The sequence below is a fragment of the Sphingobium sp. B11D3B genome (genome assembly GCF_025961735.1).
Lineage (GTDB): Bacteria > Pseudomonadota > Alphaproteobacteria > Sphingomonadales > Sphingomonadaceae > Sphingobium.
Genome location: NZ_JAOQOF010000001.1, coordinates 1,371,914 through 2,282,468, shown reverse-complemented (window position 1 = coordinate 2,282,468; position 910,555 = coordinate 1,371,914). Strand labels below are relative to the sequence as shown.

Here is a 910,555-nt window from a genome sequence, read left to right as displayed (position 1 = left end):
GAAGCGCTGCCGCCGCACATGCTGCCGGGCGAGGCCGTGCAGTATCTGCTCGATTCCCATTATTGCCCGGGCAGCCAGTTCATCAGCTTCGTCGGCGAGACGTTCGGCGATCTGCAGGGCGGGCAGCGCATCGCCGCGATCCGGGATTATGTCAGCGGTCATTTCCATTACCTGCCCGGCGTGAGCACGCCCGAAACGACGGCGCTGCAGACCTTCGTGCGCCGGCAGGGCGTGTGCCGCGATTTCGCCCATATGGTGATCGCGCTCGCCCGCGCCTCCTGCATCCCCGCCCGCTTCGCCAGCGTTTATGCGCCCAATGTCACCCCGCAGGACTTCCACGCGGTTGCCGAGGTCTTCCTGGATGGCAGCTGGCATCTGGTCGATGCGACCGGCATGGCCACGGAAGGGGAGATGGCCAAGATCGGCATCGGCCGCGATGCAGCGGACGTGGCCTTCCTGACTTCCTTCGGCCCGGTCATCATGAACAGTCAGACGGTCGAGGTTGAGGTCGTCGAGCAATAAAGCCGGCGTCCGGCTCAGGGCGCCGCATCGCCCTTGAAAGGATGCGCATCGGACCAGGCGCAGCCCGAGCGCAGTGCATCGCCGATCTGGAGCGTGGCCACGAACGGGTAGGTGCGGTCGGACATGCCGTCCGAACAATCGCCCGGCGTCAGCGTCATCGTGAAGGGCGTCGCGTTCAGCGTGCCGCTCCATGAGAGGCCGCCGCGCCCATCGAACCGCTCCACCGCGATCCGCTCGCCCTTGGGTGTCTCGGGCGTTTCATAGACCAGCGTCTTGCCGACGACCTGACCACCCCAGAACGGCTCAGTGCCGGTGAAGCGCACGGTCTCGTTCGCGGCAATCTCAGAATAAGGGCGGTTGTCGTCGCGATTCCCCGGCACATTGGGCTCATCGCCATGCGACTGGCAACCGGCGAGCAGCAGCGCGAGGGGCAGCGCCCGGACGATATTGAGGGTGACGGCGTCGATCATGCCTTCCCTCTGCGCCCGCTATGCTTTGCGGGCAAGCGCTTTGCGATGCGAGCGGAGGTGGGAGCGTCGCCCACGTTCAAACACCCATTAACTTCATGCTGTTAGTGACAGGTCGAGTCGGGAGCGACTTGCGCTGACCGCACTTGCCGGGTGATGCTGATGCCAGAGGAAATTCTCGCACTGATCGACAAGCCGTGGCTGCTCTTCATGCTGCTGCTTGCGGGCGCGCTGTTCGGCATGGTGATCGAGCGGTCGCTCGAGAAAGCGAGCCGTGCCAAGCGCCGCGCATGGTGGGAAAAGCGCAATGCGCGGCGGGCCTATCATACAGGCGTGGGGGTGCAGGATAGTCCCCGGGCGGGCCTGCGTGATGGACCGGACGCGGCCGACCAGCTCCGCACGGTGATGAACGCATCCTTCTTCCCCCGCGCCCTCCTCAACAAGCCGGAGCGCCGACTGCTCGCTCATATCGACCGGGCGCTGGCCGAGGATGCGCCGGGCTGGCGCGCGATGGGGCAGGTGTCGCTGGGCGAGATTCTGGGCAGCCGGGATCATGAGGCGTTCCGCGCCATCAATGCCAAGCGGGTCGATCTGCTGATTGTCGACCGGGATTGCCGGCCCCTTCACGCAGTGGAATTTCAGGGCACGGGCCACCATCAGGGCGCGGCTGCTGCGCGCGACGCGGTGAAAAAGGAAGCCCTGCGCCGCGCGGGCATCGGTTATGTGGAGGTGACGAGCGGGGACAGTCCTGCCGATGTGCGGGCGATCATCCGCAAGCTCTCTACGCGGGACGGTCAAAAGCCGCGGAAGGCCGCGGTGCCTGCGAATGGCCCGCAGCCCGAGTCTTCTAGGACGTCGCCCGCCGCCGCTGCTCAGACCCAGGAAGCGGATACGGTGCGGGTGATATTCGGGAGGAAAGGGGTGGAGCACACGCCCGATCCATCACTGTAAGCGGATCAATCGATTGGCATTTGCGAGCGGTTCTCAATAAATGATCAGCCATCCGCTGCCGTGCCCGGCGCGCGGAATGAGATTGAGGACTGCCATGCCCCGTGACCTGACCAAGACGCTGACCTATCTGGCCGTTCACCTGACCGTCGGGTTCACGGTGGCGTATCTGCTCACCGGATCGTTGGCGATGGCTGGCGGCATCGCGCTCATCGAACCGGCGGTGAATGCCGTGGCCTTCTTCTTCCATGAAAAGGCCTGGAAGGCGACCGACGCCCGTGCGGCGGCGGCTCCAGCAGCGGTTCCGGGCGAGGCGTTCGATGCGCGCATGGCGGCGGTGCGCTGGGGGTGATCGCCCGACGGAAGGGGATCCGCGAATAAACGCGCTTTTGCAGGGCGACAGGCGTAGGATGCGCGCCGCGGGCTGATGCGCTCGTGACCCCGAGAGGAACGCCAATGGCCAAGGGCCAGAAAAAGTCGAACAAGGAAGTCCGCAAGCCGAAGGCGGAAAAGCCGCCCAAGCAAAATGCGTCCCAGCCCAGCCAGAAGACCGGCGTGGTCAAGGGGCTGGAGAATATGCGGAACAGCTAAGGTCAGGCGCGCGATGCCCACCTCCTGGCGACGACGCGCGGCACGGTGGGTGCTGGCGGCGGCCTATCTGGTCGCCGGGATGGCACATCTGCGCACCCCCGCCGGTTTCATCGCTATCACGCCGGACTGGGTGCCCTGGCCGGCGCAGGTGGTGATGCTGACGGGCCTTGCCGAGATCGCCGGGGCGCTCGGCCTGATGATCCCGCCGCTGCGCCGCGCGGCGGGCATGGGCCTCGCGCTCTATGCGCTGTGCGTCTGGCCGGCGAACCTCAACCATGCGCTGGGTGACATCGCCATCGGCGGCACGCATCTGGGCTGGTGGTATCATGCGCCCCGGCTGGCGCTGCAACCGGTGATCATCTGGTGGGCGTTGTGGGCGAGCGGCGTGACCGACTGGCCCTGGCGGACCGGCGCCACGCGCCAGCCTTAGCGCGCGCTGCCCGCGCCGCCCTTCTTCGCGCCGGCAGATTTGGCGGGGGCCTTGGCACCGGCGGGCTTCCCTCCAGCCTGTTTGCCACCGGCCTGCTTGGCCTTGTGCGCGGCAATGTCCGCATCGATCGCCGCGATCCGCTCCCGCTCGGGTGTGTCGCGCGGCAGGCCTTTCAAGCGGCAGGTCGCCCACAGGGCCTTGCGCTCGGATTCCAGCGCCTTGAGATACAGATCGGCCATGCCGGCTCCTATGGGTTGCGTGGGGAAGGGAGCCATCCCCTAGCGCATGGCGGGCGAGGAGGACAGAGCCGTGCGCGGGCGGGGGCGGCTTAGGCGAGCGTGACGAAAATCTCCGCCTCGATCACCCATTGCCCGGCCACCTCGCGCCACTTGGCGGTGTAAATGCCCGAGGCCGCCAGCGCGCCACTCTCCCGCGCCACGCCCCGCCATTCTCCCTGCTCCAGCGCGATCGGCTCGACCGGCGAGACGGTGATGGCGGCGGGGATGCGCTCATACACAAGCCGGCTGGGCGATGCGAATTCGCGCTGCCACACCTTGACCTGCGCAGCCCGCCCGGCGATGACCGCGCTATCCGTGCCGGTGACCATCACGCAATCGCGAGCGAGAATGGGGCCGATGGCCTGCGCGTCGCCATCAGCAATGGCGCGGTTGAAGGCGGCCCGGCGGGCGCGGATGGGGAGGTCTGCGGGGGTGGAGGTCATGACCTGGCCATTACCTAATTGAGCTGGATTGAAATCAAGGGTTGCGCTATACACGTATAGCACGGAGGTCCACCATGTTAGCTTTACGAATTGATGCCGAGACCGAGCAGCGGCTCGACGCGCTGGCCGCCCGGACGGGCCGCACCAAAAGCTTCTATGCGCGCGAGGCCATCGCGGCACATCTGGACGATCTCGAAGACTTTTATCTCGCGGAAGAGCGGATGAAGGATTTCCGCGCCGAAGAGGCAATCCCGCTTGCAGCACTGAAGGCCGAGCTTGGCCTGGACGATTGAGTTCGTCCCCGAGGCGGCGAAGGAACTGAGAAAGCTGGGGAAGAGCGAGGCGGCGCGGATCATTCGCACGCTGGAAGAGCGCATTGCCATCCTCGATGACCCGCGCTCCCTCGGCGCGCCGCTGGCTGGCGAACATGCAGGATACTGGCGCTGGCGGATCGGCGACTACCGCGTGGTGGCAAAGATCGAGGATGCGCGGGTGCTGATCCTTGTGGTGCGGGTGGGGCATCGGCGGGAGGTTTATCGGTGAGGTGGCGGCGACCTTCTACTTTTCGATGCGAGCTACGCAAGTCAGATGGGGGGCAATGTGACAAACAGTGCGGATGATGAAGATGCGTGTGTGCACACCCACCCGATTCCTGCGGCCGAAATATCTCGTTATAGCCCGATCAGCGATCCTGACGCAGAGCAGGACATCATAAATTATGTCAATGGCCAAGCGCCTGACGAAAATATAGCCAATGTCGAAAGAATAAAAACGGAATACGTACTTGGTGATAAGTATGAAATATGGGACGTTACGACTGACGTAGGGCGGTGGTGGGTCGTAACAAATTTGACCAATCTCTACTCACAGAAGCATTTTCCGAGCTTGGATTATACCCTTTCGTTTCATATCGGGTTGATGATGCGTCTAAAGAGCCGATCGTCGCGGCCTGATAGCGAAGAACCCGATCCTTTTGATGAAGTATTTCGGCGGCGGGAGCAGGCAGACGATCGATATGAGCGAGCTGTAGAGGCCGAAGACTATCAGGCTGTCGGAATGCAGCTTCGAGAGTGCTTGATCTCACTAACGAGTGTTATGCAGCGGCGAATGGAGTTATCAGAGGCTGTCGAACGCCCAAAAGCCGCTGACTTTAAGGCCTGGGCGGACATATTTGTCGGTGAATTTTGCCGAGGGCCATCGAATAAGGAGCTAAGAAGCTATCTAAAATCCTGCGCTGACAAGACATGGGGCTTAGTAAACTGGCTAACACATGATCGTAACGCTAACGATACCGCCTGTTCGATCACTCTCCACGCGACCGACACCATAATCGGTCATCTAGTGCAACTCACAATGCGAAAATTGAGCGGGGATATTCAAATCTGCCCCCGTTGTCAGTCACGCAATATCAGATCACACTATGACATCGATATAGCTCCCGACGGCGCATATTATACCACTTGTGGCCTGTGCGGATGGAGCAGTCATCCAGGATACGATCTAGACCACAAAAAGAGCCCCGCCGATTGATCGACGGGGCTCTCAAATAGGGTGCGGGATTCGAACCCGCGGAAGAACAAAGCCTTCACGAGCTTATCAGGCCCGCGCATTAAACCACTCTGCCAACCCTCCATTGCGACCTTTCGGTCTGGCGGACTCGGTAAATGGGGGTGGCTGGATGACTTTCAAGAGAAGCTCCGCAGCTACCGCCTTCCTCAACCCCGCTCCCGTCCCCCAGCGCCCATATACAGCTCGCTTCCCGTCTCGCGGAACACCTTGCTCATCTCTTCCATCCCCTTGAGCGCCGCGGCCTTGCTCGCGGCTGCCGTCTCCGCGCCGCTCGGGCCGGTGGCGATGAAGCCTTCCACGCCCTGATTTTGCTTGCCCGCGAAGTCGCGCACCTCCTGCGTGATCTTCATCGAGCAGAATTTCGGGCCGCACATGGAGCAGAAGTGCGCGGTCTTGGCGCCTTCTGCGGGTAAGGTCTGGTCGTGATATTGCTCGGCGGTTTCGGGATCGAGGCTGAGGTTGAACTGGTCGCGCCAGCGGAACTCGAAGCGGGCGCGGCTCAGTGCATCGTCGCGGACCTTGGCGGCGGGGTGGCCCTTGGCAAGATCGGCGGCGTGAGCGGCGAGCTTGTAGGTCACCACGCCAACCTTCACATCGTCGCGGTCGGGCAGGCCGAGATGTTCCTTGGGCGTGACGTAGCAGAGCATCGCCGTGCCATACCAGCCGATCTGCGCGGCGCCGATGCCGCTGGTGATGTGGTCATAGCCCGGCGCGATGTCCGTGGTGAGGGGGCCGAGGGTGTAGAAGGGCGCCTCGCCGCAGACCTGCAGCTGCTTCTCCATATTCTCCTTGATCTTGTGCATGGGCACATGGCCCGGCCCTTCAATCATCACCTGCACATCCTGCTTCCAGGCGCGGTGCGTCAGCTCGCCCAGCGTGTACAGCTCGGAGAATTGCGCTTCGTCATTGGCATCGGCAATGGAGCCGGGGCGCAGGCCATCGCCAAGGCTGTAGGCGATGTCATAGGCCTTCATGATCTCCGTGATCTCGTCGAAATGCTCGTAGAGGAAGCTCTCCTTGTGGTGCGCGAGGCACCATTTCGCCATGATCGATCCGCCGCGCGAGACGATGCCGGTGACGCGCTTGGCGGTCATCGGAATATAGGCCAGGCGCACGCCGGCATGGATGGTGAAATAATCCACACCCTGCTCGGCCTGCTCGATGAGCGTATCGCGGAAGATCTCCCAGGTCAGGTCCTCGGCAATGCCGCCGACCTTCTCCAGCGCCTGATAGATGGGCACGGTGCCGATGGGGACGGGCGAATTGCGGATGATCCACTCGCGCGTGTCGTGGATGTTGCGGCCGGTCGAGAGGTCCATCACCGTGTCCGCGCCCCAGCGGATCGACCAGACCATCTTGTCGACCTCGCTCGCCACGTCGCTGGCGACGGCGCTGTTGCCGATGTTGGCGTTGATCTTCACCAGGAAGTTGCGGCCGATCGCCATCGGCTCGCTCTCGGGGTGGTTGATGTTGTTGGGGATGATGGCGCGGCCGCGCGCCACCTCATCGCGCACGAACTCGGGCGTCACATAATCGGGGATGCTGGCGCCGAAGCTCTCGCCATCGCGGACATATTCGGCGAGGCGGGCGCGGCCGAGATTTTCGCGCTCGGCAACATATTCCATCTCGGGCGTGATGATTCCGCGCCGGGCATAATGCATCTGGGAGACATTGGCGCCAGCCTTGGCGCGCAGCGGTCGCTTGACGACATTGGGGAAGGGGCGGACACCGCCGGAGCGATCCGGGCCGAGCTGGCCGTTGTCTTCCGGCTTCACCGCGCGGCCATCATAGGTCTCGACATCGCCGCGCCCGAGAATCCAGTCGCGGCGCAGGGCGGGAAGGCCGGCCATGATGTCGATCCGCGCGTCCGGGTCCGTATAGGGGCCGGAGGTGTCATACACGCGCACCGGCGGCTCGCCGGAGCTGGGCTCGAGGTGAATCTCGCGCATCGCCACGCGGTGCGGGCCGACATGGATCTTGCGGCTGCCACGAATGGGTCCGGTGGTCACGCCGATCTCGGCCTTTGCGGGGATGTCAGCCATGGGGATAAGCCTTTCTGTGAACGGAGGAATCAGAGGAAACCGGCACGGCCGGTGAGCCCGGCGATGCCGAGCAGGAGACCAAGGACGATCCCGGCGATCGCCCAGATGCGGGTCGCGGTCGCGGAGGAGACCGCGCGGCCGATGCGCAGCACTGGCCCCGGCACGGCGATCAGCAGCGCGCCCTTGATGAGCGCACCCCAGCCAAACAGCGTGACGAGGGTCGCGAGCGGATCGGTCAGACTGCTGTGGGCGAGCACGAGGGCCGCCCCGATGGCGAAGGTCACCGCACCGGCGAGCAGCACCAGCCCGGGCGCGCGGTCGAAATCATCCAGCAGCGCCCGCCAGCGTTGCGGCGCGGAGAGGCCGGCAAGGCCGATGAGAATGAGATAAAGCCCCAGCACCTGCGCCAGTTGCAGGGTGAGCACGCTGCCCGTCATCATCGCCGCCACCCTCCTCTCAAGGGCCGGCCCGCCTGTGGCTAAGGGAATGAGGGTGGCAAGACTGGCCACGCTCCGCTCCCTCCGCCGGTACGAGCCGGTTCAGGTTCAACGGGTCGGATGGCGCTACCCATCCCTCTCAGCCAGTCAGCAGGCTCCCCGGGGAAGGGCTATCCTTACCCTGCTTTGTCGACGGGGCCAAGCTGTAAACCGGGCTCGCCGAAGAGCAGTCGCGTCAGAGATTGCGCGTCCGGGGCCGGTTGGAAGCGGGAAACTGGCAGCAGATGCAAGCCCGGGCGTCGGGCTTTGTTCCCTTTTGCATCTGCCTTGCTGTGCTTGACGATCTTTCCATCCAAGCTAGGCATTTTTTCGCCGGGCATGCCTCCGTAGAAGCCATATCCAGTGATCATCAGCGTTCTGAGATCATGACGCATAAGAACGACGCAACCTGAAGGTTTATCCTCCAGGCGCTTTTGAACAGGAAAATGGCGAGCACGCCCGGCCGCATGGAGCGCCTTGAGCTGAATGTGCCTCACTACCCCGCGCGCTTCGATGATCACGTCATGCCCGGCATTGTCGACCTCGCTATGCGAGACAGCGAGGTCGAATTCGCCTTCCTCCCAAAGCTGACTCCCTATTGCCGCAAGAAAACGGTGTTCGAGAATAGCCTCTCGGGTCGATGAGTGCGTGAAAAGCGCTTGGGTCCAACGTTCCATGGCGCACCGGCGTACCGGCGCGCCGCCATTTCGTCAAAATGTGTAGGCCAGTCCCGCGCCGAACATCCACTGGTTGCGCGATCCGGCGAGGCGGACCACCGGGCTGTCGGCAATGTCGCCGAGCAGGCGGGTATAGGCAACGCCACCGACCAGCGAGAGGCCGCCCGACAGATCACCCGTCAGGGCGATGTTGCCGGCGGCGGCGAGCGTCCAGTCCTTCCAGCCGCTGCCGGCGGTGTAGACGGGCAGGGTGCTTGCGGCGCTCTGTGCGGGGGTGATCGAGAAATAAGTGCCGGCATAATCGCCATCGACATGGTTGGCGCTAAAGGACACGACCGCGAGGCTCTTGGTGCTCAGCGGCGTCATGTAGCTGACCGAGGGCGTGATGATCGTGCCGCCATGGGCGCCCGCGACATCCTTGCGCGCGGTGACCGTTGCAGAGAGGCGGTCATAATTGCTGGTGATGAGGCCCCAGCGGGCAATGCCGGCATAGCCGCCGAGCTCGACCGAGGTGCCGACCTTGCCGAGCGCGCGGATGCGCTCGTCGTCGATCTTGTCGACATTGGTGCGGTTGAGGCCGATGGTGGCGACCGGACCGAGCTGGAAATCCCAGCGCGAGCCGCCATCGTTGATCAGATCGATGCTGGCGCGATTGCCGACATACAGGAAGTTGAGGCCGCCCAACTTGCCGACCGCACCGGGCACGGGCGTGATGCTGGTGCCGTTGGCGCCCTCATATTCCGGGATCACTGCGGCGCCCAGGCCGATGGTCAGCCGGTCCCCCGCGCGGGCGCGTGCGGCTTCACGCTGCTCGGCGGCTTCGCTTGCCGCCGTCGTGGTCTGGCCGAGGGCGGGTGCCGACAAAGCGGGTGCGATGGCCAGAATGGCGAGAAGACAAGGGGATAGGGAGGGGAAGGGGCGCAAGTTGAAACTCCGACAAGAGGCTGATCCGTGCAACGCCGCAGGAGGCAGAAGGCTCCCGCCGCGCCGATCACGCCCGTCTCTGCATCGACAATCCTGTCCGCCTGCGTCCTTCCGGCATCACGCAGCATGCCGCGCGCGGTCAGTTGAGTCGCATCAGTCCCGCCACGGTGAGCGCCAGCCCGCAGGCTAGCGTCAGCGCCACCCAGATGCGCTGCATGTTTGACAGATTGCGCAGCCAGAAGTGGAAGTAGAGGTCCGAGAAGGCGAGCACGACCAGCGCCTCGATCATCATGATGCCGCCAATGGCCTTCATGATGCAGGTGAGGATATCCGCCGGAATCCAGGGATTGGCGAGATAGACCGCGGCACCGAGGATCAGTTCCACCAGCCCGCAGAGCAATTGCAGCGCAGGCGATTGCTCGATCTCCTTGACCATCGTCTGCCACAGGCCAGGCTTGCGCAGCGCGCCGATGGCGGCGGCCAGCGTAAAGGCCCCGAGCAGCATCGCCGCCCAGGCCGTTGCATCAATCATGTCGAACTCTGCCACTGATCTCTCCCGATGATGCCCGCCCCCGGGCAGCATGGGGCAGGCGATTGGTCCGGGGCCTTGTGGGCTCCTCGGCTGGCGCGGACTTTAACGCGGGTGCGCGGGCGGTCCAGATGGAATTTTGCGGGATTATCTAACGGCGGTGAAGGAAGGTTGCCGGTGGGCTTCATGCCCTCTCCCCTTGAGGGAGAGGGATGCGCAGACTTGGCAGCTTGCTGCCTTAGTCGAAGCTGGGAGAGGGGTGAGCGATCCCCAGGATCGCGCGGATCAGAGATCCGCCACCCCTCATCCAACTCCGCCTAGCCGCCAGAAGGCGGCAAGGCTGCGTATCCTTCTCCCACAAGGGGAGAAGGGTGAAGGGTGTTCGCGATATCCTCCTGGCTTGGCACACTTCGCCTGCGCGGGGGTGTCAATGCGGCCGCGGCGCGCTATGGCGCGGGCATGAGCGACAGCGCCCCGCATACTCCCCCGCCCTTCCGCGTGCCGGCCGATCCCCAGTCGGCGCGGTTCGCCTTCAGCATCGCCGCCACGGACGGCAAGGCCCGCACCGGCGAGATCGTCATGAAGCGCGGCGTGATCCGCACGCCGGCTTTCATGCCGGTCGGCACGGCGGCGACCGTCAAGGCGATGCGTCCGGCGGAAGTGCGCGCGGCGGGCGCGGATATCATCCTGGGCAACACCTATCATCTGATGCTGCGGCCGGGTGCTGAGCGGGTGGCCGCGCTGGGCGGGCTGCATGCGCTCTCCGGCTGGGAGCGGCCGATCCTTACCGATAGCGGCGGCTATCAGGTGATGAGCCTGTCTGCACTCACCAAGGTCACCGAGCAGGGCGTCGCCTTCGCCAGCCATATCGATGGCTCGCGCCATATGCTCAGCCCCGAGCGATCGATGGAAATCCAGCGGCTGCTCGGCAGCGACATCGTGATGTGCTTTGACGAGTTGGTGCCCACGACCGCCAGCCGCGATGCGCAGGCGCAGGCCATGGAGCGTTCGATGCGCTGGGCGGCGCGCTCGCGCACGGGCTTCGATGCGGGCGGAGACCATGCCGCGCGGGCGGCGCTGTTCGGCATCCAGCAGGGCGCGCTCGATGAGGAGCTGCGCAAGCAGTCCGCGCAGGCGCTCGTGGAGATCGGCTTTGATGGCTATGCGGTCGGCGGCCTCGCGGTGGGCGAGGGGCAGGAGGCGATGTTCGCCTGCCTCGACCATTGCGTGGGCCATCTGCCGGTGGAGAAGCCGCGCTATCTGATGGGCGTGGGCAAGCCGGACGACATCGTCGGCGCGGTGGAGCGCGGCATCGATATGTTCGATTGCGTGCTGCCGACCCGCTCCGGGCGGAACGGGCAGGCGTTCACTTGGGCCGGGCCGCTCAACATCCGCAATGCGCGCTTTGCCGAGGATCCGACACCGCTCGATGCGCGCTGCACCTGCCCGGTCTGCGGCAGCGTCAGCCGTGCCTATCTTCATCATCTGGTCAAGGCCGGCGAGATGCTGGGCGCGATGCTGATGACGCAGCACAATCTCCATTTCTATCAGGCGCTGATGGCGGGGCTGAGGGATGCGATCGCCGCCGGGCGGCTCACCGAGTTCGCGAGCCGCTTCCGCGCCGATTATGCGAGCAAGGCGTTTTGAGCGCGGCGATGACGCTCGCCGATTTCGACATCGGCCTGTTCCTGCGGGAGTATTGGCAGCGCAAGCCGCTGCTCATCCGCAATCCGTGGGCCGAGTGGGTCAATCCGCTGGAGCCCGATGATCTCGCCGGCCTGGCCTGCGAGGAGGAGGTGGAATCGCGCCTCATTACGCAGGCCGGCACCGACTGGGCCGTCGAGCACGGCCCGCTGGACGAGGCGCGCTTTGGCGAGCTGGGCGATGCGCCATGGACGCTGCTTGTGCAGGCGGTCGACCATTATGTCGCGGAGGTGGCCGCGCTCATGGCACCATTCCGCTTCATCCCCAATTGGCGGATGGACGATGTGATGGTGAGCTATGCCACGGACGGCGGGGGCGTCGGGCCGCATTTCGACCAATATGACGTGTTCCTCATCCAGGGCGCAGGTAAAAGGCGCTGGCAGATCGGCGGTCTGTGCGACGAGGCGACGCCGTTGCGCCCGCATGACGACCTGCGGCTGCTCGCGGACTTTGGGCCCACGCAGGAGTGGGTGCTGGAGCCGGGCGACATCCTCTATCTGCCACCGGGCATCGCCCATGATGGCGTGGCGGTCGGGCCGGACTGCATGACCTATTCCATCGGCTTTCGCGCGCCCTCCCAGCGCGACCTGATCGAGGACTGGAGCGCCCATGTCGCAGAAGGGCTGGCCGAGGATGATCGTTATGCCGACCCCGGCCTGCCGCTACAGACCAATCCTGGCGAGATCACAGCCGAGGCACTGGCGCGGCTGCACGATCTGGCGACGCAGGCACTGGCGGATCGCGCCGGATTCGCGCGCTGGTTCGGGCAGGCAAGCAGCACGCCCAAATATCCGCAGGCAGACTGGCGGCCTGAAGCGCCGGTGCTGGCGGAGGACGTGCAGGATGCGCTGAACGACGGCTTGCCGGTGCGACGCAATCCGGCCAGCCGCTTCGTGTTCGTCCGTGACGGGGCGGACGCGTTGACGCTGTTCGTCGATGGCGAGGCGTTTGCCTGCACGGGGGAGGCGGCGCGCTTCGCCGAGCAGCTCTGCGCAGGGGATGACGTGCCGGTGAAGACCCCGGATGCGGCGGTGCTGGCGCTGATCGCGGCGCTGGCCAGTCAGGGCAGCGTCACCCTCGATCCAGAGGATTAAGCGGACGATGGCGCGGCTCATCCTCTTCAACAAGCCCTATGGGGTACTGCCGCAGTTCACCGATGCGCGCTCGCCCTCGCCACGCCCGACTCTCTCGGCCTATATCGATGTACCGGGCGTTTATCCTGCCGGTCGGCTGGACCGGGACAGCGAGGGGCTGCTGCTGCTCACCGATGACGGCCGCTTGCAGGCGCGCATCTCCGACCCCCGCTACAAGACACCCAAAACCTATCTGGTGCAGGTGGAAGGAGAGCCGGACGAGCCGGCGCTCGAGCGCTTGCGGCGTGGCGTGATGCTCAACGACGGCATGACCCGCCCCGCGCAGGCCGACCGCATCGCCCCGCCGGACCTCTGGGAGCGCGATCCGCCGATCCGCGTGCGCAAGAGCGTGCCCGATTGCTGGCTGCGCCTCACCATCAGCGAAGGCCGTAACCGCCAGGTTCGCCGGATGACCGCAGCGGTCGGCCACCCCACCTTGCGGCTGGTGCGCTGGCAAGTGGGGGACTGGACGCTGGACGGACTGGCACCGGGAGAATGGCGCGAGGTGGCGGTTTAGCCCTCCCAATCCTCACCGCGGGATTGAAATGCGCATATGATAGGATTAAATCCTACTGGTTCGTCCCGCAGGAGCTTACCATGCGATCTACGCAGCAACTGAGCGTGACATTGCCCATCGATATGGCGGCGCAGGTCAAGGCGCGGGTCGCGTCGGGTGAATATGCCAGCGAAAGTGAAGTGATCCGGGATGGGCTGCGAGCTCTTCAGGCGCGAGAGCAGGCTGTGGAGGCCTGGCTGCGTGAAGACGTCGCGCGGACCTATGATGCGATGCAGGCTGACCCGCGCCGCGCGCGGTCTCCGGCGGACGTGAAGGCCGCGCTGGCCGCAGAACGCGCCGCCACGTCCTGATCGAATGCAAAGCGTGGTCAGTTTTGCGCCGGAAGCCGAAGCGCAACTGATCTCCTTGTTCCGCTATATTGCTCGCGAAGCGTCCGCCGATATCGCCAGTCGCTACGTCGGAGCCATTGTCGAGCATTGCGAGAAGCTCGCCGATTTCCCCCACCGCGGGACACCGCGCGACGACCTTCGCCCTGGTCTGCGCACGATCGCTTTCCGGAGGCGGGTGACGATTGCTTATTCGGCCATCGGCGTGAGCGTCACCGTTCTCGGTATTTTCTATGGCGGGCAGGATTTCGCGACCTTGCTTGCCGATGACGCTTGAGGTGTGCTCGCGTCACGCCCACCCACTCTTCCCGCCCAACCCTCCTGCCGCTAAGAGGCGGCAATGGAGAGCCTGACCACCACCCCTATTACCGATGCCCTCGCCCGCGCGCGGGCGCATTCGCCGTTTCTGGCGCGGCAGATCGATGTCTATCCCGAGCTGGTTGCACTGCTGCTTCAGGGGGATGCGGAGGCTGCATGGGCGGCCGGGCGGGCGTTGGAGCCCGATGCGGCGGTGGATCGGCGTCTGCGGGTGCGGCGCAGCGCGCTCGCGCTGGTGGCAGCGATTGCCGATCTGGCCGGACTCTGGGATCTGGATATCGTCACCCGGCGGCTCTCCGACTTTGCCGACGAAGCCATCGAAACGGCGCTGAACGCGGCCTTTGCCGAGCGCTATCCGGATGAGGCGCCGCGCGGCATCGCGGTGATTGCGCTGGGCAAGCATGGCAGCCGGGAGCTGAACTACAGCTCGGACATCGACCCGATCCTGATCTTCGATCCTGACACGATCCCGACGCGCGGCAAGGAAGAGCCACAGGAGGCAGCGGTACGGCTGGCGCGGCGGATGGTGGCGCTGCTCACCGAGCGGACCGGGGACGGCTATGTGTTCCGGGTCGATCTGCGGCTGCGCCCGTCGCCCGAGGTTTCGCCGATCATCCTGCCGGTCGAGGCAGCGATCAGCTATTATGAGAGCGCGGCAGTCGGCTGGGAGCAGGCCGCTTTCGTGCGCGCCCGCGCGGCGGCCGGCGACATCGCGCTGGGCGAGGAATTCCTCAGCACGATCCGGCCGTTCGTCTGGCGGCGCAGTCTGGATTTCGGTGCGATCCGGGCGATCAGCGATGTTTCGCGGCGTATCCGCGCGCACTACGCCAGTGGTCAGCGCTTCGGCCCCGGCTTCGACTTGAAGCGCGGGCGCGGCGGCATCCGCGAGGTGGAGTTCTTCGCGCAGGCGCACCAGCTCATTCAGGGCGGGCGCAATCCCGCGCTGCGGGCACCGGCCACGCGCGCGGCGCTGCGCGTGCTGGGCGAGGCGGGGTTGATCAAGCCTGACGAGCGCGCGCGGCTCGATGCGGCCTATGTGATGCTCCGCACGATCGAGCATCGCCTGCAGATGGTCGATGACCGGCAGACGCACATGCTCCCAGAAAGCCCGGCTGCGCTCGAGAATGTCGCGCAGCTGGCCGGCTATGCCGACGGCGCGGCGCTGCTCGCGGCATTGCGGCCGCATGTCGAGGCGACCGGCCTCACTTTCGATGGGCTGGTCGGCGAGGATGAGGAAGGCGATGATCGCCTGCCCGATGAGCCGCGCGCACTGGCGCAGCGTCTGGAAGACATCGGCATCGAGGAGACCGAGCCGTTCGTCGCGCGCATCACTCGCTGGCGGGACGGCAGCCTGCGCCCGCTGCGCAGCGCCCCGGCGCGCGAGGCGCTGGAGGAGTTGCTGCCCGGCCTGATGCGCCAGATCGCCCGTGCGCCCGCGCCGCTTACCGCGCTCAACAAGCTAGATCAGGTGATCGAAGGCCTGCCGACGGCGGTCAATCTGCTGCGCCTGCTGGTGGCCCGCCCGGCGCTGGCCGAGACGCTGGTGACGATCCTCTCGCACGCGCCCACGCTCGCCGATGCGCTGGGGCGCCGCGCGGCGCTGTTCGACGGGCTGATCGACCAGAGCGCGCTCGATCTGCCGCCCGATGTGCCGACGCTCATCGAGACGATGCGCACGCATGATGCTGGCGATGACTTCCAGCACCGGCTCGATCATGTCCGCCATGTGGTGGGCGAGCGGCGCTTTGCGCTGGGCGTGCAGATCGTCAGCCGCGAGGTCGATCCGCTCGAGGTCGGGCGGGGCTATGCGCGGGTGGCGGAAGCGGCGGTGGATGTGCTCGCCGCAGCCGCTGTGGCGGAGTTCGAGCAGACCCACGGCCGGGTGCCGGGTAGCGAGCTGGCCATTCTGGCGCTCGGGCGCTTTGGTGGCGGATTGCTCACCCATGCCTCCGACCTCGATCTGATCTTCCTGTTCAGCGGCGATTTCAACGCGGAATCGGACGGGCGCCGGCCCTTGGGCGCGACGCTCTATTATAACCGCCTCTCCCAGCGGGTGATCAACGCGCTCTCCGTGCCGACGGCCGCCGGCGCGCTTTATGAAGTCGACACGCGGTTGCGCCCCTCGGGCAATCAGGGCCCGCTGGCGGTCAGCTTCGAGAGCTTTGCGCGCTATCAGGCGGAGGCGGCGTGGACCTGGGAGCATCTGGCGCTCACCCGTGCCCGCCCGGTGTTCGGATCGCCCAGCGCCCGCGCGGCGCTGGACGAGATCGTCCGGGAGACGCTGATGGTGGAGCGCGACCCCGCGCAACTGCTCGCGCAGGCGGTGAAGATGCGGCGCGACATCGCCACCCACAAGCCGCCGGCCGGGACACTCGACGTGAAGCTGATGCCGGGCGGCCTCGTCGATCTGGAATTCCTCATCCATGTGACGCAGCTCACCCATCGCACCGGCTTCTCGCCCAGTCTCAACATGGCGCTGGAGAGACTGATCGCCGCCGGGCTGCTCGACAGCGCGCTGCGCGAGGCGGCGGACCTGCTGACCCGCTATCTGGTCGTCGCTCGCCTCGTCGCGCCGCAATCGAGCGAGCCGGTGGAGGAAAGCCGCTGGCTGGTCGCACGGGCCTGCGGGGCCCGCGACTGGGGCGAGCTGCTTGCCCGAATCGATGCCGCGCGGCAGATCATCGCCACGAGCTGGAACGCGCTGGCCGGCCAGGCGGCGCCATCGGAAGGAACGACATGATGCTGAGCGAAGGCGATACCCTGCCCGACGTCACTCTCACCGGTGCGGACGAGGCGCCGATCCGGCTCGCGGATTTTCGTGGCAAGCCGCTGGTCGTCTATTTCTACCCCAAGGCCGACACGCCGGGCTGCACCACCGAAGCGATCGACTTCACCGGGCTGATCGATGCGTTCGGCGCGCTGGGCGTGCCGGTCATCGCGGTCTCCAAGGATGCGCCTGCCAAGCTCAAGCGCTTCGCCGACAAGCACAGCCTCGCCGTCACGCTGGCATCCGATGGCGATGGCAGCGTGTGCGAAGCCTTCGGCACCTGGGTCGAGAAGAGCCTTTATGGCCGCAAATATATGGGCATCGAGCGCGCGACCTTCCTGGCCGATGCGGACGGCAAGATCGTGCGCGTGTGGCCCAAGGTGAAGGTGAAGGGCCACGCCGCCGAGGTGCTGGAGGCGGTGAAGGGGCTGGGGTGAGGACCGCGCCGACCCTGAGATGTGTATGGCACGGGGCCATCAATAGGCGATGACAAGCCGAAACTACCAAGCCGAGGTGATTGACCTCGTTGCCTGGGGGTGTGGGTTGCCTTGCGAAAAGGTGCACCTTTCGGATCGGCTCCAGGGTCTCGGCATGGACGGCAACGACGCAGTCGAGTTTTTCAATGCTGTGCATGAGCGGTTCGGAACCGACCTGACTCAACTCTGCGAGCATTGGAGGGACCATTTTGGGCCAGAGGGGCTTTCTTGCTGGTTTGGACTGATCATTATCCCGCCTGCCGCCTTGGGCGGCGCAATCGCTGGGATGGCGGGCTGGTCCACATTCGGGGGATTGGCAATTGCAACCGTGTTGATTGCCACATTTTTCTGGGGTTTTCGGCGGTGGGGACCGCCAGACAAGACGATCCCTATTACGGTTGAAGAAGTCGTCAATGCTGTAGAGTTGGGTTCCTGGTATGCACACCTTAGATAGGCGTGCCCACCAGCGCCATGTGCTTCTCCTTAGATGCCGTTCGTGCTGAGTAGGCGCTGAGTAGCGCCGGAGGCGCGTAGCGAAGGGCCGTATCGAAGCAACTGTGGCGCTGGTGGGCAGTCCTTCGATACGCCGCTTCGACAGGCTCAGCGGCTACTCAGGACGAACGGAGTCTTGGGGGCGAGCCTGCCGGAATCCGTCCCCATTGTTATCCCCAGGTTCCACAGGGCGTACACCCTCGGCTCTTGCGCCACACGTCGGAAGAGAGGACAATGCCTCCCCCATGTCAGAAACCACGATCCGTCTTGCTCCGGTGCCCGATGTGCCCGGCTCTGAAGCCCGTATGCCGCGCAATGTGGAGGCGGAGGCTGCGCTGATCGGCGCGTTGATGATCGACAACCGGATCGTCGAGGACGTGCAGATGGAGCTGCGCGCCGAGCATTTCTTCGAGCCGCTGCACGGGCGCATCTATGAGGCGATCCTCAAGCTGGTCGATCGCAACATGGTCGCCAATCCGGTCACGCTGAAGCCGCTGCTGGAAAGCGATCCCGCGCTCAAGGAACTGGGCGGCCCGGCCTATCTTGCGCAGCTCACCGGCAGCGGCGCGGCGGTGATCGGCGCGCGCGATTTTGCCCGGCAGGTCTATGATCTGGCGCTGCTGCGCGAGCTGGTCGGCGTCGGACGGGAGCTGGTGGACAAGGCGCTCGACACCTCCGATGCCATCGACCCCAAGGGGCAGATCGAGCAGGCGGAATTGGCGCTCTATGCCGTGGCCGAGCAGGGCGGTGACACCGGCAGCATGAAGACCTTCGCGCAGGCCACGCGGCTTGCGGTCGGCATGGCGGAGAAGGCGCTCAATTCCGGCGGCCATGTCTCGGGCATCACCTCGGGCCTGGATGGCCTGAACAACCGCACCGGTGGCCTTCATCCGTCGGACCTCATCATCGTTGCCGGGCGCCCCGGCATGGGCAAGAGCTCGCTGGCGACCAACATTGCTTACAATGCCGCCAGCCGCTGGATGCGCGACATGGCCGACGGCATCCCGCCGGAAAAGTCGATCGGCGCGCCGGTTGCCATCTTCAACCTGGAAATGTCCGCCGATCAGCTGGCCACGCGTATTTTGGCCGAGCAGTCGGGCATCAGCGGCGAGAAGCTGCGCATGGGGCGGATCAATCATAGCGAGTTCCAGAACCTCGTCCGCGCCTCGCGCGAGTTGCAGGATCTGCCCCTGTTCATTGACGATACCGCTGGCCTCACCATCGCGGCGATGCGCACCCGTGCCCGCCGCCTCAAGCGCCGGCACAATATCGGCATGATCGTGGTCGACTATCTCCAGCTTCTGCAAGGCTCGGGCAAGACCGGCGATAGCCGCGTCAACGAGATCTCCGAGATCAGCCGTGGTTTGAAGACGCTCGCCAAGGAGCTGATGGTGCCGGTGATCGCGCTCTCCCAGCTCAGCCGCGCGGTGGAAAGCCGCGAGGACAAGCGCCCGCAACTCTCGGACCTGCGCGAATCCGGCTCGATCGAGCAGGACGCCGACATGGTGTGGTTCCTCTACCGCGAGGACTATTATGAGATGAGCAAGGAGCCCAAGATCGAGGACGAGGGCGCTTATGCGGCCTGGCGCGAGAAGATGGACCGGATCACCGGCCATTCCGAGCTGATCGTCGCCAAGCAGCGCCACGGCGCCACCGGCAAGGTGCGGCTCTACTTCGATTCCAAGATCACGCGGTTCACCGATCTGGCGGATGACAGCTATGCCGCGGCGGATGATGGTTATGAGTGAAGGATTGAAGGAGGGCGCCTGAGCTCTTCCCGGCGGCTAGGGGCGGTTGTGGCTGACATTGTGTTCCTGCGAAGGCAGGAACCCAGGGCGCAATCGACCGGCTTCTCCGCCCTGGGCTCCTGCCTTCGCAGGAGCACGTGGGTGTGATGATGGTGCAGTGGACTTAAACCGCCTGTCCTGCCGCATGGGCACTGGCCCAGGCCCACTGGAAATTATAGCCGCCCAGCCAGCCGGTCACATCCACCGCCTCACCGATCACATACAGGCCCGGAACCGCCTTGGCCTCCATCGTCTGCGAGGAGAGGCCGGCGGTATCGACGCCGCCCGCTGTCACCTCCGCCTTGGCATAGCCTTCGCTGCCATTGGGCATGAACGTCCAGTCCGCCAGACGCGCTTGTGCGGCGGCAAGGGCGCGGTCGGGCAGGTTGCCGAGCTCCGCCTCCAGCGCAAGATCGGCCGCCAGCCGGTCCGCGAGGCGCTCCGCCAGCGCGGCGCGGAGCAGGCGGCGCAGGGTCATGCGCGGGGCCTCGCGCTTGGCGGCAAGCAGCCAGTCGCGCGGATGATCGGGCAGAAAATCGATGCCAACGCCCTCGCCATGGCGCCAGTAGGAGGAGATTTGCAGAATCGCCGGACCGGAGAGGCCGCGATGTGTGAACAGCGCCGCCTCGCGAAAGCGCGTCTTGCCGGTGCGGGCGACGACATCGGCCGAGACGCCGGACAGCTCGCGAAACAGCGCATCGTCACCGCTGAGGGTCAGCGGCACCAGCGCCGGGCGCGGCTGCACGATCTTGAGGCCGAACTGGCGGGCAAGATCATAGGCAAAGCCGGTCGCGCCCATCTTGGGAATGGACGGCCCGCCGGTGGCGATGACCAGCGCCGGCGCGGTCGCGATGCCGCGCGGCGTGTCGACGTGGTACTGGCCATCCGCATGGGTGACCTCCCGGATCGGGCAGGCGCAGGCGATGTCGACAGCGCCCTTCGCGCACTCCTCCAGGAGCATGGCGACGATCTGCCGCGCGCTACCGTCGCAGAAGAGTTGCCCCAACGTCTTCTCGTGCCAGGCGATGCCGTAGCGCTCGACCAGCGCGAGGAAATCCTGCGCGGTGTAGCGGCTGAGCGCCGATTTGGCGAAATGGCGATTGCTGGAGAGGTAGCGATCCGGCGCGGTGTGGAGATTGGTGAAGTTGCACCGCCCGCCACCGGAAATGAGGATTTTCTTGCCCGGCTCATCGGCATGATCGAGCAGCAGCACCTTGCGCCCCCGCTGCCCGGCCACCGCCGCGCACATCAGCCCCGCTGCGCCGGCGCCCAGGATGATGGCGTCATAGGGGGTGGGGGAGGTGGGCATGGGGGCTTTCGGCTGGGGCGGCGATCGGGGTGAAGGTTCCTACGGCCTAGCTGCCGGCGGCGCTAAACGGAAGGGTTGGATGAATTCCCCTCAATTCCCGCCGTCACCCCGGGCTTGACCCGGGGTCCGCTTCTCTCTGGTGTGATCGACTGTCTCTGCTTCTGCGAAGCTCTGCGGGGAGCAGGCAGTGCCGAAGGGAAAGCTGGACCCCGGGTCAAGCCCGGGGTGACGATAGATGAAGCGGCGATCCCGGACAGGCCCCGAGGCTTTCGACGCAGAGCTTCCCCTCAAAACGCGGGCTGGTTCGCCGGGTCTTCGGGGTCCGCCAGCGGCGTCGAGCTGGTGTGGATACCGCATTCCACCTTGTCCCAGCCGCGCCAGCGGCCGGCACGCGGGTCTTCGCCCGGCATCACCTTGCTGGTGCAGGGTTCGCAGCCGATCGAGAGATAGCCCTGTGCTTCCAACGGATGGCGGGGCAGGTCGTGCGCGGTGAAATAGGCTTCCAGCGCCGCCTTGTCCCAATCACCCAGCGGATTGATCTTCAGGCGCCCGTCCTCGATCTCGAAGCGCGGCAGATTCTGGCGCGTCACGGACTGGAAGGCCTTGCGTCCGCTAATCCACGCATCAAGGCCCTGCTTGGCGCGGGCCAGCGGCTCGACCTTGCGGATTTCGCAGCAGCCATCGGGGTCGTAGGACCAGCGCAGGCCCTTGTCGTCCTTCGCCGCCAGCACGTCGGCCTTCGGTTCGACCACGCGGCTATCGGTGAAGCCGAGGGTGCGGATCAGCGTATCGCGATAGTCCAGCGTTTCCGGGAACATCTTGAGGGTGTCGACGAAGATCACCGGTACGCTCTTGTCCGCCTGTGCGATGAGGTGGAGCAGCACCGCGCTTTCCGTGCCGAAGGAGGAGACGACGGCGACCGTGCCGAGCGCATCCTCGGCGAACAGCGTCTTGAGCATCGTGCCCGCATCCACGCCCGCGAAGCGCGCGTTGAGCGCGTCCGCATCCGCCTGCGTCCAGCGCGGGGCGGCGTCGATCCGGTCGATCTGGCGAGCGGCTTCAGCCATTGCTTGCTCCGTGGCGCTGCGCCCAGATCGGCGCGCGCGGATCGACGGTCTTCTGATAGACGCCGGGGAAGCGGTTGAGCGCTGCCTCGATCAGCGCAGGGTCGAGCGGCTTGTCCGGCCGGAAGCTGTCAAACCCACAGCGAACCATATGGCTGATCTGATCGACCGCGACATCACCCACCGCGCGCAACTCGCCGGCATAGCCAGCCTCACGCAGGATGCGCGCCGCCGAATAGCCGCGTCCGTCACCGAACACGGGGAAGTTCACTTCCACCAGCGCCACGCGGTCCAGATGCGGCAGCAACTCGCGGGCGTCCTCGCCCGGCTCGATGCGCACGGCGGCCGAATTGCTCTGGCCGGAAAAGGCCTCCAGCGTCACGGCGGGCAGTTCGGCTGCCTCGCCGCCTTCACGCAGGGACAGATATTCAAGCATAAAGTGCCTCCTTGAACGGGGCCATGCCGATCCGGCGGAAGGTGTCGACGAAGCGCTCGCCCTCCTGCCGGTTGGCGAGATAGACGTTGGTGGCCTTCTCGACCGCATCGACAATGCCGTTCTCGTCGAAACCAGGACCAGTAATCTGGCCAAGGCTGACATCGTCCGCGCCGGAACCGCCGAGCAGGAGCTGATAATTCTCCACACCCTTCCGGTCGACGCCGAGAATGCCGATATTGCCGGCATGGTGGTGACCGCAGGCGTTGATGCAGCCGCTGATCTTCAGCTTCAGCTCGCCCAGCTCCTTCTGCCGATCGAGATCGGAGAAACGCTGCGCGATCTTCTGCGCGACCGGGATTGAGCGCGCATTGGCAAGGCTGCAATAATCCAGGCCCGGGCAGGCGATGATGTCGCTGATGAGATCGAGATTGGCGGTGCCGAGATCGGCTTCTTCCAGCGCCTTCCACAGCGCATAGAGATCCGCCTTCTTGACATGCGCCAGCACGATGTTCTGGGCGTGAGTGACGCGCAGCTCATCGAAGCTGTACTTTTCGGCCAGGTCGGCCATCAGGTCGATCTGCGCGGAGGAGGCATCGCCCGGAATGCCGCCAATGGGCTTGAGGCTGATGTTGACGATGGCATAGCCCGGCACCTTGTGCGGCTTCACCTGCGTGCTCACCCAGGCCGCGAAATCCCGGTCGGAGAGGTCGATCTCGTCCGAAAGACCGGTCTCATAGGCCGGCGGCGCGAAGTGATCGGCAATGCGCGCCAGTTCGGCGAGCGGCGGATCGAGCCCGAGCGTCTTCATATGCGCGAACTCTTCCTCGACCTGGCGGGTATATTCCTCCCGGCCCATTTCGTGGACGAGGATCTTGATCCGCGCCTTGTACTTGTTGTCGCGCCGGCCGTGGCGATTGTAGACCCGCAGGCACGCCTCCAGATAGGAGACGATTTCGGCGAAGGGCACGAAGTCGCGGATTTCCGGCGCGACCATCGGCGTGCGGCCCATGCCGCCGCCGACGAACACGCGGGCGCCAATCTCGTCATCCTTCTTCACCAGCTCGATGCCGATGTCATGCAGGCGCATGGCCGCGCGATCCTCTGCGCTCGCGATCACCGCGATCTTGAACTTGCGCGGCAGATAGGTGAACTCCGGGTGGAAGCTCGACCATTGGCGCAGCAGCTCGGCCAGCGGGCGCGGATCGGCGACCTCATCGGCCGAGACGCCGGCATATTGGTCAGACGAAATATTGCGGATGCAGTTGCCGCTGGTTTGGATGGCGTGCATCTCCACCGATGCGAGATCGGCGAGAATGTCCGGCGCGTCCGCCAGCTTGATCCAGTTATACTGGATGTTCTGGCGGGTGGTGAAATGGCCGTAATCGCGGTCATATTTGCGCGCGATGTGGGCGAGCATGTGCATCTGCTTGCCCGAGAGCGTGCCATAGGGGATGGCGACGCGCAGCATATAGGCGTGCAGCTGGAGATACAGGCCGTTCATCAGGCGGAGCGGGCGGAACTGCGCCTCGCTCAGCTGCCCGTCGAGGCGGCGATGCGTCTGGTCGCGGAATTCGGCAACGCGGGCATCCACCATCGCCTGATCGTAAGTGTCATATTGGTACATGTCAGATCACCCAGTTGCCGGCATTGGGATCGGCGGGTTTGAGGCTCAAGTCGAGGCGCACGGTCGGGCCGAGCGCGCGGATGCGCTCCTTGATGTGGGCGGGGCGGATATTGCCCACACCATCCTGCTCGCCGTCGATCACATAGGCTTCGTTCACGCGACGCGCGGCGGCTTCGGCCTGGGCGATTTCCGCGCCCTTCTCGCCGACGTCTACGGCGTCGTTCACATGGATGGACCAGCCTTGGCCAGTCCACCAGATGACGTCGCCGGTGGCGAGATCATTGCCGGTCAGGATATTCATGTCGTCAGTGGCTCCCCGCACCTGTGCTGTGCTGAATGTGAAATGATCCAAGCGGCAGGCAATCGAGCGCATCGGCATGCCGCACGACCTCGCCCACCACGATCAGCGCCGGACTTTCGACCGCCTCGCGCGCCACGAGGTCGCCCAGATCGGCAAGCAGGCTGCGCAGCACGCGCTGATCCGGGCGCGTCGCTTTCTCGATCACCGCGACCGGCGTCGAGGGCGAGAGCCCGTCGCGCATCAGCTTCTCGGCAATATCCTGGCTGGTCGCGAGGCCCATATAGATGACGAGCGTGCGGCCCGGCCCGGCAAGGCCGACCCAATTCTGCTCGGAAAGACCCTTGCACTGCCCCGCGACGAAGCTGACGATGCTGGCATCCTCGCGATGCGTGAGTGGCAGGCCGGCACTGGCGCCGCCGCCGACCGCCGCGCTGATGCCGGGCACGACCTCGCAGCGCACACCAGCCTCGCGGCAGGCCTCCAGCTCTTCGCCGCCACGGCCGAAAATGAAGGGATCGCCGCCCTTGAGGCGCACGACGTCACGGCCCGAAAGCGCCTCGCCGACGAGCAGCGAATTGATCGCCTCCTGCTTCATCGAATGGCGCGAGCGTTGCTTGGCGACTGAGATCAGCTCCGCCTCCGGCGAAGCCAGAGCGAGGATGGCGGCATCGACCAGACCGTCATGCACGATCAGGCTCGCCCGGCCGATCAAACGGGCAGCACGCACCGTCAGCAGATCAGGATCGCCCGGACCTGCGCCAACGAGATAGACCGTGCCGGCCGTAAAGGACTCAGAGTGCGCCATGGGTGGTAGATGCGTTCGAGTACCCAAGCCCGCAACCGACGCTTGCTTTAGCAGGCCGAAGCCAAACTATTGTGGGGCTCCGGGTGGTGGCAGAGGTCGTGCCAATAGCGGGTCAGGAGAGCGCTTCGGTGGCGATCTGACTGCTGCGCGGCAGCAAAGCGTCTAAGCGAACAGGACGACATTGCTGCCAAGTCTTCAACCTTCTCCCCTTGAGGGAGAAGGATACGCAGCCTTGTCGCCAATAGGCGGCTAGGCGGAGTTGGATGAGGGGTGGCGGATCGTTGATCCGCGCGATCCAGCGGATCGCTGACCCCCTCTCCCAGCTTCGACTAGGCAGCACGCTGCCAAGTCTGCGCATCCCTCTCCCTCAGGGGGAGAGGGTAGAATACGCCCGCCCTCGATAACCTAACTGCTTCGCTAACCGCTTGGGTGGCGGACGCGGAACCAGGCAACCAACCACCGCTCCCGCCCCACCGCTTCCCACCATTGCGAATCCGCCATCACGCCCTAGATCGGCATCATGCCGCTTCATATGACCAAGATCGCCTTCCAATCGGAGAGCGCCGCCACCTTGCGGGAGTGGCTGGAAAGCCATGCACAGGCCGGAGAGGGTGGCGAGGCGCGGTTGACGACACGCTATCTGCCCAAGCGGCATGAGGAGATGGCCGGCGGGTCGCTCTATTGGGTACTGGCGCATCAGATCGTCGGGCGCAGTCCGCTTCTCGGGTTCGAGGCGCGGCCGGACGGGCGGCAGTGGATCCGCCTCGCCCCGCGTCTAATCCCCGTCGTGCCAAGGCCCAAGCGCGCCCATCAGGGCTGGCGCTATCTGGCTCACGAGGATGCGCCGCCGGACATGGGAGATGGCGAGGGCGGCGACATGCTGCCCGATCAGCTGGCGGCCGATCTCGGCCGGCTCGGGCTGATCTAGGCGCCCCGCTGCCCGCCCTCAGGGGAGCAGCAGGCTCGCATCGCCGTAGCTGTAGAAGCGATAACCCTGCGCGATCGCGTGAGCATAGGCCGCCTGCATCCGCTCACGCCCCATCAGCGCGCTGACCAGCATGAACAATGTCGAGCGCGGCAGGTGAAAATTGGTCATCAGCCCGTCAATGGCGCGGAAGCGATAGCCGGGCGTGATGAAAATGCGCGTCTCGTCCGCAAACGGCCGAATGATGCCATCTTCCCCCGTGGCACTTTCGAGGAGGCGCAGGCTGGTCGTGCCCACCGCGATCAGTCGCCCCCCTTTGGCGCGGACCGCATTCAGCCGATCCGCCGTCGCCTGATCGATCCGCCCCCATTCGGCATGCATGCGGTGTTCGTCGGTATCGTCGGCCTTGACCGGCAGGAAGGTGCCGGCACCGACATGCAAGGTAAGCGTAGCCTGCCCGATACCGGCCTGGGCGAGCGCTGCGACGAGGCCGGGCGTGAAGTGCAGGGCTGCTGTGGGCGCCGCGACGGCACCCGGCTCCTGCGCAAACATCGTCTGATAGTCCTCGCGGTCCTGCTGGTCGGTGGGCCGCTTGCTGGCGATATAGGGAGGCAGGGGCATCTGGCCGGCGCGTTCGAGCAGCAGCTCCACCGGTTCGTCGCCGAGGAAGCTGAGCGTCATGCCGCCATCCGCGTCCCGCTCGCCGGCCTGTGCCTGCACGCCTTGCGCAAAGGCGATGTTGTCGCCGGGCCGAACCCGTTTGGCATTGCGCACAAAGACCTGCCAGTCACGCGGGCCGAGGCGCTTGTGAAGCGTGACGCCCACCTTCGCTTCGCCGCGTTGCCCCTCCAACTGGGCGGGGATGACGCGCGTATCGTTGAAGACAAGGCAGTCGCCAGCGCGCAGCACGGTCGGCAGATCGCGCACGCCCATATCGTGCAGGCCCCCGTCCTGGCCTTCGAGCACCAGCATCCGGGCCGCATCGCGGGGGGCGGCCGGACGCAGGGCAATCCGCTCGGGCGGCAGGTCGAAATCGAAAAGGTCAACGCGCATGGCTGGCGCCCTTAGCGCCTGTGCCAGGCGTTGAACAAGTGCCGGTCAGCGCGATGCGGCTGGCCGGTGATTCCCTACGCGTACCGGAAGGCTCAGCTGGCCGGGTTGGTGCTGGCCGGTGCGGCGGCCTGCTGATCGCTCTGGATATATGCGCGCACGATGGTCGTCGGCTGGGCCGGCGGCTCGCCCTTGGCGATCTGGTCGACACCGGCCATGCCATCGATCACCCGGCCCACAACCGTATATTTGTGGTCGAGCTGCATACGCGGCATCAGCATGATAAAGAACTGGCTGTTGGCGCTGTCATCGCTCTGCGCGCGCGCCATGGAGACGGTGCCCCGCATGTGCGGCAGCCAGCTAAACTCCTGCTTGAGGTCCGGCAGGGGCGATCCGCCGGTGCCATCGCCCTTGGGGTCGCCGCCCTGGGCCATGAAGCCATCGATCACGCGGTGGAACTTGAGGCCATTGTAGAAGCCTTCCCGCGTCAGCGTCTTGATGCGCTCGACATGGCCGGGGGCCACGTCCGGGCGGAGCAGGATGCGCACGGTGGCGCCGTCTGAGAGGGTCAGCACCCAGGTGTTCTCCGGCGTGACCGGCGTCATCGCGACGAGCGGCTTGTCCGTGGACTTCTCCGCGTCCTCGCGCAGGGCGTCGGCATCCTTCTGCGCGCGGGCCGCCATCTCGGCCTTCGCCAGGGCATCCTCCGCACCGCCGCCCGGCTGGGCCTGAGCGGCGTTGGCGCCGGCCAGCATGAGGCCGCAGGCGGCGGCAAGCGCAATGCCGGAGCCAAACAGTCGGGTAACACGCATGTCGTCCATCCTCATTTCACGGCCGAACCGGGCCCGGCCGCCACCTAGCGTCGCATGGCTGAACCAGTGATGACCCGTCAAGTCTCGTCTGCGCTGCCGACGTCGACGCTCATGCCGAGCCGGGCCATCACATCGGTGCGAACACCGGGCGAAACGAACTTGCCGATGTCGCCGCCCAGCCCTGCGATTTCCTTGACCAGGCGCGAGGCAATGGGCTGTAGCGCAACGTCGGCCATCAGGAACACCGTCTCGATGCTGGCGTCGAGATACTGGTTCATGCCGGCCATCTGATACTCATATTCGAAGTCCGCCACCGCGCGCAGGCCGCGCAGGATGAGCGAGGCGCCGACCGAGCGGGCATAATCGATCAGCAGCGAATCGAAGGGCCGCACGTCGATATCCGCATCGATTTCCGCACATTCCCGCCGGATCATCGCCAGCCGCTCGTCCAGCGTGAACAAAGGCGACTTGCTGGGATTGGTCGTCACGCCGATCACCAGCCTATCGACCAGCTTCGATCCGCGCCGGATGATGTCCATGTGGCCGAGCGTAATAGGGTCGAAGGTTCCCGGATAAAGGCCAATGCGGTGAACCATGTGCGCGTCCTTAATAGCTGCGGCTGATCGCGAAATCGGCAATGTCGCGCAGCAGATCGGCTTCCTCGCCAAAATCGCGCAGATGGTCCTTGGCCTGCGCCACCAGCAGGGATGCCTGTTGCCTCGCCTTTTCCACGCCCATCAATGAGGCGAAGGTGGCCTTGCCGGCGGCGGCGTCCTTGCCCACGGCCTTTCCGGTCACATCCGCATCCCCCTCAATGTCCAGCAGATCGTCGGCGATCTGGAAGGCGAGGCCGACATCATGCGCATAGCCGCGCAGGCTGGTGCGTCGCTCCTCGGGAATCCGCGCGAAAATGGCGCCGGCTTCCAGACAGAAGACAATGAGCGCGCCGGTCTTGAGCAATTGCAGTCGCGTGATCGCCGGCAGATCGAACGGCGTCGTTTCAGCGACAAGGTCCATCATCTGCCCGCCGGCCATGCCCGCCGGGCCGCTGGCCTGGGCGAGGGCCGCGATCAGTTCGCAGCGTACGGTCGCATCGGCATGGGTGCGCTCGTCCGCCAGCACGGCGAAGGCGAGATCGTGCAGGCAGTCGCCGGCAAGGATCGCCGTTGCCTCATCGAAGGCGCGATGGGCCGTCGGCTTGCCGCGCCGCATATCGTCATTGTCCATCGCGGGCAGATCGTCGTGGATCAGCGAATAGACGTGGATGCACTCGACGGCGAGGCCGGCGCGTACCGCGCTTTCCCAGCCGATGTTGAAGAGGTCGCAGCTTGCCTTCACCAGCAGCGGGCGCAGGCGCTTGCCGCCGCCAATGGCGCTATAGCGCATCGCTTCATAAAGCCGCGCGCGCTGGTCCTCCGGCACCGGCAGCAGCCGGTCGAACTGCACGTCGATGGCTTGCGCAATCTCCGTCAGGGCGGTTTCGAGCCGGGTTCCGGCGTCCTCGCGCATCAGCGGATCATTCACTGGGATAAGGGGCCGTCCGGGCGGCGGACCCATCGGCGCTTGCCTTAATCTGTTGGATCTTGGCCTCGGCGGCATCGAGCCGCTTCTGGCATTGCAGCCGCAGATCCTCGCCCTCGCGATAGAGGGTGATGGACTGGTCCAGCGGCACGTCGCCGCGCTCCAGTTGCTGGACAATCGCCTCCAGGCGCTTGAGCGCGTCCTCGAAGCTGAGGGTGCCGCTATCGGTCTCGTCTGCCATGCCCATGCATTGACCCGGCTCCCCCACAGGGTCAAGCGTGCTCTCAGCGCTCCCCCGAAAAATGGCGTATTGTCACGCAAATCAAGTTGACCTCGCGGGAGCGAATCGCAATAGCCGCGGGGCTATGAAAACCCTCACATACCCCTCAATCGCGCTCTGCGCGGCCGCGCTCGCCTTGTCTGCGTGCAAGTCCGAGCCTGAAACCTTCAACACTGGCACGAATGACCCGATGGCTGCGGAACTGGCTAATGCCGGTAACGTCGCCCTGCCTCCCATGCTCCGTGCCAGCACCACCTATCGCTGCAAGGACAACAGCCTGATCTTCGTCGACTTCATGACGGACGATGTGACGGCGAACCTGCGCACCGAACGCGGCGGTCCGATCACCGGTCTCAAGGCACCGGAAGCCGGCCAGCCCTTCGTTTCCGCCGATGGCGCGACGAAGCTGGAAGGCGCCGGCGAGACGGTCACGTATAACGGCCAGGCCTGCAAGGCGGGCTGATCGGCTGATCTTGGTTCAACCGCACGGTCCGCCCTGGCGGGCCGATGCTCAAAGAATGGCCGACCCGAGAGGGTCGGCCTTTTTCGTTACGAGGGCCGATCGGGCGGTTGTGCCCGCCCGCTGGCGGCGATAAAGGCCGCTCATGTCGACCAGCACCACCCCAAGCGCCTCAGGCATCACCCCCGAAATCGTCGCCGAACACGGTTTCACTCCCGAGGAATATGAGCGCGTTGTCAACGCCATCGGCCGCGAGCCGAATATCACGGAGCTTGGCATCTTCTCGGTGATGTGGAGCGAGCACTGCTCGTACAAGTCCAGCCGCATCCACCTGAAGAAGTTGCCGACCGAGGCGCCCTGGGTGATCTGCGGCCCTGGCGAGAATGCCGGTGTCATCGACATTGGCGATGGGCAGGCGGCCATCTTCAAGATGGAGAGCCATAACCACCCGAGCTACATCGAGCCCTATCAGGGCGCGGCGACCGGCGTAGGCGGCATCCTGCGCGATGTGTTCACCATGGGCGCGCGCCCGATCGCGAACATGAACGCGCTGCGCTTCGGGCGGCCCGATCATCCGCGCATGAAGCACCTCATCTCCGGCGTGGTGCGGGGCATTGGCGGTTACGGCAATTGCGTGGGCGTGCCGACGGTCGGTGGCGAGACCAATTTCCATGCCGCTTATGATGGCAACATCCTCGTCAACGCGATGACGGTGGGCGTCGCTGAGACGGACAAGATCTTCTATTCCGCAGCCTCCGGCGTCGGCAATCCGATCGTCTATGTCGGCTCCAAGACCGGGCGCGACGGCATCCATGGCGCCACCATGGCCTCGGCCGATTTCGGCGAGGATTCAGAAGAAAAGCGGCCCACCGTTCAGGTCGGCGATCCGTTCACCGAAAAGCTGCTGATCGAGGCGTGCCTTGAACTCATGGCGTCTGACGCCATCGTCGCGATTCAGGACATGGGCGCGGCAGGCCTGACCAGCTCGTCGGTGGAAATGGCGTCCAAGGGTGGCGTCGGCATCCGGCTGGACATGGACAAGGTGCCGCAGCGCGAAACCGGCATGACCGCCTATGAGATGATGCTCTCGGAGAGCCAGGAGCGGATGCTCATGGTGCTCAAACCCGGCAAGGAGGCCTTTGCCGAGGCGATCTTCCACAAATGGGAGCTGGATTTCGCGGTCATCGGCGAAGTGACCGATACCGGGCGGATGGTGTTGGTCCACCATGGTGAGACCGTATGTGACATCCCGCTCGGCCCGCTGGCCGACGACGCCCCGCTCTATGATCGCCCGCATGTGCCGACCCCGCCGCTCGCGCCGCTCGCCAGCACGCCGGACAGCAAGGACCCGGCCGCCGATCTGCTCACGCTGATGGGCTCGCCTGATCTCGCGTCGCGCCGCTGGATCTGGGAGCAATATGACCACATGGTCGGCGCCGACACCGCGCAGGCGCCGGGTGGTGACGCGGCCGTCGTGCGCGTGCACGGCACCAAGAAGGCGCTGGCGATGAGCACCGACTGCACGCCGCGCTATTGCTATGCCGATCCGGTGCAGGGCGGTCGCCAGGCGGTGGTCGAGACGTGGCGGAACATCACGGCGGTGGGCGGACAGCCGCTCGCCATCACCAACTGCCTCAACTTCGCCAATCCGCAGCGCCCGGAGATCATGGGCCAGATCGTCGGCTGTCTCGAGGGCATGAGCGAGGCCTGCCGGGCGCTCGATTATCCCATCGTGTCGGGCAACGTCTCGCTCTACAATGAGTCGAAGGCGACGGGCGGCGGCAGCGCGATCCTGCCCACCCCGGCCATTGGCGGCGTCGGCCTGCTGCCGGATGTCGAGCGGATGTGCACCATCGCGTTCAAGGACGTGGGCGACATCATCTTCCTCGTCGGGGAGCGCACGGGATCGCTCGGCCAGTCGCTCTGGCTGCGGCAGGTGCATGGGCTGGAAGGCCGCGATGCGGGGCCGCCGCCGCCGGTCGATCTCGCCACCGAGCGCCGGACCGGCGATTTCGTCCGCGAGGCCATTCGGTGCGGCGCCATCACGGCCTGTCATGACGTGTCGGATGGCGGCGTCGCGGTCGCGGTGACGGAGATGGCGCTTGCCAGCGGCATCGGCGCGATCCTCGATCAGCCGCTGGCCGGCACGACGGCGGAAACCTATTTCGCCGAGGATCAGGGCCTGTATGTCGTGACGGTGCGCGATGCGGCGCTGGTCGAGATGCTCAGCCATGCCGAGGCACGGGGCGTCACGGTCGCGCGGCTGGGTCGCACCATTGCCAATCGCATCATCTTCGAGCTGCCGGAGAGCGATCACTCGGTCGCACTGGCCGATCTGCGCACCGCGCATGAAGGCTTCTTCCCGGCGCTGATGGACGCCTGACCGGCGCCCGTCGGCGCCGGCTCAGGGCACCATGCGGCCGGGTCAGGGCACCATGCGGAATGTGTATTCGTAGCCGCTCTGCGGGGCGCCGGTGATGCCTACAATCTTGACGGTGTAGGTCGTGTTGGCCTGCAGGCCCGTCACGCGCCACTCGATGTTGTTCGGCACCCCATATCCGTCATTGTCATACTTCACGTTGGTGACAGGCAGGCTCGTGCCACCGCTGCTGACCGTGATGATGGCGCCGCTAAACCCGACGTTTCCGTTGGCGCCATAGGCCCCGGTCTTGTTGGCGAGCACGGTGAACGAGAGAATGTCGCTCGCGCCGAAGTAGCGCTGCGGATAGTTGCCCTGCGGATAGGCGATGAAATCGGGCAGGCTGCTCGGGGCTGGTGCCGCGACGCTGGTGCTGAAACCAAAGACCTTCATCGTCGCGCCATCTGCGCGTTCGCCCGAAGGCAGCTGATACACGGACCGCCCATAAGCAATCTGACCGAGGAAGGGGTTCAGGATCCAGCGACGGTGGCCGATCGAGAGGCTATTGCGCTCCGTCATCCATCCCGCCAGCAGATCGTCTTCGGTCCGCCATGGCAATGACCCCCATCCGCCGATGAGATTGCCCGAGGCAGCGGCGTCGCGACCTGCGGTCGTGTAGCATGTCCATGTGGGTGGAGGATTGTGGTCGAGCGTCCTGTTCGCGGCCATCATGAGCGAGGAATCGTCGACGCCCTGATTGGCAGACGCCGCGTAAACGACGGCGGGAAGCCCATGCAGCGCGCGCACCGCGTTCACCTTGGCCAGCATGTCCATCCGCACGCTGGTCTTGAGCACGCCGGTGTTGCACGAGGCGACATTCGGTTGCGTATCGTAGAGCGCGGCCGCCGCCGCCGTCCAACTTGTCGGCGTTGGGGTCGGCGTCGGCGTAGGACTTGGCGTGGGTGTGGGCGCCGGGGTTGGCGCCGGCGTGGGGGTTGGTGTCGGCGCGACCGTGATCGGCGTCGATCCGCCACCGCCACCGCCGCTGTCACTGCCACCGCAGCCGGCCAGCGAGAGCGCCAGCAGGCTTGAGGCGAGCCCCATCCATATCCGCTGTCCGCGCGGCACGTCCGACCTGTTGAGGATTTCTGCAGCCCGCATCTTGTCCGTCCGTTCCAAGCTTTGCCACGGCTTTTGGCACCGTGTCGTTCTGGCGCAGGCTAGGCGCCGAACTATGGCAAAACTCTAAACGGGGCTGCGGTTCGTCGGGCGGCAGAAACGCTGCATCGCTTTCAGTCGCGGCGCAGAATATATTCCTCGTCGCGGTGGTCACCAACGTGGAACAGATAATCGCCGACCTTGTAGAAGCCGGCGGCCGCGTAGACTGCCTGCGCCCGGTCATTGCCGGACCAGACGCCCAGCCAGCTTGGCCCCGGATAGCGCTCTGCAAGCCAATCCAGCGCGCTTTTCAGCAAGGCGCCTCCCAACCCGTACCCTTGATGGCCGCGACGGACGTAGAGTTGATAGAGTTCGCCGGAGTGCGCGTTGACCTCGGGGTGCGGCAGCTTGCTCGGCCCGGCATGGGCGTAGGCGACCAGCTCTCCGCCGGGAGTGGCGCACACCCAGCTGCCGTGGGTCGGGTCCGCCAGTTCGCGGGCGACGGCCTGCGTGCCATAGGCTTCAATTTCGAACCGGGCGAGGTCATGGGGCGGATAGGGGACCGCGAAGTCCTCCAGAAAGGTCTCGCGAAAGCAGGTAAGCTTCAGCCTCGCCAGGGCTTCGGCATCCTCGGCTACTGCCCTGCGCAGGGTGGGTCGATCAGTCATGCCACAGCCTGCCATAGATTATGTGGTAGTTTGAAGCTCCGCCATCCGCATCGAACCGCGCCATCACGCGGCGGAGCGAAGTGGGCGCGAGGCGGCGATAGCCGGGCTGCGGCACCCGCGCGCCGATGGCGTGGAAATGCCGGGCCAGCGCCAGCCCGCCAGGCGCGTGCAGCGGAACCAGCTCCTCGGCAAGATCGCACTGGCCCAAAGCCTGCGCCATCGCGGCCACCTCATCGCGGCTCGGATAGTCGCGCAGACCGCAGACCAGCCCTTCGCGCGCATGGGCTGCGCGCCAGTCACTGAAGCTCTCGGCGCCCATCGTGGCGAAGCAGAGGCTGCCGCCCGGCACCAAAAGGCCGTGCAGGCGGGCGAGGGCTGCCGGCAAATCCTCGAACCACTGGAAGGCGAGGCTGGAGAGAATGAGGTCGAAGCGTTCGGCGCCCAGATCCGGGCGTTCTCCATCCATCACCAGCAGCCGCGCCGGGCTGCCGGCCTCACGCATCACCGCGATCATGCCGGGCGCGATGTCGGTGGCGGTGACGGCCGCATTCGGCCAGCGCTGCGCAATCAGCCGCGTCAGCAGGCCGGTGCCGCAGCCGATCTCCAGCACCCTCGCCGGATCGCGGGCAGCGGTGTCGGTGCCGCCCGTCGCAAAGTCGAGCAGGCGCATGGCGACATGGCGGTGCACGCCGGCATCGCCCTCGTAGCGGGGCGCCGCCGCGCCGAATGCGGCGCCGATGCGTGTCTTGCAGTCGCTGACCATCGCCGCGCGAATGCACCAGCTTGGGGTGGACGTCACGCCAAAAGGCGATAGAGCAACGACCAATCGAACAAGGCGCCGGCCCGCTCATGCGCCCGGCCCGCAACCGGGACAGCACAGCGCATGGCCGATGAGGGCTTTCGGATCGAGGGACTGGATTTTCTGAGGGGGTGCGCCGTGATGGGCATCCTGCTCGGCAATATCGTAACCTTCGGGCTGCCCTCTGCGGCGGGGTTCAACCCGTTCACGGTGGGGACGCAAGGGCCAGCGGATCTGGCGACCTGGTTCGCGACCTTCCTGCTGGTCGATGGCAAGATGCGTGCGATTTTCGCGATGCTGCTGGGTGCGTCCATCCTGCTGGTGATCGAATCGGCAGAGATGAGCGGGCGGGACGGGCTGCAGGCGCATCGCCGGCGGATGCTGTGCCTGTTGCCCATTGGCCTCGCGCATTATCTGCTGCTCTGGTCGGGCGATATCCTCGTCCAGCTGGCCCTGTGCGGCCTGATCGCCACCCTGTTCATCCGGTTCGAGACGCTCGGCCTGATCAAGCTCGCGCTGGGACTGCTGTTGCTTCAGTGGGTGATCAATCTGGTGGCGGTGTGGCCCGCCTTCTCGCTCCGCGCGGCAGCGCTGGCACCGGGAGCCGCACCGACCATCGTCGAGCATTGGCAGGCCTATGCGGACTCGGCCGGCATGGGGGCGAGCCGGGCGGTTGCCAATGAGATCGCGCTCTATACTGGTGGCTATGCTGGCATTTTTGCCGAGCGGATCGGCGCCGCGCCGCGGGCGGCGCTGAATCAGATTCTCTATTCCTGGCCCGAATGTCTGGCCTTCATCGCGCTCGGCATGGCGATGCTCAAGGGCGGTTTCATGGCGGGCCAGTGGCCGGTCCCCCAATATCGCGCGACATGGCACCGGGCGATGCTGGTCGGGCTGGTGCCGATGGCGGGCCTTGGCATCTGGGTGCTGCTGTCGGGCGATCCGCTCGCGGCGCAGGCGGCCCTGTTCGGCTGGTCGGTGCCGCTGCGTCTGCCCCTGGCCGTCGCTCTGGCCGCGCTGGCGATGGGACTGGCGGCGCAATATCCGCAGGCGCCGCTGGTTCGGGCCATTGCAACGATTGGCCGGCTGGCGCTCTCCAATTACCTGCTCACCAGCCTGCTGATGACCGGCCTGTTCTACGGCTATGGCGGAGGGCTGTTCGGGGCGCTGACACGGACGCAGCTTTTGCTGGTCGTGCTGGCGATGTGGACCGTCATGCTCGCCTGGTCGGTCCTTTGGCGGCGATCGATGGGGCAGGGGCCTGTCGAACGGCTCTGGCGGCTGGCGGCGCGTCGCGGATAGCGTTGAGATAACAAAGGCTCAAAACGCGCTGGCGTCGGCTGAACGCTTGCGGCATAGTTGTGCAATGCAGCATAAACTTGGGTCCCGTTAAACATCGATGCGCAGGCTTCCCCCTCTCACCGCCCTTGAGGCTTTTGTGCAGGTCGCGCGCACCGGCTCGGTAAAGGCCGCGGCCGAGGAACTGGCTCTGTCAGCCCCCGCGCTCAGCCGCCGCATCCAGGCGCTCGAGCGATTTCTCGGCTACAACCTCTTCGAGCGCAAACACCAGCAGCTGGAACTCAATCAGAACGGCCATGCCCTGATCAAGGAGATCGCGCCCGCCCTCGATGCGCTAGGTGCGGCTATCGAGAGTGCTACCGGCGGCGCGCGGACGATGCGGGTGCGGCTGGGCATGTTGCCCTTGTTCGCCAGCCAACGCCTGTTCCCGCGGCTGGGCGAGCTACACAAGCAGCATCCCGATCTCCATCTGGACGTGGATACCAGCCCCAATGCCATCGCGCGCCTGGGCGAAGGGCTGGACGCGGCCATCGTGCTGGCGCGGGATGTGGATCCCTCGCTATACGGTCGCGAATTGGATCGCGATCTTGTCTACCTCATCGGGTCGAAAACCTTGCTGGAAGGCCCCCGGCCGGTCACGCGCCCTGAGGACATCGCCCGCCAGACCCTGCTGGTTCACCGCGACATGTCGGCGACGTTCGACGTCTGGAAGGAGGCGGTCGGCCTGCCGAATCTAACGCCGGCGTCGATCGACTATTATGATTCGGGCGCGCTGATGCTGGAGGCGGCGGCGCAAGGACTCGGCATCGCCGCGATGCACGGGCGCCATTTCAAGGAAGCGCATGACCCCCGGATCGTGCGGCTGTTCGATTATCATGTCGAAAGCCCCTATCGCTATTTCTTCGTCTGCCGCCCGAAAGCCATGGAAAAGCGCGCGGTGCGCATGTTCCACGACTGGGTGATCAACGCAGAAATCTGACTGGGCCGGGCCGTCACCGGTCTGCGCTGTCGACGATTTGTAAACGCTGCCACCCTTATGGCGTGACTTCGCTCGAACGGGCAGAAGGTCGCACAAGCATGCCGAAGGTTCTGACAGTCGATGACAGCCGCAGCATGCGGGCGTTGCTGCGCATGACGCTGACCGGCGGCGGCTATGAGGTGGTCGAGGCCGAGGACGGCCAGGCCGCGCTCGACTGGCTGGAGGCCAATGAGGCCGATCTGGTCATCACGGACATCAACATGCCCCGGCTCGATGGCTTCGGCTTCATCGAGACGTTGCGGGCGCAGGGCAGGCGCCATGTCGACCGGCCGGTGCTGGTGCTGACCACTGAATATAGCGAGGAAAAGCGCGCCCGTGCGCGGCAAGTCGGCGCGACGGGCTGGCTGGTCAAACCGTTCGATCCGGAGCGTCTTCTCGCGGCCGTGCGGCATGTGACGCACTGACCAGCCGGTCCCTGTGCTTTTCAGGACGAGCGGCGCACAAAGCCGATCGATCACCCCCATCTTGCCTCTTCCCAGCGCCCCCATGGCGCACTAGTGAGACGGTTCCGTGACAAGCGAGCGAGGGGCGATGGCGAGCAAGAGTTCCGCACTGACCGATCGTCGGTCAAGCGCCGGGGATTATCTGAAATTCCTTCACGCCTGGCTGCGCAAACCGCGCCAGACGGCCTCCATCGTGCCGAGCAGCCCGCATCTTGGCCGGCTGATGGCCTCGCAGATCGACCCGCAAGGCGGCCTCGTCATGGAGTTCGGCGGCGGCACGGGCGCGCTCACCCGGCAGATTTTGGCGACCGGCCTGCCGCGCACGCATCTGGAAGTGGTCGAGATCAACCCCGGTTTTGCGCGCAACCTGCGGCGCGATTTTGCGGGCGTTTCGATCATCGAGGCGCCGGCTCAGGCCGTGCTCGGCCAATGCACGGGCGGCGAGGGTGCCTATCAGTGCGTGATTAGCGGCCTGCCGCTGCTGGCGATGAGCAAGACCCTGCAGAGCGCGATCGTCAGCGAGGCCTTCCGGCTGCTGCGGCCCGGCGGCGCGTTCATCCAGTTCACTTATTCGCCACGCCCGCCGCTGGCCGAGTCGGTCGCCGATGCGCTCGATCTGGGCGTGGAGCGGATCGGCACCATCGTGCGCAACGTGCCGCCGGCCACGGTGTTCCGTTACCGCCGCGCCGCGGACATTGCGGCCATGGACAGCGCGCAACTCGCCTTCTGATGTGAGCGGAGACCAGCCCGGTCTTGGTAGGCGCGGGCTTTTCTCCAATGGGCAGTCGCCTTCGCCCTCCGGGCTCGCTAGAATGGACCCATGCAACGCTATGATGTCATCATTCTGGGCGGCGGTCTTGTCGGGCTGACGCTGGCCGTCGCACTCGAACGACATGGCGTGCGCAGCGCCATTGTCGATCCGGCGGCGCCCGCGCGCGTACCGGCGCAAAGTTTCGACGGACGCACCTCCGCGATTTCCTCGGCAAGCTGGCGCCAGTTCGAGGCCATCGGCATCGCGCCGCGCCTCGCCGGCAAGACCTGCCCGATCGACCGGATCTGGGTGAGCGAGGGGTTGACCGGCGGCGCGCTCGATTTCGCGCCCGATCCCGATGATGGCGCCATGGGCTTCATGGTCGAGAATCGCGAGCTGCGGGCCGCGATCGAGGCCACGGCGGACGCGGCCAACATCGTGCGCTTCCAGCCCGACCGGGCCGTGGAGACAGTGCGGGATGCGCATGGCGTGCGCGTGCGGCTGGAAAGCGGCGCCGAGATCGGCGCGAGCCTGCTCGTCGGCGCGGAAGGCCGGGGCAGCCCGACGCGTGCGGCGGCTGGCATCACAGTGGCGAAATGGGATTATCCCCACACCGCGCTGGTCACGGCCATCGAGCATGACGATCCGCACGGCAACACCGCCTATGAAATCTTCTACCCGGGCGGGCCGTTCGCGCTGCTGCCGATGCTGCCGGGCAATCGCTCGGCCATCGTCTGGACGGTGCCGACAAAGCACGCGGCGGCCTATCTCAAGCTCGGCGAGCACGCCTGGCTGGCGGAGGCGGAAAAGCGGATGGGGAATTTCCTCGGCCGAATCCGCCTCGCGGCGCCCATGCAGAGTTACCCGCTCGGCTATCACCGCGCTGCCCGGATCATCGACGAGCGGCTGGCGCTGGTGGGTGACGCTGCCCACGGCATCCATCCGATCGCCGGCCAGGGGGTCAACCTTGGCTATCGCGATGTCGCGGCGCTCACCCAGGTGATCGTGGAAGGCATGCGCACCGGCATGGAGCCGGGCGATGCACAACTGCTCGCCCGCTACCAGCGCTGGCGGGCGCTGGACGCGCTGAGCGTGACGATCATGATGGATGGCCTCGTCCGCCTGTTCGATGTGCCCGGCCGACCGGTCTCGGCGATCCGTCGGCTGGGCTTGTCCGCCGTGCAGAAGCTCGGGCCGCTCAAGGATCGGTTCATGGCGGAAGCGCGGGGCGAAAGCGGCAGTCGGCCCAAATTGCTGCTGGGCGATCTGGTCTGACCGCCTGACAGCTTTTTGCATTTCAGTCGCAATTCAGCCCGTCACCTTCAAAGCTTTGTTTACCACAGCCGGCTAGAAGGGCGGCGTTGGAGGAGATCAGGCATGTCTGCCGCGCAAGTGCCGTCTGAGAGTTTTGGTGGGAAGCTGGCCCGGTTGGGCCGCATTCTGGGCATCACGGAAGGTGCGTCCGAAAGCGCGCACGTCGTCGAGGGGGCTCGGCGCGAGGAAGGCAATGCGCATCTTCGCCGCGAGAGCGAGCGGCGCAAGATGATCTATGAAGAAGTCGGCAGCTTTCTCTTCGCCCATGATCTCGATCTGACGCCGCTCAACTTCGGGCTGGCGCTGGATTACATCACCGGCAACGACATCGCCGTGGAAAAGGCGGTCCGCGCGATCCTGATGGAGCGCGGGAAGCTCACCAACGGCGCGGTCGAGCAGATCATCGTCGACCAGCGGGCCGAGGAACTGACCCCTGATACGCTGGCCGACATGCTCAAGAAGGTCGAGGCCAATCTTGATCAGATCACCGGCATTGTCGATCAGTCCAGCACGTCCGCCAAGGATTTCGGCGTCGCCTTGCAGAAGCAGGCGGCCTCGCTGGAGCAGTCGGATGCCGGGGAAGCGCTGGGCAATCTCATTCTGCTCACCCGCAGCATGATCGAGAAGACGCGCGAAGTCGAAAGCAAGATGCGTGAGGGGCAGACGCAGACGCGGCTGCTGCAGAAGAACCTGGAGAGCGCCCGCAAGGCGGCCGAGCAGGATCATCTGACCGGCCTCCCGAACCGCCGCGCCTTCGAAAACACGCTGCGCGAGGAAGCCGTCAAGGCGCGCGAAGATGGCGAATCCCTGTGTGTCGCCTTCTGCGATATCGATCATTTCAAGGTCATCAACGATACGCATGGCCATGATGCCGGCGACCGCGTGCTCAAGTTCGTTGCCGGCCTGCTCGCGAAGATTTCCGGCGACAAATGCCATGTCGCCCGCCACGGCGGCGAGGAATTCGTCATGCTCTTCCGGGGGTTGACCGTCGCGGAGGCCGCCAAGGTGGTGGACGATGCGCGCATCGACATGGCGCAGCGCAATCTGGTCGACCGCAAGACCGGCGAACGCATGGACCGCGTGACCTTCTCAGGGGGCGTGGCGGATGTCTTTGGCTACACCGAGCCGCGCGATGCGCTCAAGGCCGCGGATCGCGCCCTGTATCTGGCTAAGGAACATGGTCGCAACCGCGTCTATATCGCGGCTGAAACCGAGCATTGAGCGCGCTCAGAAGTCCGGCTGATCGTAATATTTAGGCGGCGTCACGATCTCCATCCGCTCCGCCAACAGCGGGCGGAAGGAGGGGCGTGACTTGATGCCGGCATACCAGCGCTTGGTCTGGCCATGGCCTTCCCAGTCGATGCCGCCGAGATAATCCGCGACGGAGATGTGCGCGGCGGCGGCGATGTCCGCCAGACTCATCGTTCCGCCGGCCAGCCAACTGCGATGGTCGAGCAGATAATCGAGATAATCCATATGCGTGTTGGCCCGCCGCATCGCCTCGCGCAGCGCCCCGGCATCGGGTGAGGTGCGGGAGACGACCCGCTTGATCATCCGCTCATTGAGCAGTGGCGCCACGACATCGCGATAGACGATCTGGTCCAGCCAGGCGACCAGCCGGCGGACTTCCGCGCGATCCAGCGCCGAGCCCGCGATCAGCGGGAACTTGTCCACCGTCTCTTCGAAATATTCGCAGATCGCCTGACTGTCCGCCAGCGTCGCATGGCCGTCATCAGCTACGATCACCGGCGTGGTGCCTGCAGGGTTCAGATCGAGGAATTCATCCCGACCTTCCCAGGGCGATTCGCGCACCGTCTCGTACACGATGCCCTTTTCCGCCATGAGAAAGCGGACCTTGCGCGAGAAGGGACAGAGCGGAAACTGATAGAGATGCCACATGCGCGGCTCTTAAATCGCCAGCGAGGCCGATCATAGCTGAAACTTGCGCCGCTGGAACCAATGGCGGCGAGGGGACTTGTTCCAAAGACAGCATCCCCCACGGCGGAGTGCCCGAGAAGGCGAGATCTGATAAGGGACAGGACCATGAACACCAGCGCACGCACATGGGGGTTTATCGGCGCCGTCTTGTTGGCCGGCGGAACCGGCGGCGTGGTGCTCGGCAATTTCGTCACGGCAAATGGGGCGGGTCGCCCTACCGGTGCAGACGAACTGGCGGCGTATTGGAGCGAGGCCGGCGCCGAGGAAACGTCATCCTTCGAGGATCGCGCCTATGCAAGCGCAGCGATGCGTGACGGGCCGTCCAGCTACCATTGTGAAGGATGCGATGCGGGGCTGAACCGCCACCGGGATTATCTGGAGCCGATGCCCGCGGACTATGCGCCGCTGCCGCCTTATGAGGCGGTCGACTTGCAGGAGCCGACGCGATCAGCCCCGGCGGACCGCGTTTCTGTCTCGCCGCCCTCAGCGCCCTTGCGCGTGCAGGAGCCGGCTCCGGCGAAGGTCGCCGCGCGTTTGGCCGCCGCGCCTGTCATCGCCGCGCCGCTTCTGCAGGAATGATTGGAACCACCGCTGAGGCGCGTCGCCGCGCTTCTCAGTCGCCCTGCGCCAAGAAAAACCCCCGGCGTCACCACCGGGGGTCTTGTCTTCATTCCGCCGCGACGACCTCTTGCTTGTCGGACAGCGGCTGCTTGAGGCGGCTGAGCATTTCCTTCGGGCAAACCTGCCAGAAGTGATCGCGATTGCGCTCCCAGCTGTGCAGGATGGACTTGGCCCAGTCGCTGTCCGTGCGCGCGACATGCTCCTCGACCAGATCCTTCAGCACGCCTTCCCAATGGGCGCTGTCCAGCCGCTGCCAGACGATGCTCTCGGCATTGGCATGGGCCGGGAAGGTGCGGCTCTCATCGTAGATGAAGGCCATGCCGCCGGTCATGCCCGCGCCGAAATTGGCGCCGACCTTGCCGAGGATCACGGCGGTGCCGCCGGTCATATATTCGCAGCCATTGGCGCCGCAGCCCTCGACAACGACCTGCGCGCCGGAGTTGCGGACCGCGAAGCGCTCGCCGGCCTGGCCGGCCGCGAACAGCTTGCCGGCGGTGGAACCGTAGAGCACCGTGTTGCCGATGATCGTGTTCTCTTGGCTCGCCAGCGGGCTGGAGACCATCGGCCGCACGGCGATGATGCCGCCCGAGAGACCCTTGCCGACATAGTCGTTGGCATCGCCGAACACTTCCAGCGTGATGCCCTTGCACAGGAAGGCGCCCAGCGACTGGCCGGCCGTGCCGCGCAGACGGACATGGACGTGCCCATCCTGCAGGGTGGACATGCCGAACTTCTTGGTGATCAGCGCCGAGAAGCGCGTGCCCACGGCGCGGTGCGTGTTGCGCACCGTGTAGGTGAGCTGCATCTTCTCGCCACGCTCGAACACCGCCTGCGCATCCGCGATCATCTGCGCATCCAGGCTGTCCGGCACTTCGTTGCGCCAAGTCGGCAGGTTGAAGCGGCGCTTGTCGTCGTCCGCATCCACCTTCGCGAGGATCGGGTTGAGGTCCAGATCGTCCAGATGCTCGGCGCCACGGCTGACCTGCTTGAGCAGTTCTGTACGGCCGATCACCTCATCCAGGCTGCGATAGCCCAGACGCGCCAGGATCTCGCGCACTTCCTCGGCGATGAAGGTCATCAGGTTGATGACCTTCTCCGGCGTGCCGGTGAACTTGGCGCGCAGGCGCTCGTCCTGCACGCACACGCCCACCGGGCAGGTGTTCGAGTGGCATTGGCGGACCATGATGCAGCCCATGGCGACGAGGCTCAGCGTCCCGATGCCGAATTCCTCGGCGCCCAGGATCGCGGCGATCACGATGTCGCGGCCGGTCTTGAGGCCGCCGTCCGTGCGCAGCTTCACCTTGTGGCGCAGGCCGTTCAGCGTGAGCACCTGATTGGTCTCAGCCAGGCCCATTTCCCACGGCAACCCGGCAAACTTGATGCTGGTCTGCGGCGAGGCACCGGTGCCGCCGACATTGCCGGACACGAGGATGACGTCGGCATGCGCCTTGGCGACACCCGCCGCGACCGTGCCGATGCCCGCCTGGCTCACCAGCTTCACGCAGACCCGCGCACGCGGGTTGATCTGCTTGAGGTCGTAGATGAGCTGCGCCAGATCCTCGATCGAGTAGATGTCGTGATGCGGCGGCGGCGAGATCAGCGTCACGCCGGGCGTCGAGTGGCGCAGCTTGGCGATGAACTCGGTGACCTTGAAGCCGGGCAACTGGCCGCCTTCGCCGGGCTTGGCGCCCTGCGCGACCTTGATCTCGATCTCTTCGCAGGCGCCCAGATATTCGGCGTGAACGCCAAAGCGACCGGAGGCGATCTGCTTGATGCTCGAATTGGCGTTGTCGCCATTCTCATAGGGCTGGAAGCGCGAGCGATCCTCGCCGCCCTCGCCGGAGACGGCCTTGGCGCCGATCCGGTTCATGGCGATGGCCAGCGTCTCATGCGCCTCGGGTGAGAGCGCGCCCAGCGACATGCCGGGGGTGACGAAGCGCTTGCGGATCTCGGTGATCGCCTCGACCTCGTCGATCGGCACGGCCTGATCGGGATAGTTGAACTCCAGCAGATCGCGCAGATAGACCGGCGGCAGCTCCGAGACGCCCCGCGAGAATTGCAGGTAGGTCGAGTAGCTGTCCGTGTTCACCGAGGTTTGCAGCAGGTGCATGAGCTGCGCCGAATAGGCATGGGCATCGCCGCCCGCCCGGTGACGGTAGAAACCGCCGATCGGCAGCGTGGCGACGGCCTTGCTGAACGCCGCCTCATGGCGGACGAGCGCGTTATACTGCAGCGAGGCATAGCCCTCGCCGGAGATCTTCGAGGGCATGTTCGGGAACAGATCGTTCACGATGGCGCGCGAAAGACCCACTGCCTCGAAGTTGTAACCGCCGCGATAGCTGGAGATCACCGCGATGCCCATCTTGCTCATGATCTTGAGCAGGCCCTCGTTGATCGCTGTGCGGAAGTTCTCGAGGCACGCCTCCAGGCTGCGGTCGCCCAGCAGGCCGCGCGCATGGCGGTCGGCGATGCAGGCTTCGGCAAGATAGGCGTTCACCGCCGTGGCGCCCACGCCGATCAGGACCGCGAAATAATGCGTGTCCAGACATTCGGCGGTGCGCACGTTGATCGACGCGTAGGAGCGCAGGCCCTTGCGGACGAGGTGGGTGTGAACCGCCGCCGCCGCGAGGATCATGGCGATGCCGACGCGGTCCGGCCCGATGGCTTCATCGGAGAGGAATAGCTCGGTCTGGCCGGCGCGTACGGCGATTTCCGCCTCGTCGCGAATGCGGTTGATGGCCGCGCGCAGGGCATCCGGCGGGCCATCGGCCGGGAAGGTGCAGTCGATTTCCGCCACCGTCTTGCCGAAATAGCGCTTCAGCCGCGACCAGTCGTCGCACAGCAGCACTGGCGATTCGAGGATCATTACCTCGCTGTTCTGGCGGTCTTCCTCCAGAATATTGGCGAGGTTCGAATAGCGCGTCTTCAGGCTCATCACATGCCGCTCACGCAGCGAATCGATGGGCGGGTTGGTCACCTGGCTGAAGTTCTGGCGGAAGAAGTGGCTGATCGTGCGCGGCTTCTCGGTGATCACCGCGAGTGGCGCATCATCGCCCATCGAGCCGACCGCTTCCTTGCCATCCTCGGCCATGGGGCTGAGGATCAGCTCCATGTCCTCCATGGTGAGGTTGGCGGCGACCTGACGGCGCGCCAGCTCGGCGCGGTCCCACTGCGGGCGCGCGTCATTGGCAGCGGCGGGGAGGTCGTCCGCCGTGCGGAAGCCCTTCACATAATCTGCATAGGGGCGCTCGCCGGCAATCCGGTCCTTGATGGCGCGGTCGTCATAGACCTGGCCGGCATCAAGATCGACGGCAATCATCTGGCCGGGGCCGAGGCGGCCCTTCTTGACGACGGTGGTTTCCGGCACCACGACCATGCCCGTCTCCGAGCCGACGATCAGCAGATTGTCGGAGGTGAGCGTGTAGCGCAGCGGACGCAGGGCGTTGCGGTCCATGCCGGCCACGGCCCAGCGGCCGTCGGTCATGGCGAGCGCGGCCGGGCCATCCCACGGCTCCATCACGGAGGCGAGATAGTTGTACATGTTCTGGTGGGCCTGCGGCACATCGTCATTGTGCTGCCATGCCTCGGGCACGAGCATGATCTTCGCGGTCGGCGCATCACGGCCGGCGCGGCACAGCGTCTCGAACACGGCGTCGAGCGCGGCGGTGTCGGACGCACCCGCCGGGATCACCGGCTTGATGTCGCCGGACTGCTCGCCAAAGGCGAGCGCCGCCATCTTGATCTCGTGGCTCTTCATCCAGTTCTTGTTGCCGCGGATCGTGTTGATCTCGCCATTATGGGCCAGCGAGCGGAAGGGCTGGGCCAGCCACCACTGCGGGAAGGTGTTGGTGGAGTAACGCTGGTGGAAGATCGCCACGCGGCTCTCGAACCGCTCGTCGGTGAGGTCCGGATAGAAGACCGAGAGCGATTCCGCGAGGAACAGGCCCTTGTAGATGATCGACTGGCAGGAGAGCGAGCAGACGTAGAAGTCGTTGATCTGCGCCTCGATCACCTTCTTCTCGATGCGGCGACGCACGAGATAGAGATCGCGCTCGAACTCGGCGACGTCCTGCTCCTCGGGCATCGGGCCGGAGATGAGGATCTGCTCGATCTCGGGGCGGGTGCGCTGCGCCTTCTCGCCGATGACGGAGACATCGACGGGCACCTGCCGCCAGCCATAGATGCGGTAGCCCGCCTGGATGATCTCGGCCTCGACCAGCGTGCGGCAGGTCTCCTGCGCCCCCAGGTCCGTGCGCGGCAGGAAGATCATGCCGACGGCAAGGCGGTTGGGCAGCGGCTTGTGGCCGGAGGCGGAAATGGCATCGTCGAAAAAGCGCACCGGCAGATCGACATGGATGCCGGCACCGTCGCCGGTCTTGCCATCGGCATCGACAGCACCGCGGTGCCACACGGCCTTGAGCGCATCGATGGCGCTTTCGACCACACGGCGCGAGGCCTTGCCATCCGTCGCCGCGACGAGGCCGACACCACAGGCGTCCCCCTCGAATTCAGGGCGATACATGCCCTCACGGGCGATCCGGTCGCGTTCGGTTTCAGGAACCATGGTGGTTGTTCTTTCAACTGCGGAGTTGCGATTGATCTCGGTCATGCGGCGACCGCCTGCTTCTTGGGCGTCCGCGCACGCAGATAGCTGTGCATATGGTCAGCCACGTCGCGCCCATCGCGGATGGCCCAGACGACGAGGCTGGCGCCGCGCACGATGTCGCCGGCGGCGAACACGCCATCGACGCTGGTCATCATGTTGCGATGGTCGACGCGCAGCGTGCCCCAGCGGGTGACGGCGAGGCCCGGCTCGCCGAACAGCACCGGCAGATCCTCGGGGTCATAGCCCAGCGCCTTGATGACGAGATCGGCGGGAATGCTGGTCTCGCTGCCCGGCTCCGGCTCCGGCGCGCGGCGGCCGGAAGCGTCCGGCTGGCCGAGGCGCATGCGCGTCATCTTCACGCCGGTGACCTTCTCCGTGCCTTCGAAGGCGACGGGGGCGGAGAGCCAGACGAACTCGACGCCTTCCTCCTCGGCATTCTGCACCTCGCGCTGCGAGCCGGGCATGTTCTCCCGGTCGCGGCGGTAGAGGCAGCGCACTGACTTGGCGCCCTGGCGGATCGAGGTGCGCACGCAGTCCATGGCGGTATCGCCGCCGCCGATCACCACGACATCCTTGCCAGTAGCGAGCAGCGAGCCATCCTCATGGGCGGGGACATGATCCCCAAAGCCGGCCTTGTTAGAGGCGGTGAGGAAATCGAGCGCCTTGACCACGCCGGTGGTCCCGACGCCGGGCGCCTTGATGTCGCGCGCCTTGTAGACGCCGGTTGCGATCAGGAGCGCGTCATGCCGCTCGCGCAGCTCGGCCAGCGAGGCGTCCTTGCCGACCTCGAAGCCCATGTGGAAGTGGATGCCGGCATCCTCCAGCCGCTTGACGCGGCGCATGACGACCTCTTTCTCCAGCTTGAAGCCGGGGATGCCATAGGTCAGCAGGCCGCCGGCGCGATCGTGACGATCGTAGACATGCACCTCATGCCCCGCCGCGCGCAGATATTCCGCCGTGGTGAGGCCACCGGGGCCAGCGCCGATGATCCCGACCGAGAAGCCGGTCGCCTTGCCGACCTGCACCGGCTCGACCCAGCCTTCTTCCCAGGCGGTATCGGTGATGAACTTCTCGACCGAGCCGATGGTGACGGCGCCATGGCCGGAAAACTCGATGACGCAGTTGCCCTCGCACAGCCGGTCCTGCGGGCAGATGCGGCCGCAGATCTCGGGCATGGTGGAGGTCATGTTGGAGAGCTCATAGGCCTCGCGCAGCCGACCTTCCGCGGTCAGGCGCAGCCAGTCCGGGATGTGGTTGTGCAGCGGGCAGTGGACCGAGCAATAGGGCACGCCGCACTGCGAGCAGCGCGCGGCCTGATCCTCGGCCTTGGGCGTTTCGAACCCGTCCGAAATCTCATGGAAGTCATGCGCGCGTTCGTTCGCGGACCGCTTCTCCGGATAGGATTGCGGGCGAATGACGAATTTGAGCATCGGATTCTCGGCCATGGGCGGGGTCCTTCCTTTCGGCGCCGCACATAGGGACGACAATCGCGGAAGTCACGCGTTTCTCAACATTAAGGTCAGTGTTGCTGACCTATAATGTGGCGCACGGCCATTTTTTAGGGTTTGGACAGGTTATCTAAACCCCTTATAGGTCCGATCCGGTCCTACCGCATCAAAAGGGCGATCAGCGCAATCGACCCGGCTATGATTCGGTACCAGGCAAAAGGCTTGAAACCGTAGCGGGTCACGACGGCGACAAAGCCCTTCACGACGAACAGCGCAGTGAGGAATGCCATGCCGAAACCGATGGCGATCATCCCCAGATCGTCGGCGTTGAGCAGCGCGCGATCTTTCCACAGCGCATAGACGGTCGCTGCAAGCATCGTGGGGACGGCGAGGAAGAAGCTGTATTCCGCTGCCGTCTTGCGGTCGACGCCCATGGTCAGCGCCCCCAAAATGGTCGCGCCGGACCGGCTTACGCCCGGTATCATCGCGATGCACTGCACCAGTCCGATGCCGAGCGCGGTGGTAAACGGCATGGTCTCCACCGACTTGACCCGCACGGTCTTCACCATCCGCTCCAGCACCAGCATCAGAATGCCGCCGATGATGAGGGCGACCGCCACGATCATCGGGGTCTGGATAGCGGCGCGCACCGCGTCATAGGCGAGGACGCCGATGACCAGCGCCGGCGCAAAGCCGAGGAACACGTTGCGCGTGAAGGCGATATCGTCCGGCCGGCCCTTCAGCAGGCCCGTGCCCACGCCCCAGAAGCGCTGCCAGTAGACAGCCATCACAGCGAGAATGGCACCGAACTGGATGGCGATCTTGAACGTCACCGACGATTCGCCGGTAAAGCCCAGCAACTCGCTCGCCAGAATGAGGTGGCCTGTCGAGGAGACGGGCAGAAACTCGGTCAGCCCTTCCAATATGCCCAGCAGAATGGCGGTGAAAACGTTGCTATCCATGCGGGCGCAATCCTTGAAACGAGGCGGGTGTCTGACGCGGGCGGGCAGGGGCGCGCCGCGAGCGCCATTGCCCCCGACGGATGGTCGTCAGGCCCGTGCCGTGACGCCGAACCGCCCTTGCTTGCGATATTGCTCCAGCCATGCCGGCGCAATCGCCGCCATCGGGGCTGGGGTGATGCCGAACCGCTCGAAGCCCGCCGCGCCCCGCGCAACGACATTGTCGCTCAGCAGCATCTCGAACTGGTCACGCGTGATCGGCGCGCCCGGTGCCCAGCCGGTCAGCATGGCCAGTGCCTTGGCCACACCGTCGGGGATGGGCAGGAAGCTGCACGGGCGACCGATCTCGGCCGCGATCCAGTTGTTGATCTGGCGCAGGGAGAGCGTGTCCGGGCCGCCCAGCTCATAGGTCTGACCAGCATGATCCTCGGGCTGAGTCGCGGCCTGCGCGATGGCGCGGGCGACATCGACCACGTGCACCGGCTGAAAGCGCGTCTCGCCACGGATCACCGGGACGATCTGGCCGGGCAGGGTCGATCCCGAGGCGATCAGGCGGGCAAAGCGGTTGGTGAACTGGTCGTCCTGCCCGAACAGGATCGAGGGCCGCACGATGGTCGCGCGCGGGAAGGCGCTGCGCACTGCCGCCTCACCCTCGGCCTTGGTCCGCCCATAGGCAGACGCACTGGCGGCGTCCGCGCCAATGGCGGAGACGTGAACCAGCGCCTCAAGGCGCGCCGCCGCCGCAGCCTCGGATATGGTCTGTGCGCCCACCACATGCGCGGCGTGCATATCGCCGGTCAGCAGGCCGACGAAGTTGACTGCGGCGGATGCGCCCGTGAGGGCCGCGGCGACCTGATCGGCGCGGGTGATGTCCACGGCCGCAAACTGGATCTGGCCCATGCCGCCCAGCGTGCGCAGCGCAAAGGCCTGGCGCGGATCGCGCTGGGCGATGCGCAGGCGATAGCCCTTCGCCAGCAGCTCCTGCGCCACGTGGCGGCCGACGAAACCACCACCCCCAAACAACACAATCGGCTTGTCAGTCGCTATCATGACTCTGTTCCGTCGTCCTTGCCCCGAGGGCCTGTCTGTCCGCGTTTGCGGTTCTCCTCTCCCTTGCATCAGGCCGTCATCCAAAACAACCGGGTGGATGCGCGACTCGACAAACGGCGGCGCAAATCGCGAGCGACGAGCGCATCATCCGGGCGAATGACGCCATATGGGGTCGAATATGGCGTGGCCCGCAAAAATAATTTCGCCGGCTTATTTCGCCCATGCAGCGTAAGAAAAAGTTGCACATAAATGCACAACGCACCGGTGATCTCGGCTGTCCGCTGTCTAGTCCGGGCCGGCATCGTCGAGACCGCCGGTGGGCACGGCTATGGTCAAGGCAACGCGACCGACTTTGCAGGGTGATCCAACTATCGGTCGATTACGGGCGTAAACTTTTGAACGTAAGCCACAATATTCCGAAATTTGACTTGATGGCGGATGATCGCACCGCGCGTGGTTGGAACGTGGCCGCGATTTTGCGCAATCCATCGAACAACGCCGCCGGCGTGACTTCCGCGAGCTGAGCGCCACGCGAAAACTTGTCTCCTGGCGTACTGCGACATTGCAAGGGGCGCATAGCTTTCCTGCCGTGCAACATCAAAAAATGGCTGAATTCTGCGGCGCAGCGACGATTTTGCCTTGTCCGTGAACGCCCGCAGACCTATCTGGACGGTAAGCGCACTCAAGAACGCTGGACAGGTTGAGGACCGCTCCTTGTGAGCGTCACGAGCCTGACTTCATCAAGAGTTACCGAAAAGAAAAATTGAGTTTGCAGGAGTAACAGACATGAAAATCGTTGCCGCCGCCCTCGTCGCGGCTGGTCTGCTCGTCGGTTCGAGCGCCGGATTCGCCAAGCCCCGTGAAAATGTCGAAGTGCGCGTCTCCACGGACGGCGTGAACTTCGCCGATGCCGAGAGCGTCGATCAGTTCCGCGGTCGCGTCGCTCGTGAAATCGCTGCTGCCTGCAACCCGGGCAACCGCGTGAACGCCGATCTGGCGCCGGACTTCAAGTGCCGCAAGTCGATGAAGCAGGTCAGCGAGACCCGCATCGCGCAGCTGTCCAACAGCAATGCGCGCATGGCGACCATGGACTGATCCATCACGATCTCTTCGTCGTTGAGCGGCGCGCCCTCGGTCATCGAGTGGCGCGCCGTTTGCGTTTGGGGTGTTGCGCAGATCGCTGGCGTGGCCGGCTAGCGGGGCCCGATCATTCCGCCGGCTGAGCGGTCCCATCAGGCTTGCCGTTCTTGCCCATCAGCGCACGCAGGCGGCGGGTGACGGTCTGGGGGGAGGATGTGCCCCGCGCGAACCGGCTGTAGAGCAAAGGCACCACGAACAGGGTGATGGCCGTCGCGATGCTGACGCCGAACACGATCACCCAGCCGATGGACGAGCGGGCATGCGCGCCGGCACCCCCGCCGATTGCCAGCGGAATGGCGCCCGCGACGGTGGCGATGGAGGTCATCAGGATCGGCCGGAGGCGGCGGACGGAGGCATCGCTGATCGCCACCAGAAAATCCCGGCCTTCGTCGCGCAATTGATTGGCATATTCCACAATCAGAATGCCGTTCTTCACGGCAAGGCCGACCAACATGATCATGCCGATCTGGCTGAACAGGTTGATGCTCGTTCCCGTCACCGCCAAGCCAATAATGCCGCCCGCGGCGCCCAGCGGCACAGCGGAAATGATCACCAGCGGGTGGACGAAGCTTTCGAACTGGGCGGAGAGCAGCAGGTAGATCACCACCACGGTAAAGCCGAAGGCGATCCAGATCGAGGTGCCGGTCTGCATGAAGCTGCGGCTCTCACCCTTATAGCCCACGGCGGTCACTTCCGGCGACTGGCGCGCCTGCTCATTGAGAAAGTCGAGTGCGCGCCCGAGAGAATAGCCTTCGGCCAGACCGCCGCTGAGCGTAATGGCGCGCATCTTGTTAAAGCGGCCCAGCTCGCGCGCCGTCGCCGCCTGCTTGACGATCAGCAAGTTGGAGAGCGGCACCAGTGCGCCGCCGGCGGCGCGGACATAGACTTTCGCCAGCGATGCCTCATCGTCGCGATTGAAGGATTCCGCCTGCAGGACGACATAATATTCCTCGCCGTCGCGCACATAAGTCGACGTGCGGCGCGACCCCATCATCGTCTGCAGCGCCTGGCTGATGTCATTGACGGAAATGCCGAGGTCACCGGCCCGCTGATGGTCGATCTCGATCAGCAGTTGCGGCTTGTTCTCGACATAATCGGCGTCGAGATTGACAATGCCGGGGTTGTCGCGCGCCGCATCCAATATGCGGTCGCGGGCGACGGCCAGATCCTCATAGCTGGTGCCGGCGATCACGAAGCTGATCGGCTGGCCGCCGCGCGAAAGGCGGTTGGTGACGGTGGCGTTGCCGCGCACGGAGGGCAGGCCTGCCAGTCGCTTGTTGACCTCCTGCGCGACGCTCTGCGAGCTTTCCTTGCGCTCGTCCCAATGCTTCATGAACACCGAGAGGCTGCTGCTGTTGAAATCGTCGGTGCCGCCACCGAAACCGCCGATGCGGGCGTTCATCCCGCGCACCGGGCCATCCTCGGCGACCATGGGCAGGACCAACGTTTCGGCCTGGTGCAGATATTTGTCGGCCTGCGCAAAGCCCGTCCCTTCCGGGCTGTTGAGGCGGACCTGGATCACGCCGGTGTCCTCCGCCGGGGCGAGTTCGGAATCCAGGCTGCGAAACAGCACCGCGCTGCCGGCAATCAGCAGTACGGACGCGACGATCACCGGCAGGGGGCGGCGGAGCACCGAGCCGAGCGCGTTGCGATAGCCGTTTTCCGTCCGCTCCATCAACCGGTCGATCTTCGCGGTCAGGCGGCCGCGCGCGCTGCCCTTGAGCAGCTTAGAGCACATCATCGGCGTCAGCGTGAGAGCGAGGAAGCCCGAGACGCCCACCGCCGCGATCATCGCCACCGCCAGTTCGCGGAACAGCGAGCCGGCCTGGCCGGAGAGGAACATCACCGGCACGAACACGGCGCACACCACCATGGTGGAAGCGACGACGGCAAAGCCGACCTGCCGCGCACCGTAAAAGGCGGCAAAGAGCGGGTCTTCGCCTTCCTCAATACGATGATACACATTCTCGAGGACGACGATGGCATCGTCGACCACAAGGCCGATAGCCAACACCAGCGCCAGCAAGGTGAGCAGGTTGATCGAATAGCCGGCCAGCCACAGCACGCCGAAGGTCGTCAGCAGGCAGATCGGCACGGTGATCATCGGCACCAATGTCGCGCGGAGGCTGCCGAGGAAGAAGAACACCACGATGGTGACGAGCAGTGCCGCCTCGAAGATGGTGTGCCACACGCCGCGAATGGCCTCGTCGATGAACATGGTGCTGTCGCCGCCCATGCGGATCTCGACGCCCTCAGGCAGGTTCTTGCTCAGATCCGCAACCGCAGCCTTGGCGGCTTGCGCCACCGCCAGCGTGTTGGCGCCTGACTGGCGAACGATCCCCAGGCCCACCCCGGTTTCGCCATTGTAGCGGAAGATCGAATAGGGATTTTCCGGCCCTTCCTCGATGCGCGCGACATCGCCCAGGCGGACCTGATAGCCATCGCTGCCCCGGCCGATGACCAACTGGGCAAAGTCCTGCGGCGTGGTGAAGTCGCGCTGGACGCGGAGCGAGAGGTTTTGCGCCTCCGCCTCGATCCGCCCGGCGGGCAGCTCGACATTCTGTCGGCGCAGCGCGGCCTCGACATCGCCCGGCGTCAGCCGAAAGGCCGCCAGGCGATCGGCATTGAGCCACACGCGCATGGCGGGCTTGGCCATGCCAAGTTCGACGATCTGCGCCACGCCATCGATGGTCGAGAGTCGGTCAACCACGACGCGCGAGACGAAATCGCCAAGCTTGGTGCGGTCCCAGCCCGGCGCCATCACGGCAAAGAAGATGATCGGCTGGGAATCGGAATCGACCTTGCGCACTTCCGGCGGCAGGGCGTCGTCCGGACGGTCAGCCGCGCCGCCGGCGACACGATCGCGCACGTCGTTGGCGGCCGCATCGACATCGCGTCCGGCGCGGAATTCGATCACGATGCTGGAGGTGCCGTCGCGCGAGGTCGAGCTGATCGTCTCGATCCCCTCGATGCCGGCAAGCCGCTGCTCCAGCGGCTGGGTGATGCGGTTCTCGATCACGCTGGCATTGGCGCCAGTGTAGCGCGTTTCGACCGAGACGATGGGCGGGTCGGTGTCCGGATATTCGCGCACGGACAGGTTCATGAAGCCGACGAAGCCGATGATCGCGAGCAGCAGGGACATCACGGCGGCGACCACTGGCCGCCGCACCGAAATATCCGAAAGGATCATGGCCGCGCTTCCGGCGTCGCGGCGCCCTTGGGCGCGATCTCTTCGGTCTGCGCGCTATTGCTGCTTTCGACCTCGGCCAGACGCACGGGCCGGCCTTCCGCCACTTTCACCACGCCTTCGGAGACGACCAGCGCATCCTGCGGCAGGCCGCTCACTTCCATCAGCCCATTGTCCCGCAGCCCGGTGCGCACGTCCATCCGCTTGGCCTTGCGGTCCTTGTCGAGCGTGTAGACATAGCGCCTGTCACCCTGGCTCAGCACCGCAGTCTCCGGCACGGCGAGCGCGGTGCGCTGCCCGGTCTCGATGCGGACGGTCAGCAACATGCCGGGCTTGATCCGCGCGCCCGGATTGGGGAGCGTCGCCCGGACCATGACGGCGCGGCTTGCCGGATCGATGACCGGATCGATGGTGCTGATCGTGCCCTGCAGCACATCATCGGGATAGGCCGAGGAGGAGGCCCGGATCGGCTGGCCGATGCGCAAGGCGCCAAGCTGCGTTTCCGGCACGGTGAAATCCAGCTTGATGCGCGACAGGTCGCTGATCGTTACCAAAGGCGTGCCGCTGTTGACGATGGCGCCCTCGGAGATGGTGCGGAGCGAGAGATAGCCCGAGAAGGGCGCGCGGATCAGGCGGTCGCCAAGCTGGGCCTTGATGCCATCCTGACTGGCCCGGGCCTCACTCAAGGCGGCGCGCTGCTGATCGAGCAGCGCGCGCGTAGCGAAGCCCTGCTCATACAGGCTGTTGACGCGGTCGAGCTGCGAGGCGGCCTCGGTGGCGCTGGCGCGGGCACCAGCCAATGCTGCCTGTTCCTGCGCGTTGGAAAGCACCGCCAGCAACTGGCCGGACCGGACGAACATGCCGTCATCGAACATCAGCCGCTCGATCCGCTCGGTCACATTGGCGGCAAGCGTCACCTGCTCATTGGCGCGCGCGGTGCCGACAGCCTGGATCTCGTCCCGGAAGACGTGGGTGGCAGGTTTTGTCGCCGATACCAGGGGCGGCTGCCGCTTCTGCTCGGTCTCGCCCTTGCCGCATGCCGCGAGAAGCGCGAGCCCGATCAGCAGGGTGCCCTGCCGCCACGAGGAGAGAGGATGCCCGGCGGCGCCCGGCAGCCGGTTTAGAAGGTCCACGGCGTCATCCATATCGATAGTAGATTTTGTCTACTTTGCCCCAGTTTCGATCAGCCAGCCACTGCTTTTTTGTGCAGTCGCTCAATGGCGTCCAGCGAGGAGAGCAGAGCGCCCTCCATCCAGCAGCCATAATAAGACGCATGCTCGCCCGCGAGGACGATGCGGCCATCCATGGCGACCAGATTCTGGTAGTGCTGCGCGCGCGCCGCCTCCGACCAGGTGGCACAGCATCCCATGATCCAGGGCGTGCGGCTCCAGGCGAGAGAGACGCCGTTCATGAACTGCTTGCGATAGTCCTCGGGGTGGAACACCGATCCCTGCGCCAGCGCCGTTTCGATGCGCTGCTGCGGCGTCATGCCGGCCAGCGCATAGCCGCCGGCGCCGCTCGCAAACGCGCCGAGCAGGACAGCCGGCTTGTCAGCAAAAAAGTCGAAGTTCGGGTAGGAAATCAGCGAAATCTGCTGGTCGGTAAAGCTGTGGCCGCCATAGATCGCGTCTTTCTCTTCCCAGAAGCGGCTGCGCATCTCCAGGCCGATCTTGACTTGGCCGCTATAAGGCACGGCGGCGATGGCGGCCTTGAGCGGCGCGCTCGCCTGCAGCTCGAGCTGATTGAGCACACCCAGCGGAATTGTGCAGACGCAATAATCCGCCTTGGCCTCGTGCATGGCGCTGGAGGTCAGGTCCTGCCAGGAGACGGTGACGCCTTTCTCGCCCTGCGCGATCTTCGTCACCTTGGCATTGTAGGTGATCAGGTCGCCGACCTGCTTGGCAAAGCCCTTGCCGATCATGTCCATGCCGCCCTTGGGCTGGAACATCGTCGTCTGCATCACATTGGTGAAGAAGAAGCTCATCTGCTGCCACACGCCGGAATCGAGCACATCGCCCAGATCGTTGATCTTGGAGGGCGTCGGCGCGCCGTTGACGCCGCCGCCGGGCGCGCGATCATAGCCGCGCTGGCCGGAGGCACGCAGGCCGCTGGTGTAATTCAGGTCGCCATCGAGCAGGCCCCATTCGCGCAAGGCCTCGACCAGCTTCTCCTTGTCCTCCTTGGTAACCTTCTGATCGAGCGCGCCGGCATTCAGCGCCTTGCCGAGCAGCTCGGAGACATGGCCCTTATAATCGACGGCCAGCTCCTTGTAGCGCTGGGGCTTGCCGCCGAACGCCTTGCTGTTGTGGACCCAGGCATTGTGATTGAGCTGGATGAACGGCTCCAGCTCGACACCGAAGGCCTTGGTGTAATGGAGCAGGGTGCGGTGATGGTGCGGGATGCGCCACGGGCCGGGGTTGAGGTAATTGCCCGGCTGGAATTCGCAGGTCTGCGTCGTGCCGCCGACCTCGACCACCTTGTCGCCGCCGCGGATCGAGTAGTTCCGCCCGCCGGGGCGGTTCTGATATTCGAGGATCTGCACGGCATAGCCGGCCTTGCGCAGCTCATAGGCGGCGAGCATGCCGGCCAGGCCCGCGCCGAGTACCAGCACCTTGGCTCCCTTGGGCGCGCCGGAGAGCTTGGGCGGGCCGGTGAACTGGGTTTCGGCGGCATGGCCAAAGGCGGTCATGGCCTGATACATGGCCATGGCGCCGCCCGCCTTGCCAATCATCGCCAGCAGGTCACGCCGTGTCGGAGCCGTAAATTCGGTCATGCTCATGTCCCCCAAAAGTACCGGGCCGTCCCCACGGCTCAGCACGTGCTGCAATCGCGCGTCGACGATCCGTTCGCGGCGATGACGCGCTTGACGTCGGCGGCCGTGACGGGATCGGGATAATTGTTGAAATGGCTGCGCGCGTAGGTCGCGACGGCGGCCATCTGCTCGGGCGTGAGCATGTCCGTGAACCAGGGCATGCCGCCGCGCCCCTTGACCAGGATCGTGGCGATGAAGTCCTTGTCGGCGAGGTTGGCGTTGCCCGCGATGGCCGGGATCGCCGCGCCGGCCCCGGCGCCGCCCTTGCCATCCGCCATGTGGCAGGCCTGGCAGATCATCTCATAGACCTCCTTGCCCTCATTGGAGATGTCCACGCTGGTCGGCCCGCCGCCTGGCGCATCCTGCGCGCGGACAGCCACCGTGGCGGCGAGGAGAGCGCCCGCCAGAGCGAGCGCGGCGGCGGTTTTGAGGGTCATGGCGTCAGGCTCCGGTGGCGCGCTGGTGGATACGGGTGATGGCGTCGAGCGCGGAGAGGAGCGAACCCTCCATCCAGCCGCCGTAATAAGAGGCATGTTCGCCCGCGAGGACGATGCGGCCATCCATCGCGACGAGGTTCTGGTAATGCGCGGCGCGCGCGTCGTCCGACCAGCGCGAGGTGCAGCCCAGAATCCAGGGCAGTCGGCTCCAGGCGACGGAGGTGCCGTTCATGAACTCCTTGCGATAGGCGGCCGGGTGGAACACCGAGCCCTGCGCCAGCGCCATCTCGATGCGCTGGGCGGGCGTCATGCCGGCAAGCTGGAACCCGCCGGCATCACGGGCGAAGGCGCCGAGCAGCACGGCCGGGCCGCTGCCGAACATCCTGTCATTGGGGTAGGAGATCAGCCCGATGGTCTGATCGGTGAAGCTGTGCCCGCCATAGATGGCGTCATCTTCTTCCCAGAAGCGGCGACGCATCTCCAGGCCGATCTTCACCTGCCCGCTATAGGGCACGGCGCGCATCGCGGCCTTGAGTGGTGCACCGACCTGCATGTCGAGCTGGCTGAGCACGGGCAGGGGGATGGTGTTCACGCACCAGTCGGCGCTGCTCTGGCCGGTCTTGCCGCTGGGGATATCCTGCCAATAAGCGGTGACGCCCTTGTCGTCCTGCGTGATGCGGGTGACCTTGGTGTTGAGCTGGACCACCGGACCGACGGCGCGGGCGAAGGCCTTGCCGATCATGTCCATGCCGCCCTTGGGCTGGAACATGGTGGTCTGCATCACATTGTTGAAGAAGAAGCTCATATGCGCCCAGATGTCGGACGAGAGTACGTCGGACAGGCTGTTGATCTTCGAGGGTGTGGGCGCGCCGTTGACGCCGCCGCCCGGCGCGCGATCATAGCCGCGCTGTCCGGAGACGCGCAGGCTGCTGGTGAAATTGAGGTCGCCGTCGAGCAGGCCAAAGTCGCGCAGGGATTCGAGCAGCTTTTCCTGATCTTCCTTGGTCACCGCGTCATTCAGCGCGCCTGCGTTGAGCGCCTTGCCGAGCAGGTCCGAGACATGGCCTTTGAAATCGACCGCCAGCTCCTTGTAGCGTTGCGGCTTGCCGTCGAAAGCCTTGCTGTTGTGGACGAACGCATTGTGATCGAGCTGGATGAACGGCTCCATCGCCACGCCCAGCGTCTTGCAATAATGCAGGAGCGAGCGGTGATGGTGCGGAATGCGCCACGGGCCGGGATTGAGGTAATTGCCGGGTTGGAAGGCGCAGGTCTGCGAGACTCCGCCGACTTCCACGACCTTGTCGCCACCACGCACCGAGTAGTTCCGGCCGCCGGGGCGATCCTGATATTCGAGTATTTCGACGGCATAGCCCGCGCGCTGCAACTCATAGGCAGCGACGAGACCCGCAAGGCCGGCGCCGAGGATCAGCACCTTCTTGCCCTTGGGCGCGCCGGTGAGCTGGGGCGGGCCGGTGAATTGCGATTCCGCCGCATGGCCCAGCGCTGTCATCGCTTGATAGAGCGCGACCGTGCCGCCGACCTTGCCGATCATCGCCAGCATATCCCGCCGGGTCGGCCGCAGTGATGTCGTCATCCTTGCTTGTCCTTTGATGCCGGTGCCCGGTGGAAAAGGGAGGCGCGATCCCCCGATGCGCCTCCCTCGACCCTCACGGCATTTTCGCCGCGATGGCCTCGATCTCCACATACATGGTCGGGCGGCCCAGCGCGGCGACCTGGATGGTCGAGCGGGTGGGCTTGTTGGGTTGTTCCGCCGTGCCGAAGAAGGTGCGGAACACCTCGTTCATCCCGGCTGAGTCCATGCGGCCGCCCGTCTCCGGGGTGCCGACGAGGAAAACCGTCATCTTGACGATGTCGCCCATGGAAAAGCCCTTGGCTTCCAGCGACGCCTTCATCTTGGTGAGGATGCTGAGCGTCTGCGCTTTGGTATCGCCCAGTTCTTCCGGCTTGGCCGGATCGACCGGCGAGGGTGTGGTGCCGGAGACGAACATGATGTTCGCGCCCGCCGGTACGAAGGCCAGCGAGGCGATGGGGGAGTTCGGCGCGCCATAGGTGCGCTCGACGGTCTGCGCGCCGGCGGCCGAGGGGAGCGCTGCAAGCAGCGCTCCTGACAACATGGCGGCGGTGATGCCGTTCTTCTTCAATGTCATTCTCCTCGTCCAGATACAGTTGGTGTAAAGTGGCTCGCCTTGTTCGATCAGAACTTGAGCGTCAGGCGGGCGTAGTAATATCCGCCGTTCGACCCGTAGGGACCGAAGGTATAGGGCGCGTTGAACGTGCCGCCGTTGTTGATGTAGGGCGAGACGCCGGTCGTCGGCCACGTCGCGGGATCGTAGTTTCCAACGAGCGCCGGTACCTCCGGCATCTTGTCGAACAGGTTGTTCGCGCCGATCGCGAGGTTGGCGAACTTGGTGATCTCGTAGCTGAACTCCAGATCGACGATCGCGGCCGGCGCCACCTCGGCATTGTAGTAACGCTGGTTGTTCGACAGCAGGATCGGCGCGGGCAGGGCAGCGATGCCACGGCTCGCATTGCCGTTGGCCGATGTGCTGTTGGGCTGCACGAACTGATTGGTCTTGCTGTAGTAATTCACGCGGGCATTGGCGGTGAACTTGCCGCTGGTGAACAGGGCGCTGAAGTTGCCCTTGAAGGCCGGGCTGGCCTTCTCGATGATCTGCTCGGAGGTTGGGCCGAACAGGGTGCCCAGCTTGTTCTTCGTGACCTTGGTGAGGTTGTAGTTGCCGCCGATCGAGAAATCGATGTTACCGAAGGGCAGATCGACCGGATAACGCGCGGCGAGTTCCAGGCCCATAGTCCGGGTATCGATGCCGTTGGTGAAGGTCTGGATCGCGAGCGAACCGTTCGTCCGCACGGTCGGGTCGAGCTGCTTGCCGCTGGCATTGATGGCGTTGATCACGAGGTCATAGGGCGTCAGGCCATTGATCAGCGCGGCCGGCGTGTCGATACCGACACGTTGCGGCGGCGACGTCAGGTTGACGAACTGCTGGCCGGTGATGCTGCCCGAGGACACGATGCGGTCCTTGATCTTGATGAGATAGCCATCCAGCGTGATCGTCAAGCGCGAGATCGGGCGGAGCACGATACCGGCAGAGAAGTTGACCGACTTTTCCGGACTGAGCGCGCCGAACCCGGCGCTGGCCGATCCCGGCGAACTGGGCGCAAGTTGCAGCGTGGCAGAGGTCGGCCCGACGTTCGTGGCCGAGTAGCCGGATTCCTGCAGCGAAGGTGCGCGGAAGCCCGTGCTGGCCGTCCCGCGGATCGCGAAGGCCGGCGAGAAGTCGTAGCGCGTCGTGATCTTGCCGATCGTCGTGTCGCCGAAGTCGCTGTAATGCTCATAGCGGCCGGCGACATCCACGGTCCAGTCGGGCACCGGGTTGACGGCGACGTCGATATAGGCCGCCTTGGCGTTGCGCGAGAGTGTGCCGGCATCGCTGAGAGCATAGCCGGGGAAGGACTGGCCACCCTCGACATAGCGCGACAGCGCGTCGCCGGCGCCAATGGCATAGGTTTCCTTGCGATATTCTGCACCGATGGCGAAATTCAGCGGATCCTCGAAGCCCACGTCGAACTCCTTGCGAAGATCGAGGGTGCCGACGAACTGGGTGAACTTGAAGCTGCCGTCATAGAAGTCGGATGGCGACTGGCCGGTCGCGACAAACAGCGACGCGTTGGCCGAATTGGTGGTGTAGACCTTCGCGACGTCTTCCGAATAGCTGCCGGCCAGATCCCAGTCCCAGCCGCTGATCTCGCCGCGCAGGCCGGTGGTGAACTGGAATTCGTCCTGCTTCACCTCGATATGCGGGACGAGGCCGGTCTGGGCGCTGGTGCCGAAGCAGTTGGTCGGGTCCGTGGTCGTCGCGGCGCCGGCGGTGGTGCGGCACAGGCGGGTCGGATGGCGATAGCCCTGCAGGGCGTCACCATGACGATAGGAGATGTTGCCGAACGAGTAGAGCTCAACGCCACCGAAATCATAGCCGAAGTTATAGAAGCCAAGGGTCAGTTGCGACGCCGGCTGGCCACCGTTAATGCCGGCGGTGCAATTTTTGGCATTGCAGGCATCGAGCAGGGGCTTGAAGGCGGTCGAAACGTTGGTGACGGTCGTTCCGTCATAGTTCCGCACCGAGAACTGACCGTCACCGACCGTTGTCCAGTCATTGCGGCGATGGAAGAGCGACAGGTCCAGGAAGCCGCTGTCGCCGATCGGCATGCCGAAATTGCCGCTCGCGCTGTAGGTCGTGCCTTCGCCGTCATAATATTGGCCGGCGTTGAACTTCACCGCGCCGCCATAGGTGTCCGACTTGAGGATGATGTTGATCACGCCGGCAATGGCGTCCGAACCATATTGCGCGGCGGCGCCGTCCTGCAGGACCTCGATGCGCTGAACGATGTCCGGCGGAATCAGGTCGATGCTCGGCGCGGCGGAACCGCCGAATGCGCCGTTGATGACCTGAAGGATAGAGTTGCCGTGGCGGCGCTTGCCGTTGACCAGCACCAGCGTGTGGTTGGGGCTGAGGCCGCGCAGGCGGGCCGACAGCGAGAAGCTCGCCATGTCGGTGCCCTGCGTCTGCGCCTGGAAGCTCGGCACGAGCTGGGTGAGGGCCTGGTTGAGGTTGGGCTGACCCACCTTTTCCAGTGCGGAGGAGCTCAGCAACTGGATCGGCGCGGCGCTCTCTGCGGCCATCATGCCAGTGGAACGGGTGCCGGTGACGATGATCTCGCCGCCATCGGCCGGCGGCTCCTGCGGCGTTTCGGCCGTTTGCGCCACGGCTGCGGCGGGAATGGCTGCGCTCGTAAGGAGCAATAGGGCAGCAATATTTCTGCGCGTGATCATGAAGACGTCCCCCTTGTTCTCGTGGTGCGCTCTCCTTTTTTGTCTGTCTTTTCGGCGGGTTATGGTTGTTGCGCCGAGCGTCCCGCGTCGCCCTGTGATATGCTCTTTTGCGCCTGACTAGCTGATCGGACTGGTCGGGATTCGGACATACGCATTTTGTCGTATGGTGGCGGAGGGGGGGGTATTCGTAGCTAACATCACTATGATTAGACGCGCTTATTCGGCTCGCCGCGACCTGGGTCGCATGTCTCTCAAGGCCATGTTGGCCAAGACTGTTCTGGCAGGTGCCGCCGCGCTGCTGATGACCGCCGCGCCCGCTCAGGCAGAGGTCACGCGGATCAAGGGCAATCCCAACGCGATCATTCTGGATGGCGTACGCGTCGGCGAGGGGATGGAGACCTTCTACCTCTCCGGCCAACTGCCGTCCCCGGTCGATCCCGCCAAGCCGATGAGCGAGGTCAAGACGCTGGAGGAGATGGGCGACACCAAGGCCCAGACGATCAGCACCCTCAACAAGATCAAGAGCCTGCTCGAGGCGCAGGGCTATAAGATGTCCGATCTGGTGAAGCTGTCGCTGTTCGTCGCGGCGGACCCGCGCACCGGCAAGATGGACTTCGCCGGCGTTAACGAGGGGTTCCGTCAGTTCTTCGGCACGCAGGCTAATCCCAACACCGTTGCGCGCTCCACTTTCCAGGTCGCCGCGCTTGTCGGCCCGCTCTACCTGATCGAGATCGAGGCGATCGCGGTGCGCAAGTCCAGCGGCGCGTCGCCGGAGGCCTCGTACATGCGGCCGCCGCGGCTTCCCCCCGCCCTGCGCAAGAAGTCGCTACTGGCCCAACATGCGGATCGCGACAGCCGCCGCGGCTGAGCGAGTCTCCACCCCCAGCTTGTCGAAGATCCGCTCCAGATGCTTGGTGACGGTACGCGGGCTGATCTCCAGCACATCGCTGATCACGCGATTGGGTTTGCCATAGCTCACCCATAGCAGCACCTCGGCCTCGCGCCGGGTGAGCGGCAGGCGCTCCTGCAGACGGTCGAGATCCTGCTCGGGATTGAGCTCGTTAAGGCGGATGAGCACTTCATCCTCCCGATAATGGGCGATGACCTGCATCTCCAGCTCGCCCTGGCCCTTGGTCTGCCGCACGCGCACGGCATTGCCGGCGACGCCCTCATCCTTGGTCAGCAGCTTCTCGATCTGGTTGCGGATTTCTTCCGGCAGCGCGGATTCACTGCGCAGCCAGCCGGGTGAGACGCGCGAGATGGCCTGTTCTGCACGTGGGGTGCACCACAAAAGGCTACCGCGGGCATCGGTGGCGAGGATCAGCCGGTCGGTCGCATCGAGACTGGCGACGCTGGCATGGACGGCACGCCCCTGGGCCATATGCACGCGCACGCGGGCCAGCAGCTCCTGCAGGTCCACCGGCTTGCGGACATAATCCACGCCGCCGACCTCGAAAGCTTCGACCACATGCTCGCTTTCCGTCAAGCCGGTCATGAAGATGATCGGGATGCTGGCGAGCTGGGGATTGGCCTTGATCTTCTGCGTGGTCTCGAACCCGTCCATGCCGGGCATCACCGCATCCATCAGGATGAGGTCGGGCATGATGTTGCCCAGCTGGGCCAGCGCCACATGGCCTGAGGTCGCGACCAGTACGGAAATCTCGGCTGTCTCCAGCGCGGCGGTCAGCATCCGCAGCGTGTCCGGCTCGTCATCGACGATCAGGACGGTGTCCGAATGTCCGGGAATGCCAATCATGTCAGTAATCCTGTAAGAGGCGCGCCATGGCGGTCAGGTCGTATCGGTCGAGGTGCTGGTAAAGCTGGCGAACGAGCGGCTCGGCGGCGGGTGAGGCGCGCTCCAGCTGCTTGATCTCGGTTTCGATCCCGCGAATGTGCCCGATCCGCAGGCATTCCTGCATCCGGGCGATGTGCTTGCGGGCGGTGTCGTCGAGCGCAACCGGCGCTGGTTGCAGGGCGGACGGCGTATCCGGCCCGGCGCTGCCGACATCCGGCGCATCGTCCTGCCAGCGCCAGGTCAGTTGCAGCAGATCACCAATCGCGCCGACGAGCGATTCAAATTCCACCGGCTTGACGAGAAAACGATCGTGCTGCGGACTGTCATGCTCCGGCCGGTGCAGTTCCTCGCTATTGGCCGAGAGCATGAGGATTTGCAGCCGGTCGCCGAACATCGCGCGCAACTCACAGCCGATCTCCCAGCCGGATAGACCGGGCAGGCTGATGTCCAGAATGGCGAGGTCCGGCGGCGTCTCGCGCGCGGCAAGCAGCGCTTGTTCCCCATCGGGCCGCGCCTCAACCTGAAAGCCGAGCCCGCGCAGCAACTGCTCGAGGAACTGGCGCTGGTCGGCATCGTCCTCCACCAGCAGGACATGGCGGAGCTTGCCCTCATAGCCGGTCAGCTTGCGCATGGGCGCCGAAGAGAGGGCCTTGCCGGCGACCTCGCTCAGCATCATCACGATGCGGAAGCAACTGCCGCCTTCCGGCGTGCTGACCAAATCTAGCTGGCCGCCGAGAATCTCCACCAGCGTGCGCGAGATGGCGAGGCCGAGGCCGGCGCCGGACTCCCGCCCCTCGCCGCGCTCGAATGGCTCGAAGATGCGCTGCAGGTCTTCCGGCGCGATGCCCGGGCCGGTGTCCTTCACCTCAAAGGTGGCGATCTGCCCGGCATAACCCACTTTGAGCGTCACGCTGCCTTGCTGGGTGAACTTGATCGCATTGGAGAGCAGGTTGATCAGCACCTGGCGCAGCCGGTTCTGGTCGAAGCGGGCGATCTCCGGCAGGCGGCCGGTCTTTTCCAGCGTGAACGTGAGGCCCTTGGCGTGAGCGGCGGGGCGCATCATCGAGACGATATGGTCGAGGAAGCTGTTGAGGCGCACCTCTTCGGTGCGCACGCGCAGCATCCCGAATTCGAGCTGCGAGATATCCAGCAAGCCCTCGACCAGATTGGTCAGATGCTCCGAGCAGCGCAGGATGACCCGCGCCGCCTCCTGCGCGTTGACCCCATCGCCCCGCTCGAACAGCTGCGCATAGCCATAGATGGCATTGAGCGGCGAGCGGATCTCGTGACTGACGCTGGCAAGGTAGCGGCTTTTGGCGAGGTTCGCGCTGATCGCACTCTGCCGTGCCGTCTCCAGTTCACTGACCAGATGCTGGGCGCGGATCGTGTAGGCCGCCGCTTCCCGCCAGCGGCGAATGCCGAGCAGCAGCAGGAAGCTCAGCGCCAGAAGATCGAGGATGGTGAGCGTTTCCAGCAGCAGCCGATCTTCGTTGTCCGACACCATGTGCAGGCCGACGAAAATCCCCCCAAAGGCCAGCCCGAGAAGCCCGAGCTTGACGAGGTGGGCGAGCCGGGGCGGTTGCGTCTCCAGCACGCCGGCGGCATCGATCTTCTCGATGGGAGCGGTGTCCCTGCGATGAAGATCCTGCCGCGTCATGGTCAGCCGATCTGCCGGTGACGCGGGCGGTGGCGACGCAGCGTCCTGAAGCCGGGACAATCCGACTCCAACGGCGATCGACCTTGGTTCACGCGCGCACGGTTCATTTGATGAATGGTGCATTGCAAAAAGGACAAACTCAAAGCCTCGCAGGCGCGCAAGGCATTTTCCTGGAATCTGTGGCAAATTTGCTGCAGTGCGTCATAAAGAAAAAGGGCTGTGCCTATTGTGTTCTGGGCACAGCCCTGGCGGTGAGCTTGAGATCTGCGGGTTGGACGGTGATCCGCGCGAGAGCGCCGGTCTCGCTGGGCAACGCAGCGCTTCCGGCCGGCAGGCCATTGGCCTGCAGCAGAAAGGCGATGATGTTCGTCGTGTCGTCCGGCGTCAGCGAGCCGGGCGCGAATTGCGGCATGGCCCGGCCGACATAATCATGCAGATTGGAGAGCGGGGCATTGCTCCAATGGGCCATGAACCGATCGCCAAGGCCGGGAATCTCGAACGTGCCTTCCAGCGCCCGGCCGTGGCACATGGCGCAGCGCGTGGCGTAGAGGCGGGCGCCAGCCTCGGCCTGCGCGGCCGTATAGACGCCGTCTCGCGTGGTGGCTGAAGGTGGCGTGGCGGCGATCGCGGCGAGGGCGGTCAGGGCAGCGGCCAGGAGCGGGGCGGTGCGCAGCAGCATCGGTCAGCCCTGTGCCTGGAAGCCGGGCGCGAAGACGGGCGCCATGATCTCCAGACCTTTCTCGATGTCGGCGAAATTGGGCAATTCCATACTGTCGCCCACGCCCAGCATCTCGCCCACATCTGGGTTATTGTTCATCACGACGATCCCGTCGCGCTTGGAGGTGAGCGAAACATTGCGATAGCGCACGCTGTAAAAGGCGTCCGGTTGCGGCACGAGCCAGCCGGTCTGGCCGCGCACCGGGATGATGGTCTTGTCCTGCCACAGGTCGCGGGCGGCATAGCCCGTGCAGTTGATCACGACCTTCTGGGGCAGTGCCGCATAGTCCGCCGGGCGAGCGAAGTCGCGCATCACGAACTGCCCGCCGCGCTCGAAGAACTCGCCGAGCATGACATGGGCATAGCTGGCGAAGTTGAAGATCATCTGCGAACTGCGCCGCACATGGGGTTGCGGGAAGGGGTTCTCCTCGGCGCTCAGCGGCTGCGCCTGCGGCACGATGTCCCGAATGCGCTCGCTATAATGGCCGAACTCGGAATTCTGCTGTGGCCGCCCACTCGTCGCGAAGCTCTGCGTGATTGCAGGGTCGGCTGGCCACTCCCGCCGGGTGATCGGCGTATCCGAAAGCTGGTAGGAATCGCCGAACTCCACCGGCTGACCCGGCAGACCGAGATAGGTGCGAAAGGCCTTCCATGAGAAGCGGGCCATGCGTTCCCACCGCTCGCCAAAGGCGGGGCCGGCGGGCTCGGCCAAGGCGATGCGGCTATCCGGGGTGAACGATCCGCTGGCGCGGAACGAGCGGGTTTGCTGGATGGATTCGCGCGCATAGAGCGTGACCTTGAGGCCGGCGCGCTGCGCCATCACGGCCGTGGTCAGGCCGATAATCCCGCACCCCACCACCACAATCTCGCGCGGCAGGACAGAGAGCGCCTTGCCGACCGCGATGTCGGCGGAGCCCCAGGAGAGCGACCAGCCGCTGCCGCCATGGCCATAATTATGGATGACGAGGGCATCGCCGACCGTCTCCACGTCCAGATTCGGCCCGGCGGCGCGCAGCGGGCGGATGCAGCATTTCACGTCGATCAATTGGTCGCGGCTGATGCGGATGGGAACGAGTGCGGTTCGGCGGCTCGGCGCCCGCAGGGTCGCGGGACGGGAACCGGAGGCTGGCGCGCAGGCCTGCAGCCCCAGCATGGCTGCGGCGCCGATCGTTCCTGTGAGCATGGCCCGGCGTTCGACGCCCACCTGCCCCTCTTGCCGAAATTCTGCCATGCGACCCCCATCTGAGACGCAGACTGTAGGGCGCGAGGGGAGGGCAGCAATTGCCCAGAATACGTATTGAGTGCTGGAAAGGCTCAGTCCGCGCCAAGGCCGAGCGCGGCCCAGTCGAGCAAGTCTACTTCTTCTCCAGCGCGCGCGGCTGGCGCGCCTTCCGGCCGGACGATCAGCGCATTGGCCTGCGCGGCGGCATGCATCGCGCCGCTATCCTGGAAAGCCAGCGGCGTGGCGATCCCCGCACCGTCGACCACCGCGCGCATGAACAGCCTGCGCTTGCCGACTGGGGGAAGGTCTGCGCCGAGCCGCACCGTGCGGCTCTTGGGCAGCACATCGGTTCCGCCGGCAAGACGCCGAATGAGCGGCAGCAGGAACAGCGCGCCGGTGACCATCGCCGAGACCGGGTTGCCGGGCAGGCCGAGCATGATCTGCTGCCCGATGCGCGCCACGATCAGCGGCTTGCCGGGCTGCATGGCGATCCGCCAGAAATCGATGCTGCCGCCCGCCGCCTCCAGCGCCGGGCGCACCAGATCGTGATCGCCCACGGACGCTCCGCCGGAGGTGACGATGACATCCGCCGCAGCCGCATCGCGCAGCGCGGCGGTGAGCGCATCCAGATCGTCCCGCACGATCCGCTCGCTGGTCACCACGCCACCCGCACCGCAAACCATGGCGCGCAACATCGCGCCGTTGGAGGCCGGGAGCTTGCCGGGCGGGCAGGGCGCGCCGGGCGGGACGAGTTCGTCGCCGGTGGAGAGGATCGCGACCCTCGGCTGGCGATGCACCGTCAGCGTTTCGTGGCCCCCGAGCGCCGCCAGGCCGATTTGCGCCGGGCCGATCCGCAGGCTGGCGGGCAGCAACGTATTGCCCTGCGCAAAATCGCTGGCACGCGGGCGGACATGCCGCCCCGCACCACCCGGTCCGTCGCCGGCCAGGCGGATGGACGGGCCATCGGCGGCGATATCTTCCTGCACCACCACGGTATCCGCGCCGGGGGGCAGCGGCGCGCCGGTGAAGATCCGCATTGCTTCGCCCGCGCCGATGTGTGCAGCCGCAGGGACGCTGCCTGCCGCACTCTCGCCCACCAGGCGCCAGGGCCCGGGCAGATCGGCGTGACGGATCGCATAGCCGTCCATGGCGGAGAGGGCCGTCCACGGCTGGTCCCGCGCTGCGGTCAGCGGCGCGGCCAGCCATCGGCCATTCGCCTCAGCCAACGCAACCGCCTCGGGCGCGAGCGGGGTGGCGAGGGCGAGCAGCCGCTGCTGTGCGTCATCGACAGAGATCATGGCCGCGCCGCCGCCATGATCTCAGGCGGTCCAGTCGCCGGACTTGCCGCCCGCCTTGGCCGTGACGCGGATGTCGCGCATGACCATGTGCTTATCCACCGCCTTGAGCATGTCGTAGAGGGTCAGCAGGGCGGCGGAGACGGCGGTCAGCGCTTCCATCTCCACGCCGGTCTTGCCGGATGTGCGCACGGTTGCGGTAGCGGTGGCGCCGCCCGCATCCAGCGCAAGGTCCAGCGTCAGGCCGGTGAGCGGTAGGGGATGACAGAGCGGAATGATGTCGCTGGTGCGTTTGGCGGCCATGATACCGGCGATGCGCGCGGCGGCGAATACGTCGCCCTTGGCGGCAGTGCCGTCCGCAATCGCGGCGCGAGCTTCCGCGTTCATGTCGATGCGGCCCGTGGCGCTCGCCGTGCGGCTGGTGTCGGCCTTGGCCGTTACATCCACCATGCGCGCGGCGCCGGCCTCGTCGGTATGGCTGAGCCCGCTCATGTGCCGATCAGCGCGCGGGTCGCCGCCTCGACATCATCCTGCCGCATGAGCGATTCGCCGACCAAGAAGCAGCGCACGCCATGCTCCGCCATGGCATCAAGGTCCGCCTTCGAGCCAAGACCGGACTCCGCGACGAAGGTGCAGCCCTCCGGCGCGCTGCCGACCAGCTCATAGGTGCGGGCGAAATCGACCGAGAAATCCTTGAGGTTGCGGTTGTTCACGCCAATCAGCCGCGAGCGCAGCGTCAGCGCCCGCTCCAGCTCGGCGGCATCATGCACCTCCACCAGCGCATCCATGCCGAGGCCGAGCGCGGCATCCTCGATCTCCTGCATCTGCGCATCGGAGAGGGCCGAGACGATGATCAGCACGGCATCGGCGCCGATCGCCCGGCTCTCCAGCACCTGCCAGGGATCGACCATGAAGTCCTTGCGGATCACCGGCAGCGAGACGGCGGCACGGGCCGCGATGAGATAATCCTCATGGCCCTGAAAATAGGGCGCGTCGGTCAGCACCGAAAGGCAGGCCGCGCCGCCCGCCTGATAGGCGCGGGCATGGGCCGGCGGATCGAAGTCGGCGCGGATCAGCCCCTTGGATGGCGAGGCCTTCTTGACCTCGGCGATGAGGCCATAGCCGCCCGCGGCCACCCTGGCGTCGAGCGCGCGACGGAAGCCGCGCGGCGGGGTCTGGGAAGCGGCCATGGCCTGCAGGTCAGGGAGTGACGTCGCCTGCTTGCGGGCGGCGACCTCGTCCCGCTTGGTGGCGCAGATTTCATCGAGCTTGTTCATGCGTAGGCGATCCAGCAGTCGAGCAGGGTGTTGGCAAGGCCGCGGTCGAGGGCTTCGGTGGCTTCCTCGACGCCTTCGGCCAGCGTTTCGGCCTTGCCGGCGACGATCAACGCCGCAGCGGCATTGAAGAGCACGGCATCGCGATACGGGCCGGCCTCGCCCAGCAGCAGCGCCCGCAGTTTCGCGGCATTATAGGCCGGGTCGCCGCCCTTGATCGCGTCGATAGGGTGTGTCGGCAGCCCGGCATCGGCGGCGCTGATCCGTCGCATCGCAACGATGCCGTCGCTTGTCACATCGGCCACGTCATTGCCGCCGGCGAGCGAGAGTTCGTCCAGCCCCTCATCGCCGGAAATCACCATCGCCCGTTTGGTGCCCAGCTCGGCCAGCGCCTGCGCATAGATCGGCACATAGGCCGGGCGCGCAATGCCGATGAGCTGGCGGGTGACGCCGGCCGGATTGGCGAGCGGCCCCATCAGGTTGAAGATGGTCCGCCGGCCCAGCGCCTTGCGGATCGGCGCGATCCGCGCGAGCGAGGGATGATGCTTTTGCGCGAACAGGAAGCAGATGCCGAGGTCCGCCAGCGTGCGCTCGGCGGTGTCTGCCGCGCGGTCGAGGTCCAGTCCCAGCGCTTCGAGCGTGTCGGCGGCGCCGGCCTTGGAAGACGCAGCGCGATTGCCATGCTTGGCCACCGGCGCGCCACAGGCGGCAACGACAAGGCTGACGGCAGTCGAGATGTTGAGCGTATGATGGCCATCGCCACCGGTGCCGCACACGTCGATAGCCCCCGCCGGCGCCTGCACGGGAATGAGGCGCGCACGCATCTCCTGCGCGGCGGCGGCAATCTCGGTCGCGGTCTCGCCGCGCTCGGCCAGTGTGACCAGAAAGGCGGCGATTGCTTCGTCCTCCACCGTGCCATCCAGAATGGCGGCGAAGGCGCGGGCGGCGCCCTCCGGCGAGAGAGGGCTGGCAGGATCGGGCAAGCTGTTCATTGCCGATCCTTTGCAATCTGTGGCGCGCAAAGTCGAGGGTCGATCAATGCTCTGCCGCCAAAGGATCGCGATGCGAAGCTGTTGACGCTGCCGTGCCTGTCGTGGCAATGGCTCCAGCGCATCGCCACTGAGCGGTCGTCCCGGCTGAGTGCCGGTGAGGATCGGCGAACGGTCGATGAGCGGGTATAGCTCAATGGTAGAGCACTAGCCTTCCAAGCTTGTGATGCGGGTTCGATCCCCGCTACCCGCTCCAGCCTTTTCCGCCATTTTTACGCTTCGTCACGGGATTGTTTTGAACCCTGCTCGCAGGCGCGCAGGTGCTTCGATTGGACGACCACCCACATTGGGGCGGCATCTCCGTGGGTCAGTTCTTCCGCCAGCGGACAGGTGCAGAGATGCCGCGCTATAAGGGTACGCCGCTGACGTGGATCGAGGCCCCTTGTGAGCCATATGCAACCGACCGCGCTTCGCCTCGTTCCCTTTCCTGAACAGAGTTCTCGCTGCATGGGGGAAGAGGTGAGCGAGCAATCGTTTGATGATGCGCCGGAAGGCACGACAAAGCGCCGGATTGAGATCAATCCTACCGTGTTCTTCGTCTCGGCCGGCCTCATTCTCGCCTTTGTGTTGTTTGGAGCAATCGTTCCTGATGTTGCCGGTCGGCTATTCGCCGCTGCGCAGGCGCTCATCGTGGCGGACTTCGGCTGGTTCTACATCGCTTCGGTGGCCGGCTTTCTCGTGTTTGCCCTGTTTTTGATGTTCAGCCGCTATGGCGACGTCAAACTTGGGGCCGACGACAGTGAACCGGACTACAGCTATCCTTCATGGTTCGCGATGCTGTTCAGCGCGGGGATGGGTATCGGGCTGATCTTCTTCGGCGTCGCCGAGCCCATCCAGCACTACGCCTTGCCGCCGGTCGGCGAAGGTCGCACGGTCGAATCCGCCCGTCAGGCGATGGTCCTTACCTTCTTTCACTGGGGGCTGCACGCCTGGGCAATCTATATCGTCGTCGGCCTAGCGCTTGCCTATTTCGCCTTTCGTCGCGGTCTGCCGCTCACCATCCGCTCGGCGCTCTATCCGCTGATCGGGGAGCGGATCTATGGTCCCATCGGCCACGCTGTCGACATCTTCGCCGTGCTGGGCACCATGTTCGGGGTCGCGACTTCGCTCGGTCTGGGCGTGCTGCAGGTGAATGCCGGCTTCAGCTATCTGTTCGGTCTGCCGAGCAACACGGTCATCCAGCTCGTCTTGATTGCCGCCATCACGGGGTTGGCGACGCTGTCGGTTGTCATGGGGCTGGACCGAGGCGTGAAGCGCCTTTCCGAACTGAACATCATCCTGGCCGCCCTTTTGCTGGTCTTCGTGCTCGTGACGGGGTCGACGGTGTTTCTGCTTCAGGCCTTCGTCCAGAATGTGGGGACTTATCTTAGCGAGGTCGTGCAGCGCACCTTCCGTCTGTACGCCTATGAGCCCAATCCGTGGTTGGGTAGCTGGACGCTGTTCTACTGGGGCTGGTGGATCGCATGGTCGCCATTTGTCGGCATGTTCATCGCGCGCATCTCGCGCGGGCGGACAATCCGCCAGTTCGTCGGCGGCGTTCTGCTCGTCCCGGCATTGTTCACCTTCCTCTGGATGACGGTATTCGGGAACACAGCGATCGCGCTCGATCTGAGCGGTGCAGCCCACATCGCCGATACGGTCGCTAACAACCTCCCGGTCGCGTTGTTCGAGACGCTTGAGCAGCTCCCGCTTTCCACCATTGTTTCAGGCATCGCGACGCTTCTTATCATCACGTTCTTCGTAACGTCAGCGGATTCCGGTGCGTTGGTCATGGATATGATCACGTCCGGCGCAGCGAAAGATCCTCCGGTCTGGCAGCGCGTCTTCTGGGCGGTCTGCGCCGGCGGTGTCGCGGCGGTTCTGCTGGTCGCCGGTGGGCTTCAGGCGCTTCAAACCGCGGCGATCGCCAGCGCGTTGCCCTTCGCTGTGGTCATGGTGTTCATTTGCTACGGCCTGTTGCGAGCGCTTCAAACCGAGAGCCAGGAAGCGATGGACCTGTCTGCTGCGGGCGCCGCCACGGGCGCTGAAACCGCCCTCACATGGCAGCAGCGCCTCGCAACCATCACCCGGTTTCACGATCGAGACGAAGTCCTTACTTTTCTAGCCGACATTGCCCAGCCGGCCCTCGCGGCCGTGGCGGCGCAGATGCGAGACAGCGGTATTTCCGTGCGCCTCATGCAGGATGCCGATCATGTGGGACTCACCATCCCGCATGGCGAGCGCGGCGATTTCGATTACACCGTCCGTGCGCGCGGGTTTCGTGTGGCGAGTTTTGTCTGGGCCGAGCCGCGAAAGATACAGGAGCGAGAGCGCCTACATTATCGCGCCGTGGCGCACTCTTCCGACGGCGGGCAGCCTCATGACGTGACCGGCTATACCGACGAGCAACTGATCAACGATCTGCTCAATCGCTATTCCCGCTTCCGTCACAGCCGGCGGATGTCGTGATGCGATGAGCGGCAGTCAGCACGAAGGCAACGGGTAGACCTCGTCTGAAATGTAGTCGTCATAAGACGCAACCGGCATTTGGCCTCAGAGAACAATTTCAGCCGATTGCAAGCTCGCGTGAGGGAGACTTCAAGGGAGCGTGGCAGTTCGTCCGCACACTTTCTCAGACGGAAATTTGTCAGCGACGTCCTGCTGAGATACGGGCCATCCTGAGCGAAAAAGCCGCTAGCTTTCCTCCATCCGAAATGCGGTGAATGGAGAATCTTTATTAACGTCTTGGTACGACCTGCGGCCCAAAGGTGCTGAAAACAGTCACATCAGCAAAGGCCTATGTCACTCATTCAACGCGTGCCTGCTCGCTATCTCTGGCCTGTGCTACTGCTTCTCGGATTGTGCTTTGGAAGCATTCTAGGGCTCATTTTAGTCACGACCTCCGCGCAGGATCGGCTTGAGGCAGTACGCGAGACGCGGACGCTGGAAGCTGCCCTCGCGACAAGCGTCTCCATGGTGGAGCATGATCTTCAGGATTACGCGAAATGGGACGACGCAGTGCGCCACATTTCGTACGACTTCAGCGCGGCGTGGATCGACGACAACATCACGGCTTACCTCGGTAAAACCCAGAATTATGACCATGTCTTCGTCATCGGTCCTGACGGGGGGACTCGCTACGCCTTCAGCAACGGGAACCGATCCTCATCTAAACTTGCCGAGATACTGGGTCCGTCAATTCAGACGGCGATGGCAAAAGTGCGTGCTATGGATGATCGTGGCACGCCAATCGTCAGCGGCTTTGCCCGCGAGAAACGTCAGGTTTTCGTCTACTCGGTTGCTGCCGTTGTTCCCTTGACCAACAAAGTGTCAGCGCCCGCGGGTGAGAGGCACTTGCTCGTCATAGCCGAGCGTTTTGATGCGAGCCATCTCGCCAATATCCGCGCCAAGCACCATCTCCCCGCCCTGGCGCTAAATCTGGCACGGCCAGCCCCGTCGAGCGCCGCGCTAGTCCTGCGAGATATGGATGGTAACCAGATCGCATCCGTTGAGATCGCGTTCGAGACCCCTGGCACACAATTTCGTCGCGAGGTCATCCCTGGGTTTGCCGCCATCATGGTCGTCGCGGTTATCGCTGCGCTTTTTATCCTGCGGCAGGGGGGGCAGTCCATTGCAGCATTGACAGCCAGCCAAGCCAAAACTCAGCATTTGGCGAACCACGATCCTTTAACGGAGCTTCCTAATCGCCGCGTCCTCCTCGGTCGGCTCAACGAGGCGATTGCGACCGGTAATCATTTCGTTCTGCTTTACATGGACCTGGATGGCTTCAAAGGCGTGAACGATCTGTATGGCCATGGCGCAGGAGACGCCCTGCTGCGGGAGGTGGCATCCCGGCTCGCGGCGGCCGCGCCGGCGCATTCGCTGATTGCTCGCACGGGCGGCGACGAGTTTGCAATATTGTGCCAGCTTGATGTCGATGGCCCGGGATGTTCTCTCGCCGAACGCATCATCGCCTCCTTTCAGACGACGGTTCCGGTCGCCGGCGCCAATATTCTCATCGGAATATCCGTTGGCGTCGTGACGTCTTCTTCAGATGCTCTCGTCGATATCGACGAACTGATGCGCCGTGCGGACGTTGCAATGTACAATGCCAAAGCCAGGGGGAAGAACCGCTGGAGTGACTTCACCCTCGAACTGGACGAAGAACATCTCGTGCGGAAGCGTCTTGAACAGGACCTGCGCATTGCAATCGCGGAAAATCGAATTGAACTGGCCTATCAGCCGATTGTTCTAGCGGAATCCGGCGCCATTGTTGGGCTTGAAGCCCTAGCGCGATGGACCCATCCCACCGAAGGTCCAATTCCCCCAGATGTCTTCATTCCGCTTGCCGAAATGACTGGCCTAATCGGCTCCTTGGGAGGGCAGGTGCTCCGCAGGGCCTGCATCGACATCAAGCCTCTCGGCATCGATCTTTCGGTCAACCTCTCGCCCGCGCAGTTTTGGGATGCACATCTTGCTGACCAGATCAGCGCAATCCTTGCCGACACAGGCTTTCCAGCTGACCGGCTTGAACTCGAGATCACTGAAAGCTATTTGCTGGGTCGGCCACAGGCCGCTGCGGCAATCATGGCCGATCTGCGGACCTTGGGTATCCGGCTCGCTTTGGACGACTTTGGAACTGGCTTCGCAAGTATTGGTTACCTCCAATCCTTCAAATTCGACCGGCTGAAAATAGATAAGCTCTTCGTGAAAGAAGCCATGGGCTGTGCATCAGGTCGCGATCTGCTGGTAGCCATTGTAGCGCTGGCCCAAGCGCTGGGTCTTAGGATCACGGCAGAAGGCGTAGAGACAGAAGATCAAGCGGTCCTCGCCCGGGCCGCAGGATGCCACTGGCTGCAAGGCTGGCTGTTCGGCCGCCCGATGCCACTCTCCCAGCTACTCCAAGAAAGCAGTCTAAGGCGCGAGACTCAAAAAAGATGATTCTCGATTGCAGCCGCTGAACGAGAATGAGGCGGGTGGCGTGGCCGCTCCTGCCGACCGAGCGATAGTGTAAACCCCAATCTTTTGGCCTTCGGAGCCGTCATTGGTTCGGCTTCAACAACCGACAGGTGTGTTGAGTGGAGCACCCAGCTTAGACAGCAAAGGGGCGCAAGCGAACAACTGGAGCGCTTTGAATCGCGGGCGCCGCCGGGGTGCTCGCTGTCCGCGCCTCACCCTCATGGGGATCGAATTAAGCGTCAGGAACGTTCCGCGATCACCAGCGGAGGCAGTATGCATTGGCCAGAACAGTTGATTATCGTGCGCCACGGGCAAAGCGCGGGGAATGTCGCCCGCGACGCTGCGCACGAGGCAGCGCATGACCGGATCGCCCTGACCTCGCGGGATGCCGACGTGCCGCTGAGCGACCTCGGTACGGCGCAGGCGCGCGCGCTGGGTCTGTGGTTCTGCGAGCAGCCGGCCGAGCATCGGCCACAGATTCTCTTATCTTCTCCCTATCTCCGTGCCTTTCAGACCGCGGAGCTTTTCCGCGAGGCGGGCGGGACCGACCGGCAGGAGCCGATCTGCTTTGACGAGCGCCTGCGCGAGAAGGAGTTCGGCATTCTCGATGGCCTCACCACGCCCGGCGTCGCGAATATCTTCCCTGATCAGGCCGAATTTCGGCGCCTGCTGGGGAAATTCTATCACCGCCCGCCCGGGGGCGAGAGCTGGTGCGATGTCATCCTGCGGTTGCGGTCGGTCCTCGATACCATCTCGCTTCATTATGCCGGAAAGCGGGTGATGATCTTCACGCATCAGGTGGTGGTCCTCTGCATGCGCTACATCATCGAGAGCCTCGATGAGCGAGGCATCTTGGCCATCGACCGGGAAGGGGACGTGGCCAATTGCGCCATCACCGACTATCTGTTCGATCCGTCGGCGGGCCGGGATGGCGGGCTCAAGCTCCACCGCTACAATGTGACAGCGCCGATGCAGAACCACGCGACCCCGGTCACCAGCGAACCTGACGCGATCACGGGGCGGCGCGGATGATGCCGACCCTCGACCGCGCCTGGCTCGAAGCCCATCCGCTGCCGCCGATCGCGGCGCTGGGCGATAAGGACGCGCGGGGCCGGGTTCTCCTGGTCGGCGGCGCGGAGTTCGTGCCGGGCGCGCTCAGGCTCACGGGCGAGGCGGCGTTGCGCGCGGGAGCCGGCAAGCTCCAGATGGCGACCGTGCGATCCGCCGCGATGGCGCTCGCCGTCTTGGTGCCCGAGGCCGCGATGATCGCCCTGCCTGCGGATGAGGATGGCGAGATCGCGCTCGAGGCGGTCGCGTTGCTGCAGGAACGCCTCGCGCGCTGTGACATGCTCATCCTCGGGCCGGGGATGTCCGCGGGGGATCGCACCGAGCAGTTTGTCGCCGCGCTGCTCGGCACGCCAAAACCGGGCCAGACGATCATCCTCGATGCCGCTGCCCTCACTTGTGCCCGGAAGCTCAAGAAGCTGGTGGCGGCGCATGAGGGGCGGGTCATCCTGACGCCGCACCATCGGGAAATGAGCTTTCTGACCGGGCAGGACATCGACGTGATCCGCAAAGACCCGCGCGGCGCGGCGCTGCGTGTGGCGCGCGCCTTCAACGCGGTCGTCGTCCTGAAGAGCGCCCAAACCCTCATTGCATCGCCAAAGGAAGATGAGCCCTTGCTGTTCGAGGGCGGCAGCATCGGTCTTGCCACGGGCGGGTCGGGCGATGTGTTGGCTGGTCTGATCGGCGGCCTTGCCGCGCGCGGCGCCGATCCTTTGCGAGCGGCGGCCTGGGGTGTCTTCGTCCATGGCGCGGCGGGCGCCGGCGTTGCCAACCAGATTGCCGAAGTCGGATTTCTCGCGCGCGATCTTCTGCCGGTCATTCCCGGGCTGATCGCTAGCCTGGAACCGGAGCGATGAACGACGGTAATCGTATTGCCAAAGGTTAATATGGGCGGCGCGGCGGGGTCCGCGGCGTCGTTCGGTGGTTGTTCTGCGAAGGGGCGCGCGCCTGCGCCCCCAGGATGGAGAAACGACATGGCCACGACCAAGACTGCCGCAAAGCCCAAAGCGAAACCCGCATCGAAGAAGCCCGCCTCGAAGACGGCGCGCAAGACCCAGCGGGCGGCGGCAAAGCCCGCCGACGCGATCAAATTGCTCAAGGACGACCACAAGGAGGTGAAGGGCTTTTTCGACCAATATGCTGATCTCGAAGACGATGCCGAGAAGCAGGCGCTGGCTGACAAGATCTGCCTCGCTCTGACGGTTCATGCGCAGATCGAAGAAGAAATCTTCTATCCCGCCGCGCGCGAGGCCATCGACGATGATGACCTGCTCGACGAGGCCGAAGTGGAACATGCCAGCGCCAAGCAACTCATCGCTGAGATCCAGGCCATGAAGGCGGGTGACCGCCTGTTCGACGCCAAAGTGACGGTGCTCGGCGAATATGTTGAGCATCATGTCGAGGAAGAGGAGCAGGAGATGTTTGCTGAAAGCCGCGAGAGCGAACTCGACCTCAAGGCCCTGGGCGCAGAGCTGGCGGCCCGCAAGGCCGAGTTGATGGCGCAGGCCAGCAAATAAGCATGGCCGTCCAGGAGCCGGCCGACCCCTCGGCCGAACGGCTGGACTGCCTGATCGTCGGCGGCGGCCCTGCGGGGCTGACCGCCGCGATCTATCTCGCGCGCTTTCATCTGGCGGTCTGCGCCATAGACGGCGGACATAGCCGGGCCGCCTTGATCCCGCTCACCCGCAATCATGCCGGGTTTCCGGAGGGCGTCTCCGGCGTTGATCTGCTTGCGCGCATGCGTCGACAGGCGACCTTCTATGGCGCGCGCCTGCAGGGCGGGACCGTCGAGAGCCTGGCGCATGATGGCAGCCAGTTCATCGCGCAGGCGGGCGGCCGAAGTCTCCCTGCGCGGACCGTCCTGCTCGCCACCGGCGTGGTCAATCGCCGCCCCACCATGATGGACGATCTATGCCATGATCGCGCGCTTGCGACCGGTCGGCTCCGCTATTGCCCGATCTGCGATGGCTATGAAGTCACGGACAAGGCGGTCGCGGTGCTCGGAACGGGCGAGCGCGGCTATAATGAAGCCACGTTCCTTCGCGGCTATTCCGCCGATATCACGCTGGTCGCGCCTGAAGGGGGACATAGTCTGGAACCGGCGCAATGCGCTGGGCTGAAAGCGGCGGGCATCGATATTGCCGGACAATGTACGTCCATCAGCTTGGTGGAAGACCAGATCGCGCTCGGCATCGAGAGCGAGACGCGCCGCTTCGACACGCTGTATCCGGCGCTGGGTTCTGACATCCGCTCGGAGCTTGCCGGGATGCTCGGCGCAAGTCGCACATCCGAGGGGTGTCTGATGGTCGACGCCCATCAGCGCACAGACATCCCCGGGCTTTATGCCGCTGGCGATGTCGTCCTCGGCCTCGACCAGATCAGCCACGCGATGGGGGAGGGCGGCGTCGCCGCGACCACGATCCGGAACGATCTGGCCAAGGTGGCGCCCCTCCGTCGCTAGTCAACGCTGCGACGACCGCCCACTCACATCATCCGCATCCGCAGATTGAACAGGATCACCAGCGTGCCGCCGACCATGAGCGCGATGATCAGGCTGGAGAAGAGGATGAGCTGGAGGTCGTCACGCGTCGAGCGCTTGAGGCCGATGTGGAGGAAGCAGCGAAACTGCACGACAATCTGGATGAGTGCCAAGGCAAGCACAAGCGCATAGGTGGCGGTGCTGGCAAGCACCGGCCAGCGCACGAGCGCAAAGGCGACGCTGGTCAGCAAGAGCGCGGCGGCGTAGCCCAGCACATAACCGCGCGCCTCGCGGCGAGGATCGTCTCGGCGTTCACTCATGGGATCAGCCCCGGTAGATAGACGGTCGAGAAGATCGCGATCCAGATGATGTCGAGGAAGTGCCAGAACAGGCCGAGCCTCAGGAGGTTGATCTTCACGCGCGCATCAAGGCCGATGATCCGCAACTGCGCCATCATCACGACAATCCACAGGCTACCGGCGAGCACATGCAGGCCGTGCAGGGGCACCAGCGCGAAAAAGGCCGAGAGGAAGCCGCTGCGCATGGGCGTGGCGCCATGGGCAATCATGCCAGCAAAATCGTGCAGTTCCAGCCCGAGGAAGAGCAGCCCCAAGGCAAGTGTCAGCCCCAGCCAGGTCTGGATGCGCGCCTGCGCTGCCCCATGCTTCATCGCGATCGAGGCCAGGCCATAGGTGAGGCTGCTGGTGAGCAGCACCAGCGTTTCGAGGAAGGTCGGGCCGATCTTATATTCGCTTGCCGGAGTTGGGCCGCCGGCGGTCGCAGGGAGCATGACGCCATAAGTGGCGAAGAGCAGCGCGAAGATCACGGCGTCGCTCATCAGGAACACCCAGAAGCCGAACAGGGCCGAGCCCGCCGCCTCATGGGCTTGCGCGTCGGTGCTGCCCAGATTGAGGCCCGGATGTTTCGTCTCACCGGCGGTCATGGGTGCGCCTCGGCCAGGCCCGCATTCGCCGGGGTCGTCTCCATCTCGCGGGGGATGGGCCGCGCCCGCGCCACCGCGTCGAGCCAGGCCCGCTCCGTCTGTTCGACCGCGCTGGCCGGGATCAGCCGGTGCGTGTCGCGGGCGAAGCTGCGCGCGATCACGGTTGCTATGACCGCAAGCACGCCAAGGATCGCCAGCCACCACATGCGCCAGACAAGGGCAAAGCCGGCTGCCGCGCTTGCCATCCCGATGATTGGCGCGACGGCGCTGTTTTTCGGCATCTCGATGTCTTCGTAGTGGGCTGGCCTGACATAAGGCGTACCCTTGCGCTTGGCGTCGAAGAACCAGTGGCGCTGGTCGACCTGTGGCAGCCGGGCAAAATTATACGCGGGCGGCGGCGCCGCGATCGACCATTCGAGCGCCCGCCCATCCCAGGGATCGCCTGCGAAGACGCGGGTGGCGGCGCGCTTGCGCAGGCTCACCCAGAGCTGGACGAGGAGCGCCACGAAGCCGCAGAACAGCACCAGCGCGCCGACTTCCGCCGCATAGAGCCAGGGCCGGTAGGCGGTCTCCATCACCGCCGGGGTGCGGCGCGCCATGCCCGCAGCGCCCAGCACGTAGAGCGGCATGAAGGCGAGATAGAAGCCGATCACCCAGCAGGCGCAGGATATCTTGCCCCAACGCTCATCGAGCCGAAAGCCGAACGCTTTGGGGAACCAGAAGGTATAAGCGGCGAGCAGGCCGTAGAGCGTGCCCGGGATCAGCATATTGTGGAAATGCGCCACGAGGAACAGCGTGTTGTGCACGATGTAATCGAGCGGCGGGAAGGCGAGGATGATGCCGGTGAGCCCTCCGAGCACGAAGGTCATCATGAAGGCGAGCGCATAGCACATGGGCGTGGTGAAGCGCACTTCGCCACGGAACATCGTCCAGATCCAGTTGTAGATCTTGACCCCCGTCGGCACGCCGATCGCCATCGTCGCGATGCCGAACACGGCGTTCAGGCTCGGGCTCTGCCCCATGGTGAAGAAATGATGCAGCCAGACGGTGAAGGAGAGCACCGCAATCGCCATCGTCGCGATCACCAGCGAGTTATAGCCGTACAGCTCCTTTGAGGAGAAAGTGGAGACCACTTCGGAATAGATGCCGAAGGCTGGCAGGATGACGATGTAGACCTCTGGATGGCCGAACATCCAGAACAGGTTGGCATAATGCATCATGTTGCCGCCAAGGGCGTTGGTGAAGAAGTGGAAGTCCAGATAGCGGTCGAGCGCCAGCAGCGCCGTCGCGACCGTCAGCGGCGGCATCGCGAAGATCATCAATATGGCGGTGCACAGGCTGGTCCAGGCGAACAGCGGCATCCGCATCAATGTCATGCCCGGACAGCGCATCTTATAGATGGTGACGGCGATGTTGATGCCGGCCAGGGTGGAGGCAACCGAGCCCAAAGTAACGGCCCAGATCCAGTAATCCGGCCCGACGCCGGGATTGAAGCCGATCTCCGTGAACGGCGGATAGCCGCTCCAGCCGCCGGTGGAGAAGCGGCCGATCACCAGCGAGGCCATCATCAGCCCCGCGCCGGCTGCAGTGAGCCAGAGGCCGATGGCGTTGAGCAGCGGATAAGCGACATCGCGCGCGCCGATCTGCAGCGGCACCAGATAGTTGATCAGCCCGGTGAGGAAGGGCATCGCCATGAAGAAGATCATGATCGAGCCATGGGTGCTGAACAGCTCGGCAAAATGCTCGGGCGCAACCAGGCCGGGATTGCCGATTGCCACCGCCTGCTGCAACCGCATCAGATTGGCCTCGATCAGCGCGCGCGCCAGCATGATCAGGGCGATCACGACGTACATGATCCCGATCTTCTTGTGATCGAGGCTGGTGAGCCATTCCGTCCAGAGCCAGCGCCAGCGGCCGAGGCGGGTGATCAGCACGACCATGAAGAGCGCGCCGGCCACCACCAAGGCTCCGGCTCCGGCGGCGATCAGTTCATTGGCGTTGGGGTTTTCCCAGGCACGCACGAAGGGCAGCGCATCCCAGCGGAACCGCCCCAGCAGCGCCGGCATAAGCGGCGCGCTCAATGGGCCTGCCCCTGTGTGCTCGCCATCATCATATGCTCGAACAGGCCTGGCGGGACGGATGAGAACAGGGCGGGTTGCGGGGCGATGGAGCGGGCGGTGATCGCCGCCAGCGCCTTGTCGTCGAGCGGCCTGCGGACGGCGCGCACCTGCCCCAGCCAGCGGCGATAGTCGGCCGGCGGCAGAGCCAGCACGTCGAACTTCTGGTTCTGAAAGCCCTTGCCATTAAACTGCGTGTTCTGGCCGCGGAAGACGCCGGCCCGACTGGCGGCCAGGTGCAACTGCGTGCGCATGCCGGCCATGGCATAGATTTGCCCGGCAAGCTGCGGGATCAGTAGCGACTGCATGACCGTCCCGCTGGTCAAGCTGAGATGGACGGGCCGGCCCACAGGGATGGCCAGCCGATTGAGAGTCGCAATGCCCTCCTTGGGATAGATGAAGAGCCATTTCCAATCGAGCGCCACCACCTGCACCTCCAGGGGCGGCTGGTTGGAGGCGAGCGGGCGGTAGGGATCGAGCCGGTGCGTCGCGTTCCACAGGAGGACGCCGAGCCCGATCACGATGGCGGTTGGCGGGACCCAGATGAGCAGCTCGAGCGGCCAGGAAAATCCCCAATTGGGCCGATAGGCGTCATCCCGGTTGGAGAGGCGATAGTGCCAGGCGAACAGCGGGACGAGGATGAAAACCGGCCCGGCCACGAAGATGAGGACGAGGGCGAGCTGAAGAAAGAGATGCCACTGATCCGCCGCCACGGGGCCGGCATGGTTGACCACGCCGAGCTTCAGCGCCTCACATCCGCCGAGCAACAGCGGCAGGCCGAGCAGCGCGGCGCCCAGGCGAACCGCCCGAGCGCCTTCGCCACCGCGCTTCATCTCGCCTGTCCCGCTCCGGTGGCCGACTGCGCCACGATCCGCACCGGCACGCCCTTGGCGGCCGGCGTCTTGGAGGCTTTGTCATGATACCAGAGCGGGATGAGCGGGTTCATCTCCGGATAATAAGCGCCGACGCAGCCCTCCGGCAGGTCGAAGGGGGTTACGGTGAGCCCACCCACCTGCCGGTCCACGCCATCGTCCGCATCGCTGGCGAGGCCCACGACCTGCCCGGCCTCAAGCCCGGCTGCCTCAATGTCGCGCGGGCTCATCAGCAGCACGTCGCGCGTGCCCTCGATCCCGCGCAGGCGATCCGAAAAGCCATAGATCGTCGTGTTGAACTGATCGTTCGAGCGCATGGTGATGAGCCGGTAGCGGCCCGGCTTGTCCGGCACGCCCATGGCGGTGAGGCTCGTCGGCGTCGTAAACTCGGCCTTGCCGCTTTCGGTCTGCCAGATGCGCTCGCGGGCCTTGTTGCCCTTGAAGAAGCCGCCCGGCGTGAACAGGCGCTGGTTGAAGTCCGCGAATTTGTCCGGATAGGTCGCCTCGATGAGGTCGCGCACCTGACCATAATGGCCGACCCAGTCATCCCATTTGACGGCTGGTCGCGCAGGCAGCGTCGCCTTGGCCATGCCGGCCACGATGGCGAGTTCGGAGAGAAGATGCTCGCTCGCCGGCTTGCGCTTGCCGACCGAGCCGTGGATCATCGAGAGCGAATCCTCCATCGTCACGGTCTGCGGTCCGCCGGCCTGCATGTCCTCCTCCGAGCGGCCGAGGCAGGGCAGGAGATAGGCGATCTCGCCGTTGATCAGATGGCTGCGGTTGAGCTTGGTGGCGATCTGGACGGTGAGCCGCATCTTGGTCCACGCGGCCTCCATCTTCTCCCGCTCCGGGATCGCGCGGACGAAATTGCCGCCCAGACCGATGAAGGCGCGAATGCTGCCATCGATGATGCCCTCGCAGGCTTCGACGGTGTTCACGCCCTTTTGGGTCGGCGGATCGAAGCCGAACAGCTCTTTCAACCGGTCCAGCGGCACGAGTTCGGGCTTCTCCGAAATGCCGACGGTCCGCTGGCCCTGCACGTTCGAATGACCGCGCACGGGCGATATGCCTGCGCCTTCGACGCCGATATGGCCGCGCAGAAGCAGCAGGTTGACCAGCATGCCGATGGTCTGGGAACCATGGACATGCTGGGTCACGCCCATGCCATAGATGCCGATGACTTTCTTGGCGTCGCAATAGATCTGCCCGGCTGTTTCGAGATGAGACCGGCTGAGGCCGGACTCCTGTTCGATCTCAGCCCAGGAGGTCGCGCGGACCTTCTCGACCATGGCTTCAAAGCCATGCGTGTGCTGGGCGATGAAGTCCGTATCCAGAAGATGCTGCTTTTGCTCGGCCCATTGGCGGTCTTCGTCCGCGAGGACATGCTTGATCATTCCCATGATCGCGGCGATGTCTCCGCCCGGCCTCACCTGATAATAGAGGCAGGAAATCTCGGTGCGCTTCTGCGTCACCATCTGGACGGGGTTCTGCGGATCGACGAACTCGATCAACCCCTTCTCGCGGACGGGATTGAAGGTCACGATCTTGCAGCCGCGCTCCACCGCAGACTTGAGCGTATGGAGAAAGCGCGGGCTGTTGGTGCCGGTATTCTGGCCGAAGAAGAAGATCGCGTCGCAATGGTCGAAATCTTTCAGCTGACAAGTGCCGACCGGCGATCCGGTCACCTTCTTCAGGCCGACCGAGGTCGTCTCGTGGCACATGTTGGAGCTGTCGGGCAGATTGTTGTGACCATAGAGCCGCGCGAACAGGGCGTAGAGATAAGAGGTTTCCAGGCTGGCGCGGCCTGAGGCGTAAAAGACGGTGGACTTGGGATCGAGCGCCTTGAGTTCAGCGCCGATGCCCGCGAAGGCCTCGTCCCAGCTGACCGGCACATAGCGATCGCTGGCCCGATCATAGCGCATAGGGTGCGTGAGCCGGCCGGTCTGCTCAAGGTCATAGTCCTGCCAAGCCTGTAATTCGGTCACCGTGTGCTTGGCGAAGAAGTCCGGTGTGCAGCTGCGCGTGGTCAGCTCCCACAGCGTCGCCTTGGCGCCATTTTCGCAGAATTCGGCAGGGTGGGGATGCTCCGGCTTGGTCCAGGCGCAGGAGACGCACATGAAGCCGCCGGGCTTGTTCTGGCGCCGCAATGTCTCCAGCGCCATGGGCGTTGCCCACTCCTTGCCGAAGATGCGCGCGACGCCGCTCAGCGAACCAAAGCCGCCGGAGGGGCCGCCGTAATGGACGGTGTCCTCGTCCTGCGTCGTGGGGTCATCTTCATGCGCCATCGTGCCCGCTCCCGTGCCATTTGCAGCATAACGCTTCGGACCGGCGAGCGATCCGATCTGTTTGGGGAAAGTCGAGAAGGGTGGCGTACTCAGCGATGGGTGGGGCACGGCTGATGCGCTGAAGGCGCACAAGCAGGTTTGCTTGCCATTATTTATAGAGTATTTTAATATAAACGTTGAGAGAGTGGCGTCTGTGCTGGAGCATGAAGCTCACCTTCCAGATGCCAATTCTTTGGAGAGGTTGATGACTCGCAATCACATGTTTCCCGGTCAGGTCGCGCGGTGCCTCCTCGTCGCGGTACTCGTCATTACGGGACCATCCGCGTCGCTCGCGAGGGACGCGGGGCCGCCGCCGCTGATGATCGAGCGACAAGGCTCCTTCGCAGCCGGAGGAACACGGGCCGGGGACCCAGCCGTCAAGTCCACTGTCTGTGATCACGGCTATGTGGAGTACCAAATCCCGGCGAATGCGGGCCCTACTGGCCTCTTCTTTTGGCATAGCTCCAGCGTCGCCGCCTGGAAAAACCGGTGGGACGGCGGTGAAGGTTTCGACAGCATCTTTCTGCGACGGCATTTCCCGGTCTATCTCTGGGATGGCCCCCGCGTCGGCCGCGCGAATCTGCCCTGTGAAACGGTGGAGTCAGCCCCGCGCTTGGGATCTGACCAGGAGACCTTCACGGCCTGGAGGTTTGGCCCAAGCTATATGAAGTGGCACCCCGGCGTGCAGTTCCCGACTGCGGATGCCCGCGCGTGGGAGCAGGCTAGCCGGGCCCGTTATGCCGAATATGACACGATGGAGAACGTAGCCTTGCAGGCGCATGCCGCAGCCGCCGCACTGGAGCGGACCGGTCCGGTGGTCATGGTCACGAATTCGGCGGGCGGCCTCCGGGCTCTCCTCACGGCGATTGAGAGCGACCGCGTGAAGGCGATTGTCGCCTACGAAAATGTCGGCTTCGTTCTACCGGAGAGCGAGAATGACGGTTCGCCCCCAGGCCCCTACGGCCCGGTCTACGTGCCGCTCGAGACATTCAAGAAACTGGCAAAGATCCCCATGCAATTTGTCTGGGGAGACAATCTGTCGCAACCGCGTGGTCCGCAACTCGCGCTGCCGCTGAACCGGCGGTTCGTGAAGCTCATCAATCAATATGGGGGCAAGGCGGAAATTCTCGAGCTTGCCAATGCGGGTCTCAAGGGCAACACGCACCTCCCCTTTGCCGATCTCAATAATGTCGCCGTGGCAGATTTGCTTCAAAATTTCCTGGCGAAGCACAAGCTCGCGACGCCAGCGGGCGAAATGCCGTACAAACGACCAAATAATTAAATTTACATAGAATATATTGCCCGTGTCGATTTGTGATGTTAGCTGATTGGCGAGCGCTCTGCGATATGTGGAGGGCCGGAGGGGATCTGCATGGCTGTTCAGTCGATTGATAGCATTCTCGAGCGCCCAACGATGGGTCGCTACCGCTGGACCATCTATCTCCTGTGCGGCATCCTCATGGCCCTGGAAGGATATGACGCCTATATCGTTGCGAACCTCGCGGCCGTCATCGCCCGCGACCTCGATATACCCATTCCGTCCATGGCCTATGTGTTCTCGGCGCAGGCAGCCGGTATGGCCTTGGGCTTCTACACCATCCCTGTCCTGGCCGATCGCATCGGCCGCCGGAATATCATCCTGGTCGGTGCCACTTTCTTCGGGCTGCTGACGCTCCTGTCGACCGCTGTCCAGACGCTTGAAATGTTCACCCTTGTGCGCTTTCTCGCCTTCGCAGCCATGGGCGGAACGATGCCGAACATTGTCGCGCTGGCGACCGAGTTCATGCCGGAGAACCGCCGCGGCAAGTTGCTCACCTGGCTTTACATCGGCCACGGCCTGGGCGCGTCTGTGGCCGGGCTTGTCGGCCCGAGTTTCGTTCATTTTCACTCGTGGCAGTCGGCCTTATGGGGCGGAGGCATCGCACTTCTCCTGCTGGTGCCTTACCTTTATGTCCGTTTGCCGGAGAGCTGCCGGTATCTGATGACGCGCAATCCCCGGGATCCGCGCATCGCCCAGATCCTCGGAAAAATCGCTCCCGACCTGCAACTCGCGCCCGACACCATCTTCGTGTCCAATGAGGAACGTAATGAGGGCTCGCCGGTGATCGGCCTGTTCAGAAGCGGTCGCGCACCCATGACGTTGCTCCTCTGGGTCGCCATGGGGAGCACGCTGTGCGTGGTGGCAACACTGACCTCTTGGCTCCCGAGCTTCCTTCATCTTCTTGGAGGCGTTGAGACAGGGGCCGCCGCGCGGATGTCGTCGGTGTCTGCGTTCGGCGCTATCGCTGGGCCGATTCTGCTGACCCTGCTCATGCAGCGCCTTGGTCTTGCTCCGTCACTGGCGCTCATGTCGCTGCTGGGATTTGCCGCAATGACCTGCTTCCACTTCGTGAGTGGCTTTCATGCGCTGGGCTGGTTCCTGGGCTTTGCTTATGGCTTCTTCGTCATCGCCGTCCAGGCGGGCCTGAATTCCCTTGTTGCCTCAAGCTATCCCACCTCTATGCGGTCGACAGGTATCGGGTGGGCCGGGGGGATCGGGCGGGTAACCTCCATGATCGGTCCCGCCGTTGGCGGCGTGATGCTCGCGGCACAGATCCCAGGCTTGTGGATCTATATGATCGTTGCCTCGCCGCTTCTGCTCACGACCATTGCCATGATCCTTTTCCACGTCATCGTGTCAGGGCCGGCGTTGTCGGCTCGTACGGCAAAGGGCGTGCGATGAGCGCCCCCGGCCGGTCAGCCGTCCTCTCGCGCAGGGCGCTGCTGGGAGCCGTTCCGCCGCTCCTCGTCGCAGGGCCGGCGCTGGCACGAACGCGGCTGCAGCCATCGCAGCCCGATGCAACGGCGGGCATGATCGATGCCCATATCCATTTCTTCTCTGCCGATTTTGCGCACTATCCGGTCGACATGCGCAACGCCCGTGAGCCGGAAGCGGTGATGCGCGCACGCGTCCTCAATGCGCCTGTCACGCCGGAGAAGATGCTACCCCTCTGGGAAAAGATGGGCATCAGGGCCGGCATCGGGGTGCAGTATAGCGGCGCCTACAAGACCGATAACACCTATCTTCTCGACGTTGCGCAGGCCCATTGGGACCGCATCCGCACGGAAATCATCCTGAATCCTGCGCAGGCGCAAAGTCGCAGCGTGCTTCAGGCGCTCCTGCCCACGAAGCACGTTTCGGCTATTCGCCTGACCGGCTTTGTCGATGGGGACGGGGATCTGCCTTGGCTGAAGTCTCCGGGCGCGCAGGCATTGTGGCAGATGGCACAGGCTGAAAAGCTCCCGCTCTGCATCACCTACCTGCGGATGGACCCACGGTCGGCGGCCCTCCGGACGGTGCGCGAGCTGGCCGACCGCTACCCGGATTGTCAGGTCGTCCTCGAACATTTGGGTTGGACTGGAGGCACAGGCAGCCAGGACGGTCTGCTTCCTGACCACATGGCCCTGAAGGATCACGAGACGATCGCCTTCAAGTGGACCAGCCTGAATGTCGACGCGCTTGCGGGCGCAGGCATCGACACGGCGAATTTCCTTCGTACCGCAGTAGACGTGTTCGGGGCGTCGCGCCTCATGTGGGGGTCCGATTACGGAAACACCACGAGGCCTTATGCCGGCATTGTTGCCGATGGGATCGATGCGACGCGCCTTCTCAGCGCGGCGGAGCGAGCAGCAGTGCTTGGCGAGACTGCGCGGCGCGTCTTCAGGATTTAGGCCTCACTGCCATTCTTATGCGCGATGCGACCCGGCGCGTGCCAGGTCAACGGGGCGGCACTTCGCCTCTTCGCGGGGAGGGGAAGCGCGCCATTACCATGGCACTGGACCACCCTCACCAAAAAGTCCGCCGGTTGGCCCGTCTGCGTCCAGGAGAGCAAGTGAGAGGGCGACTTTCGCCCCCGCCACCGGCGATTGGCCTTTGCCGCCAGAAAGTTCCGTGGCGCAAAGGCCCGGATTGGCCGCGTTGATCTTGATCGGCGTCCCGGCAAGTTCGTTCGCGAATTGCACGGTCACGGCATTGAGGGCCGTCTTGGAGCTGTTGTAGGCGAGGAGGCGACTGAACGCCATCGGCCCATCCGGCCCGCGGGTCAGCACAAGGGAGCCAAGGCCCGTCGACATGTTGACGATGCGGCCACGATCCGATTGGCGGAGGAGCGGCAGCATCGACTGGATGACCGCCACCACGCCGAAGACATTGGTTTCGTACACCCTGCGCATTTCGTCGAGATCGGCGGTGCTTGGCAGGCTGTGCTTGTCCAGGGAAATGCCGGCATTGTTGACCAGGACGTCGAGCCGCTTGAAGCGGTCGACTAGCACCGCGGCCGCAGCCTGAACCGATGCACGATCGGTCACGTCGATGATCACATAATGGGCATCCAGGCCCCGATCGCACAGGGCCTTGGCAGCCTTTTGCCCGCTCGCAGGATCGCGGGCGCCGATCACCACCCGCATGCCGTGCTCTGCCAGGCCTCTGGCAATCTCGAACCCGATGCCCCGGGTTGCCCCGGTCACAAGTGCAACCCGTCCAGCCTCAGTCATTCCTCATCCCTTTTTACGGATCGGTCCCTCAGACGTCGAAGGGCGCGGAGCGGGGATATTTCTCGAGATACTGGAGAAACTGGCCGAAATATTTGTCGGCCCTCAGGAGCGCGCTTTTGCCATAGCCCCGGAAACGGAGCTTGAAGAGGATCGGCTCATCCTCCGCATATAGCTTGTGCATATAGGCGATGCGGTTATCCAACTCTTCCTGCGCGGCCTGGTCGCCCATCTTCTCCGCATCGGACCGACGCATGGCGACGACGAAGAACGCGTCGGACCAGCCGGGCGCAACCTGCGAACTCCCGGCCATGAACAAGCGCTCGCTGCCATTGGGAAACTGCATATGCGCGGTAAGCCAGGTCGCGCCCCACAGCTGCGTATCGGCGATCCGCGTCACGGATTCCTGCCGGACGGTAATGAGATAGTCCTCGAACACCACGCTGACCGGGTTTGGGTCGGGGATGCCGTGCACGGTGGACAGATGCTGGAAGTCCACCAGATTCGAAGAGCCAATCCAGCCTTCGATCTCTCGCTGCCCTCTGTGAAACGCACGGTAGACCAGCTCGTCTTCCCTAAGGTTCGGCATCTCGGGAAGGGGATAGAGCGGCTCTTCTCCGTTGAATGCCCAGATCATGCCCCAGCGCTCGGCAGCGGGATAATTGTAGATCCTCGCGGCGCCGGGAATAATCGTCTCGCCTGGAATTTCAGCGCATCGGCCATCGGCAGCGAACTTCCAGTGATGATAGGGGCAGCGCACCTTGCCATCGACTATTTCCCCGCCGGACAGGTCGGCGCCGACATGGGGGCAGTAGGCGCTCTGCACGACAGGCTCACCCTGCTCGTTGCGGTAGACGATGATGCGCGTCCCGAGAAAATCCTTCCCGACGATCTTTCCCTGCACCAGCTCCGAGGCCAGCATGATCGGATTCCAGTTCTTGAGATAGGTGCCGTCAGGGACCCGGCCATATTCCTGGCCGGCAAAAGGGCGCTGGCGTGAGGCGTTCACTTGCTCATCGACCGTCGTAACAGACATCACAATTCTCCTGGTTTTGGGCTCCCTATCACGCGCAAAATGAGAAGAAAAGTTTTTTATAGGGTACTATAAATATGTACCGCCTCGGCTGTCGTGCGGATGTTCATGCTCAGGACGAGCGGCATCGCTCGCTCCCACTGGTGGAACGTCGTCGAACACCGATGAGTAATGCTGCCGTGAGGCTCAGCCCGTGCGGGCGGGGTCGAGCGCAATTCCACTCAGCATGAGCTGATAGACGAAGGCCTTATATTCTGCCGCCACGTCGGAATGAGGGGCGCCGCCTGCTGCCAAATTGCCTTGCTCGACGAAGCGGGATGCGTGCTGATATTGCTCGCACAGCCCCATGATCGCGAAAAATGTGAAGTAGGGATCGACCTTCCGCAACGACCCTTCCGCCACGCCCTTGTCGATAATGTCGCGATAGATATCGAGCGTCTTCCCCACCCACAAAGCGATCAGCTCAGCCGCGAGCGGATCGGTCTCGTCGGCGATAATCTCGGTCATGAGCCGGTGATAGAAAGGATTGACGAAAAAGAAGTCGACCATCGTGTCGATTCTGATCTTTATCCGCTCCACGGCCGGCAGGGATCCCGCTTCGGTCTGGGCGAGGCCGTCGCCCAAAGAGACGGCCAAGGTTCGCGCGACGTCGACCAGCAGCCGGGTGCGGTCTGTGAAATAATATTTGAAGAGGGTGAGGTGCACCCCCGCATTGCGGGCCGCCATGGACAGGGACAGCTTTTCGGGCGGCACATGGCGCAGGAGTTCGACAGTCTTGTCGATCAACAGCTTCTTACCGATACCACGCTGCCCGGATGGACGGCCGATCGAGCGCTTTTTGGCCGGTCGCGCGCCCTTCGCTTCGGCACCCTCGCTGCTGTTTTGGCTCTCCGCCTTCTTCCGGCCCATCTTAACCACCCTGGAAAGGGCATCGGATTTATCCGACACCTTGAAAACTCTGCCTGCGCATGATCCGCTTACACACCAACCAGTGAGTCCGGCAGACATCCCGCGATACGGGGCGTTCATAGCCATAGCCGGTCCCCTTGTCATTTTCTACGGACGCGCAGTTTACGCGAAAGGCCGGCAGGATGGGAACGGCGGCCTACATCACGTTCGGAATAAATTCTAATCGTATTGAAATTAATCCCAGCCCCGGTTATGAGGCGCATGCCAATTGGTCAGTGGAGAGCGAGAGGATGGGCGATTATCGGGAAAGACTGAGGCGGCCGCCCAATACACCGCAATTTCGTGGAGGGCGCCCCCGCCAGCACGAGCTTTCCTTCCGCGATCGCATCCGCATCGAGCGGGACATTGCGGTGCCGACCCGGGAAGGCAAGCCGCTCTGGATCGACCTCTTTCTGCCAGCGGACCTGACGGGCCCGATCCCTGTTCTGGTCGCCTGGACCCCCTATGGCAAGCACGACCCGGCGCCGCTTGCGACGCTCTATCCGACATCCGGCGTGAAGGCGGAGTGGCAGTCGGACCTCACCATTTTCGAGGCCCCGGATCCCGTCTACTGGACCGGCCAGGGCTATGCGGTGATTACCGCCGACATCCCCGGAACTTGGTATGCGGAAACCACAGCAAGCTATTTCTCGTGCAAGGAAGGCGAAGCTCATTATGATCTCATCGAATGGGCTGGCACGCAGCCATGGAGCAACGGGCGCGTAGGCCTGTCAGGCGTATCCTACCTCTCCTCGTCGCAGTGGAACGTGGCCGCACTTAACCCGCCCCATCTGGCGGCGATCAATCCTTGGGAGGGCTGGTCGGACACCTTCAACGAGATCGTGCGCCACGGAGGCATCCCAGAGACGCATTTCTGGCCGCACATCCAGGTGCGTTGGGGCGCCTCGGATGCCATGGTGGAGGATCTCTGGGCGTTGACCGCCGAGCATCCGTTCTTCGACGAGTACTGGAAATCGAAGGTGCCCGATTTTAGCCGGATCGACGTCCCGGCCTATGTGGTCGCGAGCTGGAGCGACCACGGCGTGCATACGCGTGGCACCCTGGAAGGCTTCAAGAAAATCGCCTCTCCGCGCAAGTGGCTCGAGGTTCATGGTAGCAAGAAATGGGGCTATTATTACGAACCCACGTCCATCGCGCGCCAGACAGCATTCTTCGATCACATCCTGAAGGGCGTATCGAACGAAATAGGCACCTGGCCGCCGGTCAGACTCCACGTGCGGGACAGGGCTGGCTCGGCAATCATGAAGCAGTCAGAGCAATGGCCCGTGGAGAACACCCAATACCGGCGGTTGTATCTTGACGCAGCGACCGGACACATGAGCGACAAGCCAGCCCCGGCCGAAGCAATTGCGAGCTATGATCCGCTCGATGGCGCGGCAGAGGCGACCTTCGACTATGGGTTCGAGGAAGACTGCGCGCTCGTCGGGCATATGAAGCTCAAGCTCATGGTCTCCACCGAAGGCGCCGATGACATGGACGTATTTGTCGCGGTCGAAAAGGTCGAAGATGGCGAGAAGGTAGGCTTCATTCACTGGGCTGTGTTTGAGGACGGCGCTGCCGCCTATGGCTGGTTGCGCCTCTCGCGGCGTGAATTGGACTCCGAATGCTCGACCGAATTTCAGCCCGTGCTCACCAACACCTCTGAGTGGAAGGTCACGCCGGGAGAGATTGTCGAAGCGCAGATTGAGATCCTGCCCTCCGGCACGCTCTTCAGGGCCGGCGACGTGCTGCGGATCAGGATCAAGGGGCGGGACATTTATCAATATCCCAAGCCGATGCTCTACATGCGGCACGAAGACACGGTCAATCGCGGCATGCACCACATCCACACCGGGGGCGAGCATGACTCCCACCTGCTGATCCCGGTCGTGGCCCTGCGCGATGCTTGAGGCAGAATATCCACGTCCGGTCGTGGACGGACCGCTGTCCCCGCTCTCGCCCATCCATGAGTTGGTTGGCGCGCTTCGTGCGGGCAGGCCTATCATCCTCGTGGATTCGGAAGATCGAGAGAATGAAGGTGATCTCGTTATTGCGGCCGAATTCGCAACGGCTGCGGAAATCAACTTCATGGCCCGTTATGGCCGCGGCTTGATTTGCCTCGCCCTCACTGCGGCTCGCGCGGAGGATCTGGCTCTGCAGCCAATGGTCGCAACAAACAACGCGCCGCACGGCACGGCTTTCACGGTGTCGATCGAAGCTGCCGAGGGTGTGACGACCGGCATCTCGGCCCATGACCGGGCGCGGACCATTGCCGTGGCCATCGACGACAAGTGCGGGCCGCCCGACCTCGTCTCGCCAGGCCATATCTTTCCGCTCGTCGCGCAGCCGGGTGGCGTCCTCACGCGACCTGGTCACACTGAGGCAGCGGTCGACATGGCAAGGCTGGCCGGGCTGAAGCCCGCAGGCGTGATCTGCGAGATCCTCAACGATGATGGCACAATGGCGCGTCTGCCCGACCTCATCCGCTTCGCCGATCGGCACGGGCTCTGCATTGGCTCAATCGAAGACCTTATCATCCACCGCCGCCAGACAGAGCGTCAGGCAGCGTGACGGAGCAAATGACATGACCGAACTCTCCCCCGTGGCCATCAGCTTGCGCGAGGGGTTGCGGCGTCTGGCCAAAGCCGTCGTCGTGATCACCTGTCGCCATAACGGCACCCGCTACGCGATGGCCGCGACCGCGGTGAGCGAGCTCAGCATGGATCCACCATCGCTGCTCATCTGCGTCAATCGCTCGGCGAGCTTGTACCTGCCGCTCTCTGAAGGCGCCGACTTCTGCGTGAATATTCTGCACAGCGACCATGCCGACATATCGGCAGCGTGCGCCGGCAAAGCGCGCGGAGAAGAAAGGTTCGCCACGGGCAAGTGGGGCACGGCTGCAGATGGCTGTCCCCGGTTGGAAGATGCGCAGGCGAGCTTTTTCTGTCGCTACGAGCAGGCTCTGGACTATGGGACGCATCACATTGTGATCGGCCGTGTCGAGGAAGTGTTCCTCACTGATGAGGTCAGCCCGCTGGTGTACGCGAACGGTTCCTACGTCAGCCTGGGCGCCCCTATCACTGCCGGATGATCGTTTTTACCGCGTGAGAGCAGGAGGTCTGGAAAGGCGGGTCCATGCACCGCTGAACCGGCCAATGGAACGGGCCGCCATGGCGGCGGCGAGCGGTTTGCCTCGTCAGGGCATTTGAAGCAGCAGAGACTTCCGTGGACGGGCCAGCGCGCTCGCCGCCCTGGCCCGCCCAATCATCAGAAGCGAACCTTCGCGCCCACCTCGAACACGCGTCCGATCTTGTCGTAGAGCTGGCCATTCACCGGCTGGCTCTGCGTTGCATAGGGACTGGATGGAGGATCCTTGTCGAGGAGATTGGAGACGCTGGCGGACAGCTCGAAATTGCCCGCTACGCGGATCGTCGAGAACAGATTGACGTAAGCGGCGGCCGGGATGTCATTCTCATTGATGGTCAAAGCAGGGATCGTGTCGAACTGGTTATCGTTCTTGCCCTTGCTGATGTACAAGAGCTGCGCTGACAGCGAGACCGCATCGGTGCTGAATGTCTGCGTGAGATTTCCCCGGAAGCGGGGCTGTGAGCCGAGGCTGCCCATCCCGTTTTCGCCCGACCGGTCGATGCCATTGATGTAGGACCGCAAGGCGTAGGTTCCGGTGAACCGCGTGCTCATGGACACGCCGCCGCCAAGACTGGCTTGGTAAGAGAGCGCCATGTCCAGTCCGCTCGTCTTGAACTGCGAAATATTCTGGACAGGCGCGACGAGGCGCGTCGGCGTTGCGCCGCTGAAGGTGATGTAGCTGCACGCCTGGGCATCGCCCGCCGAGCAGGCATTGCCGATATTGGCGGCCGTGATCGAGTCGATCGCATCCTTCAGGTCGATGAGATAATAGTCGAGCGACATGCGCAGCCCGGGCAGGCTCGAGGGCTGTACGACAACGCCCAGCGTGAGCGTGTCGGCCTTCTCAGGCCTCAGATCGGGATTCCCCACCGTGCGGTTCTGCGGAATGACGGCCGTCACCCCGTTCACCGTCAAAGGCACGTTCACGAAAGAGCCGGGCGAGAACAGTTCGTAGATCGCCGCTGCACGGATGTCCTTCGAGCGTGTCACGCGAAAACGCAGCCCCTGGATGGGCTCGTATACGCCACCCACCTTCCAGGTCGTCTGGCCCCCTGCGGTGCTGTAATCGGCATAGCGAATGGCGCCATTGAGATCGAGATTGCGCGCGAAAGGCAGATCCCTGGCGAGCGGCACGATTGCCTCGACATAGCCTTCCTTGACATTGAACTTGCCGGAGAAGGGCGCGACATTGCCGATCGCAAACCGACCGGCTGTCGCGAGCGGACCGGCCGTCAAAACCTGCGACTCCTGGCGATACTCACCACCAAAGGCGACGGCGACAGGCGCAGCCCAGGTGGAAAACGGCTCGCCGCGCATGTTGATGCTCGCGGCGTGCTGCTTGTAGATCACCTCGTGATAATCGGAGCGGTTCACATAAGCGAGCGCGGCCGGCGTTTGGGTGCTGACGGCATTCGGCCCGAAGATGTTGACTGGAACACAGCCAGCGGCGAGGGGATTGGCAGGCTGCCCGGCGAGGGTCGACCGGCAGACGATCCCACCGCCTGGAGCCGCGACAGCATCCACCGCCAGATTCCAGAAGGCGGGCGAGAAATTATTGCTGAAGTCGCTGCGGAACTGGTTTTCGCCATAGGAATAATGGGCATCATAGTGCCACGAGTTGCCGAGGTCGCCCTCGACGCCAATCGTGCCGTGCGGCGTCTTGTTCTTTACACGGAAATTGATGTTCCCGACATCGTAGACACCCTTGGCGACGGTGATGCTGGTCAGCCCCTGCGCAGCCATGGCATTCTTGACCGCTTGCGGCAGGAAGGCATTGTCGTTGCGGATCGTAAAGGACGCAAAGTTCGGGAGGCCCCCGGTGAACAGGCCCAACGTCTCAGCATAGCCTCCCGACAGGGTGATATTGAGAGCAGGCGAGACTTCGAAACTGGTGAGGGCGTGAACGACAAAGCGCTCGATGCCGGGGATCAGGCTCGACCCCTCGGACCGGCTAAGACCCTCGCCGCCAATCTGATTGGTGCCATCATCGACACTGCCGACCTGATAGGGCCGGATGGTGCCATCATCATTGAAGGTATAGTTGCGCAGGCTGAAATTGGCGGGGCCGATGATGCGGCCGCCGATGCTGTTGGAATTGCGCACGCCGTCGGCCACGATATTGGCGGGCAAGCCATTGGTCAGATAGGCTCTGTTGGTGACGATCATCTCCTCGCGGCGTCCCCAATCGCGGCGATAAATGTCCTGAATCTCGTCACTGCGGGCTTTCTCGACCGCCACGACGATGTTCCCCCGGCCGTCCCCGAACGACAAGCCTCCCACGGCGCCGAGCTTGTAGCGGAAATTGTCGCCTTGCTGCGAAATGCCGGTCTGGGCGGACAGCTCGATGCCGGTCATCTTCTTCTTGAGAAGAATGTTGACCACGCCTGCAACAGCATCCGATCCATATTGTGCGGACGCGCCGCCCGTGACGACTTCGACCCTTTCAATCATGTTCGTTGGAATGACGTTGAGGTCCGTCGCGACGGGTGATCCGGTCGTGACCGAAGATGCCTGGGGCACAACCCGTGACCCATCGACGAGCACGAGGGTCCGCTGCCCGCCAAGCCCCCGAAGATCCGCCGTCGCCTGCCCCGGGCTCGCAAAGTTGTTCGCGTTTCCGCCGACCGAGCGCGTGGCCTTGAAAGCCGGCTCCTGCTGCAGCACTTCAGCAATGCTGATCGGCGACTGCTGATCGACGATATCGGCGCCGATGACTGACACGGCCGATGGTGCAGAAAAGCCGGCCGCGGCGGCGCGAGATCCGGTTACGATGATGTCGGTGCTATTGGCGCTTTCCGGCGCGCTGGCTTGTGTGCTGGCCTGAGGAAGAGCCGCCATGCTATCGGGCTGGCCACCTTCCGACGCATTCGCAGCGCTCGGTAGGCTCAGGAAAATGCTGGTCACGAGTGCGGTGGTTGCCTTCCATGTTCCGCGCGGTGGCGTGAAAGCGGCAACTTTCCCGAGTGTCTTCATAATCCTCCCTCCAGTCAGCTTCGGCCGCATATGGCGCGCCGAGTTTTTTGGTCTCTTGACGTCGTCCAGCCCTGGTTGGGCTTGGCGAGAAACGCCATCCTCCTAACCGATCATTGGGGCCGAAACAACTTATTTATAGATATATATAAAAACCGATGTGAAGCTATGAGCGCTGGAGAAGGGTGCCGTTTTTGCGTCATCTGCCAACTTCCCTTCACTCGGGATATGACACGGAAAAGACGGTATATTAAGGCCTGTATTCCACGTGCGATGAGCCGTTTTTCCCGCGCTCGGTTCGCTCGCTGTCTGAGCGATCACCATTCGCGAGTCTCGCGAAATAATAATTTCTATTGTGTTTTAATTATTGCGTTGATAGTCGGGCCGTGACGATAAGATTTGCGGGAGAAAACCCATGTATGAGAGGCGCAACGTTCGTGCAGGCGTATTCCTGCCCCCACATCACGGCAACGATGAGGACGTAGCGCTCTGCATGCGTCGGGATTTCGAGCTTGTGGACTGGCTGGAGCATCTCGGTTTCGCCGAATTGTGGATGGGCGAGCATCATTCCGGTGGCATGCAAATATATGGCTCCCCGGAGCTGTTCATCGCGGCTGCGGCGGAACGGACCTCGAGGATCAAGCTCGGCGCCGGGGTGATCTCGGTGCCCTATCATCACCCCTACATGATTGCGGATCGCATCCTGCAGCTCGATCATCAGACACGCGGTCGGGCCATGTTCGGCTTTGGTCCCGGCATGCTGGTGTCCGATGCGCACATGTTGAACATCAAGCCGGAGCAGCAGCGCGAGAGGCTGGTCGAAGGCTTGGATGTGATCGTCCGGTTGCTGGATGGCGAAGTCGTCGATCACGATAGCGACTGGTTCTCGCTGCGGGAGGCGAGCCTCCAAATGGCGCCTTATAGCTTCCGTCGTCCCGAAATGGCGGTCGTGACCTCCAAGACGCCGATCGGATCGCGCCTGGCAGGCAAATACGGTCTGGGCATCCTCACTCATGGCGGCGGCGATGTTGCCGCGGCATGGAAGCTGGCGGAAGAAGCCGGCAGCGCCCACGGCAATCAACTCAATCGCGATAATCTGCGTGTCGTGGTTTCCTTCCACTTGGCCGAGAGCCGCGCGGATGCCGCTGCGGCCATGCGTTTCGGGCTCGAGCCGTGGCTGGCTTATCTCGAAGCGCTCAACCCGAAAAGCTATGCGGATACGCGCGCCAAAGCCGGATCCGATCCGGAGCGCATCATCGCGGCGCGCGGCGGGTTGATCGGCACACCAGACGATGCCGTCGAATATCTCGAGGCCCTGTGGGAAAAGACGGGTGGCTTCGGTTATATTACGATGACCGGGACCAACTGGATGGATTTCGAAGCGACCAAGCGGTCTTATGAGCTCATGATGCGCTACGTCATGCCACGGTTTAATCGGGCCAATGCCCAACGGGAACGGTCCTTCAACTGGGTCCACGAGAGACGCGATGAATTCAGCGGTGCCAACCAGGCCGCCATTGCCAAGGCTGTTTCAGAGGGCGGGAAAAGCTGAGCCGGCAATATGGGGCAACTCGCGGGGTGGGCCGGTCGGTGAGTGTGCGTCCCAGGTAAAGTGGGACGGCGCCGCCTAAGAGTCAGGCCATCAATGGTGGCACCTCGGGCCGATTGGCGCAGCAAGACCACCTTTTTTATCCTCCGGCCTGTATGGCAGTTATTTCTTCCACCCTTTCGCCATGGCCCGCTTTTCGGCCGCCGCATCCAGCGGATCGCCGCTGATCTGGGCGTCCACATAGGCCATGATGGCGGCATCGCCACTGGTCGCCATGCGATAGCTTCCCTCGGTCTGGCGGGGATGGCTGACCAGCGCGCGGACGGCCCAGCTGTCCTGATCCCGACAGGCGACCCCGGCGGTGCTGGCGGTATCGAAGCTGCGGCAAATGTCGCCTTTGCCGTCCTTGAAGGTGAGGCGAACCCTGACCGGCGCAGCGGCACCATCGGCATCCCCGGCGCTGGCAAGCTGGGTGTCCAGTGCCTGCGTCAGCTCTGCGCTTGCGACCAGCCCGTCCTGAGCGGTGGCGCCGCCCTTTGGCAGCATCTGCGCCCCGACGAACCCCGCCACCAGTGCCGCCGCGACGGCCGCCCATTGCGGCAGGCCAAAGCCCGCACGGCTTGTGCGCCGGGCGCGCGCATCAGCCAAGCTCTGCACGGTTCCTTCGCTCGTTGCGATTGCGGCCATGCCGGCCGGCACCGGGGCAGCGGCGACTGGATCGAACGCTGCGCGCAGGCCCGCCTGCAATTGACGCTGCGCTTCCAGCTTCTCGCCCAGCGCGGGATTGGCGGCGACGAGTGCGGCGACGCGCTTGGCCTCGTCCTCGGGCAGTTCGCCATCGAGCCAGGCATAGAGCGTTTCGTCATCGATCATGGGGCCGATCCTTGGGTCCGTCATCTGCTCATCCTTCGCCCACAAGCGCCAGCAGCGCATTGCGTCCACGCACCAGCCGGCTCGACAGCGTGCCGACGGGTATCTCCAATATCTCCGCGGCCTCCCGATAGCCGCAGCCTTCGATCAGCACGAGCGCGACAGCCTCGCGCTGGTCGTCCGGCAGCCGGGTCATGGCTGCCATCATCCGGTCGAGGTCCAGCCGGGCTTCGAGGCCGGGCCGGGGGTCTTCACCCACCTGCTCGCCGGCTTCTTCTGGCAGCAGGCGCGCGGCCTCTCGATTTCGTGCGCGCGCCGTATCGATCCAGGCGTTGCGCGTGATCCGGTAGAGCCAGGAATCGAGGCGTGTGCCGGCCTGCCACTGGCTGCGGGACCGCAAGGCGCGCTCCACCGCGATCTGCGCCAGATCGTCCGCGTCGGCGGCGCTGTGCGACAGCCCATGTGCGAACCGGCGCAGGCGCGGCAACATGGCAGTGAGGCCTTCCTCGAACCCGTCCAAGCCAATTCCTTTCAGCTCTTGTGGATGAAACGACGCGGCACGAGCGTTTCATCCAAAGCTTGAGAAAAAATGATAAGGACCGACCATGGCGCGACAATCAACCGCAATTCTCCTGATCGCCGCTCTGCTCGGCGCAAGTGCGCAGGCGCAGCTTCTGCCGGGCAATCTCGGCCAGCTCCCGGGGCAACTTCCTGGCCAGATTGCCGGCGGCGTGGTCGATCCGCTCTTGCGTGATGCGCCGGCGACCATCGGCGGCGCGGTGGACACGCTCAGCGTCCGTGCGGCCGATACGCTGGACCGGGTGTCCCTGCGTGATTTGCGCCGCGCCCGGCTCGATGCGCTGATCCGCGCCAACCGCGATGTGCTGGAGGCGGATGCCGACGGCCAGCCGGTGCGGCGGGGAGAGATCATCGCGCTTGATGCGTCCCCGGATCTGCTCGTGCGCCTCAAGGCGGCGGGTTTCGAGACATTGCGGACGGAGGCGATGGAGGAACTGGGTCTGCGGACCCATGTGCTCGGCGTGCCGCGCGGCGAGACGGCGCGCAAGGCACTGGAGCGCGCCCGCAAGCTCGCGCCGGAGGGGGTGTTCGATCTCAACCATGTATTCGAGCCAGCCGGCGGGGCGCTGGGCGGCGCGGACGGCGCAGCAGCGGCCGGCGAGAGCGGGGCCGCCAGCGATGCGCCTATCGGCATGATCGACGGTGGCGTCGCGGCCCATCCGGCGCTGGCTGGAGCATCGATCCGCCAACGCGGCTTTGCGGCGGGCGGGCCGAAGGGCAGCGGCCATGGAACGGCCATTGCCTCGTTGCTGGTCGGCCGGGACGGCGCCTTCAAGGGCGCGGCCACGGGGCGAGTATTGCTGGCGGCGGATGTCTATGGCGGCAATCCCGCTGGCGGATCGGCTGAGCTGATCGCGCAGGCGCTGGGCTGGCTGGTCAAGAGTGGCGCGCCCGTCATCACTGTTTCGCTGGTCGGCCCGCCCAATCAGTTGCTGGCCCGCGCCGTGGCGCTAGCGCAGCAGCGCGGCGTAATCGTCGTTGCGGCGGTGGGCAATGACGGGCCTGCCGCGCCGCCCATGTATCCGGCCTCCTATCCCGGCGTGATCGCCGTCACTGGGGTCGATGGCCGGGACCGTGCGCTGCTCGAGGCGGGGCGTGCCAAGCATCTGGATTTTGCCGCACCCGGCGCTGACATGGTCGCTGCGCTGCCCGGCAAGGGCTATGGCAAGGTGCGCGGCACATCCTTTGCCGCGCCGCTCGTTGCGGCACGACTGGCCGCCGCGCAGGGTGCCCCCGCGCGCCGCGTCAACGCAGTGGCCAGTGAAGCGGTGAAGGGCAAGGGCAATGTCGGGCGCGGCATCGTCTGCAAAGCTTGTCGCACGGTGTCCGCGACCGCCCGGTAAAAATTTTTCCGGCGGGTCGGGATGAAGTCCCATCCGGCCATCGTTCTCCTTCCGACGGGCCAGAAGAGAGGCCCGCATCTTGAAGGAGATGTCATATGAACCGGATTTTGATCACCACGTTCGCCGCTGCCGCCATTTTCGCGATGCCCGCGCAGGCGCAGCTCCTTGGTAATGCCGGCGGGTCGCTGGGCGGCACGCTTGGTGGTACGCTGGGCGGTGCCGGCAATCTTGGCGGTACGCTCGGCACGGTCGGCTCTGCCTCGCAGAGCGTCACTGGCACCCTGTCCGGCTCGGGCCGGGCCGGCACCAGCCGCTCGGTCGATACGCGCTCGGGTTCGGCCAGCGCCAATGCGGGTCTGGCCGGCACGGTTGCCGGCACCGTTGAGGGTGCAACGTCCGCGACTGGCCCGGCCGGCTCCGTGACCGGTGGCGGTGCGCTGGGCACCAGCCAGAGCATTGACAAGAGCGTCGGCGTCTCGGCGCAGGGCGTCGGTACCGATGCGGTTCGCAGCACGGCCGGAGAGGTCGTGGGGACCGCCCGAGGCACCGTGCAGGGCACGGCCGAGACGGCGCGGGGCACCGCTCGCGGCACAGTGGAGACCGCGCGCGGCACGGCCCGCGGTGCGGCTCAAACGGCGCGCGGTACCGTTCGTGGAACGGCCAGCGCTGCTCGCAACGCGGCCGGACAGGTGCGCGATACCGCCGGCTCGGTGGATGCCAACGGCACCGTTAGCGGATCGGTCCAAGGTTCGGGCGCGGCCGGCCAGTCTGCCAGCACCGGCGACGAGTAAGCCTCCCTCGCACCGTCGCCGTAGAACGGCGCTGTGTGGGACAGACCGTTCGGAATGCCCCGGCTTCGATGAGAGGCCGGGGCATTTCTCATGCTCAAGGGATGGCGCTCAGCGCGGTGTCCAGGCGGCGGCGGCCTTCAGGAATGCAGCCGTCTCTTCGTCCGCGCTCATATTGCCTGGCGGGAAGTAGCTGAGCTTCACCACCACCGTGCGGCTCGCCGGATCGACGAACACATATTGTCCCTGCAGGCCGATGGCGGAGTAGGAGCCGCCGCCCAGCGTCCACCACTGATAGCCATAACCCATTGGCCCTGCTTCCTTGAGGTCGGTCGGCCGCGTCGATTCCGCGACCCAGGCGGCGGAGACGATCTGCTTGCCATTGGCCTTGCCGCTGTCGAGCATCATCTGGCCGACGCGCGCCCAATCGCGCAGCGTGGCATTGTAGCCCGCGCCATTGAACTCACGGCCCACGCCCGGCGGCCCATCCATGATGAAGAAGCCGTCGCGCTCGGCGCCCAGCGGCTCCCACAGATGCTTGGTCGCATAGCCGGCAATGGTGTCGCCGCCGCTGACCCGCTCGATCAGCCAGCCGAGCACGGCGGTGTCGATGGTCTTGTACTGGAACACAGTGCCCGGCGTGTGCAGCCGCTTCACCTGCCGCGCCATGTCGGCAAAACGCGAGACATTCTTGACCAGCGCATTGATATGATTGGTCGCCGCGATGCCGGGATTGGCGAAGTCGTAGCGTTCCTCATAGTCCACGCCCGAGCGCATCTGCAGGATGTGGCGGATCGACACGCCGTCATAGCCCGAACCCTTCAGCTCAGGCAGATAGGCGGTGATGGGATCGTCGAGCGACTTGATCCGCCCTTCCGCCAGCGCGCTGCCGATGAGAATAGATGTCAGCGACTTGGTCATCGACCAGCCCATGAAGCGGGTCTGCTCATTGCTATTGTTGCGGTAGATCTCGGTGACGATCTTGCCGTCCTTCATCACCAGCAGCGCGTTGGTATAGGTGCGCTCCAGAAAGTCGTCGGCCTTGTAGGTCGTGCCCTTATAGGCATAGCTGAAATCGAGCGGCTTGTCGTTGCGCGGGAGCTGCCAGATCGGCCCGGAGCGCGGCGCCGAGCGTGTGGTGAACAGCGTGTCCATGCTGCGGAAGGTCAGGGACGCGACGTCCGCATCGTTCATGTGCCAGCGCAGGATCTGCACGGCGGGCGCGACATCGGACTTCGCGCCGCTGGCCAGCACGGGTGGCAGTTCCTGCTGGGCGAGGGCAGGGGCGGCACAGATGGCGATGGGAGCCAGGGCCAAGCCGACCCGGCGAGCAAGATTTTTCATGATTATGTCTCCTCTCCTGCGCTGTGGGTAATCCGGGTGCGGGCGGACGGCAAGAGATCGCAAAAACGAACAGGCGGCACGCCGTGAAGCCTGCCGCCTGTCTGTCTCTTGTCGCCTCGAAAGGGCGATGTTGTGGGCGCTCAGGCGGCCGGCTGGGCCTCACCCTTGAGCCGCGCGGTTTCCGCCGAAGTCGACTGCGGTCCGGTGTTGCGGCTGGAGAGGCCGTTCTTGGCATTGCCCTTCACGAACGGTTCGGGATCGCCCTCGCGCAGTTGCAGACCGAAGATGGGCGAGAGACCGGGATGACGGCCGAGGCCACCATACAGATCGAACCCACGCTCGATCCAATCGCGCAGCGGATCGTCGTCGGTCAGCACGGGCGTATCTGCCACCGAGGCGGTGAACAGGAACACGGCGAGCAGACGGTAATCGGCATAATTGGGCGTGTCGCCACCGAACCACTTATTCTCCGCCAGCACATTGCGCATGATCTGGAGGTTTGGCGGCACCTTGGGCAGACGGTCTTCACGGCCCACAATGATGTCCTCGATCTTGCGGCCGAACATCCGCTCGCGCGATTCGGTGACATATTGGTGATCCTGCGGCAGCGAGCGATCACGATATTCCTTGAGGAAGCAGGTCATCCACGGGCTGATCGCTTCTTTCCACAGCCAGGCTTCCATGCCCTGGGTGAGGGCGCGCACGCTGGGGTGCGGGATGAGCGTCGGCCGGTCGGGATAGGTCTCGTCCAGATATTCGGCGATCAGCCAGCTATCGAGCACCCATTTGCCATCGTCGACGATCGCCGGCAGGCGCTCGGTCTTGCCGCCGGTCCGCTCGAGAATGCCGGTGAAGCCGCCGGGCACCGTGTCGATCTCAAAGCCCTTGTGGGCGATCGCATATTTCGTCGCCCACACGAAGGGGCTGATCGTCGCGCCGCTCGCCAACGCCAGATCGTAAAATGTAATTTTGTTGTCTTTTGCCATTGCAGAGCCTCTTTCAGTCCTCGCCATCGTCGGGCGCTGAATAAGGCGTTGCAATCTCGAATGCCAGTATTTTTGCGGCTAAGCGCAAGGGGAATGAGCAGAGCTGCGCGGGCCGCGCGCACTCTCTCATTGACTAAGTCTGGCAGGTGTCAGCTTTGCGCGATGAGGCCCCGGGCGGGTTCGGTCACGGTGAGCGTGGCGGAATCCGTCACCAGCCAGCACTCGCCCGCTGCCCAAGGCTGTCCGTCGATCGTGCCCCGGCCGCTCAGCGGCACGAACCAGCACGGACCATTAGCGCAGTCCAGGCTGTGGCTGCCTGCGTGCCAGCGCTCCAGCGCCAGCGTGAAGGGCGCCTCGTCGCGGCGGAGAAGCTTGTCCGCATCCACCTCTGCGATGTTGACCGGCGCCCTCGTATAGGGCTCGGCCCGGCTCACGGCGACGCCATCATCCAGATGCAGTTCGCGCGGGCGGCCATAATCGTAGAGCCGATAGGTCACATCGACATTCTGCTGCACCTCGACCAGCGTGACGCCAGCGCCGATGGCGTGGACAGTCCCGGCGGGAATGTAGAAGAAGTCGCCGGCCTTTACCGGCTTCCAGTCCATCAGATGCTCGATGCTGCCATCGAGCGAGGCGGCGCGCAGGGTCTCATCATCCAGCGGGCGGAGCGTCCCCATGCCAAGCGTCGCGCCGGGCTCGGCATCGAGGATGAGCCAGCACTCGCTCTTTCCGCCCGGCAGACCGCGCGCCTGGCCCTGTGCGTCATTAGGGTGAACCTGGACGGACAGGCGCTCGCTGGTGAAGATATATTTGACGAGCAGCGGCGGATGCTGGCCGTCCGGCCCATCGAACCAGACCTCGCCAATCTGCCGGCCCTGTCCATCGGGATAGGCCGCTGGCAGATCGGTGCGGCCCCAGGGCTTCTCGACATATTTGGTGGCAAGGCGAATGGCGTTCACGATTCAGCGATCCTTCAGAGCGACGCGCTTGCCGTCCATCCACAGTTCGAGGACCTGCGTCGCGGCAAGGTCGGTGGGGCTGGCCAGCTCGATGTCGCGGTCCAGAATGAGGAAATCGGCGCGCTGGCCGGGCGCGAGATTGCCAAAGCGCTCCTCGGCAAAAGCGGCATAAGCCGCGCCGCGGCCATAAGCGCGCAGCGCCTCGGCCAGCGTCAGGCGTTGCGTCGGCAACCAGCCGCCGGCCGGCTCGTTGCGGGCATCGAGCCGCGTGGTGGCAGACTTGAGGCCGATGAAGGCATCCGCCGGCTCCACCGGGGCATCCGAGCCGAATGCCAGCGGCACCTTGTTGTCCAGCATCGTGCGCCAAGCATAAGCCCCGCCGAGCCGCTCCGGCCCGAGCCGCCGCGTCGCCATCGCCCAGTCGGAGGTGGCGTGCTGCGGCTGCATGGAAGCGATCGTGCCGCTGCGCACGAAACGGGCGAGATCGGCGGGGTCGACGATCTGTGCATGTTCGATCCGCCAGCGCCGGTCGCCCTTATAGGTCTCGCTCAGTTCCTCGATGGCATCCAGCGTCTCGGCATTGGCCTGATCGCCAATGGCGTGAACGGCAAGCTGGAAGCCGTCCATCGCTGCCCGGCTCATCTGGTTGCGCAACTGGGCTGATGTCAGCAGCGCTAAGCCGCTCTCCTTGGGCGCATCGGCATAAGGCGCCTTGAGCCAGGCACCGCGTGAACCGAGCGCGCCATCCAGCACCAGCTTGACGCCGCCCAGCCGCAGCCGGTCGTTGTACAGCCACGGGGTCGGCGCAGGCCCGGCGATCAGCGCGGCCTGCTCCATGCCGGCGGCATAGCCCAGGATGCGGATGCGTAGCGCCCCCCGGTCCCCGGCCCGGCGATAGGCCTGCCAATGCTCAATGCTGGTGCCCATGTCGGCGACGGTGGTGACACCGCGCGCCAGCAGCGCATCCTGCGCGGCGGACAGTGCCGCGTCATAATCCTTGGGCTGGGGTCGGGGGAGGGCGGGCGTCATCAGCGCCATCGCCTTGTCGACGAGGATGCCGCTGGGACGCCCTGCGACCATCTCGATCCGCCCGCCGACAGGCGCCTTGCTGGTCGGCGCGATCTTTGCGGCGGCCAGCGCGGCGGCATTGGCCCAGCCGGCATGACCATCGACGCGCTCCAGCCAGATCGGGCGCCCATCGCCCAGCCCATCGAGGTCGGCGGCAGTCGGGAAGCGGCCGAGGTTCCACTTCTCGTGATTCCAGCCAAAGCCGATGATCCACGGACGGCCGGGGTTGGCCGCAGCGAAGGCGGCGATCTTCTGCCGTGCCTCATCGAGCGAATTGGTATCGCTCAGGTCCAGATTGAGGCGCGAGAAGCCGAGATCGATGACATGGACATGCGCGTCGATGATGCCGGGCATCAGCGTGCGGCCCTTGCCGTCAAAGCGGAAGCTCGGCCGATCGGGGCGTTTCTCGCCGCGCGCCAGCCGCTTTTCCACCCGGCCATCGTCGCTGATGACAAGGCCGGTGAAATGCACGAGATCCCCGGTCGCATCCACCGTGATGCCGTTCACATTATCGATCAGGCCCTGCGCGTCGGCGCGGGTCGCGCCCATGCCCAGTCCAAGCGCGAGCGCCGCCAGAACGGCGCTTGTCCTTCGTGCAAAGTTCATGGCTTGCGCAGGCGCCTTACCAACGCGCTGGTATCCTGCCGCCCGCCGCCCATGGCGACGACCTCGGCATAATATTGATCGACCAGCGCCGTGACCGGCAATGTGGCGCCGAGCGTGCGCGCTTCATCGAGGGCGAGGCCCAGATCCTTGCGCATCCACTCCACTGCGAAGCCGAAATCGAAGCTGTCCTCGCTCATCGTCTTCCAGCGATTGTCCATCTGCCAGCTTTGCGCGGCGCCGCCGCCAATCGCTTCCTGGACCTTCCCGAGGTCGAGGCCTGCTGCCTGCGCGAACCGCAGTGCTTCGGAGAGCCCCTCCAGCACGCCGGCGATGCAGATCTGGTTGACCATCTTGGTTGTCTGACCCGCGCCGGCCTCGCCACAATGCACGATGCGGGCGGCATAGCTCTGCATGACCAGACGCGCCGCCTCGACCGCCGCCTGCGTGCCGCCGCACATCACCGAAAGCGTGCCCCCCTGCGCGCCGGACTGGCCGCCGGAAACCGGCGCATCGACGAAATGAAGCCCCCGGCTTTCCGCCTCGTCGGCAAGCTGCCGCGAGATCTTGGCGGAGACAGTGGTGTGGTCGATGAACAGCCCGCCGGGGTGCATCGTCCGGAACGCGCCGTCGCGCCCGATGGTCACCGCTTCGAGATCGGCATCATTGCCGACGCAGCTGATGACAACCTCGGCCTCCGCCGCGGCTTGCGCGGGGCTGACCGCCGCCTCGCCGCCATGCTGCTCGACCCAGGCCTGGGTCTTGCCCATCGACCGATTGAACACCGAGAGGTCGTGCCCGGCGGCGGCGAGATGCCCCGCCATTGGTCCGCCCATCACTCCCAGCCCGATAAACGCGATTTTTGCCATAAGCAGGGCATAGTGGCAGTTTGCAGGATGCGCCAGATGGGAGTAGGGGGCGGCGCCATGAACAGGATCGAACCGCTTGAGCCCCTGACGGCCAGTGCCGATGCGCTGCCCGTCTCCGTCGCCGATGTCCGCGCGGCGGCGGCGCGAATTTCGGGCTCGATCTTGCGCACGCCCACGGTGGTGAGCAAGACGCTCTCGCAGATGACCGGCGCGACCGTGTATCTCAAGTTCGAGAACCACCAGTTCACCGCCGCCTACAAGGAGCGCGGCGCGCTCAATCGCCTGTTGCTGCTGGACGATGCGTCGCGGTCCAAGGGTGTCATCGCGGCGTCGGCCGGCAACCACGCACAGGGCCTTGCCTATCACGGCGCCAAGCTCGGCGTACCCGTTACCATCGTCATGCCCATGACGACGCCGCTGGTGAAGGTGATGCAGACCGAGGGTCACGGCGCGACCGTGGTGCTGGAAGGCGAGAAATTCGAGGACGCCTATAATCACGCGCGCAAGCTGGAAGCCGAGCGTGGCCTGACCTTCGTCCACCCGTTCGACGAGCCGGACATCATCGCCGGGCAGGGCACGGTGGCGCTGGAGATGTTGGAGGACGCGCCGGAGATCGACACGCTGGTCATTCCCATCGGCGGTGGTGGGCTCTTCTCTGGCATGGGCACCGCTGCGCGCGGCATCCGCCCGGATATCGAGCTGATCGGCGTTCAGGCCGAACTCTACCCTTCCATGTACGATGTGGTGAAGAGCGCCAACCTGCCCTGCGATGGCGATACGCTGGCCGAGGGTATTGCGGTCAAGGAGCCGGGGCAGCTCACGCGCCGCTTCGTCACCGCGCTCGCGAATGATGTGGTGCTCGTGACCGAGCGCGCGCTGGAACAGGCGGTAAGCCTGCTGCTCCAGATCGAGAAGACCGTGGTCGAGGGCGCTGGCGCCGCCGGTCTCGCGGCATTGATCGAGCACAAGCCGCTGTTCGCCGGCAAGACGGTGGGCCTGGTGCTGTGCGGCGGCAATATCGATACGCGCCTGCTCGCCAATGTGCTGCTGCGCGATCTGGCACGTTCAGGCCGGCTGGCGCGCCTGCGCATCATCATGCAGGATCGTCCCGGCGCGCTGTTCCATGTCGCTCGCATCTTCGATCAGGAGGCGGTGAACATCCTGGAGCTCTCCCACCAGCGGATTTTCACCAATCTGCCCGCCAAGGGCCTGACGCTGGATGTGGAATGCGAGACGCGCGACGAAGCCCATCTCCAGCGGTTGATGCAGGCGCTGGCTGTGGCGGGCTACGATACGACGCCGGTCGAGCTGGCCTGAAAACGCCGCCGCGTGGGTGACGCCGCTTTGACCGGTCAGGTCAGCGGTGCATCGGGTTCCGGCTGGCTGGCATTTCTGAATGCCAGCGCCGTCTGCAGTGCGTCATCCAACGCGGCCACGCTGTAGGGCTTGGTCAACGTGGTGACGTGCGCGAACGCCTCGGGGTGCAGCGCGCCGCCATAGCCGGTCACGAAGATGCACGGCGTGCCCTTGTCTCGCAGCATTTGCGCCAGCGGATAGCTTTGCTGGCCATGGATGTTCACATCCAGAATGGCGAGGTCCAGCGCCTGTCGGCCGATCAGCTCTGCCGCACTGTCGAAGCTGTGCGCCAGAACGGGGTTCGCGCCGCGATCCAGCAGCTTGTCTTCGAGGACGAGCGCGATGATCGGCTCGTCCTCAACGATCAGGATGGTCAGGTCGTCCAGTCTCATGAAACAATCGATGCGTTGGTGAGCTTTGCCTTGATGGTGCACAGCAGGCCGGTCGGCCGAAAGTCTATGACGACGCCGCTGGCCCGCTCCGTCGAGAAGCCGTGCTCGATGAGGCGCGACCCGAAACCGCGACTTGCGGGTTGCTGGACGGGCGGGCCACCGCGTTCTTCCCAACGCAGGTCGATCAATCGGTAATCCTCTTCTTCGTCCTCGATCGTCCAGCTCAGGTCTATGTGACCTTCAGGCACGGACAAAGCCCCATATTTCACAGCATTGGTGCAGAGTTCGTGAATGATCATGGAGAGGGACACCGCCGTCTGCGGCGCGATGGTGAAATCCCGGCCATCGAGATGCACCCGTGCCAGATCCTCGCCGATGGAGGCTTCGGCCGCACTGCGCACCGTCTCGATGAAGCCGGCGGTTTTCCAGTTGCTGGTCGTCAGCAGGTTATGGGCCGCCGCCAGCGCCGCGAGCCGCGCATTGAAGGTCTGACGCGGAACCTCGGACCCCGGCATCTGGCGGAATGACTGCATCGCGAGGCCCTGGACGATCGCCAGCGTGTTCTTCACGCGGTGATTGAGCTCGTTCATCAGCAGGGCCTGCCGCTCTTCCGATTCCACCTGGTCGGTCACGTCATGGCCCTGGACGAACACCCCGGAAACAGTCCCGCCTTCGCCCACCGTGGGTTGATAGACGAAGTCGAGATAGCGCTCCTGCACCTCGGTTCCCTCGTCATTCTGCAGCAGCACCTTGAGGCGGCGCCCGATGAAGGGTTTGCCAGAGCGATAGACCTGGTCGAGCAGGTTCAGGAAGCGCTGCCCGCTGACCTCCGGCAGGGCGTCCTTCACCCGCTTGCCCAGCAGATCCCGGCCCCCGACCAGCTTGTGATACGCGGCGTTCGCCATGCGGAACTCATGATCCGGCCCGTGCAGAATGGCCACGAAGCCCGGCGCCTGCTCGAACAGGGATTTGAACTGCCCCGCCTCTTCGGCGAGGTCCAGATTGCGCGCCTGCACGGCATTGGCGCGCTGGATCAGGCCCATTTCATCGCGCATGGCCCGCAGCGTCTGCAGTTCGGTCACGTCGACCGTGTGCTGCAGGATGTAGGCGACCTTGCGTGCCTCGTCCGCAAAGGGCGTGTGCGTCGCACTCCAGTAGCGCACGTCCATCCCGCCATCGGGCGTGGGAATGTCGTAGCGGATGAGCGCGATCTCGTCTTGTTTGCCGGAGGCGAAAACCCGGCGGAACGAGGATTCCAGCTGCCGGTGACTCTCGGAGTCCGGGTCGCTCGGAAAGGCATCGAACATGTTCTGGCCCAGCAGCTTGTCGCGGGTGCGCATGGTCACCTGCAGATAGGCGTCGTTCATCCAGACGATCCGCAGATCGCTATCGAGCAACACATAGGGATTGGGAGAACGCGCCAGCAGGGCCTGAAAATCGATCGTCACGGAGCCCTCGGAAAAGACGGACGGCGGTAGAATCCAGCCCGACAATGCACGATCTTGCGCGTCGGTTGCACAGAGTCAATTTCATTCCACCGGCGCCGCCCAAAGCCCGACGATTTTTGGTCGCATCTGCACGGGCGGCGAAGGCCTGCTGCTCAGAACATCCCGTTCGCGTTCGGCCCGCCGAGCTTCACGTCCTGCGCGACATCCCAATGCTCCACAATGAGGCCGTTCTCGATCCGGAAGATGTCAACCACCGCCCAGCCGCTATCGTCCGGCCAACGGCGGACGTGGTAGTGAACGATGACATGATCGCCATCGGCAAACATGCGCTTCACATCATGGATGCCCTGGGGGTGCACCGACCTGATATGGTCGAGAAACGCCTTGAATGGCGCGCGCCCCGTTTCGACCGAGGGATTGTGCTGGATATAGTCGGGCGCGATGAACCGGTCCACGGCGCTCGAATCCATGGGGTTGAGCACCTCGTCGAAAAGGCCGCGCACCAGCGCCAGATTGGCTTCCTCATCGGCGGTATATCGCATCTCATCGCTCTCCATTGCGGCAGGGGTGCGTTATCGCACTTGTGCTCGTGCATATGCACCGTAAGACCAGCAGGGCAAAGGCTGCAACGGTCTGGCAGAGACAGCGTGGAGGGGAGGGCGACCGACCGGTGGATGAGGCGGACTTCGTCATCGTGGGGGCAGGCAGTGCGGGCTGCGTGCTGGCCAATCGCCTGAGCGCGCAGGCCGGAACCTCCGTCACGCTGCTGGAGGCGGGCGGCGAGTGCCGTCATCCGATCATCGACATGCCGCTCACCTGGATGCAGGCCGCCGCGACCGAGCGCTTCATCTGGGGCAATGAGAGCGAGCCTGACCCGCAAATGGGCAATGGCACCCAGCCCATCCCGCGCGGCAAGGCGCTGGGCGGCAGCTCCTCGATCAACGGCACCATGTATATTCGCGGCCACGCGGCGGACTATGATCGCTGGCGCGACATGGGCTTGCCCGGCTGGGGCTTCGATGATTTGTTGCCCTATTTCCGCCGCTCGGAGACCAATTGGCGGGGAGCGGGTGCCGACCATGGCGGGACGGGCGAACTGCACGTCACCGCGATGAAGCCGGACCCGGTGCTGTTCCCGGCCTTCATGCATACCGCGCGCAATCTGGGCTATGACGAGGAACCGGATTTCAACGTGCCGCGCCCGGAGGGGTTCGGCATTCCCGATTGCACGATCCGCGCAGGGCGGCGGCACAGCACGGTGCGGGCGTTCATCGACCCGGTGCGGGGTCGCCCCAATTTGCGGATCGAGACCCATGCGCTCGCCTCGCGCGTCATCATGGAGCATGGACGGGCGGTCGGGGTGGAGTATCGCAAGGGCGGGACCGTGCGTCAGGTGCGGGCGCGCCGCGAGGTGATCCTGTGCGGCGGCGCGATCAACTCGCCGCAACTGCTCATGCTCTCCGGCATCGGCCCGGCTGCGGATCTGGCCGATATGGGCGTGCCGGTGCTGCGCGATTTGCCGGGCGTGGGCGCCAATCTGCAGGATCATCCGATCGCGCTCAGCTTCTGGCAGGCCGCCGCGCCGGTGACCTTTGACGATCAGTTGCGGCTCGACCGGATCGCCTTGCACGCGGCGCGCTGGGCCCTGTTCGGCACGGGCAACATGGCGCAGAGCCCTATGTCGATACAGGGCTTCCTGCGCTCGGGGCCGTTGCAGGATCGGCCGGACCTGCAGTTCCAGATTGTCCACGCAAGCTACGCGGCGCGGCCCTGGTTCCCCGGCTGGCGGAAAGGCGCGGGGCATCAGTTCTCGGCCGGCACGCTGCTGCTCAACCCCGAGAGCCGGGGCAGCATCGCGCTGCGATCCGCCGATCCAGAGGCGCTGCCGAAAATCCACCTCAACTTCCTGAGCGAACAGGGCGACCTTGATCGGCTCTTATGGTCGATGCACTTCATGCGCCGTTTCTTCGCGACCGCACCGGCGCGGGATCTGGTCGCCGCGGAAGTCGCGCCCGGCCCGGATGCGGCGGATGATGCTGCGCTGGAAGGCTGGCTGCGCGCGACGGCGCGGAGCGGGGGCCATCCCGCCTGCACCTGCGCCATGGGCACCGACGATGCTGCCGTGCTGGATGCGCAGTTGCGGGTGCGCGGGGTCGAGAGCCTGCGGGTGGTGGATGCCTCCTCCATGCCGGCGCTGATCCGGGGCAATACCAACGCCCCCGTAATCATGATTGCGGAAAAGGCGGCTGACCTCATTCTGGGCAAGACGGCGCCGGCCGGGCCAGCGCAGCGATGATGGACGAGCAGGACCGGCCAGACCGGATGAACCGGCGGCGACAGGGTGAGAGGATGGGACCGAGATGAGCCAGAGCAACGCAATTCTGTCGGCCGATGCGCAAGCGGATCCGCCGGCGCCTGCCAAGGCGGCCAGCGGATTTCAGATCTACATCGTCGGCCTGCTGAGCTTCATCATCATGGTCATCGATGGCTATGACATCGGCTCGATGCCCGTCATCGTGCCGCATCTGGCGCAGCTTTGGGGGGAGTCACCGGCCCTGTTCGCGCCGGCCCTTTCCGCCGTGGTCATTGGCCTTGGTCTCGGCGCCTTTTTTCTCGGGCCGCTGGGCGACAAGGTCGGGCGGCGGACGACGACCGTTGTGGCGCTCGGCGTCATCAGCTTCGCGACGCTCGGCACGTCATGGTCGCAGACGGTCAGTCAGCTCTTCTGGTGGCGCTTGCTCACCGGCACGGCGCTGGGCGCCTGCCTGCCCAATGTGCTGGCGATCCTCGCGGAGGTGATGCCGGCCAAGCGGCGGGCGAGCGCGATGACCATCGTCGGGTGCGGCATTCCTGTAGGTGCGGCGGGCGCCGGTATCGTGGTGCCGTGGCTCACGACCGGGCGCGGGTGGGAAGCGGCGTTCACCGTTCCGGCGACCTTCATGTTTGTGATCACGATTCTTCTCGCGCTGTTTCTCACGCGTCTGCCGGCGGCGCCCGTAGCGGTCAAAGCGGCGCGCGAGCGGGCGTGGCACTGGACGGACATTCCCATCTTGGCGCCGCTGGGGCGCGGCTATCTGCTGCGCACCACGCTGTTTTCCGCGCTGTTCTGCTTCAATGCGCTGTCCATGTACATGCTGGCGAGTTGGCTGCCGACGGTGCTGCGCGGGGTCGGCTTCAGCTTCGAGACGTCGGCCCATATGGCTTCCATCGTGCAGATCGGCGGACTGGTCGGCGGCCTCATTCTGGCCACGCAGATCGACCGTCACCGCACGATCCCGGCGCTGTTGGCAGGCTATGCGCTGGTGTCGCTCGGCTTGGTGGCGCTGGCGGTGCTGGCGCCGGCATTCGCCACCTGGGGTCTGCTCATGCTGATTATCGGCATGGGCGTAGGCGGCGCCCATATCGCGCTGACGGCCGTGGCCGCGAGCATCTATCCGATCACGATGCTGTCGGCCGCCATCGGTCTGGCAGTTGCTGTCGCGCGCGTGGGTGCCATGGCGGGGCCGCTCGTGGGCGGGGCGTTGATCGCTGCCAACATGTCCGCCGGCATGTTCTTTCTGGCGCTGCTGGTGCCGGTCGGCTGCTGCATCCTGTGCGTGCTCGCCTTCTCCAAGGCGCGGATCGCGACCGCGCCCTCCGCTCAGGAGGAGGCTGCAGCCTGAGCGGCCTCTTTCGTATCTGCGCCTTCTGAACTCTCAGAGGCCTCGGCAGCGCTCCCTCGCGGCGGGTGTTCGCTCGTCAGCAGATCGAGGAAGCGCTTGAGCCACCAGCGGATGTCCTGCGTTTCTACGCTGTCCATCATCGCGCGCCACCGGTTCTTGCGCTCTTCAAGCGGCATGAGCAGTGCCTGGTGCAGCGCGTCGGCCAGTTCTTCCGGGCTGAACGGGTTGACCAGCAGGGCATCCTGCAATTGCTCGGCGGCGCCGGCATAACGGGAGAGGATGAGGACGCCGGGATTTTCCGGGTCTTGCGCCGCGACATATTCCTTCGCGACCAGGTTCATCCCATCTCGCAATGGCGTCACCAGCGCAGCGCGCGCGGAGCGGTACATGCCGGAGAGGGCAAGCCGGTCATAGCCACGGTTCACATAGCGCAACGGCACCCAATGGGCGGTGGCGAACTCGCCATTGATATGGCCCGAGAGCGCATCGAGTTCGCGGCGGATGTCTTGATAGCTGGAGACCTGCTCGCGCGATGGCGGCGCGATCTGGAGGAAGGTGACTTTTTCCTGAAATTCGGGATGGTCCTGCAGCAAGCGGCTGTACCCGTGAAACCGCTGCTCCATGCCCTTGGAATAGTCCAGCCGGTCGACCCCCATGATGAGGTCGCGGCCTTCCAGACTGCGCAGGATGCTTTCGCGCGCTTCATCGGCTTCCGGGGTGGTCGCGCTTTTGGCGAAGTCCCCCGCATCGATGCCGATCGGGCAGGCGACGACCCGCACGGTCCGGTCGCCGATGCGGATCACACCGTCCGATATTTCCGCCTCGGGGAACTGGTCGTGGACATAATAGAGGAAGGAATCGAGCCAGGCCTGGCACTGGAAGCCCAGGAGATCATAGGCGAACAGCGCATTCACCAGCTTGGCGTGGCTCGGCAGGGAGGTCAGCAGGCGCGCAACGGGCCAGGGCGTGTGGAGGAAGAAGCCGGTGCGGTTGGTGACATCGCGTTTGCGCAGTTCCGCGCCGAGCGGGATGAGGTGATAGTCGTGGACCCAGATCAGGTCTTCGGGCGTGATCAGCGGCAGCAGGGTGTCGGCGAAGCGCTCGTTCACCCGCGCATAACCGCCCGCGAAGTTGCGCTCGAATTCTGCGAGGTCGGTCCGGTCGTGAAAGAGCGGCCAGAGCGTGCGATTGGCAAAGCCGTTATAATATTCGTCGACATCCTGCGGCTCAAGGTCGACGGTGGCGGTGGTGACGCCATCACTTTTGCTGAAATTCACATGACCGGTGAACGTCTCGGTCTCGTTGCCCGACCAGCCGAACCAGATGCCATTTGTCTCGCGCAGCGCCGATGACAGCGCGACCGCAAGGCCGCCCTGATTGGCTTGTCCTTCCCCCGTCGGCGGGCTGACGCGGTTCGACACGATGACGAGGCGAGTCATCTGATGGTACTCCACGGCTTGCTGAGCAGAACGGCGCAGTTGATTAATCCAACCAACGAATAGGTTTGGGGATAGTTGCCCCACAGCTCACCCGTGGCCGGGTCGATATCCTCCGAGAGCAAGCCGGCGGCAGTGCGACGGCTGAGCATTTCCTCGAACAACATCCGCGCCTCGTCGACCCGTCCGGTGGCGTGCAACGCCTCGATCAGCCAGAAGGTGCAGACGTTGAAGGCGGTCGAGGGCAGGCCGAAATCGTCCTCGGTGGCATAACGGAGCATGTGGCTGCCGCGCCGCAACCCCTGCTCGACGGCCTCGAGCGTCGTCTTGAACCGCGGATCGCCCGGCGAGAGAAAGCGAAGGTCCAGCAACTGGATGATGCTGGCATCGAGATCGTCGCCTCCGAATGTCGCGGACATCCGGCCTGTGTCCTCCCGCCACGCCGCATCGATTATGGTCTGGCGCATGCTATCGGCCCGCCCCTGCCAGAAGGCCGCCCGTTCCGGCAGATCGAGCGCGGCGGCGGCATTGGCTAGCCGGTCGCACGCCGCCCAGCACATCGCGGCGGAGTAGGTGTGGACATGGCTGCGGGTGCGCAGCTCCCACAGGCCGGCATCGGGCTTGTCATAGACGTCCCACGCGCGCTCGCCCACGGCCTCAAGCGCATGGAAATCGTCGGTGCCGCCCATGCGCAGCAGCCGCCGGTCGAAGAAGCTTTGGGTGCTGGAGAGGACGATCTGGCCATAGGCATCGTGCTGGATCTGCTCGGCCGCCTGGTTGCCGACGCGCACCGGCCCCATGCCGCGATAGCCGGCCAACCCCGGCGCGATCCATTCGGTCAGCGTGGCTTCGCCGCCCACGCCGTACAGGGGCTGAATATGGCCACCGCGTGCATTGTCGACGAGGTTGCGCAGATATTCGAGATAGCTCTCCAGAACATCGAGGGCCCCGAGCCGGTTGAGTGCCTGCACCGTGTAATAAGCGTCGCGAATCCAGCAGTAGCGATAATCCCAGTTGCGCCCGCTATCGGCATGTTCGGGCAGCGATGTGGTCAGCGCCGCGACAATCGCGCCGGTTTCCTCATGCTGGCACAGCTTGAGCGTGATCGCGGCGCGAATGACCGCTTTTTGCCATTCCACGGGCGTGGCGAGACCCCGCACCCAGCCCTGCCACTCACGGATCGTCCGGTCGAGCATGGTGTCCAGCGTGATGCGCAGATCGTCGGCAAAGCTCTCGTCCGGCCCCAAGAAGAAGTGCAGCGGGCGTTCGACCCGGAACAGCCGCTCGTCCTCGATCCAGCCGACCGGCGCGGTTGTCGTCAGGCGCAGGGTCATGTCCGAGAGCATGTAGCGGATGTGATTGGTACCACGCGTGCGGTTCGGATCGCGCGCGCCCCAGTCGCGCGCCGGGCGCAGGCGGATGCGGATACGCGGACTACCCGCCACCGGCTTGACGATGCGGGCATAAGCGACCGGACGGAACATGCGCCCGCTGCGGTGGAAACGCGGGCAGAAGTCGATGACCTCGATGGCATTGCCATGCTTGTCCTCATGCCGCGTCACCAGCACCGGCGTGTTGCGCACATAATGCTGCGTCGTCTCCACGCAGTCTTCCAGGTCGATTTCCCAGAAGCCGCGTGCGCCCTCGGCAGCGCGCGGGGCCGGGTCAAGCAGGGAGGAGAAGGCCGGGTCGCCATCCACGCGGGGCACGCAGCCCCAGACGAAGCGGCCGGCCCGGTCGATCAGGGCGGAGACCTGGCAATTGCCGATAGGCCAGAGGTCGAGTGTTGCAGTCATCAGAGCAGGTCCTCCAGCCAGGCATGTACGGCGCGCGGATTGGCAAGCTTGTATTGGGCTGCGGTCGGCCGCCGATCGCCCACGATTACCCCGACGCCGCCAAGCGCCTGCGCGGCGAGAAACGCGGCCTCGTCTGTCTCGTCATCGCCAAGGAACCACGGCGAGGTGCCTGCCATGGGCGCCCGGCTCATCAGGGTACGCACGGCCTTGCCCTTGTCGCCGCCGGGCATCCGCAGTTCCGTCATCATCTTGCCGGGCTGGTAATGAAGGCCGAGGTCGTCAGCGAGGCGGGTGGCGAGGGCAGTGGCTTCCGCCTCGATCTGCGGCGCCATGCGGAAATGCAGCGCGACGCCATAGCTCTTGTCCTCGACGATCACGCCCTCATGCCGCCCGGCGAAGGCGCGAAAGTCCGCGGCGGCTTCGTCCAGTCCCTTGGGCCGCACCGGATGCGCCGCGACGCCGCGCCAGCGATGCTCGCTGCCATGGCTGCCGGAAACCGCCAGATCCTGCGCGATAGGGCCGAGAATGGCGTCGATCTGCGCGATGGAGCGCCCACTCACGACCGCCAGACGCCCATCGAGCCGCGTCGACAGCCGGGTGAGCAGGCTACGCAGACGCTCGTCTGCGATCACCTCTTCGGGATGGTCGATCAGCTCGAAGAGCGTGCCGTCCAGATCCAGAAACAGGCTGAGATGGTCGAGGGTGTCGATTGAGGGCGCTGGAAGATCGAATGCGGAGGGATGCGAAATGGTGATTCCCCTGTCATGCTTTGCGTCATGGTTTGCGTCATGGTTGGGTCCGCCGTGATTGGGTTCGGCGTGGCTCTCGTTGCGAACGCCCGCACATGGGGGCGGGTTCCTGTCTCGCGGCCTGGCCGAAGCGCGGTCGGGTCGCGTTCGTCGTCCGCGCATGATAGCGAGGCGCATGCTCAAGCCAACCCCATCCGCCATTTTGTTCGTCTGTCTCGGCAATATCTGCCGGTCGCCCTTGGCCGAGGCCGCGTTCCGGCACGAGGCGTCGCTGGCGGGCCTTGATGTGACGGCGGACTCGGCAGGCACAGGCGACTGGCATGTCGGGCGGCCGCCCGATCCGCGCGCCCAGGCCACCGCGCTGCGCCATGGCATCGACATCTCAACCTACCGCGCGCGGCAGATCGCCCCGGCGGATTTCCAGCGCTTCGACATGATCTTTGCGCTGGATGGGGACAATCTCGCCAACATTCGGCGCCTTGCACCCGCGGGGCATCGCGCTCATGTCGGCCTGTTGCTGGACATGGTGCCGGGGCGGGAAGGGCAGGCCGTGGCCGACCCCTATTTTGGCGATGAAGCCGGGTTCGGTGTGACCTGGCGGGACGTGCAGGCGGCGGCGCGCGCGCTGGTCAGCCGGTTTTGATCTGCGCGTAGAGGCGGTCGATGTCGGCCGGGCGGGCGAGGTCGGTGCCCGGCGTCAGCACCGCCGCAGTGCCACCGGCAATGCCATAGCGGAAGGCATCTTCCACCGGCCAGTCGCTGGCCAGCGCATAGACCATCGCGGCGACGAAGCTGTCCCCCGCGCCGACCGCGCTTTTCGCGTCGATGGGGATGGCGGGGTGATAGAGGGTGCTCTCTGCCGTCGCCAGCACCGCGCCTTCATGGCCTAGAGTGACCGCGACATAGCGGGCGCGGCCCGATCGTACGATGTCCTGCGCTGCCGCCGCAATGGCATCCGGGCCTTTCAGGTCGCGCCCGACGAGCTGCTGCAATTCGCCCTGGCTCGGCTTGACCAGCAGCACATGCTCGTCGCTCAGGCCACCGCGCAGACCGGCGCCTGAACTGTCGAGCACGAAGCCGATGCCGCGCGGCGCCAGCGCGGCGGCAAGCTGCCCGTAGAAATCCTCCGGCACCCCGGGCGGGAGCGATCCGCTGGCCACGAAATAATCGCACGTCACCTGGCTGAGTTGGTCGAGCGCCAGCCGCCATTCGGTTTCCTCCACCACCGGGCCCGGCGGCGTGAAGCGATATTCCTTGCCGCTGTCCCTCTCCAGCACCGAGGTTGCGACGCGGGTTTCGCCCTGGATCGGGATCTGCGCGCGCACCAGTTGATGCCGGTCGAGCAAGCCATCGAGCGCTACGCCCGTCGCCCCGCCGGACAGGTAATGCACCCGCGCATTGCCACCCAGCCGCACGAACACGCGGGCCACATTGATGCCGCCGCCGCCGGGATTATGATATTCGCCAGCCGTCCGCATCTTGTGCGTGGCGAAGACCTTGTCGACCTCATAGGCCACATCGATGGTGGGATTGAGGGTGAGCGTGGCGATGTTCTTCATGCGCATGGGCTAGCAGGATGCGCGCGGCGATCAAAGCCGTGCCGCGCTGTGCGGCAGCCGGTTGCATTGGCGGAGCAGGCGCGGCACGATGACGAGCAGGACGTTTACGCGCCTGGCACCGCGAATTATGACAAGATAAGTTCGATTCGAATTGTTAGTTAGGTCAACTAAAGTTAGACATTGAACCAACGGAGCGGGTGGGGCGACATTCGGCGCAAGATCGAATGAGCATCACCGGTTTGCTGGACTCCATCTGGGGTTCGGAAGGGAGAGTATGGCTGGAGATGCTGCGGACGGCCCGAAAGACCATGGCCTGGATGATGGGGGCCTGCCGCCACCTGCCGGGCCGGTGAGGCAGCGCCTCGGGGTGCTTCGGCAACTCCTGCTGGCGCTTCTCTGCCTTCCCCTGCTGCTGACGATCAGTTCCGCCAGCGTGCAGGCCGTGCCGGGCGGCAATGAGCTGATCTCCAGTCACGCCTATGCGGTGTTCGGCACCCCCAAATACGGCCCCGGCTTCAAGCATTTCGACTATGCCGATCCCAAGGCGCCCAAGGGCGGCACGCTGCGGGTGGCCTATATTGGCGGCTTCGACAGTCTCAATCTCATGGCCCTGCTCGGCACGCCGCCCATCGGCATGATGCAGGTTTACGAGCCGCTGATGCGGCGCAGTTCGGACGAGCCGGCAATGCGCTACGCGCTGGTCGCCGAGTCGATCACCTATCCCAAAGATATTTCATGGATGGATTTCCATCTCGATCCCCGCGCGCGCTGGCATGATGGCGTGCCGATCACGCCCGAGGACATCATCTTCACCATCGATCAGGCCAAGGGCCTGGTGACGCCGTCGCTCAAACGGCTGGAGCAGGCCGTGACGCGTGCGGAAAAGCGCGGGCCGCACACGGTGCGCGTCTATTTCACCCAGCCTAACAATCCCACGCTGCCGACGGTGGTGATGGATATGTGGCTGCTCCCCCGCCATTATTACGCGAAGCACCCGCTCAACGCCGCCTCGCTCGACCGCCCCTTGGGCAGCGGCCCCTATAAGGTCGGCCGCTTCAGCCAGGGGCGCTGGATCGAATATGAGCGCGTGAAGGATTATTGGGCCAAGGATCTGGCGGTCAACAAGGGCCGCTACAATTTCGACATCATCCGGCACGATTATTACCGGGACCAGACCGTGGCCTATGAGGCCTTCCTCGCCGGCAATGTCGACTTTCGGCAGGAAACGAGCGCGGTGCGCTGGGCGAGCGAGAAGCAGTTGCCGGCCTTCCGCGCGGGCCAGATCAAGCGGCAGGTCATCGATTACCGCAGCCCGTCCTTCTATCTGGGCATCGTCATGAACACACGGCGCCCCGCGCTGGCGGATCGTCAATTGCGGCGCGCGCTGATGCTGGCCTATGATTTCGAGTGGGTGCGCCGGACCCTGCTCGCCGGGCATCATGGCCGCCTGCACAGCTTCTACACCAACAGCGAGTTCGCGGCCGAGGGCCTGCCTCAGGGCCGGGAACTGGAGCTGCTCCAATCCGTGCGGGACGAGGTGCCGGGCGAGGTGTTCACCAAGGCGCCGGACCTGCCGGTTGGCGGGAACTGGCGCAATCGCCGGGCCAATCTCATCGAGGCGGTGCGGATCCTGCGGGCGGCGGGCTATCGCTATCAGGACGGCCGGCTGATCGACAAGACAACCGGTCGCCCCATGGCGCTCGAGCTGATCAGCTATTCCCCGCTGATGGACCGGCAGGTTTCGCTCTTTGTCGAGAATGCGCGGCAGCTTGGCATCGCCATCAGTTTCCGCTCGTTCGACAGCGCGCAATTCCGGCATCGGCTGCGGCATTATGATTATGATCTGCTGCTTAACATCCCGATGTTTCCCGGCCATGAGACGCCGAGCATCGGCCAGACATTGATCTGGGGCTCGCACGCCGCGGATCAGCCGCAATCGCTGAACTATCCGGGCGTCAAGAATCCGGCCGTCGACAAGATGCTCGCGCAGATGATCACCGCAACGGATCGCGAGACCGTGGTCGGCGCGATGCGGGCGCTCGATCGCATCCTGTTGTGGAATTTCTACGCCATTCCCTTCCAGCATGATTACCCGGCGCCGGTGGGGCAGATGCCGATCACCTATTGGGACCGGTTCGGCATGCCGAAAAAGCAGCCCGCCTATAATTTCCCGATCATGACGCTGGACACATGGTGGGCCGACCCCGGCAAGACGGCCGGGCACGCACAAGGACAGTCTTCATGACGGCGCTCTGGTCCTATGTCGCCCGCCGGCTCCTGCTGATGGTGCCAACGCTGATCGGTATCGTCACGATCACCTTCATCATCATCCAGTTCGTGCCGGGCGGCCCGATCGACCAGATCCAGGCGCGGTTCGCCGGCACCGCGATGGACGCGACGGCCACCATCGGCGGCACCGTGGACACCGGCGCGAGCAGCGGCATCATGCCCACCGGCGAGCTGGACCCGGCGATGGTGAAGGAGCTTGAGAAGCTCTACGGCTTCGACAAGCCGGTGCTCTATCGCTACTTCAAGATGCTCGGCGATTTCGCGCGGTTCGAGTTCGGCAACAGCTACTACAAGGACCAGCCGGTCATCGATCTGATCATCGAGAAGCTGCCGGTGTCGATCTCGCTGGGCCTCTGGACCACGCTCATCACCTATCTCGTTGCCATTCCGCTCGGCATCCGCAAGGCTGTGCGGGCGGGGACGGCGTTCGATGCCTGGTCGAGCTTCTTCGTCACCATCGGCTATGCCATTCCCGGCTTCCTGTTCGCGGTGCTGCTGGTCGTGCTCTTCGCTGGCGGCACATTCTGGAGCATCTTTCCGGCGCGGGGCCTGGTCTCGGATAATTGGGAGGAGCTCTCGCTCATCGGCAAGGTGCTCGATTATCTCTGGCACATCACCCTGCCGGTGGCCGCGATGGTCATCGGCGCCTTCGCCAACCTCACCATGCTCACCAAGAATTCGATCCTCGATGAAGTGGGCAAGCAATATGTGACCACGGCGCGGGCCAAGGGCCTCTCCGAGAACGGCGTGCTCTATGGCCATGTCTTTCGCAACGCGATGCTCATCGTCATCGCCGGCTTCCCGGCCGCCTTCGTCAGCGTGCTGTTCACCTCCTCGCTGCTGATCGAGGTGATCTTCTCGTTGGATGGCCTCGGGCTGCTGGGCTTCGAGGCAACGATCAACCGGGATTATCCGGTGATGCTTGGCTCGCTGTTCATCTTCTCGCTGCTCGGCCTGCTGACCAATCTGCTCGGCGATGTCACTTATGTGCTGGTCGATCCCCGCATCGATTTCGAAAGGCGGGACGTCTGATGAACGCCGAAACGCCCGTCGCAGCCCCGGCCGTTCATCCCCGACCTGTGCGCCCGATCAGCCGGATGAGCCCGCTCACGCGCCGGCGCTGGGCCAATTTCAAGGCCAACAAGCGCGGCTATTGGAGCCTGTGGATCTTCCTCGCGCTCTATGCGGTGACGCTGTGCGCGGAGCTGATTGCCAATGATAAGCCCATCTTGCTGAGCTATCGCGGCGAGATCTACGCGCCAGTGCTGCGCGCCTATCCCGAGACCACATTCGGCGGCGTGTTCCAGACCGAGGCCAATTATCAGGACCCCGCCGTGCGGGCGATGATCGCTGAGGGCGACGGCTGGGCGATCTGGCCGATCATCCCCTACAGCTACCGGACGATCGACTATGATATCCCCGTTACCGCGCCGTCGCCGCCCTCCGCGCGTCATTGGCTGGGCACGGACGATCAGGCGCGCGATGTATTGGCGCGCATCATCTACGGCTTCCGCCTCTCGGTGACCTTCGGCCTGCTGCTCACCTTTTTCAGCTCCATCATCGGCATCACCGCCGGCGCCATCCAGGGCTATTTCGGCGGGTGGACGGACCTGATTTTCCAACGCTGCATCGAGATCGTGCAGAGCCTGCCGATGCTCTACCTGCTCATCATCATGGCGAGCTTCCTCACGCCCAGCTTCTTCACGCTGCTCGGCGTGCTGCTGCTGGTGAGCTGGATGACGCTGGTGCACGTCGTGCGCGCCGAGTTCCTGCGCGCGCGTAATCTCGATTATGTCCGCGCCGCCCGGGCGCTTGGCCTTGGCAACCGCACGATCATGTTCCGGCACATCCTGCCCAATGCGATGGTCGCGACCATCACCTTCCTGCCATTCATTGTCTCCTCGTCCATCACCATCCTCACGGCGCTGGATTTTCTCGGCTTCGGCATGCCGCGCGGATCGCCCTCCATCGGCGAACTGCTCAACCAGGCGAAGAACAATCTCTATGCACCGTGGCTCGGCATCGCGGGGTTCGCCGTCATGGCCACCATGCTCTCGCTGCTCATCTTCATCGGCGAAGCGGCGCGGGATGCCTTCGATCCAAGGAAATCGACATGAGCGCCCCGGACAGGCCCCTGCTTGCGGTCGACAGGCTGTGCTGCTCGTTCCGCTCGGAAGGCCGCATCGTCGAGGCGGTGAAGGACGTCTCCTTCACGCTGGAGAAGGGCCAGACGCTGGCACTGGTTGGCGAGTCCGGCTCGGGCAAGTCCACCGCCGCCATGTCGATCCTGCAATTGCTGCCTTATCCGGTGGCGTTCCATCCGTCCGGCTCGATCCGGCTGGACGGGCAGGAGATCGTCGGCGCCAGCGAGCGCACGATGCAGACCCTGCGCGGCGCGCGCATCGCGCTGATCCCGCAGGAGCCGCTCACCGCGCTCAACCCGCTCCACACCATCGACCGGCAGATCATCGAGGCGATGAAGCTGCACGATCCCGCAATCAGCCGGGCGGCGGCGGTGGCCAAGACCATCGATCTGCTCAAGCTGGTCGGGCTGCGCGATGCCGAGAACCGCCTCAAATCCTATCCGCACCAGCTCTCCGGGGGGCAGCGCCAGCGCATCATGATCGCCATGGCGCTGGCCAACGAGCCGGACCTGCTGATCGCCGACGAGCCGACCACCGCGCTCGACGTGACCGTGCAGGCGCAGGTGCTCGATCTGCTCAAGGATCTCCAGCAGCGCCTCGGCATGGCGATGCTGCTCATCACCCACGATCTGGGCGTGGTGCGCAAGATGGCCGAGCGCGTCTGCGTGATGACGCAGGGCGAGGTGGTGGAGGCGGGCGACACCAGCGCGGTGTTCGACAACCCCCAGCACGCCTACACCCGCAAACTGCTGGACGCGACGCCGCGCGGCGAGCCGCTGAAGATCGAGGGAAATCCCGCGCCACTCGTCCGCACCGAGGATCTGAAGGTCCATTTCCCGATTAAGGGCTGGTTCGGCAAGCCGCGCGCCTTTGTGAAAGCCGTGGATGGCGTGACGCTCTCGATCCCGCGCGGGCATACGCTCGGCGTGGTCGGCGAGTCCGGCTCGGGCAAGAGCACGCTCGGCCTTGCGCTGCTGCGCATCAGCCGCTCGGAAGGGCCGATCTGGTTCGAGGATGAGCCGCTGCACGAACGCAACTGGAAGCAGATGCGCCCGCTGCGAAAGCGGATGCAGATCGTCTTTCAGGACCCCTTTGCCAGCCTCAGCCCCAAGATGACCATCGGCCAGATCGTCGGCGAGGGGCTGCCGATCCACCGACCCGACCTGACGCCAGCAGAGCGCTACGAGGCTGTCGCGACGATGATCGAGGAGGTCGGCCTCTCCACGGCGGTGCTGGATCGCTACCCGCACGAATTCTCCGGCGGCCAGCGCCAGCGCATCGCCATCGCCCGCGCGATCATCCTGCGGCCCGATCTCGTGATCCTCGACGAGCCCACCTCCGCGCTCGACATGTCCGTGCAGGCCCAGATCGTCGACCTGCTGCGCAACCTGCAGGCGAGCCATGGCCTGACCTATCTGTTCATCAGCCACGACCTCAAGGTCGTCCGCGCCCTCGCGCACGAGATGGTGGTGATGCGCAACGGCAGGATCGTGGAGCAGGGCTCCTCGCAGCAGATCTTCAACGCGCCGCAGACGGACTACACGCGCGACCTCATCGCAGCCGCGCTGGAGCTGCGGGCGCGGGCGGCGGCTTGATCGGACCGCGTGCGTGAACTAAGCGAACGGCCGCTTGGAGGTTTTGCGGTCGTATGCGGGGAGGGCCGATAAAGCAGATCTAGCTGTGTCAATCGCCGCGCTTTTCAGCTCGACTGTCGACGATCCGCAGCAAGAGATTGGCCAACATCACAATTTCTGCTGCTTCTGCTGGATCGGTAAGGTCCACGTCTCGGTGGGAGTGGGGGTTCTTGTATAATCCGATCGCGCCAGCAAAGAGCGCAGAGAGTGCTTCCTTCTCTGCATCTTCTGCTTTCTCATCCGTCAGCGGTCCCGTATCCTTGTGGAATGCGCGGCGGATCATAGGTACGCCATGCTCGCCCTGAGAAAAATCGGCAGCTTCCCTAACCGCGATTTCGACTCCTTTCATGGCCTGAAAGGCTGCGACGTCGAACTCGTTACGCATAAAAGCCATCCACACTTTGCTGCCTATGCGAGGATGAAGGTTTTCCCGTGGCAGGCGGCGTGCTGCCGTGTAGCTGGCGAACTGGCGCTCATCTTGAAACTTCTGAGCACGACGGCTGAGCACGCACCAACCGTTTTTGCCATTGGTGCCCTCAGCAGGAATGACCAGACCCTGCGCCAAAAGCCATGCGGCTGCTTCACGCAAAGCTAACCCAATTGCAGCCCATTGGCCGCGTGGGTATAATTCCGACCCGGATAGCACGGAGTTGCCCAGCTCCGCTTCGATGTTACTTAGCTGAAACATATTGCCGCCATTCTGGCGTAGAATAAAAAGCAGCTTCCCGGCCAGTTCCTCTGGTTCGAGTGCCAGTACGACCTCGCCGTCAGGAATGATGGCTTTCAAATGCTCGAGCATACACTTTCCTCACATCTGACAAAATTATCAGATGTTCTCTGGGTAATAGCCACTAATATCGGAGGTTGCCGAAAGATGCCGACTGTCCGCAATGGCGTCGTGTCCCGGACCGGCGGCTTTCAGCGGATATCCAGCAATTCCCCTGTGTTCCTTCAACCCCCGCCACCCCAGGCAAGGATCAATGCCGTTCCGTGCATTGTTGGCGGCGCCGCCGCTCGCTAGCCTCCGGCCGTCAAAAGCGATGTGAGGGAGAAGAGGATGTCGGCATTCAATCGGGCGATGAGCCATGGCCCTGCGCGTCGGCGTGGGCGCGGCGTCCTGTTGGCCGGTCTCTCAATTCTGGTCGCCAGCACCTCGGCCTGCACCCAGGCGGACACGCCCGTGGCGTCGGCGGCTTCCGCGACTGTCGCGCAGGCTGGCCCGATCCGCGCGTTCGGCAATCTCACCGTGTTCGAGTTCGCGCCGCTCTTTATCGCCGCTGAATCCTATTATCCGGCGCCTGTCACGGTGGGGCGCGGGAGCGTCGCCAATCTCGTGGGCGAGCCCGGCGCGACGCCGGATGACAGCAGCGCGCCGGCCGACATCGCGACCAATGCGGAGACGCAGGCGCTGCGCTACTCGCTGCGCAACCCGGACATGCGGATCGTCATGACCGTGACCGAAGGGCTGTACCGCATCGTCGCGCGCAAATCGGCCGGCATCAACTCGCTGGCGGATCTCAAGGGCAAGCGGATTGCGACGATTTCCGTCACTTCGTCCGGCTTCTTCACCCAGAAGATGCTGAAAACCGTCGGCCTGTCCAGTGACGATGTCACCATGGTCGGCATGAAGCTGCCCGACATGCCGCAGGCACTGGCGGATCGAAAGGTCGATGCCGTGGCGATCTGGGAGCCGGAAGTCGAGCGCGCCGCGCAGGCGATTGGCGATGATGCCATCGAGTTCAGCGGCAAGGGCGTCTATCGCGAGCTGTTCAATCTCAACACCACCGCGGGCGCGCTGGCCAACCCGCAGATGCGGCGGAACATCGTCGTTATGGTCCGCGCGATCATCGATGCCACGCAGGAGGTCCGCCGCGATCCGACACGGGCGCAGGAGCTCGTGGCGCAGAACAGCGGCTATCCGCTGGAGCTGGTCAAGCGGAGCTGGTCCCACCACAATTGGCTGGCGGACTGGACGGGCGACCTGCTCGACGTGCTGGAGGAAGAGGAAGCCTGGCTTGCCAAGCAGGACAAGCGCACGCCGCGCACCCGCGCGCAACTCGCGACGCTGATCGACACGAGCGTGCTGGAGGAAGCCAAGGCTCTGCCACCGCTGCCCAAGCGGAAGTGAGGGCTCGTCGTTTCATGGCGCGCTGAGATTCGCGACAAAAAGTTCTCGAGGAGGGCCACGCCGGGAAAAAACTCGGCTTCCTTGGACACTCGCCGTTCTGAAACAAGACAAAAGTGGTGGCTCCTTTCAGCTCAATCGGCTTGACCCTGCCACCTGCGAACGCCCAAACAAACATCCGAGTTCACCGGGTGGGGGTTGCATTGCAGTACCATTTTCGAGGCTGCTTCATAGCGGTCTGCACGTTGCTGACAGCGTGTGGCGGCGGCGGTGTCAACAGCACGCCTGCGCCTTCTCCAACTCCGTCGCCTTCACCGACACCCGCCCCGGCGCCGTCCGCCGCCGCCCTTGTTCGTCCTGCACCGCCAACCTCTTTGCCGGCAGCAACTAGCGGAACGCTGATGGAGGCTTTGGGGCAAACGCAAGACTTTCGGTCCGGTTCTGTCGAAGTTGATATCAATTACTACGATGAGACCCTCCGAACGCGACACAGCCCTTATCAATCTTCAAGCGCGGCTCGGCTCTATGTCGACCCTCGCGCGGGTGGTCGATATGCACTGTACAACATTCTGGCCAGTGGTCAGATTCACGCGCCCAACCTCTCGGGAGGGGACATCGGCTGGAGCGACAGCGCTGCGGATGGCACGCGTGTCCTGTGGTTCAGGCAGCCGGACTATGCAGACCCGCTGAGACCCGATCTGAGGCTTTCCTATGTGAGTTACGGCGGATGGGAGTTCATCTCTCGCGACACGAGTTTCGGAACTCCGCAGCGGCGCGTGAATGCCTATTTCTACTTCGGCGTGCCGACCACGGCTGGAGATTTGCCGATCGGTGGCAGCGGCACATACGAAGGATTTGCGGAAGGCATCCTCTACGATCGCGTGGGCGAGTATAGCCTGAGCGGCAAAGCGAGCCTGACGGCAAACTTTAGCGATCAAAGCTTCTCGACGTTCTTGCAGCTTTCCGGGCTTAGCAGCGTCTCTGGAGCTTCCGTCTCCCTCCCGTCTCTCAACGGAACTGGTCATATCGGAGCAGGCAACACGTTTCAGGGCACCTGGGACGGCGGCACTTATCAAGGGTCCATTCTCGGCGGCTTCTTCGGTCCCGACGGTGGAGAGTTCGGCTATACTTTTGCGATCAATAATGCCGACCTTAACTCGCTCGGCGGGGGTGTCGTCACGGGTGCTCTCAAGCAGTATGTCGCGCCTCCACCGCCTCCTCCGCCCCCGCCTCCGGGCAGCACCTTCCCGCTGCAAGGCGCCACGACATTTGACCTCATCAGCTCGCCCCTAAGCTATGCGAGAGAGACCAATTACAGTCCTCCGGTGTATGACGATAACGCACCCGCGGCGACTTCGATCACCGTCACGCCCGACTATCAAACTGGCACTTACACCATCACGACTGACAGCATCTCGGCGAGCTTCACCGGAGAGGATCTCGCTCAAGCCCCCGATCCTACAAAAACCTCCATCTCATTCCGAAAGGTCAGCGAAGCCGAGCGTGGAAAAAGCATTGCGTTATTCAACAACCTGACGCCGCAATTAGGTACCAACAAAGCGGAGCTACAGTTCCACTACCTCAGCTATGGCGAATGGACGCAGGTTGGGGTCGGATATAATGCGTTTCTCTACGGCTCTCCGTCAAGCTCGGATGAAATGCCGCGAACCGGCACAGCCAGCTATGCTTTGCATGTCAGGGGGCAAGGATTTGTCGGCAGAAGTACGGCGATCCTCGGAGATGGCCGTCTGGACGCTGATTTCGACTCTGGCAGGATTTATACGGAGCTGAAACTGATCGATTACTGGACGCTTGGGGCAGATACCCCCTTTGGTGATTTTACAGGTACGGCTACGATTTCCTCGGACGGTCCGACCTTCCAAGGTAGTCTTTCTTCCTACAACACCAACTTTTCAGGAGATTTTCACGGTTCATTCTATGGGCCTGATGCTGCCGAGGTCGGTTATGCGTTCTCGCTCACCAGTCCTGCGACGCCCTCCTTGCCGGAAGGCCGCATTGCTGGTGTGGCCGTCGGTAACCGCTGATCGCCCGTCACGCTGGCTGCTGCCGCTTCAGCCGCACGATCGTCTCGTCCAGCGCGGAAAGGAAGCGTGAGCGGTCCGCCTTGCTGAATGGCGCGGGGCCGCCGATGATGTCGCCGCCGGCGCGCAGATCGGCCATGATGGCGCGGGTCGCGATGGCGCTGCCGATGGACGCGGTGGTGAAGGGCTTGCCGGTCGGGGCGATCACGCTCGCGCCGGCTTTCAGGCAGCGATCGGCGAGCAGAATGTCCGCGGTGATGCAGATTGTCGTCGGGCTGGCCTGCTCGGCGATCCAGTCATCGGCCGCATCGAAGGCGTCGGACACGACCACCCGCTCGACCAGCGGATGATCGGGGATGCGGATGCGCTGGTTGCTGACGATCCTGACCGGCGTCTCATGCCGAAATGCCACCCGGTAGATTTCTTCCTTCACCGGGCAGGCATCTGCATCGACGAGGATTGCGATCATCTATCCTTGCCGGGCTTCTTGTGCGCGAAGGGCTTGGCGCCACCCTTCCACTTGTTCGGGCCCTTCTTTTTGCCGGCGCCATGGGGGCCGGGCTGGGCCTGATCCGGGCGGCCCCCATGCGGTCCGCGCGCGGCGGGTGCGCGATAGGGCTTGGGCGCATGGACGGGGCGGGCATTGTCGCGGCGATTGCGACGCGCTTCCTCGCGGGGCTTGCCGTCGGTCGGCTGGATGTCGACCTCGTCATCCTCGCTGGCGGTGCGGCGCACGGCATCGAGGAAGCGCGCAGCGACGCCGCCCGCGACCTCGAACAAGGTTTCCTGCGCCGCGATGCGGATCGCGCCGATCTCTGTGCGGCTGATGTGGCCGCGCCGGCAGAGCAGCGGCAGGATCCAGCGCGGATCGGCATTCTGATTGCGGCCGACATTCAGGCGGAACCAGGCGCTCTGCTCGAAACCGGGGCGGGGTCCGCGCGGTTCGGCGGGGGCATCGCTGCCCAGTAGATCTTCAGGCTCGGGCAGGCGCGCGCGATAGGCATGGGCCAGCATCGCGGCGACATCTTCCGGGCTGCGCTCGGCCAGCAACTGGCGGCCCAGCTCATGATCCTGCTCGCTGAGTTCGACAGGGGCGCGCAGCGTATCGAGCAGGCGCTGCGTGTCGGCGCGACGAATGTCGTCGGCCGAGGGCGGCGAAATCCAGTCCGCCTGGATGCGCGCGCCGCGCAGCATCGATTCCACCCGGCGGCGGCGCGGATAGGGCACGATGAGCACGGCGGTGCCCTTCTTGCCCGCGCGCCCGGTGCGGCCGGAGCGGTGCTGCAGCGTCTCGGCGTCGCGCGGAATCTCGACATGGACAACGAGGCTCAGCGTCGGCAGGTCGATACCGCGCGCGGCCACATCGGTCGCGACGCACACGCGCGCGCGGCGGTCGCGCAGGGACTGCAGCGCCTGATTGCGCTCATTCTGACTATGCTCGCCGGAAAGAGCGACGACCGCGAAGCCGCGCTCGACCAGCCCGGCATGGAGGTGACGCACATTGTCGCGCGTCGCGCAGAACAGCATCGCCGTCTCCGCCTCATGGAAGCGCAGCAGGTTCACCACGGCATGTTCGATGTCGGCCGGCGCCACAGCCATCGCCTGATAGCTGATGTCGCCATGGCCGCGTTCCTGCGTCACCGTCGAGATGCGCAGCGCGTCGCGCTGATAGCGCCGGGCCAGCGCCACAATGGGGGCGGGCATGGTCGCGGAGAAGAGCAGGGTGCGGCGCTCCTGCGGTGTGCCGTCGAGAATTTCTTCCAGATCCTCGCGGAATCCCATGTCGAGCATCTCGTCGGCTTCGTCCAGCACCACCGCGCGCAGGGTGGAGAGGTTGAGGGCGCCGCGTTCCAGGTGGTCGCGCAGGCGGCCGGGCGTGCCGACCACGATCTGCGCGCCATGCGAGAGCGCACGGCGCTCCTTGCTCGCATCCATGCCGCCCACGCAGGTGGCGATGCGCGCGCCGGCCTTGCCATAGAGCCAGATCAGCTCGCGGCTCACCTGCAGCGCCAGTTCACGGGTCGGCGCGATGATGAGCGCCTGCGGCAGTCCGGGCGGCGCCATGCGCTCGCCATCTTCCAGCAGGTCGGTGGCAATGGCGAGGCCGAACGCCACGGTCTTTCCCGATCCGGTCTGGGCCGAGACGATAAGGTCGCGGCCATGCGCCTGCGCCTCCAGAACTTCGGCCTGAACGGGCGTGGGGTCAGCATAGCCGCGCTCGGCAAGGGCATTGGCGAGAAGAGGGGGGAGTGTGGAAAAGGGCATGTATCTCGCTAATCAAAAAAGAGTGGAGCGGTGGACCATCCTCGCCGCAAAGCCTGTTTCAAAGGCCTCATCTGCGCGCGTCATCCTGTTTAGTGGTCCGCCTTATGCGCCCCCCATACAGATATGGAGGGCATCTGGCTTGCAAAGTTTTGCGTGGCCGGGCCGATGACCCCTGCGGGCCGGGCTGAGGGCTAGATTTCCTCGCGATCGAGCTTGCGGATGAAACCGATGATGCCGGTCTGCCGGTGGCGCTTGAGCCGTTCGGCCTGCAGGATCGTGAGCACCTTGGCGAAACAGGCTTCGGCATCGTCATTGACGAGCACATAATCATAGCCGTCCCAGTGCGCGATTTCGCTGTGCGCGCGCGCCATGCGCCGCTCGATCACGTCGTTGCTGTCCGTGCCGCGTCCGCGCAGCCGCGCTTCCAGCTCGATCATCGAGGGGGGCAGAATGAACACGCGGACGACATCGCCGCCGGCAAGCTGGTGAAGCTGCTGGGCGCCCTGCCAGTCGATATCGAACAGCACGTCGTGCCCGGCTTCCAGCATCCCTTCCACCGGCGCGCGGGGCGTGCCGTAGCGATGATCGAACACATGTGCCCATTCGAGGAACTGATTGTCCGTCACCATGGCGCGGAACCGCTCGAGATCGACGAAATGATAATCCTTGCCGTCGACTTCGCCGGGCCGCATCGGCCGGGTGGTGGCGGAGACGGACATGGTCAGGCCCGGGTCATGCGCCAGCAGCTTGCGCGAGATGGTGGATTTGCCGGCCCCGGAAGGGGAGGACAGCACGAAAAGCATTCCCCGGCGCTTGAAGGATGCGGGCTGGGCAAGTGGATCGGCGGAAACGGGATCGGTCATGTCGGCCATGCTTGCTCCTGCCGTGAGTCGGTCGCCACGTCAATTGGCGGACTGAGACTTGGGCGGAGGAATCGCCTCCGCGCGGCCAGTCTGGAGGGATTTTTGTGCAGATCGGTCGTCTTCCAGCGGCTTCGTTAAGCGCCCGTAAAGCCAGCGGTTGCTATGGGTTATGTCATTGGAGGATGACATGATTATGCGGATTCTCCGCACCGAGCGCGGAGCAAAGGCTTTGGAACTTGGGCTGGTAACCAGCCTCACCGGCATGGCGGCATTGATCGCCGTGGCTTCACTCGGTTTGGGCTGACGGACCTCCCGCCCCCTTAGCCCCACGTCATTTGGCGCCTTCTCTTTACCACCTCTCCACCATTTGCGACGACGTTGAACCGGCAAATGTGAGGAGTGCCCCATGCCGCGCCAGACATCACCTGCGGTTGACCGTGACCTGACGCCCTTTGATCGGCTGCGCGCAAATGAGCGGGGCGCGACGGCAGTGGAATATGGGCTGATCGCGGCGCTGGTGTCGCTGGCCTGCGTCATGGCGTTCCTGTCGCTCGGCATCAATCTCTCGGAGCTCTTCTTCGGCATCAGCAACAGCCTGTCGGGCCGATAAGGCGCGAGAAGCGGCAGCCTGCCAGATATTTTCCACCTTCGCGCGACGAGCAATTGCGTGGCGCGAGAATGCGCTTAGGCTGTCCCCAATCATAAGCAGGAGAGCGTGCCCATGTTCGTCAAGTTCACCAGCCCGGATCGCGCCCCCGTCGCCGTCAATGCGACGCAGATTTCGTTCATCTCCAATGTCGGCGAGGGCACGCGCATTCGCTTTGGCGAAGGCCGTAGCGTGACGGTCGTCGAGCCGCTCGATGAAGTGATCGACCGGCTGAACCGGACCAACCAGCTACCCGAAAGCTAGGGATAGCGCGCCGAGACTTCAGCTGCCCGCGTTGAGATTGATCGGGGGAGCAAGCGGATTGGTCTCATCCGGGTTGGCTTGGTTTGCACCCGCACCGCTCGCTTCGCCCGATAATGCGGCCGCGATCATCGCTTCCCAAATCTCTTCATTGCCTGCGCTGGCCATTGCCGCGTCCGGCTCGCGCATCGTGCGGAGCACCGCGCGCGCGTCCTCACGGCAGTCTTCCCATTCCAGGTCCACAGACCGGCTGGCGCTCGGCTCGGTACCATCGGCATTCTCGCTCAGCCGCAGTCCGGCGAGCACGCGCGCAATGCGCTCTATCAGGGGCGTATGGGAAATGGGCATGGGGACATCCTCCAGCATGGTCTCGCACAGGGGCAAGCGGCCGCCGCGGACTCGACATGTCCACAACAGCGATGTGCCACTTCCATCTCGCTTGGGAGCTGGCCCTGATGAGACGCTTGTGCGCGCCGAAGGTTGCCGGACGCTCACTCGGACGGGCGCCGTTTGCTGCTGGCAGGATTAGGGGCCGCGCCTTAACGCAGTTTCGCGATCGTCAGCCCGTCCGCTTTGGCGCGGTCCTTCACCGATTCCTCGCTGCGGGTCAGCGCCTTGGCGATGGCTTTCAGCGCCATGCCCTTCTTCGCCAGCGTGTGCAGCTTGTCGATCTCGGCGGCGGTCCAGGGCTGGCGATGCCGCTCGAAGCGTCCGCCGGCGTCAGTCTTGGCCATCAGGCTGCACTCCTTTGCGATGGGCGGCCCGGTGCCGCGCTCACCGCTTCTTCACGAACTCAGCGCGCAGCACCAGCCCCTTGATGCCCTCGTAGCGGCAGTCGATTTCCTGCGGGTCACCGGTCAGGCGGATCGACTTGATCAGCGTCCCGCGCTTGAGCGTCTGCCCCGCGCCCTTCACGGTCAGATCCTTGATCAGAGTGACCTGATCGCCATCGGCCAGCAAATTGCCGACTGCGTCGCGCACTTCCACCGCATCGGCCGCGCCCTGCTTGGCGGCCAGTTCGGAAGCCGGCAGCCACTCGCCGCTGGCTTCATCGAACACATAATCCTCGTCGCTAGTCTGCTCGCTCAACTGTCGTCCCCCATTTTGAGCGCGGCGATGAAGGCTTCCTGCGGAATCTGCACGGAGCCATATTCGCGCATCCGCGCCTTGCCCTTCTTCTGCTTCTCCAGCAGCTTCTTCTTGCGGGTGATGTCGCCGCCATAGCATTTGGCGGTCACGTCCTTGCGCATCGCCGCGATGGTCTCGCGCGCGATCACCTTGCCGCCGATCGCCGCCTGAATGGGGATCTTGAAGAGGTGGCGGGGGATGAGGTCCTTCAGCCGCTCGCACATGTGGCGGCCGCGCTCCTCGGCGACGCCCCGATGGACGATCATGGAGAGCGCGTCGACCGGCTCGTTGTTGACGAGGATGCTCATCTTCACCAGGTCGCCCTCGCGCAGGCCGATCTGCTCATAGTCGAAGCTGGCATAGCCCCGGCTGATTGACTTGAGGCGATCGTAGAAGTCGAACACCACTTCGTTGAGCGGCAGCTCGTAACTCACCTGCGCGCGGCCGCCCACATAAGTGAGGCCGGTCTGAATGCCGCGCCGGTCCTGACAGAGCTTGAGGATGCTGCCCAGATATTCGTCCGGCGTGTAGATCGTCGCCTTGATCCACGGCTCGTCGATCTGTTCGATGCGGCTGGGGTCGGGATAGTCCGCCGGATTGTGCAGCAGGATCTCGCGCGCATCCTCGGTCTTCGATTTGCGCAGCTGGATGCGATAGACGACCGACGGCGCGGTGGTGATGAGGTCGAGATCATATTCCCGCGTCAGCCGCTCCTGGATGATCTCCAGATGCAGCAGGCCGAGGAACCCGGCGCGGAAGCCGAAGCCCAGCGCCGCGCTGCTCTCCATCTCGAAGGAGAAGCTGGCATCATTGAGCCGTAGCTTGGCGATGCTTTCGCGCAGCTTCTCGAAGTCCGCCGCGTCGACCGGGAAGAGCCCGCAGAACACCACCGGCTGCACTTCCTTGAAGCCGGGCAGGGGCGTGGTCGCGCCGTTCTTCACTGTGGTGATGGTGTCGCCCACGCGGGTCTGGGTGATCTCCTTGATCTGCGCGGTGATGAAGCCGATTTCGCCCGGGCCAAGCTCGGGCAGCGTCTCGATCTTGGGGCGGAAGCAGCCGACGCGGTCGACCAGATGCTCCGTGCCGCCGATCATGAACTTGATGTTCTGGCCCTTCTTGAGCACGCCGTTGATGACGCGCACAAGGATGACGACGCCGAGATAGGGGTCGTACCAGCTGTCGACCAGCATCGCTTCCAGCGGCTTGTTCCGGTCGCCACTGGGCGCGGGGATTTTCTTGACGATCGCTTCGAGGATCTCGTCAATGCCGATGCCGGCCTTGGCGGAGGCGAGCACGGCCTCACTGGCGTCGATGCCGATCACATCCTCGATCTCCGCCTTAACCTTCTCCGGTTCGGCGGCGGGCAGATCGATCTTGTTGATGACCGGCACGATCTCATGGTCATGCTCGATCGACTGGTACACATTGGCCAGCGTCTGCGCTTCCACGCCCTGCGCGGCATCCACGACCAGCAATGCGCCTTCGCACGCGGCGAGGCTGCGCGAGACTTCATAGGCGAAGTCGACATGGCCCGGCGTGTCCATGAGGTTGAGCTCATAGGTCTTGCCGTCGCTCGCGGTGTAATCGAGGCGCACGGTCTGGGCCTTGATGGTGATGCCGCGTTCCTTCTCGATATCCATGTTATCGAGCACCTGCGCGGTCATCTCGCGATCCGAGAGTCCGCCGGTGCGCTGGATCAAGCGGTCGGCAAGGGTCGACTTGCCATGGTCGATATGCGCGATGATGGAAAAGTTACGGATGTGGGCGAGGTCAGTCATTGCGCGCCGATAGCAGGCGGAAGGGTTCCGGCAAAGCCTTCTGAAAGAGGGCCCGCCGCGACCATTTCATACAAGACATGAGGAGCGCCGCCTGTCATGCGCCGCCGCCGTGCAGTCGTTAACCTTGTGCCGGCATTTTGCTGTGATAAACAGCGGGCCTTGTGGTTCGGCAGGGGCGTCGACTGCATAATCCTTGTGGGTGAGGTAACACATGAAACTATCGATCAAACTGGCGCTGGCGCTGTCCGCGATCGGCCTGGTGGTGCAGCCGGCCATGGCGCAATCCTCGGGCCGCAAGGCGCAGGACAAAGGCACGCGCGACATCCCGCGTTGCACCAAGAATCTGGGCACCGTCGCCATCGTCGAGCCGGACACGCAGTGGTGGCGCGAGCTGAGCCTCGGCAGCCCCGAAGCGATCCTGCGCATCTTCATCCAGCAGTCCGGCTGCTTCACGCTCGTTAACCGCGGCCGCTCGATGCAGAACCGCGCGATGGAGCGCGCCCTGGCCGATCAGGGTGAGCTGCAGGCCGGCAGCAACATCGGGCGCGGTCAGGTGAAGGCGGCGGACTATTTCCTCCAGCCGGACATCGTGACCTCCAACAAGAATAGCGGCGGCAACGCTCTGGGCGGCATGCTGGGCGGCTTCCTGGGCCGCAGCACGTTCGGCGCGCTGGCCGGCGGCATCAACATCAAGAAGAGCGAAGCCAATGTGACGCTCTCCATCGTGAACGCGCGCACCACGGTCGAGGAAGCGATGACCGAGGGCTATTCGCGCAAGTCGGATCTGAGCTTCGGTGCCGGCGGCGGCGCGGGCTGGTGGGGCGGTTTTGCCGGCGCGGCTGGCGGCGGCTACCAGAACACGGATATCGGCCAGGTCATCGTGCTGGCCTATCTGGATGCCTATACCAAGCTGGTGACCCAGCTCGGCGGTCTGCCCGCCAATGCCTCGGCAGCAGCGCCCGCTGCACGCTGAGCGGCATCGGTACATCGATCTGAAAGGGCGGGCCGAATGGTCCGCCCTTTTCGTTTGGGCGCGCCTATCGCTCCACGGGCGTCGCTCTCATGCGCACGGCCCTTGCCTCGCGCGCAGCCTCGGCTAGGCTGCCCCCCGCAAGACACATTTTCTGGAGAGGCCGTTCCATGCGTCATATCGCCATCATCGGGTCTGGCCCTGCCGGCTATTATACCGCGGAAGCCTGCCAGAAGCAGTTCGGCGAGGATGTGGCGATCGACATCATCGACCGGTTGCCCGTCCCCTTCGGCCTTGTCCGCACCGGTGTCGCGCCGGATCACCAGTCCATCAAGGCCGTATCCCGCCGCTATGAGGCCGTGGCCTTGACCGACACGGTGCGCTTCGTCGGCAATCTCGTCATCGGGCGCGACGTGTCGATCCCGGAGCTTCAGGGTCTTTACGATGCCGTGATCCTCGCCACCGGCGCGCCGTCGGATCGCCCGCTGGGCGTGCCCGGCGACGATCTGCCCGGCGTCATCGGCAGCGCGGCTTTCGTCGGCTGGTATAATGGCCATCCCGATCATGCCGATCTCGCACCGCGCATCGACGAGCGCGATGTGGTCATCATCGGCAATGGCAATGTCGCGCTGGATTGCGCCCGCATCCTCGCCAAGACCGCGCGCGAGCTTGAGGAGAGCGATGTCGTCGCTCATGCCTATGACATTCTCAATAAAGCGCAGCCCCGCTCGATCACCATCTTGGGTCGGCGCGGCCCGGCGCAGATCGCGATGACGCCCAAGGAACTGGGCGAGCTCGGCCGGCTGGAGCGCGCCTCCGTCCATGTCGACCCCGCCGACCTGCCACCGACCTCGGTCGATGAGGCGCTGGAGCCGGGGCAGCGCAAATCGCTGGCGCTGCTCCGCCAGTTCGCCGAGCCATCGCCTGAGAAGGTGGTGGCGATCCGGTTCGATTTCTTCGTCGTCTCTGAGCGTGTAGAAGGGGAGGGACGCGTCGAGCGGCTGGTGCTGGAGCGGACCCGGCTCGATGCCCAGCAGCAGAGCATCGGCACCGGCGAGCGCGTGACCATGCCGGCCGATCTTATCATCAGCTGCATCGGCTACCGCACCCCGCCCATTCCCGACGTGCCTTATGACGAGGCACGCGGCCGCTTCGCCAATGAGGAGGGTCGCATTCGCCCGGGCCTTTATTGCGTCGGCTGGGCGCGGCGCGGGCCGAGCGGCACCATCGGCACCAACAAGCCCGATGGCTTCCTGATCGCCGAAGCCATCGCCGCCGACCAGCCCGCCGCGGCCGGCAAGCAGGGCCGGGCTGGCCTGGACGCGCTGATCGCCGAGCGCGATCTGGAGATCGTCACCTTCCGCGACTGGCAGAAGATCGACGAAGCCGAAATCGCCCAAGCCCGCCTCGGTGCCCCGCGCGAGAAGTTCGTGCGGATCGCGGACATGGTGAAGGCGGGGCGGGGGTAGGGGGGCGCTCTCCGGCCGCCGCTTCTTTGATCCCTAATTATACATGCCCGCACCGGTCTCACCGTTGCGGCGACTCGGCTGGCGCAGGCGTCGCGCTAAGACACTTCGATTTGATCCGGTGGTCGTCGCCTGCTTTGGTTCGTGATCGTTCGGATCTCGTGAAACCTCGATAAAACCGCCCTTTGAAGGTTGATCCACGCAGGCGCCGCACATTTGAGCCTCTGTCAAAAAATCGTCACGACCCTCTTTACATAAGTAAGCACGCTCTGCATACATACCAACGCCGAACGGGGAGGGCTCAACAGGATAAACATCGCTCACGCTGCGCGTGGGCTCGAGGCGGTAACCGATGTGAGCTCTGGCCTGCGGGCATGACAGGTTTATCTGGAGGAAGCCCACAATGTTGTTTGCACGCAAGCCCGAGGCATCTTTGACGATGTCCCACAAAGCGTTTCTCGCCCTTCTTCTGGCTTCGACGAGCGCGCCGCTGATGGCTGCCGATGCCGCAGACACCGCCGAAGGTGGCGACATCATCGTCACCGCCCAGCATCGCGAGCAGCGCGTCACCGAAGTGCCGATCAGCCTCAGCGTCGTGTCCGGCGCGCAGGCCGCTGAATCCGGCGCGTCGAGCACGCTCGATCTCGCCCGCTTGGTGCCCGGCCTTTCCATCGGCCAGAACTCGGGCGACGGCGACTTCCCGTTCATCTCGTTGCGCGGCGTCGCCATGCGCGACTTTGCCGACACCAATGAGAGCCCGTCCGCCGTTTATGTGAACGAGTTCTACAAGGCGAACCTGATGGGTCTCGATTCCCAGATGTTCGACATCAGCCGCATCGAGGTGCTGCGCGGTCCGCAGGGCACGCTTTATGGCCGCAACGCGACCGGCGGCCTCATCCACTTCATTGCCGCAGCGCCGACCGAGCAGCTGGAAGGCCATGTGTCCGTCACCTTCGCCGAGCGCAATCGCGTTCAGGCCGAAGCGGCGATCAGCGGCCGGCTGTTCGGCAACCTGCTGGGCCGCGTCAGCGTCTTCCGCCACCGTTATGATGGCTACATCAAGAACAATTTCCCGGGCGGGGAAGACGGCAACGCGCTCAACGCCAGCGCCATTCGCGGGCAATTGTCGAACCAGTTCGCGGACAATCTGAGCGCCGAGCTGTTCGTGCAATATTACAAGAACGACAATGAAGCGGGTAACATGTTCACCCACATTGCCGTGACGCAGGACCCGGTGACGGGCCTCTCCACCCGCAATCCGGGCGGCGTCGACTCCTTCGGCTATGGCGACAGCAAGCCGCTGGAGACGAACACCAACTTCGATGCCTATATGCGCTCGGAGCAGTTCACCGCCATCGGCAAGATCAAGGCGGACCTCGGCTTTGCCGAGCTGACCTCCATCACCGGCTTCGAGAAGGGCAAGAAGGACGCGGCGTTCGACAGCGACTCAACGCCCGGTGCACGCTCGACCGAAGTCCACCCGCGCGCCGAGCAGTTCTCGCAGGAGCTGCGCCTGGCGGGCGTGAACGGGCCGCTCACCTGGGTCACCGGCCTCTATTATTTCGACTATAATGTGAACGGCTATCAGCGCCGCACCACCTCGGCCGCCGCCGGTCCGCGCCGTCCGGTCTATTATGATCTGGACAGCGAGAGCTGGGCGATCTTCGGCAATGTCGACTATGCGCTGACCTCGACCCTCACCGCGACGGGCGGCGTGCGCTATACCGAGGAAGACAAGGAATACGACCTCAACAACACGGACACCGGACCGGTGTTCAACACCACCACGGTCGGCGATCTCGCCAAGCGCAACGATGACAGCACGAGCTTCACGGCGCGGCTGAGCTGGGCGCCGCAGCGCGGGCAGCTGTTCTATGCGGGTGTGGCGCGCTCGTTCAAGGCCGGCACCTTCAACGTCGGTTACACGTCGCTTCCGCTCTCGGCCATCTCGGTCCGCCCCGAACGGCTGACCAGTTACGAAGCCGGCGCCAAGTTCGCCACCTACGACAATCGCTACAGCATCAGCGGCGCGGTGTTCCATTACCAGTATAAGGACAGCCAAGCCTACCAGTTCGATGGCGTGTCGCTCTCCTCGACCACATTCAACCGCGATGCCGAGATCACCGGTGCCGAAGCCGAGTTCGCGGCAGAGCCGGTGCAGAATCTGCGCCTGCGTGGATCGCTGACCTATCTGGATGCCAAGCTGCTCGACGTGCAGCTGCCCGGCCTCGCCAATAACGGCCCGGTGGTCGATCGGCGGATGCCGTTGGCCCCCAAATGGTCGTGGAACCTGACGGCCAATTATCGCGTGCCGAACGTGCTTGGCGGCACGCTCGGTCTGCAGGGCGACATCGCCTATAAGGGCGTGCAGTATTTCGACGCCTTCAACAGTCCCAGCCAGCGTGAGGCAGCCTACGCCTTGTCAAACGTCCGCCTCTCCTGGACCGATGCAAGCGACTCGCTGACCCTCGCTGTCTTTGCCGAGAATGTAACGGACAAGCGCTATCGCACCGCCGCGTTCGACCTCGCATTCCTCGGCATGGCGACCGAAGTCTGGGGCCGTCCGCGCTGGATCGGCGGCAGCATTTCCTATCGCTTCGGCAGCTAGAGCCTCGGGTCGCATCCGATCGCTCAATCGCCGTGGTGTCAGTGCAAGCCGACACCACGGCGATTTACTTTTGGGGCAAGACGCCCGCACATGGGGCGGGCCAAAACAGCGGGAAGGGAGCCAAGGCATGAGGATTGTCCGAGCATCGCGCAGCCGCTGGGTCTGGATCGCGGCCGCCTGCGCGGTCCTGTCCCCGATGCCGGCCATTGCCGAGCAGGCGGCTCCCGCAAAACCCAGCGTCATCTACACCGGCAAGATGGAGGCGCGCGGCACGACGCGCGCGCAATATCAGCGCCTGATCCTCGATCTCGCCCATGTCTGGGCGGATTGTGATGCCGATCTCATGCGCCGCATTCTGACGGACGATGTCGATTTCTCCTATCCCGGCCGCCGCCTGATCGGCCGCGATGCCGCGCTCGCTGACCTCGAGGGCTTCTGCAAGGTTGCGACCGACCGCAGCATCTACTTTCCCGCCGATGCCTTCTACATCGACGTGCGCAACGGTCGCGTGGCGGCGGAAGTCCAGTTCCGCGTGACCCAGAATGGCGAAAAGCAGGTCGTCAACGACGTGTGGATCGCCACGGTGCGCAAGGGGCGCATCGCGATCATCAAGGAGTATCTGGATGGGCGCGTGCGCCTTCTCCAGGCCGAGGGGAAGCTCACTTATGGCGAGGACGCGCCGTTCCTCACGCCTTGGCCGCCCCGCGTGGAGCAGCCGGCAAAGCCTTGAAGGTTAGCCCTGACGCTCGACCCCTGATGCCAGGGCCCGAGCTTCAGGCGTTTTCCGATACCGGCGCGCAATGTGCCACGCTGGAGACAGCCACGCCGGCTGCTTCCAGCCGCGCCGCGATCTGGAAGATCTTGGCCTCGGCCCAAGGCGCGGCGATGATCTGGACGCCCACCGGCATGGGGCCGCTGGTCATCACCGGCGCGGTCAGCACGGGCAGGCCGATATAGCTGATCGGTTGGGTGTAGATGCCGACATGCGCGCGGGCGAGCATCTCCTTGCCGCCCAGATTGAGGGTCTGCTGGCCGAGCTTGAGCGCCGCGCAGGGCGTGGCAGGGGCAAGCAGCACATCATAGTGCGCGAAGGCCCGGCGCGCCGCCTCGCGAAACCGGTAGCGGAAGCGCTGGGCCTGCACGACGAGGGTAGAGGGGAGCAGGGCACCGGCGAACAGGCGATCGCGCGTCGCCGGATCGAACTGGTCCGGGCGCTGGCGCAGGGCATCGATGTGCAGATTGCCGCCCTCGGCCGCCGTGATGACGAAGGCCGCATAGCGAGCGATCTCGGCTTCATCGAGCTCGACATAGCGATCCGCATTCAGGGCGTCGGCAACCTTGTCCACGGCTTCCACCGCGACATCCTCGGCATTGCCGCGGAACCAGCCGCCCAGAACGCCGACGCGAAACCCATCGGTGTCTTCGCCAAGTCGGTCCAGAACCGGGTCGGGCGTGGCCGTTGAGCAGACGGGATCGCGTGGGTCCGGCCCTTGCAGCACGTCATAGGCCAGAGCGAGGTCGGCCACGCTGCGGGTCATCGGGCCGATATGATCGAGGCTGGACACGAACGGGAAGGTGCCCGCACGCGAGAGGCGACCATAAGTCGGCTTGAGCCCGAACAGGCCGCAGAAGGAGGCGGGCACGCGGATCGACCCGTTGGTGTCCGATCCCATGCCGACATGGGCGAGGCCCGCTGCGACAGCAGCGGCTGCCCCGCCGGACGAGCCCCCGGCGAGCCGCCCGAGATCATGCGGATTGCGGGTCGGGCCGAAGAAATCATTCTCGGTCGTGAAGCCGTAGGCGAATTCATCCATGTTGGTCGATGCGACGATGATCGCGCCGGCCTCGCGCAGCAGCCTTACGGCGGTCGCGTCTTCGCTGGCGGGCGGGGCCTCGCGGCGCATCTTGGCGCCGGCGAGCGTCACCTCGCCGGCAATGTCGAACAGGTTTTTCACGACGATCGGCACGCCCGCCATGGGGCCGCCGGGCTCGCCGCGCGCAATCGCGGCATCGAGCGCCGCTGCCGCAGCCAGGGCCGACTCGGAAAAGACAGCCGTGCAGCTGTTGATCAGCGGATCGAGCCGTTCGATGCGTGCCAGCATGTCGCGCACCACATCCGATGCGCTGAACGTCCCGGCATTCACCCCGCCGGCGATCTGCGCCGCGCCCATTGCTGCAAAATCGGTCATGGCCGGAACACCGGCGCGGCTTCCAGCGCGGGATCAAGCTCAAGGGCGAGCAACGGGGCACTCTGGACGAGGATGAGGTGAAGATTGTTAATGACGCCCTCGCGATATTCGGCCGGCACCGGCAAGCCGATGATTTCCGGCGCGGCCGCCACATAAACGGCCACTCCGTCCCGATCGCTGATCTGGTTTTGCTTTTGCGTATTCGTCATTTGATCCTTGTCCGGACGACCGGCGGGCTGAAATCTTTGGAAATCAGATGTTTCCTGGTGCCGGTCGGCGCCGGCAGAATCTTTTATGCATAATTTGCTCACTTAGGCAATTGTGCAGTTGCTGCATCGCGATTAGCCTTTGGGTTAAGACAGGCGCGGCGCTGCCCCGCGCCGGACCGGAATGCTGGATCGAAAATGATGATGGATACGCGCCCCCCTGAACTGCTCTCCATGACGACGCGTGACGGCGTTCGGCTGGATGCGGACGTGTATCGGCCCGCGCCGGCGGGAGACTATCCCGTGCTGCTGATGCGCCAGCCTTATGGGCGGCGGATCGCGACGACGGTCTGCTTCGCGCATCCGGCCTGGTATGCGGCGCAGGGCTATATCGTCGTGATTCAGGATGTGCGGGGCCGAGGGACATCTGAGGGCACCTTCGCACTGTTCGAGCAGGAGGCCGCGGACGGCGAGGATGCGATCAACTGGGCTGCGGGACTGCCTGGATCGACCGGCGCGGTCGGCATGTACGGCTTCTCCTATCAGGGCGTGACCCAGCTCCTCGCTGCGGCGACGCTGCCGCCTGCGCTCCGGGCGATCGCCCCGACGATGGTCGGCTGGGATTTGCGGCAGGACTGGGCGTATGAGAACGATGCCTTCTGCCTCGCCGCCAATATTGGCTGGGCAGTGCAGCTTGCGGCGCAGAACGCCAAGCATGCCGGGGATGCCGACGCCTTTGCCGATCTGGCGCAGGCCGCACGGGCGCTGGCCTTGGGGCACGGCAATCATGCGCGGCCCGACATTCTGCACCGCCATGCGCGCCATGTGCCATTCTATCGTGACTGGCTCGACCGGGATTTTGCGGACCCCTATTGGGCGCGGATTTCCCCGTCCGCCCATGCGGATCGCCTGACCCAGAGCGGGCCGCCGGCGCTGTTCGTGACGGGATGGTACGACACCCATCTTCCCGGCACCGTGGCGGCCTATCGGGCCTATGAGCAAGCGGGACGTGCAGATGCCGCGCTGGTCGTGGGGCCGTGGACGCATTTCCCCTGGGGCCGGCGGCTTGGCGGCAAGGACTTTGGCGAGGCGGCCATCGGAGAGATCGACCAGTTGCAACGGGCGTGGTTCGACCAGCACCTCAAGGGGGAGGGGGAGGCGATTGCGCCCTCCCGCGCCGTGCGACTGTTCGACATGGGGCGCAAAGCCTGGCGGGATTTTCCGGCATGGCCCGGCGAGCAGCAATGCTGGCAGATCGGCAGCGGCGGTCGCGCGGCGCTGGACGAGCGCGACGGCGTTCTGGCGCCGGATTGCGAGACGCAGGCGCCGGCGGATTATCTGGTGCACGATCCCTGGCGCGCCGTGCCGACCACGGGCGGGGCCTTCGGCGCGGTGCCGGGACCGGTTGACCGCACCGATGTGGATGCCCGGCCCGATGTGCTCACCTACACCAGCCCGCCGATGGCGGCGCCCGTGACGATGGCGGGCGAGACGGTCGCTGCGCTGGAGGTGACAGCGGATTGCCCGAGTTTCGACCTGAGCTGCATCCTCACCATCGTTGATGAAGCCGGGCGCAGCCATCACCTGTCGGAAGGCTATGCCCATTTCGCGGTCGCATCCGACGGCTCTGCCACTGTGCGCTTGCGCCCGACATGCGCGACAATACCCGCCGGGGCTCGCCTGCGGCTGGCGGTTTCGGCGGCGTCTTTCCCCGCCTATCCCATCAATCCCGGAACCGGCACGCGACCGGTGGATGCCGGCGTGGAGGAAGCGGGCGTGATTACGCTGCGTCTGAACCTGGCCGAAAGCCGGCTGGTGTTGCCGGTGCTGGAGGAAGTGCCATGACGCCTCAGGATTTGCTTCCGCACGATCTCGCGTCGGGCGAGCCCTTCGTCCTGCGCGGCGTGCATGTGCCCGCCACCTTCACGGCTTTTGAGGGCGGCGCGGAGATCGTCACGGCGGACATCGGCATCGAGCAGGGACGGATCGCCTTTGTCGCGCCGTCGCTCGCCGAGACGCCCAGCGCGTGGCGCGACATCCGCCTGGATCGCATGATGGTCTGGCCCTGTTTCGTGGAAGCGCACACGCATCTCGACAGCACGCAGATCTGGGCGCGCTCCCCAAATCCCGATGGGACGTTCGGCTCTGCGGCCAGCGCGATCATCGCCGACCGCGAAACCCACTGGACGCCCGATGACATGCGCCGGCGCATGGATTTCGGCCTGCGCTGTGCCTATGCCCATGGCGTGCGCGCGATGCGCACCCACCTTGCCTCCCAGAACGAGCAGATCGAGCAGCGCTGGGAGATTTTCTCGGAGGTGCGCGCAGCCTGGGCCGGGCGGATCGACCTGCAGGCCGTGCCGCTAATTTCCACCGATGTGCTGGCGGACGATGTCTGGTTCGCGCGGGTGCTCGATGTCGTGCGCCGTCATGGCGGCGTGTTGGGCGGCTTCGCGCATGTCTCGCCGCTGGTCGATGCCAGCCTTGAGCGGCTCTTCGACGCGGCAGACAAATACGGCCTCGCGTTGGACTTCCACGCCGACGAGACGGACGACGCGACCTCGGACATCGTGCGGCGGGTCGCGACGCTCGCCGACCGGCGGGGCGGGGGGATGCAGGTGATGGTCGGCCATTGCTGCAGTCTCGCCGTGCAGGACGAGACAGAGGTGGACCGCACGCTGGACCTGATGGCACGGGCCGGGCTTTCCGTGGTGAGCCTGCCGGGCTGCAACCTCTATCTGCAGGCGCGCGCGCCGGGCCGCACGCCCCGTTGGCGCGGCGTCACCCTTCTGCACGAGATGGCCGCGCGCGACATTCCCATCTGCATCGGCGGCGACAATTGCCGTGATCCCTACAATCCCTATGGCGACTTCAATCCGCTCGAATCCTTTCAGGATGCGGTGCGGATCGCGCATCTCGATCATCCGGTGGGGGACTGGCCGCGCAGCGTCACCACCACGCCCGGCGCGCTGGTCTCGCAGGCGCAGGCGATTGTCGCCGGTGCGCCCGCCGATCTCGTTCTCTACCGGGCGAAGAGCTATAATGAGCTGTTCGTACGCCACGGCGCGGGCCGGCTGGTCATGCGCGACGGCATCTTCATCGATGCCCCCCTCCCTGACTTTAGCGAGCTGGACTGATGCTGGATCACGCTCTCGAAATTCTGGAAACGCTGGTCGCGTTCGACACGACGTCCAGCAAATCCAATCGCGCCCTCATCGATTGGGTCGCCGCGCGGCTCGCCGAGCGAAACATCCCCTATTGGCTGGTAGAGGATGCGGATGGCGGGAAGGCCAATCTGCTCGCGCGGATCGGGCCGGATGTGCCGGGCGGGATTGTCCTGAGCGGACATAGCGATGTCGTGCCGGTCGATGGCCAGCCGTGGACCAGCGATCCCTGGACGGTGACCCGCAGGGAGGGCCGGCTCTACGGGCGCGGCGTGGCGGACATGAAGGGGTTCATCGCGCTGGCGCTCGCGCTGATCGACACGCCGGCGGTGCAATCCCTGCAGCGCCCGCTGATCCTCGCGATCACCTATGATGAAGAGGTCGGCTGCCTTGGCGCGCCGCATCTGCTCGATCAAATGACGGCGTTCGTCCCGGCGCCAGCGCTGGCGATCATCGGTGAGCCGACCAGCATGAAGATATTGTCGGTCCACAAGGGCATGCGGGTGTTCGACGTGACGGTGACTGGGCGGGAAGCGCACAGCAGCCAGCGCGATCAGGGGGTCTCCGCGATTGCCGCTGCTGTCGAGCTGATGAGCCTGATCGGCCAGATGAATGCGCAGGCGCAGGACGCGATCCGGGCCGACGATCCATGCAGCCCGCCGGGTACGACGCTTTCGGTCGGCATCGTCAACGGCGGCACAGCGGCGAACATCCTCGCGCGCCAGTGCACCTTCCGCTGGGATCTGCGCTCGCCCAGCGAGGCCGAAGCCGACGGCTATGAAGCGCGCTTTCGGGCCGCGGCGCAGGCGCTGGATGCCCGCATTCGCGAGCGTGCGCCGGAGGGCGGGGTTGTGATCACCCAACTGGCCAGCGCGCCGCCGCTGGAGCTGGATCGGGACAGCGCCGCTGAATCCTTCGTGCGGTCGTTGACCGGCGATAATGGGCTGAGCGGCGCGGCCTTCGTTGCGGAAGCGGGGCTTTATCAGAAGATCGGCATCCCGGCGGTGCTGTGTGGGCCGGGCTCCATCCTCCAGGCCCACCAACCGGACGAGTGGATCGAGATCGACCAGCTGCGCGCCGGTGCGGACTTCTTGATGCGTTTGGCGGACCGCTTGTCGAACGAAACCAAAGGTTAACGAAACTGGCCCGGCTTATTTGCAAAACATGCTTACTTATGTAAGGGTTCTGGCCGTGCAGAGCCCTCTGCGCGTCCGGCGGTCGCATCGATCCAGCCGGAAGAAGCCGATGATGTGCAGGTGGATCGTGAGACGCCGAACCCTTAACCGCTCCGGGCACGCGCCAAGGACCACCGCGCGATGACGCGGATTGTCGATGGCCACGCTGCCGCCCGGCGCCTGCTGGCGCAAACGGCGCAAGATTCGGCTCTTGCCCAAGCAAGCCTGGGTCGAGCCCCGCGTCTGGCGCTGCTCATGATGGGGGAGGCGGCCCCTGCCCGCGCATATGCCGCGCGCATCGAGGAGCTTGCCGGGCTGGCCGAGGTCGAAACCATGATCGTCTCCGGCCCCGCCGATGGCTCATTGGCGCAGATGCAGGCGCTGGTGCGCCAGTTGAATGCCGATCAATCGGTCGATGGCATTCTGCCGCTCACACCCTTTCCGTCCGGCGTCGCCATGGCGGACATCGCTGCAATTCTCTCGAGCCAGAAGGACGTCGATGGCTTGACCCCGCTTAACGCCGGCCAGCTAGCGGCGGGGCTGGACGGCCTGTTGCCCTGCACGCCACAAGCCGCGGTGCTGCTCGCGGAGGAGGTGCTGGGCGATCTGCGCGGGCTCAATGCCACCGTGGTCGGCGCCTCGGCCAGCGTCGGGCGGCCGCTCGCGCAGTTGCTGCTCCAGCGCGGCGTGACCGTGACGATCGCGCATATCGACACGCGCGATCTGGTGGCAGCCTGCCAGACGGCGGATGTGCTGTTCGCCGCGGCCGGCAGGGCGGGGCTGATCGGCGCGCGCCATGTGCGGGCAGGTGCCACGGTCATCGATATCGGCATCAATCTCGTGACGCAGGCAGATGGCAGCCGGCGCATTCGGGGCGATGTCGATCTTGCCGCCGTCGACGGGGTTGCAGCCGTGATCTCGGCCGTTCCCGATGGTGTCGGCCCGCTGACGACGGCATTCCTGCTGGCGAATACCGTGCTGGCAGCGCAAAGGCGGCACGCAGGGGCTTGAGGGCCGGGCCGCGATAGGGTCAACAAGGGGCCGGCGTGGGCCGGGTCATATGAAGAGGATGGGACGTGGCGAGACAACCGAGCGTAAGAGGACCGAAAGCAGCGGTGCGGAAGACTGTCGGCGCGCGTGCCGCCAGGACGCAGGTCGCTGAACCGGCCGACGATGCGAAGGGTCTGCGTCGCACGCGGGATGCGGCTGGCACGCGCAAGAAGATTCTGGAAGCCGCCATCGAGGAGTTCGCCGAGCGCGGGCTAAGCGGCGCGCGCATCGATTCAATCGCGCAGCGCTCCGGCGCCAACATGCGGATGATCTACCATTATTACGGCAACAAGGAGCAGCTTTACGTCTTCGTGCTCGATCATGTGTATGAGGACATCCGCAAGAAGGAAGCGGCGCTGAATCTCGCCAACCTCGAACCGTATGAGGCGATGATGAAGCTGTTCAACTTCACCTATTCGCACTTTGCGGCCAACCCGCATGTCATCTCATTGTGGACCGGGGAAAATCTGCAGCAGGGCGCCTATCTCTCCACCTCGATGCGCGCGCCGACGCTGAGTTCGCCGCTGATGGACGCCATCAAGGAGACGCTCGCGCGGGGCGTGGAGCAGAAGGTGTTCCGCGAGGATATCGATCCGCTGCAACTCTATGTGTCGATGGTTGCGCTGTCTTACTTCCACTTGTCCAATGTCTACACGCTCTCGGCGATCTTCAGCGCCAACCTGCACAGTGAGCGCTGGAAATCGGAGCGCCGGCGCCACGCCCAGGAGATGCTGAGCGCCTACCTCCTGTCCAGCGCCAAGCCGGACGCATGAGGACGACGCGGGAGACTCATCGGCGCTACCGGTGTATTTTCCGTCTTAGCGCTGCCGCACGTCTCGGCGGCCTTAACGGATAAGTTTTTGAAAAACAGTGCTAAAAAATAGAGGGGCGGCCAAGCGGCGGTCTTGTCTTAGTAAGCAGTTTATGTATAACTATCGGCATGAAAGTTCATGTCATATATGCCTATCCGCTGAAGACGGGCCTCGCGGTCGACATTCACAACACGGTCGTCTCCAGCCTCATCGAGGCGGGGCACGAGGTCGATGATCTGGATCTCTATGCGGAGAATTTCGATCCGATCCTCAATGAGGAAGACCGGACGATCTATCATGACGTCACGATCAACCAACGCCGCATCAAGCCCTATGTCGACCGGCTGCAGGCGGCCGATGCCGTGGTGCTCTGCCACCCGGTCTGGAATTTCGGCTGGCCTGCGATGCTCAAGGGCTATTTCGATCGGGTGTTCCTGCCCGATGTCTCGTTCAAGATGGTGGATGGCAAGCTGATGCCCGGGCTCGCCAACATCCGCAAGCTGACCAGCGTGACGACCTATGGCGTCGACCGGCTCCGGGCACTCTACTTGTTCGATCCGCCGCGCTCGAATGCCACGCGCTTCCTGCGGGTTGTGTGCAACAAGAAGGTGAAGGTGGATTACCTCGCCCTCTATGGGATCAATAACATGACGGAAGCGCGCGCGGCCAAGTTCCTGGCGAAGGTCCGCAAAGAAATGCTGGCTTTCTGACCATGGGCGATCGCCGCGTTGACCCGAACCAGGGCGCGGCCGACGCCGCCGCGCCGGTCGTCTCCTTCGAAGATGTCTCTCTCACCTTCGGGACTGGCGTGGAGGCCCTGCGGGGCATCAATCTCGATATTCGCCCCGGCGAATTCATCAGCATTTTGGGCCCCTCGGGCTGCGGGAAGTCCACCTTGCTGCGCATCGCCGCCGGGCTGATCGACTATACCGACGGGGCGCTTCATGCGGATCGCTCTCACATCGCCTTCACCTTTCAGGATGCGACGCTGCTGCCCTGGCGCACGGTGCGCCGTAATGTCGAGCTTCTGCTGGAATTGCGCGGCGTCGGGCGGGAGGAGCGGCGCCGGGTGGCGCAGGAGAAGATCGCGCTGGTCGGCCTGAGCGGCTTCGAGGAGCAATATCCCAAGCACCTTTCGGGGGGCATGAAGATGCGCGTGTCGCTGGCCCGCGCCCTGACCCTCGATCCCACGCTGTTCATGTTCGACGAGCCTTTCGGCGCGCTGGACGAGATCACGCGCGAGCGGCTCAACGATGAAGTGCAGACCCTGCAGTTGCGCCAGCAATTCGCCGCGATGTTCGTGACGCACTCCGTGTCGGAGGCGGTCTTCATGTCGTCCCGCGTCATCGTGATGTCTGCGCGACCGGGCCGCATTGTCGGCGCCTACGACATCCCGTTCCCGTTTCCGCGCGATGACGCGGTGCGCTTCTCGCCGCAATTTGCGGAATTGTGCGGCACGCTCTCGGCGGCGCTGCGGGATGCATCGGGAGGTGTGAAATGACCAAAGCGACCTATTTTCCGCCCCGCGCTGCCCGCACAAAGGCCAGTCCCGCTGCCCGCTGGGTCGCGCGACTGCTGCCCCCGCTGCTGCTCGGCCTCCTGCTCGCGGCCTGCTACGCTTATGCGCGCGCCGGTCTTGAGGAGTATCGCCAGTTCCTGATGCCCGGCCCCAGCGAGATCTGGGAAGGCGCCTTCGCTTCAGCCGCCGTGCGCGCGGAACTGCTGCGTGCCGCCGGCGTGACGGCGCAGATTGCGCTCACGGGTCTGGCCGTGTCGATTCCGGGCGGGATGCTGCTCGGCGTCCTCATGTTCCGCTCCTTCTGGATCGAGCGGGCCGTCGCGCCTTATCTGGTTGTGCTGCAGTCGATCCCGGTGCTGGCGATCATCCCGCTTATCCAGTCGCTGCTCGGCTTCGGCTTCCTGCCCAAGGTGCTGATCGTCGCCCTGTTTACCTTCTTCGCCATTCCCACGACTTTGCTGCTCGGCCTCAAGAGCCTCGACAAGGGCATTGGGGAGCTGTTCCGGCTGGAAGGAGCAGGCTGGGGCACGACGTTGCTCAAGGCGGGCATCCCGTCCGCGCTGCCATCGCTCTTTGCCGGTATTCGCATTGCGGCGAGCCTCGCGGTGATCGGCGCCATCGTCTCCGAGCTGTTCTTCGTCTCGGGCGATGGCGGGCTGGGCCAGATGCTGGTCAACTCGAAGATCGATTTCCTCTACGAGCAGATGTACGCGGCACTCATCGTCTCGGCAGTGATGTCGATCGGCGTCTATCTGTTCTTTGGCTGGCTCGGCGACCGGCTCTTCTCTCACTGGCACGATTCGGCCGGGGCGAAGGGATGATGCAGCGGGCACGTCATGCCGTGTTGGCCGCGCTGGCCTTGCTCGGCGCGGGCGCGCAGGCCGCGCCAGTGGCCCAGGGCACCTTCGCCCGGGAGCATTACCGCACACCGTTGGCCAAGGTCTGCCCCAATCCGGTCGTCGTGCAGCTCGACTGGTTGCCGCAGGCCGAGCATGGCGGGCTGTTCCAGCTGATCGGTGGCGCCGGGAAGATGAGCCAGGGGCGCTATCAAGGCCCGCTCGGCGCGACCGGGACCGACCTGCTGATTCTGGTGGGCGGCAAGGGCATCGGCCTTGGCGATGCCGAGACGCCGTTTTCCGCGCTCTACATGGGCAACAGTCGCGCTGGCCTGCGTCCGCATCTGGCGCTGGTCGATCAGGACAATGCCTTCATCTTCTCGCGCCGCTTCCCGGCTACGGGCGTGGTGGCGATGCTCGACAAATCGCCCATGGGTCTGTTCTGGGATAGAGCGACCTATCCGCGCGGTTTTAAGTCGGTAGCGGACCTGCGGGCGTTCGCACGGTCGGGGAAAGGCAAGATCTACCTCTCTACAACCCGGCGCACATTCGGGCGCTATCTCATCAATAACGGCCTGCCCAAGGATGCGGTGCAGGAAGGCTATAATGGCGATGCCGAAACCTTCGTCCTTAACCGCGGGCGCTGGCTCAATCAGGGCAGCATCACGAGCGAGGGCTATCAGTTCGCCCATGGCAAGCGCTGGAACAAGTCGGTGGATTTCCTGCTGCTCTCGGACATGGGCTATCCGCTTTATCCCGGTATGGTCTCGGTCGCGACAAACCGGCTCAACGAGCTGGCCCCGTGCCTCAAGGGTCTGGTGCCGCTGCTGCAGCGCGCGCAGGTGGATTATATCCGCGCGCCGGGCGAGGTGAACGACGTCATCTACCGGTTCAACGAGGGCGGCTTCGCGGCGCCCTGGTGGAAGACCTCGCGCGAGTTGCTGGCAGCAGCCTCTGCCGTCTCGCTCTCGCGCGGCATCGTCGGCAACGGTCCGAACAAGACTATGGGCGATTTCGACATGGCCCGCAGCGCTGTGCTCCTCTCCCGGCTCAAGCCCTATCTCGACATTCGCGCCAAGCCGAATGTGAAGCCGCAGGATGTGGTGACCAACCGCTTCATCGATCCTTCGGTCGGCCTGCGCTGATGGCTGTGATTCTCGACGGCGATGCCACTGCGGCAGCATGGCGCACACGGATCAAGGCGATGGCGGACGAGAGCGCGTTCGTGCGGGCGGGGCACAGGCCCTGCCTCGTCACGGTTCTCGTGGGCGATGATGAGGCAAGCCGGGCCTATGTCTCGCGCAAGCATCAGGATTGCGAGGCGCTTGGCTTTTCCTCCCGCCAAATCGATCTCCCCGCAAGCATCTCGGAGGCCGATCTGCTGGCGCTGATCGACATCCTCAACCGCGACGCCGCCTGTCATGGGCTGATCGTGCAACTGCCGCTCCCTGCGCACATCGATGCCGGCGCGGTGATCGAGGCGATCAGCCCGGACAAGGATGTGGACGGGCTCCACCCCCTCAATCTGGGGCGGATGCTGGCCGGTCAACCGGCGTTGCGGCCCTGCACGCCAAGCGCGATCCTCGCTCTGCTGCGTGAATATGACGTACCTCTCGCCGGGCGCCGCGTCGCGATCATCGGGCGCGGGCTGCTGGTCGGTCGGCCGCTCGCCATGATGCTGGCCGACAGGGATGTCGATGCGGTGGTCACCGTGCTTCATCGCGGCGTAGTGGATTTGACGCCCGTGCTGCGCGACAGCGACGTTATCATCGCCGCAGCCGGCCAGCCCGATCTTGTGCGTGCCGATATGGTGCGGCCCGGCGCCTGCGTCATGGGCGTCGGGATTACCTATGTCGACGGGCAGATGGTGTCGGACATTGCCGAGGATGTCGCGCAGGTGGCCGGCTGGGTGACGCCGCGCCACGGCTCGGTGGGGCCGATGACCCGCGCCATGCTGATGCGCAATCTGCTGGACGCGGCGCTCAGCTTGAACTGAGCGCCGCCTGTTTTCCGATGTTCGATTATCCCCGCGCCGGGCCGATGGCCGCGGCGAGCTGGGCCTGATATTCTTCCATCCAGTCCGCATCGGCCGGCGCATTATAGGCGCCGCCGCGTGCGCCATTGACGATCTCGGGATCGTCCACGCCGGGGGGCATTGTGCCGGCATCCTGCAGCGCGCGGGCTGCCTTGATGATGCGTTTGCGGGTCTGCATAATCATCAGATCGCTGGTGACGAGATGCTCGTTGGAGCGGTCCACGATGTCGCCCATGCTCTCGGTGATATACTGGTCCTGCAGGGTGATGCCGGTCACACCGGTGAAGCTCACCTCATTCTGCGCGGTGCGATCGACCTCATAGTCATTCTCGGCATTCTGGGCGAGCTTCCAGCGGCCGAACCAGTCGCTGCTGTTGGGCAGGAAGTTGTGGCGGAATTCGAGGCCCGCAATGGTGTTGCCATCCACCGTGGTGCGCAGCGGCTGAGTGCGTTTCACCCAGGCGAAGTTAATCACCATGGTGTGGCTGTCATCCATCGGCACCCAGGCATTGGCGGTCACATTGTCCGAGAAGGTGCCATCCGGGAAGAGTGCCCAGAAGGGGAAGATATACTGGCAGATGCGCCAGTAGAGGCCCTCGCCATCGGCAGAGGGGCGATAGGCGCCAGCCATCGTGCCCCAGTCGGTATCCGTCACCTTGAAGTCCGGCGCGCGCTTGGTCACCGCGACGCTGTGCATATTGGTCGCGTCGACGTCCTCGTCGGCCACGCTGCCGACATGCAGGAAGCCGAAGTGGCTGGTATCGATGTCGCCTTCCAGCGCCTGCAGCCAGTTGCACTCGCGCTGTGTGAGCGTCACGCGCAGTTCGGCATCCGGCAGCATCGTGGCTTCGATGCAGGGGAGGGGCGGCGGCGTTTCGCGCTCGCCCATATACACCCACACCACGCCGGCGCGCTCGGCGGTGCGATACACCTTGGCATGGACGCGCGGCTGGAACTTGGCGGCGTCGGCTTCGGAGACGTTCGGCATGTCCAGGCACTTGCCGTTCACGTCGAACTTCCAGCCATGGTACACGCAGCGAATGCCGCCCTTTTCGTTCCGCCCGAAGAAGAGCGAGGCGCAGCGGTGCGGGCAGCGATGGTCCATCACGCCGACCCGGCCCTCGCTATCGCGGAAGGCCAGCAGCTTCTCTCCGAGCAGCATCAGGCGCAGCGGCGCGCCGTCTGCGGCGATCTCTGACGAGGCGCAGGCCGGAATCCAATATTGGCGCATGACGGTGCCCATCGGCGTACCGGGGCCAACACGCGTCATCAGTTCATTATTCGCAACCGAAACCATGCAACCTTCCTTCTTTCAGATTTCCGCGAGCGCGTCTTGATTGTCCCAGGCCAGCATCTTGCCGGGGTTGAGCAGGCCCTTGGGGTCGACTTCCCGCTTGAAGGCCAACTGGACATGGTTGACCTGCTTCATGCCGCCTTCCTCGATGGTGTAGACATGCGGGTTGAACTGACGGCAGCCGCGCTGCTCATGATAGGCCATGATCTCGTTCAGTCGCTCCTCGGTGGTGAAGCGCACCATCTGGATGGCTGAGCAGCTCACGGTCGGGCCGCTGCGGGTGAACTCGAGGTGGAACATCACCTCGTCGCCGAAATGGCGCTGGAGTTCGTCGGCCAGTTCCACGCAATTTTGGGCCGGCAGCAGCGTTTGCAAATAGGTCAGCGTCGGATCGACCTTGAGCGCCTGCAGCGTCGTATGATTCCAGCACAGCTCGTAGAGCGGCACGCGCTTGCCCGTGGCAGGCGCGGTGCGGCTATCGTGCGCGATGCGTCCGCCATGAGCGGCGACGAGCGTCTCGAACCCCTCCCAGGACTGGCTGGCGACCATCACCAGCGCGCAGGCTTCATCCGCGCGGACATATTGCGCGATCGGGCGCAAATAAGTGTGAGCAATGGGCGGGGCCATCACCCCGCACTGCTTCTTCACCAGACCCGGACTTTCGGCGAACGCCTTGCCGAAGCGGGCGGCGCTCAGCAAATCGTCGAACGTGACGACCGCATCGATCCACAATTGCGCATTGGCGAGCGGCAGTTCCAGCTCGGTGATGATGCCGGTGACGCCGTAGCTGTGGTTGAACTTGGCAATGTCGGCGCCGCGCAGCTCCAGCACGCGCGGCTCGGCTTCGAGCGTCACGAGCCGGGCGCCGAGGATGTTGCCGGTCTCCCGCAACATCCCCCAGTTGATCGAGCCGACGCCGCCCGATCCGCCGGCAATGAACCCGCCCACGGTCGCGACAGTGCGGGTGGAGGGGTGCAGCCGCATTTCATAGCCATGCTCGGCAAGTTCCTGATCGAGCGTGATGAGGCGCTTGCCGGCCTGCACGCGGCACACGCCGTCCTTCACCCAGAGGAGCTGATCCATCGCGCGCATGTCGAGCAGCGCGCCGCCCCGGATCGGCATGGCCTGGCCGTAATTGCCGGTGCCGCCGCCGCGCACCGTCAACGGCACGTCATGAGCATAGCAGGCTGCTGCGATTTCCAGAATGTCGGCTTCGGAATGCGCTTCCAGCAGCACGTCGCCGGTCACGTCGGCGAGCTGGCGCTTGAGGATGGGGCTGTACCAGTAATAGTCCCTGCTCATCCGGCGCACCGCTGCGGCATCGGTGATGACCTTCGGCCCCTTCAGTGCGGCGATCAGACCATTCAAGTTCATAGGCTTCAATTCCGTTTCAATCCTGCGCGGCGCCGGGGCGGATCGCGATCATCCTTGCGCTCGGTCGAGCAGTAGTTATACATAAACTGCTTACTAAGAGAAGAGGGGAATCTCGGATTTGCGCGTGCGGGTCGTAGATTGGGTCGCCGAAATAGGGCAGAAACACAGCGGCGGGCGCGGGTGCGTCCTGCAGCGTTCCTGCGGTTTTGAGGAATAAAGGCAATGCTTGAATATTGGCAGGATATGACGACGCGCGACTTCCAGTCGGTGGATGCCACGCGCGATGTTGCCCTCATGCCGGTCGCCGCCATCGAGCAGCACGGGCCGCATCTGCCGGTCTCTGTCGATGCCGATATCAATGCGGGTGTCGTTGCGGCAGCGGCGCGTCACTTGGCGACCGGCGTGCGCGTCGTCGCGCTGCCGATGCTCGCCATCGGCAAGAGCAATGAGCATATGGCCTTCCCCGGCACGCTGACGGTGGGGACCGAGACGCTGCTGCGCTACTGGATCGATATCGCCGAGTCCGTCCTGCGCGCCGGTTTCCGCAAGATCGTCGTGCTGAACTCGCACGGCGGGCAGCCACAGCTTGTCGAGATTTTGGTCCGCGAACTGCGGGTGCGCCACGGTGCTCTGGCCGTCTCCGCGAGCACCTATGGCTTTGGCGTGCCGGAGGGCCTGTTCAGCGAGGACGAGCTGCATCATGGCATTCATGCCGGCGCGGTAGAAAGCTCGATGATGCTCCACCTGCGTCCCGATCAGGTGAAGCGCGAGCTGATGGCCGATTTCCCCTCTACCGGCCCGGCGATTGCGCGCGATTATGATGAGCTTCGGCTCGAGGGCGCGGTGGGCATTGGCTGGATGACGCAGGACATCAATCCGGACGGGGCGATCGGCAATGCCAGCCTCGCCAATGCCGATCACGGCGCCCAATGCCTCGACCATGCCGGGCGCGGCCTCGCGCGTCTGCTTGCCGATGTTAGCCGCTACCCCTTGCCGGAGTCCCGCGCATGAATCCCGCCGTCTATCTCTCCCGTGCGACCGAACTGCAGGCGTTTCGCATCGCGCCGACCGACACCAACTATTTCGTCATCCTGCATGATAAGGCCGTGCCCGGCTTCGAACATGTGTGCGTCGTCGAGATTTTCGAGCCCGGCGGCAAGACACCGCCGAACAGTCACAAGGCCGCCTTCGAGTTCTTCTATGTGCTGGAAGGGGAAGGGCGGGCGACCTGCGATGGAGCCAGCGTGTCGCTCAGCCGGGGCAGCGCCATGCTGCTGCCGCCCGGCGGCCTGCATGTCATCGAGAATACCGGGCCGGGCAAGCTCTATACGCTGACGGTCATGACGCCGGACGAGGGCTTTTCCGACCTGATTCGCTCTGGCTTTCCGGTCGATCTCGATGCCAGCGATATCGCTCTTCTCTCAGGAAACGCATGATGCCGGACCAGACAGCCCCCTATCATCGCCTCGGCAGCTCGCCGCGCCGCGCGTGGCAGGTGAATGCGCAGGAGGCCATTCTCGCGCAGCCGGAGCAGCCGCGCCGCGTCGTCGCCTGCGCTGCCGCGCCACAGAATCTGCAGATCGATCTGGCGCGCACGGCGATTGTCGTGGTGGATATGCAGAACGACTTCTGCCACCCCGATGGCTGGCTGGCCTCGATCGGCGTGGATATTTCCGCCGCGCGCTCGCCCATCACGCCGTTGCAGGCGCTGCTGCCGCGCCTGCGGGATGAGGGCGTTCCGGTGGTCTGGCTTAACTGGGGCAACCGGCCCGACCAGATGAACCTGAGCCCCTCAATTCTCCATGTCTACAAGCCGGATGGCACCGGCACCGGCCTTGGCGATCCGCTGGCGAACGGGGCGCCGGTTCTGGAGGAAGGGAGCTGGGCGGCCGCCGTGGTCGACGAACTGCCGATCGCGTCCCAGGACATATGCGTCTCCAAATATCGCATGTCCGGCTTCTGGGATACGCCGCTGGACAGCATCCTGCGCAATCTGCGGGTCGATACGGTGCTGTTCGCGGGCGTGAACAGCGACCAGTGCGTGCTGGCGACGCTGATCGACGCGAACTGCCTGGGCTATGACTGCGTGCTGCTCACCGATTGCGCGGCGACCACTTCGCCCGCCTTCTGCGCCGAGGCGACGCTCTACAATGTGAAGCAGTGCTTTGGCTTCGCGACCGATTCGTCGGCCCTGATCGCGGGTCTCGATGCCGTCGCCGGGCAGGAGCGCGCGTGATGGAGATCAACAAGGCCGCCATCCTCGCGGAAGTGACCGCGCTGGTGGATCGCTACGAACGTGCGCTGGGAGACAATGACATCGCCATGCTGGATGGCATGTTCTGGCAGTCGCCGCGCGCGGTGCGCTATGGCGTTGGCGAATGCCTGTACGGGATCGAGGAAATCCTCGCCTTCCGCAAGGCGCGGGCGGGCGGCTCGCCGCCGCGCACGATCCGGCGGATGGAGATCACCACCTTCGGCGATGATTTCGCGACCGCCAATGTCGAGTTCCAGCGGATCGGCGGCGAGGTCATCGGCCGCCAGAGCCAGAGCTGGGCGCGGCTGTCGGAGGGATGGCGCATCGTCTCCGCCCATGTCTCGCTGCAGGGAAGCGGCCACTGACGGACGCTCCCGCGCGGACTGACTTCAGAAGCCCGCCGCCTTGCCGTCGCTGCGCGGATCGCTCGCGCCTTCCAGCTGCCCATCGGCATGGCGGACGATGGCGCCGGCATGGCCCATCATCGCCGTCATCGGTGCGACCAGCTCCACCTCATGCCCCGCCGCGCGAAGCTGCGCATAAAGCGCCGGGTCGAAGCGGTCCTCCAGCTTGAGTGATGTGCTCTCTTCCCCCCATGTCCGGCCGAGCAGCCAGCGCGGTGCGGAGATCGCCTGCTGCAGCGGCACGCCGAAGCGGGCATAGCGGCTGAACAAAGCGGCCTGCGTCTGCGGCTGGCCTTCGCCACCCATGGTGCCATAGGCCATCACCCGGCCGTCATGGAAATGCGCTAGCGCGGGATTCAAGGTGTGGAACGGCTTGCGGCCGGGCTTAAGGGCATTCCAGCCCTCGTCGGCGAGGCGGAAAGAGCAGCCGCGATTCTGCCATGTGATGCCGCTCTGCGGGAGCACCAGGCCCGAGCCGAACTCGAAATAGGTGCTCTGGATGCAGCTCACCACCTGCCCGCGGGCATCGGCGGCGGCGAACCAGCAGGTATCTCCGAGGGCCGAGGGGCGCGGCCACGGCATGGCCTGCGCTGGGTCAATCGCCTGCGCCATCTGGTCCAGACCGGCCGCGTCATTGAGCAGCGCCTGCGGGTCGATCTCCATGAAGGCCGGGTCGCCGACATGCGCATCGCGGACCAGGAAGGCCTGCTTGGTCGCCTCGACCAGCCCGTGCAGATGGGCGAAGCTTTCGCCCTGTTCCGCCGGCAACCGGTCGAACAGCGCGAGGATCAGCAGTGATGCGAGGCCCTGCGTCGGCGGGGCGGTATTGTAGAGCGTGGCGTCGCGCAGTCGCACGGAGAGTGGGGCAGGCGAGGTCGCGCGGTGGGCCGCCAAATCCTGCGCCGTCACCGGACTGCCGAGCCGGGTGAGATCGTCGGCGATTCGCTCGGCCAGCGCGCCGCGATAGAAGCTGTCCAGCCCGTCCTTGGCCAGCATCCTCAGCGTTTCGGCCAGTTGCGGCTGGCGCAGCGTGTCGCCCTCGCGCAGCGGGCGGCCCTCCGGCTCAAAGATCGTGCGATAGGCGCCCGGCACGCCTGTCAGCTCGTCCGATTTGCTCGCGGCCAGTTCGGCGCCGCCAGCGGTCACCGTCACGCCCTGTTCGGCATGGGCAATGGCGTCCGCGAGCAGGCGGTTCAGCGGGAGGGAAGAGGACAGCGAGGACCGCGCCAGATCCCATCCGGAGACCGTGCCCGCCACGGTATTGGCGGCGAGCGGTCCGCGCCAGGGAATGGCCGACAGGCCGGCATAGACATCATCGCCAAGCGCCAGAGGACTGCGCCCGCAGGCATCGATGGCCCAGACCCGGCCGTCTGGCTCGTGGATCAGCCAAAAACCGTCCCCGCCGATACCCGTCATGTGCGGATAGACCGCGGCGAGGCAGGCGGCGGTGGCAATCGCCGCCTCGATGGCCGTGCCGCCATCCCGCAGGATGGACAGGCCGGCTTCGCTGGCCAGATGATGAGGTGCGGTGACCATTCCGTGGCTGCCGTGGGCACTCTCTTGCATGGTCATGGTCCTTTCCGATCAGCGCATCCCGTCCGCTGCGGGTGTACTAGTATGCATCTTCTGCATAACTTTCAACTTCACCTCGCCCAGACCCATGTCTATGCTCCGGCCCGCTTCGTGCCACCCAGCCTCCTGCTTTCCGGAGAGATGCCATGCTCAAATCCCCTCTCGCGCTGCTCCTTGCCCTGTCGGCGCTGGCCAGTCCGGCCATGGCAGCCACCGTGGATGCGCGAGCGACCGGCGCCATCGAGCAATCCATCAAGCAGAGCACGCCGGACCTGATCGCCCTCTATCGCGATCTGCACGCCAATCCCGAGCTGAGCCTGGCGGAAACCCGCACGGCCGCGCGGCTGGCGCAGGAAATGCGCAAACTGGGGCTGGAGGTCACCGAGAAGGTCGGCGGGACCGGCGTCGTCGCCGTGCTGCGCAATGGCGAGGGGCCGGTGGTGCTGATCCGTGCCGACATGGATGCCCTGCCGATGAAGGAGCTGAGCCAGTCGCCCTTCGCGAGCACCCGTGAGGCGCAGTATCAAGGCAAGACCACGTTCGTCGCGCATAGCTGCGGCCATGATCTGCACATGGCCTGGTGGGTCGGCACGGCGAAAGCCATGCTCGCCATGCGGGACCAGTGGCGCGGGACGATGCTGTTTGTCGCGCAGCCGGGCGAGGAAAGCGGGCAGGGCGCGCGCAAGATGGTCGAGGACGGCCTGTTCACGCGCTTCCCCAAGCCCGATTACGGCTTTGCGGCCCATGTCGGCAATGATCCCGTCGGGCGGATCGTGGTCAAGCAGGGTGCCTTTACCAGCAATTCGGACACCATCCGGATCACTTTCAAGGGCAAGGGCGGTCACGGCTCGATGCCGAGCCGCACCATCGATCCCATCGTGTTGGGTGCGCGCTTCGTGATGGATGTGCAAACCGTGGTCAGCCGGCAGAAGGATCCGTTTGAATTCGGGGTCGTGACGGTCGGCTCGTTCCAGGCGGGCACGGCGGCCAATATCATCCCGGACACGGCATCGCTGGCCCTGACGCTGCGCTCTTTCTCGCCGGAGGTGCGCGAGCAGCTGGTCGAGGGCGTGAAGCGCACGGCACTCTCCGTCGCGACCATGTCGCAGGCGCCCGAACCGGTGATCGATCACAGCAGGGGCGCGGCATCAGTCATCAATGACGATGATCTCGCTGCAAAAACCGCAGCTGCCCTGCGCACGGCGGGGTGGGACGACATTGCGCTGATCGCGGCCAGCGCGCCGGGCGGCTCGGCCAGCGAGGATTATTCGGAACTGGTGTCAGCCAGCGGCATGCGCTCGGTCTATCTGGGTGTCGGCGGCTATCTGCCGTCAGTCATCGCGGATTATGCCAAGCGTGGCGAGCCGCTCCCGACAAACCACTCGCCCTACTTCCTGCCGGACGCCGAAAGCGCCATCCCAACGGCCATACGCAGCCTGTCGGTCGCGGCCCTCTCGGTGCTGGGCAATCCCAAATAAGCTTGGTGCGCGGGATCAGACCCGCATCGGCATCAGCACGTAAAGCGCCGGCGCCTTCTCATTCTCGCGGATGAGCGTCGGCGCGGCGGCGTCGGCGAGGTGGACTTCAACCGAGTCGCCTTCGACCTGTCCGAGAATGTCGAGCAGATAGCGGGCGTTGAAGCCGATCTCGATGGGCGCGGCGCTGTAGTCGCCGGGCACTTCCTCGGCGGCAGTGCCGTTTTCCGGGCTGGTGACGGAGAGGGTGATCTTGTCCTTCTCCAGCGCCATCTTCACGGCGCGGGTCTTCTCGGTGGCGATAGTCGCCACGCGGTCCACGCCTTCCTCGAAGCTGCGCGGATCGATCTTGAGCAGCTTGTCGTTGCCGGTCGGGATCACGCGGCTGTAATCCGGGAAGGTGCCGTCGATCAGCTTGCTGGTCAGCACCGCATTGCCAAGGTCGAAGCGGATCTTGGTGGGCGAGAGGTCGATGCGCACGCTGCCATCCACTTCGTCGAGCAGCTTGCGCAGCTCGGCGATGCATTTGCGCGGAATGATGATGTCCGGCATGCCCTCGGCACCATCGGGGCGCACGACCGTCACGCGGGCGAGGCGGTGGCCGTCGGTCGCGGCGGCCTTCAGCACCGGGGCGGGGTCTTCCGCGACGTGCAGGAAGATGCCGTTCAGATAATAGCGCGTCTCCTCGGTGGAGATGGCAAAGCGCGTCTTGTCGATGATCTGGATGAGCGAGGCGGCCGGCAGCTCGAAGCTGGTGGGCAGCGCGCCTTCCGCGATGATCGGGAAGTCGTCGCGCGGCAGGGTCTGCAGGTTGAAGCGGGCACGCCCGGCCTGCACCAGCATCTTGCCCTCGGCAGCTTCCAGGCGGACCTGGCTGCCCTCGGGCAGCTTGCGCGCGATGTCGAACAGCGTGTGGGCGGAGACGGTGGTGGCGCCCGGCGTTTCCACCTGCGCCTGCACATTCTCGACGATTTGCAGATCGAGGTCGGTGGCCATCAGCTTGATGGCGCCGTCGCCGGTCGCGTCGATCAGCACGTTGGAGAGAATCGGGATCGTGTTGCGCCGCTCCACGACCGACTGGACATGGCCGAGGCTCTTCAGGAGCGTCGCACGTTCGATGGTGGCCTTCATCCCTCTGGTGTCCGTTTCTTATCCGGTTGATGGAGTCGGAGCGAAGGAGTCCGCTCTTGGAGCCTCATTCCTTATCGAAATTGCCGCATGGGGCAAGTCGCCCCGAGAAAAAAGCGCGTGTCCACCCGGCGCTGTCTTGTGTTCGCGGGCGCGTTACGCTTTGTCCGGCGGCATGACGCTCACTCGCCCTGTCCGCGCGCTCGCTCTGCTGCTGATCGGCGCCGCGCTTGCCGCGGCCGGGAGCGCGCGGGCGCGGGATGTGCTCGGCGTGTTCGAGGGCTGGGGCGCGTTCCGGGATCCGAACGCTCAGCGCTGCTTTGCCATGGCCCAGCCGATGGCCGGGGGCTGGGAAGCCTCGCCCTGGCGCCCGTTTGCCGCCATTGGCTACTGGCCTCGCGCCGGGCTGCGCGGGCAGGTAAATATTCGCCTCAGCCATCAACTGGCCAAGGATACGCACGCGGTTCTGTCCCTCGGCGGCAGGCAATTCGCGCTGGTTGGGTCCGAGGCGGATGTCTGGGCGGTGGACCCAGCAAGCGATGCGGCGATCATCGCCGCGATGCGCACCAATCGGACGATGAGCATCTCCGGCCGGGCGCGGGCCGGCGGGCGCTTTACCGATCGCTATGCCCTGAGCGGTGCCGCCACCGCCATCGATGCGGCGGCGCTGGGCTGCGCGCGGCGACGTTAAGCGCTGCTTTCCCGGTCCCGCCACGCGTTGACAGCGCTCTTGTTGCATTGCAGCATGCGGCGCATCGTCCGGGGAGACCATGCTTCATGTTCTATCGCCACGCCCTAGGGGCAGTCATTGGCTGCCTGATCGCCACGCCACTGGCTGCGCAATTGCCCGAACCATCGCCTGACCGGATCAATGCCTGGTGGGGCCATGTCGAGGAACTTGCCAGCGACGCCAATGAAGGGCGCGGAGCCGGCACGCCGGGCTATGATCGCGCGGCCGATTACGTCGTCGCGTCCTTTCGCAAGCTTGGGGCGCAGGCGGGGGGAACGGACGGCTATTTTCAGCGTGTCGATCTGGTCGAGCAGCGCTTCGATCAGCCGGCGAGCACGGCGGTACTCAAGCGCGCGTCGGGCGATGTGGTTCTGGCGACCCCGCAGGATCTGTTCTTCCGTGGTAACACGCCCATGCCGGCCAGCATCGACGCGCCACTGGTCTTTGCCGGCTATGGCCTCTCCATAGCCGAGGCCGGTCATGATGATTTCGCGGGGATCGACGTCAAGGGCAAGGTGGTGGTCGTGCTGTCCGGCGGCCCGGCCGACATTTCGGGCGCGCTGAAGTCCGATGCGCGCTCTGCGCGCGCGAAGCTCCTCGCTGAGCGTGGCGCCCTCGGCATGATTGCGCTCACCACCCCCAAACAGGTCGAGATCCGATGGGAGCGGCAGGTCGGCAATGCGAGCCTTTCCTCCATGTATCTGGCCGATCCGGCGCTGCGCGATGTCTCGGTGCCCTTCATGATGGCCACCCTCTCGCCGGAAAAGGCCGGTCTGCTGTTCGAGGGCACGGGGCAGAGCTTCGAGGCGCTGTCCGCCCTGTCGGACGCATCGGCGTCGCTGCCCCTCTTCGATCTGCCGGGCCGCTTTGCCGCGACGATCAAGGCGACCCAAAAGCCGCTCAGCAGCAACAACATCATCGCGGTCCTGCCCGGATCGGACCCGGCACTGGCCTCGGAATATGTCGTCCTTTCGGCGCATCTGGACGGCTATGGCATCGGAACGCCGGTCAATGGCGATGCCATCTATAACGGGGCGTTCGATAATGCCGTCGGCGTCGCCAGCATCATCGAGGCGGCCAGGGCGCTGGCGGCGGCGCCCCAAAAGACCCGCCGCTCAATCCTGTTCGCCATCATCACCGCAGAAGAGAAGGGCCTGCTCGGCTCGCGCTATTTCGCCAATCGTCCGACGGTGCCGGCCGGCTCGATCGTGGCGAACATCAATCTGGATATGCCGCTGCCGATCTTTCCGCTGACCAGCATCACGCCCATCGGCTATGAGGAGAGCACGCTCGGAGCTCATGCGCAGGCGGTGAGCGAGGCGATGGGCCTGCCCATCGTCCCGGACCCCAAGCCGGATCGCAACGTGTTCATCCGGTCGGATCAATATAGCTTCATAAAGCAGGGCATCCCGGCGCTCTTCCCCAAATATGGTTTCAAGCTCGGGACGCCGGAAGAGGCGGTGGAGGCCGCGTGGCGCGCGAATATCTACCATTCTCCCCAGGATGATCTTCTGCAGCCGGTGATGAAGGCCGAGGGCGTGAAGCTGACCGACTATGTCATCGCGCTCACCCAGCGCGTCGCCAATGCGCCGGAGCGTCCGCGCTGGCTGCACAGCAGCTATTTCAAGCGCTTTGCGAACTAGTCAGCCCGCCGTCAGTCTCGTTCGCGGCGGACGATCGCGTAGGTTTTCGGGGCGAGATGGAGATCCCACTGCTGGCCCTGCGCATCGCGCGCGTCATCGACCTCCCAGCGGTTGTCGTCGATGTCGAACTCGATCTCGTCCCAGCTTTTGAAACCCGCGTCGTGCAGTACGGCCGTGATGGCCTTCGCCTCCTCCGGGGTCGGGGCACGGTCCGCGGCGAAAGCGGGCGTCGCGCAGGCGAGCGAGGTCAGGGCGGCGAGGGAGAGCGGGAACGCGAACTTCATGGATCAATCCTCCGATAGGCGCCGAAGGATTCCACGGGAATGGCATATGTGGAATGATGTGCCTCGGGCGCGATGGGGCGTCCGACATCACGCTTGTGAGCAAGCGCCAGAGGGGCCCGGACGACCAAAGCGTAACGGCTCCTCGCTCGCCGGGTTCCCGCAACGACGGGAGATCCGGTTTCGTATGGGGATGCTCTGCCGGGATCGGCGTTGGTCAACGCCACTGGCGCAAGCTCCAACATACGATTATATGCGCCCCATGCCCCACACTGCGACGCCCCTCATGCCGATCCCCGGCCATGTCGATCCTGTGCCGGTCCCCCGCGCCATCACGCCGCGCGAGGACGGGCGGGTCGATCTCATTGGTCTCTCCCGCGCCCAGATCAAGGCTGAGCTGAGTGCGGCCGGTCTCGATGAGAAGCAGGCGAAGCTGCGCGCCAAGCAGCTCTTCCACTGGCTCTATCATCGCGGTGAGACCGACTTCGAGCGGATGACCGATCTGGCCAAGCCGATGCGTAGCTGGATGGCCGAGCGCTTCATTGTCGGGCGGCCCAATGTGGTGGAAGCGCAGATCAGCTCGGATGGCACGCGCAAATGGCTGCTGCGTTCCGACGACGCGCAGGATTATGAAATGGTCTTCATCCCCGATGCGGACCGGGGGACGCTGTGCGTGTCCAGCCAGGTCGGCTGCACGCTCAATTGTCGCTTTTGCCACACCGGCACGATGCGTCTGGTGCGCAATCTGACGCCGGGCGAGATCGTCGGGCAGGTGATGCTCGCGCGCGATGCCCTTGGCGAGTGGCCAAAGGGCAGCATGGCCGGCTTCGGCGAGGTCGAAGAGGAAGAGGACGACGATGCGCCGCAGTACAGCCCGGACGGGCGCCTGCTCACCAACATCGTGATGATGGGCATGGGCGAGCCGCTCTACAATTTCGAGCATGTGCGCGATGCGCTCAAGGTGGTGATGGATGGCGACGGGCTGGCGCTCTCCAAGCGCCGCATCACGCTCTCCACTAGCGGCGTGGTGCCGATGATGGCGCGCGCTGGCGAGGAGATCGGCGTCAATCTGGCCGTCTCGCTCCACGCCGTCACGAAGGAGGTGCGCGACGAGATCGTGCCGCTCAACCGCAAGTTCGGGCTGGAAGAGCTGCTGCAGGCCTGTGCCGACTATCCCGGTGCCAATAATGCCCGTCGCATCACGTTCGAATATGTGATGCTCAAGGACAAGAATGACAGCGATGAGGATGCGCGCGAACTGGTCCGCCTGCTCCGCCACTATCGTCTGCCGGCGAAGGTGAACCTCATTCCCTTCAACCCGTGGCCCGGCGCGCCTTATGAGTGCTCGACGCCCGAGCGCATCCGGCGCTTCTCGGACATCGTGTTCGAGGCGGGCATTTCCGCGCCGGTGCGCACGCCGCGCGGTCGCGACATCATGGCCGCCTGCGGGCAGCTCAAATCCGCCAGCGAAAAGAAGAGCCGCGCCGAGCTGGATCGGCTCGCGGCCGAGAAGCAGGCTGCGCTCGGCTAAGCCGAGGGTTCAGCCGGGGCGCTTCATCAGGAACTGTGTGTCGGGCCGGATTTCGTAATAGTCGGCCGGACCTCCGCCCCGCGCCAACGGCACCGCATCGGTGGTGCGATAGATGCCCTCATGCAGGCAGGCCGGATCGATGTGGATGTGGACCACTTCGCCAAAGACCATGACATTGCCGCTTTGCGCGCCGGAAAGGCCACGCAGCGGCAGTATGTCTGTCACCCGGCATTCGAATTGCACCGGACTGGCCGCCACGCGCGGTGCCGCGATCTCCACCGAGGCGAGCGGTTCGAGCCTCGCGAGCGCGAATTCGTCGACATCCGGCGCGACCTCTGCCGATGTGGCGTTCATCGCCTCGGCCAGGGAGCGGCCCACCAGATTCCAGGTGAAGACGCCGGTCGCGCGGGCGTTGGTCAGGCTGTCCTTCACGCCGCTTGATGAGAAGCCGATGATCGGCGGGCTGTAGGCGAAAAGATTGAAGAAGCTGTAGGGCGCGAGGTTGGGCACACCGGTCGCGCTGACCGTCCCGATCCACCCGATCGGCCTCGGCGCGACGATGGCGTTCAGCGGATTGTGCGCCAGCCCATGACCATCGGCCGGGCGGTAGCTGTGGAAGCTGGGGGTGGTCATGATCGTCTCATCTCCGATGGGCCGAGGCAGCGGAATAGCAGATGGACCGGTCAGGGAAAGCGCCCGCTTTTCGTGAAAGGGGGTGACCGAACGATCCGCCGCGCTATAAACGCGCGCCATGAGAATATTGGGTCGCCTGCTCGGCAAGATCATCAGTCAGGGCACATTGACCATCCGCTATGCGGATGGGTCGCAGGAAGTGTTGGGAACAGCCGTGAGGGGCTGGCCGGACGTCGCCATCCGCTTCACCGATGATGCCGCCGCACGCGCCATCCTGACCAATCCGGCGCTCGGCGCAGCCGAAGGGTTCATGGATGGCAAGCTCATCATCGAGCAGGGCAGCATCTGGAACCTGATCATGCTGGTCGCGGCCAATTCGCCGCTGGAAAGCGGCAAGACCCTTGATGAGCCGAGCCTGCTCGGCTGGTTGGGAGAGCGGATCAAGCACTGGCGCGACAATTACAACAAGCGCAGTCGCTCTAAGGCCAATGTCGCGCATCACTATGACCTGTCGGACAAGCTCTACGCGCTGTTTCTCGACAAGGACCGGCAATATAGCTGCGCCTACTTTACCGACCCCGATGCCGTGAGCCTGGAGCAGGCGCAGATCGACAAGAAGGCGCATATCGCCGCCAAGCTCGATCTGAAGCCCGGTCAGCAGGTGCTGGATATCGGTTGCGGCTGGGGCGGCATGGCCCTTTATCTCAACCGCGTGGCGGATGTGGACGTGCTCGGCGTCACTTTGTCCGAGGAGCAGCTCAAGGTCGCGCGGCGCAGGGCGCAGGAGGCGGGCGTCGCCGATCGCGTCCGGTTCGAGCTGATCGATTATCGCGATGTGAACGGCACGTTCGATCGCATCGTTTCGGTCGGCATGTTCGAACATGTCGGCGTGCGCCATTATCGCGAGTTCTTCCGCACCTGCCATAATCTGCTGAAGCCGGACGGGGTGATGCTGCTGCACACCATCGGCCGCCTCAATGGCCCGTCATCGACGGATGGCTTCATGCGCAAATATATCTTCCCGGGCGGCTATGCGCCGGCGCTGTCGGAGATCATGGAAGGCAGCGAGCCCAACCGCCTGCTGCTGACCGACATCGAAGTGCTGCGCATGCATTATTACTACACGCTGGAGCATTGGTATCAGCGCACGCTCGCGGCGAAGACAGAGATCGTCGCCCTGTACGACGAGCGCTTCTTCCGCATGTGGACCTTCTATCTGGCGGCGGCAGCGTCCGGCTTCCTCTATGGCAGCCAGACGATCTACCAACTCCAGTTCGTCCGCAATCGCCACACCCTGCCGATCACGCGCGACTATATGGCGCAGGCCGAGGCGCGCTATCGCGCCAAGGGCTGATCCTTGATCGAAAATCTAGCTTTCAATAACGAAGTTTAATCGCTGTTTCGGGCGGCCGCTGTTCGATAATCTCCCCTCACTGAATTTTGATCGGGAAGGATATTGAAATGGACGCGAAAACAAGTGGTTCGCCGTCGGGTTGCCCGATGAAGACGTCCGCAGCGATGCGCTCGCTGCTGGGCCGCACCAATCGGGACTGGTGGCCCAACCAGCTCTCGCTCGAAATTCTCCAGCGAAACGGTCTCTCCACTGACCCGATGGGGGACGATTTCGACTATGCCGCAGCATTCAAGACGCTGGATTATGAGGCCGTCAAACGCGACCTCCATGCGTTGATGACGGACAGCCAGCCCTGGTGGCCGGCGGATTACGGCCATTATGGCCCGTTCTTCATTCGCATGGCGTGGCACTCTGCGGGCACCTATCGCACCGGTGACGGTCGCGGTGGCGCCAATAGCGGGCAGCAGCGCTTCGCCCCGCTGAACAGCTGGCCGGACAATGCCAATCTCGACAAGGCCCGCCGGCTGCTCTGGCCGATCAAGCAGAAATATGGCGCGAAGCTGAGCTGGGCGGACCTGATGATCCTCGCCGGCAATGTCGCGATCGAATCGATGGGTGGACCGGTGTTTGGCTTCGGCGGCGGCCGGGCCGACGTGTTCGAGCCGGAGAAGGACATCTACTGGGGCACCGAGGAGCAGTGGGTGGGCCAGGAAGGCAATCTCACCCGCATTGACGAGGCCGAGGGCCGCGCGCTGGAGGATCCGCTCGCCGCGATCCAGATGGGCCTCATCTACGTCAATCCGGAAGGGCCGGGTGGCAATCCCGATCCGCTCCAGTCCGCACGGGACATTCGCGAGACGTTCAAGCGCATGGGCATGGACGATGAGGAGACAGCTGCCCTGACCGCCGGTGGCCACACCTTCGGCAAGGCGCATGGCGCGGGCGATGCCTCCAAGATCGGCGCCGAGCCGGAAGGCGCAGACATCGCGCAGCAGGGCCTAGGCTGGCAGTCGAGCCACGAGAGCGGCATCGGCGATCATACGATCACGAGCGGCATCGAAGGCGCGTGGACGCCGACGCCGATCAGCTGGGACATGAGCTATTTCGACATGTTGCTCGACCATGAGTATGAGCTGGTGCGCAGCCCTGCCGGCGCGAAACAGTGGCAGCCGGTCGGCAATCCGCCCGAGACGCTGGCCCCGGCCGCGCACAATCCTGCCAAGCATGTGCCGACGATGATGACCACGGCGGACATGGCGTTCAAGATGGACCCCGCCTATCGGGTGATCATGGAGAAATTCCGGGCGAATCCAGACTATTTCGCGGATTGCTTCGCACGGGCCTGGTTCAAGCTGTGTCACCGCGACATGGGGCCGAAGGCGCGCTATCTCGGCCCCGAGGTGCCGGCCGAAGACCTGATCTGGCAAGACCCGATCCCCAAGGCCGACCATGCGCCGATCGACGCCGCCGATGTCACCGCGCTCAAGGAGAAGATCGCGGCATCGGGCCTGTCCGTGGCCGAGCTCGTCACCACGGCCTGGGCCTCGGCCTCGACCTATCGCGGCTCGGACCATCGCGGCGGCGCCAATGGCGCGCGCATCCGCCTCGCACCGCAGAAGGACTGGGAAGTCAATCAGCCCGCGCAACTGGCCCGCGTCCTGAATGTCTATGAGGGCATCAAGGCGGACTTCGATGCGGCAGCACCGGGCGGGAAGAAGGTGAGTATTGCCGATCTGATCGTGCTGGGCGGCAGCGTCGGCATCGAGCAGGCCGCCAAGGCAGCCGGGCGCGCAGTGACCGTGCCGTTCATCCCCGGTCGTACCGATGCCGTGCAGGACTGGACCGATGCCGAGAGCTTCGCCGTGCTGGAGCCCAAGGCAGACGGCTTCCGCAATTATCTCCAGGTGCGCTTCAGCGTGCCGACCGAGGAGCTGATGATCGACCGCGCCCAGCTTCTGCGGCTGAGCGCGCCGGAGATGACGGTGCTGGTCGGCGGGTTGCGCGTGCTCGGTGCCAATCACAATGGTCGCAAGGAAGGCGTGCTGACGGATCGTCCCGGCCAGCTGACCAACGACTTCTTCGTCAACCTGCTCGACATGGGCACGGCGTGGAAGGAAGTGGATGATCGCGGTGACGAGGTGTTCGTCGGCACCTGCCGCAAGACGGACATGGAGAAATGGACCGCGACCCGCACCGATCTGGTGTTCGGATCGAACTCCCAGTTGCGGGCGCTGTCGGAGGTCTACGCGTCGTCCGACGCTGCCGACAAGTTCGTCGCCGACTTCATCGCGGCCTGGGTGAAGGTGATGAATGCCGATCGGTTCGATCTCGCGGCATAATCCCCCTTCCATGACGGATGCTTCGCCGCCCGGCTCCAGACATGGGGCCGGGCGGTTTGATTGAGGCTGGTGCGCACGGGGCAACGGTGCCGTGGTCTTGCCGGATGCTGGGGAATGTCGGGAGGCGATAGCTGCCCCGGCAGGAGGGGGGTGCCGGGGCAGCAGGTGCCCGCGCGGCCGTGGGGAACCGGCGAGCAATGGACGCAGGCTGCAGGCTGCGTTCCGATGCTGACAATAATGCCACCCGTTCAAGAACGAAAATCGATTAAAGTCGTCTCAATGATCGATCTTGCCGATGACTAGTGGCGGGCTGCCAGCGGATTGGCGCGCCCGGCGTCCCTCACAGGTTGCGCGTTTTGAGCGACGCTGATAGGCGACCGGCCTGATCCTCGACCTCCAGTTCGAAAGACCCCTGTCGCCATGTCCGACACCATCAAGCGCGTTGTTCTCGCCTATTCCGGTGGCCTCGATACCAGCGTCATCCTCAAGTGGCTGCAAATCCATTATGGCTGCGAGGTCGTGACCTTCACGGCCGATCTGGGGCAGGGTGAGGAGCTGGAGCCGGCCCGGCAGAAGGCGCTGAATGCCGGCGTGAAGCCCGAGCACATCTTCATCGACGATCTGCGCGAGGAATTCGTGCGGGATTATGTCTTCCCGATGATGCGCGCCAACGCCATGTATGAGGGGCTGTATCTGCTCGGCACCTCCATCGCGCGGCCGCTGATCGCCAAGCGGCAGATCGAGATCGCCAAGATGGTCGGGGCCGATGCCGTGTCCCACGGCGCGACCGGCAAGGGCAATGACCAGGTCCGGTTCGAGCTTGGCTATTATGCGCTCCAGCCGGATATCAAGGTCATCGCGCCGTGGCGCGAATGGGATCTGACCTCGCGCACCAAGCTCATCGAGTGGGCCGAGCAGCACCAGATCATGGTGCCCAAGGACAAGCGGGGCGAGGCGCCCTTCTCCACCGACGCCAACATGCTGCACACCTCCTCGGAGGGCAAAGTGCTGGAAGATCCGTGGGAGGAGGTGCCGGACTATGTCTATTCGCGCACCGTCAATCCCGAGGATGCGCCGGACACGCCGGAGTATATCACCGTCGATTTCGACAAGGGCGACGGCACGGCCCTCAATGGCCAGGCGATGAGCCCCGCGACGCTGCTCGAGGCGCTTAACGAACTGGGCCGCAAGCACGGCATCGGCCGGCTCGATCTGGTCGAGAACCGCTTCGTCGGCATGAAGTCACGCGGCATGTACGAGACGCCGGGCGGCACCATCTATGCGCTGGCCCATCGCGGCATCGAGCAGTTGACGCTGGATCGCGGCGCCGCCCATCTCAAGGACGAACTGGCGCCGCGCTATGCGGAACTGGTCTATAACGGCTTCTGGTTCTCACCCGAGCGCGAGATGCTGCAGGCGGCAATCGACCACAGCCAGCTGAAGGTCGCAGGCACGGTTCGCCTCAAGCTCTATAAGGGCAGTTGCATCGTCGTGGGGCGCAAGTCGCCCAATTCGCTCTACAGCGAGAAGGTCGTGACGTTCGAGGATGATGCGGGCGCCTATGATCAGCGGGATGCGGCTGGCTTCATCAAGCTCAACGCCCTGCGTCTGCGCTTGCTCGGGCGCCGCGATATTTGAGGAATGTGGGCCGGCCGCGTCCGGCCCCACTTTTCTGCGCGCAAAGCGCATTCAGGCCGGCGTCAGCTCTGGGCCGAGCCCCAGAACAGAACGACCGCCATCACGATCACCGCAAGCACGAGCGAGATGCTCAGCACATAACGGACGATGTGCGGCGTCTGGCCGGCACGGGCGTCTTCGGTGGTCTTGTGAACCTCATCTTCCATCTGAGAACTCCTTTCAATTGAGCCAACGCGCGATGTTGGAGGGTCGTTCCTGAGCATCGGTCGCGTCGGAGTTCCCAAAAGGGCAATGCGCTGGCGCTGAGCCCCTCAAAATGCGTCGCTGCGCACCCACACACTGACACTCCCGCCATTCACCTGCGCGGTCAGTCGTCCCTCGTCGTCCGACCAGATTTCTTCCTCGCAATGCCCGAGATAATCGCGGAAGCCCGCGCCGGCATGATCCGGGCCGAGATCGAAGACCTTGGTGGCATCGCCCGCATTGGTGAGCAGCACGACGCAGCCCGGCGCATCCTCCGTGCCGTGGCGGATGAAGCCGATGGCGTGGGGATCGTCGAACAGATCGGTCTGTGGCCCATGCGCGAAACGCTGCCGCGCTTCGATCAGCTTCTCGAGGCCGTCGATCGGCGGCATCTCGACCTCATGAGTCTCGCCATCGCCGCCCGTATCCTTGTACCGCGCGCCATAGAGATCGGGATAGAACACGCACGGCACCCCGGCGTCGCGCAGCAGGATCAGCGCATAAGCCAGCGGGCGGAACCAGGTCTCGACGGGTGCTTCCATCGCCTGCAGCGCCTGGGTGTCGTGGTTCGCGACGATCGTCACCGCCCGGTCCGGCGCCGTCGCCACCAGCGAACCGTCGAAGATCGTCCGCATGTCGAACGCATCGCCCGCGCAGGAGGCCTCGTGAAAGCGATGATGCAGGGCGACATCGAACAGGGCGAGTTGATGATCGACCCGGTCGAGATAGGTCTGCAGGGCGGTCATGTCCGGGTGCCAATATTCGGCGACCACGAACAGATCGTCCGCCACGCTCTCCCGCATATGTCCCACCCAGTCACGGAAGAACCAGGCCGGGATATGCTTGGCGGCATCGAGCCGGAAGCCATCGACCGGAAGCTGCTCGGCCAGCCAGCGGCCCCAATATTTCAGCTCCTCGTAGACGGCGTTGTTGCGGAACTCGATGTCCGATCCCATCAGATAATCGAAGTTGCCGAGTTCCTCGTCCACCTCGGCGTTCCACTCGCCATCCCCATAGTCGTTGACGAGCTTGAACACGCCATTCTCATTGGGCTCGTCGAGATGGTCCACGCCGCTGAAGCAGCGGGCATCCCAGATGAACTTGGAATGGGCGCCATTGCGCCCCGGGAAGGTGAAGCGCGTATAGGCGCGCGCCTCGAAAGCCTCGTCCTCGATCTCGGTGCGGTTATCCGGATTGACCCGGCGCACGCGCACCTGCTCCGTCTCGTCCCCGCCCATCTTGTGATTGAAGACAACGTCGTGGATCACCCGCAATCCGGCCTCGCGCAGGGCAGCACAGGCCCGTTCGAGCGCGGCGCGATCGCCATATTTGGTCGCCACCGTGCCCTTCTGGTCGAACTCGCCGAGGTCGAACAGGTCATAGGCGTCATAACCAACCGAATAGCCGCCCGCCGCCCCCTTGCCGGCCGGTGGCAGCCAGACATCGGTGATGCCGATGCCCGCCAGGCTGGCGCTCTTGTCAGCCACCTCATCCCAATGCCGCCCTCCATCCTGCGTGTACCAATGGAAGAACTGGATCAGGGTGCGTGGCGGCATAAAAGTCCGATCTTTGGCTAACGAGCCGAGGATCGGCTCCCCGCCGTAACGAAAACTGGGGGTGGTCGTTCCAACCGGCGTAAAAGCGCGCCCTATGGGCAGTGACGCCAACATGCGCCCGAAGGCGCGAAAACCTAACCTCGCGCCCGCTCCGCTGCATCACTGGCGAGGCGGTCGGCGCGCTCGTTCTCCGGGTGGCCGGAGTGGCCCTTCACCCATTGCCAGTCGATCCGGTGGGGGGCGACGGCGGCGAGCAGCTCCTGCCAGAGGTCGGCATTCTTGACCGGTTTCTTGTCGGCGGTGCGCCAGCCATTGCGCTGCCAGCCGTGAATCCAGCGGGTGATGCCGTCCTTCACATAGTTGCTGTCCGTGGACAGGATCACATGGCACGGCCCCTTGAGGGCGTTGAGGCCGGCGATTGCGGCCATCAGCTCCATCCGGTTGTTGGTGGTGTGCGCTTCCCCGCCGGAAAGCTCCTTCTCATGGCCGTTGAAGCGCAGCACCACGCCCCAGCCGCCCGGTCCGGGATTGCCCTTGCAGGCGCCGTCGGTGAACAGCTGGACGGTTTTCACGAGGCCGAGCCGAACAGCGCCGCTGCGTCCGTTTCGGCATAAAAGTCGAGGCGCCGCAGATAGGCCAGCGGGTCCTTGCGCGTCACCAGCGCATTGGCGGGCGTGTTGATCCAGTCATAGGCGCGGGTCAGCAGGAAGCGCAGCGCCGCGCCGCGTGCGAGGACAGGCAGCGCGGCATATTCCTCCGCGCTCAGCCCATGCGTCGCGCGATATCCCGCGATCAGCGCCAAAGCCACGGCACTGTCGAAGTCCCGCCCATCCGGGCCGAAGCACCAGGCGCCATGCATGATGGCGAGATCATAGGCGCGGATGTCCGTGCAGCTGAAGTAGAAGTCGATCAGTCCGCCGACCTCGTCGCCGCGCATCAGCACATTGTCCGGAAACAGATCGGCATGGATGACGCCACGCGCCAGCGCCTGCGGCCAATGCGCGTCGAGATAGGCGAGTTCGGTCCGTACGCGCTGTTCCAGCCCCGGCTGGATGGTATCCAGCGCGCCGCCGCAGTCATTGGCGAGGCGGTGCCATCCTTCCGGGCCAAGCGTGTTGGGGCGCTCGCCGGAGAAATCCTCGGCGGCGCGGTGAAACTGCCCCAGCGCCGCGCCGGCAGACCGGGCCTGCGGCGGGGTCGGGTGGGTCACCGAGACGCCGTTCAGAAACTCGATGAGGGCGGCGGGCCGCCCGCACAGCGTCTGCAGTGCCTTGCCCTCGCGGTCATGGATGAAGCGCGGCACCGGGCAGCCACGCGCGCCGACATGGTCGAGCAGGTCCATGAAGAAAGGCAGGTCCGCCACATCCACGCGCTTTTCGTAAAGCGTCAGGATGAAGCGGGCGCCGTTGCCGTCCGCGCCGGTCGTGTCGACCAGATAGTTGCTGTTCTCGACACCCTCGGCGATGCCCTTGGCCGCGAGCAGCGTGCCGACGTCGTAGCGTTCGAGGAAGAGCGCCAGCGTCTCGGCCGGCACCTGCGTGTAGACAGCCATGGCTCAGGCCGCTTCCAGGCCGCGCGGCAGCTTGAAGGTGATCGATTCGGTGGTGGTGAGCACTTCCTCCTCGGTCACGTCGAAGCGGGTGGCGAGCTTGTCGATCACGCTGCGCACCAGCACTTCGGGCGCGCTGGCCCCGGCGGTCACGCCCAGCGTCTCGACGCCGGCCAGCCAGTCGAAGTCGATTTCGTCGGCGGTTTCGATCAGGCGGGCGCGCGCGCCGCTGCGGTCGGCGACCTCGACCAACCGCATGGAGTTGGAGCTGTTCGGCGCCCCGATCACCATCACAGCCTGCGCACGACGGGCGATTTCCTTCGTTGCGGCCTGGCGGTTGGAGGTCGCATAGCAGATGTCCTCGCCCTTCGGCGCGGCAATGTCCGGAAAGCGCCGCTCCAGCGTCGCGACGATCTCCGCGGTATCGTCGACGGAGAGCGTGGTCTGGGTGAGGAAGGCCAGCGACACGCCGGGGGCGGGCTGGAAGGCCTCGGCATCTGCCTGCGTCTCGATCAGCGTCATCGCGCCGTCCGGCACCTGGCCGAACGTGCCGATCACCTCGGGATGGTTGGCGTGGCCGATGAACAGGATGTGGCGCCCGGCCTCCACCTGCCGCTCGGCCTGCCGGTGGACCTTGGAGACCAGCGGGCAGGTCGCATCAAGATAATCGAGGCCGCGCGCCTCGGCATTGGCGGGCACGACCTTGGGCACGCCATGGGCGGAAAAGACCACTGGCCGCCCATCGGGCACCTGATCCAGCTCGTCCACGAAGATGGCGCCCTTGGCGCGCAGCCCATCGACGACGAAGCGGTTGTGGACGATCTCGTGCCGGACATAGACCGGCGCGCCGAACTTCTCGAGCGCCCGCTCCACGATCATGATCGCGCGGTCGACGCCGGCGCAGAAGCCGCGCGGTGCGGCGACCAGAACGGTGAGGGCGGGGCGCTGGCGAGAGGCAGGCATGTCGGGCATATGTGTCGATCCATCCATCCAGTCCCATTAGGGGCATGGCCGCCCGAGGGAAAGCCGGAAGAATGGGAGAGGGCGCAACGGCCGTCCGGTTCATCCTGCGGTCATCTGGCGCGGGCGAGGTCTTTGCAGCCCGTCCGGGCGACGTGCCCTTTCGGTTGCGCGCCCGTGGGAGCGCGACTAAGAAGCGCGGACCCGATTGTGCGCGGGATATCCCGCGCGCGCCAGAATGAAGGAATTGGAGCCATCGTGCGGATCGCCGCTCTCTCGAAACCCGCCGTTCTGGCAGCTCTTGTCGCCCTGATGGCCGGCTGCGCGAAGCGCGGCGACATCGACTCCGCCGGACAGGGCATCATCCAGTTCCGTACCGCCTGCCCGACCGTGGCCGTGGCCGCGCACACCGGCGACGTCACGCTGTTCGACCCGGCCGACAGCCGCGACGCGCGCGCCATCGACGTGGTCGCGACGCTCACCGATGTGCGGCCGGCGTGCACCACGGGCGACACCGACATCTACTCGCAGGTCGGCTACAAGGTGGTCGCGGTGCGCCGCGATGTCGGTCCGGCGCGGACGGTCGATCTGCCGGTCTTCGCGGCGGTCGTGCGCGGCGCGACGGCGGTGACCGCCAAGCGCGTTACGATGGTGCGGCTGAATTTCGCCGAGGGCGCGCTGCGTGCCGAGGCGACGGGCAGCACCTCCGCCTATATCGATCGCAGTGCGGCAACGCTGCCGCCCGAGATCGAGCGCATGATTACCCGCCCGCGCAAGACGGGCGACCAGGACGCGGCGCTCGATCCGCTGGCCCGCCCGGAAGTGCGCGAGGCGATCCAGCGAAGCAGCTTCGAGCTGCTCCTGGGTTTCAACCTGACCACCGACCAGCTCCGCTATAACGTGACCCGCTGACATTTTCCGGCGGCCGGACGACCGCAGCATCCTGCAGCCGCGCCGCCGATGCTGACAGGACCGCTGACCCGATGAATATCTTCGCTCGTATCGCCGCCGCGCTGGACGGCCTTCTGGACGACATGGTGCAGGCTGGCGAATTGCCCGCCGGCCTCAATCGCGCCGCCGTGACCGTCGAACCGCCGCGCGACCCCTCGCATGGCGACATGGCGACCAATGCCGCGATGGTGCTGGCCAAGCCCGCCAGCACCAATCCCCGCGCCCTTGCCGAGCTGATCGCCGGCCGGCTGCGGACGCTCGCGGATGTCGACGGCGTGGAGATCGCCGGCCCCGGCTTCATCAACCTGCGTCTTGTCCGCACCGCCTGGGAAGACGAGCTTGCAGCCATCCATGCGGCTGGGCCCGACTATGGCCGCTCGACGATGGGCAAGGGCGTGCGCGTCAACATCGAATATGTCTCGGCCAATCCGACCGGGCCAATGCACATGGGCCATTGCCGGGGTGCGGTGGTCGGCGATGCGCTGGCGGCACTGCTCGAATATGCCGGGCACAGCGTCATCCGCGAATATTATATCAACGATGCCGGCGCGCAGGTGCAGACGCTCGGTCGTTCGGTGCATCTGCGCTACAGGGAGGCGCTGGGCGAGACGATCGCGATCCCCGACGGCTTCTATCCGGGCGAATATCTGATCCCCATCGGTCAGGCGCTGGCGGCGGAATTTGGCGACCGCTACGTCGGGGCACCGGAAGCGGACTGGCTCGACCTCTTCCGCGAGCGCGCCGTCGCTGCGATGATGGACATGATCCGCGCCGATCTGGCGCTGCTCGGCATTCATCATGATGTCTTCGCCTCCGAGGCGGCCGTGCAGCAGGCCGGCCGCGTCGATGCCGCGCTGGCCCGGCTGGAGGCGGAAGGCCTCATCTATCAGGGCGTGCTGGAGCCGCCCAAGGGTGAACTGCCTGACGACTGGGAGCCGACCGAGATGACGCTCTTCCGGGCGACGCAGTTCGGCGACGATAGCGACCGGCCGGTGCGCAAGTCCGATGGCGGTCTGACCTATTTCGGCACCGACCTCGCATATCATGCTCAGAAGGCCGAAACCGCCGACCAGCTGATCGACATCTGGGGCGCCGACCATGCCGGCACCGTCAAGCGCATCAAGGCGGCCGTGGCTGCGCTGACCGGCGGCAAGGTCCAGTTCGACGTCAAGCTGGTGCAGATGGTGCGCCTGATGCGTAATGGCGAGCTGGTCCGCATGGGCAAGCGGCTCGGCAATTTCGTCACGCTGGCCGACGTCGTCGAGGAGGTCGGCAAGGATGTCGTGCGCTTCACCATGCTGACACGCAAGGCCGATGCGCAGATGGACTTCGACTTCGCCAAGGTGGTGGAAGCCAGCAAGGACAATCCGGTCTTCTACGTGCAATATGCCCATGCGCGGATTTCCTCGCTGGCGCGCCGGGTGCAGGAGAGCTTCCCGGACGGTCTGCCCGCGGCGGACAGCGCGCTGTTCGGCCCGGAGGAGCTGGATCTGGTCAAGCAGCTGGCCACTTTCCCCCGCGTGGTGGAGGCTGCCGCCAATGCGCGTGAGCCGCATCGCATCGCCTTCTATCTCTACGATCTTGCCGCCAGCTTCCATGGCTGGTGGAACCTCGGCAACGATCAGCCCGAGCGGCGCGTGATCGTTGCGGGCGATGCGGGCCTCACGGCGGCGCGACTGCACTTGAGCGCCGGAATCGGTCAGGTTATCAAGAACGGCCTGGCCCTGATGGGCGTCAGCGCGCTTGAGGAGATGAACTGATGTCAGCCGGGGAGCCGAACAACGGTCTCAATCTTGATGACGAGGACCGGCTGCCCTGGCTGGAGCCCGCAGGAATCGAGGAAGAGACCGAAAGGGTGTCCCCGATCCGCATTGTCGGTCTGGCGGTGCTCGGGCTTGTTCTGCTCGGGGTGATTGTCGCCGGCGGCTATCTGTTCAGCAATCGTGATCGCAGCGGCAGCGATGGCTCGGCCCCGCTGATCGCGGCGGAGAACAAGGATTACAAGGTTCCGGCCAACGCGTCGGACGCGCGCACCTTCGATGGGGAAGGGGACGAAGCCTTTGCAGCCAGCGAGGGCCGGGAGGCTTCGGGCCGCATCGATGCGAGCCGCGTGCCGGAAGCGCCGCGTGACGACCTGAAGCAGACCGGCCCGACGGCGCCGGCCCTCGCCGTTCCCGCAGAACGTCCGGCGGCAAAGCCCACGGTCATCGCGCCGGTCAAGACGGCCGCCACGCCCAAGCCGGCGGCGCCGGCTCCGGCGAAGGTCGAGGATGTCGATACCTTGACCGGGCCGCGCGTTCAGCTCGGCGCCTTTGCCTCGCGCGCCATCGCCGAGGAGGTCTGGAAGAAGCAGTCCGGCCGATTCGACTATCTCTCGGCCCTCAAGCACAGCGTCGAGCCGGTCGAGACGGGCGGACGCACCCTGTATCGCCTGCGCGCCAGCGTCGCCTCCCCGGCGGATGCCACCGCCACCTGCGGGCGGCTGCGTGTGGCGGGCGAAAATTGCATCGTCGTTCGGTGATCTCCGCGCGATGAAGCCGGTCATCTTCGGCCTTGCCGGCGAGCGTGTCAGCGCGGAAGAGCGGGCGCTGTTCCAGGCCTGCGACCCCGCGGGCTACATCCTGTTCGGCCGCAACATCGCCGACCGCGCCCAGTTGCGCGCGCTGACCGATGAGCTGCGCGACATTGCGCGGCGGGACGATCTGTACATCATGATCGATCAGGAAGGCGGCCGCGTCGCGCGGATGCGCCCGCCGCACTGGCCGGACTGTCCCCCCGCCGCACGCTTCGATGCCCTTTATGATCTGGCGCCTTCGAGCGCGATGGAGGCGGCGCGCTGCAACGCCCGGCTGCTGGGCACGATGCTCTCGGAAGTCGGGATCACCGCCAATGCCGCCCCTGTGCTCGATCTGCGCTATCCCGGCGCGAGCGACATCGTTGGGGATCGGTCGTTCGGCGCTGAGCCGATGCGGGTCGCGGCGCTGGGCCGGGCGACGCTGGAGGGGCTGAGGGACGGCGGCGTCGCCGGCATCGTCAAGCATATGCCGGGACATGGCCGCGCGCTGGTCGACAGCCACCTCGCTTTGCCCACGGTCTCGGCCAGCGCCGACGAGATGGAGCGCGACCTCGCGCCATTCCGGGCGCTGCGTCACGCTCCGGCGGGGATGACCGCGCATATCGTTTACACCGCCTGGGATGCGGACCGGCCAGCCAGCCTGTCGCCTTATGTGATTCGCGAGATTATTCGCGGCGCCATTGGCTTTGATGGCCTGCTGATGTCGGACGATCTCGACATGAAGGCGCTGAACGGTCCGGCGGATGAACTGGCCGAAGCGGTGGTCGCTGCCGGTTGCGATCTTGCGCTCAATTGCTGGGGGCGGATGGACGAGATGACGGCCATCGCCGCGCGGTTGCCGGACATGTCCGATGCAGCGCGCGAGCGGCTGGACCGGGCGATGGCGAGCATCGCCGGCGGCGCAGATCCGGCCTGGCCGGGCGAAAAGGCGATGGCGACGCGCGACGCGCTCTTGGCGCTCACGCCGGCATGAGCGCCAGCTCGCCCGTCCAGCCTGCCGATAAGGCGCCGACCGGGCTGTTCGATGGCGAGTGGATGGAGCCTGTCCGCCGCCTGCCGGGCGATGCCATCCTCACCGTCTCCGTGGAAAGCTGGGAGGGGCCGCTCGATCTTCTTCTGGCGCTGGCGCGGACGCAGAAGGTGGATCTGCGCGAGATTTCCATCCTCGCCCTTGTCGAGCAATATCTGCGTTTCATCGAGGAAGCTGCGGAACTGCGACTGGAACTGGCCGCCGATTATCTGGTCATGGCGGCCTGGCTCGCCTATCTCAAATCCGGCCTGCTGCTGCCCAAGGAAGCGCAGCCCGAGCCCTCGCCCGAGGAACTGGCGCTGCGCCTCCATCTGCGGCTGCAGCGGCTGGAGGCGATGCGCGAGGCGGGCGCCCGCCTGATGGCGCGGGATCGGCTGGGCCGGGATGTCTTCCCCCGCGCGGCGCCGGAAGGATTGCACCGGCCGCGCGCAATCGTGTGGCAGGCCAGCCTGTTCGACATCATTCAGGCTTATGGGCAGGTGAAGGCGCGGACGGCGCCGCGCATCCACATTGTCCATCGCCGGCCGGTGATGACGCTGGATGAAGCCATTGAGCGGGTGTCGCGCCTGATCGGCATGGAGCTGGACTGGGCCGAGCTGGGCCGGTTCCTCCCCGAAACCGCTGATCCGCAGCTGCGCCGCTCGGCGTTGGCCAGCAGTTTCGTCGCAGCGCTGGAACTGGCGCGGCTGGGACGCGTCGAACTGCGGCAGGAAGAGACGTTCGCGCCGCTGTATCTGCGCGCGCCGGCGGTGCCGTCATGAGCGCGCCGGCGTTCCATGCTGCGAGCGAGATGGAACGTCTCGTGGAAGCCGTGCTGTTCGCGGCCGAGGCGCCGCTGACGGTCGCCGAGATCCAGCGGCATAGCGGGCTGGACGGCGATATCCGGGGCTGCCTGTCGGCTTTGGCCGCGCATTATGCCGGTCGCGGGATTGAACTGGTCGAGCGGGGCGGGCGCTGGCATTTCCAGACGGCAGCCGATCTCAGTCATATCCTGCGCCGCGAGCGGGAGGAGCCGCGCAAGCTCAGCCGGGCCGCGGTCGAGACGCTGGCGATCATCGCTTATCACGAACCGGTCAGCCGCGCGGAGATCGAGGCGATTCGCGGCGTGCAGGTCGGCAAGGGGACGCTGGACGTGCTGATGGAGGCGGGCTGGGTGCGCCCGGCGGGGCGGCGAGAGGTGCCGGGACGGCCGCTCACTTATGCGACGACCCCTGATTTTCTCAGCCACTTCGGCCTCTCCAGTCGGCGCGATCTGCCCGGGATCGACGATCTGCGCGCTGCCGGCCTGCTCGATCCGGTCGATCTGGCGATGGAATCACTGGATTTGCAGGGGAGTCTTGAAAATGACCCACAAGATGAAGAAGATGAGGACTGATCGCCTTATTCGATGAGGCAAGGGCTGATGCCGGGATGGCCATTGCGCTATGGACCCGCAGGGCTTAGTTAGGGCGCATTCACAGGAGATTTCTGATGGGTTTCGGTTCCCCGATTCACTGGGTCGTACTGGTGCTGGTGATCGTGCTGCTGTTCGGCGGCGGACGCATCTCCAGCCTGATGGGCGATGTCGCCAAGGGTATTAAGAGCTTCAAGAAGGGCCTTGCGGATGATGACGGCGATACGGCGAGCGCGGCGAAGCCTGCGCAGCGCATCGATCGCCAGTCCGCAGCCGGCGAGAGCAGCGCGACGCGCGAAGAGCAGAAGCTCGAAAGCTAATCCGGGCGGTCTGATCAGGCCAACCTGGCATGTTTGACATTGCGTCCACAGAGCTGCTGCTGATCGCGGTGGTGGCGGTCCTCGTGATCGGCCCCAAGGATCTGCCGCGCGCGCTCTATAAATTCGGTCAGATCGTCGGCAAGGCGCGCGGCATGGCGCGCCATTTCCGCAGCGGCATCGACGCCATGGTGCGCGAAGCCGAGCTTGAGGAGCTGCAAAAGCAGTGGGCCAAGCAAAACCAGAAGATCATGGACGAAACCCGCAATACGGAGTTCAGCGATCCGGCGAGCGCACCCGCCCTGCAGGATCATAGCGCGCCGGAACTGCTGGGGGATCGTGACGACAAGGTCGCGACCGATGACGCGCCGTCGCATCCCGGCGAGACGGTCGAGGATGTCGGCCCTGCGCACAAGTCCGACGCGCCCGCGAGCGAAAGCATGGCGCAGTCCAGCCTGCCGCTTGGCACCCCCGACGAGCCGAACGGACCGCGTACCGCATGAAGGACATTGACGATACCAAGGCGCCGCTGCTCGATCATCTCATCGAGCTGAGAAAGCGCCTGTTGCGCTGCGTCGCCGCGCTCTTCATCTCCGGCGCAGTCTGCTATTATTTCGCGGGCGACATTCTCGGTTTTCTCGTCGAGCCGCTCAAGCAGGGTTTCGGCAACTCCGTAGGGAAGCTCGTCTATACAAAGCTTTATGAGGCGTTCTTCGTGGAATTGAAGGTTGCCATGTTCGGCGCCTTCTTCATCTCCTTCCCGATCACCGCCAACCAGCTCTGGGCGTTCATCGCGCCGGGCCTTTATGCCAAGGAAAAGCGCGCACTGCTGCCCTTCCTGCTGGCAACGCCGATCCTGTTCGTGGGCGGCGCAGCCTTTGCTTATTATCTGGTGATGCCGACCGCATTCCACTTCTTCCTGCGCTTTCAGGGTGACGCGGGCGGGATGCAGCTGGAAGCGCTGCCCAGCGTGGACAGCTATCTCAGCCTCGTCATGCAGTTCATCCTGGCCTTCGGCATCAGCTTTCTTCTGCCGGTGCTGGTGATGCTGCTCAATCGCGCCGGCATCGTCTCGCGCGCGCAATTGGTGGGTGCGCGGCGCTATTTCATCGTCGGTGCGGTCGCGGTGGCGGCGGTTCTCACGCCACCCGATGTGGTCTCGCAGCTCATGCTCGCGATTCCGCTCATCATCCTCTACGAAATGACCCTGATCTTCATCTGGTTTACGGATCGGCGCGCGGCCCGCGAACAGGGCGAGGACGAGCAGGCACTCGCCCGGTCCGAATAAGCGCGTTCCGGCCGCCTCGGGCGACAAGCTGGGCTTGCGGCGGCCATGCAATCTCCTGCCTTGCTCAGCGCGCTTCGTCGTCCTAGTCAGTCGCTATGACCGTCCATCCCAATACGATCTCCCTCATCGGTAATACGCCTCTCGTCCGGCTGGCCGGGCCGTCCGAGGCCAGCGGCGCCGAAATCTACGGCAAATGCGAGTTCATGAACCCGGGCGCCTCGGTCAAGGACCGCGCTGCCCTGTTCATCGTGGAAGATGCCGAGGAAAAGGGCCTGCTGCAGCCCGGCGGCACCATCGTCGAAGGGACGGCCGGCAACACTGGCATCGGCCTCGCGCTGGTCGCCAATGCCAAGGGCTATCGCACGATCATCGTCATGCCCGAGACGCAGAGCCGCGAGAAGATGGACACGTTGCGCGCGCTCGGCGCCGAGCTGGTGCTCGTCCCCGCCGCGCCTTATGCCAATCCCGGTCACTTCGTGCACACCTCGCGCCGTCTCGCCGAGGAAACGCCGAACGCGATCTGGGCCAACCAGTTCGACAATATCGCCAATCGCAAGGCCCATATCGTCGGCACGTCCGAGGAAATCTGGGCGCAGATGGAAGGGCGGATCGATGGCTTCACCTGCGCGGCCGGGACAGGCGGCACGCTGGCAGGCGTCGGCCTCGGCCTCAAGCAGAAGAGCGAGGCGATCACCATCGCGCTGACCGACCCTTATGGTGCGGCGCTGTACAATTATTACGCCCATGGCGAGTTGAAGGCGGAAGGCTCTTCGGTCGCCGAGGGGATCGGGCAGGGGCGCATCACCGCCAATCTCGAAGGCGCGCCGATCGACACGCAGTTCCGCATGTCTGACGAAGAAGGCATGATGTGGGTCGAGAAGCTGATGGGCGAGGGGCTGTGCGTTGGCCTTTCCACCGGCATCAATGTCGCAGGTGCCGTTGCACTGGGCCGCAAGCTCGGCCCGGGCAGCCGGATCGTCACCATCCTGTGCGACACGGGCCTGCGCTATCTTTCCACGCTTTACAATCGGGACTGGCTGGTTTCCAAGGGATTGACGCCTTTCCCATGGTTGGCGGACTAGGGAGCGCAAAGATGGCGGACAGTCGGCCCGAACGGGAAGCAGTGAGCCGCAAGAGCGACGTTCGCGCCCATCGTGAAGAGTTGCAGCGCGTGCAGATCGGCCTGGTCGGGCTGGCCGCGGTTCTGCTGGTCGTTACGCTGGCGAACCTGATCGTCGATGCCGTCCGTCAGGATGGGACGAGCGATACGGCGACGATGTCGAGCGATGCGTCGTCCGCCGCCGCACAGACCGGCGGCGCCAATACGACCGGCACCCCGACACCGACCAACAATGAACCGCTGGCGGATCTGGGCGTCACGCCGACCACATCGGACAGCGCCGCGCCCATCCTGCCATCGCCCGTGCCCGATCTGGAGCCCGATCCGCAATTGCGTCAGCGCATGGATCAGGACCGCGATCAGGCCCAGTCGCAGCGCCCCGCCCAGCAGCAGACGCCCTGAGCCGTCGCCCGGTTGCCGCGATGCCCCGCACTGCCTTGCTGCTGGCGGCGACGCTTGCCCCTGCCATCCTGTCGCTTCTGCTCGGGCTGACCGGCACCAGCCTGCGGACCGGACGGCTCGATCCGCTCGATTGGCTGTGGCCGGGAACGGCGGGGATCATTCTGGGCGCAATTCTGCTGACACGCGCCGCCCGCGCCGGGCAGGGTGACCGCGCCGAGGCTGCTCCTGCCAGATTGCGCTGGCCGACGGTTGCGGCTCTGTGGGCCGTCGTCTTGCTGCCACCGCTGTGCCTGATCGGGTTGGCGTCCGTCCGTCTGCCCTGGGCCGGCATGATCGCGCTCGCGGCGGGATTGGCCATGGTCGGCAGTCTGTGGGCCTTGGTCGCAGGCCGCTCCCGCCGGGTAAGGCTGGGTTCGGCGCTGGCGCTGTGCATAGGGGCTGTGCTTGTCGCGAATTGGGCCGTGCCGGCCATGCGCAATGCTTCCCAATCCGCCACAGCCGGGGATCGACCCAGCGTCGCTTTGTTCTCGGCCTTGCCCTTGCATGATGTCGCCATGGGCGCCGTTCACGGATTGCCGGCGACGCAGTCGATCGGCCTGCGCTCGCCCTTGCTGCGCGCGCTGGACCTTCATGTCGCCCTGCACCCTCTGGACGCGCTCAGTGACCAGAGCCTGGCTGGGCACGCGGCGGTGCTGCTGGCGCAGCCGCGTGCGATGGCGCCCGAAGAACTGGTCGCGCTGGACCGCTGGGTGCGCGCAGGTGGACGCGCGGTGGTGCTGGCCGATCCGCTATTGCTCTGGCCGGACCCGCGCCCGCTCGTCCATCCCGGGCGGCCGCCGCTCACGAGCCTGCTCGATCCGCTGCTGGCCCATTGGGGCGTGCGGCTGGAGGCAGCGGAATTCAGCGCGCAATCCCATGGCGATGGCCATGGGGGCGAGGCGTCGGATCGGCGCACCTTGGCGTCAGGCGCATTGCTGCAGGTGGCAGGCGCCTCGCGCTTCGTGGTGCGCGAGCCGACGGCCGGCTGCACGCCCGCCGAGCAGGGATTCCTCGCGACCTGTCGATTGGGCAGGGGGCAGGCGCTGCTGGTGGCGGATGCGGACTGGATCGATGACCGCCTCTGGACGCTGGCCCCGCAAGATGGGGCCGACCGCGCGCTGCGCACCAGCGATGCGCCGGACGTTCTCGCCGCGTGGCTGCGCGACGAGCCGCTCTCGACCGGCACTTTCACGAGTTGGGTGAAGGACGAGGCCGCTCTGGTGCGGGGTCTCCGCTTCGCGCTGGGCGCTGCGCTGGTGCTTTCCCTCCTGCTGGCGCTGGTGGTGCGCAATCCCCGCTTTTCCCAGCTCATATTTCGGACAAATACGGGTCATAATGAGAACATAAGAAAAACGGAGGGCGTTTCTCCCTAATCTGCCCAAGATTTTCCCATCATTTCCCACTTTATCCAAGATTCTCCCTTTTCTCCCCGGGGGCGGACTGCTAATACCGCAGGCCTAGGGGCACTCGTATCTTCGCGAGTCTATCAACCGGTCAGCTTGGTGCTTTCCGGAGCGGGAAGGCCTGTGCCCCGCGCAGGGAGTTCGTTGGGGTGTCATCGGCTTATTTCATGGGGAACGGGGCGAGTGCCCTGGACGGCAAGGGGCGCTTCGCGCTGCCGATGTCGTTCCGCTCCGTCCTGAATGAGCACAGCACCCAGCCCGGCACCATGCTTGTTCGGGCAGACCCCACCCGCAAATATGTGTCGCTTTTCGGCAGCAAACAGCTCGATTTCTTTCAGAACAAGTTCGACGAGGCCGCCCGCATCGCCATGACCCGTGGCGAGGATTTCGACGCGGAAATGGCGGACGCGAACTTCTGGAGCACCATCAAGACCGTTACCATCGACTCCGGCGGCAGGTTCACCCTGCCGCCGGCTTTTCGGCGGTTGTACGGCATCACCGACGCGCTCTTCATTGTGGGGGGCGGTCGCCTCGTCCAACTTTGGAGTCCCGAGCGCTTCCTCGCCGAGAATTCGGCGAACCTGCTTGCCATCGAGGAATGCGAAACCTTCCTCGATGAGCTCAAGGCCAAACGGGAGGAGCGCTGATGAGCGCGGCTTCCCTTGCGAACCCGCCGGCCGAGCCGCACCGCCCCGTGCTGCTCGACGAAGTGCTGGACGCGCTTGCCATTGCCCCTGGCGAGCGTCATGTCGACGGCACATTCGGTGCCGGCGGGTACAGCCGCGCCATGGCCGCGCGCGGTGCGCGGGTCTTCGCGATCGATCAGGATCCTGATGCCATTGCCGAAGGGCAGGCGGTCGTCGCAGCCAGCGAGGGCGCGATCACGCTGCTCGCCGGCAATTTCGCGCAGATGGAACGGCTGCTGGCTGAGGCCGGTGTCGACGGCGTGGATGGCGTGACGCTGGATATCGGCGTCTCCTCGATGCAGCTCGATCGCGAGCGGCGCGGCTTCTCGTTCCGCTTTCCGGATGCCCCTCTGGATATGCGGATGAGCCAGTCCGGCGAAACGGCAGCCGAGTTCCTCAATCGCGTGGATGAGGCCGAGCTGGCCGACATCCTCTATCATTATGGCGAGGAGCGGCAGTCGCGCCGTGTCGCGCGTGCCATCGTGGCGGCGCGCCCGCTAGCGACCATCGGCGATCTCGTCGGCGCGGTCCACAAGGCGCTCGGCAAGCGGCCCGGCGACAAGACCGATCCGGCGACGCGGACTTTCCAGGCGATCCGCATTCATCTCAATGGCGAGCTGGATGCGCTGGAGCGCGGTCTGGATGCCGCCGAGGCCGTGTTGCGCCCGGGCGGCCGGCTGGCGGTGGTGACCTTCCACAGCCTGGAAGATCGCATCGTCAAGAATTTCCTCCGCACGCGCAGCGGGCAGGAGGGTGCCGGCTCGCGCCACCGGCCGGAAGTCAAATCCGCCGTGCGCCCGACCTTCCAGAAGCCCGCCCGCGCTGTTCGCCCCGGCGATGCTGAGCTCAAGTCCAACCCCCGTGCGCGCTCCGCAACGCTGCGCAGCGCCATCCGAACTGAAGCCCCTGCCATGCACCAATCTGTGGGAGCACGATCATGATCGCCATCAAGCGCTTGCAAAGCATCATGTGGATTCTCGTGGTCGCCATGGGGGCGCTCGCCGCCTATCTGATCAGCCTGCAGGTTGCGACGGAGCGGAACGCGGTGCGGCATACGATCGACCAGATTCGCTGGACCCGCGCAGACATCCGCTATCTTGAGGCGGAATTCGGCGCGCGGGCGACCATGCGTCAGCTCCATGCCTGGAACACCAGCGACCTGCGCCTGTATGTGCCGGCGCCTGCGCAATATTTGCCCAATGAGCGCGCGCTCGCCAATCTGGACCGCATGGCGCCAGTGACCGGCGGCTACAGCCCGCCGCCCGTCATGACCGCGATGGCCCAGAACACCCCGACTGCGCCGGTCGCGGCAGCGCCCGAAAAGCCTGCAGCGCGGAGCGGCGCCGATGTGGCTTCGGAGTTCGCCTTCGTTCGCACTGCCTCGGCTGCCGAGCCCCGGCCGCCCGTGGCGGAGGCTAAGGCGAAAACGACACTAGCAACGCGTGCGCCGGCAGAGGCTGCGGCGCGCCGCACTGTCGAGCCCGATCCGGCCTCCCGCAAGGCAGCGCGGTTGGCCCTGCTCGACAAGAAGCTGCTGGGTGGCCCGGCTCTAAGTGAAGCCATGGTGCCCTGATGGCCACCATTTTGGCGCGGCCGGAGCCGCGTTCCGAGACCCGGAAGCCGACAGATCTGGTCACGGTGGCCCACGGCCGGATCATGCTCCTCCTGCTTATTTTCGCCGCGATCACAATGGTGATGGCGGCGAAAATGGTCTGGATGGGCATTGACGCCGGCACCCAGGCCGAGCGCATGGCCAGCCCTATCCCGATTCCGGGGCGCGCCGATATTGTCGATCGCAACGGCGTGCCGTTGGCGCGCGATATCGACGGTTATGCCATTGCCGTGCGCCGCGACCGCCTGCTCGGCGATCCGCGCGATCTGGCCAAAAAGCTCCACGCGATCTTCCCGGACCAGTCCGAAGCCGATTTCTACGCCAAGCTGACCTCGGGCGGGCAGTGGAACTACCTCCGCACCCGCGCCGTCCCGCGCGACGTCGCCGCTGTGAATGCGCTGGGCGAGATCGGCATCGAGTTTCCGCGTGAGGCGGAGCGGCTGTATCCGCAGCGCACGCTGGCCGCGCACCTTATCGGTTTCGTCAATCGGGACGGGTTCGGTGCCATGGGCGTCGAGCGCGCGTTCGATGACCGGCTGACTGACGAAAAGACGCGCGGGCAGCCGCTGCAGCTCTCCATCGATAGCCGCGTTCAGGCCGCGCTGGAGGAAGAGCTTTCGCTCGGCATGGCGGAACAGAGCGCCAAGGGCGCCGTGGGCATCGTGCTGGATTCGCGCAATGGCGAAGTGATCGCGATGGCGTCTCTGCCCACATTCAATCCCAACCGCCTGGTGCCGGTCGAAGCGCCGATGGTGATGGGCCCGGACGGCCAAATGCGCAGGGGCCAGATCACCTGCGACATGTCGCCGCGCTGCAATCGCGTGGTTCAGGCGCGCTACGAGCTAGGCTCGACGTTCAAGCCGCTGTCCTTCGCCATCGCCATGGATGCGGGCGTCATCGTCAGCATGAGCAAGCGCTATGATGCCACGGCGCCGCTACCCGTCGGGCGCTTCACCATCAAGGATGACCACCCACTGGGCCGCTGGCTGACGGTGCCGGAGGCGCTGGTGCACTCCAGCAACATCGTCACGGCCCGCATCGCCGATGAAATGGGGCAAAAGCCGCTTGAGGCTGCCTATCGCTCGCTGGAGTTCGACCGTCCGGCCACGGTGGAGCTGCGCGAACAGGCCGGCACACTGTTCCCGTCGCGCTGGTATCGCACGACGATCATGACGACGGCCTATGGCCATGGCATCGCCGTGACGCCGATGCATCTGGCGAGCGCTTACGCCGCGTTGGTCAATGGCGGCATCTGGCACCCCACCACCGTTCTCAAGCGCAAGCCGAATGAACAAGTAGCCGCGCGCCGGGTGTTCTCCGAGCAGACCAGCGCGAAGATGCGCCAGTTGCTGCGGATGATCGTGCAGACCGGCACCGGGCGCAATGCGGATGCCGAAGGCTATCGCGTCGGCGGCAAGACAGGCACGGCCGAGAAGCCCAAGGATGGCGGCTATGCCCGTCGCTCGCTGGTCTCCACCTTCGCTGCGGCTTTCCCGATGGAAGCGCCGCGCTACGTCGTCATCGTGATGATGGACGAGCCGCAAGGCAGTGCCCGTTACCCGGGCATCCGCACGGCCGCTTATACGGCGGCCCCGGTGGTGAAGTCCTTCGTGTCGCGCGCCGCGCCGCTGCTGGGCGTCTATCCCGAGGCGTTCCGCGACGTTGACATTTCTGAGCTGACCCCGTTGGTCAAAGACGAAGAGGTGGCCGAATGATGCGCCTTTCCACTCTCGTGCCTGACTCGATCGATCCGGCCAAGGACGCCGAGGTGAGCGGCTTCGCGCTGGACCATCGCAAGGTGGCGCCCGGCGCGGTGTTCGGCGCGTTTCGCGGCGCGCGGGTGAATGGCGAGGACTTTATCGACGCCGCCATCGCTGCGGGCGCCGTGGCTGTCGTCGCGGCCCCGGACGCGCGAGTGACCGGCGTCCCCCACATCGCCGCCGAGGAACCGCGCCGCCTGTTCGCGAGCCTCGCGGCGCGCTATTATGCGCCCTATCCGCAGACGCTGGTCGCGGTCACCGGCACGAACGGTAAGACCTCGACGGTCGAGCTCACCCGGCAGCTCTGGCGCATGATGGGCCATGGCGCCGCGTCCATCGGCACGCTGGGCGTGACGACTGCCGTAGATCAGGTTTCGACCGGCCTCACGACCCCGGACGTGGTGACCTTCCTCTCCAATCTGGCCGGGCTCGCCAAGGAAGGCATCGACCATGTCGCCTATGAGGCGTCGAGCCATGGGCTGGCCCAATATCGCGCCGAGGGGCCGCGCGTCGCGGCGGGCGCCTTCACCAATCTGAGCCGCGATCATCTCGATTATCACGGCACCATGGACATGTATTTCGCGGCCAAGATGCGGCTGTTCGACGAGGTTGTCGCGGATGATGGCGTCGCTGTCATTTGGGCCGATGACGAACGCTCTGCCGAAGTGATCGAGCATGTGCGTCGCCGGGGCTTGCAGTTGATGACCGTCGGTTCGGCCGGCGAGACGCTGCGGCTGGTGAGGCAAACGCCGACGCATCTCGGGCAGACGCTTATGATCGAGGCGGAGGGCGCCACGCACAAGGTCGATCTGCCGCTCATCGGCGCCTATCAGGCCGCCAATGCGCTGGTTTCCGCCGGATTGGTGCTCGCAACCGGCGGCGCGCTGAAGACGGTGCTGGGATTGCTCTCGCGCGTGCAGCCGGTGCGCGGTCGGCTGGAACGCGCCGTCATCACCACTGCCGGTTCGCCGGTTTATGTCGATTATGCCCATACGCCCGACGGGCTGCGGGCGGCCATCGAAGCGCTGCGCCCGCATGTGCGCGGCCGGCTCATCACCGTGTTCGGCGCCGGCGGGGATCGCGATGCCGGCAAGCGCCCGCTGATGGGCGGCGTTGCCAGCGACCTCAGCGATGTCGTGATCGTCACCGATGACAATCCGCGCGGGGAAGACCCGCAGGTGATCCGCGCCGCGATCATGGCCGGCGCGCCGGGCGCGCGGGAGATTGGCGGGCGACGGGCTGCCATCGCTGCCGCCATTGCCGAGGCGGGGCCGGACGATATCGTGCTGCTGGCCGGCAAGGGGCATGAGCAGGGTCAGATCATCGGCGACCGCGTGCTGCCGTTCGACGATGTCACCGTGGCGCGGGAATGCGCTGCATGAGCTTGTGGACCTCCGACGAGATCGCCGCAGCGACTGGCGGGACAGCCTCCACGGCCTTCGCGGTGGGCGGCGTCGCGTTCGATAGCCGGGAGGTCGCGACCGGCGATCTCTTCGTCGCGCTGCATGGCGAGAGCGCGGATGGTCACGCCTATATTCCAGGGGCGCTGGCGTCCGGCGCAGCAGGGCTGCTGGTGGATCGGGCTGTCGAGGGGCCTTGCGTCCGCGTCGCCGACACGGCGAAGGGCCTCGATGATCTTGGCCGTGCCTCCCGCGAACGGACGTCGGCAAAGATCATCGGCGTCACCGGGTCGGTCGGCAAGACCGGCGTCAAGGAAGCGCTGTTCGCCGCGTTTGACCGGATGAGCCAGGGGGGCGCCCATCGTTCGCTCAAGAGCTACAATAATCATGTCGGCGTGCCGCTTTCGCTGGCGCGGATGCCGCGCGAGGCGTGCTATGGCGTGTTCGAGATGGGCATGAACCATGAGGGCGAGCTGCGCGCGCTGACCGCGCTCGTCCGCCCGCATGTCGCCATCGTCACGACGATTGCGCCCGCGCACATCGAATATTTCGGCACGGAAGAGAAGATCGCGCTGGCCAAGGCGGAGATATTCGAAGGCCTTGTCGAAGGCGGCGCGGCGGTTATCCCCGCCGACTCGCCCCATGCGCCGCTGCTGACAGACCACGCCCGTCGTCACGCCGGGCAAGTTGTCACCTTCGGGCGCGATGCCGGGGCGGATGTCCGACTGATCGACGAAATGTCCGTGGGCGCTGCCGGTACCCGCATCACCGTGCAGACCCGCGCGGCGCGCCTCAGTCTGGTGGTCGGGATGCCGGGCCGTCACTGGGTCAGCAATGCGCTGGGCGTACTGGCCGTGGTCGAGGCCGCCGGTGGCGATCTGGCGCAAGCCGGCCTTGCGCTGGCGGAAATGACCGGGCTGCCAGGCCGGGGCGCACGCCGCCCCATCGCGACCGCGGACGGTGGCGAGGCCTTGATCGTCGATGAAGCCTATAATGCCAATCCCGCCTCCATGGCCGCCACCTTGGCGCAGCTTGGCGAGGAGCGGGCGCAGCGGCGGATCGCGATATTGGGCGCGATGAAGGAACTCGGCGACCAGTCCGCGCCGCTTCACGCCGGGCTGGCGCAGGCCATTCGCGATGCGAAAGTGGATGTGGCGCTTCTGGTCGGCGAGGAAATGGCACCGCTCGCCGATGCTCTGGCCGGCGAAATTTCCGTCGAGCACGTCGCAAATGTCGATCAGGCCGTTGAATTCGCACGCTTAACGGTCAAAAGCGGCGATGTGGTGCTGGTCAAGGGGTCCAACAGTGTCGGACTTTCGCGACTTGTCGAACAGCTCGCAGCAAGCGAGGTGGCCTGATGCTTTATTGGCTCGCTGAACAACTGAATTTCCCAGGCATCTTCAACCTGGTCCGATACCTCACATTCCGGGCCGGCGCCGCGATCGTGACGGCGCTGATCATCGGGCTGGTGATCGGTCCCCGCTTCATCGGCTGGCTGCGTGTCCGCCAGGGCAAGGGCCAGCCGATCCGCGAGGATGGGCCGCAGACGCACTTCGTCAAGCGCGGCACGCCGACCATGGGCGGGTTGATGATCCTCACCGCCATGGCGAGCGCCGTGCTGCTGTGGATGAACGTCACCTCGGTCTATATCTGGGCCTGCCTCATCGTCACGCTGGGCTTTGGCGCCATCGGGTTCATGGACGATTATGACAAGGTGACCAAGGCGAGCCACAAGGGCCTCTCCGCCCGGGCGCGCCTGCTGGCGGAATTCGGCATCGCCGGTTTCGCCACCTGGCTGATTGTCAGCCAGAACGGCACCTTGCTGTATCTGCCCTTCTGGAGCGGCGGCGCGCTGGACCTTGGGCCGCTTTATTATCTGTTCGGCGCCTTCGTCATCGTCGCCTTCGGTAATGCGGTGAACCTCACGGACGGGCTGGACGGGCTGGCCTCCATGCCGGTGATCGTGGCGTCGATGGCCTTCATGCTGATCGTCTATCTTGTCGGCCGCGCCGACTATGCGTCCTATCTCGGCATTCCCCATGTGCCGGGCGCGGGCGATCTGGTGATCCTGTGCGGCGCGATTGTCGGGGCATGCCTTGCCTTCCTGTGGTTCAACGCGCCGCCGGCGGCGGTGTTCATGGGCGATACCGGCAGCCTCGCGCTGGGCGGCACCATCGGCGTGATCGCCGTGGCGGCCCATCACGAAATCGTGCTGGCGGTCATCGGCGGCATCTTCGTGGTAGAGGCGATGTCGGTGGTCATTCAGGTGTTCTTCTACAAGCGCACCGGCAAAAGGGTGTTCCGCATGGCGCCCATCCATCATCATTTCGAGCAGCTTGGCTGGCCCGAATCCACGGTGGTGATCCGCTTCTGGATCGTCTCCTTCGTGCTTGCGCTCGCCGGTCTTGCGACGTTGAAGCTGCGATGATCGTCTCCCCCGCCTTTGCCGGCAAGCGCTATGCCGTTCTGGGGCTGGCCCGCTCCGGCCTCGCCACGGTCGATGCCCTGGCCGCCAGCGGTGCCCATGTCATCGCCTGGGACCAGCGCGAGGATGCGCGGGCACTGGTGGCCGACAAGGCCGAGCTGGGCGATCCGATGGAGATGGATCTGGCCGGGCTGGACGCGCTGGTCGTATCACCCGGTGTGCCGCTCAACCGCCATCCGGTGACCTGCCGTGCACGCGCCGCCGGCGTGCAGATCATCGGGGACATCGAACTCTTCGCGCTGGCACGGTCGAGCCTGCCCGCGCATCGCGTGGTCGGCATCACCGGCACCAATGGCAAATCGACCACGACGGCGCTGATAGATCATATCGTGCGCACCGCAGGCCTGCCCTCGCGCATGGGTGGGAATATCGGCCTGCCCATTCTCGCGCAGGCCCCGCTGCCGGAGGGCGGCGTCTATGTTCTGGAGCTCTCCAGCTATCAGATCGACCTGACGTTCAGCCTCGATTGCGACGTGGCGGTGCTGCTCAACATCACGCCCGACCATCTCGACCGCTATGATGGCTTTGAGGGCTATGTCGCGTCCAAGCAGCGCCTCTTTGTCATGCAGTCGCCCGATCATCCGGCGATCATTGCGGTGGACGACGCGGTGACGCGGCGCATCGCCGATGCTCTGCCGCAGACCGTCCCCGTGACCGCCCGGTCGGTCGCGGCCGAGGATCAGTCCCGCTGGCCCGCGCTGCAGGGGCCGCACAATGCGCAGAATGTCGCGGTCGCCAAGGCCGTGGCAGAGGCGCTGGGCATTGCGCCCGAGACGACGGCGCAGGCGCTGGCCAGCTATGTCAGCCTGCCGCACCGCATGCAGCGCGTGGCCGAGATCGACGGCGTGCTGTTCGTCAACGACAGCAAGGCGACCAACGCCGCCTCGACCGCGCCGGCGCTCGCTGCCTGGCCGCCGGTCGACGGACGGCCGCGCATCCACTGGATCCTCGGCGGTCTCGCCAAGTCGGATTCGCTCGATGAGTGCGCGGCGGGCTTCCCCAACATCGCGCGCGGCTACACCATCGGCGAGGCCGGGCCGCTGTTCGCCCGTCTGCTGGGCGAGGCCTCCGTGCCCGTCACCGAATGCGAGCTGATGGTAACGGCGGTCGCCGAAGCCGCCGCGCATGCGCAGCCGGGCGATATCGTCCTGCTTTCGCCGGCCTGCGCGTCGTTCGATCAGTTCCGGGATTTCGAGGCGCGGGGCGATGCCTTTGCGGCCGCCGTGGCCGCGCTTCGCGATAAAGCAGGGGCAGAAACGGGGGCAGGGGCATGAGCGAGCGCGGGGACGAAGGCGTAGTCATGGTCGAAGGCGAGGCGGCGAAGCCGGTTACCGCGCCGCCGCTCGATGTCGCCTTGTCTCCTTTGCGCGCCCGCCCCGGCAAGCCCATGCCGCGCGAGCGGACCGCGCTGGCGATCTGGTTCTGGGAGATCGACCGAGTGCTGCTCGGCCTCATCGTGGTGCTGATCGCGATCGGGCTGGTGGCGGTCGCGGCGGCCTCGCCCGTGGCGGCGGCCAAGCTGTCGACCCATTCGGCCTCGCTCTCGCCCCTCTATTTCTTCTATCGCCAGCTCATGTGGATCGGCCTTGGTCTGCCGCTGATGATCGTGATTTCCATGCTCCCGCGCACCCAGGCGCGCCGCTTGGCGGTCGGTCTGGCGGCGCTGTTCGCGGTGATGCTGGTGCTGGTGCCGATCATCGGGACGAGCGTGAACGGTGCCTCGCGTTGGCTGGGCAGCGGCGCCTTCCGCTTCCAGCCCTCGGAGTTTCTCAAGCCCTTCTTCGTTGTCGCCATTGCCTGGCTGCTGTCGCTGCGCGCGCGTGATCCCTCGCTGCCGGTGATCCCGCTGACGGGCATGTTGACCGGCATCGTCGCCCTCCTGCTCATGCGGCAGCCGGACTTCGGCCAGACGGTCATTTTCGTGGCCTGCTGGGGGGCGCTGCTGCTGGTGGGCGGCGCGTCGATCAAGCTCCTCTCGGGCTTTGCGTGCGGCGGCCTCGGCCTGTTCGTGCTGACTTATCTCTTCTACGACAATGGTCGCGAGCGCATCGACTCCTTTCTCAACCCGGTCGTCGATCCCGCAGCGGGGCCGGATCAGGTGCAGCTGGCCTATGCGACCATCACGCGCGGCGGCCTGACCGGCGTTGGCCCCGGCGGCGGCACCGCCAAGTTCAATCTGCCCGAGGCTCATACCGACTATATCTTCTCCGTGATCGGCGAGGAGTTCGGCCTGATCGCCTGCATCGCCATCGCGCTCGTCTATCTCGCCATCATCGTGCGGGTGCTGCTGCGGCTGCTGGATGAGGAAGATCCATTCATCGTCATGGCAACCTCCGGCCTTGTCTTCGTGATGGGCGTGCAGGCGGTCATCAACATGGGCGTGAACATCCACATCTTCCCCTCCAAGGGCATGACGCTGCCATTCATCAGCTATGGCGGCTCGTCGATGATTGCCTTGTGCTCGGGCATCGGCCTGCTGCTGGCCTTCACCCGGCGGAACCCGTATATGTCGCGCTCCCCCTACGTCGTCACATGGAGCGGGCGATGAGCCTTTTTCGGCATTATGTTCTGGCTGCCGGTGGCACGGGTGGGCACATGGTCCCCGCCCACGCCATTGCGCAGGAGCTTATGGCGCGGGGCCACCGCGTCGCCCTGATCACGGACGAACGCGGCGCCAAGATTCCGGGCCTGTTCGAGGATGTGCAGACGCATGTGCTGCCAGCGGGCCGCATGTCCGGCGGCATTTCTGGTTGGATCAGGGGCTTCAAGGCCATTCTCGAAGGGCGCGCCATGGCGCGACAGCTTTATTCGACCTTCGAGCCGGCCGCTGTGGTGGGCTTCGGCGGCTATCCCGCGCTGCCGGCGATGCTTGGCGCCTTTGCGGAAGGCATACCGGCGATCGTGCATGAGCAGAACGCGGTGCTCGGCCGCGTCAACCGGCTGGTGGCCCGCAAGGTCGCTGCGATCGCGACCGCTTATCCCGATGTGAAGCGTCTGGCCAAACGCCATGCGGACAAGACCTATCTGGTCGGCAATCCGGTGCGGGAGTCCGTTCTGGCCCTGCGCGACGAGCCGTTCCCGGTCTTCTCAGATGAGAGCGTGCTGCGCCTGCTGGTCACTGGCGGCAGCCAGGGCGCGTCGATCCTATCGCAAGTCGTGCCGGCCGGGCTGGGCATGTTGCCGATCAGCCTGCGTCGGCGGCTGCAGGTCACGCAGCAATGCCGGCCCGAGGACATCGAGCAGGTCCGCGCGCTCTATGCCGAGATGGAAATTCCCGCCGATCTGGCGACCTATATCGAGGACATGCCGACCAAGCTGGCCTGGTCGCACCTCGTGATCGGGCGCGCTGGCGCCTCGACCATTGCCGAACTTACCGCAGCGGGGCGCCCCGCCATCCTCATACCTTTGCCGAGTGCCATGGATAACCACCAAGCCTATAATGTCCTCGAGATGGTGAAGGCGGGCGGCGCCCGCGCGATCGACCAGAGCAAGTTCACGCCCGCCGAGTTGGCACGCCAGATGCAGAAGCTCGCGATGGAGCCGGGCGCGCTCCAGAACGCCGCCAAGCGCGCGCATCGTTGCGGCCGCCCGGATGCGGTGAAGGACATGTGCGATCTCATCGAAAGCTTCGGCCCCGCGCCGCAGACGATCGACACCGTGCGTGCCGCCGAGGCGCCGCGCATGGCTGGCCTCGCGGGAGCGGGCGCATGAAGGGCGTCGGCACGGATATCGGCACGATTCATTTCATCGGCATCGGCGGCATCGGCATGTCCGGCATCGCCGAGGTGATGCACAATATGGGCTACAGCGTGCAGGGCAGCGACATGTCGGAAGGCTATGTCATCCAGCATCTGCGCGATCTCGGCATCAATGTGATGATCGGCCACAAGGCCGAGAATCTGGGCGACGCTGCCGTGGTGGTGACTTCCACCGCGATCAAGCGCGGCAACCCGGAAGTGGAACTGGCGCTCGAGAACCGCGTGCCGGTCATCCGCCGCGCCGAGATGCTGGCCGAGCTGATGCGCCTCAAATCCACCGTCGCGGTGGCCGGCACGCACGGCAAGACCACGACCACCTCGATGATCGCGGCGCTGCTGGATGCCGGCGGCATCGACCCCACCGTCATCAATGGTGGCATCATCAACAGCTACGGTTCCAACGCGCGCCTCGGCAACAGCGACTGGATGGTGGTCGAGGCCGATGAGAGCGATGGCAGCTTCCTGCGGCTGGACGGTACCTATGCCGTCGTCACCAACATCGATCCCGAGCATCTCGACCATTATGGCTCGTTCGATGCGGTGAAGGACGCGTTCGTCGAGTTTGTCGAGAATGTGCCCTTCTACGGCGCGGCCATGCTCTGCCTGGATCACCCGGAAGTGCAGGCGATCCTGCCGCGCGTGCAGGACCGGCGGATCGTGACCTATGGCTTTTCCGCACAGGCGGACCTGCGCGGCGAAAATGTCCGCCCGGTCCCCGGCGGCAATATGTTCGATGTGCAGGTCCGCGAGCGTGACGGCTCGACGCGACGCATTGCCGACATCACCATGCCGATGCCCGGCCGGCACAATGTGCTGAATGCAATGGCGGCCATTGGCGTCGCCCTGCAGATGGGCATTGACGATGCAACGATCCAGACCGGCTTCGCCAGCTTCGGCGGCGTCAAGCGGCGCTTCACCAAGGTGGGCGAGATCGAGACGGGCGGCGGCAAGGCCGTCGTCATCGATGATTATGGCCACCACCCGGTCGAAATCCGCGCGGTTCTCGCTGCGGCTCGCGAGGGCGCGCAGGGCCGGGTGGTCGCCGTGGTGCAGCCGCACCGCTTCACGCGGCTGCGCGATCTGATGGATGAGTTCCAGCAATCTTTCAACGATGCCGACATGGTCTATGTCTCGCCCGTCTATCCGGCCGGCGAGCAGCCGATCGAGGGCGTGGATGCCGATGCGCTGGTCGCCGGCCTCAAGCGTCGCGGCCATCGCGCGGCGCAGACCATCGGCGATGCCGATGCGCTGGCCACAGCGCTCGCCGCGGATCTGAAGGCCGATGACATGATCGTCTGCCTCGGCGCGGGCGACATCACCAAATGGGCTGCCGGCCTCGCGCCGGCCATCGCGGCATCGGGCGAGGGGCGCGGCTGATGTGGGAGCTGATGCGCATTGGCCTGGAGATGCAGGAGCGCATGATCGAGGTGCATGGCAAGAGCCTCGACATGGCGCGCGAGATGATCGACGCCGTCGAGAGCCATGCCGCCATGGGGCCGAAGGGCATGGGGCAGGCGGCGCTCGACATGGGTGAAGCCATGAACCGTGCCGGCAAGGCCCAGGCCGATCTGATCGGGCGTTGGTCCAGCTGGTGGAGCGGTCGCTCCTGATGAATCCTACCGCTTCCGTGAATGTCGATCGACACCTGAACCCCGACGGTATTGCCGTGCGGGGCAAGCTGACCCGCGGTGCGCCGCTGGCGCCCTTGGTGTGGTTCAAGGCGGGCGGTGCGGCGGACTGGCTGTTCGAGCCGGCGGATGCGGATGACCTCGCGCAGTTCCTCTCGGCGCTGGATATGTCCGTGCCGGTGATGGCGCTGGGCCTTGGGTCCAACATGATCGTTCGCGATGGCGGTGTGCCTGGCGTGGTCGTGCGGCTCGGTAAGGCCTTCGCGCGCGTCGAGCAGAGCGCGCCGCAGACGCTGCGGTGCGGCGGGGGCGCCTCCGGCATTCTGGTCTCCTCCACCGCACGCGATGCGGGTATTGGCGGACTTGAGTTCCTGCGCTCCATTCCGGGCACGGTCGGCGGCTTCGTGCGCATGAATGGCGGCGCTTATGGGCGCGAGGTGAAGGACATTCTGGTCGAGGCCGAGGTCATCCAGCGCTCGGGTGAGCGTGGTGTGCTGCCGCTGGATGCGCTCGGCTTCACCTATCGACATTCGACGCTACCCGAAGGGGCGGTGGTGATTGCCGCCACCTTCCGGGGCGTGCCGGCCGAGCCGGCAGCCATTCAGGCGGAAATGGACCGGATCGCGACCGCGCGGGAGGAATCGCAGCCCCTGCGCAGCAAGACGGGCGGATCGACCTTCAAGAACCCGCCGGGCGAAAAGGCCTGGGCGCTGGTCGACCGGGCCGGCTGCCGGGGCCTCAGCCTCGGCGGCGCGCAAGTGAGCGAGAAGCACACCAATTTCCTCATCAACATCGGCGGGGCGACCAGTGCGGACATCGAGTCCCTTGGCGAAGAGGTGCGCCGGCGCGTGCAGGCAGAAAGTGGCATAACCCTCGAATGGGAGATTCAGCGCGTGGGCCGTTCGGCGCAGGAGCAGGGACAATGAGCATCAAGCGTCTCAAGGTCGCCGTGCTCATGGGGGGCTGGGCCGCCGAGCGGCATGTCTCGTTGTCGAGCGCGAAAGGCATCATCCAGGCGCTGGAAGAGCGCGGTCATGAGGTCGTGCCTATCGATCTGGGCGCCACCCGGGCGGAGGGCCGCGATTTTCCGGCCAAGCTGATCGCGGCCAATCCCGACATCGTGTTCAATGCCCTGCATGGCGTGCCCGGCGAGGATGGCACCGTGCAGGGGCTGATGGACATCATGGGGTTCGCCTACACGCATAGCGGTCTGGCAACCTCGGTCATCGCCATCGACAAGCAGCTTACCAAGCAGCATCTCGTGCCCCATGGCATCCCGATGCCCGGCGGCCATATCGTCGAATGCGAGAGCCTGTTCGCCGGCGACCCCTTGCCGCGCCCCTATGTGCTCAAGCCGGTCAATGAAGGCTCGTCGGTCGGCGTCGCCATCGTCACGGAAGAGGGCAATTACGGCAATCCGATCGCGCGCGATGCGGTGGGGCCGTGGCAGGATTTCGACCAACTGCTGGCCGAGCCGTTCATTCGCGGCCGTGAACTGACCGTCGCGGTGCTGGGTGACCGGGCGCTGGCGGTGACGGAGCTGCGTCCCAAGAGCGGCTTCTACGATTATGACGCAAAATATACCGACGGCCTGACCGACCATATCTGCCCGGCGCCCGTGCCGCCCGAGATGGCCGCCGCGATGATGGACATCGCGCTGCGGGCGCATCGTCTGCTGGGCTGCAAGGGCACGTCGCGCTCGGACTTCCGCTGGGATGACGAGCGCGGGCTCGATGGCCTGTATCTGCTGGAAGTGAATACGCAGCCCGGCATGACGGCGTTGAGTCTGGTGCCCGAGCAAGCGAAATATTTGGGCATGAGCTATGGCGAGCTGGTAGAGAGCATCATCGCCGAGGCTCTGGCGGACCGTGGGGGGAAGCAATGAACAGCGCGACGATCAAGCGCGGCTCGGCGAGCGGCGCGCGCGGCGGCCGGGCCGGCCGCAAGCCGCGGCGGGCCCGGAGCAATCTGGACAAGCTGCTCGACTATGTTCCGCTCAGTCCGGCGCAGATCAATCGGTTGATGACCTGGGGGATCGGCCTGGTCCTCTTCATCCTTTTGTGGGTCACCGCCAGCTTCATGGGTTTGCCGGCGATGTTGCGCGCCGAGGTGAACGATCTCGCCGGGCGCGCCGGCTTTGCCGTCGCCAAGATCGAGGTGCGCGGCCTCGAGCGCATGGACGAGATGCAGGTCTCCGACATCGCGGTGAAATATGTGGAACGTTCGATGCTGGCGGTCGATCTCGACAATCTGCGCAACGAGGTCATGCGGCTGGGCTGGGTGAAGGAGGCGCGGATTTCCCGCCGCCTGCCCGATGCGCTGATCGTCGATGTGGTCGAGCGGCAACCGGCTGCGGTCTGGCAGAATGGCGGGCAATTGATGTTGGTGGACGCCGCCGGTGTCGCGCTCGGCCCGGTCGAGGCCAATGCCTTGCCCGACCTGCCCCTGGTGGTCGGGCCGGATGCCAACAAGCGGACCAAGGCACTGGCCGAACTGATGAACGCCGCGCCGGCCCTCAAGCCGATGCTCGCGGGCGCGACCTGGGTTGGCGGGCGTCGCTGGGATCTGCGCTTTCAGTCCGGCGAGCAGCTGATGCTGCCCGAGGGCGATGCGGATGCTGCGGCCGCACTGGTCAATTTCGCGCGCATGGATGGCGTGGACCGGCTGCTGGGGCGCGGGGTGCTGCGGTTCGACATGCGCGATCCCGCGCGGTTCGTGCTGCGCCTGCCGCCGGGCAAGAAAGAGGATGAAGCGCCGGCGGTAACGTCGGCGAAGGATTCGGCTGTCGTGACGTCCGGCGAGAAGGATCGATCGACGACCTCTGCATCGGGTGGGGAGGGCTAAGCATGGCAGCGCGCAATGATGGGCTGATTACCGCGATCGACATCGGCACCTGGAAGGTGTCGGCGCTGATCGCGCGCAAGCAGGAGGATGGCACGCTGGCGGTGCTGGGCACCGGTCAACGCGAGAGCCGGGGCGTGCGCCGTGGCTTCGTGGTCGACATGGAGCGCACCGAACTGGCCGTGCGCGAGACGGTCGAGCAGGCCGAGAAGGTCGCCGGCACCAACATCGAGAAGGTCATTCTGAGCTTCTCCGGCGGCAGCATCGAGAGCAAGGTCGAGCCGGTCGAGATCAATGTTGGTGGTCGGCGGATCGAGCAGGCCGATATCGAGAGCCTGTACGATCAGGCGCGCGAGCGGATCGATCCGGGCGGCCGGGTCATCCTGCAGGCGCAGCCGACGCTCTACACCATCGATGGCATGCGCGGCGTCGCGCGGCCGATGGGGCTTCATGCCGATCAGCTGGGCGTGGATATTCATGTGGTGCTGGCCGATGGCGCGCCACTGCGCAACCTCGAAACCAGCGTGCGCGGCGCGTATCTCGATGTGCAGAGCATCATCGCTGCGCCGGTCGCTACGGCTGCGGCCTGCCTGTCCGATGAAGAGCGCGATCTCGGCGTTGCGCTGGTTGAGCTCGGGGCAGGCGTCACCAATGTCTCGCTGCACATCGGCGGCATGCTGGTGGGTTTCAAATCCATTCCCATCGGCGCGGCCGATGTGACCGATGATATCGCCTCGGCCTTCGGCATTCGCCGCAGTCAGGCCGAGCGCATGAAGTGCTTTTACGGCTCGGCCATGCAGTCGCGCCGGGACTTTCGCGAGATCATCGAAATCGCGCCCGCCGCCAGCAGCGCCGAGCAGACCGAAGCGCGCCGCGTGACTCGCGCCGAGCTGGTCGGCGTCATCTGCGAGCGGCTGAACCGGCTGATGGCGGAGGTCAACAAGGCGCTGGGCGAGATGGGCTTCCACTCGCCCGTCGGGCGCCAGGTCGTGCTGACCGGCGGCGGCGCGGAGCTCAAGGGCATGGCGGACTACGCCCAGACCGCGCTGGGTCGCGCCGTTCGGATCGGCCGCCCCAAGCTGCTTGATGCCATGCCAGAGGCGCATCGTGGCCCGGCTTTCGCGACGCTCGCCGGCCTCGCGCTCTATGCGTCGAAGGAGCGACAGGATTTGCTGCAACGGCCTTTGCGCGAGCAGCGCGTCCACACGACGCGCGGCGGAGCGGTCGTCCAGCGGCTGATCGCGGCGTTGCGCGCAGGCTATTAGGGTCAGGCCGCAACATATTGTGGATGAGCGGTTAAAAAGAACGTGAATTGGCGGCTCATCTGGTGCATGAATCCCGACAAGGTGACGGTGCGGTTTGCACCCGGAGGAGATAGTTGATGAGCATTGAAATCGGTCCGCCCCATGTGGACGAGCTGAAGCCGCGGATTACCGTTATCGGCGTCGGCGGGGCGGGCGGAAATGCGATTGCCAACATGATTGGCGCGTCCGTGGATGGGGTCGACTTCATTGTCGCCAACACGGATGCTCAAGCGCTCAATGCCTCTCCTGCAGAACGCCGCATCCAGCTCGGCCCGCGCATTACCGAGGGTCTCGGCGCCGGTTCGCGCCCCGACATCGGCCGCGCCGCCGCAGAAGAAACCATTGCGGAAGTGCAGGAGGCGCTTGAGGGCGTCCACATGTGCTTCATCGCTGCCGGCATGGGCGGCGGCACCGGCACCGGCGCAGCGCCGGTCATCGCCAAGGCTGCGCGTGAAAAGGGCATTCTGACGGTCGGTGTGGTCACCAAGCCGTTTACCTTTGAAGGCTCGCGCCGGATGCGCTCGGCAGACTCGGGCATCGAGGAGCTGCAGAAGCACGTCGATACGCTGATCGTCATTCCGAACCAGAATCTGTTCCTGATCGCCAACCCGAACACGACCTTCAAGGAAGCGTTCGAGATGGCCGACGAAGTGCTGCAGCAGGGCGTACGCGGCATCACCGATCTCATGGTCATGCCCGGCCTCATCAACCTCGACTTTGCCGACGTCCGTTCCGTGATGGAAGAGATGGGTAAGGCGATGATGGGCACCGGCGAGGCCGAAGGCGACGGGCGTGCGCTCGAAGCTGCCGAGAAGGCGATCGCCAATCCGCTGCTCGATGGCGTCTCGATGCGCGGCGCCAAGGGCGTCATCGTCTCCATCGTGGGTGGCGAGGACATGCGCCTGATGGAAGTCGACGAGGCCGCCAACCACATCCGCGAGCTGGTCGATCCCGATGCGAACATCATCTGGGGTTCGGCATTCAACGAGCAGTTGAACGGCAAGATCCGCGTCTCCGTCGTCGCGACGGGTATCGACAATGAAGCGAGTGCCGCGGCGCAGGCCCGCAGCCAGCCGTTCAAGCTGGGCGATGTGGGTGTCGCCGCCGCGCCGCGTCAGGCCGCGCCTGCCGTGTCGGCGCCGGCCAATCTCGTCCGCCCGGAGGCTGCCCCCGCGCCGCGTTATGAGGAAGGGCTGGACCTTGGTGGCGTCGCACCGGCGCGCACCGAGTCGTTCACCCCGGCCCCCGCCAGCGAGGCACCTGCCAGCTTCCAGGCGCCCAAGCCGGAAGAGCCCAAGCCCGCCCCGCGCTTTGCGGCATCGACCTTCGATGACATCACCGGCGAGGATGAGCTGGTGCTCGACAACAGCGTCTCGCCGGAGCCGCCGCTTCGGGTAGAGCCGCCGCAGCCCGCCGAGGAGCCGGCCAGCAAGGGCACGAGTGGCGGCACGCTGTTCGAGCGCATGTCGCAGCTGGCCCGTGGGCAGGCGCGGCAGGGCAATGCCGAGGAGAGCGAGAGCGAGCGGGATCGCACCGAATTCGAGGTGCCGCGCTTCCTCAATCGCCAGAACAACCAGTAAAACTGTGCACGGCGGGACGCAGCCCGTCCCGCCGGACAGAAGAGGTGTATCCGTGAAGTCGACCAGCTGCATTCTGGCCCTTTCTCTGGCCATCGCAGCGCCTGTGTTCGCGCAAAGCGGCGGGATGGTTCAGGCCACGCCACCAGCCGAGGCGGTAGCCGCGCTCAACCGCCATCTCGCCTCGCTGTCCCGTAATCCTCAGGATGTGAATGCCCTGTTGGGCGCCGGCCAGGCCGCGCTCGATCTGGGGGACATTCAGGCGGCCAATGGCTTCTTCACGCGCGCCAATATGGTCGATGGGCGCAACGGCCGCGCCCGGCTGGGTCTGGCGGTCGTGCAGATTGCCCTCAAGCAGCCCGCCGATGCCGCCGCGAACTTCGATGCCGCCTCGGCCTTGGGTGTCAGCGCCCAGGCGCATCTGCCCGAGCGCGCGCTGGCTTATGATCTCACCGGGCAGCAGGCCAAGGCGCAGCAGGATTATCGCGCCGTCCTGCAGGCCAATCCCAATGATAACACCGCGCGGCTCAATTATGCGGTCTCGCTGGGCGTCTCCGGCAATCTCGCGGAAGCCGAGCAGCAGCTGAAGCCCGCCCTGACCAGCGGCGACCGTGAGGCGTGGCGTATCCGGGCCTTCGTCCTGGCGATGAACGGCCAGATGGCCGAGGCGCGCTCCATTGCGCAGACGACGCTGCCGAAGGGCCTTGCCGACGCGCTCGAACCCTATCTGCAACGCCTGCCCCTGCTGACGGCGAGCCAGAAGGTCTCCGCGGTGCATTATGGCGAGTATCCGGCGGATGTCCTCCGGCTGGCTGCACCGGAACCGGCGCGGAACCGCGATACGCAGGTTGCTGCTACCACCGAGCGGGAGCGGGGCGGCCGACGCCAGACGGCTGCAGAACGACGGGCGGCACAGCAGGCCGCGCGCCGCGCGTCGCAGGCTCAGGCTCAGCAACTAGCACCCGCTGCGGCGGCGGCCCAACCGCTTCCACCGCCGCCACCGCCTGCTCCGACAGCATCCCCACCGCCCCAACAGCCGGTGCAGACCGCCGCGCGCGCCCCCGCGCCGCAGTCGACGCGCCCGGCTCCATCATCCGCTCCCGCCACACAGCCGGCCAGTCGCGTAACCAATCCTGCGCCGACGACGGTCGCTGCCGTGGCGCCGGCGGCACCCAGCACGCCGGCCCCGGTGGCGTCTGCGCCGACACCGGCACCCGCACCTGCGCCCGTGCCGCAGCCGGTGCGATCGCTTGGCGACACGCTGCAGGCGCTCGAAGTGCCGGAAGGCGAGCGCCGACAGGTCGCCGTCGCGGATCTGAGCGCCGTCGCGCGGATTCAGGAGCAGCGCCGGGTCGCGGCAGCCGCGCAGCAGGCCAAGGCGAAGGCGGATGCCGAGGCGCGCGCCAAGGCGGAGGCCGAACGCAAGGCCGAGGCCGAGCGCAAGGCCAAGCTGGCGGCCAATCCCTCGCGCAACTGGGTGCAATTGGCGGCAGGCCGTGATCCGGCTGCGCTGGCCTTCGATCTGCGCCGTTTGCGCCGGACCTATGGCGATACGATTGCCGGGCAGGATGGCTGGACAGCCACATGGGGCGAGACGCGCCGCCTGCTGATCGGCCCCTTCCGTCGCCCTGAGGATGCGCGGGCGGTGGTCACCGAATTGCGCAAGGCGGGAGGCGATGCGTTCTTCTGGCAGAGCGAGGCCGGCGAGGAAGTCAGCAAGATCGGCACGCAGTGAGCGTGCTCGCCCCCTATGCCTGTGACCCGGCGCGCAGCCGGGGTCGTCAACATGCCGAGCCGGGTGGCGAGGCGCGCGGACCACGCGACATTTTCCAGCGCGACCGCGACCGGATCATTCACTCCATCAGCTTCCGTCGCCTGCGCCACAAGACGCAGGTGTTCGTCGCACCCGATGGCGACCATTATCGCGTCCGCCTGACGCACAGCCTTGAGGTCGCGCAGATCGGGCGGACGATCGCCCGGGTGCTGGGGCTCAATGAAGATCTGACCGAGGCACTGTGCCTCGCCCATGATATCGGCCATCCCCCGTTCGGCCATGCCGGGGAGGATGCGCTGGAAGAGGCGCTGGCCGGGCAGGGCGGCTTCGATCATAACGCCCATTGCCTGCGCACGCTGGCTTTGCTGGAAAATGCCTATCCCCGCTTCCCCGGCCTCAATCTGAGCTGGGAGATGATGGAGGGGCTGGCCAAGCATAACGGCCCGGTGCTGGCCCCCAACTGGGCAATGCAGCAGATCGATGCCGCCTTTCCGCTGGAACTCGAAAGCTGGCCGTCGCTGGAAGCGCAGGTCGCGGCCCTTGCCGACGATATCGCCTATGACAATCATGATATCGACGATGGCCTGCGCGCCGGCATTCTGACGCTTGAGCAACTTCTGGAAGCGCCGTTCGTCCGCCGCTGCTGGGAGCAGGTCACCGCGCGCTATCCCGATCTGCCGGCCGAGCAGCTCTTGCGGGAACTGATCCGCGACCAGATTGGCATCATGGTCAACGATCTCATCATGACCACGCGCGAAAACCTGCGCCTGCATGGGCTGGAGCAGGCCGACGTCTCAGCCGTGCGGGGCGCGGGACAGGCCATGGTCGCCTTCTCGGATGCGATGCGGGAGGACGAGCGCCAGCTCAAGCGCTTCATGTATGCCAATCTCTACCATCATCCCAAGCAGTTGGCGGCCGCCGGGCGGGCACGGGTGATCGTCACCGATCTTTTCCGCGCCTATCAGGCCGATCCTGCGCTGATGGGGACGGCCTGGGATGCCAGTTGCGGCGCTGCCGAGCCCGAGCGCAGCCGCCATATCGCGGACTATATCGCGGGCATGACCGATCGCTTCGCCGAGCGCGCGCATCAGGAGATTTTCGGGGTCTCCTAAGCGAGGACAGAGTTCGTGAGGGCGTTGTCCACTATCGATTTGGTCAGAGCGCGCGACCATCGGCTCATGTGGGGGGAAGCCGACTTCGCCACCCTCCACCATTCGTGCTGAGTAGGGTCTGATTAGGGCCGCAGGCGCGTAGCGAAAACCCGTATCGAAGCATCTCAGTCATGGACTGCACCTTCGATACGCCGGCTTCGACAGGCTCAGCCGCTACTCAGGACGAACGGAGGGCGGTCAGCAATGATGCCGTTTCTGAAAAGTCCGCTTGCGGGAAAAGGCGTAATAGCCGCGCTTCGCCCACGCCGCTTGATCACCCCGTGATCACCTGCCCCGCTTCCACCCGCAAATAGGTCGCCTGATCCAGCCCGTTGAACAGATCGGCCTCGGTGCCGGTCATCCACACCTGCCCGCCGCTGGCGCGCAACCGCTCGAACAGGGCGTGGCGGCGCGTCGGATCGAGATGGGCGGCCACCTCGTCGAGCAGGATGATGAGCGGTCGCCCGCTCTGTGTACCGACCAGCTGGGCGTGGGCGAGCATGATGCTGAGCAGCAGCGCCTTTTGCTCCCCCGTCGAGCACAGTGCCGCATCCTGCTGCTTGGCTTCGTGCGTGACCAGCAGATCGGCGCGATGCGGGCCGACAAGCGTCCGCCCCGCCGCCCGGTCTCCCGTCCGCGCCGAGCGCAGTCGAGCGGCAAGTGTGCCTTCCTCAAATGGCTCGCCGGTCAGCCTCAAGGTCGGCCGGGCGAAGAGATGTTGCGCGCTGCGGGCGATCTCCTCTTCCAGTTCGGCGATCAGCGCCCGCCGTGCGGCGTCGATTGCGGCGCCATGTTCCGCCATGCGGGCTTCCAGCGCGGCGAGCCAGTCCGGGTCGGCCGGCCCGTCTTCTCCCAGCAGGGCATTGCGCGCGCGCATCGCGGCCTCATAGCGCGCGCTGTGATGGGCGTGCGATGGCGCCTGGGCCAGCACCAGCCGGTCCAGGAACCGGCGCCGCCCGCCGGGGCTGTCCAGAAACAGGCGGTCCATCGCCGGCGTCAGCCAGCTCAGCGACACACGCGTCGAGAGGGCATTGGCCGGGGAGGCGCGCCCGTCGATCCGCACTTGCCGCTTGTCCGGCGCATCAGGGTCGGTACCGGTCCCCAAGGCGGCATCGCCCAATCGCGCGGCGACGGCAAAGCCACCCGGTCCGCTCTGCCGCGCCATGTCGCGCAGGGCCGCGCCGCGCAGGCCGCGCCCGGGTGCCAGCAGCGAAATCGCTTCGAGGATGTTGGTCTTCCCCGCGCCATTCTCGCCGGTCAGGACGATCATCGGCGCGTCAGGCACAATCAGGGCGTCGGCATGATTGCGGAAATTGGTGAGGGCAAGGCGGTCTATCGCCATGGCTGCTCGTAACCGGTGAGGGCTGGCACGCCAAGGGCTTCTATGGCAGATTATGCGGATCGTGAGTCAGCAGACAGGAATGGGCATATGTTCGGCAAGGCATCGAAGACAATCATGATTGCGATGCTGGGCAGTGCCCTGCTGGGCGGCGGCGCGCAGGCGGCCCTGCCGGTCGGTGCAAAGGCGCCGGATTTCGAAACGCGCGGCGCGCTGGCCGGCAAGGTGTTCAGCGTCAAATTGTCTGATGCGCTGAAGAAAGGCCCGGTCGTGCTCTACTTCTTCCCCGCGGCCTTCACCAAGGGCTGCACGGCGGAAACCAAGGAGTTTGCCGATCAGGCGGATGCGTTCAAGAAGGCCGGCGCCACGGTGATCGGCATGTCTGCCGACCCGGTCGACGTTCTGCAGCGTTTCTCCACCGAGGCATGCGGCAGCAAGTTCGCGGTCGCCTCGGCCGGGCCGCGCCTCATCACCAATTACGACGTGGCGCTCAAGGCGGACAATCCGGCCTTTGCGGGCAAGACGGACCGCACCTCCTATGTCATCAGTCCGGCGGGCCGGATCGTCTATGTGCATAGCGCGCTCGACTATCGCGACCATGTGAAGAACACGCTGGCCGCCGTGCAGTCCATGGCTGGCGACCACAAGCACTGATCATCCGCACCAGACCTGCCGGACGGCGCAGGGGTTTCCAGGGATCAGCCGGCAGGACGCGCCGACGATGGCTTGCGCGGCTTGGTTCGCTGGCTCTTCTGGCGTTTCTGCTGATCGTGCTGGCCTTGCTCCGCGCGCCGCCGGAGCGGATCGAGGCCGCCGATGGCACGCGCGTGCATGTGATGGATGGCGACAGCCTGCGGATCGGCCCGCGGATTGTGCGCATCGCCGACATTGACGCGGTCGAACTGAACCAACGCTGCCAGGATGCCACCGGCCAGCCCTGGGACTGCGGCACGCAGGCGCGCGACGCCCTGCTGGCGCTGGTGCGCGGCGGGGGCCTCATCTGCGAGTCCCGGACGACGGATCAATATGGCCGCGCCGTGGCGACCTGCGCCACCACCCGGATCGCAGACATCGGCGCTATCATGGTGGCGCAGGGCTGGGCGATCAGCGACCTCGGGCGCGGCCCCGGCGCGTATCGGCAGGAAGAGGAGGCTGCCCGTTCCGCGCAGCGCGGCATCTGGCGTGGCAGGTTCGAGACGCCCTCGGTCTGGCGCGCCGCGCATCCGCGATCCTGACTGGCCATGATCACGCGACAGCCGCTGTTGACTCTGTCCGGATTTGCTGGATGAGATTGGAGGAGCGGCCGGGCGCAGCGTCGGCCGATCATCAGTTTGAGCAAGCCGGCGAGGCGCCGGGTTTGGAGAGGAAAGTCATGGAGATTGCGGGCACGACGGCGTTCATCACGGGCGGGGCGAGCGGGATCGGCTTCGGCATTGCCCAGCAGCTGCTCGCCAATGGCGCCAGGCTGGTGCTGGCCGATATCCGCCAGGACCATCTCGATGAAGCCAAGGCATTTTTCGAGGAACGCCAGCAGGGCCGCAATGTCCACACCATGCGGCTCGACGTGTCCGACCGCGACCAGATGCGCGAGGCCGCCAAGGAATGCGAGGCCGTGATGGGCGGACCGGAAATCCTGATCAACAATGCCGGCATCGATCCGTCCGGCCCGTTCGATCAGGCCACCTATGCCGATTGGGACTATGGCATTGGCGTCAATCTGATGGGGCCGATCAACGGTATCATGGAATTCACGCCCGGCATGCGCCGGCGGGGCAAGGGTGGCCACATCGTCAACACCGCGTCGCTGGCCGGGCTGACGCCGATGCCGAGCTTCATGGCCATTTATGCGGTGGCGAAGGCGGGCGTCATCACCCTGTCTGAATCGATCCGCGACAGCATGGCGCAGGACAATATCGGCGTGACGGTGCTGATGCCCGGCCCGATCAAGAGCCGCATCCATGAGTCCGGCCAGAACCGGCCGGAGCGTTTCCGCTCGGGCAGCGGCCTTGCCCAGACGGAGGATCAGCTCGCCAAGCGCGTGGTGTCCGATACCTGGATGGAACCGACGGAAGTGGGCGACATGATCGTCGACGCAATCCGCAACAACACGCTGTACGTGGCGACGCACGGGAATTGGAAAGACAATGTGGAGGAGCGCTTCAAGGCGCTGATGGCTGCGATGCCGGAGGCCAAGCCGTTCGATTTCGGCGCGACCCTGGCCGTGCCGGACGAAGACTGAGGATTGATCCGGACCCGGAGCGCGCCTGCCTCTGATGCGGGGCGCGCTCCCGGCGAGCCGCTTAGCGCTGCGTGGTCGTCTGGCTGGTCGTCGCCTGGACGGTCTGCACTAGCCCCGGCGTGCTGTTTGCAGCCGCAGCCCGCGCGAGCGAACCGTCCGGATCGGGCAGGCTGGCGGCCTTGTTCAGCTCCCACAGCAGGAACGTCGCCTTCTCGCTGAACGCAATGGGGGTCTGGTTCGCGACTTCGGCGAGCTGCGCCTTGGCCTTGGCGCAGAACTTGTCGCGCGACTGGGTGTTGGAATAGCGGTTGTAGAGCTTGGTCATATGGTCGTCATGGGCATCCTGCCACTTGCGACCGCCCTTGGCCTTGAACAGATCGACCTGCATCTGCGCGGCTTCGGAAAGCAGGCCCTTATGGACCGAGAGCATCCGGTTATAATCGGAGACCATCGCGGCATTGTCCGGCCCCTGGCAGAGCAGCACGGCGACGTTCAGGCCTGAGCGCAGGTGCCACATGTCCTGCCCCTTATTCTCACCGATCAGGATCGGCGGTGGCGGCGGCACTTCGATCAGCGGAACATTCTGTGGAATGGGAACGGGAATGTTCTGCAGCGGCGCTTCAGCGACCTGCTTGGCGGTGCATCCGGCCAGGGCCAGCAGCGGCAGAGCGGACAGTGCGACTGCGGCCTTGATCCGCCGGCCCCCGATCATGCTCAATGCCATAACATTCTTCCTCCCGAGGGGGCGCCATGGGTGGCGACCCTGTTCCCATCAAGAGGCGCTTATCCTCCTCTGATTCCACCAAGGCAAGACCCTTATGGACTCGATTCGTCGCACCGGTGGGAACCCGCGACTCGCCGAAATTCGGAGCTTTGCGGCGATGCGGTTCATTGCCGCTGAAAGTGGAATCAGTGTCGGGTGCCGGGGTGGGTGCGGGCTGCCTGTGCGCCGACCATATGCTGCAACACGATTACGCGCTGCCGCTCACGGTGCCAGTCGCGCGAGGGGTTGGCCTGAATTTGCGCAAGCAGGCTCTGCAGCTCCTGACGGCGATGCTCGATGGTGACCGGATCCATGCGGAAATCTCCTTCGATTGTACCGCTAGGAATACGTGCGCGCTGGAGACCGGTTCCCGCTGGAAACCCCCTTTCGGCAGCAATGCATCGCACATGTGCGCCTTTTCATCCGGCCGGGGATCACCAAGCCGGGATCACCAGCAGGCGGATTGCGCCGGATCGCATTTTTTCGGATAGTCGAGGGCGTTGGAAAACATCCGATAATCGGAAAGGGATCGAGGACATGAAAACAAGAAGGTCGGCGCTGCTTCTCGCGGTCGTGAGCGTATCCCTGCTCCTGTCTGCTTGCGCAACGGTGAAGGGCCTTGGCCGGGACATCGAGTCCGTGGGGCAGGCAGGTCAGGACGCGATGAAATAAGCGCTGCTGACAAAAGCCCGGCCCGCTGGGGTCAGCGCGCCGGGCTAATGCTACAGCTCTGTGTCGGTCCGGCTTAGCGGCAGACGACATCGCCCCGGTCGATCGACCGTCCGATCATCGCCCCGGCACCCGCGCCCAGCACGGCACCCAGGATCGAGGAGCGGCCGCGATCGAGCTGATCGCCAAGCAAGCCACCCAGCGCCGCACCGACGATCAGGCCGGTGGTGCCGTCCGAGCGGCGGCAATAATAGCGATCATCATAGCCCCGATACACGCGGGTATCGCGGTAGACGCGCACCGGCGCATAGCCGCCGCGATAGTATCGGTCCGCATAATAGCCGCGATAGCGCGGGTCCGGCCGGTTATAGTCATAGGCGTAGACGACGCGCGGGGCAGGGCGGACGACAGGGCGGCGATCGATCACCACAACCCGGTCACGGCCCCGGCGGTCGTCCCGATCCCAACGGCGATTGTCATGACGATAATCGCGCCGATCATCGCGGCGGTAGTCACGTCGATCGTCGCGGTCCCGCTGCCAATCCCGGTCATGCCCGCGACCCGGGTCGGCAAAAGCGGGGGTGGCGGCAAGACCGCCCACCGTCACGGCACCCAGCGCCAGCGCCGCGATGCTGTTCTTCAGAGCCTTGTACATCTGTCTCACTCCGATCCTTATTCTGTCTCTCCCGGCAGCGGGAGATCGGATCGGACTGTATCGCGAGTCGCCTGAACGGGTGGCGACGGGCGGTTCATTTGAGGGAAAGGGGTCTTTGAGGTGAGATGCATTGTGCAAATCGACGGCTGTACCGCCGGTTGAACAATCCTAAGTGGCTAGGGCGTTAATTTTTTCTCTTAAAAATCCTGATCATTATTCAAATTTCTAAGGATATTCTCGATTGCCTCATCCGACTTTTTTGACTTGCGATGAGCCAAATGATGAATACGCTTCATTAGAAGCCAATAGTTATCATATCCATCGACTCCGGTTTCTTCGCCAGACAACTCGTTATCGTTGAATGAGTCTACGATTTGATTTGACGCGTTTAGAATATAAATTATTTCAACTGGCGTTCCGTCCGATTCTTCTCCCGTATCAATTTCGACTCTATAGTTTCCAATATTTACTGATAGCCTATTGGTCCAAGGACTATTTTTCCAATCCAAAGACTTAGATATACTCTTATTGTATAAGAGATTAACTAAATTTCTATAGCGATCAACTTCGTCGGACATTTTAAGCGCTCTCACTCAAAAATTTTCTCAGCGAAATCAGAATGGTGTAATTATTCCGAATTGCTGCATTTAGTTTTTGAGAATCGGGAAATGCTGCTTGATTCGAAATAGCTTTCTCAATTCGACCACACATATTAACGATCTGCGCCGCCATTTTCTTAAGTTCATCGACCTTGTCGAAATCCGATGCCTCTAAAAAAACTACGATCCGAACCACCGCTCTCTGAGCGTCGTCATAACTGTCGACGACATCTTTCCAAGCTGTGTTGCGAAGATGCTTTCGTGCTTGATTTAGTGCATACTCCGCTTCTGCAATATCGCGAGCTGCATCATGTCTGTCGATGCGAAACCGGAAGTCCTTTACTGCTTGAGTGGCTGCGGCGGCAGCTGAGCTAGCTTTCTTAGCTTGCAGGTATGTAATTAAAAGTCCCACAAGCGTAAGCGCTGTTCCTACAACAGATGTCGCTAATCCGATTCCGCCGACTACTGACGAGTTGGCAGGGTCAGTCAGCCAATTCATCGTCTGTAGTCCTTCAATTTACTCCGCCGCCACCCCGGCCCGCGAGAACATGTCCTCGCCGCTATCGCTTTCGGCCTCGCCGTCATTGGCGCGCATTTTCTTGCGGCGGTCGAAGCTGTCCCACACCTCGTTCCAGTTGCCGCGCGTGGCGCCCTTGGAATATTCGGTGGCGCGCGTTTCGAAGAAGTTGGCGTGCTCCACGCCGTTGAGCAGCGGGGTGAGCCAGGGGAGCGGGTGCTCCTCGATCATGTAGATCGGCTGGAAGCCGAGCTGGCCCAGCCGCCAGTCGGCGATGTAGCGGATGTAGCGCTTGATCTCCTTGGCGGTCATGCCGGGCACCGGGCCTTGCTCGAAGGCGAGGTCGATGAAGGCATCCTCCAGCCGCACGGTCTTCTGGCAGCAATCGATAATGTCTTCCTTCACCGCCTTGGTCAGGCAGTCGCGCTCCTTCACGAACTCGTGGAACAGGCGCACGATGCCCTCGCAGTGCAGGCTCTCGTCGCGCACCGACCAGGTGACGATCTGGCCCATGCCCTTCATCTTGTTGAAGCGCGGGAAGTTCATCAGCATCGCGAAGCTGGCGAAGAGCTGCATGCCCTCGGTAAAGCCGCCGAACATGGCGAGGGTGCGGGCGATGTCCTCATCGCTGTCCACGCCGAACTGCTGCATGTAATCATGCTTGGCGCGCATCTCGTCATATTCGAGGAACATCGAATATTCGCTCTCGGGCATGCCGATGGTGTCGAGCAGGTGCGAGTAGGCCGCGATGTGGATCGTCTCCATGTTGCTGAACGCGGTCAGCATCATCTTGATCTCGGTCGGCTTGAACACGCGGCCATATTTGTCGTGGTAGCAATCCTGCACTTCCACGTCCGCCTGGGTGAAGAAGCGGAAGATCTGCGTCAGCAGGTTGCGCTCATGGTCGGAGAGCTTCTGCGCCCAGTCGCGGCAATCCTCGCCCAGAGGCACTTCCTCGGGCATCCAGTGGACCTGCTGCTGGCGCTTCCAATAGTCATAGGCCCAGGGATATTCGAAGGGCTTGTAGACCTTGGAGGCTTGGAGAAGCGACATTTTTCCGGGCTCCGCAATTGGGATGGCTGTAGGGCACAAATAACTAGATGAAGGGGGATGCTAGTCCAATCCACCACAATGTCTAGCGGTGTTGTGGCGTTCATCCACAGTAAATTTTGTGTCCCCGGCCTTGACTTTCGCCAGCGCCGCAGGCCGCCGTCGGTTCAGCCGGCCATGCGCTCCAGCCCCCAGGCGAACAGGGCGAGGATGAGCGCGAAGGAGAGCGCCATGGTGCCGGCGATGCGCTTGCCATAGACCCCCTGCGGCGTCCGCGCCTTGCGCGCGAGGATGAGCGCACCGCAGAGCGCAGCAGTGCCCGAGACGCCGGCCATGATGAGCGCCGGGAGGGTCATTTCCAGAAGATGTCGCGCCGTCCCCGGCTGAGGCGGTTGCGGAACATCTGCACATACATCCACATGCCGGAAATCGCGAAGAAGACGAGCGCGAAGCCGGAGAGCAGGGAGATGATCACGCCGACGGGGCCGAAAAACTCGCCCGAATGGAGATGATGGAACAGGCCGACCAGCTTGCGGGCGGGGTTCGGCGCGGCCTGTGTGGCTGGCGATGCGGCGGGCGCACCCGCAGTCGGGCCGGCCTTCTGTACCGCGACTGGCGTCTGCGCGGCCGGCGGGGCACCGCGCTCCTCGGTCTCGAACACGCTCCCCCGCCCGACCATCGCGGCGAAATGGCTGCCGAGGCCGGTCAGGGCGATGAACAGCATGAACAAGCCGATGAAGACGGTGGTCCAGCGATGCCATTTACGCATGGGTGCATCCTTTCTTGCGGAAGGCAGGTGTAGCGTCGGGTGAACGGGGGCTCGCCATCACCGGCCGCGCCATCGATCGACATAGACGGTCACCGTCTTGGTTTTGCGCGCGCCCACGCCGAAGACGACGATGCCGAGGAAATAGCCGAAATCGTACCAGCCGCCATTATTGGGCACGGCATAGACGGCGACATCGTCCGCGATCAGCGAGAGCGCCCAGGCGAAGGGAAAGATGAAGCCGTGCCACAGGCCGAGCAGGAAGCCCGGCGTATCCGGCGCGCTGCTCACCACCGCGGCGCTCTGCCGGGCGCATCCGCCGAGGATCAGCAGCAACGCTGCCGGCAAGGCGAGCGCGGCGCCGGTGCCGGCGGAGGGGCGGGGCATGGGGTGCGTGGTCATCGCGTCGGTCATCCGCTGCTATGTGACCGCTCCGGCGGCCGGACGCATTGACCCGTATCAAAAGCGGCGCGCGCCGTCTCGCGCCGGATTGCGCTTGGTGCCGGCCGTGAACAGGCCAGTCGTGGCTGCCATGCGCTGGATGGGGCGGGGTTTTCGGAACGCTCCGCCGCCTCGGCCGTTCTCTCTTCAGTACCATCTAGTTCATTGTATCTGCAGAGAAAAGGAGCGAGCCATGTTCGAGAAGTGGCGCATCAAGGAGCATATGGAAGTCGCGGATGCGAGCGGCCGCCATGTCGGCACCGTCGACAAGGTGGACGGCGATCTGCTGGTCCTCACCCGCACGGATTCGGCGGACAGCCGCCATCACCAGATCAATCTCGATTATGTCGACAGCATCCATGACGATCGTGTCACGCTCAAGCCCGATACGCCTATGCCCGAGGGCCTGACGATTGGCGGTGGCTATGCCGATGGCACGCGCCCCGGCGTGCAGTCCGGCGGCGTGAAGACGGACAGCTATGCCGGCAGCGCGGCGACCACCAGCACGACCGGCACCAACGAGAATTCGCAGATCTTCGGCACCAGCGGCCTTGGCACCGGCATGGGCGGCTCCGGCACGCCCTCGACCTGAGGCACGTTCACCCGAACAACCCCGGTGGCCGGGCCCCTCCCGCCCGGCCACCAACACATCGCTGCGACGAAAGAGCGCCTGCATGCGTCCGTCCGATGCAGCGAGACGGCCCAACGTGCGTCAGGCGCGATTGATCGCGCGGCCCTTGTTCCCTGGCCTGTCGACCCTATCTGATAGGGAACAGGTTCAGTGAATGCTGCACCCAAAGGGGTAGAAAGTCGCTTCTGCGGTGATCTCCCACACACAGCCGAGCGGCTGAAAAGGGTCCGGTCTCCCATCCCCCCACCCCCCGGGAGGCCGGACTTCTTTTCCGCTCACATCTTCCGAAAAATTGGTCCCGAGATCAATCGCGCAGGAAGGCCTGCAGCGCCGCGAGCGTCGCCGGCGGGTCGCTCTCCTGCAGATTGTGCGTGGCATTGGGCAGCGCATGGCCGCGCACGTCCCTCGCCTCGGCCTGCCACACGCCCAATATGTCATCGAACAGGCGCGGATAGAGCCCCTTGCCGGCCCAGATTGCGAGCAGCGGGCAGGTGATCTTCTTCCCCGCCGCCAGATCGGCATGGTCCAGATCCAGATCGACCGAGGCCGAGGCGCGATAATCCTCGCACATCGCGTGGAGCATCGCCGGGTCGAGCCGGTGGCGATCATATTCCCGCTCGATCTCGCTGGTCGCCTCGCCCGCCCGCGCCTTGTAGCGCGCCAGCGTCTCCTCCTCCGGAATGGGCGCGGGGCGCAGGAAGCTGAACCAGTGATAATAGCCGCGCACGAAGCCGAGCGTGACATGGCTGTAGAGATAATGCTCCGGCAATATGTCCAGCACCGCGAGCTTGCGGACCTTCTCCGGATGATCCAGCGCCATCCGCCGCCCGACCCGCGCGCCGCGATCATGCCCGACGAGCAGGAAGCGCTCATGGCCCAGATGCGCCATCACCTCCACGCCATCCTGCGCCATCGCCCGCTTGGAATAAGCCGAATGATCCGCGCCGCCCTCCGGCTTGCTGCTATCCCCATAACCGCGCAGATCGGCCAGCACGACGGTATAATCCCGCGCCAGCGCCGGCGCGACGAGATGCCAAGTGACAAGCGATTCCGGCGCGCCATGGAGCATGAGCAACGGCGGCCCCGATCCGCCCATCACGACATTGATCTCCGCGCCGCTGGTCCTGATCCGCAGATTGCGAAAGCCGGGGTAGAGCTTCTGCCAGAGCGGCGGGGTGGTGGACTGTGCTTGCGCGGCGTCGGTGGCGAGGCTCGCGGCGCCGACGGCGGCAGTTTGCTTGATGAAGTCGCGTCGGCTGTTCATGGGGCGGGCCTCTCCGGTTTTGCTGCGGACTATGCGCGCTCTCAGAGTCAATGTAGTATTTTTTGATTTTTAATCATGAATTGCATAATGTATGTAAAAAAATGTTCTATTAAAAATGCAGTGCCCGACATTGATGTGCAGTTCTGGATGTAGTTCGGATGGGTGGATGTTAGAACATTCGTGAAAGATCTACGGCGTTTATCATTTACAGACAAATGATAATTAATACTTTTAGGAGTAAGCTGGTCAAATTTTTCCATAGACTGCTCAAATAAATTCGAAAATGTGCCTGGTTCTTCCATTAGAAATAATGATATTATTGGATCCACGCAAGAGTGAGAAATTAAGCTAACAAATGAAGATGAGTTTTCTTGATTTTCAAATATATTCTGGACTCCATCAAAAAGAATTTTTGATTGTTTGTGTATTTCATTCCAAAGTAAAAAACATATATTTGAATCGAATGTGCGGTCTAGATCAATTCTCAACATCATGATCTTTGAAAGAGTGTTTTCGAGGTGTTCGAACGTGGCGTTAACGCTGCTATTGAAATCTATCGCGTGCAAATCTGAAAGTGCCAGATCGACTCCCTGGCGGATATGATTAGCCCAGCTTTCTCGATCAATTGCCGCTAAACTAACGAAGTCATCGATCCTTTTTAACGATTTCAGAAGGCTCAGTCCGCTGAGAGGGGTTCCGGTGCCTATCTCTCTCGTTTCGGGTAATCTCATGCCTCTCTGATAACACGAAAGTCGCGCGGCCAAGGCCGGCCATTGGGCGTGAAGCAAGGTCCTTTCCTCCACGTTCTTTGCAATAAATGCCGGCGAGTACAGGTCAACGCGCTGACAAGAGAATATCTGAGTGAAGCAATCTTCCGATCTTAAAATTGCTTCGTTGATGAGTCGACCAATGTCATTTGCTGATAGGTTTGTGTTGTACGTGAGGTAAATCAGTAAAGTTTCCATAGCCCAACCCAATCTGTCTTCGGAAGATGGGTGGGTCGAGTGCTCGTCTAATTCCCGTAAATGGAAATGATTTATGGCGCGTAAGCACAAATAAATGGCGGATGCTGTGTGGAATATTAGAGTGCGATCAGAGAAAAAATAGAATGTATTTTTCGAGTGATGAACGCTCCCTATGGTGGAGTTGATTAGCCAGAATATTGCTCTCCTATCAGCATCGAGTTCAAGCATGAATGAAGATTTCTGGCCAAATTCGTCTAATATAGTATTATTGTTATTTGCAAGTTCGTTGCGAAGTTGAGAATGGCCGTTCCAAATATGAGCGAGTTCATGATGGAATAAAAATCTCAACATGGTAGAGACAAAATAATTAAATACGGTATCTTCTCCGTATCCATTTTCAAAACCATGGTAAGAATCAACTGGGTCGTTTTTTAAACAATATTCTATCAGAAATTTACTTCTACTTCCTAATTTCACTCCATCGTAAAATAATAATCCGCTACTGATCGCTCTACCAACTATTTCATGAATGCATATCGCAGCTCCGACGTTGACGCCGATTAAATCTTTTCCTTCATAGGCTTTGCTGGCAGCGTTAAAACTCATATCCTCAAATATTTTTGGTTCCAGATTTATTCCAGAAATGACGTTTTTATCAAACTGATCTAAAATAAACTCTATATCATTCTTAATTAACTGGATAGAATCTATACAAATTCTATGAATGATGTTGCCGTCTGACCGAAGATCAAAAAATGTTGCCTTGGTTCCATTGGGGGCCGCAAAGTCGCTCATTCTCGTTCTCCCCACCCGCTATTTCAAGCGGCGAAACTATAGGGCTATTCCGCAGCCTCACTCACCGCCTTCTTCCCCAGCAATGGCGCCAGATACCGCCCCGTATAACTCCGCTTCTCCTTCACCACCTGCTCGGGCGTGCCGGTCGCGACGATCTCGCCGCCTTTCACGCCGCCTTCCGGCCCCAGGTCGATGATCCAGTCGGCGGTCTTGATGACATCGAGATTATGCTCGATCACCACGACGCTGTTGCCCTGCTCTACCAGCGCGTGGAGCACTTCGAGCAGTTTGCGCACATCCTCGAAGTGGAGGCCGGTGGTGGGCTCGTCGAGGATGTAGAGCGTGTTGCCGGTGGCGCGGCGGCTCAGCTCCTTGGCGAGCTTCACGCGCTGGGCCTCGCCGCCCGAGAGGGTCGTCGCCTGCTGGCCGACCTTCACATAGCCCAGGCCCACTTCCGCCAGCATGGCCATGCGGTCGCGGATCGGTGGCACGGCCTTGAAGAACTCGACGGCGTCTTCCACCGTCATGTCCAGCACGTCGGCGATGCTGTGGCCCTTGAACTTCACCTCCAGCGTCTCGCGATTGTAGCGTTTGCCGTGGCATTCCTCGCAGGTGACGTAGACGTCCGGCAGGAAGTGCATCTCGATCTTGATGACGCCATCGCCCTGGCAGGCCTCGCAGCGGCCGCCCTTCACGTTGAAGGAGAAGCGGCCGGGCTTGTAGCCGCGCGCCTGGCTTTCCGGCAGGCCGGCGAACCAGTCGCGGATGTTGGTGAACGCACCGGTATAGGTCGCCGGGTTGGAGCGCGGGGTGCGGCCGATAGGCGACTGATCGATGTCGATCACCTTGTCGAGATGCTCAAGCCCCTCGATCTTGTCATGCGCACCGGCGATCACGCGGGCGCCATTCAGCGCGCGGGCGCTGGCGGCATAGAGCGTGTCGATGGTGAAGCTGGACTTGCCCGAGCCGGAGACGCCGGTGATGCAGGTGAAGGTGCCGAGCGGGATGGACGCGCTGACGCCCTTGAGATTGTTCGCGCGCGCATTCTTCACGGTCAGCTTCTTGCCGCTGCCCTTGCGGCGCTTGGCGGCGACGGGGATTTCGCGCGTGCCGTTGAGATAATCGGCGGTGAGCGAGCCCTGCGTCGCCAGCACATCGGCCAGCGTGCCCTGCGCAACGATCTCGCCGCCATGCACGCCGGCGCCCGGCCCCATGTCCACGATATGGTCGGCCGCGCGGATCGCGTCCTCATCATGCTCCACGACGATGACGGTGTTGCCGAGATCGCGCAGGCGCTTGAGCGTCACGAGCAGCATGTCGTTGTCGCGCTGGTGGAGGCCGATGCTCGGCTCGTCCAGCACATAGAGCACGCCGGAGAGGCCCGAGCCGATCTGGCTGGCCAAGCGGATGCGCTGGCTCTCGCCGCCCGAGAGCGTGCCGCTGGTGCGGTCCAGATTGAGATAATCGAGGCCGACATTGTTGAGGAAGCCGAGCCGCTCGATAATCTCCTTGAGGATGGCCTTGGCGATCTGGTTCTGCTGGTCGGTCAGCTGCTGGGGCAGGGCGGTGAACCAGGCGAGCGCATCCACCACGCTCATGCGGGTGGGGGTGGCGATGTCCTGCATCGCGACTTTCACGGCCAGCGCCTCGGGCTTGAGGCGCGCGCCGCCGCAGGTCTCGCAGGGCTGCGCGGTCTGGAACTTGCCCAGCTCCTCGCGCATCCAGGCGCTGTCCGTCTGCAGCATCCGGCGGTTGAGATTGCCGATCACGCCCTCGAACGGCTTGGAAACGCTGTAGCTCTTGCGCCCATCCTGGAAGGTGAGGGTGACCGGCTTGCCGCCCGTGCCGTGCAGGATGATGAGGCGCACCTCACCCGGCAGTTCGCTCCATGGCGTCTCCAGGCTGAAGCCATAGGCCTTGGCGAGGGAGGCGAGTACCTGCATGTAATAGGGGCTCGGCGGATTGGATTTGGCCCAGGGCACGATCGCGCCCTTTTTGAGGGTCAGCGCCTCATTGGGGACGACGAGCTGCTCGTCAAACTCCAGCTTCTCGCCCAGGCCATCGCAGGCCGGGCAAGCGCCCTGCGGCGCGTTGAACGAGAACAGGCGCGGCTCGATCTCCTGAATGGTGAAGCCGCTGACCGGGCATGCGAATTTTTCGGAGAAGATGATGCGGTTGGCCGGGATGCCGGCGTTTTTCATGCCGGTCTTGCCTTTGGCACTGCCTCCGTTCGCATCGAGCGAAGTCGAGATGCCAGCAGCGTTCTCCTCTTGTGTCTCGACTTCGCTCGACACGAACGGGGAGGGCGTGCTGCCCAGTTCCGCCACCGTCCCCTCAGCCAAATCCACATAAGCCAGCCCCTCGGCCAGCTTGAGCGCCGTCTCGAAGCTCTCCGCCAGCCGCTGCGCCATATCCTCGCGGACCACCACGCGGTCCACCACCACCTCGATGTCGTGCTTGTACTTCTTGTCGAGCGCGGGGGCTTCCTCGATGGGGTAGAACTCGCCATCGATGCGCACGCGGGTGAAGCCGGCGCGCTGCCACTCGGCCAGCTCCTTGCGATACTCGCCCTTGCGGCCCCGCACGACCGGGGCGAGCAGATAGACCCGCGTCCCCTCCGGAAGCGCCAGCACGCGGTCGACCATCTGGCTCACCGTCTGCGCGCTGATCGGCAAGCCGGTGGCGGGGGAATAAGGCACGCCCACGCGCGCCCACAGCAGGCGCATATAGTCGTAGATCTCGGTCACGGTCGCGACCGTGGAGCGCGGGTTGCGGCTCGTGGTCTTCTGCTCGATGGAGATGGCCGGCGAGAGGCCGTCGATATGCTCGACATCCGGCTTCTGCATCATCTCCAGGAACTGGCGCGCATAAGCGGAGAGGGACTCCACATAGCGCCGCTGGCCCTCGGCATAGATGGTGTCGAAGGCGAGGCTCGACTTGCCGCTGCCCGAGAGGCCCGTGATGACGACCAGCGCATCGCGCGGCAGATCCACGTCAATGCCCTTGAGATTGTGCTCGCGCGCGCCGCGCACCGAAATATGGGTAAGGCTCATGAGCGGTGTTCTATCTCTGTTCCTGAAGGGAATCCAGCGGCAAGGTTCAGCCAGAGGCACAGATAGGATCGCCCGAGGCCAGATGCGAGATGGCCCGACGGACATTCGCGCGATTGCGCGTGCATCGAGTCTTGATCTTAATCATTGTACCAGCAGGCCGTGGCGTGGAATGCCCGGCCCGACAGACGACGGAGAACGACATGACCCTGGCACGTTACGCACGACTGGCGACCCTTGCAGGCGCCGTGATGGTCTCAGCCACCGTCGCGCTGGCGCAGGACACCCCGCAGGAGCAGGAAGAGCGGCGTGTGCTCCATGCCGAGCAGGCAAAGCTGGCGGCGCAGCAGATGAGCGATTTCGAGGCGCAGAAGAAGGCCATTGCCGACGAGCAGGCCGCACGCGAACAGACCTATCGGGACGCGCTGGCGGCGCGGGATGCAGAAATCGCCGCAGAACAGGCGCAGGCCGCCGAGGCGCGGGCGAAGTGGGAAGCGGATGTCGCGGCCTGTCTGGCCGGCGACAAGACCAAATGCGCGCCACTTCCGCCGAAGACCAGAAAGTAGGAGGCCATCTCCTGCGCGACAGCTCCTGGCAAACGTTAGGGGCTGACGTTGTGGACCAGATGCTCAAGCTCGGCGGGGTCTGGATAGACGCCCGCCAGCACGTGATCGAAATGGGTGCGCACCATATCGTTGCATGAACAGGCGCGCTGACGCAGCCGATCCGCATCCAGCACGACGAGCGAGCCGCGCCGGGTCTGGACGAGCCCGTCGGTCTTGAAACTCTTGATCAGGCGGCTGGCATAGCTGCGCGCAATGCCGAGAAGGGACCCGAATTCCTCCTGCGTCATCATCACTTGATTGTTGCCGGTGCGATCGACAGCGGCCGTCAGCCATTTGGCCGCCCGCATCTCCAGGCTGTGGACGGCGTTACACGCGACCGACTGGAAAATCTGGGCGAGCAGACAGTCCGCATAGCGGCTGAGCAGATCGCGAATGGCGGGAGAACTCGCTTTCAGCGTCTCCAGCGTCGCAGAATCGAACCGGGCGAAATAGCCGCCATGCATTACGCAGGAGCGGGAATAGGCCGCTAGCCGCCCGCTGCTGACGATGCCACCCACAGCGCCCTCACGTCCGACCATCGCGATCTCGACCGACGAGCCGTCGTCCATCAGCACGTGGAATGTCGCGACCGCATCGCCAAGGGGGAAATAAGCGGCGACCACGGTATCGCCGGGGTCGTACAGGGTCGCGCCCGTCGGTAGCCGCACGACGCGCGCTACCTTGGCCATCAAGGCCAGATCGGCAGGGTTCAGCGCTGCCACCAGATTGTTATGATCGATGCCGGGCGAGACGATGTCGTGCATGCGATGCATAACGATCAGCCCCCGCCGCAGTTCCCGTCTATGTTCAAAAGTGAACAGACATCCATCAACTCACCGCGCATAGAGGCACCGCAGAGCCGCGTTCATGATAGTAAACGGGCCGCAAAGGGTCAGTAACAGGGGCAGGCCGGCGCCTCTCGTTGAATGTTCGAGGAACCGGGGATGCTGAATGTTCTTTTGCTTGAAGATGAAATGCTTATCGCGCTCGACCTTGAGTTGACGTTGCGCGAATTGGGGGCGGATGAAGTCTATCCCGTCTCCACAGTGAGCCAGGCGATTACAGCTCTGGAAAGCGGCAATATCACCGGTGCAATCGTCGATTATAATCTCGGCGGCGAAACCTCGGAGCCGGTTTTGATGGAACTGGAGGCCCGCAATATCCCGTTCGTGGTGATGAGCGGCTATCCGGACAGCAGCTATCTGGGCGATGGCACCAGGGATTGGCCAATGCTTCCCAAGCCGGCGGGGCTGAGCGCTCTGCGCGAGGTTCTTGCCAGCATGAAAGCCTCGAAAAGCTAGGCGGAACGCGCTATCGCCGTGACGCGAGGCTGGCGAAGCAGGGCGCATTCCGAGCGTGGCTAATACTTGACCATGCTAATGATTGTGCTACTATCGGCCTCCTCAGGAGCAGGATAGACTGATGACGATCACGGCCACCCCCATCACCCCCCGTTTCGGCGCCGAAATTTCCGGCGTGGACATCAGCAAGCCGCTCGATGCGGATACGATCGCCGAGCTGATCGCTCAGCAGGATCGCTGGGGCGTGACCGTCTACCGGAACACCGGGCTGGACGATGAGGGGCAGATCGCCTTCGCGCGCAATTTCGGCCATCTGGAGAGCCTGCCGCCCCGCGAGGGCCGCCCGCGCATCTTCCTGTTCAACGCCGGCAATCTCAATGCGCAGGGCGAGATCAACTGGGATCCGGGCGCCACGACCTATCGCAAGGGCGATCAGATTTGGCACACGGACAGCAGCTTCATGGACCTGCGCACGTCCTATTCCATGCTCCGCGCCGTGGAAGTGCCGCCGTCCGGCGGGCCGACCTGGTTTGCCGATGCACGCTCGGCCTATGACGACCTGCCGCAGGACGTGAAGGACAAGATCGAAAATCTGGAATGCGAGCATAGCCTCTGGTGGTCGCGCAAGCAGGGCGGTGCCGAGATCAGCCGCGAGGATATCGAGGCGCGTCACCGCCCGGTCCACAAGCTGGTGCATGTCCACAAGGGTTCGGGCCGCAAGATGATCTACGCCGGCGCGCACTGCTATCGCGTCGTCGGCTGGGGCTGGGAAGAGAGCCGCGAACTCATCGATTATCTCAACAACTTCGCGACGCAGGACCAATATGCCATCAGCGTCGATTACGCCGTTGGCGACATGGTGATCTGGGACAATCTCGCGGTGTTCCACAAGGGCGGCCAGTTCGACTGGAACGAGCGTCGCGACATGCGCCGCGCCACCGTGCGGGAAGCGCCGGCACCCGAGGTCGAGGACGATCCGTTCGGCGAGCTGTTCCGGACTGCGCCCCCGATTTCGCCCAAGGGCGCCGCGGCGGCTTGATCCTGACTTTGCAGGCTTTCCCGCAGCCGTGGGCATTCGTCGCATGCATCGGTCTGCTTGCCTTGTGGCGCCAAGCGGCTACTATCGGGGGAACGAGGGCAAAGAAACACAGGCCGGTGGCTGGCGGGGACCGCGACCGGACTCGGCTTTCTTCGTTTAATGTTGCGCTGCAACATCATTTGTTTGACGGATGCTTCGTCAAATAGCTACAGAATTACAACGGCTTTGCGAATTTTCCGGCAAACTGAATGCCGCTCAGGAAAATTCCTGTTGCGTCGCACAAGATAATCTGATTCCATGTGAACGTTGCACAACGGAGGCTTAAGCTGCCGGTAACCAGGCAGGGCATAGTCTCCGAAACGTAAATGATGGAGGCAGCATTGGGTCAGCATTCCAAGCCGACTGACGGGGCCGTAACCCTCGCGGAACTGCGCGAGTTCGCCTCCTTCCCGGCTGCAACGCAGCGTTACATCCGCCGCTCTCTCGATGTCGCCTTCCATCGCGGCGCGCCCATGGAAACCTGGGGACGCGACGTGGTCGAGGCGGCGAGCATCAAGGCGCAGAGCCGGCTCTATGGCAGGCTGGACGAGATCAAGGCGCGGGTGCCCGATGATAGCGGCCTGGATCAGGTCGAGCCGTTCATGGCACCACTGGTCACCGTCTCCGCCTTCGACCTTGGCCAGAACCGGCTGAACAGTTTCTCGGCCTATCGTTTCCTCTACGAGCGTCTCATCGGCGCAGGGTCGCGCCCCTGGCTGCCCGGCGCCTTCTGCGCCGCCGCCAGCCTGCCGCACCTCCACCCCGAACGCCGCCGGGCCCTGCTCCAGTCGATCAGCGAAGCCGCCGCCACGGCTGCGGGCTGGTCGAGCCGTGAGCCGAGCTTCTACCCGGAATGGGTAGAAAAGGTGGATGTGAGCAAGGAGCCGCATTGAGGGGATTGGCCAGGACCAAGTCGTTCCCAAATTGCGTGATGTGGTAATGCAGTCCATCGAACCGAGTCGATGGGGATTAAAATGGCCGAGCACGATCCACAGCAAATACCCTTGCCACCGGATTCCGAACCACCGCTAGTAATGGCAACTAGGGTGATCGACGCCCCCTTGGTATTCGTAGATGGACTTTATCACGCCCACACAGCCAATGGGGTTGTTAGGATGGCTTTCGCGCAACTGGCTGCGGAGCCATTGGGTACTCCAGAAGGAGACCGAGGCTATCAGTCACGCCATGCTGTGACGTTGGCACTACCCATTTCCCAGCTTCGCTCGATGGTCCAATACCTGAGTCAGTCCTTGGAAAATTGGGAGCAGGCCGGCCTTATTCCGCCGGAGGTCTGAGGTGGCGATAGAACCTCGGAGCGCTGGGAACCAAGGTCCTGTCAAGCCGAAACAGCCTACTTCTCTACAGACACCAAAACCGCGATCAACATCGACAAAAGTGCGCAACCATGGCGGGGTGCGAACAGTGAAGTGGTATTCTGTCAGTTCTCAAGAGCTGACTAGCTTAGCTGCTTTGCAAGGAATCGGAACATTATTCCTGTCGTTTAGCACATTTTTAGCCGGCGTTTGGCTTAGCACGAAACAAGGCTTGGCGATGGCCAAAGAAGGTGATCTGTCTGAGGCGACAAGTGCTACGTGGGCAACGATACAGTCTGTCAGCGGTTGGGGGGCCATTGTTTCATTGATCATTGGTGTTGTGTTTGTCGTCTGGAACGGGGTCACGGTCCGTCGGATTCGTGAAGAACACGAGCATAGTTGATGAGCTAACAATCATTCGACCGCTCGTTTGTTGCGCATAGCCCGCGTCCCTCTCACTCCGCCGCCAGCAAATTCTCAGCCGCCTGCAAGTCCACCGACACCAGCCGGCTCACACCCTGCTCGATCATCGTCACCCCGAACAGCCGGTGCATCCGGCTCATGGTGACAGCGTTGTGCGTGACGATCAGATAGCGGGTCGCGGTATCCTGCACCATCCGCTCCAACAGTCCGCAGAAGCGCTCGATATTGGCGTCATCCAGCGGCGCATCGACCTCGTCCAGCACGCAAATCGGTGCCGGATTGGTTAGAAAGAGCCCGAAAATAAGCGCCACTGCGGTGAGTGCCTGTTCGCCGCCCGAAAGCAGCGTCAGCGTCGTCAGCCGCTTACCTGGCGGCTGCGCGAGGATTTCAAGCCCGGCCTCCAGCGGATCATCGCTCTCGATCAGTTCCAGATGCGCGCTCCCGCCCTGGAAGAGCGTGCTGAACAGGCGCTGGAAATGACCGTTCACGGCCTCGAAGGCCGCTAGTAGCCGTTGCCGCCCCTCGCGGTTGAGATGGCCGATGGAGCCGCGCAGCTGGTTGATCGCGGTGGTCAGTTCCTCGCTTTCGGCGCGACTCCTGGTCTGCGTCTCCTCCAGCTCGGCCAGTTCCGAGGCGGCGACGAGGTTGACCGGGCCGATCCGTTCGCGGTCCAGCACCAGCTTGTCATAGCGGGCCTGCTCTTCGGAGGCGGCGACGACCTCCTCGCTCGCGAAGCCAAGCTTGCTCGGCAGCACGGGGGGCGGGCAGGAGAAGCGCTCGCCGCAGGCCTGGCCGATTTCCCGGCGGCGCGTGACGGCATGTTCGGCGCGCGCCTGCGCTCCGGCTCGCGCCTCGCGGGCGGTGGAGAGAGCCTCATTGGCATTGGCGAGCGCCTTTTCGGCGGTGGCCAATGTGGCCTCGGCTGCAGCTTCCTCGCTACGGCTGTGCTCGACGGCGGCCTGGTGGTCGCGAGCGGCCTGCGTCAGGGCATCGAGTTCCGTCGCCAGCGCTGCGGGCCGATCGCGCAGCCCGTCCAGTTCGGTCGCCTGCGCTTCGGCGCGGGTCTTCATCTCGGCGACGCGGCGCACGGCATCGCCAGCGCGCGCTTTCCAGCCCGCCACATCGCTGCGGATCGCCTTCACGCGCTCCTCATCGGCGGCCAGCGCCCGCTCGGCCATGGCCCGCTCGGCCTGCACCTGACCGATTGCGGCCCGGCACCGTTCCGCGCCGGACTTGAGCAGATCGACGCGCGCAGCGGTGTCGTCACCGGCCGGGAGCGCATCATGGGTAGCCTGCGCGCTCTCCAACTCGCGCTCGGCGGTGGTGAGATCGGCAGAGGCTTCCTGATGGCGCCGGTCGAGGTCCGCCCGCTGTCCGGCAAGGCGTTCCAGTGCGGTCGCCACTTCGCCGAGCGTGCGCTCCGCCCCGCGCAGGGCCGTGTCGGCAGCGCTCATCGCCTCGCGGGCAGCGCGCTCGTCGGTGCCGGCTTCGCGCAACGATGCCTCGGCGGCCGCCAAGGCCTGCTCGGCAGCGCTGACGGTGGCGGCGACGGCAGGCCGCTCCTGCTCGATGGCGGCGAGGCGGTTGATGCGGATCAGTCGCTCGGCTGCCGCGCCACCGCCTTCCTGCGCCACAAACCCGTCCCAGCGCCGCAATTGCCCGTCGCGCGTGACAAGGCGCTGGCCGACCGCAAGCGGCTGGCCATCATCCTGCTCGACCACGGCGATCTGCGCGAGGCGGCGGGCCAGCGCCTCGGGCGCGCGGACATGGGCAGCGAGCGGCGCGCATCCATTCGGCAAAGCAGGGTCGCGCGCATCGATAGCGGCGCCGCTCCAGCGTGCCAGACCCTGCGCCCCGAGCGCGGCTTGCAGATCATCGCCCAGCGCGGCGGCCAGCGCATGCTCATAGCCGGGGTCGACGCGCAGGGCGTCGATGGCGCGATCGCTACTGCCCTGCGTCTCCAGCCCGCGGGCCAGTGCCTTGGCTTCGCTATCCAGCGCGGCGACGGTGGCGCGGGCGGCGGCGAGCGCGCGCTGTTGCTCGCCGACAGCCTGCGTATGCGCCTCGCGCGCCTGCGCGGCGGCGGCGATGCGCGCCTCGGCATCGGTGCGGGCGGTGAGGGCATCGGCTTTGGCTTGCTCGGCCTCGGCTTGGCGGGTGGCGAGCGGCGCGGCATCGGGCAGGGCGGTGAGGGCCGAGGCGATCCGCTCGGCCTCGCTGCGGGCGCGGGCGAGCTTCTGCCGCGCGGCATTCAGGCCCGCCTCGGCGACACGCCGCTCGGCCTGCTCGCCGGCCAGTCGCGCCATGGCTTGCGCCAGCGCAACCTCGGCATCGCGGCTGGCCGTCTCGGCCTCCGCGAGACGCGTGACGAAGGCCGGCAGCGTCGTCTTCGCCGCCTTGATCCGCTCGGCGAGCGTCGCATCCTCGGCCTGCAGCGCCTCGATGGCACTGGCGGCATCGGCGGCCAGCGCGCCTTCGCGCTGCTGGTCTTCGCTCACGCGGGCGAGCTGGCCTTCCAGCTCGGCGATCCGGCGCAGCAGGGTATCGCGTTCGCCTGTCAGCCGCTCCAGCGCGAAGCGGGCCTCGGTCGCGGCCTCCCGGGCCTCGTTGGCGGCCGTGCGTGCGCGCGCCAGTGTCTCGATGGCGGCCTGCTGATGAGCGGCGGCGTCCAGCTGCGCCTCCTGCGCCACCCGCACCAGCGCCTCGGCCCTCTCCGCATCCTGCGCGGCACGGTCGGCTTCGGTCGCGGCCTCGCGATGGCGGGCGAAGAACACGCGGCCCTCGGCCAGCACGATCTTTTCGCTCAATTCCGTGTAGCGCTCGGCGGCCCGCGCTTGCCGACGGAGCGCATTGGCGCGCACGTCCATTTCGGCAAGGATTTCATCCAGCCGGGCGAGATTGGCCGCGCTCGCGCGCAATTTCTGCTCGGCATCCTTGCGGCGCACATGCAGGCCGGCGATGCCCGCCGCTTCTTCCAGCATCGCGCGGCGCTCGGCGGGCTTGGCGGCGATGACGGCGGCGATCTTGCCCTGGCTGACCAGTGCCGGGCTGTGCGGACCGGTGGCGGCATCGGCGAAGAGCAGCGCGACATCCTTGGCGCGCACGTCCCGCCCGTTGGCGCGATAGGCGCTGCCCGCGCCGCGCTCGATGCGCCGCATGACTTCCAGCTCGCCATCGCTGGCCATGTCGATCGCCGGCAACACAGTGCCAGGCGGCACGCTGGCGAACAGGCCGACTTCCGCGAAATCGCGCGCCGGGCGAGTGGCGGTGCCGGCGAAGATCACATCGTCCATGCCGCCGCCGCGCATGGATTTGGGGCTGGATTCGCCCATCACCCAGCGGATGGCCTCCAGCAGATTGGATTTGCCGCAGCCATTCGGCCCGACAATGCCGGTCAGCCCCGGCTCGATCCGCAGCTCGGTCGGCTCGACGAAGCTCTTGAAGCCGGTCAGCTTGAGGCGGCGAATCTGCATGGCTTAGCGGGCAGGGCGGCCCAGCCGGACTGACCCAGCCTGCGAGGCGGTGCGCCGTCCGACGCCCGCTCCGATGCTATGGCCCCCCAGCCTCGCCAATCAGGCGCCTGCGTTCTTCAGCTGCTCGACGAGCTGCGGCCAGGTCGACACATTGTCGAGCTTGCTGCCGTTCATGATGAAGCTCGGCGTGCCGGTGATGGAATATTGCGCCGTGTCGCGCTCCACATTCGCGGCGAGCGTTTCGGCGGTCTTGGGGTCGGCAAGGCACTGGCGGGCCTTGGCCTCGGGCACGCCGCGCTCCATGGCGAACTCGATCAGCCCGGCAGCCTCGGCCATGCGCTGGAAGCGCTGATCCGGCGCCGCCGACATCGCGTTCTTGTAAGCGTCCTCGCCGGCGGACTGGAGCTTCTCGATGATCGCCTGCTGGTTGGTGAAGAACTGGTGGGTCAGCGGGAAGAAGGCTTCCGGGCCGGTGCAGCGGGCGAGCATCGCCATGCTGATGTCCAGCGGGTTCATCACGAAGTTGCGGAACTCGAAGCTCACCTTGCCCGTGTTCACATAATCGCGCTCGAGCACATCCTTGGATTCCTCGGAGAAGTGCGCGCAGTGCGGGCAGGTGTTGGATGCGAACTCGATGATCTTGATCGGCGCATCCGGGTTGCCCATGCGGATGCCGCCCTCGGGCGTCGCGACGACCTGCTGCGCCCACGTTGTTCCCGCCGGGGCGGCCTTGCCCTCCACCTTGCCGATGGGCGCGCTCGAGTTGCTGTCCTGAGAGCCGCAGGCAGCGAGAGCCAGCAGAGCGAGGGCGAGCGGGGCGGTAGCAAGGCGTTTCATGGGACGGATGGGCCTCATCGATCGGGGGACGGAAAGTGGCTGTGCGGGCCGGTCTAGCTCACTTGCCGGACGCGGGCAATGGCGGCAGAAGGGGGCGCAGCGCGTCCCACGTATGCACGTTCTCCAGCGGTTTGCCGTTGAGCAGGAAGAAGGGCGTGCCGGTGAATTCCTTGAAGGTGCCGGCGCTGGAGGTCAGTCCGAGCACCGTCTTGAGCATCGCCTCGTCGGCCAGGCATTTGCCCTGCGCCGCTGGCGTCAGGCCGCGCTTGGCGAGGAGCGGGCCAAGGCCGGTGCCCCCGGCAATGGCGGTCAACTGCGCGGCGCGATTGGCGGCCGGCGGCTTGCCTTCCTGCGCCTGGGCAAAGCTCAGCGCGCGAGTCATCCAGGCCTGATAATCGGCGAACATCGCCTCATGATTGCCAACGAACCGCGTCGCGCCGCCGCAGCGTGCGAGCAGCGCCGCCGTCAGGTCGAAGGGATCGCGCACGAAATTGCGCAGCTCCAGCGAGACGAGGCCGCGCCGGATCCACTGGGCCTTGAGCACGGGCGTTCCGGTCGCCTGAAAATCCGCGCAATGCGAGCAGGTGTAGCTCAGATATTCGACCAGCTTGGTGGGCGCCGCCGGATTGCCGATCACGAAGGCGCCGTTCGCACCCAGCGTTACGGTCTGGCTCCAGTCGCGCGTCGCGCTGCGCTGCGCACTGGCGGGGGCTGGCAGCAGCAGGGCGAGGGCAAGCGTCAGCGCCGCAAGGCATAGGGCACCCAGTGCGGCGATCTGTCGGGAGACGGACGAAGCTGGCGAGATAACGGTCATGGGCATGGTCCCGTGGTGGAAATTTGGCTTAGCTGATCTTGGGGGGGCGCACAGGGTTGGAGAAGCTGCGCGCCATTGATTCGAGCACGGTGCGCAATTCCGGGTCGCTCACTTCGCGCAGGCCCTCGCCCAGCTCCTGAGGGATCGGGCGCAGCATCGTGGGCGGCGGGCGATGCACTGGCTCGCGCGGGATGACCTGGCCCTGCTTGATGGCGACGCGGGAGACGGCCTCATAGCCGAAGAAGCGGTTCACCCGCTCGATGATCTCCGGCACGATATGCTGGACCATCGGCGCATGGCCGCTGGCGACCGTCAGCTGCAGCGTCCCGCCCGAGCGCTTGCCGGTCGGGAAGCGGATCGAGTCGGGGCTGGTCAGTTCGGCATAGCGCTTGCCGACAATCTCGGCCCAGCGCGTGACGATGCTCGACTGGATGAAGCCGAACTTGCGGAAGGCGGCCCGGCCAATGTCCGGCATGAGATCGGAAATCGCCCGGGGCGCATTGATTCGCGGCCGTTCCTGCGGCGGCATCTCGGCCTTGCCGGCCCCATTGGCCTTGCGCGCGGCCGGGCGTTTGGCCCGGCTGGCCTTTGTGGGCGCCTGCGCATCTGGGGTGGCTTCTGTCATGGCTGCGTCCATGCCATAGGCACGCCATGGCCGTCGATGGATTAATCGCAACGCGGGGGATGGAAGAGGCGGTCGCTCCGGCGTTGCTGGCGCATTATCGCCGCCATGCCCGCTCGCTGCCCTGGCGCAGCCCGCCCGGCGCGTCCCCGCCGGCCCCGTACCGCGTCTGGCTCTCGGAAATCATGCTCCAGCAGACGACGGTGGCGGCCGTCGCGCCTTATTATGAGCGCTTTGTGGCGCGCTGGCCCACGGTCGAGGCGCTGGCGGCTGCGGAGGATGGCGATCTGATGGCCGCTTGGGCAGGTCTTGGCTATTATGCCCGCGCCCGCAATCTGCTGGCCTGCGCGCGCTATGTCGCAGGGGCGCTGGGCGGGCGTTTCCCCTCGGACGAAGCGGGATTGCGTGCGCTGCCGGGAGTCGGGGCCTATACGGCGGCGGCCGTCGCTGCCATCGCCTTCGAGCAGCGCGCCGTCGTGGTGGATGGCAATGTCGAGCGCGTGGTGAGCCGGCTGTTCGCGGTGGAGACGCCGCTGCCGGCCGCAAAGCCGATCCTGCGCGCGCTGGCCGACCGCATCACGCCGCAGGATCATGCAGGCGATTTCGCGCAGGCCATGATGGATCTGGGCGCGACGGTTTGCACCCCGCGCAATCCCGCCTGCCTCGCCTGTCCGCTCTCGGAGCTTTGTGCCGCGCGGGCGACGGGCGATCCGGCGCGCTATCCGCTCAAGGCCGCGAAGAAGGCGCGCCCGACGCGCAGCGGCACCGCCTGGTGGGTGGAGGCCGGCGATGCGGTGTGGCTGGTCCGGCGGCCGGACAAGGGCCTGCTCGGCGGGATGCTCGCGCTCCCCACCAGCGACTGGATCGAGGCGCCAGAGGCTCTGCCGCTTGCGCCGCTGGCGGGCGGGTGGCGCGTGCTCAACCAGCCGGTGCGCCATGTGTTCACGCATTTCGCGCTCGACCTGCGCGTGGCCATGCTGCGGATCGAGGATGAGACTGACCCTGCCGCGCTTGCCAGCGCCCTGGGGCCGGGCCAATTGTGGCCCCTCGACACGCTGGCCGATGCGGGGCTGCCCACCGTCTTTGCCCGGGCGGCGCAAGCGGCACTGGACGCCAGAGAGCAGGAGAATGCGCATCATGACCCGGCCTGATCTGCCCGCGCGGCAGGCAATCACCTTCACCGGCGGCACGCTCGACCGCGCCGATCAGCTGCGCGCGCACCCCGACCGGCTGGCCGGGGCCTGGGCCGATCCGCGCGCGCGCATCGTGCAACTCGATGGGCTGGACCCGGTGATCGAGGCAGACGGGACGCTCGCCAGCGAGCCGGTGACGCCCGGCGCGGTGCTGGCCGACCACGCCCTGCTCGGGCTGCGCGAGGATGGCACGCCGGTCTTTGTGTCGCTGCTTGTCGAGCACAGCGTCGAGCCCCCGAGCTTTCCCGCCAAGGTGTGGGACATCATCCCGCAGCTCACCATGGCCGAAGCCGCGCATTATGCGGCGGCGCGCAGCCTGGTGGACTGGCATGATCGCCACCGTTTCTGCGCACGCTGCGGCGGCGATACCCATCCGATCAAGGCCGGATGGGCGCGCCGGTGCAGCCGGTGCAGCGCGGAGCATTTTCCGCGCACCGATCCGGTGGTCATCATGCTGGCGGAATATCGCGGCAAGGTGCTCATCGGGCGCAATCCGCGCTTTCCTGCCGGTCGCTTTTCCGCACTGGCCGGCTTTGTCGAGCCGGGCGAGACCATCGAGGAAGCGGTGCGGCGGGAGCTGTGGGAAGAATGCGGCGTGCGCACCGGGCAGGTCGACTATCTGTTCAGTCAGCCTTGGCCGTTCCCCTCCCAGCTCATGGTCGCCTGCATCGCGCAGGCCGATGATGACGCGTTGACGCTGGATGAGGAGGAAATCGCCGAGGCCATCTGGGTGAGCACTGATGATGTCAGGGCCGCTCTGGCCGGGGAGGAGGGCGCTAGGTTCCTGCCGCCATCCGCCATCGCGGTCGCCCATCACATGCTGCGCTACTGGTTGGAGAGCAGGCAGACGGAACAGCCGCCCGCTGCCTAATCGCGGTGCCGAAGCATCCAGTCGCCGGATTGCTCGCTTTGCGCCTGTCGCAAGGCCGCGTCTCGGCCCAATCCGCCAAAGCGCGGCAAAATGATGCCGAGGCGGGTGCGCTCGGCATCATTGAGGTGCGGCGCCGGCGCGGCGGCGTCCTTATCGGAAGGTTCGAACAATGAAAACGCCGCCGACATGCCGTTTCGTCCGGGTCAGACGGCCGAAACGCTGAGCGTGCGCGGTTCTGCCGGGGGCAGGCCTTCGCTCTTCGCCTGCGCCAGCAGCTCTTTCTTGCGGGCGAGCATCCGGTCGCGCAGCTCGACCAGGTCGACGTCGGTCTTGCGGCACTGGGCGAACATGCCCTTGGAGGGCTGTTCCTCCTCCTTGACGTGATGCTCGATCTCTTCCGAGAGCACCTTCACCTTGGCATCGTAGAAATCTTCCTGCGGAGAGCCGGCCTCGATCTCGTTGATCAGCACCTTGGCGCCGTCATGCTCGACATAGGCCTCATCCATGAGATCATCTTCGATCTTGCCGCGAAAGGCCGGATAGAAGATCTCTTCTTCCAGCATGGTGTGGATCTTGAGTTCGGTGCAGATTTCCCGGGCCAGCGATTCCTTGCGGCCGGCCGCATTGGCCTTTTCGAACTTCTCGAACAGATCCTCGACCGTGCGATGATCCGCTTTGAGCAGGGCAATCGCGTCGGTGAATGTTTCAGTCGCCATGAGATGCTCCTGTGGGTTGATGTTATCAACAAAAGGATCGGCAAGGCCTGGTGGTTCCCTATAAAAAATGTTGCTGTCCTCCGTTCGTCGCAAAGCGGAGCGGCTGGTCGGAAGGCACCTGACGCAGCCGCATTGCGTCGCCTCGCCGCGGGAGCTAAAGCGCGGCCTTTCATCAGACATCATTCGGACCGCGTCTTTCATGCTCAGCCTTAACGAAGCTCTCGATCGCGCCCGGTCGCTGGTCACCGCGGCCCGCAAGGCGGGCGCGGATGCGGCCGACGCCGTCTATGGCTGCGATGCCTCGTCCGGCGTGACGGTGCGGCTGGGCGCGCTGGAGGATGTCGAGCAATCCGAGTCCGAGCATTTCGGCCTGCGCGTGTTTGTCGGCCAACGCTCGGCCAGCGTCTCTTCATCGGACCTGACGCCCCGCACGCTCGAAACCCTGGTCGAGCGCGCCGTGGCCATGGCCCGCGAGGCGCCGGAAGATGCCTATGCGGGCCTCGCGCCCGAGCAGATGCTGATGCGGCGCCGGCTGCCCTCGCTCGATATCGAGGATGATGAGGAGCCGACGCCGGCCCAACTGCGCGAGAGGGCGCTGGCGGCGGAAGATTCGGCGCGCAGCGTGCTGGGCGTCACCAACAGCGAAGGCGCCGGTGCGGGCTTCTCCCGCGCGCAGGCGGCTCTGGCCACCAGCCACGGTTTTTCGGGCGCTTATGCCGGAACCAGCCATTCGCTTTACGCCAGCGTGCTGGCGGGTGAGGGCGCCGCGATGCAGCGGGACTTTGCCAGCCACAGTGCCCGGCATCTCGATGATCTGGAAGGGCCGGACAGCATCGGCCAGCGCGCCGGCGCGCGCGCGGTGTCGCGGCTCAATGCGCGCCGGGTGCCGAGCGGTACGATGCCAGTGATCTTCGATCCGCGCGTGGGCAACAGCCTGATCGGGCATCTGCTCGGCGCCATCGCCGGGCCATCGGTCACCCGCAAGGCGACGTTCCTGCTCGACAGCCTTGGCCAGCGCATTCTGCCCGAGGGGCTCAGCGTCATTGATGATCCGCTGCGCGAGCGGGGCCTGCGCTCGCGTCCGTTCGACGGCGAAGGGCTGCCAACTGGGCGGCGGCGCCTCATTGATGACGGCGTGCTGACCGGCTGGATGCTCGACAGCGCCTCGGCCCGCCAGCTCGGGCTCGATCCCACCGGCCATGCCACGCGGGGCGGCGGCTCGCCGGGGGTCGGCGCGAGCAATGTGCATCTGGAAGGCGGCACGGCCAGCGTGCGCGATCTGTTTGCGGACGTGAAGCGCGGCGTGTTCATCACCGAACTGATCGGCCAGGGCGTCAACGGCGTCACCGGCGATTACAGTCGGGGCGCCTCCGGCTTCCTGATCGAGAATGGCACGGTGAGCCACGCCGTGTCTGAAATCACCATCGCGGGCAATCTCAAGGAGATGTTCGGGCGGATCATCGCTGCGAACGATCTCACCTTCCGCCGCGCGATCAACGTGCCCACCCTGCGCATCGACGGGATGACCGTTGCCGGGGAGTGAGCCCCCCTCTCTGGATCTTCTGGCCGATATTCTGGCCATAGCCGACGCTGCCGGCCTGCTGGCCATGCGTTTCTGGGAAGCCGGCGCGCCCATGCACGGCCATTGGGAGAAGCGGCCCGGCGAGCCGGTGAGCGAAGCCGATCTCGCCGCCGATGCGCTGCTGCGCACACAGCTTGGCGCGCTTCTGCCCGACGCCGCCTGGCTCTCGGAGGAAAGCGCGGAGACGCCCGGACGCGCTGAGGCTCGGCGCGCGTGGATCATCGATCCGATCGACGGCACGCGCGATTTCGTGCGGGGCCGGGCGGGCTGGGCGGTCTCGGTCGCATTGGTGGAGGACGGCGTCCCGACCGTCGCGGTGCTGACCGCGCCGGCACGCAACGAGCGTTGGTGGGCGGTGCGCGGCGCCGGTGCCTGGCGGGAGCGCACGGGGGCACAGCCCGAGCGGCTCGCCGTGGGTGATCACGCCACGCTCTCGGGCGCGCGCGTGCCGCTCGATCATCTGGGCGGCATCGATATCGATTATCGCATGGTCGCCAAGCCCAACAGCATCGCGCTGCGCATGGCGATGGTGGCGGCCAATGAAGCCGATCTGGTAGCCGGCCTGCGACGCGGCGCGGAATGGGATCTGGCGGCCGCGACTCTCATCGCGCAGGAAGCCGGCGCCCGCGTTACCGATGCGCTGGGCGAACCCATCATCTTCAACAAGCCCGACCCCTATGTGACGGGGATGCTCTGCGCCGTTCCCGCCTTGCACGATGCGGGCCTTGGGCGGCTGCGCGCGCGGGCGCTCAGGCTGCTCAAACAGGGATGATGGGATTGTCTGGGCGCGGCTGCGCTCAGGCCTTGAGCCGCACGACCTGCCGCAGCCGCGATTCGCGCGCGAGGCTGAGATAGGCCTCGACCAGACGATCGTGCATCAGGCGCTGTGCGGGCTCCGCGGCGACTTGCGCCAGACGGCGATGTTCGTTGGCGCGGTTGCGATAATAAGCGTGACGTGACGGAATCATGCATGTCCTCCCGCCTGCCTCTTCAGCAGATCGCGCCCATGCAGAAATTGATCGGGATCAAGCCTGCGAAATGGGCGCGCTCTGGCGTGGCCGGTTCCAGAGCGATGGATCACGCGGCGCGGGCGGGTAGAGGCTCGTGCGCCGACCAGCCTGCGTGCCGGCGCGGAGCAGCCAGCCCAGTTTCTCCGCCTTGCTGGTGAACAGGCGCCGACGCAGCGCCTCCTGCGGGTCGGCGGCGACCTTCCGGGCAATGCCGCCATAAATGCCCGCGGCTGCCAGCACCGCCCATGCCGAGCGGAATGGCAGCGCCGGGGTGCCATGACGGGCACTGTCCTCATAGCGCGCCGCCATCGCCGCCACGCGCTCCGTGACCGCCGCGAGGGCCGGGCGCTGCTCCGCCGCCATCGGGTCCGCCGGGTCGATGCCAGCCTCGATGAGCCAGTCCGCGGGCAGATAGCAGCGCCCGCCTGCCGCATCCTCGGCCACATCGCGGGAGATATTGGCGAGCTGGAAGGCCAGCCCCAGATCGCAAGCGCGGTCCAGCGTCGACTCGTCATCGGGCGCGACGCCCATCACAATGGCCATCATGCAGCCGACCGCACCCGCGACATGGTAGCAATAGCGCAGCAGATCGTCCTCGGTCTGCGGTCGCCAGCCCTGCGCATCGAGCGCGAAGCCTTCGATGAGATCGTCCATATAGCGGTGCGGAATGGCACATTCCGCTGCGACCAGCGCCCCGCCGGCGAAGGCAGGATCGTCCAGCCCGGCCTGCCCCGCCAAAGCGCGCTCGGTCCGCGCGCGGATGTCCGCCAGCCGCGCCATCGGGTCGCCGGTCGCCTGCATGGTCCCGCCATGATCCTGCCCGTCGGCAATGTCATCGCAGGCGCGGCACCAACCATAGAGCAACCACGCCCGCTCGCGCGTCTCCCGGTCGAACAGCCGCGAGGCCGTGCGAAAGCTCTTCGACCCGCGCGCAATGCTCTCCTGCGCAAGACCGACGAGGGCAGGGCGTTGCTCCAACATTCTAGCCCCTCCCCTTCAGGGGAGGGGTTGGGGTGGGGGACGGCGCTGCCCAACGGGCTGGTGCTGAATTCAAACGCGTCAGTATTGCCTCCAGAACCTCGGTCGGATTGGTGCGCACGTCTTCGTTAGTGAACCGCAGAACGCGATGACCTTCCGCGGTTAACGCAGCATCCCTGCGCGCATCTTCTTCCGGATCGTGCGTATCGCCATCCACCTCGACGATCAGCTTTTTGGCGGGGCAAAAGAAATCCACAATGAACGGCCCCAGCACATGCTGCCGACGAAATTTGTGCCCGCCAAGCTGGGACCGACTCAGATGTCGCCAGAGAATGATCTCGCATGGCGTCGCCTCGTGCCGCATCGCTTTTGCGTGGATCAGAAGGCGTGGATCTTGCGTCACGGGCGCTCCCCACCCCAACCCCTCCCCTGAAGGGGAGGGGCTCATGTTTCCCCTCAAAGCCGGTCGACCTTCATCGCGAAGATCGTCTCATGGGGCGTGTAGGCGGCCATCGCGTCGAGCAGGTCGTCCAGCGTCTCGCGGGCGATGAGGATGTTGGCGTGGGGCGGGCGGATGAAGCCGGTTTCGATCATCTGGCGATTGAAGCCGATCAGCTGATCGTAGAAGCCGCCGGCGTTCAGCAGCCCGACCGGCTTGTCATGATAACCAAGCTGCGCCCAGCTCACGGCTTCCCACAGCTCGTCCATCGTGCCGACGCCGCCCGGCAGGGTCACGAACCCATCGGAAAGCGTGGTGAACAGCGCCTTGCGGCTGTGCATGTCCGGCACGACGTGCAGTTCGGTGAGGCCGCGATGGGCGACCTCGGCATTCACCAGCGCCTCGGGGATCACGCCGATCACTTCGCCGCCGGCGGCCAGCGCGGAATCCGCAATGGCGCCCATCAGCCCCACCTTGCCGCCACCATAGACGACGCCGATGCCGCGTCGGGCCAGCCCGGTGCCGACGGCGCGCGCGGTCTCCATGTAGATCGGGTCGGGTGGGGTGGCGGAGCCGCAATAGACGGCCAGCCGATTGAACGATGTCATGCCAGATCCTCGAGCATCAGGGCCGCCGTCGCGCGGGCCGAGCCGACGACGCCGGGAATGCCAGCGCCCGGATGTGTGCCGGCGCCGACAAAATAGAGATTGTTGATCACATCATCGCGATTGTGGGTGCGGAACCAGGCGCTCTGGGTGAGCAGCGGTTCCAGGCTGAAGGCGCTGCCCAGATGCGCGTTGAGATCATGGGTGAAGTCGCTCGGCGCATAGGAGAACTGCACCTTGATGCGCGAGCGGATGTCCGGGATCAGCCGCCGCTCGATCTCGTCGAGAATGCGCCCGGTGAGGATCGGCCCCACCTCGTTCCAGTCCACCGGCAGCTTGCCCTGATGCGGCACCGGCGCCAGCGCGTAGAAGGTCGAGTGGCCCGGCGGCGCCAGATCGGGGTCGGTGACGGTCGGGTGATGCAGGTACAGCGAGAAATCCTGCGAGAGCACGCCATGGTCGAAGATGTCGGTCAGCAGTTCCTTATAGCGCGGGCCGAACAGGATCATGTGGTGCGGGATGCCCGGCCAGGTCCCCTCGATGCCGAAGTGGACGACGAACAGGCTCGGGCTCCAGCGCTTGCGGAACAGCTTGGCGCCCTGCCGCTGGCCGCGCGGATGGTCGGCCAGCAGGTCGGCATAGCTGTGCATGATGTCCGCGTTGCTCGCCACCGCATCGGCCTCGATATGCAGGCCCGAGCGGGTCACCACGCCGGTCGCGCGATCGCCCACCGTCTCGATCTTGGCGACCGGATCGCCGAGGATCAGCGTGCCGCCCAGTCGCTCGAAATGCGTGACCATGCCGCGCACCAGCGCATGGGTGCCGCCCTTGGCGAACCAGACGCCGCCCTGCTTCTCCAGCTTGTGAATCAGCGCGTAGATGGCGCTGGTCGTCATCGGGTTGCCGCCGACCAGCAGCGTGTGGAAGCTCAGCGCCTGCCGCAGCTTCTCGTTCTTCACGAAGCTCGAAACCATGGAATAGACAGACCGCCACGCCTGATGCTGGGCGAGGTCCGGCGCGGCCTTGAGCATCGACTTGAAGTCGAGGAAGGCGACATGCCCCAGCTTCTCATAGCCCTCGCGATAGACCTCGGCGCTATAGGCGAGGAAGCGCTGGTAGCCAGCGATGTCGGCGGGATCGAGCTTGGCGATCTCGCGGTTGAGCGCGGCATCGTCATTGCCATAATCGAAGGTCGTGCCGTCCTGCCAGTGCAGGCGGTAGAAGGGGCTGACCGGCAGCAGCGTCACGTCCTGCGCCATATCATGGCCGGTCAAGCGCCAGAGCTGGGCAAGGCAATCCGGGTCAGTGATGACAGTCGGCCCGGCATCGAAGGTGAAGCCCTCCTTCTGCCACATATAGGCGCGGCCGCCGGGCAGCTCGCGCCCTTCGACGATGGTGGTGGCGATGCCCGCCGATTGCAGGCGCAGGCCGAGGGCAAGGCCGGCAAAACCGGCGCCGATGACGATGGCTGTCTTCATCCGCGTGTCGCTCCAAGGGCTGAAATGGCTCGGCTGACGGGAACAGGAGGCTTCCCGGTCAGAACGCGCAGCTTGTCGAAAAGGGTGCTCTGCCCGGCATAAAAGCGGGCGATGAGGGATGGGTCAAGCCGGTAGAAGCGCGCCAGCACCTGCCAGCGCTCCTGCGGCTCGGCGGCGCGGAAGAGCAGCCGCGAGAGCATCTGGTAATAAGCCTGGCCCCGCCAGTGCGCGGCGCCGCGCGCGCGCATCGCCTGATGCAGGGCCGGGCCGGAAAGATCGTCCATCGCCGCGATGGCGAGCGCGTTGCGCACCGCGTCCGGCAGCGAATAGCCGGTGAGTGCGTGGAAAAAGCCGCCGCGCAGTCCGGCCTTGGCGACGCCGGGGGACTCGGCCTCCCACAGCCGCGCGAAATCGCCGCCCATGCACACGGGCAGCACGCCGGTCTCGCTATGGCCGCGCGCCGCGCCCTCCCAGCCCTGCGCCTGGGCATAAGCCGCAATTCTCGCCGCGAGCAGGGGCTCATCCAGCTCCGGGGCATCGGCATAATAAGTGTCTTCGATGAACAGCTCGGTGGGGGAGAGGGGCAGGGTGTAGACGAAGCGATAGCCGTCCTGCTGATCGACGGTCGCGTCCATGATGATCGGTTCGGCAAGGCCGTGGGGGGTATGACACAGCCAACTCGCCCCGACGAATTTCTGATAGCCCAGCTCCAGCGCGCTCATGTCGCCCGGCCCGCGCGCATCGATGACGCCGCGCGCCTCGATCACGCGTCCATCGGCCAAAGTGACGCTGTTCGGGGTGAGTGCGGTTGCCGCCCGGTCGAACAGCAGGTCACCCTCCGGCATGGCGCGGTGCAGGCGCATCCCCAGCCGCTCGCTGGTCAGCGTCGCATAGCTGCTCGGCAGGCGCCGCTCCTGACCCGGGAAGCGCACGTCATAGCCGCCCCAGCCATGCACGATCAGCGGCTCGATCAGCCAGCGATCGGCGGGCGCGACATCCTCGGCAAAGCAGGACCAGAGCTGATTGCCGCCGGCGCGCGCGGCTTCCTCGATCACCACGACGCGCAGCTCAGGTCGCCGCGCGCGCAGGGCCAGCGCGATCAGGCTGCCGGCAAGGCCGCCGCCGACAATGGCCAGATCGATAGGTCGTGCGCCTGTCATCCGTGCAGCCCTAGCCGAGGGGGAGGCGCTTGGCTATCGGCCAGTGATGGGTGAACGATGCCCGAAGGGGCGGGGGAACTTATCTCTGCCCTGGGCGAGCGACCGGCGCGAACGCTTTACCGATTATCGTTTCCCTCGCGGGCGGGGCTCCCTATAGCATCGCCATGCAGCCCGCGATGCTGATCCTTGCGTCCATTCTGGCGATGTCCGGCATCATCGCGGTGCGTTACCTGCTTTCCAGTGGCGGGTTCGCGCTGGCGACCCGGATGACGCGCCCCGGCCATTATGCCGGGCTGCGCCGGCAGATCGGTGCGGAGATCCGCTGGTCGCTCCTTTCGGCGCTGATCTTCGGCCTGCCCGCAGGGATCGTCGCTTGGGGATGGCAGAGCCACGGCTGGACGCTGATCTACACCGATGTCGATGCCTATCCGCTCTGGTATCTGCCGATCTCCGTGCTGCTCTATCTCGCTGCGCACGATAGCTGGTTCTACTGGACGCACCGGCTACTGCACCGTCCGGCCTGGTTTCGCGTCGCCCATGCCGTGCATCACGCCAGCCGGCCGCCCACGGCCTGGGCGGCGATGAGCTTCCATCCGTGGGAAGCGGTGACCGGCGCGGTCGTCATCCCGTTCCTCGTCTTCGTCATCCCCATTCATGTTGCGGCACTGGGGGTGGTGCTAACGGTGATGACTGTCATGGGCGTCACCAATCATATGGGCTGGGAGATGTTCCCGCGCTGGCTGGTCAACGGCCCGGCCGGGCGCTGGCTGATCACCGCGTCTCACCATGAGAAGCATCATGAGCAATATCGCTGCAATTACGGCCTCTATTTCCGCGTGTGGGACCGGCTGTGCGGCACGGATCGCGGCCTGTCTCCCCGGTTCGCGCCGACGCTGGAGGGAAGCTCCGCCGCTATGCCGCACAATGATGACCCCGCACCGGCAAGGGATAATGCTGCATGATGTTCTTTGACGGTGCCGACCATGGTCTGGCGCGTCGTGTCGCACGGCCGCTGATGCTGACCGGCCTGCTGTTCTCGCTCGGCGCGCCGACCCTGGCGCTGGGTGAAGATGGCGCGGCCACCGTGCGCACCGCCGATGCGGTCGTTCCGGCAGCGGCGGGCCTTGCACCGGCCACGGGCCAGATCGACGTGCGGTTCGAGGGCTTGCGCTCCACTCGCGGCATGTTGCGCGCCTGCCTGACCAAGGACCGCTCCCATTTCCCCAAATGCGAGAAGGATCCGCTCGCCCTAACGGCCAGCGTTGCGGCGGGCGACCATGCCGAACTTCTGTTCGCACGCGTGCCGCCCGGCGACTATGCGCTGCTCGTCTTCCACGATGAGAACAGCAACAGCCGGCTGGACACGATGCTGGGCATCCCGCGCGAGGGGGTCGGCTTTTCGCGCAACCCCCGGCTGCGCTTCGGCGCGCCGGGCTTTGAGTCCGTCGTCCTCACCGTCACCCCCGGCGCGGCGAAGCGGACGGCGGTGAAGCTGCAATATTTCCTGTAACGCCTCGCGCGATCAGGGCGTAACGGTCGGGCCCTGCTGCTGCGCCTCACGCTGCGCCTTGAGCCGCGCGGCCTCCTCATCGGCCTTGGCCTGTGCTTCGATCTGTGCGGATTCCGCATCGAGATTGCCGAGCCGCTCCTCGCGCGCCTTGGCGACGGCATCGGCCCAGGTGCCGGAACCGAGCATTTTCTGGCGCTCCTCGCGCGCCGCGCGCGCGATCTGTGTGAAGCAGCCGGTGAAGCCAGCCGAGCCGGTGGGCGAGCAACTGTCGGTCCCAGACGCGCCGACATATTCGATCGAGCGGGCGCGATTGGCCCAGCTTTGCACGGCCGGGCTGTTGGGATCGGTGCGCAGTTCCTTGGGGATGCGGTAGCGATCATTGTCGGGCATCCGCGCACAGACGACGATCTCGTCGCCCTCGCTCGCCGGGCACGGGTCTTCGCCATAGACGAACACCTGCTTCACCTTCGCGACATCCTCCGGCCCGGCGGCGGCAGCGGGAGCGGCCGGGGCGGCCTGCGCGAAGGCAGGGACCGCAAGAGCGAGGCTGAGGGGGAGTGCAAGGACGAGGGCACGCATCGACAGGTTCCTTCTTAAATCCGCTTCGAGAGGGCAATGGCAGCGCGGCAGCCAAGCCGGATTGCCCCGAAAAGCAAGGGATAGGCAGGCGCGGATTCTGCGCCATGGGCAATCGCGGCATCGCGATGCTCGACTTCTTCGGCCTGGAAGTCCGTGATCGCTTCGGTCAGCGCCGGGTCATCCTCGCCGATCTCCTTGAGCTGCTGCCCGTAATGATCGTCGATCTCGGTCTCGATGGCGGCGGTGCAGGCCATCGCCGCGCGCGGGCCGATGAGCGCGGTCGCGGCGCCGAGCGCGAAGCCGGCGACATGCCAGAAGGGCTGCATCAGCGTGGGGCGCACGCCGCGTTCCACCATCATCGCGTCGAAATGCGCGCGGTGCCGCTCTTCCTGCGCCGCCATACCGGCAATCTCGCGGCTGATCGGATGACGGTCGCCCAGCACGGCGAGCTGGCCGGCATAAATCCGCACCGCGCCATATTCGCCGGCCTGATCGACCCGCAGCATCGAGGCGCGATCAGCACGGCGCTGGCCGGGACGGGGCGAGACGCGCGCGCTGTCGGTCATGACCGGCTCCATTTGAGGACCAGAACAAGGATCAGCAGCGCCCCGCCCAGCGAGAGGATCGCATTATAGCCAGCGAGCGAGATGCCGAACATCGACCAAGGCGCGACATCGCAGCGCACCAGCGTGGCCGACATGATCGAATCCAGCATCGACTGGCCCGAGGATGTGTCCATGGTCGCCGTGCAACTGGTCAGGCCCTGCCACCAGCCATATTCGACACCGGCGTGAAATGCGCCGATGGCGCCGCTGGTCGCGATGGCCAGCGCCGCGAGCATGGTGAACATCGCGCTCATCGGCGCGGTACGGCGCAGGGCAATCGCGGCAAGGGCAGCGATGATCGCGCCCAGATGCGGCCAGCGCTGCCACATGCACATTTCGCACGGAAACAGCCCGCCGACATGCTGCGAGAGCAGCGCGCCGCCCAGCAACAGGGTCGGCAGCATCACCGCCACGAACCGGGCGAGCGACAGGGAGGCGTCACGCGACATCGGTCTGCTTACCGCCGTGCCTTCGTCGCCGGGGCTGCCGCCATTTGCGGCGTCCCGTTCAGGCGGCCGAGGGTCTGCAGCGCGTAATGGAGCTGGAAGTCCTCAACCCCCTGCTTCTTGAGATCCTCCGCCGTCGCGGTGAAGCGCGGATCGGGGTTGCTGTCCGCCTCCAGCTCCGAGCGATCCAGCTTGGCCTCGTTGATGAGGTGACGGCGCAGGTCGCTTTCGCGATATTTCGGCCGCTTGGCGTAATCCGGGTCGGAGAGCTGCGGCACCAGAATGTCCGGCTCGATGCCGCCTTCCTGCACCGAGCGGCCCGATGGCGTGTAATAGCGCGCCGTGGTGAGCCGCAGCGCGGTATCCTGCGAGAGCGGCAGCAGCGTCTGCACGCTGCCCTTGCCGAAGCTGCGCTCGCCCATGATGAGTGCGCGCTTCTGGTCCTGCAGGGCGCCGGCCACGATCTCGGAGGCGGAAGCCGACCCCGCATCGATCAGCACGACGACGGGCAGGCCCTGCGCATCATCGCCGGGCCGGGCATAATAAGGCCGGGTGTCGCCGCGCTGGCGGCCGCGCTGCGAGACGATCTCGCCGCGCTCGAGGAAGGCGTCGGAGACGCGCACCGCTTCATCCAGCAGCCCGCCGGGGTTGGAACGCAGATCCAGCACATAGCCGATCGGCTTGTGGCCGAGCGACTTGTCGATGCCGCGAATGGCGCTCTGCACGTCAGCGCCGGTGTCGGCGGAGAAGCTGACGATCTTGATGACGCCGACATCACCCTTCACCTGCCATTTGACCGGCTTGATATCGATGATCGCGCGCGTCAGTTCCACGTCGAACGGCTCGGTGCGGCCTTCGCGGGCGATGGTGAGCTTCACCTTGGTGTTCGGCGCGCCGCGCATCTTCTCGACTGCTTCATCGAGCGTGCCGCCATAAATCAGCTTGCCGTCGATATGCGTGATATAGTCGCCGGCCTTGATGCCCGCGCGCGCGGCGGGGGTATCGTCGGTCGGCGCGATCACCTTCACCACGCCTTCGTCCATCGTGACGGAGAGGCCGAGGCCGCCATAGCTGCCCTCGGTCTGGGTACGCAGATTCTCGAAGGAGCGGACATCCAGATAGGCGCTGTGCGGATCGAGACTGGAGAGCATCCCCTCGATGGCGCCCTTGATCAGCGTCGCATCATCGACCTGCTCGACATAATTGGCGCGCACCCGCTGGAACACGTCCATGAACAGATCGAGCTGTTTGTAAGTCTCACCCTCGGTCTCCGTGACGGCAGAGGTCGACGCGGGAATGAGCGCGATGGCGCATAGGATCGCGGCGGAACGGAGAAACAGGGTGCGGCGGGCATTGGCCATGGAGACGCTTTCGACAAAAATGCTGTCCTGATCTATAGCAGGAACAACGGTTCTGCCTAGGTCGCACGCCAGCGTAGCGAAGATAGCGTTACGCGCTGCTGAACGGGGCTAGCGGACAAGGGAAGCAATATCGACAGCGCGGTCCTGCTGGCGCAGCTCGATGATGAGTTGAGCCGGGTCGCTGCCGGTCGCGCCGACCGGGTCGCCCTGACGCAATGAGTCTCCCGGCGCCACGCTCAGCCGGTCGAGGCCGGCCAGCAGGCTCGTCCAGCCGCCGCGATGCTCCAGGATGACGATCTTGCCATAGCCGCGAAACGGCCCGGCAAAGGCGACTCGTCCCGCGGCCGGCGCGATGACCGCTGCCCCGGCTGCGGTCGCCATGGTGATGCCCCGCGCGCGCACGCCGCCTGCGCTCAATTCCCCGAAGCCGGTGACGATGTCGCCGATGGCAGGCAGGCGATAGGGCGGGGCCGGGGTCTGGCCTGCGGCGACGCTCGGCCGCTCGGGTGCCGGTGCGGCGCTGTTTTGCGGACGGGCCGGCCGCGGCATCGGGCCGGGCAGGCGCAGCAACGCCTCCTGCACCTGTGCCGCATCGCCGATCCGGTCCATCAGATCGCTGATATCGCGGGCCTGCTCGCCCATGGCGAGGGCGCGCTCGGTCTGCAGGCTGGCCTCTGCGCGCAACTGCCGGGAAGCGCCGCGCTGGCGCTGCTCAAGCGTGCTGAGCGCGGCCTGCTGCGTTTTCAGCCCGGCGCGGGTGCGGACGAGGGACTGCGCCGCCGCCTGCGCGCTGCGCTGCAGATCGGCACTGCGCGCAATGGCGCCCCGCAGATCCTGCGTGGAGGCGGTGATGGTCGGCAATATCTGCGCGAGCGCGATGCGGCGATGCACTGCCTCGCTGATCGTGCCGGGCGCGACCAGTGCAAGCACGGGCGAGCGCCGGGCCAGTTGCTGCAGGGCAGCGGTTAGTCGCACGATCGGCTGCTGGCGGGTGGCGAGCTGGCGCCGCTGCTCGCGCTGGCGCGTGATAATGATCGCCATGCGTGCCTCGCCCGCGCGTAGATCTGCCTCGCTCTGCTGGATGCGGGCGGCGAGCGCCGCGATTTCGTTGCGGGTTTTGTCGGCTGCGGCGGAGGAGGCGCGGGCACGGGCTTCCAGGGCTTCGCCACGCTTGCGGGCTTCCTCGCCCTGCGCGCGGGCGCGAGCCAGCGCGGCCTGCTGTCGGGCGATCTCCGCCTGAGCGGCCTGCGGCGCCGGATTGCGCTGGGCAGAGAGAGCCAGCGGTGCCGCGATGGCGGTGACGAGCAGGGCAGCGGTGGCCAGCATGACAGGCAGGGACGGCCGCGAGGCCATTGGCCGGGGCAGTCGGGTCCAGGTCGCCGCCACCACGCCTCATCCCTCCCGGTGATAGGGGTGGTTGGCGAGGATGCTGGTGGCGCGCCAGAGCTGTTCGGCCAGCATCGCCCGCGCCATCATGTGCGGCCAGGTCATCGCCCCGAACGCGATCAGCAGATCGGCGCTGGCCCGGTCTGCGGTCTCGAACCCGTCCGCCGCGCCGATCATGAAGCGGCACTCGCGCACGCCGTCGTCCCGCCAGCGGCCGATCTGCTCGGCAAAGGCCATGGAGGTCAGCTGCTTGCCGGTTTCATCGAGCATCACCATGACCGACTGGGCGGGCAGGGGCGGCGGCGCCTTGCCGCCACGATCCGGCAGTTCGGTGACCTTGGTGGGCAGCGTCACACGCTTGAGGTAGCGCTCGACCAGATCGGCCTCTGGCGAGCGGCCGATGCGTCCCCGTGCGACGATGTGCAGCAGCATTCGGCCCCCGGGGTACGCTTGAAGGAGATCAGGCCTCGCCGGCGGCCAGCGGTGCGTCCGAGAAGCCCCACATGCGCTCGAGATTGTAGAAGCTGCGGACCTCCGGGCGGAAGACATGGACGACCACGTCACCCGCGTCGATCAGCACCCAGTCGGCGACGGGCAGGCCTTCGATGCGGACATTGCGGCCCATCGTCTGCTTGATCCGCTCGGCCAGCTTCTGGGCAATGGCGGCCACCTGCCGGGACGAACGACCCGACGCGATCACGATGTGATCGGCAATGCTGCTCTTGCCGGCAAGCGGAATGCTCACGACTTCCTGCGCCTGATCATCGTCCAGCGATTCCAGAACGATCGCCAGGAGGCGATCCGAGGATGCAGCGATGCCGGGTTGGGACAGTCCTCCAGCGGGGGCAGGACGGGCGGGCATGGGTAACGGGTCGGGCAATGTCACTCCTGTGGGATGCGGCGACCGGTCACGCCGTCGATCGGCGCAACATCAGCAAAGCTACGGTGCCAAAGAGGCGCCTTCTGCCGAAGCAGCGTGGCTGATCTGGGATCGGGGCGAAAGCGCAAAAGCACGAGCGCCGGCAGTCTCCATGTCGTCCAGCTTTTGCTCTGACTGGCGGGTCGGACGAAACGCCGCAACCAGGCCATGGCCGGTGAGCCTACAGCCGCCCGACTATAGCCGGGTCGGGCGATAACAGCAATGGCCGTTGTTCGCGCAATATCGCGCCAGCCCTTCCACTGGTGGAACTGGGCCAGATTGTCCTCGCCCATCAGCCAGATGAACCGGCGGTGCGGGTAGCGGCGCGTCAGCCGGCGCAGCGTGTCGAGCGTGTAGCGAGTGTGCATCTCCCGCTCGATGGCGGTGACGCGGATGGGCGCGCGGCGGGCGGCCGCCTTGCCGCTGGCGACGCGCGCGTTCAGCGATGCCATGCCGGCGCGTGGCTTGAGCGGATTGCCCGGCGAGACCAGCCACCAGACCTCATTGAGGCCTAGCGCGGCGTGCGCGAACAACGAGATGGCACGATGGCCGCCATGGGCGGGGTTGAACGATCCGCCCAGCAAGCCGACTGGCACACGCTTGCCCCGCGTCACGCGGGCGCGCTCCCGCAAATGTGCGGCTGGTCGGGGGCGGGCGCGCAACAGCTCATGGCCTGTCGCTAGAGGCCGGGCGGGATCAGGTCAAACCGGCAATGGCCAGGATGAACCGCGGAAACGTTAACGCCGCGAAAAGCATCATTGCTCCAGGTCCCTCATTATGCTCAATAAATCGCTCGGCAGCGCAGGGGGAACGCGGTGTCGACTCGGGGGGGAAGATGGGTGGGACACTCGCTTTGAGCGAGCTGCTGTGCAGCGAGCTTCTCTTGTTTGCCGCTTTGGGGCTTATCATCGGTGGGCTGGACGATCTGGCCATCGACCTCATCTATCTGGCGCGGCGCGGCTGGCGGTCGCTGACCGTCTACAGCCGGGTGGCGCGGATGACATCCCGGGATTTGCCGCCCGCTGGCTCTGCCGGGCCGATCGCGGTGTTCATTCCCGCCTGGGACGAGTCGGACGTGATCCGTCCCATGCTCACCGGCTGCCTCGACAAATGGGCCGGCGAGGATGTGCAGATTTTCGTTGGCGCCTATCCCAATGATCCGGCGACCTTGTGGGCGGTCTGCACGCTGATCACCGAGCGGGGCGGCGGGCGCGTGACCTTGGTGGTCAATGAACGGCCCGGTCCCACCACCAAGGCCGATTGCCTGAACCAGCTGTGGGTGGCCATGCAGCGCTGGGAAGCCGAGCAGGGGCGCCGCGTGCTCACGGTGGTGCTGCACGATGCCGAGGATGTCGTGCATCCCGATGCGCTGCGGGTGATCGGCTATCTCGCGCCGCGCTTCGCGCTCGTCCAGCTCCCGGTCCTGCCGCTCAAATCGGCGCGCTCGCAATGGGTTGCGGGCCATTATCTCGATGAATTCGCGGTCGCGCATGGCGCCTCGCTGACGGTGCGGGAAGCGCTGGGCGCAGCCATGCCCTCGGCCGGCGTCGGCTGCGGGTTCAGCCGCGATGCGCTCGCCGCCGTGGCGATGGAGCGGGGCGGGCGGCCATTCGATGAGGCCAGCCTCACCGAGGATTATGAGCTCGGCCTGCGCATCGGCGATGCCGGCGGGCGCGGCATATTGGTGCGGATGCGCGACGCCAGGGGCGAGCTGATCGCCACGCGCGAATATTTCCCGGATAGCTGGGGCGCCGCCGTCCGGCAAAAGGCGCGCTGGACGGTGGGCATCGCCTTGGCCGGCTGGGATCGGCTCGGCTGGTCTGGCCCCTGGCGCGAGCGCTGGATGCGCCTGCGCGATCGACGCGCGGCGCTGGCAGCGATCGTCCTGGTCGCGGCTTATGCCGGGCTGGGGCTGGCCCTGTTCATCCACATCACGCGCAGCCTGATGGGCCTGCCACCAATGGTCTGGCCCGAGCCCTTGCCCTGGTTGATGCGCGCGACAGCAGTGCTGCTCGCCTGGCGGCTCATCATGCGCATGCTGTTCGTCTGGCGAGCCTATGGCTGGGGTCAAGCGCTCCTCTCCGTGCCCCGCACGATCACTGGCAATATCGTCGCCATTCTCGCCGCTGGGCGCGCCATTTCGATCTATGTGCGGCATCTTCGCGGACGCGCGCTGGTGTGGGACAAGACGCGGCACCGCTTCCCGGACGCGGCCACGGGAGCCCCGGCATGAGCGCCGGTGGCGGGCGGCCGCTGCGGTTCCTGGGCGCGGTCCTGGGCTGCTGGGTCTGCGTGCGCGGCGTGATGCTGGGCTGGCCCGTGATGGCGGGAGGCGAGCGCGGGGCGACGGACGTTGCGGCCTTGCCTGCGGCGGAGGCGCCGGCCGGCGGGGGCCGGGCTGACGATAGCGACGGGCAGCGCATCGCGGGATTGTCGGGCGATGCCCCCGCTGTCGCCGGCCGACCGGCAGGCAGTGCGGCGCGGCCTCACCATGCCGTGCCCTCATACCGGATGCCCGTCGCGCTTTGGGCGCAGGCTCCACAAACGGACATGCCACAGCCAAGGTCGGACGCTCCGCGCAATGCGCCGACTTCGGCAGCGACGCTTTCGCAAGGGACCGTGCTGGGCGAGCCGTCGATCGGCACCCTGCGAGAAGCGCGCAAGAGCGGCCGCTTGTCCGGCCAGGCATGGCTGTTCTGGCGCCCCGATGCCGGCGGCTTGCGCGCTTTTGCGCCGCTGCTCGGCGGCTCGCAAATGGGCGTCCGGCTCGATTATCGCGTCAGCAGCAGCGAGATGGGCGTGTTCAGCCTCTATGGACGGGCCAGCCGCGCGATCGAACGGCCGTTCGCGGAGGAGGGAGCATTCGGCCTCGCCTGGCGCCCGGCCGGACTGCCCGCTGCGTTGCCAGTCTCGCTGATGGTGGAACGCCGCCAGCGTCTGGGGACAGGCGGTCGCAACGGGTTCGCCCTGCTGGCGGCCGGCGGCCTCAACGCCACCCAGATCCTGCCGCGCGTCGAGGCGGACGGCTATGCGCAGGCCGGATTTGTCGGCTTGCCCGGCAGCGATGGCTTTGCGGACGGCAAGGCTGCCCTCTCTTACCGGCTGTTTCCGCCCGGACGGGGGCTCGCGCTGGCGGTCGGCGGCGCGCTCTCCGGCAGCGTCCAGCCCGGTGCACGGCGTCTGGACATCGGGCCGCAACTCCGTGCCCGGCTGCCATGGGCCCGGCCGGGGCTCAGCCTCTCGGCGGAATGGCGCGTCCGCATCGCCGGCAATGCACGCCCGGCAAGCGGCCCTGCGATCACCCTCGCGACCGATTTTTGAGTATCGGGCGGCAAGCCCCTTTTTGATCGGGCGCTTTGCGACTACCGAGGGCGACATGGACATCTATCTGCCGATCGCCAACCTGTCGGTGAACGCCCTGGTCATCATCGGCCTGGGCGGCCTTGTCGGCCTGCTCTCGGGCATGTTCGGCGTGGGCGGCGGATTTCTCACCACGCCCTTGCTGATCTTCTACGGCATTCCGCCGACCGTTTCCGCCGCATCCTCGGCCACGCAGGTGATGGGCGCGAGCGTCTCCAGCGTGTTCAGCCATCTCGGCCGCAAGACGGTCGATCTCAAGATGAGCGCCGTGCTCGTCGTTGGCGGTGCCATCGGCGCGGCGCTGGGCGCGGTGATCTATCGCGTGCTGGAGCGCATGGGCCAGATCGATACGACCATCGCCGTGCTCTATGTGCTGATGCTCGGCTCGATCGGCATGCTGATGGCGCGGGAATCGATCCATGCGCTGGTGATGGCGCGGCGCGGGCAGCGGCAGGCCGCGCGCAAGCGGCGGCACCACCCGCTGGTGGCGGCGCTGCCGCTGCGCTGGCGTTTCTATGCTTCGGGCCTTTACATTTCGCCGCTGGCGCCGCTGCTGCTCGGCATCTTCTCGGGCATCATGACCATGTTGATGGGCGTGGGCGGCGGCTTCATCCTCGTGCCCGCGATGCTCTACATTCTTGGCATGTCGACGCAGATCGTCATCGGCACGTCGCTGTTCCAGATCCTGTTCGTGACGATGTTCACGACGATGGTCCACGCCACCACCACCCATGCGGTGGACCTCGTCCTCGCCTTCCTGCTGCTCATCGGCAGCGTGACCGGCGCGCAGATCGGCAGCCGCATCTCGATGCGAGCGCGGCCGGAATATCTGCGCGTCGCGCTGGCTTTCATCGCTTTGGTCATCGCCATCCGCATGGCGCTGGGCCTTGGCTGGCGGCCGGACGAGATCTACTCGGTGGTTGTCCAGTGATCGCCCGCATCGCCCCCTGGGTGGTGGCGCTGGCGCTGCTGGGCGGCGCCCCGGCGAGCGCGCAGCGGGCCGCGCCGCAGCTCGTGCCAGACGTTTCGCAACGCACGGTCGAGATCCAGTTCAGTTTCACCGGCGCGGAACTGCTGCTGTTCGGCGCGATCCTCTATCCCGGTGGGCGCGTGCCGGAGGAACCGGTCGACATCATCGTCGTGCTCAAGGGCCCGAGCCAGGCGATCACCGTGCGCGAGAAGCGCAAGCTCGCCGGCATGTGGGTCAATGCCGACAGCATCGCGTTCCGCTCGGCGCCCAGCTTCTACGCCGTGGCGTCCTCGCGCCCCATCGACCAGATCGTCGATGAACGCACCGCCGCGATCTACGAGCTGGGGCTGAGCAAGCTGCAGCTCTCGCCCGCGTCCTTCAGCGATACCGAGGAGATCGGCCGGTTCGCCAGCGGTCTCAATGATCTGCGTGCGCGCAGCGGGCTGTATCTGGAAGCGCCCAAAGCGGTCGAGATCACCGATGGCGTGCTGTACCGCGCGCGCCTGCCGCTCTCCGCCCGGGTGGTCACCGGCACCTACACCGCCGAGACCTTTCTTGTGCAGAATGGCCGCGTGCTCGCCGCCGCGGTGCGCGAGATCGAGGTGCACAAGACCGGCTTCGAGCGCGACATCGGCGTCTTCGCGCAGGAACATGGCGTGGCTTATGGCCTTGTCGCCGTTTTCTCGGCGCTCGCCATGGGCATGTTCGCCGGCTTCGTCGCAGGTCGCGTGAAGATGCGCTGAGCCCAAGCCGCGCCCACGGCGCAGGCATTTGTTTACGCATATTCGATACGCCCTGCATCCTGGCCACAGGTGGGAGCGACGCGGTGAACTATTTTTCTGGCAGGGATCTGGATGGCCAGCCGGTGCCGGTCGATGCCGTGGCGCAGCCCGGCGTGCGGCCGCATTTTTCGGATATCGAGATCGGCGTCATCTCCGCGATATCCGGCGGCTCGGCCAAAATCCTGCTCGACATCGCCGCCATGGAGCAGCTGGCGGGGGAGAGCGACCCCAGCATCGCCATGGGCGGGCAGGTCGGCAGCCAGCTCAAGATGCGGGTCGGCGCCTGCTGGATCGTCGCGACGGTGCGCACGCTGGCGCTCGATTCCCGCTCCGCGACGCACATCCTCGCGGATATCGACTTTGTCGGGGAGGGCGATCAGGAGCAGTTGACCGGCCGCATCTTCCGTTTCCGCCGTGGCGTCACGCGCTTCCCGGTGCCCGGCACGCCCATCTATCCCGTCTCCAGCCCGGACATGCTGGAGATCTATTCCGCCCATGATCAGGCGCGGATCGAGATCGGCACGGTCTACCCCACCGCCAACACGCGCGCCTCGCTGCTGGTCGATGCGCTGCTCGGCAAGCATTTCGCGCTGCTCGGCTCCACCGGCACCGGCAAGTCCACATCCGCTGCGCTCATCCTGCACCGCATCTGCGACATGGCGCCGCAGGGCCATATCGTGATGATCGATCCGCACGGCGAATATGGCGCGGCCTTCGCCGGCAATGGCGCGGTTTACGATACCAGCAATCTCGAGCTGCCCTATTGGCTGATGAACTTCGAGGAGCATTGCGAAGTGCTCGTCACTTCCAAGGGCCCCGAGCGCGCGCAGGATTGCGACATTCTCGCCAAGTGCCTGCTCGCCGCGCGCGGCCGCAGCCGGCTGGCGGAGGGCATCGGGCGGCTGACGGTCGATTCGCCCGTGCCCTATCTGCTCTCCGATCTCGCCGCGATCCTCGCCAATGAGATGGGGAAGCTCGACAAGAGCACCAATTCGCTGCCCTATCTGCGCCTGCGCACCCGGCTGGACGAGATCAAGGCGGACCCGCGCTTCAGCTTCATGTTCTCAGGCATGCTGGTGGCGGATTCCATGCAGAATTTCCTCGCCAAGCTGTTCCGTCTGCCGGCGATGGGCAAGCCGATCTCCATCGTCGATACCTCGGCCATGCCGTCCGAGATCACCCATGTCGTCGTCTCGGTGCTGGCGCGGCTGATCTTCGATTTCGCCATCTGGGCGCGGGACGAGGAACAGAAGCCGATCCTGCTCGTCTGCGAGGAAGCGCATCGCTACATCCCCTCCAGCAACATCGAGGCCGGGCAGAGCGTCCGCAAGATCCTCGAGCGGATCGCCAAGGAAGGGCGCAAATATGGCGTGTCGCTGGGGCTGATCACGCAGCGCCCGTCCGATCTTGCCGAGGGCGTGCTCTCGCAATGCGGCACGCTGATCGCCATGCGCCTCAACAACGAGCGCGATCAGCATTTCGTGAAGGCAGCGATGCCGGAGGGCTCGCGCGGCTTCCTCGATTCGATCCCGGCCCTGCGCAACCGCGAGTGCATCGTCTGCGGCGAGGGCGTCACCGTGCCGATCCGCGTCGCCTTTGACGACCTCGAAGCCGCCCGCCGTCCCGCTTCGGCGGACCCGGTCTTCTCCGACCTGTGGCGCCAGACCGGCGGCGAGGAGGAAATTCTGGAACGCACGATCAACCGCTGGCGTAATCAGGGGCGCTGAGCGGGCGCGCAACTCCAACCTAAACCAGTGCTCCTGCGAAGGCAGGAGCCCAGGGCGGCGATGGCCGTCCGTTGGGCCCTGGGTTCCTGCCTTCGCAGGAACACAAAAAGGGGTGTCTTAGCTCCCCAATCCCTCCTCAATCGCGTGCATATCCTCGTCGGAAAAGCCGAAATGGTGGCCCACCTCATGGACGATGACATGGGCGATCAGCGCATCCAGCGCGACGCCGCTATCCACCCATTCCTCCAGCAGCGGGCGGCGGTAGAGGCGGATGATCGGCGGCAGATCGCCGGATGACCAGATGCTCTGCTCGGTCAAGGCATGGCCCTGATAAAGCCCGGTCAGCTCCCAGGGGTCTTCGATGCCCAGTTCATCGAGCACATCCTGCTCGGCGAATTCCTCGATCTGGATCGCAATGCCATCGAGATGCTGCCGGAACAGCGCCGGCATTGCCGCAATGGCCTGACGCGCCAGGCGCTCCAGCACGGCGGCATCCGGCGCGTGGCGCAGGGGTTCAGTCACGTGCGAGCGGGTCCAGCGCCGAGCGCCCACGACGGACGGCCGCCGGGCGCGCGCTGCTGCCCGGTCCCATGGCCTGCAGCGCGGCAATGCGCTTCTCGGTCCTGGGGTGGGTCGAAAACAGCTCGGAGACGCTGGTCGGCACGATGTAGAGCTGCGCCGCCGCCGGGTTCTGCGCCACCGCCTGTGTCGGGCGGCGCTGCGCCGCGCCGGCGATCTTGGCGAGAGCGGATGCCAGCGCATGGGGATTGCCACTGATCTCCGCACCGGCCTTGTCCGCGCCATATTCGCGGGTGCGGCTGATCGCCATCTGCACGATCATCGCCGCAAAGGGCGCGACCAGCACGGCGAGGATCGCCGCGAGCGGATTGCCGCCATTGCCATTGCCGCCCCGGAAGAACAGCGCGAAATTGGCGATCATCGAAATGGCGCCGGCAATGGTCGCGACCATGGTCATCACCAGCGTGTCGCGATTGCGGACATGGCCGAGCTCATGCGCCATTACCGCCGCGACTTCATCGCGGTCCAGCATGTGCAGCAGGCCAGTGGTGGCGGCAACGGCGGCATTCTGCGGGTTGCGGCCGGTCGCGAAGGCATTGGGGCTGGCGTCTTCCACGATGTAGACGCGGGGCATGGGCAAGCCGGCATTGCGGGCGAGATCGCGCACCATGCCGTAGAAATCCGGCGCGGAGGCCATGTCGACCTCGCGCGCATTGTGCATCCGCAGGACGATCTTGTCGGCATTCCAGTATGTGAACAGGTTCATGCCCGCCGCGACCAGCAGCGCGATCATCGCGCCGCCTGTGCCGCCGAACATATAACCCAGAGCCATGAACAGCGCGGTGAGCGCTGCCAGCAGCATGGCCGTCTTCATCATATTCAACGTCTTCAACTCCCTGAGGAAAAACCCGGAAAAGACCTCGCCAATGTAGGTGGACCGGTGTTTCCCTGCAATGGGAGCCGAGGTGGATTTGGCGCTCAGCCGTGCTGGAGATCGCAGTCGATGGGCAGCGCCGCGCCGGAGATGGAGCGCCCGGCCGGCGTCGTGAGGAACAGCGCCAGATCGGCGACATGTTCGGGCGGCACGATGCGCTTGAGCGATTGCGATGCAAGGCCGAGCGCGGTTTCCTCCGCCACGCTGCGCCCGCTGACGGTCGCACGACCCGCGATCACCCGGTCGAACCGCTCGCCGCCGACTGCGCCGGGCAGGATGGCGTTGGCCGTCACGTCGAACGGCCCGAGTTCCATCGCGAGTGTCTTGGTGAAGCCAATGAGGCCCCATTTGCTCGTCGCATAGGCGATGCGGTTGGGGTAGCCATAGCGCCCGGCGGCGGACGACAGGGTGATGATTGTTCCGGCGCTGGCCTTGAGCAACGGAATGGCCCGCTGGGTGACCTCGAACGTGCCGGTGAGGTTGATGTCGATCACCGCGCGCCAGTCAGCGCTGGGCAGCTCTTCCGCTGGTGCGGTCGGTCCGCCGATGCCGACATTGTTCACCAGCACGTCCAGCCCGCCCAGATGCGCGGAGACAGCTTCAAACAGGCTGTCGATCTCGGAGACCTGCGACACATCGCACCGTGCGCCGATCATCCCGGGGTGCGCGGCAAGGGCCTTGCCGATGCCGTCCCGGTCCACATCGCCGATCAGCACGCGATGCCCCTCGGCATGGAAGCGCCGGGCGATGGCGAGGCCGATGCCGCCTGCGCCGCCGGTGACCAGAACGCGCATCATATCGTTGCCCTCACCCTGCGCTGTGAACCGGCGCGCTGCCCGGCATCCCCAGGCTCGCCTCCCGCCAGCGCGCCCAGCGATAATAAGCCCAGCCGAGCAGCAAGGAGACGGCCGCGGAGGCGTTGAAGCTCCACCACAGCCCATCCGCGCCCAGATACGGATAGCTGGCGAAGTAGAAGCCGATCCGCACCAGAAACAGCGAGAAGGTGAGGATGAACAGGGGCGCCAGCACCACGCCATTGGCGCGCATCGTGCCGAACATGACCGTGGTCACGCTGAACAGCAGGAAGCTCCAGTTGACGATGTTCATCATGTGGCGGCCGATCTCGATGGCATCGCCGCCGCCTTCGAGGAACAGGGCGAGGATGGGCCGCGTGAACAGCATGACGAGCATGATGAGGCTGCCGGTCATCGCCAGATTGACGCCGACGGCAACCAGCGTGGTGCGCTCCACCCGGTCCCACTTGCCCGCGCCGATATTCTGGGCGGCAATGGCGGAAACCGCACCGCCGACCGCCATGGCCGGCATCTGGATGTAGTTCCACAATTGCTGGGCGGCGGCGAAGGCGGCTACCGTGGTGGTGCCCTCGCGATTGACGAAGCCGATGACGACCAGCGTGGAGAGCGAGAAGATCACCATCTGCAGCCCCATCGGCACGCCGCGCCCGGCGACGATCCGCAGCAGCGCCCAATCGGGCTTGAGATAGCCCCACTCAGCCCCGCGCAACCGCAGCGGCAGGTCGCGCCAGTAGATATAGGCGATCATCGCCGACAGGCCGCCGTAATTGGCGACGGCGGTGGCGAAGGCCGAGCCGGCGATCCCCATTTCCGGCGCCGGGCCAAGGCCGAGGATGAAGACCGGGTTGAGCAGGATATCCAGCAGGACGGTCAGGATCATGAACCACAAGGGCGTCATGGAATCGCCGCTGCCGCGCAGGCCCATCATCAGCATCACGAACATCATCGCGCCGGGCAGGCCGAGGAAAACGAAGTGCAGATAGGCGCGGGCGAGGCGGAAGACCTCCGGCGGCGTGGAGAGCAAGGCGAGGATGCGGTCCGACCACAGGAAGCCGCCGATGGCGATGACGAACGCCATGCCGAGGCAGAAGCCGATCGCCGAGCCGAAAGCGTGGCGCGCGGCCCGCAGGTCGCCGCGCCCGAAAGCCTGCCCGACGACGACATTGGCCGCCATGCCGAAGCCGAAGATCAGCGAGAACATCAGGAACATGATGATGTTCGCATTGGCGGTGGCCGCGAGCGCCGCTTCGCCCAGAAAATGCGCAACCCAGATCGAGTTGATCGAGCCGTTGAGCGTGTGGAGGATGTTGGAAGCGAGCGTCGGCAGGGTGAAGAGCACCAGCGTGCCGAAGATCGGCCCGCTCGTCAGGTCCCGCCCGCCACGGATATGGCGGGGGCCGGGCACGAGGCCACTATCCTCGACCAGCGCCTCCGCATCGGGGTCTGCGGCTGGGCGCCGCTCCCCCGAATCGTCCCATGATGGAGTCTCGCTCATCGCTTCGTGCCCACGTCCTTATCCAAGACGCGTCAGAGCAGCCTCCAGACGCTGGAATTCCGCGACTTTCTCGGCATGGTCGGCACGCGCCTTATCGACCGCTTCGGGCTTGGCCTTCTCGACAAATGCCGGGTTGGCGAGGCGCCCCTCGAGCGACTTGGCCTCCTTCTGCGCGGCATGAAGGGACTTTGTCAACCGAGCGCGTTCGGCCTCGATGTCGATGACACCCTCGAGCGGGAGGACCACAGTCGCTTCGTCCACGACCACCTGTGCCGCGCCGCCGGTCGCCTCACCGTCGAACTGCCAGGTCTCGATGCGCGCGAGACGGGAGAGGGCAGGGGTGAGCCGTTCGACCCGGCCGCGCGTCTGCGGATTGGCCTCGTTCACGATGGCGGTGAGCTTGGCGCCCGGCGGCACGCCCAGTTCGGCGCGGGCGGTGCGGATTTCGCTCACCATACGGATCAGCCAGTCGATCTCCGCGCTGGCCTGCGCATCCACCTGCGCGGCGGGCGCCGGCCATTGCGCCACGATCAGGTCATAGGGCCGCGCGCCCTGCGCATGCCACAGCTCCTCGGTGATGAACGGCATGAACGGGTGGAGCATGACGAGAATCTGGTCGATCACCCAGCCGGCGACGGCCTTCGTCTCCGCGTCGATATTGCCCTTGATCAGCTCCAGATACCAATCGCAGAACTGATCCCACACGAAATGGTAGATGGCATTGGCGGCGGCATCGAAGCGCAGGTCCGCCAGCGCCTTGTCCAGCTCGGCGACGGTGCTGACGACTTCGCCGATGATCCACTTGTTCACCGCTAGCGTGGCGGCGGGCGCGGCAACGCTCTCGCTCGCGCCGATGCCGTTCGACTGGGCGAAGCGCACGGCGTTCCATAGCTTGGTGGCGAAGTTGCGATAGCCCTCGACGCGCTTCTCATCCATCTTCACGTCGCGGCCCTGGCTCTCCATCGCCGCCATGAAGAAGCGCAGCGCATCGGCGCCATATTGGTCGATAAGCCCGAGCGGATCGACCACATTGCCCTTGGACTTGGACATTTTCTGCCCATCCGCGGCGCGCACGAGGCCATGAAGGTACAGCCGCTTCCACGGCACCTCCTTCATGAAATGAATGCCCTGCATCGCCATGCGCGCATCCCAGAAGAACAGGATGTCGAAGCCGGAGATGAGGAGATCGTTAGGGTAATGGCGCTCTACCAGTGACCGCGCACTGCCCGCACCAAACCCACCGTTCGTGTCGAGCGAAGTCGAGACACCGCCAGCGCTGTCCTTCGGGTTCTCGACTTCGCTCGAACCGAACGGAGAAGGGGATGCGTCGTCCGGCCAACCCAGCGTCGCGAACGGCCACAGCGCGGAGGAGAACCACGTGTCGAGCACGTCCTCATCGCGGGTAAGCTTGCGATTGCCCGCCTTGGTCTGCGCCTCTTCCTCGGTCTCGGCGACGAAGACATTGCCATCCTCGTCAAACCAAGCCGGAATCCGGTGCCCCCACCACAGCTGCCGGCTCACACACCAGGGCTGAATGTTCTCCATCCAGTTAAAGTAGGTCTTCTCCCAGCTCTTCGGCACGATCTCGATCGCCCCCGAGCGCACCGCCTCGATGGCGGGCTTGGCCAGCGTCGCGGCGTCGACATACCATTGGTCGGTGAGCCATGGCTCGATGACCACGCCGGAGCGGTCGCCATAGGGCGTCTGGATCGTGCGCGGTTCGGCGTCGTGCTCAGTCTCGTTGCCTTCTTTGTCGCGGGTGACGTGGGGGATGAGGAGGCCCAGCGTCTTCAGCTGCTCCACCACCAGCTTGCGCGCCTCGAAGCGCTCCAGCCCGATGAAGTCGGCGGGGACGAGGCCGTCGGCCGTCTGGACGACATTCGCGTGCGCATCGAGCATGTTCAGCATCTGCGCGGGCGCGATGCCGGCGCGCTTGCCGACCTCGAAGTCGTTGAAATCATGGCCCGGCGTGATCTTCACCGCGCCCGAGCCCAGTTCCGGATCGGCATGCTCATCAGCGACGATGGGGACGCGGCGGCCGGTGATCGGCAGGATGACATGCTTGCCGATGACGGACTGGTAGCGCGCGTCACCCGGGTTCACCGCCACGGCCATGTCAGCCAGCATCGTCTCGGGGCGGGTGGTCGCCACCTCAATAAAGTCCTGGCCCTCAACGCCCGGCCCATCGAGGCGCACGCCATCGGCCAGCGGATATTTGAAGTGCCAGAAGCCGCCCTTGACCTCGCGCGTCTCGACCTCGAGGTCGCTGATCGCGGTCTTGAGGCCCGGGTCCCAGTTCACCAGCCTTTTGTCGCGATACAGAAGCCCCTGATTGTAAAGATCGACGAACACCTTCACCACGGCGCGGGTGAAATGCGGGTCCATGGTGAACTGCTCGCGGCTCCAGTCCATTGAGCAGCCCAGCCGCCGGAGCTGGCCGGTGATCGTCCCGCCGCTCTCATGCTTCCATTCCCACACCTTCTCGACAAAGCCCTCGCGGGTGTAATCGGTGCGCTTCTCGCCCTTCGCGTTCATCTGCCGCTCGACGACCATCTGCGTGGCGATGCCAGCATGGTCCGTGCCGACCACCCACAGCGCATCCTTGCCGCGCAGCCGCTCGTAACGGATCACGATGTCCTGCAGCGTATTGTCGAGCGCGTGGCCGATGTGCAGGCTGCCGGTGACGTTCGGCGGCGGATTGACGATGGTGAAGGGCTGCGCATCCGGGCGGGCCGGGCGAAACTGGCCGGTCTGCTCCCAATGCGGATACCATTTCGCCTCGATCGCGGCCGGATCGAAGGTCTTTGCAAGCTCGGTGATGGGCGTGTTCGTCATGGCTGGGGCCTTAATCAGTCTTGCCGCGCCGCGCCAGTGGGTGCGGCAGCGGGCGAGCAGGGGAGAGCTATGGAAGGGTGCAGCGCGACCTTTCCTTCATGGTTCTCCCGCGAAAGCGGGAGTCCAGGGCGGGGAAGGACGGTGCCATGCGCCCTGGGCTCTTGCCTTCGCAGGAGCACTGGCTGTTCCATCCGAAAGGGAATGCGGTCGTCGGGTGACGCTCAGATGCTTATCTGATGTTGCGAGCCAGAACTGCCGCTCTCAAATCTGCCGAACCGCTGCGATGGAGGGCCGCGGCCCGGCCATCATACTCGGCCGGTGATCCGGTCGATCTCGCGCTTCACCATCGTCTCGACCATGCCGGGCAGGTTCTCGTCCAGCCATTCCTTGAGCATGGGGCGCAGCATCTCGCGCACCAGGCCTTCGACCGTGTTGGGCTGGCTGTCTTCCGGGCTGATGAGCAGCCGCGAGAGGTTGACGAGCGAATCGCGGGCAGCGCGGGCCTTCTCGTCCGAGACGAGCGTGGAGGCCGTCGTGGAAACAGCGGGCGCGCCATCGGCGGACGCTGCAGCGGCGCGCGGCTTGGCGGTGGCTTTGCTTTTAGACTCGGCGCTCTTCGGCTCGGCTTTCTGCTCCACAGCGGCCGGGGCGGGCTTGGCGGGGGCGCTCATCATCGGCTCCTCATGCGAGTCGTCGCTCTCGGCCCCGTCGGCATTGTCGCCGGGCAGCGCGTCCGTCAGCTCCAGAATCTGGTCATCCAGGCTGGCGCTCACGCTCGCCATGGCGGCCCGGCGCGGCACGCGCGGTGTCGCGGAAAGGCCGTCCTCCTCGGCGATGATCCGTTTGATGGAAGAGAGAATTTCCTCCATCGACGGCTCGTTCTGCATCGCCCCCATCATGGTTCCTGCGCTCAGTTGGTGTCTGAAGCGTTTACTGTCGCGTTTTGGGCGGCAGAGTCAACCGTGCGGGACGAAATGGGCGCCGGCTTGGCGTCATCGTCCCAGTCGAACCACTTGCCCTTCACGCGCTGGAAGTTGTCGGCCGGGTTGATGACCTGCTCGGGCGCGATGCCGAAGTCCGTCGGGTTGATCCGGCCCATCGCGGCCAGCAGCGAGAAGGCCGCGACATAGGCATTGCGCTCTGCCGTCACGAGCTGGACGCTGGCGATGAAGCTCTCCTGCTCTGCGTTCAGGATATCGAGGATGGTGCGGGTGCCCACGCTGTTTTCGGCGCGCACGCCGCGCAGCGAGAGGCCGCTGGCATCCACCGCCACGCGGTTGGAGGCGATCACTTCGTTGCTCGCCTGCCAGCTCGAATAGAGCGAGCGGGTCTGCGCGATCACGCTGCGCTCGACGGCGGTCTCGGTTTCCATCGCCTGCTGCTGATAGGCCTGGCTCTGGCGGACCTGCGCGCCGGGCCGGCCGCCCTGATAGAGCGGCAGGGAAAGGCGTGCGCCGACGATCACCTGGCCGCTGTCCTGCGCCTCGTTGGCGCCGCCGCGGGAGGCGAGATCGGTATAATGCTGGCCGCTGGCGAAGGCAGAGACCGTCGGCAGCCGCTGGCCCTTGGCGACGCGCACGTCATAGGCCGCGGCTTCGCGGATGTTGCGGGCCGCCAGCAGATCGGGATTCTGGGCCATGGCGACGTCGACAGCTTCGTCGGGCGTCGCGGGCAGGCCGGGCAATTGCGGCGGGGTCTGCAGGTCGACCGGCTCGTGGCCGACCAGCTGGATATAGCGCTCGCGCGCTTCGATCAGCGAGGCTTCGGCCGTCTGCATGTCCGCGCGGGCCAGCGAAAGGCGCGACTCGGACTGGGCGACGTCCGTGCGGGTGAGATCGCCGACCTGGAAGCGATTGTTGGTCGCCCGCAGATTGACCTCGAGCACCTGCACATTGTTGCGGCTGAGGCCTACGACGGACTCCGCGCGGATCACGTCCATATAGGCCGCCACCACCTGCGAGAAGATGGAGAGCTCCGTGGCGCGCAGATCATATTGCCCGGCCTCGATCCGCTCGCGCGCGCCGGCCAGCGCATTGCGCACCCGGCCACCGGAATAGACCGGCACGCTCACGCTCAGCAGCGTGGTGAGCGAGCGGGAGGGCGCCAGCCGATTGAGCGGGCGCTCATGAGCGAACTCGTTATAGGTGGAGGAGACGCCCACATCCGGCAAGCCATTGGCCTTCTGGATGTTGAAATTCTCGTCCGTCGCCCGCTGGCCGGCCCGCGCCGCGGTCAGCGTCGGATTGTCCCGATAGGCCGCGGCCAGCGCTTCCTGCAGCGTCTCGGCCTGGGCGGGGAGGGTGCTGGTGCTCAGCAGAGCGGCGAGCATCGCGAGGGGCTTGGTCCGGCGGATGAGCATAAGCGGTCGAGGCTTCCGGGTCAGAATGTGAAGGTCTTGGGCCGGGCGAAACCGGGCAGGGGCACGGCCTCCCAGTCCACGAAGGCGCGTGCGCCAAAGCCGCCGGTGGTACGCGTGCCGATGCACAGGCGCGTCACGCCGCGCTCCAGCCGTGCGAACACCGCGCGGCCACCGATGCGCAATTGCGCGACGAGCGTCTCGTCCAGCTCCTCGATGGCACCATCGACGAACAGCAGGTCATAAGGCGCGCCCTGCGCGAAGCCGGCGGCCAGCGGTCCCTGCTGCAGCGTGACGCCCGCGTGACCGGCCAGCGCAGCCTTGGCGTGGGCGAACAGCGCGTCATCGTCCTCGATCGCGACCACGGTGCAGCCAAGCCGCGCCAGCAGCGCCGCCGCATAGCCGGTCGCCGCGCCCACCAGCAGCACCTTCTCGCCCGCACGGGGGGCGGCTTCGACCAGCAGGCGCGCGGTGGCGAGCGGCGGGTTGAGCGCCCGGCCATTGGCCAGCGGCACGGCCCGATCGATATAGGCTGCGCTGCGCCGCTCCTGCGGTACATAGAGTTCGCGCGGTTCGGCGAGGATCGCTTCGAGGATCACAGGATCGTTGACGTCGCTGGTGCGCAACTGGCTTTCCACCATCGCACGGCGCATCGCCTTGAAAGTCTGCTCGGTCATAAGCTCCCTGATGACATGGCTGTATTGTATGAGCAATACAGTAATTGGCTTTGCCAGCCTCTCTAGCTTTTTTGCACCGCACAGTGAAAAGTTTTTTAATGCCCCTACGCAGTCTGCGCACCTGTCCCGTCCGTCATGGCGCAAAGCAAGTTGCGTTGCCGAATGAATTGAGCTAGCCGCGCTCCCTCGACCACCCCCGAGGCCCGATGGCGGAGTGGTGACGCAGCGGACTGCAAATCCGTATACGCCGGTTCGATTCCGGCTCGGGCCTCCAGCACTTCACACGCACATGCCCTAGACGGGCCTCAGTGGAAGTCGCGTGATTTCGGCAGAATCCTGACATTGCGGGGATGGCCATTGATGCGGGGGCGCTGTGGGTTGCGGACTTCGTCGCCGCGCGCGGTTTGCGGAGCCATGGGGGGATGATCGGCGAGGTCATCGAGCATGGCCGTGCGATCGATCACCCGCCGGACCATCAGGTGGACTACGCCTTCCTTGCTCTTCTGGATTTCGCCCTCGATCAGCATCAGGCGCGCGGCCATCACGGCGTGGCGCTGCTTGTCGAGATCCCGCGCCCAGAGCAGCGCGTTGACGATCCCCGTTTCATCCTCGATCGTGATGAACACGGCATTGCCCTTGCCGGGCCGCTGCCGGGTCAGGACCACGCCGGCGACGCGCGCCCTGCGGCCATCGGGCAGCGCATTGGCGGCCGCGCAGGATCGCACGCCTTCGCGGGTCAGCGCAGCGCGCAGAAACTGCATCGGATGCCCCTTCAGCGAGAGCCGCGCGGTCTGGTAATCGGCCACCACTTCCTCGGAGAGCGGCATGGCGGGCAGGCGCGGATCGGCTTCCCGGCCCAGTTCCGGTGCATCGGCAAAAGCGAACAGCGGTAGCTGAGTGGGCGGCGTGCGACGCACCTCCCACAAGGCATCGCGGCGCGACTCCGCCAGCGCGCCAAAAGCATCGGCATCGGCCAGCTTGCGCAAGGCCTGGAGAGGCAGGCTGGCCCGCCGGGCGAGATCTTCGATAGAAACGAACGCGCCGGCCTGCCTGGCCTGTGCGATCGTGTCGGCCCATCCCTGCCGGAAGCCGTCGATGCGTGAAAATCCCAGCCGCAGCGCCAGCGCAGCGCCGGCCGGTCCTTCCAGCGTGCTATCCCATTCGCTGGCATTCACGTCGACCGCACGGACCTCCACGCCATGCTCCTGCGCATCGCGCACCAGCTGCGCGGGCGCATAAAAGCCCATCGGCTGGCTGTTGAGCAGGGCGCAGGTGAACGCAGCCGGGTGGCGGCATTTCAGCCATGATGAGACATAAGCGAGCCATCCGAAGGCCTGGGCATGGCTTTCGGGAAAGCCATATTCGCCAAAGCCCTCGATCTGTTGATAGCAGCGTTCGGCAAAGTCCCGCTCATAGCCGCGCGCCACCATGCCTTCGACCAGCAGGCTCTGGTAATTATGCACCGTCCCGTGATGGCGAAAGGTCGCCATGGCGCGCCGCAACCCATCGGCCTGGGGCGGCGTGAACTTGGCCGCCACGATGGCCAGCTTCATGGCCTGTTCCTGGAACAGCGGCACGCCCAATGTCTTGCCCAGCACCTCGCGCAGCTCGTTTGGATCGTTCGGCGGGGCAGGGCTGGGGAAGACCACGGCCTCCTCCTTGTTACGACGGCGCAGATAGGGATGGACCATGCCGCCCTGGATCGGGCCGGGACGGACGATCGCCACTTGAATGACCAGATCGTACAGCTCCTTCGGCCTCATCCGCGGCAGCATGGCGATCTGCGCGCGACTTTCGACCTGAAAGGTGCCGATGCTGTCGCCGCGCTGGAGCATGGCGTAGGTCGCCTTGTCCTCGCGCGGCACGGTGGCCAGGGTCAGGTCGGCGAGGCCATGCGTGCGCAGCAGGTCGAAGCTCTTGCGGATGCAGGTCAGCATCCCGAGCGCCAGCACATCCACCTTCATCAGGCCCAGCGCGTCGATATCGTCCTTGTCCCATTCGATGAAGGTGCGATCGGGCATGGCGCCATTGTGAATGGGCACCAGTTCGTCGAGCCGGCTCTCGGTCAGCACGAATCCGCCGACATGCTGAGAGAGATGGCGGGGATATTCGAGCAGGCGCTCAACCAGCGTCCGCAGCCGGCCGACTTCGGGATTGTCAGGATCAAATCCTGCCTCCTCGATCCGCGGGGAGGGCACCCGACTACCGCCGGGCGAGCCCCAGATGGTCGAGGCGATCCGCGCGGTCACGTCTTCGGTGAGGCCCAGCGCCTTGCCCACTTCGCGGATCGCGCTGCGCGGACGGTAATGGATCACCGTGGCGGCAATGCCCGCCCGCTCGCGGCCATAGCGGGCATAGATATACTGCATGATTTCCTCGCGGCGCTCATGCTCGAAATCCACGTCGATATCGGGCGGTTCATGGCGCTCTTCCGAGAGGAAGCGCGAGAACAGCAGCTTCTCCCGCACCGGATCAATCGGGGTGATGCCGAGGAAATAGCAGACCAGAGAATTGGCCGCGCTGCCCCGGCCCTGGCACAGGATCGGCTGCTCGAGGCTGCGGGCATGGCGCACAATATCGTGCACGGTGAGGAAGTAATAAGCGTAGTTCCGCTTGCGGATTAGCGCATATTCCTCATCCAGCACCGCTTGGTATTTTTCGGGCAGGCCATCGGGGAAATATTCGCGGCCGCCCAGCTCCACCAGATGTTCCAGCCAGGCTTGCGGCTGCCAGCCTTCGGGCACGGGTTCATGCGGATATTCATAGCGCAGATCATCGAGCTTGAAGGCGATGCGCGAGAGGATGTCCGTGCTGGCCGTGACGGCTTGCGGACAGGTGCGGAACAGGCGGGCGATTTCAGCAGGGGGCTTGAGATGGCGTTCGGCATTGGCCAGCAGGCGTCGACCCGCCGCAGCGATGGTCGTGCCTTCGCGAATGCAGGTCAGGATATCGTGCAGCGGTCGCGCATCGGGATGATCGTAGAGCGCATCGCACGTGGCGAGCAGAGGCACGCCGCACGCCGCGCCCAGCGCCTGCGTCTGCGCAAGCCGCCGCGCATCCGCGCCGCTGCGCTGCATGGTCGCCGCCAGCCACACCGCGCCGGGACGCGCCTCCGTCAGCCGCTCCAACAGGCTCCGGTCGCGCCCTGTCGCAATCAGCAGCAGGTCGTCGGCATGATCGAGCAGATCCGGCAGATTGAGCGTGCAATCACCCTTTTCCGCGCGGCGGTTGCCCAGCGTCAACAGCCGCGTCAGCCGACCCCAGCCATGGCGGGTGGCGGGATAGGCGACGATATCCGGCGTCCCATCCGCAAAGACCAGCCGCGCGCCGACAGCAAGGCGAAAACCGGTGGCAGGCCCGCCGATCTCCCGCCAGGCCACATGCGCGCGCACGACGCCTGCCACCGTGTTGCGATCCGCAATGCCCAACCCGGCCATGCCCAGATGATGGGCCTGCGCCACCATATGCGCGGGATGCGAAGCGCCGCGCAGGAAGCTGTAATTGGTGGCCGCGACCAGCTCTGCGAAAGGGGGAGGGTCGCTCATGCGAACAGCCCGTGGAGATACCAGTTCGGATCCGGCTTTTCATCATAAAGCCCATGGCGGAAGATCCAGTAGCGTCGCCCGCGCACGTCCTCGATCCGGTAATAGTCCCGTGTCAGTCCGGCCTTGCCGGGGGCTTCGCCGCCCTTGCGCCGCCACCATTCGGAGGCGATCCGCTCGGGGCCTTCATAGAGCCGCACCTCGTGCAGCTTGCGTTTCCAGCGGAAGCGATGCGGCGGGCCGTCCGGCACTTGCGCGATCACCTCCACCGGCTGCGGCGGATCGAACAGGAACAGCGGCCGCAAGGGCGGCTCGCCCACCGGGGGCGTGGGCCATGGAAGGGGCGCACGGGCGTGGATCGCCGGCAAGGCAAGCTGCGCCTGTTCGGGAATATGGCTGTCCTGCGGCTCAAGGCGACACAGGCTGGCCGGCCCCAGGCGGGTGCTCAACCGGTCGATCAGATCGGCCAGCGCGCCGGCATCCTGCTCGCTGCCATCCAGAGCCGGCTGGCTGGTGCCGAGCGGCTCGGTGACGGGCAGGAACAAGGTGATGCGGTCATAGCCAAAGCCGGGGTCGAGCGGGTCGGCCAGCGTCCCGATGCGTTCGTCGAACAGGCGCAGCACCGGCGCCGGATCGCGCGTGGGCAGACCGGTCTCGATTGCCAGCCGATGGCGCGCCCCATCGCTGCGAAACAATGTCAGCACAAAGCGCCGGCCCCCCAGTCCGCGCTCATCGAGTGTCCGGGCCGCCTCGCGCAGCAGGTCGAGAAAACAGGCGGCGATGCTGGCCTGCAAGGCAACCGGCTCGGCAAAACGGCGCTCGAAATGGAGCGGCTGGGGCTGTGCGAGCGGATCGATCGGCGCCTGCTCCTCGCCCAGCAGGCGGCGCAAGGCAGTCACCGCGTCCGCCCCGAATCGCGCGGCGATGCTGGCGGCGGCCCGCGACGCCAGATCGCCGATGGTCTTTAGCCCGGCGCGGCGCAAGGCGAGCGTCGCCTCTTCGTCCAGCCCCAGCGCCAGCACGGGCAGCGCCCGCAGCGCCTCCCGCTCGCTGGTGACGGGCAGGCGGGCATGACGGGCCAGCGCCTGCGCGCCCTGCGCGGTGGAGGCTGTGGCCATGCGCACGCTCATGCCAATCGCGGCGAAGGCATCCTCGGCCTGCGCGGCCAGGCCTGCCTCGCCGCCGAACAGATGGTCGCTTCCCGCAATATCCAGCGTTATCCCATCGGGCGGGGCGAGGGTGACATGCGGCGACCAGGCGATGCAATGCCGGGCCAGCCGCTGCAGCCAGTGACGGTCGGCCTCTTCGTCCATGTCGGCCAAGATGAGGTCGGGCTGCAGCGCGCGGGCATCGGCCAGCGTCTGGCCCGGCAAGATGCCGAGCGCGTGGGCCTGCGCATCGACGGCGCACAGCCGCAATGCGCCCTTGATCTTGGCGACGAGAACCAGCGGCCCGTTAGGCTGCCCGCCGGTCCCCGCGCTGTCGATCCCCTGCTGAATCCGCAGCCTTTCTGTGGGCAGGAGCGGAAACCACAGCGCCAGATAGCGCCGCTTCACGGAACAAGCGTCGGTCACGGTCCCACTCCAGCCGCCAGGAAAGGCCGCAAGGGCCGGAACGTTGGCGCAGCAAGGTCACATCGAAGGTCGGCAGTCCGGGCGCATTGCCCGGCAGCGCGAGCGAAGGTGCGGCGGCCACCTGCCAGCGGGTCTGACCCGCGCTGGGCACGGGCGGCGCGTCAGGGCGCAGCAGCAGCAGCGTCACGCCGGATTTCTCTGCCGCCAGAGTCAGGCGGCGGCTGGCGGTCAGGTCCAGTGCGGGCATCGGCCCCCAGCCTTCCACCACGACCGCGCTCAGGCCAGAGCAGCGCAAGGCATCCACGGCGGCACGCAGCAGGTCCATGCCGTCCCTGACGGTGCCGATCAGCCCCAGGCCGGGGGCGCCGCCCAGTTCGGCCCAGCCATGGCCCTGCGCCACGCCGCCTTTTCGGCTCGCCTGTCGCTCGCGGAGCCACAGCACCTTGCCGTCGGCCTCGCTCAGACCTGTCGCCAGCGAGACGACGAAACCCGCCGCTGCCGCGACATCGTCCACCTCTGCCGCATAGACTTCATGTACTCGCCCGCGCGCCAGCCCGCCGCCCAGCAGCGTATCGATCGCGGCGATGCCGAACGCCTTTCGGGAGGGGGCATCCGGCATCGCGTGATCGCACAAAAGGGCAGGGGCGAGTCTCATATGTTCCTATTATGTTCCTATTCTGAGCAGGGTCAAGGGATCGTTCCGGCAGCTTGTCCCATCGCGACCCAAGCCATTGGAGTGGAACGATCATTGGCCCGCCAGCCTCCGTCAGAAGGTCACAAGGGCGGTTTCGCTCACCGGGCATTTCGCTTGACAAGGCGGCCCTGCAGGACGGAATAAACTACAACGACGTATCACGATTTATCCGCTGCATGCGGATGTGCGTCATGAGGGGGAGGTCACAGGGGATGCGGTTCAGCTCAGCCGTCGGCAAAGCGCTCATGCTTGCTCTGCTCGGATCGCTCGCCCAAACGGCTGTGGCGGCCGAGAATTGCCCGTCGCCGGGCATGACCAAGGCCGATTTCGAGCGCTATTTCCTCTGTTTCAATGCGCGCGATTATGCCTGCTTCACCAGCTATTACGACGCCGATGTCGTCCTGGTGAAAGGCGGGAAGTGGCCCGATCTCAAGGGGCGCGATGCCATCATCGCCTTTTATCGCGACGTCGATGCCCGTGGGCTGAAGGAGCATGTCACCCCGCACGCCATCGAGGTGCAGCCACAGGGCGCGACGGTCGATCTGGAAGCGCATTTTCAGGCCACCAGCGACTGGCCCGACTTTGGCTCACGGCCCTTGAAGGCGGGCGATGACTGGCGGTTGCGCGGCGTGCTGCTCTACGAGATTCCATGCGGCAAGATCACCCGCATCCGGCCCCGCCCGCGTCCCGTGCAGCCATGATCGCGCGTCCCATCCGGGGGCTGGCCGCGATGGCCGCGCTCCTGCTCGCCGCCCCGGCGATGGCTGCCGGACCTGCCGCACCGGCGGCCTGTGACCGCACCTGCCTCACCGAGATCATGGACCAGTATCTGGCCGCCATGATCGCGCGCGCGCCCGCTAGGGCGCCGATGGCGACGCGCTATCGCGCGACCGAAGATGCGCAGGAGGTCCGTCTCGGCGCGGGCCTGTGGCAGACGGCGACCGGCCTTGGCACCTATCGCATCGACCTCGCCGATCCGGTGAGCGGCACCGTCGGCTATATCGGCGAGGTGCTGGAAGGGGAGGGCAAGGTCACCATCGCGCTGCGCCTCAAGGTGGCGGATCGCAAGATCACCGAGGTGGAGACGATTCTCGGGCGCGGGCGGGTGCCCGGCACATCCATCGTGCCGGCGCCGCGCGCGTCGTTCGGCAATATCGTTCCGCCCGCCGAGCGGCTGACCCGCCAGCAGATGATCGAGACGGCCAATGCCAATTTCGACGCGCTGCTCGCGGCCGACGGCTCCCTCTATGCGGAGGATTGCCAGCGGATCGAGAACCGCATGGCGATGAGCGGCAATGCGGAACTCAACTATCCCATCGGCACGATCCCCGGCGTGCCCAAGCCGCATTTCGGCAGCATGGGCTGCGGCCAGCAGATCAGCCTGCACCTGTTCGACCAGCTCGACGCGGTCGAGCCGCGCCGCTTCCTCCTGCTCGATGAGGAGAAGCAGCTCGTCTTCGGCGTCTATGTCATGCGCTGGTACAAGAACGGCCGGTGCAACGAGGTCCCCGGCTATGGCACGATCTGCCATGACAAGCCGCGCCAGCCGGTCTCATTGCTCAATGCGGAGATCCTCGGCGTGCGCGGCGGCAAGATTCACGAGGTCGAGGCGATCTTCAAATTCGCGCCTTATGAGGCCGACAGCGGCTGGCTGGGCGATCTGCGCGACGGAAAGGACTGACGGATGATCCGCTTTGCATGGCGTGCCACCGCCCTCGCGCTGCTGCTCTCCCCCGGCTTGCCGACGCTGGCACGGGAGGTCGCGCCTGCGTGCGACCGCGCCTGCCTCTATGCGCATGTGGACCGCTATCTCGCCGCCGTTGAGCAGGGCACGCCAGCCGGTCTCGACCTCGCACCGGACTTTCGCGCCACCGAGAATGGCGTGCCGGTGGCGCCGGGCGAGGGGCTCTGGCAGACGACGGATGGCTATAGCAGCTACCAGGCGCGCGCCGCCGATGTGGCCGCAGGCCAAGTCGCGGTGCTGGGAGAAGTGAAGGAGGCCGGCAAGACCGTCGGCTATGCCACGCGCCTCAAGATCGTCGCCGGGCGGATCGCGGAAGCCGAGACGGTGATCGGCCGGTCATTCGCGCCGCAGCATCCCTCCATGCCGACCGAGGTCAGAGCAGGCCTGCGCACCATCGTGCCCAAGCGCGAGCGCCTGTCCCGCGCCGAAATGATCGCACTGGCCGACCGGAACTTCGATAATATGCTGCGCAACAAGGGCGATCATTTCGCGCCGGATTGCCAGCGGATCGAAAACCGGATGCCGATGAGCGGCAACCCGCAACTGGCCTATCCCATTACGCCCATCCCCGGCAAACCGCTGCCGCATTTCGGCAGCATGAGCTGTCAGGCGCAGGTGGAGGCGCATCTGTTCGATACGCTCGATAAGGTCGATCCGCGTCGCACTCTGGTGGTGGATGAGGAACAGCAGGTGCTGTTCGGCGTGTTTTCCCTGCGCTTTTATGGGCGGACCGAGTGCAACGACATTCCGGGCTATGGTCGCACCTGCCCCGCCAAGCCGAGGGGGCCGATGTCGCTGCTCAGCGGCGAGATGCTGGGCATGCGGGGCGGCAAGGTGCGCGAGGTCGAGCTGATCTTCACGCGCCTGCCTTATGAGGCCGGGCAGGGCTGGGCACCCTGAGCGGGCGGGGCCGCAGGACACCCGAGCCTGCCTACCCCGCCACGCCCGTCAGCGCGGCTTGACGCTGTTCTCCATCTTGGCGCCGAAGTGATCGGCCAGGTCCTTGCCGGTGAAGCCATGGGTCGATGAATCCGGGTCGAGCGGCAGCATCTGGCTGTCCCATGCGTCATAGGCCGCCTTCACCTGCGCCATTTTCTCCGGCATCCGGTCCTTGAGGTTCGCGCGCTCCATCGGATCGTCGGCGACGTTGAACAGGAAGCTGTTCTGGAGAATCTTCAGATACTTCCAATCGCCCATGCGGCAGGCCTGCTGGTCCAGATTCTTGTAGCGCCAGCACAAGGTCCGCTCGCTCTTGCTGGAGGGGTCGGCGAGATAAGGCAGCAGATTGATGCCGTCGCTCGGATAGGCCGGGTCCGGCGCCCCGCCCGCTGCCGCGAGCAGGGTCGGCAGCCAGTCCATGGACATCATCACCTGATCGCTGGTGACTCCGGCAGGCACATAGGCGGGCCAGCGCACGATCGCAGGGATGCGAAGGCCACCTTCCAGCAACTCGGTCTTGCGCCCCGTGAAAGGCCAGGTGTCGGCGAAGCGCTCGCCGCCATTGTCGCTGGTAAAGATGACGATGGTATCGTCCGCGATGCCAAGGTCGTCCAGCCGCTGCAGAATGCGCCCGACCTGCATGTCCAGCCGCGTCACCATCTGCGCATAGATGCGCTGCGAGCCGCCGTCATAATGCATCAGCGCCGTCGGCTTGCCATCGGCATCCAGCCTGATGGCCTCGGCCTCGTCGCCCGGCCCCTCCCAGGGCCAGTGCGGCGCGTTGACGTGCAGCGAGATGAAGAAGGGCTTGTCGCCCTGGGCGGCGGTGCTGATCGTCTCCAGCGCGCGCTCGGCCAGAAGATCGGTGAGATAACCCTTCTCGAACACCTCGCGGTCATCGTCCCACAGGTCGTGGCGCCCGGCATATTTATGCGTGAAATAGTCCACGCCGCCGCCCCGGAATCCCCAGAAATGGTCATAGCCGCTCTTGAGCGGGCCATATTTGGGCAGCGCGCCCAGATGCCATTTGCCGATCAGCGTCGTCCCATAACCCACCGCCCGCAGCAGCGACGGGAGAGTGGGATGCTCGGGCGGCAGGCCGACAGGGCGCTGAGCGAGCGGCTCCTCAAGGCCGATGGGCAGGCGGTTCTGATAGCGGCCGGTGATGAGGCCCGTGCGCGTCGCCGAACAGACGGCGGAATTGGCATAGCCTTGCAGGAAGCGCATCCCGTCCGCCGCGAGGCTGTCGATCGCCGGGGTTTCATAGTCCCGCCGGCCGTAGCAGGAGAGGTCGGCATAGCCCATGTCGTCGGCCATGATGAACAGGATGTTCGGCTGCTTGCGCCGATTGCCCGATGCCTTCTTAGGCCGCGCGGCCCGTGCCGTCGAACTGGCCCCCACCATGCCGGCGCCGATCAAGCCCAAAGATTGGCCGAGCACGCTGCGGCGAGTCACATCAAGGTCGGTCAACTTGGGTCTCCGTCTGACTTTCGCTCATGTGGCAGCGATTGAACGGGCGAGGCAACAGATGTACGGGCAATAGCATTTATAATGCACAGGTTATGGCTGAATGATGAGTGCCCTGCAAAGCCTGCCATTTACCCTGCGCCAGCTGGTGATCTTCGAGACGCTTGCCGAGACACGCAGTTTTGCCGGTAGCGCCGAATTGCTGGGCATTTCCCAGGCGTCGGTGAGCAGCCAGTTCAAGGCGCTGGAAGCGCAGCTCGGGGTCGCGCTGATGGCCCGCAGCGCGGGGCGGCGTCCAGAACTCACGCCCGAGGGCGAGCGCTTCCTCGCCGACTTGAGGATATTTTCCAGCGCGGCCGATCAACTGGCGGCACACCGTCTGCGCAGGCCCGGCCCCCGCGAGATGGTGCGCTTTCGCATCCTGCTGGGGCAGGGCCTCGCTGATCATTATGTGCGGCCAAGGCTGGACAGGTTTCTGGCCGCCCATCCCCACATCGTTCTGGAGTTCGACACCCGCATTCCGAGCCATGAATCCACGCTCGCGGCCAGCAGTGGCACCTATGACTTCGTGCTGATCCACCAGCCTGCCGATGAGCCCGTGGCGGAAGCGATGCGGTCGCTGGGGCGAGTATCGGGCGGCATCTTCGGCAACCGCAAACTGGCCGCAGGCCGCGAGGTGCCGCTTTCACCGAAAGAGGTGGCGGGCTTGCCCTTCGCCTTGCCGTCTGGGCGGGATGACGGGGCGGAGCAGCGCCTGCGCCGCAAGCTGGCATCCTTTGGCGTGCAGCCCACCAACATCGTGGCGCGGGTGCAGTTTTTCGATGTGATCATTGCCATGGTGGCGCGCGGTCAGGCGGTCGCCAACCTCCCTGCGCCGATGATCCCGCCGGATATGCGGGGCAGGATCGTGCGGCTCTTTCCCCTGCATGACTGGCGGCTTGTCTTCCATCGGCGGGATGCCGAGGCGCAGGCGGACAGGGATGCGGTCGAGCGGCTGTTGCTGGAGAGCGTCGTCAAGAACCGCGCCTATGGCCTGATGCCCGATTGAGGCGCGGCGTCGCGGACAAGCGAACGCCGCGCTGCCGGTGGGTTCGGCAGCGCGGCGTTCCTGCGGTCAGATCACATCCACGAGGACGATTTCGCTGTCCTCGATGGCCGTGATGCGCAGCACCTCCACATCGCTGATCGCGGCGCCGTCACGGGCATTCACCCTCACGTCCTCGATCTGCACGGCGCCGGTGGCGGGCACCAGATAGGCCTTGCGGTCCTTGCCGAGCGGATAGTCCGCCGTCTCGCCGGCACGCAGGGTCGCGCCCAGCACCCGGCCATCGGTGCGGATCGGCAGGGCGTCCTCATCCTCGGCATGGCCCGAGGCCAGGGTGACGAATTTGCCCGAGCGCTCGCCCTTGGGGAAAGGCTTGGCGCCCCATTGCGGCGGCTCGCCCTCGCGGGTGGGGATGATCCAGATCTGGAAGATCCGCGTGGTCACATCCTCGAGATTATATTCCGAGTGGCGGATGCCAGTGCCGGCGCTCATCACCTGAACGTCGCCGGCTTCCGTGCGGCCGACATTGCCGAGACTGTCCTGATGGGTGATCGCGCCCTCGCGGACATAGGTGATGATCTCCATGTCGCGGTGCGGATGGGGCGGGAAGCCCGTCTGCGGCGCGATGGCATCGTCGTTCCACACCCGCAGGCTGCCGAAGTGGACCCGCGCTGGATCATGGTAGCCGGCAAAGGAGAAGTGGTGATGGGCATCCAGCCAGCCGTGGTTGGCGGCGCCGAGGCTATCGAAGGGGCGAAGGTCGATCATCGTGTGTCTCCTTGTCAGAGGGAAGGTCGCGGGCGTTCTGTCCGGCGTTGGAGACCGATTTAGGGCTTGTGAGCTTTGCTGTTCAGTGGGATAAAATAGACCATTATGTTCGAGAAAGTTGAATAGTGAGCGCGCCCGGCACGCCAACGCTCGATCAGTTGCGCATCTTCCTTGCGGTGGTGGACAGCGGCAGCTTCGCGGCGGCAGGGCGGCGGCTCAATCGCGCCGTGTCCGTCATCAGCTATGGCATCGCCAATCTGGAGGCGCAGCTTGGCCTGACGCTGTTCGAGCGGGAAGGGACGCGCAAGCCGGAGCTGACCGTCGCTGGCCGGGCGCTGCTCGCCGATGCCCGTGCCGTCGCCCATGGCGTGGATGGGCTGCGCGCCCGCGTCAAAGGCCTGCTCGATGGGCTGGAGGCGGAAGTGGATCTGGCCGTCGACGTCATGCTGCCGGCCGAGCGGCTGGGCGCGGTGCTGCGGGCCTTCGCGCGCGAATATCCCACCGTCCAGCTCCGCCTGCATGTCGAGGCGCTGGGCGCTGTCCTCGCCATGGTGCGGGAGGGGCGGGCGATGGTCGGCATTTCCGGCCCGCTCGCGATTGGCGCCGATGGGGTGGAATGTGTCGCGGCGGGCTCGGTCCCGCTGGTGCCGGTCGCCGCGCCCGATCATCCGCTCGGGCAAATGGCGCAGATCGCGCCGGGCGCCGGGCGTGATTACACCCAGCTCGTGCTCACCGACCGCTCCCGCGCCACCGATGGGCAGGATTATTCGGTGCTGAGCCCCAAGACCTGGCGGCTGGCCGATCTCGGCGCCAAGCACGCCTTGCTGTGCGAGGGTGTCGGCTGGGGCAATATGCCGCTGCCGATGGTGGAGAGCGATCTCGTCGCCGGCACGCTGGTGCGCCTCGCCATGCCCGATCATCCGGGCGGAACCTACCGCTTCGCCGGCATCTGGCGCCGGGATACGCCGCCCGGCCCGGCGGCTGAATGGCTGATCGCACAGTTCGTCGAACAGGGCCGGGCCGATGCTGCACTCGCCGGGATGATCGATCTCTGAGCCCTGCCGCAACGGGATGCGCGCACCGGCAAGTTCCTGCGCAAACAATCGGCTAGGGGCTGCGAGCGTCACCGGACGAGCGGGATAAACCCGGCGGCGTTACAGGAGAGGATGTCTGCGCATGGACAGAGCCGCTTTGCTGGCATTGCTGGATGAGACCGTCGCGTCTCTGGGCGCCAATGATCCCCAGCGCTTGGCCCTCGCGCCCCGGTTGCGCTATACCGAGAACAGCGTCGAATTCCCCTTTGGCGATGGTGCCTGGAAGACCGTGACCGGCATCGGCGAGTATCGCTGGGATGTGGTGGACGTGCGCACCAGTAATGCCGCGCGCTTCGGCGTGCTGGAGGAGAGCGGCGACAAGGCGCTGTTCGTGCTGCGGATCGCGGCGCTGGAAACCGGCGCGCTCGCCGAGATCGAGCTGCTGGTGGCGCGCGCGACGGACAGCGGCGTTCCCTTCCTCAACACCGATCCCGCGCCGCGTCCGGGACTGACCGAGCCGGTCCCGCCAGCCTCCCGCACCGAACGGGCACGGATGCTCTCGCTGGCCGATGGCTATTTCTCCACGCTCGAGCAGAATGACGGCACGCTGCACACCCGCTTCACGGCGGATTGCGAGCGGCGCGAAAATGGCGTGCAGACCACGCACAATCCCCAGCCCGATCTGGCGCCGGTCGCCAAGATGGGCTGCGAGGAGCAGTTCCTGCTCGGCTATTACCGGTTCGACAACTGGATTCGCGCGCGGCGCTATCCGCTGGTGGATGAGGAGCAGGGCGTGGTCCTCTGCGGCGGCTTCATCGACCATGACGGGCAGACGCGCGACTACCAGCTCACCAATGGCGAGACGCGCACCGGCTTTTTCCTGCGGCCCCACAGCTTCGCCTATCTGGAAGCCTTCAAGATCCGCGACGATGCCATTTCCGCCGTCGAGGCGGTGTTCCACTTCGTGCCCTATCGGATGCGCTCGCCCTGGGCTCAGGATGAGCGCGATCCCCGGCTGGCAAAAGTTTGAGCGGATGCCGCCCCATCACACCCACCGCCGTCACCCCGGACTTGATCCGGGGTCCCGCTGCCTTCGGGCTTGCGTCAGCAGTAAAGCGGGACCCCGGATCAAGCCCGGGGTGACGACGGCGAATATCTGAATCCAGCAACCTCCAAGGAGCACCCCCATGTCCGATGATGTCTCAGCCCTGCGCGAGGAACTGGCGCGTTTGCGGTCCGATCTGACGGCGCTCGCCGCCCGTGCCGACAAGGCCGATCATTATGTCGAAATCTGCAATCTCCAGTGCGCTTATGGCTATTATGTCGACAAGGGCCGCTGGGACGATGCGGCCAAGCTGTTCGCCGAGGATGGCACGCTCGAGCTGGCCGGGCGCGGCGTCTATGTCGGGCGGGAGCGGGTGAGGGAATATCTCCACCATCTGCCGCCTTATGGTCCTGGCGTGCTGTACAATCACATGCAGCTCCAGCCGGTCGTCCACATCGATTGCGCGGCCGGCACCGCCAAGGCGCGCTGGCGCACCTTCATGATGGTCGGCGGCGTCGGGCGCGAGGCGCGCTGGGGCGAGGCGACCTATGAGAACAGCTACAAGATCGAGAACGGCAAGTGGCGGATCGCGCAGCTGCACGGCTATATGAACATCTATACCGAATATGATGAAGGCTGGCATCGCGGCGGCGTCCAGCTGCTGCGCTCGATCGACGGGCTGCAGCCCGATCTGCCGCCGACGATGCAGTATGAATCCTACCCCGAGCCGGTGATCGCGCCTTACCATTATAAGGAGGTGTAGGGCGGCCCGGGCCACCCTCGCGTTGCCGCTCGCCGCTCAGTCGGTGGGCGGCGTGCGCTTGCTGTTGGGATCGAATTTGAGCATCTCCACGCTCTTGAGCGCCGGGTCCCAATGCTCGGCAATCATGCCATTCTCGATACGGAACAGGTCGAACCAGCTCGTCACATAAGGCTGCCCATCGGCATCCTTCTCAGGGCGCTCGAACACGCACATCACCATGTCCCGCTCCGCGATGATGTTGACCAGCGGCAGCATGATCCGCTCTTCGATCTCGCGGACCGGGCGCGAGCCCTTGATGAAGTCGACCAGCGGCTGGCGGCCGGAGGCGACATTGGGATTATGCTGGATATAGCCCTCGGCGATGAATTCGGCGGCCCGGTCGGCATGGCCCGCCTGCAGCACCGTGCGGTACATGTCCCAGACGAGGCGCTTGTTGGCCGCGAGCTGGGGATCGGCGCTCTCCAGCAAGGCAAGCTGGGCGTCGCGATCGGTAATGGCCTGACTCATGCGGGTCTCCGTTGCAAAATGAGGGCGCGGTCAATGCGCCGTGGCGGTCGCCTGCGCCGCGCGGTGGTTGGTCCGCGCCGCGAGATACAGCATCAGCCCGCCGAGCAGGAAGAAGATGGCGAACAGGCCGATGGCATAGCGCAGGCCCAGGGCCGAGGCGGCCGCGCAGGCTGAGCCCTGAACCTGTCCGGCAGCCCCGGCGCACTGGGTGGCGAACTGGCTGCCGCCATAGATGAAGCTGGAGGCCATGTCGCTGACCACGCCGACCGAGGGCGGCCCCAGTCCCTGACCAAACAGATGGACCATCAGCAGGAAGACCGCCGATCCGGTCGCCCGGCTGAAGCTGTCGAGCGAGCCGTGCAGGGTCGCGATCGCCGGCCCCATCGCGGTGTAGAAGGAGAAGGAGCCAACGAGCATCAGGGGAATGGCGACGAACAGCATGTTGCTGCTCAGCCCTGCCAGAAAGATCGGTACGCCGATCACGGTGCCGAGCGCCGGGAAGCCAAGCAGCCAGCGGGCATCGCGCCGGGCCATATGCTCGCTGCCATAGCCGCCGAGCAGCGTGCCGAAAAAGGCGGCAATGCCCGAGACGACACCGAAGACCAGCCCCGCCTGCGCCGCATCCAGGCCGAAATTGCGGGAGAAGAAGGCCGGGAGGAACGTGTTTACCCCAAATGCGCCAAGGCTGATGAAGGCAAGCCCGGCGAGCACATAGCGGATGCTCTTGTTGCCCAGCAGAAGCCGTACCACCTGCCAGGTGCCGAGCTTGCCCGATCCGGCGGCGGCAGGGGGCACACTGCGCTCTGGCTCATGCAGGCAGAAGAAGCACAGCAGGGCGATCAGTCCGCCCATCACGCCGAAGAACATGAACGTGTCGCGCCAGCCGAAATGCTCGGCAATGGCGCCGCCGGCGAACGATCCGACCAGAGCCGCCACCGGCACGCCGAGCATATAGAGCGACAGGGCCGAGGCGCGTTTTTCCGGCGGCACCATGTCGGAGATCATCGAGTGCGGCGGCGCCTCGGTCGCCGCGTTGCCCGCCGCCATGCCGCAGCGGCACAGGAAGAGCTGGAAGAAGCTGACCGTCGCGCCCGCCAGTGCCGTGAACACCGAGGCGAGCATCAGGAAGCTCGCGGTCACCCGCGCGCGGTTGTAGCGTTCCGCCAGGCGCGCGATGGGCACGCTCGCAAAGGCGTTCACCACCGCGAAGGCCGTGCCCCCGAGCAGGCCGATCTGCAGATCGCTGAGCAGGAACTCGGCTTTGATCTTCTCGGCGATCAGCGCGATCATCACGCGGTCGAGGAAGCCGAAGGCGTTGATCGAGGCGAGCAGGATCAGGGCGACGGTGAGCTGTCTTCTGGTCACGTATATCTGTTCCCGGGTGGCAGGCCTGCGGTCGGCAGGCATCGAGCGGCAGGTCTATCGGGATAGACCCTCAGCGCGACATGCCGATTGGATGGGAGCGCATGGACCTGACTGGTCGTGCTCGCGATCGCGATCCCCCTTCCGGGCCGTTCAGTGCAGCGAGAAGAGATTGCGATAATCGCGCGGCGTGAGGCCGAAGCGCTGTTTGAAAGCCCGGCTGAAATGCTGGGAATCGCTAAAGCCCCAAAGGTGGGCGATCTCGGTGATCGACCGGCGGGCGAGGGCCGGGTCGACCATCTCCTCGCGGCAGCGCTCCAGCCGCCGGTCCCAGATGGCGCGGGCAATGGTATAGGCCTCACCCTCGAACAGCTTGTGGATCGAGCGGCTCGACATGCTGAAATCCCGCGCGATGCGCGCGATGCTCAGGTCCGCATCGGCCAGATGCCGGTCGACATATTCCAGGATCGCCCGCCGCCGGCTTTCGCGCGGGTCGGGCATGGTCAGCACGTCATCGGCATGGATGGTCATGTTGACCAGATGGGCGATCTGGTCGCCGAGCAGCTCGCGGTCCTGCATCCGCAGCGTGTTGCCGGTCATCACCGAGGCGCTGACGCTGGCATGAAGGATCTGAGCCGGCCCCCGCAGGAAGCTGCGCGGCTTGCGCCAGCGGTCCAGGCTCCAGCGGGGCGCGGTGAGCAGGCTGCACGGTACCGTCACCGCCAGCTGGCGGCATTGGTCCGGCGCGTCGATGGTGTAGGGCACGTCCTTGCGCAGCGCGCACCACTGGCCGGCCTGCACATCATTGTAGAGCCCGCCCTGGCTGATCCGGGCGGCGCCTTCCTCCTGGAACAGCAGCTTCATGGTCGGTGGCGATCGCCGGTCGGCCATGTCGGGCAGAACAAGCCGGTGACTGCCCAGCGAAACGATGCAGAAACGGAGCGCGCCGAAATCGCCGCCGCGCAGCGACGCCTCGCGATCATCCGCAAATTCGATGTGGGGGGCCTGCGTGACGGCGCACCATTGCCGGCTGCGCTCGACGCGGCTCGATGCCTTTGTGGTGAAGATGTGCATCCCCGTGGCTCCTCTCGCATCCTGGCCGGGGTCTTGCGCCCTCGGTCCGGCTTTTGCGCACGCTAGACCCCATATCGGGGCCTGTCCAGCAGACCGCCACACTGTTGATTTTGTCTCCAGTGCGGCGCTGGTCAGAAAGATGCGTCGCGAGACAAGTTTGCCCGCAGGCGCGCTGATAGCAGGGGCCTCAGCCGCATCATGGACATGTATTTGAGATGACGTTGAAAGTGCCATTGCCCTTTGCCGCCGAGGCGCGTCATTTCATTGGCGGCGCGTGGACGCCCCCTGCGGCCGGCGACCGGCTGCCGGTGGAAAACCCCGCGACCGGCGCGGTCTTTACCGAGGTGGGTGCGGGCACTGCGGCGGATATCGACCAGGCCGTGCAGGCGGCCGAATCGGCGATGGTCGCGGCCCGGCGCACGCGCTGGACGCCGGCCCAGCGGCAGGATGCTTTGCTGGCCTTGGCGCAGGCGGTGGAGCGCCATGCCGAGGATTTCGCGCTGCTCGAAACACTCGATACCGGCAAGCCGATCAGCAACAGCCGGCGGGTCGACGTGCCCGGCACGGCCGCGACCTTGCGCTATTTCGCCGGCTGGGCGACCAAGCTCACCGGGGAGAGCATGGAGCTTTCCCAGCCCGGCGAGACGACGGCGTACACGCTGCGCGAACCGGTCGGCGTGGTCGGCCACATCATTCCCTGGAATTATCCGCTGATGGGCGCGGCGTTCAAGCTCGGCCCCGCGATTGCGGCGGGCTGCGCGGTGGTGCTCAAGCCGGCGGAGCAATCCTCGCTCTCCGCGCTCAAGCTGGCAGAACTGGCCGTGGCCTGCGGCGTGCCGCCGGGCTTCTTCAATGTCGTGACCGGCCTGGGTCCGGTCGTGGGCGCGGCGCTGGTCGATCATCCCGGCGTCGCCAAGATCAGCTTCACCGGATCGACGGCAACCGGCACCCAGATCGCGGCCGACTGCGCGCGGCAGATGAAGCGGGTGACGGTGGAGCTGGGCGGCAAATCGCCGGTCATCGTCTTTGCCGACGCCGATCTCGATGCCGCCGCGCGTGCCATTGCCATGAACATCTTCTTCAACAGCGGGCAGACCTGTTCGGCCGGCTCGCGCCTGTTCGTGCATCGATCCGTCGCCGATGCGCTGGTGGAGAAGATCGCCCGCATCGGCGCGGCGATGACGATCGGCGATCCGCTCGATCCCGCAACCCAGCTCGGGCCGGTGATCACGCAGGCCCAGCGGGCGCGGATCATGGGCTTTGTCGAGGGCGCCCTCACACAGGGCGCCAGCCGCGCGGGCGGCGACATCGCCCTGCCGGAGCAAGGCTATTATGTCGCGCCGACGGTGCTTGGCTCCGTTCAGGCGGGCATGGCGGCGGTGGATGAGGAGATTTTCGGTCCCGTGCTGTGCGCGATCCCCTTCGACACCGACGATCTCGACGAAATCGCCGCGCTGGCCAATGCGAGCCGCTATGGCCTCTCCGCCTATGTCTGGACGGGCAGCCTCTCGCGGGCGCATGGCATGGTCAGTCGCCTCCGGGCCGGGACCGTGCGGGTGAACAGCAGCGCCGGCGACATCGCGATGCCTGCGGGCGGCGTCAGGCAATCCGGCTTCGGCCGCGAAAATGGGAGAGCCGGGGTGGAAGCCTATACCGAACTCAAATCCGTGACGATCGCGCACGATCATCAGGCCCGCGATCATGGCTGAGGCAAGCAGCGCCCCCACGCCGGGCTTCGCGCCGGCCTTCCGCATGACGCCCATGCGCGCCTTCCCGGTCACGGTCGGCGAGATCGCGACCGGTGGCCAGCGCAGCTATGTGTCCATCGGCGGCGGCACCTTCGTAGGCGAGGGGCTCGAAGGCCGGCTGGTCGGCGGCAGCGAGATGCATCTACTGCGCGCCGATGGCGTCACGGTGGTTGAAGCCTCTTATTATGTCGCCTTCAGCGATGGCAGTTTCGCCCGCTGCTTCGGCAATGGCTATCGCACCCGCGCGCCGGATTTCGAGGGACTGCGGCTCGCTTTGCTGTTCGAGGCCGCCGAGGATGGCGGCGTCGCCCATCTGGCGCGGCTGGCGTTTGTCGCCGAGCAGGCCGAGGGCAGCCCTGTCCTCAACATCGAGAGGATCGTCTGACCATGCGGCTGGAATTCGCTCTGGAAATGCGCATCGGCCTTGGTCCGCGCATGCATATCGAGGTGGCGCAGGGCTACACGCGTGGTGCGGTGCTGATCGGCGAGGGCAGCTTCTCCGGCCCCGGACTCTCGGGCCGGATCGTCAAGGGCAGCGGCGGCGACTTCCCGCTCGTGCGCCCCGATGGCGGCGGGCGGTTCGAATCGCAATATCTGCTGGAGACGGACGACGGCGCCCATATCCTCAAGCGCAGCACCGGCGTGCGCAGCGCCCCGCCGGAGGTCGTCAAGGCCCTGCTGGCGGGCGAGCAGGTCGATCCGCAAAGCTATTATATGCGCATGACGCCGCGCTTCGAGGCGCCCGCCGGCCCCTATGACTGGCTGAACCGCACGATCTTCGTCGGCGTCGGCCAGCGCAATCCGGAAGGCTCCATTTTCCGGTTCTGGAAAGTCGTCTGAGCGTGGACCGGTTCGATTACATCGTCGTGGGTGCCGGCTCGGCGGGCTGCGTGCTCGCCGCCCGCCTGTCCGAAGATCCGCGCAATCGCGTGCTGCTGCTGGAAGCCGGGGGCAGCGACCGGCGGCTGGACGTGCGCCTGCCGCTGGCGGTCTCCAAGCTGTGGCCCAATCCGGCGCTCACCTGGGGTTTCATGTCGGAGCCGGAGGCGGAGCTGGATGGCCGCCGCCTGCCGGTCGCGCGTGGGCGGATGCTCGGCGGCACCTCCTCGCTCAACGGCATGATGGCGATCCGGGGGCACAAGGCCGATTATGATGGCTGGCGCGACACCGGCCTCACCGACTGGGGCTGGGACGATGTGCTGCCCTGGTTCCGCAAGCTGGAGCGCCACTGGCGCGGCGATACGCCCGAACATGGCGGCAGCGGGCCACTGAGCGTCGAGCCGCATCCGGCGCCCAGCCCGCTGATGGCCAATGTGCTGGAGGCGGCCCGGTCGCTCGGCTACCGGATCACGGAGGATTTCAACGGCCCGCGAACCGACGGTTTCGGCATGCCGGATTTCACGACGCGCAACGGTCGCCGCGCCAACACGTCGGAGGCCTATCTGCGCCCTGCGCTGGGGAGGCCCAATCTGGAGGTGCGCACCGGCGCCGTGGCGACGCGCGTGTTGCTACGTGATGGCCGGGCAATCGGCATCGAGGTTTCACGCGATGGGCGACTCGAAGAGATCCTGGCCGAGCGCGAAGTGCTGCTGGCCGGCGGCGCGATCAACGCGCCGCAATTGCTGCTGCTCTCGGGGATCGGCCCGGGCGCCCATCTGCAGGAGATGGGCCTGGACGTCGCCGTGGAGAGCCGCGAGGTCGGCGCCAATCTGCAGGATCATCCCGGCGCCGGCATGGAGTTCGATCTCGATCCTGCGCTCGCGTTCGACCGGGAATTGCGCTTCGACCGGCTGACCGGCTCGTTCCTGCGCTGGGTGGCGGGGCGCAAGAGCATCATGGGCGCGCCGCCGCTCGCCGCCTCCGCCAATGTGGCGACCGGTGCCGACCCGGATGTGATCGACATGCACTTCCTGCTGATCCCGCTCTCCATGTTCTCGCGGGTCTGGTTCCCCGGCGTGGCAAAACCGTTCGGGCCGCGCATGGGGGCGATGTGGTCGCTCAATTACCCGAAGAGCCGGGGCTGGCTGAAGCTCGGTTCGCCCGATCCGCTGGCCCATCCGCGCATCGCCTTCAACCTGATGAGCGACCCGGAGGATCAGCGCGCCATGCTCGGCGGCTATCGCGGCCTCGAGGCGCTGATCCGCCAGCCGGCGCTCGCCAAGGTGGTGGGGCAGATGCGGCGGCCGGAGCGGCCTTTGCTGTCGGATGAGGAGGTCATGGCCTATATCCGCGAGACAGCGGCGACGGCCTATCACCCGAGCGGCACCTGCCGCATGGGCAGCGATGCGCAGGCTGTGGTCGACGGGCGCCTGCGGGTAAACGGCGTAGACGGGCTGCGGGTGGTCGACGCTTCCATCTTCCCGCGCCTGCCGGGCGGCAACACCAACCTCCCGGTCATCATGGTCGCCGAGCGCGCTGCGGACTTCATCAGACGCGGGGAATAGCCGCATCCTGCCGGATCACTCCGCCGGTTCCATCTCCAGCGGCTGCTCATCGCCAATGTAAAGCAGCGCGCCCTGATCGAGCAGGCGCTGCTGCACGGCGCGCACGTCCACCTCTCGCGGCGTAACGCCCGCGCGCACCGCAAGGCTGGCCGCCGCGCCCGCCGCCTCGCCCATGGACATGCAGGTCGCCTGATCGCGCACCGCGCCCAGCGCCGCGAAGGTGGCGGAGACGCAGCGCCCTGCCACCAGCAGGCCCTCAACGTCCTTGGGCAGCAGGATGCGATAGGGAATGTCGTACGGCGCCTTGAACGGCGAGGCCACGCCGTCGCCCCACAGGCCGGTCACCGAATGGAGATCCGGCCCGCGCGGTCCGCCCTTGGCGATCACGTCCGGAAAGCGGCGTCCTGCCAGCACATCATCCTCGGTGAGGATATAGTCGCCCACGATCCGCCGGCCCTCGCGCGCGCCGCCGGTGGGGGATTCCATGACGATATAAGCCTCCTCGAAGCCGGGGATGCGCTCGCGCAAGAAGTTGAGGTACACGCGGTTGAGTTTGCGCCGATAGATCAGCGACTTGCTCACTTCCTCCTCATTGGTGTGGTCGTACCAGACCTCGTACACGCCGGACATCATCTGCCCGTCGCGCATCTTGCCGTGGCGGAAGATGCCGATGCTGCCAAAGCGCGGCGGCGGATAGACCGGCTCGGTCGCGCCATAGAGCAACGGCACCTTGCCGGCCTTGATATACTCCACCCATTCGCGGTCCAGCCCGGCGGGAAGGGGGACATATTTGCCATCCACCTTGGGTGCCGTCGCCTTGCCCGGGATCGGGCCGCCCGCTGCGGGAGAGAGGCGCAACTTGGGGATGCCGCCGGCCGCGCGGATGCGGTCCACCTCGTCCCAGTCGGTCGGCTGGGCCATGGGCTCGGCGTAGAGCGTCTCGCCCTTGAGCGACTTGTAGGTATTCACCGGCCGCCCGCCACCCATCAGCGCGGAGCGCTCGCGGTCCAGCTCGGCGCGCTCTTCTTCGCTCAGCAGCGGCTGGTTGCGCAGATAGTCGATCAGCCGGTCGACATCGATGCCGCCGATCTGCATGTCCATCGATCCGCCATGATGGCGCCCGTCTTCCTCGCGGCCCTGGTGGAAGGGCGCGCCGGCCCAGGCGGCCACGTCGGCATCAGCCGAGGCGTCGATCACCACATCAGCCAGCACCACCTGGCCGCCGGACTTGTTGCCGATGGCGACGCCCGTCACGCGCCCGTCCTCCACCAGCGTGTCGAACACCACGGTGTTGAACAGGATTTCGACCCCGGCCTCCTCCATCATCTCGTCGAGCAGGCTGGTCATCATGACGGAGTCGGTCGGGTGCCGCGCGATCGGGCTACCCTCGGGCGCACCGCCCATGGCCTGGATGCGGTGCAGGATCTCCAGCGAGATTCCCTTAACCACCGGCGTGCCGATGCCCTTCTCGATGATATAGCCATTGATGCCGATGCCGCCGATGCCGCCCCCGGTCATCATCCCGCCCAGATAGCCGACCCGCTCGATGAGCATCACCCGCGCATCATTGCGCGCCGCGCTCAGCGCCGCGACACAGCCGGCAGGCCCGCCGCCGACGACAATGACGTCCATCGCCTTCGCGGGCGCCAGCGCGGCCATAAACCGCTCGTTCTTCCTCTGGACGGCCATGTCCTCTCCTCCGCTCTTATTGTGAGGCGCGAGTATATCCGGAGAAAGATCATATAGAAAGACAGTATTATCAATTGTGGAGGGGCGGAGGCGTCAGTAGCGCGCGCTCAGGCTGAGGAACAGCGAGCGGCCCGGTTCGGGGAAACCATCGGTCAGCACGTAATCCCGGTCGAAGAGATTGCGACCGCCAACGCTGAGCGTGGCCTGCGGCGTCAGCGCATAATCGATGCTCAGCCCGGCCAGCACATAGCCGCCCGTCTTGTAATAGATGGGCGCGAGGCCGTTGGCGGAGGCCGGGGTGACGGTCGTGCGGCGCGAAGCAAAATCGAGGTTGGGCGTGACGCGCAGGGCAGGGACGGGCCGCCAGCCCAGATAAGCAAAGCCCTTGTGGCCCGGCACATCGGTGAGCTGGAACGGGCGGATCAGGCTGCCCGCCGGCGCCATGCCGACCGTGAAGTCCCGCTGGATGTAGGAATAATTGCCGCCCAGCTCGATCTGGTCGCTCAGCCTCACATCCACTGCGATCTCGCCGCCATAATAACGCGCCGATCCGTAATTCTCGCGGCGATTGAGGTTGGCCGGCGTGCGGACCGAGACCAGCGCGTCGCTCACCCAGCTGTGGAAGAGCGCTGCGCTGACATGCAGCGGCCCCAGCTGACGCGCGCCGCCGACCTCCAGCGTGGTCGCCCGTTCCGGGTTCAGGCCGGGATTGGGCTCGGCGGTGCCGAACTGGCTGCTGAACCGCTCGAACAGGGTCGGAAAGCGGGCGCGGGACGAGAGCGAAAGATGCGCCGCGCTGCCATGCTCGCCGCGCCAGTCCAGCCGCCCTTGCGCGTTCAGCGCATCGACGTTGCGCAGCGGAAAGCTGTAGAGCCGGTTGGCGCCGGTCTGCCCCTGCGGCACGCCATATTCCTCCGCCCGGTCGAGATCGCGCCAGTCATAGGAGGCACCCAGCGTCAGCGTCAGGGCGGGCAGCAAGGCGAAGCGGTTCTCCACCGCGATGCTCCAGTTGCGCTCGGCACTGATCTGCACCGGCTCGGCGATGCTGCCGGGGAGGCCCGGCCGGCTGGTCTGGGATTCGCTGTGCTCGTCATGCCGATAATGGAAGGCGAGGGTCAGGCGGTCGACGGGCAGCAGGTTCACGCCGAGCTCTGCCGATCCGCCATAGGCCGTGTCCGCATAAGGGCTGTCGAAGGACCGACCCAGCGTCTGGCTGGTCTGGCTGCGATTGTCCCAGGAGCGCAGCAGATTGTCGAAGCGGCTGTAATAGGCCCGCGTCTTGAGCGTCGCCTGATTGCTGAGCGCGGTGGTGGAGAGGAAGGCCAGCGTGTCGATGGTCCAATAGGGCCAGCTCCAGTTGCGCAGCGAGACATTGCTCGTGTCGCTCACATGCAGCGGCGCATTCTTGCTGCCTTCCTGCCGTGTGTAGCTCAGCACATATTCGTCGGTGGCGTTGGGGGTGACGCCCAGCTTGGCATTCACGCGCCAATCTGATGTGCGGGAGAAGTCGCGGGCGCCGCCGTCCTCGTTCGCGCTGACCGGGTGGAAACCACCGGCAAGCGTCCAGTGATCGGTGAAATTGCGGGCATAGCTTGCCTGCGCGTACCAATGGTCCTGCCGCGTGCCGAGCAAGGCGAAGACGCTGTAGCCACCATAGTCCGCATCGCGATCGAGATTGAGCGTGGCGCGCGCCTCGGCCTCCACAGCCTTGGTGGGCTTGCGCGTGACGAGATTGATCGCACCGCCCATGGCACCGGGACCATCCAGCACGGAAGCATAGGCCTTCGCGACCTGCACCTCGGCAATGTCCGGCGTGAGGAAGCGGCCGAAGTCCAGCCGATTGTCGGCCGGCAGATAGACGCGGATGCCATCAATCGACAGCGGCACCTGAAAGCGGTCGAAGCCGCGCACGAACACCAGCCGTTCGTTGCGCGAGCCGCCGCTATTGCCTGCCGCGACGCCCGGCAGGAGGTTGATCGCATCGTCGAGCTGCACGCGGTTGAAGCGGACCATGGCCTGCTGGCCGAGCGTGTCCGTGCCGAGCAGCCGGTCAGGTCCGGCGGGCGCCGTCACGATGATCTGGCCGAGGCCGAAACTGCCGGCCTCGCTCTCCGGCGCCTGAGCGCGGGCCATGCCGGACGTCACCAGAATTGCGGCGCCCAGCACCAGTGTCGCTCTCATCAATGGATCCCCTTTTCTTGTTCGTGATTCGATGTATATGCGCAAATACATCGAAAGAACCGACCGTCCAGAGGAGAAGCGGACAATGCGTGTGATGATGGCTCTCGCAATGGCGCTGGCACCGGTGTCCGTCGCCGCTCAGATGCCCGCTGCGGATGCGCCCACCTGCGCGGACGATGCGGCTCTGCCGCCTGAATTTGCTGCCTGGCGCAGCGCCGAGCGGGTTGCCAGCGCGACGGAAGCAGCCGTTCAGCTCAAGGCCGGCCAGGCCGTCGATCTTACCTTGTCGCCTGCGTCGTCTGTCACGTTCACTGCCGCGCCCGAGCGCGCGGCCAAGCCCGGCACCTACGCCGGGATGCTGGCGTTCGACGCCCCGCGCGAGGGCGTCTATCGCGTCGCCTTGGGCGCAGCGGCGTGGGTGGACATGGTGACTAACGGCGCGCGCGTGACCTCCCTCGCGCACGGCCATGGGCCGGCTTGCTCGGGCATCCGCAAGATCGTCGATTTCCGCCTCAAGGCGGGGCGCCACATCCTGCAGACTAGCGGCAGCGAGGCGCCCGTCATCAGAGTGATGATCGTCCCATCACCCGAATAAGATCGCGCCAGCCCTCCGCCCAAGAGCAGATTTCCCCAATCGCCGCGCAGGCCCGGTTCTGATAAAGTCGCGCCGAACTGTGAGGGGGATCATCCGTGAGGCCGCATCGGGAACATCATCTGGTCTCGCGCATCGGCTGGCTCCGCGCGGCGGTGCTGGGCGCCAATGACGGCATCGTGTCCACGGCCAGCCTCATCCTCGGCGTGGCGGCGTCAGGGGCGGATCGGTCGGCGCTGATCGTTGCGGGTGCTGCCGGTCTGGTGGCCGGGGCGATGTCGATGGCGGCCGGCGAATATGTCTCGGTCAGCTCGCAGTCCGACACCGAGCGCTCCGACCTCGCGCGCGAAACGCAGGAGCTGGCCATCGCGCCCGAAGCCGAGCTGCAGGAACTCACCGACATCTATGTCGCGCGCGGCGTCGACCCGGCGACGGCGCGGCGCGCGGCCGAGCAGATGATGGCCCATGATGCGCTCGGCGCTCATGCGCGTGACGAGCTGCACATTACCGAGACGACAGCGGCCCGCCCGGTGGTGGCAGCCTTCACCTCCGCCGCCACCTTCACGGCCGGCGCGGCGCTGCCGCTGGTGCTGGCGGCCGTGCTGCCGATGGACCGCATGGTGGTGGGCGAGGCGGCAGGATCGATCCTGTTCCTCGGCCTGCTCGGCGCCATTGGCGCGCGCGCTGGCGGGGCCAAACCCTGGCGGCCGGTGGCGCGGGTGGTCTTCTGGGGCGCGCTTGCCATGGCCCTGACAGCCGGGATCGGGCGGCTGGTCGGGACGAGCGTCTGAGCCGACGGCGTGGACCGCCTAGCTGGCGGGCGTCGCAATCCCCGCCTGATCGCTCAGCTCCTTGAGCCGGTAGAGCATCGACTTGCGCCGATCGAGCAGATGGAGGCGCATCGCCGTGAAGGCGCCCTCACTATCGCGCGCGGCGATCCGGTCGAAAATGCCCTGCAGCGACTTGTAGCCGATGCGGCTGTTGCGCGGCGAGGCTTCCAGCGCCGTGAACAGGTTGAGCAGCGCATGCTCCAGCGCATGCATGAGCGTCACCAGCGTGCGCGCGCCCGAAGCCTCCACGATGAAGCGGTGGAAGGCGAGGATGCGATCGACCGACTCCCGCCGCGGCAGGTCCGGCTCCATGATCCGCTCCAGCAGCAGCCGCAGCGCCTCGATCTGGTCGTCGGTGATCTTCTCGGCAGCCAGCTCTGCGGCGCGGCATTCGATGCCGATGCGGGCATCGAAAATCTCCTCGGCCGTCACCTGCACGAGCATGAACTGCACCGCCAGCGCCGTCGCGAACTGGTCGGGCTTGCCCTCGGCGATAGTGGCCCCGCCGCCCGCGCCGGTCTTGATCGTGACCACCCCCAGCGCCTCCAGCCGGCCCAGCGCCTCGCGGATCGGCACGCGGCTGGTCTGGAAGGTCTCGGTCAGCTGCGCCTCGGTACCCAGGAACTGGCCGGGCTTGAACTGGCCGGCAAACAGCGCGTCGATCACCTGCGTGACGATGCGCGAGGCGAGCGACTGGCTGCGCACGGAACTGAAAACGGTGTCGGATTCGGCCAAGGGAACAGGCTTTCTCATGTTGGCATCGTCCGCGCGGGGCGGGCGATCGGTCATTCTATATGATGATTTCAATCCTGCCCCGCCCGGCATTGCTTGACAAGCCACGCCGCATCGGATGAAAAAGAATAACTATATTATAGTTTGATTCATTCAAGTGTGGGGGAGGGCGGAATGTCGCCGGAAGACAATGCCTTGCTGACCCAGACCGGCCCCGGCACCCCCATGGGCGCGTTGATGCGGGAATATTGGATCCCCGCTTTCATGCCGGACGAAGTCAAGGCTGGCGGCGCGCCGCTGCGGCTCCGCCTGCTCGGCGAGAACTTCCTTGCCTTCCGCTCGCCCGATGGCTCGCTTGGCGTGGTCGATCATCGCTGCGCCCATCGCTGCGCGTCGCTGTTCTACGGGCGCAATGAGGAGGGCGGCATCCGCTGCGTCTATCATGGCTGGAAGTTCGATCGGAATGGCCAGTGCATCGAGATGCCCAGCGAGCCGCCGGAGACCGACTATAAGGACAAGGTGAAGATCCGCGCGCTGCCCGTGGTCGAGCGCTACGGCGTCGCCTGGGTCTATATGGGTACCCGCGCCGAGCCACCCGCGCTGCCGCATTTCGACTGGGACGAGGTGGAGGCGGGGCAGCCGCTCACCGTCACCTTCATGATGCGCGAGTGCAACTGGCTGCAGGCGCTGGAGGGGGATATCGACACCTGCCATGTCGGCTTCCTGCATCTGGGCGCGGCGACGCCGGACCAGTTCGAGGAAGGCTCGATCAATTATTACAGGCAGATGCGCGAGAATCTTGCGCCCAAATATGAGGCGCTGGAGACCGATTACGGCACCATGTATTGCGCCTACCGCCCCGCCGGGGACAATCTCTATCACCGCATCGGCCAGTTCGCTTTGCCCTTCTGGACCATGGCGCCCTCCGAGCCGCTCGACCATATCCGCGCCCGCGCCTGGGTGCCGCTGGATGACCATCATGCCATGCTCGTCACCATCGGCGGTCCGCGCACCGGCGCGACGACGCTCACCAAGGCGGGCAAGCCGATCCCCGGCACCACCTCGCCGATCAATTTCCTGCCTAACACCACCGACTGGCTCGGTCGCTTCCGCATCGATGCCAATCCGCGCAACGATCATCTGATCTCGCGCGAGGCGCAGTCGACACAGAGCTACAGCGGCATCGAGGCGATCCCGGTGCAGGATCAGGCGGTCACCGAGAGCATGGGGCCGGTGGTGGACCGCACCATGGAGCATCTGGGCACCAGCGACCGGATGATCGTGCTCACTCGCCGGCGGCTCAAATGGGCCGCGACGGCGTTGCGGGACGACGGGGTGGTGCCGCCGGGCGTCGATAATCCCGCCTGCTACCATAATGTCCGCGCCGGCTACGCGCTGCTCCCACCCGAGCAGGATTGGCTCGATTTCTACAATGCGCGCCGCGCGGTCTGGAGCAGGGGGACTGCCGAGCCGGTGGACCGCAAGCGCCGCCTCGCGCCCGCGCCAGCCTGAGGACCGTTCATGTCTGCCACGTCTTCCCATCGCCCCGGCGCGCACTTCCTGCAACTGCCCGGTCCCACGACCACGCCGCAACGGGTGATGGAGGCGATTGCGCGCCCGACCATCAACCATCGCGGGCCTGACTTCCGTGATCTCACGGTCGAGGTGCTGGACGGGATAAAGGGCATCTTCAAGACCGCCGGCCCGGTCATCATCTACCCCTCGTCGGGCACCGGCGCGTGGGAAGCGGCGCTGGTCAACGCGCTCTCGCCGGGCGACGCGGTGCTGATGTACGAGACCGGCTGGTTCGCGACGCTCTGGTGCCGCCTCGCCCGCAAGATCGGCCTGGAGCCCGAGCTGATCCCCGGCGACTGGCGCACCCCGGTCGATGCCGCGGCCATCGGCGAGCGGCTGCGCGCGGACAAGGCCCATCGCATCAAGGCGGTCTGCGTGGTCCATAACGAGACCTCCACCGGTGTGACCTCAGACATCGCCGCCGTGCGCCGCGCCATCGATGAAGCGGGGCATCCGGCGCTGCTGATGGCCGATCTGGTCTCGTCGCTGGCGTCGGTGGATTATCAGCATGATGTCTGGGGCGTGGATGTGGCGGTCGGCGGCTCGCAAAAGGGGCTGATGCTGCCGCCGGGTCTCTCCTTCAATGCCCTGTCGCCAAAGGCCATCGCGGCGTCGAAATCGGCCGGGATGAGGCGCTCCTATTGGGATTGGGACGAGATGCTCGAGGCCAATGCCCGGGGCTTTTTCCCCTACACCCCGGCCATCAATCTGCTGCAGGGGCTGCGCGAGGCCATTGCCATGATGCAGGAGGAAGGGCTGGACGCCGTCTTCGCGCGGCATCAGCGGGCGGCGCAGGCGACGCGTGCGGCAGTCGCCCAATGGGGCTTCGAGACGCAATGCCGCGATGCCGCCGCCCATTCGCCGGTGCTCACCGCCGTGCCGATGCCGGACGGCCTCTCCGCCGATGCGGTGCGCGAGGCGGCGCTGGAGCGCTGCAACATGAGCCTCGGCAATGGCCTTGGCCAGCTCGATGACCGGGTGTTCCGCATCGGCCATCTCGGCGACTTCAGCGACGCGCTGGTGCTCGGCACCATCGCCGCGACGGAAGCCGCGCTGGCCTTCGCGGGCGTCCCCTATCGGGCTGGCGGAACGGAAGCGGCCATTGCCGTGCTGACCGGTCAGGCGCAGCGCGGCGCGCCCGGCCTCGCCGCCTGATCGGGCGAGGGCGGCAAGAGACAGGACGGGAGCGAGAGCATGGCAGGTCGAGCGAGCCTTACGGACAAGATCGCCATCATCCGCGCGACCTGGCGCTATCCGGGCTGGGGCGTGGTCGCCAAGGCGTTCTTCATCTTCCTCATCGCCTTCGGCGCGCCGCTGACCATGCCGTTCGTCTATCCCGAGGTCATGAAGGAGTTCGGCTGGACGCTCACCCAGGCCACGCTCATCTATACCTATAAGAGCCTCACCGGCGCGATCATGGCGATCTTCATCATCGGCCCGCTGGTCGAGCGGATCGGCCTCAAGCTGGTGCTGGTCGGCGCCATGGCGGCCGAAGCCATCGGGCTGGCGGGCTTCCTGTTCGTCCACTCGCTGTGGAGCTATTATGTCGTCGGCTTCATGATCGGCATCGGCCAGGGCGCCGTGATCATTTCGCTGCGGCTGCTGGTCTCGCGCTGGTTTATGCGCAATGTCGGGCTGGCGACGGGCGTGGCGGTGATCGGCACCAGCTTCGGCGGCGTGCTGTTCCCGCTGATGACCAGCCAGCTCATTCCGCTTTATGGTTGGCGCGTCGCCTTTGCCTGTCTGAGCATCGGCATCTTCTGCATTTCGATTCCGCTCGCGCTGTCGGTGCGGTTCAACCCCAGCGAAGCGGATGTGCTGCCCGAGGCAGTGCGGACGAGCGAGCAGGTCAGCAGCGCCCGGCTGCGCGCGGCCGATCTCGGCATCAGCTTCCGCACCATGCTGCGCCAGCACGCCTTCTGGCTGATCGCGCTGGCGACGTTCCTCTCGGCGTTGATCGATCAGGCGCTCTTCCAGCACAGCATCTATTACCTCACCAACGAGATTGGCCTTTCCCGCACCGTCGCGGCCTCGGCCTGGTCGCTCACCTTCCTCATCGGCATCGGCGCCAAGTTCGTCGCGGGCATGACGTTCGATCGCTTTTCGGTGAAGGGCGTGGCCGGCTGGAACTTGCTGCTCGGCCTCGCCATCCTGCTGGCGCTGCCGGTGCAGGGCCTGTTCACCGCGCTGGTCTTCACCGCCGTGCTGGGCGTAGCGCATGGCGGCCTGACCGTGGATGGCCCGGTGGTCGCCAAGCATGTCTATGGCCCCGGCCTCATGAACCGCCTGCTGCCTGTGCTCGCCGGCTTCAACACCATGGGCTCGGCCTTCGGGCCGGTCGTGCTGGCGAACCTGTACGATCGCACCGGCACCTATCTGGTCGGCTTTGGCGTGTTCATCGCCCTGACGATCGTCGCCGCACTGCTGATGGCGCGCGTCACCCCGGCCTATCTGCTGCGGATCAGGGCACTGCAGGATAATGCCGCTTAATCAGCAGTGTGCCCAAGCAGATCGTCAGAAAAGCATCCGTATCGCGGTTCGAGTGTTATAAGCGTTATAATTTCGATGCTTACCCGGAATGAGGGCCTCATGATCACGGCTTTTGCCACATTGCTCCTGACCGCGGCAGCGCCTGCTCCTGCTCAGCCGCGCTGCTCCTCGTTCGCAACCCTGTCAGCAGCAGACCAACAGCAATATGGCTCGCGCTATCGTTTCCGGGTGCGCACAAAAGGCAAAGCGGTGGCGGAGCAGTGGGTCCGGACGTCAGTGTGCCCGGAGGCACGGGCTGCATTACGAGAAAAGCGACGCGCGCCGCTGCTTAACAAGCACGGTCAGCCTTGCACCAAGACGCGGACTGAGATGCGCCCGATCACGAGTGACGGAAGCATGACGATGATACCGCGCCAAGTCTGCATCGATTAGGCAGGCGGAGCGACCGAGGGATGCACCTCATGCCAGCGGAATCGTGACCGCCTGCATTTCCATATAGGACTGCATCCCCGCGACGCCTTGTTCCCGCCCATAGCCCGAGTGCTTGGCGCCACCGAACGGCACGTCGCGGCCATTGCCGCCGTGTCGGTTGACCCAGACCATCCCGGCCTCAAGCTGCCGGGCAATCGCGCCGCCGCCGTCTGTGTCCGCCGTCCACACCGATGCGCCGAGGCCGAATTCGGTGGCGTTGGCGCGGCGGATGACGTCCTCGATCTCGTCGAAAGCCAGCACCGGCAACACCGGGCCGAACTGCTCTTCGCGCACCAGCGGCGCCGCGTCATCCAGTCCGGCGACCACCGTCGGCATGACGAAATAGCCCGGGCCGGGCAGGCGCTTGCCACCGGTGAGGATCTGCGCGCCCGGGGTTGCCCGCACGTCGTCGAGCAGCGCCAGCACCTTCTCGAACTGCATCCGGTTCTGGATCGGCCCCATCTGGCTCTGCGGATCGGTGCCCGGCCCCACACGGATCGCGGCCGCCCGGCGGGCCAGCGCCTCGACCATCGCCGGGTAGAGCGCGCGATGCACGAACACCCGCTTGATCGCCATGCAGACCTGCCCGCAATTGGCAAAGGCGCTGCGGGCAATGCCCTCGGCGGTGGCTTCCACATCCGCATCGGGCAGGACAATGGCGGGATCGTTGCCGCCCAGTTCCAGCGTGATGCGCTTGAAAGTGCCCGCCGCGCTCGCCATCACATGCCGGCCGGTCGCCACCGATCCGGTGAAGCTGATCTTGTCCACATCCGGATGCGTGGTCAGCCATACGCCCAGATCATTGCCGCCGCTCAGGATGTTGACCGTGCCCGGCGGCACGATGTCGGCAATCGCCTGGCCGATGGCGAGCGTGGAGAGCGGCGTGAGCGGAGAGGGCTTCAGCACGATGCAATTGCCGGTGTAGAGCGCCTGCGCGATCTTCACGGTGGCCAGCATCACCGGTACGTTCCACGGCGTGATGCCGCCCACCACGCCGAGCGGCCGATAGCGGATTTCCACCCGCTCGCGCGCATCTTCGCGCAGCACGCCGCCGGCGACATCGAAAGCACTCAACGCCTCGATATGATCGGCCGCACGGCGCACCTCGCCAATGGCGTCGCGCAACGGTTTGCCCTGTTCGGCGGTGAGCAGCGCGCCCAGCGGATCGGCGACTTCGCGCAGACGCGCCGCGATCTTGTGGATGACGGCGCGCCGCTCGGTCACATCGCGGGCGGACCAACCGGGGAAGGCACGGCGCGCGGCGGCGACGGCCCGGTCGAGATCGTCCCGCTGCGCGTCCGGTGCCTGCGCAAAGGCAGTGCCGGTCGCGGGATCGATCACCGGCATGAACGCATCTCCCGCCACGATCTCCCCGTCGATCAGCATGCCGGCGGCAAGCTCGGGCGAGTCAAGCATGGGCTTTTGCGCGGTCAGACGATCGTTCATGTTGCTTTTGGTCTCCGCTTGGCTCACATCCGGCGATACGCCATAAAGATAATATAGTAGTATAGTTTGAGCAATCGGGAAGGGGTGGAATGTTTGACGATTTCGTGACCTTGGGACGGTCCGGCCTGCGCGTGAGCCGTTACGCGCTCGGCACCTTCAACTTCGGCGGCGCGCAACCCTGGAGTCTGGACGCCACCGCCGCCGGGCGCCTCATCGCGCAATATCGCGACCTCGGCGGCAACTTCCTCGATTGCGCGAACAGCTATGGCGGCGGCGAGTCCGAGACGATCCTCGGTGATTATCTCGCTGGCGAGCCCGGCCTGCGCGACCGGTTGGTGATCGCCACCAAATTCGGCTCGAATGTCCGCGATGGCGATCCCAATGCCGGCGGGGGCGGGCGCAAGTCCATCCTGCAAAGTGTCGAAGCCTCGCTGCGCAAGCTCAAGACCGACCGGGTCGACCTGCTCTGGATGCACATTGTCGATCCGCTGACGCCGATGGACGAGACGATGCGCGCGCTCGATGATCTGGTGCGGGCGGGCAAGGTGCTGCATGTCGGCCTCTCCAACATTCCGGCGTGGAAAGTAGCCGAGGCGCACTGGCTGGCGCAGTGGCGCAATCTGGTGCCGGTGATTGGCCTGCAGCTGCAATATTCGCTGATGGAGCGGAATATCGAGGTCGAGCATGTGCCGCTCGCCCGGGCCTATGGCATGGGCATCGCGGCATGGTCGCCGCTCAAGAGCGGGGCGCTGAGCGGCCGCTATCGGCGCGGCGATGCCAGCAATCATGATGCCGAAGGGCGTGGCTCGTTCCTCGCCCGCATTCTGGACGAGAAGGCCGAGCGCGTGCTGGACGTGGTGCTGCAGGTCGCGGAGCGCCACGGCGCCAGTCCCGCGCAGATCGCGCTGGCCTGGCTGCAGGCGCAACCCTGGGTCGCGACGATCCTGCTGGGCGCCAACGATGCCGACCAGCTTGTCGAGAATGCCGCAGCGAGCCGCCTCACCCTGTCGGCCGAGGATCTGGCGGCGCTCGATGCCGCCGGGCCTCCCGCGCTGACCTATCCCGCCGACTTTGCCCGGCGTGCCACGGGCTCGATCAGTGGCGGCACCCGCATCAACGGTATCGCGCCCCCCACCGGCGGCGGCTCGCCGAGCCAGAGCCGGCGGTAAGGGTTTAAGCGAGCGCTTAAAGGGCCAGCGCCGCGTAGCGCTCGAGATGGGCGTCGCGGTCGCCATGGGAGAGCTCGAACAGCCCTAGCCGGGCGAACAGATGTGCGGCCGGATATTCCTGCACCAGTCCCATGCCGCCATGGAGTTGCACGCACTGCTCGCCGATGAAGCGGGCCGACTCGCCGACCTTCACTTTCGCCGCCGAGACGGCGCGAGCGCGTGCCGCTTGGTCGTCCGCCTCGCAGTCGGCGATGGCGGCGGCCGCAATTGGCGCGGCAAGCTCCTGCGCGATGGCCATGTCGACCAGGCGATGCTGGAGCACCTGAAAGGCATCCAGCGGGCGACCGAATTGCCGGCGGGTGTGGGTATGCTCGCGAGCGAGGGCATTCGCCGCCCGCAAGGCGCCAACGGCATCCGCGCAGGCGAGGGCGGTGGCTTCATCGAGCGCGCGGGCCAGTGCCGCCTCGGCGCCCGGCATCCGCGCGGCGGTGGGGACGATGACGTCATCCAGCAAGAGGTCGGCGGCACCGGTCCAGTCGAAGCAGCGGGTCGGGCGAACGGCCAGATCCGCCGCCGGGACGAGAAACAGCGCCACACCCCCGGCCGTGTTCGCCGAAATGATGAACAGGTCTGCGCTATCCCCGCCCGCCACGGCAACCTTGCGCCCCGAGAGGCGCCAGCCATGCGGATCGGGCGTGGCGTGGGCGGTGATCGGCCGGCCATAGCCGCCATCGGCTTCCTCATGCGCCAGCACGATGCGCACCGCGCCGGTGCAGATGGCGGGCAGCCATGCCGCCTGCTGGTCCTCGCTGCCGGCCGCCGCCAACAGCCGCGCGCCGATCATCACCGCCGCATAGGGCTCCAGCACCATCGCGCCGCCCATCGTCTCGACCACCATGGCCAGATCGCCGAGCGAACCGGGGAAGCCGCCATGACTCTCCGGCAGGGTCAGGGCGAGCAGGCCAAGCTCGGCATAAGCCGCCCAGGCCGCCCGCGATTCCCGCGCGGCGCTCTCATGCGCATCGCGGCGTTGCTCGAAGCTGTAATAGCGGGCGAGGACTGTTTCGAGTGAGTTGCGCAGCAGGTCGCGAATGTTCGTCTCTTCGGCACCGCTTGCCGGCGTGGCGTCCATTACGGTCGTGTTCATCGGGCTGCCCCCAGGCCAAGCGTTTTGGCGATGATGTTGCGCTGGATTTCGTTCGAGCCGCCATAGATGCTGACGACGCGCGTATCGAAATGGCTCTTGAACAGGCGCCCGAGCCAGGGCTTGCCCGCATCGCCAGCATCCATGGCGGCGTCGGGGGCGAATGGCGCGGCGCTGCGGCCCGCCACTTCGACCAGCAGGCGGGTCAGTCGCTGCTGAAGCTCCGATCCCTTGATCTTGAGCATATTGGCCTCGATCCCCGGGGCGACTCCGGCCCGGGCGCGGTCCAGCATGGCGGTGGCCATGGCCTCCAGCGCATCCAGCTCGATGGCCGCCTCGGCGATGCGCGCGCGGACATGCGGCACGCCGGCCAGTCCCTGGTCGGCCGCGATCTGCTTCAGCCGCGCCAGCTGGCGGCGGTTGAGGCCGATGCGCGCGATCGACAGCCGCTCATTGCCGAGTACCACGCGCGAATAGGTCCAGCCCTTGTGCGGCTCGCCCACCAGATTTTCGGCGGGCACCCGCACAGTGTCGAAGAACACCTCGTTGGTGGTGTGGGCGCCGTTGAGCAGGATGATCGGGCGGATGTCGATGCCCGGCGTCTTGAGGTCGATGAGCAGCATGGAGATGCCCATTTGCGGCTTGGGCGCATCGGGATCGGTGCGGACAAGCGCGAACATCATGGTCGATTCATGCGCCATGGTCGTCCACATCTTCTGCCCATTGACCACCCAATGGTCGCCGTCCCGCACGGCGCGAGTCTTGAGCGAGGCGAGGTCCGAGCCCGCACCCGGTTCGGAGAAGCCCTGGCACCAGATGTCTTCGCCGGAGAGGATGCGCGGCAGATAATGGGCCTTCTGCTCCGGCGTGCCATAATGCATCAGCGTCGGGCCGAGCATCTTGAGGCCGAAGGAGCCGAGGTCCGGCGCCCCTTCCTCGGCCAGCGTCTCGGAGAAAATATAGGTCTGGACCGGGCTCCAGCCGGTGCCGCCATGCTCCACCGGCCAGTGCGGCGCCGCCCAGCCGCGCGCGTGCAGCGCCTTGTGCCAGGCGAGCCGCTCCGCTGCGGTGATGCCGACCGCGTTGGTCACTTTCTCGCGCACATTCGCCGGGCATTGCGCGCGCACGAATGCGCGGACCTCTTCGGCAAAAGCCTGCTCGCTTTGCGTGTACATGCCTGTCCTCTCCTTCTCCTTCCCATCATCGCGCGCTCGCAGATAATATCAAGTAGCTTTATATAAAGCGGCTGGAGAATGTTGTTGTCATTAGCATCGATTTGCGCAACAATTGAGTCGTCACCGGATCGGGGCAGAGGGCTGCGCGGTTTGCATCGAGGGCGCCGTCGGCAAGCCTTGGTTTCCGGGGCATTGGGCCGTCATCCACGCACCTGTTAAAACCCGGCGACCTCAAAAGATAATATAGTATCATTGTTGTTGACACAGCCTTTATGACGCTTAGTCTCGGGCACAATGAAAAGCCGGCAGGCGCAAACCTGCGGCAACAAATAGGAGGGGATATGTCTCGTCGAACATGGTTGCTCGCGTCTGCTGCCGCTTGCACAGCTGTCGCCATGGGGTCTGCCCCGGCGCTCGCGCAGGATGGGCCGGCGCCCCAGGCGCAGGATAACGATGCGCAGGTGCGCGATATCATCATCACCGGCTCGCGCGTGAAGCGCGATGGCTTCCAGGCACCCACGCCGCTGGTCGTCGTCACCTCGGAGGCAATCGCCGAGCGCGGCGCGGCGAATGTGGGCGACTATCTCAATGAGGTGCCGTCCTTCCGCCCGAGCGTCAGCAACCAGACGAACACCCAGTCGTCCAACCTCTCCGGCGCGACCTTCGCCGACCTGCGCGCGCTGGGGAACATCCGTACGCTGGTGCTGGTGGATGGCCGCCGCCATGTGCCGACTGTGCCGACCGGGCAGGTTGACCTCAACCTGATGCCGACGGTGCTGATCGACCGGATCGACGTCGTCACTGGTGGCGCCTCCGCCGCTTATGGGTCGGATGCCATTTCCGGCGTCGTCAACGTTATCATGAACAACCGCCTGACCGGCCTGAAGGGCGATCTTTCCCTGGGTCTTTCCGAAGAAGGCGATAATTTCGAGCGCCGCGTGGGCCTCGCATTCGGCAGCCCCTTCGCGGACGGGCGCGGGCATTTCACCATCGGCGGCGAATATGTGAAGTCCGATGGAATCGGCAGCTTCGATGATCGCGCCTGGGGCCGTCGCTACGAGGAATCCGTCTCCTTCGCGGCCAACCGTCCGGCCGGCGTGCCTTCCCGCTCATTCGAGAGCGGCGTGCGCTTCGTCAACTCGCTCATCGGCGGCGTCATTCTCGGCAACAATGCCGATACGAACCCGGCCAATGGCGTCGATGCCCTGCGCGGCATCTGGTTCCCGGCGCCCGGTCAGGTCGGCACGTTCACTTATGGCAATGAGAGCGGCGGCTCATCCTACAACATGTCCAGCTCGCAGGGCACGCCGCCCCGTCTCGGACATACGCTGGTGCTGCCGATCGACCGTTATGTCGTGCGGGCGAACCTCAATTATGAGCTGAGCGACTCCGTCGGCATGTTCGTCGAAGGGAGCTATGGCCGGTCCGGGTCCGATTATTCCGGCCCGATGCCGCGTGACACCGCGGTCAGCGGTCCGCGTGCGGTGGTGATCCAGCGGGATAACTATTTCCTGCCGGCGCAGGTGGCGACGATCATGGACGCGAACAATATCACGTCCTTCGTCATGGGTCGGTCCAACCCCGACTTCTCGTCCACCCAGATCGTCAACTTCAACAGCACCTATCGCATCGTCGGCGGGCTGAACGGCAACATCAGCGGATGGAACTGGGACGCTTACGTCCAATATGGCCAGAACAAGCTGGAATCGCAGATCCGCAACATGCGCATCCAGCAGAACTTCATCTGGGCGCTGGATGCGATCCAGCTTCCCAATGGTCAGATTGTCTGCCGCAACACCGTCGCGCGGGCGCAGGGCTGCCAGCCACTCAACCTGTTCGGCGCCGGCGCGATGTCGCAAGAGGCGATCAACTATGTGAACGGCACGCAGTTCCAGTCGATCACGACCAGCCAGTTCGTGGGCGCCGCCAATATCAGCGGCGAGCCCTTCTCGACCTGGGCGGGGCCAGTCTCGCTCGCGGTCGGCGGTGAATATCGGCGGGACAGCGCCGAAAGCGTCGTGGATTCGCTCGCGGCCGCCGGGGCGTACAACTTCTCGAACCCCAAGCCCTATGAAGGCGCGTTCACGACCAAGGAAGCCTATGCCGAGGTCGTGGTGCCGCTGGCCCGCGATGTGCCCTTCTTCAAGTCGTTCGATCTCAACGGCGCGATCCGGCACACCAATTATGAGGTGTCGGGCGGCGTCACGACGTGGAAGATCGGCGCGACCTGGGATGTGGTCGATGGCGTCCGCCTGCGCACGACGCGCTCGCGGGATATCCGTGCACCCAATGCGGCGGAGCTGTTCTCGGTAACGTCCACCCAGTCGACCCTGCGCAATCCGTTCAATGGTGTGTCGCGGTCCTACACGGTGGTCTTCGCGCCCAGCGAGACGCTGGCGCCGGAGAAGGCGAACACCTTCACGGTCGGTGCGGTGTTCACGCCCACCTTCCTGCCCGGCTTCTCGGCCTCGGTCGATTTCTACAATATCAAGATCGACGGGGCGATCGCGAGCTTCCCGGCGCAGCAGATCATCGACAATTGCTATGCCGAGATCCAGGGCGGCACGCCGGGGGCCTTCTGCGCCACCACCTCGCTATCCGGCACCGGCACGAGCACGGAAATCAACTCCGTGACCGTCCAGTTGCTCAACCTTGCCTCGCTGGAAACGCGCGGCGTGGACTTCGAGATGGTCTATCGCTTCAATGCCGGGCCGGGCCGGGTCACGACGCGCCTGTTCGGCACCTATGTCGCTGACCTGATTTCCGACGACGGGCTGGGCGTTGCACCGACCTATAATGCCGCCGGGATCATCCAGACGCGCGGCAGCCGCATCGACCGCGCGGGGCAGTTGGGCGGGTTCACCTCCGGCCTCAACACCGGCGCGACCAGCGTGCCGCATTGGCAGCTCAATGCCAGCCTGGGCTACGAGACGGAGAAGTGGGGCACCACGCTCAACGCGCGCTGGATCGACAAGGGCATTGTGGACGCTACGCTCGTCCAGCCGGGCGACCCGGACTATAATGCGGCTTCACCGATTTCGGTGGGCAATATGAACGTCGCCTCGCGGCTGTATCTGAACTGGACCGGCAACGTCACGCTCATGCAGCGGGGCGACAAGAAGGTGCAGCTCTACGCCGTGGTCAACAATCTGCTGAACAAGGAACCGCCGTTCCCCAGCACGCAGGTGGCCGGCTTCTACGACCGCATCGGCCGCGCCTACAAGGTTGGCGTCCGCTTCGCCTTCTGACCGTTCGGTCCGTGGCCGGGAGCAGCATCCCGGCCACGGACCGGCTTTTCGATAATGGGGGCCGCGCTCGCGCGCCCTTTTTCATGGCCCCCTCAGCATGAATGGTGATCCTATGTCTGCGACCGATCTTTCCCCCCGGATCAAACCTGTGCGGGGAGCCGATGCGGTCGCCTTGTTCATGCGGCCGCGCTCGATCGCGGTCTTCGGCGTGTCGGCCAAGCCCAAGACGGCGGGGCGGACGGTGCTCGCCAATCTCCAGCTCAACGCCTTTGATGGCGATGTCCATGTCGTCGGCCGGGCGGAGGGGGAGATTGACGGCTATCCCGTGACGCAGAGCATCGACGATCTGCCCGAGGGCATCGATCTGGCGGTGTTCACGCTCCCGGCGGCGGGTGTGAAGGATGCGCTGGAGGCCTGCGTGCGGCGCGGGGTCAAAGCCGTGACGGTCTTTTCCTCGGGCTTTGCCGAGGCCGGTAATCGGGCAGGGCAGGATGAACTGGTCCGCATCGCCTATGAAGGCAATGTCGCGCTGCTCGGGCCGAACTGCCTCGGTTACACCAATCTCGTCAAGGGCTTGCCCATCGGCTTTGCCAACGCCCGCAAGGTCGCCATGCTGGCACCGGACGATCCCAATCCCGCCATTGCCATGGTCTCGCAGAGCGGCGGGCTGATGGCCTATGCCAGCACCAATCTCGCCGCGCGGCATCTGCCGATGGCCTATACCGTCTCCACCGGGAACGAGGCCGGCATCGGCATCCCCGACTTCATCGATTTCTTCGCGCAGGATGAGGCGACCAAGGTCATCGCCCTGTATCTCGAGGAAGTGCGCGATCCGCAGGCGTTCCTGGCCGCGGCCCGGCGCGCGCAAGCGGCCGGCAAGGCGCTGGTCGCCATTCATCCGGGCCGGGGCGAGAAGGGCAAGGCCGCCATCCAGTCGCACACCGGTGCGCTGGCGGGCGACTATGCCACCATGCAGCTCCATCTCGATCGCGCCGGCGTGGTGCTGGTCGAGACGCTGGAGGAGTGGGTTGATGTGATCGAGCTGCTGGCGCGCTATCCGGTCGCGCCCACCAAGGGCCCCGGTGTGCTCACCTTCTCCGGCGGCTTCTGCGCCATTGCGCATGATTATTTCGAGGCGCTGGACATGGAGATGCCCGCCCTCACCGAGCAGACCCGCAGCGAACTGGCGCCGCAACTCCCCGTCTTCATCCCGCCGCGCAACCCGCTCGATCTCGGCACGCAGGCGATTTTCCAGCCGGAGCTGATCCCGCTCGGCACCAATGCGCTGATGGCGGATGGCAATGTCGGCAGCGTGCTGATCGCCATCAACAGCGGCACGGCGGCTTCGCAGCGCGGCTATGGGCCGATGTTCATCGACAGCCTCAAGGGCAAGGATCGCCCGGCGATCATGGCCTTCCCGGCGCCGGAGATGGATGCCGACTTCGAAGCCTCGGTGCGCGCCAACCGCCTGATCCTCAGCCGCTCCATCGAGCGGTCGATGACGGCGCTGTCTCGCGTCACGCGCCATGGCCGCTCGCTGGAGCGCTCGGCGCGCTCGGTCACCCACAGCCCCTTTGCCGATCTGCCGACGCTGGGTAGCGGCCCACAGCCCGAATGGCTCGGCAAGCAACTGCTGTCCGCCATGGGCATCCGCGTGCCCGCCGGCGGCCTCGCTACATCGCTGGAGGTGGCCGAGGCGACCGCCGCCAAGGTCGGCTACCCGCTCGCCATCAAGGCGCAGGCCGGCGCGCTGGCGCACAAGACCGAGGCGGGGGGCGTCATCCTCGGCATAAGCGACGCCGACGAATTGCGCCGCGCCTGGGACGATCTCCACGCCAATGTCGCCCGCGCCCAGCCCGGTCTGGTGCTCGATGGCGTGCTGGTCGAGAAAATGGCGCCCAAGGGCCTGGAACTGATGATCGGCGCCAAGCGTGACGCCAAATGGGGGCCGGTCGTGCTGGTCGGCCTCGGCGGCATCTGGGTGGAGGCGCTGGGCGATGTGCGCCTGCTCCCGGTCGACATGGCGCAGGAGGATATCGTCGCCGAGCTGATGAAGCTGCGCAGCGCCAAGCTGCTCAAGGGCTTCCGGGGTTCGCCCCCGGTCGATGTGCAGGCCGTCGCCCACACCGCCGCGCTGATCGGCCGCCTGATGGAAACCATGCCGCAGATCGAGGAGATCGACCTCAACCCCGTCTTCGTGCATCCGCAGGGGGAAGGGCTGACGGCCGTCGATGCCCTCATCATCACCGCTGCGGAGGGGAACTGAACCATGAGCGAGACGCTGGCGACCTATGAGCTGGATGGCGAGATCGCCATCGTCGGCATCAACCGCGCGGCCAAGCGCAACGCGGTCAATACGGAGGTGATGGCAAGCCTGCACGCGGCGTTCGAGCGCGCCGCGTCGGAAGCGCGCGTCGGCATCCTCTTTGGCCATGGCGGCAATTTTTCGGCCGGGCTGGATCTGGCGGAAGCCGCCTCGCGCATGAGTGGCGCCAATCCGCCCAAGCCCTGGGAGCGCGGCCGCTGGACGGTCCCGCTCGATCTCGTCGCGCGCGGGCCGATCCCGTGGATCGCCGCGCTGGAGGGCGCCTGCATCGGCGGCGGGCTGGAGATCGCCTCGGCCTGTCAGGTCCGCGTCGCCGACGAGAGCACCTTCTTCGCCTTGCCCGAGGGCAAGCGCGGCATCTTCGTGGGCGGCGGCGGCGCCGTGCGCATTCAGGGCCTGATGGGCTATGCCCGCATGGCCGACATGATGCTCACCGGCCGCGTGCTGAGCGCCGCCGAGGGCGAGCGCGCCAATCTCTGCCAATATGTCGTGCCCAAGGGTGAGGCGATGGCCAAAGCGAAGGAACTGGCGGCCAGCATCGCCAGCAATGCGCCCAACACCAATTGGGCCGTCTGCGCCGCGCTCCCCCGCATCGGCGACATGAGCCACAGCGACGGGCTGTTCTTCGAGGGGCTGATCGGCGGGTCGGCCCGCAGCAGCGAGGGCACCGACCGCATTCGCGCCTTTGTCGAGCGCGGCGAGAACAAGGTGGCCGCGCCGCCTTCCGACCCGACGAAAGGCTGAACCATGGCGCTGCGGGACAATGCCATTGTCGGCTATGCGGAGACCAAGATCGTCCTGCGCAGCGAGGTCGACGTCTGGGAGCTGGGCGCCGAAATCCTCGACGGCATTCTGGAGCAGACCGGCTTCGAGAAGGGCGAGATTGACGGGCTGATCCTGTCCTCCTCGTCCACCGGCGCCGGCAACATCTTCTGGTCGCAGACCACGGCCGATCAACTCGCGCTGGAGCTGGATTTCTGCCAGACGGTGGACATCGGCGGTTCCTCGCCGGTCGGCGCAGTGGCGCGCGCCGCCGCCGCCATCGATGCCGGGCTCTGCACCACCGTCCTCTGCCTCTTTGCCGATACCGCGGTCGCCGAGAATAACGGCCGCCCGCGCTCCTATGGCGCGGAGTGGACCACGCCTTATGGCTATCTCGGCGCACCCGCCGCCTTCGGCATGTTGAGCCTTTATTATCATGACAGGTTCGGCCTGGACGAGCGGGCGCTGGGCAAGCTGGCCGTGGCCCAGCGCGAGCACGCCCTGCGCAACGACAAGGCCTGCGAGAAGCTGCGCAAGCCGATCACGGTCGATGATTATGTGCAGTCGCGCATGATCAACGACCCGATCCGCCTGCTCGATTGCGTCATGCCGTGCGATGGCGCCAGCGGCGTGCTGGTCACCAGCCGCAAACGCGCCGAGCAGCGTGGCCTCACGCGCTGCGCGGTGCTGCGCGGCTATGGCGAGCGCACCAATCTCGGCGCCGCTTCGGCCATCGTCGATCCCACCGTCACCGGCCATCGGCAGGCGGGCGAGCGGGCCTTTGCGCAGGCCGGGCTCACCCCGCGCGATATGGGCTCCTTCCATCCTTATGACGACTTCATCATTGCGATCATGATGCAGTTGGAAATGCTCGGCTTTTGTGCGCACGGGCAGGGCGCGGCATTCATCCACGAGACTGATTTCCTCTTCTCCGGCGATCTGCCGCTCAACACCGGCGGCGGGCAAATCTCCGCCGGGCAATGCGGTCTGGCCGGTGGCGGCACCAATCTTGTCGAGGCGGTGCGGCAGCTTTTCGGCGATGGCGGCGCGCGGCAGGTGAAGGACCGCCGCCATGCGCTCGTCACCGGCATCGGCGGCATTCCCTATGGGCGGAACTGGAACACCAGCACCGCCCTCATCCTCACGTCGGAGGGCTGAGGCGCATGGCCGATCTCAACGATCTCCTCGATATCGATCGCCCGCTGCCGCCCGAGCGCAGCTTTTCGCGCCCCTATTGGGAAGCGACGCGCGAGAAGAAGCTGCTCATCCAATATGATCACGTAGCCGGCGCCTATCAATTCTACCCGCGCCCCACGAGCATCTACACCGGCCGCCGCGACACTCTGGAATGGCGCGAGGTTTCCGGGCGCGGCACCATCTTCAGCTACACCATCGTCCGCCGCGCCCGCCCGCCGTTCCGCGACAAGGAGCCCTATGTCGTCGCCATGGTCACGCTGGAGGAAGGCGTGAATGTGATGAGCAACGTCATCCATTGCAGCGAAGCCGAGCTGAAGACTGGGCTGGCGGTGAAGCCCTATTGGCATCCGCTGCCGGATGGTCGCCACCTGTTGCTGTTCGAACCGGCCTGAGACTTCGCCGTCCAATCCTCTTTTGAATGGCCAGAGCGATGACGCCTGCTTAGGCTAGGCGGCGTAGGCAGAACGTGACGGCAATTGGCAGCCCCCCCGTCATTCCCGCGAACGCGGGAATCCAGCTTGGACCTTGCGTCTCGGCGCAGGCGTGGACCTGGATTCCCGCGTTCGCGGGAATGACGAGGGAGATGCGGGCAGGACGGTGCACTCGCCGCCCACAAGGGAGAAGGACGCATCATGAGTTACATCAAGGGCAAGGTCGCGCTTGTTACCGGCGCCAGTTCGGGTCTGGGCGCGGCCATCGCGGCCGAATTCGCCGCAGCCGGGGCCTCGCTCATCGTCGGCGCGCGCCGCAAGGCACCGCTGGATGCCTTCGTGGCCGAGGTTGAAGCGCAGGGCGGGCAGGCGCTCGCCGTGCAGTGCGATGTGTCGCAGGAGGCCGATGTGCAGGCGATGTTCGCCGCCGGCCTTGCGCGCTTCGGGCGCATCGATATCCTCATCAACAATGCCGGCATCGCCGATCATACCCCGACCGACGAACTCTCCTTCGCGCGCTGGTCGGAAGTGATCGACACCAATCTCAACGGCGCTTTCCTGTGCGCGCGGGAGGCGCTGCGGATCATGAAAGGGCAAGGAGCAGGCCGGATGATCCACATCGGCAGCCTGTCCGCGCAAGTGCCCCGGCCGAACACCATTGCCTATGCCGCGAGCAAGTTCGCGCTGGCGGGCATGAATCATTCCCTCGCCATCGATGGGCGGGACCATGGCGTCGCCTCGTCCATCTTCCACCCCGGCATTGTCGGCACCAATCTGGTGCAGAACATGCAGGCGGGCGATCCGCGCGACCGGATCAGCGCCGATGTCGCGGCGCGCGCGGTGCTGGCCATGGCCGATCTGCCCGATCATGTGAACTTCGTCGATGGCACGATCCTCCCGCTCAATATGCCCTTTCTGGGCCGCGGCTGATCGCGCCCGATATTGTTGTTTCAAGCAACGGAGTTGTTGACAGGTCGATAGGATGCATGGGAAGCTGAGCCGATAAAAAAAGCATGAATCGGCAAGGCTGGCTACGGAGAGGACAGGCGATGGCCACGACACCCGCGACAGGCAAATACTATCCCGGCTGGTGGGTGGTGGCTGCCGGATTCATCATCTTCTTCTTCTCCTTTGGCGGCCCGACCTACTCCATGTCGCTCCTCTATAATGAGGTGATCGCGGAGTTCGGCTGGACCCGGGCCGAGGCCACCGGCATCTATGCGTGGAAAGGCCTCACCGGCGCGCTGGTCGCCATTCTCGTCATCGGGCCGGCGGTGCAGCGCTTCGGGTTGAAGCCGGTATTCCTCACCGTGCTGATCATCCAGGCGCTGGGCTTCTTCACCTTCCTCAACGTCAGTTCCATCGCCACTTATTTTCTGGCCGGCTTTTTGATCGGCCTCGGTCAGGGGGCGGTGCTGCTCTGCATCAAGCTGATGGTGGCGCGCTGGTTCATGCGCAATGTCGGCTTTGCCGGCGCGCTGGCGCTGGTCGGGTCGAGTGCCGGCGGCGTGGTCTTTCCCATCGTTATCGCCGCGCTCATTCCCGAGATCGGCTGGCGCATGACCTATGCGCTGATTGGCGTGTCGATCCTCGCCGTCTCGGTGCCGCTCGTCCTGTTCGTCAAGCAGAACCCGTCGGAAGAAGATCTGCTGCCGGAGACCGCCAATGCCAAGGGTGTGCTGCCCAGTGCCGAGGTGGCGGCGGCCACGCGCGCGGCGGACATCCCGATGAGCTATGCCGAACTGGTGCGCAAGCCGATGTTCTGGGGCATCATGGTCGGCGTGCTGATCATCGCGGGCGTGGATCAGGGCCTGTTCCAGAACATGCAGCTCTATTTCGTGCAGGAAGTCGGGCTGACGCGTGAGACGGCGGCGTGGCTGCTCTCGCTCACCTCGGCCATCGGCCTTGCCTCCAAGTTCATCGCCGGCAAGTTCTTCGATGTCTATTCGGTGAAAGGCATCGCCGCCTGGTATCTGCTCATCGCCGCGATGGTGCTGCTGGCCTTCCAGGTCTCCAGCCTTTCCACCGCGATCATCTTCATCTGCGCGCTCGGTCTCGCTCATGGTGGACTGGTGTGCGAGGGGCCGGTGCTGGCCAAGCATGTCTTCGGCCCGCGCAACATGGACAAGGTTCTGCCCATCGTCACCGGCTGCTTCGCGCTCGGCTCGTCCATCGGCCCGGTGACGCTCGCCTACATCTACGATGTGAACGGCCATTATGTCTGGGGCTTCGCGCTGTTCGCCGCCATGGCGTTCTTCGCGGCGTTCCTGCTCACCTTCGTGCGGCCGCTCTATCGGGACCGGCTGCGGGCCGCGACGCAGACCGGCGTGGGCGAGGGGGCGGGGGTGGCAACGCCGCCGGCCTCCGCCAAGCCCTCCGCCGCGCTATGAGTGCGCCGGATCTGCACAGCCTCCATGCGCAGGCCGACGCGCTGGAGGAGGAGATGAGCGAGGCGCTGGACGCGATCATCATCAAGTCCACCCTCTACCAGTCCGGCGATGTCGATCCGCGCCTGCCGCGCCCACCCATCGACAATCCGCGCCGGCTGCCGTTTCTGATGGGGCCGGACCCGCGCCTCCCGCCGATGCCGGAGAAGCCGACTTTGGTCGATTTCTTCCGCTATCGCTTCGGCCCGTCCGCGCACGTCCTGCAAAGCGCCAGGCTGGCGCGCGATGCCGGGCATGACGAGAAGATCGTGCTCGCCTGCCTGCTGCACGACATCGCCGTTACCGGCTTCATCCGCGCCGATCATGGCTACTGGGCGGCGCAGTTGATCGAGCCTTATGTCGATCCCGAAGTCAGCTGGGCCGTCCGGGAACATCAGGTGGTGCGCTTCTACCCCGATGAAGCGGTCGGCTATGACTATCCCGAGGCCTATATCCGCTTCTTCGGCGCCGATTACCGGCCCGATCCCCATATCGACCGCGCCTATCAGCGCGCCCGCAACCACAAATGGTATATGAGCGCCCGGCTCGTCACGCTCAATGATTTCTACGCCTTCGACCCCAATGTCGTCGTGGATATCGAAGAGTTTACGGACATCATCGGCCGCCATTTCCGCCAGCCGGAGGAAGGGCTTGGCTTCGATGACAGCCCCTCCGCGCACATGTGGCGCACCATCATGATGCCGACGCGCTTTCTCTGATCAGCCTTGTCGAAAGCGCCCGCCATCGGTTGCTAACCGCATCGATATTGTTTACTGAGTCTACAATTATATGCCCGAGCGGCAACAATCTGGGAGCGGAGCGGAATCATGGCGGAGATCGTGCTGGGAATGTGGACATCGCACGGGCCGACCCTCTCGACCACGCCCGAGCAATGGACCCTGCGCGTCGCGGCCGATCTCAAGCGCCAGCATCCCTTCCGCGGCGCCGAATACAGCTTCGATGAGCTGGTCACGTTGCGCGCGGGCGAAAACCTCGCCGAGGCCTGCACCCTGCCGGAGCGCGAGCGCCGCTCGGCCGCCTGCCAGAGCGCGATCAGCGACATGGCCGACCGTTTCGCCGCCGCGAAGATCGATGTCGCCGTCATCATGGGCAATGACCAGCGCGAGCTGTTCCTTGAGGATGTGACGCCCGCGATCACCGTCTATCTCGGCGAGACGATCTGGGATCAGCCCGCCACCCCCGAGCAGGCCGCTCGGATGCCGCCGGGCATTCACGAGGCCGAGTGGGGCCACAGCCCGCCCGAGCGCCGGGACTATCCCTGCCAGCCCGAGCTCGGCATGCATGTCTGCAAATCGCTGGTGCCGCAGGGCTTCGATCTTGCCGTCTCGAAAAAGCTGCCCGAGCCCGCCGGCCACTGGTCGAGCGGCGCGCCGCACTCGCTCGGCTTCATCTATCGCCAGATCATGCGCGACGCGGTCGTGCCCAACCTGCCGATCCTCATCAACACCTTCTTTCCGCCCAACCAGCCCACCGCCCGCCGCTGCTTCGAGCTGGGACGCGAGGTCGGCAAGGCGATCCGCAGTTGGAAGCAGGATCTGCGCGTCGCGGTGTTCGGCTCGGGCGGCATGAGCCACTTCGTCATCGACGAGGATTTCGACCGCATGTTCTTCGAGGCGCTGCGCACCCGCGATGCCGAAACGCTCTGCGCCATCGAGGACAAGCACCTCCAGTCCGGCACCTCCGAGCTCAAGACCTGGATCGCCGCCGCCGGCGCGCTGTTCGACACCGATCTCACCGGCGACGTGGTCGGCTATGAGCCCTGCTACCGCTCGGAGGCCGGCACCGGCACCGCCAATGGCTTCGTCGCCTGGCAATAAGCCAACGCGTTTTCAAAGGACGGATGATGACAGCAACAGATCCCCATGTCGCGCGGCTGCGCCAGCTGGATGCCTGCGCGGTGTCGGACACGCTGGACAAGCTTGGCCTGGCCGGCTGCGTGACCGGGCTGCGCTCGGCCTCTCCGGGCCGCCGCATCGCCGGGCGCGTCCACACCGTGAAGCTCAAGGCTGGCAACGCGCCTGCCGATCGCCCGCCGGTGCATCTGGGTGCCGCCGCCATCGATGCCAGCGGCCCGGACGATGTGATCGTAGTCGAGCAGCGTACCGGCATTGATGCCGGCTGCTGGGGCGGCATCCTGTCGCGCGGCGCGCAGCACAAGGGCGTGGCCGGCGTGATCTGCGAAGGGCTGGCCCGCGATGTGGATGAGGCCCGCGAGATCGGCTTCCCGGTCTTCTGCCGCGGCTACACCGCCCGCACCGCCCGCAACCGCGTCTATGAGGACGCCACCGACGTGCCCGTCACCGTCGGCGACTTCACCGTCGAACCGGGCTTCTACGTCATCTGCGATTCCAGCGCGGCCGTGTTCATCGCGCCCGCCGACATCGCCCGCGTGCTCGATGCCGCCGAGGATATCGTCCGCCGCGAAGGCGAGATGACCCGCCGCCTCGCCACCGGCGAGAGCGCCAGCGCCGTGCTCGGCGCCAACTACGAATATATGCTCAAGGGCGACAGCTGATGACCGACGACCGCAATGTGGCGCGCGCCGCCGCGCTCGATACCGCAACACTCAGCGACGCGCTCGATCGGCTCGGTATCGTCGGCCAGTGCTACCAGATCGCCGGCCGCGACCCCGATTTCCGCATGGCCGGCCGCGCCTACACCATGCTCTGCGGCCCGGCTTCGACGCCGCCTGGCACCGTCGGCGATTACATCGACGATGTGCCGCCGGGCCATGTCGTGGTGATCGACAATGGCGGCCGCGAGGATGCCACCATCTGGGGCGACATCCTGACCGAGATCGCCCATCGCCGCGGCCTTGCCGGCACCGTCATCGACGGCATCAGCCGCGATGTCTCGCTCTGCCGCGCGCTCGGTTACCCCGTGTTCAGCAAGGGCCACTGGATGCGCACCGGCAAGGATCGGGTGCAGGTCGAGGTCACCAACTGCCCGGTCAACATCGGCGGCGCCCGCGTCGCCCCCGGCGACATATTGCGCGGCGACCCCGATGGCGTGATCGTCATCCCGCAAGCGCATGAGGCCGCCGTCCTCGCCGCCGCCGAGGAGATCCACGCCGCCGAGGAGAGCATCCGCGCCGCCTGCCGCACCGGCATGCGCCTCGATGAGGCCCGCGCGCAGTTCAAATATCACAGCCTTCAGACACGTCAGAAATAAGGGGATCACCCGATGATCATCGACTGCCATGGTCACGTCAGCGCTCCGGTGGAGCTTTGGGCCTATAAGGCGAGCCTGCTCGCGCATCGCGGCTCGCACGGGCGCGGGAGCGTCAAGGTGACGGACGAGCAGATCATTGCCGCCGCCCACCACAAGGAGACCTGGCCGGACGGGCACATCGAGCTGCTGCACAATCACGGCACGGACATGCAGCTCATCTCGCCGCGCCCGTTCCAGATGATGAACTCGGCCAAGCCCGCGCGCGTCGTCCACTGGTTCTGCGAGGAGGTGAACACCCTCATCCACCGCCAGTGCACGCTCATCCCGGAGATGTTCATCCCGGTCGCCGGCCTGCCGCAGGTGGCGGGCGAGCCCATCGAGAATGTCTTTGCGGAGATGGACCGCTGCGTCGCCTTGGGCTTCAAGGGCTTCCTGCTCAACCCGGACCCCTATGAGAATGGCGCCGAGGAAGCCCCGCCGCTGGGCGACCGCTACTGGTATCCGCTCTATGAGAAGCTGTGCGCGCTGGATCTGCCCGCGCACATCCACGCCACCGGCTCCCAGTCCGAGCGCTCGCCTTATTCGCTGCACTTCATCAATGAAGAGACGATCGCCACCTATAACCTCTGCACCTCATCGGTGTTCGATGATTTTCCGCAGCTCAAGGTGGTGGTGAGCCATGGCGGCGGCGCCATCCCCTATCAGCTCGGCCGCTTCGAATCCCAGTCGCGCCGCACCAAGCACCTCTTCTCCGAGCGCATGGCCAAGCTCTATTTCGATACCGTGCTCTACACCGAAGGCGCCCTGCGCCTGCTCATCGAAACCGTCGGCCCCGAGCGCTGCCTGTTCGGCTCCGAATGCCCCGGCGTCGGCTCCACCATCGATCCCGCCACCGGCAAGCAAATGGACCACATCGCCCCCTTCATCCAGAAATTCGACTTCCTCAGCGACGCCGACAAGAAGCTGATCTTTGAGGATAATGCGCGGAAGGTGTTTAATTTGGAGATTTGAGGGGAGGGGCGGCATTTAAATGGCCGCCTTTCGTCCGATATCGGCTTCCTGCGCCCAACCAGAGCTGTCATTCGATTGTTTGGGGGTTTTGGGCCTGTCGAATGGCAGGTGCATTCTTCACCCGTATACAAAGGTGCCCTTGCGCATCGTGAACCTATGAGCCCCCATCATATTCAAAAGAAATCTTGCCTGTTGGTGAACGTCGATCACCACATCATCCCGCGATAGAACACCGTGGAAGAACGTGGCCTGTGCAGCTATGTGCAGATCAACAATGTGATTGACCAGCTTGTCGGTATCTTGAGGAAGGTTCCCGCTCTTCACCCATCGAATGAAGAAGATGACCACACACATGGCGTAGCGGAATAAGAAGTAGTGTGGGGCGTCGATATACCGAGCGGGCGGATTGGCCACTTGTCCTCGACTGAACATAGTCCGAGAAATGCGATAGATTGCGTCGATGAGCTTGCCCTGAGTGGACTTGCTTTTGATGACCCTTGCTCTGATTTCTCTCAACTCGTCCGGCGTAAACTCTTTCCGCATCTGTCGGAAGGCCAAGTCAAAATGATGAGCGTCGGCAGCGAAGTTGGCGATAACCTGTTTGGCTTGCGCCTGCTTATTGAGGAGGAAGGTCATCATTCCTGATCCCTGCTCAGCGGCGACGACATCGTCGTACCAGATAGGGAAGTTGGGGCCTTGCCCTCGGTCGATCAGCATTGCCCTGATTTTCGCGCCGGTGTCTAGCCGCTGGGGATAAACGTCGATTACGTCCCGCATGAGTAGCACTTGATCGGGGTAGGCCCTAGCGCGCTCAAACGAGTTGATAAGGGTGGCTTGAGGGTTGGACTTATGAGCCTCGACGAGGACATGGTGAGAGATAGCAATCTGGTTGGACGCACTCATCCTGAAGTATTCAGTCAGTGCTGGATCGCGAAGGAAATTGCTGTCCGCTAAGAAAATTGGCATCGCTTCACCCGATCAGTCGGCAGCTTAACTCCCTCTTGAAGCCGCCGCATCGCTTCCTACATAGTAATTGCCCTTGGAATCGGCCAAAGGGTGCGATCGTTGCAACGTGCAACACCGAAGAACATGAAGACGATAATGCGAATAGCATTAGAGACTATGACTTCGGCCAGCGCGCCGCACAGGTTCATGAGCATATTGTGGACCTCCTCGATAACATAGCACTTAGCGTTTAAGACCCGCGCCAAAGGGGGAAGAAGACTTCCAGAGGTGGATATTGCGTGCGTCCGGGGGCATCCAGTTGAGTCTGGGGTCCCGGGTCAGGACTGGCCCCCGGACACTGCTACTGTTACAATACGGCATGAATGCGCCCGGATGGTTTAAGCCAAGAAGCTATATGCACTTCGATGCTCCAGTTGGGGCTTCGTATGCTTTGGCTGTAACTCCCCAATCGGTTGCTCAGCACTCGTGGTCGCCACTCATTCACTACGTGAAAGAGGACAAGCGGTATAAGCCCCTTCAGGGAAAAACGGTTAAGAAGGCGAGGCCTATCATGTATGCGTCTCACCGAGACGCATGTATTCTAAGCGCATACTCGCACACGATCTGCCGTCTGTTAGACGCGTGGTATGACAGAGAAGGATTGTCATCCTGCATTATAGCTTATCGTGCGTTAGGTAGAGCTAACTATGACTTCGCCCGGTCGGTCGAGGACTACATCCGAGCTCAGCCCAAGGTGACGGTTCTTTGCTTTGACGTAAGCGGTTTCTTCGACAACCTAGAACATGCTCGCCTAAAGGAGCGGCTGCGTTGGTTGCTTGGGGTAAATGAACTCGGTGCCGATTGGTATCGGGTATTCCGCCATGTTACGAAATACCGGTACGTCCGGCGTGACGATTTACTGGCTAATGATACGTTTGCTCAGCGATATTCCCAAGGCGGGCGGAAGCCGTTGGCTACCATGAAAGAACTGAACGCCGCCGATATAACTATTAATCCCAATCCTGCCGTCGTCGGTATTCCTCAGGGCACGCCGATTATCGCGGCTTTGTCCAATTTATACATGACTGCGTTTGATGCGGAGCTGCATGCTGCGATAAAGATCTGTGGTGGACTGTACCAACGCTACTCGGACGACATCCTGATTGCTTGCCCGCCAGAAATATCTGCTGCGCTAGAGCTGCTGGTAGCATCCAAGCTATCCGCCTGTGGCCTTCAATTACAGGCCGCAAAAACCGAACGTAGGACCTTCTCTGGCGTGGGCGCCGTCTCTATCCAGTATCTAGGGTTCAACTTAGGCCACAATCACGCTCGCATCAGACCCGGCTCGCTTGCTCGGCAGTGGCGCAAGGCCAAGCGTGCTGTCCGGGGTGCTGAGGGAGCTGGCGCGAAAGCTATGGCCGCGGGTAAAGCTAAGAAGATATATCTACGCAAATTACACAGGAAGTTCATGGATCCGAGGATGCGAAACTTCATGAACTATGCCAACCGATCGCAAGAGGCCTTGGCTTCGCCTGCGATACGCCGGCAGCTGAAACGGCTTAGGAAGTACATCGCTTCCGAGATGGTTCGCTTGAAGACTTGATTGCTCGCTTAACGGCTTTTTGTTGGTGGCCCGGAGAGGTCGGCTGATCGCGCGCGCGTCGCCTGCCGCCCTCAGGCGTCGACATAGCTCTTATTGTCCTGGCTGATGCGCATCGCCTCCTGCGGTTGGCGGTGGCGGCAGCGGGTGCCGTGGTATCAGTCACCCGCTGCTTATCACGCCGCCAATCCTGCAACGCGATCCCGCCCCTCCGCCTTGGCGTGATACAGCGCCTTGTCGGCCCGGACGACGGCAGGCTCGAAGCCTGTTTCCGCCGCCGTCACCTGCGAGAAGCCTATGCTGACACTCCATGATCCCGGTGCGGCGCCAGCGGCGCGGCATCGGTTCATCAGCGCCTCGACGATCAGGCGTTGCCCTTCGCAACTCGCCGGCAGCAGCAGGATGAATTCGTCGCCACCAATGCGTGCGAGCGCGCCGTCTTGTGCCTGTGCGATCCGCCCCGCCTCCTGAGCAATGCCGCGCAAGACGGCATCGCCCGCCTCATGGCCGTGCAGATCGTTGACGGCCTTGAAATGATCGACATCGATCGCGACGACGGCCGCGCCAGGCGCGAGCAGGCGCCGCTTCTGCACCTCCAGGCCCGCCCTGTTCCACACGCCGGTCAGCGGATCACGAAGCGCTGCGGCGTGCAGCGCGTCTTGCGCCTGATCGATTGGTAGAACCAGCAAACCAAGATTGATGATGCCGAGCAACGCCTGATCTGCGAGCAGCGGCAGGCTGCCCAGCGAGTGGTCGCCCGAGAGCACGCCCAGATGGCCCACCAGCGAAATCAGGAATATGGGGATGTAGGCGAGCAGGCCTGCGCCTGCGATCCGCTGCCCGCGTAATGGCCCGGAGATCATCGCTGTCCCGTTGATCGCCATGGCTGCGGTCAGGCCAAGAACATCGGCGATCCGTGGGATTTGGGAGTCAGTCGGGAGCCAGCCTTGGGCCATCAGCAACAGCGGCCCAAGATGGGCAACGCCGATGACCAGCGCCGGCAGCGCCATCCACGGCGCGAGAACGGGCCTGCCTTCGAACCGGCGAACGCCCATGACCGAGACCGTATTGCTGAATGCGAGCATCATCAACAGCGCCGTCGCAGCGCCCATGCCGCGCTCACCCCACAGGGCAAAGCCGATCATCACACCGCCGTAGAGAAGCGCGCTTGCCGACCAGAACAGCAGATAATCATCCGCTTTTCGACCACGCCAAAGCAGCAGAAATACGATGCCGAAGGCGCTCGTATTCACGAGGCTGCAGAGCTGTAGCGTATCGATATCCAGCAGATTCATGATTCATCCGATCTTAAAGCTCTCCTGTCCGAGATCGGGTTAACAATGCGTGATGCCTGCGGATTTCATCGCAGCGGACCACCGCGTTTTGAGATCAGCCGTTCAACGGGCGCAAGGGGCGCGGACGTGGCAGGACGGGGAGGGCGCCGTTCGGAGATCGTGCGGACGTAGCGCTCCGCTTGCTCCGCTTATCGCCGCCCTGGGCTCCTGCGCAGGCAGGAGCACGGAGGATGAGAGCCAAGCTTCACGCCCGCCCAGTACCCCCAGTGCTCCTGCGCAGGCAGGAGCACTGGGCACAGCGGACCAACCTCGCAGCCATGCGGCACCCCCCAAACCAAAGGCCCGGCCAGATCACGCCAGCCGGGCCAGTCTGATGCCGAGAGAGGTCGGCTGATCGCGTGCGTGTCGTCCGCCGCCCTCAGGCGTCGACATAGCCCTTGTTATCCTGGCTGATGCGCATCGCCTCCTGCTGCAGCTTCAGCACATGCGCGGGCTGGCCATATTGGAAGATGAAGCGCTTGAGGTGCAGCGCGCCGCCGGCTTCGATTTCCTCGGCGGTCATGCCCTCCATCACGGCGTCGCGGTGGATGGTCGGCAGCGGGATCGCCTTGTTGATCGCGGGGTCGCGGATGATCGCCTTGGGGTCTTCGCCGCGGCCGATCTTCTCCATGTCGCGCAGGAACTGGCGGCGCATCATGCCGATGCCCTTGTCGCTCAGGCCGAGATTTTCCTGCGTCCGGTCCGAGATGGTGCCCTGGCCGATCCAGGCGACGAAATCCTGGTTCATCACATGGCTGGTGATCCACTCGCCGCGCTCGTCCTTGATCGGGCCGAACCAGACCGGGATGGATTGCTGCACATAGGGCTCGGCATCGCGCGGCACGCGGGTGAAGAACCAGCCGACGCTCATCATCGTCTCATCGTCGATGGGCACGCGGAACTCGAAATGGTCGCCGGTGAACATCGCATTGGGCCACAGGCACGCGCGGCCGATGGTCCACAGCGGATTGGTCTCGTCCGTATCCTCGCGGATGCGGTTGTAGGTGAAGCCATACTCATATTCGCGGAAGTCGATCTTGAGGTGCTTGGGGCCATAGGGGCCGGTCTCGCCGCGCAGGCGCTTGCTCCAATTGGCGTGCATCCACTCGAAGTGGATCGGGTCCATCGAGTTTTCCTGCCCCTGCAGCCAGTTGCACGGCAGCTCGGAGATGACGATCTGGCGGAAGCCGTTCTTCCACGAGAAGGGTTCCCAGTCCGGCAGCTCGGGCGCGGGGAGGGGGCCCATATAGGCCCACAGCAGCCCGGCATGGGCGCGGACCGGATAGGCCTTGATCCGCACCTTGTCCTTGTAGCGCCCCTGCGGATTGGCGGTATCCTCGAAGGGCTGCTCGGTGCAGGCGCCCTGCGCATCGAACATCCAGCCATGATAGCTGCAGCGCAGCCCGTCGGGCTCGACCATGCCGCAGGCCATGTCGGCGCGGCGGTGGGGGCAGTGGCGGTCCATCAGGCCGAACTGGCCGGAGAGATCCTTGTAGAGCACCAGATTCTCGCCCATGATCCGCACCGGCTTGGTCGCGCGCGTCTCGAACTCGCTCTCGCCGGCGATGGGGTGCCAGTAGCGGCGCAGCAGCTCGCCCATCGGCGTGCCGGGGCCGACGCGGGCCAGCTTTTCATTCTGTTCTGCAGACAGCATGGCGCATCCCTCCTTGGTCATCTGCCGGGAATCCGTGGGGCGCGCCCGCGGACTCATGTCGTCTTTGCCAAATCGTTGTCATAGACAACAAAGTGCGTCAAGCCCGTGTTTGCCGCGCAGGCCTTTTTGTTGTGCGCGGGCAGCGCCATCCCTTATACCGGTCCGTTCGAAACCAAGGGGGACCTGTTCTGTGGCCAGAAAGAAGGCCGGCGCATCGGTGGATCGGCCGAGCTTCCGCAACCTGATGACCTTCCGCCTCCATATGGTGGCGCGCTTTTCCGAAGGGATTTCCGAGGAATATTATCGCCGGCACCTGGGGCTTTCGCTGCCGGAATGCCGCGTGATCGGCATCACCGCCAGTTACGGGTCGGTCTCGTTCAAGCAGGTCGCGGCGGATGCGCATCTGGAGAAGAGCTATGCCAGCCGCGTCGTCTCCTCGCTGGTCGAGCGCGGGATCATCGAGAAGCAGGCCAATCCGTCGGACAGCCGCTCGGTGCTGCTCCAGCTCACCGATCATGGCAAGACCGTGCACGAGCAGACCTATGCCCTTGCGCTGCGCCTCAACGAGGTGCTCCAGATGCCCTTCACCCGCAAGCAAAGCGATGATTTTCTGGCGTTTCTCGGCCAGCTGGATCAGCAGCTCAAGCGCGTGAGCGGGGTGGTGGAGGATGTCGATGCGCTGGGCAAGGTGCCCCGTATCGAGAGCGCCCCCGCGCCGGAGACCCGCAGCGATGGCGCCATGATGCTGGACCGCGCCTTCGCCCAGAAGCTGCACGACATGCTCGGCCGCTACCTCGCCGAAAACCCCTGAGCGCGCCCCGCACGATTTCGGCGAGCACGATTTCGGGGTTGTAGATTCAAACAACAATATCCATGCTCCTGCGCAAACGAGTCAGGAGACGATGGATGGGCGAGGGAACAGTGCTGGAGCGGCCGGCGAGCGTGGCGGGGGCGGATGCGCATCTCATCGGCGGCAAGCTCGTGCAGGGCGCTTTCGAGGACGGGGGGCGCAGCTTCGCGGTGATCGATCCCGCCACCGGCCGCCCCTTCGCGCTCTGCCCGGATGCCTCGCAGGCCGATCTCGATGCTGCCGTCGCCGCCGCCCGCGCGGCCTTCCCGGCCTGGGCCGCGCGCACCCCGGAGGATCGCCGCGCGCGCATCCACGCTCTCGCCGACAGCATCGCCGCCGCCGCCGATCGCCTCGCCCCCTTGCTCACCCGCGAGCATGGCAAGCCCATCGAGCAGGCGCGCATGGAGCTGACCGTCGCCGCGCATCACATGAAGCAGCTCGCCGCGCTGGAGATCGGCGATGAGGTGCTGCGCGATGATGCGCGCGGCAAGGTGGAGCTGCGCTACCATCCCCTGGGCGTCGTCGGCGCCATCGCGCCGTGGAACTTCCCCATCGCGCTCGCCATGCACAAGGTCGCGCAGGCGCTCTACACCGGCAACACGCTGATCCTGAAGCCCTCGCCCTACACGCCGCTCACCACGCTGGCGGTGGGCGCGCTCGCGGCGGATGTGCTGCCCGCCGGCGTGATGAACGTCCTCGCCGGCGGCAATGATCTGGGCGCCTGGATGACCGCGCATGAGGGGATCGACAAGATCAGCTTCACCGGCTCGGTCGCCACCGGCAAGAAGGTGATGGCCAGCGCTGCCGCCACGCTCAAGCGCATCACGCTGGAGCTGGGCGGCAATGATGCGACGCTGGTGCTGGCCGATGCGGATCTGGACAAGGCCGCCGCCGGCATCGCCCGCAGCGGCTTCTACAATTGCGGGCAGATCTGCATGGCCATCAAGCGCGTCTATGTGGCCGAGCCCGTGCGCGATGCCTTTCTGGAAAAGCTGGTCGAGAAAGTGCGCGCGCTCAAGGTCGGCCCCGGCAGCACCCCCGGCATGGACATGGGGCCCATCCAGAACCTGCCGCAATATGAGAAGGTGAAGGCCTATCTGGAAGACGCCGTCGCCCGTCCCGGCGCGCAGCTGTTGACGGGCGGGAGCGCTAGCAGAGGGGCGCGGGGCGGCGCGCACGGCGAGGGGGGCTATTTCATCGAGCCGACCATCATCGCCGGGCTGGATGAGAGCGTGCCCCTGGTCTGCGAGGAGCAGTTCGGCCCGGTCATGCCCGTGCTCAGCTTCACCAGCGAGGATGAAGCCGTACAACGCGCCAACGCCACCCGCTTCGGTCTCGGCGCCTCCGTCTGGAGCACGGACGAAACCCGCGCCCGCGCCGTCGCCGGGCAGCTGATGGCCGGCACCGTCTGGATCAACCGCCACGGCCTCAACGAGTCAGACGTGCCCTTCGGCGGCATGAAGGACTCCGGCTACGGCCGCGAGCATGGCGTGCTGGGGATACGGGCCTATCAGGAACTGCAGGTGGTGAGCCGGCCGGCGGGGTGAGGGGGCTAAAGCCCGCGCGCCTGAGCCCGCCCCCGTTCGTGTCGAGCGTAGTCGAGACACCTCCGGCACAGCGCCGTTCTGTCTCGACTTCAACTAAAAGCTGCGCCATTTTGCGAATGGCGGGGAGTGGTTGTCCTTCCCGTGTTGCGGTTCGCAAACGTGGCGGAGGAACTAAGATCATGAGCAAGGCATCCTACACGCTCAGGTTGCCCGCCTCAATGAAGGCCGCCGCAGCGCGCCTCGCCAAGGAAGACGGTATGTCGCTCAACCAGTGGATTTCGGTCGCCATCGTGCAGAAGATCGGCGTGGTCGAGACAGCCTCCGATTTCCTCAAGCACCGCGGCGGCAAGGCTCGCCCGAGAGACATGCTGCTCTTTCTTAACAAGGCAGAGCGCGATACGGGAGGTCCGAGGACAAGCTGACAATCAGTCAGTGAATCAATCTGTGGCGGCACACCGCAACAAGGCTCTTCAAATTCGCTACGCAACATTTAGCATGGACGACAGCCATGATCGAAATTGAGCCGATAGATTCACTCGCTCTCACCCTTCATCACTCTCCCGGAGTGCAGGCACTACTGATCGGCAGCGGCATATCTCGTTCAGCGGGCGTACCGACCGGCTGGGAAATCACACTCGACCTTATAAAGCGTTTGGCGGGCGTGCAGGGGATAGTTGACGAAGCCGACTGGGCAACTTGGTATCAGGAGCGATATGGTAAATCGCCCAGCTACTCCGAAATCTTAGACGTGGTCGCTGCTACCCCTGCCGAGCGCAGGTCAATCATTCATGGTTATGTAGAGTCTCATGTAGATGGCGAACTCCGCCAGCCCACAAGAGCTCATCAAGCGATTGCACGTTTAGTCGCGCTGGGCGCTATACGCGTCATCCTTACAACTAACTTTGACCGCCTACTAGAAAACGCCTTGCGGGACGCCGGCGTTGAACCGACTGTCATTGCTTCCGACGACGCCATTGAGGGAGCAGTGCCGCTAGTCCACTCTCGGTGCACAGTGATAAAATTACATGGCGACTATCTGGATGCTCGCATAAAAAATACCGAGGACGAGTTAGTAGCTTACTCAGCTAAGCTGGATAATCTCCTTGATCGGGTTCTGGATGAGTACGGGCTTTTGATCGCGGGTTGGTCCGGCGACTGGGACACTGCTTTAAGGTCGGCGATCACGCGTGCTCCTAGCAGGCGTTATCCATTCTATTGGTCGGCAAGAGGGGACCTATCCACTCTCGGGGGCGATCTGCTGGAACACCGTGGCGGGAAGCTTGTTCGAATAGCAGACGCAGATACTTTTTTTGGGCAGCTTCTAGGGAAGGTCGAGGCCCTGTCCGCACTGAATAGAGCTCACCCAGAATCTATTGCGCTTACCGTTGCAGAAGGAAAGCGGCTGTGTCGGGATGACAGGTTTGCTGCTGAATGGTCCGATCTTCTTGCCACCGAAGTGTATCGATTTTCAGAGTACTTAAACGGACCCGAATACTTTAACGGAAGTCCGAATGATGACAGTATAAATGAACTTATAAGAAATATTGTTGCCCGTTCGGAAGTTATTCGTAAATTGGTTCTGGTGAGTGTGCGGTGGGGGACTGATCAGTCGTTCCAATCTACATTGCGTGCCATCACGGCCATAACTTTTCCTGATATGAATGGGTCTGGGTACGCCTGGGTAATAAATCTACGAATTCTTGCCGCGTCGATGTGCTTCCATTGGGCTGTTTCGGCAGCTCTTCTTCGGGAAGACTTTGGTCGTGTTGGTCGTTTGATGCATCTTGCACTTTGGAGTAGATCAGAAAAAAAGCAGTTAGCAGTCTCGATGTTGCCCTTGTCTTCGCTGCCCGGCATTGAATGGAAAATACTTAAGGGCCTGGAGCGGCATTATACACCGCACAGCCACTTTTTTTCGGAGATATTCATAACCGAATCTAAGGATGTCGTGATAAGTAAAGATGAGGCCGAACGTGCTTGGGATGATGCAGAATTCTTAATTGCGGCCGAGGCGGGTTACCACCGCCTACCGGCCATGAAAGAAAAAGGACTTTGGTTTTGGGTTCCTTCAGGGAAGTTCATTTGGCAGCGCGAGCGCACTACTCTCGAGGATAGGATGGCGCATATGGAATCATTGACGAGTGATTCGCCGGAGTTGAAGGCCGGGCTATTTGGAGGAACAGTTTCTGGCGTCGAAGAGACCCACGGAAACCTTAAGTCATTTTTCCAAGAAGTTGGATCACGCTGGTTCTAACGCCCCACCTTCACCTCCACCAACACCTGCCGCTTCTCCTCCCGGATCACCCGCGCCGCCTCGCGCAGCGTGTCGGCCAGCGCGGCCGGATCGGCCACGCGCGCGGTCCAGGCGCGTGAGGCCTGCGCGATCTTGCAGAAGTCGGGCAGCGGCTCGAGCGATGTGATCGGCATCACATTGGCGCGCGCCGCGTGGCCCTGGGGGTAGATGCCCAGGGTCGATCCGCGCACCGCGCCCCAGATGCCGTTATTATAGACGATGGTGAGCAGCGGCAGGCCGTGCGCCTCGGCGATCTGGTGGCAGGCGACCGGATTGGCGAACATGTAGCTGCCATCGCCCACCGTCGCGACGACGAGCCGCTCGCGGTCCGCCAGCTGCACGCCCAGCGCGGCGGGGAGCCCCCAGCCGAGCCCGCCGGAAATCGGGTTCTGGAAGAACTGGTCGCCGCGTAGCCCGGTCACGAATTCCGGCTTGGCGCCCAGCTCGCTGACGATGCAACCCTCCGCGCCGATCAACTCCACGATGGCGCGGGTGACGAAGGCGGCGGACATGGGCGGCCCGGCGCGCACCGCGCTGTCCAGCTGCGCGCGCCGCGCGGCGTGGCGCTCGGCCAGCCGGGCGAAGCGGGCGGAGCGGTCCCGCGCCAATGTTGGAGGGGGCGTCATGGCCTGCATCGCCTCGTCCAGCGCGGCGATGATGTGGGCGGATTCGCCGGTCAGCGCCAGATCGGTGGCAAAGCCGCGTAGGGGCACTTCCAGCTGGTGCGGATCGGCCCCGGCCTGGATCACCGTCGCCTGCTCGGCAAAGCCGTGGCGGTGCGGCAGCCAGGGCACGATGGCATCGAGCACCAGCACCACGTCCGCCGCCGCCAGGTCCTCGCCGGGGTCGAACCCGCCATGCATGGGCGAGGCGCCGTCGATGGAGAGCTGCGAGGGCCAGAACTCGACCACGGGGATCGCGTGGCGCTCCGCAAAGGCGGTGAGCGCGTCGAACCCGCCACCCCGCGCACCCGTCCGGAAGGCGACGATCAGCGGGCGCTCCGCGGCATCGAGCAGTCGCGCGGCCTCGGCCAGATCCTCCGGATGCGGCGCGGCGCGGGCGGCGGCATTGCGCGGCTTGCTGTCGCGGTAGGTCGTCACTTCGCACAGCGCCTCGCGCGGCAGGCCCAGATACACCGGGCCGCGCGGGCTGGAGGTGGCGATGGCCACCGCCCGGTCGACCAGCGGGGCGATCTGCTCGGGGCGGGAGAGGGTGGCGTCCCACTTCACCGGCTCGCGCACCATCGCGGTCTGGTCGCGCATGTTCTGGCCCCAGTTGATCGGCGAGTTGCGGTGGCCGAGCGGCCCGTGCTCCGTATGCGGGGTGATGCCGCTGGCGAGGATCATCGGCACCTGGTCGGAGGCCGCGTTGAGGACGCCCATCACGCAATTGGCCAGGCCCACATTGGTGTGGACCATCACCGCCTGCGGGCGTCCGGTCGCCAGATAATAGCCATGCGCCATGCCGAGCGCGGCTGTCTCGTGCGGGATGAGGATGGGCGTGGGCACCTTGAAGTCCGCCACCTGCGCATGGGCAAAGCCCTCGATCACCGGCGCGAAGTCCGTGCCGCCATTGGCGAACAGATAGTCGATGCCGTTGGCCGCCAGCCGCCGCAAGAAGATCTCGCCCGCCGAAGCCTCGATCATGGGGGCGTCGATATCCGCCGTCTCCGCAGGGGCAGAAACGCTTTGCGCCGGACTGACCATGAAATCTCCTATCTGTGGCAGCTAATTTTGTTGTCATTGATAACGAAAAATGTGGCTGCTGCAAGGAATCGTGCTATTGGCGGAGGGCAGGGATTGTCTCAAATGACGATCATCAAAACCGCATTCTGTTGTTGCCCAAGGGAGAGTTTTGCATGAAGCCAGCGCCGTTCCGAGCCGACCATGTGGGCAGCCTCATCCGCCCGGACTATCTCATCGAAGCCCGGAACAAGAAGGCCGCCGGCGAGCTCAGCGCGGAGGAGCTTCTGACCGTTCAGCAGGACGCCATCCGCGAGGTCGTGGCGCTGCAGGAAGGCGTCGGCCTCAAGTCGATCACCGACGGCGAGTATAATCGCGGCAGCTGGCACACCGACTTCCTGCTCCGCTTCGCCAATGTCGAGCCATGGCAATCCAGCCACCGCACCACCTTCCGCAACGAGCAGGGCACGGTCGAGAGCAAGCCGCATACGGTGCGCATCACCGGCAAGCTCAGCCGCCCCAAGCCGATCTTCGTCGAGGACTTCAAGTTCCTCAAGACGGTGACGAAGGAAACGCCCAAGATCACCATTCCCTCGCCATCGATCATGCATTTTCGCGGCGGGCGCGATGCGATCGATACGCAGGCCTATCCGACGATGGACGCATTCTACGCGGACCTGGCGGCAGTCTATGCCGAGGAGATCGGCGATCTGATCGACGCTGGCTGCCGCTATCTGCAGATCGACGAGACCAACTTCGCTTATCTCTGCGACCCAACCCTGCGCGCGCAGGTGCCGACCAGCATCGGCGAGGACCCGGACGAGCTGCCGCACGTCTATGCCAAGCTGATCAACGCGGCGATCGCCGCCAAGCCGGATGACATGGCGGTCTGCATGCATGTCTGCCGGGGCAACTTCGCGGGCCGCTGGGTGGCCGAAGGTGGCTATGATCCGGTCGCGGACGTCATGTTCAACGAGATGAACATCGACGGCTATTTTCTGGAATATGATTCCGACCGCGCCGGCGGCTTCGAGCCGTTGCGCTTCCTGCCCAAGGGCAAGACCGTGGTGCTGGGCCTCGTCACCACCAAGCGCGGGACGATGGAAAGCCCCGACGAACTCAAGCGGCGGATCGAGGATGCCGCGAAATATGCCGATATCAGTCAGCTCGCTCTGTCCCCGCAATGCGGCTTCTCCAGCGGCATCGGCGGCAACATGATGGACATCGAGCATGAGAAGGCCAAGCTGGAGCTGGTCGTGCGCGTGGCGGAAGACGTCTGGGGCTGAGCCGCCGCGCGCCACGCATCATATGATCTTGTGCAGGGCGGCATCGGTTGGTGCCGCCCTTTTGCATGCGGTGTGGCGAAGGCGAAGCCGATTGACAGTCAGCGGGATAATTATCAAGAAGCTTTATATAAAGTAAATTGTCAATTTGAACGGCCGGAGGTCGGCGGGAGAGGGGGAGCATGAGCGGGCAGTCTCGATCCGATGAAGTCAGGCCGCAGCGGCTGCTCTATCTGCTCAAGCGCGGCTACACGGCGGGCAAGCTGGAACTTGACGATGTGGTGCGGGCGCACGGGCTGACGACGAGCGATTTCACGATCCTCTCTTTCCTCAAGCGCCTCGCGCCCTGCTCGGCGGCGGATCTTGCGCGGATTCAGCGCGTGACGCCACAGGCCGCGACCCAGCAACTCGCTCAATTGCGCGAGAAGAACCTCATCACCAGCGAGACGAGCGAACTCAATCGCCGCATCTCGCTCATCAGCCTGACGCCCGAGGGGCAGGCACGGTTTGAAGCCGTCAATGCCGATGCGCGGCGGCTGGAAGAGCAACTCACGGCCGGGCTGGCGGAGCAAGAGCGCAAGACATTGCTCGATCTGCTCAGCCGTCTGGTCGTGTCCATGGAAGCGAAAGGACAATCCATCGATGACAAGTGAACACACTTATGAGGCCGTGAAGGTCACGCTGGATGACGGCATCGCCTGGGTGTCGCTCAACCGCCCCGCCAAGCGCAATGCGATGAACCCCACGATTAACCGCGAGATGTGGCAGGTGCTCGATGAGCTGGAGGTGCGGGATGATGTGGGTGTGGTCGTGCTCACCGGCGAGGGGGAAGCGTTCTCCGCCGGCATGGACCTCAAGGAATATTTTCGCGAGACCGAGGGCGAATCCGCCATCGTGCAGTCCCGCTTCCGGCGCGCCGCGACGGACTGGATGTGGCGGCGGCTGACGCATTATCCCAAGGCGACCATCGCCATGGTCAACGGCTGGTGCTTCGGCGGAGCGTTTACGCCGCTGGTGGCGTGCGATCTGGCGATTGCGGCCGACGAAGCGACTTTTGGCCTGTCCGAGATCAACTGGGGGATCATCCCGGCCGGCAACGTCACGCGCGCTGTGGCACAGGTGATGAACCATCGCGACAGCCTCTATTACATCATGACCGGTGACCCGTTCGATGGGCGCAAGGCAGCGGAGATGGGGCTGGTCAACCGCTCGGTGCCGCTGGCCGATCTGCGGGCGGAAACCGAGGCGCTGGCGCGTAAGCTGCTCTCCAAGAACCCGACTATCCTGCGCCACGCCAAGTCCGCGTTCAAATATGTTGAGCGGCTGGATTGGGACACGTCCGAGGCGATGCTCGGCGCGATGGCGGCGACGGCGGCGGGTCAGGATACCGAGCGTGGGCGCCGCAAGGGGATGACGCAGTTTCTGGACGAAAAGTCCTTCAAACCCGGCCTGGGCGGGTATCGCCGCGAGGACTGATCGGTCCTCGGGTTGAGTGACCGAAGCTTGTCCACCCGCGTCCCCTGTCTTGGGCAGTGGACGCGGGGCACACAATTCAATCCATCAGGACGTTGAGGCCGCGACTGGCCAGGGTTTCCCGCACCTGCTGCACCCGGACCTTGCTCCGGTCCAGATTCATGCCGCCTTCGCTCAGCAGTGCGCGCACCGTATCCGTATCGACCTGACGCGGCGGAACGCCGTCTCGCACTGCCACGGCGGCGGCCACACCCGCGGCCTCACCCATGGCGATGCACTCGGGCATCAACCGCACGCGCTGATGGGCCTCATTATCGAATGAGACGGTCTTGCCCGCGACCAGCAGGTTCTCGATGCCTTGCGGGAGCAGGCAGCGGTAGGGCAGGCCGAGCACGACGACGGAGATCGGCATTTCGGTGAGGTCGTGACCCTTGCCGCCCTCGCTGCCATCGGGCTTGTGGCGCACCCAGCCTTTCACATTCGGGCCGCGATAGACCTTGAGCGCGATCTCATCGGCAAAGGTGGCGCCGTCGAAGATGTCGTCGCGGGTGAGCGTGTAATCGCCGACGATCCGGCGGCTGTCCCGCACGCCGATCTGCGGTGCCATGTCGATCAGGAAGGCATCTTCCATGCCGGGAATGCGCTTGACGAACGGCAGGAAATCCCGCGCGCGGCGGCGACCTTCCACCTCCGCGCCGGTGAGGTCGGCGGCGTCGGTGGGATCGCGATTGAGCACCTGCACGGCGTAGAGATAGCCGATGCCATGGCGCAGATTGGCCGGTGTAGCACCAAAGATCGAGATGTGATGGCCGAATGTGCCGGGTAGGGCACCTTCTTCCTTGCCCTGGGCCACCAGCGACTTCCAGCCGGTCAGGTGGACATATTGGGCACCATCGAGTGGATTGGCGGGCGTACCCCACAGCTTGGAGAAATCGTCCGGGTTCGCGCGGGCGTGAGCCTGCATCCGCTCCCAGTCGACGCCGCCCATGCGGCACAGCATCATCATGGGCTGTGGGTCTTCGCGCGGATGCATGGCGACGCCGGCGCGCGCGGCGACATCGGCATCGCCGCTGGCATCAATGATGACATCGGCGAGAATGGCCTGCCGGCCGGATTTGTTCTCGATGATGACGCCCTTGAGTGCATCCCCCTCACGGATCGCGTCGACGACATTGGTGTTGAGCAGGAGATCGACGCCGGCTTCCACCAGCATGTCGAGCACCACCAGCTTGAGCATCTCGGGATCGTAAGCGAGGTTGAAATATTCCGGCAGGAAGGTCTCTGCCGCAGCATCATGCGCGGCGAGGCGCTGCTGCATCTCGCGCAAAATGCCGCTGATATTCTCGCAACTGAGGAATTCAGTGACGAACGACATCGGCCCGGTGCCGCCGACAACGGCGTTGCGCTCGATCAGCAGCACTTCCGCGCCATTGCGTGCGGCGCGGATCGCCGCTGGGTATCCCCCCGCGCCGGCACCGACCACCAGAACCTGCGTGCGCCGTGCCACCGGGATCTCCCGTGCAGCCTCGGTGATGGTTTCCCGTGCGGTGGGAGCCCCGAATCTTTTCTCCATCTAAAAATAATATAGTTATATGGTTTGCGTCGCAAGCCGCTATCTGGTCTTGCAAAGAATATTATAGTTAGATAGTTCGCCTCAGCCGAGACCGAGGGGTATTACATGACAGCCGTGGACGAGCAGGACTGGATCGAGGAGCAGCCGCAAGGGCTGCCGGTGGTTGACCGGGCCGCAGTACTGGTCTGCGGCGGAGGCGCCGGCGGCGTCGCTGCAGCGGTCGCCGCAGCCCGCAATGGCGCCGACGTTCTGATGATCGAGCGGGATACAACCTTGGGCGGCACCGGGCCGCGCTCGTTCGTCACGGAATATCATCAAGCCTTCTTCACCGGCGGGATCATGAAAGAGGTGATCGAGCGGCTACGCGCCAATGGCGGCGCCGATCCGGACCTGGAGGACGGGCATTTCGCCGTGCCGTTCGACCCCGAAATCCTCAAATTTGTCCTCGCCGAACTGGTGGAGGAAGCCGGCGTGCGTGTGCTGCCGCAGACCTGGGTCACCGATGCGATCGTCGAGGATGGCGCTGTGCGCGGCGTTGTCATTGAGAACAAGGCCGGGCGGCAGGCCGTGCTGGCAGACGTGGTGATTGACGCGACCGGCGATGCCGACGTTGCGGCCCGGGCCGGAGCGCCGATGCAAGAGTATAATCACCCGCAGCCGATGGTCATGCTCTTCCAGATCGGCGGGGTGGATTATCGCCACAGTCAGGATCGCAAGGGCCGCACCGAGATGGTGAAGTCAGCCAAGGCTGCAGGCGTTCTGCTGGACGACGTCTATCTCGACAACTTTTCCAATTTCGGCATCGCGCCTTCCACCCGGGCCGGGCAGATGGGTTACATCTACGGCGTCCGTGTGCTGCACCGCGACCCTTATGATGCCGACGAGCTGACCGATGCCGAGGTCCGCGCCCGGCAGGGCGTGCGCGCGTTCATGCCGTTCCTGCGCACTGTGCCGGGATTCGAGGAGGCCTATCTCATCAAGGCAGCGCCGATGATCGGGGTGCGCGATTCCCGGCGTATCTTGGGCGATTACACGCTCACGCGCGACGACATATTGGAAGGCCTCTTCCACGCGGACGACATCTTCAAGCGCTATCACCGTCTGCCGGACACGCTCGGCTTCGTGCGTCACCCCTCGGATGGCAGCGAAACGACGGCGGCCTTTCGCGAGCGGCTGGCTAACGCCAAGATGGTCACGTCGGTGTTCGGCGTGCCCTTAGGCTGCCTGATGCCGCAGGGCATCGAGAATCTTCTGGTTGCCGGCAAGACCGTGTCGATGAGCTATGAGGCCCATTCGCGCTGTCGGCAGATCCCTGACTGCATGGCCTTCGGTCAGGCGGCGGGCACGGCGGCTGCGCTGGCTTGCCGGGACGGGGTGGCGCTGCGTGAGGTCGCCATCGATGAATTGCAGGCGCTGCTGATCGCGCAGGGCCAGAACCTGGCCGATGGTGCGATCGATATCAGCAAAGCCAAGATCCACAATATGGTGCGGGATTAAGCGGATGAGCACGACGATCATGGAACGCACAGCTGGCGCGACGCGCGGTGAGATCATGCTGCCGGGCCGCCGAACCCCGGTCTATCGCGCGGTCGACGTGCTGGTGTGCGGCGGCGGATTGTCCGGCGTGGCGGCGGCTGTGGCGGCGGCGAGGGATGGGGCGCGCACGCTGCTGGTGGAGCGCAACGTCGTACTGGGCGGCAATGGCCCCTTGTCCTTCGATATCGCCCTCACGCTCGCAGAACAGGGCATCGCGGCCGAGTTGGTCAGCCGGCTGGAGCGAAACGGCGATGCCGGGCCGGACCTTCTCGGCGATGGTCTGGTTCATGATGCCGAGGCGCTCAAATATGCGCTGCTCGATCTCGCGCAGGAGGCGGGGGTGCAACTGCTGCTCTCCAGCTGGGCGGCCGATCCCATTGTGGAAAAGGGAGTCGTGCGGGGCGCGATGGTCGAAAACAAGTCCGGGCGCTTCGCTGTGCCGGCCGGCGTGGTCATCGACGCCACCGGCGATGGCGAACTGGCGATGCGGGCGGGCGCTGCCATGCGCGTGCTGGACGAGCCCGCCACCATCGCCATGAATTACCGGATCGGCGGCGTCGCGTTCGATGCGGTGCTGGCCGGACAAGCGACATGGCCTGCCCGCCTCGCCGAAGCGAAGGCCTCTGGCCTGCTATCGCCCGATCAGCCGGACCGACTTGTGCTCTATGGGGTGACGTCAGCGGGGCGGGACAGGGGCGTGGCCTATGTGCGCGGGCCTTCCATGCAGGTTGATGGGGCGACCAGCGTCGCGCAACTAGGCGCGCAGGAGGCGCGGGCGCGGACATTGATCCGCGAGATTCTGCCGTTCCTGCGGACCCTGCCTGGACTGGAAGCGAGCTTTCTGATCGACGTCGCCGGTGCCATGCAGGCCGCGCGCCTTCGCCATGTCGTGGGCGGGCATGTGCTGGGCGCTGAGGATGCGCCCCTAAAGGAGGATAGCGTGCTCATCGACGCGGCACTGCGCCCCCGCGAGTTGAGCGGGCTGTTCGTCACCGGGCGGGCTGTCTCTGCCGATCCGCGCGCCTGGGCCGCGCTGGGCACGGGCGGATCGTTACAGCTCGGCGAGCGAGCAGGCGCGCTTGCGCTTGCGCATCTGGCAGCGCGGTCCGTTGCCTGATCGCCGCAGAACTCGGCAATGGCGTCAGCGCTGAAGATTTCGTAGAAGATGCTCCCCCGGCAGCGCGGGGTGTGGGGCGGAGCGTCTTCTTTTTCATGGATCCATCGACCAACACCGATCGCGGCTCTGGCGCCCGCATGATTGCCCTGCTCAAACTGATCGGCGAAAGCGACGGCGATTGTGCGCTCAAGGATCTTGCCGCGGGCACGGGAATGCCGGCGAGCAGCGTGCATCGGCTGTTGCAGATGCTGATCCGCGGCGGGTTGGTGGAGCGGGGTGACGGCACATCCTATCGGGCCGGGCGCGAACTGTTCAGGCTGTCCGCCAACATCTTGAGCCGCAGCCATTATGTCGCGGCGGTGCGCCCGTTCCTCCGCACCCTGTGGGCGGGCTGGCAGGAGACGGCGGTATTCTGCACCTATGATGCCCCCCATCACCGCGCCATCGTCTCCGAGCGAATCCTCACGCCGCACACGCTGCGTCATGTGCTGGAGCCCTATACCGATCTTTCGCTGACCTGGGGGTCGCTAGGCCGTGCCATTCTCGCCCATCTGGAGGCGGAGGATTTGGCGGCGGCGCTGGCGCAGAGCCCGGTGGGGCCTTTGACCGGCGCCCCAACGCCGCCGCCCGAGGTGCTGGTGGAGGAACTGGCCGCCATTCGGGAGCGGGGCTGCGCGATCTTCTACAGTCAGGAGGCCGATGTCGCGGGCATCGCGGCGGCGGTTTTCCGCAGTGGCAATGCGGTGATCGGGTCGATCGGCCTTACGATGCCGGCCAAGCGCTTCGGCACGATGGACCGCGAGCGCATGGCGAGCGACGTTTTGGCGGCGGCGCGCACGCTCAGCGCTACCTTCGGCCACGCATCCGCCGAGGCCTGACGTCCGCTCTGCCGGGGCCGGGGCGGGTCGTCAGGGTTAGGCGGGATCAGGCTGGCGGGAGGTGGAAGACCTGCGCGGCATTGCGATGGCAGACCGCCTCGCGTTCCTCTCCGTCCAGCGGCGCGTGGTTGATGAAGGTGACGGAGGGCTCCATCTCCTCATAGGGATAGTCGATCGCCCAGAGCACGCGGTCCACACCCAGTACGTCGATCGCGTAGCGCAAGGCCGGGCCATGCTCTACGCCGCTGGTGGTGATGTACACGTTGCGCTTCATGACTTCGGAGGGCTTGAGCTTGCTGCCATAGGCATCGCGCCGGCGCTCGAACCAATGGTCCGTGCGCCACAGGTGAAACGGGATGTTTTCACCCATATGGCCAATCACGATCTTGAGGTTGGGCAGCTTGTCGAACACACCGCTGAGGATCAGCCGCATGGCATGGGTGCCCGTTTCGGCAGCATAGCCCCAGATCGCCGATTGCAGGCGATGATCGCGGAACGGCTCAGCCATGCCGTCTGACGGGCAGCGGGGATGGATGTAAATTGGCCGGTCGAGCGCGGCGGCGGCCTCCAGGATCGGCATGAACTTGGGATCGTCCAGATACTCGTTATCGGTGTGCGAGTTCACGATGAAGCCGCTGAAACCCAGCTTATTGACGGCGCGCTCCATTTCCTTGGCAGCCCGGGCCGGGTCTTGCGGCGCGAAGGATGCAAGGCCGGCGAAGCGCTTCGGGTGGGCGCGGACCACTTCGGCTAGGCGATCATTGGCAAGCTCGGCCATGGCGACGGCCTGATCGGCGCGGAACATCTGCACGCCCGGCGAGGTGAGCGAAAGGATCTGCATGTCGACGCCGAGGCGGTCCATTTCCGCGAGCCGCTCCGTCACGTCGCGCAAGCGGCGGGTGAGGCGGTCCGGTCCGCGAGAACCAAGTGGGTTAATCAGCTGCGCGTCCAGATTGGGCCATGTTCCGGTGGCAAGGGCGGCCAGCGCGTCCTGATGCTCGGCAATCGTCCAAGCTTCCTCCACGGCAATCCGTCGCGCGGGTGCGGCGGCTGGGGGCGGCCGCATCGTGCGCGCCGCTGCGGTGCCGGTCATTGCGCTCATGGCGCCGCCGGCGGCGAGTCCGCCCGCCAAAAGCTGCCGTCGATCGAACTCTGCCATTCATCCCTCCTCGTTTTTCTGAGGCGGAAGCTACGGCGGTGTGGCAACAAGTCAAGCCGAAAATTCCAATATACGGAACAAGACTTCTGCAATATGGAATAAATTTGACATGCACGCCGAGCGTCGCCATGGTCCCGCCCGATAACAGCCCGAGGCACGGGCGTTCTGACATTGGAGGAGAGCGATGATGAATAAGGCCAATCTTTTGTTGCAGGCCGCGAGCGCACTGGCGCTAAGCGCCGCAACCCTGGCGACACCCGCCATGGCGCAGGATGCCCCCGTTCCCCAGCAAAGCGCTCCCCAGCAGGCCGATGCGGATGACATCGTGGTGACCGCACAGTTCCGTTCGCAGCGTCTGCAGGATGCGCCGCTCGCCATCACTGCCGTCTCCGGCGACATGCTGGAAGCGCGCAGCCAAACGAGCATCGCTCAGGTTGCCGCACAGGCACCCAACGTCAATCTCGCCGAAGCGCCAGCCACCTACGGCCCATCGATCCAGGCGTTCATTCGCGGCGTCGGCCAGTCGGATTCGACGTTCGCACTGGAGCCGGGCGTCGGCCTCTATGTCGATGACGTCTATTACTCGACGCTGCAGGGCTCGATGCTCGATCTGCTGGACCTCGACCGGGTGGAAATTCTGCGCGGGCCGCAGGGTACGCTTGCGGGGCAGAACTCGATCGGCGGCGCGATCAAGCTCTATTCCAAGAAGCCGGACGGCTCGGGCGGCGGCTATGTCCAGGCAACCTACGGTAGCTTCAACCGCACCGAGGTGCGCGGCGGCCTGAACCTGACCGTGGTGCCCGATCAGCTCTTCCTGCGCGTCTCCGGCGCTGGCGTGAAGAAGGACGGCTACGTCACGCGCTACGATTACCGCTGCACCCACCCGACTTCGCCGGTGCGGACCTTCGCGATTTCCGACAATTGCAAGCTCGGCACCGAGGGCGGCAAATCCTATGTCGCCGGCCGCGGTACGTTGCGCTGGACGCCTAATGACGCGGTCGACATTTCGATCATCGGCGACATCACCCGTGATGACAGCGAGTCCGCGCCCTCCACACTGCTCTATGTCGGCACGCTGACGGGGCCGGGGTCGAGCGCGACTGCCCCTTATGTCATCGACGGCGTCCGCTATGGTACGGCCACCGGCTCGCCCTTCATCAGCTATTCCCCTTACGGCAATTTCGCGCAGGATACGTTCACGACCAGCCCGTTCGTGAGCTATGAGAATTATCTCAACTATGCCCCGCGCGATGGCACGGCGCCTTATGCAGCCCCCGCCCGTAACTCGCTCGATACCTGGGGGCTTTCCGGCAACATCACCATCGATGTCGGCGATCTGAGCATCACCTCGATCACGGCTTATCGCAGCTACAATTCGGTGTTCACATCGGCCGAGTCCTCGCCGATCAACATCGCGCTGACGGCCAATGACGTGAACCACAATCAGTTCAGCCAGGAACTGCGCGCCAGCGGTGCGATCGGTACGCTGCTGAACTATACGGTGGGCGGTTATTATTTCGAGGGCACCAGCGACGGCGGCTCGCGTGTCCAGCTTCCCACGCTGGAATTCCGCCAGAACGACCATGTCGAATCCCAGACCATCGCTGCCTTCGCCAATGCCGAACTGCATCTGACCGAGAAGCTGACGCTGATCGGCGGCCTGCGCTATACGGACATTACCAAGAGCTTCCAATATGCGCGCAAGGGCAATCCGGGGAACATCTACGGCGGCAATGCGCCGCCGTCGCTTGCCCCGCTCGATGGGCTGGTGCGGACGTTCAAGGGCGATCGTCTCGATTATCGCGGTGTCATCCAGTATCGCTGGACGCCCGACTTCATGACCTATGCGCAGATCGCGACGGGCTTCAAGAGTGGCGGCGCCAACCCGCGGCCGTTCTTCCCGGCGCAGGCGCTGACGCACGATCCCGAGACGCTGACCGCCTATGAGGTCGGCTTCAAGAGCGACCTGTTCGACCGGCTGCTGCGCCTGAATGTCTCCGGCTTCCTCAACAAGTATAACGACATTCTGGTCAGCGTCTCGACCTGCCCGACGGTGCCGGCCGCGCCCTGCGCATTGCCGCTCAACGCCGGCAAGGCGGATGTGAAGGGCTTCGAGGTCGAGGCGACGCTGCGCCCGGTTCGCGGCCTGCTGATCGATGCCTCGCTCGGCTATCTGGACTTCGACTACAAGTCGATTTCCGCCATCGGCCAGAGCGCTGGCATCACGCTCGATATGGACGCGCCCTTCGTGCAGGAATGGCGCTGGAGCGTCGGCGGGCAGTACAAGATCGAGCTGGGTGATGCCGGCTCCCTAACCCCGCGCATCGACGTGAATTCGCAGAGCCCCTATTTCTCGACGGCGATCAACCGCGCGCCGTTCAACCAGGTGGAGGGGCGTACGATCGTGAATGCGCGCCTCACGTATCGCGATGTGGCCGAGGATTGGCAGCTCTCGCTGGAAGTCACCAACCTCACCGACCGGCTCTATTATGACGGCCTGTTCGACAATCGCGGATCGACCCAGTCCATCCAGGGGCGCCCGGCGCGTCCGCGGGAATGGGCTGTCACCATCAAGCGCAATTTCTGATAGATGATGACCCCGGCCGGTCTTGCGCCGGGGTCTTGGAAGAGGAGCTTCGAGATGAACATCCAGGTGTCTCACAAAGGGCAGGCCGCCGATCAAGCGGCCGGCACGATCGTGGCGGGTTTGCCCATGCCCGAGTTCAAGCGGATCACCGTCGAGCCGATCTCCGGCGCGTGCGGCTGCGAGATCAGCGGTGTAGACCTGCGTGCGCCGCTGGATGACGAGACGCTCGCTGAAGTCATGAAGGCGTTCGAGCATTTTCTGGTCATCGTGTTCCGCGATCAGGATCTCACGCCCGAGCAGCACAAGGCGTTCACCCGCTACTTCGGCCCGATCACCGAGCTGCCGCAGGCGCCGACCTATGGCGAGCATCAGGACATGCAGGAAGTGCGCCGCGAAGCGCATGAGCCGGAGAACGTGGTTCCCTCGTTCGAGCATTTCCACACGGACAGCCCGTTCCTGCTGCAGCCGCCGCTCTGCGTGGTGATGCGCGCGCTGGAAGTGCCCAAGTTCGGTGGCGATACCGCCTTCTCGAACGGCTATCTCGTCTATGAGCATCTCTCCGATGCCATGAAGGAACTGCTTGACGGGCTCGAGGTCGTTTACTCAGGCAAGGAAATCTGGGCGCGCAACGAGAAGCTGCCGCCGGAGAAGCGCCTGCGCCTGCGTGAATCGCACGGTTTCAGCGAAGATGAGCTGGAGAATATCCACCCGGCGGTGCGCGTTCACCCGGTGACTGGCCGCAAGGCCCTGTTCGCGACGACAGCCTATTTCAAGCGCTTCGTTGGCTGGACGGAGGCGGAGAGTCAGGCGCTGCTCGGCTATCTCCAGAGCCTTGCCCAGCACCTGCATTATCATTGCCGCGTGAAATGGAAGAAGGACACATTGATTGTCTGGGACAATCGTTTCTTGCTTCATCGTGGCGTCCATGATTTCAAGTACGAACGTCGGCATCTCATTCGCACGACGGTCATGGGCGAGAGGCCGATCGGCCCGAAAGGCCCCAGGAAGGATTGAAATTACCCCATGAAAGTCAGTGCTGCCATCGCCAACATCCTCAAGCGTGAGGGTGTAGACGTCATTTTCGGTTATCCGCGCAACGCCGTGCTGGAGGATGCCGCCGCAATCGGCATCCGCCCGGTCATCGTCCGCCAGGAGCGGACGGGCGTTCACATGGCCGATGCGCTGTCCCGCCTGACGCGGGGCAAGCGCATGGGCGTGTTCGCCATGCAACATGGGCCGGGGACGGAAAATGCCTATGGCGGGGTAGCACAGGCTTACTCCGAATCCGTGCCCGTGTTGGTGCTGCCGCAGGGCTATGCCCGCCGCATCGCCTTCGTGCCGGACAATTTCAATGCCAGCATCTCGATGCGGGATGTGACCAAGCATGCCGAGCCGATCACGGTTGCAGCAGAAACGCAGAACATCATGCGCCGCGCCTTCACGCAGCTGCGCAATGGCCGTCTGCGCCCTGTGCTGGTCGAGATGCCCTGGGACGTGCTGGGCGAAGAAATCGACGCGCCCGAGAGCTATCAGCCGGTTGTCACCACCCGCTATGCGCCCGAGCCAGACGCGGTGAAGCGAGCAGCCGAGGCGCTGGTCGCCGCCAAGCGCCCGGTGATCTACGCCGGGCAGGGCGTGCACTGGGCCGAGGCCTATGAGGAACTGAAGGCGCTGGCCGAGTTGTTGGCCATCCCGGTTTCCACAAGCCTTGAGGGCAAGAGCGCGTTCGACGAGACGCACCCGCTGGCGCTCGGTTCGGGCGGCGCGGCTATTTCGGGCCAATTGCGGCATTTCCTCGATGAGGCGGACCTCATCTTCGGCATCGGCTGCAGCTTCAGCGAGACGGCGTTCGGCGTGAAGATGCCGCAGGGCAAGCGGGTCATCCATTCGACGCTCGATCCGGCTGACTTCAACAAGAATGTGCCCTGCGAGATGGCGCTGGCCGGTGATGCCAAGCTGACGCTCGGGATGCTGCTCGAGGCGTGCCGCGCGCTGGTGTCAGCGCCACGCGACGCCGGGCCGGTGGCCGCGGAAATCGCCAAGGTCGAGAAGGAGTGGTTGGCGAACTGGCTGCCGCTGCTCGAGAGCGACGATGCGCCGATCAGCCCCTACCGCGTGCTCTGGGATCTTCAGAAGACGGTGGATGTCGCTAATACCATCATCACCCATGATGCCGGCAGCCCGCGCGATCAGCTGACGCCTTACTGGAAGTCGATCACGCCGCTCAGCTATATCGGCTGGGGCAAGTCCACGCAGCTTGGCTACGGCCTTGGCCTCGCCATGGGCGCCAAGCTCGCCTGCCCGGACAAGCTGTGCATCAATGTGTGGGGTGATGCCGCCATCGGCTTTACCGGCATGGACTTCGAGACGGCGGTGCGCGAGCGCCTGCCGATCCTGTCAATCCTGCTCAACAATGAGGCGATGGCCATCGAACTGCCGGTGATGCCGGTCGCGACCGAGCGCTTCCGGGCGACGGACATTTCCGGCCATTATGCCGATTTCGCCAAGGCGCTCGGCGGCCATGGCGAGCGCGTCACGCGTCCGGAAGAGATCGTCCCGGCCATTCATCGCGCGCTGGCTGCGATCGAGGCGGGGCAACCGGCGCTGATCGAATTCATAACCGCGAAGGAAACGCGCGCTTCGCGACTATAAAAGCGGGCGACCATAACCGGGTGACTATAAACTGGGAGAGATGCGATGGCCGAAACGACGGCGCCCCCGACTGGCTCTGGCCCTGAGGGGGGCGTGAAGGATTGGAACTTCAGCGCCGTCTACGGCCTCGGGTTCCTCACACTGGTTTCGGCCTTCAATTATCTCGATCGCTCCCTCCTGGGGCTGGCGTTGCCCTCCATCAAGTCGGAGATGCATGTCTCGGACACCGCTCTCGGGCTGGTGTCCGGGCTCGCCTTTCTGCTGTTCTATTCCATCCTCGGCGTGCCCATCGCCTGGGCGGCGGATCGCTACAACCGGCGCAATATCATTGCCGTCGGCTTCGCCTTCTGGAGCCTGATGACGATGGTGACCGGCTGGGTGGCGAACATCTGGCAACTGGCCATCGCGCGCTTCCTCATGGGGGCGGGCGAGGCGTGCGGCATTGCGCCGTCCAATTCGATCATATCCGACCTGTTCCGCGCGGAGCGCCGCCCGCTGGCCTTCTCGATCTTCGGCACGGCCGTCTCGATCTCATCGATCCTCTTCTTCCCTATCGTCGGCTGGGTGGGCCATGAACATGGCTGGCGCGCGATGTTCGTCGTGGCCGGTATGCCGGGCGTATTCCTGGCGTTGCTGTTCTTCCTCACCGTCAAGGAGCCCGAGCGGGGGGCGTCCGAAGCCAAGCGCATCGAGCGTGCAGCGCGGGAAAGCTTCAAGGCGAGCATGGGCTTTCTCGCCAAGCAGCGTGCCTATGTCTTTTTGGTCATCGGCGCCACGCTGATGGGGCTGAATGTCTTTGCCGCAAGCGTGTGGACGCCGACATTCCTGACGCGCGTCCATGGGCTGACATTGGTGGAAGTGGCTGCGACCATCGGTCCGATCCGGGGTGTGTTCGGGGTGGCCGGCGTGGTTCTGGGCGGTCTGCTGATCGACCGGTTGAGCCGCAAGGCCAGCCACTGGCGCATGACCTTGCCAGCGATCACCTGTCTGCTTGCCGCGCCTGCTGAGCTGATCTTCCTGCTCGCCGAGGATACGGCGGTTTGGCTCGCGGCTTATGCGGCCTCGGCTTTCCTCCTGCTGATCCATCAGGGCCCGGTGTTCGCGGCGGTCATGAGCGTGGCGAAGCTGAGGATGCGCGCTGTCGCAACCTCCATCCTGCTGTTCAGCGCGGCACTGATTGGGCAGGCGCTCGGCCCCCTGGTCGTGGGCTATCTGAATGACGTGCTGCACCCCACGCTGGGTGATGTGGCCGTGCGCTATTCGATGCTGGTCATCGTCGTGACGGCGCTGTTGGCGGGGGTGATGTTCCTGCTCGCTGGGCGGTCGCTGGAGGCAGACGCGAAGCGGGCCTTGGCGGACGCCTAAGAGGCGAGAAGGGCAGACGCTCGCTCCTCGCTAGATTAGACTGCAGATCACGGACGGGAGTTGGTGGCCGGGTCAGACCCAAGGCTGCCAACTCCCGCGTCGTTTCTGATCACAGACCAGTCGCCGCACGGCCCACTGCGGCACCAAGCGCGCGTAAGGACTGCCGATTCAGCACACGCAAGGAAAGTCGCGGTCACCCACGTTGCAGAACCGAAAAGTTGTAATTCGCAACGCTGACCGCAAATCATGTGTTGCAAATCACTCGCAATATCCTAATTGGTGCGACCGACTCGCAATAGCGATCGATCACACCAACTGGGGAACGCCGCATGAGTAAATCCGCCAATCTTACTTCCTTTCTCGCGCTTGGCTGCGTCAGCGCCGTCGCGTTTGCAGCGCCGGCTGTCGCGCAGGATGGCGAGCAGGGGCGCCGTCTGGGCGGGATGACCGTGACCGACACGGCCATCGATGAGTCCGAGGTCAAGGTCGAGCGGGCAGAGTCGCCCAAATATACGCGCCCGCTGCTGGATACGCCGCAGACGGTGACGGTGATCGGCGCCAAGACGCTGCAGCAGCAGAACCTGCTCACGCTGCGCGAAGTGCTGAGCACCGTGCCCGGCATCACCTTTGGCGCCGGCGAGGGCGGCTTCGGCTATGGCGACCGCATCAACCTGCGCGGCTATTCTGCCAACAACGACATCTCGGTCGATGGCGTACGCAGCGGCGCGATCATGAACCGCAACGAGACCTATAATATCGAGCAGGTCGAGGTCGCCAACGGCGCCAACTCGGTGTTCAGCGGCGCGGGCTCGGTTGGCGGGTCGATCAATCTGGTGACCAAGAAGCCGCTGGCGGACGACAAGATGTCGGTTCAGGCCGGCGTCGGCACGGACAATTATTATCGCGGCACCGTCGATCTCAACAAGCGCGTGAGCGACATGATCGCGGTGCGACTGAACGCGGTCTACCACAAGAACGACGTGCCCGGCCGGGACGTGGAGTTCTACGAGCGCTGGGGCGTGGCGCCGGCTGTCACCATCGGCATCGACGGGCCGACCAGCCTGACGCTGCAATATGAGCATCTCGACGACAAGGGCATGCCGCAATACGGTTTGCGCTATTATGCGGCTCAGGGCGGCTATCTGCCCGACTTCAACCAAAGCGCTTATTACGGCTTTGCCAATGTCGACACGCAGCAGTCAGTCACGGATTCGGTACAGGCGATTTTCTCGCACGAACTGAGCGACACGGTGAAGGTGCGCAATCTCACCCGCTATGAGAATGTCAGCCAGTACACCGTTACCAGCCAGCCCACGGGCACCTTCTGCCTGGCGAACGGTCTGCAGCCGGATGGCAGCGCCTGCACCGTCGCGATCGGCAGCAGCACGCTGGTCGTCCCGGCAGGCTATTATCTGCCGACTGGGGGCCGCGGCACAGCGCGCCACATCCGCAACGAAACCGCCTATAACCAGCTCGACCTGAGCGCTGAGTTCGCGACGGGCGGCATCGAGCACACGCTCGTTCTCGGCGGGTCGCTGCTGTGGGAGCGTTATACGCTGAACAATGGCAGCATCCTGCGCGCTGCCGACGGCAGCAATCCCTATGCCGCGCCGAATTATTATCCCCTCACCAACATCGCCAACCCAGGCAGCGTGGTCACGGGACCAGCGGCCCCGGCCGGAACGCTGGCGCGCGTCTATGGCAGCAACATCTACACTGGCCCCCAGAACTACATTCAGACCGGCTACAATGTCGGCGAGCAGACCAGCTATGCGGCCTATTTGTTCGATACCATGAAGCTTTCGGATATGTTCGAGATCAACGGCGGCGTGCGCTATGAGCGGTTCGAGGGATCGACCCAGACGCGCAACGTGACCACCGGCGTGGTGACCGGCCCGTTCGAGGCGAAGGACAATCTCTTCTCCTGGCGTGTCGGTGCGGTGTTCAAACCGATGCCAAACGTCAGCGCCTATGTGGCGGTCGGTAATTCGCGCACACCGTCCAAGGGTTCGGTTGATGGCAGCTGCGCTGTCAACACCTGCAACGTCGAACCGGAATCGGCGAAGAATTACGAAATTGGCGTGAAGGCCGATCTGTTCGACGCCAAGCTGCAACTCGCAGCGGCGGTGTTCCGCAATGAGCGCGACAAGTATCGCGTGGCCTCGGGCGATCCCACGATCCCCGATCAGGTGCTCGATGGCCGCTCGCGGGTGAACGGCGTGTCGCTGAGCGCCACGGGCAACATTACCGAAGCTTGGTCGATCTTCGCCAACTACATGTATCTGGATAGCAAGCTGATCCAGGGCGTGTCCGACTTCTGTCTGGCCAATCCGGTAAGCTGCGGCAACACGGTGGCCAATCCCGATCCGACGGCCGGCACGGCGCTCTCGGCAACGCCTAAGCATTCGGGCAGCCTGTTCACCACTTACAAGTTCCCGTTCGGTCTCGAAGTGGGCTATGGCCTGACCTATCAGGGTCGCCACTCGATGAACCCGACCGCGACGCCGGTCTATTATGTGCCAGCCTACACGCTGCATCGGATCATGCTGGCCTATCCGGTGACCGAGCGGTTGCTGGCGCAGGTGAACGTGCAGAACGTGACGGATGAGGACTATGTCACCACCGTGCGGACCAATGTGAACAACAGCTGGGCGCAGCCGGGGGTGGGGCGGTCCGCCGTGTTCAGCCTGACCTACAGCTACTGAGTGTGGGGGGCAGGGGCGAACCGACCCAAAGCGGTTCGCCCCTGATCCACATCAATGATCCGACGAACGTCTGGTAATATTGATTCGCATTATTGACGGAATGGGCCTGTTCGTCGATAGCGGCAGGCGAAAAGGGGTGTCCGCGGTGAACATTTCACACTCGGCAAGTCAGGGGCGCTATGGGCAGGGCAGGCGGTTCAATCCGCTGGTCGTGCTGCTCGTCATCCTGATCCATGCCGGGTTGTTCGCGCTTGTCACCCGCCTCGGGCCTAGTTTCAAGGTGGGTGAGGCGCCCAAGGTCTTTACGGTCAACCTAATCTCTTCGCCGCCGCCTCCGCCGCCCGTCGACGCGCCGCCACCGCCGCCCCGCGCGCCCGAGGTGGTGGTGCCGCGGCCACAGATCGACATTCCACGGATTGATCCGCCGATGGTGGCCGCAAGGCCGGATATTCCGGTCGTCCCGGTCATGGCGCCGGGGCCGCCGGCGCCACCCCGCCTGGCCGCCGCACCGGTCTCAGTGCCCTCGGTCACCGACGGCGGCGACCTGGGCACGCAAATGGTGGCCGGCAAGGCGCCGCGTTACCCCATTGAGAGCCGCCGCAAGCGGGAGCAGGGCGTGGTCCTGCTGGCCTTGACCGTGGGCCTCGATGGCTGCGTGGAAGATATCAGGATCGCGCGCAGCAGCGGTTTCACTCGGCTGGACAAGGCCGCGCTCGATGCCGTCAAGCGTTGGCGCTGGCGTCCGACCGTTCGGGATGGCCAGCCGGTTTTCGTGAAAGGCGTGGTGGAAATCCCGTTCGTCATTCAACCCCAAGACAACGCATAAGGCGCTTCATGCTGATCCCCATTCCAGAGGTGCTCGACGGGCCGACGCTCGCCAAGGTGCGTGATCTCATCGATTCCTCCGCGTGGGTGGATGGCAACGTCACCTCCGGCCATCAGTCGGCGCTGGCCAAGAACAACCTTCAGTTGCCAGAGGAGGCGCCGCAGGCCCAACAGGCCGGCGAGATCATCCGCGACGCGCTGGGCCGCAATCCTTTATTCATTGCCGCAGCGCTGCCGCTCAAGATCTTTCCGCCCCTGTTCAACAGCTATGCGGGTGGGCAGTCCTTTGGCGTCCATGTCGATAATGCCGTGCGGATCCAGGCCGGCACCGGCTTTCGCGTCCGCTCGGACCTGTCCATGACCATCTTCCTCGAGCGGCCCGAGGCCTATGATGGCGGTGAGCTGACAGTCGAGACGCAATTCGGCGTGCAGCAGGTCAAGCTGCCGGCCGGCCATGCCGTGCTTTACCCCTCATCCTCCCTGCATCGGGTGGAGCCGGTGACGCGCGGTCGCCGGGTGGCGAGCTTCTTCTGGCTGCAATCGATGATCCGCGACGACGGTGAGCGGCAGATCCTGTTCGATCTCGACAGCAGCATCCAGCAACTGGCCGCCACGCTGGGGCAGGGTCATGCCGAAGTGATCCGCATGACCGGGGTCTATCATAATCTGCTGCGCCGCTGGGCGGACGCTTAGGCCAGCGACCGCCCTCAGACTCGCTCAGCCTTTCGGCGTCAGCTTGAGCATCCGGCCCTTGGGGCTGTCCTCGAGCAACCAAAGCGCGCCGTCCGGCCCGACCCTCACATTGCGCAGCCGCATTCCCATGCGCCAATGGTCAGCCTTGGTCGCCGTTTCGCCATCGAGCGAAATCCGCACCAGCGCCTGACCGGACAGGCCGGTGATGAACAGCGAGTTCTTCCAGCCCGCGAACAGGTCGGCATTGTAGTAAGCCAACGAGGACGGCGCGAGCGAGGGGTTCCAGTAGAGCTTGGGCTTCTCGAACCCGTCATCGGCACTGTGGTCCGGGATGGGGCGCTTGTCATAATGGTCGCCATAGGAGCGGATCGGCCAACCATAATTGGCGCCGGCCTTGACGAGGTTCAGCTCGTCGCCGCCCAGCGGGCCCATTTCGACCTGCCATAAACGATCATTCGCATCGAAGGCGAGGCCGGTCAGATTGCGCTGGCCATAGGTCCAGATGGCGGGATGGAAGCCCTTGGCCGCCAGCGGATTGCCGGCGGCGGGTGTCCCGTCGAGATTGAGATGCAGCACCTTGCCGAGGGTGGACTTGGGGTCCTGCGCCGGGTCGAACTTGGCGCGCTCGCCATTGGTGAAGAACAGGCTGCGCTGGTCCGGCGCGATGGCGATGCGGCCGGAATAATGGGCACCGCTCGCCATATTGGGCGTGGCGCGGAAGATGACCTTGAGGTCCTTGAGCGCGCCGCCGGCTTCATCGAGCGTGGCGGTCGCCAGCGCGGTGCCGGTTTCCTTGCCTTCGCCAGGCTCGGAAAAGCTGAAATAGATCTGGCGACTGGCGGCGAAGTCCGGCGCGAGCACCACGTCCATCAATGCCGCCTGGCCCTCACTGACGACAGTCGGCGTGCCCAGCAGCACCGTCTTGACGCCCGTGCGCGGATCGAAAAGGACCATCGCGCCGCGCTTCTGGGTCACCAGCTGCTTCCCATCCGGCAGGAAGGCCATCGACCAGGGATAATCGAAGGTTCCGACCTCCGTGATCGTGAAGGGCAGTTGGGAGAGATCGACCTTGGCCGGGCCGGGGGCCGCCGGCGTCGCCGCAGGGGCGGTCTGGGCGAGCGTGGGCGACGCGACGCCCAGGGTCAAAACCGCGCTCAGGGCGATGCGGTGCGGACGGAATGACATAGGCGCTCTTCTCCAGTCGGTCTTTTGTTCCGCCGGCCCATAAGCGGTGGGCCGGCCGGGAGCAATGACCGAGGCCGCGCGCGCCTTGACCGAGCGCGAAGCGGCGCGCGGCTGGATCAGGCTGCGGGCGTCAGCTTGAGGAGGCGGCCATTTTCTCCGTCCTCCAGCAGCCAGATCGCGCCGTCCGGCCCGGCGCGTACGGCACGGATGCGTGCGCCCATGTCCCAGTGATCGGCCTTGGTCGCGGTTTCGCCATCGAGCGCGATGCGGTCGAGCGACTTGCCGGAGAGGCCGGTGATGAACAGCGAGTTCTTCCACTGCGGGAAGAGGTCGGCATTGTAGTAATCCAGTCCCCCGGGCGAGATGGCCGGCACCCAAAAGACCTTCGGCGCTTCATAGCCGTCGCCCGGCTCATGGTCCGGGATGGCCTTGCCGTCATAATGATTGCCCATGGAGGCGTTGGGCCAGCCATAATTGAGGCCGGCTTTGATCAGGTTGATCTCATCGCCGTGGCGCGGCCCCATTTCCATTTCCCACAGGCGCCCATCGGCATCGAAGGCAATGCCGAGCAGATTGCGGTGGCCGTAGGACCAGACGGCCGGGTGGAAGCCCTTGGCCGCGAGTGGATTGCCGGCTGCCGGGCTGCCATCAAGGTTGAGGCGCAGGACCTTGCCGAGCGTCGTGCCCGGCTCCTGCGCTGGCGCCATCAACTGGCGATCGCCAGCGGTGAAGAAGAGATGGGTCTTGTCCGGCGAGAAGGCGATTCGGCCGGAATAATGGCCGCCCTTCTCCGAGCGATCATCGCCCCGGAATATCACCCGCACATCGCTCAGCGCAGCCGCTGTCGGGTCCAGCTTCGCAGTCGCCAGCGCAACGCGGCTTTTCTTACCCTCGGCGGCTTCCGAGAAGCTGAAATAGATCGTCTTGCTGGTCGCATAATCCGGGGCGAGCCGCACATCCATGAGCGCCCCCTGATCGTCGCTCTTCACGCTGGGCGTGCCGCTCACCGTCTGCTTGCGGCCGCTTTGCGGATCGATCAGGATCAGCGCGCCTTCCTTCTGCGTGACCAGTATGTGCCCGTCCGGCAGGAACTCCATGGCCCATGGCGAGGCGAACTGCGCGACTTCCGTGGTCTGGAACGGTGCGCCGCTTGCGGCCTTGACCTCATCGGGCGCGGACGCGCTGCCGCAGGCGACAATGGCGAGGCTGACGGCACAGGTAAGACCAAGCTTACGGACATTCATGGGGCGGATCTCCGGCGAGGGGTTGATATCCGACCATAGCGACAAGAGTGGCCTGGCGGTAGACCGTTCCATAACAAGAGCTTGGGGCGCGCCGTGCGCCAAAACGCAGCTTGAGTGGCGGGCCTCACCCACGCCCGAGATGCTGACAAAAAGGGGAGCCGAAGCTCCCCTTTCTCATATCGACTTTTCCTGAACGATCAGGCGAAGCTGATGGTCGCGTTGGTCTTGCGACGACGCATGGCGTAGCCGGTCACGGCCAGGCCGCAGATCATCATGCCCCAGGTGGCGGGCTCAGGAACCGGAGCGGACGTCTGCGTGACGGCGTAGGTGATACCGTTGACCTTGAAGCTGTCGTTGCTGCCCGAGTTGGAGAAGGCCGCAGCCACATAGAACAGGTTGCCGGACAGATTGTTCGGGTTGATGTCACGGTTCTGGTCCTGACCGTTGCCGTTTGACAGGATCGTGGGGCCGAACAGCGAATTGAAGGTCGAATAGTTCGGGATCGTGAAGGTGCTGTTGAAGGCTACATTGGTGCTGCCGATGGCATAATTCATGTCGGTGTCGCCGAAGCTCACGAGGCCGATCTTGTCGACGGTGACGATCTTGTCGAACTGGAACACCAGAATGTCCGTGTAGCCGCTGTTGTCGACCGTGTGCGAGTCGTCATTGGGGCCGTTGAGGACGCCGAGGCCGGGCGTGTAGGCGCCAACCGCAGCCTTCGCCAGGGTCGTACCGTTGAGGCTGTAAGCGGTGACTTCCAGCTTGGTGCCGTCCGACCCGGTGTAGGTGCGCACGTTGCCGATCGAGCCGTCGCTATTGCTGCCGCTGGTCAGCAGGAAGGTGGCTGCCGAGGCAGAAGCCGGCAGCATTGCCGTCGCGGCAATGGTGGCAGCCGACAGCAGTACGGCTTTCCTGAAAGACTTGTGAAACATGATCTATAACTCCCACAGATATTAACTTTCAGGTTTTGCCCCCGGAAATGCGTGCGCCCATGACGGGAGGCCGGTAATCCGGCTCCATCTGGCGCTTTGCATCTGTCAAAGGTCACCCCACCTGAGGTCTTGGAGATATCTTTTCCGTATCAGTCCTGTCAAAGATGTTGATGATCGGTTAACCATCAATTGTGCCCCGAAATTGAACAGTGCCACCCCAGTGGAGCGGGCTGGTGGGGCCGGGCGGTCAACCTAAATCATTCGATTTGCTGGATTCTGTTGTTTACGGTCGCGAAGACCCTCTTTCTTCTAAAGACGTCGGGCGCGGATTTTTTCTGCTGAAGGCTAGAAAAGGCACGGTCTTCGATAGCGTAGACACTGATGAGGGAAAGCGTCTCATCTGAGTGCCGAGCAGATCCATGCAGCTTGCCTTCAACAGCGACTCCGCTTATATAGCCCTTGCTTTCCTGACATCGTTGCGAAGTTGGGGTCGGCGCCGAGAGGGCCGGCGGCGAAACCCTGTCGCGTGTCCATGTCCGGACGAGGCGCAGGCATAGGGAGTGCGAATGAGCGATATTGCGCGGATCGAGACGGTTGTGGCGTCGGAGGCAAAGGCTCTGGGGCTCGATCTCGTGCGCGTGCTGCTCTTCGGCCAGGGCGATGACCGGACGCTGCAGATCATGGCTGAGCGGCCCGATACGCGCCAACTCAACATCGATGATTGCGCCAGCCTTTCGCGCCGCATCTCGGACAAGTTCGATGCGCTGGAAGAAGCGGGCGACGTGCTCATCGAGGACGCCTATCGTCTGGAGGTCAGCTCGCCGGGTATCGACCGGCCGCTCACCCGCCTCAAGGACTACAGCGACTGGGCCGGGCATGAGGCACGCGTTCATTTCGTGACGCCCATGGAGGATGGCCGCAAGCAGGTGCGCGGCATTCTTGCGGGCGTCGAGGGCGAGCAGGTGCTGGTCGATGATCCCAAGGCCGGCCGCATCGTCGTGGACTTTGCCAATATCGACAGCGCCAAGCTGATGCTGACCGATGCGCTGATTTCTGCTACTGTCCCGCTCTCCACCGAGGGCGCGGACGAAATCGTCACCCAGGAACAGGAAGACTGACTCTCATGGCCAACGCCATTTCCGCCAACAAGGCCGAGCTGATTGCCATTGCCAATTCGGTGGCAAGCGAGAAGATGATCGACAAGGCCATCGTCATCGAGGCGATGGAAGACGCGATCCAACGGTCCGCGCGGGCGCGCTACGGCGCCGAGAACGACATTCGCGCCAAGCTCGATCCCGAGACTGGCGACCTGCGCCTGTGGCGCGTCGTCGAAGTGGTCGAGGTGGTCGAGGACTATTTCAAGCAGGTCGACCTCAAGGCCGCGCAGAAGCTACAAAAAGACGCCGTGATCGGCGACTTCATCGTCGATCCGCTGCCACCCGTCGACCTTGGCCGTATCGACGCACAGAGCGCCAAGCAGGTGATCTTCCAGAAGGTGCGCGATGCCGAGCGCGAGCGCCAGTTCGAGGAATTCAAGGATCGCGTGGGTGAGATTATCACCGGCGTCGTCAAGTCGGTCGAGTTTGGCCATGTGGTCGTGAACCTCGGCCGTGCCGAGGGTGTGATCCGCCGCGACCAGCAGATCCCGCGCGAAGTTGTGCGCGTCGGCGATCGCGTCCGTGCGCTGATCCTCAATGTGCGTCGCGAGAACCGTGGCCCGCAGATCTTCCTCAGCCGCGCGCACCCCGACTTCATGAAGAAGCTGTTCGCGCAGGAAGTGCCCGAAATCTACGACGGCATCATCACGATCATGGCTGCTGCCCGCGATCCGGGTTCGCGCGCCAAGATCGGCGTGATCAGTCGCGATAGCAGCATCGATCCGGTCGGCGCCTGCGTCGGCATGAAGGGCAGTCGCGTGCAGGCCGTCGTGCAGGAAATGCAGGGCGAGAAGATCGACATCATTCCCTGGAGCGAGGACACTGCGACCTTCGTCGTCAACGCCCTCCAGCCCGCTCAGGTCGCCCGCGTGGTGATCGACGAGGAAGAAGAGCGCATCGAGGTCGTGGTGCCTGACGACCAGCTCAGTCTCGCCATCGGTCGTCGCGGCCAGAACGTCCGTCTTGCCAGCCAGCTCACCGGCAAGGCCATCGACATCATGACCGAGGCGGACGCGAGCGAGAAGCGTCAGCGCGAGTTCGTGCAGCGCTCCGAGATGTTCCAGAACGAGCTGGATGTGGACGAGACCCTTTCGCAGCTGCTGGTGGCCGAAGGCTTCACCGAGCTGGAGGAAGTAGCTTATGTCGGCATCGACGAGCTGGCCTCCATCGAGGGCTTCGACGACGAACTGGCGCAGGAGCTGCAGAGCCGCGCGCAGGAAGCGCTGGACCGCCGCGAGGCCGCTGCGCGCGAAGAGCGCCGTGGTCTTGGCGTCGACGATGCGCTGGCCGAGATGCCCCACCTCACCGAGGCCATGCTGGTGACACTGGGCAAGGCGGGCATCAAGACGCTGGACGATCTCGCCGATCTCGCCACGGACGAGCTGGTGGCCAAGAAGCGCAACGACCCGCGTCGTCGCCGCGAAGTCTCCGAGGACAAGGGCGGCATTCTCGCCGAATATGGCCTGAGCGAAGAGCAGGGCAACGAGATCATCATGGCGGCCCGCGCGCACTGGTTCGAGGACGAGCCGGCTGCAGACGCCGCCGCTGAGGATGAAGTGGAAGGCAACGCCTGATGCCCTATGTGAAGATCGAGGTGATCGAAGGCGTGACGCGCGAACAGAAGGCGGCACTGGTCGCTGATGTTACGCGTTCGCTGGTCGATCGTCTCGGCAAGCGGCCCGAGCAGGTGTTCGTCGTCATCGATGAGGTGTCGGCGGACAACTGGGGTGCTGCGGGGATCGTCGTTTCCGAGCGGGAAGCCGCGCAAAGGGAGGTCGCCGATGCTGCGAATTCCTCCCAATGAGAGGCTGAGGCTTCCAATCATCGCTGCGCGCCCGGCTGCTCCTGCGGAAGCGGGGGGCTGGACTGTGCTAAACGAGAAAATGCTCATCGATCCCGTTCGTGTCGAGCGAAGTCGAGACACGCGAGCGCAGTCCTATCGTGGCTCGACTTCGCTCGACACGAACGGAAGTTTGGAGGCGATGGTCTTAGACGGGCAACTCACAGGAGGTGCCCATGTCTGAGCGTCGTTGCATTCTCTCCAGCGAGCATGGCGATCCCGCCGCGCTGGTCCGTTTGGCTATTTCGCCCGATGGCGACGTATTGCCGGATGTCCGCGCGCGGGCGCCGGGGCGCGGCGCCTGGCTGGGTGTCGATCGCGCGACGCTGGAGGAGGCCATGGTCAAGGGCCGGCTGCGCGGCGCATTGGCGCGGGCGTTTAAGGGTGAGCCGCTTACCGTGCCGGACGATCTGGCCGAGCGGATCGCGGTTGCGTTGCGCGATGATTTCATGGCGCGGCTGGGGCTGGAGGCCAAGGCTTCCAATCTCGCCACCGGTTTCGACAAGATCGATGTCGCGGCCCGGCACGGACAGGTCCGCATGCTGCTCCACGCGGCGGATGCCGGCGATGACGGGGTGCGCAAGCTGGATCAGGCGTGGCGGGTTGGCGAGGAGCGGGAAGGCGAGGAATTTGCCGGCACACGCTTGCCGGTGGACCGCGACGCCCTATCTATGGCATTGGGCAGAAACAATGTCGTCCATATCGCGGTGACAAACGCTGCTGCGGCAGGCCGCCTGTCCGGTCTGCTCGGTCGCTGGCAAAACTATCTGGGATGCGCTAACGCGGCGCCGAGCTCCGGTTCGGCAGTCGTCAGGCATATGGACGATGATCCCGCGCCTCTGGCGTGAGGACGAACGACTCGGGTCACCTCTGCGGGGGTGCGCCGGATGGAAGATGAAGGGTTAGATTGCGTCGATGAGTGACAATAGGGAAGACAAGCCGACTCTGGGCCGTAAACCGCTTGGTCTCAAGCGGACGGTCGAGGCCGGCCAGGTGCAGCAGAGCTTCAGCCACGGCCGGAAGAATACGGTCGTCGTTGAGGTGAAGCGCCGTCGCGTCATCGGCAAACCCGGTGAGGCAGAGACGGCGCGCGCCGTGCCCGAGCAGGCCGCGCCCGTCGCGCCGCCGGCACCGCCGCCGCCGCCCGCTGCCCGTCCTGCGCCGACCCCGGCGCCGGCACCGCGCGCCTCCTCGACGGATAGCCTGATGAGCCGGCAGGAGCTGCAGGCCAAGCTGCTGCGTGAGGCCGAGGAAGCCCGCATGGCCGCGCTGGAAGATGCGCGCCGCCGTGAAGAGGCCGCCCGCCTGGCCGCGACCGAGGAAGAGAAGCGCCGCGCTGAGGACAATCGCCGCGCGGAGGAAGAAGCCGAGCGCCAGCGCCAGGAAGCCGAAGCGAAAGCTGCCCAGGCGCCCGCGCAAGAGGCTGCTCCGGCGGCACCTGCGGCTGCAGAGACCGCGGCACCTGCCGAAGAGGCTCCCAAGGCCGCGACTGGCGCGACGCCCGAGCGTCCCGCGCCCCGTCGTTTCACGCCTGTGGCCGCCCCGGTCATCAAGCGTCCGGAACCAGCCAAGGTCGAGCGCAAGAAGGGTGGCGACGATCGTCGTCAGGCTGGCAAGCTCACCGTCAACCGTGCGCTGGCCGATGATGACAGCGCCCGCGCGCGCAGCCTCGCCGCGCTGCGCCGTGCCCGCGAGAAGGAGCGTCGTTCGCACTTCTCCGGCTCGTCACAGCCGCGCGAGAAGCAGTCCCGCGATGTCATCGTGCCGGAGGCGATCACCGTTCAGGAACTCGCCAACCGTATGGCCGAGAAGGGCGCGGACCTCGTCAAGTCGCTCTTCAAGCTTGGCATGGCGGTCACCGTCAACCAGACGATCGACCAGGATACGGCCGAGCTGCTGGTCGAGGAATTCGGCCACCGCATCCAGCGCGTCTCCGATTCCGATATCGAGATCGATACCGCGAGCGACGTCGATGCTGCGGAATCGCTGGTCACGCGTCCCCCCGTCGTCACGATTATGGGCCATGTCGATCACGGCAAGACCTCGCTGCTCGATGCCCTGCGCGGCACCGATGTGGTGGCGGGCGAAGCGGGCGGCATCACCCAGCATATCGGCGCCTATCAAGTGAAGACCAAGGGCGGTGAGATCATCACCTTCCTCGATACGCCGGGTCACGAAGCGTTCACCGAGATGCGCGCACGCGGCGCCAACGTCACCGACATCGTCATCCTGGTGGTCGCGGCGGACGACGGGCTGATGCCGCAGACCATCGAGGCGATCAACCACACCAAGGCCGCCGGCGTGCCGATGATCGTGGCGATCAACAAGGTCGACAAGCCGGACGCCAATCCGCAGCGCGTGCGCGAGCGTCTGCTCGAGCATGAAGTCATCGTCGAGGATATGGGCGGCGACACGCAGGACGTGGAAGTCTCCGCGCTCAAGCGCACCGGCCTTGATGACCTGATCGACAAGATCCTGCTGCAGGCCGAACTGCTGGAGTTGAAGGCCAATCCCGAACGCGCCGCTGAAGGCACGGTCGTGGAAGCGCAGCTCGACAAGGGCCGTGGTCCGGTCGCGACGATCCTCGTGGGTCGTGGCACGCTCAAGGTCGGCGATATCTTCGTCGTCGGCGAGCATTCGGGCAAGGTCCGCGCCATGGTCAACGACAAGGGCCAGCAGGTGAAGGAAGCAGGGCCTTCGGTTCCGGTCGAGGTGCTTGGCCTTGCCGGCGTGCCCATGGCGGGAGACCAGCTCAGCGTGGTCGAGAGCGAGGCGCGTGCCCGCGAGGTCGCGGCCTATCGTCAGGAGTTGGCGACGCGCAAGCGCACCACAGCGGCCCCGACGAGCTTCGAGCATATGTTCTCGGCGCTCAACACGCAGGTCATTGAATATCCGGTCGTCATCAAGGGCGACGTGCAGGGCACGGTGGAAGCGATCATCGGATCGCTCACCCGCGCCTCCACGGATGAGATCAAGGTGCGCGTGCTCCACTCCGGTGTCGGCGCGATCACCGAGAGCGACGTGACGCTGGCCGCCGCCAGCCGTGCGCCGCTGATCGGCTTCAACGTGCGTCCCAATGCCAAGGCGCGTCAGCTCGCCGAGCGCGACAAGGTCTCGCTGCGTTATTATGACGTGATTTACGACCTCATCGAGGAAGTGAAGCGCGAAATGGCCGGCCAGCTTGCGCCGGAGCGCATCGAGACGGTCATCGGTGCCGCGCAGGTCCTGCAGGTCTTCCCGGCCGGCAAGAAGGACAAGGCGGCTGGCCTGCTGGTGCAGGATGGTGTCATCCGCAAGGGCGTCAACGCACGCCTCACGCGCGACAATGTCATCGTCTCCGCCACCACCATCGCCTCGCTGCGGCGCTTCAAGGACGACGTGTCCGAAGTGCGGGCCGGCATGGAGTGCGGTGCGGTGCTCGAGAACACCAATGACATCAAGGTTGGCGATACGCTCGAGCTCTTCGAAGTCGAGGAACGCGCACGGACGCTCTGACGTCCGGCGCGCCGCGAAGGAGGTAAGTCATGAGCGGTTCGGGGGAACCTTCCGTCCGGTTGCTGCGGGTTGGGGAGCAGGTGCGCCATGTGCTGGCGGACGTGCTCCAGCGCGGCGACGTGCATGACGATGTACTCGCCAGTCACGTCGTGACGGTGACGGAAGTGCGCATGTCGCCCGATCTGCGCCATGCGACAGTGTTCGTGAAGCCGTTGCTGGGGCGGGATGAAGAGGTGGTGCTCAAGGCACTGCGCACCAACACCGCCTATCTGCAGCGCGAGGTCGCCAAGCGCGTGAAGATGAAATTCGCCGCCAAGCTTAAATTCCTCAGCGATGAGAGCTTCGAGGAAGGCAGCCACATCGACGCGATCCTCCGCTCGCCCAAGGTGGCGCAGGATTTGGACGAGGGTGAGGAATAATATCCGGGTTTAATTGACTCGCTTAATATCCGGGTATAAAGGCGGCTCCGAACAGGAGTACAGCCGATGAAAACCTATACCGCCTTTGCCGGCGATCTCTGGATCGCGAGCGGCCCCCGCGATCATATCGCTGAGACGATCCGAACGCTGGCACCGATGCCGCGCGCCTCTGATCTGTTGATCTTCGACGATGAAAGCGGGGCACAGGTGGACGTCGACATCAGCGACACAGCGCTCGCTGCTGCCCCTGACGCCACAGAGGCGCGGGGGCGCGGTCGGCCCAAGCTCGGCGTGACCGCGCGCGAAGTGACTCTGCTGCCGCGCCATTGGGATTGGCTGGCCCAGCAGCGCACGGGCGCATCGGCGGTGCTGCGGCGGCTGGTCGATCAGGCGATGAAAGCGCAGCCGCCGGTCGAAGCAGGGCGGGATGCGGCCTTTCGCTTCCTGTCGGCCATCGCCGGCGACAAGCCCGGATTCGAGGAGGCCATTCGCGCGCTCTATGCAGACGATCTACCGCGTTTCACGGCACTCGCGGCCGATTGGCCCGTGGGCATCCGGGATCACGCGATAGGGCTTGCCTGGCCGGGCTGATGATCGGGGGTGCAGTCGGCCCGAGAGGGCGGACTGCTGCACGCCGTCACTTGGTGGCGTACTGCCCCGGCTCGGCCTTGAACGTGTCACGCGCGAAGGCGCGGGCCTGGGTGGCCGTGCGGAAGATCTCGTCCTGCAAGCTGGAGGTGACGAGCGGATAGCCCTGCGAATTATAGCGCGTCTCGCGCACCGTCAGGCGGAAATTGCCGCCATCGTCCTTGGTGATGAGGAAGGGTTTGATCGTCTCGCGGCTCATTATCGGCTCCCGGCGGAAAGGGGGGTGAGTGAAGTCTACGCGGAGCGGAACCGCGCAGGCCCACATCTTATCGGTTCTTGCGCGCGAGGTAGCGCGCGTCGCGGGCGGCCTTGCGTTCGGCTTCGGTGAGTTCGGGCTTTTTCTTTGCCTCTTTGGCTGCCTTTGCAGCGGCGGCTTCCTCAGCCTTGGCCTGCTTGGCGGCCTTGCGCTCTTGCGCGGCCAGCCGGGCGAGGCGATGCTTTTCCTGCTGGGCAGCTTCCTGTGCCTGTGCGGCGGCAGCGCGGGCAGCAGCGACTTCCGGATCGACGGGCGCGCGCGTGCGCAATTTTGCCATCACTTCGTTGCGGGCATCGGCTGCGGCAGCAATGCGTGATTGAAAGTCCGGCTCTTTGTATTTTTTCATGCGTAGAATTCAGCTCCGTTTCGCCACTTCGGGCGAGGAGGCCGGGCGACGATGCCGCCCGGCCCTGTATCTTCAAACTGCCCGGTCGTCGGGCAGCCCTTTTCTTCAGACAGCCTGAAGGTTCACGGCCGAAGCCTTGCCGCGCTTGTCATTTTCCAGCTCGTAGGAAATGCGCTGATCCTTCTGCAGGGTGTGCATACCGGCGCGCTCGACAGCCGAGATGTGCACGAAGGCGTCATTGCCGCCGTCTTCCGGCGCGATGAAACCATAACCCTTGTCGGCATTGAAAAACTTGACTGTTCCGATGGTCATATTGGGTATCCTTGTTCCCAAATGGTAATCGGGCACGCGCGATGCATTCGCGCGTCCCGGCTTCGTGAGGCTAGATGGGGACAAAGGGGGACGCTGAAGCGGTCCGATATCCGTCAAAGGCGACGTTAAGCCCGCATGGTGTAGCACGATGGCGCTGGAATAGAAAGCGAAAGGGCCGTTCATGGCCGGGCAAGGCCGGCGCGGCGTCTCCCCGCTTGTCGAAAACGCGCCGCGCAGGCAAAGCTGTGGCATGGCCAAGCTCTATTTCTACTACGCCTCGATGAATGCGGGGAAGTCCACCAATCTGCTGCAGGCGGACTTCAATTATCGCGAGCGGGGCATGGCGACGATGCTCTGGACGGCGCAGGGGACAGCGCGGGAGGGTGATGATGAAGCAGTGGACAGCATCGGCAGCCGGATTGGCCTGCGCGCTGCCGCCAACAGCTTCGATGCCGTGACCGATCTGCACGGGCGCATCCAGGCGGCGCATCTTGAAGGGCCGATTGCCTGCGTGTTGGTGGATGAGGCGCAGTTCCTCTCGCCAGAACAGGTCTGGCAACTTGCGCGCGTGGCTGATGAGTTGGGCATTCCCGTACTGTGCTACGGGCTGCGCACCGATTTTCAGGGCAAGCTCTTCCGTGGCTCGGCGGTGCTGCTCGGCATTGCCGATACGTTGGTCGAGCTCAAGGCGGTCTGCCACTGCGGGCGCAAGGCAACGATGAACCTGCGGGTGGACGAGCGCGGCGAGGCGGTCCGGGAAGGCGCGCAGACGGAGATCGGCGGCAATGATCGTTATGTTGCTCTGTGTCGGCGGCATTTCAGCGATGCGATGCGGCGATTCTAAAGTTGCGATGAAGCGATATCGCGCAGCGCCGAACGGTTCATCGCCGCTTCACGCGCGTCATGCTATCGTAACGCCATGATCCGGACTCACATCATTATCGGAAGGATGCACGCCATGACCCATTTCAGAAAAGCGATGCTGGCAAGCGCGCTGCTGCTGGCTGGCGCGCCCGTCATTGCCCAGCCGGCCGCGCCGGGCGGCGCCGGCAAGGAAGCGTCGATCCCCTTTGTCGACCAGCGCGGCATTCGCGATTGGCAGGCGGTCAGTGACGATCAGATCTATGTGCAGGCCAGTGGCGGGCAATGGTATCTGGCGACGCTGATGACCGGCGCACCGGACCTGCCCTTTGCCCAATCCATCGGCTTCGAGACCAAGGGCCTCGATCGGCTCGACCGGTTCGGCGCGATTGTCGTGGCTGGTACGCGTTACCCGCTCAAATCGCTGGTCGAGAGCGGGCCGCCCCCGAAGAAGAAGTAAGCCCGCTCGCCCGTGGCGGGCGGGATGCGGGAGCGGAGAGGGGCTGCCCCTCCGCTCCGCGCCAATGTTCAGGTTGCGTTTTCAGGCAGCCGTCTGGTGAATGTACACCGCGCGCTCGTGGCTAAAGGCCTTGAAGCCGAAATAGCCATGATAGCTGCCCATGCCGCTGCCGTTGACGCCGCCGAAGGGCAGGCGGTTCTCCAGATAATGCGAGAAGACGCCGTTCACGGTCACGCCGCCTGACGAGGTGCGGTTGAGGATCTTCTGCACATTGGCTTCGTCATTGCTGTAGATATACAGCGCGAGCGGTTTGTCGCGCTCCTCGATGTAACTGATCGCCTGATCGAGATTGTCGTAGGTCATCACGGGCAGAATGGGCGCGAAAATCTCTTCTTGGAGAATTTTCATCTGCGGATTGACGTCGGTCAGCATGGTCGGGTGGATGGTGCGGTCTTCCGCCTCCAGCACGCCGCCCGCGGCAACGGTGGCGCCCTGCGCCACGGCATCATCGAACAGGCCCTTCACGCGGTTGAAATTCGCCTGATTGACGACCTGGGCGATGCCCTGCTTCTTGATCTGGCCGTTCTCGTAGAGGTTCTTCTCGACGTTCGCCTTGAAGCCCTCGACCAGCTTTGCCTTCTGGTCTTCTTTCACGAACACATAGTCCGGGCAGATGCAGGCCTGGCCGCCGTTGAACTGCTTGGCGCCGGCGAGATCGGCCGCGATCTTCTCGACGTCCGCGCCTTCATCGATGATGACCGGCGACTTGCCGCCGAGCTCCAGCGTGACGCTGGCGAGATGCTTGGCGGCGGCGGCCATCACGATCTTGCCGACCCGCGTGCTGCCGGTGAAGAAGATGTGATTGAACGGCAGGTCGAGCAGTGCGGTGGCGACGCTGACATCGCCCTCGAACACGGCAACCTCATTCTCCTCGAAGACCGACTTCACGATCTTGGCGGCGACCTTCTCGGTGGCGGGGCACAGGTCGGTGAGCTTGAGGATGCAGCAATTGCCGGCCGCGACGGCAGCGGCAAGCGGGCCGAAGACGAGGCCGAGCGGAAAGTTCCACGGGCCGAGGATCAGGCAGACGCCGCGCGCTTCATAGATGATCTGGGCGCGGTCGGTCTCCACCTTGGAAGGCGTGACTTCGGTCGGCTTCATCCAGTCATCGAGATTGTCGAGAATGAGCTGGATGTTGCCGAGGATGTTCAGCACTTCCGTCACGCGGATTTCCGGCTCCGGCTTGCGGGTATCTTCCAGCACCGCCGCGACGATCTCGTCGGCATGGGACGCGACGGCATCCTTGAGCTTGGTCAGCTTGAGGCGACGCTCGGCAGCGGTGGTGGCTTTGACATTCCACTGGTTCGCCTTTTGCAGGGCAAAAACGCGGGCAATGTCATCGGAGATCTGGGAAGCAGTCTGCTGGGTGCCGGTCATGGATCACTCGCCTATATTGGATTGTGGAAGGAATGGCGCCTTGTAGAGGCTTCACGCGCTGCAAGACAAGGCGCTGGTGGCGTCCGCAAGATTTTTTGACAGAGTCATTTCCGGTCGATCACGGCCTGCCCGCAGCACCGGCAGGACGCTGCTCGTATGAGATTCGGATGCGCACCCATTGGCCGACCAGCACCTTGCCACCGACACGGGGCGGGCGCACGCGGAACTGCCATGCGGCGGCCAGAATCGCGCGGTTGATGTCCGATCCGTTGGGATATTCTGCCACCGGCACGCAATCGGCCACCCGATAATCGGCAACCGTGCGGCAGGCAATCATGCCCCAGCCCTGGCTGCGCGCGGTCGAGAGATAGCCACGCAATTCCTCGGGATAGGGCTCGCGATACCAGCTAGCGGCGTAGAGCGGTTCGCCATTGGGGCCAGTGCCGTCGACCAGCGGTGTATCGGCTGGTTGTCCGGTGTTCGGTGGTCCCATGGGCGTTGCTGGGCGGGCGGGGGCCGGCGGGGCGGGGGCGGCCGGGCGGATCGCGCGAAGATCGACAGCCGCCATCTGGTCCGGCTTCATCTCGATGAAGGCGGGCTTGCGCGGCGCCGGCGGTGTGACGATCGGCTTTGGCTCGGGCTGCTTGGGCGGCTGCGGTGGGTCGGGGACCGGCTCGGGTTGTTGTTCTGGTTCGGGCTGGGCCTCCTCGGGAACGGGCTCGGGTTCAGCCTGCTCCGGCTCGGTCTGTTCAGGTTCGGGCGCAGGGTCGGGCGGGATCGCGACGTCGAATGTCAGGACATTTTTGTCGGGCGCTTCGCGGGCTTCGAAAGGGGAGGGAGCAAAGGTGATAAGCGCCAGCACGATCAGTCCCTCCACCACCAATGCGAGGAGAAACGCCGTCGCGCGCTCGCCAAATCGGGTCCGGGCCCGGCCGGTCAAACGCTGGAAGCCGGAGCGGATGCTGTAAATCAACGGACCTCAACTGCATTGGCACCGGACTGGGCGTGGTGGGCGGGGGCGCAACCCACCCTTGCGCCTAGAAGAAAGCCTATGGCTACAATATGAACAGATCAAGGCACGCGCGGCGGCCCTTGCGGCCAGCGGGGCCTGACAGGCGCTATATGCCTCGCTATGGGCAGCCGATGATTGTTCCTGACACTATGCCTGACACCGGGCCCAAGCCGCTGCATGGCTGGCTGATCCTCGACAAGCCGCTGGGCCTTGGCTCCACCCAGGCGGTGAGCGCTGTCAAGCGCGCGCTGCGCGAGGCTGGCCTGCCCAAGGCGAAGGTCGGCCATGGCGGCACGCTCGATCCGCTGGCGACAGGCGTGCTGCCCGTGGCGGTGGGGGAGGCGACCAAGCTGGCCGGGCGAATGCTGGACAGCGACAAGATCTACGACTTCACGATTTGCTTCGGCGCGCAGACCGACACGCTCGATCTGGAGGGCGCGGTAATCGCGACCTCCGACGTGCGGCCCACCCTCGCGCAGGTGGAAGCGGTGCTGGCCCAGTTTACCGGCCCGATCGAGCAGGCTCCGCCCGTCTACAGCGCGATCAAGGTGGACGGCCAGCGCGCTTATGATCGCGCGCGGGCGGGCGAAGAGGTGCAGATGAAACTGCGGGCGGTGATTGTTCACGCTCTCTCGGTCAACGCCGCCCCCTCCGTTCGTGTCGAGCGAAGTCGAGACACCGCTGCGTCGCTCGCGGGCATCTCGACTTCGCTCGATGCGAGCGGACGAGGAGAAATGGCGGACGAGGGCGAAACCCTTGAAGCCGTCACCCTCACTGCCCATGTTTCGAAAGGCACCTATATCCGCAGCCTGGCGCGGGACATCGCGCTGGCGCTCGGCACGGTCGGGCATGTGACGATGCTGCGCCGGGTGAAGGCCGGTCCGTTCACCCTGGATCGGGCTATTTCACTGGACATTCTGAGCGATGCTGGTAAAGGGCGCGCCATTGCGCAGCATATGCTGCCATTGACGGCAGGGCTGGACGACATCCCGGCTCTCCCCGTCACCTCGCAGCAGGCGATGGCCTTGAGACAAGGCCGGACACTGCCCGGGGACCCTCGCAAGCAAGGGCTCATGCTGGCAGCCGAGGGAGATACGCCTGTGGCGCTGGTGGAGGCTTTGGGCCCGGAAATCCGGGTCGTGCGGGGCTTCAATCTCTGATTTTGGAAAGGAATGACGATGTCGATTACGGCTGAACGCAAGGCGGAACTGATCAAGGACAATGCCCAGCAAGAGGGCGATACCGGTTCGCCGGAAGTGCAGGTTGCGATCCTCACGGAGCGCATTTCCAACCTCACCGAGCACTTCAAGGGCCACCACAAGGATAATCACAGCCGCCGCGGCCTGCTGATGATGGTCAACAAGCGTCGTTCGCTGCTCGACTATCTCAAGAAGAAGGATGCGGGGCGCTATACCGCTCTCATCGCGAAGCTCGGCCTTCGCAAGTGACCCAATCGTTCGGCCCGCTTCGGCGGGCCGTTTACGTATTGCGTCATCCCTGCGCAGGCGGGGATCCAGCACGAGACAGGCGCGGGAGCGCCGTCCAAGGCTGAGATGACAGAACTGGACTCCCGCTTTCGCGGGAGTGACGAGGAGGGGATGGCACTTCGGCCAACCTCTTTGTGGGACGCAAGACTAGTCCCGAACCGCCGCGGGCCGGCTTAGCCCGCACTGCAGCCCCGCCGCGCAATAGGGCCGGTGGGTGGAAGGAAAACCAATGTTTGATGTAAAGACAGTAGAAATCGAGCTGGGCGGAAAGACCCTCAAGCTCGAAACGGGCCGTATTGCCCGTCAGGCCGATGGCGCGGTGCTCGCGACCTATGGCGAAACGGTTGTGCTGTGCGCTGTCACCGCCGCCAAGTCGGTGAAGGAAGGGCAGGATTTCTTCCCGCTCACCGTTCATTATCAGGAGAAATTCTCGGCTGCCGGGCGTATTCCGGGCGGCTTCTTCAAGCGCGAGCGTGGCGCGACGGAAAAGGAGACCTTGGTCTCCCGCCTGATCGATCGCCCGGTGCGTCCGCTGTTCCCGGAAGGGTTCTACAACGAGATCAACGTGATCGCGCAGGTTCTCTCCTTCGATGGCGAGACCGAGCCCGATATCGTGGCGATGATCGCGGCTTCTGCTGCGCTCACCATTTCCGGCGTGCCGTTCATGGGTCCGATCGGCGCCGCGCGCGTCGGCTACAAGGATGGCGAGTATCAGCTCAACCCGAGCCTCGATGAGGTGAAGACCGGCGAGTTGGATCTCGTCGTCGCCGCGACCGACACGGCCGTGATGATGGTGGAATCGGAAGCCAAGGAGCTCTCCGAAGACGTCATGCTCGGCGCCGTCATGTTCGCGCATGATGCCTCGCGCAAGGTCGTCGATGCGATCATCCAGCTGGCCGAGAAGGCTGCCAAGTCGCCGTGGGAGATCGACCTTTCCGACAATACGGCGGACATGAAGGCCAAGCTCAAGAAGCTGATCGGCAAGGACATTGCCGCCGCCTACAAGCTGACCGACAAGTCGGCACGCTCCGGTGCCCTGAACGAAGCCCGCGCCAAGGCGAAGGAAGCGTTCGCGGCTGAGGGCGCGCAGACCCAGATGGTCGCCAACAAGCTCATGAAGAAGCTGGAAGCGGAAATCGTGCGCGGCGCCATCCTCAAGGACGGTCAGCGTATCGACGGTCGCACGACCACGCAGATCCGCCCGATCGAGGCGATGGTGGGCTTCCTGCCCCGCACGCACGGCTCGGCGCTGTTCACGCGCGGCGAGACGCAGGCCATCTGCACGACCACGCTCGGCACCAAGGATTCCGAGCAGATGATCGACGGTCTGACCGGTCTCTCCTACGAGAACTTCATGCTGCACTATAACTTCCCGCCCTATTCGGTCGGTGAAGTGGGTCGCTTCGGCGCACCAGGTCGTCGTGAAGTCGGCCATGGCAAGCTCGCCTGGCGCGCGCTGCACCCGGTGCTGCCGAGCAAGGACGAGTTCCCGTACACGATCCGCGTGCTCTCGGACATCACCGAGTCCAACGGTTCCTCCTCGATGGCGACCGTCTGCGGCGGTTCGCTCTCGATGATGGATGCCGGCGTGCCCCTGAAGCGTCCGGTCTCCGGCATCGCCATGGGCCTGATCCTGGAAGGCAAGGACTTTGCGGTCCTCAGCGACATTCTGGGTGACGAGGATCACCTCGGCGACATGGACTTCAAGGTCGCCGGTACTTCCGAAGGCATCACCACGATGCAGATGGACATCAAGGTCGCCGGTATCACGCAGGAGATCTTCGAGGTCGCGCTGCGTCAGGCCAAGGACGGCCGCGCCCACATTCTGGGCGAGATGAGCAAGGCGCTGGGCGAAGTCCGCACCGAACTCTCGGCTCATGCCCCCCGCATCGAAACGCTGCAGATCGACAAGAGCAAGATCCGTGAAGTCATCGGCACGGGCGGCAAAGTCATTCGCGAGATCGTCGCGGAGACCGGCGCCAAGGTCGACATTGACGATGAGGGCCTGATCAAGATCAGCTCGTCCGACGTGAACCAGATCGAGGCGGCCAAGGCCTGGATCCTGGGCATCGTCGAGGAAGCGGAAGTCGGCAAGGTCTATAACGGCAAGGTCGTCAATCTGGTCGACTTCGGTGCGTTCGTGAACTTCATGGGCGGCAAGGACGGCCTCGTCCACGTCTCGGAAATCCGCAACGAGCGGGTCGAGAAGGTGGCGGACGTCCTCAAGGAAGGCCAGGAAGTCAAGGTCAAGGTCCTCGAGATCGATCCGCGTGGCAAGGTGCGCCTCTCCATGCGCGTCGTCGATCAGGAAACCGGCGAGGAGCTGGAGGACACCCGTCCTGCCCGCGAACCGCGCGGTGACCGTGGCGACCGGGGTGATCGTGGCGATCGTGGTCCGCGTCGTGACGGCGGTGGCCGTGGCGACCGTGGTCCCCGCCGGGATCGCGGTGGTGACCGTGGCGGCGAGCGTGGCGAACGCGGCCCCCGCCGCGAGCGCAGCGACGATGACGGCCCGGCGCCCGAGTTCGCCCCTGCGTTCCTGAAGCGCGACGACGACTGATCGCCTTCAAAGCGAGATTGAGAGAAGCCCCGCAGCGATGCGGGGCTTTTTTCATGTTCACGGTCCGAGCGGGCGTTGCAGCTCTGCAAAGACTCCGAGCCGTTCGAGACAAGCGGCCGCCGTCGGCCTGCGCACAGTGGCTTTTTGCGCACCGGTGCAGTGGATCGAACAGGGCGGTCAGTGGAGAATTTCGTAAACTATGCGCTGGAGCGGGCCGCGCAGGGCCGGGGCCTGTTGGGAACGTGGGTCAAGCTGCCGTCGCTGGAGACGCTGGAGCTGATCGGCCATGCCGGCTTCGATGTCGTGGTGATCGACATGGAGCACGCCCCGCACACTCTGGAGCGCGCCTACACGCTGATCGCAGCTGCGCAGGCGATGGGCATGGCCGCGCTGGTGCGACTGCCCGATCACAACGGATCGCCCATCCAGCCTCTGCTCGATGCGGGCGCGGATGGCCTGCTGGTGCCGCGCATCACCGACCCTGCCCATGCCCACGCGGTGTGCCGCAAGATGGTGTTCAGCCCGGCCGGGGAGCGGGGCCTCGGCCTCACCTCGCGTGCCGGTCGCTGGGGTTTGGCGCCGATCCCGGACTATGTCGCGCGCGGTGACGGCCAGTGCTTGCGCATGATCCAGCTTGAGGACTGGGCCAGTCTGGAGCGGACCGCGGAATTCGCGGCGGTCGAGCATGTGGGCGGCATTTTCATCGGCCATGGCGACCTGTTTCTCTCCAGCGGCAAATCGGCCGCGCATCCCGATGTTGAGGCGCTCACCGCCGCCACGCTCGCCGCGACCAAGCAGGCCGGCCTGCTGTCTGGCGTGGCCGTCGGCACCGCGCAGGAAGCCGCGCCCTATCTGGCGATGGGCTTCTCACTGGTGATGGTGAGCAATGATGCGATGATGTTCGCGCACGCCGCCGCGCAGACGGTGCAGGCGGTGCGGGGAGGGCTGGATTGAGGGCAGCGTGGCGCAGCCCAGCCTGCGCTATTTGTCCTCGACGGAAGCCAGTTTTTCCTCGCGCGGCATCAACGCGCATTTGAATTGCGGCCCGCCAGCGTGCGCGCCTAGCGTGAATGAATAGGGCCGGGCCAACAGGTTGCGGTGTTGAGGAGGGATGACGGTGCGCACAATCAGGAACACTCTCGCAATGGCAGCCATGCTCGCAGCCAGCGCGCTCCTTCCCGCGAGTGCTACGGCCAAGGACGAGGGGAAGCCGGGGCCGATTGCCGTGTACGGCAATATCCAGACCTTCGAGATCGCACCCGTGCTCCTGGCGGCCAAGACTTTCTATCCCGATGCCGCCACCGTGAAGATGGGCGGCATTCCCAATCTGGTTGGAGAGCCGATCATTGCCGGCTTCGGCGAGGAAGGCGTGGCGGATGTCGCCACGCATGCCGAAACGCAGGCGCTGCGCTACTCGGTCAAGCATCCCAATCTGCGCATCATCCTGCAGGTGACCGAGGGGCAGTATCGCATTGTTGCGCGGAAATCGGCGGGGATCGCGAGCGTTGCCGACCTCAAGGGCAAGCGCGTCGCGTCGATCCCGCAGACGTCCTCGGGCTATTTCTTTCACAAGATGCTGGCGCAGGCCGGCCTGTCCTATGACGATATCGAGGTCGTCCGTACGTCCGGCCCGCTCAGCGAGATGACCAAGGCGCTCGCCGAACGGCGCGTCGATGCCGTGATCATCTGGGAGCCGGAGAGCGAGAACAGCGCGCGCGCCTTGGGTAACGACCTGATCGAGTTCAGCGGCGATGGCGTTTATGCCGAGCAGTTCAACCTCAACAGCACAGCGGAAAATCTCGCTGATCCGGTCAAGCGCAAGAAGATCGTCCGCTTCGTCCGCGCGGTGATCGATGCAGCAGCGGCGCTCCGCAAGGACCCGGCGGCGGCGCAGGCCCTCGTGGTGGAGCGGGGCGGCCATTCGGTGGAGGAAGTGCAGACGGCCTGGAAGCACCACGCCTTCAACGCTGATTATCCTGCCGACCTGCTCGATATCATGACTGAGGAAGAGCAGTGGCTGGCAGCGCGCGACAAGCGGCCGGCACGGTCGCGCGCGCAGCTTGCGACGCTGATCGACCGCAGCGTCTACGAAGAGGCGCTGGCGCTGGAGCCGACGACGTGAGCGAGCCGGGGCGCATGATCCTCTCGCGACGCGCGATCTTGCTCGGGAGCGCGGCCACGCTGCTGGCGGGCTGCGCAACGTCACGGATGGCGTCAGCGGGGGCGGGCAGTGACGCTGCGGACCTGACTGCGCACCTCGCGGATGTCCGCGCGATCCGCGAGATCAAACGCCTCCAGCATGTCTGGGCGCATTATGCGCAAGCCGGCCAGTGGCCCGACATGGCGCGTCTGTTCGCCGCTGACGGCCTATGGACCGACGGCACGCAATCCGTGACAGGCCGCACACCCATCGAGGCGCATCTGCGCAGCACGATGGGCGGCGACAGTCGTGGACTGCCGGCAGGGCATCTCAATCTGCGCCTGTTCCTCAGCCCGGTGATTACCCTCGCGCCCGATGGCCAGTCCGCGCGCGGACGCTGGCATGAGGTGGCGATGACGGGCGTGAACGGCCAGTCGGCTGGCTGGGCCGGCGGCATTCACGTGATCGATTATGTCCGGGTCTCCGGCGACGCTGGCGGCATGGGTGGCTGGGCGATTGCGCGGATGCACTATCACCCGCAATTTGCCGGCCCCTATGACAAGGGCTGGACCCATGTTGCACCCAGCGTGCCGATGGTGCCCTTTCATTACACGCCGGATCAGGCTGGTAATCCGTGGGGCGCCAAACGTCTCGCGCCGAGCCCGCTGCCGACCGGTGAGATCGCAGCGCAGGCCGATCTGCTGGTCTCACAGGGGCTGGTGCAGAATCTCCAGGCTGCGTTCGGCTTCTACCTCGACCGCAAGATGGACGACGATATCGTTGATCTGTTCACCGAGGACGCGCTGATCGACATTGCCGGTACCGGGCAGTTCGTGGGCCGGGCCGGGGTGCGCCGTGCCCTCGCGCTGTTCGGCGAGGCTGGGCTGAAGACGGGCGAATTGAACGACCGTCCGCAGCTCATGCCGGTCGTGACGATGGATGCGGGCGGACGTAGCGCCACGGTGCGCAATATCGAGATCGGGATGACCGGTCAGCATGGCGGTGAGACCTATTGGTCGGCGACGATTCAGGATTTCACCTGCGCGCGCGGTGACGATGGCCGCTGGCGTATCACGGCGCTGCGCCGCGTGCCGGTGATGCGCGCGGCTTATGCAAAAGGCTGGCAGGCACCGCTTGCGGCCGGTTTGCCCGGCGCGGCTGCGGCGCGACCGGACAGGCCCTCGCAACTGGCCGACGCCTCCTATCCCGGCCATCGACCAGCACCAGCGCGCTTCGCCGATGCGCTCGCGCCTGCGCCGTCCTTTGCCGGCACCGGAGACGCAGCGACACTGCTCTCCCGCGCGGCCGCCTTCGATGGCGCGGAAAACATCGCCGATGCCTATGGCTATTATATCGACGAGTTTCGCTGGGACGACACGGCCGATCTCTTCGCCACCGACGGCTGGAAAGAGCTCTCCTATATCGGCACCTATGTCGGGCGGGAGCGTGTGCGGGGGTCGCTGTTCGGGCGCTACGGCAATGCCGGGCGCTCGGCGGCGTTCATGGCCATCCACCAGAAGACGCAGCCTTATGTCACCGTTTCGGAAGACGGGATGCGCGCCAATATCCGTCTGCGCTTGTTCCAGTTCAACAGCGCCGCCAAGGGGCAGGGGTCGTGGATTTCGGGCATCTACGAGAATCAGGCTGTGGTCGAGAACGGCATCTGGCGCATTCACGGCATGGATCTCGATTATGTCTGGCTCGCCGATTATGCCGGCGGCTGGGCCGCGATCGTGCCGGGCGCCAGTGAACGCTATCGCCCCAAGCCCGAGGATGTCGCCAAGAACCCGCCGGATGGCCCGCTGCGCGGCGTCACCTTCGCGCCTTATCCCGCCATCGCGCCAATGGGCTTCCATTTCGCCAATCCGGTGAGCGGCCGCGCTCCCGAGACCTTCCTGCACTGGTCGGACGGCCGCCGCGCCGCCGCCACGGAGTAATTCATGTACGAATCCGACGATCCCCGTTCCCGCCTCTCGACTGCCGCAGCCGGGGGAGCCGCGCCGGCCAGCGCCTTCGGGGCCTCCACTTACGCCCGCTTCTATGAAGAGGCCCCACAGGAGACGGCGCCCGGCCTCAAGACTTGGCTGACGCGCGGGCAGAATTTCGTCGTCGCTTACTCGCAGGCGGAAGAAGGTGCGGTGTTCGAGCGAGCCGGCCAGATCGACGAATATGTCCTGCTGCTGCCGGATGCCCAGAGCGCGCTGACCATCGAGATCGACGGCGTGGCGCACGAGATTGCCGGCAACACCATCAATTTCGTGCCCCCGGGGGATAGCCGCATCACGGTCCGCTCGGGTGGTCGGATCGTCCGGCTGTTCTCGCTCGAAGCCAAGGACCTGCTTGCGCGGGTCGTCAATCCGCAGGCCTATGCCGGGCCGCATCCGCAGATTCCGCCGTTCCAGCCGTGGCCCGATCCGGTCGATGGGTTCAAGCTGCGCAGCTACAGCCTGGACGTGCCCGACGAGCCGGGGCGCTTCGGCAAGATCTGGCGATGCACCACCTTCATGGTCAACGTCTTCCCGCCGCAGGGGCCGCGCGATGTGACCAAGCTCTCGCCGCATCATCACGATGATTTCGAGCAGTGCTCCCTGGCGCTGGAGGGCGACTATATGCACCATCTGCGCTGGCCATGGACGGCCAACCAGCATGACTGGCGCGACGACGAGCATGAGCGCTGCGGCGCGCCGTCGGTGTGCGTCATTCCGCCCCGCGTCATCCACACCTCCGCGCCGTCCGCGCCCGGTCGTAACGTGCTGGTCGATATCTTCTCGCCCCCGCGTGCCGATTTCTCGGACATGCCCGGCTGGGTGCTGAACGCGGATGAGTATCCGCGCGCGCAATGATGCAGTCGAGGAGGGGGACGAGATGACATCCTTGACCGATGACGCGGTGCGCAATCCTATCATCGATTGCCATGCCCACATCTTTTCGGCGGACATGCCTGTCACCAGCGGCGCGTGGATCACGCCGGACTATGCCTTCACTGCCGACGATTTGCTGGCGCGGATGGATGCGCATGGCATCCACTTCGCCGTCATTTCGGCGCTGAGTATTTCGGGCAGCTACAATGATTATCTGATCTCCGAACTGCGCCGCCACAAGCGGCTGCGCGGCACCGCCATCGTCCCGCCGGGCACGGATTTCTACGTGCTGGAGCGGATGCGCGACGATGGCATCATCGGCATCCGGTTGCAGCTCGCCCGCGCCGAATATCATGCCGATTATCGCAGCGACGAATATCGGCTGCTGTTCCGCCGCGCCCGCGATCTTGGCTGGCATGTCCATGTCGCCATCGAGGGACAGAACCTGCCGCCGGTGCTCGATGCGCTGGTGGAGAGCGGCGTCGATATCGTGATCGACCATTTCGGCCATCCCGATCCGCAAGCGCCGCTCGATTGCGTCGGCTTCCGCGCGATGCTCGATGCCGTCGATAAGGGACATACCTGGGTCAAGCTCTCGGGCGGCTTCCGCCTGCCGGGGCCGGAAGCCTGGCGCGACGATCCCGATGGCGACCTCGAAAGCCTCGCCCAGCATGTCGCGGACCATTTGGTGTCACGCGTCGGCACCGATCGCCTGCTGTGGGGCAGTGACGCGCCCTTCGTCGGCTACGAACGCCGCATCGGCTACGAGCAGGTGCTGGCCAGCTACCGCCGCTGGGTGCCCGACCCCGCCCAGCGCGCCCAGATTTGCCGGACTGCACTCAAGCTCTATTTTTCCTGATTGGAGACCATGATGACCAACACCCAGCTTTCCCGTCGCGGTTTCATCGGTGCGAGCGGCGGCGCCATCGTCGGCGCGGCCTTGGTGCCCGCCGCCCTTCAGGCCGCCGAAGTGCCAGTGCTCCATGCCGATGGCATCCACGATGATACCGATGCGCTGGAGGCGCTGTTCGCCGGTCGGCAGGTGCGGGTCGTGCAGAAGGACGTCGTGGCGCGCTACGAAAACGGCACGGTCCGGCTGATCAATGGCCGTTACCTCATGAGCCGGCCCGTGCGCGCGCATGGCGATGCCGCGGTCTATACCGGTCACTGCACCTTCCGCATCGGAGAGGGACCGGCGCTGCCTTATCCGGAACTGCAGTAGTTCGCGTGATGAACGCGGGTTCGTAAACGGCATATGCCGGGCAAGGCGTCGTTCAGTGCCGCATCCGGCAAGATTGGATGATGGAGCCCCTCTAGTGCTCCCCCCGAGGCCAGACATGGCTGCACCAATTCGGGAGGGGATGAGATGAAGAGGACTTTCGGCAAGCTTTCAGCGTCCGCGCTGGCGCTGTGTATAGCGCAGACCGGCCATGCGCAGGTCACTGAGGCGGACGGCGCTTCCGAGCGTGGAACCGGGATCGCGGACATCGTCGTTACGGCGACCCGCCGCGCGACCAACCTGCAGGATACGCCGATTGCGATCTCGGCGCTGCCGGCAGACGCGCTGATGGAGCAGGGGCTGACCAACGTCGCCGAAATGTCGCGGGTCGTTCCCAACGTCTCCTTCGAGAAGTCGCAGGCGGCATTCGGCCCCGGCATGAGCGCCTTCATCCGTGGCATCGGCTCGAGCGAGACCAATCTGTCGGGCGAGGCGGGCGTCGCCTTCTATATCGACGATGTCTATTATCCGCTGGTCTTCGGCTCCATGTTCGATCTGCTTGATCTGGAGCGGGTAGAGGTGCTGCGCGGCCCGCAAGGCACGCTGTTCGGCCGCAACTCGCTGGCCGGCGCCGTCAACCTCACTACCCGCCGCCCGGTGCTGGGCGAAGCTTCGGGCTATGGCGAGTTCACAGTCGGCAGCTATGACCGCCGCGAGATGCGCGTCGGTATCAATCTGCCGCTCGGATCGACCATGTCGCTCTCTGTCTCCGGTCTGGTCAAGAAGATGACTGGCTACCAGCGGCAGCTCGATTTCCGCTGCGAAATGATCCGCCGGGGCACGCCTCAGCTGGCCGGTCTGTTCCCGACTGCGGATGCCGGCCTGCTCAACAATTCCGACATCAATCCGCCCAAGGATTGCACCATCGGCCATCTGGGTGGTGAAGATGTGCAGGCCATCCGTGGCCAGATCTACTGGGAGCCGACGCCGCGCCTCAAGATCACCGCCGCGCTGGATTATCTCCAGGACAATTCGGAGGCGGCCATGGATAGCGTCGTCGCCATCAATCCGGCCGTCGCAGCCGGCCGCTCCGCGGTCTCGACGCTGTTCAACCGCTGGACGGCACCGGGCGGCCCGACCTTTGCTTATGATAGCCGCTTCATCACCGGCGACCCTTATACGACCTTCGCGACTTTTGCCGATCCGATTGCCGCCGGCACCGCGATTCCTGGCAACACATTCTACAATGGCTCGCCTTTCCGCGGCGGCATTACGCACCCCAGCAACGTTCCGCAGACGAACTGGGGCGGCAATGCACGGATCGAGTATGAGATCAGCGACAATATCGATGTCGTCGGCATCGTCGGCTATCGCCGCTATGATGGCGTGTTCGGGTTCGATGTCGATGGTTCGCCCATCGCCATGGAAAACAACCGCAACGACGTGTTCCAGGACGACTGGACTGGCGAAATCCGCCTGATCGGCAAGACCGGCTGGGCCGATTGGGTCGTCGGCGCCTTCTATTATTGGGCGGATGGCGAACAGCGCTTCTCGGGCACGTCGCCGTTCAACAATACGCAGCGTTACCTGTGGAGCCGCTACACGCCGGAAAGCAAGGCAGTGTTCGCCAACGCCACGCTGCGGCCGTTCGGCGATCGCTTTGGCCTGACGCTCGGTGGGCGTTTCTCCAAGGACAAGAAGGGTGTCGACTATCGCAGCGTGCTGGATGGCACGACGGCCGCCTCGACGCAGTTCACCATTTCACCGGCCGGCCAGACCGTCTTTAACTTCGACATTAAGGATGAGCGGTTCGACTGGAAGGTCGGCGCGGATTACAAGCTGAGCGAGCGCACGATGATCTACGCGTCCGTGGCCACCGGCGCACGGCTGCCGGGCTTCAATGCCCGTCCGCTGCAGCCGAGTCAGGTTGCGCAGTATCCGGGCGATGAAACCCAGTCCTATGAACTGGGCGTGAAGACCGATCTGTTCGACAGGATGCTGCGGATCAACGCTGCGGCCTTCTACACGGACTATAAGACCCGTCCGACGGGTGTCTCCGGTCAGGAGTATCAGTTGGGTGCGAACGGGCAGCCAGCGCCAGGCGGTTTCCTTGAAATTCCCAACCCGGTGAACCCTGCCTTCACCACCTGCCGTCCGCTGACATCGGCTGAAATCGCCGCCAACACGCCCGGCTTCGCCTGCATCGGCCGCACCTTCTACCAGAACACGCCGGGCAAGGTGAAAGGCTTCGAGCTGGAGCTGGATTTCCGTCCGGTCGAGGGTTTGGCGGTCGGCGGCTCAATCGGCTACCACAAATTCTCGTCGGCCGATCTTGATGCCCGCCCGGCCGGCCAGAACCGGCGCCCGGTGGCGATCCCCGAGCTCAAGGCCAACGCCGGCATCCAGTATGAGTTCGATGCGCCGGCTCTGCAGGGCACGGTCACGCCGCGTGTCGACTGGTTCTACACCGGCAGCCAAGTCTACAGCCCGGACCGCGTAGAGTATAATCAGGATGGCTATTCGCTGGTTAACGCCCGCCTGACCTACGCAAACAAGGAGTATGATTTCTCCATCGCAGCGGGCGTCACCAACGTCTTCAAGCAGTTCTACTGGCGCAACTACTTCATCTACCAGGCCATCGGCTATCCGCAGATCAACGGCCAGCCGGGCGCCCCGCGTGAGTGGTATCTCACCCTGAACAAGCGGTTCTGACCGGAAGGCGGGCGCTGGCCCGCCACCGACCATCAAGCATAGGCGAGAGGAACAAGGTATATGCAGATCATCGACGGTCAGATCCACGAACCCCATATCGGCGGCGGTATGCGCGCCGCCAAGCCCGAAGGCGAGACGATCACGCCACAGCTTGAAGAGTTCATCAACGTCGAGCTGGCGCGCGAGGCGATCGATTGTGTCGGCGTCGACAAGGCAATTATCTATGCGGGCCGGGCCTTTAACGAAGCGGCGGTGCGCTACTATCCGGACCGGTTCGGGGCGGTCGAAGTGTTCGACCATGCGGCGCCCGATCTCGAGCAGCAGATGGCGGCTTTCAAGAAGAAGCCGGGGATGCTGGCGACCCGCGTGCTGTTCACCAATTACGGGCAGGTCTGGCGCAAGCCGGGCGCGCAGATCGCGGTCAGTCCGCTGGTCAAGCAGGGCGCGTTCGACCGCTATTTCGCTTATGGCGCCAAATATAAGATCCCGATGTTCGTCGGTGCCCATGAGTTCGGTCACGAGGCCGCGATCTATGCCGAGCGGCACCCGGACATGACGATCATCATCGATCACTACGGGGTCACCCAGTCGATGATCGCGCCGCCCAAGGATCGCTGGGCGAACCTTCCCAAGCTGCTCGACATGGCGCGCTATCCCAATGTCTATGTGAAGCTGTGCGGGATGCCGATCATCTCCAAGGAGGCCTATCCCTATCACGACATCTGGCCATACATTCACAAGATCCTGCACGCCTTCGGCCCGGAACGGTGCCTGTGGGCGAGCGACATGACCCGGCAGCGCTGGGGCACGGAAACGCCGCCGGGTCCCAATGGCTTCCCGCTCCGCAAGGACTGGAAGCCCTATGCGGACGCGCTCTACAGCCTTCTCCACACCAATGAGATTTCGCAGAGTGACAAGGAGTGGATTTTGGGCGGCACGATTAAGCGCGCGCTCAACTGGGCGTAAGAGCACCGCAGCACACCGATGACATCGGAGCCGGGCGATGCCGTCGTCCGGCTCTGTTTGTGCCGAATTCGGCATAAGCTGGATCACTTGGAGATAAGAAGCGGCCCGTTGCGCAATGCGATGGTCCGCATGAGATCGCGCCCGGCAAAGGTCGTGCGCGCAAAATATACATAATGGGGAGGCCGTACGAATGACTTTGAAAGTGAAAGGACGCGGGGGCGCGTCGCATCTGCTGTGGGCGGCACTGCCGGCGGCGGCGTTGCTGTCAATGCCGGTTCAGGCGCAGGACAGCAGCGGGGCGGAGAGCGCGAGCGAGCAATCCATCGTCGTCACGGGCACGCGGATCCGCAACAACGCCTTTAACGAGCCGACGCCCGCCACGGTGTTCGGCATCGAGCAGACTGAGAAGCTGGGCATCGTGAATGCCGGCGATATCGTCGAGCTTATCCCGCAGAACACGGCGTTCCAGTCGGACGCAACCGCCGGCATCACCGCGGGCGCGAATGTCGGCGCCTCTTATGCGAACCTGCGCGGCCTTAATCCGGATTCCGGCACGCGCACGCTCACGCTGGTCAATTCCCGGCGCTTCGTGCCGACATCGGATGGCGGTGCGGTTGATCTCAACCTCATTCCCACCGCGATGATCAAGCGCGTGGAGACGGTGACGGGCGGCGCCTCGGCGGCCTACGGGTCGGATGCCATTGCAGGTGTCGTCAACCTCATCCTCGATACCGAGCTCGAGGGGCTGCGCGGGCAGGTGGATTATGGCCAGACCTTCCGAGGCGATGGCAAGGGCCATCATGGCTCGCTCGTCTATGGCACGCGCGTCGGCAGCCGCGGCCATATCGTCATCGGCGGCGAATATGAGAAGAAGGACGGCATCGGCGATTGCTCGCTTTCGCGCGACTGGTGTGCGGAAAGCTACGACGTCTTCGTGAATGCCAATAATGTGCTGGCCAACGGCTCGCTCTCTGGCTTCGATCGTCCCGGCACGCCGGGCTATGGTCTGCCCAACTTCATCATCGGACCCAATTCCAAGCAGGCGTTTAACGACGCGCGGGGCGTCGTCCGCAACCGTGCGCCCGCTGCGCCAGCGGCGCGCAACATCCGCTTCAATGACGACGGCACCGGCATCGTGCAGTTCGATCCCGGCACATACGTCCAATCGTCGCAGACCGGTCCGCGCCAGGGGGGTGACGGCGAATCGACCTATGCGGATTCCGACATCCAGACGCCGGTCGAGCGCTTCGTCGGCTATCTCTCCGGCAAATACGACCTGTCGGACACGGTCGAAGCCTATACCGAAGTCACCTACGCGCATCGCTCTGCCTCCAACAGCGGCGTGACGGCAGGCCCGCGCTCGACCTATTTCGTGAAGCCGGACAACGCCTTCCTGCCCGCCTCGCTGAAGACGCTGCTGGCCGGCACGCAATTCAGCTTGGGCAAGGATGTCGATGCGCAGATTCCGGCACTCAACTCCGTCACCGCCGATGTATGGCGCGCCGTGTTCGGCGTCACCGGCGAGATTGGCGGCGGCTGGAACTGGGACGTCTATTACCAGTACGGCCGCAACAAGCGGCACCAGTCCGCCCGCTATTCGCGCGTGAACACTGAGTTCCAATATGGGCTGGACGCGGTGGTAAACCCCGCGAACAACCAGATCGTCTGCCGCGAATTGCTCAAGGCCAATCCCGATCCGCGCGCGCAGGGCTGCGTGCCGATGAACCTGTTTGGCCTTGATAATCTCAGCCAGGCGGCCATCGACTACGCCTACCGCCCGGTGGTGGAGGACTTCCTCTATACCCAGCATGTCGCTGCCGCCTCGATCAGCGGCTCGCTGTTCGACGGCTTTGGCGCCGGGCCGGTCGGCGCCGCCACGGGTGTGGAATATCGCAAGGAAAAGGGCGACGTGACGCACGGCGATATCCCGAACTACACCGACTATGCCTTCACCTTCGGCCTGGATTATGGCGGCACCATCGAGGTTCTCGAAACCTTCGGCGAAGTGAGCGTGCCGCTGTTGGCGAACCGGCCTTTCTTCGAGACGCTGGAACTGAACGGCGCCGTCCGCTGGACGCGCAACAAGGCGTCGGATGCGTTCACCAGCGAGGAGAAGACGACCGAAGCGGTGAGCTACAAGCTCAGCGGCATCTGGGAAATCGGCGGCGGTGTACGCCTGCGCGGCTCGCGCTCGCGCGATATCCGCGCTGGCGGCTTCCGCGAGCTTTTCCAGCGCCAGGTGGCGACGGAGGAAGGCTCCTCGCAGGGCATCGTCGACAATCCGAACATCGCGGGCGTGGGCAATGACGATCCGACCCCGATCTTGAATGGCGGCAGCTTCGCGCTGACGCCGGAAAAGGCGGATACGACGACGGCGGGCATCGTGTTTCGTCCAAGCTTCATCCCAGGCCTGCGCATGTCGGTCGACTGGTATCAGATTGCCATCGAGGATGCCGTCAGCCGGCTCGGCGGCCAGCAGATCGTCGATTTCTGCGATCAGTTCGACATCTTCTGCGACCGGATCACCTTCGTCTCGCCGACGAATATCTCGTACATCGATGCCCGCCAGGTGAACCTCGGCAACATGACTGTGCGCGGCCTCGATTTCGAGTTCGACTACACGCTGCGCATGTCCGACCTCTCGGCCGACTGGGGCGGCGCGCTCAACCTGCGGGTGTTGGCCAACCACCAATATGACTTCAAGGTGCAGGCCGACCCGACGACGCCGGTGATCGACTACGCCGGGCAGACCGGGCCGGTGAGCAGCGGCGGCAACTTCAACCCCGCGCCCTCGTGGATCGTCAACGCGTTCCTGAGCTATGACAGCGGGCCGTTCAACGCCACGGTGAGCATGCGCCGGATCAGCTCGGGCATCTACAACGTCGAGCGGGTTGGACCGGAAGATGAAGGCTACGACCCGACGCTGCGCAACAGCATCAACACCAACCGCGTGAAGGGAGCGAGCTATTTCGGCCTCGCCATGTCCTATGCGATCCCGGTCGGAAATGGTCGGAACAGCATCGAGGTGTTCGGTGCGATCGACAATATCTTCGACAAGAAGCCGCCGATTGCGCCGGGTGGCGGCGGCCTGGGTGGCTCCAACTATCCGACCAACCCGGTCTATTTCGACACCTTCGGGGCGCGTTTCCGGACCGGCGTGCGGGTCAAATTCTGATCCAGCGCCAGCGCTGCAGATGCCAGCCGGGCTTCCGAAAGGAGGCCCGGCTTTCTCTTGCAGAAATGCCCGCCCGGCCATTCAGGCCGGGCGGGCACCCAAAATCGATGGACGTTGAAAGGGAGGCGGCAGCCTCGGCTCAGAAGCCGACGGCGTCGCCGCCCTTCAGGCCCAGCAACGCGCGCGCTTCCGCGGGGGTGGCAATCTCGCGGCCCAGCGCTTCGATGACGAGGCGGATGCGCTCTACTTGCTGTGCGTTGGAGGTGGCGAGCTCGCCCTTGCCGATGAACAGGCTGTCTTCCAGCCCGACGCGGACATTGCCGCCGAGCAGCGCGCTCTGGGTGCAGAAGCCGAGCTGATGCCGGCCCGCCGCGAAGGCCGAGAACACATAGTCCTCGCCGAACAGACTATCGGCCATGGTCACCATATGGGCGAGATTGCGCGGATCGGCGCCGATGCCGCCCAGAATGCCGAACACGCCCTGGATGAGGAAGGGCGGATCGATCAGTCCCCGGTCCGCGAAATGCGCAAGCGTGTACAGATGGCCGATATCGTAACACTCAAACTCGAAGCGCGTGCCGAATTCCCGGCCGACCTCCAGCATGATGCGCTCGATATAGGCATTGTCATTGTACATGATCCGCCCGCGCGCGCCTTCGACATAGGGCTTCTCCCAGCCGTGCTGCCACTGGGTGACCCGCTTGGCCGCCCCGGAGAAATCGAAGATCAGCGGTCCCATGTTGAGCGAGCACAGCTCGGGCCGGGCCTGCTTGGCGCCTTCCAGCCGGTCATCCAGCGACATGGTGGCGCTGCCGCCAGTGGAGATGTTGACCACCGCATCCGTCGCCTCCCGGATGCGCGGCAGAAAGGCCATGAAATCGGCCGCGCGGGGGCTTGGGCTGCCGTCTGCCGGGTTACGCGCATGCAGGTGCAGGATCGCCGCGCCGGCCTGCGCTGCGCCAATGGCGGCCTCCGCAATCTCGTCCGCGCTCACCGGCAAATGCGGCGACATGGAGGGCGTGTGGATCGAGCCGGTCGGCGCGCATGTGATAATGACCTTGGCGTGTTTGCGCATAAGCGGATCTAAAGTCCTGCGTGACAGAGATATTTGAGGTTTTGATATTCGGCGAGGCCGTGGTGCGAGCCCTCGCGCCCGAGGCCCGACTGCTTGACGCCGCCAAAGGGCGCATAAGGCGTCGAGATGAGGCCGGTGTTGATGCCGACGATGCCGCTCTCCAGATCCCGCCCTACGCGGGCAATCGTCGCCGGATCGCTTGAGCAGAGATAGGCAGCGAGGCCAAAGGGCGTGTCGTTCGCCAGCCGCACGCCGTCCTCCACGCTGGCGAAGCCGATGACGCCGGCCAGCGGTCCAAAGGTCTCCTCCCGGGTCAGCAGCGCATCCGAGGCAACGTCGCCAATCAGCGTCGGCACCGCGATGCGCCCGCCCGGCGATGCGCCCCCGGCAATCAGACGTCCGCCATGGCGCAGCGCATCCTCGCGATGCTCGTCGATCTTGGCGATGGCGCGATCGTCGATCATCGGGCCGACATCGATGCCATCTTCAAAGCCGTCGCCGGCCTTCATCGCCGCAACCTTGCTACCAAACGCGTCGAGAAAACGCTCGCGGATGCCATTCTGCACATAGATGCGGTTCGCCGCGACGCAGCTCTGGCCGCCATTGCGGAACTTGGCGACCATTGCCGTTTCGACGGCGGTGTCGAGGTCCGCATCGTCGAAGATCAGCAGCGGCGCATTGCCGCCCAGTTCGAGGCCGAGCCGCTTGATCGTCGGGGCGCAGGCTTCCGCCAGCATTGCGCCCACCGGGGTCGAGCCGGTGAAGGAGAGTTTGCGGACGATCGGCGAACCGGTCATCACCGGCCCGATGGTCTTGGAATTGCCGGTGACCACGCTGAACACGCCCGCTGGCACGCCTGCTTCTTCACCCAGCTTGGCAAAGGCCAGTGCCGTGAGCGGCGTCAGCTCGGCCGGCTTGGCGACCATGGTGCAGCCGGCGGCCAGCGCCGGCCCGACCTTGCGCGTGAGCATGGCGAGCGGGAAGTTCCATGGCGTGATCGCCACGCACACGCCGATCGGCTCGCGCTCGACCATCAGGCGGCGGCCGGTCACCGGGGCGGGGATGATCTCGCCCAACGAGCGAGTCGCCTCATCGGCGTAGAACTCCAGGAAGCCCGCGCCATAGTCGACCTCGGCGCGCGATTCCTTGAGCGCCTTCCCATTCTCAAGCGTGATGAGCCGGGCGAAGTCCTCCTTGTGCTGGATGACCAGCTCATACCAGCGCCGCAGGATCGCGCCGCGCTCCTTGGCGGGCCGTCGTGCCCATTGCGGAAAGGCGCGGTTCGCGGCGTCGATGGCCTCAGACACTTGCGCTTCGCTGACGCGCGGCACCTGTCCCACGGTCTCGAGCGTATAGGGATCGTCGACAGCGATGGGGTCGCCACTGCCATCCACCCATTTGCCGGCCACATAGGCCTTGGAAAGCAGAAGATCCTTCTCGTCGAGTTCGCCGCGCTGTCTGCTCATGGGCCTGCTCACTTTGCTTCTTGATCGTCCAGGTTCGGATTTGTGATCGGGGTATCACTCTCGAACAAATGCTCGAACCGGCGATAGGTGCACAGCCAGCGCCCGCCGGCGCCGCGGACATAGCGGTCGGTCGCCAGCGAAATCGTCACTGGCGGATGGGTGGGGAGGGGGCGCACGCCATCGGCGGCGTAGAGGAACAGGTAGTTCGTCGCTTCCGCGCTGTCCGGCCCGGTGAACCATGCTCGGAAGTTGGTGAAGGCATGGACCGCGAGCCGCTCGCCGCGTTCGGCGCGCCAGTCATAGAATTGCTGGATCTTCGCGCGGCCGTTATAGGAGGCGAACTGGCCGTGGAAGACGGCATCCTCGGTATAATAATCCGAGGCCTTGCGCCCCTTGTTGGTATCGATCTCGTGCCAATATTCGGTCAGCTGCAGCGACAATATCTGGTTCAGATCAAGCACTTCCCTGGCAACCATTGCGTCTTCCGTCCTCCATGTCTCGCCTGTCGGCGTGGAGACCGGGCTGACATAGAGGTTGCGCCGCCGCTTGCCCGGGCGGGCAGGATGACTTGCTCAGGAAGGCGCCCGCGCGGCTGGTCAGTTCGAGCCAGCGCGCCGGTAATCGCGCGGCGCCATGCCGAAATGTTCGTGGAAGGTGCGGGTGAAATGCGCCGCGCTGTTAAACCCCCAGGCGAAGGCGATCTCGGTCAGCGTATGACCGGCCCAGGCCGGATTGCGCAGCTGCTTGCCGCACTCCTCCAGCCGCCGCCGCACGATGTAGCTCGATGCCTTCTCCCCGCGCGAGGCGAAGAGCGTGCGCAGGTAGCGCGGCGAGATGCGCAGCCCCTCGGCGACGCGTGCGGGCGTCAGTTCCGGGTCGCGCAGATTGTCCTCGATGTAGCGAATGACTTCGCTCTGCCGGCCGAGCATCACCGCCGAGCCCTCAGGCTGCTCGTCAAAGCCCATCGCATAGGCCGTGGAGAGCATTTCCAGCACGTGGCGAGCAAAGCGGCCATCATGATCGGAATGGAAGCCGCTCTGCACCTGCGTGTTCAGATTTTCGAGCATGGCGGACATGACCGCGGTCAGCCCCACCTCATGATCGAGCTTGAGGCCGCAGAAGCGCTCGGGCGTCGGCAGGTGCTTTTTGATCAGCCCCGCGTCCACGCGCAGCATGATAATCATCGAATTGTCGCCGAGCGTGAAGCTGTGCGGCGCCGCGCTGTCGCACAGCACGAAATCGCCCTGATCGAGCTGGGCCTGATGCCCGCAATGGTCGAGCACGCTGTTGCCGCGCGCCTGCATCAGGAAAGAATAAAGACGCGGCGCGCCGGGGCGGATGTGGTTGCGCGTCCGCTCGATATGGCTGCGATTGGCCGCGATACTGGCGAGCTGGATTGGCCCGAAATGGCTGAGGCTGAGCCGCGCGGCAAACTCATGCCGGTCCGCGGGCGTGAAGTTCACGCGATTGAGCTGCTGTGAATAGAGCTTTGTCCATGCCGCCGCGCGCGTCGATATGGGGAAGGCTTCAGTGCTGTAGGATTCCATGCTTATCCTCTCCGCGTGCCCTCTGTCCTTCTATCGAGGCGTCCCGGCCGCTTTCCTTCAGGGTCAACCATTTCAAGGCGCTTTGCAAGTTTCCCATCGTCACACGCCGCCGGAGACGGCGAGGTTCGCGCCATTCACAAAAGAGGCCTCGGACGAGAGCAGATAGCGGACCGCCTGCGCGATCTCGTCCGCCCGTGCTGCGCGCTGCATCGGCACGCGCGCGGCGCCGGCGGCCAGCCGCTCGGCGCTCAGCATGTCCGTGGCGACCGGGCCGGGGGAGACGCAGTTGACGCGAATGCCATCACCGCCGACTTCCCGCGCCAGTCCGGTCATCAGGCTATCGAGCCCGCCTTTGGATGCGGCATACCAGACATATTCCCCGGCTGACCCATAAGCGGTCGCCCGTGACGAGATGAAGACGATGCCGCCGCCCGTCCCGCCGCGCGAGAGGGCCATGCGCCGCACGGCCTCACGCGCGGCCAGCATCGCGCCGGTGAGATTGACCGCCATGACGCGCTCGAGGGTTTCCGCCGAGACCTCCGCCAGGGGAGAGGCCTGGCCGGTGATCCCGGCGGAATAGACGAGCGCGCCGATCGGCCCCAGCGCCTGCGCTTCGTCGAACAGGGCAATCAGATCGGCCTCCCGCGCGCTGTCCGCCTGCACCGCGTGGGCCTGACCGCCGGCACTGGCGACGCTCGCTGCGACGGCCTGCGCTGCCGCTGCGTCACGCGCATAGCTGAACACGACATGGTAGCCGGACGCCGCGAGCAGCTGGACGATGGCGGCGCCGATGCCGCGGCTGCCGCCGATGACGATCGCGATGGGCTGCTGGCTCATGGAGCGGTTGCCTTTGCCTCAATGGGTTGGGGGGCTTCGTCCCGACCGAAGTCATCCAGTGACTGCAGCGCGCGGCCGGCGGTCTCGGGCAGCATCAGCGTTGCGATGAGGGCGCACAGGATGCCCCCCATGCCGACGATGGCCATCGCCGCGCCCAGCGGGATGATGGCGGCCACCAAGGGTACGGTCATGATGAACAGAGCGCTCGCCGCCCGGCCGAAATTATAAGCAAAGGCCTGTCCGGTGCCGCGCAGTTCGGTCGGGAACAGTTCGGTGAAATAGGGGCCGAAGCTTGCATAGATGCCGAACTGGAAGAAGCCGTAGACGATGCCGAACGGCACGAGGAACCAGACATTCCCGCCCCATGGCCCGAACAGATAGATGGCGGCGGAGATCACGAAGCCGAGGCCGAACAGCCGGAAGGCGTTGCGGCGCCCGACAAAGTCGCTGATCGCGGCGTTGAACAGAAAACCGAAGAAGCCGCCGACGCTGTTGAACATCACGCACAGCCCGGCCATCGCGATGCCGATGCCGCGCTCATTGGCGAGGAACACCGTCAGATAGCTGCTCACGGCATAGCCCGCGCCCTGTGCGCCGACAGCCAGCAGCGATGCCAAGATGGTGATGCGGGCGACCTTGGGCCGGAAGATGCTGGTGAGGCTGGTGCGCTGCCCGGTTTCCTGGGCGCGCTGCTGGGCCTGCTTGAACAGATCGGAATCGTCGGACCCACGCCGGATGAAGAAGATCAAGGCGGCGGGAATGATGCCGACGAAGAAGGCGAGGCGCCAGCCGATCTCGGGATCGAAGGCGGAGGCGAACGGACCAGCGATCAAGGCTGCGAGACCGGAGCCGACCGCCGCGCCGCTGTGCAGCGTGCCCAGCGCCTTGCCGCGATGCTTGGGTGAGACGATTTCGCCGAGCAGCACCGCGCCCACCGCCCATTCCGCGCCGAAGCCGATGCCCTGCAACACGCGCAGGATGAGCAGTTGCTCGAAATTCTGCGCAAAGCCCGAGGCGAATGAGAAGAAGGAGAACCACAGGATAGTGAGCTGCAGGATGCGGGCGCGGCCATAGCGGTCGCACAACCAGCCGCCGATCCAGCCACCGATCGCCGCCGCGAAATAATTGGCGCTGGCGATGGTCCCGGCCTCGGTCAGCGAGATGCCAAGGCCGACGATGAGCAGCGGGATGAGATACTGATAGACCAGCCCATCCGCGCTATCCATCGCCCAGCCGGCGCTGCACGTCCAGAACACGCGGCGGGTTTTGCGGTCCGCGCCGCGATACCAGGAGAAGAGGTCGGCTTTCATGGGGTGTCGGTCCTATAGCGCAGCTTCGTAGATGGCGCGCGCATCGGATTCGGCGACCTCGCGCGGATTTCTGATGAGCAGCCGTTGCACGGTCATGGCGGCGGCGGCCATCTTGGGCACCGCGTTGGCGCCGATGCCGAAGGCGGACAAGTGCCGCTCGATGCCGATGGCAGCGGAAAGGCGCTCGATCTGCGCGATGCCGGCCAGCGCATCCGCCTCGTCATCGCCGGTCCGCGCCACGCCTAGGGCGGCAGCGACCTCAGCATAGCGAGCGGGGGCGGCGGGCAGGGTGAAGCGCAGTACATGCGGCAGCAGCAGCGAGTTGGCGACGCCGTGGGGAATGTGGAATTCGCCGCCGAGCGGATAGGCCAAAGCGTGGACCGCCGCGGTGTTGACCGGGCCGAGGCACATGCCGCCAAGATGCGCCGCGCGAAGCATGGCATCGCGCGCCTCCAGGTCTGTGCCGTCCGTGCAGGCGCGTTCGAGATGGCCGGCGATCAGGCGGATGCCTTCGAGCGCCCAGGCATCGACGACGGGATGGGCAAAGCGGTTGGCATAGGCCTCGATGCAATGCGTCAGCGCATCCAGCCCGGTCGCGGCGGTGACGGCGCGGGGCATTGAGACGGTGAGTTCAGCATCCAGATAAGCGAAATCCGGCACGAGATGATCGCTGACCACGCCCTTCTTCAGTTCCGCCGCCACGTCTTCCAGAATGGCGATGGGAGTGACTTCGCTGCCTGTGCCGGCGGTGGTCGGGATGCAGGCGAGCGGAATGGCGCGGCCTTGGAGGAGGCCTGTGCCGATGACGTCATCGATGCCCTGCGCGCCATCCATCAGCGCGGCGACCAGCTTGGCGACATCCATCGCACTGCCGCCGCCCAGTCCGATGATGAAGCCGGCTTGGCTCTCGCGCGCCGTCGCCATGGCGGCCTCGAAATCGGCGAAGGTCGGCTCGCCGGCAATGGCGTCGAAAATCGTCGCGGCGCAGCCGGCTTTGGTTAGTTCGGAGGCGAGGGCTTCGCTGAGCGCACGCAGAGGGCTGCCGGAGACGATCAGCGCGCTTGCGGCCCCGGACGCGACGACATCGGCGGCACAGGCCGGCAGAAGACCGGCACCGATGCGCACCGTGCGGACATTGCGCAGGCTCAGAAGCTGTTTCGATTGCAAGGCTCACCTCTCCATCCCATCCCGTCTCTCTCTCGGTAGCGCGCGGCGTGCTGTCTTGATCTAGGCGGCAATATGCTTTGCCGCGCTCGTATCGGCACTTGGTGGCGGAGCCAAAGGGCGAAAGGGACAAGCCGGCTGAGTTAACGAGCGCATGCGGCGACAGTGCTAACCTCGTCGCGCCTTTTCGCCTCCGAAATGGAGGCAATTTACTAAATGCCGGGGGCGGACTGGGTTAGCGTCTCCTGCTCGATCGACAGGAAGGAACCCATGCCACGCTCCGGCACCTTGCAGGGCATAAGACCGGTGCCGCACCGCGCCATTGCAAGCCGCCCAATGACGTGTCCCCGTTGACCGTGGAGGGGCGGGGTGACGGAGCCAGATCGATCCGGCCAAGCGCGCCGTCATCGTGCGGCCCGGCTGATTCAGGAAGCTGCAGACCGCATCGAGGCCGCGCGCCATCTGCTTGAGATGGAGCAGGAGGTTGCGGAAGGGGCCGGTGCGAGGCCCCTTGCCGACGGTGCGTTGCCGGTTGGGCTGCTCAGTCACGCGAACGAGCCGATGGCAGTTGCCCATCTGAATGCGGCCCTGGCACTGCGGGGCCATATCTGTGCGCGCCTGCTCCTGCGCCTGATTGCCGAGCCTGACCGGCTGATCCCGCTCGATGAACTTGCGTTGCTCCTGGATCGCGGTGCGATGTCGCGTGCGGCGATCAAGGTTCACATCTCAACGCTGCGGGCTGCGCTCAGCGAAAAAGGCCTCGCCGGATCGGCGATCGAGACAGGCCGCCGTAGCTATGCCTTTCGCGCGGCGATGCTGCCGGCGCTGTCCAACATCCTCGAAGCGTGCCGTTTTGGTGCTGATTCCGGCAGGAACGAATCAAAACGGGACAGATGAGGTGGGCCCCCATCGCATCGCTCCATCGACCCGTCCTTTAGCGGTTGACTTCCCGTGATCACGGCGCACAAAGTGAAGCTCGCATAACATAATGTTGCCTTAGAAAGCCAAAAAGGCTTCTAAAATTGCAGGGTCGCACCAGATGACAATCGACTTCAAGACATGACGGGCCGCCGCTGACTGCCACGCGTTTGAGAATGATGTTGAGGCAGGGATAGGCGAGGAGACACGGGTTCAGTGTGAACCCCGCGAATATCCCAGGGACGGATCGTGATGTTCGATACAGCCAATAAGCCGCGCCCACCGGGCGTGGACGACGATGCGCGCGCTTGTCTGCCGGATGACCCGGTGATCGAGCGGGCGCGGCGTTTGCAGGCCCTTATGGGCCAGCGCAGTGCCCTCTTTCCAGAGCCGGTGATGGCCGATGACGCCATGGCGGCCATGCTGACGCTGTTCCTTGCCCAGAGCGAGGGGCGGACGGTCTCCCGGGCATCGTTGAACGGCGCGCAGGATCTGCGCAGCGATCCGCAAGACGAGGTGGTTGCAGCGTTGATCAAGGCAGGTCTGGTCCGCGCCGGGTCGGCGGGAGCGGGCGGGCCTGCGGTCGGGGAAGACGATGGGATCACCCTGACCCCGATGGGATCGGCGCGAATGCGCAGTTATCTCGGCGACCATCGCGGTATTGGGCAATGAGCGGTCAACCCGACCACCTCACGGGTCTTATTCCCGCCGCTCGGCCCGGTCCTCCCGGTCAGTGAGCGCGGCTGGTGACGATAGGCGCCCCCTGTCTGGTGGTTACGGGACATGCGCCGGCAGAGACGGTGGTCTATCCGCCGCCTCTTCTCACAGCGGCGGCGCATCTTTCGCGCGCGGGGTGTTTCCCGCGCGGCGAGGGTAGTCCGATGCCGAATCGAAAGTTTTTTGACGTGCCCAATATCGTGCAACGCGACGCCGCAGCCCGGTCGGACGCGCCGGCTGATCCTCGCTCCGCGGAAGCTTCGAGCGTTCTGCGGGCCAAGGCCGGCCGCATGCACATGCTCGGCCGTCTGCGCAGCAAGCATTTCTACACGCCCGTCATGGCCGATCGCGCCATGGACGTGATGCTCTCTCTTTTCGTCGGTGAACTGCAGTCCAGTCCGGTGAGCGACACGGCCCTGGCCGTGGGCAACATGCTCAGCCCGGCTGAGGCCGCTGCAGTGATCGATAAACTGGTCCAAGCGGGGCTGGCCGTCGTTGCGGGTGAAGAACCCGAGCGGCGGACGGTCGGGCTAACGCCCCTCGGGTCCGCGAGGATGCGGAGTTATGTCAGCGACCACCCGGACGTCTGACAGCTTCGCAGGTCGACGACCGGCCTGAACCGTGTGCCGCCATCCCCCACGCTGGCGTGCGCATTCCCCGGTTCGGGTCGGGCGTCGACCGTTTTCTGCTCCGCAAGGTGCAGGCCGCGTCGCCGCTTCCCACCTCCCACACAGAGAGCGGCGGCGCGGTTTGCGGGCAGTGCGCTCGCATGGGAAAAGAGGGGCAGGCGCCCATTCAGCCGCTCTCGTTCAGCGCCGGTTCAACGGGCCGGTCCTTGTTTCGCGCGCCATGCATCATCTGTCTTCTGCCCGTGGCGCAAAGCGCTCATCATTCGCTTGGCGCGGTCCGGTTGCTCGGTTAAGAGGCTGCGCATGACCGTTACACCGCTGCGTCGTGGCCGGCTGATTGCCGCCAGCCTGATCTCACTCGCCTTGCTGGCCGGCTGCGCGCGCAGTTCGAACCGCGTTGATACGCGCTATGTCGCGCGCGACGTCAGCACGCTGTATCTGGCGGGCCAGCAGCGGCTCGACAATGGTCGCTTTGCCGAGGCCGCCGTGCTGTTCGACGAGGTGGAGCGCCAGCATCCTTATTCGCCCTGGGCCCGCCGCGCGCAGCTGATGAGCTCGTTCAGCTATTATGCCGCGCGCAATTATCGCCAGTCGATCCAGTCGGCCCAGCGCTTCCTTTCGATCCATCCGGGCAACCGCGACGCGGCCTATGCCTATTATCTGATCGCCTTATGCTATTATGAGCAGATCAGCGACGTGACGCGCGACCAGAAGCTGACGCTTCAGGCCCGCGATGCGTTGAACGAGCTGGTCCGCCGCTACCCCGATTCGCGCTACGCGTCGGACGCCCGGCTCAAGCTCGATCTGGTGAACGACCATCTCGCCGGCAAGGAAATGGAAGTCGGCCGCTTCTACCAGCGCCGCCGCGAGTGGATCGCCGCCGCGATGCGCTTCCGGCAGGTCGTCGACAATTACCAGCAAACCAGCCACACGGCAGAGGCGCTGCACCGTCTGGTCGAGAGCTATCTGGCGCTCGGCATGCCGGAAGAAGCCAAGCGCGCCGCTGCGGTGCTGCAGACCAACTATCCCGATTCGGACTGGTATCAGCGCTCCTACCGCCTGATGACTCAGCACGCTCCGAGCGCCTGATCTCTTTCCGGCGCGTTGCGCTGGCGAAGGCGGGTGACAGCATGAGGGCAATGGATTAGCTCTGCACCGCATATGCTGACCGGCCTCTCGATCCGTAACATCGTGCTCATCGAGGCGCTCGATCTCGTGTTCGAGCGAGGGCTGACCGTGCTCACCGGCGAAACCGGCGCGGGCAAGTCGATCCTGCTCGATGCGCTGGGCTTGGCGCTGGGGATGCGGGCCGATAGCGGCCTCGTGCGCGCCGGTGCCGATCAGGCCAGCGTGACCGCGACATTCGATCCGCCGGCGCCCGGTTCGGCCCTGGCCATCCTGCTGGCCGAAAGCGACGTTGCTCAGGAACCGGGCGAGCCGCTGCTGATCCGCCGCACGCTCAAGGCCGATGGCGGCAGCCGCGCCTTCATCAACGATCAGCCCTGCTCGGCGGCGCTGCTGCGCGATGTCGGCGCCTATCTTGTCGAGATTCACGGCCAGCATGATGAGCGTGGCCTCATCAATCCGCGCGGGCATATGGACCTGCTCGATGCCTTTGGCGGTCTGGATGCCGGAGCGGTACGCACCGCACACGGCGTCTGGCAGGCTGCGCAGGCGCGGCTCACCGAGGCCCGCGAGACGCTGGAGAGCGCCGCTCGTGAACGCGATTATCTCGCCCATGCTGTGGCCGAACTGACAGCCTTCGCGCCCGAACCGGGAGAAGAGGAGACGCTCGCCACCGAACGCGCCGACATGCAGAAAGGTGCGCGCCTCACCGAGGACATGGCCGCGCTCGACGATTTGCTCGGCGGATCGGACGGTGCGCTGGCCAAGCTGCGGCAGGCAGCGCGGCGGCTGGATCGGATCGGCGAGGAGCATGAGTTGCTCACGCAGGCGCTGGCTGCCTTCGATCGCGCCGTGATCGAGGCCAGCGAAGCGGAGGAGCATCTCGCGCGGGCCGGCGAAGCGCTGTCCGTCGATCCCGCGCGGCTCGACGCGATCGAGACGCGCCTGTTCGATCTGCGGGCACTGGCCCGCAAGCATCAGGTCGCGGCCGACGATCTGGCCGATCTCGCGGCGCGGATGAGCGATCAGCTCGCGCGGATCGATGCGGGCGAGGCGGGGTTGGCCGATCTTGAACGGGACGTCGCGGCCGCACGGCAGGCATATGAAGCCGCGGCGCAGGCGCTCAGCGATGGCCGCCGGGAGGCCGCTGCCCGACTGGACGCGGCGGTTGCCGGCGAACTGGCCCCGCTCAAGCTGGATGCCGCGCGCTTCCGCACCGATGTCGAGCTGCTGCCGGAAGGGCAGTGGCGCGCGTCCGGCAAGGATCGGGTCGAGTTCATGATTTCCACCAACCCCGGCGCGCCCTTCGCGCCGCTGACTAAGATCGCCTCGGGCGGCGAATTGTCGCGCTTCATCCTGTCCCTCAAGGTCGCGCTCGCCGCGCAGGGCAGCGCGGGCACGATGATCTTCGACGAGATCGACCGGGGCGTCGGCGGGGCCGTGGCCGGCGCGATTGGTGAGCGGCTGGCGCGGCTCTCCGGTGGCGGGCAGGTGATCGTCGTCACTCACTCCCCGCAGGTGGCCGCACGCGGCGCGGCGCATCTGCTCATCGCCAAATCCTCGCAAGGCACCATCACCCGCACCGGGGTCCATCCGCTCGACGACGCCGAACGCCGCGAAGAAATCGCCCGCATGCTCTCCGGCGCCGAGATCACCAACGAAGCGCGCGCACAGGCCGAGCGGCTGCTGGAGGGGGTGTGAGGATGGGGACGTCCAACATCACCCCTGCCCCCTCCTCCGAAGAGGAGGGGCAGGATCGAAATATGACTGACCCCACCACTCTCACCGAAGCCGAGGCGGCCAATCGCCTCATGCGGCTCGCGAAGGAAATCGCGAAGCACAACGCGCTCTATCACGCCAATGACGCGCCCGAGATCAGCGATGCCGCTTTCGACGCGCTGGTGCGCGAGAATAATGCGCTGGAGGCAGCTTTCCCGCATCTGATCCGTGCGGACAGCCCCAATCGGCAGGTGGGCGCTTCGGTGGCGACGTCTGCGCTCGCCAAGGTGCGGCACGAGAAGCGCATGATGAGCCTCGACAACGCCTTTGCGGACGAGGATGTGGCGGAATTCGTTGCGCGCGTGCGGCGGTATCTGGCGCTCGGTGAGGACGAGCCGGTCTTGATGACGGCGGAGGACAAGATCGACGGCCTGTCGCTCTCCATCCGCTATGAGGACCGCAAGCTCGTCCGTGCGGCGACGCGCGGCGATGGCGAGGTGGGGGAGGACGTGACGCCCAATGTTGCGCATATCGGCGATATTCCCCAGACCCTGCCCGTCGACGCGCCGGCCATCCTGGAGGTGCGCGGCGAGGTCTATATGGAGAAGTCCTCCTTCACCGCGCTCAATGCGCGGCTGATGGACGAGGCGCGCGCGACGGCCGAGGCGCGCGGTGAGGCATTTGATCCCGAGGGCGTCCGCCAATTCGCCAATCCGCGCAATGCCGCCGCCGGATCGCTGCGCCAGAAGGATGCGAGCGTCACCGCCAGCCGTCCGCTGCGATTTCTTGCCCATGGCTGGGGCGTGGTCAGCGATGATGGCCTGCCTGCGGATACGCAATATGGCGTGATGAAAGCGCTGGAAGGTTGGGGCATTCCAGTGTCGCGGCATCTGGTGCTGTGCGATGGCAGCGCGGCGATGCTGGCGCATTATCGCGCCATCCAGCAACAGCGCGCGGACCTGAATTACGATATTGACGGCGTGGTCTACAAGGTGGATCGGCTGGACTGGCAGGCGCGGCTCGGCTTCGTTGCCAAGGCGCCGCGCTGGGCGATTGCGCATAAATTCCCCGCCGAACAGGCCGAGACGACGCTGGAAGCCATCGACATTCAGGTCGGCCGCACCGGTAAGCTGACGCCGGTGGGCCGGCTCAAGCCGGTCACGGTGGGCGGCGTGGTGGTCCAGAACGTCACGTTGCACAATCGCGACGAGATCGCGCGGCTGGGCGTGCGGCCCGGCGACCGGATTCTGATCCAGCGCGCCGGCGACGTGATCCCGCAGGTCGTGGACAATCTGACTCGGGAGGCGGAGCGAGCGCCGTACATCTTCCCCGATCATTGCCCGGAATGCGGCAGCGAGGCGGTGGCGGAGGAAGGTGAGGTCGATGTGCGCTGCACGGCGGGCCTCATCTGCCCGGCCCAGCGCATCGAGCGGCTCAACCATTTCGTCAGTCGCGGCGCGATGGATATTGATGGCCTGGGCGATAAGACCATTCGCGAGTTCTTCGCGCTCGGCTGGCTGGAACATGGCCCGGCGGACATCTTCCGGCTCAGGCAGCATCGCGCCGATCTGCTGGGCCGCGAGGGCTGGAAGGAGAAGTCGGTCGACAATCTCCTCAAGGCCATCGAGGACCGGCGTGCGCCCGATGCCGCGCGGCTTCTGTTCGGCCTCGGCATTCGCCATGTCGGCGCGGTAACGGCGCGCGATCTGATGAAGGCGGCGGTTACGCTGGCTCGGCTGCGAACCGAGATTGAGAAATATAACGAGTATTTCCAGACTGCCGGCGGAGCAAAGTTATCTCCGCATAGTCACGACGGCACTGGCTATCTGGATTTTCACGGGATCCGAGGGATTGGCGACGCCGTGATCAATTCGCTACGCGACTTCTTCCACGAAGAGCACAATGTCGCGGTCTGGGAGGACTTGCTAAGCGAGGTCTCTCCGCCGCCCTATGAAATAGAAGTTCGGGAAAGCCCCGTCTCGGGCAAGACCATCGTCTTCACCGGCAAGCTGGAGACGATGAGCCGCGATGAAGCCAAGGCGCAGGCCGAGGCGCTGGGCGCCCGATCGGCCGGATCGGTCAGCGCGTCGACCGATCTGGTGGTGGCCGGGCCGGGCGCCGGCTCAAAGCTCAAGAAAGCCGCCGACCTCGGGATCGAGGTGATCGACGAGGCCGCCTGGGCTGAGATCGTGCGGAGCGCCGGCTAAAGCGCCTCCGCGTCAGGCCAGCGCTGTGCGATACATGGCGAGCAACGCGGCCCAGGCCTTTTCCGCCGCGTCATGGTTGTAGGCCTGGCTGCCGGGCACGCACCAGCCATGGTCGGCGGGGTAGACCTCGACCGTCGCGGTCTTACCCGCTGCATCGAAGGTCTTGCGCAGGATCGTCTTGGATTCGGGCTCCTTGGCATCGTCATTCTGCGCCACGGCGACGAGATAGGCGGCATCGGTCTTGGGGATGAGCAGATGCGGACTGCTCGGCTGGTCGGTGGTCAGGCCTCCGCCATGGAAGCTGGCCACCGCGCCGATCCGTGCCGAAGCGACAGCGGCGGTGCGGAAGGAGAGCGGCCCGCCCATGCAATAGCCCTGCACGCCCGCCTTGCGGCCCTTGTCGACCTGCGGCTGCGCGTCGAGGAAGCCGAGATAGGCCGCCGCGTCATGATCGACCGCGGCATCGCTCATCGCGGCGCGATAGCCGAACAGGATCTTGCGCGACTCAGGGTTGCTGAAGTCGAACGTCCCGTCGATCACCGGCGCGACGGCATTGCGGTAGAAGGGGTTGGGGACGAGCACGACATAGCCCTCGGCGGCCAGGCGCCGGCCCATCTCGCGGAACACCGGGCGCAGGCCCATGATGTCCGGCCACATCAGCACGGCAGGCCAGGGCCCCGTGCCGGCGGGGTGGAAGAGAGCGGCATCTGCCGAGCCGTCGGGCGTTTTGATGGTCACATTCTTCTCGGTGACGTTGGCGACGGCTTGGGCGGTCGCCGCCCCGGCCAGGCCGACGGCGGCGCCGGTGGCCATGAACATGCGCCGGGTGACGCTCCAATCCTCGACCAGGCCCTGATGGATGTCATTGTCGCACATGCCGAATCTCTCCCTCGCAGCGTCAGGCGGGGATGGTCGGTCGGCGCGGGCGCCCTGTCAATGCGCAGCCGGTCTTACCAGCTGCCGAAGCCGGGCGCGGCGCCATGATCGCCCGTGCGCCAGCGCGTCGTGCGGCGCCAGCCGAAGCGATGGCGCTTGCGCAGCACGAGCGTCGGCCAATCGCCATGGTCGAACCGCCAGATCAGCACCATGCCCTGCGCGCGATAGGCCGCCTGCACGCGGCCGGCCTGACTATCCAGCAGGCCTGCAAGCATCAGCGTGCCACCCTCGGCCACCTGAGCAGAGAGGCTTGGCGCCAACTCGATCAGCGGCCCGGCGAGAATATTGGCGATGAGCAGGTCATAAGGCGCAAGGCCCTGAATGAGCGGATGCTCGACCCCCGGCGCGGCGACCAGCCGCAACGCCCCCGCGCCGACCCCGAGCGGAACACCGTTCAAATCGGCGTTTTCGGCCGAAACGTCTACCGCGACAGGGTCGATGTCCGAGGCGAGCACATGAGCGCGGGGCCACAGACGGTTGGCGGCGAATGCGAGCAGGCCGGTGCCGGTGCCGATGTCCGCAATGTTACCATAGCGCATGCCCCGCGCCTTGAGGTCGGCCAGCGCCAGCAGGCAGCCGCGTGTGGTCTCATGCTGGCCGGTGCCGAAGGCGCGGCTGGCGGGAATGAGAAAATCGATGCGGTCGGCGCGCGGACTGTCCGCAGTGTCGTGGCGGACATGGAACGGCCCGGCGGTCATCGGCTCCAGCCCGGCCTGGCTCTGCGTCACCCAGTCGGTGTCCGGCAATTGCGCGAGCGTGTAGGGGGTGGCCGCACCATCGGGAATCAGCGCCGCAATGGCATCGATGGTGGCACGCGTCGGCTTGGTTTCGAAGATGATGTCGAGCTGCCAAGCATCGGGCTGGCTTTCGTCCGGCTCGCTGGCCATAATCGCGGGCGGCGAGGGCCAGTCGATGAACAGCGGCTCGGCCTCAAGCTCGAACCGCTCGGCGACGGCGCGCGTGCAGGAAAAGGTCATCTGCCAGGGCATCGCGGGCGCGACGCTGGCGGTGGAGGAACGCTTTGTCATGCCCTCTCTCTAGCCGATTTGGACGGCAAAGGGAGAGAGAATGGACCGTGTCACCCCCGCGGAGCGGATTTGTCAGACGGCGCGTCGGATTGGCGGATAAGCCGGCTGCGGCTCTGCCTGGGCGTCGGTCGCCGGTGCCATGGAGACCACGAAATTGGCCGAGCGCGTGCGCAAGGCGCCCAAGAGATTGCGGACTTCCGTGAAGCCGCTTTCCAGCTCGTCGATCTCGGAGGCTACGATCTCCGTATCCTGCCGGATTGCCGAGATGTTCGATGACATGGAGTCGGCGGCAAGCGCCGTCTCGTCCACGGCAGCGGTAATCATCGTTACGGTTTGCGATTGCGCGTCCATCGCGGTGCGGATGCGCATGCCCATGGTCTGCACGTTGAGCACGGTTTCGCGGATGCGTTCGTTGGTCTCGACCGTATGCCGCGTGGCGTTCTGGATGGCGGCGATCTTCTGCGCGATGTCGTCGGTGGCGTGGGCGGTCTGGCTCGCAAGCGACTTCACTTCCTGCGCGACGACGGCAAAGCCGCGTCCGGCATCGCCGGCGCGCGCGGCCTCGATGGTCGCGTTGAGGGCAAGGAGATTGGTCTGCCCGGCAATATCACGGATCAGGCCAAGGATCGATTCGATGGACTGGGCGTGATCGCTCAGCGCCGTCGAGACGTTCACGGCCTCGCCGGCCTGCTCGGAGGCCAGGGCGGCGACTTCCGCCGCCTGGTCAACTTCGGTGCGGGCTTCCTCGATGGCGCGGATCAGGCCGGAGCTGGTGTGCGCGGCTTCGCGCATGGCGATGGCCGATTGTTCGGCAGCGGCGGCGACTTCGGAAGCCTTGTCGAGCATCCCGCGCGTGGCGTTCGAGGATTCGCGGGCCTGTTCGCGCAGGCGCTCGCCCAGTTGCGCGGCCAGATCGATCTGCGTGTTCAGCAATTCGGAGAATTTGTCGCGCTGGCGCTGGCGCTCGATCCGGTCCTGCTCGCGGATCGTGTCGGCGTAAAAGGCGCAGCACACTTCCGCCTGAACCAGCGAGATGAACCGCATGGCGGCCAGCAGTTCCGAGCGCTCATCACGATCGGCCACAAGCTCCGTCAGGATATCACGGACCTTGTCGACCACGCGGTTGATGATGACGATCTGGGTACGGATGGAGACATCGCGCGCCAGCATCTTCATCACGCCGGTGCGTGCCATCTCCGTCCATTCTTCCCCGGCGAAATCGCTGAGCAATGTTCGATGGAACATTCTTGCGCCCTGTCGCGTGGCTTCCAGCTCTGCCGGGCCGACCGCCGCAAGGTCGATGCAGGGGAGGTACACCGCCATGGCAGTGTCGCCCAGTTCGTCGATGCGGTCTCCGAGATAAGCCAGGATTTGACGCGCCCGCCCCGGCAATGTCGCTTGGGGGTCGAACTCCTGCAGCCGTTCAGCCATTGAAATCGTGTCGCTTTTTCCTGCGATCATGGCCTCGGTGCCCCTTTTGTCCTGCCATTTGCCGGGTCGTATGGGGTGGCGTGATATCGGCCTTTCGTTAATCGAGGGCTAACATCCTCTGTTTTCCATGTTCACCGGGACCTCAATCTGCACATTGGTGACATGGCGCCAGCGAGCGTTTGCAGTGCAGCAGCTTTGCGCTAAAGGGGCGCATTCTTTCACGAACAGGACTGCTCGATCATGGCGCAATCCGGGCGAAGGCCGCTTTCCCCGCACCTCACCATCTGGAAGTGGGGCCCGCATATGCTTCTTTCCATCCTCCACCGCGTGACGGGGGATGGCATGGCGATTCTGGGCGGCCTCGGCCTGACCTGGTGGCTGTATGCAGCGGCGAGCGGACCGGCGGCCTATGCGAACTTCCAATATTATGTCTGGCAAGCGGATGCTGGCGATCTGGCTGGCCTGATTGCCAATGTGATCGCGCGCATCGTGCTGATCGGCCTGACCTGGGCGTTCTTCCAGCACATGCTCTCGGGCCTGCGCCATCTGGTGATGGACATGGGCGCGGGCTTTGAGCTGACGGCGAACAAGCGGTGGTCGAAGGTCATTCTCGCCGCCTCGGCGCTGGCGACTGTAGCCTTCTGGGCGTGGATCTTCGTGGGGAGGGCATTCTGATGGGCAGCGGAACCAGACTGGGCCGCGTGCGTGGCCTCGGCTCGGCACGGAGCGGCACGCATCACTGGATCGCCCAGCGCTTCACGGCGATCGGCAATCTGCTGCTGGTGAGCTGGCTGCTGGCCAGCCTGGCGCTGCTGCCGGCGCATGACCATGCGGCCATCACCGGTTGGCTGACCCAGCCCATCGTCGCGGTGCCGATGATGCTGATGATTGTCAGCGTTTTCTATCACATCCGCCTCGGTCTTCAGGTGCTTATCGAGGATTATGTGCATGATGAGGGGCTGAAGTTTGCCACGCTCATCCTGCTGCATTTCTTCGTCATCGGCTGCGCCGCGGTCAGCCTGTTCTCTGTCGCGAAAATCGCCTTGGCCGGAGGGGCGCTCTAATCATGACGCAAGCCTACAAGATCATCGATCACACCTATGACGCCGTCGTCGTCGGCGCCGGCGGCTCGGGCCTGCGCGCCACCATGGGCATTGCCGAGAGCGGCCTCAAGACGGCCTGCATCACCAAGGTGTTCCCGACCCGCAGCCACACGGTCGCGGCCCAGGGCGGCATCGCGGCGAGCCTCGGCAATATGGGGCCGGATCACTGGACCTGGCACATGTACGACACGGTCAAGGGCTCGGACTGGCTCGGCGACCAGGACGCGATCGAATATATGGTGCGTGAGGCGCCGGCGGCGGTCTACGAGCTGGAACATGCCGGCGTGCCGTTCAGCCGCACGCAGGAAGGCAAGATCTACCAGCGCCCGTTCGGCGGCATGATGCAGAATATGGGCGAAGGCCCGCCGGCCCAGCGCACCTGCGCGGCGGCGGATCGTACCGGCCATGCCATGCTGCACGCGCTGTACCAGCAGAGCCTGAAGTATGACGCGGACTTCTTCATCGAATATTTCGCGCTCGACCTCATCATGGAAGATACGCCGGACGGCCCCGTCTGCCGTGGCGTCATCGCACTCTGCATGGACGATGGCACGATCCATCGCTTCCGCGCCCATTGCGTCGTGCTCGCCACCGGCGGCTACGGTCGGGCCTATTTCTCGGCCACCAGCGCCCACACCTGCACGGGTGACGGCGGCGCCATGGTGCTGCGCGCCGGCCTGCCGCTGCAGGATCTGGAATTCGTTCAGTTCCACCCGACCGGCATCTATGGCGCGGGCGTGCTCATCACCGAGGGCGCGCGCGGCGAAGGCGGTTATCTCACCAACTCGGAAGGCGAGCGCTTCATGGAGCGCTATGCCCCCTCCGCCAAGGATCTCGCCTCGCGCGACGTCGTCTCGCGGTCCATGGCGATGGAAATCCGCGAGGGCCGCGGCGTCGGCGCGAACAAGGATCATATCCACTTGCACCTCGATCATATCGATCCCAAGGTGCTGGCCGAGCGCCTGCCCGGCATTACCGAGAGCGGCAAGATCTTCGCGGGCGTCGACCTGACCCGTCAGCCGCTGCCGGTGGTGCCGACCGTCCACTATAATATGGGCGGCATCCCGACCAATTATCATGGCGAGGTGGTCACCCGGAAGGGCGACAATCCCGATCATGTCGTGCCGGGCCTGTTCGCGGTCGGCGAGGCTGCCTGCGTCTCGGTGCACGGCGCCAATCGCCTGGGCTCGAACAGCCTGATCGATCTCGTGGTGTTCGGCCGCGCGACTGGCAAGCGCATCGCCGAGATCGTCAAGCCCGATACGCCGCACAAGCCGCTGCCCAAGAGCGGCGACGAGCTGGCGCTGGGTCGCCTCGATCACTTCCGCAATGCCAAGGGCGGCACGCCCACGGCGCAGATCCGCCTCGACATGCAGCGCACGATGCAGGCCCACGCCGCCGTGTTCCGCACCGAGGAGCTGATGGCGGAAGGTGTCGAAAAGCTGGGCAAGATCTATGCGGGCATGACGGACATCGGGGTCACCGATCGCTCGCTGATCTGGAACAGCGATCTCGTCGAGACGCTGGAGTTGGACAACCTGATCTCGCAGGCCAGCGTCACCATCCACGGCGCGATTGCGCGCAAGGAAAGCCGCGGCGCCCATGCGCGCGAGGATTATGCTGATCGCGACGATGCCAACTGGATGAAGCACACGCTCGGCTGGTTCGAGGGCTGGGGCGGCAAGGGCGGCAGCGTGAAGCTCGATAGCCGCCCGGTGCATGACTACACGCTGACCGACGACATCGACTATATCGCGCCGAAGAAGCGCGTTTACTGATCGGGCCCCATCGCGATGGGGCGCCAACGGAGCGTCCCGCGCGATGTGGCTCCGGCAGGCGTTTTCAGCTTGGTCGTTGGGGATCGTCGGTCGTCTGACGATAGCCGGGCTGGCCAGAGCAGGGGCGACCAGCGCCCCTACCTGGCTGTCATAGCCCTGGCGCTCAGGTCGCTGCGGAAGCGAGTGCCTGCTTGATGCGCAACTTCTCTTTCTTGAGGGTGGCGAGCCGGTAACTGTCCGGCGCAGGACGGGTAATCTCGTCCTTGATTCGGGCCTCCAGCCCGGCATGCTTGGCGTGCAGTGCGGAAACGTGGCTTGTGTCCATCATGTCCTCCTTGGCCATTGCTTCAATGGAGGTTCAGTAGATCACCAATCGCGTCCGCTGTCTCTGGCAATTGCGCGAAGGTGCGATAAATCGAGACCCGTCATGCGGTGTCACGTTCTTTCGTTAAACATTCTTTCTGTGAGCAGACAGAAGCTTGCGGGCACACGAAAGAAAAGTCGCTAACCACCTTCTTTTGTTGTGCAGTTGCGCATTGCCGCGCCAAGGGTGCCCTGCCATGTAGGCGTGCCGTTCAGAACTGGGGGCGAATCGGTGTTATCGATCGAGGAAATCGAGCAGCGGCTGGAAGCCTTGCGTGTCGAGCATCGCGATCTCGACTGCGCGATTGCGGCTTTGGGCCAGCTTTCCTTGCCCGACCAGCTCCAGCTCGCCCGCCTCAAGAAGCGCAAGCTGCGCCTGCGCGACGAGATCACCATGCTGGAAAACAGCCTGATTCCCGACATTATCGCCTGACCGCCCACCGGTATAAGCGGCCGCCGGATCAATGGGCACACCCATCCAGATGGTATATTGAAGGTTAATCGACCTGACGTTCCGCCCGGCTTGTGGCAGCACAGGCTCATGAACGACTCGATGCCCCCGCACGTGCTTGACCGTCAGCTTGTCGACGCCCTGTATGTCGATGCCATGGTGCTGGCTGATGAGGCGCGCTCTTATTTTGATGATCGCGCCGAGGAGCATCGTCAGTCGCTGGGCCGCATCGGCTGGGTCGATTTCTCCTGCGAATCGATCAAGGTGACGACGCGGTTGATGCACGTGATCGCGTGGCTGCTCACGCAGCGCGCGATCTTCAATGGCGAGATGCGCGAATCCGTGCGGGAGGAGGAGCGCTATCGGCTTGGCCCAGCCGCCCTCACGCCGCTCGATGTCTCGTGCCAGTTCAACGAAGAGATGCGCGCGCTCATCGCCAGCTCCGAGGAGCTGTATGCGCGAGTGGCCCGCCTCGAGCGCCAGTTCCTGGCCCGCAGGTCCCGCTTGTCGGCGATGCCGATCAATCCGGCGCATGTTCTGCTGACGCGGCTTGAACGGGCCTTCTGAGCCGTCCGGCCGGACAGCCCGCCGCAAAACGGTGCGTCACGCGCGAATGCTGCTTGCAGTCCTGCGACAAGCTCATAGACAGGCCTGATGCTGCGGCGATCGCGTTTGGGCAGGTGTTCCCGTGCAAGTGGGACTTTCATGGCGATCCTGCTGGCCGCGCAGGGCGCGCTGACGTGCGACCGCGCGCTGGCGCAAACGTCGCCCGGTCAAGCCACCCCATCGCCCGACGCCGCGCAGGACGCGCTTGATCTCGATGACATGCCCGACATCGGCCTCGACTGGCCGGACCTCGATCAGTCGGGGGAAACTCTGGCAGTGGAGGGCAGTGACGCCGGAGGAGAGGCCGAGCCCGCGCTAGCTGGCGGGCAGGGGACAGCAACGCCTGCAACGGAAGCTCCCGCCGGCACTGAGCCGGACCCCCTAGGCGGCACGGCGGGCGAAGCGGCAGCCCTTGCTGCGCTCGACCCCACCCAGCCGCTGCGTTATCAGCTCAATCTTGAAGGGCTGGATGATGCTGCCGATCCCATGTTCTACAGCCGGTTCGATGCACTATCGGCGCTGCGGACGGGGGAAGGCGACCGTGCCAGCATCGCGCAGATCCGGCGTCGGGCGCAGACCGATGAGGAACTGCTCGAAGATCTGCTGCGCACCCGGGGCTATTATGAGGGCCGGAGCCGTGCGCGCTTTGGCGTCAGTGGAGCAAGTGACCCCTATGTCCGCGTCGCGCTACGGGCCGTCCCCGGCCAGCGCTTCGCCCTGAGCGCGGTGGAGGTGTTCGGGCTGGACGGGACGATGGCGGACGGCAAGCCGTTGCGCTCGCTTTTCCCCGTGAAGGTGGGAGACCCGGCCGACACCGACACCATATTGGCCGCGACGAGCGCGCTGCGCGTCAGCCTCGAAGAGGGCGGCTATCCATTTGCGCAGGTGCGCGAGCCGGTGCTCACTGTCGACCACCAGCAGCGTCAGGCCCTGCTCAGTCTCAATGCCGATACCGGTGACTTTCTTCGCTTCGGCTCGATCCGTGTAAACGACGGCGCGCCGTTCGATGCGCGGCACGTGGCCGTCATCAGCCGCTTCTCGCCCGGCGACCCGTTCAAGCAAAGCGAGCTGACCGATCTCAACCGGGCCATTGTCGCGACCGGGTTGGTCTCCCAGCTTACCATCACACCCGAAGCGCGGCCTGACCGCGAGGCGGTGGACATCGTCGTGAACATGACCCGCGCGCCGCCACGGACGATCGCGGGGGAAATCGGTTATGGCACCGGCGAAGGCGCGCGCGTGGAAGTGCGCTGGCAGCACCGCAATCTGGTGCCGCCGGAAGGGGCGGTGACGCTGCGCGGCGTGATCGGTACGCAGGAACAGAGCGCGTCCGCGATCTTCCGGCGCAACAATCTGTGGCAGCGCGATCAGGCTCTCAATGGCGAACTCAGCATCGCCAATGTCGATCAGCCCGCTTATGACGCTCTGACCGCAGGCATCGCCGCGAGCCTGGAAAAGCACACCAACCTGATTTTCCAGAAGGAATGGACCTGGTCCGCCGGCCTTGAGCTGCGCGTCAGCGACGAGCGGCGCCTATATGAGGGGTCGCCCGATCCGGTGCGGCGCCGCTATCTCATTCTCGCCCTGCCCACCAGCCTGACTCATGATGGCAGCGACGATCTGCTCGATCCGCGCAAGGGCTTCCGCCTCGGCGGGCGCCTGTCTCCCGAACTGTCCCTGCAGGATGGCGCGTTCGGCTATGTCCGCGCGCAGATTGATGGCAGCACCTATATTCCGGTCGGCGAGCGACTGACCATCGCCGGGCGCGCGCGTCTCGGCACCATCGTCGGCGCGTCGGCCGACCGCATTGCGCCGACGCGGCGCTTTTATGCCGGCGGCGGCGCCTCCGTGCGTGGCTATGCCTATCAGGCCATCGGCCCGCGCGACCTCAATAACGATCCGGTGGGCGGGCGCAGCCTTGGCGAAATCTCGCTGGAAGCGCGCTATCGCTTCGGCAGTCTCAACCAGTTCGGCATCGTGCCGTTCATCGATGCCGGGACGATCTCGCCCGATCCCCTGCCCACGATCCGCGAGATGCGCGTCGGCGCGGGCCTTGGCTTTCGCTATTACAGCAACTTCGGGCCGATCCGGATCGATGTCGGCACTCCGCTCAATCCGCAACCGGGTGACTCGCGCATCGGCGTCTATGTGTCGCTGGGACAGGCCTTCTGATGGCCGCGCAAGACGAGCCCCTGCCGGAGGGTGCGTCGGAGCAGGCGCCGCCGCCGCCCCGCCGCAAGCGCTCGCTGCTGCGCTCGGGGTTCAGCCTCTCGGTCATCCTGCTCATCGTGGCGCTGGTGGTGGCGCTCTGGGGTGGGGTGCGCTGGCTGGATAGCGAAGGCGGCCATCGCTTCATCATCCGCAAGATCGCGCAGTGGGAGGCGACCTCCGGCCTGCGCATCACCGTGGGCGCCATTGAGGGGCGCGTCTTCAACGACGTGGTGCTGCGCGATGTGCGCTTTTTCGATACGCAAGGGCAGTTCGCCAGCGTCGATCGCGCCGATGTGAGCTGGTATCCGCTCGGCTGGCTCTCCAACCGGCTCGATCTTGATCGGCTGCATATCCACTCGGCCGACCTTTCCCGCCGGCCTGCGCTCAAGCACTCGACCTCGCCCAAGCAGCCGCTGCTGCCGGGGTTCGACATTCGGCTGGCGGACCTGCGGGTGGACAGGCTGGGCATCGGCCCGGCGGTGCTGGGTGAGGCGCACGTGGTCCGCGCAATCGGCAATGCCGACGTGCGATCCGGTCGCGCGGTCATCGACCTGCTGGCCACCGCGCCGCGCACCGGCGACGTGCTGCGTGTGGCGCTGGACAGTCGCCCGGACGATCGTCGGTTCGATCTCGATGCGATTGTCGTCGGGCCACAGGGCGGCGTGATCGCGAGTACGCTGGATGCCCAGCAACCGGTTTCGCTTCGCATCCATGGCGATGGCGACTGGCGCCGCTGGAAGGGCCGGCTGACGGCGCTGACCGCCAATCGTCTCACCGCGAACGTCGCACTGACCGCAGTTGAGGGCCGCTATCAGGCGAAGGGGCCGCTGGCGTTGCTCGGCCCGCTCGAACCGCTGACCGCGCTGGGCAGCCAGCAGGCGCAGATCGAGACGGACGTGCGGTTCGACAATCGGCTGCTCTCGGGCACCGCCTCATTGGCGATGCCGGCCGCCAAGCTGACCGCCAATGGCGGCGTGGATTTCGGCCGCAATCGATTTGATGAGCTGCGCGTTTCGGCGGTGGTCGCACGGCCCGGTCAATTGGCGAAGGGCGTCGCGGGCCAGTCCGTCAATCTGCGCGCCCGGCTGTCCGGCGCATTCGATGCGATGGAAGTGGGGTATCTGCTGACTTCTGCCGAGCTGCGGCAGGGCGGGCTGGCGCTGCGCAATATCCGGCTGGAGGGCGAGGGCCGTTTGAATGGCACGCGCGGACGCTTCCCCATCCGGCTGACGGCGCAGGCCCTGACGATCGGACAGCGCGCCGTGGATGAGCGGCTGCGCAATCTGGTGATTCAGAGCGTGCTGCTGAAGAATGGCGATGATCTGCGCATGGATCGCTCGGACGTGCGGGCGAGCGGCTGCCGGGCGCAGATCGAAGGACAAGGCAATCTCGGCTCTGGCAGCTATCTCGCGAGTTTTCGCGGCGGTCTGAATGGACTGGAGATTGCCGGCCTGGGCCGGCTCGATCTCGATGCTGTGCTGCGGCTGGCCCGGCCTCCGCAAGGGCAGAGCAGCTTTTCCGGCACTGCCCGCGCGACGATGCGGCGGCTCGACAATGGCTTCCTGCGCGGCCTTGGGGACGGGTTGCCGGTCATCACCAGTCAGGTCGGGCTGGCGCCGGGCGGCGGCATCGCGCTGCGGGATCTGCGGCTGGTTGCGCCCGCGCTCACCCTCGCCGGGCAAGGACGGATCGACGGCGCTGGCCAGCTCGATCTTCGCGGGCAGGGCGAGCATCGCGATTACGGTCCCCTGCAACTGGCGCTCGCCGGCAAGCCGGACCGTCCCAGGGTCGACCTGACCCTCGCGCGCCCTTTGCCGGCAGTCGGCCTCGCCAATGTCCACGCGCTGCTGACCCCTGACGATCAGGGCTATGCCGTGACGGTCGAGGGCGGCTCGATGTTCGGCACCTTCGCCGCGACCGGTGCCATCCTGCTGCCGCGCGGTGGCGCCGCGACCATCTCGGTGGCGGATCTGGGCGTGAGCGGCGTCACGGTGCGGGGCGATCTCGTGCCCGTCGATGGCGGCTTGCAGGGCGCCCTGTCGCTTTCCGGTCCCGCCGAGGGCGCGGTGACGCTGGGGATGGTCGATGGCGTGCAGCGCATCGGCTTCGATGTCGATCTGAGCGGGGCCAACTTCACAGGCTCGCCGGGCATCGTCATCAATCGTGGCTCGCTGGAGGGCGAAGCGCTGCTCCGTCCTGGCGCGGTGACGATCAACGCCAATGCGCAGGGTCGCGGCGTACGCGTCGGCGGCGTGCGGATCGGGCGGTTCGCCGGCGCGCTCAAGCTGGTCAATGGCGAAGGAACGGCCACCGTCTCCATGAATGCGCGGACGGGGCGCAGCTTCGATCTCCAGGCCCGGGCCGGCATCGCGCCGAACCGGATCAGCATCGATCTGGATGGCTCGTTGGATGAATCGGCGATCCGGCTCGACCGAACGGCGGTGCTCAGCCGGGAACTGGATGGCTGGCGTCTGGCGCCGGCGACCGTGCGAATGCAACGCGGCGCCCTGCGTCTCTCCGGCTTCCTCGGCGCAACGCGCACGGAGTTGGACGCCACAATGCAGGCCGTGCCGCTGCTGCTGCTCGATCTCGCCAATGACGATCTGGGATTGGGCGGCACCATGGACGGCACGGCGCATTATGTCGCGCCGGTCGACGGGCCGCCGACCGGCAAGCTCAACCTGCGCGTCAAGGGCCTCACTCGCTCTGGCCTGGCACTCAGCTCAGCGCCGATCGATATGGGCCTTAATGCCGAGCTGGATACGCGCCGGCTGGCAGCCCGCGCCGTGGTGGCGCGTGGCGGCAAGGTGGTCGGCCGCGCGCAGGCGCTGGTGACGCCGCTTGGCAGCGGGTCGCTGAGCCAGCGTCTGTTCCGGTCGCCCTTGCAGGCCCAGTTCCGCTATGCCGGCGATGCCGACACGCTCTGGCGGCTCACCAATGTCGAGATCGTTTCGCTGGGCGGCGATCTGCGCCTGTCCGCCAGTGCCGGCGGCACCTTGTCGGACCCGCGCATTGAAGGGACGCTCTCCACGCGCAATGGCCGCATCACCAGCCCGGTGACCGGCATGGTGATCCGCGATGTGCAGGCGAGCGGTCGGTTCAACGGATCGCAACTGTCGATTCCAGACCTTCAGGGCCGGGCCGGCAGCGGCAAGGTTACCGGTACGGCGGTGTTCGATCTCTCTGCCGAGCGCGGCATCGGCATGGATATCGCGCTGCAGGCAGATCGCGCAGTGCTGATGGACCGCGACGATGTCGGCGCGACAGTGACCGGCCCCGTACGCATCGTCTCCTCCGGCAGCGGGGGCACGATCTCGGGCAATCTGGAGGCCGTCTCCAGCCGGTTTACGCTCGGGCGGGCGAGTTCATCGACGGAAATCCCGCGCCTGCGTCTGGTGGAGATCAACCGTTCGGGCGATCAGGTGGAGCGGGCGCGGGCGGATGCGCCCTGGCGGCTCGACATTACCGCCAAGGCGCCGCGTGGCCTCATCGTTGAGGGGCTAGGGATGCAGAGCGAATGGTCGGCCGATCTCAAGATCGGCGGGCTGGCGACCGCGCCGGCCTTTTCCGGCGTGGCGACGCTGACGCGCGGCACCTATGATTTCGCGGGGCGCCGGTTCGACCTGCAGGAGGGCCGCCTGACCTTTACCGGCAGCACGCCGGTCAATCCGCGCCTCGATATCCGCGCGGTTGCGGACGTGCAGGATCTGAGCGCGACGATCAACGTCACTGGCACCAGCATGCGGCCGATCATCGCCTTCTCCAGCATTCCGGCGATGGCGCAGGATGAACTGCTCTCCCGCCTGCTGTTCGGCACCTCCATCGCCAATCTCTCGGCGCCTGAGGCGTTGCAACTCGCCTCGGCCGTGGCGGCATTCCAGGGCGGGGGTGGCGGTCTCGACCCGATCAACGCCGTCCGCCGCGCGACCGGTCTCTCGCGGCTGCGTGTGCTGGCGGCCGACACCACGACGGGGCGGCAAACGTCCATCGCCGCCGGCAAGAACATCGGCGATCATCTCTATGTCGAGCTGATTACGGATGGGCAGGGCTATAGCGCCACCAGCATCGAATATCAGATCACCCGCTGGCTGGCCTTGATCTCTACCGTGTCGACCATCGGCCGGCAGAGCGCGGCGGCGCGAATTTCCAAGGATTATTGAGCCGGGGTCGGCGGCGTCAGTCGGCGGCGCCAGCTTCCGTGGCGGAACCAGTAGAGGCAGAGCAAGGCAGCCGCGACATTGGCGATCGGATAGCTCCACCACACGCCCGCAATGCCCCAGGGGGTGGCATAGGCGATCAGATAGGCGGCCGGCATCTGGAACCCCCATTGCATGATGATCGAGATGATCATGGAGTGGCTCGGGCTGCCCGCGCCCCGGAACGCGCCGAGCAAGGCTTGCGGCACGGTCAACACGCCGAGGAAGGGGAAGTAGACATAGGCGAAGGTCGAGGCGAGGGCGATCACATCCGGTTCGCCCGGCGCCAGTGTCGCCATGATCGCCGGCACGAACGGCAGGTTCATGAGGCCGATGAGCGTCATCCCGCAAAAGCCGAGCCAGGCCGAGAGGCGCGCAGCCTGCTCCGCGCGGTCGGTGAGACCGGCGCCGATATTCTGGCCGACCACGGCGGCGGTCGCGATGGAGAGGCCGAGCATCGGCGTGAACCAGAAGAATAGCGGCCGCGTCCCCACGCCATAAGCAGCGAGGCCGAGCGTGCCGAAGCTGGCGGCCAGCGCCATGAGCAGCACCGAGCTGAAGGTGCGGATCGCCTGCTCGATGGAGGCAGGCAGGCCAAGGCCAAGCGCCAGGCGGATATGCGACCAGTCTGGCCGGAAATGGCGAGTTCGCACATGCAGGACGGATCGGCCCGAGAGCATGTGGTGGAGCAACACCAGCAGCGCGCCGATCTGCACGATCACCGTCGCCAGCGCGGCCCCGGCAATACCCAGCGCAGGAAACGGCCCGATGCCGAAAATCAGCAGCGGATCGATCAGTGCATTGGCGATGACGCTGCCGATCTGCACGCGCATGGCAAAGCGCACCTCGCCGGCGGCCTGCAACATCGCCTGCATGGCCATGAAGCCAAACATCGGCACCATGCCGATGAAGCGGACGTGCAGATAATCGGTTGCCCGCGCATGGATCGCCGGTTCCACACCGATCAGGGTGAGCACGGCCGACGCCGACAAGGCGCCCGCGAGGGTGAAGGCCAGCGCGACGATGCCGACCATCAGCAGGGTCTGCGCCGCGACATGATCGAGCGCCTCTATGCGCCGCGCACCCATATTCTGCGCGATCAGCACGGCGCCGGCGGTCGATAGGCCTGAGCCCAGGCCGATCAGCACGAAGAACAGCGGGCCGCTGGCGGTCACCGATGCAATCGCGGCCTCGCCGAGCCGACCAACCCAGAAGGCATTGACAATATCGAAGCTGGCCTGCGCGAGATTGGTGACGGTGATCGGCCAGGCTACGCGCAGCAGCACCGTGAGCAGCCGCCCTTCCGTCATCGAGACGCTTCTGCCGCTCATTGTCGCGCGATCCTCCCCCAGCTTCGCTCAGGGGTAGAGAGCGGCCCTGCGGATGACAAGCGACGATGATTCGCGCGCCCTATGCGTGAAGTCGGCGTGGGTCATCGGCATTCACCCACAACAAAAGGCCCGGGATCTTTCGATCCCGGGCCTTCCGTTTCGCTTAATCCTGGGGATCAGGAGCTGTAGTACATGTCGAACTCGACCGGGCTGGGCGCCATTTCCCAGCGGTACACTTCCGGCCACTTCAGCTCGATATAGGCGTCGATCTGGTCCTTGGAGAACACGTCGCCCTTGAGCAGGAAGTCATGGTCGGCTTCCAGGCTGTTCAGCGCTTCACGCAGCGAGGCGCAAACCGTCGGAACTTGGCTCAGCTCCTCGGGCGGCAGATCGTAGAGGTTCTTGTCCATCGCCTCGCCGGGGTGGATCTTGTTCTCGATGCCGTCGAGACCGGCCATCAGCAGCGCGGCGTAGCACAGATAGGGGTTGGCCATCGCGTCCGGGAAGCGGAACTCGACGCGCTTCGCCTTGGCGCCCGAACCGTAAGGAATACGGCAGGAGGCCGAGCGGTTGCGAGCCGAATAGGCCAGCAGCACGGGCGCCTCGAAACCGGGGACCAAGCGCTTGTAGCTGTTGGTCGTCGGGTTGGTGAAGGCGTTGAGGGCCTTGGCGTGCTTGATGACGCCGCCGATGAAGTACAGGCACATGTCGGACAGGCCGGCATAGCCGTTACCGGCGAACAGCGGATTGCCCTTGTCCCAGATCGAGATGTGGGTGTGCATGCCCGAGCCGTTGTCCTGCGCGATCGGCTTGGGCATGAACGTGGCGCTCTTGCCATAGGCCTGGGCGACCATCATCACGACATACTTGTAGATCTGCATGCGGTCAGCGGTGGTGACCAGCGTGCCGAAGGTGAGGCCCAGCTCGTGCTGCGCAGCGGCCACCTCATGGTGGTGCTTGTCGCAGGGGAGGCCCATTTCGAGCATGGTCGTGACCATCTCGGCGCGGATGTCCGTGCAGGGATCGACCGGCGCGACGGGGAAGTAGCCGCCCTTGGCGCGCGGACGGTGACCGAGGTTGCCGGCTTCATATTCGCGGCCGGTGTTGGTCGGCAGCTCGATGTCGTCGATTTTGTAGAAGGACTCGTTGTAGTCCGTGTTGAAGCGGACGTCGTCGAACATGAAGAACTCGGCTTCTGGCCCCACATACACGGTGTCGCCGAAACCGGCGGCCTTCACATAGGCCTCGGCGCGCACGGCGGTCGAGCGCGGATCGCGACCGTAGAGTTCGCCGCTCGAGGGCTCGACGATGTTGCAGAACAGGATCATCATCGGCGTCGCGCTGAACGGATCGACATAGACCGCGTCCAGATCGGGCTTCAGGATCATGTCGGACTCGTTGATCGCCTTCCAGCCCTCGATGGAGCTGCCGTCGAACATGAGGCCTTCCTCAAGCTCGTCCTCGCCCAGCACACCGGCGCACATGGTCAGGTGCTGCCACTTGCCCTTGGGATCGGTAAAGCGCAGATCGACCCATTCGATCTCCTTTTCCTCGATCATCTTGAGGATATCTTTGGGCGTATTGGCCATGAGGATGTTACCTTCTCTTTGGTCTGAGTTGTTGCGAGTCTTCGGTCAGCGAACGGAAACGGTCAGATGGCAGCTTCGTCGAGCTCGCCGGTGCGGATGCGCACGGCCTTTTCGACGGGGATGACGAAGATCTTGCCGTCACCGATGCGGCCCGTCTGTGCGGCGCTGGAGATGGCATCGACCACGCGATCGACGATCTCGTCCGCCACCACCACTTCGAGCTTCACCTTCGGCAGGAAGTCCACGACATATTCGGCGCCGCGATAAAGCTCGGTGTGACCCTTCTGTCGCCCGAAGCCCTTCGCCTCCGTGACGGTGATTCCGGATACGCCGACTTCGTGCAGCGCTTCCTTCACATCATCCAGCTTGAACGGCTTGATGATTGCTTCCACCTTCTTCATGTCAAACGCACCCCTTTGTTTCGCGGTTTGATTGCGGACCGCGACATGCTGCCCGGACGATTTCGACCCAGGCGACATGCGCGACCGCGCAGGAAATCGGACGCTACAGCGCCCGTTCGCGAATCACCAGCGAAGCATTGGACACTTTGCGACGACTTGTCGATATTGCCCGGATTTCGGGCATTTTGGGCAGCAGTTGCCCAAATAATAGGCACCGATCTGCGCCTATTGAAACACCAGCACCGGATAGCGACCAGCTTCAATAAGGCGGGCGGTGCAAACCCTTGGGGCTGAGCGTGAAAATCTCGCAGCCATCCTCGGTAATGCCGATCGAATGCTCGAACTGCGCCGAGAGCGAGCGGTCGCGCGTGACCGCCGTCCAGCCATCCTCGAGCATCTTCACGGTCGGCTTGCCGGCATTGATCATCGGCTCGATGGTGAAGATCATGCCCGGCCGCAATTCGGGGCCGGTGCCGGGCCGCCCGACGTGGATGACCTCGGGCGCGTCATGGAACACCCGGCCGAGGCCGTGGCCGCAGAAATCCCGCACCACGCCATAGCGATGCCGCTCGGCATAGCTCTGGATCGCATGGCCGATGTCGCCGAGATGATTGCCCGGCTTGGCCTGCTCGATGCCGAGCATCAGGCAGTCATAAGTCACGTCGACCAGGCGCCGCGCCTTCACCGGCACATCGCCGACCAGGTACATGCGGCTGGTGTCGCCATGCCAGCCATCGACCAACGGGGTCACGTCGATGTTGACGATGTCGCCGTCCTTGAGCGGCTTGTCGCCCGGCATCCCGTGGCAGATCACATTGTTGAGGCTGATGCAGCAGCTATAGGCATAGCCATGATAGCCCAGTGTCGCGGGGACGGCGCCGGCATCCAGCATCATCTGGCGGATGAAATCATCGATGTCGGAGGTCTTCGCGCCCGGCACGACCAGTGGTACGATCGCATCGAGAATCTCGGCGGCCAGCCGGCCCGCCTTGCGCATTCCGGCAAAGCCCTCCGGGCCATGCAGCTTGATGGCAGAGGTGCGGACGTTCTGGGTTTCGGCGGTCGGCGTGAGATAGGTCGTCATCCGCTCCATATAGGGGGAGGCGCGCGGAAAGGCGATAGGCTTGCCAGGGGAAGGGGGGGACGCAATGCAGGACGCTGCCGAAATAGCCGGAGGGGACCTCAGCGGAGGCTGCGCGTGCGGCGCGGCGCGCTATCGCGTTTCGCGCGCGCCGATCTTCGTGAACAATTGCCACTGCCGGCGCTGCCAGGTGCAGACGGGGTCGACGTCGGTCGTCAACATGTTCTTGGAAGCGGAATGCGTGGACCTCTTGAGCGGAACGCTCAGCGAGCATGTCGTAAAGGCAGGCAGTGGCGGCGACCACATCATCTGCCGTTGCACTGCATGCGGCACGGCGCTCTGGAGCTATTATCCCCGGCTGGGCAGGCTCGGCGCGGGGGTGCGGGTCGGCACGCTGGACGACCCTGCGCGGGTGAAGCTGGACGCAGTGATCTTCACCGCCAGCAAAATGCCATGGACGGCGCTGCCCGAGGATATCCCGTGCTTTGAGGCTACCTACAATCCGGCGGAACTCCTCCCGCCCGACCGTTTCTCGCGCCTTGAGGCGCTCATCGTCCAGCGCGCGGCTGGCGGCGGATGACAGCGCAGGGCAGAAATTTTCCGGTCTCGCTTGGCGCGATGCGGCGCCGGGTCTAAAGCCGGGCGATGAGCGAACGCATCTGGACTGCCGCCCTTCTCGTGATCGGCGACGAGATTCTTTCTGGTCGCACGCAGGACCGCAATGTGGCGCAGATCGGCACCTGGCTGAACGTGCAGGGCATCCGCCTGCGGGAAGTGCGCGTGGTGGGCGATGATGCGGCGGCGATCGGCGAGGCGGTGAATATTCTGCGCGCGCGCAACGATTATCTTTTTACCACGGGCGGCATCGGCCCCACGCACGACGATATCACGGTCGATTCCATTGCGGCTGCCTTGGGCGTGCCCGTGGTCGTCCATCCCGAAGCGCGTGCAATCCTGGAAGCCTATTACGCCTCGCGCGGCGGCATCAACGATGCGCGGCTGCGCATGGCGCGCGTGCCGGAGGGCGCCGCGCTGATCCCGAATCATTATTCCGGCGCCCCGGGCATTCAGGTCGGCAACATCTTCATCATGGCCGGTGTACCGCACATCACGGCAGGCATGCTCGCGGAACTGACGGGCAAGCTCGAGGGCGGCGCGCCGCTGCTCTCGCGGACGATCGGCTGCAATGTCGCCGAAAGCGAAATTGCCGATCAGCTCGCCCAGATCGAGCGGCAGCACGAGGGGTGCCAGATCGGCAGCTATCCCTTCTTCCGCGAAGGCAAGGTCGGGGCCAATTTCGTAGTCCGCGCCACCGATCAGGCGCGGCTCGATGCCTGCGTGGACGATCTCAACGCGGCGCTGGTCGCGGCGGGTTTTCAGCCGGTCGACGGCGGTATCTGACGCACAGAGGGCGCCTCGCGCTTGGCGGCGATGCGGGGGCGAGCTCTATCCCGCATATTCCGTCGCGCGAACGAACATCCGCACGAGGCGCCGGCGAAGCGTCTGCCTTCGGTCGAAATTGTCGACGGTAGCGGCGCGCGCGAGATCCCCGCATCGCCCCGAGAACTGGACTGCCCCGGCATCCTCGGCGCAGCGCGCGAGCCAGCCGGCCGATGTGGCGACGGCGCGGTCATGGATCGTCAGCGCGCGGGTGCAGAGCGCCGGCATGTCGTCGGTGCAGCCCATCGCGAAGGCCAGATAAGCGATATAGTCGGGCGCCCACACATCGTCGGAGACGTCCATCGCATCAGCGTCTGGAATGTTATCCGCGAGGATTTCGCAGCCATTTCCGTCGATGAACGGGCTATCATTGTGGAGGAAGCAGGCGCGGGACAGGATGTTGAAGGCCCGGTCCAACTGTGGTTGGCCGGCCAGACCCCTGCGGTAGATGATGCCCAGATATTTGCAGGCATAAGGGCCAATCCCGATGTCGGATGAATCGCAGACGCGGGCCATTTTTTCCTGCGCGGCGCCATAGTTGCGCAGCGTGGTATTCAGAAAATAGATCTTGCCGGCTTCGTAGCAGCCCCCCATCTGAATGCCCGCGGCGCAGGAGGCTTCGTAAGCGACGAGGGCGGCGCGTGCATCGCCCCGCCGTTCCTCCGTGACGCCCGCCTGCCAGCAACTGTCGACGTTCGAGTCGTTCACGCAGGCGGCGGAAGACTGCTTGCCCCCGGACTGGGCCTGCGCCGGCTGGGCAGTCGCTACGCCCGCGAGAAACATGGTGCCGATCATCATGACGAGGGCTGCCAGCACTGATCGCATTCTTTGTCTCCCGAGCCGACGAATGGGCCGCATCAGTCAGGAAGCGGTCGTCACGCGCTGCATCTGCCGAGCTCCGTAGCGTGGATCAAGCGCCGTGGAGCGGCTACCCCCAAATGCATCGGGCGAGCGGGAAAATCCAACCGGTTCGGTGGGTTAATGCTGGTGGGAGTTGGAAGCTGGAGCGGGTGAGGGGAATCGAACCCCCGTCGTCAGCTTGGGAAGCTGCTGCTCTACCATTGAGCTACACCCGCTAATCAGGCGTTTCGCGCTGATCAGGCCGCCCCTGTTGCATCGTTTTGGCAACCGCGGCGGCGGCGACGCCTATGGCATAGGCTCGTCATAGCGTCAATTTGTGAACGACGCGACTCGGCGCCTGACACTGCGGCTGGGGAAACGCATGAGCAGCCAAGTTACGGTCGCGAAAGGTCGGGCTTGAACGGTATCAACTTCGCTCAGAATCGACCGGCTGCTTGCCGGCTGCTCTGTTAGCAATACCGAAACATCCGAAGTCGACCTCAGCCAGGTTACTTTCACGTTTGATCAAGACGAGCGCTCTGTGCACCGCGACCATCTTGCGACGTCCCTCGACGAGATTTGATAGAGCGGCAGACATATCATCCAACAGCTTTTGAAAGCGCGCCGGCTCAATCACCGTGGTACGTTTGGTTTCGAGGATACTTGTCGTCAGCCGCGCCAGATCGAGCAGGGCCAGGTCCGTACTGTTGAAGGCGGTTTCGATGTCGGCCGCAATGGTGCGACCGCCGGCTTCAGAAATGTCCATAAATCCTCCGAGATGCAGATGTACCGGGTGACGCCGCCAGTGTTAGCCTGGGAACCTTTTCTCGCAAGTGTGCTGCCAGCTCCAGCGGGCGGGAACCCTCACGGATTGGCGGCGTTGGTTCAATTGGTCTGGCATGTGGCGGCGGGGATGCTGCTCAACTCCTCCTGGGACCTTTTCGGGGAAGTATAATCGTCACGAATATCCCTTATTGTGGCGCACCACCGGACCCGAGCCTGCTGCTCCTTAGCTGGAATTTCGACCCCTGGTTGTTGGCCGCCATGCTGGGCGGGACGATCCTGCTGCTCGCGACCGTCGGGCGACAGCGGCCCGGACTCGTCGCCGCCGGTTGCGGCATCATGCTGATCGCCTTCGTGTCGCCGCTCTGTGCGCTCGCAAGCGCATTGTTCTCCGCGAGAACCGTGCACCACGTTCTGCTGGTTGCCGGCGCGGCGCCGGTCTTTGCGCTTCTTCTGCCGCGCGGGCGCTCCGGCAGCGCGGCGCTGCCCTTCGCCGTATCCACGGGCACGCTCTGGCTTTGGCACATCCCCGCTTTCTACACGGCGGCGCTCAATCATCATGGTCTGTACTGGCTGATGCAGATTTCCCTGCTCGGCACCGCCATCTGGTTCTGGCACGCGATACTTTCGGCGCGCGCGGCATGGCCGGCTGCGATGGTCACGCTTGCCGCCGGGGTCGGGCAGATGGGCCTGCTGGGCGCCCTGATCACCTTCGCGCCCGGCGTGCTCTATCCCCATCATCGCATCGCGCCCCTGGCCTATGGGATCGATCCCTTGCACGATCAGCAGCTTGCCGGGTTGATCATGTGGGTGCCGGCGATGCTGCCTTATGCCGTGATCGCCGGATTGATCGCGCGGCGCGCCTGGAGCGATGGCTGGCGGTGGGCACCCGCGTGACAGCATGGATTCCGCTCATCAAGGGATTGCACATCGCCGCGATCCTGTTGTGGGCCGCCGGCCTGATCGCCTTGCCGCTGCTGTTGGCGCAGCATGAGCGCGGGCAGGGGCAGCAGGCTTATCAGCGCATCCGCCGGTTCTCCCATTATGGCTATACCCATTTGCTGACGCCGGCTGCGGTGGTCGCGGTTGCGGCCGGCACGGCGCTGCTGTTCCTGCGCGAAGTGTTCGTGCCGTGGATGTTCGCCAAGCTGCTGTTCGTGGGGCTGCTGGTCGGGCTGCACGCCTGGATCGGCAATCTCGTCGTGCGGATGGGCGAGCATGGCAATCAGCGTCAGCCCTCGCCGATCCTGCCGCTCGTGCTGCTCGCCCTCCTTCTGTGCGCGGCGATCTTTGCGATCGTGCTGAGCAAGCCTTCTATCGACCTGACCATGCCGGATTGGCTGACGACGCCGCGCGGCCGTCAATTGCCGGTCGACGAGGTGCCGATTTGATAGTCAAACACCAGCTTGCCGCCATGCCACCCGGCAAAGGCCACGAAAATGGCCGACAGCACGGAGAGCAGCAGGCCATAAGGGAGCACGGCGGATTCATAGCCGGACAGCCGATAGCCCCAATTGGCGCCGAGGACGGACAGCAAGGTGATCGCGACGATGAAGTGCGTCCAGCTTGCCGCACGAGCGCGAATACCCGGCACGCTAAGCAGCTCGACCGTTCCGGAAAGGCCGGCGAGCAGGCCCATCAGAAAGGCCATGCCGGTGCTCCACAGCGCCGCGCGCGCCCAGAAGCCGTCTCCGGTCCACCAGTAGAAGAGATCGGCGCCGAGCGCGCAGGCCGCAAGGCCGATCGGGAACGAGACCAGCATGGCGTGAACGGGGTGACCGGACACCGCGATTTTCGATTCCGCGTCATCGAACGAGGGGTTCGCGCTGATCGGGTCGGTCAGCGCATCCTCGCGCTGTTCGGTGCTGGGCATGGCCGTCCTTTACGCTGTCTGCGCTCTCGGGTCATAATGCCCGGCGCGGCGTTTTTCTCCAGCGGCTGTGCCGGCCGCTACTCGACGCTAGAGCCCGCAGGGCCGGCGGCGGATGCTATCGCGTCCTTGTGGTGGGTCATGCTGGCCGGGGCGGTGGCGATCCTTGTGCTGGTCTGCGCGCTGCTGGCGCTCGCCTTTCGACGCGGCTCACTGGAGCGCCCGACCTCGACCAAGCGGTGGATCATCGGCGGCGGGCTCATCTTCCCGTCCGTCGTTCTCGTCGCGCTGCTGGCTTATGGTCTGGTCATCGGCGAGCGGCTGGTGCCGCGCAACGATGCGCAGGCCCTGCGCGTCGTTGCCGAAGCGAGCCGGTGGCAGTGGACCTTCACGCAGCCCGGCCGCACCGGCGGTGTCGTCACGCAGGATGTGCTCAACATTCCCGCCGGCCGACCGGTGGATATCGAACTGCGGACGCTCGACGTCATTCACGCTTTCTGGGTGCCGCGCCTCGCGGGCAAGATGGACGCCATTCCCGGCCATCGCAATGTCCTGCGCATCGAGGCCAACGTGCCGGGCGTCTATCATGGCCTGTGCGCCGAGTTTTGCGGCCCGGGGCACACGGGTCACGCCTTCCGCGTCGTCGCGCATGACCCAGCGGGTTGGGCGCGCTTTGTGGCGGGGGAGGGGCAGTGAAGGCGCTCCAGCTTCATCGTGCCCTAGAGCGCATCTGGGGAACGCCGCGCGGCTGGCGGGGCACCATCTCGACGGTCAATCATAGCGTGATCGGCGTGCGGTTGATGGTGACCGCCTTCATCTTCTTCCTGATCGGCGGCCTGCTGGCGATGCTGATCCGCGCCCAGCTGGCGACGCCGGGCAGCGCCTTTGTCGGGCCGGATATCTACAACCAGCTGTTCACGATGCATGGCAGCATCATGATGTTCCTGTTCGCGATCCCGATGTTCGAAGGGTTCGCGATGTACATGCTCCCCAAGATGCTGGGCGCGCGTGATCTCGCCTTCCCGCGTATCACGGCCTATGGCTGGTGGTGCTATCTGTTCGGCGGCACGATGCTGATCGTGGCGATGCTGCTGGGCATCGCGCCCGATGCCGGCTGGTTCATGTACACGCCGCTCTCCTCCAAACCCTATTCGCCGGGGATCAATTCCGATTTCTGGCTGCTCGGCATCACCTTTGTGGAGATTTCCGCAATGGTGACGGCGGTCGACATCGTCGTCTCGATCCTCAAATTGCGGGCGCCGGGCATGTCGTTGGATCGGATGCCGCTATTCGCCTGGTACATGCTGGTGACGGCGCTGATGATGCTGATCGGCTTCCCGCCGCTCATCCTCGGCTCCATCCTGCTTGAACTGGAACGCGCGTTCGGCTGGCCGTTCTTCGATGCGGCGCGGGGCGGGGACTCCCTGCTGTGGCAGCACCTCTTCTGGCTGTTCGGCCACCCGGAGGTCTACATCATCTTCCTGCCGGCCGCCGGCGCGATCTCGACCATCCTGCCGGTCATGGCGCGGACCCGCATCCTTGGATATGGCTGGATCGTGGCGGCGATCCTCGCGCTCGGCTTCCTGAGTTTCGGGCTGTGGGTCCACCACATGTTCACCGTCGGCATCCCGCATATGGCGCTGGCTTTCTTCTCCGCCGCCTCGACGCTGGTGGCGGTGCCGACCGGGGTGCAGATCTTTGCCTGGCTGGGCACGCTATGGGCCGGCCGGCCGCAAATGAAGCTACCGATGCTGTACCTGATCGGCTTCTTTGTCACCTTCGTGATGGGCGGGTTGACCGGCGTGATGGTCGCCATGGTCCCGTTCAACTGGCAGGCGCATGACAGCGCCTTCGTCACCGCGCATCTCCATTATGTGCTGTTCGGCGGTTTCGTCTTCCCGATGCTGGCGGCGGCCTATTACTGGCTCGGGCATTTTACGGGGCGGCAGTATAGCTACACGCTCGGCAAGGCGGCCTTCTGGCTGATCTTCACTGGCTTTCACCTGACCTTTTTCCTGATGCATCTGGTCGGCCTGCTCGGCCAGCCCCGCCGCATCGACAGCTATCCCGAGGGGCTCGGCTGGACAGGCTATAATCTGCTCTCGTCGGTCGGCGGCTTTGTGATGGCGACCGGCGTGGCCCTGTTCGTCATCGACATTGCGCTGCAGATTTTCCACGCGCCGCGCACCCGCCGCAACCCGTGGAATGCGGGCACGCTGGAATGGGCGATGATGCTGCCGCCGCCATCCTACAACATCGCGAGCCTGCCACAGGTCGATGACCGCGAGCCGCTCGAAAAGGCGCCCGACCTTGCGCTTTCGCTGGCGCGCGGGGAGGGCTATCTCGCTGAGCCGCGCCATGGTTGGCGCGAGACGCTGGCCGTCGACACGGCAAGCGGGCGGGTGGAGCACATCGTCGTCCTGCCGGGCAACACGACGCTGCCTTTGTGGACGGCGATGGTCACCGGCAGCTTCTTCCTGCTGATGCTGTTCAAGCTCTACATCTTGACGCCGGTGCCGCTCATCCTGCTGGCGGCGCTTGGCTGGCGCTGGGCGTGGCTCCTTGGCGATAAGCAGGTTCGCGGCGCGCTGCCCATCGGACATGGGGTCGAGGCGCCGCCCCATGCCGAGATAGGCGGATCGCCCGGCTGGTGGGGCAGCGTGTTCCTGCTGTTCGCCAATGGCACCTTCTTCGGCGCGCTCCTTTTCGGCCATGCCTTTCTCTGGATCATCGCCCCGAACTGGCCCCCGCCGGCGCTCGTCCTGCCTTCCCTCCCGATTTTTCTGGCGGGGATCGTGGGGGCGGGGATGGCCACGCTGTTCGGCCGCCGCCTGCGCCATGTTGCCATTGCCGGGGGTGGACTGGCGACGTTGCTGGCTGCGTTGATCGTGACCGCCTGGCTGCTGGCCCCCGAGCCCACGCTGCATGCTTATGGGGCGGTGGTGGCCGTACTGCTCGGCTATGCCATGCTGCATGGGGCACTCGCTCTGCTGATCGGCCTGTTCGTCTGGCAACGGCGTCGGGCAGGATATGTGGCCGCCACCCATGGCGCCGAGCCCAGGATCGCGCGGCTCTGGGCGGATTATGCCATTGTCGTCTGCGCCGTCACGCTCATGTGCACCCATCTTCCCGGATTGCTGGCATGACCGCGTTGTTCCGAGCGATGGCAGGGCTGATCGCCTGGGCGGCGGCATTTGCGCTGCTATATGCCGTGCAGGGCCTCGCCTGCGCCTGGGGCTGGGACGATGCCCGACTCGCTAGCGTGAGCGCTGCGCGGGTGGTGCTGGTCGTCATCTACCTGGTTTCAGTCGGCGCGGCAGCATGGCTATGCTGGGTCTTTCGGCCCCGCACCGGTCGCATGGACCTGCTCGCCTGGCTTGCCTTTGCCAGCGCCGTTACCGGTCTGGTCAGCATCTTGTATACCGGCATACCGGTACTCACTGCGACCATCTGCACGTGAGAGCTCGCCTAGCCGGCAGGAAGGCCGTCGCCGGACGCGCTGTCGACGCCGGCCTCTCAGGGCGACCTTGATCGAGCCGGACATTCGCCGGGCTGATCTGGAAATCCGCGGCTTTTCCAACCTTCGGCGCGTGACAAGCGCGCGAAACGCCCCTTATGGTGGCCCCGCTCCGTAACAAGCGATCAGTGCAGGCATCGCTGGGCGGAAGGCGACAGGAGGGGAAATTTGTGAGCAACAGGGTTCACCGCTGGCACACGCGGCTGATGGCCGCGGCAGGCGCCACGCTTCTGGCAACGACGGCGACACCAGTCATGGCGCAGGCCTTTGGCGAGCGCAGTGCGGTCAATATTCCGACGTGCAACCGCGACTGTCTGATCGGCTATGCGCGCGATTACATGGCGGCGCTGGCGAAGAAGGACCCCTCGTCCCTCAAGCTCGCGGCGGACGTGCAGTTTACCGAGAACAATGTCGTCATCCCGATCGGCAAGGGCCTGTGGCGCTCGATCAGCAAGGTCGCGCCGACGGGCCTCGAAGCCGCCGATCCGCTCACCGGGCAGGTCGCCTGGTTCGGCGTCGTGTGGGAGCATGGCGAGCCGGCTTATTATGCGATGCGGATGCGCGTGCAGAATGACAAGATCGACCAGATCGAGACGGTCGTGCATCGCCGCACCGGCCTGCCGGCGCCCTTCGGCGATCCGGACAAGGTCGCGCATCACCCTGCCTTCAACGAGGTTCTGCCGCCCGATCAGCGCGTCTCGCGGGCGCGGCTGATTGCGGTGGCGCAGAGTTATTTCAACACCGTCGAGCGCAATGACGGCACCGTCTTTGCGCCGTTCACCGAGGATTGCGGGCGGCTGGAGAACGGCATCAGCACGACCGCGCCGGGCAAGGGCGTTTCCGCCGAGCCGGGTGCGAACGGCAATGCGGCTTCGCTGGCCTCGGGCTGCCTCGAACAGTTCAAGCTCGGCATCTACTACATCAACAAGCGCATCCGCGAGCGGCGCTTCCCGCTGGTCGACGAGGAGCGCGGCGTCGTCATTGCCTCCGGCTTCTTCGATCATGACAATGAGGTGGACCGCTACAAGCTGACCGACGGGCGCGAGATGAAGACCGCGCTCAAATGGCCGAACTCGATCACGCTGCTGGAAGCCTTCCGCGTGAGAGACGGTGCGATTCAGGAGATCGAGGCCGTGTTCACCTATGTGCCCTATTTCATGCACAATCCCTGGGCGACCGGCCGCGAGCATGGGGAGCAGGGCGAATGAGGCGCGCGTTTCTCACCGCAGCCGCGCTCTGCGCGCTCGTCACCGCGCCGGCCATGGCGCAGACCACGGCACAATCTTCTGCGCCTTGCGACTCCGCCTGCCTCAGCCAGCTCGCGGGCAGCTTTATGAGCGCGATGGCCAAGGCCGATCCGGTCGGCGTGGCATGGGCCGACCCGGTGCTCTACGCCGAGAACAGCGTGCCGGTGCGCATCGGCGAAAGCTCCTGGGTCACGATCAAGGCGGTCGATGATGCGCCGCTGGTGGTGACGGACAGCCAGACGGGCCGCGTGGTCTGGTTCGGCTCTGTCGAGGATCATGGCCAGCCCGGCTTCTACGCCATGGACATGGCGACGGAGGGGGGCAGGATCGCCGCCGTGCAATCCGTCATTCGTCGCAAGCAGGGGCGCCAGCCCTTCGGTGATCCGGTTACCTACGCGCCGGCCAAGAGCCTGACGAGCAGCCTCAGCCCGAAGGCACGCCTGCCGCGCGGTCAGATGACGGCGCTGGTCGATGCTTACTTCTCCGCTGTCGCTGCGAATGGGGAAAGGCCGGCAGTCAGCTTCGACAAGGGCTGCACGACCATCGAGAATGGCGTGCCGGTGACCGGGCTGCTGGCCGCCAAAAGTGCAAAGGATGCCGGCTGTGCGGCGCCTTTGACGCGCGGCCTGTTCGGCGAGGTCGAGGCGCTGCGCCATGAGGTCGTGGCCATCGACGAGGCACGCGGGCTGGTCGCCGCGATCGGCTATCGCGACCTTTCCGGGGCGCAGATGCAGTTCACCGGACGGGACGGCCAGAGCTACCCGGCTGAGGCCCATTATGCGCGCACCGTGGGTTTCGTGAGCATCTTCAAGATCGCCAATGGCCGCATCGCGCGGATCGAGACGATCTCCAACGAAGTGCCCTATCTCATGCCCGCGCCGTTCGCCAAGGCGCTGCCGAAGGACATCATCGTCGCGGACAAGGGCGTGTTCCCCGAGAATGCCGACGTCGATTCCAAGGGCAATTTCTACATCAGCAGCTTCAAGGGCAATATCTACCGTGCGGTGCCCGGCAGTACGCAGGCCGTCGCCTGGATCCGTCCGGACGAGAAGAACAAGCTGGCGGCGGTGCTGGGCGTGCTCGTCGACGAGCGGACCAACACACTTTGGGCCTGCTCGGTGCCGATGGGGCAGGCAGGGGCGGTGTCCGCGCTCGTCGCCTTCGACCTCGCATCGGGCGATCTCAAGAAGCGCTACGAGATGCCTGCGCCGGCCAGCGCGTGTAATGACATCGCGCTCGCCAAGGATGGCACGGCTTATATCGCCGAGACCACCAATGGGCGCATCTTCACGCTTGCGCCGGGTGCAGAGGCGGTGTCGCTGCTGGTCGAGGATAAGGCCCTGCTCGGCGGTGTCGATGGCATCGCCTTCAGCGAGGATGGCACGCTCTACGTCAACAACGTCCGGCAGAACATAATGCTGCGGGTCAATCTGCGAGCGGATGGCAGCTTTGCCGGCCTGACGAAGCTCAATGTCTCGCAGCCACTCAACGGGCCGGATGGCCTGCGGCCCGTCGGGGGCAATCGCTTCCTGCAGGCCGAAGGGCCGGCAGGGCGGATCAGCCTGCTCACCATCGAAGGAGATGATGTGACCGTGAAACTGCTCAAGGATGGCATGGACGGCGTGCCCGGCGTCACGCATTTCGATGGCTTCGCCTATGCGGTGGAGAGCAAGGGCCGCTTCCTCTTCGATCCCGCTCTCAAGGGGCAGGACCCGGGCGCCTTCGCCTTGCGGGCCGTGCCGATGGGAGAACTGCGATGAGCCGCGCGGCATGGCTGGCGCTGGGGTTGGGCGCGCTGCTCGTCGCGGCCGGGCCGGTACAGGCCCAGAGCGCTATCGATCGCGAGATCGACACGCTCACCACGCGCGTCGAGAAACTGGAGGGCGCGCGCGCGGTGATGAAGCTGCAGCGCGCCTTTGGCTATTATCTCGACCGGGGCCTGTGGCAGGACGCGGCCGACCTGTTTGCGGACAAGGGCAGTATCGAGATCGGCGCCGATGGCGTCTATATCGGCAAGGACCGCATCCGCGATTATCTGAAGGCCCTGCATGGCGGTCAGGATGGGCTGATCTACGGCCAGCTCAATGAGTGGGTGACGCTCCAGCCGGTCGTGGATGTCGCGCCCAATGGCCGCAGCGCCAAGGCGCGCTGGCGTGACCTCGGAATGCTCGGCCAGCACAAGCAGCACGCCGAGTGGCGCGACGGCATTTACGAGAATGAATATGTGAAGGAGGACGGCGTGTGGAAAATCGCGCGGTTGCACCTCTACATCAATTTCGTGGCGCCTTATGAAAAGGGCTGGGCTCGGCTCAAGCCCGGCGAAGGGCTGACGCGCAGCGCGGCCAGCAAGGCCATGCCGCCGGATCGCCCGTCGACCAGCCCGCGGGCCTTCCCGGATCGCACGCTTCCGCCATTCCACGCGCCCAATCCCGTGACTGGCCAGCCCGTGTCGGAGACCGTGCAATGAGCGCCCGCACCAGCATCATGGCCGCACTGATTGGCGGCCTTGTCATCACCGCGCCTGCGCCCGCCGCGGCCCAGAGTGACGCGTCCCTGCGCGGCAAGGTCGCCGCCTATCAGAAGCGGGTGCAGGCGCTGGAGGACCAACTCGCTATCGAGAACCTCACAGCGACGTTCGGCTATTATTTCGACAAGGGCCTGTGGAACCAGGCGGCGGACCTGTTCACCGCGCGCGGGCAGTTCGAATATGGGCAGCGCGGCGTCTACATCGGCCCGGCGCGCATCCGGCAGGCGATGCTGCTCTTCGGGCCGCAGGGTCTCAGCGCAGGCAGCCTCAACAATCACATGATGCTACAGCCCATTGTTGTGGTGGCGCCGGATGGCCGCACGGCGACGGGGCGCTGGCAGGGCATGGTGATGCTCGCCCGGCCCGGCGAGAACGGCCGTTGGGGCGTTGGTATCTACGAGAATAAATATGTGAAGGAAGGCGGGGTGTGGAAGTTCGACACGCTGCACTTCTACGTCACCGCCATGACCGATTATGATCTGGGCTTTGCCAAATATGCGATCCAGATGGACGGGCCGAGCGCGTTGTTCCCGCCGGACAAACCGCCGACGGAGGTCTACCGCTCGTTCCCCAACGCCTATCTCCCAGCGTTCAGCTACGATCATCCGGTCACCGGCCAGTCGCTCAAGGCGCTGCCGATGGAGGGCGATGACATCGTTGGCCGCCCGGATCGCGGCATGGAGAGCGGCAAGCGCGAAGAGAGCAGCGCAGCAAAGGGAATGAGGCAACCATGATGAACCGGACCCGCATCGTCGCGGCCCTGATCGCCGCGTCCGCTCTGCTTCCTGTGGCGCAGGCCTCGGCGCAAACCGCAGCCGAACGCCTTGCCGCCCTGGATGAGCGCATCACCCGACTGGAAGACCTCAACGCCATCGAGAAGCTGCAGCGCAGCTACGGCTATTTCGTCGACAAGAGCCAGTGGCATCCGCTGTCCGAATTGTTCACCGAGGATGCCACGCTGGAAATTGGCGGCAAGGGCATCTTCCTCGGCAAGGCACGGGTGCTCGAATATATGCAAAAGGCCTTCGGGCCGGACGGCACCAAGAAAGGCGCGCTCGCCAACCACATGCAGTTCCAGCCGATCCCGGACATTTCCGCAGACGGCAAGACCGGCTGGGTGCGGGCGCGCGCCTTCGTGATGAGCAATGGCGGCTGGGGCCTGCCGCTCTACGAGAATGAGTATCGCAAGGAGAATGGCGTCTGGAAGATCAGCCGCCTGACCGGGCCCTTCACCATGTACACCAGCTGGGAAGGCTGGGGCAAATGGGCGATGAACAACACCTGGCCGGACAAGTTCGATCCGCCGCCGGACCTGCCGCCCTCGGTCGTCTACCTGACCTATCCCGCTTATTATATCGTGCCATTCCATTATCCCAATCCGGTCTCCGGCAAGGTGTTCACACCGGATCGGGATGAAGTCGGCGCCTATCACCGCCCGCCGGGCACGAAGGCGCAGATGGATTCGCTCAAGGTCGGTCGCTGGGTCGATGGATCGCAGCCGATTGGCCAGCCGCCGAAGGACTGAACGCAATGATGGCGATGTGGAGACGGCCCGCCGGTGCGGTGGGGATAGTCCTGCTGGTTTTGGGCGCGCTGATGGTTGCGTTCATGGCGCAGTTGCAGGCCAGCGGTCGGGCCGAGGTCGACAGCGCACGGATGGCGGCACAGGCGACCGACGGCACGGACTGGCTGCATGACGGGCGCACCTACAGCGCCCAGCGCTACAGTCCGCTCGACCAGATCAATGCGCAGAATGTAAGCCAGCTCGGCATCGCCTGGTATGACGATCTCGATACCTTCCGGGGTGTCGAGGCCACGCCACTTTATGCTGATGGTGTGCTTTACAACACGCTCCCGTGGAACATCACGATTGCCTATGATGCCCGCACCGGCAAGCGCCTGTGGACCTATGATCCGCAGGTGCAGCGCGAGTTCGGGCGCTATGCGTGCTGCGAGCCGGTAGCGCGGGGCCTGGCGCTGTGGAAGGGCAAGGTCATCATCGCGACGCTGGACGGGCGGGTGATTGCGCTCAATGCGGCGGACGGCAAGCCGGTCTGGTCGGTGCAGAGCACGCCGAAGGACATGCCCTATACCATCACCGGCGCACCGCGCGTGTTCGACGGCAAGGTGGTCGTCGGCAATAGCGGCGGCGACATGGGCATTCGCGGCTTCGTCGCGGCCTATGATGCCGATACCGGCAAGGAAGCCTGGAAATTCTACCTGACCCCGGGCGATCCGGCCAAGGGACCGGATGGCGCCGCGTCCGACAATGTCATGGAGATGATCCGCAAGACATGGTCCGGCGACTATTGGAAGCTGGGCGGCGGGGCCAATGCGTGGGACAGCATCGGCTATGATCCTGCGCTCAAGCTCGTCTATATCGGCACGGGCAACGGGTCGCCGCTCTCCTGGCATTATCGCAGCAACGGCAAGGGCGATAATCTGTTTATCTGCTCCATCGTCGCGGTGAATGTCGAGACCGGCAAATATGCCTGGCACTACCAGATGGTGCCCGAGGAGGACTGGGACTACACCTGCACGCAATCCATCGTCACTGCGGACCTGAAGATCGGCGGACGGGACCGCAAGGTGCTGATGCAGGCGCCCAAGAACGGCTATTTCTACGTGCTGGACCGCGCGACGGGCGAGTTCATCTCGGCCGGCCAGATTGCGCCGGCGAACTGGACGCTCGGCATCGATCCCAAGACCGGCCGCCCGAAGATGAACCCGGATGCGCATTATGGCCAGGATCCGTTTCTGGTGAAGCCGGGGCCGGGCGGCGCGCATAACTGGTTCCCCATGGCCTATAGTCCGCGCACCAAGCTGGCTTATTTCCCGCTCTACGAATCCGGCATGGTGCTGGCGCTCGATCCCGATTTCCAGCCCAAGCCGTTCCGCTCCAATGCGGGCTGGGGTGGATATACCGGCGAGGCGGCGAAGAAGCGTGGCGAGCTGATGAAAGAGGCCGTGGCCATGGACAAGGCCTATCTCCTGGCCTGGGATCCGGTGAAGCAGAAGGAGGCCTGGAAAATCCCGTTGCCGCGCCACGGCAATGGCGGCGTGATGGTTACGGGCAGCGACCTTGTTTTCGAGGGCACGACACGCCAGACCTTCGCGGCCTTCGATGCCCGCAACGGCAAGCTGCTCTGGGAAATGCCGGTGCAGAGCGCGCCGGTCGCCGGGCCGATCACCTATACGCTGGATGGCGTGCAATATGTCGCCGTCAACGCTGGTTGGGGCGGGGGCGCCGCCATGGTCGAGCGCGGGCAGGGCATCGAGATGCCACGTGCGCCGGCCCGACTGATCGTGTTCAAGCTGGGCGGCACGGCGCAGTTGCCGGCGCTCCAGCCGGCCGCGAAGGCGCCGGAGCCGCCGCCGCTCCGCGCCAGCGAGGCGCAGGTCGCACGCGGGGCGCAGCTCTTCGCCGAGACCTGCGCGGTGTGCCACGGTCAGCAGGCCATCGGCGGCGTCAAGGATCTGCGGATGATGACCCGCGAGACGCACGCGAAGTTCAACGACATCGTGCTCAAGGGTCTTTATGCCGACAAGGGGATGGCGAGCTTTGCGGACCTCATCTCGGCCGAGGATGCCGAGGCGATCCATGGCTATCTGATCGCGCGGGCCAATGAGGATTGGGGCGGCGTGTCGGACGGGAAGGGGCCGCACTAAGCGCGCCGAACGCCCTCAGCCATAAACAGCAACGCCGGGGTTTTGCCCCGGCGTTTGCGTTTGTGCCGCTGTCGGAGAAGAGCTCAGCTCTCCTCTTGGGCCCCATCATCCTGCGAGCCGATGATGGTCGCGGCCACTAAGATGCCGGCGACGGTCAGCACCGGATTGCGGACCGCAAAGCGCAGACCGTAGTTGATGAGGCGCGGCGTCACCGCTGCGACCACCATCTTGGCGAGCGTGCGGTTATCCTCATGCTTGATCGATTTGACGATCGGTTGCGCCAGGCGCACGCTGGTCTTGCCAAGCGCGCGGCCGGTCTTGACCGCCTTGTCGGCAATCACCTGCGTCGTGCTTTTCTCATGCTCCACCACCACGGGCAGCTGACGCGGGTTCACGGCCTTGGTCCTCGCGCGGCGCGGGGTTGCCGATTTCGGCTTATCGGTTTTCGCTTGTCTCGTCATGATCTCGTCCCACGCCTGTTGTCTCTCATTGGTCTAACGTCGGCGCGGGGTGCCCGTTCCCGTGCCCTTACCAGTCTTCCTGAGCACGGGTGATGAGATAGCCGTGGATGTCTTCGGTCTGCGCCTTGGTCAGCACCCCGCTGAAATTGGGCATGCCCTTGTGGAGCAGGGTTCCGTTCAGCACAATGTCGAGAAAGCCATCATGCGCATCTTTGCTCATCCGCCGCAGATCCTTGATGCCGCCGACGGCATTGTCGCCATGGCAGCGATTGCAGGTCTCGCCATAGAGAGCCGCGCCGCGCGCGGCGACCTCGGTAGGGATGCGCTGGCGGGGCAGATAGGCGGTCTCTTCCTGCGTCTTCATCGGCGGCAGCGTCACGCCCTTGGCGTCCAGCTTGAACACCAGCAGCTTCGCGGTGGCGAAGCGGAAGGGGCCATCCTTGGCAAGATTATAGACCGGCGAGCCGCCCCAGCCGACATTGAGCGCGATATATTGCTCGCCATCGATCATATAGGTCATCGCGCCCGCGACGCCGGCCTGATCGACGTTCATTTCCCAGAGCTTCCGGCCATTGTCCGCCCGGTAGATGGCGACGGTCTTGTTGATGGTCGGCTGCACGAGGATGTTACCAGCCGTGGTCAGCACGCCGCCTGAGCCCGGATGCGGATAGGGGACGCGCCAGGCCTCGGACTGGGTTGCCGGGTTCCAGGCAAGCAGATAGCCTTTCTCGCTCGCCATGATCTCGTTCATCAGCTGCTTGCGCAGCTCCGGCTGGTTGGCATGATCAAAGCCGGTGTTGTTGCGCCCGCGCACATATTGGTACGCGCCGTCCGGCTGGTTGGCGTAGATCGACCCCTGCTCCTGCGCCGAGAGATAGACCAGCCCGGTCTTGGGGCTGTAGCTCATCGGGTGCCAGGTGTGCGCGGCCATCCAGCTCGGGCTCATGATGTGCGGCGTGGTCGTGTTATGCGCGGTGGGCAGTACTACGGGGCGCCCCGTCTTCATGTCGACATGGCTGGCCCATGTGTTGACCGACACATAGCTCTTGGCCGAGATCAGTTTGCCGGTCGCGCGATCCAGCACGTAGAAGAAGCCGTTCTTCGGCGCCTGCATGGCGACCTTGCGCAGCTTGCCGTCGATCTTGAGGTCGGCGAGCACGATGGGCTGGGTGCAGGTGTAATCCCAATCCTCCTCGGGCACCATCTGGTAGTGCCATTTGTACGCGCCCGTGGTCGCATCCACCGCCACCATCGAGCAGAGGAACAGATTGTCGCCCTTGCTGTCGCTGCGATGATGCCAGCTTTGCGGGCTGCCATTGCCGGTGCCGATGTAGACGAGATTCAGTTCGGGATCGTAGGCGAAGCTGTCCCACGCATTGCCGCCGCCGCCGGTCTCCCAGAATTTGCCGTGCCAGGTCGGCGCGGCGATCTTCATAGCGCTGTCGGAGGCTTCCCCGTCCGGGCCGCTGGCGGGGTTGCCGGGGACGATGTAGAATTTCCACAGCCGCTTGCCGGTCTCGGCATCATAGGCGACCACGAAGCCGCGCGAGCCATAGTCGGCGCCGCCATTGCCGATGATCACCTTGCCGTCATAGACGCGCGGCGCGCCGGTGATCGAATATTGCTCCTTGCGATCGAAGGTCTGCGCGGACCAGAGTTCGGCCCCGGTCTTGCGATCGATGGCAATCAGCCGCCCATCGAGCGCGCCGATGATGATCTTGTTGCCCCAGGCGGCAAGGCCGCGCGAGGAGGGGCCGCAGCAGGCGAGGCCGGCCCATTCCTTGCCGACCTTTGGGTCGTACACCCACAATTTCTCGCCGGTCTTGGCATTATAGGCCGTGACGACGTTGAAGATATTTTCGTTGTAGAGCACGCCCTCGATCACCAGCGGCGTGGCCTGCACGCCCCGATAGGTGTCGAGATCGTCGAACCAGGCGAGGCCGAGGCGATGGGCGTTGCTGTCATTGATCTGGTCGAGCGGGCTGTAGCGCTGTTCGTCCCAGGTGCGGCTGTAGGATGCCCATTGGCCGGGCTGATCGTCGGCCTTTACCATCTGCGCGTGGCCGATGCCGGCTTCCGGCGCTACCGAAGTGGTGGAGGTCGTCATCTGGCAAGCGCTGGCGCCCAGCAGCGCCGTTGCGGCCAGAATAGCAAGCCCGTGCGTCTTCATATCCTCTCCCGACGTTCGGCCGCCTGCGCGCGATGAGCAAGGCGGTACCACGCCTTCAGGCTATGCCGCACAAGGTGCGTGAATCCAACGCCGCTGGCTTGACCCGCGCGTCACACTTGTTGACCCATGTGGCTACCGGGTGCGGATGGAGATGGACGTGCTGATCAGGCGACGCGGCGGGTGATTGTCTCGACGGCCTCATATTGGGAAATTTCGCCGCCCTGTTTGCTGGTGTAGAGCGCCTTGTCGGCAAGGGCGAGCAGGTCTTCGAGCGCTTCGTCCCGGCCGCGCGACACCACGAAGCCGTGGCCGGTCGAAATCTTGAGGGTCAGCGCGCCGATGCTGAACGGCTGGGTGATCGCCTCCCGGATGCGGGCGGCGAGTTGGGCGGCGTCGTCGGCGTTCACGATGTCATATTGGATGACCGCAAATTCGTCTCCGCCGAGCCGCGCGACGATGTCGCTGTCCCTTATCGTCCGGGCGATGCGCTTGCCGGCAGCGGCGAGCAGGGCATCGCCCACCGGATGACCATGGCGATCGTTGACGGGCTTGAAGTCGTTGAGGTCGAGATAATGGACCGCGACCAGCTTGTTCTCCGCCCCGGAGGCGACCACCTGCTCCCACCACTCGCGCAGCGCGATGCGGTTGGGGAGGGCGGTCAGCGCATCTTTGCGGGCGAGGTGCGAGAAGGCGATGCGCAGCGCAATGTCGTCGGCCGAGCGGTTCTGCTTGCCGCGCAGGCTCTGGATGCCGCTGAGCAGGATCGCCGCCATCACGGCGCCGCTGAGCTTATAGAGAAAGTCGGGTTGCAGCAGCATCGCGGCGATGACTGGCCCGAGCGCCAAGATCATGCTCGGCACGGCGATCCACATCCGCGATCCCATGCCGACAGCGACGCCGGCGCAATAGCTGAGCGAAAGGGCCGCAGCCACCATATGGGTGTCCGCGGAGGGGAGCTGGAGCAGGCGAAAGCCGAACAGGCCAAGCACAAGGGAAAAGCAGAGATAGGGAATCGCAAAGAGCCGCTCGAGATATCTCGCCTGTTCGATCGTCACCCCTTCGGCATGGATGACCGGTGCGATCAGATGCGCGGACACGAGGCGGGCAACGGACGCAACCGCGCCCAGGATCAGCAGGACGAGCAGGATGCTGTCCCCGGTGCGGTTCAGGATGACCAGCCCCGCAGACAAAAAGCTGATCGTCATGACCAGCGCCGGCGCGAAGGCATGAAAGAGGCCACGAATCAGGTCAATTTCAACCGCTTCGGGGTGATGACGCAGGGGGCTGCCTCGGCCTTTGATGTTACCCACCGTCACATCTCACATCTTATTTCGGTCAACCACGGAGGGCTCGTCTCATCAAGCCGCGCCGCTCGCCGTGAGCGCTTCATCTAGAGGGTGAAACGTCTCCAAATCTTTAAAGTTGTTATTATTTCCGGCGACCCGTTGTGCCGTGCCTCATCGGCGCAGCGCTTTGCGGCGGCGCTTAACTCCCGGTCCATTCCGGCCGGCGTTTTTCCACAAAGGCTGCCATGCCCTCCGCCTTGTCTTCGGTGGATGCGAGGAGCTGGAAGATGCGCCGTTCGCTGACCAGCCCCTGGGTGAGCGTGGTTTCGAAGGCGAGGTTGACCAGCTCCTTGTTGGCCATGACGGCGAGCGGCGGCATGGCGGCGACGGCCTCCGCCGCCTTGAGCGCTTCGTCGAGCAGATCGTCGGCCGGCACGATGCGCGCGACAAGGCCAGCCCGCTCGGCTTCCTCGGCATCCATGCGGCGACCGGTGAGGCACAGGTCCATCGCCTTGGCCTTGCCGACCGCGCGGGTCAGGCGCTGGGACCCACCCATGCCGGGCGCGACGCCCAAAGTGATTTCCGGCTGGCCGAACTTCGCCGTGTCCGCCGCGATGATGAAGTCCGCCATCATCGCCAGTTCGCACCCGCCGCCGAGCGCGAAGCCGGCGACCGCCGCGATCCACGGCTTGCGCGTCGCCGCGATGCGGCTGGTCCACTGCGCGAACATCTCGGCGCGGTACATGTCCGCTCCGGTCTTGTCGGCCATCTCCTTGATGTCCGCGCCGGCGGCGAAGGCTTTCTCGCTGCCGGTGAGGACGAGGCAGCGCTGCGCGTCGTCCGCATCGTAGCCCTCGAACACCGCGATCAGATCGGCCAGCACCTGGCTGTTGAGGGCGTTGAGCGCCTGGGGGCGATTGAGCGTGACCAGCGTGACGGCGCCGCGCTGCTCGACCAGCACTGTCTCATAGCTCATGCGCAATCGCTCCCTTAACGCCTCCGGTTCAGAGGATATATTTGCTCAGGTCCGTGTTCTTGGCGATACCTGAAAGCTGGCGTTCCACATAGCCGGCATCGATGGTGATCGTCTCGCCCGCGCGGGTGTCCGCCTCGAAGCTCACATCCTCCAGCAATTTCTCCATCACCGTCTGGAGCCGGCGCGCCCCGATATTCTCGACCTGCTCGTTCACGTCGGCGGCGATCTTCGCGATCGCGCGGATACCGTCCGGCGCGAGCTGGATGGTTACGCCTTCCGTCGCCAGAAGCGCGGCATATTGCTCGGGCAGCGAGGCCTTGGTGTCGGAAAGGATCGCGACGAAATCCTCCTCAGTGAGGCCCTTCAATTCCACGCGGATCGGCAGGCGGCCCTGCAGTTCCGGCAGCAAGTCGCTCGGCTTGGCGACATGGAAGGCGCCCGAGGCGATGAACAGGATATGGTCGGTCTTGAGCGGGCCATATTTGGTGGCGACCGTCGTGCCCTCGATCAGCGGCAGCAGATCGCGCTGCACGCCCTCGCGGCTCACCGATCCGCCGCGCACATCGCTCACCGCGATCTTGTCGATCTCATCGAGGAAGACAATGCCGTTCTGCTCGGCCGAGGCGATGGCGACGCGGGCGACATCATCCTGATCGAGCCGCTTGTCCTGCTCCTCCTCGACCAGCTTGTCCCATGCATCGGCGACGCGCATCTTGCGACGCTTCTTCTGCTGCTGGCCGAGCGCCTTGGACATCATGTCCGACAGGTTGATCATGCCGATATTGCCACCCATGCCGGGGATTTCCATCGGCGCGGCGGGCGCGTCGGTCACCTCGACCTCCACCTCGACATCATTCATCTGGTCGCTCTCGATCCGCTGGCGGAAGGAGAGGCGGGTGGCCTCGCTGGCTTCCTTGCCGGTGAGCGCATCGAGCAGTCGGCCCATGGCCGCCTCGCTGGCCGCGCCGCGCACGGCCTCGCGCCGACGCTCGCGTTCGAGGCGCACGGCTTCCTCAACCAGATCGCGCACGATCTGCTCCACGTCGCGGCCGACATAGCCGACCTCGGTGAACTTGGTCGCTTCCACCTTGATGAACGGCGCATCGGCCAGCTTGGCGAGGCGCCGGCTGATCTCGGTCTTGCCGCAGCCCGTGGGGCCAATCATCAGGATGTTCTTGGGTGTCACCTCGTCGCGCAGCTCGGCGGGCAGCTTCTGCCGCCGCCAGCGATTGCGCAGGGCAACGGCGACAGCGCGCTTGGCCTCTGCCTGGCCGATGATGTGCGCATCCAGCGCGGTGACGATGGCTTTGGGGGTGAGATTGTCGTTCATAAGGGTGCTTTGAAATCCGTTCGTGTCGAGCGAAGTCGAGACACGTTGAGGCCGGTCTGTCCGTCTCTCGACTTCGCTCGAGACGAACGGGGTGAGGCGGGATGATGTGTCAGGTGGCGCTGTCCAGAGTCTCGATAGTCAGGCTGTCATTGGTGTAGACGCAGATTTCCGCCGCGATCTTCATAGCCTTGCGGGCGAGCGTCTCGGCGTCCTTCTCATAATCCTGCAGTGCCCGCGCGGCGGAGAGCGCGTAATTGCCGCCCGATCCGATCGCGGCGATGCCTTCCAGCGGCTCCAGCACATCGCCATTGCCGGTGAGGATCAGCGTCGTATCCTTGTCCGCCACGATCATCATGGCCTCAAGATTGCGCAGATATTTGTCCGTGCGCCAGTCCTTCGCCAGTTCCACGGCGGCGCGCATCAGCTGGCCGTTGTGGCGCTCCAGCTTGCTCTCCAGCCGCTCGAAGAGCGTGAAGGCATCGGCGGTGGCGCCGGCAAAGCCGCCGATCACGCTGCCATCATGCAGGCGGCGGACCTTGCGGGCATTGGGTTTCACGACCGTCTGCCCCATCGAGACCTGGCCATCGCCGATGACGACGACCTTTCCTGAAGCGCGGACGGAGAGGATGGTGGTGCCGTGCCAGACCGGCATGGCGCTGTGCTGGGTGTCTGCCATGCGCCGCGATATGGGTGAGGGGAACCAGCCATGCAAGCGGCAGCAGGTCGGTCGAGCGCGCGCAGCGTGCGATGATCACCGGGCGGCCACCAGAATCGGGGATGACAGGGCTTGGGCGGCCCATTATCTGGCGCCGCCATGACACCTGCCGATCCCAACGCTCCGCTCCGTCCGCTGCCGCTGCTGATCTTCGGGTCGCGCTGGCTTCAGCTCCCGCTGTATCTGGGCCTCATCGTCGCGCAGTGCGTCTATGTGTTCCTGTTCATCAAGGAGCTGATCCACCTCGTCCTCCACGCCTACGAGTTTACCGAGCAGCAGATCATGCTGATGGTGCTCGGGCTGATCGACGTGGTGATGATCTCCAACCTGCTGATCATGGTCATCGTTGGCGGCTATGAGACCTTCGTGTCCCGGCTCGGCCTGCAGGGCCATCGCGACCAGCCGGAGTGGCTCAGCCATGTGAATGCCGGCGTGCTCAAGGTGAAGCTGGCGATGGCGATCATCGGCATTTCCTCGATCCATCTCCTGCGCACCTTCATCGAGGTCGGGGCGATCGGCACGCCCGCCGCGCGCGTGACGAGCGAGGGCGTGATGTGGCAGGCGATCATCCACGGCCTCTTCATCATATCCGCCATCGGCATCGCCTATGTCGACCGGATGACGCAAACCAAGCACTGAAGGGCAGTGCGGTGTCGCGGCTGGCGGTCCCAAGGAATCGCATGGAAGGCCGATACAGCGGCTTGACATGCCGCCGCTCAGTCGCCAAAGCGCTCGCCTCCGCGATTGGATCGCCGGGCGCGTAGCTCAGTGGTAGAGCACACCCTTCACACGGGTGGGGTCGCAAGTTCAATCCTTGCCGCGCCCACCATCGCCTGAACAGCGATGTTAATCTCCATGTTTTATGCCTGAATAGACTGCCCAACTCAGTGGCCGCTATGGTCTTCCATGCCGGCCATCGCGCCCTCCGCGTCCGGCTGTTGCACGATGGCATCGGCGAGAATGCGCTGGCCATTGGAGAAGATGAAGGTGAACGTCATCTTCTTGTCCTCAAGCGCCTGCGGGTTGATCGACCACAGCATGAGGTGCTTGCCGCCCGGTTCGAACTTCACTGTCGCGCCGGCGGGCACGTCCACAGTCTTCACTGGGCGCATGGAGGCGACGCCGTCCTTGGTGCTGCTCTCGTGAATTTCCACACGCACGGCTTCGTCGGTCAGCACGTCGCGCAGCACGACATCATCGGCGCCGCCGTGGATCGTGAAATAGGCCGCCGAGGGGGCATTGGGATTGGGGTTGAGGCGCAGGAAGCCGCCATCGACATCCAGCGGCGGCGGGTCGCTGCAAGCGCCAAGCGTCGCCAGCATCGCGGCTGCCGTGAAGAGGGTGCGGGCCTTGAGCATTGCCGTTCTCCGGTCGTCTGTTTGGCTAACCCGATAGAGGCTGGGCCAGAGCATGCCAAGTGGGAGGGTTATTGGCCCCTGGCGATCGCGCTTTCGAGCCATCCGGCAACCAGCGTCGTAAGCGCTTCCTTGCTCAGCCGCTCGCGGGCCACGAGGGCCGCATTTGCACGATACGGCGAAGCAGTGGCTCGTCGGCCAGGGTCGCCATGACGAGGTCGGGCAGGGCGGCAGGGTCCGCATAGGTCATGAGATGCTCGCCGGGCACGAGCACACCTTCGTAGCCGCGCGCTGAATAGTCGCTTGCGATGACAGCGCAGCCATATTGGATGGCTTCTGCCAGCTTGATATTCGCGCCGTTGCCTGCTTCCGTGGAACTCAGGACAAGCGCAGCCTGAGCATATTCCTGCGCGATATCATCCACGAAACCGCCGCCGCTCAAGCCGCGCATCGGAGGGAATTCGTCCGTGCCCTGGCCGACGAGGCGCAGCGTGTAGCCCGCATCGTCCAGCCGGGCCGGAAGCCCGCTGCTTATGAGCGCCTCCATAGCCTCGCGATTGGGCTGCCAGTGGCGGGGCCCCACGAACAATATGTTGCGGCCACGCGGTTGCTCAGGATCCAGTGCGGCCTGAACCGTGCGGGATGCACCGGGAAGCAATTTGGGCTGCAGGCCCGGCGATGCGAGCACATCCCCCTCGTGCTTTGCAATGACGACGGTTTCCGCAAAGCGGCGCGCCCGGCGCCGCATGGCCATTTGCGTGAGCGGCCAGATCGCGCGTGCGAAGCTGCTGTCTGGCCAGAGCAGCGCATCCACATCAAGGATGCAGGGCGCCAGATCGAGCGGTGCGAAAGGCGCGGTTTTGAAAAAGCTGCAGATCGCCGCGTCAAAGGGAAACTCGCGATGAATGCCGTGAAGCAGGTCGTGGTAACGCCGCGCAGCCCGATAATAACCAAAGCTGCCCTGCCACCAGAGCCATTTCATGCGGTAGGCTCGATAATCGAAAGCCATGGGTGCGCTGTAGTCCGCGACGCTGGGCGCGCTGCCGGGCAACGCCATATGAAGTACGCGGCATTCGCCGATAGTCTCGATTGCCTCCTTCCACAATCTGATGCGCTGGCCCGTCCCGTAGTTGCTCGCAGGCAGGTCCTCGGTAATCAACAAAACTTTGATCATAGGCACCCGCATAGCATGGACAGAATGGCCAAATCGTGCCCGACGAGTGAGCCCCGCAGCTCACAATCGTCAGGCGCTTATTCGGAAGCAGCTATGAACGGTCAAATCACCCCTTAATTCGAGTGGCGTGTCGGTGTGCTTGCGTTTCCGTCCATAGGTAATTCACCGAGGCTCTTGTGACCCGAAAACACCCTCCTATATCGGCGCGGTCAACGGGGTGGTTTCGGCCTGAGTGCGGAGCCGCCCCGGCAGCGGCCCAATTCCGGGCGCTCAACTACACATGGGGTACAAGAGGGCAAATATGGCTAAGGTTATCGGTATTGATCTCGGCACCACGAACAGCTGCGTCGCCGTGATGGACGGCGGCAAGCCGAAAGTGATCGAGAATGCGGAAGGCGCGCGCACCACGCCCTCCATCGTGGCATTCGCCAAGGATGGCGAGCGGCTCATTGGCCAGCCGGCCAAGCGTCAGGCCGTGACCAATCCGGACAACACCGTGTATGCCGTCAAGCGCCTGATCGGTCGCCGGTTCGACGATCCGCTGACCAAGAAGGACATGGAGCTGGTCCCCTACAACATTGCCAAGGGTCCCAATGGCGACGCCTGGGTGAATGCTGGCGGGCAGGACTACAGCCCCTCGCAGATTTCCGCCTTCATCCTGCAGAAGATGAAGGAAACCGCCGAGAGCTATCTCGGTGAGACCGTGACGCAGGCCGTCATCACCGTGCCGGCCTACTTCAACGACGCGCAGCGCCAGGCGACCAAGGACGCCGGCCAGATTGCGGGCCTTGAAGTGCTGCGCATCATCAACGAGCCGACCGCGGCCGCGCTCGCCTATGGGCTTGAGAAGAGCGAAGGCAAGACCATCGCGGTCTACGACCTTGGCGGCGGTACCTTCGACATCTCGATCCTCGAGATCGGCGACGGCGTGTTCGAGGTGAAGTCGACTAACGGCGACACCTTCCTCGGCGGTGAGGACTTCGACTCCAAGATCGTCGAATATCTCGCTGATGGCTTCAAGAAGGATGAAGGCATCGACCTGCGCGGCGACAAGCTGGCGCTGCAGCGCCTGAAGGAAGCAGCCGAGAAGGCCAAGATCGAGCTCTCCAGCGCGCAGACGACGGAAGTGAACCTGCCGTTCATCACCGCCGATGCGACTGGTCCCAAGCACCTGGTCAAGACCATCACCCGTGCCGACCTTGAGCGGCTGGTCGAGGCGCTCATCAAGCGCACGCTCGAACCCTGCAAGAAGGCGATCGCGGACGCAGGCGTTTCCTCCAGCGAGATCAGCGACGTCGTGCTCGTCGGCGGCATGACCCGCATGCCCCGCGTGCGCGAAGTGGTGAAGGAGTTCTTCGGGAAGGAGCCGCACACCGGCGTCAACCCGGATGAAGTGGTCGCCATGGGCGCCGCCATTCAGGCCGGCGTGCTGCAGGGCGACGTCAAGGACGTGCTGCTGCTCGACGTGACGCCGCTGTCGCTGGGCATCGAGACGCTGGGTGGCGTGTTTACCCGCATGATCGATCGCAACACCACGATCCCGGCTAAGAAGAGCCAGGTCTACTCGACGGCTGATGACAATCAGCAGGCAGTGACCATCCGCGTCTTCCAGGGCGAGCGTGAAATGGCGGCGGACAACAAGCTGCTCGGCCAGTTCGATCTGGTCGGCATTCCGCCGGCACCGCGTGGCGTGCCGCAGATCGAGGTCACGTTCGATATCGACGCGAACGGCATCGTGAACGTGTCCGCCAAGGACAAAGGCACCGGCAAGGAGCAGCAGATCAAGATCCAGGCCTCTGGCGGTCTGAGCGATTCCGACATCGACCAGATGGTCAAGGATGCCGAGCGCTTTGCCGAGGAAGACAAGAAGCGTCGCGAGGGCGCCGAGGCGAAGAATAACGCCGAGAGCCTGATCCACACCACGGAGCGCCAGCTCGCCGAGCACGGCGACAAGGTGGACGAGGCGCTCAAGGGCGAGATCGAGGCGGCTGTCACGGCGGCCAAGAGCGCGGTCGAGGGCGGCGATGTCGAGGCCATGAAGACCAAGACCCAGGAACTGGCTCAGGTCTCCATGAAGCTCGGCCAGGCGATCTACGAGAAGGAGCAGGCTGCGGCCGCGTCTCCGGGCGCCGAAGGCACGGCCCAGAAGGCTGATGATGACGTCGTCGATGCCGAGTTTTCGGAAGTCGACGAAGACAATAAAGCCTGATTGAACGGAAATGACGCCCGGCCGGCCCATCAACTGGCCGGCCGGGCGATTGCTTGGGACTGCTGCGGGGCATGAGTAGCAAAATCGATTATTACGAGCTGCTCGAAGTCGAGCGGACGGCGGATGGCGCGACGATCAAGTCGGCCTATCGCAAGCTGGCCATGCAGTGTCATCCGGATCGCAATCCGGGCTGCAAGGAGAGCGAAGCCAAGTTCAAGGCGATCAACGAAGCCTATGACTGCCTGAAGGACGAGCAAAAGCGCGCGGCTTATGATCGCTTCGGCCACGCCGCCTTCGAGCAGGGCGGCATGGGCGGCGGACGCGGCGGACAGGCCGGCTTCTCCGATTTCTCCGATATTTTCGAGACGATCTTCGGCGATGGTTTTGGCGGCGGTGGCCGTCAACAGACGCGGCGCGGCGCGGACCTGCGCTACGACATGGAAATCTCGCTGGAAGACGCCTTCCATGGCCGCGACACGACCATCGAGATCGATGTTTCCACCCAGTGCGACGCCTGCGAGGGTAGCGGCGCTGAGCCTGGCACCAGCGTGGAAAGCTGTCCGACCTGCGGTGGCCACGGCAAGGTGCGGGCGCAGCAGGGCTTCTTCGTCATCGAGCGGACCTGCCCGAGCTGCCATGGCGCGGGCCAGCGGATCAAATCACCCTGTCGCGCCTGCCGCGGCGAGGGGCGCGTGGACAAGCGCCGTTCGCTGGACGTGAAGGTGCCGGCTGGCGTGGACGAAGGCACGCGCATTCGCCTGACCGGGCAAGGCGAGGCCGGACCGCGCGGCGCGCCGGCGGGCGATCTCTACATCTTCCTGCATGTGAAGCGGCACCAGATTTTCGAGCGGGACGGCACCAACCTGTTCTGCCGCGTGCCGATCAGCTTCACGCTCGCGGCCTTGGGCGGCACCATCGAGGTGCCCGGCCTGGACGGCGAGGATCATGAAATCCGCATTCCCGCCGGCATCCAGTCCGGCAAGCAACTGCGCCAGCGCGGCGCCGGTATGCCGGTGCTGAACGCACGCGGCCGGGGCGATCTCGTCATCCAGATCGAAGTGGAGACGCCCACCAAGCTCTCGGCCCGGCAGAAGGAACTGCTGGAGGAATTTCGCGCCACCGAGACCGGCGAGGAATGTCCGCAATCGAGCGGGTTTTTTAATAAAATTAAAAGTGTATGGAGCGATCTAACCGACTGACTTAGGGCTATCCGGGGGGATAAGTTGACTGATCAATCCCAGTTTTTAGGCAGTCGCCTAGTTCCTTCCAATATCCGGGTTAATAATTTTGATTTTTTGCGAATTTTTTTCGCAGTTGCAGTTGTTTGGTCGCACTCTTTCGCAATTTATTTTGGAACGGAAGATGGCGAGCCGATATCCATAATATTCAACGGCATATACAATGCCGGTAATATCGCGGTTAGAGCATTTTTCTGTATAAGCGGATTTCTCATCACTGCCAGTTATATTAAAAGTGATTCTAACTGGTCCTACCTTAAGAAAAGAGTGCTGAGGATATATCCTGGATATTTGGCTTGTATTTTTTTCTGTTCTTTTGTGGTTATACCGGTTTTTGCTACCCGGTATGACTTTGGGTGGCGCGAGCTACTGCAGACGTTGAGCAGCTCGCTGATCTTACGCGGTGCGTTTCCGCCGTCAGACGTGTTTAACGGTCATCCCGTGCAGGCGATCAATGGGGCGCTTTGGAGCATTCCGTTCGAGTTTTGGTGCTATATTGGAGTCGCTGGACTCGGCTTTCTAAAAGTTTTGCGGCGTCGCCAGCTCGTTCTGGCTGTCACCATACTTATAATTGGGTGCCGCGTCGTGCTCGACATAAAAGGGATGAAACCTGGTCTTGGGATCATCGGCAATGTGTTCGGGTGGCCATATCTGTGGACAGCAATGGCCCCTTGCTTCCTGTCTGGTATGCTGACGTTTCTCTATCAGGATCGCATCAGGCGAAGCCCAGTTTGGTTGATCGCCGCGATTTTCCTGCCTTTGGTGTTGGCGACGATATCAGCTGTTGCCGCTGAAGCCGTCTTTCCTTTCACCTTGGCCTATGTCGTTTTTTACGCGGCCTTCGGTTCTTTCAAGCTGCCTGATGCCAAGTTTGGCGACTGGAGTTATGGCACCTATTTGTACGGTTTCCCCATTCAGCAAATGCTATTGACCGCGGGCCTTCCCTTTTCGCTGTATGTTTGCAGCGCCATCACTGGGTCGTTGATAGCCGGCTTTTTGAGTTGGTGGCTCGTGGAACAGCACTTTATTGCCCGCCGAAAGAATAAGGCGGCAGAAAATTACGCGGCGATTCCATCGACGGTGGATTAGCCAGCCTCAACCGCCGGCCGCTACCATTACCGCGGCAGATCGACCCGCGTGCCGTCCGCCGCATCGCTGACCACCAGATCGGCAATCGCACGACCGACCACGTCCGGTGTCTTGAGCGTGGCCGGGTCTTCGCCGGGATAGGCGCGGGCGCGCATGGTGGTGCGGGTGGGGCCGGGGTTGACGATGTGGGTGCGGATCTTGGAAATCTTGGTGACTTCCTGCCCATAGGCGCTCACCAGCACGTCCTGCGCCGCCTTGGAGGCTCCATAGGCGCCCCAATAAGCGCGGGGCGCCGTCGCGACGCCAGTGGAGAGGGTTACGACGCGTGCGTCGCTGCTCTTGCGCAGCATGGGATCGAAGGCCGCGATCAACGCCTGAGTCGAGGCGATGTTGAGCGTGAGCAGCCGGGCAAATTCCTTGGTGTCGATGGCGGTCACGGCGGCAAGCGTGCCCAGCGTGGCAGCATTGAGCACTAGCACGTCGAGCGCTTCCCAGCGCCCGCTGATCGCCGTGGCCAGGCGCCCGATGCTCTCCCCGTCGGTCAGGTCCAGCGGGGCGATGGTGGCGCTGCCGCCAGCGGCGTGGATTTGCTCTTCCACCGCTTCAAGATCCGGCACGGACCGCGCGACCAGAACCACATGCGCCCCATCGCGCGCGAGTTCGATGGCGGTGGCCGCGCCGATGCCCCGGCTGGCGCCGGTGACGAGGGCAAGGCGCCCGGCCAGGGGCCGGTTGTCGGTCGTGTCGGTCATGCTGTCTCCGCTCCGGCTCAGACCACGCGTTCGCGCAGCAGTTCGAGCTGGTTCACTTCGGCCTGATCGTCGAAGTCGGTGAGGGTGGTGGGATAATCGCCGGTGAAGCAGGCATCGCAATATTGCGGCAGCTCATCGTTGCGGCGGGCCTCGCCGATCGCCCGGTAGAGGCCTTCGATCGACACGAAGGCGAGGCTGTCGGCATGAATGAACGAACACATCTGCGAGACGTCCATGCGATGCGCGAGCAACTTGGCGCGCTCGGGCGTATCGACGCCGTAGAAGCAGCTATGCCGGGTCGGCGGGCTGGCGATGCGCATGTGCACATCCTTGGCGCCGGCCTCGCGCATCATCTGCACGATCTTGAGGCTGGTGGTGCCGCGCACGATCGAATCGTCGATCAGCACGATGCGCTTGCCGGCGATCAGCGCCCGATTGGCGTTGTGCTTGAGCTTCACGCCCAGATGGCGAACCTTGTCGCCCGGCTGGATGAAGGTGCGGCCAACATAATGCGAGCGGATGATGCCCAGCTCGAACGGAATGCCCGATTGCTGCGCATAGCCGATGGCGGCAGGCACGCCGCTATCCGGCACGGGAATCACGAGATCGGCATCGACAGGGCTCTCGATGGCCAGCTGCGCGCCAATGCCCTTGCGGACCGAATAGACGCTGCTGCCGTCCACGATGGAGTCCGGCCGCGAGAAATAGACATGCTCGAAGATGCAGGGGCGGGCCTGCGCCGTCTCGCCAAAGGGGCGGTGCGAGCGGATTTCGCCGCCCTGCGTCACCACGATCAGCTCGCCGGGCTCGACCTGCCGGATATATTCCGCGCCGACCACATCGAACGCCACCGTTTCGGAGGCGAAGATGATCGCATCGCCCAGCCGGCCCATGACGAGCGGGCGGATGCCGAGCGGATCGCGGCAGGCGATCAGGCCCTCGCGCGTCAGGCAGATGAGCGAATAGGCGCCCTCGACCTGTTTGAGCGCATCGATGAAGCGATCGAGCAGGGTCCGGTAACGCGATTTGGCAACGAGGTGGATGATCACCTCGGTATCGCTGGTCGACTGGAAGATCGCGCCATCGCGCACCAGCCGCTTGCGCAGGTTCATCGCGTTGGAGATGTTGCCATTGTGAGCGATGGCGAAGCCGCCCGAGGACAGCTCGGCATAGAGCGGCTGGACGTTGCGCAGGGCGGTCTCACCGGTCGTCGAATAGCGCACATGGCCGCAGGCAACATGGCCGGCGAGTTGGCGGATCACATCGTCCTTGTCGAAGTTGCCCGCGACATGGCCCATGGCCCGGTGGGTGTGGAACTCCTCACCGTCCCAGCTGGTGATGCCGGCGGCTTCCTGCCCGCGATGCTGCAGGGCGTGAAGGCCCAGCGCCACCATGGCGGAGGCTGTGTCGGCGCCATATACGCCAAAAACGCCGCACTCTTCGCGCAGCTTGTCGTCATCAAATGGGTGCGTGGTCAGCATGGCTCTACTCATAGCCGACGGGGTGCGATTCCCGCCGCGTCGCGATCCTCGTTGCCGGCCATATAGGAGCGTCAAACTGCTTTGTCGCCCCATTGTCGCAAGAAAGGTGGTGAATGCCCCGGGTTGGGCGAAGGCAAACCCTCCATAAGCCCGTGAAGCTGCCAAAATTGGCGAAGGGCATAAAGTTCGGAACCATGCCACCCGGAGGCTGTTTCCCTTGCAAAAGGAGATCGCCATGCCGGTTGATTGGACGTCCCGCGCGCGTGCTCGCTCCCTCTTCGCAACCATCGTCGGCGCGATTATCGCGCTGGTCGGCCTTGTGCTGGCTATCGGCGGCGCATGGCTCGCGGTGCTGGGTGGCAGCCTCTATTACCTCATTGCCGGGGTGCTCCTCGGTCTGGCGGGCTTTCTCCTCATCCGACAGCGGGTGCTGGGCGTTTGGGTCTATCTCGCGGCTTATGGACTTTCGATCATCTGGGGGCTGGCGGAGGCCGGGCTCGATGGGTGGGCGCTGATTCCCTTTACCGTCGGTCCGACGGTGCTCCTGATTCTCGTGCTGCTGACCTTGCCGGCGCTTCAGCCCGAGCGTTGGCACTGGCGTTTGCCGGTCATCGCGAGCGTGGCAGCCGTGCTTGTGCTGGCCGTGGGTGGCGTGTTGATCTCCCGCCTCAACCTGCCGGACGTGGGCGCGATGCCGGCGCGGCTTGCCTCGACGGTGGCCGATCCCTCGCTATTGCGACCCGGGACGGACTGGCCGGCTTATGGCGGCAGTTACGCAGCGCAGCGTTATTCTTCGCTGGGCCAGATCACGCCGGCCAATGTCGGAAAATTGCAGCGCGCCTGGGTGTTCCACACCGGCGATCTGCCCGAGGATATGGCCGACAACAAATATGGCGCCGAAACGACGCCGCTGAAGGTCGGCAATACGCTCTATCTGTGCTCGGCCACTAATATTCTCATCGCGCTTGATCCGGCGACCGGTCAGCAGCGCTGGCGCTACGATCCCAAGGTCGACCATGCGTGGATTCCCTATACAGCGGCGTGCCGGGGCGTCGCTTATTATGCCGTGCCGCAAGCCACGGAAGGGCAGGCCTGCGCGACGCGGATCATCGAGGGTACGCTGGACGGGCGCCTGATTGCCGTGGATGCGCAGACCGGGCGGCCATGCGCCGACTTCGGCGAGAACGGCGCGGTCGATATCAAGCGCGGCATGGGCAAGGTGGTGCCGGGCATGGTCTCGATCACATCGCCGCCCACGATCGTGCAAGGCGTGATCGTGACCGGGCACCAAGTGCTGGATGGGCAAAAGCGCGATGCGCCGTCCGGCGTCATCCAGGGATATGATGCCGTCACCGGTGAGAAGCGCTGGGCTTGGGACATGCTCAATCCGGATTGGGCGGGCGATCCGCCGGCCGGGCAGGAATATGCGCGCGGCACACCCAATATGTGGACCATCGCCAGCGGCGATGAATCGCTGGGGCTGGTCTATCTGCCGATGGGCAATTCCGCGGTGGATTACTGGAGCGGGAGCCGCAGCCCGCAGGAAGACAATTTTTCTTCCTCGCTGGTTGCGCTGGACGTGACGACCGGCAAGCCGCGCTGGCGTTTCCAGACCGTGCATCGCGACGTGTGGGACTATGATCTCGGCGCGCAGGCCACGCTGGTCGATTTCCCGAATGGCTCCGGCACCGTGCCGGCGCTGATCCTGCCGAGCAAGCAGGGCGAAATTTACGTGCTGGATCGTCGCACCGGCCAGCCGATCTTCCCGGTGCAGGAGCGGGCGGTGCCGCGCACCGGTGTGGAGCCGCAGCGGCGCAGCCCTACCCAGCCTTATTCGACCTACCACACGCTTGCCTTCCCGGACCTCCAGGAAAGCGACATGTGGGGCATGTCCCCCATCGACCAGATGGTGTGTCGCATCCAATATCGGCAGGCGGAATATCGCGGGCGGTACACGCCTCCCACGGCGGACAAGCACTTCGTCGAATATCCGGGCTATAATGGCGGCACGGACTGGGGCGGCCTTGCCATCGATCCCGTGCGCGGCGTGATCCTCGCCAACTACAATAATATGCCCAACTATAATCGCCTGGTGCCGCGCGCCGAGGCGGACCGTAGGGGCTTCCCGGCGCCGCGTGGCGACGAGAAGGCGCGGGGCGGCAGCATGAGCGAGGGTGGCGGGCATGGCTCGCAAGACCCGCAGGCCGGCTCGCCTTATGCCATTTCGGTAAACGCAGGGTGGCGGCTTTCGCTGACTGGCCTGCTGTGCAAGCGCCCGCCTTATGGCGGTATCCGTGCGATCGACATGCGGACGGGCCAGACCATCTGGGATCGCCCCTTCGGCACCGCGCGGCGCAATGGCCCCTGGGGAATTCCGTCAATGCTTCCCATCAACATCGGCACGCCGAACAATGGTGGCGCAGTGGTCACGGCTGGCGGTGTGGCCTTCATCGCCGCAGCGACGGACAATCTGATCCGCGCCATCGACATCGAGACCGGCAAGACGCTCTGGCAGGATACACTGCCGGCGGGCGGTCAGGCGACGCCAAGCGTGTATGAGGTGAACGGAAAGCAGTATCTCGTCATCATGGCGGGCGGGCACCATTTCATGGAGACGCCGATTGGCGATGAAGTGATCGCCTACGCTTTGCCGGGATGAGAATGGGAGAAAACATGGCTTTGGCAGGTCGGGCGTGGCAAGCCCACTCGATCTGCCGAGCGCTTGCCTGAGGCGAAGGGGTGAAGCGCGTGCTTTCGCTGGAAGCAGAAAGGCATTAGGCGGGGAGGGCAACGTCGCCTTCCCAAACTTCGGTTCAAGATCCCGCCTCATGATGCTCGTGCATGTCCCGCCTGCGATCGCCAACCAGTCCTGGCGTGCCATCGGCATCGTGACGGCGCTCGCGGTGGTCGGCGCGCTCGCGCTTTATTCCATGGCGGGTGGTTCGATGGTGCCCTGGGCCGGCGCGCATCTGCTGCGCTTTGCGCTGTTTCTGATCCTGGCGCTGGTGATCTCCTACATCCCCTCCGAGCAGTTCAAGCCGCTGCTCGTCCCGGCCTATCTGGCGAGTCTCGCTCTGCTCATCATTGTGCTGATGATGGGCATCGTGGGGGGCGGGGCGCGCAGTTGGCTCAACCTCGGTTTCATGCAGTTGCAGCCCTCCGAGTTCGTGCGGCTGGCTGTGATCGGCATGGTGGCGCGATTCTACGAGATGTTGCCGCCCGCCGCGACGCGCTCCTTCACGGCATTATGGCCGCCGGTCGCGCTCACGGTGGTGCCCTTCGCGCTCATCCTGCTCCAGCCGGATCTCGGTACGGGCATGATGCTGGTGCTGTCCGTGGCGGTCGTGACCTTTCTCGCGGGATTGCCGCTGCGGCTCTACGCGGCAGCGGGCGCGGCGGCGATCGTGCTGATCCCGGTGATCTACAGCTTCCTGTTGCCGCACCAGCAGCGACGCGTGACGATTTTCATGAACCCGGAGGCCGATCCGCTGGGCGCGGGCTATCACATCACCCAGTCGGTTATCGCCATTGGCTCGGGCGGCTTCTTCGGCAAGGGCTATCTGCAAGGCAGTCAGAGCCATCTCCATTATCTTCCTGAGTCGCATACCGATTTCATTTTTCCGGCCATAACCGAGGAGTGGGGGCTGCTCGGCGCGACGGTCATCATCGCCTTGTTCTGGCTGCTGCTGCGCTGGGGCATGAACGTCGCGCGGGATGCTGCCAGCCGTTTCGACCAGCTGCTGGCGGCGGGGCTGACCTGCAGCCTGTTCCTCTACATCTCCATCAACATGATGATGGTCGTCGGCTTTGCGCCGGTCGTCGGCCTGCCTTTGCCGCTCGTCTCCTATGGCGGCTCCGCGATGCTCTCGATCATGATCTCGCTGGGGCTTTTGATGGGCATCGACCGCAAGACCCGCAAGCGCGCCAACCCCTATCTGCGCTGAGCGCGGCCGGGGTCACATTCGGCGTCACATTCTCTGGCCAAAGCCACTGGCGCGCCTGCCTCGCTGCCTCTAAAGGGGCGGGATGCACGTCCTTGCGAACCCGCGACGTTTCCTGGCGATTGCCGTGCCTGCGACGCCCTGGTGCTTCTGGGGCGGCATCCTCCTGATTCTCGCCGGTTGCTGGGCCGGGCTGTTCATGGCGCCGGCAGATTATCTGCAGGGGCACAGCTTCCGCATCCTCTACATCCACGTGCCGGCGGCCTGGCTGGGCATGGGCGGCTGGAGTGGCCTCACCATCGCGGCGATCATGCAGCTTGTCTGGCGCCACCCGCTGGCGAGTGTGGCAGGTCGGGCCATTGCTGTGCCGGGCGCGGTCTTCACCGCCCTGTGCCTCGCCACGGGATCGATCTGGGGCCGGCCCACCTGGGGGACCTGGTGGGAGTGGGACGGACGCCTGACCTCCATGCTGCTGCTGCTGTTCCTCTACATCGGCTATATTGCACTGGCGCGCGCCAGCGTGGAGCGGGGCGATGCCGGCGGCGTCAGCCGCGTGACGGCGATCTATGCGCTCATCGGCGCGCTCAATCTGCCGATCATCCATTATTCGGTCGTGTGGTGGAACAGTCTCCACCAGGCCAAGAGCATCAGCGTCGTGAGCATGAGCAGCAGCATCGCGCCGTCCATGCTCTGGCCGCTTGGCTTGACCGTGCTCGGCTTTACTCTTTGGTTCACGGCGATCGTGCTGCTGCGGATGCGGGCGATGCTGGCGGAAAATCGGATCGAGGCGCGGTTGCGCCGGATGTCGCGAGGCTGAGGGCATAATCATGAATCCCTGGCCTTTCGTGATTGCGGCTTATGGCCTCACCTTCGTTGCGACGGTTGCGACCAGCCTGTGGGCTTGGGCGCGCGCGCGGCAGGCGGAGCGCCGGGCGCGGGATTTGCTGGAGCGGGATTGAAATGGTTGCGGTGACGTCGAACAGAGCTGGCCCCAAGCGCAAGCATCAGCGCCTCATTCTCGTCGTGCTGGCGCTGGCGGCAATGATCGGCGGCGTGCTGCTGGCCATGTCCGCACTGCGCTCGCAGGCTGCCTATTTCTACACCCCCGCCGAAGCGCTGGCCGCCAAGGTCGAGCCGGGCCGCGCGATTCGTCTGGGTGGCATGGTCGAAGCAGGAAGCATCAAGCGCCACGCCAACGGGACGACGGTGGATTTCCGCCTGACTGACGGCAAGGCCACCGTGCCGGCTTCCTTCACCGGCATCACGCCCGACCTCTTTGCCGAGAACAGCGGCGCGGTGGCGGAAGGCGCCTTTGGGGAAGACGGCGTGTTCCGCGCGACCAACATCCTCGCCAAGCATGACGAACGCTACATGCCGCGCCAGATGGAGGGCATCAAATATGATCCGCAGACCCATCAGGTGGATGCAAGCGGCCAATGATCGCTGAAGCCGGCCTTGCCGCCCTGTGGCTCGCGGCCACGCTCGCCGGCCTGCAATTGCTGCTCGCCTGGTTGGCCGTTGCACGCGGCAATGCCGATGCGGCACGCTTCATCCGGCCGCTGGCGGTCGCGCAGGGCGTGCTGGCGGGTCTCGCCATGGCGCTGCTCATCGTCCTGTTCCTGATCTCCGACATGTCGGTCTATCTGGTCGCGGCCAACAGCCATTCGCTCAAGCCGTTCATCTACAAATTCGCCGGCGCCTGGGGCAATCACGAGGGCTCGATGCTGCTCTGGGTGGCGGTGATGAGCCTTGCCGGCGGCGCGGTGGCGCTGTTCGAGCGCAGCCTCGATCGCGCGACCCATTTCGCGACGCTCGGCGCGCAGGCGGCGATCAGCCTTGGCTTCTATGCCTTCCTGCTGTTTGCCTCCAATCCCTTCCAGCGCCTCAATCCCCCGGCGGTCGAGGGGCAGGGGCTCAATCCACTGTTGCAGGACCCCGGTCTCGCCTTCCATCCGCCGACGCTTTATTTTGGCTATGTCGGCCTGTCCGTGGCCTTCTCCTTCGCGGTGGGCGCGCTGCTCACCCGGCAGGTGGATGCCCGCTTCGCCCGTGCGATCCGGCCGTGGGTGCTGGGTGCCTGGGTCCTGCTGACCATCGGCATCGCTGCCGGCTCCTACTGGGCTTATTATGAATTGGGCTGGGGTGGCTGGTGGTTCTGGGACCCGGTCGAGAATGCCTCGCTCATGCCGTGGCTGGCGGCGACGGCGCTGCTCCATAGCGCTTCGGTCTTGGCTGCGCGCGATGCGTTGCGCGCCTGGACGGTGATGCTGGCAGTGGTCGCTTTCGCCATGTCGATGATCGGCACCTTCCTCGTGCGCTCGGGTATCCTGACCAGCGTCCACGCCTTCGCGGTCGATCCCACGCGCGGCAGCTTCATCCTCATTCTGCTCGGCCTCTATATCGGCGGCGCGCTCGCGCTGTTCGCTATGCGGGTCCACACGGTCAACGAGGGCGCCCGCTTCGATCCGCTGAGCCGCGAGGCGCTGCTCGTCGTCAACAATCTGCTGTTGTGCGTGATCCTGGGGCTGGTGCTCATTGGCACGCTCTACCCGCTGCTGACCGAGATGCTGGGCCAGAGCGTCTCTGTCGGTCCGCCCTATTTCAACGCGGTGATCGGTCCGATCACGCTGGTGCTGATGGCCGCGCTGGTCGTGGGACCACTGCTGCGTTGGCGGCGGGACGAGTCGGGCGCGGCGCTGCGGCGTTCGGCTCCCGCGATTGGCGCTGCCGTGGTTACGCTGATCGCCGTGCTGCTGTTTGCGGACCGCCCGATCGGCTGGTTGCCGCTGCTGGGCCTGGTCATGGCAGCCGCCGTTGCCGTGGCCAGCGTTGCGCCGCTCTGGAAGCGCCATCTGCGGCGCACGCCGATGTTCACTTATGGCATGGTGATCGCGCATCTGGGCTGCGCAGTCAGCCTGGCCGGCATGGCGAGCGAATCGGCCTTCTCATCCGAGCGGCTGGCGGCTGCAGCGCCGGGGGACTCTTTCGAGATCGCCGGCTACACCGTGACCATGGAAGGGGTGCGGCCCTATGCCGGGCCGAACTGGACGGCCATGGAAGCGCAGCTTGTCGTGCGGCGGGGCGACAAGGTGATCGGCACCGCGCGGCCGCAGGCCCGCTATTTTACCGATCCGCCGACGCCGACCAACGAGTCCGTCCAGCTCACCCGCTGGAACGGCCAACTCTATCTGGTGCTGGGTGAAGCGCTCGAAAATGGCCGTTGGCAGTTGCGCATCTGGTGGAAGCCGTTCGTCACGCTGATCTGGGGCGGCGCCGGCCTGATCGCGCTGGGTGGCGCGCTGGCGCTGGTCGGCCGGGTGCGGCGCGAGCGCAAGCAGGCGCGGATCGCGCGCGCATCTGGCGCCGCTGCGGAGCATCCGCAGGAGGCGCTGGCATGACGTTCGGCAAGCGCTCGCTCATCCTGTGGGTTCCGCTGATCGCCTATGTGATTTTCCTCGGCGTGGCCTCGCTCGGCCTCAACCGTGAGCAGCAGACGGTGGTGCAATCGCGGATGATCGGCAAGCCAGTGCCGCCAATGGACCTGCCGGCCGGCGCCTCCAGTCGCCCGACGCTCTCCACCAAGGCGATGGCGGACGGGCAGCCGCGGCTGCTCAACATCTTCGCCAGCTGGTGCGTGCCCTGCATCGCCGAGGCGCCGGTGCTCCTGCAACTCGCCCAGCGCGGCGTGCCGATCGATGGCGTCGCGATCCGCGATGCCCGGGCCGATGTGGACGACTTCCTCACGCGCCACGGTAATCCTTATCAGCGCATCGGGCTGGATGAGCGCAGTGCCCTGCAGTTCTATATGGGCTCTTCCGGGGTGCCGGAGACGTTCGTGGTCGATGGCAAGGGCATCATCCGCTATCAGCATATCGGCGTGATCGGCCCGCAGGATGTGGACATGATCCTCACCAAGTTGCGCGAGGCGCAATCATGAGAGGCGCGCTGATCCTGCCGGCGTTGCTCGCCATCCTACCAGCCCCTGTGTTCGCGCAGACCGCACTGCCGCCCGCACCCTATGCCAATCGCCAGCTCGACGATCCGGCGCTGGAGGCCAAGGCGACGGAGCTGATGCACACGATTCGCTGTCTGACCTGCCAGAGCCAGTCCATTGCGGACAGCGACGCGAGCATGGCGGCGGACCTGCGCTCGATCATCCGCGAGCGCATCGCCGCGGGCGAAGACCCTGAGGCCATTCGCGCCTGGCTCATCGAGCGCTATGGGGATTGGATCAGCTACAAGCCGACCGCCGACCCCATTCTCTGGCCGCTCTGGGCGGCACCGCTGATGCTGCTCGGCGCGGGCGGGGCGCTGGCATATGGGCGGATGCGCCGCCGCAAGGGAGCGAAGGCATGACCGGCCTGTTGATCGCAGCGGGCCTCGCGCTCATCGTCGGCGTCGGCATCATGCTTGGTGCACGCCTCCCGCTCCGCCATGCCGCGCCGGTTGCCACTGCGCTGCTGCTCGGCCTCGCCGGCTATGCCTGGCAGGGCAGCCCGGGGCTGGCCGACAAGCCGGTCGCGGCGAACGACTCGCGCGTGAAGTTCGATGAGGCGCTGGCCAAGAAGCGCTCGGAAATCGGCGAGCGGCTGACGGGTGCGACGAAATGGCTTGTCGTGTCCGACGCGCTCGCCCGCAAGGGCAACACCGCCGGCGCCGCCAATGTGCTGCTCTCGGGCCTGAAAGAATATCCCGATGACGCGAACATCTGGGTGGGGCTGGGCAATGCGCTGGTCGCGCATGGCAATGGCACGCTGACCCCGGCGGCGGATTATGCCTTCGCGCAGGCCCTGCATTTCCAGCCGGACGGCGTTTCTCCCAATTATTTCTATGGGCTTGCCCTAGCGGAATCGGGTCAGTTCGACCGCGCGCGTGATGTCTGGCTGAAGCTGGCAGCGCGCCTGCCGGAGGATTTCGAGCTGCGTGAGGAGCTGATCCGCAACGTGGCGTTGCTCAATGCGCTCATCGAGCGGCGCGATGCCATGGCGCAGGGTGGCCCATCTCAGGGCGATGCCCCGCAGGCTGGGGCGCCCCAAAGCGGAAATGCCGGCCCCTGATGGTGCGTTGCGTGCCTCTCGACGAAGTGCTAGGGCGCCGCCCGTTCAGGGCAGGGCCTGGGCAAGGGAAGCGCGATTGATGATTGCGAGTCAGGCGGGGAAGTGAGCCCCACCGAACAGCCACGAGACTTTGCGGCGGGGAATCCTGCGGCCGCCGGTCATGGGCATGGCCCGGACAGCCTGCGCAAGATGGCGCTGGCGGCGATGGGTATTGTCTTCGGCGATATCGGCACCAGCCCGATCTACGCCTTCCGCGAGACGTTCGCGGGGCATCACCCGCTCGCGCCTGATGCGCTGCATATCTACGGCGTGCTCAGCCTGATCTTCTGGTCGATGATGATCGTCGTGACGATCAAATATGTCTCGATCATCATGCGGGCCGACAACAAGGGGCAAGGCGGCAGCCTGGCGCTGCTCGCGCTGGTGAACCGCCGCAGCGGTCGCAAGCGCTGGACCGGGCCGATCGTGATCCTCGGCGTCTTCGCCACGGCCCTGTTCTACGGCGATTCGATGATCACCCCGGCCATGTCCGTGCTGTCGGCATCCGAAGGTCTCATCACCGTCAATGCGCATTTTGCGCCGCTGGTGCTGCCGATCTCGGTGGCAATCCTCATCGGCCTGTTTGCCATCCAGTCGCGCGGAACGGCGCGGGTCGGCCAGCTGTTCGGGCCGATCATGCTGGTCTATTTCGCGACGCTGGCGGGCCTTGGCATCATGCATATCGCCACCGATCCCGCGATCCTGCTGGCGCTCAATCCCTGGTATGCCTTCCAGTTCTTCCTGACCGACAAGTTGCTGGCCTTCCTTGCGCTCGGCTCCGTCGTGCTCGCCGTCACCGGCGCGGAAGCGCTGTATGCGGATATGGGGCATTTCGGGCGCAACCCGATCCGGGTCTCCTGGCTGTTCTTCGTGCTGCCCGGCCTCATGCTCAATTATCTGGGGCAGGGGGCGTTCATCCTTTCGCTGCCAGCCGATCAGGTGGATCACGCGATCCGCAACCCCTTCTTCCTGCTGGCGCCGGAAAACTTCCGCCTGCCGCTCGTCATCCTCGCTATTGTCGCGACGATCATTGCCAGCCAGGCCGTCATTACCGGCGCCTTTTCGCTCACCCAGCAGGCGATCCAGCTCGGCTTCATTCCGCGCCTCAAGATCAAGCACACCAGCGCCAGCGCGCAGGGGCAGATCTACATCCCGGTCATCAACTGGGGCCTGATGGTGATGGTCATCCTGCTGGTGCTCTCGTTCCGCTCCTCCAGCAATCTCGCCGCGGCCTATGGCATCGCGGTGACGGGCGCGATGTTCATCGACACCTGCCTCCTTGCGGTGTTGCTGCTCTCGCTGTGGAAGTGGAACCGCCTGCTGGCCTATGGCGCGCTTGCGATCTTCTTCATCGTGGACATCGCCTATTTCGGCGCCAATCTGACCAAAGTGCCGGATGGCGGCTGGTTCCCGCTGCTGGTCGGCCTGGTGATCTTCACCATGCTCACCACCTGGGCCAAGGGCCGTGGGCTGATGGTCGATCGCCTGAGCGAAGCGGCCATGCCGATCCCGGTCTTCGTCGCCTCAGCCGCCAACAGCGCAGTGCGGGTGCAGGGCACGGCGGTGTTCATGACCTCCACCTCGGACGGCGTGCCCCATGCGCTGCTGCATAATCTCAAGCATAACAAGGTGCTGCACGAGCGGGTGGTGCTGCTGACGGTCAAGGTGCTCGATGTGCCGACCGTCGATGCCTCCTATCGCTATCAGGTCGAGGATCTCGGGCGCGGCTTCTATCGCGTGCTGATCCATTACGGCTTCATGGAAGAGGCCGACGTGCCCGCTGCACTGGCGATGGTGGAAGGCTGCGGCCAGCCTTTCCGCATGATCGAGACGAGCTTCTTCCTCACCCGCCAGACCCTGCTGCCGGCCGCCCGACCCGGCATGCCGATCTGGCGCGAAAAGCTCTTCGCTTGGATGCTGCGCAACGCGGAAAGCCCGATGGAGTTCTTCCGCCTGCCGACCAACCGCGTGATCGAACTGGGTAGCCAGCTGGAGATTTAAGGGGGGCATCGAGAGGGCATCGCTCCGCAACTCGAGATTTCTCTCGTGCTCCTGCGAAGGCAGGAGCCCAGGGCGATAAAGCGCTTAAATCAATCAGCCGACTTGAACCCGATACGCTCGGCATTTGCGCGAACTTTCTCTATACGTCGCCGTGGTTCTCGAACGCCCTGGGCTCCTGCCTTCGCAGGAGCACGGGGAGGGTGATGCTGCCGGGATTGAGAGTGCGCTCAGTCCGGAGCTTTGCTCTCCGTGTTCGTAACCATCGCCCGCGCCCACGCGAGGTCTTCCGGCGTATCGATATCCAGCAGCAGCCGTGCGTCGGCGTTCATCAGCGCAGCCCCTGTGGCGAGGCCCCGCGCACCCCGATCTCCTTCGAGCGCTTGGAGATCAGCGAAAGCCCGCGTCGGAAACAGCGCGGGCGGTTGTGCAACGCCTTCGGGCGAACAGGAGAAGACAGCGGACGCTCGATCCGTCGCAAACTGCCCAAGCACCGCGTCCAGATGCTCGGCCGTAACGAACGGCATATCCGCGAGCAGCACCAGCAACGCTGAGGCCCTCACGTCCTGCGCCGCCCTCGCCGCCAGACCCAAAGAGTGCGCCATCCCAGCTTCTGGCCGAGAATTGACGACCAGCCGATATCCCGGCGCATGGCTTGCCCAGTCCACGCCTGCCGGCGCCACCAGCAGATGATGCGCCGCCTTCACGGTCCGCCCTGCCTCAGCCGCCCAGCCGATCAGCGCGCGTCCGCCAAGGTCCGCCACCAGCTTGTCCGCCGTGCCGAAGCGCGTCGAGCGCCCCGCCGCGAGCAGCGCGACGGCGAGGCCGGGCAGCGCCATCAGCGCGTGCCGCGAAAGGCCGCGACCATGCCGGCGGCGATGGAGAGGGCAATCTCCTGCGGACCAAGGCCGCCGATCGGCAGGCCGGCCGGCCCGTCCACCCGGCGCAGGTCATCCGCGCTCACCCCAGCCGCCGCCAGCCGCTCCAGCCGCCGCCCATGATTGGCACGTGATCCGAGCGCGCCGATATAGCCCGTCGACTGCGCCAGCGCCGCGATCAGGGCCGGGTCATCGATCTTGATGTCGTGGCTGAGCGTGACCACCGCGCAGGCGGCATTCGGCGCGAAGCTGGCGACGGCCTCGTCCGGCCAGGCGTCAGTCAGCGTCACGCCGGGGAAGCGCTCGGCGCTTAGGAAGCGTTCGCGCGGGTCGTTGACCGTCACCGCCATTCCGAGCGTCTGCGCGATGGCCGCGAGCGCCTGGCCGATCTGCACCGCGCCGACGATCAGCAGCTTGCGCGCCGGCTCATAGAGATTGACGAATTGCCCCGCCTGCGTCCCCAGCCGCGCCTTGCCGGTCGCAAGGTCGGTGGAGATCGCGACCGCCTTGCCTGCCGCGCGGCCCTGCGCGATTGCCTCGAACAGCGTTGGCGCAAAGCCCACCTCACTCACCGGCTGGACCAGCACACCGATCTGCCCGCCGCAGGGCAGGCCCGGCTCCCATATGCTGGGGTCTGTGCTGCCGAAATAGCGCAGGCCGGTCTCGCCCTTCGTGAGCGCGCGCTCGGCCATGGCGAACACGTCATATTCCACGCAGCCGCCCGAGATCGATCCGGCAAAGCGTCCATCCGCCGCGATGAGCATATGCCCGCCGCGCGGCCTTGGCGCGGAGCCGGAGGCTTCCACGACGGTGGCGAGCGCCATGGGCTGGCCGGCCCAGTCGCGCGCGGCGGCGATGATGGCATCGATATCGTTCAAGCGCTGGTCCTGTATCGGCGTGAGGGCAGGGGAGCCGCTGCCATCTCTCGCCAGCCTCATTATTGCAAGCCTACGGACATTGACAACCGGGCGAGAGCAACGGCAATGTCGCTGTTCATCGAGACATTGCGGAGGGAGAAGCGGCATGGCCACCGAACTGATGGTCAACGGGCAAAAAAGGCAGGTCGAATCCGACCCCAAGAAGCCGCTGCTCTGGGTACTTCGTGAAGATCTGGACATGGTCGGCACCAAGTTCGGCTGCGGCATGGCCCTGTGCGGCGCCTGCACGGTGATGATCGACGGGCAAGCCGTGCGCTCCTGCACCACGCCGGTCGGCACGGCAGCGGGCAAGCAGATCACTACTATCGAGCATGTCGCGACGACGCCGGTCGGCAAGGCCGTGAGCGAGGCGTGGACCCAGCTCGACGTGCCGCAATGCGGTTACTGCCAGGCCGGGCAGATCGTCTCCGCGACGGCCTTGCTCGCCAAGACGCCCAAGCCCACCGATCAGCAGATCGATGCGGCGATGAGCGGCAATATCTGCCGCTGCGCGACCTATTTGCGCATCCGCAAGGCCATCAAGCAGGCGGCCGGCCTTGAAGAGGGAGCCGCCGCATGAACGCGCCCCTCAACATGAACCGCCGCGGACTGCTCAAGGCGACGCTGGTCGGTGGCGCGGTGCTGGCCTTCGACGCCCGCTTCGCCTTCGCGCAGGCGCCGGGCGAGAAGGCGGTCATCATCAACGCCTATATCCGCGTACTGCCGGACAACCGCTTCGTCATCGGCTCCAAGAACCCGGAGATCGGCCAGGGCGTCAAGACGATGCTGCCGATGCTCATCGCCGAGGAACTGGATGTCGACTGGACGCAGGTCACGGCCGAGACGACCATCGCCGAAGAAAAGACCTACGGTATGCAGGTAGCTGGCGGCAGCTTCACCACGCCGATGAACTACATGCCCATGCGCCAGATCGGCGCGGCGGCGCGGCAGATGTTCATCAAAGCGGCGGCAGCGCGCTGGGGCGTGCCGGAAGACACGCTCACCACCGGCGGCGGGCGCGTTTCGCAGACATCCGGCTCGGCCACAGCCAAGCACAGCGTGACCTATGCCGAGCTGGCGGCGGAAGCCGCGAAGATCGCGGCGCCGGACCTCAAGACCGTGCCGCTCAAAGACCCGGCGAGCTTCAAGATCATCGGCAAGTCCAAGATCGGCGTCGATACGCCGGCCATCGTGGCGGGCAAGCCGCTGTTCGGCATCGACGTGAAGAAGCCCGGCCTGCTCCATGCCGCGATCGAGGCGTGCCCGGCTTATGGCGGCACGCTCACCAGCTTCGATGAGGCGGCGGTGAAGGCGCTTCCCGGCATCATCGCCGTGGTGCCGCTCAACAGTGGCTATAATCCCAAGGGGCCGAACGATGCGGTGGCTATCGTGGCGGAAAGCTGGTGGGTCGCCAATCAGGCACGCTCGGCGCTGAAGCCGGTGTGGAATATGGAGGCGCAGAAGCGCTTCTCCAGCGCGGCGTTCAAGGCTTCGGCCGAAGCCAAGATGGCGGCTGCGCCGGAAGGCTCGATCCACAAGGCAGGCGATGCCGCCAAGGCCATGGCCAGCGCGGCAAAGACCGTCACGGCGCGTTACGAATATCCCTACATCGCCCACGCCACGCTTGAGCCGCAGAACTGCACCGCGCTGTTCAAGGACGGCAAGATCGAGTTCTGGGCACCCACCCAGCTCCCCGCCGACGGGCGCAAGGTCGTGTCAGAGGCGCTTGGCATCGCGCCCGAGGCGATCACCATTCACATGACGCGCATTGGTGGCGGCTTCGGCCGGCGACTGATGAACGATTACATGGCGCAGGTCGCCCAGATCGCCAAGGCGCTGCCCGGTCGGCCGATAAAGATGATCTGGACGCGCACCGACGATCTGCGTCACGATTTCTTCCGGCCCGGCGGCTGGCATGATTTCAAGGCGGGCATCGATGGCTCGGGCAAGCTCGTGGCCTTCACCGACCATTTTATCACCTATGGCAAGGAGGGCAAGCCGGACACCGGCGCCGCCATGACCGCGACGGAATTTCCGGCGCCTCTGCTAGCGGATGTCGATCTCTCGGTCTCCTATGTCGAAAGCAACCTGCCGACGGGCTATCTGCGCGCGCCGAGTTCCAATGCGCTGGCCTTTGCGTTCCAGAGCTTCCTCGATGAGGTGGCGCTGGCCGGCGGTCTCGACCTGCCCGAGCTGATGCGCCGCACGCTGGGCGAGGCGCGGCTGATGAAGCATGGCAACCGCCCCGGCATGGATGGCAGCGTGCCCGAGTTCAACACGGGCCGTGCCCGCGCGGTGATCGACAAGGTCTGCCAGATGGCGGACTGGAAGGGCCGCACCGGCGGGGATGCTGGGGACGGCGTGCGCAAGGGCCGGGGCTTTGGCTTCTATTACAGCCATCGCGGCTATTTCGCCGAAGTGGTGGACGTGACCGTCGCCAAGACCGGCAAGGTGAGCGTCGACAAGGTCTGGGTCGCGGGCGATGTCGGCCGGCAGATCATCAACCCCATCAACGCGCTCCATCAGGCGCAGGGCGCGGTGATCGACGGGCTGGGCCAAGCGCTGTCCGGCCAGAAGATCGAGATCAAGGATGGCGCGGCCAACCGCACCAACTTCCATGATTACCCGCTGCCCCGCATCGTCGATGCACCGGCGGACGTGGTGGTCGAATGGGTGATCTCGGACAATGATACGACCGGCCTCGGTGAACCGGCTCTGCCGCCGGTGATCCCGGCGATCATCAACGCCATCTTCGCCGCCACGGGCAAGCGCATCCGCTCGCTTCCCGTGGTGCCGGCGGATCTGGCGGTCTGAGGAAAAGACGGAGGGAGGAGGTCTCTTCCCCCGCCGTCACCCCGGACTTGATCCGGGGTCCAGTTTTCTCGTGACCGGCTGGTCAGAGCAAGGGCGCATAAAGCAGCGGGAGCCCGGATCAAGTCCGGGGTGACGTGCGTTGGGAGGACGGGGCGGGTCGCTTATCACCCGCCGGACTTTAAGGAGACACCGCATGGTCGAAGCCCGCTGGAACGGCGCCGTCATTGCCCGCAGCGACGACACGGTCGTCGTGGAAGGCAATCACTATTTCCCCGCCGATGCCGTCGATCCCGCCGTCCTCCGCCCGAGCGGCACCACGACAGTCTGCTCGTGGAAAGGCACGGCACATTATCATAGTCTGCATGTCGATGGCGCCGACAATCCGGATGCCGCCTGGTACTATCCCGATCCCAAGGCGGAGGCCGAAGCAATCCGCGACCGCATCGCCTTCTGGAAAGGCGTTGAGGTCGGCTGAGCACTTCCAGATTGCGCTGGATAGTGTGTCCTTTGAAAGACTGCCCTAATCCATCACTCTTGGGGTAATAACAATTTCGGCTTCAATCTCTTGCCTACCATTAACGCGCTCAAGATCCCTCCCCGGTTGGACATCAAATTCGATTCGGGCTTCAGTTAGCGCGTTCATGACGCTCACCTCTTTGAGGGTGGGGTTGTGGCAATCAAGACAACGCACACCCACTCCACTTGCCGGAGGATTGGCTAATCCCATGAAGCTCGGGTTCATGGTTTCCCATCCCGCATTTCGGAAAGCTGCAGTGAGTCCAGAATTAAAAGCTGGCGCGTCAGCGCACGCCATATCTGAACCGATACTTATCGTTCCAGTGGTGCCGCGCAGAGCTTGACGGATTCGTTCACGCTGTTCAGCAGAAACCCTCCTCGGCATCAGATGCTCTAGCTTGGCTTCCAAATTGTCGATCCGAGCTTTGGCTTCATCGGGAGACGCGCCAGCTAATTTTCGCTCGTAGTCGGCTAGGCGCGCGTTGGCCAATTCCAGATTGCTAGCTGCATTTTCAAGTCTTGTGGAATATTCTCGCCGCACGAACAGCCAAATAAGCCAGCCGACGAATAGAATTGCCGCAAAGAACGGGATTGGAACAGCGATCACCGTCGTGATCTGCTCCCATGCGGTCGTAGCGATACCCCCTGAGTCCATCTGTCGCTCCATATCAGCGGTGGCGAGTTCGCAAAAGATGCGACGTGGATTCGGAGCGAGGGGGGGGGGAGGCAATGCGCTCCGACGCTTTTGAGAAGCGGGGTGCTTAAACAGCTCCGCCTATCGCGAAGTAATGTCCGACTTCAGCAGCTCGAACTCGAAATCCCGAACGTCATCAGGCATCAGCAGAGCAAATAACGACCAGCCCTACAAAATCTCCCGCACCGCCTCCGGAGGACGGCCCAGCCGCACGCCTTTTTCGGTCGCCACCAGCGGGCGTTCGATCAGGATGGGGTCGGCAGCCATGGCGTCGAGGATGGCGGCGTCGTCGGCGTCCTTGAGCGCCTTGGCGCTGTCCTCGGCTTTGCGCAGGCCCTCGCGCGGGGTCAGGCCGGCGCGCTGGTAGAGGTCAGCGAGCGTGTCGCGGCTCGGCGGGGTCTTGAGATATTCGACGATCTCCACCTCGACGCCCGGCGTCTCCTGCAGGATCGCCAGTGCCTCGCGGGATTTCGAGCAGCGGGGGTTGTGGTAGATGGTTGCCTTCATCGCCTGATCCTTTTCGTTTGCCCGTCCGTCAGGCCGTCTGGTCGTCGCCGGGCAAGGCCCGCTGCATGTAAATGGTGTCCAGCCAGCGGCCGAACTTATAGCCGACCTTCTCCATGCGCCCTGCATGGCGAAAGCCCTGGCCGGCATGGAGCGCGACCGAGGCGTCCTCGCCGCCGGCAATCACGCCGAGCATCTGGGTAAAGCCCGCCGCGCCGGCTGCGGGGATCAGCGCCGCGAGCAGCACTCTGCCGATGCCTTGGCCGGTCTTCGCGGGATGGAGATAGACGCTGTCTTCGCAGGCATGAGCGTAGGCGGGGCGGTCGCGGAATTGCGCGGCATAGGCATAGCCGATCACCGCGCCGTCCTCATCTTCCGCGACAATGAAGGGCCAGCCCCGCTCAGCCAGATACGCGATCTTCTCGCGCCATTGCTCGGCCGTGGGCGCCTGCGTATCGAAGGTCGCTGTGCCATGCTGCACATGATGGGCGTAGATCGCCGTGATGGCCTCCGCATCCGCCGGGACGACCGGACGGATGCGCAGTAGCGGTTGCCCGCTCAATCGACCTTCTGCCGCTCCAGCCATTCTTCCAGCCACTTGATGCTGTAATCGCCATTCTGCACGTCCGGGTCGGCGATGAGCTTCTGGTGCAGGGGGATGGTGGTCTTCATGCCCTCGATGACATATTCCTCGAGCGCGCGCTTGAGGCGCATCAGGCAGCCCTCGCGGGTGCGACCATAGACGATCAGCTTGCCGATCATGCTGTCATAATAAGGCGGCACGCTATAGCCCTGATAGAGCGCGCTTTCGACGCGCACATGCATGCCGCCGGGGACGTGGAGCATCTGCACCTTGCCGGGGGAGGGCATGAACGTCACCGGGTCTTCCGCATTGATGCGGCACTCGATGGCGTGGCCATGGAATTCCAGCTCGTCCTGCGTCACCGAGAGCGGCTTGCCCTCGGCAATGCGGATCTGCTCGCGCACCAGATCGAAGCCGGTGATCATCTCCGTCACCGGATGCTCCACCTGAATGCGGGTGTTCATCTCGATGAAGTAGAACTCGCCATTCTCGTACAGGAACTCGATGGTCCCCGCGCCGCGATAGCCCATGTCGGCCATCGCCTTGGCCACGAGCGTGCCCATGCGGTTGCGCTCAGCCGATGAGATGACCGGGGAGGGCGCTTCCTCCAGCACCTTCTGGTGGCGGCGCTGCAGCGAGCAGTCGCGCTCGCCCAGATGGATGGCATTGCCCTTGCCGTCACCGAAAATCTGGAACTCGATATGGCGCGGATTGCCGAGATATTTTTCCATGTAGACGGTGTCGTCGCCGAACGCCGCCTTGGCCTCGCTCTTGGCCTGGGACATCAGGCTCTCGAACTCGTCTTCGGTGGGGACAACCTTCATGCCGCGCCCGCCGCCGCCGGAGGCCGCTTTCACGAGCACCGGATAGCCGATCTCTCTCGCGCGCTGCTTGGCGTCTGCAATGTCCTCGATCGCGCCGTCGGTGCCCGGCACAAGCGGCAGGCCGAGCGCGCCGGCGGTGCGCTTGGCTTCCACCTTGTCGCCCATCACGCGGATATGCTCGGGCTTGGGGCCGACGAAGATGATGTCATGCGCTTCCACGATTTCCGCGAAACGCTCATTTTCGGAGAGGAAGCCATAGCCCGGATGGATCGCGTCCGCGCCGGAGATTTCCGCGGCGGAAATGATCGCGGGAATGTTGAGATAGCTGTCCTTCGCAGCCGGCGGCCCGATGCAGATGGCTTCGTCCGCCAGGCGCACATGCATGGCGTCCGCGTCGGCGGTCGAATGCACGGCCACCGTCTTGATGCCCATCTCATGGCAGGCTCGGTGGATGCGCAGGGCGATCTCGCCGCGATTGGCGATCAGCAGCTTCTCGATGCTCATGGCTGGCGTGTCCTCACGCGACCACGATCAGCGGCTGGTCATATTCGACCGGCTGGCCGTTTTCGACCAGCACAGCCTGGACCGTGCCGGCAGAGGGCGCAGTGATCGGGTTCATGACCTTCATGGCCTCGACGATCAGCAGGGTCTGGCCCGCCTTCACCGCGTCACCGACCTTGACGAAGGCGGGGGCGTCCGGCTCAGGCGTCAGGTAGCAGGTGCCGACCATCGGCGATTTGATCGTGCCGGCGGCGGGACCGGCCGCGGGGGCCGGTGCAGCGCTTTCCACGGGCGCAGCAGCAGCCACCGGGGCTGCCGGTGCGGGCGCAGCGGCCATCGGCGCATAGGTCGCGCTCTGGGCGGCGGGGGTGCGGGCGACGCGGATCTTGCGGTCGCCGTCTTCCACCTCGATCTCGGTGAGGTTCGTCGCGTCCAGCATTTTCGCCAGTTCGCGCACCAGCTTAACGTCCACCTGCATCGAGCCTTCGTTGGTCTTGTCGGCCATTGGTCTTCCCTTTGAGAAAGCTTTATTCTGTTCTGGAGTGGGGCTGGGGCCTATTGCCCTTCGCCCGATAAGGCAACCGTTTGCACGCCCTGTCTGGTTCAATCCATCTCAAGCGCCGCTTCCAGCGCCAGCATATAGGAGAGCGCGCCGAAGCCCGCGATGGATCCGCGCGCGGCCATGCCGACATAGCTATGATGGCGGAAGCTCTCCCGCGCGGCGGGGTTGGAGAGGTGAACCTCGATCACCGGCACGGTGATGGATTTGATCGCATCGTGCAGCGCCACAGAGGTGTGCGTGAGGCCGCCGGCGTTCAGGATGACGGCCATTGCTGCTTCCGCATTGGCCTGATGCAGCCAATCGATCAGATGGCCCTCATGATTGGACTGGCGGAAATCCAGCTCCACGCTGGCGCGCCGGGCCTCGTCTTCCATGCGGTCGGCAATGTCGTCGAGCGTATCATAGCCATAGATTTCCGGCTCGCGTGTGCCGAGCAGGTTGAGATTGGGGCCATTGAGGACATAGATTTTTCGCGCGGCAGTCATGGGGCCATCCGGTCCTTGTTGGTTGCGAGCCTTGGGCTCCACCCTATATGGCGTGGCGAACGGCTCTCAAAGCGAAAGGTGAACACACGGCATGAGCGCGGACGGAACGATCGGCATCCGGGTCAATGGCGAGCATCGCCGCGTGCGTGCCGGGCACAGCATCGCGCATCTGGCCAATGAGCTGGGGCTGGCGCCCGAGAAGGTGGCCGTCGAGCGCAATCTGGAGGTCGTGCCCCGCGCACAGCTGGCCGATGTGATCGTCGAGGATGGCGATGAGCTGGAGATCGTGCATTTCGTCGGCGGTGGCGATGGGGATGATTAAGGCTTACAATTGCAATCTCTCCGGGCCACCCGTTGATCTGGGAGAGGTCGACAAGGCGGGCGCGCTTGCATTGATTGGAGAGCGCTGGCCATTTGCAGATGTGGTTTTCGAAGACGCCGAAGAGGCTGTCGCCAGAACGATGTTCGGTTTTTCGCGGAGTGATCAGGACTTCATTGAAATCAATCTGGCGAGTGTAAACCTAGTTACGGTGCGTCACGAAATGAGATCTGCCGGTGTGCTGAGTTGGTTGTTCGGACCTCGGCCCTATCTGGTGGAATTGAACGGACGTCTGGCGCTTGAGGCGCTTGTAACTGCTTATGCGACGAGCACAGAGCAATGCATGGAAATCATGCGATCTTATCCTAATAAGGCGACAAGATGACTAAAATGACCAACATCGCCGATGATAGCTGGAGCGTGGCCGGGCGCACCTTCCGCTCGCGGCTGATCGTCGGGACTGGCAAATATCGCGATTTCGCCGAGAACGCCGCTGCCGTCGAGGCATCGGGCGCGGAGATCGTCACCGTAGCGGTGCGGCGGGTGAATGTGTCCGACCCCAAGGCACCGATGCTGACCGACTTCATCGACCCCAAGAAGATCACCTATCTGCCGAACACCGCTGGCTGCTTTACCGCTGAAGACGCGATCCGCACGCTGCGACTGGCGCGCGAGGCGGGCGGCTGGGATCTGGTGAAGCTGGAAGTGCTGGGCGAAGCCCGCACGCTTTACCCGAACATGGTCGAGACCATCCGTGCGACGGAAATCCTCGCCAAGGAGGGCTTCAAGCCGATGGTCTACTGCACCGACGACCCAATCGCCGCGCAGCAGCTGGAGAGTGCGGGCGCGGTGGCGATCATGCCGCTCGGCGCGCCCATCGGCTCGGGCCTGGGCCTCCAGAACCGGGTGACCATCCGTCTGATCGTCGAAGGCACCAAGCTCCCGGTGCTGGTCGATGCCGGCGTCGGCACGGCCTCCGATGCAGCGGTGGCGATGGAACTGGGCTGCACCGGCGTACTGATGAACACCGCCATTGCAGAAGCCAAGAACCCGGTGCTGATGGCCGCTGCCATGAAAGCGTCGGTCGAAGCTGGACGCATGGCCTATCTCGCCGGGCGCATGGGGCGACGCATGTATGCCGACCCCTCAAGTCCGCTCGCTGGCTTGATCTGAGCCAGGCGCGGCCAACCGCTGGTCGTATTTGTCGGAACCAGCCGCCTCCCAACTCGTTTGATTTTCAGACGGTCGGATCGTCCGGCCGTAGCAGAATTCAGCGATTGGAGACCTATCATGGGTGAATTGATCGACAAGGCCAAGGGTGCCGTCAACGAAGCAGTCGGCAAGGCCAAGCAGGAGATCGGCAAGCAGCGCAACGATCCCGATCAGCAGGCGGAAGGTCTCGGCCAGGAGCTCAAGGGCAAGGGCCAAGGCCTCAAGGGCTCCGTGAAGGGAGCCCTCGGCGACCGGGTCTGACCCCAAGCCGTAACGCTCAAGCGTTTGATGAAAGGTCGTACTCGCAGAAGCGAGTGCGGCCTTCATTGTTTATGTCCGAGCAGGCAGCGATCACCCGGTATGGTTCGGTTTCCCTACCGCTTCATGCAATCCGGGCATTTGACCGTCCGGTCCCGCGCTCTTATGGGCGGATCAGCTTTCGCTCCATCCGTGCCAAGGAGACACGCGTGAAGAAACTCTATCCCGATGCTGCAGCCGCTCTCGATGGCCTGCTCCACGACGGAATGCTCATTTGCGCCGGCGGGTTCGGCCTGTGCGGTATTCCCGAGCGCCTGATCGACGCGATCCGCGATTCTGGCGTGAAGGATCTCACCTTCGCCTCCAACAACGCCGGCATCGACGGCGAAGGGCTGGGCAAGCTGCTGCGCACCCGCCAGGTGAAGAAGATGATTTCGTCCTATGTGGGCGAGAACAAGGAGTTCGAGCGGCAGTATCTGGCAGGCGAGTTGGAGGTGGAGTTTTGTCCGCAGGGCACGCTGGCCGAGCGCTGCCGGGCCGGCGGTGCGGGCATTCCGGGCTTCTACACCAAGACCGGTGTGGGCACGCAGGTTGCCGAGGGCAAGGAAACCAAGATTTTCGACGGGCAGGAATATGTGCTCGAGCGCGGCATCTATGCCGATCTGTGCATCATCAAGGGCTGGAAGGCCGATGAAGCGGGCAACCTGATTTTCCGCAAGACCGCGCGCAATTTCAACCAGCCGATGGCCACCGCCGGCAAGATCTGCGTCGCGGAAGTCGAGGAAGTGGTGCCCGTCGGCAGCCTCGATCCGGACAGCATCCATCTGCCCGGCATCTATGTGAAGCGCATGATCGTCGGTGCGCCCTATGACAAGAAGATCGAATTCCGCACTGTCCGCGAAAGGGAGGCCGCATAATGGGCTGGTCACGCGATGAAATGGCCGCGCGCGCCGCGAAGGAGCTTCAGGACGGCTTCTATGTGAATCTCGGCATCGGCATCCCGACCTTGGTCGCCAATCACATCCCGCCGGGCGTGGAAGTCACGCTGCAGAGCGAGAACGGCATGCTCGGCATCGGCCCGTTCCCTTATGATGACGAGGTCGATCCCGATCTCATCAATGCCGGCAAGCAGACGATCAGCGAACTGCCGAGCAGCGTCTATTTCTCCAGCGCCGACAGCTTCGCGATGATCCGCGGCGGGCACATCGATCTCACCGTGCTGGGTGCGATGGAAGTCTCCGAAAAGGGCGACATCGCCAACTGGATGATCCCCGGCAAGATGATCAAGGGCATGGGCGGCGCGATGGACCTCGTCGCCGGCGTCAAGAAGATCATCGTGGTGATGGAGCACACCGCCAAGGACGGCAGCCCCAAGTTCATCCCGGAATGCACCCTGCCGCTCACCGGCCGGGATGTGGTGGATATGATCGTCACCGATCTGTGCGTCTTCCAGCGCGTTTCGCACGATCAGCCCTTCCGCCTCGTGGAACTGGCGCCGGGTGTTACCGCCGAGGAAGTCGCGGCCAAGACGACGGCGCATTACGTCTCGTAGGGCGTCGGGTTAACGCGCGGTAGTTACCCCCTTCTCTTCTGAGGAGGGGCGGTTCCGAGCGCTCCGCTGCCCCGCCAACACTCCGCATCCCGGACTTGATCCGGGATGACGCTTCTTGTTCAGCGATCGCGCACCAGGCAGCGGAACCCCCGGATCAAGTCCGGGGCGACGAGAGGAGGAGCGCCGCGCGCGCCATTGAAACGGACTTCGAGCGCCCGATATAGGGGCTTCCCCCCCGACCGCGACAGATGTAGGGCAGCCCCATTATGACCCAGGCCCGCACCCTTTATGAGAAGATCTGGGACGCGCACGTCGTCGAGAAGCGCGACGATGGCACGTGCCTGATCTATATCGACCGCCACCTCGTCCATGAAGTGACCAGCCCGCAGGCGTTCGAGGGGCTCCGCCTTGCCGGGCGCAAGGTGCGCCGTCCCGACCTCACGCTGGCTGTGCCTGACCACAACGTGCCGACCACGGCGCGGGTGGATGCGCAGGGCAATCGCATCCCCATCGTCAACAAGGAGAGCGCGCAGCAGCTCGCCGCGCTGGAGCGCAACGCGCCCGAGTTCGGCATCCGCTATTTCGGCGCGACCGATATCAATCAGGGCATCGTCCACGTCGTCGGTCCCGAGCAGGGCTTCACCTTGCCCGGCATGACTCTGGTCTGCGGGGATAGCCATACGGCCGCGCACGGCGCGCTGGGCGCGCTGGCGTTCGGCATCGGCACCAGCGAGGTCGAGCATGTGCTCGCCACGCAGACGCTGCTGCTCAAGCCGAGCAAGACGCTCGCCATCGAGGTCGAGGGCGAGCTGGGCTATGGCGTCACCGCCAAGGACGTGATCCTCGCCGTCATCGGCCGCATCGGCACCGCCGGTGGGACCGGCCACGTCATGGAATTCCGCGGCTCGACTTTCCGCGCCATGAGCATCGAGAGCCGGCTGACCGTCGCCAACATGGCGATCGAGGGTGGCGCGCGCTCGGGACTCTTTGCGCCGGACGAGAAGACGTTCGAATACATCAAGGGCCGCCCGATGGCGCCGCAGGGTGCCGATTGGGAGCGCGCGGTCGCCTATTGGCGCACGCTCGTGACCGACGAAGGCGCCGTGTTCGACAAGCATGTGCGGCTGGAGGCGAGCGAGATCGCGCCGACCGTCACCTGGGGCACCAGCCCCGAGGACGTAGTGCCGATCACCGGCGTCGTGCCCGATCCGGAGAGCTTCGAGGACCCCTCCAAACGGGAAGCTGCGGCCAAGTCGCTCGCCTATATGGGCCTCACCGCCGGCCAGCGCATGGAAGACGTGCCGGTCGAGCATATCTTCATCGGCAGCTGCACCAACAGCCGCATCGAAGATCTGCGCGCGGCCGCGTCAGTGCTCAAGGGCCGCAAGGTTGCCGACGGCATCAAGCAGGCGCTGATCGTGCCCGGCTCCGGTCTGGTCAAGCATCAGGCCGAGGCCGAGGGGCTGGATCGCATTTTCATCGAGGCCGGGTTCGAGTGGCGCGAGCCGGGCTGCTCCATGTGTCTGGGCATGAACCCGGATCGCGTGCCGAGCGGAGAGCGTTGCGCCTCCACCAGCAATCGCAACTTCATGGGCCGGCAGGGGCCGGGTGCGCGCACCCATCTCGTCTCGCCGGTGATGGCCGCCGCTGCTGCGATCAGGGGTCGACTTGCGGACGTTCGCGAACTAATGGTGCCCGAGCAAGCGTAAGGGGACGCAATGAAAGTCATTTTCTGGATTTTGGTCGCCGGTGCTCTCGGCAGCGCCGCCATGGCCATGGGCCTCGGCCAGTCCGCCGCTGTGCCCGCAAAGGCGGAAAAGCCAGCCGCACGCTGAATGCGCGTGTGACGTTAGACGGGCGCGGACTTCTCAATCTGCGCTGTCAGGCCATCGAAACACGCAGCTTCATGCGGCGACAAGTCTCGTCATAACCGGCCGGATCGGGCGCTTCGACCACCTCGAAGCCTTGCGCGGCCCAAAAGCTGTCTGCGCCATTGACGGCCGTCAGCCAGATTTCACCAAGACCCTCGCGGCGCGCCTGTGCGACGATCAGCCCCAGCGCAGTGCGCCCGGCGCCACTGCCGCGCGCGTCGGGCAGTAGGGCAAGATCATGCAGATAATAGCTGCCGGGGTTCTCGGGAATGGCGCCCAATGGGGCATTGAAGGCGGGCACGCTGTCCGCTTCCCAAGGGTGGGCGACGAGATAGCCGAGCACGCGCCCGGCATCCTCGAAGAGGAAACAGCCCGCCGGATGCAGGCTTAGGCGCTCGGCGTAGATCGCTTCATCCTCTGTATAGCGACCATGGACCGCATCGGAGATCGCCTTGACCGTTCCCACGTCGCTAAAGCGCATCGGCCGCCATGTGCCGCTTGTTGCCATTGCATCATCTCCTCCGCACATCGCCGTCGGCCGCCTGCATATCGGGTCGGCATCTTGACGCAAGCGCGCACATCCGCCACTTGACCGGTCAAACAGCCCGTCATCAGCAGGACCAGCATGGAACCCGTCACCACCGTTGAAGGTCGCGCCTATCCCTTCGGCCTGAAGAATGTCGACACCGACATCATCATTCCGGCCGAATGGCTCAAGACCATCAGCCGCACGGGCTTGGGCAAGGGCGCGTTCGAGGCGCTGCGCAAGGAGCCGGGCAATGTGTTCGACGATCCGCGCTATGCCGGTGCGCCGATCATCGTGGCGGGCGACAATTTCGGCTGTGGGTCGAGCCGCGAACATGCCGCCTGGGCGCTGATCGACATGGGCGTGCGGGCCGTCATCGCGCCGAGCTTCTCCGATATTTTCTCCGGCAATGCCTTCAAGAACGGCATCCTGACCGTGGTGCTGCCGCAGGAAGCGGTCGACCGGTTGCTGGAGGTCGCCAAGACCGATCCGATCAGCATCGACCTTGAGAACCAGTCGGTGACGACGCCGTTTCAGGACCGCTTCACTTTCGAGATCGACCCGTTCCGCAAAAGCTGCCTGCTGGGCGGGCTCGACGAGATCGGCCTGACGATGGCGCAGGGCGATACCATCGGCGCGTTCGAGGCGCGCGATGCGCAGACGCGGCCTTGGCTGGTGCCGGCGGCCGCCTGAAATCGTTCGCTCGCCCCGGCCCGCGCGTTGCCATTGGGGCGGCTGCTTCTTAAGTAGAGTTTGTATCGCTTACCTCCAGATGAAGGTGCTTCTTTCATGAGTTCATTCGACGATCGCGAGAAGGCGTTCGAGACCAAGTTCGCCATGGATCAGGAACTCGCGTTCCGGGTTGCTGCCCGGCGCAACCGCCTGCTGGGCGAGTGGGCGGCCGGCCTGATGGGGCTGACCAAGGAAGAGACCGATGCCTATGCCAAGGCGGTCGTGCAGGCGGACTTCGAGGAAGCCGGCGATGAGGACGTGATCCGCAAGGTGATGGGCGATCTGGTATCAGCCGGTGTGGATATGGACGAGCAGCGCGTGCGCACGGCGCTGAGCGACAAGGCCGTCGAGGCGCGTCGCCAGTTCATGCAGGAAGAGAATTGAGGGGCTTTTGACATGCCCATGGCGGCTGGCGATATCGAGGCGATGATCCTCGCGGCTTTCCCGGATGCGACGGTGGAGATCACCGATCTGGCCGGCGATGGCGACCATTATGCGGCGCGGGTCACCTCCGAGAGCTTTCGGGGGATGAATCGCATTGCCCAGCAGCGTGCGGTCTATGCCGCGCTGGGCGGGCGCATGGGCGGAGAGCTTCACGCCTTGCAACTGACCACAGCCGTTCCCAACTGATAGCGCAGCGCCGGCATCGCGCCGCACTGCTGCCCGGAGACCAGACATGACCGACCCCGTCCACGCCCGCATCGCCGATATCGTCGGCAAGAACGATGTCGTGCTCTTCATGAAAGGCACGCCCTTGTTCCCGCAGTGCGGGTTCTCCAGCCGCGCCATTGCCATTCTGGAACGGCTCGGCGCGCCCTTCGAGAGCGTGGATGTGCTGCAGGATCAGGAGATCCGCCAGGGCATCAAAAGCTTTTCCGACTGGCCGACCATCCCCCAGCTTTACGTAAAGGGCGAGTTCCTTGGCGGGTCGGACATCATGATGGAAATGTACGAGGCGGGCGAGCTCAAGCAGCTTCTCACAGAGCAGGGCGTCATCGCCGCCTGATCGGATTCCATTTGGTTCTTCAAGCGGGCGCGGGGCAAAAAGCCCGGCGCCCGTTTTGCGTTCGGGCGCCGGAGTTCGGAGGGATTGGGAGACAAAAGGATTGGGGGACAGGCAAGAAGACCGGGTGCCCGTCCCCCAAAGCGGGTGTGTCGACAAGAAAAGCAAGCGCCGTGCCAGTTTCTCCGGGTGAGGGAAGCGGGCGGCGACGCTGGTTAAGGGCGGGGCAAGAGGTTGCGAACTGTAAAGCGCTCCGACAGTTTCGCTTGCGCCTTGCAATCGGCGGCGGCCGTGACACATGGAAGAGATGATGCCTGCTGCCCCCAGTCTCGCCGCCGACACCGGCCGGGTCATGCGCCTGTCGCCGCTGGTGCAGCGCGTGCTGGCACCCAATCCCTCGCCCTTCACTTTTGAGGGGACGCAGACCTATCTGGTGGGGGACAGTGATCTCGCCATAATCGATCCCGGCCCGGATGATCCGGCCCATCTCGATGCGCTGGAGGCGGCGATCGCTGGTCGCCCCGTCATTGCTATCGCCTGCACCCACACCCATCGCGATCACAGTCCGGCGGCGCGGCCGCTGGCACAGCGCAATGGCGCGCCGATCATCGGCTGCGCGCCGCTGACGCTGGAGGATGACGGGCCGCGCGCCGATGCGGCATTCGACCCCGATTACAGTCCCGATCGGGTGCTCGCGGAGGGCGAGCAAATCGTGGGCACGGGCTGGACTCTTACCGCGCTGGCGACGCCCGGCCACACCTCCAATCATCTGTGCTACGCGCTCAAGGAAGAAGCAGCGCTGTTCACCGGCGACCATGTGATGAGCTGGTCCACCAGCGTCGTCTCGCCGCCCGATGGCGACATGAGCGATTATCTCGCCTCGCTGGAGCGCCTCGTCGCCCGCTCGGACAGCATCTATTATCCCGCCCATGGCGAACCGGTGACGCAGCCCCAGCGTTTCGCGCGCGGCATGCTGGGGCATCGGCGGATGCGGGAAGGGCAGATCCTGCGCATTCTGGAGCGGCAGGGCGCTGTCACCATCCCGGATTTCGTCGCGAGCATGTATGTGGGCCTCAATCCACGCCTGCATGGCGCCGCCGGGCGATCTGTGCTGGCCCATCTCATCGATCTGCAACGGCGGGGGCTGGTAGAGGATAGAGCGGACGGGGTCTGGGCGAGGGTACTGATTTAGGCGCTTGACGGAAGGCGCGAACAGGATCAGCTTCCCCGCCGTCCAGGCAACGGTGGGGGGACCGTCATGGCAACACTTGCTTCAGGCATCAGATCCGAGATCGAGCGCGAGCGCAGCTTCTTCCTCAAATTGGCGCTGGCGATGGCCTTTGTCATTGTGGCGGGCTTCTCGTTCAACGTCGTCGCCGGCCGCTCGACCTTCGCCGCGCCGCTGCTGCTTCATGTCCACGCACTGGTTTTCTTCGGCTGGCTGGTTCTTTTCGTCGCCCAATCTTTTCTGGCGGCTAGCGGCTCGGTGCGCCTGCACCGGCGACTTGGTGTGCTCGCGCTGCTCTGGGTGCCGGTCATGGTCGTGCTGGGTCTGGCAGTGACGCGTCATTCGGTGCGCGCAATCGGCGGGCCTCCTTTCTTCGATACTAATGAATTTCTCTTCGGCAACAGCATCGGCCTGCTGGCTTTCGCGCTCACCGTCGGGGCGGCGCTCGTCCTGCGCGCCCGTCCCGACTGGCACCGGCGGCTGATGTGCGGCGCCATGGCCGGGCTGACCGGCCCCGGCTTCGGGCGGCTGCTGCCGATGCCGTTCCTCATCCCCTGGGGCTGGTGGGTCGCGGCTGTCGTGGCGCCCATGATGTTTATCCTGGCCGGCATGGTGTGGGACTGGCGGCGCAAAGGACGGGTCCACGCAGCATGGCTGTGGGGAGCGGGCATCCTGATTGGCAGTCAGCTCATGGCCGATGCCATCGCCTACAGCCCGATGGGGCTTGCCATCACGCGCGATATAGTCGCCGGCACCCCCGGCGCGATGCGCGATATGCGGGCCTTCTTCCCCTGAGCGCGGTTAGAGGTTGATCGACGGGCGCTTCGTGGCCATCTCCCCCGCATGACAAAGGAGATTCGGTGATGGATGCACGCGGCGGGATCGGCGGGAGCCTTGCAGGGCTGGACCTGCTGGACGAGATCAACCGCCTGCGCAAGGAGCGCAACGCGGTCATCCTCGCCCATTATTACCAGAAGCCGCAGATCCAGGATCTCGCCGACTTCGTAGGCGACAGCCTGGAGCTATCCCGCAAGGCCGCCGAGACGGATGCGGACGTCATCGCATTTTGCGGCGTGCGCTTCATGGCCGAGACGGCGAAGATCCTCAGCCCCGAGAAGATCGTGATCCTGCCGGACATGGACGCAGGCTGTAGCCTGGAAGACAGTTGCCCGCCCGCCCAGTTCAAGGCTTTCCGCGAGGCGCATCCCGATCATACCGCGCTCAGCTACATCAACTGCTCGGCCGAGGTGAAGGCGCTCAGCGACATCATCGTGACCAGTTCGTCCGCCGAGAAAATCCTGAGCAAGCTCCCCAAGGACCAGAAGATCATCTTCGGGCCGGACAAGCATCTGGGCGGCTATCTTGCCCGCAAGCTGGGGCGTGAGATGCTGCTCTGGCCGGGCGTGTGCATCGTACATGAGAGCTTCAGCGAGACCGAGCTGCTCAAGCTCAAGGCTATGCACCCCGGCGCGCCGGTTGCGGCCCACCCCGAATGCCCGCCGGCTATCATCGATCATGCCGATTATGTCGGCTCGACCAGCGGCATCCTGCAATATGCCAAGGACATGCCGGGCGACACGCTGATCGTCGCGACCGAGCCGCACATCATCCACCAGATGGAAAAGGCGATCCCCGAAAAGAGCTTCGTCGGCGCGCCGGGTGCGGACGGCAACTGCAACTGCAACGTCTGCCCCTATATGGCGCTCAACACGCTGGAAAAGCTCTACATCGCGCTCCGCGATCTCCAGCCGCGCATCGAGATGGACGAGAGCCTGCGGGTGGCCGCGAAGAAGAGCCTCGATCGCATGCTGGATCTTGCCAGCGATACGGTCGGGCAGGGCGACGTGGGAGCACGGTGAGCGGGGAGCCGCCCCGGTGATCGTCCGCCTGCGCTCGCTCTGGCTGAACGTTAACGCGAGCTATTGGTTCTATCCGGCGCTGTTCACGATGCTCGCCCTCGCGCTGGCGATCGTCACCATCGCCATCGCTCGCTCGGGGCAGGCCGCCCATCTCGTCAAGTTCGTGGATGCTGCGCGGCCGGAAGGGGCGCGCAACGTCCTCAACGTCATTGCCGGATCGATGATCGGCGTGGCGTCGACCGTTTTCTCGATCACCATAGCCGCCGTGGTCTATGCCTCGGGTAATTACGGCCCGCGCCTGCTCATCAATTTCATGGAAGATCGCGGCAACCAGCTCTCGCTGGCGACGTTCATCGGCACGTTCGTCTATGCCGTCATGGTGCTGCGGGTCGTCCGGGAGGCGGCGGAATCCAGTGTCGATGTGGGGTTCGTGCCGCAACTCTCGCTGGTCATCGCCACCGGCCTGATGCTGATTTCCATCGGCGTGCTGGTCTTCTTCCTCAATCATGTGCCCGCCAGCATCCGCATCAATTCCGTACTTGAGGAGATCGGAAGGCGCCTCACCAAGGAAGTGCGCCAGCGCTTTCCGAAAGAGGGCGACGAGGTGGAGATGATGGCGTTGTCCGACGGGCAGATCGTGCCGGCGACGGGCAGCGGCTATATCCAGATCGTCGATTTCTCGGGCCTGGCTGACGTTGCCCGCGAGCACAAATGCCGCGTGGTCATGCGCCTGCGTCCCGGCGATTTTGTGCATCCCGAGATTGGCTTGATGTCCGTCCACGGCTGCCATGTGGATGATGAGATGGCCGAGCAGTTGCGGGACTGTTTTTCCCTCGCTGGATTTCGGTCTCCGGCGCAGGACATCGAATTTTTGATCGACGAGCTGGTCGAGATCGGCTTGCGGGCCTTGTCGCCTGGCATCAACGATCCCTTCACGGCGGTGACGGCGATGCACTGGCTCGGCGCTTCGATGAGCGAACTTGCCCGGCGCGATCTGCGCAGCAGACCGGGAGAGGAAGAAGAAGACTGGCAGCGTGTCATTCCGCTCAATGACGATTTCGACCATTTCCTGCGACGCGGGTTCGGCTCCCTGCGCTCGGCTGCCGCGACCAGCCCTATTGCCGCGGCGCAGTTTCTCGATTGTCTGCTGGGCATTTCCGCAGGCCTCGCCTCGCAGCCCCGACGGGAGGCGCTGCGGCTGGAAGGCGAGCGGTTGATGGCGCAGGCGCGGATCGCGCTGGCCGGTCCCTCCCTCGCCGAGCTTGAGGAACGCTCTTGCGCTTTCGAGGCGGCGATGAAAAAGCGAGCGCATCATGCCCTTCACACTTGACCGCTTCGACCTCGACGCCTTCGTCGCCGCCACCCTCGCCGAGGACCTGGATGGTCCTGTAAACGGGGGCGGGCGGGATGTGACGTCGCAGAGCGTCATCCCCGCAGACGCGGTGTTCAGCGGTGTCATGGACAGTCGTGACGCGGTGACGGTTGCGGGCCTGCCGTTGGCCGAAGCCTTCTTCCGTGCGCTCGATCCCGATGTCGAGATCACGCTGCTCGTCGCGGATGGTGATCAGGTGCCTGCCGGCACAGACCTGATGCGCCTGAGGGGCCGCGCACGCGCGATGCTCACGGCTGAGCGGTCGGCGCTCAACACCGTCCAGCACTTGACCGGCATCGCCACGATGACGCGGGCTTATGTGGACCGCATCGCCGGCACCGGAGCGACGCTGCTCGATACGCGCAAGACGATCCCCGGCCTGCGCGTGCTGGAGAAATACGCGACGCGCATGGGTGGCGCGAAAAACCACCGCATGGGCCTGTGGGATGCGGCGATGATCAAAGACAATCATGTGGCCGTCGCCGGTTCGGTGGAAGAGGCCGTCCGTCGCGCGGTTGCCGCCGGGATTGCCGAGGTAATCGTGGAGGTCGACCGGATCGACCAGATCGAGCCGGCTATCGCGGCCGGGGCGACGCATCTGCTGCTGGATAACATGTCGCCGGGCGTTCTGCGCGGCGCTGTCACGCTGGTTGGAAAGCGCGTGCCCACGGAGGCCTCTGGCGGGGTTACGCTGGAGACCATCCGCGCCATCGCCAGCACGGGCGTCGATTATGTCAGTGTCGGGCGATTGACGCAGTCGGCGCCAGCGGCGGATATCGGTCTCGATTTCAGCAACATTTAGGCTCACGGCGCCGAGGAACAGCGCCTGCTTATTTTAGCCTTCTATAATCGCTGTCTGGGGATGGTGCTTGTCGAGATGCTTGCGGATGATCCGCAGGTTGCGCATGTTCGAGCGGAACATGACGTCGAAGGCATCGCCGACCAGCGGAACCGCGCCGATTGCGGTGTCGAAGGCGACATTGCCGCTCATCCGCAGCAACTGCCAGCGCGGCATCCCGAGATTGCGGGCCTCCCAAACGATCCATGCGCCCATGGCCGCTGCGAGAAGATCGCCGACGATGGGAATGATGCCGAGCATGGCGTCTAGCCCGATGCGGATGCGCGTTCCGGGGACGACCATCGCATTTTCGAGCACCTGCTCCATCATCTCGATGCGCCGCCGCACCGCATGAGGATCGCGGCCAAGCCGCGAACCGGCGAGGCTCTCAAACTGTCTCGCCATCTCTTCAGCGGCGTTATGCGGTCTCGCCCGGGCCATTCACGTTCCTTTGCAGGCTGCCTTGCTGGCAGCGCGAAGAATTTAGTTGGGGACGGTGATCAGCGCATTCAATGGATGAACTCCGCGCGAGGACGGTTTGAAGTTGGTGAGCCGCTGCCCGACGAGCGACCAGCGGATGGGACGACCGAGCGGAATGAACCCGCTGAACGCCACCGTCGCTTCCTCGGCTTCTGCCAGCAACTGGGCGCGCTCCTCGTCATTCTGGCTCTTGCGGGCCTCGGCGAGGCGGCTGGCCACGCGCGGATCGCACAGGAGCCCGGCCGAACAATCGAGGCGGGCGAGATACCAGAACGCACTATCAAAGGGCGCGACCTCGTCAATCAGCCGCAGATCGGCGGGTTGATCGATGGCCACGCGATCGAGTTGCAATCCGGCCTGTCCAAAGTCCTGAACCAGGCGCAGGAACAGCACGGAGGCGCCTGATCCGTCCGGCAAGGCGATCCGTAGAACCGGCGGATCGCCCTTGTCCGCCCGCCAGCGGTCGATGATCCGCCGGGCGGATTCGACGCGCTCCTCGCGCGAGCGGCCGGACCAGGCCGGTGCACTCGGCAGGCGGTTCAGTTCATAAGAGGCCGGGAGCGGGTAGGTGGCGGTCCGCCAGCCCGGCAGGCCCAGAACCTCGGCGAGCTTGTCCCGGTCGACAAGGCGGGCGAGCGCGTCGCGCACCGGTGCGTCTGCCAAGAAGGACGAGGTGCTCGTAAAGGCGAGGCCGAACAGGCCCTCGACCGGGTCGACCTGCGCGTCAGCCATGTTGAGGCCGGCCGCGGCAATCAGGGGGAGGTGCTGGAAGCGCCCGCCCAGCACGAGATCGGTATGGCGGGCACGGAAGCGAACGAGAGCCAGCGACGCGCGCTCGGCGCGCACTTCCCGCCGCTCGACCGGAGGCGCGGCTTCGCTCTCGGGCTCGCCCTCGGTGGGCTCCTCGCTGGCGGCAGTCGCGGGCGCCAGCACGACCGGTCCACCCTTGGCCGCCGGCTCGCGGCGATAGGGGCCGGTGCCGTCGCCCGAGCGGGTCATTACCGCAAGGTCCGGCTGGGCGAGCAATTGCAGGAAGGCGGGGAGGCTCATGTCGAGCCTTATTTCGATGACCCGGTCGGTCATGGCGCGGACATCGGGGGTAAGGCCCGCCAGCAGCAGCGGATTGGCGCGCATCCGCTCGCGCAGCAGCCGGGCGACCTCATCGGCATGGACCGGCTTGCCGTCCGCCCAGTGCAGCCGCTTCAGGCGGAAGATGTAGCTCTGGCCGCCATCCTCGACGATCCAGCTTTCCGCCAGCGCGCCGACAATGTCGCCGCGCGCGTCGAAGCTGAGCAGCCCTTGCGCAGTCGAGGCGAGGATCAGCCGGGCTGCCGGTGCATTGCCGTGGCGCAGCGGCTGGGCGAGCGCTTCGCTCTGGCCGATCACGTCCACCCGAACGGTGCGGTTATCGCGCGGGCTGTTGCATCCCGCCGTGGCGAGCACGGCCAATGCCAGCAGGGGGCGGACCCAGGTTCGCGCGGGGCGGGTGCCCATCGCCTTTCACTCCCTGTTCTGACAAGAATCCATGGACGTTACAGGGAGGCCGTAGCCTGCCGACGCGATTCGTCCAACCATGGCTGCGCTTGAAAGGGGCGACATCGCATTCGCTATGGTGCGGACGGCGGGACTTGAACCCGCACTCTCAGATGAGAAGCAGATTTTAAGTCTGCTGCGTCTACCGATTTCGCCACGTCCGCAAGCACGTGGGGATGCGCGAACGCCCATGCCACGCACGGCAGGACGGTTCCAGCCCTTATCAAGCGCCGGGTGAACGACATGCTGTGCGCAGAACGACCGCAACCTGGCCGATGCGCTGCCGCATGGCCGGGCTGCCGGATCGTCAAAGGCTCAGGTGATGGTGCTCAGTCGCCGGCATTCAGGCGAATGCGCATTTCCTTGCCGGGCTTGAAGTGCGGCACGCGCTTGGGCGGCACCACCACCGAATCGCCGGTGCGGGGATTGCGACCCGTGCGGCCGTCCCGTGCGCGGGTGGTGAAGGCGCCGAATCCACGCAGTTCTACCCGCCCCCCTTCGGCCAGGCGCGCGGTGATCGAGTCGAAAACGATATCCACGATGCGGTCGACTTCCTGCCCGCTGAGGTCAGGATGAAGAAGCGCAAGCTTTTGAACGAGCTGAGAACGAATCATCTCTGCTACTTTCCGAAAAGGCCGAAGCCGTCCCCCATAATCCGGAAGTGCCCCGAGTCCCCCTTCGTTGCGTTTTCCGTGACTCGCGCGATGCGCCAACATCGGCGAGCAATCAAGAAAATTCCCGCAGAACCCCGGAAACGGAGCGGGCCGGCCGATTGCTCGACCGGCCCACTGCCGCAATTATTAGAGGGTGGGCAAAGCCCCGGCGATCAGTTCTTCGCCTTGAGCGCCTCACCCAGAATGTCGCCCAGCGACGCGCCGCTGTCGGACGAACCGTACTGCGCGACAGCCTGCTTCTCTTCGGCGATCTGGAGCGCCTTGACCGAGAAGTTCGGCTTCTTGGAGCGGTCGAAACCGATCACCAGTGCGTCGAACTTCTGGCCGACCTGGAAGCGCTCGGGGCGCTGCTCGTCGCGGTCGCGGCCAAGGTCGCTGCGCTTGATGAAGCCGGTGACGCCGTCGTCGCCAGCCTGAACCTCCAGGCCGCCGTCGCGGACTTCCAGAACGGTTACGGTCACGGTCTCGTTCTTGTTGAGGCCGGTGCCACGCACCGCGCCAGCTGCCGGCGCACCCTTTTCGAGCTGCTTCATGCCGAGGCTGATGCGTTCCTTCTCGACGTCCACGTCAAGCACGATGGCCTGAACGGTCTCGCCCTTGCGATGCAGGTTGAGCGCGTCCTCGCCGGAGATGCCCCACGCGATGTCGGACATGTGGACCATGCCGTCCACGTCGCCGTCCAGGCCGATGAACAGGCCGAACTCGGTGGCGTTCTTGACTTCGCCCTCGACCTGGCTGCCGACCGGGTGACGCTCGGCAAAGCTCTCCCAGGGGTTGGACTGGGCCTGCTTGAGGCCAAGGCTGATGCGACGCTTCTCGGCATCGACCTCGAGCACCAGAACTTCCACTTCCTGGCTCGTCGAAACGATCTTGCCGGGGTGGACGTTCTTCTTGGTCCAGGACATTTCCGAAACGTGGACCAGGCCCTCGATGCCGGGCTCCAGCTCGACGAACGCACCATATTCGGTGATGTTCGTGACGCGGCCGGAGAGCTTGGCGCCGATCGGGTACTTGGCCGATGCGCCTTCCCACGGATCGCTCTCGAGCTGCTTCATGCCGAGGCTGATGCGCTGCGTGTCGCGGTTGATGCGGATGATCTGCACCTTCACCGTGTCGCCGATGTTGATCATCTCGCTCGGGTGGTTGATCCGCTTGTAGCTCAGGTCCGTGACGTGCAGCAGGCCGTCAATGCCGCCCAGATCAACGAACGCGCCGTAATCGGTGATGTTCTTGACCACGCCCTCGATGATCTGACCTTCGCTCAGCGTCTGGATGAGGCCGCTGCGCTGTTCGGCGCGGGTCTCTTCCAGGATGGCGCGACGCGACACGACGATGTTGCCACGACGACGATCCATCTTGAGGATCTGGAAGGGCTGCGGAATGTCCATGAGCGGGGTGACGTCGCGCACGGGGCGGATGTCGACCTGGCTGCCGGGCAAGAAGGCCACGGCGCCGTCGAGATCGACCGTGAAGCCGCCCTTGACGCGGCCGAAGATAACACCCTCAACGCGGGCGCTCTCGGCGAATTCGGATTCCAGCTTGTCCCATGCGGCTTCGCGGCGGGCGCGGTCGCGCGAGAGCATGGCCTCGCCATTGCTGTTCTCGACGCGGTCGACATAGACCTCGACTTCGTCGCCAACCTTCAGATCGGCCTTCTGGCCGGGCATGGCGAACTCGCGCAGCGGAACGCGGCCTTCGCTCTTGAGGCCCACGTCGATGACGGCGAGGTCGTTTTCGATGCCGGTGACGGTGCCCTTGACCACGCGGCCTTCGAAGCCGCCGTCTGCACCACCAAGAGATTCATTGAGAAGCGCGGCAAAATCATCGCGCGTCGGGTTTGCCTGAGAGGCCATGTAAGAGTTCCTTCAAGTCGTTGCTGGCCAACCGGTTGTCTCCGGTGGTCTTTGGCCAAACTGCCCGAACGACCTCATGCCGGCCGGGCATTCACCAGGCGGCGCGAAGGCGATCACTCGTGCTTCGGGAAAAGCAAAAGGGCGCCTCGCAACGCGAAGCGCCTCATCCAAGCCGTCTAATGGCGACTCTTCAGGCGAGCGTCCACCAGCGCGATCGCATGCTGAACGGCGGCGTCTATACTCAAATTGCTGGTATCCAGCAAGTCCGCATCTTGGGCCTGCTTCAGGGGCGCATCGGCGCGCTGCATGTCCCGCGCGTCACGCTCGGCGAGGTCGGCGGAGAGAGCCTCCAGCGCGACGGGATGGCCATGGGCGGTGAGCTCCGCATGGCGGCGCTGCGCGCGCACCGCAAGGCTGGCGGTGACGAACAATTTGGCGTCGGCATCCGGCGCGATCACCGTGCCGATATCGCGCCCGTCGAGCACCGCGCCGCCCGGCTGTGCCGCGAAGGCGCGCTGGCGCTCCAGCAGCGCCGCGCGCACCTGCGGGTGACGCGAGACGCGGCTGGCAAGGGGGCCGGCTTCCTCCGACCGCAGTGCCGGATCGGCAAGCAGGCTATCCGGAAAAGCACAGGCTGCTGCGGCATCGGCCGGATTGTCGGCATCGCCGCCCTGCCGCGCGACTGTCACGCCGACGGCGCGATACAGCAAGCCCGTGTCGAGATGGGGCAGGCCGTAATGCCGCGCCAGCGCCCGCGCGATTGTGCCTTTGCCGGAGGCAGCGGGACCATCGACGGCAATGATCATGCCGCGCCCTTGAGCGTGGCCAGCATGTCGGTGAAGCCGGGAAAGCTCGTCGCGACCGGGCTCATATCGTCGATGATGAGGCCGCCGCGCGTGTGATGACCGGCGACCGCGAAGCTCATCGCGATGCGGTGATCGAGATCGGCACCGATCGTCGGCGGTTCATTGCCGCCGTCCAGCGGCTCACCACCGCGCCCGTGGATGATGAGGCCGTCGGGTGTCTCCTCTACCGACACGCCGAGGCGGGCGAGGCCCTGCGCCATCAGGGCGAGTCGGTCCGATTCCTTTACGCGTAGCTCGTCCAGCCCGGTGGTGCGGGTGGTGCCCTGTGCGCAGGCCGCCGCGACGAAGAAGATCGGAAATTCATCGATCATGCTCGGCGCGACGTCGGGCGGCACGTCAATGCCTGTGAGCGTGCTGTGCCGCGCGACGATATCCGCGACCGGCTCGCCACCGACTTCCCGCTGGTTGGTCAGCGTAAGGTCAGCGCCCATCGCCTGCAGCATGGCAAACAGCCCGGTGCGGGTGGGGTTCATGCCGACATTGGTGACGGTGATGTCCGACCCCGGCGTGATCAGCGCTGCGACCACGGGGAAGGCGGCCGAGGAGGGGTCGCCCGGCACCACCAGCGTCTGTGGCTTGAGCTCGGCCTCACCGGTCAGCGAGATGATCCGCGTACCATCGGCCTCGGTTTCCACGGTGAGGTCCACGCCGAAGCCGCGCAGCATCCGCTCGCTATGGTCGCGCGTGGGCACCGGCTCAATGACGCGGGTGATGCCCGGCGTGTTGAGGCCGGCGAGCAGCACCGCCGATTTGACCTGCGCCGAGGCGACCGGCAGCCGGTATTCGATCGGCACTGCCGGCGCGATGCCGCGCATGGTCAGCGGCAGGCGACCGCCCGGCGAGGTCATGAACTCGGCGCCCATCAGCCCGAGCGGTGTGGTGACGCGGCCCATCGGGCGCTTGCTCAGCGAGGCATCGCCCACGAAGGTCGCAGTGACATCATGGCTCGCCAGCAGGCCCATCAGCAGGCGCGTCGAGGTGCCGCTATTGCCCATGTCGAGCGCGGTTGCGGGCTGCGTCAGGCTGCCGACGCCGACGCCATGAATGCGCCACACGCCATCCTCGTCGCGCGTGATCTGCGCGCCGAGCGCGCGCATCGCCGCCGCCGTCGCCAGCACGTCCTCGCCCTCCAGCAGGCCGGAGACGCGGCTTTCGCCCACCGCCAGCGCGGACAACATTAGGGATCGGTGGGAAATGCTCTTGTCACCGGGCACGGTCACCGTGCCACGCAGCGGAGCGCCAGGCTCGAAGAGCATGTTGCGCGCAATGTCAGTCATGAAAATCAGGTCCGAAAAATGGCCGTCGCTGCGCGGAGCAGGAGGGCGGGCAATAAAAATGGCGAACTGCTTTTGACAGTGCCCGCCCGCTATGGCAAGGCGCCCCACACTTCGCGGCAGGCCTGCCTGTCCGCGCACTTGGCTATTACTCTCTGGAAGGATGAGGCGGCACATGGTGAAGCCTGAATGGGGATCGAAGCGGACCTGCCCCAAATGCGCAACGCGCTTCTATGATCTGGGCAAGGACGAGCCCGTGACATGCATCGAATGCGGCAATGTCTGGACGCCCGAGCCCGTGCTCAAGTCCAAGCAGCCGCTGCCCTTCGAGGAAGCGCCGCAGAAGGTCGCGGCCGGTGCGGATACGGAAAGCACGGCGGACGATGATCTGGACATCGACATCGACGTCGATGAGGCCGAAGGCTCGCCCGACAACGACGTCGATCTCGGCGGCGATGACGATCTCGGCGTCGATGCCGGCGACGATAACGACGAAGAAAACTGAGCGCGCAGGAAAGATTGCGCGCCATAAAAAATGGACTTGCAGCGAGGCAGAGCCTGACCTAAAGGCAGCGCCTCGCCGCGACGGACCCACCCGTCGCCGCTGCAATGATCGGGGCCGTAGCTCAGCTGGGAGAGCGCTACACTGGCAGTGTAGAGGTCAGGGGTTCGATCCCCCTCGGCTCCACCATTTCCCTTAATCGCAAATTTGTTGAACGCTTCAGAGCGTGCCCCGTCGTGAATGCGCGGCGTCGGGCCAGCGCCGCGTCCGGAATGCACCCCAACCTCTCTTATTGACGGCGCCGGCCAACCCGCGCAGCTTCGCGCCACCCGGTCCACCCTGCCTCTCTCGACAAAAAGTTGGTCGCCCGGCGCAAAGCCAGTGGGGGCGGCGCTTGGTACACATCTTCTCAGCCTGGGGTGCTTCGCGCTGCATGGCGGTTCTGGCCGAGGGTCGGGACTGGACGCGCGGCGCGGCATGGACGCCAATTGCGAGGATGTGACATGACTCTTCTGACCGACAAGTTCTTCGACAGCTTCGCCTCCTCGGTGAAGCCCACGGAAGAGGCGGAGACGCTGCCGCCGGAGATCTACACGAGTCAGGAGTTCTACGAGTTCGAGAAGGACGCGCTGTTTTATCGCGAATGGCTCTGCGTGGGGCGGGACGAGTGGATCGCGGAAGTCGGGGATTTCTTCACGACCAGCCACGCCAATGAGCCGATCATCATTTCGCGCGGGCGGGACGGGGATATCAAGGCGATGTCCGCCGTGTGCCAGCACCGCGCCATGCTGGTGGCGGAAGGCAAGGGCAATACGCGCGGTTTCACCTGCCCCTATCACCACTGGTCCTATGATCTGGACGGCAAGCTGGTCGGCGCGCCGGCGATGGGCCGCACCTGCAATTTCGATAAGGCGCAGTATAATCTGCCCAAACTCAAGGTGGAGCTGTGGCACGGCTTCATCTTCGTCAATTTCGATTCCGAAGCGGAATCGCTGGCCTCGCGCATGGGACCGATCGAGCCGGTGGTGGCGAATTACGAGTTTGCCAGCCTGCGCGGCCCCGAGCCGCTGTCGCATGAATATCCGTGGAACTGGAAGGTCCAGTTCGAGAATAACAATGATGGCTATCATGCCAGCCGGCTTCACCAGGGGCTGCACGATTTCGTGCCGAGTTCGCTGGCAAGCTTCCCCGAGGTGCCGCGTGAGACGGCGGGCTATTATCGCCTCAACGGCTCCACGCACCCCAATGCGAGCTTCAACCCCACCGAGAAGGCGCTGCTGCCGGTCTTTCCCAAGCTGACCGAGGAAGAGCAGAGCCGGCTGCTGTTCGTGAACCTGCCGCCGACGCTGTCGCTGGTCGTGCTCAACGATGTGGTGATCTACCTCATCATGGATGCGCGTTCGCCGACCACGCACGGGCTGACCTTCGGCAGCCTCTATCATCCCAGCGCCTTCGAGGACCCGGAGTTCGAGGAAAAGCGCCGGATCAATGACGAGCACACGGCGGATATCGTCGCGCAGGATCTGCACGTCGATCTGCTGGTGCAGCAGGGGCTCTCGTCCCGCTTCGCCCCGCGCGGGCGCTACAGCTGGCAGGAAGATGCGCAGCGCCAGCTCAATGTGTGGCTGGTCGACCGCTACCAGCAGGAGTGGGACCGTCGTCGCGGCCCCTCGGCGCCGGTCACGCGGTTGCACGCAACCTCCTGATCTCTCCGGCGGCGGGGCAGGGCCTCGCCGCGACGGGCTGAGGCCCGAAATCAAAACATTGTTCGCAGGAGACACAGCTTCGCGTCCGCCGCGCTGCCTAACTGGCGCGGCGGCCGAAAGGCTTGTGTCCAGTCAGAGGTGATGATGATCAATTCGCTTATTTTTTTCGATATTCCCGCCGACGATCCCAATGCTGCCGGTGAATTCTACGCGCAGGTGTTCGGCTGGGAGAATGATCCCCGCCCGATGGGCGTCTATCACCGCATGGTGCCGGGCGGCTTCTTCAAGAAGAAGGACGGGACGGACAGCGAGATCGGCAATCTCCACATGGGCATCGCCAAGGTCGACAATATGCGCCCGCATCCCGACCCGGCAGGCGTCGCGCCGCGCCATATCGCCAGCGATGGCCGCAAGCCGCGCATCTGGGTGTTGATCAGCGACGATGATTCGGCGGATCGAATCCTGGCGACGGCGCAGGAACTGGGCGCGACCCTGCTGTGGCGCGACCATTATTGGGCCGAGTTCAACGGCTATAACCACTGCTTCGTCGACCCCTGGGGCAATGAGATCCTGCTGTGGGGCAAGGCGGGCGAGAATCCGCAGATTCCCGAGACGTTCACCAAGGAATGAGGGGTGTGCGCGGCCCGCTTGGCGGGTTGGCGGAACAACATGTTGTGCGCCAATCTGCAAGACCGGGCCGCGACCCTTCCCATAGCCTCCAGTCATCCAATGCAACGGCCCGAGCGGCAAGCATGAGGCAAAAGCGACCATGAGCCTACAAGTTCAACCCTGTCTGTCCGCAACGCGCGCCTGCGCAACGGGAGCCGGACAATGAGCCGCCTGCCGCTGATCTTCTTCGGCCATGGCAGCCCCATGGTGGCGCTCGAGCAGAGCAGCACCACGCAGGCCTGGCAGGGCATCGCACAGAGCATCGGCAAGCCCAAGGCGATCCTGTGCATCTCGGCGCACTGGCTGACACGCGGCACGGCCGTGACGGCGATGGCGCAGCCCCGCACGATCCATGATTTCGGCGCCTTTCCGCAGGCCTTGTTCGACATGCAATATCCGGCGCCCGGTGATCCCGCCCTGGCGCGGCGCGTTGCCGAACTGCTCGATCCGGTGCCGGTCCATATGGATGCCAATTGGGGCCTGGATCATGGCACCTGGACGGTGCTCGTCCACGCCTATCCCGAGGCCGATATTCCGGTCGTGCAGCTGGGCATGGACGTGAATGCCACGCCCGAGCAGCACTGGAAGATCGGCCAGATGCTCCGCCCGCTGCGCGACGAGGGCGTGCTCATCATGGGCACCGGCAACATCGTCCACAATCTGCCGGCGATGGACTGGAACAACCCGGATGCCGAGCCCTATCCGTGGGCTGACCGGTTCAACAGCACGATGCTAGATGCCGTGGTCGCGGATCGGCCGCAGACCGTCATCGATTTCGCGGCGCTGGGCGACGATGCCCGCCTCTCGGTGCCGACGCCCGACCATTTCTGGCCGCTGCTCTATGTGCTGGGTGCGCGTCATCCGGGCGAGGAAGCGCAGCTGCACCCCAATTTCATCCATCACAAGTCGCTCGGCATGACGAGCATTCTCATCGGGGCTTCCTGAGCCTCCACAAACCCAACACTGACTGACGAGCAGGGGAATTATGGCGCTGATCTGCAATCATGGAATGCGACGGAGCGAAACGCAGCCCGGAGCGCTGCACTATTTGCGGGCGACGCCTGAAACCGTGCACTGGGGCTTCTTCTCACCAGAGCTGAAACCGGCGCTGACCGTCAAGAGCGGCGATCTCATCCAGGCGCAGGCGGTGACGCACCACGCTGGCGATGATCCCGAGCTGATGTTCGACGAGCACATCCAGCGCATCTTTACCGAGGTCGATCCCAGCACGCGCGCACCGGGCTGTCACATCATGACCGGGCCGATCTATGTCGAGGGCGCAGAGCCCGGCGACATGCTGGAAGTGCGCTATTTCCAGATGACGCCGCGCTTCAACTACGGCTCCAATCTGCAGGCGAACTGGGGGCATCTCTACAAGGAGTTTGGCGAGACCGAGCGCGTGACGATCTACGAGCTGGACCCGAACGCCAACACTGCCACCGCGCTTTACGCCTATGATGTCGAGGGGGTTTACACGACGCCTGGCCGCATCACCAACTGCCCGCATTGCGACCGGCAACCGGCGCTGCCCGGCGTGACAATCCCCGCCCGCCCGCATCTCGGCACCGCCGGCGTCGCGCCTGCGGTCGATGCGCCGGTCAGCACCATTCCGCCGGGCCTGCATGGCGGCAATATCGATAACTGGCGGATCGGCGCCAATGCCCGAATGTATTATCCGGTGCAGGTGAAGGGCGGGCTGTTCTCCATCGGCGATCCGCATGTCAGCCAGGGCGATGGCGAGATCAGCGGCACGGCCATCGAAGCCTCGCTCGACGTGCTGTTCCAGATCATCCTGCGCAAGGATTTCAAGTTCCCCTCGCCGCTGCTGGAGACGCCCAGTCACTGGATCGTCCATGGCTTTGGCGACGATCTCGATGCGGCGATGAAGAATGCCGCCATGGACATGATCGAGCTGCTCTCCGAGCATCAGGGCCTGTCGCGGACGGACGCCTATTCGCTGATGAGCGTCGGCGCCGACTTCGGTGTGACGCAGGTCGTCGATGGCACGCAGGGCATCCATGTGCGGATCGACCGTGGCATGTTCCCGAACAAGGGCAGTGTCCGCGATCCCCGCTGATCCGGCCCGGCCGGGGGAGGCAGTCTCCAGTCCGGACGCCTGGTCCTTCGACGTCGCGTCGCTGCCCGCGGCGGAGCGCGCCCCGGCCTGGGCCGCCGCCATGCAGCGCCTCCAAATGCCGTTTCCCAATACGGCAGAGGCAGGCGGGTCGGTGCTCGCCATCACCTCGCCGATGGGCTTCGAATTCGCGGTGGTGACGGGCGGCGCTCTCACCATTGCGGGTCGCACGCCGGGGGCCGCGCCCGGCCTGTGGCTGGGTCTGCTCATCGATGGCGAAGCCTCGCTGGAGACGCATGAAGGCGTGATGCCGCTCACCGGCGACTGCCTCATCTACGGCGCGACGGGCGTGGATGCTGCGTTGCGGTTCAAGACGCAGTTTCGCCAGTTCTTCGTGCGCATCCCCAGCGTTGCCATCAATGCGCGGATGCTGGCACCGCTGGCGCGCCGCATCGGCGTTATTCAGCCGGACAGTCTGGTGGCCCATGCGCTGCTGGCGCTGCTGCGCAGCGCCGCCGACTCGCTCTCGGAAGGCCGGGCGCGCGAATTCGCGCCGCTTGAGACGGCGCTCATCGAATTGCTCGTGCCAGTGATCGCCCATGCCGGCGGCGTGGAGGCCAAGGGTGGTGCCGCCGCGCACCGCGCTCGGCAGTTCGAGCGGATCTGCCGCACGATCGAAACCAATCTGACCGACGCGGACCTCTCGGTGCAGTCCGTTGCGCGCAGCGAGGGCGTATCTGTGCGCTATATCCAGCAGCTCTTTGCGCGCTCAGGGCAGACGGTGACCGGCTATGTGAAGGGGCGCCGCCTTGAGCGCGCGCGGGCCGATCTCGTCAATCCGCTTCATGCGCAATTGAGCATTTCCGAGATCGCCTTCCGCTGGGGTTTCAACCAGTCGGCGCATTTCAGCCGGGCCTATCGCGAGCGCTTCGAGGAGGCGCCCCGCCAGACCCGCGCCAATGCGCGGCAGGCGCTGCCGGACAATCGAGCTTTCGCGGGCTGACAAGACGTGTGTGCGCCGCTGGCGCATGATCGCGCAGCCCACATGCCAAGGGTTACGTTCCAGTCGAGGTTGTTCGCCATGTCATATGATGTTCTTGATATCCGCCCCGTCACCCGGCGGATCGGTGCCGAAGTGTTCGGGGTCGATCTGAACGCCCCGCTCGGCAACAAGGTCGTCAGCGAGCTGCATGATGCGCTGATGGAACATCAGGTGCTGTTCTTCCGCGACCAGAATCTGGAGCATGACAATCACAAGCGCCTCGGCCGCTATTTCGGCGAGCTGGCGCTGCACAGCGGTGTGTCCGGCCTTGCCGAGCATCCCGAAATCGTAGCGATCCATGCGGATGCGAACAGCAAGTTCATCGCCGGCGAGGACTGGCATTCGGACCTGAGCGAAGATGCCGAACCGCCGATGGGCAGCATTCTGTACATGCACACCGTGCCCCCCACGGGCGGCGATACGCTGTGGTCGAGCATGTATGCCGCCTACGACGCGCTGTCGCCGGCCATGCAGGCCTTTCTGGAACCGCTCACGGCGGTCCATGATTCCAACCACATCTATCGCGAGCTGTTCCCGGATGTGGACAAGGTTTACCCGCGCAACACGCACCCTGTCGTCCGCACCCACCCGGTGACCAAGCGCAAATGCCTGTTCATCAGCAAGTCGAAGACGATCAAGATCAACGGCCTCTCGGCGGAGGAAGGCGATGCGGTGCTGCGCTTCCTCACCGAGCATGTGAAGAACCCGAATTTCCAGGTCCGCTTCCGCTGGCAGCCGCATTCGGTCGCCTTCTGGGACAATCGCTGCACGCAGCATTTTGCGACCTGGGATTATTTCCCGGAAACGCGCTCGGGCTATCGGGTGACGATCGCAGGCGACCGGCCGTACTGATGCGGGCCGCCGCCCGACTGGCGGCTGGCGCGCTGGCCTGTCTCTGGCTGACGGCCACGCCGCTCGTGGCCAACGCCGGTGCTACAGCAGAGGCCGTCGTGCCGACCGATGCACTGGCCGCCCTGCGTGCGGGGCTGCAAGCCATGGTCGAGGCGCGAGAGCTGCCCAATGCGCAGGCCGTGATCGTCAAGGACGGCCGGGAGCGGCTTCGCGTTTCGATCGGTAAGCTGGACCTCGAAGCCGACCGCGCACTGCCCGTCGATGCGATCTTCCGGCTCTATTCGATGACCAAGCCGATCACGAGCGTCGCGGTGATGATGCTGGTGGAAGAAGGCAAGATCGCCATCGATGCGCCGCTCAGCCGCTACATGCCGGAATTCGCAAATCTGCGGGTCTACAAGAGCGGCAGCCTCGATGCGATGGTGACCGAGCCGCTGAACCGCCCGGTGACCGTCGGCGATCTGCTGACCCATAGCAGCGGGGTAACTTACAATTTCACCGGCAACGGCCCGGTGCAGCAATATTATCGCCGCCATGGGGTGATGCGCGCTGGCGGGGTCGGGCAGAATGCTGATGATGCGCCGCCAGCGAGAACGATGGACGAGCTGATCGCGCGCCTCGCCAAGGCCCCGCTGCTGCATCAGCCCGGCGCGCGCTTCTCTTATGGCAATTCCACCGGCATTCTGGGCGCGCTGATCGAGCGGGTCACGGGGCAGGGCCTCGATGCGTTCTTGCAAGCCCGCATTTTCGATCCGCTCGAGATGACGGACACGCGCTTCGTGATGGACGATGCGCGCGCCACACGGCTCGTCACCAATTATGCGGCGGTGGACGGCGGCCTGCAGGCTATCGAGCCGGCGGCGACGTCCGAATATCGCGACCCCGCCCGGCCGTTCGACGGCGGCGGGGCGCTGGCCGGCACACTGCATGATTATCTGAACTTCGCGCAGATGCTCGCCAATCGGGGGACTTGGCAGGGCAAGCGCCTGCTGCGGCCCGAGACAGTGGACCAGATGTTCCAGCCCCGGCTGGAGACTGGCGGGCAGCCGCACGAGAATGTCCTGTTCGGCTATGGCCTGGGCCTCGGCGATGCGGTCAGCGAGCAGCGCGGCGGGATGCCGGCCGGCGCCGGCGGCTGGTCGGGCTCTGCCAACAGCTATTTCTTCGTCCATCCCGGCCGAAATCTGGTCGCCATCGTCATGACCAATGTGCTGGTCGGCCCGGCCTTCGTGGATCGCACGATCAGATTGCGGGGCCTCGTCGATCAGGCAGCGCAGGCCGTGCTTGCCGAGCAGGAGCCAGCGATCAGGCGGTGAACAGTTCTTTGCGAATGATCGCGTGGACGCCCCAATTGCCGTTGGCCACCTGCGAGATGCCGAAATCCACCCCGACCGACAGAAGCGAGATGGTTTCGTCTTCCGAGAGATCCTTGGTGGTCATCAGGAACCGCCGCGCCTTGCGGAACGCGTCGCGCATGGCGGCATCGATGGACGCGCGCTTGTAGACTTCGCTCTGCGCGTCCTCGCCCAGTTCCTTCAGATAATCCGGGTGGCTGAAGCCCATGATGACCCATTCGGTCTCGGTCTCGATCATAGGATAATCGAGGTCGCGCAGCTTGCCGGTCAGCTCGCCGGCGGGGTGGCGGATCACCTGAATGAGCGCGGTCATCGAGCATTCGATGGCGGTGCCGCATAGTTCGGAATCGCCCTGCGAGGCATGTGGGTCGCCGAGCGAAAGCAGTCCGCCCGAGACCTGCACGGGCAGGAACACGCTCGATCCGGGGCCGGTCCGCCAATTGTCCATATTGCCGCCAAAGGCGCTGGGCGGAATGGTATCGACCGGCTCGGCATGGGCCGGCGCCAGCGCGATGACGCCGAAATGCGGGCGGATCGGGATTTCGACATTCTGGAGGATGTCGTAATTGCGCTCGATCGTCTCGGGATCGACCGGCACGCCCGGATAATCATAACGCTCGTGGACGGTGCCCGAGGGGTCGGTCTGCGGTGTCCAGTGATAGGAGTAGACCGCATGCGCGGTCGGTCGCCGTTCGCCGCCGGATTCAACCTCGTAGATGGTGATCACTTCGCGGTTCTTAGGCTCGGTGAGCAGATCGTTATAGTGGAAGCCCCAGAAGGTTGCGGCATTGCTGCCGAAGGACTTGCCCTGAAAGCGCGGATTGCCGCTCCGACGCGGCTCCAGGCTGAGGATGCGTACTTCGATGATGTCGCCCGGCTCCGCGCCCTGAATGGCGATCGGCCCGGTGCAGATGTGCACGCCAAAGCCCTCGCCGGGGCCGCGCCCGAACTCGCTGGCGCTCATCGGGCCAGCACCGCGCCGCTCGATAGCCCGGCCTGTCTCGTCCCAGCGATAGACGCTCTCCGCGCCATGATCGCCCTCGACCATGCGCTCGGGATCGTCATTGGCGTGGTGGGTCAGTGTCTCCACCGTCACGAAGTCGCCTGAGCGCACCATCAGCGCCGGTTTGATCGCCGAGCTGAAATAGCCCCAATGGACCGTGCGCGGGCTGACCGGCAGATGATGATGCCGCACCGTGCCTTCATCGCCAATCGCCGGGATGACATTGGCCTCGACGCCGTCTGCGTCCGCCTCGCCGATCTCCAACTCCTCGACCGGCGCGACGGCGGCTTCGTCGCTGACCGCCCGCTTGGCGGTCGAACGGCCGCGCCGCAGCGTGTCGGGGCCATGATCGGCCTCGTCCACGGCCGGCATCTTGCGATAGTCGCGCGGGGAAATGCCATATTGCTCGCGGAAGGCGCGGCTGAACGAGGCGGAATCGTTGAAACCCCATTGGAACAGGATGTCCGAGATCGATTTCTGAACATGAAGCGGGCTGCGCAGGTCGAGCCGGCAGCGCTCCAGCCGCCGCACCTTTACATAATGGCCAAAGCTGTCGTCGATGGATTCGAACAGCTTCTGCAAATAGCGCGGTGAAATGCCATGTTCGGCCGCAACCTGCTGGTAATTCAGATTGGGGTCCGAGAGGCGCATCTCGATGGTCTGGAAGATCCGCTCCAGCAGCGCGGCGCGCATGCCCGCTGCGCCACCGAGCGCGCGGGCGGGCGCGTCGTTGAGCAGGCTGGCCAGCAGAAACTCGGGGAGGGCCAGTTCGACCGGGCGCAGTTCCTCGTCCGTCACGTCATTGCCCATGTCCGCCAGCGAGCGCAGCACGGTCGAGAGCAGGCGGGCAGGGCCGCTGTCGGCGGAGAGGTGCCGGGGCTTTTCGGGCAGCAGGGCCTTGAGGCGCTGATCGAGCGCGCGCGGCGGAATCTTGAGCAACAGCACCCGGTGATCGCCGGTGAACTGCAGCGACATCGGCATTTCGCTGCGCGCGCAGACCATATGACCATCATCGAGGGTGAAGCTGGTGGTGGCATTGCGCGCGGCGCTTGGCGCATCGAGCGTTACAGCCAGCCAGAAGCAGCCCGGCTCATCGCGAAAATCAACAGTATATTCCTGAGCGGTGGCCAGCAGGCGGACGAACACGATGCCGTTGCTGCTGGTGAACTGGATGAGCTCGCCGTAGAGCGTGGCCTCGTCGGCCGCTTCCAGCGTGATCGAAACGCGCTTGAGCGCAAAGCTCCATGCGCTGAGTCGCTGCTCCTTGGGGTAGGCATTTGTAGTCGAGCGCAACGGCGGTTCTCTATGTTTTGGTGCGCCTCTCCCGGGTCTTTATGCCCGCCAAGATGCGCGCCTGAGAGAGCCCGGTCAATCCATCACGCGGCGGCTGTTTCAGAATGGGTCATCCCTGCCCCCGTAAACAGATGAAATCGCGGCAGAATTCGGTGCATGCTCGGAGCGTCCGCACACCGCCAACATGGTCAGCGCGTAGATGAGGGCGCTGGAGTGCAGATCCTCGGGCGTCGGGCGCCAGCGTGGCATGCCAGTGGTGATGGCGGGAATGCCCTGCATGTTGAACACATTATGGTCGCGCCACATACTGGAATAGACCGGATGCGCGCGCTCCACTGGCGCCTGCCGAACGAGGCGCGTAGCGGCATCCACCGCGCCGGCGAGTGGCGCGACTTCGTCCGCGTCGGCAACGAAACCGTGGCGGACGACCATTGGCTCGACATCGAAGCTGTCGAGATCAAGTGTGCGCATGGCCGCGACGATCTGATGATAAGCCTGCGCGGACTTTTGCCCGGGTGCGAGGCACACTTCCACATAGACGGCGCACACCTCGGTGCCGGCGCCATAGTCGGTCGGCGCGCCAGCACGCACGGACGCGATCTGCGTCTTGGGGAGGGAGAGGCCGCCAGCCGTCTCGAACACGCCCTGGGCTTCCCACTGCCGGCCCCACTGGTGCAGCGCGTCGATCACCGGGCCGAGCTTATAGATGGGATTGAGGTGCTGGGCGACGATCTCGGGCGTTTCCAGGATCGGCGTGAACATGCCGGTGCCGAAGATGCGCACGCGGAAGAGGGCATAGCCGCAGCCCTGCCAGGTCAGGCCGAAATCCGTGCCTTCGGCGGCAATGGCATAATCGGGCGCGACGCCGCCATGGTGGAACAGATAATGCGCACCGATATCCTTGCCGAGATAGTCGATGCCGGAGAATTCCTCGATCGGCTCGGGGCCGATCTCGCCGGGGCAGGCGGTAAGCCAGGTCTTGCCGGCCAGGCCGATGCCTGCTTTCTTGAGCGCCTTGGCTGCCATCAGGAAACAGGCCATCGGCCCGCGATCGTTGGAGATGGGGAAGCCGCGCAGGCGCCCATCCTCATCGAGCCAGCACTGGGTCCATTCCGGGTCGCGCATCGTCGTTTCGCGATAGCGGAACTTGTCCTGCGAGAGGTCGCCGCTCGGGCTTTCCGTATCGAGATGGGCGGTGAAGAGCAGGTTGGCGCCCGTACCCAAGCCGCCATATTCGCCGATGATGTTGGGTCGCTCAGGTGTGGCGCCGGCGCGGCGGGGCTGGAAGCCTTCGCGATCCATCCAGTCATAGACATATTGCGCGGCGGCCGCTTCCTCACGCGAGCGGCTCGGAATGTTGCCGAGTTCAAGGGCGAGCGCGACCAGCTCATCGGAATCGATGGCGGCGGCGAGCGCGTCCTTCTCGGCTTCGGTCACCTGATAGGGGGCCGTGGCCGGGTTGGCGAACATCGGAGCGGGTTTGGGCTGGGCGTGGGTCATGTCATGCTGCCAAGGCGGGCTCGGCATCCTCCGCTGTATCCTGTTGGGGGAGCTCCGGGGTGCGGAGCAAGAGCAGGGCTCCGACGAAGATGAAGCCGAGCAGGGCGCAGCCGAGGAAGACAAGCGAGAACCCGCCCGTTTCGTCGCGAATGACGCCGCCCAGCGCCGGACCGATGGCGGCAGCGGTGGAGATCAGGCTCATCGTGGAATAGAGCTCCAGATTGGCGCGCTTGCCGAACAGGTTGAGCATCAGCATCGCAGTGCTGACATAGCTGAAGCCGAAGCCGACACCCAGGCCGATCACCGCCAGCGAGACGACGAACAGATTGCCGCCGATCATCAGCGCCAGCACACCAAGCGAGGTGGAGGTGATGGAGAGCAAGGTGAGTTCGCGCGCGCCGATCTTTTCGCCCGCCATGCCGGCGATCATCGATCCGGCGGCGCTGACGAGGGCAATGCCGCTCATCACGGTGGCGGCCGCGCCCATGGTCAGGCCGGTCTCGGTCAGATGCTTTACCGCAAAGCCGTGGACGGTGGTGTTGATCAGCAGGAATGAGGTGTAGACGCCGACCACGATGTAATATTGCGCGGTGCGCATCGCGGCCCGTGCCGTCCAGCCGTCCGTGGCCATGGCTTTCCGGGGCTTGGGCGCAACCTCGGCATCACCGGGCCGGTCGCTGGTAACGAGGGCAGCGAACATCGAGAGCAGCACGGCAGCAATGGCGGCGGTCCACCAGTAATGGCGCCACTCGCCGGTGATCGCCTGCGTGGAAAACGCGATCAGCGGCCCGACAACGGCGCCCATGCCGCCGGCGGTGAAGTACACGCCCATGGCGGTCGAGCGCTTCTCGAAGGAGTGGGAAATGACGTTCACGCCGCCCGTGGTCCCGCACATGGAGAAGCCGACGCCAGCGAACGCCGTGCCGATGAAATAGACCATCGCCGTTTTGGTGACGGCCAGGCAGGTGAAGCCGATGAGGAGAAGCGCGCCGCCGATCATCATCGTGCGGGAAACGCCGAGGCGCCGGATCGAGATAGCGGGTGCAAGGCTGGACAAGCCGCAGGCCACGCCCAGGAAGGTGAAGCCAAGGCCGGCGACGGCCCAGGGCCAGCCCATCTCCTCGACCATATAGGGGAGCACGACGCCAAGCCCGTTGAAGGTGAAGGCGTTCAGCATGAAAAACAGCAGGCAGAACGCCGTCAGCGCCAGGTATTTTTTCCGTCCTTCATAGGTCATGCAGCGACTCGCCTATCTGGAGTAAGTGCCTGGAAGATGCCGGTTTGGGTGTGCCGGTGTCTTGACGTGGGGCGTCCTCTCGCTTGGCGAGCCGCCGTCCCGTCTCATTCGGCGGGAGCAGACGATCCGGTGCTGGCGGCGTAGGGCGGAAGCAGAAAAAGCAGCAGGCTGCCAATGGCCATCACGCCGACGGCGACGACCACCGCAGCGCGGTAATGGCCGATCATGTCGTAGCTCAGGTCCATCAGCACCGGCGTGATGCCCTGCGCGCCGATGACAGCCGAATACATGACGCCGATGATGACGCCAAAGCTGCGCAGCCCGAAATATTGGGCGATGAAGTAAGGCAGCGCGCCGAACTGGGCGCCGAGCGCAATGCCAAGGCACAGGCCGGCAACGGGCAGAAGGGCGCCGAAGGGCGAAAATTCGAGCAGCAGCAGGCCGAGAATGGCCAGCGCATACATCGGCACGACCACGCGCGGGCCACGGCTCTTGTCGAGCACGCGCCCGGTGAAGATCTGCCAGAGCGAGCCAGTGAGCGCGAAGATGCTGACGATGGCGGTGCCGGTGCCAAGGCCATAGCCGCGATCCGCCAGAATGGGCACGACATGGCTCAGCACCGCGATCATGGTGCCGCCACCGGCCGCGATGGCGATGAGCATCAACCAGAATGGTGCGGTGCTGATCGCCTGACGCAAGGTCATGCCATCCACGATGGGGGAGGCTGTCTCCGATGGGTTGCTCGGCGCTGCCGGGCGCGGTGCATCGCGCAGCAGGAAGAAAAAGATCGGAAAGCCGACGCAAAGGATCAGTGCGCCAATCCCCAGATAGCCCGCGCGCCAGCCGGCTGTGGAGACGATCAGCGCGGTCATGATCGGCACGCAGACCGAACCAATGCCGTTGCCGAGCCCCGCGCTCACGCCAAGCGCGGTGCCCCGATTGGTGTCGAACCATTCCGCCACCAGGCGCGAGAAGACAGAGGTAGCGGGCAGCGAGCCGAACAGGCTGATCGCCAGAAAGTTGAGGTAGAACAGCATGAGGTTGCCGTTCGTGAGCGCAAGGCAGGCGACCGAAGCGGCGAACAGCACATTGCCCAACAGCACCATGTTGCGGGTGCCATGCCGATCGGCATAGCGACCGGCGAGCGGATAGATGCAGGCGCTCACGACGGCGAGGATCGCCAGCACCATCGAAATGCTGGACCGCGCCCAGCCGAATTCCTGAGAGAGGGGCACGAGGAAGGTGCCGAAAACCGCATGAACCGTTGCGGTCTTGCCGAGCGCATTGCCTGCCGTGGCGGCGATCAGCACGCCGGTCCTGCTTTTGTTCAGTGCGGGCGCTTCGCTGAGAGGGCCGTTCGCGGCGTCGAGGGCGATCGCCGGCTGCGCGGTCATTGCGCCCAGGCCGTTTTGGCGGCTTGCGTGGTGACCATGAGGGCGCAGTTCTTGCTGAGCACCTTGAGCGTCGCTTCATGCAGGCCAGGCTCATAGGCGGCAGTGGCGTCCGACACGACGAATACATTGAAATTGCGGTGGAAGGCCGAGCGGGCCGCGGCGTCAACGCAGCAGTCGGTGCTCAGTCCCGTAATCAGCAACGTGTCGATGCCGCGCTCGTTGAGCTGGGCTTCAAAGTCGGTGCCGTGGAAGCAATCGTAGAGAACCTTCTCGACCTCGATATCGCCCGGCTCGGGCAAGAGCCGATAATAGTCAGCACCATAGCCCTTGCGACAGATGACCTGTCCGCCGGGTTCGCCGCGACGCGTGTAGAAGGTCTTGAGCGCCTCGGAATCGGTTTCGGGCGTCGTCACCACCCGCACGAAGGCGAGCGTGACGCCAGCGGCACGCGCCGCGGCGACCAGCTCCTCGGCCTTGTCGATGGCAGCATGGGGTGCGGAGAGATCCACCCCATGCTGCCCGAGCAGGCCCTCGGGGGCGGCCCAGTCGTTCTGGATATCCACCAGCACGAGCGCGGTGCGCTCGGGCGCGATCATCCCCGCCAGATCGCTGGCGGCGACGTGGGGAATGTCCACGAGCGCCGCGTCAGGCATGGACCGGAACCTTGCCGGGGAAGCGCTCGCGCAGCACCGGGAGGACACGCTCGCCGAAGATCGGGATGTCCTTCATGTAATCCGGGAAGATCAGCATCAGCCCGTCCGTGCCGGAAACCTCGAACAGTTCGGTGAGCTTCTCGACCACCGTCTCGGGCGTGCCGATGACATGGGGGGTCATGAAGCCGGCCCGGCTCTTGCGGGTGAAGTCGTTTTCCTTGCCGATCTCGCTGTCGAGGAAGCCATAAGCGCGCATCATGCCGTGCAACGCGCCTTCGTCGAAGCCGTCGCGGATCGATTGCGCAAAGGCTTCCGCTTCCGCATCGGTCTCGCCGAATACGGGCGTCATCATCGAATAGGTGCGGATCGGCTTGCCGATGTCGGCAGCGACAGCCTTGGCCTTCTCGCTGGCGGTCTTGAGTTCTTCCGGTGTCCCGCCGGAAAGGAAGATCGCATCCACCTCGTCAGCCGAAAAGCGCATGCCCTTGCCGGAGGTGCCGGCGCAGACGAGGAAGGGGCGGGTGGAGGGCGTCGGCAGCGAGCGGCAATCCTCCAGCGAGAAATATTTGCCTTCTTTCGTGACGGTTTCGCCGGTCCACAGCGCCTTGATCGCCTGGATCCATTCGTAAGCGAGGTCGTAGCGCTCATCATGGTTCACATCGTCGCGCCACGCGCCCATCTGCGCGAACTCATCCTTGTAGGAGCCGGTGACGATGTTGAGGCCGGCTCGTCCACCGCTGATCTGATCAAGCGTGGCAACCATCTTGGCGACGACGCCCGGATTTTGCAGCAGCGTGTGCACGGTGCCCCACACCTTCACGCGGCTGGTCGCTTCCGCCACGCCGGCAATGGTGAGGTAGGAATCGAGCTGATAGTCCCAATGCTCGGTCTCGCCGCCGAAGCCGCGATACTTGGCCATCGCCATCGCGAAATCCAGCCCGTGCTTTTCCGTCAGCACCGCCGCATCGCGGCAGTAGCTGTAGGACGCATCGATGTGCGGCTTGTTTTTCGAGAGGATCCATCCGCCGTTGGCGATGGGAAGGAACACGCCCAAATCCTTTCCTCCTGTGTCGGAGGGCAACCCGAAGGGCGTCGGCGTAATCTCGCTCATAATCTCAATCCCGTGACCTTATTGGCACGCCCACCTTATCGCGCCGACCGATCCGTTCTTGATCATTCGCGCATATTATATTGGTCGGCCCTCGTTCGGATGGGCGGCGATGAAGGCTTCCACGTCGCTCCGCAGTGGCATGGCGGGCACGGCGCCGGGCTTTTGCGTGCACAGGGCGGCCGCGGCATTGGCGAAGATCAGCAGAGCCTCGTCCGTTGGTCGAGCGTCGCCGGCGCGATCGAGCATGGCGCACAGCGCGCCGACAAAGCAGTCGCCAGCGCCCACGGCGTCGCGCGGCACGACCGGGAAGGCCGGAACATGCACAGCGCTGCCCGCTCTCACCGCCACCGCGCCGGATGCGCCGAGCGTGACGATGACGAGCTGATCGTCCCGGCTGATCAACGTTCGCGCGGCCAGCGCGGCTTGCGGCGTCGCTCGCTCTTCATGCTGGCCGAGATAGACGGCCAGCTCATGCTGGTTGACGATCAGCACGTCCGTCGAGGCGAACAGGCGTTTGGCTTCCAGAACCGCAGGGGCCGCATTGAGGACCCGCACCGCCTGCTTTCCCGGTGAGGCTGCGAAGAACGCCGCGACGGCTTCGACTGGTACTTCCAGCTGAGCCACGCGGATATCGGCGTCTGCCACGGTATCGACCATGGCGGGCGCCAAGGCGGCGTTGGCGCCGGACGCCACGATGATCTGATTCTCGCCGGACGTGTCGACGGTGATGTAGGCTGTGCCGGTCGCCGCTCCTTCGACGGCGACCACTGCGAGGGTGTCGACTCCAGCGGCGGAGAGCTGCTCAGTCATCCAGACGCCGGATTCGTCTTCGCCGACCGCACCGATCATGCGCGTCTGCGCCCCTGCGCGCGCTGCGGCGACGGCCTGATTCGCGCCCTTGCCGCCGGGCAGGCGCTCGGACTGCAAGGCAAGCACCGTTTCGCCGGGCCGGGGGAGGGCATCCACGGACTGGATCAGGTCCACATTGATCGATCCTGCTACCACCACCGCCATGCCGGCCTCCTTCTGAACTGCCTCGCTCCCAACCATGATCGGCGCCGCGTCACAATGCGCCGCGCGCCGGCGTGCGCTCCCTGACAACAATTGCGGTCTGCCTTGCAAAGCGCTGCGCCGCCACGGGCGTACACAGGGCGCAGCAACTCTCAACAAGGTAGATGACGCATGGTGAACTGGCTGATCACAGGTATTGGCGGCGGTCTCGGCGAAGCGCTGGCCCAGGCCGCGCTCGACCGGGGCGACCAGGTTTTCGGCACGTCGCGCAGTGTCGAGGCGTGCGCCCGTTTCGCGGCGCTGGCGCCGGGGCGCTCCTTTGCGCACGGCCTCGATTTCGGCGACCCGGCCGCGCCGGCCGCGCTCGTGGCGCTCGCAGAGGAGACCATGGGCAGTGTCGACCGGCTGGTGAACAATGCCGGATACGGGCTGATCGGTGCCGTCGAGGAAATCACGCTGGATGACGCGCGCGCGCTGTTCGACATCAACCTCTTCGGTGCGATTGCGATGATCCAGTCGGTGCTGCCGGCGATGCGCGCACGGAAGGCGGGGCATATCGTCAACATCACCTCCGTCAGTGGCCTGGCGCCCTGGGCGGGTACGTCCATCTACGGGGCGAGCAAATATGCGCTGGAGTGCATCGGGCAGACGCTGGCGCAGGAGGTCGCGCCGCTCGGCATCAAGGTCACCAATGTCGCCCCGGGTGGCCTGCGAACCAATTTCGCGGGCGGATCGCTGCGTCTCGCTGACCGGATGATCGCCGACTATGAAGGCTCGGCCCATTTCGCCCGCCAGTCGCTCAAGGAAGGCGTCGGCAAGGAGAAGGGCGATCCGATCCGCGCCGCTGCCGCAATCCTCGCCGCGCTGGACGCCCCACAACCGCCCATGCACCTGTTGTTGGGTGAGGATGCGCTGCATTATGCCGAAGGGCAGACCGATCTGCTGCGCGCAGAGATGGAGCGTTGGAAGGACTATTCCCTCTCCATCGCCTACCCGGCCGAGGAGATGGCAAGCGCCGATGCATGACAGCCGCCTGCCGGCATGGGCCATCGAGCGCGGGCGCTATCTGAACAGCTTTTCGGCGATCGTGCCGGGGAGGACTGCGTTGGTCGTGATCGACATGCAGACGGCGTTCCTGGCGCCAGGCGCGGTGTTCGGCAATCCGTACGGGATGGACATCATCCCGGCGGTCAACCAGCTCGCCATAGCGATGCGGGCCGCCGGCTGCCCGATCCTCTGGACCCGGCAGAGTGTCTCGGACGATCCCCCGCTCGCCATGGCGCCCTGGCAATATGATCGGGCCGATCCTCATGTGCAGGCCGCCATGGAGGCCCTGACGCCCGGGCACCCGGCGCATGGCCTGCATCCGGCTATGGCGGTGGAGACGGGCGATGTGGTGCTCGACAAATATCGCTATAGCGCTTTCGCCTGCCCGGCTGGCCAGCTTGAGGCGCAGCTGCGCGAGCGGGGCATCGAGATGCTGGTCATCGCCGGAACGCTGACCAATGTTTGCTGTGAAAGTACCGCGCGCGATGCCTATATGCGCGGCTACAAGGTCATTGCCGCGCTGGACGCGATGGCCGCGGTGACGGATGAGGAGCACAACGCAGCGCTGCTCAACCTGCGCCTCAATTTCGCGGACGTGCGCGAGAGCACGTCCATCATCAACATGCTGTAAAGCAAGGAAGACGATGACATATGGCTGAAGCAGGCGCGAGGACGACCCACCACGAGATCGATGACATCTTCACCCGCCGCTGGTCTCCGCGCGCCTTTGATGGCAGCGCGGTGGCGGAAAGCGAGTTGCTGCGGTTGTTCGAAGCCGCGCGCTGGGCGCCGTCGGCGTTCAACGCGCAGCCCTGGCGGTTCCTGTACGCCGTGCGCGACGGGGCGGACTGGACGCGGTTCCTCGATCTGCTGATTCCGTTCAACCGAAGCTGGGCGGAAAGCGCCGGCGCGCTGATCATCATCCTCTCCGACACGCAGATGCGAAATCCGGACGGCACGCCGAAATCCACCTCGCACAGCCATTCCTTCGATGCCGGCGCGGCATGGGGCATGCTCGCTGTGCAGGCTACGCTCAGCGGGCTTTACACGCACGGCATGACCGGGGTCGACTTCGACAAGGTTCGCACTGAACTGAGCGTGCCGGAAGACTTCCGCATCGAGGCGGCCATCGCGGTGGGGCGCATTGGCGATGCGTCGACTTTGCCCGAAGGCCTGCGCGAGCGCGAGCAGCCCTCTGACCGCAAGCCCGTGACCGACTTCGCCTTTGCAGGGGGCTTCCCCGCGGCTTGATCGGCTCCGTCTATCGGCAATGAAAAACCCCGGAAAGCAGCGCTTTCCGGGGTTTTTCATGTTTGCGGGAGAAGCAGGCAGGTCAGGACAGCAGCCGGGGGACGGAAATCGCGCCGACGGTGAATCGTGCGTCCGGATGCTCCTCGCCGCCGTCGCGCGGCTTCTCGCGGTGCTGCACGACGCCGTTCTTGCCGAAATTCTCGACCACAGGCCGTCCCGAATCCCGGTGCAGCCACAGGCGAAGCAGGTGGCGGCGGCGCTGCGGTTCAGGGAAATCGTTGAACGATGTGCGCGCGTGCAGCGCGGCGTAGTTGGAGAGCCACTGGATGTCGCCGGGGCGGAAATCCATCTCGATGGCCATACCCGGCTCATAGGTGATGTCGTCGAACAGCTTGAGCACTTCGATCTGCTCGGGCGTCAGGCGCGGTGCTTCGGGATAATCCTGCGCGGTAAGGATATAGAGCGACCCGGCGTACATGCTGAACACGCCCTCTTCCATGCTGATAATGGGCGAGGTGTAGGTGTTCGCCGGGGCATTATGGTCCTGCCGCCGCCAGTCCCAATGGAACGGCTCGAGCAGCAGGGGCGCCAGGTCGGGCCGGCGGGCGAGGATCTCGTTGTAGATCTGCGCGCCCGAGACGAGACAGGATGCGCCGCCTTCCTTGGCTGGGCGCAGGCACATCAGCGCCACGATATCCGAGCTGTCCGAGTGGTAGACGAGCTTGTCCCGCACCTTGGAGGAGAGGGCGGTGGGATCGTCCATGGTCTTGTCGGAGGTCGCATAGACATGGTCGATCAGGTCGCCCATTTCGTTCTGGCGGATGGGGTCGCCCATGTGCAGGCCCAGAATGTAGTAGATCGCCGCCGAGAGCGCGTCCGAATAGAGATGGGTGCGCAGGCCGCGCACCAGCACGAAGCCCCGGCCGTAATCGACATCGCGACCCCATTCCGCAGCAGCGTCGGCGCAGGCGACCAGCGGATAATCCTGCTTAGAGACGAAGCGCAGGTCAGGATTGGCCTCTACAAACCGGGTGCCCAGCGTTTCCAGTTCGGCAACCTGATCCTCCGAGAGCCGGTAGATCCAATCCTGAGACTGGGACAGCATATCGCCGCGCCAGGCGGCGTCGGTCCGTACCGGTTCCAGGGCTATGGTGGTCGTCGTGGACATGGTCAGCGCGGCTCCTCTTGCAAGGCCATTATCGTCGTCTGGGTCTGATCCTGCCTGACTAAAGCGTCCCTTTCTTCCCGTCTTGGCAGCACATGCAAAATTAGTGTCCGGTGCGCGAATCAAACGTGCGCCTGGGCGCATCGCGGTCATTCGCGCCGACCAGCCGGTGGTGATGCTTCTTATATAGGGCGCGCAGGTCGAGCGCCCGCCCGGGCTGTGTTGCAATGCAGCATGGCGCATTTGCATCAACAAGTTCTGCGCCCCGCCTCAAGATTAAGTTCCCCAAAACTGGCTCAATGCAGGCTCAGCGGCACTCAGGGAAAACCGGGGCCGGAACAATCGTCGGAGAGGAGCCGCGAGGTCAGGCCGAGAAGGGGACCGCGACAATGAGCGACAGACTGGGAAAGACATACGGATATTTCATGGCGGGTGCGGCGATGGCCGCGTTGATGACCAGCGCGGGTTTCGCGCAGGAAGCGCCTGCGGACAGCGCGAGCGCACATGATGGTGACGAGATCGTCATCACCGCCTCCAAGGTGGATGTAAGCCTGCAGCGCGCCAACCTCTCGGTGTCCGCCGTGACGGCAGAGACGCTGAGCATGGCCAACGTCACGGACGTGACCGGCCTGAACGGCTCGGTACCCGGGCTTGTGGTCGCCAAGAGCGGCGGCGCCGAGCGCATCATCACCATCCGCGGCATCGGATCGGAAACGCCAGAGAACACCAACACGCAGCCTGGCGTCTCTTACCATGTCGATGGCGTCTACATCTTCAACTCCATCGCCGCCAATGCGGCGTTTATCGACGTGGCCCAGGTCGAGGTGCTGCGCGGCCCGCAGGGCACGACCTTCGGTCAGGGCTCGACGGGCGGCACGATCAACGTCGTGTCCCGCCAGCCTGTGCTGGGCGAATCCAGCGCGAACGGCGAGATCGGTATCGGCAACTACAATATGCTGAAGATGAACGCCGGCGTGAACGTGCCGCTGGGCGATACGCTCGCCCTGCGCGTCGCCGGGCAGCACCAGAAGCATGACGGTTATGCCGTGGCGACCGATGTCGTGGGCTTCGGCCAATATGAACTGGATGACGCCAATGAGACCGGCTGGAAGGCGGCCCTGCTCTGGGAGCCGACTGACAGCATCTCCGTCAGCCTGAACACCATTCAGTACCGCAGCAATACCCATGGCACGGCGCAGAAGAACGTGTTCGATCCTGAGCCCGATCCACGGCGCCTCACGCAGGATTATCCCGGTCGGTCGGTGGTGAACACAGAGCTTTACTACGGTGTGGTTGCTTTCGATGCCGGCTTCGCGACGGTGAAGTCGATCACCAGCTACCAGAAGGTCCACAGCGAGCAGAGCTGGGATGCGGACGGCCTGACGGCCGACCTCTTCGAGGCACTGACCTACAGCCCGCTTACCTTCGGCGGCACCCGCTACGACCACGTGGCCATGTGGGAGAGCAACACCAAGAGCTGGACGCAGGAGTTCAACATCTCCTCCACGCACGAGGGGCCGTTCCAGTGGATCGCTGGTGCGGTGTATCTGCAGTCGACCAACGACCAGTATATTCTCGAATATCGCGGCAGTGACGACAATCTCGTTCCGCCCGTCCTGCCGGTTACCACACCCTATAACGACCCGCTGGTCGGCAATCTCACTTATGCGGAGCTCTCGTCGATCAAGCGTGAAGCTTGGGCGGCCTATGTGCAGGGCACATACGACTTCTCATCGCAGTTCAGCCTCACGGCAGGCATCCGTTACAACAGCGACAAATATAGCGGTCAGGGAGCCAGCAACAGCGACACCGCAAGCTACACGTCCGGCGCCTTTCTCCAGCCGACCCCCACGGACGGCCTGAGCACGACGGAATGGACAGGCAAGGTGGCGCTGGACTTCAAGATCACGCCGGAAAATCTGCTCTACGCCAGCTTCACCCGTGGCTTCAAACCGGGCGGCATCAACAGTTCGGCTGCAGGAGGCAACAGCTCCTCGTCGCTGGGCTTTGCGACCGGCATTCAACCGACCTACAAGCCCGAGACGGTGAATTCGTTCGAGATCGGTTCCAAGAACCGCTTCTTCAACAATGCGCTGACCTTCAACGCCTCCGCTTTCTATTATGACTACAGCAACATGCAGTTCCTCGACGAGGATGCGATCCTGTATGGCGAAGGCACGGCCAACGCCCCCGGCGCGCATATCTACGGCCTGGAGCTGGAAGGGGCCTGGGCGGTCACCAGCAAGCTGAAGATCGACGGCTCCGCCTCGTTCCTGCGCGGCAAGTTCGACGAGGATTATCTCGCGCTCGATCCGGTGAAGGCCGACGAAGCGCAGACGGCGGCGGGCTATCCCGACTGGCTGTTCTGGAGCAACTTCTACCCCGCCGTGCTGGCGCGTGAAGCGGCTCGCGAGAATATCAACGGCAACCGGGTGCCCAAGCTGCCCAAGTTCCAGGGCTCGATCGCGGTCACCTACACCGATCAGCTCGGGGCCGGCGAACTCACGGCGCGGGCGCAATATCTCTATCGCGGCCAGTTCTTCTATCGTGTGTTCAACGACGATTTCTACGACAAGACGCCGTCCTACGACACGGTCAACCTGTTCGTGAAATATGCGCTGGACGATGCGCCGGTTTACTTCAGCGCTTCGGTTACCAATGTGTTCGATACAACGGGCGTGAACTCGCGCTTCTCCGACCCTTATGGCAGCTCGCAAGGGTTCGAGACGTACATCGCGCCTCGGCAGGCGATCTTCTCGGTCGGCTTCAACTTCTGATCACCACTGGCACTGCCTTATAAGGGCAGGCTGACACGGCGGCGCTCTTCCTCTCGGGGAAGGGCGCCGCTCCTGTTTGGCGGTGTGTGGTCGTGCCCTCCGTTCGTCCTGAGTAGCTGCTGAGCCTGTCGAAGCAGCGTATCGAAGGCCTGCTCCGTGCGCTGCGATGCTTCGATACGGCTCTTCGATACGCGCCTGCGGCGCACCTCAGACCCTACTCAGCATGAACGGTGGGCGCTCTCTGCACCGATCATAGGAAGTTATTCGGCCAGATCATCGTGCGCCACATGTGCGCGGTGGGTGAGCGATCGAAGCCCAGGCCTTCTTCTGGCTCCCGGAAGTGCCGCCCGATGATGTCGGTAAACTCTTCGGGATCGACCGGCGGAGACTGGTCGAAGAAGTAATAATCGTAGATCGTGACCAGCCGCGAGCTCATGTACCATTTGTGGTTGCGGGCATATTCGGCATCGCGCTGGATATATTCGGGCGGAACATAGTCCGGCCCGAAGAAGCGATCATAGCTCTCCGGATATTCATATCCCACCGCCTCATCCGCGAAATAGCGGAGCGGCTGGTGATATTGCACAGCCCAGGCGATCTCTTCGGAGACATAAGGCGCAATCATCTGCGCGCCCCAATAGCCGTGGTCGGCGCGCACGAAGCAACCATTGGAGATGTCGTGCAGCAGGCAGGCAATGACGATCTTCTCTTCCTGCCCATCGTCCAGCGCGCGCTTGGCGCTGGTCAGCAGATGGCGGATGGCAATATCGTTGAAGCGATATTTGAAGAAATCCATCAGCTTGGGCTGTTTCGGCATGCGCGGCAGCGCGGGGTTGTCGCCCATCATGAAGACGTGATTCTCGTCCATCTGCCGGATGAGGTCTGGCTCCGGGTCGGGCATGCCGGTGCCGATCCTGCCCACCGGGGCAGGCACGATCATGCGGGTGCGGCCTTCCTGGGGCCAGGGATGGTCATCGCACATCTGGTCTCTCCATATTCAATCGCGGTAGCGCTCATAAGGAACGATTATCACCTTCATGCGGGCATGAATGACCTTAATGCACCGAAATTTGCAAACTACTGGGTGAATGTGGACGGCACCGGCGCCAAGCGCGGTCGATTACGCCGCATTGAGCGGCAGCTTCGTGCTGTCCTTGACGACGTCCAGAGCAAAGGTGGTGCGCATGTCGCGGACGCCCGGCAGTTTGAGGAGCACGCGCTGGGCCAGTTCGGCATAGGCCTCCATATCCGGCGCCACCACCTTCAACAGGAAATCGAACTGCCCGGCCGTAATGACGCAACTCACGATCGCCGGCTCGTTCAGCACGGCCTCCTTGAACTGTTCGATGATGGAGGAGCCAGAGGAGCCCTTGGCAGCGCCGCTGGGCGTCTGGGGCACTTTCACCTCTACATAGGCAAGGATGCCAAGGCCCACCCGCTTGCGATCGACGATCGCTGTATAGCCGGTGATGATGCCCTCTTCCTCCAGCCGCCGCACATGGCGCAGGCACGGGCTGGGCGACATGCCGACGCGCTCGGCGAGGGCCAGATTGGTGATGCGGCCGTCCTGCTGCAGTTCGTGGAGAAGCTTCAGGTCGGTGCGGGAAAGATCCGTCATGCGCTGGTGCCGTTCGCTCGCGATGATGAGTGGTCGCCCCGACCTATCATCGCTTCGCTGGCGTGAACATGGCTGGCATGAGGTGGCCGCGCTCGATTGGCAAAGTCGAATTGGCGCTCCGCGCGGTTTGAACGGAAATATGACGATAAAATAGACAAAGTTATCAAACAAAAATGCCAAAATATTGACATTTCGGGCAATCGGTACCATCTAATATCCGCTAACGTCGCACCTCGACGGATTTTGATGCCATTGCAGCGGATTCTTCCTTTGATACTTCGGCCAGCGCCACCGGGACGCGCGTTTCGGTGGGTTTCTTATGTAAAAGGAATGATCCCATGCCCATTGGCACAGTCAAATTCTTCAACGCCGACAAAGGTTATGGTTTTATCGCACCCGACGATGGCGGTGAAGACAGCTTCGTCCATATCAGCGCGGTCGAGCAGGCCGGCATGCACACGCTGGACAAGAACCAGCGCGTGAAGTTCGAGATCACGACCGACCAGCGCGGTCGGGCCTCGGCAACGCAGCTCGAAGAAGCCTGAGCAGCACGCTCGCCCCTGGCTGGCTCGTCCGGTCGGGGGTGTGCCTCGCAAGGATTTCTCGCAAGGATTTCTGGGCGGGGCAGGGGAGACGGTAAAACGCCAATCTTCCCATCAGAGTTCACGCTGGGGCCGCCGCGGCCCCCGCGCACAGCCGGCAAGGAGCGTGCAATGTCAGCGACCAGTGATTTCTATCTCGCCCGCGCGGCGGAAAGTGCCGATGCTGCCAGCAAGGCCGATCTGGCCAATGTCCGCGAGCGCTGCCTGCGCGCAGAGGCCGCCTGGCAGCAGATGGCCGACCGTCTTATCGAGATCGAGCGCAAGAAGCGTCAGGCCGCCGCTTAAGCGGATCGGACTTGTCTATCAAAACGGCGTGGCTTGCGGGTCACGCCGTTTTTCGTGCTGATTTTCGCGATGTGATTGTGTCCGCCGCCCGATTAATCTCAGGCCGACGGCGAAATTAAATGGTCGGGGAGAGAGGATTCGAACCTCCGGCCCCTGCCTCCCGAAGACAGTGCTCTACCAGGCTGAGCTACTCCCCGACCGGGCCGACGCTTGAAGCGCCGGCAAGACAGGCGCTGCCCTATAGTCAGGGGTTGGCGTGCTGGCAAGCGCTGCATCGAGAAATCGTCAAACAGCGCGGTAACCCTTGGCTGCGGGATCGTTTGGTCGCGCTTATCAGGGTGGCAGATGGCATGTGCTGGCGCTCGCGCGGCGGCGCGGTTAAGCTCGATCCATGCTTTCATCTGCCTCCCTCGCCGAGTCTGCGCCGCCAACAAGCGCTTCGCCCCATTATGAGCAGCAATATCTCGATCTGATGCGGCATATCTGGAACGCGGGCGATGAACGGGTGGACCGCACCGGCGTGGGCACGCGGTCGATTTTCGGGGCGACCATGCGATTCTCGCTCGCCGGTGACGCCGTGCCTCTGCTGACGACCAAGCGCGTCTACTGGAAGGTCGCCGCGCGGGAGATGCTGTGGTTTCTCTCGGGGGACACCAGCATCCGCCCTCTGGTGGCACAGGGCGTCCATATCTGGACCGACTGGCCGCTGGATCGCTACCGGCGCGAAACCGGCGACATGATCTCCATGGAGGATTTCGAGGCGCGCATTCTGGCAGATGATGACTTCGCGCAGGCGTGGGGCAATCTGGGCCCGGTCTACGGCCGGCAGTGGGTCAACTGGCCGCATTATGAATTGGCTCCCGAGGCCGGGGAGGGGCTTTATCGCCGGGCGGCGACGGGTCACAACCAGATCGCGACGCTTGTCGATGCCATCCGCAACAATCCCGGCTCGCGCAGGCTGCTCTTCACTGGCTGGAATGTCGATGAGTTGGGGGGCATGGCCCTGCCGCCCTGCCACATGACTTATCAGTTCCATGTCTCGAACGGGCGGCTCAACGGGCTTTTGTTCCAGCGCAGCTGCGACCTGGGGCTCGGCTTTTCCTTCAACATCTTCGGACTGGCGCTGCTGACGAGGATGCTGGCGCTGCAGTGCGATCTGGAGGCCGGCGAGATCGTCTGGCAGGGCGGGGACGTCCATCTCTATCTCAATCACGCCGATCTGGTCGAAGAGCAGCTTTCCCGGACGCCGTCCGGCTCGCCCAAGCTGAAAATCCTGCGCAGACCGGATACGATCTTCGCGCATCGTATCGAGGACTTCGTCGTCGAGGACTATGCGCCGCAACGCGGCATCGCTGCCCCGGTCGCGGTTTAAGGGGCTTGTCGGTGCCGCTGGACGAGCAAAATCTGCCTGCAGAGCAAGGCGCGGGCGATCAGCCCTCGGCCGAGCGCTTTGACCGCAGTACCTGGGAGCGCAACCGGCTCGTTGCCTCGATCGCGTTGTTCGCGGGGCTGGGCGTGTTGCTGGCCCTGCCGTTCGTGCTTCGGGCTGGTGGTGCTTTCTTTCTTCCCCTCACGGTCGCGCTGGTGATCGCGATCTGCCTCGTGCCCTTCCTCGAGTGGCTCGAGCGGCGGCGCATCCCGTCGCCGCTGGCTGCGCTGATCGCGCTCGTGTCCTTCCTGTTCGCTGTGAATGCCGCGCTGGTGCTCATCGTGGTGCCGGCGGTCGACTGGATCGCGCAGCTTCCCGAGCGGATCGGCCAGATCAAGACGACGCTGGAGCCGGTCATCCGCCTCTATACCGAGGCGCAGGGTTTCATTGACGGCCTGCTCAAGCTGGTCACGGAAACCCGCAGGGCGCCGACGGTGCCCGGCGAGGTGCCGCGCCCCGGCTCGCTACTGGACATGCTGACCACCGCCGCGCCGAGCGTCGTCATCAATGTCGTGTTCGGGCTGCTGGTGATCTTCTTCTTCCTCTCGGGCTGGACGCGCATGCGCCGGCGGACGATTCAGGGGCGGGGCAGCTTCTCGGGCGCGCTGACCATTGCCCGGGTGATCCAGAACGTCGTTGATGCCACGTCGCGCTACGTGCTCACCATCGCGCTCATCAACGTGCTGCTCGGCTTCACCGTCGCCATCGCGCTCAGCCTGTTCGGGATGCCCACGCCGTTCATGTGGGGCGGATTCGTCGCGCTGCTCAACTTCATTCCCTATTTCGGCCCCTTCGTGGCGGCGATCCTGCTGGCGATGGGCGGGCTGATGACCTTTTCCACGGTCGGCTGGGCGCTGATGCCGGCGGTCATCATGACCGGGCTGCATCTTATCGAGGCGAATGTCGTGACGCCGCTGGTGCTCGGCGAGCGCCTCAAGCTCAGTCCGCTGATGATTCTCGTCTCGCTGAGCTTCTGGACGTGGGTCTGGGGCACGGCAGGCGCCCTGCTGGCGGTGCCGCTGTTGATCATCATCCAGACGGTGCTGGCGGCAGCCGGTAAGCCGGATATCGCCGGTTTCCTATTCGAGTCCGGAACGCTCACCAGCGTGCCATCGGACCCGCAGGAAGAATATCGCAATTGATCGCGCGAAGCGTGTTGACAGGGCCGGCGCCCTCTTATACCTGCGCCCTCCTCAGCCAAGCGCGGGTGTAGCTCAGTTGGTTAGAGTGCCGGCCTGTCACGCCGGAGGTCGCGGGTTCGAGCCCCGTCACTCGCGCCATTTTCTTCAATGAAGAGAATGGCATCGCGCTGGCTTCCCCCTCCTGAACGGAGCGGGACAAGCCTCTATAAAATGGATTTGGAACTGGCGCTCAGGCGCGCCAGCGGCCTGTCTCCATCCACACCAGGATGGGCCGGGTCGGGAAGATCCAGATGATCCCCACGATCACATAGAAGACGAGTTGAAGGGCGCCGGGCCAGCGCGCGATCTGCTCCGAGAAGGAGCCGATGATGGCGGCCCAGACGGCGATGATGCCGAGGATGGCAAACATGCCCGCCGGCTTGCGCCAGCTCGGTTGCGGCGCGTCGTTCACGCGGCCTCTCCCTCGATGACGCTCTGCTCGGTGAACAGCATGTGCAGGGGTACGTCCCACGGCTGGATGGGCAGCGCATCGACCATCTGGCAGCTCCACGCCATGCCGATTCGCAACGCGTTGGGCAGCTTGGCGAAGGCGCGGTCATAATAGCCCGCACCATGGCCGATACGATTGAGCGAGGGATCGAACCCGACGAGCGGCGTCAGCACCACGTCCGGCGTGACGGTGGCGGCCTGCGGGGCGGGCTGGGGGATGCGGAGCTGACCCGGCACCAATATGTCGTCCGGCGACCAGTCGGCAAATTCCATGTCCTCGGCCGTGGTCTTGCCGAGCCGGGGCAGGCACAGCTTGAAGCCGCGCTCGTGGAGGAAATCGATCAGCGCTTCGGTCGGCGCTTCCGAGCCCATGGCCCGATAGATGGCGACCCGCGAGCCGGGAGGCATGCGGGCAAGCACGGGGGAAGGGAGAACCCGGAAGGCCAGCGTGCGCACCGAAGGCGGCAGGCCCGCAACAAAGGCGGAGCGCCGGGCGAGCAAAGAGGAGCGCAGCTTGGCGCGATCAGTATCGGTCATTCTTTGGGTCCTGTCCGAGATGCCGGCGGGGTGACGGGACCGCCGTGGCCGTTTGCCGGAAAATCCTCTGACGCCTCAACGTCAGGTGGGGACCATGTAGTTCGGACCTGGGTCCGGCCAGGGACAGCCCCCTTGGATGTGATTATCGCCTCAGGGATGTTCGCTAATGCGCGCACCGGGCAGTACCCGTCCCGCCTTACTTAGGCGTTGGACAGCTGGGCTGCAAGGCTGTCGCCCAAGGCTTCGATCCGCTGGGCCAGCGCATCGAGCGCGTCCAGCGTTGCGGATTCGTCCTCCGGCTCGGCGGGCGGTGGCGGCGCAGCCGCCGGGGCGGGGGCCTTGTCGGTGAGGGAATCGGCCAGCAGCAGGCCGGCGAACAGCAGTTGCCGCACCTCGGTCAGCCCGGGACTGCCGCTGCTGACCTGCTGGACCCGCTCGGACATCAATGCAGCCAGCTCGTGCAGGCGCGCTTCCTCGCCATCCCGGCAATGCACCGCATATTGCCGACCGCCGACCATGATTCGTACTTCTGCCATAGATCAGGCTTCGCTCCTGGCCTTTTGAAGATCGCCAATGAGCGCATCGAGCGATTTCAGCGCTGCGATCGCCTTGTCGCGCGAGAAGGGGTCGATATCCACCGGCGGGCCATCGTCCTCGATGCTGCCGGCGGCGAGCTGCGCCTCGATTTCCTGCGCACGCGCCTCGGTCAATTCCCGCGCCAGTCCCTCGGCGCGCGTCACGGCGCGTTCCAGCCGCTCGATCGCCTGCATCATCGCCTTGCTTGCCATGAGCGAACCCTTATCACGCTCCCGAGCGAATGCAAAAACTCGTTGCGCAGCTGCGGATTGAGCGTGACGGCGCCAGAATCACCGTGCCTTTGAGGCTGTGGGGCGCCCCGCAGGTTGACGCTCGGGCCGCTAGACGACATGGAGACCGCGCGGCGACTCATGGCCCGTTCTCTCGGCGCCGGCGCGGCCGTTCATCGACCATCTTCGGTCCTTGATCGTTCTGGAGCAACACGCCTGCGGGCCAGATAAAGAAGAAGGGGCGCTCGCCCATGTCAGTCACCGAAAAGCGGCTCGCCGACGCCATTCGCGTCCTTTCCATGGACGGCGTGCAGGCCGCCAATAGCGGCCACCCAGGCATGCCGATGGGCATGGCCGATGTCGCGACGGTGCTCTTCAAGGATTATCTGAAGTTCGATCCGAGCGCGCCCGGCTGGCACGACCGCGACCGCTTCGTGCTCTCGGCTGGCCATGGCTCGATGCTGATCTACGCGCTGCTGCACCTGTCCGGCTACGCCAGACCGACGATGGCGGACATCCGCAATTTCCGCCAGATGGGCAGCCCTTGCGCCGGCCACCCCGAGAATTTCGAGCTGGCGGGCGTTGAAGCCACCACCGGTCCGCTGGGGCAGGGCCTGGCCATGGCCGTCGGCATGGCAATGGCCGAGCGGCATCTCAATGCGACCTTTGGCGATCCGCTGGTCGATCACCGCACCTGGGTGATCGCGGGCGATGGCTGCCTGATGGAAGGCATCAACCATGAGGCGATCGGCCTGGCCGGTCATCTGGGCCTCGGGCGCCTGAATGTGCTGTGGGACGATAACAAGATCACCATCGACGGCGCTGTCAGCCTCTCCTCTAGCGAGGATGTCCTGGCCCGTTACGCCGCGACCGGCTGGCACGTGACGGCCTGCGACGGCCATGATTTCGGCGATATCCGCCGGGCGATGGATGAGGCCATGGCCGATCCGCGGCCCTCGCTTATCGCCTGCCGTACCCGCATCGGCCAGGGCGCGCCCAACAAGGCCGGCTCGCACAAGGTGCACGGATCGCCGCTGGGTGAGGACGAAATCACCGCGACCCGCGAGGCGCTTGGCTGGGATCTGCCACCGTTCGAGCTGCCCGATGATGTGAAGGCCGCCTGGGCAGAAACCGGCACGCGCGGCAAGAAGGCTCATGCCGATTGGCAGGGCCGCCTTGCAAGCCATTCTGACAAGGGTGAATTCGAGCGGCGCATGGCGGGCAAGCTGCCGGCCGGCTTCTCCATCCAGTCCTATCTCGATGGCCTGATCGCCGAGCCCAAGAAGGTCGCGACGCGCAAGGCCAGCGAGATGGCGCTCGACGCGATCAACGTGCAGCTGCCCGAGATGTTCGGCGGCTCGGCGGACCTGACCGGATCCAACCTGACCCAGTCCAAAGATCAGAAGGTCGCGTTCAGCCGCGACGATTACAGCGGTCGCTATGTCTATTACGGCATCCGCGAGTTCGGCATGTCGGCCGCGATGAACGGTATCGCGCTCCATGGCGGCATGGTTCCCTATGGCGGCACCTTCCTCGTCTTTTCCGATTATGCGCGCAATGCCATCCGCATGTCCGCTTTGCAGCGGCTGCGCGTGGTCTATGTCATGACGCATGACAGCATTGGCCTGGGCGAAGATGGCCCCACGCACCAGCCCATCGAGCATGTGATGTCGCTGAGGATGATCCCCAATCTGGAGGTCTTCCGTCCCGCCGACACCATTGAGACAGCCGAGTGCTGGGCGCTTGCGTTGCAGCAGGAGTCCACGCCGTCCTTGCTGGCGCTCAGCCGCCAGAACCTGCCGCAATTGCGCACCGACGCTTCGGAAAATCTCTGTGCCAAGGGGGCCTATACCCTCGTGGCCAGCGCGAGCGCGCCCAAGGTGGTGCTGATCGCCACCGGATCGGAAGTGGAGATCGCCGTGAACGCCGCCAAGCTGCTGGAAGAGCAGGGGGTCGCCACCAACGTCGTCTCCATGCCCAGCATGTCGCGCTTCCTGGCGCAGGAAGAGGCCTACCGGGCTTCCGTGCTGCGGCAAGGCGCGCTGCGGGTCTCGATCGAGGCCGGCACCACCTTCGGCTGGGCGACGATTACGGGAACCGATGGCATCAATATCGGTATCGACAGCTTCGGCCTCTCCGCGCCGGCGCAGGAAATTTACGATCATTTCGGGCTGAACGCCCAGAGTGTCGCGGCACGGGTTTCCGCCGCGCTGGTTTGACTTTGAGCTAAGGAGTGCAGGACATGGCGATCAAGGTAGCAATCAACGGGTTCGGACGGATCGGGCGCCTCGTCGCGCGCGCGCTGCTGGAGCGCACCGATCATGATTTCGAGCTGGTCGCGATCAACGACCTTGGCGATGCCAAGTCGAACGCGCTGCTGTTCAAGCGGGACAGCGTGCATGGCAATTGGAAGGGCGAGGTCTCGGTCGACGGCGACAGCCTCGTCGTGGACGGCAAGCGAATCAAGGTGACGGCGGAGCGTGACCCCGCCAATCTGCCGCACGCCGAGCTCGGCGTGGTGATCGCGCTCGAATGCACCGGCATCTTCGCGGACAAAGCCAAGGCCAGCGCCCACCTGACCGCCGGCGCCAAGCGCGTCGTCATTTCCGCGCCGGCTACGGGCGTCGACAAGACCATCGTGTTCGGCGTGAACCATGATGCGCTGACCGCCGATGACATCGTCATCTCGAACGCGAGCTGCACCACCAACTGCCTCGCGCCGCTCGCCAAGGTGCTGAACGATGCGGTCGGCATCGAGAGCGGCTTCATGACGACGATCCACAGCTACACCAACGACCAGAACACGCTGGATCAGATCCACAAGGACATGCGTCGCGCCCGTGCCGCTGCGCTCTCCATGATCCCGACCACGACGGGCGCTGCCCGCGCCGTGGGCGAGGTTCTGCCGGAGCTGAAGGGCAAGCTGGACGGCTCCTCGGTGCGCGTGCCGACGCCGAACGTGTCGGTTGTCGACCTCAAGTTCATCGCCAAGCGCGACACGACGAAGGAAGAGGTCAACAGCCTGCTCAAGGCTGCTGCCGACAACGGCCCGCTCAAGGGCGTGCTGGGCTATTCGGATGAGCCGCTAGTCTCCATCGACTATAATGGCGATCCGCGCAGCTCGACGGTCGACAGCCTCGAGACGGCGGTCATCGACGGCAAGCTCGTGCGCGTACTGAGCTGGTACGACAATGAGTGGGGCTTCTCGAACCGCATGATCGACACCAGCAAGGTTGTTGCTGGCCTGATTTGAGGATTGCGGACCACCGCTGACATTTCTTCGGGCCGGGCATGTTCACACACGCTCGGCCCGATTCACGCATGGGAGAGTGACGACGTGGCCAAACCCTTCAAGACGCTGGACGACATGGGCGATATCGCCGGCAAGGCCGTGCTGGTCCGCGAGGATCTGAACGTGCCGATGTTGGAAGGGTCGGTGAGCGACGACACCCGCCTGCGGGCTGCGGTGCCGACGCTGCTGGAACTGGCGGACCGGGGCGCGAAAGTGCTGATCCTCGCGCATTTCGGTCGCCCCAAAGGCCAGAAGTCGCCCGATCTCTCGCTCAGCCTTGTGACGCGCGGGCTGAGCCAGGTGCTGGGTCGCGACGTGCAGTTCATTCCCGACTGCCAAGGCGAAGCGGCGGCTGCCGGCATTGCGGTGATGCGCGGTGGCGACATCGCCATATTGGAAAACACCCGCTTCCATGCGGGCGAGGAAAAGAATGATCCGGCGCTCGCCGATGCTATGGCCGCGCTGGGTGACATGTACGTCAACGACGCCTTTTCAGCTGCTCATCGCGCGCACTGCTCGACCGAGGGCCTTGCGCATCGCCTGCCGTCCTTTGCCGGCCGCTCGATGGAGAAGGAGCTGGACGCGCTTGAGGCTGCGCTGGGCCAGCCGGAAAAGCCGGTTGCGGCGGTCGTGGGCGGCGCCAAGGTTTCGACCAAGCTCGCCGTGCTGGAGAACCTTGTCGCCAAGGTCGATCATCTGATCATCGGCGGTGGCATGGCCAACACCTTCCTCGCGGCGCGCGGCGTCGACGTGAAGAAGTCGCTCTGCGAGCATGATCTGGTCGATACGGCCAATGAGATTTTCGAGAAGGCCGAAGCAGCGGGCTGCACCCTACACCTGCCCTATGACGTCGCCGTCGCGACCGAATTTGCGGCCAATCCGGCCAGCTACCGCGTGTGCAACGTGAACGAGCTGGCCGATGGCGAAATGATCCTCGACGTGGGACCGGCGGCCGTCGAGGCGCTGGCGGACGTTCTCAAGACCTGCAAGACCCTGGTGTGGAACGGCCCGCTCGGCGCGTTCGAGCTGACGCCCTTCGACACGGCCACCGTTGCGCTGGCCCGCACCGCCGCGGCGCTGACGGCGGAAAGTTCGCTGGTGTCAGTTGCCGGCGGCGGCGATACGGTCGCCGCCCTCAATCATGCCGGCGTGGCTGCGGATTTCTCGTTCGTCTCGACCGCAGGCGGCGCCTTCCTGGAGTGGATGGAAGGCAAGGAACTGCCGGGCGTCGCGGCGCTTACGCGCGGTTGATCAACGCGAGCGAGCGGGAGCCGTTGGCGCCCGCTCGTTCATCAGCGGAATGATTACGCGGTTGAGTTGATCGAGGTCGAAGGCGCCGGTGGCGGCATAACGAACGCGTCCGTCGCGCCCGATCACGAAGTTTGTGGGGAGCGCGCCCAGATGGCGATAGGGGCCTTTCACCCGTCGAACCATCGGGATGGTCATCCCGGCCAGCATTTTCTTGAGCTTGGGGAGCGGCACGGAATCTTCTGTCGCCACGGCAAAAACGCGCAGCCCCTTGTCCTTCAGGATGTCGTGAAAGGCGTCCAACGTCGGCAGTTCCTTGATGCATGGTCCGCACCATGTCGCCCAGAAATTGAGGACGACGACTTGCCCTTTGAGATCGGCCAGCGAAACCGAGCTTCCATCAGCCAGCATCAGCGTGAACGCTGGCGCTAGGTCGCCCACCTTGATCTTTTGAGCGTGGGCTGGCCGGGCCACGCTCATGCCGATGATCGCAATCAGTGCGGCAACGGCCGCGAATTTTGAGCGCATCGATCGTCCCCCCTTCCAACCATCTTTCGTTCCGGGCAGTGCGCCCGTCAAGATGGTTGACCGGCTTGCAATATGCGGCGCAGGCGCGGCATAGGCGTGCCACACAGCACCGCCGATTTTGGCACCACTTCGAAAAACAGGACAGGATGATGCAGGACTCCGACATGACCGAGAAGATTGCCAAGGGGCAGGGCTTCATTGCCGCGCTCGACCAGAGCGGCGGTTCCACGCCCAAGGCGCTGAAGGGCTATGGCATCGAAGAAAACGCCTATTCGGGCGATGAAGAGATGTTCGGCCTGATCCACCAGATGCGTAGCCGCATCATCACCTCGCCCGCCTTCACCGGCGAGAAGGTGCTGGGCGCCATCCTGTTCGAGAAGACCATGGACGGCACCGTGGACGGCAAGCCGACGCCGGCCGCGCTCATCGAACGCGGCGTCGTGCCGTTCATCAAGATCGACAAGGGCCTGGAAGACGAGGCCAATGGCGTGCAGATGATGAAGCCGATGCCGGAGCTGGACGCGTTGCTTAAGCGCGCCAAGAGCCTTGGCGTGTTCGGCACCAAGGAGCGCTCGGTTGTCAATCTCGCCAACCGCGAGGGGATTGCCGCCATCGTCAAGCAGCAGTTTGAGATTGGCCAGCAGGTGCTGGCGGCGGGCCTGATGCCGATCATCGAGCCGGAAGTGAACATCAAGAGCGCCGAGCGGGCGCAGGCCGACCAGATCCTGCTGGAGGAAATCCTCAAGGCGCTCGATGCACTGCCCGAGGGTCAGCAGGTGATGCTCAAGCTCTCGATTCCCGAGAAGGCCGGTCTGTTCGGTCCGCTGGTCGATCATCCCAAGGTGCTGCGCGTCGTCGCGCTTTCGGGCGGTTACAAGCGCCCCGAGGCGTGCGCCGAACTGGCGAAGAATCGCGGCATGATCGCCAGCTTCAGCCGGGCTCTGCTGGAGGATCTGCGTCATCAGATGAGCGATGAGGCGTTCAACGCCTCGCTCGCCAGCGCGATCGACGAGATCTACGAAGCCTCGACGGACAAGGTCGCGGCCTGACGCGCACGACGGGGCGGCGCCCAATTGCGCCGCCTGCGGTCTCCACCCGATGACAGAGGAAGGGCGGCTCCCTATCTTGGGCGAGCTGCCCTTTTTCATCTGGAGGATGACCATGACCGCGACGACGACTGCATTGGACGAAATTCCGCTCAAGACCATCAAGGGCGATGATGCGTCGCTGGGCGATTACGCCGGCAAGGTGCTGCTGATCGTCAACGTGGCGTCCAAATGCGGCCTCACCCCGCAATATGAGGGGCTGGAAGCGCTCTATCGCAAATATAAGGACGATGGCCTGGTCGTGCTGGGCTTTCCCGCCAATGACTTTGCGGGGCAGGAGCCGGGCTCTAACGAGGAGATCGAGAGCTTCTGCACGACTAATTTCGGCGTGGACTTCCCCATGTTCGAGAAGGTGGTCGCCACCGGGCCGGACAAGCACCCGCTGTTCGCGGCCCTGACGCAGGCGCAGCCGGAGGCGCGCAACGATGGCGCGTTTCGCGAGCGCCTCAAAAGCGGCAACCGCACGCCGAACGATCCGCCGGAACTGCTCTGGAATTTCGAGAAATTCCTCGTCGGGCGCGACGGCACGGTGCTGGGGCGCTTCTCCCCGGATACCAAGCCGGACAATGGCGATCTCGTTGCCGCGATCGAGGCGGCGTTGTCGGGTTCCGCTGCCGCCGGTTGACCGCGCGGCCACCGGGCTTATGGGGGCGGAATGACCGAGACCACACAGGCGCTCAGCCTTCCGCCCTGCCAGCTTTACCTGATCTCCCCGCCGGTGATCGGCGAGGATTTCGCCGCCCGCCTTGCCGAGGCGCTGGACGGTGGCAGCGTCGCCGCGTTTCAGCTTCGCCTCAAGGGCGTGAGCGAGGAAGAAGTCGCGCGGCTGGCCGAACCGCTCCAGCGCCTGTGCGCAGAGCGGGATGTCGCCTTCATCGTCAATGACAGCATCGCGCTGGCCCAGCGCCTCGGCGCCGATGGCGTTCATCTGGGGCAGGGGGATGGGGATCCTCGCGAGGCCCGGCGCATGCTCGGCCCCTCGGCCCAGATTGGCGTGACCTGTCATGACAGTCGTCATATGGCGATGGAAGCCGGGGAAGCTGGGGCTGATTATGTCGCCTTCGGGGCCTTCTATCCCACCACCACCAAGGAGGTGAGCCACCATGCGGAACCGGACCTGCTGCGCTGGTGGTCGTCCATCTTTGAAATTCCCTGCGTCGCCATCGGCGGCATCACTGCCGACAATGCAGCGCCGTTGGTCGAGGCTGGCGCCGATTTTCTCGCGGTGAGTGGCGCGGTGTGGAACCACCCTGATGGGCCGCGCGCCGGTGTTGCCGCCTTTGCGAAAGTGCTTGGGTGATCCTGACACGCGGGCTTTCCGCGCTTGGCATCGCGGCCCTGTGCGTGGCGGGGCTAATCGGTGCGCCCGCCGCGGCCGGTGAACCGACCGAGACCGCCCAGATCGTCCTCCCATCCAGCCTGCCGATCGCGCGCGATGGCTGGGTGACCGACGCTGCGGCGCTGTTCACCCCCGATCAGCGTCACCAGATCGAGCGCCGGCTGGTCGCGCTGCAGGCCGCGACGGGGCGGGAGGCCATCGTCGTCACGGTGCCGTCCCTCGATGGGCAGGACATTGCCGGCTATGCAAGCGAGCTTGGCGATCGCTGGGCCGTGGGTGCGCCGGGAGCGGAAGGCATCGTGATCCTGCTCGCGCCGAGGGAACAGCTGGTCCGCATCGCGGTCGGGCAGGGCCTTGCCGCCGCCATTCCGGACGATGACTGCCAAGCGATCATAGACACGCTAATGCTGCCACAGTTTCGCAACGGGCTTTTCGAAGCCGGTCTGGTGGCTGGGATCGCCGAGCTGGAAGGCCGGCTCTAGCGACGTGGGGATCAGGCGTCGCCGACGACCATGTCCCTGGTCGGCTCGCCCGAATGCTTGAGCATGTCTGCGATGAAGATTTGCATGTTGTGCAGGGACTCATCGTAATTCTTGTCGATCACCGACATGCGGACAAGCAACCCGTCGGCGAGATAGCCGGCGATATTGGCCTTGGTCATCGCGATGCGCTGCGCGAGCCAGCTCTGCGGGAAGTCGGGGCCGATCCGCGTCCAGTACAGGATGTTCTCGTTGCGCGAGCCGAGCACCGCCGTCACCGACCGGGCCGGAATAATCATTTGGCGGCCGGCCACATCAACCGGCAAATCCAGTGACTCGCTGCGATCGATTGAGAAACCGCCAGCATAATAGCATATTTCGGGCCGGTGGAGCTGGACGTTGTTCAACTGCTTGCTGTTGTAAGCAGCCAGGAACATCACGCCCACGCCCTTGGAATTGACGTAGGTGCGCGTGAGAATGTGCTGATAGAGCTTGTCGGCCAGGTCGCTCTCTGGCGGCAGCACGAGCTCGCTGACGGGCAGCGTCTTCCAATCGCCGAATGCCTTGGGGAACAGGGCCTCAAACTGCTTGTCGGAGAGGTCGCGGTAACGCTGATGCGGCTCGCGCGCGATGGCAAGGCCGCTCACGGCCAGCATGGCGCCGCCCATGAGGAGATGGCGACGGCTGAGCGAGCGCCGCGTGGGCTCGCTCTCATCCGAAACTGAATTCACGTCGTCCGCTGCCACTGCACCCTCATTCCTTGGCTCTGTCGCGCAGAATAGCAGCTAAGAGCGGATTTCCAAACTGCAAGCGCGATAGCGGCAAATTCCTGCCAAAGCCTTTCTGACTCGGCCTCTCCGTGCGTCCAGCACAGGCCCGGATGCCTGCCTTCTTGTCTTAACCGGCGGATTTCGTTAAGGAGCCGCTGTTCCGGCGCGGTTGTCCAACTGCCCGGGCGCCCTGACAGTCCTGGATTTTCACTGTCCAAGGATAGACGCTGGTCGGCGAGGTTTCGCCCACCGGCGCTTTGTGCGTTGCGGCGTTTTGGTTGGTTTTTCAGCGGCTTCGGCCGCAATGAGGTGGTGATGTTCGATAGTCTGAGCGATCGGCTCGGTGGGGTGTTCGAGAAGCTTCGGGGGCGCGGTGCGCTGACCGAGGCGGACGTGCGCGCTGCCATGCGCGAGGTCCGAATCGCCCTGCTGGAAGCCGACGTCGCCTTGCCGGTCGTGCGCGCGTTCGTCGACAAGGCGACCGAGCGCGCGGTGGGATCGGACGTTCTGCGTTCGGTTACGCCGGGGCAGATGGTCGTCAAGATCGTCTCCGACACGCTGACCGAGACATTGGGCGCCGAGACCAGCGAGTTGTTGATCGACGTGACGCCACCGGCGGTGATCATGATGGTCGGCCTGCAGGGCTCGGGCAAAACCACCAGCACGGCCAAGCTCGCCAAGCGCCTCAAGGAAAAAGACCGCAAGAAGGTGTTGATGGCGTCGCTCGACGTCAATCGCCCGGCGGCGCAGGAGCAGTTGGCCGTTCTCGGCACGCAGACCGATGTCGCGACGCTGCCGATCGTGCCCGGCCAGCAGCCGGTGGATATTGCCCGCCGCGCGCTCCAGTCCGCGAAGCTGCAGGGCTTCGACGTGCTGATGCTGGACACGGCTGGCCGCCTGCACGTCGATCAGGCGCTGATGGACGAGATGAAGGCGGTCGCCGATGTCGCGACGCCGGCTGAAATCCTGCTGGTCGTCGACAGCCTGACCGGCCAGGACGCCGTCAACGTCGCCAAGAGCTTTACCGAGCAGGTGCCCCTGACTGGCGTCGTCCTCACCCGCATGGACGGCGATGCGCGTGGTGGTGCCGCGCTCTCCATGCGCGCCGTTACTGGCCAGCCGATCAAGTTCGCCGGCACCGGCGAAAAACTCGATGCCATCGAGCCGTTTCATCCCGCGCGGGTTGCGCAGCGCATCCTCGGCATGGGCGACGTCGTCAGCCTCGTCGAGCGCGCGGCGGAAACCATCCAGCAGGAAGATGCCGACAAGCTCGCCAAGCGCATGGCTGCCGGCAAGTTCGATCTCAACGATCTGCGCGCGCAGCTCAGCCAGATGCAGCGCATGGGCGGCCTCGGCATGCTCGCGGGCATGATCCCCGGCCTCAAAAAGGCGCAGGCGCAGATGACCAATGCCGGCGTCAACGACAAGACACTCGTTCACCTCGATGCGCTCATCGGCTCGATGACGCTCAAGGAGCGTGAGCGCCCGGAACTGCTCAACGCCAAGCGCAAAATCCGCGTGGCCAAGGGCGCGGGTCTGCAGGTGCAGGACGTCAACCGTCTCCTCAAGATGCACAAGGAGATGGAAACCGCCATGAAGAAGATCAAGAAAATGGGCGGTCTCAAGGGACTGGCCAAGATGTTCGCAGGCGGCGGTGGCGGCGGCGGGCTGGGCGGTTTGCTCGGCGGTGGTGGCGGTGCGCCGGGAGCGGGGCAGGGCGATCTCAGCGCCCTCAAGGGACTTCCGGGGATGCCGGACATGCCCAAGCTTCCGCCGGGTTTTCAGAATTTTCTCAAGAAGTAACGCAACGATTTTCAGGTTCAGAGTTCAGTAGAAAGGTAAGGTAAGTTACAGATGGCAACCAGCATTCGCCTGTCGCGCGGTGGCTCCAAGAAGCGCCCCTATTACAAGATCGTGGTGACGGACAGCCGCTCGCCGCGCGATGGCCGCTTCATCGAGCGCATCGGCAGCTACAACCCGCTGCTCGCTAAGGATGACGCCAACCGCGTTGTGCTCGACACCGAGCGCGCCAAGCACTGGGTAAGCGTCGGCGCGCAGCCGACCGATCGTGTCGCCCGCTTCCTCGATGCCGCAGGCGTCAAGGAGCGCGCCGCGCGCAACAACCCCAACAAGGCAGAGCCGGGCCAGAAGGCCAAGGACCGCGCCGAGGACAAGGCCACCAAGCTGGCCGAGGCCGAGGAAGCCCGCAAGGCTGCGGAAGAAGCCGCCAATGCTCCGGCTGAAGAGCCGGCTGCTGAAGCACCCGCCGAGGAAGCACCCGCTGCCGAGGCTGCCGCTGAAGAGCAGGCCGAGGGCTGATTTTGCCCGTGGATCGTCCCGTCACGCTCGCGGCTGTCATCGGCGCGCATGGCGTGACGGGAGAAGTGCGTCTCAAGCTCTTCGGCGATGGGCCGGAGAGCTTGAAGCGCTACCAGAGCTTCGAGGCGGGCGGTCGCACCCTCACGCTCAAGACGGTGCGCGATGGCCCGAATGGCGCCGTCGCGCGCTTTGCGGAAATTGCCGACCGCAATGCCGCCGAAGCCTTGCGCGGCGTGGAACTCACCGTTCCGCGCTCAGCGCTGCCCCCGCTCGAACCCGGCGAATATTATCATGTCGATTTGATCGGCCTGTCCTGCGTTGCCGAATCGGCTGAAGCGGTGGGGACGGTCGTGGCTGTCGAGAATTTCGGGGCCGGTGACGTCATCGAAATCGAGAAGCCCGGCGGAAAACGGTTCATGGTCCCCATGCAGCCGGAAGCGGTGCTCGACTGGAACGAGGAAAGACTTGTCCTGAGCAGTCTTTTCCTTGCAGACTGACAGGACATTCCGCTTCGGCGAATGAGGACGGGCCTCTTGCTTGCCCACATGGATCGGTCTCGATCGATCACCTCCAAGAGCGCAGGGCCGCATGAACGCGATTATTTTGGACAATGAGGGTATTGGCTGCCTGCCCGCGCCGGATTGTCCCTTGTGCGGCGAATCGGGCACTCAGCACTATCGCGATCTGCGCGATCCGATGTTCGGCGCGCCGGGACGCTGGGGGCTGAGGATCTGTCGGAACCCGCACTGCGGCTCGGGATGGATCGACCCCATGCCAACGCCACAGAGCCTGGCGACGCTCTATCAATCCTACCATACCCATGACCAGGCGCCGGTGATCGTGGCGCCGGAGGGGGCCGCCTCGCATGCGCCGTCTCTGCGCTATCGGCTTTTGGGCCTGCTGCCCTGGTGGAAGCATCATTACCAGTCGGGCCTCAATTACTTCGCGCATCGCACGCCCGGCGTCATGCTGGATGTCGGCTGCGGGTCCGGTGGTTTCCTGCGGTCCATCGTCGAGGCGGGCTGGAGCGCCGTCGGCATCGACTTCGATGAACAGGCGGTCGCCGTGGCGTCGCAGGTGCGCGGCGCACAGGTGTTCGCGACCGATATTTTCGATCCGCGATTCGATGGGAAAAGGTTCGACGGCATCCTGCTCGACAATGTCATCGAGCATGTGCCCGAGCCGGGTCGCACGATCGCGCGGTGCAGTGAATTGCTCGCACCCGGCGGGCGGCTGGTGATGATCACGCCGAACGTCGACGCGCTAGGGCACCGCCATTTTGGCGAACATTGGCGGGGGCTGGAAACGCCCCGGCATCTGCATCTGTTCACCAGGCGCGCCCTGAGAAAACTCGCGGTCAGCAATGGTCTGCGGTCTGCCAAGGTTTTTGCCAAGCCCAGCTCGCGGCAGTTCAATTTCATGGTGGGCGCGTCGGAAGAGATCATGCGGACGCGCGGGCTGCGCACGAGGCGCTGGCCGGTCGCGAAACGTCTCCTGCGGGTCAAGTCTCTTTTCTCTGCGCTTCTGGGCGGTGGGGAGGCCGAATTTCTGGTGTGTATCGCCGATCGTCCCGCACGTCCCAAATCCCGCTGATCGCTTTTGAATCATGACCTTCACCGCACAGATCCTCACTTTGTATCCGGAGATGTTTCCCGGGCCGCTCGGCATTTCGCTTGCCGGTCGGGCGCTGGGGGAGGGGGCGTGGTCCTGCGCACCCATCCAGATCCGCGACTTCGCGACGGACAAGCACAGGAGCGTGGACGATACGCCGGCAGGCGGCGGGGCAGGCATGGTGCTGCGCGCCGATGTGCTGGCACGCGCTGTCGATCATGCGCTGGATGCGCGCCCGGACCTGCCGGTGCTTGCGATGACGCCGCGCGGCACGCCGATCACGCAGGCGCGGGTTCGCACGCTGGCCGAGGGGCCGGGCGCCACGATTCTATGCGGGCGCTTCGAGGGCTTTGACGAGCGGCTGTTCGAAGGGCGGCCGATCGAGCAGGTCTCTATGGGCGACATCATACTCTCGGGCGGAGAAATCGGCGCTTTCATGCTGCTGGATGCTTGCATTCGCCTGCTTCCCGGCGTAATGGGCGCGGCTTCTAGCGGTGTCGAGGAATCGTTTGAGAACGGCCTCCTCGAATATCCGCAATATACCCGACCCCAGGAATGGGAAGGGCGTATGATCCCTGAAGTGTTGCGATCGGGGGATCATGCGAAGATCGCCGCCTGGCGGAAACAACGGGCGGAGGATGACACACGGTTACGCAGGCCGGACCTCTGGGAGCGTTACAGGAACGCTCGGGACTGACCTGCCTCTGGCGCGCGACGCAGACGAAGGAAGACAGGACAGATGAACCTGCTGCAGACCATCGAGGCGGAAAACATTGCCGCCATCTCTAAGGATATTCCGGATTTCCGTCCGGGCGACACGCTGCGCGTGGGCGTGAAGGTCGTCGAAGGCGACCGCACCCGCGTCCAGAACTTCGAGGGCGTGTGCATCGCGCGTTCGAACAAGGGCATGGGCTCCAACTTCACCGTGCGCAAGATCAGCTTCGGTGAGGGCGTTGAGCGCGTGTTCCCGCTCTACTCGCCGAACGTGGACAGCGTCACGGTCGTCCGCAAGGGCGTCGTGCGTCGTGCCAAGCTCTATTATCTGCGTGGCCGCACCGGCAAGCGTGCGCGTATCGCCGAGCGTCGCGACACTCGCGAAGAGGCATAAGCCTTATGGGTGCGGTGACGCGCCCAAAGCCATCAGGCGATGGCGAGCGATCATCCCGCGGGATGATGTGAGCGGAGGCCCAAGGGCCTCCGTTTTCGTTTGTGGGATGCTGGCATCGCGCCGCATTTGCGGCGGGCCGGGGAAAGTTCGCTTTCTATTGTCGCCTGGCGCCGCCATCATGCCCCGATGAGCCAAGCCGATGCGATCGCGCTGGAGAGCGTTGCCAAGAGTTTCGATGGCGGTCGGACCTTCGCCACCCATGATGTCGATCTGCACATTACAGCGGGCAGCTTCGTGGCGCTCGTGGGCGCCTCCGGCTCGGGCAAGACGACGCTGCTCAAGTGCATCAACCGGCTGATCGAGCCGGACCGCGGTATCGTCCGCATCCACGGCGAGCCGGTGAATGACCGGCCCGCTTATGAAGTGCGGCGGGAGATCGGCTATGTGTTTCAAGGCATCGGCCTGTTTCCGCATCTGAGCGTCGCCGAGAATATCGGCCTGACGCCGCGCCTGCTCGGCTGGCCGGCGCAGGATATCGCCCGCCGCGTAGGCGAGCTGCTGGCGCTGGTCGAACTGCCCGAGGATTATGGCGCGCGCATGCCGGATGCGCTCTCGGGCGGTCAGCGGCAGCGGGTCGGGATCGCGCGAGCGCTGGCGGCAAGGCCCGGCATCTTGCTGATGGACGAGCCGTTCGGGGCGCTCGACCCGATCACCCGCGACACGCTCGGCCGCGCCTGCCGCCGCCTGCACGAGACGCTGGGCCTCACCACCGTGCTGGTGACCCATGACGTCTTCGAGGCCGTGCTGCTCGCCGACCGGATCGTCATGCTGGAGGGCGGACGGATCATCGCCGACGATACCCCGCACCGGCTGCTGACCGATCCGCCCAATGAGGCCGTGCGCGCGCTGATGGCGATGCCGATGCGGCAGGCGGAACAGGTCCGGCGCCTGATCGCGGCCGGGCCGGACGGGACCGACTGAGCGATGGATAGCTCCCTCTCCAGCGCTTTGCGCGTGCTGCCGGAATATCTGGGCTTTCATGTGCTGCTGAGCGCGGCCGCGCTGGGGCTGGGCATCCTGCTCAGCCTGCCGCTGGCCATCGCCGCAAGCCGCAGCGCGCGACTGCGCTGGCCGGTCCTTTCCTTCGTCAGCCTCGTGCAGACCATACCGGGGCTGGCTCTGATGGCGCTGTTCTACCCCCTATTGCTGGCGCTCTCCCTGCTCTCTTTGCGGCTGACCGGGCAGGGCTTCTCGGCGCTCGGCTTCCTGCCGGCGCTGCTGGCGCTGACCCTTTACTCCATGCTGCCGATCGTGCGGAACATCGTCACCGGCATCACCACGCTCGATCCGGCGCTGATCGAGGCGGCGCATGGCGTCGGCATGACCGACCAGCAACGCCTCTGGCAGGTGGAGATGCCGCTGGTCGCCCCGGTCGCCATGGCCGGGGTGCGGACCGCCGCCGTCTGGGTGATCGGCACCGCCACGTTGGCGACGCCGGTCGGGCAGACGAGCCTTGGCAATTATATCTTCTCCGGCCTCCAGACCGAGAATTGGGTGTGGGTGCTGTTCGGCTGCGGCGTCTCTGCGGCGCTGGCGCTGGCCGTGGACCAACTGCTCGGCTTGATCGAGACGGGGATCGCCCGGCGCGCGCGCAGGCGCATCTGGGCCGGCGGGCTGATCCTGTGCCTCGGCATCGCCACGGCGGCGGCCAGCGTGTTCGCCCCGGCAACGAAGGGCGGTTACGTCATCGGCGCCAAGAACTTTACCGAGCAATATATCCTGGCCGATCTTATCGGCCAGCGGCTGGCGGATGAGGGCGGCATGGCCACCGTGCGCAGCGGGCTGGGATCGGCCGTGGTCTTCCGGGCACTCGCGCAGGGCGATGTGGACGTCTATGTCGATTATTCCGGCACGGTCTGGGCCAATGTGATGGGGCGTACCGATCAGCCGGGGCGCGCCGCGATGCTGGCGCAGATGGCGGAGTGGCTGAAGCGCGAACATGGCGTGACGCTGGTCGGCCCGCTTGGCTTTGAGAATGCCTATGCGCTGGCGATGCGGGCCGACAAGGCGCAGCAACTCGGCATCCGCTCGATTGCCGACCTCGCGCCCTACGCCCCGCGCTTTGTCATGGGCGGCGATTTCGAGTTCTTCACGCGGCCGGACTGGACGTCGCTGACCGAGGGCTACGGCCTGCGCTTCGCCCGGACGCGCGAGTATCAATCCACCTTCCTATATCGGGCGGTGAAGGACGGGGATGTCGATGTGATCTCCGCCTTTTCAAGCGACGGGCGCATCGCGGCGGATAATCTGCTGGTGCTCGCCGACCCGCTGGAGCGCATCCCGCCCTATGACGCCATCGTGATGGTGGCGCCCGGCCGCGAGACGGATGCGCGGCTGATGGCGGCGCTCAAACCGCTGATCGGCGCCATTCCGGTCGAGCGGATGCGCGCGGCCAATCTGATGGTGGATCGCCCGGATCGTCCGGTTGCCCCGGCCGTCGCTGCCCGGTGGCTGATGGAGAAAGAGGCAGAGCCGAGCGACCAATAATCGCGCCCCAATCATCGCCCGCCAATAATCGGAGGGCGGCCTACCTTTGCTCTTGGCCGGCTGCATCAAAACTGATAGCGGACCTTTCCACGCACCCGTAGCTCAGCTGGATAGAGCGTTGCCCTCCGAAGGCAAAGGCCACTGGTTCGAATCCAGTCGGGTGCACCACTTCCGTTCAGCTTTGGGCACCATCCCCCCGGGGGTTTGGGAGGCAATCAGCGCGCGCTGCAATGCCGAGTTCGGACCGGATATGCGAATGTTGCGATCTCCCACTTCCACGCGGTCAACCAACAGCCTGACATATTCGCGGCGGAGTTTGGGGTCTGGGCCGCACAGCTTGCTTCGCAGGATTTCGCCGAACTGCGTCACGATGGCGGGTGTGATTTTGTGATTTCCAGCATCAAGCTGGCGCTCCAGCACAGCAATGTCCGCCTCCGCACTGATTCGCTGGGCGCGAATATTGTTTAGTTCGACAGCAATCTGCGGATCGTCGGCGCTGCATATCCCGTTGCGCACCAGTTTAATGACACTTGCGCTTTCACCGTCGAGTTGGGTCAGGCGCGTACGAAGACGCTTAAGCTTGGCCTCACGCTCGGCGAGCGCGGTGGCGGAACGATCGAGCCATGTTTGCAGCAACGCGTGGAGCCGCTCGGGTACCGTGAGCTGTTCTGCGACGGCATCGACAACGATGTCATCGAGCATTTGCATGGGAACTCGACGCCCCTTGCAGGCAGTCGGGCCCTTCTTCACCCGGGCGGCACAGCCGTAATAGGCATATCGACCGGACTTGCCCGTGACGGCTCCCATGCCCGCGCCGCAGCCATCCCCGCCACAGCCACACACAGCGAGGTTGGTCAGCAACTTGATATTGGTTTTGACTGCGGCCTCCCCCATGCGCGGATCCCGGTCGGCCATCTGTTTGCGGACGGCGTAAAAGACCTCCTCGCTGACGACAGGCGGCACCGGGATGGGAGCCCATTCCGATTCCGGTCGCGCTTCTCCGGTTCGGGAGTCGCGCCGATTATACAGTACGTAGGCGATGTAAGCGGTGTTGGTCAGGATGCCGTGCACGTTTGATACGCTGAACAGCTTGCCCCGAATGCGCTCGCCTCGCGCGGTCAGGTGCTCCGCCAAGGTAGTGATGCCAATCGGACCGTCGGCTGTGCCATTAAGATAGGCATCGAAGATGTAGCGCACCAATTCCACCGTCTCCGGGTCGTGCTCCAACTTCTTGCGGTCTTTGCCGCGTGGCTGAGGCGCTACATAAGTGCGGAATCCAAGCGGCGGAGTCTGACCGTTCCAATACCCCGCGAGGGCGTTCGCAATCATCGTGCGACGGACGTGCTTGCCGTTCTCAGCAGAATGATATTCGTCGAAGATGGCCAACATGGCGACGGCCATGTCGGATGCTGGATCGTCGCCGAAGTTCTGTGTTATCGAGACAATGCGAACCTTCCGGCGACGCAGGCGCTCCCGGTATTGCATGAAATCGAGCGCGTTGCGGAACAGGCGCGAGAGCGAATGGACGAGGATGACGTCGACAGGGCATTCATCGGCTTCGGCGAGCGAGATCATCTCCCGGAAAGCACGTCGCTCATCATCGGTGGCGCTTCCAGCTTCGGAAAATACCCGAACGCACGCGGCGCCGTTTTCTTCTATCCAGCGCTCGGCGCTGGCAATTTGATCCGGAAGCGAAAGATCGTTTCTCTCCTGACGTACCGTCGATACCCGCGCGTAAACGAAAACGCGCTTGCCCTTGAAGTCCAACTGCATACGTCCACCTTTTGGTCCCGCTACAGTTCAATGATCGAAGAGAGCGGAAATTTCAGCGCCAAGAAGCCGGTCCAGCAAGGCGACCTCCTCGTCTAGAACGAACATAGAACAAGAAAGCGCGCTGTGCACCTCATATTGTCTCCGTCCACCCGCATTGGTGGTCTCATCCCCCTCGCTTGCGGGGGCAGGCGCGACCGGTTGCTCATGAGGGTTGGACGGGATCGGCATGAATTATTTCATGTCGATCTCCGCCTCCGAATGCTGCGCGACCCATGTGCACTTTGCGCGATGCACGCTCAAATGGTCAGCGGCTCAGGCGGACCTCTGGCAAGACATCCAGAAGGTGGAAGGTTTTACGCTCCGAATTAATGTCGCCTTCGAAATCCCCCATCTCTCTCGGTCCGAGCATGGTCAGCCACGTCATGGCTGCATCGATTTCTTCCGCCCCTTGGTTGTCAAACGGCTCCATTTGTGGCCTCCCGCCCGATTTCGCACCGTAGGCCGCGTCGTCCAGCACGAGGCGGCGATACGAATCCAGCAGCATCTTGATGTGGGTTTTGGAGCCGAGCGGCATGGCAGCGATGTCGAAGCCTGGCATGTGCCCTAGATCGAACGACAGATCGCCCCCTGCCTCAAAGGATGTGGCGGCTCGATTGAACTTGTCTCGAAGGCAAACCGCTGACTGCACGAAGCGGCATATACTCACGGCGGCACATTCTACTGGTCCCAGACCCGAGTATCGCGCGGCAGTGGCGAGCTTTGACGTGATATCGATGGAATCCCTCGACCCGTCGCTGCGGGAGATTGACGAAATGGTCGTAGGCGTATTGGGAAAGAAGTGAGCAGAGGCTTCGAGCTTTTCGCGAGCGGACTCCATGATCCGATCGAGTCGACGACGCAATTTAACGACCTGCTGGGGCGACAACTTGGCGAGCCTTTGCTCGACCAGCTGTCCAACCCTTTTTGCAACAACACCCTTGACCTTCGCATAGCTCGGCGGAGCGACAGGTTTTCCAGGCCTCCGTTCAGCGATGCGTTGGCGGCGATGCGCATCTCGCTCGGAGCGCGTCATGTAGCCCTTGAGGCAGTGTTTCGCGTCTTCCTTGACCTTCTTGAATATGGTGTTGAGTCCGCTCGCCCGGATATAGCCCTTGACCCCCTCAACCAAGCCGAAAACGGGTTCCACCATTGCCAGATGAACATCTGCGATCGTCGCTTGGACGTCCCGCGCGTTGAAGATCACTGCCTGGACGAAGATTGAGATCAAGGCACGCCCGCATCGTTAATTCACCGGGCGGGCCCGATTTTCGCAGGTGCCAGAGCGCCGTTCTGTGACGCCCAGCCATCACGCGGAGATAGAAGGAGCGCTCCCCTTCGTCGGCTGACCTCGCCAGCAATAGCAGGGTTGCGGAGTGGTCCCGAAGCGCCGGAGCGCCACAAAAGCCGGTCCAGGTCTGCTCCACGAGCGCGGTCAGACTCGCGTCCTGCCCTGCATGGATGAGTTTCTCGTTCGCAAGCGATACCGGATAGTCTTCGAGCCTGATCAGATGCTGCGGGATTGGAAGTTCGCGCGCGCGCAGTGCCGCCGGAGGAAGGCTGCGCAGATCCTTCAATGACAGATCAAAGAGCAGTTGATCGAGGTCATCAGGATCACATCCGTTAAGCTCAGCAGCCTCTGATACTTTTCGTATAAATTCATCGAAATCGGCCGGATCGGGTACTCTGGTCACGATGGAGGTGAGCCAGCGGAGGTCGATCAGATTGTAGGTCCGTTTTTTTTCGCGAACGCTTGCCTTCGGACTTCTTCATTTCCAGTTTCTCAGTTGTTCATCCAAGCTGTCGAGTTCGCGTGCAGCCTGATCGAGAATTTGCTCGTACTGGTTCACTTCCAGTTCGAGAGCGTCGATATGGCTGCCAGTGAGAGTACCTTCGGCATGGGCCTTCTCGACGCGGCGCTCGGCCTCGGCGCAACGCTGCATCTTCTCCTCAAGCGCTTGTAACAAATCATTAAGTGCCATCATTTTTTCCTTTCGACGGAATGCGCAAATCGCGGGTTGCCGCCGACTTTGCGCAGCCACTCGTAGGCTTCGCCACGAGTGCTCACAGAGGGCGGATCGAGTTCAAAGGCGCGGATGGCCTCCGAAATCAGATAGATTTGCCGGCTCGTCGGCGGCTTGCGGCGCCAGGCGGCGCGAGGATTGCGGCTCGCCTCGGACTTCGAGAACGCCTCCACCTCAGCATGATACAGGTCGCGATGCCATTGCCACCGCAGCAGCGCCCCCTGCTCGCGAAAGGGCGCGCTGATATTCGCGTCCGAAAGAATGGCGACGATCAGATCGACCAGCGATCCACCACTGCCAAGCGCAGCTTCATTCAAGAGCGGAAGGGGTACAGACGCGTCCGCGAAAAGGCCGAGGATCGCCAAGTCGTCCAGATCGCCTAGGTCGCAAACAAGCATTGCGAACACCGAACCCAGCCTGTACTTCTGCGTATCGTCTCCGCCAGGCCGACGGTCGCCGCGCCGCTTACCACTTGCAGCTGCCAACCGATTGAGCTCGGAGAGTTCGCCTTCGATTGCTGAGAGCCGCGCGCTATATGTGGCGGCGCGTTCGTGCAGTCGATCTGGGAGAGCCGATAGGGCGAGTTCAGTGTCCATGCTGCGCACGTAGCGATGGGCTGAGCGCCCTACTGCGCGACCCATGTGCACTATATTTCTAACCGCCCGCCCCGACGGGGACTCTGCGACCCATGTGACGGGCCAGGTTAAGGCGATGTGGGTGCATCAGCGACCCATGCGGCGAATTAGCAGTACATGACCGACGCGCACATGGGTCGCGCAGCCACCACTCTCAGATCCGGCTAAGTGGGAGCAAGAGAAAGGGGGTGGTGCGCGTTAAAGCGTTGTTTTCCTCGTCGGCCAACAACGCAATCGACCACCCCCTTTCAAAATGTCTGGAAGGTGGAAATGCTTCGTCCGATTGCAGATATTGTCCGTCAGTCGGATGAAATCGTCGCATTATGTGCGGCCGTACGGAGCGAACGGAACCGTGCAGCCCGTGAGCGTGAGGCTGACCGCGAGGCACAGGCTCTCTCGACGATGACAAGGCTGAAGCGGCTGCGCGAAGACCGTGAACTCGAAAAGCGGTCGCGGTTCCGCATCCGGGTCAAACAGAACGAACGTCCTCGCATATCGGAAAAGACCGCGCGTAATTTGTTTCACCGCGCGAATAAGACGTTGGATAGTTTCGGCAGCTTGCGTCCCATCCTGGCATCCGACGACGGCCTTCAGTCACTCTACGTACAGTGGAAAAGTCGCGGCCTGAAAAGCATCTCTGGTCGTGCATGGCGCCCTGGGGAGGCCGGTCGATTTGCCCGCTACATCATGCGCGAAGATGCGCTCGAAGGCGGCGAAGCGGGATGGATGAGCAATATCGGTGATGATCGCACCGAAGTCACAGCCTTTTGGAGAGCATTGGAGCAGGTAGAACGGCTTAATCGGGAGAATGCGAATGTCTATCTCTCGATCATCATCCCATTGCCGTACGGACTGACGGAAAAGCAGCGGATCGGGCTGGCGGAGGCGATCACGCGGCCTTTGGAAGCACGTGGCATCCCGTTCGTGGCCGCGCTCCACCGCCCCGACCCGGGTGGCGACAATCGGAACTATCATCTCCATCTTCAGGCCGCCAACCGGTATGTGGTGCGAAAGTCGGCTTATGATTGGGATTTTTCCGCTGCCACCTGGTCCGGACTTAACACCGCCGCAGGCATGAAGCTGATGCGCCGTCACTTCGTCGTCCAAATTAATGAAGCCCTTGCCCGAGCCGGCCGCAAGCGGCGGTACACCCATCTGACGCGTGCCGAACGCGGCGAGGAGCCCGGACAGATGAAGCGCGGCCGTGGCTCTAAGGCGCGGGAAGTGGCTCTTTTGCGCGAACGTGCCGATCTGAAGAAATTGCAGCACAGCACGGATGCCATTCTGCGCCACGCGTCGGCTTTGGCCAATTTTTCTGACCGGATCGACCTGTTCAAGCAGCGGATCAATGCGCGCACGATTGCCTCAGCAATGTGCGCACACCAGGCCAATCTCCAGCGCGTGCGCGATGTGGCCTATCGTGCGAGGCTTGCGGTCCTGCGGGCCAGTCTGCAGTACCACGTCGAGCGCCGCTCCAAGCAAATTGGCGTCTGGAAACAAGGAGTGCTGGCGGGACGCCGCCGCATCGCCGGCGACGTTCTCGCCCAACACCGGCGGAACGCAGACGCGGTCACAAGCCATCTCTTTTTGGTCAAACAGGCGCATGAAAAGAAGCGGCTTGCTTCACTCCAGGTTGCAACTGGCGTTCTCCTGAAGACCCGCGACGGTCTCATCGAACGGATTTCCACCGGGCGTTCGCAGATTTGCGATCGCGCCGCTCTTGTCGTGCGATCGAAGGGCAAGCTGGAATGGGCGAAGGCGGTCCACGCGATACCCCTTGCCAAAGCGAACATAGCAAATGGCCGCATTGCAATCTTCAAATGGCGTGCTTGGCAGGATCTTATGTCTGCGAAAAAGGTGATGGCCGCGGCGAACGCGCGCCATCGCCGAGAGTTCACCAGCCTGAAACACCGCATTCCATTTCATCGCGAGCAGTATCGCCAATTGGCCGCTGGTCGCTTCCAGCGCGTTTCGGACGCATTGAACAAAGCTGGCACCAAAATTTCGTCTCGCCTTTCCATCGCCAAGATCCGGCTTGGCGAACACGCCGCGAACCGGTCGTCATTCATGGATGCCGCCCACGTCGCTCAAAGACGTCTGATCCTCCAGGCTGCACGCCAGCAATCGTCAAGGATGGCTGGCGCTTTACGGGATTGGCGGAAGCGCTTCGTGGCGATCGGCACGAAGCGTGCCGCCGGCAAGGCCATTGCAGACCACAGAAATGAGTTGGTCCGCCTCGGCATGGTCATTCCGGCTCACCGTGACAAAATGCGCCGCGGGGCGATGGCGAAGTTAATCACGCAGCGTGACACTGATCCGGTCCGGCGTGCAGCGATCGAGGCAGCGGTCCGCGGCATAGCTGAGCGTCCCTTCCTTCCTCTCGTACGTGCGGCTGATGGCTTTTCGATCCACCCGGCTCACCTTGCCGATCCGGTCTACAAGCATGCCGACCTGTTTGAGAATGAACAGTCGGTCCAGCAGATCTATCGCGAAAAATGGCATGCGTTCCTCGATGCGCTGCGCGATCTCTCGGACGACGCCGGACCGCCGGCCATCCAGCGGGCCGGCCAGATGGCCCCGGCCCAGTTTGCTGATGAGGGTCTGAAGACGGCTTTTGCGCCCGTGGCCTTCGATCCGGACGTGCAGGCGGCTCTTCGCGGCGCGTTGGATGCGTGGCATTCTGCTCAGAAACGCGTCGCAGAGGCAAAAAGAAGGCAAGCGAAAGAAAGAGAGAAACGTTCGGCCGAACGCAGAGGTGCGATTAAATCCGCACTGGCAACGATCCGGGCCAAGGCGGAGCGCGAACCCCATTTTCGCGCCGCGATCGAAGAGCTGGTCGACAAGATCGATCCGATCGCTCGCGCGCTTGCAAGGCAAGATTTGATAGTCGTGCGGGAGGGGCACCGATTCAATTTTTATGCGGCTGACACTCAGCTACGATCATCGACAACCAAGTTGACAGAAAATGCGCCTGGCCGGTCCGTGCTGGACATCTTCGCCGAGGCGCTCGCTCCCGTTGTCGATGTTGATCTGCGATGGACGTTTTGGCGCGTCGAAATCTCGCCGCAAACCTTCAGCGCCGAGCCGGACATCGTGGCAGAAGCCCTTCGACGCGGTCGAGACGGAAAGGGAATTTGATCCAGAATTTTCCAAACCAGTTTTGGAAGGAAAAGAGAATGGAACCAACGATCTTCGACAAGAACATGATGTGGCAGGACCATCTGCCAACTGGCTGGAGCGGGCTCTACCAGCAGTTTATCGAACGCCTGACCGCGATTGATCCGACGTTGCGAGTCACGGGTGCGAAGCGGAAATTCGGCGAACTATGCATTCGGTTCGACCGCTATAACAGGGAGGCCGATGCTCTTGCTCGCGTTGCCGAGCAATCATCCAGAACGCTGTGCCAGATGTGCAGCGCGCCGGGCGAACTGCGGGCGGACATGAACAGCGTTTATGCAACCCTGTGCGATCTCCATGCTGGCGCGACACGGCCCTCCGACCGTCCGGCCATCTATTCGATCATCGTCCATCCTTCAGACGATTGATCCCGTGGGACAGCGCGCCGACGGCGCGCTGTCCCACACCCAAGATTACGACAGTCCGCGACCGGACGGTCGCTCCCCTCAGGACAATCTCTATGAAATACAAAACCGACGCCTATCGCGCCGATGAAGCCCGCGCGATCGCAGCCGTCCATATGATCGCGCGCATTGTCGGTTGGCTGTTCAAGCCGGAACCCGGGCTCATCCCGATCCGGAATGATCCCTGCTTCTACGAACCCAACTCCTATCTGCTGGTCCTGCCGGCCGTGGACGGCTGGCCGGCCGGTATCGCGACGGCACAACGCGACCTGCGGGTGTCGGCGCTCCTGATCAGCATCGGGAGCACGATGACGGGAGAGCCGACCCTCTATGCGGGGCTGCGCCTCTGCGCTGGTGGCAAGATCGTCGACCATGGCTGCCTGCGCTTCTGGCGGGGCAGCTCCGGCGGCCTCTGGCTTCTCACCGACCCCGAGGAACGAGAGCCTGAGCCGGTGTGCTTCCGTATCACATCGACCGGTCCCGTCATGGACGCGCCGCCATGGCGCAACGATGCCGACCTGCAGGCGGGATTGGCGAGCGCTGGCGCGCTCGTTTCCTGACGCTGGGCGCAGGGCTGGGCCGAAGAAGATCACAGGAGGGAAGGCTCAGATGGGTTGAGCAGTTTTAGGAAATTTCAATGGGCCTCGCGCTTCGCTCCGCCTCGCGGGCCACCAAGGAAGTCAAATGTACCAGATCAAGATTGACGGCTCACAGGTCGCCGAAACGCTGCCGCGCATGAGCAATGTCGTGAAGAGCCACGTCGCCGCGCTGGCGAATATGATCAACTGCCCCATCGATGTGAGCCTTGAGGGCGTGGCCATGTTAAATGCCGGATGCTTCCGCATGCCGCTTGCTGGCCTCGCGATCACTGGCACGAGCTGTGCCGCGCCGCTGCTGCGGACCGAGGCTGATCGGATCAGTCGACTGCTCGATTGCGACATGCTCCTTTTGCGCTGTGAGGGAGCGAAGGGGATCAGCCTCGATGTCCGTCTCTCGCATATCCCTGGGAGTTGGACCGGTCTCCACCCTCTGACGGGCGCAGCCACATCTGGGCCGCGTCGATGCACGACTACGCCACCGGCGACGGCCTCACGACTACCCTCTATGTTGCACTCGCCACCAACGAGTCCGCGTTCCGGCGGCAGCTGGCTTGCGAGTTTGATCGGGAGGTCGCCAATACCGCCCGCGTGATGATGGGGCTGGAGCAACTGGAGAAGCTTGTTCGCAGCACTTGGCAGGTTAGCATTCGGCGGGCCTGCGCGGTACTCCGGGCGGAACGATCCAGCTACCACTATCGTGGCAAGGGCACCGATCAGGCCGACCTCAAGCAGCGAATCAAGGAAATCGCTGAGACACGTGTTCGGTACGGCTATCGCCGTATCCATGTTCTGCTGCGACGTGAAGGCTGGGCTATCAACGGCAAGCGAGTTTACCGGCTTTACAAGGAGATGGGCCTTGGGCTGCGAAAGAAGGTGCCCAAGCGGCAAGTGAGGGCGAAGCTGAGGGAAGGCCGCTGCGCGGCCTTCCGCGTCAATGATGTGTGGGCCATGGACTTCGTCCATGACCAGCTCGCAACGGGACCGAAACTGCGGATCTTGACGGTGGTCGATACGTTCTCGCGGTTCTCGCCGGCAGTGGTTCCACGGTTCCGGTTCCGGGCACCTGACGTGGTCGAGGTGCTGGAACAGGTCTGCGCGCAGGTTGGCTATCCCGCATCGATCAGGGCTGACAATGGCAGCGAATTTATCTCCCGCGAGCTCGACCTGTGGGCTTACATGAAAGGGGTGACCCTCGACTTCTCGCGGCCTGGCAAGCCGACTGACAACGCGTTCATCGAGAGCTTCAACGGCAAGTTCCGGGCGGAATGCCTGAACGCTCACTGGTTCATGAGCCTAGATGACGCGGTCCGAAAATGCGAGGCTTGGCGTCGAGACTACAACGAGGTACGACCGCACAGCGCGATCGGCAACAAACCGCCGATATCGCTCATCCTGGCATCAGCGGCACATGGCCCGCCCTGATGTCAGCGCGCTGGAAAGTTGCCAGCAGAGCGGTCCAGAAACGGTGCAGCTCAGCTGAACGGCATCTTCTGGGTACTACGCTCGGGAGCCCCATGGCGCGACCTGCCCGAGCGATATGGACCGCGCACCACCTGCTACAACCGGTTCACGCGATGGCGGAAAGCAGGCGTGTGGGACCGGATGATGGACGCCATAACCGCCGCCTACGACGGCGACATCCAAATGATCGACAGCACTTCCGTTCGAGCTCATCAACAGGCTGCGACGGCAAAAAGGGGGGTCGAGATCATTGTCTCGGTCGATCACGCGGCGGCCTCACGACGAAAATCCACGCCATCGTCGATGCGCAAGGCCTTCCGATCAGGCTCGGCCTGACCGCCGGCCAAGCCCACGACGGACCTGCTGCTTATGACCTGCTTGATCGTCTTGATCCACGCACCATCGTTCTGGCCGACAAGGCTTATGACGCCGATGGCATCCGAAGTCTGATCGAGGCGCAAGGCGCGGTGCCAAACATCCCGGCCAAATCTAATCGCAAATGGAAACCGTGCTTCAGCAAGCGACTCTATCGCGAGCGCAATCTGGGCGAGCGTTTCTTCAGCAAGCTCAAGCACTTCCGCCGCATCGCAACCCGATACGACAAGCTCGCAGAAAACTTCCTCGCAATGGTCCAACTCGCCTCAATGCGCCTATGGCTCCGCTCTTATGAGTCTACGGCCTAAGCTAAGCGAATGTCGGCTATGTTGGCGCGTGCTGAATCATACCTGAGCTGCACCCGGTTCCGCGGACACCAGGTTAGGCTACGTTAGCCTGCTTCTCGAAGTCCATGGGGCTGAGATAGCCCAAGGTCGAGTGCCTGCGTGTCGGGTTATAGAAGCGCTCGATATAATCGAACACGTCCGCCCGTGCCTGATTGCGCGTGCGGTATGTTTTCCGCGCGATCCGTTCGGTCTTGAGCGAGGAGAAGAAGCTCTCCATCGCGGCATTGTCCAAGACGTTGCCCGACCGGCTCATCGAGCAAGTGACGCCGTTGTCGGCCATCAGCCGCTGGAACTGCTCACTGGTATATTGGCTGCCCTGGTCCGAGTGGTGCAGCAGGGCATCGGGCTTGCCGCGTCGCCAGATCGCCATGACCAGCGCGTCGGTGACGAGCTGCGCTGTCATCGTGTCGCTCATCGACCAGCCAACGACGCGGCGTGAGAACAGGTCGATGACGGCTGCGGCGTAGAGCCAGCCTTCGGCGGTCCAGATATAGGTGAAGTCTGCCACCCACTTCTGGTTCGGCCTGTCGGCGGTGAACTGACGATCGAGCACGTTGCCAGCGATCACCGATCGCTGGCTTTCATCCTTGGGCAGACCGCGCTGCCGGGGGCGAGCCTGGAGACCCTGCGCCCGCATCAGCCGTTCGACGCGGTGCAGGCCGCATGAAAGGCCTTCGGCCAGAAGATCGTGCCAGACGCGCCGCGCACCGTAGGTACGATAGCTGGAGATGAAGCTTGCACGCACCCGCGCGCCAACCTCTTCGTCGCTGCACGAACGCGCGCTCGGCGTACGCACCAGCCAGGCGTGAAAGCCACTGCGCGAGACCCCGAGCGCCTCGCATATCCACGATACCGGCCAGATCCCCCGGTGCTTCGCGATGAAGGCGAACCTCATATCGAGTCCTTCGCAAAGTAGGCCGCCGCTTTTTTTAGGATGTCGCGCTCCGCCTTCATCCGCGCCAGCTCGCGGCGCAGCCGCTCAATCTCAAGCTGTTCTGGCCGCAGGTTGCCGTGGCCGGGAAAGGCCGATCCAGGATCGCCTTCCGCCTCGCGGATCCACTTGCGCAGCACGTTGGCATGCACGTCGAGATCGCGCGCCGCCTGCGCCGCAGCCCCCCCCCGCTCCAATACCAGCTTCACCGCCTCGAGCTTAAACTCCCGGCTGAACTTCCGTCGTTGCATCGTCACCCTCCGGTTCCAAAAACACCTTATCTTGGTGTCCACGAAACCGGGTGCAGCTCAGACATTTGAGGCATTAGGGTTCAACGTATATCTTGAATTTGGTCGGACAGACCTTGTTCGTAGGTGCTCCATCCTGAGTTGATGCCATAAGGCGCGCGGTGGAAGATCGCTTCGATCCGGCGGATCTGTCCATTTTCTATCCGGAAAAGCTCACCCAACTGCCACGTCCAGTTGAGCCGCTCATGATCGAAAAAGGCGAATGCGAACACGATCCCGCGTTCGCGATCAACCGCAACGAAGCGACGGTCGCGGACGCGCGAAACGATGTTCTTGAGCGCGGCTTCGAACTGATATTTGCACGTCATCCGCCCGCGCTTGCCGGTCGCCGGATCAAGCGCGTTGGCAAGCACATCCATGCCGTTTTCAAACCGGATGCAGTCATCCGTGAACGGGTAATAGCCCCTGCCGTCGTTACGCTGCAGCCCCGTGAAGTAGTAATTCGCGGTCCTGACTAATTCCTCGCGCGTTTGACGTTGAGCAACGGGGATCGGCGTTGTGAACAAGGGATGGGGCCGCCCCATCTTTTCAACGCCGACGCCCGTGGGAGGGATGTCGTTCCGACTGCTATTTGTGTCATCCGGGCGGGATGCGAGTTGCTCGATCTCGGTGATCCGATCGCCACGGATTTTCAAGCGCAGTGCAATGGCGATCACATCCTCCTTGCCATCGCGATTTTCGGCGCGAACCGTTCCCAGAAACGCGACCTGCTGCGTTTCGATATCGGGGACGATGAATTTGTAAGTACCAAGCGCGCTCATCGAATGCCAAAGGCCCTCGTCGCCTAACGGCAACTGAATGCCATTCTCGGTGAATTTTGCCTCCCGCGCGAAAAGCGTTGGGTCCACCTTGGCGTCACGCATAGCGACCAGATAGCGGTCTACCCACCCCTCTAAGCAAGTCCGATCGCAGGCGGGAGACGCGGGCTGCTGTGCGAATGTTGCCGTCCCGATCATCAGAACGCAGGCCCATACTACGGCTAATTTCATGCGATTCATCCACCCTCTCCCACAAACCTATCACTGTTAGGTTTTGTTTATTCGGAGCGTGAGGAGGAGCGCAAGCAAAAGGTTTCGACAGGCAATGTCTCAGCTTTATGCGTCAGGATCCGGGAGGCCGCGAATAAGAGCTGACAGGCCGAAATGGAAAGCGTCGTCCGCCGCCGTGACTGCACGTCCGCGTTTTGCCGCGAGAGAAGCCTGCTCATCGATGGTCCAGCCAAGCGTGAAGCGATAGGCCGACATGCGAATGAATGTGGCCTGCGACGGGGTGAAGCCAACGTCAAACAGTGGTTGATATAATGTATGGATCAGTCGCTGCGAGCGTTCAGTACCGGTCGGACCTCCGCCAGCACACAGGATAGCACCATCCTGGCACGACAGCATGGCCTTCCTGGTGAGCGTGGAGATTGCCAATATCCAAGCGCGCCAACTTTCGCCTGGCAGGGGGGGCCGCCAACTGGGTGCAAGCAATTCCTCGGCGACATGGTCCAGCAGAACTCGTTTGCTCGCAAAATGATGGTAGAGCGTTGCCCCTTGGACATCGAGCCGTTTTGCGAGCGTACGCATACTCAGCCCATCCAGCCCGCTTTCGCGGAGCAGGTCGAAAGTCGCTGCGATAATTTGTTGTCTGTCGAGTGGCATCTCGCAGCTTTTCCTTACCAGTTGGGTCTTTGGCAAGCGGAGTTTCGTGGGTTGACATGCTCCCTATCACTGTTAGACTAACAGTGTTAGAATAATCAATATGCAGTATCGGGCGCTTAAGCCCTGCCAGTGGCATCGGGAGGGGTGGATGTGTCGACGAACGTGGGTCTGGCGAAGGGCGGTGGCCGCTTGGGCTTTGCAGTTGCCACTGCCACCGCAGATCTTGAGGTCCGCCAAACGGCGCGATCCCGATCATGGCAGTGAGCATGCCGATGAAGGTGTGGGGGTGAAGGTGAAGCAGGTAGTGCGCTCGGTGCCCAAACCGAAAACGCTATGTTCATTGCAATCAGGCCGTCATGCCGCGGGTGTTCTCCTGGCGAGGTCGGCACAGGCCGTCGGATTTCGCATTCCTGCTGCTCTCGCGGCTGTATGTCTGGCGGGCGCCGGTGCGGCGGCGACGGGCAATCCTGCATCTTATTCAGTTCCCGTCTCGTGCGATCGCGGTTGCCTCAAAGTGCTGCTCGATCAAACGCTCGACGCAATGGCAGCAAACGACATCAGCCAGCTCCCGCTCGCCAGCGATGTGAAGGCGACCGAGAATGGCGTGGAGCGCGCATTATGGGACGGGCTTTGGCGGACGGCCAACGCGCGCGGCCGCTATCGCATCACAGTCGTTGATGCTGAGGCCGGCCAGGCGGGCTTCGTAGGGACCATGATGGAGGACGGGCGGCCCGTTTATATCGCCCTCCGCATCGCCGTGCGCGAGCAGAAGATCGGCGAGATCGAAACAGTGGTCGCGCGCGGAGGAACGGCCGGTCCCTCTGTTGCATCGCCTGGCGCGAAAATCGAGGAGATCGGCAGGCCTCGCCCGCAGTTTCAGCGCAATGTGGCGGAGCGTGAGCGCATGTCACGCGAAGAGCTCGTGCGTGTTGCAGATGCCTATTTTGCCAATCTCCAAGGAAGCACCGGTAAGACCAGTGCTCCTTTTGCAAAGGGCTGCGAGCGCATTGAGAATGGCGGACAGACCACAAATCTGAAGACGGTCAGGCCCGGCCGTGAGCGGTTTGATGCGCTGATATTGGGTTGCGAGGGTCAGCAGCTCAGTGGTTTCTATGCTTTTGTGACGGGCATCAGAAATCGACGCTATCCGATTGTGGATCGTGAGCGCCAGTTGGTGCTGAGCTTCTCTTATTGGGATCATACGGGTGCGGTGAAGAATCTGGTGCTGACCAATGGCCTCACCGTGCCCTCGCCCTTCCGCGCTCCTCTGACGTTTCAAGTGGCAGAGCTGTTTCAGATCGATGCGGGTAAGCATGATCAGATCGAGGCTGTCATCAACACGGTCCCTTACGGCATGCGTTCTGATGTCTGGGATAAATAACTTCACATCTTCCGGAGATTGTCCGCCGCAAGCGAGTTGACATAGTCATCAAATAATCGTCTCATATGGGACGGATACTGAATCATCGTATAGTAATTTTTGTGCGGATGAACCCGCGTTGCGAGGGTGACGAAAGCCCGCCCCGCCGTGAGCCATCCTCTAATTAAATTTGCGACATAAACATGGGACGGAGCGGGATAGCTCCAAAAAGGGGAGGTCTGAATGGCCATAGAATCACAGCGTTTGTTTCGTCACTCGATGTTGAGCTCTGCCGCGCTTTTCTCGACGGCGCTGGCCTGCGCCATGCCGTGCGCGGCCATTGCACAGGAAGCCACCGATCCCGCTGTTGGGGGCGGTAGCAATCCTGCCGTCGCTGGCGCATCGATCGAGGGCGGCAGTAATGACATCGTCGTCACGGGCTCGCGCGTGATCAGCGATGGCTTTTCCGCGCCCTCGCCGGTGACGGTCGTGGCGGCGCAGCAGCTCCTTACCAGCACACCCTCGACGATTGGCGAGGCTCTTAACAAGCTGCCGCAATTCGCCAACTCGGTGCGTCCGACGACCTCGCAATTTGCGCCTGAGAGCGGCGCGGCGACCCAGCTCAACCTGCGCTCGCTGGGCGCACAGCGCAGTCTGATCCTGCTGGACGGACGCCGTGTGACGCCGAGCACGTCCGATGGCATCGTCGACGTGTCGATCTTGCCGGAAGAGCTGGTGCAGCGCGTGGACATCGTCACTGGCGGTGCCTCTGCTGCTTACGGATCGGACGCGGTGGCCGGCGTCGTCAACTTCGTGCTCGATACGAGGTTCAAGGGTGTCAAGGCTGCGGCGCAGTCGGGCATCACGCAGCGCGGGGACAATGATACGAAAAAAATCTCGCTGACGGTTGGCACCAGTGTCGGCGAGCGGCTGCATGTTGTCGCGAGCGGCAGCTACTTCACGCAATCTGGCGTGAGCGACTATCGCGATCGCGACTGGTTCCAGTCCTGCGCGCCGCTGGTGCTCGCGGGGCAGACGCCGCTGCGCGTGCGCACCTGCAACCTCAAAACACCGCTCGAGGCGGATGGCGGCCTGATCGTGTCCGGCCCCTTGCGCGGCATTCAATTCGGTCCTGGCGGCGTACCGCAGCCATTCATCTTCGGAAACCCGCTCACGTCCAGCCAAATGGTCGGCGGCAGCGGCGAAGATCAGGGGCTCGACTTTACGCCGGTCGCAGCGATTGAACGCAAGACCGCCTATGGCCATGTGCTCTACGAAGCCAGCGATTCAATCAATCTCTATGCCGACGCGCTCTACGGTAACAGCCTCGCCAAGTTCGGCGGCACGTTGATGGGCTTTTACGGCAACACGGCGCACACCATTTATCGCGACAATGCCTTCCTTCCGCCATCTGTCGCCGCGCAGATGGATGCGGCGGGCATCACCCAATTCACGCTGGGCCATACCATGCGCCAGACCGGCCTGTTGCGGAACCAGGGCGAGAGCGAAACGCTCCGCTTTTCCGCTGGCTTCAAGGCGAAGCTCGGTGGGGGCTGGAGCCTCGACGGTCATTATGGCTACGGCACCAACCTCCAGACAATCCGCGCGGAAGGCAATCTGACGATCGAACGCGTGTTTGATGCGGTCGATGCGGTTCGCGACCCGGTGACAGGCAACATCGTTTGCAATCGCTCGCTGACGGTGCCAGCCGTGCAGGGCTGCGTGCCGTTCAATGTGTTCGGCCCAGACGCTGCGTCGCAGGCCGCTATCGACTATATCCGATCCAGCCCTTATGGGGGCACCGGATCGCGGACCTTTGAGCGCACCAAACAGCATGTGGCTGAAATCGTCCTGAGCGGTGCGCCCTTTGCGACTTGGGCCGGCGACGTCGCGATCGCCGTTGGCGGCGGCTACCGAAAGGAGTCGGTCAATCGGACTGTTGACCCGGGGTCGAACGGGCTCAAATTCCCCAATGGCCAGCCGCGCGGCGTGGCGAATACGCGTTATGCCACCAGCACATTCGGCGCCTACTTTCTTTCAAACCAGCGCCCGATTGTTGGCGGATATGATTTGTGGGAAGTCTTCGGCGAAGCGCTCATCCCGCTCGCCGATGGCGTGCCTTTTGCGCGAAAGCTGGACCTAAATCTTGCCGGTCGCCACACGAGCTACAGCACCAGCGGTGGCGTCAACACCTGGAAGGTCGGACTCAACTGGCAGCCGATCGACGACATCCGCTTCCGCGCCACCCGGTCGCGCGACATCCGCGCGCCTAACTTGCGCGAGCTGTTTTCGACATCCGCTGCGGGGGCGTCCGCCGCGGTCGACCCGTTTCGCAACAATGAAACACCAGTGGTCGTCAGCCAGGCAAATGGCTCGACCGCGCTTAAGCCGGAAGTGGCCGACACGCTCACTGTCGGCGGTGTATTCACGCCTTCCTTCATTCCCGGACTCAACATATCGGCTGATTATTATACGGTGCAGATTGATGATGCGATCGGACAGCTTGGCGTCCAGAACATCATCGATCAGTGCTTCCGAGGTGCCACGGCATTGTGCCCAAGGCTCGAACGCGCGCCCAATGGCGTTCTGTTCCGGGTCGATAATGGCTTCCTCAACATCAATCGCCTGAAAACGCGTGGCCTGGATATCGAAGGCAGCTATCGCACCGAGCTGGGGAGCGGTTCGCTTGGCCTCAGGGCCATTGCATCGCGCGTGTTCGAGCTTTCGACGCTCATTCCGGGGTCGACGGTCGTGAATCGCGCAGGTCAGGTCGGTGTCGATGGCGGTGTGCCGAAGTGGACCTTCAACATCAATGCCACGCTCAAATTCGGCGGTTTCACCGCGAGTGTGGATGAGCGGATTATCGGCGCCGGCACATATGACGCGACGTTCGTGGAAGGCGTGACCATCGATGATAATCATGTTCCGGCAATTACTTACACGGACCTGAGCCTGACCCAGGATATCACAACCGAGAATGGCCGGAAGTTCCAGATATTCGCGACAGTGAACAATCTGCTCGATCAGGACCCTCCGGGCAATGCCGGGAATTTCTTCGTGTTCGCGACGCGGCCCACGAATACCTTCCTTTACGACCAGATCGGGCGCTCCTTCACCGTCGGCGTGCGGGTGCAACTGTAGGCAGTCCGATTTTCACTCTGGCGAGCGCGCAATCTACGCTCGCCAATTTCTCACAAGATGCAGCCTGCGGATCGTCAACATCATGAGCAGGATGGACATGTTCAATTACGGAAGGGATGGAATGCTGAGAAAGATAGCCGGTCTGGCGCTCGGATCTTGTATTGCTCTCACCGCCATGCCTGCGATGGCGCAGCAAAGCTGCACACGCACGGCCCTGGAGGAAGCAACCCAATCCTATGTAGCAGCTCAGCAGGCGGGAAATCCCAGCCTGATCAAGCTGGCTCCCGATGCCAAGCTTCAGGAGCAGATGGAGCCTATCACGCTTGCCGCTGCTCTGCTGAACAAACCGCAAAAAATAGATTTTCATCGCGCGATTCATGACACCCAGGGCTGTGAAAGCTTCGTGGAAGTGATCATCACCGATCCGGCGCATCCCTATGTGCTGGGCACGCGGATCAAGCTCACGGGCGATCTGGTCCGCGAAATAGAAACACTGGTTACGGATGCGGATGACTGGCTGTTCAAGGCGTCCAACACGCTGGCTTATTCACGGGCAGAGAAGTGGGACATGATCCCCATGGAGAAGCAGGGCAGCCGCGAGACAATCATCGCCGCCGCCGATGCCTATCTCAACCTCTTCAACGACCCGACGGTCAGAGTGCCGTGGGGCAGCCCATGCGCGCGACTGGAGGGAGGCATCTATACCGCCAAGGGCGCGCCCGGCGTGGTAAGCAAAGAGGATAGCTGCGCCGTTGGTGTGCCTAAGAACACGCCGCTGGTCGACCGTCGCTATCTTGTCGACCAGGATCTTGGCTCGGTCGTCGTGTTGCTGCGCTTCGGCAACAGCAGCTTGCCCGACAGCCACCTGTTCCGGGTTGAAAATGGCCTGCTTCGCTATGTGCATACCATCACGGTCTGCAAGACGCTCAACTGCGGTTTCCCGGTCAAGCCCATCCCCAATCCGCCGCGCGGCTGAAAGAGGGTGACGTCCAGATAACAGAGACTGCAAGGGAGAATTCGGATGGCGGGCACACCCTATCCCAAGGAACAATATAACCGCATTCCGTGGACCAAGCTCAGCGACGCCCAGATCCTGTCAGCACTGCGGCCAGTGGCTGAGACGGGGCCGGCGAGCCACGGCAAGAGGCCCGATCTGCTCGCGGGCAAGCAGTTGCGCATCGTGACCGACAAGGGGCTCACGCTCAATTATCGTTTTACCGGCGCAGACAGGCTGACGGTTGCGGAGAATGGCGCCAAGGCCGTGACTGCAGGCTATGGGGCACTCGCACTGGACGAGATTGTCGTGCTCACTCACCTGATCCCGAACAGTGAGCGCGGCTTTGCTGTGATCATCGACCAAGCCACCAATCTTGCGACGGTGTTTGAGGTCTGGTTCGGCGGGTTTGTCGACAAGCGCGAGGTGATGCGCGAAATCTACCACGGTTATGTCGATGTTGCAGGTAGCGGCCCGCCAGCCGCTCGCCACGCAGCGACCAATCGCGTTGAAGGGAAGGCCTATCACTGGACGCAGGACAATGGCATCGAGATGCTCGAATTTTATCCGAGCGCGGCCTATTCTCATTTCGTGGAACTCACCCGCACGGGCGGCGAACTCGGATTTTGCGGACCCTCCGATTATATCCGCCTGTCCGAAGAAGCCTATATCTACACACGCACCGAGTGCGAGTTCTCGGGGATCTTCACGCTTTACGTGATGGATGTGAACCGGATTGAGCAGATTGGATTTCGATTAGGCTTCGATCAGCGCGACAAGCTGGAATATTACATGTTCCGCGGCCAGGGCGAATGGCTTGGTCAGCTCGCCCAGTTTGAGAAATTCGGCGATACAAGGGGGAATGTCGTGCCCCCGGATGAGCCTGGTAAAGGCGCGCGCCGCGTGTATCGTCCTTTGCGCACCTGGAAGACGCTCACCAAGGCACAGGTCGATGAAGCGGCGAAGACGACGCTGGTGTTCGACAAGCCGAGCCAAATGGCAAAAAACGGCAATCCCCCCACGGACAAGCTGACGGGCAAGGCGCTGACCGTCCGTTACGACAATGGCCCCTCCATCGAATATCGCTTTGATGAGGCCGATCGTTTGCGATGGCGCTATGTGGGGGAGGTAAACTGGATCACTGCCCGCTACAATGCTTGGGAATCCGCGCCGGGCTTGTATATTTTCGGCCATCTGCTGGAAGGCGCGCCGAACCACGACTGCCATTCGACCGTGATCGATCTCGATGCGGGGCTGGCCACCTGTTTCAACGGCTACGTCAATACACCCTATATCGCCAATGAGGCTGCCGCCCGGACGCTGTTCGGCACGGTGGAAGGGGAGGGGATCCAGCCGCCCAAGTTCAGACGTCATGAGCGAACCAATGAATTGCTCGGTCGTGCATTGACGTGGAATTACGCGCCCGGCCTCACGTCGATGCACCTCTATTCAACACCGCGCACTGTCTCCTGGATCATCTTCACCGATGAAAACGCGGGGGGAATGGAGTGGAGCGGTTCGGGGGATTTCGTGAAAATTCGCGATCAGATCTATTTTGCGCATTGGCTTGAAGAAGCGTGCAACGGGTCGATGGGCACCTTCCTGATCAACATGCGCACCATGCATGACGCCGGCATCGGCTATCATTGTGACGAGAAGGGGCTGAGCCTTGGCCCCATCGGTGCGCATTCGCGCCACGCTGGCAAGTTGGACCTCGACCGGTTCTACGCGCAAAAGACGAAGAGGAGCGACGCATGACCACCGACACCACTTCATCCCGCCGCTCATTCCTGAAAAGCAGCGCGTTCATCGCGATGCCGCTCATCACCGTGCCCACTGCCGCGCTCGCCGACGACGGCGCTGCTGTGCGGCTGGCGCAATTGGAGGACGAGGCGGCCGTGCGCAAAGTGCATGAGCGCTGGCTGCGCGACACCGCAGGGGCCGTGACGCATCTCGATGGCGCGAGCGCGGTGACCCCAGACCATGATGGCCAGCCCCTCGCGATCCAGATTGCAGACGATGGCCGCAGTGCCATCGCCCGTCAGCCCTGTGTCGTCGAGTCTGCGTCGACACTGGAGGCAGATTGCACATTCGCGCAAATGGCCTTGGCGCAAGGCAATCGTTGCATACGCCAGACCGAGCGCCGTGTGCTGATTACGACATTGGCCAAACATGATGATGGATGGGTCGTCACGAAGGTCCGGTTTGCCGAGGCCTAAGATAAATGCGGGTGTGCGCGAGCCAAGCCCCTCGCGCCAAGCGACAGATCAAGGGCAGCTGCGGTTCACCAGCCCGATCTCATGCCATAAGGCACCATATTGAGCACAACTTCTATTTGCGCGATCTTGCCGCGCCGTAGTTTGAACAGTTCAAAGATCTGCCAGGAATAGGGCTGTCGCACGCTGATCGGCACGGTGCGGCCGTCGGTCAGCTTCGCTTCGTGGACGGTTCCTGCATGATCGAGGAAGGGCAGGCTGGCCACAACGCCGCGCTCTGTGTCGATAACCGGAAAGCGCCGATCACGCACCTGCGTCACGAACACGAAATAGCCAAGAGCGAACTGTTCTGCCGGGCCGAGGCCATAAAAGGGTGGCGAGCCCTCCTTGTCGAACTCTGGCGCCTGCGTGGCATAGACGCCATTGTCGAGCCGACGGCATCCCTCCTCAAATGGAGCAATGAAATGCCCGTCGTTGCGCTCGAGCGTGCGGAAGTAGGAATCGGCCAGAGCGGCGAGCGCCTCCCGCGACATGCGGTCCTGCTCCGGAGGCACTTCCTTCCAGATGGGGAGGGGCTTGCCCATGGTAGCCAACTTTTTTGGGCCATCCTTGTAGAACAGGATGTCGGTGCGCGAGATCACCATTTCCGCCTCGGCAATGCGATCGCCGCGCAATGCAAGGCGAATTCCGGCGATCACAGGTCGGTCATTTTCAAGTATCACCGCCGTCATCGCGATGCCGCCCGTTTCGCGATCGATGACAATATGCTGATAGCGGCCGGCGCCATTCGCGGTGCCCCACAGCCCATCGCCCAGCGTCAGTTCTTGCCCATTTTCTGTGAGGCGGAACTCTGGGTGAAGAGGTAAGTCGCCGGGGTCACGCGCGATCAGCCCATCAAGATATCGCATACCGAGTTGTTCAAGATCATCGCGGTTATAGTGCATCAAGCATTCTCCTCACCGCAATAGTGATGGTCCCAAACGGGACTGTCAAGTTGGGCAGTTGACCCCCGCCGTTCACATCGGCTAGCCGGGCTTCCTGAACGCGCACGAACAGACGTCTTGCGATTGGAAATTGAGGGCGGAACGGACTTGGGGCGAAAGATATCCACAGGGGCAATCGACCGCATTCCTGCAGAGCTCCGCCAGCGCGTGCTGGGGGAGGGCGGAGACTGGTTCGGGCTTCGCATGATCCTCATCGGCAATTATTATTCAGCGGAGGCCTTTGCAGCGCTTGCCCAGGACCATGGTCTGCTTCGTGACGAGTTCACCATTCTTGGCTATCTGTCCGACTATGGAGAGATGACCGCGAATGTGATCTGCGCGATGAGCGGGCGACCGAAGAATAGCATCAGTCGCGGGGTGATCAAGCTCACGGCCAACAAGCTCATTACCGCGCGACCGAGCGAAGAGGATCGCCGTTATATGGTGCTCGACGTGACCGACGAGGGTCGCGCGCTTTACATGCAGGCAATGAAGCTGTTCCGGGAGCGAGAAGAGGAGATATTCGGCTTTTTGTCGCGACGCGATTTGGCCAAGCTGGACGATCTGCTGATGAAAATCCTCGCCCACTGGCATGCACGTTGAGTTGACATGATCTCATTTGGGACTATTCCTGCCCCAGCCCGGGAGAGGAATTGTCATGTACGAAGTCGCACCGATCCGTCCGGTCCCGCCCATGGTGCGCGACATGGACCTGGGCAAGAACCGCCAGGAATCGACCACGATACTGGCCGGGCAGGACATCCAGCTCGACCATGACGATGGCGCTGCCCTAATCCTCCGGTTCGGGATCGACAGGGTGACATGGGAGATGAGCGGAGCGGCGGAGCCCGCCTCTGGAGGCGCCCCTTATGATGCGGTTGAGGTTCGTCCAGGCATCTTCTTCGTTCATATCGCCGAGGCGGAGCGCAAACTCGGCCTCACGCATGTGATTGACCGCGAGCAGGGGCGTGCAATTACGGTCTGGGACCAATTGATCGAAGGTGAAAGCGCGATGCGCCGCCTGGTCCGTCCGGCGCGGATCGCGGGCAGCACTGTCGATTATCTGCCAATAGCGGAGAGCCGCGAGCTGATCGGCAGGCGCGCTTATTGCCAATATAGTGAAGAAGCTGCGCTGGAACATGTGTACGTCAATTCGCGGGCAATCCTGTGGCAATGGCTGATCTTACCGAGCGATCCCCGCTTCGATGCGCTAAGGACGGAGGTTGGGATCGAGGCCGTGAGTATGTGCAAGGTCGGCGATGAGCTCTTTCTTCTCGCGCTGCACGATGGCGGCTCCATCGAACTGACATTGCTGATGGATTTCGCCCAAGGTCGTAATGTCGGCCAGCTATTTGGCGGGACGGAGCGCGGGATCGTCAGTCGGCCAGTTGGCGCCAAAATCATTCCGCTCGGTTACATCGATTATCCGCAAGGATTTGAGCCTGGTTGATCCTGCCGACCAACTCCCCCGGAGAGAGCGATGAACGAGCTGCCGATCACAGGATATCTTAACCGCCTCTCCGCACGTCCTGGTGAGCAGCTTGAGGCGCGGATCAGCGTTCGGCGTGGGGGACGCTATCAGGTGCGGCTGGTGCGGGTCATCTCGGCTGATCCCAACCCTGCCGGACCAGGGTTGCAGTTCGAGGATTTGTCATCCCTGTACGAGACCGAGCAGCTGGGGCATCGCCAGCCGATCCGTCTCGGCTCCTTTGCCGAAGCGCCGGGGCCCGGCATCATCACCGATGCCGCCTGCTGGACAGCGCTCGCCATGCCCTCAATGGCGCAATCTGCGCCGCGCGTCGTGCTTCATCATGCGGGTGCGGCGGCCAAGCTTACCTTGAGCATCGGGAGCGGAAAGGTTGAGGCGCGGCTGGACACGGGGCAGGGGGTCTTCGTTGCTGAGGTCGCGGGGCGGCTGCGCCATGATCGCTGGCACCGTATCTGGGCCAGTCTCGACATCGCGTCGGGCCGGCTGCTCGTTGGCTTCCATACGCCCGCTCATCTTTATGAGCCAGCCCAGAGCGGTTCCAATGAGGTGGAGGTGGTTCACGCCTCGATGCCTGGTCGAGGTCTTGTGCGGCTCGCGGCGGCCAGACCCGGCGGACAGGATGAAACTTTCAACGGGAAGATCGAGGACCCGGCCATTCTCGCCTCGTTCCGCGCAGAATGGCCCCGCCCGCTTGAATCGCTTGAGGAGCTTGGCAATCGCCTCATCTGCGGCTGGGATCTCGGGATCGGGATTGATACGCAGGAGATTGTGAGCGTCGGCGAGCAAGGCTGTGATGGGACGCTCGTCAATCTGCCCATGCGCGGCGTGGTCGGTGCACGCTGGACTGGCGCCGAGCAGAGCTGGCGGCATGCTCCTGGCCATTATGCCGCGATCAGGTTCCACGAAGATGATCTGGGTGATTGCGGCTGGGCGCAAAGCTTCGCATTCGCGGTTCCCGAGGGGCTGAAGAGCGGATCCTATGCGCTCCATCTCCGCTGCGAGGATGGTGAGGATTGGCTGCCCTTTTATGTGCTCGCCCCGCGTGACGGGCCGCGCGCGAACGTGGTTTTTCTCGCGCCCACCTTCACCTATCAGGCCTATGGCAACCATGCGATTGGCTGGACCGATGACGCGCTGCGCGCCCGGATAGCAGAATGGGGGGCTTACCCTCATACGCCTGATGACTTTCCGATCTATGGCCGCTGCACGTACAATCATCACCCGGACGGATCGGGTATCGCCTATGCCTCGAGAGCGCGGCCGATCCTGACGATGCGGCCAGGGTTCCTCACTTTCAAGGACAGGGCAGAGGGCGGGTCAGGTGTGCGCCACTACGCCTCGGATTCGCACCTGCTCGGCTGGCTGGAGGCGCGGGAGATCGAGTTTGACGTGATAACGGACGAAGATCTCCATGAGGAGGGAGTCGCGCTGCTCGGCGGATATCGGGTGGTGTTGACGGGCGGCCATCCGGAATATCATACCGCCGAAACGCTCGATGCCTTGCAAGCGCATGTGCAGAGGGGCGGGCGCCTTTGCTATCTTGGTGGCAACGGCTTTTATTGGCGGATCGGCCGAAACCCGTCGCTGCCATGGGCCCTCGAGGTTCGTCGCGCTGAAAATGGCGTACGCGCCTGGGCAGCCGAGCCCGGCGAATATTATCATGCGCTCGATGGCAAGTTCGGAGGCCTATGGAAGCGCAACCGGCGTGATCCACAGCAGCTTGTTTTGACCGGATTCTCGACGCAGGGTCGATATGAATCTGCATGGTTCCGGCGCACCGACGAGTCTCGCCACCCGGCAGTTTCGTGGATATTTGACGGCGTGCACGGCGAAGTTTTCGGGGATTGCGGCCTCAATTCCGGAGGCGCCGCAGGTTACGAACTTGACCGTGCTGACACGCGACTGGGCACACCGGACGGGGCAGTCGTCATCGCTCGGTCTGAAGGCCTACAGGCGGGCTTCCTGCCGCTCATGGAGGACATGCGCTTTCCCCCTCAAGCGCTTACCGGCGAGGATGCCGGAGCACTCGTGCGGGGTGACATGACCTATTTCGTTACCGACCGCGGCGGCGCCGTGTTTGCCGCCTCTTCCATAAGTTTCAATGGGAGCCTCTGGTGCAACGGCGCGTTCGGCGGCCCTGTGAGTCGCATTCTCGAAAATGTTGTTCGCCGCTTTGCTCGAGGTACTCACGAGCCGCTGGCGGACTGAATGCTGCTGATTGCACCTTGAATCCCGCGCGCAATGGCGCTTCTCCAAACCCGGTAAAATTTCCGCTCCCCATCGGGAAAGATTTTGCAATTCGGTCCCAAATGAGACTATAATTGCCCGTATGGTGTCGCGAAGGAACGAGGCATCAAACAAGAGGAGAGCGGGCATGTTTCGAACGGGGCGGTCGAGCAATTTCATGATCGCGTTGGCGATGCTTGGCGGTGTGGTTCTTTCCAGCGGAGCCCTTGCAAGCCCTGCGGATGATCGTGCGGCGATTGAGGATCTTCATGGCCGCTACTTGTTTGCATTCGATTGGCACGACGCGGCGAGCTATGCAGCCACCTTCGCCGAAGATGGTACTCTCGATTATGGTGCTGGCGAGATCAAAGGTCGCAAGGCGATCGCGGCATTTATTGAAGAAGGCCGTAAACGGGCTGTTGAAGCGCGCGCAAAGGTGCCTGCCGGGGAGCGTCCGAAGGGAGGACGCCACATCATTTCAAATATCGTCGTCAAACTCGACGGGAACAAGGCTCACGGACTGGCCTACTGGACCCATATGACGAGCGGACCGACAGGTTATGGCACGGTCGATTTCTGGGGCCACTACGAAGACGAACTCGTCAAGGTTGATGGCCAGTGGCTGTATGCGCGTCGCCGCATCTACAATCAGGCCATCCCAGAATGGTCGGCCCAGGACGCCAACCCGGTTGTTACACCCAGCGCCCCGCCGCGCCAGCGCGCGACTCCTGCACAGGGCACATCAGCCAATCGATAAACACCTCTATCGGACGACACGATCATGGGAAGGATGAGGATAATGCGCGCACAATCACTGAATTTGCGTGGAGGACGGGTTTGCGCCGGTCTTATTGCAGCCTTGCTCTGCACGAGTGTTGCGCCCGCAGCCACGGCCGCGCCAGCAGCAGCGCCGTGCGAGCGCGCGTGCTTGGAAGGCTTTGTCGGTCGCTATCTCGATGCCGTTGCGGCAAAACAGCCGAGCGCAGTGCCGATCTCGCCGAATGTGCGCTTCACGGAAAACGGCCAGCGCCTGTTAGTCGGCGACGGCTTGTGGAACACAATGAAAGCGCGCGGCAACTATAAGCTGTTCGTCACGGACGTCGCGGCCGGACAAGTCACATTCTTCGGGACTATCCAGGAGGATCATCGCGACGCCGCCAATTTCAACGGCTCGTTCATTGCACTGCGTCTGCTCGTCCGTAATCAGCAGATTGCGGAAGTGGAGCAGATTGTGTTCCGCTATCCAAATGAGACGGATAATGCGAGCTACAACCGGCTCGATGGCATGGCGATCCATCCCAAGCTCATAGAGGTGATCCCTAAAGCTGATCAACTGTCGCGTGCAGAGTTGATTGCGCAGGCGGACAAATATTTCATCGGGCTCCAGAAGAATGACGGCAAGGGCGACTATCCATTCACGCCCGAGTGTCTGCGTCACGAGAATGGCAAGCAAGCGACACTTGCACCTACCCCGGCTGGAGAAAAGCGCCCCGATCCGGCCACGGCGACTGGCTATTCCGGCCAGTGGAGCTGTACCGAGCAGTTCAAGTCAGGGCTGATGGCGTTCGTCAACCGCATTCGCGATCGCCGCTATGTTGCAGTCGATCAGGAACGTGGACTGGTGTTCGCCTTCGCCTTCTTCGATCACTCGGGTGGCGCGACGCGGACTTTCACCACTGCCAATGGCCGGACGGTCACCGCCGGGCCGGTCCAACCGCATACATGGCAGATCGCAGAGATTTTCAAGATCGAGAAGAATGGCATGATATCCAAGATCGACGCTCTGCTTGAACGCGCACCTTATGGATTGAATTCGGGCTGGAGCACTTGGGAGCAGGGCATGTCTGACCATGCGCGCGATGTGACTTTCGAGGCGCCGACGGGCATCTGAGAATGCCGATAGATCGAGGCGGTCACGGCATGACGCCTCGATTTCAAGGCCTCTTAAAACTCACGCCAAGTAAGAGCGGCTATAACAAAGAATTGAATTAGGGGTTATGCTGTTTAACGCCTGCAAGACGATAATGTAATGAAATTCATGGTAGACAACTGTTGCGATAATGTCATGAACAATGGTTTTAAGTTCTGGAGATGCTGACGCATTAACGCTGTTCGAGGGAGCCGAAAACCGACTTCTCAAGCTTCTTCGGGAAGCTGGTTTGAGTCGATGAACGATCGGCAGCTAATAGAGGCATCAGTTTGATCACTGAGCGCCCGCTATGTTGGCGGCTTCTGACACAGTGCCCGCCTCCACAGTTGCAGCTGCTCCCGACCAATGCCGGTCGTTCAGATTGAAAAGCGCTAATGTCTGCTCCAGACGATAGCAGTCATTGAGTTACTTTGGCCCATCCGACGGGACCCGCCCTCAAACCCGACGTGCAATCGTTCGAACCGGTTCCCGAAACCTGCCTTTCATTCATCTAATGACAGGACATTCGTTGACGGTAATCATCCACCTCAACCAGAGCTTGAGATGCGAAATGCCCCGCAATTCCTCTTCGTCAAAGCGGCCGATTGGCACTGCTGATCGAGGACATGTACAATCGATTATCCAACGTCACCCGCGCCACAGTTTCTCCCTGAGCGGTAGCGCGGGTAACGGTTCTGCTCAGGCTGCTTCGTATTCCACCGCCTTTTCCTGCCGGACGATGCGACTGGTGCGGCCATCGATGCTCACTGGCGCTTCGCCATGAATGGTGGCGCGGCGCAGGGTGCGGCGCTGCAGGCCGAAGTCGGCGACGGCGCGATGCTGCGTTGCCTGATTGTCCCAGAAGGCGACATCGCCGGGCTGCCAGCGCCACCGCACCAGATTCTCCGGCCGGGTGATATGGTCTTGGAGAATGCTGAACAACCGCTGGGAATCCGCCTGATTTAGACCGACGAAGCTCTTGACGAAATGTCCGAGCAGCAGGCTGCGCTGGCCCGAAACGGGGTGAACGCGAACCACCGGATGCTCGGTCTCGTACACCGTGGAGGCGAACACATTGCGATGCCGCTTGATCTGCTCCTGCGCGGTGGTGTTGTCCTTGGGTGCATTGCCCAGGATCGCAGCATAATCGTAGAGATTGGTGTGCACGGCCCAGAGATTGTTGACGAGCTGGCGCAGGGATTCCGGCAACGCCTCATAGGCGGTCTCGCCATTGGCCCATAGCGTATCGCCGCCCGCCTCCGGGATGGTGATGCCACGCAGGATCGAGCCCTTCGGATAGGCATCGACGAAGGTGACGTCAGTATGCCAGCTCGAGGCGGCGTATCCCTCGCGGCTGTCCAACTCCAGCAGGTAGCGCGATCCTTCTGCGACCGGCACGGTGGGATGCGCCACGGGATCGCCGAAGAGTGCCGTAAAATTCTCATGCTCTGCGTCATCGAGATGATGCTGGCCACGGAAGAAGATGACCTTGTGGCGAACCAGCGCGTCTTGGATCGCCTGGACGGTTACGGCGTCAAGATCGCCGGAGAGCACGACGCCCCGGATTTCGGCACCGATCGTGCCGGTCACTGGCTTGATGTCGAGCGGGCTATTGGGGTCTGCGGCATTGGCATAGGTGGTGATGGACATGATGAGGCTCCTTCTTGCCTTGGGCGTGCTGGGGGAATTTCAGTTGGGTGATTGGGGGCCGCGCGGGCGCTCGCCGACGATGGTCACGCGCTCCATCTCGCGATTGCCGCGATAGTCGGGCACCGCGTAGTGCTGGGTCGCGCGATTATCCCAGAAAGCGATCGAGCCGGGCTGCCAGCTCCAACGCACCTGGAATTCCGGCCGCTTCACCTGGTCGAAGAGGCGAGCGAGCAGCGCTTCACTCTCGCCTGGTGCAAGTCCGACGATCTCGCGGGTGAAAACGGAATTGACGTAGAGGACTTTCTCGCCAGTTTCGGGATGGATGCGCACCACCGGATGCTCGACCGGCGGATATTGCGCCTGCAAGGCGGCCCGCTTTTCGGGCGTCTCGACGAACTGCAGGAAGACGCGCGTGTCGTGGATGGCGCTCAGCCCGTCGATCCGGGCTTTGGTCTCCTCGTCGAGCGTTTCATAGGCTGCGACTGCGTTGGCAAAGACTGTATCGCCGCCCAGACCCGGCGAGACGCGCTGGATGAGGATGGACGCCGCAGACGGTTCAGCGCGGAAGGTCGTGTCCGCGTGCCAGTTGCTGTCCGTGGTGCTGCGATACTTGCCGGCGAACTCCTTGGAGCGCAGCGGCAGAATTTCCGGATGATCGGGGTGCGCGAAGACCGGGTGGGTCTCCAGATCACCAAACGCTGCGCCCAGGGCGATATGCTGGTCATGCGTCAGATGCTGATCGCGGAAGAACAGCACCTTGTACCGCAACAGGGCGGCGTGAAGCGCGGCGTGTAACGGCCGGGTCAACGGTTGGGAGAGATCGATCCCGCTGATCTGCGCTCCCAAACTGGGCTGAAGCGGCTTGATTTCGAACAGGTCGGTATCGGAAGCAGTGAGGGTCTTTTCGAGGACGGTCATGACGTGCATCTCCTTTCAGGGATTTCATTCAGTGCGGGTCACTCGGCCGGGGCGAGAGCGAGGGGCTGGTCGTCCAGTTGGCGGCGGATTTCGGAATGGGCGGCTTCGTCGAGCGGGAAGCGGGCGAGGAGCAGTGCGGAAAAGGCGTGGCCCAGCGCAGGACCAAGCGCGAAGACATAGGCAAGGCCAAGCAGCGCTTGCGGGCTGTTGCTGCCCCGGGGATCGAAGCCCAGCCAGGCGACGAGCGGCAGGGCCACACCGATAGCGATGGCCGAGGCGCCTTTGCCCGCGAGGCTGAACACGGAATAATAAAGCCCGGTGCGCTCCTCACCGGTTTCGAGGCGGTGCTTGTCGGCGATATCGGCGACGATGGCGCGCAGCATGAGGTTGCCGGAGCCTTGCGCGAGCCCCTGCACCAATGTCAGCGCCAGCAGCAGACCGAAGGTGTCCGGCGTGACCAGCAGCAGGCTGAGATTGACCGCGACCTGCACCAGCTCGCCCAAGACCGCCGTTCGGTGCTTGCCGAGCTTGAGGCCGATGCGCAGCCAGATGGGGCCCGCGAAGATACCGAAGATGAACTGGAAGAGGAACAGCGCCGCTGCCCAGTCCGGCCGGCCCATATAGAAGCTGACGTAGAAGACGATGAGCGCAGCGCGAATGCTCTGGGCAAGCGTCACGGCGAAGTCCGAGGCGAGCACGCGCAGAAGCAGGGTATTGGCGAACACCGCGCGCAGAGTCTGCTTGATCGACAGCGTCTCCGCTGGCCCGGCCGGAGCCGGAACTTCCGGAAATGCCGTGAGCGACAGAAAGACGCCGGGGATGACCGTGGCAAGCACCAGCGCGCCCATCAGTGACATTTGCAGGTGCCCGTCGCCCGGCCGCAGTTGATCGGCGAGCGCGGGAAGCAGCAGCGTGACGAATAGCGCCGCCGAACCCACGACCGTCTGGTAGGTCGCGATGCGGGTCCGTTCGTGATAATGCCCGGAAATCTCGCCGGACCAGGCCAGGAAGGGGATCTGGATCGCCGTCCAGCCTAGGTAAAAAACGAACAGGACGCCGCCGAGGTAGAGCGGCGTTACCGTCGCGACCGGAAAAAACAGGAAGATGGAGGACAGGGTGAACAGCACTGCCCCCGCCGCCATCCATGGCTTGCGGCGTCCGAAGCGACTGCGGGTACGGTCGCTCAGGGAGCCGATCAGCGGATCGGAAATGGCATCCCACAGGCGGCCGATCAGAAAGATGAAGCCGATCATGCCGAGCGACAGGCCGAAGTCCCGTGCAAAAATGGCGGGGAGGTAGACGCCGATGGGCATGGTCGCGGCGGCGATCGGCACGGCAACCGCCGAGAAGCGGATGAGCCGCAGGGCGCCGGAACGCTCGTCGCCCTTGCTCTGCAGCGGCGACAATGAGGACGAGGGGATTGCAGTGAGTGCGGTCATGGCGTGCCTCACAATTTTGCGCGGAGTGTGATGCCGTAGGTGCGCGGGTCGCCGATCAGCCCCGTCACCAGTCCGGTGTTTCCGGCCGACAGCGTCTGGAAATATTTCTCGTCGAGCAGGTTCTTGCCCCAGATCGAGAGGTCGTAGCGGCCGTCGTCGAACCGCAAGCCGATCCGCCCGTTGAGCAGGCCGTAGCCGTCCACGATCGCCAGCCGCGAGTTGGAGGCGGAGGTGTTGAAGCTCGATCGATGCGACCAGTCGGCATGGCCGTACATCTCGGTCGTGCTGCCCAATGCGGGAACCGGTGTCGAGACATCTGCGCCCAAAGTGTAGGTGAACTTCGGCACGCCCGGGAGCTGCTGGCCGGTGAGGTCTTGTACGGCAGAAATGTTCAGGCGCTCGACGGCCTGCGGCGCGTTCCTGTAATCGCGATAGCTGGTGTCGGCATAAGCCAGCGACGCATTGAGGCTGAAGTGCCGCAAGGGAGCGTAAACCGCGTCCAGCTCGAAGCCGCGAGAGCGCACCTTGGGAATGTTCGCGATATACTGCCGGTAGGTGACCGTGTTCGCCACCTGCTCGGTGATCGCCGTCTGATAATTGGCGGTGTCGATCCAGTAGAGCGCCCCGTTGAAGGTCAACGCGCGATCGAACAACTGCGACTTGAAGCCGACCTCATAGGCATCGACTCGCTCCGGCGCGACCTCTGGCGCGATACCCGCCGGCAAGGCAGTCAGATTGAGCCCGCCTGACTTGTTGCCGCGCGAATAGGTGCCATAAATGATCGCGTCGCGCGTCGGTTGCCAGCGAAGGGTAACGAGGCCGGAGAGGCTGTCATCCGAGAAAGCGGTCGCGAAGGTCTGCACCGGGTTGAACTGGGCGCGGATGGCGTTCGCTGTCGCCTGCTGTGCCGGCGTGAGGCCGGAGAGATCATTGCCCGCCACCCAATATTGGCGGAACGCGCCCTCCTTCTTCTCATGGGTGTAGCGCAGGCCGGCGGTCAGGGTCAGCGCATCGCTGATCGACCAGTCCGCCTGCCCGAACAGGGCGAGGCTCCTCGTCTGCGGCGTGGAGGTGGAGTTCGCCTCGAACCCGTCAAGCGCTGCGTTGCCGACCACGGGATCGACTGCCGGCAAGTTCCAGGCCGCCGCCGCCGAGCCGTAGCGGCTCGCGCCATAACCGCGAATGATCTGCCAGATATAATAGCCGCCGATCACATAATCGATTGGGCCATCATCCTTGGACGCAAGGCGGATTTCCTGACTGAACTGGCGTTGGCGGTTGGCCTGCTGCGCCTTGGTGACCACGGGCAGCGAGGTGGAATCGCCATCATTGGCCGGGTTCCAGTCCCACCAGCGATAGGCGGTGATGGAGGTGAGCTCTGCGCCGCCCAGATCCCAGTCGACCTGACCGGACACCCCATAGCCATCCATGTTGGACTGGTAATGGCTGTCGGACTCGCCCCGACGCGCGAACGGATGGATGGCCGGCAGTGACCGGCCGAACCGCGCCAGACGCGCCGCAAAATTGTTCGGGATTGTCGCGCCGTTTTCGTAGGTGCCGACATAGTTCGCAAAGACGTTAAGGGCGTAATTCTGCTTCTGGCTGGCATAGTCGCCAATCAGCCGGATTGAGAGACCGTCTGTCGGCGTAAAGAGGAGCTGGCCCCGTAAACTCGCATTTTCATAGTCCTGCGCTTCCTCTCCGGTCGTGGTGTTGAAGAGGAGGCCATCGCGCTTGGTGTAGGCACCGCTCAGGCGTACAGCGAGACGATCGGTGACGATCGGGCCGGATACCGAGACGCGAACTTGCCGATAGCCATAATTGCCGATGCTCACCTCGCTGGAAGCGTCCGGCTCGAAACTTGGCTTGCGGGTGCTGATGTTGATGACGCCCGAGGTCGTGTTTTTGCCGAACAACGTGCCCTGCGGGCCGCGCAGCACCTCGATCTGCTCGAGATCGACCAGATCGAACTGCGAAAGGCCGACGCGGCCATAGTAGACATTGTCGATATAGAAGCCGACGCCGTTCTCCAGCCCATCATTGGTCAATGCGACATTGCTGCCGAGGCCGCGAATGTTGATGTTGGTATTGCGCGGGTTGAAACTGAACACCTGCAGCGCCGGCACTTGTTGCTGGATCTGGCCGAGGGTGAAGTCGCCGCGACGATCAAGTGTCGCCGCGTCGATCACACTGATGGCGATCGGCACGTCCTGCACGGCTTCCTCGCGGCGGCGGGAGGCTGTGACGATGATCGGCGAGCCTGCGTCCTCCTCCGCTGCGGTCGGCTCGGTCTGCCATGGCTCTTCGGCCGCATGGGCGCTGATCGGCACTGCGAGCGACAGGGCTGCAGCTGTTGCCCGCAGCATCGTCCGGCGCGCGCCGATAGGCGAGAAACGCACGCCGGTAGGCGGGAAGCGCTCGCCTGTATAGAGCCCGATAATATACTGATTAAGTGTCATTATTATGGTTGCCCCTGAACGTGACTGTATTTGGTCGACCGTCGGTTTTCGCCGTCACGGTCTTCGGGGCGGACAGAGCGCAGGCTTCCCCCCGGCAGCTGAGACCAGATGGCCAGCGCCGATTGCTGAAGAAACAGGGGGTAGCGCGCCAGGTCCGCCAAATCGGAACTGGTGAGCCTGATCATGATGATCCTCGCAGAGCGAAAGGCGCGGCCACCGGATGGTGGGCGCGACATCATCACGCGCCGGTCCCGAGTGCGTCCGGAGGGCATAAGCCGTTTCGGGCGCTGGCTCGCGATAACCGGCACGCGACTGCGTGCGGACTAGGTCAACAGAGCTGGTGGGTCATGCGCATCGGATCACCTCATCGTTAGAGAGGGGAACACGACGCCTGGCGCGGTCGCCTGAGCATCGTGCGCTTTAGCGGTTGGTCACGCGGAGCAAGCTGCATCCCTATCAAAAGCCGCGGGTCAGACACTCGTGATGATGCGGGAGGGGCCTGACCAGCCATCCCGCTCGAGGTATTTCAACCTAATCGATAGAATATGATTTCGTCAAGGCAAGTTTTGCTTTTGCTACGGCAAAGTTTGGGTGCGGGCGAAGGGCTGGCTCCAATCCCTAAGATAAGTGCGGGGGGCTCAGCCATTAGGAAGATTGCCGTCTACGCCCTCAAAAACGACATTCGCTGGGCCAAAGCTGCTCGTCGAAACCCGTCCTGCTTTCATCCACCTGTCGGGGTCCGCGACCGACAATACCTGGGTCCGATGCCAACCAAACTCCGTCGTTCAGAGCGAGCGAAGCTAGCGTCTGATCCGAACAATAGCAGCCACTCGATCCTCTTCAGCCCATCCGGCGCCTCCCGCCAACAAAGCGGTCGTTGGAAGCAAGGTTTCGGTGACCCAATAGCTGCCGCTCATTCAGGTGAGCATTACTCACCAAATGTGAAACGGTCAGGTGGCAAAGAAGCCATCGTCATATTTGTTCACAAATGGGCTGCGTCTTGTTCGCCTGCGAGGTGCACGATGGCATTGGGGGCGCACATTCGCTTTAACTCTTAGACAGACGGTCCTCGCGCATTACAATTCCTTGATTGAGTAGGATTTCGAAGCGCTGTTCGTCGAGCGGCGGCGCGAAGAGGTAGCCTTGTCCCACCGAACAGCCCAGTGTCCGCATCATCACTCGATCGGCCTCAGTCTCAATGCCTTCCGCGACGACGCGCGCGTCGAGCGCCACTCCGAGCTTCACGATGCTTTCAACGATGACGTGCTTGACATGGTTGTGCGCCACTTCCCGCACGAAACTACGATCAATCTTTATCTCGCTGAGTGGAAACCGTTCGAGATAGCGTAGGTTGGAATAGCCCGTGCCGAAATCGTCGATCGAAATGCCGACCCCCAGGCGCCGCATATGTTCGAAGGATCGGCGTATATCGTCCGACTCAGGGGCCATCAGCTCTTCGGTAAGCTCCAGCGTCAGCCATTCGGCCTTGCACCCGGTTTCGTTGAGCACCTGTTCGACAAAGGCGACGACGTCCCTTCGCGTGAACTCCATCACCGACATGTTGAAAGCGAACCGGAGCGGTATCCGACGGTTTTGATTGACCCGCGCTGCATACGTCGCGAGCGTACGCAGGCCCCACGCTCCGATCTCCATCATGGCGCCGGTCTCTTCAGCAACGGCGATGAACCGGCCGGGTAGCTGGAGGCCGAATGCGCCGTGGTCCCAACGGAGCAGAGCTTCAGCGCCGATCAGGTCACCGGATTGCAGATCGACCTGGGGCTGATAATGAAACAGCAGCTCGTCATTGGAAACGGCGGATTGCAGTTCGTTCGCGAGCCGAATGCGATTACGCGCGTCTCGGTCATCTGCTTCCTCAAACGGATGGGGGCCGTGGTCGGGCGTCGCTTTGGATCGTTGCATCGCCGCACCTGCATGCCGGACCAGTAGAAGAGGATCGGTTCCGGCGAACCCGACAGCGAAGCCAGCGGCAAACTGCACTGTAAGCGATGCGCCAGGCAGGACAAATCGGGGTCTCAGCAAGTCGAGGACCTCATTGACGATCTTGCCCGCACGGCTGGCATCATCGAGCGCGAAGGCCAGGATGAAGTTATTGCTGCCGACGCGAGCGATAGCCAGGGCTGGCACAACAGCCAGACGCGCTGTCGCCGAACGAAGCAGCGCATCACCGACATCGTAACCGAAACCGTTGTTGACGTCACGGAACCGCAGGACGTCGAGCTTGATGACCAGCAAGGCGGAGTTCGCCGACATTTCGATCTGTGCCAGCCGGTCGAGCAACCCATAACGATCCCGCAGTCCGGTAAGCCGATCGACACCCGGTGCGTGCGTGACATCCCGGATCAGGCCCACGAAATGCGTGAGGCGCCCTAGGTAGTCCCGAAACGGCTCCAGACGCAAAGCATTGCGAAACATCGTTCCGTCCCGCTTGTAGTTGCGCAGTGTCACCGAGCAGGCGCGCGCCTCCGCAAGCGCAGCCCGTATTTCCGTAAGTTCCGGCTGCAACCGATCGCTTCCCTGGAGATAGCGGCAGTTCTTGCCGATGACTTCGTCAACAGAATAGCCAGTAATTTTTTCGAATGCTGGGTTTACCAGGACTATGGGCTGCCCCCGGAGGCGCATGTCCGCGACGAGCAGGCCATCGCTGACATGATCGAGCGCAAGTTTGGAAAAGAGCTCTGTTACACACTGGCCTCTGCGCCCACCGAGGAGGCGAGGCCATCGCAGCAACGGGGAACCAGTTCTACCGGGCTCCACGATCGTGCCGTCGGCCGCATCGGGAGTCATCTCGCAAACAGGCTTTCGAGTTTCATCGCGATGAGCGCGTAAAGATCAGATCTCATCCCATGCCTCCGTGCTAGAGGATGATGCCGTGGTGCCGACGTTTCAATTTCAGCGGCGCGGCGTTTCGAGACAAATCGACGCCAGTTTCGTCGGGGTACGGCAAACGTCTCGTGGCCTGGTCGAGCGGGTCACCAAGCTGCGATATCCGGTAAAGATATTTTTGGATTTACGTGTCGCTCTGAGGTGCGGGCGAAGACGCGTCGTCAGCAAGCGGAGGCATCTGACATGCAGCCTGAAGGCTACTTTCTATGAGGCGAAGATGCGCCAGGACCGTATTTTGCAGCTCGCTGCATGCCGACACGATTGCAGAGGCATATTCCTGCTGGGTTGCCCCAAGGTTTCCATCGAGCTTGAGAAGCTCAGCGAATCCCGTGATGTGGGTGAGCGGTGTCCTGAGATCATGCGACAAAGTGTGGAAGTAGGTATCGAAAAGAGAGTCCTTGCGGAGCGGAACATTTTGCCATTGCTCAACAGCGTTTTGTATCATTTGCTGAAATCTCCACGCTGGGGTGGCGAGACTGCCGCGCTTTATGTCTTTTCACTTATCGTGAGCCTGCGGGAACGAGTTGCCATCGCCTCTTGGCACCACGATGTCGTCCCGCAGCGCTGTTTTCAACTTCGCTGATGCGACCATTCAGGACGGAATAGCGGCTCTTTCGACGTTGATCGGCTCTCCGCCTCCGCTGCTGTGAAAGCGCATGCGATACTCCAGGGGCGTGACGCCCATCCTGCGCAGGAATGCCCGTCTGAGCGTAGTCGTCGAGCCGAACCCGGCAGTGTAGGCAATCGCTTTTATCGGAGCGGAACTTTCTTCCAGCAGTCGTCGCGCAATATCGATCCGGGTCAATTCGACATATGCGATTGGGTTCATGCCGAGTTCGGCGCGGAACAGCCTGGAGAGATGGCGCGAGCTTACGCCAGCAATCTTTGCAAGGGTTTCAAGGGTCAGCTTCGCGCGGGGATGTTCGAGGATGTGAAGTCTTATCTTGTCGATCGGGCTGTTGGAAACAGTTTGTGCGGTCAACAGTGCGCTGAATTGCGACTGACCGCCGGGTCGCTTCAAGAAGACGACCAGCCGCCGTGCCACCCAAAGCGCCAGTGCCCGCCCGTGATCCTCCTCGATCAACGAAAATGCGAGGTCTATCGCTGCGCTTACCCCTGCGGAGCTGAACACTGGTCCGTCGCGCACGAAGATGAGGTCGGGTTCCACCAGAATGTCCGGAAAGTCGGCGGCAAGGCGTGCAGCATACTCCCAGTGGGTTGTCGCACGACGACCCGCCAGCAATCCGGCATGAGCCAGCAGGAAGGCCCCGGTGCACGTCGATCCGTGACGCCGGGACTGCCGTGACTGCTCCCGCAACCAATCATTGACTGCTTCGCTTTGGGGCGACGGGACGCCATATGGCCCTGCTACAATCAAGGTGTCGCACGGCTCTGTCTCGTCGTGGATGCTGGCGTCAGGCAGATAAACGATGCCGGAGGCGCTTTCCTCCGGCATGCCCCGTTCTGTCACCAGCTTGACGCGATAGCGATTACTGGACCCCATTTTGCAGTTCGCTTCAAACAGCGCGTCTCGTACACCGGCTATTTCCAGCAGATGTACGTTGCTTGGGGCAAAGATTGTGACGAGCATGGCCTGAAGCGCTCCGCGGCGACGCAAGATCACCGATCAGAAACACGATACGCCTCGGGTGCTCAATTACCTACAACAATGGGGTCTGTCAGAGCAAATGCAGCTGCGGATGTCCGAGCGGCGCAGCTCGACATAGCATGTCAGCTTCTGCTGCCGTTACCCATGGCAGAGCATAGCTCTTTTAATCCCTTGAACTCAGCCAGCGCGCACAGATACGACCGACTTCGCCAACATAGCCGCCGTTCGATGGTGAAAATCGACTCCCTGAAATCTGCCTTTCGTTCATCGGACCGTTGGGAGTAGCTGGTGAACCATTTGAGCAGCTTGGGCGACTTCGCGGTAATGACCGCGGCTTCGTGTTCAGAAATGAAGTCGCTGTCGGGCATAAGCGTTCAACGGCTGAAATTGTTGGTAAATGAGCAGATCGAACCGCGCGGTGGGCAGTTAGGCTTGGCCTGCCCGCATGACGAGCAGCAGGGGCGGGGTTCAGCTCGGGCCGCGGTCGAGAAGCGCTGCGCGCCTTACCGGTATAACGCCGGCATTACGTCGACGCTGACGGCGATTGCTCGCCGTCCGAAACACCAACCAGTGCGGCTGGCGATTGCGCCTCAGAGGAATCCTTGGTCAGGAAGGCATGCAGCGCTTTCAGCTTCATCAGAAGCTCGCTGAACGTGATCACCGTCACATCCTTGAGGCCGTTGCGGAACAGTTCGAACGATTTTCGCTGATCCGGATCGTCGATATCGCGCCCCGCGATGACCAGTCCTTGAAGGGCGTATGTGAAAATGTCGAACTGCCCGGAGGCGGCCTTCTTGTTGTTGATCTCCATCTGCAACTGATAGCGCTGATCGAGAACCTGGTTCACTGCGCCGGCAATTTCCTTGTCCGGTGCAAATACGCCGCCGCGATAGGGTTTGGCGGCCATAAGCTTGCTGTCCGGTCGCTTGATCTCGATGATCGCCATGTTGCCATAGGCGCCTGCACGCAGCAGATAGTCCGCGATCTTGCCGCCGGTGCCGTTGAATTTGACGCCGCCTACAGCGACTTGCTCCCCGAAGATCGCGATCGGCAGGCCGAATGCGAGACGGACGATGAAAGGATTGTCCGACAGGAATTTCTGCCAGAAGGCCTCATTGTGCTTCTTCGCCATATGCTCCTCGATCCTGGCGATCAGCTCCTCCAATGTCAGCAGTTCGATTTCCCGGTTTAGCGCGAGCAGCTCGGCTTCCCGCGCCTTCAGCCCGGAGCGGTTCTGCCGGACAGCCCTGACGACGTCGGTTGCCGCAGCGACCGGAGGCTGTCGTCCGGCCAGACTCAGTGCAGAAAGCACCGAATCAGCGAGATCGGTGGGGTTCAGCCCAGTCGGCGACGGCCTGGCCGCCAGACTGAGTTCGGTCGCGAGCGCGGTACGCAGATAGTCGCGCTTGGCGCTGTTGCCGAACAGGACCGCACGCAAATGGCTACGATTGATCGCCCTGCGCCATTTGTCGAATGTACCGTAGACGATGTGCGCCGTGGTTTCGGAGACGCTTGAGTGCAAATATTCCGATAGCACCAGCTCGGTGAAACCGCCGGTACGTTCAAGCTCGTCGACTATGAAACGCATATCATAAGTCGCGCCGAAGCCGGCGAAGATGTCCTTCACGAAACCCGGCGGCATTGTCAGGACTTCGATGTCGAAATTTCCGAAACCATCGTCGAGATTGCCATGCCCCTCGAAACTGATGGTCTGCAGCACCTCGTATTTGGGGTGGAAAAAGTAGGGGCTGCCGACCTTCAGCGTCGTAGGATGGGTTTCGATGGTGTCCGTGGCACAATCGTAGCGTGCCAGGAGCTGGCGATGTCCGACCTGGAAGTTGGCGGTGAGGTTCGCGGCTACAGCGGCAGCGTGAGCGCGGCCACGCAGTACGATCTCCATGTCATAGCCAGTCGCAGTGCTGGTAACCTCGATGACTAGGTCATCTTCGAGACGATGGGCCGAGACCTGCAGCCCAAGCCTAGCCGGCGAAGGCATTGGCGTCATAATATTGATAGTTCCGCTGCTATAATTTCTTCCCGGCACGCTCAGCCCCCCTGTCTGCACCTGTTGCTAATTTTCGACGTCCCGTCCGTCAAAACAGGGTACGCACGGCCGCCAAGGTAGCGACCTGCCGGGTCTGGAAGTTCCTGACCAATGTCATCAGCCTCAGATTGATCCTGTCCTCCCGGCCATAGAAGCGGTGCCGGTTCCTGAACCTTTCGAACTGACCGTTCTTGCGATCCGGCATCAGCACGAATCGCTCGATCGCCTGTCCGTTCTCGATTACCTCATAGGCTTTGGGCATATCGTCCAGCAGGCCATCATGGATGAGTAGGTTGCGGACCAGCTCAATTTCGGCAACCTCGTCGCACGCCTCGAACAGCGTCCCGGGGGCATTGTTCAGTTTCAATCGCTTGCGACCCCCGAACAGGAAGTTGGACGAAGCGAGCTTCGGGTAGCTGCTGAAATTCGTCGGCATACGTTCGACTTCGCGCGCTAGCTTGGCCACGTAGTCGAGCAGGCTGTGCAGCCGGATGAAAAGGAAGCCTAGGGTGGAAAATAGCATCGTGACGGTCGGTGATGTGCTCCATCGCGTCCCGTCCTCCTGTGGAATGCCGGGCGCAAAAAAGGGTTCGAGATTGAAGATGCGATAGAATTCGCCGGTGAGTTGGGACACTTCCTTGGTGCATTCCTGGATCGCCGAGACGAGCACTCTGCTGTCATAAAGATAGAGGAGCCGATTGAGATCGGGAAAGCTGGCAAGCTTTACCAGAGCTGCCTCAAAGTCGTCGCGGCCCATAGCAGCTTCTGAGTTGAGACCCGCCTGATCGAGGAACGGCGGCGCTTTGTGGAGCAAGGTGTGATAGCGATTGATGTCGCCGAAGATCTTGGCGGCCAGATCGTTGTGCAATTCGACGCATTCCGCCTCAACGGCGTAGAGGCCGTCGTCTTGGAGGGGTTGCCAGCTTCCCTGCGGCTCCTGACAGAAGCCATCGCCCTTGGCGCCATCGCGAAATGGCGTCGGAATGCCGTTGAGATTCAGGAGCGGAGACGTGGGACCGAGCGCGGGCCCCTCCTTGCGGTCCATCACGCGCCCGCCGCCGGGTACGGCAGCAGTGCCCGCATCCAATCGCTAAGGTCCGGATCCTGCGCTCCGTTCACATATACATCGCAGAGTCTTACCAGACCGGCGGGAAGGTCGAGGGCGATATGCAGGCCCGCTGCATAGCCATAGTCACCGCGCCGGTCGGTCATGCCCTCCAGCTTCCAGATGTCGCCGTCATAGTGTTTGTTGTTCGCCTTCTTCACTTCAATAACGAGGAGGTTCTCGCGCTTGCCGACGCGGTGAACGATGATGTCGGGAACGATTAGCCCTTCGCGGACAAGATCGTCTTCGGTAACGCCATGTCGTAGGCGCTTCGCCACATCCTCCCGGCGGTTCCATTCGTTTCCAACCGACCAGCCTGGAAATCTCGACGGCAGAAGCTGTACCAGCCGTGCCACGATCGCCTGCTCTCCCGGATTTGCATAAATGAGCTCTGCATCTTGGAGCAGCTCCACAACCGCTTCGGCAAATATTTCCAGCGCGGCTTGAGGATCGTCTATCTGGTCTGGCATGAAGTTCGAACATCCCGATCAAGAGGTAGCCAAGCGTGCGCGTCGAAAAAGCAGAAGTCGAACATTACGCGGCGTATCTCAAGGACAAGTCGCGCCCGCCGAGCCGGGGCGGCAATAGCGGTGCATGGCATCAGCACGTCCTTACAATCGGCGGCGAGACATATTCCTTTCTGGCGCCCTGGTCGGGAAAGTTAGTCTACAAGGGCGAAACGGTGAGTTTCGACTGGGAATGGGATTCGAGCGGCAAGTACCGCAATGCCCACCTTGCCAGCGTGGTCGCGTTCAAGCCGAATGGTGAGCAGGTCTGGCGTGGGGATCGCGGCAACAAGAAATGGCGCACCGCGAACACCCGGCCCCCGGGCCGCCGCAGCGAGTGGGAGAATTGAACGATACCATTGCGGCGGCAACAACCAATCTCAGGAACGTTCTGCATGGAAATTAATGATCTCCCGCCAAAAGATGGTGCGCAGCGCGCATACTGCGACAACTGTGGTGGATCGCTTGATCTTGTTTTCGCGCATTTTCACGAGAGCGTGTCGGGCATTGAAATCGACATGAACGGCGTGCCGATGCTTGAATGTCCGAAATGTGGTTTCCGCACGCTCCCAGACCAGACGCGATTCTCGATTATGCGTGCGCACGAGATCGCCACCAAGGAAGGAACATCGATTTTCAAAAGCAATCGTCGCAAAATCACGGAAAGCTTCGACTACACCGATGTGCCGTTCCAGTATGATCCTGACGACTACTACTATTATCCGGGCCTCGTTCGGCCGTGGAACGACGGCTTCCTGACGCCGGTATTTTTCAATCGAACCGTGCTGGCGAAGTATGATGCTGACCCGCGTTATGTCATCCGCTTCGCCTCACCGACATATGGCGACATCCTTGCGGAAGGCTTTACGATCCCGTTTGGCATCAATCGTCATGGTCACCTGATCATGTGGCTTGGTGACATCGCAAAGCTGCCAAAATCCGAACAATATTATCTGATGAGCGAGAACCGTCCTTCGGACCATTCGCTGGGCAGCGAATTCTACGATGGACAGATCGAGTGCATCTTCACCGATCCCACCCATGAAGATCAGCTATTCGCGGCGCGCTCAGATTTCCTCGCAGCCGCCTTCACCCGTTGGGGTGCGAAACTAGCTCACCTCGACGATGAAGTTCTCAATCTTGCGGGTACGCTCAGCAGACCGGTGCACGATTCCGCAGTGCAACGGCAGGCGATTTCGGACCTCCTGAATAAGGTCCACCTTGAATCTCTCGACAATACCAAACTTGGTCAGGTCTTGGCGCAATCCGGCATCGAAGCCGCGGGGACGGGTACGCTAAAATGCCTCCAGGCGTTGCTCGAATCTGTCGATCACAACGGGCTGGTTCATGACCTGATGTCACCCTTTTACGTGCTCTATGACTTTCGCGTCGCTTACTCTCACCTAGGTTCATCGGAGGGCGCGGAAGCCCGAATGAAAACGGTCACCGACCGGTTGAGTCTTGATGGGAGCGCGGAGCTATTTGACGTCTATGATCGGCTCGTTGCCGAAATGACGGCATCGTACACAGCGCTCACTGCGCTTGTGCAACCAGTCAACGACGCCAAGTCCGCATCCCCCGTTTAGGCCGCAGGACGTTTCGGAAACGCCGTGCTATTTGCGCGCATCGGCGTTCAGGTGGCATTTCTTGTACTTCTTGCCGCTCCCGCAATGGCAAGGATCGTTACGGCCCAGCTTCACACCGTTCCGTTTTGTCGGTCGTTGAACCTTCGCCTTCCCGAGTTGCCTAGCGGCACTTTGCAACTCTGGATCGAAGGCCCAAGGGAAAGCGACCTTCTTCCCAAATCGGATCGTCCCATCGGTCGGCGACAGGCTGATGCCATACCAGCTGTCGACCTTCTGCTTGTATTTCCTGAGAGCCATGTGAGCTTCCAGGCGCGGCTCAGCCTCTACACGACGCATGAAGTTGGCATGGATCGTCACGCCAGTATCGGCGAAGCCGAGCGAAAAGTCTGACGAACCTTTTTGCCTCGCTAAATCGAGTACCCGATCGATACCGTCAGCAAGCTCTTTGAGCGCAGATCCACTCAACTGGTAGATCAGCAAAACGAGATCGATCATCGGGCCAAACGGCTCAGCCTCCAAGGCAGCGATGACCGTTTCCAAGTGGCGGCCGTTGCAAACTGTGAGAATTCCCTCCGGCGTGCGCTTCCCCGGCAATCCGAGTCGGCGCGCACCCATCGCAATTTCGAGGTCAGCTGCGAAATCGTCTTCGAGCGCGACCGTGTCGTACTCGTCGTCCAGCCACAGATTGTACTTCAGGTGGTAGGAGAGAAGCGTGATCTCATGATGGATGTGCACCTTCACACCGTATGTGGCGCGAAGCTCCAAGTAGCTGAGAAAGCGCAGCGGCCGATCGAGCATCTCCGCCATTGCGTCCAATGTGAAGATGTCGATCACGAGCGCAGACTGCACGTCCGCGACGTTGCGCTGCACAAGGAACTGGTCAGCTTGGAAGGCTAGAGCCGGGTAATGATCGGCAACGACGCAGATGGGAAAAATCTGCGTCAGCTCAGACGGGATACGGACAGTAGCGCCATCCGAGGTCACAAAGCGGAGGGCCGGGTTCCTGAGTGCTTCCGCGCAGTCCATTGCCTGATCATAGGAATCCTGAATCGCGGCTTTGAAATCGCCTTTGATCTGAAGGTCGTTCCCGCGCCTGGCTTCAAGCGTTAGCCGTTTCGACTTGGCTTGAAGAACGATGGCCCGGTTGCCGAAGAGAACGAGCACGTCGATCTCACCGACCCGATCGCCCTTTCCCCGCTCGATATTCACACCATGAAAAACACGGTCCTCGCCAAATACTTTGCGCAGCCGTTCAAGCGCGAACGCCTCTGTGAACTCACCGCGATGTTTCAGCGCCGTCGGCGCATAAGACTTGTCTGCGCCCAGCCAGTAGAATGGCGTCTCGTAAAGCGCTTCGGCGAGCGCATTCCAGTGAAACAATACGAAACGGTCATCACCGCGCGCCAAGATTGGCGTCGCATTGACGGCATTGAAGTCGTTGAGTGCTCGGAACGTCGGATTTCCATGACCGTTAGGCAGCGCGAACGCGTCGATGCACACCAGCACTCGGTCACACGGTATTCCAATGCTGGCGACGATTTCGTCAGGCTCGAATGTGAAGCTGTCGAGAAAGCGGGGGTCGCCGATTTCGCGCAGTCCGGCGTGGATCGCGGAGGTCAATTTGTCCGTCTGAATTGTGCCGATCGCATTCGCCACAGCAATCATCTCGTCTATCGACGCGCCCTTCGCCGTTTTGATCCAGCTATCATCGGCGGAATATTTCTGGCTCGCGAAATCGCAGTTCTGAAAGGAAAACGCACCTTCTCCGCCGTAGAAGATCGGCTCGCGCATCGCATCGCCTGACGTCCATGGGTTGGGCATGTCGCCGCTCAGAATCGCCTCACGCATGGATTCGACCCACGGCTGGTTCATGCTGTCATGCAGTTCTGACAGAAGCTCTTCTGCGCGCTTCGCAAACTCGCCAGAATTGGCGGGAGCGGGCACGGAAAGATCGGGATCAGATCGCATCATGAGCCCGATCATCGTGAACATTTCGGTGCGAATAAGCCGCGACCGCGAATACAGATGCGCCATGTCTTCCGCGCGCATCTCATCTCTGTACCAAGTGAAATTGTCCCGAGCACAGAGCGACGCGATCACATGGGCGAATCCTGGCGTCGCGACGAGCATAGCCAGCTCATCAAAAACCAACTGCTCTGCCCGCGGATCGCGCCTTTGCGGGGTTGCTTGACCCTGCGTGATGTCACGCTCCGTGCTCAATCATCATCTCCGTTCGCATCGACCGCATGGTTCGCGGACGTGACTTGTCAAAGATCCCAAGGTGAGGAATGACCGTGAAATCCCGAAAATTCTATGAGTATTCACACATCCGCTAACTGCTCTTGCGAGCCCTAGGGGAGTCGTGCGAAGCACCCGTAACTTATGGGGGAGGGAATGAATTGGGATTGCCGCGCGTCCGCTTGTTGCAGATCGGCGACCTTCATTTGCCGTCTGCTGCGCGCAGTCAGCGAGCGATCGATCAAAAAGATCATAGTTTCTCGGTCGAGTTGAGAAATCTCATCTCGCGCCAGCCAATTAAAGCGGTTTTCAAGCGCATCTACAAAATGTGCGAGGTCGGAGACATCGACGCTATCCTGTTGATGGGAGACATGACCGATTTCGGGAAGCTCGACGGCTACAAGGCCGGCCTCGACTATATCGCAAATGCCCTCCAGCTCGGGACAGGGCGGCCCAATCAGTCGATTTTCTGCGGCATCGTCCCCGGCAATCACGACATAGACCGCGAACTCGCCAAACAACCAAGCCTCACCGCAAAGTTTGCTCCGCTCAATGCGGCGCTCAGCGCTGCAGGCCTCGGCCAGATTCCCGTCGACAAATCGATTGTGGAACATGTTGGCCCGACCGATGCACAATGTGCGATCATCCTCATGAACAGCTGCTGGGGCTGCGGTGCCGTCGAATATATCCCGGTCGAGTTTCGCGATACGGTCGGCCCAGCGATCGAGGCGGCGATCGCTAAGGGTGATCCAAAGGTCCTCAGCGCCTATTATGACCGGCAGTTCGACACGCCGGCATTTTCGGATACCAGCATCAGTGATTTGGTCGAGGTCGCGAGCGAGCTACCGCAGGAACAGCAACTCGTTGTGGTCGCGCATCACAATCTTCTGCCGCAGCGCCTGACGCGCCTGGCACCCTACACCGAACTGGTCAATTCGGGCGCGGTGCGCGCCTCCCTAATGGAGGCGCGCAGGCCGATCTTGTACCTGCATGGCCACATCCACACAGACCCTGTGGAAGTGCTTTCGATTCCTGGCGGAGACGCGCTGGTTTGTGTTTCGGCGCCAGCCGCGGAGGCGGGGTTCAACCTGATAGAAATCGTGTTCACTCGCTCGGGCAATCCGCTTGTCGGACATATCTGGCCTTGGACGTTCGATCAGTCAGCCATTCTGCGTCAGGGCGAACGCCTGACGGTGCCCCTCATCGGCAAGCGACGTCGCTCGCTCGATAACGGGCTCGCTCAAGTCTATTCCTATCTACTCGGTGTTCGGCAATGCTATTGGTCAGACCTGCTGCGGGAATGCGGAAAGCACTTTACCACGGCTATTGAAGAGCAGCTTCAGGAATGCGTCGAACTCCTTATGGCCGACCAATCGATCGTCGTCGAAAATTACAGCGCCAAGCGAAATAGCTGGATATTGGAGGCCCGCATATGACCGCCGGCGCCATCAACCCTTTCCGGCCCACGCGCTGGGAGCACCATGCCGATGGCCGGCCGCTGATCTGGTTCACGGAAGAGGCCGAGGAGCTTTCGGCTGACAAGTCGACCTACATTCACGGCACCCGGGGCACTGGCAAGACGACACTGCTCAAAGGGATTTGCTGGGAAGATTTGTGCCTGAACGAGTCGCTCAAGATGCAGCGGCGTCTCGCCGATTTCAAAAACATCGGAATCTACGTCCGCTTCCCGGATCATATCTCGGCATCCATGTCGTTCACCGACTGGGCCGCGATCTTCCCCCAAGTGCAAAACCCCGAATACGAGTTCTATTCGTTCTTTTCCGCTGCGGTCGAGGCCATCTGCATCGAGCGCGTCGCCGATGCGTGCCATCAGCTTCGGGAGATGGACGAGATCTCGATAACTGCGGGCCAAGAACTGCAACTCGTTAGCGACTTTATCGGTGAATTCCCGGCCATCGCTGCATTCGCTTCACGCCCGCCGGTCACCTTTCTGGATCTCGGCCGCTGCTTGCGGCAGATGGTGAGCGCGATGAACCGGGCCTGTGGCCGCGGCACGGTGGGCGACCTGGTCGGAAAACTGCCCGATCGCGAACCCTACCGCATGCTCGCCTATTTTGCCGAGCGGGCGAGTGCAGCGATCCGGTTGAAGACTAGCATGGGCTCTCAAACCGTTGGCTTCAAATTCTGTCTCGACGACTGCGAAGTTCTCAGCCGATTGCAGCGCAAGAGCCTGAATAGCCTGGTCCGGCTCAGCCGCGCGCCCTGCTCCTGGGTCGTGAGTTCGGTGGGCGGCGGCAGGGACGATAGCGAAACCTTCATTGAATCTCAGCCGCTGACCGACGCGGACCGACGGGTCATTTCGCTCGACGGCCGGGACGAGCATGCTTTCAGGCAACTGTGCCAGTCGGTCGTGAGCCTGAGACTGATTTTCTCGCTACCGCACGCGGTAAGGCCGACGCTGAGCCAATCGGAAGTGTCGTCGTTTTTCGATCTGCAACAGCGTCTCGGGCGCTGGGACGTCAACGACATGATGGGAGCGCTCGTCAAACGGTCGGCGCGCCCCGCTGCCGAGCTGCTGAACAAAGGCGCCGGGCAACTGCTCGCGCTCATGCGCAAGAAGCGCAAGAAGGTTCCGGCACGCTACACCGAAGCGGAGGCGCGGTTGCCATTCTACGAGGCTTACGTCCTCATGCTGTGGCGCGGCCGCGAAGAGTCTTTCAAGACGACGCTGGAATCGACCGACGTCGAAAAGCTCACGACATTTGTCGAAAGCTTCGGTCAACCCGGTTTCGAGGCTTGGCTTCGCCGAAAACAACGCGGCGCCTTTCTCCATTTCGCGACGTCATTGGGCATCCGCCGTCTCCCCCTGGCCGGTGCCAACATCGTCGTATCGCTCGCGGATGGATCGATCCGGGACTTTCTCGAGATCATGGGGGAGGTTTACGAAGCCTATGTGGGCGCGCATAAGTGGGATCCCAAGGACCCCTCGAACCTGCATCGTTTCGCCACGAGCCGCACCCCGATTGCGAATTCCATCCAGACCAACGGCATCTATTCCGCGAGCGAGTCCTATTTCGAGGGCGTCAGCCGACGATCCGAGATCGATACCGACGTTATTTCCCGGCTGCTTGCCGGTCTCGGCGAATATACGTCGATGCTGCAGACCAATCCGGGCGATCCACGGACGCTGAGCACGACCGAAAGGGGCGTGTTCTTCATCGATTATGTTTCGGTAATGGCCAGCGGCGCGCTTCCCGACAGCGCCAAGTTCGTCAACGCGGCCATTCGGCAAGCCGAGCTTGCGGGCTATCTGCGGCCGGTGGAAATCAGGCGCCACCAGACCCAGCACGTCGATGGCCAGTTCCGCTCGATCGCCTTTCGTCTCCACCGCCGCTTCTCGCCGAAGTTCCGCTTCTCGTTTCGCGGCGCCTACGAAGGCGTCGCGCTGGATCCCCAGGAGCTTTCGATCCTCTGTCTTGGCGGGGCGACGGTTACGACCCGGGACTGGGCGGAAAACGTCGCGGCAAAGATCCCGGCAACCAGTGCGCAGCTGGAGCTCCTGAGCATAATGGCCCCGGATAATGGCTGACGAACTGGCCGTTGGGGATCTGATGTTCCGCCAGCGAAAATTGCGGAAAAATGAAGTCGCCGCCCGGGCCTATGACGCCGTTATCGCCGGTTTGAGCTGGGAATCGCGCGGTCCCGTCGCCCTGGGTCGCTTCGAGCCGATCGATACGGAATTGACGCTGTTCAAGTTCAGGTCGCGCTCGCCCGAGATGGAGGCCGCGAAGGTCGCGCAGCTCGGCAGTTTCCAAGGTTCTTGGCCTCGTGTGACGGTGAAAGATCTCGATCCTTCGACAGAGGCCGAGAAGAATTTTGCTACGATCAAAGCCTGGCTTCAAGACCTCTATGCCGCAGCTAAACGGCCGCTGTCGCTGCTCGTCGACATTACCTGTATCCCCAAGACATACATCCTCTACCTGATCGGCCTCGGATTCTCCGACGAACTCGTTGCGCGGATCGATTGCCTCTATACGCCGGGAAAATACGATCTCGTGTCGAGCGTGGCTGCGGCGCCTCCGGCTCTCACCGGCCCACGATCCCTGCTATCGGAGGGGGAGTGGCACTCGCGCCAGATCCCGTATCTCGAAGCTAGCGAATACATCGCCAACGATGCTGACTTGCTGGTGACGCTCGGCGGTGAACTCGGCCTCTCGCTGCCCTTCATCGAGCGGTTCGAACCGCGGCGGCTCGGCCTCATCTGCATCGAGGAGACGTCGCCGAGCCGCAATGAACCGATGCTGGGCAGCGAGCGCATGGCTTATGAGGAATTGCTACGCGAACCCAACGCAATCCAAACGGACGTCAAATTGTGCGACGCGCTCGGGGTGGCGCAATACGCCGTCGCCTTCATTCGAGATTCGGTCGCTCGTGGGACCACGATGATGGCCATCGGCTCGAAGCCACATGCGATCGGCATGGCGCTTGCGGGGCTCGCAGATGTGAGAGTCGAGGTAGTGTGCCGAACGCCGGCGTCCTATCGCGCGATCGACGTCCATGCTTCGGCAGATCCCATGCTCTACGAGATCGAAGATCGTTTCGATCCCTTGAGCTACATCGGCTGCTAAAAATGAGTGTTTTGCAGCAGCACAACCGGGAAGCGGCACCGCAGGGCCAATTATTGTTCCGTTAAAGCCGCAAAGCTAGCTCACGGCGGGAGCACGAGACCAATGCGAGCTCCCGCCGCGTCGCCCATCAGCTGTTCAGCTTGTCTTTTGCGACCTTTGCTGGCGCGAGCGATAGCTCCTTTGACGCAGCGATCTGCATCGCGGCGCTGATGGCGGCCTACCTGAACGGCGGGCAGCTTACCGCGATATCGTCCCTGAGTCCGGTCAGTCCCCAACGTCCAACATCATGGCCACTCAGAGCCTCACCATCGGACGTCGGCTGTTGGCCAACTCTGCCGTTCGATGATCAGCTTGGGAACGACAGCAATGTCCCAGCTCGCGTCATTAAGACGGAGATGAAAGAATGTCCCTTTCGGGGTTCTCATTCATCAGCCCGAAAGTCCGACATGGCGGCGGCTCTAGAATTACCACTTCACCGGATGGCGCTCTCTGATGTGGCGGGTCTAAAAGGATGACTTTCCCGTTCCTGGCAAGTAAAGGGCCAGCCACATGTTCCCGCTTCGTACCTTCTTTTTGCGGCATCGCCTCCTGGCCATTGTGGTGGTCATGGCGGCGTTGTGCATAAAGGCGCTTGTCCCAAGCGGCTATATGATTGGGCAAAACAGCAAAATCCTGACCATCCAGATCTGTCATGATGGGATCGGTGAAACGATCACAAAGCAGGTCGTCATTCCCATGGATGGCGAGCACGGCAATTCGAGCGGCAAGCAGGCCAAGGGCGATTGCGCCTTCTCCTCGCTGTCGATGGCGTCGATAGCCGGCGCCAGCCCCGCTCTGCTCGCGGCCGCTTTGGCCTTCCTCATCGCACTCGGCTTCACGCCGACGCGCTTCCCGGCCCTCGAGCGCATTTTCCATCTCCGCCCGCCGCTGCGCGGGCCTCCGGCTCTGATCTGACAGACTGAGTTTTTGTCGGACCGGCCGGTCTGAGCGTTTGACCACGCACATGCACCGGCCCTGCCGGAGCATATTCCTATGTATCAATTGCTGCACCGTTCTTCGGAACGGCCCTGGGACATGTCCAGTTATGCACTGGACAGCCTCCCATTCGCTGATCGCGACAGCGATCGCCATCTCATCCTGCATATGCAGGAGAACCGATCGCACCTCACGCGGGAGGCACGGCTCTGCTTCAGCGTGATCGCGCTGCTGTTCATGGTGACGAGCCTCGCCCCGGCGATGAAAGGCCAATGGCTCGTGCCGGCCTTCTCGATGCTGGCCATGGCGGCACTGACCTTTGCGCTGGAACGGCATGTCAAATCGCGCCCTGCCAGCGAGACACTGGAACTCGCCGACGGTCACGTCAGGCATCGCGACAGTGCGGGCCGCATCGTCCAATATCCCGCTTACTGGATGCGCCTCGCCACCGAAGGACGAAGCCAAGCGGACCTGCGCCTTTTTCTGCGCAGCCGTGATGGCGCGATCGAATTCGGTCGCTGCCTCAGTCTGGATGAAAAGCGGGAGGTCGCTCCGCTGATCGCCGCCGCGCTGGTCAAAGCAGGAGGGCACTAAGCGATGGCCTGGCTCACACTTTCCGATGCGCGGGCGCAGGAATTGCGTCGTTTCCGTCATCGGACATGGATGGTGATCGCGCTGTGCTTTTTCGCACGCGGCGCTGACGCCGCCTTCGGGCTGCACATCATCGAACAGGCCCCGTCCGCCGCAGCGCAGAGCGGCGGCAACTGTCCGGCGAAAGCGAACCGCGCGCCCGACCATCAGCATCTTCAATTCAAAAAAGGAATATAATCGTGAAGACATCCATCATCGCGCTCGTCGCCGCTCTGTCGGCCACTCCAGCCTGGGCGGAAGACGCCGATCAGCCCTCTCGGGCGAGCGACATTATCATCACCGCCACGCCCACCACGGAGCAGGCCATAGCGGAAATCGAACGGACGCCCGGCGGGGTCGAGGTCGTGCCGGATACCGCGTTCAAGAACACGCCGGTGCAGCACATCAAGGACATTCTGGCCTATGTGCCGGGCGTCATCACGCAGCCGCGCATGGGCGACGATGCGCGCGTTTCGGTGCGCGGATCGGGGCTGTCACGGGCCTATGGCTCACGGGGCATTTCCCTGCTGCTCGACGGCGTGCCGATGAACACGGCGGATGGGCTGGTCGATTTCTTCGAGGTCGATCCCAGCGCTTACCGTTATGTCGAGGTGTTCAAGGGCGGCAATGCCCTGCGCTATGGCGCCAATGCGCTGGGCGGCGCGATCAATCTGGTCACGCCGACCGGCCGCGATGCCTCGCCGCTTGATGCGCGCATCGACGTCGGCAGCTTCGGCTATGTGAAGGGCCAGGCCAGCACGGGCGGCGTTTCGGGCGCGCTCGACTATTTCGCAACTGTTTCCGCCCAGCGGATCGACGGCTATCGCGACCATAGCGATGGCGATGCCATTCGCGGCAACATGAATGTCGGATACTGTATTTCGCCCAATGTCGAGATGCGTTTCTACCTGACCGGCGCATCCACCAATCAGCGCATCCCCGGCGAAGTCTCGAAGGCGAGAGCGCTGAGCAATCCCCGCGCAGCGAACCCTGGCTGGGTCGATCAGGACCAGCAGCGCAATGTCGACTCCGTTCGCATATCGAACAAGACGACGATCCGGCTCGACCAGACGGTGCTGGAGTTCGGCGCTTTCTACAACTGGCGCCATGTCGATCACCCGATCTACCAGTATCTCGACTACACCGTCGACGATTATGGCGGGTTCCTGCGCGCCGTGGACGATCGCAATCTGGGCAGTCTGCGCAATCGGCTGATCGTCGGCGCCAATCTCCACAACGGCAAAATGGACACCGAGCAGTTCGTCAACCTGACCGGCGCAGTGAAGGGCGCGCTGACCCAGTCGATGGTCGACACGTCGAAGAACCTCTCCATCTACGCCGAGGACTCGCTCTACGTGCAACCCAACCTCGCACTGATCGCGGGCGTCCAGTATCTGCACGCCACTCGCGACCGCCGCGACCGGATCGGCACGGGATCAGGCCGCCAAAGCTTCGACCTCTGGAGCCCGAAGTTTGGCCTGCTGTGGGACGTTCAGCGGGACGTTCAGCTCTTCGCCAATGTCTCGCGCAGTGCAGAAGTGCCGAGCTACGATGCGGGCATTTTCTCCTCGCCGACCACGAGCATGGAGGCGCAGCGCGCGACGACCTACGAGATCGGCACGCGCGGACGCAGCGGCGTCATCGGCTGGAATGTCTCGCTCTATCGTTCCGAGATCCGCAACGAGTTGCAGTGCCTCACGCTCTTCCCATGGGCGCCGTGCACCACCACCAATGCCGATCGCACCGTGCATCAGGGGATCGAAGCAGGGCTGGATGCCACGATCCCGCTGTCACCTTCCGGGGGCAGCCTCGCGCTGACCGCCGCCTACACTTACAGCGACTTCTTCTTCGACGATGACGCCATCTACGGGAACAATCGCATCCCCGGCGTGCCGAAGCATTATCTGCGTGCCGAGATGCTCTACAAGCATCCCAGCGGCTTCTACGCTGGTCCAAATGTCGAATGGGCGCCCGGCCATTATTTTGCCGACAATGCCAACACGCTGACGGTCGATCCCTATGCGTTACTGAACCTTAAGGCCGGGTTTGATCTGGGCGAGCGCTGGTCGCTCTATGTCGAGGGCCGGAACCTCACCGACAAGCGCTACATCTCTACGGTAGCCATTGCCGGCACGGCCAGCCCGACATCGGAGATCTTCAGTCCGGGCACCGGCCGGGCCGTCTATGGCGGCGTGCGGTTCCGGTGGTGACGCCCGTCAAGCCAACCATCTCCGGCAGGCTCCGCCTATCGCACGATCTGGCGCTGCTGCTGCCACGGATCGGTTCGTGAGCCGCGCCGCCCGGCCGCTCACCTGCATCGCAAAATTGAACGCCGGGCGGCGGCGCCGCCTGCGCCGCTCGACTTCCAGCGTCGTCACGGACGCCCTCAAAAGATCGAAGGTATTATCATGAACGGACATTTTCTGAACGGCGCTGCAACCTGCGCAATCGTGGCGCTGGGTTGCCTGAACTCCGCAGCTCACGCACAAACATTAGCCGAAGCCCCGCCAAGTTGGGCGGGCGATACCATCGTCATCACGGGAAAGCGCGAGGGCTATGCCGTCCCCAAGTCGAGCGCGGTGACGCGCACCGATACGCCGCTGATCGAGGTGCCCCAATCGGTGCAGGTCATCACCCGCTCGCTCCTGCAGGAGCAGGATCGCCGCACGCTGGGGGAGGCGCTGGTCAACGTTTCTGGCGTGACACCGACGCGATCAGAGGAAAACCTGTTTATCCCGCCAATTCTGCGAGGCTTCCCGGGCGAGGTCTATATCGATGGCCTGCCGATCTTCGCGGGCAATCAGCAAGCCTATGACCCAAGCAGCCTGATCGGCGTCGAGCGGATCGAAGTGCTCAAGGGACCAAGCGCCACGCTTTACGGCGGTGGCCTCGGCACGCCGCTGGGCGGCATCATCAATGTCGTGACCGAGCGACCATCCGACATGACGGGCGGATATCTGGCGATGCGCGCGGGCAGCTTTTCGACCTGGAATCCTTTCGGTGACCTCAATGTGGCGCTGGCGTCCGGCATCTCGGCACGGGTGGCAGGTGAGTATCAGAGCACCAAAAGCTGGATCGACAATGTCGGCGGCGAGCGCTGGTCCATTCAGCCAAGCCTCTCATTCCAGATCGATGGCGATACCGACTTACTTCTGCAGGGCCAGTTCAACCGACGCCGCCAACTGGAATATTCCGGCCTGCCTGCCGATGCGGCGTTGGCCGGCATGCTCAATCGCAATGCCTTTCCCGGGTCGCCGATCGGCCAGCCCCGCACGAGGAACGACAACAATATGGGCACGGCCACCCTGCGCCATGCCTTCTCGGATCGCGTCAAACTGACTGTCACTGGCCGCTATTATGACAGTGACGTCGATGAGAGCGGGAGCTTCGTCTATCCCGGTCTGGCCGGGACAGGCACTCTGGCGCCGCTCTATGACGTCTTCCCGATCACCATGGCCAACCGCATGAAGGAGGCGACCGTCGATGCCAACCTTGCCGCGAAGGCCGATATGCTGGGCGGCGAACATACGCTGCTCGTCGGCGCCAATTACGACTGGACCAGCTTCTACAGCGCCATGGGCCTGTTTGTCAGCGACAGCCCGTCCGGCACCATCGACCTTTCCAATCCAGCTTATGAGCTGCGCTACACGCCCCAGACTCCGGTCAACAGCTATACGGACGACCGGTTCGAGACGTTCGCCGTCTATGTGCAGGATCAGGCGACTTATGGTAGCCTCCATCTGACCGGCGGCCTGCGGCTCACCCGTCTGAAGTTCATCGAGAACAGCAATTTCGGCGTCGCGAACGACAAGACCTACACCCATGTCTCGCCCCGCATCGGCGCGACCTTCGACGTGGTTTCGGGCATTGCGCTCTTCGCGGGGTACGCGACGGCGTTCCGTGCGCCGTTCGGGTTCATCGGGACACAGGCGGCGAAGCCTGAGATCTCCAGCAGTATCGAGGGTGGCGTCAAGCTGGCGCTGCCCAAGGCCGGCCTCTCCGGCACGGTCGCGGCCTTCCGGCAGACGCATGACAATGTCGTCGCCGCCGACCCGGCCAATGTGGGGTTCTACATCCAGAGCGGACGGCAGCGCGCAAGTGGCGTGGAAGTCGATCTGGTGTGGGAGCCGACCCCGGCTTTTTCGCTGCTGGCGAACTATGCTTATACCGACACCCGGGACGATGGCGTTGCTCCCGGCGATACGCTTGCCCGCGTGCCCAAGAACAGCGGGCGAGTCGCAGCGCGCTATCGGGTGCTCAATGGTCCTGCAAAGGGGCTGTCGTTCGGGGCTGGGATCACCGCCTTCACCTCGCGAGAACTGACGCTGCCCAACAGCATCGCGGCTCCCGGATACGCCGTGATCGATGCGCAGGCCACTTATGATCTCGGACGGTTCTCCCTCGGCATATCCATCGTCAATCTCGGCAACCGAAAGGCCTGGGATCCGCACAGCTATATGGGCTATCCGGTCGTCTCGCCCAATCAGCCACGATCGGCCTTCGTCACGCTCAAGGCGCGCCTCTGATGGTGGAGACCTTCAAGAAACCTCTGGGAAAAGCGGCGGGTCTCATGATGGCAGCCGCGCTGCTCGGCGCGACGACGGCTATGGCGCAGACGACCACAGGCGGGGAGATCATTCCGCTCTATGCGAAGGGAGCAGTCGCTTCGCTGGGAGTCCCGGAATCGCGGGACACCCTCGAAACCGGCGAGACGATGATCTTCAACGTCAGCGAACCCACGCTGGAGGTGTTTCGTCCCGAGGCCGGAAGCACCAACGGCACGGCGGTCATCATCGCACCGGGCGGCGGGTTCGTTGGTCTGGCCTACGAGGCTGGCGGGACGGCTATCGCCCGTCAGTTGGCGCAGCGGGGCGTCACCGCGTTCGTGCTCAAATACCGCACCATCAAAAGCGCCGATGACGCGATGCACATGCCCGAAATCCATATGAAGGAGATGGATGCCATCATGGCGCGCGCCAGAAACGGTGTTCCGGAGCAAGTGCCACCTTTCGCGGGCGAGGAGCATGCGGTGGAGGATGGTGTACGCGCCATGTCGATCGTGCGGCAACATTCCGCTGGATGGGGCATCGACGCCAAGCGGATTGGTTTCCTCGGTTTTTCATCTGGCGCATTCCTTGCAGCCAATCTCGCCATCGGGGACAAGGTCTCGCGGCCCGACTTTGTCGGCCTGATCTATGGCGGGCTTCGCACGCCGGTTCCCCCCGATGCGTCGCCCGCGTTCATTGCCGGAGCCGCGGACGACGAGTTCACACCGAATGATCCTGTCCAGCTCTATACCGCCTGGCGGAAGGCGGGCGCTGCCGCTGAGCTTCATATCTATGAGCGCGGCGGACACGGGTTCGATCTGAAGCCCAAGGGCGCTACCAGCGACCACTGGTTCGATGAACTGATCTGGTGGATGCATTCTCGTGGCTTGATGGCGCGAGCAAAGCGCTGATCGAAAGCGGCATGACCTCGGATCGCAAGTCCACCAATGACCAGTTTCGGCGAAACCCGTCATTCAGGGTCGCGCTCGGGAACGACCGTTAAGTCCCACAGTCAGACCATCGGTTGCTTCAATCGATTCAGATGGGCATAACTTAACGCGGTACAGAAATTTCCCAATGATTTGAGTGCCCATCGCTTTCATGCCGGGCGCACCAAAATCTCACAATTTTGATTGCTGCTTGTGATGCAGCCTTTCGATCACCTTCGGGTGTCCCGATCTGGTGCGGTCTCTTCCGCCGCCAGCATCATGGTTAATGAAATGTAATCATCCTGTCATTCGCGCCTCCGATAGGCGGGCGACCTCCATGGGGGAGGGCATGATTCGGAGGTTGCCATGAAGATGATGTTTCTGCGCGCGGGCATTGTGATGTTCGCCTTTTCTGCTGCGTCTTCCCACGCGGCTGGCCTGCTCGACAACTATGTCGTCGGCTTCAGCAAAGCGATCGACACCAAGGAAGCCAGCGCCGTCGCTTATAATTGGGACACGCGCACGCTGATGGTCACCAATGACGAGGAAGAGGATGACGGTACGAACATCTGGGGCGAATATGATCTGAATGGCAACAAGACCGCCACCATCATCCTCTCCGGCTGCCTCTCGCTCGGCAGTTCGCAATGCGATGCCGAGGGCCTCGCTTATGTGGGCAACGGCCAATATGTCGTCGCCGAAGAGCGCTATCAGGATATCGCGCTGCTCAGCCAGACTGGCGTGGACGGCACAACCCGCACCTACACCGCCTATCCGGATGCGCCGACGATCAGCGTCGGCCCCGATGCCGGCAATAGCGGCCTGGAGGGCATTGCCTACAACAAGGTGACTGGCGACTTTTTCGGCGTGAAGGAACGCAGCCCGGAGACGATCTGGAAGATCTCCGGCGCCAATTTCGGTACGGAGACGGCGACGGTCACCGAGCTGTTCGATATTGCGGCGCTGCCGGGCCTCGATCGGCTGTCTGACATCGCGGTGCTCTCCAATGGCATCTTCTCCGCGACGCCGTTCGGCGACAATCTGCTGATCCTCAGCGGCCGCTCATTCAACCTGCTCGAGGTGACGCAGGCCGGCCAGATCTTGAGCAGCTATGATCTCTCCGGCTTCAAGTCGCTGGTCGACCCGGCCAATCAGGGCGGCAAGTTCGAGGGCCTGACCCTCGACGATGCCGGCAACATCTACCTTGTGAGCGACGATGGTGACGGGCCGAACCAGTCCTACCTCTTGAAGCTCAGCTATGCCGGATCGGTGCCGGAGCCGGCGACTTGGGCGATGATGCTGGGTGGCTTCGCGCTGATCGGCAGCACCATGCGGCGGCGCAAGGTGGCGCTCGCTTTCAGCTGACGGCGTAGGAACGGGCGTCGCGGGCAACCGCGGCGCCTATTCGGATCAGAGGGGGACTTCCCCCTCGTCGCTGCCGTTCCAATAATGGATGCGACGGGCGCGGACCTGGATCATCACCAGATCCGGCGTGTCGATGCCCTGCTCGAACCAGCGTTCGAGATCCTTGTTCCAATGCTTGGCGAAGCGCGCCTTGTCGCGGATGAGTTCCGCGCGACCCTCGACGGCGATGAACAGCGGCGGTCCGCCCAGCAGGCCGACCGCGCCGGTGAAGGTGAGGCCGACCTCGGGGTCGCGCTCGATATCCGCGATGGTGCGCGCCGCCTCATAGGTGAAGAAGAAGCTGTCGCCGCGCCAGGCGACCTCACCATTATTGCTCATCGGCCGGCTGGCCAGCGCGCCGCCCTCCGTGCGCGTGGAGAGCATCCCGAAATCGATCTTGCCCATCTTCTCGGATAGGTCATCGAGCGTCATGTCAGCCATTAAGGGCCTCCTGGAGAAGCCGGACGAGAGCGTCCGGTCTCCTCCAACGGATCATGATGGCTTAAGGTTGCGTCGGGTCGCCTGACGCCGATCTTCAGGGCTTCTTGAACGTCCAGCGGCCGGCCGGGCTCTCGGGATCAAACTTGACCAGCGCCGGCGTGGTACCGCCGATGGCAACGAGGGCGCGTGCTTCGCCCGTGCCGGGCGTGGCCCTCGGCATGATCCGGTAAGTGCCGTCGGTGAGCTGGTCGATGCGCCAGAGCTGCTCGGGCGAGCCGGTGAAGGCCGGCACCGCTTCCACCTCGCCCGCGGCCGTCGCCGCCAGCGCCCGTTGCGTGCCTGCGATGACGATCTTGTAATAAGGCGCGCCCATCACGCCGCCGGCGCCCGGCACGGGGGCGACCGTCCAAAGCTGCTGGGGGCGGACCATATAGTCGCCCAGATCGACGGGCACGGCTCCGGCCGGCCAGCCGGGTTCGACCTGCCCCAAGGTCTGGTCGGGTACGTTGACAGGCGGTGTGCCGGGCGGGGCGAAGAAGCTGCGGCGGGCGTCGAAATCGACCCGCACGAAATCGGCGGCAAGCTGGAGGGCATAGCCGCTACGCTCGGCCTCGATCTCATAGGTGCCCTCGGCGATATTGTCGCCCGCGACGGGCCAGCCATCCTTCCACAGCAGGGGGCGGATGCCGAGCACGCTGCGGCCCCGGTTCATATCGATCTCATAGTGCATCGAGAACTTCTCGACCCCTTCGCCCAGGTCGATCAGCCCGAAGTGACCGGGGCCGATGTCCCGTCCGCGCGCGTTGACGACCATCTTGCCGCCCCCCTTGAGCAGCGGAATGCCCATATGATCCACATAAGGCCCGAGCGGATCGCGCGAGCGGCCGACGCGGATGTGGTAGGTGGAATTGGGGCCGTCACAGCAGGTCCCGTGCGTGCCAAGAAGATAATACCAGCCATCGCGGTGGAGCAGGGCGGTCGCTTCCATGTCGATGGCGATATCCACCGCCTTATTGCCGGCCTTGCGCGCGCCGGTGGCGGGGTCCAGCTCGATCATCTGGATTGCGCCGAAATAGGTGCCATAGCTCAGCCACAGCCGGCCATCGACATAGAGGAAAGCGGGATCGATGGCGTCGAGATTTTCCTTGCCGTCGCTGGAGGCGACCGTGCCCACCTCATGATAGCCAAAATCGGGGGAGGCGGGATCGAACGACTTGGTCCACATGATCTTCACGTCGCTGGCATGGCCGCCGGACATGCCGCCGCCACCGACGGCGTAGGAGACATAATAGCGATCGCCGATCTTGATGACATCGGGCGCCACGCCGCCGCCCGGCCGGTTGCCGCCGCTGCGCCACGTCCAGCCATCTTCGGACACGAGGCCGCCCTGACCGGTGCCGAAGGTGTAATATTTGCCGTCCGAGTAGGCGATGGTGGACGGATCGTGGATATAGGGCTCGCCTGCAAGCTGCGCGCTGGCGGGACTCTGGAGCAGGAGAGCAAGGGCGAGGCCAGTGGCTGCGACGGTGCGGTTCATGCGATCACCTCGGTTGGGCGAAGAGGGAGAGGGGAGGAACTGGGGTGCGGCTCGGTCAGAGCGTGGTCACCGCAAGATCGGTGACGCCGCGTCCGGCATCATCGATGAAGCGGACGCAATAGTCGCTCAGGCCCGGCCCGTTGATGACCGCGCCGCGAATGATGTTGCGCCCCTTTTTCAAAGTGATGCGGCGCGAGACCACATCGTCCATCACCATGCGGCGATCGTTGAACAGGACAGCGGTCTCGACTCCGTTCACCCACCACATGGAGGCGGAGTTGGAGCCGACGGCCATGCGCACCTCCATGTCGCGCGGGCTGTCCACGACCGTCGCGACGTGGAAGATGACGCCATATTTGGTTTTGCCGAGTGACTGGGCAAAGTTGAACAGCTTCACATCAAAGACAGTAGAATCCAGCGCGTGCCAGGCGAGCTTCTGGCCCTCCACGGTCACAGTCTCGCCCGCCCGCGGCAGACCGGCGGTCTGGGTGGGGAAAGGATAGGCGGTCAGCGTCTTGCGCACATAGCTGCCCGTAAACACCGTGTTGGTGCGGTTGGGCTTGGTGATCGGCTCAAGGATCAGCCAGCGGCGGATGAACCCGTCCCCATCCGGCTTGGCCGGGGCGCGTGCGGCAGGCGTGAAATAAGGCGCGAGTGTGCCGGCGGCCTCCGGGGCGTTGGCCATGCCGGGCGCGCCTGGCAGGGTGCCGAGCAGGACAAGCGGGGCGAGGCAGAAACGCACATGAGATAGGGCCTTGGACGCGATCATGGTCATTCCTTCAAGGGTGGGCTGCGGCGTGCGCAGCCCGGGAAGAGACCTGCGGGGCAGGTCAGGACGGTTTCAGCAGCCCGTGCATGTCCAGCCACGCTACAAAGGCATCCAGCCAGCCGGTGCTGGTCGTGCCTTCCTTGCCGAGGCCGAAACCGTGGCCGCCGCGCTCGTAGAGGTGGAATTCAACCGGTTTTCCGGCCTCCTGCCAGGCATCGAGCAGGCCGAAGCCCTTTTTGGCGAACAGGGGATCATCCGAGGCGATGACGCCGAACAGCGGCGGCGCGTTGGCGGGTACGGTCACCCGCTCCATCGAGCCGTAGATGGGCGCGATGAACGCCAGGTCGAGATCGGGACGGGCGAGGGTGGTGACCATTGTCGTCATGGCCCCGGCCGAAAAGCCCATCATGCCGACGCGCTTGGGGTCGATCCCCCACTCGGCGGAACGGGCGCGCACCAATGTGATCGCGGCGACGGCATCGGCGATCTGCTCCGGCAGGCCGGCCACGGCCTCGTCCGGGCTGGAGCGCGTCTCCGCCCGGCCTACATTGGCGAAGGCAGCGCGCAACTGGCGGTCGAAATCGGCAAGCGCGGGCGGTGTGGGCCGCAGGCGATATTTGAGCACGAAAGCCGTGATGCCCCGGTCTGCCAGCGCGCGGGCAACCCGCCAGCCTTCATTTTCCATGGAAAGCAGCAGGAAGGCCCCGCCCGGCGCGACGATGACCGCCGTGCCATTGGCCTTGCCGGGTGCTGGCAGCACAGGGGTGAGCGTGGCGGTGGAGACATTGCGCGCCATCGGCACGCCATATTGGCGGAACCAGCTTTCGGGCGCCGTGGCGCCCTTGACCGGGCCGGTGCCGAGCGGGATAGCGCCGGGTTCGGCCGGCGCGGGAATGGCGGTTACGGTCGCATCCTGCGCGGCGGCAGGAGACAGGGCGGCAGGAAACAGGACGGCCAGGGCCAGTGCAGACAGCACGGCGTGAACGGACGCATGACGAATCGAGATGCTCAAGACTTTCCTCCCCGGTTCAGCGGCGGTCGATAGGCCGACCGCCTGCCTGCTCCTCGATACGACATTGCGGCGAACCTGCGAGTCCCCCGATGCGATGGCAGCAGGATAATCGTTGATTTCTTCAAACGTCAACTTGTCAGACAAAAATAGCCCACAGTTTCAATCTCTGAGCGCCGCCGCGCAGTCCGTAAGTCAGCGTTATCGCACAATTTTGTTGCCAATCTGAAAATTGCACAGCTATGTTAGCGTTAACAAAATCAGGAGGGATGGATGCGGCGCGCGGCTTTGTTTGGATCTTTTGTCGTAGTTTTTATGGCTTCGATGATGCCCGCTGCGCATGGCGAGGAACCGGCCCTGCGACTTGGTGATTCCGGCTATTTCGAGGCGCCTGCCGCCAATGTGCTGGTGTTCAGCAACTGGTATGACGGGCTGTTCGCCGACTCGAAGATCAGCGGGGTGGAGATCATCCAGCAGGATCGGCGGATCGCGACCAATGGCGATGTCCGCCTCTCCGCCACGCCGGGCCAGTGGGATGCCATCGGGCGGATGATCGAACGCAAGGTTGATGCGCGGACCGGCACCATCGAGGCCGTTCTGGAATATCCCGAGCATGATTTCCGCTACATCATCCGCGCCGTTCCGCGCGGCGCCGACCTTCTCCTGACCGTCGAATTGCCGCGCGCCTTGCCGGCGGCGCTGGTGGGCAAGGCGGGGCTGAATTTGGAGTTCCTGCCCTCGGCTTACTACCACAATGCCTTCATGGTGGATGGCAAGGCCGGCGCCTTCCCACGTTATCCGGCCAGCGCGATGGTGCGGACGCCGGAGCGTAATCCTGCGAGCGGACGCAGCGATGGCCCCGGTGCCGAACCGCTCCCTCTGACTCAGGGCAGTGACATCGTCCTCGCGCCGTCCGATGCCGCGCGCCGGGTCCGCTTGCGCTCGCAAACGCCGATTGCGCTCTATGACGGGCGCAATCAGGCGCAGAATGGCTGGTTCGTCCTGCGGTCGCTGCTGCCGGCGGGCAAGACGGGCGTGGTGGTGGAGTGGACTCTCTCGCCGACCAGCGCGCCCGGCTGGCTGCGGCCGCCGTCAATCGGCCATTCGCAACTTGGCTACACGCCGAGGCAGGCGAAGGTCGCGACGATCGAGATCGATCGCGCCGACACCCGTCGGGCCCAAGCGACCCTTCTGCGCGTCGAGCCTTCGGGGCAGGAGGTGCCCGTTCTCAGCGGCGCGCCGGCCGAAGCGGGGGATTATCTGCGCTATCGCTACCTGCGTTTCGACTTCAGCACCGTGCGCGCGCCGGGGCTCTATCGGCTGGCCTATGGCGGCAGTAGGACCGCGCCGTTCCGCATCGCGCAGGATCTGTTTGCCGATGCCTGGCATCCGACACTGGACGTCTACTTCCCGGTGGCGATGGACCATGTGACCGTCAACGAGGCCTATCGGATCTGGCACGGCGAATCCCACAAGGACGATGCCCGGCAGGCGCCGCTCAATCATGAGCATATCGACCTGTATGCGCAGGGACCGACCACCGATACGCGGTTCAAGCCCGGCGAGCATATTCCCGGCCTCAACATCGGCGGATGGTACGATGCCGGCGACTATGACATCCGCACGCAGACCCAATATGCCGTGATCCGCTCCATGGTGCGCAGTTGGGAAAGCTTCGGGCTGGATCGCGACACGATGAGCGTGGATGATGCCACACGGCGCGTGGAAATCCATGTGCCCGATGGTCAGCCCGACCTGCTCCAGCAGATCCGCCACGGCACGCTCCAGCTCGTCGCGCAATTCGATGCGGTGGGCCATGCGATCCACGGCATCGTGGAGCCGGATGTGGGGCAGTACACGCATCTTGGCGACGCCGTGACCAAGACCGACGGCAAGATTTATGATCCGGCGCTCAAGCCTTATGAGGTCAAGGGGGATTACAGCGGCACGCCCGATGATCGCTGGGCATTCACCAGCCGGTCATCGGCGCTCAATTACGGTTCGATTGCGGCGCTGGCTGCGGCTAGTCGCGCCCTCAAGACGCTGGACCCGGCGCTCTCCGCCAAGGCATTGGCCATTGCGACGCGGGTGTGGGCCGAGGAGCAGAGCCATCCGCCTTATGTCTTCCAGCATGGCAATACGACCGGCGGGCCGCTCGAAGCCGAGCAGTTTGCGGCCGCCGTGCAATTGCTCAAGACCACGCGGGACAAGCGCTATGCGGCACAGATCGAGGCACTGTGGCCGTCCGTCTCAAAATTCTTCGGCTTTCAGGCCGCGCTGGCGACGGAAGCCCTGCCGTTCATGCCGCCTTCCTATCGCACGGCGATGGAGCCGCTCGTGCGGCAATGGGCCGCGCAGAGCGACAAGATCGCCGCCGCCAATCCCTATGGCGTGCCGATCTCGGAAGGCGGCTGGGCGGGGAACGAAGGGGTGATCGACTATGGCCTCGCCGCTTATGCGCTGCACAAGGCTTTTCCAGCGATCGTGAAGCCCGATGCGGTGTTCCGCAGTATCGACTATCTGCTCGGCAACCATCCCGGTTCCGACATCTCCTTCGTCTCGGCGGTTGGCGCGCGATCCAAGGAGGTGGCCTATGGCACCAACCGCGCGGACTTCAGCTTCATCGCCGGCGGTGTGGTGCCGGGTGCGCTGATTATCAAACCGGATTTTCCGGAGAACCATGAGGACTGGCCGTTCTTCTGGGGGCAGAATGAATATGTGATCTCGGCCGGCGCGGGATTTATCGAACTGGCGAACGCTGCGCATGAGCTGGCGAACGCGGAGCGGTAAGCAGGGGTGAGACTAACCACCCCTCCAACCGTCACCCCGGGCTTGACCCGGGGTCCAGCTAACCTGTTCCGGCGCATTTCGTCTGGCAAGATCCTGGCGAGAAGTCGGTCCGGAAGGAAGCTGGACCCCGGGTCAAGCCCGGGGTGACGGCGGGGGTGGGGCAGGGTTTTGCCGAACACGCCACCTCAGGCGCTCAGTTCTCAAGGGCGCGCCACGCCGTGACCATGGCATCGGCCCACTGGCGGACCTGCGCCGTATCCAGGCCTGGCTGATAGATCGATGATCCAATGCCGAACCCGGCAGCACCGGCGCTGCGCCATGCGGCCATATTGTCCGGCCCGATGCCGCCCACCACCAGCACAGGAATGTCGGCGGGCAGCACCGCCTTCATCGCCTTGAGCACCGCCGGGCTGTGCATCTCCGCGGGGAAGAGCTTGAGCGCATCGGCGCCAGAATCGATAGCGGCGAAGGCCTCGCTCGGGGTTGCGATGCCGGGCATGGAAAGCAGGCCGAGCGCCTTGGTGCGGCGGATCACCGGCGGGTTCATGTTGGGCGAGACGATGACGCGCCCGCCCGCCTGCGCGACCTGATCCACCGCGTCCACGCTCAGCACGGTACCGGCCCCGATGAGCGCGCCGCCGGGCAGGCGGGCGAGGGCGGCGATGCTCTCCAGCGGGCGGGGCGAATTGAGCGGCACCTCGATGCAGCGCAGGCCCGCCTCGATGAGCGCAGCCCCGATCGCGGGCGCCTCCTCGGGGGTGAGGCCGCGCAGGATCGCCACAAGCGGCATGTCGGCGATCTGATCGAACCACTGTGTCACAGGGATGCTCGCTTTCTCAACGACGGACGTCGCCGGTTTGGCCGGGGCGGAATGCGGCGAGTTCCTCCGCGCTGATCGGGCTGAAATCGCCATGAACGAAATGATTGAGCACAGACAGCGCCAGACCGCGCTCGGCTGCGGTGGCGATGCCGGCATCGATATGCGCGATCACACCGGCGGCGAATGCGTCACCGGTGCCGATTCGGTCGACGATCCCAGCAACTTCAATAACTTGCGTCTCGAAGCTGTCATCCGGTGTATCGAGGCGGGCGCAAAGGTGATGGAGCCCGGCATGCGTGACCACGCGATGGGTGGAGGCGATGTGGCGCAGATTGGGGAAGCGCGCGAAGGCTGCCTCGGCTGCGGCGCGGCGTCCGTCCGCGTCCTGCGCATCGAAGGACTGGCCGAGCAGCATCGCAATGTCCCGCGCGCTGCCGAAGAACAGATCGGCCATCTCGACATGGCGGGCGAGGATCGGCGCGGGATTGTCGCACCAGCTTTCCCAGAGCGTCGCGCGGAAATTCCCGTCGAAGGAGATCGGAATGCCGGCGGCCTTCGCCGCTTCCATCGCCGCGAGGGACAATTTGGGAGCGTCAGGCGAGAGGGCGGGGATGATGCCGGAAAGATGCAGCATGGCCACGCCCTCCAGCGCCGCGGCCCAGTCATAACGTTCGGCCGGGGTGATCGCGAAGCTGCTGCCGGCGCGATCATAGCTGATCGCAGGCGCGCGCAGGCCGCTGCCGGGCATGAGATAGAACAGCCCCATCCGCCCGGGCTGGCGCTGCACATGGCGCACGTCCACGCCGGGCCGGCGCAGGGCGTCCAGCGCCGCATCCCCGACCGCGCCCGGCGGGAGCGCGGTGAGCAACGCGCTCGGCACGCCCAGCCGCGTCAGCGCCACCGCGACATTGGCTTCCGCGCCAACGAATCGCGCATCCAGCCGCTCGCTCTGGAACAGGCTTTCGCCGGGTACGGCGGAGAGGCGGAGCAGCAGTTCGCCGAAACAGAGGATGGGGCCGGGTGTCATCGTCTCTCTTGTCAACGCGTTAGAGGCGCAGGAGTAGCCCCTCTTGACAAACAAGCGCAATAGCTCTTGATAGCGCTAACACACAGGGGCGCCCGCGGGGGGCGAGGGAGAGGAAGTGATACATCCAGAAGAGTCCGGCCCGATGCTGCCCGTCGATTGGGAAGAGGGTATGTTTCTGGGGCGAGCCGATTTTGGCGATGGCCCAAGCCCCGTGCTCGTCCGGCAGGGTGAGCTGCTCGATATGGCGCACGTCTGGCCGACCGTCTCGGCCCTTGTAGAAAGCGGCGATTTTTCAGGCGCTGGCGGCTCGTCGCTGGGCCGTTTCGATCCTGCATCCACGCGCTTGCTCAGCCCCGTCGATTTGCAATGCATCAAGGCTTGCGGCGTCACCTTCGCTTTGTCCGCCATCGAGCGGGTGATCGAGGAGCGGGCGCGGGGCGACTGGAGCCGGGCCGCCTCGATCCGCGAGCGGCTTGAGTCGCGCATTGGCGGACAAATCCGCTCCGTCCAGCCCGGTACGCCGGAAGCCGCCTCTCTCAAGGAGGCGCTGATCGAGGACGGGCTGTGGTCGCAATATCTGGAGGTCGCCATCGGCCCGGATGCGGAGGTGTTCACCAAGTCGCCGGTGCTCTCCACCGTGGGGCCGGGCGCCGCGATCGGCATTCGCTCGGATTCTGCGTGGAACAACCCCGAGCCGGAGATCGTGCTGCTGGCGGACAGCCTCGGCGCCGTCGTCGGCGCGACGCTCGGCAATGACGTCAATCTGCGCGATTTCGAGGGCCGCTCGGCGCTGCTGCTCGGTAAGGCCAAGGACAATAACGCCTCCTGTTCCATCGGCCCGCTGGTGCGATTGTTCGATGACAGCTTCAGCATCGATGATGTGCGCCGTGCCGAAGTGCGGCTGACCATCGCCGGAGAGGATGGGTTCGTGCTCGAAGGCGTGAGCAACATGGCGGAGATCAGCCGCGATCCGCTCGATCTGGTGCGCCAGACGCTGAGCGAGCATCAATATCCCGATGGCTTTGCGCTGTTCCTCGGCACGCTGTTCGCGCCCGTGCAGGACCGCGACGAGCCGGGGCGTGGCTTCACCCACAAGGTGGGCGATGTCGTGACCATCGCCTCCGACAAGCTCGGGCGCCTGGTCAACCGGGTCGTCACCTCGCGCGATGCACCACCCTGGCAGCTGGGTATTGGCGCCTTCTACGCAAATCTGCAGCGGCGCGGTCTTCTGGAATCGGCATGAACAAGTCTGAGCAAACACAATACGCCGTCTATCCCAGCCTGGCGGGCAAGAACGTGCTGGTCACCGGTGGGGCGACCGGGATCGGGGCGGCCATTGTCGCGGCGTTTGCGGGGCAGGGCGCGCATGTCGCCTTCCTCGATTTCAACGACATTGCCGGCGCCGATCTGGCGCGGGATCTCGCCGGCGCGCGCTTTCGCCATTGCGACCTGCGCAATGTCGCTGAGCTGGAGCGGACCGTCCGAGCGCTGGAGAGCGAGATGGGCGGGTTCGACGTGCTGGTCAACAATGCCGCCAATGACGACCGCCACCGCTATGACGAGGTGACCGCCGATTATTGGGACGAGCGCATGGCGACCAACCTGCGCCACCAGTTCTTCGCCGCGCAAGCCGTGGTTCCGGCGATGCGCGCGCGGGGCGGCGGTGCCGTCATCAATCTGGGCTCGGTGAGCTGGCATCTCGGCATGTCTGAACTGGTTCTTTACCAGACGGCGAAGGCCGGCGTGGAAGGCATGACTCGGGCGCTGGCCCGCGATCTGGGCGGCGACAATATCCGCGTGACCGCCATCGTGCCGGGCAATGTCGATACCCCCCGCCAGAAGCAGTGGTACACGCCGGAAGGTGAGGCGGAGATCCTGCAGGCCCAGTGCCTCCCGCGCCGCATCCAGCCGCGCGATGTCGCCGCGCTGGCGCTGTTCCTCGCCTCCGATGACGGCGCGCTGTGCAGCGGGCACGAATATTTCGTCGACGCAGGCTGGCGCTGAGATGCAGCCCGAGCCGATCCTTCCCCTGGGCATGACGCTCGGCGAAGGGCCGGTCTGGTGGGACGATGCTCTGTGGTTCGTCGACATCAAGGCGCACAGGCTCTACCGCCATGTGCCGACCACCGGCGCGCTGGCGGTATGGGATGCGCCGGACCAGATCGGCTGGGCGCTGCCTACGCGCAGCGGCGACATGATGACCGGCGTGCGCACCGGCCTGCATCGGTTCGATCCGCAAAGCGGGGCATTTTCGCTTTTCCACGATCCCGAGCCGCATCTGCCCGGCAATCGGCTGAACGACGCCGCCACCGACACTCAAGGGCGGCTGTGGTTCGGTAGCATGGACGACAGCGAAGCCGCGCAAACCGGGTACCTCTATTGCCTCGCCGGTGGGCAGTGCGCCGCCACGGCCGTGCCTGCTGTCGAGATCACCAACGGTCCTGCCATCAGCGCAGATGGGCGCACGCTTTATCACACCGACACGCTTGGCCGGAAAATCTGGAAAGTCCCCGTCGATGAGAACGGCACGGTCGGCGCGGGCGAGCTGTTCATCACCATCGAGAATGGCGCGGGCTGGCCCGACGGCTCCGTGCTGGATAGCGAGGGTTGCCTGTGGGTCGCTTTGTTCGGCGGCTGGGGCGTGCGGCGCTACGATCCGCAGGGCTCGCTGATGCAGACCATCTCCTTCCCGGTCGCCAATGTCACCAAGATCGCCTTTGGTGGGCCGGATCTGCGTACGGCTTATGCCACGACGGCGCACAAGGGTCTGGATGCTGCCGCGCGTGAGGCACAGCCGTTGGCCGGCCACGTTTTCGCATTCGATCCCAAGGTTGCAGGATTGCCGGTTACCCCGGCAGATATTTGACAGAAGAAACGCCGTCCCGGCCTCGGCTGGAGTCGGCAGAATTTTTGAGAGAGAGGAGGGGCTCGGCATGAGCGCTGAAACGCACGCCATCGGGCGAACCAACATCGGGTTCATATTCGCCATCGTGGCCATCGCCACCATTGGTGGCTTCATGTTCGGCTATGATTCCGGCGTGATCAACGGCACCCAGAAAGGGCTGGAATCCGCGTTTGACCTGGGCGCGCTGGGCATAGGCATCAATGTCGGCGCCATTCTGGTCGGCTCCGCGCTGGGCGCGTTTCTCGCCGGGCGCATGTCCGACCTCATTGGCCGTCGCGGCGTGATGATGCTGGCCGGCCTGCTCTTCCTCATCAGCGCGCTTCTGGCCGGTGCGGCCGGGTCTTCGGCGATGTTCATCATGGCGCGGATCATCGGCGGTCTCGGCGTCGGCGCGGCCAGCGTGATTTCGCCGGTCTATATTTCCGAGGTGACGCCCGCCTCGATCCGGGGGCGCCTCTCCAGCATCCAGCAGGTGATGATCATCACCGGCCTTACCGGAGCGTTCGTCGCCAACTTCGTGCTGGCGCGCTATGCCGGCGGCTCGACGGCGACCTTGTGGTTCGACCTGCCGGCCTGGCGCTGGATGTTCCTGCTGCAGGCGATCCCTGCGGCCATCTATATCCTGGCGCTGCTGATCATTCCCGAAAGCCCGCGCTATCTGGTGGTCAAGGGCAAGGAAGAGCGCGCCCACGCCGTTCTCTCGCGGCTGTTCGGGCCGGAGGAAGCGACGCGCAAGGTTGGTGAGATTCGCGACAGCCTCGCCGCCGATCACCATCGCCCCCGTCTTTCCGATCTCATCGACAAGACGACCGGGCGCATCCGGCCGATCGTGTGGACCGGCATCGGCCTTGCGATCTTCCAGCAGTTCGTCGGCATCAATGTGGTCTTCTATTATGGCGCCACCTTGTGGGAGGCTGTCGGCTTCTCGGAGGATTATGCGCTGCAGACCAACATCCTCTCGGGCGTGCTCTCCATCGGGGCCTGCATCGCCACCATGTTCCTTGTGGACAAGATCGGCCGCAAGCCGCTGCTGCTCTTCGGGTCGGCGGGTATGGCCGTCACCTTGGCGATCGTGGCCTATGCCTTCTCCACGGCGGTCACGGGCGCCGATGGCGGTGTGGTGCTGCCGGGCAGCAATGGGATCATTGCGCTGATTTCGGCCAATCTCTACGTGATCTTCTTCAACTTGAGCTGGGGCCCGATCATGTGGGTGATGCTGGGCGAGATGTTCCCCAACCAGATCCGCGGCTCGGGCCTCGCGGTGGCGGGGCTGGCGCAGTGGCTAGCCAACGCCCTGGTCTCGGTCAGCTTCCCCTCATTGGTGGTCAGCCCCGGCCTTGCGGTCGCCTATTTCGGCTACGCCTTCTTTGCCGCCGTCTCCTTCTTCTTCGTCCGCGCCATGGTGCGCGAGACCAAGGGGCGGGAACTGGAGCAGATGGAAGGCTGATCGCTCACCCAATCATACGCTCGGCCCGGTCACGCTTAGGCGTCGCCGGGCCGTTCGCTTTTCAGGGCTGGGGCGGGGGTCCGTCACTCTCACGCGCGATCAGCGTGTAGGGCGTCACGACATGGGGATGGTCCACGCCCTTCGATGAGGCGTTGCGCATCCGGATTTCCCGCGTCAGCAGCGCCACCGCCTGCTGCGCCATATCGGTGATCGGCTGGCGGATCGTGGTCAGCTCCGGCCAACTGGTCAGCGCCAGAGCGGTATCGTCGAAGCCGCAGATGGTCAGCATTTGCGGCACATCGATACCCCGCCGGTGCGCGACGGTCAGCGCAGCTGCGGCCATATCGTCGTTGGAGGCGAAGATCGCCGTTGGCGGCTCGGGCAGGTCGAGCAGGCGCGTGGCTGCCTCCAGGCCGGAGCGGAAGGTGAAGAAGCCCTGCTCGATCAGCTCGGGCTGCGGCGCAATGCCGTGCTTCTCCAGCGCGGAGCGATAGCCCTCCAGCCGTTCGGCGCTGGCTGTCTGGTTGGGGTGGCCGGTGATGAAGCCGATGCGCTGATGCCCGAGCAGGATCAGATGATCGGTCATGGCGTGAGCGGCCGCCTTGTCATCGATGCTCACCGAGAGCGCCCAGTCGGGCGCGCGCCCGGTGGCGACCGCGACGACCGGCACACCGGCGCCTTCCAGCACGGCGAGCACGGAGGGGGAATCGCTCAGCGGCGGGGGCAGGACGATCCCGTCCACCCGGCCCTTGAGCAGCGCCTCGATGGCCTTGTCCTCTGCGCCTTCCTCATTGCACTCCTTGACGATCAACTGCGCGCCTGTGCGGCTGGTCTCCGCCAATATGCCGACCAGAAACTCGCTGAGATAGGCAAAGCTCGGGTTGGAGTGAAGCAGCCCGATGCGCGTGTCCTCCCCGCCGGCAAGCGTGCGAGCGGCGATATTGGGCGCGTAGTTCAGCTCGGCAATCGCAGCCTCGACCGCCAGGCGCTTGTCCTCACGGACATTGGTGCCCTTGTTGATCACGCGGCTCACGGTCATCGGCGAAACGCCGGCCAGGCGGGCGACATCCTCGATCTTGGGGCCAGAGCTCTGCCGACGGGACGAGCGTGAACTGCGGTTGGTGACCATCGCCTGACTTGTTCGCCTTCCTATCCGGAGCTGGGCGAGACCTCTCCCAATATCGTGCGTTCATCGCAACAGATAAGATGAGGGGGCGATCTTGCTTTGGCTCCGCGCCGTTGTCGTCTCTTTGTGCCGATCTATGGGCACGGCAATTTCGGTTTCGTTAGCGCCTGGGCGAGAAGATAGCAAAAAAAGAGGTGGCCGCCGTAGCGACCACCTCATCAGTGACCTGACCCGGCGAAGAGGAAGCGCCCGGGTCCGGCATGGCTCAGATGAAGCGATTGACGAGATTTTCGATCCGCTCCTGCCTTCCGGAGGCAGGCTTGGGGTCGAGCGCGCGGGTCACGGCGAGGTCGGCGATCCCGGCGAGGTCGAGCGCAGCGATCTCCTTGCCCAGCGGACCATCCCAGCCCGCATAGCGCTGATTGCGCAGGGCATCGATGCGGCCATCCTCGATGATCGCGGCGGCATTCAACAGCCCGCGCGCCACCGTATCGATGCCGCCGATATGGCCGTAGAACAGGTCAACCGGGTCCATCGACTGGCGCCGCACCTTGGAATCGAAGTTGAACCCGCCGGTGGTGAAGCCGCCGGCGCGGATCACCTCGATCATCGCGACGGTGAGTTCTTCCACGGAATTGGGAAACTGGTCGGTATCCCAGCCATTCTGATGGTCGCCGCGATTGGCGTCGATCGATCCGAAGATACCCAATGCCGCTGCCGTGGCCAGCTCATGCTCGAAGGTATGGCCGGCGAGCGTGGCGTGGTTCGCCTCGATGTTCACCTTTACCTCATTCTCGAGGCCATAGCGCTTGAGGAAACCGTAAACGGTGGCCGTATCGAAATCATATTGATGCTTGGTCGGCTCGTGCGGCTTGGGCTCGATGAGGATCGTGCCGGAAAAGCCGATCTTGTGCTTGTGCTCGACCACCAGCGTCAGGAAGCGCCCGAAATTATCAAGCTCGCGCTTCAAATTGGTGTTGTGCAGCGTCTCATAGCCCTCACGGCCGCCCCACAGCACATAGTTGACGCCGCCCAAGCGATGCGTGGCCTCCAGCGCATCGCGCACCTGCATGGCGGCGAAGGCATAGACTTCCGGGTCCGGATTTGTCGCGGCGCCAGCAGCAAAACGGGGGTGGCCGAACAGGTTGGCGGTGCCCCACAGCAGCTTGCGCCCGCTCGAAGCCTGCAGCTCTTCCAGATGATCGACGGCCTCGGCGAGGTAGCGGCGATGCTCGGCCACGCCTTCGGCCTGCGCCATCACGTCGACATCGTGGAAGCAGTAGAAGGGGACATCGAGCTTCTTGAAGAAATCGAAGGCGATGGCGCGCTTCTGATGGGCGGCGGCGCTGTCATTGGCGCCAGCATGCCAGGGGCGGTTGAAGGTGCCGGCGCCGAACACGTCCGAGCCCGGCCAGCAGAATGTGTGCCAGAAGCATACGGCAAAGCGGAGATGATCCTCCATCCGCTTGCCGAGCACGACGCGATCCTTGTCGTACCAGCGGTAAGCCAGCTCGTCGTCGGTATCCGGGCCCTTATAGGCAATGGGGGCAATGTCTGCGAAATAGTCGGTGGCCATCAGGCGCTCCCTGTCGGTTTCAAGAATGTCAGCTCTGTGCGGCGCGAATGGCGGGGTAGGCGCGGCGGAAGGCCTCGCGCTTGGGGGCCAGTCGTTCGGCAGTCAGCGGGTCGGGCTCGATCACATGGGCGACCGGCGGCGTGGTGCAGATGTCGGTGGGCGCACCGCCGGTCACGCCGATCTGCGCCAAGCGGGCCGCGCCCATCGCCGGGCCGACTTCACCGCCCTTGAGGTAATTGAGGCGCGTGCCGAGCGCAGCGGCGATGATCTGGCCCCAATAGCGCGACCGCGCGCCCCCGCCGATTACGGCCAGTTCCTGCACATCGCTGCCGGCGTCGCGCAGCGCATCCAACCCATCGGCAAAGGCAAAGGCAACGCCCTCGAGCACCGCCTGCGCCAGCCGCTCCGGCCCGCTATCATGATCGAGATTGAGGAAGGCGCCGCGCACCTGCGGGTCGTTATGCGGCGTACGCTCGCCCGAGAGATAGGGGAGGAAGAGTTCCGGTCCGCACGCGGCGCCAACGGACTCTGCGCGGGAAAAGAGGTCGGCGGCGCCGGCTGCACCGGAGAGGTGTGCAGCAAAGTCTATGCACGACGCCGCCGACAGGTGCACGGCCATCTGATGCCAGTGTGCAGGCAGGCAGTGACAGAAGGCGTGCACGGTTCGGTCTGGATTGGGTTTGAACTGATCGTTGGCGATGAAGATCACGCCCGATGTGCCAAGGGAGAGCAGCCCGTCGCCATCGCTGACGATGCCGATGCCCGCAGCGCCGGCGGCATTGTCGCTGCCCCCCGCTGCGACCGGAACGGGGGACATGCCCCAGAGTTGCGCCACGTCCGGCCGCAACGTGCCGGTCAACGCGGTGCCCTCGTACAGTGCCGGCATGTGCGCAAGGCTGAGGCCGGTCGCGTCCAGCAGTGCTTCCGCCCAGCGCCGCGCGGCAACATCCAGCCACAAGGTGCCGGCGGCGTCGGACATGTCCGTGGCCTTGTCGCCGGTCATTTGCAGGCGGATATAGTCCTTGGGCAGCAGCACGGTGCGTGTGGCGGCGAAGATCTCCGGCTCGTGCCGGGCGACCCAGGCGAGCTTTGGTGCGGTGAAGCCGGGCATGACGATGTTGCCGCCGATCGTGCGGAAGGCGTCGGTCTTGTCTTCCAGCGCGATGCATTCCGCATGGCTGCGCCCGTCATTCCACAGGATCGCGGGACGCAGCGGCTGACCGTCCGCACCGAGCAGCGTGGCGCCATGCATCTGGCCGGCGAGCCCGACGCCCAGCACGGCGCGCCGCACGGCGGGGTCGATGGCCTGCACGGCTGCGGTGGTGGCGGCCCACCACGCCGCCGGGTCCTGTTCGGACCAGAGCGGATGCGGCCGCTGCACGGTGAGCGCTGCCGTTCCCTGGCCGACAACGGCGCCATGCTGGTCGATGACGACCGCTTTCACGCCGGAGGTGCCGATGTCGATGCCGAGGAACATGCCGGTCAGTCGCGGAACGGATTGATCGTCTGGATCGTGCCGTCGGCGTTGAAGGTCAGCTCGGTGACCTTCACGTTGCGCAGGTGGTTTTTGCCGCTCAGCTGCGTGTCATGATAGAAGAGCCAGGTCTTGCCGCCCCAGTCCACAATCGAGTGGTGGGTGGTCCAGCCCTGCACCGGCTCCATGATTTTGCCGCGATAGGTGAACGGACCATAAGGCGTCTTGCCCGTGGCGTAGACGAGGAAGTGCGTGTCGCCGGTCGAGTAGGTCAGGTAGTAAGTGTCGCCGCGCTTGTACATCCATGTGCCCTCGAAGAAGCGGCGATCATGGTCGCCACCGAGGAGCGGCTTGCCTTTCTCATCGAGGATTACGGCATCGCGGGGCGCTTCGGCATAGCTCTTCATGTCCGGAGCCATTTTGGCGACCTTGGGCATGAGCGCCGGCTGATCGTCCGCCTTCAGGTCGGTCACGCCGATCGCGGCGTCATACTTGCCCTTGGCCCAGTTCTGGAGCTGGCCGCCCCAGATGCCGCCGAAATACATGTAGCTGGTCCCATCCGTATCCGTGAACACATTGGGGTCCATGGAGAAGCTGCCGGCAATCGGCTTGGGCTCGGCCTTGAACGGACCCATGGGCGTGCTGCTGGTCGCCACGCCGATGTGGAAGATGCCGTCCTTGTCCTTGGCCGGGAAGTACAAATAGTAGGTGCCATTCTTGAACGCGGCGTCGGGTGCCCACATCTGCTTGGCGGCCCACGGCACGTCCTTCACGTCCAGCGCGACCGGGCCGATCTTCACCGGGCCGCCGATCTTGTCCATCTCCAGCACGCGATAGTCATGCATGGCATATTGGTTGCCCAGGTCATCGTCCGGGATGCCTGCGTCGACATCATGGCTGGGATAGACGTAAATCTTGCCGTTGAAGACATGGGCCGAAGGATCGGCGGTGAAAATCTCCGTCACGAGCGGCTGGGAGAGGAAGCGCTTGCCGTCAGCCGAGATGCCATCCGATTCATGGGCCGCGCCAGTCGCGCCACTGTTTGCGGCGGCCGGTTCATCCGAGGAGCAGGCGGAAAGGGCGGTGGCGAGACCAAGCACGACAAAGCTGGTCCGGAACATCGGGACTTTCGACAAGGGGGCTCTCCTTCGTTTATCTTGCGCGCCGCTTATGGAGGTGCGGCGTTGCTAAGGTAGCGCTACCATTATGGATGCGGGGCGGTCAAATGGATTCCGCTCGGGCATGAATTTGCCCTGTTTGGAGCAAGATACGCGCTCGCGCGCATAAAACAGGCTGGGCAAGGAGAAATGGGAGCGCTACCATTATGGCTCAGGGCAGCGAATCCGCACAGGATCAGCGTGGCGCCAAAAGGAGAGGGACAATGAAGATCGCGGCGGGACTGTGGGCGCGTGGATGGATGGCCGCAACGCTGGCTTTGGCGCCCGCCGCAGCATGGGCAGGGCTGGAGGCGCGCTTTGCCAACTTCGATTATGACGGGCAGTCCATCGAGCAGGTAACGGTCAAGCCCGGCGCCTACCGCAACCCCATCCTTTCAGGCTATTATCCCGATCCCTCGATCACGCGGGTGGGGGAGGATTATTATCTCGTCACCTCATCCTTCGCGCATTTTCCGGGGCTTCCGGTCTGGCATTCCAGGGATCTGGTGAACTGGACGCAGATCGGCAATGCGATCGACCGGCCAGACCAGCTCAACCTTGCCGGGCGAGGCGTGTCCGAGGCCGTGTTCGCGCCGGACATCAGCTTTCACGATGGCACCTTCTACATCGTCAACACCTGCGTGGGATGCCGGGACAATTTCGTCATCACCGCCAAGAACCCTGCCGGCCCCTGGTCCGACCCCATCTGGCTACCGTTCGAGGGGATCGACCCGTCGATCTATTGGGAAGGCGACAAGGCCTATATCGTCAACAATCGCGGGCCGGATGAAGCGCCGCGCTATGAGGGGCATCGCGCCATCTGGATTCAGGAATATGACTGGCGGGCCGGCAAGATGGTCGGGCCGATCACCCAGCTCGTCAATGGCGGAGTGGACCTGAGCAAGAAGCCGATCTGGATCGAGGGGCCGCACATTCTGCGCAAGGATGGCTGGTATTATCTGACCGCGGCGGAAGGTGGCACCAGCGTCGATCACTCCCAGGTGGTGTTCCGCTCGCGCAAGCTGCGCGGACCTTATGTGCCGTACAAGGATAACCCGATCCTCACCCAGCGCGACCTCGATCCCGCCTGGCCCGATCCGATCACCTCGGCCGGCCACGCCAAGCTCGTCCAGACCCCGGCGGGCGACTGGTGGGCAACATTTCTGGCGGTGCGGCCTTATGCCGACAACTATTACAATATCGGTCGCGAGACCTTCCTGCTGCCGGTCCAGTGGAAAGACGGCTGGCCGGTCATCCTGCCGCATGGCGAGACGATTCCGTTCGCGCTCAAGGCGCCCGCGCTGCCTCCACAGGTCCGGCCGCCGCTGCCGACCAGCGGCGATTTCGCATATGCCGACAGCTTCGAGGGCGACCGGCTGGCGATGCAATGGGTCGGCGTCCGCACGCCGGATCACCCGTTCTATCGGCTTGAGCGTGGCGATCTGGTGCTGGCCAGTGCCGCGCCGCTCGGTGACAAGGCCGGAACGCCCGCCTTCCTCGGGCGGCGCCAGCAGCATCATATCGCGACCATGCGTACCGTCGTCACCTTCTCGCCGGAGCAGGAAGGCGACCGCGCCGGCCTTGGCGCAATGCAAAGCGACGATGCCTGGCTGTTCTTCGGCCTCACGCGGCTGAACGGGCAGGATGCAATCGCGCTGTATACTCGCGCCAAAGGGAAGGAGCAGCTGGTCGCCTCCGCGCCTATCGCCAACCGAGGCCCGATGACGCTGACGATCCGTGCCAATGGCGGGACCATGTCCTTCGACTATGCCGGGGCAGGGGGCATGGGCCGGCTCGCGGCGGATGTGGACGCCCGGTTCCTCAGCACACAGGATGCAGGCGGGTTCACCGGCACCATCGTGGGGCCTTATGTCTGGACCCGCTAGCCGAATGGACCGCTGAGCCATGGTCACGCGCCGCGACGTGCTGGAAGGTTCGCTGCTGCTCGCCGCCAATGCCTGTTTGCCGAGCGGCGCCGTGGCCGCGTCCGAAGGTGACAGACCCTCGCGCGACCGGCTCTGGTATCGGCGCCCGGCGACCGAATGGACGCAGGCCCTGCCGGTCGGCAATGGCCGGATCGGCGCGATGGTGTTCGGCGGCGTCGCCACCGAGCGCCTCCAACTCAACGAGGATACATTATGGTCCGGCGGGCCTTATGATCCGGTCAATCCCGCTGCCCGTGCGGCCTTGCCGGAGGTGCGCAGGCTGATCGCGCGGGGGGATTATACGCAGGCGCACGACCTAGCAAACCGCACCTTGATCGGCCAGCCGGTCCAGCAGATGGCCTATCAGAGCTTCGGCGATCTGTTGCTCAGGTTGCCGGGCGCCGCGTCCGCTGCTGTCCCGGCGGATTATGCGCGCGTGCTCGACCTCGACAGCGCCACGGCAACGACGACGTTCACGCTAGCGGGCACGCGTCACCGCCGCACGGTCTTCGCGTCCCCTGTCCGGCAGGTGATCGTGCTGCGCCATGCGGTGGATGGCCCGGCGTCGCTCGGTCTCGATATAGGCTTTGCGCCGGCGCAGGAGGCGCAGGTGGAGGCTCGCGACGGGCTGCTGCTCATCCGGGGGCGCAATCGTGGCGCGCATGGCGTCGACGGTGCACTGAAGCTGGCAGGGCTGGTGCGCGTGATCCCGGAAGGCGGCTCGCTCACCGCGCAGGGCGATCATCTGGCGCTGCGCGGCGCGCGGGCGGTGACGGTGCTGGTGGCGATGGCGACGAGCTTCCGCCGTTTCGACGATGTCTCCGGCGACCCGGATGCGCTTGTGCGCAACTGGATGGTTGATGCGATGGCACGCAGTTACGATCAATTGCACAGCGAAGCGGTCACCGCTCACCGTCAGCTTTATCGCCGCGTCGAGATCGACCTTGGCGATGACAGCGCGGCCGCGCTGCCCACCGATGAGCGCGTGATCGCCGCACAAAGCCGCGACGACCCCGGCCTTGCTGCGCTCTATTTCAATTATGGGCGCTATCTGTTGATCGCCTCATCGCGCCCCGGCTCGCAGGCGGCGAACCTGCAAGGCATCTGGAATGAGAGTGTCGACCCGCCCTGGGGATCGAAATATACGATCAACATCAACACGCAGATGAATTACTGGCCGGCCGAGATCACGGCTTTGCCCGAATGCACCGAGCCGCTGGTGCGCATGGTACGGGAACTGGCGGAAAGCGGCGCCCGCACCGCGCGGGAGATGTATGGCGCACGCGGCTGGGTGGCGCATCATAACAGCGACATCTGGCGCGCCACCGCGCCGGTGGATGGCGCGCGGTGGGGGATGTGGCCGACCGGCGGCGCCTGGCTGTGCACACATTTGTGGGATCGCTGGGATTATGGGCGGGACAAGACCTTCCTGCGCGATGTCTATCCGCTCATGCGCGGCGCGGCGCTGTTCTTCGTCGATACGCTGCAAGTCGATCCGACGACCGGCGCCCTTGTCACCAGCCCGTCGCTCTCTCCCGAAAACGCCCATCATGGCGACATCGCGATCTGCGCCGGGCCGGCGATGGACCAGCAGATTTTGCGCGACCTGTTCGATCAGACGGCGCGGGCCGCCGATCTGCTCGGGATCGACAGCGCGTTCGCGGCGGAGCTTCGCGCGTTGCGTGGGCGTCTCGCGCCGGATCGCATCGGCGCGCAAGGGCAGTTGCAGGAGTGGCAGCAGGATTGGGATGCGCAGGCGCCCGAGCCGGAGCATCGCCACATCTCGCATCTCTACGGGCTGTTCCCGAGCCAGCAGATCGACCCGGACGACACGCCAGCGCTCGCGGCGGCGGCGCGCCGCTCGCTGGACTTGCGCGGGGATATCGGCACCGGCTGGGCGACGGCCTGGCGGATCAACCTGTGGGCGCGGCTTGGCGAGGGCGATCGCGCCCACCGCATCCTGCGCTTTTTGCTCGGGCCGGAGCGGACCTATCCCAATTTATTCGATGCCCATCCGCCTTTCCAGATCGACGGGAATTTCGGCGGCACCGCTGGCATCGCGCATATGCTCATGCGCAGCCGGGGTGATGAGATCCATCTCCTGCCAGCTCTGCCCTCGGCCTGGCCGACCGGCGCGGTGCGCGGGCTGCGGGCGCGGGGGGCCTGCAGCGTCGATCTCAGCTGGGCGCAGTCCCGGCCGCGCACGCTCACGCTCACCAGCGCGATCGATGCCGAGCGGACCATTCGCTTCGCCAGCCAGCGCCTGATCGTGCGGCTGAAGGCTGGCCGCCCACAGCAGGTCGACGTGAGCGGCTGGCTGGGCCTCCCGCCTATTTCGGCAGGGTGACGCCGGTGGCGATGGCGAAGTCCGCGCTCTGCACCGGCAGGCCGCTATCGGGCTGAGCCGAGCCGACCGACACGCGATACGCACCGGGGAAGACCTGCCGCACGCCCTCCAGCGACACCGCGCTCAGATCGCGCGGCGAGAGATCGAAGCTGATCTGGCGGGATTCACCGGGCTTTAGCTCCACGCGCTGGAAGCCACGCAAGGCGATACGCGGGGTGCCGGGCACATCCGGGAAATCGAGATAGAGCTGCGCCACCTCTTCGCCCGCTCGCTGGCCGCTATTGCGCACGGTGGTCGAGACCCGCATGCCTTGCGCAGCATCGCCGGAGGCCTGCACCCGCAGCGGCTCATAGGCGAATTGCGTGTAGCTCAGCCCATAGCCAAAGCCATAGACCGGCGTGCCGGTGAAGTAGCGATAGGTCCGCCCGGCCATGCTGTAATCGCCGAACGGTGGCAGCTCATCCACGCTGCGATAGAAGGTGAGGGGCAGGCGCCCGGAGGGATTGGTCTTGCCGGAGAGGACATTGGCCACCGCGAGGCCGCCATTCTGCCCCGGATACCAGGCCTCCACGATGCCCGCTGCATGGTCCTTCGCCCAGGCGAGATTGATCGGACTGCCGTTCATCGCCACGATGACCAGCGGTTTACCCAGCGCACGGGCCTTTTCCAGCATGGCAAGCTGCTCGGCCGGCAGATCGAGCGTGGTCTTGTCGCCACCCTCAAAGCCCGGCACCTTCACCGGCGTTTCCTCGGCTTCGAGATCAGAAGTGAGGCCGACGACCGCGACGACCACATCCGATTGCGCCGCCGCAGCGGCAAGCGCGGCATCGGCATCGGGCGAGACGCGCTTCCACATCAGGTCGATGCCGGTGTTGATATGCGAGGTCATGGCGATCTGGATGGGGTAGCGCTTGCCCTTCTCCAGGGTCAGCGTCTTCATCGTCGGCAGGCTGTTCCAGCGCGAGTTTTTGAGGTCCACGAACGGCTTGCCGTCGAGCAGCATCTCGCCGTTGGAGCCGGACAGGCCAAGCCGGTAGGTGCCGCTCTCCGGTGGGACGAGGAAGCCGGTCCAGATCACCCGATGATGGTCGGAGACGTTCGCGAGATCGAGGCTGCGCCCGGCCACATCGGCCTCCCTGCGGGTCACGACCGGCTTGGTCTGGAAGGTCATCGCCTTGGTCGCGCTGTCGAACGTGCCCGGCGCGAAGCGGGCCGGCGGCGTCTGCGTGGGATTATAATAGCGCGCCAGCAGCCCGGGCTTGCCATCCGGCGCGACGAGCGCCGTCGTCGGCACGCGGTCGCCGTCGGTAAAGGTCTCGGCGAAGGGGGCATGGTGGATCGTCGCGCCGTGCATCGCCTGGCGCAGCCCCTCCAGCACGGATATCGGCGGGCCGGAGAGGGTGGAGGAATAATTGCCGCGCAGCACGCGGGTGGCGTCCGCCAGCGGGCCGATGACGGCGATGCGGGCATCGGGCTTGAGCGGCAGCGCGCCATCATTTTTAAGCAGTACCAGGCTCTTTTCGGCGGCCTTCAACGCCAGCGCGTTGTGGTCCGGCGCGCCGATGACGGATGGTGCGATGGCCGGGCGCGGCGTCAGACCGGGCAGGTCGCCATTGCGCAGGCGGGCGGAGAACAGCCGCACGAGCGCGGTATCGACATCGCTCTGGGTGATGAGATTGCGGTTCAGCGCATCGAGATAGGGCTGTCCCAGCCCGGCGGTGTCGCTCAGCGTCGCGCCATTGCACTCGCTGTCGACCCCGGCGCGCATCGCGGCGGCGACGGCCGTGGCGGCATCCGGCGCATAATGGTGGTTGCGGTTGATATCGGTCACCGCATCGCAATCGGAGACGACATAGCCCTTGAAGCCCCAGGCATCGCGCAGGTGTGTCTTGAGCAACTCGTCACTGGCGCACGCCGGCTGCCCGTTCACCCGGTTATAGGCGCACATGATCGATCCCGCCTTGGCGTCCACGATGGCAGCGCGGAAAGCGGGCAGATAGGTGTCCTCCATATCATGGCGAGAGACATAGACATTGGCATGATGGCGCGTCGATTCCGGGCCGCTGTGCACGGCATAATGTTTGGGCGTCGCGATGATGTTGGGCCGTGCCGGGTCCGGCCCCTGCATGCCGGTGATGAACGCCTTGCCGATCTCGGCCGTGAGGAAGGGGTCCTCGCCATAGGTTTCCTGCCCGCGCCCCCATCGCGGATCGCGGAAGATGTTGATGTTGGGCGACCATGTGTCCAGCCCCGTGCCAATGCGCCCCAGGCGTCCGGTCTGCTGCGCCAGCGTATGCAGCCCCCGCATCTCGACGCTGATGATGTTGGCGACATCATGGACCAGCGGCGCATCGAAGGTGGCGGCGAGGCCGATCGGTTCGGGGAAGTTGGTGGTGGGCAGCGTGCCCATCGCGCCATGCAGCGATTCCGTCCACCAATTGTAGCCGGGAATACCAAGGCGCGGGATGGCGGGCGCGACATTCACAAGCTGGTCCGCCTTTTCCTGCGGCGTGAGCTTCGCCACGATCTCCGCCGCCTGCCGCTCGGACTGTGCCATGACCGTGCCCGCATCGTCTGCCTGAGCGGCCAGTGGCACGGCGAACACCGCAGCACCGGCGAGAATGAGGGCGCGTAGGGAGGGTGCGGGGGTCATGATCTGTCTCCAGCGTCAAAGGATGGGGAAGGGCGGTCATGGCGCGGTGCCGCCCATCTGGACCCCGGCACGGGCGATGACGGCGCGCGCCTCGGGCGGCCAGGCCTGCCCGTTGACGGCAATGTTATCGGCGAGGTGGTTGTTCAGATAGGCTGACCAATTGCCATTGGCCTTGCCGCTGTTGAACCAGTTACCGGTCGCAAGATTGTTCAGATTGGTTCGGCGCGGCCGGGCGTCGTCCTGCGCATTGAGGTTCACCCATAGGCCGACGCCGTCGATGACATTATGGCGGACTGTGACGTAGCGCGAGCCTTCGTCCAGATAGACGCCGATGCCGCCGGGGACATCATAGATGTGGTTTTCCGCAATCAGCGCGCTCGGATCGGCGGAGAGATGGTAGATGGCGCCGCCGTCCGGAAACCAGCGTTTCACGCCATGAACGCGGTTGCCGAAGATCACCGTGTCGCGCAGGATCGTCGGCGTCTCATAGATGCGATTGCCGGGCTGATCATAATAACCGCGCGCCCGAGTCATATAGGCGGTGTTGCCGCCGGGATCATTGGTCCCCCAGCCCCAGCCGACATCAATGCCATCATAAGGCGCATCGGAAACATCATTATGCAGGATGAGCGTGGCCGAGGCGTAAGTAACCAGAATGGCGGCCTGCTCGCGATAATCCTGCGATACCGTCTCGATGTGATTGTTGCGGATCAGTATGTCGCGGACGGCCAGGTCGGGCGTTGAGGGGTGGTGGGCATCGACGGTCGTTCCCCCTACCATGATCGCACCGCCGGCCAGCGGGCCGAAACGCGAGCCACTGACCTCGATCGACTGCGCGCCAAGCCCGGGGCCGCGCATATTGGCTTCCGGGTTGTTGCCGATGCCAAGAGCGATCTGCCCGAGTTGCGCGAAGGTGACATTGCGGAACGTGATCCGGCGCGCGGCGGAAATCTGCACGGCGGCGGGCTGCTGGCGCCAGTGGTTGCGTTGCGCCTCGAACGCGGCACAGCCCCAGCTGCAATCGCGAATTGGATCGGCGGGATAATTGGCGATGTCGCCTGCGAGATAGCTCCCGCTCTGCTGGCTGGCATAGCCCTCGGCGCTGCTGGGCCCGCGCCAGCTTGTGTGGCGGAAGGCCAGTCGTTCGAAGAGAATGTCGGACACCGGCACCTCCGCGCTGCCGGCGATGGTGATGAGCGCCTCCAGTCGGGGCACGACGATCTCATGTGTGTCCGGCGTTTGGCCATCCTGCGGCTTATAGTAGAGCAGACCCTTCGCGGGATCGGCATACCAGTCGCCTGCGGCGCGCATAAAGGCGAGGGCATTGGCGATGAAGAAGCGGGCCTTGGTCCCGGAGACCGGCTTGGTAAAGGTATCATAGCCGATCAGATTGTTCCGCCAGCCGGGCTGCTTGAGAAGAATGCGGTCGCCCTCGATCCGGTCGATGACGGCCCGTCGATCGGTGAAGAAGCCGGTGTTCTCCACCTCCATGCGGCTCTGGTCCGGCAAGGTGGCGAGAAAGCGCCACGCCGGATCGACGATTTGGATGCCCCAATCGAAAAAGGCGAAGGCGCTACGGGGCGCCTCGACAGCGGCGCGATGGGCGAGGTGGCCATCGACCCATAATTGGCGCGGATCGCTGCCTTTTCCGATCGACGCCGTCCAGATGTTGCGATCGCGGTCCGCGAGCGTCCAACCCTGCACGATCGACCCGCCAGAGAGCGTGGGCTGCGCGCCCGGCGCGGCTTCCCAGCGGACCATATGGCCGGCATGGCCGCCGTCCTCCGCGCCAAAGTGCAAAGGCGCGTCGAGGGAATAAACGCCGTCGGCGAGCTGGACGGTGACCGGCCTGTCGCGGTTCAGCCGCCGCACCGCCGCCTGCGCCTGCCCCAGCGTGCCGAACGGACGCGCGGCGCTGCCGTCGCCCGTCTCTGCGCCAATCGGCGCGACATGCAGCACCACAGGCTTGGCCTCCGGTCGCGGGGATATCTGCACATTGGCGAAGGCATCTTCCGAATTGGGTGCGCCCCGCGCAGGCATCGCGGGGATGATAGGCGCAGGCGGCAATTGCGCGGCGACCACGCACGGCCATCCGCAGGTCAATGCGATCAGGACGCGAAGTGGTGGAAGAAAGGTAGCGCTACCCAATAAGCGTGGGACGTGGGGCCGAATGCCGGAAGCCTGTCTCATGCCCCCAAAGCTCAGACGGGCTGGAGGCCGTAGTCGCGAATCTTGCGCAGCAGGTCGCGATGGCGCGGGAGGCTGGTGCGCAGCCGGTCGGTCTGGCGGCTGTTCTCGCGGATCGCCTGCATGGCGAGGGCAGCCTGGGGCGTCAGCGTTTCGGGTGCGACTTCTGTGCGGAAGCCCATGCCGTACAGCACATATTGGTAGCTCGCGGCGGGGAAGACCTCTTCGATGCGATCGAACTCGTCATGGAACCAGGGCGATTGGTAACGCCAGAGGTGCAGCAGGTCCTGCAATCGGTCCGGAATAGTCTCCGGCAGCAGATTGTCCCGCCAGAAGGCGCTGTCGGTGCGCTTGGTCAGCACATAATGCAGCTTGAGGAAATCGATGATCCGGCCCCAGCGATAGCTGGTGGTCTCGTTGAAACGTCGGGCGATGATGTCCATCACCTCGCGGCAGGCCGGCATCTGCTCGGCGATCATCTTGGCGGAGAGTTCCACCAGCACGATGGCGGAGGCTTCCAGCGGCTCTAGGAAACCGGCGGCGAGACCGACCGCGACGCAATTGCGCTTCCAGAAGATTTCGCGGTGACCCGAGCGGATGTCGATCTTCCGCAACGGAAAGTCCGCGCCCGCCGGGCCGAGATAGGTGCGCAGCTCGCGCTCGGCCTCGTCTTGCGAGATGTGGCGGCTGGAATAGACATGTCCGATGCCCCGGCGGGAGGGCAGGCCGATGTCCCAGATCCAGCCGGCGCTTTGCGCGGTGGAGACGGTGTGCGTCGCGACCGGGCTGCTCTCGCTCTCATAGGGCAGTTGCACGGCCAGCGCGGTGTCGCAGAACAGGACGTCGCCGCAGTCTTTGAACCGCACGCCCAGCGCATCGCCCAGCAGCAGGCTGCGAAAGCCCGTGCAGTCGATGAACAGATCGCCTTCGATTTCGCCGGCCTGCTCGGTGTCGATGGCGCGGATGTCGCCATTCTCGGTCAGCAGCACCTGCTGCACATCGGCAAGTATGTGGCGCACGCCCAATGTCTCGCAGCAATGCCGCTGGAGGAAGGGCGCGAACTTTCCCGCATCGAGATGATAGGCGTAGTTGGCGGCGCCTTCATATTCCGCCGTGGTGATGGACTTGGGCCCCAGATTCTCGTCGCAGATCACGCCCTGCGGACACACCGTGTCGCAAAAGCTCTGGTCTTTTCCGTTGGCGAGCCAGTGGGGGACGAGATTGACCCGGGCAAAACCCTCCGGGAGAACGAGCGGGTGATAATAGCCGTCATCGGCCGCGCCGGTGGTCCAGCGGTTGAAGCGCGCGCCCTGTTTGAACGCCGCATCGCATTCGCGGAAGAAGTCGGTTTCGGATACGCCCATGGTCTTGAGCGTTGAGCGCAAGGTGGGCCAGGTACCTTCCCCAACCCCGATGATCGGCGTGTTCGGCGATTCCACCAGCGTAACCGTGAAACTGTGCGGGATGCGGCCACGATGTCTCGCCGCGATGATCCCAGCCGTCAGCCATCCGGCGGTACCGCCGCCGACGATCACGATATTCTTGACCGGATGAACCATGACCACTCACATGAACGATGCGGGGGGAGCGCAGGAGTGCGCTCCCCCGGCAAGAAGTCAACCCGATCAGTACTTCACACGGACACCGGCCGAGAAGCGGCGCCCGTAAGAGAAGACATCCAGCGTCTGATTGCTGAACCGCCCGTGCGTGCTGTAGGTCGAATTGTTGAGGTTGTTGGCCTCGACAAACACCGTCGCGAAAGGCGTGACGTCATAGCTGGCCGAGGCATCGATCTGCAGTTGCTGATCGACATAGACCGGCTCCGCACCGAAGGTGCCGCCCTGGTCCTGACCGAGCCGGACCAGATATTCGTCACGCCAGTTGAGGGCGCCGCGGATCTGGAAACCGTCCTTGTCGTAGAAGGCGATCAGGTTGGCCGACTTGGCAAGGCCGGTGATCGAGAAGGCCGAGCCGTCCGTGCTGGTGGGATCGTAGTTGCGGTTGCTCCACGGGAAGGTGGCATTGGCCTGGAAGCCGAAGCCGCTCTCGCCAAAGACGTGCTGCACGGCGATTTCCACGCCCTTCACGGTCGCTTCCGGTCCGTTGACCTGGCTGTTCACGTTGAAGCGCGCAGTCCGGCCAGTGCTGGGATCGATCGCATCGTCAATCGACTGCACCGACACACCGCCAACCACGAAGTTGGTGATGTGCTTGAGGTAGAAGTTGGCCGAAACATAGGAGTTGCGCTGATAGTACCACTCCGCCGCCGCATCGAAGTTATCGGAGAGATACGGCTTGAGGTCGGGGTTGCCGCCACTGGCCGAGAGGCTGCCAACGCGCAATGTTCCGAGCGTCACGGTGGGACGCAGCGCGGCGAGGCCCGGACGGGTGAGGGTCCGCGAGGCACTCATGCGCAGCAGCAGGTTGGGCATCACCTCCAGCTTCGCATCGAGGCTGGGCAGGAGGAAGGTGTAGTTGGAACTGCGCGAGATGGTCGTCGGATCGGAGAAGCCGTTGGTCCCCAAAGCCGGGTTCGGCTGGATGAGGGTCGGATCGCCCGACGGGATCGACAGACCCAGCAGACGGCGCCCGATCGCGTTCGAGGTCAGATGCGTGCCTTCATGCCGCAGACCGGCCGTCAGGCTGAACGGCATGCCGCCCAGATCCGTGTCGAAGGTCGCCCGGAAGAAGATGGCATAGGTCTTCTCGCGGATTTCGTACACGCTGGCCGGATCGAGCGTCGGTGCCACCGATCCACCCGAGGCTTCGAGCAGCTTGTAGACCTGATACGGGTCATAGACGATGACCGAAGGCCCGAGATTGCCCTGATAGCCGGGGATCCAGTTTGCGGTGCTGATGATGCCCTGATAGACGCTGGCCGGCAGTGGCGCGATGCCGCCGCTTGATCCGCCGGGGCGTCCGGAAGGCGTGCCATAGCCCGAGCGGCTGGCGAACACGCCGTTGCTGAACGTGCTGGTGTTCTCGCCGTACAGCTTGTCTTCCATATACTGGCCACCGAAGGCCAGTTTGACGTTGTCCTGATCCCAGCGGAGCACGGCCCGCAATTGCTTGACGGTGTCGGCATTGTAGGGCGCGCCGCGGACGATCACGTGCGATCCGATCACGCTGGTGTCGGTAAAGCGCGCGACATTGCCTGCCGGGCCGATGTCGTGGATCTGCGGCAGATAGTCCTTGCTCGGGCCGAGGATGGTGACGCCGGTATTGGCACCCAAAATGGTGGTGCCGCCAGCATTGGTGCCACCGTAGCCGATGTCCATGCTGTCATTATAGCCGTTCCGACCCGGGTTGCGGGTGCTGCGGGAAATGAAGCCATCGACATCCAGCTTCAGGTTCTCGCTGACATCCCACTTGACGTTCGCGCCAATGGTGTTTGTCTCGAGGATGGTGCGGGTGTAGTTGGCGTTGAAGTCCATCGGCGTGCCGAACTGCGAGAAGTCGACGACCGTGCCGTTCTCGTCATACTTCACGTTGCGCAGGTCACTGCCGTTGAACCAGGCTGCATAGCCGAACGCATTGCTGTGCACGGTCTGACGGCTGAAATTGTCATCGACCGTGATGAGCAGATTGTCCGAGGGTTGCCATTGCAGGGCGATGCGCGCATCGAGGCGCTCGTCCTTGGTGTGAATCTGCTCGATGCCGGTTTGCTGTGGGAACCAGTTCAGCACCGAATTGCGATTATTGGGGTCAGCCCAGGCGGCGCTGGTTGCATCGCTGGTCGGTGTGCAGGTCGGCACGTTCGGGCCGGCCTGGCAGGGCGCGAAATTGGCGCCGATCCAGCCCGGTACGAACACGCGGTTGGAGGTGGTGTCCGTGCGCTTGTAGTTGACGTTGCCGAGGATGCCGATGGTGTCATCCGCGAAGGTGTTGGAAATCAGCAGGCCGGCAGACGGCGTCACATCCTTGCTGCGCGACTGGTACGAGCCGGAGGCGCGGCCGATGACCTGGAAACCCGGACGGTCGAACGGCTTGGGCATCTCTACATTGATGAAGCCGCCGATGGCGCTGGTGGAGAGTTCGACATTGGGCGTCTTGTAGACGTTCAGCCGGCCGACGAAGTCCGAGCCGATGGTCGTGAAGTCGACACCCCGGTTGCCGATGGCGGTCGAAATGTGGCGGCCATCGACCAGCGTGTCGATGAAGTCGCCGCCAAAGCCACGGATGGTCACGCCGTCCGCCTCGCCACGGCGACCGTTGCGCTGCACGGAGACGCCAGGCAGGCGCTGCAGGGCGGCCGCGACGTTAGGATCGGGGAACTTGCCGATGTCCTCGGCCGAGATCGCTTCCACGACGCCGGCGGACTCGCGCTTGATGTCGAGATTCTGCTGGAGCGAGGCGCGGTAGCCGGTGACGATGATGTCTTCAGTCGATGCGCTCTGGGGCGCTGCGCTGCTTTGGGCCATCGCCGGTGCCGAGACGATCAGCGCCAAGGCACTGGGGGCGCCGAGCAGGACCGCCTTGAGAATTGCAGGACGATTGAGATAATCGAAGTTAGGCTGATTGCCTTTCATAACCCCCTCCACTTGTAATCATCGAACGGCTCCGCTGGCCGGTTTCCCGGATAGAAGACGCCACGAAACGGCATTGCTGCCGCCGGTTTTCACATGATGCGGATAAAGTGGTCCCTTGTCGGCGTGACACGTCACGCTTACACCCTCTCCAGACATCGTGTTTTTCTATGCTTGAACGTTAGTGCGAAAAGGTAGCGCTATCAAGCTCAAATTTTCGGTGTATATATGGCCCACCAAAGGGCTGGATTATTGACCGGAAACGTCCGATTCCTGCGGTGGATTGCAGCGATTGGACTTGCGGGGCGGAGAATGGCGTCAAGAAGCGCGCTCCCGCCATCGCAATAAAAATGAGGAGAGGGATGGCATGGAAGCAGCACTCGAAATTCTGGATTCGCAGGCCCATCGGCACCTGCGTTTAGGCGCGATTTCGCCGGAAACGCGCAACTTCGTGCCGGTCCTGCCGTCGGAATTTGCGGCGGCTGCGGCGGTCTGCCCGATTCTCTTTGCGAAGAACCCGGAAACCGGCGCTTTCTATGTCGGTGTCCTGTTCGGCTTCAAGGAAGGCGAAAATCTGCTGGTCGACTCGCATGCCGGCAAGGCGCCTTTCCGCTCGCTCGATGAGCAGCGTGAGGCCTTTTTCGTCTCCGGCGAGAATATCGCGATCGACCGGGCCAGCCCCCGCCTGAGCGAAGTGTCCGGCGAGCCTTTGTTCGATGAGGATGGCGGGGCGACATCGACCACGCGGCATATGCAGCGGTTGCTTGGACAGATTGTCGCCGGCCAGCAGGAGGCCGAGCGCTTCATTGCCACGCTCAATCGCCTGGGCATCATTCAGCCGATCGATATCTCGCTGCGGTTCGACGATGGCGAAACCATTGAATTGGCGGGCTTATACACGGTCAGCCTCGATCGGTTGCACGATCTTGACGATGCCAGCGTGCTGGCGCTGTTCCGCAATGGCGATCTTCAACTGGCTTATTGCGTCGCGGCGTCGCTCAAACAGGTTCCGGTGCTGGCCGAGCGTCGCAACCAGATGCTGACCCGGGCCGGTTGATCGGAGAAGCTCGATGGCCGCTGCCATTGCCGAGCTGGACCGGGAGGCACTGACCGACGCCGGCGCGTTTCGGCGCCTGCTGGTCGAGCCCTGCCAGCCTGCGGTTGTTCGCGGCCTATGCGCCGATTGGCCGGTCGTCCGCGCGGCCGCGCAGGCGGACGGTGCGCTCGCGGACTATCTGGACCGTTTCGCCACCGACCGGCCGGGAGAAATCTTCGTCGGCGCGCCGGACATTGCGGGGCGCTATTTTTACGACGATGGCCTGGAAGGCTTCAATTTCGAGCGGCGCGAAGTGCCTCTGCGCGAGGGCTTGTGGGAGATCATGGCGCGCGCCGAAGCCCCCGGCGATGGCACGGTGTATATGGGCTCGCTGCCGGCCAGCAGCTATGTGCCGGGCTTTGAGGCGGACAATGCCCTGCCATTCATGCCGCAGGGCGTTGTGCCGCGCATCTGGCTGGGCAACGCATCTCATGTGAGCTGCCATTACGACACGTTCGAGAATCTCGCTTGCGTGGTGGCGGGCCGGCGATGCTTCACGCTGTATCCGCCCGATGCGATTGTCGACCTGTATGTGGGGCCGATCGACCGCACCTTGTCCGGGCCGCCCGTCAGTCTCGCGGCCTCGGCGCCGGAGGGCGATCCGCGTTACCCTCGCATGGCGCAGGCCCGCGCGCGGGCCGTTACGGTCGAGCTGCTGCCGGGCGACGCGCTCTACCTCCCCAAATTGTGGTGGCATCAGGTGGAGGCGACCGCACCCTTCAACATGCTGGTCAATTACTGGTGGGATGCCTTCTCCGCCGGCCCGGATGCGCCCATGACGGCGATGATGCTGGCGATGATCGCCATCGCTGAGCGTCCGGCCGCCGAGCGGGAAGCATGGCGCGCCTATTTCGACCATTATGTCTTTCAGCGCGACGGGCATCCGCTTGCCCATCTGCCGGAGGCGCAGCGCGGGTTGTTGGGGCCGCTGCGGCAGGGGAATTACGCGCGCATCCGGGCGCTCGTCATGCAGCAATTGCGCGGTGGCTGACTGGCTGCCGCTGATCATCATCAAAAACAGGAGGATGGGGATGACTATGAAGACAAGCGCAATTCACGCGGCCCTGCTGGCAGGTCTGTGCCTGGCTATGCCTGCCGCGCCGGCTTTGGCGCAGGTTGCCACCAACGCGCCGGCGCCGGTGCCGGGCGCGCCGAAGGTGACGCTCGAGCGAATCAAGGTCCATTCCCCGGCCATCGCAGGGAATCTGGAAGGCGAGTCTGCCGATCGCGATGTCATCGTCGTCCTGCCGCCCAGTTATGCCGCCAACCGGGCCAAACGATATCCGGTCGTCTACGCTCTGCACGGCTATTCCATCGGCGCTGAGCAGTGGATAGGCGAAATCCATGTGCCGCAAGTGATCGAGGGTGCGCTGGCCAAGGGCGCGCAGGAGATGATCCTGGTCTTCCCGGACAGCAAGACCATTCACAATGGCTCGATGTATTCAAGCTCGACGACAACCGGCGACTTTGAGCGGTTCATCTCCCACGATCTCATCGCCTATATCGACAGTCACTATCGCACGCTGGCGACCCCGCGGAGCCGTGGCCTTGTCGGCCATTCCATGGGCGGCTATGGCGCGGCGCGGATCGGCATGAAGCACGCCGATCAGTTCGGGGCGCTCTATCTGATGAGCCCGTGCTGCCTGTCTGCGCGCGACGCCTTTGCGCTGGACGAAGCCGGGCTGGCGCAGATCGCGGCGGTCAAAGCTCCCGCTGATTCGGCCAACCTGCCATTTCCGCTGCGGGCGCAGCTTGCGGTCGGCGCGGCCTGGTCGCCCAACCCCAAGAAGCCGCCGCTCTATCTCGATCTCCCAAGCGGCGATGAGGCGCAGCGCAATGCCATTCTCGCGAAATGGGCGGCCAATGCGCCATTGGCCTTTGTCGACCAATATATCGGCGCGCTGAAAGGCTATGCCGCGATCGCGATGGACGTCGGCGATCAGGATAGTCTCAAGACCGATACCGAGACGCTGCACAAGATCCTCGACTCCTACGGCATCGCCAACAGCTTCACCCTCTATGAGGGCACGCATACCAGCCATGTCGCGTTCCGCTTCCAGGACCATGTGCTGCCGTTCTTCAGCGCGCATCTGGTTTCCAAGGCCGGCGCGGCCCGATGACCATCAGGCATGCGTCCCGTCTGCGGCTGGCGGTAGGTGTGGCAGCGGCGGCGTTGGCAGCGATGCAAGCTGGCGCCCAGACAACCCCCGCCGCGTCGCCGGATGCCGCCCGCAGCGCTATGGTTGATCCGCTGGCGCCCACGGGGCGCTGGAGCATCTATAGCGGCGGGCACGCCCCGCTGCCGCCGATGGGATGGAACAGCTGGAACGCCTTCACCAGCGATATCGACGAAGCGAAGCTGATGGCCTCGGCGCGGGTGATCGTGGAGAGCGGCCTCGCCGCAAAAGGCTATCGCTACATCAACATCGATGATGGCTGGTGGCTCAAGCGCCGCCAGCCGGATGGGCGGATGCTGATCCGGACCGAGACTTTTCCCTCGGCGGCGATCGCAGGCGGCGGCAACAGCTTTCGGCCGCTCACCGACAAGCTGCACGCCATGGGCCTCAAGGCCGGCATTTATTCCGATATCGGCCGCAATTCCTGCGGGCAGGTGTTCACATCGACCTTCCCCAACCAGCCCGAAGGCACGGTGCTGGAGCGCGAAGTGGGCCTTTACGGCCATGTCGATCAGGACATCGCGCTCTACTTCAAGGAATGGGGCTTCGACCTCATCAAGGTCGACGCCTGCGGTATTCGCGGGCTGCCACCCAGCGACCCGCGCGTGAAGGCAGGGCAATATCGCGGCCTCCATCCGCTGATCGACGTGGAGTCGCTCGGGCGTACCGACATTCCGGCCGTCAAGGCGCTGTATGACGAGGTGCGGCAGGCGCTGGAGCGACATAATCCCGACCAGGATTATGTTTATTCGCTGTGCCTGTGGGGATCGGCGGACTCGCGGGCATGGTCCCGAACGGTCGGCAACATGTCGCGCACCAGCGAGGATATCTTCCCCACCTGGAGCCGGATGCTGCACAATCTCGACAGCGTGGCGCATCGCCCGCTTTATGCTCACCCCGGCTCCTGGAACGACCCCGACATGCTGTTCGTCGGCACTGGGGATTTCGACATGACCAACCCCGTCCGTGCGCGCTCGCACATGGCGCTGTGGGCCATGGTCAATGCCCCGCTGATCATCGGTTATGATCTGCGCAAGGCCTCGCCGCAGATGCTGGCGATCCTCGGCAATGAGCGGATCGTCGCGCTCAATCAGGACCCCGCAGGCAATCAGGCGGTGCTCGCCTTCGATTCGCAGGACGTGCAGATTTTCGTGAAGACGCTTGCCGATGGCGACAAGGCGGCCGCGGTCTTCAACCGCACAGCGGCGCCCGCCAAGACGGTGCTGACCGCAGATCATCTGAAGTTCGCGACCAGTGCGCCGGTCAGGCTGACCGATCTCTGGCAGGGCGCAGACCGCCAGTTCACCGGCGAGCAAGCCCTCGACCTCGCGCCCTACGAGACGCTGATCTTTCGCGCAAAGGGCGCGCGGCGGCTCGTTGGAGGGCTCTATCTTTCCGAGCAGCCGTCACGGGTCAATCCTGCGGAGGATGGCGTCGTCGTGCCGGAGGCGGACCCGCAGGTGCATCGCGGACTCCTCCCCTGGCGCGGGACCAAGGGTGGCGGCGAGCGCACGCAATATGGCGGCTGGGGCGGGGCACGGTTGGACCAGACGCCGTTCGGGCAGGCCCTGTCCATCGCAGGCACGCACTTCGAGACCGGCCTTGGCATTCTCGCCAATTCGCGGGTGGAGGTGCGTAACGAGGGGTTTCGGCGCTTCGTCGCCTCCGTGGGAGTGGATGACTCCGCGCGCTCCCGCCAGCAGCCGGTGACATTCTTGGTCTACGGCGATGGCAAGCTGCTCGCGCGCTCCAGGCCGGCCCAAGCGGGAGAAGCGGCGCAGTCGTTTGATGTCTCGATTGACGGCGTTCGCATCATTGAGCTGGTCGCCCGGACGGCGCAGGCTGAGCGCTTTCCCGACCCGGTGACCTGGGGTGATGCGGCGCTGATGGAATAGGCGCCGACACGCTACCACGAGGCATGCCTTCGCTCTCCTCGCCGAGCGATAAGGACCATCCCGCCCGTTCGTCGGTCATCGCATTTCTGTGCGCCTGCATCGCTGAGTTGAGTCGGCGCAAAGTCGTCCTGCCGCATGATCCACTCTGGTTACCGGTGGTTAACGTGGGGGGAGGGGAACCGTTCATCTATGCGCAAGGTTCCCCTGAACACGCAGGAACTCGTGGTGCTTCCTGCGCCGCATTGAAAGGTTCGGAGAGTTCATGACGGAGGGGTTTCTGACAGTCGAATACGCACCTCGCGAGCGGCGGTCGGATGATGCTGCGATCCTGCAGACCCCGGCCGATCGACGAGTAGGAGAAACGCAATGAATACCCTTTCCACCAGTTCCAAGCTTCTTATGACGCTGGCTTTGATGACAGGCGTGGCGTCCGGCAGCGTGGTCGCGCAGACGGAAACCGCGCCTGAGGCGGATGTCTCGACGACGGTTTACACCGATTCCGCGCAGATGACGGCGGGCCCGGAGATCGAGGGGATTATCTCTGCGCGCAATGGTGACCAGCTGCAGATCACCTCGACCGATGGCACGCGCAATACGGTTACCGTTAACAGTTCGACCCGCATTACGGCCAGCGGCGGCTTCCTTGGGCTCAACCGCGATCAGCTGGGTGCCGATCAGCTCCTGAACGGCCTGCCGGTCAAGGTCGACACGCTGCAGGGCGGCGGCGGTCTGGTCGCCAGCAAGATCGACCTCAAGAACCGCGATCTGCGCACGGCGGAAATGATCCGCAATGGCACCTCGCAGCGCTTCGAGGAGCAGACGGCCGCCACGGACGCCCTGCGCGCCCGCATGGGCGACATCGACAAGTATAACATCAAGAGCACGACCAACGTGAACTTCGACACCGGCAAGGCGGTGCTCTCGCCGATGGCCAAGCAGAACCTCTGCGCCACTGCCGCGCAGGCTGAGGCGACCGAGAATGCCCTGCTACTGGTGGTCGGCTATACGGACTCGACCGGCGACCCGGAATTCAACCAGACACTGAGCGAAAAGCGCGCGGCGAGCGTGCTCAATTATCTGCAGCAGACCTGCAAGTGGAAGCCATACCGCATGCTCGCCCCCGCCGGCATGTCGCTCTCCGATCCGGTCGCTGATAACTCCACGCCGGAAGGCAAGGCCCAGAACCGTCGCGTGGAAGTCCATGTGCTGGTCAGCAAGGCGGTCGACGGCGCCTAAGTCAGGATCGCTCCGGCCCCGTCCATTGCTGGCTCAGTCGAGCCGGCAGTGGGCGGGGCCGATCTGCGTTCGGAAGCGTCAGGCGAAGTCGCCTTGCTCGCCCTCCGCCGGAGGCTGCATCGCCGCCCGTGTGTCATCGAGGGCGAGCTGCACGAGAACCTGCATGGCCTCCGCCGCCGCATCCGCGTCCCCGGCGGCAATCGCATCGTACACGCGCATATGATCGGGCACCGGGTCGCGCGGAAGGCCGACGGACCGCTGTTTGAACTGCGTCGTCCAGTTGACTGCCGCACCGATACTCGCGCTCAGCGTCATCAACACGGCGTTGCCGGTGCAGGCAAGCAAGGCGCTGTGGAAATCCCGGTCCGCTTCACGCCCTTGCTCGGTCGCCAGCGTGAAGCGGCGCATCCGGGTCAGCGCATCCTTCATCGCGGCAACATCATTGCGATCCCGCCGCTTGGCGGCGAGGCGCGCGGCCTCCGGCTCGACGATTGCCCGCAGCTCGAACAGGTCGCGCACATAATTCACATCCGGCTCGCCGCCGAACGCCCAGGCCAGCACCATCGGATCGAGCAGGTTCCAGTGACTGCGCGGCAGCACGCGCGTGCCGGCCTTGGGGCGGCTTTCCACCAGCCCCTTGGCGGTCAGCACCTGAATGGCCTCGCGATAGGCACTGCGGGAAACGTCCAGCGCCTCGGCATTCTCAATCTCGCCCGTCAGCCGCTCGCCCGGCGCGATCCGTCCGGAGACGATGGCCGAGCCGAGATAATGAGCCACAGCCCCGCGGAGCCGCCGGCCCGATCCCTTGGCCGAGCGGGGGAGCCCGGTCGGGGTCTCGCCTAAACCTCCGTTCCCGGCCGTGCTGTTGTCCTGCGTGCTGATAGTCATGCCCCTGTTGCCGCCAGATCGTCTGGACGTTGCTGGAGGCTCAATTAGCGGGACTTGGGGCCTTGTGGCAACAGGAGGGCTGGCGCGGGCACGATCGTGCCTGCCCGCGCCGCTTCTACATCAGGGCTCCAGCGCGATCACCGCGACGGACTTGGCTGGCATGTCGATCGTCAGCTTGCCGCCGCGCACGCTGCCTGTAATCGGCTTGGGGCTGACGGTATTGGGGGCGGCGAAGCTGTTGATGCTGTCCACCTTGGGCGCGGTCAGCACCTCGCCGCGGGCCGAGCGAACGTTCAGCCCTGCGACGTTCACCGTCACCGGCGCGGCGCGCTGGGTGTCGACATTGGTCAGCGCCAGCCAGTATTTGCCCTGCTTGTCCTTCGCTGCCACGGCATCGATGCGCGGCATGGTGATGTCTCCATGCTGGAACGTACCGGCCTGGAAACTGACCGGAATGAAGGTCGCATCCTGGAACGGCACATACATTTTGAAGACGTGATAGGTGGGCGTGAGCACCATCTTCTCTTCATCGGTGAGGATCATCGCCTGCAGCACGTTGATCATCTGTGCGATGTTGGTCAGCTTCACCCGGTCCGCATGGCGCGCGAAGATGTTGATGTTGAGCGCCGCGATAATGGCGTCGCGCAGCGAGTTCTGCTGCTGGAGGAAGCCGGGATTGGTGCCGGGCAGGGGCTTGAGCCACACGCCCCATTCATCGACGGCGAGCGAGACCTTCTTCTCGGGATCATATTTGTCCATCACCGCCGCATTGGCCTTGATGAAGCCGTCCATCCCGAGCGTTTCCTTGACCAGCCGGGCGTAGGCACCCTCATCGAAGGCGTCGCTGGGGTAGGAGGGCGGCCAGCCGCCGGTCGTGTAGCGATGGAGGGAGAGGCTCTCGATCGACCAGGCCCAGTCATGCTGCTTCCAGGTCTTCATCACCTCATCGGTGTAGGCGGTATTGTCATCGCCCGGCCCGACGGCGACGCGCAGCATGGCATCGGGTTTTCCCTCGCCCTGCTCGGGGTGATAGTTGCGCACGAAGCGCGCATAGAGCTTCATCTGGTCGGCATAGAATTCCGGCCGCATCGCCCCGCCGCAACTCCAGCTCTCATTGCCGAGGCCGAGATATTTGATCTTGTAAGGCTCGCGATGGCCATTGTCGGCACGCTCCTTGCCGGCCGATGTGGTGGGATCGGCGGTCATATAGGCGACCCAATCTGCCGCTTCCTTCACCGTTCCGGAGCCGACATTGACGTTGAGATAGACCTCAGCGCCCACCTGGCCGACGAAATCCATGAACTCGTCGGTGCCGAATGCGCTGGTCTCGACCGAGCCGCCCCAGTTGGAATTGATCGAGCTGCGGCGGTTCTTGGCCGGGCCTACGCCGTCGCGCCAATGATATTCGTCCGCAAAGCAGCCGCCCGGCCAGCGCACCAGCGGGGCGCGAATGGCGCGCAGGGCGTTGACGACATCGGTGCGGATGCCGCGGACATTGGGGATCTTGCTATCCTTGCCGACCCACACGCCGCCATAGATGCCGGTGCCGAGATGTTCGGCAAACTGGCCGAAGATGTCGCGGCTGATCGTCGCGCCCGGCTTGGTGGCGTCAATGCGGACTTCCACCGCGTCGCTCGCACGCGCTTGCGCGGCGGCGGGCGTCGTGGTGGCGGTGAAAGCCGGAAGGCTTATCGCTGTGGCCAGCAGGGCCAATGTCGCAAATCTCAATGTCTCTCTCCCCTTTTGTGAATGTCGTCAGTGCGAATGATCTCGTGTCAGGGCTGCACCTCGCTGCGGATCGGCAGCTCGAAACCGGGAACGGGCAGCGCGCGGCCATCGAACAGGTTAACAATGGGACTGTCTCCCCACGCGTAGCGCACCCGGCTGGCGGCAAGGCCATCGTCCTCGAGCCACACGTCCGCTCCCGAGATGCGCGCCTGCGCATAGCGGCAGCTCTCCTGCGTATCGCCGCACAGCTCGAAGCCGATGGGCGCAGCAGCGCTCCATGCGGCGAGGCTGCCCTCAATGCCTGAGAAGCTGATCCTGATCCGCCCCTGCGTCCGCAAGGCCTGCATGGGCATCGGCAAGGGCGTTCCCTGCGCGGCCATGGCAAGCCGGGCGCCGAGCAGCGCCTTATTGGCAGGGTGGATATCGGTGCGCTCGCCGATGTCGATGGCGGTCACCAAGGCGGCATTGACATCGCTGCTGACGAAGGCGCGCTGGTCCTCGCGAAGGGTCGCCCAGCCGGACACCGCCGGGGCCAGCTGCGCGGGTCCATAATTGGCAAGCTGCACCACGAGCATCCGCATGTCCTTGCCGAACTGGTGACGCCATCCTGCCGCAAGCGCGGTGAGGCGGCGGGCATAGCCGGGGACGTCCACGTCGCTCTCGCCCTGATACCAGGCAGCGCCGCGCAGGGCGATCTGCCCGAGCGGCGCGACCATGGCATTGTGCATGACGCCCAGGCCGCCATTGCCGTCCCATGGCGGGCGCGGCGGGAAGCTGGGGACGGGGGCGATGCTGTAGCGCCAGCCTTGCGCGAGGGGGATCTCAGCACCGCCTGCGATCGTCAGCTTCAACCGTTCCGGGCCGGTGGTGAAACCGCCCTTGTCCCAGCTGTTGCTGATCGCGACCATGATCTCATTATCGCCCGCATGGAGCAACGCAGGCGGGACGGCATAGCGGCGCGCCTCGTCCCAGCTGAACGTATTGCCCACCGCGCGGCCGTTGACGAAGGTCATGTCCATATCGTCGATGATGCCCAGCTCCAGCATCGCGCCGGCCTTAGCCTGTGAGCCGGTCAGCCGCACGGTGCGGCGCAGCCAGACGGTGCCGGTGGCATCCTTCGCGAGCCGCGTGCCCGCCCAGTCGTTCCACACGCCGATGGCGGGGACATCCTGCCAGCTGAGGCTGTCCGGCTTGCGCCAGGGCTCGCTCTTCTCTGCCTCGTCCCGATACCAGCGCTCCCATTGCGGGGCGAAGGCGGTGACGGCGCCGAGCGGGTCGGTGGCATGTTGGCGCAGCATTGCCAGATCGTCCTTGCCGTCCAGCGTTTCGGCGGCATCCGGCGTGAGCCAGGGTCGCAGCCGCGAGCCGCCCCAGCTCGCATGGATGAGGCCGATGGGGATATGTTGCTGCGCCCGCAACGCCTTGCCCATGAAGTAGCAGGCAGCCGAAAAGTCCGGCGTCGATTGCTGCGTCGCGGCTGTCCATGCCGTCGGGCTGCCGAAGCGCGTTGCGGGCAGGCTGGCGGTCGCCTTGGGAATTTGCAGCAGGCGCAGGCCGGGGTCGCCCGACTGCATGACGACCATCGGGCCGTTCAATGCTCGCGCGACCGGGAACTCCATGTTGGACTGGCCCGAGCACAGCCACACATCGCCGACAAGCAGATCGCGCACCGTTACAGCAACGCCATCAGCGCCCGAAAGCTGAAGCGTCAGCGGTGTTTCGCTGGCCCGGCGGGGAGGGAAGCGCAGGGTGAAGGCGCCATTGTCATCCGCCGTGGCTGCGGCCTGTTCACTGCCGAGAGTGGCGCGGATTGTCTCGCCTCGGGCGGCGGTTCCGGCGATGACGATAGGCGCGTCGCGCTGGATGATGGCCTGATCCGTCCAGACCGGCGAAAGCTGAGGGGCGGCCAATGCGCCGCTGGCCGCAAGAAGACAGCCGAGCGCCAGAACAGGTCGGGCATATCCCAAGCCCCGCCGCGCGCCGCACACGCTCATCGTCCTCTCCCCACTCTTTGTTGGTAGCGTTATCATGATTGGCCGATCAGGATTCGGCAACCCCTTACAGCCAGATTTTCCGGCTCAATCCTCGAAGGCTTCCACCTGCACGCGCTGGCCGCGCAGGAAACTGTCGGCGACAATGCAGAGCGGCGCGGTGTCGACATCGCTGCGCCCATCGCGCACCAGCTCGGCGAAGCGAGCATAGAGGCCGGGATATTCGACATCGGGGCTCTCGACCGTGCCCTTGGGCAGGGAGAGCACGGCGCCACCTTTGGCCAGATGCACAGTGCCGGCGTCGGTCTCCACGATGATGTCCCAGCTCTGCGGTCCGGTCTGGCGCCAGTCGAGATCCATGTGGATCGGCGTGCCGAGCGTGTCGGACAAGCGCAGATCGGCGGCGATTGGCGCAGCCCGGTTCTCGGGGAATTGCAGCGTGGCATCCTTGAGGAACACCGGGTTGGGCAGGATCTGCGTGAGGATCGAGAGGGCATTGATGCCGGGATCGAACACGCCAAGGCCCCCCGGTTGCCAGATCCAGTCCTGCCCTGGATGCCACACGCGCACATCCTCGCGCCAGATGATCGACACATGCTCGATCCGCCGCTCGGCCAGCCATTGGCGCGCCGGCTCGACGCCGGCGGCATAGCGCGAATGCCAGGAGGCGAAGAGGGTGACGCCGGCCGCCTCCGCCAGACCTTGCAGCGCAATGACTTCCGACAGGGTGGCGCCGGGCGGCTTTTCCAGAAACACATGCAAACCGGCCTCGATGGCACGGGCGGCGAGCGCATAGCGCACCTGCGGCGGTGTGCACAGCGCGATCGCATCCACCGCCGGGCCATGGGCGATCAGCGCCTCAAGGTCGCTGAAATGGGGGATATCGTCCAAGCCGGCGGGATGGCGGCTGACGGTCGCGGTCAGGGCGAAATCGGGATTGGCGGCGATGGCGGGAAAATGCTGGTCACGCGCGATCTTGCCCACGCCCTGCAGCGCGATGCGAATGGGGCTGGCGCTCATTACAGCACGCCCGGGGTGACGCGGGTTTCTGCCATGCGCGTGAGCGGGTTGGAGACCGGCAGCGTAAAGGGCGCCGCGCTGATCTCGAACACGTCACCTTCCTGCGCGCTTACGCCATCACTGAAGGACAAAGTGGCCGTGCCGAAGAAATGCACGTGCAGGTCACCCGGCCGGCGGAACAGCGCATATTTGAAGTGATGGTGCTCGAGATTGGCGATGCTGTGGGACATGTTCGCCTCGCCCGAGAGGAAGGGCTTCTCCCAGATCACGTCATCCCCCCGGCGAATGCGGCTGGTTCCCTCGATATGGGCTGGGGAAGGGCCGAGCAGCAATTCCGGCCCGAGCGCGGCCTTGCGGAGCTTGGAGTGGGCCAGCCAGAGATAATTGTGCCGCTCTGTCACATGATCGCTGAACTCGTTGGCAAGCGCGAAGCCGAGCCGCCACGGCTTTCCGTCTGCATCGATGATGTAAATTCCGGCCAGTTCCGGCTCCTCGCCGCCATCCTGCGCGAAGGCTGGCATGTCGAGCGGCTGGTGCGGACCGAGCAGTTGCGAGCCATCGCCTTTGTAGAACCATTCCGGCTGCTGGCCGACCTCACCGGGCGCGGGCTTGCCGCCTTCCAGCCCTTCCAGGAAGATGCGCATCGAATCCGTCAGCGTTTCGGCCTTCAGCGCCTGCTTGTGCATCTTGTCCCGCCCTTCCGCGGAGCCGAGATGGGTAAGACCGGTGCCGGTCATCAGCAGATGGGCCGGGTCTTCATGATCGATCGGCGCGAGCAATTCGCCGGCCGAGAAGGCGGCGGCGAGATCCACAGAGGCACCCTTGGCATAATCCTGCACGGTCTCCAGCAACGATTGGCGCCGGGCGAGGGCGTCCTGCGCCAGTGCCCGGATGCTGCTGCTGCCCTGCAGCAGCCAAGCCTCGTCATCCACGGCGAGGATCACGGATCGCGCGCCGGAAGGTGCCTGATGTTGCAGCAAACGCGTGGCCATTGGACGTCCTCTTCCATTCCTCATGCGCCGCGCGGGCGCCGGTTCGTGCTGTCTCGTCGGGGAGTGCCGGCCTCAGCGACCGGCGAGCAAAGTGCCATCATACAGGCGCGGGATGCCATCCCCCAGCGCGGTATCGCGCAGCGGCTCTGGCAGCACCGACTGGGCGAGATTCTGGTAGCTCACCGGCCGCAGAAAGCGATCGATGGCGAGGCTCCCCACCGAGGTGGTGCGGCCGTCCGACGTGGCCGGGAAGGGGCCGCCATGGACCATGGCGTGGCAGACCTCGACGCCCGTGGGCCAGCCATTGGCGAGGATACGCCCCACCTTGCGTTCCAGCACCGGCAGCAGCCGCGCAGCAAGCGGCTCATCCTCGGCGTCCATATGGAGCGTCGCGGTGAGCTGACCTTCGAGCGCCTTGAGGATCGCCATGACCTCGGCCTCATCGGCGCAGCGCACGAGGATGCCGCTCGCGCCGAACACCTCGTCGGCGAGATCGGGATTGGCGAGGAAAGCCTGCGCGCTGGTCTGGAACAAGATGGCGCCGCCGCTCGTGCCTTCACCGGGATCGCCACTGGCCAATGTCTCGACGGCCTCATGATCGGTTAGCGCCGCAACGCCTTTCCCATAGGCATCGCGAATGCCGGTGGTGAGCATGGTCTGTGGCGCGGCCGCTGCCACGCCCTCGGTCGCGCTGGCAATGAAGGCATCGAGCCCGTCGCCCTCCATGGCGATCAGCAGGCCCGGATTGGTGCAGAACTGGCCGGCGCCCATCGTCAGCGAGCCGACGAAGGCGGTGCCCAGCGCCGCGCCGCGCGCCTTGAGGGACTGCGGGAGAAGCAGAACCGGATTGATGCTCGACATCTCCGCATAGACCGGGATTGGAACCGGGCGGGCCTGCGCCAACTTGACCAGCGCAAGGCCGCCGGCGCGTGAGCCGGTGAAGCCGACCGCCGTGATGCGGGGGTCTTGGACGAGCGCGGCGCCGAGTTCGTGCGACGGCCCCATGATCTGGCTGAACACGCCTGCCGGGAGATCGCAGGCCTTCACCGCCGCCGTCAGCGCCTGCGCCATCAGCGAGGCCGTAATCGGGTGGGCCGGGTGGCCCTTGACGACGACCGGGCAACCCGCCGCGAGCGCAGAGGCCGTGTCGCCACCGGCAGTCGAGAAGGCGAGTGGGAAGTTGGAGGCACCGAACACCGCCACCGGGCCGAGCGGGATCATCCGCATCCGCAGATCGGGGCGGGGCAGGGGCTGCCGCTCGGGCATGGCGGGGTCGACGCGCAACTGCTGCCACCAGCCTTTGCGCACGACATCGGCGAACATGCGCAGCTGGCCCACGGTGCGTCCACGCTCGCCTTCGAGCCGGGCGCGCGGCAGGCCGCTCTCGCGCATGGCGGTTTCGATCAGGCCATCGCCCAGCGCCATGATCTCCTCGCCGCAACGCTCCAGGAAGCGCGCACGATCTTCGCGGCTCGTCGCACGATAGACCTCGAAGGCCGCCTCGGCAGCAGCGCAGGCCGCGGCGACATCCTGCGGGCCGTGGACGGGAAGTGGATCACCATAAGGCGCACCGGTTTCGGCAGTGATCGAGCGGAATTCGGACATGAGGGACTCCCATTATTACTCCGACATATGAGGCCGGGCGCGCAAAGGCAACGGGGTGCGGCTGCGCTCGGGAAGTTTTTGTATCGCCGGATTTCCGATGCCTCCCCAGCTCGCCGGACAATCTATAGGCAGCGCGTAGCCGCGTTTTGTTGGGCCAGACGCGCCAGTTGGCCATTCACAGGCGCTGCAGTCCTCGCTTCCAATGATAACGCTACCATGGTAGCTTCTGGTCAGGCGCGGTACAAGCGGGCCATCGGGGAGGACACATGGAGCAGGGCGCGATGCAGCAATCGCTTTGGGGTGAACTGGGCCGCGTCTTGACGCCCCACGGCCCCGCCGTTCAATCCGCTGTGAGCTTCACGCCATCCGACTACAGCGTGCACTTCTTCCTACAGATCGCCGTCATCCTTGTGACCTGCCGGGTGGTTGGATTGCTCGGCCGCACCTTGTTCCGGCAACCGCAGGTGGTCGGGGAAATGATCGCCGGCGTCGTGCTGGGTCCGTCGCTCTTCGGCCTGTTCGCGCCCGATCTGCAAGCCGCGATTTTCCCCAAGGAAACCAGCAACGTCCTTTATGTCGGCGCGCAGCTTGGCGTAGGCCTCTATATGTTTCTGGTTGGATTGACGCTCCGGCTCGATCACGTCCGCTCGAAGGCGCGCGCCGCCGGCGCGGTGTCGGCGGCGGGCATCGCCGTGCCGTTCATGCTGGCGGCGGTGATCACCCCCTGGCTGTTGACGATCGACGGGCTGTTCACGGCCGGGGTGGGGCGGGGGAGCGCCACCTTGTTCCTCGGCGCGTGCATCGCGCTCACAGCCTTTCCCATGCTGGCGCGGATCATCAACGAGCGCGGCCTCGCCAACACGTCGCTGGGCACGCTCTCGCTGACGGCGGGCGCCTTTGACGATGCCGCCTCCTGGTGCGTGCTCGCGGTCGTGCTGGCGACCTTCGGCGCCGGGCCGGGGGTCGCGGTGATCGCCATCGTCGGCGCGCTGCTCTATGCGGGGTTCATGCTGATGTGGGGCCGTCGGCTGCTCGTCCCGCTCGGGCGTTTCGTTGAGGCGGAGGGCGGCATAAGCATGACGGTGCTCGCCATCGTCCTTGCGCTGTTCAGCCTCTCGGCGTTTCTCATGGATGCAATCGGCATACACGCGATCTTCGGCGGCTTCCTGCTCGGCGCCTGTATGCCGCGCGGGCTGATCGCGCTGGAAATCAAGCGCAAGGTCGAGCCGCTGGTGGTGGTGCTGCTCTTGCCGATGTTCTTCACTTATTCCGGCCTGAACACGCGCATGGACATGGTGAACTCCGTGCAGCTGCTCCTGACGGCGCTGGCCATTCTGCTCGTCTCGGTGATCGCCAAATTCGGGGCCTGCTGGGCCGCCGCGCGGCTGGCGGGGGAGGATCATCGCACCGCACTGGGCATCGGCGCGCTGATGAACGCCCGGGGGCTGATGGAACTCATCATCATCAACATCGGCCTGCAAAAGGGCATTATCGGTCCGACGCTGTTCGCGATGCTGGTGCTGATGGCCATCGTCACGACGGTGATGGCGGGTCCGCTGTTTGAACTGGTCTACGGTCGGCAGGCACGAGCACGCGGCGATCTGGCGGCGCTGGACGAGGCAAATGGTCCATCGACCGCCATGGCCCCGGCGGAGTGACGGTAGCGCGACCAGTGGGATGCTGCGCTTGATAATGTGGGAAAGTCTAAGTGGTGACCCCTACGGGAATCGAACCCGTGTTTCAGCCGTGAAAGGGCCGCGTCCTAACCGCTAGACGAAGGGGCCATCCATGTCGGTCCGTTGCGGAGCCGTCATCAGGTCCGGCGCCTATGCCGTGGGATGGCCGGAGTGGCAACCCCAAAAAGGTGGACCGGTTCACAGAAAATGCGTCTTCCCCCGCGCGGCTTAAGCCGGGGAGGGAGCGATAGCGTGGCTGGAAGAAAAATCCCTGGTGGAGCTGAGCGGGATCGAACCGCTGACCTCGTCATTGCGAACGACGCGCTCTCCCAACTGAGCTACAGCCCCCAGGGAGGGCTGCCTATAGGCAAGGCCCGCGCCGATTGCAATCGGGTTTTGCGTGTTGGTGGCGCGTCGCGTTTCGATAGCGACCTGAGTGTCGGGTGGCACAGAAATCGCCGGTTCGCGCACCGCCAGTTGGCAGGCATGGAGGCGCGCTGCCGCGTCCCCGAGCCTTCCCGTCTGTATCGTCGGCAGGTTTAGTTGTCGAAACCTACGGAGAGGAAATCCGGCATGGGGCCGTTCCATCCGTCATCCGGCTCCTGATCCGCGCGATTGCGTTGCTGCGGGGCCTTGGGACGCTCAGCGTCAGACCGTGCATCCTGACGCCGTGGCTGGGGCTGGCGATCTTCACGCGCAGGGCGCGCATCCTCACGGGCGGGGCGTGCCTCGCGAGCTGGCGATTCGGTTTCACGATCACCCTTGGCGTCGGCGCCACGCTCGCGCCGAGCCGGTGCCTTCGCCGGACGCTTGGATGCGCCTTTCGCGCCACCGCGACGATCGCGTCCTTCGTCCTCACCATCGTCGACGGCCTGCGTGCCCATGTCGAGGCGCGGGATTTTCGTGCCGATCAGCTTCTCGATATTTTCGACAGCTTCGGCATCGCTGTTGGTGATGAAGGTGAACGCCTTACCGGTCGCGCCGGCACGGCCAGTGCGGCCGATGCGGTGCACATAATCGTCCGGATGCCAGGGTGCATCGAAGTTGAAGACGTGACTGACGCCTTTGATATCGAGCCCGCGCGCGGCAACGTCGGAGGCGACCAGCAGGTTGATCTCGCCGGACTTGAAGCGATCCAGCTCCGCGATGCGCGCGGCCTGATCGATATCGCCGTGGATTTCGCCAGACCGAAAGCCGTGGCGCTTGAGGCTTTTGTTCAGCTCCCGCACCATCGTCTTGCGATTGCAGAAGATGATCGCGCTCTCGGCGCTCTCGCTCCGGAGCAGCGAGCGCAGCGTCTCGCGCTTGGCCCGCTCGGCGACAGGCACGAGCATCTGCGTGATGTTGGCGCTGGCGGTTGCCGGGCGCGCTACCTCGATGGACTTGGGATTGCTCAGGAAGCGATCCGAAAGCTTCTTGATCGGCGGCGGCATCGTCGCCGAGAACAGCAGCGTCTGCCGGTTCGCGGGCAGCTTGGTGCAGATGTTCTCGATATCGGGGATGAATCCCATGTCGAGCATCCGGTCCGCTTCGTCGATGACCAGCAGCGAACAGCCGGTCAGCAGGATGTTGCCCCGCTCGAACAGGTCCATCAGGCGACCAGGCGTCGCGATCAGCACGTCGACGCCCTTTTCGAGCGCCTTGATCTGGTCGCCCATCGAGACGCCACCGATGAGCAACGCCATCGAGAGCTTGTGGTATTTGCCGTATTTCTCGAAATTCTCGGCGACCTGCGCCGCGAGTTCGCGCGTCGGCTCGAGAATGAGGCTGCGCGGCATCCGGGCGCGGCTGCGGCCCTGAGCCAGAATGTCGATCATCGGGAGGACGAAACTGGCCGTCTTGCCGGTGCCGGTCTGCGCGATGCCGATGATGTCCCGCATCATCAGGACGGAGGGAATTGCCTGCGCTTGAATCGGAGTCGGCTCTGAATACCCCGCCTCGCCGACGGCTTGCAGCAATTCGTTCGAAAGGCCGAGATCGGCAAAGGGCATCAGAATTCCGTGAATAGAGGGCGCGTGACTCTTGTGGATCACACGGGCAACCGCTTGCGCCATGATGAAGGCGGGCGCCGATGTCAAGATTTTCTGCGGATGCAGGCGCTCTTCGAGGCTGTGTCAGGGCCCGTGTCCGCGGGCCCTTGGCCTGTCCGAGGCGAAGGAGGGGATCTGGCACCACCGGGCTAGCAGCATCTAAAATAGCCTGATGGTGCCAGATCTGCCCGTTAAACGAGCTATAGACGGGTTCGTTCCGGCCTTCGAAAACTTTCTCGCTTAATTTGGCAGAGAATGGTTTTCGCTCATTAACCCTCGGAAGAATCGTCTGATTCTTCAGTGTCTTGCTGGGCGCGCCATGCGAGATATCCCACCGTCGCAGCGGTCAGTCCGACGGCAACGAGCAGGGCGGGGTGGCGGCGGACGAACCGGGCGGCCGGCGAAGCCGCGAGCCCTGAGCGTTTCATGCCGGGGACATGATCGCGCACATTCTCAACGAGGGATTTCGAGCCCTTCGAAACCTTGCGCGCTGTGTCCTTCCCCAACCGGGATGCCCGGCGGCCGGCCTCGTCCGCCAGCGTTGTTGCCCTGGCAAGACCACGCTCGGCAATATCCTCCGCGCGGGAGCGAAGCGTTATGATCACGTCGCGGCCGTCTTCCAGAGGCGTGGAACGGTTTGTGCGAATGTGCATGGCTTAACTCCTCGTGATAACCTTCCTGAACCCAACGGTGGTTCGGACGGATGGTTCCTCTGTTCGCCGCGCGCGTACGGGCTCAGCAGAGGAAGGACGGGAGATAATGTGGGGTGGTTGACCGGTTTCCGCACTTTGGGGGGTGAGGAGGAGCGGAAACCGGTCAAGTGACGCTGACATTATCGGGGGCAGACTAATGTCAATGCTGATCCTCAAATGCACCTGAATCGCGTTGGTTCCCGAGGTTTGCAAAAATAAATTTCTTGTGGGGAACCCTGTCGAAACCGTACATTCCGCGCACTTTTGGTGCTCCACCGCGTCATGCGGTGTTCTTGGTTGTGGGCGCTGGCTGAAATGCAGGAGACACGTTCATATGGCTCTATCCGACCTTATCGCGCGGCAACTTCCTTATCTGCGGCGATATGCTCGAATTCTGACGGGGTCTCAGTCGCTGGGTGACAGTTTCGTGCGGGAGCTTCTGGAGGCGGCTTTGGCCGATTCCAGCCTGCGCGAACAAATCTCCACATCGCGGACCGGGCTGTTCAGTGCCTTCTCACGCATCTACGCTTCCGCCGGCGCCGAGCTGTCGATGAGCGGCGGCCTCGGCTCGGATGAAGGCACGGCTGCCAGCAATCGCCTGGAACTGGTGACGCCGCTGGCCCGTCAGGCGCTGCTGCTGAACGCCGTGGAAGATTTTTCGGAAAGCGAGATCGCCGAGATTCTCGACTGCCCCGAGGACGATGTTCGCGAGATGATCGACAGCGCGCTGGCGGATATCGATTCCAGCAGCCGTCTCAATGTGCTGATCATCGAGGATGAGCCGCTCATCGCCTTCCAGATCGAGGAAATCGTGACCTCTATCGGCCATGTTGCGGTGGGCACCGCTGCGACGCACGCGCAGGCGGTAGCTTTGTTCGATCAGCACCGACCGGATCTAGTGCTGGCCGATATTCAGCTGGCGGACGGCAGTTCGGGGATCGATGCGGTCAACGAGATCCTGGGCAAGTTCTCGGTTCCGGTGATTTTCATCACTGCTTTCCCGGAACGCCTGCTCACCGGCGAGCGCCCGGAGCCGACCTATCTGATCACCAAGCCGTTCAGCGACGATTTCGTTCGCGCGACGATCGGGCAGGTCGCGTTCTTCGGATCAACGGCGCCGCTGCGTTAAGCGGCGCCATCCTTCCTGCGCAACTGGAATGATTTCGGTTTGCGCAGGGGGATGTCGAACGTGCACATGAGGCCGCTCGACAAAAAGTCGATGCGGATCGGCGTCCCCAACTCGTGGGCCAATGCCCGTTCGATCAGGTTCAGGCCAAAGCCGCGCTTGACCGGTTCCACAACCGGCGGACCGCCGCGCTCTTCCCATGATACCGAGATCTTCTCGTCTCCCACCGACCAGTGCAGATGCACTTCGCCCTGATCGGCGGACAAGGCGCCATATCGTGTCGCGTTGGTGAGCAGCTCGTGCAGTGCCAAGCCGATGGACAGCGCATCGTTGGGCGAGATCAGCACATTGGGGCCATCGGACACAATGCGCCCGCGGGCGTGGCCATGCGATCCCAATTGCGTCTCGATCAACGCCTTGAGGTCCGTTGGCCCCCATTGCGCGCCATCCAGCAATGAGTGGCTGGCGGCCAGAGCGCGCACCCGCTCCATCAGATTGTCGGCAAAGCTGTTGATGTCGGTCGCGTTTCGACGGGTGAGGGCGATGATTGACGTGACGTTGGAGAGCGAGTTCTTCACCCGGTGGTTGAGTTCGCGCACGAAAGCGGCGCGTTCCGCCTCGCGCTCGGCCTGCGCATTGACGAGCGCGACGAGATCCTCGTTGCGGCGCTGCACGAGCAGGATGTAGGCGAGCAGCAGCATCGAAAAGGAGACGCCGCCGACCAGTACGACCAGTGTGAGGGGGTAGAGCCAGTGCTCACCGGCCGGATAGAAGCGCACGGACCATTGCTGATCGAACAGGGAAAAGCGCTGCTCCAGCGGCCTTTCCACTCTCTCGCTATCGCCGGCGGCAAAGATGCGCTCCTGCCCATCCGGTGTGGTATCGAAAATCTCGATCCGGCCGGTTTCCAGCAGGGATGGTTTCACAGCAGCGCGAATGAATTCCTCGACCCGGATGGCGCCATAGATGAAGCCATTGACTGGGCCCTCATCATTCTGCGCGACCGGTAGCAGCACGACAATGCCGGTGTTGTGGTCGGCATTCTCGTCGACCTTCAGCTTGACGGGGTCTGTCGCTGCCATCGAGCGGGTCCGCAACGCGCGGTCGATCGCGGCGGCGCGCCGTGCGTCGCTATGGATGTCGAAGCCAAGTACGCGGCGATTGGCCAAGGAATTGGGCTCGACGATGGTGATGATATACATCGGCTGCCTGGATTGCGCGGGGGCCGGGTTGACGGCAAAGCTCTCATATCCCGCTTCCCGCATTCTTGAGGTCAGTTCCGGCAGTTCCGCGGCTGTGGTGTGGCGCGCCCAGCCAATGGCCACGACACCCGTAAAATCATAATCCTGGCGCAGCCGGGTGATGAAGTCGCGAAAGAACTCGGGGCTGACCCCGTCTGCGCTGAGAAAGAGCGCGCTGGTGGCCTGGAAATAGGCGGAACTGGCGGCTGCCTGCCGCTGCAGAGCGGCCACGATCTCCCCAGCCTGCATAACGGCCGCCGCTCGCCGCGTCCGCTCGGACGCGACTTCGACAGACCACGCGCTGGCCCCAACAAGCGTGAGCGAAAACAGGAAGACCCCGATCGGCGTTGCCCGGGGATACTCTCTTAACCAGCTATCGAAGCGTCGCTTGGCACGTTTGCCAATATCCCAATTCACCATGAACCCAAATTACCAAAGAGGTGCCAAAGCGCCGTGATCCGTTAGATCGGAACTCTTTCCCCTTGGGATCGTTCCCCCACTCGTACGCCCCCAGCGGAGATCAGTGATGGCGAATAGCGCCCTGAATGCAAAGCCGAAAGATGCGGCCTTCAATACCGGGATCGATCGGCAGAATGTCGATGCGATTGCCGACAAGCTTGCCGATGCTCTGGCTGACAGTTTCTCGCTGTATCTCAAGACGCTGGGTGTACATTGGAACATCGTCGGGCCGAGCTTCTTTGGTCTGCACAAGCTGACCGAAGCCCAATATGAGGATCTGGCGCTGGCCATCGACGCGCTGGCGGAGCGCATTCGGGCGCTTGGCCACATCGCTCCTGCAGCCTTTGGCGACTATGCCGAGCGCAGCGTGGTGGAGAGCAGCAAGACGGTCCAGTCCTCCGCCGAGATGATTGATGCGCTGATCAAGGATAACGAAGCGGTCGCCCGGCGTCTTCGTGAGGCTGTCGCGGTCGCCGAAGAAGGCGACGATGTCTTTAGTGCAGACATGTTGACAGCTCGCATCGGAAAGCATGAGGAAAATGTCTGGATGTTGCGCGCTGTCGCGGCGTGAGTTGCGCTCCGGAACGCACATCAGTCACTTTACGAGGGGGCGGGAATTGGATTTCAGAGGTTTTGGGAACGGTTGTGCAGTCACATCTCAACAATTCTATATTCTGCGAGGCAAGTAGGGGCATGTCCAGCACGCCTGAAAAGCCCGGAAAGAACTCCGTGCAGCGCAGTGGTCGCGCAAAACCCGTTTGGGCCGAAGGCTTGAGGCGGATGTACGATGAAGTCGTCGACGAGCAACTGCCGGACGACTTTGTGGCGCTCCTCAAGAAGCTGGATAAAAGCGGTGACAGCCAGTAACATCCCGAAAAATTATGATTTTCGTACGGAGATGACCGGCGTTCTTCCGCACCTTCGCGCTTTCGCGAGAGGTTTGTGCGGTCGCCCGGACTATGCCGACGACCTCGTTCAGGAGACGATGCTCAAGGCTTGGGCCGCGCGGGATTCCTTCCAGCCCGGCACCAGCATGCGTAGTTGGACATTCGTCATTCTGCGCAACGTCTATCTGAGCGAAGCGCGACGCAACCGGTTCCGCGGCGATTATGATCCCGACCTTGCCGAAAAGCTGCTGAGCCAGCCCGCCGGGCAGGAAGACGGCCTTCACATGGGCGATCTTCGGGCCGCGATGATGCGCCTGTCGCCGGAACGTCGCGAGGCCTTGCTGCTCGTCGGGGCGGGCGGCTTCAGCTATGAGGAAGCCGCGGACATCGCGCAATGTGCGGTCGGCACGATGAAAAGCCGCGTCGCCCGCGCCCGCCGGAGCCTGGAAGATATGCTCGGTGACGAGGGTGAGAAGGGCGGGCGCTCGAAGAGCCGCGCCGTCTCCCACACGGAAATGCTGGCGGATCTCGACAAGGTCGCCAGCCTTTAATCTCGAAACAAGCGTAAAGACCCGCCCTTGGTTCGGTCCATCGCAACGCTGTGGATCGTCTCGGGCGGGTGCGCATAATCATCCCGTCAATCCTTGCTAACAGGCTCGCCCTTGTCGCCACGCCCCCATGCCGTTCTTCTGGTCGAAGATAATCCGATCATCGCGATGAATACCGAAGCCCTGCTCGAAGACCTGGGCATCACCGATGTGCGGGTGGCCGCCAACCTCGCCGAGGCGCTCGCATTCGTGAACGAGGTCGCGTTCGATTTCGGGCTGCTCGATCTCAAGCTGGGCGATGAGGAAGACAGCCTTCCCGTCGCGGCGCGTCTCGCGGACAGGGGCATCCCGTTCGCCTTCGCCACCGGCGCGGGTGACGCCATGGACGGGGCGGAGCATCGGAACGCGGTCGCCATTCTCAAGAAGCCCTATCGCCTCGAAGACTTGCGGCGCGTGATCGAGGCGCAATTGGGCCTGTAACTTGTGTAAAGTTACGGCCGCAAGATGGGCCATGTCACAACCTGTACTCGATTCAAGATGACGGCCTTTGTCAACTATCAGTTCAGCAAGAACGGAACGAATTCCTCAGACAATTGTTTTGCCTTCAACATCACTGAGGGAGACGGAATATGGGCCTTATCATTCTTCTTATTGTCGGTGGCATTGTTGGTTGGCTTGCCAGTCTGATCATGCGCACCGATGCCCAGCAAGGCATTTTGCTGAATATCGTGGTGGGTATTGTCGGTGCGGTTCTCGCCGGCTTCCTGCTGTCCCCGGTCCTCGGCGCCGCTCCGATCACGTCGGGTGCGATCAATCTGACCTCGATCATCGTTTCGCTGCTTGGCGCCATCGTGCTGCTCGCGATCGTTAATCTGGTCCGTCGCGGTTCGGTGCGGTAAATAGACCGACATAAACGCCCAAAAGGCGCCGGGTCTTTGATGATCCGGCGCCTTTTTTCGTTGCCTGTTATGCTGCGGAAAGGGCGCTCTTGCGGGCTCGGCTCGCAGCCTTGCGGTTCGCCGCCTGCAGATTGGCGAGAAAGTCGGGAAGCGCCACCGGGCGACCGATATGATAGCCCTGGATGATGTCGCATTCCATGGCGGCCAGTGCCTGCAGGACATTCTCGTCCTCCACGCCCTCGGCAACCACCTGCATGTCGAGCTCATGGGCCAGCTTGATGGTGGAATTGATCAACACAGCATCGCTGCGGCTGGTGAGGATTTGCCGCACGAAGCTCTGGTCGATCTTGAGTTCGGACGCCGGCAAGCGCTTGAGATAGGATAGCGTTGATTGGCCGGTGCCATAATCATCGATGGAGATATGCACGCCCATCGCCCGGAGCGACTCCAGTTCGGCGATGCCCTGTTCGTCCGCCATGCTGGCCGATTCTGTAATCTCCAGCGTAAGATTTTCGGCAGGCATTCCGTAGGTATCCAGCAGCAGGCGAAGCGGCGCCTCCAGTTTGTTCTTGCCGACCATGCGCATTGAGAGATTGACTGCGACCGAGAGATTGAGCGGCGCGAAGTCGGCAATGGCGCGTTCGAGCACATAGAGCGTCAGCCGCTCGATTCGCCCCGCATCCTCGATGGCGCGGACGAACCGGTCCGGCCGGATGAAGCCGCGCTCGGGGTGAATCCAGCGGATCAGCGCTTCGGCGCTGGTGATGCGATTGCCGTGCAGGTCCAGCTTGGGCTGGTAGGCCACCCACACATCGCCGCGGCGCAGCGCCTGCTCGAACTCGTTGAGGATGGAGAGCTTCCAGAACAGCTCGTCCTCCTCGGTCTCGTAGCGCTCCCACAGGATGCCGCGATTGGTAGCGTTGGTCGCCGCGAGGACTGCCTTGGGAATGGCTTCGGACACGCTCATGTCCGGCTTGTCGCAAAAGCCGGCGTGCAAAGTGATGTCGACCGTGAGCTGTTCGACCTGGACCCCCGGCGCGAACAGCGCTTCCAGACCCTCGAGACTGTCGACCACCTGAGGCACATCCTCCCGGCTCCGCCAGGCAAAGCTGTGATTGTCGATCTGGTAGATCCGCTCGTGGCCTGCCGCGAGAATGAGGCGGTCGCGGATTTTGGCGAGCAGCGTGCCCTGCGCCGCCAGGCCAAGCAGCGCCGTCGTTTCCACATAATTGCGCAGGCTGACAACGATCGTCACGCCTTCTTCGCCCTCGTTGAGCACCATCGCCGCGAGATTGGGGAGCCCCGCCTCAGCCGACTTGGTGCTGCGATCCAGCAAGGCCTGCGCGACGCTGAGGAGCGACTGGGCGACCAGCGCCGCGACCAGCGTAAGGATTGCCGGGCCGACATCCGGGCGCCAGAGCGTCAAATGTTCCGTGTAGATCTGCGCGGGCACCAGCCCGATGGTTCCAGCCAGATAGAGCGGGTAGCGAAAGCGCGGCTTGAGCAGGAAGGAGAGGCCGATGAGCGCCAGCGCGAGCAGCATGGCCGGCCACGGCCCCACCTCGACCGGCAGTCCGGCGATCAGCGTCTCCGCTGCGGCGGCAAAGACATAAAGGCTGGAGAGCTTCTCATGATAGGGGACGTTGAACTGGTCGCCGAAGCCGAACGCATCAATGCCGACCAGGACCTTCTTGCCCTTGAAAAAGTCCTTGGGGAATTTGCCGGCCAGCACGTCCGAATAGGAAATATGGTCGATCTGGTTCCACCAATAGGACCAATCGATGGGGAAGGAGCCTTCACCCGGATAGCTGGTGCCGGCAAGCGCCTGGGAAATATCGCGCAATTCCGTACCCAGGACCGGAGCATTGAGCACCAGTCGCCGATAATATTGGTCGGGATCGCTATGCAGCCACACGTTGACCGGGGTGACATAGGGCAGCAAGGCCGCGGTCGGCAACGCCTCGTAGGTTGCCCGCCCATTGGAGCGATTTTCCAGCAGTGCGGCCAGATAGACATCGGCCTTAGAGGCTGCGAGTGCCTTGATGAGCCGGTCGTCCTGCGCCGGGTCCGCCGCCGGTTGATCGAAAATGATGTTGGAGACGATGCGCTCGGCGCCGGCGCGATTCAGGGCATCGATCAGCTCGCCATGGCGCCCGCGCGGCCAGGGCCACGTGCCCAGCGCCTTGATGCTGGGCGTGTCGATCTTAACGATAACAAGCTCGCCGCTCGGCTTCTTGGGGAAGTGCTGGTAGCGCTCGGTGCGGGTCAAATTGTCCAGCGACGTGCCGGCGCCACTCATCATCACGATCATGCCGATGAGGCATGCCGCGGCGAGGATGAGGCTGCGAGCCGACCGGGTCAGTCTCGCAAGGAGGCGCAATCGCAACATTGGTCCACACTCGGGCGGTTCAGTCGCCAGTGGACGTCAATGTCAGGAAACTATGAACAAGTTGTTCACAAGAGATGGAAAGGCTTGCGAGAGTGGACAGGCCGCGAGATTGTTGCGGCGGTCTTCGATAGCTTGGGCCGACTGTCGTCGCGACGCGCTAGCGCACCGTCTGCGGTATGAAACTGGCGTTATGCTTGCTCTAGCTTGTCGTCGACCGCGACTGACTATCGCTCGTGACCACCCCGTTCTCCACCCTGATCACCCTGTCGGCGGCAGCAATCGTCTCTGGCCGATGCGCGATAATGAGCCGGGTGATGCCCAATGCAGCGACGGCGCGATTAACCATGGCCTCATGCTTCAGGTCGAGATGGGCGGTGCCTTCATCCAGCAGTAGGAGTGCCGGCTCACGATAGAGCGCGCGGGCGAGCAGGATGCGCTGCTTCTGACCGCCGGACAGGGTTGAGCCCATATCCCCGACCAGCGTCTCGGTCCGCATCGGCATCGCCTCAATGTCCTCCAGAATGGCGGCGGCTTTGAGGCAGTCCCGCAGGCGATCCGGGTCGATCTCCCCAAATGCCGCGACATTATCGGCGATGGACCCGGCGTAGAGGACATCGTCCTGCAGCACCGCAGCGACATGCTGGCGAAAGGCGCGGCGGCCGAACTGCGGCAGTGGCTGGCCGTCGATCAGCACCTCCCCCTTGGTCGGATCGATCAGGCCAAGGATGATCTTGGCGAGCGTGGTCTTGCCACTGCCGGAAGCGCCGGTGATCGCGACATGATCGCCCGGCTCGATGACGAGATCGACGCCCCGCAGCACCGGCGGATCGTGCGGGCCATAGGAGAAATGCACATCGCGCAGCTCCACCCGGCCGGAGAAGTCGGCATGACTCAGCGGTTCGGCAAAGCCTGCGTCCTCCTCGCTCTGCACGATGTCCGCGAGCTGATCGAGGTGGAGTTCGAGCAGGCGGAGCTTGACGCCTTCATCCAGCAGAGACTGGCCCGCCTGCACAAATTGCGTGCGAAAGGCGAGATAGGCGAACAGGGTGCCGAGCGTGAGGGCGCCATCCATATTGGCGCGCACGGCGACGAAAATCACGACCACCAGCTCCAGAGCAGGGATCATCGTCTTGGCGGTCTCGTGCCAGGCCTTCACGCGCTCGTGCTGGTAGCGCGCGCCGAGCGCCTCGGTCAGTCGGTTCTGCCAGTAGCTGTGGCGCATCGCTTCGCGGCCGGCGAGGCGCAGCGTGACCATGCCGCGCAATGTCTCGATGAGCGTCCCCTGTTCGCGGGCGAGAGCCTTCACATATTCCGCCTCACGCTGTTTCTCGCGTGCGAGCAAGGCCAGCCGAACGCTGGAATAAAGGACGAGCCCGACCAGCGTGATCGGCGCAAGGTTGGGCGCAATCAGGAACATCATCACCAGGGTGAGGACCGAGAGCGTGCCATCGATCAACGCGAGCGGCGCGCTTTCGATGAGGAAGCGCTGGATCGGCAGTACGGATTGCACGCGGGTGAGGATGTCTCCCACCTTGCGCTTCTCGAACCAGGCGATGGGCAGGCGGAAGAGGTGGCGGACGATGTTGGAAGTGATGCCGAAAGAGAGCAGAGCGCCTGACGACAGCAGCACATATTTACGCAGCAGCGCCGCGCCGGCACCAATGAGCGCGAGCGCGCCAAATCCCAGCGCCAGCGTGAGCAGCAGGCCGCCGTCCTGCGCAGGCAGAACCTCATCGACGGCGGTGCGCAGATAGAAGGGGCTGGCGAGAATGAAGATCTGCATGACGATGGAGAGGATGACCGTCTGCGCAAAGGTGCGGCGTGCGCCCGTCATGCCGCTCCACAGATCGCGAAAGCGCAGGCGCCGCCTAGCCCGGACGGACTGGAAGTCCTGCGAGGGGCGCAGTTCCAGCGCGACACCGCTGAAATGGCGTCCCAGCTCGTCAAACGTGTACCAACGCGCGATGCCCACCGGGTCGACGACATAGGCATGGCCCGGCTCAACGCGCTCGAGCACGACAAAGTGGTTCAGATCCCAATGGAGGATGGCGGGCAGATGCAGAAGATGCAGGCCGGCCAGATCGAGTTTTAGCGGGCGCGGCAGCAGCTGCATATCATCCGCAGTCTGCATCAATTGGCGCAGGGTCATGCCCCGCGCGCTCACGCCAAAGCGCTGGCGCAGGGCATTGAGATCAAGCTCATGCCCGTGCCAGTTGGCGACCATTGCCAGCGAGGCGAGACCGCATTCCGCCGCCTCGGTCTGGAGGATCGGGCGAATGCGCCGCCGGCCCGTGAGTTTGGCAATCAGCGCGTTCATCTAGGACTCGCTGCGGGGAAGGACCGGCGCGAACAGCCAGCGCCACAGGCGGACCCGTTCGATGAGGATGGTCGCGGTGACAGGCTGTCCGTCAATCGCCGCGGCCCCGCCGTTGCGCGGCTCCGCGCCTTGCCCTCCCAGACGGATCAGAACCGGCACCGTTGTTTCGCCGGGGTCCATGCGCGTCGCGATCGCCGCAATCGTGCCGCTCAGCGTCGTTGCGTCGGCAGCGCTGCCGCCAGCGAGCGAGACCCGGGCTTGTTGGCCTTGATGAACATCCTTGATCTGGGCGAGCGGGACGGTCACGCGGGCCGTCCATTCCGGCGAGGGGCGCGCTGCGGGTTGGGAAGGGGAGGGTGACCGCATGTCTGACATGTGCAGGCTCCCCTCGGCCTTGATGGTCCGGCTGAAGCTGCCGAACGCGAGGCAGGCTACACCGGCACAGACCAGACCGAGCAACAGCCAGCCGATGGCCTGCCAGCGCAGTGGAGGGACGAGGAAAATGTCCCCGTGCAGCCGGTTGTGATGATCGAGTGCTTGTCGCCTGAAGAGTGGCATCCGGTCCCCCTGAGCGGCTTTCTAGGATGCTCTGCTGTCCCGAGGCGATGAAAAAATGCCGTGTCAGGTCCTGGCAAATAAAAACCGGGCGGACGATCGCTTATTCGCGCGCGCCCCCCCGGCCATAGGATCAATCTGATCGTGGTGACCAGAAGCGACTGACAAATCAGCCGCGAATGCCACCGCTCGATTCGTGGCTCGGACCACCGCCCGCAACCAGATCGACTTCCTGCTCGCTGAGTTCTTCAACGATCACTTCGTTTACCATCGACGACTCCTGTATTTGGTCGGATCACCCGACCTCGACGACAATAAACTATGGTTAACAAGACGTAAACCAAGTTTACCTTTTTGCACTTAAGGAGGCGCTTGCGTGGCAATTCCATTAAAAATCACAGAAATTTAGATACTTAACAGAATTTTGACTGACTTCGCTAATCGACGGCCGTCTCACGGTGGAACAGAGGCGGCCCTGGCGGCCGATTTCATGATTCGTTCTATCGCCTTGGCCTATGCAGGGCGCCGCCGGGCGCTATGTTGTGGCTGCAAGAGGAGAGAGGCCGGATGACCCAAGCAACGCTGCACGAGCACTTACAAAGCTTCGCAGACGAAGCTCAGCGTGGTGCCCATGTCATCGCGCGCCTCCGCCAAGCCTTGGGCGCTGATATTGTGAAGGATCGGACGGACGGCGATTTCGCGCGCCATGTCTCTGATTTCACGAACATCATGCCGGCGGACATTCCGCTCCCCGGCATCGCCTATCCGCGCACGACCGAGCAGGTCTCGCAGATCATGGCGATCTGCAATGAGGAGCGCTGGCCGGTCGTGCCACAGGGCGGCTTGACCAGCCTGTGCGCGGGCGGCCTCGCGGATCGACCCTGCTTGTTGCTGTCACTGGAACGAATGCGCGGCATCGAGGAATTGGACGAGGCTGGCCGCACGATGACCGTGTTGGCCGGAACGGTGCTGGAGACCGTTCAACGCGCCGCCGACGAGGCCGGCTTCCTGTTCCCGCTCGATCTTGGCGGCCGCGGAACGGCGCAGGTCGGCGGCAACGCCGCGACCAATGCCGGCGGCAACCGCGTGCTACGCTATGGCATGATGCGCGATCTCATTCTGGGTGTGGAAGCGGTGCTGCCGGATGGCACGATCATCTCGTCGCTCAATGTAATGATCAAGAACAACGCCGGCTATGATCTCAAGCATCTCTTCATCGGCAGTGAGGGAACACTCGGCATCATCACCCGGCTGGTGCTGCGGATGTTCCCCAAGCCACGCAGCGCCTGCACCGCCGTGGTCGCGGTCGGGGATTATGCGGCCACGCTGGAGTTGCTCAAACAATGCAATTCGGCCTTTGCGAGCACCTTGTCCGCCTTTGAGGCGATGTGGCCGGATTTCTACCAGATCGGCACGACGGCGCTGGGTCGCCAGCCGCCCTTGCCGCACGGTTACAACGTCTATGCGCTGGTCGAAGTGCTTGGGACCGATCCGGAACGCGATCCCGAGCGGTTTGAGGAAGTGCTCGGCGGCATGATCGAAGCCGGCCTCGTCAAGGATGCGGTGATTGCCCAGTCGGACAAGCAGCGGCAGGATATCTGGGCGGTGCGCGATTGCCCCGGTGAGTGGCACAAGGGCGTGCACTGGCCGCAAGTGGCCTTCGATGTGAGCCTGCCGACGCGCAAGATCGGCGATTTCATCCCTTATGTACGCGACTTGCTGCTGGAGCGGTGGCCGGATTGCGTGACGGTCTTCTTCGGCCACCTCGCTGATTCCAACCTCCACCTCTCTGCGCGCGTCCCGCGCGACCCGATGCCCGAGCATGAGATGGAGGCGCTGGTTTACAAGGCGGTCGGCGAATGGGGCGGCTCGATCACCGCCGAGCATGGCATCGGCAGCATCAAGCGCGAATTTCTCCACCACTGCCGTACACCAGAGGAACTGGCGCTGATGCGCACGCTCAAGCGCGCGATGGACCCGAACAATATCCTCAACCCCGGCAAGGTGATCTGAAGCGCCGGCTCGGCTGGGGGCGGCTTTGCGATTCCTTAAAGGGAGAAGCCCAGTCTATAGGCCCGTTGAGGGCCGGCGCGAGTCGCGGCCGATCATCCGTTATCCGCTCGAGAAGGACGCCGCCCGATGGTAAGCCCAACCCCCGCCGGTCGCGCTCTGGTTGACGCGTTCGATGCCATCCGGATCATCAATCTGCCTCACCGGGCCGACCGGCGCCGCGAGATGGCCGCGCAGTTCAGGCGTCTGGGGCTGGACCTCGATCATCCGAAAATCGCATTCTTCACGGCCAAGCGCTTTTCGGATGCCGCAGGGTTTCCGACGCCGGGGACGCGAGGGTGCTTCGATAGCCATATGAGCGTGCTGCGGGAGGCGGCGGAGGCGGGGCATCGATCCGTTCTGGTGCTGGAAGATGACTTCGATTTCCATGACCGGATCGAGACGGTTCTGCCGGCCGCTCTGACCAAGCTGGGCGGGGTGGAATGGGACATCTTTTTCGGCAGCCTTCTGCCGGGACAATATGAAGCGACCGAGCGCCCGCTTGAGCTGATCCCACCCGGCAAAGGGCTCGCCGGATGCCATTTCTACGCGGTGCGTGGAGACACGATCGGTTTTGCCGCTCACTATTTGGCAGCGATGCTGGAGCGCCCCGCAGGCGGGCGGCATCCGGATGGCGAGCCGATGCATTATGATGGGGCGCTGTCTGTCCTGCGCAACCGCCATCCGGAACTGCGCACCTATGTCGCCAATCCTGACCTTGGGCACCAGCGCCTCTCGCGCACGGACATCCACGACGTTCGCTTTTATGACCGCCTACCGGTCTTGCGCACCTTTGCATCCTTGCTGCGCCGGGCAATTCGCCTGAGCGGGCGGACCCGGCAAATGGGGCGCAAGTCCGTTTAAACGGCAGGGGTAGGGCGATCCTCCCTGCAGCACGCCTGGTAAATGGCCTTGGCGAGCTGGTGCTCGCCAAACGGTTTGCTCAGGCGATGGATCTGTCCTTCGGGCAAAACCAGCCCCTCGCCATATCCGCTTGCGATGATGATCGGCATGTCGCTCTGCACGGCGGTGATGGCCGCGGCGAGGTCCATCCCGGTCATGCCGGGCATGGCCTGATCGGTGATGACCAAGTCGAAGCCGCCATCCTTGAATTTTGAGAGGGCATGAGCGCCGTTGACTGCGCTGACGACCTCGTGCCCCAGATCCTCCAGCAGCGCGACCGTGTTCATCAACACCAGTGCATCGTCATCCACGGCCAGAACCCGGCATTTAGCTTGCGGCGGCAGCGGCGGTTCCTTCGCAGCGGGCGTGGTTGCCTGTGACTGCTCGGCGGCCTGCGGTAGCCACAATTGCGCAGATGTTCCCTTGCCCGGCGCGCTGGTGAGCGTGAACGCACCGCCGATCTGGCGTGCAAAGCCATGGATCATGGGCAGGCCAAGGCCCGTGCCCTTGCCGACGCCCTTCGTCGTGAAAAAGGGTTCGGTCGCGCGCCTGAGCGTCTCGGCATCCATGCCGATGCCGCTGTCCACCACGGTCAGGACCACATAATGCCCCGCCTCCAGATCGGCGATCTCGTTGCTCCCCACGGTCTGGCGGTTCGCCTTGATGATGATCGCCCCGCCATCGGGCATCGCATCGCGCGCATTCACGGCCAGGTTGAGGATCGCCATTTCGAGTTGATTGGCGTCGGCTTTCACCGCCTGCAGTCCGAGCGGAATGATCATGCTGACGGGCCATTCCGGCCCGATGGTGCGCTGGACAAGTTCGGTCATGCCGCGCAGCAATTCGGGAATATGCACGCGGCCGATGGACAGCTCCTGCCGCCGCGCGAAGGCGAGCATGCGCTGGGTCAGCGTCGCGCCCCGATCGACGGCCTGCATGGCGTTGTCGAGCAGGCGTTGCGTCTCGGCCTGTTCCGGAATGCGTCTGCGCAGCAGGATGAGGCTGCTGTTGATCGCCATCAGCAGATTGTTGAAGTCATGCGCCACGCCGCCGGTGAGTTGGCCGAGCGCTTCCATCTTCTGAGCCTGGCCTAAGGCCTCGCGCGCTTGGTCGAGCGCGCGCTGGGCCGCCTCCCGCTCCGTGACGTCGCGGGTGATCTTGGCGAAGCCCACAAGCGCGCCGGTCTCATCGCGCAGCGCCTCGATGACGACGCTCGCGCGGAAGCGTTCGCCGCCCTTGCGGACGCGCCAGCCCTCCGCCGTGAAACGACCTTGCGCCCGCGCCGTCTCCAGGGCACGTTGCGGCTCACCGGCTGTGCGGTCTTCTTCTTGATAGAATTGCGAGAAATGCTGCCCGAGCACCTCGTCCTTGCGATAGCCCTTGATCCGCTCCGCACCGGCATTCCAGCTGGAAACCATGCCCTCAGGGTCCAGCATGTAGATGGCGTAATCGGTGACCGACTGAACCAGCAGGGCGAACTGTTCCTCGCTTTTACGCAGCGCCTGCTCTGCGAGTTTGCGTTCGGTGAGGTCGCGAGTGATCCCGGCATAGCCGATCAGCGCGCCGTGTGCGTCGCGAACCGGATCGATGACGACGTGGGCCCAGAAGCGCGAGCCATCCTTGCGTAGTCGCCAGCCCTCGGATTCATGCTTGCCCTGCGTCGCGGCGATCTCCAGCGCGCGCTCGGGCATGCCCTTTTCCACGTCTTCGGCCGTGTAGAAGCGCGAAAAATGCACGCCGATAATGTCTTCCGGCCGGAAGCCCTTGAGCTTTTGCGCCCCTGCGTTCCAGTTCGTGATGTGGCCCGTGCGATCCAGCATGCACATGGCATAATCGGTGATGCTTTCGACCAGCTGCCGATAGCTCTCCAACGATGCTGCCCTGAGGTCTTCGGATGCCTGCACGTCTCGAACCCGCCGTCTATTCCCAGTTATGCGCCACAACGCGCGAGGATCGACCCCTGTTCCTTCATTTCTTGGCGCAAGTCGAGCGTGGGGCGCGCAAGACAATTGCATCCGGCGGTTCTGCAAGGCAGAGGGGAGCCGCGCCGCCGCAAGCATTTGGTCTGATCATTGCCATCCGGCCTCATGCGAGCGCGCGACACTGGTCTTGAGAGAGAGAACTGGAGGAACGCCATGGAGTTTAGCCGCAACAATCCGATGACGGGCGAGGTAGCATCCTCGGCTACTGCGATGAAGGCCGCCGATATCGCGCCGATCGCCGCCAAGGCTGCGGAAGGGTTCCAGAGCTGGTCGGTCATGGGGCCGAATGCGCGCCGCGCTGTGCTGATGAAAGCCGCCTCGGCACTGGAATCGAAGAAGGATGCCTTCGTCGAAGCGATGATGGGCGAGATCGGTGCGACGGCGGGCTGGGCGATGTTCAACCTCGGCCTGGCTGCCAGCATGATCCGTGAGGCTGCCGCGCTCACCACCCAGATCAATGGCGAGGTCATCCCCTCGGACAAGCCCGGCTGCCTCTCCATGGCGCTGCGCGAGCCGGTTGGCGTCATCCTCGGCATCGCGCCGTGGAACGCGCCGATCATCCTCGGGGTGCGCGCCATCGCGGTGCCGCTCGCCTGCGGCAACAGCGTCATTCTCAAGGCATCGGAATCCTGCCCGCGTACGCACGCGCTGATCATCGAGGCGTTTGCCGAGGCCGGCTTCCCCGAGGGTGTGGTGAACGTCGTCACCAACGCGCCAGAAGACGCGGCCGATGTCGTGGGCGCTCTGATCGACGCACCGCAGGTCCGCCGCATCAACTTCACCGGCTCCACCGCCGTCGGCAAGATCATCGCCAAGCGCGCTGCCGAGCACTTGAAGCCCGTTCTGCTCGAACTGGGCGGCAAGGCGCCGCTGGTCATTCTGGAGGATGCCGATCTCGATGAAGCGGTGAAGGCCGCGGCCTTCGGCGCATTCATGAATCAGGGCCAGATCTGCATGTCGACCGAGCGGATCATCGTGGTCGATGCTGTCGCTGATGCCTTCGCCGCCAAGTTCAAGGAGAAGGTCGCCTCCATGCCCGTGGGCGATCCGCGTCAGGGCAACACCCCGCTCGGCGCGGTGGTGGACGCCAAGACCGTGGCGCACTGCCAGAGCCTGATCGAGGACGCGCTGGCTAAGGGTGCGACGCAGCTCACCGGTGGCGAGACGACGCACAATGTGCTGATGCCCGCTCATGTCATCGACAAGGTGACGCAGGACATGAAGCTGTTCCGCGATGAGAGCTTCGGGCCGGTCGTCGGCATCATTCGCGCCCGCGACACCGAGCATGCGGTCGAACTGGCCAATGACACCGAATATGGCCTCTCGGCGTCGGTGTTCACCAAGGATATCGCCAAGGGCCTCGGCATCGCGCGGCGCATCCAGTCCGGCATCTGCCACGTCAACGGCCCGACCGTGCATGACGAAGCCCAGATGCCCTTCGGCGGCGTCAAGGGCTCGGGCTATGGCCGCTTCGGCGGCAAGGCCGGCATCGACAGCTTCACCGAGCTGCGCTGGGTAACGGTGGAAACCCAGCCGGGCCACTTCCCGATCTGATCGGAGCGCGATCATAGCGCCAAAGAGCCCGCGCCTTCCGAAGGGGAGGGCGCGGGCTTCTTTCGTTTAGGGCGCGCTGTTCGTCCATTCTTTCATTCCCGTTCGTGTCGAGCGAAGTCGAGACACGGCAAGCACAGGTCCTGAGTGCCTCGACTTCGCTCGACATGAAATGCGCGCTTGGTGCTGCGGAACGTCGCGCCGGTCCTGCTTCCTTCAGTGCTCCTGCGCAGGCAGGAGCCTAGGGCCCAGCCGCAGTGCCCTTGCGCCCTGGGTTCCTGCCTCCGCAGGAACACGGCAGGGGTGCGCGACAAGGCAAAGCCAGTGCTCCTGCGAAGGCGGGGGCCGAGGGCTCAGCCGCCCGACCATCGCGTCCTACTTCTGGCCGCCGCCACCCCGCAGCAGCCAGCATACGATTGATCCCACCACATTGCCACTGCGCCCCCACGACGGTACAGCTCCCCCTCGGGCAGATGAGGCGCCGGCGCGGGACGCCTGGGTTAGGCCCGCACGGAAAGGGCAATATTCTCGATGACGCACGACCATGTCTTGATCGCCGGTGGCGGCATTGGCGGCCTCGTCCTGGCCCTCACGCTTCATCAGATCGGCGTGCCCTGCACGGTGTTCGAGAGCGTGCGCGAATTGAAGCCGCTCGGTGTGGGCATCAACATCCAGCCCAATGCCATTCGCGAACTGGAAGATCTCGGCATAAGCGAGGCGGATCTGGACGAGGTCGGCATTCCCGCGCGGGAATGGGCGCTGGTCGGGCTGAATGGCCGCGAGATTTATTCCGAGCCGCGCGGCAAGGTCGCCGGCTATGACTGGCATCAATATGCTGTCCACCGGGGTGCCTTCCACCTGATGCTCTGCCGCAAGGTGGTCGAGCGGCTCGGTCCGGAGGCTCTGAAGCTCGGCCATAAGGTGACCGGCTATCGCAAGCGGGCGGAGGGTGGCGTCACCGCGCTGGTCGATCTCGCCGGCGGCGGCAAGGTCGAGGTCGATGGCACCCTGCTGTTCGGAGCCGATGGCATCCATTCCAGCGTCCGCGCCCAGATGCACCCGGATCAACCGCCGATCCACTGGGGCGGCACGATCATGTGGCGCGGCACCGCGCGCGGCGTGCCGATCCGCACCGGGTCGTCCTTCGTGGGCCTAGGCACCAGCCGGCACCGGGTGGTGATCTACCCCATCTCGCATCCCGACCAGGAGGGGCTGGCCGATATCAATTGGATCGCCGAGAAGACCTACGATACCGATCATGACTGGCGCAAATCCGGCTGGTTCCGCCCGGTCGAACTCGCCGAGTTCGCGCATGAGTTCGACGGGTTCGTCTATGACTGGCTGAACCTGCCGGAGCTGCTGGCCAAGTCGGATGTCGCCTATGAGAACCCGATGATCGACCGCGATCCGCTGCCGACCTGGGTCGATGGTCCCGTCGCGCTGATGGGCGATGCCGCGCATCCCATGTATCCGACCGGTTCGAACGGCGCATCGCAGGCCATCGTCGATGCGCGGGTGATCGGCCGTGAATTGCTGGCGCATGGCGTAACGCCGGCCGCGCTGCGCGCCTTTGACGAGAAGCTCTGCGGTCCCATCGGGCAGGTCGCCATGCGCAATCGCGGCTCCGGCCCCTTCGGGCTGCTGGAACTGGTGGAGGAGCGCTGCGGCGGTGCGTTTGAGGACATTGAGGATGTGTTGCCCGCCGCCGAGCGCTCTGCCTTCATGCTCGCCTATCAGCAGGCGGCTGGCTTCGCGCGCGATACGCTCAACGCCGCGCCGCCCACCATTGAGCCGGGCGCGCTGGTCGCAGAGGTCGCAGCATGACGCTGCCCGCGCCGGGCCTCTCGCACGTCTGCGATTTCGAGATCCGGCTCGATCCTCCGCATGAGATGGGCATCACACCGGCTGGCACACGGCGGATCATCCCGGTGGTCGGCGGCACGGTGACAGGGCCGTTGCTCAATGGCACGCTGCTGAACGTCGGCGCGGACTGGCAAACCGTGCAACCCGGCGGCGTGGCGCAACTCGATGCCCGCTATGCCATGGAAACGCACGACGGCGCGGTCATCGAGATCGTGGGCGTCGGCATCCGCCATGCCTCGCCCGAGGTCGCGGCCCGCATCGCGTCCGGCGAACAGGTGCCGCCGTCCGACTATTACATGCGATCTTTTATTCGGCTGGAGACGGGCCATGGGGGGTACGACTGGGTAAACCGCGCCCTGTTTGTCGCGACAGGCGGCAAGGTCGGCCCGACGGTTCGGCTTTCGGTTTATCGGATCGATTGAGTAGCGCTGAACACCTCTCACGGATCATCGCATCTTATGCGATGAAACGAATGAATTTTTAATATCTGTTAACCTCCTGCCTCCACTTGCGGGATCACCATACCAGCAAGGGAATCGGGGATTTGCTAAACAATTTCAAACATGTTGCCTTCGGGGCAGCAGCGCTTCTGCTCGCCTCCGCGTCGACCAGCGCGATGGCGGCCGCGGGTGACGTCATTATTGTTACGAACAGCACGGGCCCGAATGTCAGTGCATCAAATGGCCTCAAAGAGCGTCTGGAGGCGGCCGGCTACTCGGTCACGATCCAGCAGGACGCCGCCAACATCAACGGCAGCAGCCCGATCGCGCAGGTATGGGACGTGCGTTACGATGCCGCGCTCTCGGGAGGTGAGCAGACCGATTATTTGACCTATCTGAGTAACGCGGGCGGGCTTTTTCTTCTGGGTGAAAACCCAGGTCAGGTCCTGCGGAACAATTCCATTTCAAGCTTCATCAGTGCTGCCGGTGGCGGCAATGTCACGGTCGACGCCACTGATGTGACAAACCAGTATGTAACCGATCTGTTCAACGGCAGTGGGTTGATCGTAGCTGATGCAGCCACGGAGTTCTTTGTGCCCTGGGCGGGCGCATTCACGAGTCCAGGCACCGGAACGTTCTTCACAACCACGGGCCCGAATGGGACCGGATTTGGCACTGGTCTAGCCTTTGGCGCCGGGTCGCTGGCTAATGCGCCTGCCGGTCGTTTGCTAAGCTATCTTGATGTGAACACGTTCCAGGCGGCTGCCTGGACGGATACGCCGGCTCTGCGCTCGCTGGTAGACCGGATGATTGGCTTCGTCGCCGGTGATTTCCAGATTGATCCCAACTTGCCGCCAGTCGGCGGCACCCCTGTCATCGATGACAGTCAGCCGAGCTTCAACTTGGGTGACAGCGCGGCGACCGGCAGCACGATCAGCTTCGATGGCGGCACGCTGGATCTGACCGGTGGTAGCGATCCGGCCAATCTGGTGACGGCGGACGTTTCGATCACCGACAATGGGGCGTTCATCGATACGGCCGGCAATAGCGGCACGTTTGCGGGCACCATCACCGGTGTCGGCGGGTTGATCGTTTCCGGGCAAGGCTCGCTCGCCTTGACCGGCACCAACACATTTGAGGGCGGCACGGTGATCACCGACAGCTCCACTGTCGAGATCGCCAGCGCGGATGCGCTGGGCACGGGTGGCGTGGTGCTGATGCAGGGTCGCCTGCGCTTCGGGGCGGACGGCACGGTCAATGTGCCCGTCACCCTTATGGCTGGCCTCAATGCGCTTGATACGGGCGCCAACGACGTCTCGATGGGCGGCGAAATCACCGGCAGCGGCAGCTTCGTGAAGACCGGAAGCGGCACGCTCGTGCTGACCGGCGCGAACAGCTACACCGGCGGCACCACGATCGCTGCCGGCACGCTGCAGGCCAGCAGCACGACCCTTGGCACGGGCAATGTGCTCAACGGCGGCACGTTGGTGATGGACCAGACCGTCGATGGTAGCTTCGGGGGTGCGGTGGCTGGCAACGGCAATCTCGTCAAGACTGGCAGCGGTACCCTGACTTTGACCGGTGCGAACAGCTACACTGGCGGCACCACGATCGCAGCCGGCACGCTGCAGGCCAGCAGCACGACGATCGGCACCGGCAATGTGCTTAACGCCGGCACGTTGGTGATGGACCAGTCTGTCGATGGCAGCTTCGGTGGCGCGGTGTCTGGCACTGGCAGCTTCGTCAAAACGGGCGAGGGCAAGTTGAACCTCACTGGGACCAGCAGCTACTCCGGCGCGACCATCGTGGAGGAGGGCCGGCTGGCCGTGAATGGCTCCATCGCCAACTCCGGCGTGATCGTCGAGAGCGGCGGGTCGATCGGCGGCAACGGCACAGTGGGCGGCCTCATCGTGCGCACCAACGCCACGGCAGCGCCTGGCAACTCGATCGGTCAGCTTCAAGCGGCTACCACTGTCCTGTTCGAGCAGGGCTCGGTGTTCGAGGTCGAGGTTGATGCCTCAGGCGCGAGCGACCGTGTTGTGGCCTCGGGCGTCGCGACGCTGCAAGGCGGCACCGTGCAGGTGCTGGCTGCCAATGGCGATTACCGCCCGCAGACCAGCTACCAGATCCTCACGGCGGCTGGTGGCGTTGTCGGCGAGTTCGAGGATGTGACCAGCAACCTCGCCTTCCTGCTCCCGAACCTGACCTATGGCGCCAATGCCGTGACGCTGACGCTGACCCGCAACGACGTGCAGTTCGCCGATGTCGCCGTGACGGCCAACCAGCGGGCCACCGCTGGGGCGCTCGGCACCAGCTTCTCGGCCGCGACTCCGGTCTATCTGGAGCTGGTCGGCGAGTCCGCTCAGGGTGCGCAGGCGGCTTTCGACAGCCTCTCGGGCGAGGTCCATGCCTCCACGCTGACCGTGGTCGCGCAGCAGGCGGACGAGATGCGGCGCGCGCTGCTCTCCCGCATGGCGGCGCCTGCCGGAGAAGGCCTGACCCTGTGGACGGATGTTCACCGCTCCTGGAACCAGCTCGATGGCAACCGCAACGTGGCGGACGTCTCAAGCGATGCCTATGGCTTCCAGGTCGGGCTGGAGACGCAGATGGGCGCCCTGCGCATCGGGGTGGCCGGCGGCTATGCGAATGGCGATACCTCGATCGGGGCGCGCCAGTCCCAAGCGGATACCGAGACTGTCAGCGGCGCGATCTATGCCGGCGGCGACTTCGGCCGCCTCGCCCTGCGGGCCGGCGCAAGCTACAGCGACTACGACTTCAAGACGCGTCGTACCGCTGTGGTTGGCAATATCGCCCAGACGCTGACCGCCAACTATGGCGGCCGCGCGATCCAGGCATTCGGTGAAGCCGGCACGGCGGTTCCGCTCGGCATCGGCACGGTCGAGCCGTTCGTTGGCGTGAATGCAATCTGGCTGAAGACTGATGGGTTCACCGAGGCCGGTGGTTCGCTGGCGCTGACCGGTGAAGAGAAGGAGCGTCGCCGCGCCTGGGCCACGCTCGGCCTTAAGGCCAGCGTTCCGCTCAATGTCGGATCGCCGGTGAGCATTGGTGCGAAGCTGGGCTGGCAACATGCGCTGACCGGCCGGTCGATCGCGTCCGATCTCGCCTTCGTGGCGGGCGGGCAGGACTTCCGCATCGAGGGCGTGCCGCTCGCACGCAATGCGGCGCTGGTCGATGCGGGCATCCGCTGGTCGGCCACGCGCAACCTGAGCCTTGGCGTCACCTACACCGGCAGTATTGCCGACCAGGGCCAGTCCCACGCCGCGCGGGCCGTGCTCGCTGCGAGCTTCTGAAGACCAGACAAAGGATCGGGCGCGGCATCTTGCTGCGCCCGGTTCATTTCCTCGCGGGGCCGTTCATCAGATCGATGAGGTCTTGCGCATGGGCCCTTCCGGCCGCCTGCACCGCGGTTTCGAGCTGCCGATAGGCTTCCAGGACTGCCCGACCGTGATCGGTGAGGCGCGATCCGCCGCCGCTGGCGCCGCCCTTGGCGGTTTCGATCAGCGGGGCGCCCCATCCTGTGTTGAGAATATCGACCATGTCGCGGGTGCGGCGATAGCTGGTTCCGATCGCCCGACCTGCCGCCGCGATTGACCCTGTTCGCGCGATCTCCGCGAGCAGCTGCGCCTTGCCCGGCCCGATGGCGATCACACCGTCGGCGATGACCTGCGCCTTGATCTTCAGCGTCGTTCCGCCGTCCTCACTCACGCTTTGCCGACCTCCTCCGCGCGCCTCTTGCGCATGCAGGACACTTGACACAGCGCCCCGCAGACGTCGATGTGCGCAATGTCATACATCGATCGAAGGGCGGACCTCATGACTCATCTGCTGCGCCGTTGCGCCGTGCTGCTCGGCCTGCTGGCGCTGGTCTCGTGCGGCAAGCCCGAGCCGGCGCCGCAGATCGCGGCTGCGGCTGACCTGCGCCTCGCGCTGACCGATGCGGCGGCAGCGTTCGAGAAGGAGACCGGTGAGAAGGTCGTGCTCAACTTCGGTGCCTCGGGGAATCTCACGCGGCAATTACAGCAGGGCGCGCCGTTCGAGCTCTTCCTTTCCGCCGATGAAAGCTATGTGACGCAGCTCGTCCAGGCCGGCAAAACTCGCGACGAAGGCCGGCTCTACGCCATCGGGCGCCTGGCGCTGATCGCGCCTAAGGGCTCGCCGCTCAGGCTCGATTCGCAGCTTGCCGGTCTGCGTGAGGCGCTGGCGCGCGGGGACATCAGCCGCTTTGCCATCGCCAATCCCGAACATGCGCCTTATGGTCGCCGCGCGCAGGAGGCGCTGGATCATGCCGGCCTGTGGAAGCCGCTTCAGGATAAGCTCGTGCTGGGGGAAAATGTGTCGCAGGCGCTCCAGTTCGCCACGGAAGGCGGGGCGCAGGGCGGCATCGTCGCGCATTCGCTGGTGCTCGATCCTGCCGTGAAGGGGAGGGCGGCCTATGTTCTGATCCCCGCCAACTGGCACACCCCGCTGCGCCAGCGCATGGTGCTGATGAAGACGGCGGGGCCGGTGGCCGAGCGCTTCTATGCCTATCTGGCCGAGCCCGCGGCCAAGGCGATCTTCGCCAAATACGGCTTCACCCTGCCGGCCGGAAAACCCTGATCGGCGATGGACTGGCAAGCGCTCAATCTTTCGCTCCTGCTCGGGGCACTCACCGTCGCGATCCTGCTGCCGCTGGCGCTGGTGCTCGGGCGCTGGCTGGCGCTGGCGCGCTTTCGCGGGCGGGCGGTGATCGAGGCGCTGGTGACGCTGCCGCTGGTGCTGCCGCCGACGGTGATCGGCTTTTACCTGCTTTCCGCCATGGGGCCGCAAAGCTGGGCGGGGCGGGTATGGACGGCGCTGTTCGGCAGTGGGCTGGCCTTCAGCTTCGAGGCGATCCTGCTCGCATCCGTGCTGGTCAATCTCCCCTTTGCCGTGCAGCCGGTGCAGCGGGCTTTCGAGAGCATCGATGCCGATCTGCGCGATGCCGCAGCGACATGCGGTCATTCGCTCTGGCGCAGCCTGTGGCGGATCGAACTGCCGCTCGCCTGGCCGGGCATTCTCACCGGGGCCGTACTGACCTTCGCTCATACGCTGGGCGAATTCGGCGTGGTGCTGATGGTCGGCGGATCAATCCCCGGCAAGACGCGCACGCTGGCGCTCTCGCTCTATGATCGCGTGCAGGCGTTCGACATGGGCTCGGCCAATGAGATGGCGCTGCTGCTGATGGCGGTCTCGCTGGTGGCGGTCAGCCTTGTCTTCCTGCTGGGCCAGAGGGGGCGCCGACATGGCTGAGGCGAGCGGCGAGGGCGTGACCCTGCATCTGCGCCATCATGCGCCCATCGCGCTGGACGTGGCACTCACTCTGGCGCGTGGACGGACCTTGGCGCTCGTCGGTCCTTCGGGCGCGGGGAAAACCTCTATCCTGCGCGCGATTGCGGGGTTGCTGACGCCTGCTACCGGGCGGATCAGCGTCAACGGCCAATGCTGGCTGGATACGCACGCCGGCGTGCAGGTGCGCGCGCGGGACCGGCATGTCGGCTTCGTGTTCCAATCCTACGCTCTGTTCCCGCACATGAGCGCGCGGCAGAATGTGATGGAAGCGTTGCTGGATATCCCCGCGACGCAGCGGCAGGGGCGGGCGGATGCGCTGCTGGCGCAGGTCCATCTCGAAGGGCTTGAGGACCGGCGCCCCCGTGAACTCTCCGGCGGACAGCAACAGCGCGTAGCGCTGGCGCGGGCGCTCGCGCGCGATCCGCAGGTGCTGCTGCTCGATGAGCCATTCTCTGCCGTGGACCACCCGACCCGCCGGGCGCTGCATCGCCTGCTGGTCGAATTGCGCGCCCGCTCGGACATTCCCATCATTCTCGTGTCCCATGATGTCCGCGATGCCGCCGATGCCGCCGATGAGGTCGCGCTGGTGCTGGATGGTGAGATCGTGGAGCAGGGCGAGCCGCATAGCCTCATGAGCGATCCGCAGAGCCGCTTGTCGCGCTGGCTTGCCGGCTAAGCCTCGCTCGCAACCTCCGGGAAGCCCGCCACGAGCGCATCCAGCCCCGGCTCGAAGCTCCCTTCAAAGTCCAATATGCGATCGAGGAAACTGTGCATCGGCCCGTTCGCCTCGAAGGCCGACCATCCCAGCACGAAGGAAATGACTGCGGCCTGCCGGGCAAGGGCATGCTGCTGTGGCAGGCCCAGCGCCAATAGCGGCGCGGCGATGCGGTGCGCGTGGACCGCTGGATCGGCCTCCGCCGGCGGGCGAGACACTGCACAGAGCAGCGCGCCATCGCGATGGGCAAGGAAACTGCGCCGCAGCGCCCGCCCGAACTGTCGCAGCCAGTCGCGCCAGTCCTCGGCGTGGGTAACGTCCGCATAAGCCCGGCCATGAATGCGGCGGGCCATCAGACCCAGCAACTCGGCCTTGTCCTTGACGTGCCAATAGATCGCCGGGGCTTGCACATTGAGGCGCGCGGCCAGCTTGCGCATGCTGAGCGCGTCCAGCCCGTCGGCCTCCAGCTGTGCAAATGCCGCGTGCAGCAAGCGCTCGATATCCAGCGGGACGGAGATGGTGGAAGCCATAGAGGATCATTGACTCCTTAACACCGTTAAGTCAATTTGCGTGCAGTGGTTGAAACTGGAGAGGCGCCTGTCATGGCCTATGTTCGCAATGCCTGGTATGTCGCGGGATGGTCGCATGAACTGGAGGCGGAGAAGCCCTTCGCCATCTCGATCCTCGGCGAGCGGATCGTCCTCTGGCGCACGGCGTCCGGCGCGCTCCACGCATTGGAAGATCGCTGCGTCCACCGCCTCGCGCCGCTTTCGCTGGGCCGCTGCGAAGGCGAGCGGCTGCGCTGCATGTATCATGGCCTGCTGTTCGATGCAGACGGGCAGGTCGTCGAGATCCCCGGCCAGGCGCAGATCCCGCCGCAGGCCCGCGTGCGCCGCTATGCCGTGGTGGATCGCCATAGCTGGCTGTGGGTCTGGATGGGCGATGTCGACGCGGCCGATGAGCGGCTGATCCCGCCGGCCGTGGGGCTGGACCATCCCGATTACATCCTCGGCCAAGGCCATCTCGATTATGCGGCGGAAGCGCGCCTCATCAATGACAATCTGCTCGATTTCAGCCATCTGACGTTCGTCCATGCAGAGAGCTTCGGCTCCGGGCCGCAATTTGCCGCGACGCCGGCCCGGATTACGCCGCTGGAGCGGGGAATCCGCTATGAGCGCTGGACGGAGAACGCCATCGGATCGGCCTCGCGCCGCAGTCCCGAGCCGATGGACAGTTTCATGAGCTATGATTTCCTCATTCCCGGGGTCCTGCTGATGACCGGCGGCGTCTTCCCGCTCGGCACCGCCAAGGCTTGCGACTATGGCCAGCCGGACCTGTCGCAGGCGGTGAGCGGCGTCACCTTCACCAGCCAGGCCGTGACGCCGATGCGCGACAAGAGCGCGCGCTATTTCTTCTCCTGGGGGCCGCATCGCAGCCATGGTGACGAGGCGCTGCGCGACGTTTTGATGCGCATGGCCGATCAGGCCTTCGCCGAGGACAAGGTGATGATCGAGGCCCAGCAGCACGTGATCGATGACACGGAAGAGGTGCAAGTGATGCCCACCGTGCACGATCGCGGCGTGACCCTGTTCAATCGTCTGGTCGAGAAGCTGGCGCGACAGGAGAGTGGGGCGGAGCGGGCCGCCGCCTGACGCGGCAGCGCCTCACACGTTCTCGCGCCGTTTCTCCAGGCCCGGTGCCCGTCCGGTCATCCGCTTGTAGAAGCGCGAGAAATAGGACGGGTCGTCAAAGCCCAGTTCCGCCGCCACCTCGCCGCAACCGGCATTGGTGAAGCGCAGCAACCGCCGCGCTTCAAACAGCAGCCGGCGGTTGATCATCTGCAGCGGCGTCATGCCGAAGCTGGCCTGCGTCTGGCGCGAGAGCGTGCGGACCGTGCAATGCAGCCGCTGCGCATAATGCTCTATCGGTCGATGCTCGCGATAAGTGGCCTCGACCATTACGCGAAACCGCTCGGCCAGGGTGGACCGCGCGGCATCTAGCGGCGCACCGGCAGCAAGGGTCGTGCGTAGCCAGGCTTCGGCAAGCGCATGATGCAGCCGCTGGCCATTGGGTGCGAACCGGTCCTGCTCGGCCTCGACCAGCGCGGTGCCCAGCGCCTCCAGACGCGCGGTCAGCGCTGCGTCCGGTCGCAGGATCGCCGGCGTCCGGAGATGTTGCCCCAGCGCATCCTGCCGCGTGAGACTGTCCACAAAATCCTGTGAGGCCGTCACGACAAATCCCTCGACATCGGGCGAGAAGCCGAAGCCATGCACAATTCCGTTCGGCGCGCAGACCAGCAAAGGACCTGCCTCCCGCCGATCCTCCCCCGCAAGATGCAGCCGCACCTCACCCCGCGCCACACACAGCATCTGGGTGAGCGCTGCATGGGTGTGGGGTGCGATTTCCCAGTCATAGCGCCGGCTGCGCACGGCAATCGTCTCGGCGTGGAAAAAGTCCTCGCGCCGTGGCGCCTTGTCTTCGCCATAGAGATCGTAAGCTGGGACGATCGCTGCGCGGGAATGGCGTTGGGGATGGGGGAGGGCGGTCATGTCCGGAAAATACCAGAGCTTGTCGCAACTGTCCCTTCCCAATTGCGCGTCGCCATGTGGATATGCGGCCAAGAGTCTGCGAGGAGGATGGGAATGACACAGGTGTGCATCATTGGCGCTGGGCCGGCGGGTCTACTGCTGGGGCATCTGCTGCGGGCTGAGGGCATCGACTGTATCGTGCTGGAGCGCCAGACGCCGGACTATGTGCTCGGCCGCATCCGCGCCGGCGTGCTGGAGCGCGTCACCGTCGAGTTGATGGAACGACTTGGCCTCAATGCGCGGCTGAAGGCCGAGGGCCTTGTGCACGATGGCTTCAACCTGGCCGATGGCGAGCGGCTGATCCGCATCGATATCGCCAAGCTCACCGGCGGCCATGTCGTCGTCTACGGCCAGACCGAGCTGACCAAGGATCTCATGGATGCCTGCGGCGAGCGCGGGCTGGAGGTCGTCTACGGCGCTGCCGATGTCGCCCTGCACGAGATCGAGAGCGACACGCCTTATGTTACCTATAGCAAGGACGGTCGCGAACACCGCGTGGATGCGCGCATCATCGTCGGTTGCGATGGCTATCATGGCCCCAGCCGTCAGGCGATCCCGGCCAGCGCCGGCCAGTCCTATGAGCGGGAATATCCCTTCGGCTGGCTCGGTATCCTCGCCGATGTGCCGCCCTGCAATCACGAGTTGATCTACGCCAATCACGAGCGTGGCTTCGCGCTGGCCTCCATGCGCAGCGAGACGCGCAGCCGCTATTATGTCGACGTGCCGCTGACCGAGAAGATCGAGGATTGGCCGGATGAGCGCGTGTGGGACGAGCTGGCGATCCGCCTCGGGCCGGATGCCGCCGCGCACATCACCCGGGGCCCGGCGTTGGAGAAGTCCATCGCGCCACTGCGCTCCTTCGTCTTCGCGCCGATGCGCCATGGCAGCCTGCTGCTCTGCGGCGACAGCGCCCATATCGTGCCGCCCACCGGCGCCAAGGGTCTCAACCTTGCCGCCAGCGACGTGCATTATGCCGCCTCAGCGCTCACCGCCTTCCTCAAGCGGGGCGATGCTGATGCCGTCGCCGGCTATTCGGACAAGGCCCTGGCCCGCGTCTGGAAGGCCGAGCGGTTCAGCTGGTCGCTGACGCGCCTCATGCACCGCTTCCCCGAAGATGGCCCCTTCGAGCGTGCCATGCAGGTTGCCGAACTGGATTATATTGCCGGCAGCGTCGCCGCGCAGACCAGCATCGCCGAGAATTATGTGGGACTGCCGGTTTAATCGGTAACGGCATCGTTCTTGGGGGAACCACGTGGCCGCATCGGCGCACGCTCCACCGCAATCACATTGTCAACTTAAACGTTAGACATTATACCGTGAGATGATCGGGACGTAGACCGAGCCGACTGATCTGCCCTGAGAACAGGAGTTTTGATCATGGATCATGTCATATCCACATCGTCGACCCCGCTGGTCCTCACCGTGCCGGGATTGGACGGAAGCGGTCCCGCCCATTGGCAGAGCATTTGGGAGCGTGAGAGCGAGGAGTGCGTCCGCGCCGACCTCGGTAATTGGGCGCGGCCCAACCGGACCCATTGGGTGAGCAAGCTCAATCTGGCGATCCGCAGCGCGGGCCGGCCGGTCATTCTGGCGGCGCACAGTCTGGGGTGCCACGCCGTCGCTGCCTGGGCTGCGATGGAGCGGCCGGACTTCGGCTATCCGGTTGTCGGCGCGCTGCTTGTTGCGCCGCCCGAACTGGATCTGGCGCCGCTGGATGAGCGGCTGGAGCCGTTCGCCCCAGCCTCGCGCGCGCCATTGCCTTTCCCCTCGATTTTGGTGGCGAGCCGTGATGATCCGTACATCCAGTACCACCGGGCAAGGCGTCTCGCCCAGTTCTGGGGCAGCCGCCTTGCCGATGCCGGCGCGGTCGGCCATATCAACGCGGCGTCTGGCCTTGGCAGCTGGGGATTTGGGCGCTTCCTCCTGGCCCGGCTCCACGGGGCAGGGCGCAAAGATAGGAACGGAACCGCCGCTTCGGTCTGGCCGATGGAAAGCGCAAGCGTCGATCTCTCGGCCTGATCCTGCTCGAAGGCCCGACTCCCGAGGCTAAAGCTCGACGCAGCCGCCGTCCACATACAGGTCGATGCCGGTGATGAAGCTGGCTTCGTCCGAGGCGAGGAACAGCACCGGGCGCGCAATCTCCTCTGGCGTGCCCATACGCTTCATCGGGATGGCGTCGGTCATCATCGCGCGCATGCCCGCCACGGCCTCGGGTGGTAGGCCGGAGCGGTTGATGATCGGCGTTTCGGTGGGGCCGGGGCTGACCATGTTGACGCGAATGCCCCGCCCGATCAGCTCAGCAGCGAGCGTACGCGCCACCGCGCGCAGCCCCGCCTTCGCCGCCGCATACATGGCATTGCCAGGCACTGCTGCGACCGACCCGATCGAGCCGGTGATGACGATGGCGCCGCCCGGTGTCTGCCCCATCAGCGGCAGGGCCTTTTGAACGGCAAAGAAGCAACCGCGCAGATTGACGTTGTGCACCTCGTCCCACTGCGCTGGGGTCACCTCTTCCACGGGAGCGAAAGCGCCGATCCCGGCATTCACGAACAATATGTCGATCCGCCCATGCGCCGCGCGGATGGCATCCAGCACGGCATCGTTGCTGTCGATCTGCGCGATATCCGCCTGGAAGCCCTGTGCGCCGGGAATCGCCGCAACGGTCTCATCGATGGTCGCCTGCGACCGCCCGGTGAGGAACACATGTGCACCCTCGGCAGCAAATCCTTGCGCAGCAGCACGCCCGATCCCGCTGTTGCCGCCAATGACGAGCACCACCTTGTCCTGAAACCGCATCGCTCTCTCCCGTTGATTTTGTCCGGAGCCTAAACGGATGAGGGCGAAAGGCAAATGAGGGATTTGCGGCTATTCCTCAGCGAGCACTGACCGCCTTCATTCGACGACTTTCAGCACTCGCATCCCCTTCGTCCGGCTAGTGAGGTGATATTGGCGGCAGAGGGCGCAGCGATAGGGACGGAGCGTAATCGTTGCACGGAGCGCCACCGCGCGGGCGTCCGCTTCGGTGGCATAGCGCTTCTTTTTGGCGCAAATCCCGGCTCTTGTTCGCATTCGTCCCTCGTTCCGGGTGGCTTGCAGGCTGATGGCTACCCGACGCAATTGCCAGCGCCCAACTTCCCATGCAGTTTGGCGCGGATGAGCGAGAATCACCAGCCTGCCGCCGCCAGCCTTCCCGTCAGCCAGCGCGCGCCCGAGACGCTGCCCTGGTGGCAGGGCGCGACGATCTACCAGATCTATCCGCGCAGCTTTGCCGATTCCAACAACGACGGCATCGGTGATTTACCAGGGATCACCGCGCATCTGGATCATGTCGCCAGCCTGGGCGTGGACGCCATCTGGCTCTCGCCCTTCTTCACCTCGCCGATGCGGGATTTCGGGTACGACGTCGCCGATTATTGCGGTGTCGACCCGATCTTCGGCACCCTCGCCGATTTTGACGCCCTGCTGGCCCGCGCCCATGAGCTGGGACTGCGGGTGATCATCGATCAGGTCTTTGCCCATACCTCTGATCGCCACCCCTGGTTCCAGGCCAGCCGAGCCGATCGGCAGGGCGAGCATGCCGGATGGTATGTTTGGGCCGATCCCAAGCCCGACGGTGCGCCGCCATCGAACTGGCAGAGCGTGTTTGGCGGGCCGGCCTGGACGTGGGATGCCCGCCGGCGGCAATATTATTTCCACAATTTCCTGCGCGAGCAGCCGCAGCTCAACGGGCATCATCCGCAGGTCCAGCAGGCCTTGCTCGATGTTTCGCGCTTCTGGCTGGACCGCGGCGTCGATGGCTTCCGGCTGGATGCGCTCAATTTTCTGATGCACGATCCGCGCCTGCGCCCCAATCCGCCGCACCCGAACCAGGCCGGGCAGCGCACGCGGCCGTTCGACTATCAGCAGCGGCGCTACAATCAGGGGCACCGGCATATTCCGCGCTTTATCGAACGGGTCCGCGCGCTGATGGACAGCTATGATGACCGGTTCACGGTCGCCGAGATCGGCGGGGACGAGGCCCTGCGCGAGATGAAGCTCTACACCAGCGGCGAGAACCGGCTGAACACCAGCTACGGCTTCGATTTTCTCTATGCCGACGCGCTGACCCCGCGCGTGGTGGCGGATGCGATCGGCCAGTGGCCGGACCGCGCCGGCATGGGCTGGCCGAGTTGGGCATTCGAGAACCATGATGCGCCCCGCGCCGTCACCCGCTGGCTACCGGACGAGGCAGGCGCCGAGACGCGGGCGCGGTTCGCGGCGATGAAACTGCTGCTGCTCACCTGCCTGCGCGGCAACATCTTCCTCTATCAGGGCGAGGAACTGGGGCTGACGCAGGTGGATGTGGCGTTCGAGGATTTGCAGGATCCCGAGGCCATCGCCAACTGGCCGCTGACCCTCAGCCGCGACGGCGCCCGCACGCCGATGCCGTGGACGGGGGACGCGCCTCATGCCGGCTTTTCAAGCGCAAAGCCGTGGCTGCCGGTGGGGGCTGACCATCCGACCCTGGCTGTCGACAAGCAGGAGGCAGAGGAGGGATCCTTGCTCCACCTCACCCGCGCGCTGTTCGCCTTCCGCAAGGATCAACCGGCTTTGCGCTGGGGCGCGATCCGCTTTCTGCAGGTCGATGAGCAGGTGCTGCTGTTCGAGCGGCGCTTTGGCGAAGAGCGCCGGCTTTGCCTGTTCAATCTGGGGGATGAGCCTGCGCCTTGGCCCAAGCGGCTCGGTCTGGCGGCGCCATTGATGCAGGTCGGCGGCGCAGGACAGGGCGATCTGCCGGGCTATTCGGGCTGCGTTCTGGAGCCCTGATCGCCTGCGCTTCGGTTGGTCAGGGGGAGATCGCTTGTCCGTCAGCCGGGGCAATCCGGTATCGCTGCAGCACGAAAACGGCCGGGAAGGCCGGGCTGACGGACAAGGCCATCGCTCTCATGCATGAATTAGCTTAACCGGAGCCTAACGGGAACTTTCGCGATAGAAAAATGTGCGAAAAGGCACAGTGACCCGCAGCAGAAGAGGCGGCGGCGTGCCTTCAATCCTTGCGGGAGACCATGCCGGTGTGGTCCGGCATCGCCAGCGCTGCCGCCACGCCCGGGCGAGCCTTCATCCGCGCCATCCACGCCATGGCCTGCGGCGTGCGGGTTTCGTTCCACAGATCGGGGTAGCTGCGCGGCATGGAGACGGCCATGGCGAAGACGGCAATGTCCGCCAGCGTGAACATGCCGCCGACCAGCCAGTCATGGCCTGCGAGCGCGCTTTCCACCCGGTCGGTCACGTCCTCCAGATTGGCGCGCCAGCCCTCAAGCTCCCGCTCGGAAAAGCCGCCCTTGGCCGCCAGCTCCCATTTGTCGCGCTTTTCCTTGAGCGGGATGCGCTTGAGTCGCGCCTCGAACTCGCCCTCGGGCAGCGCCTTGGCCATGCCGGGGATCACCCGATGCCAGGCGAGGAAGGAGAGGGACGGGCGGAACACCTCATCGACATATTTGGTCCAGATGCGCATCTGCCCCTGCAGATAGGGATCGGCCGGCTTGAGCGGCGGGCCATCGAAGGCGTCGTCGATATATTCGTTGATGACTGTCGATTCCGTCAGCACCCGGCCGTCGTGCACCAGCGTCGGCACCTGTCCGGCTGGGTTGATCGCGACATAGGCCGGCGCATGCTGCTCGAACTTCATCAGGTTGATGTAATGGCTGGTGAAGGGCACGCCTTTCTCATGAATGGCCTGCAAGACCTTCAGGCTGTTGGACGCCGGCTCGCCATGATAGAGGTCCACGGTCATTGGTTATAAATCCCCATAATAAGAGTGGTAGCCACGAGGCGAGGAGAGGCATGAAGACAGTAGCAGGCACGATGGCCTTCATCACCGGCGGTGCGAGCGGCATCGGCCTTGGCATGGCGCGCGCGCTGGCGGCGCAGGGCGCCAAGATCGCGGTGTGCGATGTGCGCGCCGATCATCTGGCGCAGGCCGCTCAGGTCGCGGCAGACGAGGGCTGGGCGGATCGCTTCCGTGCGCTCCAGCTTGACGTGCGCGACCGCACTGCCTTTGCTGCCGCGCTGGACGAGGCCGAGGCCGCGCTCGGCCCGCTGCAGATTCTCATCAACAACGCCGGCATCGGCATCCAGGGCCCGGTCGATGAAGCGACGTATGCGGATTGGGACTGGGCCATCGGCGTCAATCTGATGGGCGTGGTCAACGGCCTCGTTTCGGGCCTGCCGCGCATCAAGGCGCATGGGCTGGGCGGGCATATCGTCAACACCGCCTCGCAGGGGGCGATCATGCAGGCGCGGGCCACGCGCGGCGTTTACGCGCCGACCAAGGCGGCGGTCATTTCCATGACCGAGCATCTCAAGCTGGAGCTGGATGCCAAGGGCAGCAGCATGGGCGGCGGCGCGATCGGCGCCACGGTGGTGTGCCCCGGCCCGGTGCGCACCAATATCGAGGAGACCGAGCAGCACCGCCCGGCGGAGTTTCAGGTGGATACGCCCTTCCGCCACCGGGACGAAACGCCGCCCCCCGGCGCCCTGCCGCCAACGGCGCCGGGTTTCTGGCTCGACCCGTTGACCGTCGGCGAGATGACCGTGGACGCGATCCTCACCGGCAAGCTCTATGTCATCACCCACCCGGCCTTCATCGGCTCGGTGAAGGCCCGTCATGCCGGCATCGAGGCGGCGATGGCGGAGGATTATCTGTCGCGCTGAGGCCATGGCGCGGGGCGGGGCGCCAAGCCGGGCGTTGCCGGGCATGGCGAGACTCAACGCCCAGTTGAGAACCGCACAGGCGCTCAGTGCGCCGCCTCGGCCTGACGCCGGCGGAACTCATAGGTGTCGCCTTCCTCGCCACTCTCATTGAGCGTCGCGCGGCGCATGTCGCGGCGATACTGGTCCGTCTCCAGCGGCGTCGCGGCGTGCAGGGCATAGCGATTGTCCCAGATCACGATGTCGCCGACCGTCCACTGGTGGCGGTGGATATATTTGGGCTGGGTCACATGAGCGTACAGCTCTTCCACAAAGGCATGGCCCTCATCGTCGCTCATGCCGACCACGCCCACGCAATGCCCGCCCACGAACAGTGCCTTGCGCCCGAGCGGCGCCTCACGCACCAGCGGATGGTGCACCGGCGGCATCGGCATTGCGGCCTTCATTTCCTCGGTGACCTCAAGCCCGGCATATTGGCGGCCGCGCCAGAAATCGTGGATGCCGGTCATGCCATCCACCTTGTCCTTCATTGCCTGCGGCAGATCGTCATAAGCCGCGCGCAGATCGAGGAACAGCGTGTCGCCGCCGACCTCCGAGGGCGGGCACTCCACGCCGCGCAGCATCGACCATTTGGAGGGCAGCGGGTTGAACGAGCTGTCCGCATGAAAGCGCTCGGCGCCCTTGGCGATGTTCGCATTGGCCGGGGTCAGCGGCTTGATATTGCCATCAGGATCGAGATTGCCGGCAGAAAACAGCTCCGGCGCGATCCGGCCCGCCGGGCGCTTGCCATAATTGGGCGGATATTCCAGCGGCCCGAACAGCCGGGCGAAGCGGATATGCTCCTCATCCGTGATCGGCGCGTGCCGCACGACGCAGACGATGTGCTTGTCCATCGCATCCTGCACAGCCTGGCGCAAATCCTCGGTCGGCTCGGCCTTGAGGTCCGCTCCGACGATCTCGCCGAAGAACAGGGGATGAAGCTGATTGACGGTGATCATGGGCGTCCTCTCTCGTCTCTCCCGCCTGTGCTTGCTTGAGTCTGCGGCGGTTATCGGCGCGGAGTGTGAGCCGGTTGTGGCTCTGAGTCAATATGGTTGGAAAATACAACCATTGCATGTCTTGGTGTCATGTTCGGATTGGGAAACATTCCTCTCTCCGTCATTCCCGCGAAAGCGGGAATCCAGCAGCAACGCGGCAATGAGACCCGGCGTTGATCCGTATGTTTACCTGCAGGTATCCCCTCGCAACGGCACGCTCTATCTCGGCGTCACGTCCAATCTAGTGCAGCGCGTCGCCCAGCATCGCGCGGAAACTCTCGGCGGCTTCACCGAGCAACGCAGGGTCAAGCTGCTGGTCTGGTGCGAGCAGCGCGCAACGATGGAGCATGCGATCTTCCGGGAGGAGCAGGTCCAGATATGGCGCAGAGCGTGGAAACTCGATCTGATCGAGCAGGCGAACCCAGACTGGGAGGACCTTGCCATCAGCCTTGGCATCGCGTCGCTAGGCAGACTGGATTCCCGCGTTCGCGGGAATGACGGAGTAATTCTGGACGGTCAGCTAGTGCCGAGGCGAAGCGCACTCCGCCTCGGCTTAGATTGATCAGACGGCGAGACGCTCGATAAGATCCCGACCGCGCTTACCTGTGTTGATCTCAGACACTCGTCCCTGATTGACGCCGAACGCGGCGGCAATCTCATGCTGGAAATCACCACGTCGAAGGCGCCGCCAGATAATGATAATGTCTTCGTCTGAGAGTAGACGCCGCTGTCGGCGGCCTTGGTGTCGTGCTTTCATCGTTTCATCGCCTTTCTATCAAGACGACCGTTGACGATAAGGCCCGAGCAAGTGCACAAAGGCACCGCTCGGGGTAATACCGGCTCCGCTTCGGTCAAAAGGTTGCAGAGCTAATTCCGGCATGAAAGCTCGGCGTTGGCCCGCCGGGCTTTCGTTTTTTTGCCGAAACTGTTGTTAGTCATGAATGCCCTCGCATTCGGCGTAAAGCCCTTGACCACAAAAAAACTGCGGATTTCATCGATAAAAAGACTCGGTTGGGCGCCGATCTGCATCGCTGCGGCGCGGCGACCTGCGCCGGCTCCTTGCATGGCGCGAAGTCAATATTGAAAATGAATGGCTGCAAATATTCCTGTGGAAGAGTGCCGATCTGCGCGTTTTATTCGCACATTTCCAAATTGAGTTCCTTGACCAACGCATTGCTTCCCGAGTCGCGGCGCATTCTGACGAATTTTGCTAAGTCTTAGACCGACCGCGATTATTTCAGACAAAGTCAACATAACTGCCAGTTAAATACCGCTTTCCCCTTGCGCACCCGCCCGCAATCCTTAGCATCCGCGCCATCGAATCCGGCGGCGTGCAGGTCGCCAGAATCCGGGCAGTCCGCTCCCCAGAAGGCGGCGGCGCCGGGCATAAATTGAAGGAGAGAGAGCGTGGCAGGACATAATCCCGAAGGCGTGTTCGTGAAGGAGCCGGGCAAGGTCTGGATCAACGGGCAATGGCGTGCGCCCAGTAGCGGGCGGTTCATCGAGCTGGTTTCGCCCAATACCGAGCAGGTCGTCGGTGCCGTGGCGGAAGCCGATGAGGCGGACATGGACGCTGCCGTTGCCGCCGCCCGCGCTGCCTTCGACCACGGTCCGTGGCCGCGCATGAGCGTTGCTGAGCGCAACGAGATCATGAAGAAGATCACTGCGCATCTGCAGAGCCGCGCGAGCGAGTTGGCCAAGGCCTGGACCGCGCAGATGGGTGGCCTCGCGAGCTTCGCGCCCGGCATGGTCGCCGGCGCAACCATGCAGTTCGATCAGACCCGCGAGGTGGGGGCCAACTTCCAATATGTCCAGCAGCGCGAGACGCAGGCCGCAGCCGCCGCCTATCTCGTCTATGAGCCGGTCGGCGTGGTCGCTTCCATCGCGCCGTGGAACGGGCCTTATGGCATCATGGCCTCCAAGGTCGCCAATGCGCTCATCACGGGCTGCACGGTCATCATGAAGCCCTCGCCGGAGACGCCGCTGGAGGCCTATATCATCGCTGAGGCGTGCGAGGCGGCGGGCGTGCCGGCGGGCGTCGTCAATCTCGTCTGCGGGCATCGCGAGGCGAGCGATCACCTCGTCTGCAATCCCGGCGTGGACAAGGTGAGCTTCACCGGCTCCACCGTGGCCGGCAAGCGCATTGCCAGCGTGTGCGGCGAGCGGATCGCGCGCTGCACGCTGGAGCTGGGCGGCAAGTCCGCTGCCATCGTGCGAGACGATTTTTCCGCCGAGGAGACCGCCAAGCTGATGACGCAAACGATCAGCCTGCTCTCCGGGCAGGTCTGCGCGATGCTCAGCCGGCTGATCGTCCCACGCGGCCGGCAGGACGAGATTGCCGATGCCATTGCGGCGGAAATGCAGAAGGTGAAGATTGGCTATTCGGACGATCCGACGACGCAGCTCGGCCCGCTCGCGATGAAGCGCCAGCTCGAGCGCGTGGAAAGCTATATCGAGGAAGGCAAGAAGACGGCCGATCTGGTGACCGGTGGCAACCGCCCCAAGCATCTCAACCAGGGCTATTTCATCGAGCCAACGCTGTTCAAGAATGTCGATAACAAGTCGAAGATCGCCCAGGAGGAAATCTTCGGCCCGGTCCTCAGCATCATCCCGGTGGATAATGAGGAGGAGGCCATCGCCGTCGCCAATGACAGCAATTACGGCCTCTCGGGCTCAGTGCTGACCAAGGATGCGCAGGCTGCTTTCGGCGTCGCCCGGCGCATCCGCACCGGCGGCATCGGCCAGAACGGGCTGAAGGTCGATTGGGGCCTGCCCTTCGGCGGTTACAAGCAGTCCGGCATCGGCCGCGAAGGCGGCGTGGACGGGCTGATGGCCTATCTGGAGATCAAGGCCATGTACATGGACGCGCCGGTCAACGCGGCGTGAGCCAAAAGGGGATGAGCCGCGCGGCGCTCTATGACGCGCTGGAGGCCTATCTCGCGGCGCTGGGGCGCAAAGACCCCGGCGCCGTGAACTGGGCGCCCGAGCCGTTCATCACCGAGAACAATGTGCGCCTCCAGCCCGACGACGGGCTGTGGGGCACGATCGAGCGGCTGGGCGATTATCGCCTGATGTTCGCAGATGAGCAGACGCGACAGGTCGGCTTTTTCGGCACGGCGGTCGAGCCGCTGGACGAGAGCGCATACACCGTGCGCCTGGGGCTGGACGAGGCGGGCCGGGTAGCGGAGGTCGAGACCATCGTGGTGCGGCAGGTGGACAGCTCGCCGGTGTTCGAGAACCAGCGATTTGACGACAAGCCGATCCTCAACGCCACCGTTGAGGCGCCCGTCTCCCGCGCGGAAATGATCGCCTTGTCAGACGGTTATTTCGAGACCTTACAACTGAATGACGGCACGATCCGCACGAAATTCCATCCCGATTGCAACCGCGTCGAAAATGGCGTGCAGACCACCAACAACCCCGAGTTCGCCAAGCTGGTGCCGGTCGCCGGCCTGCCGTGCGAGGCGCAGTTCCGCACCGGCAATTACCGCTATGACGATCGCCTGCGCGGCCGCCGCTTTCCGCTGGTGGACGAGGAGCGGGGGCTGGTGCTGGCCTATGGTTTCATCGATCATTGCGGGCGGCTGGATCATTACACGCTGACCGACGGCACGCAGGTCCGCTCGCACATCCGCCGGCCGCATAGCTATTATCTCGCTGAGCTGTTCAAGATCGATCACGGCATGATCTGCCAGATCGAGGCCAATTTCATCACCGTGCCCTATCATATGCCCAGCCCGTGGGATGCCTGCCCGGAGGCGGGCGCCCACGCCGCCTGATCGTCCAAGGAGCCGCAATGTCCTTCTCGACCCTCGACCAGCCCGTGCTTGAGTTCGCCTTCGAGTGCCGTCTCATGTTCACGCGGGTCTTTGGCGTCCCCAATGTCCATAATGGCGGCTTCCGCTCGGCGGTGCTCGTGGATGAAGGGCATTTCGAGGGGCCGCGGCTGCGCGGGCGGGCCGTGCCCAATTCCGGCGGCGATTACGCCCATTTCCGCGATGACGATACCGCCGTGTTCGATGCCCGCTATCTGCTGGAAACCGACGATGGCGAGATCATCTACATGCAGAACAAGGGTTATCTCTGGGGTCGCAAGCCGGACTCCATGGCAAGGCTGCGCGCCTGGGCCTTCGAGGGCGGCGAGCCGGTCGCGCATGAGGATTATTATCTGCGCGCGCAGCCGACCTTCGAGACGAGCAAGGGCAAATATGACTGGATGACCCGCCATGTCTTCGTGGGCGTGGGCGAGCGCAAGCCGGATGGCAATCTGGTGCGCTATTATGCGCTGACCTGATCCGCGCGCGGTGCGCTGGGCTGTTGCCGAGGCGATTGCGTGCGACAGATGACACATTAGCTGCTAGGGCGGCGCCATTAGCGCGAACCCTGCTCGCAAGCTGTCGCGATAACTGAGAGACCGTCGTGCTCCCGCTTGCCGTGTCGGGAGACGCTCATGGAAGATTTCAATCGCCTTTTGCACGATCAGCAGCGCGCGCTGATCGATGCCCAGTTCGCGGGGTGCAGCCAGCGCCATCATGCGGCGCGGGAAGCTGCCTGCTCTGTGTCCGCCCGCATCAAGGCGCATCCCTATCCCTACCGTCTGCGCTCGGCCACGGCCATGCGCGCGGTGTTCGCGCAGCAGGGGAGCCTCGCCGCATGAGCCGCGTCGTCATCCTCGCCGCCCCGGAAGCGGATGTGCTGGCTTATTGTGCCAAGGCTGGCATCGGCCTTTCGGTGGTCGAGCCGCTGCCGAGCGGCCAGACCCGCGCCGTTCTCAACAATGTCATCGATGCCGACAAGGTGCGCAAGGGCATGAAGGCGATGGTCGTCAGCGGCCCGGTCGCGCGCTCGCCGCTCTATGTGAGCCGCACGCAGTCGCCCTATCGCTAAAGCGGCTCGCCGCGCCGGTCAGTCGGGCGGCGGCGCCAGGGCGCAGGCCACGTCGGCAATCAGCCCATCGCGCAGGGTGTAGAAGATGAACTGCCGCATCTCCTGCACCTCGCCGGCCTTGATCGGGAACAACCCGCCCGCGCTATTGGCATCGAGCATTGCCCGGTCGAGGTCGCGATAGGCCTCGATGCGCACGATGGCGTCGACGGCAGTCAGGGTGTCGCTCGACGCGAAATTGAGCACCCGCACGCTCTCATGAACATGGGCGTGGAGAAAGCTGTAGAAGCGCTTCATGTCCTCGCGGGATTGCAGCGCGACACCGAAGAAGCGCATGTCCATCGGCTCTGCGTAAAAGTCGCAGACCGCGTCATAATCCTTGGCATTGAACGCCGCGAGATAGCGCTCGTAATCGGCGCGGTTCATGCCGGTTGCGCCGCCGCCGCGCCACGGGCGGCCTCGACCAGCATCGCGCGATTTTCCTCGATCATCTGGCGGACGGAGCGGGCGGGGCGGCCGGTCAACGTCTGCACGTCATCGGTGCGCAATTCCAGATAGCCTTCGCGGATCGCGCGGCCGAAGGTGACCATATCATCGCTGTTCCAGGGAATGCCGCTCACATATTGGTCGTCTACCGGGCGCCGCGGAATCCCCATGCTGTCGAAGATGGCATATTGCTCCGCGTCGTCGACGGGAATGTGCTCTACCGGACAGCCGGTGATCTGCGTGATGAGCGCGGCGACCTCGCCAAAGGTCTGCAACTCCGGCCCGGTGATGTTGTAGACCTTGTTCTCATGGCCCGGCGTGGTCATCGCGGCGACGGCACAATCCACGCAATCGTCGCGCCACACCATGGCTTCGCGCCCATCGCCGGCATTGCTGAACCACTTGCCGGTGGCGAGCACATTGGGCCCGGCCATCAGGATCATGGCGTCGGCATAATGCGCGTCCCGCAGGGCCGTCCACGCCATGCCGGAGGCGCGCATGGCCTTTTCCGTCTCGATATGGTCGTGACGCACCTCTGCCGGATTGTTCGGGTCATCGATGCCGATGAAGCTGGTGTAGAGAATATGGCGGACGCCGGCGGCCGCTGCCGCATCGATCGCCGCCTTGTGCTGGACGACGCGGGCCCCGACCCGCGTGCCGGAGATGAGCAGCATTTTTTCCGCGCCCTGCACGGCGGCGGCCAGCGTTTCGGGCTTGTCATAATCGCCATAGCGCACCTCGCAGCCCTGCGCGGTACGGTCCGCCAGTTTGTCCGGCGAGCGGCTGATGAGGATGAGCTGGTCTGCCAGCCCTTTCTCGATCAGCCGGTCCGTGGCGGCCCGGCCATATTGGCCTGAGGCACCGGTAATGACGATCTTGCCTGACATGCGTGTAGCCTCTCCTTTTCCGGTCTTGCTTGTTGCGACCGATTCAGAGCCAGTCTAGCGATCCTGCGGGGCAGGGCAACGGGTCGCCGGGCCGGGATCGAGATCGAGGCAGCGGCCATCGATCCGGTCGGCCGGCACGGTGACGCCGATCTGCGCGGCCAGCGTGGGCAGGATATCCACCGTCTCCACCGCTTGCGGCTGCTCCATGTGCATCAGGCCCTTGCGCCAGAACAGCATCGGCACCCGGCGATCATAGCCCCACGGGCTGCCGTGGGTCGAAACATAGCCGGGCGCCGGCGTGGCAATGGGCATGATCCGCGGCTTGAGCAGAAGGACGAGATCGCCCGAGCGCTCCGGATCGTAGCTGGCCTTGGCGATCGTCGCGAGCGACCAGTTTTCCGGCGATCCGGCGGGGGCCGGCGCGGCCTCGATATCCTTGCGGGTGAAGACGGCCTCCACTTGCCGGTGAGCGGCGTAGAAGGCCTTGGCCTCGGCAATGACGCGGGTACGCTGGGCGGCGGTGAGGGCGGCATTCACATAGATGTCGCCAAAGGGATTGGTGCCGAGCAGCAGCGTGCCGTGCGCGACCGTAATGCCGGTGCGCGCGCTGATCGCGGCGCTGACGGCACTCGGGTACAGGGCCGGGTCCGCGCGCTCGGCGTCGGTGATGGCCTGTTCGCGAAGCCGCTCGGGGATGTCCGGCCCGCCATGGTCGGCGGTGAGCATGACCATATAATCGAGGCCGGTCGCGTCCAGCCGATCCAGGAAGCTGGCGAGGGCATCGTCCAGCGCAAACATCTGGATGCACATTTCCGCGCCGCGATTGCCGTAGCTATGGCCGATATAGTCGGTGGCCGAGAGGCCGACGATCAGCAGGTCGGTGGTGTCGCCGCGCCCGAGCTGCTGCGCCTCCAGCTGCTTGACGGCGAGCGCTAGCACGGCGGCATCGGCTTCCGGCGAGGTGCGGAAGGCGCGGACGTCGCCACCGGCGCGAGCGAAATGCCCGTCACCGACGCTGAGCGTGTCGGTCAGGCGGACGGCGCGGTCATTGGCCTTGCAGAAGGCGGGGACGTCTATCGCCGGGCGGGGCTGGTCGAAGGTCTTGCGCACGCCGGCATTCACCTGCTCGATCAGCGGCGTCAGCGGCGTTCCCCGATAGCTGGTGAAGCCGTTGCCGCCCCACCACCAGATCTGGTCGACCACCGGCCCGCCCATCATGATCGCCGAGCGATCCTTGCCGGAGACGGACACCACCTTGGCCGCCGGATTCTGCGCCTTCATATAGCCACCCAGCGTCGGCACGCGGAGCATCTTCACGGACGGCGCATAATCCCGCGAGCTCGTGCCGGGCACGTCTGGGTCTTCGGCGCAGTAGACCGTCTTGTCGGCGCGGGCGATTTTCTGGTCGATCCAGTCATTGCCGATGATCCCGGTGCGCGCGGGGCGGCTGCCAGTCAGGATCGTCGAGTGACCGGGGCAGGTTTCCGTGGCAGCGTGGCCCTGATAGCCATTGGGAAAGACGACGCCCTGCTGCAGGCGGGCCAGTCCGCCGGTGAAGGCGCTGCGATAGGCGCCGAACAGGTCGGTGGAGAACTGATCGACGGAGATGACCACCAGCAGTTTGGGCGGGCTTTGCGGCGCCTCGGGCGCGGGAGCAGCGGGCGCGGCTGGAGTCTGCGCGGGCTGGGCCAGCGCCGGGCCACTCAGGGCCAGCGTTGCGGCAAGGCACAGGCAAGCAGGGAAACGCATAGATTCTCCTTGGGGTCGGGGCGGCGCGCGCTTACAGAACGGCCAATGATCCGTTTCATGGCTTTTCCTGTGCGCCGGCTCAATGGCGTTTTGATGACGCTAGGGGTTCTTCTGGCAGCATTGCTGGTTGGCCCAGCTGCTTTTGCGCAATCTGCGGCACCAGCCGATGGCGGTGCGTTCGGGCAGCGCGGGGCACCGAATATCATCGCGAGCCTTATCGCCGAGACGGATCGCCCGGCGGCCGGGAGCACGATCACACTTGCCATCGTGATGAAGCCCAAAGCCGGCTGGCATGGCTATTGGGGCAATCCGGGCGATGCCGGGCAGGGCATGCAGGTCGCCTGGGATTTGCCGGCGGGCAGTGGCGCCAAGATAGGCGATTTCCGCTATCCCGTGCCGGACCGGCTGCTGATCGCCGGGCTGATGAACCATGTCTATGAGCATGACTATGCCGTGCTGGTCGATCTTGCGGTGCCCGTGGGCCTGTCGGCTGGCACCGTCTTGCCGGTGCGCGGCACGGCGCGCTGGCTCGCCTGCACGGACGCGATTTGCGTGCCGGAGCAGGGCGAGATCGCGACCACGCTGACCATTGGCGATGGTGCAACGACGGCAGCGTCCCGCAAGATCTTCGACGGATTTCGCGCGGCTCTCCCCCGTCCGCTCGATCAGCCTGCGCGATATGCTGTGGCCAATGGCATACTGAGCATCGCCGTGCCCTATCCACAGGCTGCCCCGATGGGCGCGCCATGGTTCTTCGCGACGACACAGGACGTTGTGCGCTATGCGCAACCGCAGACCGTGCGTCGCGCGGGTGACTGGCTGGTGGTGGAGGTGGGGCTGGCCGAGGACGCGTCCGTGCCCGGCACGGTCGAGGGCGTGCTGGCAGTTTCGCCGGGCGTCGCGCTGGCGATCAGGGCCACGCCCGGTGCTGTGCCCGAGGGTGGTGAGCGGCTGACGGTGGCGCCGGATGGCGCCACCACGGCCGAGCCAGCCGCGCAGACCGGGCTTGGCGCGGTCCTGCTGATCCTCGGCGGCGCCTTTCTGGGCGGGCTGATCCTCAATGTCATGCCGTGCGTCTTCCCCATCCTCAGCCTCAAGGCGATCAGCCTGGCCAAGGCGGGCGGGGATGAGCGGCAGGCCCGCCGCGATGCGCTGGCTTACACCGCCGGCATTCTCGTCACCTGCCTTGCGCTGGGGGCGCTGATGCTGGCGATCCGGGCCGGCGGCACGCAGGTCGGCTGGGCCTTCCAGTTGCAGGATCCGCGCGTGATCGCGGTGCTGCTGATGCTGATGGTGGCGATCACGCTCAATCTTCTGGGCGGGTTCGAGGTTGCCTCGCTTTCGGTCGGGCAGGGCCGGGCCGCGCAGGGCGGGCAGGCGGGTGCGTTCTGGACCGGTGCGCTGGCCGCCTTCGTCGCGACGCCCTGCACCGGCCCGTTCATGGGCGCGGCGATGGGCGCGGCGCTGGTGCTGCCCTGGCCGCTGGCGCTGGCAGTGTTCGCAGGGCTGGGCCTCGGTCTGGCCTCGCCGTTCATTGCCATCGCCTGGGTGCCGGCGTTGCGCCGCTTGATGCCACGCCCCGGCCTGTGGATGACGCGCTTTCGGCGCGTCATGGCGGTGCCGATGGGGCTGACGGCGCTGGCGCTGCTCTGGCTGCTCTCGCGCCAGCTTGGCACCGGCGGTGTGGTGCTGGGCGTGGTGCTGGCGGGCGGCGTGATCCTGGCCCTGCTGCTGCTGGGGCGTCGCCAGCGCGCGGGCGCGGGCGTCAACTGGGCCTTGGGTGGGCTGGTAGCCCTGCTGCTGAGCGGCGCTGCAATCGCTGCGCCTGCGCTGGTCCGTGGGGATCGCCCGGTTGCGGGCGAGGGGCTGGTGGGCGAGCCGTTCAGCGAGGCCCGGCTGGCCGCGCTGCGGGCGCAGAACAAGCCGGTTTTCCTCTATTTCACAGCCGACTGGTGCCTGACCTGCAAGGTCAATGAGGCCAATGCGATCGATACGCAGGCGGTGCGCGATGCCTTCGAGGCGGACGGAGTCACAGCGATGGTCGGCGACTGGACCAATGCCGACCCGGCGATCAGTCGCTTCCTCGAAGCGCATGGCCGCTCCGGCGTGCCGCTCTATCTCTTCTACGCACCCGGCGCCGCGACGCCACAGGTTCTCCCGCAAGTGCTGACATCCGGCACGCTTGCCGCTTTGGCGAAGCGCTGAGGATGGCCAAGAAGCGCCTCGATCAATTGCTCGTCGAGCGCGGCCTTGCCGAGAGCCGTACCCGTGCGCAGGCCCTCATCATGAGCGGCAATGTGCTGGTCGGCGACAAGCCGGTCGACAAGGCGGGGCAGGCGGTGCCGGAGGAGGCGGAGATCGTCCTCAAGGGGCGCGATCATCCCTGGGTCTCGCGTGGCGGACTCAAGCTGGCGCACGCGCTGGAGGCGTTCGCCATCGATGTGACCGGACTGGTGGCAATGGACGTCGGCAGTTCCACGGGCGGCTTTACGGACGTGCTGCTGACCAACGGCGCGGCGCGGGTGTATGCCATCGACAGCGGCACCAACCAGCTTGCGTGGAAGCTGAGGCAGGATCCCCGCGTCATCGTCCATGAGCAGACCAGCGCGCGTATTCTGACTGCCACGCATGTGCCTGAGCCGGTCGACATCATCGTCTGCGATGCCAGCTTCATCAGCCTCGCCAAGGTGCTGGAGCGCCCGCTGACCTTCGCGGCACCCGCCGCCCGGCTCGTCGCGCTCATCAAGCCGCAGTTCGAGGCGGGGCGCGAAGAGGTCGGCAAGGGCGGCGTGGTGCGCGATCCGGAGGTCCACGCCCGCGTCTGCGCGGAGGTGGAGGCCTGGCTGGCCGCGCAACCGGGATGGCAGGTCACCGGCCTCACCACCAGCCCGATCACCGGGCCGGAGGGCAATGTGGAGTTCCTGATTGCCGGCGCGCGCGTGCCAGGATGAAGCAGGCGCGATCCTCTCCCGTGCAATCGGCATGCGGGAAGGGCTGGCGCGGCGCAACGCCATCGTTAAAGTCATGTCAACGCTGTGGGGATTCGGCATGAAGTGGGAGTGCGCGTGAACCAGATTGCATCGCGAAGTCAGTTGCGGATGTCCTTCCTCCGCTGGGCGCTTGTCACCATCCCCGCCATCGAGTTTCTCGGCTTTGTGTCGGGCTATCTGTCCAATAGCGGTTATGACAACCGCTGGTTCGATGCGCTGAGCAAGCCGGCATTGGTGCCGCCCGGTTGGGTGTTCGGCACGGTGTGGCCGACCCTCTATCTGCTCATGGCCCTGGCGCTTGCGATGATCCTGCACGCGCGCGGCGCGAGGGGGCGGGGGCTCGCCATCACGCTGTTCATCGTCCAGCTCTGCATCAACCTCGTCTGGTCGCCCTTGTTCTTCGGCGCACATCAGGCGACTTTGGCCTTCTATCTGATCCTCGTCATTCTCGCGCTGGCGACGATCACCACCATCCTGTTCGGGCGGATTCGGTCTGTCGCGGCGTGGCTGATGGTGCCCTATCTTTGCTGGTTGGGCTTTGCGAGCGGGCTCGCCTTCGATATCGACCGGATGAACCTGGATGCCGAAACCCTTGTTCCGGCCGCCGTGCGTACCCAAATCTAGGCGATGGCCGCCATCAGCGGCGGCGAAGGATCAGACCCATGCAAAGTGAAAACCGCTTTTTCGACGACCTGTCCAAGATCATCAACGGCGCCGCCGGCACCGTGGCCGGGGTGGGGCGCGAGTTTGAAAGCAATGCCCGGGAGCGCGCGCGCGAGTGGATCGGCGGGCTCGATTTCGTAAGCCGCGAGGAGTTCGAGGCGGTCAAGGCCATGGCGGCGCAGGCGCGCGAGCAGGTCGAAGCGCTCGAGGCGCGGCTGGCTGCGCTGGAGGGCGGTGCGCCGAAGGCCGGCAAGCCGTCGGACAAGGCCGCAAGCTGAGTTTTCGACCAGCTATCCCGCATTTATCCACAACTTATTCACAGCAACATATCGCATTCCGGACAGGTTGGGCGCGGCTTCGCTGCCGCCTGCCTTTCCGCTTGCGCCGTGTCGTGCTACGAAGGGCTGTCCAGCAGGGGCAGGACGGCGCTGGCCGTTACAGGAAGTGGACTGACGGTTTTTGAGTATGATCGACCGGGATGAATTTACAGGCGGCGAGCAGGAAGCCGAGCCGATCGACATGCTGGCGGCCTATTTCGAGGCGCATGACTGGCCCTTCGAGCATGTCGGCGAGGACGAGCTGGTCGCGCGCCATCGTGGCAGCTGGACCGAATATGAGGTCCGGGCGATCTGGCGTGACGATGACATGGTGCTGCAGCTTCTCGTGCTGCCGGACATTCGCGTCGCCGATGATAAGCGTCTGGCGATCTGCGAAACCATCGCCCTTATCAACGAGCAGCTTTGGCTGGGCCATTTCGAGCTGTGGTCGGCGAGTAGCACGCTGCTGTTCCGTCATGGCGCCTTGCTCGGCCCTAGCGGATCGCTGACGCTCGATCAGGCGCAGTTGCTGGTGGAAAGCGCAATCGACGAGTGCGAGCGCTTCTACCCCGTCTTCCAGTTCGTGCTGTGGGGCGGCAAGAATCCCGCTGAAGCCATGGCCGCCAGCCTGATCGAGACGCATGGCGAAGCCTGAGGCTGGCCCGATGTGGCCTTCGCACCTTCTTCTGCTGGGTTGCGGTAACATGGCCGGGGCCATGCTGCTGCGCTGGCTCGACGAGGGCCTGCCCGCCGAGCGGGTGACGGTGGTGCGCCCCAGCGGCAAGGCGGTCGCGCCGGGCGTGCGGGTGCTGACAGTGCTCGAAGGGCCGGTAGAGGGTGACACGCTGGTGATGCTCGGCTGCAAGCCTCAGCAGCTGGCGGACGTTGCCGGGACAACGGCGGCGCTTCTCGGCCCCGGGGCGACCCTGCTTTCGATCCTCGCGGGCGTACCGATCGCGCGCATTCGGGATGCGCTCCCGGCCATACAGTCGATTGTCCGCTGCATGCCCAATCTGCCCGTTCGGGTCGGCAAGGGTGTCAGCATTCTCAAGGTGGAAGACGCGGCTGACGAACGCGCGCGCGATCTGGTCGACGCCATGTGCAGCCGCCTTGGTCTGGTCGAATGGCTGGGCGATGAGCAACTGTTCGATGCCGCGACGGCGCTCGCAGGATGCGGCCCGGCCTTCGTCTATCGCTTCATCGATGCCTTGGCTGCCGCCGGCGCCGAACTCGGCCTTGCGCCGGATGCCGCCGCGCGCATGGCCCTCAAGACCGTGGAAGGCGCCGCATTGAGCGCAGCGGCGGCGGATTGCCCGCCCGCCGATCTGGCGGATGCAGTCGCCAGCAAGGGCGGCATGACCCGCGAAGGGCTGGACGTGCTGGACCGGTCTGACGGCCTCGCCCCGCTCGTCATGGAGACGCTGAAGGCTGCGCGGGACCGGGGTGCAGTTCTCGCTGCCTTGTCCACCAAGGCCAGCTGAACCGTCAGCGCGCGATTTGCAGGGCGGCGACCAGTCGCTGGGTTTCCGGATCCAGCAGGCTCTCCAGCACCCGCCAGAAGCCGGTGACGGACGATTGCCCCGCTGCCGAATAGGCCGCCGCGAACCGCTCACGCACGGCATCGAACAACGCCTGCTCGATGGCCTGCCCGGCAGGCGTCAGCCTCAGCAGCTTCTGCCGGCGGTCGCGGTCGCCCTTGTGGACCGCGAGCAACTCGCGCTCGATCAGCTCATCGAGCACGCGCCCTAGCGACTGCTTGGTCACGCCGAGCAGCGCGATGAGCGCCGACACGCTGAGATTGGGCCGCCGCGCGATGAAGTAGAGCGCCCGTTGATGCGCGCGGCCGAGCCGATGCTCATCCAGAATTGGGTCCATGGCCTGTGCGAACGCCATATGACCAAATTGCAGCAGTTCGATCCCGCGACGAATCTCCTCCTCGCGCAGGAACAGGGGGGAAGCTGCGGGACTGGATGGGGCGTTGCTCATGCGCCGTTTCATAAGGCCTGCGGGCAGGCGATGGAACTTCGTTCCGCAGCCCGATTACCCCTTTCGCAAGCAAGGCGCACAGGGGGAGCATATTCGCCGAAAGAGATCGCCAAACCACAGTTTCTCCGGCTTGGCATTTGCGCCCGGCCCTGTATATGGGCCGCTCGCAGCGCGCGATGCTGGGGCGTAGCCAAGCGGTAAGGCAGCGGTTTTTGGTACCGCCATGCGGAGGTTCGAATCCTCCCGCCCCAGCCATTCACAAAAAATCATTTTTTCCTGATGCTTATAGGCAGATCGCGGCAAAATCTGTGCCCGGTTTGTGTGCCAGCGTTGACTGTCCCGTGATCGTCTAAATCATCACGTGCGGGACCACCCGTTTCCCGATGCACGTCTCTAAATCGTTAAGCTTCTTGCTATCCAACTTGGCAGCGGTTTTATCGGATGCATGAATGAAAATGGACTGGCCCAAGCCCAAGAACGATTTGAGCGTATGGAAAACGCGGTCGAGATCATCGTTTCTGATGCTCCCTTAAAACAAAGAGAGACCGCTTGGCTTGATTTGGTTTCAGCCTTCGGCAGGGTATACTCGAAGTTAGAACAGGCTGCGAAGGACAGTTCCGAGGCTGCAAAGTGGTTTCAGGCGAAGAAAATGGAGCGCAGAACTGATCCGCTTCTGCAATACATGCATCACGCCCGCAACGCAGATGAACACACGCTGATTAGCCCTGCAGGCGGAGTAGATGTTGCCGTGCAAGCCACGGTTTCAGGCGAAGGTGGCACCCTTGGAATTGGCTACGGGCCAAATGGTCGCCCCTTCCTTATCTGCGAAGGTATGGCACACCCGAAAATCTATGAACATGAAGTGCTGTTGAATGCTGCGATTGATCGGGGCGTCACATACCGACCGCCAGAAACACACTTGGGCAAAGAAATCGAAGATTACACACCAAGAGAGGTGGCCCCGCTGGTGGTGACCTACGCCAGTCAAATGTTGGATGAGGCAAAGAGCTTAGTCTCATAATTTACCTAGCCCCTCAGGCTCACCAAATGACGGCAATAAAAGTAGGGCATGACGCTGAGGCGCCGTTACCGATAGTTATGGGCTAGCCGAACTAGGAGGTTGCGTACCGACGACGGGTGCCACTGGCCCCCTCGGGAAGTCTTGATGTATCTTTCGTTTAGGATCCTAGACCAACTCGCGCCCGCCGTGGGCCTCCCGCTGCAACGTCGGCACGCGCACTTTTGCCTGAAAGTGATTGTGCTTCTTGCGGATGAAAACCACGGCGAATTGACGCTCTGTGTGCCAGCTTTGGATGTCTGCAAGAAAGGAAAATCAGCGGTTTATGGTTTTCTGCGAGCTAGAGGGGTGCTTGCCTTATCATCCTCCCGCCCCAGCCAAGTTCCAATTCAGTGAGTATGAAGTGCCGATGTGGCAAGCGAACGCCGCGGCGGCGTCGTCACGCCGCGCAAACGCTCTGCCAAAAGCTCAGCGCTGCAGCGCGGCCATGGCGAGCGCGATGGCGCCCATTGGGCCGGCTTCGTCGCCGAGGCCTGCGAGGCACAGACGTTGCTCGACCGTCTCATGCGTGAGGAAGGGCAGATAGCCGCCCAGATCCCGCAGCAACGTGGCGCGCACGGTGGGCAGGAGCGTAGCGCGGCTGGTGGCGACGGTTCCGCCGAGCAGGATGCGTTCTGCGGCCGTGGTAAGGAACAGCGTAGCGGCCAGTTGGGCGAGGTCGGACGCCACGAAATCCCAGCGCGGATCGTCATCGGCGACATGCTCGGGACTTGTGCCGAAGCGGGAGGCGAGGGCGGGGCCGCTCACCAGTCCTTCGATGCAGTCGCCATGGAACGGGCAGGCCCCGGCAAAGCTGTCGCCTGCCGCACGCCGCACATGGATGTGGCCGATTTCCGGGTGCATGGCGCCGTGGACCGGCTTACCCTCAACGAGCAGACCGCCGCCGAGTCCGGTGCCGATGGTGATATACCAGAAGCAATCGAGATCGCGACCGGCACCCCAGCGATGCTCGGCCAGGGCCGCGCCATTGACGTCCGTGTCGATGGCCATCGGGCAATCGAGGCTGCGCGTCAGCCCGCCGGCAATGTCGGCGCCCGCCCAGCCGGGCTTGGGGGTGGGCAGCATATGGCCGAAATTATCGGATTTGCGGGACAGAGCGATGGGGCCGAAAGATGCGATGCCAATCGCGGCAATCGGCGCATCCGCGTGCCAAGCGCGCAATTGTTCGTTGGCGGCGGCCAGCGTCTCGTCCGGCTGGGTGGTCGGAATGCGAACCCGCTCGACGATGCGATCACCTTGAGCGAGCAGGACGAAGGTCTTCGTCCCACCCAGCTCGACCCCGGCAAGGCGCGCGCTCGACATGGCTCAGTCGATAATCCGCGTCGTCTCGCTATCCAAGGCGAGACGAAGGAACGGCCCGAAGGTGCCAGCAAAGCGCTTAGCACCCTCGGCAGCCTCGCCACGGCCCCAATCGTCCGCGAAGGCCGTGACGGAGAGATCGGGCAGCACCAGCCAGCTATAGGCCTGGCGCGGCGCTTCCGGCGGGTTGGCGATGACGAGGCCGGAACCGTTCAAGGGTTTCCACCCGTGCGTGATCTGCTCGGACACCATGCCGTAGAGACCGGTCGGGGCGCGGGGGGCATCCGGGTTGAACACATGGGTCTGTGTGGACCAGAACAGATAATAGAGTCCATTGGCCAGCACGATGTGCGGCCGCTCCAGCTCATTGTTGAGGCCATCGGCGCTGATGATCGGCGCGGTCACCTCCCACTGGCCGAGGGCGTCGGGCTTGGCGCGCGCCGCGCCGATCACGCCATTATAGGCAGATTGCGAGGTGGCCAACGAGCCGGTGAACAGCAGCCAGTGGTCGCCGGTCGCCGGATCGAGCAGATAGCCGGGATCGCGAAAGGCCTTGATGGTACCGAGGCCACCACCGGCAGACAGCGGATCGGCATAAAAGCGTGGGTCGCGCGGGAAGGATTCGCGCAGATTGCGGCAATTCTCGACGGACCAGCCGCCATCCTTGCCGACCAGATCGGCCTCGACCTCGAACAGGCGTTGCTCGAAGCTGAGTTCGCTCTCGTCGCGAAAGCCGGCCGCGGTGAAATAGAGCGTCAACTGGCGCCCGTCATTCTCCAGATAGGCCGAGCCAGACCATTCCCGGCTGCCGGGCGAAAAGCCGTCCGGCATCACCGGGCCATAATGCCGCCAATCCTCGCCCCGGCGCTCAAACAAATGGATGCGGGCGTGGCCGTGACGGTCATCGGGGTCGGCGAACCAGGGGGAAGCGAGTGCCATCCACAGATCGGCCGGCGCCGGCGAACCGTCGCGCTGCAGGATGGGCCAGGCGTCCCACACGCAGACATCGTCACTGATCCGCGCCACATCGGCCTCGCCAATGAGCGGCGCCACGCAGGATGGAGTCAGTTTGAGGTGATTAAGCTGTTCGACCGTCCAGCGGGTCGTGCTGATATCGTTCATGGAGAGCCAGTTAGGTCAGAGAAAGGAGAGGGCGCGAGTGCGCAGGAGGCCGGTGCAGGCGATGTCCGGAAAGAAGGCGTTCGCAACTGTGTTGCAAGGCCATTGACCCCTTGCGCCATGCTGCAAATATGCGCGCGATTGCGCCTGAATTTCGATCATTGTCCCCGTTCCTCAAGTCCTCGCAACCAATACGCCATTGGCAATCGATTACAACCATTTTGGAACAGGGCTGTCGCAGCGGAAAATCGGTCCGTCAGGTGGAGCCGCGCACCACTAGAGCGGGGTTGAGAATGATCGAACCGGTCTGTCGGCCCTCGATGCGCTTGAGCAGGCAATCGACCATCTGCGTGGCGCCGCTGGCGATATCCTGGTGGATCGTGGTCAGCGGCGGCACGATGCTCTGCGCAATCGGGAGGTCATCGAAGCCGACGATTCGCACATCGTCGGGGATCGACATGCCCCGGCTGATGACGGTCTGGACAGCGGCGAGGGCGATCATGTCCGAGGCCGCGAAAATGCCGTCAGGCAGTTGATCGACCTGATCGAGATAGGCGTTGATGTCCGGCGCACTGAGCTCCGGCGCGAGGTGGGTCGGCACTTCGGTCAGCATCACCTCTGCCGCATGATCCTGCTGCACCGCGCGTGCGCCCTGCAGGCGCTGGGCGATCTCGATGGCGCGGGGATTGCCGAGGAACGCCACGCGCTTGCACCCGCGTTCGATCAAATGGCGCATCGCCATCTGGCCGCCGAGGAAATTGTCGGTGCCGACCGAGCAATGGCTTTGGCCCTGGGTGAATGCGCCCCAGGCGACCATCGGCAGATAATGGCCGGCGGCGGCGTTGAGCACGGCGGACTGGTCGGACTGGCCAATGATGATGAGGCCATCCACCCGCGCGGTCTTGATGATGCCCTCCAGCCAGTCGTCCCGGTCCGGAATGACCCGCGACAGCATAAGGTCAAAGCCGCGCTCGGTGAGTTCATCGGCCAGGAAACCGATGATCGTCATGAAGAAGGGGTCGGAGATATGCTGGGCGCGCTCATGGCCGAGCGGGATGACCACGCCGATCGCCCCGGTCTTGCGCGTGCGCAGGTTGCGGGCCAGCGGGCTCGGCTGAAAACCATGTTGTTGCGCCAGCTTGCGGATGCGCTCGGCAGTCTCGGAATTGACCACGGCCTTGCCGGCCAGCGCGCGGGAGACGGTCGCGGCGGAGACACCGGCGAGCTCTGCCAGATCGTAGATTGTCCGAACCTGCTTGGGTTTCAACGCTCCTGTGTCCTCTCGCATCCAAAGGCCAAACAAATGGCATCTCTAGGGCGCAGGCGGGTTTTGCCAAAGCATTTTTCCGGCGCGGGCCGCAGCGTCCGCGCCGGGAGCGCCCGTCAGGCGGTCGGGCCGGTGTCGCCGATGATGACTTCCTTGCGGTAATCGGCGCTGTTGCGCTCGGCCAGCCGGCTCGCAAACGGCTGCTTGCGCCAGTTCCAGATGCACTGGATGGCAAGGCCTGTCGCCATCAGTGCGCCGAGCGCGATGCTGTAGCGCGCGTCACCCAGCCCGTCGCCGATCAGCGCCATGGCGAGCGGCGCGATGACCGCGCTGAGGCAGGTGAAGAACAGCAGCAGCCCCGCAACCGAGCCGTGGCGCGCCTTCTCGAAGCAGCTGATGCCGGTCGAGTTGATCGTGGGGTAAAGCACGGACATGAACAGGCCGGTAGCGGGCAGGGCGTAGATGGCGACGCCCCGATCCCCCAGCACGGCGATCCAGAACAGGATCGTCATTGCGACGGTGCACACGGCGAGCACGGCGGTCCAATCGTAACGGGCGAGCAGCCACACGCCGAGGAAACGCCCGGCAGCGCGCAGAACGAAGAAGATCGAGACGGCATAGACCGCGAGCCACGCGTTCGAGCCCTCGTAACTGGCGAGGAATGTCGGCGTCCACACGTAGATCGCGGCTTCCGCGCCGACATACAGCATCAGAGCGGTGGCGAAGAACATGGCGGTGGGATCGGTCATCATCCGGGCAGCATCGCGCGGATCGGCAGGCTTTTCATCGGCCCGCACCGGGGTCGGGAAGCGCGCGCCGAATGCGCCCAGCACGAGCAGGGCACAGATGCCGGCGGCGAGGAAGTAGACCCACTTCCAGCTCAACCCTTCCTGCAGCGACCAGGCAACGACGGCCGGGCCGACAATCGCGCCAGCGCCGAAGAAGCCCTCGACCAAGTTCATGATCGTCGAATGCTCGCGCGTCGAGCGGGAGATGTCCCCGATCAGCGCGAGCGCGCCGGCCTTGAAGATGCCGATGCCGATGCCCGAGATGAACAGCAAGGCGACAAAGAACAGGAAATCATGCCCGGCTGCGAAGGCGACAGAACTGAGGCCAAAGAGGGTGAGGCCGATGAGGATCGTCGCCTTGCGTCCGATGCGGTCTGCCAGAAAGCCGAGCGAAATGGCCGAAATGGCGATGCCGGACATCGTCGCATATTGGAACGATCCCGCCGCCGTCATGCCCAGATTGAACTCGCGGATGATCTGCGGAATCACTGTACCGACCGAATCGGTGGTCATCGCGAACATCGCGAACATCAGGAAGACCAGCCATTTCAGCAGGGCCGATGCGTTGCTCGGCTGGATGTGGGGGCGTTCCGTCACTTCGCGATCCTCTCGGCCTTATCGTTCCATGGCAGCTTTGGTCGAACCAAGCTGCCTGCAGATTATCATTCCGCAGCAAGGCGCGGCGGACGAAGGCATGGCTGTAATCGATTGCTTTCGCAATGTCGATTGGCTCAACGTCGGCAGATGTGGCGGGCGGCCCACACCAGCAGGGCGGCTTGCAATGCAATCGATTACCGCTAGTGTCTGCGGCGATGTGAACATAAGCCGGCTCAGCGGCGACGATGATGGGACAGGACTGATGGCGAAGGAAGACGGCGCACTGGATCGCAGGGGCTTTCTGGCGGCAGCGGGCATTGCGGCAGCCGTGGCCGGTGCAGCAAGCGTACCGATGGCCGCTGCCCAGCCGCCGGCTGGGATGCCGCCTCGCGTCATTCCGTCTTCCTGGACTGCCGCGCCGACCATCGACCTGTGGACAGGCGGGCCGCCCGAGAACGGCTTTTCTGCACGTCCTCTGCCGATGGACAAGGCGCCGCCGGTCTTCATGCATAATGTCGACAAGCCCTATCTGCGCGTCTTCCGTCCGGCCAAGTCCAATGGCCGTGCGGTGCTGGTCATTCCCGGCGGTGCTTACATCTTCATTTCCATCGACAATGAAGGGGCGGAGGTCGGGGAGGCGCTTGCAGCGCAGGGCTATACGGTCTTCGTCCTCGTCCACCGGCTGCCGGGGGAGGGCTGGACCAACCGGTCCGACGTGCCGCTGCAGGATGCCCAGCGCGCCATGCGGCTCATCAAGTCGATGGCCGGGACCTATGGCATCGATCCTGATCAGGTGTCGGTGCTTGGCTTCTCGGCCGGCGGGCATCTGGCGGCGACCCTGATCACCGATTTCGCGCAGCCGGTTTACGCCCCGCGCGATGCCATCGACCGGCTCGACGCGAGGCCGCGCACTGCCGGGCTGATCTATCCGGTCATCAGCATGCGCATGCCGGATACCCACGCGGATTCGCGCAAATATTTGCTGGGTGAGAAGCCCGATCCCGCACTGGTCGCCCGGCGCTCGCCGGCCGCCCATGTCGGGTCGCAGACGCCGCCCACGTTCTTGATGCACGCGCTCGACGATCCGGCGGTGCCGCCGTCGAACAGTCTGGAGATGCTGCAGGCGCTGCGTGTCGCGGGGCGGCCGGTGGAGGCGCATTTCTTCGAGGAAGGCGGCCACGGTTTCGGGCTGGGCTGGCCGCAACTGCCGGTCCGCCAGTGGCTGGGGCTTTTCGTGGCCTTTCTGGATCGGCACGCCCGGCCGGAGGGCTGAGGAAGGCTCACAGCTTACTCCCTCTTCTTCAGAGGAGGGGCCGGGGGCGAGGGGGCTGGAGGGCTAAGGCTGCCGTGCAGCCGCGCAAGAAAACGCGCTCGGACACTGCCATTCTCCCGCCAGACCTTGGCGGTGCGTACGGCTTTTGATATCGCTGCCGGCATGGCGATAAGCGACATCATCGATGCCAGTTCGACCGCAGCGGTGATCAGCAATCCCCGGCTGCCCGATAATCCCATCATCGCCTGCAATGAGGCGTTTCTGCGTCTTACCGGCTATAGCCGCGCGGAAATTCTCGGGCGGAATTGCCGCTTCCTGCACGGGGCCGAAACGGAAGCCGCATCAAGCGAATTGCTGCGCTCGGCTATCCGGCAGAAGAAGCCGGCTATTGTGGAGATCACCAATTATCGCAAGGATGGCTCGCCGTTCCGCAATGCGGTGATGATCGCGCCGATGTTCGACACCGATGGCGGGCTGGAATATTTTCTGGGGTCTCAGGTTGAGGTTGCGGCCGTGGCATCCGCCGGGCCGGACAGCCGCAAGGGCATGGCCACCGCGCGCGTCTCGGCACTCACCGAACGGCAAAGACGAATCCTGGTGCTGATGTCGGCGGGCAAGCTCAACAAGCAGATTGCGTTCGACCTGGGGCTCAGTGAGCGGACCGTGAAAATGCACCGCGCTGCGCTGTTTCAGGCGCTGGGCGTCCGAACCGGGGCGGATGCCATCCGGCTGGCTGTCGAAGCCGGTTACTGACCTCGCGATCAGCCCCGGCTTCGAGAAAATTCAACCAAAGCGCGCGGTCAGGCGCCCGCCTGGAAGACGCCGCACGCAATGCGTCCGCCGCTATCGCCAGACGGATCGGTGCGCTGGTCATCCGTGCCTTCATGCACGACGATCGCCGAGCCATCGGTGTCCATCAAGCCGGCCATCGTGGCGCCCTTGAGCGTGTATTCGAGCGTACCCCGGCCATCCTCGCCAATGTCGATGTTCGGCATGTCGCCGGCATGCTGACCCTGCGGGTTCTCCAGCCCATGCTTGGTGCTGGCAGGATTCCAGTGGCCACCCGCCGTGGTGAAGTCGGGCGCATCGCACTTGCCGGTCATATGGACGTGGACGCCCTTGCTCCCCGAGGGGAGGCCCTGCAGGGCGAGCATGATCTGCAAGCCGCCATCCATGGCACGGATGGTCGCGGTGCCGGCCGGCGCGCCCTGCGCGGTCTGCAGGGTTGCGGTGGCGCTTTCGCCGGCCGCCATGTTGCCCGAGGCATTGCCCATCATGGCATTGTCGGCAACATTATTGGCCAGCACGGCGTTGTTCTGCGTGTGATCGGGGCTGCTACAGGCTGCCAAACCCAGCGTGGCGATTGCGGCCACGGCGTAAATCCTTGCAGTCACGGCATTACTCCCATTGCTTACGGATATAGAGCGAACACGAGAGGGAAGCGGATCGTTCCCGAAAAGATTGGCAGCGCCCCCGGCGACCCCGCTCAATGCGCCTTGTTGGCGGCCCGATCGGCGTCGCGCCGGCGCTTCTTTTCGAGCAATATGCGGCTGGCATCATTCACCGCCAGATTGTCTGCCATCACCGCGCCGCGATGGCCGATCGGGCGATCCGGCCCGATGGTGGAATCGACCATCGTCTGCCGCTCCATCTCGCTGTTGACCTCTGCGCCGATCAACACTGCATAAGCCGAGAGGAACAGCCACATGAGGAAGATGACGACGGCGGCAAGCGAGCCATAGGTCGCGTTATAATTGGTCAGATTGGCGACGTAAAAGCCGAAGCCCAGCGTGATTCCTACCCAAAGCAGGGTGGAGAGCACCGACCCCACCGACAGCCAGCGCCATTTCGCGGCTCTGCGGTCCGGCGCATAGCGGTAGAACACGGCGAAGGTGAGGCTGATGAGCACTCCCGCGAAAATCCAGGTCGCCAACTGGATGATCAACGCCGAGCCGCTGCCGATGTAATCGGAGAGCACGCGCCCGGCATAAGTGAACAGCGAGATCGCCAAGGTGCCGATCACGCCCACCGCGACCATGCCGACGGTGATGCCGGCGGCCACGCCGGTGGTGCGGAAGAAATTGCGCGTCTCATGCTCTTCATAGATGATGTTGAGGGCTGCGATCATCGCCGTCGCCGAGCGCATGGCGCCATAGATCGAAAAGGCGAGGGCCAGCACCAGACCGAAGCCCTGCGCCGCCTTGCTGGTCGTCACAATGGCGAGAAGCTGCTCTTCCAGGATGGTGAGCACCTCCGGCGGCACGAAGCCGCGCAGCAGGTTCACGTTGCTGGCAACGATCTGCGGATCGCCGATGAGGCCATACAGCAGAACGATCGAGGCGATCAGTGGCACGAAAGCAAGGAAGGAGAAGAAAGCGACCCCGGCAGCGAGCAGGCTGAGATTATGGAAGCCGATCATCACGTAGATGCGCTTGAGAATCGCCCACCACGCTTTGGGCGGCAGAGAGAGCGGCGAATCGCCCTTCGCGCCGGGGATTTCTTCGGTAAGCACTTCGAGTTCCTGGGCAGAGATCGGGCGGTCCTCCTTGTCTTGGTCGGTGTCGGTTTGGCTGGTCATGGTTGGGCGGTGGCGTTGTCGGCCACATCATTTTCATCGATGGGGAGGGCGAGGCGGCCGGCCGCGGCAGAGGCATTGAGCTGCTCATCGAGCTGCGCCTGCATATTGGCGGCCATGCCTTCGATCCGGTTGGATTCAGCAGCATAGCGCTCATCGAAGCTCGGCTCCGTGCTGCACCCCGCCAGCCCGAGCGCTGCCAGCATCGACAAAATCGTCACCGCGCGCATCAATAATCCTTCCGGTAGCGCAGGTTCACGCCGGACCCGCCGAAGTTGCTGACCGAACTCAACACTGAGAGCGCTTTCGAGAGGCTGATTTCCAGCTGCGTGGCGGTATGGCCGCGCGCATCGGTGATGATCTCCACATAGACATCATTGCTGATATACTGACCCACGGCGAGCGACGTGCCGCGGCCGGTTTCCTCGTCGGCCCCGAGCAGACGCAGCCGGTCAATGCCGCCGGCCGATTGCAGCACGCCGAGCGGATTGAGGCCGCCCGAGCCGCCGCGCAGCGAGTTGAGCGAAGCGGCCAGCTGCACGGCCTGGATGGCGCTCAGCTCGCCCACCGAATTGCCGAACAGGATGCGCGCCATCAGCTCGTCCTGCGGCAGGCTGGGCGTGGAGGTGAACGCGATCTGCGGGTCCTGAGCATTGCCGGTGATCGTGATGGTGATCGTCACGTCCTCGACCTCGCCGCTCGCGACGATGCGCAACTGCGGGTTGGTCATCTCCGGTCCGCTGAAGGTGATCCGGCCTTGCTGAAGCTCGAAGGAGCGCCCGGCAAAGCCCAGCGTGCCGCGCACGAGGTTGACGCCGCCGGTGATCTGCGGCGCTGCGCTGGTGCCGGCGACGCGCAAATCCGCCGCCCATTCGGACTCGAGGCCCATGCCGCTCACATAGATCTGGTTATCCGCCTGCACGCGCAGGTCCAGCCGCCAGTCAGAAGGTATGGTCTTCATCGGCTCGGGCGCGCCGGAGATGCGCTCGCGCTTGAGCGTCGGCTTGCGCCGCACGCCGGTCAGCGTCGGGACTTCCGCGCTGCCCTGGAAGACGATGCGATAGCGCGTCTCGGGCAGGGTGAGGCGCCCCGTGATCGTCGGTGGCTGGTTGGGGCCGTTGACCACCTGGATTTGGCCGGTCGCCCGCGCCTGCAGGCCATCGCTACGCGCCAGCTGCGCATTGTTCATGTCGATGCCGAGCTGGATCGGGAAGCCCTGATCGGAGTTGAGCGAGACCGATCCGCTGGCGCTGACCGTGCCATTGCCCGCATTGGCGGTGAGGCTCTCGACCTCCAGCCGGTCGTTGGTGAAGCGCCCGCGCACGGCCATGTTGGTGAGGCGGGTGCCGTAGCTGGTATTCTCATAGGTGAGGTTGCTCGCACGCACGACCCCCGTGAGTTGCGGCGACCGGACCCGTCCGCTGAAATCGGCGGCGACCCCGACTGGCCCCTTGAGACTCTGGTCCGGCAGCGCGGCTAGCGAGAAGAGCACGTCGGCCGGGCCGTTGTAGCGCAAGCCGCCGGACAGAGGCGCGGCGAGCAGGCGGGTCGACCAGCTACCGGCGCCCGGCCCGAGCGGCTGGAGGCTGACCTTCATCCGGCCGATCGCCGCACCGCGCCGGCGGATGAGCGCATTCGCCTCGCCACCTTGCGGGATCAGCCGGCCGGCGAACTGGATATCGACCGGTTCGGAGACGGCCGCGAGGCTGGTGCGGGTGAAATCGTCGATCGTCAGGCGGGCGTCGGCGGCGGGGAAGGCCGTCTCGCTGGCCTGGGTGAAATCGAGGCTGCCGGTGGCCTTTCCGCCGAGGCCAAGGCCGGGCATGAAGGGGTTGGCGATGGCGAGGTTGAGATCCTGCATCCGCGCCTGCACGGCCATGCCGTCGCCATAATGGCCGGCGAGGTGCAAGGTGCCTCCGCCGACCGTGAGCCGCGTCGGGGCGAGCGTATAGCGTCCGTTCGAGGGCACGATGCGCATCGGTGAGCTTGTCTTGAAGTCGACGCCGTTGAAGCGACCGTCCAGCGCGAGCTGCCACAGGTCCCGCGCCATGCGGGCGTTGGCGGCCAGGCGGAATGGATAGCGCGTGCGGCCCTCGACCAGCAGCTTCGCCTGACCGCCGCCGTCGCGATAGTTCAGCGTGCCGCGCGCGACCGCGATGGTGAGATCGCCCATCCGCGTGCCGGCAAGCTGCGCATCGGCAACGACCTGCGGCTGCTCGGTCAACAGAATGTCCGCCTTGATGAGCGCCTGCTCCACAGTGAGGCCGGCCTTGCCGGGCAGGCTGGCATTGCGCGCGTTGGCATCCACCAGCGCGCGCTGGACGGCACCCTGCGCGGAGAGTGCAACCCGCCCGTTGATGCCGGACCCATCGGCCAGCAATGTGCCCTCGAACGGACCGGCGCGGCTTTGCGAGACGCGCCCGGAGAGGCCGACGCCGCCGAAGCTCGTGCCTTGGCGCACGTCAACGGTCAAAGGCCCGCGCGCAGTCATTACAGCCAGATTGAGGTCCAGCGGTCCGTAGTCGGAGGCGCCTTCGCCCTGCACCAGATAGGTGCCGTTGTCGCCCCGCACGGTCGCCGTCAGATTGGCCAGGCCAATGCCAAGGCCCGGCCGCTCGGCTGCCAGCCGGACCAGCGGCCGATTGACCGTGCCTGTGACCTCGACGCCCAGCGGGCCATATTGATCCGAGCTTCCGCGCCCGGAGAAGCGCACGCTGCCATCAGCGCCGTAGCGACCGCGCGCGCCGGTCATGCGGAATTGTGGCGCCGAGACGTTCAGCCGCTCGACGCTGGCCACGCCATTGCTGTCATAGCCGACATCCGCGACGATCAATGCATTGCCGCCGAGGAAGCTTTGCAGCCCGTCGTTCAGCAGGCGTGTCGAGCGCGCGGTGACGCGGCCGCCGAGGCGGAAAGAACCGTTCTGGCCGGTTTTGAGGTCCATGTCGGTTTGGAGGTTGAAGATGCCCACGCTCTCGACCTGATAGCCATTCACCCGGCCATTCAGGGCGCCCGTGTAGAGCGCGGTGTTGAGGTCGGCCACGATCACGGCGGTGGCGTCGATCCGGTCGGACCGCAGCCGCATATTGTCCGAGAGGATGCGGCCATTGGCATAAGCCAGGTCGCCGTCCAGGCTGACATTGGTGAGCAGTGGCTCGATGCTGGCATTGACGCCGCTGATCCGCCGGGCGCGTCCCTCGACGGGGATCATCCAGCGGTCCTTATCCAGCGCGGCGCTCCCCGAGACGGCGAGACCCTCGATCAGTGTGGCGCCAAAGCCGATCTGGCGGGCATTCACGCCATAGCGGATCGTCGGCGCGACGAAGGCGCCGTTGAGCGTGGCGTTCATCGCGATGTCCGCGCCGCGCAGGTTTTCGGCGATTACGCTGGGCTTGGTGAGCCGGAAGGCGAGATCGAGATTCTCCATGCGGCTGGCACCCAGATCGATGAGGCCCTGGGCGCCGAAGGTGAAGTTGTCGCTGGCCAGGCCGCCACGAATCCGGGCGCGGCGGTCTGCGAGGGCAGCGGTCATGTCGATTTGCGTCACCGGCTCGAGCATGGCGCGAGCCGGGCCGGTGAGGAAAAGGCCGGGCCGCAAGGGGCCACGCACCGTGAAGGTGCCGTCGCGGCCCGTGATCGCGACATTGGCAAGGCTTTCGCTGCCCATGCGGCCCGTCAGCTTGCCACTCCAGCTCTGCCAGTCACCCTTGCCCGCCAGCGCGATGGCTGTCGGCTCGGCGATGCCGGTGTAGCTCGCCAGCAAGCCCTGCGCCGGGGCGGTCACGCGCAGATCGACCGCCAGGCGGTTGGATTCCGGTACCGCGTCGAGCATCAGCGCCAGCCTGTCACCACCCGCAACGCCCGGCGCCACAATGGCGCGCCCGTCCGCCTTGATCCGCGCGCGGCGGTCCGCAATGTGGACGGTACCGGCGAGGCCGAGCAGGTGCTTGCGGCCGGTCACCGGGGTGTCGATCTGCAGGCGGCCAATGTCGAGCCGGTTCACGTCAATGTCGAGATCGGGCAGCAGCGGCCCATCGCTGGATGGCGTCGGCTTGAATTCCGGCGAGCGATGCAGCCGGGCGGCGGGGATCAACAGGGAGCGGATGTCGACATGGCTGCGCGCATAGGCGAGCGGCCGCCAGTCCATCTCGATGAGCGGCGCGCTCAGGAATACGCCCTTTGTATCCCGCACCTCTACGTTGCGCAGACGCATGGCGCCGAAGATCGAGCCATCGATCCGCCCAATGCCGATCGACATGCCGTTCTCGAATTTGAGCCCGGTGATCTGCCGGGTGACGAACCCCCGCCCACTGTCACTGTTCAGCCAGGCATAGCCGCCAATGATGACGGCCAGCAGCAAGGCGAGCAGCGCGCCGATGCCGATCAGCACGCGGCGCGGCCAATTCCGGCGGCGGACGATCACGGTTTCGGCAGTCGTCTCTTCCGGCATATCCGGGGCGATCGGCGCGGGGGGCGGGGTCGGATCAGCCATCAGAAAGCCTGCCCGATGGAGACGTAGACGGAGATACGGGATTCTCCCGGCTGGCGGTTGATCGGTGTGGCGACATCGAGCCGCATCGGGCCGAAATTGGTGTAGAAGCGCCCGCCTATGCCGACGCCGAAGCGCCAATCGTCAAAGCGTGGCACCTGGCTGGTATAGACCTGCCCGCCATCGATGAAGCCGACGATGCCATAATCGCCGAAGCGATAGCGCACTTCCGCCGCGGCCTCGACGAGGCTGCGGCCGCCGATGGGGCGGGCATCGGGATCCTTGGGGCCGAGTTCCTGATAGCCAAAGCCGCGCACCGATCCGCCGCCACCGCCGTAGAAGCGCCGCGAGGGTGCGATCTGCTCGCGCGCCGCGCCGCCAATCATGCCGACGCGCGCGCGGCCGGCCAGCACGAAGCCGTCCGAGATGGGATAGTAGCCCGTGCCTTCCAGCAGGGCGCGGGCGTAGGTCTGCGCGCCGCTCCCGAGCGATGCCTCCGGCGAGAGCCAGGCGGAGATCCGGAAGCCACGGGTCGGGTCGAGCAGGGAGTTGGATGTGTCGAACGTCACCTGACCGGGCAGCGCCGCGACATAATAGGTCCGCCGGCGCAGCTCACCGGCGTCGAAATTATAATCCTGCTCGTTCGAGCCGAGCAGCTCGAAGCCGAAATTGTAGGTCAGCCGCTTCTGCCAGATGGGCGTGCTTTCGTAGGCGATGCGGCCATAAAGACGGCCCGTGAACGCCTCGAACGCGTCGAAATTGCTGTGGCGCGCATCGATGCCCAGTTCCACGCTGCGGTCCCGCTTGCCGGCATTCGAGCGACGGAAGGAGACGCCGAGGCCTTGCTCCAATGTGCCGGCCGTGCCCTGAACAATGAGCGCGCCCTCGGGTGGGAACATGTTCCGGTGCGTCCAGCTCCCCTCGACCTTGACGCCCTGGCCCGTGCCATATCCGGCTTGGGCGGCGAGGGTGCGGGCGGGGCCGGCCTCCTGATTGACGACGAGGGTCGCATAGTCCGTGCCGTCGCCCGCGGGCTCGCCGCTCGGGCGGGGCGTGACCGATCCTACGGAGAGCAGCCCGGTGGCGATCAGCGCCTGACGCAGATCATCGATCTTGCGGCTGTCATACAGCTCCCCTTTGCGGAAGCGGGCGATCTTCTGGATATGGTCCGGCTCGAACACCGGCTTCTCGCCCTCGACCACGATGTCGCCGAAGCTGCTGCGGGGGCCGGGGGTGATCGGCAGCGTGTAGTCGCCGGCCTCCGTCTCCGGATCGAGCACGATATCGCGCTGGCCGACAGTCACGAACGGATAGCCGTTCTCCGGCAGGGTAACCGCGATATTGGCCTCTGCACCCAATATCCGTTCGGCCACGATGGGGTCGCCGCTGCGGGGCCGGAAGGCGCGGGTAATGAGATCCTCGGGCTGTACCGGCGGCGCATCGAAACGGATCTCGCCGAGATGATAGCGCGGTCCGGGCGTGGCCTGCAAGATGACCGTAATCGGCCCCTTGCTGTCCTGCTCGGGAAGCTCCAGCGAACCCCGCACCGTGGCATCGAAAAAGCCCTGCGAGGAGAGGATATCGACCAGCAATTTCTGGTCTTCCTCCAGCCGGGCATTGATCATGGCGCCATTGTCGGCCTTGCCATCGCCATCCTCGAGCGCGGAGAGCGACTTGAACTGGCTGACAATGTCCCCGCCATCGACGGGCAGCACCGGGCCGGCACCGTCCAGCGCGGAGAGACCCTCGATCTTGTAGCTGTAGCGCAGCGAAGGGGCGGGGCCCTCGTCAGCCTCGGTATACTGGCTCTCGTCGAAGGTTTCGACATCGAAGGCGTTGAGCGGGGTGAGAGGCCGGTCGAGCTCTTCATCCAGTTCCGGCGGAGCAGGCAGGCCCTCATCCGCCGTCGATTGTTCGGTGGGGGTCGGCTCGGCGCTCACGCTGGCATCTCGGCCGGTGCTGGCCGCGCGCCGGTCTGCCTCGGCTTCCCATGCCTGGATGCTGCCAAGGGGCGCGCTTTCATCGATCGGCGGAATGCTGGCGTCGAACTCTTCGTCTGAAATGACCGGCTCAACAGGAGCCCCGTCTGAACTCCGCATCGGCTGCGTCTGCTCGGTCGCTGGGGTCTGGGCCTGTGCGGGATGGGCGAGCAGGCACAGCATCCCGGCACTCGCCAGCAAGCTTCCACGCCAGGCTTTTCCAAAGTTCTGCGTGCTTGGCTTCAAGCCTGCCTTCGGTAATCTTAGTCGCAACAACGGCTCCCCTGTCGCGATTGACGCGACGTCCGCGAGCCTTGAGGCTCCCCGTCATGATAATGCTGCGGCGGCGATATGGTTTCTGGCCTCGAACGCGGGAAGCGAAATTCTGCCCGCTTATCGGCAGTTATCGGTCAGACCGCGCGCGCCTTGGCTCGTCGTCAGGCTCGGCGTGCACAACCTGGGGCGTGAGGCGCGAGAAGCGCTCGATCTCGCAGGCGGAGCCATTGCGAGCATGCAGCATGTCCCGTCCGGCGCACAGCACCCCATCCTTGTCGGGCGAGATGTAGAAGCCGGAATAGAAGTCCGCCGCCCGGCAGGCCCGCCCCAGATGGGCGCGGTAGCGCTCGGTGTTGCTCACCACCATCGTCACGCCATCGGCATGCGTCACCACCGCCGCGCGGATCAGGTTGAGCGGCAGGCAACGCGGGCCGCGGCCTTCCTTCCACTGGATGACCGGCGGCGCCGGTGCGGCTGTCCGGGGTTGCGCCGGCATGGTCGGGATACGGATGATCACTCGCTGCTCGATGGAAAGCTGGGCGAGCTGGACCTGCTCCATGCGCACCATGCGGCTCAACTCCGGGCCCGCCACGCGCTGCTCGGCCTCTACGGCCTGCGATGCGCCCAAAAGCAGGAGCGGCAGCAAAATGGTTCGCGACGATGCTGGCAATGAACTGACCCCAGGGGAGGAAAATGCCCTAACCCTTACCGCTTGAACAGCCGATTAATTGTATGATCAACAACGAAGGCGCGCGCTTCGCAAGCATTTTTGCGCGCGGATGGTGGCCATGCGCCGGCGCAGAGGGCATATAGGCGGGCATGATCTCCGAGACAGTTCTGGACGCCTTTCGTGCGATTGCCGGCCCCCGTGGCCTGATAGAGGATCGCGATCTCATCGCGCCCTGGCTGGGCGACTGGCGCGGCAAATATCATGGCGATGCGGCCGCCATTTTGACGCCGCGCTCCACGCAGGAGGTGGCCGCGATGGTCCGCTGCGCCCATGATCATGGCGTCGCTTTGGTGCCGCAGGGCGGGAATACCTCCATGGTCGGCGGCGCGACGCCCCCGGCCGATGGCAGCGCCCTCATCCTCTCGCTCCGCGCGATGAACCGGATTCGCGCGATCGATCCTGTCGCCAATCTCGCCGTGTGCGAAGCGGGCGTCATTCTCTCGACGCTGCATGAGGCGGCAGCGGCGGTCGGTCGGCGGTTTCCGCTGAGCCTGGGGGCCAAGGGATCGGCAACGGTCGGCGGGCTCGTCTCCACCAATGCCGGCGGGACGCAGGTGCTGCGGCACGGGACCATGCGCGCGCTGGTGGAGGGCATCGAGGCGGTGCTGCCGGATGGCTCGATCCACGATGGGATTGCCGCGCTCAAGAAGGACAATCGGGGTTACGATCTCAAGCAGCTGCTGATCGGGGCGGAAGGAACGCTGGGGATCGTGACCGCCGCGAGCCTTCGTCTGGTGCCGGCGATTGCCGATCGGGCCGTGGCCTGGGCTGGTGTGGAAGACCCCGTGCAGGCGCTGGCGCTGCTGCGATTTCTCGAGCGGCGTCTGGGGTCCGTCGTCGAGGGATTCGAGGTCATGGCGCGCGATACGCTCGGCCATGTGCTCGATGTGATCCCCGATACCCGCGCGCCGATCGAGACCAGGACGCCGTGGAATGCGCTGATCGAGGTGGATCTGGACGCGGCCGACGAGCAAGAGAGCGCGGCTGCCCGGCTGGAGGCCGCTCTGGCCGAGGCCTTCGAACAAGGTCTGGTCGTCGACGCGGCCATCGCCGCCAGCGAGGCGCAGGCTGAGGCATTCTGGAAGCTGCGTGAAAGCGGATCGGAGGCGGAGCGGGCGCAAGGCCCCGCGCTGCAGTTCGATGTGAGCGTGCCGATTGCGGACATGCCCCGCTTCATGATCGAGGCGGCAGCGGCGTGCGAGGCGCGGTTCCCGGGGGCGACGGCTTCGTCCTTCGGGCACCTTGGCGATGGCAATGTGCACTTCCATGTCCGCGCGCCGGCCGGCACTGGCCCGGGGCAGGGGGCGGATTGGCTCGGCACGCACGGGGAAGAGGCGACGCGCTTCGTCAACGACATCGTCGTGGCGATGCACGGATCGATCTCGGCCGAGCATGGGATCGGCCAGATGAAGATCGCGGAGTTTGCGCGTCTTACGCCGCCCGCCCAGCTGAATGCGGTGCGGGCCATCAAGCGGGCATTCGATCCACAGGGCCTATTCAATCCCGGCAAGCTTGTGCCCCTTGCCTAGGCCCGAGCGGCCCTTTATGGCCGGGCGTCATTCAGCCGGCCCATCGGGAACGGGCTGATCCATGTCCGTTTCAGGAGACCGATGTCATGGCCAGCGCGCCACAAGCCCAGAATTTGCCTCTGCTTTACAACGATCTGGTGCCGCTCAATGTGGAGCAGCACGGCAAGTACACGCTGCGCAACTATGACACCGCGCCGCATATCGTGGGCGTCCACGCCGTCCCGCTGACGCTCGACGAGTTCGCGCAGGCCCAGCGTTTCCTGCCGATCGTCTTCTCCAGCGGCCCCAATCCCGTGCCGCTGGCGCTGATGGGCCTCAACGAGGGCGTCAACACGCTGGTCGATAGCGAGGGCAAGCTGCGCCGCGAGGACGGCTATGTTCCGGCCTATATCCGTCGCTACCCCTGGATGCTGGTGCGCCTGCGTCCGGATTCCGACGAGCTGTCGCTGTGCTTCGACCCGACCAGCGAAATCGTTGGTGAGTATGAGGACGGTCGTCCGCTCATCGAAAATGGCGAGGCCAGCGAACTGACCAAGGAATTGCTCGCCTTCTGCCAGCAGTTTGAGGAAGCGGCGATGCGCACCGGCCAGTTCGTCAAGGAACTGCAGGAGCAGGAGCTTCTGATGGACGGCGAGCTGAGCATCCAGATTCCCGATCAGGAGCAGCCCTTCGTTTATCGCGGCTTCCAGATGGTCAACGAGGAAAAGCTGCGCGAGCTGCGTGGCGATCAGCTGCGCAAGTTCAACCAGAGCGGTGCGCTTCCGCTCATTCATGCGCATCTGTTCTCGCTGCAGGGCATGCGCGAGCTGTTCTTCGCTCAGCGCGCCCTCGGCCTCGGCCCGGTGCCGGCTTACCAGATCAGCTAAATCGCGCCCCTCGCTCAGCCGCTCGATTTTTTCGGCGGGGCGAGGCGATAAGTTGAAAAAATCATCTACCTCTTGCGGCCCGGGCTTGAAAAGGCTCGGGCCGTGCCTTAACTTCAAAATACGTAATGGCTTGTTCCCCCTTTCGAGCCGTTGCGTGGGCGTCCCGCCCTTTCGGGACGTCTCCTCCCTGAACCTGGGCCACCCTGTGCATCGCACGGGGTGGTTTTTTATGGTTAAACGAAGATGGCTCGGGTTGCGCTATTCGGCCGCCAGCGGCCGGGCAAAGTCAATCAGCTCGCGCGAGAGGTGCTCGGCCAGTGTCACCAGCAGGCCCTGCACATCCGCAAGGCCAAGGCCGGGTTCGGCCATTGTCGCATCCAGATAGAGCGACCGATCGAATTCGATCTGAATGGCGTGAACGTCCCGCTCGGGCCGGCCATGTCGCTCAAGAATATGGTTACCCGCGTAGGGCGCGTTGATCGCCACCGGCAGCCGGTGCCGGCGGATGACGTCTGCACACAGGTCGGTCAGCCGATCCGTTGCGCTCCGCCCGAATCGGTCGCCGATCACCACGCGCGGAGTCGGTATGTCGGCTGTGGTGGCCTTGAGCGGTGGCATGGAATGAATGTCGAGCAGCAGCGCGATGCCATAGCGCCGGCGTGTCACTTCAAGAGCGGACCCCAGCGCGGCGTGATAGGGGCGGTGGACCTGCTCGATATGCTGGCACAGGGCGGTATAGGGCAGAGGATCGCGCCAGAGACCGCCCGTCGTCGCCAGCCGTTCAGGGATCAGGCCCAGGCCACCGCGCAATTTTGCGCTGCTCTGGCCACGAAAGCTCCAGGGCGCCCCCTGGATGCCACGCAGATCGACTTCCCGTTCGTCGCGATTGAGATCGATCAGGGCGCGGGGCTGGCGCGCGATCAGCACATGGTGGCCTTGCTCGATGAGCCTTTCCACCAGCAGATCGGCATAGCGGTCCTCAAGCCCCTGCAAGGCCTTTTGCGAAACCCGGGCTCGAGCGAGCAGGGCGGGGGAGTAATCGCGCCCGGCATGAGGGACGGCGAACACCAGAGGACCACAATCACCGGCCACGCCGTAGTGATGAAACGCGTCATGACTCCGGGCAGGCTTGGGTCGCAATGGTCCTCCACAGGGCGCTTGCGGCTGCGAAATTTTCCGCAATTGGCCGCAACTGATGGAAATTCTTAATCGCTTTTCGCATAAAGCAAGGGGTGACGCCAAGGCCTATCAGGCTTTATGGCGGTGTGATCGACGAGTATCCCGGAGGCTTCGGCACGCGCATGTTTCGCATTTTGTTGGCGGAAGACGATGACTCGATGCGGCAGTATCTCGTCCGTGCGCTCGAACGTTCCGGCTATGAGGTCGTGGCGGTGGACCGGGGCACGGCGGCGGTGCCGATCATCGAGGCCGAGCATTTCGATCTGCTGCTGACCGACATCGTGATGCCGGAAATGGACGGCATTGAGCTGGCCCAGCATGTCGCGTCCGTCTCGCCGCACACGCGGGTGATGTTCATCACCGGCTTTGCGGCGGTGACCCTGCGCGCCGGGCGCGTCGCGCCGGAAGCCAAGGTTCTCTCCAAGCCGTTTCACTTGCGCGATCTGGTGATGGAGGTTGATCGCATGTTCAATCGGACCAGCGCAGAGAACCTTCTCTGATATTTGCGCTTGCGCCGCCCTCGCGCGTTGCGTAAGGGCCTCTCCTCTCAAGTGGGCGTGTAGCTCAGTGGTAGAGCACTGTGTTGACATCGCAGGGGTCGCAAGTTCAATCCTTGCCACGCCCACCATGGAAAACCCCGCCAGGTTCAACGACTTGGCGGGGTTTTTCTATGTCTGTCGCATGGCTCCGACCTGTGCTGCAGCGAAGGGATACTGCCTCGCTAGATGGTGACTCCGGCGACGGGCGCGGAATTGATCTCACCCACATCATTGGGCTCTGCGCCCTCGGTCGGCAGACGGTGGCCCAGGATCGCCTGCGGGGTGCCGATCCACAGCGCGTCCTCAAGATGATCGCGCCGCTGGTTCAGCGTATTGGGGTGGATGAGAATGCTCAGTCCGCCATGGTTGAGCATCAGCCACGGCACCAGCGTGTCGAACAGGCTGCAAGCGAAGGCGATCTGGAACATGGATTGCGTGTGCGGCCCGACAAGCCGATCGTGCCAGCGCCCCAGCCGAACGGAAAATCGATCGGACAAGCCCGCGCGCAGGCGCTCCGCCACCGGGCGCGTCGCGGCATCATAATAAATATGCGCATGATAGCTGCCGATCTCGGCGATCTGGCGGGGGCGGGGCGTGGGATCCTGGATGTGCATGGCGTGTCCTGTCTGTGGTGCCTAGTTGGCGATCGGGAGCCATCTCCGCAAGCAGATGGACGATCATCGGTCTGCAGGCACGCGCTGGCGGTAGGCTTTGCGTTGGCGAGACGCTAAGGAGCCTTCTGTATGGCGGTCCGTGCCGCTGTCGGTCACGCTTCGCGCAATACAAAGGAGAGCAATCCCGTGAGCCAGAAGATCGATACCCTCGCTGTCCATGCCGGAACCGAGCCCGACCCGACGACCAAGGCGCGGATCACGCCGATCTATCAAACGGCATCCTATGTGTTCGATGATGCCGATCACGCCGCGCGCCTCTTCGCGCTGCAGGAGTTCGGCAACATCTACACGCGAATCATGAACCCCACCAATGGCGTGCTGGAAGGCAAGATTGCGGCGCTTGAGGGCGGTGCTGCCGCGCTGGCCGTGGCCTCGGGTCATGCCGCGCAGTTCCTGGCGTTCCACACGTTGCTGGAAGCCGGCGATCACATCGTCGCGGCCAAGAAACTCTATGGCGGCTCGCTCAACCAGATCGGTCACAGCTTCAAGAAGATGAGCTGGGGCTCGACCTTCGTGGATGCGGACGATCCGGCCAATATCGCCGCGGCGATTACGGACCGGACGCGCGCCGTGTTCATCGAGAGCCTCGCCAATCCCGGCGGCGTGGTGCAGGATATCGAGGCGATCGCGAAGATCGCGCATGATGCCGGGATTCCGCTGATCGTGGACAACACGCTGGCCACGCCGGTGCTGTGCCGCCCGATCGAGCATGGCGCGGACATCGTGGTGCATTCGGTCACCAAGTTCCTCAACGGCCATGGCAATTCCATCGGCGGCGTGATCGTGGACGCCGGCAGGTTCGATTGGGTGAAGTCCGGCAAGTTCCCGGCCCTGACCCAGCCCAACGACTCCTATCACGGCGCGGTGCTGAGCGACGCGGTGGGACCGATTGCCTTCATCATCGCCTGCCGGGTGCTGGGCCTGCGCGATCTGGGGCCGGCGCTGGCGCCGATGAATGCCTTCCTCGCGCTCACTGGCATGGAAACCCTGTCGCTGCGCATGGAGCGGCATTGCGATAACGCGCTGGCGCTGGCGCAGTGGCTCCAGAAGCATCCCAAGGTCGAGTGGGTGCGCTATGCCGGTCTGCCGGACGATCCCTATCATGCGCTCGCGCAGCGTTATCTGGGCGGCAAGGGCGGCGCCGTGTTCACCTTCGGCGTGAAGGGTGGGCGCGAGGCTGGCATCAAGCTCGTCTCCGGCGTCAAGCTGTTCAGCCACCTGGCCAACATCGGCGATACCCGTTCGCTGATCATCCACCCTGCTTCGACCACCCACAGCCAGCTGTCAGAGGCGGAACTGGTCGCAGCTGGCGCCGGGCCGGACGTGGTGCGCGTGTCGGTTGGCATCGAGCATATCGACGACATTATCGCCGACATGGCGCAGGCGCTGGACGCGCTCTGAGGATGGCAGCCGGGCACGGAGGCGGGGCGGCATGACGCTCGGCTTCTCCGTGCCCGATCTGCTGGGCGCAGCGCGAATGGGCCGTGCGATGACCATGGGCCTGCGCCGCGTGCCGGAGGAGGACTGGCTCTGGCCGGCCTTCGACCGCGCCGCCCGCTCGGCGGTATTCGACGCGCACCCGGAGGCGGTTCAGCTGCTGCCCGGTGCCGAGGGCGCCGTCCGCGAGGTCGGCGCGATGATCGGCATTTCAGGAGAGCTGGGCGATATCGCGCGCGGCTGCTGGGAAGATCTGTGCATCATGCAGCAGACGGAGCGGGGTGACCCGTGGCGGCTTACTGCTGCTGCGGTGGGTTTCCCGACCGACTGGCGCCTTGCGGACAAGATCGGCCGACCGATGACGCACATTCATGCGCCCATCCAGGGCTATGCCGAGCAATTGGCGGCAGGTGTCGATCACTTCATGGCAAGCTTGAAAGCCGGCCCGATTTTCGCGCGGGCCAACTGGTTCATCGTGCCGTCGATGGACTGGCGCTATCTCCCGACCGTCGATGAGGTCGCCGCTTTTGCGCATGTCACGCCGGACAATGCCGGGCAGACGCTGATCGTTCGCTGCGAACGGCAAACGCTCCGGCGCCTGCCGGAAAGCGGCGCCATCCTCTTCACCATCGGCATCGCCCGCCAGCGGCTGTGCGATCTGCCGGTGGAATGTGCCGCACGCCTGAGCGCGGCGCTTGCTGCGATGCCGGCCGATGAACAGGCGCGGCGGCTGGTTGGGCGTTATGCGGATGCGCTCAGGCGCTATGCGGATGCCGCCAATGGCAAGAGTAGCTTTTCAATCGCCTCGGCCTGAGGCAGAGGGGCAGGCTATGACACAGCTTTCATCCCCAGCCGCGCCGGTGACCACCGCCCCCCGCACCGACTGGACGCGCGAGGAAATCGCCGCGCTATTCGATCTGCCGTTCATGGATCTGCTCTATGAGGCGCAGGGCGTGCATCGGGCCAATCATCCGCGCAATGAGGTGCAGCTCTCGACCCTGCTCTCGATCAAGACCGGCGGCTGCCCGGAGGATTGCGGCTATTGCAACCAGTCCGTCCATGCCGAGACCGGCCTCAAGGCCACCAAGCTGATGGACGTGCGCGCCGTGCTGCAATCCGCCGCCCAGGCCAAGGATGCCGGCTCGGGCCGCTTCTGCATGGGGGCAGCCTGGCGCAACCCCAAGGACCGCGACATGCCCACGCTCATCGAGATGGTGAAGGGCGTGCGCGAGATGGGCATGGAAACTTGCATGACGCTGGGGATGCTGACGCCCGGTCAGGCGCAGATGCTCGCCGAGGCAGGGCTGGATTATTACAATCACAACATCGACACCGCGCCGGAGAAATATGGCGAGGTGATCACGACGCGCAGCTTCGCCGACCGGATCGAGACGTTGGAGGCCGTGCGCTCCGCCGGGATCAACGTCTGCTGCGGCGGCATTGTAGGCATGGGCGAGACGCGCGAGGATCGCATCGGCTTCATCCACGCGCTGGCGACGATGCCGCACCCGGAGAGCGTGCCGATCAATGCGCTGGTGCCGGTGAAGGGGACGGTCCTCGGCGACATGCTCGCCGACACGCCGCTCGCCAAGATCGACGAGATCGAGTTCGTCCGCACGGTGGCGGTGGCGCGGCTCGCCATGCCGCAGGCGATGGTCCGCCTCTCGGCTGGGCGCGAGAGCATGAGCGAGGCCTGTCAGGCGCTCTGCTTCATGGCTGGGGCCAACAGCATCTTCACCGGAGACAAGTTGCTCACCACACCCAATGCCGGCGACGACAGGGATGGCGCGCTGCTCGCCAAGCTCGGCATCGTGGCGATGCAGGCTGCGTCGCATGGTCATCTGGAAGAGGCCGCCGAATAAGGCAGGCTGCGTCGGGCGCCGCGCCGTTTAGCCGCGCCGGGCGTTGTCCGACCGGGACAGTTGACGGCCCGCAACGAGCGTCTGGCTGACGAACAGCACCACGAAGATCACGCCCACGCCGCCAACGATCATGTCGAATGGCGAGATGGCCGGCGCTTTGGTGGGGTCGGTGAGCATCATGCCGATGGTCATGCCGATCAGCACGAAGCGCAGCTCCGTCGGCCCGGCTATGCCATAGGAGAGCTTGAATTCGCCCATCACCCGAGCCGCGAGATAGGCGTGGATGGAGAGCAGCAGATAGCCGACGACCGCGAACATCGCGACGTCCACCCGGACATAGGGGCTGAACCCCATGCCGCCTAGAATGAGCAAGGTAACGATGCCGTCGCAGCTATGGTCGATGAAGTAACCGTAGGATGGCCGCTCAATGTGGCGATAGCGGGCGAGGCTGCCATCCAGCGAGTCGCCGAACCACTGCATCACATAGCCGGCCATCGCCAGCCACAGCCATTGGTCGCCGAAGCTGCTGCCGGCATAACCGACGAAGGTGGCAAGCCCGCCCACCACACCCAGCGTCGTGAGCATATCGGGCGTGACCCAGCGGGGCATGATGCTGCACAGCCAGTTCAGCAGACGTCTCTCCGGCGCCGCAAGCAGGTTGTTTTGAATCCTGTTCACGGCTGGCGCTGGTCTGTTGGGGCTATGCTGCATCATCTCTCCGCGGCGTTCTGGGGCGGCCGTCATAAAAGGGTCATACACGATATTCCAGCGATGATCCCGAATTCCTGCCCCGGCGCGGGACATATGTTGCTGGAACTGCGACGGATGCCACCGCGCCGCCCACGCACAATCTCGTTGACGGCCCCCGCGCAGGGGCATAGCGCGCGGCCATGGCAGCCAAACCAGCGCAGTCGAAGGAAGCAGCACGCCTGCGCCTCTATCTGCTGAGCATCATGCTCGACATGCTGGTGCTCGGGCTGGCCTTTGCCTTGGCCAATCTGCTGGTTCTGGGTTCGCTCATGGGCGAGCCGGGCAAGCCGCACGGTCTGGTGATGGCCGCGATGATCGTGCCGGTCTACGTGCTCATTGCCGTGCATGGCGGCGTCTACGGGATAAGGATGATCGGCAACCGCCGCGCGAGCGCCGCCAAGGCGGTATGGTCGCTGGCGCAAGCGGTGATGCTGACCCTGTTCATTATCTATCTCGGCAAGATCGCCGAGCAATTGTCGCGCCTGACCTTCATGGTCGGCCTCGCCTTGTCTGCCGGCGGGCTGATCGCGGTGCGGCCGCTGATCGACAGGCTGGCAATCTGGCTGGTCGGCACGGTGCCGCACATCACGGTGCTGCTGGTCGATGGGGTCGAGATCGAAACGCCGCGCGATGCCTGGCGGGTGGATGCGCAGGCGATCGGCTTCGATCCCACCGCGCGGGATGCCAAAATGGCCGAGCGCCTCGCCGATGGTGTCGGCGGTGCCGAGCGCGTGGTCGTCGCGTGCCCCGCCGAGCGGATCGCGGACTGGCGCATCGCGCTTACCTCCCTGTCCGCCAAGGGAGAAATCCTGGTGCCGGAGATGCGCCAGTTCGTGCCCGCGAAGGTGAGCGCCTTTGCCGATCATCCGACGCTGGTGGTTGCGGGTGGACCGCTGCTGTTCCGCGACCGGCTGTTGAAGCGGCTGTTCGATCTGACGATCTGCGTGCCGGCGATCCTGGCGCTCTCGCCGATCCTCATTTTCGGCGCGTTGGCGGTGAAGCTCTCGGGGCCGGGGCCGGTGTTCTTCCGCCAGCAGCGGCTGGGGCGCGATGCGCGGCCGTTCATGATCCTCAAATTCCGCACCATGCATATGGCGCTGAGCGACCTCAAGGCGGACAAGCTCACCGAAAAGGACGATCCGCGCGTGACCCGCATCGGCGCCTTTTTGCGGCGCACGAGTATCGATGAACTGCCGCAGCTTTTCAATGTGTTGAAAGGCGACATGAGTATCGTCGGACCACGCCCTCACGCTCCGGCGGCGAAGGCGGCGCAGAGCCTCTATTGGGAGGTCGATGAGCGCTATTGGGCGCGCCATTGCATCAAACCGGGCATGACCGGTCTGGCGCAGGTGCGTGGCCATCGCGGCCCGACCGACCGGCACGAGGATCTCATCAACCGGCTCCAGTCCGATCTTGAATATGTGACCAACTGGTCGATCTGGCGGGATTTGCGGATAATTGTCGCGACGCTGCGGGTGCTGGCGCATGACAATGCATTCTGAGGATGGGCGTTTTGCAGAGGGGCGTTGTACTCCTGCGAAAGCAGGAGCCCAGGGCGGCAAAGTTCATCTGCTGCGCCCTGGACTCCTGCTTTCGCAGGAGAACAGGGAAGCCCGGAGGGGACACATACGATGACGCCCGTCGATGTGATCCTCGCCCTCATCATCGTGCTATGTGCGGTGCTGTTGGTCTGGCCGTTCCTCATCTATCCGCTCATCCTGCGGCTGCTGCCGACCAAGCCGGTCGAGCAGGCGGGCGGCGCGGCCCCACCCACCGTCTCGCTGCTCTTCTGCGCGTATAACGAGGCCGCATCGCTGCCCGCGAAGATCGAGAATCTGCGTGCGCTCAAGGCGCGGCATCCGGTTTTACAGATCCTCGCCTTCGATGATGGCTCCGGCGATGGCACGGGCGACCTGCTGGGGCAGGCTCAGGACGTCCTGACCCTGCTGCGCGGTCCGGGGCGCAGCGGCAAGGCGCACGGGATGAAGCAACTCGCAGCCGTGGCCACGGGCGAAATTCTCGTCTTCACCGACGCCAATGTGCTGCTTGATGCAAACGCCATCGATGCGCTGCTGCCTTATTATGCCGATCCGCAGGTCGGCGGCGTGCTCGGTTCATTGCGTTATGACGGCGCGGATCGCAGTGCCTCGGCGTCCGTGGGCGCGCTCTACTGGCGGCTTGAGGAGCATCTCAAGGATCTCGAGTCGCGCACCGGCAATGTGATGGGGGCGGACGGGTCGATCTTCTCGACCCGGCGCGCGCTGTATCCCGATTTTCCGGATAGCGTGCTGGACGATCTCACCGTCTCCATGGCCGTGGTCTTTGCCGGCCGCCGACTCATCAAGGCAAAGGACGTGATCGCCCGTGAGGCGATGGTGGCGCAGCGCGCCGACGAATATCGCCGCAAGGTGCGGATCGCCGCCCGCAGCTGGCACACGCACCGGCATTTGCGGGCGGGATTGCGGCGGATGAGTCGGCTCGACCGGTTCAAATATGGCTCGCGCAAGATCGTGCGCTGGTTTGGCGGCCTGTGGATCGCTCTGGCGGTTCTGGCCGCGCTGGCGCTCGCCTGGCGGATCACGCCGGTCGCAGCCGTTGCGCTGGTCGCGGCCGGGCTGGTGCTGGCGATGCTGGGCGCGATGGCGCGGCGCGGGCCGCTCGCAGCGATATTCGACCTGTTGCTGGCCTATATGGCGACTTTGAAGGGCGTGCTGCTCGCCATGCGCGGGCAGACCTTCACGCTGTGGACGCCCGCCAAGTCCCGCGACTGAGGGCATACACGCAAAGATGTGCGGTTCCTCTCGCTTTCGGGGTGCAGCATTGTATAGGCTCGCGCCATGATCACCATGCAACGCGTGCGCAAGGCCGCAGGTAAGCATCTCTCGAGAGCCGAACTGGCCGTGCGGTCAGCCTTCGGCGCAGCGCGTGACCGGCACTGCCCGGCCTGCCGGCGCGATGTGGTGGGCTTCTTCCGCTATGGCGATGAAGCGGAGTGGGGATGCCTCGATTGCGGCGCATCGCCACGCGAACGGCTGATGCATCATCTTCTCGATGAAGGCGTCATCGCCTTGCCGGCCTGGAGCGCGGTGCTGCATTGCGCGCCGGGCGAGGCGAGCCTGATTGAGCGGTTCCGCGCCCATGCGGGCGATTATGTGCCCGCCGATATCGACCCCTCACGCTATGCCGTCCCCGGTGTCCAGCACCTAGACCTGATGGCGATGACCGACGAGTCGCGCTACGACCGCATTTATGCCAGCCATGTGATGGAGCATGTGCCTGACGACGCGGTGGTGCTGCGCAATCTGCTGCGCGCGCTCAAGCCCGGCGGCGAGGCCTGGCTGCTCGTGCCGCTATGGGATCGCCCCAGCGAGGATGGCCCGCCCGATCTCTCCGGCCGTGAACGGGAGCGGCGCTTCGGCCAATGGGACCATGTCCGCCAATATGGCCGCGATTTTGCCGAGCGCATCCGCGCGGCCGGGTTCGAGGTGGACCTGATCGATGCCGCGTCCCGTCCGCCGGAAGCAGTGAGGCGGGAGGCGCTGGCCGACACGCTGTTCCGCGCCCGTCGTCCGGCATGATGAGCCTGCGGGGGTGATGGCCGGTCTGATTGCGCTGGCGGGGCGTCTTGAGCGTCATTCCGGGCTGCTCGGGCTGGTGAAGCTGGGCAATGTGGCCCTCGCCATGCTTTGGGGCTTCGTTGTCACCTTCGTGTTCGTGCGCATTCTCCCCCTTGAAGAGTTTCGCGGTTTTCTGCTGCTGGTCGCCTTCGCCAACTTCACGGTGTCCGCCGAGCTTGGCCTCAGCGCCATCGCCTATGCCCGGTTGCGGCGCTTACGGGTGAGCGGGGAGGGCGCGTTCGACCCTGCCGAGTTGGTCGCCCTGCTGTGGATTCTGGCTGGCCTCGTGGCCTTCGGCGCAATGCTGATCGGTGGCGCCATCGCGACGGGCTGGCTCAAGACCGACTATCCGGCGCTGTTCATCACCTTTTATCTCGTTGCCGCCTTCAATCTGCTCACCCTGCTGGCGCGGCGGGCGCTGGCGGCGGTGGATCACAATCTCTGGTGGGAAGCGCTCGACAGCATCCGCCGTGTCTCGGGCCTCGCGCTGCTACTGGCCGCACTCGGGCCGCTGCCCATCCTCGCCTCGGTGCTCATTCAGCTGGTCGTCGCGCTCGGGGTGCTCTGCGCCGGGCTTGCGACCTTCCACGCGACATTGGCGATGCAGCGGCGCGACTGGATTGTGCTGGGGCCGGGGCTGGCGGCGGTGCGCGCGCATTATCTCTCCGATTTTGGCCGTACCGGCGTTCTCACGCTGTGTGATGTCGGCGCCTATAACGCACCATATTTCACCATCGTGGCGGTGACGCCGGACCCACGGCCGCTGCTGCTCTTCGATCTGGTGTTCAAGCTGTCCCGCTCGCTGTCCGCCGTCATTCGCGCTCTTGCGGAGACGGTTCTGCCCGGCCTGACCCGCGCGGCCTATCAGGGCGATGGGGCCGGCGTGCGGCGCGCTGTCCTGCGCTGCCTTGGCTGGTCGCTGGGTGCCACGATGGCAGGCGGCGCCGCGCTGCTAATTGCGGGAAAGCTGGTCGCCCACATCATATTCGACGGCAATCTCGACCTGCAATATTCTGAAATTGCAATGATGATTGCGCTGCTCTTCGGCCTCAGTCTCATTTGCGTCTCGGTCTATCTGCAGTGGGGACTGGGGCGGTTCGGGGCCTTGCTGCGGCCTTCGATGCTGCTGTTGCTCGGCAGTGTGCTGGCGGTTCCGCTCGCCATGCCCATGCATGAGAGCCTCGGTTGGACTCTCTCCGCCGGGTTTCTGGCTCTCTACGCCGCTGTTCATGGTTCGCTGGGGCTGGTTCATGGGCGTATGCTGATGCATCTGACAGGAGCGCGGGGCACAAAGGTGCAGGCAAGGGGCAGCGTGTGAAGATTTCGATGATCGATCCCTCGCTGTTCACGCCGCGCTATGATGATGGGCTGTGCGAGGCGCTGGCCGCGCGCGGCAATGACGTGACGCTGATCGGTCGGCCAATGCGCGAAACCGATGCCATCGTGCCTAAGCGCTACCGCTATGAGCCCCGCTTCTTCCGCATCGGCGAGCGGCTGCGGCCGGTTTTGGGGGACGGCCGCGTCGGGCAGATCGCCAAGGCCGCTGATTATGCGCTGGATGCCCGGCTCGGCCGTCTCGGATCGCTGGCAGGCGATGTGGCGCATTTCCAGTGGCTGCCACTGGCGATGGTGGACAAGATCCTGCTCGATCGGCTGGCCGGCCGGACGGCACTGGTCCACACCGTCCACAATGCGCGCCCGTTCCATGGCGAGGATCGCTCGGGCGTGCAGGGGCGCGGCTATGAGGCGCTGCTGCGCCAGTTCGATCTGCTGATCGTCCATGGCGAGCAGACGCGCGAGACGCTGCTCAAGCAGGGGATCGACCCTGGCGACATCGCGCTGGTGCCACATCCGCCGATGACCTTGCGGGAGGCGACCGCGGAAGACCTTGCCGCCGTCCCGCGTGGAACTGTGCCACGCATTCTCTTCTTCGGCACGATTCGGCCCTATAAGGGGCTGGATCTGCTGGTGCAGGCCTGTCTCGATCTCTGGCGGGACGGGCTCGTCTTCGAGCTCGCGATTGCCGGCAAGCCGTTCATGCCGGTGGAGGCGTTTCTGCAGGCCATTCATGGCGGCGGCTTCAGCGAGCGGCTGGTGACCGATCTCGGCTTCCTCACCGAGCATCGCCTCGATGCGCATCTGCGCGCGGCGGACATTCTGGCGTTTCCCTATCGCGAGATCGATTCGAGCGGTGCCTTCCTCTCCGCGCTGCGCTATGGCGCCGCCATGGTAACCAGCGATGCCGGCATGTTCGGCGACCTTCCCGATGCCGTGGCGACGCGCTTTCCGGCGGGCAATGCCCCGGCGTTGGCGGTGGCCCTGCGCCAGCTCATCGTCGATGCGCGCCGTCGGCAGGAGGCGGGCGAGGCCGCGCGCGCCCATGGTCAGGTGATGACGGGATGGGATGTCGCCGCCGCGCAGACGCAGGAGGCCTACCAGATCGCGCGTGAGCGCTTCGCGGCCAAAACCGGCGGCTCGACCGCGGAGAGCGCGGCATGATCGACCTGCGCCGCTACCGTCGCGAACTGCGCGACCGCTGGCTGGCCGTGCGGCTCGGCCTTGTCGGCCGCCAGCATCAATATGGCGAGATCGTCTCGCTGCGCCGGCTGATCGCGCATTTCGGCATCGATTGCGTGATCGATGTCGGCGCCAATGCCGGGCAATATGCCACCATGTTGCGCAAGGATGTCGGCTTTCGCGGCACGATCCTCTCGTTTGAGCCGCATCCCGAGGTCTGCGCGAAGCTGGTGGAGATCGCCGGCAAGGATGCGCAGTGGCACGTCCATAATATCGCCCTGTCGGATCGAGACGGGGAGGCGACCTTCCACCTGATGGCGGCGGACCAGTTCAGCTCGCTCAATGCTCCGCAGGATGGCCTTGAGCAGATTTTTGCCGAGCGCAACAAGGTCACGCGCACCGTCCATGTGCCCTGCGCCCGGCTGGATACGCTGCTGCCCGATCTGGAGCCGGCGCGCGATGCCAAGGCAATTCTGCTCAAGATGGATACGCAGGGGCACGACGCGCAGGTCTGGTCCGGGGCCAGCGCGGTTGCTGCGCGCATCACCGCCGCGCAGACCGAATTGTCGGTGCGCCCGCTCTACGATGGCGCGACGGACTATCGCACGATGATCGCGCTTCTGGAGCGCGGCGGCTTCGTGCCCAATGCCGTGTTCGCCAATAATAAAGGCCATTTCCCGTTGCTGGTGGAAATGGACGGCCTGTTCATTCGCGCAGATCTGGCGCGTGAGGGCAATGTCCCGATCGTCTGACCCGCAGCGCGGGCGCCCGCTGGCTCTCGCAACGGCGCTGGTGGCGGGCGGTCTGCTGTGCCTCGCGCTGAGCTGGGGCACCTGGATGTGGCATTTGCGCGGCCAGCCCGGCCGGAGCATTTCCGAATATCTGTTCGCCCGGCAGGATATGTGGATGCTGGACGCGCAGGCATTTGGCCTTTTGGTCGCGGGTTTTATCGTCGGTCTTTGGGTGCCGCGCGGTCGGCTGGCTGACCAGCGCGTAAGTGGCGGCACCTTCGCCGGGAGGGCGCTCGTTCCCGCCGGCATCCTCGTCGTCGTTCTGCTCGCCTGGCTGGGGCGGACGTGGGTTTTCCATGGCTACAGCGTTTCGCGCGACGAGGTGATGGTCGAGCTGACGGCAGGCGCGCTCGCCCACGGTATGATCGGCTGGCCGATTCCCGAAGCCTGGCTTGGCGTCCGTCACGCCATGCAGCCGGAATTCTACAGCCCCTACGGCTCGGATACGCATTGGACGTCAATCTATCTGCCGGTCCACGCCGCAATCCGCAGCCTGTTTCAGCGCATCGGGCTGGCTGATCTCGCCGCACCGGTGACGCTCGGCGCGGGCCTCGTCGCGCTCTGGCATATCGCGCGGCACCTCAACCCGGATCGGCGCGATGCTGCGCTGGTGACGATGGTCATGGCGCTCACCTCCGCGCAATTGCTCGTCACCGCCATGACGCCCTATGCAATGACCAGCCATTTCGCGTTCAACATGATCTGGCTGGCGCTGGTCTTGCGCGGCGGCACGCTCGGGCATGGACTGGCGGCATTGGTCGCAGTTCTGGCCGCGGGGCTACATCAGTGGCACTTCCCGCTGCTGTTTATCGCGCCGTTCGTCCTGTGGATGGCGGCCAATCGCCGCTGGCGTCCAGCGCTGTTCCATATCTGTGTCGCGCTCGCCCTGATGGTGATCTGGGCCCGGCTCTGGCCGATGGCACTGGCCGAGCTGGTCGGCCCGGCACCGCCAAGCGATGTCCACCGCACCAACAGCATCGTCGACAAGCTGATCAGCCTGTTCGGCCGGCTCGATGATCTCCAGCCGCTGCTGAACATTTCGCGGCTGATCGCCTGGAACAATCTGCTGCTCCTGCCGCTCGCCGGCCTGGCAGTGTTGGGCGTGCGCTGGCGGAGTGTGTGGCGTGACGTGCCGGTGACTGTACCGCTGCTGCTGGGCGTGATCGCCGGTCTCTGCCTTGCGTTGTATCAGGGCTATGGCTGGGGTTTCCGCTATATGCATGGCCAGATCGGCGCGCTGTGCCTGCTTGCCGGGCTTGGCTGGCGCGCCGTCGTGCCGCGCGATGCGCGCTATGGCCGGGCGCTGCTGGTAGCCGGCGCCCTCTTCGCGCTGATGGGCACGCTCTGGCAGGCCCGCGATACGGAGCACTATGTGCGGGGCTATGCCAAGACGATGGCGGCCATTCGCGCGTCCGATGCCGATGTGGTGCTGGTCGATATTCGCGGCGGCTATTTCATGACCGACCTTGTGCGCTTTGGCGCCGATGGCGCGCCGGGCAAGCCGGTGGTGATGGCGCTGCAAATGCTGAAGGGCGCCGATCTGGCAGTCCTGTGCGCACGCTATGATGTGGCGGTGATGGATTTTCGGCAGTTCCAGCCGCTCGGCGTCTATCCGCTCTCGCCGATCTTCAAGGGTTATGACGGGATCGTGGCGCGCCGCGCCTATCTTGAGCGCATCGGCTGTGACCGGCCGGTGATCGCCTCACCGGCCGGATAATCTCAGCTTACTTGGTGAAGCCGGCGACGATCTCCAGCTTTACCTCGTCACCCACCATCGGCAGGCCGTAAGCAACGCCAAAGTCGCTCCGCTTGATCGAGCCGGTGGCGGTGAAGCCGACATTTTCCTTGTTACCCATGCCCATGCCGGCGCCATAGAAGCGTGCGTCGAGCGTCACCGGCTTGGTCACGCCGTTCAGCGTGAAGTTGCCGGTGATCTTGGCAGCCTGACCGTCCACGACGACGCTTGTCGAGACAAAGCGGGCGTCGGCCGGCGTCGGGCCGAAGAAGTCGGCGGCTTTGCCGTCCTTGCCGGCGCGCAGCAGGTGAGCCGTCAGGCCCGCGCTGGCGGTGGTGACCTTGGAGACGGGAATGGTCACGTCGACCTTGGCCGCCGAAGGGTTTTTGGGGTCGAGCTGGAGCGTGCCGGTGATGTCACCGAAAATGCCGAAATAGGGCGTAAAGCCCAGATGATCGACCTCCCACTTCACCAGCGTGTGGCCGGGATCGGCGGTATAGGTGCCGCCGGAAATCGCGGCGGGGTCCGGCTTGCCGGGTTGTGCGACCAGCCCGCCGGTGATGCCGGCAAGAAGAAGAGCGGGGAGGGCAGCGTGAATGAGGCGCATATCTGTGTCTCCTGATCGTCTGCGAGGGGGATTGAGAACGATACGCCTTAGCATAGCGTGCCGCTCGCCGCTGTCATCAGGGGAATGCAAGGGTGCGGCGCGGAGCGCGCCGGACTTAAATCAGCGCATCGGCGAGCAGTTTCACGCCAAGGAGGATCATCAGGACGTAGATCAGCACATAGAAGCGCTCCGGATCGACCTTGCGGACCAGCTTCACGCCCAGCATCGTGGAGATGAGGGCGAGGGGGATCAGCGCAGCGGTTGCGAGCAGATTGGCGTGGGTGAACTGGCCGAGCGCGGCATAGGCCGGCACCTTGATCCAGTTCATCACCGCAAAGGCGATGGCGGTGGTGCCGACGAGCGTATCGCGCGGAAGCTTGCGGGGCAGCACCCACATCTGGAAGGGCGGCGAACCGGCATGGGCGACGTGGCTGGTGAAGCCCGATGCGACGCCGAACAGCACGCCCAGCCATGCCGGGGAATTGGAGGGCAGGGTGATCGCATGGCCTCGCTCGACCCACAGGCGCTGCAGCCCGAACAGGATCGAGATCGCGCCGAGTACGCCCAGCACCACATCCGCCGAGACCTGCGCGGAGAAGAAATAGCCCAGCGCCACGCCAATGGTCATGCCGGGGATCATCACCGCGAGCACATGCCCATCCCAGGTGCGGCGGAACGCCCAGACGCCCACCACGTCCTGCACGATCAGGATCGGCAGCAGGATAGCCGCGGCCCGCACCGGGTCGATCGCAAGGGCGAGGATGGGCATGGCCAGCGAGCCCGCGCCCGAAAAGCCGCCCTTGGCGAGGCCGGAGATCACCACGGCGACCACCGCGCACAGAATGTAGAAGGGATCGAGTGGCATGGGGATCGAGACCTCGGGCTTCGCAGCCCGGCAGGCGCGATGTCATCTGGCATAGCGCCTCGGTCACGGCCCGACGCAAGTTTTTTCGCATCGCCCTCTTGAAACCTGCCGCGCTATCTCCAAAATGCCGCCTGCGGACCGGGCCCCTCTGGCGCAGCGCTCAAACATGAGCGCCTCGCGATGTCGGACCGCATCGGGTGATACCGGTGCAGGTTCGGTTTTTCAGGCTCAGGCATCCAGTCATCCGATCACGTGCAAAGCACTTTGGAGGATGACGTTCATGAATATCTTCACGTTCAACTTGATGATCCTGCTGCAACGCGTCGATGATGCGCTGTCCAGTGAACGCGGCAAGGCGCGGCCCGATGGGCGCCTCGTCGCGCGCTTGCGTCTGCGCCGCGACGTGCTGATGAGCCGCTTGCGCCGGTCGCTGGCCGGTCCCCGGGCACTGGGGGCCTAACGCATGGAAGTTCTGGATATTCTCTGGCTCGGCAAGCCGGCGTGGATGTGGCTCATGTTCATGGGCCTTGTGCTGGCCCTGCTGGTCTTCGATCTGGGCGTGCTGCACAAGGAGGAGAAGGAAATCGGCGTGCGCGAGAGCCTCGCCATGTCCGCCTTCTACATCACGCTTGGTCTGGCCTTCGGCGGCTGGATCTGGTGGCAGCTTGGGCCGACGGCGGGCCTGAATTACGTCACGGGCTTCGTGGTCGAGAAGAGCCTGGCGATGGACAATGTCTTCGTCATCGCGATGATCTTCACCTATTTCGGCATTCCGCGCCTGTACCAGCACCGCGTGCTGTTCTGGGGCATTCTCGGCGTCATCGTGCTGCGCGCGCTCATGATCGGCTTCGGTGCCGCGGCCGTTCAGCGCTGGGATTGGGTGCTGTATGTCTTCGCCGCCTTCCTCATCTTCACCGGCATCAAGATGTGGCGCAATGCAGAAGCCGAGTATGAGGTCGGCAAATCGCCCGTGCTCCGGTGGATCAAGCGCCGCTTCCGGGTGACGGAGGAGCTGCATGGCCATCATTTCTGGGTGAAGCTGCCTGATGGTGCGACAGGGCGGACGGTCCGTTACATGACGCCGCTGTTCCTGGCGCTGCTGATGGTCGAGTTCGTCGACGTGGTGTTCGCGGTAGACTCGGTCCCGGCGATCTTCGCCATCACCACCGATCCGTTTATCGTCTACACCTCGAACATCTTCGCCATTCTGGGCCTGCGCGCGCTGTATTTCGCCCTGGCGGCGATGGTGCATCGCTTCCATTACCTCAAATATGCGCTCAGCCTGTTGCTGGTGTTCATCGGCTCCAAGATCGTCTTGGCCGATGCGCTCGGCATCGCCAAGATCCCGCCGGTGGTGTCGCTCAGCGTCACCTTCGTCATTCTGGCGGGCGGCGTGTTCTACTCCTTGTGGAAGACGCGCGGCGAGCCGGCGGTGGTGCCCAATCCGAGCATTACGAACGCGTGATGCGAACCAAAAAAACGCCTCTCCGCATGACGGGGAGGCGTTTTTGGTCTTATACCCCCTCAGCGCACGCTTACATGAGAGCCATGACGCTACTGCCGAGATCAGGTCCGTTACCGGAAGACTTCACCGTGCCGGACCTGTTGGCACCGGGCTTGCGGCTGGTCTTCTGCGGAACGGCGCTCGGACGCCAGTCTGCACAGGCGCGCGCTTATTATGCCAATCCGACCAATTTGTTCTGGCGCACGCTGCACGAGGTCGGGCTGACGCCGGAGCGGATCTCGCCGCGCGATTATCCGCGATTGCTGGATCTGGGCATCGGCCTCACCGATCTTTCCAAAGGTCATTTCGGCAATGATGCCGAGCTGCCGGCCGACGCGCTGGATGGGGCGGTGCTGCGCGAAAAAATGCTGTGCTATCAGCCCGCTATCCTCGCCTTCACCAGCAAGACTGGCGCCAGCCGTCTGCTCGATTGCCCGACGGGCCGGATCGGGCTGGGCGAACAGAGTGAGCGCATTGGGAGGACGCGGCTGTTCGTGCTGCCTTCGCCGTCCGGCTCGGCGCGGCGTTACTGGAATATCGCGCCATGGCAGGCGCTGGCCGATCTGGTGAATGGCAGCGCGTAAGAGAAAGGGCGGCGAACCAACGGTCCGCCGCCCCATATCTAGGCGATGCCGGTAAGGCTTAGTTCTTGGCCTGATCCACCAGCTTGTTGGCGCCGATCCAGGGCATCATGGCGCGCAACTGGGCACCGGTCTGCTCGATCGGGTGAGCGGCAGCCGCCTTGCGGCTGGCCTTCAGCTCCGGCTGGCCGGCGCGGTTGTCGAGCACGAAGTTCTTGACGAAGCGGCCGGACTGGATGTCCTCCAGTACCTTCTTCATCTCCCACTTGGTCTCTTCGGTGATGATGCGCGGACCGGTGGTGATGTCGCCATATTCGGCCGTGTTGGAGATCGAGTAGCGCATGTTGGCGATGCCGCCCTCATACATCAGGTCGACGATCAGCTTCACCTCGTGGAGGCACTCGAAATAGGCCATTTCCGGCGCGTAACCGGCTTCTACCAGCGTCTCAAAACCGGCCTGGATGAGGTGGGTGAGGCCACCGCAGAGAACAGCCTGCTCGCCGAACAGGTCGGTCTCGCACTCTTCCTTGAAGTTGGTTTCGATGATGCCCGATCGACCGCCGCCGACGCCCGAGGCGTAGGAGAGGGCGATGTCATGGGCATTGCCGGTCGCGTCCTGATGGACGGCGATGAGGCAAGGCACGCCGCCGCCCTTCACATATTCGCCGCGCACGGTGTGGCCCGGGCCCTTGGGCGCGATCATGATCACGTCGACATCTGCCGGCGGCTCGATGAGGCCGAAGTGGACGTTGAGGCCGTGCGCGAACGCCAGCGCGGCGCCGGGGCGCAGATTGCCCTTGATGTCGTTCTCGTAGATGGCGGCCTGATGTTCGTCGGGCGCGAGGATCATCAGCACGTCGGCCCACTTGGCAGCATCCGCATTCGCGAGCACCTTGAAGCCGGCGCCTTCTGCCTTGGTAGCCGAGGGCGAGCCGGGACGCAGCGCGATCGCGACTTCAGCAACGCCCGAATCGCGCAGGTTCTGCGCATGGGCATGGCCCTGGCTGCCATAGCCGAGGATGGCGACCTTCTTGCCCTTGATGAGGCCGATATCGGCATCGCGATCGTAATAAACACGCATTTCCCAGAACCCTTCTCTTTCAGTTCGTCGGGCCGACCTGTGTCGGCATCCATGTAAAAAATTTCGTGTCGGCCCCCGCCGGCGGACCGCTCCTGCACCTTTCAGCCGGCAAAGCCAAGCCGGTGTCGCGGTTTTCTGCGGGGTGGACTGGCGAAATTCAGGCGGCGGCGCCCCGCAGCATCCCGACAACGCCGGTGCGGCCCACTTCAACGAGCCCCAGCTCGCGCATCAGGCCGACGAACGTATCGACCTTGTTGCTCGGCCCGGTGATCTCGAAGACGAAGCTCTCCAGCGTGGTGTCGACCACCTTGGCGCGGAACACGTCCGCCAGCCGCAGCGCTTCGATGCGCGCCTCGCCGGTGCCGGCGACCTTCACCAGCGCCAGCTCGCGCTCCACGAAGGGGCCGATCTCGGTGAGGTCGGTCACCTTGTGCACCGGCACAAGTCGCTCGAGCTGGGCAATGATCTGGTCGATCACGCGCGGGGGGCCATTGGTCACGATGGTGATGCGGCTGACCTTATGGTCCGCGCTCACGTCCGCGACGGTCAGGCTCTCGATATTATAGCCGCGTGCCGAAAACAGGCCCGCGATCCGCGCGAGAATGCCTGCCTCGTTGGTGACCGTGACGGACAGCACATGGCGTTCGCTGTCCTCCTGGCGGATGTGCATCACTCTTCGTCCTCGTCAAGAAATCGCAATGGGTTCAAAATCAGGTCGGTCAGAGACCGGTTGGATCGTCTGGCGTCCCGGCCGGGCCGTCACTGGCTGGCGGCGCGACCGAGAGCATGCCGGTCATGGCATAATGCCAACCCTCGGGCGTGCGGTGGGCGATGCGCACCGGTTCGCCCAGCATCGCATCGAACACCCGGCGCAGCGGCTCTCCAACATAGCGGGGCGACACCAGAACGCTGTCATAATCCCGCTCGTTGAACTGAAACCGGCTTTCCAGTTCGATCACCCACTCGCCCGCATCCTCGTCGCCATGGTCGCGCGTCGTGCCGAACAGGTCGGCACTCTCATTGTGCCGCTCGAAATCGAACGGTTCGCTGACATGGAGGCGAAGGCGGACGGGCTGGGTCATCAGACCAGTGCCCTGGCCTCGTCGTCCATCGTCCCGGACACCTGGCTGGGGTCGAGCAGCATGTCGGTATGCGCCGCGCCAGACGGGATCATCGGGAAGCAGTTGGAGAGCTTGGCCACCCGGCAATCGACAATGACCGGGCCCGGCGTGTCGATCATCCGGCGGATGCCGGGGATCAGCTCGTCCATCGTCTCGATGCGGATGCCGGTCGCGCCATAGGCTTCGGCCAGCTTCACGAAATCGGGTAGGCTGTCCGAGTAGCTGTGAGAATAGCGGCTCTCATAGGTGAGTTCCTGCCACTGACGAACCATGCCCATATATTCGTTGTTCAGGATGAAGATCTTGACCGGCAGGCGATACTGGATCGCCGTACCAAGCTCCTGGATGTTCATCTGGATCGAGGCATCGCCGGCCACGTCGATCACCAGCGAATCGGGGTTGCCGAGCTGCGCGCCGATCGCGGCCGGGAAGCCATAACCCATGGTGCCGAGCCCGCCCGAGGTAAGCCACTTGTTCGGCTCCTCGAAATGATAGTGCTGGGCCGCCCACATCTGGTGCTGGCCGACTTCGGTCGTGATGATCGTGTCGCGGTCGCGCGTCGCGTTGTAAAGCTCGGCAATGGCCCGCTGCGGCATGATCTCCTCGCCGGTCTCGACATAATCGAGGCTCTTGCGTGCGCGCCACTCGTCGATCTGCGACCACCAGCCGCTGTAATCGGGCTTCTTGAACCCGCGCGCCTTGAGGCCAGCGATGATCGCCTCGATCGCGCGGCCGACATCGGCGACAACGGGCACGTCCACCGGCACGATCTTGTTGATCGAGCCGCGGTCGATATCGACATGGATCTTCTTGCTGAGCGGGGCGAACGCATCCAGCCGGCCGGTCACGCGGTCATCGAACCGCGAACCCAGCGCCAGAATGAGATCAGCCTTGTTCATCGCGAAATTGGCTTCGTATGTGCCATGCATCCCCAGCATGCCCAGCCATTGCGACGATGAGGCGGGGTAGGCGCCCAGCCCCATCAGCGTCGAGGTGACCGGTGCGCCGAGCATGTCGGCCAGCGCCCGCAGCGCTTCGCTGGCGGCAGGGCCGGAGTTGATGACGCCACCACCCGTATAGAGGACAGGCTGCTTGGCATCGAGAATGAGCGCGACGGCCTTGTCGATCATCTCCGCGTCCGGCTCGGTCTGCGGCCGGTAGCTGGGATGGGCGTTGAGCGACGGCTTCTCATAGGCGGCGGTGGCAACCTGCACGTCCTTGGGAATATCGATCACGACCGGGCCGGGGCGGCCGGAGGTGGCGATATAGAAGGCTTCGTGCACCGTACCGGCCAGATCGGCCGGGCTCTTCACCAGGTAATTATGCTTGGTGCAGTGGCGCGTGAGGCCGACCGTATCGGCTTCCTGAAATGCGTCCGTGCCGATCAGCGACGTGGGCACCTGCCCCGTGATGACGACCATCGGAATGGAGTCCATCAGCGCATCGGTTATGCCGGTGATCGCGTTGGTCGCGCCGGGGCCGGATGTGACGAGCACGACGCCGGGCTTGCCGGTCGAACGGGCATAGCCCTCGGCGGCGTGCGCCGCAGCCTGCTCGTGGCGGACGAGAATGTGCTGGATCTTCGGGTGATCGTAGATCGTATCATAGATCGGCAGCACCGCGCCGCCGGGATAGCCGAACACGGTGTCGACCCCCAGATCGAGCAGGCATTGAACCAGAATGTCGGCGCCGCTTCTCTCGGCCACGGGAAACTCCTTGAAAACCATTAGCAGCGCCCTTGGTCGAAAGGAGCTGCCCTGACAAGGTTGGTGCCTCTATGGATTATAAAATGCCGTGTCAAATCAAAATTGAGTAATAAAATTACAATAATTGAAAAATTTGCAACATTTTATTGGACGGACATGCTCCCGCCAGCGGTCCAAATGGAAACGGCGCCGACCGAAGTCAGCGCCGTTCCAGCTTTTCAAGGATGATGAAGATCGTGGCCGTCAGGCGAAGGCGACGGTCTTCGCGCGGCGACGCATCGCCAGACCGGTCAGCCCCAGGCCCATGATCATCATCGCCCAGGTCGACGGCTCGGGCACGGGCACCAGATTGAGGTTGCCGTTGAAGGTGCCGAGGTGAATCTCGCCACCATTGCCATCAGTATAGCGCCCGACCACGACCGAGCCTTCGATCGGGGTATGGATCAGCAGGCTGGCGCTGGGTGCCAGAACCGAGCCATGAAAAATGTTGCCGGAGAAGTTGAGCGTCTCCGCGTTCACGAAGTTCCAGATCACCTGCTGGTTGTTCGCCTGATTTGCGCCGTTGGAGTTGAAGCCCAGGTTCACATCGGTGCCGAACACATTGATGATGACCGGCGTCGTGCCCGAGAAGTTGTACTTCAGGCTGTTGATCGATGCGAAGTCGGCCGCATTGAAGGAGAACAGCGCATAGCCGGCGCCATTGTCTACGGCGTTCAGCGTCATGGCCGTGCCGGTAATATCGAAGCCGCTCGGGTTGCTCGCCATGTTGAGCGAGGCGAGCGCGGTGGAGAGCGCGCGCACATCGTCGGAGACCTTGGTCACGGTCGCCGTGATGGGTGCCGAGACTGAGGCCGCATAGCCGGAATTGCCGGAGGCGAGATTGAAGTTGCGCGTGCCGCCGTTGAAATTACCCGATGCCGTGCCGCCGACATTCAGCGTGCCGCCACTCTGGTTGATCGTCCCGCCGGAGAAGCTGCCGCCGATCGTATAGACGTCGCCATTGCCGATGTTGGGATTGCTGCCGGTGAAGTTGCCGCCGACCGTCACGGTGCGGGGCGTCGAGTTCATCGTCAGCCAGCTGTTGCTGACATTGCCGGCGACCGAGGCGCTGCCGCCGCTGGCGATAGTGCCGACGCCGCCATTGGACCCGTTATGCACCTTGATGTCGGCATTGGTGATATTGCCGCCCACTGTCAGAACGGGAATACCGGCATTCTTTGTCTGGCCCTGGCTCGAATTGCCGATGCCGACCTGGCTCGTGCCGGTCAGGTTGCCGCCGACCAGCATCTTGCCCTCGACATCATGCTTCAGGTTCACGTCACCCAGCACGATGAGATTATAGTTCTTGAGCGCTTCTAGGCCCGCAGCGGCATCGCCGGACGCGAGGGCAGGGGCGCTAGCGAACGCGGCGAGGCCGAGCGCGATGGCAAGAGACGAACGCTTGAGCATGAAACAGGTCTCCGTCGGTGCGGGATGGCGAAAGATGAACGGCCTTTATACCATTTGTCAGAGCGTTGAAGCGTTCATCTTCCACGTCGAAAGCCGTGTCCGGTTTTGGCACAGGCGAGCAGGTGGCCGTTAATGGGTCTCCGGCGCGATGCTGCTGAAGTCTTCGATGGTCACCTCAGCCTGCGGATCGATGGTCGTCCAGGCGGCTTGCCGGCCCCGAGCCCATGTCCTCTGCCGCTTTTGATAGGCGATGGTCTGCTGGAGGATGGCCGCCCGTGCTGTCGCCGGGTCGATTTGGCCTGCCAGCATCGCGGCGAGTTCGCGAACGCCGAGTGCGCGCAGCACTGGTCGATCAGGCGGAATGTCACGGCGAACGAGCGCTTCGACCTCCTCGATGGCGCCATGCGCCAGCATGAGGTCCAGCCGTTGCTCGGCGCGTTCGGCGAGCACCTCGCGCGGGAGCATCACCACCGCACCGTGAATGCGCATGTGTCCCGCAAGTCCGCCTTCGCGCCGGGCCTGCCATTGGGGGAGCGGCGTCCCGGTCGAGCGGACGACCTCCAGCGCGCGCGCGACGCGCGAGGTATCCGCCGGATTGAGCCGCCCTGCACTGACTGGGTCTTCCAATTCCAGCGCGGCATAGCTTTGTGCCACCGGAAGCGCGCGCACGGCCTCGCGGATCGCCGGATCGATGGCCGGGACCGGCGCGATGCCGTGCAGCAGCGTGTGCAGATAAAGCCCGGTGCCGCCCACGAGAATGGCCGGAACGCCTTGCGCATGGGCGGCGTGGATTTCCGCCTTGGCCTCCTGCGCCCAGCGCGCGGCCGAGCAATCTTCCATGCCGTCGATATGCCCGAAGAGGCGGTGCGGGGCCTGCGCGAGGTCCTCCTCCGGCGGGCGGGCGGTCAGCACATTCAGGTCCGCATAGACCTGGCTGGCATCGGCATTGATGATGATGCCGCCCGTCGCCCGCGCGAGCCGCATCGCGACTGCGCTCTTGCCGCTGGCGGTCGGCCCGGCAATAAGCGCCACCGGCGGCCGCTCCCGGTCGCGCATTTCGGGCAGGGAATCAGGATCAGGCATGGCTGGCGGCATTTCGGACGGACGGGACATGATTGCGACCTTAGTCGCGCATGACGGACTTGGGCAGGGGGACGTGACCGCCGCGCGCGATGCGCTGGCGCAGGCGGGTCTCGATGTCGCCGCGCCGGTCTGGATCGAGGCGGGTGAGGCTGTCGACCTGCCCTTCGCCGGTGACCGGGCCGTTGCGCGCGCGGCGCTGGAAGCGCTGGCGCCGCCCGCCGACCTTTTCGTGCTCGCGGCGGCCAATCGCGACTGCCGTCTGTTCGTGGCGGATATGGATTCAACCATGATCACCGTCGAGTGCATCGACGAGCTGGCCGATTATGCCGGCCTCAAGGAAGAAATCGCGGCGGTCACAGAACGAGCAATGCGCGGGGAACTGGATTTCGCGCAGGCGCTGACCGGTCGTGTCGCACTGCTCAAGGGTCTGGACGCGACCATGATCGATCGCTGCCGCGTCGAGCGGGTGCGGCTTATGCCCGGCGCCCGGGCCCTGGTGCAGACCCTGCGGTCACGCGGCGCGCGCACGATCCTGGTATCCGGCGGCTTCGTGCCATTTGCCCAGCCGGTGGCGCAGGAGATCGGGTTCGATGTCGCCATTGCCAACACCCTGCACATCGCGGGCGGCAAGCTCGCCGGCACGGTCGGCGAACCGATTGTCGATGCGGCACGCAAGCGCGCCGAACTGCTCAGGGCGGTGGAGCAGGACGGATTGGCGCCCGCGCAGTCCATCGCCATCGGTGACGGCGCGAACGATATTCCGATGATCGAGGCGGCCGGGCTAGGCGTTGCCTATCATGCCAAGCCCAAGACACGCGCTGCTGCCGATGCCGCCATCGAGCGGGGTGACCTCAGCGTCCTGCTGCATGCTCTGGGTATCGCTCGGGCGCAGTGGGTAACGGGCTAGCCAGCTGGCGGCCTACGCCGGCCGGGCAGTGCACTTAACCGAATCTTAGAGGGAAGCGTGAGATTTCCTTGCCCGATCCATGATCGAGCGGGGGAATGTCGTGCGGATATTGGCGCTAGCATCTCAGAAGGGCGGTTCGGGAAAGACCACGCTGTCTGGCCATCTTGCGGTTCAGGCGCAGCGCGCTGGCGCGGGGCCGGTCGTCCTTATCGATATCGATCCGCAGGGTTCGCTCTCCGATTGGTGGAACGAGCGCAGCGACGATTATCCCGCCTTTGCGCAGACAAGCGTCGCGCGTCTCGCCGGCGATCTTGAGGCGCTGCGCCAGCAGGGCTTCAAGCTGGCCGTCATCGATACGCCGCCGGCGATCACCATGGCCATTCAGAGCGTCATCGGCGTCGCCGAACTGATTGTGGTGCCGACCCGGCCCAGCCCGCACGATCTGCGTGCCGTGGGCGCGACGGTCGACCTGTGCGAACGCGCCGGCAAGCCGCTTATCTTCGTGGTCAATGCGGCAACGCCGCGGGCGCGCATCACCTCGGAAGCCGCGATTGCGCTGTCGCAGCACGGCACGGTGGCACCGGTCACCATTCACCAGCGCACCGATTTTGCGTCCTCGATGATCGATGGGCGCACGGTGATGGACTTCGATCCCAAGGGACGCTCGGCGCAGGAGGTCGAGCAGCTCTGGAGCTATGTGGCCGATCGGCTCGAGCGGAATTTCCGGCGGACGGTGTTCTCGCCCACGCATGTCGCAGCGGCGATGTCGCGCCAGACGGGCTTCGGTCGTCGGGTGGTGCAGGGATGAATCGCGATAATTCCATGACCGAGCCGCGCCCTGCGGCATCGCTGACGGCGAGCCTACTCGCGCGGCGGGGCACTGCGCGCCCGGCCATGCGTCGCCCGGCGCTGCCGGGTCTTTCGACCGCCCCGACCGTCCATGATGACCTTGGCTGGAATGACATGGGGGAGGGCGCTGCCCCCCACATGCTAGCGCCGGCCACCGGGACGGACGTTGCGGTGCCGATCAACCCCAATGTGTCTGTGACCGAGAGCGACCCGGCGCCGGTCTCCCCGGCCAAGCAGCAGATGCTGGCCCTCGCCGAGCAAATCAGCCTGCGCGTCACGCCGCCGAAAGTCCCTTCCAAGCGCCCGGCCAGTCTGGCGGGCGTCGGGCGCAAGGCGGCGTTCACGCTGCGGATCGATAGCGAGAGGCACCTGCGCCTGCGCCTGCTGAGCGCGGTCTCGAAGCGCTCCGCCCAGCAGCTTCTCATCGAGGCGCTGGACCGGATGATTGCCGCCGACGCGCATGTGCAGGCGCTCGCCGAAGAGATTGAATCCAGCTCGGGACTGGAGGCGTGAGGCATATGGCGCGCTCCGTAAAAATGCCTTTACTGCTGGTGACGGTGGCGCTCTCCAGCGTGACGCTGGGCGGCTGCGCACAGCTGGGTCTCCAGTCCCATAGCGCGCGCGCGACGCCCTCGGTTGCGCAACTTTCGCCCAAGATCGAGTCAGCGCTCGCGGATCGCAAGTTCGCCCACGCGCTCGACCTTGCCGAGGCGCTGGTCGCCGCCGACCCGGCTACTGCAGGCCATCGCGTCTTCCTGGGCCGTGCCTATCTCGCCAATGGCCGCTATCGCTCGGCACAGGCGGCGTTCACGGACGCCATGGCGCTGGGCAACAGCGATGTCCGCACGATCATCAGCCTGGCCTTGTGCGAGACCGCGCTGGGCAATGACAGCACGGCCCAGGCTTTGCTCGCCGACAACGCTGCCACGCTGCCCGCCTCGGACTATGGTCTCGCCATGGCCATGGCTGGCGACGTGCAGGAGGGCGTGCGCGCGCTCGTTTACGCCGCGCGCCAACCTGACGCCTCGGCACAGACGCGGCAGAACCTCGCCTTTGCCTTGGCGCTGGGTGGCGCCTGGGGGCAGGCACGGCTGATCGCCGGGCAGGACCTGCCCGCCAAAGAGGCCGAGCAGCGCATCGGGCGCTGGTCTCGGGCTGTGGCGCAGGCTGAACCCGGCGCGCGGGTGGCTGCCCTGACTGGGGTTGCGCCCCGTGCCGACGATGCCGGGATGCCGTCTCGCCTCGCGCTGCGCAGCTTCGAGCTTCCCGCCGTTGCGGAACTGACGCCCCCAAAGGCTGTCGCCCCGTCGCCAGCGAAGACGGTTGAAGCGGCTGCACCTGCGGCAGCGGCCGATGCTGAGCGCGCAGCATCCGCCGTTCAATCGGTCGCGATCCCGCCCTCGAGCCGGTCCTCAGACCCCGCTGGCCGGGCAAAAGCCAATCCTCCCATCGCGTCCCCGGCGAACGCGCCCTACGGCGCGCCGTCCGCCGAAATCCTCTCAGCAGCGCCTTTGCTGGTCCTGCAGCCAGCGCCAAGGGCGCCCGACATCGCTCAGATTGCCTTTGCGCCGGCTGCATCCAGCCCGTCGATGGGGGTAAAGATCGCCGACGCGTCTCGCGCGGTGCCGGTCCTGCTGGCCAGGCCGGGTCGCGCTTCGGGCGACTGGGTGATCCAGCTCGGCGCCTTCGACAGCGCAACGATGGCGCGGGTGAAATGGCAGGATATGCGCCGTAACCCGCGTCTGGCTGGCTATCGCGAGATCGTTACCGCCGCGAGTGTCAATGGGCGCACCTTCCATCGCGTGGCGGTGGGTGGCTTTGCCAGCCGGGGCGCGGCCGGTTCCCTGTGCCAGACTTTGCGCGGCGAGGGGCAGGCTTGTTACGTGCGCCGCGATGACAGCAATGCATCGCGCATGGCGCGCGCCGGCGCCTCGGCCGGCGGGTCGAAATTGGCATCGCGGTGATGGGGCCGGTGGGCGATCCGCTCAGCGGATCACGCCGCCTTTCATGATCATCCGCGCCCGGCCCTGAACCGGCAGCTTGTCGAACGGCGTATTGCCGGCCGCTGCTGCCATTTTGGCCGAATCGACGATCCAGGGTGTGTCAGGTGCGATGAGGATGAGGTCCGCCGGCGCGCCCGGCGCCAGCCGTCCCGCGTCGAGGCCGAGGATTGCGGCGGGATTGGCCGCGAGCAGGGCCATCATCCGCGTCTCAGTGATCTTGCCTTCACGCACCAGATTGAGGGCAAGCGGCAGCAGCGTCTCGGCGCCGGCGATGCCGGGCAGGGCATCCGCAAAGGGCAGGCGCTTGTCTTCCGGGCCGCGCGGATCGTGGCCCGAGCATAGCACGTCGACGGTGCCATCCGCGACCGCCTCGATCGTGGCAAGCCGGTCCCGCTCATCGCGCAGGGGCGGGGAGAGGCGTGCAAAGGTGCGGAAATCGCTCACCGCCGCATCGTTGAGGAAGAGGTAGGAGGGGCTGGTGCCGCAGGTCACCTTCAACCCTTCGGCCTTGGCCGCGCGAATGAGCGCAAAGCCCGCCGCGGTGGTGACGAGGCGGACATGCAGGCGTGCGCCCGTCTCCCGCGCCAGCGCGATATCCCGCGCAATGGCCATCGCTTCGGCGCTGGCCGGGGCACTGGGCAGGCCGAGGCGCGAGGCCGTTTCGCCATCCGTCGCCACGGCGTTGGCCGTCAGGCCGCCATCCTCGGCATGGGTGATGACCACGAGGTCGAGCGCGGCAGCATAATGCAGCACGCGCAGCATCACGCCTGAGTCGGCAATCCAGCGCCGGCCGGTCGCGATGGCGCGGGCGCCAGCGGACTTCATCAGCGCCATTTCCGCCAGTTCGCGCCCCTCCAGGCCGCGCGTCGCGGCGCCGAGCGGATGTACCCAGAAGTCCGGCTTGCCGGCCCGAGCGGCGTGCTGGATCAGCCCCGGCTCATCGAGAACGGGCGACTGGTCCGGCATCAGCGCGGCGCGGGTGATGCCGGCGAAGTGGAAGGCCGGCTTGTCGGTGCGGAACACGCCCAGATCGATGATGCCCGGCGCGAGGATCATGCCCTTGGCATCGACGATTTCGGCGCCGTCAGGCACCTTTACCACGCCGACCGCTGCGATCGCCGCGTCTTCAACGAGCAGCGTGCCTTCGGAGAGGGCGCTGGCGGTCGGATCGCACAGGCGTGCGTTGATGATCGCGGTCAGGCCCATCCTTCGACTCCCCGGGCTGTGCGGGTGAGGACATCGAGGCAGGCCATGCGCATAGCGACCCCCATCTCGACCTGCTCGGTGATCGCCGAGCGATCCGGATCGTCGGCCACGCTGCTGACAATTTCCACGCCTCGGTTCATCGGGCCGGGGTGCATGATGATCGCGTCCGGCTTGGCGCGCTTCAGCCGCTCGGGCGTGAGACCATAGAGCGCGTGAAATTCGCGGGCCGAGGGGATGAAGGCCCCGTCCATCCGCTCATTCTGAATGCGCAGCATCATCACCACATCCGCACCTTCCAGCGCGGCGTTGAAGTCATGGAACGGTGTAACCCGATAGCGTTCCACCGCAGGCGGCATCAGCGTCGGCGGCGCGCAGACACGCACCTGCGCGCCCAAAGCCGTGAGGCAGAGCATGTTGGAGCGGGCGACACGACTGTGGAGAATATCGCCGCATATCGTGACGATCAGCCCCTCGAAGCTGCCTTTGCGCCGCCTTATGGTCAGCGCGTCGAGCAGCGCCTGCGTCGGGTGCTCGTGGCGGCCATCGCCGGCATTGAGCACGGGGCAATCCACCATGTCGGCGATCAACTGCACGGCGCCCGAACTCATATGACGGATCACCATCACGTCGGCGCGCATCGAGTTGAGCGTCACGGCGGTATCGATGAGCGTCTCGCCCTTCTTCACGCTCGATTGGGCGGCGTGCATGTTCACCACGTCCGCGCCCAGCCGCTTGCCCGCAACCTCGAAGGAGAGCAGCGTGCGCGTGCTGTTCTCGAAGAAGGCGTTCATCTGCGTGAGGCCGGCGAGGCGCCCATCATGCTTGCGGCTGCCGGCACGGTTGAGCGAGGCCCATTGCTCGGCTTCATCCAGCAGAAAGCGGATTTCATGCGGCGCCAGATTGGCGATTCCCACCAGATGCCGGTGCGGGAAATTGTCCCGGCCGATGAGGCCGGTGGCGGGAGAGGGCGATATTGTCATTAAAGCGCCTCGTTAGTGGAGCGGCGGGGCGGACTCAAGCGCTGATGTATCAGGCATTGACCGTCCAGGCATTGAGATCGAGCAGGATGATGAGCGCGCACTGGGCGGCGGCGATGAGGAACAGCGCGCGGGAGAAATCCCGCTTCCGGGTCTTGTGCCGGAAGAGCCGCATGGCGAGCCAGGCGCCGATCGTGCCGCCGACCGCCGCCAGGGTCAGCAGATCGCGCTCCCGCACGCGCGGTCCCCCGGCGATGGCGCGCTGCTTGTCATGGCGGAAGGCGGCAAGGGTGATGAGGTTGATCAGCACCAGCCAGCCCCAGATGATGTGCGTTTCGGTCATGCGCCGATCAGCCCATCGTCAGGCCGTCGATGGCGCCTTGCAGGATGAGGGCGGCGGCGTGGGCGTCGATCTTTTCGGCGCGCTTGGCCCGGCTCATATCCTGCGCGATCATTGCCCGTTCGGCAGCGACGGTGGACCAGCGTTCGTCCCACAGCAGCACTGGCAGGCCGAGCACGGCGATGTTGCGGGCGAAGGCGCGGGCGGCCTGACTGCGCGGGCTCTCGCTGCCATCCATATTGAGCGGCAGGCCGATGACGAGGCCCTTGACCGACTGCTGGGCGATGAACTGGGCGAGCACGTCCCGGTCCTTGCTGAACTTGCCGCGCTTGTGCGTGTGCGCGGGACTGGCGATGCTCCAGCCGGCATCGCACAGGGCAAGGCCGATGGTCTGGGTGCCAAGGTCCATCCCGAGCAGGCGTCCGCCAGCCGGTAGCGCCTGCGCGAAGGACGCCTTGTCGAGCGTGATCAGCGTTTCCCCGACCATCAGCGCTGCCACGCCGCCAATCGGCCAAGCGCATCGGCACGAATGTTCGCCCAGAACAGGGGATAGTCATAAACGTGGTAATTATTGCCCGGCAGCACGAAGGTGCCGAGCTTGGGCGCGCTGTCCAGCATCAGGAAGCCACGGCCAGCGCAGCGCGCGCCGATCTCGCCGGGCGTGAGCAGCACGGTCGACGCCGCCTCGCCATCACCGCGCAGCACGCCCAGATTGGCATCCCCCGGCGCATCGGGCGCCGCGCCGCCATTGAGCGGATTGGTGCACAGCATGGCCGACCCGGCGCGCGATTGGCCGTCCAATCCACGCTCGCGGTCGAACGTTGCTTCCACCGCGGAGGTGTCTGCGGGCGCGGCAAAGCTCTGCCAGCTCAGCACGCAGCCGGTCGTGCCCGGCCCCGTGCAGGCGGGCAGGCCGAGAGCGGGCAGATCATGCTCCACGGAGACTGGCCAGCCGACGACATAGGCTGCGACCAGCCGGGCCTTGAGCGCACTGTTGCCCGCTTCCTCATGCAGCAGCCGCAGCAGGTGGCGACTGCCCTGACTGTGCGCGGCAAGGATGATCGGCCCTTGCGGATTGGCAACGAGGAACTGTGCGAAGGCGGCCTTCACGTCCGCATAGGCTCGCTCAAGCGCCAGCGCGGCGTCTGCCTTTTCGGTGAGGAAGGCACCGAACACGGCCTGCCGGTAGCGCGGCGCCCAGATATCGCCCGCCCCGGCGAAAGCGCTGGCCTGAATGCGCACGAACCGCCCGGCCTGCGCTTTTGCGATGCGGTCGTTGATCGGCGCGTTCCAGTGGAGCGTCTCGAACGAGCTGGTGGGGTGGACGAAGAAGATCGCCGCCTTCTGGGCAGGCGCCGCCTCTGCAAGCTTCCCGGCCGGTTGCCAGCGGGCGGGATCGTCGCGGCGCCCGTCCGGCCGGCTGATCCATCCATCGCTGCCCGCATAGAAATTGGCGGGGAGGGCAGGCGGTTCGCTGAACCCGACATGCGGCACCAGCGCGCTCTGCATCAGCCGAGGGCCGAAGAAAGAGAAGGCGATCATTCCCGCGATCGCCAGGGCTGTGAAAAACGCGACGACATACAGGAACTTCCGGGCCAAAGGGGCACGACTCCATCTCTGTGGCAAGCGGGGCAGTGGCATGGCTCATGCCCGCTTGGGTTCCGCGAGGCAAGCGAAGGCAGCAGGCGAAGGTCCAACAGGCGAAGGTCCAATTTGCCTTGCGGGCGGATCGTGATAGGTCGGACCGGTTCAGGATCGGACGCGGCGGGGAGCAGGATGATGGCCAGCAACGCATCGACGGCGCAGACGGTATGGCCGCTGCGCACCTGGGTGCTGTGTGTGCTCGGCGCGCTTGTCGGTCTGGCGATCGACCGGTTTTCCGATCCTGCGCCCATCGAACCTGAGTTTCTGCGGCGGGTGATCGCCGCGCTGCCCATGTTCCTTTCGACCGCCGCTCTCGCCTTTGGCCTCAGTTGGCGCCGGCGGCGACCTGTCGCGGCGTTTGTCGTGGCGCTGATCTGCGGCCTCATCGGTGGCGGCGTCTTTCTGTGGAACGGCGTGCCCGGGCACGGGTCGAGCGTCGATCTCTGGCATCTCGTCTGCGGCGCCATCGCCGCGGCTGCGCTGCTGGTGCTGTTTCAGGCGGCGCAGGACCGCAGTCTGGCCGGCGGCGCGCCCTCAGCGCCGGCCGGCGTCTCGCCGCGCGCGGTGCGGGCATGGTCGCGCCAAGCCATTCATTATGAGGATGTCCACGGCCATTTGTGGACGAATGCGCTGCTGATCGGCGCGAGCGGGCTGTTCATGCTGCTCAGCTTCGGCATCGCGCATTTGCTGGCGCAGATGTTCATGCTGGTGAAGCTCCCCTTCCTGCGCGATGCCCTGCGCGAGTCTGCGGTGGTCGCCATGCTGTGCGGCGCCGCGTTCGGCGCGGCGCTTGGGCTGTTGCAGGATCGCGGGGCGATCATCGCCGCCCTGCAGCGCGTCGCCATGCTGGTGCTGCGCGTGCTGGCGCCGGTGGTGGCGCTGGCGATCGGCATCTTTCTCGCGGCCTTGCCCGTCACCGGCCTGGAGCCGCTTTGGGCGACGGGCGGCACGACGCCGATCATGCTGGCCGGAGCTGTGCTGGCGCTGTTTCTCGCCAATGCGGTGGTGGGCGATACGGCCCTTGAGGAAACCCGCTCGGTGTTGCTGGGCGCCAGCGCGGCGGCGCTCGGCCTGTTCCTGCTGCCGATGGTGGGGATTGCGGTCTTCTCCTCGGGCCTGCGCATCCATCAACATGGCCTGACGCCCGAGCGGCTGTGGGCGCTGGCCTTTCTGATCGTGGCGAGCATCACCGCCATTGCCTATGCTGTCGCCATCCTCGGTGCACGCGGCTGGTTTGCGCGGCTGCGGCGGACCAATCGCATGCTCGTATTCGTGATCGCCGGTATTGCGCTGCTGCTCTCCACGCCGATCTTCGGCTTCGAGCGGATCGCGACTGCGCACCAGCTCCAGCGCCTCGCGGGCGGGCAGGTGGCGCCGGACAAGTTCGATTACCGTGCCTTGTGGTTCGATTTCGGGCCGGAGGGGCGTGCCGCGATTCGACGGCTGGCGAGTGGCTCGGCGGACGCGACGATCCGCCGTCATGCCGCCGAGACGATGAAGCTGACCGACCGCTGGGCTGTGCCGCCTATGGTCGTCGCCGCGCGCAGTGGCGAATTGCTGGACGAGCGGCTGACGATCCTGCCCATCCCGGTCGAATTGCCGCCAGCGCTGCGCAAGCGGCTGGTGCAATATGATGCCTGCGAGGAGGCCGGTCCGTGCCTGTTGCATTATGTGCCGGGCGAGGATCTGGCGATCGTTGTGAAGCTGCCCGCTCCGGAATGCGGCGATTGTGCCCCAACCGTGCGCCTCATCCGGCAGGAGAATGGCGAATGGACCAATCAGAGCCGCTATCTCGCCCAGGGTGACGCGGCCCGCCGGCTGGTCGCGCAGATCCGCGCCGGCGCCGTTGACCTCCGCCCGGTGATGGCGCGACAGCTCTACATCGGAGGCGAACCGGTCGGCGAACCGCTGTCGACGGCCGCCAATGGGGCCGAAACGGCGGAAGCGCCTTGATGACCGCCGGAGCCAGTGCTAGCGCGCGCTGCCATGAGCGTAGACCTGACAACCGTAAAAAAGATCGCCAGCCTCGCGCGCCTCGCTGTCAGCGAGGATGAAGCGCAGGCGTTGGTGCCCGAACTCAACGGCATTCTCCACTGGGTGGAGCAGCTGGGCGAGGTGGACGTGACCGGCGTCGAGCCGATGACCGCCGTCATCCCCAACACGCTGCGCCTGCGCGAGGACGCCGTGACCGATGGCAATGTCCGCGACAAGGTGCTGGCCAATGCGCCTCAGGCCGAACATGGCTTTTTCGCCGTGCCTAAGGTGATCGAATGATGACGGGACGGCATCATTCGATCATCCCGGACAGCCGCGTAGCGGCGACCGATCCGGGATCCAGAAACGAGAGACTCAACAAGCAGCCCTTCGACAAGCTCAGGGCGAACGGAGCGGGATCGTGACCGATCTGACCAACCTCACTGTCGCGCAGATCCGCGATGGCTTCCGTGCTGGTGACTTCTCCGCGCGAGAAGTCGCCGAGGCCTTCAACGCCAATGTCGCCGCCGCCAAGGCGCTCAACGCCTTCATCGTCGAGACGCCCGAGCATGCGCTGTCTGCCGCCGATCAGGCGGACAAGGATCGCGCCGCCGGCACGCTCAAGCCGCTTTCCGGCGTGCCCATCGGCATGAAGGACCTGTTCTGCACCGAGGGCGTGCAGACGACCGCCGCCAGCCACATGCTGGAAGGCTTCACGCCCACCTACGAGTCCACCGTCTCGCAGAAGCTGTGGGATGCCGGCGCGGGGATGCTCGGCAAGCTCAATCTCGATCAGTTCGCCATGGGGTCGTCCAACGAGACGAGCTATTTCGGCAATGTGATCTCGCCCTGGCGGCGCAATGACGGCAGCAATGCCGCGCTGGCACCGGGCGGCTCCTCGGGCGGCAGCTCGGCGGCGATTGCCGCACGGCTCTGCCCGGCGGCGACGGGTACGGATACCGGCGGGTCGATCCGCCAGCCTGCGGCCTTCACCGGCATTTCCGGTATCAAGCCGACCTATGGCCGCTGCTCACGCTGGGGCATCATCGCCTTTGCCAGCTCGCTCGATCAGGCCGGGCCGATGGCGCAGGACGTGCGCGACTGCGCGATCCTGCTCGAGAATATGGCCGGCTTTGACGCGAAGGACTCGACCTCGCTCAACCTGCCGGTGCCGCAGTGGGAAGCTGGATTGTCAAGCGATCTCAAGGGCAAGCGCATCGGCATTCCCAAGGAATATCGCGTCGAGGGTCTCGATGCCGATGTCGCGCGGGTGTGGGACGATGGCATTGCCTGGCTGAAGGATGCCGGCGCCGAGATCGTCGAGGTCTCGCTGCCACACAGCAAATATGCTCTGCCGGCTTATTACATCATCGCCCCGGCGGAAGCCTCGTCCAATCTCGCGCGCTATGATGGCGTGCGCTATGGCCTGCGCGATCTGCCCGATGGCGCGAACCTGCAGGATATGTATGCCGCGACGCGCGCCGCCGGCTTCGGCCCGGAGGTCAAGCGCCGCATCATCATCGGCACCTATGTGCTCTCGGCGGGCTTCTACGATGCCTATTACACGCAGGCGCAGAAGGTGCGGGCGCTGATCGCGCAGGATTTCGCCAAGGCTTTCGAGACCTGCGACGTCATCCTCGCGCCCACCGCGCCCAGCGCAGCCTTCGCCCTCGGCGAGAATGTCGACGATCCGCTGAAAATGTATCTGAACGACGTGTTCGCGGTGCCGGCCTCGCTGGCGGGTCTCCCCGCCATGTCCGTGCCCGGCGGGCTCAGCAAGGACGGGCTGCCGCTCGGCCTGCAGATCATCGGTCCGGCCTTCGATGAGCAAGCGGTGCTGAACGCGGGTTTCGCCATTGAGCAACGGGCGGGCTTCACCGCCCGGCCTGAGGCGTGGTGGTAGATGTTTCGTGCTCCTGCGCAGGCAGGAGCCCAGGGCAGCCAAGGGCTGCACTCCCCTGGATTCCTGCCTTCGCGGGAATACTGTAAGGACTGAAGAATGACTGAGACGAGCTATCGCATTCGTGGCGCCACTGGAGACTGGGAGGTCGTGATCGGCCTTGAGGTCCATGCCCAGGTGGTGAGCCAGGCCAAGCTGTTCTCCGGCGCGGCGACGGCCTTCGGCGCGGAGCCGAACACGCAGGTGAGCCTTGTCGATGCCGCGATGCCCGGCATGCTGCCGGTGCCCAATCGCGAGTGCATCCGTCAGGCAGTGCGCACCGGCCTTGCGATCAATGCGCAGATCAACAAGTGGAGCCGATTCGACCGGAAGAATTATTTCTATGCGGACTTGCCGCAGGGCTACCAGATTTCCCAGCTTTATCATCCGCTTGTCGGCGAAGGTTCGCTGACGATCGAAGCCGACGAGAAGGCCGGCATTCCCGCCGACAAGGCCATTGGCATCGAGCGCATCCATGTCGAGCAGGATGCCGGCAAGCTGATGCACGATCAGCATCCGACGCGCTCCTATGTCGATCTCAATCGCTCGGGTGTGGCGCTGATGGAGATCGTCAGCCGCCCGGACATGCGCTCGCCTGCCGAGGCCGGGGCCTATCTGCGCAAGCTGCGCGCGATCCTGCGCTATGTCGGCTCGTGCGATGGCAATATGGAGGAAGGCTCCATGCGCGCGGACGTGAACGTCTCCGTGCGCAAGCCCGGCGAAGAATTCGGCACGCGGACCGAGACGAAGAACGTCAATTCCGTGCGCTTCGTCATGCAGACCATCGAATATGAAGCCCAGCGCCAGGTCGATGTGATCGAAGGCGGCGGGCGGATCGTGCAGGAAACGCGGCTGTTCAATCCGGATACCGGCACGACGCGTTCGATGCGCTCCAAGGAAGACGCGCATGATTATCGCTACTTCCCGGACCCGGACCTGCTGCCGCTGGTGCTGGAGGACAGCTTCATCGAGGATTGCCGGCACTCGCTGCCCGAACTGCCGGATGCCAAGCGCACCCGCTATGTCGAGGTGCTGGGGCTCTCCGAGTACAACGCCCGCGTGCTGACCGCGGAGGCGGAAACGGCCCGCTGGTTCGAGGCTTTGCTCGCGGAAAGCGCGCGCATCCAGAAGAAGAGCGAGGGTGAGGTGGCCAAGGCCAGCGCCAACTGGCTGCTATCCGAGCTTTACGGTGCGCTCAATCGCCTCGGCAAGACTCTTGAGGACAGCCCGGTCAACCCGGAGCGCGGCGCGGAATTGCTCGCCCTGGTGGCCGATGGCACGATTTCGGGCAGCATCGCCAAGCAGGTGTTCGAGATTATGCTGGAGACCGGCGAAGCGCCTGCCGAGATTGTCGAGAAGCGCGGCCTCAAGCAGACCACGGATACCGGTGCGATCGAGGCGGTCGTTGCGAAGATTCTCGCCGACAACGCGGACAAGGTCGAGCAATATAAGGCTGGAAAGGAAGCTTTGTTCGGCTTCTTCGTCGGTCAGACGATGAAGGCCATGCAGGGCAAGGCCAATCCGCAGATGGTCAACGAGTTGATTAAGAAGGCATTGGGCTGATCGCATCCCGGCCGCACCCAGAAGGCGAGGCCGGGAAGCAGGGATCAGTCGGGTGGCGGCGCGATGGACGGCAGTTCGTCAGGACCGCGGCCAGGTTCATCGATATTGGGCGTTTCCGGCGCGATTTCCGGCGGTTCGCGGAAGGGCGTCTCGTCCGGCGATTCCATGGGCGGAAGTTCGTCAGGTGACTGCGGGGTGATGGTATCGGGGGGCGGAATTTCCGGCTGGCTGGCCATGGCTTTGCGTCCTTTCGTTGCCCTTTTCAACGGGCGGCGCAGGCGATCGTTCCGGATCGACACGGCAAGGCGCGCACAGCCTTGCCCTTTCCCAGGCTTTGCACTATGGCCCGCCGACCGGCGACCGATGCGGGCGTGGCGAAACTGGTAGACGCGCCAGATTTAGGTTCTGGTATCGCAAGATGTGGGGGTTCGAGTCCCTTCGCCCGCACCAGTTGCGCAGCCTGGCCCCGGTCGTTCCAAGAGATTTCATCCTAGCCTGGAAAGCGTCGAGTTAGAGATATGCAGATTGTCGAGACATTGAATGAGGGCCTCAAGCGCGCCTATACGCTGACCGTCACGGCCAAGGACATCGACGCCCGCGTCGAAGAGGAAGTGAAGTCGATTGCGCCGCAGGTGCGGATGCCCGGTTTCCGGCCCGGCAAGGTGCCTGCCAACCTCGTCCGCAAGATGCACGGCCCGGCCCTGCAGCGCGAGGCGCTGGACAAGTCCATCCGTGAGGGCGTCGAGAAGGTCATCGCCGAGAACAAGCTGCGTCCCGCGATGCAGCCCAGTGTCGAGCTGACCGCCGATTATGAGGACGGCAAGGATGCCGAGGTCAAGGTCGCTCTGGAAATCCTGCCGGAGGTTCCCGCGCCCAAGATCGAGGGCATCAAGCTGGAGCGGCTCATCGTCGATGTGACCGACGAGCAGATCGACGAGGCGGTTGGCCGTCTCGCCGCGCAGAGCCAGCGTTATGAGGACGCCCCCAAGACCGCCAAGGCCAAGGAAGGCGACCAGGTCGTCATGGATTTCGTCGGCAAGGTCGACGGCGTGCCGTTCGAGGGCGGCACCGGTTCGGACATGGCGATCGCCATCGGCTCGGGCAATCTGATCCCCGGCTTCGAGGATCAGCTGGTCGGCGTGAAGACCGGCGACGAGAAGACCATCAACGTGACCTTCCCCGCCGAATATGGTTCCAAGGAGCTGGCCGGCAAGGATGCGACGTTCGATCTCGTCATCAAGGCGGTCAAGAACCCCGTCGAGAAGCCCGCTGACGACGAGTTCGCCAAGCAGCTCGGTCTCGAGAGCCTCGAGAAGCTGCGCGAGCTGTTCAAGGCGCAGATCGAGCAGGAGCACGGCAATCTGACGCGCACATACATGAAGCGCCAGTTGCTCGATCAGCTGGCTGCCGGCCACGATTTCGAGGTGCCCCCGGGCATGGTCGAAGCCGAGTTCGGCCAGATCTGGCAGCAGCTTGAGCATGAAGCCGGTCACGAGGAAGATCCCGAGGCGGCGCTCAAGGAAATGGAAGCCGACCGCGACGATTATCGCAAGATCGCCGAGCGTCGCGTCCGTCTGGGCCTGCTCCTCTCGGAAATCGGCCAGGCCAATGGCGTGGAGATTACGCAGGCGGAAATGAACCGCCTCGTGGCCCAGGCCGCGCAGCAATATGCCCCGCAGGACCGCGAGCGGTTCGTCGAATATGTCCGCAACGAGCCGATGGCCGCTGCGCAGCTGCGTGCCCCGCTCTATGAGGACAAGGTCGTCGACTATCTCTTCGAGAAGGCCGATGTGAGCGAGCGCACGGTTGCGCGCGCCGATCTGGAAGCGGCGATCGAAAGCGAAGAGGGCGGTCACGTCCACGGACCGGATTGCGGCCACGATCACAGCCACGACGCCAAGCCGGCCAAGAAGGCTGCCGCCAAGAAGCCGGCTGCGAAGAAGGCTGATGCCGAGACCGAGGCTGCTCCGGCTGAAGAGGCCAAGGCGCCTGCCAAGAAGGCTCCGGCCAAGAAGGCCGCGGCTGCCAAGGCTGACGAGGGCGAGGCGGCCGAGAAGCCGGCCAAGAAGCCCGCTGCCAAGAAGGGCAAGACTGCCGAGGCCTGAGGCCTCACTGCAGATCGCATGAACTGATCAGAAGCGAGCCGGAGCGGGATGCCGTTCCGGCTCGCTTTTTCTTTGGATGCATGGCGGCGGGCTCGTGCAGAAGGTGCCGCCGGGCGCTGGGGTCGCAAAAGACCATTGCAACCATGCGATCTGTTGCCATAAGCCCGCAGTCCCATGCATCCAGACCCGTCCAGCCCGATGACAGGCGTGCGCATCGCCGTCCTGCTGCCTTGTTATAACGAGGCGGTCGCCATCGGGCAGACCGTCACCGCGTTCGCGCAGGCCTTGCCGCAGGCGGCTATCTACGTGTTCGACAATAACAGTTCCGATGACAGCGTCGCCGTCGCGCGCGCCGCCGGCGCGATCGTCTACAGCGTGCGGCAACAGGGCAAGGGCCATGTCGTGCGGCGGATGTTCGCGGACGTGGATGCGGACATCTACGTGCTCGCCGATGGCGATGCGACCTATGATGCGAGCGCGGCGCCGGCGCTGGTCACCGCGATGCTGGACGGGCCGCTCGACATGGTCGTCGGCGCCCGCAAGTCTGAGGTAGAGGCGGCTTACCGTCCGGGGCACCGGCTCGGCAATCTGCTGCTCACCGGGCTGCTGCGGCAGCTTTTCGGCCGCAGTTTCACCGATATCCTCTCAGGCTATCGGGTGTTCTCCCGGCGGTTCGTGAAGAGCTTCCCGATCCTCTCGGAAGGCTTCGAGATCGAGACGGAGATGTCCGTTCATGCGCTCGAACTACGCATGCCGGTGGGCGAGGTGATGACGGCCTATGCGGCGCGGGCGGAAGGTTCGCTCTCCAAGCTCAACACCTTCCGCGACGGCTGGCGCATCCTGCGCACGATGATCCAGCTCTATCGCGTGGAGCGGCCCTTGTGGTTCTTCGGTTTCATTGCGCTGGTGATCGCGCTGGTTGCCGGGCTGATGGGCGTGCCGGTCATCCTGACCTATCTGGAGACGGGGCTTGTGCCCCGCTTCCCGACCCTCATCACCATCGTGGGGATGGGCGTTCTGTCCGCCCTGTGTCTGCTTACCGGCCTCATCCTCGATACGGTGACGCGCGGCCGGCAGGAAATGAAGCGCCTTGCCTATCTGGCGCATACCGCGCCGGGGATGGCGCGTTAAATTTCATTAACCGAGTTGATCATGAATAATTGAGTCCATAAACTTTCCCGACAGGCTCGGGGGGGCAGGTATGGAGGGGGTTGGTTCATCGCGGCACCATTATAAGGTGCTTGATAGCTTGCGCGGCATTTGCGCGTGCATGGTGGTCCTGCTGCATGTGAAGACGCAGGGAAGAATATCGAACGCAGCGCTGGTTGAGCATGCGTCCCTTTTCGTCGATTTCTTTTTCGTGCTGTCCGGCTTTGTCATCGGCGCGAGCTACGGGAAGAGGCTCCTAGACGGTTATTCCGTCGGCCATTTCATGCGCAAGCGGATCGCCCGCGTCTATCCGCTGCATTTTGCCATGCTGGTCTGCTTCGTCCTGTTCGAGCTGTGTCTCCTGATCTTTGGTGGGGACAGGTTGGGCAGGCCGGTCTTCGAGGGCCTGCAATCGCCGAAGAATCTCATCGATGCCCTGCTGTTGATCCAGATTTTCCCGGGCGGCGATCCGACAGCGTGGAATTTCCCCAGCTGGTCGATCGCAGCGGAAGTCTGGATTTATCTGGCCTGTGCGTTGGTGCTGCGAACCGCTGGGCGTCACTTGGTGCCAATTTGTCTCGGCGTGGCGGTCGCCGTTCCGTTGCTGCTCCTTAGCCAGCCGGATTTCAGTCCGATCATGTACCAGAACGCGCTGCTGCGTTGCGCGATGGGCTTCGCGCTCGGCCTGGTCGGTTGGCGCTGCATGGATCGGATCAGGGCGATGCAGCTTCCTGGTTGGGCTGATCATGGGCTGGAACTGGCGACGGTGATTGCGCTGCTTGCCTTCATATCCTGCCTGGGAGGGGGGAGGCTGTCCGTTCTGTCACCCTTTCTCTTTTTGATCGCGGTGCTCGTGTTTGCGCGTGAAAAAGGGGTGGTGAGCGACTGCTTGAAAAGGCCCAAGGTCTTGAAAATCGGAGCGCTCTCCTATTCGATCTACCTTATCCACATCTTTCTATATTACCGTCTGCTCAACTTTTTATCGGCAATCGATCGTCATGTCGCTGTCGATCTCGTGGTCGATACGCAGGCCGGGAAAGCCATCGGCGGCGGGGTGTGGATCGGCGATGCGATCAGTATCCTCTTTCTGATCTTCGTCATGGGCTGTGCCTATCTGAGCCATCGGCTGATCGAAGGGCCTGGGCGCGCGCTTTTAGAAACGCACCTGTCTGCACCCGGTCCCCAGCCTGCGCATCTTGAAGTCAGTGCCCAAACGTCCGATGTAGTGGCCGCAGACGGCCAGTAAGAAAGAGAATCATGACCGATAATTTTGATCCGCTCGGGGCACTTGTTCCTATCGTTATCGAACAGTCCAACCGGGGCGAGCGCAGCTTCGATATCTACTCGCGCCTGTTGCGGGAGCGGATCATTTTCGTGACCGGCCAGGTCGAGGATCACATGGCCTCGCTGATCGTCGCCCAGCTGCTCTTTCTGGAATCGGAGAATCCGAAGAAGGACATCTGGATGTACATCAACTCGCCGGGCGGCGTGGTGACGAGCGGCATGGCGATCCATGACACCATGCAGTATATCCGCCCCAAGGTCGGCACGGTGTGCATCGGTCAGGCCGCATCGATGGGCAGCTTCCTGCTCGCGGCGGGCGAGCCGGGCATGCGCTTTGCGCTCAGCAACGCGCGGATCATGATCCACCAGCCGTCTGGCGGCGCGCAGGGCATGGCGTCGGATATCGAGATCCAGGCCAAGGAAATCCTTCGTATCCGCCGTCGCCTGAACGATCTGTACGTCAAGTACACCGGCCAGCCGCTGGAGAAGATCGAGGCCGCCATGGATCGCGACACCTTCCTGGAGGCTGAAGAAGCGCTCGCGTTCGGCCTTGTGGACAAGGTGTACGACAAGCGTCCCGGCACCAGCGAAGAAGCGCCGGCTTGATAGGGTCGGGCCGGCCGCTCACGCGGTCGGCCTTTGCATCCCGGCGGCGCCGTGCATCGTCGCCGGACTTTGGGCTGTGCCGTGGTCGAGTGAGCGGCCAGCTTGTTTCCGCCGCTAAAATCTCTCTGTTCGCAGCCTGGCCGGGGGCGGCCAGCATCTCCCATTGCAAAGCCGGGCCAGCCCTCCCATCTTCTTTCCATTATGGCTTTTGAGCCGGCAATGTCTGGTTTACGCTATTTGGCGACATTTTCGGCACTTGTGATGCTGCAAGAAGGCGGTCTAGGATGACCGACGGAAAGAGCATCTGGGCAATTGGCGCGAGACGGCGCCAGACCAAGGAAGAGATTGAATGACAAAGCTCACAGGATCGGATTCGAAGAGCACGCTCTACTGCTCGTTCTGCGGAAAGTCGCAGCACGAAGTGCGTAAGCTCATCGCCGGCCCAACCGTGTTCATCTGCGATGAATGCGTCGAATTGTGCAACGATATCATTCGTGAAGAGACCAAGGGTGGTCTGGTCGGCCGCAAGGAAGGCGGCGTGCCGACGCCCCAGCAGATTTGCGATGTGCTGAGCGATTATGTGATCGGCCAGCAGCGCGCCAAGCGCGTGCTCTCGGTGGCTGTGCACAATCACTACAAGCGGCTGGAGCATGGCGGCAAGGCGGGCGATGTCGAGCTGGCCAAGTCCAACATCCTGCTCATCGGGCCCACCGGCTGCGGCAAGACGCTGCTGGCCCAGACGCTCGCCAAAACCTTCGACGTGCCGTTCACCATGGCGGATGCGACGACGCTGACCGAAGCTGGCTATGTCGGTGAGGATGTCGAGAATATCATCCTCAAGCTGCTCCAGGCGTCCGACTATAATGTCGAGAAGGCGCAGCGCGGCATCGTGTATATCGACGAGATCGACAAGATCAGCCGCAAGGCGGAGAATCCCTCCATCACTCGCGACGTGTCGGGCGAGGGCGTGCAGCAGGCGCTGCTCAAACTGATGGAAGGCACGACCGCCTCGGTGCCGCCGCAGGGCGGACGCAAGCATCCGCAGCAGGAATTCCTGCAGGTCGATACGACGAACATCCTGTTCATCGCCGGCGGTGCCTTTGCGGGGCTGGAGAAGATCATCGGCGACCGGCTTGAGGGCAAGTCGATCGGCTTTGGCGCGCATGTCGCAGCGCCGGACGAACGGCGTACGGGTCAGCTGCTCAAGCAGACCGAGCCGGAAGATCTACTCAAATTCGGCCTGATCCCTGAGTTTGTCGGTCGTCTGCCGGTCATCGCGACGCTGGAAGACCTGGACATCGCTGCGCTGGTGCAGATCCTCACCGAGCCCAAGAACGCGCTGGTGAAGCAGTATCGCAAGCTGTTCGAGCTGGAAGACGTCGAATTGACGTTCACGGACGAAGCGCTGACGGCGATTGCTCAGCGCGCCATCGAGCGCAAGACCGGCGCGCGTGGCCTGAGGTCGATCATCGAGGCGATCCTGCTCGACACCATGTTCGATCTGCCGACGATGGAAGGCGTGACCGAAGTCGTGGTGGACAAGGATGTGGTTGAGGGCCGTAAGGACCCCGTCCGCGTCTTCGGTGCGGAAAAGCGCCAGGCGGGTGACGCGGCCTGATCGGATAATCTGATCGGCATGAAAAACGCCGCCGCCGGGGCCCGAGGGCTCCAGCGGCGGCGTTTTCGTTTGTTCAGTCAAATGCTCAGTCGAGCGTCTGCTTCACCGCATAATAAGTGAAGATGGAGTGATCGGGGTTGGACCGACGGCTGCCGGTGCCGATGATCAGCGTCTTGCCCATCCAGTCATGCGGCCCCTCGGGCACCACGAATGTGGGCGAGAAGCAGAAATAGGCCGGCTGCGGGGTGCCGTCATCCAGTCGCGCCTCGCCCGGCTTGGCCGGGATGAGATAGCCATTGTTGTTGATGTAAATCTTGGTGCCGTCATCGGCTTGCAGCATATAGTGCGACTTGATGACGATGGTGCCGTCGCCCCGCACGGTGGCGTAATCGGCGCCGCTGTCCGGGATGATGATGCCGGACAGGCGTGGCCCGTAGATCGTGCCGCTGGCGCAGGGCGTGTAGCCCTGATAGCCGCCACCCGGCAGCGGGCCGACAGTGCAGCGTTCGGGGCGGAAATTCACCCGCATCTCGAACACATATTCGAGATGGGCGGGGACTTGCGGATCGTTCATCGCATGCTCTCCTCTTGACTGGATAAGGCACTGCCGCCGCCCTGCGGAAAGTGCAAGGCGGCGGCAGCTGGTTTTCTTTGCGAGGCGTCAGCCGTCAGAGCAGCATGAAATAGTGGATGCGGTTGGCCTTCGGGATCTTCTCGGCAACGCCGACGAAGATGTGCTTGCCCAGCCATTCGTGCGGGCCTTCGGGCACGTCGAACTTGGGGCTCACCCGCATATAATATTCGTCCGGCCCCACATCTTCGTTGCGGGCCATGCGCTCCATGGCGTCACCTTCGGCCCAGCGATAGCCGCGGCTCTGCAGATAGATCGGCGTGCCGTCATCGGCTTCCAGCATGTAGCGCGCGTCGAAATCGATCACGCCATTGGGGCGGGACAGCGGATAGTCGCCGCCGCTCATCGGGATGACCCGGCCGCGAATGCGGGGGCCTTCGAAGGTGCCTTGGGCTGCCCACACGGCAGCGCGGGTCGCGCCCATGCTGGTGGGGGAAATCCACACCGCCGGTGTCAGGTCGATCGACACCGTGAAGGCGAATTCGAACTTCGGCGCGAAGGGATGGGGGGCAATCTCGGGCGTTACCATGAAGTGCAATCTCCTTTTTCGATGACTATCAAACAGCAGCTGTGGCGGGCAGCGTCTTGTACCGCGCGCCGAGAATCTGCGCGAACTTGCCGTCGCGCAGATAATAGAAGCCAAGGCTCTCGATGTTGAGGGTTTGCCCCTTCATCAAGGGGCCGGCGATGAAATCGGGCCAGTCTTCCAGGCCGTAGAATTCGGTGCGAACATGGCAGGCGAGGGTGTCCGGACCGGCCGCGACGGCGAGAATGTCGAGCGTTTCGCGGACCTTGGACTTCACGTCGCGGTAGAAATCCAGAATGGCAGAACGTCCTATGATCTGGCGCTTCTCGCCCAGGTTGAACACCACGTCATCGCAATAATAGCGGCCGAAACCTTCGAAATCGTTCGCATTGAAGCGGGCGATGTAGTCGGCATAGTCGTCCTCGGTCATCCTGCGCTCCAAGAAAATTCTTGTTGTTGATTCTTCAACAGCTAAGCGGGTGGCCGCTTGGGTTCAACTGAAAAACGTCGACCCACTCGACCGATATGCTTGCCAAGCCCCGGAATCTGGCCGATTGTTGCGCATGATAACATTGCCCATCACGGGGTCCGCCTGTTTGTGACGATGCCTGCAAAACAAATTGCCATTGCTGCACCTGACATTGATTGGGCCGTAGAAAGACCGCGTGTTCCGCTCGATCAGGTCATGCGGGTGTTCCTGCGCAAGCCGGGGTTTCTGCTCAACCGCATCGATCAGATCGCCAATGCCCTGTACGGATCGGTGGCCTGCGGGGGCGAGACCTTGTCGCAGGCGGAAATGATGCTGGCGATTGCCGAGCGTCCGGGGAGCGACCAGGTTCGCCTCGCGCGGGCCTGCGGCAGCGACACGTCGACCACGGCGATCGTGCTGCAAAATCTCGAACTGACCGGCCTCATTGCCCGCCAACAGGATGAGCGGGATCGGCGGCGCAGTCTGCCCGTGCTGACGGCGGCCGGGGAAGCCCGCATGGACGAAATCCGGTCGTCCTTCGCCCAACTGCAGGCGTTGCTGCTCGATCCGCTGAGCGATGACGAGCGCGCGGTGGCCATGGCGCAGCTCTCCAGCCTGGTGGAGGCCGGCAACGACGGCGCGCCGCGGTGGGACAGGCAGGACTCCTATCTGGCCAATGTGCCCAGCATGCTGTTCCGTCGCGCGCTGCAGATTCTCCATGCGCATTTCAGTGAGCAGGTCGCGCCGATGGCGGTGACCCTGCGCCAGTTCTCCGCGATGGTGATTCTGGATCTGCATGGCGGCCTGAGTCAGGTCGAGTTCGCGCGGGTCTACGGGCTTGATCCCTCCACCTGCGCGATCGTTCTCAAGAAGCTGGCCCAGCGGGGGTGGTTGCAGGCAGTGCCGTCTCCGCAGGATCGTCGCAAGACGCTCTATTTCGTCACCGATGAGGGCCGGCACCAGATCGACCGCCTCCAGGCCAGCGCGGATGCGACGGAAGATGCGGTGCGATCCAACATATCCGCGCGCGCCTTCGAAGCGCTGCTCCCGCCCTTGCAATCCGTGGTGCGCGCGCACTCGGCGATCCTGCGCTATCCGGGCTTTTTCCCTTGGGATCATGAACCGCCGCAATCCTGTTGATTGCGCGTTCAACATCGATATACAACGACGTCTGACTAATTGAGGCGAGTCTCTCGCCTTTGGGGAGGACGTTCATGGCGGATATCGAACGGCGCAGCGTGCCCGTGCACAACCCACGCAGCGGCGCGATCGACTTTATGATGGAAATTGCGACGGCGGAGGACGTAGCGGCGAAGGCCGACCGTCTCCGGCGCAACCAGCAGGCTTGGGCTGCCAAGCCGCTCGCCGAGCGCATCGGCGTCATGCAGCGCTGGCTGGGCGAGGTCGCCAAGCGCGCCAGCGCCATCGCCGAGGCTGATGCGATCGATACGGGCGGGTGCCACACCTCCTATCTCCAGGGCTTCATCACCATGGGCAATATCGGCGGCTGGATCGAGGACGCGCAGGCCGCGCTCGATGCGGCGAGCTATACCGGCCCCTCCAAGGCCATGCCGCAGGTGGAGGTGCGCACGCAGTTCGTGCCCTATCCGCTGGTCGGCGTGATCGGCCCCTGGAACGCGCCGATGATGCTGGTGCTGCTCGATGCCATTCCCGCCCTGTTTGCAGGTTGCGCCGTGCTCATCAAACCCTCGGAAGTGACGCCGCGCTGGGTAGAGCCGCTGTTCGAGGCCGTGGCGCAGGTGCCGGAACTGGCTGGCGTGTTCGATTATGTTCAGGGCGATGGCGAGACGGGCCGGGCGATCATCGACACAGTCGATCTCGTCTGCTTCACGGGCAGCGTGCCCACCGGTCGCAAGATCGCCGTGCAGTGCGCCGAGCGCCTGATCCCCTGCTATCTGGAACTGGGCGGCAAGGACCCGGTGATCGTCACTGAAACCGCCGATCTGGAGCGGGCGACCACCGCTGTTCTGCGCGGCGCCGTTCATGCCAATGGCATGGTCTGCTTCTCGGTCGAGCGCATCTACGTCGCCGAGGCCATCCACGACGCCTTCGTCGCGCTTCTCGTTGAGAAGGCGCAGAAGGTCCGCCTCAACAGCGACGATCCGCGCGCCGGGCATCTCCATCCCTTCACCTTCGCGCCGCAGGCACAGATCGTCGAACGGCATATCGCCGATGCGGTCGGGAAGGGGGCCAAAGTCCTCACCGGCGGGGCCGTCGAGCAGATCGATGGCGGGCTCTACATGCGCCCGACCGTGCTGACCGGCGTCACCCACGACATGCTGGTCATGCGGGACGAAACCTTCGGGCCGATCCTGCCGGTCATGCCGTTCAAGACGGTCGAAGAGGCGATTGCCCTCGCCAACGACACCATTTTCGGCCTTACGGCGAACGTCGTCGCCGGAAGCCCGGAAGAAGCGATGGCGATCGGCCTGCAGATCAATGCCGGCTCCGTGTTCATGCAGGATACCTTCCTGACCTTCGCCAAGAACCGCACGGTTGGCAGCAATGCCTTTGGCGCGTCCGGCGTGGGCGGGGGCTCGCGCACCGGCCCGGAGGCGATCCTGCGCTATGTGCGCCGCAAGGCTCTGCTCACCAATCATGGCGAGCCGGCCGATATCCAGAACGATCACCATCTTGGAAAACCGGGAGGACACTGACATGGCATGGGAACTGAGCGCACTCGACCGGCTCGAAATTCAGGAGCTTTATTCGCGCTACGCCTGGGGGATCGACCTCGCCGATGAAGAGACGGCGATGTCCACCTTCGCGCAGGACGCCTGGTTCGATCACCTCTGGCAGGGCCGGGTGCAGGGCCACGAGGCGATCCTGGAGAATCTGCGCTCGCTGTGGAACGACCGGCAGAGCTGGTGGTACGGGCGCCAGCACATCATGAACACGCTGATCATGGACCCACGCCCGGAGCAGGGCGAGGTGGACGTGCGCTGCTTCTTCCAGATCCTGCAGTTTCAGACCGATTATCACACCAACTTCGTGTTCGGCATCGGCACCCGGCAGGACCATGTGACCAAGAAGGAAGGCGTGTGGCGCTTCCAGTCACTGCACGTCAACGCCTGGACGGCGGCCGATCAGGTGCCGTGGAAAGGCGAGATCCTGCTCAAGAAAAAGCCGAGCCATCAGGCTCCGCCGGTTGCGGGGAAGAAGTGATGCAGATCACCGCTGCCGTCAGCCGCGGCAATCAGCCGGCGCCGGTGCTTGAAACGCTGGAGCTGGAAGCACCGCGCGCGGGCGAGATGCTCGTGCGCATGGTCGCGGTCGGCATCTGCCACACCGATTTGCACGAGCATCCCGGGCGTCACGCGCCGCATCCCATCGTGCTCGGCCATGAGGGCGCGGGCGTGATCGAGGCGCTGGGCGAGGGCGTGCGCGGGTTCGCGGTGGGCGACCATGTGCTCCTCTCGGGCAGCAGCTGCGGGGTGTGCCCCAGTTGCGTTGCCGGACGTCCGACCTATTGCGATCTCGCGATGCCGATGAACTTCGGCGGCAAGCGCCTGGATGGCTCGACGGCGCTGGCGTGCGGGGATGAGCGCATCCACTCGCATTTCTTCGGCCAGTCTTCGTTCGCGACGCACAGCATCGTGCCGGAGCGCACGGCCGTGAAGGTGGACAAGGATATTCCGCTGGAACTGCTGGCCCCGCTCGGCTGCGGCGTCATCACTGGCGCCGGATCTGTGATCGAGGCGCTGAAGGTGGGGGCAGGGGATACCATCGCGATCTTCGGGGTCGGTGGTGTCGGCCTCTCTGCGGTGATGGCCGCCAAGCTGGTGGGCGCGAAGCGGATCGTCGCGGTGGACATCAACCCGGGCCGGCTGGAGCTTGCGCGCGAACTGGGCGCGACCGATGCGATCCGCTCCGACGGCGAGGACGTCGCCAAGCAGATCCGCGCGGTTACCGGTCGCGGCGTGGACTTCACCTTCAACACCACCACCGTGCCAGCCGTCCACACCATGGCGCTGGAATGCCTCGCCATGAACGGCACTGCCGGCTTCGTCGCGGCGCCTCGTGGGGAGTGGGCGCCCGCCATGTTCCCCATGCTGGCCGGTGGCAAGCAGTTGCGCGGCATACTCGGCGGCGACGCCAATCCGCGCACCTTCCTGCCGATGCTGATCGATTACTGGCGGCAAGGGCGCTTCCCGTTCGATCGGCTGATCGAGACCTACGCCTTCGATGAGATCGGCAAGGCGTTTCATGATTGTGAGGCGGGCACGGTGATCAAGCCGGTGCTCAAGGTTGGAGATGCTGCATGACCCCCGAAATCCGCAAACAGCTTGAAGCGTTCGGCACGGAACTGACCCCGGACATGATGGGCGGCACGCAGGGGATTTACCGTGCCCTGCAGCCCGGCATTCCGGCTGGCGCCAGAGTGACGCGCGACCATCAATATGGTTCCGATGCACGCAATCGGCTGGATATCTTCACACGCGACGGGCTTTCCGGCGCGCCGGTGCTGGTGTTCGTCCATGGCGGCGGCTTCGTGATGGGCGACAAGACCACCGAAGGCTCGCCCTTTTACGACAATATCGGCAGCTTCGCCGTGGATGAGGGCTATGTCGGCGTCACCACGACCTACCGGCTCGCCCCTGCCGCCACCTGGCCGGCCGGCGGCGAGGACGTGGCCAATGCCGTCATCTGGCTGCGCGAGAATGTGGCGCAATTTGGCGGCGATCCGGATCGCATCTTCGTGATGGGCCAGTCGGCGGGCGCGGTGCACGTGGCCGATTGCGTCGCGCGCTTCTCCCCGCAGATCGCCGGCGCGCTGATGTGCTCGGGAATTTACGACGTGGCCGCGGCCGAGCCGAACCAGTTCCAGAAATCCTATTATGGCGAGGACCCGGCCGGCTGGGCGCAGGCGTCCACCGTGGCCGGGCTGCTCACCAGCAAGATCCCGCTGTTCTTCTCGGTCTGCGAGTTCGATCCGGTGCCGTTCCAGCAGCAGGCCGCGAGCCTGGCTGCCCGCTACGCCATAACCAACAAGGCCTTTCCAAGGCTGCATTGGCTGGGAGGCCACAACCATCTGTCACCTGTGCTCGAGATCGGGACGCCAGACAGCGACCTTGAGCATCACATCATGAACTTCATCGCCACCGTCTGAGGCAGATTCTTCAGGAGGACCCCATGGTCGAACCCATTCAATTTCCCGATGTCGAGTTGTATCGCGGCTGGGGCGAGCCGATGCGCGCCAATATCGAGCTGCGTGGGCTGGAGCTGATTTCCGGCGCCATCCCCGATGGGCTGGAAGGCGGCCTGTATCGCGTCGGCGCCGACCGGCAATATCCCTCCGGCCGCACCGATGACATCTTCATCGATGGCGAAGGCCAGATGCACATGATCCGCTTCAAGGACAATCAGGCGGACTATGTCGTCAAATGGGTCGAGACGGATCGCTACAAGGCGCAGAAGGCCGCCCGTCGCGGGCTCTTCGGCAGCTATCGCAACCGCTATACGGTCGATGAAAGCGCGAAGGAAATCCATCTCGGCACGGCCAACACCACGGCGATGTTCCATGCCGGCCATCTCTATGCGTTGAAGGAAGATGACCTCCCTTACGAGATCGACCCCGACACGCTGGAAACAAAGGGCCGCGTGGACTTCGACGGACAGATATTGTCCGAGACGTTTACGGCGCATCCGAAGGTGGACCCGATCACCAACGAACTGCTGGCGTTCGGCTATCAGGCCAAGGGCGATGCGACCAAGGATTTCGTGTTCTACGTCTTCGGGCCGGATCGCAAGATCAAGACCGAGATCTGGTTCGAGATGCCCTATGCAGCCTGCGTCCATGATTTCGCGATCACGGATGAATGGGTGGTCGTGCCGTTCTTCCCGCTCATCACCGATCTCGACGTGGTGAAGCAGGGCGGGCCTTATTATCAGTGGCATCCCGATCAGCCTGTGCATGTCGCGCTGGTGCCGCGTTATGGCAAGGCGGAGGATATTCGCTGGTTCAAGGGGCCAACCGGCAGCGCCGGTCACATGATGAATGCCTATCGCGAGGGCACGAAGGTCCACCTCGACCTGTGCTATTATGATGGCAATTGCTTCCCCTTCTTTACCACGCCGCACGGCGAGGAAACAGCGCCGGTTCCGCCTTTCCTGACGCGCATGACGTTCGACCTCGCCAGCAATGAGGACAGCTTCACCACGCAGCGTCTGCTGAACATTCCGGGCGAGATGCCGCGCACGGACGATCGCTATCAGGGGCGGCCCTATCGCTATGGCTTCCTGCTCGCACGCGCACAGGATGGATCGAGCGGCACGGCGCGGTTCGACAACCAGACAGGCGAGTTCCAGATCTGGAAGCCGGGCCCGGGCGATAGCGTGCAGGAGGCGCAGTTCGTGCCGCGCACGCCGGATGCGCCGGAAGGCGATGGATGGCTGCTCGTGCTGGTCGCACGTGGTGCGAAGAATCGTAGCGATCTGGCCATTCTCGACGCGCAGAATCTGGCGGCTGGGCCGGTTGCGCTGCTCAAGCTGCCCGTCCGCGTTCGCTCGACCTTCCACGGCACCTGGGTGCCGGAGGAGACGCTCAAGAGCGGCCAGTATAATATGAAGCTCAGCTCGGCAGCCTGATCGCTTACACCTATCGGCTGACCGGTTTCCTGTAGACCGGGCGGACCTCAAACAGAAAGGGCGGCCCTCGCATCATAGCGAGGCCGCCCTTTTCCTTGTCGCCCGACAACCGTCGAGCGCGTATATCAATGCGCGAGCGTGACGGGCTCTCTATCCTTCGCCTCTTCCTGGCGGCGGATATAGGCGAGGGCGAACATCAAGATCGCGGTGCCAAGCGGCAGCGCTGCCGTCAGCGCGAGGGTGAGTTGCAGCGAGTAGTGCTGGGCGAGTGCGAAGCCGCCGGCAATCGGCGCCACGATGCCGCCAATGCGCCCGGCGCCACCGGCCCAGCCCAATGCCGTGCTGCGCATCCGGGGCGGATAGACTTGGGCGATCATCGTGTTGAGGCCGGACTGTCCGCCGGTCTGGAAGAACTGCCAGGTGAGCAGCGCGACCACGAAGAAGGCGGAGTAGAAGGGCACCCAGCCCAGCAGGTTGATGGTCACGGCGAGCATCACGTAGAAGCAGGCGATGAGCAGGGCAGGGCGCATCCGGTCCATCAGCCAGCCGATGGAGAGCGTGCCCGCAACGCCGCCGAGATAGCCGATCATGGCGACCTTTGCGAAATCCTGAATCGGAATGCCCGACATTTCGAGGAAGAAGGTCGGCATCCAGGCGCTAAGCAGGGCCGTGTTGGTCATGCTGAGCGTGCAGGCAGCCCAGACCAGTGCCGTCATGGTCAGGCGACCCTCGGAGAACACGTCGGACAGCTTGGCCTTGCGCCCCTTGGCGCCACCGCTCTCGATCACGAACAGTTCGTCGCCCCGCAGGTCTACATTGCGGTCGATCTTGCGGATCGTGGTCGCGATCCGCTGATCGGATGGGTTGCGCTCGGCCCGGAACTTAAGCGATTCCGGCACGATCAGGAAGAGCAACACCGCGCAGGTAATCGGCACGAGGCCGCCGATCCAGAAGCCGCTTTCCCAGCCATAGCTATCCAGCAGCCAAGCCGCGACGACGCCGCTGGCGGCACTGCCGGTCGAGAAGCCGACAAGCGCCAGAGAGATCAGCGTCGAGCGTTTGCGCTTGGGGGTCAGCTCGGAGATCAGCGCCATAGCCATGGGCAAGCCCGCCGCCATGAACACGCCGGCAATGCCGCGCAGAACAGCCAACTGCGTGAGCGTCTGGGCATGGATGCTGCCGATGGTGATCGTGCCGAAGATGAGGCAGGAGACCATGAGCATGAACCGCCGTCCGAACCGGTCCGCCAGCGGGGCGATGCTGAAGGCACCAATGGCGAGGCCGATCTGCTGGTAGACGAATACCTTGGTCATCGCCTCGGAGGTCTCTCCGAAATCTGCAGCGATGGCCGGCGCGATCTTGCCGATCATGAAGATATCGAACCCGTCGATGAAGCAGACCAGAACGCAGACGAGCAGCGCCATGATCTGGGTGGCGCTGATCCGCGACCGATCGATGAAGTCTTCGACGTCAAACCTGTTCATATTCAGCCATCCCGCATCCATCCGGCCGACCAGCCGGGCTTTTTATCGGATTGCACCAAAACACGGTGTTGATGGGGAATCAACATCCTTATAAGGCAAAGCTGCAGATTAGCGGTTGTGATGGGCGGCAATGTCGCCCATGGGCGCCGCGTAAGAGCGGGCGCGACGCGGCTTCGACGTGATCGGAACAAGAGGCGCCACCGGCCCGCAGGCCAGGGTCCATCGTGGCATGGATGCGACACTTTCTGACAAAGTCATCAATATTTCCTGCTCGATGAGAAATTTTCTTGTTTTCTCATCGGTGCTCTTTCAATGGCGCAGGCTGGAGTATCGGGCAAAGTCAATATCTCGGAGTATTGGCGATGCTCGGCTGGTCTTATGCCAGCGGGAGAAGGATGCAGTACAGGCGAAGCCCGTGGCTTCGATCGGGCCCTCATCGTGCCTGATCGGCTCACAGGCAAAGGCGATCTCGTTCGTCTTGGCGCATAAGTCCTCCCTGCTGATCACTCCAATAACGCGGTGAAGCTGCGTGGTGTCCTGGCCCGTTTGCGGGCGGCGCTGTCTCCGGGCGGCGCGGGGATGCGGCGCGGCATTCACCCATCGATCAATGGGCCTGCGCCCGCGTTTTGGGAGATTTGGAATGTCGTTTTCGTTGAGGAACAAGCTTCTGGGCATGGCGGGTGCGTCCGTCTTTGCAATGAGCATCGCAGCGCCCGCACAGGCGCAGGACGATGCCGCTGCCCAGGCGCAGCCCCAGCGCGCCGGTGTCGAAGAGATTGTCGTGACCGCGACGCGCTCGGCCACCAACCTGCAGGAAACGCCGCTGGCCATCACCGCCGTGACCGCCAATGCGCTGACCGATCGGGCGATCAACAACATTCAGGACGTTGCGGCCATCGTGCCGAACGCCAGCTTTGCGGCAGCGAACGCCTCTTTTGGCCGCGCCGTGCAGGCCTATATCCGCGGCATCGGCCAGTATGACTTCAACCTGGCGTTCGAGCCGGGCGTGGCCTTTTATGTCGATGACCAATATTATGCACTGCTCGCCGGTTCGACCTTCGATCTGCTCGATCTTGAGCGCGTCGAAGTGCTGCGCGGTCCGCAGGGTACGGTGTTCGGCCGCAACGCCATTGGCGGCGCCGTCAACCTGATTTCCAAGGCACCCGATGCCACCCCTTCGGCCTATGTCGAAGCGACCGTGGGCAGCTACAACCGCACCGACCTGCGCGCCGGATTTAACGTGCCGCTCTCGGAGAACCTCTTCTTCCGCGTCTCAGGCGTTTCGAAGAAGCGCAAGGGCTACCAGAAGCTGCTCGACTTCCGTTGCGAGATGGTGCGTCAGGGCACGCCTGGCCTCGCCGGCAGGTTCCCCTCGCTCGATCCCTCGGACGGCTTCCTCTCCGGCGCCTCGCAGACCGATTGCGAACTGGGCCGTTATGGCGGTGAAAGCGTTGTCGCCCTGCGCGGCGCGCTGCGTTACGCCGGCACCGGCATCGACCTGACGCTCTCGGCGGACTACACCAACGATGATTCCCCGGCGGTGGCAAACAAGCAGCTCCGCATCGTGCCGAGCGCAGCCACGCAGGCGCTTGATGCGGCCGTTTATCAGCCGCTGTGGGGTGTCAGCTATGACAGCCGCTTCCTCACCAACAGCCCTTACACCACCTATGCCACCTATTGCGATCCGATCCCGGCTGGGACCAACATCGCCGGCACTTATTATAATGGTGGGTCGGACCGTGGCGGCCAGTGCTTCGATCGCAAGGCTGTGATCGAGAATTACGGCTTCAGCGGCAAGGCCGTGGTCGATCTGACGCAGGACCTGACGCTCACCGTGCTGGGCAGCTATCGCAATGTCTTCACGACGGCCATCAACGATACCGACGGGTCGCCGCTGAGCCTGCAGACCACCAAGTCCATCATCACGCATGAGCAGTGGACGGTCGAACCGCGCCTCAACTATACCAGCCCGCTGTTCGATGTGACCGCCGGTCTGTTCTACTACAAGGGCAAGGGCCTCACGACGTCCAACGTCTCGATTCCGTTCCTCAACTTCCAGCAGAACGCCCGCATCAGCGTGGATAGCGAAGCCAAGGCCGCTTATGCCCAGGCGCAGGTTCGTCCGCTCGATCGCCTGCAGCTCACCGCTGGCCTGCGCTACTCGGAGGATACCAAGGACACGCTGTTCAACAACGGCCAGGGCGGCATCATTCGCCCCGTGCTCGTCAAGGACGACCGCATCGATTACCGCTTCGGCGCGGACTACAAGCTGACCGATTCCGTGATGGTCTATGGCTCGATCGCTTCGGGCTATCGTCCCGGTGCGTTCAACCCGCGTCCGTTCCAGGCCTCGCAGCTCGTGCCCGTCGCGGCCGAGGAAATGGTCGCCTACGAACTCGGCTTCAAGGGTGACTTCTTCGACCGCCGCCTGCGCCTGAACGTGGCCGGCTTCTACTCGGATTACTCCTCGCGCATTGTCTCGCAGAGCGGTTCGGAGTGCATCAACAACGGCACGACCGGTGTCTGCACGCTCGCCGGGACGCAGGTCGATCCGGCTGTGACCGGCGGCAACGAGCTGTGCCGCGCCTATAATCCGGCGACGGACGGTGCGGTCAACCTGGCGCAGGGCATTGGCGTGGCTTGCATCTCCAAGACCAACTACGTCAATTCTCCGGGCAAGGTGAAGGGCTTCGAGGTCGAGCTGGAGGCCCGTCCGGTCGATGGCCTGACGTTCAATCTCGCGGGCGGTTACACGCACTTCGATGCGCCGGAACTGCGCAACGATCCGCTCGTGGTGAACCAGACGCCGGTTTATGTGCCGCAGTGGACGGGTTCGGCTGGCATCCAGTACGAGATCCCGGTCGAGCAGCTGGGCGGCTCCATCACGCCGCGGATTGACGGCTTCTATCAGTCGAAGATCTCGTTCAACTCGCGCAGCCCGATCGCCCAGATCCCCGGCCGCGCCGTGTTCAACGGGCGGATCAGCTACCAGAACGATGCGGGCGACCTGACAGTGGCGGTCGGTGCGACCAACCTGTTCAACAAGCAGTACTACTACAACATCTTCGATCTGGTGCCCTTCGGCCAGCCCACCACGGAAGCCCAGCCGGGCCGTCCCCGCGAGTGGTATCTCTCGGTTCGCAAGAACTTCTGACGATCACCTGACAGCGTCAGGCTGACATAAGGAAAGGCCGCCCTGGAGAGATCCGGAGCGGCCTTTCTCTTTTGGTGCGTGTAAGAGCAGCGGACAGGGCGGCCGCGCCGCCCCGTCCTTCCGCCTTAGCGGCTGGCGACGGGCGTGACGCCCATTTCCTTGAGCAGCCGCTGCGCGCCATCGACCTTGTCCATCGTCCAGAGCATGAAGCGGCTGTCGACATGGATCGTGCGGTTGCGTTCGGCCACATAGGCCCAGTCGGAGATCACGCCTTCCAGCGTGCCGTCGAAGGCCAGGCCGACGAATTCGCCGCGCGCGTTCAGCGTCGAGGAGCCCGAGTTGCCATTGGTGATGTCCACATTGGACATGAAGTCCACCGGCAGCGTGCCCAGCTCCGGCGCGGCATAGGGGCCGTAGTCCTTGGCCTTGATCGCATCGATTGCGCCCTGCGGGGCATTGAACTCGCCCTTGCCGGTCTGCTTGGCGAGAAGGCCCTCGGCGGTGGTGAAGGCGGTCCAGATCTGGCCGTCCTTCTCCTTGCCCATCACCTTGCCCCAGGTCAGGCGCAGCGAGCTGTTGGCATCTGGATAGAGGGGCAGGCCGGCCGCCTGCTTGTAGGCCATCAGACCCTTCATATAGCCAGCCCGCGCGGCCTGCGTGCGACCCGACCGAGCCTTGGCGGCCTGCTCGCTCTCCATGTCGCCGGCATAGAGCGCGATGGCGAGCTTGATGAACGGATCGTCCGAGGTCTCGAAGGCGGAGGCGGGCTTATCCAGCCAGCCCAGCCGGGTCGGCGTGTCGCCCAGCTTGGTCTCGCCATAGAGCCGGTCGAAGCCGATCTGTGTGAGCGCGGCCTCGAACTTGGCATCGCGATCGGCGGCGTCGAGCTGGCGATATTCGACGAGCGCAGCCTCGAACAATTGACGATCGATCTTGGGCAGGAAGCGGCGCTCAACCTGACGGAGCCGGTCGACAATGCTCTCGCGGTCGCGCTGCTGGAAGCCGCTCTCGCGCTGGGCGTCGGGCTTTTCCTGCTCCTTGGCCCAGCGATACAGGGTGCGGGCCGCGCCGAGCAGTTGCGCGCGGTTGAGCAGGGAGGTGCGCAGGCCGGTGAGGGAAGCCTTGTTATTCTCGATGACCACCGCATCCAGCGCCGCAATGTCCGCGCCATAGCGCGCCTGACGGGCCGCGTCGGCAGCGACCCAGTCGCGGAAGGCCTTTTCCTCGGCCGGCTTGCGCTCATCGAGGCGGATGGCGTCGGCACCGACTAGGTCGCCGGCGAGCTTCTTCTCGTAATTCTCGGCCCCCGCGAGGATCGAGGCGTAACGGATCTGGGCTTCGCGGTCGCCCGCCGTCACCTTGTCGATCTGCGTCGCGTAATCGCTCAGCAGGCGCTGCCAGAGCGGCTCATATTCCGCGAAGTTGAACAGCACTTCATCGCTGGTGCGCAGGCGGTTCGTGGTGCCGGGGAAGCCGGCGACCATCACGAAATCGCCTTCCTTCACACCCTGCGAGGCAATGCGCAGCCAGGACTTCGGGCGGTAGGGGACGTTCTCCTTCGCGAAAGGCTTTGAGCTGCCGTCCGGCCCGACATAGGCGCGATAGAAGCCGAAGTCGCCGGTGTGGCGCGGCCACATCCAGTTGTCTGTCTCGCCGCCGAAATTGCCGAGCCCTTCGGCCGGCGCATAGACGAGGCGGACGTCCTGAATCTCGAGTTGCTGCTGGAGATAATAGGCCGCGCCGCCATAATAAGGCCGCACGTCGCAGCGGCGGTTGGCCTGCTTCTCGCAGGCCGAGATCAGTGCCTTGCGATTGGCGTCCAGCTTCTCGTACCGGGCGAGGCCATCGAGGCGGGGCGTCACGCCGCGCATCATCGCGCTGGTCACGTCGCGCAGATCCTCGATCACATAGATGCGCGATCCGGGCGCGGCGGGCAGTTCCTCGCCCAGCTCCTTGGCGAGAAAGCCATTGGTCAGATAATCCCGGCTTTCGCCGCTGTTATACTGGATGGACCCTTGCACGCAGTGATGGTTGGTCGCGACCAGCCCTTCGGGGCTGAGGAATGCAGCCGAGCAGCCGCCGAGCGAAACGATGGCGTTCAGCGGCGCGGCATCCAGCCGTCCCAGCTGATCGGGTGAGAGCGCCAGACCGTCGGCCTTGAGCGCGGCGCCAATGTCCTTGATCTGGCCCGGCATCCACATGCCTTCATTGGCAGCGGCCGGAGCGGCAAGGGCGAGGAGGGCGGTGCAGCCCGCGAGAGAAACGATATGATGGACACGCCGAGGCATGAGGCAAGGCTCCTGCAAATTTTGAGGTTGCCCTGCCTATCGCGCCATGAATGGGTGAACGCAAGCCGGGGCAGCCCGTTCGACCGGACCACCCTGAGCTGACGCTACGTCACCGGCAAGCTCGCCTCAGGCCTGCAGGCCGTTGTCCGCCTTGATCATGTCGGCCGCCTTCTCGCCGATCATGATGCTTGCGGCATTGGTGTTGCCACCCACGATTCGCGGCATGATGGCGGCATCGGCCACGCGCAGGCCCTGGAGGCCGTGGACGCACAGGCGCGGATCGACCACCGCCATGTCATCCTGCCCCATGGCGCAGGTGCCGACGGGGTGGAGGGCGGTGTTGATCGCGCTGCGCACCCAGGCATCGATCTCCGCATCGCTCTTTACATTCGGGCCGGGCATTACCTCGCCGCGCAAGACGTCGCTCAGCGGTGCGGTGGAGAATATCTCGCGCAGTTGCGGCACGAGGCGGCGGAAGAAGGCGCGATCGTTCTCGGTGGAGAGCACGTTGGAGAGGATGCGCGGCTTGTCCGTCGGGTCTGCCGAGCGCAGCTTCACCCAGCCGCGACCCTCGGGCCGCAGCAGCACGCAGGCCATGGCCACCACGTCCGCCTTGGGCTTGCGCCAGCCGGGGAACCAGGTCTGCGCGCCGATCATGGTCGGCTGGAACAGGCACTGCGCATCCGGGCGCTCAAGCTCGGGCCGGGTCTTGATGAAGCCGTTGGCGGTCACCGGCATGTCGGCGATCATGCCGCCGCGCGTCAGCAGCCACTGCAGCGCGGCAAGCGCCGAGCGGTCGATGCGCAGGCTGTTGGTCAGCGTCACGCTGCGCGCCGCTGCATTGACCATCGCGACCGAAGGGTGGTCCTGCAGGTTCATGCCGACGCCGGGAAGGTGATGCACTACATCGATGCCCTGCTCGGCGAGATGCTCGGCCGGGCCGATGCCGGAGAGCAGCAGCACCTGGGGCGAATTATAGGCACCGCCCGAAAGGATGATTTCCTGCGCGGCGGCGACCCGCTTGTCCCGGCCTTCGCTGTCGCGATAGTGAACCGCGACCGCGCGGCCGTTGGCGACCTCGATGCGGGTGACCAGCGCGCCGGTTTCCACGGTCAGATTGGGCCGCGACATCGCCGGAATGAGGAAGCGCGCGGCGGTGCTGGCGCGCGTGCCCTCATGGATGTTGAGCGGCGGCGGTCCCCAGCCTTCCTGGTCGGCGCGGTGGAAGCTGTCGCGCTCGTCATAGCCGAGCGATTTTACGGTGCTGATGAACCGTTGGTAGAGATCGTTGGTCTTGGGCTGCTGCTTGACGCTCAGCGGGCCGCCCTTGCCATGCCAATGGTCCTCGGGGCCCCAATGATTTTCCGATTTCTTGAAGTAGGGCAGCACATCGTCATAGCTCCAGCCCTCGTTGCCGAGCTGGCGCCACTCGTCATAATCCCGCGCATGGCCGCGCGCGTAGAGCATGCCGTTGATCATCGACGAGCCGCCCAGCGCCTTGCCGCGCGGCTGGCGGATCTGGCGGTTGTCTGCGAAGGGCTCCGGCTCGCCCATATAGCTCCAGTTGAACTTGGGATCGGCCATGACGAACGGGAAGAGGATCGGCATGGTGAGGCGGATGTCGCGCTCGCGGCGTCCGGCCTCCAGCACGAGGACCTTGGCATTGGGGTCTTCCGACAGGCGGGCGGCGATGACTGCGCCGGCCGAGCCGGATCCGATGATGATGAAGTCGGGCGTGGAGCTGTTGGCCAAGACTCAGAGTTCCTTGAAGCGGGCAGATTTGATGTGCGTGAACTTGCCGTTCGCGATGCGGTACAGGATGATGCTCTCGATCTCGCGCACATCGCCCTTCTTGGTCGGCCACATTTCGAATTCGGGCCAATCCTTGATCGTCTCGAAGCGCGTGTGGACCCGCAGCGCTGCGCCGTCATCGGCGAGAATGAGGTCGAGGATCGTCAGCGTTTCCTCGAAATGCGCCTTCACGCCGCGATAGAACTCGCCGATCTTCTCCCGGCCGACGATGTGCATCCGGTCCCCCAGCTGAAAGTCGACGTCATCTGCGTAGAAGCTGGTGAAACCATCGAAATCATTCGCGTTGAAGGCGCCGATATAGCGCTCGAAATCCTCGCGGGTCATGCGGCATACTCTCCTGTGTGAACCAGTTCGTCAGCGGGCAGGACCTTGCCCTTGAGGATGTCCGCCGCGCGCTCGGCGAGCATGATGGTGGGCGCATTGATGTTGCCGCCGGTCTCATCCGGCATCACCGAGGCATCGATCACCCGCAGGCCTTCCATGCCGATCACCCGCAACTGCGGATCGACCACCGCCATCGGGCCGGTGCCCATCCGGCAGGTGCCGAGCGGATGCTGCGTGGTGGTCGTGGTGGCGCGGATGTGCTCATCCAGCGCCTCATCGCTCACCACATCGGCGCCGGGCGAGATTTCCTTGCCGGTGATCTCGGCTTGCGGCGAGGTGGCATAGATCTTCCGCGCAATGCGGATGCCCGCCCGCGCCGTGGCGAAATCGGCCGGCGCGCTGAACAGGTTGAGGAAAATGCCGACATGATCTTCGGCCTTGGGCGATTTGAGGAACACCCGGCCGCGGCTCTCCGGGTGGAGCAGGATGACGTCGGCGGTCAGCTTGTGCGGCGGACGCTTCTTGATGCCGGGGAACCACAGATGCGCGTCCAGCGTCACGGGGTTGCACCAGAGCTGAATGTCCGGCTGGGCGAGGCGCGGGTCGGTGCGCAGCACCGGGTTGGCGCTGTTCACCTGCCGCGCAAAGGGGCCGGTGCCCATGAAGTACCAGCGCAGCACGGAGAGCGTTGCCCTGTCGAAGCGCAACTCATTGACGAAGGTGACCGGCGCGGCCTCGAACAGCACCGGCGTACGGGGATGTTCGGAGAGGTTCTCGCCGACGCCGGGCAGGTCATGCACGACCGGAATTTCCATCTCGCGCAGATGCTGCGCCGGGCCGATGCCGGAGAGCATGAGCAACTGCGGCGAATTGTAGCTGCCGCCCGAAAGGATGACCTCGCGTCGGGCAAGGGCGGCCTTGAGAATGCCGTCGTGGCGATACTCCACGCCCGTCGCCCGCTTGCCTTCGGTCAGCACGCGCTGGGTCATCGCGTTGGTCAGAACCGTCAGATTGGGCCGATCCATAGCGGGCTTGAGATAGGCGGCATAGGTCGAGGCCCGGCGGCCATTCTTGTCGATGGTCAGCTCGACGCGGCCGACGCCTTCCTCGTCGCCATCGTGAATATCGTCGGTGATCGGGAAGCCGGCGTTCTTCGCGGCGGCCATGAGTTCATCGTGGAGCAGCCATTTGGTGGCGTTGGGCGTCACGCTCAGCGGGCCTTCGGCGCCGTGCAGATCGGACGCGCCGCGCCAGCTGCGCTCCATCTTGCGGAAATAGGGGAGCACATCGGCGTAGCTCCAGCCCTTGCAGCCCATCTGCGCCCAGCGATCGAAATCGGCGCTGTGACCGCGCATGAACACCATGCCGTTGATCGAGCTGGAGCCGCCGAGCAGCCGGCCGCGCGGCAGGATCAGCTTGCGGTTGTTCATGTGCGGCTCCGGCTCCGTCCAATAGGGCCAGGTGTAGCCGGGCTTGAACAGCGCCTTGAGGAAGCCGAGCGGCATCCGAATCAGCCAGTCATCGCCACCACCGCCTGCCTCCAGCAGCAGGACGCGCACATTCGGGTCCTCGGTGAGTCGCGCCGCGAGCACCGACCCGGCGGACCCCGCGCCGACGATCACATAATCAAAGGAATTTTCGGACAAAGTCACTCTCCATGGACTTCCGGCGCGCTAGAGTTGGCGTGGACGCATGTCTGCTGTTATTGAGGAGATCATGATGATTCAACATGATCTCTGCCGTCAGGGTGCCGACGGCTGCTGGAAAGGATGTCTGTTTCGATGAATGCGCCTTATAATCCCGGTCTGCTTGAGCAACTGCGTATGCGCTACGCCAACGGCCCGGTCAAAATGTTGATCGGCGGGCAGTGGGTCGAGGCCGCATCCGGCGAAACCTTCGAAACGCTCAATCCCTCGACCGGCGAACTCATCGCTAATGTCGCCAGCGCCGGCGAGGTCGACGTGGACCGGGCCGTTGCCGCCGCGCGCAAGGCGTTCGAGGGTGCCTGGTCGGGCGTGAAGCCCACCGAGCGGACCAATCTGCTGCTCAAGCTCGCCGATCTGCTTGAAGCCAATGCCGAGGAACTGGCTCTGCTGGAGACGCTGGACGTAGGGCGGCCCATCCAGTTCTCGCGGATGATCGACGTCGCGGGCGCCGTTGGCCAGCTGCGCTACAATGCCGGCTGGGCGACCAAGATTTTCGGCGAGACCGCAGAGATCAGCGCACCGGGCGAATGGCTCTCCTATGTGCTGCGCGAGCCGGTCGGCGTGTGCGCGCAGATCGTGCCGTGGAATTTCCCGCTGGTCATGGCCATGGGTAAGCTGGCGCCGGCGATCGCGGCGGGCTGCACCGTGGTGCTCAAGCCAGCCGAACAGACTCCGCTCAGCACGCTGCGGCTGGGTGAGCTGGTGCTTGAGGCGGGTTTCCCCGAAGGCGTAATCAACATCGTCTCGGGCTTCGGCCGGACCGCTGGCGCGGCGCTGGCTGCGCACCGCGATGTCGACAAGGTCTCGTTCACCGGTTCGACGGTGACCGGCAAGGCGATCATCGAAGCCTCCAAGACGAACTTCAAGCGCGTGCAGCTCGAACTGGGCGGCAAGTCGCCGACCTATATTTTTGCAGATGCGGATCTTTCCAAAGCCATTCCGGCAGCGGCGATGGGTATCTTCTTCAATGCCGGTCAGGTCTGCGCGGCGGGATCGCGCCTGTTCGTGCATGAGAAGGTGGCCGATGCCGTGCTGGAAGGCGTGGTGAACATGGCGCGGGGCATGAAGGTCGGCCAGACCCTCGATGCCTCGACCATGATCGGCCCGCTGGTCAGCGCGGCGCAGCTTGACCGCGTGACCGGTTATATCGAATCCGGCCGCCAGGAAGGCGCCAGCGTGCTTGCCGGCGGTGATCGCCTCTCCGGTGAGGGCTATGAAGGCGGCTATTTCGTCCAGCCCACCGTGCTTGTGGATACCAAGCCCGACATGCGCGTGCGTGCCGAGGAAATCTTCGGCCCCGTGCTGTGCGCGATGCGCTTCACCGACGAGGATGATGTCGCGGCTCTGGCGGCGCGTGGCAATGAGACGGAGTTCGGCCTGTCGGCATCCATCTACACCCAGAATATCTCCACTGCACACAAGCTGGCCCGGCGCCTCAAATCCGGCACTATCCGCATCAACGGTTCGGGCGGCGTCGATCCCGCGCTTCCGCTCGGCGGCTACAAGGCCTCCGGCTGGGGCCGTGAGAATGGCAAGGCCGGCGTTGAGGCCTATACCGAGCTCAAGGCGGTCAGCGTCGCCCTCTAAGGGCGCGCTGCGAATTATAGTGCCGCCTCGGGTCTACGGGGGCGGCCCGAGGAGAGGGGGAGCGCAATTGAGCGCAAAGGATAACAACAATGGGGCGGCGGGGCCTCTCGAAGAAGCCTGGCGCATCTTCGATTCCCGCCACCTTCCTTATCGTTTGCTGATGCTCGGCAAGATGCTGGACCGGCTTTCGGTCCAGCACATCCGGGACAATGCCGGTGTCTCGCTGGCGGAGTGGCGCGTGTTGGCCCATCTCGCGGTGATGGGCACCAAAAGTGCCAGCGAAGTTTCGGCCGCAGCGCTGGTGGACCGGGCGGAAGTCAGCCGCGCGGTGCGGGTTCTGGAAGAAGAAGGCTTTCTGCGGCGCGAGGAAAACCCCCGAAACCGCAAGAGCAGCCTGCTGGTACTGACCGAAAAGGGGCAGGACAGCTACAAGCGGGTCCATATGGACCGGCGCAAGTTCTTCAGCATGTTGACGGCCGATTTCAGCGAGTCCGAACTGTCGGACCTGGACGGCATGTTGCTGCGCATGGCCAAAAGGGCCGACCAAATGGGGCGTGAAGGCGTTCCTTCAGCGAGGAAAAAGCCTTGAATTACGACGATTATGTCGCCGACTTCAACGAAGGTCAGGATGATCGCCTTGTCGAGCGATGGTTCGCGCCGGATTGCGTGATGTACAGCAGCACCCGCGTCTGCCGTGGGCGCGATGGCCTGCTCGATTTCCTCGACTGGGCCCATGACGGCGTACGCGAGGTCATCCGGCCCCGGCTGGTACTGCGGGAGGGCAACCGGCTGTTCGTCGATGTGGACATGGATTTCATCTGCCACGCGCCGCGCCCCGATTTCCCCTTCGCGCCCTTGCTGCCGGGCGATATTCTGACGGTGCGGTTCTTCGTGACCTATCTGTTGAACGAGGCCGGGCAAATCCAGGAACTGTGCTCCATGACCTGGCCGGCGGAGCAGGGCGTCACCAAGGCGCCGATGCTCTCATCCCATGCGGGCGGGCGTGCGGCCTATCATGCCTATGCGGCGGCGTTCAGCGCTGGCGATATAAAGCGGGCAGGGCGTTACTACACAGAGGACTGTGTGCTGCGGCTACCCTCAGTGCCTGTCATCAACGGACGCGATGGCATCTGCGACTTCTATCGCACCATGTTCCAGACGGTACGGGAAGATCTCACCATCCATGGGCTGGTGATCGACGATAATGGAATTGCGGTGGATTGCACCAGCACCTTCACGGCGCAGCAGGACGCGCCCGATTTCGTGGTCGCGCCGCTCAAGCAAGGCGAGAGCATTCAGGTGCGCGTGTTCGTCGTGTACGGATTGCGCAATGGGCAAATCGCGACGATCGACGTGGCGCGGGCAGGCGCCGTGGCACCGCCCGCGTCCGCCTGATCGTCAGGTTATCGACGGCTGGAATGCTGGCGGGTCGCTGGCGGGAAAGGACTCGTCCGAGGCTTCGTCAATCTCGTCCCATTTGCCCGGGGCGGGCTTGTGCTTCATCGCATCCGGCCCGGCATCGCGGACCTCGGGGTTTTCGTCCGTCTCGGTTTTCGTCTTGGGGTCTTCGGGCATCGACATCTCAAATCCTTTCGTGATTTCCTTGTCGTCTGATCGATCAACGCCTGCGTGCGCCAGCAGTTGCATGGCCCTGTCGGAAGCGGAACGCGTCCTGCCGCGTTAGGCAGCTATGAAGGCATCCGGTTTTTATCGCGCGATCCGCTGGCTCGTCTGGGCGGGCGTTCTGATTCTGGCAGCGTTGCTGGCGTTCGCGCTGTTCCGCCCGGCCCCGCAGGATCTCCCTTGGACGCCGCTTTCGCTGGATCAGCCGATCGGCCTGTTCACGCGGCACAAGCTCTCAGGGTTGCGGGACGATGCGCCACAATGTCGCGCCTTGCTTCATCGCGCCGGGTTGGAGACGATGGCGGTCCCGGCTTTCGGCAGTGACCAATGCCGGGTTACGACCGCCACCCGCCTTGCGGCTGGGCAGGACATGCTCGCCCTTTCGCCGATGGACGTGGCCCCGGCCTGCACCGTTATGGCCGCCACCGCGCTCTGGACCTGGCAGGTCGTCCAGCCTGCCGCGCAGCAAATCCTCGGCGCGTCTGTGGTGCGCATCGAGCATTTGGGCAGCTATAGTTGCCGGCGGATGTACGGGCGCGGCGAAGGCGCGTGGAGCGAACATGCCACCGCCAATGCGTTGGACATCGCCGGCTTCGTGCTGAGCGACGGCCGCCGGATCTCGGTGCTGCGGGATTGGGACGGGGAGGGCGAAGAGGCCGCCTTCCTGCGAACCGTGCGCGATGGCGCATGCCGCGTGTTTTCGACCGTGCTCTCGCCGGATTATAACCGCCAGCATGCCGATCACTTCCACTTCGATCAGGCGGATCGGGGCGGGGTCAGCTGGGGCGTTTGCCGCTGATCAGCCGGCCTCGACCTGCTGCTCTTCCAGCCAGGCGATCAGGCCGCGTTCGGGGCGGCTGAGCCATTTTGTCTGGCGCGGCAGGTGCGTCTGCTTGCGGAATTCGCCCGCCCCGTCGCGCGCCAAGGCGACGAGATTGGGGTGGATGTAGGATTTGCGGGCTATGGCCGGCGTATTGCCGAGATGCTCCGAGACATGGGTCAGCATCGCCGTGAGGGTCGAGACCTCCTGCTCGTGCAGCAGCCAGTCGAACGCGAGCACGCTCGCCCGCCATGTCCGGAAGTGCTTGGCGGTGAAGTCCGCGCCCATCGTCTCGCGCAGATAGCCGTTCACATCCGATGATGAGACCGGCGAGGCGGTGCCGTCGTCGCGCAGATACTGGAAGAGGTGCTGGCCCGGCAGATCCTGCATCTGGCGAACGAAGCGAATGAGGCGGCGGTCCGTCATGCTGACTTCGCTCAGCTTGCCCGACTTGGCCTTGAACCGCAGGGTGAGGCGGCTGCCGGTAACCTTGGCATGGCGCCGGCGCAGGGTAGTGGCGCCAAAGCTGCGATTGTTCTTGGCATAGGCCTCGTTCCCCACGCGGATGCGGCCGCTGTCGAGCAGCTGGACGACCGAAGCGATGGCCCGCTCGGCAGTCAGGCCGCGCCCGGCCAGATCATCCTCCACCCGGCGGCGCAGCAGCGGCAACAGGGCGCCGAAAGCGGCGCAGCCCTCATATTTGCGGGCGTCCCGCTCGGCGGTGAAATCCGGGTGGTAGCGATATTGCTTGCGCCCGCGCGCATCGATGCCCGTTGCCAGAATATGGGCGTGGGCATTGGGCGCGAACCAGGCATCGGTATATGCCGGCGGCAGGCCGATGCGGTTGAGCCGGTCGATCTCTGCCCGCTCGGTGATGCGCGCGCCTTCCGCATCGAAATAGGCCCAGCCGCGTTTTCCACTCGGTCGACGGCGAATGCCCGGCATGCTGTCGTCGACGAAAATCAGCGCGTGTGTCATGCTCGGGGCCGCTCCTTGCCTATCCACGGGGCCTATCCACGGGACTTGTCCATGGGCATGGACGAGCGCACAACGCGCAAGCTGCGGGTTTGGAGCCAGCCGGCAGCGCACGCAGACAGGCCCGGCAGATGGCAGTGGAGAAACCGGTGACGAAGATGCGGGAAGAACGCGACAGCCTGGGTCCCATCGACGTGCCTGACGCGGCCTATTGGGGCGCCCAGACCCAGCGCAGCATCGAGAATTTTCCGTTCGGCCCGGCTGAGCGAATGCCGATCGGCATCGTCCATGCGCTGGCCATCGTGAAAAGCGCCGCCGCGCATGTGAACCGCGCGCACGGACTGGCCCCGGACATCGCCGATGCCATCGAGACGGCAGCGGCGGAGATCGTGGCCGGCAAGCTGGACGATCAGTTTCCCCTGGTCATCTGGCAGACCGGCAGCGGCACCCAGACCAACATGAACGTGAACGAGGTGATCGCCGGCCGGGCCAACGAGGCGCTGACGGGCCAGCGTGGCGGCAAGGCACCGGTCCATCCCAACGATCATGTCAATATGAGCCAGTCGTCCAACGACAGCTTCCCGACGGCGCTGCACATCGCAGCCGCCCGCGCGCTGGTCGAACGGCTGCTGCCCGCGCTCGATCATCTTGCCGATCTGCTCGGCGCGATGGCGAAGGCTTGGTCCGGCATCGTCAAGATCGGCCGGACGCATCTGCAGGACGCGACACCGCTTACGCTCGGGCAGGAGTTTTCCGGCTATGCTCAGCAACTGCTCAACTGCCGCAACCGTCTCTCCCGCGCCCTGGAAGAGGAGCTGATGCCGTTGGCGCAGGGCGGCACGGCGGTCGGCACAGGCCTGAATGCGCCGCAAGGGTTCGGCGAGGCGGTGGCCAAGCAGATTGCGGCGTTGACCGATCTTCCGTTCAGGACCGCGCCCAACAAGTTCGAGGCCTTGGCCTCCAACGATCCGCTGGTCCAGCTCTCCGGGTCTCTGGCGACACTCGCTGTCGCGCTGACCAAGATCGCCAATGATATCCGCCTGCTCGGCTCGGGGCCGCGTTCGGGGCTGGGCGAACTGGAATTGCCGGCCAATGAGCCAGGCAGCTCGATCATGCCCGGCAAGGTCAACCCCACCCAGTGCGAGATGCTGACGATGGTTGCCGCGCAGGTGATCGGCAATCATCAGGCCGTGACGGTCGGTGGCTTGCAGGGGCATCTCGAACTTAACGTCTTCAAGCCGATGATCGGTGCGGCGATCCTGCGCTCCATCGATCTGCTGAGCACGGGAATGGAGAGCTTTGCCGAGCGCTGCGTGGAAGGCATCATCCCCAATGAGGCGCGCATCGCGGACCTGGTCGAGCGCTCGCTGATGCTGGTCACTGCGCTGGCGCCACAGGTCGGATACGACAACGCCGCCAAGATCGCCAAATATGCGCATGAGCAGGGCCTGAGCCTGCGCGAGGCGGCCTCTGCGCTCGGGCTTGTCGATGCGGCGACCTTCAATCGTCTGGTGCAGCCGCAGTCCATGATCTGACCGAACCGGCCTTCTGGACGCCGATGTGACACGGCGTGACTCGCTGTCGATCGGTTTGCCGCTTTACCCGGAACTCCTGCGCTATCTGGCCGTTGGTTTGGCAGATGGCGTCGCGCTGATGCGCCGCCTCAAGACCCAGGGCCGGCATAGTCCGGCATTGGCACCTTGGTCCCGGTTGGATCGGCAAACCCCGTCCGTGGATCGAGGCCCACCTTCAACAGGAAGAGGACCAGGCTCATGGCTACCGAAATCGCAATTGACGAAACTCAGCGCCTCATCTCCTCCGACAAGGTCGAGGGCACGACGGTGTACAACCGGCAGGGCGAGAAGCTCGGGACGGTGCGCAACTTCATGGTCGATAAGCGGAGCGGCAAGGCTGAATATGCCGTGATGTCGTTTGGCGGGCTGTTCGGCCTTGGTAGCGATTATTATCCGCTGCCGTGGGACATGCTCGATTATGATACCGAATATGGCGGCTATGTCGTCGATATCGAGAAATCCCGTCTCGAAGGCGCGCCGCGATATGCGCAGGAAGACCCCGTCTACGACCATGGCTACGGCCGGCAGGTCTACGGATATTGGGGCATCCCTTATCCCTTCGTCTGATCGACAGGCACAGGCCGCCCGGCACGAACGGGCGGCCTTTTAATTTGAAGGCTTACCCATGCCAGCCAAATCCAAAGCGCAGCAGAAAGCCGCCGGGGCAGCCTTGTCTGCCAAACGCGGCGACAGCGTCAAATCCGACCTCAAGGGTGCCTCACGCGAGATGTATGACTCGATGAGCAAGAGCCAGCTTGAGGATTTTGCCTCCGGCAGCCGCAAGGGCAAGCCGGACCACGTCAAGTGACGTGCTGAACGGAAGAATGATCCATGACTGACACAATCGAGATGATCCACGAAGACAATCTGCCTGGTGACGAGCACAAGCTCGATCCGCAGCCGGAGTTCATGCCGCGCTACCCCGGATCGGGCCGACTGAAAGGCAAGGTCGCGGTCGTGACCGGTGCGGATAGCGGTATCGGCCGGGCGGTTGCGGTGCTGTTCGCGCGTGAAGGCGCCGATGTCGCCATCGCTTATCTGTGCGAGCATGAAGACGCCGCCAAGACGCAAAAGCTGGTCGAGCAGGAAGGCGCTCGCGCGCTCGTGTTCGCGGGCGACCTGGGCGACAAGGCTGTCTGTCAGGACCTGATCGATCGCACAATAGGCGCGTTCGGGCGTCTCGACATCATCATCAACAATGCCGGGGAGCAGCACCCGGACAAGGCGATCGAGGACATCACCGAGGAACAGCTCAAGCGCACGTTCCAGACGAACATCTATTCGATGTTCTTCGTGGTACAGGCGGCGATGCCGCATCTTCGCGAGGGCGCGGCGATCGTCAACTGCACCTCCGTCACGATGTATCAGGGCTCCAAGGAACTGCTCGATTATTCGAGCACCAAGGGCGCCATCACCGCGTTCACCCGCTCGCTCAGCGAAAACCTCATCGAGAAGGGCATTCGCGTCAACGCCGTGGCGCCGGGGCCGATCTGGACGCCACTCAACCCGTTCGGCGGTGCCAGCAAGGAGAAACTCGCGCATTTCGGCGAGAGCACGCCGATGGGTCGCCCGGGCCAGCCGAACGAAGTCGCGCCGTGCTTCCTGTTCCTCGCCTGCGAGGATTCCAGCTATATGAGCGGGCAGGTGCTCCACCCCAATGGCGGGATGGTCGTCGGCTCCTGAGTTCAGCGCCTCTGCCTGTCCGTTCGCGCCGCTGTGAGCAAAGCCTTGTCCACAGCGTCGTGACGGCCGGCAGCGTCCTGCTCGAGCGCAGCGCAGATGGCGCTGCTCGCCATCGGCGCTGCTTCCATCAACTTGCCCATCTGGGCCGGCAATCTGGCCACGGTGATGCCGGCATACCAACAAGTCTGGGCAAGACTGACATGACCCATCAAATCCGGCTTGGCATCATAGAGCGCCATCTCGTGAAAGCGCGGCGCGATATCCAGCGTGTCGGCATAGACCGCCATGGTCGCGGCGCTGGCGAGCGCGACCTGATCCCCGATCATGAGTGTGCCATATTGATGGCCCATCGCCGCATCGGCAAGCAGCGTGGGCGCCGCTCGGCAGGCGGCCAAGGCGTCGCCCCAGCGGAACGCTTTCGCGCCGATAACCTTATCCGGGCGGATGCGCAGGATGAGATCGAACTCGTCGCCTCGGGCCGTCGCCATGTCCGATGCGGCCTTGAGCTTGTAATGCATCTTGCGGGGGTTGGACCAACCCGCAAAATCCGGGCCGCTATCGTCCTCTAGCACCACATGTTCCGTGCCGTAGAAGGCTTCGAGGTCCGTCTTGCTGACAATCCCGCCATCCGCCAGCGCGGCGACCAGTGCGGGGTATCGCTCGGCCATGCCGGGCATCCCAAGCCGCCCGGCGTGCAGGCGCCATGCGTCGCAAAAGGCCTTGCCAGCGAAAGGCAGATAGGCGCGGAATGGCTCGGCGCCGGAGCGCCCGATCTTGCTCCAGCTATGGACGAAGAAATGGCAGTCCGTGTCCCGTAGCAAGCCGGCCTGCCAGGTCGGCAAGGCCGCGCGGTGGCCACGTAGCTGGCCCGAAACGCACACGGCAATGCGCGGACGGCGCCGCCCGAGCTTGAGGAAAGGCGCCTTGACCGTGACCTTGTCTTCCACGAAAGCGGCGGCCTGCCACGGCCTGGAAGCCAGCCGGGCAAGCGCTGCGTTCGACCGCGCGCGATCAGCAGTCGAGCGCAGCTTGAGGCCCGGCTGCGCCAGCGCGGCCAGGTCCGGACCGAGGGCCGTCGTGACTGCCGCTGCGCTCGTGGGGCCGTCCGGCGAAACCGCCCAGCGCAGCGCCAGAGAGCGCACCGCCGCGCCATCGTCCTCATCGGTTGCACCGCCCGGATATGCGCTGCGATAGGCCGCCAGCCATGCGGCAAGTTGCGCGTCTGCACGGCGTGATCCCGTAATCCACAGGAAGAGCAGCAATTGCCAGGCGGGGAACCGACGTACCAGCGCATCGGGCGGCGTGTTCTCCGCGAGACCGGCCAGATCGGCGATGTTGCGCTGAAAATGCACCGCATCGAACATGCCATTATAGGGCAGGCTGAGTTCGTGCCGATCCAATTGCGGCAGCAGGTCGAGATGCCAGCGCGAGATCGCGGCTTCGTCCTGCCAGCCCTGCAGGGGGTGGCGCAGCAGCAGCACGGCGATCAAAAAGCCGCGGTCGCGCGCGCCCTCATCCCACAAAGCTGTCAGAACGGGCCGAAGAAGCTCGGCCGCCTTCTTGAGCACGCGCTGATTGCCGCCCGCGTGGGCTGCTGCGATCCGCGCGCACAGGGCAGGGGGCGTGCCGTCGCGATCGCGCTCAAGGACGAGGATGCGGAGGAGATCGTCCAGCCGCTCCCGACCCCAGTCCGTCGGCAAAGCCTCGTCCATCAGCGCGCCGGTCACCGCGCGCCCGGCGCCCTCAAAGGCGCGGTGGGCCGTTATGCCCTCCTTAAATATTGCCTCGTAAATCTCCAGGGCAGGGGTATAGTTTGAGGCCTCGGTCAATTCTTTGGCTGCGGCAAGCCGATCGTCGAGGAACTCGCTTGCAGGTTTTCCATTTACAGACTTCACGGGTTTTCCTCGATGGCCAATGGCGCGCGCGTTCAACCTAGCAAGATTTCGGATTAAGAATTCAACCCATTTCCACATTCGCATGACGGCCAGCTGAGAGAATGCTCGCCAGCGCGATAGATGTGCGTCGATTGCAGGGGGTTATTTGAGGGTCGATGGTCGTTTTAGTTAAGTCGCGGGGCGGGAAATGACGCCGGACGTGTCCGTGGAGCCATGGCCGCTCGGCGTGGACCTCTCCGCCTATGACGCCCTGCTGTTCGATCTGGATGGCACGCTGGTCGATACCATGCCGCTCCACGGGCTCGCCTACGCAGCCGTGTTCGATGCGCGCGGCTATCGCTTCACCATGGATGATTATCTTGCAAATGTCGGTCCGCCCGCCCGGATCGCGATCCCGTCTTTTGCGGCAGCGGCGGGCATGGGTGAGATCGACGATGCGATGATCGCCGCCCTCCATGCCGAGAAGAAGGCGCATTTCAAGACCGTGCTGCGGCAGGAGAAGGCGCCGGCCCTGACCGCCTCACACTTGCTGGCGCGTCATGCCGGCACGATCCCCATGGCGTTGGTGTCGTCGGGCAACCGGGACGGCGTGGAAGCGATCTTGGAAACGATGGCGTGGCGCCCCCATTTCGGCGCCGTGGTCAGCGGCGACGATGTGGCGCAAGGCAAGCCCCATGCCGAGCCTTATCTCACCGGCGCGGCGTTGCTGGGGGTAGCGCCCGCACGCTGCCTCGTGTTCGAGGATACGCCGGTCGGGATCGCGTCCGGGCTTGCCGCGGGCATGACTGTCATCGACGTGACCCAGGCTGGCGTCACCCATCGGCCGGGCAAATCATGACAGGACCAGAGTTGACCCTCGACAGCCACCCGGCCTTGCGGATGTTTCGCGAGGTCATTCCGCTCTCCGGCTTTTCCGGCGCGACCGTGGCGCTGGTCCGTGATGGCGGGCAGCCCTTCGTGCGCAAGGCGGCCAATCTTGTCGATGCCAACGGGTCGCTGCGCGATCAGGCGGTGCGGCAGCAGGCGCTGGCTGGGCTGGTGGAAGGCTGTGCCGGGATGCCCGAGGTGCTCGACATGGGCGAGCAGGACGGACTGTTCTATTTCGACATGGCGTTCATCCCGTCGCGCGATGCGGTCAATTTCCTCTCCAATGGCACCTTTGATAATGTCGCCGATTTCGCCGACCGCGTGGAACGGCTGATGAGCTGCCTGGCGGTTTCGGTGCCGGTTAGCCAGCCGCCACTCGCCCCGCGCAAGAGCCTGCTGGTGGACAAGCTGCAGCAGATCGCCGACAAGACTGGCGCGATGCACGAGCAAGCGCTCGCCCCTCTGGTGGAGGCGGCACAGCGCATGGATGTGCTGGTGGCGGACGAAAAGCCCACCGCAGCGCATGGCGATCTGACCTTCGAGAACATCCTCGTCGATCGGCGCGGCGCCTTGTGGCTGATCGATACGATCACATCGCCCTTCGACCATGTCTGGATCGACTGGTCCAAGCTGTTCCAGGAATGCGAAGGACTTTGGCACGCCCATCGTGGCCGGCCTCTGGCCCGGGGCGTGACATGGTGGCTGCGGCAGCGCTTCCATGCTGCCGCGACAGCGCTGGACCCGGCGTATCCCGCACGCCATTACATCCTGCTCGGCCTCACCTTCGCGCGCATCCTGCCTTATGCGAAGACCGATGAGGACCGGGCCTTCGTTGCCCGGCGGGTGGCCGAATGCGGCCGCGCTGCCCTGGACAATCTTTGACGCGAGAGAGAAGACCCATGAAGATCATCGTACCCTGCGCCGGCCGCTCCTCCCGCTTCCCCAACATGGCGCCCAAGTGGATGCTGCCTGACAATGATGGCCTGCCCATGGTCTTCAAGGCAGTACAGGGCCTTGGCGCCAATGTTGATGATTTCATCTTCACGATCCTGCGCGAGCATGAAGAGCGCTTCCAGGCCCAGGAAGGTCTGCGCGCCGCCTTCGGACAGAAGGTCAACTGCGTCATTCTCGACGAGCCGACGCGCAGCCAGTCCGAGACGGTTGCCCAGACGCTGCTCAAGAGCGGCATCGACGAGCCCTTCATGGTGAAGGACAGCGACAATTATTTCGAGGTGCCGCACCTCTATCAGACGTACAATTATGTGTGCGTTGCGTCGCTCAGCAGCTTCAGTCAGGTCAATCCGCAGAACAAGAGCTATGTGCAGGTCGATCAGGAAGACGTGATCGTCAATTTCCGCGAAAAGCAGGTCATCTCCGATCTGTTCAGCGTCGGCGGCTATTATTTCTCCAGTCCGCGCGAGTTTTTGACGGCCTATGACGAGCTGATGGGCCAGCCGCGCCTGTCCGCCGGCGAGCTCTATCTCTCCGAGATTATCGGCTATCTGGCGATGCAGGGCTCGGTGTTCCGCATCCAGCGGATCAAGCAGTATCAGGACTGGGGGACGGTCCACGAGTGGCGCGAATATCTGCAGGGCCACCGGGTGTTCTTCATCAGCGTCGATGGCTTCCTGTTCGAGCAGGGGTCGCTGTTCTTCAAGCCGGGTTTCGAGGAAGTGAAGCCCAATCCGGTGGCGATCGAGACGGTGCAGAAGCTGGCGGCGGAGGGGCAGAAGATCTTCTATCTCTCCATCCGTCCGCAGGAGCTGGAAGCGCTGACCAAGAGCCAGCTCGCCGCCGCTGGCCTGCCTGAGCGGCCGCTGCTGCTCGGCTGCGATCTGGCGCAATGGACGCTGCTGACTGCGCCGCATTCCAACCAGCCGTTCCGCACCTCCCATGCTGTGGAGATTGCTGCGGATGACCCGAACATGGCGGAAAAGCTGGCCGTTGATCGCTGACGTCGGGAAACCCCGCGCTGGTCTCTTGCCTTTGTCCGGCTTGACCCTAAGAACAGGCCCTTAGATAGGCAAAGTCAATTTGGGTGTCGCGGGCTAGGCGCGCGATGTGCGCGATAAGAGAGGAATGCAGGCATGAAGATCGCAATCATGGGTGCCACTGGCAATGCAGGTCAGCGTCTGGTCGATGAGGCCGTGAGTCGCGGGCACACTGTCACGGGCATTTCGCGTGGCGCAGACACCCAGGCCCCGCGCGAGGGCGTGACGTGGGTGAAGGCCGACGTCAATGATGTCGACGACATGGCGAGCAAGATCGCCGGCCATGATGCGGTCATTCTCTCCATGCCGTTCAAGTCGCTGGATGCGGACAATGTGTTCGCGGTGGCACGCAAGGCCGGGTGCTGGCTGCTGGTCGTCGGCGGCGCGGCGAGCCTGCAGACCGAGGATGGCGTGGTGCTGCTCGATACACCGGGTTTCCCGGACTTCATCAAGGTCGAGGCCGCGCCAGCGCGCGATTTCCTTAACCAGCTGAAGGCCGGCCCGGGCTTTGACTGGACGTTCCTGTCGCCGGCCATGATGTTCGGACCGGGCGAGCGCACCGGCACCTTCCGCCTCGGCACCGAGACGCTGCTGACGGCGCCGGACGGTAAAAGCTCGATCAGCTATGAGGATTTCGCCGTCGCGATGATCGACGAGATCGAGACGCCCAAGCACAAGAACATGCGGTTCACCGTTGGCTACTGACGGCGGTGTCATCCGTGAATGGCGAGGGGCGGGACTGCCAATGTGTCTTTGGCATGCATGGACTGCTTAGGCCGTTGGAAAGTCTCGACGACTGCTGTAAAGAGTCGCGGTGACTAGCTGCCAACAATGTGTCGTGCGGAACCGCGCGATCTGCTCATCTTTGGATACCTCCGAGCTGGAGGTACTCAACAAGATCGGTCGTCGCGTGCCTGTGCATCGCGGGCAGACGCTGATGTGGGAAGGCGATGACAGCTTGCTGGTCGCCAATGTGATCGACGGCGTGCTCAAGCTGTCAACCTCCACAGCGGATGGCCGCGAGCAGATCGTCGGCGTCGTCTATCCGTCCGATTTCATCGGGCGTCCGTTTGGCAGCACGACTCAGCACAGCGTCACCGCCCTGTGCGACGCACAGGTCTGCCTGTTCACGCGCTCGTCGTTCGACGATTTTGCCCGCACGCATCCGGAGCTGGAGCACAAGCTGCTCCAGCGGACCCTCACCGAACTGGATCGCGCGCGCCACTGGATGCTGCTGCTCGGGCGCAAGAGCGCCGGAGAGCGTGTCGCGACCTTCCTGCTCGAAATGGCGCAGCGGCTTGCGGATGCAAGCTGTAGCGGCAGCGATCTTGTCGAGCGCTTCGAACTGCCGCTCACCCGCCAGCAGATGGCCGATCTGCTGGGCCTCACCATCGAGACTGTGAGTCGCCAGCTCACCCGGCTGCGCCAGGCCGGGATCATCGATCTGCCGGATCGGCGGACCGTCGTCATCCTCGATCATGACGCCATGGAGGCCGAAGCCGGCAACGGCTGAGCACCGCGCTCCTGGTCGGCGCGCATCGTGGCGCGCCGGCCACCCCGCAGACCGCATTCTTCCCGTTGACCCATGTCAATGATGCCGAGCCCTCGCTGATCCACAGCGACAGCACAGTCCCAGGACTGTGCTGCTCAAGGGGTTTCTATGACCGGTCTAACAATGAAGGCGGGAGGCTGGCTCCTGCTCGCCATTCTCGCGATGCTCGCCTCCGCGCTCGCCGTGGATTCCGGATTTGCCATCCACATGGTCATTGCGTCGCTCGCGGCGCTGCTCGCCATGATGGGGACGCTTCGCTCCGCCGATTGGGGCGGGATGGCGCGCGGCATTTTGCGCATGCCCGATCAGGGGCATTATGATGACGATCCGGTGCGCTGGGGCGTTATCGCCACCGTGTTCTGGGGCATGGCCGGTTTTCTCGCCGGGCTCTACATTGCCTTGCAGCTTGCCTTCCCGGCGCTCAACCTGGGGCTGGAATATACCAGCTTCGGGCGCTTGCGGCCGCTGCACACCTCGGCAGTCATCTTCGCCTTCGGTGGCAATGCCCTGATCGCGACGAGCTTCTATGTCGTGCAGCGCACCTGCCGCGCCCGGCTTGCCTTCCCCTCGCTCGCGCGCTTCGTCTTCTGGGGCTACCAGCTCTTCATCGTGCTCGCCGCGACCGGCTATCTCCTCGGCATCACCGAGGCGCGAGAATATGCCGAGCCCGAATGGTATGTCGACCTGTGGCTCACCATCGTCTGGGTCGCCTATCTCGCGGTATTCGTCGGCACGATCGTCAAGCGCAGCGAGCCGCATATCTATGTGGCGAACTGGTTTTACCTGAGCTTCATCCTCACCATCGCGATGCTCCACATCGTCAACAACCTGTCGATGCCGGTCAGCCTGCTGGGTTCCAAGAGCTACAGCGCGTTTGCTGGCGTGCAGGATGCGCTGACCCAGTGGTGGTACGGCCATAACGCGGTAGGCTTCTTCCTCACCGCCGGCTTCCTGGCGATGATGTATTATTTCGTGCCTAAGCAGGCCGAGCGGCCGATCTACAGCTATCGCCTGTCGATCATCCACTTCTGGTCGCTGATCTTCCTCTACATCTGGGCCGGCCCACACCACCTCCACTACACCGCGCTGCCCGACTGGGCGCAGACGCTGGGCATGGTCTTCTCGGTCATGCTGTGGATGCCGAGCTGGGGCGGCATGATCAACGGCCTGATGACGCTGAACGGCGCATGGGACAAGGTCCGCACCGATCCGATCATCCGCATGATGGTGATGGCGCTCGCCTTCTACGGCATGAGCACCTTCGAAGGGCCGATGCTCTCGATCAAGAGCGTGAACAGCCTCTCGCACTATACGGACTGGACCATCGGCCACGTTCACTCGGGCGCGCTTGGCTGGAACGGCATGATCACCTTCGCGGCGATCTATTATCTCACCCCGCGCCTGTGGGGCCGCACCCGGCTCTATTCGCTGCGCATGGTCAACTGGCACTTCTGGCTCGCGACCGTCGGCATCGTCTTCTACGCCTCGGCCATGTGGGTCGCTGGCATCATGCAGGGCCTGATGTGGCGGGAATATGGCGCGGACGGCTACCTCGTCTACGCCTTCTCGGACACCGTCCGTGCGATGTTCCCGATGTACGTACTGCGCGCCTTTGGCGGACTGCTCTACCTCTCGGGCGCCGTGTGCATGACCATCAATGTGTGGCGCACCATCCTCGGCCACCAGCGCGTCGAAGCGCCCATGAGCGACGCTGCCTATGACGCCGCCAAGGACCGGCCCATCACTCACAAACCTGCTGCGTTTCCCGCGGAATAAGGACGGAAAACCATGTCGAGCTTTGCACAGAAGCACAAGAAGCTGGAGCGGAACGTCACGCTCCTTGCCGTCGCTGCCTTCGCCGCGGTTACCGTCGGCGGCATCGTGGAGATCGCACCGCTCTTCTGGATCGACAACACGATCGAGAAGGTGGAGGGGATGCGTCCCTACACGCCGCTGGAGCTGGCGGGCCGGAACATCTACATGCGGGAGGGCTGCTACAACTGCCACTCGCAGATGATCCGCCCATTCCGCGACGAGGTGGAGCGCTACGGCCATTACAGCCTCGCCGCCGAGAGCATGTATGACCACCCGTTCCAGTGGGGCTCCAAGCGGACCGGGCCGGACCTAGCGCGCGTCGGCAAGCGCTACTCGGATGAGTGGCACGTCCAGCACCTCATCGATCCGCGTAGTGTCGTGCCGGAATCGATCATGCCGACCTATGCCTTCCTCACCAAACGTGAGCTGAAAGCCGGCGACATGACGGCCCATCTCACGGCGCAGCGCCGGGTGGGCGTGCCCTATAGCGATGAGGACATCGAGAAGGCGAATGCCGATCTCCTGGCGCAGGCCGATCCCGAGGCTGACACCGCCGATCTGCTCAAGCGCTACCCCAAGGCGCAGGCCCGCGATTTCGACGGCAACCCGGCCAAGCTGACCGAGATGGATGCGCTCGTCGCCTATCTCCAGATGCTCGGCACGCTTGTCGATCTGGATAGCGCCGCGCCGCAGGAGGTGGAGCGATGAGCTATAATGATCTGCGCCACTTCGCGGACAGCTACGGGCTTTCGGCAATGGTGGTGCTCTATTTCGGCCTGTGCGCATGGGCGTTCCGTCCCGGCTCGCGCCGGAGCAACCAAGACGCCGCGCACCTGATCTTCGCCGAAGATGGCGAGGCTGCAGCCCATGACAGGAAGAACAACCATGGCTGAGAAGAAACGCATCGACGCGCCGACCGGCACCCAGACCGTCGGCCATGAATGGGACGGGATCGAGGAACTCGATACCCCCATGCCGCGCTGGTGGGTCTGGACTTTTTACGCAACGATCGTGTTCGCGATCGGCTATGTGGTGGTTTATCCCGCTATCCCCTTCGCGCATGAAGCCAGCAAGGGGCTGTTCGGCTGGTCCAGCCGCGGGCAGCTCCAGCAGGTGATGGATGCCGAGACCGCGCGCCGGACGCCGATCTTCTCGGCCATCGCTGCCACGCCGATCGAGAAGCTGGTCGCCCAGCCAAAGCTCATGGAAGCGGCGATGCAGGGTGGTGCAGCCGCGTTCAAGGTGCATTGCGTGCAGTGCCATGGCTCGGGCGCTGCCGGCGCCAAGGGCTATCCAAATCTGGTGGATGACGACTGGCTGTGGGGCGGCGACCTGCAATCGATCGAATACACGATCACCCATGGCGTCCGGAACCCGGATGAAGCGCAGACCCGCATGAGCCTGATGCCCGCCTTCGGCAAGGACGGCATCCTCACGGGCACGCAGGTTCAGGATGTAGTGAGCCATGTTCGGGTGATCAGCGGGCAGGAGAAGGCCAGCGCTTCCTCACGGCGCGGCGACGTGCTGTTCCAGCAGAATTGCGCGGTGTGCCACGGCCCGGCGGGCAAGGGGCTGCGTGAGTTCGGTGCGCCGAACCTGACCGACCCGATCTGGCTCTATGGCGGCGATCGCGAGACGCTGACCCAGACCGTGACGAACAGCCGTCGGGGTGTGATGCCCGCCTGGGGCCATGCGCTCGACAAGGCGACGATCCGCATGCTGGCCGTCTACGTCCACGGTCTTGGCGGCGGCGAGGCGACGCCCGTCGCAGCGCAGATTGCCGCTCAGGCTGCCGGGGCACCGGAGGCGCAGGCCAACGCCGCAACACCATAAGGTGGAGCCGGCCCTTCCTCCGCGCGTGGGAGGGGCCGGCTACCGTTCATTTCGTTGATCCTGCTCAATGTCGTTTGAGCCGACTGCGCCTAAGCGAAGATCGATCGGAGGCAATCTGATGCCGAAGACGCCAACAACGGACGCTGCCATGTCCCCCGTGAATGATGTTACCGCGCCAGCGGAAAGCCTCTACGCCAAGCGCAAGTCGGTCTTCCCCAAGCAGGTCGATGGGCCGTTCCGCCGCTTCAAGTGGCTGGTGATGGCCGTCACCGTGACGATCTATTGGGCCACGCCCTGGATCCGCTGGGATCGCGGGCCGCACGCGCCCAATCAGGCGGTGCTGGTCGATCTCGCCAATCGCCGCTTCTTCATGTTCGGCATCGAGATCTGGCCGCACGAATTCTATTATGTCGCCGGCCTGCTCATCATGGCGGGCGTCGGTCTGTTTCTGGTGACCTCCGCCGTCGGCCGCGCCTGGTGCGGCTACGCCTGCCCGCAGACCGTCTGGACCGATCTGTTCCAGCATGTCGAGCGCTTCCTCGACGGCGATCGCAACGCGCAGATCAGGCTGGAGAAAGCACCCTGGACCCCGATGAAGGTCTGGAAGCGGCTGCGCAAATGGGCGGTCTGGCTGGTCATCTCGTTCCTCACCGGCGGCGCGTGGATCTTCTACTTTGCCGATGCGCCGACGCTGCAACACCAGTTCTGGACCGGGCAGGCGCCGTTCGTCGCCTATGGCACCACCTTCGTGCTGACCATGACGACCTTCATCTTCGGCGGCTTCATGCGCGAGCAGGTGTGCATCTACATGTGCCCCTGGCCGCGCATCCAGACCGCGATGACAGATGAGAAATCGCTCATCGTCACCTACAAGCACTGGCGCGGCGAGCCCCGCACCAAGGGCCTGAAGAAGGCGCAGGATGAAGGGCTGCCGACCGGGGACTGCATCGACTGTCTGCAATGCGTGCAGGTCTGCCCGACCGGGATCGACATTCGCGAGGGACCGCAGATCGGGTGCATCACCTGCGCCTTGTGCGTCGATGCCTGTGACAAGGTGATGGCGCAGATCGGCCGCCCGCGCGGCTTGATCGACTATGCCACGGAGATCGACTGCGAGGCCGAGATGAAGGGTGAGGCGCCGGCGCCCGTGCGCAAGCGCCTCTTCCGTCCGCGCACAATTGCCTATTTCGCGATCTGGGCGAGCATTGGCCTCGCCATGCTGTTCGCGCTGGGCGTGCGTTCGCGCATCGACATCGCGGCCAATGCGGAGCGCAATCCGGTCTATGTCCGCCTATCCGACGGGTCGATCCGCAACAGCTATCTGATCAAGGTGCGCAACATGCAGAGCCGCGCGCGCCCTATGGCCATCGGCCTCGATGGGCTGGACGGCGCGCTGATGTGGCGTGAGGGGCAGACCCGCGATCAGGCGAGCCGGACCCTGCAAATCGACGTGCCGCCCGATCAGGTGCTCAAGGAACGCGTGCATGTGGTTGCGCCGGCGCAGGGCATTGCCCGCCAGGATTTCGCCTTCACGCTGCGCACGCTCGACGAGCAGAAAGAGGCAGCGCAGGATGATGAGAGCTTCGTTCGACCGGAGGTAGGCCAGTGACCCGCAAGTTCACCGGACGGCATATCACCGTCATTCTCGTCAGCTTTTTCGGCGTGGTCATGGCCGTCAACTTCACCATGGCCTTCCTTGCCAGTTCCACTTTCGGCGGGCTGGTGGTGCAGAACAGCTATGTCGCCAGCCAGGAGTTCAACAAATGGCTGGCGCAGGCGCGTGCCGAAAACGCGCTGGGCTGGGCGCTCACGCTGAATCGGACTGCGGAGACACGGCTGAGCGCGACGCTGCGCAGTGCGAATGCGCCGATGAACGATGTGGCGCTGACCGCCACCGCCCGTCACCCGCTTGGCCGCAAGCCGGATATCGTGCTGCAATTCCGGGCACTCGGCGATGGCGTGTATGAGAGCCTCCAGCCCCTGCCGCAGGGCCGCTGGATCGTCCATGTGCGGGCCCGCGCCCACGGGCGGGAGATCAACCGGGTGGTCGATCTGTCATGACCTATGTGGCGCCAAGGCCCGATTGGTCGGCGGATGCGGTGGAAACCCGCCTCGCCGTGCCGGACATGCATTGCGCCGGCTGCATCTCCAAGATCGAGCGGCTGTTGCCATTGCAGCCGGGAGTCCACGCCGCCCGCGTGAACTTCTCGGCCAAGACCGCGATCGTCTCGCACGCCGCCGATCTGGCCGAACCGGACTTGCTGCGCGCCTTTGACGCGATCGGGTTCGAGGCGCAACCGCTCCACAGCGCGGCGGCGCATGAGCGCAGCCAGGCGCTGCGTAAGTTGATCCGCGCCCTTGCCGTGGCAGCCTTTGCGGCGATGAACGTCATGCTGCTCTCGGTCTCGGTCTGGTCCGGGGCAGATGGCAGCGCGCGAGAATTGTTCCACTGGATCTCGGCGCTGATCGCCATCCCGGCGGTCAGCTATGCGGGACAGCCCTTCTTCCGCTCGGCCTTCAAGGCGCTGCGGGCAGGCACGACCAATATGGATGTGCCGATCTCCATCGGCGTCATTCTGGCGACCTCTATGAGCCTCTACGAGACCATCATCGGCGGGCGCCATGCCTGGTTCGATGGCGCGTTGATGCTGCTCACCTTCCTGCTCGCGGGTCGGGTGCTGGACGAGATGATGCGCGCGCGCGCCGCCAGCGGAGCCGAAGCGCTGGTACGCCGCACCGCGCCCGGTGCCATGCGGCTGGCCGAGGATGGCGCGAGCCACTGGGTCGCGGCCGATGCGCTGGCCGTAGGCGACCGCGTTCTGGTTGCCGCCGGCGAGCGGCTCGCGGCGGATGGCGTAATCGAGCAGGGCAGCAGCCGGTTCGATCTCTCCTTGCTGACCGGCGAAAGTTCGCCTGTCACGCTGCGTGCGGGGGACGTGGCGACCGCCGGCACGCTCAATCTCGACGGCCCGGTGACGCTGCGCGTGACCGCCGTGGGAGAGGGGCGGGCGATTGCCGAAATTGCCCGGCTGATGGAAAGCGCCGGCCAGGCCAAGTCGCGCTATGTCCGCCTCGCCGACAAATGTTCGCGGCTTTACGCGCCGGTGGTGCATCTGCTCGCTGCCATCACCTTCGCCGGCTGGATGATTGCCGGGGCCGGCTGGCACCAATCGCTGCTGGTCGCCATCGCTGTGCTGATCATTACCTGCCCCTGCGCGCTGGGCCTTGCCGTGCCGGTGGCGCAGGTGGTGGTCTGCGGCGCGATGATGCGCGCGGGGCTGCTGGTCAAGGATGGCAGCGCGCTGGAACGCCTCGCGCAGGCCGATCAGGCGCTGTTCGACAAGACCGGCACCCTCACGCTCGGTCGCCCGCGTGCCTCTGGCGTCGAGGCGCTGGACGAGGAGGAGCGGAGCATTGCCCGCGCGCTGGCCATGACCAGCCGCCATCCCCTCGCAGTGGCGCTCCGGCAGGCGCTGGGCGGCGAGCATGTCGGCCCGGCGGTTCTCACTGACGTCGAGGATATTCCGGGCGAGGGCGTGCGCGCGCTCTGGCAGGGGCAGGCTGTCGCGATGGGCAAGCCGGCACCGCAGGACCTGACTGACCAGGGCGGCGCGAGCAACGATCCGACCATGGCTGTGGCGTTGGAGCTGGGGAATGGGCGCCGCCACATTATCCACTTCGCTGACGCGCTGCGTCCGGATGCCGCGCGGGCGCTGGCGGACCTCTGCGCCCTTGGTCTCCCGCCGGCAATCATGTCGGGCGATCGGGAGGAGGCGGTCCAATCGCTGGCCGATCAGCTTGATGTGCCGGCCGAGGGCGGGATGCGCCCGGCCGATAAGCTGGCGCGGCTCCAAGCGCTGGCCGAGGCCGGGCACAAGCCTTTGATGGTGGGCGACGGACTGAACGACGGTCCGGCACTTGCAGCAGCCCATGTCTCCATGGCGCCCGGTTCGGCGAGCGATGTCGGCCAGCAGGCCGCGGACATCGTGTTTCTGGGTGACAGCCTCTCCGGCATCCTTAAGTCGGTGCGGGCTTCGCGCGCCACCATGCGCATCGTGCGGCAGAATATCGGTCTGGCGATCGGCTATAATGCGCTGGCTGTGCCGCTGGCGATTGCCGGCTATGTCACGCCGCTGATTGCTGCCGTCGCGATGTCGAGCAGTTCGCTCATCGTGGTGGCCAATTCCCTCCGTCTGCGCTGGGCTGTCAAATGAACGGATTGATCTTCCTCATCCCCGTCGCCCTGCTGCTCGGCCTGACCGGTCTCGTCGCGTTCATGTGGTCGCTGCGTAACGGCCAGTTCGACGACCCGGACGGCGCTGCCATGCGCATTCTGATCGAGGATCAGGATAAGCCGGCGTCGTAGCGAACCTGTGGCATTACGGACAGTGACCGCCGTTCGTCCTGAGTCGCTGCTGAGTTTGTCGAAGCGGCGTATCGAAGGATTGGCCCCTGCGCTGCGATGCTTCGATACGGCTCTTCGATATGCGCCTGCGGCGCACCTCAGATCCTACTCAGCACGAACGGTCGGGATTCGAACACCAAAAAACGGGCCTGCTCCGGGAGAGGGAGGAGCAGACCCGCCTTGCCGGCGCGTGCCGGTAACTAGACTTAGAAGCGGTAGCTGACGCCGCCGCTGACCACCCAGGGATCGAGTTCGTGCCGCGTCGCCAGCACGGTGGCGCCGGAGGCATTGTAGAATTCGGCAGTCGGCCGAACGAAGTAGCGCTTGGCGTCGAAGGAGATGCCAAGGCCCGTATCATTCACCGGAATGTCGACGCCGGCCTGCAGCGCGAAGCCTACCTTGCTCTTGAGCTTGGCGCTTGCGGCGCCCAGCGCGGCAGTGCCGCCCGCGCCCACTTTGGAATCTACCACCCAAAAGTAGCTCGGCCCGGCGCCGATATAGGGTTTGATGGGGCCGGCGTTGAGGTGATATTTGAGCGTCACTGTCGCCGGCACGATCTTGATGTCATCGAGCAGCCGGTTGACGCCCTTGATCGCGCCCGCGCCATCCACATGGTGCGCGGTCATGCAGCAGATCGTCTCCACCGAGACGGCGTCGCTCAGGAAATATTCGATTGCGGCGGTCGGCACCCAATTGTCGCTAGCGGCGGTGTCCGTGCCGGCGGGCAGCGTCACCGTGGCGGATTTGACCGTATCGATCTTGCCATTGGGCAGCACGCCGGTTGCCATCAGCTTGACCTGCACCTTGCCTTGTTGCGCCTGCGCGACCCCGGGGGCAGCGAGCATCGCAAGACCGGCGACACAGCTGAATAAACGAGCATTCATGGGTTCTTTCCTTTCTTTCCCTGAACCTGCATCGCTCATTAGGATTGGGTTGGGCGCCGCTCATTGACCCAGCGCAAGACTTGGCTTGATCGAGGTCAAGGGCAGCCAAGGCCCGACAAAGTAGAGCCATTTCCATGTGGTCCTATTATCCCGATCTGCTCGCCCGGCCGGTGCCGCGCTACACCAGCTATCCGACGGCGGCCGAATTCACGGACCGGGTGGGGGAGGCCTATCTCGGCCATGCGCTGGATGCGGTGCAGCCGGGGCAACCCGTCTCGCTTTATGCGCACATCCCCTTTTGCGAGGAGATCTGCTGGTATTGCGGGTGCAACACCGGGCGCTCCAACAAGGCGCAGCGGCTGACCAGCTATCTCGATGCGCTTCATGCCGAAATTCGCACCGTCGCCCAACGCCTCGGCGGACGCGCCCGCGTCGAGCGCATCGCCTTTGGTGGCGGCAGCCCCAATGCCATTCCGCCGCTGGAGTTTGCCCGGCTGGTCGATGAGATGATGCTGGCCTTTAACTGCGGCGCGCCGGTGCTCTCGGTCGAGATCGATCCGCGCGGGTTCGACCAGCGCTGGGCGATGACGCTGGGCGTCTCCGGCACCAAACGCGCCAGCCTTGGCGTGCAGACCTTCGATCCGGCCATCCAGGCCGCAATCGGGCGGGTCCAGCCGCGCGATCTCATCGTCAGCGCGGTTGATCGCCTGCGCAGCAACGGCGTGCGGTCCATCAATTTCGATCTGATGTACGGTCTGCCGGGGCAGGACCGCGCGTTGCTCGAATGCACGCTGGACGAGGCCATCGCCATGCGTCCAGACCGGATCGCCCTGTTCGGCTATGCGCATGTGCCACATATGCTGCCCCGCCAGAAGCGGATCGATGCCACCCATCTGCCTGATCAGGCCGAGCGTTTCGCCATGGCGGCGCTGGGGCATGATCAGCTGGTGAGCGCGGGCTATGTGCCGGTCGGCTTTGATCATTTCGCGCTGCCCCATGACGATCTCGCCAAGGCGCAGCTGCAGGGCACGCTGCGCCGCAATTTTCAGGGCTTCACCGAGGATCGGGCCGATGTGCTGATCGGCATCGGCGCGACGGCCATCGGCCAGTTTCCGCATCTCATCGTCCAGAATGACAAGAATAGCGGCCGCTACCGGATGCGCGCCGGGGCCGGTCGCCTGACCGGCGAGCGCGGGATCCTGCGCGACGCGGATGATCAGCGGCGCGGCGCGATCATCGAGGATCTGCTTTGTGGCCGGGCCGCCGATGTCGGCACAGATCTGCACCGGACGGATCTGCGTGCCGGACTCGCGCCCTTCCTGGATCGGGGCCTCGCTACGCTGGAGGGCAACAGCCTGCGCATTGCCGAACAGGGCCGGCCTTATGGACGCGCCGTCGCGGTGCTGTTCGACCGCCATCGTGTCCTGTCCCAGCAGCGGTTCAGCAGCGCGATCTGAACGATGGCCGATCCGTGGACCTTTGGCGGCGGATTTCTGCTCGGCTTTGCATCCAGCCTGCACTGCGTCGGCATGTGTGGCGGCATTGCGCTCCTGCTTGGCCAGGCGCGGAGCGAGGGTGACCATCCCGCAGCCTTTGCGGCGCGGCTCCATGCCGGTCGTATCGGTGCCTATATGATGATGGGTGGCGCGGCGGGGGCGCTGGGCGCACTGGCGCTCGGCGGGCTGGATGCGACACTCGGCCATCTGCTCCTGCGCTGGGCGGCGGCGATGAGTCTCGCCTGGGTCGGCTTCTCGATGCTGGGCCTCATGCCGAGCCCCGCTGTGGTCGGTCACGCGATCCGGGGGCAGGTGCATGTGCCGGCTTCCATCGCAGGCGCGGCGCGATCGATGCTGCCGCCGCGCCTGCGCATGGTTGCTACCGGCTTTGGCTGGGGCATGATGCCGTGCGGAATGGTCTACGGTGCGTTGCTATATGCGGCCTTTGCCGGGTCGCTCACCGGCGGACTGCTGGTCATGGCGGGCTTTGGCATCGGCACGCTGCCGGCGCTGCTCGCGGTGCAGGGCGGCGCCACGATGCTTGCCGGGCTGGCCCGCAAGCCCGGCGTGCGGACGCTCGCTGCCCTCGCGATCCTGCTCTGCGCGCTGCTCAGCCTCGGCGCCGGGGAGGCCGGCCTGCTGGCCCTGTGCCGCGCGAAATAAGCGTTCGACCGGCTTGGGCGGGGTTGCAAGAATCAGTCTCAGGTTCCAACAAGCGGCAACTGGCGCGCGAGCGCCGTTCCTTGCTGGAGAGATGGGGCATGAAAACGCGGGCTGCGGTAGCATTTGAGGCAAAGAAGCCGCTGGAGATCGTCGAGCTGGATCTGGAAGGGCCCAAGGCGGGCGAGGTTCTGGTCGAGATCATGGCGACGGGCATCTGCCATACCGATGCGTACACGCTCGACGGCCTCGACAGCGAAGGCATCTTCCCCAGCGTGCTCGGCCATGAAGGTGCGGGCATCGTGCGCGAGGTCGGCGTGGGCGTCACCTCCGTGGTGCCGGGCGACCATGTCATCCCACTCTACACGCCGGAATGCCGCCAGTGTAAGTCCTGCCTCTCAGGCAAGACCAATCTGTGCACCGCGATCCGCGCGACGCAGGGCAAGGGCCTGATGCCGGACGGCACGACGCGCTTTTCCTACAAGGGCCAGCCGATCTACCATTATATGGGCTGCTCGACCTTCTCGAACTTCACCGTTCTGCCCGAGATCGCGGTCGCCAAGATCCGTGAAGATGCGCCGTTCAAGACGAGCTGCTACATCGGCTGCGGCGTGACGACGGGCGTGGGCGCGGTTATCAACACCGCCAAAGTTCAGGTCGGCGACAATGTTGTGATCTTTGGACTCGGCGGCATCGGCCTCAACGTCATCCAGGGTGCCCGCCTCGCCGGCGCCAACAAGATCATCGGCGTCGACATCAACCCGGATCGCGAGGAATGGGGGCGCAAGTTCGGCATGACCGACTTCCTCAATTCCAAGGGCATGAGCCGCGAGGATGTTGTAGCGAAGATCGTGGCGATGACCGACGGCGGCGCGGACTATACCTTCGACGCGACCGGTAACACCGAAGTGATGCGCACGGCGCTGGAAGCCTGCCATCGTGGCTGGGGCACCAGCATCATCATCGGCGTAGCGGAAGCGGGCAAGGAGATCGCCACGCGGCCATTCCAGCTCGTTACCGGGCGCAACTGGCGCGGCACGGCGTTCGGCGGCGCCAAGGGCCGCACGGACGTGCCCAAGATCGTCGACATGTACATGACCGGCAAGATCGAGATCGATCCCATGATCACCCACGTCATGGGCTTGGAAGAGATCAACACCGCCTTCGACCTCATGCATGCCGGCAAGAGCATCCGCTCCGTGGTGGTGTTCTAAGGTCCGCAGGGCGGCGGTTGCGCTCGGGAGCGGCACCCATGTTCAGGCATCTGGTCCTCGGCACCAACGACATCGAGCGCGCGCGCATCTTCTATGATGCGACGTTCGCGGCGATGGGCATCGCGCCGGCGCAGGCCGACGCGAAGGGGCGGCTGCTCTATCGGGATGGCGGGGGTCTGTTTATCGTTGGCCATCCCATCGATGGCCAACCGGCCTCCCATGCCAATGGCGGGACTGTCGGCTTTCTGGCGCCGTCACCGGAGGCGGTGAAGGCCTGGCATGCCGCCGGCCTGGCGCATGGCGGCCAAGCGTGCGAGGGAGAGCCGGAGAACCGGATTTCGCCCGCCACGGGGCGGGGCATCTGGGTCGCATATCTGCGCGATCCGGATGGCAACAAGCTTTGCGCGGCCTGGGACGAACCCCAGTGATGCTCCGGCGCGCGCAGGATTTTTGAGTAACCAAGAGGAGAGTCACAATGTTTACGCATATCATGGTTGGCGCGAAGGACCTCGCGCAGAGCGCGAAATTCTATGACGCCGTGCTCGGCGCACTGGGCGCTGGCGCCGGCCACAACATCGGCGATCGCGCTTTCTATTCGCACAATGGCGGCACCTTCGGCATCATTTCGCCGATCAACGGCGAGCCGGCGACCCATGCCAATGGCGGCACGATCGGCTTTGCCGCTGCCGACAAGGATCAGGTCGATGCGTTCCACGCGGCCGGTGTGGCCAATGGCGGCACCAGCGAAGGCGAGCCGGGCAAGCGCCCGCAGGCGCCGGGCAACGCCTATGGCGCCTATCTGCGCGACCCGACCGGCAACAAGATCTGCGTCTTCTGCCAGCTGCCTGAAGGCGCCTGATCGATGACGCTGGAGACGCTCTCGACGAACAAGGCCTATGGCGGCGTCCAGGGCGTCTACCGGCACACATCTTCGGAGACGGGGACGGCGATGACATTCGCCGTCTTCGTTCCCGAGCATGAGCCGGGCGAAACCTTGCCCGTGCTCTTCTACCTCTCCGGCCTCACCTGCACCCATGCGAACGTCATGGAGAAGGGCGAGTATCGCGCGGCCTGCGCGGCGGAGAAGATCGTCTTCGTGGCGCCGGACACCAGTCCGCGGGGCGAAGATGTGCCCGACGATGCGGAGGGCAAATATGATTTCGGCCTGGGCGCGGGCTTCTATGTCGATGCGACCCAGGCGCCCTTCGCGACCCATTATCGCATGAAAAGCTATATCGAGCAGGAATTGCCGGCGCTGATCGCCGCGAATTTCCCTATCGATATGGCGCGGCAGGGTATCACCGGGCACAGCATGGGCGGCCATGGCGCGCTGACCATCGCTTTGCGCAATCCCGAGGGCTTCCGGTCCGTCTCCGCCTTCGCGCCGATCGTCGCGCCGAGCCAGGTGCCGTGGGGCCAGAAGGCGCTCGGCGGCTATCTGGGGGACGATGCATCGGCCTGGGCGCAGCATGATGCCGTGGCGCTGATCGAAAGCGGTGCCCGACTGCCCGACCTGCTGGTCGATCAGGGCGGTGCGGACAATTTCCTCGAGCAGGAGCTGCGTACGCATCTGCTGGAAGCGGCCTGCGCCAAGGCCGGTCAGCCCGCAACAATCCGCATGCAGCCGGGCTATGACCACAGCTATTATTTCATCTCGACCTTCATGGCCGAGCATATCCGCTGGCACGCCGAGCGCCTCAAGGCCTGATCTTCGCGGCCTCTTCGGCGCGCAGGCTTAGACGGAGCGTGCGCGCCCCTGGGTGAGGGCGGCCTCTTGCCGCTTGAGATAGGGATCGTTGAGGAACGTGCCGAACGGGAAGAACGCCGCCAGCGCCGTCCGCAGCCAGCCCAGGACTCCAAAGCCCTTGCCCGGCAGCACGAACAGCATCGCGCCGATGTAGAGCAGGAAGGCGATGCCATGGGTCATCCCGACCGGACGGATCAGCGCGGGATTGTCGAAGCCATATTTGAGCGGGATCGCGATCAGGAACAGCGCGAGGGTCGTGATGCCTTCCACCAGGGCGATATAGCGGAAAATCCTGAGCATGGTGTCTCCTGAGCGGTCGATGACCTGTCGCGTCGCGATCACAGCTCTGTCGCAAGACTCACACGATAGCGCCGCGCCGGTTGCCTGATCGGGTTCGATGGGCTTTATCATGCAGATGACAGCATGCCAGGGGCGAGGAGCAAAAATATCGTGACGCAAGAGGCGGATATCGGTCCCACCCCGCTCGATGCCGGGCTTCTGGGGATGCGCCTCATGCTGCTGATGCGCGCGATCCGCGAGGGCGGCCTGCCGCTGTTCGAGGCGGAGGTGGGCTATAAGGAGATCCATCGCCATTTGCTGCTGCTGCTCGGCCTCTCCGGCGGCATGACCTCTCAGGACATCGTCGGCTTTGCCGGCTACGAAAAGGCGCAGGTCAGTCGCGCGATCAAGCCGCTGGAGCGGGACGGACTGATCGTGCGTGAGAAGCTGCGCGCCAAGCTCACCCTCTCCCCGGCGGGGCGGGTGCTGTTCGAAAAGATTCGCGCTATCGTCCGCGCCCGCGACGGCCAGCTGGTAAGCGGTCTGGGGCGCGACGAGCTCGAACGCTTCGGCCTGCTCACCGACCAGTTGGCGCAGAAGGCCGCCCGCATCTACAATCAGGAGCGCTGCCTGAGTGTCGAGGCGGGGATCATTGGTGCGGCACCGGGCGGGGCCGGCACGCCCTCATGGCCTGTGGGACCGGAGGGCAAGAAGATCGAGCCGCCGCCGGACCTCATCGCGCCCAAGCTGGTCGGACTGGTCGCCTATCTCAAGCGGAGCGCGATGCTCTCCTGCCAGCGGATGCACGGCCTGTCGAACTTTCAGGGTCAGGTTCTCGCGCTCATCGGCCTGTATGCGCCGCTGCCGATGGCGCAGCTGATCAAAGCGATGGGGCGGGACAAGAGCCAGATCGGGCGGACGGTCTCGGCGCTGGAAGAGAGCGGGCTGATCGAGCGATTCAGGCCAACCCGCCGCCGCGATATCGTCCTGCAACCGACCGAGGCCGGTGCCGTGGTGTACAAGGCGCTCCATCGCGAGGCCTCGGTGCGGGATGCCAGCCTCTGGAGTGAGGCGAGCGCCGAGGATCGGGCATTCTATCAGGCCATTGTGAGCCGTCTCATGGTCCGCGCCCGGGCATTGAGCGGCGAGAGTTCGGCTGCGGCGTGAACGCCGGTCTGCTATCCCAGCATGTCGAGCGAGGCCTGCTCCTGATCGAGATATAATCCGAAAGGGTCGAGGCACGGGACGCCGAGCGCGGCCTCAAACTCATCCTGCGATGAGGCGCCTGCGCGGGATCCAGTCTCTGCATCGGCGAGATTGGAGCGAAAGATGCCGGCGGCACTGACCGGCAGGAAGTCCTCATAGGTGATCGGCGTCGCCTCCAGCCAGCCATCGGCGACCAGCTCGTCTGGCGCGCCGGATGGAAGCTGGCGTCCCGCAGGAAGCATCGCGGCCTTGGGCGTCGGCGCATAAGTGAAATAGGCCAGCCCCTGTTCGCGGATCGCATCCAGATCGTCGGGAAAGCGCTGGAAGATCTCTGCCAGGCGCGCTTCATAGCCTTTGCTGCCCAGACTGCGTGCCTGCTCGGCTTTTGCGAGGATTGCATCGTAAAGTGCGCGGCCATGTGGCGTCAGCGCAATCCCGCGCTGCTCGATCTCGCCGAACCGTGCGGTGTGGACGCCGGCCACGCTCTCATCGCCATCGCGGAACAGGATGGCCTCCTCCAGCGCCTGAAAACTCGTCTGGCGCAGCAGGATCGGGACAGACCGGCGGGGCGGGCCTTCGATCACGGCCTTGGCCTTGATGCCGCTCGCGATCATCTCGGCCTGAACCGCATCGATGTCGAGCGCGCGGGGCGTCAGGTGATTGATGTGCGGACCACGGAAGCAGACGATATCGGCGATCAGTCGATGCGCGCGACTAAACGCTTCATAGGTTGCGTGGTCCACCAGCGCTTCGCCATGCCAGCGGAAGGTTTCCAACGCCTCCAGCACGAAGGCTTCTGCCTCTTCGGTCCCCAGACCGCCCTCCCGCTCGAAGCGGTCGATCAGCGCCAGCGCGCCGTCGGTGACGATGCTGCGTCGGGCGAGCAGCGCCTGGGCCTGCTTGCGCAACGCAACATCCTCGATCAGCTCAAGCCGCAGCAGCGAGCAGAAGATACGGAAGGCGCAGCGGTTCAGCGATGCCGTGTCGATCGGCCGAAACGCTGTCGAATGCACCGGCAGGCCGGCTACGCCCAGATCATAATGGCCCACCGGCACCATGCCCATCACGGCGAACAATCGCCGCATGAGGTGCAGTTCTTCTGGCGTGCCGACCCGGATGGCGCCGTGGCGCTCGGCACTGAGCCGGTCGAGTTCGCCTTGCGCTGCGAGCCGTTCGTTCAGCGCGGGATTGTCCTGCAGCACGCGGGCATTGCTCGTGGCGACGATCTCCAGCAGCGTGCCGTAGAGCGGCACCTCGGCCCGGTACATCGCGGACATCGCCTCCGAAAAGGCGAGGCGAATGTCAGCAGGATCGACGAAGCGGGTCATGGCAAGGCTTGCTCCAGTGCATGGCGCAAGGCCGTCCGCGCGGCCTGAGCCTGCGCCCAGAGGTCGGGCAGGCCGAGATCGGACGGGGCGAGGCGCTCGGGCCAGTGATTGCCGACGATCGTCTCCAGGCGGTCCAGTCCGCGCTCGTCGAGCAGATGGGCAGGGTGAACCGCCTGTTCCGCCTCGCGCGAGAGCAGCACGCGCAGGCGCAGGCAGGCAGGGCCACCGCCATTGTGCATGGATTCGCGCACATCGACGAAATGAGCGGCGTGGATCGGGCCGTTGGCGCCGACATTGCTGTCCAGCCAGACTTTGACGGCAGGGGTTTCCCGGCACTCCATCGGGAGAATCAGCGCTCGCTGACCATCCGGCAGCGTCACCAGTTGGGAATTGAACAAATAGGAGGCGATGGCGGCTTCCAGCGAGACTTCGCTGGCCGGCACCTCCAGGATGATCAGATCCGGGCAGCGCTGCGCCAGCGCGGCATAGAAGGCCGCCTTGTCCGCAAAGGCTTGTTCATGCGCAAGGAGGATGTTCTCGTGCGCGACGGCCACGACATCATTGTGGAACGCGCCGGCCGCGAGGGCCTCGGCGGATTGCTGTACGGTCAGGCCGTCCTCAATGCCGTGCCGACGGAAGATCGCGCGGCAGGCTTCGGCCGATTGGCGGGCAGGAAAGCGCCCGCCCGGTTCGCCATAGACCATGACCTCGACGCCGGGGCCGTTCACGGGGGAGGCCAGCCGCATGAAGTTCGCGGCGCCCTCATCGCCGAAGCGAGCGGGGACCGGATCATGGACCGCGAAATAGCGTTCGTCCGCGAAGATGTGCCGTAACTGCCGCAGCGTTTCGGGCCATTCATGGCTGCGGTGCGCCATGGTCGCGAGATTGGCGACGGTGAAGTGCGTCCGCCCGTCCGCCGTGTCCGGGGCGGGGGAGACCGTCGCCGCATTGGCTGCCCACATCGCCGATGCGCTGGTGGCTTGAGCGAACAGCAGCGGTTCTTCCGCCCATGCGCGGGCATAGACCTGCGCATCCGAACCGTCGAAGCCGAATTGACGCAGCCAGCCCGCGTTCGGGCGATCGTGCGGCAGGAAGAAGCCCTGTCCCAGTCCCAGCCCGTGCAGCGTGCGCATCTTGGCGATGCCTTGCAGGGCTGCCTTGCGGGGCTGGGAGACCTCGCCGGCATGGAGCGTGGCGGCCAGATTGCCGAGGCTGAGGCCCGCATAATTGTGGGTCGGGCCGATCAGCCCATCGAAATTGACCTCGCGAAAGACGGGCGCGGTGCTCATGCGCGCAGTCCGGTGGAAAGCGCGCCCTCCAGCGCCGGGGCCTCCATGCCCGCGACGGGGAAGGCGCAATAATCCGCCGCATAATAAGCGCTGGGGCGCAGGTTGCCGCTGTCGCCGATGCCGCCAAAGGGCATGGCGGAACTGGCGCCGTTGGTGGGCCGGTTCCAGTTGACGACGCCGGCGCGCGTGGCTGCGCGAAACTGCTCGAACTGTGCCCGGCTCCCACCCAGCATAGCGGCGGACAGGCCAAAGCGCGTGGCGTTGGCGCGGGCGATGGCCCGGTCGAAATGCGTCTCGCGCCAGAGCTGGACCACCGGGCCGAAAATCTCCTCGTCAGGGGCAGTCTCGATGCCGGTCATGTCGATCAGCGCCGGTGAGAGGAAGGGCAGGCCGGAGTCCCTCCGGACCAGCGGACGGATCGGGCGCCCGCCCAACGCAAGCAGATCCGCAACGCGCGCCTCCACCAGATCGGCGGCGCGATTATCCACCACCGGCCCCATGAAGGGCTGCGGATCGTCGAAGGGCGCGCCGACGATCAGCCTGTCCAGTGTTGCCGTGACCCGCTCGATAAGCGCATCCGCGATCTCGTCCTGCACGATCAGTCGGCGCGCGCAGGTGCAGCGTTGCCCGGCGGAAAGCCAGCCGGACTGGACGATAAGCGCAACGGCAGCGTCCATGTCGGCCTCGCCGATCTCCCAGGCGAGCAGCGGATTGTTGCCGCCCATTTCCAGCGCGAGAATGCGCCCCGGCCTGTCGGCAAATGCGCGGGCGAGGAGTTTGCCGGTGCTCGAGCTGCCGGTGAACAGCAGGCCATCCGTGCCGGGATTCGCGGCCACTGCCTTGCCGGTCTCGCCGCCGCCCTGCACGATCTGCAGCACACCGTCGGGCAGGCCAGCTTCCCGCCAAAGCTGGCCCATCAGTTCCGCCGTGGCCGGCGCCAGTTCGCTGGGCTTGAAGACGACGGCATTGCCCGCCAGCAGCGCCGGAACGATGTGCCCGTTGGGCAGATGCGCCGGGAAATTATAAGGCCCGAGCACCGCCAGCACGCCATGCGGCCGGTGGCGCAACGCCAGCGCGAACCCGTCTCCATCTCGCAGCGTCTCGCCCGCCCGGTCCGCCTGCGCGGCGATGGAAATCTCCACCTTGGCAGCGACGCTGGCCGCTTCAGTCCTGGTTTCCCAGAAAGGCTTTCCCGTCTCGCGCGAGATCACCCGCGCGACGTCATCGGCATGGGCTTTCACCGCTGCGGCGTAAGCGCGCAGGATGGTGATGCGCTCAGTCAGCGGTGTGCGCTCCCAGCCCGGTTGGGCGGCGCGGGCCTGCGCGACGGCGGCATCGACGGCAGCGGCATCCGCAGCAACGCCCCGCCAGACGACGTCTCCCGTGCACGGGTCGGTGGAAATCAGGTCGGTCATGGCTCTTCCGCTCGTTTCGTCTTTGGTCTGTTCGGTCAGTCGGTCGTCAGATAACGGGCCGTTGCGCCCTCGCTCAGCCTGCCGAGCGCCATCGCATCCGCTGGCAGGGTCAGGCGCTCTGCTTCGGCATCGATCTGCCCGGCGGCGCGCCAGGCGCGAAAATCGAGCAAATCTCCGGCGGCCAGCAGCATCGGGCGGGCCTGGGTCTGAGATGCAGGTGCATCGCTGAAGGCAGCCGCCTCGCGGCTTTCCTTCACTGCCCGCAAATCATCGACGTCGGCCTGCATGGTTGGCCCGGCGTCGAACAGATCGACATAGCCATCATAGCGGAAGCCCTCGGCCGCGAGCAGCTTCATGGCCGCAGCGCCGCTGGCGTGCGGCTTGCCGATAGCTGCCTGCGCCTCGGGTGGCAGCAGGGTGGTGTAGATCGGGTGCTTGGGCATGAGATCGGCGATGAACTGGTTGCCGTTGAGGGCGTGAAAGCGGTCGGCATCGGCAAACTCCAGGTCGAAGAAGCGCCGGGTCAGCCCTTCCCAAAATGGCGAGACGCCTTCGGGCTCCTGCCAGCCCCGCAATTCGGTGAGCACCTGCTGGCCGAAGCGGGCACGGTGCATGGCCATGAACAGATAGCGGCTGCGCGCGAGCAGCACGCCCAGCCCGCTGCGCCGCAGCTCGGGCACCAGAAACAGGCCGCCGACCTCGCTCGCGCCGGCAAAGTCGTTGACCAGATTGAGCACGCTCGTCGTAACGATGCGGTCGAGCTGGCGCGAGTGCTGCGAGAGCCGGGTGAGCTTGTAGGAATAAAAGGGCTTCTTGGTGCCGACGCTGGAGAAGATGAGCGCCGTTCCGCCGATCCGCCCGGTGCCGGCTTCTTCCAGCGCGAACATGTAAAGCTCGTCATCGGGCTGGCTCAACTGCGCCTCAAAGCTGCGCTGGGATCGTTCGAGGCGTGCGAACAGGGCCTCGCGATCATGGGGCAGATTGGTGAAGCCCGGCCCGGTCTGGCCGGCGAGCGTGTAGATGGCGTCGATATCCGCCGTTGTCGCAGGGCGGACGAACCAGTCGTTGAAAGAGCCGTCAGTCATGGGCGACCCCTGCCATATCCGGCGCGGAATTGAGGGCGTGGTCGAGCCGTCCTTGTGCGATCCGCAGCATGGTGATGGCAGCCAGCGCGGCGCGTTCGCTCAGTGAACTCAGAATCATGAACTCCTCATCGGTATGGATGGCGCCCCCGCGCACGCCCATCGTGTCCACCACCGCGACATTCTGGGCGGCGATGTTGTTGCCATCGCAAACGCCGCCGCTTGGCTGCCAGTCGATGGCAAGGCCGAGGTCCGCGCCGGTTTCCCGGACCAGCCCGAACAGCGCCTGATGCTTCGTGTCGAAGGGCTTGGGCGGTCGCGCAAAGCTGCCTGCGAGCGCGATCGTCACGGCATGATCCGCACTGACCTGCGCAATGATCCGGGCGATAGCCTGCTCGGCGGCCTGCTGGCCGGCCAAGTCCACGGGCCGCATGTTCCAGCTCAGCAGCGCCCGATCGGGCACAACATTGTTGGCGCCGCCGCCGGAGAGGCGCGCGACGTTGACGGAGAGACCTTCGATCTCGTGCTTGAGCGCATCCAGCCGCACCGCGAGATCGGCTGCGGCCACCACGGCATTGCGGCCATCCAACGGATTGCGGCCGGCATGGGCGGATCGGCCGGTCAAGCCGGCGGTGAAATTGCCGCTGCCCCGCCGGGCGCTCGCCAGCGTGCCATCCACCGTGACGGAAGGCTCGAAGGTCATGCCGGTCTGGCAGCGCCGCGCCGTCTCGCGCAGCAGCGCTGCAGACCCCAGCGAGGACACTTCCTCATCGGCATTGACCACCACATCCCAGCCGAAATCGGGAATGGCATTCGCCGCCTCCAGCGCAGCCAGCGCCTCGATCATCACGAGGAGCCCGCCTTTCATATCGGCGGTGCCGGGGCCGTTGAGGCGGTCGTCATCGATCAGGCGGCAGGTCTGGAAGGGGTGATCGGGCGGGAAGACCGTATCCATATGCCCGGTGAGGATCATGCGACGGGCGCAGGCGACACGCTTGCGGGCGAGCAGATTGGCGCCATGAGCGAGCGCAACGGTGCGGCCGGCCTCATCCAGCGTTTCAGCGGGTTCTGGCGCAACGGTTGCGACCGTATCGGCAATCTCCGTCAGTCGGGCCGCGATATGCTGGCGCATCTGTTCCAGCCCGGCGAGGTTGCGGCTGCCGGAGTTGACCTGCGCCCAGTCGACGACTTGCGCCGCCATGTCCGCCTGTCGTCTCCTAAGATGCTCCACGATCCCGATTTCGGTCGGTGAGAGTCCTGTCATGGCCCGATGCTAGACCAACTGGCCGCCCGGGGCTAGGGGCGCACCGGATCGATGGTCAGAGGACGTCGCCGAACATCAGCCAAAGCATGACCAGCCAGGCGATCAGACCGCCCGTGCCGATGACGATATGCAGCCGTTCGCGCAGCCAGTGGAGAAGGCCGCCGGGATTCTCGTCGTCATCATGTTTCATGCCGCGAAAACCATAGCTCAGCGCCCCTCCGCCCGATCGACGCCGAACGTCGCCCATTCGGTGTCGCCGCCCGGCTCAGGCAAGGCATCCCGTACACCGTCCATTGGCTCCACGTCGGTATTGGTCCGCTGCCGGTGCAGATGCGCCTTGGCAATGAGGTTGGCGGACACCGGCGCCGTGATGAACAGGAACAGGGTGATGAGCAGTTCGTGCGCGGACCAGGTTCCGCCCAGGAACGGAAAGTAGATCATGGATGCGACGAGGCAGCTTCCGACGCCGAGGGTGGTTGCCTTGGTCGGGCCGTGCAGCCGCGTCATCAGGCTGGGCAGCCGGGCAAGGCCCCAGCTGCCGATCAGCGCGAAAGCGCCACCGAGGACGATGAGAGCGGCGATCAGGATTTCTGCGATCACTGCCATGGCCTACTCCACAATGTCGCCGCGCAGGAGGAACTTGCAATAGGCCACCGTGCCGACGAAGCCGACCATCGCGAGCAGCAGTGCCGCCTCGAAATAGGTGGTGCTGGTTTCGTAGATACCGAACAGGACGATCAACGCGATGGCGTTGATGACCATGGTATCCAGCGCCAAGATGCGGTCGCACCGCGTCGGGCCGCGCAGCAGGCGGTAGAGGTTGAGCAGCACGGCGAGCGCAATGCAGCCGAAGGCGAAGGTCAGCGCGAGCGCGATCATCGGAAAATCCTCTGCAGCCGGGCCTCATAGCGCGCCTTGATATGGGCAATCTCGTGCGCGACATCGTCCGTGTCGAGCGTGTGGACGAGAAGATAGCGCCCGTCCGCCGACACGTCGGCAGAGACGGTGCCGGGCGTGAGGCTGATGGTGCCGGCCAGCACGGTGATGGCTTCGGCCGAATGCAGGTCGAGCGGGATGCTCATCCAGCGGGAATTGAGGTCGCGGTTGCGCCGGAACAGAATGAGCTTGGCGACATGGAAGTTCGCGATGACGATATCGTAGAGCACGATCCCGAGATAATCGAGCATCGCCCAGCCAAAGCGCAGGCGCGGGCGGTTGGGCCAGAACGGTGCGGTAAACACCGGGATGACGGTGGCCAGAAGAAGGCCGAGAAGGAAGCCGCCGGCCGTCAGGCTGTTCTGGATCAGGATCCAGACGATGAGCAGCATCACCGTCAGGCCGGGATGGGGGAAGAGCTTGGTCAGCATTGCCTCACCCTCCAACTGCCGGGCCGAGAACGGCCTCGATCGTGTGCGTCGGCGCGAAGAGCTGCTGGGCCGTTGCGTCCATGTAGCGCGTGACCGCCCCCGCCGCGACGGTGAGCAAGACCAACGTCGCGAGTAAGGCAGTGGCGGGCAACATCTCCACCAGACGGGCATCGGGCTTTGCCGTCGCGGCATCTTCGTGTGGATTGTCGGGGTGCGCTGCGCTCTTCCAGAAGATGGCGCTGCCGGCGCGGGCGAGGCCGAGAATGGCGAGGAGCGTGGTGCCGAGAATGACCGCCCAGATCCACGCCGCCCAAGGGTCCGCCAATGTCGCCTGCAGGATCAGCAATTTGCCGATGAAGCCAGAGAGCGGCGGGAGGCCCGCGAGGGCCATGGCCGCCAGCAGGTAGAGCGCGGACAGTGGCTCGATGCCGGCAAAGCGTGGGGAGGGGACGATCGTGTCGCCGTAACGACCGCGCCGCAGCCGGATGAGATCGACGACGAGGAAGAGCAAGGCCGCAGCCAATGTGGTGTGCGCCAGATAATAGAGTCCCGCCGTCAGCACCGTGCGGTCGAACGCCGCAATGGCGACCAGCAATGTGGCGGTGGAGCCGAGCAGGCCGAATGCGGCAAGATCGCGCAGGGAGCGCGCTGCCAGCAGGCCCGCAAAACCGATCACCATCGTCGCCAGTGCGGCCGGCATCATCCACACCTCCGGCGCCCATGCCGCCGCGCCGGCCTGATCGCCGAAGATCAGCGAGGATGTCCGGATGATCGCATAAGCGCCGACCTTGGTCATGATTGCGAACAAAGCCGCCACGGGCGCGGAGGTGCCGGCATAGGTGCGCGGCAGCCAGAGTTGCAGCGGCAGCAGCGCGGCCTTGAGCGCAAAGACCAGCGTCAGCAGATGCGCGCCGGCGCGCAGCAGGCCCTGATCTGCAGCCGGCAGGGCCGGGATGCGGGCGGCCATGTCCGCCATGTTGAGCGTGCCGGTGATGCCATAGAGCAGCCCGATCGCGAAAAGGAACAGCGTCGAGCCGATGAGGTTGACGATTACATATTGCACGCCGGCTTTCAGCCGCTCCGGGCCCTGGCCGTGCAGCATCAGGCCGTAGGAGGCGATCAGCAAGACCTCGAAAAAGACGAAGAGGTTGAACAGGTCGCCTGTCAGGAACGCGCCGTTGATGCCGAGCAACTGGAACTGGAACAGCGGGTGGAAATGCCAGCCCTTGCGGTCCAGCCCGGTCAGCACCGCGTGGCACAAGACGGGCAGGGCGAGCAGGGCGGTAATCAGCAGCATCATCGCCGAGAGCCGATCCAGCACCAGCACGATGCCGAAGGGCGCGGCCCAGTCACCCAGCGCGTAGACGGAGATCGTGCCGCTGCTGGCGACGCTCAGCAGATACACAGCGAGGGCCAGAAGGCCGGTCGCGCCGGCAATGGAAATAGCGGCGCCGATCCAGCGGTGGCGGCGCATGAAGATCAGCGTGGCTGCGGCCATGAGCGCGGGCAACAGCAGGGGCGCGGCGATCAGCGCGGTCATGGCACGATGTCCTCCGGCTCGTCATCCGGTTTGCCGTCGACCTGGTCGGTGCCCGTCTCGAGGAAGCTGCGCAGGGAAAGGACCACCACCAGCGCCGTCATGCCAAAGGCGATAACGATGGCGGTGAGGACCAGCGCCTGCGGCAGCGGGTCCGTATAATCCGTAATGCCTTTCTCATAGATCGGCGGGCGTTCCACGACCAGCCGCCCCATCGCGAATAGAAACACGTTGATGGCGTAGGACAGCATGGCGAGGCCGAGCACCACCGGAAAAGTGCGGCCGCGCAGGCACAGGTAGATGCCGGCCGCCGTGAGGATGCCGATGGCGCTGGCGACGAGCATTTCCATGCTGATCATGCCTTCGCCTCCCGGTTGCGCGCGGGGTCGACATCCATGGGCGCGTCGTCGCTATGATCTTCCTTGTCGGCGCGCTGGACGATGTGGCTGAGTTCGGCCAGCGCGAGCATGACCGCGCCGATCACGGTCATCGCCACGCCGATGTCGAACAGCATGGCCGTCGCCAGCTCGAACGTGCCGATGACGGGCAGGGTGACATAGCCAAAGGCGCTGGTGAACAATGGCGCGCCGAAGACGAGCGAGCCCATGCCCGTGAGCGCGGCGATGATCACGCCAAGGCCGATCATCAGATGCTCGTCAAACTTGCGGCGCTGTTCGGCCCATTCGAAGCCCGACGCCATATATTGCATCAGCACGGCAATGGAGATGATCAGCCCAGCGATGAAACCGCCGCCCGGCAGATTATGCCCGCGCAGGAAGATGTAGATGCCGACCATCATCGCAAGCGGCAGCAGGAGGCGCGTGGCGACGACGAACATCATCGGGTGCCGTTCGGGCGAGCGAATGAGGTCCGGGAGCCAGGCCCGCAACCGCGCGCCGGCCGCGCCGCGCGTCGCGGGCTGCAGCAGGGCGAAGATGGTCAGCGCGGCAATGCCGAGCACGATGATCTCGCCGAAGGTGTCGAAGGCGCGGAAATCCACCAGCGTCACGTTCACGACATTGGTGCCGCCACCGCCCGAATAGCTGTTCTCCCAGTGGAAGGTCGAGATGGGCTGATTGGGCTCGCGGGTGAGCACGGCCCACGCCCCGAGCCCGGCCACGGTGCCCCCCACCAGGCCGAGCAAGCCGTCCCGCAGCCGCAGTCCATTGCTGGAGAGCCGGGCGGGCTTTTTGGGCAGCAGGTTGAGCGCCAGCAGCAGCAGCAGAATCGTGACCGTCTCGACGGAAATCTGCGTCAGGGCCAGGTCGGGCGCGGAGAGATAGACAAAGCCCAGCGAGACGATGAGGCCGATGACGCTGATAAAGACAAGCGTGAGGTAACGCTCGCGCTGGGAGATGACGACCGCCACCGTCGCGCCGACAAGCAGCAGCCAGCCGATGATAGCGAGCGGCGAGGCCGGCAGCGTTGCGCGCGGACCGGTGCCGCTGCCGCCGCCGACCAGCACGCCCTCGACCGCCAGCGCAATGGCAAGCACGAAGATCAGCGCGAGCTGCCGCTGCAGTGAGCCGTTATGCACGGCATGGATGAAGCCGCGGGCGACTTCCACCAGCGTCGCGATCCCGCTGTCGAACAGGCGCTTGGCTTCTGGCAGGGGGAGCGCTTGCCAGGTGCGCTCGGCGAGGCCGAACCGCCAGAGCATCAGCGCGCCGCCCGCCACGGCGAACAGGCTCATGAGCAGCGCGGTGTTCACACCATGCCAGAGGGCGGGCGCGAATGTCCCGGCGGTGCCTGCGGTGACGGTATCGGCCACCGGTTGCACAAGCCATGTCGTCAGCGTCGCGGGGAACAGGCCGACAAGGATGACCAGAATGACGAGCAACCCAGAGGGCGCCCAAAGGCCGAACGGGGGATCATGCGGCGCATGGGGATAGTCATCGCGCCGGCGGCCCAGATAGACATGGAAAGCGTAGCGCAGCGCGTAAGCGACCGAGAGCGTCGCGGCGATCACCGCGATGGCCGGCACCAGCCAGCCCGTCCCCAGCCAGGCGGTATGCGCCGCCTCGTCGAGCATCATTTCCTTGGACAGGAAGCCGTTGAAGGGGGGCAGGCCGGCCATCGATCCCGCCGCGATCATGCCCAGCGTCGCGGTGATCGGCATCAGCGTGGCGAGGCCGCCCAGCCGGCGGATATCCCGCGTGCCAGCCTCATGGTCGACGATGCCGGCATTCATGAACAGCGCCGCCTTGAAGATGGCGTGGTTCAGGATGTGGAAGACGCCGACCATCGCCGCCGTGCCGGTACCAAAGCCGAAGAGCATGGTCAGCAGCCCGAGATGGCTGACGGTCGAATAAGCGAGGATGGCCTTGAGGTCGGTCTTGAACAGCGCGATGGCGGCGCCGATCAGCATTGTGACGAGGCCAGTCGTCGCGACGAGATAGAACCACAGATCCGTACCCGCCAGCGCCGGCCACAGGCGCGCGATCAGGAAGATGCCGGCCTTCACCATCGTCGCGGAATGGAGATAGGCGCTGACCGGTGTCGGTGCCGCCATGGCGTGCGGCAGCCAGAAGTGGAACGGGAATTGCGCGGACTTGGTGAAGCAGCCGAGCAGGATCAGCACCAGCGCGACCGGACAGAGCGGCGAGGCCTGAATCAGGTCACTGCTGGCCATGATGGTGCGAATATCGGTGGAGCCGGCAATGCTGCCCAGCAGCAACAGCCCGGCGATGAGCGCCAGCCCACCGCCGCCCGTCACCACCAGCGCCATGCTGGCGCCCTGCCGGGCCTCGGCTCTATCGCGCCAGAAGCCAATCAGCAGGAAGGAGGAAAGGCTGGTCATTTCCCAAAAGACGAGCAGTAGCAGCACATTGTCCGAGAGCGCGATCCCCAGCATGGCGCCCTGAAACAGCAGCAGAAAGGCCAGGAAGCGCCCCATTGGGTCTTCCGCTGCCAGATAGAAACGGGCGTAGATGATGATGAGCAGGCCGATGCCGAGGATCAGCCCCGCGAACATCGCGCCCAACGGATCGAGGAAGAACCCCAAGGACAGGCCGAGGGCCGGCACCCAGTCGATCTGCATCGTCGGCGTCTGCCCGGCGAGCGCGGCCGGGATGAGCGCGATGAGGATCGCGAGCGCCGCGCCGGTCGTGCCGGCGGCGATCCAGGCCTGAAGATTTCGGCTGGCGTCCCTGAACATCGCCAACAGCAACGCGCCAAGAAATGGCAGCAAGGCGAGTATCAGCAACAAAAGTCCGCAGCTCCCGTGATGCGTCGGCAGGTGATTGACGATCCGATGGCGATCAGGATCTGGCGATCCTCAAAAGGTCTGCCCACCTTATCCAGACAATGCGGCATGAGGACAACCCGAAAGCGCCGAATTTTCGGCCTTCGCTGCCGATTTATAGCCATCGGGGCGTGGGGCTGACGGTCTGTCAGAGCAATCTTCAGTCAGGCGCCGTGGCCATCAAAAAGGCGCCAGCCCGTGCGAGAGCTGGCGCCTGTGATAAGGGTCCGTGATGAGGATATGTCTGGCTTAGCGTTCGACGCACATGGCGATGCCCATGCCGCCACCGATGCAGAGCGTTGCGAGCCCCTTCTTGCCGTCGCGGCGGGCGAGTTCGTAGAGCAGCGTGGTGAGCACGCGCGCGCCCGAGGCGCCGATGGGGTGACCAAGCGCGATGGCGCCGCCATTCACGTTCACGATGTCCGGGTTCCAGCCAAGCTCCTTGCCGACCGAGAGCGCCTGCGCCGCAAAGGCCTCGTTCGCCTCGATCAGATCGAGGTCGGCGAGCGACCAGCCGGCTTTGTCCAGCGCGATGCGGCTGGCCGGGGCCGGGCCGATGCCCATGATCGAGGGATCGACCCCGCAGGTCGCCCAGCTGGCGATGCGCGCCAGCACCGGCGCGCCGCGACGGGCGGCCTCTTCGGCGGTCATCAGCACCAGCGCCGCGGCGCCATCGTTCACGCCGCTGGCATTGCCGGCGGTGACCGTGCCGTCCTTCTTGAACGCGGCGCGCAGTCCCGCCATCGCCTCAATGGTGGCGCCGGCACGGATATACTCGTCGGCATCGACGATCGTGTCACCCTTGCGGCCCTTGACCGTGACGGGCGCGATCTCGTCGGTAAAGCGACCCGCGGCGCGGGCAGCTTCCGCCTTGTTCTGGCTGGCCGCTGCGAACGCGTCCTGCTCTTCGCGGGTGATGCCGTATTTCTCGGCGAGATTTTCCGCCGTGATGCCCATGTGGTAGCCATTGAAGGCGTCGGTCAGGCCGTCATTGACCATGGTGTCGATCAGCGTGATCGGCCCCATCTTGGTGCCCGCGCGCATCATCTGGGCGTGGGGCGAGAGGGACATATTCTCCTGACCGCCGGCCACCATGATGCTGGCATCGCCGCAGCGGATCGCCTGCGCGGCGAGCGCGACGGCGCGCAGGCCCGAGCCGCAGACCTGATTGATGGTGATCGCCGTGCGGTCGATCGGAATGCCGGCGTTCACGGCCGCCTGCCGCGCCGGGTTCTGGCCCTGTGCGGTGGTGAGTACTTGGCCGAAGATCAGCTCGTTCACCTCGTCGGGGGAGACGCCGGCCTGCTCCAGTGCCGCGACGATGGCGACGCGACCGAGTTCATGCGCGGGCGTGTTGGCGAAGCTGCCCAGAAAGCTGCCGACCGGCGTGCGCTTGGCGGCGGTGATGACGATATCGGTCATGGATTGGCAAGTCCCTCGATTGCGGCGCCAGGGGCGCAGGTTGCTCTCTCGTGCCGCGCCTCTAGCATCAGCCGCCACAGCGCGAAAGCCAGTCGCTCAATCCTCTCCACAGTTGCGCTTCCGCACGGCTGCCGATCATCATGCCGACATGGCCGAGCGCAAGGTCGATCCGTTCCGCTGCAGGTGGCACGGCGGCGGCGGGCACGATCCGGTCCGTGGTCGAGGCGATTGCGAGCGTCGGGCAGCCCAGCGCTTGTGGGTTCGCGACGGTGCCGTGGATGGACCATTGGCCGCTCGCTGTCATATTGGCGCCATAGCACCGCTCGGCAAGGTCTCGTCCGCTCGCCAGCGTGAGCGGCGCGCCTTCATTGGCCCAGTCCTCCAGCGCGATGAAGGCCTCGAAGGACGGACTGTCAGCCTCCATCTCGGCGAAGGCGGCATATTTGCGAATGGTACGATCGGGATCGAGCGACCAGAAGCCGGTCTGAAACACTTCCATCGGAATAAGCCCCAGCGCCTCGCAACCGGGCTTGGCCTTGGCCCAGATTTCGGCAAGCTGGGACTGAAAGGGGCCGTCATAGGCGGAAAAGTCCCAGGGCGCGGCGATAGTCGCGATGCCGGCGACGGACTTGCCCAGCGCCTGCAGTCGCGCCGCCGCGCCAATGGCGAGCGTCCCGCCCAGGCAATAGCCGACGAGCAGGGGCGGGCGATCCAGTTGCTGCAACAGGGGTAGCAGCAGGCGCTCGACATGATCGGCCAGATCGACGTCGCGCTCGCCTTCATCCGGCGTCCCCCAGTCCAGCAGCAGGGCATCATGGCCTTGCTGTCCAAGATAGCGCAGCAACGAGCGTTGTTCGGAGAGGTCGAGGACGTGGGGCGGGTTGATCAGCGACGGGATGAGGATGACCGGCGCCCGGTCTCCGCCGGCGCCCCTCATGCTGCGTTGTGCATTGCCGTTTCGCGTGAGCAAAGCCGCGCGGCCATTTTGCGCAGCAATTTCCGGCAGGTCACTCGGCGCAGGTCGCGATGCTGTCTGAAAACGGCGCAATCCCGTCAATGCCTTGCGCCGTAATTGGGCATCTTGTGCCGTCACCTGCCACAATATGGAAAGAAACAGCGGCAGCGGACGCGGCCCATGTTGCGGTGCAGAAAGAAACGATGCTATGTTGCGCCCAACGGAGGGTGGAGCATCATCTATGGCACGATCGAAATCAGGTGGCGAATCAGGGACCATTGTCATCAAGAAGTACGCCAATCGGCGTCTCTATGACACGGAAACCTCCAGCTATATCACACTTGAATTGCTCTCGCAGATGACGCGCGAGGGGCGCGATTTCGTGGTGGTCGATGCCAAGTCCGGCGAAGACATCACGCACAATGTCCTCACCCAGATCATCATGGAAGAAGAGCAGCGCGGCGAGAACATGCTGCCGGTCAGCTTCCTTCGCCAGCTCATTTCGCTCTACGGCGACTCGATGCAGTCCATGGTGCCGCAATATCTTGAGGCGAGCATGGAAGCATTCCGCAAGAACCAGCAGCAATTCCAAGAAGCCATGCAGGGCGCATTCGCCGGCGGGCCCTTCGCCGAGATCGCCAAGCGCAACATGGAAATGCTCAACGCCGCAGCAAACGCCTTCAAGCCGGCTGCACCTGCCGCACCCGCGAAGGCTGGCGACTCTACTGACGAGGTTTCCGAGCTGAAGGCACAGCTTGCCGCGCTCAACGCCAAGATCGACAAGCTGGGCGGCTGACCAATCTGGCGCGGTCGGGATGGCTGCGCCTTAACGGCCCACGGTCCGAGCGATCAGCGCCGCGCAATTGGCATCCGGTGCGGTTTCCGCGCGACCACCGATCGCTCGACCGACTGCCTTCAGGATGTTGCCTACCGAGCGCGTGTTTTCCGGCACGACCAGATCGGGATTGCGCAATGTGCCCCGCAGATGGGCATTGCCGGGCAGCTGCAGCGCATGTTCGTTCTTGGCGAGGCCCTTGAGGGTCAGTTCGAGACGTTCGGCGGGGAAGCTGACTGTGCCGGTGCCACGTGACTGGCTGACCGGCGTGTCGACGACCAAGGTGCGCACAACGCCGCGCCCGCCCCGCATATCGAGCAGGACCACACCGCAGCGCAGCGCTTCCCGCCCGTCCTCGTCCGCAAACAGGCCCTTGCCTATGTCGAAGCCGAGCAGGCCGGCCAACCGCGCCGGCATCGATCCGCCGCGGGTGACCGCGCCTACGGTTCCGTTCGATTGCCCGACCGCCTCGCGGATCGTGTCGCCCACGCCGGTCAGGCGCGCGCGGGCATCCACGCGGCCCTGCACGTCGCCCTCGCTGTTGCCGTCCCCGCCCGCAAGCGCTGCGATGCTGCTGTTGCGCATGTCGAGCGCCAGCGTGACCGTCGGCTTGGGCTGGCCTCCCCGCTGATTGACTACGGCCCGCCCGGTCATCACGCCTTGCGTCAGGCCGATGCGCAGCGGATCGACGGTGAGGATGCGGTTATCAAGATTCAGCACCGCGCTGGCATTGGTGAGGGAGGAGGGGCGCCGCCCGCCCAAAATCCGGTCGACGCGCACCGATATGCGCCCGTCCGTCTTGTCGATCTTGCGGATATTGATCCGCGTGTTGGGCACCAGCCGCTGCCCCTGTGCTCGCTCCAGCGCGACCGCCTGCCCATTGCCCTTGTCGTCGGCCAGATCCTCGAAATCGAGCTGGCTGAAGCGCGCCTCGCCATCCAGCTTGGTCCGGCCATCCACCTTGCGGACCGTGAGCGCGCCGGTGAAGCGGCTGCGGCCGACGGTGCCGCCGAGATCGGCCACCGTCCACACGCCATCGCGCCGCTGGACATTGGCAGCGATATCGACCGGCTGCGTGCCGAACAGCCCCGCCTCGATGATCCGGTCCACCAGTTTGAGCGTGCTGGCGCGGGCGGAGACCTTGAAGGTCATGTCGTCCGTGCGCATCGGGCCCGCCATCGTGCCGCGCGCGTGCATGGTGAGGGCGTCCCCCATGATGCGCGCATCGAAGGGCCAGCTTTGGCCAGCGCGCATCGGCGCGCCGGTGAGGCGCAGCGTGACCGGTTCCCCTTCGACGGTGCCGGTCCCGGTGCCGCGCAAGCCCTGCTGCGGATCGACCGACAGGCTGACCTTGAACTGCCGCTTCTGAAAGGCATCGCGATAATCGATCACGGCGTCATCGACGCGGACCAAAGGCGTTTCCGAGCTGCCCTGGTCATCCTTATTCGATTTGCTGCCGAGCGCGTCCCAGCTCTTGCGGCGATTCTCGTCGCGCACCAGCGTCAGCCGCACGCCACGGGCGGAGAGCAACTGCGGCCCGCCGCGCCCGAGCAGCAGTCCGATCACGGGCAGACGCAACCGCAACGCCTCGATCCGCGCCAGATCGCCTTCGCCGGCCCAGGCCGGCTGGGGCACACGGATATCCCGCACTTGAATCACGGGGCTGAAAGAGAAGGCGCTTTCCCGCGTCATCGACCCGATGGTGGCTTTCGTGCCGATCTGGTCCGACAGGCGCCGCTCGGCGGCATCCTTGAACCAGGAAGCGGGAAAGGTGGCAGCCAGCACGAGCAGGGCCAGAAGCAGAAACAGCACCCCGGCCGCGATCATCGCGATGATCCGAGTGCGGCGGGGCGTAGTGCGAATCATCGACGAGAAGTGGGCCATTGGAGACGGGACGAGTGAGGTCAGGGAAAGTTCCCGTTCGTCTCCCAGCGTCAGCGCGCGAACGTCTTGGTATTTTTCCGCGCGGACACTAAAGACCGCTGCAATCCCCAATCCAGACCCCGGAAGCCAGACATTGTCCAACATCAAGCACGCGCTGCCCGTCACCCGAGCCAAGGATTTTGCTGCCTGGTATCAGGCCGTCATCAGCGAGGCTGATCTGGCCGAAGAAAGCGGCGTGCGCGGCTGCATGGTCATCCGTCCCTGGGGCTATGGCATCTGGGAGCGCATCCAGAAGTTGATGGATGCGCGCATCAAGGCAGCGGGTGTTGAGAACTGCTATTTCCCGCTGTTCATCCCGCTCTCCTTCTTCGCCGAGGAAGCCGACCATGTCGAAGGCTTCGCCAAGGAAATGGCGGTGGTGACCCACCATCGCCTCAAGAATATTGACGGGAAGCTGCAAGCCGATCCTGATTCCAAGCTGGAAGAGCCGCTGGTCGTGCGCCCGACGTCCGAGACGGTGATCGGCAAGGCGATGGCGCGCTGGGTGCAAAGCTGGCGCGATCTGCCGCTGCTCACCAATCAGTGGGCCAATGTCGTGCGCTGGGAGATGCGCACCCGCATGTTCCTGCGCACCAGCGAGTTCCTCTGGCAGGAAGGGCACACCGCCCATGCCGACGAAGCCGATGCACGGACCGAGACGATGCGTGCGCTCGAAATGTATCGTGACTTTGCGGAAACCGAGCTGGCCATGCCGGTGGTCGCAGGCGAAAAGCCGGAGAACGAGCGCTTCCCCGGCGCGGTCGCGACCTATTCCATCGAGGCGATGATGCAGGATGGCAAGGCGCTGCAGGCCGGCACCTCGCATTATCTGGGCACGGGCTTCGCCAAGGCGGCGGGCATCCAGTATCAGAATCAGGATGGCCAGCAGGCCCTGTGCCACACCACGAGCTGGGGTGTGTCGACCCGCATGATCGGCGGCGTCATCATGGTCCATGGTGATGACGACGGGCTTCGCTGCCCGCCGATGATCGCCCCGCGCCAGGTGGTGATCGTGCCGATGCTGCGCGATACGGACGAGGATGCGGCGGTCATCGATTATTGCGATGCGCTGGCCAAGGATCTGGGCGCAGTCGACGTGTTCCGCGAGCCGCTGCGGGTGCTGTTCGACAAGAAGCCGATCAAGGCCGCCCCCAAGCGCTGGGGCTGGGTGAAGAAGGGCGCGCCGATCATCGTCGAGGTCGGCGGGCGCGATGTCGCGGGCGGCAATGTTTCGGTCGTGCGGCGGGACCGGCTCTATAATGAGGCGGGCAAGCTGGCGAGCGAGGTCATGGCGCGGGATGCTTTCGTGGCGGCGGTCGGGGACATGCTGCGCGGGGTTCAGGACACGCTGCACAGTGAAGCGCGCGCGCGTCTGGAGGCGAACATCCGTCGCGACGTGAGCGAGCTGACGGCGCTGGCGGGTGCGTTCGGCGGCGACAAGCCGGGCTGGGTCGAAGTCGAATGGAGCAAGCCCACGGGACCGGCGCTGGACAAGGTGGTCGCTTGGCTGAAGGGCGAGAAGCTGACGCTGCGCAACGTGCCGATGGATGCGACGCCGGCGAGCGGGACGTGCATCTTTACCGGCGAGAAGGCTGTAGAGCGGGTTCTGGTCGGCCGCGCTTATTGAGATTTTAGGAGGTTTAGGGGCACCTCCCATCTCCCGTTCGTGTCGAGCGAAGTCGAGACACATGAGCGCCGTGCTAGGCGTGTCTCGACTTCAGCCTTTGGCTGAAGTTTATCCTGAGCGCCCGCCCTGCGGGCAGTCGAAGGGCTCGACACGAACGGGATGTGGATTTCCTGAGCCTACTTCTCCAGCAACCGCGGCATCAATTCCACGAAGTTGCACGGCCGAAAGCGGCTATCCAGCTGGTGGACCAAAATCTGGTCCCACCCGTCCTTCACCGCGCCGGTCGAGCCGGGCAGGGCGAAAATGTAGGTTCCGCGCGCCACACAGGCACAGGCGCGGGATTGGATGGTCGAGGTGCCGATCGACTGGAAGCTGAGCCAGCGGAACAGTTCGCCAAAGCCTGGAATGGCCTTGTCCTGCACCTTTTCCAGCGCTTCGGGGGTCACGTCGCGCCCGGTCACGCCGGTGCCGCCGGTGGTGAGGATGACATCGATCTGCGGGTCGTCGATCCACCGGTGCAGATGGCCAAGGATGGTCTCGACCGAATCCTTGCTGATCTCGCGGGCCTTCAGCACATGGCCGGCAGCGGTCACCCGCTCGGCGAGCGTATCGCCGGATCGATCGTCTGCCAGCGTCCGCGTGTCGGAGATGGTGAGCAGGGCGATCTGAACCGGGGTGAAGACGCGGCTCTCGTCAATAGGCACCGGCGGCAGTCCCATGCGGGGTGACGCGGACGGCGACGTCCTTGCTGCCATCCGGGAAGCGGACCCATAGGCCCTGCGCCATGGCCGAGAGCGCCGGGGAGCGGCCACCCTGCTCGTCCATCTGGTAGATCCAGTAATTGCGCAGCACGGCGTTCAGATAGGCGCGGGTCTCGTAATAAGGCACGGATTCGATGAAGAGCAGCGGATCGCCCTCATCACGGATCTGCACGTTCCAGCGCTCGATCGGAGTGGGGCCGGCATTATAGGCCGCGACGACCTTGGGCAGCAGTCCGCCCGTGGCCGGCATCTGGCTGAGCTTGCGCAGATAGGCCTGGCCGAGCGCGAGGCTGACGGCCGGATCGTAAAGCTGATCGGGCGTGACCGCCATGCCGCTGGAGCGGGCAAGCTGCGCGCCCGTGCCCGGGAGCACCTGCATCAGGCCGCGTGCATCGGCCGGGCTGCGGGCATCGGTCTGGAAGCGGGATTCCTGCAGGGCATGGGCGAAGACCAGCGCGCGCTCGACTTGCCAGCCATTGCTCGGTGACCATTCCGGGCGCGGATAGCGCGCATAGGCCGCCGACTTGCGCCCGCTTGGCGAGCGTTGCGCCAGCCATAGCTGGGTGGTCGGCAGCGAGAGGTCGCTGGCGAGATGTACCAGCGCGCTATAGCGCGTGTCGTCGCTGAGCGCCGCTTCGTGGCGCAGCACGGCATCGGCCTGCGCGCTCCGGCCCAGCGTGGCGAGGATCACGGCGTTGCGGACATTGCCGCTGCCCGCGAGCAGTGACCAATCCTGCGATGACACAGTCTCCCGCTTGAGCGCGGTGCTGAAGCCGAGGCCGAGCGTTTCGCGGGCCAGCAGGCCGTAAAAGCTCTCTTCATCGCGCGCCGCGCTGCGCAGCAGGGCATTGACCCGCTCCGGCTTGCGGTCGGCCATCATGGCCCGCGCGGCCCAGAAATAGCTGCGGCTGCGCAGGTCCGCATCGGAGGTGCTCATCGCGGCGTGATAGAAAGAATCGGCGGCGGCAGCCCATTGCTTCTCGCGCCAGGCGGCGAGGCCCATCACCCAGTAAGAGGGCGCCACGAACTCGCCGGTGCCGCCATTGACGGCCAGCGCGCCCATGCGGCGGGCATTGGCGGTATCGCCGCAGATGAAATAGGACCAGGCGAGGCGCTGACGCAATTCGGTACGCCCATCCATGCCGAGCCCGGCCTCGGCGGAGGCGAGCAGGGCCTCGCCCTGATTGGGTTGATCGTCCTTGATGTACTGGAGCAGCGTGCCGCGCAGTTGATCGGCCGCGGCATCGCCCTTCACGGAGCGGAGCATCTGCCGCTGGGGAGAGGTGCCGGTCCACATGAGCTGGCGCGTGGCCGGCCGGTCCGGCAGCGTCTGCGCGCCCCGCTTGCGGGCCAGCGAGGCGATGCGGTCGTTCTGCGGAAGGTTGGGCGTCTTGTGCAGCAGGTCGAGCAGGTCGAACAGCTCGACGCGGGGGCTATCCTTGGCGAGATACAGCTCGGCAAGCAGATGCGGGCGCATACTGTCCGCCTCGGAGAGGCCGAGAATGGCACTGCGCGCCTCGTCCCAGCGCTTGCCCTCCAGCATGGCGAGAATGGCGCCATATCGGCCTTGCTCATCCTGGCTCGGCGTCGGGATAGCGGAGGCTGCCGCCGCCGGCTGGGCTACCGCCAGTGGGCCAGCGAGCGCGCACAGCGACAGGGCCATGAGCAGCGACCGGCGCACACGGGATCGGGAAGGGGACCTGTTCATTGCGTCAACAATCCATGGAGCATACGCACGCTCTGCCAGCTTCTGGCCTTGGCAAGCGGCCGGTTCATCAGCAGATCAGGCCCCGCGAGGGCGACCGTATCCACGCTGCCATGCGGCAGGTCAATCTTTTCAAGCCCCACCAGGCCGGGTCGCCAGCGCTCGCCGAGCATGGCACGGCCGATCCGGTCACCCAGCAGGATGATCGCGCCCGGCTGGACCAGATCGAGATAGCGGCTGATCCGCGCAGCGAGCTGGGGTAGCAAAGCGGCATCGAGATGACCGCCCGGCGGACGGCGCAGAGCCAGCGGCAGACAGGGCGCCTGTGCGGGCTCAAGGCCGAGCGTGCCGAGCATCGCGGCGATGAACCGCTGCTGTTGCGGCTCGAGAAGCTGGGCCAGATCGGTTGCACCGGCGGCCGGCATCTCGACGAGGAGAACGAGGCGCGGCGCGTGCAGGGCGGGGAGCGCGATCCGCTCGCCATGCCAGTCGGCTTCCGGCTGGCCGGCATCCTGCGCAATCCAGTCGAGGAAGCCCGGTAAATCTCCCGGCATCCTCTTGGGCGCCTGATCCGGCGTGCGGGCCTGTACGGGGGTGGGCTGCGGCGCCGGCCCGGGGGCTTCAGCAGGCGCATCAATGGCCGGCCGCGCGGCAACGTCCGCTGCGCCACTGGCTGTGTTGGAAGAGCGTCGCCAGAATGGAACGGGTTCGCCATCCCGCCAGCGCCGGGGCGCCTCGTCGGTGGCGCAATCCAGCCCCGCTTCCCGCCACCAATGCGCATAGGCATAGGCCGCCTGCTCCGGCGTCATCATGTCCTGCTCACCCATGGGTTTACAGAGACAGAGGTTGACGGCGCGGTCAACTCTGCCGCATCGCTGGCGACTGTAAAGCGTGAAAATATTGCGGCGACCGGACGGAACTCCAGAGCGTCCGCCGCATAGGGAGGTAGACATGTCCGAACGGGAATCCATGCCCTATGATGTGGTGATCGTAGGCGGAGGCCCTGCAGGCTTGAGCGCGGCGATCCGCCTCAAGCAGCGCGCCCAGGCGGCGGGCAGCGAGATCAGCGTCTGCGTGCTGGAAAAAGGCTCGGAGATCGGCGCGCATATTCTCTCGGGCGCAGTGATCGATCCCCGGGCGCTTGATGAGCTGCTGCCGGAGTGGCGGACCAGCGACTGCCCGCTGGCGCAGGTGCCGGTCACCGAGAACCATCACTGGATGCTCAGCCGCTCGGGCAAATTCGCAGTGCCGCATCTGCTGACGCCGGGGTTCATGCACAATAAGGGCACGTATACCGGCTCGCTGGGCTCGCTGTGCCGGTGGCTCGCCGAGCAAGCGGAGGGGCTGGGCGTGGAAATCTTCCCCGGCTTTCCTGCAGCCGAGATCCTGTACGATGAAAATGGCGCCGTGAAGGGCGTCGCCACCGGCGACATGGGCGTGGCCCGCGATGGCAGTCGCAAGCCGGATTATCAGCCGGGGCTGGAGCTTCATGCCCGCTACACATTGTTTGCCGAGGGCGCGCGCGGCCACCTCACCAAGCAACTCAAGGCCCGCTTCGATCTGGAAGCGGAGAGCGATCCGCAGACCTATGGTTTGGGCTGCAAGGAATTGTGGGACATCGTTCCGGCCAAGCATGTGCCCGGCCGGGTGATCCACACGCAAGGCTGGCCGCTGACCGATGCCTATGGTGGCGGCTTCCTGTATCATCAGGCGAATGGTCAGGTGGCGCTCGGCTTCGTGGTGGGGCTGGGCTACAAGAACCCATATCTGAGCCCGTTCGAGGAATTTCAGCGCTGGAAGCAGCATCCGGACATCCGCGCGGTTCTGGAAGGCGGCAAGCGCGTCTCCTATGGCGCCCGCGTCATCAATGAGGGCGGCTGGCAATCCATCCCCAAGCTGGTGATGCCCGGCGCGGCGCTCATCGGCTGCTCGGCCGGCTTTGTGAACGTCCCGCGCATCAAGGGCACGCATACAGCGATGAAATCCGCGATGCTGGCGGCCGACGCCGTGGCGGATGCGGTCGCCGCGGATCGTTCCGGCGATGTACTGGATGCCTACCCCGCCGCGCTGGACGAAAGCTGGATCGCCAAGGAGCTGAAGCTGGTGCGCAATGCCGGCCCGGCGCTGGCCAGGTTCGGCAATGTCGTGGGGACGCTGTTTGCCGGCATCGATATGTGGATGCGCACGCTCGGCATCGGACTGCCGTTCACGCTGCGCAACAAGGCCGATCACACCAAGCTCTGGCGCAAGGATGCCGTCCACAAGATCGATTATCCCAAGCCGGACGGGGTATTCAGTTTCGATCGGCTCTCGTCGGTCTTCCTCTCGGGCACCAATCATGAGGAGGACCAGCCGGTCCATCTGCAGCTCAAGGACCCCGACGTGCCGATCCGCTACAATCTGCCGCTCTATGACGAGCCGGCCCGGCTCTACTGCCCTGCGGGCGTCTATGAGGTGGTGGAGGATGGCGCCGGAAATCCGCGCTTCCAAATCAACGCGCAGAACTGCGTCCACTGCAAGACCTGCGACATCAAGGACCCAACCCAGAATATCAACTGGGTCGCGCCGGAGGGCGGCGGCGGGCCGACCTATCCGAACATGTAACTGCGCCGACACCTTCGCTGACGCATAGAAAAACGGGGCCGATCAAGGCCCCGTTTGTTCATCGATCATTGGCGCGATCAGAGAGATCGGCGACCGGTGATGAGCTGGAATACGAACACCACGCCCGCGATGAGCAGAAGGATGTGGATCAGGCCGCCACCGACGTGAAGGACGAACCCAAGCAGCCACAGAACGATCAGAATACCGATGATGGTCCAGAGCATATAAGTCCCTTTCAAATTCTTTTCCCGACAATGGGGAGACGGTCGCTGCGGCGAAAAGTTCCCATCTCGGTGTTTAGCAGGCCGACTGACGTCGGCTCAGACTGCAACCCTATCCCTGCTGACGGGTTGGTTTGGCAAACCCGCAGAGGAGGCCTGGATGAGCTACGCGCGCTTCGCGGCCATGATCGCCACGTCGACGGTCGTGATGTTCGGACTGATGTATCTGAACACCTACGCCCTCGATCATGTCACGTACAGCCAGACCCGCACCTGGATGGCGCTGCTGATGGGGGCTGTGATGGCCATCATCATGCTGGTTTTCATGTGGGGGATGTACCCGCGCAAGGGCGTGAAGATCGGGATTATCGCAGGCGCAACTCTCGTCTTCGGCCTCTCGCTCTGGCTGGTGCGCAGTCAGGCCACGGTCGACGATGTCAGCTATATGAAGGCGATGATCCCGCACCATTCCATTGCGATCATGACCAGCGAGCGCGCCCATGTTCGCGACCCGCAGGTGCGTGCGCTGGCCGACGGCATCATCGAAGCGCAGGTGCGGGAGATCGCTGAAATGAAGGCGCTGATCGCCAAGTTGGAGGCGCAGCCGGTGCCACAGAATGCGCCTGATCTTCCCGACTATCGCGAGGCAGGGAAGACCGCGCCCTCGGACTGACGCAGCAGGGCTCGACGACCCAGCCCTTGCAGAGGGACAAGACAAGCGGCCGCGGCCCCGCTATGGAGCCGCCCGTGCTCACAGAAACCGCCTATGCCAAACTCAACCTCGCTCTTCATGTCCGCGCGCGCCGCGCCGATGGCTATCATGAGCTGGAGAGCCTGTTCGCTTTTTGCGCGGATGGCGACGGGCTGAGCGGCACGCTCCGCGAGGACGGCGAGATCGCGCTGCGCATCGAGGGGCCGTTCGCGGATGGCTTGCCGACGGATGACCGCAATCTGGTGATGCGCGCAGCGCAGGCCCTGCAAACCGCGACTGGCGGCCATCTGGGCGCCGATCTGCTGCTCGAGAAGCGCCTGCCGGTTGCTTCCGGCATCGGAGGCGGCTCGGCCGATGCCGCCGCTGCGCTTCGGCTGCTGGTGCGGCTGTGGGATGTGCGGCCGATGGAGATCGATTTTCCGGCCATCGCCTCGGCGCTGGGCGCCGATGTGCCCGCCTGCCTCGGCTCGGCCACCGTGTTCGGATCGGGCGTAGGCGACCGGCTGGAGACGATCGACCTCGATCTGGCAGAGACGCCCGTGTTGTTGGTCAATCCGCTGATCGCCTGCCCGACCGGACCTGTGTTCGGCGGATGGGACGGCATCGACCGGGGCGCGCTGGACCCGCTGGCATGGGCGCGGGGCCGCAACGATCTTACGGCGAGCGCCATGGCTCTGGTGCCGGAAATCGAGGAGGTGTTGGCGGTGCTGCGCGCGCAGCTTCCCCAAGTTGCCCGCATGTCCGGCTCCGGTGCGACCTGCTTTGCCGTCTTCGCGAGCGAGGTCGAGCGGGATGCCGCCGCAGACCGCATCATTGTCGACCATCCCGACTGGTGGGTGATGACCAGCCTGCTGCGCTGAACACGTGATCTTTTGGCCGGCCGCAAACTGCGCTAGGCCTTGTACATGACTGCTGCGTTTCAAATCCTGGGCGATCCGTCCGCACCGCTTCTGATCATTGCCGATCATGCCTCCAACCATGTGCCGGAGGATATCGATCTCGGTCTGCCCGCTGCCGTGCTGGAGGAGCATGTCGCGGTCGATATCGGCGTCGCGCAGGTCGCGCGGCTGCTGGTGGATCAAGGCGGGTGTTGCGCCATCCTGGGCGGCGTCTCGCGCCTTGTCATCGATTATAATCGCGAGGCGGATTCGGCCGGGCTGGTGCCTGTACATAGCGATGGCCACCATATTGAGGGCAACAGCACCGCCGAAGTCGCCGACCGTCTCGCGCGCTTCTACGATCCCTATCATGCCGAGGTCGCTGCGCTGGCCGGGGAGGGGCATCGGCCGTTCCTGCTCTCATTGCACAGTTTTACGCCGCAATTGCGCAGCCGGCCCGAGGAGGCGCGCCCATGGGACATCGGCGTGCTCTACAATCAGGACGATCGCGGCGCGCGGATCGCCATCCCACTGCTGGCCGCCGCCGGGCTGGTGGTCGGCGATCAGGAGCCCTATTCGGGCAAGCTGCTCAATGCGACGATGAACCGCCATGCCGAGGCCCATGGGCGGCCCTATCTTGGCATCGAGATGCGGCAGGATCTGGTGAGTGACAGCGCCGGTCAGGCGCGGTTGGCGGGCATCATCGGGCCGGTGCTGCGCGCCTGCCGTGCGGCCTTTTCCTGAGAGCGGCTCGCAACAGGCGTGTTTTGCGCCCTCCATGCTTGCAAGCCGCCCCGCAACGGGCCTAGAGCGCTGCCCGCAGGAAGGTGAATGAAATGACCCACAGCTTCGACAAATCCAAACTCCCCAGCCGCTACGTCTCCGTTGGCGTCGAGAGCGCCCCCCATCGCAGCTATTATTACGCGATGGGCTGGAAGGAAGAGGATATTGCCAAGCCGTTCGTAGGTCTCGCCTCCGCCGGCAATGACAGCGCGCCGTGCAACACCACGCTCGATACGCAGGCCAACTGGGCGCGCGAGGGTGTGATGGCCGCAGGCGGCACGCCGTTCCGCTTCAACACCATCACGGTGACCGATGGCATCGCCATGGGCCATCAGGGCATGAAGAGCAGCCTCGTCAGCCGCGAGGTCATCGCGGACTCGGTCGAGCTCTCCGTGCGCGGCCACTGCTATGACGCGCTGGTGACCTTCGCCGGTTGCGACAAGTCGCTTCCCGGTATGATGATGGCGATGCTGCGCCTCAACGTGCCCAGCATCTTCGTCTATGGCGGCTCCATCCTCCCCGGCCACTATAAGGATCGCGAGGACCTGACCGTCATCGACGTGTTCGAGGCTGTCGGGCGGTTCGCTGCCGGCAATTGCCCGCTCTCGGAAGTGACGGCTATCGAGAAGGCGGCGTGCCCGGGCCATGGCGCATGCGGCGGCCAATATACCGCCAACACCATGGCCTGCGTCGGCGAAGCCATCGGCCTGTCGCTGCCGAACAGCAACATGGTGCCGGCGCCCTACAAGAGCCGTCAGGAAATCGCTGTCGCGGCGGGCAAGCAGATCATGGAGCTGCTCAAGATCAACCTGCGCCCGCGTGACATCTGCACGCGCGAAGCCTTTGAGAATGCCGCCCGCATCGTCGCGGCGACCGGCGGTTCCACCAACGGCGCGCTGCACCTTCCGGCCATGGCCAATGAATGCGGCATCGACTTCTCGCTGTTCGACGTGGCCGAAATCTTCAAGACCACGCCGTACATGGCCGACCTCAAGCCCGGCGGCAAATATGTCGCCAAGGACATGCATGCCGCCGGCGGCATCTACATGCTCATGAAGTCGCTGGCCCAGACCGGCCTGCTGCACCTCGATTGCATGACGGTGACCGGCAAGACGCTGGGCGAGAATATCGACGAAGTGACGTGGAACCCCGACCAGAAGGTCATCTACGACGCCAAGACGCCGATCACGCCGACCGGCGGTGTCGTTGGCCTCAAGGGCAGCCTTGCGCCGGATGGGGCGATCGTGAAGGTCGCGGGCATGAAGCGCCTGCAGTTCACCGGCATCGCCAAGGTGTTCGAGCGCGAGGAAGAGGCCTTCGCCGCCGTGGAGGCGCAGCAGATCGTGGACGGCGATGTCGTCGTGATCCGCTACGAAGGCCCCAAGGGCGGCCCCGGCATGCGCGAGATGCTCTCGACCACCGCTGCGCTTTATGGGCAGGGTCTGGGCGAGAAGGTCGCGCTCATCACGGACGGGCGCTTCTCGGGCGGCACGCGCGGCTTCTGCATCGGCCATGTCGGCCCGGAAGCAGCGGACGGCGGCCCCATCGCGCTGGTCGAGAATGGCGATACCATCAGCATCGATGCCGAGGCCGGCACGATTGATCTGGTGGTCGACGAAGCCGTGCTGGCCGAGCGCCGGGCGAAGTGGCAACCGCGCCAGAATAATTATCAGGCGGGTGCCCTGTGGCGCTATGCGCAGAATGTCGGGCCGGCCTGGCAGGGCGCGGTGACGCATCCCGGCGCCAAAGCGGAGAAGCATGTCTTCGCCGATATCTGATCCCATGGCCCTTCTCCTCGGGAGAGGGGCCTGGGCTGATGCATCCCTGCGTCAGTTGCGGCGCCACCGAGGCTTATTTGCTCAACGCCGTGCTCCTGCGAAGGCAGGAGCACAGAGCGCATGCGACGGTCCTGACCGCCCTAGGCTCCTGCCTTCGCAGGAGCACAGTGGTGGATCAGGAAACCTACGCTCTTCGCGATGCAGTCAGCAATGACCGCCGCGCCCATCCTTACCGTCGCCCAGATGCGCGCCGCCGAGCAGGCGCTGTTCGATGCCGGCACCGATCCCTACGGCCTGATGTGCAGGGCAGGGGAGCGCGCCGCAGAGGTGATCTTCCGCGCGGGCGCGATGCGCGATGTGCTGGTGCTCTGCGGCCCCGGCAACAATGGCGGGGACGGCTTCGTCATCGCCCGTACCCTGCGCGATCTGGGCGTGCCCGTCCGCGTGGCGGCGTTGGGCGAGAGCGGCACGGGCAGCAGCCGCAAGGCGCGCGCCGATTGGGGCGGCCCGGTCGAGGATATCATGCTTGCCGAACCGGCGACGCAGTTGGTGGATGCGCTGTTCGGAATCGGCCTCACGCGCGGCCTGTCGCCGGAGCTGGCGGCGCGGCTCGGCGCCTTGGTCGATGCCGCGCAACTGAGCTACGCCATCGACGTCCCGAGCGGCGTGGAGAGCGATGCCGCGCTCGCGCTCTCCCCAGTGCCGGTCTTCACCCATTGCCTCTCGCTGGGCGCTTGGAAGCCCGCCCATGTGCTGATGCCGGCGCTCGGCTTCGCGCAGCAGCGCTGGCTTGTCGACATCGGCATCGACGCGCCGGCGGATGCCGCGCGGGTCCTTCAACCGCCATCGATCCGGCCTCCGACCCGTGATGCCCACAAATATCTGCGCGGTCTGGTCTGCGTTGTGGCCGGCGCGATGCCGGGCGCGGCCGCGCTGGCGGCGGAGGCGGCGGCGCACAGCGGGGCCGGCTATGTGCGGCTGATCGGGCAGGCCGCGCCGGCCAGCTCTCACAGTCACGCCATTGTTCGCAGCGAGCATTTCGAGGTGGATCGGGCCAAGGCGCTGCTCGTCGGCCCCGGCCTTGGGCGCGATGATGCCGCATGGCGCACGCTCCTTACAGCCTTGAGGGCAGGGGTGCCGACCGTCGCCGATGCGGATGCTTTATGGCTCATGGGCACGCGCGGTCGGCCGGAAGCGCCACCTCCTGCCGTCGTCACTCCGCATGAAGGCGAGTTCCGCCAGTTGTTCGGCGAACAATCGGGCAACAAGATCGATCGCACCCGCGCGGCGGCGGCCGATATCGGTGCCGTCGTGGTGCATAAAGGCGCGGACAGCGTGATCGCCGCGCCCGATGGACGCTGCGTCGTCGCCCCGCCGGCTTCGGCATGGCTCTCGACCGCCGGCACGGGTGATGTGCTCGCCGGCTTGTGCGCGGGCCGTCTGGCGGTTACGGGCGATGCCTTCACCGCTGCCTGTGAGGCCGTCTGGCTGCATGGCGAGGCTGGCCGCCGTGCCGGCGCGGCCTTCATTGCCGACGATCTCGTCGGTTGCCTTCCTGCTGCCCTTGCGAGTGCCTCATGACCAGCCCCGATCCCGATCTTATCGTCCGCATTGCCGCGCGAGGCGATGGCGTGACGGCGGATGGCCGCCATGTGGCGCTGAGCGCGCCGGGCGACCGTCTGCGCACCGATGGCAGCATCGAGGCCGGGCCGCATCACGTCACGCCGCCATGCCGGCACTTCCCGCAATGCGGGGGCTGCCAGCTCCAGCATTTGTCGGATGAGGCCTTCACCGACTATGTGCGCGATCGCGTGGCCGGCGCGCTGGCCGGGCAGGGGCTGAGCGCGCAGGAGGCCGCCGCGCCTTATGTCTCGCCGCCGCATAGCCGTCGTCGGGCCAGCCTGCGGGCGCTGCGGCTCGGCAAGCGCATCCAGTTCGGCTTCTCGGAGCAGGGCAGTCACAAGCTCATCGATCTTCGCGAATGCCCGGTGCTGGACCCGCGGCTTTTCGCGCTCGTCGCCCCCCTGCGCGGGCTCTTTGCGACCATGCTGCCGGATCGCCAGCCCGGCGAGGCGGATCTGACGCTGGTCGATCAGGGCGTGGATGTGGTCCTCTCAGGCCTGCGGGTCGACGGCCTTGCCCAAACCGAGGCGCTGCTCGACTTTGCCCGTGAGAACCAGCTCGCCCGGCTCATCCTGATCGACGACGATGCCCCGATGACCATCTGGGAGCCGGAGCCGGTGACGGTGCGCTTCGGCGATGTCCTCACTGGCTACCCCCCACGCGCTTTCCTGCAGGCGACGCAGGACGGGGAGGCGGCTCTGGTTGCCGAGGTGCGTCAGGCATTGGGGGGCGCAGCCATGGTGGCTGACCTGTTCGCGGGTCTCGGCACCTTCGCCCTGTCCGTCGCCAACGATGTGCCGGGGCGCAAAGTCTATGCGGCGGAGGCCGCCCGCGATCTGGTGATGGCCCTGCGCGGCGGGGGCAATCGCCTGCCCGGCCGCATCTTCCCGGAGCATCGTGATCTGTTCCGCCGGCCGCTCACCCCGGCGGAACTCAATCGCTTCGATGCGGTCGTGCTCGATCCGCCCCGCGCCGGCGCGCGCGAGCAGGTGGCGCAGATCGCGGCCTCACGGGTGCCGCTGATCGTCTATGTCTCCTGCAATCCGGCCAGCTTCGCGCGGGATGCGGTGATGTTGGCCGAGGCAGGCTACCGCATCGAGCGGGTGAAGCCCGTCGGCCAGTTCCGCTGGTCGACCCATGTCGAGCTGGTCGCGACCTTCAGGCGCTGAGCCGTAGCGCGGCGAGCATGCCGTTGACGGCCAGCATCGCCAGCAGGATCGACGAGAGGAAGAACAGGCTGGCGCGCACCGGAATGGTGTTCACCTTCGCTTGCCATACGCTGTGGACGATGCGGATGCCTACATAGGCCCAGGCAAGGGCGATGTTGGCCGTCGTGCCCTGGCCGAGCAGCGCCAGGCCGATCGCCGTCGCGTAGAAAATCGTCGGCTGTTCCATCAGATGCGCGTAATTGTGCGCGGGCCAGTTGATCTCGCGCGGGAGCATCCGGTCGAGATCCTGCCCACGGCCGCCGCGTGTCTGCTCCGGCGAGATTTTGAGGTTGCTCAGCGCCGGGAGCCGCAGCGCGACCATCCAGATGAGCATCACGATGGACCAAAGCACCAGCGCAAACACCGGCACCAGCAGATTGACGGACATGAAAAAGCCTCCCCGAAACTTGTCCGGGGAGGCTGTCTCATTCTGCCAAGCTTGGCAATCCGCTTTAGCGGCGCAGTTGCACCACGTTGGACTGCTGCGGGGCCGGCTCTTCCTCACGGTAGAGGCTCGCCATCGGCTCGTCGGCAACCTGCGCGACGCTTTCCGCGCCGAAGCCGTTGAACTCGGTGCGCATGGCATTGCCATAAGCGCCGAGCATCCCGATCTCGATATAGTCGCCCACACGCACGTCCGCAGGGAGCATGAACGGGCCGGCCATATGGTCCATGTCGTCGCAGGTCGGGCCGTAGAAGCTGAAGGCTTCCTGATCCGCCTCGTTGGCTTCGGCGCGCAGCAACTGCACGGGGAAGCGCCAGCCGAGATGTGCTGCATCGAACAGCGCGCCATAGGCGCCGTCATTGATGAACAGCTCGTTGCCGCGGCGCTTTTCCACCCGCACCAGCAGCGAGCTATATTCCGCGCACAGCGCCCGGCCCGGCTCGCACCACAGCTCTGCCGAATAGGAAATCGGCAGGCTCTCGAAGGCGCGGTGAATGGCCGAGAAATAATGGCCGAGCGGCGGCGGCTCCATGCCGGGATAGGTGGAGGGGAACCCGCCACCCACATCCACGATGTCCACGGTCACCGATGCATCGACAATCGCGGCGCGCACGCGCTCGATGGCCTGCACATAGGCATGGGGCGACATCGCCTGGCTACCGACGTGGAAGCAGATGCCGAGCGCATCCGCAGCCTGACGGGTGGCCTGCAGCAGCTCGCGCGCATCGGCGAGATCGCAGCCGAATTTGGAGGCGAGGCTCAGCTTGCTGTGCTCGGAGGAGACGCGCAGGCGCACGCACAGCTCAAGGTCCGGCGCGCCACGGGTGGCCCGCACGATCTTCTCCAGCTCCTCGAGCGAATCCAGCGAGAAGGTCCGCACGCCATGCTTGAAATAGGCCTCGCGAATGGCTTCCTCGGCTTTCACCGGATGCATGAAGCAGAGCTTGGCCTGCGGCAGCGTCCGCGCGACCAGCCGAACCTCGGCAATGGACGCGACATCGAAATGCGTGATTCCAGCTGCCCACAGCGTTTCCAGCAACGCGGGCGAGGGGTTGGCCTTGACGGCATAGAGCGAGCGCCCCGGGAACTTCGTCGAGAAGTATCGAGCGGCGCGGGCAGCTGCCTGCGGGCGAATAAGCGTTACCGGTGCTGCCGGTTTGAGGGAGAGAGCTACCCCCAGCGCGCTATGATGCTTGTACAACTCAAGGGACCTCCAGTGGATTACAGTCGAAAAGAGCTGCCTTGCGGTGGAAGTCCCATGGGGCAGCAGGGGTGCGCATATATGACCTGCGGCCCCCCCTGTAAAGATCGGGGGTCAAAATTGAGTCACGCGCTGCGGCGCTGGAAAGTGCCGGAAAGTCTGGCTTTTTCGTAATTGCGCTGCAGCGATGGCGCAATTTCGGTGCAGGATCGGACGTGTCGCAAACCCGCCGGACGGGTGGCGCGGTTGCGGCGAGTCGAATCTTCTCCCGAATGCGCTTCAATCAGCGGCGCCCTCGCGCATCGCGATGTCGCTCAGGAACCGCTCCACCCGCCGCGAGAGGCCGCTCGATGAGTCGCTCAGATCATGAGCCGTCCGCGCCAGATCCTGCGCACCTTCGGTAGCGGATCGCGCATTGCCGGAGATGCGGACGATATGCGCCTCGATGTCCTTGCTCGCCGAGGCTGCCTGCTCGGTGCCGGCGGCGAGATGGAGGGAGAGGGCCCGCTGCGCGCTGACCGTCGCGGTGACGCTATCGGCGACCTGCTTGACGCTGGCGATCACGCGCTCAAGCCCCGCCTGCGCGCCGGTGACGGCCTCAACGGTGCCGCGGACGGTCAGGGCGTGGCTGCGTATGTTCTGTGCCGCCGCACCGGTCTTCTGGGCAAGGGCGCGCACTTCATTGGCGACGACGGCAAAGCCGCGCCCGGCTTCTCCAGCCCGCGCCGCTTCGATCGAGGCGTTGAGCGCGAGCAGCTTGACCGATCGGGCCAGCGTTTCGATCGTGACGGTGATCGTTTCGATGGATTGCGTGGCCTGATCGAGCGCCTGCGCTTGCGCGGCGCTGGCGTCCACTCGGGAAACGGCTTCGGCGGCGACAGCCCGCGCCTGCTCCGTTTCCTGGTCGAGCCGCCCGAGCGATTGCACCAATGCGGCGCTGGAGCGCGCCACCTCGTCCATCATCGCGCCGGTCTGGCCGGCGGCGGTGAGCACGTGCAAGGCGTGGTCGGTATTGTCCTGGCTCCGGGCGGCGGTGCCGGTAGCTGTGCGTTGGAGCAGCGACGCCATATCGCCAAGCGCCGTAGAGAGGCTCTGGATGTCCTGCTCGAAGGCCGCGCTCACCGCGCGTAGTCGCGCCAGTTCCGCGTCGCGCGCGCGCCGCTGCCGCACCTCCTGCGCGTTGATCGCCCCGAGAATGGCGGCATTCGGGACGAAGCCGGCATAGCGGCCCCCGCGCGTCACGATAATCGCTTCCTTGCCACCGTCGCGCGCATGGACGGCGAGCAGGCCGGCAAGGCCTTTGTCCATCTCGACCACCGGACAGTGCTGCATCCGCTCGCCAAAGGCGATGGTGATGCCGGGATTGCTCAGCAGGGCATAGCCATAGGGGTTGAAGAGGATATTGCGGACATCCTCCTCATAGATGGCGCCAATTGGGCGATCCGCCTGATCGACCAGCGGGAGAAGCCGCAAGCCCATGTGCTGGCGAAACAGCACGACAATCTCCATGGACGAGGCGCCCTGCCGCGCCTTGATCTGCTCGCTGCCCGGCATCCGCAGCCGGGCGACAGCGTCCTCGTCATCCTGTCCGTCGATCTGGAAAGAGGCGGCATGCATCATGCCACGCCTCTAGAAGCCGGACGGTAAACTTTTGGTTATCCAGTTCGAATGAGGCGAGGGAATTCAAGGGCTTATTGTGACAGTTTTATGTCGTTTCCATGTCAGCTCAGCCGGCCTTTGAAGTCCTCATAGCCGAACTGGCGGATTTCCTGCAGTTCGTCCGTCTCGCTGTCCCACAGCCAGATGGAGGGCAGCGGCACGCCGTTGAAGGTGTTGGTCTTCACCATCGAATAATGCGCCTGATCGAGGAAGGCGATGCGACGGCCCGGCTCGGCGGGGACGGGCAGGCCATAGTCGCCGATGATGTCCCCTGCGAGGCAGGAGGGGCCACCCAGCCGCACCAGATCGCCGCTGGTGTTTTCGCCGAGCATCGCCGGGCGATAGGGCGCCTCGATCACATCGGGCATATGGCAGGTCGCGGAAATATCCACGATGGCCACAGGCATGCCATTGTCGATCACATCGAGAATTTCGCCCACGAGGATGCCCGCGTCCAGCGCCACGGCCTCGCCAGGTTCCAGATACACGTCGAGCCCGGTCTCACGGCGGACCTGCTGCAGGAAGGCGACCAGCTCATCGCGCTGATAGTCGGCGCGGGTGATATGATGGCCGCCGCCGAAGTTCAGCCATTTGAGCTGAGGAAAGAAGCGCTTGAGGCTCGGCTCGACCGAAGCCCATGTCCGGCCGAGCGGCACGAAATCCTGCTCGCACAGCGTGTGGAAATGAATGCCGTCCACGCCCTCAAGATGCTCAGGGAGTAGCTGGTCGATGGGGAAGCCGAGCCGGCTGTTGGGCTGGCAGGGATCATATTTCGCCACCTCGCCTTCGGCATGGAGCGGATTGATCCGCAAGCCGACGTCAAAGCTCATGCCCTGTGCGCGCTGCGCGTCGAGAAGGGGCCGGAAGCGCGCGTGCTGGCCGGGCGAATTGAAGATGATATGGTCGGACAGAACGCAGATTTCCGGCAGGTCGGCCGCCTTGTATCCGGCGCAATAGGTCGCAACCTCGCCCTTTTCATCCAGCCCGGTATATTCCTCGCGCCCCAGCCGTGCCTCGTAAATGCCGGAGGCGCACACGCCGTCGAGATAGGCCGAGACCGTCGGCCCGAGCGACCACATCGAGAAGGCCTTGAGCGCGGCGAGCATCTTGATGCCACCCCGGTCCCGCACGTCCTTGAGAATCGTCAGGTTGCGGCGGATAGCGGCCGCATCGACCACGAAAGCGGGCGAGGGCACGCGATTGAGATCGAAGCGCGCAAAGGCGACGGGGTCGCCGGCTCGGGTTTCCATGGGGTCAGCTCCGCTCAAGTCATGTCATGGCGCGGCTGCGACCGCCCCGCTTTCATCGATGCACCGATCAGTCGATGCACATAGACCGAACGACCTTGCCGCCGTCGAGTTCGGCAAAGCATCCGAATAATTTGTTGTCAGCCTGGCAATGGCCGGGCGCCTTCTGCTCGTCGAGCGGCAGCGCGCCGTTCTTGCCCGGCTGGGCCAGGCAGCGGCCCTGACAGTCCTTTTTCGAGGCGCAGTTCTTACCCGCGTCGGCATAGGGCACCACGCACATGACCGTCTGCGCGCGGCCCCGTGCCTGCAGCGAGCCGCCCTGTCGCGCGCAACTGTTCAGCTCGGAGGAGGGCACGCCATCGACCAGGCCGATCTGCGGCGCGCAGCCGCCCAGAGCGAGCGCCAGGGCGGCGCTCGCCAGCCCGATGCGGATGCGCAGAGCGCCCATCAGAAGGGCAGCGGTCCGTCGAGTTCCTTCACCTGCCACGGCAGGCCATGCTTGTTCAGCATGTCCATGAACGGGTCGGGATCGAGCTGCTCGATGTTGAACACACCCGCGCCGGACCACAGGCCCTGCAGCATCAGCGCCGCGCCGATCATCGCCGGCACGCCGGTGGTGTAGCTCACCGCCTGGTTGCCGGTCTCGGCATAGGCGTCCTCATGGTCGCTGATATTGTAGACGTAGAGCGTCTTGTCCTTGCCGTCCTTGCCAAGGCCGGTGGCAATGTCGCCGATGTTGGTCTTGCCCTTGGTCGTGGGGCCAAGGCTCGCCGGCTCGGGCAGCACGGCCTTGAGGAACTGCAGCGGGATGATCTCCACGCCATTGTAGATCACCGGGTCGATCCGCGTCATGCCGACATTCTGCAGCACTTCGAGATGCTTGAGATAGGCATCGCCGAAGGTCATCCAGAAGCGGATGCGCTTGATCTCGGGCAGGTGCTTGGCGAGGCTCTCCAGTTCCTCATGATACATGAGGTACATGTTCTTGGGGCCGACCTCCTCGAAGTCGAAGCTCTGCTTGTAGGAGAGGGCGGGGGTTGTGACCCACGCGCCATTCTCCCAGTGCCGCGCGGGCGCGGTCACTTCGCGGATGTTGATCTCGGGATTGAAGTTGGTGGCGAAGTGCTGGCCATGGTCGCCGCCATTGCAGTCCAGAATGTCGAGCGTGTCGATCCGGTCGAAATGATGCTTTTTGAGCCAGCTCGCGAACACGCTGGTGACGCCGGGATCGAAGCCGGAGCCGAGCAGCGCCATGAGGCCGGCATCCTTGAACCGGTCCTGATAGGCCCACTGCCAGCTATATTCGAAATGCGCCTCGTCGCGCGGCTCGTAATTCGCCGTGTCCATGTAATTGACGCCGGCGGCGAGGCAGGCATCCATGATGGCAAGGTCCTGATAAGGCAGCGCCAGGTTCACGACCAGCTTGGGGCCGATCTGCTTGATGAGCGCGGTCGTTGCGGCCACGTCGTCGGCGTCCAGCGCATAGGTGCTGATGGCAACGCCCGTGCGCTCTTTCACGGAGGCGGCAATGGCAGCGCATTTGGAGACCGTGCGGCTCGCGAGGTGAATGTCGCTGAAGATGTCCACATTCATCGCCATCTTGTGGACCGCGACCGATCCGACGCCACCTGCGCCGATGACCAGCACCTTGCTCATCTGTTAGTCTCCATGAAGTCGAATCGACAAGCGCCTGCATATAGGGGGGCTCTGTGACAGAACAAGAATTGCTCGATCCGCTTCGTGCGCCGAGCCGCGAAGGCGTGTTGCGCGCGGCGGACAAGATTGCGGCGCTGCTGCCGCCCACGCCGCTTTTGCCTCTGGAGGTCCAGGGGCGGACGATCTGGTGCAAGGCGGACATGCTCCAGCCCATCGGCGCCTTCAAGATCCGGGGCGCTTGGCATCGGCTGAGCGATCTGACGGCGGAGCAGCGGGCGCGCGAGGTGGTCGGCGTCTCCAGCGGCAATCACGCGCAGGGCGTGGCTTGGGCCGCCCGGCGGCTCGGCATCGCCGCGACCATCGTGATGCCGAGCGATGCGCCCCGCGCCAAGCTGGCGGCGACCCGGGCGCTGGGCGCCAAGGTCCATCTGTATGATCGCGCGAGCGAGGATCGCGACAGCATCGCGGCCGATCTGGTCGCGAAGACCGGCGCGACCCTCGTTCATGCCTATGGCGATCCGTGGATCATCGAGGGGCAGGGCACGCTCGGGATTGAGGCGACGGCGCAAATGCAGGCGCAGCTCGGGCGCGGACCCGACCGCATCGTTGCCTGTTGCGGGGGCGGGGGCCTCTCGGCCGGTCTCGCGCTGGCCTGCCCGGATGCGGAGCTCTATCTGGCCGAGCCGGAAGGCTATGACGACCTGCTTCGCTCGCTGGCGGCTGGCAGTATCCAGTCGGTGGACGACCTTGCCTTACCTACCGATTGCGACGCGCTCCAGACGCCGCGCACCTTCGCGATCAATTTCGCGGTGTTGCAGGGCCGGGCCAGCGGCGGTGCCGCCGTGACCCCCATGGAGGTCGCGCAAGCCATGCGGCTGGTCTTCGAGAAGCTCCATCTGGTCGTTGAGCCCGGCGGCGCTGCGGCGCTGGCTGCCGTGCTCGCGGGCAAGGTGCCGGTGACCGATGCGACGCTCGTTACCCTCTCGGGCGGCAATGTCGACCGGGAGACGTTCACGCGCCTGCTGGAACTCGCCGACCGGGCTGGCTGAGGCTCACAGCAGCGAATCCACCAGCCGGGCGACGTTCTCGGCGAGCCGCCGGCTGCGCGAGCGCGCGCGCCATGCTGCCGGCGTCAGCGTGGTGGAGGCAGCCAGATAGCCGTCATGAATTGCCAACACCTGTGCAATCGAGGTGGCGTCATAGATCAGCAGGCTCGCCTCTTGATTGAGCTGGAACGAGCGCAGGTCGACATTGCTCGATCCCACCACGGCCAGCCGGTCATCGATGCTGAGCGTCTTGGCGTGGAGCAGTTCGTTGGGGAACAGGTGGATCGAGACGCCGGCGTCCAGCAGCTCCTGATAGAAGGAGCTTTGTGACAGGCGAACGAGCGGCTGATCCGCCACGCGCGAGAGAATGAGGTCGACCTTGACCCCGCGCGCCACCGCTGCGCCCATGGCGCCGAGCACATCCTCGCCCGGTACGAAATAAGGGCTGACCATCACGACATGCTGGCGTGCCTGATGCAATTGCCAGACCAGCAAGGTCTCGAACCCGGCCAGCGGATAGTCCGCCCCGCTCGGAAGCAATTGCAGGCAGGCGGTCCCGGCAGTGTCCTTCGGGGCAGGGGAGGCGCCGGGCGGATCGCCGGACTCCAGCGACCAGTCGGCACGCACCAGCGCCGCCATGCTGGCGACGACTGGCCCCGTCACCCGCGCGACCAGTTCGCGATTGACCACGCCGGGCCGGAAATCGCGCGCGACGATGTTCTGGGAGCCGGCATAGCCGATCCTGTCGTCGATCACGAAGAGCTTGCGATGATTGCGCATATCGCGCCGGGTTCGGGCCCGGATCAAGCGCAACGGCAGCGTTTCGCACACCCGCACCCCCTTGGCGCGCAAAAGCGCCTGCGTCCCGCGCCGCCATGGGCGCGAGCCGACCGGATCGAACAGCACCCGCACGTCCAGACCGCGCTGGACGGCCCGGCCGAGCGCGGCGGCCACGCGCTGGCCCACGGCATCGTCGGCGAAGATGTAGACGAGCAGGTGGACGGACTGTTCGGCGGCATCGATATCCGCGACGAGCCGGTCCACCACCGCGTCATAGGCGTCGATCAGCGTGATGGCATTGCCGTCGGTGGCGGGCATATGCCCCAAAGTGCGTGCGAGCGCCGCGATGGGCTCCGCATCGCCAAGCGCGGGCTGATGCCACTGCTGCGCTTGGGCGGTCGCGGCGAAGAAGGGCTGCAAGGCGTCGAACCGCTCGCGCCGCCACGCCGGGAAGCGCGGACTGCCGATGGCGAGAAACAAGAGCAGGCCGGGCACCGGCAGGAAGAAGATCAGCAGCAGCCACGCCCGCGCCGCCGCAGGTGTCCGCCGCAGGGGCACGACCGCGAGCGCGCCGATGCGGATGATCCATTCCAGCGCGTACCAGATCTGATCGAGATGGGGTGATGACCCTGCCATGCCCGATCCTAGCGTGAGCGCTCCGCCAGAGCCAAGACCATTGCACGCAGCCGCGTCACCAATCTGCCATCGCGCGGTCACGGGCCTGACATGCATGGCGCCTAGCGGGGCGTCAGTGGACCATCAGGGGAGCCGTTCATGCCGCATGTCATCGATCGCGCCGTCATCAATCATGAGGCGACCACGCGCGAAGGCCTTCTCGAACGCGCTTTCGCCTTCGCGTTTCGGGGCCTGGTCTATGCGCAGATCTGGGAAGACCCGGTGGTAGACATGGCGGCGCTGGCGATCACGCCGGAGAGCCATGTCGTGACCATCGCCAGCGGCGGCTGCAATGTGCTCTCCTATCTGACCGCCGATCCTGCGCGCATCACGGCGGTCGATCTCAACACGGCGCATATTGCGCTCAATCGGCTGAAGCAGGTCGCGGCGCAGCAATTGCCCGATTATGCGAGCTTTCGCCGCTTCTTTGCCGAGGCCGACAGCGCGGAGAATCTTCGGGCCTATAAGGCCTATATCCGCCCGCATCTGGACGAGACCGCGCGCCGCTATTGGGAAGGGCGCGATCTGGTGGGGCGCCGCCGCATCGGCATGTTCCGCTCCGGCGCATACAAGCGCGGGCTGCTCGGCGGCTTCATCGGTGCGGCGCATCTGGTGGCGCGGCTGTACCGCATTGATCCGCGCGAACTGCTGGCCGCCCGGGACATGGATGAGCAGCGCCGCATCTTCGAGGCGCGACTGGCGCCGATCTTCGAGCGCAAATTCATCCGCTGGCTGACCGATCAGCCCGCCTCGCTCTTCGGGCTCGGCATCCCGCCCGCGCAATATGATGCGCTTGCCGGCGATGAGAAAATGGCGGCGGTGCTGCGCAAGCGCCTCGAACGCCTCGCCTGCGATTATGATCTTAAGGCCAATTATTTCGCCTGGCAGGCCTTCGGGCGCGGCTATGGCCGCCATGCGGATGCGCCGCTGCCGCCCTATCTCCAGCAGGATCATTATGCGGCGGTGACGGCGCGCGCCGACCGGGTCGATATCCGTCACGCCAATATGACTGACTGGCTCGCCCAGCAGCCGGATGCCAGCGTGGATCGTTATGTGCTGCTGGATGCGCAGGACTGGATGAACGACGCGCAGTTGATTGCGCTCTGGTACGAGATCACCCGCACAGCCCGCCCCGGTGCGCGGGTGCTCTTCCGCACGGCGGCCGAGCCAAGCCTGCTGCCGGGGCGCGTGCCTGATCAGATTCTGGAGCGATGGCATTATCATGGCGAAGACTCGCTGCGCTTCACCCGCGCCGACCGCTCGTCCATTTATGGCGGCGTGCATCTCTACAGTTTGAAGGGCTAGGCTGTGTCGCACATGGACCGCATCGGCGCGGCAAGCGAGCGCCATGCCGGCGCGATGGATGCGCAATATGCGCTGCAGCGGCATGTCTACGACATCACCCGCAAATATTATCTGCTGGGGCGGGATCGGCTCATCCGCGATCTGGCCGCGCCCGCTGGCGGATCGGTGCTGGAGATCGGTGTGGGCACCGGGCGCAACCTCGCGCTGGTCGCCCGGCAATATCCGCAGGCGCGGCTCTTCGGGCTCGATATCTCGGCGGAAATGCTCAAATCGGCCCAGCGCAACATTCTCCATGCCGGGGCGCAATCGCGCACCCTTCTGGAGCGCGCGGATGCCGCCCGGTTCGATCCGCAGGCCTTGTTCGGCGAGCCGGGCTTTGACCGGGTCTATATCAGCTACAGCCTCTCGATGATCCCGCAATGGGAGGCCGCGCTCGCGCAGGCGCTCTCGGTCGTCGAGCCGGGCGGCTCGCTCCATATCGTCGATTTCGGCCAGCAGGAGCGCTTGCCTAGCTGGTTCCGCGCCGCATTGCAGGGCTGGCTCGGGCGCTTTCACGTCACGCCGCGCGAGCCGCTCTTTGCCGTGGCCCACGGCCTTGCCGCGACCTATGGCGCGGACCTGTCCTGCCGGGCCCTGTATCGCGGCTATGCGTGGAGCCTGACGATCCGGCGGTGAGCACCGTCGATTTCGGCTGCGTCGGGGCCGCGCCTGCCTTATGCTGGCGGCCATGGATTTTCATGACCTGATGCTGCGCTATTTCGGCAAGACCGAGCTGGACACGCTGCCCCCCGAGGCGATGGGCGCCGGAATTGAGCGGATGCGCGTCGATTTCGGGCTGGAGAAGGATGCGGGCCGGCGGTTCGGCCTGTGGGCGCTGCTGCACATGCTCGGTGGCGCGCCGGACCTGGACGTCGCGTTCAAGGACCCCGCCGAGCGCGAGGCCGCCCGCAATTTCATGGATATGGCCGCGCGGCTCACCGACGCTGACGAAACGGGCTGATGAATTAGCCGAAGCGGCGAAGAGCAGCGAGGAAGGCCTCGCCATAGGCCTCCAGCTTGCGCTCGCCGACACCGCTCACCAGCGCAATGTCCCGCAGCGACTTCGGGCGGATTGCGGCCATGTCGCGCAGGGTGCTGTCATGGAAGATGACATAAGGCGGCACCCCGGCCTCCTGCGCCAGCGTGCGGCGGCACTCCCGCAGCGCATCGAAGACCGGGTCGTTGACCGGGTTCTCCCCTTTATCCCGGCCACGGCGGCGCTCCTTCTTCGGCTGGATTACCAGCTCGACGCGCTCCTCGCCCTTGAGATAACCGCGCGCCGCCGGGCCGAGCGCCAGCCCGCCATGGTCGGTGGTGGTCAGCGCATCATGCACCTGCAGAGCGCGGGCGACCGGCTTGATCAGCGCGGCCTCCTCGCCTTCGATAATGCCGAAGACCGACAGGCGATCATGCCCGCGCTGGGAAATCCGGTCATTACCCCGCCCGGTCAGCACGGCTTCGAGGTGACCGAGGCCAAAGCTCTGGCCGGTGCGGTGGACGGCCGAGAGCAGCTTCTGCGCCGTCAGCGTCGCATCGATGCTGGCGGGGGGCGAGAGGCAATTGTCGCAATTGCCGCAGGTGGGCGGCGGGTTCTCGCCGAAATGGCGCAGCAGTACCGCACGGCGGCACCGCGCGGTTTCCACCAGTGCACCCAGGGCGGCAATGCGCGCGCGCTCGCCGGCCTGGCGCTCTGGCTCCACCTCGCTAATCCGCTGGCGCGCCCGCATGAAATCCTCTGCGCCCCACAGCAGCGTCGCCGTCGCCGGATCGCCATCGCGGCCGGCACGTCCGCTCTCCTGATAATAGCTCTCGATGGACTTGGGCAGGCCGGCATGGACGACGAAGCGCACGTCCGGCTTATCGATGCCCATGCCGAAGGCCACGGTGGCGACCATCACCATCTCTTCGCTGGCGAGAAACGCAGCCTGATTGGCGGCGCGCAGCTCGGCGGGCAGCCCCGCATGATAGGCCAGCACCGGGCGCCCCTTGGCACCCAGCGCCTCGGCAAGCTGCTCGGTCGCGGCGCGGGTTGGTGCATAGATGATGCCGGGACCGGGATTGGCCGCCAGAATATCGGTGAGCTGACGACGCAGGCCATCGCGCGGCTGGACGAGGTAGCGGATATTGGGCCGGTCGAAGCCGGAGATAATCAGCCCGTCGGCCGGAATGCCGAGCTGGGTGAGAATATCCTCGCGGGTGTGGGCATCGGCGGTCGCGGTGAGCGCGAGCCGGGGGACATCGGGAAAGGCGTCGAGCAGCGGACGCAGCAGGCGGTAATCGGGACGAAAATCATGGCCCCATTCCGAGACGCAATGCGCCTCATCGATCGCGAAGAGGCTGAGGCGCGACCGCTCCAGCAGCGCGCGGAACCCGTCTCCCGAGGCGCGCTCTGGCGCTACGTAGAGCAGGTCCAGCTCGCCGGCGACCAGCCTGTCCTGCGTCTCGCGCCAGTCAGCGTCCACCGACGTCAGGCTCGCCGCGCGGATGCCGAGCGCCCGTGCTGCCCGCAACTGGTCGTGCATCAGCGCGATCAGCGGCGAGACGACAACGCAACAGCCGGGCAAGGCGAGCGCAGGCAATTGGTAGCAGAGAGATTTCCCCGCGCCGGTCGGCATGATCGCCAGCGTCGGGCGGCCCGCCAGCACCCGGTCCACCACTTGCGCCTGCACGCCCCGAAAGGCCTCGAAGCCAAAAACGCTTCGGAGCAGGGCGGCGGGATCGGCAAGCATCGGGCGGCTATAGGGTGGGGAGGGGTGAGGGGGAAGGGCAGAATGGATCTGCGGACCGTTCATGATCGGTCAGCGCAGCAGAACAGGCCGTTCCTGCCAACGAAAAAGCCGCAAAACGGCCGCATGTCACTCGCTAAGTTTCCTCTGCGCCCGCGCGGCTCAACGCATATTCCACATGGCTCTCGGCTTCGTGAACGCCAATCGCCCAGCCATTGGATTGCGCCAAGGCCGGCACGTCGATTTTCGCCACCGGATCATCGGCCAGCAGCAATACGGTATCATGGTCGCGCATCGCGCGCGCCGCGCGCAGGACGGGCCACGGACATTTCAGTCCACGGGCGTCGATGCGCGCAGGTTCACTTCTTTTTGTCAAATGGGTTCCGGGCGCTGCGCAGGTTTAGCCGGATTGGCACGCCCGAAAAGTCGAGCGCCTTGCGGATACCATTGACGAGATAGCGGCTGTAGCTCTCCGGCACTTCATCAAGACGCGACCCGAACACCACGAACGTCGGCGGTCGGCTGCGCGCCTGGGTGATGTAGCGCATCTTGATCCGCTTGCCGCCCGGTGCCGGCGGCGGATTGGCTTCTAGCGCCTCATCGAACCAGCGGTTAAGCAGGCTCGTTGGCACGCGCTGCGACCAGCGGCGGCGGGTATCGAATGCCGCTTGCAGCAGATCGTCGATGCCCTTTCCGGTGGCGCCGGATACAGTGAGTAGGGGCACGCCGCGCACCTGCGCAAGCCCGTCTTCCAGCGCCTTGCGGACGCCCTGATAGAGCGACGAGCCATTCTCGGCCACGTCCCACTTGTTGAGCGCGATCACGAGCGCACGGCCCTCGCTCAGAACCTTGTCGGCAATGCGCAGATCCTGCGCCTCAAGCCCAAGCGTGGCATCGAGCATCAGCACCACGACTTCCGCGAAATCCACGGCATGAAGCGCATCGGCGACAGAGAGCTTCTCCAGCTTCTCCTGCACTTTTGCGCGCTTGCGCATGCCGGCGGTGTCGATCAGCCGCACCGCGCGCGCCACGCCGTTGGGCGCGTGCCAGGTCCAGTCGACGGCGATGCTGTCGCGCGTGATGCCGGCTTCCGGCCCGGTAATCAGCCGCTCTTCGCCCAATATGCGGTTGATGAGCGTTGACTTGCCGGCATTGGGCCGCCCCACGATGGCGAGCTTGAGTGGCGCGCTGTCGTCCAGCTCGTCCTCGTCTCCCACATCATCTTGGTCGCCCTCGATGGGTAGGTCTGGCTCGTCCGCCTCGACATGCGGGCGGATCGCCTGGAACAGGTCGGCAAGACCTTGCCCATGCTCGGCGGAAAAGGCCACCGGCTCATCAAAGCCGAGCGAAAAGGCTTCCATGATGCCGGGATCGGCAGCGCGGCCCTCGGCCTTGTTGGCGAGCAGCACCACCGGCGTATTCCCCGCGCGCAGCCAGCGGGCGATATGCTCGTCGAGCGGCGTGATGCCCGCGCGCGCGTCGATCATGAACAAGGCGACCGAGGCGCCCTGAACCGCCATTTCGGTCTGCGCACGCATCCGGCCCGGCAGGGTCTGCGCGTCGTCTTCCTCGAAACCGGCGGTATCCACGATGCGGAACTTGAGGCCGAGCAGTTCAGCATCGCCCTCGCGCCTGTCGCGGGTGACGCCGGGCTGGTCATCGACAAGCGCGAGCTTCTTGCCCACCAGCCGGTTGAACAGCGTGGACTTGCCCACATTCGGGCGGCCGACGATGGCGACGACCGGAAGGCTTCCGGGCGGTGTGTCGCGGTCTGGGCGTTGTCTTTTTGCCATCAGCGGAACGCGAGGATGCGTCCCTCGTCCGTCAGCACGTAAAGCATGTTGTCCGCGACGATGGGCGGCAGGGTGAGACCCTGCTTGAGGTCGCGCTCCTGCAGCACCTTGCCGCTCGTCGGATCGACGAACGCCATCGCGCCTTCGGTGGAGACGAGGATGAGCTTGCCGCCCGCGAGGATCGGGCCGCGCCAACGGATCGGGCCGGTCTTCTTCTTCGGCTTGCGCCAAGCCGGCAAATCGCTGATCCACCGGATCTTGCCGGTGGCGCGCGTGATGGCCAGCAGCTGGGACTTGTCGGTCACCACGAACACCCAGTCGCTCACCACCAGCGGGGTGGCGATGCCGCCGATGTTCAGCTCCCACAGGCGCTGCCCGCTCACCAGCTCATAGGCTGCCATGCGGCCGCCTTCGCCGATCGCGAACACCTGGCCCCGGTCGACCACCGGATCGGCGTCGATGTCCGTCAGCATGGCGACTGAGGTGGAGATGCTGGTGCGGCTGAGCGCATCGCCCCACAAAGCGCGGCCATTCTCGTAGCGATAGGCCGTCAGTTCGCCCGAGCTATAGCCGGCGATGACCGAACCCTGCGCCGCCGCCGGAGCGCCGACGCCGAACACGCCCGTGGCTTCCAGCGTGCCGCTGTCCGTCCACACGACCGCGCCGTCTGCCTGCGAGAGCGCGAAGAGCTGGTTGTCCTGGCTCATCACATAGGCATTGCCGTTGGAGAGCGTGGGCGCACCGCGGAGCGGGCCGCCTGGCTGCACTTTCCAGATCTCGGCGCCGTCGGCAACATTCAGCGCCGCAACGGACCCGGCGCCGGACGTGGCGAACAAACGGTCGCCCTCGACACTGACGCCGCCACCGAACTGCACCTGCGAAGGCTGGTTGGGCGAGCGAATGCTCTTCGACCAGAGCCGCGCGCCTGTCTTGGCGTCGAAGGCGGAGACGGTCGCATCGGTGTCGATCACGAACAGCTTGCCGCCTGCGACGACCGGCGCTGCGGCCAGCCGGCTGCGCGAGCCGCCACCGGTCACCGATGCCGACCAGGCCTGCTGGATATTGTCGCCGAGCGCGACATGGCCGATGGCCTTGGCGGCATTGCCACCCGATTGCGCCCAAGCGGGGTTAACGACCGGGGGCGGCAGTGTGACCGGGAGCGACGCAACGGCATCGTCCACGGCCAGCACATTGTTGCTGCCGAGGATGGAGGTGCGGTCGCCATGCACGGGGGTCTTGGGGCCGCTCTTCCCGCCGCATCCGGTCAGGAGCAGCAGGGCCGCAGGAATGCCGATCCAGGCGGCGCGATATGATGTGGGATTACGCATCCTCGTGGGTTTCTCTTTCAATGGAATCAGGAGGCAGGCGTGTCAGCGGTGGGCCCGGCTTGCCGGGGCGTCGTCGCCGATCCAAGCATGCTGGCCATCTGTCCGGCGCGCAGCTTGATGGATTCAGGCACCAGCGGATCGTTGGCCATCTCGTTGAAGATCTTGCCGGCCTGATCGCGCTGGCCGGCCTTGAGGTGGGCGATGGCGGTGAGTTCACCGGCGCTGCCGAACCAGCTATTGCCCGGCACCGCCAGCGGCTTGAGCGCGGCGATCACGTCCTGCGGCTTCATGCTGTCGAAGGCGAGGGCAGTGCGGCGCATCAGCGCGGCGTCCTTGGTCGCGGCGGGCGCCTGCGCGTCGGCCAGAACGGCATCATAGGCGGCAAGCGCGGTCTTGGCGTCATTGCGCCCGCCTGCCAGTGCGGCCCTGAGCATTTCCGCCTGCGCCCGATAGCCCGGGCCACCTTCGGCCATGATCTGCTTGTACACCCCGTCATCCAGCGTGGCCCGCTGGGCAGCACTCATCAGCCGGGCGAACTGCTCGCCATTGGCCTCGGCCTTCTGGGTCTGGTAGTGCTGCCAGTAGAGCCAGCCGCCAAAGGCGGCGAGGCCGAGCACGACGACGGCGATCACCAGACGGCCGTAATTTTTCCAGAAGGACAGCAGATCGTCCTGCCGCACGGCATCGTCGATCTCGCGGAGCAGGGCCTCGTTCTGATGTGGCGTCAGGGCCAAGTCTCTATCTCCAGTCGGCTGAAAAAGCGCAGGGGCGCATGAAGGGATTTTGTGGCCGCGGACCTTAGCGGCGGATGAACTCCGCGCAAATCACTTTTTGGCGCCATAAAGCTGGGCCTCGCCGGGGAAGCTGCGCGCGCGCACCTCCTGCGCATATTGGGCCGCCGCATCGCTGATCGTCCCGGCAAGATCGGCATAGCGCTTCACGAAGCGCGGCGTGCGCTCGAACATGCCGAGCAGATCCTCGGTCACCAGCACTTGCCCGTCGCAGGCTGCCGAGGCGCCGATGCCGATGGTGGGGCAGTGCACGTCTCCCGTGATCTCGATAGCCAGTTCCTCGATCACGCCCTCGATTACCATCGCGAAGCAGCCGGCTGCAGCAACCGCGCGAGCATCGTTGCGGATTTTGGCGGCTTCGGCAGCATCGCGGCCGCGCGGCCCATAGCCGCCGAGCGCGTTCACCGCCTGCGGCGTAAGGCCCACATGGGCGCAGACCGGGATGCCCCGCTCGCTCAGAAAGGTGATGGTCGGCGCCATGGCCTCGCCGCCTTCCAACTTTACGCCGGCAGCGCCGGTTTCCTTCATAAGGCGGGCGGCGCTTGCGAAGGCTTGCTCCGGCGAAGCCTCGTAGCTCCCGAACGGCATGTCGATGATGACGGCGCTGTGATAGCTGCCGCGCACCACTGCGGCGCCGTGGGCGGCCATCATCTCGAGCGTGACGGGCACGGAGGACGGCAGGCCGTAGATCACCTGCCCGAGCGAGTCGCCCACCAACAGCAGGTCGCAATGGGGATCGAGCAACTGCGCCTGCCGCGCGGTGTATGCGGTCAGCATCACGATCGGCGAGTCGGTCACCCCATCGACCTTGCGTGCGCGGATGGCGGGAATGGTCAGCCGACGCATCGGCGCCGGCGTGGGGTTCGCCCGGCTGGTCGCCGTATCGAGGGTGTAAGTGGCGGACATGGCCGCGCTTTAGCGCAACCGCGGCGGTTCGCCTAGGCTGCGCGGGTCAAACCCACAAATATGCTCGCCTCAGAGGAGGGCTGGGGGGTGGTGGCGATGCGCCAGCATCGCCAACTTAGAAAGTGGCGCGCGGGCGCGACACCACCCCAACCCCTCCTCTGAAGAGAAGGGGTTAAATCTGCTCGATTTTCAGCGTCGTGTGAATTGAGGCGGCTCGCTGTCCGCAAACGCTCACTTCTTATCGACAGCACCCTGGGCCGCATCGCCCACATCCTGCGCTGCATCGCCGACCTGCTGCGCCGCCGTGGACACGGCGTCGTTCTTGTTATCCTGGCTCTGCAGCAGGAAATAGCCGCCCACCGCGAGGATTAGCAATGCCACGATCGCGATGATCGCGGTTGCGCTGCCGCCGCTCGAGCGCTCGACGATTACCGTTTTGGGTTCTTCGGCCATGTCATCCTCCACCTGATTGATGGCGGAGAAACGATCATCCCGCAGCGCGGTTCCGGTCAAAGGAAGGCGCTGAGGCGTCCCCGCAGCTTGTCGAGCGCAGATTTCTTGATTTGGCACACCCGGGCCGCACCGATGTCGAGCGTCAGTCCGATTTCCTCAAGGTTCATTTCCTCGACGAAGTAGAGCTGCAGCACCATTGCCTCGCGCTCAGGCAATTCCTTGATGCAGGCGGAAACCGCGCGCTTGAGGGATTCCCGCTCCAGCACTTCCTCGGCGCCCTCGGTTGCATCGGCGAACCACATCGACTGGTCCGAATAGACCTCGTCCATGCTCTGATGCTGCGCCATGTCCGTCCCATCGGCAAGCTCGCGCCAGCCGGCAGCATCAAGACCGAGATGCGCGGCCACTTCGCTATCTGCGGGTGGACGACCGAAGCGTTGCTCCAGCGCGCGACGGGCATCCTGAATGGTCTTGCGGCGCGCCATCGCCGAGCGACATAGGGTCGCATGGCGGCGCAGATGGTCGATCATCGCGCCGCGCACGCGCATCTGCGCATAGGTCGCAAAGCCGAAGCCGCGATCCTCGAAGCTGTTGGCCGCCTCGACCAGCGCGACCATGCCGATCTGCAGCAGATCCTCGATCTCAATGGCGCTGGAGACGCGGCCATGGATATGCCAGGCGATCTTGCGCACCAGCGGCATATATTGCTGCGCCAGCTGATCCGGTGAGACACCGGGCCGGCGACCATAAGTCAGGGCTGCAACCTCAAGCTGTGCGCTGTGCATGGGTCTCATCTACGCTGAAAGGTTTAACCGGGGATTTCCGAGCCGGGCGGAGGCGTGTGCGGATTATGCTGCGCAACATCCTCATGCCGCCTGCAGCCGCTCGACCTGGTGGATGCGTGTCTCGTTGCCGACCACTGCGACGACTTCCACGGCCTTGCCATCCGGGATTTCCAGGAATGAGAGCACCGGAACGTCGGGCAGATGCGGGCGGAACAGGCGGGAGAGGGCGCGGCGCGCCACCGGCGAGGTCACGATCGCGAAGTTGCGGGCCTGCGCCACCAGCGGACGGGCCGCCTCGCTCACTTGCTCGATCAGGCGCTGGGCCAGCGCCGGCTCGATGGGGTGATGGGCATCGGCGCCGACGCGCATGGCCTGAGCGAGCAGGCCTTCCAGTTCGCCATCCAGCGTGAGCACCGGCAGCGGCGCCTTCACTGGCACGATGCTCTGGATGATCAGCGAGCCGATGCGCTGGCGCACTGCCTCGATGAGCGCGTCGGTGGACATGTCCCCGCGCGCAACGATCACCATGGCTTCGGCGATACGGCGGAAGTCCTTGAGCGGAATGCCCTCGATGAGCAGCCCGCGGCACAGCGCGGCGATCTGCGCGAGGCTCAGCGGATTGGGCGTCAGGCCATCGACAAGTTGCGGCGTGACTTCGCGCAGCGTGTCGAGCAGCTTCTTGGCCTCGTCCATGCCGAACAGCTCAGCGGCGTTCTGCAGGATGAGATGATTGATATGCGTCGCGATCACCGTCGAGGGGTCGACGACGGTATAGCCGGAGACGACCGCTTCGCTGCGCCGCTCCATCGGAATCCACACCGCGTCGAGCCCGAACGTCGGGTCCTGCGCAGCGCGACCCTCGATCCGCTGGGTGATGTCGCCGCTATCGAGCGCCAGCAGGCTGTCCGGGAAGATCTCATCCTCGCCAACCACGACGCCGGCGATGGTGATGCGATATTGGTTCGGGCCGAGCGCGAGATTGTCCTTCACCCGGATCATCGGCACCACAAAGCCCAGTTCGCGCGAGAGCTGGCGGCGAATGCCGGTGATCCGGCCGATCAGCGGCGCCTCCTTGCGCTCATCGACAAGGCTGATGAGGCCATAGCCGATCTCCAGGCCGAGCGCGGCGCCGTCGGAAACGTCGCTCCACTCGATGTGGGCAGGATTTTCGACCACCGCCGGTTCCGCCGGCGCCTCGCTGCGGGCCTTGGCGGCCTTGCGCAGCTTCCACGCGATGAACCAGGCGAGGCCGGCAGCAGGAAGGATGATGAGGTGCGGCATGCCCGGTACGATGCCGAGCACGGTGAGAATGCCGGCAACCGGAACCCAGGCGCGGCTGTGGCCGAACTGGCTGGAGATCTGGCCGGAGAGGTCATGCTCGGACGTGACACGGGTCACGATCGCGGCTGCGGCAATGGAGAGCAGCAGCGCCGGCACCTGCGCCACGAGCGCGTCGCCGATGGCCAGCAGGATGTAGGTCTGCGCGGCTTGCCCGATGGAGAGATCATGGCTGACCAGACCCAGGGTGATGCCGCCTAGGATATTGATGACGAGGATCAGCACACCGGCGACGGCGTCGCCCTTCACGAACTTGGAGGCACCGTCCATCGAGCCGTAAAAGTCAGCTTCGGTCGCGACTTCCTGCCGGCGGACCTTGGCTTGCTCGGCGGTCAGCAGGCCGGCGTTGAGATCGGCATCGATGGCCATCTGCTTGCCGGGCAAGGCGTCGAGAGTGAAGCGGGCGGAGACTTCCGACACGCGGCCCGCGCCCTTGGTGATCACCACCAGGTTGATGATCATCAAAATTGCGAACACGAAGATACCGACGACATAATCGCCGCCGATCATGAAATTGCCGAATGCCTCGATCACATGGCCGGCCGCATCCGATCCATTATGGCCGTTAACCAGCACGATGCGCGTCGAGGCGACGTTCAGCGCGAGGCGCAGCAGCGTGGCGAGCAGCAGCACGGTCGGAAAGCTCGAGAAATCGAGTGGTTTGGCAGCGTTCAGCGCGATCATCAGCACTGCAAGGCTGATCATGATGTTGCCGACGAAACCGATATCCAGCAGCAGCACCGGCACCGGCACCACCATGAACATGACGAGCAGCAGGATGGCGAAGGGCAGAGCTGCCCCGCGCGCCGAGTTCTTCCAGATGCTGCCGTTGATGTCGTTGCGCGTCATGGCTGGCGGTTACCTTCCGAGGGTGGCGAGCATGAGGTAGGCGAGCCGTGCGGTTTCGGCGCGCGGCGCGAATTCGGGATAGGGCTGCTTTTCGCTGAGCGTCTGATTCATGGTCAGCCGCTCCTGCGCGATGCGGACATAGTCGGCGGGCATCACGGTCGGCGCGCCGTCCATCGCCATATCGCTCGCCACACTGCCGGCGGCCTGACCGCCCGCCGCCAGCTTCTGCGCGAAGCTCGCGCGGATGTCCGTCAGGCTGCGGGCATTGCCCTGCCGGTCGAAGAACACCGAGGCATTGGCCCGCGCGGCGGCGGGAAACAGAGCGGCCCCGGAAGCATCGGGCGCCTGCGCCATGGTCGTAAGGAATTTCGCGGCGCCGCCTGCACCCAGGAAATGGGCGAGGTAGAGATCGACCGCCTCGGCCGGTCGGCCGATCCGCTCTTCAAGATAGGCGCGATTGTCGGTGGCCAGCTCGGCCGCCATGATCGAGGCCGTCTCGGGATGATTGCGCAGGTCGAGGATTTGCTGTCGCAGGGCCGGGTCCGAAACCACGTACCGCCCGTTCGCCGTGCGCTCAATGGCGTTGGACGCCCAGTCCATGCCATATTTCGCGCCATGGTCGTTGACGATGGAAAGCCAGCTCTGGTCGATAAACTGGTAGAGGCCTGTCGCACTGGAGGTGCGCGCGCGCGCCGTCGGGTTCAGCGCGCTTTCCACATGCGCCTGGCTCATCAGATAATTGAAATCCACACCGGTGCGACTGCTGGCCTTGGCAATGGCCTGCGTCACCCTGGCGGCATTGCTGCCCTGGGCCGAGTTGGTGGTCAGTCCATTCACGGACATGGCGACTAATGATCTCCCGTTGGTACCGAGGATCAAAAAGCAAGATGCGTGCCAGAATTGGTTAACGGCGGATCGGGACTTTTGGGACGATAAGACGCGCGGCGACACGCCCACAGGGCGCAGCGGGCTTAACGTGAAAGTCGGGATATCCGGGTCGAGCCGAAGCTCAGCCGGCGCGCTGGTACAGCGGCTGGGGCACGTCCAGATCGCGATCGGCGATCGCGCCGTGCATCTGCGTAGTCATATCGCCGAGCAGGCAGGCGAGCATCCGCGAGGAATCCAGCTCCTCGATCAGGTCGCTAAACCGCGCCTTGATCGCAGGATCACGCTCCCAGGTCTCGATGGATTTGATCGCATCGAGCGAGATGCGGAACAGGTCCATTGCCGTTTCGATGGCCTGCGGGTCGGCGCTTTGCATGGCGACCCGGAGCGACCCGGTCGCGGCCGCGAAATTCTCGATGATGGACAGGTTCATTTGGGGCACGTTCAGGCGCGCAGATGAGGAAGATCGAGGTCGATCATGCGATCGGCGATCTTGTCGGCATCGACGGGATATTGGCCCGAAGCAATGGCCTGCTTGACGCGGTTGATCCGGTCCATGTCCACCGGGGCGCCCTGCGCGGCCATGCGCGCGGCGGGGGTGACTGCCGTTTCCGCCGCCTTCGCAGGCGCAGGCCCGGCGCTGACTGGCGCAGCTGAGCGGGCTTGCGCAGCGTCGCGCAGCTTGGCTGCCTCTACTGCGGCGCTCGTCGCCTGGCCAACAGACTTGATCATTCCAACGTCCTTTCTGTCCAATCCGTACTATAAACGGATCAGTTCAGGAAAGTTTAAATGCCGGGAATACGAACAACGCCCGTCCGCTCGACACGGGCCATGACAGGCGTAGCGCGCGGTTCCTCCCGCACGCGGATCAGCGCACCGGGCGCGCCGTCCTCATCTGCGATCATCATGCGGGAAATGCTGAAGCTCTCATTGCCCGCGACCAGCTGAACCGGGTCGCCCTTCTTGACGACCGGCGCGCTGCTTGTGGCTTCTGAAAAGCGGCCGTTTTGCTGAGGATTGCCGACCTGCCGGTTGACCAGCAGCGGCACGCGGATGCGCCAGCCCAGACTGGGGCAGGCGACCGTGGCGGCATTCATCTGCGGGGTTTCGACCGTCGGCGTTTGCGGACAGGGGGCCAGTTTCAGGCGGCGATCGATGGGCGCCAGTGGGCCGCCCGGCTGGCCAAGATTGGCGCCGAGGCTGGCCGCAACCAGGCTGTCCAGCCGGTCCAGATTCTCGAAAATCTGCGCCTTTGCCGGCGCGTGGATGCTGGCAAGCGCCATCGCGCCGAGCAGCAGGGCTGCGATGAGGGCAGCGCGCTTGGGGAAGGTCAGGCGTTCAATCGTCACGTCACTTGCTCCGATGCATGGTCGGAACAAACACAGCAAGGTCCGTGCCAGACGCATGTTACCGGTCGGTTTCGGCCAGTTCGGTGATCCTGATAGTCTGCTTGCCGGGTGCGCTGTAATCAGCGCGTTCGGCGAGGCCTGCGATCCGCAGGCGCTTTTCCGGCACTCCGGCGGCGACCAGGGTTCGGGCGACGGCGCCGAGGCGCGCTGCCGCCAGATCCCAGGCGTCGAAGCGATGATCGCCGGAGTCGAGGCCAATGGACTGAATTCGCACGATCTTGTTCTCGTGCATGATGGGTTCTGCGGCTTTCAGCAAGGCGGCGCGACCGGCGGGGTTGAGCAGGGCCTCGCCCGGCTGGAACAGCTCTTGCGCGACGAGATCGGCCTGGCGCGGCGCCTCGAACGCGCCGAAATAGCTGCCAATCCCGGCCAGGGCCGTTTCGCGCGTGGTCTGGTTGGATTGCAGCAGGGCGAAGAAGGCGAGCAGCAGCAGGCACAGGTCCGCGAAGCTCAGCGCCCAGCGCGCGCGGCTCTGGCGCGGCTGCGCCGACATCAGGCGACCTCGCGAATGCTGGCACGCTGGAACGGATTGGCTTCCCGGCGGGCGATGGCGATCATCCGGTCCGCCATGGCCTGCTGCCAGCCAATCTCCCGCTCGGAGAGTGCGGACAAGCGGTTGGCGATGGGCCCGGCGATGGCGTTGGCGAGGATCAGGCCGTGCAGCGTTGTCATCAGCGCCAGCGCCATGAACGGGCCGATAGCTGCGGGGTCGCTCATCTGCGCAAACATGCCGATCAGGCCGACGATCGTGCCCGCCATGCCGACGGCCGGCGCGGCATCGGCCAGCGCATTCCAGAAGGCGATGACCCGCCCGTGACGGGCACGGCGATCATGGATCGCCTGATGGACCCAGAGCGCGAAATGCTCGGCATCTGCGGCATTGGCGAGGGTGGTGAGGGTCTGGTTGACGAAGGGGTGGGTGCTTTCCAGCCGGTCGGCGCGGGCTAGGCCCTTGAGCTGCGCGACAGCCTCGACTTTGAACAGCAGAGCGCGGGCATTGTCGCGTTCATCATCCGGGCGCGCGGTCAGCAGCGGGCGCAGAGAGGAGAGCGCGCGAAAACCCGTGCCGAAGCCGACCTGGGCCAGTGCGATCATGATCGCGCCGCCCAGCACCATCAGCAGGGGCAGCGGCGCGAAGACGTGGCCGAGAATATCCAACCCCAGAACATCCGACATGGTCCCGCTCATCCCCCGATGCTGCCGGGCGCACGTGCGCACCGGCAAAACTCTGCCGCCAACCGGCAAAACATTGCCACCCTTGCCGCCCGCCTGCGCAAAAGGCGCGGAAATCCTCATGTCCGCGCGGCCTCAGCCGGCGGCAATTTGGTTTGGCACGGCATTTGCTATCCATACCCGTGGGCATGGGTCGTGCCGGAACCGGACCAGTTTCAACCGGTCAGAACGGATGCGGCCCACGGACTTTTAGGGAAGGCACGAAAAAATGTCGTTCGACGACGCATTGTTCGGCATCCATGGCAAGGCACTGGCGCTGCGCTCGCAGCGGCTGGAGCTGCTTGCCTCCAATATCGCGAACGCCTCGACCCCCGGGTACAAGGCGCGCGACATCGATTTCGAGAAGGCGCTCGCCAGCGCCACCAGCCAGCAGGGCTCGGTGACCGGCGCGCTGGAAACGGCGATGGGCTATCGCGTGCCGCTGCAGGCGAGCAGCGATGGCAACACCGTCGAGATGTCGACGGAGCAGACGCTCTTCGCGGAGAATGCGGTGAAGTACCGCACCACGCTCTCCTTCCTCGAGGGCCGGCTCAACACCATCACGCGCGCGCTGCGGGGAGAATGAGCATGGACAAGCCCATGAACGTTTTCGACATCGCCGGGCGCGCCATGTCCGCCCAGCTCGTGCGCCTCAACGCCACCGCCTCCAACCTCGCCAATGCCGGGTCGGTCACGGGCAGCGAGGACAAGGCCTATCGCGCGATCCGCCCGGTCTTCTCCACCGTGGTCGAGAAGCCCGGCGTCGCCACGGTCAAGGTCGATAACGTCGTGACCTCCGACACGCCCGCCACCAAGCGGCACGAGCCCGGCCATCCGCTGGCCGATGCCAATGGCGATGTGTGGGAAGCCGGCGTCGATACCAGCGCCGAGCTCGTCGAAATGGTCGAGAGCGCGCGCATGTACCAGAACAATGTGCAGGTCCTCCAGACCGCCAAATCCCTCATCCTCGAAACAATCAGGCTCGGCAAATGACAGCAGTGACGACCAACACCAGCCCCTGGGCGGTGGATAGCAATACGGCGTTCACCAACCGGAACCTTGCCGAGACGAGCGCGAAGTCAAACGCCTCCATCGACATGAACGGCTTCCTGCGTCTGCTCACCACGCAGATGCAGCATCAGGACCCGTTCCAGCCGATGGACAACAATCAGATGGTCACGCAGATGGCGCAGATGTCATCGCTGGCCTCGCAGTCGCAATCGACATCCCTGCTCAGCCAGATCGCGGACTCCGTGTCCGGCGCGCGCCTCTCCGATGCCGCTGGCTGGATCGGCAAGTCGATGCTGGTCGAGAGCAACATCGCCACGCCCGACCGCACCGGCGCCTATGCCGGCGAAATCGCGCTGGGCGCCGACGCCTCGAGCGTTTCGATCGATCTGGTCGATGCCAGCGGCAAGGTCGTCCAGAGCTTCGATCTTGGCGCACAATCCAAGGGTAGTGTGCCCTTCTTCTGGGACGGCCGGGATGACGCCGGCAACATGATTGGCGGGCAGGCTCTGCAGGTCAAGGTGCGCGGCGCGACGCCGGCCGGCATCGCGACCTGGGCCAGCATCGCCGCCGTCCAGTCCCCCGCGAGTGGCGGAAACGCCCAGCTCATGACCGCCCTCGGCAATTTCTCGCCCGAAGACGCGCTGCGTCTCGGCTGATCCCTGAACTTCACAAGGAGCATCGACCATGTCCTTCTACATTTCGCTTTCCGGCCTCAAGGGCGCCCAGACCGACCTCGGTGTCGTCGCCAACAATGTCGCCAACGTGTCCTCGCTCGCCTTCAAGAAGAGCAAGGCAACCTTCGGCGACATTTATGCGAGCGGCGGCGTCGGCGCGGGCGGCAATGGCGTCCGTCTCGTCGACGTGAAACAGCAGTTCACGCAGGGCACGCTGGAGACGACCGACAAGACGCTGGATCTGGCCGTCACTGGCGAAGGCTTCTTCACCGTCAAGAGCGCCTCGCCCGATCAGACGATCAGCTACACCCGCGCCGGCGCCTTCACGATGGACAAGAACCGCTTCATCGTCGATTCCACTGGTGCCCGCCTGCAGGTGCTGCCGACCAACGCGACCGGTGACGGCACGCCGACCAGCACGGCGGCCGGGGATCTTTCCGATCTGGAGATACCCAGCGCCCATCCGGACGATGCCAGCATTCCGCTCACCGCCATCGCGATCTCGGCTACTGGCGTCGTCAGCGCGACCTTCGGCGATGGTTCGGTGCGCAACCTCGGCGTGGTCGCCATGGCGTCCTTCCCCGCGCAGGAAGAGCTGCGGCAGATGGGCGACTCGCACTGGATTTCCTCGGGCGACAGCGGCGAGGCGAGCTACAGCGCCGGCAATAGCGGCATGGTCGGCGCGGTCCGCTCCGGCACGCTCGAGCGCTCGAACGTGGACATCACCGAGGAGCTGGTGGCGCTGATCTCCGCGCAGCGCAACTTCCAGGCGAACTCCAAGGCGATCGAGACCGCCACCGCCATGACCCAGACCATCATCAACATGCGGACCTGATCGCGAAGATCGACCGGACTCGGAGCTGAACCATGGATCGTCTCACCACCATTGCCCGCACCGCGATGCGCGGCACGATGGCCCGCCAGGCGGCGGTCGCGAACAATCTCGCGAACGTCAACACCAGCGGCTTTCGCGCCGAGATCGCCAACGCCTCGACCCGCTGGGTCGGCGGCGGCGCGTTCCAGAGCCGCGCGGAGCAGGTGGGGCAGGTCATCGCGGCGGACATGAAGGCCGGCACGGCGGTGCAGACCGGCAACACGCTCGACATCGCGGTGGATGGAGACGCCCTCATCGCGGTGCAGGCCAATGACGGGTCGGAAGCCTATACAAGGCGCGGCGACTTGCGCCTGAACGAGAGCGGCCTGCTGACCACGGGCGATGGATATGCGGTGCTGGGGGAGGGGGGCCCGATCACCCTGCCGCCTGCCGACAGCGTCAACATCGCCAAGGATGGCAGCATCTGGATCGTCCCGCAGGGCGGCCAGATCGATCAGCCGCAGCAAGTCGATGTCATCAAGCTGGTGAACGCCAAGGGATCGACGATCGCCAAATCGACGGACACGCTGTTCCGCGAAGTGAATGGCGGCGCCTTGCCGCAAGACCCGATGGCGACCGTGACCAGCGGCGCGCTCGAAGGCTCAAACGTGAATGCCACCACGGCGCTTGTCCAGATGATCGAGGCGAGCCGCGCGTGGGAAAACCAGATCAAGATGATCGACACCGCCAAGGAGATCGACTCCGGCGGCGCGAGCCTCATGCGGCTCGACTGACGGATAGATAGGGGACCAGACCAATGACCAGCAGCGCACTTCATGTCGCCCGCACCGGCCTTGACGCACAGGACGTCAAGATGCGCGTCATCGCCAATAACCTGGCAAACGTGAACACGGTCGGCTTCAAGCGCGACCGCGCCAATTTCGAGACGCTGGCCTATCAGCAGGTCATTGCGGCGGGCACGCAGGCGGACAGCCAGAACCGGCTCGCCATCGGCCTCAATCTTGGCACCGGTGTGCAACTCACCGGCACCGAGCGTATCGATACGCAAGGCACGATGAACACCACCGGCAACACCTATGATCTCGCGATCGAGGGAGCCGGTTTCTTCCAGCTCCAGCAGCCCGACGGCACGATTGCCTATACCCGGGCGGGCAATTTCAAGACCAATGCGGAGGGCGTGCTGGTCTCGCCGGATGGCCTGCCGCTGGTGCCGCAGATCCAGCTTCCCGAGGGCGTGAGTGCCGTCACCATCGGCAATGACGGGACCGTGTCGGCGACCGTCGCCGGTCAAAAGGAACCGGTCGAGCTTGGCGCGATCGAAACCGCACGGTTCGTCAATCCCGCTGGCCTGCAGGCTGTCGGTGGCAACCTGCTGCTGGAGACGGCCGCATCCGGCGCGCCGCAGGTGGGCGCTGCGGGCCTCGAAGGTCGCGGCACCATCCGCCAGGGCGCGCTCGAGCAGTCAAACGTCAACACCGTCGAGGAGCTGGTCACGATGATCGAGACCCAGCGCGCCTATGAGATCGCCTCGAAGATGATCAAGGCGACCGACGAGATGCTCCAATACGTCAATCAGCAGCTTTGAGCATGACCATGCAGTATCGCCGCGCTTCCATCCTGATCCTTGCCCTCACGGCGACCAGCCTCGCCGCACCGGCGTCTGCCGGTCTGCTCGGCAAGAAGCAGGAGCCGCTCGAAAACCCGGCCTATCAGGTCACCTATCCGGGCGACGCTGGCAGCGCCGCGCCGGTGCGGCCCAATGGCGGCATCTTCCAGGCTTCGGCTGGCTATTCCGCGCTGACCAACGGCGCGCGGGCAGCAAGCGTGGGCGATGTCATCACCATCCTCCTCGTCGAGCGGACGCAGGCGAGCAAGAGCACCAGCGCAAACACCAATCGCGCGGGCAGCATCGGCCTCACACCGCCCAGCACCGGGCCGTTCAGCAAGCTGTTCAGCGGCAGCGACATCGCCTCGGGGGGCACGCAGGGCTTCACCGGCAAGGGTGATGCTGCGCAGTCCAACGCGCTCTCGGGCGAAATCACTGTCACCATCGCGCGGGTCTATCCCAATGGCACGATGCTGGTGCGCGGGCAGAAGGCCCTCACGCTCAATCGCGGCGACGAATATGTCCAGATCTCGGGCCTTGTCCGGCAGGCGGACATCGGGCCCGACAACCGCATTCTCTCGACGCGCGTCGCCGATGCGCGGATCACCTACACCGGCAAGGGAGAAATCGCCCGCGCCAGCCGTCAGGGCTGGCTGCAGCGTTTCTTCTCCATGATCAGCCCGTTCTGATGGAGCTTTCAGCCATGATCAGGCCTTATCCTTCCTTGCTCCGTCGGCTGGTGGTCTTCCTCGCCCTGCTGGCATTCGGGCTCTGCCTCATGATCGCCACCTCGGCCCATGCCCAGCGCATCAAGGACATCGGTACCTTCGAGGGCCTGCGGTCCAACCAGCTTGTCGGCTATGGCGTTGTGGTTGGCCTTGCCGGCACGGGCGATGACAGCCTCGATTATGCGACGCAGGGCGTGAAGGGCGTGATCTCGCGCTTCGGCCTCACTTTGCCGCCGGGCGTCAACCCCTCGCTGAAGAACGCCGCAGCCGTGCTGGTGACGGCGGAATTGCCGGCCTTCGCCAAGCCCGGCCAGCGGCTGGACGTGACCGTTTCAGCGCTCGGTAAGGCCAAGTCGCTGCGTGGCGGCACGCTGGTGCTGACCCCGATGCGCGGCGCCGATGGCGAGATTTACGCGATGGCGCAGGGCAATATGGCCGTCGGCGGTTTCGGCGTCTCAGGCGCCGATGGCTCGCAGCTTTCGGTGAACGTGCCTTCGGCCGGCCGCATCCCCTCGGGGGCCTCTGTCGAGCGCGCCGTGGCCACCGGGTTCGAGACCAGCCCGACGATCAATTTCAACCTCGCGGAGGCGGACGTGACGACCGCGCTGCGGGTGGCCGACGCGATCAACCTTGCGTTCGGCGATCAGCGCGCCCGTGCCGTGGATGGCGTTTCCATCGCCATCGATGCACCGCCGGGTGCCGAGAGCCGCGTCATGATGATGGGCCTCATCGAGAACATCCAGGTCAAGCCGGCCGATCCGCCGGCCAAGGTGATCGTCAACGCGCGCAGCGGCACGGTGGTCATCAACGGCAATGTGCAGATCACCCCGGCCGCGGTGAGCCATGGCAAGCTGACCGTGACCGTGACCGAAGCGCCGCGCATTGTGCAGCCTGCGCCGCTCTCGCGGGGAGTGACGGCGGTGGAGGAATCCAGCCAGCTTTCCGCCCATGAGGAAAAGAATCCGATGTTCCTGTTTAAAGGTGGCGCGTCTCTGGCCGATATAGTCAAGGCGGTGAATGCCGTGGGTGCCTCCCCCTCGGACCTTCTCGAGATCCTGAGCGCGCTCAAGCAGGCCGGCGCCATGCGGGCGGAGCTGGAGGTGATATGACGCAGCTCTCAGGGATCGGCTCCGGTCAGGCGGCCTTCGCCGCCGCCATGCAGGGCGCGCAGGCGCAAGCCCCGACATCGCCAAAGGCCAGCGACGATCACGCCGCATTGCAGAAGGCAGCCAAGGCATTCGAGGCCGTGTTCACCCGCCAGCTCCTCTCCTCCATGCGCCAGGCGAGCCTGGGCGAAGAGATCGGCGGCGGCAGCGGGCTCGACCAGTTCCGCGAGATGCAGGACGCGCATATGGCCGAGGGGCTCGCCACCAAGGGCGGCCTTGGCATTGCCGAACTGATCCTCCAGCAGCTTGACCACAAGCCGTGAGCAGCGATCTCCTCCAGATCGGCGCTTCCGGCACGCGCGCCTATCAGGCGGCGATGGGAGCAATTGCCGACAATATCGCCAACGCGGAGACGCCCGGCTACAGCCGCCGGACGATTGCGCTCAGCGAGTCCGCCGCCGGCAATTCGCCGATGCTGCTCTACAAATCGAGCGCCTCTTTCTACGGCGTGCAGATCGGCGGCGTGGTACGCGCATCCGACCAATATCTGGAAGCGGCAGCGCGTCAGACGACCAATGCGCTGGGCAGCGTCAATCAGCGCGCCCGCTGGATGTCGGACATCCAGACCGCCCTCAACGATGGCGAACTGGGCGTTGGCCAGCGTTTCACCGGCATGTTCGCAGCGGTGGAGCGGCTCGCCTCCAACCCCACAGACACGACGCTGCAGGCGGACGTGCTGTTCTCGTTCGAGCAGATCAATGCAGCGTTTCAGCAGAGCCACAATGATCTGGTCTCGATCCGCAGCTCGATCGGCAACACGGCCACCAATGAGGTGGATTCGCTCAATGATGCGCTGCGCCAGCTCGGCAATGCCAATGAAGGCCTGCGCCGCGTGCCTGAGGGGACGGCCAGCCATGCCAGCCTGCTGGATTCGCGCGACCAAGCCTTGAGCGAGATTGCCGAGCGGCTGAACGTGACGGTGACCTTCGGCGCCAATGGCGTCGCGAACATCAGTTACGGCAGCGAGACGCTCGTCGAGAATAATCAGGTGAAGACGCTGACGGTCAGTCAGGCGGCCGATGGCATTTTGAGCTTCGGGCTGGCCGACGGCACGGCGATTGCCACCCCGACAGGTGGCGCGGTGGGCGGCATCGCCGCCAGTGCCGGCGTCGTGCGGGACAGGATCGACGCGTTGGACGACCTCGCGAGCCGCTATGTGAGTGAAATGAATGATTGGCACACCGGCGGCTATTCATCGCCCGGCGTCGCCGGCCAGACACTGCTGAGCATGGGGGCGGATGCCAGCTCGCTTTCGGTGCTGGTCAGTTCGCCGGCTCTGGTCGCGCGCTTCTCCGCCGATGGGACCGCGAACGGCAATCTGTTGGCCATGACCGCCCTGCGCGGCAGCGGGTCCATCGAGGATGAATGGACCGGCATCATTGCGACCCACGGCAGCATCGCCAACAGCACGACCAAAGAGCAGACGGCGGCCGAGAGCCGCAACACCATGGCGCAGCAGGCACGCGCCGATGTGGCCGGCATCAATCTCGATCGGGAAGCGGCGGAATTGATCCGGCTCCAGCAGGCCTACCAGGCATCGTCCCGCGTGATCCAGGTCGCGCGGGAGATGTTCCAGACACTGATTTCCGCATTCTGACGCAATAAGGGCGATCCATCATGGTTTTCATCACCACGCAGTCCATCACTGCCGAGATTACCCGCCAGCAGCGGCTCGCTGCGGATATTGCGGGGGAGCAGACCAAGATTTCGACGACCAAGAAGATCAACCAGCCCTCGGACAATCCGCATGACTGGGTGCAGATCTCGCAGGTCGGGCGGCGCCAGTCGATCAACGCGGCGTGGAAGGGCAATCTGACCTTCGCCGAATCCCGCGCGACGCAGGCCAGCACCAATCTCAATGAGGTCAACAACCTCATGACGCGCGTGACCGAGCTGATCGTCACGTCCACCTCGACCGCCGACGGATCGACCGGACGCGAGGCGGTGGCCAAGGAACTGGAAGGCATTCGCGCGACGATCAACGATCTCCTCAATCAGACCGATTATCAGGGCACGCCGGTCTTCGATCATCCCAGCGCTGTGCTGATTCCGCTTGGCGCAGGGCTGAACGTGGAAGCCGTGCCGACCCGCGCGAGCATCATGGAGAATGCGGTGGGCAGCCGGTCGATCGATCAGGTGATCTCCGACATCATCAATGTGGTGCGCACCGGCACAGAGGCAGACCGCTCCGCTGCCCTGCAGGATGCCCGCACCGCGCTCGATCATGTCATTGTCGCCCAGTCCGTGCAGGGCGTTCGCTCGCAGCGGCTGGAAGACATTGGCGGCCGGCTCACCAATTCCGATCTGGCGCTGACTGAGCGTCGCTCGGCGCTGGAAGATACGGACATCACCGAGACCAGCGTGAAGCTGCAAAGCAAATTGCTGACGCTGGAAGCCGCTCAACTGGCGTTTGCGCGGATCAATCAGAAGTCGCTATTCGATCTTTTCTGATCCTGTTCGAAGAGAGGCGAATCTGGCGGTCCGCAGGCTTTTGGCTGCGGGCCGTTTTTCTTGTTCGCGCCGGCAGAAATTTCGAAAAATCGTAATCGTCATCTTTCGCTAACCCTGTCGCTAAACCCTGTTTCAGCAGAGCCGTTCTAGGAAGGGATGAAGGGACCAAAAGCAGCTGTGCGCGGTCCCGTTTTATGAACATGCGGGGATCAGAATGTTCGCTGGTATCGGTCTTGTCGTTCTGCTGGTCATGGTCTTCGGGGGCTTCATGCTCACCGGCGGCGCCATTGGTCCGGTGCTTCATGCGCTTCCGCACGAAATGCTCATCATCGGCGGCGCCGCGGCAGGCGCGCTGATCATCGGCAACAGCGGCGCGGATTTGAAGGCGCTGGCCGGCGGCGTGATGACCGTCTTCAAAGGCCCCAAGTTCAAGAAGCAGGATTATCTCGACTGCATCTTCCTCGTCAGCAAGCTGATGAAGACGCTGCGGGTCGAAGGCCCGGTCGCGCTCGAACCGCATATCGAAGACCCCAAATCCTCTGCGATCTTCGCCGAATATCCCCGGCTGATGGCCGACAGCGCGCTCATCCACCTCATCTGCGATACGCTGCGGCTGGTGGTCGTCTCATCCGGCACGCTCGATCCGCATGCGGTCGAGGACGTCATGGATAATGCGCTCAAGACCCACCACCATGAGGCAGTTCGTCCCGCCGACAATCTCCAGGGTCTGGCGGACGCACTCCCGGCGCTCGGCATCGTCGCCGCCGTGCTCGGCGTGGTGAAGACCATGGGCTCGATCGACAAGCCGCCGGAGATTCTGGGCGGCATGATCGGCTCGGCGCTCGTCGGCACCTTCTTGGGCGTGTTGCTGGCCTATGGGATGGTCGGCCCGTTCGCCAGTCGCGCCAAGCAGGTGATCGAGGCGGATGGCGCCATGTATCATGTCGTCAAGCAGATCATCATCGCCTCGCTCCACGGCCACCCGCAGCCGCTGGTCATTGAGGCCGCGCGCTCCAACCTCATCCATGCGAACCAGCCGGCCTTTGCCGAAGTGTTCGACGGCATGCGCGGGCGTTGAGGGCTAAGCCATGGCATCGGCCGCAAAGAAACCGGTGAACGAGCCTGAACCAAGGCCAATCATCGTTAAGAAAATCATCGATGGCGGCCATGGCGGCCATCATGGCGGCGCCTGGAAGGTGGCCTATGCCGACTTCGTGACGGCGATGATGGCCTTCTTCCTGCTCATGTGGCTGCTCGGCGCGACAACAGAAAAGCAGCGCAAAGGGCTGGCCGACTATTTCACGCCTACACTCGTCCAGATGAAGATGGATAGCGCCGGCTCCAGTGGCCTGTTCGGCGGCGACAGCCTCGTCAGCAAGGAAAATTATCCGACGACGGGCGGGCAGGGCAATCTTGCCATCACCATCCCGCGCGATGCCACGGGCACCAAGGATGTCGGCGGCGAGGATCTCAAGAACCAGGATCGCCAGAAGTTCGAGAAGCTCAAGCAGGAGCTGGAGCAGAAGCTCGAGCGCACCGAAGCGCTCCGCAAGCTGCGCAAGCATGTGCGCTTTACCGAGACGCTGGAGGGCCTGCGCATCGATCTGGTGGATGAAGCCGATTTCGCGATGTTCGCCATCGGCACGGACAGGCTTGTGCCGGAAGCCCGCGCGTTGCTCTCGCAGGTCGCGGAGGCGGTGTCCGAAGTGCCGAATGATGTGATCGTGCGCGGTCACACCGACGCGCTGCCTTATGCCGCCGGGCGCAACATGAACAACTGGCTGCTCTCGTCATCCCGCGCCGAAGCCACTCGCGCCGTGCTCGCACAGGGCGGCATCGGAGCGGATCGCTTCGCGCGCATCGAAGGCGTGGCGGATCGCGAGCCGTTCGTCGCGGACAACCGCTACGATCCGCGCAATCGGCGCATGTCGGTGATCCTGGCGTGGAGCAAGGACTCTCCCGCCGGGGGGGCGGTCGCCAATGCCGCAGGTGCGCAGCCCGCCGCCCCGGGTCCCAAAAGCCCTGAGCAAGCCAAGATCGATCGCCGCATCCTCGTGCGCGACCAGCGCGTCGCCATGGCGGAATCCGAAGTGCGCAAGCTGGACCTTGGCCGAACCGCACTCCCCCAGGGCGCGTCAGTGATCAACGCGGATTCCATCCCCAAGCGCAGTTCCAACACCCCACCGGGCAAGACCGATCTCACGGCCCGGACGACCGGGCTGATGGACCAGCATTGATGCGGTGAGTACGGCTCGGCCGTGACCCGACGCGCTCTGCAAAGGCCGAGCTAAACGAGATCGGATAGGTTGGCTTGATGGCCTTCCGAGAGAAAGCCTGCATGACCGGATACGACGTCAGGCAGTAGACTAGTCAGCGCCAGCAAATCCTGCAACTGCGCCATATTAGCGCCAGCGGCGTTCGAGACCAGTATTGAGAGGAATCGCCATATGTTGGCATTTATATTCACCGTTTCAGCCATACCTGTCGGGACGCCGACGCTGGTGGATTTGATGATCCTGACCAAGCCCTATGTGGACTGCCGTAGTACAGCCGATCAGAATATCATCGCCTTGCAACAAAAAATACAATCAAAAATATATGAAGATGGAAATTATGACAGGTATGTAGATCCAGATTATCACGATCTAAATGAAGAAATATCGAAAGCTGAAAAGGTATGTGATCTGCCACGATTTATTTCGCTCGTCAGAAACGCTATCTCCTTCTCTGCTTCATATGACGATTATCAAAAGCAGAAGTTAGCCGAATTCGTGATCCGAGACATCATGCAACTCCAGTGGACATTTTTGAATGCGCGGTCCGGCACCTATAATTTTCCTAAGATGACTGCAATTCCGCTAACTGCAAAACGAGCAGATGAAGCCGCTTCGGTATCGAGTTCTGCTCAAAACAATAACTAAGTTATTGTTTTATTAATATTTTTTTTCGGCTCATTTGGGGCGTAATGAGGCAGCGCTCCAACAACTGGTTCGGCTTACTGCACCACCAACGAGGGCCAGCTCTCACGCCAGTGGAAAGCTCAGCTCCGCGACCAGCCCACCCTCAGGCCGATTGCGCAGTTCCAGTCGGCCAGATTCCGCCGAGGCCACGGCTCGGACGATAGCGAGGCCGAGGCCAGTGCCGCCGGTGTCGCGGCTGCGGGAGGCTTCCATGCGGGTGAAGGGCTGCAGCATGTCCTCGATGCGGTCTTCCGGGATGCCGGGGCCTTCGTCGGCCACGCAGAGCGTGGCGCGTTGGCCTTCGATCCGAAGCGAAACATGCGCGCGTGCGCCATATTTGACGGCGTTCTCGATCAGGTTGGTTAGCGCTCGCCGCACGGCGCGGGGATGGACGTTGACGATCGCGCGCGGCATGTCGCTTCGCTCTACCGGCACGCCCATATCCTCGAAATCGTCGATGGTCGCGTCGGCCAGCGCGGCCAGGTCCATGCGCTGCGGTGGTTCGCGGTCCCGGCCGACGCGCGCCAGCGAGAGGATGTCGTCGAGCATCTTCTGCATGTCTTCGATGGTCGCGACCATGCGCTCGCGATCCGCCCCCTCGGCGACCGATTCCACGCGCACCCGCAGCGCCGTGAGGGGTGTGCGCAGATCATGGCCGATGGCGCCGAGCATATGGTCCTTCTCCTCCAGCATGGAGCGGATGCGGTCCTGCATGGCGTTGAAGGACGCCGCGAGGCGCCGCAAATCCTCCGGTCCGGTTTCGATGACCGGGGAGGCGCCCTCCGGCGTGCCAACCCGGGCGGTGGCCTGGGTGAGCGCGTGGAGCGGCCGGGCTAGGCGTCGGGTGAACCAGACGAGCGGCATCAGCACGATGCCATAGAGGAACAGCGACTGCATCACGATCTGACGCAGGATTGGCTGGGCTACCGGTGCGGCGCGGGTGTAGACGGTGATCCAGCGGTCGGGTCGGAGTTGCACGCTCAATTGCACCTGCAGACGCGGTGCGCGGCGGTTGGGCGGCTGGAGAAGATCGCGCGCCCGCTCGCGCCCGTCCGCGCCTGGCCGGGCTTCCGCAATGGCGACCCGCACCGCGAGCGGCACCAGCCCGGCCGAGCGGAACAGCTCGTTGGCACGTACGGCTACGCGCGGCGAGTCGGCGCCCTCACGGCGGGGCGGCGCGTCGGTGACGACGATGCCGCGGGCCGCCCGCGCGCGATGCCAAGGGGAGGGTGCGTCTCGCTGATCGAGCGCCTCAAGGATGCGGATGACGCCCGGGGCGGCGGCAATCGTCACCCACTGATTGCGCTGCATCATGTAGTAGAAGCTGAACCCGATGAGCTGCACGGCAAACAAGGAGGCGGCGACGACGAGGATCGTCTGCCCCGCCAGCGTTCTCGGCCGCAGCCAGCCGGTGAAGGTGCGCAGGCTGAGGGTCATTCGCGCGCCACATCGGCGGCGAACATGTAGCCGCCGCCCCACACGGTCTTGATGAGCGTTGGCGACCGGGCGTCGTCTTCCAGTTTGCGGCGCAGGCGGCTGATCTGGTTGTCGATGGAGCGGTCGAAGGCGTGAGCCTCCCGGCCTTGTGTCAGGTCGAGCAGCTGATCGCGGCTGAGCACCTGGCGCGGATGCGTCACGAAGGCATGGAGCAGCCGGTAATCGGCCGTGCTGAGCGGAATGGCGACCTCGTCCGGGCCGGTCAGCGTCCAGTCGTCAGCGCTGAGCGTCCAGCCCTCGAAGCGGTAGAGGGAGGCGCTTGCCTGCGGTTCGCGGGCGGTGCCGTTGCCGGCGCGGCGCAGGATCGTCTTGATCCGCGCCACAAGCTCACGCGGCGAGAAGGGCTTGAGCACATAATCGTCCGCGCCCATTTCCAGCCCGACGATGCGGTCGGTCTCTTCGGTGCGGGCGGTGAGCAGGATCACGGGCAATTCGCCCTGTTCGCGGATCGAGCGGCAAAGGCTGAGGCCATCCTCACCCGGCATCATGATATCCAGCACCACCAGTTCGATGGCGCTGCCGGCGAGGATCTTGCGCGCGTCGGCCGCATTCCCGGCATCGGAGACGCGAAAGCCGGCGCGCTGGAGATATTGCCCCAGCGGCTCGCGAATGGCCGCTTCATCGTCGACGAGGAGGAGATGGGGCCGTGCGGACATCAAAGCGCTTTCGCAAAATCGGTGGGATGCAATTCTCTGCCCTGCTTGGGTCTTGAGGTCCATCCCTCAGCCGCCTGAAAGGGGCAGGCGACCGAGGGCAGTAGGGATGGCCGACCCGGCGGCATGGGAGTTGTCTCCGCCGGATCGGCCAAGGGGCTCAGCGCACCGGGGGCGTTTGCGCGGGCCGTTGATCGGTATTGCGGCGCTCCATCATGGCTTTCCGGCCGGCCTGCCGTTCCTCGGGGGAAATCTTGCCGTCACGGTTGGTGTCCATTCGGTCGAAGCCAGCAAGGCCTGCCTGGATGAAGGTGGCGCGGGGGATCGGCTTGTCACGATAGGCAGCAAGCTCGCCTCCCATCATCATCATGCCGCCGCCCATGCCGGGGCCGCCATGGCCACGCCGTTTGCCTTCATGGCCGCGTCGCTGATGGCCGCCGGCCATCGCGCCGGCTTCCGTAAATTCGGCTTTCGAGATTGAGCCGTCCTTATTGGCGTCGAGGCGGGCGAACATCGCATCGCGCATTTTGTCGCGATTCTGCGCCTGATGGGCCTTGCGCTCCTCAACCGAGAGCACGCCGTCCCGATTAGTGTCGGCGGCATCGAACATGGTCGCGAGGCGCTTTTCAAGAGACGCGCGATCCATCGGGGAACGGGCTTCGCCGCGCTGGGGCGGCTGCGGTGCCGATTGAGCGATTGCCATGGTCCCGATGGACAGCAGGCCGACGCTGGAGAGCGCGATTGCGGTGAGACGTTTCATAGACTTGAATTCCTGGTCTGCCGGCGCCGGGGGGTAGCGCCATGACCATGATATAGCGGGAACTTGTCGCGAGACTTTGTCGCGGGCAGGAACAAATGTCACAAAATGTCGCCAGTTCGCAGCCGCCTTGCCGATCAGGCGGCGACCACCCGATTGCGACCGCCGCGCTTCGCCTGGTAGAGCGCGATGTCCGCCTCATGGATGAAATCCTCGGCGCTTTGCCCCTGCCGGTAGCGCACGACGCCGCAGCTGATCGCAGCCCGCAGGCTGTTGCCCGAGGGCAGGGCAATGGGCTCGCTGCTGACCGCGGAGACGATCCGGCCGCAGATTTCCTGCACGCGATCCCAATTCGAGGTGGCGAGGAGCACCACGAACTCGTCGCCGCCCATGCGCCCGACGGCGTCGCTCGCCCGGACCTGGCTCGAGATGCGACATGCGATTTCCCGCAGCACGGTGTCGCCCATCTGGTGGCCGCTATTGTCGTTGATCAGCTTGAACCGGTCGATGTCGATCACGGCTAGGCTGAGGGTGCCCGGTGTCGCCTTCACCAGCGCCTGCTCCAGCCGCTGATGAAAGCCGGCCCGGTTGAGCAGACCGGTCAGGCTGTCCGTCGTGGCGGTGCGGGAGAGCCACAGCTCCTGCTTCTTGCGCTGGGTGATGTCTTGCACCGTCGCGATTGTCCCGATGCACCGACCGCGCTCGTCGAAGTGCGCGCGGAATGTCGCCTCCATCCAGGCGTCACGCAGCTTGAGGGTGCGAAACTCGGCAATCTGGCTCGTGCTCACATCCTCAAGCGCCGCGCTATGCGCGCGGGTCAGATCATATTGGCCTTCCTCCGAAATGTCGGAGAGTCCTGCGCCGACGAGCGCGTCGAACGGGCGGTCGAGCAGCAGTTCGCGCGTGCCCACGACCCGTGTGCAGACGCCTTCGAGGTTGAAGGCCAGCAGCAGCACCGGAGAGGCTGAGGCGAGCAGGTTCAGCGACTGTTCGTTCTGGCGCATTCGCTCGATCGTCGCCTGGCGGCTGGCGAGCATGGCCGAGATCGGCACCTGCACCACGATGAGCAGGGCGATGAACATCTGGATCCCGTAGAGATGATGGGCCGCATGATGGCTGTGCATCACCGGCGGGCCATAGCCGCCCATCATCGCTGCGCCGCCGATGACGGTGACGATGGCGAGGGCGATCTTCGTCGCCATCCACCCGCTGCGCAGTAGAACGAGCAGCATGGGCGGAACGACGAGCAGCAGATGCGATGATTCTGTCGAGAAGAAGGCGACGCCAGCCCCGCCGGCGGTGAGGGCGAGCAGCGCCGCGACTTCCAGCCTGCGTTGCCGGGTCTGGCTGGCGAGGCTGCGCTTCATCTCGCCGTTGAACATGGCGAGGAAGACCGGCGTGAAGATCAACAGGCCCAGAGCATCCGCCAGGAACCAGCGCGCATAGGCTTCGCTGAGCGGATGGGCATTGTTGGCCCAGGCGCCGAGCCCGCCCAGAAATGCGCCGCAAGCCGGCCCGACCAGCCCGGCCCAGATCAGCACATGAGGGAGAGCCTCGGGGTCCGAAAAGGCGTGGGCGCCATTCCTGTGCAGCTTGAGACCGGCCACGGCGACGGCAATTTCCAGCCCATTGGCGAGCCCGTAGACCATGGCCGTCTGGAGGTTATTGCCAGCCGGCAGGCCAGACAGCACATTGGCGACCATGCCCGCCATGATGAGGGCAGGGGCCTGCCGCGCGGGCCGTGCGAGCACAATGGCCAGCAGGAAGGCATTGGCGATCCACACGGGCGCGACCATGCCATTCGTGGTCTTGAGCGAGATTGTCGCGTAGGAAATCACGAAGTAGCCCAGGCCCGCCAGTACCGGCAGGCCGGCATGGCGGATGAAGGCGTAAAGGATTTGGCGCTGGCTTTGCCCCATGGCCCATCATGGCCCGGCGCAGGTTGTTACCTGGTTAACGCAGCGGGAACAATCTGGCGGCGTTACCCTCGGGCGCCTCAGGCGCCAGCGGCATCCGCCTCGTCGGCGCGCATCTGCTCGTGATGCCGGATCACTTCATCGATGATGAAGCGCAGGAACTTCTCGGTGAAATCCGGGTCGAGATTGGCGTCGACTGCCAATGTGCGCAGGCGGGCGATCTGCCGGGCTTCGCGGTCCGGGTCAGCGGGGGGCAGGGCGGACTGAGCCTTGTGCTCACCGACCGCCTTGGTGATCTTGAAGCGCTCTGCCAGCATGAAGACCAGCGCCGCGTCGATATTGTCGATGCTTTCGCGGTAGCGCCTGAGCGTTTCGTCCATTCCGGGTCGTCTCCCTGAGCCTCTGGGGCATTGTTCCTGTGGCCTGATCTCGCTGGGGCGAACCAGGCTGATGAGGGGCCGGGCAGCGCCCGCAACGGCGCATCACTTGCCGCTCCGGGCGCACAAGGCAAGCCAATTTGCTTGCCAAAGCGCGGTCATCTGGTCAGAGCACCGCGCATGAGCGCCACAATCCACCACCTGCCCCGCCAGGGCGCGCCATCCCTGCAGCCGATGCTGAGCCTCGTTGCGGAGGATATGAACCGCGTCAACGAAGTCATCCTCGCGCGAATGCAATCGCGCATTCCGCTGATCCCGGAACTGGCCGGGCACCTCATCGCCGGCGGTGGCAAGCGGCTCCGGCCCATGCTCACGCTCGCCTGCGCGAGGCTTCTGGACTATGCCGGCACCCGGCACCACAAGCTGGCGGCGACTGTCGAGTTCATCCACACCGCCACGCTGTTGCACGATGATGTGGTGGATGGCAGCGCCATGCGCCGCGGCAAGCAGACCGCCAACATGATCTGGGGCAACAATGCCTCGGTTCTGGTTGGTGATTTCCTGTTCAGCCGGTCCTTCGAGTTGATGGTCGAGGATGGCAGCCTCAAGGTTCTCAAGATCCTCTCCAACGCATCTGCGGTGATCGCCGAGGGGGAGGTCAATCAGCTGACCGCCCAGCGTCGGGTCGAGACCGACGAGGACCAGTATCTCGACATCATCGGTGCCAAGACCGCGGCCCTGTTCGCTGCGGCCTGCCGCATCGCCGCCGTGGTTGCGGAGCGCCCGGAGGCGGAGGAACTCGCGCTGGATGCCTACGGCCGCAATCTCGGCATTGCCTTCCAGCTCGTCGACGATGCGATCGACTATGTCTCGGACGGCGCGACGATGGGCAAGGATACCGGCGATGACTTCCGCGATGGCAAGATCACGCTGCCGGTAATCCTGGCTTATGCGCGCGGCGGCGAGGCGGATCGCAAATTCTGGAAAGAGGCGATGTCCGGCCTCCATGGCGATAATGCCGATCTCGCCCATGCCCAGCATTTGCTGCGCGAAACCGGCGCGATCGACGACACTATGGCGCGGGCGCGCCATTATGGCCAGCGCGCCATCGACGCCATCGGCATGTACGGCAAGGGTGCCGCCAAGTCTGCGCTGGTCGAAGCCGTCGAATTCGCGATCGCGCGGGCTTACTGATCCCGCTTTCCGGCAGGCGCCCGCGCCTCCCACGTTGTGCCGACACCCATAGCGAGATGACGCGCCGCGCTGCCCGTTGGGGTGGGGCGGCCGCCTCGCCCAGCCGGTTTCGAATCGGGGCTTGTCTGGGCGGCAGGCCGCCACTTCCCCTATTCTCGCCAGTCCCGTCCCGTCCATTTTCGGGACACGGGGTATATCGGCCACGATCCAAATAATTTTGCGCTGCACTGGAACGATGGTGCGTTGCGACGAAGCGACCGCACCGTCCGCCACAGCGTGGTAAATCTGCGGTTAACGGTTGGGATCTTTGGGAACCCGGCAAATTGGTTGGTTGGATTAAGTATCTGAAATACAGCAATAAAATATGAGGAATTCGTTGATAATCCGTTAACCGACCAGTATTTCTCTGCTCGAGCGGTCGCCTCATTATCTACTCGGAATGTTCGCCTTTCAGGCGGTGTGGGAGAAGCATGATGAGCCAGCTCAAAAACCGAACAAACAAAGGAGCTATCCATGAGGAAACTGGTATCTTTGGCCGCGCTGGCCACTGCAGCAGCATTTGCGCCGGGTGCGGCCAACGCGGCCACCTGCGTTGCCATGAACTGCACGTTCACGCCTGGCGATGACGAGTTCACCACGTCTGGCGACACCATTCCCCCCATCACCGAAGCCGTTTCGGCCACCATTGGCCGCACCGACATCGGTTCGGGCATCTTCACCGACATTTACCGCTTCATCGTGGACGTTGATGGCGTTGGCAGCGGCGGCATCATCACGACGCTGTCGGGCCTGTCGACCAACATCGACCTGCTGACGGTCACGATCAACGGCAAGGACGTCCCGATCTTCGGTCAGGGCACCGACGTTGAATCCGCTGGCATTTCGGGCTTCCCGATCATGGCCGGCATGCTGAACGAGCTGGTGATCAGCGGCACGTCCGCCGGTCTGGGCTCCTACGGCGGCAACCTGACCTTCACGCCGTCGCCGGTGAGCGCGCCGGTTCCGGAGCCGGCCACCTGGGCACTGATGCTGCTCGGCTTCGGCAGCCTTGGCTACACGATGCGCCGCGCACGTCGCACGAGCGCACGGGTCCAGTTCGCCTGATGATCCTGGCCGTCTCCCACGGGACGGCCTCGATAAAGAATGGGGATCAACGGGTGCAGCCGTTGAACCCCATTTTCATGCCATGACGGCGAATGATCCCATTCAGGCGGCGCTGCGCCAGAATGTGCCGCTCATGCCATTGCGGCTGCGCGGTTCTGCGCAACCCGCATCCCTGTCCCACGATCGCGCGACGCGCCGTGCGACGTCCTGCTCCTCATCGCGCGAGAAGAAATAGGGGTAGAGCGAGCGGCCGATCTTGTCGGCGCGGCCGGCAAAGCGATTGATCTGCTCGGCGACATCGCAGACCTTGAGGCGCATGAGCTGTACCGGCGTATCCTTGGGCCACCAGGAGACGGACTCATCCATCTTCGGCGGGCCAAGCCGGTCGAAACCGAGCATGGCCTCATAATAGCGCACATGGCGTGGATGCACCTCGATCACCAGATCCGTGCAATCGAAGCGCTGCATCCCGTAAATGAAGATGACATGAAAAAGCCCCGCGAGGACGGAGGGGGACTTGGTCATCGGGTCGACCGCGAACTTGGTGAGTTCGCACAGGCGGGCACCGGGCGCCTCGCGCAACGCATCCAGTTCCGTGCGAAATGTTTGATCAGTCGAAAGGCCGGCTGGTGAGTCCACCGTCAGAGTGAGCGTGGCGATTACGGCATCTTCCAGCGCTGCGGTAAAGACGGCCTGATGATCGCCATTGTCGGGGAGCAGATGCGCCATGCCATAGCCGCGCCACCCGTACATGCGGTTCAGGAGATCATGCGCCTGCTGGCGCAGATCCGGGCGATCGGCCAGCCGGACATCGATGGTGCGCAGCCTCTGGCCGCAGGCAGACGGGATACGGCGCACGGACAGCAACCCGCCGTGCGGTTCCGCCAAAGAGGCGGACACAACATGATCATGCACTTGGACGACCCCCAAAAGGCCCAACCGGGCCAGACGAGCTTTCTATTTTTACGAAGCCTTGCGCCTCAGCGAGGCCATGGATGGGTTCGATCGGTTAACAGAGCAATACCTCTTCGCGGCAAAGAGGCGGAGCGTTCGGGCGTTGCGGCAAAAGGTAGGTAGTTCCATGACTTAAGTGAACAAGTGCACGGAACTCTAGCCGCGCGGGTGTAGTCGCAGGAGCGCATTGCTCCGATGACGGTGGCTAAGCATTAACCATGTTCGCCATCCTCGGATGACGCTGCGGCGGTCAGGATTTGCTCTTATCCCTTACCCCGCCAGCTTGGCTTTGGCGGCGTCGGCGCATAAGCGGATGACGTGACCGCTGCGCTCCCCATCCATGAGGTTCTGCCCGACCTGCTCGCCGCCTTGCGAGCAGGATCGAACGCGGTGCTCGTGGCGCCGCCCGGCGCGGGTAAGACGACCAGCGTTGCGCCCGCTTTGCTGGGCGAGCCGTGGGTGGCGGGCGGGCAGATCTGGCTGCTCTCGCCGCGCCGGCTTGCCGCGCGCGCCGCTGCCGAGCGCATGGCCGATCTGGCCGGTGAAAAGCCCGGCGATACCATCGGCTATGCCACTCGGCTGGAGAGCCGCCAATCCGCCCGCACCCGCATCCTCGTCGTGACCGAAGGGATTTTCCGGCGCCGCATTCAGGCCGATCCGGAATTGACCGGCGTCGCCGCCGTGCTGTTCGATGAGGTTCATGAGCGCAGCCTGGAAGGCGATTTCGGGCTGGCCCTCGCGCTCGATGCGCAATCCGGCCTGCGCGACGATTTGCGCCTGCTCGCCATGTCCGCCACGCTTGATGGTGCGCGCTTCGCCACGCTCATGGCGGTGGAGGGCAAGCCGGCCCCCGTGATCGAGAGCGCGGGCCGATCTTTCCCCATCGATCTGCGGCATATTGGCCGCGCGGCAGAGCAGCGCATCGAGGATGGCATGGCGGCGGCGATCCGTCGCGCGCTGGCCGAAGAGTCGCAGGGCGATGTTCTGGCCTTCCTCCCCGGTGTCGGCGAGATCGAGCGCACGGCCGAGCGGCTGACGGGCCTCGCCGACAGTATCGTCCTCCATCGCCTGCATGGCTCGCTCGACCCGGCAGCGCAGCGCGCAGCCCTGCGGCCGGCAGCGGCAGGGACGCGCAAGCTGATATTGGCGACCAGTATCGCCGAGACCAGCCTCACCATCGACGGCGTGCGCATCGTGGTCGATTCAGGGCTCGCCCGTCGGCCCCGGCATGATCTTGCCGCCGGCGTCACGCGCCTGGTGACGGAGCGCGCCAGTCAGGCCGCCGTAACCCAGCGTGCCGGCCGCGCCGGTCGTCAGGCGCCGGGCGTGGCCTACCGCTTGTGGGAAGCAGCGGCGACCGCCGGGCTGCCGCCGTTCGATCCGCCCGAAATTCTGGAAAGCGACCTGACCGGCCTGCTGCTCGATTGCGCGGTGTGGGGCGTGACCGACCCGACCACGCTGCGCTGGCTCGATCCGCCACCGGCGGCGGCCTTGGCCGAGGCGCGGCGCCGGCTCGAGGCGCTGGGCGCGCTGGATGGGGAGGGGCGGGCGACTCCTCATGGCCGTGCGGTCGCCGATCTGCCGCTGGAGCCACGCCTTGCGCATATGCTCATTGCCTCGGCTGAGGCGGGGGAGGGCGCTGCGGCGGCTGACGTGGCGGTGCTGCTCACCGAGCGCGGGCTGGGCGGGCCATCGGCGGACCTCGCCCGGCGTCATGCGCTCTGGCAGCGCGAGCGGGGGCAGCGGGCCGAAGCGGCGCGTGGCCTTGCCCGCCGCTGGTTGGGGTTGGTCGCGTCTGGCTCGTCGCGAGGCATTATCGACGATGCCGCGCTTGCCCGCTGCCTGATGCGGGCCTTCCCGGACCGCATTGCCCGGCGACGGGATGCCAGTGGCGAACATTGGATCAGCGCGGGCGGGCGCGGCTTCCGGCTCGATCCCGCCGATCCGCTGGCGCGTGCAGACTGGCTGGCGGCGGGCGATATTCAGGGCAGCGCCGCCGGCGCGCGCATCCTCTCCGCATTGGCCGTGCAGGACGAGGATGTGATGGTCGCTGCCGGGCATCGCGTCATGGACCGTCGCACGGTGCGCTGGCGCAAGGATCTGGCCGGCGTTGAGGCATTGCGTGAACGGCATCTGGGCGCCATCCGCCTCAGCAGTGGGCCGGATGATGCGCCCGAACGGGCCGCCATCATTGCCGCACTGGCGCAGGCGCTGCGCAGCGAGGGACTGGGGCTGCTGCCATGGGGCAAGGCGGCGCAGGCGTTGCGGACCCGGGCTGCCTTTGCGGGCGTGGGCGATGAGATCGGCGATGCGGCGCTGCTTGCCGATGCCGAGGAGTGGCTGGAGATGCTGCTCCCGGCCAATGCCCGGCGCTTTTCCGCGATCGACGGTGGCGCGCTGCATGGCCTGCTAACCCAGCGCCTGGGATGGGATGCCACGCAGCGCATCGAGGCGCTGGCGCCGGCCGAGTTCCGTAGCCCGGCCGGCAGCACCCACGCCATCGACTATGAGGCGCCGGCCGGCCCGACCGTCGAATTGCGGGTGCAGGCGCTCTTTGGCCTATCGGAGCATCCGGTCATCGGGCGCGAGCGCATCCCGCTCGTCTTGTCCCTGACATCGCCGGCGGGTCGCCCCATCCAGACGACGCGGGATCTGCCGGCCTTCTGGAAAGGCAGCTGGGCGGATGTCGCCAAGGAGATGCGCGGACGCTACCCGCGGCATCCATGGCCGGATGATCCCGCCGCGGCCAGCGCGACGCTGCGGACCAAGAAGGCTGATGCCCGTCGGTGATCCTGTTCCGGATGACCTTCCGTTCGTGTCGAGCGAAGTCGAGACACGGCAGAGCGGTGCGCGCGTGTCTCGACTTCGCTCGACACGAACGGGTCGCCTCATTCCCCCAATCATCTTGACAGGGCCCCCCGCTTTGCGCGACGGCAAAAGCGCTCGCATGTTGGGCATATGCACGATGGGGAAAGCACCGATGTCCGCCCGGATCTACCAGATACCCAAGAACGCCATGCAGTCCGGTCGGGCGCGCACCGGCACCTGGATGCTGGAGTTCGCCCCGGCAGAGGCCAAGAAGCCCGATCCGCTGATGGGCTGGGCCGGCTCTGGCGACACGCAGGAGCAGGTCAAGCTGAGCTTCCCCGACGAGGACGCCGCCCGTGCTTATGCCGAGCGCTATGGCATCGCCTATCACGTGGTAAGGACGCCGCCCAAGACGCTGAAGATTCAGGCTTACGCCGACAATTTCCGTTAAGGTCTGGAGCCGTACCGGCTGACGGGACGGCTATCGCACTTCAATCGTGAGATGCGCGAGCGTGCAGCGTCCGGCCATGCGGGCGCGAATCGTGTCGCTGCTGACATCCGGTTGGGCGATGACGCTCACGATCGCGGCATGGGCCTGCGGACCCACGCGCCAGACGTGCAGATCGGCCACGCGCGCATCGCCTTGCTCCTCGACCACTGCCCGCACTTTGCCGGCCAGCGCCTCGTCGCTGCGGTCGAGCAGCATGGCCGAGGTGTCGCGCATCAGGCTCCAGGCCCAGCGGGCGATGACCAGCGCGCCGACGATGCCCATCAGCGGGTCCATCCATACCCAATCGAGATAGCGCCCGGCCAGCAGGGCGCCGATGGCGAGGACTGAGGTCAGCGCATCCGCCAGCACGTGGAAATAGGCTGAGCGCAGATTATTGTCATGGCCATGCCCATCATGGTCATGCGCGTCATGGTCATGGCCGGCGTGATGATGATGCGCGTGACCGTGATCATGTCCATGCTCATGCCCATGCGCGCCGCCCATCAGCACCAGCGCGCTGGCGATGTTCACCAGCAGGCCGATCACCGCCACGAAGGTCGCCTCGCCGAAAGCGACCCTCGTCGGTTCGAACAGGCGCACCGCTGACTCGCTGGCAATCGCCAGCGCGACGAGGCCGAGCGCCATGGCGGAGGCAAAGCCTGCAAGATCGCCGACCTTGCCGGTCCCGAAGCTGTAGGCGGGGTTCTGCGCATGTTTGCGCGCATAGCCATAAGCGAATGCGGCGATGGACAGCGCGCCGGCATGGGTCGCCATGTGGAAGCCATCCGCCAGCAGCGCCATTGATCCGGTCCAATAGCCAGCGATGATCTCGCCCACCATCGTCACGACGGTCAGCAGGATGACCCAATAGGTCCGTCGGGCATTTTGGTCATGCGAGGCGCCGAGGAAGTCGTGGCTCGGCGTCAGGCCGTCAATATCGAGTGTCCGCATCACGGGGTCCTACTTCGCGTAGCGGCGGATGACCGCCAGCAGTTCGTCCGCCCCTTGCTGGCGCTCGGCATCGCTCAGGCCAGGCCGCGCGACATGCGCCTCCAGATGCTCGGCAATGATTTCATCGAGCAGCCCGTTCACCGCGCCCCGCACGGCCGCCACCAGATGCAAGATGTCCGTGCAGCTCTTGTCCGATTCGAGCGCGCGCTCGATGGCGTTGACCTGCCCCCCGATCCGCCGGACGCGGGCGAGCAGCTGCGGATTGATTTCGAGGAGGTGTGACATAGGGATACCCCCTATACCTATTTTCGCGCGGGTTCAATGAGGGGGGCTTACGGTCCGGACGAGACATTCGGCAGGGTTGAGGGGCGAAGGCAACTCGCTTCTTCGTCGTTCCCGCGAACGCGGGAATTCAGGCCAGCGCCGACGAAAGACGCACGGTCGAAGCTGGATTCCCGCGTTCGCGGGAATGACGAGTGGATGGTGTGTTGGGGACTATCGCTAAGGCGGGCAGTGGTCCTGCGCCCTAAAACTGGCCCGCGATCTCGAGCATTTTTGTCAGCCGCTTGGGCGCCACGGCCCGCCAGCTCTTTTCGAGCCAGCCGCGCACATGCTCCCAGTCCACGCCGGGCCGGTCGAGGCGGATCGCGATCCAGCCGCTCGCGCCATAATAAGCCGGGCGGTAGTAGATGTCGGGGTCGGCCTCGATCAGCGCGGCCATCTCGTCGGCGCCGGAGGTCTTGACCAGCAGCGCCACCGCATCCTCGCCATGGTGGCGCACCGAGACATAAGCGAAGAACTTGCCCGCAGCTTCGCTGCCCACACGCCAGCCTGCCGCGCCATGCGACTCGCGGGCGTGCGTTTCCGGCAAGGCGAGCGCCAGTTGGCCGACGCGGTCGATGAGCCAGTCCGGGTCCATCTCGCGCCCCACATAGCTGGCCAGCATTCGGGGATAGAGTTGATATTCGGCATAGAGCACGCGCTGGGCGAGCGTGTCGGCAGTATCTTCGGGCAGGATCGCGACCGGGATCTGCCCCAATACCGGGCCGTCATCCAGCGCCGGCGTGACGAGGTGGACGGTACAGCCGCCATGGCTGTCGCCAGCATCGATGGCCCGCTGATGCGTATCGAGCCCCTTGAACTTGGGTAGCAGAGACGGATGGGTGTTGAGCATCCGCCCGGCCCATTGGCCCACGAAATCGGCGGTGAGGATGCGCATATAGCCGCACAGCGCGACATAATCGGCCCCGGATGCCCGCAGCGCGTCGAGCATGATCGCCTCATGCGCCTCGCGGCTCATGCCCTTGTGGCTGTGGGCAAAGGTTGCCACGCCCTCGGCCGCCGCGACGGTCAGTCCGCGCGCTTCCGGCTTGTTGGAGGCGACGAGCACGATCTCATAGGGGCAGTCCGGCAGGCGCGAGGCATAGAGGAGCGACGTCATCGTCGTCCCCGTGCCGGAGAGCATCACTGCGACTTTGGCCTTGGACACGTCAGTTCCCCCAATCCGTTCGGGCTTATTACCCCAGATGGACCGCGTTCCAGTCTGCCATTGCGCACCACGTCTCTTGCGATCCGCGCACGGTGCAGCCCTTCTCGCCAGCGCGAATCTCGCCGATGCGGTGGACGGTCTCGCCCGCCTCACGCAACGCCGCACTCACCGCGTCCACATCGGCGGGCGCCACGACGACGGCCATGCCGATCCCGCAATTGAATGTGCGCGCCATCTCGCCAGGCTCGATATTGCCCTGTGCTTGCAGGAACGCCATCAGCCGCGGCTGCGCCCAAAGGTCCGCATCGATATGCGCGTGCAGGCCGGCGGGCAGGATCCGCGGGATGTTCTCCAGCAGGCCGCCGCCGGTGATGTGCGCCATCGCATGGACGAGGCCCTGGCGGACCAGCGGCAGCAGCGGCTTCACATAAATCCGGGTCGGCGCCATCAGCGCATCGATGAGCAGTACCTCCTGATCGAACAGCGCAGGGCGGTCCAGCTTCCAGCCCTTGTCCGCCGCCAGGCGCCGCACCAGCGAATAGCCGTTGGAGTGGACGCCCGAGGAGGCGAGGCCCAGAACTACGTCGCCCTCGGCCACCTTGTCGGCGGTTAGCACTTTGTTGCGCTCGACCGCGCCGACGCAGAAGCCGGCGAGATCATAATCGCCATCAGCGTACATGCCGGGCATTTCCGCCGTCTCGCCGCCGATCAGCGCGCAGCCGGCCTGCTTGCAGCCCTCGGCGATGCCCGCGATCACACGCTCCGCAACGCCGTTGTCGAGGCGCCCCGTGGCGAAATAATCGAGGAAGAAGAGCGGCTCTGCGCCCTGCACGATAAGGTCATTGGCGCACATCGCCACCAGATCGATACCCACCGTCTCGTGCTTGCCGCTATCGATGGCGAGTTTCAGCTTGGTGCCGACGCCGTCATTCGCCGCAACGAGCAGCGGATCGGTAAAGCCCGCGGCCTTCAGGTCAAAGAAGCCGCCGAATCCACCCAGATCGGCATCGGCCCCTGGTCGCCGCGTCGCGCGAGCGAGCGGAGCAATGGCGCGAACGAGCGCATTTCCGGCGGCAATGTCCACGCCGGCCTGCGCATAGGTGTAGCCCTCGGGCTGGTTGTGCTTGGAGTCCATGCGTGGCCCTTACCAAATCGGGCTTGGTTTTCCAGAACAATGCCGCCAAAAGGGCGCCGTGACGCTCTCTCTGCCATCCTTGCGCCCCATTCACGTCGTGTTCGCGCTGGTTCTGGCGGCCTTTGCGGCTGTGCTGGTCGCGCAGATCGAGGGTGAACGGGGTATCGCGCCGCTGGCCTCGCAGGGCGATTTCGAGGTGAAGGATATTCGCGTCGATGTCGCTGGGCCGAATGCCGATGCGGCGCGGGCGACCGGTTGGCGGCTGGCCCAGCGCCTCGCCTGGCAATCGCTGTGGAAGCGGACGCATGGCGGCAACGGTCCTGCGCTAGGGGACAGCGTGCTCGACGGGCTGGTGTCGGGCATCGAGGTGCAGCAGGAGCAGACCGGCCCCAATCGCTATATCGCTACGCTTTCGGTGATGTTCGATCGCGCCCGGGCCGGGCAGGCGCTTGGCGTTTCCGGGCAGATTCGCCGCTCCCCGCCGCTGCTGGTGATCCCCGTTCTCTGGGATTCGGGTACGCCGATGACGTTCGAGCGGGTGACGCCCTGGCAGAAGGCGTGGGCGGAATTCCGCATTTCCGACAGCCCGATCGATTATGTGCGCACCGCTGGCGATGGCCCCGATTCCCTGCTGCTCAATCCCGGTCAGATCGGCCGGCGCGGGCGCAACTGGTGGCGTATCCTCCTCGATCTCTATGGCGCGGCGGATGTGATCATGCCGATCGCGCGGATCGAGCGCAGCTTTCCCGGCGGGCCGATCACCGGCCATTTCAGCGCGCGCTACGGGCCGGACAATAATTTCATCGGGGATTTCACCCTGCGCGCCGCCACGCCTGCCGATCTGCCCAAGATGATGAGCGATGCCGTCGCGCGCATCGACCAGCTTTACGCGCGCGCGCTGGCGGACGGCACCTTGCGGCTCGACCCCTCGCTGGTCATCGAGGAGCCGGTCAACGCGGTCGAGATCGAGAATGCGGTGGGGCTGGAAGCGATCCTCGGTGGTTTGCCCACTGACACGCCCGGTGCCGCCTCGTTCAGCGTTCAGATCGAGACGCCCACGACGGCCTCGGTCGGGGAAGCGCAGGCGATGCTGCGGGGCATTCCGGGCGTCAGCGCGGCCTCAACCTCAAGCCTGGCACTCGGCGGCACGTCGGTCATGCAGGTCGGCTTCAGCGGCACGATCGAGCAATTGCGCGCGCAGCTTGAAGGACGGGGATATTCGGTCGCCGTATCTGGGAATACGCTGCGGATCGCCCGTCGGGGCGCAAGTCCACCAGCCGGCGGAGGCGGGGGCGGGCAATGACCCAGTTGCCGCTGCCCATCGGCTGGTCGCGGCATGGCGGAGCGGGAAGTCTGCTGGTCCACGCTGCCAATGCCGACGCGCTCGCGCTGGTGCGCGACTGGCAGCGCTGGCCCTCGCCCTGCACATTGCTCGTCGGCCCATCCCGGTCCGGCCGTTCGCTCATTGCCGAGGTGTTTCTGCGCGAAAGCGGTGGCGTGCTGGTCGATGATGCCGACCGCGCCGATGAGACCCACCTGTTCCACCTCTGGAACGAGGCACGCGATTCGGGCCGGCCGCTGTTGATGGTCGCCAGCGAGGCGCCGCCGACATGGACGATTGCATTGCCCGATCTGCGCACGCGCCTCGCCACCGCCGCCGTCGCGCGTATCCTCCCGCCGGATGAAGCCGTTACCGCGGCGCTGATCGCCCATGGACTGGAGCGGGCCGGCTCGGCCTTCGCCCCGGACCTCCCGGATTTTCTCGCCCGCCGCACCGCGCGCTGTTATGCCGCGATCGATGGCGTCGTGGCCGAGCTGAACGCGCTGTCGCTGGCGCGTGGGCAGAAACTCTCGGTTGTGCTGGCGCGGCAAGCGCTCCGTAACAATGCGCTGCTAGACGGGGCGGATGAGACCGCACCGCATGAGGGAACCCACTGACCGTGTCTGAAGCCGATCCCACTTCTTCGATCACGGGCGCGGGCGCCGCAAACGGGGCGCGCTACTTCAACCGGGAGCTGTCCTGGCTCAATTTCAATCAGCGCGTACTGGAGGAAGCCTGCAATCCGGCGCATCCGCTGCTGGAGCGGCTGCGCTTTCTCTCCATCTCCGGCAGCAACCTCGATGAGTTTTTCATGGTCCGGGTGGCCGGCCTCAAGGGCCAGCAGCTCCAGGGCGTCGAAATGCGCTCGGTCGATGGGCTGACCCCGGCCCAGCAGTTGGAGGCGATCGGCGACCGGGCCGAGGCGCTCATGTCCGCCCAGCAGGTCGTCTGGCATGATCTTCATGCCGCGCTCCGCAGCGCGCATATCAGCGTGATCGGTCCCGAGCCGGTGGATGCCCGCGCGGACAGCTGGATGCGCCAGCATTTCCTCGAGCAGATCTTCCCGATCCTCACGCCCCAGGCGCTCGATCCCGCCCACCCGTTTCCGTTCATTCCCAATAAGGGCCTCAGCCTGTTCTTCGACCTGTTGCGCGAATCGGACAAGGAGGTGGTACAGGAGCTGGTGATTCTGCCGGCCACGCTGCCGCGCTTCATCCGCGTGCCGGGCAAGAACGCGCGCTACATCGCCATTGAGGCGCTGGTACGGCGCTATTCGGCCTTGCTCTTCCCCGGCTTCATCGTGCGGGACAGCGGCCTGTTCCGCATCCTGCGCGATAGCGACATCGAGATCGAGGAAGAGGCCGAGGACCTCGTCCGCTATTATCGAAGCGCCATCAAGCAGCGCCGGCGCGGCCGGATCATCCGCGTGGAAATCGAGAGCGGCGTGGCCGAACCGGTCGAAACCAAGCTGCAGACGATGATGCAGGGCCATGAGGCCATGGTCGTGGATATCGATGGCTTCATGGGTATCGCCGATCTGGCCGAGGTGGTCGAGGAAGATCGGCCGGATCTCAAATTCCCGGCCTACGCCCCGCGCTTCCCCGAGCGCATCCGCGAATATGGCGGCGATTGCTTCGCCGCGATTCGCGCGAAGGACATCGTCGTCCACCACCCTTATGAGAGCTTTGATGTCGTCATCGCCTTCCTCAAGCAGGCGGCGGACGATCCCGATGTAGTGGCGATCAAGCAGACGCTCTACCGTGCCGGCAAGCAGAGCGCGATCATCCGTGCCCTCATTGATGCGGCCGAGGCAGGCAAGTCCGTCACCGCCGTCGTCGAGCTCAAGGCGCGGTTCGATGAGGAGCAGAACCTGCTCTGGGCCGCGCAACTGGAGCGCGCCGGCGTGCAGGTCGTTTATGGCTTTATCGACTGGAAGACCCACGCCAAGATTTCCATGGTCGTGCGGCGCGAGGGCAACGGCTTTCGCACCTACTGCCATTTCGGCACCGGCAATTACCATCCGATCACCGCGCGCATCTACACGGACTTGTCCTTTTTTACCGCCGATCCCCGGGCCGGGCGCGATGCCGCCGCCGTGTTCAATTACATCACCGGCTATGTCGAGCCGCAGCATATGGAGATGATCACGCTCTCGCCGCTGCACATGCGCGACAAGCTCGCGGCGCTGATCGAGGCGGAAATCGAGCATGCTCGCGCCGGCCGTCCCGCGACCATCTGGGCGAAGATGAACAGCCTGGTGGACCCCGCGATCATCGAGCAGCTTTATGCCGCCAGCAATGCGGGCGTGAAGGTGGAACTGATCGTGCGCGGCATCTGTTGCCTGCGGCCCGGCGTACCGGGCATGTCGGAGAATATCTCGGTCAAGTCGGTGATCGGGCGGTTTCTCGAACACAGCCGCATCTGGGCCTTTGGCAATGGCAAGTCCTTGCCCAACAATAGCGCCAGGCTGTTCATCAGCTCGGCGGACTGGATGCCACGCAATTTCGACCGGCGGGTTGAGTATATGCTGCCGATCGAGAACCCGACCGTCCATGATCAGGTGCTCGATCAGGTGCTGGTGGCCAATCTGCTCGATGACGAGCAGAGCTGGGCGCTGGGCAGCGATGGCAGCTACACACGCCTAAAGCCGGGGAAGAAGCCGTTCAACCTGCACCATTATTTCATGACCAATCCGTCCCTTTCCGGTCGCGGTGCCTCGCGGCGCTCCGCCCGCGCGGTGCCAAAGCTCTCGCTCTCCGAGCGTGGCTGAGGGGAGGGGTTAGGCCATGACCCTGCTGGATCGCACGACGCGCCGCTCGATGAAGGCGACGCTCAACGGGCCGCATTTCCGCCGCACGGCGATTATCGACATCGGCTCCAACAGCGTCCGCCTCGTGGTTTATGACGGGCCGCGGCGCATCCCCTTCGTGCTGTTCAACGAGAAGGTGCTGGCGGGCCTGGGCGCCGAGATCGGCACCTCCGGACGGATCGGCGCGGCGGCGATGGAGCGCGGGCTGGTGGCGCTGGAGCGCTTCGCGCGGCTGTGCGTGGAGATGGAGGTGGACCAGATCACCTGCGTCGCCACCGCTGCCGTGCGCGATGCGTCCAACCGGGATACCTTCATCGAACGCGCGGCAGAGATCGGCCTGGAGGTCCGCGTGCTGAGCGGTCAGGAGGAAGGGCTGGCCTCTGCCCACGGGCTGCTCTCCGGCATGCCGCGTGCGGACGGGATCATGGGCGATCTGGGCGGCGGCAGCCTCGAACTGGTGCGCGTGCGGCCCGATGGCGTCCAGATGCCCGTGTCGCTGCCGCTTGGCATTTTTCGGATCGGGGACGCGCGCCTGCGGGGGCGCAAAGGGTTGGTCCAGCATCTCGATGGGCTGCTCAAGGCGCAGGGCCTCGGCAATATCGAGCAGGGCCTGCCCTTCTATCTGATCGGCGGCAGCTGGCGCGCGCTGGCGCGGCTAGACATGCACCTCACCAATTATTCGCTGCCGATCCTGCATCATTACGAAATGACGCCGGATCGCCCGGTCGAGCTGCTCAAATGGCTGGAAAGCGCGCAGAAGGCGGATCTCAAGGCCGTCGGCGTCTCCAGCGCGCGTTTTCCCACGCTGCCGGATGCCGCGCATCTGCTGTGCGCGGTGGTGGAGCGGCTGCGCTCAGCCCATCTCACCGTCTCGGCCTTCGGGCTGCGGGAAGGGCTGCTCTACGAGAGCTTGCCGACCGACATGGCGAACCAGGACCCGCTCCTCGTCGCCGCGCGCATCGAGGGTGAGGCGCAGGGGCGCTTCGTTGGTCATGGCGACACGATCAGTGGCTGGATCGCCCCGCTGTTCCGCGACGATTCGCCGGAATGGGCGCGCATCCGCTTTGCGGCCTGTCTGCTGGCGGATGTCGGCTGGCGTGCCAATCCCGAGTTTCGCGCCGAGCGCGGCATGGAATTCGCCTTGCAGGGCAATTGGGTCGGTGTGGATGCCGCCGAGCGCGCGGCGCTGGGGCAGGCGCTGCACGCGAATTTCGGCGGCGGCACCAACATTCCTGCGCTGCTCGCAGGCCTTGCTCCCGAGCCGTTGCTGCGCCGCGCGATCCAGTGGGGCCTTGCCATCCGCCTGTGCCAGCGCCTCTCCGGCGGCGCGGAAGGCCCGCTGGACGGCTCCTCGCTCGACGTGCGCGACGGCACGGTCATCCTGCGCCTCGACCCGGAACATGCGGCACTTGCCGGCGAATCCATCGACCGCCGCCTGCGCCAGCTCGGCCAGGCAATGGGCATGGGCTATCTGCTCGACGCGTGACGTGGGCGGTTTGGGGTGGGGACTGGACGTCTTCCAAGCCCTCTCCCCTTGAGGGAGAGGGATGCGCAGGCTTGGCAGCTTGCTGCCTAGCCGAAGCTGGGAGAGGGGTGTCGATCCGCAGGATCGAGCGGATCAGAGATCCGTACCCCTCATCCAACTGCGCCTAGCCGCCTCACGGCGACAAGGCTCCGTATCCTTCTCCCTCAAGGGGAGAAGGAGGGCTCGCACGACGTCGCGTCCGGACAGTCCGCCATCAGCACGGCTCTACAATGCCGTGCCCGCGAATTTCCCACTCGGCCCAACCGCCCGTCACCCGCAATTCACCCGCTCGATCATCATCGCGTCATCATAGCTGATGTTCAGCCGGTCCTCGCGATAGTCCATCGTCATGGCCGAGCGCGGCGGGCCCCAGCGCAGGGTGCGGGCGCCGGATTTGGCGAGGAGGTCGGCGCCCAGCGTCGCGGTCGCGCGCTGGCCGATGGCGCTTTGCAGCCCGTCCGCCGAACAGGCGCCATTGCCGGCCATTGGCGGTTCGCCCACGCTGGTCGTGGCGGTAGCGCAGGCTGTCAGCGGGGCAAGAGCAAGAAGGGGAGCGATCATGCGCATGGGACCGGGCCTTTCGTCAAAAGGCCAGCGTATCACGCGTGCTTGCACCGGTCATCCGGCAGGCGATCAGTCGTTGGGCTCGGCCAGCTTTTCCGTGCGGGTCATCAGCAGCTTGCCGTCGCGCACCGCGAAGGCCATGCGGCCTTCCACCAGATCCAGTGCGTCGCGGCCAAATTGCTCGAACCGCCAGCCTTCCAGAATCGGCAGGTTGGTCCGCACGCCGGCCGCCAGCATCTCCAGATCGTCGGCGCGGGCGAGCAGTCGCGAGGCGACGTTGATTTCGCGCGAGCGGATCTTGAGCAGCAGCTTGAGCAGATCGGCGACCAGCGCGCCTTCCTTGCCGAGACCGGGCCGACCGGGATCGCGCTCGGGCATTTCGTCGCGGGGGAGGGCGCCGGCATTCTCTACCGCAGCCATCAGCCGCGCGCCGATGTCATTGCCCTTCCAGCTTGCCGAAAGCCCGCGCACCTTGCCCAGATCCTCCTGCTTGCGCGGCGGATGGGAGGCGATGTCGGCCAGCGTCTCGTCCTTGACGATGCGCCCGCGCGGCAGATTCTTGTCCTTGGCTTCGGTCTCGCGCCAGGCGGCCAGCGCCTTCAGGCGACCGAGCACGTCGGCCTTGCGGCTGGAAATGCGCACGCGCTTCCACGCCTCGGCCGGATTGACCTCATAATTGCCGGGATCGGCAAGGCGTTCCATTTCCTGATTGAGCCACACGCCGCGCCCCGTCTTGCGCAGTTCTTCCAGCATCATCGGGAAGATCGCGGCGAGATGGGTCACGTCGCCGATCGCATAATCGATCTGCCGCTTGTCCAGCGGACGGCGCGCCCAGTCGGTGAACCGCGCGCCCTTGTCGAGATGGATACCCAGCCAGCTGTCGACCAGATTGCTGTAGCCGATCTGCTCGCCCTGGCTCAGCGCCATGCTGGCGATCTGCGTGTCGAACAGCGGGTGCGGCGTCTTGCCGGTCAGGTTGAAGACGATCTCGATATCCTGCCCGCCGGCGTGGAAGACCTTGAGCACGTCCTCATTGTTCACCAGCAGGTCGAGCAACGGCCCCATGTCCAGCCCGGGTGCCTTGGGGTCGATCGCCGCGGCTTCCTTCCCGTCGGAGATCTGGAAGAGGCACAGTTCCGGCCAATAGGTGTTCTCGCGCATGAACTCGGTATCCACGGCGACAAAGTCGGCCTTGGACAACCGCTCGCACAGCGCGGCGAGGGAAGAGCTGTCAGTGATCAATGGATGGATTTGCATATGGCAGGTGATCTTATTATTGGCCGGTCCTCGGATTGGGGGCCGGCGGCACGCTTGAGCGTATCACCATATCCCCCACAAGTCGTCTTTGTCATCCAATTGGCGCCCTCGCAATGAGGCGCGTGAAAATAAAAGGCCGTTAGACCATGCACGCCTATCGCACGCACACCTGCGGGGAGCTCCGCGCCGCCAATGCCGGCGAGACTGTTCGGCTGTCCGGCTGGGTCCACCGCAAGCGCGATCATGGCGATCTGGTGTTCATCGATCTGCGCGACCATTACGGCATGGTGCAGATCGTCACCGAGGTCAGCGGGCCGGTGTTCGATGTGATCGAGAGTCTGAAGGCTGAGAGCGTTGTCACCATCACCGGCACGGTCGTGGCGCGCGCCAAGGAAGCCGTGAACCCGAACCTGCCGACCGGTGAGGTCGAGGTGCGTGCGGCTGAGGCCGTCGTACTCTCCGCCGCGCAGGAGCTTCCGCTCCCGGTCGCGGGTGAGCAGGAATATCCCGAGGATATCCGCCTGCGCTATCGCTTCCTCGATCTGCGCCGCGAGACGTTGCACGCCAACATCGTCAAGCGCACAAAGATCATCTCGGATATGCGCCGCCGCATGGAAGGCGCGGGCTTTACCGAATATTCGACCCCCATCCTCACGGCGTCTTCGCCGGAAGGCGCGCGCGACTTCCTCGTGCCCAGCCGCATTCATGCCGGCAAGTTCTACGCGCTGCCGCAAGCACCGCAGCAGTATAAGCAGTTGCTGATGGTCGCCGGCTTCGACCGCTATTTCCAGATCGCGCCCTGCTTCCGCGATGAAGACCCGCGCGCCGACCGCCTGCCGGGCGAGTTCTACCAGCTCGATCTGGAAATGAGCTTCGTCACGCAGGAAGATGTGTGGAACACCATGGAGCCGGTGATCGCGCAGGTCTTCGAGACCTTTGCCGATGGCAAGCCGGTCACCCCGGCCGGCAGCTTCCCGCGCATTCCCTATGCCGAGGCAATGCTGAAATATGGCAGCGACAAGCCGGACCTGCGTAACCCGATCATCATCACCGATGTGACCGATCATTTCGTCGGCTCGGGCTTTGGCATCTTCGCGAGCATCGTCGAGAGCGGCGGCGTCATCCGCGCCATTCCGGCGCCGGGCGCTGGCGCGGGCAGCCGCAAGTTCTTCGATGAGATGAACAACTGGTCGCGCTCGGAAGGCTTCTCGGGCCTTGGCTATATCAACATCAAGGATGGCGAGCCGGGCGGCCCCATCGCCAAGAATCACGGGCCTGAGGCGACCGCCAAGCTGATCGAAACGCTCGGCCTTGGTCCCAATGATGGCGTGTTCTTCGCTGCCGGCAAGGAGACGCAGGCCGCCAAGCTCGCCGGTCTCGCCCGCATCCGCGTCGGCGAGCAGCTCGACCTGATAGACAAGGACCGCTTCGACCTGTGCTGGATCGTGGACTTCCCCTTCTATGAATATGACGAGGACTCCAAGAGCCTCGACTTCGCGCATAACCCCTTCTCCATGCCGCAGGGCGGGATGGAGGCGCTGGACGGGCCCGATCCGCTGTCGATCAAGGCCTTCCAGTACGACATGGTCTGCAACGGCTTCGAGATCGCGTCCGGCTCGATCCGCAACCAGTCGCCCGAGCTGATGGTTAAGGCCTTCGAGAAGGTTGGCCTGAGCAAGCAGGATGTGGAAGATCGCTTCGGCGGCCTCTACCGCGCTTTCCAATATGGCGCGCCGCCGCACGGTGGCATGGCCGCCGGCGTGGACCGCATCGTGATGCTGCTCTGTGGCGCTGTGAACCTGCGCGAGATCACGCTGTTCCCGATGAACCAGCGCGCCGAGGATCTGCTCATGGGCGCGCCCTCCAACGCGGAGCTCAAGCAGCTGCGCGAACTGCACATCCGCGTCGTTGAGCCGCAAAAGAGCTGAGCGCCAAAGAGCTGAACTCTCGACAATGGCTGGCCGCACGATAGGGTGCGGCCATGACCATCAAGCTCTCCGATTACGAAAAAGGCGCCGATTTCGACGGCGACTTCGACAAGGCGCTGCTCAAGCTCCAGAAGAGGCTGGAGAAGATCCAGGTCGCCCACATCATCCACAAGCGCCGCAGCGTGGTGATGCTGGAAGGGTGGGACGCCGCCGGCAAGGGCGGCATCATCAAGCGAATGACGTCGCTGCTCGATCCGCGCTATTTCCACGTCTGGCCCATCGGGGCGCCGACGCCGGACGAACTTGGGCGCCATTTCCTATGGCGCTTCTGGACCAAGCTGCCCGCGGACAAGCACATCGCGATCTTCGACCGGAGCTGGTACGGGCGCGTGCTGGTCGAGCGGGTGGAGGGCTTCTGCACAAAAGCCGAGTGGAAGCGCGGCTATGACGAGATCAATGCGTTCGAGGCCCAGCAGATCGACAGCGGCACCGCAATCGTGAAGCTGTTCGTCCACATCACGCAGAAGGAGCAGGACAAGCAGCTTGCACAGCGGCTGGACGATCCCTTCAAGCGCTGGAAGACGGGCACGGAGGATTATCGCAATCGCGACAAGCGGGCCGATTATCTCGATGCCATCAAGGACATGTTCGCCAAGACCGACACCAAGCAGGCGCCCTGGCAGGTGATCGATGGCAATGATCGCAAAGCTGCGCGGATCGCGGCGCTCACCTGCATCGCCGACCGGCTGGAAAAGCATGTCTCGATGGAGATGCCGGACGCCGACCCCGCCGTCGTGAAACTGGCGCATGAGGCGTTCGGCTATCAGCCCGAGGACTGAGGCGGCTCAGTCCTGATCCATGAGGCTGCGATACATGACGAGCGCATCGACATAGCCGTGGACCGGGTGGTGAAACGCGCCGGGGAGTGCCCCGACCACGCGAAATCCCATATGCTGCCATAGGCGCAAGGCGCGGACGTTCGTGGAAATCACCAGATTAAACTGCATCGCGCGGAAGCCCTGCGCGCGGGCCGTCTGCAGCGAGTGGCGGCACAGCGCCTGCGCAATGCCTTGCCCGCGCTGATCGGGCCGGACGATATATCCGGCATTGGCGACATGGGCGGCCGGGCCGGTCGAATTTGCGCGCAAGGTGTAGCTGCCGACGATGCCGGTGTCGGATGTCGCGACGAACACCTGCTTGTCCGGCGCGGTCCAGTAGGCGTGGGCACCCGCCTCATCCAGATCGCGGGCGAGGGGAAAGGTCGCACCCTCGCGGATGACCGGCTCGAAAACGGTCCAGATGCCCGGCCAGTCGGCGGCCGAGGCGGGGCGGATGTCCATCATGGCGAGGCGCTCAGTCCTGCGCGGCCGGGGCGTAGCGCATCGTGCCGCCGCGCCAGTGGAGAACCAGCTTGTCGTCTTCGCGAGTCACCAGCGTATCGCGGAAAGCGGCAACGCCCATGTCATTGGGGGTCAGAATGATGTGGACGCGAAGATGCTCCTGCGCGGGCAGCGGGATCACCTCGGATTTGGTGCCGAAAAAAACTTCGGAGACCTGGATTGAGCGCGGACGGCGCTCGCCCAGATCGCGGGCCCAGCCGTCGCTCTGGGTATAGTCGGCGATGGTGTCGCCATCCTCGAGGGTGAGCTCAAAGTCGACGGCGGGTACGCCCGCTCCATTGGGCCAGGTGACCAGCAGGGTGAACGGCTCTTTCCCGTTGCTGGCTACATCGGCGAGCGCAAAGGCTGCCGGCTTGGGGGGCGGCTCGGTGGTGAGGTGCAGGGTGCCGTCATCCCCGCATTCCCAGCGCCCCGTTGCCGACTCGTCGACCGCGCCGGCGCTGAAGATATAGCGGAAGCGACCATCCGGGCCGATCTCCAGTGCCGAGGCTGCATCCGGCCCGGCATCGGCCATGAACAGCCCCTTCGGGCAATCTGCAGCCCATGCCCCCGACGCCGAGCCGGCCAGCAGCGCAATCCCCAGCAAGGCCGCTCGTATGATCATTGCGGATAGCTGATGGCAAGAATTTCCCATTCCTTGCTGCCGCCCG

836 protein-coding genes, 15 tRNA genes, 4 pseudogenes and 1 riboswitch (2 of these 856 cut by a window edge) are annotated in these 910,555 nt (G+C 64.6%); of the genes and pseudogenes, 477 read left to right on the top strand and 378 right to left on the bottom strand.

Features of this window, described 5'->3' with window-relative positions:
* Positions 1-522: the 3' portion of a transglutaminase-like domain-containing protein gene (locus M2333_RS10745; RefSeq protein ID WP_264576563.1), read on the top strand. It extends 261 nt beyond the left edge of the window; 522 of the gene's 783 nt are visible here — the last part of the coding sequence; its start codon lies beyond the left edge, outside the window; the stop codon is at positions 520-522.
* Between the two features lie 14 nt (positions 523-536).
* On the opposite strand, the gene M2333_RS10740 is transcribed toward M2333_RS10745, so the two are convergent.
* The gene (locus M2333_RS10740; RefSeq protein ID WP_264611742.1) at positions 537-992 is read right to left on the bottom strand and encodes a COG3650 family protein; all 456 of its coding nucleotides are present in this window, start codon (positions 990-992) and stop codon (positions 537-539) included.
* Positions 993-1,145: 153 nt separating this feature from the next.
* Between M2333_RS10740 and M2333_RS10735 the strand changes: the two genes are divergently transcribed.
* From M2333_RS10735 to M2333_RS10720, 4 genes are all read left to right on the top strand, one after another.
* A complete protein-coding gene (locus M2333_RS10735; protein WP_264611741.1) occupies positions 1,146-1,940 on the top strand; it encodes a DUF2726 domain-containing protein in 795 nt (264 codons plus the stop codon).
* A 94-nt stretch (positions 1,941-2,034) separates the two neighbouring features.
* On the top strand, positions 2,035-2,289 hold the full coding sequence (locus M2333_RS10730) for a DUF2061 domain-containing protein (protein ID WP_264611740.1): 255 nt from the start codon (positions 2,035-2,037) through the stop codon (positions 2,287-2,289).
* Between the two features lie 104 nt (positions 2,290-2,393).
* Positions 2,394-2,528 carry a hypothetical protein gene (locus tag M2333_RS10725; protein ID WP_264572020.1) on the top strand — a complete coding sequence of 45 codons (135 nt, stop codon included), beginning with the start codon at positions 2,394-2,396 and terminating at the stop codon, positions 2,526-2,528.
* A 13-nt stretch (positions 2,529-2,541) separates the two neighbouring features.
* Positions 2,542-2,958 carry a DoxX family protein gene (locus M2333_RS10720; RefSeq protein ID WP_264611739.1) on the top strand — a complete coding sequence of 139 codons (417 nt, stop codon included), beginning with the start codon at positions 2,542-2,544 and terminating at the stop codon, positions 2,956-2,958.
* On the opposite strand, the gene M2333_RS10715 is transcribed toward M2333_RS10720, so the two are convergent.
* Positions 2,955-3,197: a hypothetical protein gene (locus M2333_RS10715; RefSeq protein ID WP_264611738.1), complete on the bottom strand. Its 243-nt coding sequence runs from the start codon at positions 3,195-3,197 to the stop codon at positions 2,955-2,957. The two genes, M2333_RS10720 and M2333_RS10715, sit on opposite strands and share 4 nt — an antisense overlap.
* A gap of 89 nt (positions 3,198-3,286) precedes the next feature.
* Positions 3,287-3,679: a nuclear transport factor 2 family protein gene (locus M2333_RS10710; protein WP_264611737.1), complete on the bottom strand. Its 393-nt coding sequence runs from the start codon at positions 3,677-3,679 to the stop codon at positions 3,287-3,289.
* A gap of 74 nt (positions 3,680-3,753) precedes the next feature.
* On the opposite strand from M2333_RS10710, the gene M2333_RS10705 reads away from it, so the two are divergent.
* Genes M2333_RS10705 through M2333_RS10695 form a run of 3 tightly spaced genes read left to right on the top strand, consistent with a single transcriptional unit; the run spans position 3,754 to position 5,209 of the window.
* The gene (locus M2333_RS10705) at positions 3,754-3,972 is read left to right on the top strand and encodes a TraY domain-containing protein (protein WP_264611736.1); all 219 of its coding nucleotides are present in this window, start codon (positions 3,754-3,756) and stop codon (positions 3,970-3,972) included.
* Positions 3,956-4,222: a type II toxin-antitoxin system RelE family toxin gene (locus M2333_RS10700; protein ID WP_264572025.1), complete on the top strand. Its 267-nt coding sequence runs from the start codon at positions 3,956-3,958 to the stop codon at positions 4,220-4,222. The genes M2333_RS10705 and M2333_RS10700 overlap by 17 nt, the downstream gene beginning before the upstream one ends.
* 57 nt (positions 4,223-4,279) lie before the next feature.
* Positions 4,280-5,209 carry a hypothetical protein gene (locus M2333_RS10695; RefSeq protein ID WP_264611735.1) on the top strand — a complete coding sequence of 310 codons (930 nt, stop codon included), beginning with the start codon at positions 4,280-4,282 and terminating at the stop codon, positions 5,207-5,209.
* 15 nt (positions 5,210-5,224) lie between these two features.
* On the opposite strand, the gene M2333_RS10690 is transcribed toward M2333_RS10695, so the two are convergent.
* The 6 genes from M2333_RS10690 to M2333_RS10665 all read right to left on the bottom strand — a co-directional run bounded on the left by M2333_RS10690 (position 5,225) and on the right by M2333_RS10665 (position 9,914).
* Positions 5,225-5,311, bottom strand: a tRNA-Ile gene (locus M2333_RS10690).
* A gap of 83 nt (positions 5,312-5,394) precedes the next feature.
* Entirely contained in the window at positions 5,395-7,290 is a 1,896-nt protein-coding gene (gene thiC, locus M2333_RS10685; RefSeq protein ID WP_264611734.1) for a phosphomethylpyrimidine synthase ThiC, read from the bottom strand.
* A gap of 29 nt (positions 7,291-7,319) precedes the next feature.
* Positions 7,320-7,730, bottom strand: coding sequence for a DUF2065 domain-containing protein (locus M2333_RS10680; protein ID WP_264584274.1), 411 nt, complete (start codon positions 7,728-7,730; stop codon positions 7,320-7,322).
* Between the two features lie 58 nt (positions 7,731-7,788).
* Positions 7,789-7,899, bottom strand: a riboswitch (TPP riboswitch).
* Positions 7,900-7,903: 4 nt separating this feature from the next.
* Positions 7,904-8,443: a hypothetical protein gene (locus tag M2333_RS10675; RefSeq protein WP_264584275.1), complete on the bottom strand. Its 540-nt coding sequence runs from the start codon at positions 8,441-8,443 to the stop codon at positions 7,904-7,906.
* Between the two features lie 33 nt (positions 8,444-8,476).
* A complete protein-coding gene (locus M2333_RS10670; RefSeq protein ID WP_264592249.1) occupies positions 8,477-9,307 on the bottom strand; it encodes a MipA/OmpV family protein in 831 nt (276 codons plus the stop codon).
* Positions 9,308-9,506: 199 nt separating this feature from the next.
* Positions 9,507-9,914: a hypothetical protein gene (locus M2333_RS10665; protein WP_264611733.1), complete on the bottom strand. Its 408-nt coding sequence runs from the start codon at positions 9,912-9,914 to the stop codon at positions 9,507-9,509.
* A gap of 441 nt (positions 9,915-10,355) precedes the next feature.
* On the opposite strand from M2333_RS10665, the gene tgt reads away from it, so the two are divergent.
* The 9 genes from tgt (at position 10,356) to M2333_RS10620 (ending at position 19,437) form a co-directional block, all read left to right on the top strand.
* Positions 10,356-11,543, top strand: coding sequence for a tRNA guanosine(34) transglycosylase Tgt (gene tgt / locus M2333_RS10660; protein ID WP_264611732.1), 1,188 nt, complete (start codon positions 10,356-10,358; stop codon positions 11,541-11,543).
* Positions 11,544-11,551: 8 nt separating this feature from the next.
* The gene (locus tag M2333_RS10655; protein WP_264611731.1) at positions 11,552-12,694 is read left to right on the top strand and encodes a cupin domain-containing protein; all 1,143 of its coding nucleotides are present in this window, start codon (positions 11,552-11,554) and stop codon (positions 12,692-12,694) included.
* A 7-nt stretch (positions 12,695-12,701) separates the two neighbouring features.
* Complete coding sequence (locus tag M2333_RS10650) at positions 12,702-13,250, top strand: pseudouridine synthase (protein ID WP_264611730.1); 549 nt, start codon at positions 12,702-12,704, stop codon at positions 13,248-13,250.
* A gap of 80 nt (positions 13,251-13,330) precedes the next feature.
* Entirely contained in the window at positions 13,331-13,600 is a 270-nt protein-coding gene (locus tag M2333_RS10645; RefSeq protein ID WP_264584279.1) for a type II toxin-antitoxin system ParD family antitoxin, read from the top strand.
* A 4-nt stretch (positions 13,601-13,604) separates the two neighbouring features.
* Entirely contained in the window at positions 13,605-13,913 is a 309-nt protein-coding gene (locus M2333_RS10640; RefSeq protein WP_264584280.1) for a type II toxin-antitoxin system RelE/ParE family toxin, read from the top strand.
* A gap of 63 nt (positions 13,914-13,976) precedes the next feature.
* Positions 13,977-16,694, top strand: coding sequence for a bifunctional [glutamine synthetase] adenylyltransferase/[glutamine synthetase]-adenylyl-L-tyrosine phosphorylase (locus M2333_RS10635; protein ID WP_264611729.1), 2,718 nt, complete (start codon positions 13,977-13,979; stop codon positions 16,692-16,694).
* Entirely contained in the window at positions 16,694-17,158 is a 465-nt protein-coding gene (gene bcp / locus M2333_RS10630; RefSeq protein ID WP_181561306.1) for a thioredoxin-dependent thiol peroxidase, read from the top strand. Before M2333_RS10635 ends, bcp begins: the two co-directional genes overlap by 1 nt.
* Before the next feature lie 154 nt (positions 17,159-17,312).
* Positions 17,313-17,651, top strand: a complete 339-nt coding sequence (locus M2333_RS10625) for a hypothetical protein (protein WP_264611728.1) — start codon at positions 17,313-17,315, stop codon at positions 17,649-17,651.
* A 283-nt stretch (positions 17,652-17,934) separates the two neighbouring features.
* Positions 17,935-19,437: a replicative DNA helicase gene (locus M2333_RS10620; protein ID WP_264611727.1), complete on the top strand. Its 1,503-nt coding sequence runs from the start codon at positions 17,935-17,937 to the stop codon at positions 19,435-19,437.
* A gap of 163 nt (positions 19,438-19,600) precedes the next feature.
* Here M2333_RS10620 and M2333_RS10615 read toward each other — a convergent pair whose 3' ends face one another.
* From M2333_RS10615 to cobA, 6 genes are all read right to left on the bottom strand, one after another.
* Positions 19,601-20,785: an NAD(P)/FAD-dependent oxidoreductase gene (locus tag M2333_RS10615; RefSeq protein WP_264611726.1), complete on the bottom strand. Its 1,185-nt coding sequence runs from the start codon at positions 20,783-20,785 to the stop codon at positions 19,601-19,603.
* 287 nt (positions 20,786-21,072) lie between these two features.
* A complete protein-coding gene (locus M2333_RS10610) occupies positions 21,073-21,852 on the bottom strand; it encodes a phosphoadenylyl-sulfate reductase (protein ID WP_264574460.1) in 780 nt (259 codons plus the stop codon).
* The gene (locus tag M2333_RS10605) at positions 21,845-22,285 is read right to left on the bottom strand and encodes a DUF934 domain-containing protein (protein ID WP_264574461.1); all 441 of its coding nucleotides are present in this window, start codon (positions 22,283-22,285) and stop codon (positions 21,845-21,847) included. The genes M2333_RS10610 and M2333_RS10605 overlap by 8 nt, the downstream gene beginning before the upstream one ends.
* A complete protein-coding gene (locus tag M2333_RS10600) occupies positions 22,278-23,909 on the bottom strand; it encodes a nitrite/sulfite reductase (RefSeq protein ID WP_264611725.1) in 1,632 nt (543 codons plus the stop codon). Before M2333_RS10600 ends, M2333_RS10605 begins: the two co-directional genes overlap by 8 nt.
* Position 23,910: 1 nt before the next feature.
* The gene (locus M2333_RS10595) at positions 23,911-24,210 is read right to left on the bottom strand and encodes a DUF2849 domain-containing protein (protein ID WP_264611724.1); all 300 of its coding nucleotides are present in this window, start codon (positions 24,208-24,210) and stop codon (positions 23,911-23,913) included.
* A 4-nt stretch (positions 24,211-24,214) separates the two neighbouring features.
* Positions 24,215-25,015, bottom strand: coding sequence for a uroporphyrinogen-III C-methyltransferase (gene cobA / locus M2333_RS10590; RefSeq protein ID WP_264592748.1), 801 nt, complete (start codon positions 25,013-25,015; stop codon positions 24,215-24,217).
* A gap of 520 nt (positions 25,016-25,535) precedes the next feature.
* Between cobA and M2333_RS10585 the strand changes: the two genes are divergently transcribed.
* Positions 25,536-25,943 carry a DUF1489 family protein gene (locus M2333_RS10585; RefSeq protein ID WP_264572045.1) on the top strand — a complete coding sequence of 136 codons (408 nt, stop codon included), beginning with the start codon at positions 25,536-25,538 and terminating at the stop codon, positions 25,941-25,943.
* A gap of 18 nt (positions 25,944-25,961) precedes the next feature.
* On the opposite strand, the gene queA is transcribed toward M2333_RS10585, so the two are convergent.
* From queA to M2333_RS10560, 5 genes are all read right to left on the bottom strand, one after another.
* Positions 25,962-26,993 (bottom strand): tRNA preQ1(34) S-adenosylmethionine ribosyltransferase-isomerase QueA, encoded by a 1,032-nt coding sequence (gene queA / locus M2333_RS10580; RefSeq protein ID WP_264611723.1) that lies wholly within the window; start codon positions 26,991-26,993, stop codon positions 25,962-25,964.
* Positions 26,994-27,085: 92 nt separating this feature from the next.
* The gene (locus M2333_RS10575; protein WP_264611722.1) at positions 27,086-27,802 is read right to left on the bottom strand and encodes a peptidylprolyl isomerase; all 717 of its coding nucleotides are present in this window, start codon (positions 27,800-27,802) and stop codon (positions 27,086-27,088) included.
* 77 nt (positions 27,803-27,879) lie between these two features.
* On the bottom strand, positions 27,880-28,398 hold the full coding sequence (gene coaD, locus M2333_RS10570; RefSeq protein ID WP_264611721.1) for a pantetheine-phosphate adenylyltransferase: 519 nt from the start codon (positions 28,396-28,398) through the stop codon (positions 27,880-27,882).
* A gap of 10 nt (positions 28,399-28,408) precedes the next feature.
* Positions 28,409-29,311, bottom strand: a complete 903-nt coding sequence (locus M2333_RS10565) for a polyprenyl synthetase family protein (protein ID WP_264611720.1) — start codon at positions 29,309-29,311, stop codon at positions 28,409-28,411.
* Between the two features lie 7 nt (positions 29,312-29,318).
* Positions 29,319-29,564: an exodeoxyribonuclease VII small subunit gene (locus tag M2333_RS10560; RefSeq protein ID WP_264611719.1), complete on the bottom strand. Its 246-nt coding sequence runs from the start codon at positions 29,562-29,564 to the stop codon at positions 29,319-29,321.
* A gap of 124 nt (positions 29,565-29,688) precedes the next feature.
* Here M2333_RS10560 and M2333_RS10555 point away from each other — a divergent pair, with 124 nt between their 5' ends.
* Together M2333_RS10555 and purL are read left to right on the top strand one after the other, a co-directional pair.
* Positions 29,689-30,066, top strand: coding sequence for a hypothetical protein (locus tag M2333_RS10555; RefSeq protein ID WP_181558733.1), 378 nt, complete (start codon positions 29,689-29,691; stop codon positions 30,064-30,066).
* A gap of 142 nt (positions 30,067-30,208) precedes the next feature.
* Entirely contained in the window at positions 30,209-32,446 is a 2,238-nt protein-coding gene (gene purL / locus M2333_RS10550; RefSeq protein WP_264611718.1) for a phosphoribosylformylglycinamidine synthase subunit PurL, read from the top strand.
* A gap of 42 nt (positions 32,447-32,488) precedes the next feature.
* Here the strand turns inward: purL and M2333_RS10545 are convergent, their stop codons facing one another.
* The 3 genes from M2333_RS10545 to M2333_RS10535 all read right to left on the bottom strand — a co-directional run bounded on the left by M2333_RS10545 (position 32,489) and on the right by M2333_RS10535 (position 35,047).
* Entirely contained in the window at positions 32,489-33,583 is a 1,095-nt protein-coding gene (locus M2333_RS10545) for a CAP domain-containing protein (protein ID WP_264611717.1), read from the bottom strand.
* 131 nt (positions 33,584-33,714) lie between these two features.
* Positions 33,715-34,248 (bottom strand): GNAT family N-acetyltransferase, encoded by a 534-nt coding sequence (locus M2333_RS10540; RefSeq protein ID WP_264611716.1) that lies wholly within the window; start codon positions 34,246-34,248, stop codon positions 33,715-33,717.
* Entirely contained in the window at positions 34,241-35,047 is an 807-nt protein-coding gene (locus tag M2333_RS10535; protein ID WP_264611715.1) for a methyltransferase domain-containing protein, read from the bottom strand. Before M2333_RS10535 ends, M2333_RS10540 begins: the two co-directional genes overlap by 8 nt.
* A gap of 84 nt (positions 35,048-35,131) precedes the next feature.
* Between M2333_RS10535 and M2333_RS10530 the strand changes: the two genes are divergently transcribed.
* The 6 genes from M2333_RS10530 (at position 35,132) to M2333_RS10505 (ending at position 41,114) form a co-directional block, all read left to right on the top strand.
* A complete protein-coding gene (locus M2333_RS10530) occupies positions 35,132-36,349 on the top strand; it encodes a DUF418 domain-containing protein (RefSeq protein WP_264611714.1) in 1,218 nt (405 codons plus the stop codon).
* Between the two features lie 97 nt (positions 36,350-36,446).
* Positions 36,447-37,325: a LysR substrate-binding domain-containing protein gene (locus M2333_RS10525; RefSeq protein ID WP_181558738.1), complete on the top strand. Its 879-nt coding sequence runs from the start codon at positions 36,447-36,449 to the stop codon at positions 37,323-37,325.
* 98 nt (positions 37,326-37,423) lie between these two features.
* Positions 37,424-37,789, top strand: a complete 366-nt coding sequence (locus tag M2333_RS10520; protein ID WP_181558739.1) for a response regulator — start codon at positions 37,424-37,426, stop codon at positions 37,787-37,789.
* A 127-nt stretch (positions 37,790-37,916) separates the two neighbouring features.
* A complete protein-coding gene (locus M2333_RS10515; RefSeq protein ID WP_181558740.1) occupies positions 37,917-38,558 on the top strand; it encodes a class I SAM-dependent methyltransferase in 642 nt (213 codons plus the stop codon).
* Between the two features lie 90 nt (positions 38,559-38,648).
* Positions 38,649-39,854, top strand: coding sequence for an FAD-dependent monooxygenase (locus M2333_RS10510; protein WP_264574475.1), 1,206 nt, complete (start codon positions 38,649-38,651; stop codon positions 39,852-39,854).
* 102 nt (positions 39,855-39,956) lie between these two features.
* Positions 39,957-41,114, top strand: a complete 1,158-nt coding sequence (locus tag M2333_RS10505) for a sensor domain-containing diguanylate cyclase (RefSeq protein WP_264605748.1) — start codon at positions 39,957-39,959, stop codon at positions 41,112-41,114.
* Between the two features lie 6 nt (positions 41,115-41,120).
* Here the strand turns inward: M2333_RS10505 and M2333_RS10500 are convergent, their stop codons facing one another.
* Positions 41,121-41,792, bottom strand: a complete 672-nt coding sequence (locus M2333_RS10500) for a glutathione S-transferase family protein (RefSeq protein WP_181558743.1) — start codon at positions 41,790-41,792, stop codon at positions 41,121-41,123.
* 144 nt (positions 41,793-41,936) lie between these two features.
* On the opposite strand from M2333_RS10500, the gene M2333_RS10495 reads away from it, so the two are divergent.
* On the top strand, positions 41,937-42,410 hold the full coding sequence (locus M2333_RS10495) for a hypothetical protein (RefSeq protein WP_264611713.1): 474 nt from the start codon (positions 41,937-41,939) through the stop codon (positions 42,408-42,410).
* A gap of 88 nt (positions 42,411-42,498) precedes the next feature.
* Here the strand turns inward: M2333_RS10495 and gltB are convergent, their stop codons facing one another.
* The 4 genes from gltB to M2333_RS10475 form a co-directional block, all read right to left on the bottom strand.
* A complete protein-coding gene (gene gltB, locus M2333_RS10490; RefSeq protein ID WP_264611712.1) occupies positions 42,499-47,016 on the bottom strand; it encodes a glutamate synthase large subunit in 4,518 nt (1,505 codons plus the stop codon).
* Between the two features lie 41 nt (positions 47,017-47,057).
* A complete protein-coding gene (locus M2333_RS10485; protein WP_264611711.1) occupies positions 47,058-48,503 on the bottom strand; it encodes an NAD(P)-dependent oxidoreductase in 1,446 nt (481 codons plus the stop codon).
* 161 nt (positions 48,504-48,664) lie between these two features.
* On the bottom strand, positions 48,665-49,468 hold the full coding sequence (locus tag M2333_RS10480; RefSeq protein WP_264611710.1) for an undecaprenyl-diphosphate phosphatase: 804 nt from the start codon (positions 49,466-49,468) through the stop codon (positions 48,665-48,667).
* A gap of 87 nt (positions 49,469-49,555) precedes the next feature.
* A complete protein-coding gene (locus M2333_RS10475) occupies positions 49,556-50,515 on the bottom strand; it encodes a complex I NDUFA9 subunit family protein (protein ID WP_264611709.1) in 960 nt (319 codons plus the stop codon).
* Positions 50,516-50,972: 457 nt separating this feature from the next.
* Between M2333_RS10475 and M2333_RS10470 the strand changes: the two genes are divergently transcribed.
* Both M2333_RS10470 and M2333_RS10465 read left to right on the top strand, forming a co-directional pair.
* The gene (locus M2333_RS10470) at positions 50,973-51,164 is read left to right on the top strand and encodes a hypothetical protein (RefSeq protein WP_264611708.1); all 192 of its coding nucleotides are present in this window, start codon (positions 50,973-50,975) and stop codon (positions 51,162-51,164) included.
* Between the two features lie 137 nt (positions 51,165-51,301).
* Positions 51,302-51,610, top strand: a complete 309-nt coding sequence (locus M2333_RS10465; protein ID WP_264572066.1) for a UrcA family protein — start codon at positions 51,302-51,304, stop codon at positions 51,608-51,610.
* 112 nt (positions 51,611-51,722) lie between these two features.
* Here the strand turns inward: M2333_RS10465 and M2333_RS10460 are convergent, their stop codons facing one another.
* The 7 genes from M2333_RS10460 to M2333_RS10430 form a co-directional block, all read right to left on the bottom strand.
* Positions 51,723-54,845, bottom strand: a complete 3,123-nt coding sequence (locus tag M2333_RS10460; RefSeq protein ID WP_264611707.1) for an efflux RND transporter permease subunit — start codon at positions 54,843-54,845, stop codon at positions 51,723-51,725.
* A complete protein-coding gene (locus M2333_RS10455; protein ID WP_264572365.1) occupies positions 54,842-55,909 on the bottom strand; it encodes an efflux RND transporter periplasmic adaptor subunit in 1,068 nt (355 codons plus the stop codon). Before M2333_RS10455 ends, M2333_RS10460 begins: the two co-directional genes overlap by 4 nt.
* 116 nt (positions 55,910-56,025) lie before the next feature.
* Positions 56,026-57,615 carry a flavin monoamine oxidase family protein gene (locus M2333_RS10450; RefSeq protein WP_264611706.1) on the bottom strand — a complete coding sequence of 530 codons (1,590 nt, stop codon included), beginning with the start codon at positions 57,613-57,615 and terminating at the stop codon, positions 56,026-56,028.
* Between the two features lie 38 nt (positions 57,616-57,653).
* Positions 57,654-58,091: a c-type cytochrome gene (locus M2333_RS10445; RefSeq protein ID WP_264576522.1), complete on the bottom strand. Its 438-nt coding sequence runs from the start codon at positions 58,089-58,091 to the stop codon at positions 57,654-57,656.
* A gap of 4 nt (positions 58,092-58,095) precedes the next feature.
* The gene (locus M2333_RS10440) at positions 58,096-59,685 is read right to left on the bottom strand and encodes a flavin monoamine oxidase family protein (protein WP_264611705.1); all 1,590 of its coding nucleotides are present in this window, start codon (positions 59,683-59,685) and stop codon (positions 58,096-58,098) included.
* Between the two features lie 73 nt (positions 59,686-59,758).
* Entirely contained in the window at positions 59,759-60,259 is a 501-nt protein-coding gene (locus M2333_RS10435; RefSeq protein WP_264611704.1) for a Rid family hydrolase, read from the bottom strand.
* Between the two features lie 47 nt (positions 60,260-60,306).
* A complete protein-coding gene (locus tag M2333_RS10430; RefSeq protein WP_264586601.1) occupies positions 60,307-62,961 on the bottom strand; it encodes a TonB-dependent receptor plug domain-containing protein in 2,655 nt (884 codons plus the stop codon).
* A 259-nt stretch (positions 62,962-63,220) separates the two neighbouring features.
* Here M2333_RS10430 and M2333_RS10425 point away from each other — a divergent pair, with 259 nt between their 5' ends.
* The gene (locus tag M2333_RS10425; protein ID WP_264574489.1) at positions 63,221-63,829 is read left to right on the top strand and encodes a RidA family protein; all 609 of its coding nucleotides are present in this window, start codon (positions 63,221-63,223) and stop codon (positions 63,827-63,829) included.
* Here M2333_RS10425 and M2333_RS10420 read toward each other — a convergent pair.
* The 8 genes from M2333_RS10420 to trpD form a co-directional block, all read right to left on the bottom strand.
* A complete protein-coding gene (locus tag M2333_RS10420; RefSeq protein WP_181558759.1) occupies positions 63,788-64,717 on the bottom strand; it encodes a DNA-binding response regulator in 930 nt (309 codons plus the stop codon). The two genes, M2333_RS10425 and M2333_RS10420, sit on opposite strands and share 42 nt — an antisense overlap.
* 1 nt (position 64,718) lies before the next feature.
* Positions 64,719-66,413, bottom strand: coding sequence for a hybrid sensor histidine kinase/response regulator (locus tag M2333_RS10415; RefSeq protein WP_264611703.1), 1,695 nt, complete (start codon positions 66,411-66,413; stop codon positions 64,719-64,721).
* 223 nt (positions 66,414-66,636) lie between these two features.
* A complete protein-coding gene (locus M2333_RS10410; RefSeq protein WP_264584308.1) occupies positions 66,637-67,092 on the bottom strand; it encodes a c-type cytochrome in 456 nt (151 codons plus the stop codon).
* Between the two features lie 3 nt (positions 67,093-67,095).
* Entirely contained in the window at positions 67,096-68,361 is a 1,266-nt protein-coding gene (locus M2333_RS10405) for an FAD-dependent oxidoreductase (RefSeq protein WP_264611702.1), read from the bottom strand.
* A gap of 83 nt (positions 68,362-68,444) precedes the next feature.
* Positions 68,445-69,650, bottom strand: coding sequence for a gephyrin-like molybdotransferase Glp (glp, locus tag M2333_RS10400; protein ID WP_264611701.1), 1,206 nt, complete (start codon positions 69,648-69,650; stop codon positions 68,445-68,447).
* A 21-nt stretch (positions 69,651-69,671) separates the two neighbouring features.
* Entirely contained in the window at positions 69,672-70,139 is a 468-nt protein-coding gene (gene moaC, locus M2333_RS10395; RefSeq protein WP_264611700.1) for a cyclic pyranopterin monophosphate synthase MoaC, read from the bottom strand.
* On the bottom strand, positions 70,136-70,924 hold the full coding sequence (trpC, locus tag M2333_RS10390; RefSeq protein WP_264611699.1) for an indole-3-glycerol phosphate synthase TrpC: 789 nt from the start codon (positions 70,922-70,924) through the stop codon (positions 70,136-70,138). The genes moaC and trpC overlap by 4 nt, the downstream gene beginning before the upstream one ends.
* On the bottom strand, positions 70,921-71,913 hold the full coding sequence (gene trpD / locus M2333_RS10385) for an anthranilate phosphoribosyltransferase (RefSeq protein WP_264611698.1): 993 nt from the start codon (positions 71,911-71,913) through the stop codon (positions 70,921-70,923). The genes trpC and trpD overlap by 4 nt, the downstream gene beginning before the upstream one ends.
* Positions 71,914-72,092: 179 nt before the next feature.
* Here trpD and M2333_RS10380 point away from each other — a divergent pair.
* The 7 genes from M2333_RS10380 (at position 72,093) to M2333_RS10350 (ending at position 80,434) form a co-directional block, all read left to right on the top strand.
* Positions 72,093-72,166: transfer RNA gene (locus M2333_RS10380), tRNA-Gly, on the top strand.
* 263 nt (positions 72,167-72,429) lie between these two features.
* On the top strand, positions 72,430-74,418 hold the full coding sequence (locus M2333_RS10375) for a BCCT family transporter (RefSeq protein WP_264611697.1): 1,989 nt from the start codon (positions 72,430-72,432) through the stop codon (positions 74,416-74,418).
* A gap of 330 nt (positions 74,419-74,748) precedes the next feature.
* Entirely contained in the window at positions 74,749-76,890 is a 2,142-nt protein-coding gene (locus tag M2333_RS10370; protein ID WP_264611696.1) for a putative bifunctional diguanylate cyclase/phosphodiesterase, read from the top strand.
* A gap of 291 nt (positions 76,891-77,181) precedes the next feature.
* Positions 77,182-77,940, top strand: coding sequence for a histidine phosphatase family protein (locus M2333_RS10365; RefSeq protein ID WP_264584314.1), 759 nt, complete (start codon positions 77,182-77,184; stop codon positions 77,938-77,940).
* On the top strand, positions 77,937-78,830 hold the full coding sequence (locus tag M2333_RS10360) for an NAD(P)H-hydrate dehydratase (protein WP_264611695.1): 894 nt from the start codon (positions 77,937-77,939) through the stop codon (positions 78,828-78,830). The genes M2333_RS10365 and M2333_RS10360 overlap by 4 nt, the downstream gene beginning before the upstream one ends.
* Before the next feature lie 117 nt (positions 78,831-78,947).
* Positions 78,948-79,490: a hemerythrin domain-containing protein gene (locus tag M2333_RS10355; RefSeq protein WP_264576508.1), complete on the top strand. Its 543-nt coding sequence runs from the start codon at positions 78,948-78,950 to the stop codon at positions 79,488-79,490.
* A gap of 2 nt (positions 79,491-79,492) precedes the next feature.
* Positions 79,493-80,434, top strand: coding sequence for an NAD(P)/FAD-dependent oxidoreductase (locus M2333_RS10350; RefSeq protein ID WP_264611694.1), 942 nt, complete (start codon positions 79,493-79,495; stop codon positions 80,432-80,434).
* Positions 80,435-80,457: 23 nt separating this feature from the next.
* Here the strand turns inward: M2333_RS10350 and M2333_RS10345 are convergent, their stop codons facing one another.
* The 5 genes from M2333_RS10345 to M2333_RS10325 are packed head-to-tail and all read right to left on the bottom strand — an operon-like array spanning position 80,458 to position 86,669.
* The gene (locus tag M2333_RS10345; protein WP_264584318.1) at positions 80,458-80,772 is read right to left on the bottom strand and encodes a cytochrome o ubiquinol/quinol oxidase subunit IV; all 315 of its coding nucleotides are present in this window, start codon (positions 80,770-80,772) and stop codon (positions 80,458-80,460) included.
* Entirely contained in the window at positions 80,769-81,395 is a 627-nt protein-coding gene (locus tag M2333_RS10340; RefSeq protein ID WP_264584319.1) for a cytochrome c oxidase subunit 3, read from the bottom strand. Before M2333_RS10340 ends, M2333_RS10345 begins: the two co-directional genes overlap by 4 nt.
* Complete coding sequence (locus tag M2333_RS10335) at positions 81,392-83,461, bottom strand: cbb3-type cytochrome c oxidase subunit I (RefSeq protein WP_413716526.1); 2,070 nt, start codon at positions 83,459-83,461, stop codon at positions 81,392-81,394. Before M2333_RS10335 ends, M2333_RS10340 begins: the two co-directional genes overlap by 4 nt.
* 11 nt (positions 83,462-83,472) lie before the next feature.
* Positions 83,473-84,345 carry a cytochrome ubiquinol oxidase subunit II gene (locus M2333_RS10330; protein ID WP_264611692.1) on the bottom strand — a complete coding sequence of 291 codons (873 nt, stop codon included), beginning with the start codon at positions 84,343-84,345 and terminating at the stop codon, positions 83,473-83,475.
* The gene (locus M2333_RS10325; RefSeq protein WP_264611691.1) at positions 84,342-86,669 is read right to left on the bottom strand and encodes an FdhF/YdeP family oxidoreductase; all 2,328 of its coding nucleotides are present in this window, start codon (positions 86,667-86,669) and stop codon (positions 84,342-84,344) included. The genes M2333_RS10330 and M2333_RS10325 overlap by 4 nt, the downstream gene beginning before the upstream one ends.
* Before the next feature lie 244 nt (positions 86,670-86,913).
* Here M2333_RS10325 and M2333_RS10320 point away from each other — a divergent pair, with 244 nt between their 5' ends.
* The 3 genes from M2333_RS10320 (at position 86,914) to M2333_RS10310 (ending at position 90,419) form a co-directional block, all read left to right on the top strand.
* Entirely contained in the window at positions 86,914-87,990 is a 1,077-nt protein-coding gene (locus tag M2333_RS10320) for an alpha/beta hydrolase (protein WP_264611690.1), read from the top strand.
* 90 nt (positions 87,991-88,080) lie between these two features.
* On the top strand, positions 88,081-89,430 hold the full coding sequence (locus tag M2333_RS10315) for an MFS transporter (RefSeq protein ID WP_264584324.1): 1,350 nt from the start codon (positions 88,081-88,083) through the stop codon (positions 89,428-89,430).
* Positions 89,427-90,419, top strand: coding sequence for an amidohydrolase family protein (locus M2333_RS10310; protein ID WP_264611689.1), 993 nt, complete (start codon positions 89,427-89,429; stop codon positions 90,417-90,419). Before M2333_RS10315 ends, M2333_RS10310 begins: the two co-directional genes overlap by 4 nt.
* Positions 90,420-90,512: 93 nt before the next feature.
* On the opposite strand, the gene M2333_RS10305 is transcribed toward M2333_RS10310, so the two are convergent.
* The 3 genes from M2333_RS10305 to M2333_RS10295 form a co-directional block, all read right to left on the bottom strand.
* A complete protein-coding gene (locus M2333_RS10305; RefSeq protein ID WP_264611688.1) occupies positions 90,513-91,241 on the bottom strand; it encodes an SDR family oxidoreductase in 729 nt (242 codons plus the stop codon).
* A 28-nt stretch (positions 91,242-91,269) separates the two neighbouring features.
* A complete protein-coding gene (locus M2333_RS10300) occupies positions 91,270-92,274 on the bottom strand; it encodes a Rieske 2Fe-2S domain-containing protein (RefSeq protein ID WP_181558779.1) in 1,005 nt (334 codons plus the stop codon).
* 183 nt (positions 92,275-92,457) lie between these two features.
* Positions 92,458-93,180 carry a TetR/AcrR family transcriptional regulator gene (locus M2333_RS10295; RefSeq protein ID WP_264611687.1) on the bottom strand — a complete coding sequence of 241 codons (723 nt, stop codon included), beginning with the start codon at positions 93,178-93,180 and terminating at the stop codon, positions 92,458-92,460.
* A gap of 182 nt (positions 93,181-93,362) precedes the next feature.
* Between M2333_RS10295 and M2333_RS10290 the strand changes: the two genes are divergently transcribed.
* Genes M2333_RS10290 through M2333_RS10280 form a run of 3 tightly spaced genes read left to right on the top strand, consistent with a single transcriptional unit; the run spans position 93,363 to position 96,310 of the window.
* The gene (locus M2333_RS10290; protein WP_264611686.1) at positions 93,363-95,129 is read left to right on the top strand and encodes a CocE/NonD family hydrolase; all 1,767 of its coding nucleotides are present in this window, start codon (positions 93,363-93,365) and stop codon (positions 95,127-95,129) included.
* The gene (gene ribB, locus M2333_RS10285; protein WP_319799398.1) at positions 95,122-95,790 is read left to right on the top strand and encodes a 3,4-dihydroxy-2-butanone-4-phosphate synthase; all 669 of its coding nucleotides are present in this window, start codon (positions 95,122-95,124) and stop codon (positions 95,788-95,790) included. Before M2333_RS10290 ends, ribB begins: the two co-directional genes overlap by 8 nt.
* A gap of 13 nt (positions 95,791-95,803) precedes the next feature.
* Positions 95,804-96,310: a flavin reductase family protein gene (locus tag M2333_RS10280; protein WP_181558783.1), complete on the top strand. Its 507-nt coding sequence runs from the start codon at positions 95,804-95,806 to the stop codon at positions 96,308-96,310.
* Between the two features lie 176 nt (positions 96,311-96,486).
* Here M2333_RS10280 and M2333_RS10275 read toward each other — a convergent pair whose 3' ends face one another.
* Positions 96,487-99,204 (bottom strand): TonB-dependent receptor domain-containing protein, encoded by a 2,718-nt coding sequence (locus tag M2333_RS10275; protein WP_264611685.1) that lies wholly within the window; start codon positions 99,202-99,204, stop codon positions 96,487-96,489.
* A 547-nt stretch (positions 99,205-99,751) separates the two neighbouring features.
* Here M2333_RS10275 and M2333_RS10270 point away from each other — a divergent pair.
* Complete coding sequence (locus tag M2333_RS10270; RefSeq protein ID WP_181558785.1) at positions 99,752-100,888, top strand: LLM class flavin-dependent oxidoreductase; 1,137 nt, start codon at positions 99,752-99,754, stop codon at positions 100,886-100,888.
* Positions 100,889-101,047: 159 nt separating this feature from the next.
* Here M2333_RS10270 and M2333_RS10265 read toward each other — a convergent pair whose 3' ends face one another.
* Together M2333_RS10265 and M2333_RS10260 are read right to left on the bottom strand one after the other, a co-directional pair.
* Positions 101,048-101,758 carry an anti-sigma factor family protein gene (locus tag M2333_RS10265; RefSeq protein WP_264611684.1) on the bottom strand — a complete coding sequence of 237 codons (711 nt, stop codon included), beginning with the start codon at positions 101,756-101,758 and terminating at the stop codon, positions 101,048-101,050.
* A gap of 28 nt (positions 101,759-101,786) precedes the next feature.
* Complete coding sequence (locus M2333_RS10260; protein WP_264572366.1) at positions 101,787-102,245, bottom strand: RNA polymerase sigma factor; 459 nt, start codon at positions 102,243-102,245, stop codon at positions 101,787-101,789.
* A gap of 115 nt (positions 102,246-102,360) precedes the next feature.
* On the opposite strand from M2333_RS10260, the gene M2333_RS10255 reads away from it, so the two are divergent.
* On the top strand, positions 102,361-103,677 hold the full coding sequence (locus M2333_RS10255; protein WP_264611683.1) for a S8 family serine peptidase: 1,317 nt from the start codon (positions 102,361-102,363) through the stop codon (positions 103,675-103,677).
* Between the two features lie 95 nt (positions 103,678-103,772).
* On the top strand, positions 103,773-104,468 hold the full coding sequence (locus tag M2333_RS10250) for a hypothetical protein (RefSeq protein WP_264611682.1): 696 nt from the start codon (positions 103,773-103,775) through the stop codon (positions 104,466-104,468).
* Positions 104,469-104,576: 108 nt separating this feature from the next.
* On the opposite strand, the gene M2333_RS10245 is transcribed toward M2333_RS10250, so the two are convergent.
* The 5 genes from M2333_RS10245 to M2333_RS10225 all read right to left on the bottom strand — a co-directional run bounded on the left by M2333_RS10245 (position 104,577) and on the right by M2333_RS10225 (position 110,294).
* Positions 104,577-105,809 carry a serine hydrolase domain-containing protein gene (locus M2333_RS10245; RefSeq protein WP_264611681.1) on the bottom strand — a complete coding sequence of 411 codons (1,233 nt, stop codon included), beginning with the start codon at positions 105,807-105,809 and terminating at the stop codon, positions 104,577-104,579.
* A gap of 140 nt (positions 105,810-105,949) precedes the next feature.
* On the bottom strand, positions 105,950-106,795 hold the full coding sequence (locus M2333_RS10240) for a beta-etherase (protein ID WP_264572128.1): 846 nt from the start codon (positions 106,793-106,795) through the stop codon (positions 105,950-105,952).
* Between the two features lie 149 nt (positions 106,796-106,944).
* A complete protein-coding gene (locus tag M2333_RS10235; protein ID WP_264611680.1) occupies positions 106,945-107,754 on the bottom strand; it encodes a class I mannose-6-phosphate isomerase in 810 nt (269 codons plus the stop codon).
* Between the two features lie 3 nt (positions 107,755-107,757).
* The gene (locus tag M2333_RS10230) at positions 107,758-109,428 is read right to left on the bottom strand and encodes an amidohydrolase (protein WP_413716489.1); all 1,671 of its coding nucleotides are present in this window, start codon (positions 109,426-109,428) and stop codon (positions 107,758-107,760) included.
* Entirely contained in the window at positions 109,425-110,294 is an 870-nt protein-coding gene (locus tag M2333_RS10225; RefSeq protein WP_264611679.1) for an NAD(P)-dependent oxidoreductase, read from the bottom strand. The genes M2333_RS10230 and M2333_RS10225 overlap by 4 nt, the downstream gene beginning before the upstream one ends.
* A 57-nt stretch (positions 110,295-110,351) precedes the next feature.
* Here M2333_RS10225 and M2333_RS10220 point away from each other — a divergent pair, with 57 nt between their 5' ends.
* The gene (locus M2333_RS10220) at positions 110,352-111,611 is read left to right on the top strand and encodes a threonine ammonia-lyase (RefSeq protein ID WP_181558795.1); all 1,260 of its coding nucleotides are present in this window, start codon (positions 110,352-110,354) and stop codon (positions 111,609-111,611) included.
* A 35-nt stretch (positions 111,612-111,646) separates the two neighbouring features.
* Here M2333_RS10220 and M2333_RS10215 read toward each other — a convergent pair whose 3' ends face one another.
* From M2333_RS10215 to M2333_RS10205, 3 genes are all read right to left on the bottom strand, one after another.
* Complete coding sequence (locus M2333_RS10215) at positions 111,647-112,042, bottom strand: response regulator (RefSeq protein WP_264574522.1); 396 nt, start codon at positions 112,040-112,042, stop codon at positions 111,647-111,649.
* Complete coding sequence (locus M2333_RS10210; protein WP_264611678.1) at positions 112,039-113,490, bottom strand: sensor histidine kinase; 1,452 nt, start codon at positions 113,488-113,490, stop codon at positions 112,039-112,041. The genes M2333_RS10215 and M2333_RS10210 overlap by 4 nt, the downstream gene beginning before the upstream one ends.
* Positions 113,491-113,642: 152 nt before the next feature.
* Positions 113,643-114,032: a nuclear transport factor 2 family protein gene (locus tag M2333_RS10205; RefSeq protein WP_264611677.1), complete on the bottom strand. Its 390-nt coding sequence runs from the start codon at positions 114,030-114,032 to the stop codon at positions 113,643-113,645.
* A 53-nt stretch (positions 114,033-114,085) separates the two neighbouring features.
* On the opposite strand from M2333_RS10205, the gene M2333_RS10200 reads away from it, so the two are divergent.
* Together M2333_RS10200 and M2333_RS10195 are read left to right on the top strand one after the other, a co-directional pair.
* Positions 114,086-115,786 carry a GMC family oxidoreductase gene (locus tag M2333_RS10200; RefSeq protein WP_264611676.1) on the top strand — a complete coding sequence of 567 codons (1,701 nt, stop codon included), beginning with the start codon at positions 114,086-114,088 and terminating at the stop codon, positions 115,784-115,786.
* A gap of 64 nt (positions 115,787-115,850) precedes the next feature.
* On the top strand, positions 115,851-117,152 hold the full coding sequence (locus tag M2333_RS10195; RefSeq protein ID WP_264611675.1) for an MFS transporter: 1,302 nt from the start codon (positions 115,851-115,853) through the stop codon (positions 117,150-117,152).
* Here M2333_RS10195 and M2333_RS10190 read toward each other — a convergent pair.
* The 3 genes from M2333_RS10190 to otsB are packed head-to-tail and all read right to left on the bottom strand — an operon-like array spanning position 117,131 to position 121,310.
* The gene (locus M2333_RS10190; protein ID WP_264611674.1) at positions 117,131-118,591 is read right to left on the bottom strand and encodes an alpha,alpha-trehalose-phosphate synthase (UDP-forming); all 1,461 of its coding nucleotides are present in this window, start codon (positions 118,589-118,591) and stop codon (positions 117,131-117,133) included. The two genes, M2333_RS10195 and M2333_RS10190, sit on opposite strands and share 22 nt — an antisense overlap.
* Positions 118,588-120,384, bottom strand: coding sequence for a glycoside hydrolase family 15 protein (locus tag M2333_RS10185; protein WP_264611673.1), 1,797 nt, complete (start codon positions 120,382-120,384; stop codon positions 118,588-118,590). Before M2333_RS10185 ends, M2333_RS10190 begins: the two co-directional genes overlap by 4 nt.
* The gene (gene otsB, locus M2333_RS10180; RefSeq protein WP_264611672.1) at positions 120,384-121,310 is read right to left on the bottom strand and encodes a trehalose-phosphatase; all 927 of its coding nucleotides are present in this window, start codon (positions 121,308-121,310) and stop codon (positions 120,384-120,386) included. The genes M2333_RS10185 and otsB overlap by 1 nt, the downstream gene beginning before the upstream one ends.
* Here otsB and M2333_RS10175 point away from each other — a divergent pair.
* Positions 121,309-121,776 (top strand): low molecular weight protein-tyrosine-phosphatase, encoded by a 468-nt coding sequence (locus M2333_RS10175; RefSeq protein WP_264586636.1) that lies wholly within the window; start codon positions 121,309-121,311, stop codon positions 121,774-121,776. The genes otsB and M2333_RS10175 overlap by 2 nt on opposite strands.
* Here M2333_RS10175 and M2333_RS10170 read toward each other — a convergent pair.
* Complete coding sequence (locus tag M2333_RS10170; protein ID WP_264611671.1) at positions 121,763-122,692, bottom strand: 1-phosphofructokinase family hexose kinase; 930 nt, start codon at positions 122,690-122,692, stop codon at positions 121,763-121,765. The two genes, M2333_RS10175 and M2333_RS10170, sit on opposite strands and share 14 nt — an antisense overlap.
* Before the next feature lie 274 nt (positions 122,693-122,966).
* Here M2333_RS10170 and M2333_RS10165 point away from each other — a divergent pair, with 274 nt between their 5' ends.
* The 4 genes from M2333_RS10165 to M2333_RS10150 all read left to right on the top strand — a co-directional run bounded on the left by M2333_RS10165 (position 122,967) and on the right by M2333_RS10150 (position 128,720).
* Positions 122,967-124,937, top strand: a complete 1,971-nt coding sequence (locus tag M2333_RS10165) for an extracellular solute-binding protein (protein ID WP_264611670.1) — start codon at positions 122,967-122,969, stop codon at positions 124,935-124,937.
* Positions 124,934-126,013, top strand: coding sequence for a microcin C ABC transporter permease YejB (locus tag M2333_RS10160; RefSeq protein WP_264611669.1), 1,080 nt, complete (start codon positions 124,934-124,936; stop codon positions 126,011-126,013). Before M2333_RS10165 ends, M2333_RS10160 begins: the two co-directional genes overlap by 4 nt.
* Before the next feature lie 65 nt (positions 126,014-126,078).
* Positions 126,079-127,098, top strand: a complete 1,020-nt coding sequence (locus tag M2333_RS10155; protein ID WP_413716525.1) for an ABC transporter permease — start codon at positions 126,079-126,081, stop codon at positions 127,096-127,098.
* The gene (locus M2333_RS10150) at positions 127,095-128,720 is read left to right on the top strand and encodes an ABC transporter ATP-binding protein (protein ID WP_264611667.1); all 1,626 of its coding nucleotides are present in this window, start codon (positions 127,095-127,097) and stop codon (positions 128,718-128,720) included. The genes M2333_RS10155 and M2333_RS10150 overlap by 4 nt, the downstream gene beginning before the upstream one ends.
* An 88-nt stretch (positions 128,721-128,808) precedes the next feature.
* Here M2333_RS10150 and M2333_RS10145 read toward each other — a convergent pair whose 3' ends face one another.
* On the bottom strand, positions 128,809-129,558 hold the full coding sequence (locus tag M2333_RS10145) for a TIGR02391 family protein (protein ID WP_264611666.1): 750 nt from the start codon (positions 129,556-129,558) through the stop codon (positions 128,809-128,811).
* 258 nt (positions 129,559-129,816) lie between these two features.
* On the opposite strand from M2333_RS10145, the gene M2333_RS10140 reads away from it, so the two are divergent.
* Together M2333_RS10140 and M2333_RS10135 are read left to right on the top strand one after the other, a co-directional pair.
* On the top strand, positions 129,817-130,887 hold the full coding sequence (locus M2333_RS10140) for an ABC transporter substrate-binding protein (protein WP_264611665.1): 1,071 nt from the start codon (positions 129,817-129,819) through the stop codon (positions 130,885-130,887).
* A gap of 398 nt (positions 130,888-131,285) precedes the next feature.
* Positions 131,286-132,929: a transferrin-binding protein-like solute binding protein gene (locus M2333_RS10135; RefSeq protein WP_264611664.1), complete on the top strand. Its 1,644-nt coding sequence runs from the start codon at positions 131,286-131,288 to the stop codon at positions 132,927-132,929.
* A 7-nt stretch (positions 132,930-132,936) separates the two neighbouring features.
* Here the strand turns inward: M2333_RS10135 and M2333_RS10130 are convergent, their stop codons facing one another.
* The 3 genes from M2333_RS10130 to gmk form a co-directional block, all read right to left on the bottom strand.
* Positions 132,937-133,392, bottom strand: a complete 456-nt coding sequence (locus tag M2333_RS10130; protein WP_413716524.1) for a YaiI/YqxD family protein — start codon at positions 133,390-133,392, stop codon at positions 132,937-132,939.
* Entirely contained in the window at positions 133,392-135,191 is a 1,800-nt protein-coding gene (locus M2333_RS10125; RefSeq protein ID WP_264611662.1) for a DEAD/DEAH box helicase, read from the bottom strand. The genes M2333_RS10130 and M2333_RS10125 overlap by 1 nt, the downstream gene beginning before the upstream one ends.
* Before the next feature lie 191 nt (positions 135,192-135,382).
* Complete coding sequence (gene gmk / locus M2333_RS10120; RefSeq protein WP_181558811.1) at positions 135,383-136,063, bottom strand: guanylate kinase; 681 nt, start codon at positions 136,061-136,063, stop codon at positions 135,383-135,385.
* Positions 136,064-136,460: 397 nt separating this feature from the next.
* On the opposite strand from gmk, the gene M2333_RS10115 reads away from it, so the two are divergent.
* Both M2333_RS10115 and M2333_RS10110 read left to right on the top strand, forming a co-directional pair.
* Positions 136,461-136,664, top strand: coding sequence for a Flp family type IVb pilin (locus tag M2333_RS10115; protein ID WP_264572146.1), 204 nt, complete (start codon positions 136,461-136,463; stop codon positions 136,662-136,664).
* Between the two features lie 111 nt (positions 136,665-136,775).
* Positions 136,776-136,964: a flagellar FlbD family protein gene (locus tag M2333_RS10110; protein WP_181558812.1), complete on the top strand. Its 189-nt coding sequence runs from the start codon at positions 136,776-136,778 to the stop codon at positions 136,962-136,964.
* A gap of 18 nt (positions 136,965-136,982) precedes the next feature.
* Here the strand turns inward: M2333_RS10110 and M2333_RS10105 are convergent, their stop codons facing one another.
* The 4 genes from M2333_RS10105 to lepA all read right to left on the bottom strand — a co-directional run bounded on the left by M2333_RS10105 (position 136,983) and on the right by lepA (position 139,867).
* Positions 136,983-137,309 carry a hypothetical protein gene (locus M2333_RS10105; RefSeq protein WP_264574539.1) on the bottom strand — a complete coding sequence of 109 codons (327 nt, stop codon included), beginning with the start codon at positions 137,307-137,309 and terminating at the stop codon, positions 136,983-136,985.
* Positions 137,310-137,500: 191 nt separating this feature from the next.
* Positions 137,501-137,695: a hypothetical protein gene (locus tag M2333_RS10100; RefSeq protein WP_181558813.1), complete on the bottom strand. Its 195-nt coding sequence runs from the start codon at positions 137,693-137,695 to the stop codon at positions 137,501-137,503.
* A 40-nt stretch (positions 137,696-137,735) separates the two neighbouring features.
* Entirely contained in the window at positions 137,736-138,050 is a 315-nt protein-coding gene (locus M2333_RS10095; protein WP_181558814.1) for an alkylphosphonate utilization protein, read from the bottom strand.
* Positions 138,047-139,867, bottom strand: a complete 1,821-nt coding sequence (lepA, locus tag M2333_RS10090; RefSeq protein WP_264611661.1) for a translation elongation factor 4 — start codon at positions 139,865-139,867, stop codon at positions 138,047-138,049. Before lepA ends, M2333_RS10095 begins: the two co-directional genes overlap by 4 nt.
* Before the next feature lie 211 nt (positions 139,868-140,078).
* On the opposite strand from lepA, the gene M2333_RS10085 reads away from it, so the two are divergent.
* Together M2333_RS10085 and M2333_RS10080 are read left to right on the top strand one after the other, a co-directional pair.
* The gene (locus tag M2333_RS10085) at positions 140,079-140,840 is read left to right on the top strand and encodes a CsgG/HfaB family protein (RefSeq protein ID WP_181558816.1); all 762 of its coding nucleotides are present in this window, start codon (positions 140,079-140,081) and stop codon (positions 140,838-140,840) included.
* A 167-nt stretch (positions 140,841-141,007) separates the two neighbouring features.
* Positions 141,008-142,306, top strand: coding sequence for an FAD-dependent oxidoreductase (locus tag M2333_RS10080; protein WP_264611660.1), 1,299 nt, complete (start codon positions 141,008-141,010; stop codon positions 142,304-142,306).
* 33 nt (positions 142,307-142,339) lie between these two features.
* Here the strand turns inward: M2333_RS10080 and M2333_RS10075 are convergent, their stop codons facing one another.
* Complete coding sequence (locus M2333_RS10075; protein WP_264611659.1) at positions 142,340-142,753, bottom strand: hypothetical protein; 414 nt, start codon at positions 142,751-142,753, stop codon at positions 142,340-142,342.
* Between M2333_RS10075 and M2333_RS10070 the strand changes: the two genes are divergently transcribed.
* Positions 142,743-144,911: a TonB-dependent receptor gene (locus M2333_RS10070; RefSeq protein WP_264572153.1), complete on the top strand. Its 2,169-nt coding sequence runs from the start codon at positions 142,743-142,745 to the stop codon at positions 144,909-144,911. The two genes, M2333_RS10075 and M2333_RS10070, sit on opposite strands and share 11 nt — an antisense overlap.
* Before the next feature lie 127 nt (positions 144,912-145,038).
* Positions 145,039-145,641, top strand: a complete 603-nt coding sequence (locus M2333_RS10065; protein ID WP_264611658.1) for a nuclear transport factor 2 family protein — start codon at positions 145,039-145,041, stop codon at positions 145,639-145,641.
* 43 nt (positions 145,642-145,684) lie between these two features.
* On the opposite strand, the gene M2333_RS10060 is transcribed toward M2333_RS10065, so the two are convergent.
* Together M2333_RS10060 and M2333_RS10055 are read right to left on the bottom strand one after the other, a co-directional pair.
* Positions 145,685-147,100 (bottom strand): AtzE family amidohydrolase, encoded by a 1,416-nt coding sequence (locus M2333_RS10060; protein WP_264611657.1) that lies wholly within the window; start codon positions 147,098-147,100, stop codon positions 145,685-145,687.
* Complete coding sequence (locus M2333_RS10055; RefSeq protein WP_264611656.1) at positions 147,097-147,411, bottom strand: DUF4089 domain-containing protein; 315 nt, start codon at positions 147,409-147,411, stop codon at positions 147,097-147,099. The genes M2333_RS10060 and M2333_RS10055 overlap by 4 nt, the downstream gene beginning before the upstream one ends.
* Before the next feature lie 99 nt (positions 147,412-147,510).
* Between M2333_RS10055 and M2333_RS10050 the strand changes: the two genes are divergently transcribed.
* The 10 genes from M2333_RS10050 (at position 147,511) to M2333_RS10005 (ending at position 157,858) form a co-directional block, all read left to right on the top strand.
* Positions 147,511-149,151 (top strand): CocE/NonD family hydrolase, encoded by a 1,641-nt coding sequence (locus M2333_RS10050; protein ID WP_264611655.1) that lies wholly within the window; start codon positions 147,511-147,513, stop codon positions 149,149-149,151.
* Positions 149,148-150,443, top strand: coding sequence for a cytosine deaminase (locus M2333_RS10045; protein WP_264611654.1), 1,296 nt, complete (start codon positions 149,148-149,150; stop codon positions 150,441-150,443). The genes M2333_RS10050 and M2333_RS10045 overlap by 4 nt, the downstream gene beginning before the upstream one ends.
* A complete protein-coding gene (gene argE / locus M2333_RS10040) occupies positions 150,443-151,606 on the top strand; it encodes an acetylornithine deacetylase (protein WP_264611653.1) in 1,164 nt (387 codons plus the stop codon). Before M2333_RS10045 ends, argE begins: the two co-directional genes overlap by 1 nt.
* Positions 151,607-151,786: 180 nt before the next feature.
* The gene (locus tag M2333_RS10035; RefSeq protein ID WP_264611652.1) at positions 151,787-152,656 is read left to right on the top strand and encodes a bifunctional 5,10-methylenetetrahydrofolate dehydrogenase/5,10-methenyltetrahydrofolate cyclohydrolase; all 870 of its coding nucleotides are present in this window, start codon (positions 151,787-151,789) and stop codon (positions 152,654-152,656) included.
* 104 nt (positions 152,657-152,760) lie between these two features.
* Positions 152,761-153,468, top strand: coding sequence for a TetR family transcriptional regulator (locus tag M2333_RS10030; protein WP_264572161.1), 708 nt, complete (start codon positions 152,761-152,763; stop codon positions 153,466-153,468).
* A gap of 167 nt (positions 153,469-153,635) precedes the next feature.
* Positions 153,636-154,217 (top strand): NAD(P)H-dependent oxidoreductase, encoded by a 582-nt coding sequence (locus M2333_RS10025; RefSeq protein WP_264611651.1) that lies wholly within the window; start codon positions 153,636-153,638, stop codon positions 154,215-154,217.
* Between the two features lie 2 nt (positions 154,218-154,219).
* Entirely contained in the window at positions 154,220-155,008 is a 789-nt protein-coding gene (locus M2333_RS10020) for an ABC transporter ATP-binding protein (protein ID WP_264611650.1), read from the top strand.
* Positions 155,005-155,847 (top strand): ABC transporter permease, encoded by an 843-nt coding sequence (locus M2333_RS10015; protein ID WP_181558826.1) that lies wholly within the window; start codon positions 155,005-155,007, stop codon positions 155,845-155,847. Before M2333_RS10020 ends, M2333_RS10015 begins: the two co-directional genes overlap by 4 nt.
* Positions 155,844-157,007 (top strand): hypothetical protein, encoded by a 1,164-nt coding sequence (locus M2333_RS10010; protein ID WP_264611649.1) that lies wholly within the window; start codon positions 155,844-155,846, stop codon positions 157,005-157,007. Before M2333_RS10015 ends, M2333_RS10010 begins: the two co-directional genes overlap by 4 nt.
* The gene (locus M2333_RS10005; RefSeq protein ID WP_264611648.1) at positions 157,007-157,858 is read left to right on the top strand and encodes a bifunctional 5,10-methylenetetrahydrofolate dehydrogenase/5,10-methenyltetrahydrofolate cyclohydrolase; all 852 of its coding nucleotides are present in this window, start codon (positions 157,007-157,009) and stop codon (positions 157,856-157,858) included. The genes M2333_RS10010 and M2333_RS10005 overlap by 1 nt, the downstream gene beginning before the upstream one ends.
* Positions 157,859-157,883: 25 nt before the next feature.
* Here M2333_RS10005 and M2333_RS10000 read toward each other — a convergent pair whose 3' ends face one another.
* Complete coding sequence (locus M2333_RS10000) at positions 157,884-159,167, bottom strand: Rieske 2Fe-2S domain-containing protein (RefSeq protein WP_264611647.1); 1,284 nt, start codon at positions 159,165-159,167, stop codon at positions 157,884-157,886.
* 42 nt (positions 159,168-159,209) lie between these two features.
* Complete coding sequence (locus tag M2333_RS09995; RefSeq protein WP_264611646.1) at positions 159,210-160,565, bottom strand: FAD-binding oxidoreductase; 1,356 nt, start codon at positions 160,563-160,565, stop codon at positions 159,210-159,212.
* Between the two features lie 222 nt (positions 160,566-160,787).
* Here M2333_RS09995 and M2333_RS09990 point away from each other — a divergent pair, with 222 nt between their 5' ends.
* From M2333_RS09990 to hpxZ, 4 genes are read left to right on the top strand one after another with little or no spacing between them, the layout of a single operon-like run.
* Positions 160,788-161,576: a creatininase family protein gene (locus M2333_RS09990; protein ID WP_264611645.1), complete on the top strand. Its 789-nt coding sequence runs from the start codon at positions 160,788-160,790 to the stop codon at positions 161,574-161,576.
* Positions 161,573-162,001 (top strand): cupin domain-containing protein, encoded by a 429-nt coding sequence (locus M2333_RS09985; protein WP_264611644.1) that lies wholly within the window; start codon positions 161,573-161,575, stop codon positions 161,999-162,001. Before M2333_RS09990 ends, M2333_RS09985 begins: the two co-directional genes overlap by 4 nt.
* Positions 162,001-162,801 (top strand): cysteine hydrolase family protein, encoded by an 801-nt coding sequence (locus M2333_RS09980; RefSeq protein ID WP_264611643.1) that lies wholly within the window; start codon positions 162,001-162,003, stop codon positions 162,799-162,801. The genes M2333_RS09985 and M2333_RS09980 overlap by 1 nt, the downstream gene beginning before the upstream one ends.
* Complete coding sequence (gene hpxZ / locus M2333_RS09975) at positions 162,801-163,184, top strand: oxalurate catabolism protein HpxZ (RefSeq protein ID WP_264611642.1); 384 nt, start codon at positions 162,801-162,803, stop codon at positions 163,182-163,184. Before M2333_RS09980 ends, hpxZ begins: the two co-directional genes overlap by 1 nt.
* A 24-nt stretch (positions 163,185-163,208) precedes the next feature.
* Here hpxZ and M2333_RS09970 read toward each other — a convergent pair whose 3' ends face one another.
* Positions 163,209-164,789: a gamma-glutamyltransferase family protein gene (locus M2333_RS09970; RefSeq protein ID WP_264612606.1), complete on the bottom strand. Its 1,581-nt coding sequence runs from the start codon at positions 164,787-164,789 to the stop codon at positions 163,209-163,211.
* Positions 164,790-164,941: 152 nt separating this feature from the next.
* Between M2333_RS09970 and M2333_RS09965 the strand changes: the two genes are divergently transcribed.
* Entirely contained in the window at positions 164,942-166,273 is a 1,332-nt protein-coding gene (locus M2333_RS09965) for an amidohydrolase (RefSeq protein WP_264611641.1), read from the top strand.
* Between the two features lie 15 nt (positions 166,274-166,288).
* On the opposite strand, the gene dnaN is transcribed toward M2333_RS09965, so the two are convergent.
* Complete coding sequence (gene dnaN, locus M2333_RS09960; protein WP_181558834.1) at positions 166,289-167,401, bottom strand: DNA polymerase III subunit beta; 1,113 nt, start codon at positions 167,399-167,401, stop codon at positions 166,289-166,291.
* Positions 167,402-167,573: 172 nt separating this feature from the next.
* On the opposite strand from dnaN, the gene M2333_RS09955 reads away from it, so the two are divergent.
* Both M2333_RS09955 and M2333_RS09950 read left to right on the top strand, forming a co-directional pair.
* Complete coding sequence (locus M2333_RS09955; RefSeq protein ID WP_264611640.1) at positions 167,574-168,089, top strand: hypothetical protein; 516 nt, start codon at positions 167,574-167,576, stop codon at positions 168,087-168,089.
* A gap of 86 nt (positions 168,090-168,175) precedes the next feature.
* Positions 168,176-169,771, top strand: a complete 1,596-nt coding sequence (locus M2333_RS09950) for a M28 family metallopeptidase (RefSeq protein WP_264611639.1) — start codon at positions 168,176-168,178, stop codon at positions 169,769-169,771.
* Between the two features lie 11 nt (positions 169,772-169,782).
* Here the strand turns inward: M2333_RS09950 and M2333_RS09945 are convergent, their stop codons facing one another.
* Positions 169,783-170,055 carry a PepSY domain-containing protein gene (locus tag M2333_RS09945; RefSeq protein WP_264611638.1) on the bottom strand — a complete coding sequence of 91 codons (273 nt, stop codon included), beginning with the start codon at positions 170,053-170,055 and terminating at the stop codon, positions 169,783-169,785.
* Positions 170,056-170,314: 259 nt separating this feature from the next.
* Between M2333_RS09945 and rlmN the strand changes: the two genes are divergently transcribed.
* The gene (rlmN, locus tag M2333_RS09940; RefSeq protein WP_264611637.1) at positions 170,315-171,583 is read left to right on the top strand and encodes a 23S rRNA (adenine(2503)-C(2))-methyltransferase RlmN; all 1,269 of its coding nucleotides are present in this window, start codon (positions 170,315-170,317) and stop codon (positions 171,581-171,583) included.
* A gap of 9 nt (positions 171,584-171,592) precedes the next feature.
* Here the strand turns inward: rlmN and M2333_RS09935 are convergent, their stop codons facing one another.
* Entirely contained in the window at positions 171,593-172,216 is a 624-nt protein-coding gene (locus tag M2333_RS09935; RefSeq protein WP_264611636.1) for a flavin reductase family protein, read from the bottom strand.
* A 118-nt stretch (positions 172,217-172,334) separates the two neighbouring features.
* Here M2333_RS09935 and M2333_RS09930 point away from each other — a divergent pair, with 118 nt between their 5' ends.
* The 3 genes from M2333_RS09930 (at position 172,335) to M2333_RS09920 (ending at position 177,547) form a co-directional block, all read left to right on the top strand.
* Positions 172,335-173,570, top strand: a complete 1,236-nt coding sequence (locus M2333_RS09930) for an SAM-dependent methyltransferase (RefSeq protein ID WP_264572179.1) — start codon at positions 172,335-172,337, stop codon at positions 173,568-173,570.
* Positions 173,571-173,677: 107 nt separating this feature from the next.
* The gene (gene katG, locus M2333_RS09925) at positions 173,678-175,909 is read left to right on the top strand and encodes a catalase/peroxidase HPI (RefSeq protein WP_264611635.1); all 2,232 of its coding nucleotides are present in this window, start codon (positions 173,678-173,680) and stop codon (positions 175,907-175,909) included.
* 420 nt (positions 175,910-176,329) lie between these two features.
* On the top strand, positions 176,330-177,547 hold the full coding sequence (locus M2333_RS09920; protein ID WP_264586666.1) for an argininosuccinate synthase: 1,218 nt from the start codon (positions 176,330-176,332) through the stop codon (positions 177,545-177,547).
* A 62-nt stretch (positions 177,548-177,609) separates the two neighbouring features.
* On the opposite strand, the gene M2333_RS09915 is transcribed toward M2333_RS09920, so the two are convergent.
* The 5 genes from M2333_RS09915 to ispH form a co-directional block, all read right to left on the bottom strand.
* Positions 177,610-177,753 carry a hypothetical protein gene (locus M2333_RS09915; RefSeq protein WP_181558843.1) on the bottom strand — a complete coding sequence of 48 codons (144 nt, stop codon included), beginning with the start codon at positions 177,751-177,753 and terminating at the stop codon, positions 177,610-177,612.
* Positions 177,754-177,858: 105 nt separating this feature from the next.
* On the bottom strand, positions 177,859-179,346 hold the full coding sequence (gene amyA / locus M2333_RS09910; protein WP_264611634.1) for an alpha-amylase: 1,488 nt from the start codon (positions 179,344-179,346) through the stop codon (positions 177,859-177,861).
* A 134-nt stretch (positions 179,347-179,480) separates the two neighbouring features.
* On the bottom strand, positions 179,481-179,918 hold the full coding sequence (rnhA, locus tag M2333_RS09905) for a ribonuclease HI (RefSeq protein ID WP_181558845.1): 438 nt from the start codon (positions 179,916-179,918) through the stop codon (positions 179,481-179,483).
* Positions 179,915-180,898 (bottom strand): homoserine kinase, encoded by a 984-nt coding sequence (thrB, locus tag M2333_RS09900; RefSeq protein ID WP_264611633.1) that lies wholly within the window; start codon positions 180,896-180,898, stop codon positions 179,915-179,917. Before thrB ends, rnhA begins: the two co-directional genes overlap by 4 nt.
* Before the next feature lie 3 nt (positions 180,899-180,901).
* Complete coding sequence (ispH, locus tag M2333_RS09895) at positions 180,902-181,858, bottom strand: 4-hydroxy-3-methylbut-2-enyl diphosphate reductase (RefSeq protein ID WP_413714902.1); 957 nt, start codon at positions 181,856-181,858, stop codon at positions 180,902-180,904.
* Between the two features lie 207 nt (positions 181,859-182,065).
* Here ispH and M2333_RS09890 point away from each other — a divergent pair, with 207 nt between their 5' ends.
* From M2333_RS09890 to M2333_RS09740, 31 genes are all read left to right on the top strand, one after another.
* Positions 182,066-182,767, top strand: coding sequence for a hypothetical protein (locus M2333_RS09890; protein WP_319801307.1), 702 nt, complete (start codon positions 182,066-182,068; stop codon positions 182,765-182,767).
* Between the two features lie 71 nt (positions 182,768-182,838).
* Positions 182,839-184,566, top strand: a complete 1,728-nt coding sequence (gene argS, locus M2333_RS09885; RefSeq protein ID WP_264611632.1) for an arginine--tRNA ligase — start codon at positions 182,839-182,841, stop codon at positions 184,564-184,566.
* Entirely contained in the window at positions 184,566-185,327 is a 762-nt protein-coding gene (locus tag M2333_RS09880) for an SPOR domain-containing protein (protein ID WP_181558849.1), read from the top strand. Before argS ends, M2333_RS09880 begins: the two co-directional genes overlap by 1 nt.
* Positions 185,328-185,337: 10 nt before the next feature.
* Positions 185,338-186,354: a beta-N-acetylhexosaminidase gene (nagZ, locus tag M2333_RS09875; RefSeq protein WP_264611631.1), complete on the top strand. Its 1,017-nt coding sequence runs from the start codon at positions 185,338-185,340 to the stop codon at positions 186,352-186,354.
* Positions 186,355-186,416: 62 nt separating this feature from the next.
* Positions 186,417-187,172 (top strand): segregation and condensation protein A, encoded by a 756-nt coding sequence (locus M2333_RS09870; protein WP_264572368.1) that lies wholly within the window; start codon positions 186,417-186,419, stop codon positions 187,170-187,172.
* Complete coding sequence (scpB, locus tag M2333_RS09865; RefSeq protein WP_264578301.1) at positions 187,169-187,786, top strand: SMC-Scp complex subunit ScpB; 618 nt, start codon at positions 187,169-187,171, stop codon at positions 187,784-187,786. Before M2333_RS09870 ends, scpB begins: the two co-directional genes overlap by 4 nt.
* A gap of 95 nt (positions 187,787-187,881) precedes the next feature.
* Positions 187,882-188,124, top strand: a complete 243-nt coding sequence (locus M2333_RS09860) for a twin-arginine translocase TatA/TatE family subunit (RefSeq protein ID WP_181558851.1) — start codon at positions 187,882-187,884, stop codon at positions 188,122-188,124.
* A 29-nt stretch (positions 188,125-188,153) separates the two neighbouring features.
* Entirely contained in the window at positions 188,154-188,624 is a 471-nt protein-coding gene (gene tatB / locus M2333_RS09855) for a Sec-independent protein translocase protein TatB (protein ID WP_264611630.1), read from the top strand.
* The gene (tatC, locus tag M2333_RS09850; protein WP_264611629.1) at positions 188,621-189,409 is read left to right on the top strand and encodes a twin-arginine translocase subunit TatC; all 789 of its coding nucleotides are present in this window, start codon (positions 188,621-188,623) and stop codon (positions 189,407-189,409) included. The genes tatB and tatC overlap by 4 nt, the downstream gene beginning before the upstream one ends.
* 95 nt (positions 189,410-189,504) lie before the next feature.
* Positions 189,505-190,491 carry a cysteine synthase A gene (locus M2333_RS09845; RefSeq protein WP_264572192.1) on the top strand — a complete coding sequence of 329 codons (987 nt, stop codon included), beginning with the start codon at positions 189,505-189,507 and terminating at the stop codon, positions 190,489-190,491.
* Between the two features lie 11 nt (positions 190,492-190,502).
* The gene (locus M2333_RS09840; protein ID WP_264611628.1) at positions 190,503-190,931 is read left to right on the top strand and encodes a hypothetical protein; all 429 of its coding nucleotides are present in this window, start codon (positions 190,503-190,505) and stop codon (positions 190,929-190,931) included.
* Between the two features lie 20 nt (positions 190,932-190,951).
* Entirely contained in the window at positions 190,952-192,343 is a 1,392-nt protein-coding gene (locus M2333_RS09835; RefSeq protein WP_264611627.1) for a GldG family protein, read from the top strand.
* A gap of 179 nt (positions 192,344-192,522) precedes the next feature.
* Positions 192,523-193,020, top strand: coding sequence for a division/cell wall cluster transcriptional repressor MraZ (locus M2333_RS09830; RefSeq protein ID WP_181558856.1), 498 nt, complete (start codon positions 192,523-192,525; stop codon positions 193,018-193,020).
* Positions 193,020-194,000, top strand: coding sequence for a 16S rRNA (cytosine(1402)-N(4))-methyltransferase RsmH (gene rsmH, locus M2333_RS09825; RefSeq protein ID WP_264611626.1), 981 nt, complete (start codon positions 193,020-193,022; stop codon positions 193,998-194,000). Before M2333_RS09830 ends, rsmH begins: the two co-directional genes overlap by 1 nt.
* Positions 193,997-194,632, top strand: coding sequence for a colicin transporter (locus M2333_RS09820; protein ID WP_264611625.1), 636 nt, complete (start codon positions 193,997-193,999; stop codon positions 194,630-194,632). The genes rsmH and M2333_RS09820 overlap by 4 nt, the downstream gene beginning before the upstream one ends.
* Positions 194,632-196,386, top strand: coding sequence for a peptidoglycan D,D-transpeptidase FtsI family protein (locus tag M2333_RS09815; RefSeq protein WP_181558859.1), 1,755 nt, complete (start codon positions 194,632-194,634; stop codon positions 196,384-196,386). The genes M2333_RS09820 and M2333_RS09815 overlap by 1 nt, the downstream gene beginning before the upstream one ends.
* On the top strand, positions 196,386-197,813 hold the full coding sequence (locus M2333_RS09810; RefSeq protein ID WP_264612604.1) for a UDP-N-acetylmuramoyl-L-alanyl-D-glutamate--2,6-diaminopimelate ligase: 1,428 nt from the start codon (positions 196,386-196,388) through the stop codon (positions 197,811-197,813). Before M2333_RS09815 ends, M2333_RS09810 begins: the two co-directional genes overlap by 1 nt.
* Complete coding sequence (locus tag M2333_RS09805; protein WP_264605689.1) at positions 197,810-199,189, top strand: UDP-N-acetylmuramoyl-tripeptide--D-alanyl-D-alanine ligase; 1,380 nt, start codon at positions 197,810-197,812, stop codon at positions 199,187-199,189. Before M2333_RS09810 ends, M2333_RS09805 begins: the two co-directional genes overlap by 4 nt.
* Positions 199,189-200,259 (top strand): phospho-N-acetylmuramoyl-pentapeptide-transferase, encoded by a 1,071-nt coding sequence (mraY, locus tag M2333_RS09800; RefSeq protein ID WP_264605688.1) that lies wholly within the window; start codon positions 199,189-199,191, stop codon positions 200,257-200,259. Before M2333_RS09805 ends, mraY begins: the two co-directional genes overlap by 1 nt.
* Positions 200,256-201,590: a UDP-N-acetylmuramoyl-L-alanine--D-glutamate ligase gene (gene murD, locus M2333_RS09795; RefSeq protein ID WP_264611624.1), complete on the top strand. Its 1,335-nt coding sequence runs from the start codon at positions 200,256-200,258 to the stop codon at positions 201,588-201,590. The genes mraY and murD overlap by 4 nt, the downstream gene beginning before the upstream one ends.
* A 113-nt stretch (positions 201,591-201,703) precedes the next feature.
* Entirely contained in the window at positions 201,704-202,864 is a 1,161-nt protein-coding gene (gene ftsW, locus M2333_RS09790; protein ID WP_264572369.1) for a putative lipid II flippase FtsW, read from the top strand.
* Positions 202,861-204,027 carry an undecaprenyldiphospho-muramoylpentapeptide beta-N-acetylglucosaminyltransferase gene (murG, locus tag M2333_RS09785; RefSeq protein ID WP_264576428.1) on the top strand — a complete coding sequence of 389 codons (1,167 nt, stop codon included), beginning with the start codon at positions 202,861-202,863 and terminating at the stop codon, positions 204,025-204,027. Before ftsW ends, murG begins: the two co-directional genes overlap by 4 nt.
* On the top strand, positions 204,024-205,451 hold the full coding sequence (gene murC / locus M2333_RS09780; RefSeq protein ID WP_264611623.1) for a UDP-N-acetylmuramate--L-alanine ligase: 1,428 nt from the start codon (positions 204,024-204,026) through the stop codon (positions 205,449-205,451). Before murG ends, murC begins: the two co-directional genes overlap by 4 nt.
* On the top strand, positions 205,451-205,684 hold the full coding sequence (locus M2333_RS09775; RefSeq protein WP_181558866.1) for a hypothetical protein: 234 nt from the start codon (positions 205,451-205,453) through the stop codon (positions 205,682-205,684). The genes murC and M2333_RS09775 overlap by 1 nt, the downstream gene beginning before the upstream one ends.
* On the top strand, positions 205,684-206,628 hold the full coding sequence (gene murB, locus M2333_RS09770; protein ID WP_264611622.1) for a UDP-N-acetylmuramate dehydrogenase: 945 nt from the start codon (positions 205,684-205,686) through the stop codon (positions 206,626-206,628). The genes M2333_RS09775 and murB overlap by 1 nt, the downstream gene beginning before the upstream one ends.
* A complete protein-coding gene (locus M2333_RS09765; protein ID WP_264611621.1) occupies positions 206,625-207,587 on the top strand; it encodes a D-alanine--D-alanine ligase in 963 nt (320 codons plus the stop codon). The genes murB and M2333_RS09765 overlap by 4 nt, the downstream gene beginning before the upstream one ends.
* Positions 207,584-208,546: a cell division protein FtsQ/DivIB gene (locus M2333_RS09760; protein WP_264574587.1), complete on the top strand. Its 963-nt coding sequence runs from the start codon at positions 207,584-207,586 to the stop codon at positions 208,544-208,546. Before M2333_RS09765 ends, M2333_RS09760 begins: the two co-directional genes overlap by 4 nt.
* A gap of 2 nt (positions 208,547-208,548) precedes the next feature.
* A complete protein-coding gene (gene ftsA, locus M2333_RS09755; RefSeq protein ID WP_181558870.1) occupies positions 208,549-209,808 on the top strand; it encodes a cell division protein FtsA in 1,260 nt (419 codons plus the stop codon).
* A gap of 116 nt (positions 209,809-209,924) precedes the next feature.
* Positions 209,925-211,427: a cell division protein FtsZ gene (ftsZ, locus tag M2333_RS09750; protein ID WP_264611620.1), complete on the top strand. Its 1,503-nt coding sequence runs from the start codon at positions 209,925-209,927 to the stop codon at positions 211,425-211,427.
* Between the two features lie 52 nt (positions 211,428-211,479).
* The gene (locus M2333_RS09745; RefSeq protein WP_264611619.1) at positions 211,480-213,159 is read left to right on the top strand and encodes an SPOR domain-containing protein; all 1,680 of its coding nucleotides are present in this window, start codon (positions 211,480-211,482) and stop codon (positions 213,157-213,159) included.
* The gene (locus M2333_RS09740) at positions 213,156-214,310 is read left to right on the top strand and encodes a deoxyguanosinetriphosphate triphosphohydrolase (protein WP_264611618.1); all 1,155 of its coding nucleotides are present in this window, start codon (positions 213,156-213,158) and stop codon (positions 214,308-214,310) included. The genes M2333_RS09745 and M2333_RS09740 overlap by 4 nt, the downstream gene beginning before the upstream one ends.
* A gap of 313 nt (positions 214,311-214,623) precedes the next feature.
* On the opposite strand, the gene recF is transcribed toward M2333_RS09740, so the two are convergent.
* Positions 214,624-215,691 carry a DNA replication/repair protein RecF gene (gene recF / locus M2333_RS09735; protein ID WP_264611617.1) on the bottom strand — a complete coding sequence of 356 codons (1,068 nt, stop codon included), beginning with the start codon at positions 215,689-215,691 and terminating at the stop codon, positions 214,624-214,626.
* Between the two features lie 87 nt (positions 215,692-215,778).
* On the opposite strand from recF, the gene M2333_RS09730 reads away from it, so the two are divergent.
* The 3 genes from M2333_RS09730 (at position 215,779) to M2333_RS09720 (ending at position 217,927) form a co-directional block, all read left to right on the top strand.
* The gene (locus tag M2333_RS09730; protein WP_264595011.1) at positions 215,779-216,342 is read left to right on the top strand and encodes a peroxiredoxin; all 564 of its coding nucleotides are present in this window, start codon (positions 215,779-215,781) and stop codon (positions 216,340-216,342) included.
* Between the two features lie 116 nt (positions 216,343-216,458).
* Complete coding sequence (locus M2333_RS09725) at positions 216,459-216,923, top strand: thermonuclease family protein (protein ID WP_264611616.1); 465 nt, start codon at positions 216,459-216,461, stop codon at positions 216,921-216,923.
* Between the two features lie 137 nt (positions 216,924-217,060).
* Positions 217,061-217,927, top strand: coding sequence for an SDR family NAD(P)-dependent oxidoreductase (locus M2333_RS09720; protein ID WP_264595009.1), 867 nt, complete (start codon positions 217,061-217,063; stop codon positions 217,925-217,927).
* 61 nt (positions 217,928-217,988) lie between these two features.
* On the opposite strand, the gene M2333_RS09715 is transcribed toward M2333_RS09720, so the two are convergent.
* Together M2333_RS09715 and M2333_RS09710 are read right to left on the bottom strand one after the other, a co-directional pair.
* Positions 217,989-218,651: a hypothetical protein gene (locus M2333_RS09715; RefSeq protein WP_264569603.1), complete on the bottom strand. Its 663-nt coding sequence runs from the start codon at positions 218,649-218,651 to the stop codon at positions 217,989-217,991.
* Between the two features lie 185 nt (positions 218,652-218,836).
* Positions 218,837-219,004: a hypothetical protein gene (locus tag M2333_RS09710; protein ID WP_181558878.1), complete on the bottom strand. Its 168-nt coding sequence runs from the start codon at positions 219,002-219,004 to the stop codon at positions 218,837-218,839.
* Positions 219,005-219,227: 223 nt separating this feature from the next.
* Between M2333_RS09710 and M2333_RS09705 the strand changes: the two genes are divergently transcribed.
* Positions 219,228-219,362, top strand: a complete 135-nt coding sequence (locus M2333_RS09705) for an entericidin A/B family lipoprotein (protein WP_264611615.1) — start codon at positions 219,228-219,230, stop codon at positions 219,360-219,362.
* A 73-nt stretch (positions 219,363-219,435) separates the two neighbouring features.
* Here M2333_RS09705 and M2333_RS09700 read toward each other — a convergent pair whose 3' ends face one another.
* The 7 genes from M2333_RS09700 to M2333_RS09670 all read right to left on the bottom strand — a co-directional run bounded on the left by M2333_RS09700 (position 219,436) and on the right by M2333_RS09670 (position 223,360).
* Positions 219,436-220,014, bottom strand: coding sequence for a glycine zipper 2TM domain-containing protein (locus M2333_RS09700; RefSeq protein WP_264611614.1), 579 nt, complete (start codon positions 220,012-220,014; stop codon positions 219,436-219,438).
* 197 nt (positions 220,015-220,211) lie between these two features.
* A complete protein-coding gene (locus tag M2333_RS09695; RefSeq protein ID WP_264586693.1) occupies positions 220,212-220,592 on the bottom strand; it encodes a hypothetical protein in 381 nt (126 codons plus the stop codon).
* 1 nt (position 220,593) lies between these two features.
* Complete coding sequence (locus M2333_RS09690; RefSeq protein WP_264586694.1) at positions 220,594-221,112, bottom strand: hypothetical protein; 519 nt, start codon at positions 221,110-221,112, stop codon at positions 220,594-220,596.
* A gap of 18 nt (positions 221,113-221,130) precedes the next feature.
* Entirely contained in the window at positions 221,131-222,183 is a 1,053-nt protein-coding gene (locus tag M2333_RS09685; protein ID WP_181558882.1) for a ribonucleotide-diphosphate reductase subunit beta, read from the bottom strand.
* A gap of 164 nt (positions 222,184-222,347) precedes the next feature.
* Positions 222,348-222,536: a hypothetical protein gene (locus tag M2333_RS09680; protein WP_181558883.1), complete on the bottom strand. Its 189-nt coding sequence runs from the start codon at positions 222,534-222,536 to the stop codon at positions 222,348-222,350.
* Positions 222,533-222,949 carry a PepSY-associated TM helix domain-containing protein gene (locus tag M2333_RS09675; RefSeq protein ID WP_264611613.1) on the bottom strand — a complete coding sequence of 139 codons (417 nt, stop codon included), beginning with the start codon at positions 222,947-222,949 and terminating at the stop codon, positions 222,533-222,535. Before M2333_RS09675 ends, M2333_RS09680 begins: the two co-directional genes overlap by 4 nt.
* 57 nt (positions 222,950-223,006) lie before the next feature.
* Positions 223,007-223,360 (bottom strand): hypothetical protein, encoded by a 354-nt coding sequence (locus M2333_RS09670; protein WP_413716488.1) that lies wholly within the window; start codon positions 223,358-223,360, stop codon positions 223,007-223,009.
* A gap of 220 nt (positions 223,361-223,580) precedes the next feature.
* Here M2333_RS09670 and M2333_RS09665 point away from each other — a divergent pair, with 220 nt between their 5' ends.
* Entirely contained in the window at positions 223,581-223,979 is a 399-nt protein-coding gene (locus tag M2333_RS09665; RefSeq protein ID WP_264569609.1) for a DUF2171 domain-containing protein, read from the top strand.
* Positions 223,980-224,322: 343 nt separating this feature from the next.
* Here the strand turns inward: M2333_RS09665 and M2333_RS09660 are convergent, their stop codons facing one another.
* The 3 genes from M2333_RS09660 to uvrA are packed head-to-tail and all read right to left on the bottom strand — an operon-like array spanning position 224,323 to position 230,095.
* The gene (locus M2333_RS09660) at positions 224,323-225,282 is read right to left on the bottom strand and encodes an alpha/beta fold hydrolase (RefSeq protein WP_264611612.1); all 960 of its coding nucleotides are present in this window, start codon (positions 225,280-225,282) and stop codon (positions 224,323-224,325) included.
* Positions 225,283-225,329: 47 nt separating this feature from the next.
* Positions 225,330-227,042 (bottom strand): hypothetical protein, encoded by a 1,713-nt coding sequence (locus tag M2333_RS09655; protein ID WP_264611611.1) that lies wholly within the window; start codon positions 227,040-227,042, stop codon positions 225,330-225,332.
* A 44-nt stretch (positions 227,043-227,086) separates the two neighbouring features.
* Positions 227,087-230,095, bottom strand: coding sequence for an excinuclease ABC subunit UvrA (gene uvrA, locus M2333_RS09650; RefSeq protein WP_264611610.1), 3,009 nt, complete (start codon positions 230,093-230,095; stop codon positions 227,087-227,089).
* Between the two features lie 200 nt (positions 230,096-230,295).
* Between uvrA and M2333_RS09645 the strand changes: the two genes are divergently transcribed.
* Complete coding sequence (locus M2333_RS09645; RefSeq protein ID WP_181558888.1) at positions 230,296-230,658, top strand: hypothetical protein; 363 nt, start codon at positions 230,296-230,298, stop codon at positions 230,656-230,658.
* Positions 230,659-230,693: 35 nt separating this feature from the next.
* Here M2333_RS09645 and M2333_RS09640 read toward each other — a convergent pair whose 3' ends face one another.
* The gene (locus M2333_RS09640) at positions 230,694-231,461 is read right to left on the bottom strand and encodes a Crp/Fnr family transcriptional regulator (RefSeq protein WP_264611609.1); all 768 of its coding nucleotides are present in this window, start codon (positions 231,459-231,461) and stop codon (positions 230,694-230,696) included.
* A 162-nt stretch (positions 231,462-231,623) separates the two neighbouring features.
* On the opposite strand from M2333_RS09640, the gene M2333_RS09635 reads away from it, so the two are divergent.
* The 3 genes from M2333_RS09635 (at position 231,624) to M2333_RS09625 (ending at position 233,969) form a co-directional block, all read left to right on the top strand.
* A complete protein-coding gene (locus M2333_RS09635) occupies positions 231,624-231,998 on the top strand; it encodes a hypothetical protein (protein WP_264611608.1) in 375 nt (124 codons plus the stop codon).
* Between the two features lie 121 nt (positions 231,999-232,119).
* Positions 232,120-233,037, top strand: coding sequence for a TauD/TfdA dioxygenase family protein (locus M2333_RS09630; protein ID WP_181558891.1), 918 nt, complete (start codon positions 232,120-232,122; stop codon positions 233,035-233,037).
* A gap of 380 nt (positions 233,038-233,417) precedes the next feature.
* On the top strand, positions 233,418-233,969 hold the full coding sequence (locus M2333_RS09625) for a hypothetical protein (protein ID WP_181558892.1): 552 nt from the start codon (positions 233,418-233,420) through the stop codon (positions 233,967-233,969).
* Positions 233,970-234,844: 875 nt separating this feature from the next.
* Here M2333_RS09625 and smc read toward each other — a convergent pair.
* From smc to M2333_RS09605, 4 genes are all read right to left on the bottom strand, one after another.
* Positions 234,845-238,285, bottom strand: coding sequence for a chromosome segregation protein SMC (gene smc, locus M2333_RS09620; RefSeq protein ID WP_264611607.1), 3,441 nt, complete (start codon positions 238,283-238,285; stop codon positions 234,845-234,847).
* A 99-nt stretch (positions 238,286-238,384) separates the two neighbouring features.
* The gene (locus M2333_RS09615) at positions 238,385-239,122 is read right to left on the bottom strand and encodes a DsbA family protein (protein WP_264569618.1); all 738 of its coding nucleotides are present in this window, start codon (positions 239,120-239,122) and stop codon (positions 238,385-238,387) included.
* 58 nt (positions 239,123-239,180) lie between these two features.
* Positions 239,181-239,936, bottom strand: a complete 756-nt coding sequence (locus tag M2333_RS09610; protein WP_264611606.1) for a DsbA family protein — start codon at positions 239,934-239,936, stop codon at positions 239,181-239,183.
* 28 nt (positions 239,937-239,964) lie between these two features.
* Positions 239,965-240,561: a DUF721 domain-containing protein gene (locus tag M2333_RS09605; RefSeq protein WP_413714801.1), complete on the bottom strand. Its 597-nt coding sequence runs from the start codon at positions 240,559-240,561 to the stop codon at positions 239,965-239,967.
* A gap of 26 nt (positions 240,562-240,587) precedes the next feature.
* On the opposite strand from M2333_RS09605, the gene mutY reads away from it, so the two are divergent.
* Positions 240,588-241,709 (top strand): A/G-specific adenine glycosylase, encoded by a 1,122-nt coding sequence (mutY, locus tag M2333_RS09600; RefSeq protein WP_413716487.1) that lies wholly within the window; start codon positions 240,588-240,590, stop codon positions 241,707-241,709.
* Positions 241,696-242,622: an NAD(+) diphosphatase gene (gene nudC, locus M2333_RS09595; protein WP_264611604.1), complete on the top strand. Its 927-nt coding sequence runs from the start codon at positions 241,696-241,698 to the stop codon at positions 242,620-242,622. Before mutY ends, nudC begins: the two co-directional genes overlap by 14 nt.
* Here nudC and M2333_RS09590 read toward each other — a convergent pair.
* Positions 242,619-242,792 carry a hypothetical protein gene (locus M2333_RS09590; RefSeq protein WP_264611603.1) on the bottom strand — a complete coding sequence of 58 codons (174 nt, stop codon included), beginning with the start codon at positions 242,790-242,792 and terminating at the stop codon, positions 242,619-242,621. The genes nudC and M2333_RS09590 overlap by 4 nt on opposite strands.
* A gap of 33 nt (positions 242,793-242,825) precedes the next feature.
* Positions 242,826-243,338 carry a hemerythrin domain-containing protein gene (locus M2333_RS09585; protein ID WP_181558900.1) on the bottom strand — a complete coding sequence of 171 codons (513 nt, stop codon included), beginning with the start codon at positions 243,336-243,338 and terminating at the stop codon, positions 242,826-242,828.
* A 199-nt stretch (positions 243,339-243,537) separates the two neighbouring features.
* Here M2333_RS09585 and M2333_RS09580 point away from each other — a divergent pair, with 199 nt between their 5' ends.
* On the top strand, positions 243,538-244,881 hold the full coding sequence (locus tag M2333_RS09580; RefSeq protein WP_264569624.1) for a TldD/PmbA family protein: 1,344 nt from the start codon (positions 243,538-243,540) through the stop codon (positions 244,879-244,881).
* Positions 244,868-245,692 (top strand): 3'(2'),5'-bisphosphate nucleotidase CysQ, encoded by an 825-nt coding sequence (locus M2333_RS09575; RefSeq protein WP_264611602.1) that lies wholly within the window; start codon positions 244,868-244,870, stop codon positions 245,690-245,692. The genes M2333_RS09580 and M2333_RS09575 overlap by 14 nt, the downstream gene beginning before the upstream one ends.
* A 25-nt stretch (positions 245,693-245,717) precedes the next feature.
* On the opposite strand, the gene M2333_RS09570 is transcribed toward M2333_RS09575, so the two are convergent.
* The 6 genes from M2333_RS09570 to crtY are packed head-to-tail and all read right to left on the bottom strand — an operon-like array spanning position 245,718 to position 250,590.
* A complete protein-coding gene (locus tag M2333_RS09570) occupies positions 245,718-245,888 on the bottom strand; it encodes a hypothetical protein (RefSeq protein WP_264569626.1) in 171 nt (56 codons plus the stop codon).
* A 57-nt stretch (positions 245,889-245,945) separates the two neighbouring features.
* Entirely contained in the window at positions 245,946-246,911 is a 966-nt protein-coding gene (locus M2333_RS09565; RefSeq protein ID WP_264611601.1) for a phytoene/squalene synthase family protein, read from the bottom strand.
* Between the two features lies 1 nt (position 246,912).
* Positions 246,913-247,311, bottom strand: coding sequence for an endonuclease domain-containing protein (locus M2333_RS09560; protein WP_264611600.1), 399 nt, complete (start codon positions 247,309-247,311; stop codon positions 246,913-246,915).
* A gap of 53 nt (positions 247,312-247,364) precedes the next feature.
* Complete coding sequence (locus M2333_RS09555; RefSeq protein WP_264586714.1) at positions 247,365-247,955, bottom strand: TIGR00730 family Rossman fold protein; 591 nt, start codon at positions 247,953-247,955, stop codon at positions 247,365-247,367.
* Positions 247,952-249,430 (bottom strand): phytoene desaturase, encoded by a 1,479-nt coding sequence (locus tag M2333_RS09550; protein WP_181558906.1) that lies wholly within the window; start codon positions 249,428-249,430, stop codon positions 247,952-247,954. The genes M2333_RS09555 and M2333_RS09550 overlap by 4 nt, the downstream gene beginning before the upstream one ends.
* Entirely contained in the window at positions 249,427-250,590 is a 1,164-nt protein-coding gene (gene crtY / locus M2333_RS09545; RefSeq protein ID WP_264611599.1) for a lycopene beta-cyclase CrtY, read from the bottom strand. The genes M2333_RS09550 and crtY overlap by 4 nt, the downstream gene beginning before the upstream one ends.
* A gap of 164 nt (positions 250,591-250,754) precedes the next feature.
* Here crtY and M2333_RS09540 point away from each other — a divergent pair, with 164 nt between their 5' ends.
* Entirely contained in the window at positions 250,755-251,552 is a 798-nt protein-coding gene (locus M2333_RS09540; RefSeq protein WP_264611598.1) for a sterol desaturase family protein, read from the top strand.
* Positions 251,549-252,100 (top strand): DUF2141 domain-containing protein, encoded by a 552-nt coding sequence (locus tag M2333_RS09535; protein ID WP_264611597.1) that lies wholly within the window; start codon positions 251,549-251,551, stop codon positions 252,098-252,100. The genes M2333_RS09540 and M2333_RS09535 overlap by 4 nt, the downstream gene beginning before the upstream one ends.
* A 12-nt stretch (positions 252,101-252,112) precedes the next feature.
* On the opposite strand, the gene M2333_RS09530 is transcribed toward M2333_RS09535, so the two are convergent.
* From M2333_RS09530 to M2333_RS09495, 8 genes are all read right to left on the bottom strand, one after another.
* Positions 252,113-252,679: a hypothetical protein gene (locus M2333_RS09530; RefSeq protein WP_264569633.1), complete on the bottom strand. Its 567-nt coding sequence runs from the start codon at positions 252,677-252,679 to the stop codon at positions 252,113-252,115.
* Positions 252,680-252,693: 14 nt separating this feature from the next.
* A complete protein-coding gene (locus M2333_RS09525; RefSeq protein ID WP_264576392.1) occupies positions 252,694-253,245 on the bottom strand; it encodes a demethoxyubiquinone hydroxylase family protein in 552 nt (183 codons plus the stop codon).
* Entirely contained in the window at positions 253,242-253,733 is a 492-nt protein-coding gene (locus M2333_RS09520) for a disulfide bond formation protein B (RefSeq protein ID WP_264586719.1), read from the bottom strand. The genes M2333_RS09525 and M2333_RS09520 overlap by 4 nt, the downstream gene beginning before the upstream one ends.
* Before the next feature lie 8 nt (positions 253,734-253,741).
* On the bottom strand, positions 253,742-255,091 hold the full coding sequence (locus M2333_RS09515) for a S41 family peptidase (protein WP_264611596.1): 1,350 nt from the start codon (positions 255,089-255,091) through the stop codon (positions 253,742-253,744).
* A gap of 108 nt (positions 255,092-255,199) precedes the next feature.
* Positions 255,200-256,444 (bottom strand): murein hydrolase activator EnvC family protein, encoded by a 1,245-nt coding sequence (locus M2333_RS09510; protein ID WP_264611595.1) that lies wholly within the window; start codon positions 256,442-256,444, stop codon positions 255,200-255,202.
* Positions 256,445-256,483: 39 nt separating this feature from the next.
* Positions 256,484-256,909, bottom strand: a complete 426-nt coding sequence (locus tag M2333_RS09505; RefSeq protein ID WP_264569638.1) for a 23S rRNA (pseudouridine(1915)-N(3))-methyltransferase RlmH — start codon at positions 256,907-256,909, stop codon at positions 256,484-256,486.
* Between the two features lie 28 nt (positions 256,910-256,937).
* Positions 256,938-257,339, bottom strand: a complete 402-nt coding sequence (gene rsfS, locus M2333_RS09500; protein ID WP_264611594.1) for a ribosome silencing factor — start codon at positions 257,337-257,339, stop codon at positions 256,938-256,940.
* A 20-nt stretch (positions 257,340-257,359) separates the two neighbouring features.
* Complete coding sequence (locus tag M2333_RS09495) at positions 257,360-258,010, bottom strand: nicotinate-nucleotide adenylyltransferase (protein ID WP_264611593.1); 651 nt, start codon at positions 258,008-258,010, stop codon at positions 257,360-257,362.
* A 221-nt stretch (positions 258,011-258,231) separates the two neighbouring features.
* Here M2333_RS09495 and M2333_RS09490 point away from each other — a divergent pair, with 221 nt between their 5' ends.
* From M2333_RS09490 to M2333_RS09470, 5 genes are all read left to right on the top strand, one after another.
* Positions 258,232-259,629 (top strand): glycosyl transferase family protein, encoded by a 1,398-nt coding sequence (locus M2333_RS09490; RefSeq protein ID WP_264611592.1) that lies wholly within the window; start codon positions 258,232-258,234, stop codon positions 259,627-259,629.
* Positions 259,626-260,717 (top strand): hypothetical protein, encoded by a 1,092-nt coding sequence (locus M2333_RS09485; protein ID WP_264611591.1) that lies wholly within the window; start codon positions 259,626-259,628, stop codon positions 260,715-260,717. Before M2333_RS09490 ends, M2333_RS09485 begins: the two co-directional genes overlap by 4 nt.
* A 55-nt stretch (positions 260,718-260,772) precedes the next feature.
* Positions 260,773-261,687: a sulfite exporter TauE/SafE family protein gene (locus M2333_RS09480; protein WP_181558917.1), complete on the top strand. Its 915-nt coding sequence runs from the start codon at positions 260,773-260,775 to the stop codon at positions 261,685-261,687.
* Positions 261,684-262,469 (top strand): TIGR02186 family protein, encoded by a 786-nt coding sequence (locus M2333_RS09475; protein ID WP_181558918.1) that lies wholly within the window; start codon positions 261,684-261,686, stop codon positions 262,467-262,469. Before M2333_RS09480 ends, M2333_RS09475 begins: the two co-directional genes overlap by 4 nt.
* A gap of 239 nt (positions 262,470-262,708) precedes the next feature.
* A complete protein-coding gene (locus M2333_RS09470; RefSeq protein WP_264612602.1) occupies positions 262,709-264,235 on the top strand; it encodes an ATP-binding protein in 1,527 nt (508 codons plus the stop codon).
* Positions 264,236-264,352: 117 nt separating this feature from the next.
* On the opposite strand, the gene M2333_RS09465 is transcribed toward M2333_RS09470, so the two are convergent.
* The 8 genes from M2333_RS09465 to M2333_RS09430 form a co-directional block, all read right to left on the bottom strand.
* Positions 264,353-264,757 carry a metallopeptidase family protein gene (locus tag M2333_RS09465; RefSeq protein WP_319801306.1) on the bottom strand — a complete coding sequence of 135 codons (405 nt, stop codon included), beginning with the start codon at positions 264,755-264,757 and terminating at the stop codon, positions 264,353-264,355.
* Positions 264,750-265,628: a zinc metalloprotease HtpX gene (gene htpX / locus M2333_RS09460; protein ID WP_413716523.1), complete on the bottom strand. Its 879-nt coding sequence runs from the start codon at positions 265,626-265,628 to the stop codon at positions 264,750-264,752. The genes M2333_RS09465 and htpX overlap by 8 nt, the downstream gene beginning before the upstream one ends.
* A 104-nt stretch (positions 265,629-265,732) precedes the next feature.
* Positions 265,733-266,485, bottom strand: a complete 753-nt coding sequence (locus M2333_RS09455; protein WP_264611589.1) for an SDR family oxidoreductase — start codon at positions 266,483-266,485, stop codon at positions 265,733-265,735.
* A gap of 10 nt (positions 266,486-266,495) precedes the next feature.
* Complete coding sequence (locus M2333_RS09450) at positions 266,496-267,998, bottom strand: MATE family efflux transporter (protein ID WP_264611588.1); 1,503 nt, start codon at positions 267,996-267,998, stop codon at positions 266,496-266,498.
* Between the two features lie 18 nt (positions 267,999-268,016).
* Positions 268,017-270,833, bottom strand: a complete 2,817-nt coding sequence (locus M2333_RS09445) for a valine--tRNA ligase (RefSeq protein WP_264611587.1) — start codon at positions 270,831-270,833, stop codon at positions 268,017-268,019.
* A 305-nt stretch (positions 270,834-271,138) separates the two neighbouring features.
* Complete coding sequence (locus tag M2333_RS09440; RefSeq protein ID WP_264611586.1) at positions 271,139-271,720, bottom strand: DUF2497 domain-containing protein; 582 nt, start codon at positions 271,718-271,720, stop codon at positions 271,139-271,141.
* A 23-nt stretch (positions 271,721-271,743) separates the two neighbouring features.
* A complete protein-coding gene (locus M2333_RS09435) occupies positions 271,744-273,192 on the bottom strand; it encodes a TolC family outer membrane protein (RefSeq protein WP_264611585.1) in 1,449 nt (482 codons plus the stop codon).
* A 20-nt stretch (positions 273,193-273,212) separates the two neighbouring features.
* Positions 273,213-273,866: a protein-L-isoaspartate O-methyltransferase family protein gene (locus M2333_RS09430; RefSeq protein WP_264611584.1), complete on the bottom strand. Its 654-nt coding sequence runs from the start codon at positions 273,864-273,866 to the stop codon at positions 273,213-273,215.
* A gap of 200 nt (positions 273,867-274,066) precedes the next feature.
* Here M2333_RS09430 and M2333_RS09425 point away from each other — a divergent pair.
* Positions 274,067-274,140 (top strand) — tRNA-Cys (locus tag M2333_RS09425).
* A gap of 31 nt (positions 274,141-274,171) precedes the next feature.
* Here the strand turns inward: M2333_RS09425 and M2333_RS09420 are convergent.
* The 3 genes from M2333_RS09420 to M2333_RS09410 are packed head-to-tail and all read right to left on the bottom strand — an operon-like array spanning position 274,172 to position 279,637.
* Positions 274,172-277,411 (bottom strand): error-prone DNA polymerase, encoded by a 3,240-nt coding sequence (locus M2333_RS09420; protein WP_264611583.1) that lies wholly within the window; start codon positions 277,409-277,411, stop codon positions 274,172-274,174.
* Positions 277,408-278,982 carry a Y-family DNA polymerase gene (locus M2333_RS09415; protein WP_264611582.1) on the bottom strand — a complete coding sequence of 525 codons (1,575 nt, stop codon included), beginning with the start codon at positions 278,980-278,982 and terminating at the stop codon, positions 277,408-277,410. Before M2333_RS09415 ends, M2333_RS09420 begins: the two co-directional genes overlap by 4 nt.
* A complete protein-coding gene (locus M2333_RS09410; RefSeq protein ID WP_181558926.1) occupies positions 278,864-279,637 on the bottom strand; it encodes an ImuA family protein in 774 nt (257 codons plus the stop codon). Before M2333_RS09410 ends, M2333_RS09415 begins: the two co-directional genes overlap by 119 nt.
* A gap of 251 nt (positions 279,638-279,888) precedes the next feature.
* On the opposite strand from M2333_RS09410, the gene M2333_RS09405 reads away from it, so the two are divergent.
* From M2333_RS09405 to M2333_RS09395, 3 genes are read left to right on the top strand one after another with little or no spacing between them, the layout of a single operon-like run.
* Positions 279,889-280,377 carry a nuclear transport factor 2 family protein gene (locus tag M2333_RS09405; protein WP_181558927.1) on the top strand — a complete coding sequence of 163 codons (489 nt, stop codon included), beginning with the start codon at positions 279,889-279,891 and terminating at the stop codon, positions 280,375-280,377.
* Entirely contained in the window at positions 280,374-281,357 is a 984-nt protein-coding gene (locus tag M2333_RS09400) for a hypothetical protein (protein WP_264586734.1), read from the top strand. Before M2333_RS09405 ends, M2333_RS09400 begins: the two co-directional genes overlap by 4 nt.
* Before the next feature lie 3 nt (positions 281,358-281,360).
* Entirely contained in the window at positions 281,361-282,320 is a 960-nt protein-coding gene (locus tag M2333_RS09395; protein ID WP_264611581.1) for a hypothetical protein, read from the top strand.
* 48 nt (positions 282,321-282,368) lie between these two features.
* On the opposite strand, the gene M2333_RS09390 is transcribed toward M2333_RS09395, so the two are convergent.
* Positions 282,369-283,829, bottom strand: coding sequence for a sulfatase (locus tag M2333_RS09390; RefSeq protein ID WP_264611580.1), 1,461 nt, complete (start codon positions 283,827-283,829; stop codon positions 282,369-282,371).
* A gap of 100 nt (positions 283,830-283,929) precedes the next feature.
* Between M2333_RS09390 and M2333_RS09385 the strand changes: the two genes are divergently transcribed.
* Positions 283,930-284,874: a LysR family transcriptional regulator gene (locus M2333_RS09385; protein WP_264611579.1), complete on the top strand. Its 945-nt coding sequence runs from the start codon at positions 283,930-283,932 to the stop codon at positions 284,872-284,874.
* A gap of 66 nt (positions 284,875-284,940) precedes the next feature.
* On the opposite strand, the gene M2333_RS09380 is transcribed toward M2333_RS09385, so the two are convergent.
* Positions 284,941-285,639, bottom strand: a complete 699-nt coding sequence (locus M2333_RS09380; RefSeq protein ID WP_181561336.1) for a pirin family protein — start codon at positions 285,637-285,639, stop codon at positions 284,941-284,943.
* A gap of 125 nt (positions 285,640-285,764) precedes the next feature.
* Here M2333_RS09380 and M2333_RS09375 point away from each other — a divergent pair, with 125 nt between their 5' ends.
* The 3 genes from M2333_RS09375 to M2333_RS09365 all read left to right on the top strand — a co-directional run bounded on the left by M2333_RS09375 (position 285,765) and on the right by M2333_RS09365 (position 288,481).
* On the top strand, positions 285,765-286,694 hold the full coding sequence (locus tag M2333_RS09375) for a LysR family transcriptional regulator (protein WP_264611578.1): 930 nt from the start codon (positions 285,765-285,767) through the stop codon (positions 286,692-286,694).
* A gap of 121 nt (positions 286,695-286,815) precedes the next feature.
* Positions 286,816-287,703, top strand: a complete 888-nt coding sequence (locus tag M2333_RS09370) for a hypothetical protein (RefSeq protein WP_264611577.1) — start codon at positions 286,816-286,818, stop codon at positions 287,701-287,703.
* Between the two features lie 157 nt (positions 287,704-287,860).
* Positions 287,861-288,481 (top strand): nuclear transport factor 2 family protein, encoded by a 621-nt coding sequence (locus M2333_RS09365; RefSeq protein ID WP_181558933.1) that lies wholly within the window; start codon positions 287,861-287,863, stop codon positions 288,479-288,481.
* A gap of 36 nt (positions 288,482-288,517) precedes the next feature.
* On the opposite strand, the gene M2333_RS09360 is transcribed toward M2333_RS09365, so the two are convergent.
* The 3 genes from M2333_RS09360 to M2333_RS09350 all read right to left on the bottom strand — a co-directional run bounded on the left by M2333_RS09360 (position 288,518) and on the right by M2333_RS09350 (position 291,424).
* Entirely contained in the window at positions 288,518-288,988 is a 471-nt protein-coding gene (locus M2333_RS09360; protein ID WP_264611576.1) for a nuclear transport factor 2 family protein, read from the bottom strand.
* A gap of 30 nt (positions 288,989-289,018) precedes the next feature.
* The gene (locus M2333_RS09355) at positions 289,019-290,353 is read right to left on the bottom strand and encodes an MFS transporter (RefSeq protein WP_264576368.1); all 1,335 of its coding nucleotides are present in this window, start codon (positions 290,351-290,353) and stop codon (positions 289,019-289,021) included.
* A gap of 150 nt (positions 290,354-290,503) precedes the next feature.
* A complete protein-coding gene (locus tag M2333_RS09350; RefSeq protein ID WP_264611575.1) occupies positions 290,504-291,424 on the bottom strand; it encodes a helix-turn-helix domain-containing protein in 921 nt (306 codons plus the stop codon).
* Positions 291,425-291,639: 215 nt separating this feature from the next.
* Here M2333_RS09350 and M2333_RS09345 point away from each other — a divergent pair, with 215 nt between their 5' ends.
* The 4 genes from M2333_RS09345 to M2333_RS09330 are packed head-to-tail and all read left to right on the top strand — an operon-like array spanning position 291,640 to position 295,616.
* Positions 291,640-293,133 carry an aldehyde dehydrogenase family protein gene (locus M2333_RS09345; RefSeq protein WP_264611574.1) on the top strand — a complete coding sequence of 498 codons (1,494 nt, stop codon included), beginning with the start codon at positions 291,640-291,642 and terminating at the stop codon, positions 293,131-293,133.
* Entirely contained in the window at positions 293,126-293,557 is a 432-nt protein-coding gene (locus M2333_RS09340; RefSeq protein ID WP_264611573.1) for a DUF3237 domain-containing protein, read from the top strand. The genes M2333_RS09345 and M2333_RS09340 overlap by 8 nt, the downstream gene beginning before the upstream one ends.
* Positions 293,558-293,559: 2 nt before the next feature.
* Positions 293,560-294,012 (top strand): DUF3237 domain-containing protein, encoded by a 453-nt coding sequence (locus tag M2333_RS09335; protein WP_264569668.1) that lies wholly within the window; start codon positions 293,560-293,562, stop codon positions 294,010-294,012.
* 2 nt (positions 294,013-294,014) lie between these two features.
* Positions 294,015-295,616 (top strand): GMC family oxidoreductase, encoded by a 1,602-nt coding sequence (locus M2333_RS09330; RefSeq protein ID WP_264611572.1) that lies wholly within the window; start codon positions 294,015-294,017, stop codon positions 295,614-295,616.
* Positions 295,617-295,631: 15 nt separating this feature from the next.
* Here the strand turns inward: M2333_RS09330 and M2333_RS09325 are convergent, their stop codons facing one another.
* Together M2333_RS09325 and M2333_RS09320 are read right to left on the bottom strand one after the other, a co-directional pair.
* Positions 295,632-297,305, bottom strand: coding sequence for an FAD-dependent oxidoreductase (locus M2333_RS09325; protein ID WP_264611571.1), 1,674 nt, complete (start codon positions 297,303-297,305; stop codon positions 295,632-295,634).
* A 93-nt stretch (positions 297,306-297,398) separates the two neighbouring features.
* Positions 297,399-299,486, bottom strand: a complete 2,088-nt coding sequence (locus M2333_RS09320) for a TonB-dependent receptor plug domain-containing protein (protein ID WP_264611570.1) — start codon at positions 299,484-299,486, stop codon at positions 297,399-297,401.
* Positions 299,487-299,571: 85 nt separating this feature from the next.
* Here M2333_RS09320 and M2333_RS09315 point away from each other — a divergent pair, with 85 nt between their 5' ends.
* Together M2333_RS09315 and M2333_RS09310 are read left to right on the top strand one after the other, a co-directional pair.
* Positions 299,572-300,081 carry a homogentisate 1,2-dioxygenase gene (locus M2333_RS09315; protein ID WP_264611569.1) on the top strand — a complete coding sequence of 170 codons (510 nt, stop codon included), beginning with the start codon at positions 299,572-299,574 and terminating at the stop codon, positions 300,079-300,081.
* Positions 300,082-300,176: 95 nt separating this feature from the next.
* Positions 300,177-300,869 carry a VIT family protein gene (locus M2333_RS09310; protein ID WP_264611568.1) on the top strand — a complete coding sequence of 231 codons (693 nt, stop codon included), beginning with the start codon at positions 300,177-300,179 and terminating at the stop codon, positions 300,867-300,869.
* A gap of 18 nt (positions 300,870-300,887) precedes the next feature.
* Here M2333_RS09310 and M2333_RS09305 read toward each other — a convergent pair whose 3' ends face one another.
* Positions 300,888-301,661: a FadR/GntR family transcriptional regulator gene (locus tag M2333_RS09305; RefSeq protein ID WP_264611567.1), complete on the bottom strand. Its 774-nt coding sequence runs from the start codon at positions 301,659-301,661 to the stop codon at positions 300,888-300,890.
* Positions 301,662-301,814: 153 nt separating this feature from the next.
* Here M2333_RS09305 and M2333_RS09300 point away from each other — a divergent pair, with 153 nt between their 5' ends.
* Genes M2333_RS09300 through M2333_RS09290 form a run of 3 tightly spaced genes read left to right on the top strand, consistent with a single transcriptional unit; the run spans position 301,815 to position 305,705 of the window.
* Complete coding sequence (locus tag M2333_RS09300) at positions 301,815-303,152, top strand: Rieske 2Fe-2S domain-containing protein (RefSeq protein ID WP_264611566.1); 1,338 nt, start codon at positions 301,815-301,817, stop codon at positions 303,150-303,152.
* Between the two features lie 9 nt (positions 303,153-303,161).
* The gene (locus M2333_RS09295) at positions 303,162-304,370 is read left to right on the top strand and encodes a pyridoxal-phosphate-dependent aminotransferase family protein (RefSeq protein ID WP_264611565.1); all 1,209 of its coding nucleotides are present in this window, start codon (positions 303,162-303,164) and stop codon (positions 304,368-304,370) included.
* A gap of 39 nt (positions 304,371-304,409) precedes the next feature.
* A complete protein-coding gene (locus tag M2333_RS09290) occupies positions 304,410-305,705 on the top strand; it encodes an MFS transporter (protein WP_264611564.1) in 1,296 nt (431 codons plus the stop codon).
* Between the two features lie 459 nt (positions 305,706-306,164).
* Here M2333_RS09290 and M2333_RS09285 read toward each other — a convergent pair whose 3' ends face one another.
* Positions 306,165-307,622 (bottom strand): aldehyde dehydrogenase family protein, encoded by a 1,458-nt coding sequence (locus tag M2333_RS09285; protein WP_264611563.1) that lies wholly within the window; start codon positions 307,620-307,622, stop codon positions 306,165-306,167.
* A gap of 89 nt (positions 307,623-307,711) precedes the next feature.
* On the opposite strand from M2333_RS09285, the gene M2333_RS09280 reads away from it, so the two are divergent.
* Entirely contained in the window at positions 307,712-308,791 is a 1,080-nt protein-coding gene (locus M2333_RS09280) for an aldo/keto reductase (protein ID WP_264611562.1), read from the top strand.
* A gap of 16 nt (positions 308,792-308,807) precedes the next feature.
* Here the strand turns inward: M2333_RS09280 and M2333_RS09275 are convergent, their stop codons facing one another.
* Together M2333_RS09275 and M2333_RS09270 are read right to left on the bottom strand one after the other, a co-directional pair.
* Positions 308,808-309,938, bottom strand: a complete 1,131-nt coding sequence (locus M2333_RS09275) for an acyl-CoA dehydrogenase family protein (protein ID WP_264611561.1) — start codon at positions 309,936-309,938, stop codon at positions 308,808-308,810.
* Positions 309,935-311,110 carry an acyl-CoA dehydrogenase family protein gene (locus tag M2333_RS09270; RefSeq protein ID WP_264611560.1) on the bottom strand — a complete coding sequence of 392 codons (1,176 nt, stop codon included), beginning with the start codon at positions 311,108-311,110 and terminating at the stop codon, positions 309,935-309,937. The genes M2333_RS09275 and M2333_RS09270 overlap by 4 nt, the downstream gene beginning before the upstream one ends.
* Before the next feature lie 395 nt (positions 311,111-311,505).
* Here M2333_RS09270 and M2333_RS09265 point away from each other — a divergent pair, with 395 nt between their 5' ends.
* The 12 genes from M2333_RS09265 (at position 311,506) to M2333_RS09210 (ending at position 325,703) form a co-directional block, all read left to right on the top strand.
* Complete coding sequence (locus tag M2333_RS09265; RefSeq protein WP_264611559.1) at positions 311,506-314,358, top strand: TonB-dependent receptor domain-containing protein; 2,853 nt, start codon at positions 311,506-311,508, stop codon at positions 314,356-314,358.
* 112 nt (positions 314,359-314,470) lie between these two features.
* Positions 314,471-316,624 (top strand): acetate--CoA ligase family protein, encoded by a 2,154-nt coding sequence (locus M2333_RS09260; RefSeq protein ID WP_264611558.1) that lies wholly within the window; start codon positions 314,471-314,473, stop codon positions 316,622-316,624.
* A gap of 3 nt (positions 316,625-316,627) precedes the next feature.
* On the top strand, positions 316,628-317,428 hold the full coding sequence (locus M2333_RS09255) for a crotonase/enoyl-CoA hydratase family protein (protein ID WP_264574657.1): 801 nt from the start codon (positions 316,628-316,630) through the stop codon (positions 317,426-317,428).
* 3 nt (positions 317,429-317,431) lie between these two features.
* On the top strand, positions 317,432-318,604 hold the full coding sequence (locus M2333_RS09250; RefSeq protein WP_264611557.1) for a thiolase family protein: 1,173 nt from the start codon (positions 317,432-317,434) through the stop codon (positions 318,602-318,604).
* A 5-nt stretch (positions 318,605-318,609) separates the two neighbouring features.
* Entirely contained in the window at positions 318,610-319,035 is a 426-nt protein-coding gene (locus M2333_RS09245) for a Zn-ribbon domain-containing OB-fold protein (RefSeq protein ID WP_264611556.1), read from the top strand.
* Between the two features lie 240 nt (positions 319,036-319,275).
* Positions 319,276-320,004: an SDR family oxidoreductase gene (locus M2333_RS09240; RefSeq protein WP_264611555.1), complete on the top strand. Its 729-nt coding sequence runs from the start codon at positions 319,276-319,278 to the stop codon at positions 320,002-320,004.
* Positions 320,005-320,123: 119 nt separating this feature from the next.
* Positions 320,124-321,464 carry an MFS transporter gene (locus M2333_RS09235; protein ID WP_264611554.1) on the top strand — a complete coding sequence of 447 codons (1,341 nt, stop codon included), beginning with the start codon at positions 320,124-320,126 and terminating at the stop codon, positions 321,462-321,464.
* On the top strand, positions 321,461-322,219 hold the full coding sequence (locus M2333_RS09230; RefSeq protein ID WP_264611553.1) for an HD domain-containing protein: 759 nt from the start codon (positions 321,461-321,463) through the stop codon (positions 322,217-322,219). The genes M2333_RS09235 and M2333_RS09230 overlap by 4 nt, the downstream gene beginning before the upstream one ends.
* A 108-nt stretch (positions 322,220-322,327) precedes the next feature.
* Positions 322,328-323,338, top strand: coding sequence for a protocatechuate 3,4-dioxygenase (locus tag M2333_RS09225; RefSeq protein ID WP_264574663.1), 1,011 nt, complete (start codon positions 322,328-322,330; stop codon positions 323,336-323,338).
* A gap of 26 nt (positions 323,339-323,364) precedes the next feature.
* Positions 323,365-324,036 (top strand): RraA family protein, encoded by a 672-nt coding sequence (locus M2333_RS09220; RefSeq protein ID WP_264611552.1) that lies wholly within the window; start codon positions 323,365-323,367, stop codon positions 324,034-324,036.
* Entirely contained in the window at positions 324,036-324,692 is a 657-nt protein-coding gene (locus M2333_RS09215) for an RraA family protein (protein WP_264611551.1), read from the top strand. Before M2333_RS09220 ends, M2333_RS09215 begins: the two co-directional genes overlap by 1 nt.
* 12 nt (positions 324,693-324,704) lie before the next feature.
* The gene (locus M2333_RS09210; protein WP_264611550.1) at positions 324,705-325,703 is read left to right on the top strand and encodes an amidohydrolase family protein; all 999 of its coding nucleotides are present in this window, start codon (positions 324,705-324,707) and stop codon (positions 325,701-325,703) included.
* A gap of 117 nt (positions 325,704-325,820) precedes the next feature.
* Here M2333_RS09210 and M2333_RS09205 read toward each other — a convergent pair whose 3' ends face one another.
* A complete protein-coding gene (locus tag M2333_RS09205) occupies positions 325,821-326,606 on the bottom strand; it encodes a hypothetical protein (protein WP_264611549.1) in 786 nt (261 codons plus the stop codon).
* Positions 326,607-327,156: 550 nt separating this feature from the next.
* On the opposite strand from M2333_RS09205, the gene M2333_RS09200 reads away from it, so the two are divergent.
* On the top strand, positions 327,157-328,251 hold the full coding sequence (locus M2333_RS09200; RefSeq protein ID WP_264611548.1) for a reverse transcriptase domain-containing protein: 1,095 nt from the start codon (positions 327,157-327,159) through the stop codon (positions 328,249-328,251).
* Positions 328,252-328,424: 173 nt separating this feature from the next.
* On the opposite strand, the gene M2333_RS09195 is transcribed toward M2333_RS09200, so the two are convergent.
* Together M2333_RS09195 and M2333_RS09190 are read right to left on the bottom strand one after the other, a co-directional pair.
* Positions 328,425-329,543: a sensor domain-containing diguanylate cyclase gene (locus M2333_RS09195; RefSeq protein ID WP_264611547.1), complete on the bottom strand. Its 1,119-nt coding sequence runs from the start codon at positions 329,541-329,543 to the stop codon at positions 328,425-328,427.
* Between the two features lie 418 nt (positions 329,544-329,961).
* Positions 329,962-331,236 (bottom strand): aromatic ring-hydroxylating dioxygenase subunit alpha, encoded by a 1,275-nt coding sequence (locus M2333_RS09190; protein WP_264611546.1) that lies wholly within the window; start codon positions 331,234-331,236, stop codon positions 329,962-329,964.
* 190 nt (positions 331,237-331,426) lie between these two features.
* Here M2333_RS09190 and M2333_RS09185 point away from each other — a divergent pair, with 190 nt between their 5' ends.
* The 4 genes from M2333_RS09185 (at position 331,427) to M2333_RS09170 (ending at position 335,887) form a co-directional block, all read left to right on the top strand.
* A complete protein-coding gene (locus tag M2333_RS09185) occupies positions 331,427-332,047 on the top strand; it encodes a MarR family winged helix-turn-helix transcriptional regulator (RefSeq protein ID WP_181558965.1) in 621 nt (206 codons plus the stop codon).
* A gap of 95 nt (positions 332,048-332,142) precedes the next feature.
* Entirely contained in the window at positions 332,143-333,633 is a 1,491-nt protein-coding gene (locus M2333_RS09180; RefSeq protein ID WP_264611545.1) for an aldehyde dehydrogenase family protein, read from the top strand.
* Positions 333,634-333,812: 179 nt separating this feature from the next.
* Positions 333,813-334,055, top strand: a complete 243-nt coding sequence (locus M2333_RS09175) for a type II toxin-antitoxin system HicB family antitoxin (protein ID WP_264611544.1) — start codon at positions 333,813-333,815, stop codon at positions 334,053-334,055.
* A gap of 86 nt (positions 334,056-334,141) precedes the next feature.
* Positions 334,142-335,887, top strand: a complete 1,746-nt coding sequence (locus tag M2333_RS09170) for an SIR2 family protein (RefSeq protein WP_264611543.1) — start codon at positions 334,142-334,144, stop codon at positions 335,885-335,887.
* Here M2333_RS09170 and M2333_RS09165 read toward each other — a convergent pair.
* Complete coding sequence (locus M2333_RS09165) at positions 335,884-337,632, bottom strand: thiamine pyrophosphate-requiring protein (protein WP_264611542.1); 1,749 nt, start codon at positions 337,630-337,632, stop codon at positions 335,884-335,886. The two genes, M2333_RS09170 and M2333_RS09165, sit on opposite strands and share 4 nt — an antisense overlap.
* A gap of 152 nt (positions 337,633-337,784) precedes the next feature.
* On the opposite strand from M2333_RS09165, the gene M2333_RS09160 reads away from it, so the two are divergent.
* From M2333_RS09160 to M2333_RS09150, 3 genes are all read left to right on the top strand, one after another.
* Positions 337,785-338,894, top strand: a complete 1,110-nt coding sequence (locus M2333_RS09160; protein WP_264611541.1) for a 5-methyltetrahydropteroyltriglutamate--homocysteine S-methyltransferase — start codon at positions 337,785-337,787, stop codon at positions 338,892-338,894.
* Between the two features lie 179 nt (positions 338,895-339,073).
* Entirely contained in the window at positions 339,074-339,544 is a 471-nt protein-coding gene (locus tag M2333_RS09155; RefSeq protein WP_264611540.1) for a MarR family winged helix-turn-helix transcriptional regulator, read from the top strand.
* Complete coding sequence (locus tag M2333_RS09150) at positions 339,534-340,367, top strand: p-hydroxycinnamoyl CoA hydratase/lyase (protein WP_181558970.1); 834 nt, start codon at positions 339,534-339,536, stop codon at positions 340,365-340,367. Before M2333_RS09155 ends, M2333_RS09150 begins: the two co-directional genes overlap by 11 nt.
* 76 nt (positions 340,368-340,443) lie before the next feature.
* Here the strand turns inward: M2333_RS09150 and M2333_RS09145 are convergent, their stop codons facing one another.
* Positions 340,444-341,937: an FAD-dependent oxidoreductase gene (locus tag M2333_RS09145; RefSeq protein WP_264611539.1), complete on the bottom strand. Its 1,494-nt coding sequence runs from the start codon at positions 341,935-341,937 to the stop codon at positions 340,444-340,446.
* A gap of 105 nt (positions 341,938-342,042) precedes the next feature.
* On the opposite strand from M2333_RS09145, the gene M2333_RS09140 reads away from it, so the two are divergent.
* From M2333_RS09140 to M2333_RS09130, 3 genes are all read left to right on the top strand, one after another.
* The gene (locus M2333_RS09140; protein WP_264611538.1) at positions 342,043-343,434 is read left to right on the top strand and encodes an FAD-dependent oxidoreductase; all 1,392 of its coding nucleotides are present in this window, start codon (positions 342,043-342,045) and stop codon (positions 343,432-343,434) included.
* Between the two features lie 4 nt (positions 343,435-343,438).
* Positions 343,439-344,590, top strand: coding sequence for an FAD-dependent oxidoreductase (locus M2333_RS09135; RefSeq protein ID WP_264611537.1), 1,152 nt, complete (start codon positions 343,439-343,441; stop codon positions 344,588-344,590).
* A 95-nt stretch (positions 344,591-344,685) separates the two neighbouring features.
* Complete coding sequence (locus M2333_RS09130; protein WP_264611536.1) at positions 344,686-345,468, top strand: IclR family transcriptional regulator; 783 nt, start codon at positions 344,686-344,688, stop codon at positions 345,466-345,468.
* A 46-nt stretch (positions 345,469-345,514) separates the two neighbouring features.
* Here M2333_RS09130 and M2333_RS09125 read toward each other — a convergent pair whose 3' ends face one another.
* Complete coding sequence (locus M2333_RS09125) at positions 345,515-346,627, bottom strand: amidohydrolase family protein (RefSeq protein WP_264611535.1); 1,113 nt, start codon at positions 346,625-346,627, stop codon at positions 345,515-345,517.
* 187 nt (positions 346,628-346,814) lie between these two features.
* On the opposite strand from M2333_RS09125, the gene M2333_RS09120 reads away from it, so the two are divergent.
* The 7 genes from M2333_RS09120 to M2333_RS09090 all read left to right on the top strand — a co-directional run bounded on the left by M2333_RS09120 (position 346,815) and on the right by M2333_RS09090 (position 357,454).
* On the top strand, positions 346,815-349,214 hold the full coding sequence (locus M2333_RS09120) for a TonB-dependent receptor (protein ID WP_264611534.1): 2,400 nt from the start codon (positions 346,815-346,817) through the stop codon (positions 349,212-349,214).
* 54 nt (positions 349,215-349,268) lie between these two features.
* The gene (locus tag M2333_RS09115; RefSeq protein ID WP_264611533.1) at positions 349,269-350,228 is read left to right on the top strand and encodes a TauD/TfdA dioxygenase family protein; all 960 of its coding nucleotides are present in this window, start codon (positions 349,269-349,271) and stop codon (positions 350,226-350,228) included.
* A 9-nt stretch (positions 350,229-350,237) separates the two neighbouring features.
* Entirely contained in the window at positions 350,238-351,866 is a 1,629-nt protein-coding gene (locus M2333_RS09110) for a thiamine pyrophosphate-requiring protein (RefSeq protein ID WP_264611532.1), read from the top strand.
* A 45-nt stretch (positions 351,867-351,911) separates the two neighbouring features.
* Positions 351,912-353,231, top strand: coding sequence for a spinster family MFS transporter (locus tag M2333_RS09105; protein WP_264611531.1), 1,320 nt, complete (start codon positions 351,912-351,914; stop codon positions 353,229-353,231).
* 329 nt (positions 353,232-353,560) lie between these two features.
* On the top strand, positions 353,561-355,936 hold the full coding sequence (locus M2333_RS09100) for a TonB-dependent receptor (protein ID WP_264611530.1): 2,376 nt from the start codon (positions 353,561-353,563) through the stop codon (positions 355,934-355,936).
* Between the two features lie 100 nt (positions 355,937-356,036).
* Positions 356,037-356,762 carry an energy transducer TonB gene (locus M2333_RS09095; protein ID WP_264611529.1) on the top strand — a complete coding sequence of 242 codons (726 nt, stop codon included), beginning with the start codon at positions 356,037-356,039 and terminating at the stop codon, positions 356,760-356,762.
* A gap of 8 nt (positions 356,763-356,770) precedes the next feature.
* A complete protein-coding gene (locus M2333_RS09090) occupies positions 356,771-357,454 on the top strand; it encodes a Fe2+-dependent dioxygenase (RefSeq protein ID WP_264611528.1) in 684 nt (227 codons plus the stop codon).
* Between the two features lie 24 nt (positions 357,455-357,478).
* On the opposite strand, the gene M2333_RS09085 is transcribed toward M2333_RS09090, so the two are convergent.
* The 3 genes from M2333_RS09085 to M2333_RS09075 form a co-directional block, all read right to left on the bottom strand.
* Positions 357,479-358,639, bottom strand: a complete 1,161-nt coding sequence (locus M2333_RS09085) for a PQQ-dependent sugar dehydrogenase (protein ID WP_264611527.1) — start codon at positions 358,637-358,639, stop codon at positions 357,479-357,481.
* Positions 358,640-358,755: 116 nt separating this feature from the next.
* Positions 358,756-359,883 carry a PQQ-dependent sugar dehydrogenase gene (locus M2333_RS09080; RefSeq protein ID WP_264611526.1) on the bottom strand — a complete coding sequence of 376 codons (1,128 nt, stop codon included), beginning with the start codon at positions 359,881-359,883 and terminating at the stop codon, positions 358,756-358,758.
* Positions 359,884-360,080: 197 nt separating this feature from the next.
* A complete protein-coding gene (locus tag M2333_RS09075; RefSeq protein WP_264611525.1) occupies positions 360,081-360,815 on the bottom strand; it encodes a PEPxxWA-CTERM sorting domain-containing protein in 735 nt (244 codons plus the stop codon).
* A gap of 566 nt (positions 360,816-361,381) precedes the next feature.
* Here M2333_RS09075 and rimP point away from each other — a divergent pair.
* The 7 genes from rimP (at position 361,382) to M2333_RS09040 (ending at position 368,317) form a co-directional block, all read left to right on the top strand.
* Positions 361,382-361,933: a ribosome maturation protein RimP gene (gene rimP / locus M2333_RS09070; RefSeq protein WP_264611524.1), complete on the top strand. Its 552-nt coding sequence runs from the start codon at positions 361,382-361,384 to the stop codon at positions 361,931-361,933.
* A gap of 5 nt (positions 361,934-361,938) precedes the next feature.
* Positions 361,939-363,546, top strand: a complete 1,608-nt coding sequence (gene nusA / locus M2333_RS09065) for a transcription termination factor NusA (protein ID WP_264611523.1) — start codon at positions 361,939-361,941, stop codon at positions 363,544-363,546.
* Positions 363,546-363,776: a tautomerase family protein gene (locus M2333_RS09060; protein ID WP_264611522.1), complete on the top strand. Its 231-nt coding sequence runs from the start codon at positions 363,546-363,548 to the stop codon at positions 363,774-363,776. Before nusA ends, M2333_RS09060 begins: the two co-directional genes overlap by 1 nt.
* 212 nt (positions 363,777-363,988) lie before the next feature.
* Complete coding sequence (locus M2333_RS09055) at positions 363,989-364,660, top strand: DUF448 domain-containing protein (protein WP_264611521.1); 672 nt, start codon at positions 363,989-363,991, stop codon at positions 364,658-364,660.
* A gap of 67 nt (positions 364,661-364,727) precedes the next feature.
* Positions 364,728-367,307, top strand: coding sequence for a translation initiation factor IF-2 (infB, locus tag M2333_RS09050; protein WP_264594912.1), 2,580 nt, complete (start codon positions 364,728-364,730; stop codon positions 367,305-367,307).
* Positions 367,308-367,336: 29 nt separating this feature from the next.
* Positions 367,337-367,726, top strand: a complete 390-nt coding sequence (rbfA, locus tag M2333_RS09045; RefSeq protein WP_264611520.1) for a 30S ribosome-binding factor RbfA — start codon at positions 367,337-367,339, stop codon at positions 367,724-367,726.
* Between the two features lie 66 nt (positions 367,727-367,792).
* Positions 367,793-368,317 (top strand): DUF2239 family protein, encoded by a 525-nt coding sequence (locus tag M2333_RS09040; protein WP_264611519.1) that lies wholly within the window; start codon positions 367,793-367,795, stop codon positions 368,315-368,317.
* 46 nt (positions 368,318-368,363) lie between these two features.
* Here the strand turns inward: M2333_RS09040 and M2333_RS09035 are convergent, their stop codons facing one another.
* The 3 genes from M2333_RS09035 to M2333_RS09025 all read right to left on the bottom strand — a co-directional run bounded on the left by M2333_RS09035 (position 368,364) and on the right by M2333_RS09025 (position 369,288).
* Entirely contained in the window at positions 368,364-368,573 is a 210-nt protein-coding gene (locus M2333_RS09035; protein ID WP_264586797.1) for a hypothetical protein, read from the bottom strand.
* Between the two features lie 67 nt (positions 368,574-368,640).
* Positions 368,641-368,976, bottom strand: a complete 336-nt coding sequence (locus M2333_RS09030; protein WP_181558993.1) for a DUF6481 family protein — start codon at positions 368,974-368,976, stop codon at positions 368,641-368,643.
* Positions 368,977-369,081: 105 nt separating this feature from the next.
* Positions 369,082-369,288: a cold-shock protein gene (locus M2333_RS09025; RefSeq protein WP_181558994.1), complete on the bottom strand. Its 207-nt coding sequence runs from the start codon at positions 369,286-369,288 to the stop codon at positions 369,082-369,084.
* A 250-nt stretch (positions 369,289-369,538) separates the two neighbouring features.
* Here M2333_RS09025 and M2333_RS09020 point away from each other — a divergent pair, with 250 nt between their 5' ends.
* Positions 369,539-370,132 (top strand): thymidine kinase, encoded by a 594-nt coding sequence (locus M2333_RS09020; protein ID WP_264612600.1) that lies wholly within the window; start codon positions 369,539-369,541, stop codon positions 370,130-370,132.
* A gap of 114 nt (positions 370,133-370,246) precedes the next feature.
* Complete coding sequence (locus tag M2333_RS09015) at positions 370,247-370,609, top strand: DUF6491 family protein (protein WP_264569722.1); 363 nt, start codon at positions 370,247-370,249, stop codon at positions 370,607-370,609.
* Between the two features lie 81 nt (positions 370,610-370,690).
* On the opposite strand, the gene M2333_RS09010 is transcribed toward M2333_RS09015, so the two are convergent.
* Complete coding sequence (locus M2333_RS09010) at positions 370,691-372,046, bottom strand: aldehyde dehydrogenase family protein (RefSeq protein WP_264594908.1); 1,356 nt, start codon at positions 372,044-372,046, stop codon at positions 370,691-370,693.
* A gap of 118 nt (positions 372,047-372,164) precedes the next feature.
* Entirely contained in the window at positions 372,165-373,019 is an 855-nt protein-coding gene (locus M2333_RS09005) for a hypothetical protein (protein ID WP_264611518.1), read from the bottom strand.
* Positions 373,020-373,231: 212 nt separating this feature from the next.
* On the opposite strand from M2333_RS09005, the gene truB reads away from it, so the two are divergent.
* The 4 genes from truB (at position 373,232) to M2333_RS08985 (ending at position 378,059) form a co-directional block, all read left to right on the top strand.
* A complete protein-coding gene (gene truB / locus M2333_RS09000; protein WP_264574983.1) occupies positions 373,232-374,218 on the top strand; it encodes a tRNA pseudouridine(55) synthase TruB in 987 nt (328 codons plus the stop codon).
* An 18-nt stretch (positions 374,219-374,236) separates the two neighbouring features.
* A complete protein-coding gene (rpsO, locus tag M2333_RS08995) occupies positions 374,237-374,506 on the top strand; it encodes a 30S ribosomal protein S15 (RefSeq protein WP_181558998.1) in 270 nt (89 codons plus the stop codon).
* Positions 374,507-374,774: 268 nt separating this feature from the next.
* Positions 374,775-377,105, top strand: a complete 2,331-nt coding sequence (gene pnp / locus M2333_RS08990; RefSeq protein WP_181558999.1) for a polyribonucleotide nucleotidyltransferase — start codon at positions 374,775-374,777, stop codon at positions 377,103-377,105.
* 180 nt (positions 377,106-377,285) lie between these two features.
* Positions 377,286-378,059 carry an HpcH/HpaI aldolase family protein gene (locus tag M2333_RS08985; protein ID WP_264611517.1) on the top strand — a complete coding sequence of 258 codons (774 nt, stop codon included), beginning with the start codon at positions 377,286-377,288 and terminating at the stop codon, positions 378,057-378,059.
* 27 nt (positions 378,060-378,086) lie between these two features.
* Here the strand turns inward: M2333_RS08985 and M2333_RS08980 are convergent, their stop codons facing one another.
* Positions 378,087-378,260 carry a hypothetical protein gene (locus tag M2333_RS08980; RefSeq protein ID WP_264606309.1) on the bottom strand — a complete coding sequence of 58 codons (174 nt, stop codon included), beginning with the start codon at positions 378,258-378,260 and terminating at the stop codon, positions 378,087-378,089.
* Here M2333_RS08980 and M2333_RS08975 point away from each other — a divergent pair.
* From M2333_RS08975 to M2333_RS08940, 8 genes are all read left to right on the top strand, one after another.
* Positions 378,250-379,227 (top strand): ABC transporter substrate-binding protein, encoded by a 978-nt coding sequence (locus tag M2333_RS08975; RefSeq protein ID WP_264611516.1) that lies wholly within the window; start codon positions 378,250-378,252, stop codon positions 379,225-379,227. The genes M2333_RS08980 and M2333_RS08975 overlap by 11 nt on opposite strands.
* Positions 379,224-381,182 carry a nuclear transport factor 2 family protein gene (locus M2333_RS08970; protein ID WP_264611515.1) on the top strand — a complete coding sequence of 653 codons (1,959 nt, stop codon included), beginning with the start codon at positions 379,224-379,226 and terminating at the stop codon, positions 381,180-381,182. Before M2333_RS08975 ends, M2333_RS08970 begins: the two co-directional genes overlap by 4 nt.
* A gap of 3 nt (positions 381,183-381,185) precedes the next feature.
* Entirely contained in the window at positions 381,186-382,088 is a 903-nt protein-coding gene (locus tag M2333_RS08965; protein ID WP_264611514.1) for a hypothetical protein, read from the top strand.
* 22 nt (positions 382,089-382,110) lie between these two features.
* Positions 382,111-382,965 carry an amidohydrolase family protein gene (locus M2333_RS08960; RefSeq protein WP_264579441.1) on the top strand — a complete coding sequence of 285 codons (855 nt, stop codon included), beginning with the start codon at positions 382,111-382,113 and terminating at the stop codon, positions 382,963-382,965.
* Positions 382,966-382,974: 9 nt separating this feature from the next.
* Positions 382,975-383,328, top strand: a complete 354-nt coding sequence (locus M2333_RS08955) for a twin-arginine translocation signal domain-containing protein (RefSeq protein ID WP_264611513.1) — start codon at positions 382,975-382,977, stop codon at positions 383,326-383,328.
* A 144-nt stretch (positions 383,329-383,472) separates the two neighbouring features.
* Positions 383,473-386,037 (top strand): TonB-dependent receptor, encoded by a 2,565-nt coding sequence (locus M2333_RS08950; protein WP_264611512.1) that lies wholly within the window; start codon positions 383,473-383,475, stop codon positions 386,035-386,037.
* Positions 386,038-386,097: 60 nt separating this feature from the next.
* Positions 386,098-387,003, top strand: coding sequence for an amidohydrolase family protein (locus M2333_RS08945; protein ID WP_181559006.1), 906 nt, complete (start codon positions 386,098-386,100; stop codon positions 387,001-387,003).
* A gap of 190 nt (positions 387,004-387,193) precedes the next feature.
* On the top strand, positions 387,194-390,178 hold the full coding sequence (locus M2333_RS08940) for a TonB-dependent receptor plug domain-containing protein (RefSeq protein WP_264611511.1): 2,985 nt from the start codon (positions 387,194-387,196) through the stop codon (positions 390,176-390,178).
* A 139-nt stretch (positions 390,179-390,317) separates the two neighbouring features.
* On the opposite strand, the gene M2333_RS08935 is transcribed toward M2333_RS08940, so the two are convergent.
* From M2333_RS08935 to M2333_RS08905, 7 genes are all read right to left on the bottom strand, one after another.
* The gene (locus M2333_RS08935; RefSeq protein WP_264611510.1) at positions 390,318-391,253 is read right to left on the bottom strand and encodes a 3-keto-5-aminohexanoate cleavage protein; all 936 of its coding nucleotides are present in this window, start codon (positions 391,251-391,253) and stop codon (positions 390,318-390,320) included.
* Between the two features lie 8 nt (positions 391,254-391,261).
* Complete coding sequence (locus M2333_RS08930; RefSeq protein ID WP_264611509.1) at positions 391,262-392,719, bottom strand: NAD-dependent succinate-semialdehyde dehydrogenase; 1,458 nt, start codon at positions 392,717-392,719, stop codon at positions 391,262-391,264.
* A gap of 8 nt (positions 392,720-392,727) precedes the next feature.
* Positions 392,728-393,195: a nuclear transport factor 2 family protein gene (locus tag M2333_RS08925; protein WP_264574709.1), complete on the bottom strand. Its 468-nt coding sequence runs from the start codon at positions 393,193-393,195 to the stop codon at positions 392,728-392,730.
* A 120-nt stretch (positions 393,196-393,315) separates the two neighbouring features.
* Positions 393,316-394,266 (bottom strand): helix-turn-helix domain-containing protein, encoded by a 951-nt coding sequence (locus M2333_RS08920; RefSeq protein ID WP_181559011.1) that lies wholly within the window; start codon positions 394,264-394,266, stop codon positions 393,316-393,318.
* Between the two features lie 99 nt (positions 394,267-394,365).
* Positions 394,366-395,103, bottom strand: coding sequence for an SDR family NAD(P)-dependent oxidoreductase (locus tag M2333_RS08915; protein ID WP_264611508.1), 738 nt, complete (start codon positions 395,101-395,103; stop codon positions 394,366-394,368).
* The gene (locus M2333_RS08910; protein ID WP_264611507.1) at positions 395,100-396,413 is read right to left on the bottom strand and encodes an MFS transporter; all 1,314 of its coding nucleotides are present in this window, start codon (positions 396,411-396,413) and stop codon (positions 395,100-395,102) included. The genes M2333_RS08915 and M2333_RS08910 overlap by 4 nt, the downstream gene beginning before the upstream one ends.
* Before the next feature lie 12 nt (positions 396,414-396,425).
* Positions 396,426-397,580, bottom strand: coding sequence for an iron-containing alcohol dehydrogenase (locus tag M2333_RS08905; RefSeq protein WP_264611506.1), 1,155 nt, complete (start codon positions 397,578-397,580; stop codon positions 396,426-396,428).
* A 366-nt stretch (positions 397,581-397,946) separates the two neighbouring features.
* On the opposite strand from M2333_RS08905, the gene M2333_RS08900 reads away from it, so the two are divergent.
* The 6 genes from M2333_RS08900 (at position 397,947) to ligA (ending at position 404,892) form a co-directional block, all read left to right on the top strand.
* Entirely contained in the window at positions 397,947-398,474 is a 528-nt protein-coding gene (locus tag M2333_RS08900; RefSeq protein WP_181559015.1) for a helix-turn-helix domain-containing protein, read from the top strand.
* A 273-nt stretch (positions 398,475-398,747) separates the two neighbouring features.
* The gene (locus M2333_RS08895; protein WP_181559016.1) at positions 398,748-399,167 is read left to right on the top strand and encodes a hypothetical protein; all 420 of its coding nucleotides are present in this window, start codon (positions 398,748-398,750) and stop codon (positions 399,165-399,167) included.
* A 209-nt stretch (positions 399,168-399,376) separates the two neighbouring features.
* Positions 399,377-399,802 carry a hypothetical protein gene (locus tag M2333_RS08890; protein ID WP_264576296.1) on the top strand — a complete coding sequence of 142 codons (426 nt, stop codon included), beginning with the start codon at positions 399,377-399,379 and terminating at the stop codon, positions 399,800-399,802.
* 342 nt (positions 399,803-400,144) lie between these two features.
* Positions 400,145-400,930 carry an outer membrane protein assembly factor BamD gene (locus M2333_RS08885; RefSeq protein ID WP_181559017.1) on the top strand — a complete coding sequence of 262 codons (786 nt, stop codon included), beginning with the start codon at positions 400,145-400,147 and terminating at the stop codon, positions 400,928-400,930.
* Positions 400,931-401,002: 72 nt separating this feature from the next.
* Positions 401,003-402,667, top strand: a complete 1,665-nt coding sequence (gene recN, locus M2333_RS08880) for a DNA repair protein RecN (RefSeq protein ID WP_264611505.1) — start codon at positions 401,003-401,005, stop codon at positions 402,665-402,667.
* Between the two features lie 62 nt (positions 402,668-402,729).
* Entirely contained in the window at positions 402,730-404,892 is a 2,163-nt protein-coding gene (gene ligA, locus M2333_RS08875; protein ID WP_264611504.1) for an NAD-dependent DNA ligase LigA, read from the top strand.
* Between the two features lie 12 nt (positions 404,893-404,904).
* On the opposite strand, the gene M2333_RS08870 is transcribed toward ligA, so the two are convergent.
* The 3 genes from M2333_RS08870 to M2333_RS08860 form a co-directional block, all read right to left on the bottom strand.
* A complete protein-coding gene (locus tag M2333_RS08870) occupies positions 404,905-405,768 on the bottom strand; it encodes a dienelactone hydrolase family protein (RefSeq protein WP_264611503.1) in 864 nt (287 codons plus the stop codon).
* Between the two features lie 74 nt (positions 405,769-405,842).
* A complete protein-coding gene (locus M2333_RS08865) occupies positions 405,843-406,856 on the bottom strand; it encodes a 50S ribosomal protein L11 methyltransferase (RefSeq protein ID WP_264611502.1) in 1,014 nt (337 codons plus the stop codon).
* A gap of 72 nt (positions 406,857-406,928) precedes the next feature.
* Complete coding sequence (locus tag M2333_RS08860; RefSeq protein WP_264611501.1) at positions 406,929-408,287, bottom strand: methyl-accepting chemotaxis protein; 1,359 nt, start codon at positions 408,285-408,287, stop codon at positions 406,929-406,931.
* Between the two features lie 240 nt (positions 408,288-408,527).
* Between M2333_RS08860 and sdhC the strand changes: the two genes are divergently transcribed.
* The 3 genes from sdhC to sdhA are packed head-to-tail and all read left to right on the top strand — an operon-like array spanning position 408,528 to position 411,168.
* A complete protein-coding gene (gene sdhC, locus M2333_RS08855; protein ID WP_264569748.1) occupies positions 408,528-408,962 on the top strand; it encodes a succinate dehydrogenase, cytochrome b556 subunit in 435 nt (144 codons plus the stop codon).
* Positions 408,962-409,351: a succinate dehydrogenase, hydrophobic membrane anchor protein gene (gene sdhD, locus M2333_RS08850; protein ID WP_181559024.1), complete on the top strand. Its 390-nt coding sequence runs from the start codon at positions 408,962-408,964 to the stop codon at positions 409,349-409,351. Before sdhC ends, sdhD begins: the two co-directional genes overlap by 1 nt.
* 2 nt (positions 409,352-409,353) lie before the next feature.
* Positions 409,354-411,168, top strand: coding sequence for a succinate dehydrogenase flavoprotein subunit (sdhA, locus tag M2333_RS08845; RefSeq protein WP_264611500.1), 1,815 nt, complete (start codon positions 409,354-409,356; stop codon positions 411,166-411,168).
* A gap of 163 nt (positions 411,169-411,331) precedes the next feature.
* On the opposite strand, the gene M2333_RS08840 is transcribed toward sdhA, so the two are convergent.
* Positions 411,332-411,493 carry a YdcH family protein gene (locus M2333_RS08840; protein ID WP_181561349.1) on the bottom strand — a complete coding sequence of 54 codons (162 nt, stop codon included), beginning with the start codon at positions 411,491-411,493 and terminating at the stop codon, positions 411,332-411,334.
* A 270-nt stretch (positions 411,494-411,763) separates the two neighbouring features.
* Here M2333_RS08840 and M2333_RS08835 point away from each other — a divergent pair, with 270 nt between their 5' ends.
* The 4 genes from M2333_RS08835 (at position 411,764) to M2333_RS08820 (ending at position 418,959) form a co-directional block, all read left to right on the top strand.
* Entirely contained in the window at positions 411,764-411,964 is a 201-nt protein-coding gene (locus M2333_RS08835; protein WP_181559026.1) for a YdcH family protein, read from the top strand.
* Positions 411,965-412,084: 120 nt separating this feature from the next.
* Complete coding sequence (locus M2333_RS08830) at positions 412,085-412,549, top strand: DUF1465 family protein (protein WP_264611499.1); 465 nt, start codon at positions 412,085-412,087, stop codon at positions 412,547-412,549.
* Positions 412,550-412,687: 138 nt separating this feature from the next.
* Positions 412,688-414,760, top strand: a complete 2,073-nt coding sequence (locus M2333_RS08825; protein WP_264611498.1) for an autotransporter assembly complex protein TamA — start codon at positions 412,688-412,690, stop codon at positions 414,758-414,760.
* The gene (locus M2333_RS08820) at positions 414,760-418,959 is read left to right on the top strand and encodes a translocation/assembly module TamB domain-containing protein (RefSeq protein WP_264611497.1); all 4,200 of its coding nucleotides are present in this window, start codon (positions 414,760-414,762) and stop codon (positions 418,957-418,959) included. Before M2333_RS08825 ends, M2333_RS08820 begins: the two co-directional genes overlap by 1 nt.
* Here the strand turns inward: M2333_RS08820 and M2333_RS08815 are convergent.
* From M2333_RS08815 to map, 4 genes are all read right to left on the bottom strand, one after another.
* Complete coding sequence (locus M2333_RS08815; RefSeq protein WP_264611496.1) at positions 418,953-420,326, bottom strand: MATE family efflux transporter; 1,374 nt, start codon at positions 420,324-420,326, stop codon at positions 418,953-418,955. The two genes, M2333_RS08820 and M2333_RS08815, sit on opposite strands and share 7 nt — an antisense overlap.
* A 176-nt stretch (positions 420,327-420,502) precedes the next feature.
* Positions 420,503-421,915 carry a type I glutamate--ammonia ligase gene (glnA, locus tag M2333_RS08810; RefSeq protein ID WP_181559031.1) on the bottom strand — a complete coding sequence of 471 codons (1,413 nt, stop codon included), beginning with the start codon at positions 421,913-421,915 and terminating at the stop codon, positions 420,503-420,505.
* A gap of 62 nt (positions 421,916-421,977) precedes the next feature.
* A complete protein-coding gene (locus tag M2333_RS08805; protein WP_181559032.1) occupies positions 421,978-422,316 on the bottom strand; it encodes a P-II family nitrogen regulator in 339 nt (112 codons plus the stop codon).
* A gap of 259 nt (positions 422,317-422,575) precedes the next feature.
* Complete coding sequence (gene map, locus M2333_RS08800) at positions 422,576-423,400, bottom strand: type I methionyl aminopeptidase (protein ID WP_264611495.1); 825 nt, start codon at positions 423,398-423,400, stop codon at positions 422,576-422,578.
* 64 nt (positions 423,401-423,464) lie between these two features.
* Between map and M2333_RS08795 the strand changes: the two genes are divergently transcribed.
* Together M2333_RS08795 and M2333_RS08790 are read left to right on the top strand one after the other, a co-directional pair.
* Positions 423,465-423,977, top strand: a complete 513-nt coding sequence (locus M2333_RS08795) for a GFA family protein (protein ID WP_264611494.1) — start codon at positions 423,465-423,467, stop codon at positions 423,975-423,977.
* A 65-nt stretch (positions 423,978-424,042) separates the two neighbouring features.
* Positions 424,043-424,798, top strand: a complete 756-nt coding sequence (locus M2333_RS08790) for a competence/damage-inducible protein A (protein ID WP_264611493.1) — start codon at positions 424,043-424,045, stop codon at positions 424,796-424,798.
* A gap of 45 nt (positions 424,799-424,843) precedes the next feature.
* On the opposite strand, the gene M2333_RS08785 is transcribed toward M2333_RS08790, so the two are convergent.
* The 3 genes from M2333_RS08785 to M2333_RS08775 form a co-directional block, all read right to left on the bottom strand.
* Entirely contained in the window at positions 424,844-425,662 is an 819-nt protein-coding gene (locus M2333_RS08785) for a hypothetical protein (protein WP_264611492.1), read from the bottom strand.
* A gap of 177 nt (positions 425,663-425,839) precedes the next feature.
* A tRNA-Gly gene (locus tag M2333_RS08780) sits at positions 425,840-425,913 on the bottom strand.
* Between the two features lie 191 nt (positions 425,914-426,104).
* A complete protein-coding gene (locus M2333_RS08775) occupies positions 426,105-426,443 on the bottom strand; it encodes a hypothetical protein (RefSeq protein ID WP_264584577.1) in 339 nt (112 codons plus the stop codon).
* 266 nt (positions 426,444-426,709) lie between these two features.
* Between M2333_RS08775 and M2333_RS08770 the strand changes: the two genes are divergently transcribed.
* The gene (locus tag M2333_RS08770) at positions 426,710-427,357 is read left to right on the top strand and encodes a cytochrome c oxidase assembly protein (protein ID WP_264611491.1); all 648 of its coding nucleotides are present in this window, start codon (positions 426,710-426,712) and stop codon (positions 427,355-427,357) included.
* Positions 427,354-427,851 carry a CopD family protein gene (locus M2333_RS08765; protein WP_264611490.1) on the top strand — a complete coding sequence of 166 codons (498 nt, stop codon included), beginning with the start codon at positions 427,354-427,356 and terminating at the stop codon, positions 427,849-427,851. The genes M2333_RS08770 and M2333_RS08765 overlap by 4 nt, the downstream gene beginning before the upstream one ends.
* On the opposite strand, the gene M2333_RS08760 is transcribed toward M2333_RS08765, so the two are convergent.
* Positions 427,821-428,333: a DUF2231 domain-containing protein gene (locus M2333_RS08760; RefSeq protein WP_220128507.1), complete on the bottom strand. Its 513-nt coding sequence runs from the start codon at positions 428,331-428,333 to the stop codon at positions 427,821-427,823. The two genes, M2333_RS08765 and M2333_RS08760, sit on opposite strands and share 31 nt — an antisense overlap.
* 36 nt (positions 428,334-428,369) lie before the next feature.
* On the opposite strand from M2333_RS08760, the gene coxB reads away from it, so the two are divergent.
* The 9 genes from coxB to M2333_RS08715 all read left to right on the top strand — a co-directional run bounded on the left by coxB (position 428,370) and on the right by M2333_RS08715 (position 439,290).
* Complete coding sequence (gene coxB / locus M2333_RS08755) at positions 428,370-429,026, top strand: cytochrome c oxidase subunit II (RefSeq protein WP_264611489.1); 657 nt, start codon at positions 428,370-428,372, stop codon at positions 429,024-429,026.
* The gene (gene ctaD, locus M2333_RS08750) at positions 429,023-431,476 is read left to right on the top strand and encodes a cytochrome c oxidase subunit I (protein WP_264611488.1); all 2,454 of its coding nucleotides are present in this window, start codon (positions 429,023-429,025) and stop codon (positions 431,474-431,476) included. Before coxB ends, ctaD begins: the two co-directional genes overlap by 4 nt.
* Positions 431,473-431,790 (top strand): hypothetical protein, encoded by a 318-nt coding sequence (locus M2333_RS08745; protein WP_181559039.1) that lies wholly within the window; start codon positions 431,473-431,475, stop codon positions 431,788-431,790. Before ctaD ends, M2333_RS08745 begins: the two co-directional genes overlap by 4 nt.
* 227 nt (positions 431,791-432,017) lie before the next feature.
* The gene (locus tag M2333_RS08740) at positions 432,018-433,055 is read left to right on the top strand and encodes a hypothetical protein (protein WP_264611487.1); all 1,038 of its coding nucleotides are present in this window, start codon (positions 432,018-432,020) and stop codon (positions 433,053-433,055) included.
* Positions 433,052-434,854 (top strand): SMP-30/gluconolactonase/LRE family protein, encoded by a 1,803-nt coding sequence (locus tag M2333_RS08735; protein ID WP_264611486.1) that lies wholly within the window; start codon positions 433,052-433,054, stop codon positions 434,852-434,854. The genes M2333_RS08740 and M2333_RS08735 overlap by 4 nt, the downstream gene beginning before the upstream one ends.
* Entirely contained in the window at positions 434,851-435,561 is a 711-nt protein-coding gene (locus M2333_RS08730) for a nuclear transport factor 2 family protein (protein WP_264611485.1), read from the top strand. The genes M2333_RS08735 and M2333_RS08730 overlap by 4 nt, the downstream gene beginning before the upstream one ends.
* Positions 435,558-436,355, top strand: coding sequence for a nuclear transport factor 2 family protein (locus M2333_RS08725; RefSeq protein WP_264576273.1), 798 nt, complete (start codon positions 435,558-435,560; stop codon positions 436,353-436,355). Before M2333_RS08730 ends, M2333_RS08725 begins: the two co-directional genes overlap by 4 nt.
* Positions 436,352-437,146 carry a nuclear transport factor 2 family protein gene (locus M2333_RS08720; RefSeq protein ID WP_264611484.1) on the top strand — a complete coding sequence of 265 codons (795 nt, stop codon included), beginning with the start codon at positions 436,352-436,354 and terminating at the stop codon, positions 437,144-437,146. The genes M2333_RS08725 and M2333_RS08720 overlap by 4 nt, the downstream gene beginning before the upstream one ends.
* An 8-nt stretch (positions 437,147-437,154) precedes the next feature.
* On the top strand, positions 437,155-439,290 hold the full coding sequence (locus M2333_RS08715; protein ID WP_264611483.1) for a PQQ-dependent dehydrogenase, methanol/ethanol family: 2,136 nt from the start codon (positions 437,155-437,157) through the stop codon (positions 439,288-439,290).
* 83 nt (positions 439,291-439,373) lie between these two features.
* Here M2333_RS08715 and M2333_RS08710 read toward each other — a convergent pair whose 3' ends face one another.
* The 3 genes from M2333_RS08710 to M2333_RS08700 all read right to left on the bottom strand — a co-directional run bounded on the left by M2333_RS08710 (position 439,374) and on the right by M2333_RS08700 (position 443,126).
* Complete coding sequence (locus tag M2333_RS08710; RefSeq protein WP_181559045.1) at positions 439,374-439,685, bottom strand: hypothetical protein; 312 nt, start codon at positions 439,683-439,685, stop codon at positions 439,374-439,376.
* Positions 439,686-439,818: 133 nt separating this feature from the next.
* On the bottom strand, positions 439,819-441,921 hold the full coding sequence (locus tag M2333_RS08705; protein ID WP_264605577.1) for a PQQ-dependent dehydrogenase, methanol/ethanol family: 2,103 nt from the start codon (positions 441,919-441,921) through the stop codon (positions 439,819-439,821).
* Positions 441,922-442,085: 164 nt separating this feature from the next.
* Positions 442,086-443,126 (bottom strand): sensor domain-containing diguanylate cyclase, encoded by a 1,041-nt coding sequence (locus M2333_RS08700; RefSeq protein ID WP_181559047.1) that lies wholly within the window; start codon positions 443,124-443,126, stop codon positions 442,086-442,088.
* A gap of 21 nt (positions 443,127-443,147) precedes the next feature.
* Between M2333_RS08700 and M2333_RS08695 the strand changes: the two genes are divergently transcribed.
* Positions 443,148-443,315 (top strand): hypothetical protein, encoded by a 168-nt coding sequence (locus M2333_RS08695; RefSeq protein WP_264606306.1) that lies wholly within the window; start codon positions 443,148-443,150, stop codon positions 443,313-443,315.
* Positions 443,316-443,406: 91 nt separating this feature from the next.
* Here the strand turns inward: M2333_RS08695 and M2333_RS08690 are convergent, their stop codons facing one another.
* The 3 genes from M2333_RS08690 to hslV form a co-directional block, all read right to left on the bottom strand.
* Complete coding sequence (locus tag M2333_RS08690; protein ID WP_264611482.1) at positions 443,407-444,183, bottom strand: enoyl-CoA hydratase-related protein; 777 nt, start codon at positions 444,181-444,183, stop codon at positions 443,407-443,409.
* 28 nt (positions 444,184-444,211) lie between these two features.
* Positions 444,212-445,513, bottom strand: coding sequence for an ATP-dependent protease ATPase subunit HslU (gene hslU, locus M2333_RS08685; protein WP_264569771.1), 1,302 nt, complete (start codon positions 445,511-445,513; stop codon positions 444,212-444,214).
* Positions 445,514-445,622: 109 nt separating this feature from the next.
* A complete protein-coding gene (gene hslV / locus M2333_RS08680) occupies positions 445,623-446,165 on the bottom strand; it encodes an ATP-dependent protease subunit HslV (protein WP_264612599.1) in 543 nt (180 codons plus the stop codon).
* A gap of 162 nt (positions 446,166-446,327) precedes the next feature.
* Between hslV and M2333_RS08675 the strand changes: the two genes are divergently transcribed.
* Positions 446,328-446,867, top strand: coding sequence for a TIGR00645 family protein (locus M2333_RS08675; RefSeq protein ID WP_264611481.1), 540 nt, complete (start codon positions 446,328-446,330; stop codon positions 446,865-446,867).
* Between the two features lie 115 nt (positions 446,868-446,982).
* A tRNA-Val gene (locus tag M2333_RS08670) sits at positions 446,983-447,057 on the top strand.
* A gap of 55 nt (positions 447,058-447,112) precedes the next feature.
* On the opposite strand, the gene M2333_RS08665 is transcribed toward M2333_RS08670, so the two are convergent.
* Together M2333_RS08665 and M2333_RS08660 are read right to left on the bottom strand one after the other, a co-directional pair.
* Positions 447,113-447,586, bottom strand: a complete 474-nt coding sequence (locus tag M2333_RS08665; protein ID WP_264584595.1) for a copper chaperone PCu(A)C — start codon at positions 447,584-447,586, stop codon at positions 447,113-447,115.
* Positions 447,587-447,719: 133 nt separating this feature from the next.
* Positions 447,720-448,757 (bottom strand): glycosyltransferase family 4 protein, encoded by a 1,038-nt coding sequence (locus tag M2333_RS08660; RefSeq protein WP_264584596.1) that lies wholly within the window; start codon positions 448,755-448,757, stop codon positions 447,720-447,722.
* A 301-nt stretch (positions 448,758-449,058) separates the two neighbouring features.
* On the opposite strand from M2333_RS08660, the gene dnaK reads away from it, so the two are divergent.
* From dnaK to M2333_RS08645, 3 genes are all read left to right on the top strand, one after another.
* Positions 449,059-450,966: a molecular chaperone DnaK gene (gene dnaK, locus M2333_RS08655; protein WP_181559100.1), complete on the top strand. Its 1,908-nt coding sequence runs from the start codon at positions 449,059-449,061 to the stop codon at positions 450,964-450,966.
* Between the two features lie 71 nt (positions 450,967-451,037).
* Entirely contained in the window at positions 451,038-452,165 is a 1,128-nt protein-coding gene (gene dnaJ, locus M2333_RS08650; RefSeq protein WP_264611480.1) for a molecular chaperone DnaJ, read from the top strand.
* Positions 452,166-452,189: 24 nt separating this feature from the next.
* Positions 452,190-453,293: an acyltransferase family protein gene (locus M2333_RS08645; RefSeq protein WP_264584598.1), complete on the top strand. Its 1,104-nt coding sequence runs from the start codon at positions 452,190-452,192 to the stop codon at positions 453,291-453,293.
* A gap of 26 nt (positions 453,294-453,319) precedes the next feature.
* Here M2333_RS08645 and M2333_RS08640 read toward each other — a convergent pair whose 3' ends face one another.
* On the bottom strand, positions 453,320-454,045 hold the full coding sequence (locus tag M2333_RS08640; RefSeq protein WP_264611479.1) for an SDR family NAD(P)-dependent oxidoreductase: 726 nt from the start codon (positions 454,043-454,045) through the stop codon (positions 453,320-453,322).
* A 17-nt stretch (positions 454,046-454,062) separates the two neighbouring features.
* Positions 454,063-455,526: an amidophosphoribosyltransferase gene (purF, locus tag M2333_RS08635; protein ID WP_181559103.1), complete on the bottom strand. Its 1,464-nt coding sequence runs from the start codon at positions 455,524-455,526 to the stop codon at positions 454,063-454,065.
* 235 nt (positions 455,527-455,761) lie between these two features.
* Here purF and M2333_RS08630 point away from each other — a divergent pair, with 235 nt between their 5' ends.
* The 10 genes from M2333_RS08630 to M2333_RS08585 all read left to right on the top strand — a co-directional run bounded on the left by M2333_RS08630 (position 455,762) and on the right by M2333_RS08585 (position 466,564).
* Positions 455,762-458,185, top strand: coding sequence for a membrane-bound PQQ-dependent dehydrogenase, glucose/quinate/shikimate family (locus tag M2333_RS08630; RefSeq protein ID WP_264611478.1), 2,424 nt, complete (start codon positions 455,762-455,764; stop codon positions 458,183-458,185).
* A gap of 169 nt (positions 458,186-458,354) precedes the next feature.
* Positions 458,355-459,470 carry a rod shape-determining protein RodA gene (gene rodA / locus M2333_RS08625; RefSeq protein ID WP_264611477.1) on the top strand — a complete coding sequence of 372 codons (1,116 nt, stop codon included), beginning with the start codon at positions 458,355-458,357 and terminating at the stop codon, positions 459,468-459,470.
* 82 nt (positions 459,471-459,552) lie between these two features.
* On the top strand, positions 459,553-460,284 hold the full coding sequence (gene ccmC / locus M2333_RS08620) for a heme ABC transporter permease CcmC (RefSeq protein ID WP_264611476.1): 732 nt from the start codon (positions 459,553-459,555) through the stop codon (positions 460,282-460,284).
* Positions 460,285-460,294: 10 nt separating this feature from the next.
* Positions 460,295-460,426 (top strand): heme exporter protein CcmD, encoded by a 132-nt coding sequence (gene ccmD / locus M2333_RS08615; RefSeq protein WP_181559106.1) that lies wholly within the window; start codon positions 460,295-460,297, stop codon positions 460,424-460,426.
* A 1-nt stretch (position 460,427) separates the two neighbouring features.
* Positions 460,428-460,907, top strand: coding sequence for a cytochrome c maturation protein CcmE (gene ccmE, locus M2333_RS08610; protein ID WP_264611475.1), 480 nt, complete (start codon positions 460,428-460,430; stop codon positions 460,905-460,907).
* Positions 460,904-462,865: a heme lyase CcmF/NrfE family subunit gene (locus M2333_RS08605; RefSeq protein WP_264569782.1), complete on the top strand. Its 1,962-nt coding sequence runs from the start codon at positions 460,904-460,906 to the stop codon at positions 462,863-462,865. The genes ccmE and M2333_RS08605 overlap by 4 nt, the downstream gene beginning before the upstream one ends.
* Positions 462,862-463,404, top strand: coding sequence for a DsbE family thiol:disulfide interchange protein (locus tag M2333_RS08600; protein WP_264611474.1), 543 nt, complete (start codon positions 462,862-462,864; stop codon positions 463,402-463,404). The genes M2333_RS08605 and M2333_RS08600 overlap by 4 nt, the downstream gene beginning before the upstream one ends.
* Positions 463,401-463,823 (top strand): cytochrome c-type biogenesis protein CcmH, encoded by a 423-nt coding sequence (locus tag M2333_RS08595; RefSeq protein WP_264576215.1) that lies wholly within the window; start codon positions 463,401-463,403, stop codon positions 463,821-463,823. Before M2333_RS08600 ends, M2333_RS08595 begins: the two co-directional genes overlap by 4 nt.
* Positions 463,820-464,524: a tetratricopeptide repeat protein gene (locus tag M2333_RS08590; RefSeq protein ID WP_264611473.1), complete on the top strand. Its 705-nt coding sequence runs from the start codon at positions 463,820-463,822 to the stop codon at positions 464,522-464,524. The genes M2333_RS08595 and M2333_RS08590 overlap by 4 nt, the downstream gene beginning before the upstream one ends.
* 102 nt (positions 464,525-464,626) lie before the next feature.
* Positions 464,627-466,564 (top strand): potassium transporter Kup, encoded by a 1,938-nt coding sequence (locus tag M2333_RS08585; RefSeq protein WP_264579391.1) that lies wholly within the window; start codon positions 464,627-464,629, stop codon positions 466,562-466,564.
* Between the two features lie 227 nt (positions 466,565-466,791).
* Here the strand turns inward: M2333_RS08585 and M2333_RS08580 are convergent, their stop codons facing one another.
* Together M2333_RS08580 and M2333_RS08575 are read right to left on the bottom strand one after the other, a co-directional pair.
* The gene (locus M2333_RS08580; protein ID WP_264611472.1) at positions 466,792-467,400 is read right to left on the bottom strand and encodes a nucleotidyltransferase family protein; all 609 of its coding nucleotides are present in this window, start codon (positions 467,398-467,400) and stop codon (positions 466,792-466,794) included.
* Positions 467,400-468,317, bottom strand: a complete 918-nt coding sequence (locus tag M2333_RS08575) for an XdhC family protein (protein ID WP_264611471.1) — start codon at positions 468,315-468,317, stop codon at positions 467,400-467,402. Before M2333_RS08575 ends, M2333_RS08580 begins: the two co-directional genes overlap by 1 nt.
* Before the next feature lie 145 nt (positions 468,318-468,462).
* On the opposite strand from M2333_RS08575, the gene M2333_RS08570 reads away from it, so the two are divergent.
* From M2333_RS08570 to M2333_RS08560, 3 genes are all read left to right on the top strand, one after another.
* A complete protein-coding gene (locus M2333_RS08570; protein ID WP_181559114.1) occupies positions 468,463-468,936 on the top strand; it encodes a (2Fe-2S)-binding protein in 474 nt (157 codons plus the stop codon).
* Positions 468,933-471,170 (top strand): xanthine dehydrogenase family protein molybdopterin-binding subunit, encoded by a 2,238-nt coding sequence (locus M2333_RS08565; protein ID WP_264611470.1) that lies wholly within the window; start codon positions 468,933-468,935, stop codon positions 471,168-471,170. The genes M2333_RS08570 and M2333_RS08565 overlap by 4 nt, the downstream gene beginning before the upstream one ends.
* Before the next feature lie 193 nt (positions 471,171-471,363).
* Complete coding sequence (locus M2333_RS08560; protein ID WP_264611469.1) at positions 471,364-471,645, top strand: DUF427 domain-containing protein; 282 nt, start codon at positions 471,364-471,366, stop codon at positions 471,643-471,645.
* Positions 471,646-471,690: 45 nt separating this feature from the next.
* On the opposite strand, the gene M2333_RS08555 is transcribed toward M2333_RS08560, so the two are convergent.
* The 6 genes from M2333_RS08555 to aroQ form a co-directional block, all read right to left on the bottom strand.
* Complete coding sequence (locus tag M2333_RS08555; RefSeq protein WP_264611468.1) at positions 471,691-472,341, bottom strand: hypothetical protein; 651 nt, start codon at positions 472,339-472,341, stop codon at positions 471,691-471,693.
* 207 nt (positions 472,342-472,548) lie between these two features.
* Positions 472,549-472,887: an arsenate reductase (glutaredoxin) gene (arsC, locus tag M2333_RS08550; RefSeq protein ID WP_264611467.1), complete on the bottom strand. Its 339-nt coding sequence runs from the start codon at positions 472,885-472,887 to the stop codon at positions 472,549-472,551.
* A gap of 28 nt (positions 472,888-472,915) precedes the next feature.
* Positions 472,916-473,446 (bottom strand): GNAT family N-acetyltransferase, encoded by a 531-nt coding sequence (locus tag M2333_RS08545; RefSeq protein WP_264611466.1) that lies wholly within the window; start codon positions 473,444-473,446, stop codon positions 472,916-472,918.
* Complete coding sequence (gene accC, locus M2333_RS08540) at positions 473,443-474,795, bottom strand: acetyl-CoA carboxylase biotin carboxylase subunit (protein ID WP_181559119.1); 1,353 nt, start codon at positions 474,793-474,795, stop codon at positions 473,443-473,445. Before accC ends, M2333_RS08545 begins: the two co-directional genes overlap by 4 nt.
* Positions 474,796-474,808: 13 nt before the next feature.
* Positions 474,809-475,297: an acetyl-CoA carboxylase biotin carboxyl carrier protein gene (gene accB, locus M2333_RS08535; protein WP_264574769.1), complete on the bottom strand. Its 489-nt coding sequence runs from the start codon at positions 475,295-475,297 to the stop codon at positions 474,809-474,811.
* Between the two features lie 98 nt (positions 475,298-475,395).
* Positions 475,396-475,839, bottom strand: coding sequence for a type II 3-dehydroquinate dehydratase (aroQ, locus tag M2333_RS08530; RefSeq protein ID WP_264569796.1), 444 nt, complete (start codon positions 475,837-475,839; stop codon positions 475,396-475,398).
* A 91-nt stretch (positions 475,840-475,930) separates the two neighbouring features.
* Here aroQ and thiS point away from each other — a divergent pair, with 91 nt between their 5' ends.
* From thiS to leuC, 7 genes and pseudogenes are all read left to right on the top strand, one after another.
* Positions 475,931-476,161, top strand: coding sequence for a sulfur carrier protein ThiS (gene thiS / locus M2333_RS08525; protein WP_413716486.1), 231 nt, complete (start codon positions 475,931-475,933; stop codon positions 476,159-476,161).
* Positions 476,154-476,543 (top strand): hypothetical protein, encoded by a 390-nt coding sequence (locus M2333_RS08520; RefSeq protein ID WP_264611465.1) that lies wholly within the window; start codon positions 476,154-476,156, stop codon positions 476,541-476,543. Before thiS ends, M2333_RS08520 begins: the two co-directional genes overlap by 8 nt.
* A 14-nt stretch (positions 476,544-476,557) precedes the next feature.
* Positions 476,558-477,331: pseudogene (locus tag M2333_RS08515) on the top strand (bifunctional sulfur carrier protein/thiazole synthase protein); the annotation flags it as partial.
* A gap of 117 nt (positions 477,332-477,448) precedes the next feature.
* Positions 477,449-477,631, top strand: a complete 183-nt coding sequence (locus M2333_RS08510) for a CsbD family protein (protein WP_264576205.1) — start codon at positions 477,449-477,451, stop codon at positions 477,629-477,631.
* Positions 477,632-477,837: 206 nt separating this feature from the next.
* On the top strand, positions 477,838-478,545 hold the full coding sequence (locus M2333_RS08505; protein WP_264569800.1) for a CoA transferase subunit A: 708 nt from the start codon (positions 477,838-477,840) through the stop codon (positions 478,543-478,545).
* Positions 478,545-479,180, top strand: a complete 636-nt coding sequence (locus tag M2333_RS08500; RefSeq protein ID WP_264576204.1) for a CoA transferase subunit B — start codon at positions 478,545-478,547, stop codon at positions 479,178-479,180. The genes M2333_RS08505 and M2333_RS08500 overlap by 1 nt, the downstream gene beginning before the upstream one ends.
* A 266-nt stretch (positions 479,181-479,446) precedes the next feature.
* On the top strand, positions 479,447-480,889 hold the full coding sequence (gene leuC, locus M2333_RS08495) for a 3-isopropylmalate dehydratase large subunit (protein ID WP_264611464.1): 1,443 nt from the start codon (positions 479,447-479,449) through the stop codon (positions 480,887-480,889).
* A gap of 172 nt (positions 480,890-481,061) precedes the next feature.
* Here the strand turns inward: leuC and M2333_RS08490 are convergent, their stop codons facing one another.
* On the bottom strand, positions 481,062-481,559 hold the full coding sequence (locus tag M2333_RS08490) for a GNAT family N-acetyltransferase (RefSeq protein WP_264611463.1): 498 nt from the start codon (positions 481,557-481,559) through the stop codon (positions 481,062-481,064).
* Positions 481,560-481,676: 117 nt separating this feature from the next.
* Between M2333_RS08490 and leuD the strand changes: the two genes are divergently transcribed.
* From leuD to nadC, 9 genes are all read left to right on the top strand, one after another.
* On the top strand, positions 481,677-482,270 hold the full coding sequence (gene leuD / locus M2333_RS08485; RefSeq protein WP_264579379.1) for a 3-isopropylmalate dehydratase small subunit: 594 nt from the start codon (positions 481,677-481,679) through the stop codon (positions 482,268-482,270).
* A gap of 96 nt (positions 482,271-482,366) precedes the next feature.
* Complete coding sequence (locus tag M2333_RS08480) at positions 482,367-482,693, top strand: DUF1476 domain-containing protein (protein WP_264611462.1); 327 nt, start codon at positions 482,367-482,369, stop codon at positions 482,691-482,693.
* Positions 482,694-482,705: 12 nt separating this feature from the next.
* Complete coding sequence (locus M2333_RS08475; protein WP_181559130.1) at positions 482,706-482,939, top strand: BolA/IbaG family iron-sulfur metabolism protein; 234 nt, start codon at positions 482,706-482,708, stop codon at positions 482,937-482,939.
* 46 nt (positions 482,940-482,985) lie between these two features.
* The gene (grxD, locus tag M2333_RS08470) at positions 482,986-483,315 is read left to right on the top strand and encodes a Grx4 family monothiol glutaredoxin (protein ID WP_264569806.1); all 330 of its coding nucleotides are present in this window, start codon (positions 482,986-482,988) and stop codon (positions 483,313-483,315) included.
* A 304-nt stretch (positions 483,316-483,619) separates the two neighbouring features.
* On the top strand, positions 483,620-484,504 hold the full coding sequence (locus M2333_RS08465) for an MBL fold metallo-hydrolase (RefSeq protein WP_413716485.1): 885 nt from the start codon (positions 483,620-483,622) through the stop codon (positions 484,502-484,504).
* A 66-nt stretch (positions 484,505-484,570) separates the two neighbouring features.
* Positions 484,571-485,335: a hypothetical protein gene (locus M2333_RS08460; RefSeq protein ID WP_264611460.1), complete on the top strand. Its 765-nt coding sequence runs from the start codon at positions 484,571-484,573 to the stop codon at positions 485,333-485,335.
* 68 nt (positions 485,336-485,403) lie between these two features.
* Entirely contained in the window at positions 485,404-486,399 is a 996-nt protein-coding gene (gene nadA / locus M2333_RS08455; RefSeq protein WP_264612598.1) for a quinolinate synthase NadA, read from the top strand.
* Between the two features lie 16 nt (positions 486,400-486,415).
* Positions 486,416-487,729, top strand: a complete 1,314-nt coding sequence (locus M2333_RS08450; RefSeq protein WP_264611459.1) for a DUF2254 domain-containing protein — start codon at positions 486,416-486,418, stop codon at positions 487,727-487,729.
* A complete protein-coding gene (nadC, locus tag M2333_RS08445) occupies positions 487,713-488,573 on the top strand; it encodes a carboxylating nicotinate-nucleotide diphosphorylase (RefSeq protein WP_264611458.1) in 861 nt (286 codons plus the stop codon). Before M2333_RS08450 ends, nadC begins: the two co-directional genes overlap by 17 nt.
* A 33-nt stretch (positions 488,574-488,606) precedes the next feature.
* Here nadC and M2333_RS08440 read toward each other — a convergent pair whose 3' ends face one another.
* The 7 genes from M2333_RS08440 to aroA all read right to left on the bottom strand — a co-directional run bounded on the left by M2333_RS08440 (position 488,607) and on the right by aroA (position 495,292).
* Positions 488,607-489,014 carry a DUF4112 domain-containing protein gene (locus M2333_RS08440; RefSeq protein WP_264611457.1) on the bottom strand — a complete coding sequence of 136 codons (408 nt, stop codon included), beginning with the start codon at positions 489,012-489,014 and terminating at the stop codon, positions 488,607-488,609.
* Positions 489,015-489,092: 78 nt separating this feature from the next.
* Positions 489,093-490,583, bottom strand: coding sequence for an ABC transporter substrate-binding protein (locus M2333_RS08435; RefSeq protein WP_264611456.1), 1,491 nt, complete (start codon positions 490,581-490,583; stop codon positions 489,093-489,095).
* 116 nt (positions 490,584-490,699) lie between these two features.
* Positions 490,700-490,786, bottom strand: a tRNA-Leu gene (locus M2333_RS08430).
* A gap of 165 nt (positions 490,787-490,951) precedes the next feature.
* Entirely contained in the window at positions 490,952-491,236 is a 285-nt protein-coding gene (locus M2333_RS08425; protein WP_181559138.1) for an integration host factor subunit beta, read from the bottom strand.
* A 212-nt stretch (positions 491,237-491,448) separates the two neighbouring features.
* Complete coding sequence (gene rpsA / locus M2333_RS08420) at positions 491,449-493,149, bottom strand: 30S ribosomal protein S1 (protein WP_181559139.1); 1,701 nt, start codon at positions 493,147-493,149, stop codon at positions 491,449-491,451.
* Positions 493,150-493,325: 176 nt separating this feature from the next.
* Positions 493,326-493,955 (bottom strand): (d)CMP kinase, encoded by a 630-nt coding sequence (locus M2333_RS08415; protein WP_264569813.1) that lies wholly within the window; start codon positions 493,953-493,955, stop codon positions 493,326-493,328.
* Positions 493,952-495,292, bottom strand: coding sequence for a 3-phosphoshikimate 1-carboxyvinyltransferase (gene aroA, locus M2333_RS08410; protein WP_264611455.1), 1,341 nt, complete (start codon positions 495,290-495,292; stop codon positions 493,952-493,954). The genes M2333_RS08415 and aroA overlap by 4 nt, the downstream gene beginning before the upstream one ends.
* A gap of 172 nt (positions 495,293-495,464) precedes the next feature.
* Between aroA and M2333_RS08405 the strand changes: the two genes are divergently transcribed.
* From M2333_RS08405 to M2333_RS08365, 9 genes are all read left to right on the top strand, one after another.
* A complete protein-coding gene (locus M2333_RS08405) occupies positions 495,465-495,794 on the top strand; it encodes a TIGR02300 family protein (protein ID WP_181559142.1) in 330 nt (109 codons plus the stop codon).
* A 110-nt stretch (positions 495,795-495,904) separates the two neighbouring features.
* Positions 495,905-495,980 (top strand) — tRNA-Ala (locus M2333_RS08400).
* Positions 495,981-496,294: 314 nt separating this feature from the next.
* Positions 496,295-497,497, top strand: a complete 1,203-nt coding sequence (locus tag M2333_RS08395) for an aromatic ring-hydroxylating oxygenase subunit alpha (protein WP_264579371.1) — start codon at positions 496,295-496,297, stop codon at positions 497,495-497,497.
* 141 nt (positions 497,498-497,638) lie between these two features.
* Positions 497,639-498,127 (top strand): VOC family protein, encoded by a 489-nt coding sequence (locus tag M2333_RS08390; RefSeq protein ID WP_264612597.1) that lies wholly within the window; start codon positions 497,639-497,641, stop codon positions 498,125-498,127.
* A 201-nt stretch (positions 498,128-498,328) separates the two neighbouring features.
* On the top strand, positions 498,329-499,111 hold the full coding sequence (gene ygiD, locus M2333_RS08385; protein WP_264569825.1) for a 4,5-DOPA dioxygenase extradiol: 783 nt from the start codon (positions 498,329-498,331) through the stop codon (positions 499,109-499,111).
* A gap of 40 nt (positions 499,112-499,151) precedes the next feature.
* Positions 499,152-500,243 carry an acetamidase/formamidase family protein gene (locus M2333_RS08380; RefSeq protein ID WP_413716484.1) on the top strand — a complete coding sequence of 364 codons (1,092 nt, stop codon included), beginning with the start codon at positions 499,152-499,154 and terminating at the stop codon, positions 500,241-500,243.
* Positions 500,224-501,243, top strand: a complete 1,020-nt coding sequence (locus M2333_RS08375) for a helix-turn-helix domain-containing protein (RefSeq protein WP_264611453.1) — start codon at positions 500,224-500,226, stop codon at positions 501,241-501,243. The genes M2333_RS08380 and M2333_RS08375 overlap by 20 nt, the downstream gene beginning before the upstream one ends.
* 78 nt (positions 501,244-501,321) lie before the next feature.
* Positions 501,322-502,134 (top strand): TauD/TfdA dioxygenase family protein, encoded by an 813-nt coding sequence (locus M2333_RS08370; RefSeq protein ID WP_181559148.1) that lies wholly within the window; start codon positions 501,322-501,324, stop codon positions 502,132-502,134.
* Entirely contained in the window at positions 502,134-503,450 is a 1,317-nt protein-coding gene (locus tag M2333_RS08365; RefSeq protein WP_264611452.1) for a serine hydrolase domain-containing protein, read from the top strand. The genes M2333_RS08370 and M2333_RS08365 overlap by 1 nt, the downstream gene beginning before the upstream one ends.
* Here the strand turns inward: M2333_RS08365 and M2333_RS08360 are convergent.
* The 7 genes from M2333_RS08360 to M2333_RS08330 form a co-directional block, all read right to left on the bottom strand.
* Complete coding sequence (locus tag M2333_RS08360; RefSeq protein ID WP_264611451.1) at positions 503,440-505,785, bottom strand: acetamidase/formamidase family protein; 2,346 nt, start codon at positions 505,783-505,785, stop codon at positions 503,440-503,442. The genes M2333_RS08365 and M2333_RS08360 overlap by 11 nt on opposite strands.
* A 99-nt stretch (positions 505,786-505,884) precedes the next feature.
* A complete protein-coding gene (locus M2333_RS08355; RefSeq protein ID WP_264611450.1) occupies positions 505,885-507,285 on the bottom strand; it encodes a peptidase M20 in 1,401 nt (466 codons plus the stop codon).
* A 1-nt stretch (position 507,286) separates the two neighbouring features.
* Positions 507,287-508,522, bottom strand: a complete 1,236-nt coding sequence (locus M2333_RS08350) for a CynX/NimT family MFS transporter (RefSeq protein WP_264574787.1) — start codon at positions 508,520-508,522, stop codon at positions 507,287-507,289.
* A gap of 104 nt (positions 508,523-508,626) precedes the next feature.
* On the bottom strand, positions 508,627-509,916 hold the full coding sequence (locus M2333_RS08345; RefSeq protein ID WP_264611449.1) for an MFS transporter: 1,290 nt from the start codon (positions 509,914-509,916) through the stop codon (positions 508,627-508,629).
* A complete protein-coding gene (locus M2333_RS08340; protein ID WP_264611448.1) occupies positions 509,913-510,569 on the bottom strand; it encodes a cysteine hydrolase family protein in 657 nt (218 codons plus the stop codon). Before M2333_RS08340 ends, M2333_RS08345 begins: the two co-directional genes overlap by 4 nt.
* Complete coding sequence (locus M2333_RS08335; protein ID WP_264569833.1) at positions 510,562-511,617, bottom strand: LLM class flavin-dependent oxidoreductase; 1,056 nt, start codon at positions 511,615-511,617, stop codon at positions 510,562-510,564. The genes M2333_RS08340 and M2333_RS08335 overlap by 8 nt, the downstream gene beginning before the upstream one ends.
* Positions 511,618-511,755: 138 nt before the next feature.
* Positions 511,756-512,694, bottom strand: coding sequence for a ribokinase (locus M2333_RS08330; RefSeq protein ID WP_264611447.1), 939 nt, complete (start codon positions 512,692-512,694; stop codon positions 511,756-511,758).
* A 168-nt stretch (positions 512,695-512,862) separates the two neighbouring features.
* Here M2333_RS08330 and M2333_RS08325 point away from each other — a divergent pair, with 168 nt between their 5' ends.
* Genes M2333_RS08325 through M2333_RS08315 form a run of 3 tightly spaced genes read left to right on the top strand, consistent with a single transcriptional unit; the run spans position 512,863 to position 514,989 of the window.
* A complete protein-coding gene (locus tag M2333_RS08325) occupies positions 512,863-513,717 on the top strand; it encodes an oxidoreductase (protein WP_264611446.1) in 855 nt (284 codons plus the stop codon).
* Positions 513,710-514,369 carry a cysteine hydrolase family protein gene (locus tag M2333_RS08320; protein WP_264574792.1) on the top strand — a complete coding sequence of 220 codons (660 nt, stop codon included), beginning with the start codon at positions 513,710-513,712 and terminating at the stop codon, positions 514,367-514,369. The genes M2333_RS08325 and M2333_RS08320 overlap by 8 nt, the downstream gene beginning before the upstream one ends.
* Before the next feature lie 20 nt (positions 514,370-514,389).
* Positions 514,390-514,989: a nitroreductase family protein gene (locus M2333_RS08315; protein ID WP_264611445.1), complete on the top strand. Its 600-nt coding sequence runs from the start codon at positions 514,390-514,392 to the stop codon at positions 514,987-514,989.
* A gap of 82 nt (positions 514,990-515,071) precedes the next feature.
* On the opposite strand, the gene M2333_RS08310 is transcribed toward M2333_RS08315, so the two are convergent.
* Entirely contained in the window at positions 515,072-516,157 is a 1,086-nt protein-coding gene (locus tag M2333_RS08310; protein WP_264611444.1) for a TauD/TfdA family dioxygenase, read from the bottom strand.
* Between the two features lie 386 nt (positions 516,158-516,543).
* On the opposite strand from M2333_RS08310, the gene M2333_RS08305 reads away from it, so the two are divergent.
* Positions 516,544-518,931 carry a TonB-dependent receptor gene (locus M2333_RS08305; RefSeq protein ID WP_264584633.1) on the top strand — a complete coding sequence of 796 codons (2,388 nt, stop codon included), beginning with the start codon at positions 516,544-516,546 and terminating at the stop codon, positions 518,929-518,931.
* A 250-nt stretch (positions 518,932-519,181) separates the two neighbouring features.
* On the opposite strand, the gene M2333_RS08300 is transcribed toward M2333_RS08305, so the two are convergent.
* A complete protein-coding gene (locus tag M2333_RS08300; protein ID WP_264611443.1) occupies positions 519,182-519,913 on the bottom strand; it encodes an HD domain-containing protein in 732 nt (243 codons plus the stop codon).
* Between the two features lie 138 nt (positions 519,914-520,051).
* A complete protein-coding gene (locus tag M2333_RS08295; RefSeq protein WP_264611442.1) occupies positions 520,052-520,549 on the bottom strand; it encodes an Lrp/AsnC family transcriptional regulator in 498 nt (165 codons plus the stop codon).
* Between the two features lie 338 nt (positions 520,550-520,887).
* On the opposite strand from M2333_RS08295, the gene M2333_RS08290 reads away from it, so the two are divergent.
* Both M2333_RS08290 and M2333_RS08285 read left to right on the top strand, forming a co-directional pair.
* Entirely contained in the window at positions 520,888-521,094 is a 207-nt protein-coding gene (locus M2333_RS08290; RefSeq protein WP_181559162.1) for a cold-shock protein, read from the top strand.
* Between the two features lie 168 nt (positions 521,095-521,262).
* A complete protein-coding gene (locus tag M2333_RS08285) occupies positions 521,263-521,436 on the top strand; it encodes a hypothetical protein (RefSeq protein ID WP_181559163.1) in 174 nt (57 codons plus the stop codon).
* Between the two features lie 120 nt (positions 521,437-521,556).
* Here the strand turns inward: M2333_RS08285 and M2333_RS08280 are convergent.
* Positions 521,557-521,633: transfer RNA gene (locus tag M2333_RS08280), tRNA-Pro, on the bottom strand.
* A gap of 194 nt (positions 521,634-521,827) precedes the next feature.
* Between M2333_RS08280 and thyA the strand changes: the two genes are divergently transcribed.
* The 3 genes from thyA to M2333_RS08265 all read left to right on the top strand — a co-directional run bounded on the left by thyA (position 521,828) and on the right by M2333_RS08265 (position 524,145).
* The gene (gene thyA, locus M2333_RS08275) at positions 521,828-522,808 is read left to right on the top strand and encodes a thymidylate synthase (RefSeq protein WP_264611441.1); all 981 of its coding nucleotides are present in this window, start codon (positions 521,828-521,830) and stop codon (positions 522,806-522,808) included.
* Between the two features lie 11 nt (positions 522,809-522,819).
* Positions 522,820-524,007, top strand: coding sequence for an AI-2E family transporter (locus M2333_RS08270; protein WP_413716483.1), 1,188 nt, complete (start codon positions 522,820-522,822; stop codon positions 524,005-524,007).
* 61 nt (positions 524,008-524,068) lie between these two features.
* Positions 524,069-524,145: transfer RNA gene (locus tag M2333_RS08265), tRNA-Asp, on the top strand.
* A 91-nt stretch (positions 524,146-524,236) separates the two neighbouring features.
* On the opposite strand, the gene M2333_RS08260 is transcribed toward M2333_RS08265, so the two are convergent.
* The 4 genes from M2333_RS08260 to M2333_RS08245 all read right to left on the bottom strand — a co-directional run bounded on the left by M2333_RS08260 (position 524,237) and on the right by M2333_RS08245 (position 525,821).
* Complete coding sequence (locus M2333_RS08260; RefSeq protein WP_264569843.1) at positions 524,237-524,458, bottom strand: DUF2842 domain-containing protein; 222 nt, start codon at positions 524,456-524,458, stop codon at positions 524,237-524,239.
* Positions 524,455-525,033, bottom strand: coding sequence for a 5-formyltetrahydrofolate cyclo-ligase (locus tag M2333_RS08255; RefSeq protein ID WP_264569844.1), 579 nt, complete (start codon positions 525,031-525,033; stop codon positions 524,455-524,457). The genes M2333_RS08260 and M2333_RS08255 overlap by 4 nt, the downstream gene beginning before the upstream one ends.
* A 200-nt stretch (positions 525,034-525,233) precedes the next feature.
* A complete protein-coding gene (locus M2333_RS08250; RefSeq protein ID WP_264569845.1) occupies positions 525,234-525,569 on the bottom strand; it encodes a cell division protein ZapA in 336 nt (111 codons plus the stop codon).
* A 3-nt stretch (positions 525,570-525,572) separates the two neighbouring features.
* Positions 525,573-525,821, bottom strand: a complete 249-nt coding sequence (locus M2333_RS08245; RefSeq protein ID WP_181559167.1) for a hypothetical protein — start codon at positions 525,819-525,821, stop codon at positions 525,573-525,575.
* Positions 525,822-526,090: 269 nt separating this feature from the next.
* Between M2333_RS08245 and tkt the strand changes: the two genes are divergently transcribed.
* The 3 genes from tkt to M2333_RS08230 all read left to right on the top strand — a co-directional run bounded on the left by tkt (position 526,091) and on the right by M2333_RS08230 (position 530,382).
* Positions 526,091-528,058, top strand: coding sequence for a transketolase (gene tkt, locus M2333_RS08240; protein ID WP_264611440.1), 1,968 nt, complete (start codon positions 526,091-526,093; stop codon positions 528,056-528,058).
* 23 nt (positions 528,059-528,081) lie between these two features.
* Positions 528,082-529,092 (top strand): type I glyceraldehyde-3-phosphate dehydrogenase, encoded by a 1,011-nt coding sequence (gene gap, locus M2333_RS08235; RefSeq protein ID WP_181559169.1) that lies wholly within the window; start codon positions 528,082-528,084, stop codon positions 529,090-529,092.
* Between the two features lie 84 nt (positions 529,093-529,176).
* Positions 529,177-530,382 (top strand): phosphoglycerate kinase, encoded by a 1,206-nt coding sequence (locus tag M2333_RS08230; RefSeq protein ID WP_264579317.1) that lies wholly within the window; start codon positions 529,177-529,179, stop codon positions 530,380-530,382.
* Here the strand turns inward: M2333_RS08230 and M2333_RS08225 are convergent, their stop codons facing one another.
* Positions 530,383-530,907, bottom strand: a complete 525-nt coding sequence (locus M2333_RS08225; RefSeq protein ID WP_181559171.1) for a TlpA family protein disulfide reductase — start codon at positions 530,905-530,907, stop codon at positions 530,383-530,385.
* Between the two features lie 149 nt (positions 530,908-531,056).
* Here M2333_RS08225 and M2333_RS08220 point away from each other — a divergent pair, with 149 nt between their 5' ends.
* From M2333_RS08220 to M2333_RS08205, 4 genes are all read left to right on the top strand, one after another.
* Positions 531,057-531,956: a fructose bisphosphate aldolase gene (locus tag M2333_RS08220; protein ID WP_181561363.1), complete on the top strand. Its 900-nt coding sequence runs from the start codon at positions 531,057-531,059 to the stop codon at positions 531,954-531,956.
* 112 nt (positions 531,957-532,068) lie between these two features.
* Entirely contained in the window at positions 532,069-532,638 is a 570-nt protein-coding gene (locus M2333_RS08215; protein ID WP_264611439.1) for a glutathione peroxidase, read from the top strand.
* Positions 532,639-532,668: 30 nt separating this feature from the next.
* A complete protein-coding gene (thiE, locus tag M2333_RS08210) occupies positions 532,669-533,313 on the top strand; it encodes a thiamine phosphate synthase (protein ID WP_264586876.1) in 645 nt (214 codons plus the stop codon).
* The gene (locus M2333_RS08205; RefSeq protein ID WP_264611438.1) at positions 533,310-533,834 is read left to right on the top strand and encodes a TPM domain-containing protein; all 525 of its coding nucleotides are present in this window, start codon (positions 533,310-533,312) and stop codon (positions 533,832-533,834) included. The genes thiE and M2333_RS08205 overlap by 4 nt, the downstream gene beginning before the upstream one ends.
* An 11-nt stretch (positions 533,835-533,845) precedes the next feature.
* Here M2333_RS08205 and epsI read toward each other — a convergent pair whose 3' ends face one another.
* Positions 533,846-534,577: an exosortase-associated protein EpsI, V-type gene (epsI, locus tag M2333_RS08200; protein ID WP_264574804.1), complete on the bottom strand. Its 732-nt coding sequence runs from the start codon at positions 534,575-534,577 to the stop codon at positions 533,846-533,848.
* A 339-nt stretch (positions 534,578-534,916) separates the two neighbouring features.
* On the opposite strand from epsI, the gene ffh reads away from it, so the two are divergent.
* The 9 genes from ffh (at position 534,917) to M2333_RS08155 (ending at position 542,354) form a co-directional block, all read left to right on the top strand.
* Positions 534,917-536,404 (top strand): signal recognition particle protein, encoded by a 1,488-nt coding sequence (ffh, locus tag M2333_RS08195; protein WP_264611437.1) that lies wholly within the window; start codon positions 534,917-534,919, stop codon positions 536,402-536,404.
* A 51-nt stretch (positions 536,405-536,455) separates the two neighbouring features.
* On the top strand, positions 536,456-536,920 hold the full coding sequence (rpsP, locus tag M2333_RS08190) for a 30S ribosomal protein S16 (protein ID WP_264584643.1): 465 nt from the start codon (positions 536,456-536,458) through the stop codon (positions 536,918-536,920).
* A 2-nt stretch (positions 536,921-536,922) separates the two neighbouring features.
* Entirely contained in the window at positions 536,923-537,417 is a 495-nt protein-coding gene (gene rimM / locus M2333_RS08185; protein WP_264584644.1) for a ribosome maturation factor RimM, read from the top strand.
* A 199-nt stretch (positions 537,418-537,616) separates the two neighbouring features.
* Positions 537,617-538,513 (top strand): class I SAM-dependent methyltransferase, encoded by an 897-nt coding sequence (locus M2333_RS08180; RefSeq protein WP_264611436.1) that lies wholly within the window; start codon positions 537,617-537,619, stop codon positions 538,511-538,513.
* A gap of 13 nt (positions 538,514-538,526) precedes the next feature.
* The gene (gene trmD / locus M2333_RS08175) at positions 538,527-539,228 is read left to right on the top strand and encodes a tRNA (guanosine(37)-N1)-methyltransferase TrmD (RefSeq protein WP_264611435.1); all 702 of its coding nucleotides are present in this window, start codon (positions 538,527-538,529) and stop codon (positions 539,226-539,228) included.
* Between the two features lie 42 nt (positions 539,229-539,270).
* Positions 539,271-539,639 carry a 50S ribosomal protein L19 gene (gene rplS / locus M2333_RS08170; RefSeq protein WP_181559181.1) on the top strand — a complete coding sequence of 123 codons (369 nt, stop codon included), beginning with the start codon at positions 539,271-539,273 and terminating at the stop codon, positions 539,637-539,639.
* A gap of 186 nt (positions 539,640-539,825) precedes the next feature.
* Positions 539,826-540,620: an ATP-binding cassette domain-containing protein gene (locus M2333_RS08165; RefSeq protein ID WP_264611434.1), complete on the top strand. Its 795-nt coding sequence runs from the start codon at positions 539,826-539,828 to the stop codon at positions 540,618-540,620.
* 3 nt (positions 540,621-540,623) lie between these two features.
* Entirely contained in the window at positions 540,624-542,186 is a 1,563-nt protein-coding gene (locus M2333_RS08160; RefSeq protein WP_264611433.1) for an ABC transporter permease/substrate-binding protein, read from the top strand.
* Between the two features lie 91 nt (positions 542,187-542,277).
* Positions 542,278-542,354 (top strand) — tRNA-Arg (locus M2333_RS08155).
* A 516-nt stretch (positions 542,355-542,870) separates the two neighbouring features.
* Here the strand turns inward: M2333_RS08155 and M2333_RS16995 are convergent.
* From M2333_RS16995 to M2333_RS08130, 5 genes and pseudogenes are all read right to left on the bottom strand, one after another.
* Positions 542,871-543,959 (bottom strand): annotated as a pseudogene (locus tag M2333_RS16995) (recombinase family protein); the annotation flags it as partial.
* Positions 543,960-544,263: 304 nt separating this feature from the next.
* On the bottom strand, positions 544,264-545,226 hold the full coding sequence (locus M2333_RS08145) for a hypothetical protein (RefSeq protein ID WP_264611431.1): 963 nt from the start codon (positions 545,224-545,226) through the stop codon (positions 544,264-544,266).
* On the bottom strand, positions 545,120-545,689 hold the full coding sequence (locus tag M2333_RS08140; RefSeq protein ID WP_264611430.1) for a hypothetical protein: 570 nt from the start codon (positions 545,687-545,689) through the stop codon (positions 545,120-545,122). Before M2333_RS08140 ends, M2333_RS08145 begins: the two co-directional genes overlap by 107 nt.
* Before the next feature lie 75 nt (positions 545,690-545,764).
* Positions 545,765-545,977, bottom strand: a complete 213-nt coding sequence (locus M2333_RS08135) for a hypothetical protein (protein ID WP_264584651.1) — start codon at positions 545,975-545,977, stop codon at positions 545,765-545,767.
* Positions 545,977-546,615, bottom strand: coding sequence for a hypothetical protein (locus tag M2333_RS08130; RefSeq protein ID WP_264584652.1), 639 nt, complete (start codon positions 546,613-546,615; stop codon positions 545,977-545,979). Before M2333_RS08130 ends, M2333_RS08135 begins: the two co-directional genes overlap by 1 nt.
* A gap of 303 nt (positions 546,616-546,918) precedes the next feature.
* Here M2333_RS08130 and M2333_RS08125 point away from each other — a divergent pair, with 303 nt between their 5' ends.
* The 5 genes and pseudogenes from M2333_RS08125 to M2333_RS08105 all read left to right on the top strand — a co-directional run.
* Positions 546,919-549,792, top strand: coding sequence for a hypothetical protein (locus M2333_RS08125; protein ID WP_264611429.1), 2,874 nt, complete (start codon positions 546,919-546,921; stop codon positions 549,790-549,792).
* Positions 549,793-549,830: 38 nt separating this feature from the next.
* Positions 549,831-550,199 (top strand): hypothetical protein, encoded by a 369-nt coding sequence (locus M2333_RS08120; protein ID WP_264611428.1) that lies wholly within the window; start codon positions 549,831-549,833, stop codon positions 550,197-550,199.
* 92 nt (positions 550,200-550,291) lie between these two features.
* Positions 550,292-550,795, top strand: coding sequence for a hypothetical protein (locus tag M2333_RS08115; protein ID WP_264611427.1), 504 nt, complete (start codon positions 550,292-550,294; stop codon positions 550,793-550,795).
* A gap of 660 nt (positions 550,796-551,455) precedes the next feature.
* A pseudogene (locus M2333_RS08110) lies at positions 551,456-552,256 on the top strand (IS3 family transposase); the annotation flags it as partial.
* A 54-nt stretch (positions 552,257-552,310) separates the two neighbouring features.
* A pseudogene (locus M2333_RS08105) lies at positions 552,311-552,978 on the top strand (IS5 family transposase); the annotation flags it as partial.
* Positions 552,979-553,051: 73 nt separating this feature from the next.
* Here M2333_RS08105 and M2333_RS08100 read toward each other — a convergent pair.
* From M2333_RS08100 to M2333_RS08090, 3 genes are all read right to left on the bottom strand, one after another.
* A protein-coding gene (locus M2333_RS08100; RefSeq protein ID WP_264612595.1) for an IS3 family transposase occupies positions 553,052-554,199 on the bottom strand; the annotation gives its coding sequence in 2 pieces (ribosomal slippage) (positions 553,052-553,938 and positions 553,938-554,199; 1,149 coding nt in all).
* Between the two features lie 80 nt (positions 554,200-554,279).
* Positions 554,280-555,119 carry a hypothetical protein gene (locus M2333_RS08095; protein WP_264611426.1) on the bottom strand — a complete coding sequence of 280 codons (840 nt, stop codon included), beginning with the start codon at positions 555,117-555,119 and terminating at the stop codon, positions 554,280-554,282.
* A gap of 231 nt (positions 555,120-555,350) precedes the next feature.
* The gene (locus M2333_RS08090; protein WP_264584659.1) at positions 555,351-555,899 is read right to left on the bottom strand and encodes a TetR family transcriptional regulator; all 549 of its coding nucleotides are present in this window, start codon (positions 555,897-555,899) and stop codon (positions 555,351-555,353) included.
* Positions 555,900-556,080: 181 nt separating this feature from the next.
* Between M2333_RS08090 and M2333_RS08085 the strand changes: the two genes are divergently transcribed.
* From M2333_RS08085 to M2333_RS08065, 5 genes are all read left to right on the top strand, one after another.
* A complete protein-coding gene (locus tag M2333_RS08085) occupies positions 556,081-557,280 on the top strand; it encodes a hypothetical protein (RefSeq protein ID WP_264584660.1) in 1,200 nt (399 codons plus the stop codon).
* A 258-nt stretch (positions 557,281-557,538) separates the two neighbouring features.
* Positions 557,539-560,400, top strand: a complete 2,862-nt coding sequence (locus M2333_RS08080; protein WP_264611425.1) for a TonB-dependent receptor domain-containing protein — start codon at positions 557,539-557,541, stop codon at positions 560,398-560,400.
* A gap of 91 nt (positions 560,401-560,491) precedes the next feature.
* Positions 560,492-561,376 carry a hypothetical protein gene (locus M2333_RS08075; RefSeq protein WP_264611424.1) on the top strand — a complete coding sequence of 295 codons (885 nt, stop codon included), beginning with the start codon at positions 560,492-560,494 and terminating at the stop codon, positions 561,374-561,376.
* A 204-nt stretch (positions 561,377-561,580) separates the two neighbouring features.
* Positions 561,581-563,152: a MoaF N-terminal domain-containing protein gene (locus tag M2333_RS08070; RefSeq protein ID WP_264611423.1), complete on the top strand. Its 1,572-nt coding sequence runs from the start codon at positions 561,581-561,583 to the stop codon at positions 563,150-563,152.
* On the top strand, positions 563,149-563,613 hold the full coding sequence (locus tag M2333_RS08065) for a hypothetical protein (protein ID WP_264584664.1): 465 nt from the start codon (positions 563,149-563,151) through the stop codon (positions 563,611-563,613). Before M2333_RS08070 ends, M2333_RS08065 begins: the two co-directional genes overlap by 4 nt.
* A 65-nt stretch (positions 563,614-563,678) precedes the next feature.
* Here the strand turns inward: M2333_RS08065 and M2333_RS08060 are convergent, their stop codons facing one another.
* Positions 563,679-564,554 (bottom strand): hypothetical protein, encoded by an 876-nt coding sequence (locus M2333_RS08060; RefSeq protein ID WP_264584665.1) that lies wholly within the window; start codon positions 564,552-564,554, stop codon positions 563,679-563,681.
* 123 nt (positions 564,555-564,677) lie between these two features.
* Here M2333_RS08060 and M2333_RS08055 point away from each other — a divergent pair, with 123 nt between their 5' ends.
* The 5 genes from M2333_RS08055 (at position 564,678) to M2333_RS08035 (ending at position 570,199) form a co-directional block, all read left to right on the top strand.
* Positions 564,678-565,196, top strand: a complete 519-nt coding sequence (locus M2333_RS08055) for a MarR family winged helix-turn-helix transcriptional regulator (protein WP_158512722.1) — start codon at positions 564,678-564,680, stop codon at positions 565,194-565,196.
* Positions 565,197-565,251: 55 nt separating this feature from the next.
* Complete coding sequence (locus M2333_RS08050; RefSeq protein ID WP_264611422.1) at positions 565,252-566,043, top strand: molybdenum cofactor biosynthesis F family protein; 792 nt, start codon at positions 565,252-565,254, stop codon at positions 566,041-566,043.
* Between the two features lie 30 nt (positions 566,044-566,073).
* The gene (locus tag M2333_RS08045; protein ID WP_264611421.1) at positions 566,074-568,290 is read left to right on the top strand and encodes a N,N-dimethylformamidase beta subunit family domain-containing protein; all 2,217 of its coding nucleotides are present in this window, start codon (positions 566,074-566,076) and stop codon (positions 568,288-568,290) included.
* A 166-nt stretch (positions 568,291-568,456) separates the two neighbouring features.
* Complete coding sequence (locus M2333_RS08040; protein ID WP_264584668.1) at positions 568,457-569,065, top strand: nuclear transport factor 2 family protein; 609 nt, start codon at positions 568,457-568,459, stop codon at positions 569,063-569,065.
* A gap of 42 nt (positions 569,066-569,107) precedes the next feature.
* A complete protein-coding gene (locus M2333_RS08035; protein ID WP_264584669.1) occupies positions 569,108-570,199 on the top strand; it encodes a hypothetical protein in 1,092 nt (363 codons plus the stop codon).
* A gap of 717 nt (positions 570,200-570,916) precedes the next feature.
* Here the strand turns inward: M2333_RS08035 and M2333_RS08030 are convergent.
* The 11 genes from M2333_RS08030 to M2333_RS07980 all read right to left on the bottom strand — a co-directional run bounded on the left by M2333_RS08030 (position 570,917) and on the right by M2333_RS07980 (position 584,815).
* The gene (locus M2333_RS08030; protein WP_264572093.1) at positions 570,917-571,867 is read right to left on the bottom strand and encodes a TauD/TfdA dioxygenase family protein; all 951 of its coding nucleotides are present in this window, start codon (positions 571,865-571,867) and stop codon (positions 570,917-570,919) included.
* A 39-nt stretch (positions 571,868-571,906) separates the two neighbouring features.
* Entirely contained in the window at positions 571,907-572,785 is an 879-nt protein-coding gene (locus M2333_RS08025; protein WP_264572094.1) for a TauD/TfdA dioxygenase family protein, read from the bottom strand.
* A gap of 38 nt (positions 572,786-572,823) precedes the next feature.
* Positions 572,824-574,224, bottom strand: a complete 1,401-nt coding sequence (locus tag M2333_RS08020) for an MFS transporter (RefSeq protein ID WP_264611420.1) — start codon at positions 574,222-574,224, stop codon at positions 572,824-572,826.
* An 8-nt stretch (positions 574,225-574,232) separates the two neighbouring features.
* Positions 574,233-576,683 carry a TonB-dependent receptor gene (locus tag M2333_RS08015; RefSeq protein ID WP_264611419.1) on the bottom strand — a complete coding sequence of 817 codons (2,451 nt, stop codon included), beginning with the start codon at positions 576,681-576,683 and terminating at the stop codon, positions 574,233-574,235.
* Between the two features lie 1,047 nt (positions 576,684-577,730).
* Entirely contained in the window at positions 577,731-579,488 is a 1,758-nt protein-coding gene (locus tag M2333_RS08010) for an EAL domain-containing protein (RefSeq protein ID WP_264611418.1), read from the bottom strand.
* A 223-nt stretch (positions 579,489-579,711) separates the two neighbouring features.
* The gene (locus tag M2333_RS16990; protein WP_181558473.1) at positions 579,712-580,032 is read right to left on the bottom strand and encodes a histidine kinase dimerization/phospho-acceptor domain-containing protein; all 321 of its coding nucleotides are present in this window, start codon (positions 580,030-580,032) and stop codon (positions 579,712-579,714) included.
* Between the two features lie 147 nt (positions 580,033-580,179).
* Positions 580,180-581,178, bottom strand: coding sequence for a GlxA family transcriptional regulator (locus tag M2333_RS08000; RefSeq protein ID WP_264611416.1), 999 nt, complete (start codon positions 581,176-581,178; stop codon positions 580,180-580,182).
* 140 nt (positions 581,179-581,318) lie between these two features.
* A complete protein-coding gene (locus M2333_RS07995; protein WP_264611415.1) occupies positions 581,319-581,564 on the bottom strand; it encodes a hypothetical protein in 246 nt (81 codons plus the stop codon).
* Between the two features lie 155 nt (positions 581,565-581,719).
* Positions 581,720-583,096, bottom strand: a complete 1,377-nt coding sequence (locus tag M2333_RS07990; RefSeq protein WP_264611414.1) for a Shedu immune nuclease family protein — start codon at positions 583,094-583,096, stop codon at positions 581,720-581,722.
* Positions 583,097-583,289: 193 nt separating this feature from the next.
* Positions 583,290-584,285, bottom strand: coding sequence for a hypothetical protein (locus tag M2333_RS07985; protein WP_264611413.1), 996 nt, complete (start codon positions 584,283-584,285; stop codon positions 583,290-583,292).
* On the bottom strand, positions 584,285-584,815 hold the full coding sequence (locus M2333_RS07980; RefSeq protein WP_264611412.1) for a hypothetical protein: 531 nt from the start codon (positions 584,813-584,815) through the stop codon (positions 584,285-584,287). The genes M2333_RS07985 and M2333_RS07980 overlap by 1 nt, the downstream gene beginning before the upstream one ends.
* Positions 584,816-584,850: 35 nt before the next feature.
* Between M2333_RS07980 and M2333_RS07975 the strand changes: the two genes are divergently transcribed.
* Both M2333_RS07975 and M2333_RS07970 read left to right on the top strand, forming a co-directional pair.
* Complete coding sequence (locus M2333_RS07975; protein WP_264611411.1) at positions 584,851-585,201, top strand: hypothetical protein; 351 nt, start codon at positions 584,851-584,853, stop codon at positions 585,199-585,201.
* A 45-nt stretch (positions 585,202-585,246) separates the two neighbouring features.
* Positions 585,247-586,437 carry a hypothetical protein gene (locus M2333_RS07970; RefSeq protein WP_264611410.1) on the top strand — a complete coding sequence of 397 codons (1,191 nt, stop codon included), beginning with the start codon at positions 585,247-585,249 and terminating at the stop codon, positions 586,435-586,437.
* Between the two features lie 27 nt (positions 586,438-586,464).
* Here the strand turns inward: M2333_RS07970 and M2333_RS07965 are convergent, their stop codons facing one another.
* On the bottom strand, positions 586,465-588,657 hold the full coding sequence (locus tag M2333_RS07965; RefSeq protein WP_264611409.1) for an SEC-C metal-binding domain-containing protein: 2,193 nt from the start codon (positions 588,655-588,657) through the stop codon (positions 586,465-586,467).
* A gap of 200 nt (positions 588,658-588,857) precedes the next feature.
* Between M2333_RS07965 and M2333_RS07960 the strand changes: the two genes are divergently transcribed.
* The 10 genes from M2333_RS07960 to M2333_RS07915 all read left to right on the top strand — a co-directional run bounded on the left by M2333_RS07960 (position 588,858) and on the right by M2333_RS07915 (position 601,710).
* Positions 588,858-590,111: a metallophosphoesterase family protein gene (locus tag M2333_RS07960; protein ID WP_264611408.1), complete on the top strand. Its 1,254-nt coding sequence runs from the start codon at positions 588,858-588,860 to the stop codon at positions 590,109-590,111.
* Positions 590,108-592,225: a hypothetical protein gene (locus M2333_RS07955; protein WP_264611407.1), complete on the top strand. Its 2,118-nt coding sequence runs from the start codon at positions 590,108-590,110 to the stop codon at positions 592,223-592,225. Before M2333_RS07960 ends, M2333_RS07955 begins: the two co-directional genes overlap by 4 nt.
* Positions 592,218-593,264 (top strand): hypothetical protein, encoded by a 1,047-nt coding sequence (locus tag M2333_RS07950; RefSeq protein WP_264611406.1) that lies wholly within the window; start codon positions 592,218-592,220, stop codon positions 593,262-593,264. Before M2333_RS07955 ends, M2333_RS07950 begins: the two co-directional genes overlap by 8 nt.
* A 549-nt stretch (positions 593,265-593,813) precedes the next feature.
* A complete protein-coding gene (locus tag M2333_RS07945) occupies positions 593,814-594,218 on the top strand; it encodes a DUF2946 family protein (RefSeq protein ID WP_264611405.1) in 405 nt (134 codons plus the stop codon).
* Positions 594,219-594,296: 78 nt separating this feature from the next.
* Positions 594,297-594,833, top strand: coding sequence for a DUF2244 domain-containing protein (locus tag M2333_RS07940; protein ID WP_264611404.1), 537 nt, complete (start codon positions 594,297-594,299; stop codon positions 594,831-594,833).
* A 3-nt stretch (positions 594,834-594,836) separates the two neighbouring features.
* Positions 594,837-595,067 carry a hypothetical protein gene (locus tag M2333_RS07935; protein ID WP_264611403.1) on the top strand — a complete coding sequence of 77 codons (231 nt, stop codon included), beginning with the start codon at positions 594,837-594,839 and terminating at the stop codon, positions 595,065-595,067.
* A 2-nt stretch (positions 595,068-595,069) separates the two neighbouring features.
* A complete protein-coding gene (locus tag M2333_RS07930) occupies positions 595,070-597,079 on the top strand; it encodes a TonB-dependent receptor family protein (protein WP_264611402.1) in 2,010 nt (669 codons plus the stop codon).
* A 198-nt stretch (positions 597,080-597,277) separates the two neighbouring features.
* A complete protein-coding gene (locus M2333_RS07925) occupies positions 597,278-599,395 on the top strand; it encodes a TonB-dependent siderophore receptor (RefSeq protein ID WP_264611401.1) in 2,118 nt (705 codons plus the stop codon).
* Positions 599,395-600,327, top strand: a complete 933-nt coding sequence (locus M2333_RS07920; RefSeq protein WP_264611400.1) for an alpha/beta hydrolase — start codon at positions 599,395-599,397, stop codon at positions 600,325-600,327. Before M2333_RS07925 ends, M2333_RS07920 begins: the two co-directional genes overlap by 1 nt.
* Positions 600,328-600,711: 384 nt before the next feature.
* Entirely contained in the window at positions 600,712-601,710 is a 999-nt protein-coding gene (locus tag M2333_RS07915) for an SdiA-regulated domain-containing protein (protein ID WP_264611399.1), read from the top strand.
* A 45-nt stretch (positions 601,711-601,755) separates the two neighbouring features.
* Here M2333_RS07915 and M2333_RS07910 read toward each other — a convergent pair whose 3' ends face one another.
* The 4 genes from M2333_RS07910 to M2333_RS07895 form a co-directional block, all read right to left on the bottom strand.
* The gene (locus M2333_RS07910) at positions 601,756-602,190 is read right to left on the bottom strand and encodes a pyridoxamine 5'-phosphate oxidase family protein (protein WP_264611398.1); all 435 of its coding nucleotides are present in this window, start codon (positions 602,188-602,190) and stop codon (positions 601,756-601,758) included.
* Positions 602,191-602,284: 94 nt separating this feature from the next.
* Positions 602,285-603,727 carry a family 43 glycosylhydrolase gene (locus tag M2333_RS07905; RefSeq protein WP_264611397.1) on the bottom strand — a complete coding sequence of 481 codons (1,443 nt, stop codon included), beginning with the start codon at positions 603,725-603,727 and terminating at the stop codon, positions 602,285-602,287.
* 55 nt (positions 603,728-603,782) lie between these two features.
* Positions 603,783-604,496: an acetylxylan esterase gene (locus M2333_RS07900; RefSeq protein WP_264611396.1), complete on the bottom strand. Its 714-nt coding sequence runs from the start codon at positions 604,494-604,496 to the stop codon at positions 603,783-603,785.
* A gap of 61 nt (positions 604,497-604,557) precedes the next feature.
* Positions 604,558-605,508 (bottom strand): alpha/beta hydrolase, encoded by a 951-nt coding sequence (locus M2333_RS07895; RefSeq protein WP_264611395.1) that lies wholly within the window; start codon positions 605,506-605,508, stop codon positions 604,558-604,560.
* Between the two features lie 321 nt (positions 605,509-605,829).
* Between M2333_RS07895 and M2333_RS07890 the strand changes: the two genes are divergently transcribed.
* The gene (locus tag M2333_RS07890; protein ID WP_264611394.1) at positions 605,830-608,295 is read left to right on the top strand and encodes a glycoside hydrolase family 9 protein; all 2,466 of its coding nucleotides are present in this window, start codon (positions 605,830-605,832) and stop codon (positions 608,293-608,295) included.
* A gap of 193 nt (positions 608,296-608,488) precedes the next feature.
* On the opposite strand, the gene M2333_RS07885 is transcribed toward M2333_RS07890, so the two are convergent.
* Together M2333_RS07885 and M2333_RS07880 are read right to left on the bottom strand one after the other, a co-directional pair.
* Positions 608,489-609,085, bottom strand: coding sequence for a 2-dehydro-3-deoxy-6-phosphogalactonate aldolase (locus tag M2333_RS07885; RefSeq protein ID WP_264612594.1), 597 nt, complete (start codon positions 609,083-609,085; stop codon positions 608,489-608,491).
* 46 nt (positions 609,086-609,131) lie between these two features.
* Positions 609,132-610,142: a sugar kinase gene (locus M2333_RS07880; RefSeq protein ID WP_264611393.1), complete on the bottom strand. Its 1,011-nt coding sequence runs from the start codon at positions 610,140-610,142 to the stop codon at positions 609,132-609,134.
* Between the two features lie 169 nt (positions 610,143-610,311).
* Between M2333_RS07880 and M2333_RS07875 the strand changes: the two genes are divergently transcribed.
* From M2333_RS07875 to M2333_RS07860, 4 genes are all read left to right on the top strand, one after another.
* Complete coding sequence (locus tag M2333_RS07875) at positions 610,312-611,385, top strand: fumarylacetoacetate hydrolase family protein (protein WP_413716522.1); 1,074 nt, start codon at positions 610,312-610,314, stop codon at positions 611,383-611,385.
* Entirely contained in the window at positions 611,382-612,146 is a 765-nt protein-coding gene (locus tag M2333_RS07870; protein WP_264574820.1) for an SDR family NAD(P)-dependent oxidoreductase, read from the top strand. Before M2333_RS07875 ends, M2333_RS07870 begins: the two co-directional genes overlap by 4 nt.
* Position 612,147: 1 nt before the next feature.
* The gene (locus M2333_RS07865; RefSeq protein ID WP_264611392.1) at positions 612,148-613,008 is read left to right on the top strand and encodes an SMP-30/gluconolactonase/LRE family protein; all 861 of its coding nucleotides are present in this window, start codon (positions 612,148-612,150) and stop codon (positions 613,006-613,008) included.
* A 67-nt stretch (positions 613,009-613,075) separates the two neighbouring features.
* Positions 613,076-614,494 carry a sugar porter family MFS transporter gene (locus M2333_RS07860; RefSeq protein ID WP_264576154.1) on the top strand — a complete coding sequence of 473 codons (1,419 nt, stop codon included), beginning with the start codon at positions 613,076-613,078 and terminating at the stop codon, positions 614,492-614,494.
* 61 nt (positions 614,495-614,555) lie between these two features.
* Here the strand turns inward: M2333_RS07860 and M2333_RS07855 are convergent, their stop codons facing one another.
* From M2333_RS07855 to M2333_RS07840, 4 genes are all read right to left on the bottom strand, one after another.
* Entirely contained in the window at positions 614,556-615,623 is a 1,068-nt protein-coding gene (locus M2333_RS07855) for a LacI family DNA-binding transcriptional regulator (RefSeq protein ID WP_264592954.1), read from the bottom strand.
* A 262-nt stretch (positions 615,624-615,885) separates the two neighbouring features.
* A complete protein-coding gene (xylA, locus tag M2333_RS07850) occupies positions 615,886-617,196 on the bottom strand; it encodes a xylose isomerase (protein WP_264611391.1) in 1,311 nt (436 codons plus the stop codon).
* 28 nt (positions 617,197-617,224) lie between these two features.
* Positions 617,225-618,673, bottom strand: a complete 1,449-nt coding sequence (gene xylB, locus M2333_RS07845) for a xylulokinase (protein ID WP_264611390.1) — start codon at positions 618,671-618,673, stop codon at positions 617,225-617,227.
* Between the two features lie 5 nt (positions 618,674-618,678).
* Positions 618,679-619,791, bottom strand: a complete 1,113-nt coding sequence (locus M2333_RS07840; RefSeq protein ID WP_264612592.1) for a glycoside hydrolase family 43 protein — start codon at positions 619,789-619,791, stop codon at positions 618,679-618,681.
* 260 nt (positions 619,792-620,051) lie between these two features.
* Between M2333_RS07840 and M2333_RS07835 the strand changes: the two genes are divergently transcribed.
* Positions 620,052-621,713: a glycoside hydrolase family 43 protein gene (locus M2333_RS07835; RefSeq protein ID WP_413716482.1), complete on the top strand. Its 1,662-nt coding sequence runs from the start codon at positions 620,052-620,054 to the stop codon at positions 621,711-621,713.
* A gap of 19 nt (positions 621,714-621,732) precedes the next feature.
* Positions 621,733-624,099 (top strand): glycoside hydrolase family 95 protein, encoded by a 2,367-nt coding sequence (locus M2333_RS07830; RefSeq protein WP_264611389.1) that lies wholly within the window; start codon positions 621,733-621,735, stop codon positions 624,097-624,099.
* On the opposite strand, the gene M2333_RS07825 is transcribed toward M2333_RS07830, so the two are convergent.
* The 4 genes from M2333_RS07825 to M2333_RS07810 form a co-directional block, all read right to left on the bottom strand.
* Positions 624,083-626,752 carry a glycoside hydrolase family 3 C-terminal domain-containing protein gene (locus tag M2333_RS07825; protein WP_264611388.1) on the bottom strand — a complete coding sequence of 890 codons (2,670 nt, stop codon included), beginning with the start codon at positions 626,750-626,752 and terminating at the stop codon, positions 624,083-624,085. The genes M2333_RS07830 and M2333_RS07825 overlap by 17 nt on opposite strands.
* Before the next feature lie 36 nt (positions 626,753-626,788).
* Positions 626,789-628,792 carry a right-handed parallel beta-helix repeat-containing protein gene (locus tag M2333_RS07820; protein ID WP_264611387.1) on the bottom strand — a complete coding sequence of 668 codons (2,004 nt, stop codon included), beginning with the start codon at positions 628,790-628,792 and terminating at the stop codon, positions 626,789-626,791.
* Positions 628,793-628,953: 161 nt separating this feature from the next.
* Positions 628,954-630,498, bottom strand: coding sequence for a tryptophan halogenase family protein (locus M2333_RS07815; protein WP_264611386.1), 1,545 nt, complete (start codon positions 630,496-630,498; stop codon positions 628,954-628,956).
* Positions 630,499-630,564: 66 nt separating this feature from the next.
* Positions 630,565-633,468, bottom strand: coding sequence for a TonB-dependent receptor (locus M2333_RS07810; RefSeq protein ID WP_264611385.1), 2,904 nt, complete (start codon positions 633,466-633,468; stop codon positions 630,565-630,567).
* Positions 633,469-633,832: 364 nt separating this feature from the next.
* On the opposite strand from M2333_RS07810, the gene M2333_RS07805 reads away from it, so the two are divergent.
* The 5 genes from M2333_RS07805 (at position 633,833) to M2333_RS07785 (ending at position 639,869) form a co-directional block, all read left to right on the top strand.
* Entirely contained in the window at positions 633,833-634,522 is a 690-nt protein-coding gene (locus M2333_RS07805; protein WP_264611384.1) for a SapC family protein, read from the top strand.
* A 13-nt stretch (positions 634,523-634,535) separates the two neighbouring features.
* On the top strand, positions 634,536-635,552 hold the full coding sequence (locus M2333_RS07800; protein ID WP_264611383.1) for a cupin-like domain-containing protein: 1,017 nt from the start codon (positions 634,536-634,538) through the stop codon (positions 635,550-635,552).
* A 40-nt stretch (positions 635,553-635,592) separates the two neighbouring features.
* Positions 635,593-636,681 (top strand): alpha/beta hydrolase, encoded by a 1,089-nt coding sequence (locus tag M2333_RS07795; protein WP_319801305.1) that lies wholly within the window; start codon positions 635,593-635,595, stop codon positions 636,679-636,681.
* 62 nt (positions 636,682-636,743) lie between these two features.
* Complete coding sequence (locus M2333_RS07790) at positions 636,744-638,633, top strand: NPCBM/NEW2 domain-containing protein (RefSeq protein ID WP_264612589.1); 1,890 nt, start codon at positions 636,744-636,746, stop codon at positions 638,631-638,633.
* A 366-nt stretch (positions 638,634-638,999) separates the two neighbouring features.
* Entirely contained in the window at positions 639,000-639,869 is an 870-nt protein-coding gene (locus M2333_RS07785) for an OmpA family protein (protein WP_264611382.1), read from the top strand.
* 78 nt (positions 639,870-639,947) lie between these two features.
* Here the strand turns inward: M2333_RS07785 and M2333_RS07780 are convergent, their stop codons facing one another.
* The 6 genes from M2333_RS07780 to M2333_RS07755 all read right to left on the bottom strand — a co-directional run bounded on the left by M2333_RS07780 (position 639,948) and on the right by M2333_RS07755 (position 648,093).
* Complete coding sequence (locus M2333_RS07780) at positions 639,948-640,757, bottom strand: FadR/GntR family transcriptional regulator (protein WP_264611381.1); 810 nt, start codon at positions 640,755-640,757, stop codon at positions 639,948-639,950.
* Between the two features lie 120 nt (positions 640,758-640,877).
* Complete coding sequence (locus M2333_RS07775) at positions 640,878-642,485, bottom strand: alpha-N-arabinofuranosidase (RefSeq protein WP_264611380.1); 1,608 nt, start codon at positions 642,483-642,485, stop codon at positions 640,878-640,880.
* Between the two features lie 47 nt (positions 642,486-642,532).
* A complete protein-coding gene (locus M2333_RS07770; RefSeq protein WP_264611379.1) occupies positions 642,533-644,479 on the bottom strand; it encodes a sialate O-acetylesterase in 1,947 nt (648 codons plus the stop codon).
* 84 nt (positions 644,480-644,563) lie between these two features.
* Positions 644,564-645,496: a Gfo/Idh/MocA family protein gene (locus tag M2333_RS07765; RefSeq protein WP_264611378.1), complete on the bottom strand. Its 933-nt coding sequence runs from the start codon at positions 645,494-645,496 to the stop codon at positions 644,564-644,566.
* Positions 645,496-646,488: an AraD1 family protein gene (araD1, locus tag M2333_RS07760; protein WP_264611377.1), complete on the bottom strand. Its 993-nt coding sequence runs from the start codon at positions 646,486-646,488 to the stop codon at positions 645,496-645,498. The genes M2333_RS07765 and araD1 overlap by 1 nt, the downstream gene beginning before the upstream one ends.
* 72 nt (positions 646,489-646,560) lie before the next feature.
* Positions 646,561-648,093 (bottom strand): aldehyde dehydrogenase (NADP(+)), encoded by a 1,533-nt coding sequence (locus tag M2333_RS07755; RefSeq protein WP_264611376.1) that lies wholly within the window; start codon positions 648,091-648,093, stop codon positions 646,561-646,563.
* Between the two features lie 281 nt (positions 648,094-648,374).
* On the opposite strand from M2333_RS07755, the gene M2333_RS07750 reads away from it, so the two are divergent.
* The gene (locus M2333_RS07750) at positions 648,375-649,751 is read left to right on the top strand and encodes a cation:proton antiporter (protein WP_264611375.1); all 1,377 of its coding nucleotides are present in this window, start codon (positions 648,375-648,377) and stop codon (positions 649,749-649,751) included.
* 51 nt (positions 649,752-649,802) lie between these two features.
* Here M2333_RS07750 and M2333_RS07745 read toward each other — a convergent pair.
* The 4 genes from M2333_RS07745 to M2333_RS07730 all read right to left on the bottom strand — a co-directional run bounded on the left by M2333_RS07745 (position 649,803) and on the right by M2333_RS07730 (position 652,452).
* Positions 649,803-649,877: transfer RNA gene (locus M2333_RS07745), tRNA-Glu, on the bottom strand.
* Positions 649,878-650,041: 164 nt separating this feature from the next.
* A tRNA-Ala gene (locus M2333_RS07740) sits at positions 650,042-650,117 on the bottom strand.
* A 191-nt stretch (positions 650,118-650,308) separates the two neighbouring features.
* On the bottom strand, positions 650,309-651,760 hold the full coding sequence (locus M2333_RS07735) for a DEAD/DEAH box helicase (RefSeq protein WP_264611374.1): 1,452 nt from the start codon (positions 651,758-651,760) through the stop codon (positions 650,309-650,311).
* Between the two features lie 308 nt (positions 651,761-652,068).
* Positions 652,069-652,452 (bottom strand): hypothetical protein, encoded by a 384-nt coding sequence (locus M2333_RS07730; protein WP_264611373.1) that lies wholly within the window; start codon positions 652,450-652,452, stop codon positions 652,069-652,071.
* A 373-nt stretch (positions 652,453-652,825) separates the two neighbouring features.
* Between M2333_RS07730 and M2333_RS07725 the strand changes: the two genes are divergently transcribed.
* Positions 652,826-653,620 (top strand): response regulator, encoded by a 795-nt coding sequence (locus M2333_RS07725; RefSeq protein ID WP_181559218.1) that lies wholly within the window; start codon positions 652,826-652,828, stop codon positions 653,618-653,620.
* Here the strand turns inward: M2333_RS07725 and M2333_RS07720 are convergent.
* Positions 653,617-655,089 (bottom strand): CHASE domain-containing protein, encoded by a 1,473-nt coding sequence (locus tag M2333_RS07720; protein WP_264611372.1) that lies wholly within the window; start codon positions 655,087-655,089, stop codon positions 653,617-653,619. The genes M2333_RS07725 and M2333_RS07720 overlap by 4 nt on opposite strands.
* 295 nt (positions 655,090-655,384) lie before the next feature.
* On the opposite strand from M2333_RS07720, the gene M2333_RS07715 reads away from it, so the two are divergent.
* The 5 genes from M2333_RS07715 (at position 655,385) to M2333_RS07695 (ending at position 657,651) form a co-directional block, all read left to right on the top strand.
* Positions 655,385-655,888, top strand: a complete 504-nt coding sequence (locus M2333_RS07715; RefSeq protein ID WP_264569908.1) for a Dps family protein — start codon at positions 655,385-655,387, stop codon at positions 655,886-655,888.
* Positions 655,889-656,010: 122 nt separating this feature from the next.
* Positions 656,011-656,184, top strand: coding sequence for a NepR family anti-sigma factor (locus tag M2333_RS07710; RefSeq protein ID WP_264569909.1), 174 nt, complete (start codon positions 656,011-656,013; stop codon positions 656,182-656,184).
* 31 nt (positions 656,185-656,215) lie between these two features.
* Positions 656,216-656,755 carry a sigma-70 family RNA polymerase sigma factor gene (locus M2333_RS07705; protein WP_264572220.1) on the top strand — a complete coding sequence of 180 codons (540 nt, stop codon included), beginning with the start codon at positions 656,216-656,218 and terminating at the stop codon, positions 656,753-656,755.
* Positions 656,756-656,866: 111 nt separating this feature from the next.
* Positions 656,867-657,232, top strand: coding sequence for a response regulator (locus M2333_RS07700; protein WP_181559223.1), 366 nt, complete (start codon positions 656,867-656,869; stop codon positions 657,230-657,232).
* 149 nt (positions 657,233-657,381) lie between these two features.
* Entirely contained in the window at positions 657,382-657,651 is a 270-nt protein-coding gene (locus M2333_RS07695; protein WP_264579271.1) for a GlsB/YeaQ/YmgE family stress response membrane protein, read from the top strand.
* Between the two features lie 67 nt (positions 657,652-657,718).
* Here the strand turns inward: M2333_RS07695 and M2333_RS07690 are convergent, their stop codons facing one another.
* The 3 genes from M2333_RS07690 to M2333_RS07680 all read right to left on the bottom strand — a co-directional run bounded on the left by M2333_RS07690 (position 657,719) and on the right by M2333_RS07680 (position 662,915).
* Complete coding sequence (locus M2333_RS07690) at positions 657,719-660,040, bottom strand: EAL domain-containing protein (RefSeq protein ID WP_264611371.1); 2,322 nt, start codon at positions 660,038-660,040, stop codon at positions 657,719-657,721.
* 199 nt (positions 660,041-660,239) lie between these two features.
* Positions 660,240-662,357 (bottom strand): peptidase domain-containing ABC transporter, encoded by a 2,118-nt coding sequence (locus tag M2333_RS07685; protein ID WP_264611370.1) that lies wholly within the window; start codon positions 662,355-662,357, stop codon positions 660,240-660,242.
* Positions 662,358-662,915 (bottom strand): HlyD family secretion protein, encoded by a 558-nt coding sequence (locus M2333_RS07680; protein WP_264611369.1) that lies wholly within the window; start codon positions 662,913-662,915, stop codon positions 662,358-662,360.
* 564 nt (positions 662,916-663,479) lie between these two features.
* Between M2333_RS07680 and M2333_RS07675 the strand changes: the two genes are divergently transcribed.
* Both M2333_RS07675 and M2333_RS07670 read left to right on the top strand, forming a co-directional pair.
* Positions 663,480-664,925: an FAD-binding oxidoreductase gene (locus tag M2333_RS07675; RefSeq protein WP_264611368.1), complete on the top strand. Its 1,446-nt coding sequence runs from the start codon at positions 663,480-663,482 to the stop codon at positions 664,923-664,925.
* 126 nt (positions 664,926-665,051) lie between these two features.
* Positions 665,052-665,825 (top strand): glycosyltransferase family 25 protein, encoded by a 774-nt coding sequence (locus tag M2333_RS07670; RefSeq protein WP_264611367.1) that lies wholly within the window; start codon positions 665,052-665,054, stop codon positions 665,823-665,825.
* On the opposite strand, the gene M2333_RS07665 is transcribed toward M2333_RS07670, so the two are convergent.
* Positions 665,822-667,768 carry a PAS domain-containing sensor histidine kinase gene (locus M2333_RS07665; RefSeq protein WP_264611366.1) on the bottom strand — a complete coding sequence of 649 codons (1,947 nt, stop codon included), beginning with the start codon at positions 667,766-667,768 and terminating at the stop codon, positions 665,822-665,824. The genes M2333_RS07670 and M2333_RS07665 overlap by 4 nt on opposite strands.
* 231 nt (positions 667,769-667,999) lie before the next feature.
* On the opposite strand from M2333_RS07665, the gene M2333_RS07660 reads away from it, so the two are divergent.
* The 4 genes from M2333_RS07660 (at position 668,000) to M2333_RS07645 (ending at position 675,011) form a co-directional block, all read left to right on the top strand.
* The gene (locus M2333_RS07660; RefSeq protein WP_264569917.1) at positions 668,000-669,400 is read left to right on the top strand and encodes an aldehyde dehydrogenase; all 1,401 of its coding nucleotides are present in this window, start codon (positions 668,000-668,002) and stop codon (positions 669,398-669,400) included.
* A gap of 528 nt (positions 669,401-669,928) precedes the next feature.
* Entirely contained in the window at positions 669,929-671,221 is a 1,293-nt protein-coding gene (locus tag M2333_RS07655) for a flavin-dependent oxidoreductase (RefSeq protein ID WP_264611365.1), read from the top strand.
* Positions 671,218-671,682, top strand: coding sequence for a DUF3237 domain-containing protein (locus M2333_RS07650; protein WP_264584730.1), 465 nt, complete (start codon positions 671,218-671,220; stop codon positions 671,680-671,682). Before M2333_RS07655 ends, M2333_RS07650 begins: the two co-directional genes overlap by 4 nt.
* Before the next feature lie 122 nt (positions 671,683-671,804).
* Complete coding sequence (locus M2333_RS07645; RefSeq protein WP_264611364.1) at positions 671,805-675,011, top strand: autotransporter domain-containing protein; 3,207 nt, start codon at positions 671,805-671,807, stop codon at positions 675,009-675,011.
* Between the two features lie 43 nt (positions 675,012-675,054).
* Here M2333_RS07645 and M2333_RS07640 read toward each other — a convergent pair whose 3' ends face one another.
* Positions 675,055-675,426, bottom strand: coding sequence for a winged helix-turn-helix domain-containing protein (locus tag M2333_RS07640; protein ID WP_264611363.1), 372 nt, complete (start codon positions 675,424-675,426; stop codon positions 675,055-675,057).
* 108 nt (positions 675,427-675,534) lie between these two features.
* Here M2333_RS07640 and modA point away from each other — a divergent pair, with 108 nt between their 5' ends.
* The 3 genes from modA to M2333_RS07625 are packed head-to-tail and all read left to right on the top strand — an operon-like array spanning position 675,535 to position 677,704.
* Positions 675,535-676,317, top strand: a complete 783-nt coding sequence (gene modA, locus M2333_RS07635; RefSeq protein ID WP_264611362.1) for a molybdate ABC transporter substrate-binding protein — start codon at positions 675,535-675,537, stop codon at positions 676,315-676,317.
* A 6-nt stretch (positions 676,318-676,323) separates the two neighbouring features.
* Positions 676,324-676,989, top strand: a complete 666-nt coding sequence (modB, locus tag M2333_RS07630; RefSeq protein WP_264611361.1) for a molybdate ABC transporter permease subunit — start codon at positions 676,324-676,326, stop codon at positions 676,987-676,989.
* Positions 676,982-677,704 (top strand): ABC transporter ATP-binding protein, encoded by a 723-nt coding sequence (locus tag M2333_RS07625; protein ID WP_264611360.1) that lies wholly within the window; start codon positions 676,982-676,984, stop codon positions 677,702-677,704. Before modB ends, M2333_RS07625 begins: the two co-directional genes overlap by 8 nt.
* Here M2333_RS07625 and M2333_RS07620 read toward each other — a convergent pair.
* A complete protein-coding gene (locus tag M2333_RS07620; protein WP_264611359.1) occupies positions 677,701-678,273 on the bottom strand; it encodes a TetR family transcriptional regulator in 573 nt (190 codons plus the stop codon). The genes M2333_RS07625 and M2333_RS07620 overlap by 4 nt on opposite strands.
* A gap of 72 nt (positions 678,274-678,345) precedes the next feature.
* Here M2333_RS07620 and M2333_RS07615 point away from each other — a divergent pair, with 72 nt between their 5' ends.
* Complete coding sequence (locus M2333_RS07615) at positions 678,346-679,395, top strand: aromatic ring-hydroxylating dioxygenase subunit alpha (protein WP_264611358.1); 1,050 nt, start codon at positions 678,346-678,348, stop codon at positions 679,393-679,395.
* Between the two features lie 12 nt (positions 679,396-679,407).
* Here the strand turns inward: M2333_RS07615 and M2333_RS07610 are convergent, their stop codons facing one another.
* Entirely contained in the window at positions 679,408-680,364 is a 957-nt protein-coding gene (locus M2333_RS07610) for a helix-turn-helix domain-containing protein (RefSeq protein ID WP_264611357.1), read from the bottom strand.
* 15 nt (positions 680,365-680,379) lie between these two features.
* Between M2333_RS07610 and pobA the strand changes: the two genes are divergently transcribed.
* Together pobA and M2333_RS07600 are read left to right on the top strand one after the other, a co-directional pair.
* Positions 680,380-681,552, top strand: coding sequence for a 4-hydroxybenzoate 3-monooxygenase (gene pobA / locus M2333_RS07605; RefSeq protein WP_264611356.1), 1,173 nt, complete (start codon positions 680,380-680,382; stop codon positions 681,550-681,552).
* 156 nt (positions 681,553-681,708) lie between these two features.
* Positions 681,709-682,350 carry an RBBP9/YdeN family alpha/beta hydrolase gene (locus M2333_RS07600; RefSeq protein WP_264611355.1) on the top strand — a complete coding sequence of 214 codons (642 nt, stop codon included), beginning with the start codon at positions 681,709-681,711 and terminating at the stop codon, positions 682,348-682,350.
* Positions 682,351-682,377: 27 nt separating this feature from the next.
* Here the strand turns inward: M2333_RS07600 and M2333_RS07595 are convergent, their stop codons facing one another.
* Complete coding sequence (locus tag M2333_RS07595; protein ID WP_264611354.1) at positions 682,378-683,127, bottom strand: SDR family NAD(P)-dependent oxidoreductase; 750 nt, start codon at positions 683,125-683,127, stop codon at positions 682,378-682,380.
* A 357-nt stretch (positions 683,128-683,484) separates the two neighbouring features.
* On the opposite strand from M2333_RS07595, the gene M2333_RS07590 reads away from it, so the two are divergent.
* Entirely contained in the window at positions 683,485-685,137 is a 1,653-nt protein-coding gene (locus M2333_RS07590) for an alpha-amylase family glycosyl hydrolase (protein ID WP_264611353.1), read from the top strand.
* Positions 685,138-685,357: 220 nt separating this feature from the next.
* On the opposite strand, the gene M2333_RS07585 is transcribed toward M2333_RS07590, so the two are convergent.
* Positions 685,358-686,104: a glutathione S-transferase family protein gene (locus tag M2333_RS07585; protein ID WP_264576111.1), complete on the bottom strand. Its 747-nt coding sequence runs from the start codon at positions 686,102-686,104 to the stop codon at positions 685,358-685,360.
* Positions 686,105-686,154: 50 nt separating this feature from the next.
* Between M2333_RS07585 and M2333_RS07580 the strand changes: the two genes are divergently transcribed.
* Complete coding sequence (locus tag M2333_RS07580; protein ID WP_264611352.1) at positions 686,155-687,024, top strand: SDR family NAD(P)-dependent oxidoreductase; 870 nt, start codon at positions 686,155-686,157, stop codon at positions 687,022-687,024.
* A gap of 83 nt (positions 687,025-687,107) precedes the next feature.
* Here M2333_RS07580 and M2333_RS07575 read toward each other — a convergent pair whose 3' ends face one another.
* Complete coding sequence (locus M2333_RS07575) at positions 687,108-688,019, bottom strand: TauD/TfdA dioxygenase family protein (RefSeq protein WP_264576109.1); 912 nt, start codon at positions 688,017-688,019, stop codon at positions 687,108-687,110.
* Here M2333_RS07575 and M2333_RS16930 point away from each other — a divergent pair.
* Complete coding sequence (locus tag M2333_RS16930; protein ID WP_319801321.1) at positions 688,012-688,620, top strand: GIY-YIG nuclease family protein; 609 nt, start codon at positions 688,012-688,014, stop codon at positions 688,618-688,620. The two genes, M2333_RS07575 and M2333_RS16930, sit on opposite strands and share 8 nt — an antisense overlap.
* A 305-nt stretch (positions 688,621-688,925) precedes the next feature.
* Here M2333_RS16930 and M2333_RS07565 read toward each other — a convergent pair whose 3' ends face one another.
* On the bottom strand, positions 688,926-689,123 hold the full coding sequence (locus M2333_RS07565; protein ID WP_264611351.1) for a hypothetical protein: 198 nt from the start codon (positions 689,121-689,123) through the stop codon (positions 688,926-688,928).
* A gap of 342 nt (positions 689,124-689,465) precedes the next feature.
* On the opposite strand from M2333_RS07565, the gene M2333_RS07560 reads away from it, so the two are divergent.
* From M2333_RS07560 to M2333_RS07540, 5 genes are all read left to right on the top strand, one after another.
* Positions 689,466-690,944: an aldehyde dehydrogenase gene (locus tag M2333_RS07560; protein WP_264611350.1), complete on the top strand. Its 1,479-nt coding sequence runs from the start codon at positions 689,466-689,468 to the stop codon at positions 690,942-690,944.
* A gap of 11 nt (positions 690,945-690,955) precedes the next feature.
* The gene (locus M2333_RS07555) at positions 690,956-691,837 is read left to right on the top strand and encodes a hypothetical protein (RefSeq protein ID WP_264611349.1); all 882 of its coding nucleotides are present in this window, start codon (positions 690,956-690,958) and stop codon (positions 691,835-691,837) included.
* A gap of 17 nt (positions 691,838-691,854) precedes the next feature.
* Entirely contained in the window at positions 691,855-692,352 is a 498-nt protein-coding gene (locus M2333_RS07550) for a DUF3237 domain-containing protein (RefSeq protein ID WP_181559250.1), read from the top strand.
* A 156-nt stretch (positions 692,353-692,508) separates the two neighbouring features.
* On the top strand, positions 692,509-692,715 hold the full coding sequence (locus M2333_RS07545; RefSeq protein WP_264572475.1) for a hypothetical protein: 207 nt from the start codon (positions 692,509-692,511) through the stop codon (positions 692,713-692,715).
* Entirely contained in the window at positions 692,712-692,945 is a 234-nt protein-coding gene (locus M2333_RS07540) for a hypothetical protein (protein ID WP_181559252.1), read from the top strand. Before M2333_RS07545 ends, M2333_RS07540 begins: the two co-directional genes overlap by 4 nt.
* An 18-nt stretch (positions 692,946-692,963) precedes the next feature.
* Here the strand turns inward: M2333_RS07540 and M2333_RS07535 are convergent, their stop codons facing one another.
* Genes M2333_RS07535 through M2333_RS07525 form a run of 3 tightly spaced genes read right to left on the bottom strand, consistent with a single transcriptional unit; the run spans position 692,964 to position 696,064 of the window.
* Positions 692,964-693,368 (bottom strand): nuclear transport factor 2 family protein, encoded by a 405-nt coding sequence (locus M2333_RS07535; RefSeq protein WP_264611348.1) that lies wholly within the window; start codon positions 693,366-693,368, stop codon positions 692,964-692,966.
* Positions 693,365-694,315: an SDR family oxidoreductase gene (locus tag M2333_RS07530; RefSeq protein WP_264611347.1), complete on the bottom strand. Its 951-nt coding sequence runs from the start codon at positions 694,313-694,315 to the stop codon at positions 693,365-693,367. Before M2333_RS07530 ends, M2333_RS07535 begins: the two co-directional genes overlap by 4 nt.
* Positions 694,316-694,369: 54 nt before the next feature.
* Positions 694,370-696,064, bottom strand: coding sequence for an alkaline phosphatase family protein (locus M2333_RS07525; protein WP_264611346.1), 1,695 nt, complete (start codon positions 696,062-696,064; stop codon positions 694,370-694,372).
* 57 nt (positions 696,065-696,121) lie between these two features.
* On the opposite strand from M2333_RS07525, the gene M2333_RS07520 reads away from it, so the two are divergent.
* The 6 genes from M2333_RS07520 (at position 696,122) to M2333_RS07495 (ending at position 701,515) form a co-directional block, all read left to right on the top strand.
* Positions 696,122-698,269 carry a protein-disulfide reductase DsbD family protein gene (locus tag M2333_RS07520; RefSeq protein WP_264611345.1) on the top strand — a complete coding sequence of 716 codons (2,148 nt, stop codon included), beginning with the start codon at positions 696,122-696,124 and terminating at the stop codon, positions 698,267-698,269.
* A gap of 2 nt (positions 698,270-698,271) precedes the next feature.
* Positions 698,272-699,015: a TlyA family RNA methyltransferase gene (locus M2333_RS07515; protein WP_181559257.1), complete on the top strand. Its 744-nt coding sequence runs from the start codon at positions 698,272-698,274 to the stop codon at positions 699,013-699,015.
* A gap of 114 nt (positions 699,016-699,129) precedes the next feature.
* On the top strand, positions 699,130-699,678 hold the full coding sequence (locus M2333_RS07510; RefSeq protein ID WP_264611344.1) for a TspO/MBR family protein: 549 nt from the start codon (positions 699,130-699,132) through the stop codon (positions 699,676-699,678).
* Positions 699,679-699,716: 38 nt separating this feature from the next.
* Entirely contained in the window at positions 699,717-699,995 is a 279-nt protein-coding gene (locus M2333_RS07505; protein WP_264572482.1) for an accessory factor UbiK family protein, read from the top strand.
* Positions 699,996-700,182: 187 nt separating this feature from the next.
* On the top strand, positions 700,183-700,689 hold the full coding sequence (locus M2333_RS07500; protein WP_181559260.1) for a YbjN domain-containing protein: 507 nt from the start codon (positions 700,183-700,185) through the stop codon (positions 700,687-700,689).
* Positions 700,676-701,515: a pyrroline-5-carboxylate reductase family protein gene (locus tag M2333_RS07495; protein WP_264611343.1), complete on the top strand. Its 840-nt coding sequence runs from the start codon at positions 700,676-700,678 to the stop codon at positions 701,513-701,515. The genes M2333_RS07500 and M2333_RS07495 overlap by 14 nt, the downstream gene beginning before the upstream one ends.
* Positions 701,516-701,519: 4 nt before the next feature.
* Here the strand turns inward: M2333_RS07495 and M2333_RS07490 are convergent, their stop codons facing one another.
* On the bottom strand, positions 701,520-702,020 hold the full coding sequence (locus M2333_RS07490) for a MarR family winged helix-turn-helix transcriptional regulator (protein WP_264611342.1): 501 nt from the start codon (positions 702,018-702,020) through the stop codon (positions 701,520-701,522).
* A gap of 180 nt (positions 702,021-702,200) precedes the next feature.
* On the opposite strand from M2333_RS07490, the gene M2333_RS07485 reads away from it, so the two are divergent.
* Positions 702,201-702,275 (top strand) — tRNA-Gln (locus M2333_RS07485).
* 190 nt (positions 702,276-702,465) lie between these two features.
* The gene (locus M2333_RS07480) at positions 702,466-703,041 is read left to right on the top strand and encodes a hypothetical protein (RefSeq protein WP_264611341.1); all 576 of its coding nucleotides are present in this window, start codon (positions 702,466-702,468) and stop codon (positions 703,039-703,041) included.
* Between the two features lie 465 nt (positions 703,042-703,506).
* On the opposite strand, the gene M2333_RS07475 is transcribed toward M2333_RS07480, so the two are convergent.
* From M2333_RS07475 to M2333_RS07460, 4 genes are all read right to left on the bottom strand, one after another.
* Positions 703,507-704,400 carry an ROK family protein gene (locus M2333_RS07475; protein ID WP_264611340.1) on the bottom strand — a complete coding sequence of 298 codons (894 nt, stop codon included), beginning with the start codon at positions 704,398-704,400 and terminating at the stop codon, positions 703,507-703,509.
* Between the two features lie 3 nt (positions 704,401-704,403).
* Complete coding sequence (locus tag M2333_RS07470; RefSeq protein ID WP_264611339.1) at positions 704,404-705,519, bottom strand: glycoside hydrolase family 68 protein; 1,116 nt, start codon at positions 705,517-705,519, stop codon at positions 704,404-704,406.
* A 253-nt stretch (positions 705,520-705,772) separates the two neighbouring features.
* Positions 705,773-706,783, bottom strand: a complete 1,011-nt coding sequence (locus M2333_RS07465; RefSeq protein ID WP_264569950.1) for a LacI family DNA-binding transcriptional regulator — start codon at positions 706,781-706,783, stop codon at positions 705,773-705,775.
* A gap of 116 nt (positions 706,784-706,899) precedes the next feature.
* Positions 706,900-708,168, bottom strand: a complete 1,269-nt coding sequence (locus M2333_RS07460; protein WP_264569951.1) for an MFS transporter — start codon at positions 708,166-708,168, stop codon at positions 706,900-706,902.
* Positions 708,169-708,430: 262 nt separating this feature from the next.
* Here M2333_RS07460 and M2333_RS07455 point away from each other — a divergent pair, with 262 nt between their 5' ends.
* Positions 708,431-709,441: an alpha/beta hydrolase gene (locus M2333_RS07455; RefSeq protein WP_264611338.1), complete on the top strand. Its 1,011-nt coding sequence runs from the start codon at positions 708,431-708,433 to the stop codon at positions 709,439-709,441.
* Between the two features lie 162 nt (positions 709,442-709,603).
* Complete coding sequence (locus M2333_RS07450; RefSeq protein WP_264572221.1) at positions 709,604-710,194, top strand: PAS domain-containing protein; 591 nt, start codon at positions 709,604-709,606, stop codon at positions 710,192-710,194.
* A 47-nt stretch (positions 710,195-710,241) separates the two neighbouring features.
* Here the strand turns inward: M2333_RS07450 and M2333_RS07445 are convergent, their stop codons facing one another.
* From M2333_RS07445 to M2333_RS07420, 6 genes are all read right to left on the bottom strand, one after another.
* Positions 710,242-710,835, bottom strand: a complete 594-nt coding sequence (locus tag M2333_RS07445) for a superoxide dismutase family protein (protein ID WP_264611337.1) — start codon at positions 710,833-710,835, stop codon at positions 710,242-710,244.
* A gap of 92 nt (positions 710,836-710,927) precedes the next feature.
* Positions 710,928-712,019: a YihY/virulence factor BrkB family protein gene (locus M2333_RS07440; RefSeq protein ID WP_264611336.1), complete on the bottom strand. Its 1,092-nt coding sequence runs from the start codon at positions 712,017-712,019 to the stop codon at positions 710,928-710,930.
* On the bottom strand, positions 712,016-712,246 hold the full coding sequence (locus M2333_RS07435) for a hypothetical protein (RefSeq protein WP_264611335.1): 231 nt from the start codon (positions 712,244-712,246) through the stop codon (positions 712,016-712,018). The genes M2333_RS07440 and M2333_RS07435 overlap by 4 nt, the downstream gene beginning before the upstream one ends.
* Positions 712,246-716,508: a translocation/assembly module TamB domain-containing protein gene (locus M2333_RS07430; protein WP_264611334.1), complete on the bottom strand. Its 4,263-nt coding sequence runs from the start codon at positions 716,506-716,508 to the stop codon at positions 712,246-712,248. The genes M2333_RS07435 and M2333_RS07430 overlap by 1 nt, the downstream gene beginning before the upstream one ends.
* Positions 716,508-718,730, bottom strand: coding sequence for an autotransporter assembly complex protein TamA (locus M2333_RS07425; protein ID WP_264611333.1), 2,223 nt, complete (start codon positions 718,728-718,730; stop codon positions 716,508-716,510). Before M2333_RS07425 ends, M2333_RS07430 begins: the two co-directional genes overlap by 1 nt.
* 157 nt (positions 718,731-718,887) lie before the next feature.
* Entirely contained in the window at positions 718,888-719,388 is a 501-nt protein-coding gene (locus M2333_RS07420) for a hypothetical protein (protein ID WP_264611332.1), read from the bottom strand.
* A 191-nt stretch (positions 719,389-719,579) separates the two neighbouring features.
* Between M2333_RS07420 and M2333_RS07415 the strand changes: the two genes are divergently transcribed.
* Both M2333_RS07415 and M2333_RS07410 read left to right on the top strand, forming a co-directional pair.
* Positions 719,580-721,019 carry an FAD-binding oxidoreductase gene (locus M2333_RS07415; RefSeq protein WP_264611331.1) on the top strand — a complete coding sequence of 480 codons (1,440 nt, stop codon included), beginning with the start codon at positions 719,580-719,582 and terminating at the stop codon, positions 721,017-721,019.
* An 86-nt stretch (positions 721,020-721,105) separates the two neighbouring features.
* Positions 721,106-721,885, top strand: a complete 780-nt coding sequence (locus M2333_RS07410; protein ID WP_181559273.1) for a SapC family protein — start codon at positions 721,106-721,108, stop codon at positions 721,883-721,885.
* A 258-nt stretch (positions 721,886-722,143) separates the two neighbouring features.
* Here M2333_RS07410 and M2333_RS07405 read toward each other — a convergent pair whose 3' ends face one another.
* The gene (locus M2333_RS07405; protein ID WP_264611330.1) at positions 722,144-722,977 is read right to left on the bottom strand and encodes an N-formylglutamate amidohydrolase; all 834 of its coding nucleotides are present in this window, start codon (positions 722,975-722,977) and stop codon (positions 722,144-722,146) included.
* Positions 722,978-723,186: 209 nt separating this feature from the next.
* On the opposite strand from M2333_RS07405, the gene cpdR reads away from it, so the two are divergent.
* Positions 723,187-723,564 (top strand): cell cycle two-component system response regulator CpdR, encoded by a 378-nt coding sequence (gene cpdR, locus M2333_RS07400; protein WP_181561372.1) that lies wholly within the window; start codon positions 723,187-723,189, stop codon positions 723,562-723,564.
* A gap of 53 nt (positions 723,565-723,617) precedes the next feature.
* Positions 723,618-723,692 (top strand) — tRNA-Val (locus M2333_RS07395).
* A gap of 93 nt (positions 723,693-723,785) precedes the next feature.
* Here M2333_RS07395 and M2333_RS07390 read toward each other — a convergent pair.
* Positions 723,786-724,217, bottom strand: coding sequence for a DOPA 4,5-dioxygenase family protein (locus M2333_RS07390; protein WP_264611329.1), 432 nt, complete (start codon positions 724,215-724,217; stop codon positions 723,786-723,788).
* Between the two features lie 186 nt (positions 724,218-724,403).
* Between M2333_RS07390 and M2333_RS07385 the strand changes: the two genes are divergently transcribed.
* The 3 genes from M2333_RS07385 to bioB are packed head-to-tail and all read left to right on the top strand — an operon-like array spanning position 724,404 to position 727,576.
* Entirely contained in the window at positions 724,404-725,678 is a 1,275-nt protein-coding gene (locus M2333_RS07385; protein ID WP_264611328.1) for an O-acetylhomoserine aminocarboxypropyltransferase, read from the top strand.
* 31 nt (positions 725,679-725,709) lie between these two features.
* Positions 725,710-726,528, top strand: a complete 819-nt coding sequence (locus tag M2333_RS07380) for a DUF3445 domain-containing protein (protein WP_264611327.1) — start codon at positions 725,710-725,712, stop codon at positions 726,526-726,528.
* Between the two features lie 16 nt (positions 726,529-726,544).
* Positions 726,545-727,576 (top strand): biotin synthase BioB, encoded by a 1,032-nt coding sequence (bioB, locus tag M2333_RS07375; protein WP_264611326.1) that lies wholly within the window; start codon positions 726,545-726,547, stop codon positions 727,574-727,576.
* Between the two features lie 27 nt (positions 727,577-727,603).
* Here the strand turns inward: bioB and M2333_RS07370 are convergent, their stop codons facing one another.
* Positions 727,604-728,287 carry a CDP-alcohol phosphatidyltransferase family protein gene (locus M2333_RS07370; RefSeq protein WP_264577516.1) on the bottom strand — a complete coding sequence of 228 codons (684 nt, stop codon included), beginning with the start codon at positions 728,285-728,287 and terminating at the stop codon, positions 727,604-727,606.
* A 179-nt stretch (positions 728,288-728,466) separates the two neighbouring features.
* Between M2333_RS07370 and M2333_RS07365 the strand changes: the two genes are divergently transcribed.
* The 7 genes from M2333_RS07365 (at position 728,467) to M2333_RS07335 (ending at position 736,968) form a co-directional block, all read left to right on the top strand.
* Positions 728,467-729,828: an exopolysaccharide biosynthesis polyprenyl glycosylphosphotransferase gene (locus M2333_RS07365; protein WP_264611325.1), complete on the top strand. Its 1,362-nt coding sequence runs from the start codon at positions 728,467-728,469 to the stop codon at positions 729,826-729,828.
* 129 nt (positions 729,829-729,957) lie between these two features.
* Positions 729,958-731,097, top strand: a complete 1,140-nt coding sequence (locus tag M2333_RS07360) for a glycosyltransferase (protein ID WP_264611324.1) — start codon at positions 729,958-729,960, stop codon at positions 731,095-731,097.
* A 66-nt stretch (positions 731,098-731,163) separates the two neighbouring features.
* On the top strand, positions 731,164-731,904 hold the full coding sequence (locus tag M2333_RS07355) for a class I SAM-dependent methyltransferase (protein ID WP_264611323.1): 741 nt from the start codon (positions 731,164-731,166) through the stop codon (positions 731,902-731,904).
* A gap of 16 nt (positions 731,905-731,920) precedes the next feature.
* A complete protein-coding gene (locus tag M2333_RS07350) occupies positions 731,921-733,261 on the top strand; it encodes a hypothetical protein (RefSeq protein WP_264611322.1) in 1,341 nt (446 codons plus the stop codon).
* Positions 733,258-734,442: a glycosyltransferase family 4 protein gene (locus M2333_RS07345; protein ID WP_264611321.1), complete on the top strand. Its 1,185-nt coding sequence runs from the start codon at positions 733,258-733,260 to the stop codon at positions 734,440-734,442. The genes M2333_RS07350 and M2333_RS07345 overlap by 4 nt, the downstream gene beginning before the upstream one ends.
* Positions 734,443-734,447: 5 nt before the next feature.
* Positions 734,448-735,212, top strand: coding sequence for an FkbM family methyltransferase (locus tag M2333_RS07340; protein WP_264612588.1), 765 nt, complete (start codon positions 734,448-734,450; stop codon positions 735,210-735,212).
* Complete coding sequence (locus tag M2333_RS07335; RefSeq protein WP_264611320.1) at positions 735,196-736,968, top strand: MFS transporter; 1,773 nt, start codon at positions 735,196-735,198, stop codon at positions 736,966-736,968. The genes M2333_RS07340 and M2333_RS07335 overlap by 17 nt, the downstream gene beginning before the upstream one ends.
* A gap of 7 nt (positions 736,969-736,975) precedes the next feature.
* Here the strand turns inward: M2333_RS07335 and M2333_RS07330 are convergent, their stop codons facing one another.
* Together M2333_RS07330 and M2333_RS07325 are read right to left on the bottom strand one after the other, a co-directional pair.
* Entirely contained in the window at positions 736,976-737,593 is a 618-nt protein-coding gene (locus M2333_RS07330; protein WP_264572508.1) for a YceI family protein, read from the bottom strand.
* 115 nt (positions 737,594-737,708) lie between these two features.
* Entirely contained in the window at positions 737,709-738,458 is a 750-nt protein-coding gene (locus M2333_RS07325; protein WP_264611319.1) for a sulfite exporter TauE/SafE family protein, read from the bottom strand.
* Positions 738,459-738,738: 280 nt separating this feature from the next.
* On the opposite strand from M2333_RS07325, the gene M2333_RS07320 reads away from it, so the two are divergent.
* The 3 genes from M2333_RS07320 (at position 738,739) to M2333_RS07310 (ending at position 740,546) form a co-directional block, all read left to right on the top strand.
* A complete protein-coding gene (locus tag M2333_RS07320) occupies positions 738,739-738,918 on the top strand; it encodes a hypothetical protein (protein ID WP_264594744.1) in 180 nt (59 codons plus the stop codon).
* A gap of 3 nt (positions 738,919-738,921) precedes the next feature.
* A complete protein-coding gene (locus tag M2333_RS07315) occupies positions 738,922-739,923 on the top strand; it encodes a TerC family protein (protein ID WP_264586961.1) in 1,002 nt (333 codons plus the stop codon).
* Between the two features lie 83 nt (positions 739,924-740,006).
* Complete coding sequence (locus M2333_RS07310; protein ID WP_264611318.1) at positions 740,007-740,546, top strand: mismatch-specific DNA-glycosylase; 540 nt, start codon at positions 740,007-740,009, stop codon at positions 740,544-740,546.
* A gap of 58 nt (positions 740,547-740,604) precedes the next feature.
* Here M2333_RS07310 and ilvC read toward each other — a convergent pair whose 3' ends face one another.
* The 6 genes from ilvC to miaA form a co-directional block, all read right to left on the bottom strand.
* Positions 740,605-741,624, bottom strand: coding sequence for a ketol-acid reductoisomerase (gene ilvC, locus M2333_RS07305; protein WP_181559289.1), 1,020 nt, complete (start codon positions 741,622-741,624; stop codon positions 740,605-740,607).
* 157 nt (positions 741,625-741,781) lie between these two features.
* Complete coding sequence (gene ilvN, locus M2333_RS07300; protein ID WP_264586963.1) at positions 741,782-742,294, bottom strand: acetolactate synthase small subunit; 513 nt, start codon at positions 742,292-742,294, stop codon at positions 741,782-741,784.
* 49 nt (positions 742,295-742,343) lie between these two features.
* Positions 742,344-742,706, bottom strand: coding sequence for a hypothetical protein (locus M2333_RS07295; RefSeq protein WP_264576072.1), 363 nt, complete (start codon positions 742,704-742,706; stop codon positions 742,344-742,346).
* Positions 742,706-744,451 (bottom strand): acetolactate synthase 3 large subunit, encoded by a 1,746-nt coding sequence (locus M2333_RS07290; RefSeq protein ID WP_264611317.1) that lies wholly within the window; start codon positions 744,449-744,451, stop codon positions 742,706-742,708. The genes M2333_RS07295 and M2333_RS07290 overlap by 1 nt, the downstream gene beginning before the upstream one ends.
* A 243-nt stretch (positions 744,452-744,694) precedes the next feature.
* Positions 744,695-745,900, bottom strand: coding sequence for a collagen-binding domain-containing protein (locus tag M2333_RS07285; protein ID WP_264611316.1), 1,206 nt, complete (start codon positions 745,898-745,900; stop codon positions 744,695-744,697).
* Between the two features lie 129 nt (positions 745,901-746,029).
* Complete coding sequence (miaA, locus tag M2333_RS07280) at positions 746,030-746,983, bottom strand: tRNA (adenosine(37)-N6)-dimethylallyltransferase MiaA (protein ID WP_264611315.1); 954 nt, start codon at positions 746,981-746,983, stop codon at positions 746,030-746,032.
* Here miaA and serB point away from each other — a divergent pair.
* The 4 genes from serB to M2333_RS07260 all read left to right on the top strand — a co-directional run bounded on the left by serB (position 746,982) and on the right by M2333_RS07260 (position 750,703).
* Entirely contained in the window at positions 746,982-747,890 is a 909-nt protein-coding gene (gene serB / locus M2333_RS07275; RefSeq protein ID WP_264611314.1) for a phosphoserine phosphatase SerB, read from the top strand. The two genes, miaA and serB, sit on opposite strands and share 2 nt — an antisense overlap.
* Before the next feature lie 100 nt (positions 747,891-747,990).
* Complete coding sequence (locus M2333_RS07270; protein WP_181561377.1) at positions 747,991-748,698, top strand: ParA family protein; 708 nt, start codon at positions 747,991-747,993, stop codon at positions 748,696-748,698.
* A gap of 14 nt (positions 748,699-748,712) precedes the next feature.
* On the top strand, positions 748,713-749,252 hold the full coding sequence (locus M2333_RS07265) for a hypothetical protein (protein ID WP_264611313.1): 540 nt from the start codon (positions 748,713-748,715) through the stop codon (positions 749,250-749,252).
* 23 nt (positions 749,253-749,275) lie between these two features.
* Complete coding sequence (locus tag M2333_RS07260; protein WP_264611312.1) at positions 749,276-750,703, top strand: SPOR domain-containing protein; 1,428 nt, start codon at positions 749,276-749,278, stop codon at positions 750,701-750,703.
* 21 nt (positions 750,704-750,724) lie between these two features.
* Here M2333_RS07260 and M2333_RS07255 read toward each other — a convergent pair whose 3' ends face one another.
* Genes M2333_RS07255 through M2333_RS07235 form a run of 5 tightly spaced genes read right to left on the bottom strand, consistent with a single transcriptional unit; the run spans position 750,725 to position 754,864 of the window.
* Positions 750,725-751,948 carry a dihydroorotase gene (locus M2333_RS07255; RefSeq protein ID WP_264611311.1) on the bottom strand — a complete coding sequence of 408 codons (1,224 nt, stop codon included), beginning with the start codon at positions 751,946-751,948 and terminating at the stop codon, positions 750,725-750,727.
* Positions 751,939-752,928 carry an aspartate carbamoyltransferase catalytic subunit gene (locus M2333_RS07250; RefSeq protein WP_264572521.1) on the bottom strand — a complete coding sequence of 330 codons (990 nt, stop codon included), beginning with the start codon at positions 752,926-752,928 and terminating at the stop codon, positions 751,939-751,941. Before M2333_RS07250 ends, M2333_RS07255 begins: the two co-directional genes overlap by 10 nt.
* 49 nt (positions 752,929-752,977) lie before the next feature.
* Positions 752,978-753,268, bottom strand: a complete 291-nt coding sequence (locus M2333_RS07245; RefSeq protein ID WP_264611310.1) for a DUF1294 domain-containing protein — start codon at positions 753,266-753,268, stop codon at positions 752,978-752,980.
* A gap of 7 nt (positions 753,269-753,275) precedes the next feature.
* The gene (ruvX, locus tag M2333_RS07240; RefSeq protein WP_181561379.1) at positions 753,276-753,752 is read right to left on the bottom strand and encodes a Holliday junction resolvase RuvX; all 477 of its coding nucleotides are present in this window, start codon (positions 753,750-753,752) and stop codon (positions 753,276-753,278) included.
* Entirely contained in the window at positions 753,752-754,864 is a 1,113-nt protein-coding gene (locus M2333_RS07235) for a DUF3089 domain-containing protein (RefSeq protein WP_264611309.1), read from the bottom strand. Before M2333_RS07235 ends, ruvX begins: the two co-directional genes overlap by 1 nt.
* 180 nt (positions 754,865-755,044) lie before the next feature.
* Here M2333_RS07235 and M2333_RS07230 point away from each other — a divergent pair, with 180 nt between their 5' ends.
* The 4 genes from M2333_RS07230 to gatB all read left to right on the top strand — a co-directional run bounded on the left by M2333_RS07230 (position 755,045) and on the right by gatB (position 760,385).
* Positions 755,045-756,862 (top strand): DUF4153 domain-containing protein, encoded by a 1,818-nt coding sequence (locus M2333_RS07230; RefSeq protein ID WP_264611308.1) that lies wholly within the window; start codon positions 755,045-755,047, stop codon positions 756,860-756,862.
* 33 nt (positions 756,863-756,895) lie between these two features.
* Positions 756,896-757,183 carry an Asp-tRNA(Asn)/Glu-tRNA(Gln) amidotransferase subunit GatC gene (gene gatC / locus M2333_RS07225; protein WP_264572525.1) on the top strand — a complete coding sequence of 96 codons (288 nt, stop codon included), beginning with the start codon at positions 756,896-756,898 and terminating at the stop codon, positions 757,181-757,183.
* A gap of 121 nt (positions 757,184-757,304) precedes the next feature.
* Positions 757,305-758,786, top strand: a complete 1,482-nt coding sequence (gene gatA / locus M2333_RS07220) for an Asp-tRNA(Asn)/Glu-tRNA(Gln) amidotransferase subunit GatA (protein ID WP_264611307.1) — start codon at positions 757,305-757,307, stop codon at positions 758,784-758,786.
* Between the two features lie 96 nt (positions 758,787-758,882).
* Positions 758,883-760,385 (top strand): Asp-tRNA(Asn)/Glu-tRNA(Gln) amidotransferase subunit GatB, encoded by a 1,503-nt coding sequence (gatB, locus tag M2333_RS07215; RefSeq protein ID WP_264611306.1) that lies wholly within the window; start codon positions 758,883-758,885, stop codon positions 760,383-760,385.
* 44 nt (positions 760,386-760,429) lie between these two features.
* On the opposite strand, the gene M2333_RS07210 is transcribed toward gatB, so the two are convergent.
* Positions 760,430-760,621: a hypothetical protein gene (locus tag M2333_RS07210; RefSeq protein ID WP_181559302.1), complete on the bottom strand. Its 192-nt coding sequence runs from the start codon at positions 760,619-760,621 to the stop codon at positions 760,430-760,432.
* A gap of 129 nt (positions 760,622-760,750) precedes the next feature.
* On the opposite strand from M2333_RS07210, the gene M2333_RS07205 reads away from it, so the two are divergent.
* From M2333_RS07205 to clpX, 6 genes are all read left to right on the top strand, one after another.
* Positions 760,751-760,835, top strand: a tRNA-Leu gene (locus M2333_RS07205).
* Between the two features lie 68 nt (positions 760,836-760,903).
* Entirely contained in the window at positions 760,904-762,490 is a 1,587-nt protein-coding gene (tig, locus tag M2333_RS07200; protein ID WP_264611305.1) for a trigger factor, read from the top strand.
* A 198-nt stretch (positions 762,491-762,688) separates the two neighbouring features.
* Complete coding sequence (locus M2333_RS07195) at positions 762,689-763,621, top strand: glycosyltransferase family 2 protein (protein ID WP_264611304.1); 933 nt, start codon at positions 762,689-762,691, stop codon at positions 763,619-763,621.
* Between the two features lie 70 nt (positions 763,622-763,691).
* Entirely contained in the window at positions 763,692-764,885 is a 1,194-nt protein-coding gene (locus tag M2333_RS07190; RefSeq protein WP_264611303.1) for an acyltransferase family protein, read from the top strand.
* Positions 764,886-764,896: 11 nt separating this feature from the next.
* Complete coding sequence (clpP, locus tag M2333_RS07185) at positions 764,897-765,529, top strand: ATP-dependent Clp endopeptidase proteolytic subunit ClpP (RefSeq protein ID WP_264611302.1); 633 nt, start codon at positions 764,897-764,899, stop codon at positions 765,527-765,529.
* A gap of 349 nt (positions 765,530-765,878) precedes the next feature.
* Complete coding sequence (clpX, locus tag M2333_RS07180; protein WP_181559306.1) at positions 765,879-767,147, top strand: ATP-dependent Clp protease ATP-binding subunit ClpX; 1,269 nt, start codon at positions 765,879-765,881, stop codon at positions 767,145-767,147.
* An 85-nt stretch (positions 767,148-767,232) separates the two neighbouring features.
* Here clpX and M2333_RS07175 read toward each other — a convergent pair whose 3' ends face one another.
* From M2333_RS07175 to M2333_RS07165, 3 genes are all read right to left on the bottom strand, one after another.
* Positions 767,233-767,721 carry a DUF3237 domain-containing protein gene (locus M2333_RS07175; RefSeq protein ID WP_181559307.1) on the bottom strand — a complete coding sequence of 163 codons (489 nt, stop codon included), beginning with the start codon at positions 767,719-767,721 and terminating at the stop codon, positions 767,233-767,235.
* Positions 767,722-767,815: 94 nt separating this feature from the next.
* Positions 767,816-768,307, bottom strand: a complete 492-nt coding sequence (locus tag M2333_RS07170) for a DUF3237 domain-containing protein (protein ID WP_264572533.1) — start codon at positions 768,305-768,307, stop codon at positions 767,816-767,818.
* 28 nt (positions 768,308-768,335) lie between these two features.
* Positions 768,336-768,734 carry a nuclear transport factor 2 family protein gene (locus M2333_RS07165; protein ID WP_264569994.1) on the bottom strand — a complete coding sequence of 133 codons (399 nt, stop codon included), beginning with the start codon at positions 768,732-768,734 and terminating at the stop codon, positions 768,336-768,338.
* Positions 768,735-768,989: 255 nt separating this feature from the next.
* Between M2333_RS07165 and M2333_RS07160 the strand changes: the two genes are divergently transcribed.
* The 6 genes from M2333_RS07160 to M2333_RS07135 all read left to right on the top strand — a co-directional run bounded on the left by M2333_RS07160 (position 768,990) and on the right by M2333_RS07135 (position 775,382).
* Complete coding sequence (locus tag M2333_RS07160) at positions 768,990-769,913, top strand: MarR family winged helix-turn-helix transcriptional regulator (protein ID WP_264584801.1); 924 nt, start codon at positions 768,990-768,992, stop codon at positions 769,911-769,913.
* Between the two features lie 74 nt (positions 769,914-769,987).
* Positions 769,988-771,451, top strand: a complete 1,464-nt coding sequence (locus M2333_RS07155) for an aldehyde dehydrogenase family protein (RefSeq protein ID WP_264611301.1) — start codon at positions 769,988-769,990, stop codon at positions 771,449-771,451.
* A gap of 1 nt (position 771,452) precedes the next feature.
* Positions 771,453-771,959, top strand: coding sequence for a nuclear transport factor 2 family protein (locus M2333_RS07150; protein WP_181559312.1), 507 nt, complete (start codon positions 771,453-771,455; stop codon positions 771,957-771,959).
* Complete coding sequence (locus tag M2333_RS07145; protein WP_264611300.1) at positions 771,959-773,059, top strand: NAD(P)-dependent alcohol dehydrogenase; 1,101 nt, start codon at positions 771,959-771,961, stop codon at positions 773,057-773,059. Before M2333_RS07150 ends, M2333_RS07145 begins: the two co-directional genes overlap by 1 nt.
* Positions 773,056-773,904 (top strand): alpha/beta hydrolase, encoded by an 849-nt coding sequence (locus M2333_RS07140; protein ID WP_264611299.1) that lies wholly within the window; start codon positions 773,056-773,058, stop codon positions 773,902-773,904. Before M2333_RS07145 ends, M2333_RS07140 begins: the two co-directional genes overlap by 4 nt.
* 23 nt (positions 773,905-773,927) lie before the next feature.
* Positions 773,928-775,382, top strand: coding sequence for a carotenoid oxygenase family protein (locus tag M2333_RS07135; RefSeq protein ID WP_264611298.1), 1,455 nt, complete (start codon positions 773,928-773,930; stop codon positions 775,380-775,382).
* A 125-nt stretch (positions 775,383-775,507) separates the two neighbouring features.
* Here M2333_RS07135 and M2333_RS07130 read toward each other — a convergent pair whose 3' ends face one another.
* Positions 775,508-776,866, bottom strand: coding sequence for an MFS transporter (locus tag M2333_RS07130; RefSeq protein WP_181559316.1), 1,359 nt, complete (start codon positions 776,864-776,866; stop codon positions 775,508-775,510).
* A 640-nt stretch (positions 776,867-777,506) separates the two neighbouring features.
* Here M2333_RS07130 and M2333_RS07125 point away from each other — a divergent pair.
* Complete coding sequence (locus M2333_RS07125; protein ID WP_264611297.1) at positions 777,507-780,020, top strand: TonB-dependent receptor; 2,514 nt, start codon at positions 777,507-777,509, stop codon at positions 780,018-780,020.
* A gap of 125 nt (positions 780,021-780,145) precedes the next feature.
* Here the strand turns inward: M2333_RS07125 and M2333_RS07120 are convergent, their stop codons facing one another.
* The 4 genes from M2333_RS07120 to M2333_RS07105 all read right to left on the bottom strand — a co-directional run bounded on the left by M2333_RS07120 (position 780,146) and on the right by M2333_RS07105 (position 786,090).
* Positions 780,146-782,308, bottom strand: coding sequence for a S46 family peptidase (locus M2333_RS07120; RefSeq protein WP_264611296.1), 2,163 nt, complete (start codon positions 782,306-782,308; stop codon positions 780,146-780,148).
* Positions 782,309-782,434: 126 nt separating this feature from the next.
* Entirely contained in the window at positions 782,435-784,060 is a 1,626-nt protein-coding gene (locus M2333_RS07115) for a GMC family oxidoreductase (RefSeq protein ID WP_264611295.1), read from the bottom strand.
* Positions 784,061-784,063: 3 nt separating this feature from the next.
* Complete coding sequence (locus M2333_RS07110) at positions 784,064-784,444, bottom strand: nuclear transport factor 2 family protein (RefSeq protein ID WP_264570004.1); 381 nt, start codon at positions 784,442-784,444, stop codon at positions 784,064-784,066.
* Positions 784,441-786,090, bottom strand: coding sequence for a GMC family oxidoreductase (locus M2333_RS07105; RefSeq protein WP_264611294.1), 1,650 nt, complete (start codon positions 786,088-786,090; stop codon positions 784,441-784,443). The genes M2333_RS07110 and M2333_RS07105 overlap by 4 nt, the downstream gene beginning before the upstream one ends.
* Positions 786,091-786,213: 123 nt before the next feature.
* On the opposite strand from M2333_RS07105, the gene M2333_RS07100 reads away from it, so the two are divergent.
* The 3 genes from M2333_RS07100 (at position 786,214) to M2333_RS07090 (ending at position 789,132) form a co-directional block, all read left to right on the top strand.
* Positions 786,214-787,737 carry an aldehyde dehydrogenase family protein gene (locus M2333_RS07100; protein WP_319801304.1) on the top strand — a complete coding sequence of 508 codons (1,524 nt, stop codon included), beginning with the start codon at positions 786,214-786,216 and terminating at the stop codon, positions 787,735-787,737.
* 160 nt (positions 787,738-787,897) lie between these two features.
* On the top strand, positions 787,898-788,326 hold the full coding sequence (locus M2333_RS07095) for a MarR family winged helix-turn-helix transcriptional regulator (protein ID WP_264572545.1): 429 nt from the start codon (positions 787,898-787,900) through the stop codon (positions 788,324-788,326).
* Positions 788,323-789,132, top strand: coding sequence for a nuclear transport factor 2 family protein (locus M2333_RS07090; RefSeq protein WP_264611293.1), 810 nt, complete (start codon positions 788,323-788,325; stop codon positions 789,130-789,132). The genes M2333_RS07095 and M2333_RS07090 overlap by 4 nt, the downstream gene beginning before the upstream one ends.
* Positions 789,133-789,135: 3 nt before the next feature.
* Here M2333_RS07090 and M2333_RS07085 read toward each other — a convergent pair whose 3' ends face one another.
* Positions 789,136-789,318 carry a hypothetical protein gene (locus tag M2333_RS07085; protein ID WP_264572224.1) on the bottom strand — a complete coding sequence of 61 codons (183 nt, stop codon included), beginning with the start codon at positions 789,316-789,318 and terminating at the stop codon, positions 789,136-789,138.
* A gap of 109 nt (positions 789,319-789,427) precedes the next feature.
* On the opposite strand from M2333_RS07085, the gene M2333_RS07080 reads away from it, so the two are divergent.
* Positions 789,428-790,159, top strand: coding sequence for an extensin family protein (locus M2333_RS07080; protein ID WP_264611292.1), 732 nt, complete (start codon positions 789,428-789,430; stop codon positions 790,157-790,159).
* On the opposite strand, the gene M2333_RS07075 is transcribed toward M2333_RS07080, so the two are convergent.
* Entirely contained in the window at positions 790,160-791,158 is a 999-nt protein-coding gene (locus M2333_RS07075) for a DNA topoisomerase IB (protein ID WP_264611291.1), read from the bottom strand.
* Positions 791,159-791,286: 128 nt separating this feature from the next.
* On the opposite strand from M2333_RS07075, the gene fumC reads away from it, so the two are divergent.
* From fumC to M2333_RS07055, 4 genes are all read left to right on the top strand, one after another.
* Positions 791,287-792,690, top strand: a complete 1,404-nt coding sequence (fumC, locus tag M2333_RS07070; RefSeq protein ID WP_413716481.1) for a class II fumarate hydratase — start codon at positions 791,287-791,289, stop codon at positions 792,688-792,690.
* A gap of 237 nt (positions 792,691-792,927) precedes the next feature.
* Positions 792,928-793,296 (top strand): PRC-barrel domain-containing protein, encoded by a 369-nt coding sequence (locus M2333_RS07065; protein WP_181559327.1) that lies wholly within the window; start codon positions 792,928-792,930, stop codon positions 793,294-793,296.
* Between the two features lie 58 nt (positions 793,297-793,354).
* Positions 793,355-793,537: a DUF3008 family protein gene (locus M2333_RS07060; protein ID WP_264611290.1), complete on the top strand. Its 183-nt coding sequence runs from the start codon at positions 793,355-793,357 to the stop codon at positions 793,535-793,537.
* Between the two features lie 23 nt (positions 793,538-793,560).
* A complete protein-coding gene (locus tag M2333_RS07055; RefSeq protein ID WP_264611289.1) occupies positions 793,561-794,412 on the top strand; it encodes an SDR family oxidoreductase in 852 nt (283 codons plus the stop codon).
* A gap of 2 nt (positions 794,413-794,414) precedes the next feature.
* Here the strand turns inward: M2333_RS07055 and M2333_RS07050 are convergent, their stop codons facing one another.
* Positions 794,415-796,307 carry a hypothetical protein gene (locus tag M2333_RS07050; RefSeq protein WP_264611288.1) on the bottom strand — a complete coding sequence of 631 codons (1,893 nt, stop codon included), beginning with the start codon at positions 796,305-796,307 and terminating at the stop codon, positions 794,415-794,417.
* Positions 796,308-796,494: 187 nt separating this feature from the next.
* Here M2333_RS07050 and M2333_RS07045 point away from each other — a divergent pair, with 187 nt between their 5' ends.
* The 13 genes from M2333_RS07045 (at position 796,495) to ccoS (ending at position 808,731) form a co-directional block, all read left to right on the top strand.
* Complete coding sequence (locus M2333_RS07045) at positions 796,495-797,145, top strand: HAD family hydrolase (RefSeq protein ID WP_264611287.1); 651 nt, start codon at positions 796,495-796,497, stop codon at positions 797,143-797,145.
* Positions 797,146-797,156: 11 nt separating this feature from the next.
* Positions 797,157-798,056 (top strand): phosphotransferase, encoded by a 900-nt coding sequence (locus M2333_RS07040; RefSeq protein WP_264611286.1) that lies wholly within the window; start codon positions 797,157-797,159, stop codon positions 798,054-798,056.
* 17 nt (positions 798,057-798,073) lie between these two features.
* Positions 798,074-799,129: a hypothetical protein gene (locus M2333_RS07035; RefSeq protein ID WP_181559333.1), complete on the top strand. Its 1,056-nt coding sequence runs from the start codon at positions 798,074-798,076 to the stop codon at positions 799,127-799,129.
* A gap of 132 nt (positions 799,130-799,261) precedes the next feature.
* A complete protein-coding gene (locus M2333_RS07030) occupies positions 799,262-799,870 on the top strand; it encodes an NAD(P)-dependent oxidoreductase (RefSeq protein WP_264611285.1) in 609 nt (202 codons plus the stop codon).
* Positions 799,871-799,979: 109 nt separating this feature from the next.
* Positions 799,980-800,678 (top strand): Crp/Fnr family transcriptional regulator, encoded by a 699-nt coding sequence (locus tag M2333_RS07025; protein ID WP_181559335.1) that lies wholly within the window; start codon positions 799,980-799,982, stop codon positions 800,676-800,678.
* Between the two features lie 147 nt (positions 800,679-800,825).
* Entirely contained in the window at positions 800,826-802,493 is a 1,668-nt protein-coding gene (gene ccoN / locus M2333_RS07020; RefSeq protein WP_264611284.1) for a cytochrome-c oxidase, cbb3-type subunit I, read from the top strand.
* Positions 802,494-802,505: 12 nt separating this feature from the next.
* Complete coding sequence (gene ccoO, locus M2333_RS07015; protein ID WP_264576039.1) at positions 802,506-803,240, top strand: cytochrome-c oxidase, cbb3-type subunit II; 735 nt, start codon at positions 802,506-802,508, stop codon at positions 803,238-803,240.
* A complete protein-coding gene (locus M2333_RS07010) occupies positions 803,237-803,425 on the top strand; it encodes a cbb3-type cytochrome oxidase subunit 3 (RefSeq protein WP_181559338.1) in 189 nt (62 codons plus the stop codon). Before ccoO ends, M2333_RS07010 begins: the two co-directional genes overlap by 4 nt.
* Positions 803,418-804,365, top strand: a complete 948-nt coding sequence (gene ccoP, locus M2333_RS07005) for a cytochrome-c oxidase, cbb3-type subunit III (RefSeq protein ID WP_264611283.1) — start codon at positions 803,418-803,420, stop codon at positions 804,363-804,365. The genes M2333_RS07010 and ccoP overlap by 8 nt, the downstream gene beginning before the upstream one ends.
* Positions 804,366-804,513: 148 nt before the next feature.
* A complete protein-coding gene (gene ccoG, locus M2333_RS07000) occupies positions 804,514-805,974 on the top strand; it encodes a cytochrome c oxidase accessory protein CcoG (protein WP_264612586.1) in 1,461 nt (486 codons plus the stop codon).
* Complete coding sequence (locus M2333_RS06995; protein WP_264611282.1) at positions 805,971-806,426, top strand: FixH family protein; 456 nt, start codon at positions 805,971-805,973, stop codon at positions 806,424-806,426. Before ccoG ends, M2333_RS06995 begins: the two co-directional genes overlap by 4 nt.
* The gene (locus M2333_RS06990) at positions 806,423-808,579 is read left to right on the top strand and encodes a heavy metal translocating P-type ATPase (protein ID WP_264611281.1); all 2,157 of its coding nucleotides are present in this window, start codon (positions 806,423-806,425) and stop codon (positions 808,577-808,579) included. The genes M2333_RS06995 and M2333_RS06990 overlap by 4 nt, the downstream gene beginning before the upstream one ends.
* Positions 808,576-808,731, top strand: coding sequence for a cbb3-type cytochrome oxidase assembly protein CcoS (gene ccoS / locus M2333_RS06985; RefSeq protein ID WP_181559343.1), 156 nt, complete (start codon positions 808,576-808,578; stop codon positions 808,729-808,731). Before M2333_RS06990 ends, ccoS begins: the two co-directional genes overlap by 4 nt.
* Before the next feature lie 245 nt (positions 808,732-808,976).
* Here the strand turns inward: ccoS and M2333_RS06980 are convergent, their stop codons facing one another.
* The gene (locus M2333_RS06980; RefSeq protein WP_264586998.1) at positions 808,977-809,654 is read right to left on the bottom strand and encodes an OmpW/AlkL family protein; all 678 of its coding nucleotides are present in this window, start codon (positions 809,652-809,654) and stop codon (positions 808,977-808,979) included.
* A 134-nt stretch (positions 809,655-809,788) separates the two neighbouring features.
* Here M2333_RS06980 and hemN point away from each other — a divergent pair, with 134 nt between their 5' ends.
* The 6 genes from hemN to fghA all read left to right on the top strand — a co-directional run bounded on the left by hemN (position 809,789) and on the right by fghA (position 814,732).
* Positions 809,789-811,111: an oxygen-independent coproporphyrinogen III oxidase gene (gene hemN / locus M2333_RS06975; protein ID WP_264611280.1), complete on the top strand. Its 1,323-nt coding sequence runs from the start codon at positions 809,789-809,791 to the stop codon at positions 811,109-811,111.
* Positions 811,112-811,114: 3 nt separating this feature from the next.
* The gene (locus M2333_RS06970; protein ID WP_264611279.1) at positions 811,115-811,813 is read left to right on the top strand and encodes a sulfite exporter TauE/SafE family protein; all 699 of its coding nucleotides are present in this window, start codon (positions 811,115-811,117) and stop codon (positions 811,811-811,813) included.
* 98 nt (positions 811,814-811,911) lie between these two features.
* Positions 811,912-813,024, top strand: coding sequence for an S-(hydroxymethyl)glutathione dehydrogenase/class III alcohol dehydrogenase (locus tag M2333_RS06965; RefSeq protein WP_264611278.1), 1,113 nt, complete (start codon positions 811,912-811,914; stop codon positions 813,022-813,024).
* A gap of 38 nt (positions 813,025-813,062) precedes the next feature.
* The gene (locus M2333_RS06960; protein WP_181559348.1) at positions 813,063-813,452 is read left to right on the top strand and encodes a VOC family protein; all 390 of its coding nucleotides are present in this window, start codon (positions 813,063-813,065) and stop codon (positions 813,450-813,452) included.
* A gap of 47 nt (positions 813,453-813,499) precedes the next feature.
* Positions 813,500-813,883 carry a VOC family protein gene (locus tag M2333_RS06955; protein ID WP_181559349.1) on the top strand — a complete coding sequence of 128 codons (384 nt, stop codon included), beginning with the start codon at positions 813,500-813,502 and terminating at the stop codon, positions 813,881-813,883.
* Between the two features lie 3 nt (positions 813,884-813,886).
* Entirely contained in the window at positions 813,887-814,732 is an 846-nt protein-coding gene (fghA, locus tag M2333_RS06950; RefSeq protein WP_319801303.1) for an S-formylglutathione hydrolase, read from the top strand.
* A 27-nt stretch (positions 814,733-814,759) separates the two neighbouring features.
* On the opposite strand, the gene M2333_RS06945 is transcribed toward fghA, so the two are convergent.
* Entirely contained in the window at positions 814,760-815,071 is a 312-nt protein-coding gene (locus M2333_RS06945; protein ID WP_264611277.1) for a DUF3817 domain-containing protein, read from the bottom strand.
* A gap of 150 nt (positions 815,072-815,221) precedes the next feature.
* Here M2333_RS06945 and M2333_RS06940 point away from each other — a divergent pair, with 150 nt between their 5' ends.
* Complete coding sequence (locus M2333_RS06940; RefSeq protein ID WP_264611276.1) at positions 815,222-816,217, top strand: MarR family transcriptional regulator; 996 nt, start codon at positions 815,222-815,224, stop codon at positions 816,215-816,217.
* Between the two features lie 11 nt (positions 816,218-816,228).
* Here the strand turns inward: M2333_RS06940 and M2333_RS06935 are convergent, their stop codons facing one another.
* The 14 genes from M2333_RS06935 to M2333_RS06870 form a co-directional block, all read right to left on the bottom strand.
* Complete coding sequence (locus M2333_RS06935) at positions 816,229-817,584, bottom strand: VOC family protein (protein ID WP_264611275.1); 1,356 nt, start codon at positions 817,582-817,584, stop codon at positions 816,229-816,231.
* On the bottom strand, positions 817,581-818,873 hold the full coding sequence (locus M2333_RS06930; protein ID WP_264611274.1) for an N-succinylarginine dihydrolase: 1,293 nt from the start codon (positions 818,871-818,873) through the stop codon (positions 817,581-817,583). Before M2333_RS06930 ends, M2333_RS06935 begins: the two co-directional genes overlap by 4 nt.
* Entirely contained in the window at positions 818,870-820,288 is a 1,419-nt protein-coding gene (astD, locus tag M2333_RS06925; protein WP_264611273.1) for a succinylglutamate-semialdehyde dehydrogenase, read from the bottom strand. Before astD ends, M2333_RS06930 begins: the two co-directional genes overlap by 4 nt.
* Positions 820,289-820,323: 35 nt before the next feature.
* The gene (locus M2333_RS06920; RefSeq protein WP_264611272.1) at positions 820,324-821,373 is read right to left on the bottom strand and encodes an arginine N-succinyltransferase; all 1,050 of its coding nucleotides are present in this window, start codon (positions 821,371-821,373) and stop codon (positions 820,324-820,326) included.
* The gene (locus M2333_RS06915; RefSeq protein WP_264611271.1) at positions 821,366-822,634 is read right to left on the bottom strand and encodes a hydrolase; all 1,269 of its coding nucleotides are present in this window, start codon (positions 822,632-822,634) and stop codon (positions 821,366-821,368) included. Before M2333_RS06915 ends, M2333_RS06920 begins: the two co-directional genes overlap by 8 nt.
* A gap of 55 nt (positions 822,635-822,689) precedes the next feature.
* The gene (locus tag M2333_RS06910) at positions 822,690-822,824 is read right to left on the bottom strand and encodes a hypothetical protein (RefSeq protein WP_264592305.1); all 135 of its coding nucleotides are present in this window, start codon (positions 822,822-822,824) and stop codon (positions 822,690-822,692) included.
* Positions 822,825-822,841: 17 nt separating this feature from the next.
* Entirely contained in the window at positions 822,842-823,240 is a 399-nt protein-coding gene (locus tag M2333_RS06905) for a Na+/H+ antiporter subunit G (RefSeq protein ID WP_264611270.1), read from the bottom strand.
* Positions 823,241-823,243: 3 nt separating this feature from the next.
* A complete protein-coding gene (locus tag M2333_RS06900) occupies positions 823,244-823,513 on the bottom strand; it encodes a K+/H+ antiporter subunit F (protein WP_264611269.1) in 270 nt (89 codons plus the stop codon).
* Positions 823,510-824,001, bottom strand: coding sequence for a Na+/H+ antiporter subunit E (locus M2333_RS06895; RefSeq protein WP_264611268.1), 492 nt, complete (start codon positions 823,999-824,001; stop codon positions 823,510-823,512). The genes M2333_RS06900 and M2333_RS06895 overlap by 4 nt, the downstream gene beginning before the upstream one ends.
* Before the next feature lie 4 nt (positions 824,002-824,005).
* On the bottom strand, positions 824,006-825,541 hold the full coding sequence (locus M2333_RS06890) for a monovalent cation/H+ antiporter subunit D (protein ID WP_264611267.1): 1,536 nt from the start codon (positions 825,539-825,541) through the stop codon (positions 824,006-824,008).
* Positions 825,538-825,888 (bottom strand): Na+/H+ antiporter subunit C, encoded by a 351-nt coding sequence (locus M2333_RS06885; protein WP_413716521.1) that lies wholly within the window; start codon positions 825,886-825,888, stop codon positions 825,538-825,540. The genes M2333_RS06890 and M2333_RS06885 overlap by 4 nt, the downstream gene beginning before the upstream one ends.
* A 5-nt stretch (positions 825,889-825,893) precedes the next feature.
* The gene (locus tag M2333_RS06880; RefSeq protein ID WP_264611266.1) at positions 825,894-828,746 is read right to left on the bottom strand and encodes a monovalent cation/H+ antiporter subunit A; all 2,853 of its coding nucleotides are present in this window, start codon (positions 828,744-828,746) and stop codon (positions 825,894-825,896) included.
* Between the two features lie 285 nt (positions 828,747-829,031).
* The gene (locus tag M2333_RS06875; RefSeq protein ID WP_264611265.1) at positions 829,032-830,204 is read right to left on the bottom strand and encodes an acetyl-CoA C-acetyltransferase; all 1,173 of its coding nucleotides are present in this window, start codon (positions 830,202-830,204) and stop codon (positions 829,032-829,034) included.
* 67 nt (positions 830,205-830,271) lie between these two features.
* Complete coding sequence (locus M2333_RS06870; RefSeq protein ID WP_319801301.1) at positions 830,272-831,141, bottom strand: alpha/beta fold hydrolase; 870 nt, start codon at positions 831,139-831,141, stop codon at positions 830,272-830,274.
* A 259-nt stretch (positions 831,142-831,400) separates the two neighbouring features.
* On the opposite strand from M2333_RS06870, the gene phaR reads away from it, so the two are divergent.
* Positions 831,401-831,955 carry a polyhydroxyalkanoate synthesis repressor PhaR gene (phaR, locus tag M2333_RS06865; protein WP_264576018.1) on the top strand — a complete coding sequence of 185 codons (555 nt, stop codon included), beginning with the start codon at positions 831,401-831,403 and terminating at the stop codon, positions 831,953-831,955.
* Positions 831,956-831,985: 30 nt separating this feature from the next.
* On the opposite strand, the gene M2333_RS06860 is transcribed toward phaR, so the two are convergent.
* Positions 831,986-833,860, bottom strand: a complete 1,875-nt coding sequence (locus tag M2333_RS06860) for an AsmA family protein (RefSeq protein WP_264611263.1) — start codon at positions 833,858-833,860, stop codon at positions 831,986-831,988.
* A 160-nt stretch (positions 833,861-834,020) separates the two neighbouring features.
* Here M2333_RS06860 and M2333_RS06855 point away from each other — a divergent pair, with 160 nt between their 5' ends.
* Positions 834,021-835,544 carry a proline--tRNA ligase gene (locus M2333_RS06855; protein ID WP_264612583.1) on the top strand — a complete coding sequence of 508 codons (1,524 nt, stop codon included), beginning with the start codon at positions 834,021-834,023 and terminating at the stop codon, positions 835,542-835,544.
* 176 nt (positions 835,545-835,720) lie between these two features.
* Here M2333_RS06855 and moaB read toward each other — a convergent pair whose 3' ends face one another.
* The 3 genes from moaB to M2333_RS06840 are packed head-to-tail and all read right to left on the bottom strand — an operon-like array spanning position 835,721 to position 838,837.
* Positions 835,721-836,248: a molybdenum cofactor biosynthesis protein B gene (moaB, locus tag M2333_RS06850; protein WP_264576016.1), complete on the bottom strand. Its 528-nt coding sequence runs from the start codon at positions 836,246-836,248 to the stop codon at positions 835,721-835,723.
* Positions 836,238-838,013, bottom strand: a complete 1,776-nt coding sequence (locus M2333_RS06845; protein WP_264611262.1) for a lytic transglycosylase domain-containing protein — start codon at positions 838,011-838,013, stop codon at positions 836,238-836,240. The genes moaB and M2333_RS06845 overlap by 11 nt, the downstream gene beginning before the upstream one ends.
* On the bottom strand, positions 838,010-838,837 hold the full coding sequence (locus M2333_RS06840; RefSeq protein WP_264611261.1) for a hypothetical protein: 828 nt from the start codon (positions 838,835-838,837) through the stop codon (positions 838,010-838,012). Before M2333_RS06840 ends, M2333_RS06845 begins: the two co-directional genes overlap by 4 nt.
* 124 nt (positions 838,838-838,961) lie before the next feature.
* Between M2333_RS06840 and M2333_RS06835 the strand changes: the two genes are divergently transcribed.
* On the top strand, positions 838,962-840,614 hold the full coding sequence (locus tag M2333_RS06835; protein ID WP_264611260.1) for an electron transfer flavoprotein-ubiquinone oxidoreductase: 1,653 nt from the start codon (positions 838,962-838,964) through the stop codon (positions 840,612-840,614).
* 77 nt (positions 840,615-840,691) lie between these two features.
* Here the strand turns inward: M2333_RS06835 and M2333_RS06830 are convergent, their stop codons facing one another.
* The gene (locus tag M2333_RS06830) at positions 840,692-840,838 is read right to left on the bottom strand and encodes a lmo0937 family membrane protein (protein WP_181559368.1); all 147 of its coding nucleotides are present in this window, start codon (positions 840,836-840,838) and stop codon (positions 840,692-840,694) included.
* Between the two features lie 157 nt (positions 840,839-840,995).
* On the opposite strand from M2333_RS06830, the gene M2333_RS06825 reads away from it, so the two are divergent.
* From M2333_RS06825 to M2333_RS06800, 6 genes are all read left to right on the top strand, one after another.
* Positions 840,996-841,508, top strand: a complete 513-nt coding sequence (locus M2333_RS06825; protein ID WP_264611259.1) for a DUF305 domain-containing protein — start codon at positions 840,996-840,998, stop codon at positions 841,506-841,508.
* A 62-nt stretch (positions 841,509-841,570) separates the two neighbouring features.
* Positions 841,571-842,407, top strand: a complete 837-nt coding sequence (locus M2333_RS06820; RefSeq protein ID WP_264611258.1) for a 4-(cytidine 5'-diphospho)-2-C-methyl-D-erythritol kinase — start codon at positions 841,571-841,573, stop codon at positions 842,405-842,407.
* 45 nt (positions 842,408-842,452) lie between these two features.
* A complete protein-coding gene (locus tag M2333_RS06815) occupies positions 842,453-843,169 on the top strand; it encodes an N-formylglutamate amidohydrolase (RefSeq protein WP_264611257.1) in 717 nt (238 codons plus the stop codon).
* A gap of 92 nt (positions 843,170-843,261) precedes the next feature.
* On the top strand, positions 843,262-844,986 hold the full coding sequence (gene ilvD / locus M2333_RS06810) for a dihydroxy-acid dehydratase (RefSeq protein ID WP_264611256.1): 1,725 nt from the start codon (positions 843,262-843,264) through the stop codon (positions 844,984-844,986).
* 210 nt (positions 844,987-845,196) lie between these two features.
* Positions 845,197-846,567: an NAD(P)H-hydrate dehydratase gene (locus tag M2333_RS06805; RefSeq protein WP_264611255.1), complete on the top strand. Its 1,371-nt coding sequence runs from the start codon at positions 845,197-845,199 to the stop codon at positions 846,565-846,567.
* Complete coding sequence (locus M2333_RS06800) at positions 846,564-847,778, top strand: class I SAM-dependent RNA methyltransferase (protein ID WP_264611254.1); 1,215 nt, start codon at positions 846,564-846,566, stop codon at positions 847,776-847,778. The genes M2333_RS06805 and M2333_RS06800 overlap by 4 nt, the downstream gene beginning before the upstream one ends.
* Here the strand turns inward: M2333_RS06800 and M2333_RS06795 are convergent.
* From M2333_RS06795 to M2333_RS06770, 6 genes are all read right to left on the bottom strand, one after another.
* Positions 847,768-848,205: an MAPEG family protein gene (locus M2333_RS06795; RefSeq protein WP_264611253.1), complete on the bottom strand. Its 438-nt coding sequence runs from the start codon at positions 848,203-848,205 to the stop codon at positions 847,768-847,770. The two genes, M2333_RS06800 and M2333_RS06795, sit on opposite strands and share 11 nt — an antisense overlap.
* Positions 848,206-848,269: 64 nt before the next feature.
* Complete coding sequence (locus tag M2333_RS06790; RefSeq protein ID WP_264611252.1) at positions 848,270-849,463, bottom strand: type III PLP-dependent enzyme; 1,194 nt, start codon at positions 849,461-849,463, stop codon at positions 848,270-848,272.
* Between the two features lie 279 nt (positions 849,464-849,742).
* Entirely contained in the window at positions 849,743-851,083 is a 1,341-nt protein-coding gene (locus tag M2333_RS06785) for a methyl-accepting chemotaxis protein (RefSeq protein ID WP_264611251.1), read from the bottom strand.
* Positions 851,084-851,184: 101 nt separating this feature from the next.
* On the bottom strand, positions 851,185-852,372 hold the full coding sequence (locus tag M2333_RS06780; protein WP_264611250.1) for a carboxynorspermidine decarboxylase: 1,188 nt from the start codon (positions 852,370-852,372) through the stop codon (positions 851,185-851,187).
* 67 nt (positions 852,373-852,439) lie between these two features.
* Positions 852,440-852,817, bottom strand: a complete 378-nt coding sequence (locus tag M2333_RS06775; protein ID WP_264611249.1) for a hypothetical protein — start codon at positions 852,815-852,817, stop codon at positions 852,440-852,442.
* Complete coding sequence (locus tag M2333_RS06770; protein WP_264611248.1) at positions 852,817-854,025, bottom strand: saccharopine dehydrogenase family protein; 1,209 nt, start codon at positions 854,023-854,025, stop codon at positions 852,817-852,819. Before M2333_RS06770 ends, M2333_RS06775 begins: the two co-directional genes overlap by 1 nt.
* Positions 854,026-854,078: 53 nt before the next feature.
* Here M2333_RS06770 and M2333_RS06765 point away from each other — a divergent pair, with 53 nt between their 5' ends.
* Positions 854,079-855,074, top strand: coding sequence for a threonine/serine dehydratase (locus tag M2333_RS06765; protein WP_264611247.1), 996 nt, complete (start codon positions 854,079-854,081; stop codon positions 855,072-855,074).
* A 3-nt stretch (positions 855,075-855,077) separates the two neighbouring features.
* Here M2333_RS06765 and cls read toward each other — a convergent pair whose 3' ends face one another.
* Complete coding sequence (gene cls, locus M2333_RS06760; RefSeq protein ID WP_264611246.1) at positions 855,078-856,487, bottom strand: cardiolipin synthase; 1,410 nt, start codon at positions 856,485-856,487, stop codon at positions 855,078-855,080.
* A 138-nt stretch (positions 856,488-856,625) separates the two neighbouring features.
* Here cls and M2333_RS06755 point away from each other — a divergent pair, with 138 nt between their 5' ends.
* From M2333_RS06755 to M2333_RS06745, 3 genes are read left to right on the top strand one after another with little or no spacing between them, the layout of a single operon-like run.
* Positions 856,626-857,831 carry a DUF3419 family protein gene (locus tag M2333_RS06755; RefSeq protein WP_264611245.1) on the top strand — a complete coding sequence of 402 codons (1,206 nt, stop codon included), beginning with the start codon at positions 856,626-856,628 and terminating at the stop codon, positions 857,829-857,831.
* Positions 857,832-857,843: 12 nt separating this feature from the next.
* Positions 857,844-858,506: a class I SAM-dependent methyltransferase gene (locus M2333_RS06750; RefSeq protein WP_413716480.1), complete on the top strand. Its 663-nt coding sequence runs from the start codon at positions 857,844-857,846 to the stop codon at positions 858,504-858,506.
* 52 nt (positions 858,507-858,558) lie between these two features.
* Complete coding sequence (locus M2333_RS06745) at positions 858,559-858,831, top strand: hypothetical protein (RefSeq protein ID WP_264611244.1); 273 nt, start codon at positions 858,559-858,561, stop codon at positions 858,829-858,831.
* 4 nt (positions 858,832-858,835) lie between these two features.
* Here the strand turns inward: M2333_RS06745 and recQ are convergent, their stop codons facing one another.
* The 15 genes from recQ to M2333_RS06670 all read right to left on the bottom strand — a co-directional run bounded on the left by recQ (position 858,836) and on the right by M2333_RS06670 (position 872,309).
* Complete coding sequence (gene recQ / locus M2333_RS06740) at positions 858,836-860,599, bottom strand: DNA helicase RecQ (RefSeq protein WP_264611243.1); 1,764 nt, start codon at positions 860,597-860,599, stop codon at positions 858,836-858,838.
* 133 nt (positions 860,600-860,732) lie between these two features.
* Entirely contained in the window at positions 860,733-860,972 is a 240-nt protein-coding gene (locus tag M2333_RS06735; protein WP_264611242.1) for a sulfurtransferase TusA family protein, read from the bottom strand.
* Entirely contained in the window at positions 860,956-862,389 is a 1,434-nt protein-coding gene (gene der / locus M2333_RS06730) for a ribosome biogenesis GTPase Der (protein WP_264611241.1), read from the bottom strand. The genes M2333_RS06735 and der overlap by 17 nt, the downstream gene beginning before the upstream one ends.
* On the bottom strand, positions 862,389-863,717 hold the full coding sequence (locus M2333_RS06725) for a PQQ-binding-like beta-propeller repeat protein (RefSeq protein WP_264572602.1): 1,329 nt from the start codon (positions 863,715-863,717) through the stop codon (positions 862,389-862,391). The genes der and M2333_RS06725 overlap by 1 nt, the downstream gene beginning before the upstream one ends.
* A gap of 26 nt (positions 863,718-863,743) precedes the next feature.
* Positions 863,744-864,451, bottom strand: coding sequence for a tetratricopeptide repeat protein (locus M2333_RS06720; protein WP_264611240.1), 708 nt, complete (start codon positions 864,449-864,451; stop codon positions 863,744-863,746).
* A gap of 90 nt (positions 864,452-864,541) precedes the next feature.
* The gene (panB, locus tag M2333_RS06715) at positions 864,542-865,414 is read right to left on the bottom strand and encodes a 3-methyl-2-oxobutanoate hydroxymethyltransferase (protein ID WP_264611239.1); all 873 of its coding nucleotides are present in this window, start codon (positions 865,412-865,414) and stop codon (positions 864,542-864,544) included.
* A gap of 231 nt (positions 865,415-865,645) precedes the next feature.
* Positions 865,646-865,867 carry a hypothetical protein gene (locus M2333_RS06710; protein WP_264572605.1) on the bottom strand — a complete coding sequence of 74 codons (222 nt, stop codon included), beginning with the start codon at positions 865,865-865,867 and terminating at the stop codon, positions 865,646-865,648.
* A gap of 56 nt (positions 865,868-865,923) precedes the next feature.
* Entirely contained in the window at positions 865,924-866,652 is a 729-nt protein-coding gene (locus M2333_RS06705; RefSeq protein WP_264611238.1) for a FliA/WhiG family RNA polymerase sigma factor, read from the bottom strand.
* Positions 866,653-866,733: 81 nt separating this feature from the next.
* Complete coding sequence (gene flhA, locus M2333_RS06700; RefSeq protein WP_264611237.1) at positions 866,734-868,839, bottom strand: flagellar biosynthesis protein FlhA; 2,106 nt, start codon at positions 868,837-868,839, stop codon at positions 866,734-866,736.
* Between the two features lie 9 nt (positions 868,840-868,848).
* The gene (locus M2333_RS06695; RefSeq protein ID WP_264611236.1) at positions 868,849-869,682 is read right to left on the bottom strand and encodes a transglycosylase SLT domain-containing protein; all 834 of its coding nucleotides are present in this window, start codon (positions 869,680-869,682) and stop codon (positions 868,849-868,851) included.
* 166 nt (positions 869,683-869,848) lie between these two features.
* Positions 869,849-870,157, bottom strand: coding sequence for a hypothetical protein (locus M2333_RS06690; protein WP_181559394.1), 309 nt, complete (start codon positions 870,155-870,157; stop codon positions 869,849-869,851).
* 11 nt (positions 870,158-870,168) lie between these two features.
* A complete protein-coding gene (flgM, locus tag M2333_RS06685; protein WP_264611235.1) occupies positions 870,169-870,456 on the bottom strand; it encodes a flagellar biosynthesis anti-sigma factor FlgM in 288 nt (95 codons plus the stop codon).
* A gap of 53 nt (positions 870,457-870,509) precedes the next feature.
* On the bottom strand, positions 870,510-871,007 hold the full coding sequence (locus tag M2333_RS06680) for a flagella basal body P-ring formation protein FlgA (protein WP_264612581.1): 498 nt from the start codon (positions 871,005-871,007) through the stop codon (positions 870,510-870,512).
* Between the two features lie 124 nt (positions 871,008-871,131).
* Positions 871,132-871,626 (bottom strand): OmpA family protein, encoded by a 495-nt coding sequence (locus tag M2333_RS06675; RefSeq protein WP_264611234.1) that lies wholly within the window; start codon positions 871,624-871,626, stop codon positions 871,132-871,134.
* Positions 871,626-872,309, bottom strand: coding sequence for a motility protein A (locus M2333_RS06670; protein ID WP_264611233.1), 684 nt, complete (start codon positions 872,307-872,309; stop codon positions 871,626-871,628). Before M2333_RS06670 ends, M2333_RS06675 begins: the two co-directional genes overlap by 1 nt.
* A gap of 265 nt (positions 872,310-872,574) precedes the next feature.
* Between M2333_RS06670 and flgB the strand changes: the two genes are divergently transcribed.
* The 14 genes from flgB to M2333_RS06600 all read left to right on the top strand — a co-directional run bounded on the left by flgB (position 872,575) and on the right by M2333_RS06600 (position 883,737).
* Positions 872,575-872,931 carry a flagellar basal body rod protein FlgB gene (flgB, locus tag M2333_RS06665; protein ID WP_264572610.1) on the top strand — a complete coding sequence of 119 codons (357 nt, stop codon included), beginning with the start codon at positions 872,575-872,577 and terminating at the stop codon, positions 872,929-872,931.
* A gap of 14 nt (positions 872,932-872,945) precedes the next feature.
* Positions 872,946-873,338, top strand: coding sequence for a flagellar basal body rod protein FlgC (gene flgC / locus M2333_RS06660; RefSeq protein ID WP_264570078.1), 393 nt, complete (start codon positions 872,946-872,948; stop codon positions 873,336-873,338).
* A complete protein-coding gene (locus M2333_RS06655) occupies positions 873,335-874,012 on the top strand; it encodes a flagellar hook assembly protein FlgD (protein WP_264611232.1) in 678 nt (225 codons plus the stop codon). The genes flgC and M2333_RS06655 overlap by 4 nt, the downstream gene beginning before the upstream one ends.
* Before the next feature lie 28 nt (positions 874,013-874,040).
* The gene (locus M2333_RS06650; RefSeq protein ID WP_181559404.1) at positions 874,041-874,865 is read left to right on the top strand and encodes a flagellar hook-basal body complex protein; all 825 of its coding nucleotides are present in this window, start codon (positions 874,041-874,043) and stop codon (positions 874,863-874,865) included.
* Between the two features lie 32 nt (positions 874,866-874,897).
* Complete coding sequence (locus tag M2333_RS06645; protein WP_264587041.1) at positions 874,898-875,638, top strand: flagellar basal body rod protein FlgF; 741 nt, start codon at positions 874,898-874,900, stop codon at positions 875,636-875,638.
* Between the two features lie 23 nt (positions 875,639-875,661).
* Positions 875,662-876,450, top strand: a complete 789-nt coding sequence (gene flgG, locus M2333_RS06640) for a flagellar basal-body rod protein FlgG (protein ID WP_264611231.1) — start codon at positions 875,662-875,664, stop codon at positions 876,448-876,450.
* 2 nt (positions 876,451-876,452) lie between these two features.
* Positions 876,453-877,160 carry a flagellar basal body L-ring protein FlgH gene (locus M2333_RS06635; protein ID WP_264611230.1) on the top strand — a complete coding sequence of 236 codons (708 nt, stop codon included), beginning with the start codon at positions 876,453-876,455 and terminating at the stop codon, positions 877,158-877,160.
* An 89-nt stretch (positions 877,161-877,249) separates the two neighbouring features.
* On the top strand, positions 877,250-878,308 hold the full coding sequence (locus M2333_RS06630; protein ID WP_264574865.1) for a flagellar basal body P-ring protein FlgI: 1,059 nt from the start codon (positions 877,250-877,252) through the stop codon (positions 878,306-878,308).
* Positions 878,305-878,628 carry a rod-binding protein gene (locus M2333_RS06625; protein WP_264611229.1) on the top strand — a complete coding sequence of 108 codons (324 nt, stop codon included), beginning with the start codon at positions 878,305-878,307 and terminating at the stop codon, positions 878,626-878,628. Before M2333_RS06630 ends, M2333_RS06625 begins: the two co-directional genes overlap by 4 nt.
* Positions 878,625-879,962: a flagellar hook-associated protein FlgK gene (gene flgK / locus M2333_RS06620; protein ID WP_264611228.1), complete on the top strand. Its 1,338-nt coding sequence runs from the start codon at positions 878,625-878,627 to the stop codon at positions 879,960-879,962. Before M2333_RS06625 ends, flgK begins: the two co-directional genes overlap by 4 nt.
* A gap of 20 nt (positions 879,963-879,982) precedes the next feature.
* Positions 879,983-880,816, top strand: a complete 834-nt coding sequence (locus M2333_RS06615) for a flagellin (RefSeq protein WP_181559412.1) — start codon at positions 879,983-879,985, stop codon at positions 880,814-880,816.
* 214 nt (positions 880,817-881,030) lie between these two features.
* On the top strand, positions 881,031-881,894 hold the full coding sequence (motA, locus tag M2333_RS06610) for a flagellar motor stator protein MotA (RefSeq protein ID WP_181559413.1): 864 nt from the start codon (positions 881,031-881,033) through the stop codon (positions 881,892-881,894).
* A 10-nt stretch (positions 881,895-881,904) separates the two neighbouring features.
* On the top strand, positions 881,905-883,053 hold the full coding sequence (locus M2333_RS06605; protein ID WP_264611227.1) for a flagellar motor protein MotB: 1,149 nt from the start codon (positions 881,905-881,907) through the stop codon (positions 883,051-883,053).
* Positions 883,054-883,263: 210 nt separating this feature from the next.
* A complete protein-coding gene (locus M2333_RS06600) occupies positions 883,264-883,737 on the top strand; it encodes a hypothetical protein (RefSeq protein WP_264611226.1) in 474 nt (157 codons plus the stop codon).
* 102 nt (positions 883,738-883,839) lie between these two features.
* On the opposite strand, the gene M2333_RS06595 is transcribed toward M2333_RS06600, so the two are convergent.
* From M2333_RS06595 to M2333_RS06575, 5 genes are all read right to left on the bottom strand, one after another.
* Positions 883,840-885,213: an ATP-binding protein gene (locus M2333_RS06595; RefSeq protein WP_264587047.1), complete on the bottom strand. Its 1,374-nt coding sequence runs from the start codon at positions 885,211-885,213 to the stop codon at positions 883,840-883,842.
* The gene (locus M2333_RS06590; protein WP_264575982.1) at positions 885,210-885,929 is read right to left on the bottom strand and encodes a response regulator; all 720 of its coding nucleotides are present in this window, start codon (positions 885,927-885,929) and stop codon (positions 885,210-885,212) included. Before M2333_RS06590 ends, M2333_RS06595 begins: the two co-directional genes overlap by 4 nt.
* 157 nt (positions 885,930-886,086) lie before the next feature.
* Positions 886,087-886,686: an EF-hand domain-containing protein gene (locus M2333_RS06585; protein WP_264611225.1), complete on the bottom strand. Its 600-nt coding sequence runs from the start codon at positions 886,684-886,686 to the stop codon at positions 886,087-886,089.
* A gap of 134 nt (positions 886,687-886,820) precedes the next feature.
* Positions 886,821-888,602 (bottom strand): diguanylate cyclase, encoded by a 1,782-nt coding sequence (locus M2333_RS06580; protein WP_264611224.1) that lies wholly within the window; start codon positions 888,600-888,602, stop codon positions 886,821-886,823.
* A 77-nt stretch (positions 888,603-888,679) separates the two neighbouring features.
* Positions 888,680-888,979, bottom strand: a complete 300-nt coding sequence (locus tag M2333_RS06575) for a chorismate mutase (RefSeq protein WP_264570091.1) — start codon at positions 888,977-888,979, stop codon at positions 888,680-888,682.
* A 177-nt stretch (positions 888,980-889,156) separates the two neighbouring features.
* Between M2333_RS06575 and M2333_RS06570 the strand changes: the two genes are divergently transcribed.
* Together M2333_RS06570 and M2333_RS06565 are read left to right on the top strand one after the other, a co-directional pair.
* Positions 889,157-890,170: a polyprenyl synthetase family protein gene (locus M2333_RS06570; protein WP_264570092.1), complete on the top strand. Its 1,014-nt coding sequence runs from the start codon at positions 889,157-889,159 to the stop codon at positions 890,168-890,170.
* Positions 890,171-890,683: 513 nt separating this feature from the next.
* Positions 890,684-891,274 carry an FxDxF family PEP-CTERM protein gene (locus M2333_RS06565; protein ID WP_181559422.1) on the top strand — a complete coding sequence of 197 codons (591 nt, stop codon included), beginning with the start codon at positions 890,684-890,686 and terminating at the stop codon, positions 891,272-891,274.
* Positions 891,275-891,376: 102 nt separating this feature from the next.
* Here M2333_RS06565 and M2333_RS06560 read toward each other — a convergent pair whose 3' ends face one another.
* Complete coding sequence (locus M2333_RS06560; RefSeq protein WP_264611223.1) at positions 891,377-892,174, bottom strand: N-acyl amino acid synthase FeeM domain-containing protein; 798 nt, start codon at positions 892,172-892,174, stop codon at positions 891,377-891,379.
* A gap of 372 nt (positions 892,175-892,546) precedes the next feature.
* Here M2333_RS06560 and hrpB point away from each other — a divergent pair, with 372 nt between their 5' ends.
* Both hrpB and M2333_RS06550 read left to right on the top strand, forming a co-directional pair.
* Positions 892,547-895,018 carry an ATP-dependent helicase HrpB gene (hrpB, locus tag M2333_RS06555; protein ID WP_264611222.1) on the top strand — a complete coding sequence of 824 codons (2,472 nt, stop codon included), beginning with the start codon at positions 892,547-892,549 and terminating at the stop codon, positions 895,016-895,018.
* Between the two features lie 190 nt (positions 895,019-895,208).
* Positions 895,209-895,487 (top strand): ETC complex I subunit, encoded by a 279-nt coding sequence (locus M2333_RS06550; protein WP_181559425.1) that lies wholly within the window; start codon positions 895,209-895,211, stop codon positions 895,485-895,487.
* 30 nt (positions 895,488-895,517) lie between these two features.
* Here M2333_RS06550 and dmeF read toward each other — a convergent pair whose 3' ends face one another.
* The 4 genes from dmeF to purM all read right to left on the bottom strand — a co-directional run bounded on the left by dmeF (position 895,518) and on the right by purM (position 899,101).
* Positions 895,518-896,477 carry a CDF family Co(II)/Ni(II) efflux transporter DmeF gene (gene dmeF, locus M2333_RS06545; protein ID WP_264611221.1) on the bottom strand — a complete coding sequence of 320 codons (960 nt, stop codon included), beginning with the start codon at positions 896,475-896,477 and terminating at the stop codon, positions 895,518-895,520.
* A gap of 9 nt (positions 896,478-896,486) precedes the next feature.
* The gene (locus tag M2333_RS06540; protein WP_264611220.1) at positions 896,487-896,762 is read right to left on the bottom strand and encodes a metal/formaldehyde-sensitive transcriptional repressor; all 276 of its coding nucleotides are present in this window, start codon (positions 896,760-896,762) and stop codon (positions 896,487-896,489) included.
* Positions 896,763-897,003: 241 nt separating this feature from the next.
* The gene (gene purN / locus M2333_RS06535; protein ID WP_264611219.1) at positions 897,004-897,966 is read right to left on the bottom strand and encodes a phosphoribosylglycinamide formyltransferase; all 963 of its coding nucleotides are present in this window, start codon (positions 897,964-897,966) and stop codon (positions 897,004-897,006) included.
* Between the two features lie 28 nt (positions 897,967-897,994).
* The gene (gene purM, locus M2333_RS06530) at positions 897,995-899,101 is read right to left on the bottom strand and encodes a phosphoribosylformylglycinamidine cyclo-ligase (RefSeq protein WP_264611218.1); all 1,107 of its coding nucleotides are present in this window, start codon (positions 899,099-899,101) and stop codon (positions 897,995-897,997) included.
* A 58-nt stretch (positions 899,102-899,159) separates the two neighbouring features.
* Between purM and M2333_RS06525 the strand changes: the two genes are divergently transcribed.
* From M2333_RS06525 to M2333_RS06510, 4 genes are read left to right on the top strand one after another with little or no spacing between them, the layout of a single operon-like run.
* The gene (locus M2333_RS06525; RefSeq protein WP_264611217.1) at positions 899,160-900,404 is read left to right on the top strand and encodes a heavy-metal-associated domain-containing protein; all 1,245 of its coding nucleotides are present in this window, start codon (positions 899,160-899,162) and stop codon (positions 900,402-900,404) included.
* A complete protein-coding gene (locus M2333_RS06520; protein WP_264611216.1) occupies positions 900,401-901,039 on the top strand; it encodes a DnaA ATPase domain-containing protein in 639 nt (212 codons plus the stop codon). The genes M2333_RS06525 and M2333_RS06520 overlap by 4 nt, the downstream gene beginning before the upstream one ends.
* A 2-nt stretch (positions 901,040-901,041) precedes the next feature.
* On the top strand, positions 901,042-903,192 hold the full coding sequence (locus M2333_RS06515) for an RNA degradosome polyphosphate kinase (RefSeq protein WP_264575970.1): 2,151 nt from the start codon (positions 901,042-901,044) through the stop codon (positions 903,190-903,192).
* 16 nt (positions 903,193-903,208) lie between these two features.
* A complete protein-coding gene (locus M2333_RS06510; RefSeq protein WP_264611215.1) occupies positions 903,209-904,717 on the top strand; it encodes a Ppx/GppA family phosphatase in 1,509 nt (502 codons plus the stop codon).
* A gap of 309 nt (positions 904,718-905,026) precedes the next feature.
* Here the strand turns inward: M2333_RS06510 and M2333_RS06505 are convergent, their stop codons facing one another.
* A complete protein-coding gene (locus tag M2333_RS06505) occupies positions 905,027-905,323 on the bottom strand; it encodes an I78 family peptidase inhibitor (RefSeq protein WP_264611214.1) in 297 nt (98 codons plus the stop codon).
* A 66-nt stretch (positions 905,324-905,389) separates the two neighbouring features.
* The gene (gene rnd / locus M2333_RS06500; protein ID WP_264611213.1) at positions 905,390-906,577 is read right to left on the bottom strand and encodes a ribonuclease D; all 1,188 of its coding nucleotides are present in this window, start codon (positions 906,575-906,577) and stop codon (positions 905,390-905,392) included.
* A 146-nt stretch (positions 906,578-906,723) separates the two neighbouring features.
* Between rnd and aspS the strand changes: the two genes are divergently transcribed.
* Entirely contained in the window at positions 906,724-908,505 is a 1,782-nt protein-coding gene (gene aspS / locus M2333_RS06495; RefSeq protein WP_264587062.1) for an aspartate--tRNA ligase, read from the top strand.
* Positions 908,506-908,558: 53 nt separating this feature from the next.
* Entirely contained in the window at positions 908,559-909,344 is a 786-nt protein-coding gene (locus M2333_RS06490; protein WP_264611212.1) for a polyphosphate kinase 2 family protein, read from the top strand.
* A 6-nt stretch (positions 909,345-909,350) separates the two neighbouring features.
* Here M2333_RS06490 and M2333_RS06485 read toward each other — a convergent pair whose 3' ends face one another.
* The 3 genes in view from M2333_RS06485 to greB are tightly spaced (at most 10 nt apart) and all read right to left on the bottom strand, a layout consistent with a single transcriptional unit that may run on beyond the window.
* Entirely contained in the window at positions 909,351-909,848 is a 498-nt protein-coding gene (locus tag M2333_RS06485; protein WP_319801300.1) for an N-acetyltransferase, read from the bottom strand.
* Between the two features lie 10 nt (positions 909,849-909,858).
* Positions 909,859-910,509, bottom strand: coding sequence for a hypothetical protein (locus M2333_RS06480; RefSeq protein WP_264611211.1), 651 nt, complete (start codon positions 910,507-910,509; stop codon positions 909,859-909,861).
* Positions 910,506-910,555, bottom strand: the end of a protein-coding gene (greB, locus tag M2333_RS06475) for a transcription elongation factor GreB (protein ID WP_181559438.1). The gene runs 439 nt beyond the window's last position; 50 of the gene's 489 nt are visible here — the last part of the coding sequence; its start codon lies off the right edge, out of view; the stop codon is at positions 910,506-910,508. Before greB ends, M2333_RS06480 begins: the two co-directional genes overlap by 4 nt.

Coding starts and splice junctions, on each gene's coding strand:
- M2333_RS06845 (WP_264611262.1), bottom strand. CDS start 838,013: ATGAACAGGTCCCCTTCCCGATCCCGTGTGCGCCGGTCGCTGCTCATG.
- M2333_RS08065 (WP_264584664.1), top strand. CDS start 563,149: ATGACCACCGACACCACTTCATCCCGCCGCTCATTCCTGAAAAGCAGC.
- M2333_RS09245 (WP_264611556.1), top strand. CDS start 318,610: ATGGCCGATCTCAACGATCTCCTCGATATCGATCGCCCGCTGCCGCCC.
- M2333_RS08135 (WP_264584651.1), bottom strand. CDS start 545,977: ATGGCACTTAATGATTTGTTACAAGCGCTTGAGGAGAAGATGCAGCGT.
- M2333_RS08025 (WP_264572094.1), bottom strand. CDS start 572,785: ATGACCGTCCTCGAAAAGACCCTCACTGCTTCCGATACCGACCTGTTC.
- M2333_RS10185 (WP_264611673.1), bottom strand. CDS start 120,384: ATGACTGCAACACTCGACCTCTGGCCTATCGGCAATTGCCAGGTCTCC.
- M2333_RS10060 (WP_264611657.1), bottom strand. CDS start 147,100: ATGACCGATTTTGCAGCAATGGGCGCGGCGCAGATCGCCGGCGGGGTG.
- M2333_RS09700 (WP_264611614.1), bottom strand. CDS start 220,014: ATGTACAAGGCTCTGAAGAACAGCATCGCGGCGCTGGCGCTGGGTGCC.
- M2333_RS08665 (WP_264584595.1), bottom strand. CDS start 447,586: ATGCTCAAGGCCCGCACCCTCTTCACGGCAGCCGCGATGCTGGCGACG.
- M2333_RS09095 (WP_264611529.1), top strand. CDS start 356,037: ATGGGCCTGTTCGTCGATAGCGGCAGGCGAAAAGGGGTGTCCGCGGTG.
- M2333_RS07565 (WP_264611351.1), bottom strand. CDS start 689,123: ATGCAAGGAGCCGGCGCAGGTCGCCGCGCCGCAGCGATGCAGATCGGC.
- M2333_RS07245 (WP_264611310.1), bottom strand. CDS start 753,268: ATGACCGAAACGCACATCATCTGGGGCTGGCTGGTGCTGATCAACCTC.
- mutY (WP_413716487.1), top strand. CDS start 240,588: ATGGCCGTCGATGGATTAATCGCAACGCGGGGGATGGAAGAGGCGGTC.
- M2333_RS09490 (WP_264611592.1), top strand. CDS start 258,232: ATGGGTGGGACACTCGCTTTGAGCGAGCTGCTGTGCAGCGAGCTTCTC.
- M2333_RS10610 (WP_264574460.1), bottom strand. CDS start 21,852: ATGGCTGAAGCCGCTCGCCAGATCGACCGGATCGACGCCGCCCCGCGC.
- M2333_RS08715 (WP_264611483.1), top strand. CDS start 437,155: ATGGCGATGTGGAGACGGCCCGCCGGTGCGGTGGGGATAGTCCTGCTG.
- M2333_RS08925 (WP_264574709.1), bottom strand. CDS start 393,195: ATGGTTGCCAGGGAAGTGCTTGATCTGAACCAGATATTGTCGCTGCAG.
- M2333_RS08050 (WP_264611422.1), top strand. CDS start 565,252: ATGTACGAAGTCGCACCGATCCGTCCGGTCCCGCCCATGGTGCGCGAC.
- M2333_RS09170 (WP_264611543.1), top strand. CDS start 334,142: ATGATCGAAATTGAGCCGATAGATTCACTCGCTCTCACCCTTCATCAC.
- M2333_RS10520 (WP_181558739.1), top strand. CDS start 37,424: ATGCCGAAGGTTCTGACAGTCGATGACAGCCGCAGCATGCGGGCGTTG.
- murC (WP_264611623.1), top strand. CDS start 204,024: ATGAAGGGCGTCGGCACGGATATCGGCACGATTCATTTCATCGGCATC.
- M2333_RS07010 (WP_181559338.1), top strand. CDS start 803,237: ATGAGCTATAATGATCTGCGCCACTTCGCGGACAGCTACGGGCTTTCG.
- M2333_RS10720 (WP_264611739.1), top strand. CDS start 2,542: ATGCCCACCTCCTGGCGACGACGCGCGGCACGGTGGGTGCTGGCGGCG.
- M2333_RS06920 (WP_264611272.1), bottom strand. CDS start 821,373: ATGACTGACGGCTCTTTCAACGACTGGTTCGTCCGCCCTGCGACAACG.
- sdhA (WP_264611500.1), top strand. CDS start 409,354: ATGACGCAAGCCTACAAGATCATCGATCACACCTATGACGCCGTCGTC.
- M2333_RS06565 (WP_181559422.1), top strand. CDS start 890,684: ATGAGGAAACTGGTATCTTTGGCCGCGCTGGCCACTGCAGCAGCATTT.
- rodA (WP_264611477.1), top strand. CDS start 458,355: ATGATGCTCGTGCATGTCCCGCCTGCGATCGCCAACCAGTCCTGGCGT.
- M2333_RS07900 (WP_264611396.1), bottom strand. CDS start 604,496: ATGATCGCGTCCAAGGCCCTATCTCATGTGCGTTTCTGCCTCGCCCCG.
- moaC (WP_264611700.1), bottom strand. CDS start 70,139: ATGAGCGGGCTCAGCCATACCGACGAGGCCGGCGCCGCGCGCATGGTG.
- thrB (WP_264611633.1), bottom strand. CDS start 180,898: ATGGCTGTCTACACGCAGGTGCCGGCCGAGACGCTGGCGCTCTTCCTC.
- M2333_RS07380 (WP_264611327.1), top strand. CDS start 725,710: ATGACGCTCGGCTTCTCCGTGCCCGATCTGCTGGGCGCAGCGCGAATG.
- M2333_RS08885 (WP_181559017.1), top strand. CDS start 400,145: ATGACCGTTACACCGCTGCGTCGTGGCCGGCTGATTGCCGCCAGCCTG.
- M2333_RS08340 (WP_264611448.1), bottom strand. CDS start 510,569: ATGCCTGACGCGGCGCTCGTGGACATTCCCCACGTCGCCGCCAGCGAT.
- M2333_RS10295 (WP_264611687.1), bottom strand. CDS start 93,180: ATGGGCCGGAAGAAGGCGGAGAGCCAAAACAGCAGCGAGGGTGCCGAA.
- M2333_RS06750 (WP_413716480.1), top strand. CDS start 857,844: ATGGACCGCATCGGCGCGGCAAGCGAGCGCCATGCCGGCGCGATGGAT.
- M2333_RS07540 (WP_181559252.1), top strand. CDS start 692,712: ATGAGCCGCGTCGTCATCCTCGCCGCCCCGGAAGCGGATGTGCTGGCT.
- M2333_RS10280 (WP_181558783.1), top strand. CDS start 95,804: ATGACCGAACTCTCCCCCGTGGCCATCAGCTTGCGCGAGGGGTTGCGG.
- M2333_RS06615 (WP_181559412.1), top strand. CDS start 879,983: ATGGTTTTCATCACCACGCAGTCCATCACTGCCGAGATTACCCGCCAG.
- M2333_RS07170 (WP_264572533.1), bottom strand. CDS start 768,307: ATGGTAACGCCCGAGATTGCCCCCCATCCCTTCGCGCCGAAGTTCGAA.
- M2333_RS07585 (WP_264576111.1), bottom strand. CDS start 686,104: ATGACCGTGGACCTCTATCATGGCGAGCCGGCGTCCAACAGCCTGAAG.
- M2333_RS07680 (WP_264611369.1), bottom strand. CDS start 662,915: ATGCCACTCTTCAGGCGACAAGCACTCGATCATCACAACCGGCTGCAC.
- M2333_RS07525 (WP_264611346.1), bottom strand. CDS start 696,064: ATGCGTTTCCCTGCTTGCCTGTGCCTTGCCGCAACGCTGGCCCTGAGT.
- M2333_RS07360 (WP_264611324.1), top strand. CDS start 729,958: ATGACGCCCGTCGATGTGATCCTCGCCCTCATCATCGTGCTATGTGCG.
- M2333_RS09345 (WP_264611574.1), top strand. CDS start 291,640: ATGACGTTGAAAGTGCCATTGCCCTTTGCCGCCGAGGCGCGTCATTTC.
- M2333_RS09965 (WP_264611641.1), top strand. CDS start 164,942: ATGCTCAAATCCCCTCTCGCGCTGCTCCTTGCCCTGTCGGCGCTGGCC.
- M2333_RS09020 (WP_264612600.1), top strand. CDS start 369,539: ATGGCCAAGCTCTATTTCTACTACGCCTCGATGAATGCGGGGAAGTCC.
- trmD (WP_264611435.1), top strand. CDS start 538,527: ATGACCTTCACCGCACAGATCCTCACTTTGTATCCGGAGATGTTTCCC.
- M2333_RS10615 (WP_264611726.1), bottom strand. CDS start 20,785: ATGCCCACCTCCCCCACCCCCTATGACGCCATCATCCTGGGCGCCGGC.
- M2333_RS09230 (WP_264611553.1), top strand. CDS start 321,461: ATGAGTGCGCCGGATCTGCACAGCCTCCATGCGCAGGCCGACGCGCTG.
- M2333_RS10445 (WP_264576522.1), bottom strand. CDS start 58,091: ATGACCCTCAAAACCGCCGCCGCGCTCGCTCTGGCGGGCGCTCTCCTC.
- M2333_RS10645 (WP_264584279.1), top strand. CDS start 13,331: ATGCGATCTACGCAGCAACTGAGCGTGACATTGCCCATCGATATGGCG.
- M2333_RS08945 (WP_181559006.1), top strand. CDS start 386,098: ATGCAGATCATCGACGGTCAGATCCACGAACCCCATATCGGCGGCGGT.
- M2333_RS09840 (WP_264611628.1), top strand. CDS start 190,503: ATGGCGGACAGTCGGCCCGAACGGGAAGCAGTGAGCCGCAAGAGCGAC.
- ccoG (WP_264612586.1), top strand. CDS start 804,514: ATGTCCCCCGTGAATGATGTTACCGCGCCAGCGGAAAGCCTCTACGCC.
- dnaK (WP_181559100.1), top strand. CDS start 449,059: ATGGCTAAGGTTATCGGTATTGATCTCGGCACCACGAACAGCTGCGTC.
- M2333_RS10495 (WP_264611713.1), top strand. CDS start 41,937: ATGAACACCAGCGCACGCACATGGGGGTTTATCGGCGCCGTCTTGTTG.
- M2333_RS07055 (WP_264611289.1), top strand. CDS start 793,561: ATGACTGACACAATCGAGATGATCCACGAAGACAATCTGCCTGGTGAC.
- M2333_RS06625 (WP_264611229.1), top strand. CDS start 878,305: ATGACGCAGCTCTCAGGGATCGGCTCCGGTCAGGCGGCCTTCGCCGCC.
- M2333_RS10195 (WP_264611675.1), top strand. CDS start 115,851: ATGAGCCAGAGCAACGCAATTCTGTCGGCCGATGCGCAAGCGGATCCG.
- hslU (WP_264569771.1), bottom strand. CDS start 445,513: ATGAACGACAATCTCACCCCCAAAGCCATCGTCACCGCGCTGGATGCG.
- M2333_RS08075 (WP_264611424.1), top strand. CDS start 560,492: ATGGACATGTTCAATTACGGAAGGGATGGAATGCTGAGAAAGATAGCC.
- gatB (WP_264611306.1), top strand. CDS start 758,883: ATGACTGAGACGAGCTATCGCATTCGTGGCGCCACTGGAGACTGGGAG.
- M2333_RS08830 (WP_264611499.1), top strand. CDS start 412,085: ATGCCCCCGCACGTGCTTGACCGTCAGCTTGTCGACGCCCTGTATGTC.
- rpsA (WP_181559139.1), bottom strand. CDS start 493,149: ATGGCCTCTCAGGCAAACCCGACGCGCGATGATTTTGCCGCGCTTCTC.
- M2333_RS09210 (WP_264611550.1), top strand. CDS start 324,705: ATGATCATCGACTGCCATGGTCACGTCAGCGCTCCGGTGGAGCTTTGG.
- M2333_RS09815 (WP_181558859.1), top strand. CDS start 194,632: ATGGCCACCATTTTGGCGCGGCCGGAGCCGCGTTCCGAGACCCGGAAG.
- M2333_RS06485 (WP_319801300.1), bottom strand. CDS start 909,848: ATGATGGACATCCGCCCCGCCTCGGCCGCCGACTGGCCGGGCATCTGG.
- M2333_RS07495 (WP_264611343.1), top strand. CDS start 700,676: ATGGCGAAGCCTGAGGCTGGCCCGATGTGGCCTTCGCACCTTCTTCTG.
- M2333_RS07325 (WP_264611319.1), bottom strand. CDS start 738,458: ATGCCACTCGATCCCTTCTACATTCTGTGCGCGGTGGTCGCCGTGGTG.
- rimP (WP_264611524.1), top strand. CDS start 361,382: ATGAGCGATATTGCGCGGATCGAGACGGTTGTGGCGTCGGAGGCAAAG.
- M2333_RS07075 (WP_264611291.1), bottom strand. CDS start 791,158: ATGACACACGCGCTGATTTTCGTCGACGACAGCATGCCGGGCATTCGC.
- fumC (WP_413716481.1), top strand. CDS start 791,287: ATGGCAGTGGAGAAACCGGTGACGAAGATGCGGGAAGAACGCGACAGC.
- M2333_RS08690 (WP_264611482.1), bottom strand. CDS start 444,183: ATGAGCTATGAGACAGTGCTGGTCGAGCAGCGCGGCGCCGTCACGCTG.
- M2333_RS07165 (WP_264569994.1), bottom strand. CDS start 768,734: ATGACCGAGGACGACTATGCCGACTACATCGCCCGCTTCAATGCGAAC.
- cobA (WP_264592748.1), bottom strand. CDS start 25,015: ATGGCGCACTCTGAGTCCTTTACGGCCGGCACGGTCTATCTCGTTGGC.
- M2333_RS09715 (WP_264569603.1), bottom strand. CDS start 218,651: ATGGCATTGAGCATGATCGGGGGCCGGCGGATCAAGGCCGCAGTCGCA.
- ccmE (WP_264611475.1), top strand. CDS start 460,428: ATGGTTGCGGTGACGTCGAACAGAGCTGGCCCCAAGCGCAAGCATCAG.
- M2333_RS08475 (WP_181559130.1), top strand. CDS start 482,706: ATGCCCATGGCGGCTGGCGATATCGAGGCGATGATCCTCGCGGCTTTC.
- M2333_RS06870 (WP_319801301.1), bottom strand. CDS start 831,141: ATGAGGGGCGCCGGCGGAGACCGGGCGCCGGTCATCCTCATCCCGTCG.
- M2333_RS09510 (WP_264611595.1), bottom strand. CDS start 256,444: ATGGCCTCGCGGCCGTCCCTGCCTGTCATGCTGGCCACCGCTGCCCTG.
- murG (WP_264576428.1), top strand. CDS start 202,861: ATGAGCCTTTTTCGGCATTATGTTCTGGCTGCCGGTGGCACGGGTGGG.
- nudC (WP_264611604.1), top strand. CDS start 241,696: ATGACCCGGCCTGATCTGCCCGCGCGGCAGGCAATCACCTTCACCGGC.
- M2333_RS10050 (WP_264611655.1), top strand. CDS start 147,511: ATGGATACGCGCCCCCCTGAACTGCTCTCCATGACGACGCGTGACGGC.
- M2333_RS08220 (WP_181561363.1), top strand. CDS start 531,057: ATGCAGGACTCCGACATGACCGAGAAGATTGCCAAGGGGCAGGGCTTC.
- rpsO (WP_181558998.1), top strand. CDS start 374,237: ATGTCGATTACGGCTGAACGCAAGGCGGAACTGATCAAGGACAATGCC.
- tig (WP_264611305.1), top strand. CDS start 760,904: ATGCAGATTGTCGAGACATTGAATGAGGGCCTCAAGCGCGCCTATACG.
- M2333_RS10575 (WP_264611722.1), bottom strand. CDS start 27,802: ATGCGTGTTACCCGACTGTTTGGCTCCGGCATTGCGCTTGCCGCCGCC.
- M2333_RS09760 (WP_264574587.1), top strand. CDS start 207,584: ATGAACAGCGCGACGATCAAGCGCGGCTCGGCGAGCGGCGCGCGCGGC.
- queA (WP_264611723.1), bottom strand. CDS start 26,993: ATGCGCGTTGACCTTTTCGATTTCGACCTGCCGCCCGAGCGGATTGCC.
- ccoN (WP_264611284.1), top strand. CDS start 800,826: ATGACCGGTCTAACAATGAAGGCGGGAGGCTGGCTCCTGCTCGCCATT.
- M2333_RS07730 (WP_264611373.1), bottom strand. CDS start 652,452: ATGCACATTCGCACAAACCGTTCCACGCCTCTGGAAGACGGCCGCGAC.
- M2333_RS10045 (WP_264611654.1), top strand. CDS start 149,148: ATGACGCCTCAGGATTTGCTTCCGCACGATCTCGCGTCGGGCGAGCCC.
- ccmD (WP_181559106.1), top strand. CDS start 460,295: ATGAATCCCTGGCCTTTCGTGATTGCGGCTTATGGCCTCACCTTCGTT.
- M2333_RS10555 (WP_181558733.1), top strand. CDS start 29,689: ATGAAAACCCTCACATACCCCTCAATCGCGCTCTGCGCGGCCGCGCTC.
- coaD (WP_264611721.1), bottom strand. CDS start 28,398: ATGGTTCACCGCATTGGCCTTTATCCGGGAACCTTCGACCCTATTACG.
- M2333_RS10225 (WP_264611679.1), bottom strand. CDS start 110,294: ATGGCAAAAATCGCGTTTATCGGGCTGGGAGTGATGGGCGGACCAATG.
- M2333_RS08730 (WP_264611485.1), top strand. CDS start 434,851: ATGAGCCGCGCGGCATGGCTGGCGCTGGGGTTGGGCGCGCTGCTCGTC.
- M2333_RS09970 (WP_264612606.1), bottom strand. CDS start 164,789: ATGCAAGAGAGTGCCCACGGCAGCCACGGAATGGTCACCGCACCTCAT.
- M2333_RS07265 (WP_264611313.1), top strand. CDS start 748,713: ATGACCGAGCCGCGCCCTGCGGCATCGCTGACGGCGAGCCTACTCGCG.
- M2333_RS07285 (WP_264611316.1), bottom strand. CDS start 745,900: ATGCTCAAGCGTTCGTCTCTTGCCATCGCGCTCGGCCTCGCCGCGTTC.
- M2333_RS09805 (WP_264605689.1), top strand. CDS start 197,810: ATGAGCTTGTGGACCTCCGACGAGATCGCCGCAGCGACTGGCGGGACA.
- M2333_RS09110 (WP_264611532.1), top strand. CDS start 350,238: ATGAAAGTCAGTGCTGCCATCGCCAACATCCTCAAGCGTGAGGGTGTA.
- M2333_RS09220 (WP_264611552.1), top strand. CDS start 323,365: ATGACAGCAACAGATCCCCATGTCGCGCGGCTGCGCCAGCTGGATGCC.
- M2333_RS10410 (WP_264584308.1), bottom strand. CDS start 67,092: ATGCTGCTGCGCACCGCCCCGCTCCTGGCCGCTGCCCTGACCGCCCTC.
- gltB (WP_264611712.1), bottom strand. CDS start 47,016: ATGGTTCCTGAAACCGAACGCGACCGGATCGCCCGTGAGGGCATGTAT.
- M2333_RS07810 (WP_264611385.1), bottom strand. CDS start 633,468: ATGAAAGGCAATCAGCCTAACTTCGATTATCTCAATCGTCCTGCAATT.
- M2333_RS08480 (WP_264611462.1), top strand. CDS start 482,367: ATGAGTTCATTCGACGATCGCGAGAAGGCGTTCGAGACCAAGTTCGCC.
- M2333_RS07600 (WP_264611355.1), top strand. CDS start 681,709: ATGGATCATGTCATATCCACATCGTCGACCCCGCTGGTCCTCACCGTG.
- M2333_RS08865 (WP_264611502.1), bottom strand. CDS start 406,856: ATGACAAAGCGTTCCTCCACCGCCAGCGTCGCGCCCGCGATGCCCTGG.
- M2333_RS07620 (WP_264611359.1), bottom strand. CDS start 678,273: ATGGCTTCCACCATCTCCGTCCCGCTGGATATCGAGCGCTTGCTGCAC.
- M2333_RS07650 (WP_264584730.1), top strand. CDS start 671,218: ATGACGCTGCCCGCGCCGGGCCTCTCGCACGTCTGCGATTTCGAGATC.
- M2333_RS07035 (WP_181559333.1), top strand. CDS start 798,074: ATGAAGATCATCGTACCCTGCGCCGGCCGCTCCTCCCGCTTCCCCAAC.
- M2333_RS06955 (WP_181559349.1), top strand. CDS start 813,500: ATGTTTACGCATATCATGGTTGGCGCGAAGGACCTCGCGCAGAGCGCG.
- M2333_RS08115 (WP_264611427.1), top strand. CDS start 550,292: ATGAAATACAAAACCGACGCCTATCGCGCCGATGAAGCCCGCGCGATC.
- M2333_RS07370 (WP_264577516.1), bottom strand. CDS start 728,287: ATGCAGCATAGCCCCAACAGACCAGCGCCAGCCGTGAACAGGATTCAA.
- M2333_RS10420 (WP_181558759.1), bottom strand. CDS start 64,717: ATGATTGGCATTCCCGGACATTCGGACACCGTCCTGATCGTCGATGAC.
- M2333_RS10325 (WP_264611691.1), bottom strand. CDS start 86,669: ATGGCGCATGAAGATGACCCCACGACGCAGGACGAGGACACCGTCCAT.
- M2333_RS09080 (WP_264611526.1), bottom strand. CDS start 359,883: ATGAATGTCCGTAAGCTTGGTCTTACCTGTGCCGTCAGCCTCGCCATT.
- M2333_RS08735 (WP_264611486.1), top strand. CDS start 433,052: ATGAGGCGCGCGTTTCTCACCGCAGCCGCGCTCTGCGCGCTCGTCACC.
- M2333_RS06755 (WP_264611245.1), top strand. CDS start 856,626: ATGCCGCATGTCATCGATCGCGCCGTCATCAATCATGAGGCGACCACG.
- M2333_RS07905 (WP_264611397.1), bottom strand. CDS start 603,727: ATGAACCGCACCGTCGCAGCCACTGGCCTCGCCCTTGCTCTCCTGCTC.
- M2333_RS08930 (WP_264611509.1), bottom strand. CDS start 392,719: ATGAGCAGACAGCGCGGCGAACTCGACGAGAAGGATCTTCTGCTTTCC.
- M2333_RS09540 (WP_264611598.1), top strand. CDS start 250,755: ATGCAGCCCGCGATGCTGATCCTTGCGTCCATTCTGGCGATGTCCGGC.
- fghA (WP_319801303.1), top strand. CDS start 813,887: ATGACGCTGGAGACGCTCTCGACGAACAAGGCCTATGGCGGCGTCCAG.
- M2333_RS08000 (WP_264611416.1), bottom strand. CDS start 581,178: ATGCTCGTCACAATCTTTGCCCCAAGCAACGTACATCTGCTGGAAATA.
- M2333_RS08130 (WP_264584652.1), bottom strand. CDS start 546,615: ATGGACACTGAACTCGCCCTATCGGCTCTCCCAGATCGACTGCACGAA.
- M2333_RS09710 (WP_181558878.1), bottom strand. CDS start 219,004: ATGGATCCGGTCACCATCGAGCATCGCCGTCAGGAGCTGCAGAGCCTG.
- dnaJ (WP_264611480.1), top strand. CDS start 451,038: ATGAGTAGCAAAATCGATTATTACGAGCTGCTCGAAGTCGAGCGGACG.
- smc (WP_264611607.1), bottom strand. CDS start 238,285: ATGCAGATTCGCCGCCTCAAGCTGACCGGCTTCAAGAGCTTCGTCGAG.
- M2333_RS06480 (WP_264611211.1), bottom strand. CDS start 910,509: ATGATCATACGAGCGGCCTTGCTGGGGATTGCGCTGCTGGCCGGCTCG.
- M2333_RS10085 (WP_181558816.1), top strand. CDS start 140,079: ATGAAACTATCGATCAAACTGGCGCTGGCGCTGTCCGCGATCGGCCTG.
- M2333_RS09290 (WP_264611564.1), top strand. CDS start 304,410: ATGGCAGGTCGAGCGAGCCTTACGGACAAGATCGCCATCATCCGCGCG.
- M2333_RS10215 (WP_264574522.1), bottom strand. CDS start 112,042: ATGAGACTGGACGACCTGACCATCCTGATCGTTGAGGACGAGCCGATC.
- M2333_RS08630 (WP_264611478.1), top strand. CDS start 455,762: ATGCCGGTTGATTGGACGTCCCGCGCGCGTGCTCGCTCCCTCTTCGCA.
- M2333_RS10015 (WP_181558826.1), top strand. CDS start 155,005: ATGACCAAAGCGACCTATTTTCCGCCCCGCGCTGCCCGCACAAAGGCC.
- M2333_RS08580 (WP_264611472.1), bottom strand. CDS start 467,400: ATGGCGCTGCCCGGCCTCGCCGTCGCGCTGCTCGCGGCGGGGCGCTCG.
- ccoO (WP_264576039.1), top strand. CDS start 802,506: ATGTCGAGCTTTGCACAGAAGCACAAGAAGCTGGAGCGGAACGTCACG.
- M2333_RS06510 (WP_264611215.1), top strand. CDS start 903,209: ATGACCCTGCTGGATCGCACGACGCGCCGCTCGATGAAGGCGACGCTC.
- murB (WP_264611622.1), top strand. CDS start 205,684: ATGAATCCTACCGCTTCCGTGAATGTCGATCGACACCTGAACCCCGAC.
- M2333_RS07595 (WP_264611354.1), bottom strand. CDS start 683,127: ATGCGGTTTCAGGACAAGGTGGTGCTCGTCATTGGCGGCAACAGCGGG.
- recF (WP_264611617.1), bottom strand. CDS start 215,691: ATGGCGATAGACCGCCTTGCCCTCACCAATTTCCGCAATCATGCCGAC.
- M2333_RS09010 (WP_264594908.1), bottom strand. CDS start 372,046: ATGACCGGCACCCAGCAGACTGCTTCCCAGATCTCCGATGACATTGCC.
- M2333_RS07865 (WP_264611392.1), top strand. CDS start 612,148: ATGCAGCCCGAGCCGATCCTTCCCCTGGGCATGACGCTCGGCGAAGGG.
- M2333_RS10275 (WP_264611685.1), bottom strand. CDS start 99,204: ATGGCGGCTCTTCCTCAGGCCAGCACACAAGCCAGCGCGCCGGAAAGC.
- M2333_RS10435 (WP_264611704.1), bottom strand. CDS start 60,259: ATGACATTGAAGAAGAACGGCATCACCGCCGCCATGTTGTCAGGAGCG.
- M2333_RS10245 (WP_264611681.1), bottom strand. CDS start 105,809: ATGAAAAATCTTGCTCGCCGGGTCGGCTTGGCCCTGGCTCCCATCGCC.
- M2333_RS08095 (WP_264611426.1), bottom strand. CDS start 555,119: ATGCGTGACGCCAAGGTGGACCCAACGCTTTTCGCGCGGGAGGCAAAA.
- M2333_RS07590 (WP_264611353.1), top strand. CDS start 683,485: ATGAGCGAGAATCACCAGCCTGCCGCCGCCAGCCTTCCCGTCAGCCAG.
- recN (WP_264611505.1), top strand. CDS start 401,003: ATGCTGACCGGCCTCTCGATCCGTAACATCGTGCTCATCGAGGCGCTC.
- M2333_RS10290 (WP_264611686.1), top strand. CDS start 93,363: ATGGGAACGGCGGCCTACATCACGTTCGGAATAAATTCTAATCGTATT.
- M2333_RS06820 (WP_264611258.1), top strand. CDS start 841,571: ATGGAGCCGCCCGTGCTCACAGAAACCGCCTATGCCAAACTCAACCTC.
- M2333_RS09480 (WP_181558917.1), top strand. CDS start 260,773: ATGGACATCTATCTGCCGATCGCCAACCTGTCGGTGAACGCCCTGGTC.
- dnaN (WP_181558834.1), bottom strand. CDS start 167,401: ATGAAGGCCACCATCGAACGTGCGACGCTCCTGAAGAGCCTCGGCCAT.
- M2333_RS08760 (WP_220128507.1), bottom strand. CDS start 428,333: ATGCCCAGCACCGAACAGCGCGAGGATGCGCTGACCGACCCGATCAGC.
- M2333_RS07995 (WP_264611415.1), bottom strand. CDS start 581,564: ATGCCCGACAGCGACTTCATTTCTGAACACGAAGCCGCGGTCATTACC.
- purL (WP_264611718.1), top strand. CDS start 30,209: ATGTCGACCAGCACCACCCCAAGCGCCTCAGGCATCACCCCCGAAATC.
- M2333_RS08600 (WP_264611474.1), top strand. CDS start 462,862: ATGACGTTCGGCAAGCGCTCGCTCATCCTGTGGGTTCCGCTGATCGCC.
- M2333_RS08745 (WP_181559039.1), top strand. CDS start 431,473: ATGACCGCGTTGTTCCGAGCGATGGCAGGGCTGATCGCCTGGGCGGCG.
- M2333_RS09140 (WP_264611538.1), top strand. CDS start 342,043: ATGACAGCCGTGGACGAGCAGGACTGGATCGAGGAGCAGCCGCAAGGG.
- M2333_RS08860 (WP_264611501.1), bottom strand. CDS start 408,287: ATGGCTGAACGGCTGCAGGAGTTCGACCCCCAAGCGACATTGCCGGGG.
- infB (WP_264594912.1), top strand. CDS start 364,728: ATGAGTGACAATAGGGAAGACAAGCCGACTCTGGGCCGTAAACCGCTT.
- rplS (WP_181559181.1), top strand. CDS start 539,271: ATGAACCTGCTGCAGACCATCGAGGCGGAAAACATTGCCGCCATCTCT.
- M2333_RS06705 (WP_264611238.1), bottom strand. CDS start 866,652: ATGCACAGCGCACAGCTTGAGGTTGCAGCCCTGACTTATGGTCGCCGG.
- M2333_RS06945 (WP_264611277.1), bottom strand. CDS start 815,071: ATGCTCAGGATTTTCCGCTATATCGCCCTGGTGGAAGGCATCACGACC.
- M2333_RS09260 (WP_264611558.1), top strand. CDS start 314,471: ATGTCTGCGACCGATCTTTCCCCCCGGATCAAACCTGTGCGGGGAGCC.
- M2333_RS08060 (WP_264584665.1), bottom strand. CDS start 564,554: ATGCACTATAACCGCGATGATCTTGAACAACTCGGTATGCGATATCTT.
- M2333_RS06520 (WP_264611216.1), top strand. CDS start 900,401: ATGACCCAGTTGCCGCTGCCCATCGGCTGGTCGCGGCATGGCGGAGCG.
- M2333_RS10135 (WP_264611664.1), top strand. CDS start 131,286: ATGGAGGCTTTGGGGCAAACGCAAGACTTTCGGTCCGGTTCTGTCGAA.
- M2333_RS10650 (WP_264611730.1), top strand. CDS start 12,702: ATGGCGCGGCTCATCCTCTTCAACAAGCCCTATGGGGTACTGCCGCAG.
- M2333_RS06675 (WP_264611234.1), bottom strand. CDS start 871,626: ATGTCGGCGCAGCCGCGCCAGAGCCGCGCGCGCTGGGCGCTGAGCTTC.
- argE (WP_264611653.1), top strand. CDS start 150,443: ATGCTGGATCACGCTCTCGAAATTCTGGAAACGCTGGTCGCGTTCGAC.
- M2333_RS09720 (WP_264595009.1), top strand. CDS start 217,061: ATGGAGATTGCGGGCACGACGGCGTTCATCACGGGCGGGGCGAGCGGG.
- leuD (WP_264579379.1), top strand. CDS start 481,677: ATGGAACCCGTCACCACCGTTGAAGGTCGCGCCTATCCCTTCGGCCTG.
- M2333_RS08465 (WP_413716485.1), top strand. CDS start 483,620: ATGATGCCTGCTGCCCCCAGTCTCGCCGCCGACACCGGCCGGGTCATG.
- M2333_RS09580 (WP_264569624.1), top strand. CDS start 243,538: ATGCTCAGCCTTAACGAAGCTCTCGATCGCGCCCGGTCGCTGGTCACC.
- M2333_RS09630 (WP_181558891.1), top strand. CDS start 232,120: ATGACGATCACGGCCACCCCCATCACCCCCCGTTTCGGCGCCGAAATT.
- M2333_RS08570 (WP_181559114.1), top strand. CDS start 468,463: ATGGCCACCGAACTGATGGTCAACGGGCAAAAAAGGCAGGTCGAATCC.
- accC (WP_181559119.1), bottom strand. CDS start 474,795: ATGAGCATCGAGAAGCTGCTGATCGCCAATCGCGGCGAGATCGCCCTG.
- M2333_RS08725 (WP_264576273.1), top strand. CDS start 435,558: ATGAGCGCCCGCACCAGCATCATGGCCGCACTGATTGGCGGCCTTGTC.
- M2333_RS10360 (WP_264611695.1), top strand. CDS start 77,937: ATGATGCCGACCCTCGACCGCGCCTGGCTCGAAGCCCATCCGCTGCCG.
- M2333_RS07785 (WP_264611382.1), top strand. CDS start 639,000: ATGAATACCCTTTCCACCAGTTCCAAGCTTCTTATGACGCTGGCTTTG.
- M2333_RS10635 (WP_264611729.1), top strand. CDS start 13,977: ATGGAGAGCCTGACCACCACCCCTATTACCGATGCCCTCGCCCGCGCG.
- M2333_RS08020 (WP_264611420.1), bottom strand. CDS start 574,224: ATGACCGCACTCACTGCAATCCCCTCGTCCTCATTGTCGCCGCTGCAG.
- hslV (WP_264612599.1), bottom strand. CDS start 446,165: ATGCCGGTCTGGCACGGCACCACCATCCTCTCCGTCCGCGCTTCAGGA.
- M2333_RS08675 (WP_264611481.1), top strand. CDS start 446,328: ATGACACCTGCCGATCCCAACGCTCCGCTCCGTCCGCTGCCGCTGCTG.
- M2333_RS08935 (WP_264611510.1), bottom strand. CDS start 391,253: ATGCGCAAACACGCCAAGGTCATTATCACATGCGCGCCGACCGGCTCG.
- M2333_RS08160 (WP_264611433.1), top strand. CDS start 540,624: ATGGATAGCTCCCTCTCCAGCGCTTTGCGCGTGCTGCCGGAATATCTG.
- M2333_RS08975 (WP_264611516.1), top strand. CDS start 378,250: ATGGCAGCCATGCTCGCAGCCAGCGCGCTCCTTCCCGCGAGTGCTACG.
- M2333_RS10255 (WP_264611683.1), top strand. CDS start 102,361: ATGGCGCGACAATCAACCGCAATTCTCCTGATCGCCGCTCTGCTCGGC.
- M2333_RS09410 (WP_181558926.1), bottom strand. CDS start 279,637: ATGAGACTCGCCCCTGCCCTTTTGTGCGATCACGCGATGCCGGATGCC.
- M2333_RS07320 (WP_264594744.1), top strand. CDS start 738,739: ATGAATATCTTCACGTTCAACTTGATGATCCTGCTGCAACGCGTCGAT.
- M2333_RS08820 (WP_264611497.1), top strand. CDS start 414,760: ATGGCCGCGCAAGACGAGCCCCTGCCGGAGGGTGCGTCGGAGCAGGCG.
- hemN (WP_264611280.1), top strand. CDS start 809,789: ATGTGGTCCTATTATCCCGATCTGCTCGCCCGGCCGGTGCCGCGCTAC.
- M2333_RS06875 (WP_264611265.1), bottom strand. CDS start 830,204: ATGACCGATATCGTCATCACCGCCGCCAAGCGCACGCCGGTCGGCAGC.
- rpsP (WP_264584643.1), top strand. CDS start 536,456: ATGGCAACCAGCATTCGCCTGTCGCGCGGTGGCTCCAAGAAGCGCCCC.
- M2333_RS10460 (WP_264611707.1), bottom strand. CDS start 54,845: ATGATCCTTTCGGATATTTCGGTGCGGCGGCCAGTGGTCGCCGCCGTG.
- M2333_RS10415 (WP_264611703.1), bottom strand. CDS start 66,413: ATGACGCGGCAGGATCTTCATCGCAGGGACACCGCTCCCATCGAGAAG.
- M2333_RS10345 (WP_264584318.1), bottom strand. CDS start 80,772: ATGAGTGAACGCCGAGACGATCCTCGCCGCGAGGCGCGCGGTTATGTG.
- M2333_RS09395 (WP_264611581.1), top strand. CDS start 281,361: ATGATCCGCTTTGCATGGCGTGCCACCGCCCTCGCGCTGCTGCTCTCC.
- M2333_RS10035 (WP_264611652.1), top strand. CDS start 151,787: ATGACGCGGATTGTCGATGGCCACGCTGCCGCCCGGCGCCTGCTGGCG.
- M2333_RS09585 (WP_181558900.1), bottom strand. CDS start 243,338: ATGGCGACTGAAACATTCACCGACGCGATTGCCCTGCTCAAAGCGGAT.
- M2333_RS09165 (WP_264611542.1), bottom strand. CDS start 337,632: ATGGTCAGTCCGGCGCAAAGCGTTTCTGCCCCTGCGGAGACGGCGGAT.
- amyA (WP_264611634.1), bottom strand. CDS start 179,346: ATGCCGCCACGCACCCTGATCCAGTTCTTCCATTGGTACACGCAGGAT.
- M2333_RS09705 (WP_264611615.1), top strand. CDS start 219,228: ATGAAAACAAGAAGGTCGGCGCTGCTTCTCGCGGTCGTGAGCGTATCC.
- M2333_RS08660 (WP_264584596.1), bottom strand. CDS start 448,757: ATGATCAAAGTTTTGTTGATTACCGAGGACCTGCCTGCGAGCAACTAC.
- glp (WP_264611701.1), bottom strand. CDS start 69,650: ATGATCTCTGTCGATGACGCACAGCAGCGGCTGCTCGCCCTCGCCACC.
- nadA (WP_264612598.1), top strand. CDS start 485,404: ATGGATGCACGCGGCGGGATCGGCGGGAGCCTTGCAGGGCTGGACCTG.
- M2333_RS06905 (WP_264611270.1), bottom strand. CDS start 823,240: ATGGCAGTGATCGCAGAAATCCTGATCGCCGCTCTCATCGTCCTCGGT.
- M2333_RS10005 (WP_264611648.1), top strand. CDS start 157,007: ATGGCTGTGATTCTCGACGGCGATGCCACTGCGGCAGCATGGCGCACA.
- M2333_RS10565 (WP_264611720.1), bottom strand. CDS start 29,311: ATGCGCGAGGACGCCGGAACCCGGCTCGAAACCGCCCTGACGGAGATT.
- M2333_RS06935 (WP_264611275.1), bottom strand. CDS start 817,584: ATGACCCGCTTCGTCGATCCTGCTGACATTCGCCTCGCCTTTTCGGAG.
- M2333_RS07550 (WP_181559250.1), top strand. CDS start 691,855: ATGTCCTTCTCGACCCTCGACCAGCCCGTGCTTGAGTTCGCCTTCGAG.
- phaR (WP_264576018.1), top strand. CDS start 831,401: ATGGCACGATCGAAATCAGGTGGCGAATCAGGGACCATTGTCATCAAG.
- M2333_RS06900 (WP_264611269.1), bottom strand. CDS start 823,513: ATGATCGCGCTCGCGCTGACCTTCGCCTTCGGCTGCATTGCGCTCGCC.
- M2333_RS10450 (WP_264611706.1), bottom strand. CDS start 57,615: ATGACCGAATTTACGGCTCCGACACGGCGTGACCTGCTGGCGATGATT.
- rlmN (WP_264611637.1), top strand. CDS start 170,315: ATGCCCCACACTGCGACGCCCCTCATGCCGATCCCCGGCCATGTCGAT.
- M2333_RS10735 (WP_264611741.1), top strand. CDS start 1,146: ATGCTGATGCCAGAGGAAATTCTCGCACTGATCGACAAGCCGTGGCTG.
- M2333_RS08325 (WP_264611446.1), top strand. CDS start 512,863: ATGGTGAACTGGCTGATCACAGGTATTGGCGGCGGTCTCGGCGAAGCG.
- M2333_RS06680 (WP_264612581.1), bottom strand. CDS start 871,007: ATGGCGCTTGCCAGCATCCACGCGCCGGCAAAGGCGCAGATTTTCGAG.
- M2333_RS06635 (WP_264611230.1), top strand. CDS start 876,453: ATGACCATGCAGTATCGCCGCGCTTCCATCCTGATCCTTGCCCTCACG.
- M2333_RS10655 (WP_264611731.1), top strand. CDS start 11,552: ATGACGCTCGCCGATTTCGACATCGGCCTGTTCCTGCGGGAGTATTGG.
- M2333_RS10335 (WP_413716526.1), bottom strand. CDS start 83,461: ATGCCGGCGCTGCTGGGGCGGTTCCGCTGGGATGCGCTGCCCTTCGTG.
- M2333_RS10500 (WP_181558743.1), bottom strand. CDS start 41,792: ATGTGGCATCTCTATCAGTTTCCGCTCTGTCCCTTCTCGCGCAAGGTC.
- M2333_RS10540 (WP_264611716.1), bottom strand. CDS start 34,248: ATGACTGATCGACCCACCCTGCGCAGGGCAGTAGCCGAGGATGCCGAA.
- M2333_RS09315 (WP_264611569.1), top strand. CDS start 299,572: ATGCGTGTGATGATGGCTCTCGCAATGGCGCTGGCACCGGTGTCCGTC.
- map (WP_264611495.1), bottom strand. CDS start 423,400: ATGACGACCTATCTCACGCCGACCGCCGAAACCCAGAACGTCCGCACC.
- M2333_RS08895 (WP_181559016.1), top strand. CDS start 398,748: ATGTTCGATACAGCCAATAAGCCGCGCCCACCGGGCGTGGACGACGAT.
- ftsZ (WP_264611620.1), top strand. CDS start 209,925: ATGAGCATTGAAATCGGTCCGCCCCATGTGGACGAGCTGAAGCCGCGG.
- M2333_RS07520 (WP_264611345.1), top strand. CDS start 696,122: ATGGCTTTTCCTGTGCGCCGGCTCAATGGCGTTTTGATGACGCTAGGG.
- M2333_RS06860 (WP_264611263.1), bottom strand. CDS start 833,860: ATGATTCGCACTACGCCCCGCCGCACTCGGATCATCGCGATGATCGCG.
- M2333_RS08955 (WP_264611513.1), top strand. CDS start 382,975: ATGATGACCAACACCCAGCTTTCCCGTCGCGGTTTCATCGGTGCGAGC.
- M2333_RS08435 (WP_264611456.1), bottom strand. CDS start 490,583: ATGGGCACCCGCCCCGCGCGAACCTGGGTCCGCCCCCTGCTGGCATTG.
- M2333_RS07735 (WP_264611374.1), bottom strand. CDS start 651,760: ATGCCCTTTGCCGATCTCGGCCTTTCGAACGAATTGCTGCAAGCCGTC.
- M2333_RS07260 (WP_264611312.1), top strand. CDS start 749,276: ATGCCTTTACTGCTGGTGACGGTGGCGCTCTCCAGCGTGACGCTGGGC.
- M2333_RS10220 (WP_181558795.1), top strand. CDS start 110,352: ATGAACAGGATCGAACCGCTTGAGCCCCTGACGGCCAGTGCCGATGCG.
- M2333_RS08380 (WP_413716484.1), top strand. CDS start 499,152: ATGGCGCTGATCTGCAATCATGGAATGCGACGGAGCGAAACGCAGCCC.
- M2333_RS09835 (WP_264611627.1), top strand. CDS start 190,952: ATGCCCCGCACTGCCTTGCTGCTGGCGGCGACGCTTGCCCCTGCCATC.
- M2333_RS10600 (WP_264611725.1), bottom strand. CDS start 23,909: ATGTACCAATATGACACTTACGATCAGGCGATGGTGGATGCCCGCGTT.
- M2333_RS07475 (WP_264611340.1), bottom strand. CDS start 704,400: ATGTCGAGCGCGCGCCTTGCCGGGGTCGAGCTGGGTGGGACGAAGACC.
- arsC (WP_264611467.1), bottom strand. CDS start 472,887: ATGAAGGCAACCATCTACCACAACCCCCGCTGCTCGAAATCCCGCGAG.
- M2333_RS09985 (WP_264611644.1), top strand. CDS start 161,573: ATGAATCCCGCCGTCTATCTCTCCCGTGCGACCGAACTGCAGGCGTTT.
- M2333_RS08640 (WP_264611479.1), bottom strand. CDS start 454,045: ATGACCGACACGACCGACAACCGGCCCCTGGCCGGGCGCCTTGCCCTC.
- M2333_RS09645 (WP_181558888.1), top strand. CDS start 230,296: ATGACCCTGGCACGTTACGCACGACTGGCGACCCTTGCAGGCGCCGTG.
- M2333_RS08040 (WP_264584668.1), top strand. CDS start 568,457: ATGTTTCGAACGGGGCGGTCGAGCAATTTCATGATCGCGTTGGCGATG.
- M2333_RS08705 (WP_264605577.1), bottom strand. CDS start 441,921: ATGAAGACGCACGGGCTTGCTATTCTGGCCGCAACGGCGCTGCTGGGC.
- M2333_RS10480 (WP_264611710.1), bottom strand. CDS start 49,468: ATGGATAGCAACGTTTTCACCGCCATTCTGCTGGGCATATTGGAAGGG.
- M2333_RS09950 (WP_264611639.1), top strand. CDS start 168,176: ATGTTCTATCGCCACGCCCTAGGGGCAGTCATTGGCTGCCTGATCGCC.
- M2333_RS08290 (WP_181559162.1), top strand. CDS start 520,888: ATGCCCATTGGCACAGTCAAATTCTTCAACGCCGACAAAGGTTATGGT.
- M2333_RS09305 (WP_264611567.1), bottom strand. CDS start 301,661: ATGAGAAAGCCTGTTCCCTTGGCCGAATCCGACACCGTTTTCAGTTCC.
- M2333_RS10675 (WP_264584275.1), bottom strand. CDS start 8,443: ATGGAACGTTGGACCCAAGCGCTTTTCACGCACTCATCGACCCGAGAG.
- M2333_RS10530 (WP_264611714.1), top strand. CDS start 35,132: ATGGCCGATGAGGGCTTTCGGATCGAGGGACTGGATTTTCTGAGGGGG.
- ccoP (WP_264611283.1), top strand. CDS start 803,418: ATGGCTGAGAAGAAACGCATCGACGCGCCGACCGGCACCCAGACCGTC.
- M2333_RS10330 (WP_264611692.1), bottom strand. CDS start 84,345: ATGAAGCGCGGTGGCGAAGGCGCTCGGGCGGTTCGCCTGGGCGCCGCG.
- M2333_RS09550 (WP_181558906.1), bottom strand. CDS start 249,430: ATGAAGACAGCCATCGTCATCGGCGCCGGTTTTGCCGGCCTTGCCCTC.
- M2333_RS09025 (WP_181558994.1), bottom strand. CDS start 369,288: ATGACCATCGGAACAGTCAAGTTTTTCAATGCCGACAAGGGTTATGGT.
- M2333_RS09695 (WP_264586693.1), bottom strand. CDS start 220,592: ATGTCCGACGAAGTTGATCGCTATAGAAATTTAGTTAATCTCTTATAC.
- M2333_RS09945 (WP_264611638.1), bottom strand. CDS start 170,055: ATGAAGTTCGCGTTCCCGCTCTCCCTCGCCGCCCTGACCTCGCTCGCC.
- M2333_RS10680 (WP_264584274.1), bottom strand. CDS start 7,730: ATGATGACGGGCAGCGTGCTCACCCTGCAACTGGCGCAGGTGCTGGGG.
- M2333_RS08395 (WP_264579371.1), top strand. CDS start 496,295: ATGACTCTTCTGACCGACAAGTTCTTCGACAGCTTCGCCTCCTCGGTG.
- astD (WP_264611273.1), bottom strand. CDS start 820,288: ATGACCGACCTGATTTCCACCGACCCGTGCACGGGAGACGTCGTCTGG.
- M2333_RS09915 (WP_181558843.1), bottom strand. CDS start 177,753: ATGGAAGATGAGGTTCACAAGACCACCGAAGACGCCCGTGCCGGCCAG.
- M2333_RS08015 (WP_264611419.1), bottom strand. CDS start 576,683: ATGACACTTAATCAGTATATTATCGGGCTCTATACAGGCGAGCGCTTC.
- M2333_RS07390 (WP_264611329.1), bottom strand. CDS start 724,217: ATGCACATCCAGGATCCCACGCCCCGCCCCCGCCAGATCGCCGAGATC.
- M2333_RS09155 (WP_264611540.1), top strand. CDS start 339,074: ATGAGCGGGCAGTCTCGATCCGATGAAGTCAGGCCGCAGCGGCTGCTC.
- gmk (WP_181558811.1), bottom strand. CDS start 136,063: ATGGCCGACATGACCGATCCCGTTTCCGCCGATCCACTTGCCCAGCCC.
- M2333_RS06645 (WP_264587041.1), top strand. CDS start 874,898: ATGGATCGTCTCACCACCATTGCCCGCACCGCGATGCGCGGCACGATG.
- M2333_RS09860 (WP_181558851.1), top strand. CDS start 187,882: ATGGGTTTCGGTTCCCCGATTCACTGGGTCGTACTGGTGCTGGTGATC.
- tatB (WP_264611630.1), top strand. CDS start 188,154: ATGTTTGACATTGCGTCCACAGAGCTGCTGCTGATCGCGGTGGTGGCG.
- M2333_RS07980 (WP_264611412.1), bottom strand. CDS start 584,815: ATGCCAGACCAGATAGACGATCCTCAAGCCGCGCTGGAAATATTTGCC.
- M2333_RS09090 (WP_264611528.1), top strand. CDS start 356,771: ATGCTGATCCCCATTCCAGAGGTGCTCGACGGGCCGACGCTCGCCAAG.
- thyA (WP_264611441.1), top strand. CDS start 521,828: ATGCTTTCATCTGCCTCCCTCGCCGAGTCTGCGCCGCCAACAAGCGCT.
- M2333_RS08555 (WP_264611468.1), bottom strand. CDS start 472,341: ATGGACTCAGGGGGTATCGCTACGACCGCATGGGAGCAGATCACGACG.
- M2333_RS08030 (WP_264572093.1), bottom strand. CDS start 571,867: ATGTCCATCACCACCTATGCCAATGCCGCAGACCCCAATAGCCCGCTC.
- M2333_RS09615 (WP_264569618.1), bottom strand. CDS start 239,122: ATGAAACGCCTTGCTACCGCCCCGCTCGCCCTCGCTCTGCTGGCTCTC.
- M2333_RS06600 (WP_264611226.1), top strand. CDS start 883,264: ATGTTGGCATTTATATTCACCGTTTCAGCCATACCTGTCGGGACGCCG.
- M2333_RS09450 (WP_264611588.1), bottom strand. CDS start 267,998: ATGAGCGAGACTCCATCATGGGACGATTCGGGGGAGCGGCGCCCAGCC.
- M2333_RS06630 (WP_264574865.1), top strand. CDS start 877,250: ATGATCGCCACCTCGGCCCATGCCCAGCGCATCAAGGACATCGGTACC.
- M2333_RS07130 (WP_181559316.1), bottom strand. CDS start 776,866: ATGAACAGGTTTGACGTCGAAGACTTCATCGATCGGTCGCGGATCAGC.
- M2333_RS10730 (WP_264611740.1), top strand. CDS start 2,035: ATGCCCCGTGACCTGACCAAGACGCTGACCTATCTGGCCGTTCACCTG.
- M2333_RS08950 (WP_264611512.1), top strand. CDS start 383,473: ATGAAGAGGACTTTCGGCAAGCTTTCAGCGTCCGCGCTGGCGCTGTGT.
- M2333_RS09175 (WP_264611544.1), top strand. CDS start 333,813: ATGAGCAAGGCATCCTACACGCTCAGGTTGCCCGCCTCAATGAAGGCC.
- M2333_RS10710 (WP_264611737.1), bottom strand. CDS start 3,679: ATGACCTCCACCCCCGCAGACCTCCCCATCCGCGCCCGCCGGGCCGCC.
- M2333_RS07795 (WP_319801305.1), top strand. CDS start 635,593: ATGACTATGAAGACAAGCGCAATTCACGCGGCCCTGCTGGCAGGTCTG.
- ilvN (WP_264586963.1), bottom strand. CDS start 742,294: ATGCACATCCGCCAGGAGGACAGCGAACGCCATGTGCTGTCCGTCACG.
- M2333_RS08080 (WP_264611425.1), top strand. CDS start 557,539: ATGTTGAGCTCTGCCGCGCTTTTCTCGACGGCGCTGGCCTGCGCCATG.
- M2333_RS07080 (WP_264611292.1), top strand. CDS start 789,428: ATGAAGGCATCCGGTTTTTATCGCGCGATCCGCTGGCTCGTCTGGGCG.
- cls (WP_264611246.1), bottom strand. CDS start 856,487: ATGGCAGGGTCATCACCCCATCTCGATCAGATCTGGTACGCGCTGGAA.
- M2333_RS07940 (WP_264611404.1), top strand. CDS start 594,297: ATGTATCAATTGCTGCACCGTTCTTCGGAACGGCCCTGGGACATGTCC.
- M2333_RS07990 (WP_264611414.1), bottom strand. CDS start 583,096: ATGGAGATCGTACTGCGTGGCCGCGCTCACGCTGCCGCTGTAGCCGCG.
- M2333_RS09370 (WP_264611577.1), top strand. CDS start 286,816: ATGGACAGAGCCGCTTTGCTGGCATTGCTGGATGAGACCGTCGCGTCT.
- M2333_RS10625 (WP_264611728.1), top strand. CDS start 17,313: ATGGACGGCAACGACGCAGTCGAGTTTTTCAATGCTGTGCATGAGCGG.
- M2333_RS06540 (WP_264611220.1), bottom strand. CDS start 896,762: ATGTCACACCTCCTCGAAATCAATCCGCAGCTGCTCGCCCGCGTCCGG.
- M2333_RS10715 (WP_264611738.1), bottom strand. CDS start 3,197: ATGGCCGATCTGTATCTCAAGGCGCTGGAATCCGAGCGCAAGGCCCTG.
- M2333_RS07480 (WP_264611341.1), top strand. CDS start 702,466: ATGAATGAAAATGGACTGGCCCAAGCCCAAGAACGATTTGAGCGTATG.
- M2333_RS10525 (WP_181558738.1), top strand. CDS start 36,447: ATGCGCAGGCTTCCCCCTCTCACCGCCCTTGAGGCTTTTGTGCAGGTC.
- M2333_RS07155 (WP_264611301.1), top strand. CDS start 769,988: ATGGCGGATATCGAACGGCGCAGCGTGCCCGTGCACAACCCACGCAGC.
- M2333_RS07910 (WP_264611398.1), bottom strand. CDS start 602,190: ATGGCTGACATGACGCTCGATGACCTATCCGAGAAGATGGGCAAGATC.
- M2333_RS08225 (WP_181559171.1), bottom strand. CDS start 530,907: ATGCGCTCAAAATTCGCGGCCGTTGCCGCACTGATTGCGATCATCGGC.
- M2333_RS06670 (WP_264611233.1), bottom strand. CDS start 872,309: ATGTCGGATGTTCTGGGGTTGGATATTCTCGGCCACGTCTTCGCGCCG.
- M2333_RS07625 (WP_264611360.1), top strand. CDS start 676,982: ATGGCTGAGGCGAGCGGCGAGGGCGTGACCCTGCATCTGCGCCATCAT.
- M2333_RS07530 (WP_264611347.1), bottom strand. CDS start 694,315: ATGTCAGGCAAGATCGTCATTACCGGTGCCTCAGGCCAATATGGCCGG.
- flgB (WP_264572610.1), top strand. CDS start 872,575: ATGTCGTTCGACGACGCATTGTTCGGCATCCATGGCAAGGCACTGGCG.
- M2333_RS07660 (WP_264569917.1), top strand. CDS start 668,000: ATGGAGTTTAGCCGCAACAATCCGATGACGGGCGAGGTAGCATCCTCG.
- miaA (WP_264611315.1), bottom strand. CDS start 746,983: ATGCCTGATCCTGATTCCCTGCCCGAAATGCGCGACCGGGAGCGGCCG.
- M2333_RS09505 (WP_264569638.1), bottom strand. CDS start 256,909: ATGCTGCTGCACATCGTCGCACGGGGACGCATCGGCCGCTCGCCAGAG.
- M2333_RS10315 (WP_264584324.1), top strand. CDS start 88,081: ATGGCTGTTCAGTCGATTGATAGCATTCTCGAGCGCCCAACGATGGGT.
- M2333_RS06780 (WP_264611250.1), bottom strand. CDS start 852,372: ATGGAAACCCGAGCCGGCGACCCCGTCGCCTTTGCGCGCTTCGATCTC.
- M2333_RS07830 (WP_264611389.1), top strand. CDS start 621,733: ATGGTCACGCGCCGCGACGTGCTGGAAGGTTCGCTGCTGCTCGCCGCC.
- M2333_RS07890 (WP_264611394.1), top strand. CDS start 605,830: ATGATGCCCGCTGCGCATGGCGAGGAACCGGCCCTGCGACTTGGTGAT.
- M2333_RS06835 (WP_264611260.1), top strand. CDS start 838,962: ATGTCCGAACGGGAATCCATGCCCTATGATGTGGTGATCGTAGGCGGA.
- M2333_RS09225 (WP_264574663.1), top strand. CDS start 322,328: ATGGCGGAGATCGTGCTGGGAATGTGGACATCGCACGGGCCGACCCTC.
- M2333_RS07925 (WP_264611401.1), top strand. CDS start 597,278: ATGAACGGACATTTTCTGAACGGCGCTGCAACCTGCGCAATCGTGGCG.
- modA (WP_264611362.1), top strand. CDS start 675,535: ATGACTCATCTGCTGCGCCGTTGCGCCGTGCTGCTCGGCCTGCTGGCG.
- pobA (WP_264611356.1), top strand. CDS start 680,380: ATGGGAATGACACAGGTGTGCATCATTGGCGCTGGGCCGGCGGGTCTA.
- M2333_RS08805 (WP_181559032.1), bottom strand. CDS start 422,316: ATGAAGAAGGTGGAAGCAATCATCAAGCCGTTCAAGCTGGATGATGTG.
- M2333_RS08010 (WP_264611418.1), bottom strand. CDS start 579,488: ATGACTCCCGATGCGGCCGACGGCACGATCGTGGAGCCCGGTAGAACT.
- M2333_RS06710 (WP_264572605.1), bottom strand. CDS start 865,867: ATGGCCGAAGAACCCAAAACGGTAATCGTCGAGCGCTCGAGCGGCGGC.
- M2333_RS09955 (WP_264611640.1), top strand. CDS start 167,574: ATGACGCTCACTCGCCCTGTCCGCGCGCTCGCTCTGCTGCTGATCGGC.
- M2333_RS09470 (WP_264612602.1), top strand. CDS start 262,709: ATGGAGCAGCTGGCGGGGGAGAGCGACCCCAGCATCGCCATGGGCGGG.
- M2333_RS16990 (WP_181558473.1), bottom strand. CDS start 580,032: ATGATACAAAACGCTGTTGAGCAATGGCAAAATGTTCCGCTCCGCAAG.
- rsfS (WP_264611594.1), bottom strand. CDS start 257,339: ATGCCCGCCCGTCCTGCCCCCGCTGGAGGACTGTCCCAACCCGGCATC.
- M2333_RS08595 (WP_264576215.1), top strand. CDS start 463,401: ATGAGAGGCGCGCTGATCCTGCCGGCGTTGCTCGCCATCCTACCAGCC.
- M2333_RS07800 (WP_264611383.1), top strand. CDS start 634,536: ATGGCCGCTGCCATTGCCGAGCTGGACCGGGAGGCACTGACCGACGCC.
- M2333_RS09255 (WP_264574657.1), top strand. CDS start 316,628: ATGAGCGAGACGCTGGCGACCTATGAGCTGGATGGCGAGATCGCCATC.
- M2333_RS06580 (WP_264611224.1), bottom strand. CDS start 888,602: ATGGGGCAAAGCCAGCGCCAAATCCTTTACGCCTTCATCCGCCATGCC.
- M2333_RS07815 (WP_264611386.1), bottom strand. CDS start 630,498: ATGGTTCATCCGGTCAAGAATATCGTGATCGTCGGCGGCGGTACCGCC.
- M2333_RS08370 (WP_181559148.1), top strand. CDS start 501,322: ATGTCATATGATGTTCTTGATATCCGCCCCGTCACCCGGCGGATCGGT.
- M2333_RS06910 (WP_264592305.1), bottom strand. CDS start 822,824: ATGAAACATGATGACGACGAGAATCCCGGCGGCCTTCTCCACTGGCTG.
- M2333_RS08350 (WP_264574787.1), bottom strand. CDS start 508,522: ATGACCTATGAAGGACGGAAAAAATACCTGGCGCTGACGGCGTTCTGC.
- M2333_RS07780 (WP_264611381.1), bottom strand. CDS start 640,757: ATGACTATCAGCACGCAGGACAACAGCACGGCCGGGAACGGAGGTTTA.
- M2333_RS10065 (WP_264611658.1), top strand. CDS start 145,039: ATGAGGATTGTCCGAGCATCGCGCAGCCGCTGGGTCTGGATCGCGGCC.
- M2333_RS10560 (WP_264611719.1), bottom strand. CDS start 29,564: ATGGCAGACGAGACCGATAGCGGCACCCTCAGCTTCGAGGACGCGCTC.
- M2333_RS06885 (WP_413716521.1), bottom strand. CDS start 825,888: ATGGAAATGCTCGTCGCCAGCGCCATCGGCATCCTCACGGCGGCCGGC.
- flgG (WP_264611231.1), top strand. CDS start 875,662: ATGACCAGCAGCGCACTTCATGTCGCCCGCACCGGCCTTGACGCACAG.
- M2333_RS08165 (WP_264611434.1), top strand. CDS start 539,826: ATGAGCCAAGCCGATGCGATCGCGCTGGAGAGCGTTGCCAAGAGTTTC.
- M2333_RS08565 (WP_264611470.1), top strand. CDS start 468,933: ATGAACGCGCCCCTCAACATGAACCGCCGCGGACTGCTCAAGGCGACG.
- M2333_RS10605 (WP_264574461.1), bottom strand. CDS start 22,285: ATGCTTGAATATCTGTCCCTGCGTGAAGGCGGCGAGGCAGCCGAACTG.
- M2333_RS09430 (WP_264611584.1), bottom strand. CDS start 273,866: ATGACCGAGCAGACTTTCAAGGCGATGCGCCGTGCGATGGTGGAAAGC.
- M2333_RS07695 (WP_264579271.1), top strand. CDS start 657,382: ATGGGCCTTATCATTCTTCTTATTGTCGGTGGCATTGTTGGTTGGCTT.
- M2333_RS07450 (WP_264572221.1), top strand. CDS start 709,604: ATGGCGATAAGCGACATCATCGATGCCAGTTCGACCGCAGCGGTGATC.
- M2333_RS09385 (WP_264611579.1), top strand. CDS start 283,930: ATGATGAGTGCCCTGCAAAGCCTGCCATTTACCCTGCGCCAGCTGGTG.
- M2333_RS09125 (WP_264611535.1), bottom strand. CDS start 346,627: ATGGCAGAGTTCGATCGACGGCAGCTTTTGGCGGGCGGACTCGCCGCC.
- M2333_RS10140 (WP_264611665.1), top strand. CDS start 129,817: ATGTCGGCATTCAATCGGGCGATGAGCCATGGCCCTGCGCGTCGGCGT.
- M2333_RS08305 (WP_264584633.1), top strand. CDS start 516,544: ATGAGCGACAGACTGGGAAAGACATACGGATATTTCATGGCGGGTGCG.
- M2333_RS09235 (WP_264611554.1), top strand. CDS start 320,124: ATGGCCACGACACCCGCGACAGGCAAATACTATCCCGGCTGGTGGGTG.
- M2333_RS09565 (WP_264611601.1), bottom strand. CDS start 246,911: ATGTTGGAGCAACGCCCTGCCCTCGTCGGTCTTGCGCAGGAGAGCATT.
- M2333_RS10190 (WP_264611674.1), bottom strand. CDS start 118,591: ATGACTCGCCTCGTCATCGTGTCGAACCGCGTCAGCCCGCCGACGGGG.
- M2333_RS08790 (WP_264611493.1), top strand. CDS start 424,043: ATGAGCGAACGCATCTGGACTGCCGCCCTTCTCGTGATCGGCGACGAG.
- M2333_RS10145 (WP_264611666.1), bottom strand. CDS start 129,558: ATGCTCGAGCATTTGAAAGCCATCATTCCTGACGGCGAGGTCGTACTG.
- M2333_RS09440 (WP_264611586.1), bottom strand. CDS start 271,720: ATGCAGAACGAGCCGTCGATGGAGGAAATTCTCTCTTCCATCAAACGG.
- recQ (WP_264611243.1), bottom strand. CDS start 860,599: ATGCTTGCCGATCCCGCCGCCCTGCTCCGAAGCGTTTTTGGCTTCGAG.
- rsmH (WP_264611626.1), top strand. CDS start 193,020: ATGAGCGCGGCTTCCCTTGCGAACCCGCCGGCCGAGCCGCACCGCCCC.
- M2333_RS06930 (WP_264611274.1), bottom strand. CDS start 818,873: ATGAGCACCGCGCCCGTCTTTCGCGAGGTCAATTTCGATGGGCTGATC.
- M2333_RS09535 (WP_264611597.1), top strand. CDS start 251,549: ATGATGTTCTTTGACGGTGCCGACCATGGTCTGGCGCGTCGTGTCGCA.
- M2333_RS07840 (WP_264612592.1), bottom strand. CDS start 619,791: ATGTTCCGGACCAGCTTTGTCGTGCTTGGTCTCGCCACCGCCCTTTCC.
- tkt (WP_264611440.1), top strand. CDS start 526,091: ATGTCAGTCACCGAAAAGCGGCTCGCCGACGCCATTCGCGTCCTTTCC.
- M2333_RS10240 (WP_264572128.1), bottom strand. CDS start 106,795: ATGGCAAAAGACAACAAAATTACATTTTACGATCTGGCGTTGGCGAGC.
- M2333_RS08285 (WP_181559163.1), top strand. CDS start 521,263: ATGTCAGCGACCAGTGATTTCTATCTCGCCCGCGCGGCGGAAAGTGCC.
- M2333_RS10020 (WP_264611650.1), top strand. CDS start 154,220: ATGGGCGATCGCCGCGTTGACCCGAACCAGGGCGCGGCCGACGCCGCC.
- M2333_RS07825 (WP_264611388.1), bottom strand. CDS start 626,752: ATGACCCCCGCACCCTCCCTACGCGCCCTCATTCTCGCCGGTGCTGCG.
- mraY (WP_264605688.1), top strand. CDS start 199,189: ATGCTTTATTGGCTCGCTGAACAACTGAATTTCCCAGGCATCTTCAAC.
- xylA (WP_264611391.1), bottom strand. CDS start 617,196: ATGGCCACCGACTATTTCGCAGACATTGCCCCCATTGCCTATAAGGGC.
- M2333_RS09530 (WP_264569633.1), bottom strand. CDS start 252,679: ATGCGTGCCCTCGTCCTTGCACTCCCCCTCAGCCTCGCTCTTGCGGTC.
- M2333_RS07330 (WP_264572508.1), bottom strand. CDS start 737,593: ATGCGCCTCATTCACGCTGCCCTCCCCGCTCTTCTTCTTGCCGGCATC.
- M2333_RS07490 (WP_264611342.1), bottom strand. CDS start 702,020: ATGAGCAACGCCCCATCCAGTCCCGCAGCTTCCCCCCTGTTCCTGCGC.
- M2333_RS09525 (WP_264576392.1), bottom strand. CDS start 253,245: ATGACCGACAGCGCGCGCGTCTCGCCCCGTCCCGGCCAGCGCCGTGCT.
- gatC (WP_264572525.1), top strand. CDS start 756,896: ATGAGCGTAGACCTGACAACCGTAAAAAAGATCGCCAGCCTCGCGCGC.
- M2333_RS07135 (WP_264611298.1), top strand. CDS start 773,928: ATGGTCGAACCCATTCAATTTCCCGATGTCGAGTTGTATCGCGGCTGG.
- M2333_RS09285 (WP_264611563.1), bottom strand. CDS start 307,622: ATGAACGATCGTCTGACCGCGCAAAAGCCCATGCTTGACTCGCCCGAG.
- M2333_RS10440 (WP_264611705.1), bottom strand. CDS start 59,685: ATGACGACATCACTGCGGCCGACCCGGCGGGATATGCTGGCGATGATC.
- M2333_RS07805 (WP_264611384.1), top strand. CDS start 633,833: ATGGAAGCAGCACTCGAAATTCTGGATTCGCAGGCCCATCGGCACCTG.
- M2333_RS10100 (WP_181558813.1), bottom strand. CDS start 137,695: ATGGCCAAGACTGACGCCGGCGGACGCTTCGAGCGGCATCGCCAGCCC.
- M2333_RS07030 (WP_264611285.1), top strand. CDS start 799,262: ATGAAGATCGCAATCATGGGTGCCACTGGCAATGCAGGTCAGCGTCTG.
- M2333_RS10465 (WP_264572066.1), top strand. CDS start 51,302: ATGAAAATCGTTGCCGCCGCCCTCGTCGCGGCTGGTCTGCTCGTCGGT.
- M2333_RS09320 (WP_264611570.1), bottom strand. CDS start 299,486: ATGAGAGCGACACTGGTGCTGGGCGCCGCAATTCTGGTGACGTCCGGC.
- M2333_RS10475 (WP_264611709.1), bottom strand. CDS start 50,515: ATGATAGCGACTGACAAGCCGATTGTGTTGTTTGGGGGTGGTGGTTTC.
- M2333_RS08415 (WP_264569813.1), bottom strand. CDS start 493,955: ATGATCATTGCCGTCGATGGTCCCGCTGCCTCCGGCAAAGGCACAATC.
- M2333_RS09515 (WP_264611596.1), bottom strand. CDS start 255,091: ATGGCCAATGCCCGCCGCACCCTGTTTCTCCGTTCCGCCGCGATCCTA.
- ygiD (WP_264569825.1), top strand. CDS start 498,329: ATGAGCCGCCTGCCGCTGATCTTCTTCGGCCATGGCAGCCCCATGGTG.
- M2333_RS08320 (WP_264574792.1), top strand. CDS start 513,710: ATGCATGACAGCCGCCTGCCGGCATGGGCCATCGAGCGCGGGCGCTAT.
- M2333_RS08090 (WP_264584659.1), bottom strand. CDS start 555,899: ATGCCACTCGACAGACAACAAATTATCGCAGCGACTTTCGACCTGCTC.
- murD (WP_264611624.1), top strand. CDS start 200,256: ATGATCGTCTCCCCCGCCTTTGCCGGCAAGCGCTATGCCGTTCTGGGG.
- M2333_RS08330 (WP_264611447.1), bottom strand. CDS start 512,694: ATGGCGGTGGTGGTAGCAGGATCGATCAATGTGGACCTGATCCAGTCC.
- M2333_RS09485 (WP_264611591.1), top strand. CDS start 259,626: ATGAGCGCCGGTGGCGGGCGGCCGCTGCGGTTCCTGGGCGCGGTCCTG.
- flhA (WP_264611237.1), bottom strand. CDS start 868,839: ATGACGCGCAACGACATCAACGGCAGCATCTGGAAGAACTCGGCGCGC.
- M2333_RS06970 (WP_264611279.1), top strand. CDS start 811,115: ATGGCCGATCCGTGGACCTTTGGCGGCGGATTTCTGCTCGGCTTTGCA.
- M2333_RS07545 (WP_264572475.1), top strand. CDS start 692,509: ATGGAAGATTTCAATCGCCTTTTGCACGATCAGCAGCGCGCGCTGATC.
- M2333_RS10425 (WP_264574489.1), top strand. CDS start 63,221: ATGTTGGCCAAGACTGTTCTGGCAGGTGCCGCCGCGCTGCTGATGACC.
- M2333_RS07870 (WP_264574820.1), top strand. CDS start 611,382: ATGAACAAGTCTGAGCAAACACAATACGCCGTCTATCCCAGCCTGGCG.
- M2333_RS09655 (WP_264611611.1), bottom strand. CDS start 227,042: ATGAGCGACTTTGCGGCCCCCAATGGAACCAAGGCAACATTTTTTGAT.
- M2333_RS08390 (WP_264612597.1), top strand. CDS start 497,639: ATGATGATCAATTCGCTTATTTTTTTCGATATTCCCGCCGACGATCCC.
- M2333_RS10010 (WP_264611649.1), top strand. CDS start 155,844: ATGATGCAGCGGGCACGTCATGCCGTGTTGGCCGCGCTGGCCTTGCTC.
- M2333_RS09055 (WP_264611521.1), top strand. CDS start 363,989: ATGTCTGAGCGTCGTTGCATTCTCTCCAGCGAGCATGGCGATCCCGCC.
- M2333_RS10165 (WP_264611670.1), top strand. CDS start 122,967: ATGGCTGGAGATGCTGCGGACGGCCCGAAAGACCATGGCCTGGATGAT.
- rnd (WP_264611213.1), bottom strand. CDS start 906,577: ATGCAAATCCATCCATTGATCACTGACAGCTCTTCCCTCGCCGCGCTG.
- M2333_RS07505 (WP_264572482.1), top strand. CDS start 699,717: ATGCAAAGTGAAAACCGCTTTTTCGACGACCTGTCCAAGATCATCAAC.
- M2333_RS07750 (WP_264611375.1), top strand. CDS start 648,375: ATGCAGCAATCGCTTTGGGGTGAACTGGGCCGCGTCTTGACGCCCCAC.
- M2333_RS09265 (WP_264611559.1), top strand. CDS start 311,506: ATGGGGTCTGCCCCGGCGCTCGCGCAGGATGGGCCGGCGCCCCAGGCG.
- M2333_RS08300 (WP_264611443.1), bottom strand. CDS start 519,913: ATGTGCGATGACCATCCCTGGCCCCAGGAAGGCCGCACCCGCATGATC.
- M2333_RS09690 (WP_264586694.1), bottom strand. CDS start 221,112: ATGAATTGGCTGACTGACCCTGCCAACTCGTCAGTAGTCGGCGGAATC.
- M2333_RS06505 (WP_264611214.1), bottom strand. CDS start 905,323: ATGCGCATGATCGCTCCCCTTCTTGCTCTTGCCCCGCTGACAGCCTGC.
- M2333_RS07435 (WP_264611335.1), bottom strand. CDS start 712,246: ATGCGCGCGGTGACGATTTTGTCGATGCTGGCAGCGCTCGGGCTGGCG.
- M2333_RS09130 (WP_264611536.1), top strand. CDS start 344,686: ATGGATCCATCGACCAACACCGATCGCGGCTCTGGCGCCCGCATGATT.
- M2333_RS09350 (WP_264611575.1), bottom strand. CDS start 291,424: ATGCACATCTTCACCACAAAGGCATCGAGCCGCGTCGAGCGCAGCCGG.
- lepA (WP_264611661.1), bottom strand. CDS start 139,867: ATGACTGACCTCGCCCACATCCGTAACTTTTCCATCATCGCGCATATC.
- M2333_RS08815 (WP_264611496.1), bottom strand. CDS start 420,326: ATGAGCGGCAGAAGCGTCTCGATGACGGAAGGGCGGCTGCTCACGGTG.
- araD1 (WP_264611377.1), bottom strand. CDS start 646,488: ATGGCCACGCGTTTGCTGCAACATCAGGCACCTTCCGGCGCGCGATCC.
- nusA (WP_264611523.1), top strand. CDS start 361,939: ATGGCCAACGCCATTTCCGCCAACAAGGCCGAGCTGATTGCCATTGCC.
- M2333_RS07110 (WP_264570004.1), bottom strand. CDS start 784,444: ATGACCCGCGAGGATTTCGAGCGCTATATCGGCGCCTTCAACGCGAAT.
- M2333_RS09085 (WP_264611527.1), bottom strand. CDS start 358,639: ATGTCATTCCGTCCGCACCGCATCGCCCTGAGCGCGGTTTTGACCCTG.
- M2333_RS09935 (WP_264611636.1), bottom strand. CDS start 172,216: ATGACCACCCCCAGCTTCCACAGCTACCGCCCGGCCGATGGTCATGGG.
- M2333_RS08310 (WP_264611444.1), bottom strand. CDS start 516,157: ATGTCCACGACGACCACCATAGCCCTGGAACCGGTACGGACCGACGCC.
- aspS (WP_264587062.1), top strand. CDS start 906,724: ATGCACGCCTATCGCACGCACACCTGCGGGGAGCTCCGCGCCGCCAAT.
- M2333_RS10205 (WP_264611677.1), bottom strand. CDS start 114,032: ATGCGATATACCGCCGATGAGGAAGCCAATCTGGCGCTGGTGCGCGGC.
- M2333_RS09400 (WP_264586734.1), top strand. CDS start 280,374: ATGATCGCGCGTCCCATCCGGGGGCTGGCCGCGATGGCCGCGCTCCTG.
- M2333_RS09180 (WP_264611545.1), top strand. CDS start 332,143: ATGGGCGAGGGAACAGTGCTGGAGCGGCCGGCGAGCGTGGCGGGGGCG.
- M2333_RS06725 (WP_264572602.1), bottom strand. CDS start 863,717: ATGCGTAATCCCACATCATATCGCGCCGCCTGGATCGGCATTCCTGCG.
- ccoS (WP_181559343.1), top strand. CDS start 808,576: ATGAACGGATTGATCTTCCTCATCCCCGTCGCCCTGCTGCTCGGCCTG.
- M2333_RS09635 (WP_264611608.1), top strand. CDS start 231,624: ATGTTCGAGGAACCGGGGATGCTGAATGTTCTTTTGCTTGAAGATGAA.
- M2333_RS10300 (WP_181558779.1), bottom strand. CDS start 92,274: ATGTCTGTTACGACGGTCGATGAGCAAGTGAACGCCTCACGCCAGCGC.
- M2333_RS08775 (WP_264584577.1), bottom strand. CDS start 426,443: ATGGACATTTCTGAAGCCGGCGGTCGCACCATTGCGGCCGACATCGAA.
- M2333_RS07615 (WP_264611358.1), top strand. CDS start 678,346: ATGGCCTATGTTCGCAATGCCTGGTATGTCGCGGGATGGTCGCATGAA.
- nadC (WP_264611458.1), top strand. CDS start 487,713: ATGCCCTTCACACTTGACCGCTTCGACCTCGACGCCTTCGTCGCCGCC.
- M2333_RS07455 (WP_264611338.1), top strand. CDS start 708,431: ATGGCGAAGGAAGACGGCGCACTGGATCGCAGGGGCTTTCTGGCGGCA.
- M2333_RS07515 (WP_181559257.1), top strand. CDS start 698,272: ATGGCCAAGAAGCGCCTCGATCAATTGCTCGTCGAGCGCGGCCTTGCC.
- M2333_RS07120 (WP_264611296.1), bottom strand. CDS start 782,308: ATGCCTCGGCGTGTCCATCATATCGTTTCTCTCGCGGGCTGCACCGCC.
- M2333_RS07145 (WP_264611300.1), top strand. CDS start 771,959: ATGCAGATCACCGCTGCCGTCAGCCGCGGCAATCAGCCGGCGCCGGTG.
- M2333_RS07415 (WP_264611331.1), top strand. CDS start 719,580: ATGATCTCCGAGACAGTTCTGGACGCCTTTCGTGCGATTGCCGGCCCC.
- M2333_RS07175 (WP_181559307.1), bottom strand. CDS start 767,721: ATGAACGATCCGCAAGTCCCCGCCCATCTCGAATATGTGTTCGAGATG.
- M2333_RS08870 (WP_264611503.1), bottom strand. CDS start 405,768: ATGTGCGACAATGACATCCATCAGGGCCTGGTCGAGGATTGGAGCGTC.
- M2333_RS06695 (WP_264611236.1), bottom strand. CDS start 869,682: ATGTCCGTGAATGGACTGACCACCAACTCGGCCCAGGGCAGCAATGCC.
- M2333_RS09665 (WP_264569609.1), top strand. CDS start 223,581: ATGTTCGAGAAGTGGCGCATCAAGGAGCATATGGAAGTCGCGGATGCG.
- M2333_RS07095 (WP_264572545.1), top strand. CDS start 787,898: ATGCTCGGCAAGATGCTGGACCGGCTTTCGGTCCAGCACATCCGGGAC.
- M2333_RS09295 (WP_264611565.1), top strand. CDS start 303,162: ATGTCTGCCACGTCTTCCCATCGCCCCGGCGCGCACTTCCTGCAACTG.
- M2333_RS08590 (WP_264611473.1), top strand. CDS start 463,820: ATGACCGGCCTGTTGATCGCAGCGGGCCTCGCGCTCATCGTCGGCGTC.
- M2333_RS07755 (WP_264611376.1), bottom strand. CDS start 648,093: ATGTCCGAATTCCGCTCGATCACTGCCGAAACCGGTGCGCCTTATGGT.
- M2333_RS07230 (WP_264611308.1), top strand. CDS start 755,045: ATGGCCAGCAACGCATCGACGGCGCAGACGGTATGGCCGCTGCGCACC.
- M2333_RS09040 (WP_264611519.1), top strand. CDS start 367,793: ATGAAAACCTATACCGCCTTTGCCGGCGATCTCTGGATCGCGAGCGGC.
- M2333_RS10110 (WP_181558812.1), top strand. CDS start 136,776: ATGTTCGTCAAGTTCACCAGCCCGGATCGCGCCCCCGTCGCCGTCAAT.
- M2333_RS09360 (WP_264611576.1), bottom strand. CDS start 288,988: ATGAGTCAGGCCATTACCGATCGCGACGCCCAGCTTGCCTTGCTGGAG.
- M2333_RS09680 (WP_181558883.1), bottom strand. CDS start 222,536: ATGACCCTCCCGGCGCTCATCATGGCCGGCGTCTCGGGCACTGCTGCG.
- M2333_RS10175 (WP_264586636.1), top strand. CDS start 121,309: ATGCTCAAGCCAACCCCATCCGCCATTTTGTTCGTCTGTCTCGGCAAT.
- crtY (WP_264611599.1), bottom strand. CDS start 250,590: ATGACAGGCGCACGACCTATCGATCTGGCCATTGTCGGCGGCGGCCTT.
- M2333_RS08980 (WP_264606309.1), bottom strand. CDS start 378,260: ATGGCTGCCATTGCGAGAGTGTTCCTGATTGTGCGCACCGTCATCCCT.
- M2333_RS06965 (WP_264611278.1), top strand. CDS start 811,912: ATGAAAACGCGGGCTGCGGTAGCATTTGAGGCAAAGAAGCCGCTGGAG.
- sdhD (WP_181559024.1), top strand. CDS start 408,962: ATGGGCAGCGGAACCAGACTGGGCCGCGTGCGTGGCCTCGGCTCGGCA.
- M2333_RS10740 (WP_264611742.1), bottom strand. CDS start 992: ATGATCGACGCCGTCACCCTCAATATCGTCCGGGCGCTGCCCCTCGCG.
- M2333_RS09120 (WP_264611534.1), top strand. CDS start 346,815: ATGAATAAGGCCAATCTTTTGTTGCAGGCCGCGAGCGCACTGGCGCTA.
- M2333_RS09420 (WP_264611583.1), bottom strand. CDS start 277,411: ATGAGCGACCCTCCCCCTTTCGCAGAGCTGGTCGCGGCCACCAATTAC.
- M2333_RS09365 (WP_181558933.1), top strand. CDS start 287,861: ATGTCCGATGATGTCTCAGCCCTGCGCGAGGAACTGGCGCGTTTGCGG.
- M2333_RS07195 (WP_264611304.1), top strand. CDS start 762,689: ATGACAGGCGTGCGCATCGCCGTCCTGCTGCCTTGTTATAACGAGGCG.
- M2333_RS07500 (WP_181559260.1), top strand. CDS start 700,183: ATGATCGACCGGGATGAATTTACAGGCGGCGAGCAGGAAGCCGAGCCG.
- thiC (WP_264611734.1), bottom strand. CDS start 7,290: ATGGCTGACATCCCCGCAAAGGCCGAGATCGGCGTGACCACCGGACCC.
- M2333_RS07255 (WP_264611311.1), bottom strand. CDS start 751,948: ATGGGCCTGACCGCGATCATCAACGCACGCCTGTGCGATCCGACCGCC.
- M2333_RS07125 (WP_264611297.1), top strand. CDS start 777,507: ATGTCGTTTTCGTTGAGGAACAAGCTTCTGGGCATGGCGGGTGCGTCC.
- M2333_RS08215 (WP_264611439.1), top strand. CDS start 532,069: ATGACCGCGACGACGACTGCATTGGACGAAATTCCGCTCAAGACCATC.
- M2333_RS07970 (WP_264611410.1), top strand. CDS start 585,247: ATGGAAATTAATGATCTCCCGCCAAAAGATGGTGCGCAGCGCGCATAC.
- M2333_RS09105 (WP_264611531.1), top strand. CDS start 351,912: ATGGCCGAAACGACGGCGCCCCCGACTGGCTCTGGCCCTGAGGGGGGC.
- M2333_RS09920 (WP_264586666.1), top strand. CDS start 176,330: ATGTCCGACACCATCAAGCGCGTTGTTCTCGCCTATTCCGGTGGCCTC.
- M2333_RS07355 (WP_264611323.1), top strand. CDS start 731,164: ATGATCACCATGCAACGCGTGCGCAAGGCCGCAGGTAAGCATCTCTCG.
- M2333_RS09280 (WP_264611562.1), top strand. CDS start 307,712: ATGTTTGACGATTTCGTGACCTTGGGACGGTCCGGCCTGCGCGTGAGC.
- M2333_RS07835 (WP_413716482.1), top strand. CDS start 620,052: ATGAAGATCGCGGCGGGACTGTGGGCGCGTGGATGGATGGCCGCAACG.
- M2333_RS08520 (WP_264611465.1), top strand. CDS start 476,154: ATGATTAAGGCTTACAATTGCAATCTCTCCGGGCCACCCGTTGATCTG.
- M2333_RS06770 (WP_264611248.1), bottom strand. CDS start 854,025: ATGAGCAAGGTGCTGGTCATCGGCGCAGGTGGCGTCGGATCGGTCGCG.
- M2333_RS08440 (WP_264611457.1), bottom strand. CDS start 489,014: ATGGCGAGACAGTTTGAGAGCCTCGCCGGTTCGCGGCTTGGCCGCGAT.
- M2333_RS08460 (WP_264611460.1), top strand. CDS start 484,571: ATGGCAACACTTGCTTCAGGCATCAGATCCGAGATCGAGCGCGAGCGC.
- ilvD (WP_264611256.1), top strand. CDS start 843,262: ATGACCCACAGCTTCGACAAATCCAAACTCCCCAGCCGCTACGTCTCC.
- trpD (WP_264611698.1), bottom strand. CDS start 71,913: ATGAACAGCTTGCCCGATCCTGCCAGCCCTCTCTCGCCGGAGGGCGCC.
- M2333_RS09015 (WP_264569722.1), top strand. CDS start 370,247: ATGACCCATTTCAGAAAAGCGATGCTGGCAAGCGCGCTGCTGCTGGCT.
- M2333_RS09075 (WP_264611525.1), bottom strand. CDS start 360,815: ATGTTTCACAAGTCTTTCAGGAAAGCCGTACTGCTGTCGGCTGCCACC.
- M2333_RS06795 (WP_264611253.1), bottom strand. CDS start 848,205: ATGTCCGTCAATCTGCTGGTGCCGGTGTTTGCGCTGGTGCTTTGGTCC.
- M2333_RS09520 (WP_264586719.1), bottom strand. CDS start 253,733: ATGTCGCGTGACGCCTCCCTGTCGCTCGCCCGGTTCGTGGCGGTGATG.
- M2333_RS09100 (WP_264611530.1), top strand. CDS start 353,561: ATGAGTAAATCCGCCAATCTTACTTCCTTTCTCGCGCTTGGCTGCGTC.
- accB (WP_264574769.1), bottom strand. CDS start 475,297: ATGGCCGACAAGACCAACGAAGGCTCGATGCAGGTGGACGTTAAGCTG.
- ftsA (WP_181558870.1), top strand. CDS start 208,549: ATGGCAGCGCGCAATGATGGGCTGATTACCGCGATCGACATCGGCACC.
- bioB (WP_264611326.1), top strand. CDS start 726,545: ATGACACAGCTTTCATCCCCAGCCGCGCCGGTGACCACCGCCCCCCGC.
- M2333_RS10150 (WP_264611667.1), top strand. CDS start 127,095: ATGAGCGCCCCGGACAGGCCCCTGCTTGCGGTCGACAGGCTGTGCTGC.
- M2333_RS09195 (WP_264611547.1), bottom strand. CDS start 329,543: ATGAATCTGCTGGATATCGATACGCTACAGCTCTGCAGCCTCGTGAAT.
- xylB (WP_264611390.1), bottom strand. CDS start 618,673: ATGTTCCTCGGCATCGACATCGGCACCTCCGGCGTGAAAGCGGTCGTC.
- hpxZ (WP_264611642.1), top strand. CDS start 162,801: ATGGAGATCAACAAGGCCGCCATCCTCGCGGAAGTGACCGCGCTGGTG.
- M2333_RS09380 (WP_181561336.1), bottom strand. CDS start 285,639: ATGATCGACCTTCGCCCCTTCGATAGCCTCGGCGCCGCCAACCACGGC.
- M2333_RS09455 (WP_264611589.1), bottom strand. CDS start 266,485: ATGATGCGCGTTCTGGTCACCGGCGGCGCAGGCGGCATCGGCCTCGCC.
- argS (WP_264611632.1), top strand. CDS start 182,839: ATGAATATCTTCGCTCGTATCGCCGCCGCGCTGGACGGCCTTCTGGAC.
- M2333_RS06815 (WP_264611257.1), top strand. CDS start 842,453: ATGACTGCTGCGTTTCAAATCCTGGGCGATCCGTCCGCACCGCTTCTG.
- M2333_RS06775 (WP_264611249.1), bottom strand. CDS start 852,817: ATGGGCGCTCTGCGCATCCGCATCGGGCTGGCGAGCGCCGCCCTGGCG.
- M2333_RS08425 (WP_181559138.1), bottom strand. CDS start 491,236: ATGATTCGTTCTCAGCTCGTTCAAAAGCTTGCGCTTCTTCATCCTGAC.
- M2333_RS10545 (WP_264611717.1), bottom strand. CDS start 33,583: ATGCGGGCTGCAGAAATCCTCAACAGGTCGGACGTGCCGCGCGGACAG.
- M2333_RS08915 (WP_264611508.1), bottom strand. CDS start 395,103: ATGAGCCAGCAGCCCATCGCGATCGTCATCGGCGGCAGCCGCGGCATC.
- M2333_RS06655 (WP_264611232.1), top strand. CDS start 873,335: ATGACAGCAGTGACGACCAACACCAGCCCCTGGGCGGTGGATAGCAAT.
- M2333_RS07710 (WP_264569909.1), top strand. CDS start 656,011: ATGTCCAGCACGCCTGAAAAGCCCGGAAAGAACTCCGTGCAGCGCAGT.
- M2333_RS07820 (WP_264611387.1), bottom strand. CDS start 628,792: ATGCCTGCGCGGGGCGCACCCAATTCGGAAGATGCCTTCGCCAATGTG.
- serB (WP_264611314.1), top strand. CDS start 746,982: ATGGCTGGCGGCATTTCGGACGGACGGGACATGATTGCGACCTTAGTC.
- M2333_RS09870 (WP_264572368.1), top strand. CDS start 186,417: ATGGAGCCTGTCCGCCGCCTGCCGGGCGATGCCATCCTCACCGTCTCC.
- M2333_RS10070 (WP_264572153.1), top strand. CDS start 142,743: ATGTCCCACAAAGCGTTTCTCGCCCTTCTTCTGGCTTCGACGAGCGCG.
- purM (WP_264611218.1), bottom strand. CDS start 899,101: ATGGACTCCAAGCACAACCAGCCCGAGGGCTACACCTATGCGCAGGCC.
- M2333_RS10000 (WP_264611647.1), bottom strand. CDS start 159,167: ATGACGCGTGTTGGCCCCGGTACGCCGATGGGCACCGTCATGCGCCAA.
- M2333_RS09145 (WP_264611539.1), bottom strand. CDS start 341,937: ATGGAGAAAAGATTCGGGGCTCCCACCGCACGGGAAACCATCACCGAG.
- M2333_RS06825 (WP_264611259.1), top strand. CDS start 840,996: ATGAGCTACGCGCGCTTCGCGGCCATGATCGCCACGTCGACGGTCGTG.
- scpB (WP_264578301.1), top strand. CDS start 187,169: ATGAGCGCGCCGGCGTTCCATGCTGCGAGCGAGATGGAACGTCTCGTG.
- M2333_RS08180 (WP_264611436.1), top strand. CDS start 537,617: ATGTTCGGCGCGCCGGGACGCTGGGGGCTGAGGATCTGTCGGAACCCG.
- pnp (WP_181558999.1), top strand. CDS start 374,775: ATGTTTGATGTAAAGACAGTAGAAATCGAGCTGGGCGGAAAGACCCTC.
- M2333_RS09660 (WP_264611612.1), bottom strand. CDS start 225,282: ATGAACAGCCGACGCGACTTCATCAAGCAAACTGCCGCCGTCGGCGCC.
- M2333_RS07885 (WP_264612594.1), bottom strand. CDS start 609,085: ATGCCGCTTGTGGCGATCCTGCGCGGCCTCACCCCCGAGGAGGCGCCC.
- aroQ (WP_264569796.1), bottom strand. CDS start 475,839: ATGACTGCCGCGCGAAAAATCTATGTCCTCAATGGCCCCAATCTCAAC.
- M2333_RS10620 (WP_264611727.1), top strand. CDS start 17,935: ATGTCAGAAACCACGATCCGTCTTGCTCCGGTGCCCGATGTGCCCGGC.
- flgM (WP_264611235.1), bottom strand. CDS start 870,456: ATGATCAAGTCTGTTGGCCAGGCGACGAGCGCCGCAGTAGAGGCAGCC.
- M2333_RS07725 (WP_181559218.1), top strand. CDS start 652,826: ATGGCTCTATCCGACCTTATCGCGCGGCAACTTCCTTATCTGCGGCGA.
- glnA (WP_181559031.1), bottom strand. CDS start 421,915: ATGGCCAATACGCCCAAAGATATCCTCAAGATGATCGAGGAAAAGGAG.
- clpP (WP_264611302.1), top strand. CDS start 764,897: ATGACCGATAATTTTGATCCGCTCGGGGCACTTGTTCCTATCGTTATC.
- M2333_RS07315 (WP_264586961.1), top strand. CDS start 738,922: ATGGAAGTTCTGGATATTCTCTGGCTCGGCAAGCCGGCGTGGATGTGG.
- M2333_RS09555 (WP_264586714.1), bottom strand. CDS start 247,955: ATGACATCGTTCAATCGGCTGGCCGTCTATTGCGGCTCCGCCACCCCA.
- M2333_RS10170 (WP_264611671.1), bottom strand. CDS start 122,692: ATGAAGAACATCGCCACGCTCACCCTCAATCCCACCATCGATGTGGCC.
- M2333_RS10320 (WP_264611690.1), top strand. CDS start 86,914: ATGACTCGCAATCACATGTTTCCCGGTCAGGTCGCGCGGTGCCTCCTC.
- M2333_RS09980 (WP_264611643.1), top strand. CDS start 162,001: ATGCCGGACCAGACAGCCCCCTATCATCGCCTCGGCAGCTCGCCGCGC.
- M2333_RS09325 (WP_264611571.1), bottom strand. CDS start 297,305: ATGGCCGTCCAGAGGAAGAACGAGCGGTTTATGGCCGCGCTGGCGCCC.
- M2333_RS07365 (WP_264611325.1), top strand. CDS start 728,467: ATGGCAGCCAAACCAGCGCAGTCGAAGGAAGCAGCACGCCTGCGCCTC.
- M2333_RS09730 (WP_264595011.1), top strand. CDS start 215,779: ATGTTCGGCAAGGCATCGAAGACAATCATGATTGCGATGCTGGGCAGT.
- M2333_RS07085 (WP_264572224.1), bottom strand. CDS start 789,318: ATGTCGATGCCCGAAGACCCCAAGACGAAAACCGAGACGGACGAAAAC.
- coxB (WP_264611489.1), top strand. CDS start 428,370: ATGCCCGGCGCGGCGTTTTTCTCCAGCGGCTGTGCCGGCCGCTACTCG.
- M2333_RS07945 (WP_264611405.1), top strand. CDS start 593,814: ATGTTCCCGCTTCGTACCTTCTTTTTGCGGCATCGCCTCCTGGCCATT.
- M2333_RS08695 (WP_264606306.1), top strand. CDS start 443,148: ATGAAAGAGGCCACGAATCAGGTCAATTTCAACCGCTTCGGGGTGATG.
- M2333_RS10340 (WP_264584319.1), bottom strand. CDS start 81,395: ATGACCGCCGGTGAGACGAAACATCCGGGCCTCAATCTGGGCAGCACC.
- M2333_RS06895 (WP_264611268.1), bottom strand. CDS start 824,001: ATGCTGACCAAGCTCTTCCCCCATCCCGGCCTGACGGTGATGCTGCTC.
- grxD (WP_264569806.1), top strand. CDS start 482,986: ATGACCGACCCCGTCCACGCCCGCATCGCCGATATCGTCGGCAAGAAC.
- M2333_RS10640 (WP_264584280.1), top strand. CDS start 13,605: ATGCAAAGCGTGGTCAGTTTTGCGCCGGAAGCCGAAGCGCAACTGATC.
- M2333_RS06785 (WP_264611251.1), bottom strand. CDS start 851,083: ATGATGCATGCCGCCTCTTTCCAGATCGACGGACAGGATGACGAGGAC.
- M2333_RS09640 (WP_264611609.1), bottom strand. CDS start 231,461: ATGCACGACATCGTCTCGCCCGGCATCGATCATAACAATCTGGTGGCA.
- M2333_RS09845 (WP_264572192.1), top strand. CDS start 189,505: ATGACCGTCCATCCCAATACGATCTCCCTCATCGGTAATACGCCTCTC.
- M2333_RS08255 (WP_264569844.1), bottom strand. CDS start 525,033: ATGACCGATACTGATCGCGCCAAGCTGCGCTCCTCTTTGCTCGCCCGG.
- M2333_RS09605 (WP_413714801.1), bottom strand. CDS start 240,561: ATGACAGAAGCCACCCCAGATGCGCAGGCGCCCACAAAGGCCAGCCGG.
- motA (WP_181559413.1), top strand. CDS start 881,031: ATGTTCGCTGGTATCGGTCTTGTCGTTCTGCTGGTCATGGTCTTCGGG.
- M2333_RS06570 (WP_264570092.1), top strand. CDS start 889,157: ATGAGCGCCACAATCCACCACCTGCCCCGCCAGGGCGCGCCATCCCTG.
- M2333_RS09995 (WP_264611646.1), bottom strand. CDS start 160,565: ATGAACTTGAATGGTCTGATCGCCGCACTGAAGGGGCCGAAGGTCATC.
- M2333_RS07685 (WP_264611370.1), bottom strand. CDS start 662,357: ATGAACGCGCTGATTGCCAAACTCACGGGCCGGCGGCGCATTCGCCCG.
- M2333_RS08355 (WP_264611450.1), bottom strand. CDS start 507,285: ATGACCCACGCCCAGCCCAAACCCGCTCCGATGTTCGCCAACCCGGCC.
- M2333_RS08365 (WP_264611452.1), top strand. CDS start 502,134: ATGCGGGCCGCCGCCCGACTGGCGGCTGGCGCGCTGGCCTGTCTCTGG.
- M2333_RS07140 (WP_264611299.1), top strand. CDS start 773,056: ATGACCCCCGAAATCCGCAAACAGCTTGAAGCGTTCGGCACGGAACTG.
- flgC (WP_264570078.1), top strand. CDS start 872,946: ATGAACGTTTTCGACATCGCCGGGCGCGCCATGTCCGCCCAGCTCGTG.
- M2333_RS07655 (WP_264611365.1), top strand. CDS start 669,929: ATGACGCACGACCATGTCTTGATCGCCGGTGGCGGCATTGGCGGCCTC.
- otsB (WP_264611672.1), bottom strand. CDS start 121,310: ATGCGCCTCGCTATCATGCGCGGACGACGAACGCGACCCGACCGCGCT.
- M2333_RS10200 (WP_264611676.1), top strand. CDS start 114,086: ATGCACCGTAAGACCAGCAGGGCAAAGGCTGCAACGGTCTGGCAGAGA.
- M2333_RS07100 (WP_319801304.1), top strand. CDS start 786,214: ATGTCTGTTTCGATGAATGCGCCTTATAATCCCGGTCTGCTTGAGCAA.
- M2333_RS09435 (WP_264611585.1), bottom strand. CDS start 273,192: ATGCTCATCCGCCGGACCAAGCCCCTCGCGATGCTCGCCGCTCTGCTG.
- bcp (WP_181561306.1), top strand. CDS start 16,694: ATGCTGAGCGAAGGCGATACCCTGCCCGACGTCACTCTCACCGGTGCG.
- M2333_RS08940 (WP_264611511.1), top strand. CDS start 387,194: ATGACTTTGAAAGTGAAAGGACGCGGGGGCGCGTCGCATCTGCTGTGG.
- M2333_RS08795 (WP_264611494.1), top strand. CDS start 423,465: ATGCAGGACGCTGCCGAAATAGCCGGAGGGGACCTCAGCGGAGGCTGC.
- M2333_RS07430 (WP_264611334.1), bottom strand. CDS start 716,508: ATGGCTGATCCGACCCCGCCCCCCGCGCCGATCGCCCCGGATATGCCG.
- M2333_RS09160 (WP_264611541.1), top strand. CDS start 337,785: ATGAAGCCAGCGCCGTTCCGAGCCGACCATGTGGGCAGCCTCATCCGC.
- M2333_RS08500 (WP_264576204.1), top strand. CDS start 478,545: ATGGGCTGGTCACGCGATGAAATGGCCGCGCGCGCCGCGAAGGAGCTT.
- M2333_RS07535 (WP_264611348.1), bottom strand. CDS start 693,368: ATGAACCGCGCCGATTACGAGCGCTATCTCGCGGCGTTCAATGCCAAG.
- M2333_RS07670 (WP_264611367.1), top strand. CDS start 665,052: ATGGTAAGCCCAACCCCCGCCGGTCGCGCTCTGGTTGACGCGTTCGAT.
- M2333_RS10265 (WP_264611684.1), bottom strand. CDS start 101,758: ATGATCGATGACGAAACGCTCTATGCCTGGCTCGATGGCGAACTGCCC.
- M2333_RS07855 (WP_264592954.1), bottom strand. CDS start 615,623: ATGGTCACCAACCGCAGTTCACGCTCGTCCCGTCGGCAGAGCTCTGGC.
- M2333_RS07210 (WP_181559302.1), bottom strand. CDS start 760,621: ATGGCCAGCCAGCCGGAAATTCCGCCCCCCGATACCATCACCCCGCAG.
- M2333_RS06980 (WP_264586998.1), bottom strand. CDS start 809,654: ATGAATGCTCGTTTATTCAGCTGTGTCGCCGGTCTTGCGATGCTCGCT.
- M2333_RS10025 (WP_264611651.1), top strand. CDS start 153,636: ATGAAAGTTCATGTCATATATGCCTATCCGCTGAAGACGGGCCTCGCG.
- M2333_RS06805 (WP_264611255.1), top strand. CDS start 845,197: ATGACCGCCGCGCCCATCCTTACCGTCGCCCAGATGCGCGCCGCCGAG.
- M2333_RS09990 (WP_264611645.1), top strand. CDS start 160,788: ATGCTTGAATATTGGCAGGATATGACGACGCGCGACTTCCAGTCGGTG.
- modB (WP_264611361.1), top strand. CDS start 676,324: ATGGACTGGCAAGCGCTCAATCTTTCGCTCCTGCTCGGGGCACTCACC.
- M2333_RS07860 (WP_264576154.1), top strand. CDS start 613,076: ATGAGCGCTGAAACGCACGCCATCGGGCGAACCAACATCGGGTTCATA.
- M2333_RS06590 (WP_264575982.1), bottom strand. CDS start 885,929: ATGTCCGCACGGCCCCATCTCCTCCTCGTCGACGATGAAGCGGCCATT.
- gap (WP_181559169.1), top strand. CDS start 528,082: ATGGCGATCAAGGTAGCAATCAACGGGTTCGGACGGATCGGGCGCCTC.
- katG (WP_264611635.1), top strand. CDS start 173,678: ATGGACGCGAAAACAAGTGGTTCGCCGTCGGGTTGCCCGATGAAGACG.
- M2333_RS07580 (WP_264611352.1), top strand. CDS start 686,155: ATGAAGACAGTAGCAGGCACGATGGCCTTCATCACCGGCGGTGCGAGC.
- M2333_RS07335 (WP_264611320.1), top strand. CDS start 735,196: ATGTCCCGATCGTCTGACCCGCAGCGCGGGCGCCCGCTGGCTCTCGCA.
- M2333_RS09030 (WP_181558993.1), bottom strand. CDS start 368,976: ATGAAAAAATACAAAGAGCCGGACTTTCAATCACGCATTGCTGCCGCA.
- M2333_RS09670 (WP_413716488.1), bottom strand. CDS start 223,360: ATGACCGACGCGATGACCACGCACCCCATGCCCCGCCCCTCCGCCGGC.
- nagZ (WP_264611631.1), top strand. CDS start 185,338: ATGAAGCCGGTCATCTTCGGCCTTGCCGGCGAGCGTGTCAGCGCGGAA.
- M2333_RS10305 (WP_264611688.1), bottom strand. CDS start 91,241: ATGACTGAGGCTGGACGGGTTGCACTTGTGACCGGGGCAACCCGGGGC.
- M2333_RS07880 (WP_264611393.1), bottom strand. CDS start 610,142: ATGACACCCGGCCCCATCCTCTGTTTCGGCGAACTGCTGCTCCGCCTC.
- M2333_RS09215 (WP_264611551.1), top strand. CDS start 324,036: ATGACCGACGACCGCAATGTGGCGCGCGCCGCCGCGCTCGATACCGCA.
- M2333_RS07350 (WP_264611322.1), top strand. CDS start 731,921: ATGGCCGGTCTGATTGCGCTGGCGGGGCGTCTTGAGCGTCATTCCGGG.
- M2333_RS08405 (WP_181559142.1), top strand. CDS start 495,465: ATGGTGAAGCCTGAATGGGGATCGAAGCGGACCTGCCCCAAATGCGCA.
- M2333_RS10515 (WP_181558740.1), top strand. CDS start 37,917: ATGGCGAGCAAGAGTTCCGCACTGACCGATCGTCGGTCAAGCGCCGGG.
- M2333_RS09240 (WP_264611555.1), top strand. CDS start 319,276: ATGAGTTACATCAAGGGCAAGGTCGCGCTTGTTACCGGCGCCAGTTCG.
- M2333_RS08890 (WP_264576296.1), top strand. CDS start 399,377: ATGCCGAATCGAAAGTTTTTTGACGTGCCCAATATCGTGCAACGCGAC.
- M2333_RS07715 (WP_264569908.1), top strand. CDS start 655,385: ATGGCGAATAGCGCCCTGAATGCAAAGCCGAAAGATGCGGCCTTCAAT.
- M2333_RS06745 (WP_264611244.1), top strand. CDS start 858,559: ATGGATTTTCATGACCTGATGCTGCGCTATTTCGGCAAGACCGAGCTG.
- M2333_RS10270 (WP_181558785.1), top strand. CDS start 99,752: ATGTATGAGAGGCGCAACGTTCGTGCAGGCGTATTCCTGCCCCCACAT.
- M2333_RS07915 (WP_264611399.1), top strand. CDS start 600,712: ATGAAGATGATGTTTCTGCGCGCGGGCATTGTGATGTTCGCCTTTTCT.
- M2333_RS10365 (WP_264584314.1), top strand. CDS start 77,182: ATGCATTGGCCAGAACAGTTGATTATCGTGCGCCACGGGCAAAGCGCG.
- M2333_RS09820 (WP_264611625.1), top strand. CDS start 193,997: ATGATCGCCATCAAGCGCTTGCAAAGCATCATGTGGATTCTCGTGGTC.
- M2333_RS10370 (WP_264611696.1), top strand. CDS start 74,749: ATGTCACTCATTCAACGCGTGCCTGCTCGCTATCTCTGGCCTGTGCTA.
- M2333_RS09765 (WP_264611621.1), top strand. CDS start 206,625: ATGAGCATCAAGCGTCTCAAGGTCGCCGTGCTCATGGGGGGCTGGGCC.
- M2333_RS07470 (WP_264611339.1), bottom strand. CDS start 705,519: ATGAACGATATCAGCACGACCCGCTGGACGGTCGAACAGCTTAATCAC.
- M2333_RS08245 (WP_181559167.1), bottom strand. CDS start 525,821: ATGGCAAGCAAGGCGATGATGCAGGCGATCGAGCGGCTGGAACGCGCC.
- M2333_RS08960 (WP_264579441.1), top strand. CDS start 382,111: ATGACATCCTTGACCGATGACGCGGTGCGCAATCCTATCATCGATTGC.
- M2333_RS06800 (WP_264611254.1), top strand. CDS start 846,564: ATGACCAGCCCCGATCCCGATCTTATCGTCCGCATTGCCGCGCGAGGC.
- M2333_RS09570 (WP_264569626.1), bottom strand. CDS start 245,888: ATGATTCCGTCACGTCACGCTTATTATCGCAACCGCGCCAACGAACAT.
- M2333_RS06890 (WP_264611267.1), bottom strand. CDS start 825,541: ATGACCGCGCTGATCGCCGCGCCCCTGCTGTTGCCCGCGCTCATGGCC.
- M2333_RS10355 (WP_264576508.1), top strand. CDS start 78,948: ATGGCCACGACCAAGACTGCCGCAAAGCCCAAAGCGAAACCCGCATCG.
- M2333_RS08560 (WP_264611469.1), top strand. CDS start 471,364: ATGGTCGAAGCCCGCTGGAACGGCGCCGTCATTGCCCGCAGCGACGAC.
- M2333_RS08315 (WP_264611445.1), top strand. CDS start 514,390: ATGGCTGAAGCAGGCGCGAGGACGACCCACCACGAGATCGATGACATC.
- M2333_RS07150 (WP_181559312.1), top strand. CDS start 771,453: ATGGCATGGGAACTGAGCGCACTCGACCGGCTCGAAATTCAGGAGCTT.
- M2333_RS07985 (WP_264611413.1), bottom strand. CDS start 584,285: ATGGACCGCAAGGAGGGGCCCGCGCTCGGTCCCACGTCTCCGCTCCTG.
- ribB (WP_319799398.1), top strand. CDS start 95,122: ATGCTTGAGGCAGAATATCCACGTCCGGTCGTGGACGGACCGCTGTCC.
- M2333_RS10595 (WP_264611724.1), bottom strand. CDS start 24,210: ATGAATATCCTGACCGGCAATGATCTCGCCACCGGCGACGTCATCTGG.
- M2333_RS06575 (WP_264570091.1), bottom strand. CDS start 888,979: ATGGACGAAACGCTCAGGCGCTACCGCGAAAGCATCGACAATATCGAC.
- M2333_RS07410 (WP_181559273.1), top strand. CDS start 721,106: ATGGCCAGCGCGCCACAAGCCCAGAATTTGCCTCTGCTTTACAACGAT.
- ftsW (WP_264572369.1), top strand. CDS start 201,704: ATGCCGCGCGAGCGGACCGCGCTGGCGATCTGGTTCTGGGAGATCGAC.
- M2333_RS07440 (WP_264611336.1), bottom strand. CDS start 712,019: ATGACCAGCCAAACCGACACCGACCAAGACAAGGAGGACCGCCCGATC.
- M2333_RS06605 (WP_264611227.1), top strand. CDS start 881,905: ATGGCATCGGCCGCAAAGAAACCGGTGAACGAGCCTGAACCAAGGCCA.
- ffh (WP_264611437.1), top strand. CDS start 534,917: ATGTTCGATAGTCTGAGCGATCGGCTCGGTGGGGTGTTCGAGAAGCTT.
- M2333_RS09150 (WP_181558970.1), top strand. CDS start 339,534: ATGACAAGTGAACACACTTATGAGGCCGTGAAGGTCACGCTGGATGAC.
- M2333_RS06585 (WP_264611225.1), bottom strand. CDS start 886,686: ATGAAACGTCTCACCGCAATCGCGCTCTCCAGCGTCGGCCTGCTGTCC.
- M2333_RS09880 (WP_181558849.1), top strand. CDS start 184,566: ATGTCAGCCGGGGAGCCGAACAACGGTCTCAATCTTGATGACGAGGAC.
- M2333_RS10155 (WP_413716525.1), top strand. CDS start 126,079: ATGAGCCCGCTCACGCGCCGGCGCTGGGCCAATTTCAAGGCCAACAAG.
- ccmC (WP_264611476.1), top strand. CDS start 459,553: ATGCACGTCCTTGCGAACCCGCGACGTTTCCTGGCGATTGCCGTGCCT.
- M2333_RS08120 (WP_264611428.1), top strand. CDS start 549,831: ATGGAACCAACGATCTTCGACAAGAACATGATGTGGCAGGACCATCTG.
- M2333_RS09340 (WP_264611573.1), top strand. CDS start 293,126: ATGGCTGAGGCAAGCAGCGCCCCCACGCCGGGCTTCGCGCCGGCCTTC.
- M2333_RS07955 (WP_264611407.1), top strand. CDS start 590,108: ATGACCGCCGGCGCCATCAACCCTTTCCGGCCCACGCGCTGGGAGCAC.
- M2333_RS06830 (WP_181559368.1), bottom strand. CDS start 840,838: ATGCTCTGGACCATCATCGGTATTCTGATCGTTCTGTGGCTGCTTGGG.
- M2333_RS09775 (WP_181558866.1), top strand. CDS start 205,451: ATGTGGGAGCTGATGCGCATTGGCCTGGAGATGCAGGAGCGCATGATC.
- M2333_RS10705 (WP_264611736.1), top strand. CDS start 3,754: ATGTTAGCTTTACGAATTGATGCCGAGACCGAGCAGCGGCTCGACGCG.
- M2333_RS10350 (WP_264611694.1), top strand. CDS start 79,493: ATGGCCGTCCAGGAGCCGGCCGACCCCTCGGCCGAACGGCTGGACTGC.
- M2333_RS07555 (WP_264611349.1), top strand. CDS start 690,956: ATGAGCCGCGCGGCGCTCTATGACGCGCTGGAGGCCTATCTCGCGGCG.
- tatC (WP_264611629.1), top strand. CDS start 188,621: ATGAAGGACATTGACGATACCAAGGCGCCGCTGCTCGATCATCTCATC.
- M2333_RS10230 (WP_413716489.1), bottom strand. CDS start 109,428: ATGAACTTTGCACGAAGGACAAGCGCCGTTCTGGCGGCGCTCGCGCTT.
- M2333_RS07160 (WP_264584801.1), top strand. CDS start 768,990: ATGCGGGTGTTCCTGCGCAAGCCGGGGTTTCTGCTCAACCGCATCGAT.
- M2333_RS06595 (WP_264587047.1), bottom strand. CDS start 885,213: ATGACCCTCAGCCTGCGCACCTTCACCGGCTGGCTGCGGCCGAGAACG.
- ruvX (WP_181561379.1), bottom strand. CDS start 753,752: ATGGTCGGGGAAACGCTGATCACGCTCGACAAGGCGTCCTTCGCGCAG.
- M2333_RS06690 (WP_181559394.1), bottom strand. CDS start 870,157: ATGAACCTGTCCATCATCGAGAATTTCGCGGCCGCGACCGGGTCGCTC.
- M2333_RS09250 (WP_264611557.1), top strand. CDS start 317,432: ATGGCGCTGCGGGACAATGCCATTGTCGGCTATGCGGAGACCAAGATC.
- M2333_RS08840 (WP_181561349.1), bottom strand. CDS start 411,493: ATGGACACAAGCCACGTTTCCGCACTGCACGCCAAGCATGCCGGGCTG.
- M2333_RS07045 (WP_264611287.1), top strand. CDS start 796,495: ATGACGCCGGACGTGTCCGTGGAGCCATGGCCGCTCGGCGTGGACCTC.
- M2333_RS08295 (WP_264611442.1), bottom strand. CDS start 520,549: ATGACGGATCTTTCCCGCACCGACCTGAAGCTTCTCCACGAACTGCAG.
- M2333_RS09405 (WP_181558927.1), top strand. CDS start 279,889: ATGCGGTTCAGCTCAGCCGTCGGCAAAGCGCTCATGCTTGCTCTGCTC.
- ispH (WP_413714902.1), bottom strand. CDS start 181,858: ATGCCTGCCTCTCGCCAGCGCCCCGCCCTCACCGTTCTGGTCGCCGCA.
- M2333_RS07765 (WP_264611378.1), bottom strand. CDS start 645,496: ATGAGCGCCAGCCCCATTCGCATCGCGCTGCAGGGCGTGGGCAAGATC.
- M2333_RS06915 (WP_264611271.1), bottom strand. CDS start 822,634: ATGACAGGACTCTCACCGACCGAAATCGGGATCGTGGAGCATCTTAGG.
- clpX (WP_181559306.1), top strand. CDS start 765,879: ATGACAAAGCTCACAGGATCGGATTCGAAGAGCACGCTCTACTGCTCG.
- M2333_RS10725 (WP_264572020.1), top strand. CDS start 2,394: ATGGCCAAGGGCCAGAAAAAGTCGAACAAGGAAGTCCGCAAGCCGAAG.
- M2333_RS09060 (WP_264611522.1), top strand. CDS start 363,546: ATGCCCTATGTGAAGATCGAGGTGATCGAAGGCGTGACGCGCGAACAG.
- M2333_RS09135 (WP_264611537.1), top strand. CDS start 343,439: ATGAGCACGACGATCATGGAACGCACAGCTGGCGCGACGCGCGGTGAG.
- cpdR (WP_181561372.1), top strand. CDS start 723,187: ATGTTTCGCATTTTGTTGGCGGAAGACGATGACTCGATGCGGCAGTAT.
- aroA (WP_264611455.1), bottom strand. CDS start 495,292: ATGACTGACATTGCGCGCAACATGCTCTTCGAGCCTGGCGCTCCGCTG.
- M2333_RS07190 (WP_264611303.1), top strand. CDS start 763,692: ATGGAGGGGGTTGGTTCATCGCGGCACCATTATAAGGTGCTTGATAGC.
- M2333_RS09190 (WP_264611546.1), bottom strand. CDS start 331,236: ATGCTGTCTGCAGAACAGAATGAAAAGCTGGCCCGCGTCGGCCCCGGC.
- ligA (WP_264611504.1), top strand. CDS start 402,730: ATGACTGACCCCACCACTCTCACCGAAGCCGAGGCGGCCAATCGCCTC.
- M2333_RS09300 (WP_264611566.1), top strand. CDS start 301,815: ATGTCGCCGGAAGACAATGCCTTGCTGACCCAGACCGGCCCCGGCACC.
- panB (WP_264611239.1), bottom strand. CDS start 865,414: ATGTCCGCCACTTACACCCTCGATACGGCGACCAGCCGGGCGAACCCC.
- M2333_RS09035 (WP_264586797.1), bottom strand. CDS start 368,573: ATGAGCCGCGAGACGATCAAACCCTTCCTCATCACCAAGGACGATGGC.
- M2333_RS10585 (WP_264572045.1), top strand. CDS start 25,536: ATGCCGCTTCATATGACCAAGATCGCCTTCCAATCGGAGAGCGCCGCC.
- M2333_RS10125 (WP_264611662.1), bottom strand. CDS start 135,191: ATGCCCTTTTCCACACTCCCCCCTCTTCTCGCCAATGCCCTTGCCGAG.
- M2333_RS09270 (WP_264611560.1), bottom strand. CDS start 311,110: ATGTACACGCAAAGCGAGCAGGCTTTTGCCGAAGAGGTCCGCGCATTC.
- M2333_RS08825 (WP_264611498.1), top strand. CDS start 412,688: ATGGCGATCCTGCTGGCCGCGCAGGGCGCGCTGACGTGCGACCGCGCG.
- M2333_RS09610 (WP_264611606.1), bottom strand. CDS start 239,936: ATGACCGTTATCTCGCCAGCTTCGTCCGTCTCCCGACAGATCGCCGCA.
- M2333_RS09810 (WP_264612604.1), top strand. CDS start 196,386: ATGCGCCTTTCCACTCTCGTGCCTGACTCGATCGATCCGGCCAAGGAC.
- M2333_RS08510 (WP_264576205.1), top strand. CDS start 477,449: ATGGGTGAATTGATCGACAAGGCCAAGGGTGCCGTCAACGAAGCAGTC.
- M2333_RS08785 (WP_264611492.1), bottom strand. CDS start 425,662: ATGCGATCAGTGCTGGCAGCCCTCGTCATGATGATCGGCACCATGTTT.
- sdhC (WP_264569748.1), top strand. CDS start 408,528: ATGGCGCAATCCGGGCGAAGGCCGCTTTCCCCGCACCTCACCATCTGG.
- M2333_RS09445 (WP_264611587.1), bottom strand. CDS start 270,833: ATGACGAACACGCCCATCACCGAGCTTGCAAAGACCTTCGATCCGGCC.
- M2333_RS08605 (WP_264569782.1), top strand. CDS start 460,904: ATGATCGCTGAAGCCGGCCTTGCCGCCCTGTGGCTCGCGGCCACGCTC.
- leuC (WP_264611464.1), top strand. CDS start 479,447: ATGACCCAGGCCCGCACCCTTTATGAGAAGATCTGGGACGCGCACGTC.
- trpC (WP_264611699.1), bottom strand. CDS start 70,924: ATGAACAAGCTCGATGAAATCTGCGCCACCAAGCGGGACGAGGTCGCC.
- M2333_RS08045 (WP_264611421.1), top strand. CDS start 566,074: ATGAACGAGCTGCCGATCACAGGATATCTTAACCGCCTCTCCGCACGT.
- M2333_RS07920 (WP_264611400.1), top strand. CDS start 599,395: ATGGTGGAGACCTTCAAGAAACCTCTGGGAAAAGCGGCGGGTCTCATG.
- M2333_RS08700 (WP_181559047.1), bottom strand. CDS start 443,126: ATGACGATCAGCTTTTTGTCTGCGGGGCTGGTCATCCTGAACCGCACC.
- M2333_RS10105 (WP_264574539.1), bottom strand. CDS start 137,309: ATGCCCATTTCCCATACGCCCCTGATAGAGCGCATTGCGCGCGTGCTC.
- uvrA (WP_264611610.1), bottom strand. CDS start 230,095: ATGAGCCTTACCCATATTTCGGTGCGCGGCGCGCGCGAGCACAATCTC.
- M2333_RS07770 (WP_264611379.1), bottom strand. CDS start 644,479: ATGAGCGTGTGCGGCGCGCGGCGGGGCTTGGGATATGCCCGACCTGTT.
- M2333_RS10430 (WP_264586601.1), bottom strand. CDS start 62,961: ATGATCACGCGCAGAAATATTGCTGCCCTATTGCTCCTTACGAGCGCA.
- M2333_RS09205 (WP_264611549.1), bottom strand. CDS start 326,606: ATGAGTGCGTCCAACCAGATTGCTATCTCTCACCATGTCCTCGTCGAG.
- M2333_RS10485 (WP_264611711.1), bottom strand. CDS start 48,503: ATGGCCGAGAATCCGATGCTCAAATTCGTCATTCGCCCGCAATCCTAT.
- M2333_RS10160 (WP_264611669.1), top strand. CDS start 124,934: ATGACGGCGCTCTGGTCCTATGTCGCCCGCCGGCTCCTGCTGATGGTG.
- M2333_RS09335 (WP_264569668.1), top strand. CDS start 293,560: ATGCGGCTGGAATTCGCTCTGGAAATGCGCATCGGCCTTGGTCCGCGC.
- M2333_RS10080 (WP_264611660.1), top strand. CDS start 141,008: ATGCGTCATATCGCCATCATCGGGTCTGGCCCTGCCGGCTATTATACC.
- M2333_RS09930 (WP_264572179.1), top strand. CDS start 172,335: ATGAGAATATTGGGTCGCCTGCTCGGCAAGATCATCAGTCAGGGCACA.
- M2333_RS09115 (WP_264611533.1), top strand. CDS start 349,269: ATGAACATCCAGGTGTCTCACAAAGGGCAGGCCGCCGATCAAGCGGCC.
- M2333_RS10405 (WP_264611702.1), bottom strand. CDS start 68,361: ATGGCAGAATTTCGGCAAGAGGGGCAGGTGGGCGTCGAACGCCGGGCC.
- M2333_RS08035 (WP_264584669.1), top strand. CDS start 569,108: ATGCGCGCACAATCACTGAATTTGCGTGGAGGACGGGTTTGCGCCGGT.
- M2333_RS09275 (WP_264611561.1), bottom strand. CDS start 309,938: ATGAACACGACCGTAATGGACGCCACGCCGGCAAGCGGTGCCGAAGAG.
- M2333_RS08345 (WP_264611449.1), bottom strand. CDS start 509,916: ATGACCGCGCAGCCGGCGATCGCCCTCGACGCCGCGAACGGCCCTCTC.
- M2333_RS07065 (WP_181559327.1), top strand. CDS start 792,928: ATGGCTACCGAAATCGCAATTGACGAAACTCAGCGCCTCATCTCCTCC.
- M2333_RS07575 (WP_264576109.1), bottom strand. CDS start 688,019: ATGATCACCGTCAATCAGCTTCATCCCCTGTTCTTCGGCGAGATCGTC.
- M2333_RS07060 (WP_264611290.1), top strand. CDS start 793,355: ATGCCAGCCAAATCCAAAGCGCAGCAGAAAGCCGCCGGGGCAGCCTTG.
- thiE (WP_264586876.1), top strand. CDS start 532,669: ATGACCGAGACCACACAGGCGCTCAGCCTTCCGCCCTGCCAGCTTTAC.
- M2333_RS10250 (WP_264611682.1), top strand. CDS start 103,773: ATGAACCGGATTTTGATCACCACGTTCGCCGCTGCCGCCATTTTCGCG.
- M2333_RS06840 (WP_264611261.1), bottom strand. CDS start 838,837: ATGGGTGAGCAGGACATGATGACGCCGGAGCAGGCGGCCTATGCCTAT.
- M2333_RS08965 (WP_264611514.1), top strand. CDS start 381,186: ATGTACGAATCCGACGATCCCCGTTCCCGCCTCTCGACTGCCGCAGCC.
- M2333_RS08490 (WP_264611463.1), bottom strand. CDS start 481,559: ATGGCAACAAGCGGCACATGGCGGCCGATGCGCTTTAGCGACGTGGGA.
- M2333_RS07310 (WP_264611318.1), top strand. CDS start 740,007: ATGACGCTACTGCCGAGATCAGGTCCGTTACCGGAAGACTTCACCGTG.
- M2333_RS08910 (WP_264611507.1), bottom strand. CDS start 396,413: ATGAAAGCCGACCTCTTCTCCTGGTATCGCGGCGCGGACCGCAAAACC.
- M2333_RS06960 (WP_181559348.1), top strand. CDS start 813,063: ATGTTCAGGCATCTGGTCCTCGGCACCAACGACATCGAGCGCGCGCGC.
- M2333_RS07935 (WP_264611403.1), top strand. CDS start 594,837: ATGGCCTGGCTCACACTTTCCGATGCGCGGGCGCAGGAATTGCGTCGT.
- purF (WP_181559103.1), bottom strand. CDS start 455,526: ATGCTGACCACGCACCCATTTGATGACGACAAGCTGCGCGAAGAGTGC.
- M2333_RS07250 (WP_264572521.1), bottom strand. CDS start 752,928: ATGACAATATCGCCCTCTCCCGCCACCGGCCTCATCGGCCGGGACAAT.
- rbfA (WP_264611520.1), top strand. CDS start 367,337: ATGAGCGGTTCGGGGGAACCTTCCGTCCGGTTGCTGCGGGTTGGGGAG.
- M2333_RS10505 (WP_264605748.1), top strand. CDS start 39,957: ATGTCTGCCGCGCAAGTGCCGTCTGAGAGTTTTGGTGGGAAGCTGGCC.
- ilvC (WP_181559289.1), bottom strand. CDS start 741,624: ATGCGTGTTTATTACGATCGCGATGCCGATATCGGCCTCATCAAGGGC.
- M2333_RS06650 (WP_181559404.1), top strand. CDS start 874,041: ATGTCCTTCTACATTTCGCTTTCCGGCCTCAAGGGCGCCCAGACCGAC.
- M2333_RS10260 (WP_264572366.1), bottom strand. CDS start 102,245: ATGTTGCCGCGCCTGCGCCGGTTCGCACATGGGCTGTCGCACAGCGCC.
- M2333_RS10310 (WP_264611689.1), top strand. CDS start 89,427: ATGAGCGCCCCCGGCCGGTCAGCCGTCCTCTCGCGCAGGGCGCTGCTG.
- der (WP_264611241.1), bottom strand. CDS start 862,389: ATGGCAAAAAGACAACGCCCAGACCGCGACACACCGCCCGGAAGCCTT.
- htpX (WP_413716523.1), bottom strand. CDS start 265,628: ATGAAGACGGCCATGCTGCTGGCAGCGCTCACCGCGCTGTTCATGGCT.
- M2333_RS07790 (WP_264612589.1), top strand. CDS start 636,744: ATGCAAGCTGGCGCCCAGACAACCCCCGCCGCGTCGCCGGATGCCGCC.
- M2333_RS07705 (WP_264572220.1), top strand. CDS start 656,216: ATGACCGGCGTTCTTCCGCACCTTCGCGCTTTCGCGAGAGGTTTGTGC.
- M2333_RS09675 (WP_264611613.1), bottom strand. CDS start 222,949: ATGCGTAAATGGCATCGCTGGACCACCGTCTTCATCGGCTTGTTCATG.
- M2333_RS06990 (WP_264611281.1), top strand. CDS start 806,423: ATGACCTATGTGGCGCCAAGGCCCGATTGGTCGGCGGATGCGGTGGAA.
- M2333_RS06550 (WP_181559425.1), top strand. CDS start 895,209: ATGTCCGCCCGGATCTACCAGATACCCAAGAACGCCATGCAGTCCGGT.
- M2333_RS07295 (WP_264576072.1), bottom strand. CDS start 742,706: ATGACCCAGCCCGTCCGCCTTCGCCTCCATGTCAGCGAACCGTTCGAT.
- M2333_RS08920 (WP_181559011.1), bottom strand. CDS start 394,266: ATGGAATCCTACAGCACTGAAGCCTTCCCCATATCGACGCGCGCGGCG.
- M2333_RS07675 (WP_264611368.1), top strand. CDS start 663,480: ATGACCCAAGCAACGCTGCACGAGCACTTACAAAGCTTCGCAGACGAA.
- M2333_RS07950 (WP_264611406.1), top strand. CDS start 592,218: ATGGCTGACGAACTGGCCGTTGGGGATCTGATGTTCCGCCAGCGAAAA.
- dmeF (WP_264611221.1), bottom strand. CDS start 896,477: ATGCGGACACTCGATATTGACGGCCTGACGCCGAGCCACGACTTCCTC.
- M2333_RS10510 (WP_264574475.1), top strand. CDS start 38,649: ATGCAACGCTATGATGTCATCATTCTGGGCGGCGGTCTTGTCGGGCTG.
- M2333_RS10115 (WP_264572146.1), top strand. CDS start 136,461: ATGCCGCGCCAGACATCACCTGCGGTTGACCGTGACCTGACGCCCTTT.
- M2333_RS06490 (WP_264611212.1), top strand. CDS start 908,559: ATGACCATCAAGCTCTCCGATTACGAAAAAGGCGCCGATTTCGACGGC.
- M2333_RS09685 (WP_181558882.1), bottom strand. CDS start 222,183: ATGTCGCTTCTCCAAGCCTCCAAGGTCTACAAGCCCTTCGAATATCCC.
- tgt (WP_264611732.1), top strand. CDS start 10,356: ATGAGCGACAGCGCCCCGCATACTCCCCCGCCCTTCCGCGTGCCGGCC.
- M2333_RS08720 (WP_264611484.1), top strand. CDS start 436,352: ATGATGAACCGGACCCGCATCGTCGCGGCCCTGATCGCCGCGTCCGCT.
- thiS (WP_413716486.1), top strand. CDS start 475,931: ATGAGCGCGGACGGAACGATCGGCATCCGGGTCAATGGCGAGCATCGC.
- M2333_RS07875 (WP_413716522.1), top strand. CDS start 610,312: ATGTTTCTGGGGCGAGCCGATTTTGGCGATGGCCCAAGCCCCGTGCTC.
- M2333_RS08250 (WP_264569845.1), bottom strand. CDS start 525,569: ATGGCAGAAGTACGAATCATGGTCGGCGGTCGGCAATATGCGGTGCAT.
- M2333_RS07690 (WP_264611371.1), bottom strand. CDS start 660,040: ATGTTGCGATTGCGCCTCCTTGCGAGACTGACCCGGTCGGCTCGCAGC.